This window comes from Acidobacteriota bacterium, assembly GCA_016715115.1.
Lineage (GTDB): Bacteria > Acidobacteriota > Blastocatellia > Pyrinomonadales > Pyrinomonadaceae > JAFDVJ01.
Map to the genome: position 1 here is coordinate 1 of JADKBM010000004.1, position 922,746 is coordinate 922,746.

General features: G+C 54.4%; 798 protein-coding genes, 3 tRNA genes, 9 pseudogenes and 1 riboswitch. Of the genes and pseudogenes, 351 read left to right on the top strand and 459 right to left on the bottom strand.

The window, feature by feature from the left end; all coding sequences use genetic code 11:
• Positions 1–22: 22 nt before the first annotated feature.
• Positions 23–562 (bottom strand): hypothetical protein, encoded by a 540-nt coding sequence (locus IPN69_02245; GenBank protein MBK8809533.1) that lies wholly within the window; start codon positions 560–562, stop codon positions 23–25.
• 357 nt (positions 563–919) lie between these two features.
• On the opposite strand from IPN69_02245, the gene IPN69_02250 reads away from it, so the two are divergent.
• The 4 genes from IPN69_02250 to IPN69_02265 all read left to right on the top strand — a co-directional run bounded on the left by IPN69_02250 (position 920) and on the right by IPN69_02265 (position 4,129).
• Positions 920–1,480 (top strand): sigma-70 family RNA polymerase sigma factor, encoded by a 561-nt coding sequence (locus IPN69_02250; GenBank protein ID MBK8809534.1) that lies wholly within the window; start codon positions 920–922, stop codon positions 1,478–1,480.
• A gap of 39 nt (positions 1,481–1,519) precedes the next feature.
• Positions 1,520–2,668, top strand: coding sequence for a serine/threonine protein kinase (locus tag IPN69_02255; protein MBK8809535.1), 1,149 nt, complete (start codon positions 1,520–1,522; stop codon positions 2,666–2,668).
• Complete coding sequence (locus IPN69_02260; GenBank protein MBK8809536.1) at positions 2,668–3,048, top strand: hypothetical protein; 381 nt, start codon at positions 2,668–2,670, stop codon at positions 3,046–3,048. Before IPN69_02255 ends, IPN69_02260 begins: the two co-directional genes overlap by 1 nt.
• Before the next feature lie 178 nt (positions 3,049–3,226).
• Entirely contained in the window at positions 3,227–4,129 is a 903-nt protein-coding gene (locus IPN69_02265; protein ID MBK8809537.1) for a tetratricopeptide repeat protein, read from the top strand.
• On the opposite strand, the gene IPN69_02270 is transcribed toward IPN69_02265, so the two are convergent.
• Positions 4,110–4,613: a hypothetical protein gene (locus tag IPN69_02270; protein MBK8809538.1), complete on the bottom strand. Its 504-nt coding sequence runs from the start codon at positions 4,611–4,613 to the stop codon at positions 4,110–4,112. The genes IPN69_02265 and IPN69_02270 overlap by 20 nt on opposite strands.
• A gap of 68 nt (positions 4,614–4,681) precedes the next feature.
• Between IPN69_02270 and IPN69_02275 the strand changes: the two genes are divergently transcribed.
• The 3 genes from IPN69_02275 to IPN69_02285 all read left to right on the top strand — a co-directional run bounded on the left by IPN69_02275 (position 4,682) and on the right by IPN69_02285 (position 6,727).
• A complete protein-coding gene (locus IPN69_02275; GenBank protein ID MBK8809539.1) occupies positions 4,682–4,891 on the top strand; it encodes a hypothetical protein in 210 nt (69 codons plus the stop codon).
• Positions 4,892–5,419: 528 nt separating this feature from the next.
• Positions 5,420–6,514: a dehypoxanthine futalosine cyclase gene (gene mqnC / locus IPN69_02280; protein ID MBK8809540.1), complete on the top strand. Its 1,095-nt coding sequence runs from the start codon at positions 5,420–5,422 to the stop codon at positions 6,512–6,514.
• Positions 6,515–6,535: 21 nt separating this feature from the next.
• On the top strand, positions 6,536–6,727 hold the full coding sequence (locus IPN69_02285; GenBank protein MBK8809541.1) for a hypothetical protein: 192 nt from the start codon (positions 6,536–6,538) through the stop codon (positions 6,725–6,727).
• 246 nt (positions 6,728–6,973) lie between these two features.
• Here IPN69_02285 and IPN69_02290 read toward each other — a convergent pair whose 3' ends face one another.
• Positions 6,974–7,765, bottom strand: coding sequence for a cyanophycinase (locus tag IPN69_02290; GenBank protein MBK8809542.1), 792 nt, complete (start codon positions 7,763–7,765; stop codon positions 6,974–6,976).
• 80 nt (positions 7,766–7,845) lie between these two features.
• On the opposite strand from IPN69_02290, the gene IPN69_02295 reads away from it, so the two are divergent.
• From IPN69_02295 to IPN69_02320, 6 genes are all read left to right on the top strand, one after another.
• The gene (locus IPN69_02295; protein ID MBK8809543.1) at positions 7,846–8,721 is read left to right on the top strand and encodes a fatty acid desaturase; all 876 of its coding nucleotides are present in this window, start codon (positions 7,846–7,848) and stop codon (positions 8,719–8,721) included.
• Between the two features lie 106 nt (positions 8,722–8,827).
• Positions 8,828–9,700: a fatty acid desaturase gene (locus IPN69_02300; protein MBK8809544.1), complete on the top strand. Its 873-nt coding sequence runs from the start codon at positions 8,828–8,830 to the stop codon at positions 9,698–9,700.
• A gap of 421 nt (positions 9,701–10,121) precedes the next feature.
• On the top strand, positions 10,122–11,009 hold the full coding sequence (locus tag IPN69_02305; protein ID MBK8809545.1) for a HAMP domain-containing histidine kinase: 888 nt from the start codon (positions 10,122–10,124) through the stop codon (positions 11,007–11,009).
• A gap of 62 nt (positions 11,010–11,071) precedes the next feature.
• Positions 11,072–11,773: a response regulator transcription factor gene (locus IPN69_02310; GenBank protein ID MBK8809546.1), complete on the top strand. Its 702-nt coding sequence runs from the start codon at positions 11,072–11,074 to the stop codon at positions 11,771–11,773.
• 199 nt (positions 11,774–11,972) lie between these two features.
• Positions 11,973–13,583, top strand: a complete 1,611-nt coding sequence (locus IPN69_02315) for an amidohydrolase (GenBank protein MBK8809547.1) — start codon at positions 11,973–11,975, stop codon at positions 13,581–13,583.
• Positions 13,584–13,631: 48 nt separating this feature from the next.
• A complete protein-coding gene (locus tag IPN69_02320; protein ID MBK8809548.1) occupies positions 13,632–14,954 on the top strand; it encodes an MgtC/SapB family protein in 1,323 nt (440 codons plus the stop codon).
• 256 nt (positions 14,955–15,210) lie between these two features.
• Here the strand turns inward: IPN69_02320 and pyk are convergent, their stop codons facing one another.
• The 5 genes from pyk to IPN69_02345 form a co-directional block, all read right to left on the bottom strand.
• Complete coding sequence (pyk, locus tag IPN69_02325; GenBank protein ID MBK8809549.1) at positions 15,211–16,659, bottom strand: pyruvate kinase; 1,449 nt, start codon at positions 16,657–16,659, stop codon at positions 15,211–15,213.
• 58 nt (positions 16,660–16,717) lie between these two features.
• Positions 16,718–17,629: an ATP-binding protein gene (locus tag IPN69_02330; GenBank protein MBK8809550.1), complete on the bottom strand. Its 912-nt coding sequence runs from the start codon at positions 17,627–17,629 to the stop codon at positions 16,718–16,720.
• A 145-nt stretch (positions 17,630–17,774) separates the two neighbouring features.
• Positions 17,775–18,017 carry a four helix bundle protein gene (locus IPN69_02335; GenBank protein MBK8809551.1) on the bottom strand — a complete coding sequence of 81 codons (243 nt, stop codon included), beginning with the start codon at positions 18,015–18,017 and terminating at the stop codon, positions 17,775–17,777.
• Between the two features lie 96 nt (positions 18,018–18,113).
• A complete protein-coding gene (locus IPN69_02340) occupies positions 18,114–20,063 on the bottom strand; it encodes a glycoside hydrolase family 15 protein (protein MBK8809552.1) in 1,950 nt (649 codons plus the stop codon).
• A 44-nt stretch (positions 20,064–20,107) separates the two neighbouring features.
• Entirely contained in the window at positions 20,108–20,686 is a 579-nt protein-coding gene (locus tag IPN69_02345; GenBank protein MBK8809553.1) for a TlpA family protein disulfide reductase, read from the bottom strand.
• Positions 20,687–20,794: 108 nt separating this feature from the next.
• Between IPN69_02345 and IPN69_02350 the strand changes: the two genes are divergently transcribed.
• The 3 genes from IPN69_02350 to IPN69_02360 all read left to right on the top strand — a co-directional run bounded on the left by IPN69_02350 (position 20,795) and on the right by IPN69_02360 (position 24,211).
• The gene (locus IPN69_02350; GenBank protein ID MBK8809554.1) at positions 20,795–21,112 is read left to right on the top strand and encodes an ATP-dependent Clp protease adaptor ClpS; all 318 of its coding nucleotides are present in this window, start codon (positions 20,795–20,797) and stop codon (positions 21,110–21,112) included.
• A 48-nt stretch (positions 21,113–21,160) separates the two neighbouring features.
• On the top strand, positions 21,161–23,434 hold the full coding sequence (gene clpA, locus IPN69_02355) for an ATP-dependent Clp protease ATP-binding subunit ClpA (protein ID MBK8809555.1): 2,274 nt from the start codon (positions 21,161–21,163) through the stop codon (positions 23,432–23,434).
• A 153-nt stretch (positions 23,435–23,587) separates the two neighbouring features.
• Complete coding sequence (locus tag IPN69_02360; GenBank protein MBK8809556.1) at positions 23,588–24,211, top strand: hypothetical protein; 624 nt, start codon at positions 23,588–23,590, stop codon at positions 24,209–24,211.
• Positions 24,212–24,366: 155 nt separating this feature from the next.
• Here IPN69_02360 and IPN69_02365 read toward each other — a convergent pair whose 3' ends face one another.
• The 5 genes from IPN69_02365 to IPN69_02385 all read right to left on the bottom strand — a co-directional run bounded on the left by IPN69_02365 (position 24,367) and on the right by IPN69_02385 (position 27,379).
• On the bottom strand, positions 24,367–25,287 hold the full coding sequence (locus IPN69_02365) for a hypothetical protein (GenBank protein ID MBK8809557.1): 921 nt from the start codon (positions 25,285–25,287) through the stop codon (positions 24,367–24,369).
• A gap of 123 nt (positions 25,288–25,410) precedes the next feature.
• Entirely contained in the window at positions 25,411–25,863 is a 453-nt protein-coding gene (locus IPN69_02370) for a hypothetical protein (protein ID MBK8809558.1), read from the bottom strand.
• 17 nt (positions 25,864–25,880) lie between these two features.
• Positions 25,881–26,450 carry a hypothetical protein gene (locus IPN69_02375; GenBank protein MBK8809559.1) on the bottom strand — a complete coding sequence of 190 codons (570 nt, stop codon included), beginning with the start codon at positions 26,448–26,450 and terminating at the stop codon, positions 25,881–25,883.
• Positions 26,451–26,521: 71 nt separating this feature from the next.
• Positions 26,522–27,142: a hypothetical protein gene (locus tag IPN69_02380; protein ID MBK8809560.1), complete on the bottom strand. Its 621-nt coding sequence runs from the start codon at positions 27,140–27,142 to the stop codon at positions 26,522–26,524.
• 51 nt (positions 27,143–27,193) lie between these two features.
• Complete coding sequence (locus IPN69_02385) at positions 27,194–27,379, bottom strand: hypothetical protein (GenBank protein MBK8809561.1); 186 nt, start codon at positions 27,377–27,379, stop codon at positions 27,194–27,196.
• Positions 27,380–27,523: 144 nt separating this feature from the next.
• On the opposite strand from IPN69_02385, the gene IPN69_02390 reads away from it, so the two are divergent.
• Both IPN69_02390 and IPN69_02395 read left to right on the top strand, forming a co-directional pair.
• The gene (locus IPN69_02390) at positions 27,524–27,772 is read left to right on the top strand and encodes a hypothetical protein (protein MBK8809562.1); all 249 of its coding nucleotides are present in this window, start codon (positions 27,524–27,526) and stop codon (positions 27,770–27,772) included.
• 82 nt (positions 27,773–27,854) lie between these two features.
• Positions 27,855–30,008, top strand: a complete 2,154-nt coding sequence (locus IPN69_02395; protein MBK8809563.1) for a PD40 domain-containing protein — start codon at positions 27,855–27,857, stop codon at positions 30,006–30,008.
• Between the two features lie 101 nt (positions 30,009–30,109).
• Here the strand turns inward: IPN69_02395 and IPN69_02400 are convergent, their stop codons facing one another.
• From IPN69_02400 to IPN69_02435, 8 genes are all read right to left on the bottom strand, one after another.
• Complete coding sequence (locus tag IPN69_02400; protein ID MBK8809564.1) at positions 30,110–32,842, bottom strand: TonB family protein; 2,733 nt, start codon at positions 32,840–32,842, stop codon at positions 30,110–30,112.
• Positions 32,843–33,024: 182 nt separating this feature from the next.
• On the bottom strand, positions 33,025–33,462 hold the full coding sequence (locus IPN69_02405; protein ID MBK8809565.1) for a hypothetical protein: 438 nt from the start codon (positions 33,460–33,462) through the stop codon (positions 33,025–33,027).
• A gap of 151 nt (positions 33,463–33,613) precedes the next feature.
• Complete coding sequence (locus IPN69_02410; protein MBK8809566.1) at positions 33,614–35,395, bottom strand: ABC transporter ATP-binding protein; 1,782 nt, start codon at positions 35,393–35,395, stop codon at positions 33,614–33,616.
• 773 nt (positions 35,396–36,168) lie between these two features.
• A complete protein-coding gene (locus tag IPN69_02415) occupies positions 36,169–37,413 on the bottom strand; it encodes a hypothetical protein (protein ID MBK8809567.1) in 1,245 nt (414 codons plus the stop codon).
• Positions 37,353–37,598 carry a hypothetical protein gene (locus IPN69_02420; GenBank protein ID MBK8809568.1) on the bottom strand — a complete coding sequence of 82 codons (246 nt, stop codon included), beginning with the start codon at positions 37,596–37,598 and terminating at the stop codon, positions 37,353–37,355. Before IPN69_02420 ends, IPN69_02415 begins: the two co-directional genes overlap by 61 nt.
• Before the next feature lie 80 nt (positions 37,599–37,678).
• Entirely contained in the window at positions 37,679–38,152 is a 474-nt protein-coding gene (locus IPN69_02425; protein ID MBK8809569.1) for a hypothetical protein, read from the bottom strand.
• Positions 38,153–38,163: 11 nt separating this feature from the next.
• Positions 38,164–43,302, bottom strand: coding sequence for an RHS repeat-associated core domain-containing protein (locus IPN69_02430; GenBank protein MBK8809570.1), 5,139 nt, complete (start codon positions 43,300–43,302; stop codon positions 38,164–38,166).
• Between the two features lie 70 nt (positions 43,303–43,372).
• Positions 43,373–44,488 carry a VCBS repeat-containing protein gene (locus IPN69_02435; GenBank protein ID MBK8809571.1) on the bottom strand — a complete coding sequence of 372 codons (1,116 nt, stop codon included), beginning with the start codon at positions 44,486–44,488 and terminating at the stop codon, positions 43,373–43,375.
• 54 nt (positions 44,489–44,542) lie between these two features.
• On the opposite strand from IPN69_02435, the gene IPN69_02440 reads away from it, so the two are divergent.
• The 3 genes from IPN69_02440 to IPN69_02450 all read left to right on the top strand — a co-directional run bounded on the left by IPN69_02440 (position 44,543) and on the right by IPN69_02450 (position 48,016).
• Positions 44,543–44,809, top strand: coding sequence for a hypothetical protein (locus IPN69_02440; protein ID MBK8809572.1), 267 nt, complete (start codon positions 44,543–44,545; stop codon positions 44,807–44,809).
• Positions 44,810–45,181: 372 nt separating this feature from the next.
• Entirely contained in the window at positions 45,182–46,936 is a 1,755-nt protein-coding gene (locus IPN69_02445) for a hypothetical protein (protein ID MBK8809573.1), read from the top strand.
• A gap of 18 nt (positions 46,937–46,954) precedes the next feature.
• Positions 46,955–48,016 (top strand): hypothetical protein, encoded by a 1,062-nt coding sequence (locus IPN69_02450; protein ID MBK8809574.1) that lies wholly within the window; start codon positions 46,955–46,957, stop codon positions 48,014–48,016.
• Between the two features lie 57 nt (positions 48,017–48,073).
• Here the strand turns inward: IPN69_02450 and IPN69_02455 are convergent, their stop codons facing one another.
• Both IPN69_02455 and IPN69_02460 read right to left on the bottom strand, forming a co-directional pair.
• Positions 48,074–48,493 carry a PaaI family thioesterase gene (locus tag IPN69_02455; GenBank protein ID MBK8809575.1) on the bottom strand — a complete coding sequence of 140 codons (420 nt, stop codon included), beginning with the start codon at positions 48,491–48,493 and terminating at the stop codon, positions 48,074–48,076.
• Entirely contained in the window at positions 48,486–49,184 is a 699-nt protein-coding gene (locus IPN69_02460) for a hypothetical protein (GenBank protein ID MBK8809576.1), read from the bottom strand. Before IPN69_02460 ends, IPN69_02455 begins: the two co-directional genes overlap by 8 nt.
• Before the next feature lie 42 nt (positions 49,185–49,226).
• Between IPN69_02460 and IPN69_02465 the strand changes: the two genes are divergently transcribed.
• The gene (locus IPN69_02465; GenBank protein MBK8809577.1) at positions 49,227–49,973 is read left to right on the top strand and encodes an SGNH/GDSL hydrolase family protein; all 747 of its coding nucleotides are present in this window, start codon (positions 49,227–49,229) and stop codon (positions 49,971–49,973) included.
• A gap of 25 nt (positions 49,974–49,998) precedes the next feature.
• Positions 49,999–51,456 (top strand): hypothetical protein, encoded by a 1,458-nt coding sequence (locus IPN69_02470; GenBank protein ID MBK8809578.1) that lies wholly within the window; start codon positions 49,999–50,001, stop codon positions 51,454–51,456.
• A 214-nt stretch (positions 51,457–51,670) separates the two neighbouring features.
• Here the strand turns inward: IPN69_02470 and IPN69_02475 are convergent, their stop codons facing one another.
• The 28 genes from IPN69_02475 to IPN69_02610 all read right to left on the bottom strand — a co-directional run bounded on the left by IPN69_02475 (position 51,671) and on the right by IPN69_02610 (position 81,047).
• The gene (locus tag IPN69_02475) at positions 51,671–51,856 is read right to left on the bottom strand and encodes a hypothetical protein (protein MBK8809579.1); all 186 of its coding nucleotides are present in this window, start codon (positions 51,854–51,856) and stop codon (positions 51,671–51,673) included.
• Between the two features lie 137 nt (positions 51,857–51,993).
• Positions 51,994–53,889 (bottom strand): pyruvate kinase, encoded by a 1,896-nt coding sequence (locus IPN69_02480; protein MBK8809580.1) that lies wholly within the window; start codon positions 53,887–53,889, stop codon positions 51,994–51,996.
• A 161-nt stretch (positions 53,890–54,050) separates the two neighbouring features.
• On the bottom strand, positions 54,051–56,738 hold the full coding sequence (locus IPN69_02485) for a cation-translocating P-type ATPase (GenBank protein ID MBK8809581.1): 2,688 nt from the start codon (positions 56,736–56,738) through the stop codon (positions 54,051–54,053).
• A gap of 230 nt (positions 56,739–56,968) precedes the next feature.
• Positions 56,969–57,340: a cupin domain-containing protein gene (locus IPN69_02490; GenBank protein ID MBK8809582.1), complete on the bottom strand. Its 372-nt coding sequence runs from the start codon at positions 57,338–57,340 to the stop codon at positions 56,969–56,971.
• Between the two features lie 9 nt (positions 57,341–57,349).
• Complete coding sequence (locus IPN69_02495) at positions 57,350–57,634, bottom strand: hypothetical protein (protein ID MBK8809583.1); 285 nt, start codon at positions 57,632–57,634, stop codon at positions 57,350–57,352.
• A gap of 103 nt (positions 57,635–57,737) precedes the next feature.
• Positions 57,738–58,598 carry a VOC family protein gene (locus IPN69_02500; protein ID MBK8809584.1) on the bottom strand — a complete coding sequence of 287 codons (861 nt, stop codon included), beginning with the start codon at positions 58,596–58,598 and terminating at the stop codon, positions 57,738–57,740.
• Between the two features lie 168 nt (positions 58,599–58,766).
• The gene (locus IPN69_02505) at positions 58,767–59,150 is read right to left on the bottom strand and encodes a hypothetical protein (protein ID MBK8809585.1); all 384 of its coding nucleotides are present in this window, start codon (positions 59,148–59,150) and stop codon (positions 58,767–58,769) included.
• Between the two features lie 42 nt (positions 59,151–59,192).
• The gene (locus IPN69_02510; protein MBK8809586.1) at positions 59,193–59,906 is read right to left on the bottom strand and encodes a HEAT repeat domain-containing protein; all 714 of its coding nucleotides are present in this window, start codon (positions 59,904–59,906) and stop codon (positions 59,193–59,195) included.
• 23 nt (positions 59,907–59,929) lie between these two features.
• Positions 59,930–60,853 carry a hypothetical protein gene (locus tag IPN69_02515; GenBank protein MBK8809587.1) on the bottom strand — a complete coding sequence of 308 codons (924 nt, stop codon included), beginning with the start codon at positions 60,851–60,853 and terminating at the stop codon, positions 59,930–59,932.
• 137 nt (positions 60,854–60,990) lie between these two features.
• Positions 60,991–61,572 carry an HD domain-containing protein gene (locus IPN69_02520; protein MBK8809588.1) on the bottom strand — a complete coding sequence of 194 codons (582 nt, stop codon included), beginning with the start codon at positions 61,570–61,572 and terminating at the stop codon, positions 60,991–60,993.
• A gap of 96 nt (positions 61,573–61,668) precedes the next feature.
• A complete protein-coding gene (locus IPN69_02525) occupies positions 61,669–62,688 on the bottom strand; it encodes a radical SAM protein (protein MBK8809589.1) in 1,020 nt (339 codons plus the stop codon).
• 213 nt (positions 62,689–62,901) lie between these two features.
• Entirely contained in the window at positions 62,902–63,576 is a 675-nt protein-coding gene (locus IPN69_02530) for an outer membrane lipoprotein carrier protein LolA (protein MBK8809590.1), read from the bottom strand.
• Between the two features lie 28 nt (positions 63,577–63,604).
• Positions 63,605–63,913, bottom strand: a complete 309-nt coding sequence (locus IPN69_02535; GenBank protein MBK8809591.1) for a hypothetical protein — start codon at positions 63,911–63,913, stop codon at positions 63,605–63,607.
• 77 nt (positions 63,914–63,990) lie between these two features.
• Entirely contained in the window at positions 63,991–64,665 is a 675-nt protein-coding gene (locus tag IPN69_02540) for an ABC transporter ATP-binding protein (GenBank protein ID MBK8809592.1), read from the bottom strand.
• Positions 64,666–64,716: 51 nt separating this feature from the next.
• The gene (locus IPN69_02545; protein MBK8809593.1) at positions 64,717–65,652 is read right to left on the bottom strand and encodes a hypothetical protein; all 936 of its coding nucleotides are present in this window, start codon (positions 65,650–65,652) and stop codon (positions 64,717–64,719) included.
• Positions 65,653–65,963: 311 nt separating this feature from the next.
• Positions 65,964–66,290 carry a cytochrome C oxidase subunit IV family protein gene (locus IPN69_02550; protein ID MBK8809594.1) on the bottom strand — a complete coding sequence of 109 codons (327 nt, stop codon included), beginning with the start codon at positions 66,288–66,290 and terminating at the stop codon, positions 65,964–65,966.
• 4 nt (positions 66,291–66,294) lie between these two features.
• The gene (locus IPN69_02555; GenBank protein MBK8809595.1) at positions 66,295–67,215 is read right to left on the bottom strand and encodes a cytochrome c oxidase subunit 3 family protein; all 921 of its coding nucleotides are present in this window, start codon (positions 67,213–67,215) and stop codon (positions 66,295–66,297) included.
• 84 nt (positions 67,216–67,299) lie between these two features.
• Complete coding sequence (gene ctaD, locus IPN69_02560; GenBank protein MBK8809596.1) at positions 67,300–68,964, bottom strand: cytochrome c oxidase subunit I; 1,665 nt, start codon at positions 68,962–68,964, stop codon at positions 67,300–67,302.
• A gap of 13 nt (positions 68,965–68,977) precedes the next feature.
• Entirely contained in the window at positions 68,978–70,015 is a 1,038-nt protein-coding gene (gene coxB / locus IPN69_02565; protein ID MBK8809597.1) for a cytochrome c oxidase subunit II, read from the bottom strand.
• Between the two features lie 36 nt (positions 70,016–70,051).
• Positions 70,052–70,969: an SCO family protein gene (locus IPN69_02570; protein MBK8809598.1), complete on the bottom strand. Its 918-nt coding sequence runs from the start codon at positions 70,967–70,969 to the stop codon at positions 70,052–70,054.
• Between the two features lie 31 nt (positions 70,970–71,000).
• Entirely contained in the window at positions 71,001–71,543 is a 543-nt protein-coding gene (locus IPN69_02575) for a hypothetical protein (GenBank protein ID MBK8809599.1), read from the bottom strand.
• Positions 71,544–71,699: 156 nt separating this feature from the next.
• On the bottom strand, positions 71,700–72,914 hold the full coding sequence (locus tag IPN69_02580) for a hypothetical protein (GenBank protein ID MBK8809600.1): 1,215 nt from the start codon (positions 72,912–72,914) through the stop codon (positions 71,700–71,702).
• A 2-nt stretch (positions 72,915–72,916) separates the two neighbouring features.
• Positions 72,917–73,609: a cytochrome c gene (locus IPN69_02585; GenBank protein ID MBK8809601.1), complete on the bottom strand. Its 693-nt coding sequence runs from the start codon at positions 73,607–73,609 to the stop codon at positions 72,917–72,919.
• Positions 73,610–73,652: 43 nt separating this feature from the next.
• Positions 73,653–74,186 (bottom strand): DUF3341 domain-containing protein, encoded by a 534-nt coding sequence (locus IPN69_02590; GenBank protein MBK8809602.1) that lies wholly within the window; start codon positions 74,184–74,186, stop codon positions 73,653–73,655.
• A gap of 153 nt (positions 74,187–74,339) precedes the next feature.
• Positions 74,340–75,791, bottom strand: a complete 1,452-nt coding sequence (gene nrfD, locus IPN69_02595; protein MBK8809603.1) for a polysulfide reductase NrfD — start codon at positions 75,789–75,791, stop codon at positions 74,340–74,342.
• A gap of 63 nt (positions 75,792–75,854) precedes the next feature.
• A complete protein-coding gene (locus IPN69_02600) occupies positions 75,855–79,124 on the bottom strand; it encodes a TAT-variant-translocated molybdopterin oxidoreductase (GenBank protein ID MBK8809604.1) in 3,270 nt (1,089 codons plus the stop codon).
• A 72-nt stretch (positions 79,125–79,196) separates the two neighbouring features.
• Positions 79,197–79,859: a cytochrome c3 family protein gene (locus tag IPN69_02605; GenBank protein MBK8809605.1), complete on the bottom strand. Its 663-nt coding sequence runs from the start codon at positions 79,857–79,859 to the stop codon at positions 79,197–79,199.
• Positions 79,860–80,123: 264 nt separating this feature from the next.
• Positions 80,124–81,047, bottom strand: coding sequence for an ROK family protein (locus tag IPN69_02610; GenBank protein MBK8809606.1), 924 nt, complete (start codon positions 81,045–81,047; stop codon positions 80,124–80,126).
• 181 nt (positions 81,048–81,228) lie between these two features.
• On the opposite strand from IPN69_02610, the gene IPN69_02615 reads away from it, so the two are divergent.
• The 3 genes from IPN69_02615 (at position 81,229) to IPN69_02625 (ending at position 83,903) form a co-directional block, all read left to right on the top strand.
• The gene (locus tag IPN69_02615) at positions 81,229–81,969 is read left to right on the top strand and encodes a DedA family protein (protein MBK8809607.1); all 741 of its coding nucleotides are present in this window, start codon (positions 81,229–81,231) and stop codon (positions 81,967–81,969) included.
• Positions 81,970–82,048: 79 nt separating this feature from the next.
• Positions 82,049–83,071: a hypothetical protein gene (locus IPN69_02620; protein ID MBK8809608.1), complete on the top strand. Its 1,023-nt coding sequence runs from the start codon at positions 82,049–82,051 to the stop codon at positions 83,069–83,071.
• 109 nt (positions 83,072–83,180) lie between these two features.
• Entirely contained in the window at positions 83,181–83,903 is a 723-nt protein-coding gene (locus IPN69_02625; protein MBK8809609.1) for a hypothetical protein, read from the top strand.
• Positions 83,904–84,020: 117 nt separating this feature from the next.
• Here IPN69_02625 and purQ read toward each other — a convergent pair whose 3' ends face one another.
• Together purQ and purS are read right to left on the bottom strand one after the other, a co-directional pair.
• The gene (gene purQ / locus IPN69_02630) at positions 84,021–84,722 is read right to left on the bottom strand and encodes a phosphoribosylformylglycinamidine synthase subunit PurQ (GenBank protein MBK8809610.1); all 702 of its coding nucleotides are present in this window, start codon (positions 84,720–84,722) and stop codon (positions 84,021–84,023) included.
• 93 nt (positions 84,723–84,815) lie between these two features.
• Positions 84,816–85,064: a phosphoribosylformylglycinamidine synthase subunit PurS gene (purS, locus tag IPN69_02635; protein MBK8809611.1), complete on the bottom strand. Its 249-nt coding sequence runs from the start codon at positions 85,062–85,064 to the stop codon at positions 84,816–84,818.
• Positions 85,065–85,220: 156 nt separating this feature from the next.
• Between purS and IPN69_02640 the strand changes: the two genes are divergently transcribed.
• Positions 85,221–85,631: a DUF4870 domain-containing protein gene (locus IPN69_02640; protein MBK8809612.1), complete on the top strand. Its 411-nt coding sequence runs from the start codon at positions 85,221–85,223 to the stop codon at positions 85,629–85,631.
• Here the strand turns inward: IPN69_02640 and IPN69_02645 are convergent.
• The 16 genes and pseudogenes from IPN69_02645 to IPN69_02720 form a co-directional block, all read right to left on the bottom strand.
• Positions 85,628–86,920 carry an adenylosuccinate lyase gene (locus IPN69_02645; GenBank protein MBK8809613.1) on the bottom strand — a complete coding sequence of 431 codons (1,293 nt, stop codon included), beginning with the start codon at positions 86,918–86,920 and terminating at the stop codon, positions 85,628–85,630. The two genes, IPN69_02640 and IPN69_02645, sit on opposite strands and share 4 nt — an antisense overlap.
• 519 nt (positions 86,921–87,439) lie before the next feature.
• Positions 87,440–88,885 carry a trypsin-like peptidase domain-containing protein gene (locus IPN69_02650; GenBank protein ID MBK8809614.1) on the bottom strand — a complete coding sequence of 482 codons (1,446 nt, stop codon included), beginning with the start codon at positions 88,883–88,885 and terminating at the stop codon, positions 87,440–87,442.
• A 180-nt stretch (positions 88,886–89,065) separates the two neighbouring features.
• A complete protein-coding gene (locus tag IPN69_02655) occupies positions 89,066–90,196 on the bottom strand; it encodes an AI-2E family transporter (protein MBK8809615.1) in 1,131 nt (376 codons plus the stop codon).
• Positions 90,197–90,326: 130 nt separating this feature from the next.
• Entirely contained in the window at positions 90,327–91,367 is a 1,041-nt protein-coding gene (gene asd, locus IPN69_02660) for an aspartate-semialdehyde dehydrogenase (GenBank protein ID MBK8809616.1), read from the bottom strand.
• A gap of 219 nt (positions 91,368–91,586) precedes the next feature.
• A complete protein-coding gene (locus tag IPN69_02665; GenBank protein ID MBK8809617.1) occupies positions 91,587–92,105 on the bottom strand; it encodes a hypothetical protein in 519 nt (172 codons plus the stop codon).
• A 120-nt stretch (positions 92,106–92,225) separates the two neighbouring features.
• Complete coding sequence (locus IPN69_02670) at positions 92,226–92,819, bottom strand: hypothetical protein (protein MBK8809618.1); 594 nt, start codon at positions 92,817–92,819, stop codon at positions 92,226–92,228.
• 18 nt (positions 92,820–92,837) lie between these two features.
• Positions 92,838–93,260: a hypothetical protein gene (locus IPN69_02675; protein MBK8809619.1), complete on the bottom strand. Its 423-nt coding sequence runs from the start codon at positions 93,258–93,260 to the stop codon at positions 92,838–92,840.
• A 258-nt stretch (positions 93,261–93,518) separates the two neighbouring features.
• A complete protein-coding gene (locus tag IPN69_02680) occupies positions 93,519–93,920 on the bottom strand; it encodes an aminotransferase class I/II-fold pyridoxal phosphate-dependent enzyme (protein ID MBK8809620.1) in 402 nt (133 codons plus the stop codon).
• A 29-nt stretch (positions 93,921–93,949) separates the two neighbouring features.
• Positions 93,950–96,769, bottom strand: coding sequence for a VCBS repeat-containing protein (locus IPN69_02685; GenBank protein MBK8809621.1), 2,820 nt, complete (start codon positions 96,767–96,769; stop codon positions 93,950–93,952).
• A 218-nt stretch (positions 96,770–96,987) separates the two neighbouring features.
• Positions 96,988–99,687: an alpha/beta hydrolase gene (locus tag IPN69_02690; GenBank protein MBK8809622.1), complete on the bottom strand. Its 2,700-nt coding sequence runs from the start codon at positions 99,685–99,687 to the stop codon at positions 96,988–96,990.
• A gap of 851 nt (positions 99,688–100,538) precedes the next feature.
• On the bottom strand, positions 100,539–101,480 hold the full coding sequence (locus IPN69_02695; GenBank protein ID MBK8809623.1) for a cellulase family glycosylhydrolase: 942 nt from the start codon (positions 101,478–101,480) through the stop codon (positions 100,539–100,541).
• Positions 101,481–101,945: 465 nt separating this feature from the next.
• Positions 101,946–102,854 carry a hypothetical protein gene (locus tag IPN69_02700; protein MBK8809624.1) on the bottom strand — a complete coding sequence of 303 codons (909 nt, stop codon included), beginning with the start codon at positions 102,852–102,854 and terminating at the stop codon, positions 101,946–101,948.
• 753 nt (positions 102,855–103,607) lie between these two features.
• Positions 103,608–104,684, bottom strand: coding sequence for a hypothetical protein (locus IPN69_02705; GenBank protein ID MBK8809625.1), 1,077 nt, complete (start codon positions 104,682–104,684; stop codon positions 103,608–103,610).
• 220 nt (positions 104,685–104,904) lie between these two features.
• A pseudogene (locus IPN69_02710) lies at positions 104,905–105,528 on the bottom strand (restriction endonuclease).
• A gap of 12 nt (positions 105,529–105,540) precedes the next feature.
• Positions 105,541–106,494, bottom strand: coding sequence for a hypothetical protein (locus IPN69_02715; protein ID MBK8809626.1), 954 nt, complete (start codon positions 106,492–106,494; stop codon positions 105,541–105,543).
• A gap of 844 nt (positions 106,495–107,338) precedes the next feature.
• Entirely contained in the window at positions 107,339–108,490 is a 1,152-nt protein-coding gene (locus tag IPN69_02720) for a pyridoxal phosphate-dependent aminotransferase (GenBank protein ID MBK8809627.1), read from the bottom strand.
• 115 nt (positions 108,491–108,605) lie between these two features.
• Here IPN69_02720 and IPN69_02725 point away from each other — a divergent pair, with 115 nt between their 5' ends.
• Positions 108,606–109,022, top strand: coding sequence for a nuclear transport factor 2 family protein (locus IPN69_02725; GenBank protein MBK8809628.1), 417 nt, complete (start codon positions 108,606–108,608; stop codon positions 109,020–109,022).
• A 64-nt stretch (positions 109,023–109,086) separates the two neighbouring features.
• Here IPN69_02725 and IPN69_02730 read toward each other — a convergent pair whose 3' ends face one another.
• The 12 genes from IPN69_02730 to IPN69_02785 all read right to left on the bottom strand — a co-directional run bounded on the left by IPN69_02730 (position 109,087) and on the right by IPN69_02785 (position 119,419).
• Positions 109,087–109,479 (bottom strand): hypothetical protein, encoded by a 393-nt coding sequence (locus IPN69_02730; protein MBK8809629.1) that lies wholly within the window; start codon positions 109,477–109,479, stop codon positions 109,087–109,089.
• 35 nt (positions 109,480–109,514) lie between these two features.
• Positions 109,515–109,805 carry a hypothetical protein gene (locus tag IPN69_02735; GenBank protein MBK8809630.1) on the bottom strand — a complete coding sequence of 97 codons (291 nt, stop codon included), beginning with the start codon at positions 109,803–109,805 and terminating at the stop codon, positions 109,515–109,517.
• The gene (locus tag IPN69_02740) at positions 109,802–111,289 is read right to left on the bottom strand and encodes an MFS transporter (GenBank protein MBK8809631.1); all 1,488 of its coding nucleotides are present in this window, start codon (positions 111,287–111,289) and stop codon (positions 109,802–109,804) included. The genes IPN69_02735 and IPN69_02740 overlap by 4 nt, the downstream gene beginning before the upstream one ends.
• A complete protein-coding gene (locus IPN69_02745; protein MBK8809632.1) occupies positions 111,267–111,410 on the bottom strand; it encodes a hypothetical protein in 144 nt (47 codons plus the stop codon). Before IPN69_02745 ends, IPN69_02740 begins: the two co-directional genes overlap by 23 nt.
• A 1-nt stretch (position 111,411) precedes the next feature.
• Positions 111,412–111,870 carry a hypothetical protein gene (locus tag IPN69_02750; protein MBK8809633.1) on the bottom strand — a complete coding sequence of 153 codons (459 nt, stop codon included), beginning with the start codon at positions 111,868–111,870 and terminating at the stop codon, positions 111,412–111,414.
• 23 nt (positions 111,871–111,893) lie between these two features.
• Positions 111,894–113,351 (bottom strand): dihydroorotase family protein, encoded by a 1,458-nt coding sequence (locus tag IPN69_02755; protein MBK8809634.1) that lies wholly within the window; start codon positions 113,349–113,351, stop codon positions 111,894–111,896.
• Positions 113,352–113,455: 104 nt separating this feature from the next.
• Complete coding sequence (locus IPN69_02760; protein ID MBK8809635.1) at positions 113,456–114,229, bottom strand: GntR family transcriptional regulator; 774 nt, start codon at positions 114,227–114,229, stop codon at positions 113,456–113,458.
• Between the two features lie 452 nt (positions 114,230–114,681).
• Positions 114,682–115,638 (bottom strand): DUF4437 domain-containing protein, encoded by a 957-nt coding sequence (locus tag IPN69_02765; protein MBK8809636.1) that lies wholly within the window; start codon positions 115,636–115,638, stop codon positions 114,682–114,684.
• Between the two features lie 78 nt (positions 115,639–115,716).
• Positions 115,717–115,986 carry a hypothetical protein gene (locus IPN69_02770; protein MBK8809637.1) on the bottom strand — a complete coding sequence of 90 codons (270 nt, stop codon included), beginning with the start codon at positions 115,984–115,986 and terminating at the stop codon, positions 115,717–115,719.
• Positions 115,987–116,064: 78 nt separating this feature from the next.
• Positions 116,065–116,913 (bottom strand): amidohydrolase, encoded by an 849-nt coding sequence (locus IPN69_02775; GenBank protein ID MBK8809638.1) that lies wholly within the window; start codon positions 116,911–116,913, stop codon positions 116,065–116,067.
• A gap of 124 nt (positions 116,914–117,037) precedes the next feature.
• Positions 117,038–118,585, bottom strand: coding sequence for a long-chain-fatty-acid--CoA ligase (locus tag IPN69_02780; protein ID MBK8809639.1), 1,548 nt, complete (start codon positions 118,583–118,585; stop codon positions 117,038–117,040).
• Positions 118,586–118,753: 168 nt separating this feature from the next.
• On the bottom strand, positions 118,754–119,419 hold the full coding sequence (locus tag IPN69_02785; protein MBK8809640.1) for a chromophore lyase CpcT/CpeT: 666 nt from the start codon (positions 119,417–119,419) through the stop codon (positions 118,754–118,756).
• 186 nt (positions 119,420–119,605) lie between these two features.
• Here IPN69_02785 and IPN69_02790 point away from each other — a divergent pair, with 186 nt between their 5' ends.
• The 3 genes from IPN69_02790 (at position 119,606) to IPN69_02800 (ending at position 123,027) form a co-directional block, all read left to right on the top strand.
• Positions 119,606–121,654 (top strand): hydantoinase/oxoprolinase family protein, encoded by a 2,049-nt coding sequence (locus IPN69_02790; protein ID MBK8809641.1) that lies wholly within the window; start codon positions 119,606–119,608, stop codon positions 121,652–121,654.
• Between the two features lie 145 nt (positions 121,655–121,799).
• Entirely contained in the window at positions 121,800–122,822 is a 1,023-nt protein-coding gene (locus tag IPN69_02795; protein ID MBK8809642.1) for a nitrilase, read from the top strand.
• A 13-nt stretch (positions 122,823–122,835) separates the two neighbouring features.
• On the top strand, positions 122,836–123,027 hold the full coding sequence (locus IPN69_02800) for a hypothetical protein (protein MBK8809643.1): 192 nt from the start codon (positions 122,836–122,838) through the stop codon (positions 123,025–123,027).
• A gap of 72 nt (positions 123,028–123,099) precedes the next feature.
• Here the strand turns inward: IPN69_02800 and IPN69_02805 are convergent, their stop codons facing one another.
• Positions 123,100–123,345: a hypothetical protein gene (locus IPN69_02805; protein ID MBK8809644.1), complete on the bottom strand. Its 246-nt coding sequence runs from the start codon at positions 123,343–123,345 to the stop codon at positions 123,100–123,102.
• 152 nt (positions 123,346–123,497) lie between these two features.
• On the opposite strand from IPN69_02805, the gene IPN69_02810 reads away from it, so the two are divergent.
• Complete coding sequence (locus IPN69_02810) at positions 123,498–124,655, top strand: hypothetical protein (protein ID MBK8809645.1); 1,158 nt, start codon at positions 123,498–123,500, stop codon at positions 124,653–124,655.
• Positions 124,656–124,696: 41 nt separating this feature from the next.
• On the opposite strand, the gene IPN69_02815 is transcribed toward IPN69_02810, so the two are convergent.
• On the bottom strand, positions 124,697–125,686 hold the full coding sequence (locus tag IPN69_02815; GenBank protein MBK8809646.1) for an energy transducer TonB: 990 nt from the start codon (positions 125,684–125,686) through the stop codon (positions 124,697–124,699).
• A 149-nt stretch (positions 125,687–125,835) separates the two neighbouring features.
• On the opposite strand from IPN69_02815, the gene IPN69_02820 reads away from it, so the two are divergent.
• From IPN69_02820 to IPN69_02830, 3 genes are all read left to right on the top strand, one after another.
• Entirely contained in the window at positions 125,836–126,774 is a 939-nt protein-coding gene (locus IPN69_02820; GenBank protein MBK8809647.1) for a sigma-70 family RNA polymerase sigma factor, read from the top strand.
• A 93-nt stretch (positions 126,775–126,867) separates the two neighbouring features.
• Complete coding sequence (locus IPN69_02825; GenBank protein ID MBK8809648.1) at positions 126,868–127,941, top strand: hypothetical protein; 1,074 nt, start codon at positions 126,868–126,870, stop codon at positions 127,939–127,941.
• 185 nt (positions 127,942–128,126) lie between these two features.
• Complete coding sequence (locus IPN69_02830) at positions 128,127–128,876, top strand: ribonuclease Z (GenBank protein MBK8809649.1); 750 nt, start codon at positions 128,127–128,129, stop codon at positions 128,874–128,876.
• 55 nt (positions 128,877–128,931) lie between these two features.
• Here the strand turns inward: IPN69_02830 and IPN69_02835 are convergent, their stop codons facing one another.
• From IPN69_02835 to IPN69_02870, 8 genes are all read right to left on the bottom strand, one after another.
• The gene (locus IPN69_02835) at positions 128,932–129,282 is read right to left on the bottom strand and encodes a hypothetical protein (GenBank protein MBK8809650.1); all 351 of its coding nucleotides are present in this window, start codon (positions 129,280–129,282) and stop codon (positions 128,932–128,934) included.
• A gap of 122 nt (positions 129,283–129,404) precedes the next feature.
• Positions 129,405–131,123 carry a TolC family protein gene (locus tag IPN69_02840; protein ID MBK8809651.1) on the bottom strand — a complete coding sequence of 573 codons (1,719 nt, stop codon included), beginning with the start codon at positions 131,121–131,123 and terminating at the stop codon, positions 129,405–129,407.
• A gap of 168 nt (positions 131,124–131,291) precedes the next feature.
• A complete protein-coding gene (locus IPN69_02845; GenBank protein ID MBK8809652.1) occupies positions 131,292–131,729 on the bottom strand; it encodes a hypothetical protein in 438 nt (145 codons plus the stop codon).
• Positions 131,726–132,160 carry an SRPBCC domain-containing protein gene (locus IPN69_02850; protein ID MBK8809653.1) on the bottom strand — a complete coding sequence of 145 codons (435 nt, stop codon included), beginning with the start codon at positions 132,158–132,160 and terminating at the stop codon, positions 131,726–131,728. Before IPN69_02850 ends, IPN69_02845 begins: the two co-directional genes overlap by 4 nt.
• 46 nt (positions 132,161–132,206) lie before the next feature.
• On the bottom strand, positions 132,207–132,677 hold the full coding sequence (locus tag IPN69_02855; protein ID MBK8809654.1) for an isoprenylcysteine carboxylmethyltransferase family protein: 471 nt from the start codon (positions 132,675–132,677) through the stop codon (positions 132,207–132,209).
• A 76-nt stretch (positions 132,678–132,753) separates the two neighbouring features.
• Positions 132,754–135,945, bottom strand: coding sequence for an efflux RND transporter permease subunit (locus IPN69_02860; GenBank protein MBK8809655.1), 3,192 nt, complete (start codon positions 135,943–135,945; stop codon positions 132,754–132,756).
• A 77-nt stretch (positions 135,946–136,022) separates the two neighbouring features.
• Positions 136,023–137,348: an efflux RND transporter periplasmic adaptor subunit gene (locus tag IPN69_02865; GenBank protein ID MBK8809656.1), complete on the bottom strand. Its 1,326-nt coding sequence runs from the start codon at positions 137,346–137,348 to the stop codon at positions 136,023–136,025.
• Between the two features lie 60 nt (positions 137,349–137,408).
• Entirely contained in the window at positions 137,409–138,047 is a 639-nt protein-coding gene (locus tag IPN69_02870) for a TetR/AcrR family transcriptional regulator (protein ID MBK8809657.1), read from the bottom strand.
• A 297-nt stretch (positions 138,048–138,344) separates the two neighbouring features.
• Here IPN69_02870 and IPN69_02875 point away from each other — a divergent pair, with 297 nt between their 5' ends.
• Entirely contained in the window at positions 138,345–138,707 is a 363-nt protein-coding gene (locus tag IPN69_02875) for a hypothetical protein (GenBank protein MBK8809658.1), read from the top strand.
• A gap of 258 nt (positions 138,708–138,965) precedes the next feature.
• On the top strand, positions 138,966–140,753 hold the full coding sequence (gene sppA, locus IPN69_02880; protein MBK8809659.1) for a signal peptide peptidase SppA: 1,788 nt from the start codon (positions 138,966–138,968) through the stop codon (positions 140,751–140,753).
• A 237-nt stretch (positions 140,754–140,990) separates the two neighbouring features.
• Here the strand turns inward: sppA and IPN69_02885 are convergent, their stop codons facing one another.
• The 3 genes from IPN69_02885 to IPN69_02895 all read right to left on the bottom strand — a co-directional run bounded on the left by IPN69_02885 (position 140,991) and on the right by IPN69_02895 (position 146,776).
• Positions 140,991–141,476, bottom strand: a complete 486-nt coding sequence (locus IPN69_02885) for a hypothetical protein (protein ID MBK8809660.1) — start codon at positions 141,474–141,476, stop codon at positions 140,991–140,993.
• 244 nt (positions 141,477–141,720) lie between these two features.
• Entirely contained in the window at positions 141,721–145,590 is a 3,870-nt protein-coding gene (locus tag IPN69_02890; protein ID MBK8809661.1) for a VCBS repeat-containing protein, read from the bottom strand.
• 445 nt (positions 145,591–146,035) lie between these two features.
• Entirely contained in the window at positions 146,036–146,776 is a 741-nt protein-coding gene (locus IPN69_02895) for an urease accessory protein UreH (GenBank protein MBK8809662.1), read from the bottom strand.
• Positions 146,777–146,912: 136 nt separating this feature from the next.
• On the opposite strand from IPN69_02895, the gene lepA reads away from it, so the two are divergent.
• The 3 genes from lepA to IPN69_02910 all read left to right on the top strand — a co-directional run bounded on the left by lepA (position 146,913) and on the right by IPN69_02910 (position 150,615).
• Positions 146,913–148,715, top strand: coding sequence for an elongation factor 4 (gene lepA, locus IPN69_02900; protein MBK8809663.1), 1,803 nt, complete (start codon positions 146,913–146,915; stop codon positions 148,713–148,715).
• Between the two features lie 137 nt (positions 148,716–148,852).
• Positions 148,853–149,125: a DUF2277 domain-containing protein gene (locus IPN69_02905; GenBank protein MBK8809664.1), complete on the top strand. Its 273-nt coding sequence runs from the start codon at positions 148,853–148,855 to the stop codon at positions 149,123–149,125.
• Between the two features lie 182 nt (positions 149,126–149,307).
• Complete coding sequence (locus IPN69_02910; GenBank protein ID MBK8809665.1) at positions 149,308–150,615, top strand: hypothetical protein; 1,308 nt, start codon at positions 149,308–149,310, stop codon at positions 150,613–150,615.
• A gap of 145 nt (positions 150,616–150,760) precedes the next feature.
• Here IPN69_02910 and IPN69_02915 read toward each other — a convergent pair whose 3' ends face one another.
• Positions 150,761–152,296 (bottom strand): 5'-nucleotidase C-terminal domain-containing protein, encoded by a 1,536-nt coding sequence (locus tag IPN69_02915; GenBank protein ID MBK8809666.1) that lies wholly within the window; start codon positions 152,294–152,296, stop codon positions 150,761–150,763.
• A 187-nt stretch (positions 152,297–152,483) separates the two neighbouring features.
• Here IPN69_02915 and IPN69_02920 point away from each other — a divergent pair, with 187 nt between their 5' ends.
• The 3 genes from IPN69_02920 (at position 152,484) to IPN69_02930 (ending at position 157,955) form a co-directional block, all read left to right on the top strand.
• Positions 152,484–153,242: a DUF4388 domain-containing protein gene (locus IPN69_02920; protein ID MBK8809667.1), complete on the top strand. Its 759-nt coding sequence runs from the start codon at positions 152,484–152,486 to the stop codon at positions 153,240–153,242.
• Positions 153,243–153,346: 104 nt separating this feature from the next.
• Positions 153,347–157,144: a chromosome segregation protein SMC gene (gene smc, locus IPN69_02925; protein MBK8809668.1), complete on the top strand. Its 3,798-nt coding sequence runs from the start codon at positions 153,347–153,349 to the stop codon at positions 157,142–157,144.
• 1 nt (position 157,145) lies between these two features.
• A complete protein-coding gene (locus tag IPN69_02930; protein MBK8809669.1) occupies positions 157,146–157,955 on the top strand; it encodes a hypothetical protein in 810 nt (269 codons plus the stop codon).
• A 262-nt stretch (positions 157,956–158,217) separates the two neighbouring features.
• Here the strand turns inward: IPN69_02930 and IPN69_02935 are convergent, their stop codons facing one another.
• On the bottom strand, positions 158,218–160,194 hold the full coding sequence (locus IPN69_02935) for a hypothetical protein (GenBank protein ID MBK8809670.1): 1,977 nt from the start codon (positions 160,192–160,194) through the stop codon (positions 158,218–158,220).
• A gap of 364 nt (positions 160,195–160,558) precedes the next feature.
• Between IPN69_02935 and IPN69_02940 the strand changes: the two genes are divergently transcribed.
• The 3 genes from IPN69_02940 (at position 160,559) to IPN69_02950 (ending at position 162,936) form a co-directional block, all read left to right on the top strand.
• Positions 160,559–162,421, top strand: a complete 1,863-nt coding sequence (locus IPN69_02940) for a winged helix-turn-helix domain-containing protein (GenBank protein ID MBK8809671.1) — start codon at positions 160,559–160,561, stop codon at positions 162,419–162,421.
• A gap of 238 nt (positions 162,422–162,659) precedes the next feature.
• A tRNA-Val gene (locus tag IPN69_02945) sits at positions 162,660–162,735 on the top strand.
• Between the two features lie 124 nt (positions 162,736–162,859).
• Positions 162,860–162,936, top strand: a tRNA-Asp gene (locus IPN69_02950).
• A 36-nt stretch (positions 162,937–162,972) separates the two neighbouring features.
• Here IPN69_02950 and IPN69_02955 read toward each other — a convergent pair.
• The 3 genes from IPN69_02955 to IPN69_02965 form a co-directional block, all read right to left on the bottom strand.
• Positions 162,973–164,085 carry a site-specific integrase gene (locus IPN69_02955; GenBank protein MBK8809672.1) on the bottom strand — a complete coding sequence of 371 codons (1,113 nt, stop codon included), beginning with the start codon at positions 164,083–164,085 and terminating at the stop codon, positions 162,973–162,975.
• A complete protein-coding gene (locus IPN69_02960) occupies positions 164,082–164,456 on the bottom strand; it encodes a hypothetical protein (GenBank protein ID MBK8809673.1) in 375 nt (124 codons plus the stop codon). The genes IPN69_02955 and IPN69_02960 overlap by 4 nt, the downstream gene beginning before the upstream one ends.
• 916 nt (positions 164,457–165,372) lie before the next feature.
• Complete coding sequence (locus IPN69_02965; GenBank protein MBK8809674.1) at positions 165,373–167,010, bottom strand: hypothetical protein; 1,638 nt, start codon at positions 167,008–167,010, stop codon at positions 165,373–165,375.
• 1,220 nt (positions 167,011–168,230) lie between these two features.
• Between IPN69_02965 and IPN69_02970 the strand changes: the two genes are divergently transcribed.
• The 3 genes from IPN69_02970 (at position 168,231) to IPN69_02980 (ending at position 171,772) form a co-directional block, all read left to right on the top strand.
• Positions 168,231–168,818 carry a hypothetical protein gene (locus tag IPN69_02970; protein ID MBK8809675.1) on the top strand — a complete coding sequence of 196 codons (588 nt, stop codon included), beginning with the start codon at positions 168,231–168,233 and terminating at the stop codon, positions 168,816–168,818.
• Positions 168,819–168,859: 41 nt separating this feature from the next.
• Positions 168,860–169,561 carry a hypothetical protein gene (locus IPN69_02975; protein MBK8809676.1) on the top strand — a complete coding sequence of 234 codons (702 nt, stop codon included), beginning with the start codon at positions 168,860–168,862 and terminating at the stop codon, positions 169,559–169,561.
• A 252-nt stretch (positions 169,562–169,813) separates the two neighbouring features.
• Positions 169,814–171,772 (top strand): ATP-dependent helicase, encoded by a 1,959-nt coding sequence (locus IPN69_02980; protein MBK8809677.1) that lies wholly within the window; start codon positions 169,814–169,816, stop codon positions 171,770–171,772.
• Positions 171,773–171,854: 82 nt separating this feature from the next.
• On the opposite strand, the gene IPN69_02985 is transcribed toward IPN69_02980, so the two are convergent.
• The 14 genes from IPN69_02985 to IPN69_03050 all read right to left on the bottom strand — a co-directional run bounded on the left by IPN69_02985 (position 171,855) and on the right by IPN69_03050 (position 188,864).
• Complete coding sequence (locus IPN69_02985) at positions 171,855–172,895, bottom strand: DUF4917 family protein (GenBank protein ID MBK8809678.1); 1,041 nt, start codon at positions 172,893–172,895, stop codon at positions 171,855–171,857.
• Between the two features lie 5 nt (positions 172,896–172,900).
• Positions 172,901–174,154: a restriction endonuclease subunit S gene (locus tag IPN69_02990; GenBank protein MBK8809679.1), complete on the bottom strand. Its 1,254-nt coding sequence runs from the start codon at positions 174,152–174,154 to the stop codon at positions 172,901–172,903.
• Complete coding sequence (locus IPN69_02995) at positions 174,147–175,781, bottom strand: SAM-dependent DNA methyltransferase (protein ID MBK8809680.1); 1,635 nt, start codon at positions 175,779–175,781, stop codon at positions 174,147–174,149. The genes IPN69_02990 and IPN69_02995 overlap by 8 nt, the downstream gene beginning before the upstream one ends.
• Positions 175,781–178,852, bottom strand: a complete 3,072-nt coding sequence (locus tag IPN69_03000) for a type I restriction endonuclease subunit R (protein ID MBK8809681.1) — start codon at positions 178,850–178,852, stop codon at positions 175,781–175,783. Before IPN69_03000 ends, IPN69_02995 begins: the two co-directional genes overlap by 1 nt.
• Before the next feature lie 293 nt (positions 178,853–179,145).
• Entirely contained in the window at positions 179,146–179,724 is a 579-nt protein-coding gene (locus tag IPN69_03005; protein ID MBK8809682.1) for a tyrosine-type recombinase/integrase, read from the bottom strand.
• Between the two features lie 310 nt (positions 179,725–180,034).
• Positions 180,035–180,652, bottom strand: a complete 618-nt coding sequence (locus IPN69_03010; protein MBK8809683.1) for a cation transporter — start codon at positions 180,650–180,652, stop codon at positions 180,035–180,037.
• The gene (locus IPN69_03015; GenBank protein MBK8809684.1) at positions 180,633–180,812 is read right to left on the bottom strand and encodes a hypothetical protein; all 180 of its coding nucleotides are present in this window, start codon (positions 180,810–180,812) and stop codon (positions 180,633–180,635) included. Before IPN69_03015 ends, IPN69_03010 begins: the two co-directional genes overlap by 20 nt.
• 12 nt (positions 180,813–180,824) lie before the next feature.
• A complete protein-coding gene (locus IPN69_03020) occupies positions 180,825–181,169 on the bottom strand; it encodes a DUF3703 domain-containing protein (protein MBK8809685.1) in 345 nt (114 codons plus the stop codon).
• A 38-nt stretch (positions 181,170–181,207) separates the two neighbouring features.
• Positions 181,208–182,104, bottom strand: a complete 897-nt coding sequence (locus tag IPN69_03025) for a cation transporter (protein ID MBK8809686.1) — start codon at positions 182,102–182,104, stop codon at positions 181,208–181,210.
• A 12-nt stretch (positions 182,105–182,116) separates the two neighbouring features.
• The gene (locus tag IPN69_03030; GenBank protein ID MBK8809687.1) at positions 182,117–182,557 is read right to left on the bottom strand and encodes a hypothetical protein; all 441 of its coding nucleotides are present in this window, start codon (positions 182,555–182,557) and stop codon (positions 182,117–182,119) included.
• Positions 182,558–182,602: 45 nt separating this feature from the next.
• Positions 182,603–182,902 carry a P-II family nitrogen regulator gene (locus IPN69_03035; GenBank protein MBK8809688.1) on the bottom strand — a complete coding sequence of 100 codons (300 nt, stop codon included), beginning with the start codon at positions 182,900–182,902 and terminating at the stop codon, positions 182,603–182,605.
• Between the two features lie 3 nt (positions 182,903–182,905).
• Entirely contained in the window at positions 182,906–186,007 is a 3,102-nt protein-coding gene (locus tag IPN69_03040; GenBank protein MBK8809689.1) for an efflux RND transporter permease subunit, read from the bottom strand.
• Positions 186,008–186,015: 8 nt separating this feature from the next.
• Positions 186,016–187,524, bottom strand: a complete 1,509-nt coding sequence (locus tag IPN69_03045; protein ID MBK8809690.1) for an efflux RND transporter periplasmic adaptor subunit — start codon at positions 187,522–187,524, stop codon at positions 186,016–186,018.
• An 11-nt stretch (positions 187,525–187,535) separates the two neighbouring features.
• On the bottom strand, positions 187,536–188,864 hold the full coding sequence (locus IPN69_03050; GenBank protein ID MBK8809691.1) for a TolC family protein: 1,329 nt from the start codon (positions 188,862–188,864) through the stop codon (positions 187,536–187,538).
• Positions 188,865–189,002: 138 nt separating this feature from the next.
• Here IPN69_03050 and IPN69_03055 point away from each other — a divergent pair, with 138 nt between their 5' ends.
• Positions 189,003–190,178, top strand: coding sequence for an IS4 family transposase (locus IPN69_03055; protein MBK8809692.1), 1,176 nt, complete (start codon positions 189,003–189,005; stop codon positions 190,176–190,178).
• Between the two features lie 1,055 nt (positions 190,179–191,233).
• Positions 191,234–191,617: a hypothetical protein gene (locus IPN69_03060; GenBank protein MBK8809693.1), complete on the top strand. Its 384-nt coding sequence runs from the start codon at positions 191,234–191,236 to the stop codon at positions 191,615–191,617.
• 68 nt (positions 191,618–191,685) lie between these two features.
• Here the strand turns inward: IPN69_03060 and IPN69_03065 are convergent, their stop codons facing one another.
• Genes IPN69_03065 through IPN69_03080 form a run of 4 tightly spaced genes read right to left on the bottom strand, consistent with a single transcriptional unit; the run spans position 191,686 to position 193,592 of the window.
• A complete protein-coding gene (locus IPN69_03065) occupies positions 191,686–192,375 on the bottom strand; it encodes a hypothetical protein (protein ID MBK8809694.1) in 690 nt (229 codons plus the stop codon).
• A 14-nt stretch (positions 192,376–192,389) separates the two neighbouring features.
• Positions 192,390–192,638 carry a hypothetical protein gene (locus IPN69_03070; GenBank protein MBK8809695.1) on the bottom strand — a complete coding sequence of 83 codons (249 nt, stop codon included), beginning with the start codon at positions 192,636–192,638 and terminating at the stop codon, positions 192,390–192,392.
• A 34-nt stretch (positions 192,639–192,672) separates the two neighbouring features.
• On the bottom strand, positions 192,673–192,957 hold the full coding sequence (locus IPN69_03075) for a hypothetical protein (GenBank protein ID MBK8809696.1): 285 nt from the start codon (positions 192,955–192,957) through the stop codon (positions 192,673–192,675).
• Positions 192,954–193,592: a hypothetical protein gene (locus IPN69_03080; protein ID MBK8809697.1), complete on the bottom strand. Its 639-nt coding sequence runs from the start codon at positions 193,590–193,592 to the stop codon at positions 192,954–192,956. Before IPN69_03080 ends, IPN69_03075 begins: the two co-directional genes overlap by 4 nt.
• Positions 193,593–193,948: 356 nt before the next feature.
• Here IPN69_03080 and IPN69_03085 point away from each other — a divergent pair, with 356 nt between their 5' ends.
• On the top strand, positions 193,949–194,236 hold the full coding sequence (locus tag IPN69_03085; protein MBK8809698.1) for a helix-turn-helix transcriptional regulator: 288 nt from the start codon (positions 193,949–193,951) through the stop codon (positions 194,234–194,236).
• Here the strand turns inward: IPN69_03085 and IPN69_03090 are convergent.
• The 5 genes from IPN69_03090 to IPN69_03110 form a co-directional block, all read right to left on the bottom strand.
• Positions 194,225–195,292: a replication-relaxation family protein gene (locus IPN69_03090; GenBank protein MBK8809699.1), complete on the bottom strand. Its 1,068-nt coding sequence runs from the start codon at positions 195,290–195,292 to the stop codon at positions 194,225–194,227. The two genes, IPN69_03085 and IPN69_03090, sit on opposite strands and share 12 nt — an antisense overlap.
• A gap of 1,446 nt (positions 195,293–196,738) precedes the next feature.
• The gene (locus tag IPN69_03095; GenBank protein ID MBK8809700.1) at positions 196,739–197,326 is read right to left on the bottom strand and encodes a replication-relaxation family protein; all 588 of its coding nucleotides are present in this window, start codon (positions 197,324–197,326) and stop codon (positions 196,739–196,741) included.
• Positions 197,211–198,860: a hypothetical protein gene (locus tag IPN69_03100; GenBank protein ID MBK8809701.1), complete on the bottom strand. Its 1,650-nt coding sequence runs from the start codon at positions 198,858–198,860 to the stop codon at positions 197,211–197,213. Before IPN69_03100 ends, IPN69_03095 begins: the two co-directional genes overlap by 116 nt.
• Positions 198,781–199,515, bottom strand: coding sequence for a hypothetical protein (locus tag IPN69_03105; protein MBK8809702.1), 735 nt, complete (start codon positions 199,513–199,515; stop codon positions 198,781–198,783). Before IPN69_03105 ends, IPN69_03100 begins: the two co-directional genes overlap by 80 nt.
• The gene (locus IPN69_03110) at positions 199,515–200,048 is read right to left on the bottom strand and encodes a hypothetical protein (protein ID MBK8809703.1); all 534 of its coding nucleotides are present in this window, start codon (positions 200,046–200,048) and stop codon (positions 199,515–199,517) included. Before IPN69_03110 ends, IPN69_03105 begins: the two co-directional genes overlap by 1 nt.
• A gap of 2,089 nt (positions 200,049–202,137) precedes the next feature.
• On the opposite strand from IPN69_03110, the gene IPN69_03115 reads away from it, so the two are divergent.
• The 11 genes from IPN69_03115 (at position 202,138) to IPN69_03165 (ending at position 217,298) form a co-directional block, all read left to right on the top strand.
• The gene (locus IPN69_03115; GenBank protein ID MBK8809704.1) at positions 202,138–203,688 is read left to right on the top strand and encodes an alkaline phosphatase; all 1,551 of its coding nucleotides are present in this window, start codon (positions 202,138–202,140) and stop codon (positions 203,686–203,688) included.
• Positions 203,689–203,718: 30 nt separating this feature from the next.
• Entirely contained in the window at positions 203,719–204,099 is a 381-nt protein-coding gene (locus tag IPN69_03120) for a phosphopantetheine adenylyltransferase (GenBank protein ID MBK8809705.1), read from the top strand.
• Positions 204,100–204,280: 181 nt separating this feature from the next.
• Entirely contained in the window at positions 204,281–206,146 is a 1,866-nt protein-coding gene (locus tag IPN69_03125; protein ID MBK8809706.1) for a hypothetical protein, read from the top strand.
• 164 nt (positions 206,147–206,310) lie between these two features.
• Positions 206,311–207,900 carry an EpsI family protein gene (epsI, locus tag IPN69_03130; GenBank protein ID MBK8809707.1) on the top strand — a complete coding sequence of 530 codons (1,590 nt, stop codon included), beginning with the start codon at positions 206,311–206,313 and terminating at the stop codon, positions 207,898–207,900.
• A gap of 428 nt (positions 207,901–208,328) precedes the next feature.
• Entirely contained in the window at positions 208,329–210,644 is a 2,316-nt protein-coding gene (locus IPN69_03135) for a tetratricopeptide repeat protein (GenBank protein ID MBK8809708.1), read from the top strand.
• Between the two features lie 15 nt (positions 210,645–210,659).
• On the top strand, positions 210,660–210,845 hold the full coding sequence (locus IPN69_03140; GenBank protein MBK8809709.1) for a hypothetical protein: 186 nt from the start codon (positions 210,660–210,662) through the stop codon (positions 210,843–210,845).
• Between the two features lie 18 nt (positions 210,846–210,863).
• Positions 210,864–212,522, top strand: a complete 1,659-nt coding sequence (locus IPN69_03145) for a hypothetical protein (protein MBK8809710.1) — start codon at positions 210,864–210,866, stop codon at positions 212,520–212,522.
• 249 nt (positions 212,523–212,771) lie between these two features.
• Entirely contained in the window at positions 212,772–213,827 is a 1,056-nt protein-coding gene (locus IPN69_03150) for an AAA family ATPase (protein ID MBK8809711.1), read from the top strand.
• 83 nt (positions 213,828–213,910) lie between these two features.
• Entirely contained in the window at positions 213,911–214,906 is a 996-nt protein-coding gene (locus IPN69_03155) for a CpsD/CapB family tyrosine-protein kinase (protein ID MBK8809712.1), read from the top strand.
• A 57-nt stretch (positions 214,907–214,963) separates the two neighbouring features.
• Positions 214,964–216,355 (top strand): TIGR03013 family PEP-CTERM/XrtA system glycosyltransferase, encoded by a 1,392-nt coding sequence (locus IPN69_03160; GenBank protein ID MBK8809713.1) that lies wholly within the window; start codon positions 214,964–214,966, stop codon positions 216,353–216,355.
• Positions 216,356–216,485: 130 nt separating this feature from the next.
• Positions 216,486–217,298: a polysaccharide export protein gene (locus IPN69_03165; protein MBK8809714.1), complete on the top strand. Its 813-nt coding sequence runs from the start codon at positions 216,486–216,488 to the stop codon at positions 217,296–217,298.
• Positions 217,299–217,459: 161 nt separating this feature from the next.
• On the opposite strand, the gene IPN69_03170 is transcribed toward IPN69_03165, so the two are convergent.
• On the bottom strand, positions 217,460–217,843 hold the full coding sequence (locus IPN69_03170; GenBank protein ID MBK8809715.1) for a hypothetical protein: 384 nt from the start codon (positions 217,841–217,843) through the stop codon (positions 217,460–217,462).
• Between the two features lie 34 nt (positions 217,844–217,877).
• Between IPN69_03170 and IPN69_03175 the strand changes: the two genes are divergently transcribed.
• The 5 genes from IPN69_03175 to IPN69_03195 all read left to right on the top strand — a co-directional run bounded on the left by IPN69_03175 (position 217,878) and on the right by IPN69_03195 (position 221,633).
• Positions 217,878–218,870: a hypothetical protein gene (locus tag IPN69_03175; GenBank protein MBK8809716.1), complete on the top strand. Its 993-nt coding sequence runs from the start codon at positions 217,878–217,880 to the stop codon at positions 218,868–218,870.
• 450 nt (positions 218,871–219,320) lie between these two features.
• Positions 219,321–219,653, top strand: a complete 333-nt coding sequence (locus IPN69_03180) for a hypothetical protein (protein MBK8809717.1) — start codon at positions 219,321–219,323, stop codon at positions 219,651–219,653.
• 3 nt (positions 219,654–219,656) lie between these two features.
• Positions 219,657–220,364 (top strand): DNA alkylation repair protein, encoded by a 708-nt coding sequence (locus IPN69_03185; protein ID MBK8809718.1) that lies wholly within the window; start codon positions 219,657–219,659, stop codon positions 220,362–220,364.
• 163 nt (positions 220,365–220,527) lie between these two features.
• The gene (locus IPN69_03190; protein ID MBK8809719.1) at positions 220,528–221,031 is read left to right on the top strand and encodes a YbjN domain-containing protein; all 504 of its coding nucleotides are present in this window, start codon (positions 220,528–220,530) and stop codon (positions 221,029–221,031) included.
• Positions 221,028–221,633 (top strand): DUF3995 domain-containing protein, encoded by a 606-nt coding sequence (locus IPN69_03195; GenBank protein MBK8809720.1) that lies wholly within the window; start codon positions 221,028–221,030, stop codon positions 221,631–221,633. The genes IPN69_03190 and IPN69_03195 overlap by 4 nt, the downstream gene beginning before the upstream one ends.
• Positions 221,634–221,692: 59 nt before the next feature.
• Here IPN69_03195 and IPN69_03200 read toward each other — a convergent pair whose 3' ends face one another.
• The 13 genes from IPN69_03200 to IPN69_03260 form a co-directional block, all read right to left on the bottom strand.
• Complete coding sequence (locus tag IPN69_03200) at positions 221,693–222,157, bottom strand: RES family NAD+ phosphorylase (GenBank protein MBK8809721.1); 465 nt, start codon at positions 222,155–222,157, stop codon at positions 221,693–221,695.
• A gap of 4 nt (positions 222,158–222,161) precedes the next feature.
• Positions 222,162–222,593, bottom strand: coding sequence for a DUF2384 domain-containing protein (locus tag IPN69_03205; GenBank protein ID MBK8809722.1), 432 nt, complete (start codon positions 222,591–222,593; stop codon positions 222,162–222,164).
• Between the two features lie 344 nt (positions 222,594–222,937).
• The gene (locus tag IPN69_03210; GenBank protein ID MBK8809723.1) at positions 222,938–225,982 is read right to left on the bottom strand and encodes a bifunctional YncE family protein/alkaline phosphatase family protein; all 3,045 of its coding nucleotides are present in this window, start codon (positions 225,980–225,982) and stop codon (positions 222,938–222,940) included.
• Between the two features lie 238 nt (positions 225,983–226,220).
• On the bottom strand, positions 226,221–227,399 hold the full coding sequence (locus IPN69_03215; GenBank protein MBK8809724.1) for a histidine kinase: 1,179 nt from the start codon (positions 227,397–227,399) through the stop codon (positions 226,221–226,223).
• 4 nt (positions 227,400–227,403) lie between these two features.
• Positions 227,404–227,967 (bottom strand): potassium-transporting ATPase subunit KdpC, encoded by a 564-nt coding sequence (kdpC, locus tag IPN69_03220; protein MBK8809725.1) that lies wholly within the window; start codon positions 227,965–227,967, stop codon positions 227,404–227,406.
• Between the two features lie 16 nt (positions 227,968–227,983).
• A complete protein-coding gene (gene kdpB, locus IPN69_03225; protein ID MBK8809726.1) occupies positions 227,984–230,029 on the bottom strand; it encodes a potassium-transporting ATPase subunit KdpB in 2,046 nt (681 codons plus the stop codon).
• A gap of 24 nt (positions 230,030–230,053) precedes the next feature.
• The gene (gene kdpA / locus IPN69_03230; protein MBK8809727.1) at positions 230,054–231,769 is read right to left on the bottom strand and encodes a potassium-transporting ATPase subunit KdpA; all 1,716 of its coding nucleotides are present in this window, start codon (positions 231,767–231,769) and stop codon (positions 230,054–230,056) included.
• A gap of 4 nt (positions 231,770–231,773) precedes the next feature.
• Positions 231,774–231,863 (bottom strand): K(+)-transporting ATPase subunit F, encoded by a 90-nt coding sequence (kdpF, locus tag IPN69_03235; GenBank protein MBK8809728.1) that lies wholly within the window; start codon positions 231,861–231,863, stop codon positions 231,774–231,776.
• Between the two features lie 118 nt (positions 231,864–231,981).
• On the bottom strand, positions 231,982–233,013 hold the full coding sequence (locus IPN69_03240) for a hypothetical protein (GenBank protein ID MBK8809729.1): 1,032 nt from the start codon (positions 233,011–233,013) through the stop codon (positions 231,982–231,984).
• Positions 233,014–233,371: 358 nt separating this feature from the next.
• Positions 233,372–234,070: a response regulator transcription factor gene (locus tag IPN69_03245; GenBank protein ID MBK8809730.1), complete on the bottom strand. Its 699-nt coding sequence runs from the start codon at positions 234,068–234,070 to the stop codon at positions 233,372–233,374.
• A gap of 3 nt (positions 234,071–234,073) precedes the next feature.
• Positions 234,074–235,276 carry a DUF4118 domain-containing protein gene (locus IPN69_03250; protein ID MBK8809731.1) on the bottom strand — a complete coding sequence of 401 codons (1,203 nt, stop codon included), beginning with the start codon at positions 235,274–235,276 and terminating at the stop codon, positions 234,074–234,076.
• A gap of 408 nt (positions 235,277–235,684) precedes the next feature.
• Positions 235,685–236,269, bottom strand: coding sequence for a GTPase domain-containing protein (locus IPN69_03255; GenBank protein ID MBK8809732.1), 585 nt, complete (start codon positions 236,267–236,269; stop codon positions 235,685–235,687).
• Between the two features lie 78 nt (positions 236,270–236,347).
• The gene (locus tag IPN69_03260) at positions 236,348–236,830 is read right to left on the bottom strand and encodes a roadblock/LC7 domain-containing protein (protein MBK8809733.1); all 483 of its coding nucleotides are present in this window, start codon (positions 236,828–236,830) and stop codon (positions 236,348–236,350) included.
• A gap of 347 nt (positions 236,831–237,177) precedes the next feature.
• Here IPN69_03260 and IPN69_03265 point away from each other — a divergent pair, with 347 nt between their 5' ends.
• From IPN69_03265 to IPN69_03290, 6 genes are all read left to right on the top strand, one after another.
• The gene (locus IPN69_03265; protein ID MBK8809734.1) at positions 237,178–238,209 is read left to right on the top strand and encodes a YvcK family protein; all 1,032 of its coding nucleotides are present in this window, start codon (positions 237,178–237,180) and stop codon (positions 238,207–238,209) included.
• Between the two features lie 39 nt (positions 238,210–238,248).
• Positions 238,249–239,655 (top strand): bifunctional UDP-N-acetylglucosamine diphosphorylase/glucosamine-1-phosphate N-acetyltransferase GlmU, encoded by a 1,407-nt coding sequence (gene glmU, locus IPN69_03270; GenBank protein ID MBK8809735.1) that lies wholly within the window; start codon positions 238,249–238,251, stop codon positions 239,653–239,655.
• A gap of 110 nt (positions 239,656–239,765) precedes the next feature.
• The gene (locus IPN69_03275) at positions 239,766–240,047 is read left to right on the top strand and encodes a BrnT family toxin (GenBank protein ID MBK8809736.1); all 282 of its coding nucleotides are present in this window, start codon (positions 239,766–239,768) and stop codon (positions 240,045–240,047) included.
• A complete protein-coding gene (locus IPN69_03280; protein MBK8809737.1) occupies positions 240,028–240,399 on the top strand; it encodes a hypothetical protein in 372 nt (123 codons plus the stop codon). The genes IPN69_03275 and IPN69_03280 overlap by 20 nt, the downstream gene beginning before the upstream one ends.
• Positions 240,400–240,832: 433 nt before the next feature.
• Entirely contained in the window at positions 240,833–242,695 is a 1,863-nt protein-coding gene (gene glmS / locus IPN69_03285) for a glutamine--fructose-6-phosphate transaminase (isomerizing) (GenBank protein MBK8809738.1), read from the top strand.
• Positions 242,696–243,055: 360 nt separating this feature from the next.
• Positions 243,056–243,295: a hypothetical protein gene (locus tag IPN69_03290; protein ID MBK8809739.1), complete on the top strand. Its 240-nt coding sequence runs from the start codon at positions 243,056–243,058 to the stop codon at positions 243,293–243,295.
• 56 nt (positions 243,296–243,351) lie between these two features.
• Here the strand turns inward: IPN69_03290 and IPN69_03295 are convergent, their stop codons facing one another.
• The 10 genes from IPN69_03295 to IPN69_03340 all read right to left on the bottom strand — a co-directional run bounded on the left by IPN69_03295 (position 243,352) and on the right by IPN69_03340 (position 254,964).
• Positions 243,352–243,531, bottom strand: coding sequence for a hypothetical protein (locus IPN69_03295; GenBank protein MBK8809740.1), 180 nt, complete (start codon positions 243,529–243,531; stop codon positions 243,352–243,354).
• A gap of 61 nt (positions 243,532–243,592) precedes the next feature.
• Positions 243,593–244,756 (bottom strand): hypothetical protein, encoded by a 1,164-nt coding sequence (locus IPN69_03300; GenBank protein MBK8809741.1) that lies wholly within the window; start codon positions 244,754–244,756, stop codon positions 243,593–243,595.
• A gap of 110 nt (positions 244,757–244,866) precedes the next feature.
• A complete protein-coding gene (locus IPN69_03305) occupies positions 244,867–246,276 on the bottom strand; it encodes an ammonia-forming cytochrome c nitrite reductase subunit c552 (protein MBK8809742.1) in 1,410 nt (469 codons plus the stop codon).
• 64 nt (positions 246,277–246,340) lie between these two features.
• Positions 246,341–247,684 (bottom strand): NarK/NasA family nitrate transporter, encoded by a 1,344-nt coding sequence (locus tag IPN69_03310; GenBank protein ID MBK8809743.1) that lies wholly within the window; start codon positions 247,682–247,684, stop codon positions 246,341–246,343.
• 79 nt (positions 247,685–247,763) lie between these two features.
• Positions 247,764–249,251 carry a NarK/NasA family nitrate transporter gene (locus IPN69_03315; GenBank protein ID MBK8809744.1) on the bottom strand — a complete coding sequence of 496 codons (1,488 nt, stop codon included), beginning with the start codon at positions 249,249–249,251 and terminating at the stop codon, positions 247,764–247,766.
• Between the two features lie 552 nt (positions 249,252–249,803).
• The gene (locus IPN69_03320) at positions 249,804–250,040 is read right to left on the bottom strand and encodes a hypothetical protein (GenBank protein ID MBK8809745.1); all 237 of its coding nucleotides are present in this window, start codon (positions 250,038–250,040) and stop codon (positions 249,804–249,806) included.
• Positions 250,027–250,599, bottom strand: coding sequence for a Rieske (2Fe-2S) protein (locus IPN69_03325; GenBank protein ID MBK8809746.1), 573 nt, complete (start codon positions 250,597–250,599; stop codon positions 250,027–250,029). Before IPN69_03325 ends, IPN69_03320 begins: the two co-directional genes overlap by 14 nt.
• 451 nt (positions 250,600–251,050) lie before the next feature.
• A complete protein-coding gene (locus IPN69_03330) occupies positions 251,051–251,689 on the bottom strand; it encodes a 4Fe-4S binding protein (GenBank protein ID MBK8809747.1) in 639 nt (212 codons plus the stop codon).
• Positions 251,686–253,896, bottom strand: a complete 2,211-nt coding sequence (fdhF, locus tag IPN69_03335) for a formate dehydrogenase subunit alpha (protein MBK8809748.1) — start codon at positions 253,894–253,896, stop codon at positions 251,686–251,688. Before fdhF ends, IPN69_03330 begins: the two co-directional genes overlap by 4 nt.
• A gap of 9 nt (positions 253,897–253,905) precedes the next feature.
• Positions 253,906–254,964: an MFS transporter gene (locus IPN69_03340; protein ID MBK8809749.1), complete on the bottom strand. Its 1,059-nt coding sequence runs from the start codon at positions 254,962–254,964 to the stop codon at positions 253,906–253,908.
• Between the two features lie 310 nt (positions 254,965–255,274).
• Between IPN69_03340 and IPN69_03345 the strand changes: the two genes are divergently transcribed.
• From IPN69_03345 to IPN69_03355, 3 genes are read left to right on the top strand one after another with little or no spacing between them, the layout of a single operon-like run.
• Positions 255,275–255,721 carry a hypothetical protein gene (locus IPN69_03345; protein MBK8809750.1) on the top strand — a complete coding sequence of 149 codons (447 nt, stop codon included), beginning with the start codon at positions 255,275–255,277 and terminating at the stop codon, positions 255,719–255,721.
• Positions 255,722–255,736: 15 nt separating this feature from the next.
• Entirely contained in the window at positions 255,737–256,864 is a 1,128-nt protein-coding gene (locus IPN69_03350; protein ID MBK8809751.1) for a CapA family protein, read from the top strand.
• An 11-nt stretch (positions 256,865–256,875) separates the two neighbouring features.
• Positions 256,876–257,253 (top strand): nuclear transport factor 2 family protein, encoded by a 378-nt coding sequence (locus IPN69_03355; protein MBK8809752.1) that lies wholly within the window; start codon positions 256,876–256,878, stop codon positions 257,251–257,253.
• 638 nt (positions 257,254–257,891) lie between these two features.
• Here the strand turns inward: IPN69_03355 and IPN69_03360 are convergent.
• The 4 genes from IPN69_03360 to ribA (IPN69_03375) form a co-directional block, all read right to left on the bottom strand.
• On the bottom strand, positions 257,892–258,989 hold the full coding sequence (locus tag IPN69_03360; GenBank protein MBK8809753.1) for a glycosyltransferase family 4 protein: 1,098 nt from the start codon (positions 258,987–258,989) through the stop codon (positions 257,892–257,894).
• Between the two features lie 254 nt (positions 258,990–259,243).
• Positions 259,244–262,537: a TonB-dependent receptor gene (locus IPN69_03365; protein ID MBK8809754.1), complete on the bottom strand. Its 3,294-nt coding sequence runs from the start codon at positions 262,535–262,537 to the stop codon at positions 259,244–259,246.
• 644 nt (positions 262,538–263,181) lie between these two features.
• The gene (locus IPN69_03370; protein MBK8809755.1) at positions 263,182–265,566 is read right to left on the bottom strand and encodes a DUF1906 domain-containing protein; all 2,385 of its coding nucleotides are present in this window, start codon (positions 265,564–265,566) and stop codon (positions 263,182–263,184) included.
• A 169-nt stretch (positions 265,567–265,735) separates the two neighbouring features.
• On the bottom strand, positions 265,736–266,389 hold the full coding sequence (gene ribA, locus IPN69_03375) for a GTP cyclohydrolase II (protein ID MBK8809756.1): 654 nt from the start codon (positions 266,387–266,389) through the stop codon (positions 265,736–265,738).
• A 256-nt stretch (positions 266,390–266,645) separates the two neighbouring features.
• Here ribA (IPN69_03375) and IPN69_03380 point away from each other — a divergent pair, with 256 nt between their 5' ends.
• The 4 genes from IPN69_03380 (at position 266,646) to IPN69_03395 (ending at position 268,715) form a co-directional block, all read left to right on the top strand.
• Positions 266,646–267,047 carry a hypothetical protein gene (locus tag IPN69_03380; protein MBK8809757.1) on the top strand — a complete coding sequence of 134 codons (402 nt, stop codon included), beginning with the start codon at positions 266,646–266,648 and terminating at the stop codon, positions 267,045–267,047.
• 42 nt (positions 267,048–267,089) lie between these two features.
• Positions 267,090–267,272: a hypothetical protein gene (locus IPN69_03385; protein ID MBK8809758.1), complete on the top strand. Its 183-nt coding sequence runs from the start codon at positions 267,090–267,092 to the stop codon at positions 267,270–267,272.
• A 210-nt stretch (positions 267,273–267,482) separates the two neighbouring features.
• The gene (locus IPN69_03390; protein ID MBK8809759.1) at positions 267,483–268,541 is read left to right on the top strand and encodes a hypothetical protein; all 1,059 of its coding nucleotides are present in this window, start codon (positions 267,483–267,485) and stop codon (positions 268,539–268,541) included.
• Between the two features lie 12 nt (positions 268,542–268,553).
• Positions 268,554–268,715 carry a hypothetical protein gene (locus IPN69_03395; GenBank protein ID MBK8809760.1) on the top strand — a complete coding sequence of 54 codons (162 nt, stop codon included), beginning with the start codon at positions 268,554–268,556 and terminating at the stop codon, positions 268,713–268,715.
• A gap of 228 nt (positions 268,716–268,943) precedes the next feature.
• Here IPN69_03395 and IPN69_03400 read toward each other — a convergent pair whose 3' ends face one another.
• On the bottom strand, positions 268,944–269,081 hold the full coding sequence (locus IPN69_03400; protein ID MBK8809761.1) for an alanyl-tRNA synthetase: 138 nt from the start codon (positions 269,079–269,081) through the stop codon (positions 268,944–268,946).
• Between the two features lie 49 nt (positions 269,082–269,130).
• Here IPN69_03400 and blaOXA point away from each other — a divergent pair, with 49 nt between their 5' ends.
• From blaOXA to IPN69_03515, 23 genes are all read left to right on the top strand, one after another.
• Positions 269,131–270,546, top strand: a complete 1,416-nt coding sequence (gene blaOXA / locus IPN69_03405; GenBank protein MBK8809762.1) for a class D beta-lactamase — start codon at positions 269,131–269,133, stop codon at positions 270,544–270,546.
• A 253-nt stretch (positions 270,547–270,799) separates the two neighbouring features.
• Entirely contained in the window at positions 270,800–271,024 is a 225-nt protein-coding gene (locus IPN69_03410; protein MBK8809763.1) for a hypothetical protein, read from the top strand.
• Complete coding sequence (locus IPN69_03415; protein ID MBK8809764.1) at positions 271,024–272,514, top strand: FHA domain-containing protein; 1,491 nt, start codon at positions 271,024–271,026, stop codon at positions 272,512–272,514. Before IPN69_03410 ends, IPN69_03415 begins: the two co-directional genes overlap by 1 nt.
• 130 nt (positions 272,515–272,644) lie before the next feature.
• A complete protein-coding gene (locus IPN69_03420; protein MBK8809765.1) occupies positions 272,645–275,791 on the top strand; it encodes a VWA domain-containing protein in 3,147 nt (1,048 codons plus the stop codon).
• 91 nt (positions 275,792–275,882) lie between these two features.
• Positions 275,883–276,374 carry a DUF3592 domain-containing protein gene (locus IPN69_03425; protein ID MBK8809766.1) on the top strand — a complete coding sequence of 164 codons (492 nt, stop codon included), beginning with the start codon at positions 275,883–275,885 and terminating at the stop codon, positions 276,372–276,374.
• Positions 276,375–276,427: 53 nt separating this feature from the next.
• On the top strand, positions 276,428–277,003 hold the full coding sequence (locus tag IPN69_03430) for a cob(I)yrinic acid a,c-diamide adenosyltransferase (GenBank protein ID MBK8809767.1): 576 nt from the start codon (positions 276,428–276,430) through the stop codon (positions 277,001–277,003).
• A gap of 643 nt (positions 277,004–277,646) precedes the next feature.
• Complete coding sequence (locus IPN69_03435) at positions 277,647–277,904, top strand: transglycosylase SLT domain-containing protein (protein MBK8809768.1); 258 nt, start codon at positions 277,647–277,649, stop codon at positions 277,902–277,904.
• Between the two features lie 24 nt (positions 277,905–277,928).
• Positions 277,929–278,621 (top strand): hypothetical protein, encoded by a 693-nt coding sequence (locus tag IPN69_03440; GenBank protein MBK8809769.1) that lies wholly within the window; start codon positions 277,929–277,931, stop codon positions 278,619–278,621.
• A 66-nt stretch (positions 278,622–278,687) separates the two neighbouring features.
• Positions 278,688–279,164 carry a hypothetical protein gene (locus tag IPN69_03445; protein ID MBK8809770.1) on the top strand — a complete coding sequence of 159 codons (477 nt, stop codon included), beginning with the start codon at positions 278,688–278,690 and terminating at the stop codon, positions 279,162–279,164.
• A gap of 40 nt (positions 279,165–279,204) precedes the next feature.
• Entirely contained in the window at positions 279,205–280,230 is a 1,026-nt protein-coding gene (locus IPN69_03450) for a hypothetical protein (GenBank protein MBK8809771.1), read from the top strand.
• A 537-nt stretch (positions 280,231–280,767) separates the two neighbouring features.
• Positions 280,768–281,265, top strand: coding sequence for a hypothetical protein (locus IPN69_03455; protein ID MBK8809772.1), 498 nt, complete (start codon positions 280,768–280,770; stop codon positions 281,263–281,265).
• Between the two features lie 383 nt (positions 281,266–281,648).
• Positions 281,649–282,485 carry a hypothetical protein gene (locus IPN69_03460; GenBank protein ID MBK8809773.1) on the top strand — a complete coding sequence of 279 codons (837 nt, stop codon included), beginning with the start codon at positions 281,649–281,651 and terminating at the stop codon, positions 282,483–282,485.
• 42 nt (positions 282,486–282,527) lie between these two features.
• Positions 282,528–283,235: a hypothetical protein gene (locus IPN69_03465; GenBank protein ID MBK8809774.1), complete on the top strand. Its 708-nt coding sequence runs from the start codon at positions 282,528–282,530 to the stop codon at positions 283,233–283,235.
• Between the two features lie 178 nt (positions 283,236–283,413).
• Complete coding sequence (locus tag IPN69_03470) at positions 283,414–284,418, top strand: hypothetical protein (GenBank protein MBK8809775.1); 1,005 nt, start codon at positions 283,414–283,416, stop codon at positions 284,416–284,418.
• 178 nt (positions 284,419–284,596) lie between these two features.
• Positions 284,597–284,893 (top strand): type II toxin-antitoxin system Phd/YefM family antitoxin, encoded by a 297-nt coding sequence (locus IPN69_03475; protein ID MBK8809776.1) that lies wholly within the window; start codon positions 284,597–284,599, stop codon positions 284,891–284,893.
• Entirely contained in the window at positions 284,894–285,328 is a 435-nt protein-coding gene (locus IPN69_03480) for a type II toxin-antitoxin system RelE/ParE family toxin (GenBank protein ID MBK8809777.1), read from the top strand. It abuts the gene before it with no gap.
• Positions 285,329–285,354: 26 nt separating this feature from the next.
• Positions 285,355–285,714, top strand: coding sequence for a hypothetical protein (locus IPN69_03485; GenBank protein ID MBK8809778.1), 360 nt, complete (start codon positions 285,355–285,357; stop codon positions 285,712–285,714).
• 551 nt (positions 285,715–286,265) lie between these two features.
• On the top strand, positions 286,266–286,895 hold the full coding sequence (locus IPN69_03490) for a hypothetical protein (protein MBK8809779.1): 630 nt from the start codon (positions 286,266–286,268) through the stop codon (positions 286,893–286,895).
• Between the two features lie 723 nt (positions 286,896–287,618).
• The gene (locus IPN69_03495) at positions 287,619–288,062 is read left to right on the top strand and encodes a hypothetical protein (GenBank protein ID MBK8809780.1); all 444 of its coding nucleotides are present in this window, start codon (positions 287,619–287,621) and stop codon (positions 288,060–288,062) included.
• A gap of 187 nt (positions 288,063–288,249) precedes the next feature.
• Positions 288,250–288,735, top strand: coding sequence for a hypothetical protein (locus IPN69_03500; GenBank protein ID MBK8809781.1), 486 nt, complete (start codon positions 288,250–288,252; stop codon positions 288,733–288,735).
• Between the two features lie 53 nt (positions 288,736–288,788).
• Positions 288,789–289,916 (top strand): YARHG domain-containing protein, encoded by a 1,128-nt coding sequence (locus tag IPN69_03505; protein ID MBK8809782.1) that lies wholly within the window; start codon positions 288,789–288,791, stop codon positions 289,914–289,916.
• 47 nt (positions 289,917–289,963) lie between these two features.
• The gene (locus tag IPN69_03510) at positions 289,964–291,826 is read left to right on the top strand and encodes a M1 family metallopeptidase (protein ID MBK8809783.1); all 1,863 of its coding nucleotides are present in this window, start codon (positions 289,964–289,966) and stop codon (positions 291,824–291,826) included.
• A 166-nt stretch (positions 291,827–291,992) separates the two neighbouring features.
• The gene (locus tag IPN69_03515) at positions 291,993–292,577 is read left to right on the top strand and encodes a zinc ribbon domain-containing protein (GenBank protein MBK8809784.1); all 585 of its coding nucleotides are present in this window, start codon (positions 291,993–291,995) and stop codon (positions 292,575–292,577) included.
• 61 nt (positions 292,578–292,638) lie between these two features.
• On the opposite strand, the gene IPN69_03520 is transcribed toward IPN69_03515, so the two are convergent.
• A complete protein-coding gene (locus IPN69_03520) occupies positions 292,639–292,983 on the bottom strand; it encodes an RNA-binding protein (protein MBK8809785.1) in 345 nt (114 codons plus the stop codon).
• Between the two features lie 1,070 nt (positions 292,984–294,053).
• On the opposite strand from IPN69_03520, the gene IPN69_03525 reads away from it, so the two are divergent.
• A complete protein-coding gene (locus IPN69_03525; protein MBK8809786.1) occupies positions 294,054–296,036 on the top strand; it encodes a DUF1800 domain-containing protein in 1,983 nt (660 codons plus the stop codon).
• Positions 296,037–296,100: 64 nt separating this feature from the next.
• Positions 296,101–297,408 carry a beta-lactamase family protein gene (locus tag IPN69_03530; protein MBK8809787.1) on the top strand — a complete coding sequence of 436 codons (1,308 nt, stop codon included), beginning with the start codon at positions 296,101–296,103 and terminating at the stop codon, positions 297,406–297,408.
• Between the two features lie 19 nt (positions 297,409–297,427).
• On the opposite strand, the gene IPN69_03535 is transcribed toward IPN69_03530, so the two are convergent.
• Positions 297,428–298,750 carry a hypothetical protein gene (locus tag IPN69_03535; protein MBK8809788.1) on the bottom strand — a complete coding sequence of 441 codons (1,323 nt, stop codon included), beginning with the start codon at positions 298,748–298,750 and terminating at the stop codon, positions 297,428–297,430.
• Between the two features lie 136 nt (positions 298,751–298,886).
• Between IPN69_03535 and IPN69_03540 the strand changes: the two genes are divergently transcribed.
• Together IPN69_03540 and IPN69_03545 are read left to right on the top strand one after the other, a co-directional pair.
• The gene (locus IPN69_03540) at positions 298,887–299,660 is read left to right on the top strand and encodes a nuclear transport factor 2 family protein (GenBank protein MBK8809789.1); all 774 of its coding nucleotides are present in this window, start codon (positions 298,887–298,889) and stop codon (positions 299,658–299,660) included.
• 7 nt (positions 299,661–299,667) lie between these two features.
• Entirely contained in the window at positions 299,668–300,249 is a 582-nt protein-coding gene (locus IPN69_03545) for a TIGR00730 family Rossman fold protein (protein ID MBK8809790.1), read from the top strand.
• Positions 300,250–300,403: 154 nt separating this feature from the next.
• On the opposite strand, the gene IPN69_03550 is transcribed toward IPN69_03545, so the two are convergent.
• From IPN69_03550 to IPN69_03560, 3 genes are all read right to left on the bottom strand, one after another.
• Positions 300,404–303,661, bottom strand: coding sequence for a PD40 domain-containing protein (locus IPN69_03550; GenBank protein ID MBK8809791.1), 3,258 nt, complete (start codon positions 303,659–303,661; stop codon positions 300,404–300,406).
• 800 nt (positions 303,662–304,461) lie between these two features.
• Positions 304,462–307,812, bottom strand: coding sequence for a PD40 domain-containing protein (locus IPN69_03555; protein ID MBK8809792.1), 3,351 nt, complete (start codon positions 307,810–307,812; stop codon positions 304,462–304,464).
• A gap of 360 nt (positions 307,813–308,172) precedes the next feature.
• Positions 308,173–308,562 carry a holo-ACP synthase gene (locus IPN69_03560; protein MBK8809793.1) on the bottom strand — a complete coding sequence of 130 codons (390 nt, stop codon included), beginning with the start codon at positions 308,560–308,562 and terminating at the stop codon, positions 308,173–308,175.
• Between the two features lie 109 nt (positions 308,563–308,671).
• Here IPN69_03560 and pgeF point away from each other — a divergent pair, with 109 nt between their 5' ends.
• The gene (pgeF, locus tag IPN69_03565; GenBank protein MBK8809794.1) at positions 308,672–309,490 is read left to right on the top strand and encodes a peptidoglycan editing factor PgeF; all 819 of its coding nucleotides are present in this window, start codon (positions 308,672–308,674) and stop codon (positions 309,488–309,490) included.
• Positions 309,491–309,567: 77 nt separating this feature from the next.
• Entirely contained in the window at positions 309,568–311,955 is a 2,388-nt protein-coding gene (locus tag IPN69_03570; protein MBK8809795.1) for a tetratricopeptide repeat protein, read from the top strand.
• 628 nt (positions 311,956–312,583) lie between these two features.
• Here the strand turns inward: IPN69_03570 and IPN69_03575 are convergent.
• The 5 genes from IPN69_03575 to IPN69_03595 form a co-directional block, all read right to left on the bottom strand.
• Complete coding sequence (locus tag IPN69_03575) at positions 312,584–313,033, bottom strand: hypothetical protein (protein ID MBK8809796.1); 450 nt, start codon at positions 313,031–313,033, stop codon at positions 312,584–312,586.
• A complete protein-coding gene (locus IPN69_03580; GenBank protein ID MBK8809797.1) occupies positions 313,030–313,467 on the bottom strand; it encodes a hypothetical protein in 438 nt (145 codons plus the stop codon). The genes IPN69_03575 and IPN69_03580 overlap by 4 nt, the downstream gene beginning before the upstream one ends.
• Before the next feature lie 2 nt (positions 313,468–313,469).
• Positions 313,470–314,570, bottom strand: coding sequence for a 23S rRNA (adenine(2503)-C(2))-methyltransferase RlmN (gene rlmN / locus IPN69_03585; GenBank protein MBK8809798.1), 1,101 nt, complete (start codon positions 314,568–314,570; stop codon positions 313,470–313,472).
• A 260-nt stretch (positions 314,571–314,830) separates the two neighbouring features.
• A complete protein-coding gene (locus tag IPN69_03590; GenBank protein ID MBK8809799.1) occupies positions 314,831–315,016 on the bottom strand; it encodes a type II toxin-antitoxin system HicA family toxin in 186 nt (61 codons plus the stop codon).
• Positions 315,013–315,225, bottom strand: coding sequence for a type II toxin-antitoxin system HicB family antitoxin (locus IPN69_03595; protein MBK8809800.1), 213 nt, complete (start codon positions 315,223–315,225; stop codon positions 315,013–315,015). Before IPN69_03595 ends, IPN69_03590 begins: the two co-directional genes overlap by 4 nt.
• A 146-nt stretch (positions 315,226–315,371) precedes the next feature.
• On the opposite strand from IPN69_03595, the gene IPN69_03600 reads away from it, so the two are divergent.
• Positions 315,372–315,608 (top strand): nucleotidyltransferase domain-containing protein, encoded by a 237-nt coding sequence (locus IPN69_03600; GenBank protein ID MBK8809801.1) that lies wholly within the window; start codon positions 315,372–315,374, stop codon positions 315,606–315,608.
• Positions 315,609–315,616: 8 nt separating this feature from the next.
• Here the strand turns inward: IPN69_03600 and IPN69_03605 are convergent, their stop codons facing one another.
• The 3 genes from IPN69_03605 to IPN69_03615 all read right to left on the bottom strand — a co-directional run bounded on the left by IPN69_03605 (position 315,617) and on the right by IPN69_03615 (position 320,457).
• A complete protein-coding gene (locus IPN69_03605) occupies positions 315,617–317,905 on the bottom strand; it encodes an NACHT domain-containing protein (protein ID MBK8809802.1) in 2,289 nt (762 codons plus the stop codon).
• 124 nt (positions 317,906–318,029) lie between these two features.
• The gene (locus IPN69_03610) at positions 318,030–318,356 is read right to left on the bottom strand and encodes a hypothetical protein (GenBank protein MBK8809803.1); all 327 of its coding nucleotides are present in this window, start codon (positions 318,354–318,356) and stop codon (positions 318,030–318,032) included.
• 568 nt (positions 318,357–318,924) lie between these two features.
• Positions 318,925–320,457 carry a DUF853 family protein gene (locus IPN69_03615; protein ID MBK8809804.1) on the bottom strand — a complete coding sequence of 511 codons (1,533 nt, stop codon included), beginning with the start codon at positions 320,455–320,457 and terminating at the stop codon, positions 318,925–318,927.
• A 400-nt stretch (positions 320,458–320,857) separates the two neighbouring features.
• Between IPN69_03615 and IPN69_03620 the strand changes: the two genes are divergently transcribed.
• The 5 genes from IPN69_03620 to IPN69_03640 all read left to right on the top strand — a co-directional run bounded on the left by IPN69_03620 (position 320,858) and on the right by IPN69_03640 (position 324,958).
• A complete protein-coding gene (locus IPN69_03620; GenBank protein MBK8809805.1) occupies positions 320,858–321,391 on the top strand; it encodes a hypothetical protein in 534 nt (177 codons plus the stop codon).
• 299 nt (positions 321,392–321,690) lie between these two features.
• The gene (locus IPN69_03625) at positions 321,691–322,131 is read left to right on the top strand and encodes a DUF4281 domain-containing protein (GenBank protein MBK8809806.1); all 441 of its coding nucleotides are present in this window, start codon (positions 321,691–321,693) and stop codon (positions 322,129–322,131) included.
• Positions 322,112–322,885 (top strand): hypothetical protein, encoded by a 774-nt coding sequence (locus IPN69_03630; GenBank protein ID MBK8809807.1) that lies wholly within the window; start codon positions 322,112–322,114, stop codon positions 322,883–322,885. The genes IPN69_03625 and IPN69_03630 overlap by 20 nt, the downstream gene beginning before the upstream one ends.
• Positions 322,886–323,214: 329 nt before the next feature.
• Complete coding sequence (locus tag IPN69_03635) at positions 323,215–323,667, top strand: SRPBCC family protein (protein MBK8809808.1); 453 nt, start codon at positions 323,215–323,217, stop codon at positions 323,665–323,667.
• Positions 323,668–323,830: 163 nt separating this feature from the next.
• Positions 323,831–324,958: a hypothetical protein gene (locus IPN69_03640; GenBank protein MBK8809809.1), complete on the top strand. Its 1,128-nt coding sequence runs from the start codon at positions 323,831–323,833 to the stop codon at positions 324,956–324,958.
• A 162-nt stretch (positions 324,959–325,120) separates the two neighbouring features.
• Here IPN69_03640 and IPN69_03645 read toward each other — a convergent pair whose 3' ends face one another.
• The 3 genes from IPN69_03645 to IPN69_03655 form a co-directional block, all read right to left on the bottom strand.
• Positions 325,121–325,675: a hypothetical protein gene (locus tag IPN69_03645; GenBank protein MBK8809810.1), complete on the bottom strand. Its 555-nt coding sequence runs from the start codon at positions 325,673–325,675 to the stop codon at positions 325,121–325,123.
• 147 nt (positions 325,676–325,822) lie between these two features.
• Positions 325,823–326,815: an arsenosugar biosynthesis radical SAM protein ArsS gene (gene arsS / locus IPN69_03650; protein MBK8809811.1), complete on the bottom strand. Its 993-nt coding sequence runs from the start codon at positions 326,813–326,815 to the stop codon at positions 325,823–325,825.
• 49 nt (positions 326,816–326,864) lie between these two features.
• Positions 326,865–327,194 (bottom strand): carboxymuconolactone decarboxylase family protein, encoded by a 330-nt coding sequence (locus tag IPN69_03655; GenBank protein MBK8809812.1) that lies wholly within the window; start codon positions 327,192–327,194, stop codon positions 326,865–326,867.
• A gap of 162 nt (positions 327,195–327,356) precedes the next feature.
• On the opposite strand from IPN69_03655, the gene IPN69_03660 reads away from it, so the two are divergent.
• Positions 327,357–328,016: a TIGR04282 family arsenosugar biosynthesis glycosyltransferase gene (locus IPN69_03660; protein MBK8809813.1), complete on the top strand. Its 660-nt coding sequence runs from the start codon at positions 327,357–327,359 to the stop codon at positions 328,014–328,016.
• A 9-nt stretch (positions 328,017–328,025) separates the two neighbouring features.
• Here the strand turns inward: IPN69_03660 and IPN69_03665 are convergent, their stop codons facing one another.
• On the bottom strand, positions 328,026–328,898 hold the full coding sequence (locus IPN69_03665) for a DEAD/DEAH box helicase (protein MBK8809814.1): 873 nt from the start codon (positions 328,896–328,898) through the stop codon (positions 328,026–328,028).
• A gap of 408 nt (positions 328,899–329,306) precedes the next feature.
• Here IPN69_03665 and IPN69_03670 point away from each other — a divergent pair, with 408 nt between their 5' ends.
• The 5 genes from IPN69_03670 (at position 329,307) to IPN69_03690 (ending at position 337,021) form a co-directional block, all read left to right on the top strand.
• Positions 329,307–330,635, top strand: a complete 1,329-nt coding sequence (locus IPN69_03670) for a hypothetical protein (GenBank protein ID MBK8809815.1) — start codon at positions 329,307–329,309, stop codon at positions 330,633–330,635.
• Between the two features lie 72 nt (positions 330,636–330,707).
• Entirely contained in the window at positions 330,708–331,499 is a 792-nt protein-coding gene (locus tag IPN69_03675; GenBank protein ID MBK8809816.1) for a hypothetical protein, read from the top strand.
• 158 nt (positions 331,500–331,657) lie between these two features.
• Positions 331,658–332,308, top strand: a complete 651-nt coding sequence (locus IPN69_03680) for a hypothetical protein (GenBank protein MBK8809817.1) — start codon at positions 331,658–331,660, stop codon at positions 332,306–332,308.
• 229 nt (positions 332,309–332,537) lie between these two features.
• Positions 332,538–335,345, top strand: coding sequence for a preprotein translocase subunit SecA (secA, locus tag IPN69_03685; protein ID MBK8809818.1), 2,808 nt, complete (start codon positions 332,538–332,540; stop codon positions 335,343–335,345).
• 689 nt (positions 335,346–336,034) lie between these two features.
• Complete coding sequence (locus IPN69_03690) at positions 336,035–337,021, top strand: TonB family protein (protein MBK8809819.1); 987 nt, start codon at positions 336,035–336,037, stop codon at positions 337,019–337,021.
• Positions 337,022–337,048: 27 nt separating this feature from the next.
• Here IPN69_03690 and IPN69_03695 read toward each other — a convergent pair whose 3' ends face one another.
• From IPN69_03695 to IPN69_03715, 5 genes are all read right to left on the bottom strand, one after another.
• Positions 337,049–337,939 (bottom strand): YbbR-like domain-containing protein, encoded by an 891-nt coding sequence (locus tag IPN69_03695; protein MBK8809820.1) that lies wholly within the window; start codon positions 337,937–337,939, stop codon positions 337,049–337,051.
• Between the two features lie 150 nt (positions 337,940–338,089).
• Entirely contained in the window at positions 338,090–338,914 is an 825-nt protein-coding gene (locus IPN69_03700) for a TIGR00159 family protein (protein ID MBK8809821.1), read from the bottom strand.
• 118 nt (positions 338,915–339,032) lie between these two features.
• Positions 339,033–340,139 (bottom strand): site-2 protease family protein, encoded by a 1,107-nt coding sequence (locus IPN69_03705; protein ID MBK8809822.1) that lies wholly within the window; start codon positions 340,137–340,139, stop codon positions 339,033–339,035.
• Between the two features lie 86 nt (positions 340,140–340,225).
• Positions 340,226–341,335 (bottom strand): rod shape-determining protein, encoded by a 1,110-nt coding sequence (locus IPN69_03710; GenBank protein MBK8809823.1) that lies wholly within the window; start codon positions 341,333–341,335, stop codon positions 340,226–340,228.
• 19 nt (positions 341,336–341,354) lie between these two features.
• Positions 341,355–343,061, bottom strand: a complete 1,707-nt coding sequence (locus IPN69_03715; GenBank protein MBK8809824.1) for an FHA domain-containing protein — start codon at positions 343,059–343,061, stop codon at positions 341,355–341,357.
• A gap of 88 nt (positions 343,062–343,149) precedes the next feature.
• Between IPN69_03715 and IPN69_03720 the strand changes: the two genes are divergently transcribed.
• Positions 343,150–344,307, top strand: coding sequence for an aminotransferase class V-fold PLP-dependent enzyme (locus IPN69_03720; protein MBK8809825.1), 1,158 nt, complete (start codon positions 343,150–343,152; stop codon positions 344,305–344,307).
• Here the strand turns inward: IPN69_03720 and IPN69_03725 are convergent.
• The gene (locus IPN69_03725; GenBank protein ID MBK8809826.1) at positions 344,304–344,873 is read right to left on the bottom strand and encodes a Uma2 family endonuclease; all 570 of its coding nucleotides are present in this window, start codon (positions 344,871–344,873) and stop codon (positions 344,304–344,306) included. The two genes, IPN69_03720 and IPN69_03725, sit on opposite strands and share 4 nt — an antisense overlap.
• Positions 344,874–345,001: 128 nt before the next feature.
• Between IPN69_03725 and IPN69_03730 the strand changes: the two genes are divergently transcribed.
• The gene (locus IPN69_03730; GenBank protein ID MBK8809827.1) at positions 345,002–347,416 is read left to right on the top strand and encodes a serine hydrolase; all 2,415 of its coding nucleotides are present in this window, start codon (positions 345,002–345,004) and stop codon (positions 347,414–347,416) included.
• 329 nt (positions 347,417–347,745) lie between these two features.
• On the opposite strand, the pseudogene IPN69_03735 reads toward IPN69_03730, so the two are convergent.
• Both IPN69_03735 and IPN69_03740 read right to left on the bottom strand, forming a co-directional pair.
• A pseudogene (locus tag IPN69_03735) lies at positions 347,746–348,575 on the bottom strand (IS3 family transposase).
• A gap of 28 nt (positions 348,576–348,603) precedes the next feature.
• Positions 348,604–348,999: pseudogene (locus IPN69_03740) on the bottom strand (transposase).
• 225 nt (positions 349,000–349,224) lie between these two features.
• Between IPN69_03740 and ttcA the strand changes: the two are divergent.
• From ttcA to IPN69_03755, 3 genes are all read left to right on the top strand, one after another.
• Positions 349,225–350,079 (top strand): tRNA 2-thiocytidine(32) synthetase TtcA, encoded by an 855-nt coding sequence (gene ttcA, locus IPN69_03745; protein ID MBK8809828.1) that lies wholly within the window; start codon positions 349,225–349,227, stop codon positions 350,077–350,079.
• A gap of 890 nt (positions 350,080–350,969) precedes the next feature.
• A complete protein-coding gene (locus tag IPN69_03750) occupies positions 350,970–351,572 on the top strand; it encodes a polymer-forming cytoskeletal protein (protein MBK8809829.1) in 603 nt (200 codons plus the stop codon).
• A gap of 46 nt (positions 351,573–351,618) precedes the next feature.
• Positions 351,619–352,314, top strand: coding sequence for an arginine-tRNA-protein transferase (locus IPN69_03755; protein ID MBK8809830.1), 696 nt, complete (start codon positions 351,619–351,621; stop codon positions 352,312–352,314).
• 176 nt (positions 352,315–352,490) lie between these two features.
• Here IPN69_03755 and IPN69_03760 read toward each other — a convergent pair whose 3' ends face one another.
• Entirely contained in the window at positions 352,491–353,045 is a 555-nt protein-coding gene (locus IPN69_03760) for a hypothetical protein (GenBank protein MBK8809831.1), read from the bottom strand.
• Between the two features lie 188 nt (positions 353,046–353,233).
• Positions 353,234–354,607, bottom strand: a complete 1,374-nt coding sequence (locus tag IPN69_03765; protein ID MBK8809832.1) for a deoxyribodipyrimidine photo-lyase — start codon at positions 354,605–354,607, stop codon at positions 353,234–353,236.
• 95 nt (positions 354,608–354,702) lie between these two features.
• Here IPN69_03765 and IPN69_03770 point away from each other — a divergent pair, with 95 nt between their 5' ends.
• Complete coding sequence (locus IPN69_03770) at positions 354,703–355,872, top strand: phosphodiester glycosidase family protein (protein MBK8809833.1); 1,170 nt, start codon at positions 354,703–354,705, stop codon at positions 355,870–355,872.
• Between the two features lie 15 nt (positions 355,873–355,887).
• On the top strand, positions 355,888–356,604 hold the full coding sequence (locus IPN69_03775; protein MBK8809834.1) for a Uma2 family endonuclease: 717 nt from the start codon (positions 355,888–355,890) through the stop codon (positions 356,602–356,604).
• Between the two features lie 4 nt (positions 356,605–356,608).
• Here IPN69_03775 and IPN69_03780 read toward each other — a convergent pair.
• From IPN69_03780 to lepB, 7 genes are all read right to left on the bottom strand, one after another.
• Positions 356,609–356,683: transfer RNA gene (locus IPN69_03780), tRNA-Glu, on the bottom strand.
• A gap of 97 nt (positions 356,684–356,780) precedes the next feature.
• On the bottom strand, positions 356,781–357,170 hold the full coding sequence (locus IPN69_03785; protein MBK8809835.1) for a YjbQ family protein: 390 nt from the start codon (positions 357,168–357,170) through the stop codon (positions 356,781–356,783).
• Between the two features lie 275 nt (positions 357,171–357,445).
• Positions 357,446–357,649: a hypothetical protein gene (locus IPN69_03790; protein ID MBK8809836.1), complete on the bottom strand. Its 204-nt coding sequence runs from the start codon at positions 357,647–357,649 to the stop codon at positions 357,446–357,448.
• Positions 357,650–357,651: 2 nt separating this feature from the next.
• Entirely contained in the window at positions 357,652–359,844 is a 2,193-nt protein-coding gene (locus IPN69_03795; protein MBK8809837.1) for a sodium-translocating pyrophosphatase, read from the bottom strand.
• Positions 359,845–360,039: 195 nt separating this feature from the next.
• Positions 360,040–360,930 (bottom strand): tetratricopeptide repeat protein, encoded by an 891-nt coding sequence (locus IPN69_03800; protein ID MBK8809838.1) that lies wholly within the window; start codon positions 360,928–360,930, stop codon positions 360,040–360,042.
• A 97-nt stretch (positions 360,931–361,027) separates the two neighbouring features.
• Positions 361,028–362,128 (bottom strand): glutamine-hydrolyzing carbamoyl-phosphate synthase small subunit, encoded by a 1,101-nt coding sequence (carA, locus tag IPN69_03805; protein MBK8809839.1) that lies wholly within the window; start codon positions 362,126–362,128, stop codon positions 361,028–361,030.
• Positions 362,129–362,173: 45 nt separating this feature from the next.
• Positions 362,174–362,875 carry a signal peptidase I gene (gene lepB, locus IPN69_03810; protein MBK8809840.1) on the bottom strand — a complete coding sequence of 234 codons (702 nt, stop codon included), beginning with the start codon at positions 362,873–362,875 and terminating at the stop codon, positions 362,174–362,176.
• A gap of 97 nt (positions 362,876–362,972) precedes the next feature.
• Between lepB and IPN69_03815 the strand changes: the two genes are divergently transcribed.
• From IPN69_03815 to IPN69_03845, 7 genes are all read left to right on the top strand, one after another.
• Positions 362,973–364,100 (top strand): aminotransferase class V-fold PLP-dependent enzyme, encoded by a 1,128-nt coding sequence (locus IPN69_03815; GenBank protein MBK8809841.1) that lies wholly within the window; start codon positions 362,973–362,975, stop codon positions 364,098–364,100.
• A gap of 161 nt (positions 364,101–364,261) precedes the next feature.
• Entirely contained in the window at positions 364,262–365,599 is a 1,338-nt protein-coding gene (locus IPN69_03820; protein MBK8809842.1) for a hypothetical protein, read from the top strand.
• A 256-nt stretch (positions 365,600–365,855) separates the two neighbouring features.
• Positions 365,856–367,688, top strand: a complete 1,833-nt coding sequence (gene pilB / locus IPN69_03825) for a type IV-A pilus assembly ATPase PilB (GenBank protein ID MBK8809843.1) — start codon at positions 365,856–365,858, stop codon at positions 367,686–367,688.
• Positions 367,689–367,702: 14 nt separating this feature from the next.
• Positions 367,703–368,512 (top strand): hypothetical protein, encoded by an 810-nt coding sequence (locus tag IPN69_03830; GenBank protein MBK8809844.1) that lies wholly within the window; start codon positions 367,703–367,705, stop codon positions 368,510–368,512.
• Between the two features lie 90 nt (positions 368,513–368,602).
• On the top strand, positions 368,603–369,805 hold the full coding sequence (locus tag IPN69_03835; protein ID MBK8809845.1) for a type IV pilus twitching motility protein PilT: 1,203 nt from the start codon (positions 368,603–368,605) through the stop codon (positions 369,803–369,805).
• Positions 369,806–369,840: 35 nt separating this feature from the next.
• On the top strand, positions 369,841–371,073 hold the full coding sequence (locus IPN69_03840) for a type II secretion system F family protein (GenBank protein ID MBK8809846.1): 1,233 nt from the start codon (positions 369,841–369,843) through the stop codon (positions 371,071–371,073).
• A gap of 204 nt (positions 371,074–371,277) precedes the next feature.
• Complete coding sequence (locus tag IPN69_03845) at positions 371,278–371,778, top strand: hypothetical protein (protein ID MBK8809847.1); 501 nt, start codon at positions 371,278–371,280, stop codon at positions 371,776–371,778.
• Here the strand turns inward: IPN69_03845 and IPN69_03850 are convergent.
• On the bottom strand, positions 371,735–374,881 hold the full coding sequence (locus IPN69_03850) for a glycosyl hydrolase (protein ID MBK8809848.1): 3,147 nt from the start codon (positions 374,879–374,881) through the stop codon (positions 371,735–371,737). The genes IPN69_03845 and IPN69_03850 overlap by 44 nt on opposite strands.
• Before the next feature lie 168 nt (positions 374,882–375,049).
• Here IPN69_03850 and IPN69_03855 point away from each other — a divergent pair, with 168 nt between their 5' ends.
• Positions 375,050–376,825 carry a beta-galactosidase gene (locus IPN69_03855; GenBank protein ID MBK8809849.1) on the top strand — a complete coding sequence of 592 codons (1,776 nt, stop codon included), beginning with the start codon at positions 375,050–375,052 and terminating at the stop codon, positions 376,823–376,825.
• Positions 376,826–376,893: 68 nt separating this feature from the next.
• On the opposite strand, the gene IPN69_03860 is transcribed toward IPN69_03855, so the two are convergent.
• The 18 genes from IPN69_03860 to IPN69_03945 all read right to left on the bottom strand — a co-directional run bounded on the left by IPN69_03860 (position 376,894) and on the right by IPN69_03945 (position 393,038).
• Positions 376,894–377,550 (bottom strand): hypothetical protein, encoded by a 657-nt coding sequence (locus IPN69_03860; GenBank protein MBK8809850.1) that lies wholly within the window; start codon positions 377,548–377,550, stop codon positions 376,894–376,896.
• A 231-nt stretch (positions 377,551–377,781) separates the two neighbouring features.
• On the bottom strand, positions 377,782–378,885 hold the full coding sequence (locus IPN69_03865; GenBank protein ID MBK8809851.1) for an ATP-binding protein: 1,104 nt from the start codon (positions 378,883–378,885) through the stop codon (positions 377,782–377,784).
• Between the two features lie 38 nt (positions 378,886–378,923).
• Entirely contained in the window at positions 378,924–379,457 is a 534-nt protein-coding gene (locus IPN69_03870) for a hypothetical protein (protein MBK8809852.1), read from the bottom strand.
• Positions 379,458–380,053: 596 nt separating this feature from the next.
• Positions 380,054–381,814, bottom strand: a complete 1,761-nt coding sequence (locus tag IPN69_03875) for an acyl-CoA dehydrogenase family protein (protein ID MBK8809853.1) — start codon at positions 381,812–381,814, stop codon at positions 380,054–380,056.
• Positions 381,815–381,986: 172 nt separating this feature from the next.
• Positions 381,987–382,514, bottom strand: a complete 528-nt coding sequence (locus IPN69_03880) for a hypothetical protein (protein ID MBK8809854.1) — start codon at positions 382,512–382,514, stop codon at positions 381,987–381,989.
• A 510-nt stretch (positions 382,515–383,024) separates the two neighbouring features.
• The gene (gene aqpZ, locus IPN69_03885; GenBank protein ID MBK8809855.1) at positions 383,025–383,738 is read right to left on the bottom strand and encodes an aquaporin Z; all 714 of its coding nucleotides are present in this window, start codon (positions 383,736–383,738) and stop codon (positions 383,025–383,027) included.
• A gap of 233 nt (positions 383,739–383,971) precedes the next feature.
• Positions 383,972–384,445: a hypothetical protein gene (locus IPN69_03890; protein ID MBK8809856.1), complete on the bottom strand. Its 474-nt coding sequence runs from the start codon at positions 384,443–384,445 to the stop codon at positions 383,972–383,974.
• Positions 384,446–384,519: 74 nt separating this feature from the next.
• Positions 384,520–385,701 carry an acetyl-CoA C-acyltransferase gene (locus IPN69_03895; GenBank protein MBK8809857.1) on the bottom strand — a complete coding sequence of 394 codons (1,182 nt, stop codon included), beginning with the start codon at positions 385,699–385,701 and terminating at the stop codon, positions 384,520–384,522.
• 228 nt (positions 385,702–385,929) lie between these two features.
• Positions 385,930–386,412, bottom strand: a complete 483-nt coding sequence (locus tag IPN69_03900; GenBank protein ID MBK8809858.1) for an aminoacyl-tRNA deacylase — start codon at positions 386,410–386,412, stop codon at positions 385,930–385,932.
• An 8-nt stretch (positions 386,413–386,420) separates the two neighbouring features.
• On the bottom strand, positions 386,421–386,873 hold the full coding sequence (locus IPN69_03905) for a YqhA family protein (protein MBK8809859.1): 453 nt from the start codon (positions 386,871–386,873) through the stop codon (positions 386,421–386,423).
• Positions 386,867–387,424, bottom strand: coding sequence for a DNA-3-methyladenine glycosylase I (locus tag IPN69_03910; protein MBK8809860.1), 558 nt, complete (start codon positions 387,422–387,424; stop codon positions 386,867–386,869). Before IPN69_03910 ends, IPN69_03905 begins: the two co-directional genes overlap by 7 nt.
• A gap of 306 nt (positions 387,425–387,730) precedes the next feature.
• Complete coding sequence (locus IPN69_03915) at positions 387,731–388,174, bottom strand: hypothetical protein (protein ID MBK8809861.1); 444 nt, start codon at positions 388,172–388,174, stop codon at positions 387,731–387,733.
• A gap of 15 nt (positions 388,175–388,189) precedes the next feature.
• On the bottom strand, positions 388,190–388,636 hold the full coding sequence (locus IPN69_03920) for a hypothetical protein (GenBank protein MBK8809862.1): 447 nt from the start codon (positions 388,634–388,636) through the stop codon (positions 388,190–388,192).
• An 11-nt stretch (positions 388,637–388,647) separates the two neighbouring features.
• The gene (locus IPN69_03925; GenBank protein ID MBK8809863.1) at positions 388,648–389,352 is read right to left on the bottom strand and encodes an HAD family phosphatase; all 705 of its coding nucleotides are present in this window, start codon (positions 389,350–389,352) and stop codon (positions 388,648–388,650) included.
• Complete coding sequence (locus IPN69_03930; GenBank protein MBK8809864.1) at positions 389,349–389,606, bottom strand: TfoX/Sxy family protein; 258 nt, start codon at positions 389,604–389,606, stop codon at positions 389,349–389,351. Before IPN69_03930 ends, IPN69_03925 begins: the two co-directional genes overlap by 4 nt.
• A complete protein-coding gene (locus IPN69_03935; GenBank protein ID MBK8809865.1) occupies positions 389,603–390,052 on the bottom strand; it encodes a DUF4442 domain-containing protein in 450 nt (149 codons plus the stop codon). Before IPN69_03935 ends, IPN69_03930 begins: the two co-directional genes overlap by 4 nt.
• A complete protein-coding gene (locus IPN69_03940; GenBank protein MBK8809866.1) occupies positions 390,046–390,597 on the bottom strand; it encodes a DinB family protein in 552 nt (183 codons plus the stop codon). Before IPN69_03940 ends, IPN69_03935 begins: the two co-directional genes overlap by 7 nt.
• Positions 390,598–390,665: 68 nt before the next feature.
• Complete coding sequence (locus IPN69_03945; GenBank protein ID MBK8809867.1) at positions 390,666–393,038, bottom strand: 3-hydroxyacyl-CoA dehydrogenase/enoyl-CoA hydratase family protein; 2,373 nt, start codon at positions 393,036–393,038, stop codon at positions 390,666–390,668.
• 302 nt (positions 393,039–393,340) lie between these two features.
• Here IPN69_03945 and IPN69_03950 point away from each other — a divergent pair, with 302 nt between their 5' ends.
• Entirely contained in the window at positions 393,341–393,748 is a 408-nt protein-coding gene (locus IPN69_03950; protein ID MBK8809868.1) for a hypothetical protein, read from the top strand.
• A gap of 13 nt (positions 393,749–393,761) precedes the next feature.
• On the opposite strand, the pseudogene IPN69_03955 reads toward IPN69_03950, so the two are convergent.
• The 3 genes and pseudogenes from IPN69_03955 to IPN69_03965 all read right to left on the bottom strand — a co-directional run bounded on the left by IPN69_03955 (position 393,762) and on the right by IPN69_03965 (position 395,458).
• Positions 393,762–394,203, bottom strand: a pseudogene (locus tag IPN69_03955) (hypothetical protein).
• Positions 394,204–394,218: 15 nt separating this feature from the next.
• Positions 394,219–394,763 (bottom strand): annotated as a pseudogene (locus tag IPN69_03960) (nucleotidyltransferase domain-containing protein).
• A 125-nt stretch (positions 394,764–394,888) separates the two neighbouring features.
• Positions 394,889–395,458 carry a Uma2 family endonuclease gene (locus IPN69_03965; GenBank protein MBK8809869.1) on the bottom strand — a complete coding sequence of 190 codons (570 nt, stop codon included), beginning with the start codon at positions 395,456–395,458 and terminating at the stop codon, positions 394,889–394,891.
• Between the two features lie 161 nt (positions 395,459–395,619).
• On the opposite strand from IPN69_03965, the gene IPN69_03970 reads away from it, so the two are divergent.
• From IPN69_03970 to IPN69_03985, 4 genes are all read left to right on the top strand, one after another.
• Complete coding sequence (locus tag IPN69_03970) at positions 395,620–396,078, top strand: (2Fe-2S)-binding protein (protein ID MBK8809870.1); 459 nt, start codon at positions 395,620–395,622, stop codon at positions 396,076–396,078.
• 1 nt (position 396,079) lies between these two features.
• The gene (locus IPN69_03975; GenBank protein MBK8809871.1) at positions 396,080–398,236 is read left to right on the top strand and encodes a xanthine dehydrogenase family protein molybdopterin-binding subunit; all 2,157 of its coding nucleotides are present in this window, start codon (positions 396,080–396,082) and stop codon (positions 398,234–398,236) included.
• Positions 398,237–398,608: 372 nt separating this feature from the next.
• Complete coding sequence (locus tag IPN69_03980) at positions 398,609–399,217, top strand: peptidoglycan-binding protein (protein ID MBK8809872.1); 609 nt, start codon at positions 398,609–398,611, stop codon at positions 399,215–399,217.
• Between the two features lie 271 nt (positions 399,218–399,488).
• Positions 399,489–400,721, top strand: coding sequence for a sterol desaturase family protein (locus IPN69_03985; GenBank protein ID MBK8809873.1), 1,233 nt, complete (start codon positions 399,489–399,491; stop codon positions 400,719–400,721).
• A 285-nt stretch (positions 400,722–401,006) separates the two neighbouring features.
• Here IPN69_03985 and ltrA read toward each other — a convergent pair.
• The 4 genes and pseudogenes from ltrA to IPN69_04005 all read right to left on the bottom strand — a co-directional run bounded on the left by ltrA (position 401,007) and on the right by IPN69_04005 (position 406,936).
• A pseudogene (gene ltrA / locus IPN69_03990) lies at positions 401,007–402,327 on the bottom strand (group II intron reverse transcriptase/maturase).
• Between the two features lie 1,214 nt (positions 402,328–403,541).
• Positions 403,542–404,771, bottom strand: a complete 1,230-nt coding sequence (locus IPN69_03995; protein ID MBK8809874.1) for an acetate kinase — start codon at positions 404,769–404,771, stop codon at positions 403,542–403,544.
• Positions 404,772–405,162: 391 nt separating this feature from the next.
• A complete protein-coding gene (locus tag IPN69_04000) occupies positions 405,163–406,293 on the bottom strand; it encodes a site-2 protease family protein (protein MBK8809875.1) in 1,131 nt (376 codons plus the stop codon).
• Positions 406,294–406,366: 73 nt separating this feature from the next.
• Entirely contained in the window at positions 406,367–406,936 is a 570-nt protein-coding gene (locus IPN69_04005; protein ID MBK8809876.1) for a hypothetical protein, read from the bottom strand.
• Between the two features lie 77 nt (positions 406,937–407,013).
• Here IPN69_04005 and IPN69_04010 point away from each other — a divergent pair, with 77 nt between their 5' ends.
• Together IPN69_04010 and IPN69_04015 are read left to right on the top strand one after the other, a co-directional pair.
• A complete protein-coding gene (locus tag IPN69_04010; protein ID MBK8809877.1) occupies positions 407,014–408,336 on the top strand; it encodes a DUF58 domain-containing protein in 1,323 nt (440 codons plus the stop codon).
• A 232-nt stretch (positions 408,337–408,568) separates the two neighbouring features.
• A complete protein-coding gene (locus IPN69_04015; GenBank protein MBK8809878.1) occupies positions 408,569–408,979 on the top strand; it encodes a VOC family protein in 411 nt (136 codons plus the stop codon).
• 145 nt (positions 408,980–409,124) lie between these two features.
• On the opposite strand, the gene IPN69_04020 is transcribed toward IPN69_04015, so the two are convergent.
• Positions 409,125–410,129 carry a stage II sporulation protein M gene (locus IPN69_04020; GenBank protein MBK8809879.1) on the bottom strand — a complete coding sequence of 335 codons (1,005 nt, stop codon included), beginning with the start codon at positions 410,127–410,129 and terminating at the stop codon, positions 409,125–409,127.
• Between the two features lie 264 nt (positions 410,130–410,393).
• Between IPN69_04020 and IPN69_04025 the strand changes: the two genes are divergently transcribed.
• The 5 genes from IPN69_04025 (at position 410,394) to IPN69_04045 (ending at position 418,752) form a co-directional block, all read left to right on the top strand.
• Entirely contained in the window at positions 410,394–412,241 is a 1,848-nt protein-coding gene (locus IPN69_04025; GenBank protein ID MBK8809880.1) for an ABC transporter ATP-binding protein, read from the top strand.
• A 121-nt stretch (positions 412,242–412,362) separates the two neighbouring features.
• The gene (locus IPN69_04030; protein ID MBK8809881.1) at positions 412,363–413,379 is read left to right on the top strand and encodes a hypothetical protein; all 1,017 of its coding nucleotides are present in this window, start codon (positions 412,363–412,365) and stop codon (positions 413,377–413,379) included.
• 100 nt (positions 413,380–413,479) lie between these two features.
• Entirely contained in the window at positions 413,480–413,881 is a 402-nt protein-coding gene (locus tag IPN69_04035; GenBank protein ID MBK8809882.1) for a hypothetical protein, read from the top strand.
• 736 nt (positions 413,882–414,617) lie between these two features.
• Positions 414,618–415,256 carry a GTP cyclohydrolase II gene (gene ribA / locus IPN69_04040; GenBank protein MBK8809883.1) on the top strand — a complete coding sequence of 213 codons (639 nt, stop codon included), beginning with the start codon at positions 414,618–414,620 and terminating at the stop codon, positions 415,254–415,256.
• A gap of 259 nt (positions 415,257–415,515) precedes the next feature.
• Positions 415,516–418,752: a TonB-dependent receptor gene (locus tag IPN69_04045; protein MBK8809884.1), complete on the top strand. Its 3,237-nt coding sequence runs from the start codon at positions 415,516–415,518 to the stop codon at positions 418,750–418,752.
• Between the two features lie 818 nt (positions 418,753–419,570).
• Here the strand turns inward: IPN69_04045 and IPN69_04050 are convergent.
• On the bottom strand, positions 419,571–420,494 hold the full coding sequence (locus IPN69_04050; GenBank protein MBK8809885.1) for a tetratricopeptide repeat protein: 924 nt from the start codon (positions 420,492–420,494) through the stop codon (positions 419,571–419,573).
• Between the two features lie 188 nt (positions 420,495–420,682).
• On the opposite strand from IPN69_04050, the gene IPN69_04055 reads away from it, so the two are divergent.
• The 13 genes from IPN69_04055 to IPN69_04115 all read left to right on the top strand — a co-directional run bounded on the left by IPN69_04055 (position 420,683) and on the right by IPN69_04115 (position 429,731).
• Positions 420,683–422,032 (top strand): HD domain-containing protein, encoded by a 1,350-nt coding sequence (locus IPN69_04055; GenBank protein MBK8809886.1) that lies wholly within the window; start codon positions 420,683–420,685, stop codon positions 422,030–422,032.
• Positions 422,033–422,114: 82 nt separating this feature from the next.
• Positions 422,115–422,930, top strand: coding sequence for an energy transducer TonB (locus IPN69_04060; GenBank protein ID MBK8809887.1), 816 nt, complete (start codon positions 422,115–422,117; stop codon positions 422,928–422,930).
• Between the two features lie 142 nt (positions 422,931–423,072).
• Entirely contained in the window at positions 423,073–423,894 is an 822-nt protein-coding gene (locus IPN69_04065) for a GNAT family N-acetyltransferase (protein MBK8809888.1), read from the top strand.
• 155 nt (positions 423,895–424,049) lie between these two features.
• Positions 424,050–424,586 carry a transposase gene (locus IPN69_04070; protein MBK8809889.1) on the top strand — a complete coding sequence of 179 codons (537 nt, stop codon included), beginning with the start codon at positions 424,050–424,052 and terminating at the stop codon, positions 424,584–424,586.
• Positions 424,579–425,004, top strand: coding sequence for a hypothetical protein (locus tag IPN69_04075; protein ID MBK8809890.1), 426 nt, complete (start codon positions 424,579–424,581; stop codon positions 425,002–425,004). Before IPN69_04070 ends, IPN69_04075 begins: the two co-directional genes overlap by 8 nt.
• Positions 425,001–425,153: a hypothetical protein gene (locus IPN69_04080; protein ID MBK8809891.1), complete on the top strand. Its 153-nt coding sequence runs from the start codon at positions 425,001–425,003 to the stop codon at positions 425,151–425,153. Before IPN69_04075 ends, IPN69_04080 begins: the two co-directional genes overlap by 4 nt.
• Positions 425,154–425,237: 84 nt before the next feature.
• Positions 425,238–425,738: a transposase gene (locus IPN69_04085; GenBank protein ID MBK8809892.1), complete on the top strand. Its 501-nt coding sequence runs from the start codon at positions 425,238–425,240 to the stop codon at positions 425,736–425,738.
• Positions 425,696–426,178, top strand: coding sequence for a transposase (locus IPN69_04090; GenBank protein ID MBK8809893.1), 483 nt, complete (start codon positions 425,696–425,698; stop codon positions 426,176–426,178). The genes IPN69_04085 and IPN69_04090 overlap by 43 nt, the downstream gene beginning before the upstream one ends.
• Complete coding sequence (locus tag IPN69_04095) at positions 426,175–426,447, top strand: hypothetical protein (protein ID MBK8809894.1); 273 nt, start codon at positions 426,175–426,177, stop codon at positions 426,445–426,447. The genes IPN69_04090 and IPN69_04095 overlap by 4 nt, the downstream gene beginning before the upstream one ends.
• A complete protein-coding gene (locus tag IPN69_04100) occupies positions 426,447–427,268 on the top strand; it encodes an ATP-binding protein (GenBank protein ID MBK8809895.1) in 822 nt (273 codons plus the stop codon). The genes IPN69_04095 and IPN69_04100 overlap by 1 nt, the downstream gene beginning before the upstream one ends.
• A gap of 135 nt (positions 427,269–427,403) precedes the next feature.
• The gene (locus IPN69_04105) at positions 427,404–427,712 is read left to right on the top strand and encodes a transposase (protein ID MBK8809896.1); all 309 of its coding nucleotides are present in this window, start codon (positions 427,404–427,406) and stop codon (positions 427,710–427,712) included.
• A 521-nt stretch (positions 427,713–428,233) separates the two neighbouring features.
• Positions 428,234–428,686, top strand: a complete 453-nt coding sequence (gene tnpA, locus IPN69_04110; GenBank protein ID MBK8809897.1) for an IS200/IS605 family transposase — start codon at positions 428,234–428,236, stop codon at positions 428,684–428,686.
• A 298-nt stretch (positions 428,687–428,984) separates the two neighbouring features.
• Complete coding sequence (locus IPN69_04115) at positions 428,985–429,731, top strand: 1-acyl-sn-glycerol-3-phosphate acyltransferase (GenBank protein ID MBK8809898.1); 747 nt, start codon at positions 428,985–428,987, stop codon at positions 429,729–429,731.
• Positions 429,732–430,509: 778 nt separating this feature from the next.
• Here IPN69_04115 and IPN69_04120 read toward each other — a convergent pair.
• From IPN69_04120 to IPN69_04190, 15 genes are all read right to left on the bottom strand, one after another.
• On the bottom strand, positions 430,510–431,784 hold the full coding sequence (locus IPN69_04120; GenBank protein ID MBK8809899.1) for an acetyl-CoA hydrolase/transferase family protein: 1,275 nt from the start codon (positions 431,782–431,784) through the stop codon (positions 430,510–430,512).
• A 154-nt stretch (positions 431,785–431,938) separates the two neighbouring features.
• Entirely contained in the window at positions 431,939–432,667 is a 729-nt protein-coding gene (locus tag IPN69_04125; GenBank protein MBK8809900.1) for an NTP transferase domain-containing protein, read from the bottom strand.
• A gap of 63 nt (positions 432,668–432,730) precedes the next feature.
• Positions 432,731–433,651, bottom strand: coding sequence for a class I SAM-dependent methyltransferase (locus IPN69_04130; protein MBK8809901.1), 921 nt, complete (start codon positions 433,649–433,651; stop codon positions 432,731–432,733).
• A gap of 85 nt (positions 433,652–433,736) precedes the next feature.
• On the bottom strand, positions 433,737–434,453 hold the full coding sequence (locus tag IPN69_04135) for a class I SAM-dependent methyltransferase (GenBank protein ID MBK8809902.1): 717 nt from the start codon (positions 434,451–434,453) through the stop codon (positions 433,737–433,739).
• Positions 434,454–434,705: 252 nt separating this feature from the next.
• Positions 434,706–435,482: a glycosyltransferase family 2 protein gene (locus tag IPN69_04140; GenBank protein MBK8809903.1), complete on the bottom strand. Its 777-nt coding sequence runs from the start codon at positions 435,480–435,482 to the stop codon at positions 434,706–434,708.
• A 119-nt stretch (positions 435,483–435,601) separates the two neighbouring features.
• Positions 435,602–435,778: a hypothetical protein gene (locus tag IPN69_04145; protein MBK8809904.1), complete on the bottom strand. Its 177-nt coding sequence runs from the start codon at positions 435,776–435,778 to the stop codon at positions 435,602–435,604.
• A 29-nt stretch (positions 435,779–435,807) separates the two neighbouring features.
• Complete coding sequence (locus tag IPN69_04150; GenBank protein ID MBK8809905.1) at positions 435,808–436,611, bottom strand: polysaccharide deacetylase family protein; 804 nt, start codon at positions 436,609–436,611, stop codon at positions 435,808–435,810.
• Positions 436,612–436,766: 155 nt separating this feature from the next.
• Entirely contained in the window at positions 436,767–437,390 is a 624-nt protein-coding gene (locus tag IPN69_04155; GenBank protein MBK8809906.1) for a hypothetical protein, read from the bottom strand.
• Between the two features lie 200 nt (positions 437,391–437,590).
• Positions 437,591–439,477 carry an asparagine synthase (glutamine-hydrolyzing) gene (gene asnB, locus IPN69_04160; GenBank protein MBK8809907.1) on the bottom strand — a complete coding sequence of 629 codons (1,887 nt, stop codon included), beginning with the start codon at positions 439,475–439,477 and terminating at the stop codon, positions 437,591–437,593.
• Positions 439,478–439,480: 3 nt separating this feature from the next.
• Positions 439,481–440,506 (bottom strand): phospholipid carrier-dependent glycosyltransferase, encoded by a 1,026-nt coding sequence (locus IPN69_04165; GenBank protein ID MBK8809908.1) that lies wholly within the window; start codon positions 440,504–440,506, stop codon positions 439,481–439,483.
• A 343-nt stretch (positions 440,507–440,849) separates the two neighbouring features.
• Positions 440,850–442,559: a carbamoyltransferase gene (locus tag IPN69_04170; GenBank protein MBK8809909.1), complete on the bottom strand. Its 1,710-nt coding sequence runs from the start codon at positions 442,557–442,559 to the stop codon at positions 440,850–440,852.
• Between the two features lie 3 nt (positions 442,560–442,562).
• Positions 442,563–443,396: a class I SAM-dependent methyltransferase gene (locus IPN69_04175; GenBank protein MBK8809910.1), complete on the bottom strand. Its 834-nt coding sequence runs from the start codon at positions 443,394–443,396 to the stop codon at positions 442,563–442,565.
• 11 nt (positions 443,397–443,407) lie between these two features.
• Positions 443,408–444,532, bottom strand: a complete 1,125-nt coding sequence (locus tag IPN69_04180; protein MBK8809911.1) for an SDR family NAD(P)-dependent oxidoreductase — start codon at positions 444,530–444,532, stop codon at positions 443,408–443,410.
• Positions 444,519–445,397 (bottom strand): glycosyltransferase, encoded by an 879-nt coding sequence (locus IPN69_04185; protein ID MBK8809912.1) that lies wholly within the window; start codon positions 445,395–445,397, stop codon positions 444,519–444,521. The genes IPN69_04180 and IPN69_04185 overlap by 14 nt, the downstream gene beginning before the upstream one ends.
• Before the next feature lie 1,631 nt (positions 445,398–447,028).
• Positions 447,029–447,928, bottom strand: coding sequence for a glycosyltransferase (locus tag IPN69_04190; protein MBK8809913.1), 900 nt, complete (start codon positions 447,926–447,928; stop codon positions 447,029–447,031).
• Positions 447,929–448,104: 176 nt separating this feature from the next.
• Here IPN69_04190 and IPN69_04195 point away from each other — a divergent pair, with 176 nt between their 5' ends.
• Together IPN69_04195 and IPN69_04200 are read left to right on the top strand one after the other, a co-directional pair.
• Positions 448,105–449,103 (top strand): glycosyltransferase, encoded by a 999-nt coding sequence (locus tag IPN69_04195; GenBank protein ID MBK8809914.1) that lies wholly within the window; start codon positions 448,105–448,107, stop codon positions 449,101–449,103.
• Positions 449,087–450,217 carry a glycosyltransferase family 4 protein gene (locus IPN69_04200; GenBank protein ID MBK8809915.1) on the top strand — a complete coding sequence of 377 codons (1,131 nt, stop codon included), beginning with the start codon at positions 449,087–449,089 and terminating at the stop codon, positions 450,215–450,217. The genes IPN69_04195 and IPN69_04200 overlap by 17 nt, the downstream gene beginning before the upstream one ends.
• A gap of 18 nt (positions 450,218–450,235) precedes the next feature.
• On the opposite strand, the gene IPN69_04205 is transcribed toward IPN69_04200, so the two are convergent.
• The 12 genes from IPN69_04205 to IPN69_04260 all read right to left on the bottom strand — a co-directional run bounded on the left by IPN69_04205 (position 450,236) and on the right by IPN69_04260 (position 461,599).
• On the bottom strand, positions 450,236–450,673 hold the full coding sequence (locus IPN69_04205) for a WxcM-like domain-containing protein (protein MBK8809916.1): 438 nt from the start codon (positions 450,671–450,673) through the stop codon (positions 450,236–450,238).
• 30 nt (positions 450,674–450,703) lie between these two features.
• Entirely contained in the window at positions 450,704–451,813 is a 1,110-nt protein-coding gene (locus IPN69_04210; protein MBK8809917.1) for a DegT/DnrJ/EryC1/StrS family aminotransferase, read from the bottom strand.
• Between the two features lie 10 nt (positions 451,814–451,823).
• The gene (locus IPN69_04215) at positions 451,824–452,378 is read right to left on the bottom strand and encodes a GNAT family N-acetyltransferase (protein ID MBK8809918.1); all 555 of its coding nucleotides are present in this window, start codon (positions 452,376–452,378) and stop codon (positions 451,824–451,826) included.
• A 35-nt stretch (positions 452,379–452,413) separates the two neighbouring features.
• Positions 452,414–453,397 carry a glycosyltransferase family 2 protein gene (locus IPN69_04220; GenBank protein MBK8809919.1) on the bottom strand — a complete coding sequence of 328 codons (984 nt, stop codon included), beginning with the start codon at positions 453,395–453,397 and terminating at the stop codon, positions 452,414–452,416.
• Entirely contained in the window at positions 453,394–454,587 is a 1,194-nt protein-coding gene (locus IPN69_04225; protein MBK8809920.1) for a glycosyltransferase family 4 protein, read from the bottom strand. Before IPN69_04225 ends, IPN69_04220 begins: the two co-directional genes overlap by 4 nt.
• Positions 454,584–455,342, bottom strand: coding sequence for a methyltransferase domain-containing protein (locus tag IPN69_04230; GenBank protein MBK8809921.1), 759 nt, complete (start codon positions 455,340–455,342; stop codon positions 454,584–454,586). Before IPN69_04230 ends, IPN69_04225 begins: the two co-directional genes overlap by 4 nt.
• A 43-nt stretch (positions 455,343–455,385) precedes the next feature.
• The gene (locus IPN69_04235; GenBank protein MBK8809922.1) at positions 455,386–456,948 is read right to left on the bottom strand and encodes a flippase; all 1,563 of its coding nucleotides are present in this window, start codon (positions 456,946–456,948) and stop codon (positions 455,386–455,388) included.
• Positions 456,949–457,028: 80 nt separating this feature from the next.
• Complete coding sequence (locus tag IPN69_04240; GenBank protein ID MBK8809923.1) at positions 457,029–457,982, bottom strand: glycosyltransferase family 2 protein; 954 nt, start codon at positions 457,980–457,982, stop codon at positions 457,029–457,031.
• Positions 457,983–458,047: 65 nt separating this feature from the next.
• On the bottom strand, positions 458,048–458,944 hold the full coding sequence (locus IPN69_04245) for a class I SAM-dependent methyltransferase (GenBank protein MBK8809924.1): 897 nt from the start codon (positions 458,942–458,944) through the stop codon (positions 458,048–458,050).
• 164 nt (positions 458,945–459,108) lie between these two features.
• Positions 459,109–460,710, bottom strand: a complete 1,602-nt coding sequence (locus IPN69_04250; GenBank protein MBK8809925.1) for a flippase — start codon at positions 460,708–460,710, stop codon at positions 459,109–459,111.
• A 248-nt stretch (positions 460,711–460,958) separates the two neighbouring features.
• Positions 460,959–461,237 carry a hypothetical protein gene (locus IPN69_04255; GenBank protein ID MBK8809926.1) on the bottom strand — a complete coding sequence of 93 codons (279 nt, stop codon included), beginning with the start codon at positions 461,235–461,237 and terminating at the stop codon, positions 460,959–460,961.
• A 176-nt stretch (positions 461,238–461,413) separates the two neighbouring features.
• Positions 461,414–461,599, bottom strand: coding sequence for a hypothetical protein (locus IPN69_04260; protein ID MBK8809927.1), 186 nt, complete (start codon positions 461,597–461,599; stop codon positions 461,414–461,416).
• On the opposite strand from IPN69_04260, the gene IPN69_04265 reads away from it, so the two are divergent.
• Complete coding sequence (locus IPN69_04265; protein ID MBK8809928.1) at positions 461,587–462,108, top strand: transposase; 522 nt, start codon at positions 461,587–461,589, stop codon at positions 462,106–462,108. The genes IPN69_04260 and IPN69_04265 overlap by 13 nt on opposite strands.
• 298 nt (positions 462,109–462,406) lie before the next feature.
• Positions 462,407–464,500, top strand: a complete 2,094-nt coding sequence (locus tag IPN69_04270) for a M3 family metallopeptidase (GenBank protein MBK8809929.1) — start codon at positions 462,407–462,409, stop codon at positions 464,498–464,500.
• A gap of 84 nt (positions 464,501–464,584) precedes the next feature.
• On the opposite strand, the gene IPN69_04275 is transcribed toward IPN69_04270, so the two are convergent.
• The 4 genes from IPN69_04275 to IPN69_04290 form a co-directional block, all read right to left on the bottom strand.
• Positions 464,585–464,761 carry a hypothetical protein gene (locus IPN69_04275; GenBank protein MBK8809930.1) on the bottom strand — a complete coding sequence of 59 codons (177 nt, stop codon included), beginning with the start codon at positions 464,759–464,761 and terminating at the stop codon, positions 464,585–464,587.
• A gap of 188 nt (positions 464,762–464,949) precedes the next feature.
• Positions 464,950–465,501 (bottom strand): hypothetical protein, encoded by a 552-nt coding sequence (locus IPN69_04280; protein MBK8809931.1) that lies wholly within the window; start codon positions 465,499–465,501, stop codon positions 464,950–464,952.
• Positions 465,491–465,853 carry a PadR family transcriptional regulator gene (locus tag IPN69_04285; protein MBK8809932.1) on the bottom strand — a complete coding sequence of 121 codons (363 nt, stop codon included), beginning with the start codon at positions 465,851–465,853 and terminating at the stop codon, positions 465,491–465,493. Before IPN69_04285 ends, IPN69_04280 begins: the two co-directional genes overlap by 11 nt.
• Before the next feature lie 128 nt (positions 465,854–465,981).
• Positions 465,982–466,455, bottom strand: a complete 474-nt coding sequence (locus IPN69_04290) for an isoprenylcysteine carboxylmethyltransferase family protein (GenBank protein ID MBK8809933.1) — start codon at positions 466,453–466,455, stop codon at positions 465,982–465,984.
• Between the two features lie 200 nt (positions 466,456–466,655).
• Here IPN69_04290 and IPN69_04295 point away from each other — a divergent pair, with 200 nt between their 5' ends.
• The 3 genes from IPN69_04295 (at position 466,656) to IPN69_04305 (ending at position 470,528) form a co-directional block, all read left to right on the top strand.
• Positions 466,656–467,480, top strand: coding sequence for an alpha/beta hydrolase fold domain-containing protein (locus tag IPN69_04295; protein MBK8809934.1), 825 nt, complete (start codon positions 466,656–466,658; stop codon positions 467,478–467,480).
• A 443-nt stretch (positions 467,481–467,923) separates the two neighbouring features.
• On the top strand, positions 467,924–469,372 hold the full coding sequence (locus tag IPN69_04300; GenBank protein ID MBK8809935.1) for an amidohydrolase family protein: 1,449 nt from the start codon (positions 467,924–467,926) through the stop codon (positions 469,370–469,372).
• Positions 469,373–469,379: 7 nt separating this feature from the next.
• On the top strand, positions 469,380–470,528 hold the full coding sequence (locus tag IPN69_04305) for a hypothetical protein (GenBank protein MBK8809936.1): 1,149 nt from the start codon (positions 469,380–469,382) through the stop codon (positions 470,526–470,528).
• Between the two features lie 330 nt (positions 470,529–470,858).
• Here IPN69_04305 and IPN69_04310 read toward each other — a convergent pair whose 3' ends face one another.
• The 14 genes from IPN69_04310 to IPN69_04375 all read right to left on the bottom strand — a co-directional run bounded on the left by IPN69_04310 (position 470,859) and on the right by IPN69_04375 (position 488,577).
• Complete coding sequence (locus IPN69_04310; protein ID MBK8809937.1) at positions 470,859–471,362, bottom strand: damage-inducible protein DinB; 504 nt, start codon at positions 471,360–471,362, stop codon at positions 470,859–470,861.
• A gap of 96 nt (positions 471,363–471,458) precedes the next feature.
• On the bottom strand, positions 471,459–473,354 hold the full coding sequence (locus tag IPN69_04315; GenBank protein ID MBK8809938.1) for a hypothetical protein: 1,896 nt from the start codon (positions 473,352–473,354) through the stop codon (positions 471,459–471,461).
• Positions 473,355–473,398: 44 nt separating this feature from the next.
• Positions 473,399–476,128, bottom strand: coding sequence for a hypothetical protein (locus IPN69_04320; GenBank protein ID MBK8809939.1), 2,730 nt, complete (start codon positions 476,126–476,128; stop codon positions 473,399–473,401).
• A 17-nt stretch (positions 476,129–476,145) separates the two neighbouring features.
• Positions 476,146–476,484, bottom strand: coding sequence for a response regulator transcription factor (locus tag IPN69_04325; protein ID MBK8809940.1), 339 nt, complete (start codon positions 476,482–476,484; stop codon positions 476,146–476,148).
• A 496-nt stretch (positions 476,485–476,980) separates the two neighbouring features.
• Positions 476,981–477,634, bottom strand: a complete 654-nt coding sequence (locus IPN69_04330) for a response regulator transcription factor (GenBank protein ID MBK8809941.1) — start codon at positions 477,632–477,634, stop codon at positions 476,981–476,983.
• Entirely contained in the window at positions 477,634–480,627 is a 2,994-nt protein-coding gene (locus IPN69_04335; protein MBK8809942.1) for a hypothetical protein, read from the bottom strand. The genes IPN69_04330 and IPN69_04335 overlap by 1 nt, the downstream gene beginning before the upstream one ends.
• A 396-nt stretch (positions 480,628–481,023) precedes the next feature.
• Complete coding sequence (locus IPN69_04340) at positions 481,024–481,872, bottom strand: sulfurtransferase (protein ID MBK8809943.1); 849 nt, start codon at positions 481,870–481,872, stop codon at positions 481,024–481,026.
• A gap of 11 nt (positions 481,873–481,883) precedes the next feature.
• The gene (bla, locus tag IPN69_04345; GenBank protein ID MBK8809944.1) at positions 481,884–482,798 is read right to left on the bottom strand and encodes a class A beta-lactamase, subclass A2; all 915 of its coding nucleotides are present in this window, start codon (positions 482,796–482,798) and stop codon (positions 481,884–481,886) included.
• Positions 482,799–482,838: 40 nt separating this feature from the next.
• On the bottom strand, positions 482,839–483,246 hold the full coding sequence (locus IPN69_04350; GenBank protein MBK8809945.1) for a PIN domain-containing protein: 408 nt from the start codon (positions 483,244–483,246) through the stop codon (positions 482,839–482,841).
• A 6-nt stretch (positions 483,247–483,252) separates the two neighbouring features.
• Positions 483,253–483,666 carry a DUF1778 domain-containing protein gene (locus IPN69_04355; protein MBK8809946.1) on the bottom strand — a complete coding sequence of 138 codons (414 nt, stop codon included), beginning with the start codon at positions 483,664–483,666 and terminating at the stop codon, positions 483,253–483,255.
• Between the two features lie 176 nt (positions 483,667–483,842).
• Positions 483,843–484,445, bottom strand: a complete 603-nt coding sequence (locus tag IPN69_04360) for a hypothetical protein (protein ID MBK8809947.1) — start codon at positions 484,443–484,445, stop codon at positions 483,843–483,845.
• Between the two features lie 268 nt (positions 484,446–484,713).
• Positions 484,714–485,568 carry a hypothetical protein gene (locus IPN69_04365; protein ID MBK8809948.1) on the bottom strand — a complete coding sequence of 285 codons (855 nt, stop codon included), beginning with the start codon at positions 485,566–485,568 and terminating at the stop codon, positions 484,714–484,716.
• A gap of 142 nt (positions 485,569–485,710) precedes the next feature.
• Entirely contained in the window at positions 485,711–487,558 is a 1,848-nt protein-coding gene (locus IPN69_04370) for a M28 family peptidase (protein ID MBK8809949.1), read from the bottom strand.
• Between the two features lie 20 nt (positions 487,559–487,578).
• Positions 487,579–488,577: a PD40 domain-containing protein gene (locus tag IPN69_04375; GenBank protein ID MBK8809950.1), complete on the bottom strand. Its 999-nt coding sequence runs from the start codon at positions 488,575–488,577 to the stop codon at positions 487,579–487,581.
• A gap of 361 nt (positions 488,578–488,938) precedes the next feature.
• On the opposite strand from IPN69_04375, the gene IPN69_04380 reads away from it, so the two are divergent.
• From IPN69_04380 to IPN69_04395, 4 genes are all read left to right on the top strand, one after another.
• Positions 488,939–489,583 (top strand): hypothetical protein, encoded by a 645-nt coding sequence (locus IPN69_04380; protein ID MBK8809951.1) that lies wholly within the window; start codon positions 488,939–488,941, stop codon positions 489,581–489,583.
• 254 nt (positions 489,584–489,837) lie between these two features.
• Positions 489,838–490,779 (top strand): hypothetical protein, encoded by a 942-nt coding sequence (locus IPN69_04385; protein MBK8809952.1) that lies wholly within the window; start codon positions 489,838–489,840, stop codon positions 490,777–490,779.
• 1,876 nt (positions 490,780–492,655) lie between these two features.
• Positions 492,656–493,063 carry a helix-turn-helix domain-containing protein gene (locus tag IPN69_04390; GenBank protein MBK8809953.1) on the top strand — a complete coding sequence of 136 codons (408 nt, stop codon included), beginning with the start codon at positions 492,656–492,658 and terminating at the stop codon, positions 493,061–493,063.
• Positions 493,064–493,636, top strand: coding sequence for a PIN domain-containing protein (locus IPN69_04395; protein MBK8809954.1), 573 nt, complete (start codon positions 493,064–493,066; stop codon positions 493,634–493,636).
• 201 nt (positions 493,637–493,837) lie between these two features.
• Here IPN69_04395 and IPN69_04400 read toward each other — a convergent pair whose 3' ends face one another.
• The 4 genes from IPN69_04400 to lexA are packed head-to-tail and all read right to left on the bottom strand — an operon-like array spanning position 493,838 to position 497,238.
• On the bottom strand, positions 493,838–494,701 hold the full coding sequence (locus IPN69_04400; protein MBK8809955.1) for a hypothetical protein: 864 nt from the start codon (positions 494,699–494,701) through the stop codon (positions 493,838–493,840).
• Positions 494,702–494,747: 46 nt separating this feature from the next.
• Positions 494,748–495,596 (bottom strand): hypothetical protein, encoded by an 849-nt coding sequence (locus tag IPN69_04405; protein ID MBK8809956.1) that lies wholly within the window; start codon positions 495,594–495,596, stop codon positions 494,748–494,750.
• The gene (locus IPN69_04410) at positions 495,593–496,603 is read right to left on the bottom strand and encodes a nucleotidyltransferase (GenBank protein ID MBK8809957.1); all 1,011 of its coding nucleotides are present in this window, start codon (positions 496,601–496,603) and stop codon (positions 495,593–495,595) included. The genes IPN69_04405 and IPN69_04410 overlap by 4 nt, the downstream gene beginning before the upstream one ends.
• Positions 496,604–496,623: 20 nt before the next feature.
• A complete protein-coding gene (gene lexA, locus IPN69_04415) occupies positions 496,624–497,238 on the bottom strand; it encodes a repressor LexA (GenBank protein ID MBK8809958.1) in 615 nt (204 codons plus the stop codon).
• Between the two features lie 222 nt (positions 497,239–497,460).
• On the opposite strand from lexA, the pseudogene IPN69_04420 reads away from it, so the two are divergent.
• Positions 497,461–497,970, top strand: a pseudogene (locus tag IPN69_04420) (IS3 family transposase).
• Here IPN69_04420 and IPN69_04425 read toward each other — a convergent pair.
• From IPN69_04425 to IPN69_04460, 8 genes and pseudogenes are all read right to left on the bottom strand, one after another.
• Positions 497,937–498,299 (bottom strand): hypothetical protein, encoded by a 363-nt coding sequence (locus IPN69_04425; GenBank protein MBK8809959.1) that lies wholly within the window; start codon positions 498,297–498,299, stop codon positions 497,937–497,939. The pseudogene IPN69_04420 and the gene IPN69_04425 sit on opposite strands and share 34 nt — an antisense overlap.
• A 39-nt stretch (positions 498,300–498,338) precedes the next feature.
• Positions 498,339–498,788 (bottom strand): hypothetical protein, encoded by a 450-nt coding sequence (locus IPN69_04430; GenBank protein MBK8809960.1) that lies wholly within the window; start codon positions 498,786–498,788, stop codon positions 498,339–498,341.
• The gene (locus IPN69_04435; GenBank protein MBK8809961.1) at positions 498,773–499,525 is read right to left on the bottom strand and encodes a hypothetical protein; all 753 of its coding nucleotides are present in this window, start codon (positions 499,523–499,525) and stop codon (positions 498,773–498,775) included. Before IPN69_04435 ends, IPN69_04430 begins: the two co-directional genes overlap by 16 nt.
• A gap of 148 nt (positions 499,526–499,673) precedes the next feature.
• Positions 499,674–501,659, bottom strand: coding sequence for a phosphomethylpyrimidine synthase ThiC (gene thiC, locus IPN69_04440; GenBank protein MBK8809962.1), 1,986 nt, complete (start codon positions 501,657–501,659; stop codon positions 499,674–499,676).
• Positions 501,651–501,753, bottom strand: a riboswitch (TPP riboswitch). It overlaps the preceding gene by 9 nt.
• 421 nt (positions 501,754–502,174) lie before the next feature.
• Positions 502,175–502,786 carry a class I SAM-dependent methyltransferase gene (locus IPN69_04445; GenBank protein ID MBK8809963.1) on the bottom strand — a complete coding sequence of 204 codons (612 nt, stop codon included), beginning with the start codon at positions 502,784–502,786 and terminating at the stop codon, positions 502,175–502,177.
• 291 nt (positions 502,787–503,077) lie between these two features.
• A pseudogene (locus IPN69_04450) lies at positions 503,078–503,861 on the bottom strand (IS3 family transposase).
• 104 nt (positions 503,862–503,965) lie between these two features.
• The gene (locus IPN69_04455; GenBank protein MBK8809964.1) at positions 503,966–504,280 is read right to left on the bottom strand and encodes a transposase; all 315 of its coding nucleotides are present in this window, start codon (positions 504,278–504,280) and stop codon (positions 503,966–503,968) included.
• A 328-nt stretch (positions 504,281–504,608) separates the two neighbouring features.
• The gene (locus IPN69_04460) at positions 504,609–505,745 is read right to left on the bottom strand and encodes an aspartate--ammonia ligase (protein MBK8809965.1); all 1,137 of its coding nucleotides are present in this window, start codon (positions 505,743–505,745) and stop codon (positions 504,609–504,611) included.
• Between the two features lie 477 nt (positions 505,746–506,222).
• Between IPN69_04460 and IPN69_04465 the strand changes: the two genes are divergently transcribed.
• Both IPN69_04465 and IPN69_04470 read left to right on the top strand, forming a co-directional pair.
• Complete coding sequence (locus IPN69_04465; protein ID MBK8809966.1) at positions 506,223–506,672, top strand: disulfide bond formation protein B; 450 nt, start codon at positions 506,223–506,225, stop codon at positions 506,670–506,672.
• Positions 506,669–507,358, top strand: coding sequence for a DsbA family protein (locus tag IPN69_04470; protein MBK8809967.1), 690 nt, complete (start codon positions 506,669–506,671; stop codon positions 507,356–507,358). The genes IPN69_04465 and IPN69_04470 overlap by 4 nt, the downstream gene beginning before the upstream one ends.
• Here IPN69_04470 and IPN69_04475 read toward each other — a convergent pair.
• Positions 507,302–507,574, bottom strand: a complete 273-nt coding sequence (locus IPN69_04475; protein ID MBK8809968.1) for a hypothetical protein — start codon at positions 507,572–507,574, stop codon at positions 507,302–507,304. The genes IPN69_04470 and IPN69_04475 overlap by 57 nt on opposite strands.
• Between IPN69_04475 and IPN69_04480 the strand changes: the two genes are divergently transcribed.
• The 3 genes from IPN69_04480 (at position 507,564) to IPN69_04490 (ending at position 510,970) form a co-directional block, all read left to right on the top strand.
• Entirely contained in the window at positions 507,564–507,923 is a 360-nt protein-coding gene (locus IPN69_04480; GenBank protein MBK8809969.1) for an FKBP-type peptidyl-prolyl cis-trans isomerase, read from the top strand. The genes IPN69_04475 and IPN69_04480 overlap by 11 nt on opposite strands.
• Before the next feature lie 136 nt (positions 507,924–508,059).
• Complete coding sequence (locus IPN69_04485; GenBank protein MBK8809970.1) at positions 508,060–509,220, top strand: PQQ-dependent sugar dehydrogenase; 1,161 nt, start codon at positions 508,060–508,062, stop codon at positions 509,218–509,220.
• Between the two features lie 58 nt (positions 509,221–509,278).
• On the top strand, positions 509,279–510,970 hold the full coding sequence (locus IPN69_04490; GenBank protein ID MBK8809971.1) for a M20/M25/M40 family metallo-hydrolase: 1,692 nt from the start codon (positions 509,279–509,281) through the stop codon (positions 510,968–510,970).
• Between the two features lie 291 nt (positions 510,971–511,261).
• On the opposite strand, the gene IPN69_04495 is transcribed toward IPN69_04490, so the two are convergent.
• Positions 511,262–513,280 carry a S9 family peptidase gene (locus IPN69_04495; GenBank protein MBK8809972.1) on the bottom strand — a complete coding sequence of 673 codons (2,019 nt, stop codon included), beginning with the start codon at positions 513,278–513,280 and terminating at the stop codon, positions 511,262–511,264.
• 348 nt (positions 513,281–513,628) lie between these two features.
• Positions 513,629–514,159, bottom strand: a complete 531-nt coding sequence (gene msrA / locus IPN69_04500; protein ID MBK8809973.1) for a peptide-methionine (S)-S-oxide reductase MsrA — start codon at positions 514,157–514,159, stop codon at positions 513,629–513,631.
• Positions 514,160–514,279: 120 nt separating this feature from the next.
• Here msrA and IPN69_04505 point away from each other — a divergent pair, with 120 nt between their 5' ends.
• From IPN69_04505 to IPN69_04530, 6 genes are all read left to right on the top strand, one after another.
• Positions 514,280–515,395 carry a CapA family protein gene (locus IPN69_04505; protein ID MBK8809974.1) on the top strand — a complete coding sequence of 372 codons (1,116 nt, stop codon included), beginning with the start codon at positions 514,280–514,282 and terminating at the stop codon, positions 515,393–515,395.
• Between the two features lie 523 nt (positions 515,396–515,918).
• Positions 515,919–516,272, top strand: a complete 354-nt coding sequence (locus IPN69_04510) for a transposase (GenBank protein MBK8809975.1) — start codon at positions 515,919–515,921, stop codon at positions 516,270–516,272.
• A gap of 340 nt (positions 516,273–516,612) precedes the next feature.
• A complete protein-coding gene (locus IPN69_04515) occupies positions 516,613–516,807 on the top strand; it encodes a hypothetical protein (protein ID MBK8809976.1) in 195 nt (64 codons plus the stop codon).
• 52 nt (positions 516,808–516,859) lie between these two features.
• Complete coding sequence (locus IPN69_04520) at positions 516,860–517,069, top strand: hypothetical protein (protein ID MBK8809977.1); 210 nt, start codon at positions 516,860–516,862, stop codon at positions 517,067–517,069.
• Positions 517,069–517,224, top strand: coding sequence for a transposase (locus IPN69_04525; GenBank protein MBK8809978.1), 156 nt, complete (start codon positions 517,069–517,071; stop codon positions 517,222–517,224). Before IPN69_04520 ends, IPN69_04525 begins: the two co-directional genes overlap by 1 nt.
• The gene (locus IPN69_04530) at positions 517,173–517,388 is read left to right on the top strand and encodes a transposase (protein ID MBK8809979.1); all 216 of its coding nucleotides are present in this window, start codon (positions 517,173–517,175) and stop codon (positions 517,386–517,388) included. The genes IPN69_04525 and IPN69_04530 overlap by 52 nt, the downstream gene beginning before the upstream one ends.
• A gap of 421 nt (positions 517,389–517,809) precedes the next feature.
• Here IPN69_04530 and mtnC read toward each other — a convergent pair whose 3' ends face one another.
• The 6 genes from mtnC to IPN69_04560 form a co-directional block, all read right to left on the bottom strand.
• A complete protein-coding gene (gene mtnC / locus IPN69_04535; protein MBK8809980.1) occupies positions 517,810–518,517 on the bottom strand; it encodes an acireductone synthase in 708 nt (235 codons plus the stop codon).
• The gene (locus IPN69_04540; GenBank protein MBK8809981.1) at positions 518,514–519,083 is read right to left on the bottom strand and encodes a cupin domain-containing protein; all 570 of its coding nucleotides are present in this window, start codon (positions 519,081–519,083) and stop codon (positions 518,514–518,516) included. The genes mtnC and IPN69_04540 overlap by 4 nt, the downstream gene beginning before the upstream one ends.
• Positions 519,084–519,086: 3 nt before the next feature.
• Complete coding sequence (locus IPN69_04545) at positions 519,087–519,377, bottom strand: hypothetical protein (GenBank protein ID MBK8809982.1); 291 nt, start codon at positions 519,375–519,377, stop codon at positions 519,087–519,089.
• Positions 519,374–519,991 (bottom strand): methylthioribulose 1-phosphate dehydratase, encoded by a 618-nt coding sequence (gene mtnB / locus IPN69_04550; protein ID MBK8809983.1) that lies wholly within the window; start codon positions 519,989–519,991, stop codon positions 519,374–519,376. Before mtnB ends, IPN69_04545 begins: the two co-directional genes overlap by 4 nt.
• A 52-nt stretch (positions 519,992–520,043) precedes the next feature.
• Positions 520,044–523,025, bottom strand: coding sequence for a diguanylate cyclase (locus IPN69_04555; GenBank protein MBK8809984.1), 2,982 nt, complete (start codon positions 523,023–523,025; stop codon positions 520,044–520,046).
• Between the two features lie 136 nt (positions 523,026–523,161).
• Positions 523,162–525,099, bottom strand: a complete 1,938-nt coding sequence (locus IPN69_04560; protein ID MBK8809985.1) for a PDZ domain-containing protein — start codon at positions 525,097–525,099, stop codon at positions 523,162–523,164.
• A gap of 300 nt (positions 525,100–525,399) precedes the next feature.
• Between IPN69_04560 and IPN69_04565 the strand changes: the two genes are divergently transcribed.
• Positions 525,400–526,107, top strand: a complete 708-nt coding sequence (locus IPN69_04565) for a DUF3291 domain-containing protein (protein ID MBK8809986.1) — start codon at positions 525,400–525,402, stop codon at positions 526,105–526,107.
• A 137-nt stretch (positions 526,108–526,244) separates the two neighbouring features.
• Here the strand turns inward: IPN69_04565 and IPN69_04570 are convergent, their stop codons facing one another.
• From IPN69_04570 to IPN69_04605, 8 genes are all read right to left on the bottom strand, one after another.
• Positions 526,245–527,174 carry a methyltransferase domain-containing protein gene (locus IPN69_04570; protein MBK8809987.1) on the bottom strand — a complete coding sequence of 310 codons (930 nt, stop codon included), beginning with the start codon at positions 527,172–527,174 and terminating at the stop codon, positions 526,245–526,247.
• Between the two features lie 11 nt (positions 527,175–527,185).
• Entirely contained in the window at positions 527,186–528,283 is a 1,098-nt protein-coding gene (locus IPN69_04575; GenBank protein ID MBK8809988.1) for a deoxyribodipyrimidine photolyase, read from the bottom strand.
• Positions 528,276–529,439 (bottom strand): helix-turn-helix domain-containing protein, encoded by a 1,164-nt coding sequence (locus IPN69_04580; protein MBK8809989.1) that lies wholly within the window; start codon positions 529,437–529,439, stop codon positions 528,276–528,278. Before IPN69_04580 ends, IPN69_04575 begins: the two co-directional genes overlap by 8 nt.
• Positions 529,439–530,461, bottom strand: a complete 1,023-nt coding sequence (gene moaA / locus IPN69_04585; GenBank protein MBK8809990.1) for a GTP 3',8-cyclase MoaA — start codon at positions 530,459–530,461, stop codon at positions 529,439–529,441. Before moaA ends, IPN69_04580 begins: the two co-directional genes overlap by 1 nt.
• Positions 530,462–530,920: 459 nt before the next feature.
• On the bottom strand, positions 530,921–532,291 hold the full coding sequence (locus IPN69_04590) for an SH3 domain-containing protein (protein ID MBK8809991.1): 1,371 nt from the start codon (positions 532,289–532,291) through the stop codon (positions 530,921–530,923).
• Positions 532,292–532,329: 38 nt separating this feature from the next.
• Positions 532,330–533,274: a tRNA epoxyqueuosine(34) reductase QueG gene (gene queG / locus IPN69_04595; protein ID MBK8809992.1), complete on the bottom strand. Its 945-nt coding sequence runs from the start codon at positions 533,272–533,274 to the stop codon at positions 532,330–532,332.
• 99 nt (positions 533,275–533,373) lie between these two features.
• Positions 533,374–537,180 carry a TonB-dependent receptor gene (locus tag IPN69_04600; GenBank protein MBK8809993.1) on the bottom strand — a complete coding sequence of 1,269 codons (3,807 nt, stop codon included), beginning with the start codon at positions 537,178–537,180 and terminating at the stop codon, positions 533,374–533,376.
• A gap of 251 nt (positions 537,181–537,431) precedes the next feature.
• The gene (locus IPN69_04605) at positions 537,432–538,631 is read right to left on the bottom strand and encodes an NAD(P)/FAD-dependent oxidoreductase (protein MBK8809994.1); all 1,200 of its coding nucleotides are present in this window, start codon (positions 538,629–538,631) and stop codon (positions 537,432–537,434) included.
• 73 nt (positions 538,632–538,704) lie between these two features.
• Here IPN69_04605 and IPN69_04610 point away from each other — a divergent pair, with 73 nt between their 5' ends.
• The 3 genes from IPN69_04610 to IPN69_04620 all read left to right on the top strand — a co-directional run bounded on the left by IPN69_04610 (position 538,705) and on the right by IPN69_04620 (position 541,193).
• Positions 538,705–539,664, top strand: a complete 960-nt coding sequence (locus IPN69_04610) for an MBL fold metallo-hydrolase (protein ID MBK8809995.1) — start codon at positions 538,705–538,707, stop codon at positions 539,662–539,664.
• 249 nt (positions 539,665–539,913) lie between these two features.
• Positions 539,914–540,954, top strand: coding sequence for a PD40 domain-containing protein (locus IPN69_04615; protein MBK8809996.1), 1,041 nt, complete (start codon positions 539,914–539,916; stop codon positions 540,952–540,954).
• Positions 540,951–541,193, top strand: coding sequence for a hypothetical protein (locus tag IPN69_04620; protein MBK8809997.1), 243 nt, complete (start codon positions 540,951–540,953; stop codon positions 541,191–541,193). The genes IPN69_04615 and IPN69_04620 overlap by 4 nt, the downstream gene beginning before the upstream one ends.
• A gap of 92 nt (positions 541,194–541,285) precedes the next feature.
• On the opposite strand, the gene IPN69_04625 is transcribed toward IPN69_04620, so the two are convergent.
• Positions 541,286–541,612 carry a hypothetical protein gene (locus IPN69_04625; protein ID MBK8809998.1) on the bottom strand — a complete coding sequence of 109 codons (327 nt, stop codon included), beginning with the start codon at positions 541,610–541,612 and terminating at the stop codon, positions 541,286–541,288.
• Here IPN69_04625 and IPN69_04630 point away from each other — a divergent pair.
• The 3 genes from IPN69_04630 (at position 541,550) to dapF (ending at position 545,018) form a co-directional block, all read left to right on the top strand.
• A complete protein-coding gene (locus IPN69_04630) occupies positions 541,550–543,448 on the top strand; it encodes a M20/M25/M40 family metallo-hydrolase (GenBank protein MBK8809999.1) in 1,899 nt (632 codons plus the stop codon). The two genes, IPN69_04625 and IPN69_04630, sit on opposite strands and share 63 nt — an antisense overlap.
• Positions 543,449–543,670: 222 nt before the next feature.
• Positions 543,671–544,069, top strand: a complete 399-nt coding sequence (locus IPN69_04635) for a copper-binding protein (protein ID MBK8810000.1) — start codon at positions 543,671–543,673, stop codon at positions 544,067–544,069.
• Between the two features lie 82 nt (positions 544,070–544,151).
• Positions 544,152–545,018, top strand: coding sequence for a diaminopimelate epimerase (gene dapF, locus IPN69_04640; GenBank protein MBK8810001.1), 867 nt, complete (start codon positions 544,152–544,154; stop codon positions 545,016–545,018).
• Between the two features lie 19 nt (positions 545,019–545,037).
• Here the strand turns inward: dapF and IPN69_04645 are convergent, their stop codons facing one another.
• Positions 545,038–545,322, bottom strand: coding sequence for a hypothetical protein (locus IPN69_04645; GenBank protein ID MBK8810002.1), 285 nt, complete (start codon positions 545,320–545,322; stop codon positions 545,038–545,040).
• A 209-nt stretch (positions 545,323–545,531) separates the two neighbouring features.
• On the opposite strand from IPN69_04645, the gene IPN69_04650 reads away from it, so the two are divergent.
• The 6 genes from IPN69_04650 (at position 545,532) to IPN69_04675 (ending at position 550,662) form a co-directional block, all read left to right on the top strand.
• Positions 545,532–546,743 carry a S1/P1 nuclease gene (locus tag IPN69_04650; protein ID MBK8810003.1) on the top strand — a complete coding sequence of 404 codons (1,212 nt, stop codon included), beginning with the start codon at positions 545,532–545,534 and terminating at the stop codon, positions 546,741–546,743.
• Positions 546,744–546,798: 55 nt separating this feature from the next.
• The gene (locus IPN69_04655; GenBank protein ID MBK8810004.1) at positions 546,799–547,932 is read left to right on the top strand and encodes a M20 family metallopeptidase; all 1,134 of its coding nucleotides are present in this window, start codon (positions 546,799–546,801) and stop codon (positions 547,930–547,932) included.
• 4 nt (positions 547,933–547,936) lie between these two features.
• Positions 547,937–548,866 (top strand): site-specific DNA-methyltransferase, encoded by a 930-nt coding sequence (locus IPN69_04660; GenBank protein ID MBK8810005.1) that lies wholly within the window; start codon positions 547,937–547,939, stop codon positions 548,864–548,866.
• A gap of 72 nt (positions 548,867–548,938) precedes the next feature.
• Positions 548,939–549,709 carry an exodeoxyribonuclease III gene (xth, locus tag IPN69_04665; protein ID MBK8810006.1) on the top strand — a complete coding sequence of 257 codons (771 nt, stop codon included), beginning with the start codon at positions 548,939–548,941 and terminating at the stop codon, positions 549,707–549,709.
• 99 nt (positions 549,710–549,808) lie between these two features.
• Complete coding sequence (locus IPN69_04670) at positions 549,809–550,474, top strand: nitroreductase family protein (GenBank protein ID MBK8810007.1); 666 nt, start codon at positions 549,809–549,811, stop codon at positions 550,472–550,474.
• Between the two features lie 14 nt (positions 550,475–550,488).
• Positions 550,489–550,662: a hypothetical protein gene (locus tag IPN69_04675; GenBank protein MBK8810008.1), complete on the top strand. Its 174-nt coding sequence runs from the start codon at positions 550,489–550,491 to the stop codon at positions 550,660–550,662.
• Positions 550,663–550,773: 111 nt separating this feature from the next.
• Here IPN69_04675 and IPN69_04680 read toward each other — a convergent pair whose 3' ends face one another.
• The 7 genes from IPN69_04680 to IPN69_04710 all read right to left on the bottom strand — a co-directional run bounded on the left by IPN69_04680 (position 550,774) and on the right by IPN69_04710 (position 556,564).
• Positions 550,774–552,129 carry an amidohydrolase family protein gene (locus tag IPN69_04680; GenBank protein ID MBK8810009.1) on the bottom strand — a complete coding sequence of 452 codons (1,356 nt, stop codon included), beginning with the start codon at positions 552,127–552,129 and terminating at the stop codon, positions 550,774–550,776.
• The gene (locus IPN69_04685) at positions 552,126–552,689 is read right to left on the bottom strand and encodes a lytic transglycosylase domain-containing protein (protein ID MBK8810010.1); all 564 of its coding nucleotides are present in this window, start codon (positions 552,687–552,689) and stop codon (positions 552,126–552,128) included. Before IPN69_04685 ends, IPN69_04680 begins: the two co-directional genes overlap by 4 nt.
• 41 nt (positions 552,690–552,730) lie before the next feature.
• Positions 552,731–553,516 (bottom strand): hypothetical protein, encoded by a 786-nt coding sequence (locus IPN69_04690; protein ID MBK8810011.1) that lies wholly within the window; start codon positions 553,514–553,516, stop codon positions 552,731–552,733.
• A 3-nt stretch (positions 553,517–553,519) separates the two neighbouring features.
• On the bottom strand, positions 553,520–553,702 hold the full coding sequence (locus IPN69_04695; protein ID MBK8810012.1) for a hypothetical protein: 183 nt from the start codon (positions 553,700–553,702) through the stop codon (positions 553,520–553,522).
• A 74-nt stretch (positions 553,703–553,776) separates the two neighbouring features.
• The gene (locus tag IPN69_04700; protein MBK8810013.1) at positions 553,777–554,238 is read right to left on the bottom strand and encodes a type II toxin-antitoxin system VapC family toxin; all 462 of its coding nucleotides are present in this window, start codon (positions 554,236–554,238) and stop codon (positions 553,777–553,779) included.
• 59 nt (positions 554,239–554,297) lie between these two features.
• Positions 554,298–555,863 carry an aspartyl protease family protein gene (locus IPN69_04705; GenBank protein ID MBK8810014.1) on the bottom strand — a complete coding sequence of 522 codons (1,566 nt, stop codon included), beginning with the start codon at positions 555,861–555,863 and terminating at the stop codon, positions 554,298–554,300.
• Positions 555,864–555,901: 38 nt separating this feature from the next.
• A complete protein-coding gene (locus IPN69_04710; GenBank protein MBK8810015.1) occupies positions 555,902–556,564 on the bottom strand; it encodes an N-glycosylase/DNA lyase in 663 nt (220 codons plus the stop codon).
• Between the two features lie 490 nt (positions 556,565–557,054).
• Between IPN69_04710 and IPN69_04715 the strand changes: the two genes are divergently transcribed.
• Both IPN69_04715 and murJ read left to right on the top strand, forming a co-directional pair.
• A complete protein-coding gene (locus IPN69_04715; GenBank protein ID MBK8810016.1) occupies positions 557,055–558,452 on the top strand; it encodes a D-alanyl-D-alanine carboxypeptidase in 1,398 nt (465 codons plus the stop codon).
• Positions 558,453–558,566: 114 nt separating this feature from the next.
• Positions 558,567–560,273 carry a murein biosynthesis integral membrane protein MurJ gene (gene murJ / locus IPN69_04720; protein ID MBK8810017.1) on the top strand — a complete coding sequence of 569 codons (1,707 nt, stop codon included), beginning with the start codon at positions 558,567–558,569 and terminating at the stop codon, positions 560,271–560,273.
• Positions 560,274–560,818: 545 nt separating this feature from the next.
• Here the strand turns inward: murJ and ligA are convergent.
• Positions 560,819–562,837 (bottom strand): NAD-dependent DNA ligase LigA, encoded by a 2,019-nt coding sequence (gene ligA, locus IPN69_04725; GenBank protein ID MBK8810018.1) that lies wholly within the window; start codon positions 562,835–562,837, stop codon positions 560,819–560,821.
• Between the two features lie 210 nt (positions 562,838–563,047).
• On the opposite strand from ligA, the gene IPN69_04730 reads away from it, so the two are divergent.
• Positions 563,048–565,006, top strand: a complete 1,959-nt coding sequence (locus IPN69_04730; protein MBK8810019.1) for a VCBS repeat-containing protein — start codon at positions 563,048–563,050, stop codon at positions 565,004–565,006.
• 109 nt (positions 565,007–565,115) lie between these two features.
• Here IPN69_04730 and IPN69_04735 read toward each other — a convergent pair whose 3' ends face one another.
• From IPN69_04735 to IPN69_04745, 3 genes are read right to left on the bottom strand one after another with little or no spacing between them, the layout of a single operon-like run.
• Positions 565,116–565,643, bottom strand: coding sequence for an MOSC domain-containing protein (locus tag IPN69_04735; GenBank protein ID MBK8810020.1), 528 nt, complete (start codon positions 565,641–565,643; stop codon positions 565,116–565,118).
• Positions 565,640–566,686, bottom strand: a complete 1,047-nt coding sequence (locus IPN69_04740) for a Rieske 2Fe-2S domain-containing protein (GenBank protein MBK8810021.1) — start codon at positions 566,684–566,686, stop codon at positions 565,640–565,642. Before IPN69_04740 ends, IPN69_04735 begins: the two co-directional genes overlap by 4 nt.
• A gap of 11 nt (positions 566,687–566,697) precedes the next feature.
• Entirely contained in the window at positions 566,698–567,459 is a 762-nt protein-coding gene (locus IPN69_04745; protein ID MBK8810022.1) for a GNAT family N-acetyltransferase, read from the bottom strand.
• 188 nt (positions 567,460–567,647) lie between these two features.
• On the opposite strand from IPN69_04745, the gene IPN69_04750 reads away from it, so the two are divergent.
• The 3 genes from IPN69_04750 to IPN69_04760 all read left to right on the top strand — a co-directional run bounded on the left by IPN69_04750 (position 567,648) and on the right by IPN69_04760 (position 570,813).
• Positions 567,648–569,168: a DnaJ domain-containing protein gene (locus IPN69_04750; GenBank protein MBK8810023.1), complete on the top strand. Its 1,521-nt coding sequence runs from the start codon at positions 567,648–567,650 to the stop codon at positions 569,166–569,168.
• 72 nt (positions 569,169–569,240) lie between these two features.
• Entirely contained in the window at positions 569,241–569,876 is a 636-nt protein-coding gene (locus IPN69_04755) for an HD domain-containing protein (GenBank protein ID MBK8810024.1), read from the top strand.
• A 1-nt stretch (position 569,877) separates the two neighbouring features.
• Positions 569,878–570,813 (top strand): hypothetical protein, encoded by a 936-nt coding sequence (locus tag IPN69_04760; protein ID MBK8810025.1) that lies wholly within the window; start codon positions 569,878–569,880, stop codon positions 570,811–570,813.
• On the opposite strand, the gene IPN69_04765 is transcribed toward IPN69_04760, so the two are convergent.
• From IPN69_04765 to IPN69_04775, 3 genes are all read right to left on the bottom strand, one after another.
• On the bottom strand, positions 570,803–572,077 hold the full coding sequence (locus IPN69_04765; GenBank protein ID MBK8810026.1) for an MFS transporter: 1,275 nt from the start codon (positions 572,075–572,077) through the stop codon (positions 570,803–570,805). The two genes, IPN69_04760 and IPN69_04765, sit on opposite strands and share 11 nt — an antisense overlap.
• A gap of 73 nt (positions 572,078–572,150) precedes the next feature.
• Positions 572,151–572,945, bottom strand: a complete 795-nt coding sequence (locus tag IPN69_04770; GenBank protein ID MBK8810027.1) for an enoyl-CoA hydratase/isomerase family protein — start codon at positions 572,943–572,945, stop codon at positions 572,151–572,153.
• 32 nt (positions 572,946–572,977) lie between these two features.
• A complete protein-coding gene (locus IPN69_04775) occupies positions 572,978–573,259 on the bottom strand; it encodes a zinc-ribbon domain containing protein (GenBank protein ID MBK8810028.1) in 282 nt (93 codons plus the stop codon).
• Between the two features lie 149 nt (positions 573,260–573,408).
• On the opposite strand from IPN69_04775, the gene IPN69_04780 reads away from it, so the two are divergent.
• Entirely contained in the window at positions 573,409–573,777 is a 369-nt protein-coding gene (locus IPN69_04780) for a carboxypeptidase regulatory-like domain-containing protein (GenBank protein MBK8810029.1), read from the top strand.
• Here IPN69_04780 and IPN69_04785 read toward each other — a convergent pair.
• Positions 573,734–574,699, bottom strand: coding sequence for a histone deacetylase (locus IPN69_04785; protein ID MBK8810030.1), 966 nt, complete (start codon positions 574,697–574,699; stop codon positions 573,734–573,736). The genes IPN69_04780 and IPN69_04785 overlap by 44 nt on opposite strands.
• Before the next feature lie 56 nt (positions 574,700–574,755).
• Between IPN69_04785 and IPN69_04790 the strand changes: the two genes are divergently transcribed.
• The 7 genes from IPN69_04790 to IPN69_04820 all read left to right on the top strand — a co-directional run bounded on the left by IPN69_04790 (position 574,756) and on the right by IPN69_04820 (position 581,764).
• The gene (locus tag IPN69_04790) at positions 574,756–575,568 is read left to right on the top strand and encodes a helix-turn-helix transcriptional regulator (protein ID MBK8810031.1); all 813 of its coding nucleotides are present in this window, start codon (positions 574,756–574,758) and stop codon (positions 575,566–575,568) included.
• A gap of 76 nt (positions 575,569–575,644) precedes the next feature.
• Positions 575,645–576,577, top strand: coding sequence for a proline racemase family protein (locus tag IPN69_04795; protein MBK8810032.1), 933 nt, complete (start codon positions 575,645–575,647; stop codon positions 576,575–576,577).
• Positions 576,574–577,728, top strand: coding sequence for an FAD-binding oxidoreductase (locus IPN69_04800; GenBank protein MBK8810033.1), 1,155 nt, complete (start codon positions 576,574–576,576; stop codon positions 577,726–577,728). Before IPN69_04795 ends, IPN69_04800 begins: the two co-directional genes overlap by 4 nt.
• Positions 577,729–577,965, top strand: a complete 237-nt coding sequence (locus tag IPN69_04805; protein MBK8810034.1) for a (2Fe-2S)-binding protein — start codon at positions 577,729–577,731, stop codon at positions 577,963–577,965.
• Positions 577,966–578,001: 36 nt separating this feature from the next.
• Positions 578,002–579,261 (top strand): NAD(P)/FAD-dependent oxidoreductase, encoded by a 1,260-nt coding sequence (locus IPN69_04810; protein MBK8810035.1) that lies wholly within the window; start codon positions 578,002–578,004, stop codon positions 579,259–579,261.
• 15 nt (positions 579,262–579,276) lie between these two features.
• Positions 579,277–580,176 carry a dihydrodipicolinate synthase family protein gene (locus IPN69_04815; GenBank protein ID MBK8810036.1) on the top strand — a complete coding sequence of 300 codons (900 nt, stop codon included), beginning with the start codon at positions 579,277–579,279 and terminating at the stop codon, positions 580,174–580,176.
• Positions 580,177–580,210: 34 nt separating this feature from the next.
• Positions 580,211–581,764: an aldehyde dehydrogenase (NADP(+)) gene (locus IPN69_04820; GenBank protein MBK8810037.1), complete on the top strand. Its 1,554-nt coding sequence runs from the start codon at positions 580,211–580,213 to the stop codon at positions 581,762–581,764.
• A 9-nt stretch (positions 581,765–581,773) separates the two neighbouring features.
• On the opposite strand, the gene IPN69_04825 is transcribed toward IPN69_04820, so the two are convergent.
• The 4 genes from IPN69_04825 to IPN69_04840 form a co-directional block, all read right to left on the bottom strand.
• A complete protein-coding gene (locus IPN69_04825; protein MBK8810038.1) occupies positions 581,774–582,703 on the bottom strand; it encodes a polysaccharide deacetylase family protein in 930 nt (309 codons plus the stop codon).
• Between the two features lie 63 nt (positions 582,704–582,766).
• Positions 582,767–583,177 (bottom strand): VOC family protein, encoded by a 411-nt coding sequence (locus tag IPN69_04830; protein ID MBK8810039.1) that lies wholly within the window; start codon positions 583,175–583,177, stop codon positions 582,767–582,769.
• A gap of 23 nt (positions 583,178–583,200) precedes the next feature.
• Entirely contained in the window at positions 583,201–583,653 is a 453-nt protein-coding gene (locus IPN69_04835) for a DinB family protein (GenBank protein ID MBK8810040.1), read from the bottom strand.
• A gap of 435 nt (positions 583,654–584,088) precedes the next feature.
• Positions 584,089–584,580: a DinB family protein gene (locus IPN69_04840; protein ID MBK8810041.1), complete on the bottom strand. Its 492-nt coding sequence runs from the start codon at positions 584,578–584,580 to the stop codon at positions 584,089–584,091.
• A gap of 40 nt (positions 584,581–584,620) precedes the next feature.
• On the opposite strand from IPN69_04840, the gene IPN69_04845 reads away from it, so the two are divergent.
• The 5 genes from IPN69_04845 to IPN69_04865 all read left to right on the top strand — a co-directional run bounded on the left by IPN69_04845 (position 584,621) and on the right by IPN69_04865 (position 589,404).
• Positions 584,621–585,868, top strand: coding sequence for an SAM-dependent methyltransferase (locus IPN69_04845; GenBank protein ID MBK8810042.1), 1,248 nt, complete (start codon positions 584,621–584,623; stop codon positions 585,866–585,868).
• Between the two features lie 78 nt (positions 585,869–585,946).
• Positions 585,947–586,153 carry a 50S ribosomal protein L31 gene (rpmE, locus tag IPN69_04850; protein ID MBK8810043.1) on the top strand — a complete coding sequence of 69 codons (207 nt, stop codon included), beginning with the start codon at positions 585,947–585,949 and terminating at the stop codon, positions 586,151–586,153.
• 198 nt (positions 586,154–586,351) lie between these two features.
• Positions 586,352–587,470, top strand: a complete 1,119-nt coding sequence (locus IPN69_04855) for a DUF1385 domain-containing protein (GenBank protein MBK8810044.1) — start codon at positions 586,352–586,354, stop codon at positions 587,468–587,470.
• 91 nt (positions 587,471–587,561) lie between these two features.
• Positions 587,562–588,638 carry a peptide chain release factor 1 gene (gene prfA / locus IPN69_04860; protein MBK8810045.1) on the top strand — a complete coding sequence of 359 codons (1,077 nt, stop codon included), beginning with the start codon at positions 587,562–587,564 and terminating at the stop codon, positions 588,636–588,638.
• 109 nt (positions 588,639–588,747) lie between these two features.
• Positions 588,748–589,404 carry a histidine phosphatase family protein gene (locus IPN69_04865; GenBank protein MBK8810046.1) on the top strand — a complete coding sequence of 219 codons (657 nt, stop codon included), beginning with the start codon at positions 588,748–588,750 and terminating at the stop codon, positions 589,402–589,404.
• A 220-nt stretch (positions 589,405–589,624) separates the two neighbouring features.
• On the opposite strand, the gene IPN69_04870 is transcribed toward IPN69_04865, so the two are convergent.
• Entirely contained in the window at positions 589,625–593,368 is a 3,744-nt protein-coding gene (locus IPN69_04870) for a carboxypeptidase regulatory-like domain-containing protein (protein MBK8810047.1), read from the bottom strand.
• A gap of 29 nt (positions 593,369–593,397) precedes the next feature.
• On the opposite strand from IPN69_04870, the gene IPN69_04875 reads away from it, so the two are divergent.
• The gene (locus IPN69_04875) at positions 593,398–593,589 is read left to right on the top strand and encodes a hypothetical protein (GenBank protein ID MBK8810048.1); all 192 of its coding nucleotides are present in this window, start codon (positions 593,398–593,400) and stop codon (positions 593,587–593,589) included.
• On the opposite strand, the gene IPN69_04880 is transcribed toward IPN69_04875, so the two are convergent.
• From IPN69_04880 to IPN69_04890, 3 genes are read right to left on the bottom strand one after another with little or no spacing between them, the layout of a single operon-like run.
• Positions 593,583–594,512, bottom strand: a complete 930-nt coding sequence (locus IPN69_04880) for an FAD-dependent oxidoreductase (protein MBK8810049.1) — start codon at positions 594,510–594,512, stop codon at positions 593,583–593,585. The genes IPN69_04875 and IPN69_04880 overlap by 7 nt on opposite strands.
• A gap of 56 nt (positions 594,513–594,568) precedes the next feature.
• Positions 594,569–595,450 carry an alpha/beta hydrolase gene (locus tag IPN69_04885; GenBank protein MBK8810050.1) on the bottom strand — a complete coding sequence of 294 codons (882 nt, stop codon included), beginning with the start codon at positions 595,448–595,450 and terminating at the stop codon, positions 594,569–594,571.
• Positions 595,451–595,460: 10 nt separating this feature from the next.
• Positions 595,461–597,257, bottom strand: a complete 1,797-nt coding sequence (locus tag IPN69_04890; protein ID MBK8810051.1) for a calcineurin — start codon at positions 597,255–597,257, stop codon at positions 595,461–595,463.
• 2,483 nt (positions 597,258–599,740) lie between these two features.
• Between IPN69_04890 and IPN69_04895 the strand changes: the two genes are divergently transcribed.
• From IPN69_04895 to IPN69_04915, 5 genes are read left to right on the top strand one after another with little or no spacing between them, the layout of a single operon-like run.
• Entirely contained in the window at positions 599,741–600,112 is a 372-nt protein-coding gene (locus IPN69_04895; GenBank protein ID MBK8810052.1) for a response regulator, read from the top strand.
• 2 nt (positions 600,113–600,114) lie between these two features.
• Complete coding sequence (locus IPN69_04900; GenBank protein ID MBK8810053.1) at positions 600,115–600,618, top strand: purine-binding chemotaxis protein CheW; 504 nt, start codon at positions 600,115–600,117, stop codon at positions 600,616–600,618.
• A gap of 48 nt (positions 600,619–600,666) precedes the next feature.
• Positions 600,667–602,247, top strand: coding sequence for a hypothetical protein (locus IPN69_04905; protein MBK8810054.1), 1,581 nt, complete (start codon positions 600,667–600,669; stop codon positions 602,245–602,247).
• A gap of 8 nt (positions 602,248–602,255) precedes the next feature.
• On the top strand, positions 602,256–603,779 hold the full coding sequence (locus IPN69_04910; GenBank protein ID MBK8810055.1) for a methyl-accepting chemotaxis protein: 1,524 nt from the start codon (positions 602,256–602,258) through the stop codon (positions 603,777–603,779).
• A 27-nt stretch (positions 603,780–603,806) separates the two neighbouring features.
• Positions 603,807–606,641: a hybrid sensor histidine kinase/response regulator gene (locus IPN69_04915; GenBank protein MBK8810056.1), complete on the top strand. Its 2,835-nt coding sequence runs from the start codon at positions 603,807–603,809 to the stop codon at positions 606,639–606,641.
• 50 nt (positions 606,642–606,691) lie between these two features.
• Here the strand turns inward: IPN69_04915 and IPN69_04920 are convergent, their stop codons facing one another.
• From IPN69_04920 to tcmP, 5 genes are all read right to left on the bottom strand, one after another.
• The gene (locus tag IPN69_04920; GenBank protein MBK8810057.1) at positions 606,692–607,402 is read right to left on the bottom strand and encodes an SDR family oxidoreductase; all 711 of its coding nucleotides are present in this window, start codon (positions 607,400–607,402) and stop codon (positions 606,692–606,694) included.
• A 4-nt stretch (positions 607,403–607,406) separates the two neighbouring features.
• Positions 607,407–608,252 carry a hypothetical protein gene (locus IPN69_04925; GenBank protein ID MBK8810058.1) on the bottom strand — a complete coding sequence of 282 codons (846 nt, stop codon included), beginning with the start codon at positions 608,250–608,252 and terminating at the stop codon, positions 607,407–607,409.
• Positions 608,253–608,372: 120 nt separating this feature from the next.
• A complete protein-coding gene (gene gatB, locus IPN69_04930) occupies positions 608,373–609,842 on the bottom strand; it encodes an Asp-tRNA(Asn)/Glu-tRNA(Gln) amidotransferase subunit GatB (protein MBK8810059.1) in 1,470 nt (489 codons plus the stop codon).
• 101 nt (positions 609,843–609,943) lie between these two features.
• Positions 609,944–610,681: a phage Gp37/Gp68 family protein gene (locus IPN69_04935; GenBank protein ID MBK8810060.1), complete on the bottom strand. Its 738-nt coding sequence runs from the start codon at positions 610,679–610,681 to the stop codon at positions 609,944–609,946.
• Entirely contained in the window at positions 610,678–611,808 is a 1,131-nt protein-coding gene (tcmP, locus tag IPN69_04940) for a three-Cys-motif partner protein TcmP (GenBank protein MBK8810061.1), read from the bottom strand. The genes IPN69_04935 and tcmP overlap by 4 nt, the downstream gene beginning before the upstream one ends.
• Positions 611,809–611,903: 95 nt before the next feature.
• Between tcmP and IPN69_04945 the strand changes: the two genes are divergently transcribed.
• On the top strand, positions 611,904–613,169 hold the full coding sequence (locus IPN69_04945; protein MBK8810062.1) for a beta-ketoacyl-[acyl-carrier-protein] synthase family protein: 1,266 nt from the start codon (positions 611,904–611,906) through the stop codon (positions 613,167–613,169).
• A gap of 28 nt (positions 613,170–613,197) precedes the next feature.
• Here the strand turns inward: IPN69_04945 and IPN69_04950 are convergent, their stop codons facing one another.
• The 8 genes from IPN69_04950 to IPN69_04985 all read right to left on the bottom strand — a co-directional run bounded on the left by IPN69_04950 (position 613,198) and on the right by IPN69_04985 (position 623,342).
• Entirely contained in the window at positions 613,198–615,261 is a 2,064-nt protein-coding gene (locus IPN69_04950) for a hypothetical protein (protein ID MBK8810063.1), read from the bottom strand.
• Between the two features lie 6 nt (positions 615,262–615,267).
• Positions 615,268–615,435 (bottom strand): hypothetical protein, encoded by a 168-nt coding sequence (locus IPN69_04955; GenBank protein MBK8810064.1) that lies wholly within the window; start codon positions 615,433–615,435, stop codon positions 615,268–615,270.
• 35 nt (positions 615,436–615,470) lie between these two features.
• Positions 615,471–615,851 (bottom strand): hypothetical protein, encoded by a 381-nt coding sequence (locus IPN69_04960; protein ID MBK8810065.1) that lies wholly within the window; start codon positions 615,849–615,851, stop codon positions 615,471–615,473.
• Positions 615,852–615,853: 2 nt separating this feature from the next.
• Positions 615,854–616,978 (bottom strand): CAP domain-containing protein, encoded by a 1,125-nt coding sequence (locus tag IPN69_04965; GenBank protein MBK8810066.1) that lies wholly within the window; start codon positions 616,976–616,978, stop codon positions 615,854–615,856.
• A 74-nt stretch (positions 616,979–617,052) separates the two neighbouring features.
• Positions 617,053–617,394: a response regulator transcription factor gene (locus IPN69_04970; GenBank protein ID MBK8810067.1), complete on the bottom strand. Its 342-nt coding sequence runs from the start codon at positions 617,392–617,394 to the stop codon at positions 617,053–617,055.
• A gap of 183 nt (positions 617,395–617,577) precedes the next feature.
• On the bottom strand, positions 617,578–618,222 hold the full coding sequence (locus tag IPN69_04975) for a response regulator transcription factor (GenBank protein ID MBK8810068.1): 645 nt from the start codon (positions 618,220–618,222) through the stop codon (positions 617,578–617,580).
• Positions 618,219–621,233: a hypothetical protein gene (locus IPN69_04980; GenBank protein MBK8810069.1), complete on the bottom strand. Its 3,015-nt coding sequence runs from the start codon at positions 621,231–621,233 to the stop codon at positions 618,219–618,221. The genes IPN69_04975 and IPN69_04980 overlap by 4 nt, the downstream gene beginning before the upstream one ends.
• 348 nt (positions 621,234–621,581) lie before the next feature.
• Positions 621,582–623,342 carry a radical SAM protein gene (locus IPN69_04985; GenBank protein ID MBK8810070.1) on the bottom strand — a complete coding sequence of 587 codons (1,761 nt, stop codon included), beginning with the start codon at positions 623,340–623,342 and terminating at the stop codon, positions 621,582–621,584.
• A 120-nt stretch (positions 623,343–623,462) separates the two neighbouring features.
• Here IPN69_04985 and IPN69_04990 point away from each other — a divergent pair, with 120 nt between their 5' ends.
• Positions 623,463–624,179, top strand: coding sequence for a methyltransferase domain-containing protein (locus IPN69_04990; protein MBK8810071.1), 717 nt, complete (start codon positions 623,463–623,465; stop codon positions 624,177–624,179).
• Between the two features lie 56 nt (positions 624,180–624,235).
• On the opposite strand, the gene IPN69_04995 is transcribed toward IPN69_04990, so the two are convergent.
• The 9 genes from IPN69_04995 to serS all read right to left on the bottom strand — a co-directional run bounded on the left by IPN69_04995 (position 624,236) and on the right by serS (position 633,442).
• Complete coding sequence (locus IPN69_04995; GenBank protein ID MBK8810072.1) at positions 624,236–625,786, bottom strand: MBL fold metallo-hydrolase; 1,551 nt, start codon at positions 625,784–625,786, stop codon at positions 624,236–624,238.
• A gap of 203 nt (positions 625,787–625,989) precedes the next feature.
• Positions 625,990–627,537 (bottom strand): class I SAM-dependent methyltransferase, encoded by a 1,548-nt coding sequence (locus tag IPN69_05000; GenBank protein MBK8810073.1) that lies wholly within the window; start codon positions 627,535–627,537, stop codon positions 625,990–625,992.
• Positions 627,538–627,543: 6 nt separating this feature from the next.
• Complete coding sequence (locus IPN69_05005; GenBank protein ID MBK8810074.1) at positions 627,544–628,998, bottom strand: PHP domain-containing protein; 1,455 nt, start codon at positions 628,996–628,998, stop codon at positions 627,544–627,546.
• A gap of 10 nt (positions 628,999–629,008) precedes the next feature.
• On the bottom strand, positions 629,009–630,199 hold the full coding sequence (locus IPN69_05010; GenBank protein MBK8810075.1) for an adenosylhomocysteinase: 1,191 nt from the start codon (positions 630,197–630,199) through the stop codon (positions 629,009–629,011).
• A complete protein-coding gene (locus IPN69_05015; protein ID MBK8810076.1) occupies positions 630,192–630,719 on the bottom strand; it encodes a class IV adenylate cyclase in 528 nt (175 codons plus the stop codon). The genes IPN69_05010 and IPN69_05015 overlap by 8 nt, the downstream gene beginning before the upstream one ends.
• Before the next feature lie 28 nt (positions 630,720–630,747).
• Positions 630,748–631,068, bottom strand: a complete 321-nt coding sequence (locus IPN69_05020) for a type II toxin-antitoxin system PemK/MazF family toxin (GenBank protein ID MBK8810077.1) — start codon at positions 631,066–631,068, stop codon at positions 630,748–630,750.
• Positions 631,056–631,304 (bottom strand): AbrB/MazE/SpoVT family DNA-binding domain-containing protein, encoded by a 249-nt coding sequence (locus IPN69_05025; protein MBK8810078.1) that lies wholly within the window; start codon positions 631,302–631,304, stop codon positions 631,056–631,058. Before IPN69_05025 ends, IPN69_05020 begins: the two co-directional genes overlap by 13 nt.
• Positions 631,305–631,393: 89 nt before the next feature.
• On the bottom strand, positions 631,394–632,002 hold the full coding sequence (locus IPN69_05030; protein ID MBK8810079.1) for a hypothetical protein: 609 nt from the start codon (positions 632,000–632,002) through the stop codon (positions 631,394–631,396).
• A gap of 147 nt (positions 632,003–632,149) precedes the next feature.
• Positions 632,150–633,442 (bottom strand): serine--tRNA ligase, encoded by a 1,293-nt coding sequence (serS, locus tag IPN69_05035; protein MBK8810080.1) that lies wholly within the window; start codon positions 633,440–633,442, stop codon positions 632,150–632,152.
• Between the two features lie 159 nt (positions 633,443–633,601).
• Here serS and galU point away from each other — a divergent pair, with 159 nt between their 5' ends.
• The 3 genes from galU to IPN69_05050 all read left to right on the top strand — a co-directional run bounded on the left by galU (position 633,602) and on the right by IPN69_05050 (position 637,231).
• Entirely contained in the window at positions 633,602–634,474 is an 873-nt protein-coding gene (galU, locus tag IPN69_05040) for a UTP--glucose-1-phosphate uridylyltransferase GalU (protein MBK8810081.1), read from the top strand.
• A gap of 332 nt (positions 634,475–634,806) precedes the next feature.
• Positions 634,807–635,214: a hypothetical protein gene (locus IPN69_05045; GenBank protein ID MBK8810082.1), complete on the top strand. Its 408-nt coding sequence runs from the start codon at positions 634,807–634,809 to the stop codon at positions 635,212–635,214.
• 19 nt (positions 635,215–635,233) lie between these two features.
• Positions 635,234–637,231: a PQQ-dependent sugar dehydrogenase gene (locus tag IPN69_05050; protein MBK8810083.1), complete on the top strand. Its 1,998-nt coding sequence runs from the start codon at positions 635,234–635,236 to the stop codon at positions 637,229–637,231.
• A gap of 56 nt (positions 637,232–637,287) precedes the next feature.
• On the opposite strand, the gene IPN69_05055 is transcribed toward IPN69_05050, so the two are convergent.
• Genes IPN69_05055 through IPN69_05065 form a run of 3 tightly spaced genes read right to left on the bottom strand, consistent with a single transcriptional unit; the run spans position 637,288 to position 638,843 of the window.
• A complete protein-coding gene (locus IPN69_05055; GenBank protein MBK8810084.1) occupies positions 637,288–638,010 on the bottom strand; it encodes a ComF family protein in 723 nt (240 codons plus the stop codon).
• 42 nt (positions 638,011–638,052) lie between these two features.
• Positions 638,053–638,406: a TraR/DksA family transcriptional regulator gene (locus tag IPN69_05060; protein MBK8810085.1), complete on the bottom strand. Its 354-nt coding sequence runs from the start codon at positions 638,404–638,406 to the stop codon at positions 638,053–638,055.
• On the bottom strand, positions 638,403–638,843 hold the full coding sequence (locus tag IPN69_05065; protein ID MBK8810086.1) for a 23S rRNA (pseudouridine(1915)-N(3))-methyltransferase RlmH: 441 nt from the start codon (positions 638,841–638,843) through the stop codon (positions 638,403–638,405). Before IPN69_05065 ends, IPN69_05060 begins: the two co-directional genes overlap by 4 nt.
• 193 nt (positions 638,844–639,036) lie before the next feature.
• Between IPN69_05065 and IPN69_05070 the strand changes: the two genes are divergently transcribed.
• Entirely contained in the window at positions 639,037–641,856 is a 2,820-nt protein-coding gene (locus tag IPN69_05070) for a cation-transporting P-type ATPase (protein ID MBK8810087.1), read from the top strand.
• Here the strand turns inward: IPN69_05070 and rsfS are convergent.
• From rsfS to IPN69_05095, 5 genes are all read right to left on the bottom strand, one after another.
• A complete protein-coding gene (gene rsfS / locus IPN69_05075) occupies positions 641,851–642,279 on the bottom strand; it encodes a ribosome silencing factor (GenBank protein ID MBK8810088.1) in 429 nt (142 codons plus the stop codon). The two genes, IPN69_05070 and rsfS, sit on opposite strands and share 6 nt — an antisense overlap.
• Positions 642,279–642,947, bottom strand: a complete 669-nt coding sequence (gene nadD / locus IPN69_05080) for a nicotinate (nicotinamide) nucleotide adenylyltransferase (protein ID MBK8810089.1) — start codon at positions 642,945–642,947, stop codon at positions 642,279–642,281. Before nadD ends, rsfS begins: the two co-directional genes overlap by 1 nt.
• The gene (locus IPN69_05085; protein ID MBK8810090.1) at positions 642,937–643,251 is read right to left on the bottom strand and encodes a hypothetical protein; all 315 of its coding nucleotides are present in this window, start codon (positions 643,249–643,251) and stop codon (positions 642,937–642,939) included. Before IPN69_05085 ends, nadD begins: the two co-directional genes overlap by 11 nt.
• Positions 643,232–644,281 carry a GTPase ObgE gene (obgE, locus tag IPN69_05090; protein ID MBK8810091.1) on the bottom strand — a complete coding sequence of 350 codons (1,050 nt, stop codon included), beginning with the start codon at positions 644,279–644,281 and terminating at the stop codon, positions 643,232–643,234. Before obgE ends, IPN69_05085 begins: the two co-directional genes overlap by 20 nt.
• 544 nt (positions 644,282–644,825) lie before the next feature.
• On the bottom strand, positions 644,826–644,966 hold the full coding sequence (locus IPN69_05095) for a hypothetical protein (GenBank protein MBK8810092.1): 141 nt from the start codon (positions 644,964–644,966) through the stop codon (positions 644,826–644,828).
• Between the two features lie 849 nt (positions 644,967–645,815).
• Here IPN69_05095 and IPN69_05100 point away from each other — a divergent pair.
• A complete protein-coding gene (locus IPN69_05100) occupies positions 645,816–647,042 on the top strand; it encodes an ABC transporter permease (GenBank protein MBK8810093.1) in 1,227 nt (408 codons plus the stop codon).
• Positions 647,043–647,055: 13 nt separating this feature from the next.
• Entirely contained in the window at positions 647,056–648,324 is a 1,269-nt protein-coding gene (locus tag IPN69_05105; GenBank protein ID MBK8810094.1) for an ABC transporter permease, read from the top strand.
• Positions 648,325–649,087: 763 nt separating this feature from the next.
• Here the strand turns inward: IPN69_05105 and IPN69_05110 are convergent.
• The 11 genes from IPN69_05110 to IPN69_05160 form a co-directional block, all read right to left on the bottom strand.
• Positions 649,088–649,594, bottom strand: a complete 507-nt coding sequence (locus tag IPN69_05110; GenBank protein ID MBK8810095.1) for a hypothetical protein — start codon at positions 649,592–649,594, stop codon at positions 649,088–649,090.
• Positions 649,595–649,626: 32 nt separating this feature from the next.
• Positions 649,627–649,821 carry a hypothetical protein gene (locus IPN69_05115; GenBank protein ID MBK8810096.1) on the bottom strand — a complete coding sequence of 65 codons (195 nt, stop codon included), beginning with the start codon at positions 649,819–649,821 and terminating at the stop codon, positions 649,627–649,629.
• Positions 649,822–649,860: 39 nt separating this feature from the next.
• A complete protein-coding gene (locus IPN69_05120; GenBank protein ID MBK8810097.1) occupies positions 649,861–650,610 on the bottom strand; it encodes a hypothetical protein in 750 nt (249 codons plus the stop codon).
• Positions 650,585–651,154, bottom strand: a complete 570-nt coding sequence (locus tag IPN69_05125) for a hypothetical protein (GenBank protein MBK8810098.1) — start codon at positions 651,152–651,154, stop codon at positions 650,585–650,587. Before IPN69_05125 ends, IPN69_05120 begins: the two co-directional genes overlap by 26 nt.
• On the bottom strand, positions 651,151–652,182 hold the full coding sequence (locus IPN69_05130) for a hypothetical protein (protein ID MBK8810099.1): 1,032 nt from the start codon (positions 652,180–652,182) through the stop codon (positions 651,151–651,153). Before IPN69_05130 ends, IPN69_05125 begins: the two co-directional genes overlap by 4 nt.
• Positions 652,183–652,229: 47 nt before the next feature.
• Positions 652,230–653,723 carry a hypothetical protein gene (locus IPN69_05135; GenBank protein MBK8810100.1) on the bottom strand — a complete coding sequence of 498 codons (1,494 nt, stop codon included), beginning with the start codon at positions 653,721–653,723 and terminating at the stop codon, positions 652,230–652,232.
• Positions 653,720–654,205 carry a hypothetical protein gene (locus IPN69_05140; GenBank protein ID MBK8810101.1) on the bottom strand — a complete coding sequence of 162 codons (486 nt, stop codon included), beginning with the start codon at positions 654,203–654,205 and terminating at the stop codon, positions 653,720–653,722. Before IPN69_05140 ends, IPN69_05135 begins: the two co-directional genes overlap by 4 nt.
• A 192-nt stretch (positions 654,206–654,397) precedes the next feature.
• Positions 654,398–655,522, bottom strand: a complete 1,125-nt coding sequence (locus IPN69_05145) for a hypothetical protein (protein MBK8810102.1) — start codon at positions 655,520–655,522, stop codon at positions 654,398–654,400.
• A gap of 60 nt (positions 655,523–655,582) precedes the next feature.
• The gene (locus IPN69_05150) at positions 655,583–657,130 is read right to left on the bottom strand and encodes a D-alanyl-D-alanine carboxypeptidase family protein (GenBank protein ID MBK8810103.1); all 1,548 of its coding nucleotides are present in this window, start codon (positions 657,128–657,130) and stop codon (positions 655,583–655,585) included.
• An 87-nt stretch (positions 657,131–657,217) separates the two neighbouring features.
• A complete protein-coding gene (locus IPN69_05155; protein MBK8810104.1) occupies positions 657,218–657,724 on the bottom strand; it encodes a hypothetical protein in 507 nt (168 codons plus the stop codon).
• A gap of 153 nt (positions 657,725–657,877) precedes the next feature.
• Complete coding sequence (locus IPN69_05160) at positions 657,878–658,375, bottom strand: hypothetical protein (protein MBK8810105.1); 498 nt, start codon at positions 658,373–658,375, stop codon at positions 657,878–657,880.
• 711 nt (positions 658,376–659,086) lie between these two features.
• Here IPN69_05160 and IPN69_05165 point away from each other — a divergent pair.
• The 4 genes from IPN69_05165 to IPN69_05180 all read left to right on the top strand — a co-directional run bounded on the left by IPN69_05165 (position 659,087) and on the right by IPN69_05180 (position 666,232).
• Complete coding sequence (locus IPN69_05165) at positions 659,087–662,701, top strand: VCBS repeat-containing protein (GenBank protein MBK8810106.1); 3,615 nt, start codon at positions 659,087–659,089, stop codon at positions 662,699–662,701.
• A gap of 880 nt (positions 662,702–663,581) precedes the next feature.
• Positions 663,582–663,851 (top strand): hypothetical protein, encoded by a 270-nt coding sequence (locus IPN69_05170; protein MBK8810107.1) that lies wholly within the window; start codon positions 663,582–663,584, stop codon positions 663,849–663,851.
• A gap of 104 nt (positions 663,852–663,955) precedes the next feature.
• The gene (locus IPN69_05175) at positions 663,956–665,185 is read left to right on the top strand and encodes a hypothetical protein (GenBank protein MBK8810108.1); all 1,230 of its coding nucleotides are present in this window, start codon (positions 663,956–663,958) and stop codon (positions 665,183–665,185) included.
• A 36-nt stretch (positions 665,186–665,221) separates the two neighbouring features.
• Positions 665,222–666,232 carry a LysM peptidoglycan-binding domain-containing protein gene (locus tag IPN69_05180; GenBank protein ID MBK8810109.1) on the top strand — a complete coding sequence of 337 codons (1,011 nt, stop codon included), beginning with the start codon at positions 665,222–665,224 and terminating at the stop codon, positions 666,230–666,232.
• Between the two features lie 70 nt (positions 666,233–666,302).
• On the opposite strand, the gene rpmA is transcribed toward IPN69_05180, so the two are convergent.
• Positions 666,303–666,587, bottom strand: coding sequence for a 50S ribosomal protein L27 (rpmA, locus tag IPN69_05185; protein MBK8810110.1), 285 nt, complete (start codon positions 666,585–666,587; stop codon positions 666,303–666,305).
• Between the two features lie 93 nt (positions 666,588–666,680).
• The gene (gene rplU, locus IPN69_05190; GenBank protein ID MBK8810111.1) at positions 666,681–666,974 is read right to left on the bottom strand and encodes a 50S ribosomal protein L21; all 294 of its coding nucleotides are present in this window, start codon (positions 666,972–666,974) and stop codon (positions 666,681–666,683) included.
• Positions 666,975–667,387: 413 nt separating this feature from the next.
• Here rplU and IPN69_05195 point away from each other — a divergent pair, with 413 nt between their 5' ends.
• Positions 667,388–670,318, top strand: a complete 2,931-nt coding sequence (locus IPN69_05195) for a glycoside hydrolase (GenBank protein MBK8810112.1) — start codon at positions 667,388–667,390, stop codon at positions 670,316–670,318.
• A 212-nt stretch (positions 670,319–670,530) separates the two neighbouring features.
• Here the strand turns inward: IPN69_05195 and IPN69_05200 are convergent, their stop codons facing one another.
• Entirely contained in the window at positions 670,531–672,168 is a 1,638-nt protein-coding gene (locus IPN69_05200) for a M14 family metallopeptidase (protein MBK8810113.1), read from the bottom strand.
• Positions 672,165–672,557, bottom strand: coding sequence for a hypothetical protein (locus IPN69_05205; protein ID MBK8810114.1), 393 nt, complete (start codon positions 672,555–672,557; stop codon positions 672,165–672,167). The genes IPN69_05200 and IPN69_05205 overlap by 4 nt, the downstream gene beginning before the upstream one ends.
• Positions 672,558–672,645: 88 nt before the next feature.
• Between IPN69_05205 and fumC the strand changes: the two genes are divergently transcribed.
• Positions 672,646–674,055, top strand: coding sequence for a class II fumarate hydratase (gene fumC / locus IPN69_05210; GenBank protein MBK8810115.1), 1,410 nt, complete (start codon positions 672,646–672,648; stop codon positions 674,053–674,055).
• Positions 674,056–674,150: 95 nt separating this feature from the next.
• On the opposite strand, the gene IPN69_05215 is transcribed toward fumC, so the two are convergent.
• From IPN69_05215 to thiO, 31 genes are all read right to left on the bottom strand, one after another.
• Complete coding sequence (locus tag IPN69_05215) at positions 674,151–674,651, bottom strand: PAAR domain-containing protein (protein ID MBK8810116.1); 501 nt, start codon at positions 674,649–674,651, stop codon at positions 674,151–674,153.
• A gap of 11 nt (positions 674,652–674,662) precedes the next feature.
• A complete protein-coding gene (locus IPN69_05220) occupies positions 674,663–675,661 on the bottom strand; it encodes a hypothetical protein (GenBank protein MBK8810117.1) in 999 nt (332 codons plus the stop codon).
• Between the two features lie 91 nt (positions 675,662–675,752).
• Positions 675,753–677,570, bottom strand: coding sequence for a hypothetical protein (locus tag IPN69_05225; protein ID MBK8810118.1), 1,818 nt, complete (start codon positions 677,568–677,570; stop codon positions 675,753–675,755).
• A gap of 21 nt (positions 677,571–677,591) precedes the next feature.
• A complete protein-coding gene (gene tssI / locus IPN69_05230) occupies positions 677,592–679,982 on the bottom strand; it encodes a type VI secretion system tip protein VgrG (GenBank protein MBK8810119.1) in 2,391 nt (796 codons plus the stop codon).
• Between the two features lie 35 nt (positions 679,983–680,017).
• Positions 680,018–680,548 (bottom strand): hypothetical protein, encoded by a 531-nt coding sequence (locus tag IPN69_05235; protein MBK8810120.1) that lies wholly within the window; start codon positions 680,546–680,548, stop codon positions 680,018–680,020.
• An 88-nt stretch (positions 680,549–680,636) separates the two neighbouring features.
• Positions 680,637–683,411 (bottom strand): type VI secretion system ATPase TssH, encoded by a 2,775-nt coding sequence (tssH, locus tag IPN69_05240; GenBank protein MBK8810121.1) that lies wholly within the window; start codon positions 683,409–683,411, stop codon positions 680,637–680,639.
• A 40-nt stretch (positions 683,412–683,451) separates the two neighbouring features.
• Positions 683,452–684,462: a type VI secretion system baseplate subunit TssG gene (tssG, locus tag IPN69_05245; GenBank protein MBK8810122.1), complete on the bottom strand. Its 1,011-nt coding sequence runs from the start codon at positions 684,460–684,462 to the stop codon at positions 683,452–683,454.
• A 156-nt stretch (positions 684,463–684,618) separates the two neighbouring features.
• Positions 684,619–686,511 (bottom strand): type VI secretion system baseplate subunit TssF, encoded by a 1,893-nt coding sequence (tssF, locus tag IPN69_05250; protein ID MBK8810123.1) that lies wholly within the window; start codon positions 686,509–686,511, stop codon positions 684,619–684,621.
• Positions 686,512–686,558: 47 nt separating this feature from the next.
• Positions 686,559–687,047, bottom strand: a complete 489-nt coding sequence (locus IPN69_05255; protein ID MBK8810124.1) for a hypothetical protein — start codon at positions 687,045–687,047, stop codon at positions 686,559–686,561.
• A gap of 5 nt (positions 687,048–687,052) precedes the next feature.
• Positions 687,053–687,478, bottom strand: a complete 426-nt coding sequence (locus IPN69_05260) for a hypothetical protein (protein ID MBK8810125.1) — start codon at positions 687,476–687,478, stop codon at positions 687,053–687,055.
• Positions 687,479–687,488: 10 nt separating this feature from the next.
• Positions 687,489–687,974 (bottom strand): type VI secretion system baseplate subunit TssE, encoded by a 486-nt coding sequence (gene tssE, locus IPN69_05265; protein ID MBK8810126.1) that lies wholly within the window; start codon positions 687,972–687,974, stop codon positions 687,489–687,491.
• A 110-nt stretch (positions 687,975–688,084) separates the two neighbouring features.
• Positions 688,085–688,585 carry a type VI secretion system tube protein Hcp gene (locus IPN69_05270; protein MBK8810127.1) on the bottom strand — a complete coding sequence of 167 codons (501 nt, stop codon included), beginning with the start codon at positions 688,583–688,585 and terminating at the stop codon, positions 688,085–688,087.
• A gap of 181 nt (positions 688,586–688,766) precedes the next feature.
• Entirely contained in the window at positions 688,767–690,251 is a 1,485-nt protein-coding gene (gene tssC, locus IPN69_05275) for a type VI secretion system contractile sheath large subunit (GenBank protein MBK8810128.1), read from the bottom strand.
• A gap of 2 nt (positions 690,252–690,253) precedes the next feature.
• Complete coding sequence (gene tssB, locus IPN69_05280; GenBank protein ID MBK8810129.1) at positions 690,254–690,766, bottom strand: type VI secretion system contractile sheath small subunit; 513 nt, start codon at positions 690,764–690,766, stop codon at positions 690,254–690,256.
• A 61-nt stretch (positions 690,767–690,827) separates the two neighbouring features.
• Positions 690,828–691,961, bottom strand: a complete 1,134-nt coding sequence (tssA, locus tag IPN69_05285) for a type VI secretion system protein TssA (protein MBK8810130.1) — start codon at positions 691,959–691,961, stop codon at positions 690,828–690,830.
• Positions 691,962–692,017: 56 nt separating this feature from the next.
• Complete coding sequence (locus IPN69_05290) at positions 692,018–692,563, bottom strand: hypothetical protein (GenBank protein ID MBK8810131.1); 546 nt, start codon at positions 692,561–692,563, stop codon at positions 692,018–692,020.
• Position 692,564: 1 nt separating this feature from the next.
• Complete coding sequence (locus IPN69_05295) at positions 692,565–693,359, bottom strand: hypothetical protein (protein ID MBK8810132.1); 795 nt, start codon at positions 693,357–693,359, stop codon at positions 692,565–692,567.
• Between the two features lie 8 nt (positions 693,360–693,367).
• The gene (tssM, locus tag IPN69_05300) at positions 693,368–697,015 is read right to left on the bottom strand and encodes a type VI secretion system membrane subunit TssM (GenBank protein MBK8810133.1); all 3,648 of its coding nucleotides are present in this window, start codon (positions 697,013–697,015) and stop codon (positions 693,368–693,370) included.
• A 30-nt stretch (positions 697,016–697,045) separates the two neighbouring features.
• The gene (locus IPN69_05305) at positions 697,046–697,723 is read right to left on the bottom strand and encodes a DotU family type IV/VI secretion system protein (protein MBK8810134.1); all 678 of its coding nucleotides are present in this window, start codon (positions 697,721–697,723) and stop codon (positions 697,046–697,048) included.
• 121 nt (positions 697,724–697,844) lie between these two features.
• Positions 697,845–699,197 carry a type VI secretion system baseplate subunit TssK gene (gene tssK, locus IPN69_05310; protein ID MBK8810135.1) on the bottom strand — a complete coding sequence of 451 codons (1,353 nt, stop codon included), beginning with the start codon at positions 699,195–699,197 and terminating at the stop codon, positions 697,845–697,847.
• Positions 699,198–699,272: 75 nt separating this feature from the next.
• Complete coding sequence (locus IPN69_05315; GenBank protein ID MBK8810136.1) at positions 699,273–700,043, bottom strand: YkgJ family cysteine cluster protein; 771 nt, start codon at positions 700,041–700,043, stop codon at positions 699,273–699,275.
• 9 nt (positions 700,044–700,052) lie between these two features.
• Positions 700,053–701,276 (bottom strand): FHA domain-containing protein, encoded by a 1,224-nt coding sequence (locus IPN69_05320; GenBank protein ID MBK8810137.1) that lies wholly within the window; start codon positions 701,274–701,276, stop codon positions 700,053–700,055.
• 3 nt (positions 701,277–701,279) lie between these two features.
• Positions 701,280–702,719: an FHA domain-containing protein gene (locus IPN69_05325; GenBank protein ID MBK8810138.1), complete on the bottom strand. Its 1,440-nt coding sequence runs from the start codon at positions 702,717–702,719 to the stop codon at positions 701,280–701,282.
• A gap of 3 nt (positions 702,720–702,722) precedes the next feature.
• Complete coding sequence (locus IPN69_05330) at positions 702,723–704,195, bottom strand: FHA domain-containing protein (protein MBK8810139.1); 1,473 nt, start codon at positions 704,193–704,195, stop codon at positions 702,723–702,725.
• A gap of 57 nt (positions 704,196–704,252) precedes the next feature.
• A complete protein-coding gene (locus IPN69_05335) occupies positions 704,253–705,092 on the bottom strand; it encodes a DUF4384 domain-containing protein (GenBank protein MBK8810140.1) in 840 nt (279 codons plus the stop codon).
• A 62-nt stretch (positions 705,093–705,154) separates the two neighbouring features.
• Positions 705,155–706,534 (bottom strand): SUMF1/EgtB/PvdO family nonheme iron enzyme, encoded by a 1,380-nt coding sequence (locus IPN69_05340; protein MBK8810141.1) that lies wholly within the window; start codon positions 706,532–706,534, stop codon positions 705,155–705,157.
• Positions 706,535–706,579: 45 nt separating this feature from the next.
• The gene (locus tag IPN69_05345; protein ID MBK8810142.1) at positions 706,580–707,947 is read right to left on the bottom strand and encodes a pyridoxal-phosphate dependent enzyme; all 1,368 of its coding nucleotides are present in this window, start codon (positions 707,945–707,947) and stop codon (positions 706,580–706,582) included.
• Positions 707,948–708,197: 250 nt separating this feature from the next.
• Positions 708,198–708,983 (bottom strand): glycerophosphodiester phosphodiesterase, encoded by a 786-nt coding sequence (locus IPN69_05350; GenBank protein ID MBK8810143.1) that lies wholly within the window; start codon positions 708,981–708,983, stop codon positions 708,198–708,200.
• Between the two features lie 39 nt (positions 708,984–709,022).
• Complete coding sequence (locus IPN69_05355) at positions 709,023–709,652, bottom strand: class I SAM-dependent methyltransferase (GenBank protein MBK8810144.1); 630 nt, start codon at positions 709,650–709,652, stop codon at positions 709,023–709,025.
• A 25-nt stretch (positions 709,653–709,677) separates the two neighbouring features.
• Positions 709,678–711,078 (bottom strand): TlpA family protein disulfide reductase, encoded by a 1,401-nt coding sequence (locus tag IPN69_05360; GenBank protein MBK8810145.1) that lies wholly within the window; start codon positions 711,076–711,078, stop codon positions 709,678–709,680.
• A 40-nt stretch (positions 711,079–711,118) separates the two neighbouring features.
• On the bottom strand, positions 711,119–712,225 hold the full coding sequence (gene thiO, locus IPN69_05365) for a glycine oxidase ThiO (GenBank protein ID MBK8810146.1): 1,107 nt from the start codon (positions 712,223–712,225) through the stop codon (positions 711,119–711,121).
• Between the two features lie 118 nt (positions 712,226–712,343).
• On the opposite strand from thiO, the gene IPN69_05370 reads away from it, so the two are divergent.
• The 3 genes from IPN69_05370 to IPN69_05380 all read left to right on the top strand — a co-directional run bounded on the left by IPN69_05370 (position 712,344) and on the right by IPN69_05380 (position 714,548).
• The gene (locus IPN69_05370) at positions 712,344–713,351 is read left to right on the top strand and encodes an isocitrate dehydrogenase (NAD(+)) (protein ID MBK8810147.1); all 1,008 of its coding nucleotides are present in this window, start codon (positions 712,344–712,346) and stop codon (positions 713,349–713,351) included.
• 123 nt (positions 713,352–713,474) lie between these two features.
• Positions 713,475–714,092: a pyridoxamine 5'-phosphate oxidase family protein gene (locus IPN69_05375; GenBank protein ID MBK8810148.1), complete on the top strand. Its 618-nt coding sequence runs from the start codon at positions 713,475–713,477 to the stop codon at positions 714,090–714,092.
• Between the two features lie 63 nt (positions 714,093–714,155).
• Positions 714,156–714,548, top strand: coding sequence for a hypothetical protein (locus IPN69_05380; protein MBK8810149.1), 393 nt, complete (start codon positions 714,156–714,158; stop codon positions 714,546–714,548).
• Between the two features lie 334 nt (positions 714,549–714,882).
• Here the strand turns inward: IPN69_05380 and IPN69_05385 are convergent, their stop codons facing one another.
• Positions 714,883–716,973, bottom strand: a complete 2,091-nt coding sequence (locus IPN69_05385; GenBank protein ID MBK8810150.1) for a FecR domain-containing protein — start codon at positions 716,971–716,973, stop codon at positions 714,883–714,885.
• A gap of 205 nt (positions 716,974–717,178) precedes the next feature.
• Between IPN69_05385 and IPN69_05390 the strand changes: the two genes are divergently transcribed.
• Positions 717,179–718,645: a magnesium chelatase gene (locus tag IPN69_05390; protein ID MBK8810151.1), complete on the top strand. Its 1,467-nt coding sequence runs from the start codon at positions 717,179–717,181 to the stop codon at positions 718,643–718,645.
• Positions 718,646–718,923: 278 nt separating this feature from the next.
• Positions 718,924–719,358 carry a hypothetical protein gene (locus IPN69_05395; protein ID MBK8810152.1) on the top strand — a complete coding sequence of 145 codons (435 nt, stop codon included), beginning with the start codon at positions 718,924–718,926 and terminating at the stop codon, positions 719,356–719,358.
• Here IPN69_05395 and IPN69_05400 read toward each other — a convergent pair.
• Positions 719,343–719,990 carry a DUF1287 domain-containing protein gene (locus tag IPN69_05400; GenBank protein ID MBK8810153.1) on the bottom strand — a complete coding sequence of 216 codons (648 nt, stop codon included), beginning with the start codon at positions 719,988–719,990 and terminating at the stop codon, positions 719,343–719,345. The two genes, IPN69_05395 and IPN69_05400, sit on opposite strands and share 16 nt — an antisense overlap.
• A 237-nt stretch (positions 719,991–720,227) precedes the next feature.
• Here IPN69_05400 and IPN69_05405 point away from each other — a divergent pair, with 237 nt between their 5' ends.
• On the top strand, positions 720,228–721,106 hold the full coding sequence (locus IPN69_05405) for a zinc metalloprotease (protein ID MBK8810154.1): 879 nt from the start codon (positions 720,228–720,230) through the stop codon (positions 721,104–721,106).
• 36 nt (positions 721,107–721,142) lie between these two features.
• On the opposite strand, the gene IPN69_05410 is transcribed toward IPN69_05405, so the two are convergent.
• Positions 721,143–721,820 (bottom strand): hypothetical protein, encoded by a 678-nt coding sequence (locus IPN69_05410; GenBank protein ID MBK8810155.1) that lies wholly within the window; start codon positions 721,818–721,820, stop codon positions 721,143–721,145.
• 75 nt (positions 721,821–721,895) lie between these two features.
• Here IPN69_05410 and IPN69_05415 point away from each other — a divergent pair, with 75 nt between their 5' ends.
• The 4 genes from IPN69_05415 (at position 721,896) to IPN69_05430 (ending at position 726,793) form a co-directional block, all read left to right on the top strand.
• On the top strand, positions 721,896–723,425 hold the full coding sequence (locus tag IPN69_05415; protein MBK8810156.1) for an O-antigen ligase family protein: 1,530 nt from the start codon (positions 721,896–721,898) through the stop codon (positions 723,423–723,425).
• 120 nt (positions 723,426–723,545) lie between these two features.
• On the top strand, positions 723,546–725,138 hold the full coding sequence (locus IPN69_05420; protein MBK8810157.1) for an FAD-dependent oxidoreductase: 1,593 nt from the start codon (positions 723,546–723,548) through the stop codon (positions 725,136–725,138).
• 16 nt (positions 725,139–725,154) lie between these two features.
• Positions 725,155–726,207 carry a hypothetical protein gene (locus IPN69_05425; GenBank protein ID MBK8810158.1) on the top strand — a complete coding sequence of 351 codons (1,053 nt, stop codon included), beginning with the start codon at positions 725,155–725,157 and terminating at the stop codon, positions 726,205–726,207.
• Positions 726,208–726,235: 28 nt separating this feature from the next.
• Positions 726,236–726,793 carry a hypothetical protein gene (locus tag IPN69_05430; GenBank protein ID MBK8810159.1) on the top strand — a complete coding sequence of 186 codons (558 nt, stop codon included), beginning with the start codon at positions 726,236–726,238 and terminating at the stop codon, positions 726,791–726,793.
• 39 nt (positions 726,794–726,832) lie between these two features.
• On the opposite strand, the gene IPN69_05435 is transcribed toward IPN69_05430, so the two are convergent.
• The 4 genes from IPN69_05435 to IPN69_05450 form a co-directional block, all read right to left on the bottom strand.
• On the bottom strand, positions 726,833–728,356 hold the full coding sequence (locus IPN69_05435) for a polyamine aminopropyltransferase (protein ID MBK8810160.1): 1,524 nt from the start codon (positions 728,354–728,356) through the stop codon (positions 726,833–726,835).
• Between the two features lie 84 nt (positions 728,357–728,440).
• Positions 728,441–728,653, bottom strand: coding sequence for a DUF350 domain-containing protein (locus IPN69_05440; GenBank protein MBK8810161.1), 213 nt, complete (start codon positions 728,651–728,653; stop codon positions 728,441–728,443).
• Between the two features lie 246 nt (positions 728,654–728,899).
• A complete protein-coding gene (locus tag IPN69_05445; protein MBK8810162.1) occupies positions 728,900–730,849 on the bottom strand; it encodes a DUF4178 domain-containing protein in 1,950 nt (649 codons plus the stop codon).
• Positions 730,846–731,244, bottom strand: coding sequence for an S-adenosylmethionine decarboxylase (locus IPN69_05450; GenBank protein MBK8810163.1), 399 nt, complete (start codon positions 731,242–731,244; stop codon positions 730,846–730,848). Before IPN69_05450 ends, IPN69_05445 begins: the two co-directional genes overlap by 4 nt.
• 98 nt (positions 731,245–731,342) lie before the next feature.
• Here IPN69_05450 and IPN69_05455 point away from each other — a divergent pair, with 98 nt between their 5' ends.
• Together IPN69_05455 and IPN69_05460 are read left to right on the top strand one after the other, a co-directional pair.
• Positions 731,343–732,299, top strand: coding sequence for a hypothetical protein (locus IPN69_05455; protein ID MBK8810164.1), 957 nt, complete (start codon positions 731,343–731,345; stop codon positions 732,297–732,299).
• 72 nt (positions 732,300–732,371) lie between these two features.
• The gene (locus IPN69_05460; GenBank protein ID MBK8810165.1) at positions 732,372–733,037 is read left to right on the top strand and encodes a dienelactone hydrolase family protein; all 666 of its coding nucleotides are present in this window, start codon (positions 732,372–732,374) and stop codon (positions 733,035–733,037) included.
• 227 nt (positions 733,038–733,264) lie between these two features.
• Here IPN69_05460 and IPN69_05465 read toward each other — a convergent pair whose 3' ends face one another.
• A complete protein-coding gene (locus IPN69_05465; protein MBK8810166.1) occupies positions 733,265–733,798 on the bottom strand; it encodes a DUF1232 domain-containing protein in 534 nt (177 codons plus the stop codon).
• Between the two features lie 210 nt (positions 733,799–734,008).
• Between IPN69_05465 and IPN69_05470 the strand changes: the two genes are divergently transcribed.
• The 6 genes from IPN69_05470 to IPN69_05495 all read left to right on the top strand — a co-directional run bounded on the left by IPN69_05470 (position 734,009) and on the right by IPN69_05495 (position 743,021).
• Entirely contained in the window at positions 734,009–734,356 is a 348-nt protein-coding gene (locus IPN69_05470; protein ID MBK8810167.1) for a histidine triad nucleotide-binding protein, read from the top strand.
• An 81-nt stretch (positions 734,357–734,437) separates the two neighbouring features.
• Positions 734,438–735,319 (top strand): tetratricopeptide repeat protein, encoded by an 882-nt coding sequence (locus IPN69_05475; GenBank protein ID MBK8810168.1) that lies wholly within the window; start codon positions 734,438–734,440, stop codon positions 735,317–735,319.
• A gap of 610 nt (positions 735,320–735,929) precedes the next feature.
• Positions 735,930–738,053 (top strand): sigma 54-interacting transcriptional regulator, encoded by a 2,124-nt coding sequence (locus tag IPN69_05480; GenBank protein ID MBK8810169.1) that lies wholly within the window; start codon positions 735,930–735,932, stop codon positions 738,051–738,053.
• A gap of 91 nt (positions 738,054–738,144) precedes the next feature.
• Positions 738,145–740,274 (top strand): VWA domain-containing protein, encoded by a 2,130-nt coding sequence (locus IPN69_05485; protein MBK8810170.1) that lies wholly within the window; start codon positions 738,145–738,147, stop codon positions 740,272–740,274.
• Between the two features lie 75 nt (positions 740,275–740,349).
• Positions 740,350–742,287, top strand: coding sequence for a selenocysteine-specific translation elongation factor (gene selB / locus IPN69_05490; GenBank protein MBK8810171.1), 1,938 nt, complete (start codon positions 740,350–740,352; stop codon positions 742,285–742,287).
• 29 nt (positions 742,288–742,316) lie between these two features.
• Positions 742,317–743,021, top strand: coding sequence for a DUF2071 domain-containing protein (locus tag IPN69_05495; protein ID MBK8810172.1), 705 nt, complete (start codon positions 742,317–742,319; stop codon positions 743,019–743,021).
• Here IPN69_05495 and IPN69_05500 read toward each other — a convergent pair.
• Complete coding sequence (locus IPN69_05500; protein MBK8810173.1) at positions 743,018–743,965, bottom strand: SLBB domain-containing protein; 948 nt, start codon at positions 743,963–743,965, stop codon at positions 743,018–743,020. The genes IPN69_05495 and IPN69_05500 overlap by 4 nt on opposite strands.
• 152 nt (positions 743,966–744,117) lie before the next feature.
• On the opposite strand from IPN69_05500, the gene IPN69_05505 reads away from it, so the two are divergent.
• From IPN69_05505 to IPN69_05530, 6 genes are all read left to right on the top strand, one after another.
• Positions 744,118–746,076: a polysaccharide biosynthesis protein gene (locus tag IPN69_05505; protein MBK8810174.1), complete on the top strand. Its 1,959-nt coding sequence runs from the start codon at positions 744,118–744,120 to the stop codon at positions 746,074–746,076.
• 41 nt (positions 746,077–746,117) lie between these two features.
• A complete protein-coding gene (locus IPN69_05510) occupies positions 746,118–746,702 on the top strand; it encodes a hypothetical protein (protein MBK8810175.1) in 585 nt (194 codons plus the stop codon).
• A gap of 285 nt (positions 746,703–746,987) precedes the next feature.
• Positions 746,988–747,842: a metallo-mystery pair system four-Cys motif protein gene (locus IPN69_05515; protein MBK8810176.1), complete on the top strand. Its 855-nt coding sequence runs from the start codon at positions 746,988–746,990 to the stop codon at positions 747,840–747,842.
• Between the two features lie 57 nt (positions 747,843–747,899).
• Complete coding sequence (locus IPN69_05520) at positions 747,900–749,057, top strand: di-heme enzyme (GenBank protein MBK8810177.1); 1,158 nt, start codon at positions 747,900–747,902, stop codon at positions 749,055–749,057.
• Positions 749,054–749,659, top strand: coding sequence for a copper-binding protein (locus tag IPN69_05525; protein ID MBK8810178.1), 606 nt, complete (start codon positions 749,054–749,056; stop codon positions 749,657–749,659). Before IPN69_05520 ends, IPN69_05525 begins: the two co-directional genes overlap by 4 nt.
• A 1-nt stretch (position 749,660) precedes the next feature.
• Complete coding sequence (locus IPN69_05530) at positions 749,661–750,413, top strand: PepSY domain-containing protein (GenBank protein ID MBK8810179.1); 753 nt, start codon at positions 749,661–749,663, stop codon at positions 750,411–750,413.
• A 15-nt stretch (positions 750,414–750,428) separates the two neighbouring features.
• Here IPN69_05530 and IPN69_05535 read toward each other — a convergent pair whose 3' ends face one another.
• The 7 genes from IPN69_05535 to IPN69_05565 all read right to left on the bottom strand — a co-directional run bounded on the left by IPN69_05535 (position 750,429) and on the right by IPN69_05565 (position 757,484).
• On the bottom strand, positions 750,429–750,677 hold the full coding sequence (locus tag IPN69_05535; GenBank protein MBK8810180.1) for a hypothetical protein: 249 nt from the start codon (positions 750,675–750,677) through the stop codon (positions 750,429–750,431).
• An 82-nt stretch (positions 750,678–750,759) separates the two neighbouring features.
• Entirely contained in the window at positions 750,760–751,326 is a 567-nt protein-coding gene (locus tag IPN69_05540) for a hypothetical protein (GenBank protein MBK8810181.1), read from the bottom strand.
• Positions 751,327–751,429: 103 nt separating this feature from the next.
• The gene (locus IPN69_05545; protein MBK8810182.1) at positions 751,430–752,122 is read right to left on the bottom strand and encodes a hypothetical protein; all 693 of its coding nucleotides are present in this window, start codon (positions 752,120–752,122) and stop codon (positions 751,430–751,432) included.
• Between the two features lie 361 nt (positions 752,123–752,483).
• Positions 752,484–752,963 carry a hydrogenase maturation protease gene (locus IPN69_05550; GenBank protein ID MBK8810183.1) on the bottom strand — a complete coding sequence of 160 codons (480 nt, stop codon included), beginning with the start codon at positions 752,961–752,963 and terminating at the stop codon, positions 752,484–752,486.
• 3 nt (positions 752,964–752,966) lie between these two features.
• Positions 752,967–754,418, bottom strand: coding sequence for a Ni/Fe hydrogenase subunit alpha (locus tag IPN69_05555; GenBank protein ID MBK8810184.1), 1,452 nt, complete (start codon positions 754,416–754,418; stop codon positions 752,967–752,969).
• A gap of 23 nt (positions 754,419–754,441) precedes the next feature.
• A complete protein-coding gene (locus tag IPN69_05560) occupies positions 754,442–755,707 on the bottom strand; it encodes a (2Fe-2S)-binding protein (GenBank protein ID MBK8810185.1) in 1,266 nt (421 codons plus the stop codon).
• A complete protein-coding gene (locus IPN69_05565; protein ID MBK8810186.1) occupies positions 755,700–757,484 on the bottom strand; it encodes an NAD(P)H-dependent oxidoreductase subunit E in 1,785 nt (594 codons plus the stop codon). Before IPN69_05565 ends, IPN69_05560 begins: the two co-directional genes overlap by 8 nt.
• A 214-nt stretch (positions 757,485–757,698) precedes the next feature.
• Between IPN69_05565 and nikR the strand changes: the two genes are divergently transcribed.
• The 3 genes from nikR to IPN69_05580 all read left to right on the top strand — a co-directional run bounded on the left by nikR (position 757,699) and on the right by IPN69_05580 (position 761,928).
• The gene (gene nikR / locus IPN69_05570) at positions 757,699–758,124 is read left to right on the top strand and encodes a nickel-responsive transcriptional regulator NikR (GenBank protein MBK8810187.1); all 426 of its coding nucleotides are present in this window, start codon (positions 757,699–757,701) and stop codon (positions 758,122–758,124) included.
• A gap of 80 nt (positions 758,125–758,204) precedes the next feature.
• Positions 758,205–760,568 (top strand): TonB-dependent receptor, encoded by a 2,364-nt coding sequence (locus IPN69_05575; protein ID MBK8810188.1) that lies wholly within the window; start codon positions 758,205–758,207, stop codon positions 760,566–760,568.
• Between the two features lie 157 nt (positions 760,569–760,725).
• Entirely contained in the window at positions 760,726–761,928 is a 1,203-nt protein-coding gene (locus IPN69_05580) for an aminotransferase class I/II-fold pyridoxal phosphate-dependent enzyme (protein ID MBK8810189.1), read from the top strand.
• A gap of 116 nt (positions 761,929–762,044) precedes the next feature.
• Here IPN69_05580 and IPN69_05585 read toward each other — a convergent pair whose 3' ends face one another.
• The 10 genes from IPN69_05585 to IPN69_05630 form a co-directional block, all read right to left on the bottom strand.
• Positions 762,045–762,548 carry a YkgJ family cysteine cluster protein gene (locus IPN69_05585; protein MBK8810190.1) on the bottom strand — a complete coding sequence of 168 codons (504 nt, stop codon included), beginning with the start codon at positions 762,546–762,548 and terminating at the stop codon, positions 762,045–762,047.
• A gap of 71 nt (positions 762,549–762,619) precedes the next feature.
• The gene (locus tag IPN69_05590) at positions 762,620–763,237 is read right to left on the bottom strand and encodes a thymidine kinase (protein ID MBK8810191.1); all 618 of its coding nucleotides are present in this window, start codon (positions 763,235–763,237) and stop codon (positions 762,620–762,622) included.
• 109 nt (positions 763,238–763,346) lie between these two features.
• Positions 763,347–764,897 (bottom strand): 2,3-bisphosphoglycerate-independent phosphoglycerate mutase, encoded by a 1,551-nt coding sequence (locus IPN69_05595; GenBank protein MBK8810192.1) that lies wholly within the window; start codon positions 764,895–764,897, stop codon positions 763,347–763,349.
• A gap of 37 nt (positions 764,898–764,934) precedes the next feature.
• A complete protein-coding gene (locus IPN69_05600; protein MBK8810193.1) occupies positions 764,935–765,381 on the bottom strand; it encodes a GNAT family N-acetyltransferase in 447 nt (148 codons plus the stop codon).
• A 20-nt stretch (positions 765,382–765,401) separates the two neighbouring features.
• Positions 765,402–766,688, bottom strand: a complete 1,287-nt coding sequence (gene eno / locus IPN69_05605) for a phosphopyruvate hydratase (protein MBK8810194.1) — start codon at positions 766,686–766,688, stop codon at positions 765,402–765,404.
• Positions 766,689–766,847: 159 nt separating this feature from the next.
• Positions 766,848–767,390: a hypothetical protein gene (locus IPN69_05610; GenBank protein ID MBK8810195.1), complete on the bottom strand. Its 543-nt coding sequence runs from the start codon at positions 767,388–767,390 to the stop codon at positions 766,848–766,850.
• A gap of 34 nt (positions 767,391–767,424) precedes the next feature.
• Positions 767,425–768,828: an HlyC/CorC family transporter gene (locus tag IPN69_05615; GenBank protein ID MBK8810196.1), complete on the bottom strand. Its 1,404-nt coding sequence runs from the start codon at positions 768,826–768,828 to the stop codon at positions 767,425–767,427.
• 123 nt (positions 768,829–768,951) lie between these two features.
• Positions 768,952–769,515 carry an iron-sulfur cluster assembly scaffold protein gene (locus tag IPN69_05620; GenBank protein MBK8810197.1) on the bottom strand — a complete coding sequence of 188 codons (564 nt, stop codon included), beginning with the start codon at positions 769,513–769,515 and terminating at the stop codon, positions 768,952–768,954.
• A 70-nt stretch (positions 769,516–769,585) separates the two neighbouring features.
• The gene (locus tag IPN69_05625) at positions 769,586–770,701 is read right to left on the bottom strand and encodes a glucose 1-dehydrogenase (GenBank protein ID MBK8810198.1); all 1,116 of its coding nucleotides are present in this window, start codon (positions 770,699–770,701) and stop codon (positions 769,586–769,588) included.
• Positions 770,702–770,840: 139 nt separating this feature from the next.
• Positions 770,841–773,507, bottom strand: coding sequence for a glucosidase (locus IPN69_05630; protein MBK8810199.1), 2,667 nt, complete (start codon positions 773,505–773,507; stop codon positions 770,841–770,843).
• A 288-nt stretch (positions 773,508–773,795) separates the two neighbouring features.
• Between IPN69_05630 and IPN69_05635 the strand changes: the two genes are divergently transcribed.
• The gene (locus tag IPN69_05635) at positions 773,796–776,810 is read left to right on the top strand and encodes a sigma 54-interacting transcriptional regulator (GenBank protein MBK8810200.1); all 3,015 of its coding nucleotides are present in this window, start codon (positions 773,796–773,798) and stop codon (positions 776,808–776,810) included.
• A gap of 185 nt (positions 776,811–776,995) precedes the next feature.
• Here IPN69_05635 and IPN69_05640 read toward each other — a convergent pair whose 3' ends face one another.
• Positions 776,996–777,892: a universal stress protein gene (locus IPN69_05640; protein ID MBK8810201.1), complete on the bottom strand. Its 897-nt coding sequence runs from the start codon at positions 777,890–777,892 to the stop codon at positions 776,996–776,998.
• A gap of 261 nt (positions 777,893–778,153) precedes the next feature.
• On the opposite strand from IPN69_05640, the gene IPN69_05645 reads away from it, so the two are divergent.
• The 5 genes from IPN69_05645 to IPN69_05665 all read left to right on the top strand — a co-directional run bounded on the left by IPN69_05645 (position 778,154) and on the right by IPN69_05665 (position 786,195).
• A complete protein-coding gene (locus IPN69_05645; GenBank protein MBK8810202.1) occupies positions 778,154–779,557 on the top strand; it encodes a dicarboxylate/amino acid:cation symporter in 1,404 nt (467 codons plus the stop codon).
• A gap of 5 nt (positions 779,558–779,562) precedes the next feature.
• The gene (locus tag IPN69_05650) at positions 779,563–780,873 is read left to right on the top strand and encodes an HlyC/CorC family transporter (GenBank protein MBK8810203.1); all 1,311 of its coding nucleotides are present in this window, start codon (positions 779,563–779,565) and stop codon (positions 780,871–780,873) included.
• 94 nt (positions 780,874–780,967) lie between these two features.
• Entirely contained in the window at positions 780,968–784,135 is a 3,168-nt protein-coding gene (locus IPN69_05655; protein MBK8810204.1) for a glycosyl hydrolase, read from the top strand.
• A gap of 85 nt (positions 784,136–784,220) precedes the next feature.
• A complete protein-coding gene (locus IPN69_05660) occupies positions 784,221–784,931 on the top strand; it encodes a rhomboid family intramembrane serine protease (GenBank protein MBK8810205.1) in 711 nt (236 codons plus the stop codon).
• Between the two features lie 70 nt (positions 784,932–785,001).
• Complete coding sequence (locus IPN69_05665) at positions 785,002–786,195, top strand: MFS transporter (GenBank protein ID MBK8810206.1); 1,194 nt, start codon at positions 785,002–785,004, stop codon at positions 786,193–786,195.
• A gap of 95 nt (positions 786,196–786,290) precedes the next feature.
• Here IPN69_05665 and IPN69_05670 read toward each other — a convergent pair whose 3' ends face one another.
• Entirely contained in the window at positions 786,291–786,707 is a 417-nt protein-coding gene (locus IPN69_05670) for an SMI1/KNR4 family protein (GenBank protein MBK8810207.1), read from the bottom strand.
• A gap of 143 nt (positions 786,708–786,850) precedes the next feature.
• Positions 786,851–787,582 (bottom strand): hypothetical protein, encoded by a 732-nt coding sequence (locus IPN69_05675; protein MBK8810208.1) that lies wholly within the window; start codon positions 787,580–787,582, stop codon positions 786,851–786,853.
• Between the two features lie 287 nt (positions 787,583–787,869).
• On the opposite strand from IPN69_05675, the gene IPN69_05680 reads away from it, so the two are divergent.
• The gene (locus IPN69_05680; protein MBK8810209.1) at positions 787,870–788,535 is read left to right on the top strand and encodes an RNA polymerase sigma factor; all 666 of its coding nucleotides are present in this window, start codon (positions 787,870–787,872) and stop codon (positions 788,533–788,535) included.
• A 72-nt stretch (positions 788,536–788,607) separates the two neighbouring features.
• Here IPN69_05680 and IPN69_05685 read toward each other — a convergent pair whose 3' ends face one another.
• The 4 genes from IPN69_05685 to IPN69_05700 form a co-directional block, all read right to left on the bottom strand.
• Positions 788,608–789,129 (bottom strand): DUF1579 family protein, encoded by a 522-nt coding sequence (locus tag IPN69_05685; protein MBK8810210.1) that lies wholly within the window; start codon positions 789,127–789,129, stop codon positions 788,608–788,610.
• Positions 789,130–789,200: 71 nt separating this feature from the next.
• The gene (locus tag IPN69_05690; protein ID MBK8810211.1) at positions 789,201–789,998 is read right to left on the bottom strand and encodes an AraC family transcriptional regulator; all 798 of its coding nucleotides are present in this window, start codon (positions 789,996–789,998) and stop codon (positions 789,201–789,203) included.
• Between the two features lie 34 nt (positions 789,999–790,032).
• Positions 790,033–791,178: a saccharopine dehydrogenase NADP-binding domain-containing protein gene (locus IPN69_05695; GenBank protein ID MBK8810212.1), complete on the bottom strand. Its 1,146-nt coding sequence runs from the start codon at positions 791,176–791,178 to the stop codon at positions 790,033–790,035.
• A gap of 68 nt (positions 791,179–791,246) precedes the next feature.
• Positions 791,247–791,612 carry a PilZ domain-containing protein gene (locus tag IPN69_05700; protein ID MBK8810213.1) on the bottom strand — a complete coding sequence of 122 codons (366 nt, stop codon included), beginning with the start codon at positions 791,610–791,612 and terminating at the stop codon, positions 791,247–791,249.
• A 335-nt stretch (positions 791,613–791,947) separates the two neighbouring features.
• Between IPN69_05700 and IPN69_05705 the strand changes: the two genes are divergently transcribed.
• The 13 genes from IPN69_05705 to IPN69_05765 all read left to right on the top strand — a co-directional run bounded on the left by IPN69_05705 (position 791,948) and on the right by IPN69_05765 (position 809,674).
• Positions 791,948–792,463 (top strand): 3D domain-containing protein, encoded by a 516-nt coding sequence (locus IPN69_05705; GenBank protein ID MBK8810214.1) that lies wholly within the window; start codon positions 791,948–791,950, stop codon positions 792,461–792,463.
• Positions 792,464–792,555: 92 nt separating this feature from the next.
• Positions 792,556–793,749: a glycosyltransferase gene (locus tag IPN69_05710; GenBank protein MBK8810215.1), complete on the top strand. Its 1,194-nt coding sequence runs from the start codon at positions 792,556–792,558 to the stop codon at positions 793,747–793,749.
• Between the two features lie 153 nt (positions 793,750–793,902).
• Complete coding sequence (locus IPN69_05715; GenBank protein MBK8810216.1) at positions 793,903–795,327, top strand: MATE family efflux transporter; 1,425 nt, start codon at positions 793,903–793,905, stop codon at positions 795,325–795,327.
• 96 nt (positions 795,328–795,423) lie between these two features.
• Positions 795,424–797,334 (top strand): asparagine synthase (glutamine-hydrolyzing), encoded by a 1,911-nt coding sequence (asnB, locus tag IPN69_05720; GenBank protein ID MBK8810217.1) that lies wholly within the window; start codon positions 795,424–795,426, stop codon positions 797,332–797,334.
• A 1,250-nt stretch (positions 797,335–798,584) separates the two neighbouring features.
• Complete coding sequence (locus IPN69_05725; protein ID MBK8810218.1) at positions 798,585–799,688, top strand: VCBS repeat-containing protein; 1,104 nt, start codon at positions 798,585–798,587, stop codon at positions 799,686–799,688.
• A 67-nt stretch (positions 799,689–799,755) separates the two neighbouring features.
• Complete coding sequence (locus IPN69_05730) at positions 799,756–801,732, top strand: hypothetical protein (protein ID MBK8810219.1); 1,977 nt, start codon at positions 799,756–799,758, stop codon at positions 801,730–801,732.
• Entirely contained in the window at positions 801,657–805,127 is a 3,471-nt protein-coding gene (locus IPN69_05735; GenBank protein MBK8810220.1) for a hypothetical protein, read from the top strand. The genes IPN69_05730 and IPN69_05735 overlap by 76 nt, the downstream gene beginning before the upstream one ends.
• 18 nt (positions 805,128–805,145) lie before the next feature.
• Complete coding sequence (locus IPN69_05740; GenBank protein MBK8810221.1) at positions 805,146–805,658, top strand: hypothetical protein; 513 nt, start codon at positions 805,146–805,148, stop codon at positions 805,656–805,658.
• Between the two features lie 22 nt (positions 805,659–805,680).
• Positions 805,681–806,172: a hypothetical protein gene (locus tag IPN69_05745; GenBank protein MBK8810222.1), complete on the top strand. Its 492-nt coding sequence runs from the start codon at positions 805,681–805,683 to the stop codon at positions 806,170–806,172.
• 278 nt (positions 806,173–806,450) lie between these two features.
• On the top strand, positions 806,451–807,731 hold the full coding sequence (locus IPN69_05750; protein MBK8810223.1) for a hypothetical protein: 1,281 nt from the start codon (positions 806,451–806,453) through the stop codon (positions 807,729–807,731).
• Positions 807,732–807,748: 17 nt separating this feature from the next.
• Positions 807,749–808,249 (top strand): hypothetical protein, encoded by a 501-nt coding sequence (locus tag IPN69_05755; GenBank protein ID MBK8810224.1) that lies wholly within the window; start codon positions 807,749–807,751, stop codon positions 808,247–808,249.
• Between the two features lie 90 nt (positions 808,250–808,339).
• Positions 808,340–808,924, top strand: coding sequence for a hypothetical protein (locus IPN69_05760; GenBank protein MBK8810225.1), 585 nt, complete (start codon positions 808,340–808,342; stop codon positions 808,922–808,924).
• A gap of 177 nt (positions 808,925–809,101) precedes the next feature.
• The gene (locus IPN69_05765; GenBank protein ID MBK8810226.1) at positions 809,102–809,674 is read left to right on the top strand and encodes a hypothetical protein; all 573 of its coding nucleotides are present in this window, start codon (positions 809,102–809,104) and stop codon (positions 809,672–809,674) included.
• Positions 809,675–810,303: 629 nt separating this feature from the next.
• On the opposite strand, the gene lpxA is transcribed toward IPN69_05765, so the two are convergent.
• From lpxA to bamA, 5 genes are all read right to left on the bottom strand, one after another.
• Positions 810,304–811,083, bottom strand: coding sequence for an acyl-ACP--UDP-N-acetylglucosamine O-acyltransferase (gene lpxA / locus IPN69_05770; GenBank protein ID MBK8810227.1), 780 nt, complete (start codon positions 811,081–811,083; stop codon positions 810,304–810,306).
• The gene (locus tag IPN69_05775) at positions 811,084–811,395 is read right to left on the bottom strand and encodes a hypothetical protein (GenBank protein MBK8810228.1); all 312 of its coding nucleotides are present in this window, start codon (positions 811,393–811,395) and stop codon (positions 811,084–811,086) included. It abuts the gene before it with no gap.
• An 8-nt stretch (positions 811,396–811,403) separates the two neighbouring features.
• A complete protein-coding gene (gene fabZ, locus IPN69_05780; GenBank protein MBK8810229.1) occupies positions 811,404–811,850 on the bottom strand; it encodes a 3-hydroxyacyl-ACP dehydratase FabZ in 447 nt (148 codons plus the stop codon).
• A gap of 98 nt (positions 811,851–811,948) precedes the next feature.
• Positions 811,949–812,554 (bottom strand): OmpH family outer membrane protein, encoded by a 606-nt coding sequence (locus IPN69_05785; GenBank protein MBK8810230.1) that lies wholly within the window; start codon positions 812,552–812,554, stop codon positions 811,949–811,951.
• A 145-nt stretch (positions 812,555–812,699) separates the two neighbouring features.
• The gene (gene bamA, locus IPN69_05790; protein MBK8810231.1) at positions 812,700–815,783 is read right to left on the bottom strand and encodes an outer membrane protein assembly factor BamA; all 3,084 of its coding nucleotides are present in this window, start codon (positions 815,781–815,783) and stop codon (positions 812,700–812,702) included.
• 497 nt (positions 815,784–816,280) lie between these two features.
• Between bamA and IPN69_05795 the strand changes: the two genes are divergently transcribed.
• From IPN69_05795 to IPN69_05815, 5 genes are all read left to right on the top strand, one after another.
• Positions 816,281–817,867 carry an RHS domain-containing protein gene (locus IPN69_05795; GenBank protein ID MBK8810232.1) on the top strand — a complete coding sequence of 529 codons (1,587 nt, stop codon included), beginning with the start codon at positions 816,281–816,283 and terminating at the stop codon, positions 817,865–817,867.
• A gap of 23 nt (positions 817,868–817,890) precedes the next feature.
• A complete protein-coding gene (locus tag IPN69_05800) occupies positions 817,891–818,124 on the top strand; it encodes a hypothetical protein (GenBank protein MBK8810233.1) in 234 nt (77 codons plus the stop codon).
• 36 nt (positions 818,125–818,160) lie between these two features.
• Positions 818,161–818,679, top strand: coding sequence for an RHS repeat-associated core domain-containing protein (locus IPN69_05805; protein ID MBK8810234.1), 519 nt, complete (start codon positions 818,161–818,163; stop codon positions 818,677–818,679).
• Between the two features lie 458 nt (positions 818,680–819,137).
• Positions 819,138–819,506, top strand: a complete 369-nt coding sequence (locus IPN69_05810) for a hypothetical protein (GenBank protein MBK8810235.1) — start codon at positions 819,138–819,140, stop codon at positions 819,504–819,506.
• Positions 819,507–819,734: 228 nt separating this feature from the next.
• Positions 819,735–820,181, top strand: coding sequence for a hypothetical protein (locus IPN69_05815; protein ID MBK8810236.1), 447 nt, complete (start codon positions 819,735–819,737; stop codon positions 820,179–820,181).
• A gap of 336 nt (positions 820,182–820,517) precedes the next feature.
• Here the strand turns inward: IPN69_05815 and IPN69_05820 are convergent, their stop codons facing one another.
• On the bottom strand, positions 820,518–822,914 hold the full coding sequence (locus IPN69_05820; protein ID MBK8810237.1) for an ATP-dependent Clp protease ATP-binding subunit: 2,397 nt from the start codon (positions 822,912–822,914) through the stop codon (positions 820,518–820,520).
• Between the two features lie 135 nt (positions 822,915–823,049).
• Entirely contained in the window at positions 823,050–824,171 is a 1,122-nt protein-coding gene (locus IPN69_05825) for an ABC transporter permease (protein ID MBK8810238.1), read from the bottom strand.
• A 235-nt stretch (positions 824,172–824,406) separates the two neighbouring features.
• Here IPN69_05825 and ribB point away from each other — a divergent pair, with 235 nt between their 5' ends.
• The 4 genes from ribB (at position 824,407) to IPN69_05845 (ending at position 834,119) form a co-directional block, all read left to right on the top strand.
• Positions 824,407–825,537, top strand: coding sequence for a 3,4-dihydroxy-2-butanone-4-phosphate synthase (gene ribB / locus IPN69_05830; GenBank protein ID MBK8810239.1), 1,131 nt, complete (start codon positions 824,407–824,409; stop codon positions 825,535–825,537).
• Between the two features lie 9 nt (positions 825,538–825,546).
• The gene (locus tag IPN69_05835; protein MBK8810240.1) at positions 825,547–830,631 is read left to right on the top strand and encodes a translocation/assembly module TamB domain-containing protein; all 5,085 of its coding nucleotides are present in this window, start codon (positions 825,547–825,549) and stop codon (positions 830,629–830,631) included.
• 419 nt (positions 830,632–831,050) lie between these two features.
• Positions 831,051–833,657 (top strand): glycoside hydrolase family 9 protein, encoded by a 2,607-nt coding sequence (locus tag IPN69_05840; GenBank protein ID MBK8810241.1) that lies wholly within the window; start codon positions 831,051–831,053, stop codon positions 833,655–833,657.
• A gap of 213 nt (positions 833,658–833,870) precedes the next feature.
• Positions 833,871–834,119, top strand: a complete 249-nt coding sequence (locus IPN69_05845) for a hypothetical protein (protein MBK8810242.1) — start codon at positions 833,871–833,873, stop codon at positions 834,117–834,119.
• A 55-nt stretch (positions 834,120–834,174) separates the two neighbouring features.
• Here IPN69_05845 and recR read toward each other — a convergent pair whose 3' ends face one another.
• On the bottom strand, positions 834,175–834,789 hold the full coding sequence (gene recR / locus IPN69_05850; GenBank protein ID MBK8810243.1) for a recombination protein RecR: 615 nt from the start codon (positions 834,787–834,789) through the stop codon (positions 834,175–834,177).
• 81 nt (positions 834,790–834,870) lie between these two features.
• Complete coding sequence (locus IPN69_05855) at positions 834,871–835,179, bottom strand: YbaB/EbfC family nucleoid-associated protein (protein MBK8810244.1); 309 nt, start codon at positions 835,177–835,179, stop codon at positions 834,871–834,873.
• Positions 835,180–835,917: 738 nt separating this feature from the next.
• On the opposite strand from IPN69_05855, the gene IPN69_05860 reads away from it, so the two are divergent.
• Positions 835,918–838,038, top strand: coding sequence for an ATP-dependent helicase (locus tag IPN69_05860; protein ID MBK8810245.1), 2,121 nt, complete (start codon positions 835,918–835,920; stop codon positions 838,036–838,038).
• A gap of 30 nt (positions 838,039–838,068) precedes the next feature.
• Here the strand turns inward: IPN69_05860 and IPN69_05865 are convergent.
• The 4 genes and pseudogenes from IPN69_05865 to IPN69_05880 form a co-directional block, all read right to left on the bottom strand.
• Positions 838,069–838,245: pseudogene (locus IPN69_05865) on the bottom strand (hypothetical protein).
• Positions 838,246–838,505: 260 nt separating this feature from the next.
• Positions 838,506–838,829, bottom strand: coding sequence for an RHS repeat protein (locus IPN69_05870; GenBank protein MBK8810246.1), 324 nt, complete (start codon positions 838,827–838,829; stop codon positions 838,506–838,508).
• A gap of 140 nt (positions 838,830–838,969) precedes the next feature.
• On the bottom strand, positions 838,970–840,805 hold the full coding sequence (locus IPN69_05875; GenBank protein ID MBK8810247.1) for a long-chain fatty acid--CoA ligase: 1,836 nt from the start codon (positions 840,803–840,805) through the stop codon (positions 838,970–838,972).
• Positions 840,802–841,404: a TetR/AcrR family transcriptional regulator gene (locus IPN69_05880; GenBank protein ID MBK8810248.1), complete on the bottom strand. Its 603-nt coding sequence runs from the start codon at positions 841,402–841,404 to the stop codon at positions 840,802–840,804. The genes IPN69_05875 and IPN69_05880 overlap by 4 nt, the downstream gene beginning before the upstream one ends.
• Positions 841,405–841,693: 289 nt before the next feature.
• On the opposite strand from IPN69_05880, the gene serC reads away from it, so the two are divergent.
• On the top strand, positions 841,694–842,776 hold the full coding sequence (serC, locus tag IPN69_05885; protein MBK8810249.1) for a 3-phosphoserine/phosphohydroxythreonine transaminase: 1,083 nt from the start codon (positions 841,694–841,696) through the stop codon (positions 842,774–842,776).
• Here the strand turns inward: serC and IPN69_05890 are convergent, their stop codons facing one another.
• From IPN69_05890 to IPN69_05900, 3 genes are all read right to left on the bottom strand, one after another.
• Positions 842,777–843,337, bottom strand: a complete 561-nt coding sequence (locus IPN69_05890; protein MBK8810250.1) for a hypothetical protein — start codon at positions 843,335–843,337, stop codon at positions 842,777–842,779. It lies immediately after the preceding gene.
• 117 nt (positions 843,338–843,454) lie between these two features.
• Complete coding sequence (locus IPN69_05895) at positions 843,455–844,150, bottom strand: AIM24 family protein (protein ID MBK8810251.1); 696 nt, start codon at positions 844,148–844,150, stop codon at positions 843,455–843,457.
• 89 nt (positions 844,151–844,239) lie between these two features.
• Positions 844,240–845,628 carry an L-seryl-tRNA(Sec) selenium transferase gene (locus IPN69_05900; protein MBK8810252.1) on the bottom strand — a complete coding sequence of 463 codons (1,389 nt, stop codon included), beginning with the start codon at positions 845,626–845,628 and terminating at the stop codon, positions 844,240–844,242.
• Positions 845,629–845,833: 205 nt separating this feature from the next.
• Between IPN69_05900 and IPN69_05905 the strand changes: the two genes are divergently transcribed.
• A complete protein-coding gene (locus IPN69_05905) occupies positions 845,834–846,151 on the top strand; it encodes a hypothetical protein (GenBank protein ID MBK8810253.1) in 318 nt (105 codons plus the stop codon).
• A gap of 75 nt (positions 846,152–846,226) precedes the next feature.
• On the opposite strand, the gene IPN69_05910 is transcribed toward IPN69_05905, so the two are convergent.
• The gene (locus tag IPN69_05910) at positions 846,227–846,433 is read right to left on the bottom strand and encodes a cold shock domain-containing protein (GenBank protein MBK8810254.1); all 207 of its coding nucleotides are present in this window, start codon (positions 846,431–846,433) and stop codon (positions 846,227–846,229) included.
• Between the two features lie 451 nt (positions 846,434–846,884).
• Between IPN69_05910 and IPN69_05915 the strand changes: the two genes are divergently transcribed.
• Complete coding sequence (locus IPN69_05915) at positions 846,885–847,664, top strand: tryptophan 2,3-dioxygenase (protein MBK8810255.1); 780 nt, start codon at positions 846,885–846,887, stop codon at positions 847,662–847,664.
• A gap of 7 nt (positions 847,665–847,671) precedes the next feature.
• On the opposite strand, the gene murA is transcribed toward IPN69_05915, so the two are convergent.
• Both murA and IPN69_05925 read right to left on the bottom strand, forming a co-directional pair.
• Positions 847,672–848,943 carry a UDP-N-acetylglucosamine 1-carboxyvinyltransferase gene (murA, locus tag IPN69_05920; GenBank protein MBK8810256.1) on the bottom strand — a complete coding sequence of 424 codons (1,272 nt, stop codon included), beginning with the start codon at positions 848,941–848,943 and terminating at the stop codon, positions 847,672–847,674.
• 45 nt (positions 848,944–848,988) lie between these two features.
• On the bottom strand, positions 848,989–849,411 hold the full coding sequence (locus tag IPN69_05925) for a hypothetical protein (GenBank protein MBK8810257.1): 423 nt from the start codon (positions 849,409–849,411) through the stop codon (positions 848,989–848,991).
• Positions 849,412–849,441: 30 nt separating this feature from the next.
• Between IPN69_05925 and IPN69_05930 the strand changes: the two genes are divergently transcribed.
• The 4 genes from IPN69_05930 to IPN69_05945 are packed head-to-tail and all read left to right on the top strand — an operon-like array spanning position 849,442 to position 851,246.
• The gene (locus IPN69_05930; protein ID MBK8810258.1) at positions 849,442–850,218 is read left to right on the top strand and encodes an SDR family oxidoreductase; all 777 of its coding nucleotides are present in this window, start codon (positions 849,442–849,444) and stop codon (positions 850,216–850,218) included.
• Positions 850,219–850,222: 4 nt separating this feature from the next.
• The gene (locus tag IPN69_05935; GenBank protein MBK8810259.1) at positions 850,223–850,441 is read left to right on the top strand and encodes a (4Fe-4S)-binding protein; all 219 of its coding nucleotides are present in this window, start codon (positions 850,223–850,225) and stop codon (positions 850,439–850,441) included.
• Positions 850,438–850,917: a dihydrofolate reductase gene (locus IPN69_05940; GenBank protein MBK8810260.1), complete on the top strand. Its 480-nt coding sequence runs from the start codon at positions 850,438–850,440 to the stop codon at positions 850,915–850,917. Before IPN69_05935 ends, IPN69_05940 begins: the two co-directional genes overlap by 4 nt.
• Positions 850,918–850,949: 32 nt before the next feature.
• Positions 850,950–851,246, top strand: coding sequence for a DUF962 domain-containing protein (locus IPN69_05945; protein ID MBK8810261.1), 297 nt, complete (start codon positions 850,950–850,952; stop codon positions 851,244–851,246).
• Between the two features lie 102 nt (positions 851,247–851,348).
• Here the strand turns inward: IPN69_05945 and IPN69_05950 are convergent, their stop codons facing one another.
• Complete coding sequence (locus tag IPN69_05950; GenBank protein ID MBK8810262.1) at positions 851,349–852,197, bottom strand: zinc ribbon domain-containing protein; 849 nt, start codon at positions 852,195–852,197, stop codon at positions 851,349–851,351.
• A gap of 139 nt (positions 852,198–852,336) precedes the next feature.
• On the opposite strand from IPN69_05950, the gene IPN69_05955 reads away from it, so the two are divergent.
• The 5 genes from IPN69_05955 (at position 852,337) to IPN69_05975 (ending at position 858,700) form a co-directional block, all read left to right on the top strand.
• Entirely contained in the window at positions 852,337–853,797 is a 1,461-nt protein-coding gene (locus IPN69_05955; GenBank protein ID MBK8810263.1) for a gluconokinase, read from the top strand.
• Between the two features lie 160 nt (positions 853,798–853,957).
• A complete protein-coding gene (tkt, locus tag IPN69_05960; protein MBK8810264.1) occupies positions 853,958–855,949 on the top strand; it encodes a transketolase in 1,992 nt (663 codons plus the stop codon).
• A gap of 46 nt (positions 855,950–855,995) precedes the next feature.
• Positions 855,996–856,619, top strand: a complete 624-nt coding sequence (locus tag IPN69_05965) for a response regulator transcription factor (GenBank protein ID MBK8810265.1) — start codon at positions 855,996–855,998, stop codon at positions 856,617–856,619.
• Between the two features lie 135 nt (positions 856,620–856,754).
• The gene (locus IPN69_05970; GenBank protein MBK8810266.1) at positions 856,755–857,780 is read left to right on the top strand and encodes an LD-carboxypeptidase; all 1,026 of its coding nucleotides are present in this window, start codon (positions 856,755–856,757) and stop codon (positions 857,778–857,780) included.
• 221 nt (positions 857,781–858,001) lie between these two features.
• On the top strand, positions 858,002–858,700 hold the full coding sequence (locus IPN69_05975; protein ID MBK8810267.1) for a pirin family protein: 699 nt from the start codon (positions 858,002–858,004) through the stop codon (positions 858,698–858,700).
• Positions 858,701–858,777: 77 nt separating this feature from the next.
• Here IPN69_05975 and mazG read toward each other — a convergent pair whose 3' ends face one another.
• Positions 858,778–859,581, bottom strand: coding sequence for a nucleoside triphosphate pyrophosphohydrolase (gene mazG / locus IPN69_05980; protein ID MBK8810268.1), 804 nt, complete (start codon positions 859,579–859,581; stop codon positions 858,778–858,780).
• 133 nt (positions 859,582–859,714) lie between these two features.
• Here mazG and IPN69_05985 point away from each other — a divergent pair, with 133 nt between their 5' ends.
• The 6 genes from IPN69_05985 to IPN69_06010 all read left to right on the top strand — a co-directional run bounded on the left by IPN69_05985 (position 859,715) and on the right by IPN69_06010 (position 865,022).
• Complete coding sequence (locus IPN69_05985) at positions 859,715–860,239, top strand: DUF1844 domain-containing protein (GenBank protein ID MBK8810269.1); 525 nt, start codon at positions 859,715–859,717, stop codon at positions 860,237–860,239.
• Positions 860,240–860,317: 78 nt separating this feature from the next.
• Positions 860,318–861,079, top strand: coding sequence for an MBL fold metallo-hydrolase (locus tag IPN69_05990; protein ID MBK8810270.1), 762 nt, complete (start codon positions 860,318–860,320; stop codon positions 861,077–861,079).
• Between the two features lie 46 nt (positions 861,080–861,125).
• A complete protein-coding gene (locus IPN69_05995; GenBank protein ID MBK8810271.1) occupies positions 861,126–862,079 on the top strand; it encodes a bifunctional riboflavin kinase/FAD synthetase in 954 nt (317 codons plus the stop codon).
• 149 nt (positions 862,080–862,228) lie between these two features.
• Positions 862,229–863,968 (top strand): AarF/ABC1/UbiB kinase family protein, encoded by a 1,740-nt coding sequence (locus IPN69_06000; GenBank protein ID MBK8810272.1) that lies wholly within the window; start codon positions 862,229–862,231, stop codon positions 863,966–863,968.
• Between the two features lie 5 nt (positions 863,969–863,973).
• Positions 863,974–864,393 (top strand): YjbQ family protein, encoded by a 420-nt coding sequence (locus IPN69_06005; protein MBK8810273.1) that lies wholly within the window; start codon positions 863,974–863,976, stop codon positions 864,391–864,393.
• Positions 864,390–865,022: a carbohydrate-binding family 9-like protein gene (locus IPN69_06010; protein MBK8810274.1), complete on the top strand. Its 633-nt coding sequence runs from the start codon at positions 864,390–864,392 to the stop codon at positions 865,020–865,022. The genes IPN69_06005 and IPN69_06010 overlap by 4 nt, the downstream gene beginning before the upstream one ends.
• Here IPN69_06010 and IPN69_06015 read toward each other — a convergent pair.
• A complete protein-coding gene (locus IPN69_06015; GenBank protein MBK8810275.1) occupies positions 865,019–866,236 on the bottom strand; it encodes a GGDEF domain-containing protein in 1,218 nt (405 codons plus the stop codon). The genes IPN69_06010 and IPN69_06015 overlap by 4 nt on opposite strands.
• A gap of 84 nt (positions 866,237–866,320) precedes the next feature.
• A complete protein-coding gene (locus tag IPN69_06020; GenBank protein ID MBK8810276.1) occupies positions 866,321–867,253 on the bottom strand; it encodes a carbohydrate kinase family protein in 933 nt (310 codons plus the stop codon).
• A gap of 207 nt (positions 867,254–867,460) precedes the next feature.
• Between IPN69_06020 and IPN69_06025 the strand changes: the two genes are divergently transcribed.
• Positions 867,461–867,673, top strand: coding sequence for a hypothetical protein (locus IPN69_06025; GenBank protein ID MBK8810277.1), 213 nt, complete (start codon positions 867,461–867,463; stop codon positions 867,671–867,673).
• Here the strand turns inward: IPN69_06025 and IPN69_06030 are convergent.
• The gene (locus IPN69_06030) at positions 867,667–868,614 is read right to left on the bottom strand and encodes a VWA domain-containing protein (protein MBK8810278.1); all 948 of its coding nucleotides are present in this window, start codon (positions 868,612–868,614) and stop codon (positions 867,667–867,669) included. The genes IPN69_06025 and IPN69_06030 overlap by 7 nt on opposite strands.
• 396 nt (positions 868,615–869,010) lie before the next feature.
• Here IPN69_06030 and IPN69_06035 point away from each other — a divergent pair, with 396 nt between their 5' ends.
• Positions 869,011–871,620 (top strand): diguanylate cyclase, encoded by a 2,610-nt coding sequence (locus IPN69_06035; protein MBK8810279.1) that lies wholly within the window; start codon positions 869,011–869,013, stop codon positions 871,618–871,620.
• A gap of 64 nt (positions 871,621–871,684) precedes the next feature.
• Here IPN69_06035 and IPN69_06040 read toward each other — a convergent pair whose 3' ends face one another.
• The gene (locus tag IPN69_06040; protein MBK8810280.1) at positions 871,685–874,930 is read right to left on the bottom strand and encodes a BamA/TamA family outer membrane protein; all 3,246 of its coding nucleotides are present in this window, start codon (positions 874,928–874,930) and stop codon (positions 871,685–871,687) included.
• A 387-nt stretch (positions 874,931–875,317) separates the two neighbouring features.
• On the opposite strand from IPN69_06040, the gene IPN69_06045 reads away from it, so the two are divergent.
• Positions 875,318–876,391, top strand: a complete 1,074-nt coding sequence (locus tag IPN69_06045; GenBank protein ID MBK8810281.1) for an ankyrin repeat domain-containing protein — start codon at positions 875,318–875,320, stop codon at positions 876,389–876,391.
• Here the strand turns inward: IPN69_06045 and crtI are convergent.
• Positions 876,388–877,866: a phytoene desaturase gene (gene crtI / locus IPN69_06050; GenBank protein MBK8810282.1), complete on the bottom strand. Its 1,479-nt coding sequence runs from the start codon at positions 877,864–877,866 to the stop codon at positions 876,388–876,390. The genes IPN69_06045 and crtI overlap by 4 nt on opposite strands.
• Positions 877,867–878,217: 351 nt before the next feature.
• Between crtI and fahA the strand changes: the two genes are divergently transcribed.
• The 4 genes from fahA to IPN69_06070 all read left to right on the top strand — a co-directional run bounded on the left by fahA (position 878,218) and on the right by IPN69_06070 (position 884,724).
• The gene (gene fahA, locus IPN69_06055) at positions 878,218–879,486 is read left to right on the top strand and encodes a fumarylacetoacetase (GenBank protein ID MBK8810283.1); all 1,269 of its coding nucleotides are present in this window, start codon (positions 878,218–878,220) and stop codon (positions 879,484–879,486) included.
• 26 nt (positions 879,487–879,512) lie between these two features.
• Complete coding sequence (locus tag IPN69_06060) at positions 879,513–882,188, top strand: TonB-dependent receptor (GenBank protein MBK8810284.1); 2,676 nt, start codon at positions 879,513–879,515, stop codon at positions 882,186–882,188.
• Positions 882,189–882,302: 114 nt separating this feature from the next.
• Positions 882,303–884,507, top strand: a complete 2,205-nt coding sequence (locus IPN69_06065; protein MBK8810285.1) for a methyltransferase domain-containing protein — start codon at positions 882,303–882,305, stop codon at positions 884,505–884,507.
• Entirely contained in the window at positions 884,500–884,724 is a 225-nt protein-coding gene (locus IPN69_06070; GenBank protein ID MBK8810286.1) for a hypothetical protein, read from the top strand. The genes IPN69_06065 and IPN69_06070 overlap by 8 nt, the downstream gene beginning before the upstream one ends.
• Before the next feature lie 307 nt (positions 884,725–885,031).
• On the opposite strand, the gene IPN69_06075 is transcribed toward IPN69_06070, so the two are convergent.
• Positions 885,032–885,214 carry a hypothetical protein gene (locus IPN69_06075; GenBank protein MBK8810287.1) on the bottom strand — a complete coding sequence of 61 codons (183 nt, stop codon included), beginning with the start codon at positions 885,212–885,214 and terminating at the stop codon, positions 885,032–885,034.
• Positions 885,215–885,261: 47 nt separating this feature from the next.
• Here IPN69_06075 and IPN69_06080 point away from each other — a divergent pair, with 47 nt between their 5' ends.
• On the top strand, positions 885,262–886,656 hold the full coding sequence (locus tag IPN69_06080; GenBank protein ID MBK8810288.1) for an amidophosphoribosyltransferase: 1,395 nt from the start codon (positions 885,262–885,264) through the stop codon (positions 886,654–886,656).
• A 52-nt stretch (positions 886,657–886,708) separates the two neighbouring features.
• Positions 886,709–887,047 (top strand): rhodanese-like domain-containing protein, encoded by a 339-nt coding sequence (locus IPN69_06085; GenBank protein MBK8810289.1) that lies wholly within the window; start codon positions 886,709–886,711, stop codon positions 887,045–887,047.
• A gap of 260 nt (positions 887,048–887,307) precedes the next feature.
• Here IPN69_06085 and wecB read toward each other — a convergent pair whose 3' ends face one another.
• Positions 887,308–888,393: a UDP-N-acetylglucosamine 2-epimerase (non-hydrolyzing) gene (gene wecB, locus IPN69_06090; GenBank protein ID MBK8810290.1), complete on the bottom strand. Its 1,086-nt coding sequence runs from the start codon at positions 888,391–888,393 to the stop codon at positions 887,308–887,310.
• An 89-nt stretch (positions 888,394–888,482) separates the two neighbouring features.
• Entirely contained in the window at positions 888,483–891,272 is a 2,790-nt protein-coding gene (locus tag IPN69_06095) for a nucleotide sugar dehydrogenase (protein MBK8810291.1), read from the bottom strand.
• 213 nt (positions 891,273–891,485) lie between these two features.
• Between IPN69_06095 and IPN69_06100 the strand changes: the two genes are divergently transcribed.
• Positions 891,486–892,703, top strand: a complete 1,218-nt coding sequence (locus IPN69_06100; protein ID MBK8810292.1) for a hypothetical protein — start codon at positions 891,486–891,488, stop codon at positions 892,701–892,703.
• A gap of 356 nt (positions 892,704–893,059) precedes the next feature.
• Here the strand turns inward: IPN69_06100 and IPN69_06105 are convergent, their stop codons facing one another.
• Complete coding sequence (locus tag IPN69_06105; protein MBK8810293.1) at positions 893,060–893,593, bottom strand: metal-binding protein; 534 nt, start codon at positions 893,591–893,593, stop codon at positions 893,060–893,062.
• An 8-nt stretch (positions 893,594–893,601) separates the two neighbouring features.
• Positions 893,602–894,057, bottom strand: a complete 456-nt coding sequence (locus tag IPN69_06110) for a hypothetical protein (GenBank protein ID MBK8810294.1) — start codon at positions 894,055–894,057, stop codon at positions 893,602–893,604.
• Between the two features lie 51 nt (positions 894,058–894,108).
• Between IPN69_06110 and IPN69_06115 the strand changes: the two genes are divergently transcribed.
• A complete protein-coding gene (locus IPN69_06115) occupies positions 894,109–894,975 on the top strand; it encodes a UbiA family prenyltransferase (protein ID MBK8810295.1) in 867 nt (288 codons plus the stop codon).
• 529 nt (positions 894,976–895,504) lie between these two features.
• On the opposite strand, the gene IPN69_06120 is transcribed toward IPN69_06115, so the two are convergent.
• Complete coding sequence (locus IPN69_06120; GenBank protein ID MBK8810296.1) at positions 895,505–896,809, bottom strand: amidohydrolase family protein; 1,305 nt, start codon at positions 896,807–896,809, stop codon at positions 895,505–895,507.
• 42 nt (positions 896,810–896,851) lie between these two features.
• Complete coding sequence (locus tag IPN69_06125; protein ID MBK8810297.1) at positions 896,852–898,165, bottom strand: amidohydrolase family protein; 1,314 nt, start codon at positions 898,163–898,165, stop codon at positions 896,852–896,854.
• Positions 898,166–898,373: 208 nt separating this feature from the next.
• Here IPN69_06125 and mqnE point away from each other — a divergent pair, with 208 nt between their 5' ends.
• The 11 genes from mqnE to IPN69_06180 all read left to right on the top strand — a co-directional run bounded on the left by mqnE (position 898,374) and on the right by IPN69_06180 (position 905,598).
• Entirely contained in the window at positions 898,374–899,477 is a 1,104-nt protein-coding gene (gene mqnE, locus IPN69_06130; GenBank protein ID MBK8810298.1) for an aminofutalosine synthase MqnE, read from the top strand.
• Positions 899,474–899,644 carry a type II toxin-antitoxin system HicA family toxin gene (locus tag IPN69_06135; protein ID MBK8810299.1) on the top strand — a complete coding sequence of 57 codons (171 nt, stop codon included), beginning with the start codon at positions 899,474–899,476 and terminating at the stop codon, positions 899,642–899,644. Before mqnE ends, IPN69_06135 begins: the two co-directional genes overlap by 4 nt.
• 8 nt (positions 899,645–899,652) lie before the next feature.
• The gene (locus tag IPN69_06140) at positions 899,653–899,868 is read left to right on the top strand and encodes a type II toxin-antitoxin system HicB family antitoxin (GenBank protein ID MBK8810300.1); all 216 of its coding nucleotides are present in this window, start codon (positions 899,653–899,655) and stop codon (positions 899,866–899,868) included.
• A 435-nt stretch (positions 899,869–900,303) separates the two neighbouring features.
• The gene (locus tag IPN69_06145; protein ID MBK8810301.1) at positions 900,304–901,698 is read left to right on the top strand and encodes a Fic family protein; all 1,395 of its coding nucleotides are present in this window, start codon (positions 900,304–900,306) and stop codon (positions 901,696–901,698) included.
• Between the two features lie 65 nt (positions 901,699–901,763).
• Positions 901,764–902,126 carry a hypothetical protein gene (locus tag IPN69_06150; protein ID MBK8810302.1) on the top strand — a complete coding sequence of 121 codons (363 nt, stop codon included), beginning with the start codon at positions 901,764–901,766 and terminating at the stop codon, positions 902,124–902,126.
• A complete protein-coding gene (locus IPN69_06155; GenBank protein MBK8810303.1) occupies positions 902,123–903,193 on the top strand; it encodes an energy transducer TonB in 1,071 nt (356 codons plus the stop codon). Before IPN69_06150 ends, IPN69_06155 begins: the two co-directional genes overlap by 4 nt.
• A 147-nt stretch (positions 903,194–903,340) precedes the next feature.
• Complete coding sequence (locus IPN69_06160; GenBank protein ID MBK8810304.1) at positions 903,341–903,667, top strand: winged helix-turn-helix transcriptional regulator; 327 nt, start codon at positions 903,341–903,343, stop codon at positions 903,665–903,667.
• A gap of 2 nt (positions 903,668–903,669) precedes the next feature.
• A complete protein-coding gene (locus IPN69_06165) occupies positions 903,670–904,155 on the top strand; it encodes an SRPBCC domain-containing protein (GenBank protein ID MBK8810305.1) in 486 nt (161 codons plus the stop codon).
• Entirely contained in the window at positions 904,155–904,769 is a 615-nt protein-coding gene (locus IPN69_06170) for a hypothetical protein (GenBank protein MBK8810306.1), read from the top strand. The genes IPN69_06165 and IPN69_06170 overlap by 1 nt, the downstream gene beginning before the upstream one ends.
• Positions 904,770–904,778: 9 nt before the next feature.
• Positions 904,779–905,207 (top strand): DUF1801 domain-containing protein, encoded by a 429-nt coding sequence (locus IPN69_06175; GenBank protein MBK8810307.1) that lies wholly within the window; start codon positions 904,779–904,781, stop codon positions 905,205–905,207.
• A gap of 25 nt (positions 905,208–905,232) precedes the next feature.
• On the top strand, positions 905,233–905,598 hold the full coding sequence (locus IPN69_06180) for a DUF4329 domain-containing protein (protein MBK8810308.1): 366 nt from the start codon (positions 905,233–905,235) through the stop codon (positions 905,596–905,598).
• Positions 905,599–905,735: 137 nt separating this feature from the next.
• Here IPN69_06180 and IPN69_06185 read toward each other — a convergent pair whose 3' ends face one another.
• Together IPN69_06185 and IPN69_06190 are read right to left on the bottom strand one after the other, a co-directional pair.
• On the bottom strand, positions 905,736–906,341 hold the full coding sequence (locus IPN69_06185; protein ID MBK8810309.1) for a hypothetical protein: 606 nt from the start codon (positions 906,339–906,341) through the stop codon (positions 905,736–905,738).
• A gap of 94 nt (positions 906,342–906,435) precedes the next feature.
• Entirely contained in the window at positions 906,436–907,062 is a 627-nt protein-coding gene (locus IPN69_06190; GenBank protein ID MBK8810310.1) for a hypothetical protein, read from the bottom strand.
• Positions 907,063–907,282: 220 nt separating this feature from the next.
• Here IPN69_06190 and IPN69_06195 point away from each other — a divergent pair, with 220 nt between their 5' ends.
• The 4 genes from IPN69_06195 to IPN69_06210 all read left to right on the top strand — a co-directional run bounded on the left by IPN69_06195 (position 907,283) and on the right by IPN69_06210 (position 912,024).
• Positions 907,283–907,999 (top strand): hypothetical protein, encoded by a 717-nt coding sequence (locus IPN69_06195; protein ID MBK8810311.1) that lies wholly within the window; start codon positions 907,283–907,285, stop codon positions 907,997–907,999.
• A complete protein-coding gene (locus tag IPN69_06200) occupies positions 907,996–909,462 on the top strand; it encodes a hypothetical protein (protein MBK8810312.1) in 1,467 nt (488 codons plus the stop codon). Before IPN69_06195 ends, IPN69_06200 begins: the two co-directional genes overlap by 4 nt.
• Positions 909,463–909,545: 83 nt before the next feature.
• Positions 909,546–910,613: a hypothetical protein gene (locus IPN69_06205; protein ID MBK8810313.1), complete on the top strand. Its 1,068-nt coding sequence runs from the start codon at positions 909,546–909,548 to the stop codon at positions 910,611–910,613.
• A gap of 193 nt (positions 910,614–910,806) precedes the next feature.
• Positions 910,807–912,024 carry a hypothetical protein gene (locus tag IPN69_06210; protein ID MBK8810314.1) on the top strand — a complete coding sequence of 406 codons (1,218 nt, stop codon included), beginning with the start codon at positions 910,807–910,809 and terminating at the stop codon, positions 912,022–912,024.
• Positions 912,025–912,167: 143 nt separating this feature from the next.
• On the opposite strand, the gene IPN69_06215 is transcribed toward IPN69_06210, so the two are convergent.
• Both IPN69_06215 and IPN69_06220 read right to left on the bottom strand, forming a co-directional pair.
• A complete protein-coding gene (locus IPN69_06215; GenBank protein ID MBK8810315.1) occupies positions 912,168–912,572 on the bottom strand; it encodes an EVE domain-containing protein in 405 nt (134 codons plus the stop codon).
• A gap of 113 nt (positions 912,573–912,685) precedes the next feature.
• Positions 912,686–912,835, bottom strand: coding sequence for a hypothetical protein (locus tag IPN69_06220; GenBank protein ID MBK8810316.1), 150 nt, complete (start codon positions 912,833–912,835; stop codon positions 912,686–912,688).
• Positions 912,836–912,863: 28 nt separating this feature from the next.
• Here IPN69_06220 and IPN69_06225 point away from each other — a divergent pair, with 28 nt between their 5' ends.
• The 12 genes from IPN69_06225 to IPN69_06280 all read left to right on the top strand — a co-directional run bounded on the left by IPN69_06225 (position 912,864) and on the right by IPN69_06280 (position 920,157).
• Positions 912,864–913,490, top strand: a complete 627-nt coding sequence (locus IPN69_06225; GenBank protein ID MBK8810317.1) for an SOS response-associated peptidase — start codon at positions 912,864–912,866, stop codon at positions 913,488–913,490.
• Positions 913,491–913,740: 250 nt separating this feature from the next.
• Positions 913,741–915,237: a signal recognition particle protein gene (ffh, locus tag IPN69_06230; protein MBK8810318.1), complete on the top strand. Its 1,497-nt coding sequence runs from the start codon at positions 913,741–913,743 to the stop codon at positions 915,235–915,237.
• A gap of 75 nt (positions 915,238–915,312) precedes the next feature.
• Positions 915,313–915,690, top strand: a complete 378-nt coding sequence (locus IPN69_06235) for a four helix bundle protein (GenBank protein ID MBK8810319.1) — start codon at positions 915,313–915,315, stop codon at positions 915,688–915,690.
• Between the two features lie 37 nt (positions 915,691–915,727).
• Positions 915,728–915,973, top strand: a complete 246-nt coding sequence (gene rpsP / locus IPN69_06240; protein ID MBK8810320.1) for a 30S ribosomal protein S16 — start codon at positions 915,728–915,730, stop codon at positions 915,971–915,973.
• Positions 915,974–916,058: 85 nt separating this feature from the next.
• A complete protein-coding gene (locus IPN69_06245; GenBank protein MBK8810321.1) occupies positions 916,059–916,289 on the top strand; it encodes a KH domain-containing protein in 231 nt (76 codons plus the stop codon).
• A 38-nt stretch (positions 916,290–916,327) separates the two neighbouring features.
• Positions 916,328–916,843 (top strand): 16S rRNA processing protein RimM, encoded by a 516-nt coding sequence (gene rimM, locus IPN69_06250; GenBank protein MBK8810322.1) that lies wholly within the window; start codon positions 916,328–916,330, stop codon positions 916,841–916,843.
• Positions 916,844–916,912: 69 nt separating this feature from the next.
• Positions 916,913–917,608, top strand: coding sequence for a tRNA (guanosine(37)-N1)-methyltransferase TrmD (trmD, locus tag IPN69_06255; protein MBK8810323.1), 696 nt, complete (start codon positions 916,913–916,915; stop codon positions 917,606–917,608).
• Between the two features lie 75 nt (positions 917,609–917,683).
• Positions 917,684–918,046 carry a 50S ribosomal protein L19 gene (rplS, locus tag IPN69_06260; GenBank protein MBK8810324.1) on the top strand — a complete coding sequence of 121 codons (363 nt, stop codon included), beginning with the start codon at positions 917,684–917,686 and terminating at the stop codon, positions 918,044–918,046.
• A 230-nt stretch (positions 918,047–918,276) separates the two neighbouring features.
• Positions 918,277–918,933 carry a ribonuclease HII gene (locus tag IPN69_06265; GenBank protein ID MBK8810325.1) on the top strand — a complete coding sequence of 219 codons (657 nt, stop codon included), beginning with the start codon at positions 918,277–918,279 and terminating at the stop codon, positions 918,931–918,933.
• Between the two features lie 41 nt (positions 918,934–918,974).
• Positions 918,975–919,268, top strand: coding sequence for a BrnT family toxin (locus IPN69_06270; GenBank protein MBK8810326.1), 294 nt, complete (start codon positions 918,975–918,977; stop codon positions 919,266–919,268).
• A 4-nt stretch (positions 919,269–919,272) separates the two neighbouring features.
• Positions 919,273–919,491: a hypothetical protein gene (locus tag IPN69_06275; protein ID MBK8810327.1), complete on the top strand. Its 219-nt coding sequence runs from the start codon at positions 919,273–919,275 to the stop codon at positions 919,489–919,491.
• A gap of 105 nt (positions 919,492–919,596) precedes the next feature.
• On the top strand, positions 919,597–920,157 hold the full coding sequence (locus IPN69_06280) for an HNH endonuclease (protein MBK8810328.1): 561 nt from the start codon (positions 919,597–919,599) through the stop codon (positions 920,155–920,157).
• 9 nt (positions 920,158–920,166) lie between these two features.
• Here IPN69_06280 and IPN69_06285 read toward each other — a convergent pair whose 3' ends face one another.
• The gene (locus IPN69_06285; GenBank protein ID MBK8810329.1) at positions 920,167–921,417 is read right to left on the bottom strand and encodes a DUF1501 domain-containing protein; all 1,251 of its coding nucleotides are present in this window, start codon (positions 921,415–921,417) and stop codon (positions 920,167–920,169) included.
• Between the two features lie 140 nt (positions 921,418–921,557).
• On the opposite strand from IPN69_06285, the gene IPN69_06290 reads away from it, so the two are divergent.
• The gene (locus IPN69_06290) at positions 921,558–922,376 is read left to right on the top strand and encodes a 2OG-Fe(II) oxygenase (GenBank protein MBK8810330.1); all 819 of its coding nucleotides are present in this window, start codon (positions 921,558–921,560) and stop codon (positions 922,374–922,376) included.
• Positions 922,377–922,746 lie beyond the last annotated feature (370 nt).

Consider the following 922,746-nt stretch of genomic DNA (forward strand, 5'->3'; position numbering starts at 1 on the left):
GCAACGCAAAATGCGGTTCCGGTCAGCCGCCGGCGACGACGATCTTACCGTCGGGCTGCGGGATCGCGTCGTTCGGGGTCGCCGCACTCGACCCCGTTTGCTGGAATCTGGTCGTCGTCACGCCGTTGGTTCCGAAGCTCGTATCGACGGTCCCGTTGGCGTTGAACCTGAGAACCGAAAGTAGATTGTTCTGATTGTCCTGGCTGTTCCCTACGACGATGATTTTGCCGTCAGCTTGAAGGAGCACGACCGGCGAGACATCGGGGCGGCCATTGACGTCCGCGTAAAGACGGCCGCCGGTCCCGAACGACGTATCGATCGAACCGCTCGGATTGTAACGAATGATCGAAAAGTCGTTGAGGAACAAGTTGTCGGCCGCGTTTCCAGCCGCGATGATCTTGCCGTCCGGCTGGATCGCGAGGCTTCGGATCCGTGAAACGTTGCCGTAGAACGATTCGTTGGCAAAGCCCGTCAGATTGAACGACGAGTCAAAGATCGCCGTCAGCAGCCAACGCCGCCGACGAAATACAAGGACCAATATCGGAATGAATAATTTCTGCATAGATTACCTCTCGGACCGTCTCGCAGAAACTTTCGGAAAAATCGGGTCAGATGATCCAGAATAATCGATCAAAAATCAAGGAAAGCGGCGTACGCAGAAGATCGACGGTGAGATACAACTCATCTGAACTCAGTTATTTACCGCTTGCAGATCCGGACAGAAAAAGATGGTGGATAAAAATCGGCACGAACCGGCTCGCAGCGTCTTTGGCGGCCGATCCGTGCCCGTCGGGGGTTATGTCGCGGCGCCGGCGATAGCGTCCGACGCCACGACGGTCCGAAATCGGGTCAAAAATGTTTTCGGACGGTCCCCGAAAGTTGTTTTCCGCTCCGATCTGTCGCAAAATCATTAGATTCGATGACGAATGAATCCGAAAACCTGACGATGCTTCTGAACGGCACGCAGCGCGGCGACCGCGCAAGCCTCGATGAGTTGCTGCCGCGCGTCTACGACGAACTAAAACGCATCGCCGCGTACAAACTCTCGATCGAACGCGGCAACCATACGCTGCAGGCGACGGCGCTCGTTCATGAAGCGTATATGCGGCTCATCGACCAACATTCGGTCAACTGGCAGAATCGCGCTCATTTCTTTGCGATCGCCTCGGAAATGATGCGTCGGATCCTTGTGAACTACGCCGAAAGCCACAAGGCAAAGAAACGAAACGAAGGTCAGACGCTGATCTCGCTCGACGTCGCGGGCGAGATCGCGGCCGATTCCGACGTCGATCTGATCTTCCTCGAAAACGCGCTCCGGCAACTCGCCGAATTCGATCCGACGCAGGCGCGGATCGTGGAGCTCAAGTTCTTCGGCGGTCTAACAAATGAAGAAGCGGCCGAGGTTCTCGGCGTGTCGGTCTCGACCGTGAAGCGCGAATGGCGCATGGCGCGCGCCTGGTTGGCCGCAAAATTGAACTGATTTCCCCCGCTTTCCGGCGAGTATGCCCGGACACAAATTATGCGATCCGGTGAAATGACCCCCGACAAATGGAACAAGATCAAGGCGATCTTCAATGAGGCGATCGATCTCGGCGACGAAGCGCGCGAGGATTTTCTGCGCGGACATCCTGATGCCGAATCGGTCGCCGAGGCGCGCCGGTTGCTTGAAGCGGAAACTCGCGAGAGGTTTTCGGAACCGGCCGCGCGCGTTTCGGGACTGTGGGCCGAAGATGACGCCGTTGAATACGAAGGCCGCGAGATCGGCGGTTTCAGGCTGATTCGCGAGATCGGCCGCGGCGGAATGGGTATCGTCTTCGAAGCGGTTCGCGAATCCGACGATTTTCGGCAGCGGGCGGCGGTCAAGATCCTCAAACTCGGAGCCGATTCGGCGGCGATGGCCAAACGGTTCGGGCGTGAGCGGCAGATCCTCGCGACGCTCGAACATGCGAACATCGCGCGATTGCTCGACGGCGGACGCGCCGCCGACGGAACGCCGTTTTTGGCGATGGAGTTCGTCGACGGCCTTCCGGTCGATCAGTTCTGCGACCAGAACGGGCTCGGGTTGCGCGATCGGCTGCGGCTTTTTCTGAAGATCTGTTCCGCGGTCGCGTTCGCGCATTCACGCCTCGTCATCCATCGTGATCTGAAACCGTCGAATATCCTTGTGACCGACGATTCCGAGGTCAAACTGCTCGATTTCGGAATCTCGAAGATCGTCAGCCCCGACGATGAGATGCCCGATCAAACGTTGACTTCGCTCGGAATGATGACGCCGCGTTACGCGTCGCCTGAACAGGCCGCCGGCCGGATCGTCTCGACTCCGGGCGATGTCTATTCGCTCGGGCTTATCCTCTATGAGCTTTTGACCGGAGTTCCGGCACATCGCTTCGAAAGCAGCCGTCCCGACGGATCGCACGCGTCATTTGCGATTCCGAGCCGCCGCGCCCGTCCGCCGCGACGACGACGTCCCGTCCGGTCCTTCCGAACCGGCGACCGGACAAACCGCGCAGAACCGCGACGGCCGAACCGCGGAGCTTGGCCGCATCATCAATCCGAAAACGCTGCGCGGCGATCTCGACAACATCGTCCTCAAGGCGCTTCAGAAAGATCCGGCGCGCCGCTACTCGTCGGTCGAGCAGTTCGCCGGCGATATCGAACGTTATCTTGATGGATTGCCGGTTTCGGCGTCCCGATTCGCGGATGTACCGGCTCGGCAAGTTCGTTTCGCGAAACCGCGCGGCGGTCGCGGCGGCGATAATGATCATGCTGACGCTGGTCGCAGGGATGGCGGCCACCGGCTGGCAGGCCTATCGCGCCGAGCAGCAGCGCGGGTTGGCTGAGAAGCGATTCAACGAAGTTCGTGAGCTGGCCCGCAACGTGGTTTTCAAATATCACGACGAGATCAAGGATCTTCCGGGCGCGACGCGTGTCCGTGAGGTGCTGGTCGCCGACGCGCTCAAATACCTCGACAGTCTGCAACGCGATTCTTCGAGCGATCCGGACCTGACGCGCGAGCTGGCGCAGGCCTATATGCAATCGCGAGCGTAGGGGCCGGGACATATCAAAAACGAACCTCGGGAATTCCGGAAGCGGCGGCCGAGAGTTTTCAGAAAGCGATCGGACTGCTTGAACCGCTCGCCACGGGATCAAGCGATGTCAAACTTCTGTCCGAACTTCGCGATGCCTACGTCGAATGGCCGGGCCTTTTACCGCGTCGGAAAATTCAATGAACAGAACGCGAATTTCGAAAAGGCGCTCGCTCCTTGGGCGGCGCGTCGTCGAACTTGCGCCCGAAGATCTGAATTCAAAGATCTACCTCGCGCGGAGTTTCGTCCACTACGGCGACAGCATTCCGGAGGCGGAAATGCCGCGGAAGATGGAGACGTTTCGCGGCGCGCTGGCGATCGCCGACGAGGTCATCGCGACCGCGCCTGACGACGAGACCGCGAACCGCATCCTCGCGAGCGCGACGCACCGCGTCCAGCTTTACACGTTTCTCGCGGCCGCCGAGGCGAGGAAGAAAGGCGATCCCGGAAAGCAGACGGCGCTGCTCCGCGAGGCGCTTGAGGTCGCCAAGAGGTCGACGGCGGCGCAGCAGAAAGTACTGTCGCTGAAGCCCGACAATCCCGTATATCGCCGCAACGTCGCCGGCGGGACACTAAACGAAGGCACGATTTATCGTGAACTCGGCGAAACGGAGACGGCGATCAGACTGGCCCGCGAGGCACTCGACACGCAGCTCGCGATCGCCGCGGCCGATTCGAGCAATCAGGAGATCAAACTCGATCTCAAAGAATCTTACGAGGATCTAGCGCTCGCGCATATTCGCCGCGGCGAACTCGCGGCGGCACGCATCGATTTCGAAAAGGCCATCGCGCTGAATGACGAACTTCTCAAAAAGGATCCGCAGAATTTTGATTTTTTGGATCGCGAGGCTGCGCGGCGAACAGGTCTTCGCCGACGCTCTGGCCGAAAAGGTTTCAAGCCCCGAGGCCCGCGCGGGCTATCTGAAAGCGCTCAAACTTGCCGAAACAGAAACTCCGGCCAAGTACGGCGCCTTTGTCGCGGATTTCCGCACGAGGATCGAAGAGAGTCTGCGGAAATGAAGATCAGTGCAGACGGAGTGTGATTTGTGAGGAGTAAAGTGCAGAAAGCAAAGGCCTCATCCATAGCGCAGTTCCGAACTCCTCTGCCATTGCACCTTGCACTCTGTAAACCATCGGATTCTCAGCGGTCGCAAGGATCGCGGCGACTTTTTTCCGGCGCGGTTGACGGGGATCGATCAAATTCAACAACTCCAACTGCTTTGCGAAGATCATCCGGCGGCAATCCAGGCTTTCGATGCGATTCTTGAATTCAAAATCAACGCCCATCCAGAAAGTGTCGAGAGCGATCATTTCATAGAGAATTTCATCCTTTGACCCAAACGATTTCCGAAAGAGATCGAGGCCGCGTTCGGTTGAAACAAAATGATACTCATCGCCGATGATCTCGACGTGCGGAGTGCCGTCGTCGCTGCGCTCAGTCAGAAATCGATAGACGTGCGGAATTGGCCGTGCGCGTTGCAGAAGCCCGTTGTATTCGTTTTGAAGTTCTTCGATCGTTATTGACATATTCGGCGCAAGTCAGCGAACATCGGTGCGTTCACCAAGTGAAGATTTTAACATTCGAGGAGAAATCAGTGAATATCGTCATCGTCATCATTCAGGTTTGCGGAATCGCTTTCATCATCGGATTCGTTCTGGCGCTTTTGAACTGGGGTTTTGGTATGCATCTCGGAATCAAGGGTGCGGAAGTGCCGGGCGACCCGGTCGCGGGCTTGTTTTTTCTCGTTCTCGGGATCGTCTTCACGATTCTTGGGAAATTCCTCGATAAGAAATTCGGCTCGTGAAAATTGAGTTTTGCCGACGGACGAGTTTTTCAATCAAAAATCGAACCGGTCGCCCAAATAGCGGGCGACCGGTTCGCGTCGGGGGGAGGCAAGTCAATTTCGGATTTGGGATTTTGGATTTGGGATTTTGGATTTGAAGATATCGGCTGCAAATCCGGAATCGCACTGCGCAAATCAAAAGAGATTCGAATGAAAAAGCAGCAGCCAGCCGGCAACCAGGACAAAGATCAACAGGAAAAGATCGTTTGCGCCCAACTGTGATTCTTCGTTTCTCATTTCACTCTCACCTCTTGTAAAATCTCTCACTTGTTAAAGCGTTTTTTTCTCGCGAAAAGTGTCATCGCGTTTGGAACAAAATTTGTATATCAAAAAACGCATCAGTGAAAAGACGGCGCTTTTTTGAGTTTTGCCGTTGTTTTTCAGGGATTTTTTCGCAATTTGCGACTTTTCGAATTCAATTTGCGAAAACAGGCGAGTTATATGAGCAATATTCAACCGATTTTGGACAAGGTTTTGGATGGCGGCCGGATGACTTCCGAAGACTGTACGGCGCTGCTGGAGAGCTACGACATCGCGCGCATCGGCGCCGCGGCCGATGAGATCCGTCAGCGGAAACATCCGGACAAAGTCGTCACGTACATCATCGACCGCAACATAAATTACACGAATGTCTGCAACGTCGTCTGCACCTTTTGCGCGTTCTATCGCCGGCCGGGAAAACCGGACACTTACGTCCATTCGTTCGAGGAGATCTGCAAACGCATCGACGAGACCATCGAACTAGGCGGCACCGGCGTCCTGATGCAGGGCGGTCTTCATCCTGATTTCAATATCGAGTGGTACGAAGATCTGCTTTCGCGTCTGCACGCGCTTTACCCGACGTTTCAGCTTCACTGCTTTTCGCCGCCCGAGATCCACAACATTCATCTGATCAGCGGTTTGGACTACGAAACGATAATGGCGCGCCTCAAAGCGGCGGGACTCAATTCGATGCCGGGCGGCGGCGGCGAGATTCTTGACGACGAGGTCCGCAAGCGCGTTTCGACGAAATGCAACACGCAGGAATGGCTCGACGTAATGCGTGCCGCGCATAAGGTCGGACTGCGGACGACGGCGTCGATGATGTTCGGGATCGGCGACCGGGTCGAGCATCGCGTGCGCCATCTCCAGCGTGTCCGCGACGTTCAGGACGAAACCGGCGGATTCACGGCGTTCATCCCTTGGACGTTTCAGCGCGAGAACACGGCGCTCGGGCGCAAGATCACGGAAGAGCCTTCGGGAATCGATTACATCAAGATGCTTTCGGTATCTCGTCTGTTCCTCGACAACTTCGACCACATTCAGGCATCGTGGCTGACGCAGGGATTGCGGCTCGGCCAGGTCGGACTGCGAATGGGAGCCGACGATATGGGATCGACGATGATCGAGGAGAACGTCGTCTCCGCCGCCGGCGCGCACAACGAAGCGACCGAACGCGAGCTTCGCTACCAGATCTCGGAGGCCGGTTTCATCCCGCGACAACGGGATATTTTGTACAGATATGTAGACCGTAAAAACATCGAGGAATTGGACTCGCGATCGTCGATGCCGTTGAAGCAATTGAGCGTGGCATTTGCGGATTAAGAAAAATTTGCGATTTGCGATTTGCGATTTGCGATTGGGGGATTCCAAAATTCCAGAGATTCCAGAGATTCCAGAGATTCCATAGATTCCAGAGATTCCAGATGGAAAGATTCGATTGGAGTCTTTGGAATCGTGGAATTCCTGGAATCCTGGAATCCCTGGAATCCTGGAATTCCTGGAATCCTGGAATCCTGGAATTCCTGGAATCTTTGAATTCCTGGAATCTTGGAATGGGATCTTGGAATTCCTGGAATCCTGGAATTCCTGGAATTCCTTGGAGCCTGTCGGAGAAGCCGTTTGAGAACTGATTTGTTTCTTCAAGCGTCTGTAACACGCGAACCCGTTGTACTCAGAAGAGTTACGCGTGTTTCGATCGCACCGCGTGAAGCGGAGCGGAACCCAGGTGTCAGCCGCGGGCAGTTCAGACGAGCGTCTGACACCTGCCCGGCCCGATTGGCGTCACCTCAGTTTTCGCCTTTTAAGATCAAAAACCTGGCCCGCCCGGCCGAGAAAGATCGAGAAGGTTGAGTCTTTCCGTTTTCCATCGACAAACATCACATAACTTGCGCCCAGCACCTCCGCGTATCGGTTGTCGCGAACGGCGATGGCGGTGTCTTCGTCGATCCCGACCCCGAGCATTTTCGGGTTTGAGAGGACGAGTCCGAAAAGCCGGTTCTGACGCCGGCGGACTATGAAATGCTGGTCGACGATCGCGTTCGGCAACAGTCCAAGTCCCGGACGCGTTCCGACCTTTGTTCCGTCGATGACCGTCAGGTCGTTCTCGCCTGTCATCATCGGTGACGACATCAGCGCCGCGCCGGCGCTCGTGCCTGCAAAAGCGATTCCGGCATCGTATCGGTCACGCAGCAGTTTCAACAGTTCTTCGTCCTTCAAGACGTCCATTATCCGGTTTTGGTCGCCGCCGGAAAAGAAAACGCCAGTTGCGGTCTTCATCTGTTCGATGAACTTCGCGCGACCGTCACCGTCAAGCGGCGCGAACGGAGCGGATTCGATCTTCGCGCCGGGAAATTTCGCGAAATCCTCTTTCAGCGATTCCGCACTCTCTTTCGGAACGCCGCTCGCCCAGGTTATTATCAGAATCCGCGATTTCGCGCCGCCGGACCATTCAACGAAGCGCCCAAGGGCCGCCTCGGGCCGATCACCGCCGCCGATGACCACCAGACGCTGTTGTGAAAATGCGGTTCCGACAGCCGCCAGCACGATTACGAGAACGAAAGACTTTTTCAACATCGCTACCCATTAAACCGCAGAATCGACAAATCTTACAATTCTCTTACGATTCGACGCCGGTCAATCTGTTACGCTTGATGATGTCTCAGGCGACATCACGAATGAAAAACACAACAAGCTTCGGGGTTCTCAAAACAATCAACTGGAAAAATTCGACGATCGTTCTGATTTTCCACGCTTTCGCGATCATCGGGCTGTTCTATTTCAGCTGGCAGAATCTGGCGGCGCTGCTGATCGGCAACTGGATCGTCGGAAGCCTCGGCGTCGGGCTCGGCTATCACCGACTGCTGACGCACCGCAGTTTCAAGGCGCCGAAGTGGCTTGAGTATCTGCTCACTGTTTTCGGAACAATGGCCGTCCAGGACGATGCGCCGAAATGGGTCGCAACGCACCGCATCCATCATCAGTTCACGGATCAGGAACGCGATCCGCATTCGACGCGGCCCGGATTCTGGTGGGCGCATCTCGGCTGGATCGTCTACGGGACGGCGAACGATCACGACCCGGCAACGCTCAAGAAATACGTTCCGGATCTGATGAAGGACCGGTTTCACGTTGCGCTTGCTCGTTTTTACTACGCTCCGCTGATCCTGTCGGGCATTTTGCTCTTTTTCCTCGGCGGCTGGCCAATGGTTCTGTGGGGCGTTTTCGGACGCGTCGTTTTCGGTTGGCACTCGACGTGGCTCGTCAATTCGGCGACGCATATGTGGGGTTCGACGCCGCACGAAACCGGCGACGATTCGACCAACAATGCCGTCATCGCCCTGCTCACGTTCGGCGAAGGCTGGCACAACAACCATCACGCGTTTCCCGCATCGGCGCGGCACGGTCTCGGTCGTTTCCAGTTTGACCAGAACTGGCTCACGATTCGCATCTTTGAGCGTCTGGGATGGGCGACGAACGTCCGGCTCGCGACCATCGACACGGCACTCTCCGAGAGCGTGTCAACACCCTGAACCGCGTATTACAAAACTCTTACAATCGACGCTGTAAAACTCTGTTACGATTGCAATTAACGCGAAATACGCGTTTAATTTCAGCAATTTTAAGAGGTCATAGAGAATGCAGAACGTAGTCGAAATTTCGAGCGCAAAATCACAGAAGATCCATTGGAACACGATCGTCGCGGTCGTGCTGTTTCACGTCGGGGCGGTCGCCGCCTTTTTCACTTTCAGTTGGCAGAATTTCGCCGGGTTCGTACTTCTCTGGTGGGTCGCGAACAGTCTCGGCATCGGACTCGGTTATCATCGCTTGCTGACGCACCGCGGATTTCAGTCGCCGAAATGGTTCGAATACCTGCTCACATTCTTCGGCACAATGGCGCTTCAGTCGGGCGCGATCAGCTGGGTCACGACGCATCGCCTGCATCACGCTTTCACCGACACCGACAAGGATCCTCATTCGCCGGTCGGCGGATTCTGGTGGTCGCACATCGGATGGATCTTCAAGGGAACGGCGCAAATTCAGCCTGAGGCGACGATGATGCGTTACTCGCCCGACCTGATGAAGGACCGCGTTCATCGCGTGATGAATCAATACTATTGGGTCACGTCGATCCTTACCGGCGTCGCGTGTTTTCTGATTGGCGGCTGGGGAATGCTGTTCTGGGCCGTTGGACTGCGGACCGTTTTCGGTTGGCACACCACCTGGTTCGTGAATTCGGTGACGCATCTTTGGGGCTCGCGCCGCTTTGAAACACGCGACACATCGACCAACAACGGGATCGTTGCGGCGCTCACCTTTGGCGAAGGATGGCACAACAACCACCACGCCTTTCCGCGCTCGGCGCGCCACGGCCTGACCTGGAGAGAGTTTGACTTTAACTGGCTGCAGATCAAGACCCTCGAAAAGCTCGGGCTGGCGAATGACGTCTACGCATACGACCTTAACGAAGGCAAGGAAATTCACGGCAAACCGATCAAGCAGGCGGCTTAAAAAGGGGAAAAAGGCAAAGGGCAAAAGGCAAAAGGGCAAAAGGCAAAAGAAGAAGGGCGTTTCGACCCAACGGCGACCGAATCCTCAAGAAGCAAGAGATCAATACGCCGTTTTCCTTTTTCCCTTTGCCTTTCCCCTTTTCCCTTTTCCCTTTTGCCTTTTGCCGTTTTCCTTTTTCCCTTTGCCTTTCCCCTTTTCCCTTTTCCCTTTTGCCTTTTGCCGTTTTCCTTTTTCCCTTTGCCTTTCCCCTTTTCCCCTTTTGCCTTTTGCCTTTTTCCCTTTTCCCCTTTTGCCTTTTCCCTTTTCCCCTTTTGCCTTTTTCCCTTTGCCTTTTTCCCTTTGCCTTTTGCCCCCTTTTGCCCTTTTGCCTTTTGCTTTTCCCTTTTGCTTTTCCCCTTTTCCCCTTTCCCCCTATACTTGAATCGTGCGCCGCCGCAAATCGACCATATTCTTCCTGATCCTGGGCATTTGCCTGATCGTACTCGCGGTCGCGCTGAACGTCGGCTGGATACTGCTCAATCTGCGCGAGGTCGTGCTCCTCGTTCTCGGCATTGTCTTCTTCGCCGTCATCATCACCGGGCTAATCCTGAACACGATCTTTTTGATGCGCGAGATCAAGCGCAATGAACAACAGGACGCGTTTTTGAACGCGATGACGCACGAACTCAAGACGCCGATCGCCTCGATCAAGTTGTATCTCGAAACCCTGAAAAGCCGCGATGTTTCACCCGAAAAGCAGAATGAGTTCTACGACGTGATGCTTGCCGATTCAAACCGTCTGCTCGGAACGGTCGAACAGGTGTTGCTCGCCTCGCAGACGCGCGAAAGGCAGCGGCTTCTCAACCTTTCCGAGATCAAGCTCAACGATCTGCTCACCGAGTCGATGAACTTCATCAGGACGCGCTACAAACTTGACGAGTCAGCGATGAAATTCACGCCTTCGGCCGAAGAAGCCGTGGTCGTCGGCGACCGATCCGAACTCGGCACGGTATTCACGAATTTGCTCGACAACGCAGTAAAATACTCCGGAGACGACCCGCGACTCTCGATTCGTGTGAAAAATTCCAACGAGAAGCGTGTCGAGGTCCTGATCAAGGACAACGGGATCGGACTGAACGTTTCTGAACTGAAGCGTGTTTTTCGCAGATTCTACCGCGTCGCCAACCGCGCGACCCAGAATCTGAAGGGAACGGGACTCGGTTTGTTCATCGTCGAGTCGATCGTCAAAAAACACGGCGGACGCATCTGGGCCGAAAGCAAAGGCGAGGGAAAAGGAACGACGTTTATCGTCCAGTTGCCGAAATTGTAGCGACGCTCGGAGTTCCGCCTTCAGGCGGCCTACCGCCGGCGGGCGGAGCCAAAACGAGAATTATGAAGATCCTGATCGTCGAAGACGAAAAACATCTCGCGGACGGTTTGCGGTTCAATCTCGAGGCCGACGGCCACGAGGTTGCGGTCGCGTATGACGGCGAGGAGGCGTTGGGTGTTTTGGAACGTCAGTCATTCGACGCGATCGTGCTCGACGTTATGATGCCGAAAAAGAATGGCTTCGAGGTCGCGTCCGAGCTTCGTTCGATGCAGAATTTTACTCCGATCCTGATGCTGACGGCGCTTGGCAGTTCCGACGACGTGTTGAAAGGCTTCGAATCGGGTGCCGACGATTATTTGCCGAAACCGTTCGATCTGGCAGTGTTTCAGGCGCGCCTGAACGGCCTCTTGCGCCGCAGGGAATGGTTCCGCCGCGAACGCGAATCCGCCGAAAAGCCGTTTGAAAACGTGATCGAGGTCAACGGAAAATCGATCGACTTCAACAACCTCGAACTCCGGACCGAGTCGGGGAACGTCCAACTCACGCTGATGGAAGCGAAACTTCTGCGCCATTTGATCGAAAACGAGGGGCAAGCCGTCTCACGCAAAACGATCCTCGAAAAAGTTTGGGATCTTCACGAGGACACGGACACGCGCGCCATCGACAACTTCATCGTCCGGCTTCGAAAACACCTCGAAACCGAGCCCGACAAACCGCAATTGCTGCAAACCGTCCGCGGCGTCGGTTACCGGTTTGTAAGGTAACTGCACTCTGGAAAGGATTTAGTGAATTGTCCGTTCGAGACGCTGACGGCATTTTGCATTTCCGTCAACGCGCTGGTTCGCATGTCTCAAAAATCAACAATTTTCGTGCTATTATTTCGCCGTGAAGCAACTCCTTAAGGTTTTCATCATACTTTGTTTAGCGGCATTCCTATCGTCTGCCCAATCCCAAACGGCCGATTTGATATTGATTAACGGCCGGATCTGGACGGGTGACGCGAAGAATTCTTGGGCGACTGCGGTTGCGGTCAAAGGCGACCGGATCATTGCTGTCGGTAGCGACGCATCGATCAAGAAGTTCTCACGGCGTTCGACAAAGATCGAAGATCTCGGCGGAAGATTCGTGATGCCGGGGATCAACGACTCGCACACGCATTTTCTGAGCGCGGCGCTTGGAATGTACCAGGTCGATCTGACCGACGCCAGGAATTTGGCCGACGCGCAGGCGATGGTCCTGAAGTTCGCAAAGGAAAACCCCGGCGCGAAATGGATCGTCGGGCGCGGATGGCAATACACGATCTTCCCCGGTGGACTGCCGAAGCGTCAGGACATCGACGCCGTTATCGCCGACCGGCCGGTCTATCTTCGCGCCTACGACGGCCACACTTCGTGGGCGAATTCGAAGGCGCTTGAGATCGCGGGAATCACTCAAGACACGAAATTCGAGGGATTCGGCGAGATCGTCCGCGACGGCAACGGCGTTCCGACCGGCGTTTTCAAGGAAGGAGCCTCGTCGCTCGTCAGCCGATTCCTGCCGCCGGTGACGCGTGAGCAGCAACTGAAGGCGCTCGAACTCGGAATGCAGTACGCGGCGTCGCTCGGCATCACGAGCATTCAAAACGCTCACGGCAGTCTCGGTGAAGTTGAGATCTACGACGAGCTTTTGAAAAAAGGAAAACTGACGCTCAAAACGAAATTCGCATTCAGTGTCGGGCCGGACACGACGCAGGCAGAGATCGACAAGATCGTCGCGGCTTCGAGAAAATACGACTCTCCGATGCTCCGTGTCGGTGCGATTAAGATAATGGTCGACGGCGTCATCGAATCCTACACGGCGGCGATGCTTGCGCCGTATTCGAACAAGCCCGAAACATCCGGAACGCCCAATTTCACGGTCGAGCAACTGAACCGCGTCGTAGCGATGGCGGACAAGGCCGGGCTCCAGGTTTACATCCACGCGATCGGCGATCGCGGAGTGCGAATGGCGCTCGACGCATACGAGAACGCGATCAAAGTCAACGGCCGGCGCGATTCGCGCTTTCGCATCGAGCATATCGAGACGATCGATCCGAAGGATGTGCCGCGATTCAAGGAACTTGGCGTCATCGCCTCGATGGAACCGATCCACGCCGATCCGGCGACGATCGACGTTTGGGCGGCGGCGATCGGACCCGAAAGGACGAGCCGCGGATTTGCCTGGCGCGCGCTCGAACGCGCCGGCGCGCGGTTGATCTTCTCGAGCGATATGCCGGCGGCCATCACGATGAGCCCGTGGCGCGGGCTGCATAACGCGGTGAACCGTCAAACAATCGAGCTTTTGCCGGTCGGAGGCTGGCTGCCGCAACATCGCGTGTCGGTTGAAACGGCCTTGCGGGCTTATACTGTAAATGGTGCGTACGCGTCTTTCGAAGAAAGTGCAAAGGGCAAGATCGCAAAGGGGTTTTCAGCCGATTTGATCGTTCTAGACCGGAATCCCTTCACAACGGCGAAAGAAGATCTCTTCAAGACGACCGTCGTTGAAACCGTTTTCGGCGGAAAACTTGTATACAACGCCACGGTCTCTGGGAAATAGCGGGTCGCGCCACACGTTGCAGGCGTTCAGAAAATTCAGGAACCTGGAATGCTCGAATCATATGTTCCAAATCTAGTCCTGGCATTGCTGCTCGGCGCGGCGATCGGGTTGGAACGCCAGAGTTCAGGGCACCTTTCCGATTCGGGAATCCGGACATTTTCGCTGATCGGGCTTCTCGGCTGCATCTCGTCGATCTTCTACGTCAACAACCTGCCGCTCGTCTTCGCATTGATGACCGCGGCTTTCGTCATTTTGCTTTCGATGCATTACGGTCTTGCATCGCGGCAGACGAACGACTATGGATTTACGACCGAGATCGCGATCATTCTGACGTATTTGATCGGCGCCTGTCTCGGGACCGGAATTCTGCCGCTCAACGTGACGATCGCCGTCGCCGTCGTGATCATCGTCATTTTGTCGATGAAGGCTCGGTCGGAAAAGCTGATCTCGGCCGTCACCCGCGGCGAGATCGAATCGTTCATCAGCTTTGCGATCCTTGGGCTCGTGATCTTGCCGTTCCTGACGAACACGAGCTACACGCTGAACGATTTTCCCGAGGTCAGATCGCTACTTCAAGGCTTGAATATCAACGTCGAGCAGTTCGACGGCCTTGAACTGATCAACCCTCAGAAGCTCTGGTTCATCGTCGTTTTGATCACCGGGATCGACGTTCTCGGCTACATCCTCGGAAAGTTCGTCGGACGCGAGCGCGGGTTCACGGTGACCAGTTTCATCGGCGGTTTCGTTTCCTCAACGGTAACGACTCAGTCGCTGGCGCAAAAAAGCAAAACGGCGGTGAACGAAAACCATCTAGTCGGCGCGGCTATCCTCGCAAATCTCGCCAGTTTCTTTCAGATGTTTTTGCTGATCGGGCCGCTCAATCGTGAATGGCTGATCGCGATCCTGCCGGCGCTGCTGATAATGATCACCACGGCAACCGCATTATCCATATATTTCCTGAGGATACGAAAGGAAACGGAAGCCGAGCCTGAAACCGAGTCAGAGTCGAAGGTCGTTGAAAAGAAGATATTCTCGATCGTTCCCGCGCTTCAGTTCGCGGCGTTGATCCTCGTAGTCAAATTGCTGACCAACCTGAGCCTGATCTTTTTCGGCAAGGCGGGGTTCGTTGTCGGTTCGGTGATCGCCTCGTTCGCGGGCGTCGATGCGATATTGATCAATCTCGCCGGAATGGCCGGTACAAAGATCACTTTCGGCTTCGCGCTGTTTACGTTTATCCTCGTCAACGCGACGAATCTCTCGGCAAAAACGCTCTATTGTTTTCTGCAGGGAAGCCGCTCGTTCACACTCAAGTTTATGATCTCGATGCTCATCATCATCGCGGCCAGCTTCTTGGGATTCTTGTTTGTTTGACAAAGGATGGAGCAGTGGATAGTGCAACCGAGTGCATAGTGGATAGTGCATAGTGGATAGTGCATAGTGCAAAGTGCAGAGTGGAGAGTGAATGGTGACAGTATTTTTCACTCGGCACTATGCACTATGCACTATGCACTCTGCACTATGCACTCTGCACTATGCACTCTGCACTATGCACTCTGCACTATGCACTCTGCACTATGCACTCTGCACTATGCACTATGCACTCGGTTGCACTGAGTTGCACTATCCATTATCGCTTCGCCAGATCCTCGCCGATCGTCCAGACGACGACCGAGCTCGAGAGTCCGAGCCCGGACAGGCGTCCGGCCATCATCACTATCGTCTCGCCCTTTTCAACGACGTGCGCTCTGAGCAACGTCGCTTCGCCGTCAGACAGCATTTGTTCCGTCGTTTCGCCGATTTCGTGGAGGAGCGGTTCGACGCCCCAGATCAGCGAGAGTTGGTTGTAGACCTCACGCGTATTCGTCAGCGCAAACGTCGAAAGTCCAGACCGAACCGATGACAAACGACGCGCCATCAAACCCGATTCCGTAAAAACCGCGATCTTTTCGGTCAGCATCTCCTGGGCGCAGATCGCCGCGGCTTTGCAGATCGCCTGCGACGTTCGGCCGGTCGGCGCTTCCGTAAACTTGATCTGCCGACGGAGTTTCGTCGTCTTGACCGACTCGGCGGTGGTGATGATCCGCTCCATCGTCTCGACCGATTCTACCGGATACTTTCCGGACGCCGTTTCAGCCGAAAGCATCACCGCGTCGGTTCCGTCCCAGACGGCGTTCGCGACGTCGGACGCTTCGGCGCGCGTCGGGCGCGGGTTGTCGACCATCGACTGGAGCATCTGCGTCGCCGTGATGACGAATTTGTCGGCATTAACCGCCTTTTCGATGATGCGTTTCTGATAGACCGGAACGAGTTCCGCGCTCGTCTCAACGCCGAGATCGCCGCGCGCGACCATCACGCCGTCAGTCTCTTTCAGGATATCGTCGAGATTTTCAATCGCTTCTGCTTTTTCGATCTTCGCGACGAGCATCGGACGTCCCCATTTGCGCGTGTTCATCTGCTTGATCAACTCGCGCACCTCGGCGCAGTCCTTGCCCTCACGAACGAACGAGAGCGCGATGTAATCGACATCCTGCGTCATCGCCCATTCAAGATCGCGGCGATCCTTCTCGGTCAAACTCGGAATCGGAAGTTTGGTGTTCGGAAGATTGATGCCCTTTCGTTCGGACAGTATGCCGCCGTCGATCACTTCGGTGACGACGTCGGTTTCGGTGACGGCGACGACGCGGAGTTCGAGCGCGCCGTCGTCGAGCAGAATCTTGTCTCCGGGTCTGACGAGTTTGGGAATTTCCTTGTAATTGGTCGAAACTTCGGCCGCGCTCCCCTCGACATCGCGCGACGTAAGCACGAACTGGGCGCCGCGCACGAGCACCACGGGCTTTGCTTCGCGGAGCACGCCGGTGCGGATCTTCGGACCCGAAAGATCGACGAGGATCGCGAGCGGCCGTTCGAGTTTTTCGGCGGCCGACCGCGCGATGCGAATACGTTCCTCGTGTTCGCCCGTGTTGCCGTGCGACATATTGATCCGAACCGCATCGAGTCCGGCCTCGATCATCTTTTCAATGATTTCCTGCGAACTCGTGGCCGGTCCGAGTGTCGCGAGTATTTTTGCTCTTCCCATAGAATCCGCGCTTGGAGTTCCGCCAAGAGGCGGCGCACCGAGCAATTGAAATCTGATGTTACGCTTTCAACGTGGTCTTTCTCAAATCGACCACCTCGATTTCGCGCACCAGAGTCCTTCCTTCCTTCGGCAGCGAATTATCCGCGTAGATCTTCCATTTCAGCGCCAGGTCCGATGACCGCAATCCGTCGAATTTCTCATTCAGCGCTATCTTCCAATGCATCGTCATCGAACGAAGCAATGGAAAATCGGCCCGAAACTGCTCGTCGGCGAATTCCTGATTCAGGTTGGTCAACCGATGTCGATAATACTTTCCGCCGTCCTTGAGGCTCATTTTGTGATCAACCTTCTCGAGCATCGGTGTCGGAACGTCCAAAAAACACGCGATGTAGCGAGCGAACGCCGAGCCATTGTTGCGCGCTTCGATCAGCAGATTGCGCGACTCGTCGTTGATCTCGACAAGAAACCTGATCGCGATGTTCGGGGCCGTTTCGCGAAAGATGACGTCACGCACTTCGTAATCTTCCATCGGCACGCTCTGAAAGTTAAACCGCTTGTAATAACGATGATCCGAAGCTTGGTGCGCGGTGTTCGACTGCGGAATTTCGATCACGTACGCGACGTCCGAATCGCCGGTACCGATTTGAACCGAATGAATGACGATCCCGTCGATCCGCGGCCGGATCGCCTGAATGATCTGCTCCAGCCATTCGCGCGGAAACTCAAGACGGTTTACCGGAACGATCCGTTCCGGCAGATGACGCTTTTCCGGATTCGACGATTCGGCGATGCCGTAAACGATCACGCCGCCGGCCGAATTCGCCATTGCCGAGACATCCTTGGTTATCTCTTTCTTTTTGAACTCTGTGCGATCAAGCGCTTCGGCCGACTTGTACTCGAGCGTCAGCGATTCCTCGATCTCGGCGGAGATGAAATTTCGAAGCTTGTTTTCGGTCCAGTTTCGGGGCATCGTCTGTTGCCTCAAGTCTATATTTGATAATTGAAAGCTGTTGGTTCGGTGGTGATGATCGTCCGCACCAGGATCTTTTGCAGTCCGACGCAATCATCGAAAACCGATTGAAACATAGTTTCGTTCAAGTAATTGCTGTCGCGTATCAGCCGCAGCCAAAAATTTTTGTCTTCGTGGCGCTTTTGTTTGCCTGCGTCAGCAAATGCACAGAATCCGGCCGGTCTTCTCCCTGCTGCGACTCCTCGACAAATGCACCGACATTCGTTCCGGAATAAAGCAATTGTTTCGAGATCACGTATTCTTTCTTCTCGTCCTGCAAAAAACGGCAAAGACGAACGATCCGTAAGGCAAAATTGTAAGATTTTTCAAGCAATATGTTTTTCTTCATGAGGTTTCTCCTTTGTTGAATTATCGACTTTCAATTATCAAATAACGATTTGAGGCGGGTTTCGAGCATTATCAATCAACAATTTTCAATTTTCAACTATTGACTCAGGTGCCGCAGCTTTTTCAAATAACTGGCGACGGTCTCGACAAACGTGGAATGCGACCACGTCAGCGGTGAAACTGACACAGGTTCGCCGGTCAAAGGATTGATCTGCTCTGCGAGCACGCCGGATGGCAATGCGCGTTCGGCGGTCCATTCAAGGATCTCGAGGACGCCTTTGAGGTCTTCGACCGATTTCGCGATCGCGATCCTGTACGACGCCAGCCACAATGTGCAGATGAACCAGGGGTTTCCGGTAACGTCGTTGGTGACGCGCATATAGGCGTCATACTCGAAACGGGCAACGCCGCCGATCGCGGTCGGGATCCAGAGTCTCGCTTCGACGGCGCGCATCGTCGACTCTATCAACGGATCATTCGCGTCGAACGCGCCGAAAAAGAAGGCTGCGAACATCGAAGCGCCGACCGTCGTGTCGGCCCGGAAATTGACGTCATCCTGCGTTTCGAGCGAGCGCAGGAAACGCCCGAGTTCTTTGCTGTAAAGATGCTCCCGCATCGCGGCGACGACCTCGTCCGCGGCCTCGTCGTAACTGACGGCGCGGTCGTTCTCGCCGAAAAGCCGTGAGAAATTCGCCGCCGCGCGAAGTCCGCCGACGACCGTCGCACAAGTGAACGTGTGAATTCCGCGACGGTCTTCCCAAAGATTCCAGCTCGGTCTCGGAAGCCCGGTTTCCGGATCGCGGAAACTGACCAGGAAATCGGCGCATTTGAGGATCAGTTTATGGTAGAGCCGATGCACGAATTCGATCTCGCGGTACTTGTCATAGTGTTCCCAAAGCGCCCATAGAACAAGCGCCGTTTCGTCTTCCTGGATCGGCGTCAGCTTGCGTTGCGCCCAGGCGTCCCAACTCGCGTGCCAACCGGAGGCGACGGTTCCGTCGGCATTGTACTTCTGAAGGAAATAGCCGTCCTCGTGAACGATATGCGCGCAAAAAGCAAAAAAGTTCCGGGTCAGCGACGGATATCCCGCAAGGTCGAGCGCATTGGCCACCAACGCTCCGTCGCGCGTCCAAAGATAACTGTAGTGGTCCGTCGCGCGTTCGGCGACATCGGAATCGTTGGCCGCGAGGATCGACCCGCAGTTGTCGATCTGCGTCTTGATGACAAGCAGCGAGCGCTTGTATAGATCGATGATCTTCGGGCTCAACCCGTCGAATTCGACATCGTTCTTGTTGACCCAGGCGCGCCAGAAGTTCTCGGTGTAGTTGAGCAGGCCCCTGGGCGTCCGGGTCTTGACATACTCATTCAGCCGCCAGACCTCGTCGTGCGACTCGCCGACCGCGATCCAATAGTAGAAGTCACCAACGCCCTGTGCTTCGAGCGAGAAATTGAATTGAACCGTCGAATCGACCGATCCTTCGGTGATCGCGACGCCGTGCAATTCGCCGTCTTCAGCGTCGCGCCACGTGCCTTCCTGATCGCGAAACGCCTTGCGACCGGTGGAAAAACGGTCAAACGGCGGGCTCGAATTGATCAGAAAATAGCGGTTCTTTTTGTAATGAATGAGCGCGAAACTCTCCGGATCGTAAAATGCCGTGTCGCCGATCTTGTTTTCCGAAATTCGAAAATCGTGATGCAGAAAAATGCGCACGTCGCGTTTCTTGTCGAGGAGATTGCTGACGCGGACCTTGCGCAGGAAAATATTCTCGTGGCTCGCGACTGTGTCGTTGCAGACGATCTCGATTCCGAGTTTCTCGTTGATGAGCCGGACATCGGTGACGAGCGTCTCCTTAAGATACTTAAGCTTACGTTTCCATCCGTCCTCAAAAACCCACGAAAACTCGCCGTCGGCCCAAACGCCGAAACGAAACGGAAACCCCTCGGTGTGATTTTCCTGGCCGACGTGCGGAAAGTAGATGTCGCGGATCTGGTATTTGTCGTCAAACGTGACGAGAAGCGAACCATTTCCGACGGGAATGTCCCTCATAGCGATATTGGATTGGGGATTGCGGATCTTGGATCGGTCGTCATCTATTTTTGATTGACCGCCTTTTCAACTGCTTCGTCGATCTCCTTTTCGATCGTCGGATCGAATCCGATCATTTTCTTGACGAGTTTTCCCTGCCGATCGAAAATTGCCGTCTGGGGAATTTCGGTCCGGTCGCCGAAGACAAACCTCGACAACTCACTTTCGGGCGTGCCGAGCGGGTAATCGATCTTCAGTCGTTCGACAAACGCCGGGACGTTCGGAAAATCCTCTCCGCCGCCGACGTGGAGTCCGACGACTTCGAGCGAATCCGGATGCTTTTGCCGGAGCTTCTTCAGATGGGGGATCATTTCGATGCACGGCTTGCAGTACGTCGCCCAAAAATCGAGGATCACAACCTTTCCGTTCAGGCTTTTCATCTTCTGTTCGGCGCCGATCTCGCCGGTCTTACCGTCGAATTTCGTCCAGGTCATCTCTTCGATCGGTTTGGACGGCGGCAATTGCGGCTGGTTCGTCGTCGGCTGTTCGTTGATCGACACGGGTTTGTTGCCGATCGCAACCGGCTTCGCCGCAGGACGACAGGCAAGGCTGGACAGAAAACCGATTGCAAGAAGCAAGATCACAAAAACTCTCATAGCGGAAATTCTACACAAAAAGGGCGCAAAACCCGAAGCCTCAAGGACTGTGAAAACATTTATGTCATTTCGGCGTCGTTGTGCTAAATTTTTCCTATGGCCGAATTTCCAGACAGCGACCTTGAAGGCGAAGTTCTGACCGACAAAAAGGTTCGCGCCGAGAAGCCGAAACTCTTCAAGGTGCTGTTGCATAATGACGATTTCACGACGATGGAATTCGTCGTTTTCGTCCTGATGCACGTCTTCTTGCGAAACGAAGCCGAGTCTGTCGCGGTGATGCTCCAGGTTCATAACGATGGGCTCGGCATCGCGGGCGTTTATTCCTACGAAGTCGCGACGATGAAGGCCGAAAAGGCGATGAACCTCGCCCGCGCGCGCGAATATCCGCTTTTGTGCACCGTTGAAGAAGAGTAAACTGTGTTCGGAGTCTCGCCATCAGGCGGCTCGTTGAATTAACGCTTTATGTTAACCAGAGAATTAGAAGAAACCTTGAGTTTGGCCGTTGACGAAGCCGTCAAGCGGAAACACGAATATGTGACGCTCGAGCATTTGCTGTTCGCGCTGCTCGAAGACCGGGCCGCCCGTGACGTTTTGCTGAACTGCGGGGCTAAGTTTGAAGAGATCACGGAATTGCTCGAAGACTACTTCGGCGAAGTTCTGGAGAAGGTCCCGGAAGGCGTTCAGCTTATGCCGGAGCTGACTTCGACGTTTCAAAGCACCATTCAGTACGCGATCCTGCAGGCCGAAGGCAGCGGCCAAAAGAACATCGATGGCGCGAATATGCTTGCCGCGCTTTATCAGGCGGAACAGTCCTATGCGGTCTATCTTCTTTTGCAGCAAGGAATTACGCGGCTCGACATCCTGAACTACGTGGCGCACGGAATCTCGAAGATCGACGATTTCGAACTTCCCTTCGATCCTGAGTTGGAAGACGAGGAGTTTGCCGAAGAACGCGCCGCACGACCGAAACGCAAGAAGCCGCTTGAAGCATACACCGAAGAATTGGTCGCTCTCGCGCGCGAAGGCAAAATCGATCCGATCATCGGACGCCAAGCGGAGATCGAACGCACGATCCAGGTCCTCTGCCGGCGCAAGAAGAACAATCCGCTCTACGTCGGGGAGCCGGGAGTCGGGAAAACGGCGCTCGCGGAGGGTTTGGCGCTCAAGATAGCCGAAGGCGACGTGCCCGACGAGATCAAGAACGCGAAGGTTTTTCAGCTCGATATGGGCGCGGTGCTCGCCGGAACACGTTACCGCGGCGATTTTGAAGAACGGTTCAAGTCGATCATCGTCGATCTCAAGAAGGAACCGAACTCGATCCTCTTCATCGACGAGATCCACACGATCGTCGGCGCCGGCGCGGTTTCCGGCGGCGCGATGGACGCTTCGAACATCCTTAAGCCGGCGCTCGCGAACGGCGAACTGCGGTGCATCGGTTCGACGACGTTCGCCGAGTACAAATCCGCGTTCGAACGCGACCGCGCGCTGGCGCGGCGTTTTCAAAAGATCGAGATCAACGAACCGTCGGTCAATGAAACCTTTGAGATTCTGAAAGGCTTGAAGAAGTTTTATGAGGAACATCACGGCATCAAATACTCCGAAGAATCATTGAAGGTCGCGGCCGAATTGGCGGGCAAGTACATCAACGACAGGTTTTTGCCCGACAAGGCGATCGACATCATCGACGAGGTCGGCGCGGCGACGAAGCTCTTGCCGGCGGAATCGCGACCGCCGTTCGTGACGGTTCAGATGGTCGAAAGCACGATCGCGCGGATGGCGAAAATCCCGCCGAAAACGGTTGTCGCGGACGAGAAAGACCGCTTGAAAACGCTCCGAGAGGATCTCAAGAAGGTAATTTTCGGACAGGACGAGGCAATCGAAAAGATCGTCGACGCGATCCAGATCTCGCGCGCCGGTCTCGGCCACGAAACAAAGCCGGTCGGATCTTTCTTGTTCTCCGGCCCGACCGGAGTCGGCAAAACCGAGGTATCAAAACAACTGGCGGAGCAACTCGGCATTGAGTTTTTGCGCTACGATATGAGCGAATATGCCGAGCCTCACACGATCTCGCGTCTGATCGGCGCGCCGCCGGGATACGTTGGATTCGAACAGGGCGGACTGCTGACCGAAGCGATAATGCGACACCCGCATTCTGTACTCGTGCTTGACGAGATCGAAAAGGCGCATCCGAATCTGTTCAACCTGCTGCTGCAGGTGATGGACAGCGCGACTTTGACGGACAACAACGGCAAAAAGGCCGATTTTCGAAATGTCATCCTGATAATGACGACCAACGCCGGAGCGCGCGAACTCTCGTCCGGCGGCGTCGGTTTCAGAAATCAGGCTGAATCGAAAGGCCAGGCGAAAGGCGTCATCGAGCGTACATTCACACCCGAGTTTCGCAATCGACTCGATGCCTGGGTGCCGTTCAAGGCGCTCGAGTTTGACGTCATCAAGAACATCGTCGACAAGTTCATCCGCGAACTCAACGGCCAGCTTTTCGAAAAGCGCGTGCTCGTCCAGCTCGATGACACGGCTCGTGAATGGCTCGCGAAGAATGGCTTTGACTCGCGCTATGGCGCGCGTCCGATGTCGCGTCTGATCCACGAAAAGATCAAACAGCCGCTGGCGAACGAAATTCTTTTCGGAAAGCTCACCGAAGGCGGCAGCGCCCTGGTCGAAGAAAAGGACGGCGAACTTGTGCTGAGCATTTCGGAGGATTCGGGCGGGGAATAACCGCGGACGTACACGATTTAACACGAAGCGAACCGCCAATGGGCGTTTCGCTTCTTTTTTTGGTGGTTACAAACGATCTCCGGTTTTGCTAGACTTGAGATACGGAATTCAATTCCGTCCCCGAATTTCCCGCCTGTCCGAGGAGTATCTAATATGCTGTTTCGTAATTTTCCGGTTTCGCTTCTTTTCACCTTGATCCTGTTTTCGACTTGGGTTTTCGGCCAATCGACGCCCGAGATGAGCATCAACGATGTCAAACTCGGGGACCGTGCATCGGCGCGAGCATTTCTGACGACGTATTTGCCGACCACCGACGAACAGGGCCGCACGGCGTACTATTTTTACAACGATCTCGGCAAATCGGTTTTGAAACTGACGGCGGCGTCATTCGACGATCCGTTTATGATCGTCGAGATCGAGGTCTTCACAGTCGGCACCAGTTATCAAAAGGCGCATAACTATCTCGAAAAAGTGGGCCATTTCGTAACCGAATCGAAGATCTTCGTCGGTTTCAAACCTTCCGTCGCAGCGGCGATCATAGGCGTTCCGAACCTCGCCCGGGACAGTCGCGTCGGGCCGAAGGATCTCATCAAAAAGAAGGGTGAACCGACAAAGCGCGCGACCGAGAATGAGCGCGACGTGTACATTTATGAGATCGCCGATGTCGAGATCACCGACGAAAAGGGCGTCAAGTCAAAATTCGACTACACCGGAAGGTACGAATTTCGGGACAAGAAATTGAAGCGGTTCGTGCTGGCAGTGAGCAGTAAGCAGTGAGCAGTGAGCGGTGAGCGGTGAGCAATGGCTGAGAACTGAAAACTGAGAACTGAAAACTTACTGCTCACTGCTTACTGCTCACCGCTCACCGCTCACTGCTCACCGCTCACCGCTCACCGCTCACTGCTCACCGCTCAGGGCTCACCGCTCACGGCTTACTTCATCACATCCCCGAAGGCGACGGCTTTTTCTTTCTTGTCGACATCGAAGTTGATGAAAACGCGGCCGTTGCGGGCGTCGACCTTGGAAACGGTACCGTTTTCGAACGAACCGACCCACACGCCCTTGACCTTGTCGCCTTCCTTGACGGCCGGAACGATCGGCACGCCGGTACAGCGCGAACGGTCGTAAACGGCGATCTTACCGGCGAATTCGCGGACGAAGACCTTGTCGCCGGCAACGCGGATGACGACCGCGTGTTTCATCTTGTCGCCGTCCTGAACCGCCACCGAAGTTCCCGGTGAAAGTGGCGCATTTATAATCGCGAAGGAATTCGGCTTAAGCTGTTCGTCCATCTGTCCGATGCTCGTTTTGCCGTCTTTCGATTTCGCCGGATTATCGTAGTCGAGATCGAGATAGCGAACCGTCGGTTCCGCCGGATTGGCGTCATCGACGACGATCGCGCGCTGCATTCCCGAACCGGACTGCCACCACGTCAGGACGATGTCACCCTTTTTCGCTTTGGCGCCTGCGGGAATCGCGACGATGTAGGCATTCGGAACCTTCTTTTTGTCGGACATAAACTCGACTTCCGACATTTCCGCGCCCGGGGCCGACATTTTCTGGGAATACCAGATCATCGTCGTCTTGTCCGCGCCGTTGATATTCGCTTCTTGAAGCCAGTTATACGACGGCACGAGCACGACCTCGCCGGCCTTTGCGGTCGTATCAACGGTCGGGAATTCCTTGAACGGGAAAGTCGCCTGGTAGTTCGGGTCGATCGTCGGTTTTGCCGCAGCCGCGTTGGCGGGTTTTGTGTTATCCGCCGGCTTTGCGTTGTTCGCCGGCTCCGTTGTCCCGCCGCACGCACTCAACGCGAAGGCGAAAACTGTAATTGCCAAAAGATTTTTGATCATAGGTTTCACTCCAAAAACACGCCCAGCGAGCAGTCCTTCCGGGCGTCAAAAACAAAGAACTTCGGGGGGTTATTATTCTTTTATATTAACCGATTGCGGGCTTGAATCCATAGACAACCGAAGTCAGTTTTGACGATCGTAATCGATTCCTTTTTGGGTTTCGTCGATCGCCTCACGCACCAGCCGCATCGCGTCGACACGAAAGCCGCCTTTGTCCGCCGTCGCTTTCTCGAGATTGGCGAGCGCGTCTTTCAAATGCTCTTTCGCCGCCCTCATATTCGGCTGATCGGCGACGGGAATCGTCCGGTTTTCATCGGCCACGGAATCGTTCCGCCGCCGCCGATTGTTGGGGTTCGTTTCGTCGTAGTCGATTCCGTTCGACACGGCCGTGATCGCTCGACTCACAAGATTCATAGCGTTCTCGCGATGGCCGCCCTTGTCAGGCGTTGCTTTTCTCAACGAACTCATTGCCTGATTGAGGTCAACCTTCGCCGCTTTCATATAGGGTTGATCGAACGCCGAAACAGGAAGGATGGCGAGAACCAAAGCCAAAACCAGGGAAACATTTCTTTTCATTCTTATTCTCCTCATTGTTACTTTTTGGGCAATTTTGCCGTAAATGTTCCTTTCACCGACCTGTCGCCTTCGGTGACGTTGATCTCGCCGCTGACTGAATCGGCGGTGACCGTCGTGATCTTAACTTCACCGTCGGCTTTTGACATGCTGGACATCGTGTCGAAGCTATCGGATTTTTCTTTGCCGTCGGCGAACGTTGTGATCATCACCGTACTGACTTTGTTGAAGCGCTCGGATTTCAGGGTGTATGTCCCGACCTTGAACGGCGAGTCGTCCTTTGTTCCTTCTTCGCCCTGCAGCCCGATCAGTATTCGAATTTGCTCCGGTGACGAGAGCGGCTTTTTCATTGTCGCGACGCTCGTCGTATCCATCTCAAAATTCGCCAGATAGATGCTGTGCGAAAACGTCTGGATATTCGGCTTGCCGGGCGACGTCGAAATGACATTGCCGAAGCTTGCCATTCCGGTTTTGATGTCCATCGCGACATCCTTTCCGCCGGTCTTTACACTCAGCTTTGCCGAACCGCCGCCGCACGCCGCGAGCATCCATATGAGCGCGATCAGCGTCGCGCAGATTATACTTTTCATTAAAAATCTCCTTTTGTAGTTTGTTGTCTTTTGCCGTGAGATCGCATCAGAACGGAGCGATCTCGAAATCTCTACTCGCACTTCACAAAGACGCCGCCGCCGCCGAAACTCTCAACCTTTGCCGCCGACCATCGGCCACCGGCATAGGTTTGTTTGACGATCCACTCCTGGACCTGGCAGAAGGGCCGTTTCGGAATCTTGAGGAGCGCGATTCCGCGTACGAAACGATTCGTCGGGATACCGAGCGAGTTCTTGAACATATTCCAGTCCTTGTAATTCGATCCGATCTTCAGGACAGTAGCGCCTTTGTAGTAGGCGAGAAACTTCGTCTTCGCCATACTCTCCTCGGCCGGACGGCTGAATGGAGGCGCGACCCAACTCCGCGTCGTTGCGCCGTCGTTGATCAGTTTCGAAAGTTGATCCAACCGGTCCTGAACCGTCGAGCGCCAGTTCGAAGGAAACTGATCGGGCGTCGCGTTGATGATCTTCGCGAGTTCCGCCTTCCAAACCTCGGGTTCGAAGAGCAGTTTCTGCACGTCATCCGACGTGCTGTTTTTGGGATCATCGATGGCGCGCTGAATGTCCTTGCCGGCAAACATCAGATTTGCGTCAATCTTCGTTTTCAGGTCAGCTTGGGCAAAAATTGAAACCGAAAGCATTCCGGTCAGAATCATTAGAAGAAGTTGTTTCATCACATTTGTCTCCATTCAAAGTTAGTGTCGACGCATTTGAAATGCTCGGGTTCATTGCAGGAAAGCCGCCGGGACGAGTTGGTCGGAACCGGCTCCGAAATTCTGGATACTGCCGTTGACGGCGATCAGTCGTCCGTCCGTATCAAAGCGTCTGTCAAGACTCCCCGCAATCGCGGCGATGGCAACCGAAACGAAAGCGAGCATTACGATCATCGAGTGCATCAGTTTTTTGCGCATTACAAAAAATGACTCCTGTTTTTCTAAGGGTTTTCAATGATTTCAGCTTTGACCAGGCAAGAATTCTCTTTCTTTAGGATCTTTCCCTTGATCGCCACTTCTCGGTTCAAGGTGTCTGCGATTTGGTGATCAAACTGAACCTCAATGAATCGACCGGTTCCGTTACTGTTCTCAACCAGAAGGGTCGAACCTGATTCATCACCTGGTGAACCGCTCGACCGGCGGAGAAAGCCCGTGATTCGGACGATCGTTTCGTTGTCTTCAAGGCAGACATCCGAGATCGCGACGGCTTGGCGCTTCAAGCACGAAGTTGGTGCCGCGACAAGTGCAGCCAAAAAGGCGAACCGCAAGAGATTTTTGATCGAGATCGGATTCATCGATACCAAATACTGAAATACGCAAATGGAATTTTGGGCTAAAAAATGCTATTTAGTCCTAAAGAAAATTTCAATTTTGTATCAATTGGCTATCAAGAATGAGCGAAGTTTCCCCAAAGACATTCACCTTCGGCGATTTCCGGCTTGACGTCGACGAGAAGCTGCTATGGAAATGCGGGGAAACCGTCTCACTTCCACCGAAGGTCTTCGAAGTACTGAGTCTGCTGGTCGAGAACCAGGGACGGATCGTCTCAAAGAACCAAATAATGGACAGGGTGTGGGCCGAGGCGTTCGTCGAAGAAAGCAATCTCACTCAGAGCGTTTATATGTTGCGCCGAACATTGGGCACGGGCCGGGACGGTGAGAACATCATCGAAACAGTTCCCCGCCGCGGCTTCCGGATCGCGATTCCGATCACAAACGGCGAAACTCCGGTATGCGAGGAGCCAGATTCGGACGCGCCGGCGACGAACCGTCGTGCATCCTTCAACCGCCTCAAGGTCGCCATCGTGGTTATGACGATTCTGGTCACGACTGCTTTGCTGGCACTTGCGGCCGTCAAATTCCTGAATTCAGCGACGGCGTCGAATGCACCCGTTGAAAATGTCTCGTTTCAACGTTTGACGTTCACCGGTGACATTGCTTCGCCGGTCATTTCACCGGACGGCAAGTCGATCGCGTTTGTTCGCGACGGCGCGATTCATTTGCAGGACGTCAGCACGGGAAGTCTCCTCCGGCTCAACATTGTCGATCAAAACGATTTCGGGAATCTGCAGTTCTCGCCCGACGGCGAAAACCTGTTTTTCCGCAACGACCGGCGAACCAATGCCGCCGGCGATGTCTTTCAGGTCTCTCGCTTCGGCGGCGCGGCGCGCGCCGTTCTCGAGAATTCGTGGAGCTCCGTTGGAATTGCACCTGACGGGAAGCGGTTTTCGTTCATTCGCCACTTTCCCAAATCCGGCAAATGGGCGTTAAAGGTCAAGGATGCATTGACAACGGAAGAACGAACCTTGGTCGAACGGGATTCGCCCAACTCGTTCTACCACACAGGGTTCCCGGCGTGGTCGCCTGATGGCAAGAGTATCGTGATCGTTGCGCAGGAACGCCCGACTTCGACGATCTACGTCGTCGATGTTGAGACCGGTGAGGCCAAGAAACAGAACACGCCGCGCTTTGTCCAGATCGAGCAGACGGTATGGACCGCGAAAGGCGACGGGATCTTGATCGTCGGTCGCGAAAAGGGGCGGTTCTTTCAGCTTTGGCGGATGAGTCTGCCGAGCGGCGAACTCCGGCGCATCACGAATGACCTGAACATCTATCGTCACATTTCTTTGTCGGCTGACGGGAAAAACCTGATCGCCGAGCAGCAAACCTTCTATTCGCATCTTTGGGTCGCGCCGGCCGACGATCCGGAGAATCAACGGCAATTGACGACCGGCAATCTCAATCGTGACGGCAATGCCGGAATGGCGTGGGCGCCCGACGGGAGCATCATTTTCGCTTCTCGCGTTACCGGCGACATCGATCTTTGGTCGGTGCGTCCGAGTGACGGCTTGAGTCAGCAACTCACACGGAACGCCGGTTCAAACAACGTAAATCCGGCCGTTTCGTCCGATGGGCAATATATCTTTTTCGAGTCAAACCGGAGCGGGAAAAGGCATATTTGGAGGATCGGGATCAAAGGCGAAAACCCGACCCAAATCACGTTTTCCGAGAAGGAAGAGGAGTTCTATCCGACGATCTCGGCTGACGGCAGTTGGCTTTATTACGTACAACGAAACGGCAACGGCAATTTCGTCAGTCGAAAATCTCTGGTGGACGGCAAAACGGAAACGATCACCGAACAAGGCAAATTCTCTCCCAACACTCTTCTTTCTCTGTCGCCTGACGGCAATTATCTGGCGTTCCACAATATTGCCGACGTCGGCGATGATGACGCGCCACGAAGAACGACCGAACTCGGCGTGGTCTCGTTGCGCGAGCAGAATCGAGTCAAGATCCATACGCTTCCGTTGTTGGGCGGGACGTTTCTATGGACTGCTGACGGATCTGCCTACGATTATGTTGTGAACACACGCGAAGGTGGTATGGTTCAGCGCCGGACACTCGACGAATCATCCGAAGCACGTACGGTTATGACTATCCCGAATACGAGGATTTTTGGAATCTCCTGGTCGCCGGACCGAAAGCAGCTTGCGATCGCCCGCGGAAAACAGGAGCGCGATGTGATTCTTCTCAGAAGCTTCGATTAGCCAGCTCGAAAACGAATTCAGTGGGTACCGGGAACCGTTGATTGCCAGCCGAATTATTTTCCGGAATCCACGTTCAAATCCTTGGTCTAAGATGTCTGAGATCAAAGAACCTTTGGAACGATCAATCGGACCTCAGCGACGCCGATCATTTCCCTGATCTTCTCGATCGGAATCCAGCCGGTGACGATCGGTTTCTTCGCGGCTGCGGGCCCGGTCGATTCGATCACGAATCCGATGCCGCGCAAACGGTCGAGCGTTTGGCGAGAGAGATCGGTAACTTCGATCTCAAGCGCCGCGCGGCCGTCGCGGACGAACTTCGTTTCGTTCGGCGCCGGTGCGGCCTGACCCTTTTCAAGTCGCTCGTAGAGGGCGAAGACCCAAAAATGCAGTTTTTGCTCGATAAAGAGCGTCCTTTCAGCCTCAACCGCCTGACGCCGGTTTTCGGCTTCGCGTTCTTCGACAGCGCGGCGGATCGCCTCGAACTCCTCGGCCGTCAGGCGCTTTTCCGCTCGGATCGGAGAGTCCTTGGCGACCGGCGTTTGGTTCGCCTCAAAATTGTAAACGATTACCCCACTTACTTTTGTCGGTTGACCGCCGATCAAGGTGATCGAGAATTCTGACTGAAGCGCGGCACGGACTGCGGCGGCCCGCAACAGAGGATGACCTGAAATGGAGGCCGCCGAAACGACCTTGCCCTGCTCGTCGATGATAATCTCAACGGTAACAGCGCCGTTTGCCCGGACAGCGAGCGCGGCGGCCGGATAAGAGGGCTTAACGAGGTTTATCGCCTTGCCGTTGACGACGCCGCCGGATACGAGTTTCGGGGCGATGGTGTCCGTGTCTTCAGAACCGTCGCCCACACCATTTCCCGACCCCTGACCCCGTCCAAGAGCGACGCCGGCAACGTTGGCGACCGTCCTCGGCAAGTTGTAACTGCGAGTTACGGTCTGATTCCTGGCGTCGCCGACCGACGGATCGATTCCCTCGCCGACCTCCGACGGCACAAGAACCGTCCTTGATTTTCCGCCATTGGTGCGGACCTGTTCCTCAACGGCGACGAACGACGTGAACTCCGTCATGATTCCGAACTTAAGTCCGATGTTCGTGATCTCGGCCTGCGTTGCGCGCGGCATTTTCACGAACGATTCTTCCTCGTCGGAATTGTAGAATGTGCTGTCCGCGATCAGCTGATCGATCCTGGTGCGTGCCCAAAGCGTCGCTAGAACGGCGTTCGCGGGTTCGGATTCCGGGAGATTGACCTCGATCTCGCGAACATATTCGCGTCCGCCGAGCTTTCCCCTGATACTGAGTTTTCCGGACGCGGCTTTTGCGTACCGGCCCTGAATAAGGACCGGTTTCGCCGAAAAGAGATCCCCGACGCGCGCGGGATTGACCTGCGAAACCGGCAGGCCGTTCCAATTGATCGAGATATCGGTCAGGAGCGGTGTCCTGACGCGCTCGTAGAACTTCCGCGCCGCCAACGAACCGTCGCCCGAAAGTGAAACGTATTCAGCCTCGCCGCGGCCCGCTTCGGCGATCCGGTCGAGCAGATAACGGTTCGTAGAATCGCCGATCCCAAAACTAAAGACGCGCGCGTTTTTGTGTTTCCGAACTTCGGCGATGATCTCGGCCTCGTTGCCGACGAGCCCGTCGGTCATAAAGCACACGATCCGGATATGTTCCTGCGAATCCGTCGGCGCAAGCGCGGCCGTGATCGCTTTCATCATTTCCGTTCCGCCGCCGCCGCCCTCCGACTCGAGAAACGCCATCGCCCGGTCAAGATTCGCGCGCGTTGCGGGCACTGGCTTGTCGAACAAGACGTCCGTGTCGCCGGCAAACGTGACGAGATTGAATGTATCGTGCGGATAGAGCCCGTCGAGCGAAAGTCGGATCGCTTCCTTTGCTTTTTCGATCGGGAAGCCGGACATCGAGCCCGAAACGTCAAGCACGAAAACGATCTCTTTCGGCATCATATCCTCGACGCGCGGCTCGTCGGGCGGCTGCAGGATCATCGTGAAAAACCCTCCGCTTGGCCCGCGATGCGTGAGAATCGCGTCTTCAATGCGCTTTCCCGTAACGTCGTAACGGAGAATGAAATCCTTGTTCGGGATCGTCTCCGCGTCCCTGAGCGTGATCTTCCCGCCCGCGGCGCCGAGCGCGAGCGTGTCGATCTCGTGCGAGGTCGAGCGGATCGATTCGACCGGAACGCCGGCGTTGAGGTTGACCTCGATCGATATGTCGTGCCCGGGCCGCGTTTCGGCATAAACCGGTGAGATCCTGCTCGAATCAGCGACTGAACCCGGCGAATAGCGCGGCGCGACGGTCATCGGAAAGACGAATTCGTACGAACCGTCGTCGTATTTGAGCGTCTCGACATAGCTGATCTCGACGACGATCTTTTCGCCCGGAAGGATGTTCGCGACCGATTGAGTGAAGACGTTCGGACGTTCCTGATCAAGCAGACTCGCCGTTTTCCCGTCGTTTTTCGCCGCTTCGTAGATCTTCCGCGCTTCAACGCGTTTCATGATCGTTCCGCGAATCGTCCGCGTTCCGATCGTCATCGTCATCGAATCAACGGCCGAATTCTGCGAGAGCGGGAACGTGTAGACGGCCTCGATCGGTTCCGCGAACGAATTCTCGAATTCCTGAACGACCGTGACGCGCGCCAGAAATCCGCTGATGTCTGTGCTGACCTTTGTGTGTTTGAGCGGACAGTCTCCGAGTCCGTTCCCGGATTTGGAAACGGCACCGAGCGTTCCCTGATCGGTACGCTGCGCGAGAATCGTGAAAACCGACAGAACGAGAATGACAAAGAACGTTGAAATCGTGCGCATAAGAATCTCCTTCAAAAAGCGGGCGGGAACGCGGCGGGCCGTTCCCTTGAATCAGGCGTTTGATCGATTTGACACCGCGCGGGGGAGTAAAGTTCCCGATGCGCGCCAACTTTAGTATTCAAACTCTTGGTTGCACGAGATCGCGTTTTGGTTTCTTTGCCGATTCGAGTAGTTTTTTGAGTTTACATTCCGGCGGCGGCGTAGAGATCTTTGCGGCGCGGGATGTGGGACAGTATGCCGAGAATTCCGAGGCCGAACCAGACGAAGAAGTACTGATACGCAAACAGAAAGGCGAGGACCATTCCGAAGATCGAGATCGCCTCGCAGAAAGCGCATCCGATGATGATGCCGGTTTGAACGAGCTGAGGCTTTTTCTCGACGATCGCCTGTTCGAAACAACGCCGTTTGATGACGTGCGACAGAGCGAAATTGACGAGCGCGAGCAACGCCATCACGATGACGATCGCCGCGTTCCCGCCAAGGACCGGCGCGTTCGCGTCGAACCGAAACACCTCGGGTTTCGCCTGCGAGAGGACGAAAACGAACATAAACTGCGAAAGGAGGAGCACTCCCCAAACGATCGCAAGCGTCCTGAATTGTTCTTCTACCGTTCTTTTCATTTTCAATTTTCGATTTGCGAATTGCGATTGCGCCGATTCACGATTCAGGATTCAGGATTCCCGATTCCGGATTCCAAGATTCCAGATTCCAGGAATCGGGCGAAATTCCAATCGCAAATCGCAAATCGAAAATCGAAAATCGCAAATCCGATCATTCCGTTGCTTCGAGTTCTTCTTCCAGAAGTTGCCGCTCGTAGAGTTCGGCGTACTCGCCGCCGAGTTTCAGCAGTTCGTCGTGCGTTCCGCGTTCAACAATCCTGCCGTCGTTGAGAACGCAGATCAGATCGGCGTCGCGAATCGTCGAGACGCGGTGCGAGACGATCAGCGTCGTGCGATCCGTGCGGACGTCGCGCAGATTGTGGAGGATCGTCTCCTCGGTGTACGTGTCGACCGCCGACAGCGAATCGTCGAGGATCAGTATCCGCGGATCGCGCATCACCGCGCGCGCGATCGCCGTGCGCTGTTTCTGGCCTCCGGAAAGCGTGATGCCGCGTTCGCCGAGGCGCTGTTCATATTTGTACGGAAACTGCTTGATGTCGTCCGCAACGCCCGCAACCGTCGCCGCGTGGGCGATCCTCGAATCCAGGGGTTCGAGATCGAGGTCATCCTTGCCAACGCTTTCGACCCCGAACGAGATATTTTCGGCGATCGTATCCGAGAAGAGGAATGTTTCCTGCGGAACGAATCCGATCGATCTTCGGAGTTGCTCGATTCTGTAATCGCCGATCGCGACACCGTCGATCAGGATCGAACCCTCCGGCGCTTCGATCAGGCGCGGGACGAGACTGACGAGCGTCGATTTTCCGCTGCCTGTCTTGCCGACAAGCGCCACGGTCTTGCCTTGCTCGACGGTCAGGTCGATATTCTTGAGAACGCTTTTTCCGTTGTACGCGAACGTCAGATCCCGAAACTCGATGCGGCCCTTGATCGGCGGATGTTCGCGCGCCGCCTCGGAATCGCGGATCGTCGGCTCCGTCTCGAGGATCGCGTTGAAGCGTTTCAGGCTCGCGGTTCCCCGTTGATAAAGATTGACGACGTAGCCGAGCGCGATGAGATACCAGATCATCCGCTGCAGATAAAGAATGTACGACGTGAAGTTGCCGGCGGTGATCTCGCCGCGGATCGCCATCGGGACGCCGAACGCGACGATGATCACGAATCCGAGGCCGATGAAAAAGTAGAGCAGCGGGCGCATCGCCGCCGAAAACTTGACCAGCCGCAGATTCTGCGCCGAGTATTCGCGGTTAAGTTCCTGAAAACGTTCGATCTCCGACGCTTCCTGCGCGTACGCGCGAATGACGCGGACGCCGGTCAGATTCTCTTGCGCGCGGGCCGTGATGCTCGAAAAATACTCCTGAATCTTCTCGAACCTGACGTGTATCTGGCCGCCGAGATACTTCACCGTCAACGAAACGAACGGCATCGGAATAAGCATCAGCAGCGTCAGTTTGACGCTCGTACCAAAGAGGATCGGCAGGATGATGAGAAGCGCGAAGATCGCCTGACACGAATAAAGGATCATCGGTCCGACGATCTGCCGGACCGCCGAAAGATCGTTCGTCGCCCGCGCCATCAGGTCGCCGACGCGGTTGTTATGGAAAAACTCGAGCGGCTGAACGATCAGGGACGCATAGAAATCGCGCCGCATATCGTATTCGATGTGCCGCGAGGCGTTTATCAGAAGCCGGCGCTGCCAGAAAAGAAAAGTGCCGCTCGTCAAACTCACGAAAAGGATCACGGCGATGTGCGCGCTGACCCGTCCGAGAGTCAGCGATTCGTTGTAAACGCCGATCCGCAGATCGTCGATTGCGCTGCCGATCAGCCACGGAACATAGAGCCCGAAGAGCATTCCAAGGAAGATGAAAAGAACACCGAACACGAAGTGCAGTTTATAAGGTCGGTAGTATCGGGCGAATTTCTTGAATTCTTCCATCAGACGAAATCCGATTGTAACAAAAAGTTGCCGAGCGTATCACGGCCCTTTTGGATTTTAGATTTTAGATTTTGGATTTTCGATTTCGGATTTTGGATTTTCGATTTCGGATTTTCGATTTCGGATTTTCGATTTCGGATTTTCGATTTCGGATTTTCGATTTCGGATTTTCGATTTCGGATTTTGGATTTTGGATTTTGGATTTTGGAATTTGGAATTTGGAATTTGGAATTTGGAATTTGGATTTGGATTTTGGATTTTCGATTGCTGGGGTTCGACGATCCGTCCATCCGAGTCGCGTAGCGATGCCTTGAATTTTAAGAGGCTGTCTGAAAAGTGGATAAATTCGCTGAATTTCGGACTTTCGGGTGGCCGCGGCAACGCGCCAACCCGACGATCAGCAAGTCAGTACCGCCTGCGTCAGCGGGCGGGCGACGCCTAAATCCACGCCACTCAATGCGGCTTTGCCGCCCGGATGTGCGGAAAGGCTGTGCCTTTCTGGGTCGGCCTTCTGTCCACGCGGCTGCGCCGCCCGTTGCAAATTTGCGGCAAAGCCGCAGGATTGCGGTAACATTGAAAGGAAAGGCCGAGCCTTTCCGCACATCCGGGCGGCAAGCCGCAAGTACTGCAAATACATCAGCGTCCTGCCGGGTTCGTTGGGGGACGCTGATTTGATTTCACCGACCGGCTCTTGGAATCTGTATAGTAAACGCGAAGCGTCGCGTTGTCGTCGTATCTCTTAGCCCACCCATACACTTTTCCTGGCTATCATCTCATAATGATCCCGATGGGCACCCAGCAAACTTCGGCATCACCATGACTTCCAAATTATTATTTTCATTCAATTTAAGCGAGAAAAATGGGAACTCGAATTCGTCTCGCTCTTCTTCATCCGAGATACTTTTTTTGAGGAGTTCAATTATCCTATTTTCAAAATCCCGATAGCCGGTCTTCAGATTAAGTGATTTCCCAATCAAACACTCCGAGGCTAATAACTCCTCAAATCTAGATACGTTGACACTCTCAAAACCGTCAAGTGCAATCTTACTCACTGCATAGGTTGTGTCGGCGGATTTGTATTTGATGCTCAAGATCAAATTGTAGCCATCGAAAGTCCTAGATTTTTCGAGCCTTGATTCGATACTCTTAAAAAGCCCCGTGTTCATTAGTTCCGTTTTCAGACACGAAACTTCATTATCGTTGCTTTCTTCTGGCATTGAAATAATTGTGTTTGCGTAATGCCACACAAAGCGCGGATTGGGATCGGTCTCTAAGAATATCTGCTTCACAGAGAATTTATCAAGTCTCGACTGTCCCGACACAGACGCTACATGTCCAACGCAAATAACGAAAATCGCTACCAATAGTCTCAGTTTCATACAACTTCGCTCTCCTAAAAGAATTCTAGACGAGATTAGGGAACCTCGATCCACCTCGATCCACATTCGCTCAATCCATCGATGCGTGATAGAAGCGACATATCCGGCAGCAAGCCAATTCACTGAGTCCTGCCTTCGTCTCGTATTTCGAAATGAAGTAGCTTTGTCAGGGTCCTTTTTCATACCTGGTCTTGGATCACTTGGACGAGTAGTGAGAATGGCGTCGGGCGTTTCCGAGTTGTTCGCCGTTCCGAAAAGCTTTGTCTGATGGTTTTCGGCGTCGTAGACGAAACGCCTGTTCTCGGCATCGACCGTCAGGTTTCCGGCGGGATCGTAAGTATGGCCGTTGAGCCTGTTCGTCGAAGTGCTTGCCGAAGGATTGGTGACCGTGTTTGAAACCGATATGGTCGTCGTGCTGGCGGCGTCGAACGTCTGTTTCCAGTTCGTGGTGGTTCCGATCTTCTCTTCGGCCGATTTCAGACGATTGAGATCGTCGTAAGTATAGGTCTGATCATAAGCGGTCGTGAGCCCGGCGAAGGTGATCTTCTGGCTTCGAAGCGATCCGTTGTTCTGGGTGTTCAAGCTATCCGGACAAATCGCAAATCCAAAATCGCAAATCCAAAATGCGATGATTCCCACTTGCCGTTCCCGAGCCTCAGCCGGGTCATCTGGCCGGCAGCGTTGTAGGTTATCCCGTTCAGATAAAGCCGGTTCTGTCCCGCGGCGGTCGTTCCCCAGATGCTTGAGATGTCGCCATCGCGGTTGTAGTCGAACTCGACCTTTCTGCCCGAGGGATATGTCTGTGCGACAAGCGCGCCGGACAAATCGTTAACGAATGCGATGTCTCCTCATCTTCCTAGAAACAGTTCGCTGACCAGACACCCTTCAGAAATGCTGATACGAACTAAAAGTGAATCGCTTCAATCTGCCACCTTTCGTCAAGAAAAATCATTCTATGGATGTAATACATCCCGCCCTTACCGTTTCTCCTTACTGTCCCGCGAACAATCGCCTCTTTACGGTCAATCTCCAAGACTTCGACCTCTTCGAGTTGAAGCTTTCCATTTTGAATAATACTCGGCCATGATGGACCGACCGATTCGGTCTTGATGCCACCCACCGGCGTTGTTACCCGCAATTTTTCAGCTTCAGCATCCATCCCTGATTGAGCGTACCTCCAAAACGCAATAACCACCTGATCCGGAGGTGGATTCTCCTGGACCGTGACAGGCTGGACTTGGATTGGCTCAGATCCAGGCCAAAGATAGAGAACAGCTACAATTCCAGTAAAACAAGTAGTCAAACAAATTAGGACAAGCATAGTCCTCCCGATTCCTTTTCGGGGATTATTCGAATCCCAGACCCAAAACTCGCTCATAATAAATCCTCCTAGTGGTTTGTTCGTACGACTGGAACGAACAGTTTTGGCAAAGGTCCGGCCCGTTGCGGTAATGGCGTGATGTCGGCTGCCGCGCCCGCAATTCGCGTTGCCTGCTCAAATACATAAGAATTCGCCTTTGCAACGACGAATTCGGCATTTGTGACACCCGAATCTCTAAGCTGAATGACAGCTGAAGCCGTGTTATCAATTGCCGCCCGATCAGTTGAATTTAGTCGAGCCAATTGACCAACCACCCGATCGTTTTCGGTGGTCGAAACTGCGTTGTTAGAACCCTGCTCAGATTTCGATGTAACACCAGGCTCCTTCGAAACGCCAACTTCGATCCCCATCTTTTCATCGCTGGAACTTGACTTCGTTCGACTTCGTGACTCAACTTCGCTGGTGCCATTTCGTTCGGCAACGAGCGCATCGCGCGCTGCCGGATAGTATATCTTCCATTGCTTGCCGATGAGATCGTCAACGATTCCCTGCTGCTCCTCGGTTGGCTTTTCGGTTCTCGTTATGCTCGTACCGCTTCTAGAGACAAACCCTGAGTCCTGTTCAGACTCCCATCGGAATCTCCATTTTGGAGGAGACGGTATCCCGGGTTCGCCCTTGTCTTTTTCTTCCTGTTCCCCTTGTGCCGCCTGCTCATCCGCGTCGTAAGTGTTGCACATGTTCCCCCAGCAATGCAGGGTTGCCGCGAGTCCCAAGGGATCCGTGAATTTGTACGGCGAGTTCAAGGCATAACTGTATCGGTTGAACGTCTGCGGATTCTTGGCGCTGGCCGATGCGGCGAGGGGATCGACCGATGTGAATCGGCCGTGTTTGGCGGCGAAGTAGCGGTTCTGGGCGAAGTCCAATCCCGATTCGCCATCGCGTTCGTAGCCCGTGAACTGCTGGCGGATGCGGTCGTTGACGGTGAATCCAGTGACCTGATTGCGGTTCGCGACGGTTGCGGCGATCTCCTCGCCGAATGGCATGTAGTCGTGGCGTGACGCGATCTGCCCTAGATTGTTCGTCGTCGCGCGCGGGCTTCCGACAAGGTCGGCGGTCAGAAACTTCGCGCCTTCGGTCGTGATCGTCTGGTTTGTCGTGTATTCCGCTGCGAGTTTTCCGAACGCGTCGTAAACAAAGTAAGTGTCCTGATTTCCGACGGTCTTCTTCACGCGTTTTCCGCCACCGTCGTAAACATAATTGGCTGTCGTCTGGGTGACCGAATCGTAAACTTGCGTCTGCTTGTTTTCGGCATTGTAGGTGAAAGTCTTGCCCTCCGGATTCGAAGTAAGGTTCCCTTCGGAATCATATAGGTAGCCGTCCGCGATGTAAAACTTGTTGTCCGCCGGATTGACCTGCGGATTATGGATCGCGTTGTTTGCCGGCAAGGTGGTCGTATTCGCGGCGTTGAACGTCCGGTTTCCGAAGCGGTCGTAGTCGAAATCCTGCCGCCACTTGACGGTCGAATCGACGGTTTCGGTCGCAACGTCGATCCGGTTAAGCGCGTCGTAGCTGTAATCCTGTTCGATCGGAGCGATGCCCGGGAGCGTGATCGTCTGTTTGCGCAGCGATCCGTTGTTGTCGCTTGAATTGCTTGTCGTCGTCCCGTAGTTGAAATCGAGCCTTAACAGACTTGAATCCGCGATCGAACCGCCGAGCGAGATCCGCTTCATCTGCAGGCGTTTGGCGTCATACTCCATCGTTTCCCAACGTCCGTTGCCGAGTTTGCTGCTGCTGACCGCGCCGAATGACGTGTAAGAGACATGGCTGAGCATCGTTCGTTCCATCTGATTCGGCATCTGGCTCGTCACTTTTGAAAGCCTTCCGATGTTGTCGGTTTCGGCCCGCACGACCCGGCCCGACGGATATGTCTGCGAGACGAGCGCGCCGGACAAATCATAGGAATAGTCGGGAAACGAATACGTTGCCCCGTCGATGATCTGGTTCGAGCTCTTGATGCGGCCGAGATCGTCGAACGCCGTGAAGCGTGTTTCGGAAACGGAAGAAGACACCTTGGTTAGTTTGCTTTTCGAATTGGGGATGTTCGGATCGTCGTAGGTGAACGTCACGTCGGGCGTCGAATCCGAATAATCGCGGAACGTCAGGCGATTTATGTTGTCGTAGGTTCCGGCCGTCGTCACGCCGCGGGAGTCGGTCGTCGAGACGATGTTCCCGTTGTTGTCGTAGTCAAACCGGACGGCCCAGCCGCTGTTGCCGGTTACGGGATCGGTGATGTTAAGGCTCGTATTCACCTGTTGCTCCGTCTGCTTGGCGCGGATAAGCCGCCCGAGATCATCATACAGGAAAAACCGTGTCTGTGATCCCTGAATTGTTTTGCGGAGGCGTCCGACAACATCGTAAGTGAAGAGCGTTTCAAGATCGGTGCCGTTGTCATATTCGACGACTTTGACGAGACGCCCGAGCGCGTCCGAAACTCCGGCGCGGCTGCGGTCCGCCTGATCGAAGACGCGGACGCTGCTGCCGTAGTACCGACGCGTGACCTTTGCGTTGTCGGGCGTCGTGACCTCGGTGACGCGGCCGAGATCGTCAAACTGCGTCGTCGTCCATTGCGCGGTTTCGCCGAGATCGGCGCGGAACGGATTCGACGAACGGTAAGCGCGGCCCAAAGCGTCGTACTCCTGGAGCGCCTTGACGTAATCGGTCGAGTTCTCGTAATCGCGGGTTTCGATCGTTCGTCCGAGACCGTCGTAAATCGCCTGCGATTTGATCAGATTGTCGCCAAACGATTTCGAGTCTGTGGTAACAGTGACCATTCGCTGGGAATCGTTATAGGCGACCGTTGTCCGCGCTTTGTAGTCGTCGTGGTTCGCGGCCGAAATTACCTGTGTCGGCCGGTCAAGAGGATCGTTGGAGTAGGTGGATTTCACGGCGCCGATGATGTCCTCGGTATCGACCGCCGCTCCGGTGTAATAGTCGAACTGCGCATAGGTCGTGTAACCCGCGCAATTCGTGGCGCTCGTCGCGAACGCGTACGTAAAAAGGTTCGGAAGCGGGCCGGGCGTCGTCGGGCTCTTTGCCTCCGCGTTCGGCGCGCCGAAGTTGTCGGTGTACCAGATGGTCGACTCACAGCCCTTGCCGTCGATCGTCTTGACCGGATTTCCGGCGATATCGTACTGCGTGTGAACGGGGACGGCGCCCGTCTGATTCTGGGCGTCCGCGTAGCTCGTGACCTTCGTGACGTTGCCCCGAGCCGTAAAGCCCGTGCCGTAGCCGGCCGCCCTACCGGTGATGTTCGCCCGGTCGACAAGGGCGGCGTGTTGCTGATCGGGACTGTAGTTGTCGTATTCGTATTTCGTTCGCGATACCTTGACCTGACCGTTGCCGTCGCTCGAAACCCAGGTTTCTGTCGGAAGGTTCAGCAGATTGACGCCGTTCTGCGCGTACGTTGCCGATCTTTCGAAATCGGTGTGCGTTCGCCTGACGAATGCTCCTGGCTGGCCCGACCCGTAATCGTATTCATGGGTATCGACCAGAAGGTTGAAATCGGCTGTCTGGTGATAGCCGTAGATGACCTGGCTGACCTGCCCGCTGTCGGCGAGCGTACTCGCAACGGTTGCAGCCCGGTAATCCTTGTACGGCGGGTTGCCGCCGTTCTGCCAGACCGCGCGGGCGCGAGACTCGTATGTCGTTTCGGTTTTGCGGAGCAGCGTCGTTCCGTCCGATGCGTAGGTTTCCGACTTGAACGGCATGCCGTCGAGCAACTTCTGCGCTGATTCGTATCCCGTGCCCCACGTCGACATCGGGACGATGCAGTTCCAGCCGTCCTGAATGCAGCCGTGGAAGTAGCTCTTGGAGACGGAACGTGTCACGTTCTGGTTGTCGATCAGCTTCACGGTCGTGATTCGCTGGTCTGGCAGCGTCTGCCCCGTGTAAGCGTCGGTCGGCACCGAGCTTGAATAGAGATACTGCGGTTTATTGTCGACGTTTGTTCCGTCAGACATTACGCGGCGTTCGGTGATCCGCCGCTCCATCGATCCATACGTTCCGGGACTTACCGTCGCGTGGTCGTATTCGACGGCGCCTCCTGTCGGAAGTTCAACACGGGAAATCTCACCGTAACAGTTGTAGGTGAATGTGTAGCGCCTTGTGTCGGGCAATTCGATATAGTTGCTGTAACCGCAGCCGACCGATCGGTTCCACGGATGATTCGACGGAATCCAGGTGAAAAGCGTGTTCAGCATAACGGACGAAGCGGCGGCCGAGTAGTTCGAAATCTTCACCGACCGGTCCGCTCCGCCGAATCCCTTATAGTTGACGTAGGTAAAATTCGCGTCGCTTGAGGTCTGGATCTCGCGGTTGAGCGCGTCGGTGATCTTCGTCACGCGGTTCTCGCGGATGTCGGCCTGGAATCCGGTATTCGTCAGCGTGGTCCTGTTCCCGTTCCTGTCAATGATCGCCGAGACAAGTCCGCCGTCGACGCGGTATGTCGTGCCGTTCGGTAGCTTCAAATCTCCCGAAGGATAGATGTTCGGGCCGTTTCCCTCGCCGGCCGGGTCGTCACTGACAAGGATGTTGGAGTCGGCGATGAATTTCGTGCCGCTACCGTCGGTCGCGATGAACACCGTGCCGATCGACTGGTATTGAACCGAACAGGAGTGTCCGCTGAAATATATGTCTTCGCCGTCGTTCTGAGTGCTGATAAACGAAAAACTCGATCCACCGAAGCCGGTGAAGTTCATTCGGAACTCCTTTCGCGCGGCGCGGATCGTGGTTTCGTTCGAGCACAGCCCGATGTCCTCCGTGTCCACGGCCTTCGTGTTCGCGACCAGGTATCCGCCAAGACTCGGAAACACGCCTCGCAGGGCATAGGGGTCGGGATCGATCCGCTCTTGTATGGTCGGATTCGCGCCGGTGTATCCGGCGATGACCTCGTCGCGTCTCCATTTTGTCTCGACGTTGTACGAGAATCCGTTGCCGACGCCGCGACCGCCGAGTGTGGCAAGCGGAATATTGAAGCTGAAGGAACCGTTTGACAGCCCGATCTTTTCATACTCGCTAATGTTGACCGTACTCTTTGTATCATTGGCTTTCATCGGAACCTGCTGTGCGAGTGCGGTTTGTGATGCGAGAATCGCAAGAAGAGCAATGGATAGGAAATTGACGACGCCGCTGTGAATGATCCGTTTCATTTTCTTTACCTCATTTCAGGTCCCTGGGTGAATGTCCGATGGGTGATTGACGACTCCTTGTGATCCGGCGCTACCTCCGGTAGAAGGCCGGGACCGGGATGTCACCCAAGACTCCGAACTGCTGCTGGCGAAGCGAGCCGTTGGTCGCCGACTGGCGGATGTACCAGGTGCCGGTCGATTCTCGCCAGACGGCGAGGTCGGTTTTGCCGTCGCCGTCGTAGTCGTTCTGGACAAGCTTGTCTCCGGAGATACCCCATTGGGTTTGGGTGACCGTCCCGGTCGAACTTTCGCGGATGTACCATTTCGTGTCGGAGGGCCGGAAGAGCGCGTAGTCGGCGCGGCCGTCGCCGTCGTAGTCCGACGGGACGGGCAGGTCGTCGTCGGTTCCGATTACCGCCGATTGGGTTTGGCCATTGCTGCTGTTGCGCGAGTAGAAGGTGTTGTTCGACTCCCGACGGACGGCGAGATCGGCGCGGCCGTCGCCGTCGTAATCGGCGGGCGCGGGTTTGTCGTCAAACAGTCCGTATTGCTGCTCGTAAACCTGATTCGTCGTGCTCAGCAGGATCTTCCAGACGCCGTTCGCGCCGTCCTCGTGATAAACCGCAGGGTCGGTCCGGCCGTCGCCGTCGAAATCGGCCTGCGCCGGACGGTCGCCGGACGCGCCGAGCGAGATCATATAGCTCGAACTGTCGGAACTGCGCATGATCCACCAGTCGCCGTTTCGCCAGATCGCGAAATCCGTCTTGCCGTCGCCGTCATAGTCTCCCGGAACAGGCTTGTCGGCCGGGAGTCCCCATTGCTGCGACGTCGTCTGCTGGTTTGATCCCAAGACCCACCAGACGCCGCTTAAGGGCCGCCAGACGGCGAGATCCGCCGGCGGCGCGGCGTTGGCATTTGCGTCTTCAACGGCTAAAAGCCGCGAACCTGCATACAAATATTCTTTCGAAAGCTGCGGAGTCGGCGTCGGGTCGGGAAGGAACGGATTGACGCGCCCGAGAAGCGTTGGCTGATAGTTCTGATTCTTCCGGCGGGCGAGCATCTCGTCCTTCGCCGATTGTTCGAGAAAGCTCATCCCCGTCCCGAACACTCCAAGCGCGACGACGGCGGTGATCAACAGGAATAACCAATTGGGGCGTTTGATGTCGAATGTTTGATCGGTGATTTCGGACTTGGATTTCTGTGACATATTTCCTTCCTTTCGCGTAGGGCATCATTTGGGCCACGCGGCGCGACCGCGCGATTGCGCGCAAACAAAAAAGCCGCGAATCTTATCGCGGCGCGGTTGAATTTCAAATTGATTACAGTTGGCTCTATGGAATGGCTGCTCGGCTGCTCGGCTGCTCGGCTGCTCGGCTGCTCGGCTGCTCGGCTGGAATCGGACGACTCTCGTCCGCGAGGGTTTCAGTATTTGGAAGATTTCGCACTTTCGGCCTCCCTCAAAAAGGAGCTTCTGCTCTCTAAACCGCAAACTTCAGAACAAGTGAATCTAACCGACGTTGCCTTCTAATAGTTTTCTACGCCCCTTCGGTTTGAATGTCAAGAACGCTCTTTCCCGACAGGCGTCGGTGCCAAACTCGCGGCCGATTCATGATGCGCGTAATGATCGTATCGATCTTCGTCTTGCTCACGGATACTGGCACCGGATTCGTTTGACTCCGCCGATTGTCAGATTCGAGCTATGAGCTATGGGCTATGAGCTATGAGATGCGAGCTGTGAGTCAGGAAAATCCCGGGGAAATGACTATCTTGCGGTGTGCATCGCAGCCATTGCCGTTACAAACTGCAAAATGGCCCGGTATTGCAAATCGACCGTACTTTTGCCAGAATAGCGCCTGAATTGCTCGTCCGCTGGTTTTCGATTATGAAATCAACAAAATTGATGAAAATCGCGATCGTTCTCATTTCGATCGCTTTCCTGACCGCCGTTTTGTCCGACCGCAGCGTACTCCCGGTTTCAGCCGGAACCGAGAGTGCATCGGCACCAAGCGCCGATGCGAACGAGTTGCCTGAACTTATGGACTTCCGTCACAAGGAGATCGGGCTCGGCCAGCGCTGGTTTTTCGGCCTCGAGGTCATCGACGAGGAAGGCGATCTCGTGCGCACCGAACTTGTCGCGAAACCCAAATCGGCAAAGTTCAACCAGAACACGCTGACGGTTGACTGGACGCCGCAAAAAAGCGACGGCAAAACGGGCAAGTTCGTCGTCAAGGTCACCGAGATCCCGCGCGACAAATCCCGGCAAACGCGCTCGTTCACCAAGGAATTCAACGTCAAGATCGTGAAACGGCCCGTGAAACTGCTGAATATGCCGCCCGCGCCGCTTGAAGTTGACGCGTTTGTGACCGTCATCGATCCGGCCCGTCTGGTCGCGGCGAATCAGAAGTGGAACCTCGTCAATCTTTTCCAGCGGATCGCCGAGATCGAAGCCGACAAGCAGATCAAGCCCGGCAGCGAAATCGGTCCGACGACCGGCGAAAAGCTATTCCGCGATTCGATGAAGGAACTCGCGGTTTTGCACAGGAACCCGACGCTCGACCCTGACAGTCCAAGCTACAATCCCGAATGGAACGCCGAACATTGGAAACTGATCGCGGTCAGGCCGCGTGTCAACAAAAAGGTCTTCGAACTGCGGCTCGTCTATTTCAATATCAAGGCTCCGGAACAAGCGTATCTGATGCCGCGAATGCGCATCGTTCGCGGGAAGGACGCGGGACGGCCCGACGAACTCCGGCAGAAAAACAACACCCAATTCGCGAAGCTATTTCACGAGGCGTTCTTCGACGGCGAGGCGATGAAGCCGTTCGTCGCCAACGACAAGGCGAAATACGGCGAGGCTTTGGCGGATTTCATCACCAAGGTCGTGACCTACAACGACCCGAACGATTCGATGATGCGAGCGAACATCGCCGCAATGCCGCATAATTCAAGGCTCGGCGGCGGCAACACTTACGATGCGAACGGCAATTATCTGAACGGCGACGGTTGGGCGCTCGGGGCGATGAAAGTTAATCCCGTGATGCGAGACGGCAAGAAAGTGCTCGCATTTACGAGTCCGTTCATCGACGGTTTCGCGGCGTCGATCAAACCCAACAAAGAAGGAACCGCGTACCGTCCGGTCCCGCCGCCCGCGACCGATGCGGCGAGCGCAGAGTTCATCAAGGGTTGGGATCATCTGATCGATGACGACGACAAGGGCAATATCGCGATCCCGATGGAGATGCCGGATGGAACGGTGAAGCGCAGCAATATCGACACGACGCTCAATCGGTTCGAGGTTCAGTCCGGATTTCGTTTTGCCGAAAACAGCTTTCGCGATGCGCGCCGCCGGCTCTTCGAAGAGCGCGGAATGACCTGCATTCAATGTCACGTCCGAAACTTCGATGAGGGGAACTACCTCGTCGATCTGAGTGATCCGAAGGTCAACGGTTCGAACGCGGTCGAGAAGACCGAACGTGTTTTCTTCCTGATCACGCCGACGCTCCACGGCGGCCGCAACGAGTATATGCGGCGCAACGAGATCGCACAGGTGGGCAATTTGCAGGGCGTTTTCCGGGATTATCTCGGTATCAGGGTCAAGATCAACTCACCGCTCGCGTCCGACTGGCCGTTCACCACCAAAAAAGGAAAGAGTTAGAACTTAAGGAGGCGCGCAATGACACTTCAACGGAAAACATCGTTTCCACTGCTCGGTTTGCTGTTTGCCGTGTCGGCCGTCGCCGCCGAGGCGCACGTCAAGTGGTTTTTCGACTATGACGTGACGAAACCGCCGACACCGATCGGCGAAGTCATCGACGGCACGTTCGTCAAGATGTTTTTGGTGTCGGTCGCCGCGTGCTACCTGTTCTTTCTGGCGGACCGGTACATTTACGAGGAAGGAATTCTTTCCGAGTTCGACAAGAAATTGAAGCTTTTCGACAACGCTGCGAATTATATTATGCGCGCGGCGGCCGGGATTTTTTTCTTCGCGCTTTTCAATTGGTGGGCGCTCGGCGTTGGACCGAGTTTTTTCCTGACGCCTGAACTGAAAACAAACGCCGCGTGGGTGCCGTGGCTGCATTTGGTAATGGCGTTCGCGGTTATCTCACGTCATACGGTTTTTATCACCGGCATCGGGATCTTCATACTGTACATCGCCGGCGCGGTCAACTACGGGGTTTTTCATATCCTCGACTATATGATCTTCCTCGGAATCGGCTATTACCTGACGGTCTCGCAGACAAAGGTCAAAGGACTGCTCAAATCGGGGTTTATCGTCTTGTTTGCCAGCACCGGTTTGACGCTGATCTGGGCGGCGGTCGAGAAATTCGCCTACTCGCACTGGACGATCGAGGTTCTGGCCGACAAGCCGCATATGTTGATGGGGATGTCGCCGCCGACGTTTATGAAGGTCTCGGGTTTCATCGAGTTCTTTGTGACTTTCATTCTGCTCGGCGCGGTTTCGGTTGTCGGACGGTTGATCTCGCTCGGTTTTATGTCGGTTTTCGTGCTCGCGGTGTTCGAATTCGGAATGCTCGACGCGGTCGGCCATATGATGATCGTCGCGATCCTCTGGGTGCTGATCGTGCGCGGGCCGACCGATGCCCGGAATATGTTGGTTTTGCCGGATAAATCACTGTTCACCGAAGCATATTTTATGACCGGCCTCTATTTTCTTGCGTTCGTTATGATCTTCATTCTTTACTACGGCATTCACTTTTATTCGTTTGGTTCGTAAACGGAATCGAGCGCAAAGCGTCGCGCGCGGGGCGTGGACGGACTTTACGATCCGATCCTAAACCTTGGTGTAAGTCGAAAGCGCGGTTGCGACGATCCGGTTTTGATCGTCGATGACTTCCGCCGAAAGAAAGATGATCCGCTTCCCGGCCCGGATTATCTTTGCCGTGCAGAAGATCTCGCCGTCGACGGCGGGACGCAGGTACTGAACGTTGAGGTCGATCGTCGTTGTCGGCTCGTCTTCACCAAAAGCGCCGATGATCGCCATCGCCGTCGCGGTATCGATCAGTGAAGCGGTCGCGCCGCCGTGGAGCAGGCCATAGAGTTGTCGAAATTCATCGCGCACGGCGAGTTTGACCGTTGCTTCGCCGGGACCGAGGCCGACGAGTTCAAGTCCCAGATGCCGTGCGTAGGGAACCGTTTTGAAAACCTCGAAGACGCGTGCGCGGCGCTCTTCGCTCAGATCGAATTCACTCATTTTCGTTTTCCAGCCCGCGTTTCAGTTTAAGCAAATCGGACGACTCGACCCGCGCGAATCCGTTTGGAACGTCGAACAACGAATCATCGGCCCCGAGTTTGAAGTTCCGCATTTCAACGGTCATCGTCAGCGTCGGAGTTCCGTCGGTGATCGAGTAGAATTCCTGGCGGACCGGCATTCCGTTGCGATCATCAACGGATATCACCGCCTCCGCAAGCTGAGATTCGCCAAATTTCGCGCGGTATCGTGTAAGGCCTTCAACCGTTTCGAGCTTTTCGAAGGTCGTGTCGGGACTCTCGCTCAGCCAGCGGGTGGTCAGAAACGCGGACAACTCGTCGGTTGAAAATGCACCGACCGAAAGTTCGGCGAATTTCGAACGCTCGGGCAAAACGAGATATGTTTTTCCATTCACGATGCGGGCGATCCGCGAACGCTTGCCGAAATCGAATTCGACCCGGCGTTTCTCGCCCGATCTCGCGAAAAACGTCGTCCGCACGGATTCATCTGCGGTGACAACAAGTTCGGCCTGAAAGTTATCCGGCTCCCGCGTCGAAAAAGGTATTCGGTTCGATGGCGGATCGAACGCCGGCCGCTCGCCGGTTTCGATGGAGCGTTCGCGTGCGCAGCCCGCAAGAACCGCGCTCGATATCGCGACAACGGCTAGAATTTTGATAAGATATGACCTCAACATCGGCGACAACGCCTGGATTTTATCACACGACCGCGGTTCCAAATGAGTCTCTTTAGGTTGCAGAGCATTTACATCGTTGGTGGAACGGCCCTTTTACCGTTGATGCCGTTTCTGTACCTTCAGGGGCAGTATATGCGGCGAAAGATCGGACGGTTGCCCGACGCTTCGGGTCCGACGACCGGACGCACGGGCGACGGCGATTCTCCGGCCAGGCTTTTGGTGCTTGGCGAATCGACCGCCGCGGGCGTCGGTGCGAGCACGCACGACAACGCGCTTTCCGGACATTTTTCCCGATCGTTAAGCGAAAAGGTCGGTCAACCGGTCGATTGGACGGTCGTCGGCCGAAGCGGAATCACGGTCGGAGAAACAATCGTCGAACTCGTTCCGCAGATTCCGGAAATCGAGTTCGACTACATTCTGCTCGCGCTTTGCGGAAACGAAGTACTTAAACTTCGAAGCCCGCGCGAGACGCGCCGCGATATGACGCGGCTCATCGGCATACTGCGTGAAAAAAGTCCGCGGGCGACGTTCTTCATCACCAACGCGCCGGCCATAAGGCTTTCGCCCGTTTTGCCCGACCCGCTTCGATCCGTGCTCGGTTACCTCTCGGCGCTTCACGATGCAAATGCCCGCGATTTCACCGCCGGACTTGAACGCGTTTACTATTATCACCAACCGACCTTCGCACCCGAAGGTTTTTTCGCCGACGGAATTCACCCGTCGGAATTCGGCTACCAAATGTGGTCGGAGAATATGATCAAGTTTTTCGAAGAAAGATACGGCTGGTAGTAAGACCGCCGCCACTCACAACCTTATGGATGAACTTCACCAACTGCTCACGCGGTGCCTCGACGCGCACCGTGAATGGATCATCGTAACCGCCGACGGCCGTAGCTTTTCGCTCCAAAATTCCGAGGTCGAGATCGAAGTCGAACGCGGTCGCACGCTCATCGGCTTTCCCGGCAACGGCGGTTTCCGAACGTGGCGCGTGACCGCGATCGAAATGCGCGACGCCGAAATCCATCTTTCGTTGTCGCGCGACTTCGGCCGGGAAACGACCCGCGTGCGCATCGTTCGGCGCGCATCGTTCGGCGAACTGCAGGCAACGGTAGAAATCGCACGGCTTGAACGGGCGAATCGCGTCGCGGCCTTGCTTCGGGAAAATGTGCCGCGCACCAAACTGGTCCGCGTTGAACTCAATCGCGAGAACGGCCGGTTCGCGCAGATCATCTTCGACCGGCTTGCGACGCGGGTAGCCGCGATCTCGGACGTTTCCGGCACATTGACGCCCGAATTCTTGCTTTCGGCGGCCTGCTTTTGGCTCGCCAAACTCGAAAGGCGCAAAAGGAATCCGGTGCGTTCGATCGTCATTCTCGCCGAGAAGCGCGTCGCGCGACAGCTTCATAAACTTCACGCTCTGCTTCGCGACGATTGGAAACGGCGCGTTTCGCTCGTCGAGATCGGTGACGAAGTACCGTTCAACGAACTTGAACCGCTCGATACAAACGAACTTTGGACGGGCAAAGTCCCCGAGGTTCGCGTTCCGGCCGTCACCGTGCCGTCGGAAACGTCCCGGCGTTTGATCGAGCTTGCGCCGGCGGAGATCGATTCGGTGTTCGCGAGACAAGGCGAAACGATCCGTTATCAGGGACTCGCGTTCGCGCGCGTCAGACGCCTGATGGGCGTCGAACGCTGTTGGTTCGGTCTCGAGAAGGTACGGCGACCGCTGACGGAAACGAACATCGCCGAACTCGCGACGCTGATCGAAGAATTTCGCGAGTTTCGTTCCTACAATTCGCCGAATCGGCGGCATACGCTCTATCAAACCGCCCCCGAGGCGTGGCTCGAAGCGATCCTTCGGCGAAACATTCATCTCCTCGACGCGAACCTCATACTCTCGCCGCTATATCATCAGTTTCGCGCCGAGCGCGACAAGATCGATCTGCTCGCGCTGCGCAAAGACGGAAGGCTCGTGATCATCGAACTGAAGGTCGAACCTGACCGCGAGATGATCTTTCAAACCGTCGATTACTGGCGCAAGATCGAGCGCATCCGAAGAAGCGGCAAGCTCCGGGACGCGCGTTTGTTTGGTGATCTCGAGATCGCCGATGCGCCGACGATCTGCTATCTCGTCGCGCCGACGCTTGCCTTTCATAGGGATTTCGACTTTTCGGCGTCATTGGTCTCGCGCGAGATCGAGATCCATCGTTTCAATCTTGCCGAGGACTGGCGCCGCAAACTGCGCGTCCTGGAGCGCCGCCGGGCCACCTGACTTGAATTGCGCATTTCCGGTTGGCTGATCACGCGAAACACAAGAAACACGGGAAAAAGTCAAAGAATCATTTTTCGCGATTTTGGCGTGTTTGGCAGGAAAATGGATTCCTCAACGTTGGCGAGCCGGGTTGCAAAAAATCGGCGTGATCGAATCAAAAAAAAACGCCCGGCCGGAACGGCCGCGCGCATTTGGCATTCAAATCCTCAATAACCTATTTCGCGAGGATCGCTTCCTGGTTCTTCAAGATTCGCTCCTGATTCTCGATGATCTGGTCGAGTTTGGCTTGGTTGCGCTTGATATCGTCCTGGTTCGAGATGATCGCCGCTTGGTTGTCCTGGATAGTCGCCTGATTCTCCATAATCATCTTCTGGTTCTCAATTACTAAACTTTCGCTCATAGGGGGTCTCCTTATTTTGATTTCTGACCGTCCTATGATGCAACAGAACGCCCAATCGTTCAAGTGCGATCAGCACATCGAGCGTCGTCTTTCAATTCATCGCCACGAACGCGCTGAACGCCGAAGGTGGTGAAGATTCATCGGCCCTTGAGAACGTGGGCCAGACGCAACTCGCGAAGCATTGCGCGCTTCTTCGTTTGGTGTGACTGCATCCGGCGCAGAATATGATCGAGAACCTCGACCGCATCGAGAACGTGCGGACCCTTGTTGAGCATCACGCATTCCGCGCGGTCGCCCATCGCCGCGTCGGTGATTTCCGCGCGTGACGGAATGCCGTCCTTTGCGAGGTTTTCGAGCACCTGCGTCGCCCAGATGACCGGAACATGCGCCGCCTCGCAAATCCAAAGGATCTCTTCCTGAACTTCGGCGAGCCGTTCAAATCCGCATTCGACCGCGAGATCGCCGCGCGCGATCATCACGCCGCAGCACGGCGAACGCATCGCGGTGAGCAGCATATCCGGCAGATTTTCAAAACCGCGGCGCGTCTCGATCTTGAGGACGATCGCCGGATTTTTGCCGCCGGCCCGCTTGAGATACCTTTGCAGCAACGCAACGTCGCGGGCACTGTTGGCGAACGAGAGTTCGACAACATCGGCATTCTTCGCCACGAATTCCAGATCTTTGACGTCCTGCGCGGTCATCGCCGAAAGGCGCAAGCGACTCTCGGGCAGATTGATGCCTTTGTCCCCACGAAGCTTTTCTCCGCTTGGACGCGCCTGCACAATGCGAACGATGACGCGGTCGTCCTCGACGCGTTCGATGGTTCCGCCGATCTTGCCGTCGTCGAACCAGATCGGTTCTCCGGGGCGAACGTCGTCGAAAACATCCGGAATCGTGCATCCGATCGTCGACGGCGTCAAGATCCGCCCGACGCTGTCAAAGGTCGCCGTCCGACCCGGGAATTCGTCGCGCGTAATGATGAACTCGTCGCCCATATGAAGCGTCAGCACGCCCTCCGCGGGCGCGAAATCGCCGACCCTTGCCTTTGACTTGATTCCCGCTTTCTTGTATCGACGACACTCGATCGCGGTTCCGGGCACGATGTACATCGTGCGGAACGCTTCGGCCCAGCAACCGTCGGTACCGGGGTCGGCGACAATCAGCGTTCGCTTCGCGCCGCGGACATCGGTCAATCTGAGTTTGTCCCCGGTGCGGAGTCCTTCGATCCATTCAGCCGGAAGCGGCAGTATTGCATCGGCTTGTGAAGGCGCGGCATTCGGCAACGCTTCGGCCGTCAGCCAAACACGCGCGGGCGTCACGACCTGTCCGAATGCGGAACGGCCGGGCCGGATCTTGACCACCGTCTCTCCTGGCTCAACCGGTCCGGTCCGGAGTTTCGGACCCGCCAGATCCATCACCACCGCGCAGCTTCGTCCCAGCGATTCTTCGGCTTGCCTGAGATGATCGATCATTCGCTGCCAGGTTTCGGAATCGTCGTGCGCGCAGTTGATCCTCATACAGTTCATTCCGCGCTCAAGCAGTTTGTTGACCAGAAGGAAATCGGTCGCCGCCTCGGTTGGCATCGTGACCATTATCCGAACGGATCGGTCCGGCGTCGCGTGTCCGAGAAGTTGTCCAGTATGTTCGATAAGGAGCCTGCGGCCTTCATCAAAATCGATCGAATCCGCAGTCGCGGGCGCGTCCGACGGAGGCCGTCCGGCGAGCGTTGAGAGGGCGTTGATGACCGCATCGACGGTCGCGAGGACGTGCGATTCGGCCCGACCGAGCGACGACAAGCCAAGGGCCGCAAGTTTCAACTGCAAAGGGCGTATGTCGTGGCGACGAAGGGCGAGGTATTGAAGCAGATTCGTTGCGCTTCGGCGATAATTGGGATGAATTTCGCTGAGGCGGCGATTAAGCGAGGGTGTCCCCGCGACCATTTCGGCACGAATCGCCGAGAGTTCCGAAAGAACTTCTTCGACATCGGCACGGACATCCCGCCGGGCTAGCTGGGCAGAGTTACTGTCATTCACGGAAGACCTCCAAGTTCATCGATCGACGGAAGCCCGGTTCAAACGCGACAACTATTTGACGGCGTTGCTTTTGCCCGGACCGGCCTCTATCTCCATCATATGCCTCCCGGCACGAATTTCAATGCCGCAGCGGGGCGTGCGAGGTTAACTTTTTCGGAAGCCTAAGCCACCGAGCCGAACCAGCCGCGCCGCTCCATCCATTTCGACGCTTCGAGAACGGGCACGATGGTTGCCGACGCGCCAAGAATAAAAATCCAATCCGTCGCCGGCAGATCGAACGTGCCGAACGGGATCTGCAGAAACGGCACATAAAGCACCGCCATCAGGAGCAGCATTTCCCAACTGATCGCAATGTTAAGCCATTTGTTCGCGAACGGCCGGGTCAGGATCGAAAGACGGTCCGAACGGAAGTTGTAGGCGTTGATGAACTGGATCACAACAAGCGTCACGAAGGTCATCGTCATCGCTTCCGCCTGCGTTCTGCCTTGTGTAAGCGCCCACCAAAACACGAACATATTGACCGCCGCCGACCAAACGCCGCCGACGAGCATCAGCGTCACGACGGGACGCGTGAATATTCCCCGATGCGGATCGCGCGGCTTGCGGCTCATCAGATCGGGTTCGGGAGGGTCGACCGCGAGCGCGAGCGCCGGCAATCCGTCGGTCGCGAGGTTTACGTAAAGCAGTTGGACCGCGGTCAGCGGCAATGGCAATCCGACGAGGGAAGCGCCGGCCATCAAGCCGATCTCACCGATGTTGCACGAAAGAAGATACATCAAGTACTTTTTGATATTCCCGAAAATGCCTCGACCTTCCTCAACTGCGGCGACGATCGACGCAAAGTTGTCGTCCGTCAAAGTCATCGCCGCCGCTTCTTTCGTGACGTCAGTGCCGGTGATACCCATCGCGATCCCGATGTCCGCCTTTTTCAGTGCGGGCGCATCGTTGACCCCGTCGCCGGTCATCGCGACGATATGGTCTTTTGCCTGCAATGCGGTCACGACACGGAGTTTATGTGCGGGTGAAACACGGGCGTACACTTCAATGTTCTCGACCTCGCCCGCAAACACCTCGTCATCCATCGCGTCCAATTCCCTTCCCGTAACGATTCGGCCCGACTGCAGAAGGCCGATTTCGCGAGCGACGGCACCGGCCGTTAAAGGGTGATCGCCGGTGATCAGCACCGTTCGAATTCCCGCTCTTTTGCAGGTCTCGATCGCATCGCGCGCTTCGGGACGTGGTGGATCGATCATTCCGACAAGACCGAGAAAGGTCATTTCAAACTCGTCTTCGGTCAGGGCGGAATCCTTCTTTCGCGCGACCGCAAGAACCCTGAGCGCGCCCTCGGCGAATGTTCTCGCGGTTTCGAGAATCTCCTCGGCATCCGACGGTTCCATCTCCCGTTCGCCGTCGGCGGTCGCGACCATCGAACAGGAAACGACAATGATCTCGGGCGCGCCTTTCGCGAAGATGATCTTCCCATTCGGACCGACGTTGAGCGTCGTCATTCTCTTCGTTTCGGACGTGAACGGGATCTCGGCGATCCGACGGAAGTCCTCTTCGAGGTCGCCCCGGCTGAGGCCCGCTTTCTGCGCCGCAACGATCAACGCAGCTTCCGTCGGGTCACCCTTCGCACGCCAGATTTTCTCGGTCCGGTCATACTCGATCCGCGCGTCGGATGCGAGGACCGCGGCCGACAACATTTCGGTCAAACCCGTCGGCGGCTGACATTTATTCCCAGCCGAAGAGAATTCCCCGACCGGTTCGTAGCCGGCGCCCGCGACTTCAAACGTTTCGCCCGCGGACCAGATCTTTCGCACGGTCATCTCGTCGCGGGTCAAGGTTCCGGTCTTGTCGGTACAGATCACGGACGTGCTCCCGAGTGTCTCAACGGCCGGGAGTTTGCGCATCAGCGCGTTGCGGCGCGCCATTCGCTGAACGCCGATCGCGAGCGAGATCGTAACGACCGCCGGCAGCGCCTCCGGAACGACGGCGACGGCGAGCGCGATGCCGAAAACGAACATCTCGACCCACGGTTGGCCGCGGAAGATGCCCAGTACGACGATCACCGCAACGATCCCAAGCGCCGCGCGAGCGAGCCAAGTTCCAAGCCGGTCGAGATTTTGTTGTAGCGGGGTCTTCGAAGACTCGACCGTTTCGAGCATACGTGCGATCTTTCCGAATTCCGTCCGCATTCCGGTCGCCGCGACGACCGCGCGTCCGCGTCCGTAGGTCGCGGTCGTTCCGGCGAACGCCATATTCAGACGGTCGCCGGGCGAAAGCTCACCGGGAAGCGCGTCGGTATGTTTTTCGACGGCGACCGACTCGCCCGTCAGAGCGGCTTCTTCAAGATGCAGGCTATGCGATTCGATGAGACGCGCATCGGCCGGGATCTTATCTCCGGCCCTGATCAGGATGATGTCCCCGGGGACGATCTCGCGCCCGGGGACCTCGACCTCGATCCGGTCTCGAAGAACGGTCGACGTCGGGGCCGCCATACGTTTGAGCGCCTCGATCGCCTTTTCCGCCCGGTATTCCTGCACGAAACCGAGCAAAACCGCGAACATCACGATGACGGTGATGGCGATCGCTTCGACGCCGTGCCCGAGCACTGCCGAAAGCGCAGTCGCGATCAACAGAATTATGATGAGCACGTTCTTGAATTGATCAAAGAGAAGAGACCAGGGCGAGAGCCGGACGGCCGTGAGAAGTTCGTTCGGGCCAAATTCGTCAAGACGGCCTGCAGCCTCTTCGCCAGTCAGTCCGTGAATGTCGGATTCGAGCGCCTTGATCGATCCTGCGACATCGAGTCCGTAAACTGCAAGTTTCCCATCGAAAGGTTGGATCATCTGAATCGTCCTCGCGTATCCTTGGACTTAGATTAGACCTTGGCGGGGGATGATTCAAGCTTGGGTCCCGTGCGCGAACCCGACGCCTCGATCTTCGGAATTCAGCGGTGTCGATGAATCGCCGTCCGCCTCATTGATTGCAGTATGATTGATTCGGAATAGGTGGGAGTTGATAGCTGATAACTGATAGTTCTGCGCTGCGACGAACATTAGTGATCAATTAGCAGCTTTCACCGATGTTCCGTTCCTTCGCCGGCGGTGATGAAAAGCAACGTCGCCTGGTCCGCGACGCGCGCCGTGTGCCAGGCCCCCTTCGGAACGAACGCGAAATCGCCCGGATTCGAAAGCTCGGTTTCGCCGGCGCCGTCGAGCACGAAAACGATTCTTCCGGAGATCAGGCAGACGATCTCGTCGCCGTTCGGATGCCGCTCCCAAAACGGCCAGTCACTGTCGAACCGATTGACCGTGACGAGATATTCATTATGAAAATCGCCAAACGCGCCGGCCGCGATCTTGGGCCAGAATGAGTCATCGACCGGCAGTTTTTCGATCGAAGCGTCCGGACGTAGACGGAGAAAGGTTGATTCGAGATTATGCTTCATTTCGGACTCTCAATTCAGCTTGATAAGGTCGAGCTTGTTCAAATCACGGTTGTCGGGATGGGCACGGCGTCCGATCAGGAAACCGAATCCGCTGATCGCGATGCCGATCAGCCAGATGATCGGCCAAAAGAGAACCGTGGCGTCGACAACATGGACGTCGAGAGCGTCACATAGATCTCCTGGATTCGTCGGATCGCATTTGTGCATAGCCGCTTGGGCAACAAACCCAACCGGAAGCGCCAAAGCGACGGCAGATACGATCACGAGATCCAAAACCTTTGAGCGACGCTTCATCCGGACCCCGATGACAACCGGAAAGCAAAAACAAACCGCCAAGCTCAACAGCAACAACATTTGTATCTACCCCACAACCAGAGTCGTTCGCCGAATCGAACGATCATCCAGCGGCGTGCCTCAACCCGGCAATATCGATCTTGCGCATCCCGAACATCGCCTGCATTGCGGCCGGAGTCGAAAGAAGTTCGCCGATGTTCGCCGGCACGATCTGCCACGAGACGCCGAACGGGTCCTTGAGCCAGCCGCACATACTTTCGGCGCCGCCGTTGGCTGTGAGGCTTGACCAGTAATGACCGATCTCGGCCTGATCGTCGCAGCTGACGATGAACGAAAGTGCTTCGCTGAATCCGAAGGCGTGCTCGCCGGGGCCGTCCATAACGGTGAATTTGCTGCCGCGGAGCGCGAATTGCGCGTGTTTCACCGTTCCCTCGCGTCCGGGTTCGTTGGCGCCATAGCGCAAGATTCCGTCGATCGGCGAATCCGGGAAAACCGAAGTGTAGAGATTGATCGCCTCTTCGCCGCGGCCGTATTGATCGCCGACGAAAAGCAGGCACGGCACGATCTTTTGGCCGACGCTCGCGACAGGTCCGAGCATCAGTTGCCACCCGAGTCCGAAGCGGTCGGATCCCCAGCCGTAGCGATCGCTCCATTCGTACTTGTCGAGCGGCATCATAACGCCGCCGCCGTCGGTGATCTTCGCCCAGAGCGAGTCGATCTCTTCAATGCTTTCGCACATCACGAAAAACGAGATCGCCGGCGTGAACCTGTATTGCGGCCCGCCATTCAGCGCGACGAATTTGGAGCCGTCGAGAGTGAACTCGACGGTCACCGCGTTGACGCCGTCAAAACGCGCGACGGTTCCGATCGACGAATTCGCGAACAGCGAAACATAAAACGCCGCCGCCTCTTCGCCGTTTCCGTCGAACCACAAACAGGGAGTTATCATTTTGGTTTCTGACATAACAAACTCAATTAAAAATCCGAAAACACGTGCCAAGAATCCCTTTTCGCGGCAATGAGCAAAGGGGAAGAACTCGATGGCCGGGATCCGCTCGCATTACGAATGTCCCAATTATTTGACAGTTGGCCGTATTTTGCAACAGAATCCCACGGCCAACGCCGCGCGAGATCATTCGTCCCAAAAACGAAAGACTTTTGAAAAAACGAACTTGTCGATCAAAGCGGCGGCGATCGTGCCGATCGCATACATCAGATAGTCGAACGGATCGAACGTTGAACCGAGGAGCGGGATTCCGAAATACTGGCAGGTCTCGGCGAACGCCGGCAGCACGAATGCGATCGCGGTTCGGACGCTCCAAATTCGGAGAATCGGCGTCGTCCGGTCGGCCGCACAAAGCAGAAAATAGAATGCGAACGGAATTGCGATATCCGAAAAGTAACTCGCGTAGATCGACGACCAACCCGCCGGCAGGAGTCTCCCGACCGGGACAAGGTGCGCCGCCGCGATCACGAGAGCAACGGCGACGACCAAGATTTTTCGCTTGTTGACCATAGCCTCTTGCTTCCGACCTGTTCTGCGATGGAGGGCCGTCGATCATTTCCTGATCAGTTCATCCGCACCCATCAACTTCAGCGCGCCGCGGGCGTCGTCGCGGACGTTCGGTTCCTTGTCGTCCTGAAGCCTGGCGACCTCTTTCGCATACTCCTTGGCCTTCAAGAATCCGAGTCCGAGCGCCGCGCCCTGTCGGTCGTTATACTCGCTGCTCGTGAGCATCTTTGCGAGCTGCGGCTTGTAATCTTCGGCGCCGATCATCCCGAGTGCGATCGCAGCCCGCCCGCGATCGTACTTCACCTTATCTTTCTCGGCGTATTTGGAATTTGTCAGGAGCTCCGCCAACTGCGGCGCGAACGATTTGTCGCCCGAAACGCCGATCATAACGGCTCCAAACGCGCGGATCGACTGGTCGTCGTCCTTGATCCAGACAGCACATTTGTCAGTGAACTTCGCGATTCCGCCATATTCGTCGAGCGCTGCCCGATCGCCGTTTTCGTATCGGCTGAGAACGCGGAGAAACCACGACGTTTGATTCATCACGGTGTCAGATTTCTTGAAATCGGAAAAATCCGTCGACAGAGTCTTGAACGCGCTCTGTTGCAGATTCGCGACTCCGGGTTCGTTCATTCGTTTGATGAATTGGTCGGCATCGGCGCTGCGCGGCACCGGCGACGGTTCAGGTCGCGCTGCGGGCTCGGGCGTCCGCGAGCAGGCGGAAAATAGCAAAACAATCAGCAGGATCGAAACTCTCATTTCGCGTTATCTTACGGATGCGCTTATTTGTCGCAATCTGAAGCGGTCCAACTCAACAACTTGAAATTTGAGTATTGATCCATCGACACGATCGCCTGCACAACCGACTGCTTGCCGTCGGTTTCGACATCCAGGCAGAGTCGGAAATTGCGACTAAAATTCTTGAATTCCTGGTCTTCAGCCTTGATCAGTTCACCGAGCGTGACCTTCGTCTTCGTTTTGGCGGACCGTTCCTTGACGGCAAAATCGGCCGCAATTTCCGGACCGGCATCGTCGTCTTCGACCGGCGTGAATTCGTCGGCGACACCACCGCAATCCGTTTCGGACCAGCTGATGAGCTTAAGATTAGAGTATTGATCCATCGTTACGACGGCCTGTGTGCGCTTCGATTTGCCGCCTGCGGAAACCGCGAGGCAAAGCCGGAATTTTCGGCTGAAAGTCTCGGATTCCTGATCCTCGGCGTTGACGAGTTCATCGAGGGTGATCGTCGTCTTTGTCTTCTTTGACTGTTCCCGGACCGCAAAGTCGGCGGCCATATCGGCACCGGCATCACCTTTTCTGACGGGTTTGAAGACTTCGGAGTCTCCGCACGCGGCTTCGGTCCAACGTTCGAGTTTGAGGTTGGAATACATATCCATCGAAACCACTGCCTGAGCGGACAACGATTTCCCGCTGGCGATCACATCCAGACAGAGCCTGAAAATCCGCGGCTTTCCGAGTGGAGATTGATCTTCGGCCTTAACGATCTCGCCGAGTTTAACCGTTTTCTTTGTCTGCGCCGAGCGCTCCTTAACGGCAAAATCGGCAGCCAGACGGGCACCCACGTCGCCCTTGTTTATCACCTTGAATTCACCGGAGTTCGTCGGTTGCGCGTTCGCCCCCGCGACGAACGCAAAAAGTACCGCAAACGCCGATATCAAGACTGTCTGGCCAAAGATTGTTTTCATAATGATTTCTCCTCAAATGCTTTCGATTCGCTGATTCTGTGGTTTGAGGCGGTCTTTTGTCAAACAGTTGCCGACAAAACGGCGAGCACTACTTCCGGGCGTTGTTCACCTTTGCGCGGTGATCACGTTCGATGCGTTCAACGGACAACTCCGACGTCAAACCGATTTCCCGAAAGCCCGAGCCGTTCGGCGTTTTCGTTCAGGACGCTGATGATGAATCCGACCAATTCGTCGAGCTCGACGCCGAGCATCTCGGCTCCGGCGGTTACCTCGAACCGCGAAACGCCGGCGGCGAACTTCGGATTCTTGAATTTCTTGATGACGCTCGCCGTATCCATTCCGATAATTCCCGTCGGCCGGATCAATGCGCAGGCGACGACGAATCCGGTAAGTTCGTCGCAGGCAAGCAGCGCCTTGTCGAGCGTCGAGACGTACGGGACGTTCCACTCCGTGAAATGCGCAGAAATTGCGTAGGCGATGCGCTCTTCGCCGGTCGAGCGGAGCCAATCGACGATGACGTTCGGATGCCGGTCCGGGAACTTCTCATAATCCGCATCGTGGAGCAACCCGGCGATTCCCCACGCGTCCGCTTCATCCGGGTGCCCGAACCGCTCGGCCGCGCCTCGCATCACGAGCTCGACCGAATAACAATGCCGGATCAGCGACGGATTCTCTATGAGTTCGAATAGTTTTGCGACGGCAGCCAGTCGGTCGATCATGATCTTGAATTGTAACGCATGACGGGGCTTTCCGGTCGTGCAGGAGCCCGACCCTGAACAAAATCCTAAATCACAAATCCGAAATCCGAAATTGAATCATTCCGATCCGAGGACCTGCGCAACGGTTTCCTTTTTGAGTCCCTTCCCTTTCTTGTACTCTTCGGGCGAGATCTGCTTGTCACGCCAGGCGTCGAGGTGGCCGACTTGATGGACGCACTGGATGGTGCAGGTCGGGGCGCACCATTTTTCGGTGTTGTACTCGCGATGCATATCCTCGTGTGTGTATTCGAGCAGCGGGATTCCCGGTGTTCCGCGTTGCTGGGAGCACCAGTGAACGAGGCCCTCCTCGCAGACGTAGAGATAGCGCGCGCCGGCGCGGCACCGCCATTCGTATTCGTTCCCTTCGACAAGCTCATCCTGAAACCAGTTCCAGCGCGCGTAGGAGCGGGAGCCTTTGGCCTTGATTTCCTTGTAAACGCGCTTTTCGTGATCCGTCAGGCCTTTGTTTAGGCCCATTTCGTCGTGGATGACGCCGACAGTCGATGAAAACCCGAGTTCGATCGCGCGGTTCGCGATGATCAGAGCTTCATCCGGATTCGCGACACCGCCGCCGACGACCGAGTTGATGTTCACCTTGAACTTCGCGTGCTCGGACAGATTGACGAGCTTGCCGTCGAGAACCTTGAGACTCTTCTTTGACACGTCGTCGGGCGTCACGTTGTCGATCGAGATCTGCAGGTAGTCGAGCCCCGCCTCATTCAATTTCTTGATCTTCTCGGTCTGGAAATAATAGCCGTTGGAGATCAGTCCGGCGATCATTCCGTGATGGCGGATGCGTGCGATGATCTCGTAGATCTCCGGGTGCATCATCGGTTCGCCGCCGGAAATGGTGATCACCGACGATCCGAATTCGGCGAGTTTGTCGATCCGTTTGAGCATCACGTCGATCGCCACCGGATCGCTCGTTTTATCGTATTCGTTGCAATACGTGCAGGCGAGATTGCATCGCCGCATCGGGACGATGTGGACCAAAACTGGATGCTTGGTCGAAGCAAAGGCGCGAACCGTATGACGTACTCCGCGCGTAAAACGACTAAAACTGCTGGCCTTGGGCATATTGATCAATCTCGCAATACGAATCCGTAATTATAGGTTCTGGGGACTGTGTTTTTCAACCGGCGCCGCGGTCGCGGACATTCCGGAATAGTTGAAAGCTGATAGTTGATAACTGATAGTTGGGGCCGAAGCGCCGAACTATCACCTGTCAACTATCAGCTTTCAACTATTCCGAAGCTTTCCCGTTCGTACGATCGAAGGCAAACGCGGGGGTCAACCCTTGACGATTTCCGTCCCTTTCGGCGGTTTGATCGCGAAAACGCTCTTGTCGACTTTCTCGTTCTTCTTCAAGTTCGAAAAGCGGATGGTATCGCTGTCGTTGTTGAGTTTGACGATCTTGCCCTGGATCGGCATTCCGTTGCCGTCAACCCAAAGCTCGATATACTTGTAATCGGCCTTCGCTTTCGGCGTGAGCTTCATCCGAAGCGTGTCGGTACCGCCGACGGTTTCGGCGCCGATGTACGTGGCGTCGTAATTCGCCTTGATCTCTTCCTTCGACATACTCATCACCGCAAGCGCGTTGCCGCCCTTGTCTTTGACGGTTTTCGAACTCGAACTTCCGACATAGACTCGCTTGTAGCTCGGTATGTAAACGATATACTTTCCGTTCACGACCGAGATGTTCTCTTCTTTCGGTGACGTCCAATTCAAGCGAAACGACAGTTTCGTGCCTTTTCCGGGCAGCAGCGTGAGATTGCCGGACTGCTTGTCGGTCTCGTTCAACTGCGAGTTCGTGACCTCGCGCGAAACGTCCGCTTTGAGCGATGCCAGCGCCTTGTAGTGCGTGTCCATTCGTTTCAGGATCTCATTGACCTGCGCACTCGCGTTCGCCGGTGTAAAAATGCAGAAAGCGACCGTCAGGGCGATCGCGCTAATGATTGACTTCATATGATTACTCCAAATCGAGTCGGTCCAACTACCGCGCCGACTGACTCATTTCAACTTCGTAGACCGTCTCGCCTTTCACGTTTTTCTTTTCGCGCCAATCGACGACCTCGGCAGTTTGATTGCCGCTCAGTTGTCGAACCTTTTTCTCAAGCTCAGCGCGATCCGGCGAAAAATCCTGTTGTTTGACGATCAGCCTGGTGGTTTGGGTTGCCAGACGGTCCTTGCGATCGAACCAGGCCTTGGGCGTCAAAAATATGAACGCCATTATCAGCAGGCACAAAACGTCCCACTGCCAGCTGGCCCGTTCGTATTTCCAAAGGATAATGTCCTTAAGCATTTCGGATTTGCGATTTGCGATTTGCGATTTGCGATCTTGAGGTTCGGACCGATCAATCCAAAATCCAAAATCTAAAATCAATTGACTACCAATCCGTCACGCATCTGGATTATCCGCGAGCAAACCGCCGCGGCTTCCGGGTTGTGCGTGATCATAATGATCGTCTGGTTAAACTCTTCATTCAGTTCGCGGAACATCTTGAGCACGATCTCGGAATTCTCCGTGTCGAGATTGCCCGTCGGTTCATCGGCCAGGATTATCGCCGGCGAATTGATGACCGCACGCGCAAGCGCCACGCGCTGCTGTTCGCCACCCGAAAGTTCGAGCGGCTTATGGTGCATTTTATCGTCAAGTTTGAGAACTCGCAAAACTTCGCGGCGTTTGTCCGGCAAGGTGTTGCCGTGGCCGGTATGGATCTTTTCGGCGAGTTTCAAGTTACCTTCGGCGGTAAGTGTCGGAAAAAGGTTGAAGCGTTGAAAAACAAATCCGATCTTGCGCCGCCGGATATCGGTCCGTTGCGCGTCCGAAACTTTGGCAAGGTCCTCTCCGTCGATAATGATCGAACCGCTTGTCGGGCTCAGAAGTCCTCCCAGCAAATGGAGCAGGGTCGATTTGCCGCAACCCGAAGGTCCCATTATGGCGACGAATTCGCCTTCCTTGATCGAGATCGTAACGCCGTGCAAGACGGGATTTTCGATCTTCCCAACCTTGTAGCTCTTCTTGAGATCGATTGTTTCGAGAATGGTTTTCATTGATGTTGTTAATTGTAAATCGTTTCCGGCACGATTCACAAAAAACCAATCTTACTGCGCTCTGGAGGCGTTGTTCGCGCTGCTCAATTTCGCCTTTTCGGCGCGTATTTCCTCGAGTTTCTTGTCGAGATCAACCTCTTGCAGTCCCCACGTGTTTTCAAGTTGAAAAGCCGCGCCCGGATAGGTTTTGCCGATTGAGACCGCCAGCGGCGTCTGATATGTCAGACGCATCTTGTATTTTTCTTTCGGACGCGTCACCGAGATCTGGAGCGGCATATCCTTGTATTCTTCGGTTTCGCCGAGCTGGCCTTCCTGACCGTAGCTGACGTCAGAATCGATTTCGCCGCGATCGTCGAAAATCTGCTGCCTGGCGATGCGAATGCCGCCGACGCGGTCGAACCAGAAGCGCCGTTTGACCTTCATCGTTCCGTCCGCCGAACGCGCGACCTCGTCGACCAGATAGTAACCCCGCAAAACCCATTTCAAAGGAGATTTCTTGTTCGCCGTAAAATCATACTCTTCCTGAAAGATCGAACTCGTCAGATAGGAATATCGCTCGGTATCGACTGGCCGAACGAGCATTGCGTCGGTAAAATGCTGCGGCCTAAGGCTTGCGAACGCGTTGACGTTCTGTTTGATCACCGCGCCGTTGTCGAGGTCCGTGTTCCGCACCTGTTCCTGAAGCATCGAATAATCGGCCGCGTTGCTTCCGATGACAAACTTCTTGTAACGGCCGTCTCCGCCGTCCTGCAATATCGCGACGCGAAACGTCGATCCGTTCGATGTCATTTGAGCGACGTCGGACTTGATAACCGGCACCTGGACCTTGAGCAAGATGTTCGCCGGTCTCTGAACGACGATTTCGCCGTCCGCCGTTTTGTATTTTTCCGCGATCCCGATCTCGGCGTACGAGTTGTCCTCAAACTTGAGATCCATTTTCGCGCGCATCGAGTTGATACGCGCCAGATTGTTGATCTTTGCGAGCAAGGCGGCCGTTTCCGCCGTTTCAGTCTTCAGCAGTTTGGCGCGTTCTACCTTGTCTTTCGGAGAAATACAGCTGCCTGCGAATAAGGATAAAGACAGTAAACAAAATAGCAGGGGGCTTCGTTTCAGCATTCCGTATTGATGACCAAACTTCAGGGTATGTTGTCTTAAAACTCTCACAAAAAAACGTGTTCTGAATGCAAAGGACAAATAATATCACGGCCGATTTCAATTCACCTAACACCAAAAGACGCGGCCGAAAAGGCTTTTTGCCCTTCGCGGCCGCGTTTTCTGCGATGTTGTCGATGCGCGTCCTATTGGGTAAAAATTCCCGTTGAGCGCGTCAGGTAATCCTGCATAGTGTAGGCAAACATAATCGCCATCCAGAAAAAAGCGGCGACCGCAGAAAGCCAGATCAGTTTCGACTGCCAGCGCACGTGCATAAAGAAGAGGATGACGAACGTCATCTTCGTAAACGCGATCGCCAGTGCGAGCAACGTGTTCGCGCCGGGGAACAGGATGCCGTCAAGATCCTGCAAAGCAACGAGATAGGTCACGATCGTGCCGACGACCAAGATCCCGAAAACCCCCAAATAGCCCGGAATTCCGATGTGTTCGTTTTCTGTGTGATTATCCGACATTCAATCAATGTCCTCCTGCCAAAAAGTGTCTTCCGAGCAAATAAAGCAACGGGAAAAGAAAGATCCAGACAATATCGACGAAGTGCCAGTAAAGTCCGGAGATCTCGACCGGTGAATAGTATTCCGCGGAGTACGTTCCGCGCCAAGCCATCACAAGAAGCCAGAGCATAATACCGAGCCCGACGACCATATGCAGGCCGTGCAGTCCGGTCATCACGAAGTAGATGTAGAAGAACATCCGAACCTTCTGCGTGAACTTCGCGTTGTCGTACTCGCCGTTCGTGAAATAACCCGATTTTTCGTAAGCCGTCAGATGCCCGAGCTTCTGCGCATCGAGCACGATCTTGACTCCGTGCTTGTCCTCGTCTCTCCATTGGAACTCGCCGCGCGGATTGGCGTGTTCGGCTTCGGGTTTCGCCTCAGTCTTCGTCTCGGCGGCATCGGCCTTGGTTTCGAAAGGCAGCACGAGCGACGATTTTTCAGTTTCGCCGCCGGCTTGTTTCTTGACCTTCTGGTTCAGACCGTTGAACGGAACGAGTCCGTGATGATACTTGTCGGAATACTCGAAGAATTTGACGACCAGGAACGTCGTGCCGAAGATCATCGTCAACACGATCATTATGACCTGCAGATTGCGGTTACCCTTTTGCGCGAAGTAAACCGTCAGTGCCATCGTCAAACTGCTGATGATCAGGACAAGCGTGTTCAGACCGCCCAGAAACGCGTCCAGGTGATTACTTCCCGCCGCGAACGCCATCGGATATCGCGAGCGAAAGACCAAATATGCCGTAAACAGTCCGCCAAAGAACATGATTTCCTGAACAAGGAAAGCCCACATTCCAAGAGTCACGGAATCCTGTTGCTGCTGCATATCTTCAAACTGATGTTGAAGACCCGGCGGATGATAATCGTGTTCGTGTGCCATAAAGTATTTGCGATTTGTGATTTGTGATTTGCGATTTCCCGATTCGACCGGTCCGGTCGCAAGCCGAAATCCGAAACCCGAAAATTAGACCTTTGCCAACTCCCGCTTGCGGGCGCCTTCGATATCGAGTTCGCTTTCCTCGCCAAACGAATACGCATCCCAGGTAACAACGGGCATTTGGTCGAAGTTCTCGGTCGGCGGCGGCGATGCCGTGCGCCATTCGAGTCCCGGATGCATCCACGGGTTCGCTTCGGCCTTTTTGCCAAAAACCAGCGAATGGACCAGGTAAACAACGGGAAGCGACATACCGAGCCCAAGCACCGACGCGCCGGCGGTTGAAAAGATGTTCAGAACCTGAAACTCCTCAGGGTATGCGGCGTAGCGCCGCGGCATTCCCTGATAGCCGAGAATGAACTGCGGAAAGAACGTCAGGTTGAATCCGACGAAGACGAGCATCGCCGAAATCTTTCCCCAAAACTCAGAATACATTCGCCCGGTCATCTTCGGCCACCAGTAATGGAGTCCTCCCAGATACCCGAGAACCGTTCCGCCGACCATCACGTAGTGGAAGTGCGAGACGATGAAATAGGTGTCCGTCAGATGAACGTTGAGTCCCATCGATCCGAGAAACAGTCCGGTCAGGCCACCGATCAGGAACAGTCCCATAAATCCGAATGCGAAGAGCATCGGCGCGTCGTACGAGATCGAACCTTTGTAGAGAGTCGCCGTCCAGTTGAACATCTTGATCGCCGACGGAACCGCGACAACCATTGTCAGGAACGAGAAAACGAGTCCGGCATAGACCGACTGGCCGCTGACGAACATATGATGGCCCCAGACGAGGAAACCAAAGACCGCGATCGCGATCGACGAGAACGCGATGAACTCGTACCCGAAGACCTTCTTGCGCGAAAAGTTCGAGATCAGTTCGGAGATGATTCCCATACTCGGCAGAATCATAATGTAAACGGCCGGGTGCGAGTAGAACCAAAACAGATGTTGGAACAGGATCGGATCGCCGCCGATCGCCGGATCGAAGATGCCGACGTGCGCGACGCGTTCGATCGCAAGCAACAGGACTGTGATCGCGACCACCGGCGTTCCGAGGATCATCACGAGAGCCGTCGCATAATTCGCCCAGACAAAAAGCGGCAAACGAAACCAGGTCATTCCCGGGGCACGCATCGTGTGAACGGTGACGATGAAGTTCAGGCCGGTCAGGATCGACGAGAATCCGTTGATAAAGATCCCGAGTCCGACGGCCATCACATAGGTATTTGAAAATGTCGTCGAGTAGGGCGTGTAGAACGTCCAACCGGTATCGACCCCGCCCTGCATCAGCGCCCAAAGCGTCAGAATGCCTCCGAGCCAGTAAATGTAGAGACTCAGAAGATTGATGCGCGGCAGGGCCAGATCCTTGGCACCGATCATCAGCGGCAGCAAGAAGTTTCCGAGGATGGCCGGGATCACGGGAATCAGAAAGAAGAAGACCATCACCACGCCGTGCTGTGTAAAGACGCGGTTGTATTGTCCCGATTCAAGGAGGTCGCTTTGCGGCGTCAGCAATTCGAGTCGGATCGTCGCGGCATAAAGGCCGCCGATCAGAAAGAACGCGGAAACCGTGATCAGATACATAATCGCGATGCGTTTATGATCCTTCGTCAAGAGCCACGACCTAAGGGAGAATCCGTTCGTCAAATAATTCACTTTCGGTTCGTCCGCGATGTTCATTGCATCAACATTTTGCATAATCTCTTACCACCTATTTATTGCTGTTGGCCGCGGCGGTTTTGGCCGTCGTATTCGTGTTGCTCGCGGGGGTTGCCGGCGCCGGATTCGACATTGGCGCGGTGTTCGGCTGGGCATTGCTCAGCGACTTGATGTAGGCGACCAGCGCCACCAACTGTTCTTCGCTGACCTGTCCCTTGAATGTCGGCATTATCGGCTGGAAGCCTTCGACGACCTGCCCGGACGGATTCAGGATCGAGTTGCGGACGTACTCTTCGTCAACCTTGACCGATTGTCCGTTTACCAGTTTAACGTTCGTGCCCCAGATTCCTTCGAGTTTCGCTCCGCGCTGATTGGCGCCGCCGGCGTGGCACGAGGCACATCCGAGCCGGTTGTTGAATAAGTCCTTTCCGATCTCGACCGGGGTTTGTCCGGTTCCGCCGCCCGCTAGCCAGTTGTCAAAATCGTCGGGCTCCATCACATACACCCAACCGCCCATTCCCGAGTGGTTGAGGCCGCAGTATTCGGCGCAAAAGAGATGGAACTTGCCGGTCATCGTCGGTTCGAACCAAAGCGTCGTGTAACGGCCCGGAACAACGTCGGCCTTCGTCCGGAATGCCGGAATGAAGACGTCGTGGAGCACATCCTCGGTCGTCATCGTCAGTTTGATCTTGCGGCCCTTCGGCACGTGCAGTTCGTTGATCTCGCGCTGGCCGGTGCCGTGCTGGAACTTCCACATCCACTGTTTGCCGACCACGTAGATCTCCATCGTATCTTCAGGAACGCGAAACTGATTGTAGTAAATGAGCGCGCCGCCGAGAAAGATCGTCATCGAGATCACGAACGGGATGATCGACCACGCGATTTCGAGCGTCGTCGATCCGTGGATCTCGTCGGGCGTCGCGAACTTGTCGGTTTCACGATACTTGACCGCGAAAAACAAGATCGCCGCGACGATCGGGATCGCAAAGGCGACGCTGATCAAAATCAGGTAGAAATACAGATAGTCGATCTGCCAAGCGAAGCTTGAAGCCTGGTCCGGAAATAGTGGAATCCACGTATTGCTTTGCATAATTACTCTTTTCGTTGTTGCCCGAAATTCAAACGATCACTCGTTTTCGGCCAACTCATCTTTCGATTTATTGCGCACCCAAAAGGCCAAAATCATCGCACTCAGACCGAGCAGCGTCACGACGCCCGCGACTCGCAAAACTCTGAGGATCGACAGCCCGTATTTGCCCGTCGACGGATCGTAGTGGTAACAGTAAAGCATCAACTGTTCCGCGGCACCGCCGATCTTTCCGTCGGCCGACTCCATCAGCGCGAATTTGACGTCTTTCGGCGCGTAGTCGATCCCGTAAAGATATCGCGAAAGCCGGCCCTCGGGTGTGGTCACCATAATTCCGCCGGCGTGGGCGAACTGCTTCGACTCTTCGTCCCAAGCGTAATTGAATCCGACGGCCTTGGTAACCTTGTCGATCTCGGCCTGCGTTCCGGTCAGAAAGTGCCAGCCGTTTTCCGATCCGGCGCGACCGTAACGCTTCAAATAGCTTTCCCGCTTGTTCTTCGCCAGCTCCGGGAGATCGTTCTCCCGCGCGTCGAAACTGATCGCGATGACGTCGAAGTCCTTGCCGACGTCCAGGGACAACCCCTTAAGCGTGCCCGTCAGTCCGTTCAACACCTCGTTGCAGAGCATCGGGCATTCGAAATAGACCAACGCCAGGATCGCCGGGCGGCCCTTTCCGAAGTATTCCTCGAGTTTGACCTCGCGTCCGTTTTCGTCCTTAAAGACGGCATCGACCGGCACCTGCTCGTTAAGCCTTTGCTCGATGCCGACGTTCTTCAGTGTCGGCGGCAAGCCGTTGCTCGTGACGTTCGACGTCGGGTCGTAAGTCTTCGGCGAGTAAAGCGGCGAGTTGTAATGCTCGATGCGCTGTGCCGAAACATTTGAAAAGAACAAGAAAAGAACCAAAACCGCAAGAAGTTTCAGCCTTGATACTGCAAAAACCGGCGAACTTTCTCTCATAAAACTACCTGCCCCGGCGGGGCTCACTGCGTTAGCGGATCCGTTCGGTCCGCGTGCGTCCGGCGCTGGCCCCGGATACGAATGTGCGCGCCTCCTCAAGAGCTTTCTCGGCCGATTCTCCCGACCGTGCCTTCAGGTTCTCTTTGAGGATCGCTTCCTTGGCATCCTTGACGGGCAAAGTGACGATGGTTTCCTTGCCGTCCTTGACGACCTTCTGACCTTCTTCGGTCTGCTTTTGCCAGATCTTCTGAAGCTCCCAATACTCGGATTGCGGCGGCTTGAGCTCAAGATTTATGCGGCCGTTCGGGCCGTCGATGCCGAATCCCGGCGCCGCCTGAACGCGCGGTTCGGGCGGAAGTTTCTCCTCTTTCGTAAGCGCCAGCGGATTCCGGTTCTTGTCGTCGGCCGCCTTTTTGTCGTCTTCCATAACGATCTGCAACGCCCACATCAGACCGAACGTCACAACGATCAGAAGGAAGAGCCCGATCGAAAAATAAACGATCTGACGCATCCCGACCTCGTTCGGTTCATACGGCTTGTCAAAGTCAGCCACAGTTTTTTCGTGCTTTGCCATAAGTCCATTTTGGATCTTTGATTTTGGATCTTTGAACAGGGTCTCCAAACGGCCGCCGTCCCCCAAAACCGAAATCAAAAATCTCAAGCCCCTCTTTTTAAGATCGACTAATCGATTCTTCTATGATCCGCGATCCGGAATCGCAGTTCAAAAATCTCAATGACCTTTCCCGTGGTCGATCGCGTTTTCAAGAAACGGATCCATTATCGGAACAAGCGGACGTTTCATCAGTTGCGTAAAGAAGTACGCGACCCAGATTCCGCCGATGCCGATGACGGCCGCGAAATCCATCCAACTAACGTGAAATCCTGAGCCGCCGTGTCCGCCGCCGACGGTCGGGCTCGGCGCGATGTGGTAGAACATATCGACCGAACGCATCGCGAGAATGAAGACGGCCATAATCGCCAGCCACTTCGCGTTTCGCTTGAGATCGCGCGAAAGCAGGATGATGAACGGAAACGCGAAGTGGAACAGGATCAGGACCAGTCCGACCACGCCCCATCCATCCTTCATTCGCTTCAGATACCAAGGCGTCTCTTCGGGGATGTTGCCCGACCAAATGATCAGGAACTGGGAGAGGTTGAAATACGTCCAGACCATCACGAGCGCGAGCATCAGCTTGCCGATATCGTGGAAATGACGTTTTCCGATGACGCGGTTCATCGGTTCTTTGTCCGAAAGGTACGCGAGTATGACAACCGCGAAACAGAAGCAGCTCAGCGCCCATCCCGCGATGTAAAGAAAACCCCAGATCGTCGAGAACCAATGCGGATCGAGGGTCATTGTCCAATCGATCGCCGCGAAACTCACAACGAGCGCGAAGACCACGATGCCCGGCCCCGAAAACGCGGTCGAAGTTCCGAGCAATTTAGCCGAATCTTCGTAGTTTTCGGTCTTGTCCTGCGCCAGCGACCATTTGTTCAGAAGCCACTGCATCACGATGAAGATCGCGAAATAGGCGACCGTTCGTCCGGCAAATCCGCCCCACGTCAGATACCAGCCGCGCGACGTCACGATCCTGTCCGTTCCGTGCATATGGCTCCATTCATAAAGCGAGCCGACGTACGCCAGGATCGGGATGAAGAGTATTGCCACCAGCGGCAGAGTCCGCGATCCGGCTTCGACCGTGCGTCGGATGACAACTGCCCAAGCGCCGCCCGTCACGTATTGGAGCATCAGCACGCCGAGGCTTCCGATCGCGATTCCGCCCCAGAACGTAAAGCCGAGAAGCCACGAACGAAGCGCTTGCTCACGGCTGTCGGGCGAGGTGATCATCACCGCAAGAACGACGACCGCAAGAATTCCCGCGCCGAGCGCGATGCTGCGATAACGATTTAGTTCGGCGGGAGCTTGATAATTCGAGTCGCTCATAATTATTTTGCACCTCCCGCGGTTGCCGGTTTCGGCGATTCGGCCGGTTTCGGCGTTTGATTAGGCATAGTCGCTTCTTTCTGAGTCAGCGGATTCGCGCCGGTCGGGTTTTGGCTTCGCTGCAGCGCGCGGATGTACATCACGATCGCCCAACGGTCCGCGACCGGAACCTGCGAGGCATACGATCCCATACGCCCCTGTCCGTTCGTGATTACGTCGAAGAAATGTCCGACCGGCGCATTGCGCAAACGGTCGTCGTTGTATGTTGGCGGCTTCGGAAATCCGCGGCGGACGATCATCCCGTCACCGTTTCCGAAAGGTCCGTGACACACGCCGCAATAGACGTTGTAACGCTCCTGGCCACGGTCGAGCATTTCCTTCGTCACCGGAAGCGGAAACTCCTCGATGTCGTTCGGAAAACTCGAGATCAACGTATTGCCGGAGGCGTCAGTCGTCGTCTGAACCTGAACATTCGGGTCGGCATTTTCCTTTTTACCGGTATAAAGCGCCTTGTCTTCGCGAAGATTGCCGCGCGCGACCGTCCCTATCGGAAGATCCCGCGAGGAACGCCCATCAGCGAAAAAGTCGCTCTTCTTGTAAGCCTTGTACCGCGGCTGGTCCTGCATATCGTAGCGGCAGGACGTCGCGGCCGCGACGCAGGTAAAAAGTAGAAAGTAGAAAGTAAAAAGCCTCATTTTTTTGCCTTTTCCCTTTTGCCCTTGGCCTTCCGCACAGCGGTTAGTCTTCAACATCGAAAACCTCCTGCGGATTCAGCCCCTTCATAAAACTCTTGGTGTCTTCGTAATCGAAATTGTCGTCTTCGCTTTCGATCAGCAAGAAGAACTTTTCGCGCATCGCGAGCGAAAAACGCTCGACGTTGAAGACCGGATGATATGGTGACGGGAGACCGTTCAAAAAGAGCATCCCGAAGACCGCCGTGAAGGCGGCGAAAAGAATCGTCAACTCATACGTCGGCGGAATGAAAGCCGGCAAACTGAAGTGTGGACGGCCGCCGACCGCGATCGGATATTCGATCACGTGCGTGTAGAACTGAAGTCCGAGTCCGGCGATAAGCCCGAGAATGCCGCCGCCGAACACGAGAAACGGAAGAATGCTCCGGCGAATCCCGAGCGCTTCGTCGATCTCATGCAGAGGAAACGGCGTGAACGCGTCAGTCTTGCGGTAGCCCGCGTCGCGAACCTGGCGCGCGGCATCGACGAGTTCGGTTGCCGAGTCGAATTCCGCCATCAATCCGTAAATTTTCTTTTCCATAAACTCAAGTTCCGGAAATCCGAGGGACACTTTCCCTCATCTTTCATCCCTCAAACCATTGTTTGCAGCCGTCCAACGCTGGCGGCTGAAAGCAACATGGGTGAGTTGTCCAATATCCAGCCGCGGGCTGTCAGGCCCGGCCGCAAACAACAGTTAACCGTTTCTGTCGATCTCCTCTTGGTCGACCTCGTTTATGACCTCTTCGAAATCCTGATGGCGACCGTGAACATTCGCTTCCGGCAGAAGCGTCCTGACCTCGAAGATCGAAATGATCGGCACGAATCTGACGAAAAGGTAAATCAGCGTAAAGAAGAAGCCGATCGTTCCCATAAACATCGTCCAGTCAAACAAACGCGGGCTGTACATCGCCCACGATGACGGAAGGAAATCGCGATGCAGGCTCGTCACGATAATGACGAAACGCTCGAGCCACATTCCGATGCTGACGACCACCGAGATGGCGAAGAGCCAGAACTCGCTCTCGCGGAAGCGCTTGAACCACAGAAGCTGGATCGAAAGCCCGTTGCAGAGGATCAACAACCAGTAGGACCACCAGTAAGGGCCCTCCCAGATGCGGTTCTTGACCATAAACAGCTCGTATTGCGACTGGCTGTACCAACCGAAAAACGCTTCCATTCCATACCCGTAACAAACGATCAGCCCGGTCGCGAGCATGATCTTGCCCATATAAACGAGGTGCGTGTGGGTAATGAAATCCTTCATTCCGTACAGGTGGCGCAGCGGAATGCAGAGGATCAGCACCATCGCAAATCCCGCAAAGATCGCCCCCGCAACAAAATACGGCGGAAAGATCGTCGCGTGCCAGCCGGGAACCTGCGACACCGAGAAGTCGAACGAAACGATCGAGTGAACCGAAAGAACGAGCGGAGTCGAAAGCCCCGCGAGCAGCAGATAGGCGATCTCATATCGATGCCAGTGCCGGGCGGAACCTCGCCAGCCCCAGGACAATGCCGCGTAAACGAATCTGAAATACTTGTTCTTGGCACGGTCGCGAAGCGTTGCGAAGTCGGGGATCAGACCGACGTACCAGAACAGCGCGGAGACTGTCGCGTATGTCGAAACCGCGAAAACGTCCCACATCAGCGGACTTCGGAAGTTCTGCCACATCCCCATCGTGTTCGGGTACGGCAGCATCCAGAACGCAAGCCACGGGCGGCCGGTATGCAGAAGCGGGAAGAGTCCGGCGTTGGCGACGGCAAAGAGGGTCATCGCTTCGGCGAAGCGGTTGATCGATGTGCGCCATTTCTGATTCAGCAACAGCAGAATCGCCGAAATCAAAGTACCTGCGTGGCCGATACCGATCCACCAGACGAAGTTGATGATGTCGAATGCCCAACCGACCGGCTGGTTGTTTCCCCAGATCCCGATACCCGTCGTGACGAGGTACAGGATGGTGAACAACAAAAGCTGTGCGATCAAAAAGGAAATGCCGAAACCGATGAACCAATGGAACGGCGTCTTCTTTTTCAGCGTGACATCGCTGATCTTGTCCGTGGCGGTCGCGAGAGTGTAATCGCCCTCGACCATCGCCGGATAAATTTTGTTTTGAACTTTTTTCAGTTCCTCAGATTTCGTTTCTAGCATAACGATTGATTGTCGCCTTGATCCGCTCGCCGACGTCGGTCGGCGGACGCTGATTCAAAAATCCTAATGTGCCGCCGTCTTCGACTCGCCGTCCTTCTTTTTCGGCGCGACATAACCGGGCATTTCCTTGTTCTGATTCTTGAGTCCCGCCAAATAGGTCGTCCGCGGCTGCGTGTTGAGTTCGTTCAACAGATTGTAGTCACGACGGTCGGCTTTCAGTTTCGAAACTTTGCTCGACTTGTCGTTCAAGTCACCGAAAGCGATCGCTTCCGCCGGACACGCGGCTTGGCACGCCGTGACGACCTCACCGTCGCGGACCTTGCGCCCGTCCTTTTCGGCCTCGATGCGGGCCGCCGCGATGCGTTGCGTGCAGTAGGTGCATTTCTCCATAACCCCGCGCGACCGAACCGTAACTTCCGGATTGCGCATCAGTTTGAACTGCGCCGTGTCCCAATCCTGATAAAGCAGGAAGTTGAATCTTCGGACCTTGTACGGACAGTTGTTCGAACAGTAACGGGTTCCGATGCAGCGGTTGTAAACCATATCGTTCAAACCTTCGACGCTGTGGACGGTGGCATGAACGGGACAGACGACCTCGCACGGGGCCTGCTCGCACTGCTGGCAGAGAACCGGTTGGAAATTCGGGCCTTCGGGCTTTTCAAGCGTGCCGCCGAAATAGGCGTCGACGCGCATCCAATGCATTTCGCGGCTCCGTTCGACCTGCTCCTTGCCGACGATCGGGATGTTGTTCTCCGACTGGCAAGCGATGACGCAGGCGTTGCAGCCGACGCAGCTGTTGAGATCGATCGCCATTCCCCAACGATGGTTTTCGGCATAGCCCTTTTCGAAGAGTTCCGGCTGATACATCGTTTTGTCGATCTCGTTGTGCTGCTCGCCGAGTTTTTCGTCGGCGTTGAACTCTTCGAGATCCCAGACGCGCAACAGATCGCGGCCTTCCATATTGAAGTGGATCTGCGTCGATGCGATCGTTGTCTGCTCGCCGGTCTTCGTGATCTCGCCGCTGCCGAAATACATCGCGTCGGACCTGCGCACGTCGTAGGCGTTGTAACCGAGATCGGTTCCGACACGGCCGGCTTTCGTGCGGCCGTAGCCAAGATAGATCGCGACCACATCGTCCGGCTGTCCGGGAGCGATCCAAACCGGCACCGGTTTCGAGATCTCGCCGCCCTGGAATTTAAGTTTGACGAGATCGGAAAACATATTTCCGCCCTTCGAATTGATGAAGGCGGTCGGACGTTCTCCGCCGGAAAACTCATCCGCGTCGTTGCCGCGATTAAGACCGAGTTTCGCGGCCGTTTTCGGGCTCACGAGCGCGACGTTTTCCCAGGTGATCTTGGTCAGCGGATTCGGCAACTCCTGAAGCCATCCGTTATTGGTGAACCGGCCGTCGTAAACGCTAGGATCCGGCAGGATCGAGATCTCGATCGCCCCCGCACCTGACGTTGCCGGTACAGCCTGCCCCATAAACGCCGGGTTGACCTTGACTTCCTTAACCGCGGCCTGCGAGTTCGGAACGACGCCGTCGTGAACGATCCGGCGCCAGTTCTGATCGAAGGCCTTCGCACCGGCCGGCGCCGCAGTCGTCGGCGACGGAGTTGCCGCCGGGGCCGTCTTCGCGGCCGGGGCAACCGGCGTTTCGACCTTGGCTTCGGTCTTCGGCTCGGTCTTCCCGTCGGTCTTCGCTTCGGTCTTCTCGACCGCAACCGGTTTGACCGCCATATTCAGCGTCTGCTTCTGCCAATACTCACGAACGATGTCGTAATCCTTCTTCTCGAAGTTCTCCTTGAAGAACAATTGAAGAACTTCGTGCGCGCTTTTGCCGCTGTAAAGCGGATCGATCAGCGGCTGAACGATCGAAACGGTTCCGTCATAGGCGCGCGTATCGCTCCAGCCTTCAAGGAAATGCTTTTCGCCGACGTGCCACTGGCAAAGTTCTGCGGTTTCATCACGATAGCGTCCGAGATGAACGCGGTACGGTATCTTGTTGAGCCGTTCGGCGTTCAGTTTGAGGTCCGCCGGTGTGTTATAGACCGGGTTGCCGCCGAAAACGACGAGCATCTTGACCACGCCGGCATCGATGTCTTTGACAAGTTCGCGCAACCCTTCGATCTGAAGCGTTTCAGCATTCGCCTGCGTCGGTTCGGTGTAAACGACCGTTTTGCCGACGTTTCCGAGCGTTTCATTGATCGCGTGAGCGATCGCGTGGACCGCCGCCGGCTGATTATCGCCGACGACCACGAGCGATTTTCCGGCATGCTCCTTGAGATCCTTCGCCATCGGCGCGATCCAGTCGGCAAACTCGGCCAGGTTCGACGTTGCGCCGGCGACTCCGACCGCCTTTGCAACCGCCTTTGCGATCTCGGTCATCTGGCTCGGCTTGACGGCCAGACGATGATCCGCTTTGGCGCCCGTCAGCGACATCGTTGTCTCAACCGCGTAGAGCCGGTTGATGTGTTTCTTTTCTTCGGACCACGCGCGGCTTTTCGCGAAATCCTTGATGTAGCGAATGTTGAATCCGGAGAAAATATCTGCGTCGAGCGTCAGGACACGCTCGGCCTGATCGAACTTGTAAACCGTGTTGACCGCCGAACCGAAGGCCAGTTTGGCGCCGGCGACGACGTTGTCCTTGTTGAGCGGTTCATACTGATACCATTTCGCATTCGGAAGCTCGGTTTTGAGCTGGTTGAACTGTGCGATGAGCGTCGGGGATGAAATCGTCTCGGTCAGGAATCTGACGCCGGCACCGCCATTCGCGCGATTGTCTTCGACCTTCACGCGGACGTCATTCATAAACGCCTGCCAGGTCTTCGGCTCGCCGCGATTGACGATCTCCTGAGAACGATCGGGGTCATAGAGATCGAGCAAAGCGGCCTGGGTCAGAACATCGGTCGAGCCGAGGCTTCCCGGATGCTCGGGATTGCCTTCGAGTTTCGTGGGACGCCCCTCGTTCGAGCGCGCCAGCAACCCGTTTCCGACGCCGCCGAGCGTCATCGCAGTCGCGTAGTACATCGGTTTTCCTGGAACCAATCCTTCCGGCTGATTGACGTACGGCACGATCTTCTCGGTCGGCTGGATGACGCATCCGGAGAGCCCCGCAAGTGCGAGCGAAGCGCCCATCACCTTGATGAAGTTTCGGCGGCTGACCGAACTGTCCCATTCCTCTGCCTGCGCCGGATACTCGTATTTGACGAATTCTTCGAATTCGGGCGCGTCGACAAACTCTTCGACGCTCCGCCAATACTCTTTTCCGTTCTGCTGAAGAATGCGTTCCTTCAACTGTGCAAAGTTAGTTTTACTGTCTTTGCTCAACATTTATTTTTGATCCCTCGATTATTTTTGCTAACCAAAATGGCTCGGCCGATACGAAATCAGCAACTCACAACTCTAACGATGACACGTCGAACAGCTCGTCATAAATTCCTTGCTGCGCAATTTCTTGATCGTTTCGGCGACTTCCTTTTCCTGCTCCGGCGTTATGTCGTCCTTGTTCCAGGCGGTGTTGAAGATCTCTGCTTTCGGACGAATATTCGGCCCCGGATCCCGATGGCACGCGAGACACCATTCCATCTGAAGCGTGTTCTGTTGGTAAACGCTCGCCATATTCGCAATGTCGCCGTGACACGACGCGCACCCGACTCCCTTCGCGACGTGTATGCTGTGATTGAAATAGGCAAATTCGGGAAGGTCGTGAACGCGGACCCATTCGATCGGTTTGTTGTCGCGGAAGCTCGCGCGAACCGGTTCCAGATACGGGCTGTCCGCCCAGATCTGCGTGTGGCAGTTCATACAGGTTTGCGTCGGCGGCATTCCGGCCGACGATGAAGTTTCAACCGCAGTGTGACAGTAGCGGCAATCGATGCCGTCATCGCCGACGTGGTGCTTGTGGCTGAACTGTACGGGCTGCGGCCGCTCGAGCCCTTGATTTGTCAGGTATGACGACCGAGCGATCTGCGTGTACGCGTAAAACGCGAGGCCGCCCGCAATAATTGCAACGAAAATACTTGCCTTGGCAATGTTATTCGCTCCGCGATGAAAGATCTGTCCCATTATGTTTCCTTGTCCGGGTGTCTGCTAAATTAAACCTCGGCCATCCCAAATCTTGCGATTTGGGAAAAGCCCGAACCTTTTTTACCTTTTTTAAGAAGAACCGCTACCGATCTTGGTATCTTTGCGTCAACGCAAACTCAAAAAGTCAGCGGATGGACGCAATCAGAATTTGTTAGGATACGTACCTCTAGCCCCTTTCTGCAACGATCAAGCAAATAAGTTTAGCTGATAAGGAAAATTAATCCTTCAAATGTTCTAAATTTATTACAACGTTTTCGACAATAATGCAACTCCGATAGCCGCCGCCTCGACGCCGAGTTTTCCGGGAACGATCGTGGTCTTCTCAAACGAAGGCTTGAAGGAGAACTCACCGGCACGCATCATGATCCCTTCGATCAATGTTTGATCGGCGTCCGCGATCTCGCCGCCGATAACGATGTGTTCGACGTCGAGCAGATTGATCACATCCGCGATCGCCGTTCCAACGTAGCGGCCGGTTCTCTGCAGCATCAAGTGCGCAAAATCGTCTCCATTCTTCGCGGCGAGCACCACGTCCGCAACGGTTATCTCATCCTCCGAAACCTTTCCGAGCGACGACGTGCTGTCCTGATGAAAACGTTGCCGCGTCCGCCGGATGATATTCGTCGCCGACGCCACGTCCTCGAGCCGCGTGCCGTCTTCGTCAATCGCAAGAAAACCGAACTCACCGGCAAATCCCGATTCACCGTGCCAGATCTTGCCGTCGAGAATGAGCGCGCCTCCGACACCGGTTCCGAGCGTCACGTAGAACATATTTCGGCTATCGCGTCCGGCCCCAAACGAAAACTCTCCGAAGCCGGCCGCATTCGCATCGTTTTCGATCAGAACCTTGAGCCGGGTCTTCGCTTCAAGCTCGCCGAGAACGTCGATACCATGGAGATCGGGGAAGTAAGATGAAAAAGCGATTCGCCGGCTATCACGGTGGATCAGCCCCGGAAACGTGATGCCTATCCGATCAAACGTCCCGAACTTCGAACGCAACTCATTGATAAACCCGACGATCTGGGGAAGAACGTCGTTTCCGCGAATCAGAGGCGCGGCGTGCGCTTCAACGATCGCGCCGTCAGCGCCGATGCAAACTGCGCGGAGCGTCGAAGTGGTAACCTCGACCCCAACAGCATTTTCCGTATTGTTATCAGGGAAGCTCATTAATAATCCTGGCCGTGAACAGCGGTTTAGCAGAAAACTACCGCGATTTTAGACAGTTGCCGGAGAAGTGTCAAACTTGATCCGTGATTTGAATTGTCCGCGCGGCGAGGCGTTGACGGAACCACGTTTGGACGTTACTCTCTTCATAAGTCCGCCGAAAATTCACGTTTCCCGTTTTTGTATGGAACAGCTTTCGCAACTTATCGAACAATACGGCATTTACGCCGTTTTCGTGTTGTGTACCGTCGAAGGTGACATCACCCTGCTCCTTTCCGGGGCGATGGCGCACAGCTCGTTTTTCGGTGACTATAGTTTCATAAAGATATTCATCGCGGGCACGCTCGGCGGTATGGTCGGAGATAGTTTCGGCTATATGATCGGCCGGGTTTTTCACGAAAAGGCAAAACATTACCGCTTCTATCAAATGGCGCAGCCGCGGATCGAGCGGTTGATCGACAAATTCGGCGGATTCGCGATCATCATCTCGAAATACATCTACGGGATCCGCGCCGGAATGTGCCTGTTCTACGGAATCGCGAAAACGCCGTTTTGGCGTTTTCTGATGCTCGACGCGATAAGTTGCGCAACGTGGGTCCTGGTTCTCGCCGGTTCGGGCTACTTCTTTAGCGGCGCGATTACGAGCATTCTCGGCAACTTCAAACAGGTTGGGATCTCGCTCTTCTTTGTCGTTCTTGTCGGAATCATCATCTTTTACGTTGTCGAACGCTACTGGCTTTCTGAAAAGGTCGAAGAGGTCACGCCTGAGACTCTGCATAAGATCGAAGAGAGGATACAGGTTCTCGAAGACGTCGCGCAGGAAAAACTTCACGGACTCGGCGAACGCCTGCACCTGACCTCGCCGAAGGGCGATGAAGACGCCCCGAAACCGAAAGAAAAAGCGGCCGGCGCCTCGAAAGAATAGCCTTCCAAATTGTTAATTCCGAACCGTTAATGATAAAAGGTTAGTTTGACTTTGAAATCCCCAAGTCAACGTTTTAACTATGATTATCCATTCGTCCGCGCCGACCCGAGTCGATCTCGCCGGAGGCACCATCGATATTCCGCCGCTCTTCCTTTTTCACGAAGGCGCCGCAACCGTGAACTTCGCCGTCAGCCTTCTCGCACATTGCCGGATTGAAACCCGAAACGACGACAAGATCGTACTCGGATCGCTCGATCGCGGGGTACAGTTTGAGACCACGCTCGGCGCGATCGATTCGTTGAAAAACGAGCCGCGGCTCGAACTGCTCGCGAAGCTCGTTTACTTTTTCAAACCGACCGTCGGATTCAATATGATCACCGAGTCACAGGCTCCGGCCGGCGCCGGACTGGCCGGGTCATCGACTCTCAACATCGCCTGTATCGGCGCGCTCAACAAACTGGTCGGCGATCGCTACACGCCTGATCGTTTCATCCCGATCGCGGCGGCGGTCGAATGTCAGGTGATCAAGGTCCCGACGGGATATCAGGATTACTACTCGGCTCAGTACGGTGGCGTTTCGTGCATACATTTCGGACCGGAAGGAATGCGGCGCGAAGCGCTCGACATTGACACCGAGGTGCTCTCGCGCCGGATCGTCGTCATCTATACGGGCGAGCCGCGGAACTCGGGAACGAACAACTGGGAGATCACGAAACGCCACATCGATGGCGACGCGGAGCTATTCGAGATCTTCGACGGGATTCGCGATACGTCATTGAATCTTCGCGGGGCGCTGCTTGAAAACGATTGGCAAGCCGTCGGGGAGCATCTCAAGAGCGCGCATCCGACGCGCAAGCGCATGTCCCCGAACATCACAACTCCGCAGATGGACAAACTGATCGACGTCGCATACGCCAACGGCGCGATTGCCGCGAAGGTCTGTGGCGCCGGCGGCGGCGGCTGCATCGCGTTTTTCTGCGAAGACGGTCGCCGAAACGATGTCGAACGCGCGCTCGCCGCGCAAGAAGGCGCGGAGGTTTTGAACTGGACGCTTTCGCTCGAGGGACTGACGATTCGCGAGATCTCTGCCGGTACCGTTTGACCGGGTTCAGGCGACCGGATCCGATCGAAATCCGTCGCTTTCCGAGTCGGCCCTTAATGCGGCCAATCGGCGTTGGGTTAACGAATCATCTCAAGACAGGAGAAGATCAATGAAGAAATTATTGTTTCTCGTCCTTATCGCGTTGTTTTCGATCGGCGCGTTCGGTCAGGAAGACTTTTCGTCGTCGCGTCTGGACACACTCTCGACTCGCCTGAAGCGTGACACGGTAGATCTATCGGAACGCGCGACCGATGATCTGCGCCGAAGTCCGGGCGCTGCCAGAGCGCTCATTGAAGAAGCTTTCCTGGCGAGCCAGATGGACGCGTCGGTCGGTCTTTTTCAGGATATGATCCGCGATCGGCGCCGCGCGTCCGAACTCCGTGACGCGGCCGCGATCCTCAACGATGTTGCGCGCCGCGCGCCGTCGGTTTCGAACAACGCGACGCTTTGGCGCTCCGTCCAGACGTCGATCAACGACATCAGCCGCGAACTCGGCGGAACGACGGGCGGAGGCGGCACCGTTGACAATCGTCCGATACTTGGCCGTGTCTATTGGCGGGGAATGGTCGATGACAAGATCCAACTAGTGATCCGCGGAAGCCAGGTCGAAACCCGAACAATTTCTGGCCGGACGATGCCCGACGGAACGTTCAGTTTTACCTCGGCGCTCCCGGCCGGCGATGTCACTGTCGGAGTCACCCGAACGCGCGGACGCGGACCCGTCAAGATCATTCAACAACCTTCGAAATCGAATGAATTCACCGCGATCGTCGAGGTCTATGACGATGGCGGCGGTAGCCGTGATTATCAGTTGGATATTTATTGGAAATAGTTGACGGTGAGCGGTGAGCAGTGAGCGGTGAGCAGTGAGCGGTGAGCGGTCAGCAGTAAGCTGTTAGCGGTCGCCTTTTTTTGCACTTTGCACTCTGCACTGTCCACTCTGCACTTTTCAGCTCGCCCTTTGCGCGATCGAATTGGTGAGCGATCTGAAGATCTCGCGGCCGTCGTTTGAACCGAGCAACTCTTCGCAGGCGCGTTCGGGATGCGGCATCATTCCGAGGACGTTGCCGTTCTCGTTGCAGATGCCGGCGATGTTCGAGCGCGCGCCGTTCGGGTTCGCGGCGTCGGTGACCTCGCCGCTCTCGTCGCAATAACGGAAGACGATCTGGCCGTTCTCTTCAAGACGGTTGAACGTCTCGTCGTCGCAGACGAAATTGCCCTCGGCGTGCGCGATCGGGATCGACAATACCTCACCCGCAGTAGTGGCGCTCGTGAACGGCGTCGACGCATTTTCGACGCGCAGATTCACGTGTTTGCAGATAAAATGCAGATCGCGGTTGCGGATCAAAGCGCCCGGCAAAAGCCCCGCCTCGCAAAGTATCTGAAAACCGTTGCAGATCCCGAAAACGAACTTGCCCGAAGCCGCGAATTCCTTTACCGCGCCCATCACCGGCGAGAATTTCGCCAGCGCGCCGCAACGCAGATAATCGCCGTAGGAAAAGCCGCCAGGAACGATGATCGCGTCGTAACTGCTCAGGTCGGTCTCTTTGTGCCAGACAAAATCGACCGGCTGGCCGACGTGTTTCGAGATCACGTGATAAGCGTCGTGATCGCAATTTGAACCTGGAAATACCAGAACTCCGAATTTCATCTTTTTGGTGATTATTGGATCAAAAACCTCAATCTGCCGGTCGTGAATGGTCAATGGCTGGCAGCACACGCCGTCTGTTGAACGACGGCAAGATCAACCGTTGACTACTTCGACCCTGTAATCCTCGATCACGGGATTTGCCAAAACGTCGCTTGCGATCTGCTCGACCGCGCGCTTGGCGTCTTCGGCACTGAGCGAATCATCGAGCGCCACCTCAAAATACTTTCCCTGCCGGACATCGGCGATCTTCTCAAAACCCATCAGCTCGACGGAGTGTTGGATCGCCTTCCCTTGCGGGTCGAGGATGCCCGGTTTTAGCGTTACATAAACTTTTGCTTTCATATTGATTCGGTTCAACGGAGCTTTTTTTCAAAACGGAAGCTAAATTCTTGCGCAAATTCTTGTTTCTGGCAACGTCCTTATGTTAGATTTTCGGTACGAGTTTTGACTTCCAATTTAAAAATTTTTCAATTTCAGCACAAAGGAGCTTCAAAAACTATGCAAAACATGTCCGGCGGAAAAACCGCCTTAGGATTGGATACCGGGATCGGCGTATTGATCTGCTATTTCGGCAATCTCGCCTGCGGCTTGCCGCTCGGTTTGATCTACTGCATCTTGGTGGTCGTTCAGGATCAAACGAACAAGGTCGCACGGTTCCACGCGTTTCAGAGTCTCTTTTTGGCGGTCGCTTCGATCGTCATCATGATTCCTTTGGGGATCGTTTACGGAATCAGCTTCGCTGTCGATGTTGCGATCGGTTTTCCGCTATTTATCGCGTTGACCGGCATCGGCGTCCTCGTCTTCAGTTTGGCGATTCTCTATTTCGTCATTATGGCGGCGATCAAAGGTTACGGCGGCGAAATGTACAAGATTCCGGTGATCGGTAACTTCGCCGAAAAATACGCTTAATCGAAGACGCGTTTGAAAACGGTCTCGACGTTTCGCAGATAATGCTTTACATCAAAGGCGCGGGCGATCTCTTCGGGCGAAAGCTTTGAAGAGATGTCCGCGTCTTTCATTACCAGTTCGCGATACTCGCCGCCTTCGTCCCAAACCTTCATCGCGTTGCGCTGCGTCCAAGCGTAAGAGTCCTCGCGCGAAACTCCTTTTTGAGTCAGGGCGAGCAAAAGCTGTCCGCTGAACACCAAACCCCGTGTCAGGTTCAAGTTCTTGAGCATATTTTCCGGATAGACGATGAGCGTATCGAGCAACGAGGTCGTTTTCGCCAGAATATAATCGAGCGCCGCGCTCGAATCCGGCAACACGATGCGTTCGGCCGAGCTGTGCGAAATATCGCGTTCGTGCCAGAGTGCGACATTCTCAAGCCCGACGACGGCGTTCGCGCGGATCGTCCGCGCCATTCCGCAAATGCGTTCGGAGAGGATAGGGTTGCGTTTGTGCGGCATCGCGCTCGATCCTTTCTGGCCGGTCTTGAATTTTTCCTGAGCCTCGCGAACCTCGGTCCGCTGCCAATGCCGGACCTGGAGCGCGATCTTTTCAAGCGAAGACGCGATGATCCCGAGCGTGCAAAGATACTCGGCGTAACGGTCGCGCTGAATTACCTGAGTCGAAACCTCCGCGGCACCGATACCGAGCCGCGCGCAGACACGTTCTTCGACCGACGGCGCGAGATGCGCGAACGCGCCGACCGCGCCCGAGATCTTGCCGACGGCAACCGCCTCGCGCGCCCGCACGAGCCGATCGCGATTGCGCCTGAACTCGGCATACCAAAGTGCCCAGCACAACCCGAACGACGTCGGCTCCGCGTGTATCCCGTGCGTCCGGCCGATCTGCGGTGTGTCCCTGAACTCGAACGCGCGGCGTTTCAGGACCTCGAGCAGCGAATCAACTTTGGCAAGCAAAAGATCGCACGAATCGCGCAAGAGAAGCGCATTCGCCGTATCGACGACGTCCGATGAAGTCAGTCCGTAATGCACGAAGCGCGCCGCCGGGCCGATGTTCTCGGCCAGATTCGTCGTGAAAGCGATAACGTCGTGATCGGTCGTCTTCTCGATCTCGTTGACGCGTTCGACCGTGAACGCCGCCTTTGATTTGATGTCCTCAAGCGCGTCGGCAGGAATGATGCCGTCCTCGGCGTGGACCTCGCAAACGGCAATCTCGACGTCGAGCCATTTCTGAAACTTGTTATGAAGCGACCAGAGCGCGCCCATTTCCGGCAGTGTGTATCGTTCGATCATTTGCTTTCTCCCGTGCGAAAGAAGCAATTATCCAACTTCGACACCTGTTTTTCAAAGGTGGGCTGCGTGAAATGCCGCGCCGGCAGGGCCGTGCGCCGGATCGCGGCGCGGACACCAAGAATCGGCGGTCAGCCGGTTTCCCGCACGGCGACCGCAAAGCGGCAACGTCAGCGCGTTTAGTCCTATTCGGTCCAAGAATCCGGGAAGGCCGGGCCTTTTCGCGTCTATCGCAGATTACGCAAAAGAAATTTTGACCGCCAACAAACGCGAAACTGTCTTCTCGATGTGACCGGCCCGACCGAGCATTATCTGACCGCGTTAAACTTGTAAGCTATTGTGTCAGGGCCGTTTATCGCCCAGGTTGCGCGAACTGACAATTACCGCGGTTTTCCGTCCCACTTCTTGATCGCAGAATCGATTTCGCGTTTTTGGCGTTCCGCGGGAGAGTATTTCCTATTGCGTAATTTGAGTTTATCCCGCATTCGAACGAAGTCAGATTCTCAAATGCGTGATTCGGGTTCAATTCACGATCGCTTCCGCCGGAATCGTTTTCGGCAATTTCAAATCGATCGTCTGGGTCTTGCCGTCGCGCTCGACGACCGCCTTTATTTTCTTTCCGAGATTCGCTTTGATCAATAGTTTCAATTCCTCGATGTCCCAGACATTCGTAAAGTCGCGGCCGGCAACCGATTTGATGGTATCTCCGGGCCGCAATCCGATCTTGTCGGCGAATCCATCGTTGTATACAACCAGCATAAAGAACGGTCGCCGCGCATAGACCAGGACTCCAAGGCGGAATCCGCCAGGTTCCTTCGCCAACATCAAACGATATCTGAGCTTGGGGAACAGTGACTCTCTGAACTTCGCCGATGTCCGCTCGAGTTCGGCGACTTCCGGGTTCATTTCGACCAGTTTTTCTTCAAGGCTCTTTCGAAAAGCCGACGACCGGCTGAATGCATCCTGCGCCTGCGCACCCCAAATGCCGGTTTGCTGTCCGACGACGACCGAACGGATGAAGTTCTCGCTGCTCGACTTTTGGAATACAAGCGCCTGCAGTACCGATTTGATCACTTTCTGCCGCAGCGCATCGTCGGTCCGGATCTCTGCGACCTTGCCGCCGATGATATCCAGATCCTGCTGAAAATCGTAAACCGGCTTCGGAACGCCGTTCCTGAAACCGAAGCCCTTGATCCCGACGTCCGCCCAATCGATGATGTCCATATTATCGCTAAGAATCAGTAGCGCATTGCCAAGTAGAGCATCAACGGCGTCGTTGCCCGCGTTCGCCTCCGGCTTCGCTGGCGTGGGCGTTGGAACCGGCTGGCTCACCGGAATTTGCGCCCAAGGCTCCGTCGGAAGGCTGTTGTCGAGCGCCAGAATGAATCCTGCCGGAATCATCGTCGGCACGACCTTGCCTTCGATCTGCCGAAGGGTGAGCAATCCGACGACCTCTCCTTCCGAGTTCAACAACGGCGCGCCGCTGTTCCCGATCGGAACATCGCCGTTCAAGATCGCCCATTTCGAACCGTCCTTGCTGGCAGGTTCGGCGACCGTTACCGGCAGCAAACCGAACGCAGTGTCTTTTACTCCGGCAACGAATAGGTTGGCTCCCGCCGGCGAATCGGCCGCCGAGAGTTTCAGCAGCGGCCGGCCAAAGACCTTTATTCTGACAAGCGCGACGTTTCTCGTTTCGTCTTTGTCGATAACGCCGGTGCACTGGAACTCATCTCCGGAAGGAAACCGCGCGACGACGCGTTTCGCGTCACGCACTATATGCCACGCGGTCGCAACCATCCCGTCGCGGACAGCCAGGAAACCAACGCCGTTCTGCGCGGTCCCGTCCTGCTTTTGAACCGACAATTCGACAATCGACGATAACGCTTGTTGCGCCGGGTCTTGCTGCGCGCGAACGCCTAAAACGGCCAGGAAGAAGAAAAAAACAACAACCAATGAACTGCCTTTCATATATGACACCTCCGGCGACGCGATGACATTGGGATTTTGCGCCGACCGATCCAAACGACGAAACGGCAAGAATCGTTCCCGCGAGAATGACTGCGAATTCGCTCAGGATGCGCCGATATGCAAGTTGGAATTTGGAAATCTTTCGCGCTTTTTCGGGTATTTTTGCCCACCGGACGCGGATCATTTTTCTTGAGAGGCTGAGGCAGGTTCGTCCGGAACGTCTTTACTTTTTCCCTTCTTCGTTTTCACGACTTCTCCGGGGTCGCCGAGAACGCCTTCGATATAGGCCTTTTGCACGAGAACCATCAACACGGCGAGAATCGGCGTCGCCAAAACCAGTCCGAGACCGCCGATTGTCACGCCGAGGACGATCTGAAAAGCGACGGTCAGAGCCGGCGGCAATTCGACCGTCCGGCGTTCGATGTACGGCGTCACCAGGTTTGACTCGATCAACTGAACGACGATGAACAGGATAAGCACGTAAAGCGCCTTGATCGGGCTGTCGATGAACGCCAAAAGGATCGCCGGAACCGCCGAGAAGATCGGTCCGAAGTTGGGAATGAATGACAGAAGCCCGGCGATCAGTCCAAGCGTCAGCGCGAGCGGAACCCCGAGAATCGAAAGTCCGATCCAGGTCAGCAAGCCGATGAAGATCATCGAAACGGTCTTTCCGATCAACCACCATTGAAGCGTGTTTCCGATCTCACCGACAATCTCGGACACGCGCGGCCGGACCGTGATGGGGAAGAGTTTCGTCAGCCCGTCAGTATGGAGTCGCGGTTCGCTGGCGAGGTAGATCGCCAGCAGGATCATTATGAAAAAGTTGCCGATCGCCCCGACCGTCGATGAAAAATATCCGCCGACCTGCGACAGCAGATTCGAAAAGTCGACCTCGCTGATGCGTCGCTTGATCTCGGTGCTGTCCGGCAACTGTTCGAGAATCGCGCGGCCCCACCCGAATTGATTCAGGTACTCATCAATCTTGAGCCAGGATTTGGGAAGTTCCGTGCGCAGATTTCGATATTGGTCGACGATATCGGGCGCGAGCAGCGAGACGGCGCCCGCGAGGACTATCAGCAAGATCGTCGAAACCAGGAAAACCGAAAGCCCCTCGGAAAGCCGGCCGCCGGTATTGACGAGATCCGCCAATCCGCGCAGAAAGATACTCAAGAGAATGGCGGCGAAAACAAGTAAGATGACATCGATCGTGAAATATGCGAGCAGTCCGATGAGGCAGACAAAGACTACGATCGAAACCGCGATCAGAACCTTGACGACGAATTTTGCGTTTTCAGACCCGGTTGCAGGCATAAATTGATCCAACTAGACCTTTGAATCCGTAAATTCAAGATTCAGTTTTTGGGAGCTTTGAAAAACCGGATTAACGAAGATAGTCTGGCGACCACCAACCAATCCGAAATCCGAATTCACAAATCCGAAATCACAACAGTCCTTTGCTCGCCAGAAGTTCGGCGTTCAGAACCGCCGCGCCGGCGGCCCCGCGAACGGTGTTGTGCGAGAGCGCCACGAATCGATAGTCGAAAATATTGTCCGGGAAAAGGCGACCGACGGTGATCGTCATTCCGTTGCCGGAGTCGCGGTCGAGGCGCGGTTGCGGACGCGACGGCTCCTCGATCACGTCGATAAACTGTTTCGGCGACGAATACAGGTCGAGCGAAGGAAAGCTCTTCATCGCCTCGATGACATCTTCGAGCGTCGACGTCTCGCGCAGATCGACGCGCACCGACGCCGTATGGCCGTCGATGACGTGCACGCGAAAACATTGCGCCGAGACCGAAAAGTCGGCCTTTTCGATCGCGCCGTCAACGAACCGGCCGAGGATCTTCTGCGCCTCCGTCTCGACCTTCGGTTCCTCGCCGGCGATGTAGGGAATGACATTGTCGGTGATATCGAGCGAAGGCACACCCGGATAACCCGCTCCGGAGATCGCCTGAAGAGTCGTCACGACGACCGATTCGATGCCGAAACGTCGGTGGAGCGCCGCGAGCGGCGGAGCGAAGCTGACAACCGCGCAATTCGGGTTGGTGACGATGAAACCCTTGCCGAAACCGCGTTTGGCGCGTTGTTTCTCAAGCAGGCCGAGATGATCCGGATTGATCTCCGGGATCAATAGCGGGACGTCCTCGTCCATTCGAAACGAAGACGAGTTGCTGATCACCGGATAACCGGCCCGCGCGAACGATTCTTCCGTCTCACGGGCGACGGATGACGGCAAACTCGAAAACACGAGATCGCAATCGAGCGGCGGTTCGATCGGTTGGACGACGATGTTCTTGACGTTTGCGGGCATTCCGCCGGCGAGTTTCCACGCGCAAGCTTCGACGAACATCTTGCCCGCCGAACGATCCGAAGCCGCAAGCGCGGTGATCTCGAACTGCGGATGATTTTCCAGAAGCTGACAAAACCTTTGTCCGACGGTTCCGGTCGCGCCCAAAATTCCGACTCTGTATTTTTTAGCCATAAGACTTGAAAAGTTTAAGGGACGGCGTTGAAAAAGAAAAGGAGATGCGCGACTTGTTGCCCGGATCCGATGCCCACCCGATGCGAATCCTTTGGCCGCGTTTGACTAACGGCAACACGTCCGCCTCTCATCGACCTTGCAAATTCGAGCGGCAAGCCGCGAACCAACGACAATCGCGACGGCACCGACGCTCACAATTTCCACGGATTCATCGACGAATCAGTCGGTCCCGCGGCACGATCTCTTGGCGGCCGTGTCGGCAAGTTTTTGGGCCAAGGCGTTCTGATTTTTCGCCGGACGAACAATATCCGTTATGCAGGCGCCGGTATCGATGATCTTCGAAACCACCAGATACGATGTGATCTTGGTCGAATCTTCAGGGTCTTCGCTCGCATTGAAGCGGATTATCAGCGCCACCGGAGTCTTCCTCTTCATTCGCCATTCGGCTTTCGTGCCGACGCTCGAAAAGCCGGACGAGATCGAACCGAATGAAAGTTCGTAAATCGTACCCGACGGCATTACGACATTGACCGACTGCCGAAGGTCGCCTTCGGTGACTTCAAGCTTGAATCCCGCAACGCCTTTGCATTCGCCGCGATACCAACCGGCGCCCTCGTCTTCCTGTTCGAGAGTTTTGCAGTCTTTCGCCTCAAGACTCGTATAAACACTCCTGTTTTGCGCGAATCCGATCGTTGCGGCGGTCAAAATAACCAGCACCAATAGTAAAGAATTCTTCATTTTTCTTCCCCGCGCATTCAGCACGGACTCCCGATGTTGTTTCAGACTATCAAGCCGAGGCTTAAACCCGTCGCCCCGCCAAACACTTGGCGGCCGACCGATTTCATCTCCAAACGCACTTTACTCCTGTTCGATCCGCCGAAAAGTTTCGCCGGTCCATTCAAAACTCGACAACGTAAAATCAGGCTCGCCGTCGTCCTTGCACATATTGCAGGCGAGTTTCAAGGTCGTACCGACCCGCGGAAGCAGATAATAGACATCAGTTCCGCTCTCCTCGATGTCGAGTTTCTTCGCCTTGAAGATCTTTTCTATCTCCGTTTCGGTCGGCTCCTCGAAAACGGCCGACGTGACATCGGTCCAATTACCTTTAGAGTAAGTATAGAACTTCACGAAGCCCGAACAGGCCGGACCGCACCCGGTTTCGGAGTGCGCGATCAGATAAGTGCCGTCCTTTTTCTTGAAGAGCGCGATCTCGGCCCAACCTTCCCACGCGCCTTCGAGTCTCAGGTAGCCGTTCCTGACATCTTCGATCTTGATCAGGGAACGGCGATGCTTCGCAACGGCCGCTTTTCCTTTGATCGGTTTCCCCAGATTGTCGGTCGCGTATTTATCGCTTGGAAACGCGAGATAGTAATCGGTTACCGTCCTCGGTTGAGCGGAGACGGCAACGCCCAGTAAGAGCATTAAAAGGCTTGCAAGTATCGTTTTTTTCATAATTCTTATGTCCGTGCCCTACCGATACCAGTCGCCGACTGTGATTCCGGAAATCGTGCGTCCGCTTCTGACGTTCAGCCTGATCTTCTTCTTCGACTTGCAGCGGACATCCATTCCGCACTTCACGAACTCGTTGTAATAGGCCTTTTCACCGGCCATTTCGCGGGTTTTCCCATAAATGTAGTACTTGCCCGCCGGCAGCGATATCTCGTATCTCGCGGCGCCGCGATTGACCTTGAAAACATATCCGGCCTTGTCCCTCGAATTCGAACACACCGTACGTGTAGTTCCTTCGACGCAAACGACCATATCGGCCGGGATAAATTCACTCGGATAAGTCAGCTTACCCTTGATTTTTCCATTTCCCTGCGCGCTGGCCGCAACCGGAACAAACGCCAACGCGACGATGACAAACGCCAGCGTATAAAAGAACTTCTTCATACTAACCTCCTTCGCACGCGAGGCGCGCGAACTCGGCGCCCGCAAGTCTATTTTACCCCTCCTCGGTGCGCGTTTACAGTTGCGGCGAACCTTGAGCGGTCTTCTTCGAAAGATCTCGGGATCGGGTGCGGACGGCTATCCGCGGTTTTGGAACGGAATACGACGAATAGAGTTAGCGTTCAAGTTTGGCGGCCAAACTTGAAACAATGGAACACGCGAGGTCCTATGAAGATCTTGAACGATCCGAAGCTGAGCGAGTCAAGTTATTTCGAGCGCTTCTTTCATCCGTCTGACGCCTTCGGCCATTCGCTCTTCATTGTTGCAGAAAGAAATGCGCAGAAATCCCTTTGCTTCGGAACCGAAGGCAATTCCCGGAACGGTGATGACGCGGTTTTGCAGGAATTTTTCGGCGACCTCGAGGTCGCTCATTCCGAGCGGGCGAATGTCGAGCATCGTGTAGAAAGCGCCCTCGGGCGATGTTCCCTTCAGTCCGAGTTCCTTTTCCAGAAGCTCGATCAGGAATTCGCCGCGGCGTTTGTAAATCGCGCGCGCCTCGGCCTTGGAGGCCTCGGCTTCCGCCGTCCAGCCGAGCAACGACGCCTTTTGCGAGATCGTCGGGGTGCAGACCGTTAGGAATCCGTGAAGCGTCAGCGCTGCCATTTCGACGACTGATTCCTGAAAACGTGTGTCTAGCGCACGTAGGCGCTCGGCACCGGCAAATCGGGCGGAAGCCCAAATCCCTGTATAAGAGTTCCCGCAGTCGAGCGTTGGACGTACCAAGTGGAATTTGACGGGCGAAACACCGCTGCATCTGTCTTGCCGTCGCCATCGTAGTCTCCCGGCGCGGGAGTGTCACCCCCGGCCCCGAACGGGAATGAATAGAACGTAAAATCTTCGCTCCTTAAGATGAACCACTCACCATTCGAAGGACGCCAGATCGCAATGTCCGTTTTGCCGTCGCCGGTGTAATCGCCTTGAACCGTGCGATCCGTTGCGGAGCCAAACGTTACTGCGATTCCGCCCGCCGTTGAACGGTTAAGCCACCATTGTCCGAGGCTGGGCCGGAAAACTGCGATGTCAGCCTTCCCGTCTCCATCGTAGTCGGCCGGCACAGGCCGATCGCCGCTGACGCCGAACCCCTGAATGGTGGTTCCGCCGCTTGAGCGCTGAATGTACCAAGTTGAATTTGAGGACCGGAAAACTGCGGCATCCGTCTTACCATCGCCGTCATAGTCGGCGGGCACCGGGACATCTCCATTCGTCCCGAACGGGAAGCTGTAGAAAGAAGAATCCTCGGACCTCAAGACGAACCATTCTCCGCTCGAAGGACGAAATATCGAAACGTCGGATTTTCCGTCGCCCGTAAAATCACCCGGCGTTAGAATGTCGGACGAATTCCCAAAAGTGTGAACGATCAACCCGTCTGTACTGCGTCCAAGCCACCACTGACCATTCGCCGGCCGGAAAACCGAGAGATCCGTTTTGCCGTCGCCGTCAAAGTCTGCAGTGAGTTTAGATTTCGCTGATGGAATTCCGCTCAGAAAATAAACCGATCCCCGCCGCGCGTCGTCGAAAACCGCGCCCACCACGGCGTTCGAGCCGTTGATCGCAACGCTCGATCCGTAAAGATCATTCAGCGAACCATCAGGCGCAACAACGACCGGAAGCTGTGACCAGTTTGCCCCGATACCCGTGAAGAGATAAGCCTTGCCGTTGCGCGAGGAATTCTGGGGTGCACCAATGATCAACTTATCTCCGCTAATGCTCACCGCGTTTCCAAACTCATCGTTGGCAATTCCGTCATTCGCCAACAACTGGCGTTGGAAAGACCAGGTGTTTCCGGAGCCGGTAAAGACGTATGCCGATCCCTGATCGACATTGGAACCGACATCGTCGAACCGCGCGCCGATCAGTGCCGTATTTCCGTTGACGCCAACGCTGAAACCGAACTGGTCGCCGGCACCGCGTTGCGGAGCAGTCAGAATCGAACGCTGCGTCCAGATGCGCGGAGTTCCGGCAACCGGAGTAAAGATATAGGCGGAACCGAAATCGGGCGAAGATGTCGAAGACTGTGCTAAACGGGCACCGATGATAACTGTATCCCCACTGATCCCGACGCTGTAACCCATCTGGCTATTGCTCGTCCGCTCGCTCGAGACCATTCTGGATTCTTCGGCCCAGGTCGAACCGGTTCGAAGGTACGCATAAGCCGAACCGCAGTTTGTATAGACGCTTTCATCGTCCAGATAAGCCCCGACGACAGCCGTATTGCCATCGATCGCCACGCTCCACCCGAAGTTATCGCCCGCCGCGCCGTCGCTTTGCCGCAAACGCTGTTGGAAAGTCCAGGTCGTTCCGCTCCGAACATAAACATACGCCGCGCCCTGATCGATATTCCCGCCGTTGTCCTGTGTCGGAGACCCGACGATTACCGTATCGCCGCTGATCGCCACGCTATAACCAAACTGCGCCGCCACCTGCGCATCCGCCGTCGGCATCGTCAGTTTTTGCTGAAGAACCCAGCTCGTGCCGTTTCTTACATAAACATATGCTGCGCCTTGATCGTCGTTACCTCCAACCGCATGACCATTTGCACCAACGATCGCTGTATTTCCGTTTATCGAAACGCTATTTCCGAAGAAATCGCTTAATGCACTGTCGGCTGAACTTACTTTTACAGGAACTATCGGTCCGCTTGAAGCGGCACTCTGGTTAACGGTAAATGCTTGCCCTGCAACTAAAATTGAGCCACTCCGCGCATTCCCGGAATTCGCCGCAACGGTGAACGTAACTGTTCCGTTACCACTTCCGGTCGATGAGGTTGTTATCCACAACGCGTTACTCGTCGCGGACCAAGTGCAACCATCGTTTGACGTTACGCCGAAATTTCCTGCACCTCCCGATTCAGAGATCGTCGTGCTAGACGGACTTAAACTATAATTGCAACTTGAAGAGGCGGCCTGATTGATGACATAGTCCTGCCCGGCAATCGTCACGCTGCCGCTCCGGGCCGCACCAACATTTGCCGCGATCTGAAGTGATGCTGTCCCGTTTCCGCTGCCAGACGAACCGGACGTTACCGTAATCCACGGCACCGACGAGACGGCGGTCCAGGTGCAGGTCGAACCGGTGGTTACATTGACGCTGAGGCTTCCGCCTGTCGAGGCTACGCTTTGAGGGGATGCTGGACTCAAGGCGAACGTACAATTTGACGATTGGTTGACCGGAATGACGACTCGGCCGACACTGATGCTTCCGGATCGAGCCTCGCCCGGGTTGAACGAGATGAAATAGTTGAGCGTTCCGGTACCGCTTCCGAAGGTAAAAGGAGAGAGCCACGAACTGCTTTCGCGCACGTTCCAATAACAGCCGGTCTCCGCCGTGACGGCGATCGTACCGCTCTGACTTGACGCGCCGACGTTCAAGGCCGCGGGCGTCACAGAATAGGTGCATGTCTCGAATAGCGTCGATGCAAACGGTGGTGTTACGAGGACATTTTTGTCGCTCACTGAGGTGCCAGCGCCCTTAATCGAAACTCCTGTCACCACATACGGCCCCGAAACACCGTTGTATCCGATATTCCGCGCATTAAAATTAAGCACCGCGATGTTACTGCCCGCGTTTAGAGAAGCATTCCCGACAGTCTTTCCGATCTGGTTACCGTTTCGGTCTGTGAGCACTGCGGACCAGGAGTAGGCACCCGCCTGCCGAACATTCACGGGCAGATTTACCCGCAAAATATCGAAGAGTCCGTTGGAATTTGTGTCGACCCTAAAGCGGTGCCGTTTCGCTCAATCCTGATTGGCGAAACCTGAAAGTCCAGATATTGATAGGCTGCGGTTTGGTACAGATTGCCACCGTTTGATATCGATACCGGAATGGCCCGTCCGGAATTCTCCTGGAAGAGCGACAATTTGCTGAGGGTGAACGACCCGTTCGTTTGATTCTGATAAATTTGCTCTCCGCTGAATTCCAAACCCAGCGTTTGGATGCCGGGAGCGAGCGTGAAGCGACGGCGCGAACTGATCCTGTGATTGGCCGAATCGGTAACTTCAGCGACGGCGACGTAATTACCAGCGATGTCGATATTGACGCCCGCCTGAATCACAAGGCTTGAAAATGCCGACGGAGCGTTTGCCGCGGTCGTGCCAGAATCGCTGAACTTTCCGGTAAACTCGCCGCAACTCTGCGAAACAAACGCGGTGTCGTTATCCTGCCTGTCGAAGGCAGGAATACTGCCGTTTGGCCCGCGGCTCGCCGTGAACTGAGCCCGATAATCACCGACGACTGTGGCGGCTGGCAGATCGAAGGAGTAAATTCCATCGTTCGGCACGGCGTCGCCGTTTGTTCCGTCGTCAACCAGGCTCAAGGTTATTGAGGTTCGATTCGGTTCGTCCGGAATAGCAAGGACGGCGCCGACGACGGCCCCAACGATCGGCGAATTAGACGTTTCGTCGCGTAGTCTGCCTCTCAGCTGCAGCGTCTCGCCGCTGCAAATCGAAGAACTTTCAAAGGAACCGTCGAAGTCGATGACCGGAGAATTCCCGCTAATGAAGATACCGTAAGGAACCGGCGGAGTGCCGACCACCGTCGCGGCGGTTACCTCCACATTCCAAATTCCGGTTTGGAGTGTAGCGAAATTCTGTCTTAGAGACCTCGCGCCAAGACCGTCCTCCTCATCGTCTGGGACCGGAATTCGTATGCCATTCGGCGAGATCAACGTTAGGTTCAGGTTGTTGCCCGGTTCAACGCCAGGATTCTGTTGGTCGGAACGATAAATGAGTTGGAACGTAACGTTCGAAGCCATATCGATGGTGAACGATTCCGTCTTAGTCTCCCCACCAAAAATAGTTCCTATTCTGGGAGTGAGTGTGGCAACCGCCGGATTTCCCGCGCGGGTCGCGCGTTCCTCCGGCGCGAGACATGGAAAACTCGGTTGTGGCCAAGACAGACTTAGAACTGCGGGACTGATACAGTCGAAAACAGAATTAGATTGATAAAGATCGGAATGGCCCGCATCGAAGCCACGATAGAGAAGTTTTGTCAGGCTCTCAGCCTCGATCGAGAACACGCTTGCGACGGAAACTACGCGATCATCTTTGAATATGTCAAAAATTCCTCCGTCAATATCTCCGGCCAGAACCGTGTAGTCGACCGACGATCCGGCAGGATAAGCCACATTGAAGGCGGCCATCGATTCGGTCGTCAGTTGATCAGTTATTTCAGCGGGACAACCCCACCGCCAGCCAGGGGGACGATAATCCGCCAAGAAAGATCCGCCGTTCGGCGTGCCCAGTTGGATGATTTGCGAAATATATTTCTCGTAGCCCTTCGAGTCGGCATAGCGCGCTTCGAGGCCACCCTTGCTGTGAGCGAGAATGTTTATCTTGTCCACTTTCAGGCGTGACCGCATTTTATCAATCTCGGTTTTGAGTCGATCGCCATTGACTTCGATGGTTCCGCAAGGGTCCAGCGTGGCCACGGCCGCTACGATGCTTCGCTCCGGCTGTTCCCGCGGATCATCTGCGTTCGGCGTTCCCTTCGACATTCCAAGGTCGTCGAATTTCGGAAGCCACGTGTTCCAGATCTCTGGTTTAGAATCCAAGCCATGGACCAAAAGAACCGGACGAACCACATCAATCTCGATGGAAACCCAATCAACATAGACGAAGTATGCGCCGCCGCATCCCGGCGATGTAGCCCTTTCAAGTTTAATCACATTAGTACCGATCGCTCCCGGTGCCGACGGGAATATCACATCCTCTACGGGAATATTGCTAATGACGATGTCGCCGGAACCGGTGACAGCGCTGGTGTTGTATTTCTTATTGTTGAAAGTCACGAAATAACTATCGACGACCGGTACGGGATTCGAAAAAATCAGCGTGTTTATTCTTAATGTGGCGGTAGGGCGAATAAGTCCATTTTGCAGTAGGAGAGGCATGTCGTCTTTTGCGTCACCAATGAACCGGTCGATCGGCACATTGAATGTTCCGGTTGGGACACCCTGACAGCCGAAGCGGTTGAGGTCCGTGTCCAACGAAGTGTTGGTTACCGAAGGATTGTCCAGGACAAAAAGACTGTCGCTGCACGGGTCCGGGTTCACCGGCAGCACGAAGGTGATTGCCGGTATGCTTCGAGGATCACAATTTCGTTCGTAAGGTGTTTGACCGCCGATCTGGTTTTGGGAAGAATACGGCGGGAATCCTGCCCGCAAGAAAGTGGCGATAATCGAGTCGCCGGACAAGTTTCTATCCACGGAAAAACCATCGCCGTTTGCCTGATTGTCGAAGAGATTCCGCGCTTGTCCCGCCGAGTTGAAAACGGCCGCCGACAAAACGATCACGAGGACCAAGATTCTACCGAGCAGACCGATGGAGGACGACTGACCATGCGCCGTGCAGGTGCCTTCTTTGAGCAATGTCATAATTACTTAAATGAACTTTAATGAGACGGGGTAGAGCGTTGCCAACTGTACCATGACAACGGTTTAGTCTCAAAATAGCAAAGAGTTCCGATGGGCCTGCGCACCGCTCGCAAGATTGGTTTTTACTTTTCGCGGTTGATCTTTCGTAGTTCGTAGTTCGCTGTTGATAGTTCGTCGGATTTTTGCACTTTGCTTTCCGCTTTTTGCATTCAAGAGCGCCAACTATTCATGATTCACTAACTCATTTCGAGTAAACCAATTGCAGAAACCCGCACGAAGTAAGGGTGCTGAACCGCCGACAACGAGTCCGTTCGTCAACGCCTACCCCCTTACTTCGTGCGGGTTTCTGCAAATGTTTCCCACCGCCAAATCGCCCCCGAACTGAACCTGGCTTTTTGTCGCCCTCAAATGGAAACAACCACTTACCAGTGGTTAAGCGCCATTCATAACGCGCCGGAGCGCAGGCAGCCTTGCCTGCATGTCGCGAAAGCGACAAAAGAAGGCTTGGGTCTTTGTTCAAGCAAAACCAACACATAACCCAACAAACCAATCGCAAATTGCAAACTAACCGCTCACTGTCAACGACCCACCGACCACGGCGACTGTACGCGAAACGCCGCCTGGAAGTAAACTTCAGGCGAAGTCAGGTTCCGCAGCATCAGTATCGACGACAACTGCGACGGTCACGCCGGTCCTCAGCGTTCCGTTAGAAAGCAAAATCAAAGGCATTCCGCAAATTATTCAAGAATGCCAATTTTGGATAATTGCGGCGCATTCGGGGATGGCGGTCACACCAAAACACCAAGGTCCCGCGAGACGATTCTGCCTCGGGGACCTTGATCTAAGAACAATTAGCCTAACCATCGACGCAATACACGTAAAGTGTCGGGATCAGCTTCATAGTCCCAAACCGGAGATTCACGAAAGGCATGAAGCGTTAAACCGTAAAAGCCGCGCTTATCGACCTCGTCGGTAAAATCACGTAAGAACCTTGCGGCGTCGCGATGACTGTGATGAATACCAACCTCGCCGATGTAAACTCTAATACCGTGACGACGACTGAAGCCTTCGACGCGGTCAAGTCTGGCGCGAAGCTGGTCTAGGGTCGTATTAACGGCGCTTTGGCTGCCTGCCGAGCCTACGTAGCGATAAGCGCTCGCAACTGCCAATTCGCTACTTTGAAACCTAAAATCCCAGGCGTGAAAATTTATGATTTGGTCCGGGATAGATGGGAGCGGCGTAAACGAAGGCGACGTGGAGGGGCCGGTCGTATTACCTTTCGGGGAATAAACGATAACTGAACGTGGATCATATTCTCGAATTTTTCGGGCGGCCCGCAATGCCACCGCTGGCCAGTCGACTCGATCGTTTGGCTCGTTACAAAGCTCGTAGAGGATTCTCGTCGGACGATTTGCTCGTGAGCCGAAATGCCGAGCAAATGCCTCCCATTTGGCCACAAACTGATCAACATCAGTTATTGTGGAGCCGGGAACCTCGCTCGGATGGTGAAAGTCAAGAACCATGACCATGCCCCGGTTCGAAGCGGTTTCATAAGCCTGGTCGGCGAAATAAACCCAACAATTCAAGTCACATGGAGTGCTAAAGTAGATCGGAAATCTCACCAGATTTGCGCCGTAATTCGCAACATCATTGATATCTCGCTGAGTCTTTGGAATGTTGAGCTGTGCAGTTTCGAGCACTACACCACGAAGCGGCAATGGATGCACATCGACTGCCAGGAATGCAAAAAAAGTAACGGCCAGTAGAGTCGAAGAGAATAAATGTTGTCTCATTAAAATACCTCCATTATTAAAAAGTCTTGAGCCATTCACGCGTGCGCGAAGTTGGCCACATTGTCCGTTTTTCAGCTAAATTGAAATCATCGGTATCAACAAGCTTTTGGTTCTTAGATCTAATCCGCTAAGTCAATTAATTTAGCGGTTGCGTAGTTAAAAGTTGAAATTAGTCAAACTGCCAGATTGCAAGAAAAATGTTTGCTAATCTGCAACACCGGCGCCGATGTTCTGCGGCCTAATTAGTGGCAATGTCCGAAAAGAATTCATCGCTGAAATGTCGGCTGGGCACGAAAAACACCAACGGTGCCCTTCACCCCAATCTTGTTGTGCGCGAGAATCCAATTCGAATCCAGCGCTGGAATCGTCCAAGATTGTCCCGCCAACAATTCCGTTCGTTCATTTTGTACTTAGGAATTGTTCCTGTTCCCGATTACGGACATCAGGAACAGGAGCATCAGACGGTTAAAGTAAGCCGAAAAACCTGCGTAGAACCTTTGCTTCCTCCACGTCAAATGCCTTGCCGTTGCAATCACTAAATGTTCGTGAGGTTCGCGCCATGTATCGTCCGTCGCAATCGCGATACATGTTGTAGGCGGGACGCCAAAGGCTGGTGCGAATCCCACTCGTTCGCGATCGAAAAGTTGAAAGACTATATTTCGTACTGGTATTAACCGAACTAAACATGCTGGCCAACTCCCGTGTTGCACCAAACAAAAGCATTTCTGGATCGTAAACAAAAACCCCGTCATTACTGTAGACATTCGCACCACTCGCATTTCCGATAACGCCGTGCTTTTCGAGCTCCACGCTTTTGAACGAATAGCTACTTCCATTGATCGAAACTGTTCTCGACGGCCTCAATTGATCCAAATTGGTCGGGTCTGGCGACCGTCGCAAAATCAGTTTCCCGATACTTCCACCTCCAAGATTCAATGCGATGTTTCGGGCGGCAACGTTGATTTCGGAAACCGTTGCGAAATCCTCCAAAGAGGGAGACACGACTATCTGAGCTTTGTCTTTATAAGCGCCAAAGAATGCGCGAAATTTGTCCAGCCCATTGACTGAACTCCCCGTAGCGTGAAAATTCAAATACACTACGGCGTAAACTCGTTTTTGTCCCAAAAGTCCGTCAATGATATTTCGCATATTCTTATACGGATCCGCGGCGGACGCCGCCACATTCGGCGCGAAACTTACTTCTACCTCCGGATCGGCAGTGTTTCTCAAAACCTGCACCAGATTGGACGTACTTGTGGGCCCCCAGCGATGAAGCAAAACGGCCTGAACCCCCTTGGTTGGCGCACCAAGAGCAAGGATACCGTTACCGACGATCGTTAAAACAATTAAAGTTGCGACTACAAATTTCTTCATAACTTCTACCTCAAATTTTCAAAGCAATTTGTTTTTTGTCCTTATTTTTGCCCCTTTTACAGAATCCACAGTTCCCAAGGAAAGGCGGCCGGACAAAACTCTTATTCGAATAACCCCCAAATCCAAACAGATAACATGGGTCGAGTGGGAGCCGGCCACAAAACCCGGCCTGACTTGACAGGAACAAAGTTCCCATTGAAACCTCTTCGAATTTTCAAGCGATTCTTAAACTAGTGCCTTACGCCAGCTGGTAAGACATCTGCAATTTTATCTAAAAAGATGACCGACTTTGTCATCAAGTTTGTACCTCTTTTTGTCAGCCAGACTCGGAGGCGCCTGTCGGGATCGACTGCGACAAAGATAAGCAAATACAGAGTTTAGCGGATGAAAAGTCGGGTCAGGAATGTCAGGAAATGTCCGGATCTGTCAAGAGCCAAATGAAGTTATGAATGATGATGGTCAGCAGGCTTTGCCGAAGAGAGGGCTTCGTCGCGTCGACAATGGGGGAAACTTATTGTGGGTTGATTCTGTATAGCGAATTACAAACTAGTTAAATCAATCACGTTTTTCAACACAATTTGCGCAGGGATTTCGCGTCAACGGACTGAGCCGTATATTAAGCCGTCGCACTCCCGGGAATAGTTAAGATAAAGGTTGGCCCCACAATTAGTCGAGTACCAAGCAACGTTGACGAATTTCGCACGCTTCTGCAAACTTCAATCATCAATCGCAAACAAGGGCTGCTTGCCATCTTTACTCGAAATGCTCAGCAAACGTTACCATCACTTCGCCGTTGGGGTGCCGCATCAGGTGACAGGATTCATCCACGTCTTCGTCGTCTTTTTCGGCGGCGTTATGTATTAGCATTACGCACATCGAATGTGATTCGGGGTCAACGTTATTTTCTCGGTAAAGCGAAAGTAACTCTCGCCATCGCCGGCCAACGAAATATCCGCAGGCTGCCGTCCCAGTGGCAGTTCGGCCAGCGACCACCCATTGGTAGCAAGGATCGTTATCCGCTAACGGGAAAGAAACGATTCTAGCGACTAGCCCAATGTCGTAGCCGTCAGGCGGTGGCACTTCCTCTCCTTCAAAAATGATATTGTCGGTGAAAACGCTTTCATCCTTAGGTGAACGGCTGTATGACACTCGGAAAAGCTTTCTGTTGCAATAGTCTGAGAGCTTTAATGTATATACATTGAATAGGCCGATCGAAATGACCAAGCTTGAAGGATTGGGGCGGCGCAAAACATCGTTGTGAAATGACACGCGGGGTGATTCGATGAACTTGGCGAACAGATTCGAAATGTGAACGGACGCTCGAACATCCTCGTAAGGGAGCCAATAAGCCACACCTTCAGGCATCGGACGCGACTCGTTGTCGACCAGATTGTCCAACAATCCACTTCTCAACAAGTTGCAGTTCATCGTGCTCGTTGGCAGAGCCCCAAGATCACGATAGGCAAATACCATCCTAATAGAATTTTCACAGCTCTTACCAAAGAGCGTAGCGAAGTCCTCTTTCTCGGTGGTTGCCTTTATGAACACGCCACTAAGACGATAACCTTCACCGCTTATCGTCTCAATCAACTTTTTGTCGCGATCCTCAAGCGCTTGACGCAACTCATAAATCACCTTGCGAGCGGCATCAGAATCATGTCTACCAATTGCTTCCCCCAAGACCCAATGTGTCAAAAACAAAGTACCGGATTCGGCGAATTTCTTTAAAGCGCTTTTGCAAGGAGAACTCAACTTACAAACTGAACCATTTCGACTTAGGAGCCCGGAAGCAACGTCAAAGGTAAATGAACCGATTTTCAAAACTGACATAAATTCACAGAAGTTTAAATGAGATATTGGAGGTTAAGAATGCTAACTGCGCATTTCCGTCAAAAATATAAATGCATCGTGCGATAAGGTCAAGTTGCCTGCTAAGCCCCCAATGCAAAACCCGCCGAAGAATCCAATTTTATTTTTGCTCATGTTAGAATTTTGATCTCTGCTCAAACAAGCCGACCAACGCTTCGCGCCACTGACATCCGCTCACCGCTTACTGCTCACCGCTCACCAACCACCGCCACCACCGTATCAGCCCGTAATGCGTCAGACCCTCGTGGCTTTCGACGCCTGTATAGCTCAACGATGCGTCCTCGTAGCGACGAAACGCGAAGACGGCTTGGTTCATTTGTTCGGTGTTGAATACTTTGAGACTGACGAGCAAATGAAAGTCCTCGACCGAGAGACGGGTCACCGTTTTGAACAGCTCTGGTTCGAGTTTTGAGATTACGTCCTGCAGCGTGTTCTCCCGAAAATCCGTCAGGTACATGAATGCCGGGATGCGCGTTGCGAATTTGATGAGTTTTTCCTGAACCTGTTTACGCTTCGATTTGAACTCCTTCTCCTCCGCCGTCAGTTCCCTTTGCTCGTTCGGACTGAGATTACGTTCCTTTGCCGTGTTCTTTGTTTCCTTTACCTTTTCGCTCTTGTTGATGATCGTCTCAATGATGTTATCGCCAAGCGAACGCCAGCCTTCGATGCGTTCGACGGCCACCATCGCTTCCGGGCTACTCATCACGCAGCGAAGTGTGTCGTTGTCGACATTGACGAGCACCGCGATTTCCCATTTGCGGGCGAGCAACGTCGCCGAGGTTTCCGCCATTGCAATATCGAAAATGCGGTGCCCGCCCTAATTCTTCCCGCCGGCCTGAAGTGACGTTGAGTAGTAACCGAACGCGCGTTTGTTATACTCGCGCGATTCCTTGTCGTATGCCCACGAAGACAGTGCTAGGACCGCGAGCAGGGTCACGAAGGTCGCCGCCGCCTTTTGGTATTCGACCGCCCGCAGACTCGCGAACGGCTTTGCGCCGAGACGTTCGCGCATGAAATTGATGATGCGGTTCTTCATCAAATGCTTGTCGATACACATTACGATCATGATCCCGAAAAACATCGCCACGTTGATGAATGAAATTACGGCGATCGATCTCGCGAAGTCCGCGCGAGACTGGATCTTCCGCATTTCATCATAGTAGTTGGCCTGCAAATAAACCCTGTTCTTCGCGTGGTAATAGAGCTTTACAATGGCGGATTTGACCTCGTCGATGCCGAGCGCGCCGCATTTTTCGCATTTGCCGTCCGTCTTGACCCATTCGTTAAGTTCAGCACCGCGCTCGGCGTCGATCCGCAGGAAGGCCGCGTTCGTCGCCAGGTCCTTAGCGAGGTGGCTGAACTTCAATTCTGGCGATTCTTCAACCAGAACCTTGAGCCTCGTGTCGTATTTGGATTCAAGACCGAATGGCAGTTCGTTGTCGACAAATTTATACGAAACGTCCTCGGCGAGAATTCCGACCCCAAACGAAAGTCCGATAAACACCGCCAGCCGCATGTTCTGAACCGCATCTCCGACGGCTGGCGGCGAAGTCCCCGTTTCACCGTTAAGCCCGAGCCTTGTATCCCTTCGCCGCCGTCCTCGCATCCGTTTCGGCGAGGAAGTGACCGTTTCACCGTCAAGCCCGAGCCGGTCGCGAAAGAATCCTGTAATAACCATCCCTGACAGATAATAAAGGACAAGTTCGATCCCAAGGATTGTAAACGCCCCGATCATAAACGTGATCCCGATTTCCTTCAGCCCAAAATCCATACCAAATTCTCCTGTCTTTACGTTTAATGCCGCCGGCCGGTAAAAACTTACACCCCGCCGAAAGAAAGTTGTCTGGAAGGATTTAATAGGAAGGCAAAGAAAGACACATTACTTGTCAACGCGCGAGCGACCGGTCTCAATTCTGAGGGCTAATCAACTTTCTTTTATTTCATTTTCAAAGACAATCCCGTCCAAAACGCTTTTGATTCAAGAAGGTTGCGGATGCCGGCCTCATAAACCCGGATCAACGATGGCAAGGTTAAGGCGTCTTTTGCCGAACCGCTGTCTCGATCAATACAGATCGTATCTCTAATGTGTGACTCAAGGAGCCTGTCGGAAAAAGCAGTTTGACAGCTGAATTTGCTTCTTCGAGCGAGCGGAGCACGCGAGCTTGCGATAGCACCACGTGGGACGGAGCCGAACCCAGGTGGCTGAACGCCCGAGTTCCAAAGCGTATGTCACACGCGCTGATTGACAGTGGCAGCAACAGGTCCGCGTGTTACACACGCTCGTTTGAATTAATCGGGGCTGACACCACGTTCCGCTTCGCTCCACGTGGTGCTATCGTTAGTGCGTGTGCTCCGCACACTGAATCGGTTTTTCCGACAGGCTCCAAGGTAAAGGCAGATAGCCTGCAATCATTCCGCGTGGCGGGTACGTCCTCTGAAACCTGAGATATTTGAGATCTCAAGTCGGCTTCAGATGACCAACCACGCGAGACAATTCTCCAAACGCCGAGGGCTCGTTTCGAAATCTGACGATTTTGACACTTGCAGTCCAGTAGTTCCGTCAAATCCGGTTCTGCAATCCAAAGTTTAGGACAGCATTGTTTCAAAAACCCAAATCAACCGAGCGCTTCTTTCATCCGTCTTACGCCTTCGGCCATTCTCTCTTCGTTGTTGCAGAAAGAAATGCGCAGGAATCCTTTTGCTTCGGAACCGAACGCAATTCCCGGAACGGTGATGACGCGGTTTTGCAGGAATCTTTCGGCGACCTCGAGGTCGCTCATTCCGAGCGGGCGAATGTCGAGCATCGTGTAAAAAGCGCCCTCGGGCGATGTTCCCTTCAGTCCGAGTTCCTTTTCCAGAAGCTCGATCAAGAATTCGCCGCGGCGTTTGTAGATCGCGCGCGCCTCGGCCTTTGAGGCCTCGGCTTCCGCCGTCCAGCCGAGCAACGACGCCTTTTGCGAGATCGTCGGGGTGCAGACCGTCAGGAATCCGTGAAGCGTCAGCGCTGCCTTGACAACATCGGACTGCGTTGATGCGATCCAACCGACGCGCCATCCGGTCATACTGAGCGATTTCGAAAGCCCCGAGACGATGATCGTCCGATCGTAAAACTCGGACGCCGAATGCGGCTTTTCCTTGAACCAAAGATCGGCGTAGATCTCGTCCGAAATAAGATAGATTCCGGTGCCCTTCAGAACATCGGCGATCTTCTCCAAGTCGTCCTTCGTAAAGATCTTGCCGGTCGGATTCGAAGGCGAGATGACAACCGCGGCTTTGGTTTTCGGTGTAATCTTCGATTTGAATTCCTCGATGTCGAAAGCAAACTCGCGATCGGCCGGAAGCCTGTAAAAGACCGGCGTTCCCTCCGCGATCAGAACGCAGCCCTCATACGCCGGAAATCCCGGATCCGGAATCAGGACCTCATCTCCCGAATCGACGATCGTCAGAAACGCGGCCGTCATCGCTTCCTGGGATCCGACGGTCAGGCAAACCTGTTCGGCGTTCAATCCGAGATGCGCGTAACTCTCCGCGATCTTCGCACGGAGCGCCGGCAGCCCGGCGTGGGATGTGTAGCCGTTTTGTTCGTCGAGGGTCACACGCGCAGCCTCGCGACGCATAAAATCCGGCGTCGGAAGATCGGGCTCGCCGAGCCCGAAGTTGATCGAATCGGGCAAGGCGCGTTCGAAGATCTGGCGGATAAGTGTCGGCTGGACGCCTTGAAGTCGGCGCGCGGCGTGAAAACTTGCGTCTTTTAGTGTCGGTTCCATATTCGTTTACCACTTCAATAATACCGCAATCCGGGGCGACTTTGAAATTTGGGAGGTTGCGATCTCCGCGCGAAATTCTCCCGCAACGCGCATTTTGGTTTAGAATGTTACGCGTATGGATCTGATCGAAAAATCAAAGGCGCATTTCGCTGCCATCATCGACAAAAGGGTCGACGACATTTTGAGTTTTTACGCCGATTCGCCCGATTTGCAAGTCTTCGTCGAGGGTCCGCGCTGGGTGACGGTCGGTTTCGATAACGTCGCCAAAGGCTGGCGCGATTTCTGCTCGTCCGAAATTTCGATGATCGATTGCAATTGGGTCGAAGCGCTCTATTCGAAAGTTGTCGGGAAGATGGGATTTGTCGGCGGAATCGTCGAACTCACGGTCTCGATCAAAGGCGAGATCAAACACATCAAATTCCGCGGAACTTTTGTTTTTGAGGAAGTCGCCGCCGATGACTGGCGCGTCGTCCACGAACATTTCTCTCAACCCGCCGCCGACCCGTACGGCATCGGCGACTGGCTCAAGTAGTTTGGCAGCCCGGCTTTCCGGCTTTCGCTTGGAGTTCCGGCTTCAGCCGGCCAGCGATCTCCGATCACTGCTCCGGATCCTTGGCAAAAAAGAAGAAGACAAGCAATACGATCCCGAAGAACCCGTCGTACGCAATACCGAAAAGCGTCAGCGGTTTGGCGTGGCCGTTCAAAGCGAGATGGAGAAACGATGCCGCGACGATCAGTTTTCCGATCCCGCCGATCAGCGCGATGATCCGGTAGCGAAACGGTTCTTTCGCGAGATACCAGTACGCGACCCCGAGAAGCAAGACAAACACCCAGAAGTTGTAATGGTAAAAACGCAGGAGCGGGTTTATCTCAACCTCGCCGTACGCCAGACCGATGTGGGTTTGAATCGAGGCGATCGCCGCCACGGCCGCGATCACATTTCCAACCGCCGTGATCTTGAAACAGGTTTTGTAGAAGTTAAGATTCATATGCTGGCCGGCTACTTTGGCCGGAATTCCAAACGTCAAACCACTCGATTCCACTCGTACATTTTGAACTCGTACAGACCCTCGAAAACAAGCGGGTCGGCCGAGGCAAGCGCGCGCGCCGCGTCGTCGTCCCCGGCGGCGAGAATGTAGCAGCCGCCGCCAAGATCAGTCGTCTGGTCGACGAACGGTCCGGCGACAACACATTTTCCACGAGCGCCGAGATCCTTGAAATAGGCAGTATGCGCTTTCAGGACGCCAAGCGCGAATTCGTCCGAGACTTCGGCCCTTTTCGGGGTTTTGTGAATCGTGAAAAAATAATGCTTCATACGGCTGCTGCGTTTCTTACCGACCGCGCCGACCAAATTCCGGCGGCAAGCCCGACCACGAAGCCGGCGATGATCGTCGGCAGGATCAGGCTGAAATTCTCGATTCCGGTGACGACCTTCAGGATCTCATTGAAAACCGGTCCGCCGATGACGCCGACAAGCGCCCCGATGACGGGGGCGAAGATCACCGGCAAGAGCCACATCGGGCGCTTGAATCGGTTGAGGAAGATATTCAGGAGAACGACCATCACGAGGGCGATTCCGACAACGATCGTCACCCCGTAAAACGCGGTCGTGTAATCGCCGCCGTTGGCGTCGGCGATCTTGCCGGTCAGAAACGTTCCGAGGGCGCCGCCGACGGTTTCAATGACAGTCACCGCGCCGAGGATCTTGCCGTATTCCTTGAGCCCGAAATAGTCAGCCACCAGGAGTTGCAGCAAGACGAAGGTCCCGCCGTAATTCATCCCGAAAAAGATCGCGAAGAGATAGACGGTCGTCGAATTGAAATAAAGGAAAAAGAGCGTCGCCAGAAACATCGTGGATGCCGAAATGAGCATTACGCGGTTGCCCGGATAACGATCGGAAAGCCAACCGAAAAAGAACTTGCCGATAATGCTCAGGAGAAAAAGAAGCGACTGGACGTTGCTCGCCTGCTGCGGCGTGAAGCCGATCTTCGGGCTTTGCAGATAAAGGTTCAGTTGCTGGCTGACGACAAAAATGGCGTAGAAGATCAGCGCCGCGCAGATCCCGAAGATCCAGAACATCGGCGTCGCGAGCGCCTCGCCGAGGGTCATCCCGGTCAAACCCGAATGCGAACCGGTTGCTTCGCCGGTTGTATCCGCGGCGGCGCCGTCCGGTGCGCTGCCGACATCCGCCGGACGGTTCTTGACCAGAAAGATCACCGCCGGGAAAAGGACCGCCCAAATGATCAGGCTGACACAGACCATCGACGTTCGCCAGCCGTACGCCTGAATCAGCGGCGTCGAGATCTGCGGTATCAGCACGCCGCCGAAACTCGTTCCGGTGAGCACGATCCCGAGCGCCATTCCGCGTTTTTTGTGGAACCATTGCGAGATCAGGACCGTGTTGACAAGAACGCCGACGAATCCGAGCGACGTTCCGAGCAGCGCGTGCGCGATGTAAACATAAAGCGGCGATGTCGCCTGCGAATAGATCAACAGCCCCGAACCAAGAATGAAGCAGCCAATGATCATCATCGTCTTTGCGTTCAGGCGCTGCAGCAGAAAACCGGCGACGGGCGAGAGGAATCCGGCAAGCAAAAACGTCAGCGCGGGCGCAAGTCCGTAAACCGATTGGACCTTGTCCTGGCCGACGCTGCCAAGCGCGACGAGATCGGTTTGGACGAATTTGTAATAGACCGGAATACCGCCGATCGAAAGCCCGTTGCTGACGACGAGGGCAAGCGTCGAGATGGCGACGATCACCCAGCCGTAAAAAAATTTACTTGTGTTTTTTTCGGTCATGTCTTTTTTTTGCCTCGGCGGCTTTTTCGACCGTGACAAACTTCGCCTTCTTCAGGATCAAGCACAACTCCCGCAAACGATCCACGGTGCGAAGACGACGCAAGACGGCTTCCTCGGACATATCAATTTGATTCATTCTGCAATCTCTCGAGATCAGCCAGATCCTGTGATCTGCCTGCCAGCGTTTTCATTTTGATCAGCCCGTCCCGCGAAACGATCGAGTATCTGTTTCCCGCCAGATCCATCGTTATCCGACTGTCCCAGACATCGCGAACGTGCGGTGTGACCAGAAGCAAATCGAGCGAAAGAACCTCTCCTTCGTCGTCGATCTTTGAGACGCGTCGAATCTCGACAGCGCGTTCCTTGAATGACATATCAAGGCCGCGAATATCAAAGCCCAGCTTCGCGGCAACGTCATAACTCTCCTCAAGCGAATCGGCAAGGATCAGAAAATCAATGTCGATTGTTGCCCGCGAAAAGCCGTGTACGGCCATTGCCAGCCCACCGCAAAGACCATATTCGATGCCGGCCGCGTCAAATGCCTTGGTCAACGCGGTCATTTCGTCAAAAAGCGTAACCATACTGCCTAAATTACATTAGATTATCATTCGTGCAAAGCGGTCGGCCGCTTGATGAATTCGCCGCGTTTTTCGTCCGTCACCTTGCCGTTGTCGAACATCACGCGGCCGCGCAGGATCGTTTGGGTCGACCAGCCTTTGGTCAAAAATCCCTCGAACGGCGTGTGATCCTGGTCCGACAAAAGCTCGTCCGATCGAATCGGTTTTTCGAGGTTCATATCGACGATCGTCAGGTCGGCGTCGGCGCCGATCGAGATACAGCCCTTGCGCGGAAACAGTCCGAAATTTCGCGCCGGATTGGCCGAGACGAGTTCGGCGATCCGTGAGAGCGAAACGCCCCGTTTGTGCGCGCCTTCGCTGAGCAGAATCGGATAGAGGATCGAACTTCCTCCAAATCCCGGAAGTGATTCCCAAACACCCTGGCGTTTGTGTTCCTCGCCGCAGCAGGCGTGGTCGGAGACGACCGTATCGACGTGTCCGCGCTTGATTCCTTCCCACAGAAATTCGCTGTGTTCGCGCGTCCGGATCGGCGGATTGACCTTGCCTTTGAGTCCGATTCCACTGCGGTCGAGTTCTTCGTGATCAAGCGCGAGATGATGAAGCGTCGTCTCGAGCTTGATGTCGTGATTCGGATACGCGCGGCGGACATCGATGCCGGCCGAGAGCGCGTCGCGGCTTGAAAGATGCAGCAGATTGATCGGACAGCCGGTCGCATCGGCAAGGATCGCGGCTTCGTGGACCGAGAGTTTTTCGGTCAGCGGCGGACGGCCTTCGGAGTAAGCTTTCAGACCGGTCAGCCCCTGCTGTTTGACGCGTTCGATGAATACGCGGATCAACTCCGGGTTCTCGCAATGCAGACTGAGCGAGATTCGCGCCTTGTCGCGATGCTTCGCGGCGGCGGCGGAAACGCGCGTCATCAGTTCGTACAGATGCCCGAGATCGTAGTTTTCGGCCATCGTGTAATCGCTGCCCTTGGTCGAATCCGCCGAAAGGGTCAACGCCTTGTAGAACATATAGAACTTGAAGCTTCCGACGCCGGCATTCTCGACCAGCCAGTCGACCTCGTCGAGCTGCGCGGCGGCCATCGGCGCGATGTGATAGCAGTAATCGGTATAGAAGTGCCCTTTCGAGAGTTCGAGGACTTCGGGGAAAATGTCGCGGTAAAACCCGGTCTTGTTGAGGTAGTGATGGCCGGTGCGAAAATAACTGATGACCGTCCCGACGCCGCCGACGAGCGCCGTGCGCGATTCGCTTTCGGCGTCGATCGAATGCGGACGATAGATCCCGATGTGGTAATGGCTGTCGACAGCGGCCGGGAATACGTATTTGCCCGTCGCGTCGACGATCTCGTCCGCAAGATTCGCGTCGATCGAATCACTGATCGATGCGATTCGCCCGTCCTTGATACCGATCTCGCATTTAACTTCGCCGTGAAACGGGAAAACGACCGTTCCGTTCTTAATGATTGAATCGAATCTCATAATCTGTTCGGAAGCCCACTGTTTCGAGTTCCGCCTTCAGGCGGCGAGTTTTTGGTTCTGCGTCGACGGATCATTTCGGTGAAGCCGCCTGAAGGCGGAACTCCAAACTACGTTTCCTTCTTCTTGCTGTCCCGGATAAGCTTCACCGAATACCCGTAAATATCGCTCCGGTATAGCGTGTGGACATATTCGACCGGCTTGTTCTCGTTCGTGTACACCGTCCGTTCGATCGAGAGCAGTGCGGTACCGACCCGCACGTCGAGCAATTTTGCGACATACGGGTCAGCGAGTTCGGCGTGGATCTGCTGCATAGCGTTGTCGAGATTTATGCCGAGTTTGGCCTCCATCGTATGGAGCAGCGCGCCGCTCGAGAGTTCGGCCATCGTCAGCGCCGAGCCGATGTCTTCCGGCAGATAGTTGATGATCAGTCCGAAGGGCTTGTTATCGTGCAGGCGAAGCCGCTTCAAGCGATAGATCGGCGTTCCGACCTTGATCTCGAGCAGTTCTGCCTCGTGTTGGTCCGCTTCGACGCGGTTCATCTCGAGGACCTTGACCGGCGTGTCCATTCCCATCTCGATCAATTCGTCGAGCGAACCTGTCAGATGGATCGTCCCGGTAAATCGCTTTTTCCGAGACTTACGCGCGGAAATGACGGTTCCGCGACCCTGTTTCCGTTCGATCAGGCCGTCATCCGCAAGCGCCTGAAGCGCCTGCCTGACGGTGATGCGCGAAACGCCGTATTCCTCGATCAGTTCGATCTCGGTCGGCATACGGTCGCCCGGTTCAAACCCGCCGGAGGTGATCTTTTCGCGAAGGACATTTTCCAGTTGGTAATACAGCGGGATCCGCGAACTTGCGAAAGTGATTTTTTGTTTAGCCATTTTGGTTAGTTGTTAATCGGTAGACGGTAGACGCGGTAGACGGTAGACGGTAGACGCCGTAGACGGTAGACGGTAGACGGTAGACGGTAGACAGGAGACGGTAGACAGGAGACGGTAGACAGGAGACGGAAGACGGTAGTCAGGAGACAGGAGACAGGAGACGGATTCGGCCGCGCAAGCAAGTCGTTCACAAATGAGCTGATCCAAATATCGCTGACAACCATAATCACAACCTACCGTCAACGGCCTTCCGTCTACCGTCTACGGCCTTCCGTCTACCGTCTCCTGTCTACCGACTACCGTCTACCGTCTCCTGTCTACCGCCTACCGTCTACGGCCTACCGTCTACCGTCTACCGTCTACCGTCTACGGCTTTCTGTCTACGACCTTCCGTCTACCGTCTACTCTCTACCGTCTACCGTCTACGGCATTCCGTATACCGCCGTCTCCTTCTAATCGTGCGAATGTTCGATCCCGTGCTCGTGCATATGATCGTGAATGTGACTGTGGATGCGATCGCTCTCGGAATCGACGGAGTAATGATCGTCCGGATGTTCGAAGTCGATATGGTTATGGCCGTGCGTATGCATCCATTTGTTAAGTTCCGGCTTCTGGCGTATCAGTCGCGCCGCGGCGCGATCGGCGTTCTCTTCAGGATTCGAATACGGATTGTAATGGAAATGGTTGTGCAGTTCGCCGTCGGTGCGCCCGAAACCGAGAATGCCGTGCTCGCTGTAGAACGATCCGTGATTCACATACGCCGGACGCCAGAAATAGCCGCCCGTCGGCAAATCTCCGAACTGCATCATCCAAGACGTTCCCCAGACGTGGTACGCCTCTTCGGCACAGTCGTGATAGGAGATGTTGTCCTGCTGGAATCCGGGCGTCATCGTGTACAAAAACGTCATTGCGTGCGTTTTCTCATCGAACCGGAGAAGTTTGAGCAAACAGCCGGAGGCGGTTTGCGGAAAGAGCGTCGGCACCTGCCAGGGCATTTCGTCATAGGTCGCGAGTTGGATAAGTCCCGAACGTTCCGCTCCGTCCATATCCGCGTCCGATTCGATCACGTGCGGCTCCGAATCGTTGTACATCACGAGCGCGAAACAGCCTTTCTCGGTCGAAAACGCCGGCAGAGAAACTCCTCGAGGAACGAAAAAGTAGCCGCCCTTGCGCCAGATCTTGTCGCCGACGGCCATTTCGCCGTCCATTATGAAGATCTCAAGTTCGGAATAGGCGACCGACGGCGGCTGTTTGTAGCCGGCGTCCCACTGAACGGTCATCGTGCAGGCGCCGGTATCCTCGTCGATCGAGAGCATCTTGTAGTTGTAACCCGAAGGAATTCCTTTCAGTTCCAATCGTTTGAACGCGACTTCGCGATCGACAAACGGTTCAATGTGTTTTCGTGCCATAATTTCCTCCCTTTGTATCTGCCTGCTCGGCGTTTGGCTTGAACGATTTCATACGCCGGCTGAAGCCGGAACTCCGAACTAATAAACGACCTTATTCTCGCGGTCCGGCTTCGGATAGATCTCATCCGGCTTGATGATCCGCTTGATGTCGGCGTGAACGTTGAATCCCGTCGTCTGGATACGCTGTTCGAATTCCCGATACCATTGCTCGCGTTGCGGCTCGAGTTCAACATTCATTTCCCGAGCGATCTTCGCGTAGCGGTCACGCTGTTCGGCCACTTCTTCGGCGAGCCATCTTTCAACGTCCTCGCTGCGTGCAGGCTTTTGCTTAATTATTTTCTTGCTCATATTTCCCCCTCTTATCTTCATTGATTTCCGGGACCGGCGTCTCACCATCCGCTGATCCAGCCAACAAATGCAAAATCATCAGGCCCAATCTTCCAATCCGTATACCCGAACCGCGTTTTCGACAAGTAACTTCCGCTTCGGACCTTCGCGAAGTTCGAGCTTATCGATCTCGTCGATCGAGCGTTTGAAACCGATCACCGGCCAATCGGTGCCGAACATCACCTTGTCCTGACCGCGCGAATTGATGAATTTGATCAGCGACTTGTCCCAGTATTTCGGCAGATGCGCGTCGGTTCCGATAAAGACGTTCTTGTGCTTCCACGCCATCGAGATCATCTCCTCGGTCCAGGGATGACCGATGTGGATGCCGATGATCTTCAATTCCGGAAAATCGATAGCGACGCGGTCGAGCGTGATCGGCTGCGCGACAGTTTTCAGGAACCACTGCGCCGAATGCCCTACCTGGATCTGGATCGGCACCCCGAGTTCGGCGCACTTTGCGTAGAACGGGTAATACATCCGGTCGTCCGGCGGAGCGCCGAACCAATGCGGGTAAAGATGCGCTCCGACGAAACCGAATTCCTTTACCGCAGTCTCGAGTTTTCTCACCCAAGTCATTATCTGCGAAGGATTTACGCCGATGATCCCCTTGAACTTGCGGGGATGCGCCGCGCATACGTCGGCGATCTGTCGGAACGGTTTTTCAAAGAATATGCTCGACCCGACCGGCGCACCCGTCGTCGCGACGAGCAGGCCTTTGTCGATCCCGCCTTCGTCCATCAGCCGCAGTTCTTCGTCGAGCGTGACGCCCTTTTTCGTCATCTCGAGAATTCCGATCAGATCCCAGAACTGATCAAGCTCCGGCGGATAACAGCCGGTGATCTCCTTCGTCCAGAGATTGACGACGATGTCGATTGCTTTCGTCATTTGTTGTTTGCCGCAAATTGCGCGGATTTCACGAATCCAAGCTTGCTTTTCGTCGAATTTCGGTAAACGACGACCCACCGCGAACGTTCCGAATCGAATATGAAGAATCACCTCACGGAACGCGTCATTCGTTGCGAGTGTACTTTTCCCGCAATTCCTTTTTCAAGATCTTTCCCGTCAAATTTCGAGGCAATCGATCAGCAAACGCGACCGATTTCGGCTTTTTGAATCCGGCGATCTTGCCCTCGCAATACCCGATGATCTCGATATCGGAAATTTTTGATCCTTCTTTCAAAACAACGATCGCCTTGACCTCTTCGCCCCATTTTTCGCTCGGGACGCCGATGACCGCGACCTCGAAGACATCCGGATGCGTCTGCAAAACCCGTTCGACCTCGGACGGATAGACGTTCAAAGCGCCGGAGACGATCATATCGTTCTTTCGATCGACGAGATAAAAATACCCGTCCGAATCGCGCCGCGCCATATCGCCGGTTCGGAGCCAGCCATCGCGGATGGTTTTTGCCGTCGCGTCGGGATTGTTCCAGTATCCGATCATATTGGCTTCAGTCCTGATCGCGATCTCGCCGGTCTCGCCCGCCGGCAAGAAGTTCCATTCGTCGTCGACGATCGCAACATCGACGTTCGTCTGCGGCCGCCCGCAAGACCGAAGCAAATGCCGGCGAATCGGATCTTCAAGCGCCATCCGATGCTCCGCCGGTTCGAGAACGGTTCCCGAGCAACCCGTTTCGGTCGTCGCGAAGGTCTGCCGGAAACCGCATCTCGGAAAGCGCTCCATCGCCTCACGCAGGACCGGTTCGGGAATCGGCGAGCCGCCATAAAGCAAGACTTCGAGCGAGCTCAGGTCATACCTTCGCGAAACCTCCGAGGCGAGCAGCATCTGGATCGTCGTCGGAACGAGATTCGTGAACGTAATCCGGTCGCGTTCGATCGTCGCGCAGGCCGTTTCGACGTCGTAATTTATCAAAGAGATCTGCGAGCCGACGTAGACGGCGCAATATATTCCCGCAATTCCGGCGGCCGAATAGAGCGGCGACGGCAGCAACACGCGGTGAGTCTGCCGAGACGCGATCGCGTGGACGTGGACGAGCATCCCGACAAGCAGCGAAAGATGCGAATAAACCGCGCCCTTCGGAAATCCCGTCGTGCCAGATGTATAGAGCAGCATCGCGGGCGCTTGCCCGGCGATTTGCGATCTGCGATCTGCGATTTGCGATCGCGGATCGCCGACCAGTTTTTCAAAGAACTCCGAATCGATCACGTGCTTCACGGATTCGACCTGTGACTCGACCTGATGCGCGTTCGCGACCGTCGATTCGTCACAGATGATCGCCTTTGCGCCCGAATCTTCGACGATGTATGCAACCTCGGTCGCCGTCAGCCGATAGTTGACGGTGACGGAAACCAATCCGACCTGCGCCAGCCCGAACAACGCTTCGACCCACCGGTTCGAGTTCCGGGCATAGATCGCGACGCGGTCGCCGGGTTCGAGTCCGAGACGAAGCAACGCCCCGGCAAACGCCTGCGCCCGCCCATTGAGCTCCTTCCAGGTAAATCGCTTCTCCTCAAAGATCAATCCGACGTCGTCGGGAAAATTTCTCGCGTTGCGCGCGAGCAGGTCGCCTGCTGAATCGAGTCCGCCAAAAATCATCGTAAATTGGAACGCTAGACTTTGAACTTCATACTTTGAATTCTGACCCTTAAGCATCAAGCATCGGACCAGGGCAGGAATCAGCGGCCTAACGATGCTTGATTTCCGAAACCCTCAGTTCAAAGATCCAAGCTCAAAGTTCTCAGCTCTCATTTCTCAGTTCAAAATTCATTCCCTCTTCAAAAAAATGTGTCCGATCGTACCCGGCGGCGGTCCCCACTTGTGATTGCCCGCGTCGTCAAATCCTTGATCCAGGTTGATCCAGCGCCTCGGTCCGATCTCACTTTCGGAATACGTGTACGTCGCGCCGCGGAGACTCGATCTGCAAGCCTTTCCGCCAGTCGTTCTTCCCTTGAAAAGATCTTTGCTGGCGCGTTCATAGGTCAGATCGCATCCGACTTCCGGACTTAGACGATCGAAGCTCAACGACTTCAACGCCTCCCGCCGTTTATGAGCGTTGATCAGGTCCTCGGGCTTCGAGATGCGAAAGATGCGAAGAGTGATTTTTCCGTCGATCCGCGTCAGAAAGTAAACCCGTTGGCGATACGGCTTTGTCCGCGCTTCGGCCTGTTGATTTTCGACATAGAACGCGAGACCGTCCCTAAGCTCCGGAATATCAACAGGAGTGACGTGCAATAATGCCCGGATATGTCGGTACTTCGCGTCGGCCTCTTCATCCTCGTCAACCTGCCCGAAAGTGTCGAAACTTCCCGTCATCCAACTGCCAAGTTGCTTCAGGTTCTTGTCGATCTTGGCGGATTGCGCGATCGCGGGCCCCGCCGCAACTAGCGCGGCGAAACAGAAAAACGCGAAAAAACCTGACTTTTTCGTCATTGCAGAAACCGTTAATACAAATCAGCAAAATACTAGCACAAAACTTTGATATACGTCTAGGACAAATTTGCGGGCGATTCTTTGACAATCTTGCCCCGGAATCGTTATTATTTCCTCAAAACGAATTGTCATAGAGACATAACTAATTTGCTGCTTTCGGTGCGGAAAAGGAACTGAGGAACACTTATGAGCTATCGCCTTGGAATCGATGTCGGCGGAACGTTTACCGACCTGTTGCTGTTCAATAACAAGACCGGCGAGATGAAACTCGAGAAGACGCCGTCGACGCCGGCGGATCAATCGATCGGCATTCTCGAAGGCATTCACAAGATCGTCGAACGCAACGGCCTTTCGGCCAACGAGATCGATCTGATACTTCACGGAACGACGGTCGCGACAAACGCCGTTCTCGAAGAGAAAGGCGCGCTTGTCGGACTGATCACGACCAAGGGTTTCGAGCAGATCCTGCACGTCGCGCGCTCCCAAACGCCCGGACCGCTCGCCGGCTGGATCATTATGCAAAAACCCGATCCGCTCGCGCCGCTCTACCTGACGCGCGGCGTTTCGTGCCGGATGACCGCTAAAGGCGCGGAAACTTCGCCGGTCGATGAAGCCGAGATCCGTTCGTTCATCAAGGATCTGCACGACGCGGGAATCGAAGCATTGACTGTTTCGCTCATCAATTCTTTCGCCAACAACGCTCACGAACGCCGCATTCGCGACATCGCGGCCGAAATGTTCCCCGAACTTCCGGTGACGATCTCGACCGATATTCTGCCTGAATTCCGCGAGTACGAACGCTGTCTGACAACGGTTATGAACTCGTACGTGCGGCCGAAGATGGCGAACTATCTGAAAGGAATTCAGGAAAAACTCGCCGAAGCAAACATCGACACGACCGTCAACATCGTCCGATCGGATGGCGGCGTGATGTCCATCGACGCGGCTAAACGCTCACCGGTCAATACTTTGCTGTCTGGCCCGTCGGGCGGAGCGGTGGCTGCGGCGTATGTCGGCGAACTCGCGGGGTTCGACAAGGTTCTCGGCTTCGATATGGGCGGAACCTCGACCGACGTCTGCGTCACGATCGGCGGCCAACCGAATCTCGTCCGCGAAACGCGCGTCGGCTATTATCCGGTAAAAGCTTCTTCGGTGGATGTCCGGACAGTCGGCGCGGGCGGCGGATCGATCGCACACGTCCCGATGACCGGCGCCCTTCGCGTCGGACCGCAATCGGCGGGAGCGGATCCCGGACCTGCGGCCTACAAGAAAGGCGGTGAAGAACCGACCGTGACCGACGCCAACGTCGTGCTCGGCCATCTTCCGCCAAGGCTCCTCGGCGGCGAGATGTCGCTCGATGTCGAAGCTTCGCGCAACGCCGTCAAAAAGATCGCCGACGCGCTCGGGCTCTCGATCGAAGAGGCGGCGCAGGGCATAATCGACATCGTCAACGAGAATATGTTCGGCGCTCTGCGGCTCGTATCGGTGCAACGCGGCCTTGACCCGCGGGACTTCGCGCTCGTCGCCTTCGGCGGCGCGGGTCCGCTTCACGGCAATTATCTTTCGAAACTCTGCGGATCGTATCCGTGCATCTCGCCGCCGACGCCGGGCGTGCTTTCGGCGCTCGGATTCCTGCATTCGGACATTCGCAACGAGTTCTCGCAGACGATGATCCGCGAATTGGAGAAGATCGACACCAGAGAGTTCGGCGAGATCTTCAAGGTTCTGGCGTCCGAAGCTACGGATTGGCTGAACGGCGAAGCGATCCCGGCCGAGCGTCAGAAGCTCGATTATCAGGTCGACGTCCGTTATTACCGCCAGGGATTCGAGTTTCCGATCAGCGTTTCCCCGGATCAGTTCGCGACCGCCGAAGGCAAGCAGAAGTTCATTGCCGATTTCAAGGCGACGCACGAAAAGAACTACGGCTTCAACATCGAATCGCCGATCGAGATCGTCAATCTGCGCGCAGTCGGAATCGGTTCCGTACGCAAAGTCGAACTTCCCAGGTTTGAACTCGGAAATGAAGATTCGTCCGGCGCAACGTACGAGGACCACATCGCGTGGTTCGACGGCAAGGAGCTTTCGACACCGATATACGATAGGGAACGGCTTCGTTCAGGCAACAAGATCGCGGGTCCGGCGATTATCACGCAAAAGGATTCGACGACCGTCATCCTGCCGGATCATTACGGCAAAGTGGACGAATATCTGAACATTCTGATTTATCCGAATTGAGTTTCGCCGCGAATTTCAATGCCCGCCGTCTCAGGGTCTACCACGGAGGGGACTGCCTTGGTTCTCGGATATGTCGGCTGAGTCTCGCCGCGGTCCTTCTTGCATTGTTCGTGTAAATTAGTGCAATTCGTGGCAGAATCGACCGATGGAAAGTTATCGCGCAATCGCGCTGCAAACCAAGTGCTTCGCCGTCAACCGCGCGAAGTCAAAGCCCGAAGCGGAAGAGATCATCAAACAGGCGATCGCTCGGATCTCGAACCAAATACTCGGTGCGGTGGCGTTTGTCGGCCCGGATACCAAGCTCATTGTCCTGCCTGAGTATTTTCTGACCGGATTTCCGATGGGTGAATCGATCGACGAATGGCGTGAAAAAGCGTGTCTCGAGATCGACGGCGAGATTTACGATCTGCTCGGCAAACTGGCGCAGGACCGCGGTATTCACCTCGCGGGAAACGCCTATGAACTCGATCCGCACTTTCCAGGATTGTATTTTCAGACGAGTTTTATCATCGCACCGAACGGCGATGTTGTACTTCGCTATCGGCGCCTGAACTCGATGTTCGCGCCGACGCCGCACGATGTTTGGGACGAATACCTCGACGTTTACGGGCTCGAAGGCGTTTTTCCGGTGGCGCGGACCGAGATCGGCAATCTCGCCTGCATCGCCTCCGAAGAGATCCTTTACCCCGAGGTCGCGCGTTGCCTGGCGATGCGCGGCGCCGAAGTGTTCTGCCATTCGTCATCCGAGGTTTTCGGGATGGAAAACACGCCGAAGAACGTCGCCAAACTCGCTCGCGCCTACGAAAATATGGCGTACGTCGTTTCCGCGAATTCGGGCGGGCTCGCCGATATACCGATTCCCGAAAACTCCACCGACGGCGGCTCGAAGATCGTTGATTACAAAGGACTTGTGATCGCCGAAACAGCGCAGGGCGAATCAATCAACGCCTTCGCGGAGATCGACCTTGCGGCGCTTCGACGCAACCGACGGCGCGCCGGAATGGGGAACATCCTTTCGCGGCAACGCTTCGAGCTCTATGCCGAATCGTACGCGAAGAACTCGTTTTATCCGCCAAACACTCTGATCGGAAGTAAGGCCGACCGTTCGCATTTCATTGAAACCCAAAAACGCGTCATCGCGAAACTGGCCGACGACGAGGTGATCTGAGCCCAGGTCTTTCGTGAGAAGCCGGATTCCAAATTCCAGATTCCAGATAGTTCGGATTCCGGATTCCAAGTTCGGGATTGCAGATTCCAGATTCCAGAGATTCCAGATTCCAGAGATTCCAGATTCCAGAGATTCCAGATTCGGGAGCTTTGAAAAACCCACGGGCCGGGACGAGTCAGTACCATCTGCGGTAGCGGATGGTTGAAGACACAACCCCCACCCCCCCCAGTGGTTGGTATCAATGCTTCGGTCCGGGAGTGCCGCAACCAACCAGCCGCTACCGCAGATGGTACCGACTCGACGCGATTGCAACGCGATTCGGGATTCCCTGTCTTAAACCCTTGGAATTCTGGAATCTTGAATTCGGATCTGGAATCCCTGGAATCTCGATCCTTGGAATCTCGAACCTTGGAATCTGGAATCCTTGGAATCTTGGAATCTTGGAATCTTGGAATCCTTGGAATCTTGGAATCCTTGGAATCTTGGAATCCGAAATCCCAAATCCCGAATTCCCAATTCCCAAATCCCAATTCCCAATTCCCAAATCCCAATTCCCAATTCCCAATTCCCAGTGGTTCGGACGCACGTTTGCCGATTGCTTCGCCAATGCGTAATCTGGGATTAGGGGATTCAGACTCAACGCAGTTCCGCAAACGGATCCGGGAGGTGTGAACTATGAATCGCTTGCTGCTAAATTCACTCTTAATCATCGCGGTTTTTGCCTGTAACCTTCTTGCGCAGAATTCGGGTTCATCCGTAATGGCCTATTCGCAGGCCGCGGCCGGCACCGACGCTGAGGCGATCTCACGTCTCGTCCGCGATCAGATCCTGATCGGACTCGAGAAGTATCCCTGTGTCGATCAGATGGACGAGAACACGCTCGGCGCGCTTATCGGTTGGCAGCGAATGCGTGACCTGCTCGGTGCTGAGGCGAACGAACAAAAACTCAAGGAACTCGGCGAGGCCGTCGGTGCGCGTTACGTGATCGTCGTCAAAAGTGTCAACTTGCCGACCGGAACGGTTTACACGAATGTGGTCGTTCTCGACACGGTCACGGGCAAGATGGTCGCCAATCGTGAGAACCAGTCAACGCCGAACGACGGACCAAAAAACGGGGACGCGCTCGCGGCGCTGGTTTTGCAAGATCTGTCGAATCTATTCAAGGGCAAATGCGATCCGCATTGGACGGGCACGATAAGCTATTCGACAAGGCAGAAGGAAGAAAAAACGGCGTCCGGCGATGCCTGGGGCGGCTCGGTCGGCGTGATGGAAAAGAACGCGAAGTTCACGATGACGACGCTCAACGAATTGGACGATACCGTCGAAGCCGTACTTCGCGCGATGACCGATGGCGTCGAGGGCCAGAAAACGATGGCCCGCGTTGCGCATAGATACGCCAAGCGTTGGGAACGGAATGAGAAGCAGACCAGTGAAATGCTTTGCCGGCCCCGAGGAAAGCCTTCTTATCTCAAGAGCACGAACAGCAACAGCCGGGAATTCGTTTCGGAAAACGGCGAGAACACCCAGACACTGCCGGTGTCGATCGTCGTTTTTCCGGACGGGCAATACAAGATCACGGTGCGATATCCCGGATTGACGACGACGCGAAACGCCGGCAAGCAAGGCGTCCGCGACGGCTGCGAACCCCGGCCGTTTGACGAGAGCAACCCGGGTGAGGGAACGCGGCTTCCAAACGGATATTTCGAGATCGAAGGAAAAGCGGATCCGAAGAACCCGAACGAACTTTTCGGGAAAACCGTTACCGGCAATCTTGCAACGAAGCAATTGACGATCGTCTGGAAGCTGAAACTGGTGACGCCGAAGAAGAAATGAAGATCGGATGCGGAAATTGGTGTTGAGCGATTTGAGCGATCTCAAAACGCAATCGTTCCGTCCGGTTTGAATCTATAAACCAGTAAGGCGTTGAATTGAATTGGCGGACCATTGATGTAGGCCGGCGAAAATTTGGCTTGGCGCGCCGATGCGACGCACTCTTCACGCAAGAGCGGATGTCCCGAGATCGCTTTGGCGTAAATTACCTCCCCGTTCAAATCGATCACTATCTTGACCGTCACGATTTCCTCCTTGTTGATTTGATCGAGATTCCGAACCTGTGGACGCGGAATGCTGAGCGCCTTTTTGTTGACGACACCGACATCAAGGCATTTGGCGAGCGAATCGAAATTAAAGACAATCTTGCCCACAAAATATAAATCCTTGTCGCCGTCGATGTTGGAGGCCGCGAATTTTGATTTCAAAACCGCCTTTTCAGATTCGTCGAAAAGCAACTCATCGCCGGAAATTGCCTTTGCCGAAATGACTTCACCGCGCCAGCCGTGAATCAAGGTCAAGATTTCGACTTTTCCTTTCGCACACGCAGATCGTGCTACTGCGGAATAATCCGGTCTTTCGAGGATAAGAGCTTTCCCGTTGATGATTGCTTCTTTCGCTTCAAACAGCTTGAGAAGTCGCTTCGGCTTGGCGTTGGTGATCGGCCTCCCGTTAAAATCTTCGACCCTGTAAACCAAAACCCCGTCACCGTATACCGTTCCGAAATCCTCCAGAATCGGCTGAAACACGGCTTCCAGCGCCGCCGCCACCGCCGCCGGACGCAATAAAGGATGCCCGCTGACCGCTTTGGCTGAAACAACCTGCCCCTTCGGCAGATCAACTCTGACGATCACCTGAACCGGCCCAGGCAACTGCCCCGAATCCTCCGGATATCTCGGCAATGGCAAGAATTTGACCTTTTCATTTAAGATCCCGAGTGGAATCGTTTTTGTACTTGCATATATCTGCCCGAAAACATTTTGTAGACCCAGAAACGAAATGCCGATCGCAAATATCAAAATCATTCGATTCATAGTTTTGATCCTACTTTTTTGGACACCAAGACTACAGAAAAGTTCCCAACGACCGGGGAACCGTTCGGGCTGCGCCGCAACAGGCAAACAACCCGAAATCCCAAATCCGAAATTCGATATCCGAAATCACACCTTCTTTTGGTAAACTGGTGACGAGAATGACCCCGGCCGCCGAGAAGATCGTTGACGAATCACTGCCGCGCCTTTGCGCCCGCGCAGCGAACCCGCGCGGGCTCGGACCGGATGAACTCAGGCCGCGCGTCGTGAAGGCCGTCGGAAAGTATCTCCTGCGCGACGGCGCGAACGCCGGAAATTCCGAGATTCGTTCCTTCATCGACGAGCTTCGTGCAGACGATCTGTGCCTAGTCCTTGCGTGCGAGCGCGGCGATGCGGACGCGTGGGACGAACTTGTGAAGAACTTCGATTCGACCGTCAGATCGGCCGCGCGCAAGATTACAAACAATATCGAGGACTCTGAAGACCTCGCAAGTTCGATCTGGGCCGAACTCTACGGCCTCAAAGAAGGAAAGGGCAAACTCGGCTATTATTCGGGCCGCGGCAGCCTCGGCGGTTGGTTGCGCGCAGTGGTCGCGCAGCTCGCGGTCGATCAGTTCCGGAAGGTTTCGAGGTTCGTGCAGATCGAAGAAGATCGCGAATTCGAGAATCTCGCCGCCGAAAGTTCGGAGATCAGCGGCAATTCATCGGCGCAAAGTCCGGAGGAGATCTTCTCCGAAAGGTCGATGCAGAACGATGTTTCCCAGGCATTGAAGGCGGGTGTTTCGGAACTTGAACCGGAAGACAAGCTGATAATGAAGCTCTACTATTATGACGATCTGAAACTCAAGGATATCGGCGCAATGCTCGGCTTTCACGAGGCGACGGCGAGCCGCAAACTCGTCCGCATTCAGTCGTCGATCCGAAAATCGGTGGAAAAGGCGCTGCGCGAAAAGCACGGTTGGAACGAGTCGGAAGTTACGAAACATCTCGCCGAAACCGCCGAAAAACTTGGATTGAATTTCGAAACGATGTTCGCCGTTCTGATCATTTTCGCGTTCGTGCAAGAAATCGTTTCTGCCGGCGTTCAATGATCGGGAGATGAGAGAAATTGAAAAGACGGATTGATTGAACTAGTTTTGCGGAACGGAGAAAGAAAGACTTTTTGATTTTTTGGAATTTGATCGATGGAACTTGAATTCGACAAGGAAATGGATGTCATCCTGCGCAGGTCGCGGGAAGAAAGCTTCGGCGATAACGGCCGGAGTCTTTCCGGACATCTTGATGCTGACGAAATTTCGGCCTTTGCGGAAAACGTGCTGCCGGAATCCTCGCGCATCAATTACATATCGCATTTTGCGGAATGTTCACGGTGTCGGAAGATCCTTTCCAACGTCGCGGTCTTGAACGACGCGGCCGAACCGGTTGCGGATCCGGCCGTGCCGTTGACTGCCGATGCCGGCGTTCCCTGGTATCGACGCTTTTTCGTCTTCCCGCAGATCGCCTATTCGATGGGCGCGCTCGTTCTGATCTTCAGCGCGGTCCTTGGCTACATCGCGTTGCGAAACGTCGGGCCGGACTCTGTATCAGAGATCTCGCGGGCGACGGAACCGTCGCTTCCGGGTTTTGCGCCCGCGTCGAACACCGCAGCGCTTCCGAGCAATTCGGCGACCGCAAATACAAGCTCAAACACCGCTGCCGCGACCAATTCCAACACGCCGGCAACTGCCGCGCCGAATGCAGGCGACGGGACGGTTACCGGTGGAGTCTCGTCGAACAAAGCCATCATTCTGGATGGTTCGCTGCGCAAGGATGCGAACGTCGCCGGATCCGCGGAGATGAACACCGATGCGAAATCGAAAACCGACCGTCAGGAAACCGATGCCGTCCTCGCGAAACCGACCCCCGCGGTCAGCCAGCCGACCGCCGGCGCTTCGCGACCCGAACCAGTCGTCCGTGATGCGGAAAAAACCGAGGAAACGCTGAAGGAAAACACCGACGAGCCTGTGCGCACGCGTTCGGCGCCAAACGTTCCGTCCAAAAAACAAACGGGCGACCTTCGCAAAGCCGGCGGAAAATCGTTCCGCAACATCGGCGGCGTCTGGTTCGATACCGATTACAACAACCTGCAGACGCAGATCTCGGTCAAACGCGGCTCTGACGATTACAACAAACTCGACACCGGATTGCGCTCGATCGCCGACCAGATCGGCGGCACGCTCGTCGTTGCGTGGAAGGGCAAGGCGTATCGGATCGAGTGATTTTCAATTTGCGATTGGAGCGCAACCGTCCCGGTTGCAATGAGCGCCTCGCGCGAACCAACCTCACAATGGGTCTTCTCGGTTCACCGTAACGGGCCTGTGCGCCGGGAGGCATTCAGACCGCTGGAAAGTTCGATCCCCTTTTATCAATTGAAAATTGAGAATTTAGAATTGATAATCTTCGTGTGAGATTAATCGTTCTCGGATCAGGCAGTTCGGTCCCGCATCCGGCGCGGAGCAGTTCGGCATATTGGGTTGAAACTCGCTCGGGTTCGATCCTGCTCGATTGCGCGGCGTCGGCGATCCATCGGATGGCCCAAGAGCGGCTCGATTGGGCGAATCTTGACGCGATCTGGATCTCGCATTTCCACCTCGATCACATCGGTGGTCTCTTTCCGCTTTTGTTCGGATTGAAATACGCGCCCGAAACGCAGGATCGGACGAAGCCGCTCAAGATCTTCGGGCCGCGCGGCCTTTGCGCCCTGATCGATCGCGTTCAGTCCGCAAACAATTACAGACTCCTGGCGCAGCCGTTTCCGGTCGAGGTCATCGAGGTCGATCCGCTCGACGAATTCGATTTTTTGCCGAATGTTTCGGGAGTCGGATTCAGCACGTCGCACACGCCCGAAAGTATGGCGATCCTCATTCGCGAAAACGACACAACTCTCGTCTTTACTTCAGATACCGGATTTGCGAAGGCGTTGGCGAATTTCGCGCGCGATGTCGATCTGTTTGTTCTGGAATGTTCGTTCGTAAAGGATAAGCCGGTCGATACCCACATTGAACTTGAGGAAGCTAGGTATCTGATCCGCAAGGCGCGGCCCAAACGCGCGATGCTCACGCATTTTTATCCGGAATGGGACGGCGTTGATTTTGGAGAGTTGGCCGGGGACGAGATCGTCGAAGCGCGAGACGGTCTGATTCTGGATTTCTGATCTTGGAGTTTGAATCGCTGTACGTGATCCAAACTCCAAAATCAAAGTGCCGGAATCACTGGATCGAGACGGTCATCGTGAAATTCGTTCCGCGGTTCCCGTGGTTGTCGATGCTGATGTAAACATCGCCGTTGTTCTCGACATAATTCGAATACGACGTGTCGTGCAGTTCGCCCTGCGTGAAATCGCATTTGCCGTTGCCGCAGCTGAGCGTCGCCGTCAACGTTTGCCCGGCGCTGGCGCGGAGCACGAAACCGCGTGTCGCGCCGGCGGCGAGGGAACCCGTCACGGTCGCCGAACTCCGTCCGCGTGCAAAACGAATCCGCGTCTGCGCAAACGAATCCGTCACCGTCATCATCCCGATGATCGCCACGATCAATAACTTCAAACTTAGTTTTCGAATCATATTTTTCCTCCTGAAAAGTTCAACTCCGCAAATGTAGTCCTAAGCGCGCCAGAATTCAAATCGACCGGGCATCAAAAACCCGGAGATTTGGATTTTATCCGGAAGAGCTGTGTTCAAGAATGCTACTTGCGCAATCGTGCCTCGACGTCGTTCGCTTTGAGCGAATTGCCGGTCGCGCGCTGCAGATCGGCGATCGCCTTGTTGAGTTCAGTCTGCGCCCGGAGTTCGGAACTACGGGCGACCATCAACGCCGTTTGGCGTTCGAGAACCTTGTATATGTCCGACTGCCCGGCGTCGAGTTTGCGCTGTTCGGACTCGTATTGTTTTTGTGTGTTTTCCCTCGAGACGGCGGATGCGCGGAGACGCGCTTCGGCGGTCCGGATCGATTGCAGAGCGTTGCGGACATCGACCTGGATGTTCTGTTCGATCTGCTCGCGCTGCGTTCCGATCTGTTCCTTTTGTACCAGCGACCGTCCGAGATTCGCCTCGGCGGTCTTGTTTTGAAGCGGCAGGTTGAACGTCACGCCGACCCGAAACGTCGGGTAACGATTGAGAAAGACGTCGGTCAAAGAACTTCCGGAAAGCGCATTGAGACGGGCGATCTGTTCCAGACACGCAGGCGAACTCGGCGCCGAATCGCACGGTGACGGAAAGAACGGTTCGAATCCGGGATTCAGCTTTCCGCCGACCCCGGCTGAGGTGTAGCTGGCCGTCAGGTCGATCTGGGGTTTGGTCTGATCGCGGTAGAATTTCTGATCGATCGCGTTGATGTCGTTCTGAACGTTGTTGACTTCGATCTCCGGGCGATTCTGCAGCGCCGCGTCGAGCGCCTCGGGAAGCGTAGTCCGCGGTGCGTCGAGATCGACCGGATCGGTCGGAAGCAGCGCGTCATTCCAGATCGCGTCCGTCCTGTTTTGGGCGATGAGATTCTTGAGCGCGTTCTCCGCGCGGCCGACCACTTCGAGCCCCTCGTAAACTCCCTGTTCGATATTCGCGACCTGCGTTTCGGCGGCGACGATGTCGATCGGCGCCAGTTGCCCTTCTTCGACAAGTCTCTTACTGTGCGCGAGTTGGTCCTTCGCGTCGCGGACGCCGTCACGCTGGACCTGCAGGTTCCGAAGCGCGAAGACAAGATCCCAATAAGCGCGCTGAACGCCGGTGATGATCTCGATCGAGCGTTGGCGAAACTGCGTGTCGGTCAGACTCAGGTTGCGTTTCGCGATCTCGATCACACGGCGCGACTGGTCAAACCGGCGACCGCGCCAGAGCGGTTGCGTTACGGTCAGATTCAGCGAAGTACTGCTCTGCGGACTGAGGATCGAGATCGGATTGTTCGTCGTTACACGCTGCGAAGAAACCGACGCCGAATACGTTGTTCCCGCGCCGCGGAGCGCGCCGCCGATGCCGACGTTTCCAACGAGCGAATCGTTGTCGGTCGTCGGATTCGACGAGAAAATTGAGACGTTCGGTACTTTTGAACGCTCGAAATACGTTTGACCGGTCAGCCGCGGTTCGTAAAAACCATTCGCGCCGCGCAGGTCAAACTCGGCGACGCGAACATTTTGGCGCGAAACCTCGATATCCTTGTTGTTCTCGAGCGCAAGCGCGATGGCTTCTTTGATCGAAAGCGGCCGCTGGCGGAGCATATCGACGCCGACGCGTCCGAGATCGGGCAGTGTCCGGTCGTCCTGACGGTAATCTGGCGCGACCTGCGGAACTCCGTCGAGCTTCTCGGGCGCAACTTTTTGCGTATCCTTGACCGGCGTCGGCGACGGTTCCTGTGCAACCGCCACAACGGTCAATAACGACAATAGAATCAAAATGTATGAAAGCTTCTTCATAAAACCTATTCGGATCTGAGAACTGAGAACTTAGAACTGAGTGCAAAGTGCAGAGTGAATAGTGCATAGTTCGAAGAATATTTGAGTGCATTGTCCCCTCTGCACTCTGCACTTTGCACTCTGCACTCTGCACTCTGCACTTTGCACTCTGCACTCTGCACTCTGCACTCAGTTCACGGCTCCCAATCCCAAAATCTGCGTATAAATGAACCCGCCCAAAATGAGCGCGAATCCGCCGATCTCGCCGGCGATCAACAAGTACATAAAAGTCGTCGTTACGAATGTCCTTTCGGCAAACATATTCTCGGTTCGATTCAGGAGCCCCTCGCGGATATAGCCGGCGACGGTCAACACGAAAAACGTGATCGGAACTGAAACGATCAAAGTTTGGAAACCGGCCGAGAACGGCGAGAACTCGATCAGTTTCGCAATGATCAGACTCGCGAACGCATAAAAGAACGACGCCATATGCGCGAGATTGACATACGCCGGCGCGCGGTGCTCGGGCGAACTCATAATCTTTGCGTATTTCCAGACACCTGTGAGCATTCCGGTCATCAAGAAAATCCCGGACGCGAGAAGCGCGATCTTGATGCTCGAATTCATCGCTTTTCCGCCTCCGCTTTGATCGCGTCGTTCATCAGATGGTAGCCGGCCTCGGTCTGCTTCCCGACCATCAGCCATATCAAACGCACCATCCAGCCCGAAAAATGCTCACCGTGTACGAACCTGCACTTCGCGTCGGAGATCCGCTCGATGATGAAGAAATGCTCGCCGCGAAACGCCCCGAACGGCAAGTTCCCGACCCAACGAAGCTCGCGACCCGCATCGGCCTTCAAAACATTCGGTGTAAACTTCAACATTCTCGATCCGGGAAGCTGGACGTCGATCTTCAAGCGCGCGCCTTCCTTCGGTTCGCCTTCGACGCGCGTCACGAAAGGGTTCCACTCGGGGAACCTCCGAAAATCCGCGAGGACCGACCAAACCCTCTCGGCCGACGCGTCGATCTCAATCTCAGTTCGAATCTCTTTTTTCATCTGTTTTGCCCGCTTGCCCAAATCCAAAATCTAAAGTCCAAATTCGTCAGATCCACCGGCGAACCCGCGATTTGTAGTCCAGATATTCCTCGCCGAACTTCGCCTCAAGGTACCGTTCTTCCCGCCTGATAACGCCGAAATGTATAGCCAGAACAACCAACGGCAAGAAGGGCAGGAACCAGACCGAATTGAAAATCAGCGAAAATCCGAGATAGACCTCGACCATCGCGACATAGATCGGATTTCGACTGACGGCGTAAATGCCCGAATCGAGGATCGCCGTTGTCGGATGCCACGGTTCGATGTTCGTTTTCGCGGCCTTCATTTGACGCCAGGCGACGAAGATTACGACAAGCCCGAAAAGTACCAGCAAAAAGCCGAGTACAACCGCTGCCCCCGACGCCATAATCGGACGGGGGTAATGCCACGCAACGAATCCACCGACAATAAGTCCGGTGGCGAAGATCAAAGGCGGCGGCGCGATCACGCCAGGGTTGTCTTTCCGTTTCTCGCTCATCGTAAAAAGGTGCTATCGGACATTGAGGAATCGATCCCACCGTCCGCAAATGATCTGGCAAACGCCTCGCATATCATCAGTTTTTCCCAAACAGCGAATTGACTCCCGACTGCGCGCGTCGGCGAAGTCCGCCGAACGCCGACGAGAGCGCTCCGTTGAAACGACGGAAGACCTGAAACTTCGCGACGTCGTCAAAGATCGAATAGAACACCGGCACGGCGAGCAATGTCAGCAAAAGACAAAGCGTTTGTCCGCCGACGACGAGCACGCCGACCGAGCGGTTAGTCCCCGCGCCGGCGCCGCTCGAGATGACAAGCGGCAGCATTCCGGCAACGAGCGCGATGGTCGTCATCAGAATCGGACGAAGCCGGTCGCGGTTGCCGCGCATGATCGCGTCGTGGCGGTTCATTCCGCGTTCACGGAGTTGGTTCGTGTGATCGATCACGAGGATCGCGTTCTTCTTCACAACGCCAAAAAGCAGAAGCAGCCCGAGGCCTGAGAAAATGTTCACCGTCTGCCCCGCGATCAGGATCGAGACGATCCCGAACGGAACCGAGAGCGGCAGCGTCAGCAAGATCGTGATCGGATGGATGAACGATTCAAATTGCGCGGCGAGCACGATGTACATAAAGACGAACGACAGCACGATCGCGATCAAGAAATAGAAACCGGCCTTGCCAAGTTCCTTCGACTGTCCGACATAACCTGTCTTGTATCCCTCCGGCAACTTGAGTTCGGAGACGAATTTGTTGAGTTCAGCCTGGATGCTCGTCGCCGAGCCTCCCGGGCGCGTGTTCGCAAGAATCGTCACCTGCCTTTGCCGGTTCACGCGGTCGATACCGCTCGGTCCGGTGCCGGTCGATGATTTGACGACCGTGTCGAGCGTCGTCCAGCCGATCTTCGAAGACGGCACGATCAAACGCTTGAGGCTTTCGAGGTCGTCGCGGAATTTGTCGTTGGCTCGAACGACAACCCCGTATTGCTCGGTTCCGGCATTGAACGTCGTCGCTTCGGTTCCGGCAACGAGGATGTTCAAGGCCTGCGAAACGTCTCCGATTCGGACGCCGAGATCGGCGGCGCGCGCGCGGTCGACCTCGAGCCGAACCTCGGGCTTGCCGCTGATCAGCGTCGAATCGACGTCGACCGCGTCCGGAACCGATTTGAGCCGCTCAACCAGTTGACTTGAAATGTCGTCGAGAGTTTTCAGATCCGGACCGCCGATGAAGTACTGAACGTTCGCGTTGCGGAAACCGCCGCCGGAAAAAGCCGCGACCTGTTGGACGGCGGTGCGCAGTTCGGGCGGATAATTCTTCATCAGATCGCGCGTGTCCGACATCATTATCTCCTGCGATTTCGGCCGCGAACCAAGGTCGGACAGTTTGACGTAGATCGTTCCGGCGTTGACGACCTGCTGCTGGCCGCCGCCGACCGTCACCAGCGTGTGCGTGACGCCTTCCATCTTGCGGATGTCCGATGCGATGCGCTCCATCAAAACGGTCGACGACTGGAGCGAGCTGCCTTCGGGCACGCGGATCGAAACTTCGAACTGCGACTGGTCATCGACCGGCAGAAAGTTCTTTCCGACGAACATAAACAGCGGAACCGTGCTGATAATTACCAGCAAACACATCACGACGATCAGCCAACGATGCGACATCGAGAACTCGAGCATCTTCACGTACGCGCCGTCGATATGACTGTAAAACCAGCTTTCCTTTGAAGTTTTATGATGTTCGTGATGCGCTTCGCCGCGGACTTCGTCGACCAGCGGCGTCTCCTCGTCTTCTTTTCTCGGCTTGATCAGCCGCGCCGCAAGCATCGGCGTCAAGGTGAACGAAACGAGCAGCGAGACCGCGATCGCGAACGCCGAGGTCAGACCGAACGAAGACATAAAGCGCCCGACGATCCCGGCCATAAAACCGATCGGCACGAAGACCGCCATCAGCGAAAGCGTCGTCGCCAGAACCGCGAGGCCGATCTCGCGCGTGCCTTCGATCGCCGCCTGAAACGGCGACATTCCCTTTTCTTCGACGAACCGGTAGATGTTTTCGAGCACCACGATCGCATCGTCGATCACGATCCCGACCATCAGCGTCAGCGATAGCATCGTGATCTGATTCAGCGTGTAACCCATCGCGTACATCAGCGCGAAAGTCGAGATGATCGAGGTTGGAATTGCGATCGCGGCGATCAACGTCGAACGAAAGTTCCAAAGAAACAGAAAAACGACGATCGCGGCAAGCGCGCCGCCTTCGATGAGATGGGTTTCGATGGCTTTGAGCGAATTCTCGATGAAGATCGAGTTGTCCCCGATGATCTCCATTTTGAAACCGTTTGGCAATCCCTTTTCGATCTCCTTGAGCTGTTCCTTGACGGTTCGCGCGACCGCGACGGTGTTCTGGCCGGACTGTTTGGAAACGATCAGCGTCACGGCCGGCTGGCCGTCGAGCAACGCCTGCGAGCGCAGTTCCTCGGCGCCGTCCTCGACATAACCGAGATCCTTGATCTTCACCTGATAACCGCCGCGGGTCGCGACGACGACATTTTCAAAATCCTCCGGCCGGCGGATCTTGCCGATCGTCCGGACGCTGGTCTCGCTCGAACCCTCGTCGAGCCGGCCGCTCGGAAATTCCAGGTTCTGAACCCGGAGTCCGCCCGTGACCTCGGCCGGCGTGACGTTGTTGGCGCGGAGTTTGTCGGGATCGATCCAGACATTGATCTGGCGCTCGCGGCCGCCGATGATTAGGATCTGTCCGACGCCGCTGATCGATTCGATTCGTTCCTTGATCTGTTTCTTCGCGACTTCGGTCACTTCACGCAGCGGTGCCGGGGCTGAAACGACGAGACGCAGAACCGGCGCGGCGTCCGAGTCGAGCTTCTGAACCGTCGGTTTTTCGGCTGTTTCGGGCAGTTGCGGAATGACGTTCTGGACCTTTTGCTGGACCTCGTTGAAAGCCGCTTCGATGTTCTTTTCGAGCAGGAACTGGACGAACACGAGCGACACGCCCTCGATCGATTGCGAACGCAGTTCGTCAATGCCGCTGATCGTGTTGACCGCCTCTTCGACCTTTTCGGTGATCTCGGTCTCGATCTCCTCGGGCGACGCGCCCGGATTGACGACGGTGATCGTCAACGTTGGAAAATCGACTTTCGGAAAGAGATCGACTCCGAGCGAAAAGAACGAGAACGCGCCGACGACGACGAGCGAAAGAATCAGCATCGTCGCGAAAACGGGCCGTTTAACACAAATTTCTGCTAACCACTGCATAGAATTTGGGATTTGGGATCTGGGATTTGGGATTTGGTTTCAACTCGAATTCCGCATTCACAAATCACCAATCCGAATTATTGTTTGACGATTACCCCATCGCCGAGCTTGTCCAGATTGCTGGTCGCGACGATCTCGTTTTCCTGAACGCCCTGCTTGATCTCGATCAGATCGTTCTCGAGCAATCCGGTCTTGACGATGCGTTCGCCGACGACTCCGTCCTTTATAACGAAAACGCGGTTGACGTCGCCCTCGGTGCGAATCGCGGAAACGGGAACCATCACCGCCGGCTCGGGCTTCGACTGCGTGATCCGCACGGTTGCGAACTGTCCGGGTTTGAGAAGTCCGCCGGGATTCTCGATCTCGGCCTCGACGGTCAGCGTGCGCGACTGAGCGTTCAAACTCGGCAGAATGCGCGCGATCGTGCCGGCGAATTTGCGATCCGGATAAGCTGAAACCTGAGCCGAGACGCCTTGGCCGACGGCGACCTTGCCGATCGACTGTTCGGCGACGTCGATCTTCAACCGGAGCACCGCGGTCCGCACGATCGAACAGATCTTCGTATTCGGAGCGTTCGGCGAAAGATACTCGCCGACATCCGCGGTCTTTTCCGAGATGTAGCCGCTGAACGGCGCGACGATCGAAGTGTCCGAAACGTTCTTGCGCGCTTGGTCGACCTGCGTTTCGGCCGTTGCCACGGCGGCGCGCGCATTGCGGACGTTTGTCTTCGCGGTGTTGACCCCGGCTTCGGCGGAGTTGATGGCGCGGATCGCGACGGCCGCGTTCGAGCGCGCCTCGGCGAGTTGGCCGATAAGCGCGTCGCGCTGCGATTTTCTCTGGTCGTAGATCGATCGGGAAATGTCGCCCGTGGCGAAGAGCTTTTCAGCACGGCGAAGTTCCTTTTCGGCGAGATCGAGCTGGGCGGAGACCGAAATTACCTGAGAGAAATTCCTGATCTCAAACGTTTCTCCGTCCTTTACCCCGAGCCGTACCTGAGCCTGGCGCAAATTGGCGACCGCTTGATCGACGTTGGCCTCGGCCGTCTTCACGCCCTGTTTTTGCTGATCGAGCGCAGCGAGCGTCTGGTCGAGCCTGATCTGCGCGTCGCGCCCGTCGAGTTTGACGAGGACATCGCCTTTTTGAACATAGCTTCCGATGTCGAAATTAACCTCGGCGATGCGGCCGGCGATCGTCGGCGCGACATCCGATACGGCGTCGCCGGCAAGCGTGCCGGTCGCCTCGAAATAAGCCGGTATTTCGACGATCTTTGCCGGTGCAGAAGTCACCTGCACATTTTCCTTCGGGGCCGAGTTCGCCGACGTGTTCGACGCTGAATTCGACCCGCAACCTGTGAAAATGGCGGAGATCAAAACAAAACCTGTAAGAAACTTGAGAATTTCCATAATTTCTATCTTCTAACGCGCGATTGGCGTCGCTTTGGTCTCATCGCGACGGCAGCAATCTCACTTCCTGATTCCCTGAAGAAGAATCGTCGCGAACTCCCTGGCCGCATCCTCGTTCGAGATCTTCAGAAGTTTCTGTTCGCGATCCCAAAGGAGATTGTTGAGCGAATGATGGACAAACATTCCGACGAATGACCTGACGACGATGCGCGGTTCAACGTCTCGAAAAGCCCCGTCGGTCTGCCGTTGTCGGATGTAGCCGCTTAGAAAGTCATAGACGACGGTGACGAAACCCTCGTAGAATGCCCGCGCGAGGTCGTGGCCTTCGAGGGCCGAGAACATCATCAGCCGCAAGAAGTCGCGGTCGGCCGCGTGATGCTCGAGCGCGTGAAGCGCCATTCCGTAAAAGACCCCGAAGTCGTCCTTTGCCTCGAACTTGTCGGCTATCTCACCGAACGGATTGTCGAATCCGTGGTCGCACGCCTTGTGGTCCAGTATGGCGGCGTAAAGTTCGTCCTTGTTGGCGAAATGCTTGAAGACGGTCGCCTCCGAGACCCCGGCGGCATTGGCGATCTCTTTGGTGGTCGTTCCCCGGAAGCCGTTTTCGCCAAAGAGCCGCATCGCGACCTGGCAGATCTGCTCGCGACGCTCGTCACCGGCCATCCGGGTTGTTACACATTTGAAAAGATTATTCGTCAAAAAAACTCCTGAAATAATTGAGTCCCGAGTCCGGCGCACGCGTCCAACCTGCTTTCAGCACGAATAGCGACCCAACCGCCGAAACCGATCGACGCAACCGCACTTGATCCTGCCGGCGTGTAAGTGAGTGCTTACTTACTTTCTCAAATCACGGAAAAGGATGTCAAGCGAAAGTCAAAAAACACAGAACGAAAGAGTTTCGAATTCGTATCAACTTTTTGTAGTCGCCTTGCATCAAAAGCGGCGAACAAGTTTTGAACTTGGATTACTTTGTCAAAAACGGAAGGAGATATAAGAATGTCGGAATTTGAACAGGAAGTTAAAAAGGCTGAACAGGAACTGGAACAGGGCCTGATCCCCGTTTCACCGCAGGAACAGGAATTGAACGCGTCGCTCGACGACGAATTTTTGGGAGATTGGAGAATGCAGGCACAGGAATATCAACAGAAGATTCAGGACGCGGCCGTCAAGGCCAAGGATTTCGCCAACGAGAAATTCGCGGTGGCGAGCGACAAGTTCAAGGAAATCTCGAACAAGGATCCGAAAGAGCTGGTTGAGGACGCAAAGGAATTCGCGCGTCAGAAACCGGGTCAAACGATCCTTATCTCGGCGGCGGTCGGGCTCGTCCTCGGACTGATCCTCCGCGGCGGCCGGAAGTAAACGACGCTTCAAATCGGATGTTCTTTCAAAAGGCTGTCCAAAGTGGCAGCCTTTTTTTGCTGCAAACAGGTCCGGTTTCGCGTTTTGAATCCTGCTTTTCGCGTATTTCGCGTATTTCGCGTATTTCGCGGGAAAGAGAGTCTTTTGCCGCGTGATCCGGACCCGATCGGAAAAACCGGTCAATTCAAACCTTTTCTTTCTTCAGACGTAATACAAAGCGTGATTCGCTTCGGGCGATCCGGAAGTAGAAATATGGCAATGTCTAATACAAAAAAGGTAGTTCTCATTCTTGGCGGCCTGACGGTCATCGCCGTCCTGCTCTGCGTCATCATTTTCGCGGTTCTCTTTGAGTCGATGGGCCGACCATCCGTTCCGCAAAACAGCGTTTTGGTGCTCAAGGTTTCGGGTGATCTTCCCGACTATGCGCCGGAGGACCCGACGGCGCGGCTTCTTGGGATCAACCAACCGCAGTCGTTCTCGAGCCTTCTGACTCAGCTTCGCAAGGCGAAGGTCGACAACCGCATCGGCGGCATCGTGCTCGATATCAACTTTCCGGGCATCGGCTGGGGCAAGGCGGACGAACTGCGCGACGCGATCAAGGATTTTCGCGCCTCCGGAAAGCCGGCCTACGCGTATATGCAGATCGGCACGAACAAGGAATACTACATCGCGACCGCCGCCGAGAAGATCTTTGTCGCTCCGGCCGGCGACCTCTATGTCAACGGATTCGCCGCGAGCGTCTCGTTCTATCGAGGGTCGCTCGACAAGCTTGGGATCGAGCCGCAGTTTCTGAAGATCGGAAAATACAAGAACGCTCCGGATCAGTACACCGAAAAGTCGATGACGGAACCGCATCGAGAAGTCATCAACGCCATTCTCGACGAGTATTACGGCCGGATGACGAAGGCTATCGCCGACGAACGCAAGAAGTCTGTCGAAGACGTCAAAGCGCTGATCGATAACGCTCCGTATCACGCCGACGACGCTCTCCAGGTCGGTCTGATCGACGGCGCGTCGTACCGCGATCAGGTCTACGACGAACTAAAAACACGCCTCGGATACAAGACCGAAGAGGCGTTGCGGACGATTCCCGCGAACGAATATCGCGAGATCTCATCGGACAGCCTTGGACTCAACAAGGGCGAGAAGATAGCGATCGTCTATGCATCGGGCGCGATCAACATCGGAAGTTCGAACAATGGCCCGTTCGGCGGGGAAACGATGGGATCGGACACGATCGTCAAGGCGGTCAACACGGCGGCGAACGATCCGTCGATCAAAGCGATCGTTCTGCGCGTCGACAGCCCCGGAGGCTCGTCGCTGGCGTCGGACCTGATGTGGCACGCTCTTGAGAATGCCAAAGCGAAAAAGCCGGTCGTCGTTTCAATGGCCGACGTCGCGGCGTCCGGCGGTTACTACATCTCGTGCAACGCGAACAAGATCGTCGCCCAACCGTCGACCGTCACCGGCTCGATCGGCGTTTTTATGGGCAAGCCGGTAATGAAGGGCTTCTACGACTGGCTCGGGATCTCGAACGAGTACGTTATGCGCGGCAAGAATTCCGGCATCTTCCGCGAAACGGAAAAATGGAGCGGCACCGAGCTCGAGAAGATGCAGAAACAGGTCGAGAAGATCTATTTCAATGACTTCGTCCCGAAGGTCGCAAAGGGCCGCGGCAAGACCAATGAAGAGGTCAACACGATCGCGCAGGGACGCGTCTGGACGGGAACGCAGGCCAAACAGGTCGGTTTGATCGACGAATTCGGCGGACTCGAAAAAGCCATCGAGATCGCCAAAGAGCTGGCGAATCTCCCGGCCGACCGCGACGTCAAAAGGATCTCGTTTCCGGAACCGCGTCCGTTCTTCGATACGATGTTCGGCTCCAGCGAAGAAAATACGATGACGCAGGAACAGCAGGCGGCGACGGCGCTGGTCAAATCGCTACCCGAAGAAATGCGGCGTTCGTTCCGCTACGCGGCGATGCTCGACCAGATGCGCAACGGCGAAGCGATGCTGTTGTTGCCTTACGAATTGGAAGTCAAATAACGGGAGCCGATTCCGATATTTGAAGCTCTTGTGAAACGGGTTGAATTTTAGCCGCGAAGGACACGAATCATCACGAAGAATTATTTACTCGTGCTGATTCGTGTCCTTCGCGGTTCAGGAAACGCCGATCCCGCAGTTCGCAGGAAAATCGACGCGAACCTTCACTCCTTCGGCAAATTGCCGAACATAAGCGAAAACTCACGCCGATTCACGGGCAAACAAATGTTGCCTGACAAATTACAGCTTCTGGATCAGAACGATGACCATCGCCTTGTCGCCGGCCATCCGATTGAACGAAATCCAAAAGCCGAGTTCCTCATATCGGACCATCTTGAAGATCACACCGTCTTCCCGAGGTTGGGCAACTACCGATTTGCCAAAAACATCGGCGAACGACGGCGGCGTCAGATGCTCGGCGTCGAAAATCACCGAGATCGCTTTGACCTTGCCTTCAGCGTCGATCAGAAACTGCGCCGTCTCAAGGTCCGAGATCATATAGAACAGTCCTTCCGCGTCTTCGGTCTTCGGTTTTCCAAGCTTCTCGCGGACCAGATCGGCGGTCGCGCCGAGTGTGATCTCGTGATAGCTCTGCCACACCGGCCCGTTTTCCTTGCGAACCGTCTTCTGCCCGAACGCCTGGAGCGCGAACAGACAAACAATGATGACGACTGCAATGCGGAATGGAGTTAAAAGAGTCTGATTTTTTACTGCTGCGGTAAACATTATCCGTACCTCCTTAAAGGTATTGGAATGAAAATAACTTCAAACAAGAACTTTCGTTCTCAACCGCATCGTAAACCCGTTTGCCTCTCGCCACAATGCTCTCAAAAAGCAAAGTTGATGTTTTGTAAGTAAGCACTTCTGATATTTCACGGGCGAAGGGTATTAGTCTGGCGAATAATGCAAGATCGCGCCCTGTTTCAACGATTGAGGAAACAAGACGCGATCTGCCTGGAAGATCTCACAACTAAGGCGCAAACGCCGAAGGGGTCGGGATGTCGCCCGTCGCGCCGAAACTCCGGACCAAGACTCCAAGTGCCGAGCGCTGGACGTACCAGTTTAGATTCGTAGGCCGAAACACCGCGAAATCGGCCTTTCCGTCGCCGTCATAGTCGCCGGGTGTCGGGATGTCCGCAGCGAGGCCGAAAGGCGCCGAATAGAAGCTTGAATCCTCGCTCCTGAGCACGAACCAGTTCCCGTTCGACGGCCTCCAAACCGCGACGTCCGCTTTGCCGTCGCCGGTATAGTCTGCCGGAACCGGCTTGTCCGAACTGACGCCGAAAGTTTCGACCGTTACACCCGCGGTTGTCCGATTGAGCCACCACTGACCTGTTGATGGCCGGAAAATGGCGATGTCCGATCTCCGATCGCCATCGTAATCCGCGGGCACGGGAAGATCCGACGAAATTCCCCATTGCGTGATCTGCACGCCGCCCAACGATCTGTTGATGTACCAGGTGCCTTGAGAGGCGCGAAACACCGCCACGTCAGCGATCCCGTCGCCGTCATAGTCGGCGGGCACGGGCTTGTCAGTCGAGATCCCGAACGACACCGCGAAATAGCTCTGGTCGGAACTCCGCAAGACGTGCCAGACGCCGGTCGACGGACGATAGACCGCGATGTCGGTCTTGCCGTCGCCGTCAAAATCGGCCGGCGCGATCTTATCGGTCGAAAGTCCGAAGAATCTCTCGATCGATCCGCCTTGGGATTGATCCAAATACCAACCGCCGGTCGTCGGACGATACACGGATACGTCGGTTTTTCGATCGCCGTCATAGTCAAAGGCGGCGCGCGCCGGGATCGGCGTCGGCGTTGGTGTTGGTGTCGGCGTCAAGGTCGGCGTCGGTGTCGGTGTCGGCGTGCCGACATAAACATTGATTGAGGTCGTCGCGAAGGCTCCCTGGCTATCGAAAACCTTGAGCGTCGCAGTATATGTGCCGGTCGTCGCGAACGTATGGTACGCCGGAGATCCGTAATACGTCCCGCCATCGCTGAACGTCCATTCGAGATTGCCGAGGAATCCGTCCGGATCATACGACCCGTCCGCGTAGAAAATGACGTCAAGCGGCGGTTGACCGCTTGACGGCGATGCGGTTGCGACCGCCACCGGCAGTTGGTTCGGCGTCCGGGCTTTGACCAGGACCGTTTGCTTCGCTTGCGCGCCGCCGTTGTCGGTGACCGTGAGTTCAGCGACAAACGGACCGGCGATCGTGTATGTGTGCGTCGGATTGGCCGCGGTCGATGTCGCTCCATCACCGAAATCCCAGAAGAATCCGCTCACCGAGCCGTCCGGATCGGTTGAACCCGCAGAACTGAAATCGACCGTCAAAGGCACGTCGCCGCCGACGGCGGAGGCGTTGGCGACGGCGATCGGCCACTTGTTCTGACTCGCGTCGCGCTGTTCGTAAACGATGCGATAGTTCGCAAAGTTGGTGTCGTTGATAACCGCCGATCCGGCAAACATCGTCACGCCGTTGAGCGAACAAACGGTCGGATCGGTCTCACCGGTCGGCAGATTCGAGAAAACAAATCCCTGCGGATCGACGACCGCTCCCGTCGGCGAGACGCGCATCCCGAACAGGTCGCTGCGGGCATCGAGTTGCTCAAGACTGTTTTCGGCAAGACTGTTCTTCTGATCTTGATACGCAATGATAAAGCTCGAGCCGTCCCAGGAGGCGCGCGGCCGGTATTGATTGCCTTGCCACGGCGTCAGATTGATCTGCGGACCGACCGTACCACTGGCTTCTACTACTCGTGCCAGCAAGTCGGTCTCGACGCCGCTCGTCAACTCCTGCGATTGAACGAGCAGCGCCTTGGTTCCGCTCGATGCGAGTCCAACTTCGAAAATGCCGTTGCCGCCGGCGGTCGAAAACGGACCGTGGATCTGGAACTCGGGCGTCAAAGTACCGTTCGCCTCAATGAAAGCGCCCATCGTCGTACAGAAGGAGTTGTCGTGCGTCGCGTTCCGATGCCAGGCCGCGAGCCAGCGGCCGCCGATCTGGACGACGGCCGGCGCGGTCCGCAGATAAGATTGTCCGAGCGTCAGCGGCGACGCGTCGAGCACCGCGCCTGATCCACTGACGCGCGCCGCAACCGGAAAGATAAATTGAATGCTGATTCCCGTTTTCCGGGCGGCGACGAGAAAGTCGTTGCCGAGCGCCGCGACATCGGTCGGCCCGAAACCGCCGCTGATGATCGTGAACGGCGACGCGTCGATCTTGATACCATTCGGCTGAAGCCTCTGCCCGACGATTCCGTTCGCCGTGCCCCACGTGACAAGGTAAGCGGAGCCGTTCCAAGCGACACTCGGATTTCCCGGACCGTTGAACGACGAGCCCGTCTCAAGCTCAACCGGTTGCGGGGTCAGCGAATTGCCGGCAGCGTCTAGCGGCTGAGCGAGCACACGGCTGCTGGCCGCGTTCCGGCTAAGAAAAACCGTCATATAACCGCTTCCGCTCGCGGCAACGTCGGGCCGCGTCTGTTGCGGCGCGCCAACCGATAGCGTCCGGGTCGGACCGGCAACGCTGCTTGTCGAGACATTCGCGCTGAAAACATCGATATTGTTGTTCGCAAAAATTGTCCAGATCATCTGCAACGCTCCGGCTCCGGCGCCCGCGGTCCGGCCCGTTTGAACCCCGGCAACGGAAACGCTTCCCGGATCAAGGTTGGCTCCGGCGGAGTTCACGCGAGCGATCCAGGAAGTATTGAGTTGCCCCCACGTCACGCGCCAGTTAACGCCGTCCCAGATCACCGCGGTTGTTGCGTTGGCCGATGGCTCTTTCGTGCCCGAAATGTTGACGCCGGCGCCGTCGAGAACCGCGCCGGCGCTGTTTATCCGCGACCCGACGACGTTCACCAGTCCGTTCGTATTCTGTTTGTGCCAGACCCCGTAGAAGTTCGTACCGTTGCTTGCGAGGTCGGTGAGCCAGACGTCCGGCGCCAATGCGGCCGAACCGAGAGGCGTCAGACTGCTGTCGAATCGGCCGAGTTTGAAACCGTTGTCGTCATTGTAAAAGAACGCAAAAACGCCGCTGGCGTAAGCGAACAGGCCGCCGAAACGCGGGTTGTTCGTATTTGCCACAAGCACGCGCGTCGGCGGGTCGAGAACGACGCCGGCCGGAGAGATACGCATCCCGACGATACTGTTCGTCGCCGACGTCCCCTGACTTGCAACGACCCAATTATTACCATCGGAAGCGACCGCCCAACCGTTTGCGAGCGTCAGTCCGTACAATTTGATCGGTTTTGCATCGAGAACCTGGCCCGAAGGCGCGACGCGGACCGCTTCGAGCGAATTCTGATAGTAACCCGTGCCGCCGAGATCGACGCTTTGATACACGACCAGCCAATTCGAGCCGTTCCAGGAGATCCTCGGCTGAGTTTGGTTCGAACGGCGCGCGACGATCGCCAGCGGAATCGCGTCGAGCACGTTGCCGGCGAGATCGAGTCTTACGCCGTAAATATCGCGCGAAGTTTCATACTCCGAACCGGCGAAAGGCGCCGACGATGTCGGGTTGGGGCGATTGTCCGTCCAGACCGCGAGAATCGAATCATTGCCGCGCGCAACAGCCGGCGTCGATTGATCGCCATACGCCGCCGCGACCGAATTGTCCCCGGGCAGAGTACGCAATGTCTGTGGCACAAAGCTCGCCGCGTCGCCTGAATCGTCCAGCTTGCGAAGTTCGAAGCGTTTCCCCACAACCTGCGCCAGCAACGAATCGTCCGGCATTGCGGCTCCTCCGATCGTCAAAACGAATACGCCGATTCCCGCCCAAAACACGGTCAACAGGCGCTCCAAAAATACCCGATCTATTTGTCCGACTGACTTGAATTTCATACGTCTCCTTTTTCCTGATCGAATCGACGACCAGCAACACAGTCCTGTTTATCGGGGATTAAAGACTAGATCAACAGAAAAACTCGGGGATGCGCTTTTCGGATCAGGGTTGTCGGTTAACGATCATCGCATCTGATTGATAAACGGCAATCTTCGTACCAGAAACTTGATCGTCCAATGACCAACGATTCATTCGGTCTTCAGACCAATGGCGCCCGTTCGCCGTGCAAAGTTGCGCGACAAGCGCGAGAATCCGCGCAGTAATGGTTCTGATCGATTAACCGACGCCGGACGCTTTGGGGCCGACAATTGTTCGGCTGGGGTCGGGATGCAAGGCGTTTTGCAAGGCGGATCAACTTGCTTAAAACGCAGGCTTTATCAGGGATTGCGCATTGGGGTTCATCTGATTGGGAGTTCTCCAAGCGGGTCTGTCCAGCGATCTCATTTAGGCAAATAAACCTTCGGTGAATCCCTTTTCGTAGATAATGGCGAGTCCGAGGATGATCGAGATGATTCCGGCAGTGCCCTGAAGCAGCGCGTTCATACGGTTGAAACGCGTCGCCGTGAAATGAAACGGGAGCCCGACGAGAAAGCTCATCAGCATCATTCCGCCGATCGAGCCGATGCCGAATACGACGATGTAAAGCAGTCCGAGCGCCTTCGATTCGATCGTCGGGATGACGATCAGCATCAGCGCCGCGCTGCCTGCAAGTCCGTGAACCATACCGATCAAAACCGAACGCGGACTGAATGTGAGTCCGTGATGCGTTTCCGGTTCCTCGCCCCGTTCGGGCAGGTGAATGTGCGGATGGACGTGTTCGTGTTGGCCGTGCTCGTGTTTGTGGATATGTACCTTTCCGCCTTTGACGAGCTTGCGGACGACATTCAGGCCGAGAAACAAGAGCATAAATCCGACTCCGAATTCGAGAATCCGTTCGGTTCGTTCACTGATCTCAAAATTGAGCAAAAGCACAAGAACACCGGCGATGACGAGCGAGATCGTGTGGCCGAGTCCCCAGAGTCCACCGACAAGCGCCGAACTCCAGACGCTCTTGCGGTCGGAAACGATTGTTGCGACGGCCGCCAGATGGTCGCCCTCGGTCGCGTGTTTAAGCCCGATGAAAAACCCGAGCCCCAAAACTCCCGCGGTCGAGCCAATTGAAATCGCTGCCAGAATCTCGTTCATAAATCGTCCAATCAGCTTAACTCACCGGTCTGAACAAGTCCAAACCGATGCAGTTTCTAATTCAGTCGTGCGGTTTTCGCGTCGTTTTGGTATTTTAGAAGTTTGAGTTACCGGCGAAATCGCCGGCAGATTGCTTATGAATCCGGAGAACATTAGGAATTTTTCGATCATCGCGCACATCGATCACGGCAAATCGACGCTCGCCGACCGCATTTTGCAGCTCACGGGCGCCGTCAGCGACCGTGATATGGAAGATCAGCTGCTTGACGATATGGATCTCGAGCGCGAACGCGGGATCACCATCAAGGCGCACGCCGTGCGGCTCGATTACAAGGCCCGCGACGGTCAGCAGTACATCTTGAACCTTATCGACACGCCCGGCCACGTCGATTTTTCGTACGAGGTCTCGCGTTCGCTTTCGGCGTGCGAGGGCGCGCTGCTGATCGTCGATGCGTCGCAGGGCGTCGAAGCGCAAACGCTCGCCAACACATATCTCGCGATCGAGAACGACCTCGAACTTCTTCCGGTGCTAAACAAGATCGATCTGCCGAGCGCGGAACCCGACCGCATCCGGGAACAGATCGAGAACATTATCGGGCTCGATGCGAGCGACGCCGTTCTCGCGAGCGCCAAGACGGGAGTCGGCATTGAAGATATTCTCGAACAGATCGTAAAGAAGATCCCGGCGCCGAAGGGTGACCGAAAAGCGCCGTTCAAGGCATTGATCTTCGATAGCTGGTACGACAGTTACCGCGGCGTGATCGTGCTTTTCCGCGTCATCGACGGCACGTTGAAAAAAGGCACGAAGATCAGGTTCTTTAACACCGGTCGCGAATACCTGGTCGAGACGCTGGGTGTCAATCGTCCGCGTCCGACTCCGATCAACGAACTCAGCGTCGGCGAGGTCGGATTCCTGACGGCGTCGATCAAAACGGTCGCCGATGTCCAGATCGGCGACACGATCACCGAAGCCGCGAGGCCCGTCGCCGAACCGTTTCCGGGGTTTCAGGAGGTCAAGCCGATGGTCTTCGCCGGACTCTACCCGATCGATTCGGCGCAATACGAAGACCTCCGCGACGCAATGGACAAATTGCGTCTCAACGACGCCTCGTTTTTCTACGAACCCGAATCGTCGACGGCGCTCGGATTCGGTTTCCGCTGCGGCTTTCTCGGGTTGCTGCATATGGAGATCATCCAGGAGCGGTTGGAACGTGAATTCAATCTCGAGCTCATCACGACGGCGCCGGGCGTTCGCTACCGCGTGACGACGACCAACGGCGAGGTTTTGGAAGTCGATTCGCCGGCCCGTATGCCGGAAACCGGCCGAATCTCGAAGATCGAGGAACCGTACATCGAGGCGACGATCCTGACGAACGACGCCTTTCTGGGCGGAATTCTTCCGTTGCTTGATGAAAAACGCGGCGTCCAGAAGAAGTTTGAGTTTGTCACTTCGAACCGCGTGATGCTCGTCTATTCATTGCCGCTCAACGAGATCGTGCTCGACTTTTACGATCGTTTGAAGTCGGTTTCAAAAGGCTACGCTTCGCTCGATTATCATTTTTCGGGATATCAGGAAAGCGATCTGGTGAAACTCGACGTGCTCGTTTCGGGCGAGCCCGTCGATGCGTTGTCCTTGGTTCTGCACCGCAAAACGGCTGAAGCGAAAGGCAAGCTCGTGACCGCGAAGATGAAGGAACTGATCCCGCGGCAATTGTTCGAGGTCCCGATCCAGGCCGCGATCGGGAGCAAGATCATCGCCCGCGAAACCGTCAAGGCGATGGGCAAGAACGTCACCGCAAAATGCTACGGCGGCGACATCTCGCGCAAACGCAAGCTGCTCGAAAAACAGAAAGAAGGCAAAAAGCGTATGAAAAAAGTCGGCCGCGTGGAAATTCCGCAGGAAGCGTTTTTGGCGGTCCTCAGGGTTAGCGAAGGCTAGTCCGATTTGGGATGTGGGATTTCGGATTTCGGATTTGGGATTTGGGATTTGCGATCTTTTGAATTCGTAATCTGATTTATTTTTGGAATTTTGGAATTCTGGAATCCCAATTCCCAAATCCCAAATCCCAAATCGATATGTGTCGCAATATCAAACAACTCCATAATTTCGAACCGCCGGCGACGGATGACGAGATCCGCGCGGCGGCGTTGCAGTTTGTCCGCAAGATCAGCGGCTCGGCGAAACCCTCAATGGCGAACAAAGCAGCGTTCGACGCCGCCGTCGATGAAATCGCGAATTCATCGAGCCGTTTGCTCGACGCGCTCGTCACGAACGCACCGCCCAAAGACCGCGAAACCGAACTGGTTAGGTCACGCGAGCGAAATCGTTTGCGCTTCGGCGATCGATAACTTCAATACCTGCCTACGAATCACCCCGTTCCGGTGATTACAGCGATCGATTTTAGGAATAGAATGAAGTTGTAAGCCCCCGAATGTTCCCGACTCGGTCGGTATCACGACTCAGTCGGATGCCCAATGTTCTTGAGCCGAGGGCGTGCCGACCTAAACTTTGCACCTGAAGGAGTTGAGTTATGCGAAGTATCATTCTTATCTGTTCCGTGCTGATTTTCGGAACGCTCTCCGGGTTCGCACAGAATTACCAGATCAAGCAAATTACGACGATGAACGGCCAGAGAATGGAATCGACCGTTTATGTCAAAGGCCTCCGGAAAAGGAGCGAAACCGGAGCGTTTATGGGAATCGGCGGCGATGTCGCCGACATCGAGCAGTGCGATCTTAAACGAACCGTAAAGATCAACGACAAGAGAAAGATCTACTACATCGATCCGTTCGAGGTTGAGACCCCGGCAACGCCGGCAACGACCAAGCCGACCGCGGCAACGGTCAAGCCCGCGCCGATGGTTAAAGGGGGCGTCGTGACCTACGTATCGAACATCGTCGATACCGGTGAGCGAAAACAGATGTTCGGGTTCACGGCGCGGCACATCAAAACGTCACTAAAAGTCGAATCGTCCCCGGACGCGTGCACGAAATCCAATATGACTATGGAAACCGACGGTTGGTACATTGACCTGCCCGAGTTCGCGTGTCCGTATTCGCCACGGCGCAATACCGCTCAGTCTCCCGAGACCCAACGTGGCGGCGGCTGTCGCGACCGTATTCAATTCCGGACGACGGGCACCGGCAAGCTCGGGTTTCCGCTAACGGAGACAAGGACGATGACGAGCGATGGGATGAGTTTTTCTCAAACAACTGAGACGCTCGAACTTTCCAAGAAGACGCTTGATGCCGCGCTTTTCGATATTCCGGTGGGCTATGCGCAGATTACGGAACCAAACGAACTTTACGGATCTCCGGACATGACGCCGACGATCAGCGATGAGGAAAAAGTTGAAAAGACGCGAACCGACGGCGGACAAACATTGGGCGTGAACCGGCCGGAGAAGAAAAAGCCCGGCACGGTCCGGATTGGGGTCTACGTTCCGACAAACCGCACGACCGAAAACGTTTCTGCAACCAACTTGCAGGCGTTTTTGATCCTTCGGCTGATCGGCGGAACTGTGGACGCGGTCGCCGTCAGCAGCGAAGCCGATGCGTCGGCGGCGCAGTGCGATTACGTTCTGACGAGCGATATTTCGAAACTGAAACAATCGACGGCAAGCAAGATCGGCGGGATCCTCGGCAAGGTTACGAACACCGACACTTCTTCGGCGCAGAAATTTGACGCGCAGGTCGATTTCAAACTCGTGGCGCTGTCCGACGGACGAACGGTGATACAAAACAAATCTTCGGGCAAGACCGACGGCTCGGCCGACAAGGCGGCCGAATCGGTCCTGGCAATGGAAGTACAGCAGGTACTGAGCGCCGTCAGGAAATAGCTTGGGATTTGGGATCTGCGATTTGGGAATTGGGAATTGGGATTTGGGATTTGGGATTCCAGAAATCATCTGCGGATTCAAAAGATCGCAAATCCCAAATCCCAAATCGCAAATCGCAAATCGCAAATCCCATCGCGCTCCACGCTTAGGGCAAACGGGACGCTTGCGCTCCAATCTTTACGATCCTTCCTTCCAATTTCGGCGAGATCGTCGAATTGTCGGCGTTGCGGATCGCCTTTTCGAAAACGTCCGAATCCTTCGGCGCCGTTTCGGCTTTCGTCAGCAGTTTGCCTTCCTTGAACATCGTGTAACCGTCGCCGCCGCGCGAGACGAGAAAGTCTGAGGTCGCAACGGTGTAGGTCTTCGAATCCTCGAGCGGTTTGCCGCTGACCAAGGCTTCGACAACACGGCTTCCGGCGGGCTTCGAAACATCGAACTTGAAGCTCATTCCCGAAATCTGCGGAAATCTTCCCGGCTCTCCGTCCTCACCGACGCCGCTCCGCGCGACACCGTGTTCAAGCATTGCGCGCAAGGTCTTGCCGGAAAGTTCGACCTTTACGATCGGGTTGTTGAACGGCAACATCGAGAGCACGTCGCGTTTCGTCAAAACTCCCGGATTGTATGTCAGGTCGGCGCGGATCGAACCGCCGTTGACGAAAGCGATGTCCGCCCCGACCGCATCGCGATAAGCGTCGGCGATGAAATTGCCGATGTTCGTTTCCTTTGTCCGGTTCGATACCGAGAGCGCGTCGAGGACAACGCCGGTCGCTCCGACGGGTTCGGCGAGTTTCACCAACAAATCCTTGTATTTCTCGAAAACCGGCGCAAATTCGGGCGCGTCCGCGATCTGGTCGGTGACCGGGATGATCTCCCAATCGAGACTCTCGAAACGCTTCGTCGCGGCGTCGAAAATGAGATTGAACTTGCCCATCTCGCGCGAGTCGGCCGTCATTTTGAAGATCGGCGTGCCGTTCGAAGAGGACTGCAGCAACGTATGTTCGTGGCCGCCAAGGATGAGATCGAAATCCGCGCACCGCGCAAGCTGCTTGTCCTGCGCCATCGAAAGATGCGTCAATCCGATGACCGCGCTGACCTTTTCCTTTTTGCGCATCTGCTTGACGAGTTTCTTCGCGGTCGCGCAGAAATCCGTCACCTGCAGACTGTCTTCCATCGAGGAAGTCTCCTTTGTTTCGGGCAGAAGGAATCCGACGATACCGATTTTCACACCCTGAAATTCGCGAACGACGTAAGGCGGCGTGTCGCCGAAGATCTTCCCGGTTTTCGAATCGATGACGTTCGCGCCGAGCCAGGTGAATTTTGATTCCTTCATACGCGCCAGCAGATCGGCCGTTTTGATATCGAACTCGTGGTTGCCCAAAACCGAGTAGTCGAGCCCGATCGCGTTCCACGCGTCGATCATCTGCGCGCCTTTGTAAGTGCGGGTTTCGACCGACGGCGAGAGCGTGTCGCCGCCAAGCGTAAAGATCGTGTTCGGATTCTCCTTCAACGCCTCCTTGCGAAGCGTCCAAAGTCGCGCGAGTCCGCCGCGTTTGCCGCCCTCGACCGGCATAAACTGGTAAGCGTCATTGACGTGAAGGAACGTCACGCGCACGGACTGCGACGGCGCCGAAAGAAACGAACTCAAGATCAAGATCGAAACAAATAGGAATGGTCGAAACATAATAATCTCCTGCGCAATTCTGGAATTCCAACTAGAACAACCCTCAAAAAGAACGAACCGATTCTTTTATTATACGTTCATTCGCCGGCTTGCGACCAACGCTTGGGCGGCCAAATTTTTGATGACTTATGGTACCCGAATATGTTAGTTTTTAAACTGTTGAACAGAGTTGTTCAGCCTCAAGCCTATGAATCAAGTTTTGGAAGTGCCTTCGATTCCGATGAACGAAGTGTCGATCGAATCGATTCTTCTCGACGCAGATCTGTTCGTCAAATACCGCTCGCCCGAAAAGGCTTTTCAACTGCTTCGCGACTCGATCGATCGAAGTCCGCGCTCGATCGCCCTGCGCGAGAAGATGCGCGACATCTGCATCAATCAGAAAAGCCTGGACGAGGCCGCGCGGCAGTGTCTGGCGCTCGTGAATCTCTACATTGGCCGCGAAGATTTCGATCTCGCGTACGACCGTTTGCAGGAAGCGAAACTGCTCGATCCGCGAATTTCGGTCGCGCCGGGACTTGAAGCGATCCGACGCGCGCGGCGCCCCGATTTCGGCACGTCGCGCGACAAAACACCGCAGAAGATACGCACCGACGTGACGTTCGCCGGGAATTTGGCGTACGTCGGAATTTTCGACGCCGTTCAGGTCATCGAAAACTCGAAGATGACGGGGCTTCTCGTACTCAAGTCGGATATGTATTTGGCGAGCGTCTCGTTCAACGAAGGCAAGATCGTCGATGCCGAATGCGGCGGGCGGAACGGCGCCAAGGCGTTCAAGGAGATCATCGAGATCGGCAACGGAACATTCGAGTTCTCGACATCGGAAAGCGAGTTTCCGATCGTCATCACGGTTTCGAGCAACACGAACTTTCTGCTCGACGTGCTTACCGAACTCGACAACGAACGCGCCGAAAAGCAGGGCCTCCGCAGTCTCGGCAACGAGCTCTAGATTAGGGAGCGCGCTCCTTTCCTTTTTCCCCTTTCCACTTTTGACTTAAAAGCCTTAAATCACCAAAATATAGTGCTAACTTTCCCGGGAAAACACTATATCGAATGTTCAAGCTCCAGCGCCTCGAAATCACTGGCTTCAAGTCATTTGCAGACTACACGGAGGTCGTCTTCACCGGCAACGGCATCACCGCCGTCGTTGGTCCGAATGGTTGCGGGAAGTCCAACGTTAGCGAATCCATAGCCTGGGTGCTCGGCGAACAAAGGGCGAAAGCGCTGCGCGGTTCGGAGATGAAGGACGTCGTTTTTCAGGGAACGAAGGCGCGGAAAGCTTCGGGGATGGCCGAGGTCGTACTCCATATGGTGCGCGACGACGAGATGGCGTTCATCCACGATGAAGAAGACTTGAGCGGGATCGACGAAGCGATCTCCGAACTCGACGAAAACGCCGTCAACGTCGAGGATTTCGATCCTGAAAAAGAGCCGGAAGCGGTTGCCGAACCTGAAAACACGCAGACCGAAGGCGCGGAGACCGAATCCGAACCGGTCGAGATCGCCCAAGCCGTACAGGTCGGGTCGGCTCAGCTCGTCGAAAAGAAGATCAAGCCGAAACGCCATTGGCGTCCGCGTTCTTTCGCGCTCGATTTTGCGCCCGGCGAGGCGATCGCCGTCACGCGCCGGCTGTACCTTTCCGGCGAAAGCGAGTATCTGCTAAACGGCAAGACGTGCCGGCTGCGCGATATTCAGGATCTTTTCGCCGGCACGGGCCTGAGCGGTTCGCATTACGCGATCATCGAACAGGGACGCATCGGCCAGATCTTGTCGGCGAAACCTTCAGACCGCCGCAACCTGATCGAAGAGGCAGCCGGGATCAGCAAGTTTCGGACGCGCCAGCGCGCCGCCGAATCACGTCTTGAGTCGGCGAAATCGAATCTTTCCCGCATCAGCGATATCGTTTCCGAGATCGAAAAACAGGCCAACTCGCTCCGTCGTCAGGCGGCGAAGACGCGACGCTACAAGATAATGCGCGAAGAGTTTCGCCTGCTCCTGAAGCAACTCTTCACGGCCGAGGGAAAGTTCCTTTCAACGCTCGTCGGCGAACTCGAAACGCAACTCAAGGAAGCGGGCGGAGTCGAACACGGGATCTTCAGGCTCGTCGGCGAAAAAGAAGAGGCGTTTCGAGAAGCGACGCAAAACGCGCGGCTTGCCGAGGAAAAGCTCGCCGAGATCCGTCAGAAACACGCCGAGCACGCGCTCGAGCGCGACCGCAACGAGCGTGAACGCGCATACCGGCTCGAACAGATCGATAACTTGAAACTACGCGCGGCCGTGCTTGAAAACGACATCACGACCGGTGCCGCGCGAATCGCCGAATACAGATCCGAGATCGATCGCCTGAAAAAGGACGAACAGAAGGAACTCGCTGAAGCCGAGAAAGCATCGAACGAACTCAAATCGGCGGAAGAAAAATACCGCAAACGAATCGACGGAGTCCGCGGGATCGAATCGAGACTCGAAACGATCCGAAACGAAGTCATCCAACACACCGCCGCGTTCGAGCGTTTCAACGAGATCGAGCGCCAACTCGAACATAATCTCGAACGGCTGACCGAACGCGGCGAGGGGCTTGTTCGCGAGGGCATCCGCGCCCAGGAAACGCTCAACGATCACGCGGCGGAAGTTTTGAAACTCGAAAACGGCGTCAAGGAAAAACGCGAGAAGATAACCGGGCTTTACACCGAGAAACAGACGTTGGTGAACACTTCGGCCGAGGCGCGAACGAATCTTCAAGCCGCCGAACGAACGCTGAACGACCTTCGCAACGAGTTTTCGCGCAAAAAGAACAGGCTCGACACGCTCCGTGAACTCGACGAGAAACGTGCGGTGTACGCGCCCGCCGTGCAAAAGCTGTTCGCCGAGCAATCAAAGATCGGCGTCAAGTTTCAGGGAACTCTCGCCGACCGTCTGACGGTTGACGAACGTGCTGAAAAAGCGGTCGAGAGCCTGTTCGGTTCATTTTTGCAGACGGTTTTGGTCGAATCGGAATCCGATGCCCGCAAAACCGTAAAGTATCTCGCCGAAAACAATCTCGGCCGGATCGCCGTGCTCGTCGCCGGCGACCTCAGCCGCGCAAAGGCGACGCGCGCCTCGAAGGACTCGAGCCGAATCGCCGAGTTGCTCGGCGCGCCGGACGCCCTCTGCGCGCTGCTTTCGGAACTATTCCCGCGCGAAATGAACGCGCGGATGATCGAAACGATTGCCGACTCGGAAGAGTCGCTCGACAACGCTGTCGATGCGCGCGGCGACGTCTCCTTCGGGGGCAAACTGTTCATCGCCGGCAAATCGAACGCGGGCGACAAAAACACTTCGCTGCTCGCCTTCAAACGCGAGCTCCGCGAACTGGAATCGGCGATCGAAAACTCGCGCGGTGCGATCGTCGACGCCGAACACTCGGTTGAAGCGGCGCGCCGGGCGCTCGCCGGGCACGAAGAGGAGCTGGTCGATCTGCAATCGCTGATCGTTCAAGTCGAGCGCGACCTGCTCGGTCTAGAGATTCAGGAAAAAACCGCGCGGCAAGAGACCGAACGCGCCGAGCGGCACAAGCGCGTCGTCGCCGAAGAAGCGGCGCAGATCGAAAAGGAGACGATCGAACTCACGGAACGCCGGCTGGTGGCGCGCGAAAGCAGCAAAAAAGCCGACGCCGCACGCCGGACGGCCGAGTCGATGTTCGCCGAGGTCTCGCTCGAGCTGAGCGACGCGCGCGCCGGAACGGATGCCGAGAACGTTATCCTAAACGAAAAACGCACGTTCGCCGCAACCAGCGAGGAACGCCGCCGTTCGGTCCAAAGCGCGCTTCGCCGCGTCGAGAATGAAGCAAGAGAATATGATGCCCGGCGCGCCAATCAGATGCGCGAACTCGAAGAGACTCACGGAAAACAAAGCGATCTCACGAATTCGATCGCGCAGATCGAACAGACCATCGCCGCCGGACTCGATCTGCGCGAAAACGAACAGAACGAACTCGCGGCCGCGAACGAGCATCTTACGAACGCGCGCGAGTCCGCAGACACGATGAGCACGGAACTTGCCGAGCTTAACAAGAACTCGGCCGATGCCCGCAATGCGCGTGCGACGCTCGAGATCCGGCAGACCGAAGCGGTCACGAAACTTCGCAGCTTGAACGAAAACTGCACGCAGGAGCTTAACGCGTCGCTCGCGGAACTGGTCGAAACGGAAGAGATCGAGCCCGATTTCATACTTGACGACGCGCGCGGCCAGGTCGCCGATCTTCGCGAACGGCTCGAGAACTTCGGCGCGATCAATATGCTCGCGCTCGAGGAATTGAGTGAGACCGAAGAACGCCTGCTGTTTCTGACTTCGCAGCGGCAGGACATCATTGACAGCATCGGGGCGACCGAAGAGGCCTTGCGCGAGATTAAGGAACGCTCGCGCGAACGTTTCAAACAGGCGTTCGAGGCGATCAACGCCAATTTCTCGGAGTTTTTTATGGAGCTTTTCGGCGGCGGCCGGGGCGAAATGACTCTTCAGGAAGCGGAGGATATTCTCGAGGCCGGGATCGAAGTCGTCGCCCAGCCGCCGGGCAAGCGTTTGCAGAACATTTTGCTGCTTTCGGGCGGCGAAAAGGCGATGACGGCGATCGCGCTCGTGATGGCGATCTTCAAATATCGGCCGTCGCCGTTCTGCCTGCTCGACGAGGTCGATGCTCCGCTCGACGATGCGAACGTCGGAAGATTCGTGGACACGATCGCGCAAATGGCTGAGAAAACTCAGTTTATCGTGATCACGCACAACAAGCGGACGATGGAAGCGGCGCGCGCGCTGTACGGCGTGACGATGCAGGAAGCGGGCGTGTCGAAAGTCGTTTCGGTCAGATTTGAATAATATGAAGTTTGTCTTGCCGGCGATTCTCGGTATTTTGCTCGCCGTTTCAATTTCCGGTCAAACGACGACGAAAAGACCTGTCAAAAAAACGCCGCGGCCGACGCCGACGGTGAAACTGCCGCCCGTTGAACCGACGCCCGAAGTTGTCGAAACCGCCAAAACGCCTGCCAAAAAGAACGAACGCCCGACGAATCAATCGCCGGAGACCAGATCCAAAGCCGAGAATCCGCCGAATTATTTCTACGAATTCTCGCAGCCGAAATTCATCGTCTCAAAGATCACGATCGAGCACGACGAAAACGGCGTCGGCCGGATCTCGTTGATGAAGCAGGACTGGTCGGAGCCCGATTCGGATCCGATCCGCGTCTCCGAAGCCGCACTCGCCCGCATCCGCGGCATTTACGAGTCGCTCGATTTTCTCAACTCGACCGCGAATTATCAGTACGAGAAGGATTATTCGCATCTCGGCAACCATAAGTTTCGCCTCGTGCGCGACGGCAAGGCGCGCGAAACGACCTTCAACTGGACCGAGAACAAGGACGCGAAAGCGTTGATGGACGAATACCGCAGGATCGGAAATCAGTACATCTGGATCTTCGATATGAACGTCGCCCGCGCCAACCAACCGCTCGACGCTCCGAAGCAAATGGACGTGATCGATTCCTACATTGAACGAAACGAGATCTCCGACGCGGTTCAGTTGATCCCATATCTAAAGGAAGTCTCGCTCGACGAACGCATCCCGCTCATCGCCCGCAACCACGCGACCAGATTGATCGCGCAGATCGAAAAAGACGCGCCCAAAAAGTAGATGCGAGTTCAGTCTCTACGATCGGCGAATTCTCGAGGGCGAACGCCCCTTTGCTGACCCGGGGCTAGCCCGGATCGGCCCCAAGAAACGAATGAACGCGGAAAAAGAGCTGTCGTAGACGGCGACAACGTGTTGCCCCGGGCGCGAGCCCGGGGACAACGGGCGAATAAATGAAGCTATCGAAGACAGCGGCAGAGCGACTTTCAAATGGTGCGTCCAACCTGCGTCTCCGTAGAAATCCGTTGTTCGCACCCGGTTTCCATTACGGCCGATAGCCGCAGTAAAGCGTTGAACACTTCAGCAACAGTCCGTCCTCATATCCGTAATTCACGTTCTTGAAAAGTACCGTATACCCGGCGAAGAAGAGCGGGGTGTTCAACCCGTTCGCGGCACCGGCTTTGAGAGCGTTGAACCCATCCTTGTTTCCGGTGTTGAACTGACTTATGAAGATCTGTGTACCCGCCGCGCCCGCGTATTTTGCGAACCAAGCGTCAGTGTTTGCCGCCGGATCGGTCGGAGGTCCTATGTTCGGATTCACACCGCGCAGCGAATCCCACGTGTTGCCGGCAATATACACATCGCCGTTGGAATCGATGTCGAGCGCGCGGATCTCCGTCGGGTAATAAGACAACACTTCGGTTTCCCAGAGTCTTGCGCCGACCGAATTAAGTTTGACCATCCACGAATTATCCGGCACGCTTTGGTCGGTCACCCGGATCTGACGATCGTACTCGTTGCCTATCGCGACGACGTTGCCGTTCGCGTCGGCTTTGAGCTTGGTTGCAAAGAACAAAGTCGAACTCGCCGTCAACGGACCGATCACGGCGCTCGTGTAATTCTGATTAAGCGGGCTGAGAAACTTCTGGACGCGTGAATTCGAGATCAGCAGCTGGTCACCCTGGCTGATCTGACTTCGGTCGTCGCTGAGGACGAAGATCGAGTTGTCGCCGCCGACCGCCAGATCCTTTGGATTGCCGCTCGCCGCCGTTACCAAAACCGCGGAAGTGGCGTTGAAGTTTGAGTCAAACGTATAGCGGCTGATGTCGTATTCCGCGCGGAAGACCTCGTTCCCGACAAAGTCGCTCTGAATCGCCGAACGAATGACCCGTGTGGCCGCCGTCAAGATCACGTTCGACGCGTTCAGCCCGAACTGCATACCGCCCCCGCCGTCCTCGAGCGCCGTCCCGAAGACGCGTGTCGAACCGATCGGGTTTCCGTTCGCATCGTACTTCGCCGCGAAGATCTCCCAGTTAACGTTCGATACCAACGTCCGTCCGGCGATGTAAACCTGTCCGGATCCGTCAACGAAAACATCGGTCGGCGTGTCGTTGGCGAGATTGGTGATCGTCCGAATCCAGAGCCGCGTTCCGGAGGGGTTGTATTTTGCGACCCAGGCGTCTGTCTCGGCGAAGTTAGCCGTTGGTTCAGGCCGCGTAAATCCAGTGACATATACGTTTCCGGCCGTATCATAGACGACGTCCGTCGCGAAATCGGGATCGAACGCGGCGTTGTTCGGCGCGCCGAACTGATCAGCCCAAACGATACCGGGATTTACGCGTATCTGAAACGTTGCGGTACCGTACACGCCAAGCGAACTTGTGCCCCGCACGATGATGTCGTAATCGGCCGAGACGAACGGCAGGCCGTTCGATAACAAAAGCATTCGCGACACGCTGCCGGTCGTCGAGGGCGGGTCGAACTGAACCGTGACGCCTGCGGGGACGTTTTGCGCGCTGAGCGTGACGGGCCCGGAAAAATTCGCACGGCTGATCGAGATATCGGTGTAGGTCGCTCCGCCGGCGATGATCGATTGGTTCGGAGGCGCCGCCGACACCGTTACCGCCGGCATCGGATTTACCTGAAGTTGCAGGTTTATGCCCGAAATGACGATGTTCGGGGCGTCGGCCTTGATCAGCAGCGAGTATGATCCCGGCGGCGTCGAAGCCTGCGTCTGGACCGTCAGGATCGAACTGTTGGCAGTCGTCGTATTCGGCGAGAAGGTCGCCGTCGCGCCGGCCGGAAGTCCGAACGCCGAGAGCGTTACCTTGCCGGCATAACCCGTACGCCAGATGCTGATCGTGTACGTTGCCTTTTTTCCTGCAAACACCGAATTTGTGGTCGGTGTTGCCGAAATTGAAACGCCGGCCGCGAACGCTTCAGCGTTCAACCCAAATCCGCACGCCAAAAACAGTAACGCGATGAAACCGCATCGCCTGAATCCGAAGTTCATTCTTTTCATAATCATTTCTCCCGATTTCTATTTGAATCGCGCGATTCTCGCGCCCGGGTGCCGACATTGGTCTGATCACCTCGAGCCATTTGACGATAGACCGCGACCAAAATTCTTTAAGACTCGGCTCAAAAGTTCTCAAAAGTTCTCAAGACGTCGCTCCGCTCCAGTCGGATCAATGATTTACGGAGACCGGGCAGAAAGCGATCAGAGGGCTCAATAGTCTGACGATTCGAAGGAAGAATGGAAGTTCGATCTCTTGGTGGGACGGCCAAAGCGCCGCCATATTGAAGTTTCCCTTGATGATTTTCTCAAAATCCATAAGAATCAATGAATCTCGGCGGTGACTTCGCCGCGAAATGATGGAGCTTTATTGGAAGCACGAATTTACGAATTTGAAGATTTCCGTCTCGACGCCAAGCGCCGCAGCATCGTTTCGCGGGCCAGCGGCGAACTCATTCCGTTGTCGCCGAAAGCGGTCGAACTTCTGATCTGTCTGATTGAAAACACGGGCCGCATCCTGACCAAGGACGAACTGCTCGAAACGGTTTGGCAAGATGCGTTCGTCGAGGAGGCCAATCTTTCACAAACCGTGTTTGTCCTTCGAAAGGCACTCGGCGACGAAGCCAAACGGCCGCGTTTCATCTTGACGATTCCGAACAAGGGATATCGGTTCATCGCACACGTCAAAGTGTTTGAAGATGCGATCCCGAAAGAAAACCTCTCGACAAAAAGGCCGGAGGAAGCCCCGTTTCGACGGAAGTCCATTTTTCTTCTCATTGGCCTAACTCTGGCGCTGATTGCCGTCGTCGGACTCTATCGGTCATTCTCGTCCTCCTTTCGGCCAAACGGTTTGAATCAAATCAAAACTCTCGCGGTCTTGCCGTTTGAAGATCTCAGCGCCGACCAATCTGACCGCTATCTGAGCATCAGTCTTGCGGACGTCCTCGCCGGCAAGTTCGGCGAACTGAGACAACTCACCGTTCGGCCAACGCGTGCCGTCGTCAAATATGCTGAGAGCCGCGCGGACGTCCGGACGATCGGTCGAGAACTCCAGGTTGACGCCGTCCTGGACGGGCGACTGCAACGCGATGGGAACCGGCTTCGTGTGAGCATTCAGTTGATACGAACCGTCGATAACGCGATTGTCTGGGCAGAAAGCTTTGAAAATGATCTTTCCAACCTTTCGATCCTTCAGGATTCGATCAGCAAGAGGGCGGTCGAGGCACTCGCTTTGCGTCTGAATGCAACCGAACGTGAAAGGTTTTCGCGTCGCGACACTGAGAACCCGCGCGCCTATGAAGCATATCTGCGGGGTCGATTCTTCTGGAACAAAAGGACCGTCGACAACCTGCAAAAAGCGATCGGGCATTTTGAGGAAGCGGTCCAACAAGACCCGAATTTTGCGCTGGCCTACGCCGGACTTGCCGACTGCTACATTCTCTTGCCTGAGTATCATGCGGCGGCTCCGATCAAGGCGTTTCCGAAGGCGAAAGACGCCATCAAGAAGGCGTTGGAGCTCGACCCGTTGATCGCCGAGGCACACAGCGCACTCGGATACACGCAGACTTTCTACGATTGGGATTGGACCGCCGCAGAACGCTCTTTTGAGCGGGCGCTCGAGCTGAATCCTAATTATGCGACGGCGCATCAGTGGTACGGAGAACATCTGATGGCGCAGGGCCGGTTTGAAGAATCCCGAGGGCGTCTCAATCGCGCCGTTGAGATCGATCCGGTATCACCGATCCTGTTTGTTGCGCTCGCCGGTCTGCACGATCTTCAAGGCGACGCCGAAAAAGAGATCGAGTTCTCTCAAAAGGCGCTCAATCTGGATCCGAACTTTGCCTTCGGCTTTTTCTATCTCGGTATGGGCTACGAACGGAAAGGAATGGAGTTCGAGGCATCGGAAGCCTTCATCAAAACGATGACGCTTTTTGGAGAACCCCAAGAGGCAGCGGACGAGGTTCGGGCCGGATTCACGAAGGGCGGTTTGCGCGCCTGGTGGCAAAGGCGTCTTGAACAGATCGGAAATCGGGCCTATCTGAAGGACTTTCAAATCTACAACAAGGCACTTGTCCAGATCCGCTTGGGCGACAAGGAAGGTGCGCTGGAATCGCTCGAACGCTCATTCGAACGCCGGGATCATGGAATCGTTTTCGTCAAGTATGAGCAAAGATTCGAGCCGTTGCGAGACGATCCGCGCTTTCAGGATCTGTTGCGTCGGATGGGGTTCTGATAATCCGGAATGCCTGCGCAAAGCGATCGCCAGCCACGACAGCAACGAAATCGCCCGCATCGGCAGCCTGAATTTTGGAGGCGTCCGTAAAGACCCGGAATTCGTCAAGAATCGCAAAAGCACCAATTTTGGAGAAGCACCTTGACACACCGAGACATTTTTAAGTAATCTACGAATTCGCCGTTTTTCGAAGCGGCTCGATTTTTGAGAGTTGGGTAGATAAAAGTAGCCGAATCTCGGGCATGTACGTCAATTGGTAGACAGCCTCCCTTACAAGGAGGAAGTTAGGGGTTCGAGTCCCTTCGTGCCCACCATTTTGATTGCGGATTTGGGATTTGCGATATCGGATTTGTCGCTCCCCAAAAGCAATTTTGAAAACCTAGCTTGGGGTCGGATTTCAATCTCAAATCAGAAATCACCAATCCCAAATCGCTTTGCGGAGTCGTAGTTCAGTTGGTTAGAACGCCAGCCTGTCACGTTGGAGGTCGCGGGTTCGAGTCCCGTCGGCTCCGCCATTATCATCAATAAAACCGGGGGTTTTAGAGTCATCATCATGGTGACTTTTTTTCATTTTCAGGGTTAGTACCCAAAAATGTACCTTTTAGTTCTTCCTCAAGCTTGCCCGCTATCAATTGAGTGGTTTGATTTTTGAAGCTTGGCGAGAAGTGTTTGTACCGTTCAAGCTCCTCTGAACGATGGCCGGTCATCTTTCTGATAATTGCATCCGCTACTCCTTCCATAAAGAGCATCGTGGTTGCGAAGTGCCTTAAGTCATGGATTCTTAAATCCTCAATTCCGGCTAAATCCCGAACTCGTCTGAACCGCTTTCCAAGATCCCATGCGTAAGGCCTGGAAAAGTTCTCTTTGTATTTGACGTTCGGACGGGCCGGGAAAAGATATTCATGGTTTCCATAACTCGGCAACTGCTTTAGAGCCAGTACACACATTTGTGGCAATGGCAGACGATTTGAACGCTTGTTCTTGCTGTCCTTCTTGGGCAGATAAATTGACGGAAATTCCACATCTAGCTGAACTTCAGTCCACTTACGGGAAAGAACCCCGGTTTTCCGAAGTCCGGTACAGGCAGCCAAAATGATAAAGCCTTGAAGCTCGAAGTCTTTTACAATTTGGCACTGTGTTATTAAAGCCGCAAGTTCTGACACTTCAACGAATCGGTCCCGTGCCTCTCGTTCTGGGATCTGGGGAATTACTCGGACGGGATTGTCGTCATACTTCTTCCAATTAATTGCAAAGTTGAATGACGAATTCAAAATAGTCCGGTAATGATTAACGGTAGACGGGGAATGGGTCTTCAATAAATCTTTCAAAAACTCATCAATTGTCTCCGGTAAAAAGTTGCGGGCCTTTATCTTTCGGAACTTATCCAGCCGGTGCATTAAATACATAAAGCCCCGTTTGGTTTTCCCATGACGTTCCCACCAAAAGTCTAAAATTTCGCCGACTGTAAGTGTTTCGAATCGGCGGGTTGGTATCAGTTTGTTTTCGGCTGCCTGATTTAGCCGTTTGTCCCGAAATGCTCTCGCAATTTCGGGGTTGGTTGTCTGTGCCGACTCTTTAATCGTCTTTCCATGCTCGTCTTGATACCTAATCCACAAATGCGGACGGTTCTTATAGCGATGATAAACGCCTCTTGGTAATTTCATATTTCCTCCTGAAGATTATTTGTTACCAAGTTGGTTTTGGGTGTCGGTCTCTGAAAATGGTGACTCAGCTTCTTTACAGTTTCAATCGGATCGTCAAAACAGATAGGAATAATCAAAGTGGCAGATTTCGAAGGGCTTAGAACATAAAGAAATGCATCACCATTCTCTATTTCTTCTTCGTCGTACTTGAGTTGGTATTCGAAATTGACAGGTTTATCGTTAGGTTCCGCTGGCGCAATTTCGGCGAACTCCGTACTGAGTTTGATTCGGGCGGAAATTACATTTGATCCCCAAGATTCAAACACGCCGAGGATGGGTAGGTCGGCTAAATCTCCTTTTATCGTTGGCTTTTTGAAGGTTGTAGATGACATACCCCCCAGCACAAGATCATATTGTCTGCGGAGGAAAATGGGACTCCCAACTAACGTTGGGGGGCAAATCAACTAAAGAGTTCTTTTTTGCGTTTTCATTGAAGATGGTTGCCGGCTATGTTTGTAGGATCTAAGGGTTGACCACCACCTTCGGCAACCCGTAACTACGAGGTATAACTGACGTTTAAGTTCTAGACACTAGGCTAGCCTTAGGACAAGACCTCACAAATTAGGCAATATCTGCAAAAGCGTGGCGTTCAAAATCCCGCATAATAGCGTCAATTTTACCCGCAAAAAACCCGTCCTATCCGCGAAGATATAAACGGGTTGTTTGGTCGCGGATAGTTTTGTGTATTTGTTCTAATTCGTAAGAACGGTCTTAGGCTTCCTAATCGTAGCAGGCCCACAAATTCTGTCAATAGCTGTTATCCACAGCTATTCGTTCATTTCTGAGTGGCAACCGCGCCAACAGTTCGTGCGGTAAGCTCTTTTACGAAGAGCTAGTTTCGTCCCGCCCTTGCCTAAGCCAGTGGTTAACGTTAGCGCAGGCTACCCTTGTCGCAGGTTGAGGAAGCAGTTAGCGACGAAACCCGAAGCGGCCGGAAAAGCTGGTTTAGCTTTTCCGGGTTGTCCAGGTGGTCGCCTGGACAAAAGCGAAGTCGCCTCGTCTCGCCCTCATCAAATTAGTTTGATGAGGTATCGGTAAGATGAGAATTAGTGGCTACTAATTCGAGCGAGCGGCGAGGCGACAAGGGTAGCCTGCGGTAAGCAGGCAAGGGCGGGGCTAGTAAATACGGGCGTTTGACCGAGTAAGTTACACATACTATATGGTCGTATCGTATGTGCTAGTTTTCTTCCAAATCTGATCCTTGGTCAAAACAAAAAGAGCACGACCGCCGTGCTCCTTTGCGTGTTCTTATTGGTCAAGTTTTGGGAGTTGCCAGTCTTCGAACTTTGATTCGATCTCAAGGTCGTGGCTGCATATGTGCGTGGCCTTGTAACTAGGGTCTTCCGGGAGCTTGACGTTGCGATGACCCTTTTCATCGCAAAGTTGGCACGCTACTATTTGGGCTTCCCGTTGCTTACGCAAAGTCTCGGCCTCGGCTTCTTTTTTTGTTCGTTGCTTTTCAAACTCCATCGCCCTAAGGCGGGCTTGAAATCTGTCGGGTAACGCGTAATTCTGTTCGATCGCATTGATTAAAAAGCCTGCCTTGTTTATGGTGTTGAGGTTTCGGAATTCGAAAGCCCGAATTTGGAGATCGACGCGATTGGGTGGGTACTTCATGAGAAGCTGGTACGCCTTCGATTCCGTGATCATAAAATCGGTAGTTAAGTGAGTTAGCAATTCTCGTTGTCCGGATAAGAGATGGGTTTCCAGTGTGGTAATTGCCATTACAATGGCTCCCCTCTCTTCAGGGATCGCCTCAGCGTCAAAATTTGGGGTCGCCACTGCGACTTTTTCCTTTAAGGGTACTTCGATACCATCTTTAGCCGGAAGGTCGCTAATTTCGTCAATTTTTGCGTTTTGGGATTCCTTGACTGAAACGAGAGAAGCGACTTCTTTTTTCCGCCGGTTTGAAATGTGTACTTGAATCCGGTTGATGGATTCTTTAGCGGCGGTGCCGACGAAATAACGAATTGAGAAATCAAGTTCATGATCCGGTTCTTTGAACTTGCGATATTCGACCTTTGTTAGAAAACCGGAGTCGAGATGATCTTGAACAACTCTGTTCATCTGAGCCGTCACGCGTTTCAAGCTATCGAACTTTTTTAATGTGTGATGATTTTTGATGTACCACGAATATTTTATTTCAAAAAACGGGGCGTTGTATTTTAGTGTTCCGTAGATCTTTCCTGCAAGTAGTTCATACCACCTTCGAGCAATCGGCTTTACGGAAAACATATACTCGTTATCGATGAGACGATGTTGCTGCGCTTGAAGCTGCTGCATCTGAACTTCGATGGGGTCGAGCCGAATGTAAACTTGATCCTCAAGATCAAATTCAAATTGTTGGTTCTTGAGTTCGTCTTCGGTTAGGTGATGTTCCCCTATCGCATAAACTGACATCCGCGAAAAGCGAGATTTGATCTGCAAGAATTTCTCTCTCCCCTCGTCATCAAACTCGCCGGTTGGAAACCAAAGATCGGCGACGCATCCGGCAAATGCAATTTGAGTTAAGCATTTGATCAGCTCGCGCGCCTGATGACCGCCTTCGCTCCAGCCGACCATCCTGAGACAGTGACGCATACCGCCAAGACGGATGATTTGCGGAATAGTTCCATCCTCTTTTCGGCTGGCATCGATGCCCGGTTTGATAAGCATGTACCAAACTTCATGAGCCTCGACCCCGGCGGGTCCGACCTCGCTGTGTGTGTTATGAAAAACCTGCCAACTGATTGGGTGTCCGGCCTGGTCGATGCCTTTGAACTTAACTGCTTTCGGAATATCTTTCCTTCGATAAGTCAGATTGAAAAACGGCAGGTCGGTTGTCGTCTTTGGCACAAAGGTTACCTTGTGCTGATCTGGTTTTAGTGGAATTAATTCGACTGCCATTTTCGATTGTGAAAATTATTAGCAACAACAATTTCGGTGCCGACAAGCCCGTTCCAATCCTGTCGATCATCTTACTTGTTGTTGTTCTTAAAATAAGTTCTTCTTAGTTCTGTTTTACGATTGTCCTTTGTTTACAATGCATTGCGCATATTTTGGACACTACTCACTACACACTTGGACACCACTGACTACACACTCGGGACACGACTCACTACACAGGGAGGACGCTACTGACTACACGGTTGAATAGGATTTCTGATCTTTATTTCGAGGTGTGGAAACTTTGGTTGGTGCTTTTATTATAACACGCCAGCGGAAAAGGTTTTTTGTCGGGTAGTGGGGAACAACTTTTTGCGGTGACGGTTCCTCGTTAAATATGCCACTAAAAATTCTTTCGCTCGGTCTTATAAGTTCTTGTTTTGATCATCAAAAATAAGCTCGAGGTTGATGCGTTTCTTTGGTCTCAATTTTGAAATAGGGGAGTGCCGACCGGAAGTATCGATCATCACTTTTCTTATTCTCCTTGGCCACCCGAATAGGTCGGCGGCGCGATCTCAATTTGAGCGATCATGGGACGAACTTTTTTTGGACGTTGTGACCGGGATGGCTTTCCATATTCTATTTTTCGGATATAGCATATCGTCCTCGAACTGTCCCAGAGTTTTCCAATTATTCCACGATGGATCGGCGTGTCTTTTTCGTAAATTAGATCCAAACAATTCTTGGGATCGTCATTGTCGGATAGGAATTTCATCTGTGGCACTGTGCCTTAAAAACTAAGAAGTTATGGGCTTTCAAAATTATTGTAATTCAAAGATCTGTTTGAGCTCGGCAACGAAAGAATCGTCATAAGAAAAATTTATTACCGGTCGGTGATGAGTTTTGAAAGCGAGTACAAGATCGGTGAGATAGGGGATTTGAAAAGTTTGCCCAACGGCTTCGCCTAAACTTTCCAAAAGCCACCCTCGGGCTAAAAAATTATCCTAAACGCATTGCCAGCGAGTAGGGCGAAGACCGCTGATCGCGTCCGGTTCAATAGCGTGTTGGGCATACGCTTTACCCAAAGGTTTCAGCCCTACCGTAAGCCTTTGGTTAGAACCAGGGAAGTTGTGCCCGGGGGTGGTCCTTTCATCATAACACCGGAAGGAATGCCCTTCACAGAATTTGTAATTCTTGCTACGCTGAACGCACAAAGACGACAACAGGAGGACTAATGATCTATGAAGAAAATAGACGTGGCAGAGCTGCGCTTAAAAATTGATATGGATAGCCAGTATGTGGATTTTGCAATTCTTCGTTCCGCGTTAAGTGTCTCAAAGGTTGCGGGGGATTCAGGCGTAAAACTATCAGAGCCTACCTTTGAAGGCGAATGCCGGGGGACATGCCCAAAATGCAAAAAGGAAAAGAGCTTCACCGTTAACATCAACACGAACCGATTCAATTGTTTCGGCAAGGGTTGTAATTTGAAAGGCGGGGGAGTTATCGATTTCTTTTCGAAACTCAATGAGGTGTCGGCAAAAGACGCTTCTCATCTTCTGGCTTATGCGTATGGCATTCAGCCATACAGTTCGGTGCCGGTCGCGGAAGAAAACAGAAAGCCAAAACCAAACGCGCAGGTAAACGGTAATGGGGTTGAATCTCTGCCGGCTAATAGGGGAGCGGTCACGCGGGCCGAGTTCGACGATTTGAACGCCGGGTTCGAACGGTTATGTAGGATCGTATGGACCTACATGCTCGAAAATGGCGCACCTAGCGGTATAGCCGAAGAGTACGATCCGCCGCTGACCAAACATCACGTTACAGAGTAAACAACTTTGTCATTACGTCAGGATTACATAGGAGGTAGAGAATGAACGCAACACTGATGGCCCATTGCGGCACAGTTAAAGTTGACCGGCAGTTTCTAGAACAAATCGAAACCCCACCGGTTACGGATACTTTTCAACCGATTTCTCACAGTGTTCTCGTGAACGCAGTCGAGGAATCACTGGCCTTTAGACACATTTCTATCGAGAAAAGTGAATTCGCGGTTTCTCAGGACGGCATGAAAATGTTTGGACTGTTGGAAGTCAACCAAGTTTACGAGGGCGTCAATTTCGCGATCGGACTTCGAAATGCGAACGACAAGTCGATGAGGCTCGGAATGGTTGCTGGTTATAGAGTTTTCGTCTGCGACAACATGTCGTTTTCAGGTGACTTCAAACCGCTTCTAGCAAAACACACCAAAAACCTTGATTTAGTCGAATCCGTTTCAATCGGGATCGACAGAATCCAAAGGGGATGGCAACCGCTTCGGGAAGCGATTGACTACAAACGGGCGACCCACATTGACCCCGATGACGCGAAGGTTTTGATTTATAACGCCTTTGCTCACCGTCACCTTCCTATTTCTCTTTTTAGGGAAGTATCGCAAGAGTTCGGCACAACGCCGGAATCTACTCTGTGGTCGCTGGAAAACAACTTTACGGAGTCGTTTAAGAAGCTGAAGCCGATAGCTCAGTTCAAAGCAACGGCGAAGTTGCCAGCACTCCTCGATTTTCAACCCGCTTAAATGGTCACCTAGGCCACTCTCAGACACACTAACTTCAAAAGTATAAGTGTGTCTTTTTTTTGACGAGCCAACTTCGGTAGGTCTTTTGCGTTTTGTTGTATTAAAGCCCGCTGCCGATCGTCTCGCGTTTTTTTTCTGACAGTGCAGTATTACTCGAAGTTTGGTCAGACAAAAGGGCCTGAATGCAATAAATGGCTCGAATTTTTCTTTTGGTTTAACTATGATAGGACAAAAGATTACTTCGAACGTTAAATGGCTATTCGATTTCTTATCAACGATGACTGCTCCCCATTTGATTCGGGCGAGCTAGATTCGTTGCGTGAGCAATTGGATTTGTTGAGTTCAGATGAGCGGACAGAATTCCGCAATCAAAATGCGTTAGCCCTAGCGGAACATAAAGCACAACAATTTCTAATTGTTTCCGGCCCGGGAACCGGTAAGAGCACATTATTCTTGAGTCGCATAATAAACTGGCTTAATCGAGATGAGACGGCAACTATATTCGTAACTAGCTTTGTTCGGAAATTAGTTGCTGATTTGCAGAACGATATAAGCCGCGAGGCGAGGCTTACTGAAAACCAACAGAAGAACATAACCGCTTCAACGTTACACAAGCTCGCCCGCAGCATTGTCGAAAAAAACCACGGCACAGCAACATGGCCATTCAAGCCTCATTTTAAGCTGATCGCCCAATTCTGGAAAGAAATAGTCTGGCAGGATGTTATTGATTTACAAAACGGTATGGATATTGAGGCCTATCCGTGGAAGGGCTTTGCTTCTCAACTTCACAATGCCGAATTTGAAGAATCCCGCGAATGGAAAGATTTGACCCAATCCTACCTATCGCTTTGTAAATTCTACAATGCTGCCGGATTCGACGATATGATTCTGCGAGCAGCTACTGCCTTGAAGGAACGGCCGGAGCTAATTGAATTTGATCATTTTATTATTGATGAATATCAGGATTTCAATCTCTCGGAGCAAAGATTGATCGACAATTTAGTTGGCAAGGCTAAAAACTTGTTAATCGTTGGTGACGACGAACAGGTTCTTTACGAAAATCTCAAATCGGGAACTCCCACTCTGATTCGTGGATTGTATATAAATGACGATTACGGCAAAGGGATGTTGCCGTTCTGCGGCAGAAGCAGTTTCCACATAACCAAATCGGCCGGTGGTTTTATACAGCAAAGCGAAGACGAAGAATGTATTAAAAAAATCTATCTGCCTATTAGGACCGAGGACGCACATCCCAAGGTCCAAGTCGTCGCGTGCGCCACGCCTTCTACGGCAGCGGACTACATTATGACATTCATTGCCGACTATCAGGCAGAGATTGATGATCGAAAGGCCAAATTGGAAAACGGAGAAGCAAAGGACGCCTTTTTGCTCATCCTAACACCCGATAAGAAAATAAAATTTTACCGAGAAGCGGCAGAAACAATTAAGGAAACCGCGGACCTATATAGAACTGAGATCCGTGCCTTTTCAGAAGACTACTACAAACTCCTGAGTTACTATTCTCTCGCAAAATACCCTCACGACAACTTTACGTTCCGAAAGGTTCTGTATTACGAAGAGGTTGCGGAGGATGTCATTATGACGGCTATCACTTCTGCATTGGCAGGCGAAGTTGATTTTTGCGAACTTGAATCCAACGACATTCGAGCCTTACTGATAAAGAGCGAGGCTATAAGAGACATCCTTGAGAACGGCACCGATCTTCCCGAAAAACTCTTAGAGCTTTCTCAACATATCAATTTTGATGATGTTGCTGAGTTGCAGAAGGACATCGAGCGAAAATCGATTATTAGGGACGAAGTGGTCGAACTAGGGCATGTTGATGAAGAAGAAGCGGAACTAGAGGAGCTTGAGGTTAAGAAAATGGGCGCGGTCGAACTTATGTCTATCGTAGGTTCAAAAGGGCTCTCGGCAGATCACGTCATAATAATTGGATTCGATGACGTTAATATGGCGTATGTAACACGAAATGCATTTTATGTTGCGACGACCCGGCCTCGCAACAGTTTACATTTACTAACAGCCTTGAGATCCAACGGAGCGACTGGGCCAAGTGCCTATTTGGATCAATTGCCGATAGACCATATTGAGTTTTACAAATACAAGAAAAGGGGTCGAGAAAAGAGTCTATTTGCGAATAAGCGAGCTTTCAAAACATATCTGAGCAGTCTCGGCAATTACCGTCGATAGCGTTTAGTGAATCATTTTAATTCTTCCCCACGCCTATCGTTTTCAAATTCCGATTTGGATAAACCTGTGGAGGGTGGCGATGTCAACCCCAAACGCCAACAGTTCGTGCATCGTAATAGTTCACCTTGCACTGGAATCTCTCTGCAATCTGTTCCATTCGATCGAGACTGGCTTGGGAGTTTACGCCTATGTACACACTTAGTAACTTCTCGTTCGTTAACTGGCCATGCTTAGCGGCCTTGTTGATGGCATCGATGATATGTGAGTCAGAATCACCAAACCCGAAGCCGAAGACAATCAGTGATCCCTGGATACCAGAGAAAGTATCGAAGCCATGTTGGAGATATTTGTTATGAGTGACGTGCGTCATCTTGTCATGGCCGTTGCCGGCAGTGACGAATATCGGATAATCCTTATTTTCGATCCGCTCTTTAATCTTCGTTAATAGATAATGCTCACTGTCGTAAAGCTCCTTCACGATCTCAACTCCAGTGTCGAAAAGGTGCAACGCGCCGTGGAGATAGAAGACCGCTTGCTCATTGCGACGTTTGCCCCAACACAAGTCAGCAAACTCCGGCTCGCGGGTGGCGGTATCATAACCTTCGAATTCCTTCCCGAAACCGTCGATAGCATCCTCTAGTCCATTTCGCATCATTACCCAGTAGAGAAGGAGATCATAATTGGTTGTGAACACTTTCCCGCCGTTCGCAAGAAACATCTTGAGAAATTCTGCACATTTCTCACTCCTCTCAGCCGGAACCTTGAACACATGTTCGGGGTGGAGCGTTTTCACCGCATCAATAAGGCTCATTTTCAAAGTCTCAGTTGCAGCTACGAGCCTATCGACAAGATTTTTGTCCTCGGTGAAAACCCTTGCGATTTCGATGAAGTTATCGAGGTGTTGCATTACAACCTCGAAGTTCTTCGTGTTAATAACTTGGAAAAGCTTTTTGAGGAGATCGTCGTCGATTTGGTCAATGAAGGAGCTTAGGGCGTTATACGAAAAAATGTCCTTGTCGTAGGCCATGCTGAAGCCGTTTCCGAGGAGGAGATGACGCGGACGCCCTTTGCCGTCTAGGTAATCAATTACGTCAGAATAGCTTTGCAGTTCGTCTAAGTTCATTTGTGTTATTTTACCGTAACTTGTCCGTTCATAAGCATTGGCAGCAGCCAGTCGCGGAGGGTGGAGAGGCGTTGGTTTTCCGTTTCAAGTAATTCCTGACGTTCAAATGTGCTTTGAATAACCTTTGCGTAATTTTCGATCAAATTTCTATCAGGAAGTGGCGTTGGAATTGTTCGGAGCGATTCGGTTGAAACCTCTTTGAATGTTGAGCCGCCGGAATTGTTCTTTATCGCAGGAATTAAGTTCTTAACGGTATAAAAAACAAACGGCGTCGAAAAACCTTCTTTAGGAACAAATGATTTAAATCCCTGATTTGTTGTTACCTTTCCGGTCGAGATAGCGAGATAACCAACGGGTGCGCGAGAACTCATTAGGACTGTTCCTCGCGGCATGATCTGTAACGATGTTTTCTTTATGCCTTGTTCGGTGACATCCGTCTCACCATTTGAGATGAACTTATTATTGCCGTTTAGAGATAAATCTTTTGGCGTGATCCAAGCCGTTCCTTTAGTCGAAAAGTATTCTGGAATTTCTTTTGGCGGCGTGCTTCCGCCGATAATGTTCGCAAGGCTTGTTAAAGTTCCAGCATCCCAACCGTCGGGGATGTTTCTTTTTAGATCGGGGTTGAAGGTCATTTTGCCGCCGGAGGATTTGTAGGGTTCGCGGTTTTCGTCGGGGAAATCGAACTGGACGAACCAATAGTCATAAAGCGTCTTTGCCATCGCTTCCAACTCGGCATTGATGCGGTTGTTAACCTCGATCTTCGCATCCAAAGCCGAAAGCACCGCCGCGATCTTTTGTTGAGTTTCCAAAGAGGGTACGGCAAATTCGACCTCTCTTAATCTATCTCCGGTTAGGTGTTTGATGGTTGAGCCAATGAAGTGTTTTGCGAGTCCGCCAGTCCGTCCCGCGAGTAACATTCGATAGTAAATAAATGAATTGCTGTAGTTTTCCGCGATCCTGACTCTATGAAGAGCTTTCTGGATTTTCATATCCGGGACTTGGCCTTTCCAGATTGCGCAGCGTCCCGGCTCTCCACCTTCGCAAACAACTAAATCTCCGCCCTTTAATCCGTATCGTTCATGCTCGCGGTCTTCAAAGCGCATCAGCCTCAGTTCGGAAAGATCAAAACTGCCCCAACGAACGTCGATGTTTGATAAATACGGATGAAACTCTCCTTTGTTCTTCGCCTTATCTAACATCTTGCCGAGACACATTTCCGAAATGTCGCCAAGTTTAATTGTCGCCCATTCATCCATATGTAAGTTGTGACAATTGCCTTTGAATCTCGTTCTCTAAAACTTTTGATTCCCCGAACATTGAAGCAAGGATTGATTTGTACTCATTCATCTTCGCGTCAAACTCTTCAGCGGTGATGTCGGTGTATTCGATCTTTATGTCGAAGTATTGTCCGGCGCTGAATGAATAGTTTTTTGCTTTGATCTCGTCGTAGCCGACGACGACGGTAAAGTCTTCAACGGCTTCGTGGCGGTTGAATGTGTCGATGATCTTTTGTTCTTCGTCGTGTGAGAGCAGGGTCTTTTGATTCTTGCCTTCTTTGACCGTTGTTCCGAGCTTTGAGGCGTCCATCAGGACGATGTCGCCTTTTTTGTTGGCCTTGTCGATAAAGAGAACGGAAACATTTGTTCCGGTCGTTGCAAATATATTGCTCGGCATCGAAACCACGCCTCGAAGCATCTTTTCATCAACAAGTTTTGTTCGTATCTTTTTCTCAATGCCCGACTGTGCAGTAAGAAATCCTGTCGGAACGACGACCGCAGCTTTGCCGTTGGCTTTGAGCGTGTAGATGATGTGCTGGATAAAGAGCAGATAGATCGCCATCGACTCTTTCTTTTTCGCCGGAACATTCGGAATACCGGCAAAAAAGCGTCCGTGATTCTCCTTTACATCAAGCTGGTCATGAATGTTGCTGAAATCGAGCTTGAAGGGCGGATTTGAAACGATGTAGTCAAAAGTGTCTAGCTTGTCGCCGTTTTTATGATACGGAGACGTCAGAACATCACCGCGTACCACATTGTTCATCGAATGCACGAGGTTGTTCAATATCAGATTGAGCCGCAGCATACTCGTCGATTTCTGCGAGATGTCCTGCGAATATAGCGTACATTTTTCCTCACCAATGGCATGTGCCAGATCCATAAGCAAACGGCCCGATCCCGCCGCCGGATCAAAGCAGGTGACATCACTGACCGGTTCGGGAATCAGGATCGCAGCGATAATTCTGGCGACTGCATGCGGCGTATAATACTCGGCATACTTACCGCCGCCATCCTTGTTGTAATCCTTAATGAGATATTCGAATATCTCAGCAAAGAAATCGAACTTTTGAGCAAATATCCGTTCGAAGCTGAAATTGACAAGTTGGTTTACCAACGCACGGCAGAAGTCGTCCCGCTTGGAACTGTCCGTGATGAAGTTGCTCAGTTCATCGAAAAGTTTGTCCTTTTGTCCGCTGTCCGTCTTGATCGAAAATACGTTTGCGTTAAGGATCGAGATGTCGCGGAGCGTATCGTCAAAAAGCTTTGCAAACTCCGGCTCGTTCGTGCGGTTAAAGAGAGAGGAGATCAAATGCTCAGGACGCAATCTCGCGCTTTCAGCCGGCAATGCTTTGAGCCAAAGCGTGTATTGCTCGGCGGGCAAAGATTCCAAATGCTTTTCCCAGCTTTCCGCCGTTTTTAGTTCGGGATGACGCTCCTTGATCTCATACCCGAACTTGTCGTTCATGAACTTGTAGAGAAACGTCTGCGTGATGATCTTAAACTCGTTGCCGTCATTGCCAAGCCCGGCACTGGCGCAGATGGTTTTAAGATTGTCGATCAACGCCTTGGTCTGCGACGCAAAATCCTGTGTTAACTGAACGGACATTAAATCTTTCCTCGATACTCTTCTAAATACTCGTAAACAAGGCAGTCGGTGATGTAGTCGGAAGTTACAACATCGAGCCTAGGATCGACATCTTCAAACTTGATTACGACCTCGCCATCAACAAAGGCTTTGAAAAATCCGTCATTCTTCAATAACTGATGCTGATTCACCAGGCGATTATCGATGATCGTTTTGATGCCTGTGAGGCGGTCGTAAATCTGGCCTTCACGTTTCGTCACCGTGCCTCGTTCTACAAGGCGCTTGTGAACGCGGACATACTTAACATCGTTCCTGTATTTATCTTTGAGCAGATTGTTTCGACGGTTTAAATCCGTAACCTTGTCATAAATTTGTTGAAGTGATGCGATATTTGACTTCATCTCGTCCTGCGTAACCTCGTCTAGATTGCGGTCGGCAAACAGTCGTCTCAGTTCTTCGTAGAGGCCGATAAATTCGGGGTCTTTCTTATCAAAGTTTGCGGAAAGCCCTTCGCGAGTCTTCTTGAGGATATCTTTAAGTTCATCCGCGATTCTCAGTTCCTCTTGCGAAACTTTTCGAAAGCTGAAGATCACTTCTTCGAGAGCTACATTAAGAAGCTCAGTATTATCGACATTGTTTTTAAGCGCGTCCTTGAGATTTAATATGGCAAGTCGGTCATGGGCAACAATGTATAGCTCGCTAAGCTTTCGAAAATCGATCTTCTCAAGCAACTCAACGTGTCCAGTCGTACGGATTATGTTGTAAAGATCGCGGGCGCGTTGCAGAGCTTTCTTGATCTCAAGTACTTCTTTGCGATCTTCGATCTGACTAATTTGGGTCGAGAAGTTTTCGGCGTTTTTAAGGTCGAATGAAAAGAGTTTGTCCTGAATTTCTGCGATCTCAATTTCTATCTCATCCGGGGAAAGGAACAGGCCCGTATAAGTTTCAAATTCATTGCCGAGTTCATCTTGCAGTTCATTTAAGTAAGCCTGATTAGTAGCCTCAAACGAATCACGAATATCTGCAAAATCGACAACATAACCATAGCGAAACTTCTTATACGGACGGTTGACTCGCGTCAAAGTCTGCAATAGGTTGTGATCTTTAATATTTCGAGAGAGATAGAGCTTTTTAAGCCGCTTTGCGTCAAAGCCCGTCAACAGCATGTTGTAAACGAAAAGGATATCGATATTTCCCGCTTTGAACTCGTCTATCTCATCCTTTCGATCTTCTTTAGCTCCAACATCCCAGAGAACAAGTGAGGCGGAAAGGTTCTTCTTTTCGAGGTATTTTGCGCTTTCCTCAGGCATTTCAGAATTTGGTGTAAACGGCTCAACATTTGAAATGACTTTGTTATCCGGGTTGTATTTGCTTACAAAGATCTTGAATAGGTTTCGCGCTTGTTCGGCGCTATGGCAAACGACCATTGCTCCTATACTGTCGTCGTTCATTCGGATACGACTGTTCACGAAATCCCGAATAATGTAATCCAGCATAGGTTCAACAAATCGTTCATGGGCAAACAGAATTGCCGGATCGACGCTCTTCTTGAGAACCTGAACTTGCTCCAACGCCTGCTGCAATCTCATGCGATATTCGGTTTCGATTCCCTCGCGAATGAGCTTGAGAGTGTAGCCATCTTCAATTGAGCGGTTGTAATAATACTTGTGAAAGTAATCGCCGAATAGCTGTGTTGTGTGGACACTCTTACCGATCAATGGCGTACCAGTGAGGCCGATATGAATAGCGTTTCGATCTGAATTGACTAAGTTGGCGAGAAAACTGCCTTTTGGGTTGTAGCTGCGATGAACCTCATCGAGGAAATAGATTCGTTTGACGTTAAGGTCATAATCACTCGGCTTGAGAATGTCGGAATCATCCTTGAACTTCTGGATATTTACTACGGTGATCTCACGCTGGCCGGAAAGGTTATGGATCGCCTGATTTGATTTGAAATCAGCTAGCAATTCGTCCCGCGAATTCACGGTTCTAACAGCAAGGCCTCGGCTCGTGAATTCCTGCTTGGCCTGTGTAAGTAGATCAATGCGGTCAACAATGAAATAGAACTTCGGAATAATGCCCTTGTCTCGGTAATAGTCCGTAAGGTAATTAACGTTGTAGTAGGCAAGGGCCGTCTTGCCACTGCCCTGCGTGTGCCAAATCACGCCTTTGGTCGCCCCTTTGTCCAATTGGACTTCAATCGCCTTTGTAGCGAAGAACTGCGGATAGCGCATTACATGCTTCTCAATACCGTTTTGCTCATGTACGTAGGCAATGCAGTATTTCAAAAGCATCTTTAATCGATCTCTTGAAAATAGCGACGTGATGATTCGGTTAGTTGGTTTATCCGGATCCTTGTTCGTAAGAAATTCCGGGGAATGCTTAATCGTTAAAAGATTATTGTCGATAAGGATCAGATTTTCGCGTTCGTCATCTTCCTCCGCCAAAATGCCGCCAAGTTCCTCTTTTCGCTCTTCGCGAAAACAATTAAAGTTGGCCGTTGTTGTGGATGTAGACGAATAAAAAGCCCCTTGAATCGGTTCGACAGATTCAAGGTCATACTCCATGTTGTTTGAGAATACGAGCAGCTGGGTAATGTTGATAAACTTTCGGAATTTCTTGTTGCCAAATCGGGTGTTAATTCGATCACGTTCAGCAAGCACGCCTTCATGATTGTTTGGCTTCTTGACCTCAATAAATGCCAGCGGCATTCCGTTGATAAGGACAGTAATATCGGGACGAAACTCGTCCTCACCATTCTGACACGGCAACTCGGTGACAACATGGAAAGAATTATTGTCGAAGTTTTCGAAGTCAATGATTTTCGGTGTGCTGGATGACAACAGCCTCTTGAAGAAAGCCCAGCCAAGATCCTCATTATCGAGTTCGAGCTTTATATCTTCAAGCAGCCGACCGACATCTTCATCTTCGATTTCCGGATTGATCCGACGCATCGAGTTGAGGAAGACTTCGCAAGCAACATTCGTTTCCTCATCCCATCGGACCGAGGAAATGGGAAGATACTCATAGCCAAGTCTGCACAAGTGCAAAATAGCTGGGATTTTTACTCTTGTATTTTCGTTAAAAGCCATTTAAGTCGGTGGAAAATGATAGCACAAAACCCCTGTCGCTACGGCCAAATCCTGGATTCGGTTTCGGTTTTATAAGGATTCTAACGTCGGTAAAAGATGTCCTCAGTGTTTAGAATAGGGCTCCTGCCGCTAACCAATAGACCCGCAGTTAGAATCATTTCGGCGGCCGTAGCAGGTGCTCATTTTGAGAACTCTGGTTAAGGTCCAGGGGAAAACGCAAAATGGAGGTATTGGCATCAGGTGCAACCTCTACTTGAGGGGTTGCATGCCCGGGCACAGGTTTCTCCTCGTCATCAGAACTTCGGCAACTTGAAAAAATGCTTTCGGGCCTTTCTTTCCCGGGTTGCCGAGACAAGGGAAGCGTAAATTACCGTATTTTGAATGTTTGCGTGTCCGAGCCAGTCCTGGACAAAACGGATATCGGCCTCCCCGGTGTCGAGCAGGTGAGTAGCAATTGAGTGCTTCAATACATGGAAGTGGCGTTTGTTAGATGGTAGTTTCGCTTTCTCTCCGTACTGCTTCATTAATACATCAAGTGTTTTTCTGCTGATCGGCAAATTACGGTTGGATACAAACAGGGTAGGGGATTGGCCCGTACGCGTTTTAATATAGCTTTTCAGAATCCGACTTTCGTCTGACTGCAGTGGATGCACGCCGGAGAGGGAACCTTTGAGCCGGTGAATCATTACGCGCTGCTTCTGAAAATCAAAGTCCTGCAAATGAAGCAGGCCAATTTCGCTGGCCCGGAGTCCGTGCCGGTACGCGGTCAAGAAAATTGCCTTGTCGCGTTTATTTTGGATGACAGCTAAAAGACGTTGTGTTTCGTCGAGGGTTAGGAATTTAATGGTTTCTGACTTTTGAGATCGGGCCATATGGAACTGGACATAATAACTCTTTTGTCTAACTATAGCATGAGAAAAGTGGACAATTCCTAGCGGTTGTCATAACAGGGAAGTCGGGAATCTTAACTGTAATGTCTAATTGTAGAAGATTCTTAACGCGTCGGAAGGGTTTGTTGATCGTGGGTTGATACCCGCGCGTAAGGTCCTACTCGCATGGGTGAATAATAGCGGGCCTGGGGAATGGAGTCAAAAAACTACAGTTGTTTGACATTGTTTTAAAATACGAATTATCGACGATTAGCATGCACTATGAGTAGTTGGCCGATTATTGAATTAGAGATTAGGAACAAGTGTCACAGCACGTTTCGCCGCGTAGGGCTTCGATGCCTTCTTTGGTTATGATCGGAACCATTATGAGGGCGGCAACCGGATCAGCCCACCACCAAGCGAAGATGGCGTTTAGGATCAATCCGCCGAGAAGGATCGCGGAAAGATAGGCACAAAGATCAGTTTGACGTGAATCGGCTTTCATCGCGTTACTGTTCAATTCGGCGGCGACCTTTCGCTTTGCGTGGGCGAGAAACGGCATAACGACCAGAGAAAGGGCGGCAATAGCAATGCCGACGTAGCTTATTTCGGGCAGTTCGCGGAACCACAGAGATTTGACCGCATCAAAAGCGACATAGGCGGCTAGAGCAACAAAGCTGAAGCCTACAAGACGCAAGGCGAGGCGTTCGCGGCGTTCGCCGGACGCGAGACGCCAAAGAATGATCGCTCCTGATGAAACCTCAATAACCGAGTCAACGCCAAAGCCAACAAGTGCGATGCTACCGGCAACGATTCCCGCTCCGACCGCAATAATTCCTTCAAGCGAATTCCAGCCGATTGTCAGATAGGCAAGCAATCGGCCACGACTCTCAGCATTTGTAATTCTTTGATTAACGATTTCGTAATTCATCGCTCTTGTCCGCGCTGTTCGTGTCCTCCACCCTCGAAACAAACAAACGATCCGCCCATTTAACGATCAGAAACAGTAGTCCAAGCACGATTAAAGCCCCGATCAGGAAGGCAATAATCGGATGTTGGGTGACGACATGAAACCAGCTTGTTTCTTGCATAAGTTCTTAGTGTTATCGCTCAGACTCATCAAGGATTCGCTGTAAATCACTTGGAACCTTCATTGATTTGAAAAACCAGACATTCGCTTTGCCGGTATTGCCTGCGGGATAGATGCCTAGGGGCGTTTTGGTCGAGGCTCCAATAATGCGAACGATCTGACCCCATATTTCGCGAACCGACCGCGTTTTCAGCCCCAGCTTTAGCATCCGCCAATGTATGCGGGTGTGTTGATAGGTGATTGCCTGACCCAGAATGTGCGCTCTTTCGAGATGGTAATAGGCAGAATGGTAATCACCTGAAGCTATGAGCGAATCTGCCAAAGTAAGCTCGGTATCTATATATTTTTCAAGAGGCATAAGCCGTTTCCCCGATTTTCATATCTTACTCCATCAGACTATAAATGCGTTTCGTGACACGCGAAGCCCTTCCGTTCTGTTTGGGCAGTTACGTGTGCGATCTTAAATTCGCTCGTGCATGAATTGTGGACACGTTGCAGAACATCGTCGTGTTCGGCTCCGTCGGCAAGCACGGCGTGGACGCTCAAGGCATTTACGCCCGACGTAAGCGACCATACATGAAGGTCGTGAATCTCGGCAACGCCTTCGATCTTTGAAAGTTTGTCTCGCACGTTAGCTATGTTTACGTCAGACGGCGTACCTTCTAGCAAGACAGCGACTGCATCTTTTAGCAATGCCCATGTTCGCGGCAAGATAAACAAGCCGATTCCCGCCGAAATTAACGGATCGGCGTAATACCAGCCGGTCGTGAGCATGATTATTCCAGCGATTATCACACCGACAGACGTGAGCGTGTCCGAAAGAACCTCATAATATGCGCCTTTCATGTTCAGGCTTTCTTTGGAGCCGGAACGCAGAATAACCATACCGACAATATTGACCACCAACCCAATCGATGCGACGCCGATCATCGCCGCACTCTGCACTTCGGGCGGGTTTTTGAAGCGTTCGTATGCTTCGTAAAGGATGTAGATCGAAATAAAGATCAGGATGATCGCGTTCGTCATCGCCGCGAGTATTTCGACACGGAAATAGCCATACGTCTTTTCCGGCGATGCGGGCTTTTCTGCGAAACATATTGCTAACAATGCTAGTCCGACGCCCGCAACATCGGTCAACATATGTCCGGCGTCCGCAAGCAACGCCAAACTGCCCGTCCAAAATCCGCCAATTACCTCGACGATCAAATAAAAGAACGTCAGGCAAAAGACGATCATTAGCGGTTTCTTATTCCGCCCTGCCGCCGATATTTCGTGTGTATGTCCGTGTCCCATAGTTTTTTTGCACTAATCGGTTCTATTAACCATCAGTTTCCACCGTCTCTGCCGATAGCGGTAGAACGCCTGCGCAAATAGACAAACAAGTGGCGTCAAGATTCCCGCCCTTATTTCAACTTTATCCGAATATTTACAGATGGTCTCTGACTCTTTCTCGATCTTGATCAGATGGTTCCAGACTGAGATCAATCCGCCGCTTTCGCTCGTAGATAGTTCCATTCGATCATCATCGATCCGTTCAAACTTCAACGAATGCTTCCACAGAGGTATCAGGCCGAAAGCATACAGTCGGGTCGAGATCAATTGTCCTTGCTGCCAGATCGCCGGAAAATCACCGGAACGAAAGCCAATGATTCCGCGTGTGACGAAGATCAGCGTCTGACTTCGTTTTACCAGCTGCCACGCCTCTCCAGCCGGAAGAGGCAAGTGACTCTCAACTAATATCGTCATACCTTAAATTGTTTAGCCGAAGCCCGACCTGCAAATCACTCTGCACTAGATCAGTTCTGCCTTCTCGATCGGCAACACTAGAATGATGCCGTCGCCTTTTTTCCCAGTATGAGCATTGTGCCTGATGGCCGCTACTATTGAATCAACCATTTCTTCATTCGCTGCTATCTCGATCCGCTTGTTTTGCTTGAATGGATCAAGCGCATCATTAGCCGTCGTTAATAACCGCTGGCCGAATCCGGCTGAATCAGTGACGGTCATGCCGGGAAAGCCTTCGATGTTTTCAAAGGCCGTTACGATCTTCTCTACCGTGAATGGCCGAACTACTGCGATTATCAGTTTCATTGTTTATTCCTCCGCAAATTCGCCTTCTACATCTTTCTCGATCCATGCATAAAGCGTTGGCAATATCAGCAACGTAAGAAGTGTAGAAGTAATTAGGCCTCCGATAACGACCGTCGCCAATGGCCGTTGCACTTCAGCTCCAGCTGACGTTGCGATTGCCATTGGGATAAATCCCAGACTTGCTACAAGAGCCGTCATGAGGACAGGCCGCAGACGCGTTTCCGCTCCTTCGCGAACGGCTTCTAAAACCGTTTTTCCTTCTTCGCGAAGATGATTGATAAAACTTACCATCACCACGCCGTTTAAGACGGCTACGCCAAATAAAGCAATAAACCCTACGCCCGCCGATATTGAGAATGGCATCCCTCGCATCGCCAATGCGATCACTCCGCCAACGATGGCGAACGGAATTCCGGTGTAGATAAGGAACGCCTGCCTTATCGAACTAAACGTCGTGTAAAGCAATATGAAAATTAAGAAAAGAGCTATCGGAACAACGATCAAAAGCCTCGCCGATGCCCGTTGAAGATTTTCAAATGTTCCGCCCCATTTCAAATAATATCCGGGTGGGAGCTGAACGTCCTTTTCGATCTTGGCTTGTGCTTCCGCTACGAATGAGCCGATGTCACGACCGCGAACGTTTAACTCGACACCGATCCGGCGGCGCGTATCTTCACGGGTTATCTGCGCGGATCCCTCGGCTAGCTTTATCTCTGCAACTTGAGATAGCGGAACACGGGAGCCATTCGATGCAGTCAGTACCAAATTGCGGATCGAATCGACGGTCGCTCCTGATTCTTCATTCAAACGAACGACAAGATTGAACCGCTGTTCACCTTCATATACCTGACCAGCTTCTTTTCCCGCAACAACGGATTCAACGAGATCGTTAACGTCCTCTACGTTCAAACCATAACGAGCGATAGCCGCACGGTCTGGTTTGATCTGAAGTTGCGGCAAGCCCGAAGTCGCCTCGGCTTTTACATCCTCCGCTCCTGAGACGGTTTGAACGGCCTTTACGATCTCATCCGCCTTGTCTTTTAATACATCAAGATCGTCACCGTAGATCTTGATGGCAACATCGCTGCGAACGCCGGAGATCAGTTCCGCAACACGCAACTCGATCGGTTGCGAAAAGCTGATAATGGCCGAAGGAACCTTTTCCTCGAGAGCCTCCGACATCTTTTCGATCAAAACAGTCTTGTCTTTTGTGGTTTTCCACTCGCTCTTTGGCTTGAGGCCGATGTACAAATCGGAGAAATCGACGCTCATAGGATCGGTGGCAACCTCGGCACGCCCGGTCTTTGAGATAACCGTCTTTACCTCGGGAAAGGCCATCAATACTTTCTCAACTTCGGTCGTCGTTCTTATCGATTGTTCGAGAGAAACGCTCGGCAATTGCTGAACCTGAACCGCAAGGTCGCCTTCGTCAAGTCGCGGTATAAACTCTGAACCTAAAAAGGGAAAGATCGCGCCGGAAATAACGACCAAAACAATCGCTATCGCTAACGCCTGCGGGCGATACTTCGCCATGAAACTGTACGCCGGTTTGTAGATCTGCTTTGCGTAGCGAATTAGAAAACTCTCCTTCTCTGAAACCTTGCCCTTCAACACAAAAGTAAGCATCGCCGGAACGAAGGTCAGTGAAAGTATGAGCGATCCTAAGAGTGCAAAGATCACCGTAAGCGCCATTGGAACGAACATCTTGCCCTCGATGCCGCGTAAGCTGAGGATAGGCAGATAAACTATCGCGATGATCGCAACGGCAAAAACGACAGGGCGTGCAACTTCTAGACACGCTTCGAGAATTGTGCGTTCGGGCGGTTCGCGAGATTTTTCGTGCTGTGCTTCGGCACGGCGGCGAACGGCGTTCTCGACCATTACGACGGCTCCATCAACGATAAGTCCGAAGTCCAATGCGCCGAGACTCATCAAATTACCCGAAACGTTAAAGAACCGCATCAGGATCGCTGCGAAGAGCATCGACAGCGGAATAATCGTCGCAACAAGCAATGCTCCCCGCCAATTCCCCAACAGCAACAAAAGAACGACGATCACCAGAATTGCACCTTCGATCAGATTCGTCTCGACGGTCGCAATAGCACGGTCTATCAATTCTGTTCGGTCATAGAAAGGAACAAGCTCGACTCCTTTCGGTAAGGATTTCTTGACTTGTTCGACGCGCTCTTTTACTGACTGAACGACAGTTCGCGAGTTCTCACCTTTTAGCATCAAGACGATTCCGGCGACGATCTCACCCTTGCCGTCTGCCGTGACCGCGCCTTGTCTGACGGTAGAGCCTTCAACGATCTCCGCAACATCACGAACATAAACGGGAACGCCTTCCTTTCCGGTCTTTACTACGATATCGCCGATCTCGTTTGGTTTTTCAATGAGGCCGATGCCGCGTAAAAGATACTGCTCCGCTCCTTTCTCGATATACGCACCGCCGACATTAGCATTGTTTCGAGATACCGCGTCATAAACGTCGCGTAAAGTGAGGCCGTACGACTGTAACTTCTCCGGCGTGACTCGAACTTGATACTGTTTCTCGAAACCACCAAAGCTATTGATCTCCGTCGCACCCGGAACGCCCAATAATTGACGGCGTACATTCCAATCTTGAATCGTTCGCAGGGCCTTTGCATCATAACTGCCGTCGGGGGATCTAAGTTCGTACTGATAAATTTCTCCTAGTCCGGTCGATATCGGTCCCATTTCCGGCGAACCGATAGACGACGGAATTTGTTCGCGGGCTTGTGACAACCTTTCGAGTACCAACTGCCTCGCGAAGTAGGTATCAACCGAATCGTCGAAAACGACGGTGACGGCGGAAAGGCCAAATTTGGAAACAGAGCGTATTTCCTCAACGTCGGGCAAACCTGACATTGCGACTTCGACCGGAAACGTTACTTGTCGCTCCATTTCGAGCGGAGCCAAAGACGGTGCCGCCGTAAGTACCTGAACCTGAACGTTTGTAACGTCGGGAACCGCGTCAATAGGCAGATTCAAAAGACTGTAAGCTCCACCAGCGGCCATGATCCCGACTAGAAGAAGTACGATCAGCCGATTAGCAACAGAAAAGCGAATTAGTGCGTTGATCATATTTCTCCTTAGTGTCCGTGTTCTCCAAGATCGCCTTTCGCCAATTGAGTTTTGAGAACAAAGCTACCCTTCGTAACCACCTTTTCGCCTATCTCTAAACCTTTAAGAATGATCGTATATCCCTCGGCTTCGCCGCCGATCTCGACTTCGCGAACTTCGTATGCACCAGGTTCGTCGTCTTTTGGAATGAAGATTATTGTTTTGTCTCCTTCACGTTGGATCGCGCTAGATCGAACCGCCAATTCTTCTCCGGTCGCTGCCGTCGTACCGGCGTAGAATCCGACCTCGGTAAACATTCCGGCTCTAAGCTTGCCGTTACTGTTTGGAACTTCGACCCGAACACGAGCCGTTCTTGTAGTCTCATCAAGCTGCGGATCGATGTAAGAAACCCGACCATTCAGATTGCCGATATTGGGCGATTTGATCTCTGCAATTGCTCCGATATTGAGCTTGGAGATATTGGATTCGGGAACGTTTGCAATGACGTAAACGGTGCTGAGATTTGAGATAGCAAAGATCGGTGTGGCCGCTTCGACACCCGCTCCGGAATTAAACTTTCTTTCGGTAATCACGCCGGACAACGGCGCTCGTAACGAAACTAGCGACGTATTGCTCCGATGGTCGTCGTCGCCTCCAGATTCTACGGGAACTCCTAACGAACGCATTTCGTCCTCGATATGGCGGAGATCGACCCGCGAAGTTTCAACCTCGGCTTTGGCTTCCTGTAGCTCCCGGTTAAGGGCGATATTTGATTGGAAATCGTATTCGGCCTTAGCAGTTTTGTAGGCCGTCTCTGCCGTGACCATATCCTTTCCCGCACCGGCTCCGAGTTCGATAAGTCTTTTCGTTCGTTTTAGCGTCGCGTCCGCCTCATCAAGTCTGGCTTTTGCTTGGAGAACGGCTGAGCGGTTCTCTGCTTTTTTAACGCGCGCGAGGTTTCGTCCCGCTAATTCGTAGCGTGTCTTTGCCTCATGTAGCTTGCCGTGCATCTGTGCAAGTTGCGGACTGGAAATCACCGCAAGAACCGCTCCCTTCTGAACATTGTCGCCAACACCGTAAAAAACCCGCTCGATGCGCCCTCCGACAAGCGGTGTAGCCATTTCCGTCTTTTCAGGATTTAGCTCGACCGCACCGGTGACGTACAGTTTTGAAATCGCCGGTCGCTGAGTAACAGTCTCAGTTTCGATTCCCGCCGACTCGATCATTTCGGCGTCGAGTTTTACTTCGCGCCCTGTCTCATTCTCTGAGTGTCCGGGTTCTTCCTTCTTCTCGTCTGTGACGGCTTTATCGACGGTCGCGCTGCGATTGCTGACTATCCACGCAATTCCGACGATACCGATAAGCCCGACGATAACCGCTGTGATGATCCAAGCGAGAAACGGCTTCTTTTCCTGTGAAACCTCCGTGTCGGGTGTTTCGGGTAGTTCCGCACCATCGAGATTTGATTCGAGACGGTCAAGTTCTGCCTCGTCGCCCGCGTGATGTTCGCTCTGTTCTGGAGTTTTATTTTCTGACATATTCTTTTCCTCTAGTTATCAAATGTGAGTCCGAGTGCGATATAGAGATCAGCTTCGGCTTTATATTTCTTTGTTAATGTTTCGGTCACGTCGCGATTCGCGTCGATCAATCGACGCTGCTCTACCAAAAGATCGGTGATCTTTAACTGGCCGATCCGATAGACCTGACGTATCGTCTCGATGTTTTCTCGCGAACGCGGAAGCACGTTCGTCTCAAGAGCGATGAGTGCCTTTCTTGCCGTTTCGAGTTGTTGGAAAGCGATGGTGATCTCGTTTCTGATAACGCCCTCGGCGAAGGTTCGACGTTCTTGAGCCTGTCGAACTGTGATCGCGGCTTCGGCTTTTGCACCCTGTTTGCGATCAAACACAGGCAATCCAATCGTTATCCCAAACAACAGATTCCGGTCGCGACCTTGCGGGAACGATCCCGTTGGCAAGTCGATGGTTGATCTGCTGAGAGAAAACTTTGTAAAAGCTGAAAACTCAGGTTTTGCCTCGGCTCGGATCAGCCTAAGTCCCGCATTCCCCAATTGTTCGTCAAGCTCGGCAACACGAATCTCTGGTCTGCTTTTTAGGCCAACGGCAATCGCAACTTCGGTCGAAGGCGGTAATGATGGAAAAGTGGCGGTCGGAAGTTCTTCTCGGAGGCGAAGCGGTTGCTCGTATGGCACACCGGCGAAGTACTTTAGCTTCGTGATCGCCGTTTGGAGCCGCCCTTCGATAAGCTGACGCTGAACCCGCAATCGCTCGACCTCAGTTTGTAAAAGGCTTAGTTCTAACGGTGCGGTTTCGCCCTCGTTAACGCGAATCTGTACAAACTTGACGGTCTGAAGATCGATGTCAATGATCTCGTCAAGAATTTTGATCTCGCGAAAAGCCGAAAGAGCGTCCGCATAGTCAGAGACAATGCGGGAAACGATCTCTCGCCGCCTAATGCCGATCTCCGCTTCTTTCAAGATTATCTCGGCTCTTGCCCGTTCGATTCGCCGGTTTCGTTGACCGTAAAGCTCTAAAGGGATAGAAATTCCGGTGCTAAATTCCGAGTCGCCCGGCGATCCAAGTAATCGGCCAGAACTTTGCTCGACCTCAAGCGTCGGATTTGGACGAAGCCCGGCTTGCGTCAGACGAGCCTTCGCCCTATCCACTTCAAGTTGTGCGATCTTTATCTCGCTGTTTGTTTCAAAAGCCAATTTGACGATTTCCGCGAGGGAAATGCCATCGTTTTGGCTGTGATAGATCGTGTATGTTGCATCGACCAACTTTGTCTGTCCCGATACAGCGACAGCCGCAGTTAGCAGTGCTAACAGTAAAAGAACTCTGTGCATAAATTCCAAAAGCAAAAACAATCCCGTCCTAAACGTTTTTTGAAAACTGGGTCATTTTAGCAGATAAAAAAATAGAGAAAGTGGTTTTTCTCAATGATTTCCTGAATTGATTCGGGCTATCGTTGAGTTGAAACAAAAACAACACCTTCTCTTATGGAAAAAATAACATTATTTGCGCAGATCGTCACCCGTTTGGATCGTTTTGGATTCGACCGGATTGTCCGAAAGCACCAGACCGACAAGCATGCAAAGGGTTATGACAGCTGGACGCATCTGATCTCGATGCTGTTTTGCCAGTTCGCAAAGAGCCAGTCGGTCCGCGACATCAGCAACGGGCTTCGGTCGGCGACCGGCAACCTGAATCATCTCGGTGTCGCCAAGGCACCGTCGAAGTCGTCGGTCAGTTACCAGAACAAACATCGCGACTGGCGCATCTTCAGGGATTACTATTTTCATCTGCTCGATCTTTTAGGACAGCAGAAGACCCACCGGAAGATAAAGTTCAGGATCAAATCGAAGATTCTGCTGCTCGATTCGACGACGATCAGTTTATGTCTGGACTTGTTCGACTGGGCGCATTACAAGACGGCGAAGGGCGCGGTCAAGCTGCACACATTGCTCGATTACGACGGCGGATTGCCGGTTTATGTGAACGTCACAACGGGCAAAACAGGCGATAACAAAGGGGCTTACGACATTCCTCTGATCCCGGGAAGCGTCGTCGTCGCCGACCGTTTCTACGCCGATCTTTATTTGCTCAACGTTTGGGACAGCAGCGGCGTTAAGTTCGTCGTCCGGCACAAGGAGAACCTCCAATACACGGTTCTGAAGGAGAATGAGACGCCGTCCGATTCGCCTGTTCGGGCGGACCAGATCATCGAGTTCGCCGTTCCGAAATCGAAGCAACGCTATCCGAAGAAGCTTCGCCGGGTGGTCGTCTGGAATGAAGAACACCAACAGGAGATCGAACTATTGACGAATAATTTTACGTGGTCGGCAAACACGATCGGCGACCTTTACAAGAGCCGCTGGCAGATCGAGATCTTCTTTCGGGAGATCAAACAGCTGCTTCATATCAAATCGTTTATCGGCACGACTCTAAACGCCGTGATGATTCAGATCTGGACCGCGCTGATCACGATTCTGCTTTTGAAATATCTGAAAGCAAAGGCAAAATATAAATGGCATTTATCGAATTTAGTGGCATTTATTCGGCTGAATATGTACACCAAAATAGATTTGCAACATTGGCTCGACGACCCGTTCACCGAGCCGTCCAAAAGGCATATTAATTTGAACCAGGGGGTTCTTTTCAAATCCGACGCCTGAGAACGCGTCACAACCAATGTTTCAGGCCGGTCGGAATCCGGAATGAAAACGTTTAGGACAGCATTGAAGCAAAAACTAACAAAAATGCAAGACAGTAACGGCCAGATAATGGCATGACTATCCAATCTAAAAAGCGCAGTTTATGGGTTGTTAGTTAAGCTCTTGGCGGTTGCCAAATGGAGAAAGAACGTGTTGATTCGTAAGGGGCTTTGTATTGAGAGAAAACGTCACTAGCTGCTCCTCGGCCAACGGGAGAGGCCACAGGTAGTGAGTAAACGATTGTCGGTGCCGGATTGCTTCCGCAGCATGAGCATACGCAAAACGGCGAACATTCATCGTTAGTGTTGTTGTCACTGTCTTGCGATATTGGGTCTAAGTGAGCGACCTTCTGAATCGAATGCCCCTGATTGTCGCTCGGCAACAAGCTGTCACGACACGGCTGAACCGATAGCAGCAGCAAGTAAGCAACAAAAATATAAGTCAATATTCGCAAGCCCTAATATTCTCAAATTTCGATCAGGATTGTCTAGTGTAAGCAAACGATGTTTCTATTCCTGTGTGCGCCCACGAAACTTTCATGAAACAACTCAAGCTGTTTCGGCAGGTGAGAAAACTGCTAAAGCCCCTCCAATAGCAACAGCCAAGAACGGGCAGCTACTTTCGTAAACAACAATTAGCTTTGACATGAAGGAAATTGCTAATAACCTTGTGTCAATAAATATTAGTTTTCTGACAGGTTGTTTTCAGAGTAGAGAAATCCTGTAAAAATAGGTGTTTTAGGTCTTAGGTTTTCGAGGGGTTTTTTGACACCTTGACCAGATTCGGTTTGCCCTAAAGTGTTTTAGCAACTACTATAAAAACCCGTTTGTCGTTTAGGGAACATAACGAAAACACTCATCTTGCTCGCGATAACTCTTTATGAAGGGGACCCCAATGCCAGGTAAACAGTGTGCTGACGAACACAAAAAAACTTTGGAGAAAGAAAGGCTTTTAGAGGGCCGCGGATTTAGACTTTCGAGCTTGCGTATGATCATCTATGACCACATCTGAAACATATGGCTCTCGGCTTTAGTGTGCACTTGATCGGCGTTCCCGGGTTCTCTTACAAAGGAACCCCAGTCGCAGCGTGGACACGTAACGTACCGTGGTTCGACGGGTGGGAATTGGCGCGGGACTCGCGGATGCAGGGGAGTGGCTACCCGCTTGCCGGACTATTCTGGCCGGACGAAGTCCACAAACTTAATGAACGTTTCGCCGAGCGCGTACGACCGGACGGTTCGATCATTCCTACGGAGATGGACGCAAAGATCATTTCCGAGCCTGACGGTTCCATACAGTTGGGCGAAATGCCTCCGCCACCGACCGTAGAAGAACTCGATCAACTCATAGCTGACCTTCATGGCGGCTGGATCATCATTGAGTTGTGGGATCTGTCATGACGCTCCGGAAGAAAAGGCAAGAAATGGGGTCTGACTTGCAAAATTGCAATTTCGGCGTGACTTTGAACCTATCTCAAAGCCGCCGCAGCTTTCTTTACATGCCAACGTAGCCGCTGATATGAAAATCTATCCATCGCGCGTTGGCCGGTGAGCATGGATCCCAAAAAGACTGGAACCATTCGGCCACTTAGTTGAACCTGGTAGTATCCGAATTCTTCATTAAATGTTGTTTCGAATTGTGTTTGAAATAAGTCCGACGCAAAAGCGTTTACCACCACAATAATCTTCGGATCGATGTGTTGAACCAGGTCTTTTGATAATTTTAGCTGGGCTTCAGCGAACGCTGTCAGCTTGTTATTTCTTAATATCCTTTCTTTGAAATCTTTTTGGCTGGTCTCACGAAAAAAGAAAAGATCGATGTGTTCCCATTCGAGGCTCGCGTGCATGGCAATATCTCGAAACTTGGCGAAGTAGGGATACTTATCTTTGGCAAAGCGCTCTATTTCAATCGCAGAAGTAAGATTCAAGGCGTTTCGATTTGCCCATAAAAAGAATTGTTCTGGATCAATGTTTGAATGTGCGGTGTCGGTCAAGAATCTTCTAAAACCGGCAGGGCTGAATGACGGATTGTTGCCAATGAAGAGCAGACCGCTATGAATCAGGGGTGGGAGTATTAGTGGCACATATACATTCTCACTCGGACTGAAATTCTCTTCCCAAATATCGAACGCTAATTTATTAAACGTTTCATTATTCATAGTGTTCTGACGGCCTAGCATCGATGATACGCGTTCTTCTTATAATTTGCTCCGCAGGTGCCGCAGTGCCTTGTTTGCTTTTGATGCTCCTGATAGTGGGTCTTGAGCATCGCATGACTTGAAAAGGATCTGCGGCACACAGAGCATTTGAAAGGGGACTGAGACATTTGTGTAGAACTTTCTTTGGGTGTTAGTTGATAATGATTGAAATACTGGCTGCTTGTCGAGATCCGCCAGCCTTGCCCCGATCTTCGTAAAACCAATTCGGGTTTCTCGAAAGACGTTGAACTAAGAAAACTAACCCTTGTCGCGAAGTTGTACTGTTTCCACTTCAGACGAGTCAAAGTCACGCGGGCCGATCGGTTTTACTTTGGTTGTCACACTCAGTTCTGATAATTCGCACGCATTTCTCATAAAAAAAGAGGCGACTAGGTAAACCATGACCGATCCAACGGCCGCCAGAAAGAACAAGTATGCTGTTTCGCGAGAAATCACGCCGAAGAGAAAGAGCGGAACGGGTAATCCGGTGAGAAGAACCAGGATAAGGAATATTATGCGTCGATCGTCGTCGTTTATTTTCATCTGATCTCGAAGGCGTTGCTCTTCGAATAGGAATAGAGCAAGTCCGTAAATATTGGCTGGGCGGTCTGATGTTCTTCGAGTGCCTTTCTGACCCCTTCTTTCAAGTCAGCTCCTGCTGATCGTCGAACGACTTCGATAAAAATCAAACGCCTCTGATCTTCGAACGATACTTTCCTGGAACCTTTCCATTGCCCAAGATTCCAATTGAAAGCTGTTTGACCATTTCCTCTAATTTCGGTCACAACGTTTAGTAGAGTTCTAGAACGGTTTCCCGCACGAGCGTTTTCTCTTTCTGTGGCGCTTCGGATATCAGCAGTTCCAACTACTATGATTTCGTTGGCATTCTTTAGCAGTTCCTGTAGTCTCTCGCTAAAGGCAGTTTTCCACTTGTTCTTCTGTGACAAGTCACCCAGTCCCTCAACGACACTTTCGCTGCCTGTTTCCCAGACGTACTTTTTATCCAGGACATATATGTCGAACGCCCCGGTCGAACCATCGGCAAGAGTAACCTCAGAGTGATAAATCCCGTTAGGATTGATTTCGGGAGGCAATTCCTTGGACGTGGTGGGAATATTTGAGCCGTTGTCTTTTTCTCGCGCAAGACGAGGCAGACGTTCCGGAATGAAGAACAACAACGTTCCGATTACGAGGACCCAGAGAGCCAAGAGGAGTCGATGCCATCTCTCGAAAGTTGTCGGCAGTTTGTTTCCGCATCCCAGACAGTAATTATTCCCGGCCGGGTTCTCATAATAATTGCAATGTGAGCACGTGATCATCTTCCTAACCTCGATTGTATTTAGGTCGTTTGTGACTCATAATCTGAAATGTTTTGATCATCCCTATCGGCGATCTTTTCCTTATAAATGGCGATTGTATTCACCTCGTTAAAGTGTGAGCTAAGGGCAACACCACTAAACAAGAAAAGAATACTCCTATTTAGGAGTATTAGCAAGATTAGACCATCGGACGACGTTGCGAAAGGAGGGATCTGATGGGACGTTCACGCCGGCCAAAACCAATTCATCTAGCCTCAAAACTTCGACAAATTCGACAGGACTTAGGTCTTACTCAGGAGGAAATGGTGAAGAGCCTGAATTATACACATAGCCCACTGACTTCTGGGCAGATATCCGAGTTCGAAAACGACAAACGTGAACCGCCGGTCCAGTTGTTATTGTCTTATGCTCGGACAGGTGGAATCGCTCTGGAGTATTTAGTCGACGACGAGTTGAGCCTTCCACAGATCCATTTATATCCGCGCATTGACTTAATCGATTAGTGATTGAAATACCGGATTATCGTCGGACTCGGCCGGTGTCGCCCAGATCTTCGCAAAAACCAATTCCGGCTTCTCAAGATAAATGGGAATGTGTTTTTCAGCACCTTTTATCGTTACCGGTATTAATTTTTCAAAGGCCAGGTCCGAGGGCGTGAACCAAAACAGGGGACTGGGCTTACTTCCGGAAACGGTCGGATGTCCCGCAGTCGTTCGCAGCGTATTTGTCCAGTGGTCTTCTGTCGATTCGACCAGGACCGCTCGAATCCGATTTACTCCGTAATCTTCGACGTGCTTTTTTTGCTTCACTATATAGTGGAAGTGAGCGCGTAGTTTCTTTTGCATCTTCTTTACCGATGTGGTTTTCCGATCGGCCTCGTAGAAAAAACATTGTGTCTGCTCGTCGCCCTCACGGTCTGGAAAGTGTAGAGCAAAGAATGCATCCGGCCGGTGTGGTAGTCTCTCGGTTGCGTCGGATTCTATCAGCCGGCCGTCTCGATCATAGTAAACCTTGGATACTTCGATGTTATTCCAAAGCTGTGAACCTTGATAAAAGCCCAACAATTTCACCTTATCGCCGGATTTGTCACAAGCTTTCTCTACCATGTAGTGAAACCTTGAGATCATTAGCTCGTGGTGCAGGTGCATTAGGCGGCCTTGCATCTTTACCATCTCGCGTCCCATGGTAACGGTGCAGTAATCCTTCTCCCGGTTATTGCTTATAACCTCGTAATCGGCTTCCTCTATTTTATAGTTATTATCGATAAGAAGCTTTAAGGCGGCCCTCGTATCTAGGTAGTAATTGAACTCAGTAGGGTAGTAGGTCGAGGGAAAAGCAAAACGGTTAATCAACCTTTGATGATAAAGGTTCTGCAAGTGTCGCTCCGTGGTTCTTATGTCGCCATCGACAAGGCGAACGATCAAAGACGTCGGGATAAATTTGTAGCGGTGAATTATATCTATTATCTCGATCGATCGTGGAGTGATTCGACGCGGTGGTAAATTTTCGGGTTTTTCGCGAGTGTATTTTTTTAGGCGTTTTCGTTTCTCGTCGAGCATTGGAAGGGCGTCAATAGTTAAATAGCTAGATATACAAGTCGGGGTTTTGTTCCCGAAGTTGATCGAATATTATCCTTTTGTATTGCTTGACCGTGTGGGTCGGGAACAGGCGATTTCACGTATACGTGCTGGGTGTCCCTTAATAATAGTAGATATTCGCCGTCTTGAAAAATCTGACAGTCGGAACACACCGCCACTTTCGGGTTAATGAAAAGCGTTCGCAAGGCTAGCCCTTTGGGGAGCCTTAGAGGTAACTTGTTATCTGCATACTAGCAAATCCCTTATTGAGGTAACGGAACAAGAAAAAAGCCCGACCGAAGCCGGGCTATTCTCTAATTTTCAACGTGATTCTTCACAAAGAATAGATATTCATTGAGGTGACATAACGGACATTTACCCTTGTTATCATGAACCTCTCCTGGACTCTATACTTTGCTACACCTAATACATTTGATAATCATATAAAAGCTTTAATATTCTGACGGCAATAAAATCGTCGTTGCACTTCTGTCTGCTTCCGTTGTTACCCAAAATTTCACTCGACCATACGTACAGGCCGAAAAGATTCTCAACCGCTGATCCACAGCTTCTTCATCCCCGGTAACTCAATCTCGTCAATCCCAACCGATTTCATCTGCTCCTTTGCCGCTGGCGTTGCTCACAACGTTCCAAGCGCGAATCTCATAGAACTCCTTTCATCACGGCTCCCGTAATAAAGCCTAAATTGAAAACAACTGACAAGCGGTAGAACAACATCCTCCTCGGGCTATGGTTACATCTTGAATATGCATATTGATACGGATTCCCAAACCTAAAATCTCGTCCCATACAAAACCTTTCACCGGCTAATAATTAAATAGTCAGCTAGCTGGCATCACTCACTATGTCTCGCATCAACCCGACTGATTGCTTACCCAGTGTCAAGAATGAATAATTTATGCTCACGCCTCTACCAAACTAAAAACTACTCTCGACTCCTCCTCCTCTCTAAAAACAAAACCTCAATAAACATAAGCGGGAGGGATAAATAACAACCTATTCTTGACACGGTAAGCTGTCGGGTAAAATGCGAAGACTGTGAGTATGCCTACCACTCTCTTTTGGCTGTCTTTGGATCAACCAAACGACTACCCACTAAACACAAAATAAAATACCTTCTACCGTTCCCCGTTGTAACCTACTAAACCAGAAACCCAGATACCTCCTATCCCACGTTTCACACCAAACAAAAAAGACGATTACCGATTCTCTCAAGAATCAGACCAATCGTCTCTACACCTACAACCAATTCTACTTATGCCGAACGCAAAGCGGAGGCGTACTGCGGAACGCTCTGACTGCCCTTATCTCATCTGGCAATAGGGAGATAAAAGCTCGTGAATATAGGGGTGTCAGAGCCTTTTTGATTCCAGCCTTTTGGAACTCATATTGGAACTCGTAATGGAACTATTCAGCAAAGGGATTTTGGCAGAAATCCGAGTGCAGTATTATCGAATAGTGGTTCGTCGCCTTGTCTAATATCTTCTGGCCGGCATCTATCTGGGATTGATCCATCACGAGAAAGATGACTCGGAAATCTTCCTTTGATTGCCTGTAGTGTTGTTGGTAAGCCCAAAGTTTTTGAGCGATTGCATTCTGGGTCCCACGCTCGATTTCAAAGAAGTAAGTCTCCCCGCCAATCTTTGCCGTACGGTCGGGAATCACGCCGTTGGCAATCTTGGTATGAGCCTTCCAGTCTTCGAGAACTCCGGTAATAGCAAGTGCGACAAAAACATCGGTACAGAGTTTTTCGTGCGTGTACTTGTTCGCATGGACTTCTGCTCTGGGAGGAACGTAACCGTATTCTTTGTTTATGTCGTGCTTAGCAAGAGACCAGAAGTATTCTGAGGCTCCTTTCTTAGGAATGAGACCGTAAGACTTAGATTTTAATAGTCCCTGTTTCCGGAGTTTCTGGAGGTTTTTTGACACCTTTTCGTACGCGGTCTTTTGATCCTGTTCCGGGTACATTAGCTTTGTTAGCTGTTTTGCGGTCATGTGTTTTTCCAGATGAAGTGCCTTCAGCACCCTCCAGAGTGGGGAATCGGTCATCATAGTCTTCAAAGATTTCGTTAATTGTTGCGTAGTTATTCGAACTTATTAAATCGGTCAAGAATTGCTTATCTATCTTAGCGTCAGGAACCTCATGAGTCTTCGCTATCACCGCTCCGTCTTTACCTAGTTTCATCACTGCCTGGCGTTTCTGCTGCTGCCTTAGAGCGTATTCCACCTGGTTGATTGGAATCGAGCCACCATAGAATTGGCTGGCAACATTCTTGCGCTCGGTATTGTCCTCAACGTAGAAAGCAATTTTCGTTTTAGTCTGGCTCTCCACCGATTTCATTACCTTCGGTTTGAACTGACTCGGGTAGTGATTAGAAAGAATCATGCGGAGCTTGATGTTCCTCTTCGTGTTAAGAACCTCCACCAGTTTGTCCGTCGCGTACTGCTGCGCTTCGTCTAGGTAGAGATAGAAAGGTTTATCAAACCCGTTGTGGCGCATCCTTTCAATGGACTGAATAAGCTGGTTGATAACGATGGTGGCAAGTAGGCGGGTCTGGAGCGTGCCGAGGCCTCCACCTGTCGATGCATTAACTAGAAGCACCCATCCGTCCGAAATCAATTTATCAATCTTGATTCCTCGCCGGTGGCCCAGGATCAGCGTGAGGTTTGGATTGTTCACCAACGTATTGATTCTTCGTGCGGTGGAGCCAAACTCTCGTGTGAAATTTGGAATGTTACTGAACGCGAATCGAAGTTCTGATAGGTGTTTCTTAACTATATCACGATGCTGGAGGGGGATGGACTGGAGTCTTCTCTCGACCAACAGGTAAATCTCTTCGCGTTTTTCAGCATACTGAATCGACTCCTGATCACCTTTAACAAAAGGCATTGTGAAATAAATTAGCTCCCGCAACGTTAATCCTGCATAGTGCAGTATAGTAAAAATCGCGGTCAGGTACGTCGTAATGTAGGCTGTCTTTGACTCGTCCTCAACCTCGAACAAAACTCGGAAGGCGTCTTTCAGGTAGTCCACTGAATCGACAATATTTGAGTAGTTGTAGTCAATCGGATTGATGCACGGAACTTTCTGTGAAAACGAAATCTGGTGAGCGTCAATCAGAAAGACTTTCTTGAAACCAATCGAAGCGCAGTAGTTGAGAACGTTATGTGCAATCTTGCCTTGGGGGGTGGGATCTATAAAACAAAGCGAACACGACCGGCGTTTATTCTTGGATAGGTGAGCGTCGGCCTTAAGGCGGTCTATATCTTTGCGGATCAGGTACTCCAGAAAACGCGACTTACCTTCACCTGTTGAGCCTAATACCCAGAAGTGGTTTTCACGCTCCGCCTGGGTTACCCATAAATCGCCTTGATTTAGAGACCGCCCTATAGACAAAAGCTCATCTTTTTTATGGGCGTGAAGGGATTTCCATTGCTTAGATACAACCTCATCTAAGGTCGGAATCCTCGTCGCTTCCTTCAGAGTCTTTTTCGTCAAAAGCTTGAAGTAATCTCTGTCTTCTGCCACCTATATCCTCCTCTAAAACTTTGATGTCTTCGGTTACTTGTCCCAGTTTCTTTATTTTTACAGTTTCAGGGTCATTGCCGATTTGAATCTGGTGTTCACGCTCATAAAGCGCATCTAAATTATCTCTGAGCATTGCAAGACGCTGATAAGCCTGAAGCTGGAGAATAAACCCACCGTTTAGGTTGGCTTGTGCCTGAGCTTCGATTTTCTGGATCTCCGCTTCGTTTAGGGCACGTGTCTTCAGAACCTCCAAATACGTTGTTACGTCCATGCCGCTAGCCTGGGCGTAAGAAATGAGGTTGCGCTGAAGATTAAGACTGTCTATTGCGTGCTGATGCTGCGTAAGCGAAAGTTCTTCTTCGCGTTCTAACCGGGGAAGAGTGTGATCACTTAAAAAAACAGCCTTAGTCTTTGTCGTATCGAGTTCATGAACCGCAGACACCTCTTGTTTCAACTCGGACGCCAGTGCTGCTCGTGTAATAGCTTTGTTTGACTGCCTCCTAGCGGCCGCTTGTTTGATATTCGGGTCGTAACGGTCACCAATGTTTTTTACCTGTTCGCTAAGTTCTTTACTGGAAGGGTTGAAGGAATAAAAGACCAGCCAGACCACCAAAGCGATAGCCACGAGGATCAATATTATTCCAGCAATAAGCATTATTTCCGTTTAAGAATAAGCGGTATCTTCCAGGTCTCGACCAGAATGTTGGCGTCAAGTTCGGATTTCACCAATAGGGGCAATTGAGAGTCAGTCACTACTCTGTTTTTCATGAATGGCTCAAAACTGACCACGCTCGACGCATCATCGTTATAAAGTGTCGAATACTTTTCGTCCCAGTCTGGAGTAACGACCATATGCCGAGTTGTAAAACCGGTGTTGTTTAGCATCACGCCTTCCATTCGGTCTCTATCTCCAAGTTTCATAGTGAATGGTTTATCAGAAGTAACCCTCACGTAAGTTCCCCTGGGAATAAAGATAGCGGGGTCTCCCCAAATGCCTTTATGGACCGCGAACTTATAGGTATCTGGACTGGGAGCAAATTCTGGCTGTCCGTTAACCATTACGTTCTGGCCGCCAGCGGTTTTTTGTACTTCTACAGTCTCACTACGCTCACTCCACCAGACATAAATAAACAGTGCGCCCGACGCTGCTAGTATCAAAGCAATGACAGTTAGAATCCATTTAGACATATCCGGTGATTATACATATTAAACATAAATATGGTAAAGTAATTGCTGCACAAAACTGAGTATTTTTGATATTCAGACTAAGTGAAAAGCGTTTCGAAGAGACGCTTTTAAGTTATTGATTTCATAAAGCTGAGGGGACAATGGTAGGACTGCAGTCTCTGGATCTGCCTATCGGAGTTCGAATCCCTGTCTCCCAGCCAACAAATTACGGACGACTGGCACGAAACCGAGGTTCGCGTTCGCTATGCCGAAACCGTCATATTGGAGCTATTCGCCTGTGCTGTGGGTGTATTTTGGACAGCTTGCGATGTTGCGGTTGGTTAAACCGCCAAATAAATTCCAGCCGTTAATAAACAGAATCCAATCCCAATTGCTATGAAGGCTAATCCGCGTGGATTCATCGTCCGGCGATGATAACCGCAAAGCAATTTAGGGGTAAAGCAGTTTGATAGAAAAGGTACCCAAAAACGTACCCAAAATACTCCGCATAAATAAAGCAACTAAGTCGAAACCTAGTTGCTTGTTTTTGCTAAGTGCCTGAAAACAGGCATATTTAACCCTCTTTTAGAAGCTCGAATACTTGCCTGTCACGTTGGAGGTCGCGGGTTCGAGTCCCGTCGGCTCCGCCATTATCATCAATAAAACCAGAGGTTTTAGAGTCATCGTCAAGATGACTCTTTTTCATTTTCGTCCACTGTACCCCAAAACGTACCTTCTAGTTCTTCTGTTAAAAATCCCGCGATCAGCCCAGTTGGCTTCAAGCATTAAGATCCTCAAATGTCGAAAAGAACCCTTGGCGTTTGGCAATTGTCGCGCATGGTTCGTCCTCGGAAATCGCCATCGGGACCTCGAATCTCAAATTTCAGATTTCAGAGTGTCCGCCACGCGGTAGAAGTTTGCCGTGGAGCCATTCGGAAAAACGGATTCAGTGTGCGGAGCACACGCACGGACGATAGCACCACGTGAAGCGGTGCGAAACCCAGGTGTCAGTAGCGGACAATTCAGGTGAGCGTGCGAAACACGCGGACCTTTTGCAGCCACGAAGAGTTGCGCGTGTTACACACGCTTTGGACGCCATTCGATCGGTCACCACGTTCCGCTCCGCTTCACGTGGTGCTATCGCAAGTTCGCGTGCTCCGCACGCTTGAAGAAGTAGATTCAGATCGCTGATCCAATGTCGGCTGATATGTACCAAACCTGCGTTTCCCTCACGCACCCGCGAACCTTCACTGCTTCGATCCGGATTCAACCATGATTTGCGCCTAAATAGGGCGGCAATCTGTGCGTTATCGCACGGTGAAAAATATTGTCTGGTTGATAATGGATATAAGATTACCGCAGCGTACAAGGTTTATCGGTTGATCACCACGAATGATTTCCATTTTTGTACACCACGGTTAATCGGGATCGTGAGCGTGTCCGTCTGATGGCACTGCAGCGATTGGAAAGGAGAAAAACAATGGATACAACAACGTTAATCATTATTATTGTAGTTCTGGTACTTTTATTCGGCGGGGGCGGCTTTTGGTACAGAGGCCGGCGACAATAGCGGATTAATTTGGCTCAATGAGCCGAATAACTCTGATCGGCGTTAGAAGAGAACCGGAAAAGCACGAAAGCGCCGGCAAAGCGTAATTTCGATCCTATTGGACGGGTGGGAAGAGTTTTATGCTGATCTTGGCCTTGGCTTGATCACGAGTGCGGCCGACGACGATTCGTCCGGTATTTCAGCCTGTCTAAGTTTGAAGTAAGAGCGATCCGGCCATTCGGCCGCCGGATCAGTTCGTTGAGCCCGCCCGCCTCGGACATTATCTCGCGGCGGGCACAGCTTTACGCACAGTCCGGGTGTTTCTAAAGGTTGCCCCGTTCGAACCTAATATCTGTCTAACGAATCGGCCGCGCCTGAAAGGAACGCAGGCAATAGGAAGAAACGACTGATTCCTGCGCCTGGACAGCTAATGCGTAATTTGGGTTCATTCCCCATTTCACTTCTCTTAACGGCGCCCGAATGCGGGACTCCGCCTTCGAATCGGGAATTCCCGCTTGCCTCCTCTTCGTCTTCGGGGCTGACCGATATAAAATGCCCGTTATGAAGAAAATCGACATTTTTGCCCGGCTCGTTTTGATCGTGGCGCTTTTTTGTTCGGTTCCCTTGCGGGCGCAGGTTGACGAGAAAGTCCCGCCGCCGTTTCCGGTCAAACGACAGGAAAACCGGGCGTTCTGGTATGCGGACGGCAAAAGGGCGATCGAGCGGAACAAAGCTGTCGCCGGAAAGATCGGCCGCGCCAAGAACGTTATCCTGTTCATCGGCGACGGGATGGGAATCTCGACGCTGACGGCGAGCCGCATTCTCGAAGGCCAGCTGCGCGGCGAGAGTGGCGAGGAAAACCGCCTGAGCTTCGAAGAATTTCCGAATCTCGCACTGTCGAAAACATATAGCGTTAACCAGCAAACGTCGGATTCGGCCCCGACGATGGCAGCAATAGTGACCGGCGTAAAAACCGACGAAGGCGCTTTGTCTGTCGATCAAACCGTCGTCCGCAACGATTACCGGACGGTCGCCGCGAGCCGCGTGCCGACGATCCTCGAGATGGCCGAAGAGCGCGGCCTTTCGACCGGCGTCGTTTCGACCGCGCGCATCACGCACGCGACGCCCGCGGCGTGTTACGCGCACACGTCGAACCGCGACTGGGAATCGGACGCGCAACTGCCGGCCGACGCGCGCAAGACCGGATTTCCCGATATCGCGCGCCAATTGATCGAGTTTCCGGTCGGCGACGGCCTGGAAGTTGCGATCGGCGGCGGACGCTCGAAGTTCCTGCCGAAAACGACGAACGATCCCGAGTATTCAACGAAGATCGGAGAGCGGCTCGACGGCCGCGACCTAACGGCCGAGTGGGGCGCGAAATTCAAGGACTCGGAGTACGTTTGGAACAAAGAGGGCTTCGATCGGATCGACGCCAAAAAGACTAAGCACCTGCTCGGTCTTTTCGAACCCTCTCACGTCAATTACGAATACGACCGCCCAAAGGATAAGGGAGGCGAGCCGTCGCTAACGGAAATGACCTCGAAGGCGATCGACATCGTTTCGAAAAACAAGAAAGGCTATTTTCTGATGGTCGAAGGCGGCCGGATCGATCACGCGCATCACGAAGGCAACGCGTTTCGGGCGCTGACCGAAACAATCGAACTCTCGAACGCGGTCCGCGCGGCCGTCTCGAAGGTCGACCTTAAAGACACGCTGATCATCGTCACCGCCGACCACAGTCACACATTCCTGATGGCCGGCTATCCGACGCGCGGCAACAACATTCTCGGGTTGGTCAGATCGGCCGATGAAAAAGGCGATCCGGACAGCAAATACGACAAGGACGCCGATGGCCGGCCGTACACGACGCTCGGCTATCAAAACGGTCCCGGCGCGCGAAAGGTGACACCGCGCCAGCAACCCGATCCGGAAAAAGTGACCGATCCCGATTACAAGCAGGAAGCGTTGGTTCCGCTGGCGAGCGAAACACACGGCGGCGAGGACGTCGCGATCTACGCCATCGGCCCGGGTTCGAACCTCGTCCGCGGCTCGATGGAGCAAAACTGGATCTTTCAGGTAATGCGCGAGGCGCTGAGATTCCCGGCACCGTAGCGCTCGTGGGCGGAGCGTCAGGAGAATTCTATGCGATACATAATATCGGCAATGTTGGTTGTGGTAGCGGTGATCCACATTCTCCCCCTCGCCGGGGCGCTCGGGAACCAACGTCTGACGGCGCTTTACGGACTTTCATTCGAAGATCCGAATCTTTCGATCCTGATGCGCCACCGGGCGGTTTTGTTCGGGATTCTTGGATTCTTCCTTCTTTTCGCTGCTTTCAAGCCGCAATATCAGACAGCGGCCTTCATCGCTGGTTTAGTCAGCGTCGTTTCATTCATTTGGCTCGCGTCGGCCGTTGGCGGGTACAATTCCCAAATTGCGCGTGTCTTTTATGCTGACATCATCGCGCTGATCAGCCTGATCATCGGCGCTGCAGCGCACATCTATCAGCAAAGGCAAGGATAATCCGAGATCAGCCTCGTTTTTCGAGGAACATCCAACGGTCCGGCGACCTCGTTTGGCCGCCGGAAGTGAACCTGCCCGGATTGATTCGATAATGTCGGCGACAAACCCGTCGGTTGACATTCTCCGCTCCCAACAGCGCTTTCTTCCCACCCCCGGCAGAATAAGCTAGAATTCAACGAGTGTGAGATTCAAACTGCCCGAGATTCCGCCGCCCAAGCTGATCACGTCGCTCAGGAACTATAACCTGCTGCCGGCGATCATCTTTCTGCCTACGCGGCGGAAATGCGACGAGGCCGCGACCGAGGTCGCGGGCGACCGCTCGCAGCGCACCGATCCCGAAAAGGAGGCGAAAAGACAGAAACTCTTCGACGAGTATGTCGCCCAATTCCCGGAGATCAAATCGCACAAGCATCGAAAGATACTGCTTCGCGGAGGCGTTGCGGCTCATCACGCCGGACACATTCCGGCGTGGAAGCTGCTCGTCGAAAAGATGATGTCGGGCGGACTCCTGAACGCCATCTTCGCGACCTCGACGGTCGCCGCCGGCGTCGATTTTCCGGCGCGGACCGTCGTCGTGACCAACGCGGACACGCGCGGCAACGACGGCTGGCGTTCGCTTCAGGCGTCCGAGCTTCAGCAAATGACAGGCCGCGCCGGTCGCCGCGGCAAGGACAACGTCGGATTCGTCGTCCTCGCGCCCGGGCAATTTCAGAATCCGCCGAAGCTCGCGCAGTTGTTGAAATCGCCGCCCGATGCGCTGACGAGCCGTTTCCGCGCGACCTATTCGAGCCTTCTCAACCTGCTTGACGCCTTCAAGAGTTTCAGCCAGGTTCGCGAGATCGCCGAAAAGAGCTTTGCCTTTCGCGAGACATCGCATCAGATCTCACAGCTCGAACGATCCGTTTCGACGACCGCCGGAAAGATCGAAAAGGCGCTCGGCGGCAGCGGTTTCGGATTGACGGTCGATTCCGTTCGCGGTTTCGAGCGGCTCACAAGCGCGCGCCTTCGGCTGCAGGAGAAGCTACCGCAAACCCGCGCCGAGGTTCGTCAAAACTGGCTGCGCGACAACGTCGGGGCCGGCCGAATCGTGACCCGGGGCCGCAATTCCCGCAAATTCTTTCTCGTCTTGAACGTTTTCGGCGACAAGGTGGTTGCGATGCGCGACGACGGCCAGGGAGCGACACTCGCGCTTTCGCAGATCGGACGTGTTTTTGAGACGACCTATCCGCTCGAAGAGCGTTCGCTTGACAAGGCCCTGGACGAGATTTATCGCGGCACGAACACGCCGCTCGAAGAACCGCGTATCGCCGCAATAAATGTCGATTCGGACCTGCCGGTCGAGGTTATCGGCGACGCCATCGACCGTCTCCTCGCGGCCGGTCTGTCAGAAGATCAAAAACGAGAAGCGAATCAACTGCTTTGGGAACTCTGGAACGACGCCGGGTTGATCGAATCGACGGAACGCGACATCGAAACACTGCGCGGCGAGATCTGGCAGCCGTTCGAACGCCGCGCACGAGTCCTCGATCACTTCGGCTATCTCGACTTCCCCGCCGAACTCGTTACCGAACGCGGGAAATGGCTCGCCGATCTTCGGGTCGACCGCCCGCTTCTGGTCGGCGAGGCCATCAGCCGCGGGATCTTCGACGGTCTCGACATTAAAACAACCGCCGCGCTGATGGCGTCGCTCGCGGCCGACTCCGACAGGAATTACGGCGAGATCTATCTGTCGAATCGCGTGCTCGATCTGTTGACCGAGTTTGAGGAGATCGTCTTCAACGTCTCGAACGTCGAATGGAAGTTCGGCGTCGAGCCGGCGCCCGATCTGAACTTTTCCGCGGCGGCGGCGGCCGAATGCTGGGCCGGAGGGATGAATTGGGACGAACTCGTCTTTCGTTCGAAGGCCGAGGAAGGCGATCTCGTTCGTTTGCTTTCGCGCACCGGAGAAGCGCTTCGGCAAATCGCGCAGCTTAAGGAATCGAATCCGGCAGCGGCCGAACTCGCGAAACAGACCGCCGAAATGATGCTCCGTGAACCGATCCGTTAACTCCGTTTCGGAAGATTCGCCGGATTTGACGTTTGTTGATAAGACGTTCCGGATATCAACGAAGCATCGGTCGGCAAATACGGCCTTCAGCTTGAGCGTCCCGGAAGCCAATTATGCGGGTTTTCGATTTCGTCAAAGTCGATCGGGCCCGAAAATCACGGTCAATGAATTCTGATTCGTTAAACCCGAAGTTCTTCTGGCGTCCGCTCGCGATCGTTGTGGCGTTCGCGTTCCTGTATTCCGGCGTGCTCACAAAACTCGGCCGCGATTGGTGGAGCGACGAGAATTACTCTCACGGCTTGCTCGTGCCATTTGTCATCGGATTCATCATCTGGTCGGAGTGGGATGAGATCCGCGCCATCCGACTGAATCCGTCGAGCCTCCTCGGCATCGTGGTCATCGTCACCGCGTTCCTGTTACTTCTCGGCGGAACACTCGGCGCTGAACTTTTTACGCAGCGGATCTCGATGGTCGTGATGATCGCCGGATTGGTGATCTGGTTTTTCGGCTCCCGAATACTCCGGTTTTTGACGGTTCCGTTCGGACTGCTTTTGCTCTCGATCCCGATCCCGCAGATCATCTTCAACAAGATCGCGTTCCCGCTTCAGCTTCAGGCGTCGCAGGCAGCGGTTTGGGGGATTCGTCTGTTCGATGTTCCGACGGTCCGCAAAGGCAACGTCATCGAGATCCTGCCGAGCGGTGCAACGCAGGTCATCGCGCTCGAGGTCGTCGAGGCCTGTAGCGGGATTCGTTCGCTGATGACGTTGATGGTGCTGGCGCTGATCCTCGGATATTTCACCAGCGAAAGGCGCGGACGGATCTTCGGGAACTTTCGAGAGATGCTGGGCGGCTTCGACTTTTGGCGGATGGCAATCCTGATGCTGGCGGCGATTCCGATCGCGGTCCTGACGAATGCCGCGCGCGTCACGGCGACCGGCGTGCTGACGTACAATTTCGGAAAGCGCGCGACCGAAGGCACGTGGCACGACGCTTCGGGTTGGCTCGTTTACGTCGTCGCGCTCCTTCTTTTGATCGGCGTGAATCTTGTCCTTAAGAAGTTCGATCGCACAAGAACCGGGGCCGCCGAAATCCCGCAATCGAAGATCGAGAATCCCAGGCCTCAAAGCGTTTTGCTTGTCATTGCGGTCCTCGTCGTCGGCGGAGTTTTCGTCAATTGGTTCGACCGGCGCGGCGAAACGCAGGTTGAGCGTGCGCCGCTTTCGGAACTTTCGATGACGCTCGGGGACTGGCGCCAGAAAGGCGGCGAGATCAGGTTTGGCGAAGCGACTGAAAGCGTTCTCAGAGCCTCTGACTATACGATGCGCGAGTATCTTCTGACCGACGGGCGCATCGCCAACGTCTACGTCGGCTATTACGCCTCGCAACGCTCCGGAGTGACTTATCACAGTCCGCAGAACTGTCTTCCCGGAGCCGGTTGGGTAATGAAGGAACCGGAACTTATCGAGATCCCTTTGCCCGACGGGAAGACGTTCAAGGCAAATCGCTACATCATTGAAAACGGCGCCTACCGCGAGGTGATGATCTACTGGTACCAAGGCCGCGGCCGATCCGAAGCGAGCGAGTACCGCGACAAGATCAATATGGTATGGGACAGCGTGGTCCGCCGCCGAAGCGACGGCGCGATGGTTCGCGTGATGACCTCGGCCGGCGGCGACGAAGCCGGCGCGACACGATCGGCCGTCGACCTTTCGGCCCGGCTCGCAGAGAGACTCGGCGCCCACGTCCCGGAATAGTTCCCGACCGATTTCCCGGTTTCCGCCGTCACCTGCTTTATTCAAATCACTCGTTTGTGTTAGTCTTACGACTTACCCCTGAGAAAAATCTTTCAGAAACTGATTCCGTAATTTGCGAACAAGGCATCGTGCTGTGCCGAATTCGCTCTTTCGGACATATGCGAACGAGTTTTTTCTGAAATCAGAAGCTGATTGCAACTTCTTCTGAGTACCGGCGACTTGAACCGGTAAAGCTTTGAAAACTTTGCGTTTCCCGAAACTCCGTTGGGATTGCCCCCCAACGGAATCAGGCAGATATCGCGAGCCGGAAGTCAATGCCCGACCCAACGCCGTGAGCCAACGATCGGAAACGCGTACTTAAAGAAATGCGATTGAGTGAGTGCCATAATTTTACCTTCCGTTTATTCGTGCAAATTGCGCTGTGCAGTTTGCTCGTCTTTGTCGTTTCCTGCGGCGGTTCGAAAGACCAGCATCTTGCCCGGGGCGAAGAATATCTCCAGAAACGAAAATTCCACGAAGCCTTGATGGAGTTCCGGACGGCGGCCGACATTGACCGTGATTCGGCTGCGGCGCATTGGGGACTGGCGCGCGCCTACGAGAACCTCGGACAATTCAGCGAGACCGTCGAAGCGCTTCGCAAAACGAATGAACTCGCTCCGGATAATCTCGCGGCGAAGGTCAAACTCGGAAACTATTACCTGCTCGTGCAGCCGCCGATGGTCGGCGAAACCGAGAAGATCCTTGAAGAGGTCTTCGCGAAGGATCCGAATTTCATTGAAGGCCGGATTCTCAAGGCCTCCGTTTTTGCGGTCCAGATGAAACCCGAAACGGAAGTTCTTAAGGTTCTGGACGACGCGATCGCGCTCGACGAAAAGCGGACCGATTCCTACATCTCAAAGGCCCGCTATTTTATGAAGATCGAGAAGGCCAAGGAATCCGAGGAAACGATCAAGAAGGCGATTTCGGCCAATCCGAATGCGGCCGCGGGTTATGTTGAATACGGAAGGTTCCTCGATTTCGCGGATCGTTCGAACGAATCCGAGGCGCAGTTCCGGAAAGCGATCGAAGTCGAGCCCAAAAACATCGAATCGCGTGAGGCGATCGCCGACTTCTTTACTTCCGAGAAACAATACGACAAGGCCGAACAAATTCATCGCGAACTTGTTGAGCTTCAGGAAAACAGCCCCGAAAGCCGCCTCGCCTTCGCCGAATTCTATTCACGCATCGGCCGCGGCGACGAGGCCGTCAAGCTGCTGTCGGCGATCATCGGTGAAACTCCCGAATACGTTCGCGCCCGATACCGCCTGGCCGAGATCTTCCTCGACCGGCGCGAAAGCGAAAAGGTGTCGGAGCAGATCGTGGAGCTGATGAAGATCAACGACAAGGATACCGAAGCGCTGCTCCTCAAATCGCGCCTCGCGCTTGCCGAGAATCGGGCGGAAGAGGCGGTCAAGGATCTCGAGCAGGTTCTCAAGACGCTTCCGAGCCACAAAGACGCTTTGTTCAATATGGTCGAAGCGCGTCTCGCGATGGGCCAGACCGAACAGGCGCGGGCATTCATCGGCGACCTCGAAAAGTATCATCCGAACTATCTCAGAACCCGGCTTCTGAAGATCCAGGCGGCTTTCGCCGACGGCGACGCGGCGGGCGCGTTTAGGATCGCCAACGAACTCGTCCAGGCGGCGGGCGGAACCATTGCGGCGAATTCGGCGATGGCCGGCGAGATCTCGGAACTTCGTTTCCGGGCGCTTTCGGCGCGCGGATTGGCGAATCTTGAACTTGGGAAACTTGCGGATGCGAAGGCCGACCTCTCTGAAGTTCAAAAGAACGCGCCCCGTTCGGCTCCCGCCCTGATCAATCTGGCAAAGGTCGCGGCGGCCGAAAGGAATTTGGACGAGAGCCTGAGCCTTTACGAAAAGGCGTCGGCGCTTGACGCCCGCAATTTCGACGCTCTGAGCGGTGCGCTCGGCGTGCTCAGCCGTCAGAAGCGCTACGCGGACGCGCACGGGAAGATCGACGCCGCGATCGCCGCCAACGGCGACAAACCGGAAACGGCGGCGTTTCATTATCTGAAGGCGGACATCTTCCTCACCGAGAAAAACGTCGCAGCGGCCGAAGTTTCATTGAAGCGCTCGATCGAACTCGACGCCGAGTATCTGCCGGCATATTCGACGTACGCGTCGATCCTCGTTGAACGCGATCAGACGGCGGAAGCGATCGACCAGTATAGAAAGGTCATTGAGAAGAAAGCGTCCCCGGCGATCTACACGTTGATCGGAATGCTCGAAGAATCGCGCGAGAATTTTGCGGATGCCGAAAAGAACTATCGCAAGGCGCTCGAACTCGCGCCCGGAACGCCGATCGCGGCCAATAATCTGGCGTGGATCATCGCCGACCGGGGCCAGGGAAATCTTGACGAAGCGCTGAAACTTTCACAGGCGGTGGTCAACAAGTATTCGAACACGGCGGGCTATTACGACACGCTCGGCTGGGTGTATTTCAAGAAAGGATTGTACTCGCCGGCCGTTGAACAGATGAAGAAAGCGGTCGCGCTCGACGAATCCGAAGCGAAACGCAACGGAACCGAAATCAATTCGGCGTTTAGGATTCGTCTCGCGACAGCGCTTGCGTCGGCGGGAGACAAAGCTTCGGCGCGTCGCGAGGTCGAAGCTTCGCTGCAGAACGGAAAGAATCTTTCCGCGAAGGAAGCGCAGGAAGCGAAGTCGCTGCTCGCGACACTCTAACGGAGAAGTAAGACGATGTTTTACCTGATGCAGGCAACGAACCAGAACTTGATCCTCGGCTTTATGCCGGAATCGCTCGGCCTTCTGATCTTCGGAATCGCGCTGATCGCTTTGACGATCGGGCTGCGGTGGATCCTGAGGAAAAGCGAGTCGGAATCAAACGCTGCGGTCGAAAAGACCGGAGGAACGGCAAAAGGCTAGGTACGGAGAAGATTTGAGATGAGTGTTGAATTCAGACAACGAACAGCCGGCGAATTCGTCAAGATGCTGAAACGCCGAAAGTGGTTCATCCTTTTGCCGGTGGTCACGATGACCGTGGCGATCGGCTATGTCGTTTACAAACTTCCGAGTGTTTATGAGTCGAAAACGCTGCTCACCGTCAAGCCGCCGACGATCTCGGACATCGTCGTCAAACCGCTGACGGACGAGGACCTCTCGCAACGTCTGCAGACGATCAACCAGGAAGTTCTGTCGCGGTCGTCGCTGGAACCGATGATCACCAAGTTCGATCTTTTCAAAAGCGAGCGCGCGGCGGGAATGGATACGGCGATGATCGTCGAGAAAATGCGCAAGAACATCGTCGTCGAGGTCGAAAAGACGAACGATGAAAAACTCTCCGCATTTCGCATAGCCTATCGCGACCGCGAACCGAATGCGACTCGGAACGTGACCAGCGAACTTGCCGCCAAGTACGTTAACGCTCAGGTTCTGGCGTCGACCCAAACGGCTGAGAAGACGCGCGAGTTCATCGAAAACGAGCTCAAGACGAAAAAGGAAGTTCTCGACAACCTTGAGAAGCAACGTCTCGAGATAATGATGAAGAACGTCGAAACGCTGCCCGAATCCTCGCAGGGACTCATCGCCCAGCTTGAAGGATTGCGCAAGCGCGAAGAAACGATCGCCAAGGAAAAAGAAACGCTGACGATGGAAAAAGGCCGGATAAACGATCAGATCTCGGCAAACAACCGCCAGATGCGCGTTTACGACGAATTCGGCGAAAAGGAAACCAAAGAAGCGGCCGAGGTCGCTTCGCGCATCGAGGACACGCCGGCTTACGCGCAGCTGGTTCAGAAACGGGCGGATCTCAAGGGCCAGCTCGACAAACTGCTGAAGGTCTTCAAGGAAAAGCACCCCGACGTCACGGCCAAAAGAGACGAGATCACGCGCGTCGACGAAGAGATCGAGAATCTTCGCAAGAACACCGACCAGCGGGTTAGATTGGCAAGCCAGTCCAGCAGCCGGAAAGCCGACTTGCAACGCAAGAACATCGAGCTTGAAAATCAGCGGCTGCAGAATCAGATCGTCGCGATCGAAGGACAGATGCGCTTCAAGGAGCAGGATCTCGCGGCGAACGCCGTGCAGATCACCGAGCTCGAGTCGAAGATCAATCTGATCCCGAACGTCAAGGTCGCGCTCGAAGGGATCAACACGCAGTATCAGTCGGCCAAACAGTCGTACGACGATCTCGTCAAAAAGAGCAACGACGCGTCGATGCAGGTCAACCGCGAAGAGAACGCGCAGGGCGAAACGATCCGCGTTCAAGACCCCGCCAATTTGCCGGAATCGCCGGTCGCGCCGAAACGCGGAATGCTGACCGCACTCGGTGCCGCGATCGGACTCGCGATCGGGTTGTTCCTGGCCGCGATCTTCGAACTGCCGCGGATCTTCAAGATCCAGAACATCGAGGACGCGAAGCATTACACGGGACTTCCGGTCCTGGCCTCGGTTCCGCCGCTGCTTTCGCACGACGAAAAGGTGTGGCTGACCCGTTCACGCCGTCTGCGTCTGCTGGCGGGCGCGATCCTCGCGATCGGAGCGATTCCGCTGATCGCGTTGATACTTCAGACGACGAAGATTTTCGAACGCCTGGTTTCGTGATTTGGGATTTGGGATTTGGGATTTGGGATTTGGGATTTTGCGATTTGGGATTTGGGATTTTGCGATTTGGGATTTTGCGATTTGGGATTTGGGGGGATTTGGGGATTTGGGGAGGGGGGGGGGGGGGGGGGGGGGGGGGGAATGTGGAAGAGGGAGGGAAGTGGGAAGTGGGGGGGGGGAGTGGAAAGGAAGCCGGGGCCTTGGTGGGAATCAGAAATCACAAATCCGAAATCAACCTGAGGGAAAGCAATGTACAAAGAATTTTTCGGATTGGAAGACATACCGTTCACACTGACGCCGGACCCGCGATTTATCGTGTTCACTCCGAGCTACAACGAGGTTTTGGCGAGCCTTTATTACGGGCTCGAGAACGCCAAGGGACTCGTCGTGTTAACGGGCGAGGTCGGAACCGGCAAGACGACGGCGCTGCGCTGGATCCTGCGCCGGCTCGATTCGTCGGTGCTCGCGGCCTACGTCTTCAACCCGCGTCTCTCGATCGACGAATTTTATCATCACGTCACGCAGATGCTCGGTGTCAAGGACTGGTCGAACAAAGCCGAACTGCTCCAGGTGATGGGCAAGGTTCTCGAAGAACGCCATCGCCGCGGACTGCGCACCGTGCTGATCATCGACGAAGCGCACGAGCTTTCGGACTATGTTCTCGAAGAGATCCGTTTGTTGATGAACTTCGAGTCGGACAACGCGAAGCACCTGCAGATCGTTCTGACCGGTCAGCCGGAACTCCGCGAGAAGCTCAACCAACCGAATCTTCGCCAGCTAAAACAGCGCGTTGCGCTCCGTTGCAAGATGCATTCGCTGCCGAGCACCGACGAGGTCGAGCGCTACATCACTGAGCGCCTGCTGATAGCCGGAAGCGACCAGCCGAGCGTCTTCACGCCGGGCGCGATCGATTTCATTTTCCAGTGTTCGGAAGGGATTCCGCGCCAGATCAACAACCTTTGCGATAACGCGATGCTCGCCGCATATGCTGCGGGTGAGCAGATCATTAGCCGCCAGATCATCGAAGAGGTCGCCGACAACCTTGACCTGCTGCCGCGCCACGAGACGCTTATGAAAAGCGACCAAGCGGCTGAAACCGCGCCGACGGGACGTGTTCTGACGGCCGAAGCCCGCGAGGAATTGTGGAGCAATCAGGCGCGAGCCGAACAGGCGAGGCCGATGTTCAGGACCGAACAGCCGGCGGCCAAAGCTCCGGTCAAGGAACAGCCGAACTCGCGACCGATGTTCGACGATCTGGATGACGACATTAGTCTTGAGATCGAGGAAGTTGGCGGATTCTATTGATTCGAACTTGGATCTGAGACCTTTGATCCCGCGTTTTTCAAAGCGATCAGAGTTCACACTTTCAAGCTCAGAGATCTAAAACGATGAGTATTCTAAAAGCACTTCAGAAGAAACAGGTTGAGCAGACGAATGAAACCCCGGCGAGGCCGGTGGTTCCATCGACGGTCGTGCCGTTCGAACGCAACGCAAAGCGCGTCACGACGCCGCCCGAGATGTTTGCCGACGAGGCTTTTAAGATCGGAACACCAAGCTCGGCGTTCAATGGGCAGATCGAAACGTTGGTCGGGACGGCACTCCCTGAACCAACTTCGATCATTACTGCCGGGGCAACTTTGAACGCCATCGGAGCGGCGCGCTCCGCCACTCCACGTCTGCCGGAATTTACCGTGTGGGACGTGGAACCGGAGCGCGTCGAACCCCGACTGATATCGATCACGCAGCCGCATTCGAACTATTGCGAAGAATACCGGAATCTGCGAACGCAGATTCTGCATAAGAGCCAGCGCCAGAAACTTCAGTCGATCGTCGTCGCGAGCATCAATCCGGGCGAGGGCAAGACGATCACGGCGCTGAATCTGTCGTGGCTTCTCGCGCAGACCGACGGAATCCGCTGCCTGATCATCGACAGCGATCTGCGAATGCCGTCGCTGACCGACTATCTCGGGATCGAAGCCGATCGAGGCTTGTCGCACATCCTTTCCGGCGACGCCGATCTCGAAACTTCGATCATCAAACTCAATCCCGCGGGACTCTATGTTCTGCCCGGCGGCGAGGCCCGCAATGACGTCGCCGAGTTGATCTCCGGACCGAAGTTCAAAGAGATCCTGCGTCAGGCGCGAGAGATGTTCGATTTCGTGATCATCGACGCGCCGCCGCTCGGCATCTTTACCGACGCGAATATTCTTATCAACCACGCCGACGGCGCACTGCTCGTCATCCGCGCCGGACGCACCCGCTACGGCACGATCGACCGGATTCTTGAATCGGTTCCGCGCGACCGGATGCTGGGAACGGTTTTGAATCACTCGGAAGACGTGCTGAACGAGACCCAATACGGGTACGGATACTACAAAAAGTAACGTTCGGAGTTTCGCCATCAGGCGGCTCGGACGTCGTGAATTTAGATGTTGGTTTAGATGGGCGCAAACAAACTCAGTCCAAGAACAGTCGGGTTACTGCTTGCCGATGCAACGATCATCTATGGCGGCATTATTCTCGCGTTGTATCTGCGGCTGGGAATTTCGGGTTCGGAGTACCAGCTCAACGGCAACAACGGCTGGCTCAAGATCGGACTCGCGACGTTCGTCTGTACGCTCGTTCTCTATTTTTACGATCTTTACGATTTTACGGTAATGGGAAACAGGCGCGAGCTGATGCTTCGGCTCGTGCAGGCGCTCGGGATCGCCTGGGCGCTGCTCGCGCTGCTTTTCTATTTTGTCCCGCCGCTTCTCATCGGACGCGGCGTTTCTGTCATTTCGGTGCCGCTCGTTCTCGCGTTCCTGCTCGGCTGGCGGTTCGTCATACATTATTTGACCGGCCATCCGGACATCGGCGAGAAGATTCTCGTCGTCGGAACCGGCAAGACCGCGCGTGACACTGCCGACGCCGTCTGGGAACGCCGCGACGCCGGCTATCGGATCGTCGGATTCGTGACCGAGAACGGCATCCCGCCGCATTCGAAGATTGCCGACGTGAGCGTTCTCGGAACAACCGATCACCTCGAAGAGATCATCAAAAACGTCAATGTCGACCGGATCGTGATTGCCGTGCGCGAACGCCGCGGGAATTTTCCGACCGAAGCGCTTTTGAAAATGAGCTTGGCCGGCAATGTTTCGATCGAGGAGTGCACATCGTTCTTTGAGCGCGTTACGGGTCAGGTTCACGTCGATATGCTGCGCCCGTCGTGGCTGATCTTCGCGGGCCGCGGACGCGAAACGCGTTTGACCGGCGTGATCCGGCAGCTGGTGCATCGGGGGATGGCGCTCGTCGGTTTGATCCTTTCGCTGCCGATCGCGATCGTCGCGGCGATCCTGATCAAGATCGAATCGGAAGGACCGGTCTTTTACAGCCAGGAACGCGTCGGCGAACACGGTCATATCTTCAAGGTGATCAAGTTTCGTTCGATGCGGACGGACGCCGAAAAGGACGGCGTGCCGATCTGGGCGACGGCCGTCGATGACCGCACGACGCGTGTCGGACGCCTTATTCGCAAGATCCGGGTCGATGAGATTCCGCAATTTTGGAACATCATCAAGGGTGAAATGAGTTTTGTCGGGCCGCGGCCGGAACGTCCGCATTTCGTAGAGCAGTTGGCGAAGGAGATTCCGTTCTACGAACATCGGCACCTGACCGCGCCGGGGTTGACCGGTTGGGCGCAGATCAAATATCCGTACGGCGCGTCGGTCGAAGACGCCCGTCAGAAATTGCAGTTTGATCTTTATTACATCAAGAACCAGAGTCTGGCGCTCGACCTGGTGATCGTCTTCGAAACGATCAAAACGGTGCTCTTCCGAAAGGGAAGCAGATGATTGACCCGAAGATCGATCGGCACGGTGTTCGTGTTGGAGTTTGAAATATCAAGATCTTGGAATCTGAACGATCCGATTCCCCGAGTTTGATGGAATTCGAAGCGATTTGTGACTTATTTGGAGTATGGCGATGAAAGCAGTAACAGTATTTGCAATGACCTTGTTGATCGCGAGCGGCGTTCTTGCTCAGACCGAGAATCCGAAAACGCGTGAAAGGACGGTGGATGAACAGGCCGAAACAACGGAAGCCGTGAAACCGGTCCCGCAACCGACGACCCCGGTCGTCGAAACGCCGAAAACCGATCCGTTGAAGGATGGCGAGGCGATCAACGAGGAAGATGTCGTCGCCTACTACAACAATTATCTGAAGGAATACCGCCTCGGCCCGAACGATGTCATCAGCGTCGAGGTCTTCGGCCAATGCCCGGATTACTGCAAGGTCGGGATCACTGTTCCGCCGACGGCGCGAATTTCGTATCCGCTGATCCGCGAAGGCGTGATGGTCGGGGGAAAGACGGTCGAACAGGTCGCCGACGAGATCACGAAGAAACTCGACGAGTACATCATCGAACCGAAGGTCACGGTGACGCTTGAAAAGGCGATGTCGGTGCGTTACAGCGTAATGGGCAACGTCGTTTCACCCGGCGTGCGCATTATGGATCGAAAGGTGAGCCTGTACGAAGCCGTGATCGAAGCCGGCGGGATCGGCAAGAACGGCGACAAGAAAAAGGTCGCGTTGATCCGATATGACGCGCGCGGCAATCTCAGCCGTCAGGAAGTGAATCTCGCCGAGATCGAGGCCGGCAAAGCGCCGATGGTCTTTCTGAATCCGGGCGATCAGGTATTCGTCCCGAAAAAGGGCTTCTCGCTAAACTGGGACACGCTCGGCAAAGTCCTCGGCCAGGCGTCGGTGGTGAGATTGTTGTTCGGATCACCGTTTTGATTTGGGATTTGGGATTTGCGATTTGGGATTTGGGATTTGGGATTTGCGATTTGGGATTTGCGGAATGAAATGTCTGTTGCAACAACGAGAGTTACGCGTGTTACACACGCTTTGGAAGTCGGCGCGACGGACCACCACGTTCCGCTCCGCTTCACGTGGTGCTATCGCAAGTTCGCGTGCTCCGCACGCTTGAAGAAGCAAATTAAGTTCCAAAACGGCTTCTTCCGACAGCTCCTGGAATCTGAAACCCTGGAATCCTGAAACCTGGAATCCTGAAATCTGGAATTCTGGAATCCTGAAACCCTGGACTCCTGGAATCTGGAATCCTGAAACCTGGAATCCTGAAACCTGGAATCCTGGAATCTGAAACCCTGGAATCCTGAAACCCGGAATCCTGAAACCCTGGAATCTGGAATCCTGAAATCTGGAATCTGGAATCCTGGAATCCTGGAATCCTGAAACCTGGAATCCCGGAATCCTGGAATTCCGGAATCCTGGAATCCTGAAACCTGGAATCCTGGAATCCCGAATCTGGAATCTGGAATCCTGGAATCTTTGAATCCTGAATCTCAAGTATCTATGCGTCGAGTATTCATATCCATTCTGTTTCTCGCACTCGCCCAGACCGCTTCGGCGGCGTGGGTCAAGCAACGCGCAACGACATTTGCGTGGCTTTATGATGTGACCTTCGTCGATGCAAAGAAAGGTTTCATCGTCGGCAGCGGCGGCTCCTTCCTCGAAACAAACGACGGTGGCGAAACCTGGTCAAAACGCAAGAACTTCACCGGCGACGCCTTGAAGCAGGTCTATTTCGCCGATACCTCGAACGGTTGGCTGCTCTGCGAGCGCGATATCTTCAATCGCGGCGCTAACGGATCGTCGTATATGCTGCGGACGGCGGACGGCGGCGAAACGTGGGAGAAGGTCGAATTCACCGGCGGCGGCCGCGAACGTGTTACGGGTTTCTTTTTCAATTCGAAGGGCTTCGGCATCGCCGTCGGTGAAAACGGCGCGATCTACGAGTTCAAACCGGACGCCGGCGCCTGGGAGCGACAACCGACGGCGATCAAATATCTTCTGCTCGGCGGGACCTTTTCCGGCGAGCGCACCGCGACGATGGTCGGGGCCGGCGGCAGCGTGTATTTCAGCGAGGACGGCGGCTCAAGTTGGCTGAACGCTAGTTTCTCGACAAAACCGTCGGGCAAACTGAATTCAGTTTACTTTCTTAACCGAACATCGGGCTGGATCGCCGGTTCGGGCGGCACCGTCTTTCAAACCCAAAGCGGCGGCAAAACCTGGCGCGCGCAGAACACCGGTGTCACGAGCGACCTGACCGACGTTCATTTCCTAACGAGCGCGGAGGGCTACGCCGTCGGCGCCGACGGGACGATCATTCATACGACGACGGCCGGCAACATCTGGACTCTCGAAAACACCGGCATCAAACACCGCCTCGAACGCGTCGCCTTCAACGGCCAACGTGGCATCGCGGTCGGCTTCGGCGGAACGATCCTCGTCAACGACATCGGCGACCGGCGAAAACCGAAGATCGCGTCCCCGGCCGATCGTTGAGACTGCGCGCGAAACTTAAACCCGATAGAATCGACCCCGCTAATTCTCGCGGATCAACGCGAACCGTTGTTTCTGCCGCGGAGGCTTGGATGGTTGGCGATGCGCGTTTTGGCAAGCGGCCGTTCGGGCGATGCTCGGATCGCGGAGCATTCGAACGCCTTCGCCTGATTTGCGTTTATCCCAGATCGTCGGCCAGAGCGCGACTCAAAAGTTGCAAAGATGACAATCCGCATTGGCGCGCAATTCCGGCCGGTTCACCCAAAAGAGGTTACATAGTGTAAAATTCGGACGCGGCCCGGAACCGGGCGGCAAATACGAGATGGCCTCGGTCGGGTTTCACGAAGGAACGTTGATCGATCGCGCAAGGGGTGCGAGAATAGCTCGGCGCGCGGCAGCGCTGAACGCATCTTTCGGCGACCCGACGCTGGCAGCAAAGCGGTAATAGATTCGATGTCGCTGACTTTTATCAAATCGATCCATACCCTGATCTGGTGCTTTTTCGTCGCCTGCATCGCCGGAATTCCGATCGCCGCCGCGTTCGGGAGATTCAGCGTATCGTTTTGGTTGACGATGGTGATTCTCGGCGAAGTTTTCGTCCTCTTGATCAACAATCGGAGCTGCCCTTTGACTTCGGTCGCCGCGCGCTATACGTCCGACCGCGCCGCGAACTTCGATATCTATTTGCCCGAATGGCTCGCGCGAAACAACCAGACCATCTTCGGTGCCTTGTTTCTCGCGGGCGTGATTTTCGCTCTTTTCAAATGGCTGAATGCCGGAGGATAAGCAATGACCGCAGATGAGATTCTCGATGAACTAAGACCGCTCGGCAGCGACAGTTACAAGCGCGTGATCTTCAATCACGGCGTCGCGGAACCGTGCTTCGGCGTCAAGATCGGCGATATGCAAAAGATCGTCAAGCGCATCAAAATGGATTACCAACTCGCGCTCGATCTTTACGACACGGGCGTTTACGACGCGATGTATCTCGCCGGGCTGATCGCCGACGACGCGCGGATGACGAAATCCGACCTGCAAAACTGGGTGTCAAAGGCCTATTGCCGCGGGCTCACATCGGCGACCGTCGCGTGGGTCGCGGCCGGCAGTCCGCACGGTTGGGAAATCGCGCTTGAGTGGATCGAGTCTGACAAGCCGCTCGTCGCCTCGGCCGGATGGTCGACGCTCGGCGCGATCTTGTCCGTCAAGGACGATTCCGAACTTGACCTCGCCGCGCTCGGCACACTCCTCGAACGGGTCACAAAAACCATCCACGGCGAGGACGATTTGGTGCGTTATTATATGAACTCGTTCGTCATCGCCGTCGGCGGCTACGTCAAATCGCTGACCGCTTCGGCGATGGCCGCGGCCGAAACGATCGGTCCGGTGACCGCCGATCTCGGCAATACCTCCTGTCAGGTTCCATCTGCCGCCGAATACATCCGCAAGATCGAAAAACGCGGCGCGATCGGCAAGAAACGCAAAACCGCCAAGTGTTGAGCGCTTTGAAGCGCCGCGGGCGCCGCCTTCTCAATTTCTTCTTGCCCTACGAGTTGATTTTGAATACAATCGCTGGGATTCATCATACAAACTAAGTGGGCCAATAACGACTCAATCGCTTCATCGATCGTGTCAGGTACAAATCAAAGGAGAAAAAAAAGGGATGACACAAAACCTATTGCACCGCAAACTTCAACAGCTGATTCTCGGAACCATCGTCGTGCTCACCGTCGGCATTTTTGCGATCCAAGCCGACGCTCAGCAAGCTGGCGGACGTCCTGCATCGTCAGCGGATCAGTTGTTTAAGTCGATAACCCGCGTCCAAATGAAGAGCATTATGGACTCCGAAGGCTTCTCGGTAACGCCAGACGACGACGGCGACCTAGTTTGGAAGATTGACGGCTTCAAATCGTTTTTGTTCGTCGCGAAGGACGAGACGTCGATACAGTTCCACGCCTCGTTCAAAAGCGACAATACCACAGTTCGGAAAGTAAACGAGTGGAACCGGACCATGCGATATTCAAAGACGTATTTAGACAGCGACGGCGATCCGCACCTTGAACTCGACCTTGATCTGGCGGGCGGCGTCACGCGCGCGCGGATCATCGATTTTCTCAAGACCTGCACCCTCTCGTTCGGAAACTGGAAGAAGCAAGTAGTTGAATGACGAATAGCCGAACTCGAAGCGGAACTCGCCCGCTTCGAGTTCCGGAAGGCAATCCGGAATCGGACAATCTCTTGAAATACTGTCGGCGTCGCGGCGACGAGATCGCATACTTCAATCACGAAGGTTATCACGGCCGAAAAGTATTCAAGCGGAAGAAGTTCTCGATCAGGAAATCTATGATCCGAATCCTTGGAATCGTCCTCGCCGTTGTTTTCGCCTTTTTGGGGCTGATACATCTGTTCTGGGCCGCGGGCGGTTCCTATGGGGCTGTCGCGGTTTTGCCGACTGACGGCGACGCGCGTGTTTTGAATCCGACGCCCGCAGCGACCATTTTTGTTGCCGCCGGGTTATTTGCGGCGATGTTCGTCGTCCTTGGCCGTTTAAGGATCGTCGGCGAATTTGTTCCCGAGATGATCTTCTTTACCGGAACCTGGATCATCGCGTTGCTGTTTCTGTTCCGCGCGATCGGCGATTTTCATTACGTCGGTTTTTTCAAGACCGTGACCGGAACAGGTTTTGCGCGTTGGGACAATTTGCTCTATTCTCCGCTTTGCCTTTTTGTCGCAATTGCCGCCGCGCTGGTTGCGGGATTTTCTGAGTAACGATCGATCTCTTCGACCTGGCAACCGTCCTTGCCGCCGAAAAAGAACCAAAACGCCAATCAAGTGGATAATCGCGGATCAAATCCAAACGGCACCATCTCGCCGAGAATTATTTCACCGAATTTCGGATGCGCGATGTTGATCAAGTAATTTGATTCGGAAGGGATCACGGCGCTCGGGACTTTCAGGACAGCCGATGCCATTTGATTGGACCAGTCATCGCCAATCCGCTGGATCGCTTGCGGGGGCGGCGAGTCGGCCCAGTTCTTGGGAAGGCCTCGAAAATCGTCCACGGACATTACCAGTCGTTCGTCAAACGAAACCTCGATAAGAGAATAAGAGATCAACCGTTGTTCGTTGTTGAGATGGACCAGTAGTTCCAACGCGGCGAGCGACACGCTACCGGCAGCGTAGACGATTCGTGTGCCGGGCGAATTCCACCGGCCGCCGAAGCGGAAGGCGCCTTCGCCATCGAAACAACTCGAAGCGTATTTCGTTTTGAAGATACGAAAAGCGTTGATCATCAGATCAAGTGAAGACGCCGTGTTCAAGGCGGCCGATGAGATCTTCCACTTCGCGGGCGCCGGTTTCGGTCGATGCGAGGTCGAGCGGTGTGCGTCCGCCGAGAGCGCGATTAGGCGTCGTAAGCCATCGACGCGCCGCCTCACGGTCGCCGTCGAAAAGATCGAAGGATTGAGCAAGGAGCCGGGAAACAGAGACGATTCGGTCCGATTCTTCCGGCGACAGCTTGTTTTCCTTCCTGCGTCGCGTCAGTGTCCGCGGTGCAATTCTGACTGCCACCCGAAGATTCTCGGGTGCGATTCCGCTCGTTTTGACGAGCCGTTCAAATGCGTCGAACGAGAATCCCGTCTCAACCTTCGCGGCGAGATTCAAATTGTCGGCGGACTTGATTCCGATAAGTCTTTCGATCGTCGCTTTTTCGATGTTTGTCACCGCCATAACAAATGCGCCATCTGACAGCATATTATATGCCAATTGGCGCGTGGATGTAAATCGAACGTCGACGCATTACAGTTGGCGGAAATTGCCGGATAATTACGAGTCTGAGCTGAGGCAAGCGGGTTAGCGGACCCAACGGTTGCCCGCCCGCTCACGCAGGCGGTACTGACTCGTTGACCGTCGGCTTGCCGTACGGCTGTGGTTGCCCGCCCGCTCACGCAGGCGGTACTGACTCGTTGGCCGCCCGCTCGACGTCAGCTCTTCAGTCGCAAATCAAAAATCGCAAATCGCAAATCGAAAATCGAAAATGGCAATTCGCAAATCCCAACCGGCGCAATGTTGGGCTAGTCGTCGTCATCCGCATCTTCATCGTCGTCCTCTTCCCTGACGCCCGCGGTCAGCACGTCAAACGCCGGGAGACGGGCGATCTCGGGCATTTTTTCACGATCACCTTTGACCGAGAACCAAATGATCTCATTGAGCGCGCGCGGGTCGGCCATATCGGCGCGCGTCAGATTCTGCTCGTTCGTCAACTCCATATAACGTAGCATCGCGCGTGTCGGATTCGGCGGCGGCATCAGATTGTCGAGCGCGACCGTCGGGAGAATCGCGCGATATGGCGTAAGATTCGGTTTGTCGCCGAAAACATCGATCGGGATCGCATTCGCGTCGAGAAAGTTCATCGGATTGATCCCGATGCAAAGTTCGAGCGTGCGGATCAACGAGACGGTGCTGTGAAACTCGTGAACTAGGGCGCCTTCGCGGTTCCAGGCCGAAATGACGAATGCCGGCGAGCGGTGAGCGTCGACGTGGTCGGGCCCGTCCTGCGCGTCATCCTCGACGACAAAGATCGCCGTGTCCTTCCAGTACGGGCTGTTCGACACTTCCTCGACAAGACGCCCGAGCGCGTAATCGTTCTCGGCAACGAAAAACTGCGGCGTCGGCGCCCAGCGGCTCATCCCGGCCGTGTGATCGTTCGATAGCCTGACGATCGAAAGATTCGGGAACCGGTCGATCTTTGTTCTTTCCAGTTCCTCAACAAACCCGCGAAACTCGCGCTGCCATTCGCCGAATCTTGAATTGCCCTTGAAATCCTTGTTGGCGTTCGAGATCGCCGCGTCGACACGGCCGTCGGACGCGCGCGCCGCCCGGTACGAATCGACCGTCATCGAATCGGGCGTTGTAAGATCGTAATTGCGGTGCGCCGGCGAAAAATGGCCTTCGAGCGATTTCTTGGTCGCAAACGCCGCGAGCGTCGGCGACAGATCCGGGTATGTCTTCCGCTTGCGGGTGTTGAGTTCGCGCAGATCATTCTCCGAAACGGTCCCGATAAACTCACCATAATTCCGATAATTCAATCCGGCCCGTTGCGCCGCATCCCATAGGTAAAGGGTTTCGGGTTCGCTAATGTCGCGGGCTCCGTTCACATACGGCACGTATCGTTTCTGAAAACTGACGACGTCATCGGCCGTCGCCGGTATATCGAACACCGGCGGGAGCGAAACGGGCGGCTGCCCACCCGGCGGATTGAACGACGGAAGGCGGTTGAAGCCCTCGTAGTCGTAGGTCCGGCCGCGACCCGAATAATCCCAGCGGAAAGCCTTGTCGACGTAATCGTTCGAAAATGCGGCCGTCGACCAGTTATGTCCGTCCGGGCTCGCCTCGGCGTTGACGAAAAAGCGGTCGAGAAGCCCGAACCTGAGCGCGAGCGCGCGGGCGTTGGGCGTGATGTCCTGCGGTTCGCCGCCCGGAGACTTTGCGGCGTCGCCGGCGCCGAAGATCGCGACCGAAGATTCGCCGTCAGCCTTTGTTCCGTCGCCGGAGCGTTCGAGGTCGCCGAAGACCTGGTCGTAAGTCCGATTCTCGCGGATGACGTAGATGATGTGCTTGAAAGGCGATCTGCCGTTTGGAAACAACGGTTTGCGCTCGCCGAGCATCCCGTTGTCGCGCATCACCTGTTGCGTGTATGCGAAAAGCTGCTTTTCGTCCGGGAGATCAACCAAACTGACGCCGCCGGAGACGATCGCGGCGCTGTAGACCCCGCGTTTGTTGTAGCGGTCGGCCGGAAAGGCTTTGTTCGGCATATTCGGATAGAGGCCGGTCAGGTTCGGCGTATTCGACGAATTTCCCATCCCGGTTCCCTTGCCGTTGGCGATGAACAGCTTTCCGTTGACGAACGCGACCGCCGAGGCGTAATTGGCGGTCGGGATAAAGCCTTTGACGCGGCTTCGCATCTTCGGGTCGAGCCCGACGACGGCCACCGCATTGGTTTTTGAATTCGCCACAAAAAGCGTTTTTTCGTCGTCGCTGAGAGCAATTCCCTGCGGTCCGACGCCGCCCGGGCCTTGATCGGAAAGGCGAACGTTGATCTTCGGTTCGCGCGCCGCCTCAGCGTCGAGTGCGGTGTCGATCACCGAGACGCTGTCGCCGTCGGAATTGACGACATACAACCGCGATCGGTCGTGATTGAAGAGCATCTGCGTCGGATGACGTCCGACCGCGATGTGTTTTCTGACCCGATTCGTCGCGCCGTCGACGACCGCAACTTTGCCGTCGCCCCAGCACGAGACATAGATCTTCCCGGCCGTTTTACCGTTGAGCGAAGGCTTTATCTTGACGTCGTACGGATAAACGAACTGTTTCGAACCGGGCCGTCCGAGCTTGATCCGGACAATGCGGCGCTGATCGCGAAGATCGGAGATGACGCCGAGCGAATCGCCGAGATTGTTGGCAACGAACAGAGCCGTGCCGTCGGGCGACAGATCGATGCCGGTCGGATAAACCGCGGCGACGTTATCGTTGTAATTCGGGGTCGGGGCGTTCTCCGCGAAGGCCGCGACGTCGATGAACGGCGCTTTGACCTCGGTGTCCGGTGCATTCGCGGGCGAAAGCGGTTTCGCGGCGCTCGGGTCGAAACTCAAGATCCAGATCTTGTTCTCGAATCCGCCTGAAAGATAAAGGTTGAACTTCCCGCTCGCCTGCGGTTTCGAATCGAATACAAGTCCGAAATTCGCACTCTGAGGTGCCGGAAAGTAAACATTCTGAATAACTTGCGGCTCCGGCCGGAGGGTGAGGTCGATGACCGAAAGAGTCTGCTGATTCTTGCTTCCCGAATTGAACGTCAGCCCGTAACCGCTGTTGACGGCGATCAGATAGCGGCCCTTGCCGTCGGCGCCGGAACTGTCCGGCGAGCGGACGAAGTTGAACGTCAAAGGCATCACGGCCGGGAGTTTCGTCTCGGCGTCGACGATCAGCTTGCCGGCGGGCGAGACGGTTCGCGCCTGAAAATCGATTGGAATTACGCCCGCGGCGACTTGTATTCGCACGGTCGGGACGATGAGAACTGCGGTTAGCAAAAGTACTGCGAGTCGGCGCGAATTGACGTTCATTTTGGTTGACCTCAATCGCCAATTTACCACAGATTCGCCAGAGATCGGGGTGGAGAGGTGCCAGTATTTAACGGTTTTGTCGCGAGACCGAGATCGACGCCGATGCCGTTCCCGTGCAATATCGTGGTGTCAATGCGTTGAAAGTGTCGCCCGGACCGACGAGGAGCGCAACCAAAGCCGCGATTGGGAATGCCTCGGAACGCAGATCCGAGTGGGGTGACCGGCAACGTCGACAGAATCAGCTCTCTCTTTCGACCGGAATGACGTGAACGGTCGCATCCGTGACCTCGGCGAGGAATTTGTTGATGATCGAGCCTTTCCAAATGATCTGCCAGCGGGAGCGCGCGGATTGGCCGAAGATGACGTGAGTTATCTCGTGTTCGCGGGCAAATTTGACGAGTTCCTCGGCGACGCTTCTGCCTTTCAGTTTCACGACGCTCGCACCGAGGGTCTTGGCAAGCAAAATATTCTCCTGAAGGGACGCATAGGTCTCCGGCGTCAGCCGGTTGACCTCCTCAGCCGGAGTTTCGACGTAAACCGCATACCAGTCGTTGGTTGCCAAACGTCCCGCTATGCGGGCTCCCGTTCGAAGCAGCTTTTTCCCCGATCCGCGCGACGCCAGGCAGACCATTACCTTTTCGGGAATGACAAACTGCTCCAATCCTTCCTGTTCGCGATATTCGTGATCCTGCGCCGCCTGATGATACGCAACGTGGCGCAGGGCGAGTTCGCGAAGAGCGGCGAGGTTTCCTTTGCGAAAGAAATTGTTCAGCGACTGTTCGATCTTCTCGATTTCGTAGATCTTGCCCTGACGGAGCCGCGTCCGGAGCGTGTCGACCGAAACGTCGACGTCGATCACTTCGTCGGCACGCTTGAAGAAGCCGTCGGGAACCGTTTCCCGAACGCGGACGCCGGTCGTTCGCGCGATGACGTCGTTCAGCGATTCGATGTGCTGGATGTTTATCGCGGTTATGACGGAAATCCCGTGTTCGAGAAGTTCAAGGACGTCTTCGTACCTTTTGGAGTTTTTCGAACCTTCGATGTTGGAGTGCGCGAGTTCGTCCACGACCGCGACCGTCGGCCGGCGCTCGATCACCGCGGCGAGATCCATTTCCTCGAAAAGAGCTCCGCGATACGCGATCTGCTTCATCGGAACCGCCTCGAGGTCCTGAATCATCTCGCGTGTTTCGTCGCGCCCGTGCGTTTCAACGACGCCGATCACGATATCGATACCTTGTTTTTTGAGCTGATGCGCATCGTCAAGCATCTGAAAGGTCTTCCCGACGCCGGCGGCAGCGCCGATATAAACCCGCAGCTTTGCCCGCTCCGAATCGGTGACCTTTTTCAGCAGCAATTCCGGCGACGGTCGACGGCTGTCCCGATCCGGTGATTCCGTAATGTGCGTGTCGACGAACATTTCTTTACTTCGAGATCTTGTCCAGGGCCAAGTTCAATCGTAAGACATTTACTCTTGGCTCGCCAAGCAAGAATATCTGCCTGGCCTCGGTAAACTCGCCGACGACCCGGCGGAGATCCGAGTCATTGATGCCGCGCGCTCGGGCGACTCTGGAAATCTGAAACTCAGCCGCGGCCGGCGAAATATGAGGGTCGAGACCGGACGCGCTGGTGGTCAGCAAATCCGCCGGCACCCGGTTCGACTGAGCATTGCCGCCCAGCGTCTCGACGTCTGCTTCGATTCGCGAAATGAGTTTCGCATTTGTCGGCCCGAGGTTCGACCCGCCCGACGCGCCGGCGTCGTAACCGCTTCCGGCCGCGCTTGGACGCGACTGAAAGTACTTTGCCGAAGTAAATCCCTGCCCGATCAACTCCGAGCCGACAACCTTTCCGTTTTGCTCAACGAGCGAACCGTTCGCCTGATGCGGGAAGACCAATTGTGCGATGCCCCAGACCGCGACCGGATAAAGAAGGCCGAGCGAAACGGTCAAAACAATTATCATAAGTGCCGATGTAATAACGTCTTTCATAAATTCTTCCCGTTTGTTACGCCAACCCCAAAATGCTGATGATGACGTCGATGATCTTGATTCCGATGAACGGCGCGATAAGTCCTCCGAGGCCGTAAAAGAACAGATTGCGCTGCAGAAGCGTCGATGCCGAAAGCGCCCGGTACTTCACCCCTTTCAGCGCCAGCGGTATGAGACCGATAATGACGAGCGCGTTGAAGATCACCGCCGAAAGGATCGCCGATTGAGGTGTTTTGAGATCCATTACGTTCAACGCGTTGAGGACCGGAAACGTCGCGGCGAACATCGCCGGGATGATCGCGAAGTACTTCGCGACGTCGTTGGCGATTGAAAAGGTCGTCAGCGCCCCGCGCGTCATCAGCAGTTGCTTTCCGATCTCGACGATCTCAATCAACTTGGTCGGGTCGCTGTCGAGATCGACCATATTTCCCGCTTCCTTTGCGGCCTGCGTTCCCGTATTCATCGCAACGCCGACGTCTGCCTGGGCAAGCGCCGGAGCGTCGTTGGTGCCGTCTCCGGTCATCGCGACCAGCTTGCCTTCGGCTTGCTCGCGTTTGATGAGTGCCATTTTGTCTTCCGGATTCGCCTCGGCGAGAAAATCGTCGACCCCGGCTTCCTTGGCGATCGACGCGGCCGTCAATGGATTGTCGCCGGTGATCATGATCGTTTTGATCCCCATATGACGCAGTTGAACGAACCGATCGCGCATTCCGCCCTTGACGATGTCTTTGAGATAGATCACCCCGAGCGGCTTTCGATCGTCGGTGATGACAAGCGGCGTTCCGCCGGCCCGCGCGATGCGCTCGACGATCGCGCGAAGTTCGGCAGCGGTCCGCGGATCGTTCGCACCGATATATCGTTCGATCGCATCCACCGCGCCTTTGCGGATCTCGCGTCCGTTAAGATCGATGCCTGACATTCTGGTTTGCGCCGTGAACGGGATGAATTCGTGAGACTCAACGAGTTCGCCCGGCTCGTCCGGCCGCACGCCGTATTTTGTCTGTGCGAGCGTCACGATCGACCGTCCTTCGGGTGTTTCGTCGGCGAGCGACGAGAGCTGTGCCACGTCGGCAAGAGTGTCCTCGTTGACGCCCTTCAGCGGGATGAACTCGGAAGCCTGGCGGTTTCCAAGAGTGATCGTCCCGGTCTTGTCGAGAAGCAACGTGTTCACGTCGCCGGCCGCTTCGACTGCGCGCCCGCTCATCGCAAGGACGTTCTTCTGAATCAACCGATCCATTCCGGCAATCCCGATCGCGGACAGGAGTCCGCCGATGGTCGTTGGAATCAGGCACACCAAAAGCGAGACCAGAACAAAAACCGTCTGCGTCGCGTTCGAGTAGATCGCGAAAGGCTGCAGCGTGACAACCGCGAGCAGGAAAATGATGGTCAGCCCGCAGAGCAGGATATTGAGCGCGATCTCGTTCGGGGTTTTCTGCCGCGACGCGCCTTCGACGAGCGCGATCATACGGTCGATGAACGTCTCGCCCGGGTTCGACGATATCTTGACCCTGATCCAATCCGACAACACCTTGGTTCCGCCCGTTACCGCCGACCGGTCGCCGCCCGATTCGCGAATGACGGGTGCGCTTTCGCCGGTGATCGCCGATTCATCGACTGACGCGACGCCTTCGATCACGTCGCCGTCCCCTGGTATGAAATCGCCCGCTTCGACCAGAACGACATCGCCGATACGCAAGTCGGTCGCACCGACGAGTTTAAGTTCGCCTTTGGAATCGAGCCGTTTGGCGACGGTTTCCGTTTTCGCCTGGCGAAGCGTGTCGGCCTGCGCCTTTCCGCGCCCCTCGGCCATCGCTTCGGCGAAGTTGGCGAAAAAGACCGTGAACCAGAGCCAAAGCGTGATCTGGAATTCAAAGCCCGCACTGCCGGTCGCGCCGGTCGCCAGGTTCGCAACGAGCTTTGCCGTCAGAAAAACCGCACCGACCTCAACGACGAACATTACCGGATTCTTCAGCATCGTCCGCGGATTCAGTTTCTTGACCGCCTGGATCAGTGCCTGGGAGATTATCTTTCCGTCCCAAATTGAAATTTGCTTCTTTTTCATATTTCTATTTGCTGCTTTGACTCGTCAGAACTTCTGCCCGCCCAGCATTTGGAAATGTTCAAGGATCGGCGACAGCGTCAGCACCGGGAAAAAAGTCAGGGCGCCGACGATGATGATCACGCTGATCAAGAGAACGGTGAAAAGCGCGGTGTTCACGGGAAACGTGCCGAGCGATTCAGGGACACGTTTCTTGCGCGCCAGATTGTTGGCTATCGCAAGCACCGGCACGATCATCAGGAATCTGCCGATGATCATCGCCGCGCCGAGCGCGGAGTTGTACCACAAGGTGTTGGCACTGAGACCGGCAAACGCCGAGCCGTTGTTTCCGGTCGCCGACGTGAACGCGTACAAGATCTCCGATAATCCGTGCGCGCCGGGATTGTTCAACGATGTCAGTCCGAAATTTTCGGCGAGCACGCTGATCGCGGTCAGCACGAGGATCGTCAATGGAAAGATCAGAGCGTAGAGCATCGCCATTTGGACATCGTACGCCTCGATCTTCTTGCCCAAATATTCGGGCGTTCGGCCAACCATCAGGCCGGCGATGAAGACCGTCAGAATGACGAAGACCAGCATTCCGTAAAGCCCCGCGCCGACGCCGCCGAAGATCACTTCACCGAGCAGAATGTTGACCAGCGGAACCATTCCGCCGAGCGGCGTGAAGGAGTCGTGCATCGCGTTCACGGCGCCGCAGGATGCTCCGGTTGTGACGGTCGCGAACAGGACCGAATTCGCAATTCCGAAACGCGTATCTTTGCCTTCCAAATTTCCGCCGACGGATTGTTGGTCAACGCTCGCCGGGAACAGCGGGTTGCCGCGCGATTCGGACCAATAGGAAACGAAGATGCCGGCCGTCAGGAGTACCATCATCGCCGCATAGACCGCCCAGCCGTGGCCCTGAGATTTGGTGACCCGGCCAAGCGTATATGTCAGGCCGGCCGGAATGATGAGGATCAGCAGCATCTGGACGAAGTTCGAGAGGGGCGTCGGGTTCGCAAACGGATGCGCCGAGTTCGCGTTAAAGAACCCGCCGCCGTTGGTGCCGAGAACGACGATTGCCAATTGGGACGCAACGGGGCCCTGAGCGATCGTCTGCTGGGCGCCGTCGAGCGTCTGGACGACATCATATGGTCTGAAATTCTGGATGACGCCTTGCGATACGAAGAAGATCGCCGCCACGAAGGCGAGCGGAAGAAGTACGTATATCGTGCCGCGAACGAGGTCGGTCCAGAAATTGCCCAGCGAGTCGGTCTCGAACCGCGCGATTCCTCTTATGAAGACGACGGCGATCGCGAGTCCGACCGCTGCGGATGCAAAATTCTGGACGGCAAGAACGGTCATCTGCGTAAAATAACTCATCGTCGCTTCGCCGCTGTAACCTTGCCAATTGGTGTTCGTGACGAACGAAACCGCCGTGTTGAACGACGAATCCGCCGACGGTCCGGGAAATCCCTGCGGATTCAGAGGCAGATAATGCTGAAGCCGCTGTATCGCAAAGACCGCGAGCGTCGACATCAAACTGAAGACAATCACTGCGGTGCCGTATTGTTTCCAGTTCATCTCCGAGCCGGTTCGAATCCGGCAGACGGCGTAGATCAGTCGTTCGAACCGTCCGAGGATCGGGTCGAATACCGTTTTCTCGCCGTCGAAGACGCGCGTCAGATAGATTCCCATCGGTTTGGTGAGGAGCGTCAAGACGAAAAGAAACGCCAAGATTTGCAAAATTCCATTTAGTGTCATCACGTCAAAATTTCTCCGGCCGCAAAAGCGCGTAAACGAGATACGAAATCAATAGGATCGAAATCGCGATCGCCAAGATGTTCTCGATGTTCATTTGGTTTTATTACTCCCGTTCAAGACCTCACACAATCGCAGGTAACCGAGTGCGAGTCCGAAAAGACCGACGATTGCCGAGATGAATATCAGATCGTACATAGTCCGTAACCTCCGTCTCAAAAGTTGTAGCCGACCTCAAAGAGAAAAAAGTGGTTTCCTTTCGAGGCGTCTGAATTGCCGATCGAATAACTCCAGTAGGTCGTCACCCGCGGATGCGGTTTGTAGATCACTCCGGGCGTAAAGTATCCGCTCGCGTGTCGCCCGGTGACCCAATCGGCCGCGAACGTCAGTTTGCTGTTCACGGTTTGTTCGAACCCGAACTGACCGCCGCCGCGGACCGCGTTCGCGGCGAAAACATTTTTGCTGGCCACGAAAGCGCCTGCCGTAAGCCGGGTCATTCCGATCGTTTTACTTCCGGCGAGATACGAATAGGCGCCGAGATTGTAAGCACGGCGACGAACCGGAATGTAAAGGTTGGTTCCGCCGATGAGGTCGATCTTCGATTTCGTGTTTCGGTAGAATCTCCACTTTACGGTCGGAACAAGAGTCGTCGTGTCCGTTCCCGGCTGAACATTGCCGGTAACATTCAATCCGACTTCAACGTCCCGGCCAACGCCGACGACCACTCGCGGCACGAAGCTCGAGAACTTTCCGAGAGCTGACTGGTCGACGGTTTTGAAGGCCGCGTCCAGCTCGACGTAAACCTTCCCGCTTTCGAGAACGTCAGTCGTCGGGACGTTGAAAATGGTTTGTTGGGCATTCGCCGCAAGCGGCAACGCGAACAAAGACGAAAAGACAAGCAAAGCCATCACGACAAAATTCTTATTCCTTGTTTCATTTGAAGGGCCTTCGTCGAACTTTGCAGTTCGCGCCTTTTTGTCGGAATCGTCAATTTTGTCAAGACAGTGCGCGGTCAGGATCAGGAGCGGAAAAACGGCGGCGATCAGGATCGAGTCAAAGCGCGATAACTGATCGGCAACAGGCACCTCGATGATATATGGCAGAAGAGGCAGCAATAAGCCGAGCGACGCGGTTATGATCGTCACGGTAATGCTGACCGCCGCCGCTGCGGTCCAGCGCCGTATCGAGTTTCGGGCCTCAAGGTCTATTTGTTCGGGCTCCGCAATCAATCTGTCGTTAAGTGTCATTTCCATGGAAAATAAGTCGATGTCAACGAAAAACAGCGTGAAGCGTCACGCTCCGCGCTGAATTTCTTGCATCGTGTTTCGTGTTCTTCCATTCAGGCCTGCGAGGTTAGCTGACGGGCTGGAGCAATGGAAGTGCCCCTCGATTTGCGATTAGCCCCGTGTCTTCCCACTACGGGAAGAGCTTTGGTTCCCCCGCGCCGAAGCGCCTTCCGGCGGCATCGGCTTCGGCAAAATTGTCAACGAAATCTATTGTGCGCCCCGAATCATAAGGTTGGCGTAAGGGATTCGTAAAAAGTTCGAAAGAAGTTCGTAAGGAAGTCGTAATGATTTGCGGAATCTGCACCGCGAAGCGGTTCCACTAGACCGAGCCCGGGTTAAAACGGTAGCCGACCCACGGTTCGGTCACGATATATCGAGGTTCGCCGGGATCTTTTTCGATCTTTTTTCTGAGTTGTCCGACAAAAACGCGAAGATATTCCGGCTGTTCAGTGAAATTTCCGCCCCAAACAGCTCCGAGCAGCGTCCGTTGAGTCAGAACCTTTCCCGGATGGCTTACGAAATACACCAGCAGGTCATACTCCTTCGGCGTCAAGTGGATCGCTTTGTCGCTTACGATAACCTCGCGGGAGTCGAGATCGATTCGAAAATCGCCCGCGTTGAGGACGTTTGAGGTTTCGTTGGGTCGCGCGCGGCTTCGTCTCTGCACCGCTCGAAGCCGCGCGAGCAATTCGTTGATCCCGAACGGTTTTGTCACGTAATCGTCCGCGCCGGCGTCGAGGGCGTCGATCTTTGTCCGTTCTTCGCCCTTTACGGACAGGACTATGATCGGAACTTCCGAGATGGCGCGAATCTGCCGGCATAACTCGAGGCCATCCATTTCGGGCATTGCGAGATCGGTAACGATCATATCAGGCTGCCAGACGTCAAAAACCTCCAACGCCGCGCGGCCGTTCTCGGCAAATCGCGTTTCGTAACCGTTTGCGATCAGCCCGGTCCGCATTACGCGAACGATCTGCGGTTCGTCATCGACGATGAGTATTCGTAGTCGGGTGTTCATAGATCAATTTCCCAGGGCCGGTTCCTCCTGCTCGTCGTCTCCTATCGGCAGCGTAAACGCGAACTTCGCGCCGCCGTGATCGCTGTCATCGACCCAGATCGTCCCGTGATGCGCCTCGATGATCCCTTTCGCAATCGCCAGGCCCATACCGGTGCCGCGAATCTTGTTCCCAGCCGGCGAATCGCGGTAGAACTTGTCGAAAACCCGTTCGCGCATCTCCGCTTTGACTCCCGGACCTTCGTCTTCGACGGTGATCATCAGGTTCTCGCCGTCGAATCGTTTCGCATTTACGAAGATCGTCGACTCCGGCGGCGAATACTTCGCGGCATTGTCCACAAGGGTGAAAATCACCTCTGCGACGGTTCTCGCATCGACCCGGACTATCGGCAGATCCGCTTCCAGCCCGACGGAAACACGATGTCCGTTGATGTTCGCCCGCACCCGTGAGATCGCCGCATCGATTATCTCATCGACTGAATCCCATTGTTGGCGAACCTTCATTTCACCGGCCTCGATCTTCGCCAGTTCGATCATCCCGTCGACGAAATGATTCAGATGATCCGTCTCCTCGTTGATGACGATCAACATATCGCGCCTCATTTCGGGAGTGAGCGACAACTGATCCTCCTGATTCCGGGGATTGCGTTCGTTCAGGAGCACCGTGACCGAACCCTTGATCGAGGTCAACGGCGTGCGAATATCGTGAGTAACCGCGTCGAGCAGCGCCGATTTCAACTTTTCGCTCTGCTTCAACGCCTCCGCGTGACTTGCTTTTTCAAAGGCCTGATTCAATTCATCGTAAAGACGCGCGATCTCGCGGCGAGCCGTTTCGGCCTGTTCGGCCCGGCGCTTGAGCCGCGCCGATAGCTGGCCGGCCGTCATTGCGACGATCATAAACGCGATCAATGCGACCCAGTTTTCCGGATCGGCGATGGTGAACGTTCCAATCGGCGGCAGAAAGAAATAGTTGATAGAGAGCATCCCGATGATCGAGGCGGCCAGTGCCGGCCGGCTTCCCCAAACGGTCGCGACAAACAACACGATCAGCAGAAACGAGAGCGCGATGGTTGTTAGACTGACGTGCTCCCGGAGCGGCTCGAGCAGCGCCGTGACGATGACGGTTCCGGTCAGCGCGGCAGCGTAACCCCAAATTCCCGCCGTTGAGTTCGTCGGTTGCGTGTCATTCGATTTGGTTTCCTGGGACATACACGAAGTCAATGAGTCGATAATGTCACAAAAGTCATAAGGAAATTGTAAACGCAGATGCTAATTCCACAAAAAGTTGGCCGGCACATCGCCAAAAACAAAAGGGCGGGCACAATTCACTGCGCCAGCCCTTCTATCGGCATCGTTTCGGGACCGGATCGACTCTTCGGCGGTCAGCGCTTCCGTCGGCGTTTCTTGAAACCGCGAAGCGCGCGAAGAAATAGCCTAAATTCTTCGTGTTACTTCGTACCCTTCTTAGCTCGGCGCCCTATGTTGAAACCGTGGAACGCGCGTCTAACGAAATGTCAGCGCGGCCCGCTTGCGGTTCGCGGGTTGAATGAAGAAAAACGAAAAAGGCAAAGATATCGAGTGATACCTTTGCCTCAACGACTGACCACGTCGTTCTTGTCAGCTTTTTCTGAGTTCCGTCAGAACCTGTTTCGCGACCGCTTTGAGCGTGTCGAAAACGCCGGTGCCCTGCGCGGCGACGGCTTCGAAGACGGGTTCTCCCTTCTTCTGGAGTTCCGATGTCAGTTCGTCCGACGGAATGACGTTCGGCAGATCGCGTTTGTTGAGCTGCAAAACGTATGGGATCTTCGTCAGGTCGTAACCTTGCGTCCCGAGATTCTCCTCGAGGTTGTAGAGTGACTCAATATTCGCGTCCATCCGCTCTTCCTGCGAGTCCGCAACGAAAACGACTCCGTCGACCCCTTTCAGGATCAGTTTGCGCGAAGCGTCGTAATAGACCTGCCCCGGCACGGTATAGAGGTGAAAACGAGTCTTGAAGCCACGCACCGTTCCGAGTTCGAGCGGCATAAAGTCGAAGAACAACGTGCGGTCGGTCTCGGTCGCGAGCGAGATCAGCTTGCCTTTGGCCTGCGGCGCCGTCGAATCGTAAATATACTGAAGATTCGTCGTCTTGCCGCACAAACCCGGGCCGTAGTAAACAATCTTGCAGTTAATTTCGCGAGATGCGTAATTAATAAAAGTCATAAGAATTTGTGATTTGTGATTTGCGATTTGCGATTTGGGCCAGGAGAAGCTCCGTATTCCCAAATCACAATTCCCAAATCACGAAAACAGGCTGTCAATGTCTTCGTCGGTGATCTCCGCAAAGAACGAATTCTCGTTCAGACGGTGATCAGCCGAGTCGCGCGCGATGGATTCGAGTATTGCGGCGATCTCGTAACTCGCTTTCTTTGCCCTGAGTTTTACCAGTCCGAGAGTTGAACGCTCGTCAAAGACAACGACCAGGAGGCTGCGGCCGATGACGCTGATGAAGATGCTTTCGCGCTCGCCTTCGTGAACGACGCACGGGAAGACGTCCTCGCCGATCAGTTTCGCCATCGACGTCGTCGCCGCGACGTTGCCGGCAGCGAGCGACGAGAAACTCGTCGTGTCCATATCGCCGATGTCGCCGTGGAAGGCGATCGGCTGGCCGTCGCGGTCAACGAGGAATACCACCCGCGACGCACACTCGACACACAGCCGCACAAGCGTGCTTTTTATCCTTTGAAACTGTTGTTCGTGTATTACTACAGGTGATTCGGTCATTAGAAAACTCGTTTTCTCTTGAACTTTGGAGCGCAGAGGCAAGTAGCTGAAAACTTTCCAAAACAAGAAATTGTGGAAATTACGTTTGGTTCGCCGTGCGAGCAGACCGGCTAGCCACATTCTTAATCTACCATACGGCTTTTGAATGCTTCAAGCTTTTTTTTCCAAAGCTTGCTTTTGATGCCGTTTGTTGAACATAGAAAACGATTGCCGTTATTTGGGTCAAAATGCTAAACTTCGCTTTAGGCGGTTGCGCTTGACTGCCATTCTACAACATCAACGAACTCTGCTGTTTACGAATCGTCGGGCCCGCGCGGTTTGGAGGTTCGTCAAAGTCCCCGAACAAAATGAGAAATCATCTGTTTTCACATAGTGCGTTTGCCCTGAATATCGTCGCCATTGGCGGCGGAAACGGGCTTTCGACGTTGCTTTCGGGACTCAAAAGATTCGTCGGTCCGACCGAGACCGAGCCTGTCTGGCTCCGCGACCTGTCGGCGATCGTCGCCGTTTCGGACGACGGCGGCAGTTCCGGCCGGCTTCGGGACGAACTCCAGATGCTGCCACCAGGCGATATTCGCAATTGTATGGTGGCGATGTCAGAGGACTCGCATCTTCTCTCTAAGTTATTTCGACATCGATTTCGCGGCAGCGGCGAACTCGGCGGGCACAGTTTCGGAAACCTGTTTCTGGCGGCGATGACGGAGATCACCGGCGATTTCGCGAAGGCCGTCAAACTTTCATCTGAAATCCTTGCGAGCAAAGGACATATTTATCCGGCGACCGTCGCCGACGTTCGTCTCGCCGCGAAACTCGACGACGATTCGATCATTAACGGCGAAACCAACATCGGCAAGGTCGGGAACCGGATCAAGCGGCTTTATCTCGAACCTGCGGATTGCCATCCGCTGCCGGAGGCGCTCGCGGCGATCCGCGAGGCGGACGTCATCACGATCGGTCCCGGCTCGTTGTTCACCTCGTTGATCCCGCCGATCCTCGTCAAAGGCGTCGCCGACGCGATCGCCGAATCGCCGGCGATCAAGATCTTCATATGCAATCTGATGACGCAACCCGGCGAGACCGACGGTTTTTCGTCGCGCCGACATCTCGAGATCGTACGCGAATATGCTCCGCAGATCGATTTTGATTACGTCGTCGTCAACAACCGTCCGATCTCGGACGAACAGGTACGGCGCTATGCCAACGAGGGCGCGCGCCAGATCGGCGTCCACGGCTCGCTGACGCCGGAAACGATCGAGGGTGCCGAGGTCGTTTATGGTAATCTTTTGGATGACGGCGAAAAGGTTCGCCATCATCCGGAGAAACTGGCGCAGGTCGTTCTTTTGTGCGCGCTTCAGCCGCGACGAAAGGTTATTTTCTGAGCTCCGATTCGGACGCGCAAAGCCGAAACTCCAAACAAAATGGTTCACAACGAACAAAAACCTCTTGATATCTTGATCCTGGCGGCCGGGCTCGGGACGCGTATGCGTTCGGATCTGGCAAAGGTTCTGCACAAACTCGACGGGCGACCGTTGATCAATCACGTTTGCCACACCGCCACGGCGCTCGCGCCGCGCAGCATTTTCGTCGTCGTCGGCCATCAGGGCGAAGACGTCAAAACCGCGGTCCTCCGGGAATTGGACGAGCAGTTGGCGCGCTTCGTCTGGCAAAGGGATCAACTCGGCACGGGACACGCGGTCAACTCGGCCCGCGAGTTTCTGGCGGAAACCGATTCGACGCTTCTTGTGCTTTCGGGCGACGTGCCGATGATCCGGGCTGAAACGCTCGCGGCACTGATCCAACAGCATCGCGGACATCGCGGGCGCGGAGCAACGTGCACGATCCTGACCGTCAAGCTCGACGATCCGACCGGATACGGCCGCGTCGTGCGCGACGATTCGGGGCAATTCGACTCGATCGTCGAACAGAAGGACGCGACCGACGAAGAGCGCGCGATCCGCGAGATCAACAGCGGCATTTATTGTTTCGATACGCGCAAACTCTTCGACGCGCTTTCAAAGGTCAAGAACCACAATGCGCAGGGCGAGTATTACCTGACCGACGTTCCCGCTCTGATGAGGCAATCCGGCGAGGACGTCTCGCTTTTCAGACACGACGATCCGTTTGAGATCGAGGGCATCAACAACCGTGTTCAGCTCGCCGATATGGAACGGATTCTCTGTCGCCGGGTCGTAAAGAAGCTGATGCTCGATTATGGCGTGACGTTCATCGATCCGAAGAACGCCTATATCTCGCAACGTGCGACGATCGGCCGCGACACGGTCATTTATCCGAACGTTTCCATCGAGGGAGAATCGCTGATCGGCGACGGCTGCACGATCCGTTCGGGAACGCGGATTTCGAATTCGAAGATCGGCAACGGAGTCGAGATCCTCGATCACTGCGTCATTAACGACGCCGAGATCGCCGGCGGCGCTCGCATCGGACCGTTCGCGCACCTCAGGCCGGCGGCGAAGATCGGAGAGAACGCCCACGTCGGGAATTTTGTCGAGATCAAGAAAAGCGTACTCGGCCGCGGTTCAAAGGCGAATCATCTGACCTATATCGGCGATGCGACCGTCGGCGAAAACACGAATATCGGCGCCGGTACGATCACGTGCAACTACGACGGCAAGAACAAGCACCGGACGGAGATCGGCGACAACGTCAAGATCGGTTCCGACACGATGCTCGTCGCCCCGGTCAAGCTCGGCGACGGCGTCGTCACGGGCGCCGGCAGTGTAGTCACGAAAGACGTTGACGCAAACACGTTGGTCGTGGGTGCGCCGGCAAGGGCGATCCGAACGCTGAAAACGGAGGAAAATTGACGAATCAAGAGTAAAGGGTGATAGAATCCTTTGAAATTCTAAACTCACTCTAGCTTCATTTCTTTGCCACAAAACCTTGTCTCGGTGAAGAAACGAACTTCACTCTTTTTATGAAATTTGAATGGGATTTTCGGAAAGCCGAAATAAACCAAGAGAAACATGGCGGCGATTTTGGGGAAGCGCTTGAGGTGTTTGGGGACCCAAACGCGCTTTACGGCAATGATCCCGAACACTCGATATCTGAACGACGCTTTTTCGTGATTGGTATTTCAAAAAATCAACTGCTGTTCGTTGTTTATGTTGAGAAGGACGGCGGCGAAACGATACGAATTATTTCGGCCAGACGCGCCGATCGGCGTCACCATTTTGAATATGCAAAACAACTCTTCTGAAAATCAAACCGTTCAACCATTTGGGTTTGAAATCGTCGAAGATTCCAGCGGCGAACGCTACCTTGTCAGATCGCAGGAAGACCACGATCTCGATCTGGCCGCGGGTATGGATGAAAGTGAAACGCTACGGCCTGGAAAATATCGGCTTCAGAAGAACAGCGTCATAAGGCGCGCAAATGCTGTTCAGGTATCGATCGAACTAGAACTCGACTTGGACGTCTTAAACCACTTCAGGTCAAAAATCGAATCTCACGAGTCACTTGAGCAGTTCATTTGCGAGAAACTCCGTTGGTTAATGGAGGTTGAAACTGGAAGACTCGAAGCTGCTACCGATGAGAAAAAAGCGGCTTAAAGCAATCGTTATTGGGGTCCTTCTTACGCGGGGTACTCTCACAATGAGTGTTTTCCGAAGCAAGTTAATGGTCTTGATTTGGATTGTCACGGCGTCCGCGGCTGTTTCGTTACTTTTTGGACAAGCGCGGGAAAGAAAATAAGGACGACAGCGGTCGGCTGGTGAAATCCAAGACAGGCTGATCAGACAAGACGATAGTCATAGCTTCGGGGCAAAGCGACGATAACGTTGTTTCAACGACGCTTAAACTGTCAAAAGACGGTAAAGAGCTTCGAATCGTAATCTTGAACTTCAGGTCGTTTGACGGGCGCGTTACGCTCGGGAGATTTGGCGACCGAACGTTTACAAGGGACCCGAAGCAATAAATTGGAAAAGAGGCTGAAGCCGGAACTCCGAACAAGGCCGGCCGAAGCCGGAACTCCAAACTAAGATTATGTGTGGAATTGTTGGATACGTTGGAAACAAACAAGTTGTGCCGTTGATCATCGACGGCCTGCGGAAACTGGAATATCGCGGTTACGATTCGGCCGGCATTGCCGTCGTCGATGAGAATCATAACCTCTCGTTGCGGCGCGCCGAAGGGAAACTGCGAAATCTCGAGGAAGCGATACGGCTCAACCCGCTCGACGGCAATTACGGCATCGGGCACACGCGTTGGGCGACGCACGGGCGTCCGACCGAGGAGAACGCTCATCCGCATCGCGATTGCACGGGCCGGATCGTCGTCGTCCATAACGGCATCATCGAGAATTATCTGACGCTCAAGGAAGCGCTCCGCGCCAAGGGCCACGAGTTCAAGACCGAGACCGACACCGAGATCGTCGCGCATCTCATCGAAGAGATAATGAAGACGGACGGGCTTGGATTCGAAGAAGCGGTCCGCAAAGCAGTCCAGCAGCTCAAGGGGATCTTCGCGCTGTCGATCATTTCCGCCGACGAACCCGACAAGATCATTTCCGTCCGCGAAGGCCCGCCGGTCGTCATCGGCCTCGGCGACGGCGAGTTCTTCGTTGCCTCCGACATTCCCGCGATCCTGCAGCACACCCGCGACGTCTTTTATCTCGGCGAAAAGGAGATCGCGATCCTGACGAAGGATTCGGTCCGCGTCACCGATTTCGACGGCAACGTCGTCGAGCCGAAACAGCAGCGCATAACCTGGGACCCGATTATGGCGGAGAAGGGCGGCTTCAAGCATTTCCTGCTCAAGGAGATCTACGAACAGCCGCGCGCCGTTCGGGATACCGTCCGAGGACGCGTTTCGCTCGACACCGGCAAGGTCTATCTCGATCCGATGAATATCTCGGAAGATGATTTTCGCGCCGTCCGTTCGATCAAGATTGCGGCCTGCGGCACGAGTTGGCACGCCGGAACGGCGGCGAAGTTCTTGATCGAAGAACTCGCGCGCGTGCCGGTCGAAGTCGATTACGCGTCTGAGTTTCGTTACCGAAATCCGGTGCTCGAGGAATCCGATCTGCTGATCGTCATCTCGCAATCGGGCGAAACCGCCGACACGATCGCCGCCATGCGCGAGGCGAAGGAAGCCGGTTGCAAGGTGCTCGCGATCTGCAACGTGCAGGGTTCGATGATCACGCGCGAGGCCGACGGTACGATCCTGACCCACGCCGGGCCCGAGATCAGCGTCGCCTCGACCAAGGCGTTCACGTCGCAGATCATCGCGCTCTACATTTTTGCGCTTTATCTCGGCGAGTTGCGCGGAAAGCTGAACGAAGAGCAGGTCATCAAGCACGCCCAGGAACTGATCGAATTGCCGCTCAAGATAGAAGAGATCCTGAGCGAGGCCGACTCGATCGAAGAGTTGTCGAAAGAGTTCTTTCGTTCGCAGGATTTTCTCTACCTGGGCCGCGGGATCAACTTCCCTGTCGCCCTCGAAGGCGCTCTCAAGCTCAAGGAGATCTCGTACATTCACGCCGAAGGCTATCCGGCGGGCGAGATGAAGCACGGCCCGAACGCCTTGATCGACGAGAAACTCCCGGTCGTCATCATCAATACACGCGAAGAGGGGAATCTCGGCAGCGAGTTGCGTTACGAGAAGACGCATTCGAACATTGTCGAGGTCAAAGCGCGCGACGGGATCATTTTTTCGATCCTGACCGAAGGCGACAAGATGAGTTCGATCGTCTCCGACTACGTCGTCGAGATCCCGAAGGTTTCGGATCTCCTCGCGCCGATCCTGTCGGTCGTCCCGCTCCAGCTTCTGGCGTATTATATCGCCGTCCGCCGCGGTTGCGACGTCGACCAGCCCAGGAATCTGGCGAAGTCGGTGACGGTGGAGTGATCTTCGATTTGCGATTGCCGATTTGCGATTGCGTTCGGAGTTCGCTTGGAGCTCGCTTAGAGTTCCGCCTTCAGGCGGCCTCTCCATTTGCGATTTGCGATTCTGTTGAAAGTTCCGTTGAGCGCGTGCGAGTTCAGCGTCGGACTCCCGCCCTACAAACGGCGATCTTTTTCGAGCCTGCGGGCTATATGCCCATTCGTTCGGCGCCAGGTGATTTTATTGAGTACTGAGTATAAATCAGGGACTGGAATAGGAAGCGATGAAACGCCTGAACAGACTCTTGATCGATTCTACGAACGCAACGGCTGCCTTCGCCGCCCGAACCCTGAACGAAGAAGGGCCGAAAAAACACACTACAAAATGGGCTACGAAATTCGGCTCGTTGCGAATTCACAACTGGAACTGGTCCAGCTTCAGTGGACAATCCGCGCGGCCGGACTCAAACCCGGAAATCCCTATACCAAGGCCAACCGCTGGGTTGTTCCGATTTACCGACGTGACACGATGGAACGCTTTGTTGCCTGGATCGAAAAATTCGGCAAGAATGGAAGTGCCAAACGCGAACGCCGCCAAAAGGCGGAACCCCGAACGGCCGCCTGAAGGCAGAACTCCGAACGGCCGCCTGAAGGCGGAACTCCAAACGAATCCGAACAAAATCAGAAGCTATACGCCGCGCCCAGATTCACGTGGTTCGCGCGTTTGTGGCCGCTGAGCACGTAATCCGTGTTGAGCTGACGAAACTCGAGTCCGATCTGCAACTGCGGCGTGAACTTGTAGATCGTGTCGAACGCCCACGCCAGATTGCGCGTCCTGAAATCCCGGCTTCGGGTATTCACGAGGTCCGAGTTGCGCGGATCGTCGAGCCCGATCGAGGCGTAAAACGCGAGTTTGTCGCCCTTAATTTTTTGGCGTGATGCCGACCTGCGTCCAGCCGCCGTATGTGCGGATCCCGCGAACCCCGCGCGGCGTCAGGACGTTGTTCACCCGGACCGCATAATCGGTGTTGAAATTCTGGAAAACACCTGCCTGAAATCCGGCGAGATTCTGCCCGAAAAACGCTTCGCCCACCCACGAGAACCGTTTGTGAAGCGGGAAATTCCAGTCAAGCGCGACGCCGTAGGAATCGACGTTGAAATCCGCGATCGGCGCCGTTGTCGAAGCCGCACGCGACCGTCCGTAATGGGCGGAAACTCCGATCGTTCCGGCCTTCTTCGTCCCAAGCCAGTTCTTGTCATTGAAACCGAGCCGCGTCTGAAAGAACGGAATCCTGGAGAGCGCGCCGGAATTCGGCTGTTGCAAAAAGTTCGCCGTCGAATTCGAATCGCCGGTCTGCGGCGCCAGCACCGCTCCCTGCCAGACGATGCGACCGTCGGCGAAACGCTCCTCGATCTTGACCTGCGGAAGACGCGCCCAGTTGTTGCCGGCGGCGGCGAACTGCGGAATCGCGGCATCGGCGATCGAAACCGGATTCTGCGGCGCGAACGGTATCCAGTCCTGGCCGATCGTTACCGATGTGTTTTTCCAGTCGATCTTCGCGTTCGCGAGCCGGACGCGGACGACGCCGAAATTCTCGCCGGTCGAGATCGCCGGCGAACCGCCGTAAAAGTCGGTTTCGACCACGCCCGTGATCTTTGCGTTTCCGATCTTCAAGCCTTCGATGCGCAGCCCTAATCGGGTTTGCCGGACGCTTGCGCTTGTGTTGCCCCGCCCTGCGGTCGCGGCGAAAAGCGGAATGTCCGAATTGTTCGTGCCGGCATCGTTACCGAACAGATTGAAATAGATCGTGCCGTAAGGAACCGCGCGCACGCCGTTCCCGAGTTCGAAGCCAACCGGTCTCTTTTCCGGTTCGGCCTTCTTTTCCGGAGTCGCGGCGGGAACCGGCGTTTCGGTTTTCGCCGTTTGCGCGGGGGTTGCGGTCGCTTTTTTCAAACGCTCGAGTTCGGCCTGCATCGCCTGCATCTGGGCCTCAAGCTTTTTGATCTGCTCCTGTACATCGGGCGCAGTTTGCGCCGAAACCACGGCCGCGAATAAGAAAACGAATGTGATAGTTAGGATTCTCATACATTTGGTTTGAATGAGCGCCGTTTTTCGTTGGCCCCCGCGCGACCTCGCTAACGGAGGCGTCCGGAAGAGCAGCGCTCGTCAGTACTTTTTATCAATCAATCGGCCGATCACTTCTTCAACGGCTCAAACGGCTTAACCGGTTTGACTCCGCTCAGACTCATCAATCCGAGCCTCGAGAAGTTCATCGATTCGCCGAGGATTCGAGCCGATTCCTGCGGCGCGTGAAATCCCATCGAGTTCTCGGCTTCGATAAAGTCGAGATAGAACTGAGCCTTGCGCTGATAGTCCCGCGCTTCGGCCAGTTCCGCGTCGGTCTTGCCGGCGTCTTTCGCGGCCTTGAGCTGCGCGATCAGATCGAGAAGCGCGTCCATCGCCAGATTCCTGGCGTTGAACGTGCGCACCTGAATCGTCTCGGCACGATTTTTCATCTCGGCCGCGTCAACCTTGTGACAGGAGGCGCACGACTGCTCGACCATCAGCAACGGACTGCGAACCTGATGATCCGTGATCTTGGCCGGACCGGTCTTTTTCGGCATATGACAATCGGCGCACGAGACGCCACCGCGCGCGTGCGGACCCTGATTGAAGAGTTCAAACTCGGGGTGCTGGGCTTTCAGAACGTTCGCGCCGGTTTGCTTATGCGTCCAGTCCTTATGGCCGACCTCGTCGTAATAGGAGACGATGTTCTCGATCTTCAGGCCTTTGCTCCACGGATACGTCAGCGTCTTGCCCTCGCCCTTGAAATAGTATTCGACGTGGCATTGCCCGCAGACGAACGAGCGCATTTCAGCCTTCGTCGCATCGCGGTTGACATCGTAATCGGCAACGCCCTGCGACGCCTTGAAGGCCTTGATGCCGTTGATGAAAGCTGGACGCGAGACGCGCAGCTTGAGCGTCGCCGAATCGTGGCAGTCGATGCACGAAACCGGATGCGACACTTCCTTGCGGGCTTCCGCAAAGGGCATTTTGTTGAGCGCATCGAAGCCTTTGAAGATGTCTCCTTCGCCGAGTTTCTTGTAGGTCAGATAAGCCGAAGCGTGGCAGTTGATGCAGGATCCGGGCTGTTTGACGAAATTCTGGCGTTCGGTAAACGTCTGATCCTCAAGCATAAACGCGTGCCCGCGTTCCTCGCGGAAATCGACGGCAAACGCGTAGCCGTCCCACATCGTTTTCAGCCGCGGATCCTCTTCGAGCCGCGATTGCGAGACGACCGAGCGCGGATCGGAAAGTTTTGGTGTAACCTGAACCGCTTCGCTGCCGCCAAAGCGCGTCCGGACCTGATCGGTCGTTTTCAAATAATCCGCGTAGTGCATTGGAAACCGCTTCCCCCACACCGCCGGATCGTCAGTTTCGTTCGTTTGCGCCGTTTGCTCGGTTTGCGGCTTGCCTTCCGCGATCCGCGGGCAAAAGTTTCCGTTCAAAGTTGCCGCCGCAAGGATTGCAAAACAACCCAAGACCCACGATTTCGTAATCCTTGAATAACTCATTGCTCTTGTTTTCATTATAACTCCTCCCATTCGCTCGGCGTGATCTTGAGCGACGCGCCGGACAAATACGATTTGGTTTGAACACGCGCCCGTCTCAGCTCGGACGTTCACATCCGCGGCGTGTGTAAAACCACCAATTGACGAAGGTTGCGAAGACGAAAAAGACCGACAATCCGACAAAAAACGGATTGACCGAACCAACCGCCGAAAGCGACCAACTGATCAGCATCGAGAAGATAAACGGACCGTAGGCGGCGACCGCCGCGGTCCAGCCAATGACACCCCCCGCTTGACGCGGATTGTGTCCAAAAATTATCGGATATTGACGGAACGTCGCCGCGTTCCCCATCCCCGTGAAAAAGAACAGCGTCAGCATCAGCCCGACGAACATCCCGAACTGATCCATACTCGCCGGTGAAAACAGCCCAAGCGCGATCATCGCGACGGTGATCGCGATCAATGCGATGCCGCAGATCGTCGTAAGGATCGCGCCGCCGATCTTATCGGCAACGAACCCGAACAGGACGCGGCTCGCGGAACCGATGAGCGGGCCGAAAAAGGCGTACTTGAGCGGGTCGGGCGGGCTGGGAAAGCCGCCGTAGAGCGTCTTGATAAGCATCGGGAACGCGGCCGAAAGTCCGGAGAATCCGCCGAAGGTCATCAGGTACGTGATCGTGCAGAACCAAGTGTGTTTGTCCTTGAAAATATCGAGCTGTTCCCGGAAGGATGCCTTGATCGGAACGCTCCGGAGAAGCATCCAACTGAGGAATCCAAGAATTACGAGCAGCGGAACGTACCAGAACGCCGCGTTCTGGAGATAGATATTCGTTGTCGCAGTAACCTCTTTCGTGGCGGGGTTGACCGTTTGCGAAACTTGCGGATCGCCGATCATTGCGAACCCGATGACAACCGGTGTCATAAATTGCGCCAGACTGACGCCGAAGTTTCCGATGCCGGCTTGGATTCCGAGTGCCGTGCCCTGCAGGCGTTTCGGAAAGAAGACGCTCGTGCTCGGCATATACGACGAAAAATCGCCGCCGCCGAATCCGGCCGCGAACGCAAGAACGATAAAGATCCAGAACGGCGTCGTCGGATCCATGATCGCGAGTCCGATGCCGATGCATGGTATCAACTTCAGGAAAGTCGCAATTGTAATGATGTGGCGCGTTCCGACGATCGGCACCAGAAAAGTGTGAATGATCCGGAGCGTTCCGCCGGCGAGACCGGGCATCGCCGCGAGCCAAAAAAGCTGGGTAGTGGTGAACTTGAACCCGATTCCCGGGAGTTTGACGACGATGGCGCTCATCATAAACCACGTCGCGAACGAGAGCGTAAGCGTCGCGGTGGTAACGATCAGTGTCCGCCAGGCGATCTTGCTGCCCGTTTCCTGCCAGAAGTCAGCATCTTCGGGCGTCCATTTTTCTATCCAGGTTGACATGATTTTTCTTGTTTCCGTGACCACTTCAGCATAAGGCCGCCTCAATGCCCGATATATGACCGAAGTCATAAAATCGCATTTATTGCTCGATCTTTTTCATCAGATTCGGATGTCTGCGATGCATCATCGTCTGGACAACTCGGTGCATCCAGAACAGGCAGATCACCGACAAAAGAAGCATAAACATCCACGAGCTTGTCCAGAGGCCTGTGGCGTCGAGCAGATACCCGAAGATAATCGGACTGACAAACCCCCCGAGTCCGCCAAGCACGCCGACCATTCCGCCGACGACGCCGACCTCTTCGGGGAAATACTCGGGAATATGTTTGTAAACCGCGGCCTTGCCGATGCCCCACATCGTTCCAAGCAGAATTACGAATACAGTGAAGATCCAGACATTCGCCTGAAAATGGATTCTCGTCACGCCCTTTGCGAGGAGTTCCTTGCGCTTGATCGTTTGGCCCGCTTCGACCGCCGGCTCTTGCCAGATCTCTTTTTGCGGAAACACGGCCATCTGATCGTCTTTGATCGACCGATCGACGGATCGCGCTTTGAACGGATAGACCTTTTCTCCAACCACGATCGAGTCGGCGTTGACCGCCGTCACGACGCCGTCGCGCTCGGCGGCGACGCCTTTGCCGGGCGACGAGATCTCCATTTTCGGAACGATCAGAAGGGCCGAAAGAACAACCGAGGATCCGAGCACCCAATACATTATCTTACGACCGCCGAAGCGATCGCTCAGCCAACCGCCGCCGGCGCGGATCACGCCGGACGGGAAACTGAAGAGGGCCGCGAGGAAACCTGCCGTAACGAGCGGCAGGTAGTAAACGTTGACGAAGTAAGGTACGAGCCACTGCGAGAACGCGACGAAACAACCAAAGACAAGAAAATAGTACAATCCGAACCGCCAGACGCGGATGTTCTTGAGTGGTTCAAGTTGTTCGGCGATCGTGTTGATCCGCTTGTTCGGCTTTTTATTCGTCACTGAAATCAGAAAAACGACGCCCATCACAAGCAGCGAGATCGCGTAAACGACGGGCAGTTTGCGCCAGCCGTCGAGATTGGCGCCGTTATCGGTAAACGAATTGAGCAAGGTCGGGCCAACGAGCGTCGTGATCGCCGAGCCCGCGTTTCCGGCTCCGAAGATCCCGAGCGCGAGGCCCTGCTTTTCCTTCGGGAACCAGACCGACGTGAAAGCGATGCCGATCGAGAAACTGACGCCGACCATCCCGAATCCGAAACTGCAGAGAGCGAATGCCCAATACGAATCGGCGATCGATAGCAGGTACATCGGAATCGCGCAAAGGATAAGAAGCGCGCCGAATATCGGCTTCCCGCCGTATTTGTCGGTCAGCATCCCGGCCGGAAGCCGGAAGATCGAACCCGTCAGCACCGGAATTCCGAGCAGCCAACCGATCTCGGTGGCGCTCCAGTTAAATATCTGGTTGGTCGTCAAAAACGTCACGAGGACGCCGTTCAACATCCACGCCGCAAAGCAAATGGTGAATGCCAGCGTATTGAAAAATAAAATGCGGTTCGCGCCAGTCGGCGTTGTGGATTCCATAGAAATTTATTAGGGAATCCAGGGATCTTGGGATTCCAGAGATTCTTATGATTCCAGGGATTCCAGGATTCCAGAGATTCCAGTTCTTCCGCAGACTCCAGGGATCGCAGAGATTCCGAAGTCCAAGGAGCCTGTCGGAAAAAGCCGTTTGAGAACTGAATCTGCTTCTTCAAGCGTGCGGAGCACGCGAACCTGCGATAGCACCACGTGAAGCGGAGCGGAACGTGGTGGCTGAACACCCGAGTCGCCAAGCGTGTGTAACACGCGCAACTCTTGTGGCTGCAACAGGTCCGCGTGTTACACACGCTCGTTGGAGTCGTCCGTCGTTGACACCACGTTCCGCTCCGCTTCACGTGGTGCTATCGTACGTGCGTGTGCTCCGCACACTGAATCGATTTTCCCGACAGGCTCCAAAGATCAGTCAATACATTTCAAATGATTTGTGCTCAGCCGGCCGTTGTCTTCGCCAAACCGACCGCCTGCGGTACTGGCCGAGCAGTGACATCGCGGCCTCGCAAATCGCAAATCCCAAATCGCAAGTCGCAAATCCGTTCAGTCCTTCGCCGCGGGACGCCACCAGAGGACGATCGTCATCGAGATTACCCAACACACGATCGAGGCAATGACGAGCGGTGCGAGCTGCTTGTATTGTTCCGCGAGAGCGGCGTCGATCGTTGCCGAGAGTATCCATAGCTGAGCCAGGTTTATCATCACGAGCAACATCAGCTTGGCTTGCCAGATAGCGATTCGGCCGCGGCGCGAGCGGTATCCGTGATTAACTTCGTTCATTCTTTACGCCTCCCGTAACCACGCCGATCGCCCAGATCTCGCCGTCCTTTTCCTCGATCAAGATCCTGTTCAAAGGCCTCGGCGGAGGGCCGTAAAGAACGTTGCCGGTCTTCGCGTCGAAACCGGCTTCATGACACGGGCACTCAATCTTTTCAGCCTGTTTGTCGTAGTAAACCGGACACAGCAAATGCGTGCATTTTTGATCAAAGGCATTCAGTTCGCCGTTGGCCGAGCGAATCAGGATCGCCGGGTCGCTCGCCGTAGGATATCTGAAGTTGATCGCCGAGTTGCGTTCGAGCGTCGCTCCGCCTTCGATTTTTTGCGCCGCGAATTGACTGACGTTTTCCCTGTCATAAACTGCTTTCAGGGCGAACCCGGCGGTTCCGACCAGAAACGCGGTTGATGTCAGACCAAGAAAATTGCAGAACTCCCGCCGCGTAACCTGGGACTCCTTGTCGCGATCGAACGGAAATTCACGTTGATGCGAGCGATTCGCTTCGCGAACATCGCGCTCGTCCGACAACACCTTACCGATTGCATTTTGTAGCTTTGAATTCATATCTTTTGGTCAGTGAGCGGTGAGCGGTGAGCGGTGAGCGGTGAGCGGTGAGCGGTGAGCGGTGAGCGGTGAGCGGTGAGCGGTGAGCGGTGAGCGGTGAGCGGTGAGCGATGAGCGGTACCGCACTTTCCACTCTCCGTTTTCCACTCTGCACTCCGCACTCTGCACTTTCCACTCTGCACTTTCCACTCTGCACTCTGCACTCTGCACTCTGCACTCTGCACTCCGCACTCTGCACTCCGCACTCCGCACTCTGCACTTTCCACTCTGCACTTTCCACTCTGCACTCTGCACTCTGCACTCTGCACTCTGCACTCCGCACTCCGCACTCCGCACTCCGCACTCTGCACTCTGCACTCTGCACTCTGCACTCTGCACTCTGCACTCTCCACTCTGCACTCTGCACTTTGCACTCTCCACTCTGCACTCTGCACTCTCCACTCTGCACTGTTCAAAACTCATTGCTCTTGTTCGATTCCTCGACTTGCGCCTCCATCCAGGATTCGCGCTCGTTCTGAGCCGTTACCCGGCCTTCGAACACGCCGCAACCGATGCTGACTTCCGTGTCGTCGGTCGGGAGCATCAAATAGACCTTCGTCTCGACCTTTTGATTTCCGAAAACATGCGCATTGACCGGCTTCGTCCGTCGCAGCGGGACAATTTGTTCATAAGTCCCGAACGATAGTGCTCCGGTCGGACAAACACTCGCGCACATCGGTTTGAGGCCCTCGCTCGTGCGGTCGTAGCACATATCGCACTTCATCTGCAGATGCATCTCCGAGTTGTATTTCGGGACGCCGAAAGGACAGGCGTTGACGCAGTTGCGGCAGTCGAGACAGCGTGGTTTGAGCGCCGACATTACGACGCCGTCCTCGTTGACCTTGATCGCGTCCGCCGGACAAACCAACGCGCAGGTCGGTTCCGTGCAGTGCATACAAACCGTCGGCATCGTCGCCGTCGACTCGCCGCGGTCGATGTAATCGACGTAGATCATCGAATATCCCTTGTGCGTCGAACATTCGCGACAGGCGGCGACGCACGAACGGCATCCGATACAGCGCTGCGGATCGATAAAGAACGTTTCCTTCATTTCACCACCTCGCTTTGTGTAATCTGCGTCACGACGGATCTCTCGCCGGACAGCTTTTCAATCTGGGCGGCGCAGGCCTTGTATTCGGGGATCTTCGAGATCGGATCGAGGACCGGATTCGTGATCTGATTCGCCGCCTGTGTCTCGCCCCAGTGATACGGGATAAAGATCGTATCCGGGCGAATCGTTTTCACGACCAATGCCGGAAACTCGCCGGAACCGCGCCGTGACCTGACGCGAACGCGCTCACCGTCGGTGATCCCGTATCTCGCGGCCGTGTCGGGATGGATCTCGACGTACGGTTCCGGGCATTGTTTGACGAGGAAACCGATACGCCGGGTTTGGTTGCCGGAAAGATACTGGTGAACGATGCGGCCGCTTGTAAAGATCAGCGGATATTCGTCATCCGGAGTCTCGGCGGCGGGGGCGAATTCGAACCCGTGAAATTTGGCGCGCCCGTCCGGATGATAAAAGCGCTCTTCGAACAGGCGCTCGGTGCCCGGCTTGTCTTCGCACGGACAGGGCCAGAAAACGCCGTTCTCTTTTTCGATCCGCTCCCAGGTGATGCCCGCATAATCCGCGGTACCGCCTTTCGACGTGACGCGGATCTCCTCAAAAAGATCGCGCGGTGTTTGAAATCCGAAGTACTTTCCGCGACCCATCCGATGAGCGATCTCACGGATGATCCACCAGTCGGGTTTGGCTTCGGCGGGCGGCTCGATCGCCTTGTTTATCTTGAGGACGCGCCCTTCGCCGTTGGTCGTCACGCCTTCGTCTTCGCACCAGGAAGTGCCAGGCAGTACGACATCGGCGTAACGCGCCGATTCGGACATAAAGAAGTCGATGTGGACGTAAAAATCAAGCGATTCGAGAGACTCTCGAACTTTGTTGGTGTCCGGCAATGAAACCATCACGTTGTTGCATAGCGAAAGCAGCGTCCGGATCTCGCCCTCGCGCATTTTGTCGAACATCTCGACGACCGAAACACCCGCCTGCGGCAGTTCTTCTTCAGGCAACCCCCAAATTCCGCAGATATGCTTGCGATGCTCCGGATTCAGCATCGAACGCTGACCGGGAAGCTGATCGGCCTTTTGTCCGTGCTCGCGGCCGCCCTGTCCGTTGCCCTGACCGGTGATCGTTCCGTAACCCCGTCCCCTGGAGCCTATCTTTCCGGTTGCGAGAACGATGTTTATGTAGCTCAAAACGTTGTTGACGCCGTGTGAATGGTGTTCGATCCCGCGCGCGTGAAGGATCATTCCGGTCTTGGCCCGGCCATAGACTTTACCGGCCTTGACGATCTTTTCGGCGGGAACGCCGGTGATCCCGGCCGCAACTTCGGGGGTGTATTTGAGAATGATCTGTTTCGTCGCTTCCCAATCGTTGGTGCGTGTCCTGATGAACTCCTCGTCGATCAGTCCTTCGTTGACAATGACATTGAGGATGCCGTTCGCGAGCGCGACGTCGGTGCCGGGTTTGAGCTGAAGGTGAAGATCCCCCTGGCGCGCGGTCGGAGTTTCGCGCGGATCGATGACGATCCACACGCCGCCGTTATCGCGCTGCTCCCAAAGAAACTTGTTCAGCACCGGGAACGTCTCCGCGCAGTTCGCGCCGGCGATCATCAAAACATCGGCAAACGGAATGTCGCTCCACGGGTTGGCCGCGCGATCGACGCCGAAAGCTTTGTTGTTGCCCGCGGCGGCGGAGACCATACACAGACGGCCGTTGTAATCGATGTACCGAGTGCCGAGACCGGCGCGGGCGAACTTGCCCATAAGATATGTTTTCTCTGTCGTCAGTGACGAACCTGAATAAACGCCGATCGAATCTTTGCCGTGCTTTTCTTGGGATTCCTTGAATTTCGAGACGATCAGATTGAGTGCTTCTTCCCAGGTCGCGCGCTCAAACATCCCTTTGCGTTTGATGAGCGGATAGTGAAGACGGTCCGGATGATGCGTCTGCAAATAGGCGGTGACGCCTTTCGGGCACAATCGACCTTCGTTTACCGGAAAGTCGTATCGCGGTTCGACACCGACAACCGACCCCTTTTCGACGAGGAGATTCATACCGCACTGCACCGCGCAATACGGACAGTGCGTCGGAACGATCGCTTCGATTTCGCGATTCGCCGACCAGCCGCCTTTGGGTTCGTCGTGAAGGTGCGGCCCGAAGGCGTCGACGATCTCTTGAAATTTTCCTACTTTACCCATTGTCTTTTCCTAGATATCCAAAATTCCACGACGCTTTGATTCGGCGATTTCGAGGTAGGCCAGACCGCGCATCACGCGTTTGCAACGCGGACAAAAATCCTGCAGCTTGCGCCCGTCGTTGAACGAGTAATCGAATCCGACCTGTTCGACAACGTCTTTCAGATCGTTGAGCCACATTTCCGAAGCGAACTCGGTTCCGCAACGCGCGCAATTCGCCTGCGGCATCTCGGCCGAGCGCTTTTGATAAAGCTCGACACCGATCGAAGCCGGCCGTTGCACGATATGAAACAGCTTGCCGAACGGCAGAAAGAACAGCGTCATAATCACCAACGCCTCGTGCGTGAGAGTGATGAACGAATACATATAACCTTCAAACCACATACTGGACGCCGTCAGCATCAGGCCGGTCACCGAGATCGCGATCAACAAGAGATGCGGGACGAAATCCAGCAGAAATGTCTGAAGCGCGATCGCGCCGCGATCGTGGAGTCGGCGGTGAAGCGCGATCCCGCACCCGGCGATGACCATCAGCGCGGTAAAATCCAGCGCGTGAAACACAAGCCACGCCGTCGGGCTGCGCCCTTCCAACAGCTGCAACGGAAAGCCGAAAAGGTGCGCGCGATAGCCGCTCGAACCTTCGAGTTCGAAGTGAATCCAGCCGAACACCAATGGGAACGTGATCGCCGCTGAGAGGATGCAGCCCCACATGATCAGCAAGTGCATCAACCATCGTGACGTGCCGCGATTGCGTATGAATCTTTGTGCAAGAAATCCGCTGAAAACTGATTTGGCGGCCGTTGCCGTGTTTGCGCCGAGGCCTTGGCGCTGCAAGTACAGTTGCCAGCCGCGTTTCCAGTAAATCCGCGTCGCCGGGCGTTGAAGCCAAAGCGCGTAGCGAAAGGCGATCGCTCCGACCGCAATCACACTCGCAATCGCGTAACCAAAAAGCCGCGGATCGAAGTGGAGCAAAAAACGGGAACCGACAATGACTGCCAGCGTCAGCAACGCCGATGCGGCAAGTCCGATGATCGTCGGATTTCGGTAGTTGATCTTAGTTGACTCGGGCATAATACTTGATCAGTTCACGATTCAATTATCGTGTCACTGGGGACCTTAGAAACATGACTCGAATCATATTTGAAAATAATATTAAGGAGGGCGACCGTTCTGGAATTCGCAAATTCGACAGGCAAAACGGCGAACCTCCTCTAAAGAAAGATGACCTAAACCCGCGTGGAATATGAAACTTGAAGCGGCTGCAGACTGACGTGTGATATCCCGCCTTTCGGAAGTTAACGTCCGACAGTGTAGAATTCCTATTCGACGATCGTTTTGTTGTTAACAGCCCCGTTCTAATGTTAAATTCTTCCTTACGCGTATGAACAAGTCTCAGGTAATCTGGCTCATCATCCGGCTCTTCGGCGTTTATTTGGCGTATCTCGCGCTGGTCTCTTTTTTCGGGCTCGTCGGGTCGATTCCGGCACTTTTCACGTTGCCGAAGCTCGACGCTCCGAACAAGAACGCGAACGTTTCGAGTCCGACGCCGATCCGGTCCGCGCAAATCAATCCGACCGGCGGATTTGAGACCTACGAGGATCCGACGCAGCCCAAGACGGACAAAAAGGACGACGACTCGATCACGGCCAAATTCAAAGGCGAGAATGTAACCAACTTTCTCTGGTTTTTGATCGTCACAGCAATTTACGTCGTCGCGGCCTGGTATCTGCTCCGCGATGGCAGAATTCTTTTCTCCGTCTTGAATCGCGAGCGCCCGGACGGGCCCGAGAAGGAACGCGAACCCGAGGTCACAACGTTGAATTTGTAGTTTTTGGAAAGTCTTATGTCTAAGTTCATTGTTTTTTCAGTCTTATTTGTCGGTATCGTTCTGCCGTTGGCCTGCGGATCGAAGTCAAACGAGTCGCCCGAGAGGGTTGTCACGACAAATGCTGCGCCCACTCCCGAAAAGAAGGTCGAAAGAAAGGCCGATCGTGGAGAATCGGTGACGATCGCCGCCGTCGGCGACATTATGCTCGGTTCGACGTCGATCAACGACACGTTTCTGCCGCCGAATGACGGAGCCGACATTTTGAAAGACGTTGCGCCGATTCTGACAAACGCCGACATCGCCTTCGGCAATCTCGAAGGCCCGATGCTCGAGGGTGGAAAAACGGAGAAATGCGGACCGACCTCGAAGCGTTGCTTTGCCTTCCGCGTTCCGACGCGTTACGGCAAGCTTCTGAAGGACGCCGGCTTTGACGTTTTGAGCCTCGCCAACAATCACGCCGGTGATTTCGGCGATCTCGGGCGCCAGAGCACGCGCCAGGTTCTCGACGGACTCGGAATCAAACACGCGGGCAGCGACCGGACGCAGTTCGCGACGACGGTCGTCGAATCGCGCGGCTTGAAAGTCGCGTTCATCGCCTTCGCGCATAACAGCATCGTTCCAAACGTCAACGATCTCGTCGCGGCGCGCAAGTACGTCGAAGACGCGAACAAGATCGCCGACATCGTCGTCGTTTCATTCCACGGCGGCGCCGAAGGCACGGACGCCCAACGTGTTCCGAACCGCGTCGAACTTTACGGCAGCGAAAAACGCGGCAATCTCCCGCTCTTCGCGCGGACCGTGATCGACGCCGGCGCCGATCTGGTGGTTGGCCACGGCCCCCACGTTCTGCGCGGGATGGAGATCTACAAAGACCGTCTGATCGCCTATTCGATGGGCAATTTCGCAACTTACGGGATGTTCTCTTTGAAAATGGAAACGGCGTTGACCGCCATTTTTGAGGTGAAACTCAACCCCGACGGTTCGTTCGCCGGAGGCAAACTTCACGCCGGCAAACAACTCGGTCGCGGCGGACCGATGCTCGACCCTTCCGGCGAGGCGATCCGAAAGATCCGGGATCTTTCCGTAGCGGATTTCGCCGCCAATGCGCCGAAGATCAAGGACGACGGAACGTTCACCAGGTAGATGATCAAACGATGCTCGATACATTAAAGAGTTGGCACGAGTTTATCGAACGGCCCGATTCGTTGATCCTCGACGCGATCCTTGCCGAAGACGTTCGGTTTCATTCGCCGTTCGTCTGGAAGCCGAAGGACGGGAAACTGGTCACGAGTCATATTCTGATGACGGTAAGTGGCGTTTTCGAAGACTTCACTTACGTCCGCGAGATAATCGACGCTGATAACTGGTGTCTCGAATTCTCAGCGACGGTCGGCGGACTTTCGTTGCGCGGAGTCGATCTGATCCGATTGGGACCGGATGGCAAGATCGTCGATTTCGAGGTGATGATCCGTCCGGCAAACGCTCTTCAGGCACTTGGCCTCGAAATGGGAAGAAGGTTGGGCGGCGGCTGAAGTTTGCGGCGTTCCTTCCCCAAAAGGCAAGATCCGTTTTGATGCATGAATTCGCCTTCTTCATCGGTAAATGCGCAATTCGGATCTCAATGACCGGCGACCAAACGGCAATCGCAAATCCCCACAAACATTCTCCGATTTCACGCGAAACAACGCGGCTTTTCCGCCCGGATGTGAACACAGCTTTTCCGCCCGGATGTGCGGAAAGGCATAGGAGACTGTCTCAAAAGTCCCTAGTGTCGCTGAAGGTGACAGACACCATAGCGTAGCGAGAATCGCTACGTGAGGATCGGAATTCGACTTCCGTCTCCGAAGGAGACGAACATAAATCGATGATTGCTGGTCACTTACAGCGACCAAGACTGGAATGCAACGTCACGTAGGGTTTCGCTTCGCTTCACCCTACGCTATGTTCTTTGTCTCCTTCGGAGACTCAATTCGGTGACTTTTGAGACAGCCTCCACAGCCTTTCCGCACATCCGGGCGGCAAGCCGCAAGGACGGCAAATAGTTCAGCGTCACCTGCCGGGTTCGTTGGGGCAAAACTTCGCGCGTTTTTCAAAGCTCCCGAATCCGGAATCCGATGCGCGAAGCAACGTTGCACGATGGCGGCTCACTCGACCTGAGAAGTTCGCGAAACTAAGGGGATTGGTAAACCGCTTCGGTGGCGTCTACCATTGCCGTCAATGAGAAGTTTTCGAGCGCGGACGCCCGCGCGGATTCGGCGAGCGCATTCCGTTTTTCAGGATTCCCAATCAGCTCGCGAATTGCCTCGGCCAGCTTCAAGGGCTCACCCACGGGAACGATCAACCCGCCTGATCGACGTCCGAGGAGTTCCTTCGCGCCTTCGGTTTCGGTCGCCACGATCGGCACGCCGCAAGCCATCGCCTCAAGAATCGCGAGTCCGAAGCTCTCGGAATGCGAGGGCGACACGAACACATCCAGCGCCGCGAATAGCGGCGAAAGGTCTTCAACCCAATCGAGGAAAAGAAAACGGTCCTCGATCCCGAACACTTTCACGAGCCGCTTCAACTCTCTCCGGAATTCGCCGGTCGCGGAGTTGTCGCTCCCGACGACGATGAAGCGAACATCAGGATTGGCCCCGGCAAGTTCGTTTGCCGCCAACACGAAATCGCGCTGGCCCTTGAGCGGCTTTAGTTCCCCGATCGTGCCGACAACCGGCGCGTCAAACGGGATCTCGTGGAAGAACCGAAACTCTTCACGGTTTCGCAAGCGGGTCGCCGGATCAGCGTCCGGCGCGGCAATTCCGTTCGGGATGCAGGCGATCTTTTCCACCGGAAAAATGTCGCGCAGATTTCTGGCGACGGCTCCCGAAACGGCGATCGCCTTCGAGAGGTTCCGAAGGGCGACGCGGTTAAACGGTTTCAATGGAAAGAGCACGTGACGCGTCAGGACGAACTTGACGCCCTTCGACATCCTGCAAACCAGGCTAGCAGGAATGTAGTCGCGGCCGGTGTGCGCGTGGACTACTTCGATCCCGCGTTCACGCACATAACGCGCGATGCGTTTGGCGCTGAAGATCCCGAATGCATTTCGGATCGAAGAGTGGAAGATATTCTCGGGCGGCAGAAAGTCGAGTTTCGATTGCCACTGATTCGAAGGCCTGAGAACGACGTGGACTTCGTGTCCCCGACGCGAGAGTTCGCGGCACAGATCGACAAGATGGCGTTCGCCGCCGCCAAAGGTCTTCGCCGATGAAATGTGCAGAATCTTCACGGTGTAAATTGTAGATCGTTAATCGATAATTGTTAATCGGGGAGGATCGGTCGGAACCAAACAGAGTGCATAGTGTTGAGTGCAGAGTGCATAGTGCAGAGTGCAAAGTTCAATCCTTTCTATGCACTCTGCACTATGCACTTTGCACTCGGTCTCTGGAATCCCAATCCAAAATCCCCAATCCCCAATCCCCAATAAAAATGGCTCGCCCCACGAGGAGACGAGCCGTTGAAGGTCTTTCTTTTTAGGAAAAACTAAAACTGAAGACGTGCGCCAAACTGCATCTGGAAGACCTGGCTTCCCGGATTGTTGTTGACGAGGATCTTGCCGAAGCTCGGCTGACCGTTAACCGTCGCGGTCGTGCGCTGTTCGCGAACCTGAAGGAAGTTCGGATTCGTGATTCCGTCCAATCCGCAGCGAGCGTTCGAAGTCGCGCAATAGTTGGTCGATCCGAAAGCGGTCAACTGGATATTTGAGAAGTTGAATACGTTGAAAAACTCCGTACTCAAAACAAGACGGCGGCGTTCGCCGAAGCTGAAACCCTTCTGAACACGCAAATCAACGTCGTAGATGTTGCGGTTGCGGAACTGGTTACGCTTGATCTCGAATCCCGGAACGAGAATCGGACGCTCGGTGTTGTTTCCGTCACCGTTGACGTCGGTTCCGACAGTCGAGTTGACCGGCGTTCCCGAGCGCAAGCGGACCGTGCTCGCGACTTCGAAGCCCCACGGCAGGAAGACGATCGGGTTCGCGACAAACTGATGGCGGCGATCGTTGCGCGCAAGATAATACTCGCCGGTCAGATCGTACGGGTTCGAATAAAGAACACCGCCCGCATCGCGTTCGTTGTCGTCGTCCGACAAGCTCTTCGAAAGCGTGTAGAACGCGTTCATACGAACGTTGATCTTTTCCGTCATCTTGCGGTTCGCGTTGATGCGGAACGTCAGCGCTTTGTAAAGCGAACGCGCCGACGAATCACGAAGTTGAACCGTTCCGAGACTCTGCATCGGACGCGAGTTGCGGTTCACCAGGACGCGTCCCGTCTGCGGTTCGATTCCGGTCGGATTCGGAAGATTGATGTCGCGGTTGCGCTGCAGGAACACGGTATTGACCTGCGAGTAGTCGATGCCGACGGTCACGCCGTTGGCGATCTGACGCTCGATACCGCCGCCAAACTGGAACGACATCGGGTTCTTGAAGTCCGGCATAATACCGGTGAAATTCGCATTCTGGAAATTACCGAGATTGACCGGCGGATTGGTCGTAGCGTTACGCATCGCCGTCGCGATCGTCGACATCTGCGTCGCCGTAAGCGTCGGCAAAGCGCCGAGACCAATGTTGTTCAGGTTGATGCCGAGAATCGCGAATTGACGATAAACGGTGTTCGGAGCGAATCCGGTTCCGCCGACGATCGCCACATACTGCGGGTTGGCGGCATCGAACGCTGCCTGGTTGAAACCGGTCGAACTGAACGCCGTCGAACCGATGGTGACCGAAAGGTCGCCGGCCGGGTTACGGAAATTGTTGAACGGTCCGGCAAGAACGAGCAGCGGTGTGCGGGCATAATAGACGCCGGCGAAACCGCGAATGACCGTTTTGCCGTCTCCCTTCGGATCATACGCGAAACCGACGCGCGGTCCCCACTGATTCTGACTGTCCGGAATCTGGGTCGGGTCAATCGTCTTGCCGCCGAACAGCGGAAGCGGAGTGTTCTTGATCAAATCGATGACCGGCGTGTTGTTCGCTTCGGCCGACGGATTGAACTGTTTTTCAAAACGGAGTCCGTAGTTGAGCGTCAATTTCGACGACACGCGCCACGAATCCTGAGCGAAGAATGCCAGTTCGCGAACCGAATACGCGGCCTGGAGGTTACCGATCTGCTGATTGTAACGAGCCGTGGTCGTATCGAAACGGCCAAGGAACGACGCCGTGCGGGTCGTGCCGACCGCGTCGAGAATACCGGTCGTGCTCGTCAAACCCGAAAAAGTGTAAACACCCGTCTGGTTGAAGCCGAATTCCTGGCTGGCGTAGATGTTGCTGAACTCACCGCCGAATTTGACGGTGTGGTTACCCGAGATCCAGGTCATCGAGTCGACGAACTGCAATCGCTTGTCGAACTGGGTCGTCGGCAGGAAGTTGCGCGTTCCGTAAACACCGACGGCCGTGTTGATGTTGGCGGCGATCGCATTCGGGATGCGCGGGCGTTCTTCACGGGCCCACTGGAATTTGAATTCGTTGACCACGGTCGGCGCGAAGTTGGTAACAAGCTGCGCGACGATGATGTTGTTGTTGTTCTTTTCGGTTCCGTTGGTCGAAAGCGAGTTGGTGGTCGTCGGGTCGAGGGCCGTTTCTCCGGTCGAGACAGCGTTCTTGGCATTGTTGTTGCTGTAGCTGTAGCGAACGTTGAGGCGGTTCGAATCGTTGATGTTCCAGTCGATACGGCCAAGCGCGGCATACGCGTCGTTTGTTTGCTGGAACGGAACTTCGTTTGAGCGGTAGAAGTTGAACGCTTCGGTCTGCGAAACGGTCGGCACGACGCCGACGAGGTTTCCGTAGAGAACCTGACGCGGCGCGCGGAAGCGCTGTTGTTCGTACGAACCGAAGAAGAAGAGCTTGTCCTTGACGATCGGGCCGCCGATCGATCCGCCGAACTGATGCTGGGTCGGCGCGAGTGTCGCGTCGACACCGGTGACGCCGTTGACGGTGATCTGGCTCAGGCGTTGCTCATAGAGCGCATCCGCAAACTTGTTGGCTTTCGCGAACTGCTCGGGACGAAGCAAATAAAACAATGTTCCACGCAGGTTGTTGTCGCCGGCTTTCGTGACCGCGTTGACGATACCGCCCGACGAACGACCGAATTCAGCCGAATAACCGGCCGCGACGACCTGGAATTCGCGGATCGATTCCTGCGGGATGGTGAACGCCGAGTTCGAACGTTCGCCGCCGCGGACACCGCCGAAGAACGGCTGGTTGTAATCGACACCGTCAACGTTGATGTTGGTGTTGATTCCGCGCTGTCCCGAAAGGGTGATCTGACCGCGCGACGGGTCGACCTGGGCGGTCGGCGTCAGCGTGACGAAATCCTGAAAGCGGCGGCCGTTGATCGGCAAATTCTGGATCGCCGTTTCATTCTGGACCGCGTCAAAGTTGCTGGTCGTCGCCTGGACGCCTTCAGCCGTGACTTCGACCTGCGCCGAAACGCCGCTCGCGCCGAGCGTAAAATTCGCGTCGGTCGTTCGGCCGACCTGTACTTCGACGTCAAGCGTCTGATCCGCAAAGCTAGATGCGGTGGTCTTGACCGAGTATTTGCCCGGCTGGAGCAGGACGAACTTGTAGATGCCGTCGCCGCTCGTGGTGGTCGTTTGCGTTTGATTTGTACCCTGACTGGTCAAGGTAACCGTAGCGTTCGGAACAACGGCACCGGTCGAATCGGAGACGATCCCGGTGATGCTGCCCGTGCTGCCCTGCGATTGTGCGAAAACCGACACAACGCTGAGGAGCAGAGAAAAGGCCACGGCTAAAAATTTCGTTGAAAAGTTTTTAGTCATTAGTTTTATTTAACCTCGTAAATTCGAAAAATCGATAGAGCAAAATTGCGTGATTTGGTTCGGACGTACGAATCTATCTTGAAATTTGGATTTTTCGATACTGTTTTTTGGATTTTTCAAGCCAAAAACTTCTGTCAAAAGACTGCCAAACTTCAACAACTGCGTCGTCCAAAACCTTTAATTATTGATTTAACACACGTTCAACGTTACAACCCGCTGATAAAGCGGTAACTGCGAACATGCAGACTCTATTCGTCGCGGAGTATATCAAGCAAATTGAATACCTTAAGCTTGATTCTTCACTCTGAACGTTATGTCGGCGTTAACGGAGCGTTAAGAATTTGTGAAGCTTTCGATCTCACGTTAAACGAAATCAATCCGCGTGTCAGTCGAATGATTGAGCCATCATAGGTGCCGAAGGAGCTTTTTCCACATATCTCATCCCAGGAGGCAGTCGGAAAAAGCCGCTTGAGAACTGAATCTTCTTCCTCAAGCGTGCCGAGCACGCGAACTTGCGATAGCACCACGTTAAGCGGAGCGGAACGTGGTGGCAGGACGCCCGAGTTCCCAAGCGTGTGTAACATGCGTAACTGTTCGCAACAGGTCCGCGTGCAAAGCACGATGAGCGCAAAATGTCGCCGCGGTTACGGCGTGTATCCGGCCTCGACCGGTTCGTCACCCGAGATTCCGAACTGCGTCGCCGCAAAACCGGCCTGGCTGCGGTTCATATACCAGACACCCGTCGACGGTCGGAACACGGCGACGTCATACTTGCCGTCGCCGTCGAAATCACCGGTCGCCGGAACATCGTCGGAAAGGCCGAATTGAAGCGACGTGACGCCCGCTTGGGTTCGGTAGAGATACCAAACGCCGGCGCGATAAATTCCGAGGTCCGATTTGCCGTCGCCGTCAAAATCGGCCTGTACCGGCTGATCGCCCGGCAGTCCGAACTGGATCGCCGTATAGCCGTCGGTGCTGCGGAGCAGATGCCAGACGCCCGAATCGGGACGCCAAACCGCAAGATCGGCCTTGCCGTCGCCGTCGAAGTCGTCGGGAACCGGTTTGTCGCCGGTCAGACCGAACTGTTGGATCATAAACGACGTTCCGCGGCTATCGAGACTGTTTTTGACGTACCAAACGCCGGTCGAAGGCCGGAAGACGGCGATATCGGTGCGGCCGTCGCCATCGTAGTCGGCCGGAACCGGAATGTCGCCGACGGCGCCGAACTGGTAGGCCGTATAGATCGTTCTGGAGTAGAGATGCCAGACGCCGGTGTCGGGTCGCCAGACCGCGAGATCGGTCTTTCCGTCACCGTCATAATCGCCCGGCGCGATGACGTCGGTCGGAATTCCGAAGGTTTGAATGTAGTATGTCGGAGCCGCGCTGTTGGCGACATACCAGACGCCGTTTGACGGCCGCCAGACGGAAATGTCGCTCTTACCGTCGCCGTCGAAATCCGCGCGGCGGTTCTTCACGATCGCATTCGAGGCGACCGGACCGTCGGCGATATTGCCGTCGATATTGAAAGTCACGCCGCCCCACGTCTCGTTATGCGGCGCTTGCCACTGCTTGATGCGCTGGTGGTTTCCCCAAGCCGATTCCGGAACGACCGGCGACGGCGCGTTGTACGTCCAGACGGACATCACGTTGTCCCAGCGCGCGAGCCACACGGCATCCATCCGGCTCGCTTCGGGAATGCTCAGCCAATCGCCGACGGCGTTCGTCGGCGAACCGTAAACGCCGGATTTGAAGCCGAGTTCCTTGACGCGGTCGGTCCAGCCTTTGAGAAACGCCTTGGTTGGCGTCGAGCACGCGCCGGTTCCGCTGACGTCGTCGTAGCGCTCCATATCGTAATAAAGGATCGAGCCGGCCGTCAGACCAAGATTGATCGCGTCCGTTACCGCAATATCGGCTTCACCGCGCCCCTGTGTTTCGGCGGTAGCGGGATCCGAACTGTGTTTGACGCTCGTCGTGCTGACCGAACACGGCGATTGGTAGCCAACGACCGTCGGTATCAGGCCCCAGCCCTGCGCCGCTACGGCAGTTACCCACGCCGCGGTCAGTTGCGGTTGCGAACATCCGCGGTTGCGACCCGACATATAGATATTGGCGTCGAAGAAATAAGAGTTGTCCCACCAGATCTGCATCTGCGCGCTGGTTGCGGCGGTGCATTTGTCGAAGCCGCGGTTGAGGCTGATCCGCGTATTTCCGCCCGGTGGCATAGCAAAGACCGAGTTTTGCACCTCGAGTTTCGCATTCGCCTTTTCAAGCCGTACTCGTTCTTTGATAAGGGCGGGCGTAATCTCATTCTCCGATCCGAAAAGTTTCGTTTCCTGCCAACAGCCGATTTTGAAGCCTTCGCAGCGCCCGTTCTGAGTCACGATCCATCGATTTTCGCCAAACGCGGACTCGTCGGTTATCGCTTCACCGTTGAAGACGGCGGGAGTTTCGAGATCCGAGTTAAGTTTCATCAACTCTTCGACGAATCGCCAGTTCCGGCCCTGATCGTCGGACCGGTAAAGGGCCTCGCGGACAAAGTTCGAACTCGACGCAAGACGAATTCTCAAGACACTGTCGGAGACGAATTCGACGCGGTCGAGACTTGCTTCCGCGATGTGCTCGGGCAGCAGTTCGATCGGATTGGTTTCCCAGCTGTTCCCGCCGTCCAAGGTCAAGGCGATCTTGAGTCCCGGATACCGCTGATCGGCAAGAACGACGCGGCCCGATTCGGCGCGAAAGTAAATTCCCGCGACGATTTCAGAATCCGAGCGCGGAACGGCGATTTCCTGCCAGTTCCGTCCGTTGTCGTCGGAACGAAGGACTGCATCGCCCGTCGAAACGACGCCGGAGGATCTCCCGAAAACCTCGACATCCCTGATCTGCGCCGATGGGCGGGCCGCTTTGGATCTTGCCGGCTGCTGCAGACCACCGCCGATCATCAACTTCCTGAACGGATCGTCGGATTGCGCGAGTACGCAAAATGGAAGGAAACAACAGAAGGATAACGCGACGAGCAGTCTTCTTTTCATTTTCACCTCAACGGAAACCGGAAAAATATCGATCAAAACTTCTTATGTGAATCGCGGAAATTATAGCGCAGGAGAATGGTTAATGGCGAGAGTCCAATGCAAAGACAAAAAAGTCCGGAACGACCCGCAATCGATCGTTCCGGACGACTGAATAACTCCCAAGAGGCGGCTAACTCACAAGCTGAAGCAAATGCCCCATCTGCAATTTCTTTGTCGTCAGATATTTGATGGTGTTTTTCGAGGGACGGAACTCGATCGGGACACGCTCTTCGATCACCAGGCCGCCGTCGCGCATCGCCTGAAGCTTTTCGGGGTTGTTCGACATTACGCGCACGCGGCGGAGACCAAGATCACGGAGGATCTCGACGCACTGGCCGTATTCGCGAAGATCGACACCGAGTCCCAGTTGTTCGTTCGCCTCGATCGTGTCGGCGCCTTCGTCCTGAAGGGCGTACGCCCGAATCTTGTTGATGATGCCGATGCCGCGGCCTTCCTGATGCTGATAAACGATCGCCCCGCGCCCTTCGCGTCCGATCATTTCCATTGCCCTTTGGAGTTGCGGCCCGCAATCGCACTTCGTCGAATGAAAAACATCCCCGGTCAGGCACTGCGAGTGGATCCGGACCAACGCCGGAATGCGTTCGCTGATTTCTCCTTTGTAAACGCAGACAAACTCTTCCTTACTGATAAGCGAACGATAACCGGCGATGCGAAAATCACCGAATTCGGTCGGAAGTTTAGCTTCCGCAACCTTTTCTATGGTTCGAGCGTTTGAGAAAAGTGGAATTTCCGGAGCGCATTCTTTTAACAAGTCGGTGATCATAGTTCAAATCTCCTCTGTCGATGAGCGGTTTGAGCGATTTAAGCTAAACATTTCCACAAAACGATGTCAAGTTTTGAAACTTAAAAATCTACAAGGCGTGATAAAAGTATTAAATTTGTGAGAAATTTCACATTGAACGGTTTGAGCGAATTTTCTATACTTGACTTTTTTGTAAATATGGTTTAGATTAAACGCGAATTTGAGAGATCACGGAGATCTTTCGATGACGAGTACAAGAGAAAGGGGGATATAAATTATGGCAAATTTACATATTACTGAAACAGCAATCAAATCTCCGTTCAATCAGCGCATTATGGCGAACCTTGCGGTTCAGGCCAGCTGGGTTGATAAAGAAAGCGGAGAAACGGTCAACGTCAACGGAGTTACCGAAAACGTCGGCGAAACAAGCACTCTCGTGAGTCTCGAGTTTTTGCCGCCGGTCGGAAGCGAAGTTCAATTGCGGATCTTCGAAAACGAAGAAGCGATCATTGAAGTCCCGACGGAAGTTATCCGTGTCGAACGCGATCCGAGCCAACCGCTTGCAGCACTTTCGATCCTGGACAACGTCAAGAAGTGGAAGTCGATCGTGATGACCGCCGCCGAGACCTGGGTCACCAGGCACTGGCAATTGAACTACGAAGAAGAGTGGGTCAACTAGGTTTCCGACAGAGGATTGTGGACTTCGGATCTGATCCTCGATTTGAACTTCGTCCCAACGATAACGAAAGAGCGGAGAACCAGTATTTCTCCGCTCTTTTCGTGTCAGATTCCAAGGATTCCGGAATCCGGATTCCAGAGATTCCGGATTCCAGATTCCAGAGATTCCGGACTGGGAATCCCGAATCGCGTTTCAATCGCGTCGAGTCGGTACCATCTGCGGTAGCGGATGGTTGGTTGCGGCACTCCCGGACCGAAGTATTGATGCCAACCGATCTTCAACCATCCGCTACCGCAGATGGTACTGACTCGTCCCGGCCCCGAATACCAAGAACCCGTGGGTTTTTCAAAGCTCCCGAATCTGGAATTTCCTGGAAGCTGGAGATTGTCGCGGCAAACTGCGATCGTTGTTAAGGCATCTTTATCTTTTTATATAATGAAATACTTAACTTTCGTCATTCTTCTGTTATTCGTCGTCGGTGCGGTTGCTGCGCAAACGTTGCCCGAAAAGCCTTTGACGCAGGCGGAATACGTCAAACGTCTTTACGAGATTCAAAAATCACCTTCGATGGCTGACGAACTCATCGCCGAACTTCGGCGGCGCGGGATCGGGTTTGAGATCACGGACGGCATCCGCGGACTGACGACGTCGAAGAGCCGCAACAACGCCGAACTCAAACGGGCGCTCGAGGAAGCCGCGCGCCGAAAAGCGAATCCCGACGCGGCCAAACTGCCTTCGAAGGAAGAATCCGACACGATTCTCGGAAAAGCGCGCGAGGCCGCGCTTCTCGCGCTTGAGGAAATGCCCGACTTTGTCGTCAAACAGCAGATCCAGCGTTCGGCCGCCTACGCCGGGACCAACAATTTCCGCAATCTTGACCGGCTTGTCGTCGCCGTGAGCTATCGCGCCGACGGAAGGGAGGAGTACAAACTTCTCTCGCGCAACGGCGTGATTCAAGAGAATCCGCAGGCGAAAGGCAGCTACGAGGAAGTTGGCGGGACGAGTTCGACCGGGGAGTTCGTGACCGTCCTTTCGAAGATCTTCAAACCCGAAAGCGAAACTGAATTCACGGTCGCCGACACCGATCTGATCCGCCTGCGCAAGGCCGTTGTTTTCGATTTCTCGATCGAACGCGACAAGGCCCAACAGGCGCTCATCGCCGCCGGAACGATCACCGACTCGACGATTACCGGAATGAAGGGAAAGGTCTGGATCGATCGCGAGAACTTTCGTGTTTTGAAGATCGAAAGCGATGCGACCGAGATCCCGGAGACATTCCCGATTCGCGCCGCGCGCCGGATCATCGATTACGAATGGGTCAAGATCAACGATCTCGATTATCTGCTGCCATCCGTTTCCGATGTCCGTCTGACGTTTCGCGAAAGCAAGCAGGTTTTCGAGACCAGAAACCTGATCCGCTTCAAGGGTTATCAGAAATATGGTTCGGAAGTTCGCATTCTCGACGGCGACGAAGAAGAAGTGAAAAACCCATGAGGGATCTGGGATTTGGGGTTTGGGATTTGGGATTTGGGAATTGGGATTCCAAATTCCAAGGTTCGAGATTCCAAGATTCCAGATCCGAATTCAAGATTCCAGAATTCCAAGGGTTCCAGACTGGAAATCCCGAATCGCATTGCAATCGCGTCGAGTCGGTACCATCTGCGGTAGCGGATGGTTGGTTGCGGCACTCCCGGACCGAAGTATTGATGCCAACCTATCTTCAACCATCCGCTACCGCAGATGGTACTGACTCGTCCCGGCCCCGAATACAAAGAACCCGTGGGTTTTTCAAAGCTCCCGAATCTGGAATTTCTGGAATCTGGAATATCCGGAATTTGGAATTTCTGGAATCTGGAATTTCTGGAATCCGGAATCTCCCAAATCCCGAATCCGATATCAGTAGAAGTAATAGATCAACGCCGGGACGATAAGCCAGAGCAGGCCCTTGATCAAGAAGAACAGAAAACCGATCACGCCGACGCGCTTGAGCCAGGTCGCTACATCGGCTTTTTCATCTTGCGGCTTCTCGTTCATCTCATTCAAAATAGACCTTTCCTGAATTCTTTTCAATTTCTTTCTCGATATGAAAAAGATCTTTCTTCGATTTACCGTTGCGGGCTTTTGTCTTATCCTCATCTCAACTGCCGTCGCGGCGCAGATCACCGCGCCGAAACAAGACAAACGTGAGGCTGATTTGCTCGAACTCGTCAAGCTCGATAGATCCATCAAACTCGATATTCGCTACGCCCGGACGGACAACTTCGTCGGAAAGGTCGTCTATTCCGAGGCGCGCGCCTTTTTGCAGCGCCCGGCTGCGGAAGCGCTTGTTCGCGTTCATAAACAACTCAAAAAACAGGGCCTCGGACTTGCCATCTTCGACGGCTATCGTCCGTGGTCGGTAACGAAACTCTTTTGGGAGGTCACGCCGGCCGATCAGCGCAAATACGTCGCAAATCCAAAGACCGGATCGCGCCACAATCGCGGCTGTGCGGTCGACCTCACACTTTACGATCGAAAAACGGGAAAACTGGTTCCGATGCCCTCGGAATTCGACGAATTCAACGAACGCTCGTCACCCGACTTCAAAGGCGGAACCGACGAGGAACGCCGAAACCGCGATCTTTTGCGCCGTTCGATGGAGGTCGAAGGATTCACGGTCAACTCCGACGAATGGTGGCATTTCGACTACAAGGACTGGCAGTCATACTCGATCTACGACATTTCGTTCGATGACGCCGGCTCGCTCGACCGCAAGCCGAAACCGCCATCGGTCAGGGTCGAAAAGAGTTGGAAAAAGTTCTTTGACGATGCCGGCGTCACCGGCGGAACCTATGTTTACGACCTGAATCAAAACAAGCTCACGGTCTACGACAGGAAACGCCTCGACACCGAGTTCATCCCGGCGTCGACGTCAAAGATCATACACTCGTTGATCTTTCTCGATTCGGGCGCCATCAAAGATGAGAACGAAACGTTGAAATGGGACGGAACCGTTCATCGCATCGAGGCCTGGAACCGCGATCAGAACCTTCGCACCGCGTTCAAGGCCTCGGCCGTGTGGTTCTATCTCGATGTTTCGCGCCGGCTTACGAAAGACGCGATGCAGCGATACTATGACGCCGCGAAATACGGAAATCGAAGTACTGAAGGCTTCGGCGATCCGTATTGGGTCAAAGGCGACCTGCGGATCACGCCGCGCCAGCAAATCGATTTTCTGGTGAATTTTCACCGCAACCGACTTCCCTTTTCGCCGCAGGTCATCAATATCGTGAAAGACATTATGATCGAGGAAAAGACGGCAAACTACACGCTCCGCGCAAAAACCGGATGGGCCGATGCGTACACTCCGCAGGTCGGCTGGTGGGTCGGCTACGTCGAGCGCGCCGGCAACGCCTATTTCTTCGCGACCGAACTCGACATCAAGTCCGACGCCGACGCTCCGAAGCGCAAAGAGATCACGCGGGCGATTCTCAAAAGTATGGGGATCATTGAGAACTGAGAACGATTGGAGCGCAAGCGTCCCCGCTTGCAACGGCGTAAAACGCCGTAAGGCCGTTGAACTTATTGCGCTCTTTTACCGGACGCCGTTCGCGCTCCGCGCTCATTGCAAGCGGGGACGCTTGCGCTCCAATCGTTCTCCGCTCTCCGTTCTCACTTCTCCGTTCTCCGTTCTCCGTTCTCAATTCTCAGTTCTCACTTCTCAGTTCTCACTTCTCCGTTCTCAGTTCCGAGTTGTGGTAGAATCCCAAAACATGAGCGAGCATACGGAGGAAGAAGCATTACTGGAATTCGGAAAGCGCGTCCAGCGCTGTTTCGGATGTTTTGTGGCTTATCATTTGAAAGATATGTATCTGGGCGAAGAGGCATCGTTCTTCTGCGATTACTGCAAGGACGATTCGATGTTTCATTTCGACGTTTTTTCGAAAATGATGGACATTTCGAAGATCCGTGAAGTCGCCGACAATCACCATCATTAATGTCGCGTGTCCTACTGAACATTCGCGGACCGTACGAAACCAAGACCGTTGAAGTCGAGAACGAGGTTTCGATCGGACGAACTGACGCTTCGAGTGTCGTTATCGACGACGCCGGACTGTCGCGCAAAAACACGACGTTTTTCCGCGACGGCGACGACGTGCTCGTCGTTGACGAGAATTCGACCAACGGAACGATTCTGAACGGCGAGAGACTTGTCGGCGCGCCGAAGATCGTAAAGAACGGCGACGAGGTAAAACTCGGCAACGGTACGACGATCCGCGTCGAGTTTGAAACGTCGTCGGCCCGACCAACTACGTCCGCGCCCGCGACCGCTCCGGTGGCAACAACACCGTCGCCCGTCGCCAAAAAATCGCAAATCAAGAAGCAGAAATCCGAAATCCAAAATCAGACGATGCTGATCGCGGCGATCGGACTGTCGGTGGTGATCGTTGCGCTCGGGGCGATCGCGCTCGTGATCGTCAACAACACGAACATCGGCGAATCGAATGGCGGCCGCAATCTGCCGCCGCAGCCCGAAGGATTGCTGATCCCGATCCGCGTGACCGATCCGCTTGGGGGCGAAGACCCCGACGATCTCGACGACCTGATCGCTTCGTGGGAAGTCGAGGAAAAAGAACTCGACCTCAAAACGCTGCAGGACGTAAAGGTTTCCGAGACGGATGCCTCGGGCGACGAGAAATATCTTGAAGTTACCGCCGCGTTTCTTGCGAACCGCAAGGCAAAATCGTTCGAAGCTCGTAGCGGAGTGACCGGAATATCGCCGCCCGGATTGAAAGTTCCGGCAGAGCTTCGCGGCGACGGAGTCGTTAAGCAAAAATTGAAACTGGCGCAGATGAAGAGCACAGGCTATCGCCAACCGCTCGATTTCTCGGATCTCGCACAAAAGCGGCTTGCGCGCGAACTGATCGAAATGCCGATGGCGACCGACAGTTTCTACCTCGAAGTCGGCGGAAGCGCGACAACCGAGCCGTTCACTTCGTTCAGTTTTGAGACCGGCGACGTTCCGATCCAGTCAGGATCCGCGAAGTTTCAGCCCCTCATCAGCCTCGCTTCGAAATACGGAGTAAGCCTCGACAACCCGACCGATCGCAAACAGATCCGGATGCGTCTCCTAAGAATGTTCAACAAAGGCGCGAAACCCGTACTTGAGGAGGTCGCGCGAGCCTATTACGAGAAATACAACCGCCCGCTTCGGGTTACCAGCCTGACGCGTTCGATGGACTACCAGATCAGTCTCAACAAGACCAACGCGAACTCCTTCAAGGTCCGCGATGCCAATTCGCTTCCCCCGCATACGTCGGGCTGCGCGTTCGACCTTGCGCGCAAGCATATGACCGTCGACGAACAGAACTTCGTAATGGAAAAACTCGCCGAAATGGAACGCGCGAGAAAACTCGACGCGCTGATCGAATATGGTACGAATGCCTGTTGGCACATCTTCATCTATTACGACGGCGTCGCGCCGTGATCGGCCGATCAGAATCCACGCCGCGTCGATCAGGCATTCAATCCCGGCTGGACGAGCCGCGCCAGTCGGGAAAACTACTCAAATCGTAGGCGGCTTTACGTCCTCCCGCTAACTCCCTAAACTTGAGTCAATGGCCGAACACGAAAGTCACCGTAAAAAGAACCTGACGGTCCTGGCGCGCAAACTAAGCCGTTTGACGAGCGAGCAAAAGCGCGCGGCGCTTGAATCGAGCGCCGCGCTCGCCGGCGTTTCGCTGCGCGTCAGCCGCCAGTTCGTCGAGGCCGTTCCCAAGGCGGCGAAAATCCTCAGCGCCGGAGATCTGCGCGAATGGGCCGAAATGGGACGGAGACTGGCGATGGGCAGCTCCGATCTCGGAGTTAAGTTCTTTGACTCGGGCGTCGCAGGGTTAAAATATGTCGCGCCCGAAGCGCGGCCTCTGGTTTTTCAGATCTGTGTCCGCCAACTCGTGCTTTCGAGCTCGATCTCGCTCGAAACCTTCGAACTCATTCCGCGGCTCGCCAAGGAAGTTGACGACGAACGGCTTTTCACCGACATTCTGCGCCTCGCATCGGAGATCGCCAACCGGTCGGCAAAACACAGCGCCGACTTTCTGCGTGCGACTCCGAACGTCGCCAAAGCGCTGAAGCGATTTCCAAATGATTCGGCGGCTGAATCTGCGGTCGCTCTCGCGATGAACTTCGCCGGGCGCACGGGCGGGATGACGGCGGATCTTTGGACGAGCCTGCCCGAAGCGCTGAATCGCGTCTCGGTTGAGAACGCCGTGCGTTTGATGAACGCAGCGATCAGATTTCTCGACTTCGGCGGGAGCGTAACGCTGCATTTCGTCGGCGCCGGAGGAATCGTGCTTGAGAAGGCCGCTGAGGTCTTCGATGTCTGGCGAGACGCGCTCGAGCGTGTCGCAAAACACGGAAACGCGATCCTGATCTCTTTCCTGCGGGCGACACCGCGGTTTTTCGTCCAACTTGCGTCACTCAAGAAACACGACGAGATTGTCACGGTCGCCGGCAAAGTCCTCAAACTCGTCGCCGAAATTGCCGAAAAAGACGCCGAAAGCGCGCTCGCCGCATTCCGTTCATCAGCCGGAGCGCTCAAAAAGGTTTCGCTCGATCAGTTTGAGGAATGGATCGAAACCGGCCTCGCCGAGAAAGAAAACGCATCGGCCAAAGCGCGCAAGAGCTATTTCGCGCTCGAAACGCGGCAGTCGAACGAACTGCTTCAGGAAGCGCAGGAAGGTTTGCCGCTCGACGCTGTTCAAACCGTGTTGCGTATCTATGTCGAAGGCCTGACCGGCAAACAGATCGAGGTTGCGCCGCTTTCGGCGATGCCGCAGGAATCAAGGATCGGCGACGGCAAAACGATCTATCTTCCGGCGAACGTGAACGAGTTTGACTCGGAAGATCTCGATTTCCGCCTGTACAAAGTACTCGCCGCACACGGCGCCGGTCAGATCGAGTTCGGCACCTTCGAAAAGGACACCAAGCAGCTCAAAGCGGCGTTCGCCGAACTGGGCGAACTATATGCGGCGACCGCCGATCAAACCGACGCTTTCTCGCTCGCCGGTTACATCGAGGACGTGCAGAAGGGCGATCGGGCTTTGTCCGACGACGAACTCAGGGCGGAGGTCAAGAAACGCGTCAAGAAACTGCCGAAGGATTCCGACTATCGCGCCGTTCTGCAGGTTTTCCCGGAACCGCGTCTGGCGCGCAAAATCTTCGGCACGATGGAAAACGCGCGCATCGACGCGTCGTTGCGCCGGTCATATCGCGGTCTGCGCAAGGACCTCGACCTGATGCGCGATTTTCTGCGCCAGCGCCGTCCGTTCATTTTCGACATTCCGATGAATCAGGTCCCATTCGAACTCTTGTTCCAGATCACGCTTTGCGGCGGCGCGACCGACGATGCGCGACAGTTTTACGGTCAGATCGTCTCGGAGATCGAAACGATCGTCGAAAAATATCTGACACGTTGGTCGGAAGCGGCCGACTTGCAAATCCGAAATCAGAAATCACAAATCCGAAATCCCAATGTCGCCGACAGTTTGATGGCCACCTCGCGCGTCTATACGCTCTTTCAGAACATCACGCCTGAAGAGACGCAATCGCAGGAATCGCAGACCGAAGAAAAGGGCGAGTTCGCCTACGACGACAAAACGGCGGAGGAATCGGTGCTGGAAAGTCAGGTAGAGCGCGAACGGAAGCAGAAGAAATCACAGGACATTAAGGATCTGTTCAATGCCTGGAACGCGCTCGAGGACGACGACGACGAGCCCGACGATCTGCAGGGCGCCGAGGCTTGGTCTTCATCCGAGATGCCCGAACAACCGCTCGAAGCCGGCGACGTCGCCTTCAGCTACGACGAATGGGATCGCGACCTTTCGGATTACCGCGTCGGCTGGAGCCGCGTCATCGAAAAGAAGGTCCGTCAGGGCGATCGCAATTTCGTTGAACTCGCGCGCTCGCGCTATCGCGGCGTGATCTCATCGATCCGGCACCAGTTTCAGCTGATGAAGCCCGAGAATCTGACGCGCATCAACCGTGAGATCGACGGCGAGGATTACGATCTGAACGCATTGATCGACTATGTCGTCGACAAACGCGCCGACGGGCGGCAATCGGAGAACATTTACACCAAACGACTTAGAAAACAAAGGGATGTCGCAGTTTCGCTGCTTTTGGATCAATCGTCATCGACGGCGCGGACGATCACACGCAATCCGCTGCAGCCGTACACACACCCCGGACGCCGCATCATCGAGATCGAAAAGGAAGGTTTGGTGCTGATGAGCGAAGCGCTCGAGGCGGTCGGCGACGTCTATTCGATCAGCGGTTTCACGAGCGAGGGTCGGCGAAACGTCAAATTCTATGTCGTCAAGGATTTTTCGGAGAAATACTCGGAAGAGATCGAACGCCGGATCGGCGGGATCACATTTCAGAACAACACAAGGATGGGCGCCGCGATCCGCCACGCCGCGGCGAAGCTCGTCCGCCAGGAATCGCGCACAAAACTTCTGATCATCCTCACTGACGGCCGACCGTACGACCACGATTACGGCGACGCGCGATACGCCCGCGAGGATGTCCGCGAAGCGCTGACGGAGGCTAAAATCCAGGGCATCACGCCGTTCTGCATCACGATCGACCGCGAATCCGAATCCGAACTCCGCGATCTTTACGGCGACGTCGGCTACACGATCATCGACGATGTTCTGAGTTTGCCCGAGCGTATGCCGAATATTTACCGCCGACTGACGAGCTAGGTCTTTGTTTGGAGTTCCGCCCTTAGGCGGCGAGTTAGGAGTTCCGCCCTCAGGCGGCGAGTTAGGAGTTCCGCCTTCAGGCGACGTTGCGATGGATCTTCTTCAATCATTAAGCGCCGGAACGATCGTGTTCGGGATCCTGATTCCCGGCGTGCTAGGTCTTGCGTCCGCGATACTGGCAGTTTGCGGGTTCGCCGATCTGTGGATCGTCCATCGTCGCCGCAAATGGCCGACCGCATCCGGATCGGTCGTCGCGAGCGAGATCCTGACTCCCCACCGCCGCGGATGCCGCCCGTTTATCACGTATCGCTTTCAAGCCAACGGGTACGAGTACCAAAGTTCGAACTTCTTCCACGGACAGGCAAATTCCGGCTACAGTCGACCGGAGGCGGAACGCCGAATCGCGGGATTCCCGCCCGGAACGCCCGTCACCGTCCATTATGATCCGGCCGATCCTCACCGGTCGGTGGTCGTCATTAGAACGATATTCTGGAAATTCATGCTCGGATCGGCGCTGTTCGCGATCGCGGCCGCCGGATCCGCGGTGATCGCGTCCGTCGTCGAATTCTTCGGAAGGCGCTGAATCGGAAATCAGCGTTTGCACATTCCCTTGTCCACCTTTTAACGTAGGAACCTATGAGCATTGCGACAAAAACGGGTGACAAGGGCAAAACGGCGCTGATTGGCGGCGAGCGCGTTTCGAAGGCTGACTTTCGGGTCGAAACTTACGGGACGATCGATGAACTCGGCGCGGCGATGGGCTTTGCGCGTTCGATCTGCGGCGATGCGGCGATCAACGATCTGACGAAGACGATCCAGCGCGAACTTTTTCTGGTGGCCGGGTCGGTTGCGAACCCAAAATTCGAAGACGCGCCGAAGCCTTATGTGACGCCGGAAATGGTCGATCAACTGACCGCGGAAGTCACCCGGATCGAGTCGATGGAAGGGATATTGTCGGACTGGAGCCTTCCCGGCGACGTTTCATCGGCGGCTGCATACGACATCGCCCGGACGATCTGCCGCCGCGCCGAGCGCTGCGTCGTTCGGATGCACGAGTCGGGCGAGAACGTCGACACGCAGATCATCACCTATCTCAATCGCCTTTCGGACCTCCTCTGGCTGATCGGCCGCTTGCTCGAACTCAACGCCGGCGTCGATTCCTCGCTTCGCGACGACGAACACAAGGGCTCAAAGTGGTCGCGGGCCTGGTGATTTGCGATCGTGTTTGGAGTTCCGCCTTCAGGCGGCCCTGAATCGCCATTTTGTTTGGATTTCCGCCTTCAGGCGGCCCTGAATCGCCATTTTGTTTGGATTTCAATCCCGCCGCACGGAAAGAATTCGTTTATCCTATCTAACTTGTTCGCGACTTAACCAACGTGCGATTCACCTCAAACCATCCAAAACACATAAGCCCTGCTAATCAAAAGCGCCTAACACAATCATCAAATCGAATTTGACGCTTCCAGATCACGCGGAACAAAATGTTGGCAATTCCGACAGAATCGCAAGCCGCGTGCTTTCGGGAGCGCGATTTGGGGGAATCGGGCTCGAAACAGGGGGAACCAGGGGACCGGATCGAGGTGGTCCGAGTTATTTGACGCCTTGAGTAGAAGGGCGTTTCGCCAATTGCAGAGTACTTCGCGAGGTGGTAATGCTCAAACAAGGGCACACTCGGCCGACGGAAAATCGGCAAATAGGTTTAACGAAACAACGGCGGATCGCGATCAGTGCGATCGGTCGTTTTTTGGTTTTTGAACGAAGATCTTTACGTTAATGAACTTGGGGCTTAGTGGTCAGGGAGACGATTATGCGCGCACTCATTTCTACGCCGTTTTTTCGGGGAGGCAGAACAGTCTTGAAGAAGGAGGAGGTCCGAGACTACGAAGGTCTGAATGTTGCGTTGGCAACGTGGTATCTGCAGACGCTGATAGACCAGTTTGAATCTGATAAGAATACCCTATACACCGGTCGCAACGCTGTTCGGGCGGCTCTTGCCGCGTATAACCGCGGTCGCCGCGAGGTTCTTAAGTACGGACTCGGAAAACCCCAAACGAAATCAGGGACTTTCTATGCCGACTCAGTGCTTGCTTGTGAGAGAATTTTGAAGAAATAGACCTTAGACCAGGAGAATCGACAAATGTTCAATCGTCAAACCAAGTTTATCGGATTGCTTTGTCTGATAACAATCGAATTTGCCCTTTCTTGTCGGCAGCCTCCACCTGTGACGCCGGCGCAAAAGTCTAATCTAAATTCCGATCTCAATATTGTTGGGTCTGGCCGGTTCTTGCCGACTGACAAAGCGGACGAAAATCAAGGATATTATGACTTCAAAGTCATGCGCTTAAGCCCGCCGAACGAGGGCCAGAACGGTCGGATCATCGTTTCGGATGAGAAGGGTAACACCGTATATGATCAATCGTTCACCGTGCTCGTTTCGGCCGCTATCGTTCCGATCGAACACGGCTCGGAACAACTTGTGATCCGTTACAATGAATACGCTTCGACAGACTCTCTTCGTATTCTCAGTTTTTCCAGCGGAACGTTGAGAGTCTTCGCTGACGACCTTGCCGTTTTTGGGACGCTCGCCTTCCTCCCCGATGAGGATGTCCAATTGGCGGCACAAAGTCCTCGATTGCTTCTGGATATCGGTCGGGCAAAGAGCGATTTCGGAATGGATTTCAGCGTCAGGATGTATCGGTTGGAGGAAGGGGTGTACAGATACGTCCGTGCCGTTGATTACAAGCGAATACTCAAGGAACTTCGTGAAGGGCCCAAGAGTAACAGTGCCTTCACCTTCGTGCGAAATAGCGTTCACGTTCACGCGAAATAGTGTTCATCTTGGTGCGAAATATGCAATGATCCGGGGAAAAGTGAACGATGACGGAGATACCGAGAAATGAAAGTACGAAGAATCTTGTCAATTTCCTTTGCAACAATCATCTTATTGCTTTGTGTAAAATTCTATGGTGAGTGTATAGGTTTTGATCAAGGATATTCGTTAGCTGAGCAAATTGACGGAAAATCTGATATCAAGCTAAGCGGTGGTGTGCCGACTACATACAGTTTTCTGGCAGAACGATACTATTTTATGGGATGTTTTCTGATCCTTTTTGTGTTCGGAAAAATGTTAAAGAATCAGATCATCTCGCCATTAGTTTGCATTTCTTCATTGGGCATAATCGTGTACCAAATCTGGCTAATGTATTCACTGAAAATGGAACGTTTTCTAAGCGTGAGTAATTATGACATTCTACTGCGCAATTCTATTCTTTTTGATCGCTTTTGCTTTTTCATTGTGCTTTTGTTGCTAACTATTGAAATTGCTAACATTATTGCTTTTTCACGAGACCGAGTAAAAACAGTTAATTTGTAAATCGATACGCCTGTCGCATCGATGAGGTAATTGATTTCAGGTGAAACGTGAGATGCAGGGCGCGACGACAAAGGAAACCAATTCGAGCGGAGCCGTTACCGGAACGAACGAGCTCGACCCGTTGGGGCGCACGGTCGATTCAAGCGGCGCTTACAATTACGACGGAACGAACGATTACGGTGTTCCCGCGGCGGGATTCTATACTCCCGGAAGCGTTCCCGGAGTTTGCGGTACGACGTTCGGGGTTTCGATGTCGTGCGCGATCGTCAATGGATCCGAGTTTCAGCAGCGCAGCCTTCAACAAATAATTGGCTACAACGATTGGAACCTCAACAACGCGTTTATTTCGATCGGACAAAACATTATCCGCAATGCGAATCGAGGTCAAAGTGGCTATGAAGGAGGAAGCGCAAATGTCGGAATGGGGCAGAACATGATAAATAGCGCAACATTCTGGAATTACTGGGATCGAGGACTTTTATGGCTTGGTAGCACAGACCGTAGAGAAGGAGGTGGCTCTGAACCAAAGTTACGACCAATAACACCGCCGCCGCCACCGCCACCGCCTGGCTTCGACAAGGATGAAATCAAGTATATTGACAATGCGTTGAAAAACGCGGAGCAAATTACGAAGAAGAACAAATGTGATATGGCGTTGAGCAAATTCGGAATTCCAAGCTTAAATGCCCTGTTGCTTAAGTATAGTGCAGGCGGAAGTTGGACGGGCAAAATTGATGACGGTCGGCAGGAAGCAATTACGATCTTGGATGACAAAGGTAACCAATTGAATCTGGGTGCCGATCCAAAAGGAATTCCTGCCTTCGTGAAAGGCGGTACGACCTACCTAAACTCGGGGTTTTTCAGCGGAACGTCGTTCCCGGAATTGAGACGGGCCATAATTTTGATTCACGAGGCGGTACATCAATTCGGCAATCTCAAAGATCTTACTTTTAATTCCTCGGGACAGAAAGGGAGCAAAACCGGATCACGTAATTTAACAAAGAAGATTGTCGAGAACTGCTATCCAGCCGCCAAGAGTCTGATTAAGGAACTAGAAAATCTCTAAGTTTGGAGGTGAAAAATGCGTGCGATGAATCCGAGTTCAACTCTCATGATCTTTTTATTCCTTGTCGGAATAAACCTTGTGGTATTAGCTCAGACGAACTCCGACTGGAAGCTGAGCAGAATTGCAGAACCGAATTCAACAAGCGGGTTCAACCGAATCGCTTTCACGGATATGAGTACCGGGTGGGCGACAAGCGGCGACGGCGTTCTGTTTTTGACGCTCGACGGTGGCGCAAGTTGGCGAAAATTAAGCATTCTTCCTGACACGAACCTTGTCGGGACGTTCTTCATTGACCGGCGAACCGGTTGGATCTCGGGCGGAATGAAAGTCGCTAAAGCCAAAATTCAGCCCCAGGTTTGGAGGACCACGGACGGACGCAACTGGTTGCCCGGTTCCGGATTTGACGGGATGTTTGGGACGCTGAATGACGTCTTTTTCGCCGATTCGAATCGCGGTTGGGCGGTCGGAGCAATCGAATCAAACGGCCAAAGTCATGGCGCAATCTTTTGCACGAACGATGGCGGCAGCTCATGGAAGATGACCTTTGATGCGAAAGTGGGCTTCCTGAATCGAGTTCTCGTGACGGAGACGAACACGATTTGGACCGTCGGTGAACGGGAGATTCTAAAATCAACTGACGGAGGGAAGAGTTGGAAATCCAGCCACAGGGAAGATAACGTAGATTTTTTTGCGATTGCATCTCCTAAGGCCGGGAGCATCGTGGCTGTCGGCAGCGAGGGTACGATCCTATTCAGTGAAAATTCAGGCGATTCCTGGCACTCCGCCACATTGGATCCGGCAGCGCGTGACAATTGGTATTCTGCGGTTGAATTCGTTAACGAAACGACCGGTTATGCGGCCGGCGGTTTCGGCGGAAGTTCCGGGTTGGTCGTGACACGCGACGGTGGCAAGTCTTGGTCCAGAATCGACATCAACCTCAGTGATGGGTTCATTCAGGACATCGCTTTGAAGGCTGGAAAGATTTTTTTGCTTGGCCCGGATGGATCGGTCGCCTCAGCCCGGACTCAGAATTAGCATGGCAAAAAGATTGGGAAAACAATTAGACAACCAATTCCTACTATTTCTACTCAAGCGTTCTCGGGAGACTCCTGTTTGAATTGAATGGCTCTGGCGGTTTCAAGAAGGCGTACGCCTATTCACCGTCGGGCCAACTCCTCGCGCGGCAGGAAAGCAACGGCGTGACCTGGGTGACGGGCGAGGCGCAGGGCGCGACGACAAAGGAAACGAATTCTAACGGAGCCGTCACCGGAACGAACGAGCTCGACCCGTTGGGGCGCACGGTCGATTCAAGCGGCGCTTACAATTACGACGGAACGAACGATTACGGTGTTCCCGCGGCGGGATTCTATACTCCCGGAAGCGTTCCCGGAGTTTGCGGTACGACGTTCGGGGTTTCGATGTCCTGCGGGATCGTGCGTGGAACCGGGATTCACGAGCGGGGCATTCAGGAGAGGATTGCGGACAATCCCTGGTCGCTAGACAATGCCGCGATCCAACGTTTCGAAGATCTTAGAGGGATGGTTGATCGCGGCATTCCAATCGGAGGGCCTCCTGAATATGCGATGTGGGAGAGAATCGCTGCGAGTGCGACGTTCTGGAACAACTTGGCGCGGGGATTTGTTGAAATTCCCGAGTCTTTTCTGGAAAAGACGGAGGAAGGAACATTGGTGGTACAGACGGGCACCCGGGAGCAACGACTTTTTGACGAGGCGGTCGTTGAAGTTCGCAGGATTCTGCAAGACCCGAACTCAAGTTGCAACAAGCTCTTTGGCATGTTTGGATTGAAGGCGTTCGACGAGATGATCCGCAACGTCAAGTTTGATGAACTCTCCAATCAAAATACTGGAATAACGATGAAGCTCAATTACCCGGTTTATGGCAGAGAGCGGCCAGTCGTTGGTACGCTTGGCGATGGAAATTACTACTGGCATTTTTCGCCGGATGAAGTTGTCGTAAATACAGATGGCCCATTCTTTCGGAAGGATAGAAGCCCTATCGGGAATTACGCATCCGGCTCGTTGCAGAGCCGGGTGTTGCAGCTTCTTCATGAGTTGGGTCACGTTACAATAGTCGGATTCTCGACACGCGGTCTCAAGAAGGACATCAGGAAACGCGGTTTTGTTAGGGCCGAGGCTTTGTTGCGAGAGGACGGAAAGAATTCACGCAAAAGCCGCAAAAATACCGACGAGGTTCTTCGTCATTGCAGAGCAGAGATTGAAGCGCTTGGACGATAACGCGCCCGGTTTCCTTATTCTTCGGCTCGCTGAGGTTTTACAATGATAAAGTACGGTTGCTTGATGGTGTATGTATTCGCTTTTGGGATCGCGACCGCCATTGGCCAGAAGCCAATCGGGATTGAAGGCACTGTGGTTGATCAGAATGGTCGACCGATCGCTGATGCATACGTGAGAGTTGTTTATGATCCTACGGATGATGATGGTGGCAGCGATGGACTGGTCGTCGTTTGGCGCACATTTGAGGACGGGTACTTCGGCTTTGAAACCGAATGGAAGCCGCGAAAGCGGATCGTTCTGATCATCGAGTCAAAGCCCGCAGGCGACGCCGATTCACCGATTGATGGCGAAAAGTTGTTCCGGAACGGATTGCATCCGGGTATCGTCATCAAGAGGTACCAACGGGAAGTCTCTCTCGGGAAGATTCGCCGGTTCGTGAGATACGAGAGAGTGCGTTTCGACATTACCGACTGCGGGAAATCGTTTCTGGATAATATCCGGGGCCGCGCGTATTTTCTGAGAATCAAGGACCAACGCAATCGTATTCTGGCGTATTCCAGCATCGCGAGGTCCGCAATCGCGGACAACCGATTTGTGCAGTTGAATCTCCCGCACGGCGAATGGACGGTTGAATTGGTTGAAAGGGAGACCGAAAGAGTAATAGTGCCGTCTCAGAAGGTTCGCGTTGTTCCGTCCGGGAATAAGGACATAAAGATTTCGGCAGAATACTGTAAACAAGCTGTCAACTAATGTAATCCGATGAAGGTAAACGACAAACCCCTTTTTGTATGCCTTGGACTTCTGCTTCTCGTTACCTCTTATTGCGTCATCGGCGCCTACAATTACGACGTAACCGACGACGTTTGATTCGCGAACTATTGGTAGAACGGGCAGGTTTGCGCTGCTCTCGCAATTGCAGTGGACGTATATGAAACAACTAACTGGAATCGTGATTTTGTTGGTTGCCGTTTTTCAAACAACATGCACAATTGAGGACAAAGGCAGGCCGCCGACCCCTATTCGGGATTTCGTGACAGCAGGCGAAAGCGAAGCGTGGATCGTGTTGGCAAAGGGAAACCTGATGCACCTTTCCGACGACAGGAGCGTTACGGAGATTTCGCAGATTGGCGATGCCGTGAGACAGATCTCGTTCATAAGCCGGAGCGAGGGCTGGCTACTTGATTCAAATGGTCAATTCTGGTCGACCTCGAACGGTGGAAACCAATGGATAAAACGGGGGAAAATGGAATCGGACCCGACCAGTGAATTTGGCGGACAATTGGTATTCGCGTCCAAGGAAGCCGGATGGCTAGTCGATGGAACCGCAGTATGGATGACCGGGGACGGTGGAGATTCTTGGGTTGAAGTGTATAGGGAAGATGGAATGAATCGTGGCCAACCCACAAACTACTTTCCGTTAGATGATCGTTCTGGTTGGCTATCTCTGTCTACCGGTGGCCTTTTGAAAACGAGAGATCGAGGCAGCGTCTGGGAAAGTGCTGGCTTAAACACTGACGCTTCGATTCATTCAGTTTTTGCATTCAGCCTCGATGAGTGTTTTGCTCCAGCCTTTGAACGCAAAGGAATCTACGCGACCGTTGACGGCGGAAATAGCTGGAATCAAGCGCTAACACGCGGGCTTGCCGAGAAAATCGGAGTTTCGTCGGTTTCTTTTTCATCGCGTGAAATTGGTTGGGCCATTGGAATTCAGTTTGTGCGTGACCCAAACGCGCCAATGGAGCCAAATGGAATTACGTTGAAAACTGTGGATGGCGGAAAAACCTGGAAACGTGAAACGGATGATTTCTACCGAGTTGCATTCACAAGAGTTAGTTTTACCAGTCCCGAAAATGGATGGCTCGTGAGCGATGACACCGTGTTTCGGACGAATGATGGCGGGCTGACTTGGCACGAGGCATTCCGCGCTCGTTAGTTATGAATCTGAACTCGTCGGGTGATAAATCATGGAAGCTTGCACTCCCTAGAGATAGATATCTAAGAGCTTTCGAGTAACTTTTGCGGCAACTGTCTTGCATCGCGTTGACTCACTTTGATTATTAACATAGCATCCAATTAAGAGTTAAATTCAACTCCATTAGAGGTGTTTAGTTATGAATATTATCCGCGATATACAATCGGTGAGTGTTTTTAAGCGAGATGCTTCAAAAATCCTTAAACAATTAAAGAAAACCAAACAGCCTGTGATCTTGACCGTTAACGGCAAAGCCGATGCCGTCATAATGGATGCGGAAAGCTATCAAAATTTAGTTGAAGCAAAAGAATATGCCGAAACGGTTGCAGTTTTGAAAGAGCGTATAGAAGAACTGAATAGCGGAGTTGAATGCCAAACAATGGAAGAAGTTTTTTCTGAAATTGCCAAGGAATACGGCGTTACGCTTGAAGATTAGATGAAGAATTACAGAGTTGAATTTTTACCCACAGCCAAACATGACTTGCGGACATCATTTCTTTGGGGCGTTAGTGTTTGGGGAAAAACGCAAGCCGGACAGTGGTTAAACAAATTAAATGTAACTTGTAAGAAGCGTCTAAAACAATTTCCAGAATCTTGCCCAATTGCACTCGAAAGTAAGGAGTTTGGCATAACCTTAAGACAACTCGTGATAGATCGCTACCGGGTAATTTTTACTATCCAGGAAGATTCATTCTTTGTTCATGGGAGCACTAACGGATGGGGCTCAGCGGGATGCATCGATGTCGGATCTGGTGCGAATTGTGAAGGCGTTCTTAAGAAATTGGAGGAAAGACGGACACCCATACTGCTTTACGTAAGTTATGACTGCAATCCGTGGGAGCAACCTTGGACAAAGCGAAAGACTCAATAGAATTGTAGGGTGCCGTGGCAGAGAATATGAAGAAGATCATCATGTTTCTAATCCTCGTTTTGGGCGGACTCATCGCCGAACGACTAATTGTCGCCGAATATGTCCGCTTTCTGGAATGGGATCTGCGGCTTGAGCAGGCTCAACGTCAACTAAAAGAAGGGATGAGCGAGGGCGACGTCAACCGGATACTTCTTCTCCCGGCTGATGAAGTTCGTTCAGACATTGACGGTAACGGGACATATGCGAAGATTTGGTCCGCGAAACGCCATGTAGGTCCATTGCATGAATGGCTCGGGCTCGAAGCACGCGACGAGAAGAGTTATATGGAATTAATTCTTAGATTTGACAAGAATGGAATTCTGGTCTGGAGATACTACGGCGGTTAGACAAGTTGTCCGCAAGGCGACTTTCGAACGAACTCTGAGTGGCCGCGACCTGAGAAACCGTAGCGCGAAAGGCGGGATTTCCAGATTAGTGTCGAAACATTAATGTTCACAAAACGCACAAACCGACGGATCTTGAGTCGGTAAGATACTGTAAACAAGCTGTCAACTAATGTAATCCGATGAAGGTAAACGACAAACCCCTTTTTGTATGCCTTGGACTTCTGCTTCTCGTCTTGGGACGATAGAAACAGAGAGCCGATAGAGCTACCAGATGCAACGGTTTCCACCGGAATCATTAAGAGACAGTAATCTCCGAAGTTCAAATCGGAAGAGAATTGAGGTATGTGATCGATATGCGAGTTGACAAAATTGTGAAGGATCCGTTTCGAGCACCTCTTTGCGCGGTCATTGCTTTGGCATTCTGCGGATGTTGTTTCGCCCAAAGCGATGGGCGCGGACGGATTGGCGAGGTGAGAGTGACGATCGCATTGTCTTTTGCTTCAGAATCGAATGAACAGCCATATAAGGTTTTTCTTCAAGGACGACAGAAATTGCGGAGGCTAACATACGACGGGCGTGACTCTGAGAAAAATGAGGCTTCCGATATGCTCGGCTATGAAACCGGTGATCTGAAGTTCAAGGACCGTTACCGGATACGCGTATCGCCGGGCATTTACAGAATCATCATCAAAGGGTTCGAGAATTACCGATTCGCGAATTTCCGTGTCTCCGATGGCGAAACAACCAAGTTTCAAATTAACGAAGATCGTTTTGCGTGGGATACGATATGTCACGGAAGTGTCTTGATCTTGAAGACGATCGACAATCTGGAACCTCGTTCCCGGCAGGAAAGAAGGTACAGATCGCGTCCGTATCGACCGGTTTCGACCGACCGCATTTTGCTTGAAGCTCCATTTGAATTTGTCGTACGACACTGCGGCAAGAAGAACAAAGGGAGCAGGACTTTCTACAAATCGGCCGAAGTTAACTACCGGAACGTTTTCATAGACGCAGAAGATCTGGTTGTCGACAGAAGGTCCTTTATTCTTGAAGCGATGGGAAGTGAACAGATTCCGGTCAAAGTCCGGTTTGCAGACGATGACATCAAACAGTTTCGAAGAGTCAAAATCGATCTCAGAAGTCTGACGATTCTCGAAGATCATCCGCTTGGTTCTGGCTAGCTTCTCGTGAGACAGAATGTACCTATTCGACCCAGTATGTTCAGTCTGATTCGATGGGAAACAGCACGTTTGAAACCGATGCTAGCGGCAATGTCATCAGTTGAGTTGAAACGGACCCATTGGGAAATCTCGGTCAATCGTTTGACCCGCAATATCCGAATCCAATGAAGTCCGGTTTGCAAGTCGCGATTACGAGTCTCCTAGTATGTGTGATTGCTTTGGCGTCATTCGGTTGCCGGACCGGTCCGGGGTCGCGGGAGTTCGATGAGATCGAACTCCTGCCGGAGTCCGAGAGATTTTCCAAGTTCGCATCCTATCCGATGAATGTGCAGATCGATATTTTTCTTGATTCACAGAAAAATCCGTACGGCAAAAGCCACACGTATCAAGGATTTATGGTGCAAACGGGCGCGGCGGATCCCGCGCCGATCGTCAAACGTATCGAAAGTGAGAACGACATTTGGCACCAGTCCAGTCTGATTTGGGTGCTGGAAATCATTGATGAGAAGTGTTCTTGTGTGAGCTCGAATCCTGATTATTTGTCGAGACTGAGGAAAGTGGAAACGACTCAGAAAGACACCGACCCCGAATCGGTCAGGATCTCGAAGAGGTTCTATGAGGCTGAATTGAAGATTCTGGAGTCGCGACGCGATCGTTAAGTAAACTGCTACGTGAAACGCGCAGATTGGAGTGGTCAAGTTTTTGAGACACGGTGCTTTATGTATGATTCCGATTGTATTGCTGGCGGGCTTGTTCAACGCCTGTGACGTCGAGCCCGCGAACGGCTCATCCAGCGATGCCAATCGCGTCGTTGAAGTCGCCGAGATCCCTTATTGTGACCTTGTCGCGAATCCGACAAAGTGTGACGGAAAGACTGTCGTTGCCACCGGCACGCTTTTTATCGCCTTCCCTGGCGGAGCTTGGATGAATGGTCCCGAATGCGAGAATGACAATTTTACCGCGGCAGCTTTCGCGGCCAATGAGCAGGTTGGTGAGTCTTTTGCCAAGAATAGCTGGCAAACGGACAGAATCTTGCGCACCAAATCGTTGCGGGTAAGGATTCGCGGCCGATTCTTGAATCGACCTCCCGAGAAGTCTTCGAATCAACTGGCGAAGTATCAGGTTTGGATCGAGGAAGTTATCGAGGCAACGCCGTCACCCGAATAAACCGCTCTGTTGAGATGAGTGGGATGACCCGATGACAGAGCTGTTACGATTATGGGGTGTTGCTTGGGATCGAGAAGCAATTAGCCGGCCCGGTCGATCCGCGAAAATCTCGCGCCCGCAGTTTTTTGTTACTGCCGATACAACTAAATCCGAAAAACGCGCACCAATAGAGACGCCGGAGGTTTTTATGAAATTCCTGTTTGTCGTCGCTTTTGTACTATCGTGCGCCTTGTTCGGGTTCGCGCAATCCGATACATCGGGCATTGAGATTTACGTCGCGAAGGACAACGGTGACGGCAAAGCGGGTGATCCGGTCGAGGCCTTTTCGAGTTCCGACGTGCCGATCTACTGCATCGTAACACTCAGCTCGGTCAAAGCGACGACCGTCAAGATGAACTTCATCGCCGTCGGCGTCAAGGGAGTCAAGCCCGAAACCAAGGCTTTCTCAACCAGTTACACTACAAACGGCAAGGAGAATCAGGTGAACTTTACCGGCAAGCCGGGTGGCGACGCGTGGGTCGCCGGAACCTATCGGATCGACATCTACGTCGACGGCCAGCTTGCGGGAAGCAAAGCTTTCCCGATCACCGGAGCGACGGCCATGCCGGCCGCGCAGACGAATTTCACCGAGTCCAAACCGAAACCGAAGCCCCGGAGGTCGAAAAAACCATAGATCAGCGTTAGAATTTAAGTACAAGTTCAATTTAAGGAGTTGAAGAAAGTGTTATGAAAGCCAAGCTCCTGACCCTGATCGTACTTTTTGTCGCCGTCTTCGCCGTCCGGGCCAACGACGGCGTTTTTTATGCTTCGGGCGGAACGCTCGTTCCGCTGCAGGAAACGCGGATCGCGCTTCGCAAGGAGGTCCTGAAGTTCTATGTCGTCGATCACGGCTACGCCCGCGTCGAGGTCGATTTCGAGTTCTACAATCCGTCGGCCGCGCGAACGCTGACGGTCGGTTTCGTGACACCGCCTTCGGACGGCGATTTCGAGGAATCGAAGACCGGACATCCGTTCATCACCGAATTCACGGTCGATATCAACGGACGGACGATCCCGTATCGTATGAAACGGCTCGCGCAGACATCGTTCAAGAAAGGCAACATCAACGTCTCAGGCCGCGACTGGGTTTACTATTTCCAGGCGACCTTCAAGAAGGGCGTCAACAGGATTCGTCACACGTACCGTTTTCGGGGATCCGTAAGCGTTGAAATGCAGCGCGAATTCGATTATCAGATCACGACGGGAAAGCGTTGGGCCAATCGTCGGATCGATGATTTCGAGCTCCAGATCCACCCGGACAATGGAATTTATATGATCATCGCTTCGTTCCAGAAGAACGGAACGCCCGCCGGATGGAAGATCATCGGCGACGGAACGATGCCGGCCGAAACGCGCGGCCGATTCTCGGACGACGGACCGAAGATCCGTATGTTTCACCTGAACAGCGGCTATCTTCAGTTCAACGCGAAGAACTTCAAACCCGACAACGATCTGTTCTTCGGCGAGTACAACTGGCCGGCGGGCTGGACAAGTGTCTGGTGCGGATTCGGCCGGGAATGCGCGGAACGCGAATCGCTCGAAAAGGTCGCCCGCTACTTTCATATGAATCCGTATGACGGAATTCTTGACGAGGATTTTGAAGCGCTCTCCGCAAAAGAGGTCAAATTCGTGCGGAACTATTACTTCGCGCTTCGCGGACTGCCGTTTCGCGACCCTGAACTCCGCCGATTCTACGAGAGGTTCTTCTGGTATCGGCCGATCGAATCGTTGAAAACGACCGATGTCCGCCTCAGCAAGGCCGAAGACGCGTTTCTGCGGAAAGTCGCGGCGTTTGAGGAGAAACGCAAAAACTGAGCGCGAAGTTTGAATGAACGGACCGAACGATTTAACCTAGGTGCATTATGAGAATTCGTGTTGCACTGCCGGTTATCCTTTTTTTGTTCGCAGCGGTCCTTGCGGCCCCGGCGCAGAAGTTCGCCGAAGACATCCATTCTTACGCCGAACCGAATGCGGTCCACGTGGTGAGCGTTGCTCTCGATTGGACGGTTTCGTTCGAAGAAAAGTCGATCAAGGGTTCGGCGACGTTGACCATCGTCAGAACCGACCCGAACCGGCCGCTGATTCTCGACACCCGCGACCTCAAGATCGAACGCGTCGAAACTTCGCCCGTATACTCGGGGGATTTTACCGGCACGACCTTTGAACTCGCGCCCGCCGACAAGATCCTCGGCTCGAAGCTGACGGTTCAACTCCCGGCGGTCGCCAAGCGTGTTCGCGTTTTCTATTCGACCAGTCCGACGGCGTCGGGACTGCAATGGCTTTCGCCCGAACAAACGGCGGGCAAGAAGCAGCCCTTTATGTTCTCTCAGGCGCAGGCAATCCACGCGCGGTCGTTCATCCCGATCCAGGACTCGCCGCAGATCCGTGTCACCTATTCGGCGCGTGTCAGGACGCCGCGGAATCTTCTCGCGGTGATGAGCGCCGCCGGAAACCGCCAGACAAAGGGCCGCAGCGGCGACTACGGCTTTTTGATGTCTCACTCGGTGCCGCCGTATCTGATCGCGATCGCGGTCGGCGACCTCAGTTTCAAAAGCCTCGGGCCGCGCACCGGCGTCTACACGGAACCGTCGATGATCGCCAAGTCCGCTTACGAACTCGCCGACACCGAAAAGATGGTGACGGCGACCGAGAAGATCTATGGGCCGTATCGCTGGAAACGCTACGATCTGCTCGTGCTTCCGCCGAGTTTCCCGTTCGGCGGAATGGAAAACCCGATGCTGACCTTTGCGACGCCGACGATCCTCGCGGGCGACCGCAGTCTCGTCTCGCTCGTCGCGCACGAACTCGCGCATTCGTGGTCGGGAAATCTCGTGACCAACGCGACGTGGCGCGATTTTTGGCTTAACGAGGGCTTCACGACGTATCTCGAACGCCGCATCATCGAGGCCGTTTACGGCGAAAAGCGCCGCGAAATGGAGGCGATGCTCGGCAAACGGACGCTGCTTTCCGAACTTGCCGAACTGCCGCAGTCGGACCAGATCCTGCATATCGATCTCGCCGGGCGCGACCCCGACGAGGGAATGACGAACGTCGCCTACGAAAAAGGCGCGCTATTTTTGAGATTTCTCGAAGAGAAGTTCGGACGTGCCGAGTTTGACCGCTTCGTCAAAGGTTATTTCGATGCGCACGCGTTCAAGTCGATCACGACCGAAACGTTCGCCGCGTATCTGGACAAGAATCTGCTTTCGGTTCGGCCGGGAATCGTCTCGCGCGCGGACGCGGACGCTTGGATGACGCAGCCGGGCTTGCCTTCGAACGCGCCGGACCCGCAATCGGAGAGTTTCGCACGTGTTGCGGCGCAGGCGAACGAGTATCTTGCAGGAAAGCTCAAACTGAAAGCGATCGCCACCAAGGCCTGGACGACGCAAGAATGGCTTCAGTTTCTGAAGACGATGCCCTCGGATCTCGATTCGACGAAGATGGCCGAGCTCGACAAGGCGTTCGGATTCACGAAGATCGGCAACTCGGAGGTTTCGTTCCAGTGGTTGTTGATGTCGATCCGCAGCGACTATCGGCCCGCCGTCCCGCGTCTCGAGGAATTCCTGACAACGATCGGCCGCCGCAAATTCGTCCGTCCGCTGTACACCGAACTCGTCAAAACCCCGGGCGGACTGAAACTCGCTTGCTCGATCTATTCCAAGGCGCGTCCGGGTTATCATCCGATCACGCAATCGTCGGTCGATGCGATCGTTAAATGCAATTAGTCCCGCGTTTGGAGTTCGCTTGGAGTTCCGTCTTCAGGCGGCGTACGCTGAAGTAAGTTGTCTTGGGCCGAAGACGGGCCGCCTGAAGGCGGAACTCCAAACGGAACTCCAAACGGAACTCCGAACGGCTCGCTTCCGTATTAGTTTTCCGGAGACCCATCTATCTATGTATTGTCCAAGCTGCGGGTTAAACGACTCGAATTCCAATCAGTTTTGCCGCGCGTGCGGAACCAATCTGGCGCCGGTGCGGACGGCGGTCGAAAGAACCGACAACGTGACGCAATCGGCGGTGACCGCGCGTGACGAGATCGGCCGCGCGATCGCCGCGCGAATCCGCCAGACGCAAACGGCAAAAGATTTGAAAGTAGTTGCCGAAGAGGTTCTGCCGGAGATCGAGAAGTTTCTCGAATCGCCGGAAGAGAAACGTCTCCGGCGGCTCCGGTCTGGAATCATAACGGGTTCGATCGGACTCGGTGTTGCGCTCGCGTTCGGAATCATCTCCGCGTTCCGGGACAAAGAGGAGTTTCTGATGCTCGCGGCGCTCGGGCTCGTTACGTTTTTCATCGGCCTGAGCTTTTTCATAAACGCGATGTTTGCCAGCATTCCGCGAAAATCGTTTGACGACCGATCGCCCGATGCCGATCGTCAAAGGGAGCTCGACGGAAACGCAAACGATCTGGCTCTGCCCGAAGCGCGGCAGCAATTTGTTTCGGTCGTTGAAGACACGACCCGCAATCTGACCAAGCGCTGAACGAAAAAAAGCCTCCGGATCTCTCCGAAGGCTTTTTTCTTCAACGATTTCTCGTTAAATCCTACCAGCGCGAACCGCCGCCGCCGTAACCGCCGCGACCGCCGCCACCGCCACCGCGGTTTCCGCCGCCGCCACGATTTCCGCCGCCGCCGGCGTTTTCACGCGGCTTGGCTTCGTTGACGATCAGTTCACGACCGTCGATCTCTTTGCCGTTCATCACGGTGATCGCCTGACGGCCTTCTTCCTTGCTCGACATCTCGACAAACGCAAAGCCGCGCGAACGGCCGGTTTCACGATCTTCGATAACGTTGGTCGATTCGACCGTTCCCACTTCGCCGAACATTTTTTCAAGATCGCCGGCGGTCGTGTTGAACGACAGATTTCCTACGTAGAGTTTCATTGACATAATAATTTACCTTTTCCCCGGATCGGGGAACATCAAAAGAAGTGTCGAATCGAATTGGACTTCAAAGGAAAACGGTCAGCCTGCGAAGTATCGGGTTTCGGATGCTCAAACTTTCAAGAGCGACTTCTATAACTATGAACCAGCCTGCTCTCTCAAACTTATCCTAAAACCGTCTTAGACGAGCCATCAAAAATGATGCAAGAGAAGGATTAACATTTCAAGAATCCGCTATTTGCCCAGACAGTGCAAACGGCGTTTTACGTTTTCGTGATTTCCCACGGTTCGCGGAGTCAGTTTCCGATGATTTTTTTTTCAATCGTTGATGGTATGGCGTTTACGGGCTCACCGCAGTTCCCCGTTCTTAGAGGAGCTGATCTCGATTCATATCGCCGCGATTAAGAGGGCCCTCAGCACCAACTGCGGCGGTGGATGGTTGTATATTGGACGCCGGGTTTTCTGGCTCGAAAATTCATCGCAAACCAACCGCTACCGCAGTTGGTACTGACTGATGCATCGACAGCGCCGTCAACTCGCTGGGCAGTTGTGACATAGTCTCTGAAGAGTTACGCGTGTTACACACGCTTTGGAAGTCGGCGCGACAGCCACCACGTTCCGCTTCGCCTCACGTGGTGCTATCGCAAGTTCGCGTGCTCCGCACGCTTTAAGAAGCAAGTCAAACGGCTTCTTCCGACAGGCTTTAGTGGCAATACATTCGACGGTTTCGCGGTCGTTCAGACATCGGCACTTTTCTTGAATCAAAAGCGTTTGGGAGATTGGCCTCAGCAAAGAATATCCCGTTTCGTCGTTATTCGACCGATCGCTTGACCGCGAGAAACGCCAGGCACCGTTCGCCTCTTCTTAACGCTTGCGCGAACCCCTCCGATTTGTCCTCTTGCGCGATTTTTCGAGTGTTTCGCTAACGATCGACCTCGTAGCGCGCAGTCGGTATTGAAACCGAACCTGTTGCCGAAACATTTTCTCGCCTAATACGCGATCGGAGGCGTCTAATCCTTCAGAACGTTTGCGCCCTTCACGGCGAAAGGAATTTGGGTCCGACGAGGTAAACCGATATGAAAAGGAATAATTCATTGATTCATCAACTGACTGCATTGGCTCTGGTCGCGGCGCTCGCGGCGCCGCTCTTCGCCTTTGGCGCCGATACCAAAGGCAATAAGGTTAAATCACTCACCGAAGATCAGAAGATCCTCCACGTGTTGAACCGCCTCGGATTCGGAGCGCGCCCCGGCGATATCGAGAAAGTGAAAGCGTTGGGAATCAAGGCCTATATCGACAAGCAGTTGGACGCCGCCGCGATTCCCGATTCGATCGCCGATTCGAAGGTCAAGGGAATTGAGGTTTTCAATATGTCGACGGCCGAGATTTTCGCGAAGTATCCGAATCCGGGCGCGCTGCTTCGAATGCTCGATGGAAATCAGGCCAACCAGAACAACGCGGAGGAAATGAACGAACAGCAGCGCCGTGAACGTCAGCAGAAACTTCGCGATTATTACGTGAAATACGATCTGAAGCCGGCCGCGCAGCTAGTTCCGCAGATCAGCGCGAATCGCGTCCTGCGCGCGGTTTACTCGGAACGTCAGCTTCAGGAAGTGATGGTCGATTTCTGGCAGAACCACTTCAACGTCTTTGCCGGGAAGGCAGCCGTCCGCTGGTACATTCCGTCATACGAACGCGACGTCATCCGCAAAAACGCGCTCGGCAATTTCAAGGACCTCGTCGTCGGAACGGCACAGCATCCGGCGATGCTCTTTTACCTGGACAACTTCGAGAACGTTTCGCCGACCGCGAACGTCAATCAGCGCGGCGGACTGACGGAGCGTCAGCAAACTATGCTCCGAAACGGAAATCTGACGCCGCAGATGCGTCAGCGGATCAAACAGCGGACGGGCGCGACCGATGCCGAAATCGACGCCCGCATCAAGCAGATGCGTGACAACCCGAACCAACAGATGCCGCAGCAGCAAAGGCGCGGATTGAACGAAAACTACGCCCGCGAACTGATGGAGTTGCACACGCTCGGGGTCGACGGCGGCTATACGCAGCAGGACATTATCGAGGTCGCGAAGGCATTTACCGGTTGGACGATCGCCGATCCGCGCGGCTATAGGAGCGCTGCGGCGAACGAGATCAAAGGACAGGAAAACCGCAGATTGGAGAGGCTGCAACGGATGGCGGGAGTTCCCGACGATCTCGAGTCGGGCGAGTTCTATTTCAACGATCGCCTGCACGAAAAAGGTGCGAAAAACGTGCTCGGCCAAAAAATCGACAACGGCGGGATCAAGGATGGATTGAAGGTGATCGACATCCTCGTCAGCCATCCTTCGACCGCCCGGTTCATCGCGAGGAAACTGGCCGTCAAGTTCGTCAGCGACAAGCCCGACGAGCAACTGGTCACCCGCGTCGCCAAAGCCTTTCAGGATTCGAACGGCGACATCAAAACGACGCTCAAGGCGCTTTTTAACGACCGCGAGTTTTTCGCCGCCGAAAACTATCGCGCCAAGATCAAGACGCCGTTCGAACTCGCGATCAGCGCAATCCGGACGATCGGCGCCGAAACAAACGGCAGCCCGGCGGTCGTTGCGATGCTCCAGAAACTCGGCGAGGTTCCCTACGGATATCAAGCGCCGACAGGCTATCCCGACACCGCCGAAGACTGGGTCAATACGGGCGCGCTGCTCGAACGGCTCAATTTTTCGGTCGCGCTGGCGAGCAATCGGATTCCCGGAACACGCGTAGATCTGAAACGGTTCGAATCCGTGTCGAAGACGACGATTCTTGAAAAGACGCTGGAAACGGTGCTCGACAGCGACGTGTCGGCGAGCACGAAACAGACTTTGATGAAACAGATCGAACAGCCTTTGCCGGACGTGAAAGCTCCGAACGAGATCGACGAAGAACTCGAGCTTTCGAATATGCGCGGCCAAGGGCAGGGGAACCGCAATCGCCAGACGCGTCTGCTGCCGCCGAGCGGGAACCCGGAAGTCTTCAAGATCGTCAGCCTCGTGCTCGGAACACCCGAGTTCCAGCGGCAGTAAGTTAAACAGAGGGCGAGAAGCTTGAGAAGAAATCTTCGCTTCTTGCCCTCTTTTCGTATCAAAAATGAACAAGATCTTGCTGTTAGTGACGGTGCTCGTGGCCGCGAACGTGGTGTCGGCGCAGCGTTCGCGCGTCTATTCGATCAGTCCGAACGCGGTTCAAACTGGAGCGCAGAACCTGCCGATTGTCGTAAACGGTTCGAATTTCTCAAAGCGCTCGGTGGTTCGTTTGAACGGAGTTGACCTCGACACATATTTCGTCGCGTGGAACCGTCTGCGCGCCGTGGTCCCGGCGAATGTGGTCGCATCTGCCGGCAGCCTGCAGGTGTCGGTCGTCTCGAAAGGACGCCCGTCGAATTCGTTGAGCTTGAACGTATCAAACACGAGCGTCGGAAACTACGACTGGACCGCGCTCAGCGGAACGCTGCAAAGTCACGTTCCGTCGACCGTTCCCGGCTTGACGATGATGATCTCGCGCCACGGGCGGGTGATCTATTCGCAGGCGTTCGGCAGTCAGACGGTCAACACGATCCTCCCGCTTGCTTCCGCGACCAAGATGCCGTCAATGACCGCGATAATGACGCTCGTTGATTCGGGTTTGCTGAACCTCGACGCTCCGGTCACGACCTACCTCAACGGTTTCGTGAACGTACCCGCGGACAAGGCGAATTTGACGATGCGGATGCTGATGAACCATACGTCGGGGCTTTCAGGAACCGCGGATGCGTCGTGCCTCGACGACCGCACCACGACGTTGCAGTTATGCGCGCAGCAGATCCTCAATTTACCGCTGTCGTACACGCCCGGAACAAGATTCGATTACGGCGGCAATTCGATGCAGCTTGCCGGCTACGTCGCCGAGGTCATCGCCGGGCAGAGCTGGAACCAGTTTTTCGCGCAAAAAGTTGGCAATCCGCTCGGACTGACTCGATACACCTACACGAACACCCAGAATCCGCGCGTTCCCGGCGGCGCGTTCTCGGACGTTTCGGATTACACCCGGATCCTGCAGATGTATCTCGCAAACGGCACATTCGGCGTCAATCGAATCATCGCGAACGGCACTTACTACGAAATGCAGACCGATCAGCGGCGCGGGCTGACGGCGCTCAACAATCCGGGCGGAAATCGTTTGACCGGCTATAGTTACGGCTGGTGGCACAGCGATCCGGCATATCTTCGCAGCCAGCCGGCGCCGACCACGCCGGGTCCCGAACTCAGCGACCAGGGCGCGTTCGGATGCACGCCATGGATCGATTTCGAGCACAATTATACGGCGATCATCCTCGTCAACAGCAACGTCCCGACGGCGACTGTGATCTGGAACGATGTCCGACCGCTGTTCGTCGCGCAAATGCAAAATAATCCGTGAGTTAGGAGTTCCGTCGGGATCAAAGCGCAACCTTGTACGCGATCACATTCGGGCGCGAGGCGATGAAGACTTGATCCTTGTCGTCGATCGCTATTCCGAAGGCCTGTTTCGTCTTGAAGTCATTGAGATAGTTTCCGTTCGAATCGAAGATCGAAACCCGTTCGATTTCGCAAACATACAACCGCCCCTGCGAGTCGATGGCGACATCGTTCGGCCGCCCGCCAAACATCCCCTTTGCCGAGCGGTTTGAAGGACTTTCAGGGCGCCCGCCAAAGCGCGTCAGGAGCTTTCCGTCCGGAGAGAGTTTGAAGATCGCGTAGTTCCGGCCGTCAACGACGAACAGATTTCCGGTGCCGTCGACCGCGATATGTTCGATGTAATCCAAATTCAGATCTTTCGCGATCTTGAGAGCGCGGATCTTTTCGCCGTCGGCGCCGAGAACGTGGATCTCGCCCCGCCGCGTCGACACATATAATTTGCCGTCAAGCGCGAGCGTCATATCCGAGGCGTTGTCGACGCGTGTCGTCCCAAGAGTGCCGCCGTTCGCGGAGTCGAAGCGATTTATGTTGTAACCCTGCAAAACAAACAGAGTGCCCTTGCGGTCGACCGCCAGCGCGTCCACCGTCTTATTTGTGTCGGCGGTGACCTGAAGCTGAAACTGCCCGTTTGCGTCAAAAGCCTGTACGCGTCCGGCTGAGTAGTCCGCCGAGAAAATGCGTCCGTCCGGGGCGACCGCGACCGTCCGATTGTCTTTGAATTTGCCGGCGCCGATTCCCTCTCCGCCGAATCTCAGGATTTCGGCCGCGATCGACGGCGAATCTTCTTTCCCGCCGGGTTTGATCTCACGAACCGGTGTGGCGGGCGCCGAAGAATTTGGAACGGAATCGAGCGCACGGTCCACGGTCCGCGAGACCATATAGAAAGCGAAAACGATTGCGCCGATGATGATAATCGCGGTCACGAGAAACACCCCGGCTATCGATCCGCCGACGCCGAGCGCGACCTTTTTGACGGTGTTTCCGTCGACCGCGACACGGATCGGCGCCTTCCCGGTCGAAACGCTCATTCCCGAAAGATCGACGCTCTCGCCGCGTTCAAGCGCTTCGACCGCGTTCTTCGCTTCGGCCAGACCGACGCCGAACGTTTCGCGAAACACCTTGATCGCCTCGATCTTCCGGCCATTCTGGATCAAGCCCTGGATCTCGGCGATCTTCAGCGCCTTGCCGGTGAGCGAAGAGAGATCGCCGAAGTCCAGCGCGCCGACGCGACCGAAGAAACTCGAGCTGCGCACCACGCCGGTCGGCGCGATCACGCTGCTGCCGCAGAATTTGCACTTCTGCATCGTTTTTCCTTCATATTCGAGCGGGGCCGAACAAGATGGACATTTGAATGTTTCCGCCATAACAAAATCACTTTGAATTGAAGCCTTTCGATTATAAACTTAGTTTGGTATTAGCTAAATTTTAAGGACTCGATTTATGAAAAATTTTGCGTTGATCGGATTTATCATTGTCGCGCTCACCGGTTCGGTTTTTAGTCAGAAGAAGACCACCGCAAAGGTCGATCATTCGAAGGAAGTCCGCGCGGTTTTTGACATTCTCATTGAGGGAATCAAGAGCTCTGATGTCGAAAAAGTGATGTCGGTCTATGAGAAAAGCGACCGCACGTTGTTTTTCAACAACAACGGTTCGGCGACGATAGGCTGGGAAACGATGCGCGCGAACCGCGAACGGCTTTATTCAAAGACGACGAACGTGACGCTCGAAACGACCGGCGTCCGCGTCGAGATCCTCAGCCCGACAACCGCCTATGTTTCCTGCAAATGGAAGCAAACGCAGGATTTCGACGGCAAGGCCGAAAGCGCTTCGGGGCGAATGACGCTGGTCTTCAAGAAGATCGGCAAGGATTGGAAGGTCGTTCACCTGCACACGTCGCCGGATATGCCGGACGCGAACCGGCCGGTGATGCCGTCGGAACGCACGACGCCGACCCCCAACTCGGTCTCGTACATCAATATTTCGTTTGGCGCCGAAAGCCAGCTTTCGTTGGCGAAGTACAAGCGGCTCAAAACCGGAATGTCGTACCGTGCGGTCGTTTCCATCCTCGGCTCGGAAGGTGAAGTAACTTTTTCCGAGACAGTGGGCAACTACCAGATTCGATCGTACAAATGGGACGGGGGCAACTACCGGATGATTTTCGCGACCTTCACCAATGACAAGATGACCTCGAAAACTCAGGCCAACCTGGATTAGTTCCCTAATGAAAAGTATCACCGTCTTTTGCGGATCAAACAGCGGCTTTCGCAGCGAGTATGCGGAAGCCGCGAAGCGTCTCGGGAATCTGTTCGTCTCGGCGGGCATCCGACTCGTCTATGGCGGCGGCAAGGTCGGGCTGATGGGCGTCATCGCCGACGAGGTAATGCGCGGCGGCGGAACGGTCGTCGGGATCATTCCCGATTCACTCGAGCGAAAGGAAGTCGGCCATCGCGAGGTGACCGAACTCTTGGTCGTCGACTCGATGCACGAACGCAAGGCTAAGATGGCCGAGTTCGCAGACGGATTCATCGCGATGCCCGGCGGAATCGGAACGTTCGAGGAGTTTTTTGAGATCCTGACCTGGGCGCAGCTCGGATTTCACAACAAGCCGTGCGGCATCCTCAATATCGCCGGCTATTACGACGGGCTCCTTGCGCTCTGCGACAACGCCGTGACCGAAGGCTTTCTGCGCCGCGAGCACCGCCAGTTGATCATCGAGGATTCGGACCCGGAACTCCTTTTGTCGAAAATGAAAGAGTTCGAACCGACTCATCTCGAAAAATGGCTCCAAAAGGAAAACCTTTGAACAGTGAGCAGTAAGCGGTGAGCGGTAAGCTGGACAGTGAGCAGTGAGCGGTAAGCAGTGAGCAGTAGGATGTGAGCAGTGCTCACCGCTCTCCGCTCTCCGCTTACTGCTCACCGCTCACTGCTCACCGCTCACTGCTCACTGCTCACTGTTCTTACTGCTTCGGATAGCTCGGAAACGGCCCCTTCGCCGGCGTCTTGAGCGGGCGTTTCTTCAGTTCTTCCATCGTCACCTGAACCGCTTTTTCGAGTTGCGTGTCGCGGCCCTGGCGCCACATCACCGGATCGAGCTCGACATCGACGTCGGGCGCGACGCCCTTGTTTTCGACATCGAGTTCGCCCTGCGGATTGCGAAACGCGACGCGCGGCGCCGAAACGCTTCCGCCATCGATCAGCGTCGGATAGTTGTAGATTCCGACAAGTCCGCCCCAAGTGCGTTTGCCGACGAGCGTTCCGACCTTGTTCTGGCGGAACAGAAACGGCAAAAGGTCGCCGCCCGAGCTCGAATACTCGTTGATGATCATTGATTTCGGACCGAAGATCGCCGTTGCCGGCGTCGTGAAATCCTCGCCCTCGCGCGTCGACCAGTAATTCATCAGCGGCAGTTTCATATAGGAGATCATATAGTCCGCCGCGCTGCCGCCGCCGTTGAAGCGTTCGTCGATGACCGCACCCTCGCGATCGATCTGCGCAAAGTAGTAACGGTTGAAGTTCGTGTAGCCCTGGCCGCCGGTGTTCGGCAAATAGACATACGCGAGCTTGCCGCCGCTCAGTTCCTCGACCTTGCGGCGATTGTCCTCGATCCACGCGAGGTTTCGGAGTCCGGCTTCGTTGGCCACCGGAACGACCGTCACGTCGCGCGCGTCCTTACCGTCCGGGTTCGGTCCGACGCGGATCACGATCTGGCGTCCCGCGGTTTGCTGGAAGAGCGAGTAAATATTGTCGGTCGCTTTCAGTTCACGACCGCGAACCGCGAGCAGGTATTCGCCGGAACTGACGTTCACGCCCGGCTGCGTCAACGGCGCAACGAGTCCGGGATTCCAGTTCTCGCCGTCATAAACGCGCGCGAATCGGTAGCGCCCGTTCTCGATCTTGTAGTCGGCGCCGAGCAACCCGACCTGGTATCGCGTCGGCTGGGGCGAGTCCCCGCCGAACGAGTTATGGTGTCCGACGGTCAGGTTGCCGAGCGCTTCCTGAAAGAGATAATTCAGATCGTTGCGCGTCGCGAGCCCATCGACGAACGGGCGATAGCGCTCTTCCATCTTCTTGATGTCGACCCCGTGAAACGTCGGATCGTAGAAGAAATCGCGCTGGATCCGCCACGCTTCGCGGTACATCTGCTTCCATTCGGCGCGCGGATCGACATAAACCTCCATCTCACCGACGTTCAGCGCGCCCTCGCCGGGTCGCATCGGAAGAAACGTTGACGCGATCGTGAACCTTCCGGGAAACTGTCCGAACAGCATCTTTTCGCCGTTCGCCGAAACGTCAAATTGCGTCACGCCGTCGAGAACCTTTTCGGCCTTGCGTTTGTCGGTATCAAAGCGATGGACCGTTGCGCCGAAGTTCGGCGTCGAACCGGTTCCGCTTGCCGGAATGCTCTCGAGGAGAAAAAAGGATCCGGCGCGCGCGGGAAAGATCGCGACATAATCGCGCGCCGCCACCGGCAGTGCAACGACGCGCTGTCCGATTCGTTCGACATCGATCGTGACCGTCACCGGCTCAGGCTTTCCGGGCATTTTCGGCGCTTCGACCTTTGCCGGATCAACGACCTTCTCCTCGTCGCTTTCCGGCGCGAGCGGAGACGGATCGGACTTCTTCAGGACGATCGCGTAAACGCTCCGGGTCGTCGAGAACGGAAAACTCGACATATCGAGCCAGCCCGTCGTTTGGCCGTTGTCGGTGCTGGCGGTGAAATAGATGTATTTTCCGTTGCGGTCGAAAACCGCGTATCTCGCGTCCGACAATCCGTCGGTCAGCTTGCTCGACTTTCCCGTTTCAAGCGAGAAAACGTGGACGGCGCAGAGACGATTGCGGAGCTGTTTCGTGTAGACGATCCATTTGCTGTCCGGCGACCAGCTCGGATCGAGAACCTCGAACGGATTCTCGAACGTGTTCACATCGACCTTCACCGGCGTTCCCTTTTCAACTTCGAGGTACCAGACATTCAGACGTTTATCGGTGAAAACGATCTTCTTGCTGTCCGGCGAGAACTTCGGTTTGTAAAAATACGACGAGGGATTTCCGAGGCTGATCTTTTTGACGTCGCCCATTCCCGATTGATCGCGGAGATGAAGCGCGTATTCGCCCGATTCGTCGGAGAAATAGGCGACCCACTTGCCGTCCGGCGACCATACCGGATCGCGTTCGGCAACGCCCGGCGTGTTCGTCAAATTTCGCGGATTCCCCTTTTCGGCGGGAACGCTGAGAATCTCGCCGCGCGCTTCGAAAACGGCACGTGCGCCGGTCGCCGAGAGCGCGACGTTCTGAATTCGCTGAGCGACACGCTCGTAACGCGGACGAACCTGGGCGAGGTCGCCGCTGACCGAAATATCGACCTTTTTCGACTTGCCCGATCCAGGATCGAAGATATTGATCGATCCGAACTGCTCGTAGACGATCCCGTCCGGGCCGGCCGAAGCGGTCTTCAGATCGAATCCGGTGTTCGTCAGCGACGGCGCAACCTTTTTGGTCTTCGTATCGAAAGAATAGAGCGTTACGTTGCGGCCGTTGCGGTCGGAAAGAAAGTAGATCTTGTCGCCGAACCACATCGGAGTGTAATCGTTGGCGTTGATATGCGGGACCTCCTCGACGGCGGAATCGGCGAGGTTGCCGATCCAGATCTTCGTCGTCCGGCCTCCGCGATAGAGTTTCCACTGCGCGAACGCGCCGGCGAGCGGCATATACGCGATCCGTGACCCGTCCGGCGAGAACGAAGCGCCGCCGCCGGCCATCGGAAACGGCAATTCGGTCGGCATTCCCTCGCCGCTGACCGGCATCGTGTACATTTTGGGAGCCGGCATCCCGGAGTTGCGCCCCGAAAGAAACATCACGGATTTTCCATCGGGCGTCCAGCCGATAACGCTGTCGTTGCTGGGGTGGAAAGTCACCCTTCGCGGTTCTCCGCCGCTTGCGGGGATGACAAAAACATCGACGTTTCCGTCATACTCGCCGGTGAAGGCGATCCAGTTTCCGTCCGGCGAGAACGAAGGCCCGGCTTCGATGCCGACGCCGCTCGTCAGACGTTCGGCACTGCCTCCTTCACGCGCGACCTTCCACAGATCGCCGCCGAACGAAAAGACGATGTCGGTCTTGTTCATCGTCGGCTGGCGAAGGATCAACGGCGCGCCCTGCGCAAACGCGCCGGCCGCGAAAACAATTGTTGCGAAGATGATGGTTACGATGTTTTTCATATTCTTAAAATTCCAAATTCCAGATTCCAGATATTCCGAATTCCAGAAGCCAGATTCCAGTTATTCCAAATTCCAAATTCCAGATTCCAGATATTCCAGATTCCAGTTATTCGAAATTCCGGTTATTGCAAATTCCGGTTATTCCAGATTCCAGTTATTCCAAATTCCAATTATTCCAAATTCCAGATTCCAGTTATTCCAAATTCCAGATTCCAGTTATTCCAAATTCCAATTATTCCAAATTCCAATTATTCCAAATTCCAATTATTCCAAATTCCAATTATTCCAAATTCCAATTATTCCAAATTCCAATTATTCCAAATTCCAGTTTTCAATCCTTGGAATCCCTGGAATCTCACTGGAATCTCTCGAATCCCTGGAATCCCTGGAATCTCACTGGAATCCCTGGAATCCCTGGAATCTCACTGGAATCTCTCGAATCCCTGGAATCCTGGAATCTCACTGGAATCTCACTGGAATCTCTGGAATCCCTGGAATCCCTGGAATCTCACTGGAATCTCACTGGAATCTCTCGAATCCCTGGAATCTCTCGAATCCCTGGAATCCTGGAATCTCACTGGAATCCCTGGAATCCCTGGAATCTCACTGGAATCTCACTGGAATCTCTCGAATCCCTGGAATCCTGGAATCTCACTGGAATCCCTGGAATCCTGGAATCTCACTGGAATCTCACTGGAATCCCTGGAATCCCTGGAATCTCACTGGAATCCCCGGAATCCCTGGAATCCCCGGAATCCCTGGAATCCCCGGAATCCCTGGAATCCCCGGAATCCGTGGATTTACGGTTTCCCAAGTCCGGTCGATTTGTGATAATTCGGATAATCCGGACGCTTGTAATCCTTCGGCGGATTCTTGCGCAGTTCTTCGAGCAGCCATTCGACCGCCTTTTCAAGCTGCGGATCCCGCCCTTGGCGCCACATCGCCGGATCGTATTCGACCTCGATGTCGGGTGCGACGCCGACGTTCTCGACTTCCCATTGCCCGTTCAACCCGTAAACGGCGCCGTTCGGAGCGCGGATGCTGCCGCCGTCCATCAGCGTCGGAATTCCCGAAGCCCGAACAAGCCCGCCCCAGGTACGCTTGCCGACAAGGGCGCCGACCTTGAGATTCTTGAAGAACCAAGGCATCGCGTCGCCGCCCGAACCGGCCAGTTCGTTGATCAGCATCGCCTTCGGGCCGTAGATCGCACCTGCTGGAACGTTCCAGTCCTTGCCGGCGCGAAACGCGATCTTCGCAAGCTGCTGGCGACTCAGATATTCGACGACGTAATCCGCGAGAAGTCCGCCGCCGTTGAATCGTTCGTCGATGACCGCGCCGTACTTGTCCGTCTGTGCGAAAAAGTAGCGATTGAAACTCTGATAGCCGGGACCGCCGGTGTTTGGAATATACACATAGCCGAGTTTCCCGCCGCTCAACCGATCGACCGCGCGGCGGTTGTCCTCGATCCACGCCAGATTGCGAAGTCCGGTTTCGGTTCCGACGGGCACGACCGTTACGGCACGTGAGTCCTTTCCGTCGGGATTAGGACCGACCTTGATGACGATCTGTTTGTTCGCCGTGCTCTCAAACAAGCGATAGAGGTTGTCGGTGGATTTCAGATCGCGTCCCGCGACCGACAGCAGATACTCGCCGGGCTTGACGTTTACACCGGGCGCCGTGAGCGGCGCGCGGAGCTGCGGATTCCAGTTTTCGCCGTTGTAGACGCGCGCGAAGCGATAACGTCCGTTCTCGATCTTGTAGTCCGCGCCGAGCAAGCCGCCGGGAACGAAATTCGGACGCGGCTGATCGCCGCCGCCGATGTACATATGGCCGACGGTGATCTGGTTGAGCATTTCGCGGAAAAGATAGTTAAGGTCGTCGCGATGCGCAACGACGTCGACGTACGGCCCGTAAAGCTTCTTGGCCTTTTCGATATCGAGCCCGTGAATGTTCGGATCGTAGAAAAAGTCCCGCTCGCCGCGCCAGATCTCGTTGAACATCTGTTTCCACTCGGCGCGCGGATCGACGTAAACCTCCATATCCGAGGTCTTGACGATTCCCTCGCCGGGCCGCGCCGGAAACATCGTCGAGATCATATTCCACATCGGCCCTTGCTGGAAGAGCATCTTTTCGCCGTTGGCCGAGATCGCAAATCCGTTGATTCCCGGACGAACCTCTTCGAGCTTTCGTTTTTCGAGATCGAACTTGTGCAGCGTCAGTCCGAACGGTCCGGCCTGCGGCGCCGCGGGAAGTTCGGTTATATAGAGAATTCCGGGCTTTCCGGGAAAAAGTCCTGTAAAATCACGCGCCGGGATCTGCGGGATCGCGATGATTCGCTGGTCGATGCCATCGAGATCGACGCGCGTCGGTTCGGGCGCTTTCGGTTTCGGAGCAACCGGCGTCGCGGCGGCTACCGGCGTTGCTGCAACCGCGGGCGTCGCCGTCGGTGACGGTGACGGTGAAACGGCGGGTGTCGGCGCGGGCGCTTCTTTCTTCTCTTCCTGAACCTTTTCTTCGTCGCTTTCCGGAGCCAGCGGCGACGGAATATCATTGCGCAGAACGATCGCGTAGACGTTGCGTGACGTTTGGTGATTGATGCCCGAAAGGTCGGCGAAACTGATCGTCGGACCGACGTTCGTGCTGCCGGTAAAGAACAGGTACTTGCCGCTCTTGTCGAAAACGACGTGACGCGCGTCGCCAAGTCCATCCGTCACGCGAAACGTCTGCGCTTTGTCCACGGCGTAAAGAAAGACCGCGCGCAGGCGATTGTCGAGCTGTTTGGGATATCCGATCCAGTTGCTGTCCGGCGACCAGGTCGGTTCCATCACGTCGCCGAAATCGCCGTACGTATTCTGATCGACCCGCGTGTTCGTCCCTTTTTCGACATCGAGTATCCAAAGACTCACGTCCTGCCGGTTGTAAGCGATCTTCTTGCTGTCCGGCGACCAGACGGCCCCCGAGAAAAAACCGGGCTTGCCGTCGCCGAGGGCGAACTTCTTGACCTCGCCGCCGCCGGATTGATCGCGCAGGTGAAGCATATATTCGCCCGATTCGTCCGAGAAATACGCGATCCATTTGCCGTCGGGCGACCACGCGGGTTCGCGCTCCATAACGGCGGTCGTATTTGTCAGATTGCGCGCGTCGCCCTTGTCGGCCGGCGCGCTGATGATCTCGCCGCGGGCCTCGAAAACCGCTCGAACGCCGGTCGGCGAGATCGCCGCGCCCGCGATCCTTGAACCGACGCGCTCAAACCGCGGCCGCACGCCGGGAAAATCGCCGGTGACGCGGATGTTCACCTTTTTCGGTGACTTCGAACCGACATCGACGGTGTAGATCGCCCCAAATTGTTCGTAAACGATGGCGCCGCCGCCGGCCGAAGCGTATTTGATGTCAAGTCCGGAGTTCTCAACGATCTGCTCGACCTTTTTTGAACGCGTATCGTAGGAGAACAGGGTCACGACGCCGTTGTTGCGATCCGACAGAAAATAGACCTTGTCGCCGACCCACATCGGGCACTTGTCGTTCGAATTCTCGCGCGGAACCTTTTCGATCGTCGAATCTGCCAGTTTTGCTATCCAGATCGGTTGTGTCTGGCCGCCCTGATAACGCTTCCAGTCCGACTGCCACTGTGAGAGCGGTTCGTACGCGACGTACTGCGCGTCCGGAGAGAGCCATCCGCGATCGACCATCGGAAGCGGAAGTTCGACCGGAAGTCCGGCGCCTTCGACGCCGACCGTATAGAGCCTTGAGAAATTCGAGCTGCTATTGCGGGTCGAGACAAACAGAACGCTCTGGCCGTCGGGAGTCCAGCCCGACACTTCGTCGAGCGAGGGATGATATGTAACGCGCCGCGGAACTCCGCCCGCCGCGGGAACGACATAGACATCCGTATTTCCGTCGTATTCGCCCGTGAAGGCGATCATCGATCCGTCGGGCGAAAAATACGGGGCGGTCTCGACCCCGACTCCGGTCGTCAAACGACGCGCGTCGCCCCCGGCGCGCGGCACAATCCAGAGATCCCCCGCATACGAGAAAACGATTTCGGAACGGCTGATCGCCGGTTGACGGAACAATGTGACCTGTCCCGTCTGCGCGAGAGTCAGCACGGCCAGCGTGACCACAAAGAGCGATGACAAAGCGAACTTTCTCAAGTTTTTATTCTCCGTTATGAAAGATTGGCGGACACGCCGAGCGGAACTGCATTCCAAGGCCGGACAAAGGGAACAGGCCGTCAGGCTGATGGAAATCATCGGCGGTCGATCGGGTTTCGTTATTTACTACGCAGGAATCCGGTCAAAAGATTCACAATTTCTTCATTCGTGACGGCTGCAAATCGACAAATCAGCCGAATGGCACGAAACAGTTCGTATTTCCGCATTCAATGCGGATTATGCCTAGGACAGATTTGCCCGCCAATCACGCAAATAAACGCGAAAAATGGGTTTATTCATCTTGCTTTTCGCGATTCTTGCGCGTTTTTCGGGAAGTTCCTTCCTGAGCGTAATCTCGGTCTAATGCTCGCTGGTCTTTTCAAGGACGACCTGCGCGACGGCGTGCTCGGTCGTGTGCGAGATCGAAAGATGAATCCGTTCCGCGCCGAGCTCGGCGAGCAGTTTCTGCGCCTCACCCGTTGCAGTCAAAGTCGGAACGCCCATTTCGTCATTAAGGATCTCCATATCGTGCCACGAAAGGCGGCCGCGCCAGCCGGTCTTGAGCGCCTTCAGGAAAGCTTCTTTCGCCGCGAACCGGGCCGCGTAGCTTTGGGCGGCGGCGGCGCCTTTAGTGTCGCAGTAAGCGCGTTCGGCGGGCGTATAAACCCGCTCGGCAAACCGCGGAGTTCTTTCAATCGTTTCGCGAATCCGATAAACTTCAACAATGTCGATGCCGATGGAGATTATCATCAGATTTTGGGCTTCCGCGCTTGAATTTTCGCCCTCAGGCGGCCTAACACTATTTTACGTCGACTTGTATTAATTTTTCGCCGCCTGAAGGCGGAACTCCAAACTTTTGATGGACATTTTATCAGATAACGGATTTTACTGGCGCGAAAAGGACGGCGTACGCGTATTGGTTTCACGCTTGCTCGAGACGCACGGATTCGTCAACGGGTTTTCAACGCGGCTCGGAGGCGTTTCGTCGTTCCCTGAGAACGATCTCAACCTCGCCGGTTACGACGAAGACTCCGAAGCAAATATCGCCGAAAACCGGCGTCGTTTTATGAACGTTTTTAATCGCGGCTTTCGGCTCGCGTCCTGCTGGCAGATCCATAGTGCCGAGGTCCGTCAGGTCCTCGATTTCGATGACGCGATCGACGGCAACCACCGGATGGACGCGCTCGTCTCGGACGCCGCCGACGTCTTGCTGGGCGTCAAAACGGCCGACTGCATTCCGGTCCTTCTCGGAGACACGCGCACCGGCGCGTTCGCCGCGGTCCATGCCGGCTGGCGCGGAACGGTGCAATCTATCGTCGTCAATACGGTCCGGAAGATGCGCGCCGCATACGGAACCGAACCTGAAGATATTGTCGCCGCCATCGGACCGGCCGCGACCGCGCGCAACTACGAGGTCGGCCAGGACGTGATCGATGCGTTTCGCGAGAACTTTCCCGACTCCGAAAAACTCCTCACACCGACGCGCGAGGGACACGCTAAGATCGATCTGCATACGGCAAACAAAGACCAGTTGACGGATCTCGGTGTCAGCGAATCGCGGATCTCGGTTTCCGATCTTTGCACGATGGAGCGCACGGATCTTTTCTTCTCTTATCGGGTCGAGAAGAGGCTGTACGGGAAAACGGGCCGATTGATGGCAGTCATCGGGCGTGATTGAGCCTGAGGCCGGCGTTTTGTTGACCCGATACGTCAAATTTAACTAGAATTGTACCGAGGGCTTTTGGAGGTGTTCTAATGAAGTCTCGCGTCGTACTTCTCACGCTCGTCTGCGTGTCGTTGCTATTCACGATTCCGGCGTCGGCCAAAGACACCTGGATCAGCGTCCGCTCAAAGAATTTCCACCTCGTCGGCAATGCGAACGAAAAGGAAATTCGGCAGGTCGCGACGAAACTTGAACAGTTTCGCGAGACCTTTCGACAGATATTTCCGCGCGTCAAACTGAGCCAGTCGATTCAAACCAATGTGATCGTCTTCAAAGACGATGGGGCGTATCGTCCGTTCAAACCGAAAAATGCAAGCGGCAAGACGATCGATTCCATCGCCGGCTATTTCCAGCCCGGCACCGACGTCAACTACATCACTCTCGCGATTGACGCCGATATGAAAGATACGTACGGCATTATCTTTCACGAGTACGTCCATTTCATTCTCGAAGCGAACTTCGGCAAATCGGAAGTGCCGGCGTGGTTCAACGAGGGGCTCGCCGAATACTATCAGACGTTCAAGATAGAGAACGATCAAAAGGTGACGCTCGGCATTATCCAACCCAACCATCTCTACTTTCTTCAACAGTCCAAACTGATGCCGCTGAAGTCGTTTTTCGAGATCGACAACTATTCGCTGCACGAAAGCGGGAGTCACTCGCGAAGCATTTTTTACGCACAGGCCTGGGCGTTGATCCATTATCTGCTCCAGGGAGTAAAGGGCGGCAACGCGGACGGCTTGAATAATTTTCTGACGCTCGTGATGAAGGGCGCAAAGCCGGAAGATGCGTTTCAGCAAGCCTTTCTGATGGACTATCCGGCGATGGAAAAGGCTCTGACCAATTACGTCGCGCAAAGCAAGTATTACTCGTCAGTCCTGAGTTTCAAACAGAAACTGATCTTTGATACGGAGATGAAGACGGCGCCATTGTCCGAAGCGGAAAGCAATGCTTTTCTCGGCGACCTGCTCTTTCATACGAACAGCCTGGCCGACGCCGAGATCTATCTTCAAAAGGCGATCGCGCTCGACCCGAAATCGAGTATGGCGAACACTTCGCTTGGCTTGATTCGGACGCGGGAGCGGAAATTCGAAGAGGCGAAGGCGTTTCTTGAAAAGGCGATCGCGGGCGACGCCAGGAACCATTTCGCCCATTACAACTACGCGTACGTCCTCAGCCGGGAAGGTATGGACGAGTTTGGTTTTGTCCAAAAGTACGCGCCGGACTCGGTGAAGAGAATGCGCGATTCGTTGGTCAAGGCAATCGAACTGAATCCGGCCTTCACCGAGAGTTACCAATTGCTTAGCTTTCTTTACCTGGTCAACAACGAAAATCTCGAAGAGGCCATTGTCTTGCTCAAGAAAGCTGCCGATCTGCAGCCCGGAAATCAACAGAATCAATACCTACTTGCACAGCTCTACTTGCGGCAGGAAAAGGTTGCCGAAGCCAGCGCTCTCGCCGAGAAGATCTTCAGGACAGCCGATGAACCCGATCTCAGGGCGAAGGCGCAGGCGTTGATCAACAACATCCGGGAGTATCAGGAGAAACGGGCCTTTTTCGACAAGCAGACGAAGGAACTGGAGGACCGCGGCATCAAGGCGCCGATCCTCGTCAAGCGGAAAGGTGAAAAGCCTTTGACCGAAGAAGAGGTTGAACGGATCAAAAGGGAGAACGAGATCATCAGTCTCAACAGCGCCGTGAAAAGGCCTGAAGCCGGACAAACCGAGGCGGTCGGCTATTTGGACCGCGTCGCCTGTGTCCGCGGCGAGGTCGTCTATACATTTCGTTCGGAGACCGAATCCTTCACGCTCACGAGCAAGGGTTTCGGCGAACTCGACCTTATGGCGATGGTCGAAGAGGCGCAAAATCTCTCGTTCGGCTGCGATGCCGACGTCAAAGCGATGAAGGCGGTCGTGATCTACGAACCGGCGAAGGTCGCGAACGCGAAGTCGCGCGGAACGCTTCGCTCGCTGACGTTCGTTCCTCAGTATTTCGAGCGCAAGACCGAAGAAGAGCTGAAGAACGCAAGGCAAACGGTGATCGTCGAAGATCCGCGCGACGACCCGAATGCCCAGGCGGAATTCGAGAAGAAGCGGCGGGAGATGATGCTCGAGAACATCAGGAACAACCTTCGCAAACCCGCTGATGGCGAGACTCGTGTGTTCGGAATCGTCGAACGGATCGAGTGTTCGGGAGGCGCAATGTACTTCGTCGCGAAGGTCGATGACGCGACGTTGAAGCTTAAGGCGAAATCGCCGCAGATCAGATCATTTTCGGCGGAAGCGTCGGGACTTCAATTCGGGTGCGGAGTGAAAATGCCGCAACTCAGGGCATACATCATATTTCGCGGCAGCATTCTCGACGCCGGCGAATTGGTTTCCGTCGAGTTCGTTCCGCCGAGTTTCAAGCCTGAAGAGTGATCATCCCGAGTAGGCATAGCGGATTTTGCCCGCGGATCTTCGCGAATCCGCTCCAAAGCCACGAGAACGAATGTCTTTTTATGGATTTGATCCACCAAACGCGGTTTTCTCGTATGGCTTCAGATCAGATGCGGATTCGCGGAAATTCGCGGGCAAACTCCAGCCTGTCGGAAACTAAATTTACTTCTTCAAGCGTGCGGAGCACGCGAACTTGCGATAGCACCACGTGGAGCGGAGCGGAACGTGGTGGCTGAACGCCCGGGTTCCAAAGCGTGTGTAACACGCGCAACTCTCGTGGCTGTTTCACCCGCTCGGTTGAGTTGATCGCGGCGACACCTGGGTTTCGCTCCGCTCCACGTGGTGCTATCGGACGTGCGTGTGCTCCGCACACTGCATCCGTTTTTCCGACAGGCTCCAATGTAAGAAAGCAGATGCCTGCAATTCTTCCGCTTGGCGAATACGTCCTCTGAAATCTGAGATTTGAGATATTTGAGATATTTGAGATTCCAATTCCTACGAGTGAAAGGCAATTTTTTGAATTTGGCTCGCCAACGCAGTTTTCAAATTTCGATTCCGACGGGAATTCGCGTTTTTTCGCTTCGATTCGCGGTCAAAAACTCTGTTGGGGCTATTTGACGCGGACCGAAAGAATAATGCGTCGCGTCTTTTGCGGATAGCAGACCTCGTCCGTGCACGGCTGGAAATCCGCGGCGATACGCACGGTTGCCCTGTTTCGTCGAAAGCCGCGTGGGATCTGAAGTCTGAATGTGAAGCGTACGCGGCCTTCATAGACGTTCAGCGGTTCGTCCGAGAACGCAAAGATCTTGTTCTTTCCGGCCGGATACCTCAGCCCGTAGATCTTGCCGCCGCCCGCCGTTATGCGGATCGATGTCGGGATCAGATTCTCGGTGTTGGGACGGTTTGAATTAACGTGGAATCCGGGCGGAATTGTCAGAATGACCGTGCCCGTTGACGTACCGCCGCGTTTGACGGGTGCGACGGACGCGGAAATCGTTTGCGCGGCGGCGGCAAGCGCCGCGCCGAGCAGGAGCGTGATCGTCAGGATTGCGCGCTTCATTTCAACTCAAAACTCTCGAGCATTTCGCGGACGCGGACGTTGAACTCATCATAGTGATCGGCCAGGATCGTGATCTTCAACTCGAACCCATTGCCGCCGCGATTCAAGGTCTTGCAAAACTCCTTGATCGTCACGCCGTCCTCTTCGCGTTCGGACTTCGAAGATGAATCCTCATCTGATGCCGGTCCGATCACGATCGTCGCCGTCGCCCGGAGCATCTCCTCGGACGCTTCGCTTTCGCCGAATTCCTTCGAACGCGCCTCGAACGCGTATTTCGATTCGACGGGGCAGATGAAACCCTCCGGTTTGACGATCACGAAGTCGTCCGTTTCGACCGTTTCACGCGCGTATGCGTTCTCCGCAAGGCGCTTGATCTTGGTCGAAGCGTAAATCATAAGCGCGACGATGATGCCGCCGACGATCCAGATTTCCATATTCAGCTGTTATTGGCCCGGCCGACGGAATTCACCGTCGATTTCGCCGCAAGTTGTCCGCAGGCGGCGAAAATATCGCGGCCGCGCGGCGTGCGTACGTAAGCGGAAATGCCCTTTTCCTCAAGAATTTCCTTGAACCTTGCAACCTTCGAAGGCGCCGGCGGCCCGTATTCGAGCGGCTCGGCAGCGTTGTGCGGAATCAGATTGATCTTCGCACGACGCAGTTTGTGCCGTTTCAGGAGTCCGGCAAGTTTCACGGCGTGCTCGTCCGAATCGTTCACGCCGCCGAGCAGGACGTATTCAAATGTAAAACGCTCGCCGCGCTTCAAGGTCGATTCGAACTCCTTTGCGGCCGCGAGAAGTTCGTCGATGTTCCATTTCTTGTTGATCGGCATCAGCCGGTCGCGAAGTTCGTCGTCCGGCGCCGAGAGACTGATCGCGAGGTGCGGACGTTTCTCGAGCCCGGCAAATTCGCGGATCTTCGGAACGATTCCGGCGGTCGAGACCGTGACGCGGTTCGGGACGATATGCAGGCCGTCCTTGTCGGCCATTATCGAGATCGCCTTGATCAGATTCTCGAAATTCAGAAACGGTTCGCCGGCGCCCATTCCGACGAGGTTCGTTCCGTGCGGAGTTTCGCCGGCGACACCGTAAACATCTGAAAGAACGATGATTATCTGTTCGACGATCTCACCGGCCGTGAGATTTCTGAGCAATCCGAGCTTCGCCGTCAGGCAGAAATCGCATTTGAGCGGGCAGCCCGACTGCGACGAGAAACAGATCGTGTCGCGGCTTTCGGTCGGGATAAAGACCGTTTCGACCGGAAGATTATCGCGCGTTTTCATCAGAAACCGGCGCGTGCCGTCCTCGGAAACGTACTTTGATTCGACGGTCAGCGTTGACGCCGCGGCGTTCTCCGCGAGTTTTTCGCGAAGCGCCTTCGGCAGGTCGGTCATCTCTGTGAAATCAAGCAAACGCCGACCGTGAAGCTGCTTGAAGATCTGCTTCGCCCGAAACCGCGGTTCGCCGATTTCGGTCACGAATTCTTCAAGTTCGCGGGGCGTCAACCCGGTCAGATGTGCCTTTTTCTCCAACAAAACCATCGGTGAATACGATAACATATTCGATTTTGGATTTTGGATTTTGGATTTCGGATTTCGGATTTCGGATTTCGGATTTTGGATTTTGGAATTTGGAATTTGGAATTTGGAATTTGGAATTTGGAATTTGGAATTTGGATTTTGGAATTTGGAATTTGGAATTTGGAATTTGGAATTTGGATTTTGGAATTTGAAACGAGTCAGTACCGCCTGCGTAAGCGGGCGGGCAACGATGGGATTTTTGAACAAAAGATATTCAAGGACTATGGAGGTGGTATGCCTAAGTCTTTGCAAATTTTAAGGATCAATTTTTCGTTTACTTCCGAGTGTCGCGGAACCGCTGAGCGTCGATTCTGAGTTGGGTTATGCCACCATGAATGACTGCCGCCCTCGCGGAGCAATTCGCAACCATGCTCGCGTAAATGGCGGATCAGTTGACGGCGCTTCATGCTGCGATTAACGCCTCTTCAAAATTCGCACCTGCCATACGACGGGCATCTTCGCGATTAAATTCCAACGCTTCGCGCAAGGTAATTCGAAGGCTTTCCAACAGCCCCTCACGCGTCGCTTCCTGACAGTTGACACCGGGCACTTCTTCGACCCAGCCGATCCACCAATCGCCATCCTGTTTCACAACCGCCGTGTATTTATTCTCCATAATGTAGTTTCCCCAGACATCCACATTCTAACACGACTCTCTTTCCAAAGCCGGCGAAACCAACGCCCGCGGGACCGACGACCGTCGACCCGTAATTGCCAGGTTTTTGAAGAAATAGTTGTGCTATCATTTGCGCGAGATTGAGTATGAATCTGGAACCGGTCATGAACAAAATACGAGCCGCGTGTCGGGCCAAAGATATCGCAATGTTGGGCGTCTTTGGGTCGGTCGGCCGCGATGAAGACACGCCGGATGGCGATGTCGATCTGCTCGTCCGTCTCGGCAAGCCGGTTGGATTTGTCGAGTTTATCGCTCTTGAAGACACGTTCAAAGAGATCTTCGAACGAAACGTTGATCTCGCGACCGAAGTATCGCGTATGTAATTGATGATTCATTGTCCAAGAACCTTGATCGGATTCTCATAGAGTTCTTTGATACGTTTAGTCTCGAACGTATTTCCAAGGAACAATTTTCTCACCCTCTTCTCTGCTTTCTTCATCAACTTGGATTTCTGTTTTGCATCTTTCACTTCGTGATAAAAGGCAAAAGATAAATCGGCCGGTAGATTTCCTCCACTTTCTGTCAACAAGAAGTCGTAGTCACTTCGTCTTGTAATATCAGTTAGCGTTGCCGCAATAAAAAACAAAGAATACAGCTTTTCAGGGGAGTTCGCTTCTGATCCGATATCTATCGCAGCTTCCTCAAGTGCATCTTTGAACAAGTCGTACGAATAAGCCCCGCGAATCACGGTTTGAAACAACCACAAAACATGCATGCGTGGCATTCTTGCTAATGCTCCGGAGCTCTTGCCAGACACGATTCTAAGATAAAATGAGGAAGCTTCCTTCATAATTTGTTTCACCAAATCGCGAGCAACATCCTTTGGACTAAGGTAAGCCGCGAGAAAAAAATTCGACATGTTTATCAATTTAAGCCACTTTTCGAGTTCAGTATCCGGCTCAATGCCGAGGAGATCCAGAAGGATCTCGGGAGCATCCTGTAAGAGACCTAAATAGAAGAAGTAGGTGTTCTGCCAGTACATTTGAAACGCTCTATTACTAATCGCAAGATTCCGATCATGCGCCGCATGTTTCGCATAAAAGAACTCGGGAAAGGTCCGATGTTTGAACAGAATACGAGTTCCCGTATAGTCAAACGCCATAATCTCGGTTCGGGTCATCATCATGTTGAATAAATCGTCAGTTTTAATGCCCAAGGTTCGACGATCGAGATACTCGTTGAAGAAGGACTTAGCGTGGTCAACGTCAAGCTCTTGAACTTCATTATCGAGCATAAACTGTGAGATATTCATCATTATCTGAGACAAGGCACTGAATTCTTTTTGGGACTGCAATCCCTTCTCCATATCCCATCGTCCCAGTGCATATTCAGTGTATTTCTCATATAGCTCAGTTAAGTTTGACGGAACGTCTCGATCACTTTCGTTGAGTAAGCTCGCCAATAGAATAATCGCAATCGGATTCTTAGGAAGATCGTCGAACAAAGGTGATTTCCGTAGACCTTGAGCTATTCGATTTGTGACGTCGAGGTTATTGCAAATCTTCGCGATAATGATTAAAGCCTTCTTGAACGATAACGACCGAATAAAATATTTGCCAACGTGATTTCTGATCGCGACACATTCTTCGAAGGCCTTGAGTCTTCGCGAAGCAAAGATCGCTTTAATGCTCTCTCGTTTCGCAATATTTTCGACTAGCGCTTCAAACCGATGCATTTGGTCACTGAAAAGGCCCTTCTTCTCATCGAGTCCATCTATCAAGAGCAAAATCTTTGTTGAGTCCTCAAGCTCGTCGCGTACCCCTTGCGGCAGCTTGTCTTCAATAGCCGCATCTATATTCAAATCATAGTCATCAACAATTTCCTTAAAGGTTAGTGGGATCGGTAAATAGTGCAAATGTTCAAAGGTTCCTGGCGTTGTGTATTTTTTTACAAGATGACGAAGTAGCTTCGTCTTTCCCATGCCCATATCGGCCTCTAAAAGCAGGATTCTTTCTTTATCTATTGTGGAATAAAAATCTACTTTCCTTATTCCCTGAGCGAGACGCTGCAACCTTATTCGATATTCCTTTCGCGGAAACGTACAGACGTCGGGCTCAATGAACAAATCGCCCTCCAAAGATGGAATCAAGCTATATCTTTTGTCAGCCTCCGTGGCGAAAAAATTAAGATCTGAAAGATATTTTGCGGTATGGATTTTACCTGTCATCCAAACATAGGGGACATATTTGTCGATCAGCTCCTCGACCCTTCTTCCATCAAAGAAGACAATCTTACTGGTTTTGAACTTCTCCCAAATTTTCTCCTGCGCTCCCCCTGTCACAACCCCAGTGACAAAAATCCAAATCTCTCTAATCCTTATTTTGTCTTTGCCATTTCTAAATGTTCTTTCAAGCGTACACTCATCAATTTGTCTCTCAATATCCGTAAAGTTCTGGTGAAGCGGGCCAATTTTGACAATTACTCCAACGTGGTCATCCATAGACGTAGTAACGTCAGTCTTTAGAAGTACAAAATCTGCACCTCTCTCTCGATTTCCTTGAGTATATTCAACATCTTTAACCTCAGGCATTTTCCTGAGCAGTTGGTCTAACATCGGATGAAGCACTTTAACTTCATCTGTAATTTTCTCTATTTTATTTTGTCGCGCTGGAAGTGACATCAATTTCTCCAATTAGATTCATGTTGTTTAACCAACATATTGGATGTAGATACGAAATTCAAAAAAATATCCACAGCAAAGTTAGAAGACAGCGGCGGGCAAAATCCGCGGCTTGGTTAGGTAACTAAGCGGTTGGTGGTGGTGGTAACGCCTTCTTCTTTGGTAGTGACTCGACGTGATCTGCCGAACTCCACGCGGCGATGGCGTTGGGCTTGCCGGTGCAGAAGTTCGGAACTCCACGGCCGATGGCTCCTCTTAAAGCGATCATCTTCAGCTTATCGCCCAACCCCACGTTTTTCTGGATCAGGCCGGCGACGGCGCTGTCTAGGCCGAACAAGGCTTCGTACTCAATTTCAAACATGTTTTCGTCCAGTACGAGGACCACGAAATCTACCGTCCGTTGACTGCAACACGGGCCTGCTTCAATGTATCTGCGGTTCTTTTCGTTCATAGGGTGTAATGAACCTCTTAAGGTTTTCTATTACCGGGACGTTGTTGTGGTAAGTCGATAATACTCCAGTCATTAATGATGTCAAGATTAAGGCAGCGTCCATTCTGTAATTTCGATCGTTTGAGGGTTTCTGCAAAGGCTCGTCGGAGAGCTTTGAAACCGCACTTTGTGCGGTATCGCGTGTTTCTACGTAGTTCCCGCGGCGGCAGTCGGCGGGGATGTGAATCTTTGTGGAAATGTCGGGACCGGACTTCGATGAGACTGAACCGTCAGCCTTGGCCCGAATTGGCGGCTTGCCGCACGGATGTGCGTGTTGGGTATTTGGGATCTAAATTCTGAAATTTCGAGATCTCGGTTTTGGATTGGTCTCAGATGTTCAGGGCAGGGCTCGTACCCTGCCGATACGGCGGCCCAAAAATCGCGGGCTATTGCCCGCGCACGCGATCAGTCATTTGCTATCCGGGTCAATGGAATCAACGGGCAATAGAACGATTCGCCAGGGCAGGAGCCCTGCCCTAAACGATTGACCGGGACATTTTTGGCCCAATCCAAAATCCAAAATCAAAATCTACCACCAGGACGTGCTCTTTTTGCGCGTTCCCGATCCGCCGAGGAGGCTGCCGAGAACGCCGCGGACTAGCTGGCGGCCGACGTTGCTGCCGATGGAGCGCGCGGCGCTCTTTGCAAACGCGCCGAAGGTCGAATCAGTCCGGCTTGATCCACCTGCTGCCCGCTCTTCCCTGGCGTCTTCCTTGGCCTGTTTCTCGGCCGCTTCCTGCGCCGCGAGCGCTTCGGCTTCGGCCTGCTCGGCCGCCGCCGCCGCGTCGGTTCGCGCTTTGATGAGTTCGTGAGCGGATTCGCGGTCGACAACCTTTTCGTACTGGCCGGCGACGATCGAGTTCGAGATCAACTGTTGCCGCTGTTCCGGAGTGACCGGACCGATGTGGCTGTGCGGCGGGATGACGAAAGCGCGTTCGACCATCGACGGGGTGCCCTTTGCATCAAGAAATGAAACGAGCGCCTCGCCGACGCCGAGTTCGGTGATCGCCGTCTCGACATCGATTTCCGGATTCTGCCGAAACGTCTCGGCCGCCGACCTGACCGCTTTCTGGTCGCGCGGCGTGAAGGCCCGAAGCGCGTGCTGGACGCGATTGCCGAGTTGCCCGAGGATCGTTTCGGGAATATCGATCGGGTTCTGGGTCACGAAATAAACGCCAACGCCTTTTGAACGGATCAGCCGAACGACCTGTTCGATCTTTTCGACCAACGCCGTCGGCGTGTCGGCGAACAGGAGATGCGCCTCGTCGAAAAAGAACACGAGCTTCGGCTTTTCGAGATCGCCGGCTTCGGGCAGCATTTCGAACAATTCCGAAAGGAGCCAGAGCAGAAACGTCGAATAAAGCTTCGGCGAAAGAAAAAGCTTGTCGGCGGCGAGAACGTTGACGACGCCCTTGCCGCTGATCGTCTGCATAAAGTCGTTGAGACTGACCGCCGGCTCGCCAAAGAACTTTTCGGCACCCTGGCTTTCGAGTTCGAGCAATCCACGCTGGATCGCGCCGATGGTCGCCTTTGAAACGTTGCCGTATTCGGTCTGGAACTGATCGGCGTTCTCGCCAACCCATTGCAGCAGTGAGCGCAGATCTTTAAAATCGAGCAGCATCAGACCATTCGTGTCGGCGATCTTGAAACACATCGACAGCACCGCTTCCTGCGTGTCGTTCAGTTGAAGTATTCGCCCGAGGAGCAACGGCCCCATTTCCGATACGGTCGCGCGAAGCGGATGCCCCTGTTCGCCGAAAACGTCCCAGAGCGTTACGGGGCAATTCGCAAATTCGAAACCTTCTTTAAGCCCGAGAAGTGTCAAGCGATCATCGACCTTTGAATTCCCGCCGCCGCTTTGCGAAATGCCGGTCAGATCGCCCTTGATGTCGGCCATAAAGACCGGAACGCCGATCCGGCTGAACGCCTCGCCCATCCGTTGAAGTGTGATCGTCTTTCCGGTCCCGGTCGCACCGGTGATCAATCCGTGACGATTCGCCTTGTCCGGCAAAAGAAAACATTCCTTTGCATCCTTTTTAGCAACCAAAATGGGATCTGCCATATATTTCCTTCGTAGATTTGAATTCGGGGACAATGCGCTTATATTACAACAAACGATTTCGGATTGGGGAATTCGGAATTGGGATTTCGCATTATGATGGAAGTTTTTGATACTCAGGGCGATTGTTCGATCGGGCAAAACGTTGCGAACTTTGCGCGAAGAATTGGCTTCGGCCAGGGATTTCCCCGCGCGGAGATCGCCAAGATCGCAACGTCCAATCGGAACTGAAAAGTCATCAAATCACAAGTCATTTGAGACTTCTATTCGAATTCGGGACGACTCCGCGACTTGGCAACTTCGCGAGACGACCCGAGCGGCGACAAATGATTTCGGTGAGTCGCAAACCGGCTGAAGACATCGCACCGAAAACATTAGATTGGGCTGCAACGTAAATTGATTCATGAAGAAAATAATCTTGGCGACGCTGATTTCATTGGTTCTGACGGGAACGACTATGGCACAGACAAAAGAAGCGAACCCGGCGGACGTCGGTTCGATCGACGCGATCATCAAAGCAGTTTACGACGTGATCTCGGGCGATGCCGGGGCCAAACGCGATTGGGATCGGTTTCAGACGCTGTTCTACAAGAATGCCCGCCTGATCCCATCGGGCAAGAACGCGACGACGGGCGCGGTCGGGGCCAATGCGATCTCTCCCGAAGACTACATCAAACGCGTCGAACCGATTTTTGCGAAAGACGGTTTCTACGAGCGCGAACTCGCCAGCCGCAGAGAAGTGTACGGCAACATCGCGCACGTGTTTTCGACTTACGAATCGTTCCGCAAGTCGGACGACAAGAAACCGTTTATGCGCGGGATCAACAGTTTTCAACTGCTCAACGACGGCAAGCGCTGGTGGGTCCTCACGATCTACTGGCAAGGCGAAACGCCGGAAAACCCGATCCCGAAGAAGTACTTGAAATCGAAGCGGTAAGAACGCCGTATGAGTGACACGTTTACGCGTTACTTACGATTGGCGTACGCCAACGCCGTATGAGTGACGCGTTCACGCGTTACTTACGATCGGCGTACGCCAACGCCGTATGAGGGACGCGTTTACGCGTTACTTACGATCGGCGTACGCCAACGCCGTACGAGTGACGCGTTCACGCGTTACTTACGCGATCGGCGTACGCCAACGCCGTATGAGTGACGCGTTCACGCGTTACTTACGATCGGCGTACGCCAACGCGGTCACGCCTGAAGGCGTAACTCGTACGGGGGGAGAAACTTATGAAAGCAGACCAGATATTTGCGGTCGTGAATATGATCGCGCTCGTCAGTTGGATTGTTTTGGCCGTGGCGCCGCGGTGGGTCGTGACGCGAAAGGTGCTGATCTCTGGAGCGATCCCATTGCTGTTGTCGGTCGCCTACGCGATCCTCATCGGCGCGTTTTTCGGTGCTGCCGAGGGCAATTTCGGGTCGCTCGCGGGCGTGATGAAGCTCTTCACGAACGAATGGGCGGTGCTTGCCGGTTGGATCCATTATCTCGCGTTTGACCTGTTTGTCGGCGTTTGGGAAGTAAACGATGCGCAATCGAAAGGGATCTCGCACTGGCTCGTAATTCCGTGTCTCTTTTTCACGTTCATGCTCGGGCCGATCGGATTTATGATGTATTTCGTAATGCGGATTCTCCTGCGTGAAGAGGTTCGCCGTGATCAGACGATATTTTGACGATCATCCGACGCTGGTTTTGGCGGGCGTCTTCCTGATGGTGCTGTTCGCGGTTTTGGGCGTCGCGATGATCTTCGATCAGACGCAGATCCTCGGCATCAACCGTTGGATCAAGCCGATGAAGTTCTTCGTTTCGGTCGCGATCTTATTATGGACGATCGCCGTGTTTTTTTATCATTTGCCCGGACGTGAACGGATGAAGCGTTTCGTCACGTGGTCGATGATCGTCATCTTCTTCGTCGAACTGATCGCGGTGTTGATGCAGGCGCTCCGCGGCGTGAAGTCGCATTTCAACATTTCAACGCCTTTTGACGGCGCGGTGTACGGTCTGATGGGAATCGCGATCGCCGGGAACACGCTGCTCGTCGCGTATCTTCTTTTCGTCTACCTGAAAAGCGACATTCCGCTGCCCGCGCCGATCGTTTTCGGGATGCGCCTCGGACTGCTCGTTTTTCTGCTCGGAAGCGTCCAGGGCGGTTTTATGTCTTCGCAGGCAGGTCACGCGGTTGGCGCGCCCGACGGTGGTCCCGGATTGCCGGTCGTGAATTGGTCGACGGCCGCGGGCGATCTGCGGGTCGCGCATTTCGTCGGACTCCACGCCCTGCAGGCGATCCCGATCGTCGCGCTTGTACTTAATAGTCTGCGTGTACGCAAGGCGTCACTGTTGACCGGCGTTTTCGCACTCGCGTATTTTGCGTTGTTCAGCATTCTCTTCGCGCAGGCGCTTCGCGGATTCCCGATCTGGCATTCGTGAATTTCGATTTGCGATTTGCGATTTGCGATTTACTTGGAATCTGGAATCTTGGAATCTTGGAATCTGAAGTATTTGAACAGTTCCGCGTGTTACACACGCTCGTTGGAGTCGTTTTTGGTTGACACCACGTTCCGCTCCGCTTCACTTGGTGCCATCGTGCGTGCGTGTGCTCCGCACACTGAATCGATTTTCCCGACAGGCTTCCGGAATCTTGGAATCTGGAATCTGGAATTTGAATTTCGGAATCGGCAGTCCCGCCTGTTAATCTGATCTTGAACCGACGAATACTGCTAATCCGAAATCACAAATCCCCATTCCAAAATTAAGTCGTGGAACATTTCATCGAACGCAAACAGTTGATCGACCGGCCGCGCGCCGAGGTTTTCGACTTTTTCGCCGATGCCGGAAATCTCGAACGGATCACGCCGCCGGAATTGAACTTTCATATCATCACGCCGCAACCGATCGACATCCGAAAGGGCGCGCTTATCGACTATCGTCTTAAACTTCGCGGGATTCCGATCACCTGGAAGACCGAGATCACACAATGGAATCCGCCGTTCGATTTCGTCGATTCGGCGCTGAAGAGTCCATACAAACAGTGGATCCATCTTCACACGTTCGAAGAGGACGAAAACGGCAAAACGATGATGACCGATCTCGTACGCTATCGGCTCCCGTTTGAACCGCTCGGCGACCTCGCCCATTTCCTCGTCCGCCGGGAACTTGAGAACATTTTCGACTTTCGATTCAAGGTGATTGCCGGAATCTTCGTCCGTTGATCCCAACCGCACGAAGATCGGGACCATTTTTTGCCGGTCAAACGGATTGGAAGCGCGGATCCATCGCCAGCCTGCCCATTCAGATTCGACCAGAAATACAGAATCAAATTCGCAGATTCGTGTTAGAATCTGCAAAAAATAACCGATACCCGGGGGGAATACGATGAAAACATTGATGACGGCGGCCTTGTCTGCACTTCTGTGCCTCAGCGCCTATAGCCAGAGCGTTGGCGAGGTGGTCGATTACAAATGCAATTGTTTTGGGCAGGTGTGGGTCAAGGCAACGGTCGAGGCCGTTAGTGGAAATTCGATCAAAGTCCGTTTCGGCAATCTCGACAATCAGGTTGCCACCGTCACCTTGGATTCCGGATTGATAAGGCTGCGCGCCAAGCCCGAGGACCCGCAAGTTGTAAATCTTCGCAAATCATTTGCCGAACAGGTTGCCCCTCGGTTTCACAGACCTATCGAGCAATTCGCACATTATTACGATTCGCAATTCCCGGCGGCGGGCACGCCGGTTCGTCCCGACGAATGGAAAAAAGCGATGACCGACCTCGCCGAACTGGATTCCCTCTGCCGTGGCCAGTATCGGGGCGTCACCGATTTTCCGGGCGATTATGTCCGGCCCGGACGAATGGATTACCGTTTCTCGACGTGGTGCAAGATCGCCGCCAACCGGACGGCACTCGAACCGAAAGTGCGGGCCGGTGCGGCGAAGTCAATGGTCGGGATGGGCTACACCGAAGAAAATCTCAATTTCGGATTCAACGAGCCACAGAATCCGGTTCGAAAGGAAACGCAGCAACTAATCTGGGAACGAGCAAAATGGCGTGCCGAGAAAACTGCGTGGCTCAAGCCAAAATACGCTGAGTTCGGTGTCGGTGTTCCGCCGGACGCCTTTGACGATGTCGAGAAGCGGGCTGACGAACTACGCATGATCGTCGAACGCGATGCCCCGACTCGCTCCTGGACCCAACCGAAATTCAGGGACGCCGCTGTCGAGAACTTTATGAGGGCGAAGTTCGCCGCTGAATATCCGGGTTCGACGGTTCTCAAGATCGGGCTCGATTACACGACTTGGGTCCAGCGCAAGAGTCTGGACTATGTCGGAAGCGATGAGACATTCAATTACTACAAGGTCAGCTACAACTCATACAAACGCGGCTGGGTCTTGCTGAAGATCCCCAACCGTCCGTTTTGTCAGGCCCAGGAATGGGTCGTCGGCCGCAACGGGAAGGGACTTGTGGCGGTCGCCGTCGGCGGCAGCGGGACGTTTATGAAGTGCGAATGAGATGAATTGGACGCCTGACCGCCTTCCGTTTCCGCAACTCAGAACCGAACGTTCTATCCAAACCAAGACGTACAAACGTTTCCGATACTGACCGGGTAAACGCGAAACGCCCCGGCTAGTCGCAAGCCGGGGCGTTTCGGGATCTGCGGCGCGGAACCCCGGTTATTTCGTCGTCGGGCTGACGAATGTAAAACTCTGCACCGCTCCGCCGATCAGTTCGGCGGAATTTGCGACCTTGCTGTTTGCCCGGCCGGAGATGACGACCGCGAACTTGCTCCAGGCGAGAACGATCACGAGCGTCTTCTCGCCGCCGATGGTCAACTGGTAAGCGGCTCCGCTATAGTTTCCGATCTTCGCATTCGTCTCGCCGAAAAACTTGACATCGGGATTTCCCGCCAACGATTCCTTGAATCCTTTGAGAAATGCCGCAAGATCTGTATCGGACTTGATCTCGGGATTATTCGGGTCGATCGTAACCTTAATGTTGCCCTCTTTGACCTCACATCGATATTCACGGCCATCCTCACCGTCCACAACTTCGACACATCCTTCGGGAATCGCGATCTCAAATCCGTCCGCCTCCGAGGTGTAAACGTCGTCGCCGACATCGGCCAACGAAGGCAACTGAGCCGCCGCCGCGACGGCAAACGCCATCGTCATAATCACAAACGAAATAATGTTGCTGATCTTCTTTGTCATAATTTGCTTCTTGGTCATAGTCCTTTTGGTTTTAGTTGATGAATCGTAACTGAAATCGATCGATTGTCAAACGATGCGCGACGAGCCGAAAGACGGGCGGCCAGAACCGCCGCCGTCGACCCGTCGATGCCTCGCGACTAAATTCCCCGACTTATTTGTCGGCCACTACGCGACGGTTCCGCCGCACGAAGAGCCCGATCCCGCCGTGCAGCCGAAACAATGGTCGGCGGTTCGGATCTGACGGTTCGCGAGTTTCTCACGGTCGAAATCAAAGATCGTCCGTGGGGATTCGATCCCGAGTTCGAGCATCTGATTGAAATCGCAGTCGAACAATCGTCCGTTCCAATCGACGCTGACAAGATTTCGGCACATCAAGCCCGCGATCGTCGCCGGATTGAACGCGTTGACGAGCTTGGCCATATAACCCGCCTCGTTCCCCGAGCGGCGCAGCCAGTCAAGAAACCGCGCGATCGGCATATTCGTGATCGTGAAGAGATTGTTGAATTCGATTCCGTGCCGCGATCTTAACTCGCGCTTGAAGTCGGCCTCGATCGCCGACTGCTCGGGCGGCAGGAACGCACCGACCGGGTTGTAGACGAGATTCAGAACGAGCCGTTCGTCCGAACCGTAGCCGACGCCGTTCAACCGTCGGATGGCATCGATCGACTTTTCGAACACTCCCGGGCCGCGCTGAGCGTCGGTCTCCGCCGATTGAAAATAAGGCAGGCTTGAAACGACTTCGACACCGTTCGCTGCAAAGAATTCGGGCAGGTCCTGCTGACCCTCTTCGAAGATCACGGTCAGATTATGCCGGACGATGACGCGCGCGTCGGCCGCGCGCGCCGAGACTACGAAATGCCGAAAATCGGGAATCAACTCGGGAGCCCCGCCGGTGATGTCGAGCGTCGGAATCCGGAAGTCTCTCAGTACCCGAAGACATTCGTCCAGGACCGTCCGGGGCATTATTTCAGTTCGGGACGGCGAAGCGTCGACGTGACAATGCTTGCACGCCTGGTTGCAAAGCTTGCCGACGTTAACCTGAAGCGTGTCGATACGTTCGGCAACGAGAGGTCCGCCGAGCTTTTCGCCGAATCCCACGGAAGCCTTCGGAATCGCGGTCGAGCCATTGCGCGTTATTTGAATTCCGGAGTCCAGCATTTCGATTTCAGCCTCGTACAAAGCGCCGCCTGAAGGCGGAACTCCGAACCTACATACTCACCTTGTCGTGCGCGTTGTGCGACTGGATTCCGTGGACGAGACTCGCGCCGCCGCGGATTGCCGATGCAAGATGCATCGCCTCGGTCATCTGATCCATATTCGAACCGTTCTCAAGGCAGGAATTCGTGAACGCTTCGATGCAGTACGGACATTGAACCGTTACGGCGACCGCGAGGCCGATGAGCGCCTTTTCGCGTTTCGACAACGCGCCCTCTTCCTGACACGCCTGATACCAAGCGAGAAACTTCTCGAAAAGTTCCGGCTTGTGCTTCGCCATCTCGCCGAACCGTGCGAGATCTTCTTCGTTGTAATAATGCATAAAAACTCAAAACCAAATTCGGAGTTCCGCCTTCAGGCGGCACTTTCGGTAAATCGAACCGGCGTTCGCTTGGGAAATCGCCGACTGAAAGCGAAACTCAGAACCGCATTTCTCAGCTTCTCGTTCCTTGAAAAGATTCCGTAAAGAGCTAAACTTATTCCAATGCCGCGCGCGATCATCATTATGGCAAAGGTTCCGCGACCCGGAACCGTCAAGACCCGCCTCGAAGGCGTGATTTCCTCCGAAGCGTGCGCCGAACTCGCGACCGCATTTCTCAAGGATACCGTCGAAAAAGCGCTGCGCGTCTGCGAAAACACGATTATCGCCTTTTTCCCGCCGACTGAAAAAGCCGCAATGACGGAAGTCGCCCCCGAGCACGTCCGGTTATTCGCTCAAATCGGCGAAACGCTCGACGAACGGATCGTTTCCGCTTTTCAATTCGCGTTTTCCGAGGGCGCCGATTCAGCCGTGATGATCGGAACCGACAGTCCGACGTTTCCTGCCGATCACATCGAACAGGCGTTTGAATTCCTCGAACTGGAAACCGATGTCGTGCTCGGGAAGACCACCGACGGCGGCTTCTATCTGATCGGCCTTCGCGGTTTGGATGCGCGGGTCTTCAACAACGTCCGCTGGAGCACATCTCGGACTTTCGAAGACGTTTACCGAAACGTGATGGCCCGCGGACTCCATCTTCGCGAAGTCCCGAGCTGGTATGACGTCGACGAGCCGAAGGACCTCGAAGAGCTTTTCAATGAACTCCGCCACAACGCGAACGCGCTCCGCCGGGCGCCTGAGACAGCGCGGATCCTGCGCGTTTGATCGCGAAACCTAAAATCTTCTGAATCTTTCTTCCTTCTGGGCAAATCGCTCGAGGTCGCGGTTGAATTTGCCGCGCTCGTCGAACAGCGGGAAAAGCTGAAGTCCGGGCGAGAGAAATGCGGCGCGGAGTTCGACCGGACGCGATCCGGCGCGGTCGATGACGCGGACGCGGGTGCCGCGGACCTCTTCGATCCACGACGCGAACTCGCCGGCATTGCCGATCGTCGCCGAGAGCAAAAGCAGCCGAATACGCGGCGGACTAAGAATTATCGCTTCTTCCCAAACGTGACCGCGATCTTCGTCGGCAAGATAATGCGCTTCGTCAAGGATCACGAAGTCGGTCCCAACCTGTTCGCCGGAGCGCAGCGCGTCGAAAAGTTGATTGCGATAGATCTCGGTCGTGCCGACGATCAGCGGCGCATCCCGGTTTTCTTTGCGGTCTCCCGTCAGGATGCCGACATTCTCCGCGCCGAACTCGTCGGAAAACTCGATGTATTTCGAATTGGTCAGGGCCTTCAACGGCGTCGTGTACCAAGCGCGTTTTCCCTGCTGAAGCAGCCTGCGGATCTCCTCGCGCGCGATCCAGGTCTTTCCGCTTCCGGTCGGCGCGGTGACCAGAACATCTTCGTATTCAATAGCTTCGAGCGCTTCGACTTGAAAATCGTCGGGCTTGAACGGAACTTGCGCCGGCGTTCCGATCCCGGAGAGCAGCTTTTCGACCGCAGCGAGCTGCGCCGGTGTCTGTGCATTCTCCCGCACGGGCACGGAACTTTCGCCCGCAAGCCGACGTTTGTAGTCTCGTTCCTTATCCGGGCCGATATTTGAACGCGCGTCGTTACGGTTGCGCCGCTTGCCGGGTTTGTCTTTGCGTGATCGGGCCATCTGTTGTGAATCTTATCGGTAGTTTCGCGCGAAGGCAAAGGTGAAGCGATTTTGAAAATTGTCGAACGACAAATTAACGTTTCGCGTACGGAGTTGGATCCAGATTATTCATTTGGAGCAATTTCCCGCGAAACATCACACGGAATGCGCAAGAAATAAGATCAAAAATGCCATTTTCGCGTTTTTGGAGTGTATCGCCGGAAAGAAATTTTCTATCGCGTTGTTTCGATTGAATTCGCCAAATCCGTAAAATTTCTGGTTGATTTCGCGGTCTTGAACCCGAAGATATGTTTTCCGATTCATACGGATTTGATGATAAGATTAGAAATGCGCTCGCAACGATTTTTTTCCGCCGGGCATCTATATCATATGGCGGATTCGTTGTTAGGTATTTTTTTGTTTTGAGTTATGCAAGAGCAGGAATTATTCAATAATTACGAGGTCAAGACCTGGGACTTTTCCGGCCGGTTCTATAAGATCCTGGCCGTTTCGGCGATCTTCAATCTTCTCGCGCTGCTGGTCGTCGGCCAGTCCAGTCTGTTGACCACAAAAGGCTGTGACAGCCCGTTGGTCGGAAAGGTCTGCACGGTAATTGACGCGCTGTATGTCAGCGGAACGGTGATGACGACGAACACCAAGTCGGTTGACGAGCCTTACGTCGCGACCGAGCTGACTTCGGACGACGAGATCACCTTCATCAACGTCGCCGATCAGCTTACCTATCCGGAAGGCTATTTCGCGCTTTCGAATCCCGAGTTGGCGGCGTTGCAGAACGACCCGAACGCCGCAATGGATTTCATTCCGGGCGGTGTCAATCCGACGATTCCGGGAATCCCGAACAATCCGACGATCGGCAATCCGACGGTCAACAATCCGCTCAGCAAACCGCAGGTCTTGCCGAAAAAACCTAAAGGCAAGGTTGTCGATGATCTGAGCGATCTCGATATCACTGCGGGGTTGACGGACAATCCGACCGTTCCCAAAAACCCGACCGAACGCCCGCGCGTGACCAAATCGCCTGATAAAAAGGACGATCAGAAGGTCGCCGATGCCGATGCCCAAAAGAACCTTGACCCGAACAACGAAGATACCATCAAGACGAATAAACGGCCGTTCAAGGATCTGAAGCCGGACGTCAAAGACAAGCTCAGCAAAGGAATGTCCCTGACGGCGCCGTTCAACGTTCAGGCGAAAGGCAAACTGACATCCGACGGCAAGATCGACAAAAAGACGTTCAAATGGACGAGGACCGAAGGGACGGACGCGGCGTTGGTCGAGGTCGTCAAATCATCGGTCGAAGCGATCAACGACAGCGGTTATCTTCAATATCTGACGTTGCTCAGCGGCAAGAGTCTGGATTTTCAGTTCTCGCAGGACGCGACGAGCATTGCCGCAACCGTTCAGTCGGAAATGGAAAGCGAAACGCGGGCCCAATCGGTTTCCTCGCTGCTTTCGCTGGCTATCAACGATTTCAAGCGAAAGAAGGAAAAAGCTATCGCGGAGATGCAAACGAATCCGGAATTGGCCAAGGAACTGCTTGACGAGATCGATGACCTCGAACTTCTCAAGAACGCGAAAGTAACGGCGGAGGGCAAACGGATCGTCATCCAATTCGTCGTCCCGCAGGAGGTCGCCGGCAAGATGATCGAGCGCAAGCTCAACGAGCCCGACACGCCGGAGAAGAAACCGAACAGCGCGGCACAGGTTGTGAACAAGGCAACCACGACCGGCAAATGAGTTCGGCTTTTGACGAACATTTCGACTTTGATGAACTCTGATTGTCTCGTCGGCCGACGGACAACCCTGAAGATGATTAACCGAAAGGCGCACACTTCGATACTATTCCTGACGACGCTGAGCGTTTATCTTGGCCTTGCGCTTGTCGGAGGGTCGTCGTACGTCTTCGCGCAGGATGCCGATGTGGCAAAGAGCCTCGGACGGAACAACGAAGATACCATCAAGACGAATAAACTGCCATTCAAAAATCTGAAGGCGGATATCAAAGAGAAGATAAGCAAGGGAATGTCTCTGACGGCGCCGTTTAACGTTCAGGCGGAAGGCACGCTGACATCGGACGGCAAGATCGACAAAAAGACGTTCAAATGGACGAGGACCGAAGGGACGGACGCAGCGTTGGTCGAGGTCGTCAAATCATCGGTCGAGGCGATCAACGACAGCGGCTATCTTCAATATCTGACGATGCTCAGCGGCAAGAGTTTCGGTTTTGTGTTCACGCAGGACGCGACGAGCGTTGCGGCAACCGTTCAGTCTGAAATGGAAAGCGAAACGCGCGCCCAACGGGTTACATTGTTTCTTTCGGTGGCTATCAACGATTTCAAGCGAAAGAAGGAAAAGGCCATCGCGGAGATGCAGACCAATCCGGAATTGGCCAAGGAACTGCTCGACGAGATCGACGACCTCGAACTTCTCAAAAACGCGAAAGCAACGGCGGACGGCAAACGGATCGTGATCCAATTCGTCGTCCCGCAGGAGGTCGCCGGCAAGATGCTCGAGCGCAAGCTTAACGAGCCCGACACGCCGGAGAAGAAACCGAACAGCGCGGCGCAGGTTGTGAACAAGGCAACCACGACCGGGAAATGAGTTCGGCTTTTGACGAACATTTCGACTTTGCGGCAATGTCAACGGACTTGCCGCATTGAACGTTTTGCCCCGCAATCGCGAATTCGGGATGACGCGGGTCGGCAAAACGTTTATGATAATTTTTGTTTGTTTCGTCTACTGACGCGCAATGGCTGACGATGAATAACCGAAAGGCGCACAATTCGATCCTTTTCCTGACGACGCTGAGCGTTTATCTCGGCCTCGCGCTCGTCGGCGGATCGCCGTCCGTCTTCGCGCAGGCCGCGTTGACGCCGCGTTTCGAATTGGTCACCGAGTTTGAGACCGAGGACGATCTCGACAACAAACCGGACGACGAACAGATAGTCGGCAATTACGCGGCGGTTTCCGGCGAGTTTCTGAGGCTCGCAAAACAGTTTACGGAAGCGAATCGTGAAAAACTCTCGGATCACCGGTACTCGTTCGACTATTCCGTCATCAACGACCCTACGCGCACGAAGCAGGGAGGTTTCTCGCGTTCGCTCGCCGCACCGGGCGGAACTCTTCCGAATAATGCGGAGATAGACAAGGAGCGTCACGGTGTCACGCTTGAGTTCTCGGATGTTGGGTTTTCGCTCCGTTCGGCGTTCAACCAAGTACCTTCGGTCCAGACCGATAATCTCGCGGCCTTCTATAATAATCTCGTCTCCAGCCGGATCACCGATTCGGAACCGCGAGTGATCATCTACAGAAATACCACCGTCACCCGCGAAAACAACCGGATCGTCGTTGTCACCCGACTTCCCCGTGCATCGATAGACGAACCGCTCGCCGATAAAGTCGCCAATTAACCCGGCGAAGCGTTTCGCATCTGAATCAAGTTCAACTCAATTCAAAACCGAATCGTGTAATTCGCCGCGAAGTGCCGCCTGATGGCGGAACTCAAATCGGAATTCCAAACGGGAGCCGCCTGAAGGCGGAACTCCAAACGGGAACTCAAGCCCGGAACTCCAAACGGGAAGCCGCCTGAAGGCGGAAATCCGAACTGGAACTCCGAACGGGAACTCGAAACGAGGATTTATGCCAGTAAATAGTTTTGCAGATAAATTAGTTAAGAAAATATTCGGCAGCAGCAGCGATATCTTTCTGAAAAAGGTCAAACCGACGGTCGCCCAGATCAACGCGCTCGAAGCGTCGATGCAGAAGCTTTCCGACGACGAACTGAAAGCAAAGACGATCGAGTTCAAGGAACGCATCGCGCGCGCGGTCGACGGCATCGACGATCAGATCGAACGGCGCAAACGCGAGCAGGAAGCGCTACACGATATTCTTCCGGAAGCTTTCGCCGCGATGCGCGAAGCGTCCGTCCGCGTCACCGGAATGCGTCACTTCGACGTCCAGATGATCGGCGGCGTCGCGCTCCACCAAGGGCGCATCGCCGAAATGAGAACGGGTGAAGGCAAAACGCTCGTCGCGACCTTGCCGTCCTATCTCAACGCGCTGACCGGGCGCGGCGTTCACGTCGTCACGGTCAACGATTATCTCGCCTCGCGCGACGCCGAATGGATGGGCCGCATCCACAAGTTTCTCGGACTCACGGTCGGCTGTATCCAGAACGATATGGACGACATCGAGCGCCGTGACTCTTACGCCTGCGATATCACCTACGGAACCAACAACGAATTCGGCTTCGATTACCTTCGCGACAATATGAAGTTCGATGTCGAATCGCTCGTCCAGCGCGATCATTACTTCGCGATCATCGACGAAGTCGACTCGATCCTCATCGACGAAGCGCGCACGCCGCTGATCATTTCGGGAGCGTCCGACGAGGCGACCGACAAGTATTACGTTGCCAACCAGATCATCCCGAACTTTGAAAAAGGCCACAAGGATGAAGAAACAAAGGTCACCACCGGCGACTATCTTCTTGACGAAAAGAACCATTCGGCGGTTTTGACGGAACAGGGCGTGTCGAAAGCCGAGAAACTTCTCGGCGTGTCGAACCTCTACGATCCGGCGAATATGGAGCTTTTGCACTGCGTCGAACAGGCTCTCAAGGCGCATACGCTTTACAAGGTCGACCACCATTACGTCGTGCAGGAAGGCGAAGTCATCATCGTGGACGATTTCACGGGCCGCCTGATGCAGGGCCGACGTTGGTCGGACGGTCTGCACCAGGCCGTCGAAGCGAAGGAAGGCGTGAAGATCGAGCGCGAGAACCAGACACTCGCAACGATCACCTTGCAGAACTACTTTCGTATGTATGAGAAGCTCGGCGGTATGACCGGCACCGCCGAAACCGAAGCCGAGGAATTCGGGACGGTTTACGGTCTCGACGTCGTCATCATTCCGACCAATCGCGATATGGTCCGGAAAGACAATTCCGATATGATCTATCGCACGCTTCCCGAGAAATGGGACGCGGTGGTCGATGAGATCAAGGAACTTCACGCCAAGGGCCAGCCGGTTCTCGTCGGTACGGTTTCGGTCGAAAACTCCGAACTCGTCGCCGATAAGCTCAAGAAGATGGGCGTTCCGCACAACGTTCTCAACGCGAAGTACCACGAACGCGAAGCCGAGATCGTCGCTCAGGCCGGACGCAAAGGCGCGGTCACGATCGCGACGAATATGGCCGGCCGCGGAACCGACATCCTGCTCGGCGGCAACCCGGAATTCCTCGCGCGCGAGTATCTGAAGCGGATGGAGATCAACCCGGACGAAGCGACCGAGGAACAGTTCAACGAACAGCTCGTCAAGGCGAAACGCGTCGTCGATGAAGAGCACAAGGAAGTCGTCGCCGTCGGCGGCCTGCATATTCTCGGAACCGAGCGCCACGAGTCGCGCCGCATCGACAATCAGTTGCGCGGCCGCGCCGGCCGTCAGGGCGATCCGGGCTCGTCGCGGTTCGTCCTCTCGCTCGAAGACGACCTGATGCGCATTTTCGCGGGCGACAAGGTTCGCTCGATGATGGAATGGCTCGGAATGGAAAAAGGCGTTGCGATCGAATCGCGGACGGTCTCCAAACAGATCGAACGCGCGCAGAAGGCGGTCGAAGCGCGTAACTTCGAAACCCGCAAACACGTTCTCAAATACGACGACGTGATGAACAAACAGCGCGAGACGATCTACAGTCTGCGCCGGCAGTTGATGTTCCAGCCGGAGCATCGCGAGTATCTGCTCGGCGAAACCGGCGTCGCTCGCGATCTGCTGCACGATCTGACGTTCAGTTTCCTGAATCCGCAGTTGGATCCGAAAAACTGGGAGATCGAAACGTACGCCGCTGAGATCGAGAGCATCTATGCCGTCGATCCGGCGCGCGACGCGGACGTCGATTACAAGACGATGAATCCCGGCGAGATCGAGGATGCGGTTTGGGCGAAGGCGATCGCCGACTACGAAGCGAAGGAAAAACTCGCCGGCGCCGAATCGCTGCGCGCTTATGAGCGTTACATTATGCTCAACATCATCGACACGCAGTGGAAGGATCACCTGCTCTCGATCGACCATTTGAAACAGGGCATCGGACTCGTCGGCTACGGCCAGAAGGATCCGCTCGTCGAATACAAGAAGCAGTCGTTCGATATGTTTCAGGATATGCTCGACCGGATCGATACGAACACGTCGAAAGCGCTGTTCAATCTCGAGATCGTCGTCAAGGACGAACGCGAAGAGATGGAACGGCTCGAACGGCTCGAACGTCAGCGGGCGCGCCGGCAGGCCGCCGGAATGGCGTTCACCGGAGCGATGGCAACGGCCGACGCCGCCGGCGCCGAAGCCGCGCGCCACACGCCGTTCAAGCGCGACCAGCCGAAGGTCAAACCCAACGATCCGTGTTATTGCGGTTCGGGCAAGAAGTTCAAGAAATGCCACGGAACGGGAGCATGATCTCGGATTTGTGATTTGGGATTTCGGATTTCGGATTTGTGATTTCGGATTTCGGATTTCGGATTGGCGGACGTGAAAAAGCGTCCGCCTTTTTTTGGTTGGGATCGCGGCGTGCTCGAGCGCGGCTTGCCGCGATTGCCACGAGCTTCAGCTAGTGGAAAAAAGGATGTAAATGCCCCCGGCTTTAGCCGGCTAAAGCCGGAAATCCTTTACTTTGGGTGTCCACTAGCTGAAGAGGTTGTGTCAAAACTCCGATTTGTCTTCGGTTTTATGAATCGAGATTCAAACTTGATCCCGGCTTTAGCCGCAGTATTGGGCTAAAGCCAAGAAAGTCTTGGGGTTACAACAATTGATAAGAAGAAAGCCGCTTGATTTTGATCTATGAACTCAAACTTCTGAAGGTTTTGACATAACCTCTGAAGCTAGTGGCAATTGACAGGCAAATCTTCGGTGTCCAATAGCTGAAGCTGGTGGCAATTGATGGCCAAATCTTAAACAGCTCAGGTAGGCTTCGTAACGCTCCGAAACCCGGTAACGACGGGGGCGGTTGAAATATATTCACCGGCCTTTGCGAAATCCATCGACTAGGAATTCCGGTGCACCGCTCGCCCAGGACTCGACCCCGAGTCTTGGCCGATCTATTCAACTTACTCTTGTCTCAGATGAAGTTCGGATTTACAATTCCTACGATGAAAGCAGTACTGTCGATTCTCATTCTATCGCTATCCGTCTTCGGCCAAATTACCGAACTCGATCGTGGGATCGAACTATACCGGAACGGCAATTACGCGAGCGCCATCGTCGTTCTCGAAAAACTCAGCAAAGGCGAACTGAAAAACGATGCGCGTGTCTGGAACTACATCGGGCTCGCGTATATGAAGATCGACGACAACCCGGCCGCGGCCAAAGCGCTTGAAAGATCGGTAAAGCTCGCCCCGAACGATTCAACTATTCGTGCCAACTACGGGTTCGTCCTTCTCCTTAACCGCGAGATCGGAAAAGCGCGTTCGAATCTGACGAAGGCGATCGAACTTGATTCAAAGAACGCATCAGCTTACTTTCTTCGCGCAACCGCCCGGTTTTGGGATTCGAAATACAAAGATGCACTTTCAGACGCCGAACAGGCGATCGCGGTCAATCCCGATTTCGGGGTCGCGTACACTCTCAAGGCCGATGTCCTTGTCGCGATGTTCGGGGAAAACGTTCCAACCGGAACGCCGACGGCAGAAGAACTCGGACTGTTGGAACGCGCGATCCGGACGCTCGAAACGTGCATCGCCAGTTGTACGAACAAGAGTCAGGTCGAAGAGCAAAAATCGAGACTGTTAGGTGTTAACGCGTTTCTGAGGTATTTGAAAGAAGGGAATCGAATTCTTCCGGTAACGAATCAAACAGAGACCGATGCTTCGCTAACGCCTGTGAAGATCATCTCCAAACCACGTCCGGGTTATACCGACAACGCGCGATTGAATGGCATCTCCGGAACGATTCGCGTTATCGCGCTTTTTGATGTCAGCGGTCGTGTCGCACAGGCCTTTGTTGTCAAATCACTTGGATACGGACTCGACGAACAGGCGTTACGCGCCGCGCGCTCGATCAGATTCGAACCGGCAAAACGAAATGGTGTTCCATATTCGGTCGTGAAAATGGTCGAGTACTCGTTCACTATTCTTTAAGTGAATCGTGTGGGATCTTCCGGGCCGTCATTGCTTCTTGACGAACTTCTTCTCGCGGACCTCGACGCGGTCCTGCACATCAGCCGGCAGTGTGACGTTGAGGACCGTTTCGCCAGACTCGTTCTTCACAGCTTCAACCCGAATGTTCTCGTTCGCCAAGCTCTCGAACACGGAACGCGGACCGTATAGGACGATCTTCGCCGAACGGCCCGTTTCATCGCCGAACAGGGGAAGCAGATAAAGCCTTTCGGTTCGCTTTTCGCCGACGCGGACGAAGACGTCGACAATCGTGTCGATGAGTTTCACTTTCGGACTTAGCACGACCAACGAAACCTGGCGTTCGGTGAAGTCGTTGGTTTTGCCGCTCAGATCGATCTTCTCGGTCGAGATCAGATCCAACGTCTTGATATAGCTTTCCGGCGCGCGCACGCGAACCTTTCCGGGAACTGCCGTCGTCTGGTAGACCTCAAGATTGTCTGGAAGTGCGCCTTCGGTTTCGACCTTTACCGTGATCTCGCGTTCTTCAACCTTCTCGAGTTTGACGGCGATTCGGTCGGGCTGGATATCGACCACCTTGACGCCGGTCGGCAGATCCACATTGATGTTCTCGGGCGTGATCTGCACGCTGCGGTCACCCGCCAGCGAATCCGTGAGATCGAGCGAGACGATCAGGTTTTCCTTGTTGATCTGCGAGATCTTGCGATCGTCGCCGGTGACGACGATGTCGATCTCCTTGACCGGAGAATTGGTGATCTCGACGTCGTTGGAAACACGAAGGTTGAGAGCTACGTTCCGAAGACGCTCGGTCTTCGGCTCGCGAAGCCCCGAAACTCCGAACCAAAGCGCAAGCGTGATCACCAGCGCGATGAGTTTCATCGTCCAGTCTTCAAGAAAAATCTTTCGCAGAATTCCCGTCATAAACCGAATCGTTGGCCTTTGATCTTTGGGCTTTGATCTTTGATCTTTGGCCTTTGATCTTTAATGTCCCGGCGTCAAAGTCCGCAATCCCAAATCCGAAATCCCAAATCCCAAATCCCAAATCCGAAATCCCAAATCCGAAATCCCAAATCAAATGGCGTTCTCTTCCGCCATCGTTTTTGTCGCTTCGCGCTTGCGCTCGACTACCGGAATCTCCATTGCGTTCAGAAGAAGAACGCGAAGTTGGCTCGGGTCGAGGTTGCGCTTCATCACGCCGTTCTCGACGAACGTTATCAAACCGGTTTCTTCGGAAACCACGACCGAGATCGCATCCGAACCTTCAGTCACGCCGATCGCCGCGCGATGTCGCGTTCCGAGATCGCGCGAAACGGTCGCGTTCTTCGTCAGCGGCAAAAACACCGATGCCGCGGCGATCCGATCCCGTTGAATGACCGCCGCTCCGTCGTGCAACGGCGTCGACGTATGGAACATCGTCACCAAAAGGTCATAGCTGAGTTTGGCGTCGATCTGGACGCCCGCGTCGATCAAATTTCGGAGTCCGACGTGACGTTCGATGACGATCAGCGCGCCGATCTTGTCCGATGCAAGGCTCGTCACGGCGAGCACGATCTCGTCATAGATATTCTCGCCGAGCCCACGCTGCCGCCGAAGGATCGGAAACCTGAGTCGATTGCCAAAGTAGATCAGCGCCTGCCGAATCTCGGATTGAAAAAGGACGATGATCAGAAACGGATACACGAAAACGGCGGAACGCAGCACGAATTCGAGCGTGAAGAGATCCTGCGCGACGGCCATCCAGTAGAGAAGCGCGAGCACGACCATCCCGACAACCGTCGGCACGGCGCGCGTTCCGCGGAGCAGTTTAAGCACTACATAGACGATGACGAACACGAGCGCGATGTCTATCACGCTGCGTGCCGTATTGATCGTCGGAATGTAATCAGTCAACTGCATTGCGCGGAGATTTCCCTGACAATAATAACAATTTTCTATCGAATCTCTGACCCGATTCCGGAACGGCAACTCGAGTCCGTATGTGAGACGATTGAAATCAACGCAATTTGCGTTCCGTCTAACTGCGTTTTCGGATCCGGCCACGCTGCAAAAATCCGACAAGCCGCCCCTCTTCGTCGATGACGCCGAGCGCGTTGATTCCGTTTTCACGCAACAGTATCTTGGCATCGGCGAGCGGAGCGTTCGTCTCGACAAAAAAGTCGGGTTCGACCGGACGCATTGCGTCCTGGACCCGAACTTTATGCCACGTTTCGCGGGGTCTGGTTTTGAGTTCTTCGAGCAATAGCACGCCGAAGAACTGCTTGTTCTTCGCGACCAGAAAAACGGCCCGTCGATGCTGCGGCAAAACGGTGTCGACAAACAGCAGCAAGTTCATTTCCGGAGCGACCGTGACGGGAAGTTCCATCGCCTCTTCGACGGTCATACCGTCAAAACGGCGCACCTCTTCAATGATTCCGCGCGCCGAGTCATAAAGGAAGTACCCGACAAGAATCGACCAGAAGCCGGTAAAGAAATCGCCTCGTAACACGGACACAATGAGTCCGAAGGCCATCAGCGAACCGGCGATCACTTTCCCGAACTTCCCGGTTACGATCGTCGCTTCGTTCAGATCCATTCCGCGTCGCCACAGATACGCCCGGAGCACGCGCCCGCCGTCGAGCGGGTAGCCGGGAAACATATTGAAAACGGCGAGCATAAAATTCCAGAGCGCGAGAAAGAACAAGACAAGGATCAGCACTTCGCTCTGCAGACCGTTGGCCGCGGCCATCAACAGCGCGAAGACCACCGCCAGGGCGAAACTTGCGGCCGGCCCCGCGACGCCGATCCGAAACTCGGCTCGCGGCGTGTCCGGTTCGCGTCGGACACGCGCGAGTCCGCCGAACGGATGGAGGACGATCTCAAGAACTTCAACGCCTTCCCAGCGTGCGACCATCGAATGCGCGAGTTCGTGGATGAAGATCGACAAAAACAGAATAATGGTCGTCGCCGCACCGATCGACAACGCCGCCGCGAAGTTTTCGACGTAGCGCGGAGAAAGGTAGGCGGCAGTGATCCAGGACATCAGCGCCACGACGAACAGCCAACGAAGGTCGATGCGCACCGGTATTCCCGAAACGCGCGCCAGAAGTATCTGACGCCTGAAGATCTCCAGAAAACCTAACATTTTGATTTTAGCGCCGGGTTTTCGATCCTGAATCGGGGCTTCTGAAGAGGCATCCGGTCAACGCCTCTCCCGCGTTGCGTCATTCGTTATGCTTCAAAGGGAATCTCGGCGTTCTGCAGCAGGCTGAGTTCGTTTCGCGAAACGCGTTCGAGGAGTTCGGGTTCGGCAAACATCTTCAAGAGACCGCGAACCGTCGCGTAACGCGGTTCGTCGGCGACCGTCACCGGTAAACTGACGAAATTTCGGAAATACTGGTCGATTCCATGAAGCAGCGCACCGCCGCCGGTCAGGATCACGCCGCGGTCGTAGATATCGGCGGCGACCTCAGGTCGCAGTTCGGTCAACGTATCGCTGATCATTTGTGCGACGCGCCGGACGATCGCTTCGACGACCGGATAGACCTCACCGGCGGTGATGTCGACGGCGCCGGGACTTCCGGTTTGAACATCGCGTCCGCGAATCTCGATCGACCGCGCAATGTCTTCGGGCAGAAAGGTCGAGGAAAAATTCGTCTTCAGGTTTTCAGTGGTTTCCTCGCCGACTTGAAGTCCGCGATGCCGACGAATATGGGTCGCCAGCGCGTTATTGATATCGTTGCCTCCGATCCGCGACGATGTCGAACTGATCACCGTCCCCTTGGCGATGATGGCGATGTTCGTCGTTCCGGCCCCGAGGTCGACCACCGCCGACGCGCGTTTATCATTCGGCGAAACCCCGGCGCCGAAGGCCGCCGCGAGTCCTTCTTCAACGAGGCTGACTTTACCGATATGCGCTTCTTCCGCAGCATTCATCAACGCGCGCTGCTCAACGTGCGTGGCATCTGAAACGATGCTCATAATCGCCCGCGTCGCCATCTGTGAAGCGCCTGACTTCGATTTTCGGACGAAATAGGCGAGCATTCGCTTGGTCTTTTCAAAATCGGCCACGACGCCGCCGCTGAGCGGCGCGACGACCGTGATGTCGCGTCCTTCGCGACCCATCATGTCGTAAGCTTCTTGACCGAAAGCGACGACCTCTTTTGAAAGATCGTTGACTGCGATGTATGACGGTTCGTCCAATACAATGTCACGGCCGTTGACGGCGATGATCGTGCTCGACGTCCCCATATCGATTGCCATCGAATCGGTAACCAGATTTTTGAGTGACGAAATTCGCATATTCGAGGAAGACTTCTTTTTCGCTTCCGACAAACTCATCGAGAATTCTAATTCTCGGTTAGTTCCATTTTACTTCATACAGCGTGACGGGCTGGAGCCGGTTTTTCACCGTCAGCGGTTCGTGGGGTATCAGGGGGATCAGTTCCCGGCATTCGGCTGCCGTCGCCTCGCTGATCAGAATCTGACCGCCCTTTGAATTCTGTTCAAGCCTGGCCGCCAGATTTACCGTATCGCCGATCGCCGTGTATTCGCTTCGCTTCTCTGAGCCGATGTACCCGACGGTGGCGAGTCCGGTGTGCATCCCGATGCCGATCTCGATCGGGTTCAGTCCGTCGGCGATCAGTTCCTGATTCAAAACGATCAGTCGTTTTTGCATCGCGACAGCCGTCGTCAGGGCGTTTTTCGCATCCTCAGGCGACGCGTTCGGCGCGCCGAACAAAGCCATCAGTCCATCGCCGATGTACTTGTCAAGCGTACCGCCGTAAGCGAAGATGATCTCGCTCATCGCGGTGAAATAGCGATTCAAAATTCCGACGATCTTCTCAGGATTCTCGCGTTCCGAGATCGAAGTAAAGCCGCGAATGTCCGCGAACAACACGGTTATCTTCTGATTAACGCCACCTAGCTTAAACGAATTGGGGTTGTCAAGCAACTGTTTTACAACATACTCCGGCATGAAACGGCTATAGTTCGCACGCGCCACTTCCTCACGCGCAAGGCGCTTGTGTGCCTTTACGGTTTCGACCGAAACAGCCGTCTGCGCGGCGACGGCCGAGATCAGTTCGAGGTCGTCGGACGTAAATGTCGCGAACGGGTCGAGGCGGTCGGCGTAAACCACACCGTGGACGTTCGACTCCGTGATCAGCGGCGCGCAGATCGTCGAACGGACGCCCTGCGAAACGATCGACTCGGCGCCGACGAACTTTTCGTCCGTTTTTGCGTCCTGCGACAGCAGCGCAACCTTATCGCGCATGACGCGTTGCGTGATCGTGCGCGAGACCGTGAGTTTTTCGGTCAGTTTCTCGAGTTGCGCGTCGCGAACCTTCATCGCGATCGGAACCAGCGAGTAGTCGAGGATCTTTCCGTCGATCGTCTCATCAGCGAGCAACGCCACAACGCGGTCGGCGGGCGTTCCGCGAAAAATGAGATCGGTGGCGCGCATAAAGATCTCTTTCAGGTCGAAGACATTCCCGAGCGTTTTGCTGAGCTCGTAAAGCATTTCGAGCGTTTGGGCCTTGCGTCGGAGCATTTTCAGTTCCGCCGGCGTCGTCAACTCGGCCTCGATCGAAGTCACGCTTTTGCCGATGAGCTTTTCGGCGGAGATCAGAAGCTGCGTATGTCCGAGCGGTTGATCGTCGTATCGCAAGGCCGTCGCGACGGGCGGTGCGGCAACCGGCGCTTCGAACGTGATCGGCGCCGTACGGTCGGTTGCCGGCGCGACTGTTTCGATGGATCGGTGAAACGCGAGCCGAGTCTCGCCGATGGTCACGACATCGCCTTCGGAGAGGTTCTTCTCGTAAATTGGAAGACCGTTTACGAAAACCCTGTTGACGCTGCGCTTGATCTCGCCGTCGACGATCACGCCGTCAAAGAGCTTGACCCCATCGCCGTCAGAATAGACGTGGGCGTGGTGGCGCGAGACGCGGCGATCATTAAGGACAATATCGTTTTCCTTCGCCCGCCCGATGGTATAGACGGTCTCCGGAACCAGATCGACATCCCAGGACTTTCCTGTCGGTTCAGTGATTGTTAAGGTTGACTTCACTCGTTAATATCAGCTTGGCTCGCAAATGTCTCCGGCATTGTGCCGGTCAGTTTGACATTATCAAGTAACCATAAACAATTATCAATCAATGTCTATGATTTATTTCGACAACAACGCGACGACCGCAGTTGCGCCCGAAGTCTTCGAAGCGATGATACCGTTTCTGACCGGTTCGTTCGGCAACCCGTCTTCGGGACACGCCGCCGGACGCGCAGCCCGAAGAATAGTTGAAAGTTCGCGCGAAGAGGTTGCCTCGTTAATCGGCGCCGCGTCATCCGACGAGATCGTTTTCACGTCCGGTGGAACCGAAAGCGACAATTGGGCGATTCTCGGCGCGCTCGAATCTTTGCCGGAAAAGCGTCATATCATTACGACTCGCGTCGAACACGAAGCGGTTCGAAAACTGTGTGAACTTCTGTCAAAAAAGGGATACGAAATCTCGTGGCTCGATGTCAGTGGTGATGGAGCCCTCGATTCGGACCAACTCCGGCGCGAGTTGCGCGCCGACACCGCGATCGTCTCGGTGATGCTCGCCAACAACGAAACCGGAATTCTCTTCCCCGTCGCCGATCTGGCTGAAATCGTCAAAGCAAATTCGGCCGCGTTGTTCCACGTCGACGGCGTCAACGCGGTCGGCAAGGTCGCGATCGACCTCAAGCGGACGGCGATTGATCTATTCGCGCTTTCCGGGCACAAGTTTCACGCGCCGAAGGGGATCGGCGCGCTATATATCAAGAACGGCGTCGATTTGGCGCCACGGTCGATCGGCGGCGGGCAAGAGCGCGGCCGGCGTGCGGGAACGGAAGCTGTTCATCAAATTGCCGGACTCGGAAAAGCCGCCGAATTCGCGGCGGATCTGTCGAAAATGGACCGCGTTCGCGAAATTCGCGACCGTTTGGAGAACGAAATTTTGCAGAAAATTCCAAATTCTCGGTTAAACGGGACCACCGACCGATCGCTCCGCCTCCCGAACACTTCGAACATCTCTTTCGAAGGGATCAACGGCGAAATGATCGTTGCGCGGCTCGACGCGGCCGGCGTCGCCGTTTCGACAGGTTCGGCGTGCAACTCGGAAACGCACACCGCATCACCGGTGATGCAGGCGATGAACATCCCGTACGGTCAGGCGATGGGATCGATCCGATTTTCACTCGGACGGTACAACACGGAAGCCGAAGTTGGGTTTGCAATCGAGAAACTCTTGCAGATCGTGGCCGAACTGCGTTCGGTCGCGGGCGTCAGCTAGTCGAATTTGACTCGGTTGTAGATCTCTTCGAGCGTGACCGTCATCTCGACCGAGCGGAATTCGATGATTTCGTCAAAATCGCCTTTGTTGTAAATATGTGTCAGCCAGCGCCCGTCCGGCAGGCGGCGATGAAGTTCGACGAGTACTTTGTCCTGCTCGACGATCACATATTCCTGAACCGTCGGGATCGCCTGATAGGCCCGAAGTTTCTCGCGCTTGTCGATCTGGCGTGTCGAGGCTGAAACAACCTCAATGATCAAGACCGGTTCCTCCCGAAAGTACTCGCTTTGCGGGTCTTTGTCGCAACTGACGAAGACATCAGGGTAGTAAAACGTCTTTTCATCCGCTTTGAGCTTCATTTCGGCCATGAAGGCCTGACATTTCGAGCGTTCGAGATGATCGTCGAGGCGTTTTGCGAGATTCAACGAGATTCGATGGTGCCTTTCGCTCGCGCCGGCCATTGCAAAGACCTCGCCGTCGAGATACTCGTGCCTGACCTCGCTGATCAATTCCCCGTCGAGGTAGTCCGCGACGCTGATCTTCGTTTTGAGTTTCGGAAGTCCCATAAACGAAAGAAGTATATCATAGAACGCCGTCGCGGAAGTTACGCGGATATCTGTGAAAATCGAACCTTTCGGCGGCTTTCGACGTAAGAAATGCCGGAATCAAATTTCATTTTATCGGAGACTTTTTAATGTCAAAAAGCAAATTCTTACGCTATCTTCTTTCGCTAACACTTGTACTGTCAATATTTACCGCCGCGATTCCGCAACTTGCGACGGCCCAGACGTCGGTCATTCAGCCTTCGACCGATCTCACCAAGGCGCTCGAGACGATCGAGTCAAAGACCGACGCGCGCCGCAAGGAACTCGGGATTCCCGGGATGTCGCTCGCCATCGTCAAGGACGGCAAAGTGATCTTTGCGAAAGGCCTCGGTTTCAAGGATTTCGAGAAAAAGATCCCGGTCACGCCCGACACGCAGTTCGCGATCGGCTCGGCGACCAAAGCTTTTACGGCGCTCAGCGTGCTGATGTCGGCCGACGAGGGCAAGGTTGACCTCGACGCGAGTCCGCGCCAGTATCTGCCCTACTTCAAAATGCAGGATCCGGAAACGGACAAGAATATGACGGTGCGCGATCTGTTGGACCATTCCTCTGGGCTCAACCGGACCGACCTCGCGATGATCACCGGCAAACTGACGCGGCAGGAACTGATCCAGGTCGTCGGCGGCGCGAAGCCGATGGCGAAACTGCGCGAGAAATTCTTCTATAACAACATTATGTTCGCCGCGGCCGGCGAGGTCGTCGCGCAAACGCAGAAGACGACGTGGGAGAAATTCGTTCCCGAACGTATTTTCAAGCCGCTCGGGATGACCAATTCGACGATGGACCTGACCGAGATGCAAAAGGCGAAGGATTACTCGCTCGGATACGAGTACAACTTCGACACCAAGGAAACGCGAAGATTGCCCTTCCGTTCGATCGATCAGGTCGCTCCCGCCGGCGCGATCAATTCTTCGGCCCGCGATATGACGAAATGGCTCGATTTCGTATTGAACGGCGGCAGCGTCGACGGCAAACGGCTCGTCAGTGAAAAGAACTTCGACGAGTGGACGAAGAAACAAATGAACGTCACGCCGAACGGCAAGATCGCCTACGGCCTCGGTTGGTTCGTCCGCGATTGGAACGGGATGAAGGTCCTCGAACACGGCGGCAATATCGACGGCTTCAACGCGCTCGTGGCGATGATCCCGGAGAAGAAACTCGGCTTCGTGATGCTCACGAATGTTTCGGGTTCATCGCTTGGGAGCGAACTGATGCCGATCGTTTGGGAGAACATCCTCGGAAATCCGAACGCGCCTCAGGAAGTCTCCGGAGACGCGATGGCGAAGGAAGTCGGAAAATACCGTATGGAAGCGGCCGGCTTCGATATCGAGGTGAAGCTTGAAAACGGCAAGCTGGTCGCCGTAGTTCCAAACCAGCCGACATATGCGCTCGAGAACGTCGGCGGACGCAAATACAGACTTGTCGGCGCGCCCGACGGGTTTTTCGCGACGTTCAAGGACGATTCGATGTTCCTCGAACAGCCGCAGGGCAACTATACGCTCCCCAAAGTCGGCGCGCCGACCGTTTCCGGAAACACGGAAGGTTTGAAGGAACTGATCGGCAAGTATCAGGTGGACAAAGGCGCGGCGACGGTCGAGATCAAGGAACTGGACGGCAAGGTCGCGCTTGTCGTGGAAGGCCAGCAGCCGTATTTCCTGGCCGAAAAATCGAAGGACGTTTACCGTATGAATCCGTTGCCGGATGACTTTTCGCTCAAGGTAAAGCGGAGCGAGAACGGCAAGGTGGCGGCGATCGTACTGGTTCAGCCGCAAGGCGAACCAACGTTTAACCGGATCGACTCGAACGCCGACGCAACCACAAAGATCAGCGTCGATGAACTGATGGCGAAATCGATCGAGGCAATCGGCGGCGAGGCGAACTGGCGCAAGATCAAGTCCCGCGTTATGACGCTCGATCTGGATATCGTCAATCAGGGAATGCGGGGCAGCGCGACGACTTATTCAAAGTTCCCGAACAAATCAGCGACCGAAACGTCGATGACGGCGCTCGGCAAAGTCATTGCCAAGGGCTTCGATTACTTTGACGGTACCGGCGGCCAAGAGGTCTTTACCTTTTCCGAGGTTGAGAAATACTCGGGCAAACGCCTTGAAGACGCACGGATCAACAACGATATTCTCGCTCCGCTAAACTGGAAAACGAACTACAAAACGGTCGAGGTCAAAGGCATCGAAAAGGTCGGCGAGGAGGAATGCTGGGCGGTCGAATTTACACCGGAAAAGGGAACGAAATTTACCGACCTATATTCCGTAAAGACGTTTCTGCTGCTCAAGCGCCGCGGCGTGATACCGTCGAGCACAAGCGACAATTCGTTGCCGTACTCGATCGAATTTTCGGATTACCGCGAGGTGGACGGCATCAAAATCTCCTTCAGATCGCTGAACTCGACGCCGACGACCGGCGAGATGATTTCAACCATCAAGACCGTAAAGCACAACGTCGAGATCGACGACAAGATGTTCGCCCCGCGGAAACTGAAGTTCTGAACGGTGAGCAGTGGGCAGTGAGCAGTGAGCAGTGAGCAGTGAGGCGGTGGTCGGTGGTCGGTGGTCGGTATCCGGTGAGTAGCTCCGCCCGACTGACCGCTGCTCACTGCTCACTGCTCACTGCTCACTGTGTCAATGCCTGAATAGTGTTGACCGTTTTTTGAGTTTGCTAGAAAACATTTGTTTGCTTTTTCGTCAAAATATCGGATACCTTCGTTTCGGAGATCGAAACGGAAGTGAGCAATGCTGGAGAGCAACTCACCAGGGATAGACCTCCGGGTGACGAAGTAGTTTGTCGCGGAGCCGGGCATTTATTGTCCGGCTTTTCTTCAATTACTTTTGAACCCTCCATGCCTAAGAAAAACTCGTTCCTGCTGCCTTTCGAATGCATCGGGGCTTAAGGAGTTCAATGCCGTATGCGGCTTGTAATTGTTGTACATATTGACCGCCTTTTCAGTCATCTGCCTTAGCTGGGATAAATTCTCCGGCCCGTAGAATCTGACGTAACTGTTTTTAATAGTTCCGTTTACGCGTTCGGCATTCGGATTCTCATAGACACTCGTGCCCATGCTGTTTTTCATATTACAGGCTTGGGTCAGTTTCACGAATTCCTTGCAGTAATACTGGCCGCCGCCGTCCGAATGAAATATCAGACCAGGTGCGGGCCGGCGACCCGCGATCGCCATCCGTATTGCCGGCAGCGTGGTGTGTTCGGTCATCAGGTTGTCCGAGACCGCATAGCCCACGATCCGTCTTGAGAAGAGGTCCATAATGAAGGTCAGGTAATAGAACCTTTCGCCTATTCTGTAGTAGGTTATGTCGCTGACCCAAACCTGGTTTACACCCGTCAACTCGAATCCGGCAATCAAATTGTCAAATCGCGTCACCCCCGCGCGAATCCGTCGTGCGGTGATATGCCCCTTTTCCGCTCGATCTTGAACCCGTGCGAAAAGCAAAACTGCTCGAACCGGTCTCTGCCAAACTGCATCGGCCTTATCATCCCGTACATGACGCGCGACGACATTTGCGGATGATCGCGCCGTATCTCGGCGATCACCGGCAGAAGCTGCTCCTGCTCTTCCAACATCCTGAGATGACGTTCCGTATGCTGGTGAAACGCCTGCTTGCTGATACCCATTGCCCGATACAGCTGATTCATTTTGTGCCCGTGCCTTTCCCGGTTCGACCAGAACCACCGGAGGGCTTTGAAGTACATTTTTTTTAATATCAATGCCGTACTCTTCCTCCGCCAGATCGATCATCTTGTCAAAGAAATCGATCTGTATCTGCTTCTGCCCGACAGCCTGCTCCAGCTCTTTCACCTTTTCCTTCAACGCCTTGATCTTTCTCGTGTCGCTCAGACTCTCCAGCACAAGCCGCTCCTGTTTTTTTCTCATACGTGAATACTGACGCATCCATGCATATATTGCAGACCGGGAAACCTGATATTCGCGGCTCACCTCACTGACCGACGTGACGCAACGCTCGATCTCACCCACTTTCTTTCGCCTGAACTCTTCACTGAAAGTCCTGTTGCGTCGTTCCTTGACCGTCAGCTTTTCATATTCACTTAAATTTGCCATAGTTGTTCGCTCCTTGAGTTGAAATTAAACTCAAAAAACGGTCAACCTATTTCAGGCAAGGACACTGCTCACTGCTCACTGCTCACTGCTCACTGCTCACTGCTCACTGCTCACTGCTTACCCTCACTGCTTGCGCGTCGGCGCCTGACGTGTCAGAATTTCTAGTTTCGGAGGTGCCGTAGTTTGTTTGTAGAGACCAAGACGAAAACGAAGTTGCTGAAGAAGATGGGCAAGGCCATCGCCGATTTTCGAATGATCGAAGAGGGCGACAAGATAATGGTCTGCCTTTCGGGCGGGAAAGACAGCTTCACGCTGCTCGATCTGCTGCTCGATGTGCAGAAGCGCTCACCGGTCAACTTCGAGATCCTGGCGGTCAATCTCGATCAGAAGCAGCCCGGCTTTCCCGAAGAAGTGCTGCCGAATTACCTCGAATCGATCGGCGTCAACTACCGGATCGTCGAAGAGGACACGTACACCGTCGTCAAACAGCATATCCCCGAAGGCAAGACGTTTTGTTCTCTTTGTTCTCGTTTGCGCCGCGGAATTCTCTATTCGGTCGCGATTGAGGAAGGCTGCACGAAGGTCGCGCTCGGTCACCACGCCGACGATATCATCGCAACATTTCTTCTGAACCTGTTTTTTGTCGGACAGCTGAAGGCGATGCCGCCGATTCTTCGTTCAGACGCGGGAACCAATACCGTCATCCGGCCGCTTGCGTACGCGCAGGAAAAGGAGATCGCGCAGTATGCTCAGGAACGACAGTTTCCGATCATTCCCTGCAATTTGTGCGGTTCGCAGCCGAACCTCAAGCGTGCGCGGGTCAAGGATCTCGTAACGGACCTTGAGAAGGAGATTCCGTTCATCCGAAGTTCGATAATGACGGCGCTGACGAACGTGACCGGTTCGCATCTCCTCGATACGAGCCTCTACGACTTCGAGAATTTCGAACCGCTCATCAAACAGATCCCGCAAGGCCACGGCAGCATCGAAAAGGAACTCGACGCGGTCTTCGATCACAGCGAGGAACATCTCATCGGCAGTAGAATCCAGCCGGTCGTTATTGAATCACTTCTTAATTAGCGGTGGTCAGTGGTCGGTGGTCGGTGGCCATTGAGCGGTGAGCGGTGAGTTTGGCCAGTCAGTACCATCCGTGATAGCGGATTACGCATTTACGCGTCATTAGCCGGTTATTTGACCGCGTTGCGATATACGCTTACTGACCACTGATCACCGACCACTGACCACCGACCACTGCCCACCGCTCACTGACTACCGACCACCGACCACTGCCCACCGCTCACTGACTACCGAACACTGCTCACTGCTCACCGACCACTGACCACCGACCACTGACCACTGACCACCGACCACCGCTCACTGACTACCGACCACCGACCACTGCTCACCGCTCACTGCTCACTGCTCACCGCTCACTGACTACTGCCCACCGCTCACTGCTCACCGCTCACTGACTACCGACCACCGACCACTGCTCACCGCTCACTGCTCACTGCTCACCGCTCACTGACTACTGACTACCGACCACTGACCACCGAACACTGCCCACCGCTCACTGCTCACCGCTCACCGCTCACCGCTCACTGCTCACTGCTCACTGCTCACCGCTCACCGACCACCGCTCACCGCTCACTGCTCACTGCTCACTGCTCACCGCTCACCGCTCACCGCTCACCGCTCACCGCTCACTGCTCACTGCTCACCGCTCACTGCTCACCGCTCACTGCTCACCGCTCACTGCTCACTGCTCACCGCTCACTGCTCACTTTTTGCTAGACACGGTCAGGTAAACTCTCTATGATTGAAACTCAAACTGGAAAGTAACGAACTATCGTCGTTTCAGTAAATTACCATTGGAAATTTACGGCTCAACTTGGTTAGATTCGTCCCCCTGAACCACTAATCGGACGTGCGAGTCGCAAGACAGTCAAGCGGAGGAAAAAGAAACAAATATGATTAGAATGGGTCGAAGTTCGGCGAAAGATCAGCCGAACGCAACGGAGAACGTTCAGGAACAGGGCAATTTTTACCAGTATTCCGGAGAAGTTCAGCCGCAGGCGCCGCGGGCCGTGTCGGAAAGCGAGTCGATGGCACGCGACATTAAGGAAGGCCGTTTGAGCGGTTATGTCGGCAATGGAACCGTCCTGACCGGCGAGACCGCTTTTCAGGCGATGCTTCGCGTTGACGGACATCTGACTGGACGCGTGACGTCGGAGAATGGCACGCTCATCATCGGTTCGACGGGGCGCGTCGACGCCAATATCGCGGTGGCCGCGGCGGTTGTCAACGGAATCGTCAACGGCGACATCATCGCCACCGAAAAGCTCGAATTCGGACGTTCGGCACGTGTCGTCGGGAATGTTCAGACGCCGCGGATCATTGTCGAAGACGGTGCGATCTTCGAAGGAAGCTGTTCGATGCTCAAGGCAAAGGAAGCCTCGGACAAGCGAAGCGCCGCCGTCAAGACCGGTTATGCGCCGATCGAAACCTCGGCCGTCGAGGCGGGAGCGGAAGTCAGCGAATCCGACGAGATCGCCGACGCGGCGACAAGCTAACCAACCATCAACGAGGCGGGAGAATTGCAGGAATCGTCGATGATCGATGATTTGCGTTCTCTCGCCTTTTTCAGTTTCCGCTGTGGAGAATTTCTCTTTCATCAACGAGCAGTTTTTCGCGGCGCACGTTGGCCCCGAAGCGACCGATCAACTCCTCGCCGGCGGTTGGCGGCACTTCGGCGAACACTACTTTCGTTACAACCTTGGGTTTTACGATTCGGAGATCCGGCGCGTCTTTGCCTTGAGGATCGACCTTTCTACCTTCAGCTTTTCGAAAAGCCAGCGCCGCACGCTGAAGCGCAACGAAGATCTTGAAACCGTTTTCAGGCCGGCGCGGGTCTCGGATGAGACTCACGACTTGTTCGATCGTCACAAACAGCGCTTTCAGCACGCCGTTCCGGAGTCGATCTACGACTTTGTCTCGCCTGAACCGGCGAGCGTCCCGTGCGAAGGCCTCGAATGCGCGGTTTACGACGGCGCGCGTTTGATGGCGGTTTCTTTCTTCGACGTTGGAAAAATCGCGGTATCGAGCATTTACGGAATGTTCGATCCCGAGGAAACCAACCGCCGTCTGGGAATCTTCACCATACTGCGCGAGATCGAGTTTGCTCTTGAATCAGGAAAAAAATACTATTACCACGGCTACATTTACGACGGCAACTCGTTTTACGACTATAAGAAGCGGTTTCGTGCGCTGGAGATTTACGACTGGAACGGAAGCTGGCTTAAGTTCCGTGATTGAAAATTCGCGGGACGTTTGAGCAAAAAAGAAAATCCCGGCGGTCTTTCGGATTTTCAACGGGGGTAGAAAATTCGAAATCGCCGGAAAGGGCGGCGCGGCTGAAAGTTTTTCAATGTCAAAGAGCGTGAACAAAACATTGAACAACTTAGTGCGCCGCCTTTCTTCTGTACGGCGACTCAGCCGATTAAGTTCAAATTGTTTGCACGCTCGGGCCTGATTTCGAACGGCGCCTGAATGAAGTTCGCCCAGTTCTGCGGCGTCGCGATCTCGACGTAGCGCGCCGTCATCTCCGGAGTAAAGACCTCGATCATAAACCGGTTCTCGACCCAGACCTCGATCAATTGAAACAATCCGCCGCCGCGGTTGGCCTTCATCACTCGCCAGCCTTCGCGATCGGCGATCGCCTGGACCTCGGATACGCTCAGCGGCGAATTGACGGCGAGATGAACCGAGACATACTTCGGCGAAGTCGGCGCGAACTGAAACGTGCCTTCGAATTCTTCGGTCGGCGTCTCGATGCTGAAATTCTCATCCGATGGAAATCCGTTTCCGGGAATAAGCTCGATATTGGCCGGCACAAATTCAACGGCGCTGCCGCGGCCGTCGTCGGCGAATACGATGAACCCGCCCGGACTCGGTGGAAAAGGAAAAGCGTAGCCGTTCCAAAGCTCGGCCATTACGTTTGCTACATTTTCGGGATTCTCGACCCCAACTGAAATGTGATTGATCATTGCGAATTATTGCTCCTGTATGAAATTGCGTGAACGTCGCCCCGCAATCATTAACGCGCAACAATTCTTGAAAAAAGATCATTGGCACTTCGGATTTGTTTGGAGTTCCGCCTTCAGGCGGCATAAACACTGTGCCACGTCGACGCGCGCCGTGTTTTGGCCGCCTGACGCGGGATTCCAAGCGAAGATCACAGATCCGAAATCAACCTGATGTATCGTTTTGAATCGAATTTCTTCCCGGTCGAATTCGAGGTCATATATCGGATCGTCCCGAAAACCGGGCGCTCCATCCACGGGCGGTCGTGTTTGCCGAAACACCAGAGAATTCCGGCATAGCTGTTCGGGTCGCGACCGTCGAGGGCGTATTTGTTGTTCAGATGAACCAACGTCTCGAACGCTTCCTCGTATGAACGCGACCAGGCGATGACGTTTTTCCCCCAGAGCATCCGGACATAGTTGTGGATCTCGCCGGTTTTTACCAGCTCGCGCTGCGCGGCGTTCCAAAGCTCGTCGTGCGTTTCGGCGTTCTCCAGCTGATCAAGCGTGTAACGATAATCGCGCGGGTCATCAGCGTGTTTGCGCATCGTCAGTTGAACCCAAGCAGGCAACGAAGTCAGCGAATCGTAATTCGGATTGAACCGCGTGAAGTTGAACGAAAGTTCGCGCCGGACGATCAGTTCTTCAAGGTACGCATCCTTCGATTCCTGCGGTGCGTCAGCATTGGAAACCTCGATCGCGATCTCTACCGGCGACAAGAATCCGAAGTGAAGATACGGCGAAAGGCGCGAGCTGCCGTCGCGTTCGGGCTTGTTGCGGGCGTGCGAGTAATCGGGGAGAATCTCGTCGACGAATTTCTTAAGTCGCGCTCGTCCGTTTGCCGTTCCGCCCCTGTAAACCTCGGACGGCGCAACCGAATGATCGATCGAGCAACCTCCGACAAGCTTCGGGATGTCATCGACGAACGTTTCCGGACAATCGACCTCAAGTCGATCGGCTCGAACCGAAACTTCCGATTCCGAAAACGGCTTCAAATAATCGCCGAGCATCCGCCGGATCTTCGGACGAATCGTGTAGGCCGCGTATTCTTCCTTTTCAAAACGCGACATCGGAATCACGCCGTTCGAATCGACTGCGTAAACCGGAACATCGGCAAGGCTCGCGACCGTCCGATTGTGCGCCGGGATGATAAAACACGGATAGTCATCGGTAACGATCAGACACGCATCGGCGGCGAGTCGCTCGACGGTGTGCTTTGGAGAATTTTCGTCCTGCTGCAGATAGAAAATGTACCTGATACCGCGATTCGCAAACTCGCGGCGCTTTTCCTCGACGCCTTCGAGGATAAACGTGTGGATACGGTTGTTCGCCCACGGATAGTAATACTTCAGGCCTTCGTAAACGACGAGCGGAACGTTCATCGAATTCGCCTTGCGAATCGCGACCTCGAGCGCGTGGTTCTGCGCGACGCGCTTGAACATCTGCATCCAATAGAGAACGTATGATCCGCCGTTGTTTGGATTTTTGTCGTTGAGGAGTTGAACCCGCTCGCTGATTTGATACATATTAGTCAGGAAATCTTCTCGTTTTGAAGCCGGAATTGCAAAGCCGCGTCCGCGAAGCCGCCAGGATTCCCGGGACCGACGAACTGGTTGTTTAGATGAAAAAGAATGCCGCATTCATACTCCTGATCCTTCTGATCGCGACGATCCCGGTTACGGCTCAGGACTACCGACTGATCCAACGGGGCGTCGAATACGCACAGATGACGCGCGGGACAAAGGACGAGCCCGTTCGAATCAATCTCCTGAAACTCGACCTCAAGAAGGTCCGGCTCGACGTCGTTCACGCGTTCGACTCGGCGATCGGCGTCGAAACAACATCGGCGATGGCGAAACGCAAAGGCGCCCTGGCGGCGATCAACGCTGGCTTTTTCAGGCTCGACGCGAGCGCGTTTGCCGGCGAAGCGGCCGGCGTCCTGAAGATCGACGGACAATTGCTGAGTGAAAGTTACGCGGACCGCTCGGCGCTCGGGATATTGAATAGCCGATCCAAAACCGAAGTTCTTTTCGGGCGCCTCAATGCGTACGGCGCGATCGGGTTCTTTCAAAACGGAACGAAAAAGTTCGACGGCATAAATCGCGAACGAAAACCTAACGAGATAATTCTCTACACGCCCGCGATCGGAAAAACGCCGACGGTCCCGGTGACGACTACCGAACTGGTGTTTCGGCAATGCGAATTCGGTTGCAAACGCGTCGATGTCATCGAGAATCGAGGCGGCACGACAGTTCCGCCGGACGGCTACATCGTTTCCGTCGGTGAGACGGCAAAAGACGAGTATCTTGTCGAGGCAATGAAGAAACGTGCCATCAGCGGCTTAACGGAACGCACCTTGATCTTCGACGTGATGACGGTCGCGGGCGGCACTTCGAAACTGAGCGAACGGTTTGAAAAAGCCGAGGACATCGTGGCGGGCGTCCCGCGATTGATCCGCGACGGCAAGATCGACATCACGTGGAAGGAAGAAAAATCATCGCAGTCGTTCGCCGAAACCCGCCATCCGCGCACCGCCGTTGCAAAATTGAAGAACGGAAAACTGCTGCTTGTAACGGTCGACGGCAGACAGCCGGGCTACAGCGTCGGGATGTCGCTCACAGAACTTGCCGAATTCCTCCTCGAGATCGGTGCCGTCGAGGCGCTCAACCTCGACGGCGGCGGGTCGACCGCGATGTACCTCGACGGCAAGGTCGTCAACAAACCGTCCGACAAAGACGGCGAACGAAAGGTCAGCGACGCGATCTTGGTCTTTCCGCGAAAGTCGAAGTAGAATACGGGGAAAACGATGGCGATTGACCTTACAACTCAAATTCCGAATCCCGAAAAGCCCGGACTGACTTCGATTCCGCGTCTCGAAAACGGCGATCATCTGACGCGCGCCGAATTCGAACGGCGATATCTCGCAATGCCCGAAAAGGTCAAAGCCGAACTCATTGAAGGAAGGGTTTATATGGCTTCACCTGTTCGAATCGCTCACCACGCCAAGCCTCATAGTCGGATCATGACTTGGCTCGGAAATTATGTCGCGTTTACCGAAATCGCGGATTTCGCCGATAACTCAACGGTCCGGCTCGATCACGACAATGAACCTCAGCCGGACGCCGTTTTGTTCGTCAAAGAAGGATTCGGCGGAAATTCGTTCATTTCGGACGATGACTACCTTGAAGGGTCGCCCGAACTTGTCGTTGAAATCGCCTCGAGTTCGGCGTCTTATGACACGAACGAAAAGAAACGGGTCTATCAACGGAACGGCGTGAAGGAATACATCATCTGGCGGGTCGATGACAAGGAGATCGACTGGTTCGTATGGGACGAGGGCGAGTTCGTGAAACTTGAGCCGAACGCCGACTCGATCGTCGAGAGCCGATTCTTCGGCGGCCTGAGGTTGAATGTCAGGGCGATGCTGAACGACGATCTCAAGGCTGTTCTGAGTGAACTGGCGGCCGGGTTGAATTCCGGCGAACACGACGGGTTCGAAAAACGATTCACCTTAAAGAACTAGATTTTGGTAGCGCATAGGGGAATTGAACCCCTGTTTCGAGAATGAGAATCTCGCGTCCTAACCACTAGACGAATGCGCCAAGGGGATTTTGGATTGGTGATTTGGGATTTTGGATTTGTTCCTCTTCCCGAATTGACTATGTCTTTTGTAAACTGACCCACCGTAAAAGTCAATTCTCAGATCAGAATACTAGCGATCACCGAACGCTCGCGCGGACCGTCAAATTCGCAGAGATAAATTCCCTGCCACGTTCCGAGAAGCAGTTTGCCGTCCGAAAACGGCACGGTGACGCTCGATCCCATCAGCGAAGACTTGATGTGCGCGTCCGAATTATGTTCGTAGTGGCGGAAGCCTTCGCAGAACTGCGGGATCGTTTTCTTGAGAAACAACAGGATGTCCTGCTTAACGTCAGGGTCGGCATTCTCGTTAATAGTGAGTCCGCAGGTCGTATGTTGGGTGAAAAGTACGATGACTCCGGCGCCGGCTCCCGGAAGTAGTTCCCTCACTTGACGAGTGATGTCGACCAATTCCTCGCGTGAATTCGATTTGACCTTGATCGATTCCATTTATTGTCTTTCCACGATTCCAAATTCAAAGATTCCAAGATTCCAACGAATCCCTCCGTGGAATCTTGGAATCTGGAATCCTGGAATCTGGGAGCCTGTCGGAAAAATCGATCCCAGTGTGCGGAGCACACGCACGTACGATAGCACCACGTGAAGCGGAGCGGAACGTGGTGCTATCGCAAGTTCGCGTGCTCCGCACGCTTGAAGAAGCAGATTCAGTTCTCAAACCGCTTTTTTCCGACAGGTTCTCAGATTCCGAAATTCCAAGATTCCAACTAATTTCTCGGTGGATCGTTTCCGTTTATTGCCGTTCCAAAATTCCAAATTCCAGGATGCCGAATTCCAGGATGCCGAATTCCAAATTCCAAAATTCCAAGATCCCAACGAAGTTCTCCGTCGAATCTTGGAATTTGGAATCTGGAATCTGGAATCTGGAATCTGGAATCTGGAATCCAGAATCGAATCCAACGAAGTTGCAATCCTAGATGAAGAACGGCGCAAGCACGAGCGTGATCGTCGCCAGAAGCTTGATCAGAACGTGCAGCGACGGACCGGCGGTATCCTTGAACGGATCTCCGACCGTATCGCCGACGACCGCCGCTTTGTGCGCGTCAGAACCCTTGCCGCCGTATTCGCCGGTCTCGATGAACTTCTTCGCGTTGTCCCAGGCGCCGCCCGAGTTGTTCAGGAAGAGCGCCATCAGAATTCCGACGATCGTCGCGACCATCAAAAATCCGGCAACGACTTCGGCCCCGGTCGCCGCACTCGGCGACGCCGCGCCGCCCATCGTGTTGTAGAGCAGCCTGAAGACGATTCCGACCGCCACCGGCAGGGTGACTGCCAGGATTCCCGGTAGGATCATTTCGCGGAGCGCGGACTTGGTGACAATGTCGACCGTGCGTCCGTAGTCGGGCTTCGACGTTCCGGCCATAATTCCCGGATCGTTCTTAAACTGTGAACGCACATCCTCGATGACCGCCTGCGCCGCTTTGCCGACGGCTTTGATCGCCAGCGCGGCGAACAAGAATACGAGCATCGCTCCGAGCATACCGCCGATGAAGACCGCCGGTTTCGCAAGGTTGATCGATTCAAGCTTCAAGCCGAAATGCGCGACTTCGTCGAGATATGCCGAAAAAAGGAGGAACGCGGCAAGCGCGGCGGACCCGACGGCGTAACCTTTGGTCAATGCCTTGGTCGTATTCCCGACGGAATCGAGTTTGTCCGTTTTTTCGCGTACTTCTTCAGGCTGATTCGACATCTCGACGATGCCGCCGGCGTTGTCGGTGATCGGTCCGAAAACGTCCATCGCGAGTACGTAGCCGGCGGTTCCGAGCATACCCATCGTCGCGACGGCAGTTCCGAACAGTCCGGCTTTCTGAAGTCCAGACGCTTCGCCAAGGTAGAACGAAGTGATGAGCGCGACGGCAATGACGATGATCGGCATCGCAACGCATTCCAGTCCGACGGCGATGCCGTTGATGATGTTCGTCGCCGGGCCGGTGACCGACGCGTTGGCGATCGATTTTACAGGGCGGTACTCCGATTCGGTGTAGTACTGCGTAATGAAAAGGAACGCGACCGAGGTCAGAAGACCGATGATGCCGCACGCCCAGAAATAGATCCAGGCCTCCGGCGCCGTCGAAACGCCTTCCGCATTCTTCGGATTCAGGAAGAAGTAGCATGCGCCGCCAAAGAGCAGCGCCGCCAGCACGGCGGTCACATAGTATCCGGTGTTGAGGGCCTGCATCGGATTCTTGGTGTCGTCCTTGGTCCTGACGATCATCACGCCGACGATCGAGGCGATGATGCAAAGCGCGCTGACAACCAACGGAAACACGATCACGCCGAGTTGCTGCGAAGGCGAAAACAGTTTGGCGTTCGCTGCGAAGAGCGACGCGCCGAGGATCAGGGCGCCGATATTCTCGGCCGCCGTCGATTCGAAGAGATCGGCGCCGCGACCGGCGCAGTCACCGACGTTGTCGCCGACGAGATCGGCGATCACCGCCGGGTTGCGCGGATCGTCCTCGGGAATTCCGGCTTCGACCTTACCGACAAGGTCGGCGCCGACGTCCGCGGCCTTCGTGTAGATACCGCCGCCGAGCTGAGCGAAGAGAGCGACAAACGAAGCTCCGAAACCAAAACCGGCGATCACCAAAGGAACGTTTCGCGGATCGACGCCGGCCCACTGAACGAGCAGGAACAGGATCGAGATCCCGAGCAAGCACATCGCGACGACGAAGAGTCCGGAAACCGCTCCGCCGCGAAGCGCCGTCTGAAGCGCGTCATTGAGCGAACGCGTCGCGGCCGAAGCGGTGCGGATGTTGGTGCGGATCGAGATCCACATTCCGGTGTAGCCCGCGACGACGGAACACGACGCACCGAAGATGAACGAAGCGATCGTCCACAGCGCCAGCGGCATCGCTTTGAGCGGGTCGGCCTTGCTTTCGGGGCGAACGAACGCGTAAAGCAAAAACAGCAGAACCGCCACGATCACGGCAAAAATCCCGATCGTTTTGTTCTGCCGTGCCAGAAATGCTTCGGCGCCTTCCTTGATCGCGTTGGAAATGGTCTGCATCTCCGGCGTTCCGGTGTCGCGCTTCATCACGTTTTGGATCAGGAAAAATGCGAACCCGATCGCCAACGCGCTAATGATAAGAACCAGATAAAGTTCCACGTCTAAATCCTCTCTGTTAAGTTTTTAAGTTGAAAAGTGCGTGCCCTATTCGGCCAAAGAAAATTGTCCTTATAAGGTAAAAGGGGAATTATGGCCGATTTAGGGGCAAAGATTCAAATCAGACAACGGGTATTGGGGGATTTTTCCCGCAATCAAGGCATATTTGAGGGACGGGCCTATGTGTCGACGGCGGGGTTACTTCCGGCGAACGTATTTGAAGTCGTAACTTACGCTCCAGGTCTTCCCTTCATCCGTCGACGTTTCGGCCAGTTGGCGAACCGTGTTCTCATCTATCTTGAAAAACGTTAACCGCTGGAGCGTACGCTTGCCGTCCGGGCCGAAAGTCTCACCGTCAAACCTCATCGCGCCGTTTTCGAAAGTTCCCGAATACCTGAGCGCGCCGCCGGCGCTTCCGATCCACGATTGATACCATTTCTTCGTGCCGGGATCGTAGAAGTTTATGCTCTTGCCGTCGCCGCCTTGTGTCCCGACCCAGTTTTCCATCAGGCCGCAGCCGTTTGAGAAGAGCTGTATCGAGTTCGTCCCGGCTTTCTGTCCCGCAAGATTGAGAACGTCCCAATCGCCGAGCCAGAAGTCGAACTGACGCGCTTCGACGGAATACATACACGGCCGACGCGTGCGGTCGGCGATCTCAACCATCTTCTTGAAACGGACGTCCTTGCGAATGTTTTCGAGATCCGGATCGGTTTCGATATTCGGCGCGGCTCCGGCCTTGAGCGACTTTTCGAGCCATTCAAACGACGAGTCGGGATCACCCAGTTGCGAGTATCCGCAAGCGATGTTGTACATTGCGAGCGGATTTCCGGCAATCGAGACATTTTGTTTGAAAGCGGCTATCGCGTCGTTGTACCGCTTCAGCGAATGGAGCGACATCCCGAGAAAATACCACGCACGACCGTTCCGCGGCTCGTCTTTGGTCACCTCGCCAAACGCTTTTGCGGCCTCTTCAAATTTCTGTTGAAGATAAAGTTCGTTGGCGGCCGACATTTTCACTGACGCCGCTGGCTGCTGCGCAAAAACACTGGCGGCGGCGAACACGAACAGACAAAACAGGATCAAACGCATAGATTCTTACCTCGCTCGGAAGCGTGAAGCGTTCCGCGAAATGCAGACGGGCGACGTGAACAGGCAACTATGCTAACGATGTCGGCGGGATTTTGTTTCAGTTCGCGCGCTCTTTCATCAAATCGATGAAACGTTCGAAGAGATATTCAGAGTCGTGCGGCCCCGGCGCGCTTTCAGGATGATACTGAACGCTGAATGCCGGGAGATTCTTGTGCCGAAGACCGGCGACGGTCTGGTCGTTGAGATTGATGTGCGTGATCTCGACAGATTCCGGCAGCGACGCGGCATCGACCGCAAATCCGTGGTTGTGCGAGGTGATCTCGACCTTCCCGGTCGTCAGGTCCTTGATCGGCTGATTCCCGCCGCGATGGCCGAATTTGAGTTTGTACGTTTTTCCGCCAAACACCTGTCCGAGGATCTGGTGGCCGAGACAGATCCCGAACATCGGCACCCCGCTCGTGGTCAGTTTCCGGATTTCCGAAACCACCGGTTCCATCGACGCCGGGTCGCCTGGCCCGTTGGAAAGAAAGATACCGTCGGGCTTGAGCGCCAGAGTTTCGTCAGCCGAAGTTTCGGCCGGCACGACCGTGATCCGGCAGCCGAATTTTGCGAATTCCCGGAGCGAGTTCGTTTTCACGCCGAAATCGTAGGCGACAACGTGAAACTCCTCGGCGCCTGTCGCCGGAAAATCATACGCCGCGGCGGTCGTTACCGAGCTGGCAAGCTCGCGGTTCTCCATTTCCGGAGCCATTCGGACCTTTTCGAGCAGACTCTTCTCGTTGAGATCGACGGTTGAAATGACGGCACGCATAGCGCCTTTGTCGCGGATGTGCCGCACGAGCGCGCGCGTGTCGAGATTCTCGATGCCGACGATGCCATTGCGTTTGAGATACGAATCGAGCGTTTCGGTCGAGCGCCAGTTCGAAGCGATGCGGCTCGCTTCGCGGACGACGAAGCCTTCGACCCACGGACGGCGCGATTCGACGTCAGTTTCGTTGACGCCATAGTTGCCGATCAACGGATACGTCATACAGACGATCTGTCCGGCGTACGAAGGGTCGGTCAGAATCTCCTGATAGCCCGTCATCGAAGTGTTGAAGACCATTTCGCCGAAAACCTCGCCGTCGGCGCCAAAAGACGCACCGTTGAAGGTGCGTCCGTCTTCAAGTACAAGAATCGCTTCTTTGCTCAGGTTCATTGCTCTTGGTGATAGATCGTGCGAATTGGTGCCGGCGATCGACCGTCAACGATCCCCTTCGGCACGGATATCGTCGATCTTTTCCGCCTGGTCGAGATTGTACTCGCCGTGTTTCAGGAAACCTATACTTGACGGCGACCAGTAACGAAAAAACGCCTTGCCGTAAATGTACTTTTCCGGAACGAGCCCCCAGACGCGCGAATCCGAAGAGTTGTCGCGGTTGTCGCCCATCACGAAGTAATAATGCATCCCAACATCCTTCGCCGGCACGTTCGGCAGATTGCGGTTATGTTCCGCGTCCAGATAGCTTTCTTCAAGCTGTTTGTCGTTGATAAAGACCTTGCCGCTGCGAATCTCGACTGTCTCACCGGGCAATCCGATCACCCGTTTTACATAACTCTTGTCCGGATCGTTCGGATACCAGAAAACGACGATGTCGCCGCGCTCGAGGTGTCCCCAACTTACGCTCTTGATCTTATAGTAGATCAGCTTGTTGACGAGCAAGCGCTCGCCGTCGTGCAACTGGGGCACCATCGAGGTTCCCTCAACCACGACCGGCTGAGCGATGAAGACCCCGAAGAGAACGAAAACGACGATGATCAGAAAGATGTCGCGCGCAAGCTTGATCGTTTCCTGCCAGAGTCCCTGACGCGTTTCGCGGCGGACCTTTTGGACCTCGATGCCGGCATCGTCCGATACCGAGACACCGCCAAATTCGTATTGGTTTTTTCGACGAAAATCGAACATAATCAAACTTCTTTTCCGGATTAAATACTAGACCAGTCTCGGCCAGTTTCCAAACGCCTTCCGACTGTTGTTAGCCTCCGGAAGATCCGTCCGACTTATGAACGATTACATTCGCGGGTTGTTCCCGGCCGCGACCAAGCACACTTATCTGAACAGCGCCGCCGTTTCGCCGTTGCCGACAATCTCCGCCGACGCCGTAATGACGCAGTTGCGCGACGTTTCGGAGAACGGAACGCTACACTATTCCGACTGGATCGCGACCAAAAACCGGGCGCGGGCGCTGCTCGCCGAAATGCTGAACGTAACGCCGGAGAACATCGCGTTTATGCGCAACACGGCGGATGGATTCTCGAGCGTCGCGAACGGTATCGACTGGAACCACGGCGACAATATCGTCACTTTCGCGAAGGAGTTTCCCTCGAACTACTATCCTTGGCGACGTGTCAGAGACGACTTCGGGGTCGAACTTCGGGCCTGTCCGGAACGCGGCGGCCGGATCGACCTTAACGAGTTTATCGGCCTGATCGATCAGAGTACGAGACTGGTTGCGATCAGCGCCGTTCAGTTCGCGTCCGGATTTCGCGCCGATCTCGAACGCATCGGCCGCGCCGCCCGTGCGCGCGATGCGCTTTTCGCCGTCGATTTTATCCAGGCGCTTGGCACGACGCCGTTCGACCTGCCGGCGCAGTTCGTCGACATCGGCGCCGGCGGAAGCCACAAATGGCTATGCTCGCCCGAAGGCTGCGGAATCCTTTACCTGAGCGAGCGTGCCCGGGAACGTGTGAAACCGACGTTCGTCGGTTGGATCAGCGTCGAAACGCCTTGGGACTTTGACGACTACGAGCAACCGTTCAAACCGAACGCGCTCGCCTGGGAATCGGGAACCGGCGGCGCTTCTTTGTTTTACGGTCTCGAACAAAGCCTGAGGCTTTTGGTAGATGCCGGCGCCGAACGGATCGAGCGCCATCTGGAAGTTCTCACAGACGATCTTTGCGAACGACTGCGCCCAACGAATTACGATGTGGTAAGTTCGCGCGCGAAGGGCGAAAAGTCGCAGATCGTCTGCATCAAACATCGCGGCGCGCTGACTTCGTCGGAGATCGCGAAGCATCTTGAATCGCGGAACATCATTGTTTCGCCGCGCGGCGACCGTTTGCGGATCGCGCCGCATTTCTTCAACAACACCGGCGACATCGAGGTTTTGACGGCGAATTTGCCGAACTAAGTTCAAATTCCCGATCAATGGCGTCAACGTGTTTCAAAAATGAAGCCGTTGTGGGGTAAAATAACGGAAAATCCATTAAACTCTTTTGTCCGGGATGGCATCTTAGCAACGATTTTCAAGGGTTTTGGGTTGATTGATTGAAAGTGGGTTTGGAGGACGAAATGATTCGCAAGAGTTTTATTACATCGCTGTTTACAATTGCTTTTATCGCCGTCGGCGCGGTCGCTGCTCTGGCACAGACAGGTGCGCCCGTCGGGGGACAGATTCTTTTGAAAGACGCAGACGGCAAGACGACGCCGGTCGTCGGAGCGTTGGTAGAGGTTTTCCGCGTCGATATCAAAGCCAAGTTCCCGTCCGACAAGACAGACAAAAAAGGCTATTTCAAGTATGCCGGCCTGCCGTTCGGTGCGGTGTTCGCGCTCTCTATCAGCGGACCCGGGATCTCTCCCGAGATTTATCCGGGCGTCCGTGCAGGCGATGACAAACTTGTTATTTACGTTCGCGCCGGCAACGGTCAGGTTTGGACGGAAGAGGAAGTTCGAACGGCGCTGGCCAATATGACCACGACCACCACGCAGTCGACAAAGGAAAGCGAGGAAGACAAGAAGAAACGCGAAGAGCAGGACAAACAGCGGGCCGAGGTCGAAAACAAAAACAAAAAGATCCTCGAAACCAACCAGATCGTCGATCAGGCGGTCGCGGTCGGAACCAAGGCGCTGAACGAGAAGAATTATGATCTTGCCGCCACTGAGTTTGAAAAAGGCTACAACGCCGACCCGACCTTTGCCGGAACGGCTCCGTTTTTCCTGAATTCGCTTGCAACGACGTTGGTTGCACGCGGAACCGACAAATACAACGAATCGGTTCTGTCCAAAGATCAGGCCGTCAAGGCGGCGGCGCGCGAGGCGGCGAAGAAGGATTTCGATGATGCCATTGCCGCGTGCGAAAAATCGCTCGAAGTTCTGAAGTCCGCGACATCGACCGACCCGAACACCCAGAAGAACTATGAAGCGAACCGTTTCAAGGCGATCGAGACCCGCAAGATCGCGTTTCGGTTGATGGCACAAACCGGCGTCAATCGCGAACGCGGCAAGGACGCTGCGGTCGCATTTGCCGAGTATCTTGCGGTGGAGACCGACCCGGCGAAGAAGATCAAAGGCGAGATGGATTTGGCGATGACACTGCTGGACTCGGTCGAGTTTGAGGCCGCAATCGTCGAGTTTGAGAAGATCCTGGTAACTGATCCGAACAATGTCGATGCGCTTGTCGGTCGCGGTTTGTGCCTGGTTACTATCGGTTATGTAACGATGGACACCGATCAGGCGAAAGGGAAGGCTCAATTGCAGGACGCGGCGAACACGCTTCAGAAGTACGTGGATCTCGCGCCCGAAGGTCACAAATTCAAGAAAGACGCGCTTGAGGCGATTACGGCGCTGAAAGACATCGTCACGCCGCAGAAAACGAACACTAAGACGACCACGACCAAGAAACGCAACTAGTCTGACTGAAATTCACCTTTCAAGCCGCGTCCGCAATGGCGCGGCTTTTTCCTTTTTTTGAACTCTCTTTTCCGTTTCAGATCGCACTCGTTTCCGAAAAGAAATCTTGACAGCCGCGGCTCGAAACACGTATCATCAATTATCAACAGTGTTTAGCACCGTTGATATGACACTCACCAGCAAAGTGATCTGATCGTTTAGACAGTTCGGTAAGGCCCTCAAAGCAAACACGTTAAGGGAAAAGTTCCGCAATCAAATGTCAGCAAAACTTGGGGAAATTCTTGTCCGTGAAAACCTGATCACGTCTCAGCAATTGCTTGAGGCGCTTGATTACCAACGCACCAACGGCGGTCGCCTCGGTTCGAACCTGATCAAGCTCGGGATCATATCGGACGATGTCATCACCGCGGTTCTCTCGCGGCAATACGGCGTTCCTTCGATCAACCTCGAACTCTTCCAGATCGAGGACGAGACGATCAAATTGATCTCGCAGGAAGTGGCGCTGAAATACACGGTTTTGCCGATCTCAAAGGTTGGCGCGACGCTCACGCTCGCAATGGCCGACCCGACGAACGTCTTCGCGATGGACGACATCAAGTTCATGACCGGACTAAATGTCGAACCGGTGATCGCCTCCGAAGCCTCGCTCCAGACCGGCATTACGCGCTATTACAGTTCATCGAAAGCGATCGATGTCGTGATGGCGGGTCAGGACGACTTCTCGAAGATCGCGTCGAAACTCTCGCGCAACGGCAACGGCAACGGCAACGGTGCCAAGGTCGATCAGAAACTCTCGGACGCCGATCTCAACGTTTCGCTCGATAAATTCAAATTCGACGGCAATGTTACCGGAGAACTCGAAGTGATCGAGGAAAACGAGGAGATCGATCTCGCTGCGCTGGCGCAGCAAAGTGAAGACGCGCCGGTCGTCCGGCTCGTCAACGTTCTTCTCGTCGACAGCCTGCGCCGCGGCGCATCCGACATTCACGTTGAACCGTATGAAAAGGATTTCCGCATTCGGTTCCGCATCGACGGCATTCTCTACGATGTAATGCATCCGCCGATGAAGATGCGCGACGCCTTGATCTCGCGTTTGAAAATTATGTCGAAGCTCGACATTTCAGAAAAACGCCTGCCGCAGGACGGACGCATCAAGATCAAGGTCAGGATCGACAATCGCTCGCGCGAGCTCGATTTTCGCGTCTCAACGCTGCCGACGCTCTTCGGTGAAAAGGTCGTGCTTCGTCTCCTCGACAAAGACAAATTGATGCTCGATATGACCAAACTCGGCTTCGAAGAAGCGAGTTTGGAGAAGTTCCAACGCAATATCTTCAAGCCGTACGGAATGGTGCTCGTGACCGGCCCGACTGGCTCCGGTAAGACGAACACGCTTTACTCCGCGCTGCAGTCGCTGAACACGCCCGAAACGAACATTATGACAGCCGAGGACCCGGTCGAATTCAATCTTCCGGGCATCAATCAGGTTCAGATGAAGGAACAGATCGGCTTGAACTTCGCTGCGGCGCTTCGATCCTTCCTTCGCCAGGATCCGAACATCGTCCTCGTCGGCGAAATCCGGGACTTCGAAACCGCCGAGATCGCCATCAAAGCCGCCTTGACCGGACACCTTGTGCTTTCGACTCTCCACACCAACGACGCGCCTTCGACGATCTCACGTATGGTCAATATGGGCATCGAACCGTTTCTCGTCGCGACGTCGGTCAATCTCATTCAGGCCCAACGCCTCATCCGCCGAATCTGCAAGGACTGCAAAGAGGAGATCCACGTCCCGCCCGAAGGTCTGATCGAGGTTGGATTTCCGGCCGAAGAAGCAGAAACCCTCAAATTGTACAAAGGCAGAGGCTGCCAGACCTGCAATGGCACCGGCTTCAAGGGCCGCGTCGGCCTCTACGAGGTTATGGAGATCAATGATGAACTCCGCGAACTCATTATCATCGGCGCAAGCGCGATCGAACTCCGTCGCAAAGCGATGGAAAACGGAATGATCAGCCTGCGTGAATCGGGGCTTCATAAGATCCGAGCGGGAATCACAACGATCGAGGAAGTGGTGAAGGAAACTGTTCTGTAAAAATTGGAGGAAGTATGATTAGGGCAATTGCATTATCGTTGGTTTTGTTGTTGGGAGTCGGGGTCGTTATCCCGTTGACCACGGACTTTGCCGAAGCGGGGCCGAAAAAGCACCGCAAATACGCGAAGAAAAAGAAGAAGATCAAAAAGTACTCTAAGAAATGGTGGCGTTTGTATCACGCCCGTATGAAGCGCAAAAAGGCGCTGCTCGCACGAAAACGCGCACTCAGGCTCCGTCAGATCCGGCTCGCCAAAATGCGCCGGAATTCGAACGCTCCCAAAGCGGTAACCAAAACCTCGGCGCCGGTAGCCAAAACGACGAAAACGGATGACTCGCCGGCCATTCTTCCGAACGGCGACGTCGCTCCGAAAACCTGGAAAAAGAACCAATCGTCGCAATCTGAGCTTCAATTCCGCGTTGACGACGAAAACGGCTCGCAACTCGGTTCGGCGGCGATCTCGGTTGTCGGCCCGTCAACCGGCGACGATAACAATGCCCGCGTGAAGTCGGTCGGCGGCGTGCCGACGACCTCGCTTCGACGCAACGTTATCGACCAGATGATTCGAGAGAACGGATGGGTCGTGAACGATTTTCAGAAGGAAGTCGGCGGCAAGAAGGTGTACGTCGTTGTCGCGCAGGCGGAAGGCAAGGGCGGCGCGGTTCAATCGCGGATCTTCTACTTTGCCGAAGTTGAAGGACGCATCTACAGCGTTTCAACGAATTCGCCGACCGATTCGACCGAGCGCATCGCTGAGGAATCCGAGAAGGTGATCAATATGCTCGTTCGCCGTCGTCAGAATCCGCAGCAAGCGGGACTGAAATAGAACCAAATTCGATCTCTGATCTTTGATCCTTGAGCTGCGTCCGAAGACTCGGCGAAGAAGATCAAAGGTCAGAGATCCAAGGTCTTTACAATGAACAACGAACAACAAAACCACGAACTGACCATCACTCTTCCGGACCTGCTCCGGAAAATGACCGATATGGGCGGCTCTGACCTCCATCTTTCGACCAATTCGGCGCCGCAGGTTCGGGTACACGGTCATCTGGCTCCGATTCAGGGCTTCGATACGTTGACGCCCGCCGACACCAAACGCCTCGCCTATTCGGTTCTGACCGACGCCCAGAAGCATCGTTTCGAAGAGAACCTCGAACTCGACTTCTCATTCGGCCTTAAGGGAATGTCCCGTTTCCGCGCCAACCTTTTCAATCAGAAAGGCGCCGTCGGCGCGGTTTTTCGCGCGATCCCGTATGAGATCAAATCGTTCGACGCGCTCGGACTTCCGCCGATCGTCTCGGATCTCTGCAAGAAACCGCGCGGACTCGTACTCGTTACAGGACCGACCGGTTCCGGTAAATCGACGACGCTCGCGGCGATGATCGACAAGATCAACGTCGAACGAAATGATCACATTCTTACGATCGAGGATCCGATCGAATTCCTGCACAACCACAAGAACTGCCTCGTCAATCAGCGCGAGGTCAACGCTGACACGCACGGATTCGCAAACGCACTCAAGACCGCGTTGCGGCAAGATCCGGACGTCGTGCTCGTCGGTGAAATGCGTGATCTCGAAACGATCGAAATGGCATTGCGCATCGCGGAAACGGGTCACCTGACCTTCGCCACGCTCCACACCAACTCCGCGTATTCGACCATCAACCGCATCATCGACGTCTTTCCGGCCGAACAGCAGGCGCAGGTACGCACGCAGCTCTCGCTCGTTCTCGAAGGAATTCTCTGTCAATCGCTGCTTCCTAAATCCACGGGCGACGGCCGCTGTATGGCCCTCGAGGTTTTGATCCCCAATTCGGCGATCCGCAATTTGATCCGCGAGGACAAAATCCACCAGATCTATTCGATGATGCAGACCGGACAGGACAAGTTCGGGATGCAGACATTCAACCAAGCGCTTGCGACCCTTTTCCATAAGCGTCAGATCACTCTTGAAGTTGCGATGCAGCGAAGCTCGAACCCGGATGAGCTCAAGGAGATCATCGACCGCGGTTCGGGACTCAATCAATCATTCGCCGGCGGAGGAAGGCCGCCGAGTGGTCCGGGAAGCCCGTATATGCAGGGCCGTGGAATCGGGCAGCGCCCGCCGGTACGCGGCTAACAAACTTCAATTCTTACAGGAGTAAAAAAACAATCATGCCAACATTTGCTTTCAAAGGTCGTAACCGCCTGAACGAAATGGTTTCCGGCGAAAGAGACGCCGCCAATCAGGACGAACTGCGCGCATTGCTTCGCCGCGAGCAGATCGTGATGACGCAAGCCTCGGAAAAGGGCCGCGAGATCGCGATCCCGAAACTCGGCCGCAGCAAAAAGGTCGGAGCCAAGGAGCTTGCGGTGTTCACACGCCAGTTTTCGGTGATGATCGACGCGGGTCTGCCGCTCGTTCAATGTCTCGACATTCTCGCCGAACAACAGCAGAATCCATTCTTTAAGGACGTTTTGCGTCAGGTGCGTCAGAACGTTGAAGAAGGCGCAACGCTCTTCAGCGCGCTTGAAAAGCACCCGAAGGTCTTCGACGGGTTGTACACCCATATGGTCGAAGCGGGCGAAACGGGCGGTGTGCTCGATCTCATCCTTCAGCGCCTCGCAACATTGATCGAGAAGGTCGTGAAACTGCGCCGCAGCATCGTTTCCGCCTCGATCTATCCGGCCGCCGTCGTCTTCGTCGCGATCGCCGCCGTCGCGGTCATTATGGTGGTCGTTATCCCGCAGTTCGAAGCGATCTTCATCGGGCTTCTCGGCCCGGGAGAAGCACTGCCGCTCCCGACGCGGATCGTGATGGGTATCAGTAATTTTCTGGCCGGATGGGGCGGATTGGGACTTCTCGCCGCATTGATCGGCACAGTTTTCGGTCTAAAAGCGTATTACAAGACGCCGAAGGGCCGCTGGCATATGGACACCGTGTTCCTCAAACTTCCGATCTTCGGCAGTATTCTGAGAAAGATCGCGGTGGCCCGATTCTCGCGCATCCTTTCAACGCTTTTGTCGTCCGGCGTGCCGATCTTGCAGTCGCTCGACATTACGGCGAAGACCGCCGGCAACGTGGTCATAGAAGACGCCATCCTGAAAGTTCGGGCCGGCGTTGAACGCGGCGAGAATTTCGTCGAGCCGCTGAAAGCGACGGATGTCTTCCCGCATATGGTTGGACAGATGGTCGGCGTTGGCGAACAGACGGGCGCGCTCGACGCGATGCTCGGAAAGATCGCCGACTTTTACGAAGACGAGGTCGATACGGCGATCGCCGACTTGCTCGCGTTGATCGAGCCGGTGCTGATCGCGTTCCTCGGAATCACGATCGGTTCGATCGTCATCTCGATGTACCTTCCGCTCTTCACGCTCATCGGCAAACTCGCCGGCGGCGCGAAGTAAGCGTCGGAACAACTCCCGTAAGAAAACAGGCGGCCGTCGATCGGCCGCCTGTTCTTTCTGCAGCGAGCAATTTCTAATCCGGCGCGTAACTTTCGATGTCAACGTAAGATCCGCGATCCCGAATCAATCCCGTCCTGAACGTTTTCGATTCAAAATTCGGGAGATTTGAAAAGCCGAAATGAAGGAAGCAAATCGATTTGCGATTTGCGATTTGCGATTCCAGGATTCCAGGATTCCAGGATTCCAGGATTCCAGAGATTCCAGGATTCCAGGATTCCAGGATTTCAGAGATTTCAGAGATTCCAGGATTCCAGAGATTCCAGGATTCCAGAGATTCCAGGATTCCAGAGATTCCAGAGATTTCAGAGATTCCAGGATTCCAGAGATTCCAGGATTCCAGAGATTCCAGAGATTCCAGGATTCCAGAGATTCCAGAGATTCCAGAGATTCCAGAGATTCCAGGATTCCAGAGATTCCAAGATTCCAAGATTCCAAACTTCTGGAATCTTGGAATCCCTTGGAATGTTGGAATCTTGGAATCCCCTGGAATCCCCTGGAATCCCCTGGAATCCCTTGGAATCCCTTGGAATCCCCTGGAATCCCCTGGAATCCCCTGGAATCCCCTCAATCGCAAATCGCAAATCGAAAATCGAAAATCCCTTCACCAGATCGCGCCTTTTCCGGCTTCCCAGAGCATTTTGTTGAGCGCCGGAATGTCTTTGTCAAGAATTTCGTTCCCGCGCGATCTCAAAACGGCCCATTCGGCGTTGTACTGCTTCAGCAGATCGAGCGACGGCTGGCCGACGCGCGGCAGGTCGCTTTCCGTCTGATTGATCAGGTACATATAGTTCGCGGTGAACTTGTTCGGATAGTTCTCGACGTCGTCGTAGGCCTTGGCTTTGCGTTGAACCATATCGTCATCCCAGGCCTTCATCTTCTTTACGAGTTCTTCCCCGGCCTTCTTGACCGAGGCGAACTTCGCGTCGTCTCCGAGTGCGCCGAGGAGCAATTCGAGCCGTTTCTGCTTCTCGAAGATACTGTTGACCGTGCGGTGCATCGTCGTCAATTCGCTTTCCATCGAAGACATCAGCTGATGAAACTCGGCATATTGCGCCGGCGTCGTCGAATAGAGCGGATTCGCCAGGATCTCTGCTTCGGTCATCACTTTCTGATCACCGGACTTGATCGTGAAGGTGTATTTGCCGGGCGACGCTTTGTGCCCGGCATAACTCGCCTCGATGTAAACGCCCGGTACGCCCGGCATTGTCGGATATCGCATATCCCACACGAAACGGTTCAGCCCGGCCGATTTATCCAACGTCGATTCCGGTCGCGGCCCTCCGTCCCAGCGCCTGTAAGATTTGTCCGGCGCCGACGAGAACGTGTTTACGAGATTGCCGGCTGCGTCGCGAACCTCCAACGAGATATGGTCGGTCTTTTTTAGCTCCGGCAGGTTGTAGTAAATAACGATTCCGTTCGCCGGATTCACCCCGCGCAGACGGTTGGCACCCGTAAACTCGTCGTCAGTGTCGTCGAGTTCGCTGCCGAAGTTCGCAATGTAAGCATTGTCCGGTCTATAGACCGAGAATGCCGCCATTTCCTTTTTGTACTGTCGCAAAAGGCTGAGATCGTCAAGGATCCAGAATGCGCGCCCCGATGTTGAAGCGATCAGATTTCCCTTGTGAACGCGCAGATCGGTGATCGGCGCGACCGGCAGGTTCAACTGGAACGGCGACCAGTTCTTGCCTCCATTCCAGGAGATGAACAAACCGAGTTCGGTTCCGGCAAACAGAAGGTCTTTGCGAACCTCGTCCTCGCGCACGACGCGGGTGAACGCGTCGGCAGGGATTCCGGCGTCGATATTAGTCCAGGTCGCACCGTAATCGGTCGTCTTGTAGAGACCCGGCCGGTGATCGTTGAACTTGTAACGCGTCGTCGCAATGTAAGCCGTCCCTTTGTCGTGCGGCGAAATATCGATCGCGTTGATCAGACACTCGACGAGTCCGGGCGGCGTCACGTTCTTCCAGGTCGCGCCGCCGTCACGCGTCAGTTGGACGAGTCCGTCATCGCTCCCGGTCCAGATCACGCCCTTCTCGTGTGGCGATTCAATAACATAAGCGAGCGTTCCGTAGTTCTCGGCGCCGACCGCTTCGTTCGTCAGCGGACCTCCGCCTTTGCCCTGCTTTTCCTTCTCGTTGCGTGTCAGGTCCGGCGAGACTTCCTTCCAGGTCTTGCCGAGATCGCTCGTCTTCAGCAAAAACTGCGAGCCGTGATAATAGGTATTCGGCTCCCATTTGCTCCAAATGATCGGCGCATTCCAGTTAAATCGGTACTTCATATCCTTCGCGTCCATCGAAAGATACTGGATGGGCGCCGCCATTATGTTCGTCGCCGCCTTTGCCTTCGTATCGACCACCTCGATCGTGCCCTGATAGCTTCCGCCGAGAACGTAGCGCGGATTGTCGGGATCGAATGCGAGAAACGCGCTTTCACCGCCCGCAGACGGCGTAGCGCTTGCGGCCGAAATTCCGCCGCTGCCGAACTCGGCGCTCGCGATCATAATCGACGAGTAATCCTGCTGGCCGCCGTAGATCCGGTAAGGAAACTGATTGTCGACGTTGATGCGATAAAATTGGCCGGTCGGCATATTCGCCTGCGTGCTCCAGGTCCGCCCTTTGTTGAAGCTGATCGCCGCGCCGCCATCGTTGGAGATGATCATATTGTTCGGGTTGTCGGGATTGATCCACAAATCGTGGAAATCGCCGTGCGTCCCGCCGAGGTTCTCCCAGGTCTTGCCACCGTCGTTCGATCTGAGGCACGGGGCGCTGAGAACGTAGATGGTATTTTCGTTTTTCGGATCGATGAACAGTTCGATGTAATACCAGGCGCGTTGAACGAGCCGGTTGTCGTTCGTCACCTGCCGCCAGCTTTCGCCCGCATCGTTCGAAACATAAAGCCCTCGGGCGTCGGTATTTGAATCGCCCTCGATCAGCGCGTAAACCTTTTCGGGATTCGAACGGCTGACCGCGATCGCCATCTTGCCCATCACCTCGGGCAAACCGTCTTTCATTTTCGTCCAGGTTTCACCGCTGTCCGTCGATTTGTATAAACCGCTGCCCGGGCCGCCGCTGATGACCTTCCACGGCAGACGGCCGTGTTCCCACATCGCCGCGTACATTATCCGCGGGTTGTTCATATCCATCGAGAGTTCGGCCGCGCCGGTCTTTTCATCGACGAAGAGCGTGTTCTTCCAAGTGGCGCCGCCGTCGGTCGATTTGTAGATTCCGCGCTCTTTCGACGAACTGTAAAGCGCTCCTTGCGCGGCGACCCAAACAACATCCGGATTCTTCGGATGAACGATGATCCGCGAGATGTGCTGGCTGAGCGCGAGTCCGATCTTTTTCCAAGTCTTGCCGGCGTCGGTCGACTTGTAAACGCCGTCGCCGCCGTGGGTCATCACGCCGCGGACCGCGTGCTCGCCGGTGCCGACATAAATCACGTTCGGATCGCTGTCGGCGACGGCGATCGCGCCGATCGTTCCGGTCCTGAAGAAACCGTCGGTGATGTTCCGCCAGGTTATTCCGGCATCATCCGTTTTCCAGACGCCGCCGCCGGTCGTGCCCATATAATATGTCTTCGGATCGCCCGGAACGCCAACGGACGCTACCGAACGTCCGCCGCGAAACGGCCCGATCGAGCGCCATTTGACTGGTGCGAAGGCTTTGTTGAAATCATCGGTTTGGGCAAGTGCCGAGATGTTGAGAACGGTCGAGATTATGACGAACAGCAGAAAAAGTTTCTTTGACATGGAAAGTTCCTCAGTACGCTTTGAAAAAGCGAAACCTCTTGCAGTATTGGATCGGTTGCAAATAATTGCCTGAAAAGACGTTGTGTTGCTTTGGGAATTATACTTCGCGGCCTTAGATTCGGCAATTTGAATCGCCGTTCCGCAGTTTTTTGATTTAGACTACGGCTGATGATTTTTCGATCGATGATTCTGACGATGCTGCTCGCGATCGTCGCGGGCGCGCAGGCGCGGCACAGTTTCGGAGTCTCCAAGACCGAATTCCTGCTCGACGGGGAGCCGTTTCAGATTCGCGGATGCGAGCTCCATCCGGCCCGGATCCCTCACGAATACTGGCGTTTTCGAATTCGGATGGCGAAGGCGCTCGGGTGCAACTCGATCTCGGTCTACATCTTCTGGAACTTCCACGAAGATGCCGCGGGTCGATTCGATTTCGTTTCGCCTCAAAAGAACATCGGACGGTTTCTGAAGATGATTCAGGCCGAAGGTATGTGGGCGCTGCTCCGTCCCGGGCCGTACGTCTGCGCCGAATGGGACTTCGGCGGGATTCCGGCGCGGCTTCTCGCGATTCCCGACATCAAGATCCGCGGGATGGATCCGCGATACATCGCGGCCGTCAAACGCTATTTCGCCGCTTTCGCGCCAACCGTGAGATCGAACCTGATCACCAACGGCGGAAACGTCCTGATGGTCCAGATCGAGAACGAATACGGAAGCTACGGCAACGACAAACGTTATCTGGAACTGTTGCGTTCCGAATGGAAGCGGCTCGGCGTCAATGTGCCATTCTACACCGCGGACGGCGCGACTCCGTACATGCTAGAGGCGGGAAACATCGACGGCGCCGTGATCGGGCTCGATTCGGGTTCGAACGACAAGGACTTCGAGCAGGCTTACAAGCGCAATCCGAACGTGCCGGCGTTCTCGAGCGAGAGCTATCCCGGATGGCTGACGCATTGGGGCGAGAAATGGGCAAAACCTGATCCGAATGAGATCCTCGGCGAACTCGAATATCTGATGTCGAAGAAGCGCTCGTTTTGTCTTTACGTCGCGCACGGCGGAACGAATTTCGGCTTTTGGGCCGGCGCGAACGCCGCCAACCCGACGCAATATCAGCCGGATGTGACGAGTTACGACTACGACGCGCCGATTGACGAGCGCGGCCAACCGACCGAGAAGTTTTTCAAGATCCGAGACCTGATCGCGCGGCATTTGGGCGAATCATTGCCGGAACCGGACTCGCCGCTCCCGATGGTCGAGATCCCGAAGTTGGAACTCAAAGGCGCGGGAAGTCTGTTCGATCTTCGCCTTGCGTCGAAGAACGTCGTGCAGCCCGTCCCGATGGAATCGCTCGGCCAGTACACGGGGCTTATCTCATACAAAACAAAGCTGATCGGGCACAAGAGCGGGAAACTCAAGATCTGGGAGCCCCACGACTTCGCGCTGGTTTATCTTGACGGAAAGCTGATCAAAACCGTCTACCGCGACGGCGGCGACTGGACGGTCGATCTGCCGAGGACCGATTCCGCGATGCCGGAGCTCGAGATCGTCGTCGAAGCGATGGGCCGAATCAATTACGGCCAGTTTATGATCGACCGCAAAGGGATCACCGACCGCGTGACGCTCAACAATATGACGCTGATGGATTGGAAGGTGACGCAGTATCCGATGGACGAAACGTTCGTCGCGCGCGCGTTGAAATCGCTGCAGGCCAACTCCGATCCGGCCCGCGGTCTCAACTTCTATCGCGCATCGTTCGACCTCGACAAGACCGGCGACGCCTTCATCGACACGACCGGCTGGAAAAAAGGGATGGTCTACGTCAATGGCCACAACCTCGGCCGCTTCTGGGAGATCGGCCCGCAGACCAAGCTCTACTGCCCCGCGTCCTGGCTTAGGGAAGGCAGGAACGAAATCATCGTGTTTGATTTGATTCGAACGCCGTAGATTGGAGTTCCGCCTTCAGGCGGCCGGACGCTTCATTTTTGGAATCTAGCCAACCGTTTGATAGGTCCTCAAAAAGGGATTGCGTTCCATCGCTTGATCGACTCGCAAAGCTTGCCTACTTGTTCACGAAGATCAAGCACGGAGAACGCGTTTTCAATATTCAGGTAGGGCACAACGTGCTCTGCGAATAGAGGCTTGCGGCGCAGAAAATCCTTACCTTTTCCGGGCGCCCAGGCGTCTAGATGTGATGAAAAGTCGTCATACTGTCCGACCTGACCTATTGGAATCCCTAAATAGGCTTCAACTGCGGACGCTGGAAGGTAGTTTTCGATCTCCTTGCCTTTTGTGATCCAAGAGATCCCACCTATCTCATTCATCTCGGATTCAATACGCCGTTTGGTACTATTGATCCGCGTCTGAGGCGCTCTCTTGTCACTGTCCATAATAATAATGCAGTTTCGATTCACCCTGAGCAAAGCGATGCCATCTTCAACCTCGGTGGGAGCTTTGCTTGAAAGATGGGACAAAAGACGCCCCCCATAGACCGCGCATTGATAGTGGACGCCTTCAACGAGATTGCCTCCAGACCAAAGTTCAATCCAACGTCGAACGTAGATTCGATCGGACGGTCCTTCCACCCACAGGACGCAGTTCGCCTGCAAGATGTCACTCGCACGAACATCGAGATCATCAAGTACTCCATTATTCTCGACATATGTCTTCACCGTTCGACATCGGGCTTCCCTTCCATCATGCCTAACGTGAATGATCTGCGCGTCTCGTTCGTGACTAAAGAGATCAATAACCACATTTGAGTGAGTTGTTATGAAAAAAAAGGTGCCATGATTCTGCGCGTATTCAAATAGGTAGCTGAGCAGTCTTAGGGGTGAAGTTTTTCGAGTTCCCAAACCGAAACAATCAGCTCCTTTTCAAGAACCCGCGGTAACAGCGTTGTACTAGAAGATGATAACGGTTTTGATACCGCTTCCAGATTGCGAAAGCGGGATTCTCCCTTTTTGTTCTTCATCTAGGAAGATCTCCCAGTTATCATTTTCCAACTGTTGGCATCCAATCCGGGAAAAAACCGTGTCCGGCTGGAAAATTCGATTGAGATCCTCTAACAATGATTGTTCGACAATTGAGCTTGGCAAATTGGACTTATTGATGAAACTCTGAATTAGATTCGTAACGCCGGATCCGTCGCCGTTAACAGTAAGGTTCGCCGTTGCAGATTCGGAAACAATGTTTCGTTCGGCAACGATGCGACTAAAAATACGCCCGGAGAGTGGGTTCGGCATCTGATTGGCCATTTCGGTCTCGTACGTATGCCGATCTTTGAGATTATCAAGCGGACGATCACCAGTTGAGCAATTATCGATTGAGACAAATCGATTTTCACCGTTCAGTCGCCAACGTAAAGAAGTGCCGACCAATTGCTTTCCATATTCCCAGTGATTTCCCGGAACTCCCCCTCCACTATGATTCTTTCGAAACACACTTTTCACAACATATTCCGGCAAGTTCGCCCTTCCAAGAATGACCGGTGATTCGTCGCCGTTCCATAACGTCCTTGGGATATTGAACTTGTTTTTGGTCACGTATGTGAGAAGATCGAGCAGTGATGATTTTCCTGAATTGTTCCGTCCGATGATGATGTTGAACGGCGCGATGCGATCAAAACCCTGAGGATCGCTACCAAAGCATTTGAAATGCGAGACTTTGAGTTCATCTTTAAGCGCAGTTCCTTTTTGCCGCCCCCCTGCACGGCTCTCGGTTTTCGCGGGTGATTTGCGCTCGGTGCTCTCGTCACCGCATTTGCTCAATATGACCGCGGCCAACTCCAAATAAGTCAAAGCGCGATCGTTCTGATTTAAGTAACTGTTTAAGTTGCCCAATGTAAGGTAAATGCAACCTAGTCTCTCAGAATCCTCAACATGTTTTTCGGCTTTTCCAAGAAGGAATTCTTCGATGCAATCGGGTTGATTATTCTCGAGGCCAATCTCAACCAGACTCTCGCAGATTTGAAGATTTCCCGGAGATAATTCGTAGAGATCCTCCATTAGTTCTGCTCTGTCTTTAGAACAAAAACAAGCTGGCTTTAGGTACGGCTCTCGTTTTCTTTGCGATCCGCCCTGCCGTCTTCCGCGTAGATCTCGGCGATCTCAATCAGTAGATTTGCCTTGTCAATATTCGATGCGGTCTCGTGAATGCGAGATTCACGAGCAGTGATCAAATCATTGGACGATTTACCGATGAAATTCGCGGGTATCATCGTTTCCAATATGTACTCAAGCTTTCTCAAATTACGGGATCGCACTTGCTCCGGTGTGAACACCGCACGATTCCGAGTTTGCTCTGAAATTTTCCGGTTGTTTTGCTCCCCGCCGTCAGGCCCCTCTGGATAAAAGAGCTGCATGGAACGTGGTTTCCTCGATGGAAGCCACGTCCAACACCTAATGTTGTCGTCAAAGGGGAATATACTTGCGTAGATGAATTCACCGCGTTCAACAGCTTCCTCATAACTCAACCCCCTTTGATAGATCGTTGCGATGGAAAAATACCTACGGGTTCCGTCAACAATCCAACCGAATGGTGCAGAGACCACTGCCCCATGTTGCCATTTATTGATCATGGCACCAAAACCTTGAAATTCCTTCAGTTCATCAAAGGTCAGAATGTCGAGTTCAACATCAGGCCCTAGCGCACGGTTGATCCTGGGGAATAGCCTTTCAAGTTACAAAATTCCTTGTGCGGCCACATCGTCAGCATCGGAAAAACCCTTCGGTTCGGGTAGGTGTGTTTACCATCGACTACAATTCGATTTTCCGGCTTCGTCCTTCACATATCGATTTGCCGAGTAGTCTCGAATACCGACCCTTTATTCCGAGGATCTGCGTCAAGGGGTCCGCAGATACTTAAATACTTCCTTTTCGTAATCTTTCCAGTGCATATATGATTCTGACGATAGCAACGATCCGTTCGCCTCGCAATGTAATCTTGCGTCAATTTGGCTATAGTCCGATACTCGTCGCATTTCAAGACATGCACCTGAAATGCGACGCTCCGTTCAGGCTCAAGCGAGAATGTTCAGGCAAACAATTATGTCCACGACGATACTTGTTTGCGTTAGCACTCAATGTGAGTGGGCCGCTCGCGCTCCGCTCACAAAAAAGACCCGGCGATCTTTGCCGGGCCCAATCAGCCGCCCGAAGGCGGAGCTCCAAACATCTAAAATGTATAGGTGTTTGCCGCGATCATCACTTCGGCGATGCGTTGCCTGGCGGTGATCGTGTTGACGGGCGAGTTGTTCTTCGTAAAGCGTTTGAGCGCCACGAGGAGCATTTTCGCGTCGTCGCCTTCGAGCATTCCGGCGATCGTGTTCTTGGCCGAAGCCTCGATCTTCTGGATCGCGTCGTTGCAGAACACTTGCGCCATATCGATCTCGCGTGCGGCGTCGCCTTTCTCGGCCGCCTTTTTCGCCCGCAGAACGGCCGTTTCCATCGCGTATGCGTTCATTATGATGTCGGCGCAGTTCATCAGGACTTCCTGCTGATTCTGCAGATCCATCATATACTTCTGCGCCGCGGTGCCAAGGATCATCAGCGCGACCTTCTTCGCGTTCGCGGCGAGTTTCGCCTCCGACGCGAGCACCGAATCGTCATCGTCAAACGACATCACCGGATTCATTATCTCGTCCTGGAGCGCCTTCGCCGCCTGGATCAAGGGCAATTGGCCCTTCATCGCCCGTTTCATCAGCTGTCCCGGAATGAGCAGACGATTGATCTCGTTCGTGCCTTCGAAGATGCGGTTGATGCGCGAATCGCGATAGGCCTTATCCGCCGGATATTCGGCCGAATAGCCGTAACCGCCGTAGATCTGGACCATTTCATCGACGACATAATCGAGCGATTCGGAGCAAAAGACCTTGTTGATCGAGCTTTCGACCGCGTATTCGTCGATCGATTTCAGCTTCGTCGCATTGTCGGCGCCGTCGCCGATGAGCGCGTCGATCATTCCGACCGTGCGGTACGTGATCGCTTCCGAAACCCACGTCTTGATCGCCATCTCGGCGAGCTTGTGCTTGATCGCGCCGAATGACGAGATCGGTTTGTTGAACTGGTGGCGCTCGTTGGCGTAACGGACGGCTTCGTGGATCGCGAGTTTTGCGCCGCCGGTGACCGATGCGCCGAGTTTGAAACGGCCGACGTTCAGCACGCCGAACGCGATCTTCGCGCCGTCGCCGACGTTGCCGATCAGGTAGCCGACGGGAATTTTCGCATCGGAAAGCACCACGGCGGTCGTCGAGCTCGACTTGATTCCCATTTTATGTTCTTCGGCAGCCGGACGGCAGTTGTCAGAACGCGGGACGAGGAACGCCGAGAACTTGTCCTTTTCGCCGTCGACCTTAGCGAAGACGATGAAAACATCGGCGAATCCGCCATTCGTGATCCACATCTTCTCGCCGTTCAGGATCCAATGCTGCCCGTCTTCGGTAAGCTTCGCGACGCATTTCGCGCCGAGCGCGTCCGATCCGGAACCCGATTCGGTCAGGCAGTATGCGGTCACGATCTCGCCGGAAATGATTCCCGGGATCCACTCTTTCTTGAGCTCTTCCGAGCCCCAATAATAGATCGGTAGAAGACCGATCGAAGTTTGCGCGCCGTAGGTCGAACCGAAGCCGCTGCCGCGTCCGACGGCTTCGGCGATAATCACGCCGGACGTCTGGTCAAGCGCCATTCCGCCGAGATCTTCCGAGATGTTCGCGCCGAGAAGACCGAGATCGCCGGCCTTTTTCAGCAGGTCGCGGGCGACTTCCCAGGCGTGGTTCTCAAGCGCCGGAAGCTGCGGAACGACCTCGTTGTCGATGTATTCACGGCAGGTTTCGCCGATCATCCGATGTTCATCGGTGAAATCCTCCGGCGTAAAACACGTTGCGGTCGTGCCCTCGCTAAGCAGGAATTCGCCGCCTTTGATGTATTCTTTTTCCATTTTCGCGTCCATTACTTCTCCCTCGTCTATAGAATTTTAGTTCCCGCTATTATAAATGAATGAATGCTCATTCAGCAAGAAAAGTTGGACGTTACACGAGTTTTTCGAAAAAAAAAGAGCTGCTTCATAAGATCGGCGCACGCCAAAGTAGTTAGATCGCCAAACGGGGGAATCAGAGCCGAGCGCCGCCGAAAAACATCGTTGCAACGATCAGGATCCGAAACGCCGCAAATCCTGCCCAAATCAAAAACGCGGTAAGCACTGCCCTCTTGGCATCGCGGAACGAGGGATCGGCTGTCTTAAGGCGAGAATGACGAATCATCCAGGCGATCAGGGAAATCGGAACTCCCGCAAAAAGTATCCAATGCATAGCCCAACAGATGATCCAGATGAACGGTACGAAACTCAGAAGATAAAGCGTCGCCATAGAGCCCGCCAAGATTCGAACGTTGCTCGCGGCATTGCACGCTTCATTCACGGCATTTTGGTCAGCTACAGCCCTCGAGACTTCGTCCAGATCCAACGGATGGGAACAGAATCTGCATGCGTCCATAGAACTGTTGATGATCTGGCTGCAATTCGGACACGGAAAGGTCTTGATGTCGGACATATCTTTCACTGCACTCCCTTTTCTATTTGTTGGTCCATAGTACCCAAAATCGAGAAAGAAATACAAAAAGTCCGGATGATGAAGGATCATCCGGACTTCCGCCCTTGAAACTCCCGCGAACAGCTGCGGAAAACCAAACTAATCCAACCGCTCAAAGATTCCGTCCCCGCCGCCGACCCACATCGTCACCATTCCGTTGCGTTTGCCCGTTCGTTTTGGCCCCGTTGATACTTCAGGATCTTTTTCAGTCATTTCTCGGAGGTCATCAGAATGAGTCGTATCCGCACTTCGTTTGTTCCACGCAGGATTGCCAAAAGAACTCTGGCCATCATGTTTTTCGCCATTATTACAATCGGACTGGCAACCTCGTTCTCTCCGCCCCATAAAATAAGCGCGCAAAGCTCGCCTCGTGTTTGTTCGACTTGCGCCCCACCCGCGCAGCAAATAGTGGCGTCGCGGTTTATGTTGACGGCTTTATCTAAATAAATAAGGCGTTTTCGTGTCTGAACAAAGGGGTAAACCTCGCGGCTTAGCGCCGTGGCTGGAACGCTCACGTAACAACGGCAGTGTTCAAGCCACGGCGTTAAGCTGCAAATGACTTTATTCGGTTTTCGCGGGCACTGGCCCGCCGTCGCCCACGAGCCAGGAATAGAAGAATCCGGCAATTACTGCCCCAACGATCGGCGCAAGCCAAAACAGCCACAGTTGCGAGATTGCCCAGTCGCCGACAAAGAGCGCCGGTCCCGTACTGCGCGCCGGGTTGACTGAAGTATTCGTGATGGGGATGCTGATAAGATGGATCAGCGTCAACGCCAAACCGATGGCGATCGGCGCAAATCCCTTCGGCGCTCGCTCGTGCGTCGACCCGAGAATAACGACCAGAAAGAAGAATGTCATCACGAGTTCTGTCACAAGACACGCTATCAACGCATATTTTCCTGGTGAATGATCACCGAAACCGTTCGCCGCAAAACCGCCTGCGGTAGAAAAGTCCGCCTTTCCGCTCGCGATCACGAACAGAATCGCCGCCCCGGCGATGGCGCCGAGCACCTGCGCGACGATATACGGCACGATTTGATTCGCCGGAAATCGTTTGCCGGCCCAGAGGCCCAATGTAACGGCGGGATTCAGATGACAACCGGAAATATGGCCGATGGCAAAAGCCATCGTCAACACGGTTAATCCGAAAGCCAGCGAGACTCCTGCGAGTCCGATTCCGACATTCGGAAAAGCCGCGGCCAGAACTGCACTGCCGCAGCCGCCCAAAACGAGCCAGAGTGTGCCAATGAATTCTGCAGAAAGTTTCTTGATCATATTGTCTCTCCTTAGGCCGTTAGATTTCTTGGGAATCGGATTAAAAAACCCGGCCAATCATAACAACAAACCTGAAAATGCCGTAATCCGGAGTAACTTACGAGCCGAAATGAAAATCGGCGTCCGTTGCGATGCGGACGCCGATCTTTATAACTCCGGAGCCGCGACGAGCCGGCATTCTGTTTTGCGTTCCGTAAATGGAGAGCACGAGCCAAGCCAATTCGAAAGCAGCGTCAAAGAGGGAATTCCCCGTAGTAGATCTCGTAACCCGGTCCGTAATGTCGCGAGAATTCCTCGGGCGTCTGCTTGACGACCTTTCGCTCGCTGTTCTTATATTGCCAGACGGTGTTCCCGACGAAGATCCCCATATGCTTGTTCTCGACGTTCGACATCGTATGACGGCGGATACTGATGTTGCCGGGCGCGATAACAAAAATGAACCCGCTGAGTATGCTCGCCGGCTTGTCGCCCCAACGGCCGACCCGCCTGCAACGCTCGAACACTTCCTGAACGCGAATACTCGCACTGTCGGCGCGGTCGCCTTGACCCGTCATTCCGCGGCACGTCGCCCCGAATCTCAAGCCGAGGATATGACACGCGAAATGAGCACAGTGGTTTTCGTTGTCATTATGAAAGCCGCATCCGCAAATCCGTGAGATATGCACACCGACGAACGCATCCAACTCCGTCGAACTCGGAGAACTCATATACGGATTCCTCTTCAATCAATCGCAAATCGGCAACCGCAAGTCGAAAAGCCGCCTGAAGGCGGAAAACCAAACTAATCCAACCGCTCAAAGATTCCGGCCGCGCCCATTCCGCCGCCGACGCACATCGTCACCATTCCGTAGCGTTTGCCCGTTCGTTTGAGTTCCTGAAGAAGCGTCGCCGTCAGTTTCGCGCCGGTGCAACCCAAGGGATGTCCGAGCGCGACCGCGCCGCCGTTGACGTTGACCTTCGACGGATCCATTTCAAGAACCTTCATCACGGAAAGTCCCTGCGCCGCAAAGGCTTCGTTGAGTTCGAAAATGTCGATCTGATCGAGTGTCAAACCGGCCATCTTGAGCGCTTTCGGGATCGCGTAAACCGGTCCGATCCCCATTTCTTCGGGCAAGCAACCAGCCGTCGCATACGATACCAGACGCGCCAGCGGCTTGAGCCCGAGCGAGGCCGCCTTTTCGGCCGACATCACGACCGTCGCCCCCGCGCCGTCCGACATTTGCGAAGCATTGCCGGCGGTCACCGTGCCTTTTGCGTGAAAGACCGGTTTGAGCTTTGCCAGTCCTTCGTAGGTCGCGTCGTATCGAACGCCTTCGTCGGTGTCGAAAACGACCTCCTTGCGAAGCACGCGGCCTTTCGCGTCGAGTTCGTCGACAAAGACGTTCATCGGCACGATCTCGTCTTTGAACTTGCCGCCCTTGATCGCGGCGGCCGCTTTCTGATGCGATTCGAACGAAAATTGATCGGCCTGCTCGCGCGTGATCTCGTACTTGCGAGCAAGATTCTCCGCGGTCAAACCCATATTTAGGTAATAGTCGGGATAGTTTTCCGCAAGCGAGGGATTCGGACGGAAATTGGCACCGCCCATCGCGATCATCGACATCGTTTCGAGTCCGCCGGCAACGATCACTTCCGCGCCGCCGGTTCTGATCCGGTCGGTCGCGAGCGCGATCGTCTGCAGACCCGATGAGCAATACCGATTGACGGTCATCGCCGAAGTTTCCACCGGCAACCCGGCAAGGATCATCGACGTGCGCGCGACGTTCATTCCCTGCTGAGCCTCCGGAAACGCGCATCCCATAATGACGTCCTCGATCTCGGCCGGATTCAGTCCCGGCACACGTTTGACCGCTTCCTTGATCGCGACCGCGCCCATATCGTCCGGACGGGTGTTTCGAAGTGTTCCCTTGGGTGCTTTTCCGATGGCCGTTCGAACGGCCGATACGATGACTGCTTCTTTCATATTTTTATCGAGAGTCTCCAAATATTTACTTATTTTTGCAGTCCGAACGGCACTCTGTCAAGAATGAGTGAACGTTCATTCATTTTGTAAAGGCGGAGGTCGGTTTTTTCGGAATAGTTGAAAGTTCGTAATTGATAGTTGGGAATGAGATACGAACTATCAGCTATCAATTACCAACTTTCAACTATTCCGAATTCGTCCTTTGATTGAGTAAAAAAGGCCGGAAAGTCACGACCGAACCGCAACATTCACGGCTTCAACTCCGAGAACTTCCGCAAGTGCCGCCGGCACGATCGAGACGAGAAATCCGCGCTTTCCACCGTTGATCCAAATTCTCTGCAGATCGAAGATCGAGCTCTCGGCATAGATCGGCATCGCGGTCCTTAGTCCGAACGGCGACGTGCCGCCGACGAGATAGCCGGTAAGTTTGTTTGCCCGGTCGGGCGTCGCGGGAACAACGGATTTAATTTTCAGGATCCGCGCGAGATCCTTTGTTGAAACCTGCAGATCGCCGTGTTGCAAAACGATCAACGGTTTCTTCTCATTGGTTTCGAAGACAAGTGTTTTGATCACCGCGTGCTCGTCAACGCCCAGACAGTCGGCTGAATGACGCGTCCCGCCCTTTTCGAGGTAATCGTATAGAAACGGTTCGAATTCGATCTTTTTCTCGCGCAAGACGCGGATCGCAGGTGTGATCGGAAAACTCGACATATTCGACCTTACTTCTTTTGCTTCAGAAAATAAGTCAACGCAAATATCACCGCCGCCACGCCGACGCCCAGATATGCGATCTCCTGGCCGTTGGTCCAGCGCGCGGTGTTGCCCAGAAAAATAACTCCGAGGACGATGATCACGACGCCGACGAGCTTTGCTTTCAGGTCATCCAGCGAATTGATGTTCAGCCAATCCGGAAGCGCAAGCGTCGGGTCGATGAACAATTCGTAAAGCCCGATCGCGATGATCAGAAACACCGTCGAAAGCAAAAATCCGTCAACGATCTCGATGAATTTCAAAACTACGGATTTGGTATCGACAACGCCGGCCACGATCTTGTAAATCAAATGCCCGATCTCGAAAATTCCGAGTCCAAGCATCGCGATCGTCGCCGCCAACGAACCGATGACGGCAATTATGACCAAATATCGACTTCTTTCAAGGATTGACTTCAGCATCGGCGGTAATTTTCACAACTCACGAGATGATCGTTCACGAGCCCGCAAGCCTGCATAAATGCGTACATTATCGTCGTCCCGACAAAGTTGAATCCGCGCTTTTTGAGGTCCTTGCTCAACGCGTCGGAAACGGGAGTCGAGGCGGGAACCTGTGACATCGATTCCCAGGCGTTGACGATCGGCTTGCCGTCGACGAACGACCAGATGTACTTGTCGAAACTCCCGAATTCCTCGACGGTTGCGAGAAAGCACTGAGCGTTGCGGACAGCCGAGGCTATCTTCAAACGATTGCGAATTATACCGGCGTTCGTCAGAAGTTCGGCGCACTTCGCATCGTCGTACCGAGCGATCTTGGACGCGTCGAAATCATCGAACGCGGCGCGATAGTTTTCGCGTTTTGCGAGCACCGTGTCCCAGCTCAAACCGGCCTGGGCGCCTTCGAGAATCAAAAACTCAAAAAGAGTCCGGTCGTCGTGCTGAGGAACGCCCCACTCGGTGTCGTGATACTTGATCGCCAGATCGTTTCTGGCCCAGTCGCAACGCATATTCATTTTCGATTTGCGATTTGCGATTTGCGATTTGCCCTTTGCAATTGATGCGGCCGGAAAACCTCAGCGATCATTCGATTGCAAATCGGGAACTTTGAAAAACCTGCTTGATTGAAGCGACAGGCCGTTCTTGATTTGGGTCGGGATGAAAACGATGATTTCAGACCAATTCGGCGCCATCACGGTCGAAAACATATTTAATCTGATCCTGCCGATCCGTGTTCATCTGTGGTTAAATCCGCCGATTTCCTTCAAGCCGGTATTTCAAAGCTCCCAATCGCAAATCGCAAATCGCAATTCGCAAATATCCTACGGGACTTTCTCGATCTTCTTCACTGTCAGAGAACACGGAAGATACTTGCCCATATTGTCTCCGGGAGCGTCATAGACCCGCAACGAGGCGACGATCTTGACCTTGTCGGTGTTCGAAACGTCCTGCTTCTTGTCGTCGCGGATCGTCAGGCCTTTGCCCTCGACATTCTCGACAGAGCTCGCGCCGCTTCCGAGGTCGATATTCGTCATCGCCGGGCGCGGGTTGTCGGCTTTGTCGGCGAACCCGATCGGGCAACGCATTGGATCTTTGCCGCTCTTCGAGCACATCGCGCTGCCGGTATTCAGGAAATACCCGACGACTTCGATATTCTGTTTGTCGTTCGCCTTGTCGCAAACGTTCGCGAATTCGACCGGTTTGCCGGTTTGATTGCAACCGGCCACGAGTAGTCCGAAGACCGTTAGTATTAAAGTTCTTTTCATTTCGATTCCTCCGGATTAATTGATCTTTTCGATCTTCTTGACAGTGAGTACACAAGGGGCGGTCTTGATATCCGGCGAAGGCGGCGCGCTTGAAACGAAGACCTCCGCGGTGACTTTCACCTTGTCCGCGGCCGCGACCACTTGAACTTTCTCGTCGTGAATCACAAGACCTTTGCCTTCAACGTTTTCAATCGCGCTTTTGCCGCTTCCGAGGTCGATATTGGCCGACGGTGGATTTGGATTATCCGGGTTGTCGACAAACTTCACCGGACAACGCATCGGATCACTGCCGCTTTTCGAACACATCGCGCTGCCGTCGTGTTTGAAAAAACCGGTAACCTCGACCATTTGCTTATTGTTTTCCTTATCGCAAAGGCGCGCGTACTCGACGGGTTTCCCCGTGTAGTCCTTCGCGCATCCAATTGCAAACAGGACGCTTATCATCAATAGAATTGTTCTCATTTTGGTTCCTCTTAAACTGTTCGAAATTCGGTTACTACATCCTCAAGAATGCCTGTGCCAATGATTTCTTGCGGTTTCAGATTCAAAAAGTTTTCAAACGCGGCGATAACCGAAGGCTGTTCGAGGATCACGCCGACCGGATTCAACGTCGCGATGCCGATCGACCTCATTCCGGCTCGCGCAGCCGCTTCAAAACCGTTGAGAGCATCCTCGAAAACGATGCAGGTCGCCGGGTTTTTTCGTAGTTTTTCAGCCGTTTTCAGAAATATTTCGGGATCTGGTTTGCCCATCGAGACTTCGGATGAATTGGTGACCGCGTCGAAGAACCGCCCCAATCCGAGTCCGCCGAGCACGAACTCGACATTCGCCGGCGGCGCCGCGGTCGCCACCGCGAGCCCGATTCCCAGCCTTCGCGATTCTTGCAGAAAAGCGGTCGCACCCGCAAGCGGAGCGCGTTCGGGCAGATAGATCTCGCGATAGATCTCTTCCTTTCGGTCGGCGAGTCTGAGGACCTCGGCCGGCGACGCTTCGGGAAAGATCGTTGGAACGATCTCGCGATTCGTCTTGCCGGCGGTATTCACGAGAAAGTCCTCAGCGCGGGCCTTAATGCCATTCTCACGGAGCATAATCTCCCACGCCCGCATATGAAAGCGCATATTGTCGACGAGCGTACCGTCCATATCGAAGATGAATGCGAATTGTTCGTAATCGATCATTTGTGAAGTTCCCGGACGCTCGCGCGCAATTCGGATCTGAGGCTCGGCGAAAGTCCCGTCCAATGCTCGCCGATAAGCATCGCTTCGATCGCGTAGACCAAGTTTAAGCTTGCCGGAAGCCCGTTCTGACGAAGCAGCCGGTAAATCTCGATGGATCCGACACGTTCAATGTCGGCCTTTGTGAAAACCCCGATCTCATTGAGCCAGGCTTCGCTTTTGGAACCAAGATTCGAAAGTTCGGAGATCTTTTTCATCTGCGGGCGATGTAGATCGTTTTCTCGACGACGCAATGGACGGCGCCGGCGCGGTCCGCGAGTTCGATAGTGTAGATTCTATCAATCGACTGCCGGTCGCGCAAAAGCGACTTGATCTCGTCGATCTCTGCCTGATCGATTTGGAAATCCGCAAAAAGCGATTCGCGGCCCGGCTTGCGAAAACGGATCGACGCGCTCTTGTCCCAAACGACATAATCGCGACCGAGATTTTTGATCAGCATTATCATATAGATCGGATCGACGGCGCCGTAAAGACTGCCGCCGAAGATCGTGCCGACATAATTGCGCGTTCTCCAATTTAGCGGAAGTTTGACCCGAATATGGCGATAATCGTCGGAGATGCTGACGACGCGCGCGCCTGTGCCGCGGTAGGCGGGAAAAAGGTTGAACTTGAACTTGTCGAATTTGGCTCCCACGATCAGGATGGAAAAGCGCTCGTCGCCAACACGCGTTCGGCCTGTCGGAAGTGCCGTTTCTCGTGTTCGACGATGATCGTCATCCCATCGCGGAGCTTGTAGGTCATAAGCGCCATAAACGGTGAAGTAATGACGGTCTTGTCAAGATCGGCGCCGTTGAGTCTTTCGAAGAGTTCGATAAGTCCGGAATTGTTCGCGACGAATTTTGCAACGATCGCCGGATCGACATCGCTCGGCGGCGCGATCGCCGGGCTCGGAACCTTGAACTTCTTGTCGTCGCGCTTCATCGAACCAATGAGGAATTTTCCGAGAAACGACGTAAACGGCGACCAGTTCTCCCAGAAAGAGTTGCGGTGCGAACCGTCGGCGACCGACTTAACGGCAGCCGAGATTTGATCGTTCGTCAGGATCAGATGTTCGAAACACTGGCCGATGCTCCACGAATCGGCCGTCGGGCGCCAGTTGATCTGTTCGGCGCTAAAGCCGCCGAATTTGACGTCGGCCGCTTTAGAAACGGCCGCGAGCTCTGATTGTATGATTGAAATTCCGCTCATCTACGTATCTGAGTGCATAGTGCAGACTCAGTTCCACTCTGAACTCTGCACTATGCACTTTGCACTGTCTAGTTCCTCAACGGTTTGCCGTTCTTGAGCATAAACGCGATGCGTTCCTGCGTTTTGCGTTCGCCGCACAGGCTCAGAAATCCTTCGCGCTCGAGGTCGAGCAGATACTGTTCCGAAACCTGCGACGAATGATTAAGTTCACCGCCGCAAAGAATCTTCGCGATCTTACGGCCGACGAACTCGTCGTGGTCGGAGATATATCCGCCGCGTTTCATCATCGTCAGCGCGATCTTGAACGCCGCCATTCCGGCTTCGCCCATCGCGAGGATGTCGGTTCGGTGGACCGGCTGCGTGTAGCCCGCCGCGGCGAGATTGAGAACTTCCTGTTTCGCATCGGCGATGAGCCGGTCGCCGTTCATCGAGATCGCGTCCGAATCGCGCAAGAATCCCCAGGAACGCGCCTCTTGGGCGCTCGTCGCGACCTTGCCCATTCCGATCATCTCGAACGTCTTCTTCAAAAACACAAGCGGATCCGCATCCGGCGTTTTCGCCGCCAGATCCATCGAACGCATCATCATTTCCTTCGTTCCGCCGCCGCCCGGAAGCAGACCGACGCCGACTTCGACGAGTCCCATATACGTTTCACCGGCCGCACGGACCTTGTCCGAGTGGAGCGACACCTCGCATCCGCCGCCGAGCGTCAGCCCGTAAGGCGCGGCGACGACCGGCTTCGAAGAATAACGAAGGCGCATATTCGCCTGCTGGAACGTGTGGATCATCAGGTTGATGTCGTCCCATTCCTCTTCCTGCGCCGCGAGCAAGAGCATCGCGATGTTCGCGCCGGCCGAGAAATTGCCGCCCTGATTTCCGATGACGAGTCCGACGTGATTCTTTTCGACTTCCTCGATCGCGAATTTCATCATCGACATCGTTTCGCCGCCGATCGAGTTCATTTTCGAATGAAACTCTAGACACGCGACGCCGTCGCCGATATCGATCAGGCTCGCACCTTGATTCTTCTTGATGACGCCGGTCCGGTCCTTGACCGTTTTGAGAACTATAACTCCCTGCCGGTCAGGCATTTCCGTGTAAGCGTTCGTCCGAAAATCGAAGAACGAACGGACGCCGTTCTCGTATTTGTAGAACGATGTCGCGCCCGAGTCGAGCATTGCCTGAACATTCGCCGGGATCGCCTGGCCTTCGTTTTTCATCCGTTCGACCGACTCGGCGACGCCGATCGCGTCCCACGTTTCGAACACTCCGATCTCCCAGCCGAAGCCCCATTTGATCGCGTTGTCGATCTCGACGATCGTGTCGGCGATCTCCGGAATGCGGTTCGCCGCGTAACGCGAAATGCGCGCCGTCGTTTTCCACAGGAACTCGGCAACCTTGTCGTCGCCCCAGACGAGCTTTTTGACTCGCGAAGGTATATCCTCGATCGCCTTTCCGGCGTCGAGCGACGGGAATTTCGTCTTCACTTGCGGTTTGTATTCGAAGGTGTTCAAGTCAAGTTCGAGGATCACCCGTTTGCCGGTTTCGTCCTTCGACTTCTTGAAAAATCCGCCGTTCGTCTTGTCACCCAGAATCTTCTTTTCGAGTAGCGTCTCCATCACTTCGGGAGCCTTGAACGTCTCGCGGTCCTCGTCTTCGGGAATCGCCGGATAAAGGTTCGAGACGACGTGCGCCGTGACGTCGAGCCCGACGAGATCGGATGTGCGGAACGTCGCCGACGAAGCGTGGCCGATCGCCTTGCCGGTGATCTGATCGACCTCGGTCGGCGTCAATCCCATCGCGATCATTTCGTTGAGCGTCGCCATTATCGAATAGACGCCGATGCGGTTGGCGATGAAATTCGGCCGGTCCTTGGCCGGCACGACGCCTTTGCCGAGCCGCTGGTCGAGAAACGTCGAGACCTGACACGCCGTTTCGCCGTCGGTGTCCCGGGTCGGGATCACTTCAACGAGCTTCATATAGCGCGGCGGGTTGAAGAAATGGATCCCCATAAAATTCTTCTTGAAATCGTCGGAAAACGGTTCGGCGATCGATTCGATCGGGATTCCGCTCGTGTTCGAGGCGACGATCGATCCGAGCTTGCGGTATTTCTCTACCTCGGCGAAGATCTTGTGCTTGATGTCGAGCCGCTCGACGACGGCTTCGATGACGAAGTCGCAGTCCTTCAGCTTCGGCATATCCTCGTCAAAGTTGCCGAGCGAGATGAGTTTCGCGTTGTCGGCGAGCATAAACGGCGCCGGCTTGAGCTTTTTGGCGGCTTCGAACAGTCCCTTGACGATCGAATTCTTGTCCTTCACGTCCTCTTCGCGCGGCGCGATGTCGAGCAGCAGCACCGGTATTCCGGCATTCGTCAGATGCGCCGCGATCGCCGCGCCCATTGTCCCCGCGCCCAAAACGGCGGCTTTTCCGATATTCAACATAATTGATTTAATCCTCGATCGATGAAATTTCAGTTGCAAGGATTATAAATGAATGAGTGTTCATTCAGCAAACCGTGAATTCGAACCGGCATAAGCGGATCGTCGTGTATCGCGCTGCGGCGCGATCAAACGAGAAACTTCTTGTCTTCACACAAATCGGGTGTTAGTCTGAGGACAAAAGGAGAGGAAGTCGACAAATGAGGAAGACCGGTTTTTTAGTTGTTCTGTTTTTTGCTTTTGCAATTTCTCAAAGATCAGTTTTGGCGCAGGGATTTCCGTATCACCTTTACGAACCTCGCACATTGTCGGAATTGGTGGATGCGCATTCGAGTTCCAAACAAGTCGAGGGTTCGACAAACCTGATAATCAGTGCCGAACCCTTCTATTCTGCGATCAGGTTGGAATATGCCGGACAATCGAGAAAGATCTCGCAGGCAAGAATGGGTTTGTTCAAGCTTTGGATCGAGAGTCTGAAAATCAAGGCGAACCCAAATAAAGATCCGATGAGTTTGATCGACAAGGAGTTTTTGTTTACCGAGTGCGGAAAGGACTATTGGATTCCCGTTCAGACGCCGGCGGCGAATGACTTTCCGAGAACCTTGAAAAAAGGCGATCGATTGACCTTGTATCTAATGTTTGTGGGCGGGATTGGCGACAAGGACAAGTGGGATATTGTCTTTTTTACCAACTCCTTCAGAATCTACGAATGATCCATGGGAAAGATCACACAATAAAGATATCAGCCGACCCGCCTAGAGGTTCGCCGAAATCAATCACACGGCGTTCAATCTCTAGCGCAACCCGAATAATGCTCTCGGTCAACGTCGACTCAAAATCAGTGACACCCTCATATTCCGACAAGTTTCGCTTTGTGTCGGCTCGATCAAGAATTCGCCACTTTTCGTTTGGCAAATCAACCGTGTACGCTAAACGTTGAAAAACCAAATGCCGATTGCCGGCGGTAACCAAGCGAACGTAGCGCGGCGAGCGAGAGTGATTGGGCCGCGTTGTATGCCAGGTCAAATCTGTTTTCAGCACTCAGAGTCACGTTCTGCGCATCCATCAATCACCGTTGCCCCAATACAACCAACCCCTCAAATTCTGTCCTCGACGGAGGTTCGTGGCTAAGTTGCTTGACACGCTCCAGATTTTGCAAATGCTCAATTCCCTTTGGCAGTTCACCAATCAGTTGAATTGTCGGCTGTTTCAAAACGCGTGAGAGAAACGAATTCCCGGTCCGAAGGCGATCATCGAACTCGGCGCTTGTGTAGAGTGTTGGATTAATCTTCCTATTAAGTTCCGCTTCAACATTGCTCAATAAAAAGTAGAGGTCCTCCAAGATCATTTCATCGGAAACAACCAGCAGGTCTATGTCGGTGGATGCGTGATCGGTCTTCTTTGCTACCGAGCCGTAGACAAACGCCAGATGGATTTTTCGGTGCGACGACCGTAAAGCATCTCTCAGAGGCTCCACCAAACCGACTGTTTTCTTTATTAATGTACATAATTCGTCAATATTGGTGAATCGGGATTCGCCTGATAATGCTTTTGATTTCCGACACGTGAAGTCAATACCAAGCCGCATTCGGAAAATCGTTCCAACTCTCTCTGGACAGCCCCCGTGCCTGAGTTGGCCAAACTGACTATTTCATTGAGAAAGAAACTTCGCCCCGGATTGCCGAACAGCAACCCAAGCACCTTCTTGCGAACAGTTGGAAACAGCACCGATCAACGAAGGCTTTTTGGAATTCAATCTAGAAGTCATATCGTACCCACTTTGGGTATAATAATCCCCAATTCGGGTATCTTCAAAAGCGTTACGTAACCGCTTTTGATTTGCCGGTCGCAGTCTAATCGAACAATTCGTTTACCGGAAAGTTCCAACCCGGAAGCGACGGCTCCGCATCAGCAGTCTCGCCGCGCTTGAAAACGCGCGGATTTTCTGGATCATCCGACGAGTATGATCTGATCGGCGTTTCGCTCAAGAGATCGACGTCCCAGACAACCTTTGTTCCGGCGGCGAAATAATCGGCGCGTTTGGCGGCCATTTCGCGTTCGGCGTTCGGGCCGTAGTCGGTTTCGCTTCGGACTTCGACGGCAAAGACCGGAGCGCCGTGGAGGAATTTCATCCCGGCGCGCTCGCCGGTGAAGAACGAAGCGTCGGGACTGAAGGATTTCCGGTTCGGAAGATCGACGAGGAAACCGACGTTGTCGGTGTACGCGCGGCCGAATTTGGTTTGTCTTTCGTATTGTTTCAAGCTGACGAAGATATTCGCAGCCGCCGATGAGGGGTCGTCTCCTGTGGACATAAATTCAACTATTTCTCCATTTACGATCTCGGCCTTGCCTTCGGTGCGATAAAGGCGCGCGATGAGTTCATCGGCCGAGACTTTGTGCGGTGTTTCAATGAGTAAGGTCATAAATTTGGTGCGTCGCCGTTATTGTGCACCCGATGAATCGAGAAATCAACAAAAATTTTGTCCCGATATCGCCGTCCTAAAAGCCCGCGTCTGGTGTCCGAAAGCGCCTCGTGATATACAATCAGAACATCACATTTACCGTTCAGTTGGAGGTCAAGAACTTGGCAAAGATCAGCGTAAACAAAAAAGTTTTCGAAACCGACGCCGATCCGGCGACGCCCGTGCTATGGATCATTCGCGACGAACTCGGTTTGACCGGCACGAAATTCGGCTGCGGCATCGCCCAATGCGGTTCCTGCACGATCCACGTCGACGGCGAACCGCGGCGCGCGTGCATCACTCCGCTCAGCACCGTCGCGGGCAAGGAGATCACGACGATCGAGGGGCTTTCCGAGAACTCCGACCATCCGCTCCAAAAGGCTTGGGTCGAGACGGACGTTCCGCAATGCGGTTACTGTCAATCCGGCCAAATAATGGCGGCCGCAGGTTTGCTCAAAAAGACCAAAAACCCGACCGACGCCGACATCGACGCCGCGATGAACGGGATCATTTGCCGTTGCGGCACTTACAACCGGATCCGCGCGGCGATCAAGCAGGCGGCAATGAACGGAGGCAAATAGTATGAAAAACAACATCGATCGACGTTCGTTTCTCAAGGCAAGCCTCACCGCCGGCGGCGCGCTTTTGGTGACGATATCAATGCCGCAGATCTCCCGGGCGGCCGAGAAATTCGCGCCCGGAACCGCGGCCGGCGACTTTCAGCCGAACGCTTTTATCAAGATCTCCAAGGACGGCAAAGTAACCGTCACGGTCGGCCAAGCCGAGATGGGTCAGGGCGTTTACACGTCTTTGCCGATGATCGTCGCCGACGAACTCGAGGTTGACTGGTCCAACGTCACATACGAATCCGCTCCGGCGGCAGCGGCGTTCGCCAATCCACTGTTCGGCACCCAGGGAACAGGCGGGAGCACCAGCGTCAAGGCCTTTTTCGCCCCACTCAGAAAATCGGCGGCGACAGTCCGCGAGATGCTCGTTTCGGCCGCCGCGCAACAGTGGGGAGTCGCGACGGATTCCTGCAAAGCCGAAAATGGAAAGGTCGTTCACGCGGCAACCGGCAAATCCCTGAACTACGGCGACTTGCTCGAAGCGGCCGCGAAGATCGCTCCGTCCGCGAATCCGAAACTCAAGGATCCGAAGGACTTCAAATACATAGGCACGTCCGTCAAACGGCTCGACTCGCCGGCTAAGGTGAACGGCAGGGCGGTGTTCGGTCTCGACGTCCGGTTGCCGGGAATGCTCTACGCGACGGTTCAGCGTTCACCCGTCATCGGCGGAAAGGTAAAGAGCGTTGACGATACTGCCGCAAAAGCCGTCAAGGGCGTCCGAAATGTGATCACGCTCGAATCGGGCGTCGCGGTCGTCGCCGACAACTATTTTGCCGCCAGCCGCGGCCGACGCGCGTTGAAAATCGTCTGGGACGAGGGAAAAATGGCGACGGTTTCGAGCGAGTCGATCCTCGCGAGCTACATCGAGGCCGCGGAAAAAGAAAAAGGACTCGTCGCGAAAAAAATCGGCGACGCGGACGCCGCGCGCTCGAAGGCGTTTAAGACCGTCGAGGCGGTTTACATCGCGCCGTTCCTGGCGCACGCGACGATGGAGCCGATGAACTTTACCGCCGACGTCCGCGCTGACAGCGCTGAACTCTGGGGCGGAAGCCAGCTCCAGATGGTCGTTCAGGCGCGGATCGCGAAAGCGCTCGGTTTCGCTCCCGACAAGGTCAAGGTGAACACGACCCTGCTCGGCGGCGGATTCGGACGTCGCGTCGGGATCGACTACGTTCTCGATTCGGCTTTGCTTTCAAAGGCGACGGGCAAACCTGTCAAGGTCGTCTGGACTCGCGAGGATGACATCCAGAACGACTTCTATCGTCCTTTTACCTACAACAAGATCTCGGCCGGGATCGACGCGGACGGCAAGCCCGTTTTCTGGGATCACCGGATCGTCAATGCGTCGCTGATGGCGTCGCTCGCCGAGCCCGTTTTCGGATTTCCGTTCCCGGACGGCCAGCTTGACGATTCGTCCTTCGAGGGCGCGCATAATCTTCCGTATCAGATCCCGAACCTGCAGGTTGACTGGATCCGCAAGGATACGGGCGTTCCGGGCGGTTTTTGGCGGTCTGTCGGAAGTTCGCATACGGCATTCACGGTCGAGTGCTTCCTGGACGAATTGGCGGCGGCGGCGGGAAAGGATCCGCTCGAATATCGGCTTTCGCTTCTGGACAAGAATTCAAGGCATGCAGGCGTTTTGCGTTTGGCCGCTGAAAAGGCCGGCTGGGCGACGAAACCTGCCGCCGGAGTCTTCCGCGGAATCGCGGTCGCCGAAAGCTTTGGCAGTTTTGTCGCGCAGGTCGCAGAAGTTTCCGTCGGCAAGGACGGGGCCGTCAAAGTGCATCGGGTCGTCTGCGCAGTTGACTGCGGGCAGGTCGTCAATCCTGACACGGTCGCCGCGCAGATGGAAGGCGGGATCGTTTACGGCCTGACCGCCGCGCTGTATGGCGAGATAACCCTCAAGACCGGACGTGTTCAACAGAGCAACTTCAATAACTACAAGATGTTGCGGATGAGCGAGATGCCGAAGGTGGAGGTTCACATTCTCCCGAGCAAGGAACCGCACGGCGGAGTCGGCGAACCCGGAACGCCGCCAATCGCTCCGGCGGTCGTCAACGCGATCTTCGCCGCCACCGGCAAACGCGTTCGGAGTTTGCCGATAAAGCCGTAAGAGTTCCGCGTTCACGCGTGAAAGTAAGAGTTACGCAGTAAGAGCTACGCGTTTACGCGTGACCCAAGCTAGTAAGAGCTACGCGTTTACGCGTGACCCAAGCTAGTAAGAGTTACGCGTTTACGCGTGACCCAAGCTTGGCGTACGACAACGTTGTCACGCCTAAAGGCGTAACTCGTACGAGAAAACTCTTGCGAAAAACTCTTGCGAAAAACTCTTGCGAAAAAAGTTCTTGACACGCGCGATGGTTTTGAAGATACTCAAATCGTTCAACAAGAGGAAGCCTCGAAAACTCATCGACAGACTCACTGTCCTTTACATTTCACAACGCCTTTTGTCTTGAACTAAATCTTACAAATTGGAGAATAGAAAATGAAACACTTACTCTTAGTGATTCTCGCGTCACTGTTTTTGGGCGTCTCAATTCACGCTCAGACCACCACACCGAAACCTCAGACGACTATGGAAACGAAGGCCCGCAAACCGATTTTCCGCGCCACGAAGGACCAGATCATTCAGGTCCAGAGAATGCTCAAAACAACTGAATCGGGGTCGATGGACGATCTCTTCCGGATCGAGATAAAGAAGTATCAGTCGTCGAACGGACTCAAATCGACCGGCACGCTCAATCGCGCGACGCTCGAGAAAATGGGCGTCCCGCTCACTGAAGGACAAAAGGCGATTCCGGTCGATCCGAATTCGTTTGCCTCGGCCGATTCGAACAAAACGACCAAGCGCGGACCGGTTTTCCGGGCCACGAAGGATCAGGTGACCGCCGCTCAGAACTTGTTGAAGAGCCGAGGGTTGCTGTCGGCAGAACCGACCGGCAAACTCGACCCCGAAACCCGCGCGGCCCTCAAGGCTTATCAGGAAACGAACGGCCTGAAGGCGACCGGGACTTTGAATCAAACGACGCTCGAAAAGATGGGGATCGCGCTCACCGACAAACAGCGCGAGAACGCTTCCAAAGCATCGCAATAACCCCGGACTCGCGGCCGGCCCCGCTCGTGGCCGGCCGCGTTTTTTGAAATTGGAGGATGTTGAACTATATTTGCAGAGTATTTTGATTCATCACCTTGGTGAACCCGGCGCCGGAAAGCTGTTTCGCGCAGATGAACTTGGCGAGCTTCGCGTGAAAAAAGATCGCCTCGCGCAAAGACCGCGAGGTCCGCAACGCGATTCTTGGCGAGCTCGGCATGAAAAACATCCGCTTCGCTCGAAGTACGGCGATGGCAAATCAGGACTCTGACCGATGCAGGAAACCAACGTCTATTTTTATATAACACCGATCGCGCTCGTGTTCATCCTGCTCGAGATCGCGGCCTGCTGGGCGACGAAACGGCGGTTGATCACGTTCAACGAAGCGATCGCCAACTTCGGGACGCAGCTCGGCAATCAAACAACGAATGTGCTTGTGATGGTCGGGGTCTTCTACGCTTACGGCTATTTGTGGGAGCATTTTCGGATTTTCACGATCCCGATCAACTGGTGGAGTTCGATCCTGCTTTTGCTCGGAGTTGATTTCGTCTTCTATTGGATTCACCGCTGGGGGCACGAGATCAATATCCTCTGGGCCGCGCATTCGCCGCATCATTCGGCCGAGGAGATGAACTTTTTCGTCGCCTTGCGCGCGAGCGTCACCCAGCGGCTTTCCTCGTTCCTGTTCTTTTGGGTTCTGACGATCGTCGGCTTTCAGCCGGCGCATATCTACACCGTCGTCGCGATTCATCTGTTCATCGCGTTTTTGCATCACACGGAGTTCATTTACAAATTCCCGCGACCGATAGAATGGCTGTTCACGACGCCTTCGCACCATCGCGTGCACCACGGCGTGAACTTGCAGTATCTCGACAAGAATTACGGCGAGTTTCTGATCATTTGGGATCGGATGTTCGGAACTTTTGAGGAGGAACAGGAGCCGGTCGCGTACGGTATTCTCGATCATCCGAATTCGTGGAACCCGATCCGCATCAATTTTCACTTCTATATCGCGCTCTGGAAGATGGCCGTCGCGGCACCGTTTTGGTGGGACAAGATCCGCGTTTGGTTTATGCCTGCGGGTTGGGTTCCTCGCGGACTGCCGACGAAAGAAAAACCCGACATAAACCGTGGAAACCAAGTGAAGTTTCGCCCCGAGATGTTCGCTAACTCACGGTTTTATATGGTCTTGCAGGTAGTGCTCGGGATTGCCTTGATGATCGGAGTGATCTCGAATACTTACGGCTGGACTACCGGTGAAAAGTGGTTCGGCGCGGCGATGCTCTGGTGGCAGATCATAAATTGGAGCGGGATTCTTGAGGCGAAATCCTGGACGTGGATCTCGGAATCGCTTCGAAATCTCGCGACGCCGGCAGCGGTGATCGCGATGAGCGAGATCTATCAGCCTTCGGCACTGATGTTTGCGGTCATTGCCGTTTCGCTCTTTTGCGTTTTCTGGACGGTGTCGTTTTTCCGGCCCGGAAGTCCGCGACTTGCGACGGCATAAGCCGGCCGGCGCCGAAACCGATCTAAGAGGACAAACTGCGCGTGACGGATTTCCGGCCCCGCGACAATTGCCCAAACGCCGCGGCTTTGCCGCAATTCCGCAATTGGCGGCGTAGCCGCGTGGAAGGGTAGCCCGTCCCTGAAAGGCACAGACTTCCCGCACATCCGGTCGCCAAAGCCGCATTGAGTAGAGTCGAAGACTGGCGCGGTTGCTTAGGCTCCGTTTCCAGTCCCCGCTCATCGAACCGGACGTGCGGATTTCCCGCATCCGGCTCTCCGACTTGATTCATTGCAACGCTGTCGGCAGAGAGCCATTTCTTCTTTTGCCAATTTGGTGAACTCCGAGATCGGCAAAGATCTTGGCGTAAGCAAACTGACGAGTGCCCCGCGAGGACACCTTGTGGCGCCGCTGCAAGAAGTTCCGCACCGTTTTGATCACATGGGCATTGACTGCCTGATAGCTCTTCCGTTTGCTGCCGTAGTGGAAGTATCCTTCCCATCCGATCAGCGTGCGGTTGAGGCTGTCGCGCACATCCGCCCATGCGCCTGATTGCGGGCGCAGAGTTTCACTGATTTTGGCTTTGATCCGCTTGACGCTTTTGCGGGACGCGCTGGCGCCAAGGTAGCGCCTGCCGCCATCTCTGGCGTAGTAGTGCAGGCCAAAGCTGTAGCCCAGGAAATCAAACTGCTCCGTTCCCGCGTTTCGCACGCAGGTCTTGGTCTCGTTTATCTCCAGTTTCAGCTTCGTCATTGCCTGCCTTGTCCACGCCAGAGCCTCGTTGGCCTTGCCCCGGCTGAGGATGACAAAGTCATCCGCGTAGTTCACCAGCCGGGCCGCAAACTGCCGCTCGCCCGAGCATTGCTTCCAGTACCGCAGATACCGGTTCATGTAGCGATTGGCAAGCAACGGACTGATGCCGCCGCCCTGCGGCGTACCGGTCTTGTTCTTCTTGCCCCCGCTCATGTTCGGCCCCTTCGGCCCTTCGCTTTGCACGGGTGCCTGCAGCCAGCTTTTGAGCAGTCTCAGCACCTCCCTGTCCACGATCCGCAGCGTGATCGAACGCATCAGTTCGTCGTGCGGGATATTGTCGAAGTATTTCGACAGATCCGCATCGACGACCTGCGTGTGCCCCTCAATCAGCGCCCTGTGAACCGCTTTGACCGCATCGATGGCGCTTCGCCTCGGCCGATAGCCGTAGGCTTCGTCTTCCATGTCCGCCTCAAAGATCGGCTCCAGAACCAGCTTTGCGGCTGTCTGGACGACCCGGTCTCTGATCGTCGGCAATCCCAATGGACGCTCCCCGCCGTCGGGCTTCGGGATCATCACCCTGCGCACCGCCTGTGGACGGTAGCTTTTGCCTTTCAGCTCTTCTTGCAGTCCGCTCAGCCAGTCTTCCACACCCTGCTCTTCGATCTGATCGAACGTCACCCCCGTCCACACCCGGCGCTCCGCGCTTTTCGCGCGACAGCTTCCAGGCATGGGCCAGTATATCGCTCCGCCAGATCTTGTCGTAGAGCTGGTAGAACCGGAATTGCGGTTCCGCCTTCGCTTTGCAATACAGCTTTCGTTGTAGTTTCCGGATCGATTCCGGTGTTTCCAGACTCACGTCAATCACCTCACCTCGTCTACCACTAGAGCATTCAAAGTTGGGGTCCTTTGCTCGGCGGACATTACTCCGCTTCGACGCTCCTACAACCCCATCCGCCACCCGTCGCTGCCCGTCCGCGCCTGTTGCCAGACCTTCCGGTTGGGATCGCGACTCCCACAGCTCCGGGCTTCCCGTATTTGCGCGATTGGCTTTCACAACATGCCCAGCTCATTACCCCGGCGAACCGAAGCGGGTGCGTTTGTCGGTGTCTTCCCCGTTTCGTACTGCCTTCCCCGTTTGGGTGGCGGGTCGGCGTTCGCATTAGCTCTTTCGAGGCCTGCTCAAGCTTCACTCACGTTTGGGCCTGCTGCTTCGCTCGACCGCCCTCGGCGGCCTTTGTCACGAGGCTCCGACTTGTACGGTTGCCCGTACCCGCCGCTCGTCAGCTAACAGATTTCACCAACATTTATCTGTGTGGTTCCTTCCACCACTAGTCAATCGCACCGAGTACGGCGCACACCCGAATTACGCAATGGAAAGTTTGCCCGCGAATTTCCGCGAATCGGCGCGAATAGAATTTTGTCCGAACGCGTCCGAACAAACCGCTTTTCGAAGCTTTGTGTCCCAATTTCATAAAAACGGAGTCTTTCGGCGCGCTCTTAAACCGGATTTCCATTCGCGCCGATTGGCGAGGATTCGCGGGCAAAATCCGCTAATGCGTAATCTGGGTTGAATGGCGTGCAATCGGGGAATGGGGATTTGCGATTGTCGATTCTACGCGGACTTTGCGTACTCAGCGCGGAATCTAACGCAGAGTCCGCTAAGTTCGCAAAGAAACGATCAGGCGTTTCTTGGTTTTGACCGCTCTTTTTTCAAGGATGTTTTCCGATCGGACGCATCTACTTGATCTCATCCCATCTCTGTTCATCTGTGTGCAAAAAACGAGGGTTTTTCAAAGCTCCTGATTTCGTCCGGCCGCGGTTGCCCGCCCGCTGACGCAGACGGTACTGACTCGCGGATTGTCGGGTTGGCGCGTTGCCGCGGACGCCCGACGCGAAAGTCCGAAGCATCCCAAGTCTCGCCCGCTGACGCAGGCGGTACGGACTCGCGGATCGTCGGGTTGGCGCGTTGCCGCGGACGCCCGACGCGAAAGTCCGAAGCATCCCAAGTCTCAAACCTGACGCCGATTGTCCGGATATTCGCATCTTGAGGTTGATCCGCGCAACTCGGGATTAACTGACAAGCCGAACGGTATCGCGGGCGATCAGTAATTCCTCGTTTGTCGGAATCACGTAGACGCCCAAACGAGAATTTTCCGTGCTGATGCGGCCTTCGGCAGCATAATCGAGTCCCTCATTGCGATCGGCGTCCAGCTCGACTCCCAGCCATTTGAGATTCTCGCAGATCATCGATCTGATATGCGGTGAATTCTCGCCGATGCCGCCCCCAAAGACGATTGCGTCGGCACCGTTCATCGCCGCGAGATACGAACCGATGTATTTGGACACGCGATAACAGAATATTTCGATTGCGAGACGCGCCCGGCGATCATTGTTTTCATCTGCTTCGGCGAGCAATTCACGCATATCATTGGTTAATCCCGATATGCCGAGAAGTCCCGATTGAGTGTTCAGAAGCATTTCGACCTCGTGCACCGAGAAGCCTTCCCGGGCACAAATGAACTCAATGATTGCCGGATCCAGATCGCCCGAGCGGGTTCCCATCATCATGCCTTCCAGCGGTGTCAGCCCCATCGAAGTTTCGATCGAGTTGCCGCCTTTTATGGCCGTGATCGAACAGCCGTTGCCGAGATGAAGCGTAATAATATTCACCATTTCGCGCGGGATGTCGAGAAGGTGCCGATAGCGAAAAGCGACGTAACGATGCGACGTGCCGTGAAAACCGTAGCGCCGGATTTTGTGGCGGCGATAGAATTGATACGGGATCGCGTAAAGATAGGCCTTTTCGGGCAAGGTCTGATGAAACGCCGTATCGAAGACGGCGACCTGCGGAAGCCCCGTGCCGATAATTTCGCGGGCGGCGAGAATTCCTTTGATGTTCGCAGGATTGTGAAGCGGCGCCAGTTCAATGCAGTCTTCGATTCCGCGCATCACCTCGTCGGTAATGACCACTGATTCAGAGAAACGCTCACCGCCGTGAACAACCCGATGCCCGACCGCGTGAATATCCGCAAGGCTCTTGATTTCATCGATTTCCGAAGCCTCGGAGGCGATCCAGCGGAGAATGGTTTCGACTCCCGCCCGGATGTCTCTGATCGGCTTTGCAGAGCGTTGGGAGATCTTTCCCTCCGCGGTCAGGGTGATGATCGCCGCACCGCCAATGTGCTCGATCTGTCCGTGGGCGAGGCGTTGGTCGCGATGTTGCGCGATACGCTCCAGATCGGTTGCGATCAGTTGAAATTTGAGCGACGAACTGCCGCAGTTCAGGACAAGAACGTTCATATGGTTTCAATTCTATGCGTTTACAAATCCATTTCCAGTGGGCGGGCGATTCTTGCTTGACGGAACTTTCCGAGGTCTGAGCAATTCGCAAGTTCTGCAATAACATAAACCCAGATCACGCAATAGAAATTTTGACCGCGAAATAACGCTAAAAAACGCGAAACTGTTTTCTCGATGTGACGGGCCTGGCCGAGCATTATCTGACCGCGCTAAACTTGTAAACTATTGTGGCAGGGCCGTTTATCGCCCAGGTTGCGCGTACTGACAACTGCCGCGGTTTTCCGGGCCACTTCTTGATCGCAGAATCGATTTCGCGTATTTGGTGTGTTTCGCGGGAGCATATTTCCTATTGCGTAATTTGAGATAAATTTACGTGACATTGCCGATCTGCCTACAAATTCAATTGCTCGCGGGTGAACAGATAATTGACGATCTGTTCGCGCGAAATGATTCCCTTGAGTTTTCCGTTTTCGACGACGGGCAATTGATTGACACCTTCGCGTCCGATGATCTCCAAGGCTTCAATCGCAGGCATCTCAGGCGCTACCGTAAAAAGACTCTCGATCGGCCGCATCGCATCGATCGTTGTTTTAAAAGCCCAAAGACGGCGTTCAACGGCCGCTATCTCGTTAGGCGTTATCAGCCCGACCGGTTCGCCGTTTTGAACTACCATAAAACAACGCTGTCCGGTCCTGAGGAGATGATCGTCGACAAATGTCTGCAAATTTTCGTTGCTGTCGAGAACGGGACAATCCCGCGACATCAAATCACCGACACTCACGCCCCCAAGTTTTTCCTTGAGTTCGACCTGCACATAGCTTGCCTTGGCGGCGGTCAGGAGAAACCAACCGATGAACGCCATCCACAATCCGCCGAAACCCGCCCCGCTAAAGAACTGCCACAGTCCTGAAAAGATAAAGCCGAAGGCGACGAATTGTCCGGTCAGCGATGCGGCTCGCGTCGCCCGGTTGGCGTTGCCGGTGAACCACCAGACAATGGCTCGGAGCACACGCCCGCCGTCCATCGGATAGCTTGGGATGGTATTGAAGAATGCAAGCGCGAAATTGATGTAACCGAGCCAAACGAGCATTGCCATAAGCGGCGTAACGGGATCGGCCGGCGGCGTCCATCCTAGCGTCCAGGCCAGCCCCAAACAGACAGCCCCGATGACCACACTCGCGATCGGACCGGCAATTGCCATCCAAAATTCCGTTTTTGGATCTTCCGGCTCTTTGTCGAGTTGTGCGACTCCGCCGAGTGCGAAAAGCGTGATGGAACTCACCGGCAAACCCCGCATCTTGGCGACCGTCGCGTGCGACAGTTCGTGAAGAATGATGGCGACGAAGAACAGAATCGCCGTCGCTATCGCGATTGTCCAGATCGTGCCGCGACTCCAATCAGGATGTACTCCGGAGAAGTAATTCGAAAGCGAGAGCGAGATCAACACCGCGATGATCAGCCAGCTGTAATGCAGACCGATTTGAATTCCGAAGATCCGACCAAGTTTGACCTGGGCTTCCATATTTTTTCCACAGAGTCACGGCAACCCTTTCCGCGCCCGCCGACTGATTTGACGGCGAACCGTGCGCACTTGCCTAGTCCCGCTCAAGATAGAACTTCATGATCCGAGCGGCGAGATCGGCACGGCCCCAGAGTTCCGAGATGAACATCTTGAAATCCGAAATGCTGATCCAGTAATTCACGCCGATGGCCTCGTCACCGTTTGACCGATCAAAGATAACGCTTCCGAGAATTCCGTTGATCAATCCGATCGGCAGAAGCAGTTTGCCATCCTTGATCTCGAACGTTCCGCCGGAATTGACCGCAAATTCATCCGGAAGCCGGCCGAGACGGAGCGTCTGGGTCACGACAAGGTCGACGATCTCTTCGGCGCCGCCGTGGACGCTGAAAACGGGCACGATCCGTTTCAATCCGAACGGAATGCTGAGCGGCAGCGGCAGCGCGCGCGGCATTCCCATAAACGTGATCAACGCCCAGTTTTCCTTGAGATAACGGCGCAGATCATCCTCGGAGACGACTTCGCGTCCGGTTGATTTCCGAATCGTCGATTCGACCGCCAGCGACGCCGGTACAAAAGCGCTTCGATACGATCCGCTACCCATCAGATCGATCGCCGCCTGCACGTTTTCCCCGACACTTCTCATCAACTACGATTATAGTTCATCCGGTCTCGAATTATGTTGGACATTCGTGTCGGCGGCGATATAATCATCGGCAAACGATGCGCTTCGTCTTCACCCGCAAATTCTACCTTTTGCTCGCCTTTGGACTGGTCCCGTTGTCGCTTTCGTGGAGCGTCCCGGTCCTGCGCTGGATCGTTGTCGGATTCGATGCCGCTATTATTGTCGTCACGCTGATCGACTATTTCACAAGCCGCAGGCTCGCTGACGAAATCGTAGTCAACCGAAGCTTTGCAAAGCGTTTTGCGATCGGCGATCCGACGCGCGTTACGCTGCGAATCGAAAATCCGACGCCGCGCGATCTTGACTTGCGAATCAAGGACGAGTATCCGGACGCGATGCGGCTCGGCGGGCCGCGCGAAGCGGAGTTCAAGGTTGCGGCGCATACTTCGGCGGAGTTTTCTTACGATCTGACGCCGCCGAACCGCGGCCGGTATGAATTTGGAAAGCTCGCCGCGCGCATTCGTTCGCGGCTCGGAATGGTCTGGTGCCAGACCGAATTCGATATCTCGCAAGCGGTCAAGGTCTACCCGAATATGCGTCGGGCGCGAGAGATCGAGCTCAAAGCGCTCGGGGCCCAGAGTTATCTCGCGATCCAACGCAAATCGGTCCGCCGCGGCGAGGGGCGCGAATTCGAATCGATGCGCGACTACGTCCGAGGCGACGAGATGCGCCATCTTTCGTGGACGGCGACCGCGCGGCGCTCGAAACTCATCACGCGCCAGTATCAGATCGAACGAGACCAGACGATCATCGTCGCCATCGACGGCGGACGCTTGATGACCGGGCGGATCAACGACGAAACGAAGTTCGACACCGCGATCCACGCCTCTCTCGCGCTGATGTCCGCGGCCGCACGTGGCGGCGACAACTGCGGACTGATGGTATTCGGACGGCGCGTCAAGAAGTTTCTCCCTCCGAAAAAAGGCATCGAACATATCGACGCCGTGCTCGAAGCGCTCCACGATCTCGAGCCCGAACTGATCGAGCCGAGTTACGCGCGGGCGTTTCAATTTATCGCGTCGAATACGAAAAAACGCGCGTTCGTCATTATTTTGACCGATCTCGTCGACAAAGAATCGTCGCGCGAACTGATCAATTCGCTGAGTCTTCTGCGTCCGCGCCACCTGCCGCTCGTCGTGACGATCGGCGACCGTGACCTGAACGCGACGGTCAGCGAAGTGCCGAATGACTTGAAGGAGGTGTTCGTCCAATCTGCGGCGCAGGAGATCATCCACCAGCGAGAAGCGGCTTTGCGATACGTCGAGACTCTCGGCGGACTCGCGCTCGACGTAACGGCGAACACGCTCGCCCCGAGACTACTTGAGACCTATTTGCGGGTCAAAGAAAGGGGACTGCTGTGATTTGCGATTTGGGATTTGGGATTTGCGATTGGGGATTCCGGAAATTCCAGATTCCAGATTCCAGATTCCAGATTCGGGAGCTTTGCGGTTTCCGGCACGGTTATCAACCTCATTTATTCGGAAGACAGTGATTTCGGAGTAGTTGATAGCGGATATTTGATAGTTGTTAGTCTGCGAATGAAAACCGAATCTGGAATCCGGAATCCCCAATCGCAAATCCCAAATCCGAATTATGAACGACGTCGGCCTGACACATATCGCGCTCGAAGTTTCAAATATGAACCAAACGCTCGATTTCTATGCGCGGTATGCGTCGATGGAGATCGTCCACGAGCGGATCGCCGATTCGGGCGTTCGAGTCGTTTGGATCTCGGACAGAACTCGGCCGTTCGTGATCGTTCTGATCGAAGTTTCTGAGATCAACGCGACGTTGCGGCCGTTCGCTCATCTCGGAGTCGGATGCGCGAGCCGCGCGGAAGTCGATCGACTCTGCGCGATCGCGCGATCCGACGGAGTTTTGATCGAAGGCCCGACCGATTCCGGATACCCGGTCGGTTATTGGGCGTTTCTGCGCGACCCGGACGGTCATACGCTCGAGCTTGCCTTTGGTCAGGAAGTCGGAACGACGGTTGAAAACTCCTGAGCATTTTGTCCGACATCTCGCCAAAAGACATCTGCCAGAGGTTGATCCGGAATCGTGCAGACACTTTGGTCCGCAACGCCGGCAAGAACCCGGGATATTTCGCGGGATGGCTGAATCCCGAGGTTTCGTCGTGCTGTCAGAATTTCTACACTATTTCTTGTTTCTCAAAGGCTATGTCTCCGTTTGAAACATCCGCTTTATTCATTGATGAACGCCCGACAAGAAGAAGATACGAATACATCGCTACGCCGGTCGAGATTCCGGTCAGCCATTTGACGACAGGTGGAAGCGCCGACGGCGAAAGAAATCCCTCGATCGTGCCGGCGATGACGAGCAAACACGCGCTGCCGATGACTATCCGGGTCGCCTCCATTCCCTTTTTCTTAAGCGCCTGTGCACGTGTCAGATCGCCCGGATTGATGAGCGCGTAGCCAATCATCATTCCCGCGCCGGCACAGAAAAAAATAGTTGAAAGTTCGATCACGCCGTGCCCGACGACGAACGCCGCGAGCGCGTCGCCGAACGGCGGGTTCAGCGAATAACAGGCCGCGAAAACGCTGCCGAAACGCGCGCCTTCTAATGCCAGATCATAAGCCGCGCCGACGCCGAACAACGCGCCCATCGCGAACACGCGAAACGTGACGCCGATATTGTTCGTCATTATCTGGCTCGAACCGACCTGGTTCGCATCGTTCAAACCCAGCCACCACTGGTTGTTTTCCTTGATTTGATACTCGATCCCGGAAAGATAAACGAAATCCGTAAAACCGATGTCGCGCCAGGTTGCGATAAACCCGAACACGGCAAAGACCGCGAAGAGGCTGAACGCGATCAGCATATAGCGGATGTTCTTGCGGAAAGTGACCGGAAAGTCGCGTGTGAAGAACTGCCAGATGATCCCGAAACCCTGCGTTTCCGCGCGATAGATCTTCCCGTGAGCGCGGATCACGAGGCTGTTCAGATAGTTGATCAGCTTCGGATCGCGAGTCTCGCTGCGGGCGATCGCAAGATCGGTCGCCGCCCGCCGGTAAAGTTCGCCGAATTCGCGAACTTCGGCGCGCGACAAAAGTCGCAGCGAATTACCCTCGATCAGGGCCAAAAGGTCCTCGAGTCGCTCCCAGTTGTTTTTTCGATCGTCGGTGAAACCCATCTTGATTTCGGATTCGCGAATTGGGATTTGGGAATGCCGTATCCGAATCAGAGAGATTATACCCTGATGTTCGGTCGCACGAAACCGGAGTCAGTGCAGAGTGCAGAGTGCAGAGTGCAGAGTGCAGAGTGCAGAGTGCAAAGTGCAGAGTGCAGAGTGCAGAGTGCAAAGTTCTCAGTTCTCAGTTCTCAGTTCTCAGTTCCCAGTTCTAAGTTCAAATCGTCATTGCCAATCCATACTCAAAAACCTAAAATCCAAAATCAGATGTCCGACCCGAATAAATTCCACGAAGAAGACGCGATCGGAAAGACGTACGATTTTCGAATCGCGAAGAGGCTTTTCGGCTACCTCAAGCCATATTGGCAATACTCTGTCGCCGCGCTCGTACTGACGGTCCTGACAAATGTCCTGATGTCGCTTCAGCCCTATTTCACCAAGATGGCGGTCGATGATTTCATCACGCCGAAGCGAACCGACGGGATTTGGCTGTTCTCTTTCGCCTTCTTCGGACTCTTTCTCTTTCGGTTCCTGTTCTCGTATTTTCAGGAGATCCTGCTGAACAACGTCGGTCAGCGCGTGATGTTCGACATCAGGACCGAGATCTTTACCAAACTCCAGCGTCAGGAAGTCGCCTATTTCGACAAGAATCCCGTCGGACGCGTGATCACTCGTCTGACCAACGACGTTGACGCGCTCAATGAACTTTTCACTTCGGGCGTCATCGACGTTCTCGGCGATCTGGTGATCATCATCGCCATCGTCGGGATGATGCTCTGGCTCGATTGGCGACTGGCGCTCGTCTCGCTGGTGACGATCCCTTTGCTTTTTGCCGCAACGAATTGGTTTCGGAAGCGCGCGCGCGAGGGTTTCGACAAGGTCAGAACTCGCAATGCGAAGCTCAATGCCTTTCTTCAGGAGTACATTTCAGGGGCGCAGACCGTCCAACTGTTCAACGCCGAGGACAAATCGAAGCGCCGGTTCCACGACATCAACGATGATTATCGCAATGCGAACATCGAGACGATCTTCTATTACTCGATCTTTTATCCGATGGTCGACTTCATCGGCACGATCGGGATCGCGGTCGTCATATGGTTCGCCGGTTACGAGTTCATTTCGCAGATGTCGGCTGCCGAAAAGACGCTCACCGTCGGCGTCGTGATCGCGTTCGTACAGTATTCGCAACAGCTTTTTCAACCGATCCGCGATCTTTCCGACAAGTTCAACGTTCTTCAGGCGGCAATCGTCGCGTCGCACCGGATCTTCGTTCTCCTCGATCTCGATGTCGCGATCGAAACGCCGAGCCAGCCGAAAAGATCCGGAAAAGCCATTGGAAAGATCGAGTTCAAGAACGTCTGGTTTGCTTACAAAAACGAGGATTGGGTCCTCAAAGACGTTTCGTTCGCGATCGAAAGCGGCGAATCGGTCGCGCTCGTCGGGCATACCGGTTCGGGCAAGACGACCGTGACCAATCTGCTGATGCGTTTTTACGATGTCCAGAAGGGCCGGATCTTGCTTGACGGAGTCGATATCCGTGATTGGGATTTGAATGAACTCCGCGAGAATTTCGCGGTCGTCCTGCAGGATGTCTTTCTCTTCAGCGGCTCGATCAAAGACAACATCCGGCTCGGCAACGGCTCGATCAATGACGAACGGATCGAATGGGCGGCGAGCGAGGTTCACGCGGACGAGTTTGTGCGCAAACTCGACGACGGCTATGAAAGCGTCGTCAAGGAACGCGGCGCCGGGCTCTCCGTCGGTCAGAAACAGCTCATTTCTTTCGCGCGCGCTCTGGCGTTTGATCCGAAGATCCTGATCCTTGACGAGGCGACGAGTTCGATCGATACCGAAACCGAGCAACTCATTCAGCAGGCGGTCGACCGCGTGATGCTCGAACGCACCTCGCTCGTCGTGGCGCATCGGCTTTCGACCATCCAGCGTTGCGACCGTATCCTCGTTTTCCACCACGGCGAACTGCGGGAACAAGGTACGCACAACGAACTGCTCGGACTGCGGGGACTTTACTGGCGGCTGTATCGGCTCCAGTACAAAGAAGATCTCTACCCGTCGCGTTACGACGGAACCGGCGCGCCGCTGCCGCGAACGGTATAGGATGATTTTACTACCCAAACGGATAGTGATTTTGATTTCCGGGTCTGTTATTGTGCGCCTCGTACGTCGGGGAACTTTCGCCGACGCCCGTTTCTAATTTCAAATCAATCGTCCTATAATTATGTTCGCTGTGGCATCGGAAACTATGCAAGACCTGCGTTTGTCGGAACAGTGCGAAACCGTCGTCAACGAGATCCTGACTCGTTGCGCGGCGAACGCGCCGAATTTCAACGTGCAGGCGGATTGGTTCAAGGAATCGATCGGACGTGCGATCCGCAGATTCGTCGCATCGGGCGGCGATCAGGCGCCAAGCGAAGCTCAGATCATCGAATTTCTCGGGCAACTGCAGGCCGACGACCTTTATCTCGCGATCGCCTGCGCCAATGGCTGCGAACGCGCCTGGTGGGAATTCGATCAACATCATCGGTCATATCTCGAACGCGTCGCGCGGCATCTGGCAAGTACCGAGATCAACGCGCAAGAAGTTGTCGATACGGTTTACGTCGAACTTTACGGGACGCGTGTCGTCGACGGGGAGCGTGTCTCGAAGTTCTCGACCTACAGCGGCCGCGGCAGCATTCGCGGTTGGTTGCGAACGGTGATCTGGCATTCGCTGGTCGATCTTCATCGCGCGTCGCACGACGAGGTTTCCCTCGATGAGATGACGGAAAACGTCGGTGAGGGTGCGGTTCACGCCAGTTTCGCGAACACCGATCTTGGCGGTGAAGACTCGATGCTCGACGAGATTACGCGGCAACGTTACCGGAAAGCGACCGTCTCGGCGATTGAAACGGCGTTCGGCGGTTTGGACGGTCACGAAAAGCTCTTGCTGCTTTATTATCACGTCGAAAATCTGAAGCTTCGCGAGATCGCTCGGTTGGTCGAAAATCAAAGCTCGCCGCTCCGCGGTTGGTTTCAGCGAAAGTCATCGACCCGCGAAAAGAATCCCGAAGGCCGGATCCACGAATCGACCATAATGCGTTGGTTGGAAAAGAGTTACGGAAAGGTCCTGCAACTTTTCCGAACCGAGTTGCGAGCCAACCATTCGCTCCGCGATGACGAGATCGCGATCTGTATGGAACTCGCGACGCAGGATCTCGCGAGCCGGAGTTTGTATCGAAATCTGATTACACCCTGAAGGAACGCACCGTTCACCCTGTAGAAATTTGCCCCCCATAAAGATTTTTGCGCAAAGAACGCGAAAACTCGCGTCTTTTGTCTGGGAGGCTGGAATTAAAATGGGAAACACGGACATTCGAAGCGAGGAATTGAGGATCCAGGGGTTGGTTGACCGCTTCCTCAATCAGCGTGTTGCCGACAATCACGTCAGAAACGAGCCTCATTTGGATGACGACTCGCTGACGGCATTCGTCGAAGGAAATATCAGTGAACGCGAGGCGCAGCCGATCGTCAGCCACCTGGTCGATTGTTCGTTTTGCCTCCACGTAACATCGGAACTTGTGAAGCTCGACTACGCATTCGCCGATGAACCTCTGACTTTGGCAACGCCCGAATCTCATCCGTCGAAGGTTTCCGAAGTCCTGAGCGGACTACTTTCGCGGATCTTCGGAACCGGCGATGTCTTCGCCCATCACGAAGTTGATGAAGACGTGACCGAAGAGAAGGAATCGAAGAAGTAGGAATCCCAACCTCAAGAACAATCGTTGCCGACCGCGTCGGCGGCGATTGAATCAGCCGTCGCTGACGCGACGAGATTACAGATTCGCAAAATGGGGCTGTATGAAAAGTCCATATTCCTGAAAGTCGCAATCGAGACAAGAAAGTAGTGTGCGGCAAAGCGAAAGAAACTAGCGCCGCCCTTTGTTGAACACCGCGACATCATAATGCTGCAAGGGTAGATCAATCAACGACTTACCTTCGACCCCTTCAGGGTCGGCGTCTCATCTGACTAAAATCCTGGGGTTACGCTTCGCTCACCCCAGGCTATTATCCGATTCGCTTTCAGCGAATTTATCCACTTTTCAGACAGCCTCCTATATTCAGGGTATCGCGACGCGATTCGGAGCCGGTGGACGGAACCCGACTGAAACATCGCCGCATGCGTCCGACCGATCGAATTTCATCCAGCTCGACCCGTTGGTCCCGCATTTCCATATCGAACACTTCAAACGCTTCAACGCGGCGTATGTTGACCGGCGAAAGAACGGCGTTTCAACCCCGAAACACGGGGATTACGCGAAAACCAGATTACGAAGGCCATTTTTCGGGTATCTGGCGTGTTAATTGTCTATTGCCTAATTTGGGTTCAAACCGCGAATACTCCGATCGAATTGCGCCGCTGCAGGTGAGATTTCCCAAATCGTCCGGCGGCAGTTATAATTTACGGGAACTTTACAAAGCTTAGAGGCGGCAATTTTGTCAGGAAACAACGGACTTATCCCAACTGAAAACCAGAATCCGACAATTCAGAGAATCGCGGTCGCGAATCTTCCGACGGTGATCGGCGTTTTCAAGATCGCGGGTTACCGATCGCTTACGAGCGGCGAGGAATTCGTCGTTTTGTTCAAGGAAAAGATCGATCCGGAAGTTCCGACGCTCGTCCGGATCCACTCACAGTGTCTCACGGGCGACGTTTTCGGGTCGATTAAATGCGATTGCGGACCGCAGCTTCAGCGGGCGATGGAGATGATCGAAAGCGAAGGCCGCGGCGCGATCGTCTATCAGCAACAGGAAGGCCGCGGAATCGGCATCGTCAACAAGATCCGGGCTTACGCTCTGCAGGACGAAGGGGCGGATACAGTTGAGGCGAACGAACAACTCGGATTCGCGGTCGATGCGAGGAATTATCATCAATGCGCCGAGATCCTCTCCGACCTCGGGCTCAGAAAAGTCCGCGTAATGTCGAACAATCCCCAAAAAATAGCGGCTCTGAAAGACGCCGGTCTCGAGATCGTCGAACGTGTCGCGCTTGAAGTCGAGGCCCGCGAACCGGCCGAACATTACCTCAAAACAAAAAAGGAGAAACTCGGTCACCTTCTCAAGTTCACCGAGTAAAAATCCAAATTCGTGAAGATTTTTCAATAAATTGAAAGATTTAACGTACAAAGGCCTAAAGCAAAACCTCCGCCGTTTCTCGTAATTCATTGTTATACTTATATTTAGCGCATACTATGGCGAGTTTCGTTCTATGGCTACGAATTTGCTACGTATTGCGCGGCATACAGTATTTGCAGTTCTCCCCAACTACCGATTACGGTGCGAACTGCATTCAAGGCTACAAATTCCAGAATTTTTCTATTGTAAGGAGATAAGAATGAAAACAAACTTCAGATTTATGTCTGTGGCTCTCGCCTTCATCCTCTGCTTTGCGGCAGTCGGATTTGGTCAGGGAACCACGGGTAGCATCGAAGGAACAGTTTCTGACTCGAACGGGGCGGCCATTCCGAATGCGACCGTCAAGGTTCAGAGTTCCGGTTCAACTGCCGGTTTCAATGTGACTGTTACCGCTAACTCCGAAGGCTTTTATAGCATTCCCAGAGTCGCTCCGGGTACCTACAAGCTGACGGTCACGGCGGGCAACTTCAAGGAAAGAACGGTTGAAGCGACGGTTGGCGTCGACAGTCGCGCTTCGGTGAACGTAACGCTCGAACCGGGAACCGGTGTCACGACCGTCGAAGTCATCGCTGACTCGAACACGACCGTTGACCAGACCGACACCAAGGTTGCGACGAGCATTTCGAAGCAGCTCATCGAAGATCTTCCGAGCGGAACGACCTTCTCGAGCTTGCTCAAGATCGCTCCGAACGTCCGTCCCGAGGCACAGACGCAGGGATTCCAGATCGACGGCGCCTCGGGTGCTGAAAACGTCTTCGTTATCGACGGTCAGGAAGTTACCAACTTCCGCACGGGTAACCTCGACAGCAACTTCAACCTTCCGTTCGAGCTCGTTCAGGAAGTTCAGGTCAAATCGACCGGTTACGAAGCCGAATACGGCGGCGCGACCGGCGGCGTGATCAACGTTGTCACCGTTGGTGGTAATGATTCGTGGCGCGGCGCTTTCGGTATCGGTTTCCAGCCGGCGAAGATGCAGGGCGGACCGCGCGGCATTTTGACCGCCTTCACCGCCAACGCGATCAGCAACACCCCGGGCAACACCTATTACTACACCCCGAACAAAGACGGCGGCACGAACTTCTTCCCGTCGGCTACGTTCAGCGGTCCGATCGTGAAGGGCAAACTCTGGTTCTCGGCCGTTTACGCGCCGCAGATCTTCGACACCACCCGCGTGGTCGACTACTACAGTTTCCCGAACGGTTCGAACAATCCGTCGGGGCGCACGACGACCGAATCGATTGAGTACAATCAGCACTTCGTTCAGGAAGACGCATTCATCCGTCTCGATGCGCAGCCGCATTCGCGACTGAGAATGTACGGAACGTTCCTCTGGAACCCGATCATTCAGGAAAGCGTCCTTCCGGGCGTTACCGAAGGTTTCGGCGGTGTTCAGAGCGTTAACTTCGGCGGCAGCATCGGCACCCTCCGCGGCGCTGATCTTCTTGGCCGTCAGGGCGGACGCCAGAACGCGAACGCCATCAACGGACAGGTCACCTGGAACCCGACCAACTACCTGATCATCAACGGTCGTGCAGGTCGCAGTTTCTTGAACGAAAAGACCAACTCGTACTTCCTGCCGAACGTCACGCGTTACGTTTGTAGCGCTCTCGGACCGCAAACGGCCGCGACGACGGGTTGTGCTCAGGGCTTCCAGAACGTGGCGAACAACTCGCAGGTTGCGTACGACGTTTCGACCCGTACCACTTACGACGTTGACGCAACGTTTACCGGAATCAACTTCGGCGGCCGTCATTCGATCAAATTCGGATTTCAGCTGAACAAACTCTTCAACACGGTTGACCGCGGTTACAAGAACCTCGGCATCATCCAGATGTTCTACGATCGCGACATCACGGCGCTGGCCGGTGTTGCGGCGACCCCGGGCAATCTCGGATCGGGACTTATGACCCGTTTCGGTACCGTCGGCGAAGCGAGCAGCGACAACAAGGCTCTGTTCGTTCAGGACACGTGGCAGATCGCCAACCGTGTAACGATCAACGCGGGCGTCCGCATTGAAAACGAGATCGTTCCGAACTTTGGAACGACGGGCAGCAACGCCATCAAATTCGGATGGGGCGACAAGATCTCCCCGCGCATCGGCGTTGCGTTTGACGTGACTGGCGACGGCAAGAACAAGATTTACGCCAACTGGGGCCAGTTCTACGATCGCTTCAAGTATGAATTGCCGCGCGGCTCGTTCGGCGGCGACTTCTTCCGTCGCGATTACTTCGAAGTTCTTCCGACCAATTTGGGCGGCGTTGGCTTGAACTATTTGAGCTACACCCGTGCCAACATTCTCGGAAGCTTCTCGGATCCGATCGGTGGACAGTGCCCGATCACCGCTCCGACGGGTCTTTCGCGCTGCCAGTTCGACTTCCGCATCGCGACCAATTTGGCCGGCGCGGATATTTTCGAAACCGGCGCTATCGATCCGAACATCAAGGCGGCCCGCCAGAGCGAATACACGGTCGGTTACGACCGTCAGCTCGGCAGCAACTTCCTGATGTCGGCTCGTTACACGCACAAGAATGTTGACCGCGCGATCGAAGACGTTGGTGTGTTCAACTCGCAGGGTTCGGAAGCGTACATCATTGGCAACCCGGGACTCGGCCTCGTTTGCGACATCGCAACGACCGCCAACCTTCCGTGCGCCAAGGCTGAACGCAAGTACGACGCTGTTGAAGTTCGCCTCGACAAGCGTGCAACCAAGTATTTCTTCAATGCCAGCTACACCTGGAGCCGTCTCTTTGGTAACTACTCAGGTTTGGCGAGTACTGACGAAATCCGTTCCAGCCCGAACGTTAACCGTTTCTTCGACCTTCCGCCCCTCGGCTTCACGGCTGACGGCGATCCGGACAACGGTCTTCTGGCAACCGATCGCCCGCATGTCTTCAAGGCATACGGCGGTTACAGATTCAACTGGAACAGCACCAACACGAACGTGACGACCGTTTCGGCCTTCACCTCGATCCAGTCGGGAACCCCGTTGACCACCATCTATAACCTTTATAGCTTGGGAACAACGATCCTGAACGGACGCGGCGATCTCGGTCGCACCGAATCGTTCACGGAAACCGATCTTTCGATCAGCCACCGCTACAAGTTCGGACGCGATAACCGTTTCACCCTTGAACCGTATCTCGACATCCGCAACCTGTTCGACGAGAAGAACGTCCTTGGTCTCCAGACCAACATCAGCGCGGCGAACTTCACGGCGGCTACCCTTTCGACGGCGCAGGCCGGATGTACGACCTGCGGTTCGGAAGCTGCGGTTTTCCAGACCATTTTCAATGGTGTTGGTATCCGTAACTTCGTTCGCAACTACATCAGCAGCTCCGTGACGGCCCTGTCGTCGCGCACGCTGAACACCTACGGTCAGGCAAACAGCTTCCAGGGCCCGCGCAACGTGCGCTTTGGATTCCGTATGTCCTTCTAATCACTGGTTAAATCAAGTGACTTTGGGCCCGTTCGAAAGAGCGGGCCCTTTTTCTGCGTTGGAAACTGAATCGCGCGCGTTTCGCAGCCAAGAACCGCAACCGAAGTCAAAACAGGAAGCACACAGAGGCGACGCCCCCGCCAATGTGTCTGACCCTTGGGAATTTGAGATTTCAGATGTTTCAGGAGCGTATCGGAGAAATATCAATTGCCACTAGCTTCACCTAGTGGACAGCCAAAGTAGAGGATTTCCGGCTTTAGCCGGCTAAAGCCGGGGGCATTTACATCATTTTTCCACTAGCTGAAGAGGTTGTGTCAAAACTCCGATTTGTATTCGGTTTTATGAATTGCCACTAGCTTCAGAGGCTGTGTCAAAACCTTCAGAAGTTTGAGTTCATAGATCAAAATCAAGCGGCTTTCTTCTTATTAATTGCCACTAGCTTAATTGCCACTAGCTTCAGCTAGTGGGCAGTGTAACCCCAAGACTTTCTTGGCTTTAGCCCGATACTGCGGCTAAAGCCGGGATCAAGTTTGAATCTCGGTCCACTAGCTGAAGCTAGTGGCAATTCATAAAACCGAAGACAAATCGGAGTTTTGACACAGCCTCTGAAGCTAGCGGCAACTCAAACCACAATCTATGCTTCTGACAGCCCTCGTATCCCGACGGAATTTTGGCACGAAGCATAGCGAGGAACTTCCTTAGCTTCTTCGCGCTTCGCGGTTCAAGGAACCTCGCCGGATCCGAACGATCCGGAATCCAAAATCGAAAGGGCCGCGCCCGAAGACACGGCCCAAAATTGAATTCCAATTTGCGACGCCCTAAGTTCCCTGCGCTTTGGCTTTTTCCCGAAGCGTTGCAATCGTCGTGCGGATCTTTGTTTCCTCTTCGGGCTTCAGTTTGCCGACCTTGATGAACGTTTCCAATTCGTCCGCTGCGTCCTTGTACTTTTTCAAGTCCGCGAACGTCTGGGCAAGTTCAAAGTGAAGAGAAGGAATCGGCGTTTTGGTCGACTTTTTCGCCTGCAAAAGATGCTTTTCGGCATCTGCGGCCTTTCCCTCCTCACGTTCGATCTTTCCGAGCGTGAAAAGAACCTGGAATGAAGACGGCGCCAAAGTCGCCGCTTCGGTCAAAACCAGAAGCGCCGACTTGTTGTACTGTTTGCCCAGACTGTGCAGTGAATAGCCGAGGTAGTAAAACGATGTCGCACTCTTCGGGTTCAAGTCGGAAGCCTTGAATAGAAAAGGAATCGCGTCCTTGAACCGTTTCTGAAAGAACAGTTCGCTCCCCATCCGGTAGAGCGCCTGAAAATAGTTCGGAAACACCTTGATCGCATCCGCCAACGCACTTATGCCCTCGGGTTGTCTGCCCTTCGCGAAGTGCTCGACTGCCGTCTTGTAAAATTTCTTAGCCTCGTCGGGCACGTCTTGAGCGAAAACAACGCTCAATTCGGCATCGGCAAGGCCGCCCTTTCGCGGCTGTAGAATAAAGTCAAGGCTGAAGTTCCCCGCTCCCTCGCCGCCGCGAATATTCTGGGTATTGATCTCCTGATCCTGAGTCATATCCTCAAGATCATAGCGAAACGGCATCGCTTTGACCTGGTATCGCCCGTTGCTAAGTCCGCCGAATTCATACTTGCCTGTATTATCCGTTCTCGTTCGGCGAATGGTCTGACCGAGATCATTGAGCAACTCCATCTCGACTTCGGGCAAAGGATTCCTTTGCTTGTCGAAAATGAACCCCATAATCGTGCTCTGTGAAAAGGTGTTTTGGGCCAATAGGAAAATGAATGAAAAACTGACGAATATGAGAATCGATCTCAATTTCTGCGTGCGAACCATAGCAAAACCTCCAAAAGCTATATGAACTAATCAACCATTTGCGGAGTTGAATTATAACACCAATCACTCGGGTTTCCGGAATTCCGCGGACTTTGCTTGATAAAAAGAGCTTCGCGGTTCAGAATTACAGACAAAATCGAGTACTGGAGAAGAACCATCTGTCGGAAAAGATCTACCGGGATTCCGTTCACAACATCATTCGCCTCAGGACCGACTCGGACGAGGGAAAACTGCTTGTCCGACTGATCGACACGGCCGAATTTCAGCGTTTGCGGCGCATTCGCCAGCTTGGCCTTGCCCATTTTGCCTACCAGGGCGCGGAACATTCGCGGTTCACGCACAGCCTCGGCGCACTTCATCTCGCGACGCGCACGCTCGCTAAACTCGAACTGAGCTACAAGATCTCCGACGAATCGCGGATCGCCGTCCGTTGCGCCGCGCTTCTCCACGACATCGGCCACGGCGCCTTTTCGCACGTGATCGAACCGATCCTTGGGTTCCGGCACGAGGAATTCACGATCGAGGCGATGCTCAGCGCCGAGACCGAGGTCGGACAAGTGTTGCGCGCGTTCGCCCCCGAGCTTCCCGGCAAGGTCGCGTCGATCATCCGCGGTGACTTTCGGCCGCGCGCTCTGGCGCAGCTCGTTTCGTCGCAACTCGATGTCGACCGGATGGATTATCTGCTCCGCGACAGCCTGATGACGGGCGCGAAATACGGGATCTTCGATCTCGAATGGATCATCAAATCGCTCGAGATCGACGAGGCCAACGACCGGCTTTACGTCGCCGCCCGCGGACTGTACGCCGTCGAGGATTATCTTCAGGCCCGGTATTATATGTTCCGCCAGGTCTATTTCCATCGGACCCTTCGCGCCGCCGAGGCTGTTCTCCATTCGCTTCTCCGTCGCGCTTTCCGGGTTTACGCGACGGATCCGAACGGGCTATACGTTTCCCGCCAAACGGCGTTTGAAAAGATACTCAAGGGCGAGCGGCTGAGTTTGAACGAACACCTCGAGCTCGACGACCACGATGTGATGTTTCATATCAAACGCTGGCAAACGTCGGACGACTCGGTGCTCTCCGACCTTGCCGGACGCTTTCTGCATCGGCGGCTGTTCAAGGCGTTTGACCTCGATATGCCCGAAGAGAGGCGCGAGTCTTTCATTTCGGAAGCGCGCCGGCTCGCCGTTAACGCCGGGTTCGATCCGGAATACTACTTCGTCGAAGACAAGGCGGGCGACGTTCCGCATTACTTCTATGCGCGGCGCGAGAGCAATTCCAAGGATCTGATCTTCGTCGAGGACGGCTTTTCGACGCCAACGATCCGCGAGATATCGCAGATCAGCGGCGCCGTTCGCGGACTTCAGGAAGGATACCGGATTCATCGGCTCTGTTTTCCTGCCGAACTAAAAGATGATGTCGCGAAGCTTTATCATGGATAGTCAGGGCGCGGCGACAAGTCTGCCAAGCCGTTTCTTGGGGAAATCAGCCGGCTTCATCTCTTCGTCTTTGCTTCTCGGTGGTTTGCTGATTCTGTTAACCGTCACCGTTGCGGCCCAAAGGATCGCGGTTATCACGCCGCAAAACAACGGCCTCAGCCAAGAGTTCGCCGAATCGCTCTCGAGTGCGCTCGGAAAGAGCTTCAGGCAGATCGACCCGACGCTGGCTGGCACGGCGTTCCTTTCAGCCGGGAGCGAAACGCCCTTTAACCTGACCACCGAAGAATCGCGGAATATCGGGGCGGCGATCGGTTGCGACTTCTTTGTCCTCGTCCGCGCCGAGGACCTTAACCGTTACTCGTTCGAGAAAAAAGCCTACTTCGAATCTTTCGCCGCCGTCTATCTTGTAAGCTCGCGTACGGGACGGCTGGTCGATTTTCAGCTTTCGTCGTTCAACGGTTTCAACGCCGTTGACGCGCGGCGTTTGCTTCTCGAATCCGCCCCGAAAGTCGCTGCGGGTTTAGCCGCGAGAATTGTGTCGGTCATCCCGGCCGAACTCGGCGAAGCCACAACGAAGCGCCCCGGCGAGATTCCTGCCGACGGTTCGCCGGCGGCAAACCGGTTTCGTTCGCCGCTCCCGTATAAGCGCCTGAGCCCGAAATACACCGCAACCGCGAACCTCTACGGCATCGCCGCGACGGTCGACATCGAGGTTGATATCGACGAAAAGGGCCAGATCCTGCGCACCGAGATCGTCCGTTGGGCCGGATTCGGCCTTGACGAATCCGTCGAGAATGCGGTCAAGAGTATGAATTGGCGACCGGCCGAGCGCGCCGGAAAGCCCGAACCGGTCCGTTTCCTATTGCGTTACAACTTCAAGAAGGTCGAAAAAGAGGATTGAAGTCCGTTTTTTCATATTTTCTTCAGGAACCGAGTGTTACGCGCTTCAAGATATCAGGTTTGCGGAGCGTCCTTTTGTCTTATGCTTGTGGAATAAAAACACTGGAAAAGTGATTTACTGATCACCGCCCGATTCTAAGCTTATGATGAAAACGCAGCCGATATCAGTGCAGACCGTTCACGGGATCGAACCGCCGCCGATCGAGCATTCCGACGACCGTTACACGGTTCGATTCGCCGCGACCGAGGCGGAACTCGACGCCGCGCTCAAACTTCGCTTTGAGATCTTCAATCTCGAGCTGAACGAAGGGCTCGAGGCTTCATTCATCAACGGGCGCGACGAGGACCGATTCGACCGCACTTGCCTGCATCTGATCGTCGCCGAGAATTCGACCGGGCGGGTCGTCGGCACCTATCGACTGCGAACGATCGAGATGGCCGGCGGCGCCTTTGGCTTTTATTCGTCAGGCGAGTTCACGCTCGAAGATCTTCCGTACGAGGTGCTCGCCGATTCCGTCGAACTCGGCCGCGCCTGCATCGCGCGCGAGCACCGGAACACGCGTGTTTTGTTTCTGCTTTGGAAAGGGGTCGCGGATTTCATCTCGGCTGCGCGGAAGCGATACGCGTTCGGATGTTGCTCGCTGTCTTCTCAGGACTTTACCGACGGTTCGAAGGCGATGCGTCAATTGGCGCGCGACGGGCACGTCCATCCGTCATTACGCGTGAGCCCGCGCGAAGAGTTCAAGCCCCGGGCGGCGGACTTTCTCACCGACGACGACGGTTCCGACATCAAGATCCCCAAACTGTTCGACACCTACCTGCGAATCGGCGCGCTAGTTTGCGGCGAGCCGTTGATCGACCGCGGCTTCAAAACGATCGACTTCTTCATCATTGTCGACACGGCCAGGCTCTCCGAGAAATACGCCGGAATGTTCTTCGGAAGATCGAATGGCAACGCGGCGTAATCTAAGGCGCCGAAACCGTCCCCCGGGATCCGTCTCCGAAGGAGACCGACAACATAGGAGGCTGTCTGAAAAGTCCCCTCGGGTTCGGCGATTTTCGGTCTCGGGAGTGTTGTTTGAATTTCGTCGAGTTGCATACGTGGGTTATAATACTAAGTATGATACACGAGAAAAGGAAGAAGGTGGTCTTCAAGCATTACGATCAGAACCAACCGATGTTGTTGCCGCCGAGCCTGGATGATCTGGTGCCCGCGAACCATCCGGTGCGCGTTGTGAACGAAGTGATCGAGCGGATCGACATCGGCGTGCTTGAGCTTGGGTACAAAGGCGGCGGAGCGTCGAGCTACCATCCGCGGCTGCTTTTGAAGGTGCTGGTTTACGCGTATCTTCGGAATATCTATTCGTCCCGGAAGATCGAGCAGGCGTTGCAGGAAAACGTGCATTTCATGTGGCTCGCCGGCAACGCGAGGCCGGACCACAACACGCTGGCGGACTTTCGGTCGAAGCGGCTGAAAGATCATCTTGAGAAGATCTTTTCGCAGGTCGTGCTGCTGCTTGTCGAAGAGGGGGGCGGTATCGTTGCGGGAAGTGATACTGGACGGGACGAAGATCGAGGCGAACGCGAACCGGTACACGTTCGTCTGGGCAAAGACGGTGGAGCGGAACAAGCAGCGGATAAGGGAACAGTTGCGTGACGTGTGGAAGTACGTCGAGCGGGCGAGCGCGGAGGAAGAGCAGGCGCCGAACGAGCCGGATTTTGAGGCGGTGGACCCGGAAGCGGTGACGCGCGCGGTGAGAGCGATCGACGAGGAGTTGCTGAAAGCCGAGCCCGATGCGAAGACAAGGCAGCGGGTGCGGAAATTGAGGCGGGAGTTGCCGGGCCGGGCGGCGAAGGTCGAGGCGCAGGAGCGGATGCTGGACGGGCGACGAAGCAGTTCGAAGACCGATCATGACGCGACGTTCATGAGGATGAAGGAAGACCATCTGGGGAACGGGCAGTTGAGACCGGCGTACAATGTCCAGCTGGCGACCGAGGGGCATTTTCTGACCGGGTACACGCTGACACAATCGGCGGGGACACGACCGCGCTGCCGGAGCATGTCGGCAAGATGATCGAAACGTACGGAACGGAACCCGAAAGCGTGACGGCGGATGCGGGTTACGGCAGTGAAGAGAACTACGCCTATCTGGAGAAACGGGCGATCAAGGCATTTGTGAAGTTTCCGGGGTTCGATTCCGGGAAGCCCTGTCATTATGCGTGAGAAAATGACCCCCTAGCATGCGTTTGTTTTTGACCCCCCTGGACGGCATTTTTGATAACTTTCGTGAAACGGAGGTTATCGGGAATGCTTGGAATGGAGGAATGGATGGAGGTCAAAGACTTGAAAAGGCAGGGGCATTCGATAAAGCAGATCTGCCGGATGACGGGATATTCGCGGAACACGGTCCGCAAGGTTCTGCGCGAGGGTTCGCCGAAGCGCGCCGCCGAAACGAAACGTGGTTCCAAACTGGACGCGTACAAGGACTATTTGAAGAAGCGGTACGAGAAGACGGGTCTGAGCGCGGTTCGGCTGACGGGCGAGATCCGGGGAATGGGATTCGCGGGATCGTGGGACATCGTGAGGCGGTACTTGCGGGAACTGGACGTCGGGGCGAAGGTGTCGGCGAAGGCGACGGTGAGGTTCGAGACGCCGCCCGGCAAGCAGGCGCAGGCCGACTGGGCGGAGATCGGGTCGTACATTGACGAAAAAGGCCGCCGGAGAAAGATCTACGCGTTCGTGATGGTGCTCGGTACTCGCGGGCGATGTACGTCGAGTACACGCGGCGGATGCGGATGCCGGAGCTGATCGGATGCCTTGAGAGGGCGTTCGCCTACTTCGGCGGCTGGCCGGAGACGATCCTGTTCGACAACATGGCGCAGGTGCGCCTTCCGTGCGGGAAACTGAACCCGCAGATGGCCGACTTTCTGAATCACTACGGGATCGCGCCGAGGACGCACCGGCCGTACCGGCCGCGAACTAAGGGGAAGGTGGAACGCGCGGTCGGGTATCTGAAGGACAACTTCATCAAGGGGCGGGAGTTTGCCGACCTTGCGGATCTTCAGGCACAGGGCGCGGCGTGGCTGGAAGAGGCGAACGGACGGAAACACGCGACGACCGGAAAGCGGCCCTTCGACCTGCTGCCCGAAGAGGGCCTGACGCCGTACGGGTCGGCGCCGCGATACCGGCCGTCGGTCTGGAAGACGCGGAAGGTGGGCGTCGACGGGTACGTCTCGATCGGGGCGTGAAGTACTCGGTGCCGCCGGAAGCGGTCGGCCGCAAGGTGGTGGTCGAGCAGGGAGAGCGCCGGGTGACGGTGCGCACGGGCGAGACGGTCATCGCCGAACACCGGCGGTCGCTCAAATCCGGCGAAAGCGTGGCGGATCCGGCGCATGTCGCGGCGATGTGGAAACTGACGGTTGAAACGCAGGAGGCGCCGCCGAAGAGATCGGGACGGGTTCTGTTCGAGACCGTGGCTGTAGCTCCGCTCGTCGCCTACGAGGAGGTGATCGGCTGATGAAGGTCTACGAAGATATGGCATCGTCCGCGCTCGGCGAACTTGATCTCAAGACCGCCGCGGTCAATCTTGACACGATCGCCCAGCGGGCGGCCGCCGAGGACTGGAGTTACACGGAGTTCCTCGGGCGGCTGCTCGAAGGCGAGGTCAGGCACCGGCAGGAGATGCGCGTCGCGCTGAGCCTGCAGTTCGCGCGCTTTCCGTACCCGAAGAGGCTTGGCGAATTCGATTTCAAGGCGCAGCCCGGCGTTGACCGGAGGCTCATTGACGAACTGGCGACGGGGCGCTTTCTGGCCGAAGGGCGGAACATCGTCTTTCTCGGGCCGCCCGGAGTGGGCAAGACGCATCTCGCGATCGGGCTCGGGGTGATGACGGCGGAACTCGGGCACCGCGTCTATTTCACGACCGCCGTCGACATCGCGCGCAAACTCGTGCGGGCGATGCACGAGAACCGGCTCTCGCGCGAGATCAAGAACCTGACGCGCCCGAAACTGCTGATCATCGACGAGGTCGGCTACCTGAAGCTCGAACCTCCCGAGGCGAGCCTGTTGTTTCAGGTCATCTCGGAGAGATACGAACGCAAGGGAGCGGTCATCCTGACGAGCAACAAGGCCTTCGCGGCCTGGGGCGAGGTCTTCGCCGGAGACGCGGTGATGGCGAGCGCGGCTCTCGACCGGCTGCTCCACCGCTCGACGGTGATCAACATCCGGGGCGAAAGCTACCGGCCAAGGAAAAGCGGGCCGCCGCGGCGGCACGGAGTTGTGGAAGAGTTGGCGGCAATTGCCGCCAACTCTTCCACAACTCCGGACAACAATGACTAAAGGGGGGGTCAAAAACTAACGCCTGTAAAGGGGTCAAAAATTAACGCTGATTGACAGCCCAAGGGGAAGTTCGCGGCAGACAACTTCCAATACGACGCAGAGACCGATACTTACCGGTGTCCGGCGGGGCACGTGATGGAGTTCTCGGAGGATCGCGTGAAGACGACGCAGAACGGCCGGAAGCAAAACGTCAAAATCTACCGGACCGAGGCCTGCGGCGGATGTCCGATGCGGGCCGAATGTTCGAAGGGCGAGGGGGGACGGTCGATCGAGCGCAACGAAGAAGTTCTGAGGCACCGGCGCAAGGCGCGAGATGCTCGAAAGCGAGAAAGGCGTCGAACGGAGGAAACAACGGTACGAGGTCGAGGCGGTGATCGGAAACATAAAGGAAAACAAGAAATTCAGAAGGTTCTTACTGAGGGGGTTGGCAAAAGTACAGATTGAGATCGGATTGATCGCGATCGCACACAACCTGCAAAGGCTGGCAACCGTCTGAAAAGGCGGAAATGCGCTCGGCGACCGGCCAACTGATGACGGCCGAAGCGGACTCTCCCAAAACAGACAACAGAAAAACGGCAATCCCGGAGACTTTCTGAGTGACTTTCCAGACAGCCTCAAACACGCCAAATTTGATAGGAGACCGACATTTGTTCGAGCGTTCAGATGACATAGCGATCCGCTTCCTTACTCGCTACGCTATGTTGTTCATCGCCCTGGGTGACCGGGCGGTGAAAACGCTGGGCAACTTACCAAACCGCTTCATTGACGCCGTCCCGAATTGCGTCGCAATGTAGCAATTCGCTACACTATTCGACAATCGGCTAATCGCAGAATCGCCTCGGATGATCGCTACATCCGAAACCGCCCAACGGACTCGAAGGCATTAGCACGATCTCAAACTCGGACCCGACTGCCGAACACTCTACTTCCGGTCGAAATACCGGATATCGCGCAGGAGAAACTCTATGCCTCAATCACTTGTTCGATTGCTTGTACACGTCGTTTTTTCAACCAAGAATCGCGTTGACCTGATCCAACCTGAAATCGAATCGTCACTATATGGCTATATTCACGGAATCGTTGAAAACAACAATTCCAGACTGATTCTTGCGAACGGGACAATGAATCATACACATATGTTGATCTCATTGGGCAAGACGCTCGCGATCAGCGAATTGGTTGGCGACATCAAACGCGAAAGCTCACTCTGGATCAAGAAACAGGATCGCGAATTCCGGAACTTTTACTGGCAGGAAGGCTACGGGGCTTTTTCCGTCGGTCAAACCGAAGAGCAGAGCGTCATTAACTACATTGCGAATCAAAAACACCATCATTTGCGAAAGGACTATAAGTCCGAATTTCGCGGTTTTCTGGAGAAATACGGGATTGAATACGACGAACGTTACGTCTGGGATTAGATGCCACCCATTCCGTCTCCGAAGAAGACCGATAGAATACTAAGGGTGAAACGTATCGATCGGTTCGCCGCAGAAGTCGAAATCTGTTCGACCCCTTCAGGGTCGAGTCCCGAATTGCGTGCTGTCGTAGCGATCCGCTTCGCTCCTCGCTACGCTATGTTGTTCATCGCCTTCGGCGATCGGGCGGGGTGAATACGCTGGCGGTGATCGGCTGATCGTGAAATCGCCTTTGGCCATCGGTCGGCAACTCTTTCATTCCATTTGACACCCCGCACCTTTGCCTGTTTGAATCAAACAAATGTCGACCTTTCGATCCATTATCGGGACCTTGGCTTTTTTTGGATTGACCTTCGGGATCTATGCGGTCTGGTTTGTCGGCTCGCTCGTTATTCCCAACAAGCAATACTGGCGCCAAGTCATCTTCAAATACTGGGCGTGCGGTTTTGCGAGGCTGTCCGGAATGAAGATCGAAGTCATCGGAACCCCGCCGAAACCGCCGTTCTTCCTGGTCTGCAACCACCTGAGTTATGTCGATATTCCGACGCTGCGGTGCGTCGTCGAAGGGGTCTTCGTCGCCAAAAGGGAGATCAGGGATTGGCCGGTCGCGGGTCGCATTATCAGCGACTTCGGACAGATCTTCATTGACCGGACCAATCGCCGCGACATTCCGCGCGCCGGAGACGAGATAGTCCGGAAACTGGACGAAGGCGAGGGTGTGATAATTTTTCCCGAAGGGACGAGCACCAAGGGCGAAGACGTTTTGCCGTTCAATTCGTCGTTCCTTGAATTCGCCGCCAAGACCGGTCTTTCGGTTTCCTACGCGTCGCTGACATATGAAACGCCGGCGGGCGATTTGCGCGCCAGCGACTCAGTCTGTTGGTGGGACGAGACCGGTTTTTTCGATCACCTCTACCGCTTTTTCGGATTGTCCGGATTCACCGCCGTGATCCGTTTCGGTGACGCTCCGATCACAAATCCGAACCGCAAGGAACTCGCCCACGAACTCCGCGAGAAGGTGCGGGAAAGCTTCATTCCGGTCATTTGATTTTGGATTTTGGATTTTGGATTTTGGATTGGGGAGCTTTGAAAACCCCAAGGGATCTTTGTATTCGGGGCCGGGACGAGTCAGTACCATCTGCGGTAGCGGATGGTTGAAGATAGGTTGGTATCAATACTTCGGTCCGGGAGTGCCGCGTCCAACCATCCGCTACCGCAGATGGTACCGACTCGACGCGATTGCCACGCGATTCGGGATTCTAAGTCTGGAACCCTTGGAATCCGGAATCTTGAATCGGGTTCTTTGAAAAACCTGACGACTCGCGAAAGAACATTTGCCTTGCCGCGGGTGACGCGGATCAAGCTGAAGATGCGAATATCCGGGCGATCGGCGTCAGGTCCGAGATTTGGAATGTTACGGACTTTGCCGGCGTGGCAACGCGCCAATCCGACGATCAGCGAGTCAGTACCGCCTGCGTTAGCGGGCGGGCAACCGCGGCCGCACGACGCCAAAACCCCAACTCGGGAGCTTTGAAAAGCCGACATGAAGGAAACGAACGCGTTTCCATCAGAACACAAATTGGCTGGATGGAGCGGATTCGTTTCATTCAATTAAGACAGAAAAGGATTTCAAGCAACGCTCAGTTCGAAGTATCTTCCTGCATCTGATCTATCTGTGTTCATCTGTGGCAGAAACGGCGCCGGGAACGCCGTTAAGTAGGTTTTTCAAAACTCCCGATTGTGGAATTTGGAATTTGGGATTTGGGATTTGGGACAGCGAATGCTCCGACAATCCCAAATCCCAAATCCAAAATCCCAAATCGACATCAGTCCAGCGTCTTGAAGCGTTCGAACGCTTCGCGTTCGAGTTGCTCGCGATGTTTCGGGTGCGCGATCCGGATCAGTTCCTTCGCGCGCTGGCGCATCGTTTTTCCGTACAAATAGGCCGCGCCGTATTCGGTGACGACGTAATGCACGTGGGCCCGGGTCGTGACGACGCCGGCTCCGGGCTTGAGGAACGAAACGATCTTCGATTCGCCCTTCGCCGTGACCGCCGGAAGTGCGATGATCGGCTTTCCGCCTTCTGAAACGGACGCGCCGCGGATAAAGTCCATCTGCCCGCCAACGCCGGAATAGAGCCGAGTCCCGATGGAATCGGCGCAGACCTGTCCGGTGAGGTCGACCTCGATCGCGCTGTTGATCGCCGTCACTTTCGGGTTGCGGCGGATTACCGTCGGATCATTGACATACGCGACGTCGAGCAGAACGATCTCCGGATTATCGTTGATGAAATCATAGAGCTTGCGCGTTCCCATCACGAAACTCGAAACAACCTTGTTCGGGTGAACCTTCTTGAGCCGGCCGTTGACGACGTCCGATTCAAGCAGCGGGATCAGCCCGTCCGAAAACATCTCGGTGTGGATTCCGAGATCCTTGTGGTTTTTCAGCGCGACAAGGACCGCGTTCGGGATCGCGCCGATTCCCATCTGAAGCGTCGCTCCGTCCTCGACCAACTCGGCGCAGTTGCGGCCGATGGCAATCTCCTGCGCGCTCAGTTCCATCATCGGAAGTTCCGGAATGTCGTCGTCAACTTCAACGGCAAAATCAATGTGGTTCACCGGAATGATGCCGTCGCCGTGCGTCCGCGGCATCTTCGGATTGATCTGCGCGATGACGCATTCGGCCATCTGCACGCCGGCGAGGCTGACGTCGACCGAGGTCCCGAGCGAACAGTAACCGTGCCGGTCGGGCGGCGAAACGTGGATCAGCGCGACGTCGATCGGCAATATCTCGCGCCGGAAAAGCTGTGGAACTTCGCTCAGGAACGTCGGGATAAAATCGGCCTCGCCGCTTTCGACAGCCTTTCGGACGTTCGCGCCGATGAACAACGCGTTCGTATGAAAACTGCCTTTGTATTCCGGCGCGACATACGGCGCGTCGCCCTCTGTATGAAGGTGATAGATCTCGATGCCTTCGAGTTCTGCGGCCCGGGCCGTCATCGCCGAGATCAGCGTCTGCGGCGCGGCCGCAACGCTTTGAATAAAGACGCGGTCCTGGGACTTGATGCTTCTTACTGCGGTTTCTGCTGTTACTATTTCCATATCTTTTGTACGAGTTACGCGGTACGAGTTACGCGTTTACGCGTGACGGGCGCGTTAATCGAAGTTTCTCGCGCTTAACGATAAGCGCCCGGTCGCCCTCACGCGGGAATACGGGTTCGTAGCGCCGCGCGGGTCACGCCTGAAGGCGTTACTCTTACGGGTTGTTCGCTCCCGTTTCGGCGACAAGTTTGCTTGCCCGAAGTAGACTCTCGAACGTTCCGGCGTCGGTCCACCAGCCGTCGAGTTCGTTCCAGGTCATTTCACCGCGCCGGATGAAATGGTTGTTGACGTCCGTGATCTCGAGTTCGCCGCGGTCCGACGGTTTCAAGGTCTTGATGACATCGAAAACCGTGTTGTCGAAAAAGTAGATCCCGATCACGGCAAAGTCGGATTTCGGATCCTTCGGTTTCTCTTCAATGTTCAGAACGCGGTCGCCGTCGAGTTCCGGAACGCCGAAACGCTGCGGATCGTGCACCTTCTTCAGCAATATCTTCGCGCCGCCGCCTTGTTGTCGGTACTCGTCGGCAGCCTGGCGGATATTTCCCTCGATAACGTTGTCGCCGAGCACGACGCAAACCGGCTCGTCGTCGGCGAAATGCTCGACCAACGATAGCGCGTCGGCGATCCCGCCCTCGCCTTCCTGATACGTGTAGTTCAGGTGCTTCAAACCGAATTCCTTCCCGTTACCGAGAAGCTGCAGAAAATGGCCGGCAAAATTTCCGCCGGTGACGATCATTATATCCTCGATCCCCGCATTGATCAGCGTTTGGATCGGATAATAGATCATCGGCTTGTCGTAGACCGGCAAGAGATGCTTGTTCGTGATTTTCGTCAGCGGATACAATCTTGAACCGAGTCCGCCTGCCAATACAACACCCTTCATATCGATTTTGGATTTGCAGTTACTTTATGGATCTATCGCCATTCAACTCCAACTTTTCGCCCATTACGATTTCCCCGCCCACCCCTCAATATATGTTCCCATACTCCCAAACTTACTAACTTCGGTGACAATACCTGCGGCGAAGCTCTCAAACTTACCATTGAAACCTTCGGTTTCGGGAACAAAACTGGTTCCACCGCAAATCTTGAGTTCCTTAATCCGAAGCCCGTTCCTTTCGAGCAACCGAGTCAACGATCTTCTATTGAATCCAAACAGGTGATAGGGGCTAAATGTCGGTGCGAGATTTACGGTCCACTTTCGACCCAGAATGCGATAATAAAGATTTCCAAGTACAAAATAGAGTCCCGATTCGTTAGGAACGTCAAAGTAAAATAGTCCGCCGGGTTTCAAAATCCTAGAAATTTCTCCGACGATCTCCATCGGATTGTATAGATGCTCAAGCACGGCGGACAAGAAAATACAATCAAACTCGTCCGCGTCAAAATGACATTCCTCCAATGTCTTACGCAATATCTTGACACCAGAATGACGCTCGGCATAATCAGCAAAAGGTTCAGACGGCTCAATTCCAACAACCTCCCATCCAGCAGTCTCGGCAGTTTGAACAATTTCGCCACGGCCGCACCCGATATCCAGGATTTTCCCCTTTTTGCCGAGCCATTGTTCGGCTCTTTCCAGCAACTTGTTGGCCACCAATAACTTCACAGGGGATTCGTGATTCACAAAATAATCGGATGGATCCGCGTCGTAATGCTGTGCGAGTCCACCGACGGGATGCGGCATAGGATTGGGGAAAATCAATCCGCATTCACAACACGACCAGATTTCACATTCTACGCCAATACTCTGTCGATGAGCAGCGCCACCCCGATAGCCTAAGAACCTTGTCGGAGTCACATTACAGATCGGACATCTTTGCTCAAGCCATCGGTAGCCGGCTTCAATTCTCGGCTCGACTTTCATATGATTCGGGACTCGGATTCAAAAGCAATACTGCAATTCGTTAGATTCTTGGTAATCGTTACTCCGGCAGTTATGTCAGCCGGTATCAACGCTCAACTACCAGAAGCAAATTCTTCCCCGTCGGAACGCGCACGAATTTTTCAAACGCCCTCACAAACGGAATGGCAATTTTATCATAAAGCGTCACGGCTCCGCTTTCGAGCGAGTCGGATTTCAGCAGTTTGTATTTCACCCACCACGGCAAAATTCCGGCAAAATCGAAGTATTTCGAAACAAGAATCCTGAAACCGGCCGCCGTGCATTTTTCCTCGATCTCGGCCTTCGAATAGCGTCTGAAATGTCCTATCTTGCGGTCGAACTCACCGTAAAGCGACATCAGCGCCGGAACGAAGATAAAGCAACGCCCACCCGGCACGAGCGTTTCGCCGATCATCTCAAGCTCACCGCGATCGTCTTCGATATGCTCCAAAACGTTGATGTAGAGAATCGAATCCGGCTTTTGTTCCGCGATCTTTTGGCTAACCCCGGCGAAGATCGCGCGGTGCAGATCGATCTGAGCGTCGGTTTCGATCTGCCGGACATTTTGCTCCAAAAAGACGAACATCTCCGACGGTTCGACGATCGCAATCGACTCCGGCTTTTCAGCCAGCAGAAGTTCGGAAAACGAACCAGTCCCGGCCCCGACTTCGACCAATCGTTTTCCAAGAAACGGCCGAAATTCATCGAGGATCCATTTATGGTAATTGACGGCAAACGACATCGCCTCGAGGTCCTTGCCAACATATACAACCTGATCGCTCATAGTATCCGTAAGAGTAACGCGTAAGAGTTACGCGTAAGAGTAACGCCTTCAGGCGTGATTCGCGCCGTAAGAGTAACGCCTTCAGGCGTGATCCGCGGCGCTACGAACCCGTATTCCCGCGTGAGGGCGACCGGCGCTTATCGTTGAGCGCGAGAAACTTCGATCATCGCGTCCGTCACGCGTAAACGCGTTACTCTTGCGGGGCGCGTCACTCTTGCGGGAATCACGCGTAAACGCGTTACTCTTGCGGGGTTACCCTTCCAATTCGCGTCTCGCTTCGCTGATCGTTTTCGGCCGGACGCGGTACGATGCCGGAAGGCCAACGAGCAGATTGTATTTCGCGATGTACCAAAGCGCCGCGACGCCGTCGCGAACCCCGATCTTCTTGCCTTCCTCGTATGTCCGCCCGTAATAGCTGATCGGAACCTCGTAAACCGCGCATTTCAGCTTGGCGATCTTCGCCGTGACCTCGATCTCGAAACCGAAACCGCTCGAAGTGATCACCATATTGCGGATGATCTCTCCGCGGAACGCTTTGTAGCACGTCTCGACATCCGACATATTATGGTTCGTCAGCAGATTCGAGAGAAACGTCAGGCCTTTGTTAGCGAGGTAGTGATAGAAATAGATGACGCGCGCGGCGCGTTTGACCATAAACCGCGAACCGTAAACGACGTCGGCGTGGCCGTCGATGATCGGCCCGATAACATCCGCGATCTCGGCCGGATCGTATTCGAGATCGGCGTCCTGAATGATGACGATTTCGCCGGTCGAAAGTTCGAATCCCTTCTTCAATGCCTCGGTCTTGCCGCCGTTGCGTTCCTGCCGGACATATCGCACCCGCGAATCGCCTTCCGCCAGTTTGCCCGCGATCTCCGGCGTCCGGTCGCGCGAACAGTCGTCGACGATGATAAGTTCGTGCAGATGCGGAAGTTCGAGCACCTTCCCGACGATCTCGGCGAGCGTCGCCTCCTCGTTGTACGCGGGCATTATCACCGACAGCATTCTTTCGTTCGAATCTCGCTTCATAGCAAAGTGAAGATTGTAGTCTATCGGCGTGATTTTTGAAATGGAGCGCGGGCATCCCTGCCCGCACGACGCGCGAGCGTCGAAGGCGTCGTGCGGGCAGGGATGCCCGCGCTCCGACGCTAATCGATAAACTCCCGGAACCAAAGTTCGAGCATCAGCAGGGTCCAGACCTGATAGGTATGATCGCGCGCCGCGGAGGTGTGTTCGTCGACGTATCGGGTCACTTCCGACGGCTTGAACAATCCGCGTTTCAGCGAACTGTCGGACAGAAGCACGTCGCGCACGTAGTCCTTCATCTCGCCGCGGCTTTTCGCGCTAATCGAACCTATCGATCTCGATTTATCCCCAACGCTTGAAATCGAGCTTCCCAACGCTGATTCCCATAGATCGTGAAGCGTGGGAAGCACTCGCCCGTCCTTCTTGAATAGTCTTCATCAACAAGCAACGGGAATCGAATGCCGTTCATCTTTAGGATATCGAGTTGAGATTCTCGGTAGCTCCCGTTTGGAAAAGCATAGATATCCACCGCCGAGCCGAGTTGTTCCTCGAAGAAACCAATACACTGAGCGAGATCGGCCGAAAAGAACTCGTCCGACTCGAATGCCATTGATTCGTGGGAATACGAGTGCACTCCGATCTCGTGATCTCCGGCGACCTCGCGAATCTCTTTGATATCCATCATTCTGGTCATTCGAATTTCATGCTGCGATATCGTTGATTCGATCGCTTCGAATATTTGTTCCCGTTCGCTCCGCGGACGATTCTTCAAATAAGAACTGATCGCAAGGCCGAAATTAACCCTGTCGCTTGTTGAATCGCCGGCGAGTTTTTTCTCAAAACCGGGAATTTCGAGTGAGTTGATCACCCGCCGGTCGGTTGAGTTGAGAAAATCATAGAGCCGAACATTCCAGATCGGGATTCCGCTTTCCGCACATGCCGGGATGATGTTCATGTTGGCCTTGAGGCGATGCTTCTCAAGCAATGGAATGGCGTACTCTATGAAATTATGATATCCGTCATCGAAAGAGAGAATCGCCAGCGGTCGATTGGTCACCACAGATTCAAGATCCCTGAATCCAACGATCTCGAAGTTCTCGGTCAGAAACCCCAGAAGATCGTCAAAAATCATCGGATGAAGTGGCGCCCAGAAGGGATTAAAATGCGGTGAAACCTGATGGAGGTTTAGAATGGTGACCAGACCTTCACGTCTGATCGCTTCGATTAGCCGCCTGTCACGTCGCAACAACCTCTGGGTGAGAAAATATCCGGCTTTTAACGCTCGCTTCATATATCGGCAGATACCAATTTCAGATGCCCAGAATCGTCCTTTAGGCGATTCGAATCACGGAAATACCGGCTGAAGTTATTCTCAAAATTCCGCAGAGCACGTCGCGCCTCGAACCCGTTCCAGTCAACGCTGAAGAAAACACTGCCGTCGGCAATCGAATTTTGTGGGATTCCGTCCACAGGGCCATTTTCGGCGAAACGGCTTAAAACGCGAAGGTAAAGCACGTGAGCGTGGTCCATAACCTTCAAATGCAATTCCTCCAATGACTCCCGTCCGGTGAGCGGTGTTTGTTCCGTCGCTAGGATCCGGCCCGTATCAATTCCCGGATCGATCCACATCACCGTATTGCCGATCAAATGAAACCAATTCCTGGCAAGACACCAGTTCGTGCAATTAGGTCCTCCCTTAACATAAGGTGAGATTCCGGTATGAAGGTTGAGAATACGGTTCGGGAACTCGTCAATCAGTCGTTTCCCGACAAGATTCGTTCCTGAAACGATAACAAAGTCGGGCGACTCCCGTTTGAGAATCTCAAGCGTCAGCGGATCGTTTATGTTGTCGACTTTCGCTATCGGCGCGCTCGGATATTCCGGATACTGTCTTTCATAGTGGCCGAGCATTTCGAACCAAGAGTTCACGAATACCGATCCGCCCAACCGTGTACTAAGGCGGGCCGCAAAAAGGTGTATTCTCTTAACGAACGGAGGTCGACGCCGAGGAGTATTACGGGACAGCACTATCGAAGCAACATCCGCAAGAGATGCGATCTTGTTGCAGAGTGCTTTTTGATTCGGCTGATCGCCGGTCAGAATAACGACTTTCATTGATCGATAAACCGCTCAAACCAAAGTTCGAGCATCAGAAGCGTCCAGATCTTCCAGGAGTTATCCTTAATGTCGGATTTTTGCTCGTCGATCAGTCTTTCGACGACGTTTGGATCAAAAAGTCCACGCTGACCGGCCTTCTCCGACAAAAGTACTTCTCGTGTGTAATCGTTCAATTCATTGCCAAGCCAGTATTTGATCGGGATCGCGAAGCCCATTTTCTGGCGATAAATCACGTCGCGCGGCACAAGGCGAGCTGCCACCTTCTTTAGAAGCGTCTTCGTCTCAGTTCCCCGTTGTTTCAACCGTTCCGGCAATGAGGCCGCGAACTCGATCAGCTTGTGGTCGAGGAACGGCGAACGCGCCTCGAGCGAATTCGCCATCGACGCGATATCGACCTTGACCAGCAGATCGTTCGGCAAGTAGTTCATCAGATCGGTCAAGAGAACGGTATCTACGATTCCGGTCCCCTTCGGCTCGTCCAAATACTTGGCGAAGAACCTATGCGGAATCGACCCGATCGTTTTGCTTCTCAAGTCGTTTGAGTAGAGCTCTTCTTTGCCGGCAGCGTCAAATGTACTGAGCCACAGTACATAACGATCCGACGGCGACATCGACGCGGCACGAAGAAACCGTTGGAATCGAACGAACTTGCTCCGGAAATTGGTCGAGCTCGGAATCGACGTCAGTGAAGGTTCGATTAGCTTTCGCCTAAGAAACTCCGGCAGCCGCCGATAGTATTCGGCGAATCGCATTGCCACGTGTCGCTCGTAGCCCACAAAACTCTCGTCACCTCCATCGCCGTTCAACGCGACGGTGACGAAGTTCCTCGTCTCCTTAGAAACGTAATAAGTTGGAATTGCTGACGGATCCGCATACGGCTCGCCGTAGTGTTCCACAAGTGTCGGAAGGATCTCAAGCGCGTTCGGACGGACGATGAACTCGTTGTATTCGGCGCCGACGTGCTCGGCGACGCGTTTCGCGTATTTCAGTTCCGAAAAATCCTGTTCCTCGAACCCGATCGAAAAAGTCTTAACCGGTCGGTCCGAAAGCTGCGCCATCAGCGCGACGACGGCCGACGAATCGACTCCGCCCGAAAGAAATGCTCCCAGAGGGACTTCGGAGATCATCCGCAGACGGGTGGCTTCTTTCAGGATGCGGGTCGTTTCTTCGATCGCTTCCGTCTCGTCGATCTTTATTTTTCGGGAAAAATCCGGCAGCCAGTAACGTTTCGTTTCGACCTTGCCGTCCTTCCAGCGAAGCCAGTGGCCCGGTTCGAGCTTGCGGATCGCGGCGAACGCCGTTTGCGGCGCCGGCACGCAGAGATATGTCAGATAGCTGTCGATCGCCTCGTAATCGACGTCGCGCGGGACGTCCGGGTGTTCCAAAAGCGCCCGAAATTCCGATCCGAAAACAAGATCGCCGTTCGGCCGGTGCGCGTAAAGCAGAGGTTTTTTGCCGACGCGGTCGCGCGCAATGAACAATGAGCGGTCGGTTTCGTCCCAGATGGCGAACGCGAACATCCCGCGCAAATATGAGATGCAGTCCGCGCCGTAGCGGTCGTAGAGGTGAACAATGGCTTCGGTGTCGGAGTTTGTGTAAAACTTGTCGCCGAGTTTTTCGAGGTCGGCGCGGAGTTCCTGAAAGTTGTAGATCTCGCCGTTGAAAACGATGACCTTCGAACGGTCGGTGTTGAACATCGGCTGATGCCCGCCGGCGAGATCGATGATCGCGAGGCGCCGCATCGCGAGCGCGACGTTTTCGTTGACGTAGAAACCGTCGTCGTCCGGCCCGCGATGGACGATCGCCGTGTTCATCCGCTCGACCGCCGAGCGGTCCGCGGCGCGGCCGTTATTGTTTACGAATCCGACAATTCCGCACATCGCTTAGCCTTCAACGCCCCGTTTGATTAAATGCGCTTCCTGTTTCTGCCGCGCGGCCAGCCGCGCCGCCCGATGATTCTCGCGCTTCTCCTGCATCAGCGTCCAACCGACGGCGATGAACATAAACAAAAACACCTGGATCTGCGTCCGCTGCCGGTACGCCGTCCCGACATTCCCCTGAAAGATGGAATAAGCGATTGTCAGCATCAGCGTAAAGATCAGGATCGGGATCGCCTCGCGGAGCTTATGCCTGATGGTGTAGGCGAGACCGGTAAAGATCAGCGGGATCATCGCCCACCAGACGAACATTTCGGGCATCGTGATCGCCTGCCGCAAACTCGTCGCCTGCCACGGAAACGGCGCCAGCATCAGGAAGAGAAGCCCGATCGGAAGCGCGACGACCGCACCTTCAGCGGTTGAGACATCCAGGTCTTCGCCGAATCCCGAATCACCGCGTTTTGCCATATCCGAACGGCTCGCCTGAAGCCTTTCAAAGTCGCCGAATTTTTCAAAATTATCGGTTGCCGTTCGCAAAACGCCCAAATATGTCAACGCGACTCCCATTATGACCAGCAGAATCAGGCCACGAGCCATCGACTTCGCCGATCCGCTCTGTCCGATGATAAAGCTCCCGGCGACCGAGACCGCGACCATATAGAAGATATAAAAACGCAGCGAGAGGATGCCGAAAAGGGAGAAGATCAAAACCGCGACGGCGACATAACTGAAATTCTTCTGGAGCCTGATGACCATCGTCATCGCCAGAACCAGAAGAAAGATGATCAGCCCGTCCTTCAGCAGTTGCCCAGACCAAATGATGAAAGCCGGGAGAAACGCGACCAGCAGGGCGGCAAGCTTGCCGACGCGCCGGTTATGGAAGATCTTCATCGAGCAGATATAGACCAGCGGCGATGTCGCGGCGCCGATAACCGCGCAAAAGGACTGCGCCGCAAGAGGGTTTGGCCCGGTCACGAGATAGATCAGCGCGACGAGGTAGTTCATTCCCCAACCTGGCGTTCCGGTGCTCATTGCGCGTATTGACAAGTAATCATCGGAATTTGCAAGACCAAACCAAACATCAACAATCTGTTTTCCGTGTCCATCATAAGTTACCGCGTCAGCGCCAAAAAACTCTAGGAGGCCCGAAACATAGATAAACAAACCAAATGCAAGTCTGAGCGCGAGTGCGGAAAGGAACAATTTAGACAAGAACCGCGTGTCGTCGGTTAGTCGACCAATAGCCAGAAGAGCTGGAAGAGCGATGATTGCCGTGAAAAGAGCCGCAACCGCACCTTCAAAACCAGCTGTGACGACAAACGTCAAAGCAATCAAAAAACAAAGAATTGCCCAGGCTTTGCTCATCTCAAACCGATCAATCTCGTCGAATTACTAAACAATTTTCCAATATCAAGGCATCAAAACTCGCATTCCGAAACGTATTGATCGCGTTTTCAGGCGTACAGACTATCGGTTCCTGGATATTGAATGACGTATTGAGAAGAAGCGGGATTCCGGTGATCTTCCGAAATTCATCGATAAGAGTCCAATAGCGCGGATTAACTGCCTTGTTTACCATTTGTGGCCGCGCAGTTCCGTCAACGTGAACAACGGCCGGAATCTTCTTCTTCCATTCTTCTGCAACCTGTATGACCGTAATCATAAAAGGGTCGTGGTGCTCGACACCAAAAATTTCCCGCCCGTATTCTTCGAGCATCGACGGTGCCAACGGCCGAAACCACTCGCGAAGCTTGACCTTATGATTGAGAATCTCGCGCATGTCAGCGCGGCGCGGATCCGCAACGAACGATCGCGCGCCCAGCGCCCGCGGCCCCCACTCCATCCGGCCGTTGAACCAGCCGATGATCGCGCCCTCCGAGATCATTTTTGCGACGCGCGGCAACAGCACCTCGTCGGGCAATGTCTCATATTCCAACCCCGCGGCATCGAGCGCGGACTGACATTGTTCGTGGCTGAATCCGGGTCCCCAATATGCGCTGTTCATGACATAACTTCGCGGATTGCCCAGCTTTTGATGCCAAACAAAATAGGCCGCACCGAGACTGCATCCGGCATCGCCGGCCGCCGGATGCACATAAAAATTCCTGAAAGGCGTTTCGTGGAAAATGCGGCCGTTCATAACCGAGTTAAAGGCGACCCCACCCGCCATACATAGATTCTCCTCGCCCGTCATTTCTTTGATGTCTTTGACCAGAGCGATTGCCGTGTCCTCGAGCACTTTTTGCGCCGAACATGCGATATCCCAATGGTGTTCCGTCAGTTCCTCGCCTTTCTTCCGGCCGGGACCGATCTCGTTCGTGATCGCATCGGGGAATTGATAGTGTTTCGCGAGATGATGGTCGAGAACCGTGATATCGAATTCGAATCCGCCGCCTGCATTCTTTTTCAGAACGCGTTCGCGGAGAAAATCGTAGTATTTCGGCTTACCGTATGCCGCGAGCCCCATCACCTTCCACTCGTCGCCTGCGAACATGTCGAAGCCGATGTAATTGGTGACGGCGGAGTAAAACTGCCCAAGGCTGTGCGGCAGTTTGATGCGTTTCAGAACCTTGATCTTGTTGCCCTTACCTTGGCAGAACAAGGTCGTCGTGTCCTCGCCGGTTCCGTCCCAGGTAAGGATCGCGGCCGAATCGAACGGGGAAACAAAGAAGGCCGACGCAGCGTGCGTCTGATGATGCTCGAGATAATGGAACTTGAAATCAGACGGACCGAAATGCTCGCGCAAACGTTTCGGGTGTTTGAACATTCCGAGATAACTGTCCGAAACCTGAGCGACTCCACGATCCGCCCGCGCTTTGAACATCTCTTTCGAGACAAACGCCGCCTTCAGCGCCTGCATCGCCTTATGCCGGAGAATCCAAGGCTTCCAATAGTGTCCAACGTGTTCGACATCTTTCAGTTCGATGCCGGCAGTGTCGAGACAGAACCGAATCGCTTCATACGGAAACCCGCTGTGATGTTTTTTGCGCGAAAAGCGCTCTTCTTCGGCCGCCGCAACTATAACCCCGTCTTTGATCAAGGAGGCGGCCGAATCGCCCAGCGTTGTTAAACCCAAAATATACATAGGCTATTTCTTAAATCCGACCGCGCACCAATGTGGCATTTCATCGCTGAATTCAATTCTTTCAAGTCCGGCTCCCGACAGCATTTTCTCGATATCGATGCGTGTGAACCGAAATTCGAGCCGCGTACCGAACCGATCTAGCGCGTCCGTTCGGAGGGTGTAAAAGCTTTTGTCCCGGTAGTTTGCCAATGGAAAAAACGAAACGTCGAATCCGATCAACTCGGCAAATCCGGCAACTCGCGAAAACGGAACATAGATCGTGAGCGCAAGGACATCAGTCACGAAGTGCTTGATCCGTGCCGGCAGTGCCGCGATCATTCGGCGCAAGACATCCGAAATGAACCACAAGCCGCGAAACCAACCGGGTCGATTATCAAATGCATAATACAAGTAGATCAAAAACGGCGCGCCCGGCTTGAGTTTCGCCACGCACTGCCTGATTCCTTCCAACGGATCCGGAATATGATGCAACACTCCAAGTGAATAACCAAAATCCATCGATCCGTCAGGAAGAGGAAACTCGTCAACAGAGGCGTTGTGAAATTCGCAATTTGAACTTGAGCCCAAATTTCGCCGGGCGACTTCGAGGGCGTCTCGGCTCGCGTCGATGCAATGGAGCCGTCCAACTTGCGGCGCGACCGACTTCGCCCAACGCCCGCTGCCACAACCGAGGTCAAATCCGACCGCATCCGAATCAAGTTCGTCCCACGGAAAGATCCGGAAATAGCTGTCGAAGATCCTGAGCCGCTCGGTCTCGTCGAGATCCGACTGATCAAAGCGACTCCATTCCTCTCCAAACCCTTCTACGGTTTTGGCGTCGATGTTCGATGAACTCATCCGTCGCGTCGCTATTTGACGAGATTGCGTGCCGCCAATTCCGCCGTCGCGGAAAGCACGCGATCATCGGCGCTTTGTTTGCCAACCCATTCGAGCAGGGCCACGAGCCCGTCTTCGAGCGTAACTCCAGGATCATAATTCAAAAGGGTCCGGGCCTTCGAGATGTCCGAAACACAATGTCGAATGTCGCCTTCACGGTACTTCCCGACATACTCCGGCACAATGTCCTTTCCGAGTCCGCGTGCAATCATTGCAGCGATTTCGCCGACCGAAATCGGACGCCCGCTGCCAATATTTACCGGCTGATAGTCGGCCTTGTCCGTTTCGAGCGCAAGGAGATTCGCCTTTACTATATCGCTGACATGCACGAAATCGCGAGTCTGGCCGCCATCCTCGAAAATCATCGGCCGCTGATCATTAAGCAAACGCGATGAAAAGATCGCGCAAACTCCGGTATACGGATTTGAAAGCGCCTGACGAGTTCCGTAAACATTGAAATACCTAAGCGCAACGGTCGGAATCTTGTATGCTCGACCAACAGAAATACAATACTGTTCCTGATCCTGCTTGCTGACGGCGTAAACCGAGGTCGGAAACAGCGGCTTTTCTTCCGTCGTTCCGATTGATCTCAACTCCGATCCGCATTTTCCACATTTCAATTCCCATTCGTGGGCCGCGAGTTGTTCGCCGGAACGAAGTTCAGGATATGTCGTTTGATCGCAGCCGCAACAGACATACGCGCCTTCACCGTAAATCGACATTGACGATGCGACAACGAGTTTTCGGAACTGACCGGCTCGTTTGATCATCTCTTCAAGGACAACCGCCGTTCCTAGATCATTGGCCTTTACGTAGCGCACGATCTCGTACATTGATTGCCCGACGCCGACTTCAGCGGCTTCATGATAGACCACATCGATTCCGTCGAGCGCCTTTGAAACAGCGTCGGCATCACAAACGTCGGCACGAATAAACTCGGCGTGCCTGTTAATGTGTTCGGGAACTTTCCCGCCGTGAACCTGTTCCACGATTGAATCGAGAATTCGAACCCGATGTCCTTTCTCGACGAGTGCATCCACGAGGTGTGAACCAATGAACCCGGCACCGCCCGTGACAAGAATATTATGTTTTTCCATATGAACTACTAACGCGTTTCCCTACCACGGTCTTGAACAGTTCGGCGACGCGTGGCGCTTGTACATGAGCTGAATACTCCTGCTCGACCGTTCTTCTCCCTTCTCTTCCCAGACGAAGTCGAAGTTCTCGAGAATCCAAAAGCCGCTTCAGTTTCTCAACCCACTCAGTTTTGCTTGCGGCAAGAAAGCCGTTGATCCCATCTTTGATGATCGTCGAATTTACCCCGACCGGAGAACAGATTGTCGGAATTCCAAGCGCCATATATTGCAATGCTTTCAGACCGCATTTCCCCTTGCTCCAAGCATCGTCAGGCAGTGGCATAATACCAATATCAATATGCGATAAATCCGAAATCTCCGTTTCGGATCTCCACGGAACCGCTTCAGCGTTTATGCCTTCAATCTCGTAACTGCCCGTGCCGATTACACGGAGACGAAAATCCTTCTCACGAGAAAGTTCTTGAAGAACGTCGCGAATTGTATCGAGATGTTGGACGGTACTAAAACTGCCACTCCACCCTACAGTAAGTTGATCGAGATTTGTCGGTTTTTCGACAACGCGGTATTTTTGCGTATCAATTGTAGTCGGGATAATTGTGACATTGTGATTGAAGCGGCGGGAATAGTCAGCCAGGAACTCGTTCCCTGCCATGACGTGCGCAGAACATTTAATTATCGTCTGAGTTTTTCCGGGAAACTTCAAATAACTAAGGTAGCCATTGGTCGGACTCTTATATGCGAGGAAAACCGCGTCGTCAAAGTCAAAGACCATTGGAACACCGCTTCGGGCAACTAACCGTTCGAACCATGCGGGACCGAATAAGGCCGATTCACGAAAAACGTAAACCAAATCATAATTGGCCAAGGATGTTAGATTCCGCCTCCGGCGCGCGATGCTCTGGAGAACCGCTCTCGCCTTCGCAAGCACTCTCCCGTTGGAATGTAAAATCTCGTTAAGTGCGGGGGTTTCGAACGGAGAGTATTCAATCTCTATCCCCTCAGAGGCAAGAATCGGCTCCCATTGCTCTATTCGGAATCTTTGTCCCGGGGTCGTATCGAATCTGCTGGGGACTATCGCCAAAACTCTCATAAAAGCCTAAGTGGTCGATACTAACAACTATGTTCCGAGATTGCAAAACGGCGTCCAGGCCGTCACCTGCGAGGTTGGTTAAAACCAAACTGAAGAATCCGATCGATCGAATCGCATCTCCGTACTATTGCGATTGGGGATTCTTCGTCAAAAGCCTCGCATATAACCGACGATACCGCGTTCCGCCAACCGCCGAAAGATCAAATCGTTCCATTGCGCTTCTGCGACAAATCGCACTTTGGGATTTGCGATCCTTCATAAGCGCATCGAGTCCTTCGATCGCGATTGAGAGTGACTTCAATTCAAAGTCTCGAATAACAACGCCAGTCCCGTCGGTCTCAATTTGATCGGTCGTATCTCCAATACCGTCGTTCGCAATTATCGAAAGCCCACACGCCAGATACTCCGCGTTCTTTGTTGGCGACGAAGCCTTTTTCGAATAGCATGGCTTAATGAATGAGATTGCCGCATCGGCCGCGCTCAAATACTTCGGGACGTCATCCGGCGAGACTCTTGTTACCAGGTAATCGTGAACGCCGTAGCCCATGTCTTCTAAGAGAGTCCGAATCAACTCCGGGTCGGATTGTGTAAGAATCATCGCGTAGGCGTTTGGCTTTTCTTGACGCAACACTCCAAAGAATCTACCGGTTTCCTCAGTTAGATACCAACCGCCAAATGCTCCGACATATGCTATGACCAAGCGATCGCTTATACAAAGTTTGGATCGCATCTCAATCCGCAATTCCTCATTGACAATTTCGAACCGATCGAAACCGACGCAGCAGGGAATAACCTCAACTGGCCGCCCGTTTCTGTCCCGGCCTGTGTCAGTGCTCTCGGGAAACAAAATGTTCCGAGCCTGTTCCGTGAGCAAGACAAATCCGTCCGAAACTCGCATCAACCACCGTTCCAGACCTTTTACGGTCCGGAAAAGCAAACCGCCGGTGGGCCAAAGTCCCGCATCGACGTATTCTTCGGGAAAGAAACCCCGAATATCGAAAAGGAGTTTTGGCTTTCTTCCGAAAAGAAAACGATTCGCGATTGCGCACATCAGCGCCGGGGTGTGCACTCGCGCATGGAGAATATCAAACTTTTTCCGCCTCGCATTTCTCCAAATATAGAAAGCGCCGCAGAAGACATCGAAAATGGTGGCCGGCACCGACGGGCGTTTGTGATAGGTAAGAAATTCCCAATCGATGCCTTCGGCCGCAAGTTTCGAACGTTCGGCCTCGACATCCGTTCGGCTCCAATTTGCTTTCGGATTGGTTTCAAACGTTAGGATAGATACGTCCGTGCCCCCTTTTCGAATCTCGCGAAGATACGGCAGAACCTGCGTTTGAACCAATGGCTCGCGCAGACTGAAATAGCAGACATAGAGCGACTTCGACATAGAGCACCATAACCGGCTATCTGGTTAGCCATTGTTTACGTTTGATTACACGCAAAGGGTATGAAAGAAACCCGACAATTCCCTTCGGGCTGTACCGCAAACTCGTTGCCATTGTTCGAATGAACGAACTGTAATCTCCCGCATGAAAATAACTTCCAGCTAGAACAGCGTAAAGCTTCGCATATGCTGTATTTCTAAGGACCAGTATCGTATTCGGCCCGTTCGCATATATCTTGTCAAAAGCGATCAACATTGCCCGCTCCATTCGCGGTATCTCCAAGTGAACGTTTCGACCGTGATTCCGATAGCCGACAAGAACTTCAGGAATAAATCCAAGCCTCGCTTCACATGCAATCCGATAACTTAGTTCCCAGTCCTCAGAAGGATGCAGTTCCTTTCGTGCGTCATAACCTCCAACCTTGTCGAAGACGCTTTTTCTGATCACACTAGTACTGCCCGGACCCGAGACGACAGGTTCGAACCGAAGAAAATCCTGGGCACACCAACCGTTTCTTCCGTTTAGGTATTGACCAATAATCCTCCCAGACGAATCGAACTCCTCCATTCCGCACATAACAAGTCCTAAATCTTCGTCGTTCTCAAACAACTCAACCTGCCGCTCAATTTTTGTAGGGTGCCAGTAGTCGTCCGCGTCCAGAAATGCAATCAGCTGGCCAGTTGCGCGGGCGGCTCCGGCATTTCTTGCTTCGCCGACACCCCGGTTCGGTTGTTGAATGACATGAACCTCCCGGCCAAAGCTTCGCAATACCTCGAGACTGTTATCCGTCGAGCCGTCGTCGACAACAATTATCTCGTCACAGGCGTACGTCTGATTGAGCACACTCTGAATCGCTTCGCTCAGGTATTGACCGTAATTGTAATTCGGGATGATGACGCTTACTGTGAACTTGACCATTGCATTCGTCACAAGAATCTACGCGCTCGAAGCTCGGCGCGTTTCTTTTTGTTCAATTAATAATACTGCATCATCCAGAATAAAACTGCACCATTTAGCGATTTTGCGCGCACTGCTGAAGATTGCTTATTTTTGTCTTTCTTTGTATCTTCGATAGTGTCGTGCCTCAACGAGGTGTGAACATACTCGTCAACGCAATGCCCAAAGCCGAACTTCCAAAGGTCTCCGTATGCATGATCGCCTACAATCAAGAGAAGTTCATTGGTCAGGCAATCGAGAGCATTCTTCGCCAAAAAACAGATTTTCGTTTTGAGATAGTTATCGGAGATGACGACAGCACCGACGGGACTGGTGCAATCTGCAACGACTACGCAGGAAGATTTCCAGAAACGATCAAATACATTCGTCGTGAGCCAAATGTCGGTATGATGGCTAACTTCGTCGCGACGCTGATGGCGTGCGACGGAGATTATATTGCCCTATGCGAAGGCGACGATTATTGGACCGATGAAAGAAAACTTCAGATTCAAGCCGATTATTTGGATGCAAATCCGGACACGGCCCTTTGCTGTCACAATCATTTCGTCTTAAGCAACGGCAGGCTTTGCGTCGCAAATCGTGAAACCGGCGAAGACCTCAGAACCGTGACAACCGAGGACTATATGCTCAAGCCGTTTTTTCACACGTCAAGTTACTTCTTCCGCAAAGCAGCTCAACCGCAACCGTATCCCGACTGGTTTTTGGACGTGTTGGCCGGCGACCATTTCCTTGTTGTACTTTTATCTCAGCATGGAGAGATTGCATATTTGAATAGGCTCATGTCGGTTTTTCGCAACCATGGAAACAGTGTTTCCTTTAGCCGTAATCCTCTCGATATCAAGAATAATTTCATTCGGAGTTTACGTGTTTTCGATGATTTTTCGAACGCCAAGTTTCAAGCAACGATTGAGTTCGTGATAAGGAAATGGGAGCTGATCTACTTTGTTTACGAGCCGGTCGGTTATTTGGATCGCGTGTACTTTCTATTGAGCAACTTTGGCTTCTATCTATCGAATTTCAGACAGGTGGGGGGCATTAAGCTTTCGATGAAATACGTGCTTCCGCAGTCGCTAATCGTAAAGATTCAACGTCTACTATCGAGATCGAGGAAGAAGACAAATGCAATATACGAGTAAGCGGCGCAAGGTCGTTTATGTTATCTCACAGATCGAAAATGCCATTGGTTTCGAGTGGATTGCTGAAAACCTCGATTCGAGCCGCTTTGAACTGGTTTTCGTGATGCTCAATGACAAACCGTCGCCATTGGCGATCCGGCTCCGCAAACTGGGAATCAGGGTTTATGAAGAACATTTCCGAACCAAGCGTGATCTACCGATGGTTCTTTTGAAGCTCATCAATATCCTGAGAAAAGAGAGGGCCGAGGTCATACACACCCATATGTTTATCGCGGATATTGTCGGTCAAGCCGCAGGAAAATTACTCCGAATTAAACCCCGGGTCTATACTCGGCACAGTTCTAACGAGAATCGTAAGTACCACCGGAAGCAGCGAATCGACCGATTCGTTAACGCGTCAAGCTCGCACGTCATCGCCATCAGTAAGAATGTTGAGAGAATACTGGTTTCCGAGGAGAATGTGTCGCCTGCCAAGATTCGGCTAATTCATCACGGATTTGATCTCGCTCGGTTTGATTGTGTGGCCGACGAGGAGATTGCGGGCCTCTCCTCAAAATACAACCCTAAAAAGAAGAGTCCAGTTATTGGAGTTGTCGCGCGGTACTCACATTGGAAGGGAATTCAATACGCGATAGAGGCTTTCAAACACTTAATCAAAGATCATCCGAATGCGCTTCTCATATTGGCGAACGCAAAGAAAGGAGACTATAAAGATGAGATCGCAAGTCTTTTGAGAACGCTCCCGCCTGACTCCTACCATGAAATCGAATTTGAAGCCAACTTGTTTGCACTTTACCGCCTATTCGACGTTTACCTCCATTTGCCCATTGATCCTGAGCTAGAAGCCTTCGGCCAAACCTATGTCGAGTCACTGGCCGCGGGAGTTCCTTCCGTGTTTACATTATCGGGCGTTGCGCCTGAATTTGTCAGAAACGAGCAAAACGCGCTGGTCGTCGAGTTTTGCGACTCAGACGCGGTATATCGAGCAACGTCGAGACTCTTATCAAATCCTGAGCTTTGCCAATCGTTGTCAAATCGAGGAAAGACGGATGTTCGCGAAATGTTCTTACTGGCGGGTATGATACGAAAACTTGAAGAACTGTACAGCGAATAGGGGACGGTAATTTCTCTATTATTGATTGAAGTCAAAATCTTCGAAATCTGCCGAGTGCTCATCGTTCATTTCGGCTGTCCACGCAGGATTCGGCATATTTAAGACGAGCGCTTCCTCATCACCCAAACACTGAACCGCAGCAGGCACACCCGTTGGAATCTCAATCGACCTGTATTCATGGGATTCGCCGCTAAGAAAAACGACGTAGTCGCCGTCAACTCTCAATACTACGCGGACGTTTCCTTTGATGCAGGTGAAGAATCCAGTGCGAACGAAATGAAGATGCGGTCCTTTGATCTTTCCTGGCAAAACGGTGGTCAGGTATACTTGTCTCGGTTCCTTACCTTCCGCAAAGAAACCGTCGTGCTCATTGAATAAAGGCACGAGGAAGCCGTTTACCTCGCCATCGCCGTCGCGAGTAACGAACTTCGGATGCGTTACGGTTCTGATTTCCATAATCTCGACTATAACCCGCTTGGGGCATTCTCAAACGTCAAATTTCTTGACCGTTTCGATGATGAAAGCAACCTGATCAAGCGTCAGATTTGGATGAAGCGGAAGACTAAGAGAGTCCTCGTTAAGGATTTCGCTATTTTGAAGAACACTGCGGCTCTTATACAACTCATTCAAATGCAAAGGATGGTATCGAAGGGTCGTGTAAATCCCATTTTCGAACATATGGCGCGCGAATCTGTCGCGATTCGGAACGCGGACGACATATGTGAAGTATGAATGCTTTTCATGTGGTTCCGCGTCAATCGGGCGAACGATCCAGGAAACGTCCGCGAATTCCGACTGGTAAGTTCTCCAGACCATTTCTCTGAAGGCTTGCAGTCGATCGATTTTTTCTAATTGCGCGAGGCCTATTGCTGCGGCAATGTTGGTGGGGAGCATCTTGATAAACGGCTCCTTAATATTGTATTCCCACCAACGATCCTTTTTGCCCGCGCTCGCGGCGGCGGCCTCGAATCCGGATTTTCCGATGCCACAATAACGAAGCACTTTTGCTCGCTCCATCATCTCTGAACTTTTGGAGGTGATTCCGCCCCCTTCGCCAGTAGTCAAGTTCTTGACTGCATCAAAACTAAAAATGCCGACATCTGCGATGGCACCACAAGGTTTACCGTAATACTTCGAATCAACAGCATGGGCCGCATCTTCGATAATCGGCAAACCAAGCTCCAAAAGCGGATTCATATCCACTGGTTTACCCGCAAAATGGACGACCATAATCGCTCTGGTCTTATTCGTAATAGCTTCTTCAACCGTCCGGCGACTGACATTCAATGTATCCAATTCAACATCGCAAAAGACGGGCCTGTGTCCTGCCAATAGGATCGCCTGAGCACACGAGACCCAAGTGAACGCGGGAACAATAATGTCTGAACCTTTTGGTAGGTCTAACAGCGTTACGGCCATGTATAGAGCGTTCGAACCGCTGTCCACCATCGCGAAATTCTCAATCCCCAGCCTCGCAGAGAACTTCTCTTCGAACTCGTTGACCTTCTTCCCAAAACCCATCCACTGGCTTTCGAGAACAGCAGCCACATTTGCAATTTCTTCTTCGCCTACTTTTGAACCAAAAACTGAAATCATTCTAAGCTATTTATTTGTCTCCCAACGTATTTCTAACATAGGTAAACTCGGACGCCCGATTCGCGTCCAGTTGCATCAAGCAATAATCCTGAGCGCCGCCGATTGTCGAAAAGCCATTCGATTCGTACCACTTAATCGCTGGATTACTTGTGAGAACCTTACAACGAATCGGGAAGCCGGGAAAACTGTCACGTGCAAACGCCAACATCGTTTGAAAGACATCGCCCATCGAAAACGAACTCGGGTCAATTCGACGGGATCTAATTATGTTGTAGATGTCCGTACAACCTTCCTCGGGAAGGAACCGAAACCCCATACAACCAATTCCTTCCCAAGAACCGTCGACGGTTTGCTCCACGATAAACATATGGTCGCCTTGGCGATTCATGAATGATTTGAACCATTTCTCCTGCTCCGAAGGAGCAATGTCCCGCTGGAGAAAAAACGACCTCTTGTTCAAGTTCTTCCAAACCCGCAATGATTCGATATCTCGATGTTCGACCGGCCTCAGGCGGAAATCCCGCTTCTTATCGGAAAACAGAACGTAGTCATAGAGTTGGTCCATATCGAGAATCTCTCCCGTTCAATGACGAATCTAAGTCATCGTTTCCCGCCAGCGAATCGACGTAATCCTTCCCGATATCCAGCCCAATAAAACGCGCTTGCCATCAAACCGATAACGAAGTTACGCTCTGAAGACTTAAGGATTCGGTCACTGATCTGGACGTATTTCAAAAGGCAATTTCTCCCTATCCTGGAAGCCGCAGTCATTTTCAGGATGCTCCTTACCTGGAAGGCTCCGAGCGAATCCAAACTCGACTTCAGCGCAGCAAATCGTTCAAACGCAACAATATAAGGATATTTGGAGAACGCCTCGGCGGTACCTAGTCCGTACTTAAATTGTTGTTCGGCAAGCCATCCCAATCTTAGGTGATGATTATGTATAACACAAATATGTCGAGCCCGATTAATCGGGATTCCCAAAGAATGGAATCGCGCTACAATTTCATATTCCTCGGCGGCAGGTATTGCAAGATCATCCTGATACAGCTTTTCGAGTTTCGGAAGTTGAGCTTTGTTTACCGAAAGCAACCCGCTGGTAATCGCATCAACCTCCTCAAATTCTTCATTCTGAATGATCGAATCATATCCGTACAAATGCCGGGCAAATTCGTGCAGGGATTCAGACTCGTGGGAAATAAATGGATAACTTCCGAAAATTACCGGCATATTGTGCCGCCTGTGAGCTTCGAGAAACTGCTTTAATGTATCCCGTTTCACGATGATATCGTCGTCAAGGAAAAGCACAATTTGAGAACGGGCTTCTGCAAAACCCCGGTTCCTGGTCGCGCCTATTCCGCGGTTCGGTTGTGTAAGCAATCGCAAGTCAAACTTGAATGGGATTGATACAATTTGCGAAAGCGCGGAATCCACCGGATTCGGGGAACCATCGTCGATTACAATTACTTCGACGCCCGTCAACCCTTCGACATCGCTCCGAAACACGCTTTCAACCGTTTCAATAACCGTGTTATTTCGGTTGTATGATGAGATAACGACGCTCAAATCATATGTTGCGTTCATACTCCAATATCGAATCTCAAGCTCTTCAAGAGTTCGGAATGCGACAAACTTTGACAGAAGTTTTCCTCAATTTTCTTCATCGCATTCTTACCATATTCCATCCACCTGTCACGCTGTTCCCACATCCTTTCTAGCGCGTCCTCGACGCCCGGCGCGTCCGCTGACCTCGCGAGCCAACCCGTTTCCCCATTAATGACTAACTCTGGAATACCACCGACCGGTGTGCCCAGCGAAGGTCGCCCGCATGCCATGGCTTCCAGCATTGCAAATGGCATACCTTCTGATCGCGATGGCATTAACAAGACATCGCTCTCTGCGATTTCTCGAAAAACATCGGACGTGTGAGGTCTAATACTTATTCTATTTGGGCTAATCTGGTAATAAGCAATTAATCTCTCCAAATAGAATTTTCCAAAGTCGGATACCCCTACGAAGGTCATTCGCCAGTCCCTCTTTTCCCATTCCCGCCCAGCCAAAGCTTCAAGCAACAAATGCTGTGCTTTATCTTGCGGTGAAAATCGTCCAAGATTTAAGAAGCGAGCAGTCCCCTCGATTCTGGGAAGCGATTGCGCTGCAACTTCACTAGCCTTCAACATTCTTGTCTCCGACATCGCGTTAACCGTTCTGAAAGTATTGTCAAGCGTTTGGCCGATAGATCTCTCAAGTGATTTTCGATTACGGTCAGAAACAAACACCAGGCGCTGTGCAGATATAGCAACGCCGGTTACAAGATTGACTTCTTGTTCAGACGAAAGAAAGAAATCCTCGTAGCCATGTTGCAGGATGATCCAGTACGGTATCCGAAGATCTTTACAAATGTCGACAGCGTACGAAAGATCTTTCAGGTCCGCAAGCGCCGCAACGTTGAACCAAACTAAATCCGGTTGAGACCGGAGAATAGTATTGTACCAAGGCAGTGTGCGTGAGTTACGCAGTCTCCCAAGATCCAACATTCGATACACGTTTCTTCGGATGAAATGGTTGTTGAAATGTTTGTAAAACGTGGTCTCAACACCCAACGCATTCAGTTCCGCTCCTTTCGACTTTGTCACAGGACTTTCGGCCAGCGCCACGCCGAACCGAACAACCGATCTCACAATTTCGTCTGAAATGAAATCAAACCAAAAACTCTCCGAACCGGCCCAAAATGGGTATGGGTTGAGTGTGCTGAAAAGCTGAATCTTCTTCATACGTCAACGTTGAGGTCACGGTGCCGAACAGCGCAAGCAACGAGTCCGAGGTAAAATTCGTGACCTGGTGTCTCGGATAAAACAACCCGATTTCCCGGAAAGAACCGATCCGCGACCCTTTGCCACACTCCTGGAGCACGATGAAACAAAACCCTAAGTGGCCTCAGAAAGAGATTGAACAGAAATGACGGGGATTCGAACCAGCCGCTATAGCGTTGAATCAAATACATCAACGCGCGTGTGTTTGTCGTTAGCTTGTACACTTCCACAACCGCAAATCCAGAACGCTCCAGGTCACGCTTTAGGCCATCCGCAGTCCACCGCTGAAAATCGAAAGGACATCCATGATCCGGATATGTGCCATGTGTTGTGCAAATTAATCGGCCCCCAACCCTTAAGAGACGAAAACACTCATCAAAATACCTCGCCGAATCCTCTACATGTTCGGCCACTTGCGTTGAGAGGATTATATCGAATGCTTCATCTTCGGCGCCGATCTTGCTGTCCGACTCAATTGTATAATCGACGCCGTCTATCTCCTGAAAATCCGCCCGTTTATAGTCCGCGTTTGGAAAGAACGACCGGTACGGCGATCCGCCACACCCGTAATCCAGAATCACCAATGGATCCGCAGTTTCGTACTTCTTCAGAACCATCGCAAGGTCCGCAAGATGCAAATAGTCCGAGTCTCCGACCAACGGTGAAAGTCGCTGTCGAAGATAATCTTTTTCTTGAATCAAGAGTTCAGTAGACATTTATCTGCGCGAGTGCCCAACCTATGAGAGTGGCGTCCGTTCATCAAGATTTCGGCAACCCAAACAACCCCGTCAGCTTATCCTCAAACCAGTCTCTTTCAATTCGCTGCGTTGATCTCCTCCACGAGAAGTAGAAATACCCCACTAACGAGCCCAACACGGCCGGAATAAGCCAAAGCGAGAAATTATCATAAGCCACCGCCAGTATTACCGGAGGCGAGAGGATTGTGATACCTATAATCAGATTCCACAAGTAAGCCACAAAACTAAACGCAATTTCAGCGGATCGTTTTGCCAGCCAAATCGTTATGAACGCGTCAATTGTAACACGAAGGCTCCACGCCAAAGCAGCTCCTACGATGCCAAGAGAACGTACCAGCCAGATGACAACAAAAGCATAGACGATTAGTTCGCACCAATATAGTTTCGCCAAAAGATCGGATCGCCCGGTTGCCGTTAACGTACTGTACGCAACCAACGATAGGATATTAAAGAAAAGTCCGACGAGCAGCACGTAAAAGGGCAACGAACTCTCTTGGCCGAATTCCGGTCCCGCCCAGATAGTGAAGAAGGGCTTCGCGACAACAAAGAGGAACATGACCGTCGGCGGCAAGAGGATTAGATTCAGCCTGATGCCCCGCTCAAAAAGCGCATCGAACTCCCGTTTCTTTTTCTGCCCCGTCATAACCGAGAATGCTGGAATCAAAGACTGTGTGAGTGCCCAGGAAAACATAGTCGTCATGTTTGCAAATGTAAACGCGATTGAATAATGTGCCAATGCTTGCACTGAAACGTACCGCGGCAAGAAGAACTTCTCAAGGTTGATGAGCTGAATCGACGCTATCATCGCGATTAACCACCCACCGCCAAACCTAAGCATCGGTCCGATCATCTCGCGATTTAACCGTGGTCGAAGAATCTCGGGCAATAGGCGAAAAGACGAGAACAGTGTGCCAACGAGCGCAAGAACTGCCGCAAGAAATGCGATCCATACCGCCTCCAAAACGAACCCGCCGAGGTACAGGACAATCGGCGTCGCGATTCCCATAAAAACCCTAGGCAAAGCAGTCACTAGAGTGTTTAGATCCATTCGAAGTCGTGCCAACAAGGGGGTGTTCACAACTCCGGATAGTATCGCAAAAACAAACGAGACCGAGGTTATCTTTACTCCTAGGCTGCTGATTCGGCAGTATTGCTCCGGAATATTGAACCAGACACTCACAATCCAATCTGAGAATAGGAAAATCGGAACGGCAACAAACAGGGACGATGTCAGCGCCACCGCACTGGCGGTCCATACGATGGCCGCCTCACCCGCTCGATTTCCCTTTCCATATGCCTCCGAACCAAACTTCGTCGAAGCGACGCCCATCCCGAAATCCGCAAAACTGAAATAGGCCGGAATCAGACCGATCACCACCAAAACGCCATAAGCCTCGGAACCCAGAAAACGAATCACAATTGGAGTCGAAACAAGCGACGTTAAAAGAGGCAGTATCTGTCCGATCAATGTCCAAATGCTACCCTTGACGACCTTGGATGTGATCCCATCGCTCGTGTCGACAGTACAGACACGCTTCATCTTTTGAGTGTATTTAGTGACCAAAGTTGTGTATTGATGTCGTGCACAGAAAGATCTTTGATTATCTTGAATCACGATTCTTGATGTTCCAAGCGACTCGTTTTCTACTTAAAAATCACTCGTTCTGCTTTAGGACCCCACTTTCCAAAGCGTCGTAAGAAATAGTCCTTGTTACCCTGCAGAAAAGCGACGCTGTAATCTCTGGATAAGTGTCGTTTTCGTTTCGGGATGAGTTTCAAATAATTCAAGATGTGCCAAACAAGTTCCTTGGCCATCACAACATAGGAAAGCAGTTGCTGCTTTGGCGGCAGATTTTCCTCCATCCAAAGCAGCCGGTTTCGGGTGAGGAGATATGTCATTACCAAGGTCGGCGTTGACCCTCCAACTCTATGATAAACGCGGGCACTTGGTATCACATAGGATAGTAAGCCTCGACGTCTCATCCTTGCGCACCATTCAGCTTCTTCGTAAAACGCAAAATACCGCTCGTCAAGATACCCTACGGATTTTATTACTTCCGCGGAAACAAACAGGCAACATCCACAGGCGAATTCAGAAGTATACGGTACCGAGTTTGCTAAAGTCGCATAATCAGCATCATCGGACAGACTAAACGCGGCGACACCACTTTTCCAGTCGCTTTGCCATTTGGCTTTCGAAAACCACACCTTTTCGGTTTCTGGATACCGCAAGATTACAGGGCTCAATGCGCCAACGCTCTCAAGTCTCCCGCTCGCTTCGACGAGTTTAACAATTAAGTCGGGCGGGACAATCGTATCGTTGTTAAGCAACATTATGAAACCCGCACCTTCGTCAAGCGCGCGCCGGATGCCGACGTTACAACCCCCACAAAACCCGAGATTTTGATCCAGCCGCAGAACATCTACGACTGGATATTCGGCTTTTATCGTCTCTGCCTGATTCGCTAAAGACCCATTGTCAACGACGTGAACACGGAAATTCGGGTAAGCAAGCTTAGTTACCGTTGACAAACAAGTCAGGGTGTCGCTGAGGCCGTTCCAGTTAAGAATAATGATATGAACAGAAGGCGATTTCACAAGAATACAAAGAGAATCCGATTTAGCGATGCAAGGGCCGGCTCCGACCCACGAGTAGTGTTGGACTAGACAACTTTTTCCAAGACCACGACTTGTTCTGAGCCGACCTTTTTTCCGAAAAAAGTCAATATCGTTTGAAGTTTCAGACCTAACTTTTCAGCTAAGGATAATTCCGGTTTAGACGACTCCGGATTAAGTCCTAGTTGGTACGATTTCGAACTAACCCAAAGATGTCGCGCACAATTCGATGAAACCCTCTTTATCCTGAAACCAGAGGACTCGGCGAGTCGCCGAATTGCGTATGGTGAGGGCAAGATCAAGTGCCGCGGAACCTCCCAGGCAAACCAATCCTTTCCGTACCATCGGGAATCGATAGAAACCGGGTTCGGAAAGATAAGAACGAGTATTCCACGATTTCGCAATAGGCCGTGCAATCTCACTAAAACCTCGTTCGGGTTATCGAAATGTTCGAAGACATGGGACAAATAGATCAAATCGTAATGAGCTTCTGGTAGATCGATACTGCGAAAATCGCCGACGAATACGTTCAAGCCCGTACGGGTCGAAGCAAGTTCTGCGGCGTTTGGATCCCACTCCACCCCTTCAGCTATCCAACCAACCATCTTTAGCCGTTTCAACATCCAACCTGCGCCACAACCAACATCCAGCGCAAATCTGCCACTTTCTCCGCGCGGGATGCACTCGTCCGGAACAATCCCAAAGTACGTGCGCTCTCTTATGAACCTAAAGTGCGAAAGAACACGTCCAACGAACCTACGCAAGCCCGATTGGGAACCACCCTTGATTTCAACCGCAATTGTGTTTCGCATCCAACTGCGCCAGTTGGCATTACCGATCGAAACGGAATCTGGTTCAAGGTTGACTTCGGGTGTTTCGGGATCATACCTATATGGCGTGTATGCTGATGGATAACAAAGGTGCAGGTCGTCTGATATCACCATTGGATTTTGAAAGACCGACCGACAAGATTTACAACGATCATAAGAAAAGTCCCCGGGTGTGTTGTGTAATCTGTCGGGGGACGAAAAGAGACCATATCGATTCTCCGAGCCACATACGGGACACGCCTGCAGCCGTTGAGTTGTTGGAACAGTACTTTGACGAATCATTTTTGCATCCTGAACCAGCCTTCGAGTCTCATTCTAATTGACGTCCGTTCATAATGACGAAGGAAAAGATTCCAGATCATAGTCGAATAAACAAGAAACGAGAGCAATCCAATTGGGATTAGCCAATAAGAAAAATTGTCAACGAAAAAAGCGAAGATTAACGGCGGTGAGAGTACGATAAGACCGGCAACGACGAAAAACAAGTGATCGGAAAAACGAAACTCAACCCCTACTACTTTCTTACATATCAGAATGACGACGACGGAGTCGACAATGACACGCAAACTCCATGCTAATGCTGCCCCAATAATTTGAAATCGGAAAACAAGATATGTTGCTACAATCGCGTAACCCCCCAATTCGATCCAATAGAGCTTCGCAAATACATCGGTGCGCCCGAAGGCCGTAATCGCGCTATGTGAAACAAAGGCGAGGATATTGAAAAAAAGGCCAAAAAGAAGAATATAGAACGGGGCAGAACTGTTGAAGCCAAAATCCGAACCGGCCCAAGTCGAGAAAAAGGGCTTTGCTGCGATCGCCATCGTGCAAACGGCAGGTAGCAGCCATGTCAAATTCAACCTAACCGCACTCGAAAAGAGGTTCTCGAATTCTGTTCGGTTCACGGAAGTGAGGAGTTGTGAAAACGCCGGAATTAGAGACTGAATCATTGCAAATGAAAACATCGTCGCCATATTCGCAAAAGTAAATGCTACTGAATAGTACGCGAGCGACTGTACCGAAACAATCCGTGTCAGCACGATCTTTTCGAGATTGATCAACAACAATGCGGCAATGCCGCCGATTACAAGACCCCCGCCGAATTTCACCAACGGACGAAGATATTCTGAGTTGATCGACAACCGAAAAAGCTGCGGAAGCAATCTTCCAGAAATAAAGAGAATGCCGACGATGCCAACTATGGCAGCGAAAAACCCGACCCAGACCGCCTCGACAACGCCGCCGCCGAGATATAACACGAACGGCGTAAAGAGCGCCATCAATATCTTTGGCACCGAACTCGCCGCCGTATTCAAATCCATTCGCAAACGGGCGAGCATCGGGGTGTTTAAGACCGAGCTCAGGATGCCCAAGACGAACGATACGGATGTGATCTTGAGGGCGATGTTTGCGGCCGTCTGGAAATGCTCGGGGACGTTGAATGCGGTGACGATGGGCCAGGAAAACAGAAAGATCGGGACGGCGAAGAGGAGTGACGTGCAGAGGGCGATGACGGCCGCGGTGCGGACGATCTCGCCTTCCTTTTCCGGGTCACCTTCGCCGTAGGCTTCGGAGCCGAACTTGGTCGAGGCGATTCCCATACCGAAGTCGGCGAAGCTGAAATAGGTTGGGATCAGGCCGACAAGTATCAGTACGCCGTAGCCTTCGCTGCCGAGGAAACGGATCGTGAACGGGGTTGCGATCAGGGCGACCATCATCGGCAAAACCTGTCCGGCGAGCGTCCAGATGCTGCCTTTGACGACCTTGGTCGTCATTCCCTCGGTCGACCGGGCTACATTTTCACCGGCGGCGGGGATGATGTTGTTGGTTGGTTCGCTGATGCCTGACAAGTTCAATACCTTGAGATTCGGGGACTTCATTGGTAAGGATAAGTTCGATATGGCTTTGCGTCAACCCGCAAGAGTAACGCCTTCCCGCAAGAGTAACGCCTTTAGGCGTGACTTACGTTGAGCTACGCCAACGTTGGGTCACGCGTGAACGCGTTACTCTTGCGGGTTGAGCTTACGCCAACGTTGGGTCACGCGTGAACGCGTTACTCTTGCGGGTTGAGTTGAGCTCCGGTACTGTAATTCACCCACTCAGCGGTTGAATTTCATCCACTGAGTGGTTAAGATCTGCACTTTTCGAAGCGCACTTCATCACCGAACCACTGCCGGCCTTTTCCGGCAACATCGCAAAGCGGATGATGAAAGCGCCGCCACTTTGCGGCTTGCCGCCAGGATGAGCCGGCGCCAATAAACCTCAGCGGCGGCATAGCCGCTCTTTGTTTTGGGGCTTCGTCGGAAAAGCCGGGCTTTTCCGCAGATCCGGGCGGCAAGCCGCAATTTTTGGCAAATGATATCAATCCTGAAAGTAATAAAATCGGGTGCACCCGGTTATTTTTCACTTAACCTCGGAAAACTCTAGATTCTTACGGCCGCCACTTTGCGGCTTGCCGCCAGGATGAGCCGGCGCCAATAAACCTCAGCGGCGGCGCAGCCGCTCTTTGTCTTGGGGCTTCGTCGGAAAAGCCGAGCTTTTCCTCACATCCGGGCGGCAAGCCGCTGTTTTTGGCAAATGATATCAATCGTAAAGTAATAAAATCGCTTGCACTCGGTTATTTTTTCCTTTAACCTCGGAAAACTCAAAATTCTCCTCTTTGCGGCTTGCCGCCCGGATGTGCGGAAAAGCTCTGCTTTTCCCGGCGGCACCATTAACCTCAGCGGCTGCGCCGCCAAACTCAAGGATCTCATAAAATGAAAATCTCAATCGATAGTCCGCTGCACTATTTGACGTCCGTCACCAAGGACCGACTTCCGGTTTCTCGAACCGACAAGATCAAGGGTATCGTTGCCAAGGCTCTTGACGAGGCCCGGACGTCTTCCGGCGTCAAAATTCATGCCTACGTTATTATGCCCGACCATATGCATCTGATCACCGACGGTTCCCGCAAGGTCGCAGACACGCAAAGATATTTCAACGGCGTCACCGCAAGGCGCGTGATAGACCACCTCAAGAATGGCAGTTTCGAGACTTCGCTCTTGAAACTCAGACAAGAAAAGCGGCGTCGGAATCATCGGTATTCGTTATGGGATCATCACCCGAATGCGTTTTCGATCAACAACGAGAAGACGATGATGCAAAAAGTGAACTACATCCATCAGAATCCGGTTCGGGCCGGATTGGTCGAACGCGCAGAGGATTATCTATATTCAAGCGCACGGATCTGGCAGCGAAAACCCCTTGAAAATGAGCCTCTCCGGGTCGATATGCCTTGAGACGGCGGCATAGCCGCTTTTGTGGTTTGGGGACTGGCCCGGAAAAGCCGAGCTTTTCCGCACATCCGGGCGGCAAGCCGCAGAAAGGAGCAGAGCGGCAAGCCGCATCTCCGGGCCGCAAGCCGCACATCCGGGCGGCAAGCCGCGGGGCGGAAGGCGTTACCGTTGCGGCGGGGCGCGTGGTAAAATTATCCATACAAATTCAAAATAGGCCCGGGCATCGAACAAGAGTCGGGGCGGCTGATCAAAAGGAGTTTTTATGAAAAGAGTTTTTGTCGTTGTTTTTACTTTTCTCTCGATGGCTTTTGTGATGAACGAATTCAGAATCGAAAAACGGGTTCAGGCGGCGGAGACGAATCCGCTGCTGGCGGAATGGACCGGAAATTACGGCGGCGTTCCGGCGTTTGACAAGGTGAAGGTCGCCGATTTCAAGCCGGCGCTCGAGACGGCGATGGCCGAGAACCTGAAGGAGATCGACGCGATCGCGAATTCGGCCGCCGCGCCGACGTTCGAGAATACGATCGCCCAGATGGAGCGCGCCGGGGCGATGCTCGACCGCGTCGGGTCGATCTACAACGTCTGGACGAGCGTGATGAGCACGCCCGAACTTCGCGCCGTCGAACGCGAAATGGGGCCGAAACTCGCCGCGTTCAACGACAAGATCACCCAGAATTCCGCGCTCTTCAAACGGATCGAGGCGGTTTACAACTCGCCGAAGAAATCCAAATTGACGCCGGAGCAGCAGCGCCTTACGTGGCGCTATTACACGAACTTCGTCCGCGCCGGCGCGAAACTCGGCGAGACCGAAAAGAAACGTCTTTCGGAGATCAACCAGTCGCTCGCGGGACTCTACACGCGGTTCAGCCAGAATCTGCTGGCCGACGAGAATGATCCCTTTGTCGAACTCGGCTCCGAAGCGGACCTCGCGGGACTGCCGCAGTCTTTGCGCGACGCGGCGGCGGCGACCGCCGAATCCAAGGGAATGAAGGGCAAGTGGGCGATCGCCAACACGCGTTCGTCGGTCGATCCGTTCCTGACCTATTCCGACCGTCGCGATCTGCGCGAGAAGGTCTGGCGGATGTTCGTTAACCGCGGCGACAACGGCGACAAGAACGACAACAACGCGATCATTCCGCAAACGCTGCAGCTGCGCGCCGAACGCGCGAAACTGCTCGGTTTCGCGACGCACGCCCATTGGCGGCTCGATAATGCGATGGCGAAAACGCCCGAGCGCGCGATGGAGTTGATGGAAGCGGTCTGGAAACCGGCCGTCGGACGCGTCAAGGAAGAGGTCGCCGATATGCAGGCGCTCGCCGACCGCTCGGGAGCGAAGATCACGATCGAGCCCTGGGACTACCGCTACTATATGGAGAAGGTCCGCAAGGAACGCTACGACCTCGACCAGAACGAGATCAAGCCCTATATGCAGCTCGAAAAGATGCGCGAGGGAATGTTCTGGGTCGCGGGCGAACTGTTCGGATTCAACTTCGCGCCCGTCACGGACGTTCCGGTCAATCACCCGGACGTGCGCGTCTGGAAGGTGACGGACAAGAAATCGGGCCGTTACATCGGGCTTTGGTACTTCGACCCGTATGCGCGTACGGGCAAGCGTTCGGGCGCGTGGATGAACGCTTACCGCAGCCAGGAGAAGATGGACCGTCCGGTGACGACGATCGTTTCGAACAACTCGAATTTCGTCAAAGGAAAACCCGGCGAACCCGTCCTGATCTCCTGGGACGACGCGCTGACGCTGTTTCACGAATTCGGCCACGCTCTCCACGGGCTTTCGTCGAACGTGACGTATCCGTCGCTGTCGGGGACGGCGGTCGCGCGCGATTACGTCGAATTTCCGTCGCAGCTGATGGAGCATTGGCTCTCGACGCCGGAAGTTTTGTCGAAATTCGCGCTCCATTACGAGACCGGCAAGCCGATCCCGCAGGCGCTGGTCGACAAGATCAAAAAGACGACGACGTTCAATCAGGGCTTCGCGACGGTCGAGTATCTGGCGAGCGCGCTGGTCGATATGAAACTGCATCTCGCGGGATCGCAGACGATCGACGCCGACGCTTTTGAACGCGAGACGCTGGCGCAATTGGGGATGCCGCGCGAGATCGTGATGCGTCACCGGACGCCGCAGTTCGGCCACGTCTTCTCGTCGGACAGCTATTCGGCGGGCTACTACAGTTATCTGTGGTCAGACGTTTTGACGGCGGACGCCTACGGCGCGTTCACAGAGGGAAAGGGGCCGTATGACAAAAAGGTCGCGGCGCGGCTGACTCGTTATATATTCTCGGTCGGCAACACGATGGACCCGGCCGAAGCCTACCGCAAATTCCGCGGCCGCGACCCGCAAGTCGACGCGCTGATGAAGAAACGGGGATTTTTGAGATAGTGCAAAGTGCAGAATGCAGAGTGCATAGTGCAGAGTGCAGAGTGCCGGTCACTATGCACTTTGCACTCTGCACTTTGCACTAAGCTAAAAGAGTCTTCGCTGGCCTTCGATGACGCCGCGCATAATGCGTTCGATGTCTTTCGGGCCGGCCGCCGCGCAGTCCTTGAGGACCTCGCGCTTCTGTTCGGGGGTGAGGTCGCGCCACGTTTTCAGAAGCCCGGGGTTTTGATTTATCTCGTATATCGTCTGGTTGTCGGTCACGGATTGACTTCAATGATATCAGAACTACGCAATTCGTAAGAGTAACGCCTTTAGGCGTGACTAGCGTTAGCGTGGCTCAACGTCGGGGTCACGCGTGAACGCGTTACTCTTACGCGTTGGCGTGGCTCAACGTCGGGGTCACGCGTGGACGCGTTACACTTACGCGTTGGCGTGGCTCAACGTCGGCTTCAACATCCTTTCCCGCCAAGGAAACACGGCAACTGATCGGCAACGACGAACGTCCACGATGACATAATGATGACCAAGCCGAGCGATTTCAGCAACAATGGAAAAATCCAATCCGACACCGGACCCGTGCGGGGCGTGCGGAACAAAGAGATCGCGAGGTACGTGAAAATCGAAGCCTCAAGCCAGAGAACATTGAAGATCGCGAACGGAATGCCCGCCGGATATCCGCCGGAGTAAATGTATTCCGTCACGACGAACGGAAGGGTCGCGACAAGCCCGATCAACACCGACACCGAGATTCGAAGAAAAGCGTTGTTCATAACCGTGACGATCACGTCCAGAATGCGCTCTTTGAAAACTCCGGCCGATGTTTCGGCAAATGTCGACAGAAGAAATCCGATCGGAATATAGCCGATGGCCGATCGCTGTTCGCGGCACAGGTCGCGAAACGTCTGAAGCATCGATTCGCCCATCCGTTCTCTAAACGTCCGCGGGTAAAGCCCAAGCAGGTATCCGTAAGCGGCAACGGTCTTCCTCTCGTCAACCCTCATAAACGAAACTCTTCGGAAGCAGGTTCAGATCGCGCGCGAGCGATACGATGCCACTGAAACGATCAAGCTCGTCAGCGAGCGCCTTTTCGCCGAACCCGTTGATTCGATAATAGATCCGCCGTTCGTCGTCCATTGCCGGATCGATCCGTTTGCCGCTCTCTTCGATCAGCCCCGCGTCGAGCATCCGTTTGAGCGATCCGTAAAGCGTCCCGGCGCCCATCTTCACGTTTCCTTTTGAATCTTCCCTGACCTGCTTCATAATGCCGTAACCGTGCATTTCTCCGACCGAAAGTGCAAGCAGTATATGAAACACAGCGGGAGTCAGCACAGCTTTGTTGTTTCCGTCGAGCATAAAACACTATATCCGTGACGGATATAGTTTGTCAACAGGAATTCAATGTGCCGGGCGACGATCCCGGATCACGCCCCAGTTCTTCAATCTATTCGTAAGACCCGATGCTTGTGCTTTGGACGCCCAAGTCAAAACCAACGCCTGACCCGCTTCCTGTAATCATCCCAATCGTTCCCGAATTCCCGTTTCAAACGCGGTTCTTCGTGGAAAACGATGAAGAGATTGAAGCCGGTGAAGACGACCGCGGAGTAGCCGGCCAACACGAACGATCGATGAAACAGGACTTCACCCATCAACAACAGAATCACCCCGACATACATCGGGTTTCGGGAATACCGGTAGAAGCCTCTGACGACCAGGTTCTTCGTCGGGTCAAGAGGCGACAAGGTCCCTTTGCCATCGACAGCGAACTGCAGAATGCAGGTCACCATCAACGAAAAGCCGAGGATCATTAACGCAACTCCGGAAAACTGCCAAGATCCCCAGCCATCCGGCAGATACGGTTTGCCTTCGATCCTGAGCAAAAGATACGGGATCAATCCTGCAACCAGTCCCGGCTGCAAGATCGTGAAGACCAGATTGCGGAGCAACAAAGAAAACATAGACGCTCACCGGAACCGACAATATCAAGATTCCGGATTCAAGGAGTTTGTCGGAAGAAACTCAGTGTGCGGAGCACACGAACGAGCCGCGAAGGATTCAAGCGGGCGCGTGAAACACGCGGACTCGCCGACGTTCTCGCGAAACTCTTTCGGCTTTTCCCGAAAGGTTTGCGTCGTAATATATACTAAGAGCCAAGAATATGAGAGCCGGATTTTCGATAATGATCGCCACGCTTTTCAGCATTTTGCTTTTTGCCGTTTCGCACAACGCGCAAGAGGTCAGGCGAATTACCTACAACAACGTCAGCGTGGATGTCGTCATCGACAAGCCTGCGAACTATTTTGTCGATGTTTTGATCGCCTTTCCCGGAACGGTTGCGACGGACGATCAAACGCTTCCGGCGGCGAGGAATATCCTCCAGCGAACCAAGGAAATCACGAATCGAACGGATATGATGATCGTCAGCGTGGCCTATCCTCAGGAAGGTCGGCTGATGGGCGACAGCATTGCCGAAGCCGAAGCCGCTTTGCTCTGGGTCAAGGAAAAAAGCAGAAAAGAACTGAAACGAAAGGTCAGGAAGATCTTTCTGATCGGCCATTCACAGGGCGGATATATGGTCACCCGACTGAACACGATGCACGCTACCGACGGCGTGATATCCAACGGTCCGGGACCGCTCAATCTGGTTTATCGTTGCGGACTTGAAGAAAACGGCCAAGCCCCGCCGAGCGCCGTTTGCGCGACTTTGAGACAGACTTACGGAACAACGGTCAACAATCCTGCGGCTTATATGGCAAGATCGCTTCTGAGCTTTACGGAAGGCTACAGATCCGACATCCTCTTCGTCCAGGGTTTGCAGGACTCGCCGATCCAACTGGCTTCGTGGCCAACCTTCAAACAACAAGTCACCGACTGCACCAATTGCCAGAACCGACAGATCGTCGAGATCGCCAATGCCGGCCACACGGCGTTGTTTGAAAGCCCCGAAGCGATAAACGCCTACAACGCTTTCATCAATCGCTAGATCGAAGATGTTGTTTCCCGCCTTCGGGAATTGTTTGGCTATTTGTTCAAGAGGCGGCATCAACTCCCTTTCATCTCAGGCCTTCGTTTTTCCATACTTCCCCAAAACTGATTTGCATTCGCCTTACCCCGCAAATATGCGGTTTATCACAAACCAATTGTCGAGACGGCGAGTTTTCGGTAAGACTGGTGCAAGTTTCAGTCACGGGCGCGAGATCCTGAAGAATTGTTTCGGAAATCAACGCCGAATGTGCTCGACCGAGCCGCGACCCCGCATTTGAGGCAACGGTTGTAGTTTTTGATCGTCGCAAGTGCACTGATGATCTCTGCAAATGGTATTTTCAGCCAAACTGTGACCATATTCTGAGAAAAAACCAAGCGGAAAGAGACCGCGAGGCCGTCCGTTGGTTTAAGGCTTTTTTGAACTAGGGCGAATCATTGTTTATGAAGCGAAAATGGATTCAGAAATGCGATGTTGACCAAAATAATCTGCCGATACCGACGCAGATCATTTCAACCGAGGAATTTGCCCCGCCGGATCAGACCGTTGAACAGAAACGCGTCGAGCAGCGCCTGATCGAGATCGCGAATACGAGCAGCTCGCGTCTCGGGATCTCACGACGTAAGTTTCTCGCGGGCGCCGGCGGAATGGCCGCGGCGTTCCTGGCGATGAATGAGGTTTTCGGGAATTATTTCGATGTTTCGCAAAGCGAGCTCTACGAACCCCGCAGCAGCGACGAGAAGTTCCCGAAACGCCCCTTTATCTTCGATATTCACACTCACCACGTTGGCGCAAACAAGATCATCCAAACGCCACCGCTGATCCCGGGCTATCGGAACGCGGGAGGCGCCTGGGGCAATACGAGTCTCGTCGGTAAAGAGCACAAATGGGAAGACCTGTATTTGGCGAACTACATCAAGGAGATGTTTTTCGATTCAGATACTTCGATGGCCGTGATCACAGGACTTCCGGCGAAAACCGACGACCAGAATGTGCTTACGCCGTCCGAGATGTTTGAAACGCGCGCCGAAATCAACGGTTTGGCGAATTCGAAACGACTGCTTTCGCACGGGACTTTTTCGCCGGATCTGGGCAGATCTCAGCTTGAATCAATGGCCCGACAGTTCGAGCAATTGAAACCTGAAGCATGGAAAGGCTATCCGGGACAGCCTCTGGCGGATGGCAGCGTCGGCTGGTGGATGGACGATGAGAAGATCGCTTATCCCTTTTATGAGTACTCCCGCAAGATCGGGATCAGGAATATTTGCGTCCACAAAGGTTTGCCTCTGCCGGGCTGGGAATTGGAACATTCAAGCCCGCGCGATGTCGAAAAAGCCGCGAAGGACTTTCCCGATTTGAATTTTCTGATTTACCACGCCGGATTCAAAGGCGTCCGCGACGCGTTGCCGGCAGTCGAAGACGATTTCAAAACCGTGACCAATATCCCTTGGATAACTGATCTTTGCGAGATGCGAAAACGAAACCCACGTATGAAGAACGTCTATATGGATCTGGGAACGACATTTGGAATGACCGTGATCACACAGCCGAAACTTTGCGCCTATATGCTCGGTTTGATGATCCAGGCGTTTGGCGAAGAACACGTTTTGTGGGGAACGGACTCGATCTGGTGGGGCAGTCCGCAATGGCAGATCGAGGCATTCCGGCGACTGCAAATGCCGGAGGATCTCCAGCGAAGATTTAAGTTCAAGCCGTTGACGGACAAAGTAAAAGCAAAGATCTTCGGCTTGAATTCGGCCAGAGTTTACGGCATCGACGTCAAGGCGAAAATGAACGCGATCCCGACGGATCACGTGACGAAGTTAAAGGCGCAATATCAAGCTCAAGGCGCGAGTCCGTCGAACACGCAATACGGTTGGATTCGGAAATGAGGAACTTATGAAATCGGCAGTTGCATTCATCGTTTGGCTCCTGTTTTTGACTGCGTCCAACGTAGTCCTTGGTCAACAATCGTCTTCGATTCCGCCCGATTCGCCGCGTTGGGAGTTTCAGGGACAAGCCAAAGTGACCGAATATCTGGGGCGCGAAAGTATCTTTCTGAATGGCGGGGCGGCGGTGCTGAAAGATCTTGAGATGCGCGACGGCGTGATCGACGTTGATGTTGCAACTCCGGCAAGTCGCGGATTTTTCGGACCTCAATTTCGAATCACGCGGGACGGCAACAATGGCGAATGGGTTTATCTTCGACAACATAAATCAGGTCAGCCCGATGCGATGCAATACACACCTATTCTCAATACCGGACTGAACTGGCAGATATACAGCGGTCAGGGATTCACGGGCGCTGTCGAAATTCCGAAAAACGAATGGTTTCATCTGCGGCTCGAAGTCGCGGGAGCGCAGGCGAAACTTTTTGTCAAAGATATGAACAAGCCATCGCTTGTGATGGACGATTTGAAAACGGGAGTCCAAAAAGGACAAATTGCGCTGGCTGTCCTGACCGGCGCGACATATTTCTCAAACTTTGAGATTCGCGAAACTTCTCCCACGCTTTGGAGACGTAATTTGCCGCCGATGCCCGCGGGAACTTTGACCAAATGGAGCCTGTCGCCGTCGTTCGATGCACTGGCACGAAATCTCGAACATCCACTTACGCAAACGGAGCGCGAGGCCATCAACTGGCAGGAAGTGGAGGCCGAAGCACCGGGCATCGTCGCCATCAATCGCTATCTTGAAAGCCCGCATCCGCGGGTCACGTTTGCCGGCGACTGGTCAAAGCGGCTGGATCCGCAACCCGGAATGAGGGTCGTTTATGCGCGAACCAACGTTCAATCTGCGAGCGACCAGATCAAGAAGCTTTACATAGGTTATAGCGACGATGTCAGTGTTTTCCTAAACGGCAAAATTCTCTATCGAGGACGCAGCGCGCAAAATTTTCGCGACCCCGGGTTTTTGGGAATTATGGACTCGGAAAACGACGCGCTTTACCTTCCATTGAAAAAAGGAGAAAACGAGCTTGTGTTGGCGGTCAGTGAACTCGGCGGCGGTTGGGGATTTATTTGCCGGTTGGCGGATTTAGGTAAGTGAGATTCGTGATAACCAAAGGGCGAACGCTCGATACGGCGGATCGACGGCGAAGGGTCGGATTTCAAGCGTAACTTCCATTTTCAAGGGATTGATGAATATCAAATTTGCAACCAATTTACTCCTGGCGATCTTGCTTCTGATAGGACAGATGACCGGGATCGGAACAAGTCAAATAAGAATTACGACAAAATCCGGCCTGGAGTTGCTCGCAGATTCTCTGCCAAACAAATTCAAACGCGAAATAATCCTCTACACCGGAAATCAATTCTTTTCAATCGGAAGAGACTTGTTTGTCGTTCCGATAAGTGCTTTGTGGTCTGAATATCGATCTTAAGTCGGATCGATCCGAGTCGCCCGGATCAAGAAGTCCGTCGCGGGCGCGCCGGAGATGCCGAGGTTGTGCGCCATCGTCACGATCTGGCCGCGATGATAGGTTGCGTGATGGACGACCTGCTGCAGATACTCGTATTTTCTGAGATCACAATTCAGCCAGTCATTGTCGATCCGCAGGCGCTTTGAAAGATCGTCGTCGGACAGAGTCTTCACAAATTCTGCGAGCTTCAGCGAATTCGATCCGAGACCCACGCAGATCATCGCGCGAGTCGGATCTTCGATCTCCCAAACCCTGACGAAATCCTCGGTTTCGGCGACGACTCCGTACCAGTATTCCTGCGCTTCCCAAATATGTTTGAGCGTTTTAATGATGCTCGGACAGCTCGACTGAATTTCACGCGCAAGCACCTCGTCCGGCTGCTGAGCGAGCCAATCAAGATACAGTCCGTTGGCCCAGCAGTTGAATTCGACAAGTTCAGTGATCAGGTGACGGAGGCTCATAATTCAGATTTCGCCCGAATTCGACAGTCTTCGGCGACACCCGAATTATGCCACACGGCGCGAAGAGATCGAATCCTCCGCGCCGCGTCGCTTTATCTACGGAGCGCATTTTCCGCCTTGCGGATCGAAGAGCGTTCCCCAAACCTTGAAACAAGGCTGCGGGTTGTCGGCGAAATTTCCGGGAAGCGTCGTCGACCAGATGTCATTTTTCACGGTGGTACTTCCTTGAATCGCGATTGTGATCTGCATCCCTTGAGAAACGACTTTCGGGATCGCCAACAATCGGAGTTTGCCTCCAAGCCCGTTGATCATTCCGGTCGAAACCGTTTTCGCCATCGGGATCTTTTGGCCGCCGATCACCTCATCGACAAAGTAAGTGACGATCATCTGGGCATCGTAACCCGCTTCGTTCTGAAATCTGATCAGCCGCGTCTCGACCGAAGTGTCGCCGACGACATCATCACAGGTCGAAGCATTTGGACTGATGGATGTTCCTTCAATCTTGTAGCAGAGTTCTCCGGTGAAAGAACCGGACGCGGTCATCGTTGTCACCAGCCTTCGGGTTCGATCGATGCCGTACGCCCAGATTTCTACTGAAACGGGAGATTTCGAAACGCCGATCGGAATTTCGATTGACTCTGTCTGCGTTACCTCAATGTCGTTGGTTGAAACCTTTTTGTTCTGGTCGTAAATGGCCACCAGCTTCGCGGTAGTTCCCGAGTTGTTCCAGAACTTGATGGTTCGGGCCGAACTGCTGATCGAACAGGGGCTCACTTTGGGTGTGATGGCACTTCCCCAAACCTTGTAGCATCCCGAAAAAAGGTCGCCAACTCCTAAACGGATTTCTTTCAATTTAGGCTCGTCGGCGGTGACGCCGTTGATCGTCAATGTCATCGCTCCATTGGCCGCGTCGCGGGGACGATAGACCTTTCGTTCCATTCCCAACACGGTGTCGTCGGTTCTTATCGCTTTTTTGGCGGTGTCCGTATCGCTTGTGATCTGCGTATAATCGAGTTTCATATACGACAGGATACCGACCTCATTTCTGAAGGTTACGTAATCAGCTTCGACCGCCTGCGTGGTGGCGCACGGCTTTGCGGTCGGCTTATAGGCCGTTCCGCCAACTTCAAAACAGAGGTTCGATGAGTTCGCCGCGATGGTCGCACGATAAATCAGCAGATCCCAGAACCCGCCCAACCCGCCGACCTTCATCGTGATCTCGACCTCAAGCTGTGTTCCGGGTTGAATCGCCGTTCCGAAGGTGACGCTCGGCGAGGCTCCGCCGTCGACCCATTTGATCGATTTCACAGGCGTGTTATCGAAGACCTTTCTGTCGGCTCTGTAAAGATTTATCGTGGCGTTGATCGCGCCCGTGTTTCGAAGAGTCAACGTGCGGTCGTCGACTGAGTTTTGTACTTCCGTCCTGGTGTACTGTTTCTTGACCCAATAAAAGCCGTTCGACCAATCGATGCGCGAGCCGTCGGATTTGATCGTGCCCGTCAGTTTCCACGTCCGCACGTTGAGCTTGAATCCATCGAGACCGACGGTTTCCTCGCTGCCGTAACCGTTGTTCAGAGTGACGCTCGAACCCGTTTGAGTGATGACTGCGTCTTTTTCGTAGGGCAATCCATTTCCGTCATACATCGCCCAATTCCCGCTCAGACCGGAGGGAGTCGGCTTCAAAGCGGACGGCGAACATGCCGGGATTGCTTCATTCCAGGCTGTCCCGGCCGCGATTTTGTCGCGAAAGCAACTGATCGTTTCAATGGGGTTGGTTGTTCCGCGGCAAAGATTTCGAATGTTGCTTTCGCTCCACGTCTTGTTGCCGAGTTTGTCGTAGGCGACTCTACCCTGCACCAGAGTGAAGCAATCCTGTTCCTCGGTCGTATAGTTCTGGGCGTTTGCCGCCGCGTGGGCGAACAGCAGTACCAAAAGCGGCAACATTAGCTTGAAAATGTCGAAAAAAAGCGGTCTTTGATCAATTTTGTTCATTGTTCTTCTCCTGGATTCCGGAATTTCGGCGTATGTCGAAACTGCTACTGTCCGGTTGTCAATCTCCACAGATTAAGCGACGAGTCGATTCCCCAGCGGGTGCCGTCGGAGTCGACGGCGAATTCGACGTATCTGCCGGCCATCCCCGTCGGGTCGCTGGCGATCAGCCACGAGTCGTCGGACTCTCTCGTCCACCTTTTGCCGCTGTATTCGACAATCTGAACGGTGTTGGAATTCGGAAGGGCGATCACCTGCCGGGCGCTGAGCGCGCGTCCGGGAGTCCATCCGGAACCCGTCCAGCGTGCGACCAAGCCGGTTGTCGTCGTGACCCAGACGTCTCCGTTCGCAGCGACCGCGATATCGGCCGCCGGAGCGTCTCTCATTCCCGGGATCTCGGTCCACGAGCCCCCGTTTCGACTGAAGACCGCTCCGGTCGAATTCACGATCCACGGATTTCCCGCGCTGTCGACCGCAATTCGCACAGCGCCGCCGTCGATCGGCGTCCAGCCGGAGCCGTTGAACCGGTAGATTCCGTATCCGCCCGGAACCGAGTTTGTCCCGATGATGAATACGACGCCGTTCTTTGCGTCAACGTCGCGCGCAGATCCCAGAATCTTGGGACCGGACGTGTTTGTCGACGGAACGGACGCCTGCCTGATCCAATAGAACCTGATGTTCCAGTCGATCCGCGTGCCGTCGGCCGAGACCGTTCCGGTCAGCCCGTCTGACGTCGTAATCGTGGCGCCATTCAACACAGCCGTTGAATTTGTTCCGTAACCGTTGTTTATTGACAAGTTGCTGCCGCTTTGTGAGATCTTGGCGAATTTGTCGAACTTGACGCCTTTGTCGTTGTACATCTCCCAGTCTCCTTCGAGCTTGAGTCCCGTGGAAACCGGCCTATCCGGGACGGGCATTTTGTTGACCCGTTGGGTTTGTGATGAGCTGAGTGCGGCACATTCCTGAGTCGCCTGCGACCAGCCGACCTGCGGCATCTTCTGGCTGAAACAGGAAATCGTGGCCGCGGGATCGGTCGTTCCGCGACAGAGGTTCTTGATGTTGTTCTCGTTCCAAACCTTGTTTCCGGCCGTATCGTACGCGACCTTGTTTTGAACCTGATTGAAGCAATCCTGCTCGTTTTGGGCGACGTTCGAATTTGACGTGATCGGGGCGGAAGTGCTGATCTTCGGCGACGATCCCAACGGAATTCGTCCCGTGCATTCCGCGATCGCGTTCGGCGGAGTTATTTCAGTGATCTTCAGCGTGTAACAGAAGACTCGTGTGTTCAGTTCCGTACTGCCGCCGTTGCACAGACCGGTCGCGATGTTCTCATCGAAATAGTTCTTGTACTTGGGAAGGGAATTTCTCATGTCCTGCAACTGATTGCGGCAGAGCTGTTGCGCTTCGGCGGCGGTCAGAACCTTCGGTACGACCGGCGGCGGTACGACATAGGTCGCGACCGGCTTTCCGTCGCAGGTTCCGCCCTGCGGACTGAAGATCGTCCCCCAAGCTTTGAAACACGGATCACTTGTCAGATAGCCGGCAAAGTCACTGATATAGAACGTTTCCTTGACGGTACCGACGCCGATCAGAAATACTTTCGGATCCTTCGTGTTGTTCGGAATCTCGATGGAACTGTTTTGTCCGACGGGCATATCAGGCGTAGTGATAAGTCTCGGAATCGGAAAGCCGCCCGGTCCATTTTCGACAATTTGAACCATCATTCGGGCGACGTATCCGGCCTCATTTCTGAAAGTGATCTTGCGGGTCGAAACTTCCCCGGTCGGGTTGAGCGTGACCGGTTTTCCTCCTTCGATCCAATCGTTGAGACGAAAGTACAGAGGCCGAACGAGCTTCGGACTCTCGATCTTGATCGAGTGCAGAAACCATTTGCCTCCTGCCGGCAGCGTTACTGTGATGCTTCGGATGTCCATCGGAGCTTTGTCATAGAGCCCGGCAAAGTCTGTTTGATTTCGCTCAAATGGATTCCCGGGTATCATCTTGGCCAGATCCAACTGGCTGAAGACCTGACCGCCATCGCCGTTCAGCAGAATATAGACGCTTGAATTCGTTCCTCCGAAATAGACATCGCCGGTTTGGATGCTGAACCGGTAGTCTGTCAAATTCGGATTCGGGTCAACCTGAAACGTTTGATTGAGCGTATCGGCCCGAAACCACCTGTTGACATCGCGGTTGATTTCCCGGCCGTCGCTCGAAAAATCCAAATGCTGGAGAAACCAGTTCGGATACCAGTTGTCGTGATGGAGCGTGATCGAGGTCACTCTGCCGACATCGTTTGCATAGATTCTGAACGGGATCGCCGAAAAACGCTTGAACGGGTTGTTAAGCTGATGTTTCCCGATCCAATTCTCCTTGTCGGTTTCCGCGAAGTAACCCTCGTTACCCCAGGTGACGACGATCGAAGGCGTGTTCGTGTTCAGATCGAGACAGCCGCTATTCGGATTCTGATCGTCCCGTCTGAGCGAAAGGCCGCCGGATACCAGGATCTTGCTGGTGCTTTTGTTCTCTCCGTTGATCGTGACATAGACATCGCCGTCGGCTTCCGCTCCGTCCAGATCTCCGGTCGTGAGAGTGAAGTTGTAAACGCGGCAGGCGTCCGACAAATTGAGCTTTGGAAGGTCCGCGCCTTTTGTGATCACTGACAGATCCCGTTGCCCGAAGGAATTGCCCGACAGCAATGTCAAAATTGCCAGCAATCCCATTACCAGGAAAGTTCCCGAAAAGGCCTTCAACAAATCGTTCTTCAAGTGTTTCATTTCGATTGCCCCAATACTCACGCAAGAATTTCTTCCAGTTCGAATAAGTTATCCTTCAAGACAAAGCCTCTCGCGCCGACCGCGAAGGCTTCGCGGCGGATCTCCTCATCGTCAAACGCGGTTACCATGCAGATCCTCGCATCAGGAAATTCGGCGATGATCTGCCGAATCGCGTTGATGCCGTTCTGCCGCGGCATCTCCCAATCCATCAGAACCCAGTCAGGAAGATGCTTTCGGAATTCCGGGAGCGCCCGGAGCCCGTCAGCACATTCGTGGACCTCGTTCACCGAATCAGGGAGATAATCGCGCAGAAGCGCACGTACCTTTTGATTGTCGTCAACGATCAATACCTTCATTACACGATCGGCTACGTATGGGAGAATATGATGATAGGAAGATCACTTGAATACGCAGTCATACGAGAAAGCCGTACGTACCATTACGCATTTATCGACCGAATCGAACCTGCGTACGCAAGGACCTCAGGCTCGTCGAGTCGGTTGGGACTCCGTAATCCCAAATCTCAGATCTGAGATTTTCAGAATCTTCCGGGAAGGTTTTGGATCTGAGATGTGAGATATTTTCGATTTTCGATTTGCGATCGTTTCTCGAATCACGCGCGCTGCCAGATTCTGCCGATCTCCGCGTTGGACAAAACCGCATTTTTCAACTACTTAAACAGTTGACTCTACTCGACTTATAATTGGACACTAGTGATGTGAGATTTGAAATTGGACCCGGAATCGCGTCGACTTCACGTCTCTCGTTTGAAACGATCGGAACCGCGATTCTTCGGCAAAGATAATCGGCGTTTACGAGGGAATTGGTATCTGATTGCGAATGTCTAACTTCTCAAAGCAGCTTCGAGCGGTTCTGCAACGCGAATTTGTAGAGCGAATGGGCACCGTGAAGATCGAGTTTCTGGCAGATGTTCTCACGGTGCTTATCGACCGTCCGCGGACTCACGAAAAGCCGTTCGGCGATCTCTTTTGTTGTCAGATCTTCCGCGATGAGTTTGAGAACACGGCGCTCGGACGGTGTCAGATCGTTGATCGACGGTTGCGCCTCGGCAAGTTTGATTGCCCTACGGCTGCGGTTGATGAGGAATGAAGTCAACGCGTGGCTGGTGTAATAGCTGCTTGAGGCGACCGCTTTGAGACAATCAACGATGTCGCCCAACGCGCTGTCTTTGAGGACAAACCCCTTCGCGCCGAGGTCGATCGCTTCGTTGAATATGTCTTCATTGCGGTGCATCGTCATAAAGACGATCTCGGTCCGCAAATTCCTCGATCTGATCTCGCGGGCGACTTCAAAGCCGTTCATTTCCGGCATATCGACGTCGAGGATCGTCACCGCCGGATCGAATTCCTCGATTGCACTGAGCGCTTCACGTCCGTTGCCGACCTCAGCCAGGACGACAAAATCGCTCTCATCTTCGATCGTCTCGCGCAGGCCCTTGCGCACGATCGGATGGTCGTCAGCGATGATGATCGTCTTGTTTGCCATTAATCCATTCCCGTCGGGATCCTGACATCGATCCCGGTGCCTTCGCCGATCGCCGAATCGATCTTCAATTCACCGTTCAGCAGTAGTGTGCGCTCCTTCAGTCCGACAAGTCCGAGTCCGTTTTTCGCCGCCGCCGGATCGAATCCCCGACCGTTGTCCTTGATGCGTATCGACACGAGCGTCCCGGCTCGTTCGATGATAACCGAAACTCTTGTCGCGTGCGCGTGCTTGAGGACGTTGTTGAGCGATTCCTGAACGATCCGATAGACGCAGATCTCCTCGTTCTCGGAGAAAACGCCGTCGACCGAATCGATCGCGCTTTCGACCTCAACGACGTCTTCGACGCTCTTGAGCATCGAGTTTATCGCCTTCGTCAGACCGAGCCGGTCGAGAAGTTGTGGGCGGAGATTGTTCGTGATCTCGCGGACCTCTTCGAGCGCCTGCGTTGCCGATTCCGCGATCTGATCGAACTCTCTTTCGGCTCTTTCACGGTCGCCGCCCTTCTTGATCCCGAGCATCGCGCGGTTCTTGATGATGACGAGATTCTGGCCGAGCCCGTCGTGGAGTTCGGCGGCGATCCGCTTGCGTTCCGCTTCCTGATTTTCGATCAACTGCCTGGAAAAAACGGTCTTCGCCTCCGCGACCTTTCTCAAATGCGAAACCCGATTTTGATAGATCAGCCAGACGCTAAGCGCGATTGCCAGGGCCAACAGGACGCGGAACCACAACGTCTGATAGAAATACGGATGAACGACGATCGTGACCGTCGCGCCTTCGGTATTCCACACGCCGCTGGCATTGGCGGCGATGACCCGGAAAGCGTAGCTGCCGGCGGGCAGATATGAATAGTTCGCGGTTCGCGTCGTTCCGGCTTCGACCCACTTGTCTTCAAATCCTTCGAGCCGGTATCTGAATTTCGTCTGGGCCGATTTTGTGAGGCTCAAACCGGTGAACCGGATCTCAAGCGACGTCTGATCAGGTTCGATCTCGAACTCCGACCGGGAATTCGGCGACGCGGCCTTGCGATCGACCGCGATGTCCTCGATGACGACCGGCGGCGGCGCCGGATTGACACGCTCGGCCCTCGGATCGACGATCGCGACGCCGCCCATCGTCGCGAACCAGAGCTTCCCATCCCGGGTCTTGATGGCCGCCGGGATTCGTCCGCCGTTGCATTCGGCGTTAAGCATTCCGTCCTTTTCGTCATAGGAAACGCTGTTCAGGTTTGGGATCTTGCCATCGGCGAAGTCGTTCAGTTCCTGTATCGCGACACGATGGATCCCGCGATTGCTCGACATCCAAAAGTTGCCGCGGCCGTCGTCAAGGATCGCGAAGACGCCGTTGTTGAATAGTCCGTGCTCGACCCGGTAATTGAAAAATCTCCCGTCCTTGTAACGGACCAGTCCATCGCCGTAGGTTCCGAACCAAAGGACTCCGTCCGCGTCTTCGTGGATCGCCCGCACGAATCCTTTCGGACTGTTTTCGTCGTCGCCGAAGTTGGTGAATTTTCCGTCCTTGAAAAGCGACAGGCCGTCATAGGTCCCGAGCCAAAGGTTTTGTTGGTGGTCGAAATGAAGCGTGATGATTCTGTCGTTGTGCAGCCCTTCTTTGGTCGTGAGGTGCGCGATCTCTTTGTCGTCCCTGAATTCGAGCAATCCTTCTTCGGTGGCGATCCAGACGTTGCCCGAGCTGTCGGACGCAAAATCGGTGGCGCCGTTGGGCAGATCCCTGATCCCGATCCGCTTGTACGAGTCGCCGTTTCCCATCCGTCCGAAACCGCCCTCGCCTTGATAGCCGAGCCAGACCCGCCGCTCAGGATCCTCCCACAAACCGCGCATATTAAGCGGAAACTTGTTCGAGTATTTGAGTCCCAGATCGATGATCTTACCGTTTCGAAAAACATTCACTCCCTGCGGCAACCCGATAAGAACATCTCCGTTCGAGGTTTCGAGCAGCGGATACACCTCGTTGCTGACGAGGCCGTCCCTGGTCGAAAGCGTGGAGACCAACTGCGGCCGCAGACGCCGCAAACCGGCTGTCGTCGCCACCCAGAAATTGCCTTCGCGGTCGGCCATTCCCTGTGTCGCATTGACCGACTTGCCGAGATCGAACGCGGTGAACTGCCCGCTGCCGAACTTGACCAACTGCCAGTCGAGACCGCGCGTCGTGTCCGGATTTCCAAAAACGAACCAGACATTTCCCTCGGCATCATCGAAGATCACGTACGGCGTGAGATCGTTGAGCGCCGGGATATCGGAGGCCGTAAAGACCGAAACGGCTCCGTCGGCGAGCCGATAGATCTTATCCTTGATCGCCAGCCACATTGCGCCGCGGGCATCTTCAAGATAGCGAAAGCCGGCGTTCGAATTCAGATACTCAGGCGCCAGGTTGATGGCATACTGTGTAGTCTTTCCGTCGATAACGCGTTCGCCCGAGCCCGTTCGGAAGATCCATTTCGCACCGGATCTCGGCGCGTAGATACGTTTGACGTTTGGTTCGTAGGGATCCGCGGCCGGCACGAATTCACCGTCTTTGAGATAATAGTTTCCGCCAAGGGTTTCGATCAGGGCATTCCCGTCGGCATCGTGAACGATCGATACCGAGCTGCTCGACGTCTGAGGCGATTGATATGTCGCGAAAACGCCTTCGCGGTAAACCGTGACCGCGCCGTTCTCGGTCGCCGCCCAGATAGTTCCTGCTTTGTCGACAAGAAGCCTTGAGAACCGATTGTTTGCAATGCCTTTCGTGTTGCCCTTGTCGAAGATCGTGAACCTGACGCCGTCGAATCGGGCCAGTCCGTCGAACGTCGAAAGCCACAGATAGCCGTCAGGCGTCTGCGCGACGCCCGTCACCGTGTTCTGCGGCAACCCGTCGGCGGTCGTCCAGGTATCAAATCCGTATTGTTGGGCGAAAACGACGGACGAAAAGCCGACGGCGAAACAAATTACGATCGCCAGTCGTCGCAGACTCAGCTGTGTCGGCCGTGATGACATTCGGGTGACGATATTAATAGCACAAATCCGCGTTACTTGCTCACTGCAAGAATCCTCTCGATCGCGCTGATCGTATCTGCCTGAAATTCCGGCTCGATGGTTTAGTTGATAGCCTTTGCACACTCGGCTTTTGCTTCGTCATCGCGCCCCAACTCTGAGCGTATCTCCCAACTCCGTTTGTTCATACGCCGAATCCGGTGCGAGAAAGACAGTCGCTTTCGCTTCCGTCAACGATTCGTCGTTTTTTCCTTTCGCGCGCAAGTTCTGGGCCCTTTGCATCCGCTGCCGATGCCGACGCGAAATCGAAATGGCCTTCGAAGACAAAGCCCCGCGGGCGTTGATTCTTATCGTTCTTGCTTCCTTACATCAAAAACGGACGGAGTTCCCGCCAATGACTTAGGCAATTGAGCGTGGCGACCGCGGGCGATCGCTGCGTGACCACTCGCTCCACGAACCGACGTAGAGTTTCGGAATCTCAAATCCCGCGTAATCAAAGGCGAGGATCGTATGGCAGGCGGTAACGCCTGAACCGCAATGTACGATCACATCGGATGGCTTCCGATCCGCCACGATTTCCGCATATTTCTCACGTAATTCCTCGGGCGACCGGAAAAAGCCGTAATCGTCAAGGTTCTCAGCAAACGGCACGTTGACCGCACCCGGAATATGCCCCGCGATCAGATCGAGCGGTTCCCTCAGACCGTCAAACCGATCCTTCTCTCTGACATCGATCACGAGAAAATTATCGACTTGTCTGGCTCTTTCAACTTCATCAATACCGGCGACCGGGAGTTTCCAATTTGCGATTTTGTACTCGCCGACTCTGTTCGAAGTCTCATCGCCCGAAATGGTTGGAAAGCCTGCATCGACAGCCGCGTCATATCCGCCGTCCAACAACTGAACTTTTTCGTGTCCGGCAGCGCGGAGCATCCACCAAAACCGGGCCGCGGCATTCGCACCACTTTTGTCGTCATATGCGACCACGTGGCATTCAGGCGAAATTCCCAGTCTTTGCAGCAAATCGGCAAAATCGCCGACAGAAGGAAGCGGGTGGCGTCCGCCGTCGGCCGGATCGGGCTTGATATCTGCGAGATCCGTGTTCAGATCAACGAACAGGGCTCCAGCGAGATGTTCGGCCTCATAACGGTCGCGCGCATCGGGTCCGGTTCGGACGTCGATCAAGACCGGATCGCTCAGCGATCCGAGCTCCGAAGCGTGAATCAATGGAGAAAGCTTTTGTGCCATATTGATCAAAACTATTTCGTTTTCGCCAGAAAATAATCCCAGGCGGCCTTGGAAATATCGGCGATTATCTTCTCGTTCGCCGCGAAGTCTTCCTTCGATTCCGTAACAAAAACACTGATGAAATAGTGCTTTCCGTTCGGCAAAAAGACGATTCCGATATCGTTGACGGCGGCAGTGATCCCGGATTCCTTATTCGTTCCCGACCAGCCCGTTTTGTGGGCGACAACGGTTCCCGCCGGCAATTGTCCTTTCAGACGATTTGCGCCGGTTGACGTTTCACGCATCACTCTCCAGATAAACTCGTGGCTTTTGGCCGAGAGCAGTTTCCTTTTGTTGTCGTAAAAGGCTCTCAGAACATTGCCCGCGGCCTTCGGGGTCGTCCAGTTCTCGAATTGCCGGTTCCAATTTCCCTGCATCACCTCTTCGTTGATCTTGATCGAGATGTTATCGAACTTGTTGCCGGCAAAGTAGTTTTCAACCGCAAGCGGTCCGCCGACCAGTTTCAGCAGCACGTCGCAGCCGACGTTGTCGCTCATTGAAACCGTATATTCAAGAATCTCGGCGACCGAAAGCGTCGTGCCTTCGGGGTATTTTTCCCTGATCGGACTGTAAAGTCCCGGCAACAGTTCGCTTTTCTTGATCTCGATCTTTTGATCGAGCGAGAACGTGCCTTTGTCGATCTCAGCAAGCATCTTCAATCCGATGGGAAACTTGAAAACGCTCTGCATCGGAAATCGCTTGTCACCGTTGACCAGAACAATGCTCTTTCCGCCCGCGTCAGAGATCGAAACCCCGACAACGGCCTTCTTTGTCGAGACTATCTCCTCGATCTGCCTTCGCAACGTATCTTTGCTTTGTGCGAAAGCCTGAGTCGAGAAAATTAAAAGAATTGTTGCGGTTAGGAATAATATCTTCGTCATATTCATACCGTTACGCGATGATCGCGATGCGGGGCAAGGAAGTGAATCAAAGTAGAGTCGTAAATCCCTCTTGCGTGAAGTGGTTATCGTGAGTCAAGACACTTTGAAGCCCCATCTCTTTCATAATCGACATCGAAATGCAATCGGTCAAACTGTAACCCTTGTCGTCGCGCATACGATACAATTCCAAACCCCTGACGAACGATTGGTGCGATTGTTCGATGACCTCGATTTTTGGATGAACGGAGACTTGCTGGCACATCGCACCGACGATTCTTCGGTGGCGTTCTCCTGAGTTGGAATAATAGTTCAAAAACTCAGTCAGAACTTCTTCGGTTGTTACCAACGAAATTTCAGGATTTTCCTCGTTGAATCGTTTCGCCGCGTGGTACCAGTGATCGCCGGGATTAGCGAGGGCGATCCAAAAAAATGCATCCGCAAAAACCTTTTCCATTGAGGCTTACTTTTTCTTTTTCGGCGACCCGTAGAGATAATGATCGTGATTTTCCGCTCCGTCCGGCGGGAGCAACTGCCACTCTTCGAGGGCAATTTCATTGCTCAGAACTTCAAAAATGGCTGCGATCGACTGCGCTTTCGCCGCACTCTTCGCTTTCCTGAGATCTTTCACCGTATCCACTGCACGAACAACTTCGTCGTCATCGAGAGCTGCCAGAAACTGCTCATATTTTTCACGACTGACGACAAAATTCGCGTTGTCCATTTCAAGTGCTTCGGCGGCTTCGACGGCGTGTTCTAAAACAAATTCGCTGATAGTCTTATTGCTCCGCTGCGCCGCACGCGAAATCAATTCTTTTTGCTTAGTCGTCGCGCGAATGCTGAAGCGATTTTCACGATTTTCTTTGGTGGTGATCATACTTAAAAACTTCCTCCAACGCGTGTGGGTGTACAATGTCCATCCAAATTATCAAATGTGACCGCGGTTTTGTCAATTGTTGAAAAAAATGGCACGAATCTGCCTCTGCCGAACCTTGATTTCACACGGTTCGCAATCGCCCGAGTCGAGAAATCCGCGGTCTTGAAAATCGCGGATCAATTCTGGCTGGTCTCCTCAGTATCTTCGTAATCGGAAGGATCAAAATCGGCAATATCGACTTTCCCGAAATCCTTCGGCGGTGTCTTAACCGTTTTCTTGAGCGTTTCGTTCATCGGCCTGACGTTGTGATAGGACGTTGTTTCGATGCGGACCAATTGCCAGGTTTTGTCGATGCGCGAATAGTTGAACTTGTAATCGGCCGTCCAGCGCCAGGCGCTACCGCCGTAGTGATTGACGGTAAAGGTGTTGCGGCCGACAGTGATTCCCGCGAAAGGATCCCCGAAAACACCGCCGCACTGCGAACACATCACGATCCTGTCATTGCGTTTCGCTTCGGACAATTTGTTGTTCTTGTCGCGAACAAGAATGATAAGCGGGCGTTCCGCCTCGGTCTCTTCGCCCTCGGACTTTTCCGGTTCCAAAACCAGGATGAAGTCCTTTCTTCCGTCGCCGTTCAAATCAGCCGTTTCGATGGCGATCGCTTTCATTCCCTTTTCGACAAACGGCTTGACATCGGCCGGAACCTTGACCGCGTTGTCCTGTGCTACGGCGACGATCGCCGAAAGACAAATCGTCAACAATATCAACGTTGATTTCATAACTTTCTCCGAAATTCCAGTACCATTCTTGTAAAGCAATTTCCAAATTATACACGAGATACCGACCGAACAATTCGACAAAGAAAGATAGGTGTTTGAGAAGCGCACGGCCCGGGACAAATCGGGGAACGTTGCCATCGACAAAAAATTAGATGCATTCCAGGACGGCGATATGTCGCCGGTGAACCCGAACGCCCATGGCAGGCTCGAATGGGCGCTCACGCATCGAGTCGGATGCGAGTGCTCAAACCATAAATCGACCTGATGTTCAGTTTGTTACTCGAACAAGCTCAATTGTTAAAGTACTTTCGTCAATATTTGTATATTCCAATCGAACAAATCCGAACTTGCGGTTGAAATAGCCTTTTAGCAAAGCGCTTCCCACGCGATTTGTCGCTTTTGATTCGATAACATAACAGTCTAGCTTTCCAATAGAAGTTTTGAGCCTGACTCTTTTTGTAATTTGATAAACATAGCTGCCGGTTAACGTGCCCTCATACTCGACGAATCTCGGATCCGACCATCTTTCCTGAATATCCTCAAGTTTCCATTTCCATTGCTTCCCGATTTTCAGGGGAAATTTTACAAACGGAAACGGACTTAATTGCGTCACAGAGAACATTTTGGCTCGGAAAGGGTGGATCCAGAGATTTGCCCGATTTTCCGCAAGCCCGGTTGTCCCTTCGACTAACAGGCTTTCATCTGCCGAAAAATAGCGCTGCTGGATAACGGTTTGGCTGTAATCAGGAAACAAACTTTCCAGTCCCCCATAGCCGTCAAGTACCTTTATTCCGATGAACTTAATGGTTAATGAATCCGCGTTCTTCGGATCAACAAAAGTCCATTTTTTTCGATCGCTATCACCTCGTTCAGGAATTCTGCAATACGAACTTTCGCCGTTCTTGCTAAATGTGTAGGAAAAGAGGAACTCCCTGCCCGGCCGGTAGATCTTGTTGTCCCGGTTAAAGAAGTTTTCATCGGTATTTGACGTAGCCGGAACTTCAAAATCGAGTCCATTCCAGTTCTTAAATTGTGGAAATGCTGCGCTTGAGACCGTCAGCATCAAGACAAACAATGAGATTATCTTCCGGCTCACTGAGCCTCTTCGGTTCTTCTTAATCATCGCCAAATCGCATATCTTTAACGTCATCTTTTGCAATCCGTGTCTTTGGCAACCTTGCCGGAATCCGTTTCGAAACGGGTGTCTGCGCGAATCGGCGCAACATCCAACATGATTCTCCGTTATCTTAATTTGTCCTTAGCCATTATTTCGAAAGCACATAATTCGGCACTAAATTCATCCCGCAAACCGGGCAAACTCCCGGTTCGGCTAAAGGCCTTTTCCTTGTTTCGAGATCGCATTCCAAGCCGCATTCTTCGCAAGCATAGCCGTTGACTTTCAACTTGCTGCGGTCAACGCTCGTAATTCGTGATTGTTGATTGGCGACTTGCCAGGTGTTGGCAAAGATCAGTTGCACAACTCGCGCAAAGTGCTCGTAGTCAATGGTTTCGGGAGTGTCTCCAACCGTGTGATAATACTCGGTGCGACCAGTCGAATAGTAAATATAAGGGATCAATTGTCCCCGAAAATGTCTGTCGTCGGAGGCGAAACCGAAACTTGCGCCATCAGTTAAATTCAGCGTACTCCCCATTACAGTCTTGATTCTTCCGTTTATTTCAATCAATTCTTCGGAGAGATTTCTTGCGCCGGTGATGTAAACGTAGTCCCGGCTCCCGGTTGGATTCTTCAAATCCGTTCCGCCGACTCCGTCCATATTGACGTTGGCAACCGTTTTTTCCAAAGGAATCCGCGGATCAACATTTGTATAGTAAAACGAGCCCAAAAGGCCGGTTTCTTCGGCGGTGAAATTGGCGAAGAGAATCGAACGGCGCGGGGCAAATCCGTCGCGTTTTGCCTGCATAAATGCTGCGGCAAGCGCAAGCGTGGCAACCGTTCCGGTTCCGTCATCCGCCGCTCCGTTGAAAATCTGGTCGCCTTTGAGCTGAGGATCGATGCCGAGATGGTCGTAATGAGCTGAAATTACAATGACTTCGTCCTTTAGTTTTGGATCCGAGCCTTCGATAAATGCCAAGACGTTTTCCGTATCCAGTTTCGGACTTTGAACTGCTTTCGAGATAACGGCAACATCTTTGACCTCAAAGACCTTGGGCAGTAAGCTTTGGTCGATTTGTTGTTTGACGTTCTCAATTCTCTGCCCCGAAGAAGCCAGGATCTGATTGGCAAATTTGGCTGAAATATTGAATGTTGGCGGAATTTGCTCAGGCTGGAAATACGACAAAGGGCCGCGAAGCTGAAAGCTCAGAGCCGCTGTTGCGGCTGCTTCGGCAAATGCGGATTTGTTCCGCGGACTCAAATCGCTGACGACCAGAATCCCCTTCGGACGACCCGCATTCCACCGAGCGACTCTTTTTTCGACAAATCCCGTGGTCCAACGGGAAATTTTATTACCGTCAGTTGGCAAAAGGCTTGTCTCAGCATCAGACAAGGGCTCGTCTGCGAGCATTATGAGCCATTTGCCTTCTATCGAAATTCCTTTGGCAGAAAGGGCAGCAAACTCATTAAATTCAAGCGCATCATCCGCAATTCCGTAACCTACAAACACAACTCCGCCACTTGCGTCCGTCACGCCGCCGCCTTTATAGAACGATAGATCGTCGTGCTTTCCGTCTGAAAAAATACTCTCTGAAACCTTGTTTCCGTTGGCGACAATTTCCAAACGGGTTTCTTTTGGTCTGACTTGATAAAGCGAAAAGGATTGCAAATAATGCTTTGGCGACATCGGACTTGGTTGAGCATTTCCTTTTGGCGAAAGCCCCATCTGCCGATATTGTGACGCCAGATATTCCGCCGCCATACGCTGTCCGCGCGTACCGGTTCCGCGACCTTCAAAAAAATCCGAAGCGAGGAATCCAAGATGTGACGCTAGAAATTCAGGCGAAATTGTCTTCTGATATTTCTTGACCAACGAGGGACGTTCAAAAGTCGTCGGTGTTCTTTCGGAATACACCTTTGCTTTTTGTGCAGTAATGGTCCCATTCATCATCAGACTGCAGATTGCCAATCCGAACAGAACACCTGTAATTAGTTTCATATCGTTTATCTCTAACCTCTTCAGCCAATTAAAAGGCGTTCCTTTCCACTCTTGATTTCATAAACGTAAAGCCCCCATTTGCCTTCAACTTCCTTGGTATACGCAAAGTGCTTTTCATCAGGCGAAATGAACGGATTGGTCACGATTTTCCCGTCGGCAACTTTGCGGACTTTTGTTCCGTCCGCTTTCATCGCATAGACATTTAACAAACCGTCCCGCCTCGACATGAAGTAGATGGTTCTTCCGCTCCTGGACCATTGCGGCGTAGAATCTTCGACTTCGTTATTGGTCAGGTTTTTCAGGTTCGTACCGTTTTTATCCATGACGAAAATCTCGGTTGAATTCTTCATCTGCCCCATTTCTTCTCTCGACAGGTCGCGATAGTATCTTTTGGTAACGATCGCTCGTTCAAAGAGAATCTTCGTTCCATCGGGCGACCATTTGGGGCTGGTGTAACCGTTCCGTTCATCGGTCAAACGGGTTCTATCGGTTCCATCGACACGAACCACGTAGATATCGTGGGCGATTCCCGGACGTTCCTTTCGAGATTGAAAGACCACCAGATCACCCTTAGGAGAGAAATCAGGTAGATAATCCAAAGAGCCGGAATCCGTCAATCTGCGTTGATTCGATCCGTCCGCGTTCATTACATACAACTGCAAGCGACCGTCACGTTCGGAATAGAAAACGATCATTTTCCCATCACGCGACCAGCGTGGCTGTCCATCCGCACTATTACCGTCGGTCAGCTTGCGGAGATTTGAGCCGTTGGAAGAAATTGTGTAAATGGCTGATTTGCCGTCTCTTGTTGACTCAAAAACAATCCGTTTGCCATCCGATGACCAGTGCGGATTGTGATAAAAGATCGGACTCGGGTTTGTTTGCGCTGTTGCGTAATTTGTCAGACCGAGAAGAATGACGACGATAAATACTGCTTGTTTTCTTCTCATAATAAAATTTGCCGGATTCCCACTTTCTGCGCTTGAACGATCTTTCGCAAACCTCCATCGATTTTCCATACGGCGATTTTAGCCGGCCGGAGTTTTGCGGTATTGGAAAAAATTTACCTTAAAATAGGAACTTCCTTCTGCGCTGATTCAAATCAATCCACTTCGGTGACATTTATCCAACCATCTCGGTCGTCGCCAAACTTGAATCTCAGATTTGCGTTCAAGAGTGCTCGGGTGGACTCTGAGGGTTGAGACTTGGGAGAGTTCCGGCAATTCAATTTGTATTCAAAAGCGCTAACCGGTGCGTATCTGCCCGTTCAGGTTCGCACCGCTTCGCTCACCTTTTTATCCCCCCAAAAGTGATAAACGTATAAAACGGGTTTATATTATAGATGGGGGAAACATAAATCTTTGTAATCAGGAGGTGTCTATGAAACCGGGGATTTGCGCATATTTTTTCAATTGTTGTCTGTTGATTTGCATCTTTGGAGTCTCAGCCACGTTCGCTCAAAATGATTTTCAAATTATTCCGGGAATAAGAGCCGGAGCTATAACTTCCCGCATCAGTGAAAGCCAATTAAAGAGAATATATGGCAGTAAGAATGTCCGAAGCACAAGGGTCGGCTTGGGCGAAGGCGAGACGGTTTCGGGAACCGTAATTTTCCCAAACAATTCGAATAAGAAGATCGAAATCGTTTGGAAAAACAAGAGATCCAAACGAAACCCCGAGTTTATTCAACTGACCGGTAAAAGCAGTATTTGGAAAACGACCGATGGAATAGGTTTGGGAACATCTTTGAAAATTCTCGAAAGAATCAACGGAAAGTCATTTACGTTAGCGGGTTTTGCCTGGGATTACGGCGGCACAGTTTATTCTTGGGATAAAGGAAAACTAGCAAGAATTTTCGGAGATGAAAGTCAAAAAGTCACACTGCGTCTAGGTTCAGAATCGTTTAAGAAAATATCTGAAAAGGAATATGAATCGATCATGGGCGACAACGGATTTTCTTCGGATAACACGGTAATGCAAAAACTTAACCCGGTCGTTTATCAAATGATTTTCAGGTTTCCTTAATTTCGAGATCAAACAATTTCTTCAATCTCGATTTTGAAAATAAATGAACGGAGGTCAAAGCATTGAGAATACTACTAGGAACTTTAGCTATCTCGTTACTCCTTTTTATCTCTGGTTTTGCCCAAAATCAAAGAGGTTCATCGATCGTCATCCACGATAACACCACCCAAGCCAATGGCGGAGAAAATGCCACGTCGAATCTCAGAAGCGAGATCGAATCTGCTCTGCAACGCGAAAAACCTTGCGTTGATACGATGGACGACCAGGATATTCGTGATGTCATACAGAGTGAGCGCGAGAAGAATATACTCGAAGGCGGCGATCCACAGCAGGTTTTGACCGATATTGGCAATCTGATGGGAGCAAGCTATGTTATGAGCGTTTCGGCAACGCCCGGAGTCGGCGGTTCAACATTCTACAACGTTTTCGTGATGGATCCGCAAACCGGCAAAACTATGGCCCGTCAGACAGGCACTGATGCAAAACAGATTGCCGATAGCATCGTCCGTCAGATGGGTTCAAGTCTTGCCGACAACTGCAAACCGCACTGGGTTGGCGAGGTCAAATATGAATTCACTTGGAATGAATCGAAAGTGACAACCGATGAAGGTGCGGCCCATGCGAGCACGAGGAATACGAAACGAACCAAAACCGAAACTTACACGGCAAAAAATTCAATTATTGCATCACTTATGCCGCCAAAGCCCGGCGGCGACGTTTCGGCAAACAATGCAATGGCACGAGTCTGGATGCGGTCGAGTATGGTTTCCGAAAAGAAACACGAAACGAACGGCGAAGTCCGGTGCCGTTTGCCGGGGCGAAATCCTTTTTGGGGAGGTTACAGTCTGAATTATTCCGAAACCGTAACTCAATTGGGCGGCGGAGCCGATACTTTGCCGGTTTATGTTTCAATTGACAATGACGGTTTTTACAAGATCACTGTACAAAGTCCGAGTGGAACGATGGTGACGAAAGTCGAGACGAACAGAGCGGAATCGAGTTGCGACGAAAAAAAACCGCCGTTAAATGATGCCCAGAGTTCACCTGAACAGAAAATTCCCGCATCCAGTTTTACCGTCGAAGGAAAAACGGATGCCAAGAATCGGGATTCGCTGTCAGGTTCGAAAGATATGCCGGATGGAAAGACAAAGATCACCTGGAGTTTGCGTCTGGTGAAGCCGAAAGGCAAAAGTTAAGCATCTACCAATTCGTTGCGCGAGCGTATCTGCGAATTTAACAATACGGGAGGTAAAGTATTTCAATAAAGCCGCGGTGATATGTAGTTTAATACGGCGTACCCGATAACTTTGTCGCCCCCAATGGCGACAAAGCATTCGCCTGAAGTTGCAACACGCCGAATAAACTCGCGGCGTTCATTTTCACGCTGTGCGATTAAGTCAATAGAGCAAATTGCGTCTTTGTCATTTCAACGGCCGGACGAATTGACGTTATATTTCACACATACAATTCCAATGATGTTCTTTTGCACCTTCGGGCAGATTGCTGCGGAAAATTAACTCGTGGCCGCAGTTGCTCAAGTTCGGCCTTCAACGGCCGCCAATACTCTCGGTCGGCTTCGCGATCGGCTCGTTCTTCTGCCCCGATTTCCAAGCCCAGACGATCTTCATCCGGTTCCAACGCAGATCTCACGAGCGGACGAACTTCCGCGACCACTCTCGCGAGTTCGGGATGCTCGGTTGCAAGTTCGGTCAGGAGTTCAGGAGTCTGCAGTTCTTTCATCCAAAACTCAACTTGCTCTGTAGTCGAATGATCGCGGCCCGCGAAATAATCGGCCTCAAGCAGACGGCGATCATCGGCCAATCTTTGCACAAGCGTCTTTTTCGCCTTGATCAAATCGTGGTTTCCATCAGGATCGATGCGACGAGCCTGACGACGGATTCTTCGTTCGGGCCTCCAGCGGCGCCGCCGCGGACCTCGAAGGTTCGGAACCGTCAAAGATCGAATTTACAGAAAGAACGTTAGCATTTGCACGACAGCTGAAGAGCTTGAAAAATCCACCAAAAACTGCCGTTGAATTATTGCAAATACTTGAATCACAACATCTTGAAGAAACAATAGAAAAGTTGAGGAACCATAGAAATCGAGTTTGTTAAGACCCTGTAACCGATAATTTTTCGCCCCCTGTCCCTGAAAGGGACAATTGCAGTAGAGATGAACGATCGGCGGTACGGTTTTGTCCCCGAAGGGGACGCAGGAATTGGTAGCTGAATTCATGTCTCGGCGGGAAATCTGGGATGAACCGACAACCGATTGAATTGTCGCTGTGGGCGTCAATCGAATTTCCTGCGTCCCTTTCAGGGACGGAAATCATTTTTGCGATCCGGTCGTCGGGTTCCACCCGACGCTATTGCCTCGGTCCCTTTCAGGGACCTGCAGTGAGCATCGACTATTCGATTGAATTCCGGATTTGTCGAAAGACGTGGCAAAGAAATCATTTTCAATTCGCCGCTCCGATTTTCCCGAAAAACGAACGACTCATTATGCTGTCCCTGAAAGGGACAAATGCAATAGCGTCGGGAGAATCCCGACGAATGAACGGCGAGTTAGGTTTTCGTCCCTGAAAGGGACGCAGGAATTGGTAGCTGAATTCATGTCTCGGCGGGAAATCTGGGATGAACCTACAACCGATTGAATTGTCGCTGCGGGCGTCAATCGAATTTCCTGCGTCCCTTTCAGGGACGGAATTGTTTCTGCGATTCGGTCGTCGGGCCCGACGCTATTACCTCGGTCCCTTTCAGGGACCATCAACAGCATTCATCCAACGATCGATCATAGGATCAGTTCCTCAATGGACTCAAGATCTTTCTCTCGGATTCTGCTGACAACTGTCCCTGAAAGGGACAAATGGAATAGCGTCGGGAGAATCCCGACGAATAATCGCTGATCCTCGAAACCGAGTTTTTCGTAGAATGCTTTTGCCGATTCCTCTTTGGCGTGGACTAAAAACGCCCGCAGACCAGCGATTTCCGAAGCCCGAACCCCACCGAGCAGAGCGTGTTTCGTTTGTTTCGTTTATTTCGTTTGTGATAGTATCTGTCTTGAGGTGGTTTTATGACTTTAACTAACAGTGAAATTGCGTTGGCTCAAAATGGACAAAAGATATTATCGGGAAAAAAGAGAGCAACATTGGTCGTTGATGATCAAAACGTCGAACTTTCTTTGGCGGTTACGAAGATTTTGGCGAAAACTTTGTCGTACATTGCCAAAGGAAAAACTGTTGCCGTTACACCCGAACCCACCGAATTTTCTTCACAACAAGCCGCAGATTTCTTGAAAGTATCGCGTCCGTTTTTAGTTAAATTACTGGAAACGGGCGAAATACCTTTTCGCAAAGTCGGCAAACATCGTCGTGTCAGATTTGAAGATCTAATTTCGTATAAACAAAAGATTGACGATAAACGCCTGAAAGTATTGGCCAAACTTGCCGAGCAAGCCCAAGAACTCGATTTAGGATATTAGTTGAAGTCGGCGATTGTAATTCTTGATGCGTGCGTTTTGTTTCCCGCTCCGCTTCGGGATTTTTTGATGCACCTCGCGTTGTTGGATGTTTTTCAAGCCCGTTGGACAAACGAAATTCACGCTGAGTGGATCCGGAATGTCTTGGAAATGCGTCCAGATTTGAATGAAAAACAACTCAATCGCACGAGAGATCTAATGAATACTCACATCCGAGATTGTTTGGTGGAAAACTATCAGCATTTGATTAATAGAATTACGTTGCCCGACGAAAATGACCGCCACGTTTTAGCCGCCGCAATCAAATCCAACGCGGAAATTATTCTCACCTTTAACCTACGCGATTTCCCAAACGACATTTTGCAAACTCACAATCTCAAAGCGATCAAGCCCGATAGATTACTCTCGGAACTATTCGATGCCAACGCCGAAAAATTCAATTTAGCATTTGCACGACAACTGAAGAGCTTGAAAAATCCACCAAAAACTGCCGTTGAATTACTGCAAATACTTGAATCACAACCTCTTGAAGAAACAATAGAGAAGTTGAGGAACCATAGAAATCAAGTTTGTTAAGACCGCGTAATCGATAACTTTTTCGCCCCCTGTTCCTGAAAGACACAAATGCATGAAAGGGACAAATGCAATAGAGATGAACGATCGGCGGTACGGTTCTGTCCCCGAAGGGGACGCAGGCAATAGCGTCGGGAGAATCCCGACGGACAGACGATGTTTTTGAGGATTTCGGTCCCCTCTGAAAGGACCAAAGACATCGGTTCAAAGGCTATCATAGCCTCTTATGATGTAGCACCTATGTTCTTCAATGTGCACGCAAACTCCAGTTATTATTCCTCCAATAAAGGTTTCAGGTTTTTCGGGGTCAGGCTCAGCACCATCGGCCCAATCTGGATATCCGAAATATGTATAATAAGAATAAAGTGGCGCCCCGGTATAAAGCCGTATCACAATTGAATCGCCATATCTCATATTTCGTTCATATGACAATGCACAGCCGTCAACAAGCTCGGCAGTCACCTTAGATTCCCCAAGCACAAGTGGAGTTTCATCGTCCCAACCGAGTCCCAGTTGCGGGACACGCAACGGCGTGTCTTTGTACTCAACTGCCAGACTATCGATGGTCTCTTGGTTCTTGGATGTTATCTTGACCTGTGCGTTCTTAAAATCATAAAAGTAGGCAGTTGTTTCGTGATGTCGCTCAGAGTGCTTTTCCTTCGCATACTCAGTATCGAACTCCAGTTCAACACCCGTCTCTTTATCGTAAAAGAAGTCGGTTGTGAAAACGGGGGTGTCTATAAAAATCTTATTGGGGGTTCCCAATACGGCCTTCATTAATTCAATTGCGTGTCCGGGGCTGAGTTCATCAAAAATCTTTTCATCAATTCTTCTTTCTGAGTGAGGAAACGTAACGAGCTGCCTTTCTCTCTTGTCCCGATTCCTTTCGTATTTACGAATAAAGAACTCAGCGATGAGTGTTAAGGCTACTCCTATGACCGCGCCAATAAGACCGGAAAGAACATTGCCCCAATCCAACGAAAAAGGCTTATCTGCGACATTCTGTTCCGCCTGTGTGATTACCTGTGTAGCCGCAGGTGCGGCTGCTTGTAAGAGGTATAGAACCATAACAAAAAAGTGGCCCGCGAAAAGAAAGGTTTCGTGAAATCTAATTTTATCGTTGGCCGGCGACAAACAGCTTCCATGTTTCATTAAGGTGACCTTCTTTCATTCTCCATAAAAGGGTGGGAATTAACGGTGACGCAGCCCGTGCGAGGTGATACTCATTGAGCGCCTTAATACACTGAGTTTCATTGTCATCCGAATTCGATTTCAAAAGCTCAGTCGCTCTCGTTTGCGATTTTTCCGATTTATTCGCAAACGTGTTGTAGTTTATCGAGAGTGGTATAAGGCCAAGCGAAACAACTAACATCAGGATAGATATTACAACCCGACTAATCGCTGTTAGCGGCTCCACTGAGGATACAAGCCAAAAGCTCACAAAAAGCATTCCAATTGAAAAGCTAACGAGGGCCACAGTTAACGACACACATATTTTACACATTGATTGTGCCAAAAGTTTGCTCCACCAAGACGACTCCTGAAGGTTCTGCATTCCCCGACGATAGCCTTCAGATTCAACTGAGGCGAAATAATCGTCAGGCTTACTATTGTTCGCAAGTCGATTTCGAACACGTTTTGGTAGAGTTGCGACGGCATCTGCTATTTCTGTATTCGAGATTGTCCAGCCGAACGAGTTCTTGAAATCGAGCTTGCGAAGAAAAGATTCAGCAATCGATCTAAAGTGATTAGTACAAATGTTTGAAGCCTCCGCGGAAAAAAGGAGAACCGCAACGACGCCTGCGACCCAAACCCCCATTTGGGGCCACAGTATAGCTACGACTCCAAGTGCGAAAGCACCAACCTTGAGCGATAAACTGAACCACCACCACCATTTCGTTCTATCGAAATAGCAGGCACACACCTGTCTAATCGTCAGTTGGCGATCTTCGCACTCACTCATACAGGAAACTCACTTCCAAAAACCTCAGCCCATTTCTTGATCGAAGCGGCCTGATCGCCGTCCGCTTCCAATTGTCGAGCTTCATTTGCCTTAGCGGCGTGAAGTTTCGCCGTGTCAGATATTTTTTGCCTATCCGCCCAAGTCACGTTGTTCAAATCACCCTTGATACCTGCAGGATCGAGGACAGAGGCGTGGATGGCGAACTGAATATGGCTGAGAATTCTCGGAATTTCCAGATCCACAAAAGAACTCGCGGTGTCGGACCGAGCATCGTAGTGGTCAAGAATCATCTGTTCAAGCAGATACGACGACATTGATGGCATCGTCGGTCTTCTATTCCAATACTTAATGATTCGAATTACGTTCAATATATTGCCGTCGTGCAATTGGTTAATCGTTGTAACTCGATTCTTGTCGATTCGCGGGTCGGTCTTCATCCAATGTCCGGTTCCGTCCGGAATTAAGTAGTACGTTCGACCATTGCTCTCAGCGGTGGTCATAAAGCAGGGGACAATATCGAAACACCAATCGTAGGACGTGAGCGATAGTACTGCAGCTACACCGTTGCGCTTCAAATCGGCTTTCGAGTACTGAGGAACGCCTGATAGTTTCTGAATGAACTTGTTAATAACCTTTGTCGAATTCAGATGTCGTGTATTGTCATGACAAAGGCCATGCAGATTACTGTCTTGGCCTATCGTGATCTGATACGGCGTCGTGTATTGATCATAAGTTGATCCCTGAGCGTGAAGACAAACCATTACGTCGATATCATCTAACGGTCTCTTTTTCGTCCGTCTGGCAAACGATCCATAGGCAATGTTGTTTTCCGAATATGATTTGGGAAAGGTCGAGTCATTCTGAAAGCCCGCAATCTGACCGAAAAGCCAATCGCGGCTAGAGCGTGCGGTGCTGACATCATCACCATCAAGATTGATGGCATCTTTCAAAAAATCGCGAAATGCCTTATTAACGTCGGATGAATTTAATACTCTTTGTGCTTGCATGTCTGTATAAACGTCTCCTCTTAAAACGGATTAGGCAATGTCGCAATAACAACGCCCTGAACAGAGAATCCTTCCGACAAAATAATTGGACGGATAGTCTTGTCGGTAGAATTCGGACGCAAGACTACCAGTCCTTTTTCCCGATGAAAATGTTTGATCGTGGCCTCATCATTTACAAGTCCAACGACCTTTTGTCCTTCGGTGGCTGATGATTGTTGTCGAATCAAGACAAGGTCGCCATCATCTATTCCCGATAAATTCATAGAGTCACCCTTTGTCCGCAAAATGAAGTATTTGGAGCCCGGTTTTGCAATCATTGTTGAGACATCAATGTAATCCTCGATGTCCTGTTCAGCGAAAGCTAATGCACCACAGGATGCCGTTCCAACGAGCGGAACCGGGACTGTACGTTCACCGCCGAAATCGGCAGTAGATAATACGAGTTCTATCTTTCCCTTGGAATTACTTATACGCCCCGAATCGCGAAGTCGATCAATGACTAACTGCACAGATCGTTTCGATGCAAACCCCAAACCATCCGCAATTACTTGAAACGACGGCGCTCTGCCATTTAGCATGAAGTACCGACAAATGAAATTATAGGCGTCATCATCCGATCGAAGTAAACGTGCCATGAGGTAAGTGTAATACAATTTGTTTACATCTGCAAGAATCGAGATTCTCCTGGGGAAAAGCAAAGACTCGTGGATATTGGCAGTCAAGAAGAGCTAGCCAGAGAACGGATCGCCGACCAGAAACCGACACGTATCGAAACCGTGAAGAATCTCGCTTTAAGCTCCAACCTTGACCTGAGCGTCTTCTGATGAGTTCCTGTCGAAGGCTGATTTGAAGTATGCCACAGGATCTATCCGTACCTGTTGCGGAACAGGATCATCGATCGTCCGAACCAGGTTTGGAGCACCGACATCACATTCATCCGCCTGCGGGGCGGATTCGTTTACCTGATGGCGGTTCTCGATTGGTTCAGCCGGTTTGTCATCGCCTGGGAACTGTCGGTGAGCCTCGATGCCGAGTTTTGCGTCAGCGGACTTGAACGGGCGCTGGCGCAAGGAACGCCCGAGATCTTCAACACGGATCAGGGCAGCCAGTTCACGAGCGAAGCATTCACCGGAATGCTGATCGATGCGGAAGTGGCGATAAGCATGGACGGGCGCGGACGGGCGCTCGACAACATCTTCGTTGAAAGATTGTGGAGAACGGTCAAATACGAGGACATTTATTTGAAAGACTATGGCAACGTTCCGGAGGTCAGAACCGGCTTGGATGCTTACTTTCGGTTCTATAACTACGAACGCGGCCATCAGTCACTGGGCTACAAAACCCCGGCGGCGATCCACCTTAAATAAGGCGTTTTCGTGTCTGGACAATGGGGTCCACTTAATATTTCGTATTTTGTAAGCCAAACATCAAGATGGTAAATATCAGCGGGCTTTTTGTATCCCAGTTTTCTCTCTTCCGTATCCAAATAGGCGATATAGTCAAGTAAAAGACTTTTATCAATCGAAAAAGGATTATTTGATTTATTATCTGTTTGGAAACTCTTGAGTAAACTTAGCTTCCACCAAGCAGACTTGGCAACATTTTGAACATCTACATCGGTTGTAGACCCAGCTTCGGAAACAAGATATTCCAATTGTTCAAGAAATTCATTTAACTCAACGTTAGAAAGATTCATTATTCTAACTCCATAAGAATATAAAGTGACTAATTTGAATTATTTATTCTCATCAAGAACTACCTCTCGATGATTAATCGTTAATTCAAAATACTCGCCTTTATGATAAAATAAATTTATCGTATCTATCCGCAAAATATGATAAACAAACAGTTTGATTTGTAACGCCAATGTTGAATGACCTGTTGGAATTAAGTAAATTTTAGACCATGGTTTCTCATGCAATTTTTTTGCCAGATTAGATAGGATATCTTTATATGTTACTAACAAGACTTCTTGGGTTGAGAAATCCATGTTTCCATGAGATGCGGAATAAGATTCACCACGTAGATATTTTGGGGGAATTACATGAACACCTGCATTAGCAATTATTGTAAGAGTTAACTCATCCGTGGCAAACGACGAAAGATTATTAAGAGTATCTAAAGTCACATCTAGACCAACATTTGCTATACACTTTTCTAAAACATCTTTTAATTGTTTTTCCATATCTCTGCCTGCTTCAAAAGCGTCTTAATATCATTTTCGAAAAAACGATATAATGGAGTTCCTCTATCTATTTTGAATGCAGGAACTTCCGTTCTACCTTTACTATTGGTGAAGAATTTTATCCAAACATTTTGTTCAGTGTATATGAAAGAATATCTCAAGACACGATCATGTCGAAAAAATTCAATTTTTTGGGGGTTAGTGACGCAAGAATCTTTTAAGTGAGAGATGCGGTCGATTCCTGCTTTAATGTCTGCCAAACCAGATCCACTGTCCTTTAAGTAATCGGCGGCAGGCGAATCCGGCTTTACAAAACAGATTTGTGTGATTTTCTTACTAGAGCATCTTTCTCTCAAAACTTCGTGAATATTCTCCAAAAACCTAGACGAATAATGAACACCAATTATTAACTCATTTGAAGCAATCCAAAAATGATTTTCGGAAATACTTTTTGAATTTAACGAGCAATCAACAAGACCACTTTCATAGATTCTTGCACTGCCGAGTGCAGTAATGGCTATTTCTTTTAGCATCTCTTTTTTCAAAAGACTTTCAAATAACCAATGTAATGTGCCTACAATTAGGAATAAACCGCCGACCTCTGCCATCACGTGATCCCATTTCACCTTAAATAGCTCCAAATGAAAGGCACTTGCGGATATGATAAGCACTAAACCTCCCAGTATCAGGAAGAGAGTAATTTGTTGCTGAATGATTTTAGTTAAAGTATTTTGCATAAAACCGTTTACCTAAATCTATAATTCTGTCCAAAACAGTATTATTATTTCGTATTTGTAAATCTATCTACTTAACGGAATTCAAAGTGCGGCGTTTTCACTTAATCATCTCTGCAAAAACAGGACCCGATCAGAATTAACACCGATTTTAATGATGCTCCTTCGCCCCATCAGGCAGATTTCCGTGATAAATCTCGCTTCCGGTTGCCTTAAACTCCGCAGCTTTTTCCGCCATTCCGACTGCCAATGCTTTTTCCGCTTCGACGTTTTGTTCTTTCGCGTATTCGCGTACGTCTTGCGTGATCTTCATTGAGCAGAAATGCGGGCCGCACATTGAGCAGAAATGGGCGAGTTTGGCGCCTTCGGCGGGGAGGGTTTCGTCGTGGAATTCTTTGGCGACGATCGGGTCCAGAGCCAAATTGAACTGGTCTTCCCAGCGGAACTCGAATCTCGCTTTTGACACGGCGTTGTCGCGCATTTGCGCGCCGGGGTGGCCTTTGGCGAGATCGGCGGCGTGGGCGGCAATTTTGTAGGCGATGACGCCATCTTTGACGTCTTTTTTGTTCGGCAAACCGAGGTGTTCCTTCGGCGTCACATAGCAGAGCATCGCCGTGCCGAACCAGCCGATCATCGCCGCGCCGATCGCCGACGTGATGTGATCGAACCCCGGAGCGATGTCGGTTGTCAGCGGGCCCAAAGTGTAGAACGGCGCTTCGCCGCAGACCTCGAGCTGCTTGTCCATGTTTTCTTTGATCAGATGCATCGGGACGTGGCCCGGGCCCTCGATCATCGTCTGGCAATCCATTTCCCAGGCGATCTTGGTCAGTTCGCCAAGCGTTTCGAGCTCCGCAAACTGCGCCGCGTCGTTGGCGTCGGCGATCGAGCCCGGACGCAGTCCGTCGCCGAGCGAAAAGGCGACGTCGTACGTCCTCATAATCTCGCAGATCTCGCGGAAGCGCGTGTAGAGAAAACTCTCTTCGTGATGGGCGAGGCACCATTTTGCCATTATCGAGCCGCCGCGCGAGACGATTCCGGTCGTCCGGTTCGCCGTCATCGGAATATAGGGAAGCCGGACTCCCGCGTGGATCGTGAAATAATCGACGCCCTGCTCGGCCTGTTCGATCAGCGTATCGCGGTAGATCTCCCAGGTCAGGTCTTCGGCCTTGCCGTTTACCTTTTCGAGCGCCTGATAGATCGGCACGGTCCCGATCGGAACCGGCGAATTGCGCAGGATCCATTCCCGAGTCGCGTGTATGTTTTTGCCGGTCGAAAGGTCCATCACCGTGTCGGCGCCCCAAAGCGTCGACCAGCGCATCTTTTCGACTTCTTCTTCGATCGAACTGGTAATCGCACTATTGCCGATGTTCGCATTGATCTTGACGAGAAAATTACGGCCGATCGCCATCGGTTCGGATTCCGGATGATTGATGTTCGACGGGATGATCGCGCGACCGCGCGCAACCTCATCGCGGACGAACTCGGGAGTCACGAACTCAGGGATCGAGGCCCCGAACGATTCGCCTTTGTGCTGATGAAGCATTGATGAACGATCGTCGACCGCGCCCTGCGCGAGAGTTTCGAAGGCGATCTTGCGGCCGAGGTTTTCGCGAATCGCGACGTATTCCATTTCCGGCGTGATGATTCCTTTGCGCGCGTAATGCATCTGCGTCACGCAGTGGCCCGCCTTTGCGCGCAGCGGCGCTCGTTTGAGGCCCGGAAAATCGAGATTCTTAAGAGGGCCGCCTGAAGACGGAACTCCAAACGCTTCCGCGCCTTTCGTCAAATAGCCGTTGTCCTGAGGCTTTACCTCGCGGCCCTCGTACTCTTCGACGTCGCCGCGGCCGACGATCCAATCGCGGCGGAGCGCGGGCAAGCCTTCCCGAATGTCGCAATTGACGGATTCGTCGGTGTAAACGCCGCTCGTATCGTAAACGCGGATCGGCGCGTTCTGTTCGAGTTCATCGTTCTGGTTGCGCGTCGACGCGAGCGCGATCTCGCGAAACGGCACTTTCAGTTCGGCCTTCGCATCGTTGCGCGTGTCGCCGTTCGTCGTCACATAGATCTTCGTGGAATTGGGAAATCTGATCTCGTCGCTGGTAAGTTCTTTGTTTTTTGATTCGTTAACTTTTTTCATTGTTTTTCTCCCTTCGTCGGCATTATCCGCATCAGGTTTTAGCGTAATGTTCAACTGTGAACAACTCTCAGCTCTCGCTCCGCTGAAAACTTAATTGCATCCAAAAGCCTATCACACAGGAATACAAATGAAAAAAAATGAAGATCTTTCTCAGATCATTTCGGATTTCGAATAAGCCCTCGTAGAGGGCGTGAGCGTGTAGTCCGCAGCGCCAGCTGCGGCAAGCGCCGGGCGATCAATCGAGCCCTCGTCGAGGGCGACAGAATGCGAACCTCGGAATCAGAAGCGGGTGAATCATACAACTTGGTTACGCTGATCAAGGTCGTGCATCCTGTCGCCCTCTACGAGGGCTCAATGCTTCCGGCGTTGGAATCCCCGCAGCTGGTGCTGCGGGCTACACGCTGGCGCCCTCTACGAGGGCTTATCACGCGAATTTGGGCAGAATGTACGATCGCTTCGCTTTCCGCGGACCAGCCGCTCGTTTTGTCGTCGGTCCCCTTCGGAGACGAATCCGATCAAACCCCACGCTGCAAGACCCATGTCGTCATACAGCGAAGATTCTGGACGTTCGTTGTCTTGATCGGCTCGATCATTTGCGCGCCGAGCCTCGCGGTTGATTCAAGCAGGATCTCTTCATCGACGATGAACCGCTCGGTGCCGTCCGGCATCAGAAATCGGCCGTTCGAGGTGGGGATCAGGAGATCCTTGATCCCGATTGACGATGCGATCCGCGCGAGGAACATTCCGCCAGGCTTGAGAACGCGCCACTGTTCCGTCATCCACCGATCGAATTCCGCCCGATCTTGCGCAAAATGCAGAACCGCGCTCGAAATCACCCAGTCGAAACTCGCGTCCGGAAACGGGATCGATCCAAGCCCGGCGACTTGAAAGTTCTCGGACGGCAAGTCGGGCGCGAGCGACCTGGCGAGCACGCGGATGTCGTCGATGGCACGGTCAGCGACGTCGATTCCGAAAACTTCAAAACCGTTTCGCAGGAACCAGACGACGTTGCGCCCGCCGCCACATCCGGCGTCGAGAATCTTCATTCCCGGCCGGAAACGGCCTTTTTGAATCTGATCAAAGACGTAAATGTCGATGTCGCCGAAAGTTTCTCGAACGTTGATCATGTGTCAGTGTAGCTCGAAGTAGACGGTAGACGGTAGACGGTGGACGGAATGTCAATGCCTGAATAGTGTTGACCGTTTTTTGAGTTTGCTAGAAAACATTTGTTTGCTTTTTCGTCAAAATATCGGATACCTTCGTTTCGGAGATCGAAACGGAGTGAGCAATGCTGGAGAGCAACTCACCAGGGATAGACCTCCGGGTGACGAAGTAGTTTGTCGCGGAGCCGGGCATTTATTGTCCGGCTTTTCTTCAATTACTTTTGAACCCTCCATGCCTAAGAAAACTCGTTCCTGCTGCCTTTCGAATGCATCGGGGCTTAAGGAGTTCAATGCCGTATGCGGCTTGTAATTGTTGTACATATTGACCGCCTTTTCAGTCATCTGCCTTAGCTGGGATAAATTCTCCGGCCCGTAGAATCTGACGTAACTGTTTTTAATAGTTCCGTTTACGCGTTCGGCATTCGGATTCTCATAGACACTCGTGCCCATGCTGTTTTTTCATATTACAGGCTTGGGTCAGTTTCACGAATTCCTTGCAGTAATACTGGCCGCCGCCGTCCGAATGAAATATCAGACCAGGTGCGGGCCGGCGACCCGCGATCGCCATCCGTATTGCCGGCAGCGTGGTGTGTTCGGTCATCAGGTTGTCCGAGACCGCATAGCCCACGATCCGTCTTGAGAAAGGGGTCCATAATGAAGGTCAGGTAATAGAACCTTTCGCCTATTCTGTAGTAGGTTATGTCGCTGACCCAAACCTGGTTTACACCCGTCAACTCGAATCCGGCAATCAAATTGTCAAATCGCGTCACCCCGCGCGGATCCGTCGTGCGGTGATATGCCCTTTTCCGCTCGATCTTGAACCCGTGCAAAAGCAAAACTGCTCGAACCGGTCTCTGCCAAACTGCATCGGCCTTATCATCCCGTACATGACGCGCGACGACATTTGCGGATGATCGCGCCGTATCTCGGCGATCACCGGCAGAAGCTGCTCCTGCTCTTCCAACATCCTGAGATGACGTTCCGTATGCTGGTGAAACGCCTGCTTGCTGATACCCATTGCCCGATACAGCTGATTCATTTTGTGCCCGTGCCTTTCCCGGTTCGACCAGACCACCGGAGGCTTTGAAGTACATTTTTTTAATATCAATGCCGTACTCTTCCTCCGCCAGATCGATCATCTTGTCAAAGAAATCGATCTGTATCTCTCTGCCCGACAGCCTGCTCCAGCTCTTTCACCTTTTCCTTCAACGCCTTGATCTTTCTCGTGTCGCTCAGACTCTCCAGCACAAGCCGCTCCTGTTTTTTTCTCATACGTGAATACTGACGCATCCATGCATATATTGCAGATCGGGAAACCTGATATTCGCGGCTCACCTCACTGACCGACGTGACGCAACGCTCGATCTCACCCACTTTCTTTCGCCTGAACTCTTCACTGAAAGTCCTGTTGCGTCGTTCCTTGACCGTCAGCTTTTCATATTCACTTAAATTTGCCATAGTTGTTCGCTCCTTGAGTTGAAATTAAACTCAAAAAACGGTCAACCTATTTCAGGCAAGGACAGAAGACGGGAGACTGTGGACGGGAGACGGAATACGGTAGGCGGTAGCCGGTAGACGGTAGTCGGCAGACGGTAGACGGGAGACGGGAGACGGGAGACGGTAGTCTGATTTGCGATGGGCAAATCGAGAGTCGAGTTTGGTTAGTCTACCGACTACCGTCTCCCGTCATCCCGTCTCCCGTCCACCGTCTTCCGTCTACCGTTTACCGTCTACCGACTACCGTCTCCCGTCTACCGACTACCGACTACCGACTACCGTCTACCGTCTACTCTAAAACAAAGATATTCTTCGCCCGGCAGATGTCCTTCAGGACCTTCGGCCATACCGTCACCGAAACCTCGCCGAGATGCGCTTTTTTGAGCAGCGACATAACCGTCCGCGATTGTCCGATTCCGCCGCCGATGCTCAGCGGCAGTTCGCCCGAGATCACGCCCTGATGATACGGCATCTTGAGAAAGTCGAGCTGATTAGTCATCTCGAGCTGCTGTCGAAGCGTCTCGGCATTGACGCGGACGCCCATCGAGCTCAACTCGTGGCGCCGTTTCGTGACCGGATTCCAGACGAGAATGTCGCCGTTCAGTCCGTGCATCGGCTTGCCTTCTTTCGAAACCGTCGGCGTCACCCAATCGTCATAGTCGGCAGCGCGCATCTCGTGCGGATAGCCGTCGGCGAGCGTCCAGCCGATACCGTAGATGAAGACCGCCGGATACTCCTGGAGAATCGCCGTCTCGCGCTGTTTGCGCGGAAGGTCGGGGTACATTTCGAGGATGTCCTCGGCGTGTATGAACGTCAGTTTGTCGGGCAGGTTCGGGTATTTGGTCTTGAGCTGCGGAAATCTATCCTGAATGAAAAGTTCCGAGCCCTTGATCACTTTCCAGATACCTTCGACGGTCTTCGTCAGAAAATCGAGACTGCGCTGATCGTCCGAGATCGCTTTTTCCCAATCCCACTGATCGACGTAAGCGCTGTGGTCGTGATCGAGAAAATAATCCTTGCGCACGGCGCGCATATCGGTCACGAGTCCCTCGCCGACATCCATTCCGAACTGTTTGAGCGCGACCCTCTTCCATTTCGTCGCCGCCTGCACGACCTGCGCATCAACGGGATTCAGTTCGTTGTCGTTCTTGATATGAAAACCGACCGGCGTGCGCGAGCCGTCGCGATCGAGATAATCGTTGACGCCGCTGTCGACATCGACGATCAGAGGCACTTCGACGCGGATCAGGTTAAGTTCCTCGCACAATCCGTCTTCGATGAAACGCTTGACGGCAGTGATCGCTTCCTGTGTTTCTTTCGGATTCAATAATGACGTGTAATCTTGCGGAAGCACTTTTTCGACTTCCGTATAATTGCCGATTCCCGGACCGGCAAGATCTGCTCTTTTGTCTAATTTAGCATCCATATGAATTACTCCTTCAATACTTATTTTTTGATGGTCTGAATTGTCAAAGATGTTCGCGAAAGTATGTTCAGATTATACCACCAACGGCCCCGTCCGCGGCACACTTTTATCCCGGATCCGGCAGCACGATTTCAAAACAGGTCAGTACCATCTGCGGTAGCGGATGGCTGGCCGCGGCAGTCTCCGGCCGCAGCGGACCGATCGGCATCAAGCCGGTATGCCGATCGTCAGCCATCCGCTACCGCAGATGGTACTGACCTGCCTTTGCGGACTGCCTTGCGCGGATTGAAAAGGCCATTTTTCGCTTTGTTGGCTTGTTTCGCGGGAAATCCCTGACGCGGCCGGGGGCGACGCTTCCATCGTGTCGTGAACAGGTCTTTCGAATCGGCCGACTTGATTCGCCCCGTGTTGGTTTTGTTATCATAGGGCTACAAAACGACAATCGAGTCAAAATTCGTCCGCGAACGGGATTGGAGTATGGAAGAATCGGAGAGCGTCAAAACGCCGGAAATCGGAAAACTGAACGAGAGTCTGCCGTACCTTGCCTGGGCGGCGGCGCTCGCGGGGTTGGTCGGCAGCCTCTTCTTGAGCGAGGTAATGCAGTTTCCGCCTTGCACCCTTTGCTGGTATCAGCGCGTCGCGATGTATCCGCTCGTCGTCATTATCGGCGCCGGCATCGTGATGCGCGATCCGCGGATGAAGACATATGCGCTCTCGCTGATCGTTTGCGGCTTGGCGGTCGCGATCTATCACAACCTGCTTTACTACGGCTTCATCCCGGAAACGTTGACGCCGTGCTCCGAGGGCGTTTCGTGCAGTTCGCGGCAACTCGAACTGTTCGGCTTCGTCACGATTCCGCTGATGTCGCTCGGTTCGTTCGTCTTCCTGGGGCTCTTGATGTTTCTTTATAAACCGAAAGAATTATGAAAAATGAAGTAAAACTCCTGATCGTGATCGGCGCCGTCGTCATCGGCGTCGCGATTCTCGGAATGAATTATTACCGAAGCTCGGTTCAGAACGTGCGCGTCACCGGAAACACGAATACCGGCGCGCCGGCACTGAATCCGGAGGTTCTGATCAGGCCCGACAGTCCGACGCTCGGCCCGGCGAACGCGCCGGTCGCGATCGTTGAGTTCGTCGACCCTGAATGCGAATCGTGCGCGACGTTTTCGCCGGTTCTCAAAAAGATGGTGACGCAATACGACGGCAAGACGAAGCTTGTTATTCGATATATGCCGCTCCATCCGAATTCGGTCAGCGCCGCCAATATGCTCGAGGCCGCCGCCGAACAAGGTAAGTTTTGGGAGACGCAAGCGCTTCTTTTCGAGAAACAACCCGAATGGGGCGAACGCCACGGACCGCCGACGGGCGAGCCGCCGCCGAATATCCCGGTGCTGTTTGAAAAGTATGCAAAGCAACTCGGGCTCGACGTCGAGAAGGTCAACGCCGCGATCAAAGAGAACAAGTATCAGGCAAAGATCGACCGCGACAAGCGCGACGGCCAGTCGCTCGGAGTGCGTCAGACGCCGACGATCTTCGTCAACGGCCGCAAGCTTCTAAACTTCAGCGAGGCCGGATTGAAATCGCTCGTCGAGAGCGAGATCGGCAAGTGATACGATTTGGGATTTCGGATTTGGGATTTGGGATTTGGGATTTGGGATTTGGGATTCGGGATTTGGAATATTTGGAATCTCCGATTTGGAATCTGGAATATCTGGAATCTCCGATTTGGAATCTGGAATCTGGAATCTGCGATTTGGAATTGGGTCCGAAACACCTTTCCGATATTGAGTCTCAGCGTCGTTCGGGGAACAACTAATGGAAAACACAAACAACAATGCGGTCACGACCGAATCGGGCTTGACCTATGTCATAACCAAAGCCGGTGACGGAGCCGAAGTCAAAGCGGGCAATGAGGTCATCGTGAATTACACCGGACTGCTGACGAACGGCGTCTTGTTCGACAGTTCGCTGGTCCGAAACGAACCGTTTTCGTTCCCCGTCGGACTTGGAATGGTCATCAAGGGCTGGGACGAAGGGTTGCAGAAACTCCGCGTCGGTGACCACGCGACGTTCATAATTCCGCCCGCGATCGGCTACGGCGAATCGGGCGCCGGCGGCGTCATCCCGCCAAATGCGACGCTGATCTTCATTATCGAAGTTCTCGGAATCAACTGAGGCCGGGCGCAAGTCCGATCGAAACGACTCCAATCGCGCAGTTTCAGCCAACGAAACGAACTTCCGGAATGGAGAGGTTCAACAATCCGCGACAAGAGGAAACAAATTGTTTTCAAGGCACGTCTAACTCTTGCTTATGAAACAACCGCTGATTTTCCTGCTACCGGTGATTCTCGCGCTATCCGCGTGCGGCCAGAAACCGAAGGGAATCTCCGAGACGGAAGTCTTTTCAACGACTGCACTTTCAGAAGGTGAAAAGCCTGTGAAGTTCCGCCTTGAAACGGTCGCGACGGGGCTTGAGGTTCCGTGGGGCCTCGCATTCCTTCCGGACGGGCGGATACTCGTTACCGAACGCCCGGGACGCGTGCGTTTGATCGAGAACGGCAAGCTCAAACCCGAACCCATTTTCAAGGTCCCCGACGTCGAACCTTCCGGCGAGAGCGGTTTGATGGACATCGCGCTTCATCCGAAATTCAACGAAAACAATTTCATCTACCTCGCCTACGCCTACCGCGGCGACGGCAAGGCTGTGAAGGTAGTCCGTTACCGGTTTGATGGCGCGACCCTTGTCGAACCGAAGATCATTCTCGAGAATATGCCGGCCGCGCAGTTCCACGCGGGAACGCGTGCGCGATTCGGCCCAGACGGAAAACTCTACATCACCGTCGGCGATGCAACCGACTGGAACCTCGCCCAACGGACCGATTCGCTCGGCGGAAAGACGCTCAGGCTCAACGACGACGGCACGGTTCCGTCAGACAATCCCTTTGTTAAAGACAAATCGGTGCGCCCCGAGATCTACAGCCTCGGTCACCGCAACGCGCAGGGCCTTGCATGGTCGGCCGACGGCCTGATGTTTCAGACGGAACACGGGCCGTCGAGCTTCGAGGGACGCGGCGGCGGCGCGGACGAATTCAATCTCGTCGAAGCCGGCAAGAACTACGGTTGGCCCGAGATTTACGGGACGATGGCCAAGGAAGGAATGGTCGCGCCGCTTATCGAATACACGCCGGCCTGCGCCCCCGGAAGCCTGTTGATCTATAAGGGCGACAAGTTTCCGGCCTTGAAAGGCAGCGCGATTTTCGGTTGTCTTCGCGGCGCGCGCCTGATCCGCGTAAAGCTCGACGGACGAAAGATCGTCGGCCAGGAGAATCTGCTTGAGGGGCTTCTCAGCAGAATTCGCGAGGTTGGGGAATCGCCCGACGGGTTCATCTATTTCGCGACCTCAAACCGCGACGGCCGTGGAAGTCCGGACCGTGCCGATGATAGAATCTTCAAACTTGTTCCCGTTCCGTAGATTCACTTGACCGCCGATGAATCGGCAAAGGAATTCAGTAGTAGAAAGGATAAGAACTATGAGATCAACTCAAGCAAATAGAGTCGCGCCTTGGCGACGGAGTTTTGCGGCATTTCTCGTTGGAATGCTGCTTTTCGGTGGTGTTTTCGCCCAGACGGCGGCGGTTGCGCTCAAATCGACGCTTGCTTCCGACGAGCGGGCACTGGCGGCAAACATCACGATTCAGGCTATCAAGGATGCCACGGCGACGCTCTCGTCACCCGAAATGGAAGGGCGCGGAACGATGCAGCCCGGTGGCGAGAAAGCGGCGGCGTGGATCGCTGAACGGTTCAAGGCGCTCGGAATGAAACCGCTCGGCGATAAGGCCTCATTTCTCCAGAAAGTCGATTTCCGCGAAACCGTCTATACACCGGAGACGAGTTTCAAAGTCGGCGACGAATCGTTCAGGTTCGGCAAGGACTTCGCGTTTCAGTCGTTGCCGTTCAAGCGTACCGATAAGGAGAAGAGCGGTGAGATGATTTTCATCGCATACGGCATCCAGGCGGCATCGATCAAGCGCGACGATCTCGAAGGCATCGACGTTCGCGGCAAGGTTGTGGTTATGATCGAAGGCCCGCCGGCGAGCATCAATAAGGATTCCTGGGACAAGGCAGAGGCGAGTTCCGCGATCTTTTTGAATCTCGTCCGGGCCGGAGTCGCGGGAATCGTTTACATCGCCCATGGCCGTGAAAAGGAAGCGCCCGAGACGATGATCGACTACTATGGTCGCCGTAGCCTCAGTCTCGCCGGCGGTACGGAAGATAGCGAGCCCTTTCCGTTGCCGCTGTTGGTGAGCGTTGGCACGCCGATGGCCGAAAAGCTTTTTGCGAAATCGGGGATTTCGCTCAAGGATGCGTTGGCACGCGCTGAAGAAAACACGTTCAAACCCGTCAAGCTCAATCAGACCGCGAAGATCGTTGCAAGATCAAAATCGACAAAGGGAACTTCGCCGAACGTCGTCGGCTACATCGAAGGCTCCGATCCGAAGCTCAAGGAAGAAGCGATTCTCTTTTCGGCGCACTACGATGCCTTCGGAACCGAAAACGGCAAGGTTTATCCCGGGGCCGCCGACAACGGACTCGGAACGGCGGAGATGCTCGCCGTCGCCGAGGCTTTTTCAAAATCCCCCGTAAAACCCAAGAGATCGCTGATTTTTCTCGCCGTGACCGCCGAAGAATACGGGCTTTTCGGATCGAAATACTGGGCGAAGAATCCGACTTGGAACATCAAAAAGGTCTCCGCGAACCTCAATCTGGACGGCGTCGGAACCGAAGTTTACGGACCCGTGAAGACGATGGTCGGCTATGGGGCAGAGCACTCGACACTCGGTGCGATGCTCACCGATGTTTCTGCGGCGATGGGGATCGTCGTCGCGCCCGATCCGGTCCCGGACGAAAAAGTGTTCTACCGGTCCGATCATTATTCGTTTGTTGAACGTGGCGTACCCGCGCTGATGCTGATGGGCGCGCCCGAGGGCGACATCCAGAACGCGATGAAACGTATGCGTGAATGGGAAAAGACCGACTATCACCAACCCGGTGATGTGATTCGGCCCGACTGGTCGTGGGACGGCGCAAAAACGGTCGCCGAGGTGATGGGGATTATGGGATTGCGACTCGCAAACGCTGATTCAATGCCGGAGTGGCTTTCGACGTCCCGATTCGCGAAACTCGAACGCGGAAATACCAAGGAACTACCGGAAGAGAAGTAGGAAAAGAGGAAAGGGAAAAGGGAAAAGGGAAAAGGGAAAAGGGAAAAGGAAAAAAGGGAAAAGGAAAAAAGGGAAAAAGGCGAAAAGGTCGTACTCGAAAAAGGAGGAAAGCAACACTCCCCTTTTTTCCTTTCGCATTTTTCCCTTTTGCCTTTTCCCTTTTGCCTTTCGCCTTTTCCCTTTTGCCTTTTGCCTTTTGCCTTTTCCCTTTTCCCTTTTCCCTTTTGCCTTTTGCCTTTTCCCTTTTCCCTTTTGCCTTTCGCCTTTTCCCTTTTCCCTTTTCCCCTTTTTTCACTTTTTCACATATTTCTCGAACCAGCCCAGGAAACGTTCGTGCCGGTCCTTGATGAAACTCGGGCGTTTCAGGCCGTGGAACTCGCCGGGATAGACGACAAGTTGAGTCTCGCGCCCGAGCCGTTTCATCGATTGATACATCTGTTCCGAATTGAGGATCGGAACGTTCCAATCCGAACCGCCGCCGATCCAGAGAGTCGGCGTGGTGATCTTGTCGACCTTGTTGAAAGGCGATATGCGCTCCCAGGCTTCGGCATTCGCCCACGGAAGACCGAACTCCGTCTCCCACCACATTTGGTAATGATCGTGGCCGTAGTTCGCGCGGTATAGCGCCTCGCTCGCACCGGAAACGGCGCCCTTGAAGCGCGTCGTTTGGGTGATCACGTAGTTCGTCAGAATTCCGCCGTATGACCAGCCGCAAACGCCCAGCCGGTCGGGATCCGTGTAACCCTTCGAGATGGAATGATCGACACCGGCCATCACGTCCTGAAAATCGAGATTTCCCCAATCAGCAAAGAGCGCGAACGAAAACGCCTGTCCGTAACCCGATGAACCGCGCGGATTGGTCTGGATCACGACGTAGCCGTTTGCCGCGTAAAGCTGCGGCTCGAAATCGAAACTGAAATCGTATTGCGAGACCGGACCGCCGTGGTTTCTGAGGATCGTCGGATACTTCATCGAAGGGTTGAACCCCAGCGGTTTGTATATAAAACCCTCGATCTCCGTTCCGTCCTTGCTCTTGAACTGAACGTTCTCGACCGTCGCAAGTTGGATCTCGTCGAGCAGTTTCTTGTTCGTGTAGGTCAGTTGCTTCAATTGATTCGGACCGAACGAAAAAACCTCGTCCGGCAGGTCGGGACGCGAAACGAGCGGCGCCATCGTTCCGCCCGCGAAATCGTAATCGAGAACCGTCGACTCGCCGGTGATCGCGCGCGACAAGGCCTTCGTCGCGAGATTGATCGACGCCAGATTCTGTTCGCCGCTGTCTTCGAGGATGAACCAGATCGATTTGCCGTCGGCGGCGAATCTCGGACCGATGACGTTGCGGTCGAGCGCGGTCGTCCAAACCGTCGGCGCGCCGCCTTTCGCCGAAATCGTCGCGAGATGATTCGTCGCGTACCACATCACCTTCAACGGTGCCGTCACGGTCGAGTAGGCGAGCGTCTGACCGTCCGGGCTCCACGACGGCGCCGAATCCTCGCGCGGATTCGTCGTTACCTGCAAGAGCGTTTTTCCCTTGTCGGTATTGTCCGCAGAAACGATCCAGATGTCGGTATTGGGGTTTCCGTCCGGTTCGTCCGTACGGTTACTGACAAAGGCGATCAAGTTTCCGTCCGGACTCCAGGCCGGGTCGGCGTCGTCAAAATCGCCGGAGGTGATCTGAATCGGCTCAGCCTTTTCGTCGCCGACTCTGAGGATATAGAGATGTGTCCGGAAACGGTCAAGGTATCCGATATTGTCGCGCTTGAATTGAAGCCGGTCGACGACCGCCGGCTTCGCCTTTTTATCGTCTTCCTTGTCGTCGGTAAGTTCTTCCGGTTTCGGATCGCGGACGAGCAGCACCAGCCGTTTTCCGTCGGGCGACCATTCGTAACCGGCGACGCCTTGTTTGAGCTTTGTAACTTGCTGGGCTTCGCCGCCAAGCCGGTTGAGCGTCCAAACCTGCGACTTTTCCTCGTCGCCGTCCTTGTCCTTGCCGCGCGAGGCAAGAAACGAAAGGTATTTCCCGTCGGGACTCCAACGCGGGCTCTCGGCCGAATAACCCTTCGAGGTCATTGGGATCGCTTCGCCGCCGGCGGTTGCGACCATCCAGATGCGCGTTTCGGTTTCGTCCTCCTTGAGGTCCATTTCGGACACCGTGTAGGCGATCCATTTGCCGTCGGGACTGACGCGCGGACTCGCGACCGTCTTCATTTTGACCAGGTCGTCGATCGTGATCGGACGTTTTGTGTCTTGTGGAAAGACGCTCAATGCAGCCAGGAGAGTGATCGCGACGCTCAAATACTTCAAAGTCATTTTTGTGTGATTGATTCTAAAATTGTTGGAACTTGTCGGGAAATGATACACCGCACGGCACAAAAAATCATTCCGAGAGATCCTTGCCCGCGAAACGCCAATGCAGAAACGCTAATGCAGAAACGCGCACGAAGTAAGCGTGCCCGGCGTGACACGGATCGAACCGATGTGACGGTCCGCCGGCGTGGCCGGACACGCTTGCTTCGTGCGCGTTGTTCCGGGCTATGCACGCTTGCTTCGTGCGCGTTTCTGCAACGCTTCGCTTGCTTCGTGCGCGTTTCTTGTTCCGGGCTATGCACGCTTACTTCGTGCGCGTTTCTGCATTTAGCGTTTCTGCAAACGCTTCGCTTATTTCTTCAACCGGTCGAAGAATACCTTGCGAAACTTCGCGACTTTCGGCGCGACGACCGCGGCGCAGTAAGGCTGGGTCGGATTGTTGGCGAAGTATTCCTGATGATAGTTTTCGCCCGGCCAGAATTTCGTGAACGGCGCGACCTCGGTAACGATCGGATTTTCGTAGATCGCGGCTTCGGTGACCTCGCGAATCACCTCTTCGGCGACGCGTTTCTGCTCGTCGTTATGGTAGAAAATCGCCGACCGATACGACGTTCCGATGTCGTTCCCCTGACGGTTGAGCGTCGTCGGATCGTGGACCGCGAAAAAGATCCGCAAAATATCCGCGAACGTGATCTCGTTTTCGTCGAACTCGATCTGAACGACCTCGGCGTGCCCCGTCGTTTCCGAACAGACTTCCTGGTAGGTCGGATTCTCCGTGTGTCCGCCCGAATAACCCGAAACGACGTCCGAGACGCCGCGCAAAGCGTCGAAAACCGCTTCGACGCACCAAAAACATCCTGCCGCTAGAGTTGCTGTTGCCATACTGAGATTATTGCATAGCCATTCTGAAGTATTCCAAACTATCGGGTAAAATGACGACTGATCATTTTGCGTCCGTCACTTCCAAATGCTGCAACGGACGCCATTTTTGCAGAGGTGTGAATGACAATTTTCTTATTTTTCAAAAAGATGTTCGGAGTTTCCGTAGACGTTAATGCTTCGAATCGAATGCCGGTTTTCGTGCTAGTCGCGTTGTCGCTCGTTTTCAGCGCCGCCTGCGGGAAGCCTGCCCCGGAACCCGCCGCGAACAAAACAGCGAAGGTCGAGGTCAAGCCTGCAGCCGCGAACTTCATCGCCGTCGGCGATATGATGATCTCGCGCGGCGTGGCCCGAGCCATCGACCGAGCGGGGAATCCGCTCTATCCGTTCCAGAAGGTCGGCGATCTTCTCAAGGCTTCCGATTTCAGTTTCGGCAATCTCGAATCGCCGATCTCGGGAGACGACACGCGGGTCGGCAAGGGCCTCGTCTTCAACACGCGCGTTCGCGACGTCGCGGGGCTCTCCGAATACAAATTCAAGATCGTGAACCTCGCGAACAATCACGCCTGGGACCAGGGAATGAAAGGCCTCGTGAACACCCACAAATACCTTGACGAGCGCGGCATCAAATACATCGGCACCGGAGAGAACCTCGAACGCGCCTGGAAACCCGAGGTTGTCGAGGCAAACGGCATCAAGTTCGGATTTGTCGGGGCGTCGTATGCGTCGATCAACGACGGCGGCGTCAAGCGCAACGACTACGTCGCGCGGATCGAGGAGACGGAGTTTCTCGAGCGTTCGATCAAACAGGCCAAAGCGGAGAGCGACTTCGTCGTCGTCACGATGCACGCCGGGATCGAGTATGTCCGGAAACCGCATCAGCCGCAGATCGATTTTGCCCGCAAAGCGATCGACTTCGGCGCCGACATCGTCATCGGCGCGCATCCGCATTGGATCCAGACGACCGAGACGTACAAAGGCAAAATGATCTTCTATTCGCTCGGGAATTTTATTTTCGACCAGCGAAAGCCGGACACGCGCGAAGGACTGATGCTCAAGATCTCGGTGCGGCGCGGGCCGGACGGCCAAGGCGGCGGGCTGACAGCCGTCGAACGCATAGATCTGATACCCGTGATCATCGACGACTTCGCCGTTCCGCGTCCCGCGAACGACGTCGAGACCGCGGCGATTCTGAAGAAGATCGGTTACACCGAACGCTTCATCGTACCCGGAAAGTGAACGCCCTGAAGATCAGGCCGATGATCGCGTCGACTCAGCGTGAAGGATTTTCTTTCCCAGAAGCGTATTCCTGAAAGTCGCAAACGGGACAACAAAGTAGTGTGCGGCACGGCGAAAGAATCGAACGCCGCCCTTTGTTGAACAACGCGTCATCATGATGAAGCAAGGGTCGAACAATCAACGACTTACCTTCGACCCCTTCAGGGTCGGCGTCCCATCTGACTAATAGCCTGGGGGTTACGCTCCGCTCACCCCCCAGGCTATTACCTGATTCGCTTTCAGCGAATTTATCCACAGACAGCCTCCAATTGATGGACATATCTTCTATATGCTGTCCACTAGCTGAAGAGGCTGTGTCAAAACCTTCAGAAGTCTGAGTTCATAGATCAAAATCAAGCGGCTTTCTTCTTATTAATTGCTAATTGGAGGCTGTCTGAAAAGTCCCCTCGGGTTCGGCGATTTTCGGTCTCGGGAGTGTTGTTTGAATTTCGTCGAGTTGCATACGTGGGTTATAATACTAAGTATGATACACGAGAAAAGGAAGAAGGTGGTCTTCAAGCATTACGATCAGAACCAACCGATGTTGTTGCCGCCGAGCCTGGATGATCTGGTGCCCGCGAACCATCCGGTGCGCGTTGTGAACGAAGTGATCGAGCGGATCGACATCGGCGTGCTTGAGCTTGGGTACAAAGGCGGCGGAGCGTCGAGCTACCATCCGCGGCTGCTTTTGAAGGTGCTGGTTTACGCGTATCTTCGGAATATCTATTCGTCCCGGAAGATCGAGCAGGCGTTGCATGAAAACGTGCATTTCTGTGGCTCGCCGGCAACGCGAGGCCGGACCACAACACGCTGGCGGACTTTCGGTCGAAGCGGCTGAAAGATCATCTTGAGAAGATCTTTTCGCAGGTCGTGCTGCTGCTTGTCGAAGAGGGGGCGGTATCGTTGCGGGAAGTGATACTGACGGGACGAAGATCGAGGCGAACGCGAACCGGTACACGTTCGTCTGGGCAAAGACGGTGGGCGGAACAGCAGCGGATAAGGGAACAGTTGCGTGACGTGTGGAAGTACGTCGAGCGGGCGAGCGCGGAGGAAGAGCAGGCGCCGAACGGCCGGATTTTGAGGCGGTGGACCCGGAAGCGGTGACGCGCGGTGAGAGCGATCGACGAGGAGTTGCTGAAGCCGAGCCCGATGCGAAGACAAGGCAGCGGGTGCGGAAATTGAGGCGGGAGTTGCCGGGCCGGGCGGCGAAGGTCGAGGCGCAGGAGCGGATGCTGGACGGGCGACGAAGCAGTTCGAAGACCGATCATGACGCGACGTTCATGAGGATGAAGGAAGACCATCTGGGGAACGGGCAGTTGAGACCGGCGTACAATGTCCAGCTGGCGACCGAGGGGCATTTTCTGACCGGGTAACGCTGACACAATCGGCGGGGACACGACCGCGCTGCCGGAGCATGTCGGCAAGATGATCGAAACGTACGGAACGGAACCCGAAAGCGTGACGGCGGATGCGGGTTACGGCAGTGAAGAGAACTACGCCTATCTGGAGAAACGGGCGATCAAGGCATTTGTGAAGTTTCCGGGGTTCGATTCCGGAAGCCCAAGGGAAGTTCGGCAGACAACTTCCAATACGACGCAGAGACCGATACTTACCGGTGTCCGGCGGGGCACGTGATGGAGTTCTCGGAGGATCGCGTGAAGACGACGCAGAACGGCCGGAAGCAAAACGTCAAAATCTACCGGACCGAGGCCTGCGGCGGATGTCCGATGCGGGCCGAATGTTCGAAGGGCGAGGGGGACGGTCGATCGAGCGCAACGAAGAAGTTCTGAGGCACCGGCGCAAGGCGCGCGAGATGCTCGAAAGCGAGAAAGGCGTCGAACGGAGGAAACAACGGTACGAGGTCGAGGCGGTGATCGGAAACATAAAGGAAAACAAGAAATTCAGAAGGTTCTTACTGAGGGGTTGGCAAAAGTACAGATTGAGATCGGATTGATCGCATCGCACACAACCTGCAAAGGCTGGCAACCGTCTGAAAAGGCGGAAATGCGCTCGGCGACCGGCCAACTGATGACGGCCGAAGCGGACTCTCCCAAAACAGACAACAGAAAAACGGCAATCCCGGAGACTTTCTGAGTGACTTTCCAGACAGCCTCGCCCCAAGACTTTCTTGGCTTTAGCCCAATACTGCGGCTAAAGCCGGGATCAAGTCTGAATCTCGATCCACTAGCTGAAGCTAGTGGCAACTCATAAAACCGAAGACAAATCGGAGTTTTGACACAACCTCTGCAGCTAGTGGCAATTGATGGACACATCTTCTGTATGCCGTCCACTGGCTGAAACTAGGGGCAATTGATTTTCTTGAGAGCCGTAAAATTCCCAATCAAGGCTTCATAGGAATCTCAGTTGGAGACGACTTAGTCGATGTCGGAAAACGATCCGATGACGTCGTGCTGAATCGGGTGCGGATACTTTCCATTGCCTTCGCGAACCGAAAGAAGCGTGAGGAATCCGGCGTCGCGTGCCGCGTCGAGTTCGGCGACAACGTCCGACACAAATAGCATTTCGCCCGGCTTGAATCCGAGTTCACGGGCGATCGCGTAATAACTTCCCGGGTTCTGTTTCTTTCCGATGTGCGTATCGAAATAGCCGCTGATCAGACCGCTCAGATCGCCGGCGTTGGAATAGGTGAAGATCAACCGCTGCGCGAGCACGCTCCCCGACGAAAAGACCGCGACCTTTACGCCGCGCTCGGTCCAGCGCTTCAGCGCTTCCGGAACATCGGCGAAAACGCGGCTGACGAGCTCGCCGCTCTCGTACCCGGCGCGCCAGATCTGTCCCTCGATCGCCTTCAACGGCGTCGATTTCCGATCGACATCGATCAGCCACTCGAGGTATTTGACGATCGTTTCGGGTTCGCGGTCGTTGAACTTCCGACCGTAAACCTGATCCTGAAAATCCTTACGGTATTCGGCCTTGAGTTCGGCGATCTCGTTTTCAAGCGCCGCGATATTCCTGACGACGAAATCTTCCATCTTCGATTTCGCGTACGGGAACAGAGTGCGGTGCACGAAATCGATCGGGGTCGCGGTGCCCTCGATGTCCAACAATACGGCTTTGATCATATTGATTGATCTCCGGCCGGGAAAATGTCCGGCCCGAAACAGAGCGGCTGATACCGGTTGTCGATGCCGCTTTCCGTATAATGCGGCGTCCAGCCGGCCGGATCTTGAAACAGTCGGATCGCCCGCACCATCCGGTCGGCGCAGAGATCGAACCAATGCAGCGTCCCGCGCGGAACGCGAATCAGGTCGCCGGCTTCCATTTCGACGGAAACAACAGGTCCGTCTTTCGGCGCAATGTGAAACAGACCGTGGCCCTTGACGATAAAACGGATCTCGTCCTCGTCGTGCCAATGCTCCTTGTTGAATTTGCCGAGCATTGCCTCGAGATTCGGCGTCGTCGGAACGATGTTGATGACATCCGCCGTGACGTAACCGCCGGATCGCTTCAACGTCTCGATCTCGGGCTCGTAAGCTTCGAGGATCTCGGCCTCGGAAGCGTCGGGCGAAACGCGCGACTCTTTCGCGTCCCAACGCTCGTAATCGATGCCGACGCCGGCGAGTGTTTCGCGGATCAACGCCGGATCGGTCAGCCGGATGTTCTTATCGGGAATGTCGACTATGGCCATAAATTATAGGTTGCGTTCCTCGATCAACTTCCATACCTCGGCGGCGATCGCCGGAACTTCCGGACCGTCCGCGGTCGCCTCGTCGAACCACTCAAAAAGTTCGCGTTCGATCACTTCGAGGACGGCTTCCTCCGAACGGCAGGCTTCGAGTTGATAAACGATCGTTTCCGCCTCCGGACGATACTCTTCGGGATTGAATCCGAAATTGAGCGCCGCCGGATCGTGCCGAAACAATACGGCCGTGACCGCTTCGAGAAACTCGCGGGATTCGGATTTTGCGTCGCGATTCGTCATCTGAGACTCAGCGTCCGCCCGAGAACTTCAAACAAAAACTCAAAGATCTCGATGTGCCGTTTCGCTTCGGCGATGTCCTTGCCCCAGGTGTAGATTCCGTGACGGCGCAGAAACAGTCCGTGAATTCCGGGGTTCTCGCGCAAAACATTGTCGATGACGTGAGACAAGGCGATGTAATCCTGCGAGTTTTCGATGATCGGGACGATCTCTCGATGTTCGTGCGTCATCACGCCCGCGAGGCCTTTGAGCATTTCGAATCCCTCGATCTCGATCGCCCCGTCCTTGTAGAAATACTCGGACAGGATCGTTCCCCAAACCGAATGCGTGTGGAGAACCGATCCGACGTTCCCCCGCATCCGGTAGATCGTCAGGTGAACCATCGTTTCGGCCGACGGTTTGCCGAATCCCTGAAGCACCTCGGCGTTGTCGTCGATCTCGAGAAAATGCGTTTCGTCGAGCGAACCCTTTTCATTGCCACTCGCCGTAACCGCGATCCGAAGCGGCGATTCCGAGATCTTTGCGCTGAAGTTGCCGGCGGTTCCCATCACCCAGCCGCGCCGGTAAAACTCGTAACCAACCAAGGAAAGGCTTTCGGAGTGCTCTTTGAAGCTCATCAATTTCGAGTCTACCAAACTTGTGAAAAAACCAGAATCTATTTGTCGCGGCCTAACGGATCTCAAGAAGTTCTTCGTCGAGTATGCCCGGCGCATCGGGCAGCATCGTCAGGTCGTTGCAAATGATCCGGTTGCGTCCGCTTTTCTTGGCCTGGTAGAGAGCCGTATCCGCCGCCCGTATGAGATCGGCCTCGTCGAGGCAGAAACGCGGAAACAGCGTTCCGATTCCGGCGCTGATCGTTAAATACTCGCTCGTCGTCGAACTCAGATGCGGGATCAGCAGCTGATTGACGTTATTGATTGCCTGCCGGGCGATGTTGAGAGCGCCGACAGCGTCGGTGCCGCCGAGAATTATCGCAAACTCCTCTCCGCCGAATCGCGCGACGAGATCGGTCGGCCGGTTGATCGCGTCGGCCAGCGCCTCGGCCACGCGCTGCAGACATTCGTCGCCGGTCTGGTGTCCGTAGGTGTCGTTGTAGAGTTTGAAATGATCGATGTCGAGCAGAACAAGTGACATCTCCGTCTTGAAGCGAACCGCTCTGCTCCATTCATCGGCGAGGAATTTCTCAAAACGGCGGCGATTGCCGATCTTCGTCAATCCGTCGGAATTGGCAAGATACTCGAGTTCCGCGTTGACCAGACGAAGCTCGTCGGTCTGCTCGGTCACGAGCCGCGACAGTCTCCGTTCGCGGCGACGCAGTTCGTGAACGCTCAGTTGCCAGACGAGTCCGAGAAGAACGACGATGATCACGGCGCAAAGAAGATAGAACCACAGCGTTTGATAGAAAAACGGCTTGAGCGTCACCTCGAGCGTTGCGCCTTCTTCGTTCCAGACTCCTTCGCTGTTGGCGGCGATCACACGGAAACGGTAAACACCGGGCGGGAGCGTCGAATAATGCGCGCTGCGACGCGTGCCCGCCTCAACCCAATCCGGATCGTGACCTTCGAGTTTGTATTTGAACTTGATCTGTTCCGACTTGATGAGACTGATTCCGGTGTAAGTGATCTCGATATTCCGCTGACCGGGCTCGATCGACAGACCGCCGCGAAACTGGGTCGGTTCGCGCTCGACGGTCGTGCCCTCGATGATGACGGTCGGAGACGCCGGATTGGCGGCCTCCGCCTCGGGATCAACGATCGCGATCCCGTCTTGCGTGGGAAACCAGAAGCGGCCGGCGTCATCGACCAGGCTCGCCGGCTGGCGTCCGCCGTTGCACTCGGTGACGAGCATTCCGTCGTCCTTGCCGTAGCCGGTGCTGTTGATCCGTTTGATCAGGCCGTCGGCAAACGCGTTCAACTCGTTTCGGCTGACGCGATAAATGCCTTTATTCGAACTGATCCAGAAGTTTCCGCGCTTGTCTTCGCGGATCGCGAAGACGCCGTTGTTGAACAGTCCGTTCGATTCCTTGAAATTGACGAATTTGCCGTCCTTGAACCGGCTCATTCCTTCGTCGTAGGTTCCGATCCACATCGTCCCCTCGGAATCCTCGAAGACCGTTCGAACGTAGTTTCCGGCAAGCCCTTCGCGGACCGTGTAATTGATGAACTTCCCGTCGCGATACTCCGACAATCCGCCGAGCGTCCCGAACCAGAGCCGCCCCTTCGAATCTTCGAAAATCTCGGTGACGAACTCGTTCGGCAAGCCTTCGGGCAAAGCGTATGACGCCTCGCGAACGTAGTCGCGATAACGCCAGAGCCCTTTGTTCGTCGCCGCCCAGACATTCCCCGATCGGTCCGATTTGATCGCAAAAACGTGCGTGCCTTTGGTTCCCGAAAGAAGTTCGCCGGCGCCGTTCTTCGCGACGTATATGCCGCCGTTAAGGCCTATCCATAGTTTGCCGTTCGCGTCCTCAAACAATGACTGAACCGAAGTTGCGCCGTCGTTCCACTGTTCCGGCGATGACGGGTTCGCAGGCTTGAAGCGGACGGTTTCAAAACGGCCCTCACGGTACAGACTCAATCCTTTGTTGGTTCCGACCCACGTATTGCCGGACCGGTCGCGGAGCAGCGGATAGACTTCGTTGTATTCGAGCCCCGCGTCCTTGCTCAGCCCGCTGATGACGCGTTTTCGCAAACGGCTGAGCCCCTTGTTGGTCGAGACCCAGATGTTTCCTTCGCGGTCGTGGAGAAGATCGAAGATCGAATTGTCCGCAAGCCCGTCTTTTGTATCGAAGAAACTGAACTTCCCGTTTTGACGCCGGCCAAGGCCGACGCCGCCGCTCATTCCGCCGCCGGTCGCGAACCAGAGCGAACCGTCGTCGGTTTCCCAAAACGAGTGGTTTATCGAATTGGCGGACAGTCCGTCTTTGTCGCCGAAAGTTTCGATCGTACCATTCTTCAACCGGTGCAGGCGTCGTTCGCCGATCCAAAGCGCACCTTCGCGATCGATGTAGTGGTTGACGCCGAAATCGACGGCGCTGAGATCGAGTTTGTATTCGAACGTCGATTCGCCGCGGGTTTGAAGAGTGAGCCCGGGCGTTATCGTCCAGTGAGAACCGTCCCGCGCCTCAAGTTCGATGCGCTCGTTGTAATGTTCGTTGACGCGGGCGAAGACAAACGTCCCGTTCCGAAGGTAGTACCAGGTCTTGGATTTTCTCGAATCGTCTTCGCTCAGAAACTGCAGTTCCCCGTTAGCGTCAGGCTTGATCTCCTGGATGTAATGACCGGGAACCTCGTCTGCCGTCATCGACTTGAACGCGCCGTTTCGATAGATCGTAAGGACGCCGTCTTCCGTCGAAGTCGCGTACAGCGTTCCGTCAAGATCAGAATAAAGATAAGAAAACCGATTGTTTAGGATTCCCGGACTGTTGCTCTTGTTGAAGGTCGTGAAACGCAATCCGTCGAAGCGGACGAGCCCGTCGAAGGTCGTGAACCATAGATAACCGTCCGGAGTCTGAACGATCGACCGCACGCCGTTCTGCGGCAGTCCATTGTCGGTCGTCCACGTATCGAATCGATACTGATCCGTTGCGCGCGCAGAGGACACACAGCAGAACAAGATCAAAAATACGGAGAGACTGATGAAGGTTTTCATTTCGCGGACTATGGACGCAAGGCGAAAAAAATATGGGGAGCCTGGGAAACTCCCCGTTCTATTAAAACAGTTTGAACAATTGATAGTCAACGAAATTCTTGTGTTGGTCGAAGCGCCGTCAGACGGGATCTTTTGATTACCTTGCGTCCTTCGAGACAATCGCCAGAATTGCCGAAAACTCGCGGTCCAGCCGGTTTCCGATATCGTCCGCGGACCGTTGGACGATAATGTCGGGAATGACGCTTTCGTCGGGCTGAGTTGTCAGCGGCGCCTGGAAGTAGACCGGAATGTCGACCTCGACCTTTGAATTCGGCAATCGCAAGAAGAAGTAGTTTCCGCCGTTGATCCCCTGACGATTGCCGCCGGTCGGCTGACCGACGATCGTCGCGAGCCGATTCCGCTTGACGTAATCGAGGAACTGGAACGTCGCCGATGCGTTCGACGCGTCGGCTATAATGAAGGCCTTGCCGTCGAATCGGTCGGCGTAGGGCTCGACCGCAGGATAACTTTCGCGGCCGACTATCTCCGAATAGTTCTCGTCGAACTTTCGGTACATCAACGCCGGAATGCCGTTTTGGATCGCGAATTTCAGCTCGTCGCTGTACGTGTCGAGATACTTCGCGAGTTCCGGCCGGGCGGCGACGTTGCGAACCAGTCGCCGGCTTTCCGCGTACGGCCCGAGGACGCGCGGCGCAAGGTAGCGCGCGAGTTCGAAACCGATGTCCATACTTCCGCCGCCGTTGCCGCGCACGTCGATGATCAGGTTCGGGATCTTCTTCGCGCGAAGTTCGGCGAACGCGGCAGCGAGAAACTCCTTGAACTTGATGGTTTTCAGCCGCCAGGTGATCGAGTTGTCTATCTTCAGGTACGCGGTCGCGCCGTCGCGGATCTCGAACTTCCACCCATCGTCGTACGTCGGCGTCGGCCCGTAGCGCTTTGCCATTTCGGCCGTCCGTTCCTCCTTCGTCATCGCGAGGATGCTGAAGTTCGCGTTTTGCTTCGACGCGAAGCTTTTCGCTTCGATGTCGTAGATCTCGTCTTTGATAGGAAAGAACAGCGGGAAGTACCAGTCGAACAAGGCATAGCTTTCGGCTTCGTTGCGGCTCAGCCCGATCGAATCGATCCGGTGTCCGAGCGTCGATTTGCCGTCGCCTTTGGTGACCGTCAGGAGCTTTGCAATTATCTCTTTTACGGCGACACCGTTGATCTTCAGAATCTCGCTGCCGACCGCGATGTTTTTAGACGACGCGTTGGCGGTGATGATGAAACGGCCGTCGACGATCCGGAAATAGAACGGCAGATAAGTCCGCCCGCCGAAAAGCCTCGCCTTTAGTTTCGCGTCCTGGTTGTAGAAGTTTACGTATGTGTGCCCGCAACGCAGTTTGCCGACAAACTGCGAGACGAGGACCAGAAACTCGGATTCCGGCATCGGTGCGCCAAGTTTCGACTCGAACGCGGCGAACTCAAGTTCTAGCGATTCGGGCGTTTGATAACGGTAAATTCCGGGATGGATCGACGTGAGCGTCCTTTTCAGGATCGCGAAGTCATCGCTTAACTGCTTTGGCGAGAGGACGACCGCCGACTCTCTGTCTTCGACGATGCGGTTCAGCGTATATGAATTGCGAAACTGCCACGGTGAACGCGTTTCCTTGAGGATCGTCAGCGAGTCGTTCGTGTAGCTGATCGTCTTGCGGGTCGGTTCGACCGTGTTGCCGTCTTTGGTTTTCCCGACGAGGACGATCTTGCCGGCTTCGTTCGACTCGATCGAGAACTCGGTATCACCGTCGAAGTACTTTTGCCCGGCGAGGTCTATGCGCTCACGGCCGTCGGCTTTGTAGATCTTGCCGAAGTCGTCGTAGATCGTGAACGTCTCGGCCGAGTTGCCGTCGGCGGAGGCCTTGATCGTAATGATCGTACTCATTTTCACGCGCTTGCCGGATGTGTAGTCCTGATATTCGAGCGTGCCTTTCCACTTGCCTTCGATGATCCGGAAAAACGGCTTGCCGTCCTGAGCAAAAGCAGTGACCGAAAGAATTGCGGTGGCAAGAATTGCCTTGATGATTTGTTTCTTCATATTGATTCTGTATTTGAGATCAGGTGATCCGTTCCCAGACTACGTGCCGACCCGATCCGAATCGCCTCAAATGATGATCTGAGTCGAGATTGTAAGGATTTGAGACATATCTTATGAATTGATCCGTACCTGCAGTCTTGACCTATGCTGCCGGTTGCCCGCCCGCTTACGCAGGCGGTACTGACTCGTCGGGCGGCGCGGTGCCGACTACGGACGCAATGACACTCCGGATGAATCGTTCGCTTCTGCTTTGAAACCGCTGAAAGGCGATTCATACTAAGATGGAATCAAAGTACCGGAATGACTCAAATCACGACGCTGACATTTTTTCGGTTTCCGACAATCGCCGATCGGTTCTGGGCGTTTCAAATGATGCAGTTCGCGCACCGGGATTTGCGACAGGCTAGGGGTCAAACGTTTTACAAACTGCTCGGGAGCGGCAAAGGATTCGGCTTTAACCCTTTGCCGGATTGGTCGGTTTACAGTCTGCTTCAGGTTTGGAAAAGCGAACGCGATGCCGACGAGTTCTTCGCGACCGCGCCGATCGTCGAACGATACCGCGCGCATTCGGCCGAGTTCTGGACGCTTTATATGAAGAACGTATCCGCCAAAGGCGCTTGGTCGGGCGGAAATCCATTCGAAGCGGCAAGCGATCTCGATGCCGCGAATTCGTACCTTGCGGTCATCACCCGCGCGAGGATAAAAGCCAAACACCTTGCGAGTTTCTGGCGATTCGTTCCCCGCGCTCAAAAACCGCTCGAGCGATCGGACGGCCTGATCTTCACCAAAGGCATCGGCGAGCTTCCCGTGATCCAAATGGCGACCTTCAGCCTGTGGGAAAGCGAAGCGGCGATGAAGTCCTACGCCTACAAAAGCGCCGAACATCGCGAAGCGATCGCCAAGACCCGTGAACTTGGCTGGTATCAGGAAGAGATGTTCTCACGATTCCAGCCATATCGTTCGGTCGGAACCTGGAACGGGAAATCGATTTTGGATTTTGGATTTTAGATTTTGGACTGGAGCGCAAGCGTCCCCGCTTGCAAACGCCGCGTTCTTCAGCGGCGTAATGGCTTAATCAAATTGAACTCTCTCGCACGCTTTTTCGCGTTTCACGCTCATTGCAAAAGGGGACGCTTGCGCTCCAGTCAAACACCCGGCCGCGCGACGGCGGTCATCAGACCCAACGGCTTCGACTTTTCCCGCAGTTTGGTCGGCATAAACGCAACCATTCCGGCAACGAAACTCCAGAACTCGCCTTCCATATTCTTGTTCCATTCGATCCCTTTTTGCTCCATCCGGCTCATCCACTCGATCACAAACGGATCGAGCGTCCCCCAGCGGTCGATCCTGAGGACTTCCCAACCGTTTTTCTCGAGCAGCAGTCGCAGGTTCTTTTCCGAAAAGACCGAGATATGCCGCGGCGTGTGATATCCCGCCCAGAACGGGCCGAACTTTTCGCGGCCGGCACATTCGAAATCCGGGACCTCGATGACCAGAACCGTTTCCGGATGCGCCAGTTTCGCGATCTCGCCGAGCGCACGCGCCGGATCGTAATCGTGTTCGAGATAGTGCCACATCGTGATCGCGTCGGGCCGCAAATCGCCCGGCAGGTCGCCGATCTCTCCGACCATCAAACCGATCCGGTCGTTGTCGATATTCTCGTCGCGCCAGCCGAAATCCGAAAAATCGAGTCCAAATCCGCGGCACCCGAATCTTTCGACACAACGCAGCAGGAAGCCGGGCTTGCCACAACCGATGTCGAGTACGAGGCTCGCCTCGCCGATACGGAAATCGGCCAACATCGCGGCACGTTTATCGTTCAGTTCGCGGTCGCTCCGTTCGACTAGCGCGGAATACTTGCCCCAGGCCTCGGGACCCCGATATGGCAAATAGTATTCGGTGTAGTAATCTGCAAGATCGGACTTCGGAACGGGCGGATCGAGAAACACGTAACCGCAATCCGCACAACGGCTGAAGTTGAATACCTCGCGTGTGCTGTGCATCTGCGCGGCCGACCTGATGAAGTCCGCGCAATTGCCCGACCCGCATATCGCGCAATTCCCGGTTTTTGTCATCGGTGCCTGGATCATTTCATTTGTTTGACGATCTTCTCGCATTTCTTCCAGTAACCAAAGAACGATGGGAAATACCCGCGAACAGACGGGAACATCCATTCGCGATGCTCGCTGGTGCCTTGATAATGCGCGGCCGCCGGGTGTTTCTTGAAGCGGATCTCGCTGCCGCCGGTTTGTTCGGCGAGACTGTCAAAATCTCCCGTGAAGACTTGAATGCCTTCGATGTTCGCCGCGAGTTTTGAGACGAACTCGAGCGATCTTCCGGAAACCGGATACTTCGCGAAATGCGACGGTTCGAGCAAAAGGACTCGATTCGCGTCAGTTTCCGGATACCAGAACGGATCGAGATTGTAGAAATTGTAAACCAGCGTCGGACGCGTTTCGTCTATCCGAAGCGGGGCGGATTCCGGCAAGACGGTCGCGAGGTCGGGTGTCTCGGTCGGTCTTAGAATGTCCGGGATCTCCATCTCCGCGAATTCCGCATAGTCAACATCGAGAAAAGTCCCGCGCTGATCCGTGCCGGAGTATTTGTTGATGTTCTCCTGGTTCGCGTAGTACTTCTTCGTGCTGAAACTCGCCGCGGTCCATTGCCAGCTAAGCGCGTTGCTTGCCCAATCCGCGTCCAGAAGATGAAAGTAGAACCATTTGGCGGGCAGATTCCAATGAGATCCGGCGATGTTGCAGGTCACCGACGCGATGTACATTCGAAGATGATTGTGAACATAACCGGTTTGGTAGAGATCTTTGATCGCCCGATCGATCGCTTCGATACCGGTCTCGGCGCGCAGCACCGCCGCCGGGATCTGCGAGTTCGATACATCCGGCTGCGGATGGAGCAGATCGTTGTCGATCTGCTCGCCTTTGATCCGCCAGACGTTCTGGAAATAGTCGCGCCAGGCGAGTTCCATCACGAACTTCTCGATCTCGTGAAACTTGCGTCCTTGTTTGAGAACGCTCTTCAGCACGAATGCCGTCGAGATCACGCCGCGGCTGATATATGGTGAAAGCCGCGTCACCGCGCCGTCTTGAAAGTTGCGCGTCCGGCCGTATGCGACCGGATCGATCGCTTCGACCTTCTCAATTATTCGTCCAATTTCTGTGTCAAACATTATTTCTCCCGTTTGCTGAGTCCTGAAAATCCCGCGGAGTCGTTCCAGTGAATTTCTTGAACGCGCGGTTAAATGTCGCCTTTGAGTTGAATCCGCATTCGAAAGCAATTCCAAGAAGCGTCGCACCTTCGGCGTCGCTTAGCCTGGACTTTACTTCCTCGATCCGAAACCCGTTGATGAAGTCGTTGAAATTCTTCCCGAAGCCGTTATTGATGACAAAAGAGAGAACGGACGAGTTTACGCCGAGATTCTTTGAAAGCTCGGTCAGCGTCAACTGCGGATCGAGGTGCGGCTTTTCCGTATGAACTACTTTCAACAGCCGTTCCTTGAGCTTTTCAAGCCCGTCCTCGTTAAGCAACAACCTGCGTTCGTCGCTCTCCGGGACAGAGGGGGCCGAATGGAACTCGACATCGATCGTTTTCGAGCGAAGGTAGCCGGCGATCGCGAGATAGTATGTGACGAACGCCAGAACGATCTCGAAGTAGAAATACTGAATATAGGAAAGCCGGAACAAAAAGCTGTTGATGAAGTCAAAAACTGCGGCGAGCATCAAAACGCCCGTAAAAAGATAGAGGAAATTGCGCAGCCAGTTGAACTTGATCTTTTCCGTATCGGAGAAGTTGTCGTTGAGCCACGACCGGTATCTGCGGTAGAGCCCGATCGCGAGGATCAGAAAGACGAAATTCCAGACGAATTCGGTGACGAACACCGTTGACCCGAAGACCGCCCCGTAGCTCTTATCAAACCAGCCTTTCCATTCCAGATCGTGAGAAAACAGAAAAAACCTGAACAGGAGATAGGCAGCAGAAGGCGCGAAATACAGAAGTTGACGCGCATTGAATTTGCGGTCAGGCTCAAGCAAGCTGACCGTATAGAACCACACGCAAACGCCGTAACTGTAGGCGACCGCGAACGGAAAATACGTCAGCCACTGATTGTTGTCATAGACATTCGCAAAGCCTATGAACGGCGTGATCAGGCTCGAACTGAGAAGCAGAAGCAAAACGGCGAGCCAAGCGTCCGCGCTTTTGCGCTGCTTGAACCACCGGAAGATCAACAATGCCGCAAAGATCAGGCCTTGCAGAATGCAGACGAAGACCGCGAGACTTCGCGGATTGTAAAAGTCTATCGGCGGAATCGCGAAAAGTTCGAACATCAGCCTCCGATAAAGCTCATCGATCGCGATGCCGGCGCAAACTCCGAATCATTGATGTAATGTCGCGGTTCTTTCTTGTTGACGGCGGCGCGTATAAAGCCGGCGATCTCGGCGCGGTTCGCTCCGCGTCGCAGTTCGTCGCGAAGATCGTATTCGACGCGCGAGAACAGACAGGTGCGGATCTGCCCGTCCGCCGTGAGACGGATCCGCGAGCAGGCGCCGCAGAACATTTCGGTAACGGGTGCGATGATCCCGATCTCGCCCGGCGCGCCGTCTTTGAAGCGGTACTTCCAGGACGTTTCATTGCCGCGCGAGCTTTCCACCAATTCAAGCGGGTAAACGGCGTCGATCGCCGCGAACATTTCGCGTCCCGGGACAACCTGCTCGCGTTTCCAATCGCCGTCGGAATCAAGCGGCATAAACTCGATGAACCGCATCTTCACATCCTGTTCGCGCGCGAACCGCGCGAAGTCGACGATCTCGTCCTCGTTCCAGCCGCGGACGATGACGGCGTTCACTTTTATCGGGGCGAGGCCGACGCGGCGCGCGGCTTCGATCGATTCAAAGACCTTGTCGAGCGCGTCGACTTCCGTGATCTTTTCGAATCTCTCCCTTTTCAGACTATCAAGCGAGAGCGTAATGCGGTCGAGTCCTGCGGCCTTGAGGTTTTCGGCCATCGGCGGGAAAAGGTAACCGTTCGTCGTCAGCGCGAGATCCTTCAATCTTCGGCTTTCGTTCTCGGATTGCGGACGCTTCAGATCACTGAGCGTCGCGATGAGACGGTCGATGTTCTTGCGTAGCAACGGCTCGCCGCCGGTGAGTCGGATCTTTTCGATGCCGAGTTCGACGAAGATCGCGCAAATTTCTGCGAGTTCCTCGAAGGTCAAAATATTCGCCTTTTGATTGAGCGTCGGCTTCGTGCTCGGCAGGCAATAAAAGCAACGGAAATTGCAGCGGTCCGTGAGGCTGACGCGCAGGTCGCGAATCGCGCGACCGTATGAATCCGTAAGCGTATTGTTTATTGTCGGTTTGGGATTCTCGATTGTCGTTTCGTCAATGCTAGGCACTCGATTAGCTAACCACAGTTGGACGCTACTTTCAAACGTCGCCGCCGCAAACTATCGCGGCCAACCATCCGGCCTGTGAGCGCCGGTATCCGCTGCTGCCGATAGTGCGCACGGGCGACTCGGCGCAAGGGTTGAGACGATCTGAGCACGATTCCGATCGGACGGCGATACCGGCCGAGACAGTCGATCCGACAGGTCAGTACCATCCGCGGTATCGGATGGCTGACGATCGGCACGTGGGCCCGATGCGGATCGGACGGCCGCAGATTGGCCTGTGACTACTGATATCCGTAGCGCTGCGGCCAACCGTCCGCTGCCGCAGATGGCACTGACCTGTGAGCGCCGGTATCCGCTGCTGCCGATAGTGCGCACGGGCGGACTCGCCGCTCGAGACGGTCGGTGAGAGGTCGGTAATCATCTGTACGCTTCCGCGATCTGCTTCAGCTGCTGCAGGGTTCTTTCCTTTTCAACGAATCCGAGCCGCGCGACGATCGTTCTGAGTTCGGCGATCAGATTGTTGAACTCGGCGCGGTCGGTGACGTCCGTCGGCCCGTTGTAAACCTCTTTCCGATTCGAATCGGCAACGATCGGCTCGAGATAGTTCGCGATGTTGGTCAGCGCTTCGGCCGAGTGTTTGCCGCTCGGATGATGATTGAGATACTCGCCGAAGCGCATCCGCAGATCGAAGAGGTAACAGTTGACGTAGCCCTCGCATTCGCCGGGGAGCGGATTGAGCGCGGCTTCCCAGGCGATCGAGTCGGAAACGACGCTCTTCTGGTACTTCGTGTGAAGATCCCAGAACTGGTTTGCGGTCACCAGATAGACTCCCGCCGGTTCGTTGTAGACGATCGCCCGGTCGTGATTCTTGAGAAAATCCCTGTACGGCGCCGTGTCCTTCTGGCCGACCGCGATCTGCCGCAGTGCGGAGCGAAGGACCATCAGGCGTTTCAGTTCGAGTTCACCTGAAGCGTCGGTTTTATCGAGTTCGCCGGAGATTCCGTCCATAAATTCGAACAACTCGGCGGCCGCGAGGAAATCCAGTTCGGGCCGGTAGCTCTTTTCGACGATCTGCCGGTAAAGCTGTTTCCGATCCGAAGCGTTGAGGTCGTCGACGACATTCGCCGAGACCCAACCGCTCGACGATTTTCCGCCGGATTGATATTGAACCTTGTACCACGCGGGATTCTTTTCGGTCACGCGCAGAACGGTTCCGATCTTTATCCTGGAGATCGTCGGCGCGTTCGACCTCGCCTCATTGCGAACAGGAACGGAGAACGACGTGACAATGATCTGCGGTCCGTCAACCATCGGTTTGACGGTTGATTCCTTCTTGACGGTGGTTGCCGGTTTTTTCACGGTTGTTTTGGCGACCGTTTTCGGGGCCGTTTTCGCCGGCGTCTTCACGGGTGTTTTCACCGTCTTCGAGTTGGATTTCGAAGTGTTCTTGTCGTTTCTTGTCGTTTTGGGGGCCGTCTTCGAATTCTTGTTCTTATCGGCCTTCGAATTCTTATCCGTTTTCGAAGTTGCCGTTTTCGCCTGCGTCTTGCCGGTCTTCGTGTTTTTCGGCGTCGTTTTCGCGGTCTTCGGCTGGTTCTTTTTCGGAGTGGGCGTCGCCTTCGCCCGCTTCGGGGTCGGGGTCGCTTTCTTCTTCGGCGTGGGCGTCGGTTTCGTCTTGCTTCGCGACTGGGCGCTTCCGACTGCCGAGGTGATGAATGCCGGAAGAACCAGCATCAGAAGGGCGAAAACAAGTCCGATATTGCGTCGTGAAATTGATTTAGAATACATTGATCTCTCCGGTAAAACAGCCGGCCAAAGCGCGGGGCTTACGTTTGGCTTCGGCGTCCGTTCTTAAGCGCCCGCGCGTTTCGTTGCAGTCCTGAAAGCTTCGTCCGTTTCATCGCGCTGCGACGAAACCGCTCAGCATATTCACTCGGGGAAAGCGACAAGACCTCGTCCAGATCCGCGGAGACATTTCCAGGCCGCGGTTCGAATCTCGGTTCGTCCGTCGGCTTCTCAAAACGGTTCCAGGGACAAACGTCCTGACAGATGTCGCAGCCGTAAATCCAACCGTTCAAATTATCGGAAATCTCGTCGGAAAACTCGGGGGAACGAAGTTCGATAGTAGTGTATGACAAACATTTTGTTGAATCAACCACATAATCGGACGTGATCGCGCCGGTCGGGCAAGCATCGATGCAGGCCGTGCACGTGCCGCAGTGGTCGGGAACGCGTTCGACGGTCTCGTCGAGTTCAAGACTCGTCAGCAGTTCGCCGAGGAAAACCCACGAGCCGTATTCACGGGTTATGACATTGGAATGTTTCCCGAGCCATCCGAGTCCGGCCCGTACGGCCCAAGCCTTGTCCATTATCGGCGCGGTATCGACGCAGATCTTCGTTTCGGCCGATTCGTCCAACGATCTGATGAAATCGGCGAGCAGTTTGAGTCTTTCTCGCAACACGTCGTGGTAATCGTCGCCCCAGGCATAGCGCGAGATCTTACCGGTCGCCGGATCGTCGGAGTGCCGGTGCGGCGTGTAATAGTTGAGCGCGACGGCGATGATCGACTTCACTGCCGGAAAAAGCAATGCCGGATCCTTTCGCATTTCGGGTTCGCGCGCCATCCAGACCATTTCGCCGTGGAATCCGCTGTCGAGCCATTGATCGAGCCGTTCGCCTTCGGGACCGAGCGCGGCGGCGCGCACGATCCCGACCTTGTGAAAGCCGATCTCGTAAGCCTTGGCGACAACTTTTTCGGAAAGAGACTCCATCCTCGGATCTGAACAATTACCCGTCCGGCCGTCCCGGAATTCAAAAACGAAAGCCCGCAAACTTCGCGGGCTTTCGTCAGTTATTGGTCTGTCCCCGTTCTAGAAGCTGAACTTCGCTCCGAACTGGAATTGACGCGGATCGTACGCGGCTGTCGAGCGGCTGAAGAAACGACCGTTTCCGGCACGTTGTCCAAACGCATTGACGTCCTGGTAAGTCGGCGAAGCCGATCCTTCGTTGAAGCGATTGAATAGGTTGAAGCCTTCCGCAATCAGATCGATACGGAAACGCTCGCCGAACCTGATCGCACGCGTCAGACGCATATCGACCGAGAAGAACATATGGGTCAGGCCCATATTTCGACCGAGGTTGCCTGCCGAGAATACAAGCTGCCCGTTGCTGTCCGTGACGATGCGTGAACCGCAGATCGCGCCGCCCGGAACCGTATCTCCCGGAACGCAAAGCGTGCCGTCCGAAAGTACGTTCGGGCGGTCGGTCGAACCCGTCTGGTCGTTGTTCGCGTCAACGTTGGTGATGATGTTGAACGGACGGCCCGACGAGAGTTCGACGATCGGCGCGATTGCGAAGTCCGAAAGAAACTTCTGCCAGCCATTGCCTTTGCGCCATTTGTCCGGCGACGTAAGAACGCCGCTGAAGACGAAACGATGACGCTGGTCAAACAGCGAGTTCGCGCGTTCGGCGCCGAAATTTCGGACGTCCTGCGCGATCAACAGCGTCTGAAGGTCGGACGAATCGTCGATCGAGTGTGACCAGGTATAACCCATCAGGAACTGGAGGTTGTTCGAGAAACGTCGTTTCAATTCGACGTTCATCGCGTTGTACTCCGAGTTGCCGTCGGATATTTGGGCATTCACCGAACCGAACGGCGTGATCGATCCCGGGGTGCGGACACTGCCGCCGAGTTGCGAGTCGAGAACCGCCTTCGAGACCGCTCCGCCCGACAATGCCGACGCCAGGAAGTAGTTCGGCGCGTTCGGACGGAAGAAGTTCGCGATCGCCGGTGTCACAACGCGGCCACCCGGACATTGCGCGATCATACCGCCGATGACGACCGCGCACGTATTGCCGAACGCATTCGTGAACGGCGTGCCGGCCGCGGCAACCGGAATCGAGACCCCGGCCGCGACAAGCGTCTGCGTGATCGAACTTACCGGGAACGCGGCACCCGCGAAACGGCGGAAATTCTCGATCTGCAAAGTCGAGTTCGGACTGTTCAAATCCGTCGGATGCGGCAAGTTATGCGCGCCGACGAAAAGATACGAAACGGACAAAGACATATCCTTTGTCAGTTGTCGTTCGAGTGTCAGATTTGCCTGCGTTGCCGAAGCGTATTTGAAATCGCTGGCGATCGGAAGCGTGAACGGCAGAACCGCTCCGAATCCGGAGTAGGTCTGATCGTTGAAACGCATCCGGCCGAACTGGTAGTTTGCGGTCGTCGCAACGCCCGGAGTAACGGTACCAGCCGGGAGCGATGCGCAATAAGCAGTCAACGGAGCGCCGGGGACGCAAACGGTACCCTGAAACACCTGAGCGGCGTTCAGAAGCGAAGTCGTCGCCGGACTGCCGGCCGTCAAAACTGCCTGCTGCTGCTGCGAAGCGTCGGCGATATCCGAGTTGAACGCAACCGCCAGAAGCGGGTGATCGTAATAGTAACCGAGCGATCCGCGAACAACCGTCTTGCCGTCTCCAAAGATATCGTAAGCAAAACCGAAACGCGGCGCCCAGTTGTTCATATCACGCGGAATTCCCTGCTGAACGCCGACGGCGTTTTGAGCGGTAAGAATGTCCGCGGCCGAAAGCGTGATCCCCGAAAGCGGGTCGCGAAGACCGACGGGCGCGATCGTTTCCGTGAATTCGACGTCATAGCGGATACCGTAGTTGATCGTCAAACGCTTGTTGACCTTCCACGAATCCTGACCGAAGAACGCGATCGGCTGATTCTTGATCTTGCTGACCGGATCGCCGAAGCCTTGAATATAGATCGACGGAAGTCCTAGGCCGTAGCTCTGAACCGGCGTGAATGCCGGGGCCGAAGTCGGGAACCCGAGGTTCGAAGCGGCAAAGTCGCCGAAGTTGAAGAGACCGGCGAAGTTCAGTTCGAATACCGCCGCCGGGATCTTGACCCAGTTGAAGTCGCCGCCGAATTTCAATGAATGGTCGCCGACGATCCAGTTGAAGTTGTTGCGGAACTGGTAGCGGTTTTCAGTTCGGTCGACCGGCGAGAAAAGCTCGCGGCCGATGAATGCCGTACCCGAAATGTTGAACGCTACCGCGTCGCCGTTCTGCGACCGGAAGGTCGTGTCACGACGGCCGTAGCTGAAATAGAACTCATTCGCCATCGATGCGTTGATCGTCGAGTTCAAGCCCGCGCTGAACGAGTAGTCCTTGATCTCGGTGATACCGGTACGCGAAAAATCGTTCTGGCCGAGCGATTGGTTCTGCGATTCAACCTGAATACCCGTGAGATCGCTCGGGTTAAAGCCGAAGCGCATCGTCAGTTGGTTGTCGGCATTGACGTTGACGTCGCCGCGAACCGTGAAATAGCTCGTCCGTTCAGTGATCGGGAAGATGCGTTGAAGGCTGTTGAGCGGACGAAACGCGATCGGTTCGCCGGCTGCGTTGACGGTTCCGATCGGAACCGGAGCGCCTGAAAGCACAAATCTCGCGCCGACGGCAGAACCGGCCGGAATCGCTCCGCCGACACTTAGCAGCGGGTTGGATCCGAGTAACGCCGTGTTGCCGCCGCTCGATGCCAGATAAAGATACTGGATCGCGGCGTTGATGTTCGCCGGAACACCGCTTCCGATCAACGTATTGGCGAACGCGGCCTGCTGCGAGGTCAGACGGTTGAAAGTCTGCGTGAACGGAAGGAACGGCGCGCCGACCGTGACCGACGAAGTCAGGTTGCCGACGACGTCGCTCGTAAAAAATCCCGACTCGTCACGGACGCGGCGTTCGAACGCCGTAAAGAAGAATGCCTTTTCCTTGACGATCGGACCACCGAGCGTCGCGCCCCACTGCGTGCGGCGATAGTCCGGCTTGTCGATCGGCGAGAACGCGTTGCGGGCCTGAATGTTCTTGTCGCGAATGAATCCGAAAACATTTCCGTTGAAACTGTTGGTTCCGCGCTTGGTAACGACGTTGACGACGCCGCCCGTCGCGCGGCCGAATTCCGCCGAGTACGAGTTGGTCGAGATCTGGTATTCCTGAACGGCTTCTTGCGAAACCGTCGAACGCGAGGCATTGATCGAGTTGTCGGTGAAATCCGCGCCGTCAACGTTGATCTGCGTCGAACGTCCGCGCTGTCCGCCGATGTTAAGGCCTGACGTCGGAGCCGGGCCGATCGGACGACCGTTGTCGCGGCCGACGGTTGAAAGCGTCAGCGAGAAACCGGTCGCGCTGCGTTCGTTCGTCGGAAGAGCCGAGATGCGCGCCTGATCGATCGTGTTGGCGACGGATGTGCGGGTGGTTTCGATAAGCTCGACGCTGTCCCCCGAAACGTTGACGACGATGTCCTGAGTTCCGAGTTCAAGCTTGACTTCGATCGAGGCGCTCTGGCCGACCGTCAACTTGACGCCCGAGATCACCGTCTTTTTAAATGTCGCGGCCTCGACCGTGACGTCGTATTCACCCGGCGGCAACCCGATCAGCTGAAACTCCCCTGAGTTGTTGGCGGTTACGGTACGGGTGATATTGGTTGCCGAACTTTTTGCGGTGACCGTCGCTCCCGGCACGGCGGCGCCGTTCGGGTCAACGACCGTTCCGGCGAGATCCGCGTTGCTCACCTGCGTTTGCGCAAAGACGGCGGCGGTGCTCAGGACCACCAGTGCCGCCAACGTGAAAATACCGGCGGCAATTCCGGTGATCTGTTTTGAAAACGATTTCATCAATTTTTTCTCCTTAAAACAAACTTTCTTTGATCCTATCGGCGAAGGCAAATTTTGATACGGAGCGTACACAAAATTTGAATCTGACAAACTTGCGATCATTACGCGAACCCGAATTGTAAACCGACAGTTATATGTTGATTAGATTTGCTTTGTCGTTTTTATCCTAAATACGGGCGAAAGGCAAGCAAAAAAGTAACGTTTATGTAATTTTCGACGCCTGACCGAATGACCGCAAGTCGCGGCTTCTATTATGTTCCGGGCCTGTTGACGGACGATGCGGAACGGCCCCGCGTCGCCTGCGCAAGATGCATAACCGCGTTCCGGCTGAAACCGAGCGCGGCGATGACCGTTGAGGCGGCTCGCGGCCAAAATGCGGCCCTCCGCAAGAGCCCGCAAACCCACAGGCGGCGCGCGAACTTTGATTCATATCTCGAACTGTATTCGGCGCCGATATCGCCGTTCGAAGGCCCGCCGATCGCCGCCGCGAGGATCGAGGCGCTTTCGAACGCCATCAGCATTCCGCTTCCGGTAAACGGATCGATGAACGCCGCCGCATCGCCGACCGCAAAAAGATTTTGCGCCGGCAGCAGCTCCCGGCGACCGAAACCCTCGACCGAGACGGCGATCCAGTCAATCACCGGCTGCGAGTCACGCAGTGCAGCGAACGCGCGCTTGTTTTTGAAAATGACCGTCTCGAGAAGCCTGTCCACGCTTCCCGCCTCCTTGAAGCGCTCCGCGGAGACGAGAAAGCAATGATTCGCCAAACCGTTCTCGACAAAACTCAAACCGCCGTAGCCCCCGTCAAAAAAATAGATCTCGCAGTTTCCCGGTTCAAGATGGACGTTTTCGAGGTGCGCCTTGAAACCGACGAGCCGATTTCGAGTTTTCGGATTTTCGGTCTTCGATTTCGAAACGAATTTTGCGACGTGACCGGCGCGGCCGGTGGCATCGACGAAAAGATCGCCGGACATCTCGAATCGCCTTGAATCACCGGACTTGGCGCGCAGATTTTTGACGAGACCGTCTTGGACTTCAAGCCCGGTGACCTGTGTCTCTTCCAGAACTTCAACGCCGGCTTCGCGCGCTCGCTTCAATAGGAGATCGTCCATCACCGAGCGGCTAATGCTCAATGCGCCGCCTCCGCTTCCAAGCCAGTCGCTCGAAACCGAAACGCTTTTCCCGGAAAGCGAAAAGAACGAGGTGCGGACGATACGGTCGCCGCCGACGCCGAGCATCGCGTCGAGGACGCCCAATTCCCGGAAATGCTCAAGGCATTCCGGCGACACGAACTCGCCGCAGAGTTTGTGTCGCGGAAACTTCTCCCGCTCGATCAAAGTCACCGCAAAACCCAGGTTCGCCAGTCGAATTGCCAGACTGGACCCGGCCGGGCCGGCGCCGGCAATTACGATTTTGGATTTGCGGTTCTTGCCGATGGGTTGATTGTTCATTTTGGCCGGTACGGTTATTATAGCCTTCTGTCCGAATTCGGCTTAATCGCGGATCGACATTCGCAAATCATTAATGAAAATCGTTCCGATCTCAGTTCCAACTCCGTTTTATGTCGGCTCGGTCAACGTCTATTTGATCCGCGAAGATCCGCTGACCTTGATCGATGTCGGTCCGAAAACGAAGGACGCGGCCCGTGTCCTGCGCGAGAAACTCGGTCGCGAAGGAATCGAGTTCAAGGACATCCGCCGAATCGTTCTGACGCACGCCCACGAGGATCATTGCGGCCTCGCCAAACAGGTCCGTGACGAAGCGAAGAACGCCGAAATCCTCGTTCACGAGTGGGAAACGGGCCACCTCTTTGGCCGTCTGGCGCGCGAAGAACATCACAAGTTGATGATCCGGGCCGGCGTTCCCGACGAAGTGTTTAACGAAATGCAGTCGCTCTACGCCGAGATCTCGCTGCTCACCGATGCGCTTGACGATGGCGAGTTTTCGACGCTTCGCGACGAGCAGGACATCGAATTCGAACGCGGCTTCCTAAAAGTGCTTCACACTCCGGGACACACGCCCGGCTCGTGCAGTTTTGTCCGGGAGTCAAACCGTACGCTGATCTGCGGCGACTGCGTTCTCAAACGCATCACTCCGAATCCGATAGTCTCGCCCGACCCGGTCGACCCGGAGCAGCGTTTCAGTTCGCTCGCCGAATATCTCGTCTCGCTCGCCAAAGTCCGGAGCTATCACCCAACGCTCGTTTACGGAGGACACGGCGAACCGATCACCGATTTCGAGGAGATCTTCAATCGTTACGTCCGCGCGATCGACGATCGCCAAAAGCGAACGATCTCGCTTGTCTCAAAAGACGGAGTGACAGCTTTTGAAACGGCTCAGAAGCTTTTCCCGTCAGCGGTCGGTGGGGACGTCCATCGGTTTCTCGCGATCTCGGAAGCGATCGCGCATCTGGATTATGCCGAACTAAACGGCAAGATCGCCGTCGAATTCAAAAACGGCGTCGAGTTTTATCGAAAGCGGTGATCAGGCGTCGGATTCGGATGCGGTGCACGGAACTCGATCGACGGTTCCTGGTCCCGAAGTCGGAATCCCTGCCGCCGTATCTGGAACTTTCTGTTAAACCCAGAGGCCTCAAAACTCGACACTCAGACCGTCAGATTATGCAGTCACAGCCTGTAAATCATTCGCGACGGTTTTTGTTTCGGAGTTGATTTCGCTAAACTGAACCTTCTAGATTCATAGAAAATAAAGGGAAGGTATTCAATTAACGTTATGAGATTTTTTTCCGTGATCATTGTACTTCTGGCCGCACTGGCGGTTTCGGCTCAAACCGCTTCGCTTCAGTTTGACGGCGAAAAACGCCTGCAGAACATCAAACAGTTGACGTTCGGGGGAGAGAATGCCGAGGCATATTTCTCGCCGGACGGAAAGAGCCTCACGTTTCAGTCAAAACGCGACGACCTGAAGTGCGATCAGATCTTCACGATGTCGATTGACGGCTCGAACCTGAAAATGGTGTCGAACGGTGAAGGACGAACCACTTGCTCCTACTTTTTTGACAAGGGCAAGAAGGTGCTTTACGGATCGACGCATCTTGGCGCCAAAGAATGCCCGCCAAATCCGGATTTCTCAAAGGGTTATGTCTGGGCGATCTTCCCGACATACGACATCTTCACGGCGAAAGCCGACGGCAAAAAGATCAAACAATTAACGAAGACAAAAGGCTACGATGCCGAAGCGACGGTCTCGCCGGACGGCAAACGGATCGTTTTTACATCGATGCGCGACGGCGACCTTGACATCTACACGATGGACATCAACGGCAAGAACGTGAAACGCGTGACCTCCGAGCTCGGGTATGACGGCGGCGCATTCTTCTCGCCGGACGGCAAACAGATCGTGTATCGGGCTTATCATCCGAAGACCGAAGCCGAGATCGCGCGGTACAAAATGCGTTTGGCCGAAGACTTGATCGAACCCAATAATTTTGAAGTTTGGGTAATGAACGCCGATGGCACGAACAAGCGCCAGATCACAAAACTCGGCGCCGCGAGTTTTGCGCCGTTCTTTACGCCGGACGGCAAAAAGATCATTTTTTGTACGAATTACTTTGCGGGCGATGCGCGCAAAAGGAACTTTGACCTGGCGCTGATCAACGTTGACGGCACCGGTCTCGAGCGCGTCACGTTCAACGAATCGTTTGACGGCTTCCCGATGTTCTCGCCCGACGGCAAGAAACTCGTTTTCGCTTCGAACCGCAATTCCGCGAAGCAGGGCGACACGAACGTCTTCATCGCTGATTGGACTAATTGATTCCAGAGATTCCAGAGATTCCAGGATTCCAGATTCCAAGGATTCCAGATTCCAGATTCCAAGGATTCCAGATTCCAGATTCCAAGGATTCCAGGTTCCGGATTCCAGAGATTCCGGATTCCAGAGATTCCAGATTCCAGAGATTCCGGATTCGAAGAATTCCGAGAATTCACGATGAACGAATCCGTGGAATGTCGGGAATCTCGGAATCCTTGGAATCTGGAATCTGGAATATCTGAAATCTGAAATCTGGAATCTGGAATCTGAAATCTGGAAATCTTAGGATCCGGTATCAATACTTCGGTCCGGGAGTGCCGCGTCCAACCATCCGCTACCGCAGATGGTACCGACTCGACGCGATTGAAACGCGATTCGGGATTCCCAGTATGGAACCCTTGGAATTCGGGAATCTTCGAATCTCGAACCCTGGAATATGGAATCCTTGGGATCCTTGGAATCTGGAATCTGGAATCGTGGAATCTTTGAATCTGGGATTCTTGGAATCTGGAATCCTTGGAATCCCGGAATCTTTGAATCTGGAATCCTGGAATCCTGGAATCCAAAGTATTGAAATCTTGAATTCCCCGAAATCGATATGAAAAAGCAGTTCTTGAGTTTTCTCCTTCTTCTTTCGTTCGTCCTGAGCGTAGCAGCGCAAAGGGCCGATGTCGTCGACCAGAATCTACGCAGCAACGTCGCCTATCTGACGTCGGACGCTCTTGAAGGGCGCAGGACCGGCGAACAGGGCGCAACGGCGGCGGCGGGTTACATCGCGAATATGTTTTCGCAGTTCAAGCTGAAACCGGGCGTTTCGATGGCCGGCGACGGAAAGGCGACGCGCGGATATATGCAGAAGTTCCCGTACACCACCGGTGTCGAGATCGGAGCGACCGGAAACGAATTCAAACTGAGCCTGAAAAACGCTTCGGGAGCGTCGGTTCTCGTTGAAGACGGAAATCCGATCCGTCCGCTTCTCTCCTCGCCGAACGGCGACGTTCAGAACGCCCCGGTTGTCTTTGCTGGTTACGGGATCGAGTCGGCCGAGTCCAAGTTCAACGATTATGAGGGTCTCGATATCGCCGGCAAAGTCGTGCTCGCCTTCGACGGCAATCCCGAAAACGACTCGCCGCGTTCGGCGTTTTCGCGCTTCAGCATTCACGCCAAGGCCAAGCTCGTGAAAGACAAGGGCGGCGTCGGCCTGCTTCTCATCTCGCGCGAGGACAAGTTCGAGAATGACCGCAACGCCGCGGCAAAATACGATCAAACGATAGGCGAGACTGCAGTTCCTGCGTTCGCCGTTTCACGCACCGCCGCGGCGAATATGCTCGGTTTGAAGGAAACCGAACTGAAAACGATCGAAACGCTGACGGCGATGAAAAAGGATACTTCGGCCAGCATCAAGGTCGGATTTCGCGATCTTTCGCCGATGGTCAGTTTCAAGACCAATCTCGTCAAGAAACAGACCGACGCCTATAACGTCATCGGAATTCTCGAGGGCAACGATCCGAAACTTAAGGAAGAGGCGATCGTCATCGGCGCCCATTACGATCATCTTGGCCGCGGCGGCCAGGGAAGTCTGGCGGTAAACTCGACCGAGATCCACCGCGGCGCGGACGACAACGCGTCGGGAACGTCGGCAATGCTCGAGCTCGCGCGGCAGTACGCGAAGGAGAAGAAGAACAAGCGGACGCTGATCTTCATTTCTTTCGGAGCCGAAGAAGAAGGCCTGATCGGTTCGAAGTATTACGTCAACAACCCCGTCTTTCCGCTCGAAAAGACGGTCGCGATGATGAATATGGATATGGTCGGACGCCTTAACGAGGACAAGCTCAACGTCGGCGGGATCGGCACCGCGGCCGAATGGCGCGATCTGGTGACGAAGAAGAACGAGATCATCCCTGCAGTTTACGGCGATTCGAAAAAGACGAACCTCGTCCCTCCGACACCCGAAAGTTCTTATCGTTTCAAACTCCAGCTCAACGAAGACGGCTTTGGCCCGTCGGACCATTCTTCGTTCTACAGCAAGCAAATTCCGGTGCTGTTCTTCTTCACCGGCACGCACGCCGACTACCACAAGCCGTCCGACACGGCCGACAAGATCAACTACGCCGGTTTGAAGAAGATCGCCGAGTACGTCAAGGACGTCACGAACTACGTCGATCAGAGCCCGGTGCGTCCGACTTACAAACTCGCGCAGTCACAACAGCAAGGGGACGGCCGTCGCGGGTTCGCGGTGACGATCGGCGTCGTTCCGGGATACGGCGAGGCGAACGACGGAATGATGCTCGACGGAGTGCGCGACGGCGGACCGGCGGCGCTCGCGGGAATCAAAGGCGGAGACAAGATCGTGAAATTCGCCGGCAAGGAGATCCGCAACGTCCAGGATTACACATTCGTCCTGGGTGAATTGAAGGCCGACGTCGAATACGAGATCGTTATCAAACGCGGCGCTGAAACGCTGACTTTGAAGGTCAAACCGACGGCGCGAAAGTAGTGCGCGCCGTCGAAAAACCGGGAACTTTGAAAAACCTGCTTGATTGAAGCAACAGGCTGTTCTTGACACAGATGAACACGGTTGGTTGAGACCGACTCGGCGCCATTACGGTCGAAAAGACATATGATCTTATCCCGCCGATCCGTGTTCATCTGTGGTTAAACTGCCCCCGATTTCCTTCAAGCCGCTGTTTCAAAGCTCCCTCATCTGGAAATGAAACGTATGTCACTTTTTGGAAGGCGGATGGCGAAAGGCTGGATTCTCGTTTTGATCCTGGTTTGCGCGGTCGCCCCGGCGTGTCAGAGGAACTCGGCCGTTGCCGGAAATCGTGCGGCAACGCCTGCGCCGACCAACTCGGCGATTCCGAAACCGTCGCCTACTCCCGAGAGTTCGAAGATCAAGACCTACAACGGCCGCGGCGTTGTGACGAAGATCAATCTCGAACTCGTTTCGGTCGAACTCAACCACGAAGAGATCCAAGGACTGATGCCGGCGATGATTATGGAGTTTTTCGTCAAAGAGAAAAGCGAACTTGAGGTGCTGAAACTCGGCGACAAAGTAGAATTCGTCCTCGAAGACAATGCCGGCTCCGAACGAATTATCAGCATCAAGAAGAGCTGATCGGAGCCGGGAGCGCGGATCGGAGCGCGGGCATCCCTGCCCGCTTTCGGTCTTAACATTTCCCCGAACGGACTTGAATCGTATGCTTTCTTTCTCAAAATTCCACGGTTTCGGAAACGATTACATTGTTATTGAGGCAAATGCTCTTGCACAGATAACGGATATCGGGGCGTTTACGAAAGAGTTCTGCGACCGTCACACCGGAGTCGGCTCAGACGGGATCGCGATTCTCGAACGACTTGACGATCCAAACGCCGATTTCTCGTGCCGCATCATCAATCCGGACGGAAGCGAGGCCGGATTCTCGGGTAACGGGACACGCTGTGCCGTCGCCTATGCCTTCTACAAAAAGCTCTGGTCGCAATCGAATGTTCGTCTGAAAACCAAAAGCGGCATAAAGAACTACCGACTTGTCGAGACGATCGCCGACGGACATTATTGGTTCGATGCCGAGATCGGAAAACCGCGCCTCGCGTCCGACGAAGTGCCGTTCGCTTCGTCGGAGCGAATGTTGTCGGTTATCGACCAACCGGTGACGGTAATGGATCACTCGCTGCTCGTTTCGTGCGTCAATGTCGGAAATCCGGTGGCGTGCGTTTTCGTCGAGAATTTTGAATTCAACTGGCGCGAGATCGGGCGTCGGCTTGAGACTCACACGGCGTTTCCCGAGCGGGCGAACATTGTTTTTGTAAAGGTCGTAGACCGCGACAACATCGAACTCCGCATCTGGGAACGCGGAGCGGGCGAAACGAGCGCCTCCGGAACCTGTTCCAGCGGCGCGGCCGTCCTGACCGCATTCCGCGCCGAGACAAACCGGCGCGTCAACGTTCACACGGAGGGCGGCACGACGATCATCACGTGGCGCGATGACGATGAGATAATGATCCTCGGACGCGCGGATTTCGTTTTCAGCGGCGAGTATGGAGCGAACGCATCTCTCCAAGCCTGACGCGCAATCGCCAAACGCCTCAAGAAATCATAATCCCTGTTCGCGCGAGCGCTCCGTCAGGCGAAATAACCGGTGGGTAGTAGAACGGTCCGAAAGTTCTCAGGCTCTCGGCGTCGAATTTCTTCATCGCGCCGCAGTTCAGGCAGGCGCGGTATGACGATTGCCGATTTGAAAACGGACGGCTCAATTCCTTGTGCCAGCACCCGAAAAGTTTGCCGAAGATTCCGATCCTATCTCCAAAGACATTTTCGTTCCGGTTGTCTGCTGCTCCGGGAATTTGATTTTGCGTTAAAACTGACTCCATTGGTTTGCACCTCTTTAGCTGATCTTGCCAGCAACCCTCCAATCTTTAGACGCTCGTCGCGGTCACTTTTGCTGTTTGTTTAGATGCCTTCGCGTCGAACGGATTTGTCTCCGGCCGAAGCGCGCGAGACCAAACTTTCAAATCCCGCTTTTTTTAATCCCCTAAGTTCGCTAAAATCTTCCAGTCGGATTCAAGGAATCGCTCCATCAATGAAAAGAAAACTGTTTCTTCTTTTGTTCGCGTCGTTGACGTTTTCGCTGCCGGTTCTCGGCTGGAACGATGTCGGACACAAGCTTTCAAGCTATATCGCGTGGCAGAGGCTTTCGCCCGCGGCGCGCGAACGCGTCGTCGCGTTGCTGTCCAAAGCGCCCGAGGACTCCGGGCTCGCGGCGCTCTATCCACAGGATTCGCGATCGACGGCCGCAAAACAACGCGAGTTCTTTATGATCGCGGCATTTTGGGCCGATATTGTCCGCGATCGGAACTTCCCGCTTCGCAACAAGTATCACCGAGGTAACTGGCATTACTCCGATACGTTTTGGCGCCTTGATAACGGGAAACTCGAGATTCTGCCGAACCCGAGCGAGGACGGCGGAAAAGCGGTCGAACAGTTAATGGAAAGCGAAAAGACGCTCCGCAACGCGACCGCGACCGAGGCCGAAAAGGCGATCGCGCTGGCCTGGTTTCTGCACCTCGCCGGCGACATTCATCAGCCGCTTCATACGTCGGCGCGGGTTACGGAACAGGAACCGAAAGGCGATCAGGGCGGCAACCTTTTCGTTCTGACTCCGAAGGATACCCCTCGCGAGAATCAGATGAATCTTCACTGGTTCTGGGATTCGATCGTCAACCGCGTGATCGAGCGCAAGGACGAGGCTGCCGACAGCGCGTATCTGCCGCCGATCGCCGAAAAATGGATGAAGATCCACCCGTTTGGCAAATACCGGTCGAAGATCAAACCAGGGCAGTTCGCCGAGTGGCAGAAGGAGAGTTTCGAATTGGCGACGAGTTCGGTCTTCCCGGGAAGTCTGAAGCGGGAAGCGATGCCGTCGGACGATTACGTCAAAGGCGCCTTTCGGATTTCGGAAGAGCAGATCACGCTCGCGGGATATCGGATGGGCGAGATGTTGAACAGCATTTTCGACACGCCGGCAACGCAGGCCAATGCTGATCCGCCGTGCCGGATCATCCGCCGCGTTTCGTATCCGGTTTCAAAAACGAATCTGCCGGACGCGAAATTCGAGATCGCGCTGCTTGATCTTTGCCCGCCGAACAAGGGAATGGTCGCGCGCCCGATGACGAGCCTGATGATCAACGGTGAATTCAAGATGTTCGAGTATGACGTGGTTCGTATATTCAAGTCCGAACAGGAAGCGCGCGATTTTGCTCGGATGAACAACATCAAAGACATCGGCTTTTAATTCTTGCCGAGCCCGAGACGCTCACTCCGGGATAAGGCACTTAGCGAAAACTCAAATGGACAAATTGCTAGAATTTTTCAACGGGCGCCAGGAACGCATAATCCGACGGATCCAACAACTTGTTGAGATCGAGTCGCCCTCGCGCGACGAGGCCGGCAGCCGGATGGTCGCCGTTTGGCTCGAAGATGAGCTCAGGCGGATCTCCGACGACTTTAAGATCGAACGGACGGCCGTCGAAGGATTCGGCGAACATGTCGTCATTCGCGCCTACGAAGGCGATCGAAAACCGGTTCTTCTCCTGGGACATACCGATACCGTCCATCCGCGCGGCACAAAGGAACAAAACCCGACACGCATCGAGAACGGCAAGCTTTACGGCTGCGGCACCTTCGATATGAAGGCGAACGTGGTGGTAATGCTCGAAGTATTGCGCGCCTTCAAGGAGTTCGACCTTTCGCCGCCGAGGCCGATCACGATCGTCTTGAGCTGCGATGAAGAGATCGGCAGCCACAGTGGACGCGAGATAGTCGAACGCGAAGCGGCGCTCGCCGAGTATGTGCTCGTCTGCGAACCATCGGCCGACGGCCGCGCGAAGACCGGGCGCAAGGGCACGGGAATGTTCACCATCAGGGCGCACGGAATTCCGGCCCACGCCGGACTCGAACCGGAAAAGGGTGCGTCGGCGATCCTCGAATTGGCAAGGCAGATCCAGAAGCTCCATTCGTTGAACAGTCCGGCAAAAGGCACGACAGTCAATGTTTGCACGATCGCCGGCGGCACGACGTCGAACGTCATTCCGTCGGAGGCGGAATGTGAGGTCGATGTCCGTTTTTCGTCGATGAAGGAAGCGCAACGAATCGAGGCCGCGATCGACGCGCTCAAGCCGTTTGACGAGCGCGTCCGGCTCGAGGTCATCGGTGAGATCAACCGTCCGCCGATGGAGCGCAGCCGGGCCGTTCTGAAACTCTATGAACGGGCGCGGAAAACCGCGCTCGAATTTGAATACGAACTCGGCGAAACGACGGTCGGCGGCGCATCGGACGGTAATTTCGTTGCCGCGCTCGGAGTTCCTCTTCTCGATGGGCTGGGTATTTGGGGCAACGGGGCGCATACCCTCAATGAGCACGTCATCGTCGACGATATCCCGAAACGCGCCTTGCTTCTCGCGCGAATGATCCTTGAGAAATGAGAAAATGACCGCGCAAAACCCCGAAAAGATTCGCGCACCGCGAAACCGGACGATCGGGATCAAACCATCCGAAACGGACCGTTTGCGGGCGCTGGTTTCCGTCGACGCGCGCGATTTTCGAAATAAGGTCATCGGCGGTGACGCGTTCGCGATTTTGGAGCAACTTCCCGCTTCGACCTTCGACCTGCTTTTCGCCGACCCGCCGTACAATCTGACGAAGAGCTTCGGCGAAGAATCGTTTCGCCGGACCTCGCTCGACGACTATGAGGCGTGGCTCGACTCGTGGCTCGTCAAATGCGTTCGGTTATTGAAGCCGACCTCGTCGGTTTACATATGCGGCGACTGGCGTTCGGCCGCCGCGATCCAGCGCGTCGGGATGAAGTATTTCCGGCTTCGAAACCGAATCACCTGGGAGCGCGAAAAAGGTCGCGGCGCAAAGCGGAATTGGAAAAATTCGTCCGAGGACATTTGGTTTTTCACCGTGTCCGACGACTTTGTTTTCAATACCGAAGCCGTCAAGATGAAGCGCCGCGTGATCGCGCCGTACACCGAAAACGGTGAGCCCAAAGATTGGGAGCGATCACCGGACGGTGATTTCAGGCTGACGCACCCGTCGAATCTTTGGACGGATCTGACGGTTCCGTTCTGGTCGATGCCGGAAAACACGGATCATCCGACGCAAAAACCCGAAAAGCTGCTGGCCAAGATCGTCCTGGCTTCGACCAACGCGGGCCAGATTGTCCTCGATCCGTTTGCGGGGAGCGGCACGGCCGCCGTCGTCGCCAAAAAACTCGGCCGCGATTTCTGCGCGATCGAGAGCGACGGGCAGTATTGTTTGCTGGCGCAGAAACGTTTGGAACTGGCCGAAAGCGATACGTCTATTCAAGGATTTGAAGGCGGGATCTTTTTTGAACGGAATTCGAAAAGCCGGTGAACTTGGTTTTTTGATCTGGGCGATAAGATCCTTTGGAGCAAGTATGAAGGGCCAAAGCTCCGCAGAATAATTATGAAAGTAGCAACCTGGAACGTAAATTCGATCGCGATTCGGCTCGAGGCGGTGTTGCAGTGGCTTGAGACGACGAAGACGGACGTGCTTTGTTTGCAGGAAACCAAATGCGTTGACGACAAGTTTCCGCAGATGGACTTTTTGCAGGCCGGCTACAACGCCGTTTTTATGGGCGAAAAGAGCTATAACGGCGTCGCAATTCTGTCACGCCACGCGATCGAAAAGCCGCAATACAACTTCGCCGACGACGCCCCCGAAGCCCCGAAACGGCTCATCGCCGCGACGATCGAAGGCGTGCGGATCGTCAACACATACATTCCCAACGGCACAGAGCTCTGGTCGGACAAATTTACTTTCAAATTGGATTGGCTGCAGCGTTTGCGACGGATGTTCGACAACGATTGTCCGAAGGACTCCGACGTTCTGCTGTGCGGCGATTTCAACGTCGCGCCCGAGGAACTCGACGTTTGGAGCGTCAAAAACTGGGAGGGCAAGCTGCATTTTTCAAAACCCGAACGCGCGGCGATCCATCACGTCAAACAATGGGGATTCACCGATGTTTTTCGCCGGATCAACGGCGACCTTCAGGAGTTTTCGTGGTGGAACTACCGCGAAGGCGCGTTTCCCCGGAATCAAGGGCTTCGAATCGATCACATTTGGACGAGCGACAGTCTGGCGGCAAAATGCACGAACTGCTGGATCGACCGCGAACCGCGCACGTGGGAACGTCCCTCGGATCACACGCCGGTCGTGGCCGAATTTTCGGCTTAAGTTCCGCTGGCCGTCTTTTTCGCCTGCGAAAAAGCGCGAAACTGGATTGATTCAGGCTTCCGCGGAGCGCTAACGAAGCGTGCCGCCGAACCGATACCTATGAATGAACCCAATTTTATCCCGCTCAAATTCAAACGGCCGGAATCGGACGCGAATGGACTATCCCGTGCCCGGGAGTTTTTCGAGAACCTTGATCGCCGCCGGACAGTGCGCGACTTTTCTGATGAGCCGGTACCGATCGAGGTTATCGAAACGGCGATCCGCGCGGCAGGAACGGCGCCTTCGGGGGCAAATATGCAGCCCTGGCGGTTCATCGTCGTGCGCGATCCGGGGACGAAACGCAAGATCCGCGAAGCCGCCGAACACGAGGAATCCGAGAGCTACAACAATCGGATGAGCGACAAATGGCTGCGCCGGCTGGCACCGCTCGGAACCGACGAACACAAGCCGTTTCTCGAGATCGCGCCCTATCTGATAGTCGTTTTCCGGATCACTTCAGTTACCGAAAACGGCGAATCTGAACCGACCTATTATTCGCAGGAATCCGTCGGGATCGCCGTCGGATTGCTGCTCGCGGCGCTCCACACAGCGGGTCTGGCAACTCTCACGCACACGCCGAGCCCGATGAAGTTCCTGCAGGAGATTCTCGGACGGCCGAAATCCGAGGTTCCTTTCGTACTGATTCCGGTCGGATATCCGGCCGAAGGAGCAAAGGTCCCTGACATCAAGAGAAAATCGCTGGATGAAATTATGTTGGTTGTTTGATTTCCGATATATGAATGGTGATTTCGGGATTTGGGATTTGGGATTTGGGATTCCAGATTCCAGATTCCAGATTCCAGATTCCAAGATTCCAGATTCCAAGATTCCAAGGATTCCAAGATTCCAGATTCCAAGATTCCAAGGACTCCAAGGATTTCAGATTCCACGGCACTCCCGGACCGAAGTATTGATACCAACCGATCTTCAACCATCCGCTGGGGCAGATGGTACTGACTCGTCCCGGCCCCGAATAAAAAGAACCCTTGGGTTTTTCAAAGCTCCCGAATTGCGAATTCGATAAACTAATCTTCGCGCGGCATCTTCAGGCCGATTCCGGCGAGCGTTTTCCGGATCTCGCTTTGATCGACCTTTAATGACTTTCCATTGCGGACGATCTCTTCGCCGGCGACGACCGTCAAGAGAACGTCGCGGGAGTTGGTTGCAAACACCAGCGCGGAATTGATGTCGTGAATCGGCAACTGCGCGACGTTGTCGAGGGCAACGACGATCAGGTCGGCCTGTTTGCCGGCTTCAAGAGACCCGATCTCGTCTTCGAGTCCAAGCGCGCGGGCGCCGCCAATCGTCGCGGTTTCGATCATCTCTCGCGGTTGAACGAAACGATTCGATTCGTCCGCGGTTCGCGCCAGAAGCGTAGCGAACCGCGCCTCTTCAAACAGATCGCAAACGTTATTGCTCGCCATCGAATCGCTTCCCAGTCCGGTTCTTACCCCGCGCTCAAGGAATTTTTCGAACGGCGCCGCACCGTGTCCGAATTTGGCGTTGGACTTCGGGCAGTGGGCGACGCGCGAATCGGAATCGGCGATGAGATCGATGTCGGCATCCGAAACACGAACACAATGCGCCAAAAGCGGTTTGGCGCGGAGCACGCCGATCTTTTCGAAATAGGCGATCGTCGAACTCGCCGGATTACGGAACTCGAAACCGAACTTTTCATAAACTCCGGCGAAGAACCCCGTTCCGTAAAGCATCAGATCTTCTTCCATCACCGATTCCGCCGCGTGAATCGTCAGTTTGACCTCATCCCGAAGCGAATAGTCCGTGATCGATTCGAACAACGAAGCGCTGACCGTGTAAGGCGCGTGCGGCGAAATCCCGGCGCGGACAAGTGTCGTCTCGCGTGCCCGCAACGCCTCGAACCTGTTCCTCAGTATCACGAAATCGTCGGCGGCAGTTCGGTCGTCCGGCGAAAACTCGGTTTCCTGATAGACGATGCCCCGCAAACCGTTAGCGGTGAGGGCCTTGAAACCTGCCGAACCGAGCCGGCCGATATCGGCAAAACACGTTACGCCGGCACGCGCGCCCTCGAACGCACCGGCGATTGCCGCGAGTTCGAGGTCACGCTCGTCGAGCCGTTCGCCGCGCGTGGTCGTGATCTTTATCAGCCAGGAATGAAAATCGTGGTCGAATTCATCGGCGAATCCGCGCATCGAGGTCAGTTCGAGATGCGAATGGACGTTCACGAGTCCGGGCATTATCGCAGCCTCGCCGAAATCTTCCCGATCGGCGTCCGGAAAGCGCGCGATCACATCGGCAAGCGGTCCGACCGCAGCGATCAGATCTTCCTCAAACGCGATCGCGCCGCCTTCGATCGGCGGCGCGGATATCGGAAGCAAGTACTTGGCGCTGAAGATCTTCATCGTTTCTGTTCGTAAAAGCGCTCGAGGATCGACGTGACATAAGATCTCGTCGATGCGATGCCTATCAACCGCACAAATTCTTCTTCCTTGAGCCGAGAGGCGTCCGGCGCGCCGCGCGTCCATTCCTCGACACGGCTTGGGCCGGCGTTGTAGGCCGCAAGCGTCATCGCATTCTCGGCCGCGTAATCGTGATATCTTTCGCGGAGTTTTTCAAGGTACCAACAGCCGATCTGTATGTTGCGTTCCGGATCCCTGAGAAGCAGATTGACGTTTTCGGCCGACTGTTTTTCAAACTCCTTGAGCCCGGTCTCCTTCGCCCACTCGCGGGCGACGGTCGGGGTTATCTGCATCAGGCCGACTTCGGCGTCCGCACCGACCATCCAGGCACGAAAGTAGGTCTCCTCGTAGATCACGCTCCAGACGAGCCGGTCATCAAGCCTGTAGACAGTCGCCTGCCGAAAGATCAGTTCGTCATAGCGATGGATCCAATATTGCCTGAACACGTAGTAACCGACCGCGCCGGCTCCGATTAGCAGGATCAGGACTAAACCGATAATCACAAAACGACGCATATTTGGACCCGTTATGCGTGAAGCCGCAACTAATTCGGCCGTTTGAGGGCACTCCAATGATCTGCCGAACGCACGGCGCGGTCGATTCCCTCAAAACCGCGCGGCTTGCCCTGAAGAACGATGTGGCCCTGCAGCCAAACGTCCGCTCGGATGTAAGACCCGACACTTATTCGAGTTCCGGTCAAAGCAGTTTGATTGACGAGAACTTCGAGAAAAAGGTCGCCGACTTCGACGTAAAACCAAAACAAATCGCTCCCCGAATGAGGATTGCGGATCGACTCGAGCGCGCGGATCCGGCCGGACAAACTCCATTCGTTCTCTTGTTCCACGACGTTCAACACCAGTTCGTCGCAGTTGATCCAACTCGGTTCGCACGGTTCTTCAAAAACCTCCGCGCGATAGGCGAGCCCGCAAAGACCAACGTTCAGAATCGAGGCGTCAAGAACGCCGGTTCCGACCTCGGTCAGGTTTTGGAGTTCGAACAGCACTTCAGTTTCCGTGTCCTCAATGAATCCGTGAACGATCGCAGCGCCTTCTTCGGCAACTTCGGACAGAATCCAGGGTGAGATTGAATGGGTGCGACGGGCGCGGAATGCCGGGCGGCAGTCGGCGTAAACAACCTCGCCCGGTCGCGGTTCATAAAGCAATGTCCAAACTTCAAGCCCTTTCCCAAGCTTCAGGCACCGGCCGTGGAGGATGCCGTCGGTTCGCTGCAGAAGCGTCGCTTCACCGCGACGACCGACGTCGACCGCCAGCTCGTTAAAGGCGCTTTCGTTGGGAACCTCGATCCCGATCGCTTGAAAAGCAAAATCCATACGTTAATTTGCCTCGCTGCCGACCCGTCCGCGTCGCGGCTTGCCCGACCGCTTGAGTTCGTCGGACAAAGACGGTTTCTTCAGTGATTCCGGAAAGCTTCCGGTGCGAACCATTTCGGCGAAAAGGTCAACGTCGTAATCTGCCTCGCGCGCCATTTCCTGGCGAATCTCGTGCAGAACTTCCAAAAATTTCGGTCGCCGATACATATATGTTGACCCGTCGCAATTGTCGAATGTAACAGAAAAATCGTCAAGTTTCTTCAGAGACTGTGGACAAGAAACTCCGGCGTCACGACGGACGGCGAAAAGAACCCCGCCGCGGTATTGAAAAGCTTGATGCGCGCCTGCTTGCGGACATTCGCGAGGTGACCGAAATTCCAGGTCACCAGATAGTCGACCTTGTAAAAGGACGCGATCGCCACGTGGACCGCGTCGGCCAGAAACCGTCTTTGAAAAATTCCCCGGGATACATAACCTTCCGCGAGTATCGCAACTTCCTCGACAACGTCGAGACTCTCGAGCGGCTTGATCAGATTCAGATAACCGGAACGATGCGGCTCCGCCACACGTTCGAGTTCGCGCCGGACAAGTTCCGAGCTAAAGACGCGATATTCCGAAAGCTCGTGCTCCCACCAGCGAATGGTGAGATCGCGGCGAAACGGCTCCCCGTTGTCGAGGTACGCCCCGACAACCGAGGTTTCAAGATAAAGTGATTGCTTCATCGGAACAGTTAAGTTCTCAATTCCGGAGTTCGAAGTCAACCGCCGGAATCGGAACGAACTTACTTTCCGACCGGCGTAAAAATGACTTTCGAGTTCTTGAAATCGAACGTCAATCGGTAGTTCTTGAGAAAGTTCCCGCCAAGTATCCCAGATTGGCGAAATCCCGAAGCTTCGTTGATGATATTCAGATCGAGCGCGACGGCCATTATGCTTTCGCGGGAATGGCTGCCGAAGGTGACGCGCGGAAGCATAAAGGACCTGACGTTGTCGGTGATTCCGGCCGCGCCGATGACGCGCATCGTTTCAACCCGCAGGAATCGGCTCATTTCTTCTGTTCCGGCGAGTTCGTCCGAGATAACGGATACGCTCGCTCCGGTATCGACTATGAAATTCAAGCTTCGCTCGATTCCTTCGAGCTGGACCTCGCCGCTGAGAAAGCCGCTCGACGTCAGACGCAAGGGAAGAAACAGCTCACCTTCCGGAATCGTCCCAATATCGTCGGCCACCTCCTTTTTCGTCAACGTGAACTTTCGTTCGCCATAGTCGAGCGTGGTCAAAAACTTCGAGATCAAGGAAAGGCCGATATAACCGTCTATTCGTTCGTCATTCGAATGAAAGTCCCGAATGTAAACCGGCACGTTTCGAACCTGCACGTCACCGATCTCGACCGACTTCAAGAATCCGTAAACGATCTCGAACTTCCCCGTTCCACCGATCGCCCGCGCAAGTCCGCCGCGTGTGACCGTCTTTATCTTCAAGCGCTCTGCGGTCTCTTGCGAGATTACACTGATCCCCGAACCCGTATCGAGAACGAAGCGCAGAGGCTCATCGTTACGGTTCAGGCGAACCTCCAGGACCGGTCGGTCGCGGAGCAAATCAATGTTGACCGACGCCTGTTTTGCGCCGGTGACGTCGTACAGCGACGCCTTCTGTCCCAGAAAGCTCAGAAAATTGATCAATCCTTTGATCCGGTCGCGACGCTCAAAGTCCGCTTCGGGAGAAATTTGCAAAAAGCGTCGATACGCTTCCGCAGACTCCCGATAGCGCTCGGCCCGAGCCGATACCTGTGCAAGGCTGAAAATGAAGTCGGGTTCTTCGGGGTCGTAGTACGCCGCCGTCTTGAGGTTTTCAATCGAATCGTTGATCCGATTCTCATAAAAGTCGAGCATCCCGAGCCCGGCCCATCCGAGTGCTTCCTTCTTGTTGAGAGTCAGCGAGTTGACCAAAACCGTTTCGGCTTCACGAAAGTTGCCCGCGCTGAGCAGTGTCGCTCCGAGAACGGCAAAAGCGTAGGAGTTCTTGGGTTCGGCCTTGGCGACCTCGAACGAAAGCTCGTAAGCATCGAGAAGTTCTTTTTGCTTGAGTGAAACGTAGGCAAGCTTGAGTTTTGCCGCCGAATGGTTCGGCTCGCGGACGAGCAGTGCGCGAAGGATCTTCTCGGCTTCTTCAAAGCGGCCTTTTCGAATCAGCTTTTCGGACTGTTTGATGAGAAATCGCGAATCTTCATCGGTTTGTTGAACATCGTCGGAGGCAAACGCGATCGCCGAAAGCAAAGCGACCGTGAGAACGAGACGCGCGACACGGAAAGGAAATCCATCAACAACGCCAAGAATTCCAAATCGCATAATTCCAAAACTCCTTTCCCGATCTTCGATTTTTTTCTTTACTTCAGAATCTCCCCGGTTTTCATCGACCAAAGGACCAGATCCAGCTCGTCAAAGTCGATTTCGGAACGAAGGGCAAATTTTTTCAGCTTGTCTTCGACCCTTAGATACTTCGAACGCGTATTTGGTGGCTTAGGTTCCTCGATAATTTTCAACTCCGACATACAGCGCAAGACGTGTTTGTCGAGTATTGCGTATCCTTTAAGTCCAATGTTGCGCAGATAATGGCTGGCTTCTTTGTACCCAAGCCCCTTAATTCCCTTTTCCTTCACGAGCCAATCGCGTCTTTCAAGCGGATCGCTGAAGCCCGACAAGCGTTGGCGCAACCGCATTTCGCAATCCGCCGTAAGAAACTCACGCGAGGCCACGATGTAGCGAGCGCGGGCCCGCGGATAGCGGTGACGGCCAACGAGCGCGTTCATCAGTTCCTCGTGGGAGCCTTCTTTAAGCAGGCCGCGAACGGCCTCGACCGATCTGAGCCCCATTCGGGCGGAGCAACCGCCGGTAAAGAAGCAGTAAACCATTTCTTCCCACAACCGGTCGTCATCCCCCGATTGCCAAACCGATGAAAACTCTTCCAAACGCTGTCGAATCTCAACCCCGCGTTCGGCGTGCGCTCGCTTAATGTTTTCAAATGTTGAGGGTTCGCGCTCTTTCTTCACAGCCTTCGGATTGCCGTCAATTTTATGCTCATTCGGGGGTAATTGCAATGATTTCGAGTTTTTACCGGAGCGCGGACTGGAGCGCGGGCATCCCTGCCCGCACGACGCGAAAGCGTCGAAAGCCTCAAACCTCGGACGCCCTTTCGCGCAATGCGCTCAGGCGCGCAGGGATGCCCGCGCTCCAATCGGACGCCCTATCGCGCAATGCGCTCAGGCGCGCAGGGATGCCCGCGCTCCAATCGCTTGCGCTCAAAAAAACTTCTTGACAATTATTTTTCTTGATGTATAAGAATTATGTGTTGTTTCCATAAGGAAATGTTAATTCCTGACATCTTGGAAACCGTTGTTTTCATCCAAGATCAGGTTGCGCGAAACTCGTCGATTCGCGCATGCGCTTGAAAAGTCGGCTGATGATTGTGTTATAATCGTGCCAGCCTTTCTTTTTCGAAGAGAGCCTGCCGCAAACACAAACAAATACCCGAGATTAGCAATGAAGAGTTTTACCGTTAGAATTGTCATTTGTGTCGCCATATTGTTGGCGGTCGGATTTTCGGCTTCGAACACCAACGCCCAGGTCTATACTCGCCCGGCGACGCCTTCACCGACGCCCAAGCCTCTGCTTCAGGACATTCAGGTGGTTCCGCAAGGCGGTTCGACGACAAATCAAACTCAGACCAAGGGTGTCACCAAAACGGCTGCGACATCCTCCGTTTACCCGACGCTCGCCGACGTTCAGATTCCGGGATACTCGGGAGTGCTCGTTGAAACGCTTGAAGGCAAGAACGTGGTCGACAGTTATTCGAACTATGCGTTCAACCCCGCGTCGAACGTGAAGATCGCGACCGCGTATGCGGTGCTCAAAACGTTCGGCCCCGACTTCCGTTTCCAAACAACGGTCTGGACCGACGGTCAGGTTGACCCGGCGACGCGCACGCTCGTTGGGAATCTTTATGTCTCGGGACGCGATCCGATGTTCAATCTCGAGCACGGTGTCCGCCTCGCGCACGAACTCAACAATCTTGGGATTCAAAGCATCAGCGGCGATCTGATCGTGACCGACAATTTTGCGATGAACTACAGTATGTCGCCGGTCGCATCGGGAAATAACTTGCTCGCATCGCTCGACGCCGGCCGTCGGAATGCCGCAACGTCGAAGGCCTGGCAGAATTACCTTTTGAATTCCGGCAAGTTCGGACAGGCGATCTCGTTGCCGTCGATCTCGATTTCGGGAACAGTATACGTTCAACCGATGCCGGGCAGTCTGCGACCGCTTTTCACGCACGAGTCGGCGCCGATGAAAGAGATCCTCAAGGTCACACTGAGTTATTCGAACAACTTTCTGTCGGAACGCCTTGGCGATATGGTCGGCGGCGCGTACCGCGTTGCCCAGATCGTCCAGCAGGGCGCGGGCGTGTTCCCGCAAGAGTTCATTCTTCAGACTTCGAGCGGTCTCGGGATCAACCGTGTCACGCCAAGGGCGATGATGAAGCTTCTTCGCGCGCTCCGAACCGATCTGGCACGTTACAAACTCGGCTTTTCCGATGTGATGCCGGTGGCGGGAATCGACAAGGGAACTCTGGAAGGGCGATTTGATTCGGATTTCGCTCGCGGCAGCGTCATCGGCAAAACCGGAACTCTCGGGAACACGGATGGCGGCGTCAGCGCTTTGGCCGGCGAGATCGGCACCCGCAGCGGCACGCTCTTGTTCGTGATCTTCAATCAGCGCGGCAGCGTCCCGCGGTTCCGCGCATTTCAAAACAGTTACGTTTCGATGATCCAGAGCCAGTTCGGCGGCGCCGCGCCGATGACCTACAACGCGGTCTCGCTCGACGTCCGAATCGCCAATACGCGCGTCACGTATCCTGAAACTCGCGCCCGCATTAATTGATCACCAGAACAATTCAACATTGTGCGAAAGAAAGGGCATCGACGGCGATGTCCTTTCTTTTGTTGCAGTTTCGGCCGATTGGGTTGATAATTCCTACTTTGAGAACCGACCGAAATGACCGAAACCGAATCAACTCGCGAACCGTCCCCCGAAATTCCCGTAACAAAAGCGCGCAGCGTCACGAAAAGTGCCGGCATCGTCTCGATCGCCGTTATGTTTTCCCGTGTCCTGGGACTTGTCCGCGAAATGATCTTTTCGCGCTTTTTCGGCGCCGGATTTCTGTATGACGCTTTTTTGGTCGGTTTTCGGATACCGAATCTTCTGCGGGATCTTTTTGCCGAAGGTGCACTCTCAGCGGCGTTCGTCAAGGTCTTTACCGATTACCAGATCAAGAAGAGCGAGATCGAAGCCTGGCGATTGGCGAGTCTGGTATTCAATGCATTGGCGGTTGTCCTGAGCTTTGTTGCGATTCTCGGAATCCTTCTCTCTCCGTACATCGTGCCGCTGCTCGCGTGGGGTTTTCCTCCTGAAAAAGCGCGTCTAGCGGTGACGCTGACTCAGATAATGTTCCCGTTCATCCTGCTAGTGGCGATGGCCGCGGTCGCGATGGGCGTTTTGAATACGAAGGGACGATTCGGAATTCCCGCTTCGGCATCGACGGCGTTCAACATCGCCTCCATCGTTTTTGGTCTCGCGATGGCCTTTTGGCTGAGCGGTGGGACGTGGGAAATCTCGGCTGACAAGAACCTGGTTCCGAGTGCCGCGGCGCAATGGGCGATCACCGGAATGGCGATCGGCACTTTGATCGGCGGCGCGTTTCAGCTCTTCATACAGATTCCATCCCTCTACAAGGTCGGATTTCGTTTCATTCCGGCACTGAGTTTTACCGACGAGGGCGTGCGGCGCGTGATGCGTTTGATGGGGCCTGCGATCATCGGAACTTCGGCGGTGCAAGTAAAGGTCCTCGTCGACACCTTCGTCGTTTCGGGAATCGACGGCGGCCAGTCTTGGCTTTCATACGCCTTTCGGCTGATGCAATTCCCGATCGGCGTTTTTGGAGTCGCGATCGGCACGGCGGCAATTCCGACGCTTTCAAAACTCGCCTCCGAAGAGAACTTCAAGGAGTTTCGAAGCACGCTCTCCGACGCGGTGAAACTTATCTTTCTGCTGACGATACCGTCGGCCTGTGGACTGATCGTGCTCGGTGAACCGATCATCAGGCTGATCTACGAAGGTGGACGATTCGGCGCGGCCGATACCAATATGACGGCGTGGGCGCTTTCGGCCTACTCGGTCGGACTTGCGGGTTATGCGGCGATCAAGGTTTTGTCTCCGTCGTTTTACGCGCTCGATGACGCGAAGACGCCGATGTACGTGAGTCTCGCGTCGATCGTCGTACACGTCGGGACGAGTTACGGAATGATGAGACTGCTTTCGACCGTCGGGGTTACGCCCGAACGGCCGGGCGGTTTCGGCCACGTCGGAGTGGCGCTCGCGACGTCGCTCGTGGCACTCATCAATTTCCTCGCACTTTCGCTTTTGATGCGCCGCCGGATCCAACGGCTAAATGGCCGCGAGATCTTCGTCTCGTTCGTCAAGATCGCCATCGCATCGACGGCGATGTCGGCGGTTGCATATGGGGCTTATTTCATTCTCCACGCGCAGTTTGGCGGTGCAGGTCTGATCTTCAAGCTGATCGAGTGTTTCGTCCCGATCGGGCTCGCGGGAATTGTTTTCTTCGTCACCGCGAAGTTCTTGCGGATCAGCGAGGTTGACAAGATCTACGGCGCGATCTCGCGAAAACTCGGCAAAGGGAGATAGGAAGTGAGAGCTGGGAAGTGAGAACTGCGAAGTGAGAACTGGGAAGTGAGAGGTGGGAAGTGAGAGGTGAGAACTGGGAAATGGGAAGTGAGAACTGGGAAGTGAGAACTGGGAAATGGGAAGTGAGAGCTGGGAAGTGAGAACTGCGAGGTGAGAGCTGGGAAGGATTGTTCAGGGGGCTGTCTGGAAAGTCCATATTCCTGAAAGTCGCAAACGGGACAACAAAGTAGTGTGCGGCAACGCGAAAGAAACGAGCGCCGCCCTTTGTTGAACAACGTGACATCACGATCCTGCAAGGGTCGAACAATCAACAACTTACCTTCGACCCCTTCAGGGTCGGCGTCCCATCTGACTAAAATCCTTGGGTTACGCTTCGCTCACCCCAGGCTATTATCTGATTCGCTTTCAGCGAATTTGTCCGTTTTTCAGACAGCCTCATTCCATTTCTCATTTCGAAGTTCCCACTTCTCAGTTCTCATTTCCCAGCTCTCACTTCCCACTTCTCACTTCTCAGTTCTCACTTCCCACTTCTCAGTTCTCACTTCTCAATTCCCCGCTTCCGCCAACATCGCTTGAAACTCCGATTCATCCAGGACCGTCACGCCGAGCGATTCGGCCTTGGTCAGTTTCGATCCGGCGTCCGAACCGGCGACGACGAAATCGGTCTTTTTGCTGACCGAACTCGCCGTGCGGCCGCCGCGCTGCTCGATCAGACGCGCCGCCTCGTCGCGTGTGAACGATTCGAGTTTCCCCGTCAAAACGAACGTCTTTCCGACAAACCGTTCATCCAGATTCGCAACCGAGTCGGAGTCGATCTCCGTTTTGACGCCGAACGATTTGAGGCGTTCGACCAACTCGATATTTCTTTCGTCCCTAAACCAGCCGGATACGCTTTCGGCTACCGTCAGACCGATCTCCGGAATGTCGTCAAACTGTTCGACCGATGCCGTTTTCAAGCTCTCGATGTCGCGAAAGTGATTGGCGAGGATCTTCGCGTAACGTTCACCGACGTGACGGATGTCGAGCCCAAACAGCAATCGCCGCAACCCACGCGATTTTGAGATCTGGATCTGTTCGAGCACCTTTGTGGCCGATTTTTCGGCCATCCGTTCGAGCCCGGAAACGGTTTCGAGATCAAGCGCGTAAAGATCGGCGACATCGTGAATCAAACCCCGATCGACGAGCTGTTCGATCAGAACGTCACCCAGTCCTTCGATGTCCATCGCCTTTCGCATCGCGAAATATCCAATGCGAGCCTTGAGTTTTGCCGGACAAACCGGATTCGAGCACCGCCGGACAGCCTCACCTTCGGGCCGGATCGCGTCGAACCCGCAAATCGGGCAATTGCGCGGAAATTCGTATTCGACCTCTCCGCCCGTGCGGCGCGATTCGACAACGCCGAGTACCTGCGGAATTATCTCGCCGCTTTTTTCGATGTTGACGAAATCGCCGATTTTTATCCCGAGCCGAATGATCTCGTCCTCGTTGTGAAGGCTCGCGCGCGATACGGTTGTGCCGGCGAGGAGCACCGGTTCGAGTTCGGCAACCGGCGTCAGCGCTCCCGTGCGACCGACCTGGATCGTGATCCCGTTGAGCCGCGTCATCGCCTGCATCGCCGGATATTTGTAGGCGATCGCCCATCGCGGCGCCTTTGTCGTCGATCCGAATTCCTCCTGAAGCGCGGTCGAATTGACTTTGACCACGACGCCGTCGATGTCGTAATCGAGAGCGTCGCGGAGCGCCAGCATCTCATCGCAAAAGGCGATCACGGCATCGATATCGGTGCACAGACGCCGGTTCGGATTGACGTTGAATCCTTGTTTCTGCAACCATTCGAAATTCTCCCAATGCGAGGCGAACGGCTTTTGATTTCCTTCCCAAACGTCGTACGGGAACATATCGAGCTTGCGCGAGGCGACGACCGCGGAGTCGAGTTGCCGAAGAGTGCCGGATGCGAAATTTCGCGGATTCGCGTACAGCTTTTCGCCCTGCATCTCAAGTTCGGCGTTGATGCTCTCGAACACCGAACGCGCCATAAAAACCTCGCCGCGGACCTCGATCGCCGCCGGAAACCCATCGGTCAGACGATGCGGGATCGACTTGATCGTTTTCACGTTCGGCGTCACGTTGTCGCCGGTAGAGCCGTCGCCGCGTGTCGCGCCGACCGACAGCGCGCCGTTTGCGTAATGGAGTGAAACCGAGAGGCCGTCTATCTTGAGTTCGGCGACGTAATCCAGTTTGCGCCCGTCGGCAAGCCTTTGGCACCGCTCGTCGAAGGCGCGCAATTCGTCGATGTTGTATGAGTTGTCGAGCGACATCAGCGGGACCTTGTGGGTGAACGACGCGAATCCTTCGGCGCGGCCGCCGACGCGCTGGGTCGGACTTTCGGGACTGATCAGTTCGGGGTGCGCCGACTCGATCTCCTTCAGGCGTTCGAGCAGTTTGTCGAACTCGAAGTCGGAGATCTCCGGCTCGTTTTTCTGATAATAGAGTTCGTTGTGACGATCGATCTCGGCGCGCAAATGTTGAAGTTCGGCCCGGGTATCTTGCTCGGAAATGTTCATAAAGGTGACGTGCGGCGCAGCGCCGCCGGACAACGAGAATTATAAAATCTTTTTGAGATTAACCGAAGGCGGCCATTCGATTTGCCGGATCAATGAGTCGGGTTCAGAATTTTGATTATGACCCGATATGCAAGTTTCGGATCGGGGTCGCGTTCTCCACATCACAAGGCAACTACAGCCTGCTGAGTCAAAAAAAACAGGAGAATATTTATGCTGAAAGAAATTTCAGTGTTCGCGGAATCGTTCGCGAACACCAGGATCGAAGTGTATAAAAAAGTCAGAACGGGAGCGCTGGGAATCGGCATCGGGATCGCCGCCATCCTTGGGCTATCGACCGCGGCGGACGCCGCTACCTTTACCGTAACAAGTCCAAGCAACTCCGGTGCGGGGACGCTACGCCAGGCGATCATCGACGCCAACAATGCCGCCGGGCCGGACACGATCAACTTTTCCCCGGCAGCCTTTCCCGCACAGATATCGATTCTCAGCATCGCAAGCGAGCTGACGATCACTTCCGACATTTCGATCGAGGGTTTCCCTGATCGCGAGATTTGGATCAATCCCGGACAAGCGTCGAGAATCTTCCAGATCTCGGGCGGCGTTGTACAGATCAGCGACCTGTTGCTCTTTTCAGGTCGGGTTCTTGGACCGGAATCGGGCGGCGGAATCCGGATTTCGCAGGGCACGACGACACTTAACAGAGTAACTTTTTGGAGCTGTTCCGCGGGAAACGGCGGAGCGATCTATGTTGAAAACGGTACTTTGAACCTGACGAATTCGACCGTCAGCGCAAATACGGCGACCTCAATCGGCGGCGCGATTCTGATCAATAACAGCGGCGCAACCGCCAACATCACGAGCAGCACGTTCAGCGCAAACTCGGCATCCTCCAGCGGCGGCTCTATCGGAGTGCTTACGGGAACGGTCAACGTCAGAAATTCGATCTTCGCAGACGGCACTGCTCCGTCCGGTCCTGAAATCTCAGGGACGATCGTTTCGCAAGGCTATAATTTGATCAAAAACGCCGCCGGAGCGACGATCACCGGAGTTACGACAGGCAATCAGCTGAACGTCGATCCGCTGCTCCTTCCGCTCAATACAAACGGCGGCGGAAGCCGCACGCAGGCGCTGAATAATGGAAGTCCGGCGATCGATTCGGGTGACCCGTCACTTTCCTCGACAACCGATCAGCGGCGGGCCAGAAGAAATACGGACGGCAACCGTAACGGCACCCCGGGCGTCGATATCGGCGCGTTTGAAGCGCAGACGAGCGTGGTCGATTACGATGGCGACGGAACCGCGGACCTCTCGGTGATGCGGACCAACTTTCCGGGTGTTGCCGACGGCGCAACGTCGCTCGTCGGTCAGCCGCGCGTCTGGTATTTCGGACGAAACATAGAGAACAATCTTCAGGAACAGATCGCGCCGAATCCGAATGGAGTCACTTCCATTCAGTTTGGCCTCGATGACGATATTGCGGCGCCGGCGGACTATGACGGCGATGGCCGCGTCGATGTCGCCGTCTTTCGGCCGACGACCGGTATCTGGTATCTCAATCGTTCGACCGCCGGTTTTCAGGCTCTTCAGTGGGGACTCTCCGGAGACGTTCCAGTCCCGGCGGACTATGACGGCGATGGCAAGGCGGACATTGCGGTGGTTCGTTCGGGAGTTTGGTACATCTTGAAATCGCAACAGGGTTACACCGGGTCGTTCAACCTCGGAAACGCCAATTCGAAACCGGTTCCGGCGGACTATGACGGCGATCTGAAAGCCGATCCGGCGATCTTCGAGAACGGGAATTGGACTGTTCTTCAGTCCTTGAACGGACAGCTTGCAACCCAATTCGGACTGGCAACGGACATCCCGATTCCCGCGGACTTCGACGGCGACGGCAAAGCGAATATCGCGGTATTTCGACCGTCGAACGGAACGTGGTTCATACTCAGACCGGCCGGCGGATTCGACACGACCCAGTTCGGACTCGCGGGTGACAAACTGGTTCCGGCGGACTACGACGGGGATGGGAGAACCGACATCGCGGTTTGGCGGGCAAACAACCAGAACGGTCGCGGAAACTGGTACATCCTGCGGTCGCGCGATGGATACGTCCTCAACGACTTCGGATTCTCGAATGACGCGCCGACCCCAAACGCGTTCGTTCGTCAATAGAAATCGACCGATCAAAATAGACGCTCGCCCTAAAGCCGATCTTCGAAAGAGCGGGCGAACGATCGATAGCACCACGCGGAGCGAAAGCGTCGCGTGGTGCTTTTCGATGCTATCGGACTTTTCTGACCTTGTCTCCGCGGCGGACGAAACCGGATCTGATCACCTTCGCGTAGATGCCCCGAAGATGGTGGCGTCTTCCGATCGGCGAGTTGACGAAGAGCATCGCTTCGAGACCGAAGCGCTCGACGAATTTCTTGCAGCCGTTGTGCGGCTTTTCGGTCACCTCAAGCATCGCTTCACCGACCTCGAGCCGGCTTCCGTTCGTGATGTTCTCTTCCGAAAGATCGAGATCCACGTATAGCTGGTCTCCCGCCAGCGCGCGGCGTGAGTCGTCCCGCGCGATCAGTCCGACGAGACGTGAGTTGATCATCGTGATCTGTGAATCGATCGCGCGGCCGGAACCGAACCAGTTGTCGCCGACGAGTCCTTTTTCGACATCGAGCTCACCCGTTTCAAGCTCTTCGCGTTCGTTTTCGCGGGGGCGCCGGACGATCAGTTCCAGCACACCAACATCCTTTGGCGACGCAAGGACGCTCTCGAGCGCGGCTTCGATCTCGGCGGTTGTCAGGTGATTCATCGATCCATAAACTCCGCGATCAGTCTGTGAAAATGATGCGTGCCCTGTTCACGCGTTGGCGAATAGCGGCCGCGGTCGTAGAATCTCGAACGAATCCCGCGCTGGACCGATTCGACGACCGCCTGATCTTCGAATTCGACGGTCTCAAGATCCGCGCCGGCGCCGGTTTCGCGCTTCGACTCGTCCGCGACGAATGTCAGGTACGACACCCGCGTCAAATCCGATCGGACGGGTTTGACGACGTTCACCGAAACACCCCACGGATAGTAATTGAGCATCAGATTGGGGAAAACAAAGAAGTAATAGGCGGCGATCCCGCCGGCGAATGTAGCCGAAATCTCCGGCGAATCAGCGGCCGCGACCTGGAGACTCGAAAAACGGAACGTCTCGGTCCGATACGAACCGTAGTCAATCGCGCGGTTCAGCCCCGAATGGACGTATGGAATGTGAAATCCTTCGAGATAATTCTCACAGTACAACGCCCAATGCGCGTTGACCTCGTAATCGTCCGCCGCCGCGAAACGGAGCGGACCGGAATAGAGTCCGGATGCAATTCGGCGCACATCGGCCAAAAAGACGTCGATGGACGCGGCGGGTTCCAGCGAAACGAATGCAAGATCCTGCCAATCCTCGCACGGAACTCGCGCCAGATCGTCACGTTCGGTAGGAAAGTTGAGCGTTTGCTCAAATTCCGGCATCGACAAAAAGCGTCCCGCAAGATCGAAACGGCGGCCGTGATAGCCGCAACGAAGCCCATTCGCGCGGCACTCGTCTTCGACCACGATCTTCCCGCGGTGCGTGCAGACATTTGACACGCAAGCGATCGATCCGCCGATTCGTGTCAGCGCGAGAGGTTCGTCGAGAAAACCCGGGAGCAAGACCACGGGCTTGACGTTATCGACGGTCGAAGCGACGGCCGACACTTGCCAGGTTCGCGCGAAGATCTTCTCCTTCGACTCCTTGAAAATCCCGTCGCTCGTGTAAAACTCGGACGGCAAGGTCTCGGCGAGGCGTATGTCAGGATTTATTTTGAATCTGGACATCGCACAATCGATCAGCTTTTGAAGAGGAAATACCGCGGTGCGCCGTTGCCGCGATCAAAGCCACGGCCGAAGAAACCGTCGGCGAACGCACTTGTAAACTCGTTCTTGATCCGTTCTTGCTGGGCGATGGCTTCGCGAAGATCGGTTCTCACCAGTTCGTCCCAATTCGCGGGAATCTCGATCGCACCGTCGAAATCATCCGATTCGACATATGATCCGCCACGACTGAGCGCGTTGACCTTATCGCTTTCAAGATGCCATTCGGCAAACAACCGGTCGCTATCGAGCCCGAGTTTGCCGCCATCGTTGTGCGCGGCCGGGTAGTCCGTTCCGTAGAAGTTAGGCTCGTAATGCCGGACGATCGCGCCTAATTTCTCCAAATTGAAATAAGCGTTCCGGGCCTGGACCGGCTGAAACGTCCATTTGATGAACTTCACGCCTTCCGCGAGGGCGCGTTCGCGCTGCGCCCACTTGAGTCGCGCGCCGATCCCAAAACTCTGAAAATCCCGAGCGACCGCGGTCATATGCGAGTAGAACGCGTGTTCGCCGCGCAGGAACGCCGGAACGCTGAGGACGAATCCGACCAAACGATCGCTCGAAAAAGCACCGAGCGCGAAACCGCCCGCGTTCTTCGTGACGATGAAGTGGCGAACCGGCGAGATCTCGATCTCGGGCAATGCGAATACATCGCGTTGGAGCTGAACGCAAGCGCTCAATTCATCAACCGTAAGGCATTCGCGAACAATGATTTCTGAGTTTGAATCTGCCGTCATTCCGTCAACAAATTTATCAGAGCAGGGCAGGATTAGACAATTTGCACGACAAAATATTTGCTTAACTTCTGACTTGCCGATTTGGTATTATGATAAACGGCGATCAACACTTTTTCCGCTCGCCGTTCGCTTTCCCAATGAGTTCACACAGTAATTTGGAAATTTCCGGTAATCTAGCCGATCACCCGTTGGCAGAGGTTCTGACGGAGTTGCTCTACGCGGAGCTCGACGGGTCGATTCGACTTTCCACGCACGATTCAAAAGCGGTGATCTACGTTCGCGATGGCGAACTTCTTTTTGCCGTTTCGAATCAGCGACGATTCCGTATGTTTCAGATGCTGCTCGACGCGAACCTGATCACGAAAGCGGCTTTGGTCGACATTCCCGAGTTCACCAACGACGTTTTGCTTGCAAAGACGTTGCGTCAAAGGGATCTTGTACCTGAAACAGCCCTCGAGATGCTTCTCGCCAGACAGGTCGAATCGATTCTATATGAAACGATCGGCTGGAAGGAAGGCACTTGGAACTTCAGTCCGCTAGCGAGGATCAAAGGCGATATGCGCTGCAATATTGATGTTCAAGCCATTTTGGTCAAGTACGCGCGGGATCTGCCCCCGGATTCGATCGTTCGCCGCTTCAGAAGCTTCAAGGAATCGTTTGGTCGAAAAGCCTCGTTTCCGGCGCATATCAACCTTGTTCCGCGAGAGGCATTTCTCCTATCGCGTTTTGAGAACGGACTGCTACGAATAGAGGAGCTGAACCAAATGACGGGCTTGCCGGACGCCGAGAATCTGCGAGGGCTTTACTCCCTTTGGCTTGGCGGTTTCCTGATGCGTACCGGTTGGAACGCCCCGATCAGCGCGAGGCAGATCACCGAGATCCATTCGGCAAAACTCGAATTGAAGATGCCTGACGAGCCTGTTCCTGAACCGGTGGCTAACGAACCGTCGCAGCCGGTCGAAGCGGTTCCAAAACCAGAATCGCCGGTCGATTCACCGGGTCCTGTACCTGAACCGAAACAAGAGATCTCGCTTGAATCATATCTCTTACGAATCGAAAGCTCCGAAACGCACTATGAAACGCTGGATGTCCCGATCGAGTCTTCCGCAGAGCAGATAAAAAACGCCTATTTTGCGCTCGCCAAGAGGTTTCATCCCGATTTGCACTACAGAAGCGCCGACGATGAAAGCCGTCGCCGCATCCAAAACGCGTTTACCGAGATCGCGCACGCGTATGAGACGCTTCGCAACGAAGATACGCGGCTCGGTTACGATTACCGGCTGAAGGCGATTCTCGACGAACTGCGGCGGCAGGGCAAAAACCCCGAAAAGAAGGAGCCGACGAGTCATAAACAGCTAACTGAAGCCTCGGAAATCTTCGATCACGGATTCAATCTGTTGATGGAAGAAGAATATGAAGCGGCATTGCCCTATCTGACACGCGCCGTTTCAATGGCTCCCAACAACGCGCGATACCACGCTTATTACGGCAAGGTGCTTTCGGCCGATCGTTCGCTGAAATTCAAAGCCGAAGCAGAGATCCAAACGGCCATCAAACTTGAACCCGAAAATCCGACGTTCCGGCTTCTGCTCGCCGAGTTCTTTATTGACCATAATCTTCTCAAACGGGCCGAAGGCGAACTCAACCGTTTGATTGCGAATTTCCCAGATAATTCGGAAGCCCGCGCAATGCTCGACAGGTTGCGGTAGAAATCGTTAAACTGTACGGTAGTTTGAAGTTTTCGCCGCGATCCCGCTTTCTTCGAGCTGAGTCCGAAAAATATGGAAAGTATCTTTGCCGCCGAGTCGCCGGTAGTTGAATCGTTTGACGACGTTTCGACGGAACTTGGCGCGGAAATCGACGATTTTGAAGGTTACGCGCACGCGCACGGACGTCGCATCGCGGCGATCGCCGATGCGTTGGCCGAAAAGTTCAATTTTGCTTCCCACGACCGGTCTTCGCTGAGGCAGGCCGCAATGCTTCACGACATCGGTGAGATGCTGATGAATCGTGAGTACATTCGTTCAAGCCGCGTTCTGAACGACGATGAACGGATCGATATGCAACGCCACACGGTGATCGGAGAACAGGAAGCGGCGCGGCGCGGGAATTCACGCGCGGTCCAGCTTTTGATTCGCTGGCATCACGAATGGTGGAACGGCGGCGGCTATCCGGACGCGCTCGAGCGCGACCAGATCCCACTCGCCGCAAGAATTCTTCGGGTCGCGGACACGTACTGCGCGATGACCGATTCACGCCCTTACTCGATGGCAATTTCCGCCAGCGAAGCAATGCGCTACCTGATCGAATGGTCAGGAATCGAATTCGATCCGAAAGTAGTCGCGGCCTTTTTGTCGCTTCGCGAACTGCCCGAACTCGTCTCGTACGCCGACGAGCGTCCCGCAAATTTTGACTGAGATGCAGACGAATCAAACAAACAATACGAAAGGGTGGCTCGCATTCGAACTTACCGTCTTGAAACGGCTTAAGTTCGGATCGGTCGCGATGCCGTTTGCCAACGACGCCGGTCTGGGCAGTTACCTCAAACGATGGAACGTCTGCGTTCACGCCAACGATCTGACGTTGACCGGTTGGACGAAGTCGGTCGCCTCGATTCAAAACAACGGCGAGGTTCTGTCAGACGAAGACATCGAAACAGTTCTCGAAGATGCTTACGTCCCGGGTTACCGGCTTATGAATCCGGCGCTACGCAATTGGTTCGGCGAGACGGACGCGTGGTGGTTCGACAATGTTCGGCGGAACATCGAACGCCTGGGTTCCCCGGTGCGGCGAGGGATCGCGGCGACGATCGCGCTCGCAGTGGGCGATTACGCGCTCTCGTTCGACGAATCGACGCGTGAGCTTCGCCAGCCGCTTTCGACGGTCTTCAGGCGCCTTCGGACCTCGTTTCCGGCGCCGGTAAACAACAATCAAGCGAACACGTCCTCGAATATGAACGGTTACGACTTCATCGCCGAGTCGTTTCGCTCCGAGCTTATGTTTCTGCGTTTGCCGAAAGCCCACAACCTGAACCAGAAGAACTACCTAGGCTGGACCGCTTGGCGTGAGGAATGGCTCCGGGGCGGCGGCGATTTCTGGAGCGAACTCGAATTTCGGCAGGCCGGCCGTCTCGGAACGTCTTGCGAAACGAAATCGCAGTATCTGCGCCTCGTCGAGGAACTGCTGCGAACCGCTGCGCATATCAAGTTGTGGGCAATCGCGCAAACCGATGACGGCTACGTGACCACACAGGAATTGGTCGAAACGATCGGAAATGTCCGCCGGGTCGATACGATCTACACCAAGGACTTCAGCGAGCTTACCGGCTCCAAAGCCGTCATCATCACGGCTTGACGCGGGTTTCGTCGGGTTCGGCCAGACGGATCTCCTCTTTTTGCCTCAAGAACCAGATCAAACCCGAACTTCCGGCGAGCAAACCGGACACGATCGTCAGCAATTGCGCTGAAACATAGTTCAGCGAAAGACCCGCGAGATAACTTGAAAAACTGAAGATCGTGATCTCCGCGCCGCGGTCGAGGGTCGTTATGCGGCCGCGGATGTGATCCGGAAGGCCGCGTTGAAAGATGGTTTCCTGAACCGCGTATTCGGCTCCGACCACGGTTCGCGAAAAGACCACGAAGAGCGCGGCAAGCCAAACCGTAGGCATAATTCCCGCAAGCGCGAACAGCACACCGTGTGCGAGGAGCGCCCAGCCGATGAACGAACGCTCGATCCGGCGGCGTTCGACAAAAGACCCGACGCGGTGCGCGAGGATCATCCCGATCGTCAGCCCGACGCCGTTCGACGACATCAGCACGGCAACTATGAAATCGGCGTTTTGCCCGAGTCCGCCGAAAACCTTCGTCGCCAATCCTTCAAAAGCCAGAAAAGTCGCCCCGCCGCCGGTGGCCCATATGATGTTCATCAAAAGGATCGTCAGCGCGAAGCGGTTCCTGACGGTGTAACGCATTCCTTCCTTGAGTTCCGCCATAAACGACTCTTTCTCGCGTTTCGCCGTTTCGTCCTCACGCATCGCTTCCTCGGAAACAAGCGAGATCGAGACCGCGGAAGCGAAGAACGAGAGCGCGTTGATGACGAAAGCAACGTCGTACCCAAAATAGGCCGATGCGATCCCGCCGAGCGCCGAACCGATCGCCATCAGCAGAAAGCGTGACGAAAACATCAGCGCGGTTCCCGAAAGAAGTCCGTCGCGGCCCGCGATGTTCGGAATCGCGGCATTCTTCGCGCCGTCGAAAAACGCCGACGCCGTCGATAAAACCACGGCGCCTGAATACGCGATCCACATATCGTCGCGCGAATCGACGAGCAAGAAAACGAGCGCCAGAAAGCCGCGGACGACATCCGTCCAGATCATGATCTGCCGGCGCGAAAACCGATCGGCGAGCGTTCCCGCAAACGGCATCAGCACCGACCACGGCAGAGTCCGGCAGAGGAGCAGAATTCCCGCAGCCTCCGGTGAGGCGCCCGAGACGAGGCGGATCAGACCGAGGCCCGCGATGTAGTTGAACCAGTTTCCGAGTTCGGAGATCAACTGGCCCGCGAACAGGTTGCGGAAATCGCGATTACCCCTTAAGAGTTGTGAATAAGTTAAGTTCATTACAAACTCTTCAAAAACAAAAAAGCCGTCGAGTTTAACCCTGACGGCTCAAACTTCATTCGATCAAGTATTATTACGATCCGCCGAACGCGGGCGGACGTTTTTCGAAAAACGCGTGAACGCCCTCTTTGAAATCGTCGCCGCGCCCTGATTCGATCTGCAAACGGTGTTCGAGATCAAGCTGTTCAGCAAGGTCATTCGAGAATGTCGCGTTGAGCATCTTCTTGATCCTGCCGATCACCGCCGTCGGGGCAAGCGCGAGGCGGGCCGCCATCAGCAGCGACTCTTTCATCAAAGCGTCGGCTTCGACGACGCGGTTGATCATCCCGATGTCCAACGCCCGTTCCGCGGAAATCGTTTCGCCGGTCATAAATATCTCGGCCGCGAGTTTTTCGCCGACGGCGCGCGGCAGAAAGAACGATCCGCCGCAATCCGGTGAAAGTCCGATCTTCACGAACGCTTCGTTAAAACTTGCGCCGCTTGCAGCAAAAACCAGATCGCACGCGAGAGCGAAATTCGTTCCGGCACCAGCGCAAACTCCCTGAACCGCCGCGAGGAACGGAACCGGCGTTTCACGGATCAGGCGAATAAGATCGTGAAGCGCCTTGAGAGGTTCCTCCATAAAGGCCTCGATGCGCCCTTCCTTTTTCCACATCAGCTGCATCTCGCGAAGGTCGCCGCCCGAACAAAACGCCCGACCCTCGCCCGTCAGAACAACCGCCCGGGCGTGGTCGGCGACTGCCGTGTTGATGGCGTCGAACAGATCACGTGTCAACTGCAGCGAAAGCGCATTGAGAGCGTCGGGCCGATTCATCGTAATCACCGCGACCGACTCCGTCAGTTCGTATTTTACGGTTTCAAATTCCATTGCTCTGAAATTCAAGCAGGTCGATCATCCGCTTAGGCGACTCTAACCTTCGAACGGCTCGCGTTGTAACATTCCCGACAGAGTACCGACCTCCCGATTTTCGGTTGAAACGGGACCTGATCGTGTTTACCGCAGTTGTCGCAAACGATCTCGAATCTGGCCGGGGCGTTCGCGCCGCCCGCGGCCTTTTTCGAACGGCATTTCGCGCAACGCTGCGGCTGCATCATATTGCGCTGGTAAAAGATCTCCTGTTCCTTCTCGGTGAAGATGAAAGTTTCCTTACACTGCACGCACGGAATCTCGATATCGGGCATCGCGTCGCCTCCTCTTTTTTGTCTTATGGGCGAAGTTTAACACAGTTGCCTGAGAGTGTCTAAATTATGCCTCCGTCCGATTGCTGGAAATGAACGGGCATTTCGACTATTATTCCAGCATCAGCAAAACCAGGACTTAGGAGAAGGCTATGGGAACCAAGTGTTTACTGCTTGCCCTCGTATTTCTGTCGTTCGCGTTCATCAATGAAGCGAATGCGCAGGTCGAGTTGCGCGGCGAGATTTCGGGAAGGATCGTAACTGAAATGGGGCGCAGCGTGAGGCGCGTCAGCGTACTCGTGATGGACCTCAACACGCTTGAAACGAGAACCGTCGTTTCAAACGACTTCGGCTACTTCGTGGTCGACGATCTTCAATTCGGGAGCACCTTTCTCGTCAACGCTTCGAGTGGCCGTTACTACTTCGCCTTTCCTTTCCAAACCGTCAATCTGGATCTGGTTTCGAGACAGGTCAACTTCATTGCTGCCGAATTTCCGGTCGCCCTTCCGAAAGCGCCCTGACGTGTGTAAGGACCGTTCGTCCGAGGGTCTGCAGATTGTAGCCGCCTTCAAGAACGGAAACGACACGGCCGCCGCAAACATCGTCGGCCCAGGATTTTATCGTCCTCGTCATTGACGCGAAATCGTTGTCCTCCAATCTCAATTGTCCGAGCGGATCGGTCAGATGCGCGTCGAATCCGGCGGAGATCAAGACCAGATCGGGCTTGAATCCTGAATCGATGTTCTCGATCGCTGCCTCGAACATTCGTTTTTGATCGCTTGCCCTGGTGTGCGCCTTGACCGGAACGTTCATCGTGTAACCCTTGCCGCGTCCGAATCCGGTTTCGCCCCGACTGCCCGAACCGGGATACCAGGGATACTGATGCATCGAGAAAAAGAACACGCTCGGATCGTCGAAGAAGATCCCCTGCGTCCCGTTGCCGTGGTGAACATCCCAATCGATGATCGCGACGCGCTCGATCTCTTTATAACGATTCTGAGCGTAACGCGCGCCGACCGCGACGTTGTTGAAAATACAAAATCCCATCGCGCTTTCGCCGGTCGCGTGGTGACCGGGCGGACGCGCCGCGACGAACGCATTGTCCGACTCGCCCGACATCACCGCATCGACCGCGCGGCAAACGCCACCGGCCGCGAACAATGCCGCGTCGAACGATTGCATCGATATCGCAGTGTCGGCGTCAAGAAACTCAAGCCCATTTTCGAACGCGCCGGCGACGCGCTTGAAATGATCTTTGGAATGCGCCGCCTGGATCAGTCCCTGCGACGCTTTTTCCGGGACGATCTCGAGCAATTCGCGCCACGCGGAATCGTCGCCCTTCATCGCCGCCATCACGGACTCATATCGGGCGGCCGTTTCGGGATGACCGATACCGGTTTCGTGTTTCAAGGCGATCGGGTGATGAATGAACGCGGTTTTCATAGTTGCCGATTTTCAAGCTTAGCACGCGTGCGGAAAAATGCTATATTGCAGACGAAATGGAGTCTGTCGCGATCAACTCAGAATTATTCGGAAAGAGTCTTCAAAGCCGCAAGGTGGCGGCATTTTCGCTATCCGAACGCTTTTATGCGCCGCATTTCAAAACTCCCGAACACACCCACGACAACGCGCTTTTTTGTCTCGTCCTGAAGGGAAACTACACCGAGACGTTCGGCCGCGCACACCGCGAATGCACGCCGCGAACGGCGCTGTTTCACGCCTCGGGCGATCCGCACGCCGAGCATTTTCACGATGCGGGCGGACATTCTTTCATCGTCGAGATCGAACGGACGTGGATGGCGAAGATCCGCGACGAGTTTGGTTTTCCAAGCATAACGTCGGACTTCCGACGCGGTGTTCTGCCGATCCTCGGCGCGAAGCTGTATCGCGAGTTTCGGCGCTTTGATGAAGTTTCGCCGCTGATCGTCGAAGGCCTGATGCTCGAAATAACCGGAGAGACCGCGCGCCGGACATTCGAGAAAAAAAGCCGCAAGCCGGATTGGCTGGTGACCGTCGAAAGCTACCTCCGCGAACGGCTCGCCGAACCGTTTTCGCTCAACGCGGTCGCCGCCGTCGCCGGTGTTCATCCGGTTCATCTCGCGCAGACGTTCCGCAAGTTTCACCATTCCTCGGTCGGCGCCTATCTGATGCGTTTGCGCCTCGACAGCGCGCGGCGCGAACTTACCGAGACGAAAAAGACGATCGCCGAGATCGCGCTCAGCCACGGTTTTTCCGACCAAAGTCACTTCACGCGGCGATTCAAATCGGAACTCGGAGCAACTCCCCACGAATATCGAAAAATTACATCCTAATTTCGTCCAATCAATCATAGACTCGTACAATCATCGCGGCGGCGCTTGAGTTAGAATCGTTTGAATGCCACAAAACATCCAACGGATACGCGTCATCGATTCACACACCGCCGGTGAGCCGACGCGTGTCGTGCTGCACGGCTTTCCCGATCTTGGCCGTGGCCCGCTTCCCGAACGACTCGAAAGATTTCGACGCGATCACGATTCGCTCCGGAATTCGATCGTCAATGAACCGCGCGGTCATTCAGCGATCGTCGGCGCGCTGCTTTGCGAGCCGCACGATCCAACTTGCGATGCGGGCGTGATCTTTTTCAACAACGTCGGATTCCTGAAAATGTGCGGCCACGGAACGATCGGACTCGTCCGGACGCTTGAGTTTCTCAACCGGATCGAACCCGGAACCGTGACGATCGAAACCCCCGTCGGAATCGTCGAAGCCGATCTCGATGAAACGGGATTAGTGACCATCTCCAACGTTCCCAGCTATCGGTTCGCGAAATCGGTGGCCGTCGATGTCGCTGGTTTTGGACGCGTTACCGGCGACATCGCCTGGGGTGGAAACTGGTTCTTTTTGGTTGAGGATCACGGATTGGCGATCGATCTTGAAAACCTCGCCGAACTGACGAGATTCTCGTCCGCCGTGAAGGATGCGCTCGGCATCGCGAAAATTACCGGCGCGAACGACGCGGAGATCGATCATATCGAGCTTTTTTCAGAATCGCCGACCGCAGACAGCCGCAACTTCGTCCTTTGTCCCGGAAACGAGTATGACCGTTCCCCGTGCGGAACCGGAACGAGCGCGAAACTCGCGTGTCTTTTCGAGGACGGCAAATTGGCCGAAGGCGAAGTCTGGCGTCAGGAGAGCATCATCGGCAGCCATTTCGAAGGCCGCATCAAGATCGAAGATGGTCGAATCATCCCGCAGATCCGCGGCACCGCGTTCATCACCGGTGACAATGAGCTGATGCTTGATGGAAACGACCCGTTTCGATTCGGATTTCGCGAATGAACTTTGATGTTGCGATCATCGGCGCCGGGATCGTCGGCGCGGCCTGCGCCGCGTCCCTTGCCCGCGAGGGTTTGAGCGTCGTCGTCATCGACGGAGTCGGCCCGGCTTCGGGCGCGACGGCGGCGGCGATGGGACATATCGTCGCGATGGACGACAGCGAGGCGCAATTTGCTTTGACGAGTTACTCGCAGAAACTCTGGAACTCGCTGGCGGATGAGATGCCGGAACGAAGCGAGTACGAGCGTTGCGGCACGATCTGGATCGCCGACGACGACGCGGAGATCGGCGAGGCGCGGCGGAAACGCGAATTCTATCAACAGCGCGGCGTTGCGTCGGAGTTATTGGACGAAAGATCGTTGCGCGAAACCGAGCCGAATTTGCGGCCCGGTCTTTCCGGCGGATTGCTCGTCGGCGGCGACAGCGTCGTTTATCAGCCGTTCGCGGCGAAGTTCCTGCTCGATCGAGCGGCCGTCTCGGGGGCGCGAGCGATTTATGGTAAGCGTGTCGTCGGAATCGATCGCGACGGCGTCCGGTTGGACGATTCGACGAAGATCCTGGCGGCGAAAACGGTCGTCGCCGCCGGTTGCGAGTCGAACGATCTAATCGACGGACTTCGGATCCGGCGCAAAAAAGGCCATCTCCTGATAACCGACCGCTATCCGGGTTTCGTCCGACATCAGTTGGTCGAATTGGGTTATTTGAAGTCGGCGCACGCGATTGAAACCGACTCGGTCGCGTTCAATGTTCAGCCGCGGATCACCGGACAGGTTTTGGTCGGTTCGTCGCGGCAATACGATGTTGACGATCGCGAGATCGATTTCGCGATCGTCAAGAAAATGATGTCACGCGCGAGTTTGTATCTGCCCGGAATCGCGCGGCTCTCGGCGTTGCGCGTCTGGACCGGATTCCGGCCCGCGACCGAAGACAATTTGCCTTTGATCGGCCGGCATCCGCGAATCGACGGTGTCTATCTGGCGACCGGCCACGAAGGACTCGGGATCACGACTTCGCTCGGAACCGCCGAACTGATCACCGACGAGATTCTCGGCCGCGAATCGGCGATCGACCGCGCCCCCTATTCGCCGGAGCGCGGGTGGAGCGCGGGTGGAGCGCGGGTGGAGCGCGGGCATCCTGCCCGCAAAAAACACTAAATGAAAACCCTTAAAATCAACGGCGCTTCAGTTTCGTTCACCGACGGCACGACCGTCGCGGCGGCGATTCTTTCGGTCGAAACAAGTTCGTTCCGAAAATCCGTCAGCGGCGAGAGTCGTTTGCCTCTGTGCGGGATGGGTACCTGTTTCGAGTGCCGCGTGACGATCGACGGCGTTAGTCACCGGCGGAGTTGTCAGACGCCGGTCGAAGACGGAATGGAGATCGGGACCGATTGAATCCCCCCAAATCTGGCGCATTTCGCCGGCAATAAAATGACGCAACAGATCAAAACCGAGATCTTGATCGTCGGCGGCGGCGCGGCGGGACTTGCAGCGGCAGCCGCGGCGACCGGAAGACGCATCGCGATCGTCGATGACAATCCGCGGCTCGGCGGGCAGATCTGGCGTGCCGAACTTGGACGGATCAAGTCGCCCGAGGCATTGGAACTGATCGCGAGGATCGACCGAAACGATGTCGCGGTGATCAACAACGCGACGGTTTTCGGAAGATCGAATGACCGGACGCTGCTCGCCGAAACAAGTGACGGCATCGTCGAACTCGAGTTCGAAAAGCTGATCATCGCCACCGGCGCTCGCGAGCGATTTCTGCCGTTTCCCGGTTGGACACTGCCGAACGTCTTTGGCGCGGGAGGTTTACAGGCACTCGTCAAAGGTGGTCTGAACGTCGAAAACAAGAAAGTCGTCATCGCCGGCACCGGTCCGTTGCTGCTCGCCGTCGCCGACTATTTGAAATCCAAAGGCGCACGTGTGCTGATGATCGCGGAACAGGCGTCACGTGCGAATCTGATTCGATTCGGCCTCGGATTGTGGAGCCATCCCGGCAAGATCGCGCAGGCCTTTGCACTTAAGCGACGACTCGCGGGCGTGAAGATCAAGACCGGCTCCTGGATCGTCGCGGCCGAAGGGAACGAAAAGGTCGAATGCGTCCGGCTCAACGGAATCGCCGAACCGATCGCCTGCGACTATCTCGCATCGGGATTTCATCTTGTCGCGAACACTGAACTTGCGGCGATGCTTGGGTGCGAGATTGAAAACGATCTGGTGAAAGTCGACGAGTTTCAGCGAACTTCGCTGTCCGGCGTCTTTTGCGCCGGCGAACCGACCGGAATCGGCGGTGTCGAACTCGCACTGATCGAGGGCCGAATCGCCGGACTCGCAGCCGCGGAAAGGCTTGACGGCGCCCGGCGTTTGTTCGGTCAACGTTCCGGTTATCGTGAGTTCGCCGCATCGCTCGACCGATGTTTCGAGCTTCGGGAGGAGCTGAAAGGCCTGCCCGATGCCGAGACGATCGTCTGCCGGTGCGAAGATGTGAAACTCGCGGAACTCGAGGGATTTGTTGGTTTTCGCGATGCGAAATTGCAGACTCGATGCGGAATGGGGCCGTGTCAGGGTCGTGTGTGCGGCGCGGCGACACGCTTTCTTTTCGGTTGGAAGCCGGACGCGGTCCGCCCGCCGATCTATCCGGTGCGTGTCGAGAGTCTTTCGGCCCCGGAGATAAATGAACCGCAATAAAAAAAGGAGAATCAAATGAATTGGAAAGGCGTAATGCCCGCAATCACAACCTGCTTTGACGAGAAACTCGAAATCGATCACGATTTCACCGCGAGGCACGTCACGTGGCTGGTCGACAATGGTTGCACGGGCATCGTTTGCAACGGCAGTCTCGGCGAGGGCGCGGCGCTCTCACTGGAAGAAAAGTACGCGCTTTGGCGGACCTGTGTCGAAGCCGTCGGCTCACGCGTCCCGATCGTCGCCGCCATCGCGTCATATTCGACTGCGGATGCCGTCGTGCAGGCACGCGCGGCGGCCGAGAGCGGATGTTCCGCGTTGATGGTCTTGCCGCCGTATATCTACCGCGGCGACTGGCACGAGATGAAGTTTCACCTGTCCGAGATCTTCCGTGCGACATCGCTATCGTGTATGCTTTACAACAATCCGGTGGCGTACGGAACCGACTTTTTGCCCGAGCAGATCGCGGAGTTGGCCGGGGAATTCGCGAACCTGGACGCCGTCAAGGAATCGAGCACAGACGTCCGCCGGGTGACCGCGATCCGCGCGCTTATCGGCGACAGACTGGCGATCTTCGTCGGCGTCGACGATGCCATCGTTGAAGGGATCGACGCCGGGGCAACGGGCTGGATCGCCGGGCTCGTGAGCGCTTTTCCGAAAGAATCAGTCGATCTTTTCAATTTTGCGCTGAACGGCGAACGCGAAAAGGCGTTCGAACTCTATCGATGGTTCTTGCCGTTGCTGCGGCTCGACACGGTGCCGAAATTCGTCCAACTGATCAAACTGGTACAGGAAAAGGTCGGGATGGGCAGCGCCCGCGTCCGTCCGCCGCGATTGGAACTCGCCGGAATCGAGTTGGAACAGACGCTCGCGATCATCGACGAAGTGCTGAAGAATTCGCCCGGAACTTCGTCTTGAACTTTTGGACTTCCGGAAGCGGCAATTTGGAATTATGAAGTTAACTGGAAAATCAATCATCGGTTTCGGTCGCGGCGTTGATAGCGCGATAACGTTCACGGCTTTTGATCCATCCACCGGCGAGGCGGTCGGACCCGCGTTCCACTCGGCGGACATCGTTGAACTGAACCGCGCCTGCGAACTCGCTGGAGAAGCGCGGATCGCCTACGGACACGTTTCCGGCATCGAAAAGGCGCGCTTTCTGCGGGTGATCGCGGACAATATCGAAGCGCTTGGCGATACCTTGATCGAACGCGCATCGCTCGAAACCGGACTTCCGAACGCGAGATTCGTCGGCGAGCGCGGGCGCACCTGTTTTCAACTCCGGATGTTTGCCGATCTCGTCGAACGCGGCGATTGGGTCGATGCGCGGATCGACACGCCGGATCCCGACCGTCAGCCGCTGCCGAAGCCGGACGTGCGTTCGATGTTGCGGCCGCTCGGACCGGTCGCCGTCTTCTGCGCGAGTAATTTTCCGCTCGCCTATTCCGTCGCCGGCGGCGATACGGCATCGGCGCTCGCGGCCGGATGCCCGGTAATCGTCAACGCGAATTTCGCGCATCCCGGAACGGCGGAACTCGTCGGCACGGCCGTTTCGGCAGCGGTCAGGGAATGCGGATTGCCCGAAGGCGTTTTCAGTTTGATCTTTTCCAAGGGTTACGAGATCGGCCAGGCGTTGGTTAAGAACCCAAACGTCAAAGCGGTCGGATTTACCGGCTCACGGGCCGGCGGGCGGGCGTTGATGGATATCGCCGCCGCGCGATCCGAACCGATCCCGGTCTATACCGAAATGAGTTCGGTCAATCCGATCTTCATTCTGCCGAGCGCGATGCGCGAACGCTTTGAGGCGATGGCCGCCGGACTTCACACGTCGGTAACGACGGGCGCCGGACAATTCTGCACTAAACCCGGAATCGTCGTGATTCCGGAGATTGCCGAGACGATTCAGTTCAAGGGAAGATTCCGCGAATTGATCGAGAATACCGCAGCGCATCCGCTGCTGACCGCCGGCATTCGCGGCAACTTCGAACGACTCAGCGGCGAGCGCGAGATCGAAAAGCTATCCGCATCGCACGAGCGTTGTGGTTACGGAGTCGATGCTTCCGTTTTCGAGACCGACGCCGCGACGTTTCTCGCCGACAAACATCTCGCCGACGAGATTTTTGGTCCGACGACTTTGCTCGTCGAATCCTCGGAACGCGAAGAAATGTTGCGCATCGCACGTGAATTGGAAGGCCAGTTGACGGCGACGATCCACGGCACGCCCGACGATCTTCTCGAATTCGCCGATCTGATCGGGATTTTGGAAACCAAGGCCGGACGCCTGATCTTCAACGGCTATCCGACCGGCGTCGAGGTCGGACCGGCAATGGTTCACGGCGGCCCCTATCCTGCGACGTCCGACTCGCGAACGAGCGCCGTCGGCACACGTGCGATCGATCGCTTCTGCCGGTACGTTTGCTATCAGAACTTTCCGAATTCATCGCTTGCCGATGAGTTAAAGGACGAGAATCCACTTGGTATCAAGAGATTGGTGGATGGCCGTTAGAAGTTCAAACTATTCCGAATCGAAACCCGATAGTTTCAACACAAATTCCGGGACCCGCGGTTCGTCTGGAACAATGTCGTCCTTTCCCTTGTCGAGCGCCCAGCGGTGGAGCCACGAGATTCCATTGCGTTTGACGAAATTGTCGGGCAATTTGTAAGCGTTGTCCTTCAGAGCATCGTCGAGCGTTACGAATCGGTAACTGCGCTTCCTGATCGCCTTCGCGAGATCATCCAAATAATCCGAATTGATACGGTTCGCGTGAATCAGAAGGATTTGCTTGATCTCCCGGCCGAGCGTCTTGACCGATTGCCGTTCGAAATAGTCGAGCTTCGAAACGAGATATGGAACATACGCGGCGCCGATCTTTTTCATCGACGCTTTGTCGCTTTTGTCGAACGCATTGTCGTAGGCGCGCGCAAAGATCCAGTCGGCGTTGTCGAGCGTCACCGGCGCGATCGTGTAACCATGTTCGCGAAGGAATTCCCCGAGGTCGCGTTTGATTTCCAGACTCAGACCGGTCCAAAGATAAGGATGGCGAAAGAACGTGATCTTGGAGCCATTCGCATCAAGCAGTTCCTTGGTAATGACCTCGCCTTTCAGAATGTCGGCTTCGTACGCATCGAGCGGGTTATCGTGAAGGCTCATATGCGAATACGTATGGTTTCCGAGTTCGAGCCCGGCTTTGAGCCACATTCGAAGCAGGTCGACCTGCATTTCGTCGCGCTTGCCATCGGTGTAAAGTTTGCCTTCGTTGACGAACCCGATCGCCGGAATCTTTGCTTTCGTGACGTGACCAAGCAGTTTTCTCGTTATCTCGCGGCGGGTTTCGATATCGGATCGGGTCGAAACGACCGGAAGATCGTCGATCGTGACGGCGATCTCGCGCGTCTGCGCGGAGATCGAGATCGAGAGAATAAGCGCGACAAAAAGTGATCTCATAGTTTCGATACTGACGAAAGCTGAATTAGCGATGGGGATCAAAAGTCCGGTTTGACGCTTACATCACTTCGCGAAAACCTGCGAAAAATCCGCGAACGCTTTGAATTCCAACGCGTTGCCCGACGGATCGAGAAAAAACATCGTTGCCTGTTCGCCGACTTCACCTTTGAAACGGATCTTTGGTTCGATGACGAATTCGACGCCTTTCGATTGCAGCTTCGCAGCCAGGTTTTCCCATTCTTCCATCGGAAGAACGATTCCAAAATGCGGCACCGGGACGTGATCCCGGTCCACTTCGTTGCAATGCACGCCGCCCGAATTCGGCGCAAGGTGTGCGACTATTTGATGACCGTAGAGGTTGAAGTCGATCCATTCATTCGAGCTTCGTCCTTCCTCGCAGTCGAGAACGCCGCCGTAAAACTCACGCGCCTCGGCCAGATCGCGTACGGGGAATGCCAAATGAAACAGGTTCATATCAGTTATCGAACTTCGACGGTCTAATCTTTCAGCAACTGCCGGATCGCGCCGAGATGGTATGCCGTATGCGCGAGCATACTCATCGCCATTCCGACCTTGTCTTCACTCCAATCTTCATTTTCGGCGATAAGCCGCAGCGTTTCTTCATATGAATGCCGGACCGAGCCGCGAAGCGCGGTCCACTCGTCCTCGTTCACGGTTTCGATTAGCCAACTTTGTTCCCATTTCACGGGTTCGGTGCGGCCGTTGATGAACTCGCGCAGCCGGTCCAGATAGAATTTGGCGTGTTCCGTCTGAGCTGCGGCCGTCGTGCCTTTGACGACACGTGAGACCTGTTCGGCGGATGCCGCGGCAAGCGTCGGGAAAATCCCGATCCCACGGTCGAGATACGCGCTCGATTGGCCTTCGGGCGACCCCTCGAATGTCTCGCGCAGCAGATACGCGAGCGATCGCAAGAAAAATTCTTTATTCATAACATTTTAGGGAACTGAGAACTCGGAACTGAGAACTGAGTTGTGAGAAATGAGAAATGAGAACTGAGAACTGAGAACTGAGAACCCAATACGACTCAACCAGACAACCATTCTCCGTTCTCACTTCTCACTTCTCCGTTCTCCGTTCTCACTTCTCACTTCTCACTTCTCACTTCTCACTTCTCATTTCTCATTTCTCACTTCTCCGTTCTCACTTCTCCGTTCTCCGTTCTCCATTCTCCGTTCTCCGTTCTCCATTCTCCGTTCTCCGTTCTCCATTCTCCGTTCTCCGTTCTCACTTCTCACTTCTCCGTTCTCCGTTCTCACTTCTCACTTCTCCGTTCTCCGTTCTCCGTTCTCCGTTCTCCGTTTTCAGTTATCAGTTATCAGTTATCAGTTATCAGTTATCAGTTATCAGTTCTCCATTCTCCGTTCTCACCTCTCAGTTCTCATTTTCCCGTGCATTTTCAACATCTGACGAATCGCGCTGAGGTGGTACGCTGTATGAGTCAGAATGCCGAGCGCGCCGGAGATCTTGTGAACATCCCAGGTTTCGACGTCGTTAAATGTGTCGATGACCGCCTGATACGCCTTGTGCAGTTTCCCTCGGAGCGTATTCCATTCCTTTTTCGTTACCGAACTTGTTCCCCAACTCTCCTTCCAGTTAACAATCTCGAAGTTCTCGTTGAGATAGTTATTGAGAAAGTCGATATAGAATCTGAGATGTTCGCAATGCGCCGCGATAGTCGTTCCATTCTCGGTGAACGATCGCGAAGCAGTTTCGGCATCTACGGTTTCGAGCGTCGAAAACAACGATGTTTCCTTGTCCAGATACATCGTGCCGTGATCGGTCTCGGTTCCCTCGAAAGTCTCTTTGACCAATGCGAGCATCGAATTCAAAAAGTCATTTTGGTTGATTGTCTTCATCGGTTTCTCGTATGATTCGTTCTTGGTAGCATTGATCCAAATGATTGAAAACGTCGAGAAATTCATCGCCGAATTTGCCAAAAGCCTGCACGAAGAGAAGTTCGTGAAATTGACTCTAGGTAATTATCGGGGCGCGGACGAGCACCTTCAGAAACTGCTCATTCGAACGATCGAAACACGCAAAGGCGCGCGTCTCTTTTTCCTCTATCGTTATGATACACGCGACACCGCGAAAAATCACGATTTCACGGATGGCGTTAAGCTGGTCCGGGAAATGCTTGGAAACGAGTTCCTCGGCGGTCACCTTTTCACTACTGAACACGACTTTCAGCTCGACGTCGGAAAGTCGGGGAAATCGCGACTAAACGTTGCGAAACCGACTTTCAAGGCAAAACCGAAACTTGATCACGACCGCGAAAAGAAGCGTTACGTCAATGTCGGCGGTTTCTACTTGCGCGCGCTCGGGATCACGACCGACAAGGGGGAGGTCCGCGATAAACAACACGACAAATGGAAGCAGATCAATCGGTTTGTTGAAACCCTCGAATCGTTCGTCGAAAAGTCCGGCCTGAAGGATCGCAAAACGCTCCGGATCGTCGATATGGGCTGCGGAAAGGGATATTTGACCTTCGCGGCGTATGATTATTTTCGAAACATCCGCGGGCTCGATGTGACGGTCATCGGAGTCGACACCAAGACGCAGTTGGTTGAACTCTGCAACGACATCGCGCGCGGCTCCGAGTTCGAAGGGCTCGAATTCGTCAACGGCCGGATCGGAGATTACGATCTGAAGGATGTCGATATCCTGATCGCCCTCCACGCTTGCGACACGGCGACCGACGACGCGATCTTCCAGGGCATCAAGGCCGGCGCCGAGTTGATCGTCGTCGCGCCCTGCTGTCATCAGGAGATCCGACCGCAGATCAAAGCGCCCGCAATGCTAAAGGACATCCTCAAACACGGCGTTATTCTGGAGCGCGAGGCCGAATCCATCACCGACGGGATGCGCTCGATGCTCCTCGAGCGTTCGGGTTATTCGACGCGCATCTTCGAATTCATATCGACCGAACACACGCCGAAGAACAATATGATCGTCGGCACGAAGGTGACCGTCACCGCCGGCGCCGAACGTTTAGATGACGAGATTCGGAAGTTGAAGGAGTTCTACGGAATCTCCGAGCAGCGGCTCGAAGCACTGTTGGACGAGATGGCAAACCAAACCGCACGTGCCAACGATCCGACAGACACAGAAATCACAAATCCGAATACGGAAACCGTGCAAACTTGACGAATCGTCAGTCTCGCCCATATTATTAGGGATTGCGTTTTGAACGCCATCTTAAAAACTGGGAGACCATTTGAAAAAATGAAACCTGAAATTCATCCGAACTACAAAGAAATTTCCGTGACTTGCGCGTGCGGCAACAACTTCAAGACCCGCTCGACGCTCAAAGACGAACTGCACATCGAAATCTGCTCGGAGTGCCACCCGTTCTTTACTGGCAAACAGAAGCTGGTCGACACGGCCGGACGCGTTGATCGCTTTAACAAGCGTTATGCGCGCAGCAAGTAAATTGAGTCTGATCAACCGTCAATACTAGCAAAGAAGAATCTGACGCCGACGCTTTTTCGCGCCGTTCGCTCGTGGTGTAAACTCTGGAGCAACGGAAAGAAGAATCGAGGCGTCATTTTCATTTGGGATTGGCGATTTTGGATTTTCGATTTGCCGCGAACTTTGGATTTCCTAATGGCATCGTAATTTAACTGATTTATGAGAAAGTTTCTGCATTTATTCCTGTCGATTGAGAAAGACCTGATCGTTGGCGGTCAGGCGGTGATGGAAGGCGTGATGATGCGCACGCCGTCAGCGTACGCGATCGCGTGCCGGCGCGCGGACGGAACCATCGTCACGACGGCTGAAAGACTGCCGCGCTGGAGCGACAAGTATAAATGGATGAACATCCCGGTTCTGAGGGGCGGCGCGACGCTGATTCAATCGATGGCGCTCGGCATCAAGGCGCTGAATTTCTCGGCGAAGATCTTCGAAGAGGACCTCGAAGCCAAAGAGAAGGCGAAGAAAACGGGTTTTGAGACGATTCCTATTCTAGTTGACGGCACGACCGACGAGGACTTTCTCAAGGCGAAGGCAAAGGTCGTGATGCCGAAAAAGTCAAAAGACAAGAAGGCGTCGCAGTCGGCCGGGGCGGTCGGTTCGATCATCTTCGCGCTGGCGTTCAACATCGCGTTGTTTATAGTCGCACCGCTCGTGCTGACGAATCTGCTGTTTATGTGGCTCGGCTGGGCGCCATTGCCGACGATCGCGGCAGATGCAAGCTGGCTTGAATTCATCAAGGCCTACGTTTGGAAGATCAAACTCGATTCGTTTGGCGGATGGGTCGGCTTCAACCTTATCGACGGTCTGATCCGGATGTTGTTTTTCATCATAATGATCTTCTCGATGTCGTTCCTGAAGGACATCCGAAGAGTTTTCGAATATCACGGCGCCGAGCATAAAACGGTTTTCAATTGGGAATCCGGATTAGATCTCTCGGTCGATAACGCCCGTCCGCAGCGCCGGCAGCATCCGCGCTGCGGAACCTCGTTCCTGATGGTCGTGATGCTCGTCGCGATCGTTCTTTTCTCGGTCATCAATTTCGAGGCGATGTGGTTGAACCTGATCGTTCGAATCGCCTTGATGCCGCTCGTCGCCGGTCTCTCTTATGAAGTGATTCGCTATGCCGCGAAGAAAGAATCCGGCGCGATCTTCAAATTGATGACGCTGCCGGGGCTTTGGCTGCAGAACATTACGACGCAGGAACCGGATGACGATCAACTCGAAGTCGCGATCGTTTCGCTGAACGAGTCACTCAGATTGGAACCGCAGAACTAGTTCGGAGTCCGCTTTCAGGCGGCAATTCCTTTAGCGAACATCGACTTAAGCTACTGAAGGGGCCGCCTGAAGGCGGAACTCCCAAGAAAAAATGTTAGAAAAACTTGCACAGATCGAAAAGAACTACGAAGAGATCACCGAGCAGCTTTCGGCGCCGGACGTCACTTCCGATATCGCCGCCTACACGACGCTGATGAAACAGCATCGGTCACTCGGCGAGATAGTCGAAAAATACCGCGAGGTCAGAAAGATGACCGAAGGGCTTGCGGGCGCGCGCGAACTTTTTGAACTGGCCGACGACGATGAAATGCGGGAAATGGCTCAGACGGAGATTTCCGAGATCGAGGCGAAACTGCCGAAAGCCGAAGAGGAATTGAAGTTTTTGCTCTTGCCAAAGGACCCGAACGACGAGAAAAACGTCATCGTCGAGATTCGCGCCGGCACCGGCGGCGACGAGGCAACGCTTTTTGCGGCCGAAGTCCTGCGGATGTACGCACGCTATGCCGAACGGCAGGGCTGGAAATTCGAGATTCTCGAGGCTTCGGAAACCGGTGTCGGCGGGATCAAGGAAGCCTCGGCCGTGATCGAAGGCGACAAGGTCTATTCGAAAATGCGTTACGAATCGGGAGTCCATCGCGTCCAGCGCGTTCCGGCGACGGAAACCGCAGGCCGCGTGCACACGTCGGCGATCACGGTCGCTGTCCTTCCGGAAGCCGAGGAAGTCGACGTCCAGGTCGATCCGAAAGATCTTCGCGTCGATTATTTCTGCTCGAGCGGTCCCGGCGGCCAATCTGTCAACACAACCTATTCGGCCGTTCGCCTGACCCATTTGCCGACCAACGTCGTGGTTTCGATGCAGGACGAAAAATCGCAGATCAAGAATAAGGAAAAGGCGATGCGAATCCTGCGGGCGCGTCTCCAGGAACTCGAAGAGCAGAAACAGCACGAAGCACTTTCGGCCGAACGCAAGTCAATGGTCGGCAGCGGCGACCGCTCCGAAAAGATCCGGACCTATAATTTCAAGGAAAACCGCGTTTCGGACCATCGCATCGGCCTTACGGTCTATCAACTCGACCTCGTGATGGAAGGCGCCCTCGACGAGTTCATCAACGGCCTGACGACGCATTACCAAACGGAGAAGCTCAAGGCCGAAGTAAAGGCAGCCTGACAATTCTCGATTTTGGATTTTAGATTTTGGATTTGGGAATCCGGATTTCTAAACAAATCACGCGTCAAGTCGCTTGAGACAATCCAAAATTGCCGATCCAAGATCCAAAATGCGAGTGACCCGACTTTATCTGATCCGCCACGGACAATCCGCGGGAAACGCCGAAGGACGTTTCGGCGGACATTCGGCGACCCCTTTGTCGGAACTCGGGTTTCACCAGGCAAAGACGACGGCCGAAGCGCTCGCGCGGGAACGTATCGACGCGATCTACTCAAGCGATCTTCTGCGCGCCGTGCAGACGGCAAAGCCGCTGTCCGACCTGCTCAGCCTTCCGATCATACAAACTCCCGCCTTTCGGGAACGACACGTCGGAATCCTTGAAGGGTTGACGTTTGACGAGTCGAAAGAGCGTCATCCGGACGACTATTACGCGCTCGTCAATCGAAACATCAACCACATCATCACCAAGGGCGAGAGCTATCGGCAATTGCTTCGGCGCGTCAACGGCGAGCTTCAAAACATCGTCGACGACCATAAAGGCGAACGGGTCGCGATCTTTTCGCACACCGGCGCAATCTGCTATATGACGCTGCAGATGATCGGCGCGATCAATCGCTTTACCAAACAGACTCCCTGGCTCGTGACCTCGAACTGCGGCATCAACCGATTCGAGATCCGCGGCAGAAACAACATCCGCGTCCTCGCCCTCAACGATACGAAACATCTGCATCAGGCAACCGGGAACGACGCTTTCGCCGCCCGTTAGCGCAATGGAGATCCGGTCGGCATCGTGGCTCCAATCCGGAATTCTCTTTTCTGCGAAACATCGCCAAAAGCGCGAACAACCGCACTTCTCATCCTGTTTTTCGCATATTTCGCGGGAAGTTCCTTCCATTGCGTAATAGTGTTGAACGTTTCTCCAAAACAAAAAAAGGGCTGAAGCAATTTGCTTCAGCCCGAAAAACAGATCCGAGGATCCGCAAATTCTAGAACGAATAACGCAGACCAAACTGCATTCGGCGCGGCTGGCCCTGAATATCCGTGAAGATCTTGCCGAACTCCGAGCTGGGTTCGGTAATCTCCGGATCCTGGCCGAGACCGAGCGAACCGCGTGTCACGTTCGTCGTCTGGAAGTACTGCGTGTTGGTGATGTTGAAAACTTCCCAACGGAACTGCAGCTTGTGACCTTCCCAGGGCATATTGAACGACTTCGAAAGTCCCATATCCATCGCTGAATAGCCGGGATCGCGAAGAACGTTGCGGTCGCCGGTTTCGCCCGGACGGGCATTTCTGAACGACTGGTACGCACCGATCGGGTCGCTGAAGATATTGCCCGTCGAACGGACAACCGTTCCGTTGACCGGACGAACGCGAACACCGTTCGACTGGACGTTCCAGTTCGTCGCCCACTGTGCCGAGTCAAACGGCGTTTGGGTCGGCAAACCGGTGTTCCAACGGAAAATACCCGAAAGCTGCCAACCGCCGAGGAAGGCATCGGCCACCGAGTTCATATTGCTGAAGAACTGACGCCCCTTGCCGAACGGCATTTCGAGAATGAAGTTGGCATTGACAACGTGACGCACGTCGAAATCGGACAACGAGTAGTTATCGTCCGGACGGAGCGGATTCAGAATGAACGCCGAACCATACGTTCCGGCCGTCTGCAGACCAGACGCATTGTCGAACGACTTCGAAAACGTGTAGTTGACGTCGTAGCTCAACGTATTGCCGAGGCGCTGGCGGAACGAAAGCGATCCGCCGTGATAGTCCGACTTGGCAACGGTGCTGAACGCCGAAAACGCCGCATACTGCGGATGGAAGAAATGGTTCCTCCAAAGATTCGTGCCGTTCGGGTCGTCGTCAATCAAGAGCTGAACGTAGGTCCAGTCCAAAATATCGAACCAGTCACGCGCAACAAGAGCGTAAACTTCCTGCGTCGACGTGAAAGCCTCGCCGGTATAGGCACCGCCGAGTCCCGGGAACAAACGTTCGAAATACGGGATCGGAGCAACGTTCTCGATCGGCGTGTTCGCCGCGCGAAGATCGTGCAGTCTGCCGGCGGCCGTGTACCAGTCCATACCCGAAACGCGGTCAACCAGGTTGTTGAGCGCCATAATGTCGCGGGTCGCCAAGAGGTTCTTGGCTTTGCGGCCGGTGTAGGTCGCCTCAACGTACATACCCTTCGGAAGCTGACGACCGTACGTGAAGCTCCAGGTATAGTGCTGCGGTGAAACCAGCGTTTGATCGAGTGACGATTCAATGCGCTGATCTTCGTCCGCCGGCGTCAGGAAGCGGTTCGGAGCCGAAATGTTCGGCAGCGTCCGAATTGACTGGCCGAAGTTCGTGAACCTCGGTGCCGGATTCGTGGTCACGTTGTACGTGTTCGCCGCGATCGAATCCGAAGTCGTGAAGCCGAGCGTCGTCAGCCCGTCGAACGTAACGGCCAACTGCTGACCGAAATAGTCGTTGGTCATCGCGAAGCCGCCGCGGAACGTCGCTTCGTTCTCACCACCGAAGATCGCCTTCAGGATCTTGTTCTTGAAGTTCGGCGACCAAGCTGCCGCAACACGCGGCTGCCAGTTGTTCCAGTCCATACTGTAAAAGCCCGGAGCGTTGTTCTTCGGTCCGCCGAGTTCGAACTGAATAAGCTCGTTGAACGCGGTCCCGGCCGCCGCGCTGGCAGCACGACGTTCGAAGTAGTCGCCAAGGCGTTGGTTCGGAACGACCTGTAAACCGTCCTTCTCATAAACCGGACGGCTAAGTGCGTAGCGAATACCCATCGTCAGCGTCAGGTTGCGGAACGGCTTCCAGATATCCTGGAAATAGGAGTCGTATTCCTCGGTGGCAAAGTTGCGGACGATCGATGTTCCGGTCGGGAGAATGTTGCCCGAGATATCGTAGTTGAAGTTGCCATTGTATTGGGAGAATCTTCCGATCAACGCCGAAACGGCGTTTTGAACGGACGTCCGGGACGATGCAGGCACCGTGAAACCCGCGGCGGTTATCGGACGATCGAGAACACGACCCGATGACTCATAAAATGACGGGTTCGCGGTCGCGAAATCGTATGCACTCGCCAGGCTCTCCCGTTTGTTGCTGATCAATCGGACGTTGCCGCCGAATTGAAACGTATGCTGGCCCGCGATCCACGTAAAGTCGTCGGTGAAATTCTGAAGTTCCGTGATGCGGCTCAAAGCGTTGCTGAAAGCCTTAGGTTGGAACACAAAACGGAAAGTGATCCCGTTTTCGGTCGAATCGCCGCCAGACGTAAACGCCTGACGCGTAAAGCCGTATCGGAAATTGTTCACCTTGTGGTTATTGATGGTCCAGTTGTGGCTGGCCCCAAAGCCGGTCGGATGGCTCCAGAACTCCGGCGAGATCGTGTCCGGCAAATACCGCGCCTGCAAGGACGAATCCTGCTGGTAATTGGCACGGAATGCCAGCGACTGATTTTCGCTGATGTTCCAGTCGAAGCGCGCAATATGCGTATTCAGATCGACCGGTGCCGGAGCGTTGAAGCGATAGCCGCCGGTGTTGAGTTCGTCGCCGACCGAATTGTCGTTTACCGGGTACTTTCTCGCCGCGTCCGCCAAAACCGCGATCGACGCAGGGTTCATAAGCACGACCGGGAAGATCGCGTCGAGTTGCGCTCTCGTGAGCGTCACCAGCGCGCCGGTGCTTCCGATGAACTTCAATTCGCCGCGTCCAAGGCTCGCCGTCGGAACGGTGCGCACGACCGAGATCGACTGGCGTTCGCGATAGGCTTCGTACGAATAGAAGAAGAAAAGCTTGTCTTTGAGGATCGGGCCGCCGATCGCGCCGCCGAAAATGTTTCTCTTCAGGTTCGGACGCGGAACCCTTTCGTCGCCCGCAACTGCCGTACCGTTCTGTACGGCGAAGTCGGCCGAAGTGTAACGGCCGGCCGCATTGTTGAAGAAATTGTTGGCCGATCCGAGTTCCGGACGGTGGAATTCGAAGAGCGCCCCGCGCCATTTGTTCGTGCCGCCGCGGGTAATGAGCGAGATCTGAGCGCCTGACGAACGGCCCTGATTTGCATTCGGGTTGGTCGTCGTGATGCGGAACTCTTCGATCGACTCCGCCGTGATGCGAAGAATCGACGAGAATGCCGCGCCGGTCTGCTGATCGTTGACGTCGATGCCGTCAAGCGTGATATTCGCCTGGTCGCTGCGGCCGCCGGAAACATAACCTTCCTTGGTTACGCCGGGCTGCAGGCTGAGCAGGTCGGGGATGTTGCGCGAGTCGGTCGGCAACTGCTGGATCTGTTGGGCGACAAAGTTGTTGCCAACCGTCGCATCCTGCGTATTGATGACCGATTCAATGTCGCCGCCGGTCACATCGACAACCGCCGAAACCTCACCCGGCTCGAGTGAAATATTCACCGCGATGGTCGAGTCAACCGATGCTTTGACCTCTCGCTTGATCACTTTCTTGAACTTCGCCGCTTCGACCTCGATCGTGTAAGTGCCGGGAAGGATCGAAGAAAAAGCGTAGACACCGTCACTATTGGTCGTGACAGTTCGCGAAAATCCGGTGTCGGGATTCGTCAGTTTGACAGTCGCCCCCGGAACGGCCGCGCCGACCTGGTCCGTGACGGCGCCGTTGATGCTCGTCGTTCCCGACTGAGCGCTGACGCTGATGGCCATCAGAACGGCGAGAGTCAATGCGGTTAGAGCCGCGAATGACCGTTTGATAAAGTTGCTCCTAATCATAGTGCCTCCTTGAGATTTGAATATGGACAATGGCTGATGCAAATATGACAATTATGCGGAAACGCATTTTGCGTTCCACGGCACCCGGTGGCGAAAAAGTCAACAAAATCCAAACAAAAGCGGATGTCCGACGAGAACGTAAAAAGAAAAAATTTGAAACTTTGTATGAAATTCAAATTTTCGGGCGAAATCGCTGTCGAATTATAACTGCAAATTACTGATTAATCCAACAAAAAATTGACTTTACAGCGGTCGCGCCGGCGCCCACCGCGGAGCTTATCGTCGGGGCTGCGGGATTGGCGCAATCGCCGATCGCGTAAACGCCAGTCTCCGAGGTTCGGCCTTCGGAATCGACGCAAATGTAGCCCGCCGGATCCGTGTTGATCTGACCCTTAATGAGTTCCGTGTTGGGTTCGACCCCGATCCGAATGAGAACCGCGTCAGCGGCCACGGCCTCTGTCCGACCGTCGCGAAGACCGCGCAAACACACCGATTCGACGACTTCCGTGCCGACGATGCGTTCGACTACCGTATCGGTCAACATACGAACATTCGGAAGCCGGAGCGCGGGAGCCAGGAATTCGTCGCGCGCACTGAAATTCGATCGGCGATGGACGAGCGTCACGGTTGCCGCATTCGCCGCCAGTATATGGACGTTTTCGAGCGCTGCGTCGCCGCCGCCGATGATCACGACGTGCTTGCCCCGGACGGCTTCGGCATTCCGCTTGCCTGAGTCGATGACACCGCGCCCGGCGAACTCCGCCTCGCCATCGACTCCCAAACGCCTCCGTCGTACGCCGGTCGCGAGAATCAATGCGCGGCCATTCACTTCGTCCCCATTCGCCAATGTTGCCGCGCGGCGGGCCGCGTCGATCGCACCAACGCCGGCTCCGGTTCGGATCGACAGGTTTCGCCCGGCGAGTTGGCGCAGAAAGATATCGCGCATTTCGCGGCCGTTTTCAGCCTCGATCCCGAGATGATTTTTGATCGGATTGTAGGTTTCGAGGAGTTGTCCGCCGGGTTCGCCCGAACGCTCGAGAACGATCGCCGAAAGTCCGAGTTCGTCGGCCCACATCGTCGCCGACAGACCAGCCGGTCCGCCGCCGATGATGACGATGTCGAATTGTACGTTTTTGGTTGACATAGACGGTCGCCTCATTGTCAATCAAATTGATCGGGTGACGCAAGACGCGACGCACCTCACGGCAGTTCGGCGAGACCGCGGGCGATCGCGAGATAGACGTCTTTGACGCGTTTCTCATAGCTCGCTCTTTGATTCGCATAACCTGCACCAAGAAGTGGGCTTACGGCTTCCTGCCAGTCCCACCAGCCAACCTGGTTGAGATGATCTGCCGGAATCGGAAACTCGTTTCGCCTAATCGGTTTTCTCTGTCCGCCTGATCCTGCGAGTTCGCTTTTCCACCGCTGCGACCGCGCCGAGACCAGTCCGTCGTTCGCACCGTCAAGCGCTCTAATCGCAAACCACGAAGGAAGCAGCGGAAGGAACACGTTTCGGCTCTTCTGCGAGCTCGCGAATGTTTGATAGAAAACGGCATTTTCGGCTTCGGCGTCTTCCGCCCGACGGTTGAATTCATCGCACGCCCCGGTCGTCAGATCACGAAAACCGTCGAGGTCGATATTGACCGCTTTTTCGAGGGCTTCGATGAGCATCGTTCCGCCGTTCGCAATTACTTGATCGGCGAGGACAGTTCCGAGATGCGGTGTCCCGATCGTCGTCAAACTCGCCACGCGCCCGGCCATTTCGAGATCGACGATCATTCGCCGCGCGTCGAGCCCGCCCATACTGTGCGCGATGATGTGGACTTTTTCGGCGCCGGTCCGATCGATGACACCGTCGACCCGCAGTTTCAGTTGTTCGGAACGAAGCTCCAATGATCCGGCGAAATCGACATTGGTGTTGAAAACCTCATTGAATCCGTGGTCGTTCAGGTAGGTTCTGATGTTTCGAAAGTACTGAAACTGATCGTCAAGCGGATTAGGCGGCAGACCGATCTCGGCGGCGAGCAGTTCACGAAGTATGTCGAAGCGCGCAATTCCGTGGGCTAGGATTATAGGGAACATATAGATCTCCTCAGCTGATCTTGATCGGGGTTTCGATCAATTCGGGCTCGAACGGCGTTGCCGGCCGGCACTTCTCGCCGTCGTCGATCCATTTTCGCGGCACACGTTCTATCTTGAATGGATAAATCGTGAGTCCGCCTTCGCGGTCGATATGAAGCCGCAGAAAATTCTTGAAATCCTGGATCTTGAGCGCCGAAAACGCCTCGTTGTCGTGGCGGCCGAATATATGGAGCGAGACGAAAAGATAGATTCCCATCAGCAACGATCCGATGAAATAACCGCCGACCGCGCCGACACCGACAACCGAAGCAAACCAACAAAGATTCGCCCGGGTCGCGTGAGCAGCGCGATACGCCACATAACCTCCGGGCGTCGTGCCCATAAATTTCAACGCCAGAAAAAAGGCGAGCCAGCCGAGAATGAACGCCGCTGTCAGATGCGCGAGCGCGTGCTGGAATCCGCCGATCCATTTTTGAAACCGGGAATTCGAATCCGTAAAGAAGATCAGTCCGCCGATCAGAAGCACGACCAGGAGCAACGAAAGTGGCTCTTCGACCAGACGGTCGATGGTCGCGCGGAAGAGCGTCGTCCAATCGAACGCGCCGCGCGCATCGCCGTGAATCAGAAGCGCCAGGATCGGATAGACGATCGCCGTGAAAATTCCGAAGGTTTTGTTTCGCCAACCGAAGCCAAAGAGGTTGAACCAATCAAGTCCCCTCGATGTCGCGGCGTCCGGATACTCCTTTTCGAGCGTGAAGTCGTTTTCCGACTTTTCCTTTCCGGCAAACGCGGCATCGAAATCGAAATCGTGGGTCGGATGAAGAAAAGCGCCGCCGCCGCCCGCCGTGATCTTCTGCGTCCGCTCGCCGTCTTCGGATTCGAACCGGCGGTAATGATGAAGGTCGCCGGCAAGATAGAGCCGGATCTTCGGAGGATCGTCGGGATGGATCTTGGTTGACGTCAGCGTCCTTTCGAGGCGTTCGAGAGTTTCCTCTTTCTTCTGGAAGAAATCGGTCATGTTCCGGTACTTCAAGGCCTTGACCCAAAACGGCTCGGGCACACAGAGAATGATCCGGTCCCCCGCTTCGAATTTTGCCGCGATCGACTCGAAGTATTGAAGCTGGCGGACGTCGAGATTATGCGAAAGCTGGAGATCCGCGCCGATCAACCACCATTTTCCCGGAAGTTTCAAAGCAAAATAACTGCGCTTCTGACGTGTTACCCAGGCATTCGCAAATCTCCGGCAATTAAACAGATGAGTGCAGAAGATCTTGTAAAACGACACCAGACTGTCGTACCAATCGTGGTTTCCGGGAAGCGCAAAGACGTGCGGTTCGACTCTTAAATCGGCGTTCGGGCCAAACTCGGCGGCAGGATCCCCGACGGACGCAAAGGCCGTACGATATGGATTCGTGAGGCGGTTCTCATACTCTTCGGACGTCGCCGTCGGATAAACCTGATCGCCGCCGAAAATCAAGACTTCACCCCGCGGGAGAGTCTCGTCGTCAACACTCAGGCTTTTTTGCGCCAACGAATAGGCGACCGCGTAGGTCGGATTCCAACCGTCGCCGACGTCGGCCACATAATCGATCCAGATCTCGTTTCGCAGATCGGTCGTTTCCTCGAATTCCCCGACGGTGGTGCGTTTGAGAAGAACCGAGTAGTCAAAGAACTTTCCGTAAGACGACGGCGCATTCACCAACCGCGGATCCGCGTTCTCGCCGATAATCGTCGAAAATGCCGTCTTCTTGGCCGTCCGAAGCAGTTGCATCGGGTTATACCATTCGACCATTCGCGCTTTTGCCATAGATGGATGTCTCCAGCAATCCTCATATACTGAATGCGTTTCCGACACGAAACCTGTCAATTGTCGATCGAATTCTTGGGAGAATCGCCGTGAATGATGGGTTTTGCGAACCGTTGATCCGCAGTTCGAGAATACCACTCTTTGTCAATCAGTCGGTGTCAATAATTGTCACTTGCGCACTTTATTGTTATTCCATTATGCTTTCCAGATTTTTTTTCGCCGCCTAATTCGAACAAATACATAGACTTAGCTGGTTCAATGAAAAAGGCGGGCGCGTGGCACTCATATTGCTCTCGGAGGAGGATTGTAACTGCGCCCTCTGCGTCGTTTCCCCAAAAAGTAATCCGAAATTTCAACTTCAGCTTAGACGCTTCATTGCCAAACATATGAGACTAGAATTCGAATCAAACACGTCCGCGTTCCCACTCGTTGAAACCGATACCGTCAACGAATTCGCGCCGTCCGAAGGCGAACAAATTCTCCGCGCCGGAGTCAAGGCTGCCCAGGAAGGCCGCCGTTCCGAGGCCAAAGCGCTGCTAATGCGCGTTACGGAGGTCGAACCGGAGAATGAGAACGCTTGGCTTTGGCTGGCGTCGATAAGCGAGTATCCGGAAGAACTGCTCGTCTTCCTGAACAATGTTTTGCGGGTCAACCCGGAAAACGCGCGAGCTATCGAATGGAAGAAAGCAACCAAATCGCTGCTTGCAAAGACGCTTGTTCAGCGCGGCGTTGACGCTTCGAAAGAGGACCGTAAGCACTTCGCCCGGCAGTGCTTCGAACAGGCCATCGATCACGATTCCGAAAACGAACTTGCGTGGCTATGGCTCGCATCGGTTGTCGAATCGGAAAGCGAGAAAGCGCAGATATTCGAAAAGGTCCTGAGTATAAATCCCGAAAACGAAACGGCGCTCGAATCCGTGCGCTCGTTCCACGCGGAGCGCGCCGCCGAGGTTCTTCGCGAGGCGGTTCGCGAAGCGATCGAGGGTCATCACTCCGCCGCACAACAGATGCTGGCCATCGTCCTCGACGAAAACGACTCACTCGAAGACGCGTGGGTCTTGAAGGCACATCTCGCGACTTCATTTGAGGAACGCGCCGAGAGCCTGCTTAAGATCAGGACTCTCAACCCCGAAAACGAAATGGCCCGCGCGTGTCTCGCCTCGTGGCGATCGATGGTCGAAAACTCGGATACGAGCAAGTTCTCGGACGTGGAATCGGATGCGCCGGAGACTTTTCTGGCACGCGAGGAATGCCCGCAGGCGGAAGTCGATGCAAGTGAAAACGTCGAACAGTTCGACGACGCGCATACGTCATTTGAGAATGGCCTCGACAGTGAACCAGAAGAAGTTTCGGAGAGTTTCGGTGCAGTTGAAGAATATGCGGCGCCTGACAGTCCGACCCAGGATCTGAACTCGATCCCGAGTTTCGTTTATCAACCGGTCGAATCGCTTGACGATGAATCGAACGATTCGAAGAGTGAGGATAAGGGTTTTGCAATCGCGGGCCCCGACTTCGAAAACGGACTCGCGGCCGAGATCGAAGCTGAAGAAACTGAAATGAGCGCAGCGTTCGACGCTTTGCTCCGCACATCGTCACCTGACCGGGAATCTGCGGCCGACGTCGCAGTTAACCCCGACAGCGGCTTCGATTCGTACTCCGACGACCAAGCGATGCAGGAAGTTCCGAAAGATGAAGCCGAATGGAAAAACACTTCCCCCGAGGTGTTCGTCGGCTACGTTCCGAAAGCGCCGATCGAACAATCGAATGAAGCCCTATCGGCGAACGACGGCGATCAGCCTTTCGAGCAATTCTCCCCCGCCCCCGAAGATCACTTTGAATCAGCGCCCGTGGCGGCGGACGAGGACCCGCGTTTCGAGTATGTCGCGGAAATGCCGAATTTCGAGGAAACGCCGGAACCCACGTATTTCGAGGAAACGCCGGAACCCGCATATTTCCACCAGGCTCCGGAGTCGGCTTTCTCTGAACCGACGCGACAAAAAGACTGGGAAACGTATGAGTCGGAGTCGGTTGCCGAACCGATGAGCTTTGACGCGCCCGAGACCACGGTCAGCGAGCCGGAAGCCCCGATGCCTGAGCCGATCGTGGAAGTCAAAAACGAACTGGCGCTCTGTCCGTTCTGCAACTCCGAGAATGAAAAACTATCTTTCTCTTGTGCCTCGTGCCACGCCTTGCTCAGCCTGACGGATCTTGAAAGCGTTTTCAATCACAATGAAATCAATCAAGAGATCATTGCCCAGGCGGTCGCGAGTTTCGAACGTGAGCACGAGAGCTACGGCCTGAATGCCGACCAACTCGCCTCGCTCGGAATCGGCCACGTGAATCTCAAGAACTACCGCCAAGGCTATATGTATCTGCAAGAGGCGGTTCAGGCCAATCCGAGCAACGTCGTTCTCGACGCCCAGGTCAACTCGTTTGCGATACGCCTCGCAGAACTTGAAAAACAGCAAAGCGCGCAGGAATCGATGTCAAAGAACCGCAGGATCCTGGTGGTCGACGACAGCCCGACGGTCCGCAAGCTGATCTCGAGCAAACTCGAAAAATGCGGCCATGAAGTTGTCTGCGCCATCGACGGGCTTGACGCACTTGAGAAGCTGAACGGCTTGACGCCGGATCTGATCTTGCTCGATATCACGATGCCGCGGATGGATGGTTATCAGGTTTGCAAGTTGATTCGAAACAACGCCGAGATGAAAGACGTTCCGGTGGTAATGATCTCCGGCAAGGACGGATTCTTCGACAAGGTTCGCGGTCGAATGGCCGGCACGACGGACTACATCACCAAACCCTTCGGCCCTGAAACACTGATGAAGACCGTTGAAAACTACCTGAGCTAAAAATGGAAAACCTCACTCTCAGCGTTAATGCCGATATTGATCTTTCCTCGGTTCTGGACCTCAACGACCCGGACGAAAACATCGGTTCAGTTTCGGAATGTGAAAAATTCGTCGTCTTTCAAATCGAGGGCGAGTTTTTCGCACTTCCGGCGGTTGCGGTCAAAGAGGTTGCCCATCCGCTTCCGTTGACCCATTTGCCTGATTCGCCGACCTGGCTCCAAGGGCTTTCGAACCTGCGCGGCGACATCGTTGCGATCGTTAATTTCAACCTGGGAAAGTCGGCGCCTCGAATTACTCCGAAGTCAAAGATCGTGATCTTCAAAACCCCGCAGTTCGACACTTTGGTCGGAATCCTGGCAGACAAGATCTCCGAGATCGTCGCGATTCCGGGTTCTTCGATCGAGCGGACCGAAGATCCGAACATTCTCGCGCGAGCCACTATCAACGGAAACTCCATCGGATTGTTCGACATCGACCGGTTTTTTGCTTCAATCACCAAAACCTAGGCGCACTCGGCGTATCAGATCCAATCGAAACTCGCTTCGGAGACACTTATGGCCCGCTATAACGCGAATTCACTTCTCAACTCGCTCAGAGGTAAGATTTGGCTTGCGACGAGCGCGATGGCGTTTTTTATCTGCACGTTCGGACTGATTTCGTATCTTGTCGTCTCGTTCGTTGTCGATGACACGTTTTACGCGATCTTCGTTCCGTTCCTCGTTCTTGCCTTCGGCATAATGGTCTTCGGTTGGTGGCTTTCCAACGAACTCGTTACCCCGATTGAAAAGGTCGGGATGCTCGCCAAGAGTCTCGAAAGGAGCGCGACGACTTCATTGCCGAAAACAACCGGATCGGTCGAAACCGACGAACTTCTCCAGACGCTCCACCGTAACAGCCGCCAGATGCAGACCGTTGTTTCGCTGATGGATGAAGTCGCGAACGGAAATACGGACGTCGCGCTCTCGCCATTGCAAGGCTCGGACCGTTTGAGCGGCTCCTTTCAGAAACTGCTCGCCAAAGTTTCCGAATCGATCGACGCAAAACAACAGCTCGAAACTCTTCAGCTTGCGGTCGCGCAGGTGAAGGACGATATCTCCACGGTTCGCAAGGGCAATCTCGCTGTCGAAATTCGCGCGGACTTCAAGGAGACGAAAGAGATCTCCGAGACACTCCGGTTTCTGATCAACAGCCTCTCGGAGATCGTCACGCAGATCCGACTTGATTCGGAGTTCTCGAGAACGAACGCGCACGAGATCCGGCAAACGCTCCAAGGCTTGATCAATCACAAGGAATCACGAGTACTCGACTTGAACGAGGCAGCCGCCGAACTTCGGAACATCCCGATCGGCATCGAGAAGATCGCCGATGACCTTTCAAAAGCGGTCGCGTTTGGCAACGATTCGCTTGAAGCTGCGCAGCGCGGAACGCGATTTACGCTTGAAAACCGCAATGGTCTTGGGTCGCTGCGCAAACAGATCCAGGAAGCGGTCGGCAGAATCAGCCGGCTGACGGAACGCTCGCAGGAGATCACAAAGATCGCAAAAACCGTCGAGGACATCGCTCACAGGACGAATATGATCGCCCTCAACGCTTCGATCCAGGCTGGCGAGACGGGCGACAAGGCCTCCGGTTTCTCGGCCGTCACCGACGAGATCCAGCGTCTGGCGGAGCGGGCAGACAACACCAACAAGCACATATCGGTGTTGAACAAATCGATCTCCGTCGAGATCGGCGAAGTCGAACGTTCTCTCGGCGCCGCAACCAAGGAGATCTCAGATCTCTCCAAACTCGTTCTTGAAACCGGGAACAGCGTCGGCGAGGTCGAGAAATACCTCTCGCAGTTCGTCGGACTCCAGAAACAGATCACGGCGAATTCACGTGAGCAGAGCATTCGCAGCGAGCGCGCCTACAAGGTTTTCGAAGGCTCGATCGACGAGTCTGAGCGGATGATCGGCGACCTCCGGCAAACCGAGCAGTCGGTGGCAGGTTTTGCGGTCGCGTTGAAAAACATCGAAAACGCCGCGGCACCATTCAAACTCGGGGAGACGGCCGAGGAGACCTCCTCTGGACCGGATTATTCGATGTTCGGCAACGAAGTCGAAGAACGCAAATCGGAAGCGGTTGAAGCGCTTTAGGGAGGAATATGTATCAATCGAATCTCTTGTGGAATCTCGTCACGCGGCTCTTCTCATTCTTCGCCGTGTTGTTTCTGCTTTTGGGAGGCGGACTTGTCGTCGCATCGCACTTCGGATTCACGCAGAACAAACTCGCCGGCGTTTTGACAACCGCGTTCGCGGTCGTGATGGCAGTTTTCGCGCTTCTCGCCCTGAATTACTCGACCCTGAAACTGAACCGCCAAATCCGCGACGCGGCCGAGGTCGCCCATCAGATCTCGAATGGCGAACTGTTTGAAGAACTGCCGGAAAACCACAGCGACCTCTTCGACGCGCTCAAGAATATCTCCGATTACCTGCAGGAAAAGAACAACGTCACCGAGCGAATCGCCCTCGGCGATCTTTCGGCCGAAGTGTCGCCGCGTTCGGACACCGACGCTCTCGGAAACGCTTTCCGCAATATGATCGAAAAGCTCCGAGTTTCCGTCCAAACGCAAGAAGAGCGGGACCTGCTCGAACGTTCGATCCGCAAGCTGCTCGAAGAAGTTTCGGATGTGGCCGATGGCGATCTGACGGTCCACGCCGAGGTTTCCGCGGAAATGACAGGTGCCATTGCGCAGGCATTCAACCTGATGACGAAGAATCTGCGCTCGCTGATCAAACAGGTCAAAGACGTGACGTTTCAGATCTCGACGTCGGCGAATGCGATCAACGATACGACGGAACAGCTCGCACGCGGCAGCGAGGCGCAGGCGTCGCAGATCTCGAGGACCACATCTGCGATCTCGCAGATGGCGTTGAGGATCCAGGAAGTTTCGGAGAACGCCACGCTCTCGGCCCAGGTTGCGGCCGATTCGCTCGGCAATGCCCGTTATGGAACGCAGGCGGTGCAGGACAACATCAACGCGATGAACTCGATCCGCAAACAGGTTCAAGAAACCGCGAAACGCATCAAGAAGTTGGGTGAACGCTCGCAGGAGATCTCGCACATCGTCGCGCTTATCAACGACCTTTCGGACCGCACGAGCTTGCTGGCGCTAAACGCCAGCCTGCAAGCGGCCGCTGCCGGTGAGGCCGGCCAAGGATTTGCGACCGTGGCTGAAGAGGTCGAACGGCTTGCCGAACGCTCGAATCTACTGACGCAGCAGATCAGCGCGCTGACACAGACCATCCAGTCTGAAACCAAAGACGTCGTCGCGTCGATGGAAGAAACGATCCACGAGGTCGTCATCGGTTCGACGCTCGCCGACAAGGCCGGTCAAACGCTGATCGAGATCGAGCAGGTCTCGACTCGTCTTGCGGTGCTGATCAATTCGATCTCCGAGTCCGCCAAACAGCAGGCCGCGAGTTCGGATGACATATCAAAGGCGATGACCAACATCTCGCAGGTCACGGAACTCGTCCAACTTGGCTCGCAGCGCGCTGCCGATTCCGTCAAGCTGCTTGTCGAGCTTTCGGACGAACTTCGCGTTTCGATCGCGCCGTTCAAACTTCCCGAGGACCGCCGCCCGCCGCGTCGCCAAACGCCGGAATCCACCGCGTTCTTGAACTAATCACCAGAATCGCAGATCCAAAATCGTATGAGTACCGGTCACTTGCAAGCGTTTATCGAAGAGGCGGAAAGCTATCTGCCGATGATCCGAAACCTGATCCTGGTTTGTGGCCAGGAGCGGAGCAACGGCAGCGAACTCGAAACCTCCCTTCGCTATTCGCAGGCCATCAAGGACGCGGCGACGATGACCGGTTTGATCGAGATCGGCAAGTCCAGCGAGAAGCTGGAATTCGAGATCGCGGACGTGATTGCCGGCCGGCAGCCGATCGCCGATGTGCAGACCCGAACGATCCTCGACAGACTCGCCCAAGTCGAGGCGCTGCTCGCGAAAGCGCAACTGACCAATGATGATTTTTCAATCAATCTCGACGGTTTCCTCGATGAATCGTTCGAGAATCTGACACAGCACAACGGCAGGCAGGTGACCGCCGAGGTAACCGAAACAGTTCCGGAAACGGTCGAAGAAGTCGATCTCGAGGGCTTCGAGATCGACGAAGAAATGCTCGAGATCTTCGCGATGGAAGCCGAAGACTTGCTGCGCAACATCCAAACCAATCTCCAGACCCTTGAATCGAAACCGAACGAACGTGAGGCATTGCTTGAGATCCGGCGCAACGCGCATACGCTGAAGGGCTCGGCGGGAATCGTCGGACTAAAACCTTTGTCGGACCTGGCGCACCGTGTCGAGGACCTGCTTGATTTCGTTTCCGAGCAGGAGATAGAGGGCGACCGTAAGATCTTCGAACTGCTTATGGCCTCGACCGATTGTTTGAGCGCGCTCGCCGCGGGTGAGAGTTCTCCGGAACTTTCGCAGCGAATCTCAAGGCTCTACAAAGACTTCGAAAACGCGCTCAAATCGCTGAAGCTTGAAGACGAATGGGAAGAATCGATCGCCGAAGTGCCGTCCGTAGAAAAACCGGTATCGGTTGCCGCCAAAACTGCCGAGCCCACGGTTCCGCAGACGGAACCGACTCCGAAGTCAGTGATTCGCGTATCGCTCGAAAAACTTGACGAGCTGGTCCGACTCGTCGGCGATCTGGTGCTCACACGCTCGGTCTTTGAACAACGTCTCGGCGACCTGGAACGACAGGCCGGTGAGCTGCGCCACAGTACCGAGCGACTCAAGAAGTCGACCGGCAAGCTCGAAACCGATTTCGAAGCCTCGATGCTCGGCGGCAATGGACTTGGATTCTCGCAAACCCTGAACTCCGCGCGCCAGCCGCACCAATTCGACTCGCTTGAGTTCGACCGCTACACGGAGTTTCATCAAACCACCCGCGAACTTCTTGAAACGACCGGCGACGCCACGACGATCAACTCCGAACTCGACAACTTGCGAGGCAGTCTCGAACTCCTCTACGACGGGCAGAGCCGTTTGATCGACGAACTGCAGGACAGACTCCTGCGGCTTCGGATGGTGCGATTCGACTCGCTCGCAGCCCGGCTCAACCGGACGGTGCGCGTGACGTGCGAACAGGAATGCAAGAGTGCTGAACTTGTCATCGAAGGCGAAGCGACCGAGGTCGACACACAGATCATTGACGCGCTTGTCGAACCGCTGCTTCATCTTCTGCGGAACGCCGTCGCCCACGGGATCGAGTCGCCGGACACGCGACGGATGCTCGGCAAACCGGAGAAAGGAAAGATAGTTCTCCGCATTCACAGCGAAGGCACGCATATCGTTCTGACGCTCAAAGACGACGGCCGCGGCATATCGGCGTCGGCGCTCAAGGAAAAGGCGCTTCAGAGCGGCGCGATCAACGCCGAGGAGGCCGCCGCGATGTCCGAACAGGAAGCATATTCGCTCTGTTTTCTGCCTGGCATCACGACCGCCGAGACCCTTCGCCAGACCGCCGGACGCGGGGTCGGGATGAACATCATCAGGGAAAGCGTGATTCGCCGCCAGGGCACGATTCGAATCGATTCGGAACTCCAGAAAGGAACCGAGATCACGATCCGGATGCCAATGGCGCTCGCCGTGACGCGCGGCCTTTTGGTGAAAGTCGCCGGGCAAGTCTTCGCTCTGCCGATGAAACTGGTCAAGAAACTCACGGAGATCCCGGCCGAAGATCTGTCATTCGTTCTTGTTCAGAACACGGCGGCGATCGATGGCGTGGAGTATCCGGCCACACATTTGAACTCGTTGCTTCGGCAATCCCGAAACCAAACGCGCCGGGAAAGCGCCTCGGTGCTTCTGGTCGATACGCTTGAAACCTCGTCGGCGCTGCTCGTCGATGAAGTTCTTCGCGCCGACGAGATCGTCATCAAACCGCTCGGCTCACCATTGCAGGATTTCCCGCACTTGCTCGGCGTGACGATCCTTGGCGACGGCAGCGTCGTGCCCGTGCTCGACCTGATCTACTTGCTGAAACATCAGGTTCAGGCGCCACGGCCGCAGTTTTTGGTGCAGTTCGAGAACAAAGTGCCGGAGACCGTCGCTCCTGCGGATGAGATTCCGTTCGAGTCGCCGGTTGAACCGCAGACGCTCCGCGTGATGGTCGTCGACGACAGTCCGAGCGTCCGGCACATTATGTCGAAGCTGATCAAAAACGCCGGATGGGAAGCGATCGTCGCGAAGGATGGACTCGAGGCTCTCGATCTTCTGCAATCGACAGAATCCCTGCCGAACGTGATCCTGACCGACGTCGAAATGCCGCGAATGAACGGCTACGATCTGCTCGCGTCGTTGAAAGGAAATGATTCGCTGAAACAGATTCCGGTGATTATGATCACTTCACGTGCGAGCGAAAAGCACGAGCAAAAAGCGATCGAACTCGGCGTTTCGTCGTATTTGACTAAGCCCTTCGATGATTCGTTCCTGGTTGACGAGATCAAAAACCTGACCGAATCGGTCGCCGCCTAACGTCGGAACCTACCAACGATCTGGCCCGGTCAGAAAGGACCGGATTCTCTTCATTTCCTGGGCGGCTTGCTCGGCCGGATCTCGATCTTGCTCGGAAGCGCCCTTGGGTTCATCGCGAGCAGATCCATCACGACGTCGGCGATGTCCTCGGGCTGCAATTGCCAGCCGTTTTCCTTCGACGGCGAGTCGCCGCCGAAATATGTGTTGACCGAGCCCGGACACACGTAACTTACCTTGATATCGTCTTGTCTCACTTCCTGCATCAGCGCTTCCGAAAATCCGTTGAGTCCGAACTTCGAAGCGTTGTATGCGGCCATCCGCGGATGCGCGTTCTGGCCCGCGAGCGACGAGATGTTGATGATGTAACCGCCGCCGCGTTCGCGAAGCATCGGAACAGCGTAATGACACGCGTAAAATACGCCGAACAGATTGGTTTCGAGCGTTTGGCGAAATTCTTCTCCGGACAGTTCCTCGACGGTCTTGCCGAAAACTCCCATTCCCGCGTTGTTGATCAGGATGTCGACGCCGCCGAAAACGCGTTTCGCTTCTTCGAGCATCATCCTGACCTGATCCTCGCTGCGGACGTCGCATACTTCGCCCTCGACCGTGCCCGACGCCGAGAGCTGTTCGAGCGCACGTTTCAGTTCCGGTTTGTTGCGCGCGCAGATGAAGACCCGCGCCCCCGATTCGAGCAAACGCTCGGCGATGGCATATCCGATTCCCTTTGTTGCGCCCGTAACGACGGCTACTCTAATTTCCATATTCTTATGCTGACGGTTTGCTGTCGGACTTCTTCTTAGGGAATTTGATCCGTGGCGATTCCCGCCTTTCGAGCTCTTTCCAAACGATCGTTACCGAACCGTCGCTGTCCTTCCGAACGATGCGAAAGGCGAGCGTCATATCGATCCGTTTGTCGCCCTCGAGAAGATCGAAGCGCCAGCCTCGAAACGACCTTATCACGTTTCCGCGATAAGCGATGATGCGCATCGCATAGGTCGTGTTTTCGATCGCTTTCGCGACCTTCCGGTATTCGTGTTTTCCGGCGACGACGCCGTTGATCAACTGCATATACTGATCTTTGGCAGCGACTGCGGCCGGATACGGCGCGAAATCCCGGAGGTAATCGAAGCCGTCCGATTCGAGCGATACACGGTCGAGCGCGACGTCGCCGAGATTCGTCATCATACCCTGCGTCAGTATCCCGTCGCTGACCAGATGGCCGTTTTTGAGTCGGATATCCGATAGAACCTCAAGCGTGTGTTCGCGCTCGCGGAACGAATAAAACGAGCTTTCCGGAATCGCGTTGCGGCAGACTTCGTCGGCCTTGAGGATGTTCATATTGTCGTAGCATCCAAGGTCGGGCAGCAAGCGAACGATGCCGGTGCGCGGTTGGTCGAGAAGCTCGGCAAACTTGGCGACGTCCCGCGGATCCGGTTGAAGCCTTTTTTTTTGCTCCCTGGTCGGCTTCGTACGAAGCGGCCAAACCCCCGCGCGTTTGATCATCGTCAAACTCGGACGCGTCGACTGCGCGATAACAACGCCGCCAAGCAATAACAAAATACACGCCAACGTTATGCATCGGATTCCCATAAAACCTCTTGTTTCAATCACATAGTTTTCACGCGCGATCAACTCGAATGAACTGCCCAAAGACTCCCAAAACGCAAACCGCGAGTATCGCCGCAATTGCCGCCGATTCTCGCGATATGTTCATAAAAATTCCTCTCTTCGCTATAGTTTGGCTTTCAGTACTTCGTTGACGATCTTCGGATTCGCCTTGCCTCCGGAGGCCTTCATCACCTGTCCGACAAAAAACCCGAAGAGCTTTTCATTGCCGCCACGATAAGCGTTTACCTGATTCTCGTTATTTTGAATGATCTCGTCAACAATTTTTTCGATCGCCGACGCGTCCGAGATCTGTTCGAATCCTTTTTCAAGAATCACCTGCGCCGGCGTCTTGCCGAAGTTGAACATCTCGACCAGCACTTCCTTCGCCTGATTGTTGTTGATCGCGCCGGTATCGATCGTTTTGATGAGCGCCGCGAAATTCTCGGCGCTGACGTCGGATTCATCGGCGGACTTTCCGGAATTGTTCAGTTCGCGGACGAATTCCGAAATGACAAAGTTTGCCGTCGTGCGCGGGTTGCCCGAGAGCCTCGCCGCCGTTTCGTAAAACGCGGCGAGCGATCTGTCGCCGATGATCTGCGAAGCGTCCCCGAAAGACAGTCCGAATTCAGCCATAAACCGGTCCCGCATCGCATCCGGCAACTCCGGCAATTCCGCGCGAACCGATTCGACGAACGCGCGCGAGACCACGAGCGGCTGAAGATCCGGTTCCGGAAAATAACGATAGTCGTGCGCGTCCTCCTTCGTACGCATTACCCGCGTCCGGTTGTTCTTTTCGTCCCACAGACGCGTTTCCTGCGACACGCCCTCGCCGGCTTCGTGCGCCTCGATCTGCCGCTCGATCTCATACTCGATCGCCTTTTGCATAAAGCGCACCGAGTTCAGATTCTTGAGCTCGACCTTGTTGCGGAATTCTTCCTCGCCGACCTTGCGGACCGAAACGTTCGCCTCGCAACGAAGATTTCCTTTTTCCATATCTGCGTCCGAAGCTCCGACCCATTGCAGGACGCGGCGGACGTGGTTGACGTAATCGTACGCCTGCCACGAGGTCCGAAAATCGGGCGCGGTGACGATCTCGCCGAGCGGCGTTCCAGCGCGGTTGAGATCGATGTACGAGTATTTGTCGACTTCGGGCAGACCCTCGTGAACGTTCTTGCCGGCGTCTTCTTCGAGATGCATCCGCTCGATCCGGATCGTCATCGGCTGCCAGTCGTGCGCGCGGCCCGATTCGTCGCGTTCGGACGTCATAATCGTGAGTTCGCCGTCCGACGAGAACGGTTTGTCGTATTGCGAGATCTGATAGCCCTTCGGAAGGTCCGGATAAAAGTAGTTCTTGCGCGAGAAAACCGAGGTTTGGTTGATATTGAGCCCGAGCGCCAGCGCCGCCTTGGCGCCATATTCGACCACCTTTTCGTTCAGGACCGGCAACGCGCCAGGCAATCCGAGACAAACCGGGCACGTGTTCGAATTCGGCTCGTGACCGAAACTGGTCGCACACCCGCAAAAGATCTTCGTCTCCGTCGCCAACTGCGCGTGGATCTCCATCCCGATAACTGCTTCCCAACCTTCTTTCATAATTGAGTTCAATGATAATGCAGTAGACGGCAGACAGTAAAACTCGGCATTTGGGATTTCGGATTCGGATTTGGGATTTGGGATTTGGGATTTCGTTGAATCTAAATTTCGATCAAATCAGGAGCTTCGTTCCATTCGCGACCCATCAATAAACGACCGTTCGCCTTCTTGTTTCTTCTAATGCCATCCGCTCCCCAGGTTCCCCACTGTTTGAAGAAGAATGCAACTCCTTGGTCTCGGCATTGTTGCTGGATGGAAGCGGCCCAGATTGGATCCATCGGACGTGCTCGGTGACCGCTTTCACCACCCACGATTACCCAATGTATTCCATCCAGATTCAGATCGCCCAAATCCTGAAGTAGGGGTTCAAGAGAAAGAAATCTGATCGGGGCGCCAATTTTCCGCAAAACGTCAATTCTGTTCTTTTTGGCTCGATTTTCGACCGTCACGCCCAGCCAGACATTCTTTGGCACTTTTCGATTTGCGAAATACTCTTCAAGAACCTCTTCTCGCTTGGTAAGTATCTGGTATGTATGTTGAGGGGTCTCCCGAATTGTCATGAAAACTTGATCCAAGAATGTGAAATCCATCGTCTCGTGGAATAGATCGCTCATTGAATTCACGAAGAACTTGGTCGGACGTTGTATACTCCGCGGCGATTCAATTCTTTCCGGCAACACCTTGAACTTAAATCCGTCCTCATAGTGCTTGGCGCCCATCGCTTGGAGACGCTTCGCCATGACCTCGGCATAACAGTTCTTGCAGCCGGCGGAGATCTTGTCACAACCGATCGACGGATTCCACGTCGATTCCGTCCACTCGATTTTCGATGTACTCATGAATTAATGACTCTAAATTTGATCAAACGCCTACCTCTATGGACGTTTTGGTAGTTGATTAGGGGTGACCTTCCTTCAAAGTCAATCTTCCCCTGTTTTCGTAGTTCGATCAACACGTCGTGAGCGTGTTTGCCGATGTGACCGTTTCGACGCACGAAGTCTAACATCTGAAAATTATCTTGAATTTCGCCTGAAAGGACCATCTCCGTGACGGATTCCTGAAACGCCTCAATTTTAGTCAATTGCGCGGACTCGAACAACGAACCTTGTAACTTCGCACGATCATCGTGAATGTCGAAATTCGCCTCTCCATTGATTGGGTTCTTTTGCCACGCCAACGTAAGAAACTTATCGACGGCTCGAGGATGAGCAGCGCCGAAAATCAGTCCGTATATGTTCGCCGATTTCTTCAAAGAGAACGGAAATAACTCATAGCCGCTCGATAACGGCAACTTTTTTCTGAGTTCGTCGAGAAGTGTTCGGTGGATGAATTTGTAAGGGTTCTTTCTAAGTTCGGTAATATCAATGTCCAAGTGGGTCTTAAATTCATTAACTTCACCGAATCGCCAGATGTACGACGAAGCCGCGAAGAACATAAAATCCGTACCCCTCGTTCTGGTGAGTGGTGCGAGTGAATCCAAAAACTTAACTCCATTCTGATCAAGAAACACAAGCGATTGATATCCTTCTATGGTTGACAACAACCTTTCGAAACAGACTCCGAAATCGTCGTTGGAGTATTCAACAGATACGACCTTGTACAATTCTGGAAATTCCAAGAAGTACTTCGAACAGCTTTCCTTCAATGATGCGAACTTTGATGAATCAAACTCGTTGAGAAAGAGACGAACGCTGACTTGGCTATTTCGGATTAACTCAAATTGTTCGCGGATCTTCCCAAGGATTCGAATAGGACTTCCAGGCACGCCCAACGAATCATGACCAGGTCCCGCAAAAAAATCGAAAATGCAAATCGTTCGAGGTTTGCCAAAAAGAAATGTTGGAATCCAAGCCTGCGTGTAATCTTCAAAAAATTCAAGTTTCGTAAGTGTTCCTTCATCGAAGGGCTTAGCGTGTAGATTCAATTGCGCCACGTGAGATACCTCCCATTTGTCAAATCGCGACATTACGATTGTCTCACACCTGACACAATGTTGCAAGAATACGCGGCCGTATGTACTGATCGGAGGGCGGAACTCTAAACGTGTTATCCTCTATCTAAATGTTCAAGGATTTTTCGGGATCGAGGCGGGTGGTGATCACGGGTTTTGGATGCGTGACGCCGATCGGGATCGGGCGCGAGGCATTTTGGGGCGGGCTCGAATCGGGAAAGAGCGGCGTCAAAAGAATCGAAGGCTTCGACGTCACGGATTCGTCGGTCAAGATCGCGGCCGAGATAGTCGATTTCGATTGGGAATCCGAACTCGATCCGAAAGACCGGCGCAATGTTTCGCGATGTGTGCCGCTTGCTTTGCGGGCGGCGCGCGACGCGGTAGCGGACGCCGGGATCGATACCGCAAAGCTCGATCTCGTTGCGCGCCGGAACTTTGGAGTTGTCCTCGGAACCGGCGGCGGCGGGCTGGCATTTACCGAGAAACAATACGTTTACTGGCTTACCGGCGAGCGAAACAAGGCGAGCGTTTATACCATCCCGAGTTCGACGCACGGCGGATTGTCGTCCGAACTTTCGATGGTTTTCGGCCTTCACGGACTGTCGCATATCGTTTCGACCGGCTGCACTTCATCGACTGACGCGATTGCCTACGCGGCGCAGCACATTGCTTTGGGGCGCGCCGATATGATGCTCACCGGCGGCGTCGACGCGCCTCTGGCCCGCGGCATTCTCGAAGGATTCAACTTGATGACGGTGCTCGCGAAACACTGGAACGAAGAACCTGAACGCGCATCGCGGCCGTTCGACAAGAACCGCGAAGGGATCGTTCTCGGCGAAGGATCTTGGATCTACGTCCTCGAAACGCTCGAATCGGCGACCGCACGCGGCGCGCGGATCTACGGCGAGATTCTCGGCTATGGCTCGACCTGCGACGCGTACCATCGCGTCCGGCTCGAGGAAAACGGCGTCGAGCCGGCGCGCGCGATGACGCTCGCCCTCGCGGACGCTGGCGTCGCACCCGAAACGATCGACTACATCAATCTTCACGGCACATCGACGCAACTCAACGACCGGATCGAGACGCAGGCGATAAAGAATGCGTTCGGCGAGCACGCTTACAAACTAGCTTCAAGCGCGACGAAATCGCAGATCGGCCATCCGCAGGGCGCGTCGGGCGCGGCCGGGATCGGCGCCGCATTGCTCGCGCTGAACAAAGGAATCATCGCGCCGACGATCAATCTCGACGAACCCGATCCGGCTTGCGATCTCAATTACACGCCGAACAATGCAAAAAAAGCCGAAGTCGACACAGTTCTTTGCAACTGCATCGGCTTCGGCTCGAAGAACTCGGCGCTCGTCCTCAAGAACGCTTAGCCGATTTCAATTCATTCAATACCAGGAGTCATTGCACGGCGACCGGTGTAATGCCAAACTTCAGATCGCCGTCAACCGAGTAGATCATCATTTTGTTCTCAACGATATCGCCGGCGAGAAACGTCGCCTTTCCGTTCCAGAGTACGGGCTCATCGCCGCGTGTGATGCGCACCGAATCCGACAACTTAACTGCCTCCTTGATGATCTCGCCGTCCTGATTGATCTTCATCGCCCAGGTCGAATCGAACTTGCCTTCGAGGCTTTTGCCGTCCTTCTTGATCTGATGCGTCCAACGCTCCCAGATCACGACATAGTTACCATCGGCCATTCGGACCATTTTCGGACGTGAAGCACTGTAGCTGTCGTCTTTGCTGTAAGACGTCAGGTAGGTGCGTCCGGTAAGGTTCAAGCCTTCGCGAAACTCGGACCGGACCATCGAATTCAGAGCCGTCTTGAGCGTTTTCTTATCGTCCTCGCTGCCGTCCCCAAGCGCATCCAGATCTTGGGCGAATCCTTTTTTGATCCGCATCACGAGCAAATTTCGATTACGGATCATCTCGGCCGTCGAGGCCGCACCCGAAACCGATTTCCCGGATAGAGACTCGGAATTGTTTCCCGCAAAAAGCACGAGATAGCCATCGCTCGCGGGCTGAATCGACCCGAGTTGCGTGAAGCATTCATTCCCATCGGTGGTCGTTCCGTAAAAGAAATGAAAGATCAGCTCATCACGCCGCGTCATCAGATAATTTGACATCAGGAGTCCGCTGTCGCTGCGTTCGGCGGTGATGACACCCTCGTCAGTGACCAACAACTGATAGTCGAAACTGTGGGCCATCGCGCCGCCGTTGAGATCCTGGACGGGATCGCCGGTGCGGGCATCGACCGCCCGCCAGTATGCGTTTTGGTGTCGTCCGTCGATCTGCGGATCCCACTCGGTCGCGCCGCCATAGAGCGCAAAGATGATCGGCGTTCCCTTGTGCACATAAAATCCGATCCGGGAAGTTGCCGAATGCCTGTCACGACCCGGTACGCGGCCTGCTTCTTCGGCGCCGCTGTTGGGCGACATTGGGGCGATGAATCCAAATGCCTGGCCGCCCTTTTTCGCCAGATTCTTTGTCCAAAGTTCGGCGCCGTTCTTGTCGAGCTTCGTTAGCCGCACCATATCGGGACGATCCCAGTTCGGATCGGGCTCGCCTTTATCATTTCTCGGCGGATCCGGCTGACTCTTTTTGTCGTGGTCGCCTTCATCGCGCACGCGGAGAACATAAATGTTCCCATCCGGGTCTTCGGTGAACCCCCCGAGCAACTGGTACTGATTCGGGTCAACGCCCGGGACTTCTTTCGTGAAGATGCGTGAACCGTTCGCAGCAAATCGAGTCAGAAAAACGCGCGGCGGCGTGCCCATATCGCGCCAGACAACATCGAGCGTCCCATCGGCCTTCGCGAATGAAATGATGTTCGGCTGCTTAACCGACAACGCATCGCCCCAGGGCTCGACGCGGTCCTCACGCGGATCATACGGTCGATTTCCGAAGTCCGAGTCATTCATCAAATAAGCCTTTCCGCCAAGCCCGGCGAGCGCGATCACAATATTGTCGCCCTTGATCGAGAATCCCGTGAACCTTACCGCCGGATTCAAAAGGTTCTTGTAGTCCCATTCCTGACCGCGCAAAAAGAACCACAGGATCGCCTTTTTCGCGTTCGCGTCGGGCGTCGTCACAACGCCGTCGGGTTTGAACAGTTTGTTGTTCGACTGCCCCCGATTGTTCGCGATCGTCACGAGATCGGAATCCCATTTCAGCGGTTCCATCTTCGGCAGCGATTCAATGTACTTCACCGCCTGCTCGACAAGCTGGCGGCTTGTCTTGCCGTCATATTTGTCGTTCAGCGTCTGATTGCGCAGCGCCTCGTCGGTGAATGCATCCGCTATGAATTCATCAATCAGTTCACCCGCCCGCTCCGGTTCCGCACGGAGTTTGTTGATCTGATCAAAGGTGGCCTTGAGCTCGCCCTGCGCTCGCGCGTACGGCGACGCCCCCAGGATCGCGACAATCACGGCCGCAATCGACATCATCAAATTTCTTGTTTTCATATTTTTCTATTCCGCGTTGATCGCGATCTTGTATTCAGTTCTTGTTTTCCCGTCGATCCGCGCGCTTCCCGCGAATGTCCCGAGCGGCATTTGGAACGACGATTGTCCGAACGCGGTGGCCGCGGAGGTCATCGCCAGTACAAAGAGCGCAAATATCAGAATCGTTGATTTCATTTCTTCGTTATTCCGCGACAGGCGCTGTTCGCCCGTTAATCAATTCCGACTTTCAAGGTGAACCTGCAACTCGGAAGATCGTCGTTTTGGACACGAATAACATAATCGTCCGTTCCCGGAAGTTCGTCGCGATATTCGGTCACCGGATCGGTCAACGATTGACCGGTCCCATTGTCGATTACGTCGAGCGTCACGCTCTCGCAAACCGAACTGACATTCGCCCAAAGCTCCTGTCCTTTCATCCCGCGCAGGATATACTCCTTCTTGCCGTACCGGCCAACTGTCCCGCTCAAAGTTGTTGACGATTTTCCTTTCGCGAACCGAACCCGAATCGGGGCTTGAAACGCGCTGACACTCGTGACAATGAATGTGACCGCGACGGTCGCAATCATCAGTTGTATCGTTTTCCTTTTCATTTTTATCTCACCGTTGCCTCTGAACTGATCAATACTTCGCCGTTGAGCCTAACTTCGATCTTGTACGTTCCCGGAAGTACTTTGCCCGTCGCTCCGGCCTGGCCGGTGACCGTGAAACTCATCGCTCCGCTGCCTTTCAAATCGTCGAAATTCTCTGATCCGAAGAATTTGCCATTCAAGTACTTGCGGATCTGAATCGTGAATGGCGCTTCTGACGGATTATCGAAGGCAAATTCGCCTTTTAGTTCATCGATGTTTGACTTGGTGAATGACGTCGAATAGTTGTCCTCACCGGTCAGAAACTTGAGCGACGTGAATTTCAAACCGTCGGGTTTTTCCGATTTCGGGCCTTCGGAATCCTTCGCCAACGGATTCCCGAAGACCGAACACGTATAGTAATAGCCGGGCTTTTTCTGTGATTTCGCGAAGGCGAATCCGACGTTTTTGAACTCCTGCCCCTCCAACGAAAGGAACGGACGAAAATGCGTATTGCTGCTCGCCCATCCCATCATGGAGTCTCCGCCCAGAAGGCTCAGATCCGACCAGTCGCCTTCGCCGGTCGCTTCGGTTCCGGCGTTTCCTTCGTAGCCGAATTTGCTGGTTCGCAACCACGGATGCTGCATATCAGTAAACTGAGTGCCGCCGATATCGACGGCGTCGTGTCCGCCTTTGTCGTACTTCGCCATCAGGTCGGCGAACCACTGACAGGCTTGGTTGAGCTGATCGCTGAGTTCCATCGGCGTCAGATTCCGCCCCCGGCGAACGCGATTTAGCGTTTCAATGAATCCGGTTCGCGGATCCGAATAATTGATGTTGCCGACCGTCGTGGTGTGATTTGACGAACTCGCAATGACCTCTTTGATGATCTGATTGCTGTCTGCCTCACGGACACGAAACGCTTGTCCTGTTTGAACATTCGCGTTGAACGCTCGTCCGGGTTCGACCGACTCGCCGTCGGTTTCCTTGCATTTGTCGTCGACCCATTTGACCGAAAACGACTTTTCGGTCGCGTTGCGGATGTAAATCTTTACTTCCGAACCGTCGCCCGGCTTCGTGCAGACGGTCTGCGCGACCGAGAATGTAGCTGAAACGACGATGATAGCGATTGCGATTGGAATTGATTTCATTGATTTTGATTGCTGATTAACTTCAAGTTATTTTTTGACCGTCGGATCGATTTGAAATCCGACCTCGTGCTTTTCTAATGCTCCCCGATCAATCGACGCAACGGCATCAGATCCTGCTTCCCGCAAAAACCATTGGCTCCCGCGTCGATCGCGGCTTGTCGCGTTTTCGCGTCCGTGTGATCGGTGACAATTACAATTTTTGTTTCAGGAAGAAACCTCTTTATCTTGCGTGTCGCCGTCAGACCGTCCATCGGCCTCATACTGACGTCCATCAAAACCCATTCGGGATGATGAACCACACAGGCTGAGATGGCCTCGGTTCCATCGGCGCATTCGACGATATCGCCGTCCAGGTCTTCCACCAGACTTCGGATCATTCTCCGAACTTGCTTGTTGTCATCGACGATCAAAAGCATCACGGGATCGATTATCGCGGCTGCGCCGGCAGGAAGACAGAGAGTTGGTACTCAATTCGGGATGAGTGGGTCTACTCAATTTTGGGTAAGTATCGACCGCGGGAGTCGAGAGCGGCGGAGGAGAAGCAAATCCGTAGCAGATTGTCGTCAGTGTTCAGAACCGAAGCGGGTTCTATCCCCGACTCACACATTTCCCTGATTCTGAAGGGCAAACTTCACCAGCGCGTTGCTTCCGCTGACACCGAGCTTCTGACATATGTTGTAGCGGTGATTTTCCACGGTGCGGTGACTTATGCACAGGTCATCGGCGATCTCGCGGCTCGTCTTGTATTCGGCGATCTGCTTGAGGACCGTTCGTTCCATCGGTGTCAGATCATCAACGCCGCCGGATCTTCTCGGATTGCGCGTCGCACGCTTAAAAAGATATGTCGTCACCGCCGGACTGGTGAAATTCTGTCCGTTTGCGACCGCCTGAAGACAATTGACGATGTCGGTCGCCGCGCTTTCCTTCAGAACATAGCCTTTCGCGCCGAGATCCATTGCCTTGTTGAACATCGCCTCTTCAGAATGCATCGTCAGAAACACGATCTCGCAGCCGATCCCTCTCGTTTGAATTTCCTTTGCAAGCGCAAAGCCCGTCATCTTCGGCATATTTACATCCAGCACGAGGATGTCCGGAACTTCGTTCTCGATATGTTTCAGCGCCGCCTCTCCGTCAGTCGCTTCGGCAACGATACTGAACCGGCGTTCACCCTCGATGATCTGCTTCAATCCCGATCGAAAAATCGGATGATCGTCGGCAATTATTACTTTGATCGGTTCGGTCATTTCTTAAGATCCACAACCAGACTGACCGTGGTTCCCTTTCCCTCCGTTGATCGTATTTCGTATTCGGCGTTCAGCATTTTCGCGCGTTCGGCGATGCCCGCGAGTCCGAGCCCTCGGATTCCGGCTTCATACCCGACGACGAATCCGCGGCCGTCGTCTTTGATGGATAAATGCAGATTGCCGTTGTTTCTGAAAATCCTTATTTCGGCCTCTCGTGCGCCGGAATGTTTGAGGATGTTGTTGAGCGACTCCTGCACGACCCGGTATAGATTTATCTCATTTTCCTTTGTCAGCGTTTCATCGACATTATCGATCTCTGTCATAAAGTGAATATCCGAAGCCTTTTCGGCCTGCTCGATCATTGTTTCGAGCGCCGTCTTCAAGCCCAGATGTTCGAGTTGATACGGATGAAGGTTATGCGCGATCTGCCGGACCTCGTTTATCGAATCGGCGGCCGAATCCGAGATCTCGCTGAGCTGCTCAAGAACACGCTCGTGATTATCCGGGGAATTCAGGCTCATTAGCGCGCGGTTCCGAATCACGATCAGGCTTTGACCGATCGAATCGTGCAGCTCGACGGCGATCCGTTTGCGTTCCTGTTCCTGATAATCGATCAATTGCAGTGTAAAAGCCTCCTGAAACTCATTGATTTTCCGCAGTTGCGAGAGGCGATACCGATAGATCAGCCAGGCCACGGCGAAGATCGCCAAAACGCAGAGCGCGTAAAACACCCATGTTTTGTAGTACGGCGGAAGCACCCGAACGGCTATAGTCCGCCCCTCTTCAGACCAGACTCCCTCGCCGTTGTCAGCGATCACGTGAAAAGTGTAATTGCCCGGCGCGATATGAGGATAAAACGCGGTTCGGCGGGTGCCCGCATCGAACCAATCGGCGTCAAGCCCGTCGAGTTTGTATCGGAACCTCACCTGATTCGGACGGTTCCAGCTTATCGCGCTGAACCGGATCTCGAGATTCTCCTGTCCGGGGCCGAGTTCCGGACTCGAACCGAACGGGATCGGCTTGTCATCGATCATGATCTGCTCGATCATAATCGACGGCGGCGTTTTTCCGAGCCGCGCCGGATCAACGACCGCAACGCCCTTGATCGTCGGAAACCAGAGCCGTCCGTCGGGACCGCGCGCACCGGCCGGGTTGGCACCGTTGCATTCGCGGCTGAACATTCCGTCGGCGCTCCCGTACGCGAAAGAGTCTACCGACTTTCGCTTGCCCTCGAGAAACCCTTCAAGCTCGTCGATCCGAACACGGTAGATTCCTTTGTTTCCGCTCATCCAGAGATTTCCGGCAGCGTCTTCGAGGATCTGAAACGCGAGATTGTCGTAGAGCCCGTCTTTCGAACTTACGGACGCGAACTTCCCGTCACGGAACCGGTAAAGGCCGTCACCGTGCGTGCCGATCCAGATGTTGCCCCGAACGTCTTCGCGGAACGACAAGATGTGCCTCGCGTTGAAACCGTCGGCGGCCGTCGGCGTCGTGATTCTGCCATCGTAAAAACGGCTTAATCCGTTACGCGTGCCGATCCAGACGGTGCCGTCGGAAGATTCGAAGAGCGCGGTCACATAATCGTCGGCGAGTCCGTCGGGCTTTCTAAACGATTGTTGGGTGCCGTCCGAAGCGATCACGGTCAAACCTTCATAAGGGTTCGCGTACCAGAATCTTCCGTTTCGATCGGTGATCGAAGCAGCCATCGACTTTCCCGTGACCGGACTCCGGACAGTCACGAGCCGACCGGTAAGACCGTCATATCGAACCTTCATCGACCGGAACCCGCGGCTGTGCGAGAGAAGCCAGAGACTCCCGTCCGGATTCTGACTGATACTGTTTATTCCACGCAGATCCTCGCCGTTCGGGCCCTTGACGCTCGCGATCCGGTCGCCCTCGAACCGGGCAAGTCCTCCTTCGGTTCCGATCCAGATCGCACCTGATGAGTCGGCGAATACGGCGGAAACCATTTCGTCCGGCAACCCCTCGGCCTTTGTCATAACCTCGATCTGGGGTCGTCGAAGCAATACGAGTCCGCCGCCATTGGTGCCAAGCCAAACGTCGCCGGACTCGCCTGTAAACAACGCTTGGATCTCGTCGTCGATAAGTCCGGATTTGGTGGATACGGCTTGGAAACTGTTCCATATGTATCGGTAGAGTCCACCGCCGGCGGTACCGACAAAGATCGCACCGTCCGGATCGGAGGCGATCGACAAAACCTCCTCCGAGCCGAAGCCGTCGGCGTCATCAAAGATGCGGATAGTTCCGTCCACCTTGATCTGGCGAAGTCCGCTTGCGCCTCCGAACCAAATTCTCCCGGCTCGATCGACGAAGATCGCTTCAATCTGGTCGTCCGCAGCGAGAACCGTGAGTTTTCCGTCGTCGAATTTCACCAACCCGCGATTGGTGCCGATCAGGATCTTCCCGGAACCGTCCTCGCCAATCGCGTTGACAAAATTGTCGGGAAGTCCGTCGGCGGTTGTGAGCGGAACGAAACGGTTGTTTGAAAAACGGTTCAAGCCTCCGCCGTCGGTGCCGATCCAAATTTCTCCCCGCGAATCTTCAAAAATGCACTTGATATGCGAATCCGACAATCCGTCGTTGGTTGAATAATTCCTGAAAACACCGTCGCGAAAGGTTGTCAGGCCGCCGCCATGAGTTCCGATCCAAAGCGTTCCGTCACGCGAGACATGCAACGCTTGAACATTGTTGCTTTTGATTTCAGTTGTGTTTCCGGTGTCGAAAGCCGTGAACCGAACGCCGTCGAAACGCGCGACGCCTTCGGCGATCGCAAGCCAAAGATATCCGTCAGGTGTCTGGACGATCGCGCTGATACCGTTCTGCGGAAGCCCATGCTGATCCTGCCAAACAAATTGTCGGTAGCGGTCGAAAATCGTCTCATGCCCGATGATCTGAGCATTGGCCTGCGCGGAAACGGCGAGGCCCAGCGCGATCGCGGCAAGCGCAATTCGGCAACGGCGGACAATTATCGATTCTGAAACTTTCGGCATTGATTCTGGCGGATTTGGAGATTTAACCACAAGACGGGATTGGCATCAAGCGGTATCAATGAGTCGGAATTTCGGACCCGGAATCAATCCCGTCCTAAACGCTTTTGATTCAAGAACGGTGCCGATGTCGCTGTTCATACGAAGGCGAAATAATCAAAAGCAACACAGAACAGATGAACTGCTCGCAGATTCCGCGGGCCTCGAAACGGGTCTTATGAAACCAGGTATGCAATAGAAAACCCGAACCGGACGCAGTGTCAATAGAACACATTTCGGCAGACGTGCCGGAAATGAAAGCGTCAATTTGGGATTCGTCCTGAGACAATGTCGCGGAGATCAAAACATCCGTCATGCAGCTTCTTTGCTTCTCGCTTTTTCGTTCCTGTTAACCTTTTCGACGAACTTGTGCGCCGCAGCGGATTGAAAAAGCTCGAGCGTTTCGGTTTCATTGTCGGTCACGGGCTCAAGCGCGGTATCCATATATTCGAACCGCGCCGGATCTTTGCGGACCTTGCGATAGATCAAACGAAACCGCGAATAGAGCGCGATCCACCTCAGCTGTTTTGTTAGAGTTTCGAAAAAGGTCCGCGGATAAAAGACCAGCGGGTTTTCCAAAGCCATCCCCGAGCGACGCGTTTTGCGATGTTTGCGGCGCAGAAACCCGCCTTCGAGCGGATGAATGCGCTCGATGTCGATGCACCCTGTAAACCAGGTGATGAAGAACATCGTCTTTCCCGGACTCGTGCCGGTCGCGATCGCGCGGCGCAGAACGGTCTCGATGTGCTCGTCGGTGTAATACGTTTTCCAGGCCTTGCGGTAAGCCGCTTCCCATTCCGCCTTCGACATCCGCGGATGTCCGGTGACCGCGTGGTTCAGATCGTACTTATTGAGATCTTCGTCCATCGCGATGCCCAATTCGAAAAGCCTTTTGTGATCGGCGGATCCCGGAAGCGGCGTGAGATAAAAGAACTCGAGCAGATCGACAGGAAGTTCCTTTTTGATGATCTCGATGTCGCGCAGAACCGACTCTTCGGTATCATCGGGGAAGCCGAGAATATAACCGCAATAAGTAACGATTCCGACCTTTTTCCAGGCGAGCAGCATCGCCCGGTAGTCGGTGATCTTGTTCTGGCGTTTGCTGGCGCCCATCAGGCTGTCAGGGTTGATGTTCTCGAGCCCGATGAAAACGCGCTTGACGCCCGCGCGCTTGCACTTTTCAATGAAATTCGGCAGTTTGTGACAAAGCGTGTCGACCTGGATGATGAAGCTGATGTTCAGTTTTTCGACTTCTCGCAGTTGAATCAGACGGTCGAGAATGATCTCCCAGTCCTTGTTCCGAGCGAAATTGTCGTCGGTGATAAAAAACGAATGCAGTCCCTGCGCGACGTTTGCGCGGACGATGCGTTCGATGTCTTCCGGCGAACGGCGGCGGGATTTTCGGCCCTGGACATTGATGATCGTGCAAAACGAGCAAGTGAACGGGCAACCGCGTCCGGCATCGAAACTTGTCGTCGCGCCGGCGGTCAAATGGACGCGTTCAGCCGGAAGCAAAGGCGTCGCGACGTTCTCGATGTTCGGAAGATCGTCCATAAAGTTGTAGATCTCCGAAAGTTTTCCCTCGGCGGCGTCCTTGAGAACCTGTCCGAGGCGGCCTTCCGCCTCGCCCGCGAAAACGGAAACGCCGATGTCGAGCGCCTTTTGAACATATGGGTCACGCGTCGGAAGCATCGCCATCGTTCCCGAGACGTGAAATCCGCCGATGGCGGTTTTTATGTTTCTTTCGCGAAGCGGACGCGCGATGTCGATGGCGCGGGGAAACTGGTTCGACTGTACGCCGACGAGCATTACCATTCCGTCGTCCGCGCGTTCGATCAATGACGCGATCTTTCTGTCATCGATATGGGTGTTGGTTTCGTCGAAGGCGTGAATCTCGAATTCAACATCATCTCCTAAGATCTTCTGATCGCGGCATTCGAGCGCGAGTCCGTACAGGCACGCCAGCGAGTTCGCGGGAATCGCCGACCGATACCATTGGATAACGTATCCGTCCTCGTCGTAATGCGACGGCTTGATCAAGACCAGCGTGAATTTTCGGCGAGTTTTCGACATCGTGCAGTTTGGCTATGATTCTATATCGCTCACGACATCGTGTCTATGAGAACTGCTCCGCGAATTCGAATTGCATTTCGATTCGTATGCGCCGGCGAATCACGCTAAGATTCAGTTTCAATGTTCAAAACGCGAAGCTTGAAACTCGAACGCATTGACACCGGCGACTACACGCCGGCCGAATATGATCGTTTTCTCGAGGAAATTGGGCTCGTGAACCGATTCGCCGGCGATACCCGTGCGCTTCGACGAACGTTGTTGAGGGAAATCAAGCGTTTGAGACTGGATGAGTTCAGTATCCTCGATGTCGGCGCCGGATCGGGCGAACTGTTGCGAACGATCGCGAATTTCGCCAACGATTCGGGGCGAACCGCGAGGCTGACCGGGCTCGAACTTAACGCGCGGTCGGCGCGGTCGATCGCGGAAGAATCAGCGGATTTCGGGGAAATCTCGGCGGTTCGGGCCGATGCTTTTTCGCTGCCGTTCGCGGATGATTCGTTCGATTACGCGATCTCGTCGCTATTCACACATCATCTGACGAATCCGGCGATCATCTCGGTTATCAGGGAAATGTCGCGCGTCGCGCGTCGCGGCGTGTTCATCATCGATCTGCACCGCCATCCGCTGGCGTTCGCCGCCTACAAGGTTTTCTGCGCTGCGTTCCGTATCAGCCGGCTCGTTCGCGAGGACGGGGCGCTTTCGATCCTGCGGAGTTTCAAACCAGCGGAATTGACCGATCTGGCAGAACTCGCCGGTGTCGGCGAGTTTCAAGTGATCCGTTCAATGCCGTTTCGATTGGTGCTGCACCTGAATCTTCGTGCGCAAAGGCAGGCCTGAAAATAAGACCGTTCGTGTTTTTTTGTTTGGCGGGCAAACCTCTCTCAATGCGGAATTCAGGCGTTTTGCTTGTCTTCGTCGATCTTCGCGAGATGTGCCGAGACGGAAGCCGCGGCGAGCCGGAAAAGAGCCGGATCGATCTCGGGATAAATAATCTTTGCAATGTCTTCGGCGGACTCGGCTCCGTTTCCGAGAGCGTTTAGTATTTGCTTCTCACGATGAGCGCGGTGTGAAATGTACTGATCGATCTTGCCTTTGGCGTCAAAAATGGCCGCGCCGTGCGATCCGGCGAGAAAGCGCAATCCGGGAAGTTCGCGCATTCGCCGAAGCGACCTCAGATAGTCGTTCATATGTCCTTCGGGCGGAGCGATGACGACCGTTCCGGTGCCGACGACATTGTCGCTCGAAAGCAGAAATCGCATTTCGCGATCGTAGAAGGCGAGATGCCCGCGCGCGTGACCGGGCGTGTGGAGGATTTCGAGTTTGAATGAAACCCCGTTCGCATCGACTAGTTCGACCGCCTCGCCGTCTTGAAGGGATTGCTGAAACTCGACCTTGCCTTTTAGACTCTCGATCGTCAATGCTTGTCCGGCGATCGGAACTCTCATTCCGAACTTCGTTGCAAGATGCTTCTGCAACGCCATTTCGCCGCCGAAGTGATCGTTGTGGAGGTGCGAGACGATGATCGACCGGCAGATGCAGCCCGATTCGATGTACTTCCCGATCAGTTCGAGCAGTTTCGACTGTTCTTCTTCGTACGGCGAAGCCGCGTCGATGACGACGAACTCGCGTTTTCCGACAACGAAGCAATTCGTATGCGTCGCCGGCGGCAGGGTTTTCGTTCGCAAAGGGATGCAGACGAGCCGGGGATTCAATTCGATGAACTCGATGTTCCCGCCGCAGGCGCTGGATTTTTCAAGGAGTTCTTCGCCGCGGATACGCAAAGTCGTGGAGAATCTTGGATTGCCGTCTTCGATGCGATCCTCCGAATCTTGCTTTTCGCTTTGCGTTTCTCCATTCCCAGCGAGTGCCTTGAGTGAGATGAGAACCGGCGGCGAGATCAGAACTTCCGACCGTTCCCATTGTTTCAGCGCCGCGACTGCCGCAATGAATTCGATGTTTTCGAGTTCGCTGATCGCCGCATACGGAGTCTGTTTCGGCGGACATTGCGCGATAAAGAATCGCGTCTTGAATCGAACCGGCGAAAATTGCGGCGTCGTCCAGAATCCCGTGTAGATAAAATCGGCGGCATCGATCCACAGGCCCCAGTCCGCGAGGATCTCGCCGAACTTGCTTCGCCCCGAAATGAGATCGTCGTGGAGCGAAAAACGCTGCCCCTTGGTCAGCTTTTCTCCGCCGCGGACGAGCAACACGCCGACCTCCTCAAACACCTCGCGCACCGCGCAGGCGAGCATCGCGGACATTTCCGCGTCGTCGCAGTTCTCGACGTTGATTGCCCGGTCTTCGGGATCGGTCTTGCCGCCCGGAAAGGCGTGAAAACCGCCGAGGAACTTAAGATTCGGATTGCGCCGCGCCCAGAGCACCTGGTCGCCGCGAACCAAAATCACCGCAGCCGCGTCTTTTGGAGTTACAGGTTGAAATTCCACAAATTCAGATTAGTAGGAAGGCGTGTAACAATCAAAATGAGTTTCGGATTTGATTCGCGATTGCGGCGGCGGGCGCTCTTTCACGAAGGATAAATTGAGAATCGGAAAGCGAATCGCTTCCCGATTCCATCAAACAGCCATTTTTCGCGTTTTTGGCGTGTTTTCGGGGGAAAGAGAATCTCCGGCTCACAATCTCGACCGGTTCACTCAAACATTCCGAGCTTTGCCAGTTGGAAGAGGCTCTCGTCGATCCATTCCGGAAGATTCTTCAACAGCTCGGCCTTGTCTTCGAGATCGTCCGACGCTTCGACGAACGCTCTGAGATCCGTCTTGAGTTCCGCTTTTGAACGTTTGCCGTCGAGTAATTCAAGGAGCCGGCGCGAAACCGCGTCTTCGACCTTGACGTCCAGGTTGAGCATCGTGAGGACGTTGTTGGCTTGCGGCAGCTGCCAGCGCGCGAGCGAGTTCGTGACCGGACGGTCGGGCACTTCCTGCGACGCGGCCGGTTGAAAAAGGTGAAGTTCGATCAGCGCGGTGCTCTGGCAAAGCTGCATAAAGATCGACTCCGCGATCGCGAACTGTTCATCCCAATCGTCTGCCGCGAAGCCCCGCCTGACGATCTCGTCGCGCGCACATTCCAATAGTTCCGTGAAATCGATCGCGCGTCCCCAGATCCGGCCGAGTTCGACCAAGGCCCCCTTCGTCAACGGGTGATCGATCTCGATTCCGAGGCCCTTTGAGCCGACGAACTTCTCGATTTTCGCCGACGCGAGTTCCGGGTTCGGAGAGGCCGCACGGATTGACGAGGCCACCTTGAATTCGCGAATTCTAGAAGGTTGCGGATCGCGTTCGAGTTTGATCCCGGCCCGGCAAAAAAGCGTCTGGCGGAAAATTCGGCCGCGGAAGAAATCCAGATACTGCTCCCGTTCGATCGGGTCGTCGATCGATTCGACGAATCCGCGCGCGTCAGGCGGCAGGCTGCCGGTTCCCATCGCGTGAAGTTCGGCCTCGGCGAGATATTGAAGGTCGTGCTTTTGCAACATTTCCGCGAACTCGTGAAAGTAATAGGCGCGATTCAGGTCGGAAAGATCGTCGTGAAAAATGTCGGCTGCATCGTGTTCGAAATGGCGTTTTAGCTCGCTGCTGAGAATCGGACGATAGATGTCGCGGTCGGTCGTGTTCTCGCTCAAAAAAGACAGGAACGAGATCGCCTTGCCGACCTTCTCGAGCGGCTCGGCGATCTTTCGGGTATGGAACCGAAGCATCTCCTGAACCATTTGCCGGTAATGCGCGCCGGGAAGAGCGTTGTAGCTGATATATCCGACGCCGTTTTCAGCGAGCATTTCCCGGCAAACCTCAAGAACCCGGTCGCGGACGAACTCGGGCACCCACGAAAAAAGGCCGTGCGCAATGATGTAATCGAATCTCCCGAACTCCCCGACGGTCATTTCCGCAACATCCATTTGGCGGAAATCCGTGTTCGCGAGTCCGAGTTCGGCCGCGCCGCGGTTCGCGTCGTCGATGTGATTCTGCGCGAGATCGACGCCAACAAACTTCGCGTCCGGCAAGTGAAAGGCGTGTGAGATCAGATTGCTGCCGTTGCCGCAGCCGAGCTCCAGGACGCGGCAAGTCTCGACCGCCGGCGCGCTGACTCCAAAGAATGCGGCGTGCGCGGCCAGGCGATCGGGATGCATCTGCAAGAAGAACTTGCTCGGATATGGCATTACATCGTACGAAAATATTTCTTTCATAGGTCCTCAACGAAAGTAGATCGGATTTGTCATAGCCAACATTTTGCCGTCGCGCGCCCGTATTTCAAGTCGCGCGTATGTCGCCATTTCCGGTTTGAATTCAAATGAGAGCTTCTGCCGTTCGCTGACGGATTGGTCACGGATGACTATTCCGCCTGAAACAACCAACGCGCGTGCGTCGGCCGGAAATCCGTCGATCTCGATCTCGATCTCGGTTCGCTCCACCGGCGCAGTTTCGCCGACCGAACGGTCGCCGGCCGTGAACATTATCCTGTGCCTCGGGTTTTCGGCGATAAAAACGCGGCCCGAACGGATCGCTTCGAAGATCGCCGCCTGTGTGAGCTTTCGCGCGGCGACAAAAATCGACGGATCGCCGAGACGGAGATTAGTCGGATACGGACTAGCCTCGTACGGCGGTTGATGCGAATCGCTCGATCCGACCGCGGTGATCATTCGTCCGTTCTGCAGCAAGGAATCCCAGATCTTCAGCGCGGCCTCATCGTCCGCATCCCACGTCGCGTTCCAGATCTCGACCGAATCGAGCGTCTCCCAATCCTTGTCGTACGTCCAACTGCATCCGCCGCATACCATCGTCGGATGGTTGACGGAGGCGAGCCCGCCGAATCTGCGCGTTTCATTGAGGATCGAAAAGCCGCTTGCGGGCATCCCCGGAATGAGTCTGAAGTCGACCCACCGGCCCGAAGGCAGTCCCCAAACGTTGATATGTCCGCCGTACGTTGTGACTTCCTCCCCGCGGATGATGAGCAATTCGGGAAAATCATCGCGCAGGGCGTCGATCTCCGCGTGGTGCGAAAACGTGTTGTGTTCGGTCAGTGCGACGAAATCGAGTCCATTCGCGCGCGCCGACCCGAGCGCACCTTTGACGCTCCAACTACCGTCTCCGTGAAACGTATGCGCGTGCAGGTCGCCGCGAAACCAGGTGTTCCCGTTTTCTCGGGTCAGCGGAAAGATCGGCCGATTGCCGTCTTCGGTGAATGTCTTCGAACGCTCGAACTCCAGGCGTCGTTTGGATTCACGATCGATCGAGTTGAAGACAATTCCGATCTTCAACTCGACGCCCTCGGGCGCAACGCGGGCCCGACCGACGACCAGACGCCATTTTCCGGCGCGGATCGGACCCGCCTGATATCCGTTCGAGGCTTCGTCAAGCGCGAGGAAGAATCGGTCACGAATCGCACCGCTCCAACCGCGAAAGCCGCGTTTGTCCGAGTTTGATCCCGAAAACCGTTGATCGAACAGACCAAAATCGAGGCGATTCAGCGATTTGTCGTAGCTCACCGAAACCGAGATCGATCTTGTTCTCGCGGGCACATCGAACGGCACGTAAACGTAAGGATTCTCGTCCGCTTTCGTCGGCACGACCCGAATCGACAGGTTCGTCTGCGCCGCCGCAGAAAGCGTCGAGAGCACGAACAGGGCGAACAATATTTTGAATCTCATAACGTTTAAGTCAACGCGTCCAAGCCGCGAGGGCCATCTGCGAAACGACACGTTCGACTTCGGCGGGAACGTTCTGCGGCGTTCGCGACATCGATCCGGCGTTTCGAACGAGATGTTCAAGACTCAGTGTTTGGAGCGCGAGTCCAAGGTCCATAACCTCGATCGGATTGCCGTCGGCTCCGGCAAGATTCACCGGCCGACCACGCGCCAGCAGGAAAAGTTTCCGGCCGTCGGCGAATTCAAACCTTTCGATGTTGCTCCGGATCTCTTCGCTTCCGGCCGCTGCGGCCCGCAATCCCTGTACGTCCATTTCGAACTCGAAATGGCCCGCGTTGACAAGGATCGCTCCGTTTTTCATTTGCGCAAAATGGTCCGTCGTCAAGATTCCGTTGCGCCCGGTAACGGTGATTATCATATCGTTCGCAGATATTGCTTCATCAAGAGCGGCGATATGGAAGCCTTCAAGATGCGCGTCGAGTTGGGTTAGCGGGTCGAGCTCGACGACCGTGACGTGAGCGCCGAGATTGCGGAGGCATATCGCGACGCCGCGTCCGCAATATCCGTAGCCGATCACCGCGATCCGCATTCCGCCGATCAAAACATTCGTGCAGCGCATAATCCCGTCGACAACCGATAGTCCGACGCCGTACCGGTTTTCGATGATTCTCTTCGACTGCGAATCGTTGATGACGATCGTCGGGAACGACTGTTTGTGAAGTTCCCCGCGGAGACGAAATCCTCCGGAGGTGGTCTCTTCGGTCGCGCCGATGATCTGCGACGGCGAGAATCGCGAATCGCGGTGCAACAGAAAGTGCAGATCGGCACCGTTATCGGCGATCAGATCGGGTTTTGAGGCGAGAACATCGGCGCAATATGACAGGTGGTCATCGAAGGATTCATCGCGGCGGGCGAAGACGCGGACACCGAGATCGACGGCGAGCGTCGCGGCGACTTCGTCCTGCGTCGTTCCGGGGCTACCGGTGATCGCGATCTCGGCGCCGCCGGCGACGAGTGTTTCGATCCAGATCCCGGTCTTCGCCTCGACGTGCAGACAGATGCCGAGCCTCAAACCGGCGAACGGTTGATCGCGTTTGAGCCGCGCTTTTAGCTCGCGCAGGATCGGCATCCGTTCACGGACCCATTCGAGCCGCGCGCGGCCGGCCGCAGCGAGTTTGGGGTCTGCTATTGCGTGTTCAGTCATTGAGTTTGGATGTCAGAATCAGGTCGCTGTATGATTCGGAAACATAATCCGAATGTTTGATCTCAAACAGCTCCGCATATTTGCGGCATTGACGTTCGAGCGTTTCGATCCCGATCGATCCGTCGCGGTCGATCGCCTCGACTTCGACGAATGTCCCTAATCCGTCGAGCCGGTCGAAATGAAATTTGACGTTTTCGATGAAATAGATGCGGCGACGCTTATCGACGACGACCTTGACGCCGAGGCTCCTTTTCAACATCTCTTTCAGATCGGCGTTGGGCTGATGTTCGTAAAGCAGGATTGACGATTGTTTCGCGCCGGTTTTGTCGGCACGTTCGTAATGGATCAGGGCATTTTCAATGTTTCCTTCACGCAGTTTGAGCCGGCCCCTCGCGACATTGAAATAGGTGTCGATCTGGCGATCTTCACCGCCGAATCGAGGGTTGAAATAAAGCAGACGTTGTTCGAGTGCGTCGATATCTGCCGCGCGCGCTTTGAATTCAAAATTTAGAATCGCCATTTGATGTTATGACAGCAAGGCCGAAAACTCAGTGAGCGAAGATCTCGAGCAACGTTCCGACGATCGAATCCTCCACCTCGCGCCCGACTACGCCGATCTTCTTTGTCAGTCGCGATTTTTCGACCGTTTGGATTTGGTCGAGAACGATCGTTCTTTCGTTTCCGAGAAAATCGAACGGCACGCGCGTCGGATACTTTCGCGTCACGCTTGAAACGGGCGCTATGATCACCGATTCGAGGTGCGCATTTATTTCGTTTGGGGAAACAACGACGCACGGACGTGTGTCCTTCGCATCGGGTGTGTCGTCCATATTAAGTAAATAGACATCGAAACGCTTTACCATCGCCAGTTCTCCCGCAGCGTTTTGGGTGAACTGCCTTCGATCAGCATATCGTCGTCGTTGTTCTGCGCCATTTGTTGGAAAGCCTCGTCCCAATTCTCACGGGGACGCGTCGATTTCCTGATCATGATTCCCTGATCGCAGACTTCGAGATCGACTTCGCCCGAAAGACCGGATTGATCGAGCAGGATCTTGGGGATCCGGATGCCTTGCGAGTTTCCGATGGCGACGATGTTCGCTTTCATAGCTACAATGTAATTACAATTGTGCGATTTGTCAACGTAATTACATTGTAAGCATATTTCAGTTCACAAAAGCGAATGAAACTATCGTACTATCGCACAAACTTCCCGTTCAAGAAATTCTCGAGTTCCTTGCCCGCAAGCTTCCAGGCCGAAACGAATATATTTTGCCCGTCAACCATAATGAAAAGATTGGCCTCCGGGTTGAAATACACGGTATGCGCGACTTTTCTGTAATTAACGTTCTCGTATCGAACCGTCGCATCGGCATTGAGGTGGTCGAGCAAAATCAGCTTCCACTCTGCAAGTGCGGCCTTTGAGTAGTTTTTCGTAATGCCAAAATCCTTGGCGTGCTTGAACTTCGTTTGCAGTTGCAGATTCGTGAATCGTATTTCCTCAGGCCCTCTGACAAAACGTCCGCCGGCTTCGTCTTCGTCATTTTCGAGCCGCCAAACTTCGTCGTCTCCTTCTTCTTCATCGGATTCGTCGACTTGATTGTTGCTGTTTCCGGCCGGCGGCGTCGGCGTAACCGCGATTCGACCGAACGGCGCGCCGTCCTGTGATGAATTATCGGCCGAGACGATCGAGTTCAGCCCCCCAATCAGAAGAAAGCCGAAGAACAATATGAAAACAATAAGTGCGGTGCCCCGAACGGAATTCTCCGAGCCGCGTCCAGATCTTCCTTCAAATAATCTACCCATATCTTCTCCTCGTTGATAAATTAGAGCCGGAAAAGCCCTGCTGTTCTTTACAACGCGATCGAATGACGAATCGGGTCACGTCTCTTGAACCAAAAAGAAGCAACGACAAAAATCGTTGCTCCGGAACTACATACCATTTACGAAATACTAGATCGGAAAGTCGATTCTCTCCATCCCGTTCATAAAGGGTCGCAGAACTTCGGGAATCAGGATCGTTCCGTCCGCTTGCTGATAGTTTTCAAGGATCGCCACCCAGGTGCGGCCGACGGCGAGTCCGGAACCGTTGAGCGTGTGAGCGAACTCGGGCTTCGCGCCGCCCGCGCGACGAAAACGCAAACTCATACGCCGTGCCTGAAAATCCCCGCAGTTCGAGCAGCTGGAGATCTCTCGGTACGTATTCTGCGACGGCATCCAGACCTCGATATCGTACGTTTTGCGCGATCCGAAACCCATATCGCCCGTCGAGAGCACAACGGTCCGATGCGGCAACCCCAGCAATTGCAGGATCGTTTCCGCGTTTGCCGTCAGTTTCTCGTGCTCTTCATCCGAAGTTTCGGGCAATGTGATCTTGACGAGTTCCACCTTTTCGAATTGATGCTGACGAATCAATCCGCGCGTGTCGCGGCCGTAACTTCCGGCTTCGGAGCGAAAACACGGCGTGTATGCGGTGAAACACTTCGGCAGATCTTTCGCGTCGAGAATCTCGTCCGCGTGATAATTCGTCACCGGAACTTCCGCCGTCGGGATCAAGTAGAACTTGCGCTCGTCGGTCAACTTGAAGAGGTCCGCCTCGAATTTCGGTAATTGCCCGGTTCCGAAGAGCGAATTTTCATTGACCATAAACGGCGGCAGCGTCTCGGTATAGCCGTGCTCGCGCGTGTGAACGTCGAGCATAAAGTTGACCAACGCCCGTTCGAGCCGCGCGCCGGCGCCGTTGAGGATCGCGAAACGCGAACCCGTGATCTTCACCGCACGCTCGAGATCGAGAATGCCGAGCGCTTCGCCCAGATCCACGTGATCTTTGACCTCGAAATCAAAGTCGCGCGGAGTTCCCCACCGGCGGACCTCGACGTTTGCCGACTCGTCCGGCCCGACCGGAACATCGTCCGACTGGATATTCGGAAGGTTCGACAACAGGTCTTCCATTTCGGCTTCAAACTTCTTGCGCTGTTCGTCCAATTCGGTCTGACGATCTTTCAGTCCCGCGACCTCGGCTTTTTTCGCATCGGCTTCGGCCCGTTTTCCGGCCTGCATCAACGCGCCGATCTCCTTGCTTGCAGTATTGCGTCGCGCGTTGATCTGGTCGCTCTCGCCGATCACGTGCCGACGGTCTGCGTCCATAACGGCGAAATCATCCAAAAGCGCGGTTGGGAAATTGCGATTCTCAAGCGCCTTCCGGACCGTCTCCAAGTTATCTCTGACAAAATTAAGGTCTAACATTATTTTTTGATTGTAAATGGTTAGTAGTGAATTGTTAATTGACGCCGCTTCCGACACGGGTCGATTTGTTTAGCAACCGGTTTTCACCTAAACTTTTCCTTTTCGCCTTCGCACGCAAAACGTCGCCTGTGGCAGAAGGCAAGGGTTCGACAAGCTGATATGACAAACAAAGTAAGAAAAGCGGTTTTCCCGGCGGCCGGGCTGGGAACGAGGTTTTTGCCGGCAACAAAAGCATCGCCAAAGGAAATGCTTCCGTTGGTGGATAAGCCTCTGATTCAGTATGCGATCGAAGAAGCCGTCGCGTCGGGCATCGAGTCCGTGCTGATCGTTACCGGTCGCGAGAAAGGCTCGATCGAGAATCATTTCGATATTTCCTACGAACTCGAAAGCCTTCTACAGGAAAAGGGAAAGACCGAGTTCTTCGCGGAGGTCCGCGCGATTTCCGAGATCTGCCGGATCAGTTACACGCGTCAGCGGCAAGCGCTCGGACTCGGCCACGCGATCTATCAGGCAAGAGACTTCTCCGAGAACGAGCCGTTTGCGGTCCTTCTCGCCGATGACGTCATCGATGCCGAAAAACCGGCCCTCAAGCAGATGATGGACGTGTTTGAAAAATACAACGCCCCGGTCATCGCGACGATGCAGGTCCCGGGTGAAGCGATCTCGCGATTCGGTGTGATCGACGCCGAAGAAGTCGCGCCAAACATCTTCAAGATCAACGATATGGTCGAAAAGCCGAAGTTTGAGGACGCGCCGTCGGATCTGGCGATCATCGGCCGCTACATTCTGACTCCGGACGTTTTCGATGCCATCGAACGAACCGAGAAAGGCGCCGGCGGCGAGATCCAGATCACCGACGCGATGCGCCTGATGCTGCGCGAAGGCAAACCTTTCTACGCGGTCAAGCTCGAAGGCACGCGACACGATGCGGGCGACAAACTTGGATTTCTGATTGCCACGGTTCAATTCGCTCTAAAGCGCACTGATCTCGGTGACGATTTCCGGAAGTTCCTCAAGACACTTGAACTTTAGGCAGGGAAATGTGAGAAATGAGAACTGGGAAGTGAGAACTGAGATGTGAGAACTGAGATGTGAGAACTGAGATGTGAGAACGGAGAAGTGGGCAGTGGGCAGTGGGCAGTGAGCAGTAAGCAGTAAGCAGTAAGCAGTAAGCAGTGAGCAGTGGGCAGTTCTCACTTCTCAGTTCTCATTTCTCACTTCCCAGTTCTCATTTCTCATTTCACACTTCTCACTTCTCAGTTCTCATTTCTCACTTCATTATTTCCTTGCGTTCGAGGTCTGCGAATCGTTACAATTCCATTTACGTTATTTTGTTTCCCCGACCGAAGAACTGCATTCTGTTAATGAAGATCAAACCCATTGCGGCCGTAGCGGTTGTGTTCGCGGTCTTGTTTATGTTTCGAACAGTTGATGCCGCGAGATGCGCGGCAACGACCTTTCGCGGATCGTACGCGTCGGCGAATTCGGTTTTTGTCGGCAAGGTTGCATCCGAAAAGGTCGTCGGTGATGCGCGTTTGATCGAGTTTTCGGTTGAAAAGTATTGGAAGGGTCCGGGAACGAAGCGATTGACCGTCTCGGTATACGAGACGATGCGATTTCAATCGTGGTTCGGGATCGGCGACCGTTACCTGATTTATGCGACGAATGGAAACGACGGGTTGGTGGTCGAGCGATGCTCGCGAACCCGGACTTTCGAGCTCGCTGCGGATGATTTGAAGAAACTCGGCAAAGGCAAGACGCCGCGCCGTTAGATTTTGCGGAGCAATTTTTATGAAAAGAGTAAAAGTCGGAGTTGTTTTTCTGATCGTCATCGCCTCGATGGCGGCGGTCGTTTTTGCGCAGGGCGTTCCGGCGCCGTTCACAATCAGGCTTCAGCCATTTCTCTCGGGATTGGCTCAGCCTGTTTTGCTCCGCACCGCGAAAGACGGAACGAAGCGTCTTTTTGTCGTCCAGCAGCGCGGAATCATCCGCGTCGTCCAGCCCGGTTCGAACGTCGCGACGGACTTTATGAACATCGCGGCGAAGGTTAGCTCGACCGGCAGCGAACGCGGTTTGCTCGGACTGGCTTTTCACCCGCAGTTCGCGTCGAACAGCTACTTTTTCGTCAACTACACACGCGCTTCAGACGGTGCGACGATCGTCGCCCGTTACACTGCGACCAACAACAATACGCTTGGCGATCCGAACAGCGAAGTGATACTTCTGAATATCCCGCAGCCTTTCTCGAATCATAACGGCGGGATGATTGAATTCGGTCCGGACGGAAATCTCTACATCGGTATGGGTGACGGCGGTTCGGCGAACGATCCGGGCGCACGCGCGCAGAACATCAATGAGCTGCTCGGGAAGTTCCTGCGCATCACGCCGAGCACGGCCGCCGTTCCGCCGGTTCCGGCCTACACCAATCCGGCGGACAATCCGTATGTCGGAATCAACGGCGCGGACGAGATCTACGCGATCGGCGTCAGAAATCCGTGGCGTTGGTCGTTCGACCGCGGCGGGACCAACCAGCTTTGGGCCGGCGACGTCGGGCAGGATGCGATCGAGGAAGTCGACATTATAAACCGCGGCGGAAATTACGGCTGGCGCGTTTACGAAGGCACGCAATGCACGAACAACGATCCGGGTCTCTGCACCCCGGGGAACTTTACGATGCCTGTGTTTCAGTATTCGCAAACCGCGACTCGATGTTCCGTGACCGGCGGTTATGTATATCGCGGCGGACTACGGACCTTTCCTGACGGCACGTATCTCAACAGCGATTATTGCACGGGCGAGATCTTCACCTGGAACGGCGCCCAGCACGTGATGCAGCTCGACACGCCGCGCCTCGTCGCGTCGTTCGGCGAAGACGATGACGGCGAACTTTATGCGGTCGGCATCGGAAGCACGACGAACGCGACCGGCACCGTCGAAAAGATCGTCCGCGCAAAGGCGTCCGCCGACTTTGACGGCGACTTCAAGACGGACATCTCGATCTTTCGGCCGTCGACCGGTGTTTGGTACATCATCAACAGCTCGAACAGTTCGCTTCGGATCCAACAATTCGGTCTCAACGGCGATATCCCGACCCCGGAAGACTGGGACGGCGACAATATCACCGACATCGGCGTTTTCAGACCTTCTAACGGTGTTTGGTACCACTTCCGAAGCAGCAACAACACCGTTGGGATCACGCAGTTCGGATTGAACGGCGACACCCCTGCACAGGGAGACTTTGATGGCGACGGCCGGGCCGATCTCGCCGTTTTTCGCCCATCGACCGGAGTTTGGTACGTCCAGCGCTCGTCGAATGCGTCCGTCGACGTTCAGCAGTTCGGACTTACGGGCGATATTCCCGTTGCCGGCGATTATGACGGTGACGGAAAATACGATCGAGCGGTTTTCCGTCCGAACAACGGCGTCTGGTATCGCTTGGGTTCATCGACCGGAGCATTCGTCCAGCTCAATTTCGGATCCTCGGGAGATGTCCCGTCGGTAGGCGATTTCGATGGTGACGGCAAACTCGACTATGCCCTGTTCCGTCCGAGCACCGGCGTCTGGTATCGTCTGCGAAGCTCCGACGGTGCGGTCCAGATCAATCAGTTCGGGGTCAACAACGACGTTCCGGCCGTCGGCGACTACGATGGCGACGGACTGGACGACATCGCCGTCTTCCGACCGTCCACCGGAGTCTGGTACACACAGGCGACATCAAACGGCGCGGTTGGGATCCAGCAATTCGGCCTTAGCGGCGACGCACCGGCCCCGACATACGACGCTCCGTAAACCGCTGGATGAAGGATGAATTCGGATGATTCATCCTTCCTTAAATTCTACTTTTATCAAATCGCGCGCGCGATAGTCAGAACATTGACCTTTCGCGCGCCGTTTTGTTTCAGGGCTTTTGCGCACGTCGAAACGGTTGCGCCGGACGTGAACACATCATCGATGAGCAGGATCGCCCGTCCTTCAATCAGTTTCGGACGTGTTACGGCAAAGGCCCTTTCGACGGTCAGTTCCCGCGCCCGTGAATCCATTGCCGCGCGATGCATCGGCGTGTGGCGTACACGTGCAAGGCTCGCAACATCGAGTCGGATGCCGGTGTGTTTTACGATAATGTCGGCCAGAATTTCGGCCTGATTGAAGCCGCGTTCGATGCGGCGTTTTCTTGAAAGAGGAATGGGAACGACAAGGTCAGAATCATAGAACGGCGTACGGTCAAAAGCCGCGCACAACATTTCGCACAGACGCCGCGCGACAAACGGTTCGGACTTCAGCGACAGAACGGACGATGCGAGTGCCTTTTCGTACAAACCGATCGCCATCGCGGCATCGTATGAATGGTCGGCGCATCGATGACAGAATGCTTCTCCGGTAGGCGATTCCGGGCGCAGGAATTGCGAGCATTTTCCGCAAACGGTTACGTTGCCCGAAAAAACCCTGGTCTTCCGCCAGCACGCGTCGCACGCGACGCCGTCAGCATAATTTTCGTTGATATTCCCGCAAACGCTACACGCCTGCGGAAACGCGACGGCGAGGAGTGCGTCATAGATCCGGTGCAGCATAGATGAGGTGAGTCCAAGCCCGGACAGTTTCTTGAAACGGCTCTATTCTTCTTCGAGCAACCCCTTCTCAACCAGCTCCTGACAGCTCAGACAATATCGCGCCCAGGGAATGGCGTCCAGACGCTTAGGACTGATCTCCTTGTCGCAATTCTGACACGTTCCGTATTCGTCGTCATCGAGTCTCGTCAACGCTTCGTTGATCAGGGTCAACTGTCGGCTTTCGTTCTCCGAAACCGCCAGCATCACGTTCTTTGAATAGTTTCGGACGGCCAGATCAACCGGATCCGGCGTTTCGGCATCGTCAACCGAAAGATCGTTCTCCTTCAGCTTGTTTATCAAACTATCGCGCTCGGCGATCAGCCGTTCCTTGATTTCATCGAGATTAATTTCTGTCATTTTTGATACGGAAAACCCTTTATGATTGTAAATGCCCGGTAAAGTTGTTCCAACATTACGACGCGTGCCATCTCGTGCGTAAACGTCAGAAACGACAAGGATAAACTATAATCAGCCCTTTCGACAACCGACGATGCCAATCCTTCGGCTCCGCCGATCACAAAACACACTTCCTGAAGACCGCGGTTTTGCCATTTTTCAATTTCTTTCGCGAGGTCCGGGGAAGTTACCGAGCGTCCCAACACGTCCAAAATGCAGACGAAATGGCTTTGATTCAGTTTCTCGAGAATTAGTTTGCCTTCGGTCACTTTGCCGCTGTCCTTGATTTCGACGATCTCGGTTCGCACGAAATGCGACAGGCGAGCAAGATACTTTTCCTGCAGCGCCCGCCAACTACTTTCCTTGGTTTTTCCGACCCATATTATTCGGAACTTCATAGCGTGCGAAAGATCGAGGATATGATTTGCCGGCATCCAATTCAAACACAGTTGATTTTCCGCACGCAAGCGGATGATGCGAGTTAATCCGACGGACCGCGAAAAGCGATTCAGTCAGATGTGAGGATTCCCCTTTTCCGAAACCTCGAGGCATTCCTCTGCGCTCGTAAACCGTTGCCGTACTGCAACTTAGTTGATTTGCAATAAAGGCACGCTGATTGCAAAGATCATTTGCGGCATTGAGCTTTCGGGCGATCGAATGAGTTATCAGGAGTTTCAGGCGGCGTCAGCCTCCGATACAGGCAAACAAATCGACGGATTCGCGTTCTTGTCGGAAGATGAGGCTCTGTCATTGCTCGAGTCCGGGCGTGACGGACTTGATGAGAAAGAAGCCGAACGCCGTTTCGCATTGTTCGGGGCCAACCTTCTTCCGAAGGGCGCGAAGCGCGCCTGGTATTTTGACCTGGCGCGAGATTTCACCCATTTCTTCGCGCTGATGCTCTGGTTCGGGGCAGCGTTGGCTTGGTTCGCCGGACTCCCGGAACTCTCTTGGGCGATCATCATCGTCATTGTCGTCAACGGCGTCTTCAGTTTCTGGCAAGAGTATCGGGCAGAACGAGCCGCCGAAGCGCTGCAGGCACTTCTTCCGCACCAAGTCACCGTGCGGCGCGACGGAGATCACAAGATCATTCCGGCCGAAAATGTAGTCCGCGGCGATATTCTGGTCCTTTCTGAAGGTGAGACGATCCCCGCCGACGCGCGATTGATCAAGGCAGAAAAATTAAGGCTTAACCTCTCGTCGCTGACCGGCGAGTCGAAGCCGATTCCGCGCACTACCATCGCGCACGGAAAGCACGATCAACCGCTCTCGGTCTTCCCGAATCTGGTTTTTGCCGGAACGTCCGTTTCGAGCGGCCGTGGTGAAGCCGTTGTCTTCTCGATCGGCGCCGCGACGGAATTCGGGCGTATCGCGCAACTGACCCAAGAGCAAACGAAAGGACTGAGCCCGCTCGAGAAGGAACTGCAGCGGGTAATGCGTTTCGTCACGGTTCTCGCGGTCGGTCTCGGCGCCGCCTTCTTCGTACTCGGCGTAATGTTCGGCGGACTTTCCCTACCGGTCGCGTTCATTTTCGCGATCGGGATCATCGTCGCCAACGTCCCCGAAGGACTCTTGCCGACGCTGACTCTTTCACTCGCGATCGGCGTGCGGCGAATGGCGCGGCGGAGGGCTTTGGTGAAGCGCCTTTCGGCGGTCGAAACCCTCGGCGCGACGACCATTATTCTGACCGACAAGACGGGAACCCTAACCGAGAACGAAATGACGGTTCGCGAATTATGGGCCGACGGCAAACTGACAAACGTTGAAACAAACACCAAGGAATCGCAAGCTTCCGGGCCAACGTTCGAGGTGCTTCGAACCGGCGCGCTGTGCTGCGACGCCCATCTCGTTCCACCGCCCCCCGGAAGTCGAAAGTGGACCGTGATCGGTGACCCGACCGAGGCGGCGATTCTCGTCGCGGCCGCCAAATTCGGCTTGACCGAAGATCGTTTGAAGGTATTCGAACGGATCGCCGAACTCCCGTTCGATTCGGTGCGCAAGCGTATGTCCACGATCCAGTCGATTGACGGCGCGACCATCGCGTGCGTTAAAGGCGCGCTCAACGAAATGCTCCGATTCTGTACCAAGATCAGTTGGGGCGGCGAGGAAGTGGAGCTCACGTCAGATCTCCAGGAAGCCATCCAGGCGGCTCACGATTCTCTCGCGCAGAAGGGCCGGCGCGTACTGGCGGTCGCGCGGCGTGAGTTGAACTCCGATGAACCAAGGTACGACGGCGAATGGCGAGGATCCGACGTCGAACGGAATCTGACCTTTCTGGGACTCATCGCGATGGAAGACCCGCCGCGACCGGAAGTCGCCGCCGCCATCGCTCTTTGCCGCAAGGCCGGAGTCCGGGTCGCGATGATAACCGGCGACGACGGGCTGACGGCGGCCGCGATCGGGCGCGAGATCGGTCTCAACGGCGATACGCCGACAATCATCACCGGCGAGCAGATCGATCGGATCGACGACGTCACGCTGACCAAACTGCTGACGCAATCCGACGTCCTCTTCGCGCGGGTCTCGCCGGAACATAAACTCAAGCTGGTCCAAACCTGCCAGAAACTCGGAGAGGTCGTCGCGGTTACCGGCGACGGCGTCAATGATGCGCCGGCGCTGCGAAAGGCCAACATCGGGATCGCGATGGGGGCGACCGGCACCGATGTCGCGCGCGAGGCGTCCGATATGGTGCTGACCGACGACAATTTCGCGAGCATTGTCGATGCCATCAGCGAAGGCCGCGCCGTATATGACAACATCCGGAAATTCATCGGCTACGTTTTCGTCAGCAACGCGGCCGAGATGATTCCGTTCGTAGTCTTTGTTATGTTCGGAGTTCCGTTGCCACTGACGATAATGCAGGTGCTCGCGGTCGATGTCGGAACCGACCTTCTGCCGGCTCTCGCGCTCGGCGCGGAGCAACCGGGACAGGAGGTGATGGAACGTCCGCCGCGCAAACAGAGCGAGGCACTGCTTAATTCCGGGATACTGATCCGCGCGTACCTCTGGCTCGGATCGATCGAAGCGGCGCTCGCACTTGCGGGTTACTTTTTCGCGCAATTTCTTGCGGGTTGGCGTCCCGGCGGCGAGTTCGTTTCGAGCGGGACCGTTTACGTGACGGCGACGACGGTCACGTTCGCCGGCATCGTGATGGCGCAGATCGGCAGCTCCTTCGCCTGGCGAAGCGAACGGCAGTCGATCTTCAGTCTTGGATTCTTCAGCAACCGCCTGCTCTTGTGGTGCATTGCGGCGGAAATCGGCTTGATGCTCGCACTGATCTACACCCCGCCGTTGCAGAGGATCTTTCAGATGTCTCCGCCAACGCTCGAACATTGGATGATGATCGGGACATTCGGCGTCGTGCTGCTCTTGCTTGAGGAATTGCGAAAACTCATCGCACGCCGCTGGTTATAGATCTTTCGGGATCTCAACTTGCCGCGCGTCGCGCCACAAGCGTTCGAGATCGTAAAAATCACGGGCGTTCTTCTCGAAAATATGAACGATGAAATCGCCGTAATCCATCAGGACCCACTCGGCTCCCGAATAGCCTTCCGTGCGAACTGGGCGCCGGTTGAGTTGTTTTCGAAGCTGCTCGTCGATCTCGTCGATGATCGCCTGAACCTGACGCTGATTGGCGCCGGTGGCAATTATGAAAAACTCCGTGAAGCTGACTACCTCGCGCAGATCGAGCGCGATCATATCGAACGCTTTTTTCTCTGCGGCGCAATGAAGCGCCAGCTTGACCTCTTCGTCAAGCTCCGAAAACGGCGTCGGCGTCTGCGCGATCTCGACCGTGACCGTTTCGTGGTGCAGTGTTTTTTCCTTTAATTCTTCCATTACTTATAAAGTTCGTACTTTTCGATGTAATTTGCAACCTCGATCGGAACGCCTGCACGCCATTCGGACTTGCCGTCGCGCACCATTTGACGTATCTCCGTTGCCGAAATGTCGATTTGAACCGAACCGTTGAAATAGATCTGAGTTTGGGGATCGGTTGTTTGCGAGGCCCGATCCGCGTTGCCGCGAAGATCGACAATGCGGTTTCTGATCGTGTCGGTGACGTGTCCGACGCCGATCTCGTAGTCGGGGCGCGTGACGACGATGATGTCGACGATCGTCAGAACCGTCTCCCATTCGCGCCAGGTCGTGATATCGGCCCACGAGTCCGCCCCGATCACGAAAAAGATGCGCGTATCCGTCAATTCGGACTTGAGGCGGGTCAACGTTTCCACCGAGTACGGGCGCTCCGGCAGATCGAGTTCCATCTTTGAGACCGTGATTCTCGGCTCATCCTTTGTCGCAAGCGCGAGCATCGCGAACCGGTGGAACGCCGACGTCGGCTTTTTGTCGCGTTTGTGCGGCGCATGGAACGCCGGAACGTAGACGAATTCGTCGAGTTCGAATTCTGTGAGCAGAGCGTGCGCGATCGCGAGGTGGCCGTTGTGCGGCGGATCGAACGAGCCGCCGAAAAAGGCGACGCGACGCTCCGAAGTGTTACTGATCAACGTTGTCATTCTCCAGCAAGGCGCGAAAATGCGCGCAGACTTCAAGCAGGATCTCGTCCGGACATTTCGGGTCGCGTACGAAGAACCAATAGTCGCCGAATTGATTGTTGACCGAGAACCGGTGTCCGCGATAGTCGAAGTCGAGCCACATCTCGACTACTCCGTCGGTGATAAATTCAGTGATCTCGACGCCTTCGAGCTTTTCGGCGTGATCCGCGAACTCATCGAAGAACACCGCTTCCGGTAAATCGGCGAAATGCCGCGAGCCGTCGTTCATTCTCAATTCAAACAAATCCTTGATCATCGTGCTGCTCGGTCAATTCAATCTCGTTGCGCTTGATCTCCTCAAGCCGCCGGGCGACGACGGCGACAAGGTCTTTCGTGCCCTTTCCGGCGACGGCCGAGATCTCCAGAAACGCTTTGCCGTCTTCGGCGGCCTTCTTCCGCAGGTTTTCGAGGCGTTCAGGTTCATCGAGGGCGTCGAGTTTCGTCGCCACGACGATCTGCGGGCGGGCCGCTAGATCAGCGTTGTAGTTCGCAAGTTCGCGGTTGAGAATCTCGTAATCCGAGACCGGATCGCGTCCCGAGATCGACGAAACATCGACCAGATGGAGGATCAGTTTCGTCCGTTCGACGTGGCGCAAGAAACGGTCGCCGAGCCCCGCGCCCTCTGACGCGCCTTCGATCAATCCGGGAATGTCGGCAACGACGAACGTCTTGAAATCACCGAGATCGACAACGCCGAGGTTCGGTTCGAGCGTCGTGAACGGATAATCCGCGATCTTCGGCTTCGCGGCGGAGATCACCGAAATCAAAGTCGATTTTCCGGCATTCGGAAATCCGACAAGTCCGACGTCGGCGATCAATTTCAATTCAAGCTGCAGTTCCTTTTCATCGCCGGGCCGGCCGGTATAGTGAAACTTCGGCGCGCGGCGCGTCGGCGTCGCGAAATGCGAGTTCCCCCAACCGCCCTTGCCGCCCTTGGCCGCGCGAAAACGTTGACCGGCCTCTGTAAAATCATAGATCAGATCACCCGATTCGACGTCGAAGATCTGGGTTCCGACGGGAACCCTGACGCACGCGTCGCCGCCGTCCTTTCCGTGGCGGTTCGAACCTTCGCCGTGGCGTCCGCGCTCGGCCTTGTGTTCGGGGTTGTAGCGCAGATGAAGCAGCGTGTTGAGTCCCTCGTCGGCTTCAAGCCAGACGTCGCCGCCCTTTCCGCCGTCGCCGCCCGAAGGGCCGCCACGCGGAACGAATTTTTCGCGGCGAAACGCCGTCACTCCGTTCCCGCCGTCTCCGGCCTTTACTCTGATCTTCGCGCGGTCAATAAACATAAGCTCTAATTGTAGACGATTCAAGGGAAATTCCAAGTCATTCGAAGATTCCAGAGCAATTCCAGGGATTCCAAGTCATTCGAAGATTCCGGAACAATTCCAGGGATTCCAAGTCATTCGAAGATTCCCGAGCAATTCCAGGGATTCCAAGCCGTTCGAAGATTCCAGAACAATTCCAGAGATTCCAAGTCATTCGAAGATTCCAGAACAATTCCAGGGATTCCAAGTCATTCGAAGATTCCAGAGCAATCCCGGGGATTTCAAGTCATTCGAAGATTCGAGAGCAATTCCAGGGATTCCAGGTCAATTTCAGGATTCCAGAGCAATTCCAGGGATTTCAAGTCAATTTTAAGGTTCCAGGGCAATTCCAGGGATTCCAAGTCATTCGAAGATTCCAGAACAATTCCAGTGGCTTCTTCAAGCGTGCGGAGCACGCGAACTTACGATTGCACCACGTGGAGCGGAGTTGCTTCCACGGCTTTTTCCGACAGCCTTCTTGAATCTTGGAATCGGCTTGGAATCCTGAAATCGGCTTGGAATCTTTTTAAGTCGGCTTGGAATCCTTGGAATCTGGAATCTGGAATCTGGAATCTGGAATCTCTTCTGGAATCTGGAATTTCCGCAACAAAATCGAAGACCGCGCCGATTTCTCAGCGCGGCCTTCGATTTTTTTGGCAACTTTCAAATGTACACCCTACTCGCTGCCGTTTTTTGTATACCGAACATCGTTCAACGGAGAACCGATTCCGGTCAGCAATTCTACTTTGCTTTCGCATTTCGCGCCTCGTCTTTCGATCCGGCTTGCCGCTAGGTTTTTGTTGTGGTGGCTTTTCCTCCACCGCCGGTTACGTTCCCGGCAACGAGGCCTGCCGACTTTCGCCTGCAGACGACTTTCGCTCCTCTCCGGTGGTTCCTTGCCGTCGAGCGCCTTCCGTTTTTATCCGGATGGCCTGAGTTCGCCTTTCAGCTCCCTCGCGAGCCAAGCCTTTCGGCTTCGATCCAGGGCGTAATAGCAACTAGTTTCCGTTTTCGCTGCTCTCGAATCGGTGCGTCACCGCTCCGCTCGCCTCTCCCTGGGCCGGTCAAAATGCCCGTAAGCAATCTCGACTATGTTTCCAGTCTACTCCCCTTTTTTTTCGAGTCAAGTAGAAAATACTTGAGGTTTTACCCCCTAAATTGACATTTCTTTTCGCCACCTGTGGATAAGTTTTCCGCAGCCCTGTGGAAAAGATTGTGGAAAACTTCGTAACAGTCTTTGACGCACTACTTACTGCTGGACGAAGCATTCGAACATGCTCGCAAAGGCTGTGGAAATCCCGAAACTTCCCTCCGAAAAAAATCGTTAGATTTGGGAAAAAAGGTTGTTTTGTGCCGTCATTTCTGTCGATTTCGTATCAAATTACATCGAAATCGCCGAGAATCCTCCGAGATTTCCGGAGTAATGGCAGTTTCCCGCGAAAACGCATCGCGAAAAACAAAATCAAAGGGTTTTCGTATTAGGTCCTTGACTGAGAGAATTGATGCAGGTTGAAGCATGCCATTCCTTGAAGCACTAAAACTCGCTTTCGCCTCGATTCTATCGCACAAGTTGCGGTCTTTTCTGACGTTGCTCGGGGTAATCTTCGGCGTCGCGACGGTCATCGTCGTCGTTGCTCTGGTCGAAGGCTTCAACGCCTACGTCGACGAAAAGATCGCCAACATCGGAACGAACGCCTTCAGCGTCCAGAAATTCTCGATCGATGATTTTTCAAGCGTCGAGGTGCTCAACGCTGCGCGACGTCGAAATCGCGACGTCACGTTTGAGGATCTCAAGGCGCTTCAAACGGCCGGCGGTTCGATTCGCGATGCCGGCGGCAAGTCGGGAACGATCGCCGATATCAAATTTGGCGACAAGACGCTGTCCAACGTTCAGGTAAAGGCGACGACGCCCAATGTCGCCGAGATCGAAAAGATCGAGGCTGCCGAAGGACGTTATTTTGCCAATCTCGAGGACGAAACCCGAAAATTCGTCTGCTTCATCGGATCCGAAACCGCCGAGAAACTCTTCCCGAAAGGCGACGCTCTCGGGCAGACGATAAAGATCGACGGACGCACTTTCAAGGTCGTCGGGGTCGGCAAAGCTCTCGGTTCGGCCTTCGGTCAAACTCGGGATATGTACGCCTCGGTTCCGCTCTCGACCTTCTTGTCGATCTACGGAATCCGCCGGACGATCACCGCGAGCGTGACTTCGACCAGTCCCGCAACCTACGACCTGGCGATCGACGAAGCGCGGACGCTGATGCGGGTTCGCCGAAAACTCGAACCGGGCGAGGCGGATAATTTCGGGATCGTCACGCCGAGCGCGATCAACGGACTGCGCGACAAGATCTTCGGAACGATCCAGATCGCCGCGATCGGCGTGACATCGATCTCGCTCGTGGTCGGCGGCATCGTGATTATGAACATAATGCTCGTCAGCGTTACCGAACGAACGAAAGAGATCGGAATCCGCAAGAGCATCGGCGCCAGGAGATTCGACATCGTGAAGCAGTTTCTTGCGGAATCGACGACGCTTGCCTTGATCGGCGGCGCGATCGGGATCGGGATCGCGTATGCGATCGCCAAACTCGTCGCGCTTCTCTTTTCGATTCCGACGTCGCTGCCTCTGCTCTGGGTCGCGATCGCGCTGACGGTATCGAGCAGCGTCGGACTGATCTCGGGAGTGTTCCCGGCCTGGAAGGCGGCCGGACTCGACCCGATCGAAGCTTTGCGGGCCGATTGAGCGAGGATTTGCGATGCGCGTTTTCAACACCGATCTCGGTGAAAATTTCCGGATGGCGATCGTCACGCTGTGGCAGAACAAACTGCGCTCGTTTCTGACGATTCTCGGCGTCGTCATCGGAACCATCACGACGATCGTCATCGCGGCCTTCGTTTCCGGCATCGACGCGCGCGTTTCGAAAGAGATCGAGGCGTTCGGTTCGAATTCGATCTACGCTTTCAAGTTCGATCCGGGATTCAACATCAATCCGTCGATGGAAGAACGGACGCGCAAACCTTTGAAGGAAGAAGACGCCGATGCGATTCGCGCCGAATGCTCGAACTGCGAGTTCGTTTCGCCGTTTATGTCGCCCGTGGATTTCACCGTCGGGCCGTTCACCGAACGCGTCAATATCCGCAACAAAGAGATAGAAATGACGAACGCCGCGGTGATGGGCGCTCACGCGGACTATTTCAAGATGGGAGTTTCGCATCTTGCGGAGGGCCGATATTTCACCGCCGATGAAGAGGCGCGGCGCGGACGGGTCGCCGTCATCGGCATCGACGTCGCCAACACACTGTTTCCGTTCACGAATGCGCTCGACCAGGACATTCAGATCGAAGGGCGCAACTATCGCATCATCGGTATCTTGCAGGAGCGCGAACTCTTTCTCGTCGGCGCGGACGACCCGAACAACGAGAACAAGACGGTCTATATTCCATTCAAAACGATCAAACAACTCTTTCCGGCGAACGAAGATTGCTTCATCATCGCGACCGCGAGGCCCGGAAAGATGAAGGAAGCGCTCGAGGAAATGCGTTCGATACTGCGCCGGGCCCGAAAAGTGCCGGCCGATAAACCGGATAATTTCGGCGTTCAGACATCCGATCAGATCATCGAGCAGTTCGGCGCGATTACCGGCGGGATCTTCGCTCTGATGGTCGCGATCTCAAGCGTCGGCTTGCTCATCGGCGGCATCGGCGTGATGAACATTATGCTCGTTTCGGTGACGGAAAGAACGAAAGAGATCGGAATCCGAAAGGCCATCGGAGCGCGCCGCGTGGATATCGTCGCGCAATTCCTGATCGAGGCGGCGACGCTTACGGGCCTCGGCGGCGTTCTCGGGATCGCCCTCGGCGTCGGGCTTTCGCTGCTGATCCGGATGATCATTCCGACCTATATTCCCTTATGGGCGCCGATCGTCGGCTTCGTCGTCTCGGTCGGACTAGGGATAATCTTCGGACTCTGGCCCGCGTGGAAGGCCGCCCGTCTCGACCCGATCGAGGCGCTGAGATACGAATGAAGGGATTTCGGAATTGGGATTTCGGATTTGGGATTTCGGATTTGGGATTTGGGATTTGGGATTTGTAATTGCGGATTTTGCCGACGAACTGCCGCCCATTGTTCACGGATGACCCGATCGGTCGATTATTTTCTTCCGATATGACTCGAAATCCCTGTCGATTGACCGGTCAACTTCGTCTGCGCCCTCAACGGACGGGATCTGTAGGGTGATCAGTTCCTCCCGCAGATCTGCGCGTTTCGAAAAAACCTTCGTCTCCCGGTCAATCATTTCGATCACAACAATCAAACCTAGACGGTCTACCGCCCTTTTCTCGGATCGGATTCGTGAAAAAATTGTTTGGACTTTCCCCTCACCATTTCTCGAAATGTACCCGGGAAATGATCCTTTCCCGCATTCGAAGGCGTACTGCGAATGCAAATAGATGTCGATCTGTTTATCGACCGGATACGAATTGAACTTGACGGAACGAGCGGTACCACCATCTGATTCCGGGATCGAACAGATTTCACGATATTCAACCTCGCCCGGGTCTTGTTGACCACCAAAGCACGCGAATCCGAACAGTCCTTGAAACCAAACAACCAATACACAACTAATCAAGCCAACTTTCATCGCGAAGCTCCTCTTTCTTCATTTGGACATTTTGGTCAACGCCTTTTCTTTCGCGGGACTCTGCCCTTTAGCATTGCCTTTGCCGCCGGCGGAGCGCACAATTTCACACTGTTTACGCCGCCGTTGCTCGGGATTTATCATCTGACAATCACTTCCTCTTCAAGTCGACCTTAACATAGTCCTTTCCGGGTTCGGGGATATAGGTAAAGTGCTCTCGGTTTTCATCCCGATAGTATCTAGCCTCGAGCAAATTCGGGTCTAGCGGCTTTTGATCCGAAGCGTCTGCAAGACCGGTTGCGGAACAATCGGAAAGTTGCGCCCAATCCGTAAGAACGGTAATGATCAGTATTTTTGTGTCCGAGTACTTTGGGCCAAGTCGCGCGAACAGTCTGGTGAGATCTTTTTCAGTGAACAGGCTTTTGTTCATGAAAACTGTAATGTTGCGAGACTTAGGGCCGAAGCGCGCATCATTGATTATGAAATGGTTGAAATCGAAAATATCACATTCGACACTCCTCTCCTGCGCCGCGATATCGCCGGAAAGGTTTTGAGGCAACAAATCGGTAATCCACTTGGGGCCAACCCACAAAAACGCGAACAACACGGTCGCGATCAAAAAAAAGCACTTTCGAATATGTCGTATTCGTGTGAACATAGTTTTCTCCTCAAATTTCGTGGCTTATTCCTTCACGAAAGCACGATATTGGATGTTCCCGGCGTAGTTTCCGCTTTGTCGGCCGTAGCGTCGCCCGTAACGCCTGTCAACCGAGCGGTTCTGTCGACCGCGTAGTTGAGGTCGTAGCCGAACGGCTCGGTGACCCGTTTCAGTCCGCTGCCGAGATTGTACGTGTAGCCGATCCTCAGATTGTTTTGACCGCGCAATTGCGGATAGTTCGATCCGATCCCATTCCGAAGTGATTCTTAGCCGCATCGGGTCTTCGGTGTTGTCCGGGTTTCGGTTTGAAAGAGGATTCGCCGAAAGTCACAGCCGTTTGAGAAGAGTCCGCTTTCGAATCTAACCAGCGCTCGACTGCCTTGGTTCTTGGTGAATGATGTTTCGCCGAATCTTGAGAGCGAAAAGACGCTCACTTTGCGTTGATCAATCAGCTCAATCTCAATTTCAACGCGATAAGTGCCGAAACGCGGCACCGCTTGGCTGAATCCGCCATCTACGGTAAGTGCCGGTTGGAAGACCGAATCGGCACCCGATATTGAGATTCTCGTTGTCTTCAACTCGTCTTCGGAAAGCCCTTCCAGTTTGGCGCCGACACTCACGCTTACTTCCTTGCCGCTCAACCACTTCACAACAAGCGTATCCGCAGAAGCTTCGCTAAACTTCTGCGTTCGGTTACAAGAATCATGAAACGTCGCACCTTCGTCGAATACCAGGTATTGCTCAGATTTTCTAAACTCGCTTCGACACTCGCTTCGTAAAAAGCGCAACTTGACGTTTGTTTCCTTTTTAACCTTGAACGAACGATCATTCCGAAACCCGACAATCGTCACCGGCGTTCCCTGGAAGGTCGATTCTTCCAAGCTTATTACCGTTCCTACGAAAACATTATTCGCGTTTGAATAATCCGCGCAGATTGGAACCTGATCACACTGACAGGCCAAAACGCTCAGCCCCGAAAACACCAAGACATTAAAGAGTACAAATAGCCGAATCATGTTTTTCTCCTGCAGACTTATCTGACCCCAAGCGGTTTCGCGCCACCTCCGCATTTGAAGTCAAGAGCGCTGTGAAACAATGTCGCCGGTTCGATATTCTGACGGCGGCTTCGACCACTCCGAAGATCCCGCCCATCCGGCCCGAATTGATCAGATCCCTGGCGTAGTCTTCCGGTACCGGGAGGCCGTCTACGAGATAGTTTCCGCGTCCCGGGCGGTAGCCTTGGGCGGTGCCGTCGAGGTTGATTCCCGAACCGCCTGAATCGCCGACGGGCGGGTCGGTGTTGAGCGTTACGTACGGTCCCGGGTCGGCGACGTTGCGCCCGAGCGCGTCGTACTCTCCGGCGCGGACGTTCGAATTTACAAGGTTGCCGGCGTTGTCGGTCCGCTGCAGGCTCGCCAGCGACGGGTCCTGATGGATGAACGTCAGTTTCTCGGTCGTCGTGCTGCCGATCGTCACCAGTTCCTGTTCGGCGAGCGTCGTCCCGTTCGCCGGCACGAGGGACTTCAATTCACCCTCGGCTCCGGTTCTTGCGCATTTCACTTTCTGAATCGCCACGGTTTTCGTACAACGGGGTCTGCCTCGAACTCAACCTTCCAGTTTCCGCCGGAGTCGGTTGTTCTAAAAACGGTTGATTGACTGACGAGCCAACCGTCATTTTCGTTCAAAAACCTCACCTTCTTCCATTGCTCGCCAAAGACCTCGACTTGCTGTCGTTGCCATGTTTCGGCACCATCGACTGTTCTTAAAACCACTCCTTTCGCCTTCTGACGCGTGTCAGAGTTGAATTCGATTCCCACCGCCCAGCCGACGTGCTTCGAAGAAAAAGATGCTGAAAAGATCCCGACGTTCGCTGTCTCTCGATTTCGCGGCCCATCCATCCAAGTTCCCTCAACCGAATTCCACCGCAAGATCCTGCTTCTTTCAAAACAGAACGCGATCGCGTCATCATTCGAAAATGGAAAAAGCGAAAGGATTGAGCAGTCATCACCAACGCTTGTAACTTCCCACGTTTTGCCTTTGTTTCGGGTTCGCAGGATGTAGCCGCCGTCCATTCCCATCCACCCATTATCGGCATCGATCGGAACATAACCCATCGAACCGCGGCCCCGCAGTTCGGAGTTGAGTTCGTCGTTTGGGTAAACGCGACTCCAAGTATCACCACCATTTTCGGTCAGCCAAACGATCCCAGTGGCCCCGACGATCCAGCCGTCGAGATTACTCGCAAAGACCAATTGCCCGCCGTAATCGCTCATCTGATCATAACCGATCGTTCCGCGCGGCAGCCACTTCGCCCCGCCGTCGGTTGTTGACCAGGTCTGACCGTCTTTGCCAAGCAGCCAGCCCTCGAATGAATTCAAGAAAAACACCTGACGTGCCTTCAGCTTGATTTTTTCGACCTCTGATCCCGAACGGTGAAAAACGTCCGAATCTCGCGTGACGATCCAGATGTTCTCGGAATCCGCGACCGCAAAATCCCGGATCGGATCCGGTGGAGCCGGAATATCTCCCGTGCACGAAAGCATAGCCGTTGCGACGACTGCCAACACAAGTAGAATCAATAGCTTCATAGAACACCCCGAAATTGCCTTCCTCGACATCCTTTAACTCGAAACTGTCAAAGCACCCTTGCCTTTGCCCCTGCACCTTCGCTTCGCATGAAACAGGCATCATAGATCCGCTGGTTAACGGTCGCGACACTCTCTGTTTCGTCGGCGAAATTGGTTGCATGGATGTAACGACCTGTAACATGCGCCAGCTCATGCAACATGACCAATGCACGTCTTTGCTCAAGGGTCAGATTCAGTTGTTTTGCGTCCTTACCTCCAATTTGATTATTTAAGTTGGGATTGTAAAACTCCTTGTATAGGTCAATACCTCCAGTTGACCAGCCCTGCCTTCGCTGATAAGCGTAGGCAGTATAGCCGCTGTCCTCATTTTCCAGTTCCTTGATAGAACCTGCCGCCTTCAGTTCCTTCAGAAGGGCCGAGGGATCTTTGATGCCAGCGGATGAAACGGCGCCCCGGCAGTTCTCGTCTTCTAACAGGGCGAGTGCTAGATCATATGCTTTTTGAGTTTCCGGCTTCCTGAAAACATCGAACGGCGGCGGCAGCGGATCAGGACCCGAAGCGGAAGTAACATGCGAAACGGGATCATCCGTCGCCGGCGTTCCCCGCATTCCGTTCATCAAACCCGACGCGCCCCAGGATGAGTCTAGCTGAAAGTAGCGCGTGGCTGTCCCGACACAAAAGTCGTTGCCCGGCGACACCGTGCACGGCCCGTCGGAGTCGATCCATTGACCATCCCGGTTCGATATTCTGACGGCGGCTTCGACCACTCCGAAGATCCCGCCCATCCGGCCCGAATTGATCAGATCCCTGGCGTAGTCTTCCGGTACAGGGAGGCCATCGACCAGATAGTTTCCGCGCCCCGGGCGGTAGCCTTGGGCGGTGCCGTCGAGGTTGATTCCCGAACCGCCTGAATCGCCGACGGGCGGGTCGGTGTTGAGCGTTATGTACGGTCCCGCATCCGCGACGTTTCGTCCGAGAGCGTCGTACTCTCCCGCGCGGGCGTTCGAATTTACAAGGTTGCCGGCATTGTCGGTCCGCTGAAGGCTCGCCAGCGACGGGTCCTGATGGATGAACGTCAGTTTCTCGGTCGTCGTGCTGCCGATCGTCACCAGTTCCTGCTCGGCGAGCGTCGTCCCGCCCGCCGGCACGAAGGTTTTCAGTTTCCGCCCCGTCGGATCGGTCTCCGACAGGACCGCTCCCGTCACCGACGACCGCAGATAATAATTCGTCTGCGGCGCCGGATCGGTCGAACCGAAGTTCTTCACGCGTTTTGCCAGCCGTCCGTTGCCGTCGAACCAATCGCGCGTCGGCGCCATCGGAAGCCCGCTGTCGGGATCGAACTGCGACGTCCTGACCAAACGTCCGGCCGCATCGACCGTGTAGCTCGCCTCGTCGTCGATGGTGATGTTGCCCTCGGCGTCGTAACTCCAGTACGGATTGCGGTTCGTGTTGTCGTAAGAATAGTTCGAGGTGTGCGGCGTGTTGTAATAGGCGCCGGAAAACTGCGTGATGTGACCGAAAGCGTCGTGCGTATAGTTCATCGTGTACGGGACATTGATCGCGTTGTCGGTATCGCCGCGCGCAGGCCGATCGCGGGGCGTGATAATGATTGCCCCACCGCGTCGGTTCCAGGGATCATACAATCGCACGATTCAGTCTGAAACGTTATCTCCAGGACTGCCGAATCGACTACGTTACGTTCGACGGAATTACGCTGGAACTCAGATATCCAAAGCGAGCAAAAACCGCCTTCGACTTTGATCGTCCGTTTTTTCAAAAATGGCAGAACCATTGTTGGGTGTTCACTGACCGTTGGGTCACCAACGCCCAAGTAAAACCAGTTGGGAAAATCGGAGACGCTTAGGGCGTCTTGATCAGGGTCATTCGTCGGCTTCAGAAGATTCACATCCCGAAGTGTCTTATCCTCGAGCTCAACCATGAACTCAATGACTTTATTTGATTTACCCGCAATTCCAGTAGTTGCAAAAAGATCATAGCGGTTCGATCCACGCACGTCCTTCACTCTTATCTTCGTCTGGCGTCCGCTCGCATCAATCTTAACCCGAAAGGACTGCGGTGCGATCCTCGGTTCAGTGGTTCTCCATCCGACGGAAAAGTGTTTCTGGGCGCACGAGTTATTCGAAAAACCTCATCAAGTAGAGCGATTGCTCAAGTGTTCCGATTGTTTCACTTAAGCAGGAATCTGGCTACGACGTTATCGACGGTCTTGCAGTGCGGAATAGAACAAGCTGCCTTGCGAAAAAACGACCAGTTTGCGGTTTTGTACTGCCGCGAATGCGATTGGCATGGATGGAAGTACCTGTTGGTGAGTCCAATCGTTGGAATCACTGGATTTGAATGCAATTCCACCGTTTCCGGTCGTGATCAGCGACAAATCGCTGTCGAGCGAAACCGTTCCATCTTCATCCCCTATCGCAGATTCATCCTTGCGCCACGACGTTCCACCATCTTTCGTCGCATAGATCACGCCTTTCGCTAAGACGGCACCTTCATTCTCGTTGCGAAAGTCCATATCTGTTTGACCGATCGCGAATTCGCCAAATACCGGCGATGATCGGTCCCACGTTTCCCCCTTGTCGGTCGATCGATAGAAAGCTCCGCTACTAAAAAGCATATATCCTCGAGCGCCTATGAACATCACTTTTTCGATGGTTCCAAGCTTGGCGTCGCCTCTCCACACAATTCGCGAAGCCCACGTCGCCGGGTTCACTTCGAGCAGGATCGGGTCGTTCTTTTGACTACCGGCGAGGAAGATACTTCCGCCGCTCCCCGACACGGCAGTCAAAAGAGTTTGATTCTTCTTCTTTTCGTCCCAATACGGAAAACTGATGACGTCAACACGTGTTTCTTCCCCGGTTCTTGCAACTCGCCAAATTTCGTCACTGTGATCGCATTGGGCAAAGACGACCACCGTGATCCCGGCCGATATTCCTGCGGTCGGCGAACATAGCTGAGGATCTCGAATCGGTTCTCGATCACGTCGAATTCCCGCGTTTCGGTCGAAATGCAACTGCGAGACCACTTTGAATTTCTGGAACTGTCCCAGGTCGCCCTTCTCATCCAACAGCGCCATTCCGTCATTTCCGATGATCAAAAATCCGTTGTCTGACTTAACGGCAATCGACGCCGCGAATGACATCTCTATCTTCCGCATCGAGCCGAACTTCGGTGGATCATCTTTCACCAGTGGCCCACTTTCACGATCTGCGTCCGGATTCGAGCTTCTGGCGCAGTCCCAACTGGTCGTCATGATCAGCAACACAATGCAAAAGAACTTAAACATATTCTCTGTACCCGTTTCGAATTCGCCAGAAAACACACCGTTGTCAAAACCTCAACAAATTCAATTCACAATATCTGGCGGCTAATCGCAATCGTCCTAAAGACAATCGCGATAGTAATTCTGTGCTTCCAACTTTTGGGCTTCCGTCGGCTTCACCTTGTAATTGAAATGCGGGTAATCATCTGGCTCGTTTCGCAAGAAGCCGAAGGCTTCAAATACTTCGCGAACAGTTTTCCCTTTGAATTTACCACGCTTCAACCGTCTATTTTGGAAATTTAGGCCCATGTCGAAGGCAAACCCAGCGCCATGATTACTTCGCCCTGGATAATCATTCGGCGTTACACGGGCAGCCTTCTTGATGTTAGGATAAGGGATATTTTCCCCGTTGGCGGCGGCTTTCTGGTTTTCCTGATAACGACGCCAATACTCGACCTGCACGTCGAACGGTCGGAATAAATCGGTGAATCCAACGACAACGCCGCCTTCCGCGATTGCCCATACGGCGTCGTTGAAGTCCTGTGCCACGATTGCATTCAGGTACGGCGTCTTACTCACGGCTCCATCAGAGGATGCATCTGAAGCGTTGTTTGAAACGTCAACCAACACCTTATTGTTGCAATCAGTCGGAGGGAGTGGCGGCGGTAGCGGATCAGGACCCGAAGCGGAAGTAACATGCGAAACGGGATCATCCGTCGACGGCGTTCCCCGCATTCCGTTCATCAAACCCGACGCGCCCCAGGATGAGTCTAGCTGAAAGTAGCGCGTGGCTGTCCCGACACAAAAGTCGTTGCCCGGCGACACCGTGCACGGCCCGTCCGAGTCGATCCATTGACCATCCCGGTTCGATATTCTGACGGCGGCTTCGACCACTCCGAAGATCCCGCCCATCCGGCCCGAATTGATCAGATCCCTGGCGTAGTCTTCCGGTACCGGGAGGCCGTCGACGAGATAGTTTCCGCGCCCCGGGCGGTAGCCTTGGGCGGTGCCGTCGAGGTTGATTCCCGAACCGCCTGAATCGCCGACGGGCGGGTCGGTGTTGAGCGTCACGTACGGTCCCGCATCCGCGACGTTGCGTCCGAGAGCGTCGTACTCGCCCGCGCGGGCGTTCGAATTTACAAGGTTGCCGGCGTTGTCGGTCCGCTGAAGGCTCGCCAGCGACGGGTCCTGATGGATGAACGTCAGTTTCTCGGTCGTCGTGCTGCCGATCGTCACCAGTTCCTGCTCGGCGAGCGTCGTCCCGTTCGCCGGCACGAAGGTTTTCAATTTCCGCCCCGTCTGATCCGTCTCCGACAGGACCGCTCCCGTCACCGACGACCGCAGATAATAGTTCGCCTGCGGCGCGGGATCGGTCGATCCGAAGTTCTTCACGCGTTTTGCCAACCGCCCGTTGCCGTCGAACCAATCCCGCGTCGGCGCCATCGGAAGCCCGCTGTCGGGATCGAACTGCGACGTCCTGACCAAACGTCCGGCCGCATCGACCGTGTAGCTCGCCTCGTCGTCGATGGTAATGTTCCCCTCGGCGTCGTAACTCCAGTACGGACTGCGGTTCGTGTTGTCGTAAGAATAGTTCGACGTGTGCTGCGTGTTGTAATAGGCGCCGGAAAACTGCGTGATGTGACCGAAAGCATCGTGCGTGTAGTTCATCGTGTACGGAATGTTGATCGCGTTGTCGGTATCGCCGCGCGCCGGAGCCCCGGATTTCGCCTGCCGTTTCCCAATCTCGTCCGGATCTTACTTCCGTTTCGATCGGTCAATTATCTCTTTTCGTATCGATTCAAAATCCATATCGATTGACCGATCAACTGCGTCGGCCCCCTCGTCCGATACGATCTTAAGGGTCATCAGTTCCTCCAGCAGTTCCGCCCGTTTCGAAAAAACCTTCGTCTCGCTGTCAATGCGGTCGATCGCAATTATTAATAACAGCCGGAACAACGCCCTTTTCTCGGTACGAATTCGTGAAAAAATTCCAAGGACCTTCTTGTTGCCGTTTTTGATAATGTATCGGAGAAAATCTCCTTTGCCGCCCTCGAAGGCGACCTGCGAGTACAAATAGATGTCGATCTGTTTATCGACCGGATAGGAATTGAACTTAACGGAACGAGCGGCACCATCTGATTCCGGGATCAAACAGATTTCACGATATTCAACCTCGCCCGGATCCTGTTGTGCGAAACAGGCAACCCCGAACAGTCCATGAAACCAAACAACCAATACACAACCAATCAAGCCAACTTTCATCGCAAAGCTCCTCTTTCTTCATTTGGATTTCATCATTTCGGCAACGCCTTTTCTTTCGCGGGACTCTGCCCTTTAGCACTGCCTTTGCCGCCGGCGGAGCACACGAGTTCACACTATTTACGCCGCCGTTGCTCGGGATTTATCATCTGACAATCACTTCCTCTTCAAGTCGACCTTAACATAATCCTTTCCGGGTTCGGGGATATAAGTAAAGTGCTCTCGGTTTTCATCCCGATAGTATCTGGCCTCAAGCAAATTCGGGTCGGACGGCTTTTGATCAGTACCTCCACGACCGGTTGCGGCACAGTCGCGAAATTGCTCCCAATCTGTGATAACCACTATGCTAAGTATTTTTGCATCCGTATACTTCGGGGCAAGTCGAGCGAACAGCTTAGTGAGATTTTCTTTTGTGAACAACTTCTTGTCCATAAAGACAAAAATATCGCGCGATTTCGGTGTGAATCGATCGTCAGAAACGATCAGGTAACGGAAGTCAATCAGGTCACAATCCTCATTTTCCTTTTGAGCCTTCACGTCAACTGAAATCGGATCCTTTGAATCGCTGTGCCAGAGCGAATGCGTGAGCAGCATAAGGCCGGCGCTGGTCAAAACGGCGAAAAGTAGTTGAACACGATGCGATTTTCTTGACATTTCTTTCTCCATTTATGAATTCTCAATCCGAAAATCTTACGGGATTGAGTTACCAAACCTGTCTTCTGTTCTGCAACCGGTATTGAAAAACCTGGAAACAGTCCGAGAGTCGCTCTCATTTGGACGTTTGTCGATATCAAATTTCGTAATGAGTATATGATCGAGGTTCCTCCAACTAGTAGCTGAGTCGCTTGAAAAAATCGATGGATAAACTAAATGGACAACCTCATGCAGCAATAATCGAGGATTGTTTCGAATATCCGACTTCGATCCGCGGAAATAAATTCTGGCCTGCCCTGGTCGCTTGTAATAGTACCCGTCGACGGCACCGTTTATCGTTAAGGCGACGGAACTTCCGGGATTCTGCGCATCAAACGCTTCCAATATTCCCTGCCCTGCTTTTGCACCGTCGCCAAAAAAGTACAACGCCCTCTCACCGCCGCGAGCGAAGGCAACGTATGCACAATATCCCCGATCGATCCAAGTCTTACAACGAGAATCCGCATTGCCTTTATGGTAAGCGGCAATGAAAATGAAGTTCGGAAAACAAGAATTAAACATCTGCATTCGAGTGTTCAAAATTGTTGTGGGGCTCGTCGTGTTTGTTATACACTCATTGATGGGACAAGCGTAGGTGACCAAATCGCGTAAATCGCTAATCCAGAGTCTCTTTTGTTCATCTCAGACTTACAATTCGAACCTTAAACCCATATGTATAGATTCGTCGTCCATAGTCGTTTTATCCCATTAGTTTTATTGCTAACCTCGACTTGTGCCGCAATTTGGTGGACCGGTGTTTCGGCCTCCGCCAGCAAGTTCGTGCCGAACACAAAGGAACCGAAAAGTTCCGAAGCCAAAACTGCCAAAGCCGAAGTCACCTCGCCGCAATTTGTCACAAGCATTAACGCATTCGCTAGACGGTCAAATGCTCTTGTTTACCATTCGCAAAGCAACAAAATCTACGCCAGTATTCCCAGCGGAACCGATTCCATTGGTAATTCAATTGTAACAATCGATCCGACGACGGGAGCTATCGAAAAAAGCGTTTGGGTCGGCAGCGAGCCGAATAAGCTTGTGTTAGCAAATGACGGGAATTCGCTGTATGTTACGTTGGACGGAGCGCGGGCGATCAGGCGGTTTGATATCTCTTCCGGTTCAGCAGGCCAACTCTTTCCGGCTGGCATTAGTGCCGCGTATGGGGCATTATTGCCATTTGATCTTGCAGTCTCGCCCACAAATTCCAGCGTCGTGGCAGTGTCTCGAATTGACGCGGTTACTTCCAGTTCGAGGGGGATAGCGATCTTCGACGATGGTGTGCAAAGAACAAATGTCGGTGGTTCGGGCGAGGCAATAACTTTTGCGGATACCGACACATTACTTTTCGGTAACACCTTTTATAGTAACCTTCTGCAAAGAATGACGATTAATGCTGGTGGTATAGCTTCTGTCTCATCAGCTCCGGGATCGGCAGGCAAGCAACTGAGGTTTATTGGTGGACGTCTCTACAATTCATATGGACAGGTTTTGGATCCTGTATCTGGGAACGCGATCGGCACGTTTCCCCGGGCCGACTCCTATGGCTCGGAACGTCCATTCTGTGTTGACATTCAGTCGCGCCGCGCTTTTTTTGCGATACGCGGAAACACCGGAATAGAGATTAGTGCGTATGACATCGATACTTTTGTCCTGATAGGAACCATTGCTATTGGCGTTTCTGGATATCCGGTCGACATTGTTCGTTGGGGATCAAATGGGGTTGCAATTAGCGTTGAGGACAATCTAACCTATTTCGTTCAGTCGGACTTGATAGGCCCAGGAATAATTCTGCCGCCGGCCCCGACGCCGACACCTTCACCCTCGCCCGCCGTCATGTCGTTTATCAGGCGCGTAAATGTTCGCAATAACGACATCTTGTACAATCAGTCCGACGGGAACATATATGCAAGCATTCCAGGTGTTGCGGGTCCCGGTCTAGGGAATACAATCACGAGAATTGATCCAAACAACGGAAATGTCATTTCTTCAACTTTTGTTGGGAGCGAACCGGCAAAGCTTGCGCTCTCGAATGATGGCGGTACGCTTTACACACATCTGCGCGGAGCTAACGCAATTCGCCGCTTTGATACCGCTAATCAAACCTCGGGATTACAATTCAGTTTGCCCTTCAGCAATTACAATGTCGTCGATCTTCTTGTCTTACCAGGTTCAACTGATTCTTTAGTAGTATCCCGAGGATCAGACGGAGTCAAGATATATGACAACGGTTTTGCGAGACCCTTGTCGGCAAACATTTTTGGTGGAGATCTCGAACATAATGGAACGCCGAACGTGATATACGCTTTTGACGGCGCAACGCCGTCAAGCCTTTCGAAACTTGCGGTTGACGCCAACGGCCTCAGCGTTTTGAACACGTTTCGTTGGGTTACCGAAATTGCAAATCAAAATATTTTGTTTGAGTCCGGACGGCTGTATACCAACCAAGGCCGTGTCTTAGATCCGGAGACAGGAGCAATTTCAGGACAGTTTTACCCACCGGGATCGTATTTTGGAGGACAATCAATTGTTGTTGATTCAAATTTGAGAAAGGCATTTATGCTCACGAGCGACAGTATCGTAGCGTTCGATATGGATACGTATAATTTGCAGGGTACAATTCCTTATCCGAATCCGTACCCGAATATATCCCCATCGAACCTTATCCGTTGGGGTGCCAACGGATTGGCTTTTCGAGTGGGAGCCAGCGATGGAAATAGTTCGATTTTCATAGTCCAGAGTCCCCTCGTCTCGGCTTCTGGAACGCTTCCGCTTGGGTATGCACTTGAGCGATCATCGGGTTCCGTATACGAAGGGGCAGCGAATGCAACTATCAATGTATTTAGAAGCGGAAATACGGCAGTCGCGAGCTCGGTTAACTATGCGACTTTAGACGGGACAGCAACCGCCGGATCGGATTATGTGCCCATAAACGGGACGCTGAACTTCGCGGTCGGTGAAACCGTAAAGCAACTTAGTATTCACACAATTAATGACAACGTTTATGAAGGAGTCGAATCCCTAAGTCTGGTTCTTAGCAATCCGACCGGTCCAAACTCGGAAATTATCGCTCCGGCGTCGTGTGCGTTTTCTATAATTGATGGCCAATACAGACCTTACATATCGTCAGCTCAGAGCATTTCTGTCACGGAACCATCAGTTGGAGGCCCACGATCTGTCGATATTCCAGTAGTGCTTACGAATCAATCGACAGAAACGGTAACGGTCGATTTCCAAACCATGAACGGTACCGCGACGGCCGGGAGCGACTACGTTGCGACGAGCGGCACTCTTACGTTTTCTCCATTACAAACTTCAGCCACAGTTTCTGTTCAGATATTGGGCGACCGTGTATATGAAGGGAATGAGAACTTCTATCTTAGATTGTCGAATCCGATCAATTCCTCCGGTCTTGGCAACTTGCAGACCAATCTAACAATCTTGAACTTTGTTAATAAGCCTCAGTTTGCCGATTTTGATGGTGATTCGAAGACGGATTTGTCGATATTTAGGCCGTCGACTGGGCAGTGGTGGTATCAGCGGAGCAGCGACGGGCAGGTGCCGGCGCTTCAATTTGGGATGGCGACGGACAAGATCGTGCCGGGAGATTTCACGGGTGACGGGAAGACGGATATCGCTTTTTGGCGGCCCTCGACCGGTTTCTGGTTTATTCTCAGAAGCGAGGATTCTTCATTCTTCTCGTTCCCGTTTGGTGCGAACGGAGATATTCCGGCTCCGGCTGATTACGACGGCGACGGCATGACCGATCCGGCGGTTTTCCGGCCTTCGACCTCGACGTGGTTTGTCTTGAATTCGGGCGGCGGCGGGACTTCGATATTGAATTTCGGTCTCTCGACGGACAAGCCTGTCACGGCCGATTACGACGGCGACGGCAAAGTGGACATCGCGGTCTTTCGCCCCGGTGACGGCTCATGGTGGTATCTGCGAAGCTCGGACACACAGGTTCGCGTCTTCAGCTTTGGAGTCTCGACCGACCGTCCCGTGCAGGACGACTACACCGGCGACGGCAAAGCCGACATCGCGGTCTTCAGGCCCTCGACTGGCTTCTGGTACGTTTTGAGATCGGAAGACTTCTCGTTCTATGCGTTCCCGTTTGGTACGACGGGCGATGTGCCGGTGCCGGGCGATTACGACGGCGACGGCAAGGCCGACGCGGCCATCTTCCGCCCGTCGACCTCGACGTGGTACGCCCAGCTCCCGACCGCCGGCATTCTTATCCAGCAGTTCGGCGCAGCGGGCGACCTGCCGGTACCGAATGCGTTTGTCCATTAAAAATCGGTAAGCAGGTCAAATACGGGCGAGCAGGGCCTGAAATCTTCATTCGTTTCTTTAGAGGGTCGAGCACGCTCCTTTAGGTTCGGCCGAGGACCTTCTGATAGACCTTCGACGGAGGCGCATTGGAATCCGCGAAAAGAGCAACATACGCGAAGCGGACGCCGCAAGATCAATTATCTTCGCCCGTTTCGCGGGGGAAAACTACTCGACCGAGTGATCGGTTTGAATCTTGAAACAAAAAATTAAGAGCCGTGTCGATTTCTCGACCCGGCCCTTAATTTTGTCCTTAAACGTCCGCCGAAGCTTCTTTTTAAGGTTGGCGGCTTTCAAATGTACACCCTACTCGCCGCCGTTTTTTGTATACCGAACATCGTTCAACGGAGAACCGATTCCGGTCAGCAATTCTACTCTGCTTTCGCATTTCGCGCCTCGTCTTTCGATCCGGCTTGCCGCTAGGTTTTTGTTGTGGTGGCTTTTCCTCCACCGCCGGTTACGTTCCCGGCAACGAGGCCTGCCGACTTTCGCCTGCAGACGACTTTCGCTCCTCTCCGGTGGTTCCTTGCCGTCGAGCGCCTTCCGTTTTTATCCGGATGGCCTGAGATCGCCTTTCGGCTCTCTCGCGAGCCAAGCCTTTCGGCTTCGATCCAGGGCGTAATAGCAACTAGTTTCCGTTTTCGCTGCTCTCGAACGGTGCGTCACCGCTCCGCTCGCCTCTCCCTGGGCCGGTCAAAATGCCCGTAAGCAATCTCGACTATGTTTCCAGTCTACTCCCCTTTTTTTTCGAGTCAAGTAGAAAATACTTGAGGTTTTACCCCCTAAATTGACATTTCTTTTCGCCACCTGTGGATAAGTTTTCCGCAGCCCTGTGGAAAAGATTGTGGAAAACTTCGTAACAGTCTTTGACGCACAACTTACTGCAGGACGAAGCACCGTAGGACGGACGCGAAGGCTGTGGAAAACAGCTTTCGGCCTGACTGAAAAAATCTCGCACAACTCGAAAAAAGGTTTTCCAGACGTGACTTTTCGCGACGCTAAACACAAGAAGAATACAAATATGCCGAAGTTCAACGGGTCCGGGCCGGTCGCTGGCACTGATCGCATTCATACTCCAAGTTGTGATCAAACGGCAAAAGGCAGCAGTCGTTGACGTCGCTATCTCGGAGACTTCACGAAGTCGTAGCGAGTTGTTTTAGTATGGAGTTTTGTTGGTTTTATGGGATAATCGCGAATATTTTCTTGGGGTGCAATTGGATGAGATTGAGAGAAACAGCAAAACTGACGGTCGCCGTTCTTCTGTTGACCCTTTCGGCGTTCGCGCAAAACCGGCAGGATATCGTTGACGATGGCTTCACCTGGTTTGAGGCTTATTCGACAACCGAGTTGCAGGGCAACAACATACCGACGGCGACCGGTTGGACATTGAAATACTGGGTTCGCGTGATCGGCAACTACCCGGACGGAAGCGGCTTGAAGTTCGTCGTGACGAAGGCGGGCCGAACGGTCTTTTCGACGCGCTGCGGAGCCTGGGCGTACCGCAAGACGGCGAATGATGTCGACGAGAGTTTTTTGCGGACCGCCGAATGCTGGCAGGGCAAATCGGCGACGAAGGAAACGGGCGAGTTTGAAGTTGGCGTCTTTGTCGTCAACGGCGCTACAAATCAGGAACAATTCGTTCGGACATACAAGATCGATGTCCGCACCGTCGCCCGCGTGCCGTCCGGCCAGGGAGCCGGAACAGATCCGCCGCGTTACTACATCAATCGCCACAACGAGGCGCCGGTTTCGTTCATCTTCGTTCGTCCAAGCGGCTATATCCCGTACTTTGACGTTTCGGAGCGTCCCGAGCGGAGCGGCGCGAATCACGTTGAGCTCCATTTCAGCCTTTCACCTTCCGACGTCGGCAAAAATATCCCGCACGGAGAGTTGCGATGCACGGTAAACGGAAAGGCGCTTTCGATGCCCGGGCCGATGCCGTATGCGACACAAGTCGTCGCCACTCTCCCGCGTTGGTATCGCGAAATCCATCAGGATCGCCTGACGCCAAAATACAAAGCCGGCTTGCCGTACGAGGAAGAGATCCGTTTTCAGATGGTCCGAATGACATTGCCGCTGACGTGGGGCAACGTCCGCGACACGAATCGGCTCGCGCTTGAAGACTACAAAGGCAACTGGGTCTGCACCGTCGGAAAAGACAATGAGGTCTGGCGGACACTCCGCTGGACGGTCGTTGCGAAAGGACTACCGGAACTCCATCCGGAACAACGCGGGAACATCAATCTCGGTTACAACACATATCTGGTCGACACGGAGATTCCCACCGGCGGCAGTCTACTGGACGAAAGGCTGAATGGCCCGTCGGCGGCTCTTTTCTACGGACAGCCGTGGACGACGACCGATGGCCGGGCGATGGCGGCACGGGTTCCGAAGAAGGGAAATCCATTCCCGATACCTTCGAATCAACCGAATCAATATCGGAAATAACCTACGACAGATAATCATAATCACGGGAGACTTAAGATGATCATTTACGCCGGAATTGACGGCACATCCGCGGAAAACGACAACGACTATGGCAACACCTTCAAGGAAAGCTTTGTCAGGCGGTTGGCCTATCAGTATCAAAGCACATACTGGTCGAAGCCTCCGTATTATCATCGAGGTCCTTACACTTGGGGTGTCGACACGCGATGGTACGCGGAAGACGCGTACAACTATGTCGTCAAACACTGGAACGAGGGAAATGCGAAAGCCGTTTTTCTCGGCGGATACAGTCGCGGCGCGGCGGCGATGATCGAGGTTGCCTGGTGGCTGAAATACTACCAGCAGATTCCGGTCGAATGCATGATCCTCTTCGATCCGGTCGACCGTTCTGCGAGCCTCGGTTGGGGGAACTTCGCCAACACGAAAATTGCTGATTCGGTCAAGTACGTAATTCAACCGACACGCAATGTCTGGTCAACGCACTCGCGGATCACCTTCGGAAAATGCGGCACGACAATGCAGGACGCGGGAAAAACGGTTCGCTGGACATCGGAATTTCACGCGACGCACGGCGGAGTCGGCGGAACTCCCTGGGGAACGGCGACTAATCCCTATACGAACGAACCGCGCGACACTATCTGGGAGTACGGCGAACCCCAACCGACACTGCTCACGCCCGCCGATGACCGAAACGGGGCCATCGCCGTCGAATCGTACGCCTTTCCGCTCTTCAAGATGGTTTACAACAAGTGTTTCGAGCGTTTGCAGAAGGAAGAGCCGGTTGAGAAGCCGATCGAAAAGAAACCGGACTTTCAGGTAAATCCGCAGATCGGAGGCAGTCTGCCGCCGACCGGCGGCGGGAAGGGCGGCCAGAGGATCCATATCGTCAAATCCGGCGACTGGTTGTCGAAGATCGCGCAGCAATACTACGGCGATATGAACAAGTGGAAATTCCTTTATTACGACGTTCCGGGAAACAAGGAAGAGATCGGTCCCGACCCGAATCTGATCAAACCGGGACAAAAGATCATAGTTCCGTATATTTGAAAGCAATGAATACGGGAAAACGCCGGCATCGCAAATTGCGACGCCGGCGTTTTCATAATGCTTGCAGCTATTAAGCCGCTTTCGGAGCCAATTCCGGCGCGCCATCAGCGTAAACGCTGATGAACTTGCCTTTCTGACCTTTGTTCTCGAACTTGACGAATCCTTCGATAAGCGAGAAGAGCGTGTCGTCCTTGCCGCGACCGACGTTTTTGCCAGGCTTCCATTTCGTGCCGCGCTGACGCGCCAAAATGTTGCCGCCGAGCACGTGCTCGCCGCCGAACTTCTTAAGTCCCAACCGTTGTGCCGCTGAATCGCGGCCATTGCGTGATGATCCTACACCTTTCTTATGAGCCATAACTACATTTGGGATTAGGGATTTAGGATTTGGGATTTCGGATCGATAAGAAATCCGAAATCAGAAATCACCAATCCGAAATCCGTCCTCCTCCTAAAACTTCTCGATCGTGATCTCGGTGAAACCTTGACGGTGACCCTGTTTGCGCTTGTACTGCTTGCGGCGTTTCTTCTTGAAAACAATAACCTTATCGGCTTTGCCGTGACCGACGACGGTCGCCTTGACCGTCGCGTCGCCGCCGATCTTCGCGTCTTTCCCCTCGCCGACCAATAGTGCTTCAAGCTCGACTTTCTTGCCGGCTTCGGCTTCAATCCTCGGAACGCGCAAGGTTTGACCGGTCGTCACCGGGAACTGCTTTCCACCTGTTCTGATAATTGCGTAACTCATTGTGTGATTAGCTCCTTCGGAATTGGCGAAAATTTGTTCACCAGTCGAAAATATCAGATTATAGGTTAATCACATCAATTGGTCAACCAAAGCCGACGCAGTGGAGACAATTTATTCAGCACGGTTCGAATTTTGAAAAGGCTCCGAGAAAGCGGGCCTTCAGCCTATTCGGAGGCTGCCGCGTTGGCTTTGCCGCGACGTGAATAGCAACTATAATCAGCGCGGGAGTGATTCGCAAGCACTTCTTGAATTATCGTTCCGCCGCAATTTTTTCCATCCAGAGAAAGGAGACCCTTCAGATGTTTCGTACATTCGCTTTTGTCTTAACGATCGTCGTTTCTTATGTGTTCTTCGCGTTGCCGCTGTCTGCTCAGAAAGTGGATCAAACACTCTTCCAAGATATGAAATGGCGAATGATCGGCCCGTTTCGCGGCGGCCGTACGGTCGGAGCCGTCGGAATTCCGTCGCAACCGAACGTGTTCTACATCGGCGTCAACAACGGCGGTGTCTGGAAGACGACCGATGCCGGGCGGACGTGGAAGCCGATCTTCGACGATCAGCCGACGGGATCGATCGGCGATGTCGCGATCGCGCCGTCGAACCCGAACGTGATCTATGTCGGTTCCGGCGAAGGGCTTCAACGGCCGGATCTGTCGACCGGCGACGGAATGTACCGTTCGAACGACGGCGGCAAGACCTGGAAACATCTGGGTTTGCGCGAGGCCCAGCAGATCGCTTCGATCGCTGTCGACCCAAAAGACGAAAACAGACTATTCGTCGCCGTCCTCGGCCATCCCTACGGCCCGAATGAGGAACGCGGCATCTATCGTTCGACCGATGGCGGAACGACCTTCGAACGAGTGCTTTACAAGGACGTCGACACCGGCGCGATGCAGGTCGAATTCGCGCCGAACGATTCGAACACGATCTACGCCGATCTCTGGGCGGGACGCCAGGGACCGTGGGAGAACGGCGCGTGGCAGGGTCCGGGAAGCGGGCTCCAAAAATCGACCGACGGCGGAAACACCTGGAAGCCACTGACGAAAGGATTGCCAACCTTCGAACAAGGACTCGGACGTATTGGATTCGCGATCTCACGCAGCGATGCGAATCGGCTCTACGCAACCGTCGACGCCAATCCGCAGGTTGCCGGAATCTATGTTTCGCGCGACGGCGGGGAAAACTGGACACGCGTCAACGGCGACCCTCGGCTATGGGGACGCGGCAGCGACTTTGCTGAACTCAAAGTACATCCGAAGGATCCGGACACGATCTTCGTCGCGAACATCGCATCGTACAAATCGGTCGACGGCGGCAAGACGTTCACCGGATTCAAGGGCGCGCCGGGCGGTGACGATTATCACCGGATATGGATCAATCCGGAACATCCGGACGTGATGCTCTTCGCGACTGACCAGGGCGCGACGATCACCGTCAACGGCGGCGAATCCTGGTCAAGTTGGTACAACCAGCCGACGGCGCAGTTCTACCACGTCATCACCGACGACCAGTATCCGTATTGGGTTTACGGCGGACAACAGGAATCGGGCTCGGCGGGCGTTTCATCTCGCGGCGACACGGGCGCGATCATCGGACGAGACTGGCGCACCGTCGGTGTCGAGGAATACGGTTATGTCGCGCCCGATCCGCTCGATCCGAACATAATCTACGGCGGCAAACTGACGCGATTCGACAAGCGAACGGGACAGGTCCAGAACGTTGCGCCAGAGGCGGTTCGAACCGGCAAATACCGATTCTTGCGGACCGCGCCCGTGATCTTCTCGCCCGTCGACAAGAGATCGCTCTTTTACGCCGGCAACGTCATTTTCAAAACGATGACCGGCGGCAAGAGTTGGGAGATCATCAGTCCGGACCTGACGCGCGAAAAATGGGAAGTCCCCGAAAACATCGGCGTTTACCGCACGAAGGAAATGGAAACAATGCCGCGGCGCGGCGTCATTTATACGGTCGCGCCGTCTTGCAAGGACATCAACACGATCTGGGCTGGAACCGACGACGGATTGATCCACGTCACGCGCGACGGCGGCAAGAACTGGACGAACGTCACACCGCCGCAACTCAAATCGTGGGCGAAAGTTTCGCTGATCGACGGCGGGCGCTTCGACGCTAACACCGCGTATGCGGCGGTCAACACGTTCCGTCTCGACGACCTCAAACCGCACATATACCGTACTCGCGACGGCGGTAAATCGTGGAAAGAGATCGTCAACGGAATCCCGGACGGCGGGATCGTCAATGCCGTCCGCGAAGATCCGGTGCGCAAAGGCTTGCTGTTCTGCGGCACCGAGCAGGCCGTGTATTTCTCAATCGACGACGGTGAGAACTGGCAGCCGCTGAGGCTCAACATGCCGGCGACCTCGATCCGCGACCTCGTCGTTCACCGGGATGACATAGTGGCCGGAACGCACGGACGCTCGTTCTGGATCCTTGACGACATCACGCCGCTTCGGCAGATCAACGCGAATACTTCATCCGGCAATTCGCTGTTCGCGCCGCAGCTTGCGACGCGCGTCCGCCGGAGCGTTCACACCGACACGCCTTTCCCGCCCGAAGAGCCGGCTGGCCAGAATCCGCCGGACGGCGCGATCATCAATTACTATCTTAAGGAGCGGCCGACTTCGCCGGTCCTCCTTGAGATCTTCGACGCCGCCGGCGTATCGGTCCGAAAATTCTCAAGCGACGACAAACCGCTCGAATACGACGAAAATCGACTCCGGTTCCCGACCTACTGGATCCGTCCGCATCAGCGGCTGATCAACGAGCCTGGTATGCAACGATTCGTGTGGGACCTTCGCTACCCGCGGCCAGCGGTCGACGGATTCGACCTTCCAATCTCGGCGATCTACCGAGACACGCCGTTCGAACCGCTCGGACCATTCGTAATGCCGGGCAATTACACGTTGAAGTTGACGGTCGATGGGAAGTCATACACGCAAAGCCTGAAGGTTCGGATGGATCCGCGAGTGACGGCAAATGCGGCCGATCTGCAGATGCAGTTCAGCTTGTCGATGCGGGCCTTTGAGGGTGTACGCGGCACGCGCGAACTTATTGACGAGGTTGAGTCGCTGAAAGCAAAGATAAAGGAAAAAGGGCTCGAGAAGCGCGTCGACGGGTTGCTCAACGGCACTGGCGGCAACGGACCGAGGGCGCTTCCCGATCTTCCTTTGAATCGACTGCACAGCGCGTTCGCATCGCTACTCGATCTGCTCCAGGACGTCGACGCCGCGCCGACGTCACAGGCTGCCGCCGCATCGCGCGATCTTGATATGGCACTGCTTCGAGTCGGAAAAGAATGGAGCGCGATCAAGGCGAACTTGAAATGAAGCTGAGTAGAAAACAAAACCGCCGGCCGGGGCCAAACGCAACATCATCAACGCTGAAACAGCGCGCCAGCTGAAGATGCACGCAATCTATGCGCCGGCGCATCACAAGGACGGCATATTCCGTGCCACAAAAGAAGACGCGATCAGGTTCGAAGCGGAATCAAACAGTGCAGAGTTCAGAGTGCATAGTGGGGCACACTCTGCACTTTGCGCTATAAACTCCCAACTATCCGGCTCGCAAAACTCGCGTCGCCTATCAACCTGTAGACCGGCAACGCCTTTCCCGCTTCGATGCCGGCGTCAAAAAAGTTCCAGACAACGAGTCCGTCGTCGCTCGTCGGCTCGAGCAAATAAAAGGCGAGGCGTCCGAGCGGCTGCGCAGTGCGCACAACGATCGTCCCGGCAGGCAATTTGACCGTTTCCGTCGCGTAGCTTCCTTTGACCGTCATCGCGTTATGGCCCTGGAACGGGCGTTTGGACTTTTCGAAGCTTTCGACCGTAAACGCCTCGACTTCGGTTTCAAGTTCCGCCGATAGTTCCTCAACCTGAATTCCGTGCTGGCGAAGTTTGTCGACGATCGCTTTGTCGGCTTTGATCAGATAAGCCTTCGGCGCGGCGACCGATCTTACCGCCTCGAAGATCCCGAGGTCTTCCATCCGGAGCGGCTTGTACTTGTCCTCGATCATCGCCGTCATCTCTTTGCCCGATCGCGGATTTTTGATCTTTTCGACCTCGCCGACGAGAATATCGACGGGTTTCGGCAGTGCCTTCGGTTTGAATTCGACGCCGAACGCGAGTCCTTTCCCGGCCAGGCCGGCGACTGTCCGGTCGTCGGCGGCTTTTGTCAATGACCTGATCGCGACGGCGTTCGCGGCGCTGTATTTCAAGATCTCTTCGACGAACCGCTCGGTCACTTCGACGCGGCGCTTGAAACTTACGTAACTGTAGGCTTCGGAAAGTATCGTCAGGCGATTTCGAAGCCCGCCGTAGTTTTGGCCGATCCGCGGCTGGTGCGTAAATGCTTCCCACGTGGTCTTGGCGCCTTCCTTCGGCGTGTTCGAAAATCCCGTGAAATTGCCGTAGTAGTAAGAACGAAACTTGAAATTCTTCAGCAGTGAAGCCGCGATCGCGGGCATCATCCGGTTCCGCTGAAAATCGAGGATCGCCTGATCCGTATTTGGGTTGAGAGGCTGCGAATACGTCAGGTGATAGCCGTGATACGACCCGTTCGTGGTGTGCAGATCGACCGTCAGATGCGGATCCCAGCGGTTGAAGACACCGACCAAGGCGCGCGCCTCGGGCGAATCGAGCTTCATATAATCGCGGTTCAAGTCGAGCTTCTGCGCATTTTCGCGAGCACCGACGCCGCCGATCGGTCCGTTTTGATTCGTGCGGTTGTCGGTCGAAATTTTCTCGTTGCCGTCGGCATTGTAGATCGGCGCGATGAGGATCGTCAGTTTCGAAAGCAGAGGCTTGAGATCGCCGAACAGCAGGCGCCGCGCGAGGTTGAGCGCTGCCTCTTTGCCTTCGACCTCGCCGGCGTGAATGTTGCCCATCACGAAGATCACGGGCCGTCCGAGCGCGCGCGCTTCGGCCGGAGTCGAAACGGCGCGGTCCGACAAGATCATCATCGGCAATTTGCGCCCTTCCTGCGACTCGCCGAAGTTTTCGACACGGAGATTCGGAGCTCGTTTCTGGAGCCCGGCGATGAACAACGAAACCTCGTCATAACGGCTCGTTTCCTCAAAATTCGATAACTCGGCACCCGTTCGCGGAAGATCCGGGGTTTGAGCGGCGATGGAAATGACGCTTAGCAAAACGCCGATGATCAATCTGAACGCTTTTGTCATTTTGAGTCTCCGCAGTTTTGCGGATCGGTCGAAAGCGACCAACGCGTCAGCTCACGTTTGTTTTTCAAATTCTGGTAAACGACGGCCTTAACGAAGCGCTTCGCGGCCTTCTTCGCGCCGCGTTTCACCGTTACCTCCATACATAGCTCGTAATTGAGTCCGGCGACGACCTGCAGACGGGCGGCTTCGATCTTGACCAGCGTGATTGATGCTGCTTCATCGTTGCCGAGTTGTTTGACTGCGAACGCGGCAGCGGCTTTAACGTCTTTGTCGTTGACGTCGGCATCGCCGTATCCGCCCGTAATCTGCTGTCCGAAGGCGGTCGAAACCGCGCCGAAAGCAATCATCAAAACGCCGATCGAAACCAGCTTGCGAATTGTTAGTTTCATTGTGTTGTTTGTCCTTCCAAGTAACTTTAACGCTCACGAATTCCCAAGTATAATCAAGGCAATTACTAACCGCAATCAACAAAAATCTATGTCAGAAGCAACAAATACAAAACCGACAAGAATCGAGACCGATTCGATGGGCGAGATCGCCGTCGAATCGGACAAATATTGGGGGGCGCAGACCGAACGATCGCTCCATCACTTCAACATCGGATTCGATACGATGCCGCGTGAAATGATCCGCGCGCTCGGAATTCTGAAGAAGGCAGCTGCGCTGACGAATCACGAGTTGAAGTCGAATCTGTTAACGAAGGAGAAACTCGACCTCATCGTGCGGGCGGCGGACGAGGTCATCTCCGGCAAACTCGACGCACACTTTCCGCTTCGGGTCTGGCAGACAGGCTCCGGAACGCAGACCAATATGAACGCCAACGAGGTTATTTCGAACCGCGCGATCGAGATCGCCGGCGGCGCGATGGGATCGAAGAAACCTGTCCATCCGAACGACGACGTGAATATGTCCCAATCGTCGAACGACACGTTTCCGACGGCGATGTACATTGCCGCCGCAGAACGTCTTGCCGCGTTGATCCCGACCGTCCAGGTTCTCCACGACGCGATCGACGCGAAAGCGAAGGAATTCGCCGACGTCGTCAAGATCGGCCGGACGCATCTGCAAGACGCGACGCCGATCACCGTCGGCCAGGAATTCGGCGGTTGGGCGAGTTTGATCGAACGCGACATCGCGCGCCTTCGGCAGGTGCTTGACGGACTTTTCGATCTCGCGATCGGCGGCACGGCCGTCGGGACAGGCTTGAACGCTCACCCTTTATTCGCCGACAAGGCAGCGGCGAAGATCGCCGAGTTGACCGGATTGCCGTTCCGCGCGCATCCGAACAAGTTCGCGGCGCTGTCGGCGCACGACGAGGTGATTTACGCCTCGGGAGCTTTGAAGACGCTCGCGGCGAGCCTGATGAAGATCGCCAACGACGTTCGCTGGCTCGCATCGGGCCCGCGCTGCGGAATCGGAGAACTTGTTATTCCCGAAAATGAACCCGGAAGTTCGATAATGCCGGGCAAGGTGAATCCGACGCAATCGGAAGCGATCACGATGGTCGCGGCGCAGGTGATGGGCAACGATGCGGCGATCGGTTTTGCCGGCTCGCAGGGCAACTTCGAACTCAACGTCTTCAAGCCGGTAATGATCCACAATTTCCTTAATTCGGTCAGATTGCTGAATGACGCCTGCAAGGGATTCGTAGAGTTTTGCGTTGCCGGCATCGAGTTGAATCGTGAGAAGATCGACCACTATCTGAATGACTCGCTGATGCTCGTAACGGCACTCAACCAGCATATCGGATATGACAATGCGGCGAAGATCGCCAAGAATGCGCACAAGAAGGGGTTAAGCCTGAAGGAATCGGCGCTCGAACTCGGATTGCTGACGAGCGAGCAGTTCGACGAATGGGTCGTCCCCGTGAATATGACGCGACCGTGATGGCATTTGGGATTGCGGATTCGGGATTTTGGATTGGGAAACTCGCGAGAAATCGAAATCAATCCGAAATTCCAAATCCGCAATCCCAAATGCGTTCATCCTCCGATTATCACCGTCATTTCACCTTTCGCGATCTTGTTCGGCGGGCCGAGCGGTTCGATTATCGTGTCACCCAAACGGCATGCCGGCATATTGTTGATCAAAACGGTCGCCGAACCATCAATGACCACGCCCGGGCCGTGCGGAGGGACGGGTGAAGGTGTCACGCAGGCGTGAATGTCCGACATTCCGGCCATTCCGCTGATCATACTGCTCAAAGCGGTCAGGGCCGCAGTTTTCGCGGCTTGCTCGGCGGCGTACGCCGCGGGTGCGCCCGGAGTTCCCGCAGCGGCGGTGGTTGCCGCTTCGGCAGTCTGGATCGCAATATCGGAGACTTGCTTCGCCGCCTGCAACGCGGCCGCCGCCGCCGCCGGAATCCCGCGCCAAGGTGGGAGAAATCCGATGAGTACATTTGGACTTCCCGGCCCCGGCGTCAATACCGGCGGCAACGGATGGACGACGTTATCTGTGATTCTCGCGGCTGGTCCTGTTGGCATACTCGCTCTCCCTAAAGTCCGAAACCTTCATTCGCAAGCAGATCAAGCTGCTTGCCCTTGTTGATGCGCAGAATTCCTTCTTCGGCATCGGACAGTTTTCCATCGAAAAACTTGATCGCCCGGAGAAGCCGCAATTGAATCGACTGTTCGTCTTCGGGTTCGATCTCCGGGATCGATTTCATATTCTCGAGAAACTTGCGAAATTCCTCAACAAGTTCCTGTTTCAATTCCGGCTTCTCGGCGCGCACGGATTGGTCCGCCGGTTGAGCGCCCCAAGTTTCGCGCCTCAGTCTGCCGGTCGCCCACGGCTGCAAAAACTCCAAAAATCCGTATTCAAGCGACAGATACATCTTGATCTCTTCGCCGATGCGCTGCTTGCGATCGGACATTCCGAGAACCCGGTCCTTTATGGATTGAACTCTGCTCGCGCGAAAGATCTTTTGCGCCAGGTCCTCGCTGAACTTGTTGTAATCGATCCGCGCCTGAAAATCGGTTTCTTTCTTCGCTGAAAGTTCCAGCGCGCGCGATTCGAATTTCTGCTTCAGTTCGGTCGAACCCTCGCCGAGTCCGAGCGCTTCGTGGAGCAGCGTCAGTTCTTCAAAAACCTGAACCGATTGGGCCTTTCCGCTGAGATACTTGTAATACCGCGTTGCAAATGCGAGGTCTTCGGCATTCCCAAGGTAGGCGATGATGCGTGCGAAAACGATCGAACGCCGTTGATCGTCGTCGCCCGATTCCTTGCCGTCGAGGAATTGTTTGAAGTCGCCGACAATTTCGCTCGTTTCGTAAAAGCGCGCGACGTCCTCGACCCGGACGACCGACTTCAGTGCAATATCCTTCTTGACCTTGCGTATCAGGTAACGAGCGACCTCCGCCGCTTGAAGTTTGCGCGGCACGACGCCCGAAGTGTACGGGTCGGCGTCGAAGATGTACCTGTCCAATTCCGGAATCGGACGTCCATCTGACGAGCCGGAACTTTCAACGCTGGGATTATTCGTTTCTTGCGACATAATTTGCTCTCCTCGGCACGCGGCGGAACTCGACAGGACGAAAACCAAAATCAGTCCGTAGATGTAAAAATACCGCTTCATAATCGCTTACCTACCAACTCTCTAACAACGGGGCGCCTTCCGTCCGCAGTCGGCGGACGAGATTGAAATCGCCCGCCGGCGCATCGTAAGTAACATCTCCGTCACGGATTCTCTTCGAACCGCCGACCGCGTTCGCGCCGCTGGTGCCGCCGTCCGTCATCAACTGGTTGGCCGCACCCGTCGCGTGAACGACTTCCGCGGTAACGTGGCCGACTTCGTGCGGGAATGAAAAAGGATTCGCATCTCCAGCATTCATCGTACGCCGGATCAGAAAAGCTGACCACTTTATTTTCGTCACCGAAGCGCGTTGCGGATCGATGCGGTGATTTGACATCATCGCCTCGCCGCGATTACCGCCCGTCAGTTGCTCGACGACAAAAATATCAACCGTGTCGTCGTCAGCTTTGTCCTTGCTGTCGAAATTCTTCAACACCGTCCGCTGCTGCAAGGAACCCGCGTTCCAGTTGTTGTTTCCGTTCGGAACCGCCCACGACTCGAGATTCATCGGATTGACAACGCCGATCGAGATCGTCTGGCGCGTATCGCGGTTCGCCACGGGTACGTCGATCGTGATCGTGACGCGCGCGCCGCCTTGCTCCGTGATCAAAATGTCCGCCGACTTTCGGTTCGCGTTATCGACGAAGCGCGCCGGATTCTCGCTCGCGACCGCCTTGAACGGAGCAACTACCTTCGCCGCCAGAGCACGCGCCGTTTTGATCGGCGTGTCGCCGGCGGCAGGCGTGATCGGCCCGACGACCTGATCCGGTTTTCCGGCCGAATGAATCGTAAAGCCGATTCTTCCGTCACCGCGCGCCGTCAAACCGCTGTCGTTCGAGATCGAAACGAGATTCTCCATCGGATCGACACCGCGGGTCGCGTGAACAAGCCGCGGCGCGATGTTGGCCTGCGCATAGACCCTTCGGAACCAAGTCCAAACACGGCGTTCGGCGTCGGCCAACGGAACGATCAGATCCCCGCCCGGTGTTTTGCGAAGCACGTTGATCGCAAGCCTGATCCGTTTGCGATTGTTTCCGATCGGCAAAATGACCGTGGACCGGCACTTCGGGTTGGAAGGGCAGGTTTTGATCTCATACGACGCCTTCACTTTCTGATCGAGGATCTCCACCTTTGAATCCCCGTTGTCGTGCATATCCGACGCGAGAAGCGTCTGATCGGCAGCTGCGGCTTTGTCATCCGGATCCACGACCAACCGCAAATAGCAGGTTCGGAATCGTTTGGTCGAACCCTGTTTTGACGCCTTCGGTTTCAGCTGGCGCGGCCCCCGGATCGCACCCGGGAACTGTTCGTGGCCCGTCACCTTTCCGGCCGCGTCGTACTTTGGCTTGAGGACCTCGAGTTCGACGTCCAGGTCGCCCGCGGCATTGATATCGAGAACTTCGACCTTGAAGACGTCCGCGTCCTTGTCGGCGTCGGCGTTGAATGTCCGGACGGCCGAATTCGGAAAGGCCACGTTTCCATCCGCGGTGCCGGCTTGATTCGTGATGTAATTGCTGACATTCAGGAACGTCAGCGCCGTGTCGTTGTCGACCGTCGTCGACACGGATCCGTGAACGAATCTGAGTTTTGCCAGCGTTCCGCGGCGCACGTACTGATGCGTCGCCTCGGTTCCGCCGCCATCATCCTTTTTGACGAAATCGGGGATCGTTACGACATCGCCCGGCAATACTTGTCCGGGATCGACCGCGCGGTTGACGATGTATGCGTTCGCCGGTTCTTCTCGGAACGGTTTGCAGTCTCCGAATCCGTTCAGATATGCGATATTGCAGAGTGAATCTCCGACTCCTGCCTTAACGGTTCTCTTCGCCATTCGTTTTCTTCCTCTTCACTCTTAACCTTTTTTCCAAGCCCGACCGTCGATCTTCGGGAACGAGATCTTACAGTTGCCCGGATCGATATTGGTAACCTTCGCCTTGCCCTTTTCGTCCAAAGTACCCTCGGCGATCGTTTCGTTGTCAGGCAATTCAACACGATATCGCTCACCGGCCATCGGCTTGCCGTGTTCATCCTTGAGCTTTACCTCGACCCAGGACTTTTTGTCCTTGTTCTTCGGCGACTTCGGATTGTGCCAGGGTTTCGAGTACGTCGGCGCCATTTCCGGCGGCGTTTGCCGGCGCTGGTTCTTATAGGTCGGCGCGTCGCTTCCCGGTTCCGCGTTGTCGGCGATCTCGGCCTCATCGGGGTCGAGCGGCGGAACGCAATTGCCCGGCGATGACGGAAGGGCGGCGCCGCCGCTATTGATCATCACCATCGTGCCGTTGATCTGAACGCCGGCCGAATTGACGGTCACGAAATTCCCGCCGACCTTGATCGTGAGGCCGGTCTGGGCCTCGAGCACGATCGTACTCGCCTTTACCGTATAGCTTCCGGAAACATCCATCGCATAGCTTCCGCCGACTTTTTCGGCCGAATTGCCGCCGATGTCGTGCGAATGTGATTCATTGGTCTTGAAAGCCGCTTTTCCCTCAACTTTGCGATGGTAATCGCGCTTGACCCGTTCGATCTCATCGCGCTCGATGAGTATGTGCTCGTCGCGTTTTACACGTTCGCGCTTGTCACGGGTCACGATCAGGTGACGATCGTTTCCGATAAGCTCACGGCGGTCATTCTTGATCCGGATGTCCTGATCCTTCTGGCCGTGAACGAAGATCTGTTCTTCGCCCTTCTTGTCTTCGAAACGAAACTCGTTGAATCCCTGCCCGCCCTTTGACGAGTTCGACTTGATCGTCGATTTCGTTTTCTCGTCGGGCAACGTGTAAGGCGGCATCGTCAGCGGGTTGTAAACGCAACCGACGATGATCGGACGATCCGGATCGCCCTCGAGGAAGTTCACAACGACCTCCATTCCGATGCGCGGAATGAACATCGTGCCCCATTTGTTTCCGGCCCAGATCTGCGCGACCCGAACCCAGCACGAACTCGATTCATTGACCTGACCGTCGCGATCCCAATAGAACTGGACCTTGACGCGGCCGTATTTGTCGGTGAAGATTTCCTCGCCGGAAGGTCCGACGACGATCGCCGTCTGGCTGCCGTAGATCACCGGTTTCGGCGTCGAGCGTTTTGGCCTGAAGGGCGGAGCGCCGGAACCGTAGCTGATGCACTTGAACTCGTTCGTATAAGGATCGGTGACCGCTTCGTTCGACACGTACGACGGGCTTTGCTGGGCGCTGTGCGTCACGGCCGTGTAGATATACTGGCCGTTGACTTCGTTGTTCGGATGATTCGAAAGCGTGAACCGATAACCGGACGTGACCGCGCAGCAATCGGAATTCCCTTCGGCGAGATAAACGCCCGCGTCGAGCATTTCCATCATATTCTTGAGCGTTCGCTCGCGGTCGGGGAACACCTTGTTAAGTTCGCCGGCCTGCTCGTTGCCGGACGGACCGATCCCGTCATACTTGCGCGCGTAGCCCGCAGGGAAATCGTACATCTCGAGTTTCTGGCTGTCCCCGAACTGGTAAATGCTCGTCTTTTCCATATCGAGATGGCTCGAGGGCAACTGAAAGTTGTGATCCCACATCGTGACCTTCCCCGTCTGCACCCGATAGTCGCTCGCAAATCGGCTGATCGAACCGTAAAAGTACTCTTCCTCGCCGATACGATGATACTTGACCTGACTCTTGCTCGGACACTCGGCGTTCGATTGCGGAGTATTGGCGATGATCATCCGGTCTTTGCCGCCGGAATGTTCGAAGTAGTAGAAAATCCCTTCTTCTTCCATCAGACGCGCCGCGAAGTCGAAGTCGGTCTCTCGATATTGCACGCAGTAGTTCCGGGGTTCGAACGTTCCCTGAAGCTCGAATTTGACCTCGAAGCCCTTGAACATTTTTCGAAGAATATCCGGAACGCTCATCTGCTGAAAGATCTGACTCTGGCTTTTCTGGGTCAGAATCCAGATATGCGGGACGATCGTGATGTGGTACACGGTGAAACGGACGTCGCGAATGCCCTGCGCATACTCGCTGACCATACCCGAAAAATCGCGTGTCGCCCCATCGTTTGAAGTCACGCGGATCGTGACGCCCTGGCCAAGCAACGATTGCGGGTCGATCTTGGTCGGCGTGAAGCTCACGTCATTCTCTTCGTGCAGAAGTTCGGCTTCGATCCGAAACAGTTGCGAAATTCCCTCGGTCGCCGTGAACTTGCTGATGAGCACGTAATCCTTGCCGAGCGGCGTCGCAATACTGAGCAGTCTGTTGTCCTGTGTTGTTGTTGCCATCTTCTTTCAATTGCCTGACGTTGCGAGTCAGGTCCCTACTCAAATCCCGGAACGCTCATTTCGGTCCACGGTTTGTCATCGTAGATCTTCTTCACGCGCATCCCGTAGTTATTGACTGTCGTCGCGTTGATGTTGTTGTAGAGCGTCGCGATCTGTTCGACCGACGATCCGGTCGGTATATTGCCGACGATCCGGCGGAGCATTTCGGCACCGGCGCGGATATTCTTCAGCGGATCCTGCATCTCTTCGCGAGTTCCGAACGTGTTTCCCCAATACTCGACGTTGATGTTCATCGGCAGGATCGATTTGTTTTTCCCGACCCAATTAAGCGGCGCGTCGTAGTAGCCGTGGGTCGTTTCCATAAACATGATCGCCCGGATAAGCCGCGGTTCTACCTTCGATTCAAACGCAACGATGTCGATGTAACCGGAGTATGTATCGACCATCGACTGCGAGGATGCTTCATACCACGGCGCGTCTCCGCTGGCTTTGGAATTGGAAGAAACCATAAACAGCCCATGACAAACTTCACCGTTCTGAATGCACTCCTTTCGTGTTCCTGCCATTTCAACTCCGAGACCGATGAATCAAATCAGAAGACGAGCCGAACGAAAAACCTTTTTCGTCACGGCCCGCCTTCACTATTTGTGCCTTTTATTTGATGTCATACGTGAACTTCTCGTCCGCTCCGACGGAAACGTGAACGCTCTTTATTCCCTCGCCGGATGCCATTCGGGTCAAAACCTCGCCCGACATTTCCGGCAGCAGCGTTCCCGTCAGGATGTTATAAACGTTGCGCGCGCCGCTATCGACGTCGGTACAGCGTTTCGCCACTGTATCAATGACGGAGTCATCGTAGGAAAATTGCGCACCGTGATTGTCCATAATGCGATTCTTGATCTTGCCAAGCTGCAGACGGATGATCAGACGCAGAATGTCGTCGGAGATCGGATAGAACGGAACCGTCACCATTCGGCCGAGCAGCGCCGGCTTGAAATGCTTGACGAGTTCGGGCCGTATCGCCTCGACCAGTCCGTCCGGATCCGGCTTCGTGTCCGGGTCGGCGCAGAGTTTCATGATCGTGTCTGTTCCGACGTTCGACGTCAGCAAAATGATGCAGTTCTTGAAGTCGATCTCGCGACCCTCGCCGTCTTCGAGAACGCCTTTGTCGAACACCTGGAAGAAGAGTTCCATCACGTCCGGATGCGCTTTCTCGACTTCGTCAAGCAGCACGACCGAATACGGTTTGCGCCGGACGGCTTCGGTCAACACGCCGCCTTCTCCGTAACCGACGTATCCCGGAGGCGAACCCTTCAGGCTCGAGACCGTATGCGCTTCCTGATATTCGCTCATATTGATCGAGATCAGGTTACGTTCGCCGCCGTAGAGCGTATCGGCGAGCGCGAGCGCGGTTTCGGTCTTTCCGACGCCCGACGTTCCGACGAGCAGGAAAACGCCGATCGGACGTTTCGGATCCGTGAGTCCGGCACGCGAGGTTCGGATGCGCTGCGAGATCGCCTCGAGCGCGTGATCCTGGCCGAGAACGCGTTCGCCAAGCGTCTGCCGCAGATTCAACACCGCGTTGATCTCGTCGGCGACCATCTTGCCGATCGGAATTCCGGTCCAGCCCGAAATGATCTCGGCAACGGCCTGTCCGTTAACGACCGGGGCCATCAGCGGATCTTCGCCCTGCACCGCTTTGAGTTCCTCGTTGAGCTTCTTGAGTTCGGCTCTGAGAAACTCGGTGTCAATCGGTTTCGATTCTTCGGCCGGCTCTTCAGTCGAAGTTGCTTCAACCGCCTCTTCGGTCGGATTTTCGTCCGGAGTCTCGTCCGATGTTTCCGCCGATTCTTCGGATTCGGCCGGTTCCGCGACCGTCGGCTTCGTATCGAGCCGCGACATTTCGAGTTTGATCCGGATATTGCGGATTTTCTCGACGAGTTCCTTTTCCTTCGCCCATTGTTCGTTCAACTTCGCGAGTTCTTCTTCGGCTGTGGCTCGTTTCGCCTTAAGCTCCGTGACTCGGTCAGCGTGATCGGCTCCGGTCACTTCTTCGCGTTCGAGCGATTCGATCTCGGTCGTGAGTCGCTGGATGCGGCGCGTCGTATCCTCGACCGACGCCGGCGTCGCTCCCTGTCCGATGGCGACCTTGGCGCACGCCGTATCGAGGACGGAAACCGACTTGTCCGGCAGTTGGCGGCCGGTGATGTATCGATGCGAGAGTTTGACGCAGTCAACGATCGCCTCATCCAGGATTCGAACGTTATGGTGTTCTTCCATCGTCGAAGCGATACCGCGCATCATCGTGATCGCCTTTTCTTCGTCGGGTTCTTCGACCTTGACGACCTGAAAGCGGCGGGCAAGCGCGGCGTCCTTTTCAAAATATTTCTTGTACTCAGCCCAAGTCGTCGCGGCGATCGTCCGGAGTTCACCGCGGGCAAGCGCCGGCTTGAGCAGGTTGGCGGCGTCGTTCTGTCCGGCCTGTCCGCCGGCGCCGATCATCGTATGCGCTTCGTCGATGAAGAGAATGATCGGCTGCGGCGAGGCTTTGACCTCGTCGATGACCGATTTCAGGCGGTTTTCGAACTCGCCCTTGACGCCAGCTCCGGCCTGAAGAAGCCCGAGGTCGAGCGTGCGGACCGCAACGTTTTTCAGCGGTTCCGGCACGTCACCCTGTGCGATCCGAAGCGCAAATCCTTCGACGACCGCAGTTTTTCCGACGCCGGCCTCGCCGGTGAGGATCGGATTGTTCTGCCGGCGGCGCGTAAGAATATCGATCACCTGGCGAATCTCGAAGTCGCGGCCGAGGATCGGATCGATCTTGCCGGCCCGAGCTTTAGCCGTCAAATCTTCGGTGTACTGACCGAGCGATTTGGTTTTCCCCGGAACTCCGGACGCGACCGGCGCGCCGCCCGAAGTGCCGCCTGTTTCGCCAAGCGCCATCGCTTCGCGCGCTTCGAACGAATCGGCCGTGACCTCTGGGAGTTTCGCCTGCAGCCCTTCGACCGAGATGTGACTGAATTCACGCGAAATTTCGCGGGCGATCCGTGCAGTGCCGTCATTCGACAAAAGGGCGAGGATCAAATGACCGGAGCGCACGCGGGATTCGCCGAAATCGACCGACGCGACGAGCCACGCATCCTGAAACCAATTCGGCAAGCGGTCGGAAAGCCCGGGCGTCCGCGAGTTGCCGCTTTTGAGCCGATTCATCGCCGTCTCGACGTCCTTCGACAAACGATCGATGTTGACCTCGAAATGCCGGCAGATCTTGTGGAGATCGGTGTCATCTTGTTCGAGTAGTTTTGCCAGAATATGCTCGATCTCAACGTCGTAATTGGTTCGCGAAAGGCAAAGCCCGGCCGCACCCTCGAGCGCTCCGCGGCAGGTGTCGTTGAGTCTGCCAACCAGCGATTTCAAATTTACATTCATTTCCTTTCTCCTTTGGTTACTGAAAATGCTTACTAAAAGCTCAATTGTTGATTTGCAAAACAACCTGATCGTCGTCCGCCAAAAACGGCTTGGTCTTCAGGAACGAGGTCCAGCCAAGAAGCGGACGCCGTTTCGCTCGCGTGGTCAGAACCGTTCCCGGAACCTCCCTCGCTTTGAGGACAAGCCGGACATCGAGATCAAAATCAGTGCCGTTCATAAAACGGACGATTGATTTCATCGGTTTGTGCGCCGAACCGTTCGGCAAAAACCCCTGAAACTGTTTGAACGATAATGGGCCGAAGACGATTCGGAATTTGGACTGCTGATCCCAAATGCGATTTCCGATGATCGTCGTTTGCCCGAGCGCCGAGTTGACGAACCCGAGACGCGTAATGCTTGCCTTGTCGAGATCCAGCCATTGACCGAAAAACTGCAGGATCTTTGCACTGACACGGAAGTAATCGCCAAGCATATTGGCGAGCGCAACGGCCGAATGCGGCTTTTGCGCGATAAGTCCGGTGTAGGGCAGCAGCGATTCGTCGGGAAGTTCCATACGACCGCGCAGCCCGCGGGTTCCCAATCCAGCGATGTCAAACAAATTCTGGGTAAAGTCGTCGTTGCCGCGCTCGTATTTTACCGGGAAGCGATACTTCTCCCAGGCACGGAAAAACATCGAAACCGAGCGGTGCGTGAAGATATCGAGAAACGACCACATCGCGGTATCGCGATAGCGCGCGCGGTCCATCAACAGTTCGGTGTAATGGATCGGCATCACGCCGCTGATCCCCACCATCCCCATAAAATTGATGAACATCTCGTGCTTTTCGTGCTCGGTCAGTTCGTCAAACGACGATTTCAACTCTTGGATCTCGCTTGCCGGAAAGTTAAGTCCAAGACGCGATCTGAAACGAATGACCTCACTGTCCGGCAACGCGTCGCCGCCGACCGGTTTCCGCTCGGGATAGATCTTCTCAAGAAGCCGAACCGCCTGAAAGAACTCGAACCTGTACGGTTCGTCGGCCAACTTCTGATTTAACGGCAACTTTTCCATTTCGGATTGGCGATGTGGAATTTCGGATTTGCGGACCCCAAAACGCACATCTTCAAAAAAATCTCAATATATGGCCTGATCAACTCGAAATCGCGATTTGCGGAACGAACCGCCAAAAAAGCGACAAATCCGAAATCCCAAATCCCCAGTCCCACATCAAAGGAGCACTTGTTCTCCGGTTCGCGATGGAAAAACCTTCACGTCCTCTTCGCGTTGTTGCGTCCGTAACACGAGTTGATTGAACGAGTTAAGGGACGAGTAAAGCCCAAAGAAACGTTCCAGGACACACGCGAAAAGGAACAAACCGCTGCCCACGAACTGTTCTTCGTCAAACGTCAGCGTCGTTTCGAGTCCGCGCACGAATCCGGCTCCGATATGGTCGCCGATTCGCCGAACGACCTTTCGGGTTTCGATTCCCGTAATCCCGAGAATCTGTTTGCGCGCCGCCGAAGTATCGTCGAAGTTGTACAGGTGCAGGATCTCCTGCAGCGCCTCGGGCGTACCTTCCTGACTCTCGACGATCGACAGATAATTCAGGTTCAGGTGCGAGATCAAACGCCATTGCAGCGAACGGCGGCGCGCCGGCCGAATCGTTTCGGTCGGCTTCGTCAGGCACTTCGCCTTTGAAAGCAATCCGCTGCCCTCGACCTCGAAATCGCCTTCACGTCCGCCGAACGGGAGTTTCGCCGGAAGGTCGCGGTTTGTACAAGTTGTCCGGACGTTGAGAACCTCGACGGCCGGGACGCGCGGATTGAAATCGATATCGACCAGCGACAGGTACATCTCAGTGCCTTCGTCGTCGTCGCGCTGCGAATCCTGACGCGTTCCGTACCAGAAACTCTTTTCCATTTGCTCGCCGTACGCGTGGCGCAGCGAGTAGAACGGCGAAAACTGGCGGGTCGTGTTGGTCTTCGGGTCCGATGTCAGAACATCATCGATCGAGTAGACTTCCGTCGTCATTTGCCGGTGCACGTCCGGTACGACGTGATACTCGTACTTCTGCTGCGAAAGATAGATCGGATCCGCCATTCGGGAGAACAGATTTATGATCGGAGTGCAGCCGAGCCGAAATGTGTCGGCCGTGATCGGGGCCTTCGGCGGCAGAACGTCTTTCAGATGGATGATCAAATCGAAATGACTGCCGAACTTCGAATCGATCGCCTTATCGAGTCCGTAAACGTCGAAAAAGAGAAACTTGTATGGAAAAGCGAAATACTCGGTCAAGAGCCGGTAACCCGGAAACGACCGTTTCGTGTACGGCAGCAAAGCTTCGTCTTCTTCAAATCCGACCTGTTTGATCGCGTCTGCAGCCGGCAAAACGATCGGATCCGGAAGTTTGAGCTGAATATTCGACAGCGTTTTCAGCGATTTGCTGCTGAGCGGCGTGTCGCGCGGACTGAACTCGACCGACGTCGAATTGTTGAACAGCAGTTCGTAGAGCGGAAAGATCAGTTGCGGATCGCCGTTGATATAGAAACGCAGCGACTTTGGCGGCTCGCCGGTGTCGCCGACCCTCATTTCGTGGAGATTCGCGTTTCCGTAACATCGCATACTGAGCCGGATCGACGCTTCCGAAAACCGGCCGCGGCCGTCTTTGGGCGCCGGCGATTCAAGCGCGGCCGAGAGTATCTCCAACGGAAAGAGCGCAACGTCGAAACCAGTCCGAAACTGGCACGGCGTACCGTCGACAGGTCGCGAATTAAGCCGCGCGCCGCGTTCGAGTTTCTGCACCGCGGTCAGTTTGTCGTTCGGCGAACCGAAGGAAAACTGCGTGATCGCCATCGACGGGATCGGCGCAAGGTAGTGAGGGTAAATGACGTTGATGAACGACTCGGTGATCTCCGGCAGTTCATCTTCGAGTTTCAGCGAAATGCGCGCGGCCAAAAACGCGAATGCTTCGATGATGCGTTCGACGTGCGGATCCTCGATCTTTTCCTCGTCGAGTTGGAGACGCGCCGCGATCTTCGGGTATTTGCGCGCAAACTCCGCGCCCATACGCCGGAGGAATATGAGTTCGCGTTCGTAGAAGCCAAGCAGTTCGTCGCGCATCTTTGTCTAATCTCTTAATCGATTCCCGAATTCAAATCAGTCCTCAATCAGAATTCGAATTCCATCCAGACAACCTCTTCGATTTCGACGGGTTTGTCGCTTCGAAGTCGGATTTTGGTGAATCTCACACCCTTTTGAAAATCCGCGTCTTCGACGTTTTCTCTATTTTCTGCCCGTTTCCCAAATTCAACAAGTTCGGCAAAGCCGTTGGGGTAAAGCCTGGTTTCGGTTCCGTTTTCCGCGACTAGCGCGACATCGATTTCAATTTCGCGACCGTCTTCGAAACGGATCCGTTTTCTCGCATCGTCGGCCCAACCCTTCGCTTTCGCCATCCGAAGTCCGAGAAAGTGAATTCTCGCTGTTGCTTCGAGCGGTTGGACCGGAGTTATCTCGAGCCAGGCCTCGCCGAGCCTGACGCTTCGGGCGACCGTTGTTCTGGGCAACGGAGGCGGTTGCGTCAGCAACGACCGGCAACCCGCTCCGAAGAACGCCATTTGGGCCAAAACGAGAACGGCGACGGTTGATGACCTGCTCATTCGTCTTAAGGAACCAGAACTTTCAGCTCACCATTCTGGAGCGCTTTGAAACACTTGTCCGATAGCGCCGTGTTCGAGTCCGGGATGAAGTAATAGAAACCGATATTCAACCCGACCGAGTTGTTATGTAGATCCATTTCCTTCTCCTCCGGCGGTTGTCCGGGGTTGCTTTCGTGCGCGGTGGTAAACGACTTCGCCCAATAATAGCCGATATCGCGCGATAGGATCGCGGACCAAAAACAGTGCCGGAAAGCGTCTGAACGGTCGTTATGTCCATTGCTGCCGAAACGGCTTGTCGTTTCGGCGAAAGCGGTATCCTTGCTCATCTTGATCAAGGGAATCTTGGCCATCGTTAACGGGTTCGACGCCATCGAGGCGATGACCGCCTTTTCCGCAGGCGTTAGTCTTTCCCACTGCTCGTAAGCTCCCATCGTCGGTCTCCTATTTTTCCTTAACCTCAAACTCGCCGCTTCCAAGTTGCAGAATCGTGTCGAAAGCGATCGGTTCCGGCGTCGGTTCGATGTTCAGGCGGGCCTCGATCCGAAATTTGAGCGCCCGGTCAACGTTGTTCAATGGCTCAAGCGTCACCCGAACATCAAGAAATCGCGGCTCAAAGTAACGGATCGCGGATTCGATCGCCTTTGAAAGCCGCTTCTGTTCGGACTGATTCTTCGCGCTGATGCCGGTAATGTCCGGCAATCCGTACGTTAGAACTGACTTCCTTATCTCTTCCAGCCGTTCGTCGATCTCAACGTGAACCGTACGCGTGTTGAGCAGCCATTCAAGATCGCGCCGCACGGACAGCTTGAGCTCCCGCAACGATTTTGAGCGCGATTTCGGCGCCTCACGCGAAACGTCGGGCTCGAAATCCAGAAGACGGTCGAGGACCGACGGCGTGATGCGAATTTCGTTGTCGATTCTGGACATTTGCAAAGATAAATGTACCGTCACTCTTGTCGAATGACGGTACAAGTCCTTTTTGACTCTTGCGAATCGAATCGCTGCCGGTTTGCGCCGGCAGCTTGATCGGGTTAGAACTAGGCGCCCGTTCCTTCGACCTTCTTGATGTCGTAGCTCGTCGTGTTGGTCAGAGCAACTGATCCGTCCGGTTTCTGCTGGAAGTATTCGAACGTGATGTTCGTAAAGTTGAACGAAATCTGTTCCATCGGAAGAATCGCACTTCCGTTGCTTCCGCCTGTCTGGAACGACGAGATGACGATGTCGCCAAAGGTCACTTTCAGGTACGTGTACGGAGTTCCGTCACCACCGGTCTTGCGGCAGCTCAAAATCGCTTGCGGGATGTGATTTCCCTTGGCGCACGTCAGGAAGAGCTGCGGTGATGCCTTACCGTTCTGGACGACGAAGTGAAAGTCCTGAAGACTCACTTTACCTGCGCCCAAACCCGTTCCCTGAACCGCCGAACCCGAGTTGTTCGCACCGAACGACCATGATTCGATCTGCATCTGTTTTTCAAAACCAACGGCGTCCGCTTCGCCCTCAATCGTATCGATCTTCAAATAATAATCAGCCTGTGCCATAATTTCTTGCTCCTTTCAAAACTTAGTTGACCTTGGATTGCCTCATCGAAGCGAGAAGCAATCCATTCCATTTTGGTTATCAATCATTCCGAGTCTCACCACTCGCTTCGAAAGTAAGACGCGATGATTGGCCGCTTTTGCCGAAATACCAGGAAATATTTCCTATTCCCCTGTATTTCAATTATTTAGCCGGCGGCGGAAGTTCGGCCACGAGCCGCAACGACACCGAAAGCTCGTCCAGCTGGAAGTGCGGCCGCAGGAACGCGACGGCACGATAACAGCCAGGCTTGCCCGGAATCTCCGAAACGTCGACGCGGGCCTCGCGCAGCGGGTACTTTGCCTTCTGCGAAGCGGGAGCGACGTCGTTTTCGAGAACGTATTTGCTGATCCATCGGTTCAGGAAGATCTGGGCCTCCTGACGCGACATAAACGAACCGATCTTGTCGCGCATCATCGACTTCAGGTAGTGTGCAAAGCGGGAAACCGCGAAGATGTACTGAAGCTGCGACGACAGACGCGCATTTGCGTTTGCCGAATCAGTGTCGTACTTCTTGGCTTTGTTGGCCGACTGCGTCGCAAAGAAAGCGGCGTAATCGGTTCCCTTGCAGTGAACCAGCGGGATAAACCCGTTGTCCGAAAACTCCTTTTCGCGACGGTCGGTGATCGCGACTTCCGTCGGACACTTCATCGCGACTTCACCTTCGTCGGTCTCGAACGTATGCGTCGGCAAACCGTCGACCAGGCCGCCGCCTTCAACGCCGCGGATCGCAACGCACCATCCGTGCATCGAGAACGCTTCGGTCAGGCGCGTGCCCATCGAATATGCCGCGTTCGTCCAAAGGTACTTCTTGTGATTCGTGCCGTCGACGTCTTCTTCGAAATTGAAGGACTCGGTCGGCTTCGTCGCTGCGCCGTACGGCACACGTCCGAGCACGTGCGGGAGCGTCAGGCCGACATAGCGCGAGTCTTCGGATTCACGGAAACTGCGCCATTTGGCGTACATCGTCGTATCGAAGATCTTCGACACATCGCGAACCTCGGTCATCTGAGCGAACTCGTCCCAGCCGAACATATCCGGCGAGGCGGCGCTGATGAACGGCGCGTGGGCCGCTGCCGCAACCTGCGAGAGACTCTCGAGAAGCGCCAGATCCTGCGGATGATTGCCGAACTCGTAATCGCCGATAAGCGCTCCGTAGGGCGCGCCGCCGAACGTTCCGTACTCGTCTTCGTAGATCTTCTTGAACAACGCCGACTGGTCGAACTCAAGCGCGCGCTCGAAATCCTTCAAAAGCTCTTTCTTGGTCGCGTTCATAACGCGGATCTTGAGCTGCGGACCTGTCAGACTGTTCTTGACGAGATAATGTAGGCCGCGCCACGAGCCTTCCAGTTTCTGAAACTCCTCGTGATGCATCACGACGTTGAGCTGGGCCGAAATAATGCGGTCGATCTCGGCGATCCGGGCATTGATGGCGACGTCCATATTCTTCGACATCGTCAACTCGCCGCTCATCACCTGATTGACGAACTCGCCGATCATATCCTTGGCCTGCTCGCGCTGATAATCATCACGCGCCAGACGGCCCTCGGTCAGAATCTGGTCGAGAAGACTTGTCTCCTGTGCTTGCTCCTGAACTTGAGCTTCTTGTTGTTTTGCTTTGTCAGCCATCGTTATTCCTCCTTACCGAGACCGAGCGAGTCGCTCAGTTCTTTCTGTTTGCCGGCGTCACCGATGATGTCGTTCAGCATATTCTCGAGCTTTTCATTGCCGTCCATCTTGGAACGCAGATCGGAAAGCTTTTGGCGGGCCTCGACGAGTTTGCGAAGCGGGTCGATCTGCTGCACGACGTTGTCAGGCTCGAAATCCTCGATGTTGCTGAAGGTGAGATCAACGCCAACCTTGCTGCCGTCGTCCTGCATCTTGTTCTCAACGGTAAAGGCCACACGCGGCTTCATGCCAGCCAGAACCTGATTAAAGTTATCAGGATCGATCTCGACGAACTTGCGGTTCTTGAGCGCCGGAAGCGGTTCTTCGGACTTGCCGACGAAATCGCCCATCACGCCTATCACAAACGGCAATTCTTTCAATTCGATCGCTCCGCCGACTTCCACATCATAGGTGATCTGGACTCGCGGGGGGCGAACACGGTCAATTTTATGTTGTATGCTCTCTTTACTTGGCATTTTTCCTGCTCCTTTTCGTTTAGTATTCTTCCAATCCTAACTTTCCGATAAAATCCAAAGCCTATTGATCCGACGATTCCGGCAAGTTGGTGTTGAAACCAAGCGTTTGCCGAAGATTGTAGATCACGGTCTCGTCCTTGATAACATCCTGGAGCCAAACCTCGAACGGCATATTGCCCCATTTCACGGCCCGCCCGACGACGTATGCGATCGGACTGTGCGGCTCGTTCTTCTTGAACCAATCGGCGACGTCGCTGAGTCGTTTGAGCGCGTCCTGACGGTTCTGGATCGCGCCGGTCGCAACTCCTGCCGCCTTGACGGTCACGGTACCGCCATCTGCAGCCGTAACCTCTTCGACCGCTTCTTCCGCGGCGTCCGGTTCTTCGAGACGTTTCTCCTCGAGGATTTTCTTCGTCAACGTATGAACCTCGTCAAGCGACTTCTTCAGGTTGTTGGTTCCCGGCGCTTGATTAAGGTCGTATTTTTCCTCGATAACCTTGTTGAGGTCATTATACGCCGTCCAGCACTCTTCGAGAAGAAAATTTAACTCTTCGCAAAAGACGCGGCGGGTTTGCGACAATTCGGCGCGCCATTTGTTGGCCGTGACGCGGTTTTCCCGCTCGGCTTGGGCGCGCAGTTCGTTGAACTTCTGCTGCTCGGCGGTGTCGAGCGACTCAATGTTCTCGGGAATGTCAAATCGCTTCGAATCTTCATAATCTACAAAGCTATAACCTACATAGCCCGTAATCTTTGCTTGTTTCAAAGCGAACGCCGCCTGAGCTTCCATCCACGCGAGCGCGTTCGCACGGCCTTCCATATCGCCTTCGTCGATGACGGGATGCATCGTGTCCCAGAAAGTCTCCTGGAGCCGCGTCATCATTCGCAACGCATCGCGCAGACCGACAAACCCGTGTTCCTTGATGAGCGCTTCCGCAAACCACGCGGCGACCTGAAGGTCCTTCGAGTCCTTTTCGATCGAAGCCGATGCCAGCGCGATGACCTTCTTGTAGTCGGCAACCTTTAGTTCCGTCTGCCATTCGCCCTGGCTCAGGATCTCATCCGCGCGCCGCGCTTCGGAGACCTCGTCATAGAGCCCCGAATAACGAAGATACTCGCCCGAAGGATTCTCTTCCGAAATCGGTGTCAGAATCGCTTCGAAATCAACTACCGCCGGTTTTGGTACGATCTCAGCCATTGAAAACTCCTCTCTCCCTGTTCGAACGCGGGCAGATCGACTCTGCCCGGGCGACCCTACATTTTCAGCGTGTACTGCGGAACGTTTTTGCTAAGCGCCCCACCGAGGTATTTCAGTTCTGACGCCGTCGGCCGCATTCCCCGGTTAACGACCGGGGACGAAAGACCGCCGCCCCCAAGACTATGAATGTCCGCAAGCGGCTTGGGTTCCAGCTTGTTGTGGAGGATCTCGTGAAACGCGAGATTCGCCACAAGCCGCGTATAGTCCCTGTCGCCTTCCATTTCCGACAGGTAAACCTCCGAAATCGTTCCGGCCCCCGTCGTGTAGGTCGCGCCGGAACCGTGGGACACCGTGCCGCCCTGCGCCTGAACTATGCTTCGCCGGCGCTCCTGCAAAAAATAAACGACAAGCTCGTGCGGCTGAACCTGACCGGCGCTTCCGCTCCAGGAAAAGTCAGACGATTCAAAGGCGCCGTTCGACTGTTTGCACGCTGCGTCCAAATACTCCTTCAAATAAAGACCACAGACATACATCGTTCCCTCGCCCCAGTAGAATTCGCTGCGGGCACCTCGATCGACGAGCCATAGCTTGAAGACCGCCATATCACTCCCGAACAAATTCGATCGACGAAATATCCAAAATGGGCATATGTTCACCGCCGACCGCGAAAAGCTTCGTGCCTTCGCCGATGTAGATCTCGTTGCCGGCATCGCGCCAATCCGAAAGGCGGCCGAGACGGACATTTTCGTCGTCAGCCTTCCACGATTCGTTATAGAGAGCCGGAATAAAGACCTCGCCGTTCGTCCCGTTGCTCGTCTCGAGCTTTGCCTGGAGCCAGAAGTTGTCGCGCAGCGACTTGCGTTCGAAAAACTCGATCTTCTCGATCTGTTCAAAAGGCACCCACACGTAGCTGTCCTTGATTATCACTTCCAGGATCGCCGACGTCAGATCGTTGTAGTCGCGAAAATCCTCGGCATCCTTGCCGTTGACGCGACAGGCAAACGCCGGACGCTGTTCTTCGACGGTGTCGAGGATCTCTCGCGCTTCGCCGAGATTTCCTTCGCGGACGCGATTGTTCGCGGTCAGAAGCCCGTAAACATAATCCGGCGGCGTCTCAAGAAACTCCGGTTTCGAGCCTTTTGCGAAAAAGTCCGCGCGTTTCTGTTCGGCGGCGATGCACTGCCGGTAGATCAATGATCCGACCATCGCGGTCGTGTCCTGATGCCCGATGACGTCGAGTTGTCGGCCCGCGCGGTCCCAATCGCCAGCAAAACAGGCGAGTTCGAACAAGAAGATGCGTGCCGAATAGTCGGTCGGATTGGCCTTGACGACCGACAGCGCCGCTTCGATCGCGCCCTTCAGGTTTCCCGATTCAACAAGGTTTTTCGCTTCGTTCATTTTCTCACCTACCTCAAAATATTTTCCGGCGCCCGCAGTTTATAGACCTCTTTGTTGAACGGATCAACGCCCGGCGGCGTGACCTTCGCTTCAAGCATTTTGCCATTCTTCAGGCGATAAGAGATCCGATACGTGTTGTCGGTCTGTTTCTGCATTCCGGCCGAATTCAAGAACCGGAACAACCCCCACTGTCCGAGGAACGGCTTTTCATCGCCCGTGGCCGTAGTCGGTTTGGTTGTCGCCGTGTTCGACGAAGTATTGGAATTCCCCGACGTTGTCGTTCCCGAAGTCGTCGTCGCGCCGGACGAGACGACCTTGATTATGACGCCGGTCGCGCCTCCGCTCGTCGCCGGAAAGTCGATAGAAGCCGATGGTTTGTCGACCGACGAGATCGTTATTCCATCGATCGTCATCTCTACGACCGCCTCGTTCGGATTCAGGAGCTCGAAGTTGTAAGTGAACTTCACGTCGTCGCCTTTGCTGAACAAGGATTGCCGAAGGGTCAGCGCCTTGTTCACATAATCGACGAACTCCTGATTGAATGGCGCGTTCGCCGGATCCTTTAGCTTCAATTGTCCGGGCGTGCCGTCAAAGTAGCGCTTCAGCTTCTCTTCGTAGAACTTCGTAAATCCTTTGCCTTTCGCGTAGTACTCACGCAAGTTGGCAAAATCCGCGTTGCTCTCGGTCTCCTCGAACGGATAACCAACCTCGGCCTTGCGCGCGAGCGGGACGACCTCGGATTTCCATTGTTCGGCAAGCTGCTTGATCGTGTCGGCGCCGAACAGCGTTTTCAGATTATCGAGCGGCTGTTTCAACAGGTCCGCGATAAACGGAAGATCTTTGTTGAACGGCTTCGTTGAATTATTCACGGAGTCCGCCGCATTCTTCAGGTTGAGTTCCTTGTTGCGTTCTTCCTCGGACTTCGCGGTCAATTCCGCCAGGCGATTATCATCGACAACCGTGCTGTATCGACCCGAAACAGTTTCGAGGGTTGCAGCATAATCGTCGATCGGGGACTTCTTGTCCTTGCTGTCGCTGCGAACGAAAGTCGTCAGCGGCAGAAAATCGCGGACGACCTGCGAATCCGCGCCGGTCGTCGGAAGTTTCTTCGAACTGAACCAACCGACGATCGAATCCCACCAGCCAAGCGTCGGCGGCGTCGCCAGATTCGTGTTTTTCGAGATCTCGGCCAGTAGGATCTTGATCGGGGAACTCGCCGACGAAAGCCCCGCGAGGGCTTCTTTCGCGGAAACCTTGTTCTGCTCGGTCGTGTTTTCCTTGCGAAACTGCTTGACCTTGATTCCCTTTGCGAAATTTTTCCAGTGATCGGAATAATCGCGGAAATACCGATCGCGAATCTTGCCGGCATCGGGCGACTCGATCATATCGGTGGCGGCTTTGACGGAATCGCATTTCTCTTCGATGACCCAATCGCACCCGGTCAACTCCGTTGCCGAAACCGCGATCGCCTGTTCCATTTGTTTGAAACCCTCGATGGTATATGCGCCGGGAACGGTATAATCTCCTTCGACAATGCCCGTGACGCCGCCTTCGCGCTGGAGGATCGCCTCGACGGACATCGTTGTTTTCGCGTCGACATCCTTCGAGATCTCGGTAACCTTGCGTCGGTAATATCGTTGATATGCCGGGAACGCGCGGAGTTTGTTCCGGACTTCGGTGACGAGATTGGCGTTCGCTTGGTAGATCGGGAAGCGACCATCGCCCTCGATACGGTCGACCTGGCGCGCATAGAACTTGAGCTGACTTTCGGCGTCGTCCTGAAGATTAGCCGGAAGCTTCGAGGCTTCGAACCAATGGGTCTTGAGCGTGTTGAAGACATCCGATTCATTCGCCTTGTCACGATAATTCGGTGTCAGCATCAGGTAAACCTTGAGCAGATCGTAGTTCTTGCCAAGAAAGTCCTCTTCTTCCGTCGACAACTGGGCCGCATTCTTGATCGGCGGACTGGAGACGAACTTCTTCATTTCGTCTTCCATTTTCTTCCGCGTCGGTTCCATAAACCGGCGGCTCAACGCGGTGTAATAGATATTCAACAGTTTCTCTTTATAAATACGATTACCCGAATAAAGTCCCATCCGGAGATAAAACGGCGGGCTGTTGCGGTCATATCCATCGAGTTTGTCCATCAGTAGGCGAAGCTGCTCGATGGCATTTATTTCGGAAGTCGATTCATCGGCGTTCTTCGTCAGCGGATCGCGATTGACGTCGGCCTTGGCGTTGTTCATCACCGCCAGCGCGCGGTCCGCCGCCTGGTTCAGCAAAGTCCGGTTGTTGACCGTCGAGACGACCGACAGAATCAAAAAGATCAACGTCAACCCGGCGGCAAACATCGTCAACAACCAGCTGAATATCGGCGGCCGCTGGCGTTGCTGCTGGAAGGTGCGAACGAGATCCTTGTCTCGCAAAATCACATCGCGAAACAACTTTTCGACGAAATATGTCGACCCGACCGTCTGCGGAAGTTCCGGCGCCGTCCGTTTGCCCGGCGACGCGGTCAAATAGAAGCCGCGGAAAAACGGGTTTTCGGTGAACGGGTTCGGCCTGAAGAGCGCGGTGACAAAAGCGCCGAGTTTGCGGCGCGCGGAATTGAAATGCAGCGGGAAATTGAAGATACGGAGTTGCCGCACCGGCGGAAAAGGCGCGCTCAAACGCATCAGGCGCCGCTTCATCACCGAATCATTGAGCAGTGCGAACTCTTCGTCGAACATCGAATGCGCGGTCTCGCTTTTTTCGAGCGGAATCGTCGCACCCCAAACGAGCGTTTCGCCTTCCTTCTTCGACGTCGAGAAGGAATCACGAAAGCCTTCGATCGCGTCCGCGTGGTTAAAGATCAGGTAAACGGGAAAGCGAACTTTGAGGCGCTGCATCGCATCGTCGAGGCGAGCGCGCATAACTTTCGCGATCTCTTCGATCTCGCGCTCGTCGGCGTTCAGGATCTTGTCGGTGTCGGCAAACAGCAAAACCCCGTCGAGCGGCCGGTTCGGGCGCGATTTGCGGACGGTCTCAAGGATCGCGGACCATTCGTCAACCTCGCCGCCTTCAGTTTGAAATCGTCCGGCCGTGTCGATGAACACCGCATCGGTCGTCACGCGCCAGTCGATGCCCGCCGTCGGCCGGATGATCTTTTGCTCCGACTGCCGCTGGCTCGGGAGAGTCTGAAAATTCAAGTTCGAGCCGACGACGACCGACGATTTCCCGGATTTCGGAAGACCCGCGACGAGATACCACGGAAGCGAGTAAACTGCGTCCTCGCCGGCTTCGCCAAGATTCGAAGATCGCAGGTACTTGACGACCTCTTCGATGCCCTGCGGCAGTTCGGCATAATCGCCCTTCGGAGCGGCGACCTTCTGCGGTTGTTCAGCGGGGGCCGCAGTTTCCTTCGCCTGGGTTTTCTCCTCGGCTTCCTTTTTCGCCGCTTCTTCCTTCTTCTTGCTGCGGCGCGAAACGACCCATCCGAGAATCAGCGTGAATGGCAGCGTCAGCAAGAGGACGACGATGACCATGATCCGCGTGTTGACCGGCAACCCCAACTTCTGACCACCGAAATAGGTCAAAAATCCGACGATCCCGTAAAAGGACATCAGGCCTCCGATTCCGAAGGCGAACTTCAATTGTTGGACTTGCCACGAGCTCATAATTAGGGGCGTTGAGCCGTTCTCAAAGCGCTAAAACGGCAATTTCTTCATCGCTTCACTCAGGTAGAAAGACGTCATTACGAACATTATCAAATAAACTATAAACGCAAAGCCAAGACCACCGAAGGCGGCGACCTTTGCCCACGCCGGCATTTTTTTGGGCTTCGGCGGCTCCGGCTGGTCATCGGCGTGCCAATGCGGCGAAAGCTCGACCGGACGGATCTTTCCGGCCTTGACCAGGGCATTCGCGGTCTGCTGCATGATCGCCAGAAATTTGTCCTTTTCGTAAACGGCGTAACGGCCCTTGAAACCGAGAAGCATACAAACGTAATAGATCTCGACCGCGTCGGCCGTGACGTCTATCTGTTTGATCATCGCCGAGAGCTTCTCGAAAAACTTGTTGCCGGCGAGCTGTTCGCCGAAATACTCAAGCTGCAGCGGATATTTTTCCCATTCTTCCTTGAGATGAAAATTGTTCGTCAGGACGGTCTCGTCAACGAACGAGGCGAGCGCGAACTTCGCGACCTGAATGATCTTGCTGCTGAACCGATAGCGCTCGGCACGATTTTCAAAATCCTCGAGCAGTGATGCGATCTTCGGACGCAGGTCGAGCGAAGGCTGAACGATCCCTGCCTTGAGGCGCAGGATCAGATCGAAAACCGGTCCGGCAAACGCTACGAGATCATTTTTGTTGCTTCGTTCAGACATCCGTCGATTTTGGATTTTCGATTTTGGATTTTGGATTTGTGAAAATCCGAAATCAGTCCAATGCCGAAAATCCGTTTGTAACTAAAAATCCAAAATCACAAATCCCAATTCCCAAATCCACTCACGGTTTCACCGCGTACATCTCCAGCTGTTCGTCCGGAATTTCGTCCGGCACATAAACCGCAATCACTTTCGAACCCTTGATTCCGTCCCAGTAGGGTCCGATCGTATCGAGCATAAAATACCTGAAGCCGACGCGCGTCGGGATCGGAGCCGGCGGCGGGCTCGCGTGCGTCAGCACCACGCCCGGCAACGCCGAACCGATGATCGTGTCGATGACGTCGCGCGACCCGATCTTGACGACGCGCGGCACACCTTCGATAAGCTTTGATTCCGGCATCTGGGCGCGAACCGCTAGATAGAAACCGGCGTCCTTCAAAAGCCGCTCGTCCTCGACGCGTCCGACATACAGCGTGTCGCGGGTCTTCTCGAGCGGAATCGGAACGCAGCGGCTCGGAATCACCGTTTCGAGCAACTCCTTGAGTTGCATCGATAGATTGAAAAACGTGAAATGAAGGTCGTCGTGATCGTACTTGACGATATCGCGCGGATAGAGTTCGGTCGCGAAGGTCATCAACTTGCCGACGATCTCAGCCATTTCAAGGTAAAGCTTCTCGGGATGCAACACCGGCGAGCGAAAGAAATGCGCCATCGTCGGGATCGCCGAGTTGATCGTGTGCAGCAACCAGAACACCGCGACTTCCGAGGTCGTGAAATCGGCGAGCGACGCGTTTCGCTGCCGGCGCTGTTCACCGAGCGAGCCGCTTTTCGTGTTCAGGATCTCGACAAGCTGACGGAGCATCGTGACAAGCCACGCGGATGCCGAAACTTTCAGCGTCGCCGGAATAAAATCCTCGTTGATCTGCAATTGGCCGGTCGGCGTGCGCTTCAGTTCGGCGATCTTCATTGACGTGAAACCGTCGCGCACCTCGTCGTCGAAAATTATCCTCAGATTGCTTTTCGCGTAGGCGAGTGTCTGCTCGTTAACGCCCGTGGTTTCATCCTTTGCGGTAAGACCTTCCTGAAGAAACCTGACATTCGTGCTTGCCTTCGCCCCGTTCGGCTGGAAATTCGCCTCGCCGGCTTTCTTTGCCGGAATCGCGATATGGACGCCAAGCTTTTCGGCTTCGGGGCTGAAGTGATCACCGACCGGACGGAGGTCAGGAACCGCTTCGGCATCAGGAACATTGATCATCAATCCGTCTTGCAAAACGGCATGACAACTGATGATTTGAAAATTACCATTCGCGATCGCTTCACGGTTGACCTGCAACTCAAGGATCCCATATTCGAACGGCATCATTGAGCGCACTCGCGAGTTGAGGAACTCCTCGTGATAGTTATCCCATTGCTGGAAGTGATGCGGAGTCAGAAGCATCCCTTCGTTCCAGACAATTTTGCGATACTTGCTCATATTGTGATTAGGGACTTATGGTAAATCCTTCGTCCGAAATAGTAAATAGTAAATCGCAGATAACAAACTTCTTATTTATTTTGCTTCACCGGTCGGCACAGCCTTTTTTGTCAGTGCGGCGAAGAAATCGGCCATCCACTGCTCACCGGTTTTCTCGGGAAACTTCTCCGGATTCCTTTCACTCCATTTTAACGCTAAAACCAGCGGAATGAAATCAACGCCGGCAATCGAACGTGTTTGACCGAGCCGGCGCAGCGGTTCCGAAGGTTTGACCGGCATTTCGATCATCTTGATCGCCTGCGCGCTCGGATTCGCACAGTTCTCCGCCGGCGAACTCACCAAATACTCCCGACACGCGATCGGCCGGTCGGCGTGGATCGAACAAGACTCGTTCTCAAGAAACGGACACGGAACTCCCATCCGGAAATACGCAAGAACGAGTTCTTCGCGATCCGATGGCGAAAGCGAGCCGGCTTTTGAAAGACGCTCGAAGAGGTCGGTCCCGGAGAGAGCCGCCACCGCATCTTCGAACCGCTGCCCGATCTCGCGGCCTCGTTCTTCCGGCATTTCTTCGACCAGTTCGGCGATGCGATATGCTTCGAACTCGGGCAGCGGCACCATCTGACGGCAACAAGCTCCGCAGCCGGCGCGGCACGAAACCGTTTCGCCGTTCGATTCGGCGGCGCTCACTCCCATTTCGACAAACGAATTCGTCATCTGCTGGAATATCGGAAGCATCCGTTGCGGCTTGACGGGCGCCGCCGGAACAGTCATCTGCATTTGCAGCGGCGCGCCATTGATCGACAGCGTCACGTTTCCGGTTATCCATTCATTTGTGTCGCTCATAGATTCTCTTTAAAAATTTACCGGCTCAGCGTTGACGTCAAAATCCTTCGGGTTTTGCATTATCGTTCCGATCGCCAGGAACCGGAGCGCAAAATCATACGCTTCCTCGGAGATCTTATTGTTTTTCCTGAGAAACCAAATCGTCCGGATCTCACGCGGATCTGCGCCGCCGATCTTTGAACGCGGAATACCTTCGAGAATGCCCTGAAGCGAGCCTTTGACGTTTCGCTCGCGCCGAAGATAATCCGCCATTATCAGCAGATTGTCGTCAGCCAGACTGTTGCCGAGCGAGATTCGAAGATCTCCGAGAAACGGCAGCATCGTTTTCGCGGTCGATACCGGATCGCCCGGTTTATTGCCGAGCTTCGCCAACGCCGCGGCGGCAAGAAAGTCCGGCTTCAACGCCTGCGCCGACGCCATCGAACGGAATTCGGAGGCATTGCCCGAAACCTGTTTCAGATTCGCGCCGAGCGCCGACGATCCTCTCAGAGAAGCGACGCGCCCTTTCAAGATCTCGATCTGGGCGCTGTTGAGGAACGCGTTCGGGTCGCTGAGCGCGATCCGCCGCAAGAATTTCGCCGCGTGTTCCCCGATCCGGCGCGTTTCGTCCGATACGACCGATGATGTCGGGCTCGGCGTGACTGAGCCGTTTTGGTTCTCCGCAGGTGTCGCCGTTGGCGTCGGGCTCGGGTCCGATTCGGGCGGATCATCGTCCGTCGTCGTTCTTTCGGGAATCGGAGTGTCGTTCAAGATGACGACGTCCCGATCTTTCTTTCCGCCCACAAAGTAAACCAGTCCGCCGCCGCAGACGAGGATGATGATCACGAGCACGGGCGCGGCGATGAAGATCACCGGCGGAATCGACGAACCGTCGCCCGAATCAGCCGTTTCCGAAGTCATCGTTCGCCGCTGACGGCGGGGTTCAACCGCGGCGGCGATCAACTCGACTTCGATCTCGATCCCGCCGCCCAGGACGAGACAGTCGCCGTTCGCCAGTGACACAGGCTTGTCCAGTTTTGAACCGTTGTGGGTCGTGCCGTTGCTCGACCCGCAGTCGGACGCCACAAAAACCTCGCCGAAACGGTCGATCTTCAAATGAGTTCGCGAGAGCCGGTTATCCGGAATGGCGAGTCCGTTGCCCGGCTGTCGTCCGACCGTGAACGACCCCGCGTCGACCGGCACGCGGCGATCGACGCCGTTTTCGTCACGGAAATTCAGCCACAATTGACTCATATCTTACTGAGTGTAAGTTGAAAGCGGACGAATCGACGCGCCGAAATCCTGCGGGTTCTCGCCGATAATGGCGCAGGCGAAGAATTTCGGCACATACTTGATGTTTTCGCCCTTGAACTGATCGCCCGATTTGCCCTCCATCACGGCCTTGTTTGCCATCAGTGTCCAGAAACTCCGATTCTGGCCGACGGCGTTCGAAAGCACCTTGTCCATATTCTTGCTGAGGTTTCCCTGACCGCTGTTAAAGCTTGCGATCGCCAGCAAAACGCTGTCGGGCGCCGTTCCGTATCGCGTGATCAGGACCTTCATATATTGCGCGCCGGCCTTGGCGGCCTTTTCCGGAACACAACGGTTATCCGGATTGTTATCCGGGTCATAATCCCGCCAGGTCGAGGCCAAAAACTGAAACATTCCCTTCGCGCCGGTATTGCTCGTCAGGCACGAACAATGCTCGCTTTCGATCATCGCGACGTAGATCCCGATCTGCGGTTCAAGTCCTTCGGCGCGAAAACTCCTAATAACGAACGGACTCGTTTTCGTCGCGCGGTTGAGGACGCTGACAAAGTCGCTGCGAACCCAGGAACCCTGGTTGCAATTGTCGTTGGTCGCGTTCTTGAGCCGGCCGACATAACCGTTCAGGTCCCGTTTGATGATCGCGACAGCTTCGGCCGGAATCGGATCGGCCTTCTGATTACCGATGATCCGGGCGATCTTTTCCGCTTTGATCGCGATGTAACGGTCCTTGTCCGACTCAGACATATCCTGATATCGGCCCTTCGGCAGAACGACCGTCGTCCCGTCGTTCCGCGTTTCAACGACCGACGTGTTTCCGAGGTCCTCGGTGGTCGAACCGCCGCCCGGTGTCGGCGTCGCCGAACTCTCCGTTCCCGGTGATTTCGACGCATTGCGATTGCTGCGGTCAGGAGTTTCGGTCGGCTCTTCGTCTTCGAAGTCCTGAACGACCTCGGTCTTTTTTTCGCCGATGAACTGCATTCCGATGACGGCCGCTGAAATCCCGATGACAAGGATTCCGAAAGCCAGCGCGCCGAGAATGATCGCAAGCGGGAAATGCTGGGCCGGTTCGCTCGTGGTCGAGACTTGCCGTGACGCCGAAGTCTCAGGGGTCGCCGCCGACCTCTGTTCGGCGGTGATTCGAACGGTCAGTTTCGTGCGGTTTCCGATCGCGATCTCGTCGCCGTCGCGTAGCGGAGTTCCGGCGGGCGCAACACGTTCGTCGTTGACAAAGCTCCCGTTGGTCGAATTCTCGTCAACGACCCAGATCCGGTCGTTTTCGCGATAAACGCTCGCGTGGAGTCTCGAAAGGCCCGTGTCGTCCAACTGGCGGTCAGCTTCCGAACCGCGTCCGAAAGTTATCCTTCCTTCGCGGAGATCGATCTCGTGCGCGCCATTTTCGTCGCGGTATGTCAGGGACGCCTTGAGCATAGATCAGTTCGCCAACGGATAAAGTTCCGAGATCGGACGGTCGTTCTTGAGTTTGAATCTCTGCGGATTCTCGGAAACGATCGCCGCCGCAAAGAACCGGGCGACCTGTTCGCGCATCTGCGGATCGGTCAGAACTTTCCAGAAATCCGAACGGTCCGGCGGAAGCGTGTTTTTGAACACGCTCGCCTCGCCGGCCGTCTTGCCGAACGCCGCAACCGCGTAAACGATGTCGCCGTCAAAGGCGTCAACCAGATCTTTCGAATAATAAGCGGCGACCTTCGCCGCGCACTCCTGCGTCGGTTCCGCGAGATCGAATGTCGTGCAGACGACATTATAGGCATTGGCGTTGACGAACTCGTTGGACATCTGCCAGAGACCGACGTTCGCGCCCTGCGCCTGAGCGTTGAATTTGCTGCGGCTCATCGCCAAAATGAATCCGAGCGCCGGATCGAGCGTCTTTTCTCGTACGAAGGCCTGGTTGATCTGATCGCGAAACGGCGTCGCCCGGCCGAAATAGCCTTCGGACGAATACTCGGCCGTCCGCTTTCGAACTTCTTGCAGGAATTCAACATTCGAGAGTTGATACCGTGCGCTGACGCCGGTGAATTTTCTGACAATACCTGCCGTCATCGTCCGCGTATCGGTCAGCGACGACTGACCGCTTTGATTCTGCGGGGTCGGTGTTTGTGTCGCCTGGGTGATCTCCTCGGTCGGTTCCGGTTCGGCGATCTCGCGCGTCTCGAATTGCAGATTGACGGCCATTTCAGGTTCGATCCGCTTGCCGTCGATGTCTTCGATCACGGCCTTGAGCGGATAGAGCCGACCGTCCGAGAGATCGGCGAAGCGATCCGGATCGAGCGAAGTCGTGTACGGCGCATTATTGAGTTTGACGATCTCCTGATTGTTGAGCGTGATGATGACGCGGCTCACGCAGGCGGAATCGCTTACATTTACCTTGACTTCGGTCTGATCGGAGACGACATCGCCGTTTCGCGGACTGACGATCCGCGCCGTCGCCTTGCAACCCGAATCGTCGCCTGAGAACGCGACGTATCCGGCGACCGAAGCGAAGACCACCGCGAGGCCGAGAACCGCACCCGTCGCGCCGAGCGCGATCTTGGTGCGATTCGATTTCGCATCGGCGGCCGATGGAGGCGGAGAATCGGCATCCTCTTCTTCTTCCGGAACTTCGTCCTCGAAAAACTGAACGATGATCGAATTCCCAAGCGTTATGTAATCGCCGTCGTTAAGTTCGGTATCGCCCTCGATCCGCTGGCCGTTGACGGTCGTTCCGTTGCTGCTCCCGAGATCGAGGAGGTGAAACGCGCCGTCGCGAAACTCGATCTGCGCGTGGTTGCGTGAGATGTTCGTGTTGTCTGAATACGGAAAGGTGTTGTCGCCGGACCGGCCAAACGTCACCGGCCCGTCGCCGATCGCGATCTCTTCTTCGCCGATTTTAAGTCGCGCGGTCGCCATATTCAGACAAAAATGGAATCCCGGCACCCGGCCCGGATTCCAAACGAATAAACGAATCTACTGATGCTTCAACTTGCCGAGGACAAACGTTTCAATGATCTCCTCGTTGTCCTTGGGATTGATGTTGACGATCCGAACCGCAAACGGCGTGTCGCCCTGCTGCGAAACCAGATCCTGGCCAGAATCTTCGATCAGGTCGACCAGCGTCTTGGCCTCGAGTTTGCCGGCGCTCATTAGATTCGCGAGACTGACGCGCGTGTTTTTCACGTCGTTCGGCAGATCGACCAGCGAATCACGGGTAAAGATAAGCGTGAAAAACTCCTGCGGCGCGTCGTCAAACGAGGTCAGACGCAGAGCGCAATCGCGTTGGTCCGGCGCGAACTCCGCGGGACATCCGCGCGGGAGGACGTATTCGGTATTTGCCGCGACGTAATTGCTGCCGTTGTTGACGAGCGTTGTCGGAAAGATGATCTCTCCCACGGCGTCGGGCGCGGTTTGCCGAATGACGTATAAATAGCCCCGCTGATTCGTTTTGATCGAGAGCCGCAAACGGTCGTTCGGCGTGAACGCCGCGAGCGGATTCGTCTCCGTTTCCTTACCGTCCGCATCTACGGTCAGCAGTCGCAACTGAGCCGCGAGAAGCTGTACGACGACTTTGCGAACCGTTTTCTTCTTCTTGTAGTTCGACCGACTCTTCTTGTCGACCCGGTAGATCGTCACCTTCCGCTTGATATCAACCTTCTTCGAAACCGGCTTTGCCTTCGGCCGAATCGTCGTTTTGGCGCGAGTTTTGACACTCGAAACCTGATCGATCTGCGCCGCCGCCGGGACCGATGAAAGAAGAATTGCCGCGGCCGCGAATGCAAGACCGAAACTAATTACTCGAAACTTTCTCATAACTACAATCTTATCAACCAACGATGCCGAGACGCGACCCGCCGCGATATTTGCCTAAGACTTTATTTCAATACGTCGCGCAACCGCGGATCGTTTGCCGAGACCGCGCAGCGAAAGCCGATGTAACTCGCCGTGTCTTGGTCCGGAACGAAGCCGGGAAGCACGTAGATCCGCTTTGTGGTTTTGAGGATATCGATCGTTTTTGATCCAAAATAACCGCCGCGAACGACCCGGTTCGTTTCGCCGAAATTCGCATTCGAAGATTTGTTGTCCGGATATGGCTGAAAATAGTCGTCGACCCATTCGAAAGCATTTCCGGCCATATCGTGAACTCCGTACGGACTTGCTCCGGTCGGGAATTTTCCGACATCCGACGGTGAACCGATGCCGAACGCCGCTTTGGACGAAGAAGCGTCGCTACCCCAAGGGTAATCGAGCTTTGCCTTTTTCGAGTCGTCCCACGAGGCGGCCTTTTCCCACTCCTTTTCCGTCGGAAGCCGTTTACCGGCCCATTCCGCAAAAGCGCGCGCATCGTTGAACGAGACGCCGAGAACCGGCGCATTCGGGCGATCTGTAAAATAGTTTTTATCCCAGTACTGACTGACCGGATACGGTCGGCTCGTCGCATCGCAAAACTCTTTGTACTGCGCGTTCGTCACCTCGAACTTGTCGATGTAAAAGGCTTCCACGCTGGTTTTGTGAGCCGGCTTCGCTTCCTCGCCGTCGGTGTCGCTGCCGAATGTGAACTCGCCCGCGTTGACGAGAAGCATCTCGCCCTTGTATGAAATGGTCGGCGGATAACTCGTCGTTGCGGCGCTCGGAGTCGGCGCCGGCGCCGTGTTCGACTTTGATTCCGTAACGGGCAGGGGCTTGTTCGCCGAGACGCTCTTAATTTCAGAGCTTTGACTGAACCAAAGCAAATAGATGCCTATCAACGCGGCCGCGGCAACCAGAAGAAGGACAAGAACTCCCGCCAACAGAAAGATCCACTTCGCGTTTCCGCTTTTTTGCGCGGGTCGGACTGTCTGCGTCTCAACCGCCGGCTGCGGATCTTCCGCGACCGGCGTTCGTCCGGGCGAGCCATAACCTTCGCTGAAATCGTTTTCTTCGACCTCGGGATCGTGTCGGGCGAAATTCGGAGTTTCGCCAGCCGAGATACGAAACACCGGATCGGGCATCTGCCAATCAGTCTTCTTTTCCTCGGTGGTGATCCGCGAATCGACCGCGCCCCAATCGTCCTTGCCTGCGTTCAGGGGGGCGAGGTTGATGTTCGGCTGTGTGTGACCGAAATCGTCCGGCGCGCCGGCGTCCATCTCCCAGTCACCGCCGGGAGAAGGTTCGCTCTTCTTTTCGGTCCCATCGATAACTTTTCGGGCCTCATCGTCGAGCCGCTGATTCGGCATCGTAATTCCCCAGTCGTCGTTTTTGTTATCTTCGCTCATTGGTTCTCCATTTAGCCGGTGTTCGTCCTCGAAGTTTGATCACGTTCACTTAAGCAGATCCAGGACATCCGACCGCGTAATGATCCCGATGATCCGGCCGAAATTCTCGATCAATACCGCCGGCGACTTTTGCAGCTTGCGTTTGATCTCGTCGGCGCCCGTGTCAACGTCGACGATCGGAAAACTCTTGTCCATCACATCCGAAACCTGACCTTCGAGAAGATCGCGGTTCTGAATCAGCTTTTGCAGAATCTGGCTCTCGCGAAGACTGCCGACCGAAGCGTTATTCGCCAAAACCGGAATCTGAGTCACGCCGGTGCGGTTCATCAGGTCGAGCGCGCCGGCGATCGATTCTTCCGGTCCGACAAAGATCAACTCGCCCGGCGCTCCCAAGTTCTTCGTCTCGTTGATCAGCCCCGCAGTGATCTTCTGCGGTTCAAGCAACAGTTTTTCCTTCATCCACTCGTCCGAATGGTGTTTCGTCAGATAATGCTCACCGGTGTCGCAGACAATGAACACGACGACCGCGTTCTCATCGAGATCCTTCGCCACTTTCAGCGTGCCGGCAAAGATCGTTCCGGCCGACCCGCCGCAGAATATCCCTTCCTGACGGCCGAGTTGGCGCGAGTATTCGAACGAATCCCGGTCGGTGACGTTGATGATCTCATCGATGATCTTGACGTCCGCGTTTCCGACCGGAATGTTCTGGCCGATCCCTTCGACGAGGTAAGGCGTCGCTTCCGGAACGTGACCCGTTTCCTTGTAGGTTTTGAAAATCGAACCGTACGGATCGGCACCGATCACCTTGATGTCCGGATTCATCTCCTTCAGATATCGAGCCGTGCCGGTGATCGTTCCGCCGGTGCCGATCGAAGCCACGAAATGCGTGATCTTACCCTCAGTGTCGCGCCAGATCTCCGGCCCGGTCGTTCGATAATGCGCCAGCGGATTTGCCGGATGATTGTACTGGTCGGGATAAAACGAGTTCGGCGTTTCGTCGGCGATGCGTTTGGCGGTTGAAACGTAATGATCGGGCGTTCCGTATTTCGCCGCCGCCGAACAGATTACGACGTCCGCTCCGAGCGCTTTTAGATATCTGCGCTTCTCGACCGAAACCTTGTCCGTCATAACGAAGATGCAACGGTACCCGCGAACAGCGGCGACGAGCGCCATTCCGATTCCGGTGTTGCCCGAGGTCGCCTCGATCAACGTTCCGCCGGGCTTGAGGATTCCTTTCGATTCGGCGTCGTCGATCATCGAAACGCCGATGCGGTCCTTGACCGAATACCCCGGATTAAGCGATTCCATTTTCGCGTAAACCTGCGCCTTGATGCCGTGCTGCCTGGTGATATTGTTGATCTTAACTAACGGCGTGTTGCCGATAATATCCAAGACGCTGTTATAAACTTTCATTCTTAAATGGATTGCCTTCTGAAAAAGATGTTATGACACGATGATTTTAGCCTTAGTTTCACGCTCAGCAAAATTGAAACTCGGAAAAAAGCCGCGCAGAAACGGGCGTGAATTCGAAAGAACGCCAGTCCGGGCGATCCCGACGCGATCTTTCGTGCGAAGACGAACCATAGAGCTCAGATCTGAGATGTTCAAGTGAACGCCGAGGTCTTCGCCACGAACGAGACAACCACGGCGATCGCTCGATGATTCAGAGTTTCCCGCGCTTCGCAAGCAGTGTCGCGGGGTCGTTCGTGATCACCGCAAATAGCCCGAGATCGAGCGCGCGCTTCACCCAGCGCGGATTGTCTGCGGTCCAAATCGTCACCGGCATTCCCCGTTTTTCGGCTTTTTCGACGAGTTTGCGGGTCGCGAGCGAAAAATGGACGGAAAGCATATCTGCGCCGAGATCATCGGCGACTCCAACGAGCCGTTTTTCCTTGCGGAGAATCGTCATTATCTTCGGTGCGAAGAGCGCGGCGGTCCGGACTTCGGGACAGAGCCGCTTCACTTCCGGAATGACATCGAGTTGAAAGCTTTTGACGATCATCTGCGAACGCAGCGGAGAGTCGCGAATGATGTCGCAAACCGCCCGCGAAAGCGTTTTGACATCCGACTCGCGTGATTTGAGTTCGACGTAGATCACCCCGCGGTACGCGGCGAACAGTTCGAGCGTTTCGCGTAGCGTCGGAACGGTCTCGGACGCGAACTCAGGCCGTGCGAGCCACGGGAACCGTTGGTTGAACCACGACCCGATGTCGGTCCGACCAAGTTCGGCGCTCGATTTCTGAGCGACGGAACCCGGCTGTTGACCGATGCGGAGCAGCGTTGCGTCGTGAAAAACGACAATGTCATCCTTCGCCAACCTGACATCGAACTCGATTCCTTCGGCGCCATCGGCGATCGCCCGCCGGAATGCAGCGCGCGTGTTCTCCGGCGCGAGCGCTGACGATCCGCGATGCGCGACGATCAGGGGACTTGTTGGTCTCGATTTCATAGGTTCCGAGTTCCACCGCCCGAAAGCGGAACGCACAACTCACCGCTTCTCCAGCAAAAAGATCGTCTTCGACCAACCGATCGGGTCCGTGAACGGGAAATCGTGATTCCCAACGAAGTTGAAGTAACGCTCGGAGACATCGCGAACTTCGTCCGGCGGATGCGTTTTGAATTTGTAAAGGAGCTCGAGGACGGATCCGACGAGTGACGGTTTGACCGGAATGAAAACGAGCTTCGCGCCGGGTTTCATAACCCGCGCGAATTCCCGAAGGCCTTCGTCAAGCGGGACATATTCGAGCACTCCGCAGGAGAGCAGAAGATCGAAGGTGTTGTCCGCAAAGGGCATCGCCAGTACGTTGCCGCGAACCGGAGAGATATCCTTGCCTTTTGTGCGCTTGTCTTTGCGAAACTGATCGCGCGAAACACTCAACAGATTGAACGACAGATCGAAGGCGACCGTCTGTTTCGGCTTGAGCCCGGCGCCGTAAAAACCGGACGTGACAATTCCGGTTCCACTGCCGGCGTCGAGAACTCGAGAGTTTTCGTCGATCTCAAGTTCGAGAGAACGCAGGTACTTGGCGACCGAGCGCGTGTAGCCGTTGAGTTTCATCGCCAGATTGTGAACGTCGGCGATGCGGTCGTAGAAGTTTTCCGTTTTTGATTTAGCCATCGCGTTTGAGAACCGATCAGGAGAGCTACTTTTCCGCGAGCAGTCTCCGAACCGTTTTTTCCAGGTCTTCTTCCTTTCCGGCGCCGGTCTCGATGTATCGGATCACACCCTTGCGGTCGATCACGACAGTCGTCGGCAGCGATAACGCATCGTAGTTGACCTGATTCGTTATGTCACGGCTGAGGACGAAATCATACGACAGTTTTTCCTTCTTCTTAAACTCGGTTAGGAACTCGATCTCAAGCGCTTCGGTGACCGGTTCGCCTTCGGCCTGACCGTAAAACCGCGTCAAACCAAGCACGACCAGTCCGTCTTTGGCGAGCGTGTCGTGCCATTCGGTAAGAAGCGGAAACGCGCGGTAGCAAGGCCCGCACCAAGTCGCCCAAAAATCGAGCAGAATCACCTTTCCGCGAAGATCGGCCAGGGTTTTCGTTTCCGACGGCAAAAACTGAGCGACGTTCACGAGTTCCGGCGCTGTCTCTCCAAGCAGCGTATATTGCTTCACCCTTCGTGCGAGACGTCGCTGGATATCTTCCTGCCACGCCTTGGACTTGAAGTCCGTGCGCGCCTCGGTTATCGCCTTTTGAAAATAGCCGAGCGCTTGCGGCTTTCGTTTGGTTTCAGTGAGGAGCGCGACCATTTTGTCGACCGCATAGTAATAGATGGATGTCGATTCAACGAAGACCGCCGTCTTGCGAAGTTCGTCGAGCGACCCTTCGGCCTTTGCAACCTCGCCCGCATCACGATAGATCTCGAAAACCATCGAACCGAAATCGAGAAGTTCCTGGAGCGCCAATGCACGTGACGAACGCGTCTGAAAATTCGCTTTGACGGCGCGATAAGCCTCTTCCGCGTGCGCTGCCGCCTTGGTCCATTCGGCGCGGTCACGATAACTTTGGGCAAGTTCGGATTCCATTTTGATCCGCTCGCTCAGATTTACGGGACCGGCTTCAAGATAAGCTCCAAGAGTTTTTTCGGCGTCTTCGAAGTTGCGCCTCCGGGCGGCGATGACGACAAGCACGTGGCGCGCCGTCTGGAGTTTCACCGCCTCCGGGGTTTCGATCGCCATAAACCGGCGAAGCGCTTCTTCGGACGCGTCGGAGTTTCGCGCCAGCCAATGAAGCATCCCGAGAAAGAACCGGTCCGCCGGACTGAGGTCCTTGCGGGCCTCAAGAATCGCGGCGTTCTTGGCGGCGAGTTGCTTCTGTTCGGCCAGCATCGAACGATGGAGCGCCTCGCTGTACGGAAGCTTCTTCGATTCAAATTCGGCCAGCTTTCGCTTTTCGTATGTCGCCGCTTCTTCGTAGAGCTTTTCGGCGGTGACGTCCGCGGACGGAGCGACTTGAGCAGGATTGGTCGGCGCAGTTCTGCCGGACTGGCCCAGAACGGCGAGCGATAAGATCAGGATCAGAACCGATTCGCGCATCAACATAAACCTCTTACCTCAGATATAAATCCGCAAACACTCAGAACCGGTTCGGCCCAAAGCCTTTGAGAAGTTCGGGAACGCCGTTCCCGACGATCATCTCGGCCGTCAGCTGCGCCGTCAGCGGTGCAAGCAGTATTCCGTTGCGGTAATGGGCCGTCGCGATGAACAAATTCTCCACTTGTGGAAAAGTCCCGATGAGCGGCAATCCGTCGGTCGTTCTTGGTCGCAACCCGGAACACCGCTCGGCGATCGGCAAGCCGGATAGCGCGGGCGAGATCTCAAATGCGTTCGTCGCCACGAAGTCGATCCCGGCCGGCGTCATTTCGTTCGCATAACCGACCTCCTCGACCGTCGCGCCCGCCAGAATTCGTCCGTCGGCGCGCGGCACGATGTAACCGCGCGGGCTGTAAACAACGTGCGAGAAAAGCCGTTTGGCGGTCTGGAACGCGAGAATCTGGCCACGCACGGGCCGAACCGTTGGGATTTCGATGCCTTCGACGCCGATCAGAGATGTCCACGCTCCGGCGGCAAGAACAACTCGCTGCGAATAGATCTTTCCAACCGGCGTTTCGACGCCGATCGCGCGCCCGTTCTTGACGATCAACCGGTCGACCCGGCGGTTCTCTTCGACCACCAGGCCGTTGCGCGCCGCGGATCGCTCGAGCGCCGCCAGAAGCCGACGATTTTCAACCTGCCAATCGTCGGGAAATAGCAGGCTCTCACGCACGTCAGGCGAGACAAAGGGTTCAAGTTTGCAAGTTTCTCTCGCCGACAGACGCTCCACCTGCAGTCCCGCGCGCCGCTGCCATTCGTAGCGGTGCGAGAGCTCGCGAATATCGGAATCGTTGAATGCGAGATAGATCGTGCCGGCACGGTCGAGTTCGATGTCGATTCCGGTTTCGGCCTGGATATCGGCCGCGAAATCGGGATAGACATCCCGTGCGGCACGACAGAGATCGAAGAACTCGCCGGTTTCGTCGGTTTCAGCCTGCACCGCGAGCATTCCGGCGGCCGCAAACGATGCCTCTCGCCCGGCCTTTCCACTGTCAAGGATCGTGATCCGCGTCAAACCGCGCCGATGAAGTTCGCGAGCGATCGCGAGGCCGATTACGCCGGCTCCGATGATCACTGCTTCCTGACTCAATTCCCGCACCATAAGCGGTTGATTTTAGCATCTTGAAGCGGGTGACCGCATTTAGCCGTTTAGAAATTTTGCTATATCATTTAGTGACAAACATTCATCCTTGAACGGAAAATAACAAATGGCAAAACACACAATTACATTAATCCCGGGCGACGGAATCGGACCTGAGATCATCGCGGCGACCGTCAGGACCATCGAAGCGACCGGAGTCGATATCGCGTGGGAAACGCAGATCATCGGCGCGCAGGCGCTCGAAAAGTTCGGGACGACAATTCCCGAGACGACGATCGAATCGATCAGGCGCAACAAGGTCGCACTCAAAGGCCCGCTGACAACCCCGATCGGCAAGGGATTCACGTCCGTCAACGTCGGACTGCGCAAGGCGCTCGACCTTTACGCGAACGTCCGGCCGATCAAAGCGCTGCCGAACGTTCCGTGCCGGTATCCGGAGCTCGATCTTGTGATCGTTCGCGAAAACACCGAGAGCCTCTACGCCGGACTGGAACATATCGTCGTTCCGGGCGTCGTCGAATCGCTCAAGATTATCACCGAGAAAGCATCGACGCGGATCGCGCGCTATGCGTTCGAATACACGCGTCTTCGCGGCCGCAAGAAGGTCACGGCGATGCACAAAGCGAACATTATGAAGCTTTCGGACGGGCTTTTCCTCGAGTGCTTCTACAACGTCGCGAAGGAATTTCCGGATATCGAGGCCGACGACAAGATCATCGACAACGCGTGTATGCAGCTTGTGATGCGACCGGAGCAGTTTGACGTGATGGTGCTCGAGAACCTTTACGGTGATATCGTCTCGGATCTCTGCGCCGGCCTGATCGGCGGACTCGGACTCGCGCCTGGAGCGAACATCGGAGAACTCGGCGCGGTGTTCGAAGCGGTCCACGGTTCGGCGCCGGACATCGCCGGCCAGGGAATTGCGAATCCGACCGCGATTATGATGTCGGCGTTTATGATGTTGCGGCACATCGGCGAGTTCGACGCTGCCGACCGCGCCGAAAAGGCGATGATGGACGTCTTTGCTGAGGGTGAATTTCGCACGAAGGATTTGGGCGGAACGTCTTCGACAGCCGATTTTGCGAGTGCGATCATCGCAAAGATCAAAGAATAGGTTGGAGTTCGGAATTGGGATTTCGGATTTGGGATTTGCCGAAACGCAATCGGTTCGAAGTCGGGCTGAATTCACTGAAGACCAGGAAAATCCGAAATCCCCAATCCGAAATCCCAAATCGCTATGACTGAGTCGAACATCTGGATCAAACGCATTTCACACGGCGAGATACTGAAGCTCGTCTGGAAGAATCTCGATCTCGGAACGCTTGACCGCCATCATCCATTTCATCTCGGCGTCTTCGCGACAATCGACGACGGGGAGCCGCGAACGCGAACGGTGGTGCTGAGGCGTTTTTGGCGGAAACCGCGCGCACTCGCATTCCACACTCACGCGGGCGCGCCGAAGGTCCTTCAAATCCTTGCGAATCCGAAGGTTTCGTGGCTTTTCTACAATCCGGCCGACGGGTTGCAGGTTCGAATCCGCGGCACCGCCGAAATCATCACCGACGGCGCACTTCACGAAGAGCAATGGCTCGCGACCGAATTGCTGTCGCGCCGATGTTATGTCGGTGAAACTCCGTCGCAGGTGAGCAAGAAACCGACATCCGGACTGCCCGAGTCGCTCGTGGACCGCAAGCCGACCCGTGAGGAAAGCGAACTCGGAAAATACAATTTCGTTGTTGTCCGATCGACCATCGACGAGGTCGATTGTATGGAACTTGATGTCAAGGGCAATCGCCGTTCGTTGTTTCGCTGGAACTCGGCAGGGGAAATCGAGTCGAAATGGCTGACGCCGTAAATCGATAACAACTCTTTTTACCGCAATGGCCTCAAATGCGCGGAAGGGTCGTGAGGTAAAATTATGAAGACGATTATTTTTCTGCTTGCGGCGCTTCTTTTTGTCGGCGTTCAAACATCATCGGCACAATCTTCGACCGAGTTGTCGGTCAAGTTCGGAAAACATAAAAGGGACGCCAAAAGCAAACTGTCGGTGAAATTTCTCGCGGTGGTTGAGGATTCACGCTGTCCCGAAGGGGTGAACTGCGTTTGGGCCGGAAACGCGAGGGTCGATCTTAAAGTTCGAAGATCAAACGGCGCCTGGAAAGCCGTCGAACTCAACACCGGAATGGGCGCTCAATCGGTAACGTTCGAAGGCTATGAATTGAAGCTCAACTCGTTGACCCCGTCGCCAAAGGCCGGAGTTCCGATGGATCGCCGCCGCTACGTCATCAAAGTTTCGATCAAAAAGCTTTGAACCAATTCGAATTCGGGGGGCTGAAAAACGCGCGAAGTTCTGCCCGACGAACCCGGCAGGCGACGCGGATCTATTTGCGGTCCTCGCGGGACCTCACGCAGAGTTCGCGGGTTCGCAGCGCAACGATTACTGGTTTTTGGTGTTGATCACTCTGTCTTCGCAGATGTTTTCTGATCGGAGGCATCTACTTGATCTCATCCCTGTTCATCATTGGGTAAAAAGCGGTGGTTTTTCATACCTCCCGATTCCAAGGATTCCAGGAGCCTGAAAGATCGATTTGAAAGGGCCGGGAACCGAATATCGGCCCCGGCCCTTTTGCTTACCTAACCTCAGATCAACGCCGGTTGTCCTTTTCGGATTTATCCGGATTCTGTTTCGGAGAAGGCTTCTGCTCCGGCTTCGGCTCGCTTTTCGGCTCGATCCGCGGTTGCGGCCGAGGTTCCTCACGCGGCTTCGGTTGCGGTTGTTGCCGAGGTTCCTCACGCGGCTTCGGTTGCGGTTGTTGCCGAGGTTCCTCACGAGGCTTTTCGTTGCGCTGTTGCTGCGGGAAAGTCGGACGTTCGCGCCGTTCCTCCTGTTTTGGCTGCGGCGGCACGTAGATCGGCGGACTCTGTTTCTCTTCACGCTGACGCTCGCGCTGAACCGGTTTCTGGTCCTGCGTGCCGTCATCGTCACGTTTTCCGCCCCCGGTCGTGCGAACCGGTCCCGGATTGAAAACCGGAGGCTGTTTCGTTTCGTTGTCTTCCTGCTTCGGCAACGGCCGATTTACCGCGCCGGTCTTGCGGGTTTCGCTGTTCGGATTGACTATGATCCCGCCACCGGTTTCGTTTGGTTCCGTTTTCGGCGTTACCGGAATCCGGTTTCCAAAGATCCGCTGCTTGCGCAGGTCTTCGTCCATCGAAGCGCCCGGTTTGCGTTCCATCGCGCCCGTTTTCACCTTGTCGGTAGCCGGCTCGCGCGGATTTTCGATCAGGATCTCCTTGCTGATCTTTCGGTCGAGATCCTTATAATCCGGAAGGATCGGCGGCGTTTGATTGTCGTCCGGAACCTTTGAAAGAATCGTCTTTCCGGTCTCAAACGGAGGCGTTTTGTAACCGCCCGTCCGCCGCCCGAATTCCTTCGAATCGACCGAAACGACCGCCCCGGGAGGAATCCGTTGCAAAGGCGGCGTCTGCAGGCGCGCCAGTCTGTCTTCACGCGTCTCGTTCGTAACCGGTTGATTGTTCGGCGTCGGGTTCGGCGTCGGGTTCACGACCACCGTCGTGTTGTTGTTGATGATCGTCGTGTTGTTGTAGATGCGGACGTTACCGCGGTTACGCCGATAGTAGTAACTGTTGTAATCGTAATAGCTGTCGTAATAGGACAGAGGATACCAGCAGACCGAACCGTTCCAGGTCACGATCGAGACCATCGCCGGCCGCCACCAACTCCGTCGCCAGCGGGAATTCGCATACGGCGACCAGTGCCAGTAACCGTCGTCCCAAATCCAGCGTCCGTGGTGATAGGTTGCCCAACCCCAGGGTTCGTCGTTGACCCAGGTCCAACCGTAAAACGACACCCATCGCCAATGGCCGTAGCGGTACGGTGACCAGTCGGTGTAACCCGACGTCGCACTCCGGAAAGGACGCCAGACGTAACCATATTTGCGGGTGTAGATCCACTCGCCGTACTCGTTCAGGTCCTCGGCACCGTAGATGTCGCGGTCGTAGTACTTGTCGTAGTAAGAATCGCGAAGCCGTTTGGCGACGGCCGATTCCCGCTCCATAACCCACGTGTCGAAATCGTCCGCATAGCGCGAAGCATCTCCGGTTTCCCATTCGCCGGCAAAATTACCGCTAAGGAAAAGCTTCGCGGAACGACCGTTCTTCAACGTGAAACCTGAATTCTGGGAATAGACGCGCGCTTCGCCGCCTTGCGTCACGGCGACGCGTATCTCGTTGCCGCGTGTGTCGCCCGCGTCGATGCGGTACATCCCGGCGCGTTCGACCGAAACCGTCGTGCTCGGGGCGTCGATCTCGTAATAGTTCCTTTCTTTGTCGAAGTTCAGGACGCGCAGACTCATCGTTCCCTGCGGCAGGCTCAAAGCGACGCCTTCGTCGCGCAACGTTGTGATCTTCAAGGTCGCGTATTCCGATAATCGAAGATAACTGTCTTTGTCGAACTGGATCTCGATCCTCGAATCGGCGCCGGTCGTCAGTTCATCGCCCTCAACGATCGGCAGGTTAAGGGTCGCCTTTTCCCAGGCTTGGTTCTCGCCGCTGCGTCGGATCTGAACATCGCCGCGAATCACGCTGATACGAACGACGCGCGCCGTGACTTCGGGCGTGTAGTCGTCATAAACGACACCGGATGCGTTTTGATTCAATAGCAGAATCAGGGGCAACAGAAAAATGGTTACCCAAAGAAATGGTCGGGGTGAACGCATAAAATTACTCCTCAAGTTTCGTTTCAATCTTCGGGAAGTTGGGTGTAAAACGCTCAACTTTTACTAATTTCAAACGCAAGTAGTATTCCTCACTTCATTTGCCCGTTTTTTCGCGGGTCAGGTTTTCCGCTTCCAACCATTTCGTGCAAGAAACACAACGGTGCGCTACGATATAGTGTATTCAAGCGAGGAATCCTTAAAAACGATGAGACCTGCCACACTCGGCGAACTGAAAGCGACCGGCTACGAGCCGCGTTCCGTCAAAGATGAGATGCGCGCGAATCTGATCGCGAAACTGCGTTCGGGCGAGCGCCTTTTTCCGGGAGTTGTCGGCTATGACGAGTCGGTGATTCCCCAGTTGATCAACGCCGTTCTTTCAAAGCATAACTTCATTCTCCTCGGAACGCGCGGACAAGCGAAGAGCCGGATCATTCGCCAACTTACCGATCTGCTCGATGAAGATATGCCGATCATCGCGGGTTCCGAGATCAACGACAATCCGTTTCAACCGCTTTCCGCATACGGCCGCCATCAGGTCGATTTCCACGGCGACGAAACGAAGATCGATTGGGTGAAGCGCGAAAACCGTTTTGTCGAAAAACTCGCGACGCCCGATGTGACGATCGCCGATATCATCGGCGATGTCGATCCGATCAAGGCCGCGAAGGGCGGCCATCTTCTGTCGGACGAGCTGACGATCCATTTCGGCTTGTTGCCGCGCGCGAATCGCGGCATTTTCGCGATCAACGAACTTCCCGACCTCGCCGGCAAGATTCAGGTCGGATTGTTCAACATAATGCAGGAGGGCGACGTCCAGATCAAAGGATATCCGGTTCGTTTGCCGCTCGACGTGCTGCTCGTTTTTTCGGCAAATCCGGAAGACTACACGGCGCGCGGCAAGATCATTACGCCACTCAAGGACCGTATCGGCGCCGAGATCCAAACTCATTACCCGTCAAATGTCGGACTCGGCGCGGCGATCACGCGGCAGGAGGCCTGGGTCGATCGCGGTCTCGACGATTCGCGGATCGTGATCCCGGACTTCATCGCCGAGACGATCGAGCAGATCGCGTTCGAAGCGCGCGACGACCAACGGATCGACAAGCGGTCGGGCGTTTCGCAGCGATTTCCGATCTCGGCCCTCGAATCGGCGGTTTCGAATGCCGAGCGGCGTTCGCTGATCACGGGCGAGCCGGACATCGTTCCGAGAATCTCCGATGTTTACGCTGCCCTCCCGTCGATGACCGGCAAGATCGAGCTTGAATATGAAGGCGAGCAACTCGGCGCCGCAAGACTTGCACGCGACCTGATCAAGCGCGCCGCCGGCGTGATCTTCGAAGGCTTTTTTCTCGGGATCGACTTCGAACCGACCGTGCAGTGGTTCGATTCGGGTAATAAACTTCTGCTATCCGACACGGCGAGCGCCGATGAATGCGTGATGTTGCTTGAGAGCGTGCCGGAGTTGATCGATTCGACGCTTGTCCCGCTCGAATTCGGCCGGGATGAGAAAGCCAGGCTCGTCGCCGCCTGCGAGTTCGTGCTCGAAGGCCTTTACGCGCAAAACAAGATCTCCCGAAACGAAGAAGGCGGATTCGAGGCCGCGACCAAAGCCAAACGGGACCGCCGCGGAATGATCTACGAGGATTTCACCGACAGCGAGGGCTACAACTAGTCCGGATATTGCAATCTGCGAAGCATTTTCCGCATTTTGCAAAAACTCGAACTTGGTGAAACTTTCGAAGCCGGCAACCAAAGCATCCTCACAATCTGGAATCCGATTCCGGCATTCAAATTCGCGGCTTAAATAATTGGTTTTCGCGTTTTTTGGCGTATTTCGCAGCGTCGGCGTTGTTCCGCGGCCGTTTCTTCCAAACAAAAGCAAAAGATTCCCATTCTTTTGGAACGGATGTTGCTCCGGTAGTTCGCGGAGGAACGGTTATGTACGTAAGAATGGGGTTTTCTCAGAAGGCGGCGCGGGTGTTCGAAATAGCAAGTTTTCTGATGCTCGTCCCGGCGAGTTTCGGATTGCTGCTGGCGGCGATCATCTTCTTCATATCTATCTTGTCCGGAACCCCGGGGCTTTTGCTTTTCGCGATTGTCCCTTTTGCGCTTGCAGGTCTTGGAACACTGCTTTTGATCGGCTATCACAAACACGCGCTGGGAATCCTCGATGACCGAAAGCGCTTGCCGCTCTGGGCCGGAAGTTTCGTTTTCAATCTGATGCCTCTCCTTCCGCTTTTCCACTATATGAGAACGACGCCGAACGCACATCTTTATGACGGCGGCGGCTTTATTTTTGTCCCGGCAATTCTGTGGTGGATCTCGGCAACCATCGTCTCGGTATTCGCTTTCATCTACGACTACAACGATCAGAAATACCGGTAACGGCCGGTGATCTTCCATTCGAACAGACGATCCTCGAGGCGCGTTCCACCGCCGATATTGTGGTAAATGAATGGTCTTCCGGTCGATTCGTCATTCTGATCCGCGATTATCCCGATGTGCGTCATACCTTTGCCGTCGAGGTCCCAGGTCACGATATCGCCGGGTTGATAGTCCGCGGTATCCGCCGTGACCGGCAGCGACTTGCCGAGGCGTGTAAAGAATGTCCGAAGATTCGGAACGCGCCGGTGATCTATATTGGTGTCGGTCGATTTCAGTCCCCATTTTGACGGATACTTGGAAAAGTTCATCGTCATATCCTCGTGAACCTCCTTCTGCAGATCGACACCGACCGCCCGAAACGAACGGATTATGACGTCCGTGCAGGCTCCGGTATTCGCCGGAACGTCGCCGTTCGGATACCCGATCACGAAATACTGCTGCGAGTAGTTCTTGGTGACTTGGGTCTGCTGTCGCGCGCTTTCGAGAAGCCTGCGAATCTCCGGCGAGATGACCTCGCGCGGAACTCCGGGCGTCGAGTTCGCCGCTTCGTTCGACAGCCCGCCGCCGAGTTGAATCGTCGCGCATCCGGCAAACAGAGTGAAGATCAAAGTCAATGGGATCACATACTTCATATTCTTCGATATCATAAGCAGAAAACTCCGACGAATAGAAGCATTTTCACAACAAATGGTTGTTTTGTTATTACTTTAGGTTGACCGAACACGACAAAGTCTGTAATTTACTTTCTACCTACCGGCGGCGGAAGCCGCTTTTCCGTTAACTTGCAAGAATTCAATTCAAAGGAGAGACGTTTGATGATAAATAAGTTTCGAGTTGTGGCGGCAGTCACGTTCAGTTTCGTGTTTGCGATGGTGTTGCTCGCACTCCAGTTTTCGACGAGTGCCGAAAAAGGAAGGACCGATGTTGATGAGGTCAAACAGCCGGTGAACGTGATCGGCCAAAGAGTTTGCGGCACAGATCACAATCCGGCAAAGATCGCCGAGATGGAAAGTGACTTTCGTGCGCGGCGCGACGCGATGGCGAAGAGCGGCATTGATGTTTCCGACGTCACCGGCGGAACGATCAACGTCTATTGGCACGTGATCAACAACGGCAGCGGAACAGCGGGCGATGTTTCAGCAACCGCGATCCAGAATCAGATCAACGTCCTCAACGCCGCTTACGGGAGTTGGGGTTATACCTTCAATCTGGTCTCGACCGACCGAACCACTAATTCGAGCTGGTACACCTGCAGCGGCGGGACCTGCGAAACGCAGATGAAGACGGCGCTCCGCCGAGGCACGGCGAAGGATCTTAATATCTACTCAAACAATATGGGCGGCGGCCTTTTGGGTTGGGCGACATTTCCGTCAAGCTACGCGGGAAATCCGAAGAACGACGGCGTCGTTATTCTCTACTCGAGTCTGCCGGGCGGAACGGCGGCACCTTACAATCTAGGTGACACGGCGACACACGAGGTCGGCCACTGGATGGGCCTGTACCACACTTTCCAAGGCGGTTGTTCGCGTCAGGCGAGCACCGGCGGCGATCTCGTCGCGGATACACCGGCCGAAAAGTCGCCGGCATATGGTTGCCCGACCGGACGAAATAGCTGTACGAACATCGCCGGCAACGACCCGATAACCAACTTTATGGACTACACCGACGACTCTTGTATGTTCCAGTTCACGACGGGTCAGGATACGAGAATGGACAGTCAGTACACGACTTACCGTTACAATAGATAGAGATCTTTCAAAGGTCTGTTAGCGGGCGGAAGGTTCTTACGAGCCTTCCGCCATTTCTTTCAACCACTGCCTGATGTCGGTGCGCATCGGTTCAACGATCTCGTGTTTCGATTCGTAAACCCGGGTCGTGAGATTCGGAACAAACCCTTTTAAGCGCGCCGCGTAAGACTCGTACTTTTCAAGCGGATAAAACTCGTCATCAGTGTTGTAAAGGTAAAGCGTCTCGGCATCGAGACGCTTGAACGAATGGCTCGTCTCAAGATCGTTCGGTACGCCGCCGCAAACCCCGATCACGCCGCGCGGAATATCCGGAAACGTCAACGCAAATCGAAAGTTGAGGGCGCACGCCTGCGAGAAGCCGTAAAGATAGATGGCCTTCGGATCGACCAGTTTTTCGGCAACGAGTTTTTCGATGACGCGCGTCACGAATTCGTGATGAAGCGCAACGGATTCGTCGGATTTGTAGTCGGTCAGCCAACCGAATCCGACGCGATACCCGTTTGCCGTCGGCCGGAAATGCTGATGCGGCGCCTGGATCGAAGCGATCGCAAAACCGTCCGGCGCGACTGACTGAGCCTCGCGCATCATATAGCGTTTGTGGGCCCCGTAACCGTGGACCGCAAGCAAGAGCGGTGCGGGCTTCGACTGGTTCTCAGGTAAGAGCAGATCGTAATAGAGATTGATCTCGGCTTTCAAACTCAGGTCCGTTTGCATACCGAAAGTTTAACTCAAACAGAATAGACAAGATAATGTCGATGTCGCAAAATCTTAGGCAGCACACCGCGAGTTATGGAGAGATTCGTAAACTGGATAGATGAAACTGCCGGCTTGAACGCGAACGCACCTGCGTCGACGCTTTGGCTCGAACGCATCGTGTTCATTTTCCTGATCCTGACGACGCTCAGTGCGCCGCATTCGATTGCCGCGACGCAGATCGCTTGGCTTTCTGGAATGATGCTTTGGGTCGTTCGGATCTTCGTTCGCCCGCGTCCAACCTTCCGGCCAGGCAAGCTCGATTACGCGATCTGGGCGTTTTTCGGCTGGAGCGTAGTCTCCTCGGTCTTTTCTTATGCTCCCGATATTTCAATCAACAAGCTGCGCGTCGTTTCGCTCTTCCTGATGTTCTATTTCGTCTATCACAACGTCAGAAGCGCGCGGTCGGTCAGATTTCTGGCGGGAGCCCTGATCTTTTCAGCGATGGTCGCGGTCGTTTGGACTCCGGTCGAACGCGCCATCGGACGCGGCGTTCAAATTTACGATTTTCAAGGCGGGCCGTTCGAACAGGCAGCGCTCGCCGAGGGCGACACGATCCTTGAGATCAATGGTCGGAAAGTCAGTTCGCTCGACGACATTAGCCGGTTCATTGCCGAGGATCCGAATGCCGAAAAGTTCCGGGCCAAGGTTTATCACTCCGACTCGTATTTGACGATTGAAGTTCCGACCGGCCGAATCAAACCGGCATTGTCCCCTGACGAGTCGCTCTCCGTAAAGCGATGGCAAAAAGGGCGTACCTGGAGGTCGGCGGGATTCTACGGACACTACACGACTTTTGCCGAAGTTCTGCAGTTAATAATGTCGCTCGCGTTCGGGATCTTCGCGAGCCTCGTGTCGCAGCGTTTTGCCGCCCGGACAGACGTTGAATCGGGTGCCGGGTTGTTTTCGATCAAAACCCTCGGCTTTTGTTTGGCGGCGATGACGCTGGCGATGATCCTGACCGCTACACGCGCGTCCCAACTGGCGGTGATGGTCTCGGCCGCGGCAATCGTCCTGATGCTTGGAAACAAGAAACTGATTATCGCGCTTTTGGCCGTTGGCCTGCCGCTGGCGCTCGCCGGCCTTATCGTGCTCCAGCAAACCCGCGGCGTCGGTTTTCTCGATTCAACTGATAATTCGACCACCTGGCGGCAGACCGTTTATCGCGAGGGGTTGGAGCTATGGACGGCGAGTCCGCGCAATTTCGTCGTCGGCGTCGGAATGGACTCGGTCCAGCGCTACGCGAAAGATTGGCATTTGTTTGATGATGGACGTCTGCCGACCGGCCATTTTCATTCGACTCCGCTCCAACTCGCGGTCGAACGCGGACTGCCCGCGCTACTGCTGTGGCTGGCGATCATCGGTCTTTATTTTCGCTCTTTGTGGCGATTCAAAAGCGATTCTGCGGTCTTGAAGGGAATTGTCCTCGGGACCTTCGGAGGCGCGATCGGCTTCTTCTTGAGCGGATTGGTTCACTATAATCTCGGCGATTCTGAGGTCGCAATGGTTTTTTTCTTTCTGATGGGTTTGAGCCTTGCGCTGATCGATAAAAATGATAGGGGATAGCTGAAAACTGATAGTAAATAGGTGAAAACTGATAGCTGATATTGCAAATATCGCAACTTTCATTTTTCAGTTATCAACTCTCAGTTTTTCAGTTAACTCCAGTATAGTAATGAGCTGATCGTGAAATTTACCCGACGCGAAATACTGACCGCATTTCTAGGGGCGCCGTTTGCGTTTGCCGCCTGTCGAAATGCGTCCGAATCCGGAGAAATAGCCGGCGAGATCGTCGGGGCAAAGGTCGATGTCGGGCATATTCTTCGCGAACTTCGAAACGTTGAAGTTCCGGCTTCAAATTGGGAAAACGTGAATGTCGCCATTATCGGCGGCGGCGCCGCGGGTCTGAGCGCGGCTTACCATTTGAACAAAAGCGCGGTTAGCGATTTCGTTTTATTGGAACTCGAACCCAAGATCGGCGGAACTGCCCAAAGCGGCGAGAGTTCCTTGATCGATTACCCGTGGGGCGCGCATTACCTTCCGGTGCCTTTCCGGGAGAATCTTGAGTTGACGGCGTTGCTCGATGAAATGGGACTCACTGAAGGCCGCGGACCGGACGGCGAGATAGTTGTCAAAGAACAGTTTCTTTGCCGCGAACCCGAAGAACGCGTTTTTTACAAAGGCCGTTGGTACGAGGGTCTGTATCTGCACGTCGGCGAGAATGACGGAGAAAAGGCGCAGTTCGCCGCGTTTCAAAAGGAGGTCGACGCGTGGGTCAACTGGCGTGACGCGGCCGGCAGGCGCGCGTTCGTTCTTCCGGTGGCTGCCTGTTCGCGGGACGCCGAGGCGACGGCACTCGACAAGGTTTCTTTCGGCGACTGGCTTCGCGGCAAAGGATTCACCTCGGAGAGGCTGTTCTGGTATTGCGATTACGCGTGCCGCGACGATTATGGTCTGAGACTTGACCAGACATCCGCTTGGGCCGGACTATTTTACTTTTGCTCACGAGTGCGCAAGTCTGGCGAAGAATCACAGCCGTTCATCACATTCCCGGAAGGAAACGGACGGTTCGTCAATTTCCTTTTCGACAAGATCAAGGACCGAGTTCGCCTGAATTCGCTCGTCATCGAGATCATTCCAACCGACAAGGGCGTCGAAGTGATCTATCTTCGGGACGGTGAAATTCGCGGTTTGCGCGCGAGGAAGGCGATCTTCGCGTCGCCCGTCTTTACGTCTAGATATGTGATTCGTGACTTCAAACAGTCGCCGCCGGCGTTTGTAAAGGAGTTCGATCATAACGCCTGGTTCGTCGCCAATCTGTTTTTGAAGGATCGGCCGAAAAATCGTTTTACGCGCGACTTTCCGCTCGCTTGGGACAATGTTCTGTACGAGAGTCCGAGCCTTGGTTACGTCAATTCGACACATCAAAAGGGAATCGACCACGGTCCCGCGGTCTTCACCTATTACTATCCGATGTGCCACGAGGAAAATGCCCGCGCTAAGCTTTTCTCGTTGAATCACGGTGAACTGGCGGACATCATTCTGAGCGATCTCTCTCGCGCGCACTCCGGCATTCGCGAACTCACCGAACGGATCGACGTGATGCGATGGGGACACGCGATGATCAGTCCGCGAACCGGCTTTCTATGGTCAGGCGCCCGCGACGAGGCCCGGAAGCCGTTTCGAAATGTCCATTTCGCCCACTCCGACCTGAGCGGCATCGCGCTTTTCGAAGAGGCGTTTTATCATGGGGTCAGGGCGGCGAAAGAGGTCGTTTGACCGGAGGCCGAAAGCGATGGAGGAAGCTAAACCAAACCAAAACTGGCTGTTTTCGCGCGAAATCGATCTGACCGTTTTCCTGGGAAGCGCGGTTGTGTCGCTTTTGCTTCTTGCTTTCGGCTGGCAGATCGGCGTTTTGAATGAAGAGTCGCCGGATTGGACGTGGGTCACCGCCGTGCTTTTGATCGATATCGCACACGTTTGGTCGACCAGTTTCCGGGTCTATTTTGACGTCGAGGAATTGAAGCGCCGGGCGGTTCTCTATACGATGGTTCCGCTGGCCGGCTATCTCGTCGGAGTCGCGCTTTACTCCGAAGGCGAACTCGTCTTCTGGCGCGCACTGGCGATCGTCGCGGTTTTCCATTTCGTCCGGCAGCAGTACGGATGGGTTGCGCTGTACCGGCGGAAACGCGGTGAGACGAATCGCCTGAGCTGGTGGATCGATGCGTCGGCGGTGTACCTCGCGACGATCTATCCGCTCGCGTATTGGATGTCGAGCCTTCCGCGGAACTTCGAATGGTTCGTCGCGAACGACTTCTACGCGATTCCGAAGATTGTCGAAACGGTACTGTTTCCGCTTTACGTTTTTGCCCTGAGTTCATATTTTATTAAATCGGTTTTTCAGTATTTTGCCAGCGGATTCCTCAACATCGGAAAGGACATCGTCGTTGCCACAACGGCCGTCTGCTGGTACGCGGGAATCGTCCTGTTTAACTCGGATTACGCGTTCACGGTAACGAACGTCATCATCCACGGCGTGCCGTACTTCGCGCTGATCTACGTATACGCGCGGGCGCGGCGCGAGCAAACCGGGAAGGTTTATCGCGCGCTTTCGTCGAACTGGTTGGTTTTTCTCGCGACGCTTTGGGCGTTGGCGTACGTCGAGGAACTGTTTTGGCACCGCGGAGTCTGGCACGAGCGAAACTGGCTTTTCGGTTCGGACTGGAATCTGGGAAATCTCAAGATCTTTATCGTTCCGTTGCTTGCGGTTCCGCAACTGACGCATTATGTTCTTGATGGGTTTATCTGGCGCCGCCGTTCGAACGCGGGCCTTGACGAGATCGTCTGAGATGAAAATAGGATTTTGCATAGTTTTCTTGATCATTGTCTCAGTCGCCGCTTGCGGCGGCGGCAAGAAATCGTCCGAATCCTTCTTCGCCGTTGACGAAACGAAAGAAGCCGCGGACCTGGTCGATGCGGCGAACAAGAAGCTGAAACTGATCAAAAAGCGGTTCAAGGACAACGAACCGCGGTACGAACAACTGAAAGCCGCTTTGAAGGCAAAGGACGAAACCAAGGTCCGGGAGTTGTCGAACCAGTTTGTGGATCAGATCACGGCCGGAACGGATGAGGGAAACGAAGCGATCGAGACTTTGCGAAAGGCGAAGAATATGAACATCAACGCCGACTTCAGACAGTATTTGGATATGAAGATCGTCAGTCTCGAGAAGTACGTCGAAGCATTCGAACATCGGCGCAAGGCCGCGCAGATCTTGGGCGAAGGTTACGACCCGAAGGATGTGATGAAGCGCGACCGCGTGCTCGCCGAGTTCAAACAGGAAGAAGAAAAGTTCAACGAGATAATCGAAGAAGGCCGGCAATCGAGCCAAGACGCGAACGACCTCGCGAAAGAATCGTTGAAGAAGAAGAACTGAGTTCAGAGTTCCGCTTTCCGGCGGTTCACAAAGAGAAATCTACTCAAACTTACGCCACTCGGTCTCGTAATAGCGAACCAGAGACTGATTATCGAGCCGGTTGATCTCGATATCTTCATCGGGCCGCGTCATATCCGAAGAAAACTCGAACATCGAAGCGAAAGTCGTTTCATTCAGGAATCGTAATTCAAGATCGGGCCGGGTCTTTTGTGGAGTCTCGAATGGCGCGAGTTTTGCCAGAGCGTATCCCCAAATACCGAAACTCGGAACCGCCGTATTGTAAGGCTTCACCGTAAACCCTGCAGATTCAAGCGTTTTCACTATGCACCAGTACGACTTGCGTGCCATCAGCGGCGAGGTGGTCTGAATCACGATCGCCGAGTCGGGCTTCAGCTTCGACTTGAGCAGTTGATAAAAACGGGTCGTGTAGAGTTTGCCAAGCGCGAAGTTGTTCGGATCGGGAAAATCGACGATCGCGATATCGAACGGCTCTATCTTCGCGTCGTCGAGCCAGACGAACGCGTCCTTGTTGACCACCGAAACGCGAGGATCATCGAGCGAGTGACGGTTGAGTTCGCCAAGTGCCGGAACGGTCCGCGAGACCTTTGTCATTTCCGGATCGAGATCGACCAACGTGACCGTTTCGATCGACGGATACTTGAGGATCTCGCGCACCGCCAATCCGTCGCCGCCGCCGAGGACGAGAATCCGTTTCGCCTCGCCGCCGTAAGCCGCGAACGCCGGATGGACGAGTGCTTCGTGATAACGGTATTCGTCGAACGAATTGAACTGCAGATTGCCGTTCAGAAAAAGCCCGTAGCCGACCTTGCCCTTGGTGACGACGATGCGTTGATACGAAGAACTCTTGGCGTAAATGATGTTATCGACGAAGAGCGCGTCTTCCGCGAGAGACGTCAGCGAGTCGGCTTTGATGAAGCCGATGACCAGCAGGATCACAATCACGAATCCTTTGATCCGAAGGATGGTCAGGTCACGGTTCCTGATCAGATCGTCGAGCAGCCACGTTCCCCAAATACCGACACCGGCGTTGAGCAGTCCGAACAGCAGCGACGTCCGGTTGAGCCCGAGGCGCGGGACGAGAAAAATCGGAAACAGAAGCGAGGCGACGAGCGCGCCGACGTAGTCGAGCGCGAGCACGCGCGCGACGAGGTTCTTGAAATCAAGCTCATTTTTGAGGATCCGCATCAGGATCGGAATCTCGAGTCCGACGAGAACGCCGATCGCGAAGACCATCGCGTAAAGGACAATGCCGAAATAGGTGACGTTGGCGAATGTAAGAAACAGCAACGGAGCGGAAAATCCGCCGAGGATCGCGACCGCGAGTTCGATCTCAACGAATCTTTTGGCGAGATCCTTGTCCAGAAATCCGGAAAGCCACGACCCGACGCCCATCGCCGACAGGTAAATGCCGATGACGAGCGAAAACTGCGTTACGGAATCGCCAAGGACATAACTCGATACAGTCGCGGCGAGCAGTTCGTAGATCAAACCGCACGTGGCAATGATGATAACGTTAAGAAATAGAAGCGGTACGCGACGCACGTTCTGGAGGACGACGGGCAAGGGAAGGAGAATGAAACAATCGTGTCCATCTTCCTTCCGTCATACGTCACCCGTTGACGAGGATTAACCGTTGATCGCCGACGCAATGATGATCGCGATTCCGATGATCATCGCGCCAATGATGATCGCCAGCGATGTATTCTGATCTTCCTCGATTTCCTTTTGGACCGAAAACGGTGAAACCTTGACGACGATAATGAAAGCGATCGCAAAGACTATCAGGCCGATTCCAACGAAAATCACAGTCGTTAGCAGAACCGGCAACAGTTCTTCCATTTTGACAATAAGCGCAAGCGGAATCGCCGCCGCCAAATTATTCAGCATTTATTTTCCTCCACGAAATCCGCCGTAGAAAAACGGCGTCCCAAGTCTTGAATTTCTCCCGGAATTGGCCAATTCCCAGCCAAACCACGAGGCGGCGGTGTAAGTAAGCAAAACGCCGCAACCGAAGATAATGAATAGTGCTCTCATCATATTTTTTGTCCTGCATCAATCGAGGCGACCACAACCCTCGGTTTCGACTCATTCATCGTCGTCCGACCCCGAACTCATCGCCGCCGCGCCGAACATACTTTCGCTCCAGCGCCTTGATTCAAACGAAAACTTGCGGATCAAACCGAGAATCGGAAGAATCGCCAAAACGACCAGCGCGCAACAGAAGTTGACGCCCCGCGATATATTCTGTTCGACCTTCACGGCGACGGGCATCGGCTCGCTGAAATTTTGCCAGGTACCTTCAACCCGGAGCGTGTACTTTCCAGCCGGAAGCGAAGAAAGGGTTGCGTCCTGTGATTGCGAACCTTCGGTCCAAGAACCATCGCTGTCGGAACCGCTGTAGTATTCGATCGGAACGTTAACCGATTCGACCTCGTTGTTCTGGTCGTTAACGAGGTCAACGTCGAGGTCCGCCCAGGAATTGCTCACTGGCGCTTGTGCGGTTATCCGAACGTTGCGGTTTCCTTTCAGTTCGAACTGCTGACTGAACGCGGCCTGCGGAGTCGTTGCGCTCGCCGCCGGCGGAAGCGTTATGGTCTCATTCAGCGGCGTGCTGCCAAAGCCGCCGAGCGGGATCATCACGATCGCGACCAGGAACAGCGCCGCCAAGAAGCCGAATCCCCATTTGATGTAAAAACCGCCGGTGAACGGCTGGTTCGGCGCGACCGACCACGGTTTCGGGAGATCTGCGATATTGAACGCCTTTTCGACCTCCGCATTGGTCTGATAAACGCCGACCGACCAATTCACTTCCTTGTCGGTGCTTTCCTGCGAAAGCATCATCGGCGCCGCGACATAATCGACCGCGCGAACAGTTTCGCCCTGCTCGACGCGCCAGTAGAATTCGCCTTGAACGAACTCGACCCGCGCCGGCGCATCCTGAAAGATCTTGAATTTGTGTCCGTTATAATTGACGGAACCGCCGAATCCGAAAGACTGAACGGTTTCGACTTCCGCCGGATTGATCGGTTCGACAAAGTTCCAATGATTGTCGCTGTGGACGAGCCAACGGAATCCGACCAACGGATTATAAAGCAGATACTCGTGCCAGAAATACGTGATCCCATCAATCGAAACGCTTCGCACGACGGCGCCGATGACACGAAATGTGACGTCGTTGAACACGCCGTCCATCCCGACTTTCAAAGCGAAATCCGGCGGCGATGCCGGCGGGATCAAGGCCTTGAGCCAGGTCAGTTTGCCCTGATTGACGTCAAGCAGGGAATTGCAGAACGGACACGTCACGCGTTCCGACTTGTCCGGAGCGTTCAAACTCAGCGGACCGCCGCATTTCGGGCAGCCCAATCCTTGAGTCGCAACGCTTGCCGCCTCTCGCTTGACCGGTTTCGCGTGCGCGAGGCCAATGTCGTCGAGCGTCACGATCTGCCCGACGAAGACCCACGGCGGGCTCAACGAATAGTCGATCGTGCCGAACGCATTGTCTTTCCCCGATAAATCGGCGTAGTTGCTCCGCTCATTCGGTTCGAACTTGTACGGGATCTCGCCCTCGGCCGCGACCGATGTCGCCGTCCCTTTTTCGGTCACCATCAACTGTGACTTGTTCGGGATCTCGGGCAGCGGTTGTCCGATGGTAAGCGATTCAAAGGGCGGAAGCGAAACGCCTTGGGGCAACGGTTGATAGAACGTTAAATAAAATCGGCCTTGTGCCTCCGCGAGCCATCCGACCCAACCGTTTCCGAATGTTGCGTACCATTCGTCCCAGACCCCGCCAAGTTCGTGCCGGTTTTGAGCTCGCCCGGTCAGTTCAAACTTATGGCCCCGAAACTCGCCTTTCAGCCCGATTTTCAAAGGCGATTGCGAATCGACGATATCCGCGACCTTTCCAAGATCTTCAACTCCGCGATCGGTGCGCGAAACGGCCGACCGGCAAAACGGGCAGATAACTACGATCGTTGAGCCCTTCTGAAACTCGATCGGCCCCGCGCAGCTTGGACAGTTTGACTTGAGTACGCTCAAATTTCACCCCCAACAATCTTCGATTTGGGATTTGGGATTTGTGATTTCGAACCGTCGCCCCGTTCGACCTTGGTGATCTGCACCGAACCCGCGCCGATCATCGACCGCAATTTGGATTCCCAGTTCCATTCGGGTCTGGATTGACAACAGTAAAGATTGAAGGTTGCGGTTCCGTATTCGGGATAGGTGTGACACGCGAGGTGAGATTCCGTAAGCATCGTCAGACCGGTAACCCCGCCTTCGCCACCGAATTTGTGCCAGTGCGGTTCGCCAAGAACTTTAAGCCCGAGATCCTCAATGAGCAACGCGAAGACGCCCTGAAGCGCCGCAACCTCGCGAAGTTTCCGCGGGTCGCAATCAAAGGCTTCAATTAACCATTCAGTTCCAACGATCATCTTTCGGGGCAACCAAGATATCCTAACGATTTGCAATCAAGTAAAGTTCCGAACCGACTCGCGGCCTAACTCGTTTATAATCTTTCAAAGCGTGAAGTATGTCGAGAAAAACTATACTCAAAATTTTCAGCTTTGTCATTTTTCTTGCGGTCCTCGGAGCGACTTTTTCGGCGTGTGCCCCTTCGTTCAAAGGCGGCGGCCCGAAAGACATCGGCAACGACGGAAAATCCGATGATTATCGGCCGCCCAATGTAGTCGGGCGGATCGATTCGGGTCAAATCAATGAGAGCAGCGGCATCGCCGCGTCGCGCTGTCAACCCGGCGTTCTTTGGACACACAACGACTCCGGCGATGGGCCGTTCATCTATGCGATCGACGAAAAAGGCGGTTCGCTCGGAACCTGGCGGGTTCCCGGCGCCGAGAACGTCGATTGGGAAGATATTGCCGCGTTCAAGAACGATAAAGGCGAGTGTTTTCTTTACATTGGCGAGATCGGCAACAACGAACTGAAGCGGTCGGAAATGAAGATCTATCGCGTGCCCGAGCCGAAAATCTCGGCCGCCGCGCGAGGTTCGGAGCGTTCGAATCCTCAGTCTGCCGAGCCGGCCGTCGCGATTCGGTTCACCTACGCCGATGGCGCGCACGAGGCCGAAACTCTGATGGTCCATCCGACTTCAGGCGACATATATGTTTTGACCAAGAGCCGGAAAGATGCGTCCGGCGTTTACCGGATTCCCGGCGACTCGCGCGGCGCGGTTTCGGTGAAGAAAATCGCCGAAATATCGGTGCCGTCGATTCCGGACGGACTGCTAACGGGCGGCGACATATCGCCGGACGGCAGACGCGTCGTCGTCTGCGACTATTTCCTCGGTTACGAATTGAAACTGCCGGACGCGGCATCGGGTTTCGATGATATTTGGAAAGCGAAGCCGCTGGCGATCACGCTCGGAGAGCGAAAAGTCGGCGAATCGATCGGGTACGCCGCCGACGGCCTGGCGATTTTCGCGACGAGTGAGAAGCTTGGATCCCCGTTGATCAAGGTTGATCGGAAATAGGCGTTCTTGTGATTCGCGGCCAATGAAACTAGTATTCTCTTACACGAATTTGATAACGGGAGTATTTGCAAAATGAAAAACGAAACGATCAATTTCAACACCTTGAACGGCGATTCGAGCGCGTACGTTGCGATCCCTGATGAACCGAATAGAAAGGCCGTGATCCTCATCCACGAATGGTGGGGACTTAACGATCACATCAAAGACATTGCCGGACGTTACGCGGCCGAAGGGTTCACGGCGATCGCTCCGGATCTGTACCGCGGGATGATCGCGACGAACCCCGACGAGGCATCGCGGATGATGCACGAACTCGGAATCGGCGACGGACTTGACACGATCGCGGCTGCGCTCGGAACGGCCTCCGAAAAATACGGTTTCGAGCATTTCGGAATCTCCGGCTACTGCATGGGCGGGACATTCGCGCTGCGCGCTGCGTGTGAGATCCCTGGAATCAGCGCCGCCGCACCGTTTTACGGGGACATTCCCGAAGAAGACGTGTTAAGCAAACTGACGACGCCGGTCTTATTCGTCTCCGGCACCCGCGACCAGTGGATCAACTCCGAAAAGGTCGCCGAATTGGAAGAGATCGCGAAGCGGTACGAGTTGCCATTGACTTCGGTTAAGTACGACGCCGACCACGCGTTCTTCAACAACACGCGTCCGGAGGTCTTCAACGAAACCGCCGCCCGTGACGCCTGGGCGCTGGTCACCGGCTTCTTTGCGGACAAACTCTAGGGATTTGGGATTTGGGATTTGGGATTTGGGATTTGGGATTTGGGATTTGCGATTTGCGATTTGCGATTTCCGATTTGGGATTTGCGATTTGCGATTTGCGATTTGCGATTTGCGATTTGCGATTTCCGATTTGGGATTTGCGGAGTGACTGCGAGTCAGTACCGCCTGCGTGAGCGGGCGGGCGACCGTTGGGATTGGACACCGCCAATCCAAAATCGAGAATCCATTCAGTTCGTCATTTTTGAACTCGAGTCGACGTTGACCTTTTCCTCTCGCGGGATCTCAACCATCACCGACGCGCGCTTGCGTGTGATCGCGCCGAGCGCTTTGCCGGCCGGTCCAAGTTCGACCTCGGACGAGAGGACGCGGGAAATTCGGGTCGGGAGCAGTTTTGGGGCAAGCCCGGCGATCAGGTTCGCGAGTCCGACAATGTCGCCGCCGCCGGGCCAGTTTTCGCGAACGACCGATTCATCGGTCCGGTTGATAAGCCGTAGCAGCGTCAATGCGACAAGATAGATGTCATCGACCTGGCCGATGAACGGAAAGACATCCGGGATCAAGTCGATCGGCGAGATGACATAGACGATCGCCGCGAGAAACAAGCCTTTTTCGGCCAACGGCACGCGGCCGTCCTTCATTAGCTTTCCGAGCAACACGACCATATTCGGCAGGAACATCATAAAACTCCTCATTCTGCCTTTGAATTCGGACTTTTCCTTTCGCGAAATCTTTGTACTGGCCGTTCTTTCTGGTTTGCTCATATTTACCTGTCCTGACAGTCTAAGGAATACCTGCGCTTAGAGCAAGTTTTGAACTCGCAGGTTGCATCGATTCGGCGTTCGGTTAACTTACTTCGAGGATTTGCCGATTCCTATGACGAAGACCGGGAGTAATGGCACACTTAACTGAATTCTTTCCACCCGGTTTTTGCCTGAGTCTTTTCAAGTGTGCTTTAATGTTGCTTCCGAATTATGAGCGAAAACTGTCTTTTCTGTCGGATCATTGCCGGTGAGATCCCGTCATCGAAGGTTTTTGAGGATGATGTCTGCTTTGCCTTCAACGACATCAGTCCGCAGGCGCCGACGCACATTTTGATAGTTCCGCGCGAGCATTTTGCGTCGCTCGACGCGGCGCGCGACGAACATCGGGAGACTCTCGGGCACCTGTTGCTGAAGGCTGCCGAGATCGCGCGGTCGAAGGGCTTTGCGGACGACGGTTATCGAGTGGTCGTCAATACGAACGGCGACGGCGGCCAGACGGTTTTTCATCTTCACGTCCATTTGCTCGGAGGGCGTCCGTTCATTTTTCCGCCGGGCTGAGGATTTTCTGCAAACCCCTGGTGGGGAATCGCTTCTAACGGGCGACGTTTTAAGGATCGAATTAGGTTGGGGAATCGATTGATGAGAAACATCTTGCTTATATCGTGCTTCGCGCTGATCGCGGTCGCACAGTTCGGTTGCCGGTCGTCGGCGCCTGCAAACAACTCGAACTCGCCGGCGGCCAACTCGGCCGCAAATTCAAATGCTCAGACCGCTGCGTCTGAGACTCTTCCCGAGTTCACCGATGCTCCGACGGCGCTCGCCGAAGGCAACAAGCTTTTTGACGTCAACAAGACTGATCTCGCGATCCTCGCGTACAAGAAGGCCGTTGAGCTCGATCCCAACCTCGGCGAAGCCTGGTTCAAGCTTGGAATTGCCCAAGCGCTGATCGAAAAGGAGAAAGAACTCGAATCTGTCAACGATCAGACAGAATACACGCCGACGCCGACGCCTTCGAAGAAAGACGCGCAGGCTGCCCGCACCAAAGATTCGGAGAAATCGTTTGAGAATGCTGTCAAAGCTTACAAGAGACTGCTGGCGGCGAACACCAAAGATGATGCGGCCCATTATAATCTGGGACGAGCCTATGAAAAGCTCGATGAGGACGAAGACGCTCTCAAGTCGCTGCGCGAAGCCGTCAAACTCAAGCCCGAAAGCACCGAATATCAAACCGGACTCGGTTCGATTCTGATCAAACTCGCGCAATACGACGAGGCCGTCCGCGTTTTGAAAAAAGCGATCGAACTCGACCCGGAGAATTCGCAGGCCGAGGAACTTCTTGAGAAAGCCGAAGCCGGAAAGAAACGAATCAACTTCAGCGTTACGCCGAAACCGCAATCGACGTCGGCCGCGAACACCAAACCCAAGACCGATGACGATGCCGCTGCCGGCGACGTGCCGGTCACCTCGACGCCGAAGCCCAAACCGAGTCCGCCGAAACTCGACAAAAAAGGCGACCAGTAGGGATTGGGGATTTGCGATTTGTGATTTGGGATTTGCGAAATTTGTCGTCCTTGCGGCTTGCCGCCCGGATGTGCGGAAAGGCTCGGCCTTTCCGGGTCGGGCTTACTGCCCACGCGGCTGCGCCGCCAATTGCCGATTTGCGGCAAAGCCGCAGAATTGCGGGAACGTTGTAAGGAAAGGCACAGCCTTTCCTTACATCCGGGCGGCAAAGCCGCCATGAGTGCACAATCCGGGCCGCATTGAGTGGCGTGAAAATCGGGGAATGTGTGTGGGGATTTGCGATTGTCGATCCTTTGCGGGCTTTGCGTACTCTGCGCGGGATCCCGCGCAGAGTACGCGCAGTTCGCAAAGCGACGATAAGACGTTTTTGGTGTTGACCGCTCTTCTTTAAGCAGATGTGTTCGAATCGGAAGCATCTACTTGATCTCATCCCATCTGTCTTCATCTGTGGTCAAGAAAGCGATGGTTTTTCAAACCTCCCGAATCTGGAATCTGGAATCCGAATCCGAAATTGAGTTGTTTCTAAACACCACACTTCGTTTCGCCGCTGTGTCAACTTGACACTATCGACCAGGTCGGTTATGACTTGAAATGCGCCTTGCCCTCATTTATGAAGATCGAACTCGAAATACCGCAATCACTTTCACTCGAACGCAAGATCAAGATGCACGAGGCCCGCGAAGCGATCATCGATCGGTTGGCAAGGGATTTGCCGACGAACATCGATCTCGAACGATTCCTCAACGTCGTTGTTTCCGAGCTTGGGCGAATGATGCACGCGGACCGTTGCGACCTTTTGCAGTTGACGACCGAAAGCGAACTGCGAATCAGCCACGAATGGCGCAAGGACAAGACAATCCCTTCGAGCCTCGGCACCGCGATCCCGATCGACGTCGTCAAACTCGCGGAACGCTTCGACATCTCGAAACCGATCGCGATCAACGATATCGCAAAAACCGACAACACCACACTCAAATTTTTCGCCAAAGCGCTCGAAACGAAGTCGCTGCTCATCGTTCCGATCAGTCTGAGCGGAAAGCCGCTCGGACTTCTCGGACTTCACGACACCGGCGCGCCGCGCGAATGGTTCGACGAAGAAATCCAGTTTCTCGAATCGATCGCTCAGCAGCTCGCGATCGGTTATCAATACACGACCCTTTACGTCGCCCAGGAACAGGAGACGCGCCGAACGAATGCGCTTCTCGAGATCGCCAACACGCTCAACTCACACTCTGACTTCAAGGTCGTTTCGTCGAGTGTGCTCGAACGCGCGGTTGAACTTGTCGGCGCGGATTACGGAGCGCTCGGCGTGCTCGACCGATCCGGGAAGAAGATCTCGCTGGCTTCGTTCAAAACAGCGCCGAACGTCAAGCCGAGCAAGGTTCTGCAAATGATCGAAAAGCACAACCAGTCGCTCGATATCGAACCGTTTCCGGCACTCGGCGACATTCTGCGCGAAGGCAAAACGATGCGGATCGTCGATTCGCAACTGCCCTTTGCGGTCCGTCTGATCTTCAATTCACAGCTCAACGGCAAGGCGGCGCTCGTCGCTCCGGTTCGCGTCGCCGGGCAAGCCTTCGGCCTGATCGGGTTCGTTTGGAGCGAACAAACCTCGTTTGAGGACCACGAAGTCGCGCTCGTCGAAGGCATCGCGGACCAGATCGGAACCGCTCTCGAACGCGACCAGCTCAGCGCTGAGGTTATGCGTCTGAAATCGCAGCTTCACCAGCGCCACAGCGAGATCATCGGCCAGGCGCCGCCGATCCGCCGCGCGATCGAGCTTGCGTTGAACGTCGCCGATACCAACACGACGGTGCTCATCAACGGCGAATCCGGAACCGGAAAGGAATTGCTCGCGAACCTGATCCATTACAATTCGGGCCGCGAAAACAAGCCTTACGTCAAGATAAACTGCGGCGCGATCCCCGAGACGTTGCTCGAATCGGAGCTCTTCGGTCACGAAAAAGGTGCCTTCACCGATGCCCGTGCGCAGCGCCAGGGCCGTTTTGAGGAAGCCAGCGGCGGAACGCTTTTTCTTGACGAGATTGGCGAGATGCCGCTCTCGGCGCAGGTCAAACTCCTTCGCGTTCTGCAAGACGGCGAGTTCACGCGGATCGGCGGCAAAGAGGTTCTGAAGACCGACGTGCGCGTCATCGCCGCGACCAACGTCGACCTCGAAAAGGCCATCGAAGACGGCCGTTTCAGAAAGGATCTTTACTACCGTCTGTCCGTTTTCCCGATCGTCGTTCCGCCGCTTCGCGAGAGAATCGAAGACATCAATCTGCTCGTTTTTCACTTTCTCGAAGAATACAAGGAAAAGACCGGCCGGTTCGTTTCCGGGATCTCAAAAGAAGCATTGCGGGCGCTCGTTAACTACGAATGGCTCGGCAATGTCCGGGAACTTGAGAATGCCATCGAGCGCGCCGTGATCATCGCCACCGGCCGTCAGATTGAACTTGACGACCTTCCCGAAGCGATCAGCAAAAAGGCGTTCGAGCTCAACGCGCAGGCACGCCACGAACGCGCGAAGGCGGCGTCGGAAGGACGCGCCGTGTCGCTTCAGATCGACTTTCCGGCGACAATGGACGAGATCGAAAAACTGGCTATCGAAATGGCGCTCGATTACACCGCCGGCGACAAGTCCCGCGCCTCAAGGCTTCTGAACATCGGCCGCAAAACGCTTTACCGCAAACTCGATCAATTCGAAACTGAAACACCGGCGGATTCGGAATAGTCTTGTCAAGGGATTTGCGCGGCGGGCCGTATTTGCCGGAAAATACTTCAGAAACGCGCATTTCCCTGCGGCCTTTAGCTTCGGAGGTTTTATGAGATTCTTTTTCGGATTTCTTTTCGGTGCATTCATTTCCGTCTCGGCGCTTTCCCAGATACCAAAGCAAACGCCGGTGCCGGACGATTCGATCAAGGTCTCGACGAATCTGATTCAAATAGACGTTTCCGCAACTGACAAGGATGGTCGGGCGGTGACCGACCTCCGGGCCGAGGAATTTGAGGTTTACGAAAACGGAAAGAGACAGGATCTGACGAATTTCACGTTCGTCTCGACCGTTAAGACCGTCAATGAATCCAAGCCCTCCGTGAAGCCCTCGAAAAACTCGATCCCGATCCCGCCCGTCAGACTCAGACAAGAAGACGTTAGACGGACGTACGCGCTTGTCGTCGACGATCTCGGCCTCAATTTCTCAAGCGTCAATGCCGTTCAAAAAGCGCTTCGCGATTTCATCAATAACCAAATGAAAGACGGCGATCTGGTGGCCATCGTTCGCACCGGCGCGGGTATCGGCGCTCTTCAGTCGTTTACGAACGACAAACGACTCTTGATGGCCGCGGTCGACCGTATCAAGTGGAATTCGATGGGTCGGGGCGGAATCGGCCCGTTCGTTCCGATCGAACCGACGCTCCGTGAGGAATTGGACGGGATGCAGAAAGCTGACGGCAGTACCCGTGAGGTTGCCGGAGTTGCCGAAGAAAAGGAACTCCTGAGACAATTCGACGAGTTTAGAAACGACCGTTTCTCGATCGGAACGCTTGGATCGCTGCGCTACATAATTCGTGGAATGAGCAGCTTGCCCGGACGTAAGTCCATTATCCTGTTTTCCGAGGGCTTCGCGCTGTCCGGCGAAGGGAATCGTGTTCTCGATGCGATGCGGATTGTCGCCGATCTTGCGAATCGCGCGTCCGTCGTTGTTTACACGATCGATCCGCGCGGAGTTATCGATCCGACGATGGCCAATGCTTTCGACGATATTCGCCGAGTCGTTCCGGACAGTCCGGGAGCGGGTCGATTCGACGAAGGACCGAGAGAAAAGCGTGCGGCCGACTTCCGGGAATCGCAATTGAGCCTTAACTTCCTGGCGGCCGAAACGGGCGGGCTTTCCATCAAGAACCAGAACTTCTTTGAGCGCGGATTGTTGCGGGTCGTCGAGGATCAGAGCAGCTATTATCTTCTCGGCTACGAACCCGACGAGAATCTGTTCGATCCCAAAAAGAGCAAGTTCAACAGACTCGAGGTTCGCGTCACCCGTCCGGGCGTGAAGGTCCGTTATCGAAGCGGCTTTTTCGGAATTACCGACCAGACGCTGCGTAACGCGACCGTAGCGCCGCAGCAAAAGATCATTTCCGCGCTTGTCTCGCCGTTTGAGGTCAACGAAGTGAATCTTAGCGTCTATCCGGTTTTCGACAACGATCCGAAACGGGGCGATTTGATTCAAGCCCTGGTTCACATTGATGCGAACGACATCGTTTTTTCGGAATCGAACGGAAATCGCAAGGCAAATTTCGATCTGATCGCAATGACTTTTGGCACTAACGGCACGCCGGTGGACCAGTATTCGAGAAACTACACGATCGAGGTCAGCGAGCGTGCGTACCGGAATATGCTCAAAAACGGTTTTGTCTATTCGCATACCGTTCCGATCAAGAAGAACGGCGCATACCAGTTTCGCATTGCGCTTCGCGACACTGTCACGGACAAGGTCGGGTCGGCATCGCAGTTCATCGAAGTTCCGGATGTAAAAAAACGTCTCGTGATGTCGAATTTGGTTCTCGATGCCTTCTCGCAGGACGAATGGGCCAAGTTCAGGGCGGGCGGAAGCCGCGATGAGAGTGAACGGAGTGTTCTGCTCGACGCCGCGGTCCGCAAGTTTCGACGAGATTCGATAATCCGATTCGACTATGTCATTTACAATCCGAAACGCTCAACGGCGCTCGAATCGCAAACGCGTTTGATTCACGACGGAAAGGTCATTTTCGAAGAAACGCCGAAGCCTGTAAGAACCTCCGGTCTGAAGGATCTTTCCAGAATTGAAAGCGCCGGCGGACTAAGCATCGGCAACTCGCTCGAACCCGGCAGCTACATCCTGCAAGTTGTGGTTTTTGACAGATCCGACGAGAAAAGGTTCACGGCGCAGTTTGTTGAATTCGAAGTTGTTGACTGAACTCGGTCGTCATTCGTTTCCAGAAGGTTGAGTTGCATCCGAACGATTGGTTAATATCCGACTGGCAAACGACAAATGGCAACTCAATCCGAACAGATCCGAAACCTCATTGTCGGCACGGCCGGCCACATCGATCACGGGAAAACCGCGCTCGTCAAGGCGCTGACCGGCGTCGATGCCGACCGTTTTCCCGAAGAAAAGCAGCGCGGAATCACGATCGACATCGGTTTTGCCGAACTCGAACTCGGAGACGTCCGGATCGGTTTCGTCGACGTTCCGGGTCACGAAAAGTTCGTCAAGAATATGCTCGCGGGTGCAAGCGGGATCGACGTTGTGATGCTGATCGTCGCCGCCGACGAAGGCGTGATGCCGCAAACACGGGAACATTTCGAAATCTGCCGTTTGCTCGGGGTCAAACACGGGATCGTCGTTCTAACCAAAAAAGATCTGGTCGATGACGAACTCCTCGAACTTGCCAGCCTCGATGTCCACGAACTCATCGAAGGCTCGTTCCTTGAAACCGCACCCGCGATCGCTGTTTCATCAAAAACCGGTGAGGGCCTCGAAGAGTTGAGGACGCGCCTCGCCCATCTCGCCGGCGAGATCCCGCCTCGAAACATTTGGACAGTTGCGCGGCTTCCGATCGATCGGTCGTTTTCGGTCAAGGGTTTTGGCGCGGTCGCGACGGGAACGCTCGTTTCCGGCGAGATCGTCGAGGGTTCTGAACTGGAGTTGCTTCCCGCGGGCCGCAGAACGCGTGTCCGCGGACTGCAAACTCACGCCAGGCCGGTCAAAACAGCGCACGCCGGTCAGCGGACGGCGGTCAACCTCGGCGGCATCGAATACCTGGAAATCGAACGCGGGATGGTTCTCGCCGAACCTGACGTATTGAGACCGACGCAGATCGTCGACTGTGAGGTCGAGGTGCTGAAGGACGCCGCGCGCCCGCTAAGATCGAGGCAACGTGTCCGCGTTCATATCGGCACCGTCGAGGCGCTCGCCCGCGTGCAGGTTCTCAACGAGGCGAGAGAGATCGCGCCGGGCTCGACCGATTTCGTGCAGCTTCGACTGGAATCGCCGGTGGTCTGTGTGCCGGGCGAACGTTTCATTCTCCGCTTTTACTCGCCGCAGATGACGATCGCCGGCGGCCGTGTTCTCGACAATTCAGCGATCCGCTGCCGATTGGCACAGGTCGAATCGGCGCGCGGCCGGCTTGCACAGTTGGCCCAGGACGACCCGGTTCGAAGGATCAGGATCTACGTCGAGACTGCCGGCGATGCCGGACTCAACTTTCAGGATCTCCAGGCCCGGACCGGTTGGCGGAAGCCGTTCCTTGACGAGGCGATCACCGAAAGTCTCGCAAAGCGTTCAATAATCAAGACCGAATCGGTCTATTTGTCGCGAACGCCGTTTGAAGATCTAAGGTCGCGGACTCTGGCGGCGATCGAGGCTTTTCACCGCCGTGAACCTCTCGCGCGCGGGATGGCGCGCGAGACCCTGCGCGAACGCGTCTTTTCGAGACTGAAACCGGACGTTTTCAAGTCGGTGCTGGCGAGTCTCGAATCAGACCGCAAGATCGTTTCGGAGAAGGACAATGTGCGCGCGGCCGATCATAGTCTCGAGCTTTCGGGCGATGAAGAGATCGTCCGGACGCGTCTCTCGAATATCTTCAAAATCGCGGGACTCGAAGTTCCGAAGTTGGATGAGGCGCTGGTTGAATCCGTGCGCGGCACCCGAATAGACCGTCATCAGGCGCGCAAGGTCTTTCAACTCTTGCTGAACACGGGCGACGTCGTGAAGGTCAACGAAGAATTCTATTTTTCAAAAGCGACCATTGACGGACTCGTTGCAAAGCTGCGCGGATTCGCGGACAAGTCGCCGTCTCGCCTTGTCGATGTCACGCAATTCAAGGATCTCGCCGGCGTTTCGCGCAAGTACGCCATTCCGCTGCTTGAGTATTTCGACCGCGAGAAGATCACGCGCCGCGCGGCCGACAAGCGAATAGTTTCGTAATCGGGGATGTTTTAACTATTATTAAGCAAATGAAGAAGTTTTTGACCGCCGAATGGAAAGACCTCGTGATGGCAAACTACGCCGTCTCGCCTGACCTGCTCGCCGACCGCGTCCCGGAAGGCACGTCGCTCGATTATCACGACGGCAAGCTCTTCGTCAGTCTCGTCGGCTTTATGTTCCTCGACACGCGCGTCCTTGGAATTCCTGTGCCGTTTCATATCAATTTTGAAGAGGTGAACCTGAGATTTTACGTCAAGCGGGAAACGCCCGATGAAGTTCGGCGCGGCGTCGTCTTCGTCAAGGAGATCGTTCCGCGTTTTGCGATCGCGACCGTCGCGCGCGTCCTGTACGGCGAACCTTATGAGTGTTGGAAGATGAGTCATACTCGCACCGAAAGCGAGGTCGGTTACGAATGGAGCAAGAACGGGCGCAACAACGTTCTGTCGGCGGAGATCAATGAAGATCTCGGAGTTCCTTCGGAAGGCTCCGAAGGCGAGTTCATCATCGAACATTACTGGGGCTACACGCGGCGCGGGCCTGGGCGGACCGACGAGTACAAGGTCGAGCACCGTCCGTGGGAGCTTTTCTCGGTCAAGAACGAACGAATCGACGTCGATTTCGGCGCGACGTACGGCGAGAAATTCGCGTTCCTGGCCAATGAAAAACCGCATTCGGTTCTCCTCGCGAAAGGTTCTCCGATTGCGGTTTACAAAGGCGCGAAAATGACGCTTTAGAACGGTCTGATCGGGAGCGGAATGCGACCCGGCAGTCCGGTGAGCGTCTTCAGGAAAATATCGCCGATGCTCTCTTTGGCCTTTCCAACCTCGACGATGTCGAAAGGTTGAAGAATCACATCGTCCCGCTCGCCCTTTTTGATCGTGTCGTAGTTGATTGCGATTACTTCGGGTTGGGCCGAACCCTCTTTGCGGCGAATGACCTTAAGTTCCTTTCTCTTGGCGTCGCGCGTCGTCCCGCTTGCCATCGCCAACGCCTGAAGCAGTCGCAGGCCGCCTTCGGGAATATAGAGTTCGCCGGGTTTGTTGACCTCGCCGACGACATAAACGACAGATGCCTTCTGTACATCGATGATGTCGCCGGGAAAGACTTCCGGATTGATATTCTTCAAACTGCTGAGGCTGTAGAGACGCGACGGAAAGCCGACACCGCGGTCGGCCAGCGTCTTCCAATCTTCATCGGATTCTTCCGAACAAAGCAGCGGCTGCGTCCGTGTAACCTGGATCATCCCGCTCGACTCCTTTGTTTCGCCGCCGGCAAAAGCAAGCAACTCGCGCAAGGTCGCACGACGCGTCAATTGAACCGGACCGGGTTGTCTGACTTCGCCATAGACCGTCACCGGCGGCCGGCTTTTCCTTTCGGACACAAAGACGCTCATTTGTGGGTTTTTAAGATATTTCGAGACATACTTCGCGACCTCGTTTCGGAGTTCATCTTCGGAAAGGCATTTAGCCATAATTCCATCGTTGCTCCCCGGAACCTGGAACTTGCCGTTTTCATCGACCCATCCTTCCCAGCTGAATTCCGTCTCTCCGAGTGTTCTGACCGAGATCCTGTCGCCGGGGCCGATCAAATATCCGCGGTTCGGCGTCGCATTCGGAGTCTGACCGAACGCGAGCGTCGCCGTAAATGTTAATACCAAAAGAAAAAAGCAAAACTTCATAGGAAAACCTCGACTGCCTAGAATAACGTACGCGTCGTTTGGATTCAACCTTTTGTTTTTTCGGTTGTCTGGCATAAACTTGCAGAAGGCAATTGAACCGCGTTTGCGAACTTTTTCCAAATCGGAGACTTCGCCGAAATTCCTAAATGCAGATGAGAGATCAATCAGCGGAGAGATTGTGGTTTTTGCGCCGTCCGGTACAGGTTCTGGCGGACGTTATGGTTCTCTCGGCGGCGTTTCTGATCGCCTATCTGCCGTCATTCAACATCCAGCTCGGCGAGTTTTATTTTCAAACGGCAATCAACCAGCTTCCGTTGGTCGTTTTCGTCCAGTTTTCGTCGCTTTTTCTGGTAGGCGCGTATTCGATCATCTGGCGATACGTTAGTCTTGAAGACATCAAAGCGTTTTCGAAAGCCGCGCTGATTTCCGGTTCGATCCTTCTCGGGTTCAGGTTCCTTCTTTCTTTTACTGATTTTACAAACTGGCAGGTGCCGATCTCGGTGATCCTGATCGACACTGCGCTCGGATTCGGAGGGTTGCTCGGGCTTCGCGTGATTCGTAGATTTTCGTATGAGATCGGCGAAAAACGGCGGTTTACCGGGCCTCGCCGACGTTTGAAACGAAAGGCGACGCTGTTTGTCGGCGCCGGCCGGATCGGTGCGATCGCCGTCAAGGATCTGGCTGGCCGCGCTGACACCGAGTTCGAGGTTCGCGGATTTGTAGACGACGACCGCCGGAAGGTCGGCGGAAGCGTCAACGGCGTGAAAGTCCTCGGAACGACCGACGATCTCGCGCGGCTCGTCGACGAGCTGCACATCGAACAGATCGTGATCGCCATCGACCAGGCGCAGGGCAAAGAGATCCGGCGAATTCTCGACATTTGCCGCGAGATTCCGGTGAAGGCGCGTATCGTTCCGAGCTTGCACGAGATCGTTCACGGGCACGTTCAGGTTTCGCGGATTCGGGATGTCGAGATCGAGGATCTTCTCGGACGCGATCCGGTCGAGCTTGACGATGAGAATCTTCACGGCTTTTTGACCGGCAAAGTGGTGATGGTCACCGGCGCCGGCGGGTCGATCGGGTCGGAACTCGTCAGGCAACTGACACAATTCGGGCCGAAATTGCTCTTGCTCGTCGAGCGCGCCGAGTTTATGCTGTTCCAGATCGAGCGTGAAATGGTCAAGGATTTCGGCGAAACGGACTTCGTTCCCCTGCTCGCGGATGTTTCCGACGAGCATCGCATGCGCGAGATCTTCGCCCAATACGAACCGCAGGTCATCTTTCACGCGGCGGCCCACAAACACGTCCCGCTGATGGAAGCGAATCCGTCGGAAGCCCTGAAGAACAATGTCTTCGCGACGAAACTGATCGGCGAGATCGCCGGCGAGTTCGGCACCAAAGACTTCGTCCTCATTTCGACCGACAAGGCCGTCAATCCGACATCGATAATGGGTGCTTCGAAACGCATCGCCGAGATCGTTCTGCAGGATCTGAACCGCACGTTCGCGACGAACTTTATTGCCGTCCGCTTCGGAAATGTTCTTGGATCCGCCGGGTCGGTCGTCCCGATTTTTCGCGAGCAGATTCGAAAGGGCGAGGCGATCACCGTCACGCATCCCGATATGACGCGGTACTTTATGACGATTCCCGAAGCGTCGCAACTTGTTTTGCAGGCGGGCGCGATCGGAAAGGGCGGCGAGATATTCATCCTCGATATGGGGCAGCCGGTGAAAATTTTGGATCTCGCCGAGGATATGATCCGTCTGTCGGGCCTTGAACCGTACGAAGACATCGACATCGTTTTCACCGGCGTCCGCGGCGGCGAAAAGCTTTTCGAAGAACTGGAGATCACGGGCGAGAATCTGCTCAAGACGCAGCATCCGAAGATCTTCATCGGCAAGATCGCGGCGTACGACGAATCGGAAGTCGGAGAGATACTTTTGAGTTTCAGACAAGCGGTCGCCGAATCTGACGAGGCATCGCTTCGAACGCTTTTCAATCGCGTTTTGCCGGAGGCGTCGATCGCTGAGAAATCAACGACCAGAGCCGGGATCCGACACGATAGAGCGATGTCAACGGCCTCGGGGCCGTATTCCGGCCAAGACAACTGATCCTGTCGCGGATTTTGCAAAACTCGATCAATCGTGTAATTATGGCGAACGTGAACTTCTGCACAAGACACAATTTTGCCGCGCTTTGGCTCGTTGCGTTTTTGCTGAGCGCTCTTTCGATCCCGCCGTTTGCCGTCGCGCCAACGCCGGGTGAGGAAACCGTTTACTGCCCTCTGACCAAGACCTTTCAGCCGGTAAAGGCGAAAGATGTCAAAGCTGACCGAAATCCGCTCGACGAGATCTGTGCCAAGGCTGGCCTGAAGCAACTGTTTGCTGAATCCGTCTTCCGCGCGGCATTTCCTGTCAATTCGCGCAAGAGCATCGATGAATTTGATGATCTCGTCTTCGATTTTCTGAGATCGGGAAAGTCGGCGTTTGACCGGCTACCGAAATCGCCCGACGCGCCTGACGGGACGACTGTCAGGCCCTCGATGTCGATATTGGCCACGGCCGAAACCGGCGGCAAACGACCTCCGGCAACTCTCCCCGATGCTCGATTTGTCTCTCCGGCGAAAATCAACGAAGTAGTTTCTAATCCGGCATTGCGATCTCCGCAGAATCCGGTTCGCACGCTTGATTCCGTTTCGCGCAATATCAATCCGCGTTCCCCGCCTTTCTCCGCCTAACCAGTCACAAACAGATCTTTTGTTAATGCCAATCGTGTCCGCAGACCGATTCGGCACGTTTTTCGATTTGCTCGGCTCAAGGCCCGGACAGACTCAAGCCTGCCTTGTGAAAGAACTGCTAATCGCCTCACGCATTCCGGTCGTGAGCCGAGCAGATCGAAATCCTTTGGCGACGGGGTCAAACCGACCGCGGTCGCGCATTCCGGGTTTCGGCCCACGGAAACCGTTTCGCACGGATTCAGGTGTGGGAGGAATGGCCCGAAGAATCTTGATCAGGAGAAAATGGTGAACAAACTACCTAAATTGCTAATTATTGCAACTGCACTCGCGGCGGCCGTGTTTGGACAGAAGAATACGCCCATCGCAATCAGTTTTCAGGCTGTCGTCGGCAATATGCCGTTCAACTGCCGGGAGAGTTATGGGGGCATCGGCTCAACCGGATCGACGATCACGGTTTCGGACTTTCGGCTCTACGTTCAGGACGTGCGGCTGGTCGACAACAACGGAAATGAAACTCCGGTGCGGTTCGCCAACGACGGAAAATTCCAAACCGAAAGGGTCGCGATGCTCGATTTCGAAAACGGCGAGGGAAACTGTTCGAGCGGAACCAAAGAGATCAACAAATCGATTCGCGGAGAGGTCCCGAAAAGAAAGTACAAAGGGCTCAAACTCATCATCGGTGTTCCCGAAGATCTGAACCACCTAGACCCGACGCTCCAGCCGTCGCCGCTTAACATCAGCAAAATGATGTGGTCATGGCAAATGGGCTATAAGTTCGCACGCATCGATATGCGGACGACGGGGCGGCCTAATGGATACGTCCTCCATCTGGGCAGCACGAACTGCGCAACCGACGCGGCGAGTGGCAAAACCTCTTGCGGAAACGCGAATCGGCCGGAGTTTCTCTTCGAGTTTTTTGATGTTTCGAAAGATTCGGTGATGGTCGATCTGAAGGCGCTTTTCGCTGGGGCGAACGTGGACGTGAACAAGGAAAAGACTGCCGCCGGATGTATGTCTTTCGAGGGCGATTCGGATTGTCTTCCGGTTTTCCGAAACCTGGGGTTGTCGTTCGAGGGCAGTTCGACCGGCAAACAGTCGTTTATGCGGGCGGGACGCGAAAAGGGAGTTGAATCGGAGTAATTCCGTCGCGGAACGCGCCCGCAACGCCGGGTGCGTTCCGCGGAGTCGGACAAGAATATGAGAAATATCAAATTATTTGTGATTCTGGCCGTTGCCGTTTTGTTTTGCCACAATCTCCTCGTCTCAAGTGCGCAGACAAACAAATCCGAGTATGACTGGAAGTTGCCGAAGGGCTTTCCAACCCCGATCGTTCCGTCGGAAAACCCGATGACGCAGGCGAAGGTCGACCTCGGACGGCATCTGTTCTATGACAAACGGTTATCGATAAACGAAAAGACGTCGTGCGCGACGTGTCATTTGCAGGAGAAGGCGTTTACGGATGGCAAACCAACCGCAGTTGGGACGACCGGCGAGACGCACCCGCGAAATTCAATGAGCCTCGTGAACCTCGCCTACAATCCGTCGCTCAATTGGGCCAATCCGGCGGTCGTCGAACTCGAACGGCACGCTTTGCTCCCAATTTTCGGCGAGTTTCCGATTATTGAAATGGGAATGGCGGGAAACGAAGACCTTTTCGTTCGCCGAATCAAAGCCGAACCGCTTTACCAGGAACTCTTCGCGACGGCATTCCCGAATTCCGCGGAAAAGATGACGATTCACAATGCGACGCAGGCAATTGCGTCTTTTGTCAGATCGCTTGTTTCGGGGAATTCACCGTACGACCGCTTTCGATTCCTAGGCCAGCCGTATGCCGTCCCGGAATCCGCGAAGCGTGGCGAACAACTTTTTTTCAGCGAGCGGATGGAGTGTTTTGACTGCCACGCCGGGTTCAACCTGTCGGGCACCGTCAACTTCGTCGGCAAGTCAATCGAGAATGCTCAATTCGAAAACAACGGGCTTTACAACATCGACGGCAAGGGCGCTTATCCGGCCGACAACACCGGCCTGTTCGAAATAACGATGAAGCGTGAAGATATGGGCAAGTTTAAGGTCCCAACGCTTCGAAACGTTGAGCTAACGGCACCCTATATGCACGACGGAAGCATCGCGACGCTCGAAGAAGTGATCGATCACTATCGCCTCGGGGGCCGGACAATTCCGGATGGCCGCCACAAAGGCAATGGGAGTGAGAGTCCGCTCCGAAGCGATTTCGTCCGTGGCTTCAACTTGACGCAACAAGAAAAGCTTGACCTGATCGCGTTCCTCAAGAGCCTGACTGACGAGGAATTCATCACAAATCCCAAATTTTCAAATCCCTGGAACCAAACAAAATGAACATCAAAGGAAAACTCATTACGTTAACGGTCTTCGTTGCGTCCTTGATCGTGTCCGCCTGCAGTGCGCCGGAAGGCCTTAAACCAATCCAGCCGTCCGAGATTCGGACTTACAAATCGACGGGCGTCATCAAAAAGGTAGACGCGGAAACAGGCAAGCTCACGCTTGATCACGAAGACATTCCCGGCTATATGGCCGCGATGGAGATGACCGAATCGGTGAAGGATAGGTCATCGCTTTCGGGAGTCAAGGTCGGTGACAGGGTGGATTTCGAGATCGAGCGAACCGGCGCATCGATCATCATCAGCAAGATTACTAAGATCGGCGAGGTTGCGGTTGTCAGCGGGCTTGAGGTCTACAAGACGAATTGTTCTGAGTGTCACGGCGAAAACGGAACAGGGACGAAAAAGGGCATTTCTTTGATTTCCGGCCACGCGTTGCATCATTCCCGTGCCGAGCACATCAAACAAGTGACCGACGGCAAGCGTGACAAAATGCCGGCATTCCGTGATAAGTTGTCGCCTGGGCAAATCGATGCGGTTGTCGAATATATCAGGGAAGACCTCCAAAAGGGCGCTGGAGGAGGCGAGCACAAACACTAAAGTGAAACTTCGAAACTACAAGTTCTATCTTCGTAAGGCTCACCGCTATCTCGGAGTGTTCATCGGGATTCAGTTTCTGTTCTGGACGCTCGGCGGGTTGTATTTCAGTTGGACGAATATCGATCAGATTCGCAGTGACGATGTTCGCAAAGAGAATCACACGATCGATCTCGGAGCCGGAATCGGCTCACCGCAGACGGCGCTTGAACAATTTCGGCTGACCGATCCGACAGCGCAAGTGTTGAAACTTCAGGTTGTCGAAGTGCTTGGCGAGCCGTTTTACGAGATCGCTTTTCACGGTTCGGACGGTAAAGTGAAAACGGTCCTCGCCGCCGTTTCCGACGGCCGGCTGCGCGCGCCGATCAGTGAATCCGAAGCGATTCAAATTGCGAAGGAAGGATTGAAGATCTCGCCGAAAGTCGTATCTGCGGCGTATTTGACGCCGGAAATGATCGGCGCGGATCACGAATACCGTGAAAAGCCGATGCCGGCGTGGGCCGTGACATTCGAAGGTGATCTCACGATGTACGTTTCCGCTGAAACCGGTCAGATCGGGGCGATCCGCAACACGCGTTGGCGGATCTTCGACTTCTTGTGGATGCTTCACACGCTCGATTTCAAGGCTCGTGACGACATCAACAACTATTTGCTTCGCGCGTTTTCGGTCTTGGGAATCGTGACCATCGGATCGGGTTTCGCTCTGTTCTTCGTCAGTTCTCGATTCTTCAGGCGGCATCGGGCGAATCGACCTTGAACAGTTTCCGCTGACTTATCTTCGATATTGCGAACGGAGCCAAAATCCGAGGAAGAGCAGCATAATCACGAAGAAACCCGTCACTCCGGCCACAACCAGCAATCCGAGGCCTCTGCGATCGATGATCCCCGAGTCGATCGCCCAAAACAGAACGAGCATAAAGCCCAAGATCATCGGAGTACCGATGCAGCCTCCGAGACAACCGATGGCTTGCCGCCGTTTGAACGTTGCGGGATTTCTCAAGTATTCCCAGATAATTCCCATTGCTCAGAAAAGAAGAGCCGGATCGCGTCGACCGCGAAGAAACCGATTCGACGATCACCGTGACACGGCTCAAACCGGAAGACTACTTTTTGACGGGTATCTTGGCGGTAAACGATCCCTTGATCTGCTTGTCGCCCTCCGTCAGATTGATCTCACCGCTGACCGAGTCTGCGGAAACGGATGTTATCTTTATTTCCCCGGACGATTTCGTGCCGTCGAACGAATTTGATGACTCCTTTCCGTCCGCAAAATATGCGATGTTCACATAATCGACTTTCGCGAATTTTTCGGCCTTTGTCGTGTAGGTGCCCGTTTTGAAACCGGTCTTGTCGTCGGTTCCTTCCTCACCGACGAGCTGGAACGAGACTCTGATCTGGTCCGCCGCGGTCACGGCCTTGCCCATCGAATTCATACCCGAACTGGTATCGATATCGTAGTTCGCGAGAACCACGTAGTTCGACGCGGCTTTCGTTATCTTTGACTGTCCGTCCTTCGTCTCCGTGAATGTCTTTGTCGAACTGTACGTTCCGCTGCCTTTGACATTCAGCGGCATATCCTTGTTCCCGACCTTGACGTCGAGCTTCGACGCGCCGGCGCAGGCCGCAAGCAACGCCACCAACGACAAAACCGCCGTTAACTTTAGCTTCATCATAATTCCTCCCTTACTGGCATTTCACCTCGATCTTTTGTTTGCCTTCGTTGTGGTCCTTCAAACACTGCTGGATGAACGTCCAAACCCCGCATTTTCCTCCTTACTTTCGGCGGGTCAACTCGTCGCTCTCTGGAGAGATGTCGAACACCGGATACCCCGCTCCGACGCGTTTCACATAGATCTTGTAGTTCTCCAATGACATTACCCAGACGTCGGTCGCCTCATAGTCGATCGGGTTATTCTCCTTCTTCAGGTCCTTTATCGGCGCCTGCCAATCGGCCCAGCTTTCCTTCCATATATTTCTCGTCGGCGCGAACAACCGGCGCAGCCCCGGAGTTCCGCACGCCTTCATATCCTTCTTCAAAAGGGATTGCTCGGCTGCGAGCCGCATACTTCCGACGGCCACGTAGGTAATGTTTTCGGGTAAGAGATAGAGCTCCAGATTGCTTCCGGATATCTTGTAAATCGGGTAGCCCGGGAAGTTCTGCTGCATCATCTGTTCCTCTTCGCGCAGAAGATTGAAGATCAGCGCGACATCACAGAGTTTGCGTTTCAACAGACCAGGCTGGGTATCGATGCCGGCGCTGATCGTGTTCTTAAACAACGCGACATTCGGAGGCACGTCGTCTCCGAGAACGCACGCGGTCAACTCCGCCGCCGGAATCACTTTCCGCTCGGCCAAAGCCTTCGGCCCGTAGAAGAACCAACTCTTGAACTGCTGACCAAGAATCGGGGAGCTGGCAAGAAATAGAATCGTTATGAGAAAACCAATTTGCCGCAAGTGCTTGAACATCGTTTTGATTCCTCCTTTTTCAGTCCCGCGGTCAATCCAAGGATCGGAACGGCCACGGCACCGGATATCCATTTTCTTTAGTATGACTTATGCTAGCGAATGCTCCAAGTGAGCGTAGCTAATGTTTGATCGGAAAAGACTATTGACTGATCCTCTGATCAGTCTTTTTTCCACTAGCTTCAGAGGTTGTGTCAAAACTCCGATTTGTCTTCGGTTTTATGAATTGGAGATTCAAACTTGATCCCGGCTTTAGCCGCAGTATTGGGCTAAAGCCAAGAAAGTCTTGGGGTTACGCTGCCCACTAGCTGAAGCTAGTGGCAATTAATAAGAAGAAAGCCGCTCTCCGCGACTGGTCAATCTGTTAACCCAAGGTGTGAGCAATCTCAGATGCCCGCGACATTTCGTTTCGAAAGAAACCAAGAGCTTTGTCCAGATTGATCCGTCCGCTCTCGGTAAGTCCGATCTCGAGATCAAACGAACTGCCGGAGATGGTGAGAATAAAACAATCGGGCGACCTCCGGTAAAGTGTGCGGGCAAGTTCTATCACCGTTTCCGGCGCAAGTACGTGTGACGAAAATGAGTAAACGGCGCGGGTTGAACCGATCCGCGAGAATTCGAAACCGTCGGGATGCGTGAACCGGTCGGCATCGACGAAGACGACGGTTTCGAATCGCGATATCAGCTCGGCGTCTTCGATTTGAAGCTGATATCGATACTCAAGGGCAAATTCACCGGAACCCGAATCTCCGAGGGAATCGAGAAAGGCCCAACCGAGTCCATCGTCCTGACGGCCGGGGTTGCCGATTCCGACGATCAATTTTCTTCGGGATTCGAGAGACATCTTCTAGCGCTGTCTGGTTTCGATCAACTCGCCCGCGGAATCGTAGAGCGAGATCTCAAGCGGCATCTGGCCCATCGCGTGGGTCGCGCAACTGAGGCAAGGGTCGTAAGCGCGAATGGCGACCTCGACCTGATTGAACATTCCCTCGGTGATCTCGGGTTTGCCGTCCATCACGTGGTTCGCCACCCACCGAACTGCCTGATTCATCGGCTCGTTGTTGTGCGTCGTCGAAACGATCAGGTTGCAGCGCGTGATCCGATCCTTGTCGTCAACTTCATATTCGTGGATCAGCGTACCGCGCGGCGCTTCGATGATCCCGACACCGCGATTTCGCCGTTCGCCCTTTCTCAGCAGATCACTGCTCAGCAGGTCGCTGTCGTTGAGCAGATTCCTCATCATTTCGGCGCAGTACAGAGCCTCGATCAGCCGAGCCCAGTGGGTGTGCATCGTCATATTGTTGGTCTTTCCGCCGGTCGCGTTCTTGAAAATTTTCCGCTCGTTTTCCGCCAAGGGCGTTTCGATCCCGTCACAGATGTTGATCCGCGCCAGCGGGCCGACCCTGTTCCATCCCTTTTCGCGGCCTAAATGTTTGAGATAAGGAAACTTAAGATAGGTCCATCGCTCCACCCGTTCATAGAAATAGTCAGCGTATTCCACGTTCTGAACGTCGTTCAGAGTTCTGGTTCCTTCGGAATCGGTGGCCCTCAGAAATCCGTCGTAAAGCTCGAGGTATCCATTTTTCTTGTTAACCAGTCCGAGATGACCCGATGGATAAGCCGCGAACGAATCGAGAAATCCGCGATTGCTTTCGAAATACGCCTTGATGAACTCAAGCGTTTCCAAAGTCCATTCGATCATCGTGTCGATCGTCGGAATCTCTTTTCCATCGAGAAAATAGCTGATCTCGCGGGCGCTGATATGCTTGTGGACGCCGCCCGGCGTCGCTGCGATCCCGTGGATCTTCTTTCCGGTTATCAGTTTGATGATCTCCTGCCCGAATTTCCTCATCAATATGCCTTTTTTTGCCATTTCGGGATACTCGGCGGCGACGCCGACGACGTTTCGCTTCAAGGGATCGGAGTCAAAACCAAACAGAAGATCCGGCGACGCAAGGTAGAAAAAATGGAGCGCGTGAGACTGAAAGACCTGCCCGAAATGAAGCAGCCGGCGAATCTTTCCGGCCGGAACCGAGAGATCTTCGGGGTCGATGCCGACGATCTGGTCGATCGCCTTTGCCGCCGCCAAATGATGGCTGACGGGGCAGATCCCGCAGAGTCTTTGGACCATTACCGGCGCTTCCCAATACGGATGTCCCTGGATAAATCGTTCGAATCCGCGGAATTCAACGATATGGAAAAAAGCGTCCTTGACGTGATTGTCGTCGTCGAGATGGATCGTCACCTTTCCGTGGCCCTCGACTCTGGTTACCGGATCTATGACAAGTTTTCGCAGCATTTCCGTTACCTCGCAAACGACTCTCAGTCGTACTTGAACTCGTCGTGCGCGATCGAGAATTCCTCGCCAAGCAAAAGGCTTTTGACCACTTTCCAGATATGCTGCGCGCTCGGCGGACAACCTGGAATGTAATGATCGATCTTGACGATCTCGTTGCACGGATAGACGTTGTTGAGCATTTTCGGAATATCCTCGTGAGCGGGAATGATATTCGCGCCGAGTTCGGTCGTCGGACTGTTGAGATATGCTTCCTCGAGACATTCCTGGAGCGGGACGAAGTTCCGCATCGCCGGAATGCCGCCCATAATCGCACACTCGCCGAGACTGATCAGGATGTCGCAACGCTTTCGGAATTCTCGAAGAATATGGACATTCTCCGAATTCGAGCAGCCGCCCTCGACCAAGCCGATATGACAGCGTTTGGAGAAGTTCTTAATGTCGGTCAACGGCGACTTGTTGAATTCGACGATCTCGAGCATATCGAGCAGTTCGGTGTCGGCGTCGAGTATCGACATATGGCACCCGAAACAACCCGCCAACGACGTTGTCGCGATGATGAACTTGCCGCCGTCGTCCCTCTTTAGCGCCTTTCCGTTGGATTTCGGTTTAACCGCCTTGCCGAGCAGATCGTATTTCGCCTCGCCGAAAGGCTCCTTATGGATCATCCCCTTGACGAGGATCGCGCCGACCGGGCAGAGATTCATAGCCCGCATCGCCTCGCTTTCCGTGAGCTTTGCTTCCTGCTCGTAGTCGATCTTGACGACCGTCTTTACACCGCGATTGACGAAGGAGAAGACATCGTTGCCGTCAACCGTTTTGACCTCTTCGACGCATCGCCGGCAAAGAATGCAGCGATTCGTCTCCATTATCATCCGTTTCGGATTGAAATCGACGATCTTGTTGCTGAAGACGTGCGGATAGCGGGTGACCGTGATGCCCATATCGTATCCGAGATTCTGCATATCGCATTTGCCGCTCTTTTCGCAGGACGGGCAGAAGTGGTTCCCTTCGGCGTAGAGCATCTCGATGATCGCTTTGCGGTTGTCGAGGAGTTCCGGCGTGTTTATCTCGAACTCCATCCCGTCCGCGACCTTTGTCGTGCAGCCCGTCGTGTGGCGGCCGTTCAGTTTCACGGTACAGATACGGCACGTTCCGAGCGGATGAATATCGCGGAAATAACAAAGCGTCGGGATAAAGATGCCGTTCTCTTTCGCGACGTCTACCAGATTTCGGCCGCTGAACGTCGTGATGTCTTTTCCGTCGATCTTGATCCTGATCGTTTCACTCATAACTGGCGTTCACCTCCTGAATGATCCGGTCGTACTCCGCGGTCGCTTCGTCGAGTTTGAAAGCCCGGCTGAAATCGGCATTCTCCGCGAGGGCTTTGTCGAATACTTCCGGGAATTTTTCAACTGCCTGCAGAAGCGTATTGTTCGACATCTGGCCGAGTCCGCAGCGGCTGGTAGTCCGAATGATACGGCTCCAGGCAATAACATCGTTGAGATCGCGGCGTTCGCCGTGTCCGTTAATGAGTTTCTGGAGCCTCCTGTTGAGCAGGAAATTCCCCGTCCGGCAGGGCACGCAGATACCGCAGGATTCGGCAACGAAAAAGTCTGAAAACGACTTCAGAATGTGCAGAATATCGCGGTCCCGATTGAAGATCATCACCGATCCGCCGCATCGTATGTCTTCGCCGCACAGCCTCGCTTCGGGGCGCAGATCGGCAACCGGCGCCGCGTCGGCGGCGGATTGAGTGATCGAATAGCAATCGCCCGAAGGCCCGCTGAGCTGAACCATTCGCGCCTCTTCGGCGCCCGCCAATTTCAGAAACTCGCCGAAGTTCATTCCCCATTCAATCTCGTAAATGCCTTTTTTGGAACAGTCTCCCGAAACACTCAGAACCTTCGTGCCGGGAGTCTTTTCAGTTCCGAGCTTGAGCCAGTTCTCGACTCCCATCTCGAATATCCGCGGAACGGCGCAGAGCGTTTCGACATTGTTGACGACCGTCGGCTTGCCTTTGAAACCCTTTTGAACGGGAAAATACTCTTTTGTGCCGGGCTCGCCCCGCTTTCCTTCCATCGAGTGAATGAGTGCCGTCTCTTCGCCGCAAACGTACGCTCCGGCCCCCAAATGAACATAAATATCGAAATCAAAAGGCTCGCGCGCGGAAATTCCCGAACCGAGAAAACCATCCTTCCGATAGATCTCGAGAAGCGATTCAAGTTTCTTCTGAAGATGGGAGTATTCAGCCCGTAGATAGATCGCGCCGTGGCGCGCGCCGATCGCGTAGGCGGCGAAGATCATCCCTTCGATCATCAGTTCGGGATGCTCTTCCAAAAGCACGCGATCCTTGAACGTGCCGGGTTCGCCCTCGTCGGCGTTGCAAATGATGTATTTCGTATCCCCGGGATTTTGCCGGCAGAGCTGCCATTTGAGTCCAGCGGGAAAGAAGGCTCCGCCGTAGCCGGCAAGTTTCGACTGTTTGAGGATCTCGATGATCTCATCGGGGGTGTGCCGTTTCAGATGCTCAAGCGCCGAAAACCGGGGGTACGACTTGAAAAACACCGTTCGCTCGGGCGAAGGCGTGTATCGAATGACGCTCCGCGGAGTGTCGCAAATCGACGAAGGCGGCTTTCCGGCCCTTAGTTGTTCAACGATATCGAAGACCTTCTGCCGCGTCAGGTTCGTGAATGGTTTAAGGTTTATGAGGCACGACGGCTCCTGATCGCTGAGACCGATGCAGGCCGTCTCGAACAACCCGAACATCTTGTCGGCGGTGACGTTTCCGAAGCGAACCCCGACCGCTTCCTCGAACGCCTTTCGGACGTCGTCCCGGCCTTCCAATTCGGAAACTATCGAGTTGTTGAGATAAACGGTGTGTTTTCCGACATCGGTGAGATGGTAGAAATGAAAGAAACTGATGATGCCTTCCAATTCGATCTTCGACATATCGAACGCTTGCGCGATCTTCGAAATATCTTCAGGCTCGATGCATCGTTTCTTCTTCTGAATGTCCCAAAGGACGCTCATCAGCCGGCTGCGGTCAAGTGTCGATGTCTCCTGCATAATCACCCTTGTTCGATTAGTGAAACACTCAATTACAGGATACGCCGTGAGACGGACAAAGAAAAGGAGAATTCCGAAAGCAGTCGATTACAGACCCATTTATTGCTTGCGGACGACGCCGAAATCGACGGGCTGACCGGCTCTTTTCGACCGAACGGCGAAGGTACGATATGATGTTCAGGTTGCCCTCGAGCGGGCAAGTCAGAGGACCATCGTGAGTGAACTCGTACGCTTTGGCGTCAGCATAGACCAGGACCTGTTGGAGAATTTCGACCGTATGATCGCCGCTCGCCGGTATGCAACGCGGTCGGAGGCACTCCGCGATCTGATCCGTGACGCGCTGATCCAGCAGAAGCTGCAAAACGACATGGCGATAAAAGCACTCGGGAGTCTGACGCTTGTTTACGATCATCACGCGCGTAACCTCGGGCAGGAAATGGCCGAAATCCAACACGAGTTTCATTCGATCATCTTATCCGTAATGCATCTGCACGTCAGTCACGACGACTGTTTGGAGATCATCGCCCTGCAGGGAATCGTGAGCGAGATCGTCGCGCTCGCGAATCAACTCCTGAGCTTGAAAGGGATCAAAAACGGGAAGCTCTTCTTAACCCTGCCATCGTCGGGAATTGTCGATTGAAGGATCCGCGGCGGTCGGTCGGTAAGTGAGCGATGCGCGGGTGTTACTAATGTGAGATTTGTGTTACTATGGTCGCCGTTATGAAGTTTGAAAAGAACCTCCGAACGGTTCTAGTGATCGCTTTCCTGTATGTGTTGTTTGTCGGCGGCGTCGCGGCTCAGCAAGTCAGGACGCTCTCGGGCGCGGTCATCACTCCGCAATTCGAGTTCGTCCCGAACGTTACGGTCAAGGTCGAAACGTCCGACAAGACCCTGACGGTCGTCACCGACGCCGAAGGCAGATTCTCGCTTCAGGTTCCGATGGAATCGATCGCGGTTACGATCTTGGGCAAGAACATCGAACCTCAGACGCGAATGTTTTCCGCGAGCGAATCGCTCGATTCGGTGCAGATCCGCGTTACGTACATCGTGCCGCCGATCAACGAGAGCGTCGTCATCGAAGCCGATGCGCTGACGCCCGAGATCGAGAACCGCAATGACACGATCTACAGGAACAATCTTTTCGGCCGCGACGACCAATTGATCTTTTCGCTAAACGCCGGAATCAATGCCGGCCAACACGAAGGCGGCGGCAAATCGCTCGAGATCCGCCGGTTCGGATTCAATCTCGATCACGGAGGCGTCAACGGCGGCCTCAAGATTCTCGTCGACAACGTTCAGCAGAATCAGGGAACGCAAGGGCACGGTCAGGGATACCTCGGCGCGCTCAAATCGCTCTCGCCTGAATTGGTGCAGGATGTTTCGATCATCAACGGGCCCTTTTCGGCGGCGTACGGCGATTTTTCGGGACTCGGCGTCGTTCAGATACGCCAGCGCGAATCCTTTCCTGATCAATTGACGCTGCGGTTCCAAGGCGGTTCATTCGGGACATTTCGGACTTTCGCGGCTTACAGTCCCAAGATAAAGAAGTTCGATTCGTTTCTAGCCTATGAATTCTCACGCACGAACGGCCCGTTTGAGAATCCGCTCAAGTATCGGCGGGACAATGTCACGGCAAACATCACCCGAAAACTCTCGGAAACGCAGGCAATCGGGTTCAAATTCAATTTCGGACGAAACAACTTCTTTTCTTCGGGCCAGATTCCGCTCGACCTCGTGACGTCGGGACAACTCGACCGATTCGGCGCGATCGATCCGGAGAACGGCGGAAAGGTCCGGCTCGGAACCATCGGCGGCTATTACCGAAAAGAATTCAGGTCGGGCGCGATGTTCAAGGCCGATGCGTTCGTCGGTCGATCTTTGTTCGATCTCTTTTCTAATTTCACTTTCTTTCTTGCCGATCCTGTTTACGGCGACGAGATCCAGCAACACGATTCACGGCTGCAGGAGGGCGCGACCGTTCAGTTTCTTCAGCCTTACCGATTTTCCGGGATTCAATCGCTTCTGACGGTCGGCGCCAATCTACATCTCAACCAGATCAACGTCGGGCTTTATCCGACGGTCGGGCGAAATCCGAACCGCAAATTCTTGCCTGGAAATCCCGGAAATCCAGACGTTCTGCTGACTCAGGCGAACGCGAAAGTCAACAATTACGCGGGTTACGTTCAGAATGGATTCTACTTTTTCAACGGCCACCTGAGGGTTGACACCGGCCTGAGGTTCGATTATTTCGCGTTCGATGTTAAGGGCTACGAGCTGTCGGAATCACGTGAAACGCTGAACGGGAAAGACGGCAGCGGCAAGGTCCAGCCGAAACTCTCGATCGCCTGGTCGCCGCTTGAGACCATCCCCGTGACGCTTTACGCGAACTACGGCCGCGGCATTTCGTCGCAGGACGCGCGCGGCGTCGCGCGGAATCCGAATGGCCCGAAGATCTCAACCACCGACTTTTATCAAACCGGCACAAGCATCAACACGCGACGGCTTTCGGCGGTCTTCAGCGCTTTTCTGATCGATCGTTCGAACGAACAGGTTTACATCCCGGACGACGGATCGATCGAATTCGCCGGCCGCTCGCGCTCCTATGGCATCGAATTCCGAAACTCGATCCGAATCACGAAACAACTTGAGTTCAACGCCGGTCTGACACAGGTGATTCGCGCCATTTATCCGGGCCAATTCGCACCGGATGGCTCACGGGTCGTCATCGACAGCGCGCCGAAAACGGTCGCCAACGCCGGATTCGTATTGTCGGACTTTCGCGGGTTCAATTCGTCTTTAAGCTGGCGGCATATTTCCAGCTATCGTCTTGACGGCGAAGATCGCACGATTCGAGCTGCCGGCAACGACGTCGTCGATTTCTCGGTAACAAAACGGTTGAAAAAATGGGTCGATCTCAATTTCTCGGTCGACAATCTCTTCAACAAGCGATACTACGAAACTCAGAACTATTTTGAGTCCCGAACGTGCCCGACTTGCGCGATCGTACCGCGCATCCACGCGACCCCAGGATATTCGACGACATTTACTTTCGGGGTGACATTTAGATTTTGGAAAAAGGACTGATGGCTGGTAGGCGGGGAGACGGGTCTACTCTCTATCGTCAACCGTAATCCAGCTAGAACTGAGAACTGAGAACTGAGAAGTGTCGACCGTCTACCGTCTCTCCCGTCTACTGTCTACCGTCTCCCCCGAGCTCTGGTGTGATAAGATTTTTGTCAATATGAAAAGCAGACTTTCAACCAAATCTCTTAGTTTGTCCGAATCCGTGATCCGCGAAATGTCGCGTGAGGCAGTCAAGTATGGCGCCGTCAATCTTGGTCAGGGTTTTCCCGATTTCGCCGCTCCGGACGAAATCAAGCGCCGGGCGATCGAGGCCATCGAGGCCGATCACAATCAGTACGCGGTAACCTGGGGCGTGAAGGAATTCCGCGACGCGATCGCCGCCAAAACGAAGCGTTTTCTCGGTCTCGAAGTCGATCCCGAAAGCGAGATCACGGTCACGTGCGGTTCGACCGAAGGAATGATCGCGGCGATGCTGGCGTCCGTCGATTTGGGCGACGAAGTCATCCTGTTCGAACCGTTCTACGAAAACTACGCGCCGGACGCGATTCTTTCGGATGCGACACCGGTTCACGTTCCGCTATACGAAACGGCGAATGGCGACTGGTATTTCGAGCAGGACGAACTGCGCGCGGCGTTCAGCGAACGCACGAAGGCGATCATCATCTGCAATCCGAACAACCCGACCGGAAAGGTTTTCACACGTGAAGAACTCGAGTTCATCGGTGGGCTCTGCCAGGAATTCGACGCGCTCTGCTTCACCGACGAGATCTACGAACACATCATTTACGATTCGGGATCAGGAATTCCAGATTTCGGATTTACGAACAGCCGACATATTTCGATGGCGACGCTTGATGGAATGAAGGATCGGACCGTGGTTGTCAATTCGCTGTCGAAAACCTATTCCGTCACCGGTTGGCGCGTCGGTTATGTCATCGCGCCGGCGGACCTTACGAACGCGGTACGCAAGGTTCACGATTTTCTGACCGTCGGCGCGGCGAACTGTCTTCAGCACGCCGGCGCGTTCGCGATGGAGTTTCCCGAACATTATTACGACGAGCTTCAGGCCGAATATCAGCGAAAGCGGGATTTTATCGTTCCGATACTTAAAAATGCCGGATTCAAATGCGGATTTCCCGAAGGCGCGTATTACGTGATGACCGACATTTCGGATTTCGGTTTCTCAGACGATGTTGAATTCACCCGTCATCTGATCCGCGACATCGGCGTCGCCGCCGTTCCGGGATCGTCGTTCTACAACGATAAAGCAAAGGGTTCACAGCGTCTTCGATTCTGTTTCTGCAAGAAAGACTCAACTCTCGAAGCGGCGGCCGAGCGGCTCGCAAAACTCGGCGGGTGAGGGGAGCGCGGGCATCCCTGCCCGCACGACGCGAACGCGTCGAAAGCCTCGAACGGCAAGGCGTCTTTTGAAGCGCTCAAGCGTGAAGGGATGCCCGCGTTTCATAGTCGAGCGACCTAGCGCCCTTCAGCCGTTTTGAATAGATCTCGAAGCGGCACCCGATTCGTATTTCCACTCGCGATCTGGAGTCGGGCGAGTTCGTCCTCGAATGGGCCGATCGTCCAGCAATCTGCCTCATCCAATTTCTCGATCGGCTCACCGGCTTCATTGAGCGGGCAAATGTCGCGATACTCGAATGCTTCCTCCAGATCGTCCTCGATCCAGCGCAACGGCAAACCCTGCGTGCGGCAGACATATGGCCGATCCGGATAGATCCGGCAGGCGTTTTGGTCGTCCAGGAACGCACACGCGCCACGGGTGTGCGGCATTTCCGACTCGAGCAGTTCCGGGTGTTTCGACCGAATGTTCGCGGCCTCGATCTCAAAAACCGTGATGTCGTCGACGCAACAACTCGCGCAGCCTTGCGCGCATTTCAATCGGTCGGAATGAACCTCAGCCAACCGCGATGCCGCCGCATCGACGCGTGAGTAAAGATCCTCGACCAATGATTTTGTATTCAACCGATCTTCCTTAGATTCTTAATTGAAACTTGAGAATTGATAATTGAAGTGCCGCGACCGCAGTTCCCGGATCACAAATCCGTCGGTTTGTCCGAATGCGGCACGAAGCACTTCCGGCAGCGCGCTTCGTATTTGTCCGCCGCGCCGACCTCGACGCGCTCGGTCGATTCTGAAGTCCGTTGCGAATAGTTTGCCGTGCTCCCGCATTTGACGCAGATGGCGTGCGTTTTGGTGATGAATTCGGCGATCGAAAGCAGTTGCGGCATCGGTTCGAAAGGGCGTCCGGTGTAATCCTGGTCAAGGCCGGCGATGATCACGCGCTTTCCGGCGTTCGCAAGGTCATTGACGGCCGAGATCAGTTCCATATCGAAAAACTGCCCCTCGTCGATACCGACAACCTGCGTATCTTCCTCGATCTGAACCAATAACTCTTTCGCCGTCATCACCGGCTTTGAAATATGCGTCATTCCGGAGTGCGACGCGATCTGTTCGATCGAGTAACGATCGTCGATCTTCGGTTTGAAAACCTGAACTTTCTGCCGCGCGATCTGCGCCCGGCGCAGACGTCTGATCAGTTCTTCGCTCTTGCCCGAGAACATCGAACCGACGATGACCTCAATCCAACCGGCGCCGTTTTGACGCGTTTTTCGACGTTCTTCGGTATTGTCGAAAACAAACTCTTCAACCATAATTTTCGTCCCGCATTTTGAAATCGGAAGAGAAGATTATACGGTTTGGGGGGAGTTTTCGCGAATGAACGAAGTCGGGAAAATCGGCTTCAAGAAGAAACGGACGAGCTTAACCGTCCCTTAGATCACGCCCGGTCATTTCGTCCGGCTTTTCAATTCCCAATAGCCCGAGAACGGTCGGCGCGATATCCTGCAGCGCGCCGTCATATCTGAGCTTGACTCCTTGCGTCGAATCGTCGATGAGGTGAAACGGAACCTGGTTTGACGTATGGGAATTGTTCGGCGAACCGGTGATGACGTCGGCCATTTCTTCGATATTGCCGTGGTCGGCGGTCAAGATCGCGACGCCGTTCTTTTCGCGAATCTTTTCGACGATCCCGCCGAGGCAAGTGTCGACAAACTGCACGGACTCGACCGTCTTCTCGAGGTTTCCGCTATGTGCAACGATATCGGGCGCGGCGATGTTGACGATGTAAACGTCGCTGGCACCTTCGTCGAGCGCGTTGAGAAAACTGTCGGTGACCTTAAAACAACTCATTTCGGGCGACGTTTCAACCGCCGATCTTTTGAGCGACGGCACTATCAGGCGCTGTTCGCCTGTCAAGGCGTTTTCGACGCCGCCGTTAAGGAAATATGTGATGTGCGCGTATTTGTCAGTCTCGCCGATCCGCGCGTTGCTTATGCCGCGCTCGGCGAATACCTCGGCCAGCGTCCTGTCTTCGCGCTCCGGCCGGAAAGCGACCGGAACCCGAAAACTCCGGTCGTATTCGGTCAGACAAACGGCGTCGATCTGCGGTTTCACGAGCGATTGGTTCCCGGTTTCATCAGGGACCGCAAGCGCTCGGACGAGCTGTCGCATACGGTCGCCGCGATGATTGAAAAAGATCACCACATCGCCGTTCTTGATGTTGCCGACCGGTTCCCGCGACTCGTTCTCAAGGACGATCGGTTGAACGAATTCATCGGTGATTCCGCGAAGAAAAGAGCTGCGGATCGCCGACACGGCGTCGGTTGCGCGTTCGCCCTCGCCGTGGACGAGCATCGTGTACACGCGAACGGTCCGGTCCCAATTGGAGTCTCGGTCCATCGCATAGTAGCGGCCGCAGAGCGTCGCAAACCGGCCGACACCGATGTCGGCCATTTTGATCTCAACCGCTTCCGCATAGATGTCGGCCGTGCGCTGCATTACGTCGCGTCCGTCGAGGATCGCGTGAACGAAAACGTTCGTCAGTCCTTCCTTTTTCGCCATTCGAAGCAGCGCGAAAAGCGTTTCCGGCGACGAATGAATGTCCCCGTCGCTCAAAAGACCGATCAGATGAACCGATGAGTTGCGGATTTTTGCCGCCTCGAACGATTTCTTAAGAACTTGATTATTGAGAAAAGCGCCCGATCTGATTGCCTCAGAAATGCGCGAAGTGTCGGTTTTGACGATCCGGCCGGCTCCGATGCTGAGATGCCCGACCTCGGAGCTTCCCGGCGCGTCAGGCGCGAGTCCGACGCGCTTCCCCGAGGCCGCGAGCAGCGTCATCGGATATTTTTCGCAGATCTCGTCGTAGTTCGGGGTATGCGCCAACGCGATCGCGTTGCCGTCCTTGCGCGGCGAATAACCCCAGCCGTCAAGTATCACCAGTGCAAGCGGTCGTTTCGGGTGGTTCGTCATCGTTGAATCCGATCTCAGGTTTGGAAGTCGAAAGTCCTCAATACGCATTCGGTGCGGGTTTTTCCATCCAACGTTCGGGATGGACAAGTTCTTGGAAGCCAAATTTCTCGTAAAGCGTGTGCGCGTCCCGCGTCGCGAGTACCCATCGGCGAAAGCCCTGCAGTTCGGGATGGCCGACGATCGAGTCCATCAGCCATTTGCTCAAACCGCGTCCCCGGAACTCCTCGACAATGAACACGTCGCCGAGATATGCGAAAGTCGCAAAATCCGTTACCACACGCGCAAATCCAATTAGATTCTCGCCTTTGTAGAGTCCAAAAGGCAAGGAATTTTTTATTGCCGTTTCGGTCTCTTGACGCGAGCGATTCTGAGCCCAATACGATTCTTCGGACAAAAAACGGTGAATCTCGTCCAGATCCAACCGCACCGGGTCGGTACTGATCGTGAATTCACCGTTTTGCCACTCGCGAAAGTTATCGTTCATAAGAAACGAACGCCTTCAAACTAACCGATTTGATAGAACGCTTTGCGTCCCGGGAAACGCGCCGCCGAGTCGAGGTCTTCCTCGATACGAAGGAGTTGATTGTACTTTGCGATCCGATCCGAACGCGAAAGACTGCCCGTTTTGATCTGGCCGGCGTTCGTCGCAACGGCGAGATCGGCGATGAACGAGTCCTCGGTTTCGCCCGAACGGTGCGAGATCACGGCCGTCATATTGTGGGTTTTCGCCAGTTCGATCGCGTCGAGCGTTTCCGTCAACGTCCCGATCTGGTTGACCTTGATCAGGATCGAATTCGCGCAGCCGAGATCGATACCTTTCTGCAGGAACTTGGTGTTGGTCACGAAAAGGTCGTCGCCGACTAGCTGAACCTTTTTGCCGATTTGATCCGTGATGTATTTCCAACCGTCCCAATCACTTTCGGCCATACCGTCCTCGATCGAGATGATCGGATATTTATTCGTCCAATCGATCCAGTAATCGGCCATTTCGGTGCTCGTCAGCTCGCGCTTGTCGCTCTTTTTGAAGACGTATTTTCCATTCGAATAAAACTCGCTCGACGCCGGATCTAGTGCGATCATCACATTCTCGCCGGCTTTGTAACCGGCTTTGTCGATCGCTTCAAGGATCGTTTCGATTGCTTCTTCGTTTGATTTCAGATTCGGAGCGAAACCGCCCTCGTCGCCCACGCTCGTCGCGTAACCGCGCGAGCTCAGGACTTTCTTCAAATTATGAAAGATCTCGGCGCCGGCGCGGAGCGCTTCCGAAAACGATTCGGCGCCGACCGGCATAATCATAAATTCCTGAAAATCGACGTTGTTGTCGGCGTGCGCGCCGCCGTTGATGATATTCATCATCGGAACCGGAAGCGTTTTGGCGTTGACGCCGCCGATGTAGCGATACAGCGGCAACTCCTGAAACGCGGCGGCCGCGCGCGCATTCGCCATCGAGACCGCGAGCAAGGCGTTGGCGCCGAGATTAGATTTGTTCTCGGTTCCGTCGAGCGCGAGCAGCGCTTCGTCGACGAGGGTTTGGTCAAGCGCGTCGAGCCCTTCGAGTTCATACGCGATCTTTTCGTTGACGTTTTCGACCGCTTTCATCACGCCTTTGCCGAGATATCGGGACGGATCGCCGTCACGCAATTCAACCGCTTCGTGCTCGCCCGTCGACGCGCCGGACGGCACCGCAGCGCGGCCCGATGTGCCGTCTTCAAGGATAACTTCCGCCTCAACCGTCGGATTTCCGCGCGAATCAAGGATCTCGCGTGCCCAAACTTCTTCGATCAAACTCATTGTGTTAAATAACTCCTGAAAAATTGTTTAAGATTACTTAATCAGTTTAAGGGCAAAAGTGAAAAGTAAAAAGGCGAAACGCAAAAGAATGTCTTTACCGCTCGCGGCAGCAAGCAGCTGGTTTTCTCGAAAGCAGACAACGTTCCTGACCGGCGGCCGTCATTTCGATTGGCGCCGTACGATCTGGAATTCGACCTCATTCGATACTATTGTGCGTGATTGGGGAATCTCCTCGATTCGACCGCCGACACTAACCTTCTTACTTGGCAATGGAATGTATGTTTTTGCATGCAGATATCTCATGTATTCCGGAATCTCTCGAAAGTTCGGACCGGCATCGATAGGGTAAATGCTTGACATATAGGGCCACCAGAACATCTTCACGAGATTCAACGTGAAGCTGAGACTCTTACCCGCAGCTAGACCTTTCTTCTTGAAACTCCCGGTTGCGTGATACCGATCTGTATTCGTATTGTATTGCCCGCCTATCGGATACCGCGAGATGTTGAATGTAAGGTAATTGAGCAGATCAAGTCGTATATCAGCGCCGGACTTGTTGGTGATCGTGACGATCACCGGAACTTTGTTGGCGGTTCGGACGATCCTGTCCGAACCAAGCTTGATGCTGAGTTCAATTTCTTGCGCAAAGCCCGAAGATGAGAGAAAAACCGTGGAAAGAAGTAACCCGATTACAAACCGCATATTTTAGTCTCCGATCAATCGCTTCACTGCTTCGTTATCGCTCCCCCTTCCGGCTCTTCTCCATACGCACTTTCAAGATTCGCCGCTTCTCGACTTTCTCAATCTTGAAGACGTGACCGTTGAACGGAACGATATCGCCTTCCGACAAGATCTCGCCGGATTCGCTCATCAGGAATCCGGCGATCGTCGTATAGCCGTCGGAAACCGGAAGGTTCATTGCGAGTCTCTTGTTGAGATCGCGTACCGCGAGCCCGCCGTCGAGGACGTAAGCGTCGTCGCCGACAGGTTGGATCTGTTCGTTGACCTCCTCGTCGTGCTCGTCAGAGATGTCGCCGACGATCTCTTCAAGCAGGTCTTCCAGGGTGATGATGCCTTCGACGCCACCGTGCTCATCAACGACGAACCCAAAATGGAATTTCTCGCGCTGCATCTGCCGCAGAACGTCTTCGAGGCGCGCGGTATCGACAACATATACCGGCTTTTGCAGCACTTTTTCGAGCTTGAACAACTTCGGACGGAGCAAGAACGGCATTAGATCTTTGCTGTGAATGAAGCCCGCGATGTCGTCGAGCGAGTCGCGAAAAACGGGAAGTCGGGAGTATCCGTGTTGCCGGAACAATCTTGCGATCTGTTCCAACGACGAAGTAAACGGAATCGCGACGATCGCCGTGCGCGGCACCATCGCTTCGCGAACCGTGGTCTCGGAAAACTCGAAAACCTTGTCGATAAGCCGTCGCTCCTCGGCGTTCAGGTGTCCGCTCTCGTGAGAGACGCGCACCAGTTGCCGGATCTCGTCTTCCGTGTAACTTGAACCGTGTTCGTCGGAAACACGAAGTCCGAATAACCTGACCGTCTTGGTGCCGGTCCAGTCGAGCAGCCGAATGAACGGAAAGAAGACCTTATAAAAGATCTGCATCGGAATCGCGATGATTAGCGCGACGCGCTCCGAAAGTTCGAGCGCCATCGTTTTCGGTGCGAGTTCGCCGAAAACGATATGAAGGAACGTGATCAAAGAGAATGCGATCGTGAACGAGATCGTATGCAAGACGGCTCCCGAAGCGAGAAACGTCATACCGGTCGCTTCGCCGGTCCGGATCAGCAGCGGATCGAGCAATGCCGCAATCGCCGGTTCACCGACCCATCCGAGCCCGAGCGAAAACAATGTAATTCCGAGCTGCGTCGCCGAAATGTAGGCGTTCAGGTTGTTTAGCAAACTCAGAAGGCGCTCGGCGGACTTATCTCCTTCGGCGACCAACGCTTCAATGCGTGATTTGCGAACCGCCACGAGCGCGAACTCGCTGGCGACAAAGAACCCATTGCCCAGAACCAAAAGAACCACGGCCAACAGTTTGAGTGCGCTGGACGTAAGCGACGGCATTTCAGCCAAACCCGGTTCGGCGAAGAGAAAGAACGATGACAAACTACTGGCAGGATCCATCTATTTTGGATGTTGGATTTGGGATTTGGATTCAGATTCCCGACTGATAGCAACTCCTCGAATAATTTTCCGCGTCTGGCGCGCGAACGGTTTCAGATTATAGCACAACAACAAGTGCCGTGTTCATAAGTCAGAACCCGCCGATGCGATGATCTCTTCGATCAGCATCCGGCACGAGCCGCAGCCGGTTCCGGCGTTCGTGATTTCACCGGCCTCTTCGACCGAGGTTGCGCCGCAGCTCTCCACGGTTTCTTCAGTGACGCCGAAGCAGGTGCAGACCAGCGCCTTTTCGCCGACGAATCCCTCGAGCTGCCGACGACGAAAGTCTGCAAGCGCATTGCGCAACGAGTTGAGAACCGTGTTGAGGCAATGAACGCGGGTTTCGGGAAATTCCCCGATTGCCGATTCAACCATTTCGCGGGTCGTTTCAGTTCCGTGGAGAGCAAGCAGCGAAGTCCCGCGGATCGTCTCGGCGAGAACGTCAGCGGCTGCGATCATAAATCCACAGCCGTTGGACTGAAACCGAATATCACCGATCTCCTTTGACTCAACGTCGATCTCAAGCGCAAAACGCACGAACGCGCCGCAGACGAAACTCGCATCAGCGCCGTTCGAGTTTGCTGCGTCAAGGCGTCGGGCGTTCCTCGGCGCGAACGCAAGACGTGAGATCTCTTCGGGATAAAGCATTCGATTTTAGATTTTGGATTTTAGATTTTGGATTCGGGCTTGCTTCGATCCGGATCCGCGAAACCAAATGCTAAAAGCTCTTCACTTCGAAAAAAGTCTTGATCGCCTTGTGTTTGGCGCCGTTTTCGAGGATGTCGAAGGCTTCGGCGAAGTTCTCAAGTCCTTCGACCTTGTGCGTCAGCATACGCGCCAGCCAACCGGGATACATTGCTTCGCAAAGCGCGAAGTCTTTGACGCCCATCTCGAAATGCTCGCGGTTCGCATTGACGGTCCCGACCATTGCGCGGTTGCCGAGGACGAATTGTTGATTGATCTTGTCCGACGGTACGCCGTCAGTCTTGCGTCCGCCGCCGGTCACCGACGACAGGATCAGGATCCCGTTTTCATTGAGCGCCTGCATCGCGTCGAAAATGATCGGCGAATAGCCGGTGCATTCGAAAACGAGATCGTACTGCCCGTATTTCGCAATCGAATCGACCACGTTCAACTTCTGCGTCGAATCGTAGGTCGCGCCGATCGCCTCGCACAGTTCGCCGTTGAAATAGCCCTCCGGCAATTCCCAGCCAAAGCCGTGGACTTCGTAACCGCGCATTCGGAGGGCCATCACGGTCAGCAATCCGACGTTGCCGGTGCCGAGGACGGCCGCCGTCTTCGGCTTCCAGATTTTCAGCCGTTCCTGTATGTCGGACGCCTGTTTCAATCCTTTTTCAATGATCGAAACCGGCTCAAGCAAAACCGCGACTTCCGCAAGGCTGGCCGGGATCTTGATCAGATAGTCGGCGCTTTCGGCGTAAAACTCGGCCATAAAGCCGTGAAGACGCGAAATTCCCCGTTCGAAATAACGGTCGTCGGTGGTGAAATCCTGCGTTCCGATCTGGTCGTAGATGCTCTTTCCGGGACGCCGCACGGTCGCGACCACAAAATCGCCGGGCTTGAGTTCCCCGACCTTTTCGCCAACCTCCACGACACGCCCGAAATTCTCGTGACCGAGGACGAGGAAGTCGCTGCCGGGAGGCGCCACGCCGTATTCGGCGTTGTTTATTTCGCGGTCGGTCCCGCACGCGCCGACGCGCAGAACCTCGACGAGGACGCCGCGTCCGCCCTTGACATCCTTGACCGAGGGTTTCTCCATCTCGACGAGATGAACGCTTTTTTCTTTCTTCGGAATGACTGCGACTGCTTTCATAGTTTTTTAGCTGGATCGGAACGCGCCGTCGCGGGCTTCTCAGCTTTGAAATCCTAATGGCTTTTTTCGCGCGGTGCGCTCACTGCAAGCGGGGACGCTTGCGCTCCAGTCCGGGACGCTTGCGCTCCAGTCCGCGCGCTCAATCCCGGTAATCCCCGATCTGCTGCAGTAACTTCGCGACGAGACCCGTCCAGCCGGTTTGATGACTGGCGCCGAGACCCGAGCCGTGATCGCCGTGAAAGTACTCGTAGAACAAGGGATAGTCGCGGAAATGCTCGTCGGTCTGAAACTTGTCGCAGTTTCCGAAAACCGCCCGACTGCCGTCGTCTTCGTCGCGTACGAAAATCCGGGCGAGGCGCCTTTCGAGTTCCTGCGAAACGTCCCAGAGCGATAGCTTGCGCTCGGATCCGGTTGGAAACTCGACCTTAAACTGGTCGCCAAAGTAGAAATCGAACTTTTGCAGAGCCTCGATCAGCAGATAATTGACCGGCATCCAGATCGGACCGCGCCAGTTTGAGTTGCCGCCGAACATACCGCTTTTCGACTCGGCCGGTTCGTATTCGACGCGGTATTCCGTGTCGCCCAGCTTTAGGGCATACGGATTATTGCGGTGCGCACGCGACATCGCGCGGATACCGAAATCCGACAAGAACTCGTTCTCGGAAAGCATCACGCGCAGTACGCGCCGCAAACGTTCGGGATTGACGAGCGCCAGCAGCAAGCGGTTTTCCCGCCCCGGTTTCTGCATACACGCGATCTTGTCCGTAAGATCCGGCCGGTTTTTCAAAAACCACTCGGTCCGTCGTCGAAAGTCCGGAAGCCGATCGAGCATTTCAAACTCGATCGTTTCAACCGCAAACAATGGAATCAGTCCGACCATCGAACGCAGCCGGAGCGGAATGTCCTCGCCGTTCGGTAAATGAAGAACGTCGTAATAGAAGCCGTCGCGCTCGTCCCACAACTCCGTGTCTTCCCCACCGACGTTGTTCATCGCATCGGAGATGTAAACAAAATGTTCGAAAAACTTGCTCGCGACGTCCTCGTAAACCTTGTCCTCACGCGCCAGTTCGAGCGCGATCGCGAGCATATTCAGACAAAACATCGCCATCCAGCTCGTGCCGTCGGATTGTTCGATGTGTCCGCCCGACGGCAACGCCGCGCTGCGGTCGAAGACGCCGATGTTGTCGAGTCCGAGGAATCCGCCCTCGAACACGTTGTTCCCTTCAGCGTCTTTGCGATTCACCCACCAAGTGAAATTGAGAAGCAGTTTATGGAAGATCTTCTCCAGAAAATCCCGGTCCGCGCGACCCTTTCTTTTGGCTTCGATCCGGTAAACGCGAAGCGCGGCCCAAGCGTGAACCGGCGGATTGACGTCGCCGAACGCCCATTCGTACGCCGGTATCTGGCCGTTCGGGTGCATATACCACTCGCGAAGCAGAAGTATCAACTGACGCTTTGCAAAGCCCGGATCGACAAGCGCCAACGGAATCGCGTGAAATGCAAGATCCCACGCCGCATACCACGGGTACTCCCATTTGTCGGGCATTGAAATGATGTCGTCGTTGTAAAGATGTTTCCACGACGAATTGCGACCGTGTTTGCGCTTCGAAGACGGCGGCGGAAACGCGGGATCTCCGTCGATCCAATCCTTGACCGAGTAATGATAGAACTGCTTCGACCAAAGCATTCCCGCCAGTGCCTGTCGCATCACGAGCTGTTCGTCCTCGCTCAAACTTTCCGGAACGATGCTTCTGTAAAACTCGTCCGCCTCGAGATGCCGTCGTACGTAAACCGACTCGCATTCGCTTACAAAGTCGTTGCCGGGCGATTCGCCGGTGCCCGAGTTCGACAAGCGAAGCCAAACAGTTTCGGATGAGTTCCCGGCGATTTCGAAAACGTAGTGAGCCGCCGCCTTTGTTCCAATTCCGGCAGGATTGACGGCATCGGACTCGTTGCGCGTCACAAATCGATTTATCCCGTCCTTCACGTAAGGCGACGCATTCTTTCCCCCAAAAAGAGAGGCCGCGTTGGTTTCATTCTCCGTAAAAAGCAGCCGCGGCGAGCCTTCACAACGCAGTTCGAACGAACCGAGTTCGCGCTGTTCCGCCAGAATCGTCGAACTCGTCGAGGTTGACCGTTTCAGCGAAGGTTTCGGCGGATGATCGAACCAGGACCACTGATTTCGAAACCAAAGCGTCGGTAGAATATGCAGCGGTGCGGGATCTTCCGAACGGTTCACGGCCGTGATCTTGACGACGATGTCGTCACAGTCGGCCTTCGCATATTCGACAAAGACGTCGAAATACTTGTTGTCGTCGAACACTCCGGTGTCGACAAGTTCGTATTCGGATTCCGATTTTCCACGCCGGCGATTTTCTTCCCGCAGTTCGGCATAGGGAAATTCGCTCTGCGGATACTTGTAGAGAAATCTCATAAACGAATGTGTCGGAGTGTTGTCGAGATAGTAGTAACACTCCTTCACATCCTCACCGTGATTGCCTTCCGGGCCGGAAAGCCCGAAGAGCCTTTCTTTGAGGATCGGATCGCGGCCGTTCCAGAGCGCTACCGCGAAACAAAGGTTCTGACGCCGGTCGCAAATGCCCGCGAGTCCGTCCTCGTTCCATCGAAACGCCCGCCGATGAGCGTCATCGAACGGAAAGTAACTCCACGCCGAACCGTCTGTGGAATAGTCTTCGCGCACCGTGCCCCAGGCCCGCTCCGAAACGTACGGCCCCCAACGCTTCCAGTCTTGCTCGCGATAATCGGTAAGTTCCAGCCGGATATCTTCGGCGCTTTTCGTTGGCATACTTTTGACAGAAGTTTGTCAGATTTTGACTGCCGAGTCTAGCTTCTTTGCGTCGCCGCGATTCCACGCCGCAAACAACGCAAGAAAAATCTGGACGCGGCTCCAAAACTCTGCTAAATTCCAGAGTAATCGGTCAACGGTCACCAGAAAAATACTTCCAAAGCAGTTCGAATGCTGAAATCCGGCACCGATTGATCGTTTTTTGGACGAAACCGCGTTGCCTAATCGATCAAACTGTATCTTACGGTTCGAAATAGAGTTCGAGCGCGGTTGTGTTTTTCGGTCAAGATGAACGCGCAAAAATTAAAAGCGATATCGAAAGAACAGTCGGGGCTGACGTTGAAGACTGTCGAGGAGAAGTTGACGGCCGGATTCTCCGCGCATGCCGAAAAAATGCTTCTCGAATCGCTCGCGACGTTCAAACACGCGCCGGACGATGTTGCAAACCTCAAACGACTTCTTTCATATACATTTGAAACTCTTGGCCGGTATCAGGAAGCACTCGATATCGTCCGGGAATATGAAAACGAGGAGATTCTTCAAGGACTCGCGCTTGAGACCCAGCTTCGAATAGTTTCACAACTCGCGATCGGCTACAGCAATACCTCCGATTACCCGAAAGCCGCGACGCTTCTAAAGGAAACCCTTCAAAAAGCGAAATTTGCGAACGTCAGGCAGGTTTTCGGAACTCTGCACAACGCCCTCTCGCGCGTTTACCGGAAGCTGAATGAGTTCTCGATCTCGGCAGGCTATGCCGCCGAAGCGCTGGACAACTTTCGCGAGGAAGGCGATTGGCGCGGGATGGCTGAAAGCTATCAATTGATCGCGACGGCGTCGTATCAGGAAGGAAATCTCGAAAAGTCCCTCGAAAACTACGGTTTCGCGATCAAGATCATCGGCGAGCGCACGGCGCCGTTTCTGCTCGGCCGGATCTATTCTGACATGTCTGGAGTTTACTGGCTCTTGCGTCGCCCGCAGGACGGGATCGCGTGTCTCGAAAAATCGATCAAGTTCTTCGACCAGACCGATCATCGGCTCAATTCGGTTATCGCGTACAACAATCTCGGAATGAACCTGATGCTGATCGGCGACTGGGCGCGCGCCGAGCAAATGATGTTGAGCGCGCTTGAGATCGCCAAAGCGGCGAATCACGTGCATGTCGCGGGAATTCTCGACTCGATCGGTGAACTCAAGATGCTTCGCGGCAAACTCGACGAGGCCGAACAGTTGCTCAACGAGAGCATCGAGTTTGCGCTCGAACGGAAGCGCGAATGGTACTCGATCCAGTCGATGCGAAATCTCGGCCGTTGCTATCTGGCGCAGGGAAAGCCAAACGACGCGCTCGACGTCTCGAAGAAGGCGATTGAGATCTGCCGTGCGACCGGTGAAAGGCACATTCTCAACACGATCCGACTCGTGCTGGCGGAGGCGTATCTCGACCTCGGCGAGGTTGCGGATTGCGAAACCGAGATCAAGGCCATTGAAGACTCCGATCCATCGTCGGACTTTTACGTTCTCGGCTCGATCCAGCGAATTCGCGGGTTCGCGGCGCTCGAAGAAAGCGATGAGGAAACCGCCGTGTATCATTTCAGTCGGGCGCTGACGATCTTTGAGGCGGCCGAGGACATCTATCACGTTGCGATAACGCGTTACGCCCTCGGGAAAACTCTGTTCGAGTCCGACCCCCAGACCGCCTTGAGGCATTTGATCTCAGCAAGCGAGGTCTTTCGGAAGCTTGAGATCGAGGGACTCTTTCAATCCGCCGAGAAGCTGATTTCCAAGATAAAGTCGTCGGATGAACCCGTCCGGAAGCCGGTAGCTTCAGCCGGTTCGCAGTTGGTGATGCTGCGTTTGGCAGAAGCCACGGCATCTCGCGAACTGCTTTTCCGGGAACTGGTTGCAGTACTGAAACAGGAAGGCAAGGCCCGCAAAGTTATTGTTGCCGAATCGGGCGAAGGCCGCCTGTACTTTCCGTTCATTACGCAGGAATTTTCGAATCCGGAAGCTCACGAACTCGTTGAGAAGTTGAATCAGGCGATCGCCAAGAACGAAGTCGACCAGTTCTCCAAAAGCAAGAACATTGCGGTCCTCGAGCTTCGTGCCCCGAGCGCGCCGCCGGCGATGCTCTTGATCTATCCTCGGTCGGGTGCGGTTCTCAGAGACGGCGGTCCGGTCCATCCGCTGCTTCGGGTCGTTTCGTTGGGGATGGACGTTTGCGCGCTTCGCGATAAAGACCGGCACCATCAGATCGAGCCGGAGCCGAGCCCCTACGTGTCGAACAGCCTGTTGCCGGGTTTCATTCACTCGTCGCCGGCGATGACGTCTTTGGTCGAAGAGGTTTACAAGATCCGGTCGTCGGACGTGACAGTGCTTGTGACCGGCGAATCGGGAACCGGCAAAGAACTGGTCTCACGCGCGATTCACGCGATCTCGAACCGCAAGGACCGTGTCTTCATTCCGTTTAACTGCACGGCGGTGCCGAAGGAACTCGCCGAAGGCCATCTTTTCGGTTACCGCAAGGGTGCCTTTACCGGCGCGGTCAACGATTCGCCGGGAATGATCCGCGCCGCGCACGGCGGGACGTTGTTTCTCGACGAGGTCGGCGACCTGCCGCTCGAGGTTCAGCCGAAGCTGCTGCGATTTCTTCAGGAAGGCGAAGTTCAGCCGATCGGCGAAAAAACTCCCATCAAAGTGGACGTTCGCGTCATTGCGGCGACGAATATGGTTCTCGAACAAAAAGTCGCTAACGGAACGTTTCGGGAGGACCTCTATTACCGTTTGAACGTGATTCGGTTGCGCGTGCCGCCGCTTCGCGAGCGCCGTTCCGAGATTCCGCCGATCATTAGCTATTACATCAACCATTACTCGGCGCGTTTCAACAAGCGCAACATCACGATCACGCCTCAGACGATCGATGTCCTGATGGTCTGCGAGTGGGAAGGCAACGTCCGCCAGCTCTGCAACGAGATCCAACGCGTCGTCGCTCGTGCGGCCGACGGCGACGTCATTACTCCAGATCAGCTTTCCCAGGAACTGAAACGGAACGCGACGCCGATCTCGCCGATCGAGGGCCAGGAGAACGTCAGAATGATCTCGAACATCGGCGGCTTGGGCGGTGGCTACAACGTCGGCAAGCAGGGCTCGACGCTTGAAGAGGCCGTTGCGCAACTTGAAACCCAGATGATCGTCGATGCGCTTCGCCGCCACGACTGGAACATCTCCCGCGTCGCCCGCGAACTCGGCCTGACGCGCCGCGGACTATACCTCAAACTCGCCCGCTACGGCATCGAGAAGGCAGCATAATTCGATTTTGGATTTTTTCGACCGGAGCGCAAGCGTCCCCGCCTGCAGATTGCGACCTGTTTCGGCCGTGAAAGCGGCTCCGCAAAAGACACCTTTGCATTGCAATCGCTGATCCGGGTTTATGAGGCCCGGCATCGGCACTTGAATCTTGAATCAAAACGCTTAGGACGGGATTGATCCAAAATCTAAGATCGTTTGGGCCTAACGATCTCGACAGAACACTTCGCGCGGGTCACGATCGCCGACGAGACGCTGCCGAGCAGATACTTCGTAATCAGATCGTCAAACTTCGTCGCGCCGAGGAATATCGTGTCCGCACGGAAGATTTCGGCCTCTTCGACGATGACGTGCTTCGGATTTCCCTCGCGGATCACCAGCGTTGCCTTGAGTCCCGCGTTCCGGAGCTTGTCAACGACGGCGTGTCCGGACTGTTCAACCTTATCGTCCTCGATTTCAAACGAACTTCTGATCAGCGCCGTGTCCTGCACGAGCACGACCTTGACCTCGCTTTCATCCGGCCAATTGCGGGCAATTATGGACTCGACAGTTTTGTCGGAACCAGCCGTGCCGTCGTACCCGAGGACGATTCGCGCCGTGGTCGGTTCGACCTCAACCTTCCCTCGCGCCACGCGCACCGAACACGGCGCTTCGGTGACGATCTTCTGAGCGACGCTGCCGATCAACAGTTCTTTGAGTCCGAAGACGCCCTGCGCTCCAACAACGATCAGATCAGGCTTGAAATCCTCGGCCCGAAAGAGTATTTCCCAAGCTGCCGATCCGTAAGTCGCATCTGATTCAACCTCCCAGGTCGGAAACATCGCCCGCAATCGAACCGCCGCCGCATCGGCGAGTTCGCGCGAGTTCTGCAAAATCCCCAGATTATGTTTGTAACTCCGCGCCAGCTCGGGAGTAACGAACTCCGGCTCTTTTCCTTCATCGCGGGGTGGAAGCCAGACTTCGGCGACGCTCAGAACAAGCGCTTCGACGTCCGCAGGCAATCCTGCGTTCTTCAAGTCGTCGATCGCCGCGTCCGCGAAACCCGACCCGTCATAACCAATCAGAATCCGAAAGCTGTTCACCATCGCTATCACCCCCGTTTTGCAAGTTGTCCACTTTCATTATGAAACTCCGCGAAGCCGAAAACAATTGTTTCGCGGATGACGTTCCGATTATTTGTTGGCGTATTTGGCGTATATCGGATCTTGTGTGCTATCTTTCTGGTCAAGCAAGACCTACAGAACGCGACGAAATGCAGAATAATCATTGACACTTTCGAACACAACATATTGTTTGTGGCGCGCCGCTTTTGAACTGACGAACTGAACACGCGAAAGCTAAACAAGATGAGTGAAAACAACCCTAAGACAAGCCCCGACGACTATTCATACGAGCAGGAACTGAGAACCGATCTTGACGATCACACCCCGGATAGGCCAAAGGGAATGGCTTTGCATACGAAGATCCTGATTGGATTGCTTGTCGGCGTTGTCGGCGGGGTCGCGGTCAATAAGATCTACGGCGGCGGCAACGAATGGCTCGTTTGGTTCATTCGCAATTTCACCGAACCGATCGGACAGCTGTTCTTGAGTCTCCTGTTGATGATCGTCGTCCCGTTGGTGTTTTCGTCGCTGATCGTCGGCGTTGCCGGGATCGGTGACATCCGCAAACTGGGCCGGATCGGCTTGAAGTCTTTCGGCTACTGCCTCGTGATCTCGGCCATTTCGGTCGTCATCGGACTCACGCTCGCGAATACCATTCAACCGGGCAAGCGGATCGCGCCCGAGATCGCCGAGCAGATGAAGACACAGTTCGGCGGCGATGCGGCGAAACGCGTCGAAGATCAGAAGAAGAATGCCGATGCGGCGAAAAGCGACTCTGCGCTGATGCAGGTCGTGAAGACGATCGTGCCGAAGAATCTGTTCGGTTCTATCGGCGGCGAGAATCCGAATATGCTGCATCTGATGTTTTTCGCGCTGATCGTCGGCGTCGCGATCACGCTTTTGCCGGGAACCGTCTCGGCGCCGTTCGTCGGCGTGATGGATTCACTGTTTCAAATCACCTCGAAGATCATCGATATGGTGATGAAACTCGCGCCTTACGCGGTCGCGTGCCTGATCTTCACAAACGTCGCACGTTTTGGAATTGAACTGCTCGGCGCGCTCGGGTGGTTCGTCTTCACGGTTTTGCTGGCGCTGTCGATACATATGTTCGGCGTCTACTCACTTTCGATCGCCTTCCTGTCACGGATGAATCCGATCGAGTATTTCAGCCGCATCAAAACGGTGATCGTGACCGCATTTTCGACCTCTTCATCGAACGCCACCTTGCCCACGGCGCTCCGCGTCAGCGAAGAGAATCTCGGCGTTCCGAAAGAGATCAACAGCTTTGTTTTGACGGTCGGCGCGACGGCCAACCAAAATGGCACGGCGTTGTATGAAGGCGTTACGGTCCTGTTTCTGGCGCAGCTCGCCGGAGTCGATCTGACGCTCGGCCAACAATTGATGGTCGTTTACCTGGCGATTCTCGGCGGCATCGGCACGGCCGGAGTTCCATCGGGATCGATCCCGTTCATCATCGGAATCCTGGCGATGATCGACGTCAATCCGGCGCTGATCGCGATCATTCTCGGCGTCGACCGCATTCTCGATATGTGCCGAACGACGCTCAACGTAACGGGCGACATCACGGCCGCCACCTACGTCGCGCGGAGCGAAGGGTATGAGTTGCTCAAGAACTCGAAGGGCTAGTCCGGATGAGAACGTTGGCGTTTGAAGTTCTGCTGATCGTCCTGCTCCTCGTCTTCAACGGCATCTTCTCGATGTCCGAACTGGCGATCGTATCGGCGCGCAGAGTCCGTCTTCGCCAATTGGCGGAAAATGGAAGCAAGGGCGCCGCGAAAGCGATCGAACTGGCGGAAAATTCGAGCCGGTTTCTCTCGACGGTTCAGATCGGAATAACGCTCGTCGGAATCCTCGCCGGCGCTTTTGGCGGAGCGACGATCGCCGGAGTGCTGGCGAATTTTCTCGCAGATCTGCCCTACGTCGGACCGTATTCATCGACATTTAGTTTCGCGCTTGTGGTCGCTGTGATCACGTATTTTTCAATCGTGGTCGGTGAACTGATTCCGAAGAGTCTTGCCCTGAACGCGCCGGAAAAGATCGCGGTTGCCGTCTCACGACCGATGATGCTCCTGTCGAGATTCTCGTCACCGGTCGTCTGGATGCTGATGGCACCGACCTCCCTCGTGCTGAGACTATTCAAGGTTCAGGCGACGGTCGATCCGCCGGTGACGGACGAAGAGATCAAGGATCTGATCGACGTCGGAACGAAAGCCGGTGTCTTTCAAGAATCCGAGCAGGGCCTGATGGAAAGCGTCATCAATCTCGGCGATCAACGGATATCTTCGCTGATGACGCCGCGATTGAAAATTGAATGGATGGATCTGAACGATCCGGTCGATAAGATCCGGGAAACACTTCAGGATTGCCGCTTCTCACGTCTGCCCGCGGCGCGGGGCAAACTCGACGATGTCTGCGGATACGTCAGCGCTAAAGCCTTGCTGAGCCAAATCATCAAACGCGGGGACCTTGATCCCGAAGCGGTTCTTCAAAGCCCGATCTACGTTCCCGAAACGCTCACGATTCTGGAATTGCTTGAACGATTCCGCACGTCGCACACCCACTTTGCGGTCGTCGTCGACGAGTTCGGCGGCGTTGAAGGACTGATCACGATGAACGATGTTCTCGAAGCGATCGTCGGCGAATTGCCCGCCAGCCAGCATTTTGTCTCTGGAGACCTGATCACACGCGCCGCCGACGGAACGCTGGTCGCCGACGGCCGGACGCCCATCTTCGAATTCCTCGAAGAGTTGGATATCAAGGAACTTCCCGCGGACGAGCGGGACGCGTACCATACGCTCGCCGGATTCGTGCTTGCGCGCCTCGGAAAGGTACCCAAAACGGGCGATAGATTTACCTGGCACTCGATCGGTTTCACGATTGCCGCGATGGAGCAAAACCGCGTCGCGACGGTGATCGTGAACTTGCCGGATCAGGAAGGTTGATGCTTTGCTTTTGGCTGGTTATTGGTATAGATTTCGAACAAACGTGAGTTCGGTTCGCCGACAAATTGTGATTCAACTTTCAAAGGAACTCGATATGCAATCAATCATTTCTGTTTCAAGCAGAAGCATTAAGGCGTTTTTGTCGTTAATGGTTCTGTTCGTCGCCTGCGTTCCGGCTTTTTCACAAAGCAAAAGCGATCCGCTGCGTTTGCTGCAGTATCGTTCGATCGGTCCGTTTCGCGGCGGACGCGCGACGGCCGTTGCCGGAGTTCCCGGACAGCCTAACGTTTATTACTTCGGCGCGACGGGCGGCGGAGTTTGGAAGACAACCGACGGCGGCGTCAACTGGGCGCCGGTTTCGGATGCTTTCTTCAAGACCGGTTCGGTCGGCGCCATTGCGGTTGCCGATTCGGATCCGAACGTGATCTACGTCGGAATGGGCGAATCACCGGTGCGCGGAAATGTCTCGCACGGCGACGGCGTGTACAAATCGACCGATGGCGGCAAATCCTGGAAGCATATCGGACTTGGCGATTCACGTCAGATCGGACGAATCAGGGTCCACCCGAAAAATCCCGACATCGTTTACGTCGCCGCGATGGGACATTTGTGGGGTCCGAATCAGGAGCGCGGAGTCTTCCGTTCGAAAGACGGCGGAAAGACGTGGGATAAGATCCTTTTCAAATCTGCAGAAGCGGGCGCGTTTGATCTGAGTTTCGATCCCGCGAATCCGAATACGATGTTCGCCGCTTTCTGGCAGGTAAAACGCACGCCCTGGACACTGATCAGCGGCGGCGACGGAAGCGCGATCTACAAATCGACCGACGGCGGCGACAACTGGACCGACATTTCACGGAACAAGGGATTGCCGTCGGGTGTGCTCGGGAAGATCGGGATTTCGGTCTCGCCGGTCAACTCGAACCGCGTTTGGGCGATGATCGAGGCAAAAGACGGAGGACTTTACCGATCGGACGACGGCGGCGAGAACTGGATCCGGACGAATGACAGCGCCGGAATCCGCCAGCGGCCTTGGTATTACACGCGAGTTTATGCCGACACCCAGAACGTCGATACGGTCTATGTTCTCAACGTTCAATTTCACAAATCGATCGACGGCGGCCGGACTTTCTCGACGATCGGCGTTCCGCACGGCGACAATCACGACCTGTGGATCGCGCCGGAGAACAATTTGCGGATGATCGAGTCCAACGACGGCGGCGCGAATGTCACCAACGACGGCGGGCAGACCTGGACCGAGCAGGATCAGGCGACGGCGCAGTTCTATCGCGTTGCGCTCGACAACGATTTTCCATACAACATCTACGGCGCGCAGCAGGACAATTCGACGGTCAAGATCCCGTCGCGCACTTCTGATTTCGGCATCAATGAGACGCACTGGTACGACGTCGGCGGCGGTGAATCCGGTTGGATCGCGCCGCATCCGGAGAACTCCGACATCATTTTCGCCGGCAGCTACGGCGGACTTTTGACGCGTTACGATCACCGCACAAAACAGCAGCGCGACGTCAATGTCTATCCGGACAACCCGATGGGCGCCGGCGCCGAAGCGATGAAATATCGTTTCCAGTGGAATTTCCCGATTTTGTTCTCGCCGCACAAAACGGACGGCAAGTATCCGCTGTACACGGCCGGGAACGTTCTTTTCAGATCGATGGACGAGGGCCAGTCGTGGCAGGCCATTTCGCCCGATCTGACCCGCAACGACAAAACGAAACTCGGCGATTCGGGCGGCCCGATCACCCGCGACAACACGAGCGTCGAGTACTACTGCACGATCTTTACCGTCTCTGAATCGCCGGTAACGCCGGGCGTGATCTGGACGGGAAGCGACGACGGACTCGTTCACGTCACGCGCGACGGCGGCAAGAATTGGGAAAACGTGACGCCGAAGGAAATGCCTGAATGGATCCAGATCAACTCGATCGACGCCTCACCGTTCGATGCGGGAACGCTTTACGTCGCGGCGACGGCCTACAAGTCTGACGATTACAAACCGTATCTTTTCAAAACGACCGATTACGGAAAAACCTGGAAGAAGATCGTCGCCGGAATCGAACCGGACGCGTTCACGCGCGTCGTCCGCGCCGACCCGAACCGCCGCGGATTTCTTTACGCCGGAACCGAAACGGGAATGTACTACTCGTCGAACGACGGCGAAAATTGGTCGAGTCTGCGTTTGAATCTTCCGGTGGTTCCGATCACCGACCTGGCCGTTCACAAACGCGAAGGCGACCTTGTCGTCGCCACTCAGGGACGTTCGTTCTATGTCCTCGACAATCTGCCGTTGCTGTATCAGCTGGCTGACGCGCAGAAGTCTCAGAACTTCCTTTTCAAGCCGGAAGACACGTATCGCACGCCCGGATTTGGAGGCTTTCAGGTTCCCGCCGGCGCGCCGATCGGAGCGAATCCGCCAAATGGCGCCGTCGTTCATTATTATTTGAAGGAAAAGCCCAAACAGGACGTCGTGATCGAGTTTTTGGACGTGAGCGGCAAGACTGTTCGCAAGTTTACGGGCCGCGTCCCCCGCGAAGGCGCACAGACACCGCCGCCGATGCCGGGAGATGCACCGGTATCGATGGAGCCGGGTTTGAATCGTTTCGTTTGGAATTTCCGTTACCCGAATGCGACCGGGTTGCCGGGCCTCATTATGTGGGGCGGAAGCCTGAGCGGTCCGCGTGCTGTGCCGGGCAGTTATCAGGTGCGCTTGTCGGTCGACGGCAAAGCCGTATCGACCGAGAGTTTCGCCGTCAAGGCCGATCCGCGCCTCGGAACTACACCCGAGGAGTTCCAGAAACAGTTCGACTTTTTGATGAAGGTCAATTCGAAACTGACGGAAACTCACCAAACGATCCTCGAGATCCGCGATGTCCGGAAGCAGTTCGAGGATCTGGCTGCTCGTCTCGGAGCCGATCAGAAGGAACTCCGCGACAAGGCCGCCGAGATCGTCAAGAAGATCACGGCGATCGAGGAAGAATTGAACCAGACGAAGATCAGATCGTCGCAGGACGCGCTGAATTTTCCGATCAGGCTGAACAACAAACTCGCCGCGTTGGGTTCGTCCGTGGACAGCGCCGATTACCAGCCGACGAATCAGGCGTACGTTGTTTACGACGATCTGGTCGGCCGGATCGACGCTCAGATCGCCGCATTCGGGCAGATGAAATCGACGGAAATCGCTGAGTTCAACAAGGCGTTTGCGGCAAAGGGGTTGCCGGTAATCACCTTGAAGAGCAAACAATAGAGCGTTTACGAACTGGATAAAACGGGAGTCTTCGCACGGATCTTTTTGAAGTTTTCGTGAAATTCTCCAGACAGAGGATCAAAATATGTTTCCGATCGGCGATGACAATTCGGACGTTTATATCGTCCCTTACGTCAATTACATCTTTATCGCGCTCAACGTTCTGGTTTTCGTCTTTCTCCAGGGGCTTGGCGGAAACGAAGCGTTCACGTACGCTTTTTCGCTGGTGCCGAGGGAGATCGCGACCGGCATTGATATTACCGGTGTGCAGACAGTTTCGAACGGACTCGGACAGACCGGTCAGATTCCACACTACGCGACTCCGCTGCCGGTCTATTTCAATTTCCTGAGTTCGATGTTTATGCACGGCGATTTCGGCCATATTTTCGGCAATATGCTGTTTTTGTGGATCTTCGGAGACAACATCGAGAATCGCATCGGCCACATCCGTTTCGCGATCTTCTACCTGATCTGCGGGATCGCCGCGGCGCTCGGTCAGATCGTGATGGACTCAGGTTCGATAATTCCGATGCTTGGCGCGTCCGGCGCGATCTCCGGCGTGCTCGGCGGCTATGTTCTGCTCTTTCCGACGAACCGTGTCCGGGTGATAATGTTCCGATTTATGATGCAGACGGTTCCGGCGTGGGTCGCGCTCGGACTCTGGATCGGAATGCAGGTCGTGCTCGGTTACTTGTCGCCCTCGGGTGGCGGAGGCGTGGCGTATGCGGCGCACATCGGCGGATTCGTCGCCGGACTCGCGCTGATCAAGGTCTTCGCGCTCGGCAAGTCCGGCTAGGAGTTGATGACCGGCGATTTTGATTTTGCGACATAAAATTGAATAATCCTTGTTTCGGTTTCGCAAATTTATGTCGTCGGCACGATCAAATCAGATAACGATCCTCAAGGTTTTTCTTCACGCCGGGTTCTTCATTTCCGGAATTTCGACTGTTTTGATCGGGCAGGTTCTGCCGATCCTATCCAAGAAGTTCGCGCTGAACGACCAACAGACGGCGGGCTTCTTTCCGGCGCAGTTCGCGGGGTCGCTCGCCGGAACGTTCCTGACGAACTGGTTCGGGAAACGCGGCCGTTTCCTGACGGCAAGCTCGGTTGGGTGTTTTTTGATGGCCGTCGGCGTCTTTCTCCTCAACCTTGGAAGTTTCAAACTTTGCCTTTTGGGCTTTTTCGTCAATGGTCTCGGGATCGGACTGACGCTCCCGGCGATCAATATGCTGATCCTCGAACTCTCGCCGTTGCGCGCGACTTCGGCGCTGAGCATACTGAACTTCTTTTGGGGATTCGGCGCGATCGTCAGCCAACCTTTTGTCGATTCGCTCAGCCGCGGTTCGGACATCTTTCTGCCGACCGCGATTCTCTCGGGCTTGCTCGCGACCGTCGGAATCGCGATCGCTGTAATGCCGTCCGCGCTCGAACCCGTTAACAATTCGAAAGACGGGGCCGAATCCGAGCCCGATCCACCGATCTGGAGCAATCCGATCGCCTGGATGATCGCCGGTTTCAACTTCATTCACGTCGGCTTTGAGAGCGCGATGGGCGGCTGGCTCAAGACTTACACCGAACGGCTCGAAACAACGGCGGCGATGCATTTGTTGCCGCCGATCCTGCTTTACTTCTTGTTCTTCGTCATCGGTCGCGGGGTGGCGCCGCTGTTTTTCCGCTTTCTGAACGAGAACCGAATGCTCATCGCAAGTCTCGTGATCACGCTCGCCGGAATTGTCACGATTCTTTCGGCGCAGAACGTCTTCGTCCTCGGAGTCGGCGCCGCGATTGCCGGGTTCGGAACTTCGTCGATCTTTCCCACCAATATGTCGCGTTTCACGAAGACGTTCGGCCCGACGGCCTCGCGGCGCGCGACTCCGTTCTTCATCTGCGGAACGCTCGGCGCCGCGTTCACGACTTGGTTCATCGGCACGGTCTCGACCCGGTTCGACAGTTTGCGGGCGGGAATGTTTATGCTTCTGGCGAGCGTTATCGTCTTGCTCGTGTTGCAGTTCGGCCTTCAGCTTCGCACAAAACGCGCAGCCCTAGGAGAGCGGGATTGATTTGCGATTTGCGATTTGCGATTTGCGATTTGCGATTTGCGATTTTGCGATTTGCGATCACTTCTCACTTCTCGGTTCTCACTTCTCAAAATCCTTTAGCTCTCGCCGTCGATCCAAACTTCCTTGATCCAAGTCCCGAGATCGGGCCACTTGTCGTCGGACTGCCCGCTTGAGGACCAGGATTCGATCTCGCCCTTGCGATTGATGCAATAGTAATCGCCGTTGTATTCGCAAAACGGCAAAAGGCTCTGTGGAATCTCGATCTCGTCCCAGGCATACTCGGCGATCTCAACGAGATTCAGGTAGTCGCAATCGTCGGTTACGATCGCCGGTTCGACATCGCCGAAACCGACGTCGCTGGCTTCGAGCAAATAGCGGCGGTAATCTTCGGGGAATTTTACGTTGAGGCGTTTCTCTGCGGCGTTGACTTCGGCTTCGGTCGGCAATCTGAAGGGATCGGGAACATCTTCGTTCAGCCCGCGCAACTCGTCAATAACGTCCGATAAATTCATATTAAGTCGATTTTAGAGTGTCACGCTGCGAGAAAAACCGCAGCATAAGTTTGTCCACCCCTTTTATAAAGCAAAAGCCCGCTTTTGGCAACAGAAATCTTTGTTGCTCAAAGCTGGTCAGAATCATTGATCGGGTATTGAAATCAGTCATTTAGGAGTCGATCCGATGTGACCGTTGGCGTAAAACCGTCAAGGTTTAACCGGACCATTCCGCCGGCATCCGAAAACGTCGGCATCGATGCCCGTCGTTGGTCGCGGTATCGATAGAAAAGCAGTCCGGCGACGATTCCCGTCAAGACCGCCAGACCGAGCGCGGAGACAATCGCAACCGCCGTGCCGACGAACATATCAGCCATCGACCGGGCAAGATATCGCTCGGCTTTCTGCAGATAGTTCGGATCTTTGCCGAGCCATTGAACGGTCTTTTCATATTTGACCTTGTCGAGAAGAAGTCCGGCTTTGTTGACATCCGTTGTGTCGAACAAGAAGACGTTGAAATTACCGATACGGCGATAAACAGTTGGCGGGTCGGACGCAAGCGCGGCAAGTTTCTCGGTGAACGCCGCATCGGCCGCAATGCTTGCCTGGGGCGTCGGATACTCGACGATCAGAAGTTTCCCTTCATCGTAAGGCGCCGTCACGGCTTCGGTTCCGCCGGCAAAGTCGATCAGGTCGAGAACCTCGCGCGGTCCGAGCACGGCCTTCAGCTTATCGGAATTGTTCGTGATCGTTGCCGAATCAAAAACGGATTCCCAATCGGGAAGGTTTTTGATAAGCACGGGAATTTCGTCGTCGGCGATCTGGATCGCCGTCTGGGCTCGCAGGCCGGAAACGCAATAAAATAGAACCAGGCTGAAAAGTAAATACCGCTTCATTCGTCTTTTTTGCAGCGCCGGAATCGGATTCGTCGCCGAAGGAACTACGATTCTAGCATTTTCAGGGCAGAAATCGATAGTGGGACGGAAATCAACGAAAGCGTGTACGAACTGCGCCGGATGCTACACCTTTTGGTTTGCGGGAATACCCTTTGATGCCGAACGTGTTTGAGAGTATGTCCGAAAAATACTCACAACTGCGTTTCTTTTCGGAGTTTTTGGCCGATTTTACGACACATTCCGGGTTTGGCACGCTAATTGACTCTCTAACCGCGGGGGGAATTGAAATGACTACTACGGAAACTTTGAATCTATCGGTGCTCGGCGGTCTGGTCGTAACGGAAGTTGACGATTTGGAATTGGCAGAAGTCGAGAAGTTTGAAAACGTCGGGAAAGCGACCGACATCTCGCTTGCGCGATCAGCGGCGACCGGCGATATGTTCGCGTTCGAAGAGCTTTATCAGCGCCATCACCGTCGGGTTTACTCGATCTGTTTGCGAATGCTGCAGAGCGCGTCCGAGGCTGAAGATCTAACCCAGGATGTCTTTATCCAGCTTTATCGAAAGATCGGCAGTTTTCGCGGAGACTCCGCGTTCACGACCTGGCTCCATCGAATGACGGTCAATCAGGTTTTGATGCACTTCCGCAAAAGGACCGTGAAGTTTGAAAAGACGACGGAAGAGGGCGAAACGCCGGTGCAGATCGTCAACGGAACGGAAAACCACCGTCGTATGCCGGTGGTCGATCGGATCGCACTCGAAAGCGCGATCGCGCAATTGCCGAATGGCTACAAGAGTGTGTTCGTTCTCCACGATGTTGAAGGATACGAGCACGAAGAGGTCGCCAAGATACTGGGCTGCTCGGTCGGAACATCCAAATCCCAGCTCCACAAGGCGCGCCTGAAGCTGCGCAAGCTTCTGCAAAAGAAATCCAACCCGCGTTTGGTTTGGTAACTGTCCCGAAATTGCCCCGAAATCAGAAAAGGCCCGCCGAATCCGGCGGGCCTTTTCATATCGGACGGATGTTCATTTTGCCCGTTCAAGCTTCATTTCAAAGAACTTGATCCAGCTTTTGCCGTCGCGCGAGAACTCACCGATCTCGAGCCAAACATCACGGATCGTCGAAATCGTGTAGCGAATGGTACCGGATGGCGTTTGAAAACCCCACTCGAAACCGTTCTCGCGTGTGCGGAAATCATAGTCACCGCTGGCGCCGGTTGCGAGATGGGTCTGAAAGCGGTATTTCGACGCGTTCGCATCGAACGAAAGAAGCGCCAGCGTTTCATGTATGACGCGGCCTTCAGGGTTTTTGAAGTTTCCCTCGATCAAGAGTGCCAACCCGCCGAGTTTCCGCTGAACCGTTTCGGTTCCGGTAAATGTTGATCTGGTCGAACCTTGCTGCATCCAACCCGCACCGTTCCACTGTCCGACCATACTATCGACCTTTTTCATTTCGCCCTTTTGAAGATCGGTGTTCATCTGCTGTCCGAAACCGCCGATAGCGAAGGCCAACGCCAACAAATTAACCAATAAGAATCTTTGAATCATAAATTACCTCGTCGCTGCATATCGGATTATCAATCTTCCGAGAGCGGCAAGTCTTGTAAATTTGCGACATTCTATTCTGACTTCTTTACGAGGTGCCCGTGGGTAATAATGTTTACCTTTCGAGCGTACGAGTTCGGCGTTCTTTTCGTCACCGACGCGAATTCGCGTGCAAGGTGCGATTGGTCTGAGAATCCGGTCGCTGCCGCACGCTCCGCCCAACTGGCGGAGCCCTGTTCAACGATATGAACGGACGCGGCGCGCAGTCGGCGGGTTCGGGCAAACTGCTTCGGCGTCAGCCCGGATGCGGCCTTGAAGCGGCGTTCCAGTTGCCTCGGACTGATGCCGATGTGTCGCGCAAGATCACCGATCTTAACTTCCCCGCCACAGTCTTCAATGACCGCCGCCGCGGCCGCTACGACAACGTCTATGCTTTCAGGCGCAAGTCCGATCGAGCGGATTCGCTCTTCGAAAACCGCGATCGCTTCTCCGAAATTAGTGCATTCGGCGAGCATCGCTTCAAGTCCGGCCGTCAGTATCGGCGAAAAATCGGGATCTATAATTCGATTTTCAAGAAACAAACACGGATCCGCGGAAACTACGGACCCGCAAGCGGCAGGTGCGATGCGCATACCCCAGAATACTTCGTTCTGAAGAACCGGCGCGGTGATCACTTTCAGGTACAGACCGCTGAAGGCCAAGCCCGAAAGACCAGGTTGCGGACTTTTTCGGAAAAAGAGCGAAACGCATCCGTCGGGAAAGACTTCGTGTTGAAAGACGCCATCGAACTCACCGGTCTGAAACTCCCAGAATGAGAAGATGATATGTGCGACGTCCGGGGACGGCACGGCTTCACGGTAGAAGAGTCTCATCGATTCCTTTCGAATTTTGGCGTCGGCCGAAAACTTAGCCCGAAGTTTCAATGATCCTTATATCCCGGCGCGCAAGTTCGGCGACGAAACGATCCGGATCGATCGCTTTCTCCTGTGGTGTCGCACCGCGCGTGAGAACCTCGTCCCTCGCCATCATCTGCGCGATGATCGAAGCCGGAAACGCCGTTGTGCGCATCATCGCGCTCAGACCCGTCGTTTCATCTTGACGATCGACGATGTCGTATCGGAGTTTGCTCGCCTGTCCGTCCTTGACGCCGACGAATTCAAGCCTGACGAGGACGTAGTCCGGCCCGTCCGCCGGCAAATGTTGCGTCAGAAGCTCCCCGAATACGCGCCGTGGCCGGATCTTCACTCCCGACACGTCTATTTCGTCGCTTGAGCAGAGCCCGAGGTCGATCATCGCCTTGAATTTATCACAATGTCCGGCGTATCGAATCGTTTTGTAGTCGAGTTCCGAGATCTTTCCAAGAAACGTGTCGGGTAACGTGGAAGTTCCGCCGGATGTCTGAAACGCTTCGAGCGGCGGGAAGCCGCCGAATTCGAGGCTCTCGATTTCGGTCATCGATTCAACCTCGGCGATTTTGCCGCCGCGGATGACGCGCGCGACCTCGATGTATTCGTTGATCAGCCCTTCAACGCTGAAGACGAGCTGATAGTTGAGCGGCGGCTGCGGATTCTGCGGCAGACCGCCGACTCGTATGTGGACCTCGCGAACCTCGTCGAATCTCTTTGCGCCGTGCATTGCGAGAACCGAAACCATTCCCGGGGCGAGTCCGCAGTCCGGAATAATGCTCACGCCAGCGTTCCGCGCTTCTTGGTCGAGCGCCAATTGCTCATCGACGACGTAGTTGTTGCCGCCGAGATCACAGAAATGACTTCCGGTTTCGATCGCGGCGCGGGACAGTATGACGTTGAACCAATAATTTACGCAGGAAATCGTCGCGCAATGGCCGCGCATCACGGAAACCGTTCTCTGGTAATCTGAAACGTCGAGTTGGACGGCTTCAACCTTCGGCGAGCCGACAGCCGAAGCGACCGCTTCCGCTTTCGAGAAATCCGCGTCCGCAACCGTTATTCTATCGACGTCCGGCGAGTTATGCGCCAGATCAAAAACCGCTCCGAGCCCCATTCGGCCCGCACCAAGAACAAGATAATCCATAGCAACTTAGATTTTACGTCCGGAAAGCGTGATCCGGGATTTGAGATTGATTGCGAATAGAATTCGTCTTACCACTCGTCGATCTCTTCCGGCTTCTGGTTGGCGATGATCTGTCCGGCATGTTCCCAGACTTTCTTTTTCCAGAGCCGAAGCGAATCGGTCAGCTGAAACGCCGCCTGCGGATGCGCCGCGTTGCGTTCGAGACGGATGACCTGCGCCGTTACGGTCACTTCGTCGTCGGCGTTTTCGGTAACTGTCAGGTTAACCTTGCTGCCGACGGTCGGAAGCAACCTTGGAAGAAAAACCAGCGTGCCGTGCTGCCCGACGTTTTCAGTCAATCCCTCTTCGGTCACTTCTTGTCCGGAATCGTCTTTCCACTTGATTCTGACGGGAAACGAGATCACGTATCTCGATCCGGTTCGCCTTTCGTCCATATATATTCCTCTCCAAAAACGGCCAAATCGCATTAAATTGCCGGTTTCTGGCAAATTCTCCTAACCTTTGCAAATACACCACTTGCGACCGTTCAACAACACCCCGAACCGCGGTTTTCGGTGGCTTGACGCCAAAAAGCGACTAGACACCGCTTGTTCAAAGATGTTAGCATTACTTACGTTTTCAGTAAGGAACTTCCTTGCGGCCACAATCGCAACAGTTCCTTTCTGCGTTTTCGGAGCTCAAAAAGCATTTCGAACGGCAAATTTTGCCGGCGCTTTTTTGAAATTTTAACTCTTGAAAAACAGAAAATTGAAAAAGGAGCATTGAAAAAATGAAAAATCTAGCTAGAGGAAGCGTGCTTCTAGGCTTGATAGCGTTGATGGGGACTTTGTCTCTCTTTCAACCGACAGCCGCCGAAGCCGTTACAATAGCGATTGATTCGCAGGAAAATAATAAACAGTTAGTAATTGAAAAAGCAAACTTTAACGAAGAAAATTTTCAGAACTCGGACAATCAATCGATAACCTTTTTAACGGATACTATTAACAACGCCAAAGGTGGCAATAAGAAGTTCTTTGAAGGGCAAGCATTCAAGGCAACGGCGTACTGCCTGAAAGGCAGAACGGCCTCCGGCTCATCGGTTCGACGAGGCATCGTCGCGGCGGACCGCAGAATTTTGCCGCTCGGCACGAAGATCAACATCAGCGCGGGAGCTTATAGCGGAACCTACGTTGTTGCGGATACCGGCGGAGCGATCAAAGGACGGATTCTCGATATTTGGGTTCCGAGCTGCTCGGAAGCAGTTAAATTTGGACGCCGGACGATCAAAGTCAGCGTTGCAAAATAGGAATTACAACAAACACACTAGACCGTAACCGCTTCAACCTCGAAGCGGTTACTTTTTTTTGTGCCCGCAGTCTGCAATCATCGTAAGGAAAGATGATCTTTCGGGAAACAACGGATCCGCTCGTCGTCGCAGCCTGGCTTTGTTTTGCCGTCTGGCCCGCAGCGCTTGTCTGGACGATCTATTGCCTCGCGCGCCAGACGCGTTTGCGAAAATCCGTATCGGTGGTTCCGGCGAAGCAAAACCTGGTTTCGATACTCGTCCCCGCCCGGAACGAAGCGCACCGCATCCTCAGGATGAGTCTCGGATCGCTGGTCGCGCAGGATCACGCGAATTTTGAGATCATCGTTTTGAATGATCGGTCAACCGACTCGACCGAGAGCATCCTCGAAGAACTGTCACAAGACTCAGGGTCGAATAACTTTCGCTTCATCAACGGTTCGGAAACTCCGGAAGGCTGGCTCGGAAAACCACACGCTTTGAAGCAGGCTTTCGAAGCGGCAAAAGGCGACTGGGTATTGATGACCGACGCCGACATTATTTTCGATCAAAGCGCCATTCGAACGGCCGTTGCCTACGCCGAGCGTTTTGATCTTGACGCGCTTTCGCTGCTTCCGCGCCAGCGCCTCGGATCTTTTTGGGAACAGATATTCATCCCGGTTTTCGCTTGGTTCTGCTTGCTTGTCAGACCGCTCCACCGCGTCAACGATCCGCGCGGAACTGCATCGCTCGGAAGCGGAAACTTCTTTTTGCTGAAACGGGAGGCAATAGATGCCGTCGGCGGTTTCGAGGCGTTCAAAGACGACGTCGCGGAGGATCTGAAGCTTGCTCAACTGTTGAAATCAAAAGGGGTGCGCTATCGGATCGCGTACGCGCCGGATTTGTTTGAGACGCGTATGTACTCCGGTTTTCGCCAGGTTTGGGAGGGTTTCTCGAAGAACTTTTATTCCGGGATGAGTTTCTCGATCACTCGAACTCTCGTTGGCGGCTTATGGATTTTGGTGCTCGGTGTTTTGCCGTTCTTCCTGGCCGCGGGCGCGCTCTCCGCGGGTGAATTCTCCTTGTTCTTCCCGCTTTTCGCCGCATATCTGCTGCAGGTCATCTTGTTTCTGGTCGTCCGCGTCTATTTCGAGGCAAACCCGATCCACGCATTGCTTGCGCCCGTCGGACTTGCGTTGTTTCTGATGATTCTCCTAAATTCCGCTCGAAAGATCCTGGACGGTTCAGGGGTCGTCTGGAAAGGCCGCAAGATCTACGAAGCCGGCGGCATCTCTCCCCCGCGAGGCTGATTCGCGTTTGACTCGGCAATCCGGGCTTTGCTAAACTCCGTCACATTATGAAAATCATTGTCCGCTAACCACTCGCGCAATTCGAATTCCTAACGCTTCAAGGCGCATTGGAATTTTTCTTCAGGTTCGTTAATCAACAGATTCAGGAATCCTATGCATAGCAATTCGGTGAACTCCGTTTCCGAAACGGAGAACAACGCGTTTTGGCCCGTCGTTCGCGAGGCGTTTTCGGGTTCAAACCGCGATCTTACAAAGGGCTCGCTGCCTGTGGCGATCTTCATTCTGAGTGTGCCGATGATCATCGAAATGTTCGCGGAGAGTCTCTTCGCGATCTTCGACATCTTTTTCGTCGCGCATCTCGGTGCCGACGCCGTCGCAATCGTCGGACTGACGGAATCGATGATGGCGCTGGTTTACGCGGTCGCGTTCGGACTCGCGATCGGCGCGACCGCGACGGTTGCGCGCCGCATCGGTGAAAAGGACAAGGACGGCGCGGCAAAGACCGCAACGCACGTGCTTTATCTCGGCGTCATCGTCTCCATCCTGATGAGCATTCCGGGCATCATTCTCGCACCGCAGATCTTCAGGCTGCTCGGTGCCGAGCCGCAAGTGTTGGAGCAGGGCGTTCCGTTTATGAGGATCATGCTTGGCGGCAACGCCGTCGTCGTCTTCATCTTTTTGCTGAACGCGATCTTTCGCGGGGTCGGCGATGCCGCGATCGCGATGCGCGTGCTGTGGTTTGCGAATCTGCTGAACATCGTTCTCGCGCCGTGTTTTATCTTCGGCGTTTGGATCTTCCCCGAACTCGGCGTCACCGGCGCGGCGGTTGGTACCACGATCGGGCGCGGCGCCGGTGTTCTTTACGCGCTCTGGTTCCTTTTTCGAGGCGAGAAGCGATTCGAGATCCGTGCCGAACACTGGCAGTTCGATGGTTCATTGCTGGTGAAGATCGTCAAACTGTCGGGGACGGCGGTGTTTCAGTTCCTGATCGGAACGGCGAGTTGGAGCATTCTCGTGCGCGTCGTCGCCGGATTCGGCAGTGCCGCGATCGCCGGTTACATAATCGGACTTCGCGTGATCGTTTTCGCGCTCCTTCCGGCGCTCGGCCTGAGCAACGCCGCCGCGACGCTCGTCGGACAAAACCTCGGCGCGGGGAAACCGGAACGCGCCGAAAAGGCCGTTTGGACCGCCGCGTTCTTCAACGCTGCGTTCTACGGCGCGCTCGGGTTGTTCTTCATATTTCTCGCGGGGCCGATCGTGCGGATCTTCACCGAAGAGGCCATCGTTTCGAACTATGCGGTCGATTGTCTCCGGATCATTTCCTACGGATTCGTGTTTTACGGTTTCGGAATGGTCCTCGAGACGTCGTTCAATGGCGCCGGCGACACTTGGACGCCGACGATGATCAATTTGTTCATCTTCTGGATCTTCGAAATTCCGTTGGCGTATGTTCTGGCGTACAGTTTCGAACTCGGTCCGAACGGGGTTTTCTGGGCGATCACATTGGCGTTCTCGCTCCTTGCCGTAGTCTCGGCGGTGCTTTTCAGGCGCGGGAAGTGGAAGTTGAAAAAGGTTTAGGTATCGTTTTCGGGAGCGATGACAATTCGTCGCGACTATTCAACCGCTTAGCGTACCGACCTTCCCTTTTCCCGCGTTTCACCTTAACCTTGAACAATGTGCGGAATCGCCGGACTGATCGCCAACAACCCTGACGAACGCATCGGACCTATGCTCAAATCGATCGAGCATCGAGGCTTCGACGACGAGGGTGTTTTTATTTCCGGCGCGTTTCGCGACGGTCAGAGGGCTTGCCTCGGACATCGCCGGCTGTCGATCATCGACACGTCGGATGCCGGACATCAGCCGTTCGTCTCGGATTGCGGGCGTTTCTTCCTCGTTTACAACGGCGAACTCTACAACTACCGATCGATACGTGACGAACTCGAAAAGCTTGGCGACGTATTCAGGACCGGGTCGGACACCGAAGTTCTGATCAATTCGTTTCGCCGTTGGGGAACCGACTGTCTTCCAAGGCTGAACGGAATGTTCGCGTTCGCCGTCTGGGACGAAGCCGAAAAACAACTGACGCTCGTTCGCGACCGGGCGGGGATCAAGCCGCTCTACTTTGCGAAGCTCGGCGACGAGCTTGTCTTTGCCTCGGAGATCAAGGCGATCCTGGCATCGAAACTCATCCGTGCCGAAATCGATCACGAGGGACTCAATCAGTTTCTGACCTTTCTCTGGCCGGTTCCGCCTCAGACGCTCTTTCGCGGAATCAATCAACTGCCGCCGGCGCATCTCCTCGTCTGGAAGGACGGCGAGGTCTCGACGCGTGAGTGGTGGGATCTTGATTACTCGATCGAAGACCGCGAAACGTCGGAGACTGTTTGGCGGGAACGCGTTCTTGAAACGCTCGACCGATCGGTTGAAATGGAGATGATTGCCGACGTGCCGCTCGGCGCGTTTCTTTCGGGCGGCGTCGATTCGTCCTCGATCGTCGCGCTGATGACGAGGCACGCAAAACGCGTCTCGACATACACGACCGGGATCTCGGCGGAAGATCTTGAGTTCGACATCATTCCCGACGACGTCGAATGGGCGCGCCGCGTCGCCGGGATCCTCCCGGTCGATTACCACGAGACGACGCTCACGCCCGATCTGACGGAGCTTCTTCCGAAACTCGTCTGGCATATGGACGCGCCGGTGATCGATATGGCGATCCCTTCCTATTTGATCTCGAAACAATCGCGCGCGACGCAAAAGGTAATGCTCAGCGGAATGGGCGGCGACGAGGTTTTTGCCGGATACCCGCGGCAAATGGCGATGAAACTTGCCGGCAAGACCGATTTCATTCCATCGATGATCCGCAAGCCTCTGATGGAAACCGTCGATGCGATGCTCTACGGCGGTGTCAAAGGCAAACTCACCGCGCCGTTGCGCAACGCGAAGAAGTTCGCCCGCAGCGCCGGATTGGATTTTGAGGATCGGTATCTCGGATTCGGGACCTACTTCACAGACGCGATGAAGACGCGGCTCTATTCGACCACGTTGCGCCCCGCGTTGAAGGACTTCGACGCGTATCGTCATCATCGTTCATATTTCGATAAGAGCCGGGATTGGGCTCCGCTCAATCGGCTTCTATACGTCGACTTCAAAACGTTTATGCCGGCGCTCAATCTGGACACGACCGACAGGACGTCGATGGCCGCGAACCTCGAAGTCCGCGTCCCGTTTCTCAATCACGAAGTGGTTTCGCTCTCGGAGAAGATTCCGGCGAATCTGAAGATCAAAGGGGTAAAACGGAAGTACATTCTGAAGAAGGCGGTCGAGAGTCTGCTGCCGAAAGAAGTCATCTGGCGCAAAAAGGCCGGATTTTCGGCACCGGTGCGTTCCTGGCTGAGAACGTCTTTGCGACCGATGATCGACGATCTGCTGTCGGAGGAAACCGTCAAACGCCGGGGAGTCTTTGATCCGATGGAAGTTCGCCGGATCATCGAAGCGAATCAATCCGGAAAAGAGGACTTCAATCTGCAGGTCTTTCAGCTTCTGAATCTGGAGATCTGGTGGCGGACCTTTCTGGACTAGCAGGCAACGGGCAGTTGCGCCGGTCGCCGATTCGTCCGGCTAACGATCCGCGCGATCCAAGATACCCGGCGGCCCGCGGTTCGGCGTCAATCAATCGCGGAGCGACGGCTGGCCCCGAATCGCGTTAGCGAACGCACCGCCGATTTCGGATTTGGGATTTTCGATCAACACTTGAACGTATTCTTAATCCCAGATTACGCTTTAGCGGATTTTGCCCGCGAATCCTCGCCAGTGCGAATAGAAATCTTGTCTAAGAGCGCGCCGAAAGATTCCGTTTTTTTGAAATTGGGCCACTGGCCAAAGCTTCGAAAAGCGGTTTGTTCGTACGGGTTTGGACAGAAGTATTTTCGCTCAGATTTGCGGAAATTCGCGGGCAAATTTTCCATTGCGTAATCGGGTTAATTCGGGACGTACCTTTTCAACCCACATACGACAATCTCAGTGGTCTCATATCGGCCGTAGAAAAGAATGGGATATCAACCAACCGGAAACAGACGCTTGACTGTGAGCCGTTTGATCACTGCACCATCGTTGAACACGACGATTACGGGTGTTTCGAACGATGCCGCCGATCCGGCGATCAGCACGAATCGCTTTTCGCCGCGCTTCAATAACGACGCCACATCGTTGCGAGACGGAACCGCAACGGCCGAATCGGTTCGTACTTTCGGGCTCTTTCCCGATTCCCGTTCCGCAATCAACCGACCGTCACGTGATCGAGTCGATGGCGCTGCAAATCAGTTGTACGAATCAGTTCGCGGCCCGCTGATAAGCCGCACTGCGTATATTGACCAAAAATCATCATAACCAACCGCTTGCCCCCCTCGGTTTTTTTTGTTACGTTCGGGTTGTCAGTTGTCGAAAAACTCGCACTGACGGTCGCCGTCGGACCGCAAACCCGGATTCGGCGACATTGCTTTGATTCCGGCGAAAAGTGGTTTGGCGTTTTCCGCCGGCGGAGGGCCGATGCCCGTCGATTCCCACAACCCGAACTCAAGCGGAGCCTTCCACGAGCTTCACTCGATCCCGACGCGCTTACGACCGCGGTGTGAGCCGCACGAACTCCCCGCGATCGGAGCGCCGCACCGCCGCCAACGCCGGGAGCCATATCCTGACGCCGTATCAGAACCCGATTTCCGGATCGCGTTGACCGCAACTTCAAATTCACTTTGGCCGAACATTCCGCTGCGAACGTTCGGCCTCTGTATTTCCAAACCCCGCTCTCAGAGCCGAAAAGCCGGAGTAGAACAATGAAATCCATAAATCAATCAAAATCCCAAATCCGAAATTGGAACTGGTTCGCCATTCTCATCATCTCGGTAGTCGCGCTCGGCGTTTTCGGCACGGGGATGAGCTTTCTCGAACAGAGTGCGAAGGACGAGATGCTCGCGCGGAAGGCTCCGGGGTATCAGCCAACGCTTCTCGGCCGCGTCAATCCTTTCCTTCCGACGCCATCGCCGACGCCGACTCCACAGCTTTCGAGAGAATATCTGTACGCAGGTTCGCGGCTTTTAGCCGTTGAAGACGCAAATGCCAACGCCGCTCCGCCGGCGGATCTTGCCGTCTGGCGGCCTTCGAGCGGCGTCTGGTGGGTGCTGAACGGCAACCAGCAGACGACGTCGCAGCAATGGGGACTCCCGGCCGACAAGCCTGTTCCGGGAGACTATGACGGCGACGGCAAGACGGATTTCGCGATCTGGCGAAACGGCGACTGGTGGATCATGCGCAGTTCCGACAGTTCGAGCTATATGATCTCGCTCGGCGGTTCGGGCGACGCTCCGGCGCAGGCCGATTTCGACGGCGACGGCCGGACCGACCCTGCGGTTTATCACAAGGACGGCGCGAACGGCGTCTGGAAGATCCTGCTGAGCACGACGAATCAGGTTTACGAGCAACAATACGGTCTGTCGGATGACAAACCCGCGCCCGCCGATTACGACGGCGACGGCCGTGCCGACCTCGCCGTCCGTCGGGAGTCGAACAACACCTTCTACTCGCGCAACAGCAGCAACAGCCAAACCCAGTCGGCGGTTATCGGAACCGCCGGCGACGTCCCCGTCCCGTCCGACTACGACGGCGACGGCCGCGCCGATTACGCGCTCTTCCGGCCCTCCGACACGAAATGGTACATCCGCGAAAGCTCGACCGGGACGGTAACCCAGACCCAATGGGGAATCTCCGGCGACAAGCTCGTCCAGAACGACTACGACGGCGACGGCAAAACCGACCTCGCCGTCTGGCGAGAATCCACCGGCACGTGGTACATCCGCCAGTCGGCGACCAACGGCTCGCTTCGCCAGCAGCAGTTCGGAGTCTTGGGTGACATCCCGGTCCCGGCCTTCTACCGGAGGTAGCCGGACCGCAGGAGTCGCCAAACACCCATCGGACAATTGCCTAGGGACCTGAAATGAGGTAAAGAAAATGAAACGCACCGCTTTTTTGACAGCCGCAATCGCAATCCTTGCAGCGCTTTCGCCGTCATTCGGACAGGAACGCGAGCCGCAACGCGGATTCCGCGCGGGGAACTCCTATTCCATCTCGGACATCGAGAACGTCAATCTCAACAACGGCAACCTGATGCTGACGATACCTTTGGCATCGCTCGCGCCCGGCCGCGGCACATCCCCCGGCTACACGGTTTCGCTCAGGTACAACGGCAAACTGTGGGATTCAAGGCAGGAACGGAGGACGGACGGCACTTATGGCGAGACCGGCGACACGAACTATATGCGTGAGCTGTTGCAGTTGTCGGAACAGGCCGGCTGGAAGCTCGACACGGGCGGCTTCCGCCTCATCCTCAAGAGCCGGTTCAATCTTGAGGAACAGGCCCAGTGCACCGCCGGAAACGGCTATGAATACAGGCGGAACGGCTATATCTTCCGACTTGAGATGGAAATGCCGGACGGCAGCGTCAAGGAGTTCCGGCCTTACGGGACGGGTTCCGCCTTCGACGACGAATACGACGACGGCTGGTTCTCGATCGACCCGAACGGGTCGAGGCACGTCTCCTCCCACATCGATTACAACGGTGGCGGGACGAGTTGTTCGCACGATGTCGTCGGGATCACCTCGTCGGGAATGAACTATTACACGAACGACGGGTCGGGCCTGCGGCTGTTCGTTCCGGCGGGCCAGAACGTCGGTGCCGGGATTATCGGCAAGAACTGGACGCTTTATATGCCGGGCGGCACGACCGTCGAAAACCTCCCGCCCGACGATCCGGGCATCCGCCAGCGGATGACGGACGCGAACGGCAACCGACTTGTCTGGAAGCCGGGATCGTACGGCGGCTCTAACGGGGAAATGATCGAGGACGGCGCCGGCCACTTCGTCTTCATCACGACGGACGCGAACGGCACTCAGCGGGTGATCCAGCGCGGGTTCGGCGGGGCCGACGTCGAGACCGAGATCCGTTGGAAGACCTGCTGGGTATACCGCAACTACAAGGCGACGAGCGCATCCAACGCGAACGGCGCATACATCTACGAGGACCTTTTCGAGCCAATCGCGGCGGTCGAGAAGATCATTCTCCCCGGACAGGCGGGCGGCCGCGAATACGTCTTCACGTACAACGCCGCAACCGTTCAGCCCGGCAGCGGGAACTACACTTCGGGCTGGGGCGAGCTCAAATCGGTCACGCTTCCTTCGGAAGCGCGGGCCGATTACTCCTTCCAGCTCGACGGCAACGCGCCGGTACTTTCCAGCTTCGACGTCCTCAACAACCCGATCACACGGCGCGATCTCGTTTTCGCGGCGGAATACGACGGCGGCCAGACTGAGGTCACCGAGTCGACGGTCTATTCCGCTTCGGCGACCGGAGGTGTCGGCTCCGTCCTGCGTCCCGACGGGAGCGGCACCGTCGAGGTCAGCGACACGCAAGGCTACTTCAAGGGCTATGCGTACAAGACGCTGAGTTCGAACGGGTCGATGGTCGAAAGGATCTGGGCGCAGAACCCCGCGCCGCGGGTCACGGGCGCCAACTCCCAGCCCGTGAACGCCTATGTCAAGACCGAACTGACGACGGCCGCCGACAACTCGGGCAACCCCGTGCTGACCGCGATCAAGGACCCCGATTACGACAAGAACGGCAACGTTCTAGCCGTCAGGGAATACGACTGGGTGCCCTACCTTTCGGTGCCGCGTTCCGGTTCGGGGATCTATTCGAAGGTAACAGCCCTGCCGTCCGGTCTCGTCCTCAAGAGAAAGACGGTCAGCGATACTACAATCAGGCGCCGCCGGCCTCGGATACGACGACCGACAGCCCGTACCATTACGCGAACCCTTCGGCGCCGCGGCTTCGAAACCTCCTCAAATCGAGCGAAGTGCGGGACGCGAACGACACGACCGTGTCAAGAACCGAGTTCTACTATGACGACCCGGACAACAAGGGGAATCTGACGGAAACGCGCGTTTGGGATTCGACGAAAGACGACGTGACGGTCCCGCTATCGGCCGCCAATTCCGTGATCACAAGCGTCCAATACAACGCCTTCGGGGCGCCGACCGTGACGACGGACGCGAACGGCGTCCAGACCGCCGTCACGTACGGCTGCATCGACGGCGCGGCGAGCTGTTCGCCGAACCTCGAAAACCTCTATCCGACGAAAATCGAGAAGGCCTCGAACCATTCGGCGCTGAAACTGACCTTGGCGATGCGTTACGACTATTTCACGGGTCTTCCGACGCTCGCGACGGACGTCGACAACGGCATCTCGACGGCGACTTACTACGATGACCTCGGACGGCCGGTGAAGGTCGCCTCGGCGGTCGGGACCGACGACGAGGTTTGGGTCCAAACCGAATATGACGTCGTCAACCGGCGGGTCATCACGAGAGCCGACGTCGCAGCGAAGGGCGACGGCGGGAAGGTCGCGACGCAGTTCTTCGATCAATTGGGAAGGGTCAGGCTGACGAAAACGCTGGAAGACGCCGCGACGCAGTCGGCGACCAACGAGACCGACGGCATCAAGGTCCAGACGCGGTATCTGACAACGAACGGGTTCACGTATCAGCTCAGCTCGAACCCGTACCGGGCGAGTGTTTCGTCAAATGCCGGAAGCGAGGAGTCGATGGGGTGGACACGCTCGAAGGCCTGGAGCACCGGCATCCGGTCAGAGGTCGAGACCTTTGCCGGCTCGTCGCTTCCCGAGCCGTGGGGAAACAATACGGCATCGACCGGCGTCGTCCGCACCGACCTTGACGCCGACCGGACGCTTGTCACGGATCAGGCCGGAAAGCAGCGGATCAGCCGGACGGACGCGCTCGGGCAGCTCAAAGAGGTCTGGGAGATCGTCCCGGCTTCCGATTCATCAACCGTGTCGGTCACGTTCCCCGGAACGGCGATTGCCCACGGTTACCGTTCCGCCTACAATTACGATCCGTTGAACAATCTCACGCAGGTCGATCAGCCGCTCGGCGCGACGACGAACCAGGTCCGCTCCTTCACCTACAGCAGTCTCTCGCGCCTGCTCACGGCTCAGAATCCCGAATCGGGAACGATAAGTTACGCATATGACCCGAACGGAAATTTGACCAGCAAGAAGGACGCGCGAAACATCACGACCGCTTACAGCTACGACGCGCTCAACCGGGTGACGCAAAGGACATACGACGACAACGCGACGCTTCCCGTTTACTATACTTACGACAATCTGAGCCACGCCAAGGGCAAGCTGACAAAGGTCACTACCGGTCCGGTCACGTCGCCGTTCTCGGTCACCGAATACACCGAGTTCGACGCCGTCGGCCGCGTGAAAAAAAGCAAACAGACTACAGACGGAACCGTCTATAATGAGATGGAGTACAAATACAACCTTTCGGGCGCGATGGTTGAAGCGAAATATCCGTCGGGAAGAATTGTCAAAACCGTGCTCGACGATGAGGGCGATTTGCAGACTGTCAAAAGCCAAAAGAACGCGAATAACGCGTTTTGGAATTACGCGAACCATTTCACCTACACCGCCGCCGGCGCGGTTTCGTCGATGCAGCTCGGAAACGGTACGTGGGAGAAGACTGCCTTCAATTCACGCCTCCAGCCAACCCAGATCGCTCTCGGCAAGGTTCAGAACACGACCGATCTGCTGAAACTCGACTACACCTACGGCGTCGTCGAAAGCGGCACGCTCAATACGGCAAAGAACAACGGGAACATTCAGTCGCAGACGATAACGGTTCCGACCGTCGGAGGTTCAAACGGCTTCACGGCGGTTCAGACTTTTACTTACGACTCGCTGAACCGGATCGACGATGCGACCGAGAAGATCGGATCAACGGAGATCTGGAAGCAGGATTACACGTTCGACCGCTACGGCAACCGGAACTTTGTCGAAGCGAACACGACGACGATCCCGAAAAACTGCGGAACATCACCGAATCTCACGGTTTGCCCGGCGGACCGGAAGGTCTTTAATCCGTCGATCGCAAACACCAATCGGATCAATCTCGATCAAGATGGTGACAGCGTCAACGATTACGCGTTTGATTCATCGGGAAACACGACGAAAGACGCGAACGGGCGGACATTTGTTTATGACGCTGAGAACAAGCAGATCGAAGTCAAAAACGCGTCGAATGAGACGATCGGCCAATACTGGTTCGACGGCGACGGCCGCAGGGTCAAAAAGCGCGGCTGGATAAACGGCCAGTGGGAAACAACCGTCTTCGTTTATGATGCATCTTCAAGACTGGTGGCTGAATACTCGACAAATCTAAACCCAACCCCGCAGGTGGCGTACCTGACCAACGACCACCTCGGCAGCCCAAGGATCAACACCGACGAAAACGGCGCAGTGGTTTCGAGACACGACTACCGTCCGTACGGCGAAGAAGTCACCGAACGGACTCATTCCCAATACGCCGCCGACACGATCCGCAAGCAATTCACCGGCTACGAACGCGATGGCGAGACAAATTTGGACTTCGCGCAGGCTCGGATGTACTCAGTGAGTACCGGCAGGTTTACCGGCCCCGATTCGCTTCTCGGATCCGGACGTATTCAAATTCCTCAGAGTTGGAACAGATTCACGTATGTGACCAACCGTCCGGTGTCGTTCATCGATTCAAGTGGTCAGTTTGAATGGAGCACGGATTTGGGCGGACATGCTGATGACTCTCAATTGTTGGAGGCGGCAAATGGTATCAGTGATGAGAGTAAACGGAAACGGGCAATTAAAAAAGCGAACAAACAGATTGCCGAGCGAAACAGGATTCGACATGCGTTGATGAGCGCGGCGCTGCTGACAATCTTGAGCAAGACACTTTCGGCAGAACAAAAGCAACAAGTAATTGAATCACTTGCGGCATATGGAAGCGAGCGCGATGGAAATAACGTCGTTTTGGGGTTTGGCAACAATTCAGGAGGGCAAACGAGTCTAAACAAGAAAACCGGAATCGTCAATGTCACTTTCCGTCAGCAAGTAAATGATGTCGACCTTGTAAGCGCGGTTGCCCATGAAGGGCAACACGTTGGTGATTACAACGCGTATTGGAATAGTGGAGTTCCAAATTCATCTATGGATCGGACTGATTATGAGAGAGAGACGCGGGCTTACCAGGTTAGCTCGTACATCGTTCAGGCAATGGGCGTCTCGGTTTACGACCCCGATGTCGCAAAAAGTCCGAAATACTACATATGGAACAAAGGATGGCTGAAGCTCGATTCTGCGGATCGGGAATCCAAGAGAGGGGCAGGCGTTCGTAATTTCCTCGAATACAACAATAACCTCACTCCCGTTTCAAATTCAAAAAAGGGAACCGGTCCCGGAATACGGATCAGCCAAGAGGCGGATCTTTGAAACATCTTAAGACGTTTTGTGAAGTCTATGAAATCCGTGAGATGTAGAAATACGAAATTAAGTATCCTGACGCTATTATTGCTTATTGGGTTCAGCGAGAAACAATACGCGCAGGTGCCGAGTGATCTCAATAACGCCACTACGGTAAACCTCTGTTTGCTTCGACAAAGCCCGAAGGATTTTGAAAACAAAATAGTTCGGGTCACGGCGGCCTTTAGATTCGCGTTTGAAGTTTCCGAGTTGTTTTGTGCCGATTGCTGGGACGCCTCGTCGGGGCGAATTTTAGTCGACTTTGGTAAAGACTGGGAAGACGTGAGCGCAGCGCAATCGATAGAAACGTTAAAATCATCGGGCTTCGGCAAGACGATGCGAGTTGTTTTGATCGGAAAATTTGGCGCAGGCGAAGGTCGTTACCAGTACAGATTCACGGTCCTTAAGGCCGAGAGCGCTGAGATCCTCTATAAATACAGCCCGGCGCCGCCGAAACTTCCGCGGAAGGTCCGAAAAAAGACCAATTGTGACTGCCCATAACGATTTGCATAGATGGTGATTTATGGCTTTTGAAAAGTACTCGTTCAGCTTGTTGTTTATTGCTCTATTTGTGGCAGTTGCGCTCACGGGACGGGTGAGCGGTCAGGGTGATCGCATTGATCGCATCAACATCGTGTTCACCGAGAATGGGAATCCGAAACAAATCGAGGGATTGAGGGTTGAGATATTGTCGCCCTCAAGAAATGAAGTTCTCTACGATCTGGAAACAAGTGACGATATCGTGACGGTTGCTCCAGATCTTAAGTCAATCGAGAAATTTGATGTGCGATTGACTTTTGATCGGTTTCGACTCATTTTACCGAATCTGAATGTGAAGCATTTTGACAATAGGCGGATTATTGACATCAGAAACAGAGTACCCAAATCAGAGCGGCGTTCAAGGGAAATGAAGAAACTGGGATGCGATGACCTGCGCGTTTTCAGAGTCGATTTCAATCCCAAGAATACCGAGGGGTTTTGGTGGCTTGTTACAGGGTGCGAACAATCCCGCTGACGTCCGCACGAAGCAACCAGAATCCGCTCGTTCTCAATCAAAGCTATGTGTATGACTCACTGAACAGACTGCTCAGTGCCGAAGAGACCGCCGGCGGAACGTCGGCGTGGAAGCAGACTTACTTGTTCGACCGCTACGGCAATCGCCGGTTTGATCAGGCGAATACTAGTTTTCCGGCGTCGTTCTCGAATTCGGCGGTTTCGAATCCGACGATCAACACTTCCGACAATCGGTTTACTCGCGGCCAGGGTTACACATACGACGCCGCGGGGAACATCTTGACCGACGCCGAGGGGCGGAGTTTTTATTACGACGCTGAGAACAAGCAGAAAGAAGTGAAAAACGCTTCGAACCAGACGATCGGGCTGTACTATTTCGACGGCGACGGGCGAAGGGTGAAGAAAGTGACGGCGACGGAAACCGTGATCTTCGTTTTCGATGCGGCCGGAAAACTCGTCGCGGAATACTCGACAAACCTCAGCCAGACGCCGCAGGTGCAGTATCTGACGAACGATCACCTCGGCACGCCCCGCATCAACACCAACGAAAACGGCACGGTGGTTTCACGGACAGACTACATGCCCTACGGCGAAGAGATCATCGGCCTCGGCGGCAGATCGACTACTGACCAATACGTCACCGACGACGTCCGCCAGGGCTTCACCGGCTATCTCAACGACGAAGAAACCGGCCTCGATTACGCCCAGGCTCGAATGTACAAGAAGGAATTGGGAAGGTTTACGGGCGCGGATCAAATCTTTCTCGAAATGGGTCGCCGAAGCTTTCCACAGAGTTTCAACCTCTTTTCATACGTTCGCAACAACCCGCTGTCGTTCTCGGATTCTACAGGACTAGACGTCTTAGTGAGTTGCAAAACGAACGGTAAGACAAAAGCCGAGGTTTCAAGTCAACAAGCGGCATGTGAGTCTGGTACGAGCACGAATCTGAACAACCGGAAAAGCGCGCAGTTCAAAGTAGTTGTCAAGGACGGGCGGCTTGCGATTGTCGGTAGTGTTGATCGAGCTACGCTGAGCGACCGTGAGAAAAAACTATATGACACGATCACAGACAGTGGCCCCGGTAGTGTCAGATCAACGTTAAATGTTTTTGCTACCTCGGATTCGATCACATTTGGCAGGTATGATGGGCCTGGGGCAAACTCAGTAGACCTTAGTGATCTTGAGGTTTTCAACAAAACCGGTGACAAGTCGATCTCAGGTGAGGTAATTGCTCACGAAATCATTGAAGGTACAATAAGCGCATCCACATTGGTTGATGAAGGTGAACTTAATGGTAAGTCGATGAGTGACGCAGTGTACGAGAGAGCACACAAGCAGGCCGACAAATTCTTTGGGGGCGCAATTATTCGGGCGGACCCCGTTCCGGACGGAGCCTCGGTCCAAAGCAGGGAGGTAACTTATAATTTCAGTATACTTAATGTTGATGTCCGGGTTAATAAGACGTTTGATGTTAAACAACCGGCGGCGAGTGTAAACCGACCCTTTGAGAAACTCCCTGGCAAGATCGACCGAGCGACTATTGTTCCTAAGAGTAACTGATTGAAGGAGAATCAAGCATGTACTTAATAAGACTGGCTATCATATTGACATTTGTTTGCTTGGCCGTCGTTTCGATTTCGGCTCAGGTAGATGAGTCCCGTAAGACAGAGGGTGAAATCGTTGCTTGGTTGAAAACCTCACGCTGTGCCGGATGTATCAACGCATTTTCGACCGCAACAACCGTAGAGTTCTGGATTGTCCGAATCAACGCTGAAGCGGACGCTAAAACAATGACGCAAGAATTTATCCTTGTCCAGTATCGAATAATGTCCCGTGGACTTCTCGATTCGGAACTGGATTCCCGACTCATGTTGAATCTTCAAACTGCGGACAAGGAGGAGACTGACTGCAGCGGTGATGTAATCTACAAAAAGGGGAAACGATACTTTCGTCGACCGGTTACTGAAGCTGATTATGTACTGACCAAGAACGGCAAGAATGCGGATATCAAGGACTTTCGGAGCATGCCATGTTTCGTTGTGACTGACGTTCCGGAAGTTTTGGATCGCCCGCGTTAATGAAGGCGGGATCCAAGACAAGAACAGAACAAAGGCGAGACAGAAGCCAGAACCAACGCACAACGGAGTTACGAAAATCACCTCGATAAGATGGCCAATTCGAAGGACCCCAAAGTCAGGGCACGCGGCGTCAAACTGAAGGCTGATTACGAAAGACTCAAGAACGATCACTCGGTGACGTTTCACGTTCGCAATGAATCGGCTGACGACAATGGCGGCGAACTCTCTTACGAAGGCCAGAAAGGCCATTTGTACATCAACATAAAAGGCGACAGTTCTGCATTCGGTTCGCTGACACTGATTCAAAAGCTTGCGCATGAGTTCAAACACGGGAATCAGTTTCTGGACGGCGAGTTAGGATTCTTCAAAACGAAGAACGGCAAATGGACGGCATTTGCAAATGACTTGCATGACGAATCTGAGGCAATGATCGCCGGTTTTGAAGCCGATCCGATTTCTGCGACTCAAACAACCAATACTAATAACAATAAAGCGAATAATGTTTCGTTTATGAATGCACTGGACGAGGCGGTGCCGAAAGGCCAAAAGGCGGTCATCGAAGTGATGAAAACCAACGGCGGTTCGCCGTACACGAAATACAACACGACGCGTGGGCGTATGACGAACATCCCAAACTCGGAGGATTACTATTATGTTGTTCCGAAGACCAAATAGAATGGTCAGCATTCTCGTGCCAGCTTTCTTGTTATTCAGTTCGCCATTATGTTCTTATGCGCAGAACGAACGGGATTCGGTTACGTTTTTGGAGAGGTTAGCATCGACGATCCAGGCGAAGTCTATGCTAGTCGACTCGTGGGGGCGAAAATCGAGTTACGTCGTGGTAAGGAAACATTGATCGTTCAATCAAACAAAGCGGGGTTGCTTGACGAAGCGTTACCCAAGGGAACATACCGTCTCATTAGAGTCTTTTCAGCGGATGGGCAGGAATTGGAATTTGTACCCGATCAACGCCGAAAATTTGTAATCAAAGTAGGCAAGCAAGAGATGTTTCACATCAATGTAAAGCCGTTCGAACTTAAATCGGGTGGATGTCCGAGAATGCCGGTCAAGAAGATCGCTTACACAAACAATCAGGTCACGGAAACAACCGTCTTCGTCTGCGACGCATCTTCACGATTGGTGGCCGAATACTCGACAATCCTGAACGAAACCCCGCAGGTGGCATATCTGACCAACGACCACCTCGGCAGCCCAAGGATCAACACCAACGAAAACCTTCTCTTTCCCCCGCAATCATCAAGCGTCCAAGATAATTGCGAAACAGTTGATAATCAAGATACAAGCCGTGGGCGTGAGCCCACGGACGACGCGGAGAGATTCCCGAGCCGCAGAGCGGCGGCAGATCTCGACAATCCGCAAGTCAGACGCGTATTTGATCTCGGTATGTTGGAGAAAGAAGATTGAGGTCAGCGCTCAACCGCCGATTCCGAAATTCCAGATCCGAGTTCCAAGAGTTCCAAGATGGCCGGTGCCGCCGCTCTGCGGCTCGGGAGTCTTTTTCGCGTCATCCGTGGGCTCACGCCCACGGCTAAAATTTGCCGCCGCTCTGCGGCTGGTCGGGGCGGCGAAAATCATCGACCGAGACGACCGTGTTCGTCTATGGTGGAAGCGGAACGCTTGTGGCGGAATACACGGCCCAATCCCAAATGTGTGGGCTCGTCGCGTCAGCGACGATTGACTCAGCCGTCGCTGATGCGACGAGATACGAATCAACGAGATCCCGTGGGTTGAAACCCACGTCTAAATTCAGGGCATCGCTACGCGATTCGGATCCTCGCCTGTCAATCTGCGTTAATTTTTGACCCCTTTACAGGCGTTAGTTTTTGACCCCCCTTTAGTCATTGTTGTCCTTCAGCCGGTAGCTTTCGCCCCGGATGTTGATCACCGTCGAGCGGTGGAGCAGGCGGTCGGGGGCCGCGCTCGCCATCACGCGTCTTCCGCGAAGACCTCGCCGCAGGCTGAGAAGGCCTTGTTGCTCGCTATTATGTCTGGGTTCGAAAGGGACGATAAATCGCGGCCTTGGGCAATTTTATTTACTTCACGACACCGCGGCTCGAGCTCTCTATAAATTCGACCAGATAATCCACTTCCGGACAATCCCTGATCTCGTCGCGAATGCGTTCGACGGCTTGGGTCGTGTTGAGTTTCGATGACAACAAGAGGTGATACGCGCGGTGGAGCTTTTCGATCGTCTCCTTCGAATATCCGCGGCGCTTCATTCCGATGCGGTTCAACCCGTAGCATTTCGCGTGGTTGCCCTGCGAGATCGCAAACGGCAGCGCGTCTTTGACGACGACAGAATAGCCGCCGACAAACGCCTCCCGGCCGATACGGCAAAATTGATGGACGCCCGAATATGCGCCGACGTTGGCGCGGTCGGCGATCTCGACGTGGCCGGCGAGCGTCGCGGCGTTCGCCATAATAACGTCGTTGCCGATCTGGCAATCGTGCGCGACGTGCGCCTGCGCCATCAGCAGATTGTCGTCGCCGATGCGTGTGATGCCGCCGCCGCCGGCGGTGCCTCGATGGATCGTAACGAATTCGCGGATGTGGTTACGTTTCCCGACCTCGGTCGAGGTTGGCTCGCCCTTGTACTTGAGGTCCTGGGGCGCATGGCCGATCGAAACGAAGGGAAAAACGCGGGTCTCGTCGCCGATCGAAGTTTTGCCGTCGACAACCACGTGGGATTCGAGATGAACCGAGCGGCCGAGCGTGACTTCACCGCCGATGGTGCAAAACGGTCCGATTCGACAATCGTCACCAATGACGGCGTCCGGCGCAACGATGGCGGTCGGATGAATGAATGAACTCATTTAATTTTGGGCGTTGTCGTCGCTTGCCGACTCGACCTCGGCCGACATCGCGGCCTCGTCCCCGAATGGATCGGCCGTTTCGGCCGTCGACGTCTGCGGATTTCTGAGAATGAGCCAGATAAAGACCAGGACGATGATCAGCGAAAAAAGGCTCCAAGCCGCGCCGGCAGCGATCGAGGCCAAAAAGCCGATGATCGCGAGCTTCTTCTTCCCTTTGTACCAACCGAGTCCGAGGGGAATCAGTCCGAGGACGAAACCGACGCCGAGGCCGATCATTATCATCTGAAAATATGTGACTTCGTATCTTTGCATAATGCCCTCTACTCTTTCGGCCGGTCGGCGATGATGCACATTATCTCCGCTTCGGCCGTGATCTGATCGTCGACACGCGTGATCCCCCGCATTTTTTGAACCTTTGAACCGGTCCGAAGCGCGATGACCTCGATCGTCAAAGTGTCTCCGGGAACAACGGGACGCCGGAACTTGGCGCTTTCGATGCCGCTGAAGAACGGGATCTTGCTTTCGCGGTCTTCAAACTCGCGCAACGCGAGGATCGCGCCGACCTGGGCCATCGCTTCGATCTGCAGAACTCCGGGCATCACCGGGGCGCCCGGAAAATGTCCCTGAAAGAACTGCTCGTTGAACGTCACCTGCTTGATACCGACGATCCGGACACGCGGTTCGAGTTCGATGATCCTGTCGACGAGAAGAAACGGATATCGATGCGGAAGTATCTTCTGTATGGCTTGCGAATCAAGAATGGTCATAGTCTTGTTTTGTGTAATTTAACACAATCGCAATGAAAAATCAGAAGCCGACAAAATCGTGCCGGCTTCTGATGAGTACTCGTAAATTCGTGACCCGATTACTTCGGTGTCGTGACCGCGGCCGTCGCCGGGCGCGCGTTGTAGAACAAGATGAAGTCATCGGTGACGTTCACTTTGTCGTTGTACCCGAGCAAAATGCCGCCCTGAAGGAGTTTCGCGCCATCGAGGATCACGGCATAGCCCTTGGCCTTCGCATACTCGTTCAACGCTTTAAGAATGTCGTCCTCGATCGGACCGATAACGATTTCCGCACGACTCTGGGAAGCGAATTTCAGATCTTCGTCCTTCTTCTTGATGTCGCGTTCCATCTGACTAAAGGCGTCTTGTTTCTTCTTGATCTCAAGATCGGAAATAGGAACCGGTTTGCGCTGATCGATAAGATCCTTCAAACCCTGAAGTTCTTTTCCGAGGGCTTCATATTTCGCCACCATCGTCTTCAATTCATCGGTGGCCGGTTTGAATTCAACTTCGAGAGCGTTCTGCGCGGCAACATACTTCTTGATACCTTTTGCCGGGTCACCAAACGCACCCCAAGCGATCAACCCGATCTTGTCTCCGCCGGTCATCGGGGTCTGCGCCGGAACCGATACTGCTAAAAATGCCGCAAAGACCAAACTGACGGCGAATACGCTAAATCTTTTCATCTTGTTTTTATTGATACTCCTTAAACGTTAAAAAACGGTTTGTTCGAACTAATCCTTTTGAAACCAAATCTCGTAATTATGTTGCCCGCTTTACTACTTTTTGAGAAACGCAATAGTAAGTTAAGCGGCAAATCTTGTCAACGCACTAGAACGTTCGGCCGACCGTGAAGCGGAAACCGCTTCGCTTGCCGGGCAAGAACAGGTTCGGCAGTTCCTCACGCAATCCGATCTTGGCGCTCGGATTGTAGTAATAGATCAACCTGAACGGGACGTTGACCACCGGAACCTGAACCCGAAACTCGAGTCCGACGCTCGAACGGAAGTCGCCGATCTTGCTGAACGCCGCATCGTCGACGCGAACGAGCGAATTTGTCTGCGCCTCGCCGCGGAAAAACACCGGCCGGATATCGCGCGAACTACTGGTCGGACAACCGAACGGGTTGATGAAACAGTACTGCCGAAACTCAGTTGTCGTCAGCAGACGTCCGTTGATCAGGAACAAATTGCTGAAATTATTCACGTTCGGGACGTTTCGCGCGGCCAAACCGGTGACGACTCCCGCGCCGAGGAACGCTTCGTCCCCGAGGAAATTACTGTCAATTCGCTGCGTTCCCGACTTGCGCAGGTTGAACACCGATCCGATGTCCGCAAAAACCGCCATACTCGCCGGGCCGAAGATCGGAATGCGATACTCGAAATTGCCCAGAATCTGGGTGTCGCCGCCGATGAAACGATACGAATTCGTATAAAGCGCCGGATTCGCTCCGCTCGGACCGGTCAGCGTGCCGAGACTGATCAATTCGGCAAGCGTCGAATCCGCAAGTCCCGGAACGTTGGCGACCGTCCCGCTCGACGCTGTCGCGACCGAAATATTGCGGGTCGAAACATATGTGTCGAACGGTGCGATCGGACCGATCGAACGCGTGTTGTAACCGCGGACATCGTATTCGCTGCCGAGGAAATAGCGCTCGTAGATCGGAACACCGCCGACAAAGGAAAGTGAATTCGCGTTGCGGATCTTGCTCGTCGTCGCAAAACTGCCGATCGTGCCGGCGATGATGCGGAAACCGAAAACTTCCGGATTCTTCGACTTCTTGCGCCGAACCGGCATGAACGAGGTGTACGAGATACTCGGCTGATAGGTTCGAACGTCGCCGCCGAGACCCGAGAACGCGAACGATGCCGAGATCTGCGAACCGCGCAGGGTATCGATACCGTTTTCCGCCGGCTGGCGCGAGTCGTACACGAAACTGCCGGTCACCCGGCTCGTCATAATGTTCGGTTGCGAGTAGATGACCGGAATCGCCGTCGCGACATTGCCCAACTGGTTCACCGCCGGCTCTTTGATCGTCGTCGCCGAAAACTGATAGGTCAACCCGACGCGTGAAAACTGGGTGAACTTGCGCTTTTTGAAGAACAGCTCCGACAGAGGCGCGGTCGCGAAAACCGACGCGCCGTAGGTCGATTGCGTAAACAGGTTGGATTCGCTGGTCGTCACCGTGCTGTACGGATTCGTCACAATGTCGTTCAAAAGATCGGTGTTCTGGGTCAGAAACGTTCCTTCACCGAAAAACTTGTAGCGTGTCGCAAAGAGCGTGAACCCGACCGAGATCGGACGATCCTTGAAGTACGGCTCCTGGAACGTCAGCTGAAGGCTCTGCTGACGGTTGCCGAGCCCGAACTGGAACGAAACGTTCTCACCGCGCCCGAGCAAGTTGTTGGTCGAATACTCGAGTCCGAAGAACGAACCGCCGATCCCTGAGATGCCGCCGTTGAGCGATACCTGTTGCCGGCCCTTTTCGCGAACCTTGACGACAAGATCGACCTCGCCTTCCTCTTCGTCGGTTCGAATCTCGACATCCTGATCCTTGTCGATCGGATCGAAATAACCCGTCTGATTGAGACGAATGACCGAGGTTTCAAGGTAGATCTGATTGTAGATGTCGCCTTCGTTGATCAGAACCTCGCGGCGCAGGATCTTGTCGCGTGTGAACGTATTGCCGGTAAACTCAAGCCGGCGCAGACGAAACTGCTTGCCCTCGTCGATCGAGATCGTAATATCGACGATGCCTTCGGCAGGATTCGCGCTGTTGTCTTTGAACTCCGGACTGAAATCCGCGTCATAGAGCACGAAACCCTGTGAGCCGTAAACCTTTTTCAGATTCTCATAAACCGCTTCCTGCAGCCGTTTACCATCGGCGATCTCGCCTTTTTGAAGTCCGACGTAACCCAGGATCTGCTGTTCGGAAAAGATCGAGTTTCCTTCGACCTTGAGTTCGCCGACGCGAAAGGCGCGGCCTTCGTTGACCGGAACGATGATCTTCAGCGTGTCATCCTTCGATGTCACGAGCGGAAGCGGAAAAAGCTTCAGGATCGGAAATCCCGTTCGTTTGTAACCGAGCCCCTCGACCTGCGGTTCGCCGATACGCGCCTGAAAGTAACCCTTCGACCACATATAAGCAAGGACGTTCTTGCGCAGGTCGTACTGAAGTTTGCGCAGGTCGAGAATGTCCTGACCTTTGAACCGCGAGATAAGTCCGGTCTTGCGGACCAACTGGAGTTGGCCGCGAAGCTCGCCGTCCTTGAAGATGGAATTGCCCTCAAACTCGATCTGAATGATGCGCGAACGGTTTCCTTGATCGACCTCGAAGAAGACGGCCGTCGACGTCGCCGAAACCTCTTCCTCGCGAATCGTCACTTTTGCGTTCGGATAACCCTTTCCGGCAAGCAGTTCGCGGATCACGCGGATGCCTTTCTGAGCGTTGACCGGATTGTAGATCGCTTCTTTCGAAATTCCGACGCGCTGTTCGCGGAAGGCTTTGAGAATTTCGGACTCGGGTACGGCCTTGATGCCCTCAAACTGCAGATCACGAATGATCGGAAGTTCAGCGACCTCGAAAATAACGTTCACGCCGCCGCGAACCCCTTCTTCGGTCAGGACACGCGTCTTGACCTTGTCGAAAAAGTTCAGCGAAAGAAGCTCGCGCAAGTCGCGCTCAAGCTGTGCCTGGTTGAAAACATCGCCCGGACGGGTCTTGATGTAATAAAGCAAGTCATCATCCTTCAAACGGCGGTTGCCCTGAATGTCGACCGATTCAACCAGTTGCTGCTGGGCGGGCGCGGAGGTTTTCGGAGCCTCATTCGTCTTGTCGTTCGTCCCGGCGTAACAAGTTAACGCCATTAGCGTCGAAGTCAACAAGATCAGCCCAAAAGCTCGTAGAATCTGCATAAAACCGAATTTCCTTATTATTGCAAGTTGCGGCCTCTGCCGAAAAATCCTGACTTTTTTGCCCAAACTTCAAACAAAAAGCGATCGATTTTTCAAAAAGTAACGAAGGCGTTTATTGTTGGGTTGATACGCCGTTTTTGATTCAGACAAACATAGCAGGGTTGCCTGTCCGCGTTAACTCCAACAAATCTTAGAATTATACAGACAAAAGCCCGAAACTAAAAAGTGCCAACGGCTTTAAGAGCCGTTCGCGGAATTTTAGCAGGATCTAAAGCTGCGTTGCCCGCCGATTGAGCGATGCCGGGGCCGGGGCCTTTCCGGATTTGCACATGCGATGAACGGTTGCCGGATGATCGCAGCTTAAGACCGCGACCAATGGGAACGGGACGGTTTCGTTCAACTACGACAATCGCAACCGACTACTCAATACCACCGACGTTTTCGGACACACGGTCGGCTACAACCACGTTTACAGTTCGACGGTAGACCGGCTTGAATTGATTCTCGACGGATCGGTCCAAGCGCAGTATAATTTTGACGATGCCGGACGTTTGACGAACATTGTCAGTCCAGCTGATTCGACAACGATCGGGTTCACTTACGACAATGCGAACCGGCCGGAAACGAGGACTTTTCCGAACGGCGTCACCACAACTTACACGTTCGACAATATGAGCCGGCTGAGGCGGCTGAAGGATACAAGCCAGACGGCGACGCTCTTTGACAGACAGTACGAATACAACAACGCAAGCCAGATCGAAAGCGTAACCGAACCGGGCAAGATCCGGAATTTCACTTACGATTTCGTCAATCGGCTGACGGGAATGACGAGTCCGACGGAACCGGCCGAAACCTATGATTTCGATAAGGTCGGCAACCGGACAAGCTCGCACCGGAGCGCGAACTACGGTTATGAGTCAGGCCAGTTCAATCGGGTAAGCTCAACCGATACAGCCGGTTACGTATACGATCAAAACGGCAATATCCGGATGAAGGCTGAGGGCAAAGAGCTCTGGCGCTATCAGTGGGATTTCGACAACCGGCTGGTTTCGGCATCGACCAGAAAGCAGACGGTGCGTTACAAATACGACGCTCTCGGACGCAGAATCCAGCGCTTCATCGTCGGCGGGAAGGAGAACACGAAGTTCATCCACGACGGCGCGGATGTCATCGCCGACGACAATTCGGGAACGCTGACGAAATACATCAACGGCCCGGGCGTCGACAACAAACTCCGGATTCAGACCGGCGGCGACGTCAGGTATTTCATCGCCGATCATCTCGGGTCAACAAACGCGCTGACTGACAGTTCCGGAAACGTCACGTCGGCGGCGTCGTATGATTCATTCGGCAACGCCACCGGCAACCTCGCGACCCGATACCGGTTCACCGGCCGCGAGTACGACGATTTCACGGGGCTTCATTACTACCGTGCGCGCTGGTACGATTCGAACCTCGGCAGATTTATTTCCGAAGACCCGATCGGATTTGCGGGCGGGGACGTGAATCTGTTTGGGTATGTTTGGAACCAGCCATTGAAGTATCGAGATCCCGTTGGAACAACCGGCGAAGAAGTCGCCATCGCGAGTGGTGCCGTTTTGCTTGCCGGCGAAGGTAGCGGAATCGTCGCACTTTTGGCGGCGGCGGCACCTCCTGTGGCAATTGCGGTCGGTGGCGCCGCATTGATCTACGGTGCAACATATGTGGGTGAATACACGGCCAATCACCCGTCCAATCCGTTTGTCAATGGACCGCTCAACCCTTTCGGGAGCCCGCGTCCCGTTGCACCGCCAGTAGGGACGACACCATTTCCGATCACACCGCCGATTGCTCCGACGACTATTCCCGGGCAAAGGTGCGAGCCGAAACCGCGATCAACGCCAATCGACCTCATCCGCCCGATCCCGTGGCCCCAAGATCCACCGAATGATCGGGATGGATGCGCCGAGGAAATTTCCTCTTGTGTTCAACTTTGTTCCAAAGCAGAATCTGACCCCAACATGCGAAACATTTGGGGTGGAAGCAACAGGGCTTGTCTAGAAGGCTGCATCTCTGAACGCTGCAAAAAAGGACTGAAATTTTAGGTTCTGTCGAAATACAATTCATTATGATTACAACTGACGAAATCGATGAGCTATTGCTTTCGAGAATCACAAGTGACTGGCGAAAAGCAGCCTTCGTTGTCGGCTTTGCAATGCTGGACGTTCCTGCCGAGTTGCGCACGAGCTTAGACGACCTGTATTTTGCAAATCGACTTACTTCATTGGCAGGTAAGGGTATGGTGGAACTATCCGGCGATCCGCTAGATGTTCGAAATTGCGAAGTCAGACTCGTGAGGTAGGTTCGGCCCGAAGCGTTCGGAAATTCGACAGACGCGTTGACGAATGCTTCCGGTGCCGTCACATCATCGGCTTCGTATGATTCCTTCGGCAACGCGACCGGGAATCTCGCGACGAGATACAAATTCACCGGCCGCGAGCACGATGATTTCACCGGATTCCACTACTACCGGGCCCGCTGGTACGACGGCAATCTCGGCCGATTCATCTCCGAAGACCCGATCGGCTTCGCCGGCGGCGATGTCAATTTGTATGGGTATGTCGGAAACGGGCCACTGAGCGCGACGGATCCGTCAGGATTGATCGATCCGAGCGTCTATCAGGATCCGACGATGTACAGCAGCGGAGGATTCGCGAATCCGGCTGAATTCGCCGACGGCCTTGATAACGGGCTTGATGGAGTTGAACAGTCAATCGGATTTGATCCGATCATCGGCTACATGCCGATCCCGGTCTACAATGAAGGCATTCGGATACAGCCTGTGACGGCACTCGGCGTCGCCCGGGGACGACATGCTCCGCGTCGGTCGCGGACTCGGACAGGCGCTTTATTGTGAAGACATCGACGGCTGGCAGCGCGCGGTCAACGTCGCTGAGGATGTCACGCGAGGGAGCGCATTGTTCGCCACCCTCGCCGGACCGGTCGCGGGTAAAGGTGGTGGACGCGCATCACCCAAAAGCGGTGGGCCAACTCCGGGCGTTCACGGAAATTCTGCAAACAGCCTTCGACCCACCTGGGGCTACAAGCTGTATGATGATCAAGGCAATTTCTTGAAGAACGGGATTACATCAAACCCGATTCCCGAATCAAGATATCCAAAGTGGTATATGGGAAACAAGAAGATGATTATCGAGGATCAATTCCCGAATCGGCGTTCTGCGCTCGATTGGGAAAGGGGTGAAAATATGACGAATCCGGGTCCTCTGAATCGAGAAAGATATCTCAAAAGGTGAAGTTATGGGAGAAAACGTGAATATTCTCGGTTGTTTTGTTTCCTCCAACAGAAAAGACGAAATGGCACCGAACTTTGATTTGTACATCTGGGGCGACAAAGGTATTTCCAAGCGATTAAATGTCTTGATTAATGAGACTTACGGAATCGATGTGAAGCTGATCCTCCTCCAGTTCTATGTAAATCCGATCCCGTATCTTCGGCAGCATCTGAAAGAGATCGAAGGCTATCGAAGAAACGAGAAATCCATCGGAATTCCGATAATCGTCAACGATGAGAACTTCTTCAGCAAGTCGGAAACCGAACGGTTCGAATTTCTTAAAGTGTCCATACTTCAAAAACTCGATCTTTTGGCGGAAGTTGTAAGGAAAAAGAAGCTCGACACAAATATCGAATTGTTGAAGGCGGATGTTGAAAAGGTTTTGGGTTAGCCGTTTGGAATTGCCGGAACTTCAGACATAATTCTTGCTGGATTGTTTCCCTGAGCGTAGCGCGAATGGAAACGAGACGAGTTCTACGGTCTCTGAAAGGGACAAAGGCAATAGCGTCGGGAGCATCACGACGGCAGGATTTCAGAAGATGATTTGGAGTCCCTGAAAGGGACGCAGGAGTACAAACTGCTGTCCTGCGTCCCCTTCAGGGACGGCGAACGGTTAGCGATGATTTCGTCGGGATTCTCCCGACGCTATTGCCTGCGAGCCTTTCAGGCTCAGCAAACTGACGACAATTCGGGAACGCTGACGAAATACCTGAACGGCCCCGGAATCGACAACAAGCTCCGGATGCAGACCGGAAGCGATGTCAGGTATTTCATCGCCGATCATCTCGGGTCAACCAACGCGCTGACTGACAGTTCCGGAAACGTCACGTCATCGGCGTCGTGCGATTCATTCGGCAACGCAACCGGCAATCTCGCGACCCGGTACAAATTCACCGGCCGCGAGTACGACGATTTCACCGGACTCCACTGCTACCGGGCCCGCTGGTACGATTCGAATCTCGGCCGATTCATCTCCGAAGACCCAATCGGATTCGCCGGCGGTGATGTTAATTTGTATGGGTATGTCGGAAACGGTACGTGGACGTTCTACGTCAATACGAGTTGATTCCTCCGAAGGGTTCAGCAAATATTCAAGGCGGCAGGTACTTGTTCCCAGGTCCTGAGCAGAACGTGAACAAATGTCGCTGTTGTGCAATGCCATTGGGAAATTGTCCAAAATCCGAAATTTCCAAAGTCACAAATCCGAAATCTCAGTAGGCGATATTATTTTCGGCCCGTTCAGGATCGTGTAACCGGACGCATAGCTTGCCGGCGCTACCGGACATCATGACGCCCTTGGGGTTATTGCCCAACCCAAGGTATATCGGGGAGATCTATTGAAATGCGCTATCTGGATTCATCCGCGCCTCAGATTGCAGCCCGACGCGAGCGATGGGTTTTCCTATTGTGACGCCGACAGGCCGACGTCGGCGCCGAGGGTTTCTTCGAGCGCCAGCGAGCGGAAGACGAGCCGGTCGTCTTCGCGGAGAACCTCAACGATACTTCCATCGGCAAGGTCGCCCTGGATCAGAGCTTCCGACAATTCATCCTCGACATATTTCTGAAGCGCACGCTTCAGCGGACGGGCTCCGTAACTGCGGTCAGCGCAGGTCTTATCGATAAGCCATTGCTTCGCCTCCGAACTCAACCTGATCCGTAGCGCGCGGTTTTCCAGCATTTGATTGAGTTTCTCGAGCTGCAGTTCGACGATCTCAAACAGATTCTCGTCGCTCAGTTCATCAAAGGTGATGATCTCGTCGAGCCGATTGATGAATTCCGGCGCAAACGTCCGCTTGACCTCGCTCATCACCTGCTCTTCCATTTTCTCGCGCGACGATTCGCCGCCGGTCTGGAATCCGAGGGTCGTACGCTTCTGGATGAAACGCGCGCCGATGTTCGACGTCATTATGAAGATCGCATTCTTGCAGTCGACCGTCTGCCCGAGCGCGTCGGTCAAAACGCCGTCCTCGAATACCTGCAGCAGCAGATTGAAAAGGTCGGGGTGCGCCTTTTCGATCTCGTCGAACAGAACGACCGAATACGGCGCGCGCCGGAGTTTTTCGGTCAGTTGTCCGCCTTCCTCGTGGCCGACGTATCCCGGAGGCGAACCGATGAATTTCGCAACCGCGTGCTTCTCCATAAATTCGCTCATATCGAAACGGACAAGAGCGCGTTCGGATCCGAAAAGAAATTCCGCGAGCGACCGCGCGACTTCGGTTTTGCCGACGCCGGTCGGACCGAGAAAAAGGAACGAACCGACAGGTTTGTTCGGATTCTTGAGTCCGGCGCGCGAACGCCTGATCGCCCGTGCCAAAGCTGTTATCGCCGGGCGCTGCGAAACGATGCGTTTGTGGAGTTCACTTTCGATCGCCAGCAACTTTTTCGCCTCTTCCTGTTTGATCGACGTCAGCGGGATTCCGGTCCATCGCGCGATGACTGCTTCAACGTCGTCTTTCGTTACCTCTACCGCGAAGAACGAATCCTCGAGATTCTTGAGTTCGTAAGAGATCAGCTGTTCCTCGTTCGCCGTTACGCGTTTCCAATTTTCGACAGCTTCCTTCCAGGACGGCTCGCCTTCCTGCTCATAACGCAACTTCGCCCGCGCGCCGGCCTCGTCAAGGACGTCGATCGCCTTGTCCGGCAGGAAACGGTCGGGAATGTAACGGTTCGATTGATAGACCGCCGCCGACAGCGCATCTTTTGAATAGCGGATCTGATGGAAGCTCTCGTAGCGTTCGACGATTCCCTCGATGATCCTGAGCGCGTCTTCCTCGTTCGGCGGCAGAACCTTGACCGCTTGAAAACGACGCTCCAGCGCCTTGTCCTTTTCAATCGATTTGCGGTACTCGGACGGCGTCGTTGCGCCGATGCACTGGACTTCCCCGCGCGAGAGCGAGGGCTTCAAAATATTCGCCGCGTCGAGCGTGCCTTCGGCCGAACCGGCGCCGACGAGCGTGTGGAGTTCGTCGATGAAAACGATGTACTGCCGGTTGTCGCGCAGTTCGCCCATGATCTTCTTGAGCCGTTCTTCAAACTGGCCGCGGTATTTCGTGCCGGCGACGATCAGCGACAGATCGAGCGAGAGGATGCGTTTGTCTTCGAGGAACGTCGGGACGCGGCGTTCGACGATGCGTTGCGCGAGTCCTTCGATGATCGCCGTTTTGCCGACTCCGGCTTCGCCGATCAAAACCGGATTGTTCTTTGTACGTCGGCAGAGAATCTCGATCAGGCGTTCGATCTCGGATTCACGCCCGATCAGCGGATCGAGCTTGCCCTGCGCCGCATCGTCCGTCAGATCGCGTGTAAATTCCTGCAAATGAGGCGTTTCCGATTTCTCTTTCGGGGTCGCGCCGAACGTGGAGACACCGCTTTGCCGTCCCACCTCGTCGCGCGCGTCCTGCAGCCGCAGACCGTTTTCGTAAAGGATCTCGGCCGCGATCGAACGCTCTTCGCGAAGAATACCGAGCAGAAGGTGTTCGGGGCCGATGTGCCGGTTCTGCAGCCGGCGGCTCTCTTCTGAAGCGAAGGCAAGGATCTTTTTCGTTTCGCCCGCGAGGTGCAGTTCCGCGGATTGCGGGATCCGTTCGCGCAACACGATCCGTTCCTCGACCTCGCGGCGGACCGCTTCGACCGTCAGATTGTTCCGAAACGGAAAAAATCTGGCGCTCAAGGTCTTATCCTCGCGCATCAGTCCGAGCAGAATATGCTCGGGCGAAATGACCTGCGAGCCGTATTGCAATGCCTCATAGCGGGCAAAAAAGATGACCCGACGGGCTTTCTCCGTGTAGCGTTCAAACATATAAAGATGGCCGTAACTTTAGCGTGCCTAAAGTCTGGACCTTTGGTCTGAATATTTCAAGTATTTAATTTTCCGAGACTTGCCTAAATATAGTTTGAAAGGGAAAGAAAATCCACAATAAATTTCCGGAAAACCTCAGTGAGCGCGGAGATTGTCGGCCGGCGTGACCCGACCGGCGCGCATGGCCGGAAAAAGACTCGCGACGAGAACGGCGAGGAACGCGCAAACGATTATAAACACTATACTTATCGCGTTCGGATGAAACGGGACGTAGTTCAGCGAATAGACTTCGGCGGAGATACTGACAAGCCGAAAATAGTTGCCCAAGGCGCATGCCGCGAGTCCGAGAAGCGTTCCGGCGACGATTCCGACGACGCCGAGCAACGCTCCTTCGATAAGGAAAACGGCGATCAGACTTCGCGAACTCGCGCCGCACGCTCGCAAGACGCCGATGTCGAAGCGCCGCTCGTTGACAAGCAGCGCGAGGGTCGTCGTCACATTCAGCGCCGCGATCAGGAAGATCAATGCGATGATCGCCGCGATGACTCGTCGCTCAAGACTCAGCGCCGCAAAAAGCGGCCGATTCGATTCCTGCCAATCGCTGACCCTGAAACCGCTTCCGAGCGCGGCCCGCACGGTCGCCGACGTTTCCGGGGACTTGTAAATGTCGTTAAGTTTCAGATTCAGGGTCCGCGGAGTGAAGTACATTTCCCGATTGAGCGCCGCGAATTTTTCCCGCGGAACGTCGATCCGGGTCGCGTCGAAATCCTGCAGGCCAGTCTCGAGAATTCCGTCGACGGTGATTCGAACCGGCGATTGATTGCCGAGCGTCACGACCTCTATCTTTTCGCCGGGGACCACGCCGAGACGTTCCGCAAGCTGCTTTCCGACCAGAACCCGGTCGCCGCCGACAGCGCTGAGGAGCGCATAACTCGTTGCAGATTCGAAGCTTACAACTGAGTGTTCAAGCGCTGCGGTTTCCACTTCGGCGACATTTTCGAGATTCTTCAGGCGCTTCGAAAGCAGTGCCGAATCCGTGATCGGTCCGGCGTTTGCGGCCGTCACCGAAATATGCGCCGAGTTGGCGAGGATCTTGTCGCGCATTTCATCCGCAAAGCCGCGCGAGAGCGCATCGGCCGCGACCAGGCTCGCGACGCCGGCTGCGATCCCGGCGACCGCCGCCGCGGCGGTGAACCGGGCCAGAGTTTTTTTTCTCGCCAGCAGATAACGCAGCGCGAGTTTGAGCTCAAACCGCATCACGCAATTGTAAATGCTATCCGGCGAATCAACCACTCAAGATCAAAAATCCTGTATCATTCGCGGCAATGTGCCGAGTTCGCGAGGACTGCCGGCTCCCGCACTTCGATTTCGGGCAACGGATGTTCATCCGTTCCGACCGCCGATCTGCCGCAATGTCCTGTTCGCCAAACACTCGCGATTTCGCTAAAATCGAGTCTATTCAGCGATTCGCACCTTGCGAAGTTTTTCAATTATGCCGTTTGCAAAAATAGACGACGCCGTCGCCGACATCCGGGCGGGCAAGATGATCATCATCGTCGATGACGAAGATCGCGAAAACGAGGGCGATCTCGTCTGCGCGGCCGAACTCGTGACCCCGGAGATCATCAACTTTATGGCGGTTCACGGCCGCGGGTTGATCTGTCTTCCTTTGACCGAAGAACGCTGCGACTTTCTCCAGCTCGCGCCCCAGACCGCTGAGAACACTTCAGGGTTCGGAACCGCGTTTACGGTTTCGATCGAAGCGAAGGAAGGAGTGACGACGGGGATTTCCGCAGCCGACCGCGCGCGGACGATCCTGACCGCGGTCGATCCGACGTCAACCGCCGCTGATCTTGCGCGGCCGGGACACGTCTTTCCGCTTCGCGCGCGCCGCGGCGGAGTTCTCGTGCGTGTCGGCCAAACCGAAGCGAGCGTCGATGTCGCGCGCATCGCCGGGCTCAACCCGTCGGCCGTGATCTGCGAGATAATGAATGACGACGGTACAATGGCGCGCCTCCCCGAACTCGAACGGTTTGCCGCCAAATTCGACCTGAAAGTAATCTCGGTCGCCGATCTCGTCCGTTATCGAATTCAGAAAGAGACGCTTGTCCGAAAGGTGATCGAAAGTGACCTGCCGACAAGTTACGGACTCTTTCGCGCGTCGATCTACGAAAACGTCGTCAACGGCGAAACACACCTCGCGCTCGCAATGGGCGACATTTCGAAGACAACCGATCCGGTTTTAGTTCGCGTCCAAACCGAGAACATTACTTTTGCAATGTTCGGATCGCGCCTCGGCGAAGCGGCCGAAGCGATCAACGCTGCACTCAAAAACATCGCCGCCGCCGGCACCGGCGTGATATTGTATCTCCGCCAGAACGAACACAACCTCGACCTGATCCATCAGCTTAAGACGTATGCGCTGATGCAGGAACGGGCGATCGATCTTCAGACGGCACGGCGCGAATCCGGTTACGGAAACGTTCGGGATTACGGCATCGGCGCACAGATCTTGAAGGATCTGGGCCTGAGCCGCATTCGGCTTCTAACGAATCACCCCCCGCGGATCAACGCCATCGAAGGTTTCGACCTTGAGATCGTCGAAACGGTTTCTTTTGGATAGGCATTTCAGATGTCCGAGGACGAACAGGTAAAAAAAGAACTGACCAAGCGCCGCAGATTTTTCTCGCGCCGGTCACTTTTGCGCCTTCTCGCCGTCGTCGTCGTCTCGCTCGCCGTGTTCTTCATCGTTCTCGCGATCCTTTATAAGACCGGAGCGACCGACGGGTATATCCGAGGTGAATTCGCCGCAAAAATGGATCGAATGGGAATCGGCTTCGACGCCGGCTCGTTTCACGTTTCGGCATCGCCGCTCGAACTCGAACTTAAAGACGCGGTCTTCACGAACAAATCGACCGGCGAAAAACTCTTCGCCATCCGCGACGGACGCATTGCCCTGACGGTCAAGAACCTCTACGACATCAGTCTCAACCGCGACATCAACGTCGATTCGACCGACCTCAAAGGCGCCGAGATCTGGATCGATTTCGACGAGAACGGACGTTCGAACTTCTCCGGTGTTCGGGTCGTCGAAGAACAGAACCGGCTTAATTTCATTTACACTTCGACAAGGCTTTCGCTCAAGGATTCAGTCGCGCATTTCGGCGATAAATCGCGCACGATCAGCGGCGACGCGAAGAATCTGTCAATCTCGCTCGAACCCGAAAATGCGGTTGCGAGCGATGTCGAAATGCGCTACAAATTTGACGTTTCGTCGTCCGAATCGAACTTCACCTACGATTCGCACAAACTCGAACCGGTCGATATTCGCGCTCAGGGAATCGTTTCGGCAAAGGGCGCGGACATCACCGGATTAAGGATAAAGACGCCGGTCGGCGAGTCGGTATTGAAAGGTCAAGTCACCGACTGGGCCACGCTGAAGTATGATCTCGAAATCGAATCGACCGTCGATCTGACCCAAACCTCGGCGACGTTCGAATTTCCGACTCCGGTCAAGGGAATCGGCAATTTCAAGGGAAGGGTCACGGGCGAAGGCGAGAACTACAAGGTTGAAGGCGAGGTTTTCAGCGAATCGCTCGCCGCGTCCAACATTTACTTGAAGGGGCTGAGCGTCAACGCGATCGTCAGCGGCAAGGACTCGGTTTACGAGGCGAACGGCAAAGCGATCGCACAGATGTTGACATTTGAGGATTTCAAGATCGACGCGCCGATGCTTTCGGGAATGATCCGCGGAACCGGAACGGACTTTCGGTGGCTCGGCGAACTGAACGCCGCCGCCGCCAAAACTCCGATCGGCACGCTCGGCGCGCTGTTCATTTCCGACGCGGTCGCCGAATACAAAGAAGAACAACTTAAAGCGAATCTCGGCAAGATCCGCTTCGACAGTTTCAAATTTGAGGATGTCGATATCCGCGACGTTCGATCCGGAAATGTCACGGTCGTTTCAAAGAACGGCGTCACCGACGTCAGTGTCCCGCAGGCGACAGCCGCTCGGGTCAAGACCAATGACATCGATCTCGACCGCGTGACGGCAAAGAACGTTCGCGTCAAGGATCGTCCGCAGGACGTTGTGATCGACGCCGAGAACGCGCGCGCCGAATCAGGCGCGACCAAAGACTCGAAGCTCAAGAACATCACCGCGGGTTCGATCAAGGTCAAACACCGCAACGGCGTGACCGACGTCATCGCCAAAAACGCGTCGGCCGAAAGGGTCGAGGCGAACGGCGCCCGCATTTCGGATGTTGTCGCCGGCGATCTCACCGTCCGCGAAACGCGCGATCTGATGACGGTCTATTCCGACAAGCTTCGCGTCGCGAAGATCGAGACCGACGCGGCCGTTCTCGGCAGCTTGAACATCGCGGGCGTCCGTCTGTCGATCCGCGAAGGCGTCATCGAGGGAACTACGGGCGACATCGACGCCGGCGACGTCAAACTCGCTAAATCGAAAGAACTTCCGGACGGCGGGACACTTCAGAATGTGAAGATCGTCAAACCGGTCTTCGTTCTCGAACCGTCGGGCCGCTATCGCGCGACGGCCGATATGAGTCTCGGCGGCGGCGTTGTCGGAAGCGTCAATCTCGGCGCCGCGCGCGCGTCGGTCAACGCCTCGAGCGACCAGTTTGAGCTGACGAATCTGAAGGCGGATGTGATGAACGGTAGACTCGATGGCAGCGCGATCATCGCTTACGACTCGCGCCGCCGTTCGAGCGTTCGCGGAAACTTCACCGAACTTGACCTGTCAAAACTTCTGGCGCTTCAAGGCGGACGCATCGTTCCGCTCGAAGGGAGCACGACCGGCGCGGTCGATCTCAGCTTCGACGGCACGGATTTCAAAACCGCCGACGGCAGGATCAACGCCGACATCACCGCCAACGCTGGAACCTCGAACGAAGGATTCGTTCCGGTCAGCGGACGGGTTGAGACGACGGCGACCCGCGGCGTTTTCCGTCTCGACGTGGCGCGCCTGCAAACGGAAAAAACCGAGTTCAGCGCAAACGGCGACCTCGACATCAACGGCAGTTCTTCGAATCTGCATCTGGCGCTCGCCTCGACCGACGCGAAGGAGATCGAGAGGATCTTTCGCGTCCTCGATCTGGCGCCCGATTTTGAAAAGACGATCGATGAATATAAGGCCGAAGCCGCCGGAAATCTGACGTTTGACGGAACACTCACCGGCAGCATTTCCGAACCAAACATCAACGGCCGCGCGATGCTTGACTCGATCTCGCTTCGCGGACGCGTCCTCGGCTCTCTCTCAACAACGCTCGCAGTCAATGCCGTCGAAACCCGTTTGACGGACGGTCTGCTCCGCGAGTCCGACGGCGGAAAGCTCGAATTTTCGGCTGAGATACCAACTGCCGGCAAGAACAACATCGCGGTCCGCGCAAAACTTGACAAGGTCGATACGGGGAATATCCTCGCGGCCTTTCCGATCGATCTGCCGGAGACTTTCCGGGGCTTGCAGGCGGATACCTCAGGCGATCTGGATCTGCGCGGACTGCCCGACGAAATGCTCGGCGAGGCGAATCTTTCGGCCGAAGGCGGTTCCCTCGGCGGCCAGACGTTCGACAAGTTGAACACGCGGCTGACGTTTGCGGGAACGCTCGTCAAGCTCGAACGGTTCAACGCCGCATTCGGTGACGGAAGTTTGAACGCCGCCGGAACCTACCGCACGGACTCGACGGCGTTTGACTTCACGGTTGACGGCAAAAGCATCGAATTCGCGCGGGTCAGCCCGTTCATTCCGGGAAACAAGAGTCTTCCGGAAATTGTCGGGATAGTCTCACTGAATGGCCGCACGACCGGCAACGCGAATGACTCGACGACGTACGACGTCAACTTCAACGGTTCCGGCACGAATGTCGCGATCAACGGCAACGCGCTCGGCGAGGTCGCGTTCAGCGGAAGAACCGAAAACCGGGTTCTGAACGCGAATCTGACCGCGAAATTTGAGGGACAGGAACAGGTGATCGCCGCGGTCCTAAACTTCGCCGATCCGAATCTTCCGCTTCGCGCCGAAACTAATTTCAACAATTCCGAACTCGCGCCGTTCATCTCACTCGTGCGTCAGCCTTCCCCGAATCTTACCTTGACGGGCCGGGCGACGGGAACGGTCGTGGTCGAGGGCAACGTCTCGAAGGTTTTGAACGGTGAAAGAACGTTTACGGCCGACGATCTGAAGGGGGTCGCGAACTTCAGCCAGTTCGATCTGCAGATCAATCAAACACCTCTTAATTCGATCGAGCCGATCGCCATCCGGTTCAATTCGCGCGAAGTGGTGGTCAACAACGCGAAATTCGCGGGCGGCGGTTCGAACGTCGTGGTCAGCGGCACGAAAGCGCTCCGCGATGACGGCATCAACAACTTTTCGGTCGACGGGCGGGTCAACCTGAGCATCTTGAACATCGCTTCGAAGAACGCTTTCTTCGCCGGTCTCTCGGACGTCAGCATTCGGCTCACCGGCCCGAATCTGACGGCGCGTCTGAACGGCACCGCCGACCTCCAAAGCGCTTCGGCGGCGGTGTTTGTCGGATCGGAGCGAATCACTTTCGAGCGCATCAAAGGGCGTGCGATTTTTACCTCGAATCAGGTGCAGGTCAACGAACTCAACGGATTCCTGGGCGGCGGAAAGTTTACCGCGTCGGGCGGCGCGTTTCTCGGCGACAAACTCAACCTCGAAGCGTTTCGGCTTGCGCTCCGCGGCTTTGACGTGACATTGCCGCTGCCGAAGAATTTCTCGACGACCGGCGATGCCGAGATCGAGGTCAACGGCCGGCGGATCGGCGATCAGCTTTCAAGCATCATTTCGGGACGCATCAATGCGAAACGCAGTTTGTATTCCCGCGACATCGACCTCGCGGATGTCATCGGCGGCCGCCGCGAAGGCTCGATCTCGCAGACTGACGGAAGTTCAAGCCTTGGAGATGTTCGACTCGATCTGATCATCGAAGGGCGCGATGCGCTTGTCGTCCGCAACAACCTTGCCGATCTGACGGCTTCGCTGGCGCTGCGCGTAACGGGCGATCTGGATTATCCGCAGGTCGCCGGCCGGATCACCGCGGGAGCCGGAATGCTGTTCTATCGCAACGACCGTTACGAGATCCGCCGCAGCGAACTTGTCTTTCCGCCGAACACGGACGGTATCGACCCGATCATCAACCTGCAGGCGGAAACCGAGATCAACGGGTATCAGATCTTTTTGAATCTGGACGGCAAGTTGACGGACGCCGAGAACCTGACGGCAACGGTGCGTTCGAATCCGGCGTTGCCACAGCCGGACGTGATCTCGCTGATCACGACCGGCAGTCTTTCGAACACGGAGACCGGAATTCCGACGCTCGCGCAGACCGGGATCAAGACGGCGGCCGAGATTTTGACCGATGAGATCATCAACAAGCCGGTCACGCGCGCGACCGACAAACTGTTCGGACTAAACAAGTTTCAGCTCGACCCGATCCTCTCGGGACAGCGCCTCAACCCGACCGCGCGACTCACGGTCGGCCGCCAGATCAACCGCAATCTGCTCGTAACTTACTCGACGAACCTGTCGGAGGATCAGAATCAGGTCCTCGCGCTTGAATATCGTGTCTCGAACCGACTCTCGTTCGTCGCCCAATATGAGCAACGCTCGCTGAGCAACGTCACGCGCAACAAGGACAGCTTCAGTTTTGAGATCAGATTTAGAAAGAGATTCTAAGGATTTGGGAATTGCGATTTGCGATTTGCGATTTGCGATTTGCGATTTGCGATTTGGGAAGAAGTCCGCGGATCACTGAAACCGCAAACCGGTCAAATTCGCAAATCCCACATCCCAAATCCCACATCCCAAATCCCAAATCCCAAATCCCAAATCCCACATCCCACATCCCACATCCCACATAAATCCCAAATCCCACATCCCACATCCCACATCCCACATCCCAAATCCCACATCCCACATCCCACATCCCAAATCCCACATCCCACATCCCACATCCCAAATCCCAAATCCGCGCCGCTTGATACGACAGGCTTATACATACATCAGTCGAATCGGATCTTGTGTAAGCTTTTTGAATAAGGCAATGAAGCTTATAATTCGATCGGGATCACGTTCTTCAATTTCAAGAAATCTCGATGTTGTCTGCAACCGCAAGCACAGTTTCAACGGTTCACGAACGGGCGGTCGACGAATCCTTCGCCCCACCGTGCGTGTCTCCTGAAGAATTGTCAGGGGCGGTGCGACACGGGTTCCCCGTCGGACCGTTCGTCGTCGTTGCGTTGATCTTCTTCGTATTTCTCGGATCCGGGACCGTGAACGCGGAGGAAACGCTCATCCGCGTCAATCAGGTCGGTTTTCGTTCGGAAGATCCGAAGAGCGCCCTGATGATCTCGAAAAGCGAGTGGGGCGGTGAGTTTCTTGTCGTCGACGCCTTGACCGAATCCCCTGTTTTCGTCGGCACGATCCGAGGCGACAGCAAGCCGAATTGGGGAAGCCCGTTTCCGTTCACCTACATCCTTGATTTTTCAGACCTCAGAGCAGAAGGGCGGTTCTATCTGAAGTTCGAGCGGGCGACGAGCGAGTCGCCGCGGTTCACGATCGGCGACGACGCGGCCGTACAAGAGGACCTGCTGTTTTTTATGCGGCAACAGCGGTGCGGGTACAATCCGTTCCTCGATATGGTCTGCCATCAACGCGATGGTCGAACCTTTTATGCGCCGATCCCAGACGGATCGTTTGTCGATGCGAGCGGCGGTTGGCACGACGCCGGCGACCAGCTCAAATATCTGATCACGGCTTCGAACGCGACCGCTCGGATGCTGCTCGCTTACGAACTCGAAAGGGCGAAATTCGCCGACCGGGTCGACGATTACGGCCGGCCGCGCCCGAACGGTATCGCGGACGTGCTCGATGAAGCGAAATGGGGCCTTGATTGGATCGAGAAACTGCACCCGAAGCCCGATTGGCTGTTCCATCAGGTCGCCGATGACCGCGATCACAGGGGTTTCAAGCTTCCAGACCAGGACAACGCCGATTACGGCTGGGGAAAGAACAGTTATCGCCCCGTCTATTTTGCGGACGGAAAACCGCAGGGGCTGCGCGACTTCAAGAGCCGATCGACCGGCGTCGCGAACATCGCCGGGCGATCGGCCGCGGCGTTCGCGATGGCATCAAGGATCTGGCGCGCCGACCTGAAAGATCCGTCGAAAGCCGACGTTTATCTCAAACACGCGATCGATCTTTACGCGCTCGGGAAGGCGAAAGAAGGCTTCCAGCAGGGCAACTCGTACGGCGCGCCGTACCGTTACAACGAGGACACGTGGGCCGACGATATGGAATGGGCCGCGGCCGAACTGTTCAAGGCGACACGCAGGAAAGAGTACCTCGACGACGCGAAACGCTACGCGAAGAGGATCGGCGCGACATCCTGGATGGGCCGCGACACGGCCGAGCATTACCAGCTCTATCCGTTTATGAACGTCGGGCATTTCGCGCTGTACCCGCTTGTCGACTTCCGGACAAAGCGCGAGCTGGCGGGTTACTACCGTGAGAATCTCGAAGCGGTATCGAAACGCGCGTCGGGCAATTCCTATGGCATCGGCGTCCCGTTCATTTGGTGTTCGAACAACCTCGTCGTCAATCTTGTGACGCAGGCGATGCTGTACGAACAGATGACCGGCGACCGGCGTTTCCGTGAAATAGCCATCGCTCACCGTGACTGGTTGTTCGGACGCAATCCGTGGGGCACGTCGATGTTCGAAGGCATCCCGGCCGGCGGCGAATTCCCCGAGGACACGCATCTCCCGACCGTCCAGATCTTGAAGAAACAGGCGACCGGCGGCCTCGTGGACGGCCCGATCCAGGCTTCGACCTACAATGGCTTGATCGGGATCAGGCTTAACCAACCTGACGAGTTCGCGGCAGTACAGCCGAAAGAGATCGTCTATCACGACGATGTCGGGGATTATTCGACGAACGAGCCGACGATGGACGGCACGGCCGACGCGATTCTGATGACGGCGGCGTGGAGCGGAACCGAAAAGAGCGATCCGCGCTTCAGGTATGATCAGGGCGCGATCGTCCGCGGCGACGCGACAAAGAAACAACTCGCACTCGTCTTCACGGGGGACGAGTTCGCGGACGGCGCGGATAAGATCGCCGCCACCTTGTTGAAGAACAAGGTCAAGGCGTCGTTCTTCTTCACCGGCCGGTTCTACCGCTCGTTCGGCTCGGTCATCGAAAGGCTGAAACGCGACGGTCATTACCTCGGCGCGCACTCCGACGGGCATCTCCTTTATGCCGACTGGAACGACCGCTCGAAAACGCTGATCTCGCGGCAAGATCTTGAACTCGATCTGGCGCGCAACTATGCCGAGATGAAGCGATTCGGGTTCGGGCGCGACGACGCGCCGTATTTTCTCCCGCCGTTCGAATGGTACAACCGCAAGGTCGCTGAATGGACTTCGGAACTTGGCCTGAAGCTGATCAATTTCACGCCCGGGACGGGTTCGAACGCCGACTACACGACGCCGTCGATGAAGAACTACCAGTCGAGCGATGCGATCGAACGCAAGATCCTCGATTATGAATCAAAGAACGGCCTCAACGGATTCATCCTTCTGATTCACATCGGAACCGATCCCGAGCGGACCGACAAGTTCTATGATCGGCTGGACGCCTTGATTGGAATACTGCGATCGAAAGGCTACCGGATGGTCGGAATCGAGACCCTTCTGCGCTAGCTGATCGTTAACGACCGATCCGATGTTCCTGACAATGTCGCGGTATCGGGGATCGTTCCGAACAGGATCGAAAACGGTATCGGCAATCAGGAATGCCACCATAAACGCCCGGTTCTTCACCGCTTTTTGAAGGTGCTCAAGCGAACCTTCGGTGTCGCCGAGGCGGAGTCTGTTGATGGCGTAACCATAATCTGAACTAGCGTCGGTAGCGTTATGTTCAAGAAGCCAACTCAGATAAGCGTCGATCCCGCCGTTCACGAACGCGCTGCGACCCGTTTGAAAGTACGCGTCGGCCTCGGCCGAGCGTTGCCCGTTCGATTCCGGAAATCGAAACTGGATCACATCCGCCAGAAGAGATTCCTCGACCGCCTCGTCGAATCGGCCTTGCTTCAGATAGATCTCGACAGGGTGCTTGACGTTAACGGGAATCTGGCAGAAGTTGATTTCGTCGGATCACAATAGGGCAGCATCTTCTGATAGGGGGAAGAGGTGGAGCTTTCGAAGGCGGAACTCCGAACTACATATCGTGGCGGTTGGTGAGCGCCTTGTCCATCGTCACTTCGTCGACGAATTCGAGGTCGCTGCCGACCGGCATGCCCATCGCGATTCGCGTGACGCGGACGCCGAGCGGCTTCAGCAGACGCGCGATGTAGTTGGCCGTCGCTTCGCCTTCGGTCGTCGGATTGGTGGCGACGATCACTTCGGCTACCTCGACGCCGTCGTTGTTGGCCGGCATCAATCGCGGGAGCAGATTCGCAAGCATCAGTTCGTCGGGGCCGACGCCGCGGATCGGCGAAAGCGCACCGTGGAGAATGTGATAAAGGCCTTTGAACGAACGCGTCTTTTCGATCGCCACGAGGTTGTACGGTTCCTCGACGATGCAGATCATCGATCGGTCGCGGCTCGGTGAAGTGCAGTAAAGACAGGGATTGACGTCCGTCATATTGTTGCAGACGTCGCAGAAGACGATGCGTTCCTTGACTTCGTGAAGGGCGTCGACAAAACGCTCGACCTCGTCTTTCGGGCGCCGCAAGATGAAAAACGCCAACCGTTGGGCATTCTTATGGCCGATGCCGGGCAGGCGTTTGAATTCGTCGATCAATTTCGCGACGGGCTCAGAATAATCAAGCATTTGGGAATTGGGATATGGGATTTCGGATTTTGTGACTTCGGCAACCGCCTGAATCCGCAATCCGAAATCCCCAATCCGAAATCAGAACCCCAGTCCCGGCGGCAACATTCCACCGATCTGGCCTTTTAGTTTTTCTTCGACCTTGCGACGCGCTTCGCCGAGCGCGGCCATCGTCAGATCCTGGATCATCTCGACATCGCCGTCCTTGACGAGGTCGGGAGAGATAACGAGCTCGATGATTTCGAAATCGCCGCGCATCTTGACCGCCACGGCACCGCCGCCGGCCGATGCGTCGACGATCGTCGTCTTCATCTGTTTGCCCATTTCTTCCTGCATCTTCTGGGCCTGTTTCATCATTGAATTGAGATCCATTCCACCGGGAAATTTCATAAATCGCTGTTCCTCTTGAAAAAATATGATGGCAATTAAGCCCGAACAGTATATCACCGAGGATTGAAGATTCAAGATTCCAAAAGGGACTAAAAGAATTCCGGATTCCAAGAATTCCAGATTCCAGGAATTTCGGATTCCAGGAATTTCGGATTCCAGGAATTTCGGATTCCAGGCAAGAATTCCAGATTCCAGGCAAGAATTCCAGATTCCAGAAGGCTCTTTGATCTGGTGGAATCCTTTGGAATCCTATGGAATCCTTTGGAATCCTATGGAATCCTATGGAATCTTTGGAATCCCATGGAATCTTTGGAATCCCATGGAATCTTCGGAATCCTATGGAATCTTTGGAATCCTATGGAATCTTTGGAATCCTTTGGAATCCTTTGGAATCTTTGGAATCCCATGGAATCTTTGGAATCCTATGGAATCCTTTGGAATCCCATGGAATCTTTGGAATCCGATGGAATCCTTTGGAATCCTATGGAATCTTTGGAATCCTATGGAATCTTTGGAATCCTTTGGAATCCTTTGGAATCCTATGGAATCTTTGGAATCCTATGGAATCTTTGGAATCCTATGGAATCTTTGGAATCTGATGGAATCTTTGGAATCTGATGGAATTTCTAGAATCTTATGGAATCGCTGAAATCTTTGGAATTTGCTGGAATCTGTTGGAATGTTTGGAATCTCCGCAATCCCGAAATCGGTGCGACATGATAAGATACTGTTTCACGGATGAAAAAGTACGTCTTAAAACGCGACCGAGACTCACTTCCCGAACGGCTCACGCGGTACCGCGAAGAGCTTAACGAGGAGCAGTTTCGCGTGGTGACCGCAAAACCGGGCGCGGCGCTCGTCGTCGCCGGCGCCGGTACGGGCAAGACGCGGACGATCACGTATCGCGTCGCGCACCTCATCGAGCAGGGCGTTTCGCCCCACCGGATCATGCTCGCGACATTTACGAACCGGGCGGCGCGCGAAATGCTCCGTCGCGTCGAACAGCTTACGGGATCGCAGAACGTCCATAAAATTTGGGGCGGAACGTTTCATCGGATCGCGAATCTGATCCTGCGGCGTCACGCGGTTTCGATCGGCTACGCGAACAATTATTCGATCCTCGACGCCGAAGACGCGAAAGATCTTATCAATGTCGCGATCGACGAAACGCGCGTCGATACGAAATCAAAACGATTTCCGAAGGCCGAAGTCATCCAGGACATCATCTCATTCGCAAACAATACAGATCAGCCGATCGCCGATGTCATCATCCGCAAATATCCGAACTTTGAGCCGCTGACCGGACAGATCAAGCTCATCGACATCCATTATCAGGACCGAAAACGGCAGCGAAACGTGATGGATTACGACGATCTGCTGCTCAACTGGAAACGCCTCTTGCTCGAACGGCCCGAGATCGCCGAGGTTTACGCCGAACAGTTTCAGCACATACTCGTCGACGAATATCAGGACACGAACAAACTGCAGGCGGAGATCATCGATCTGATGGCCGTCAAGCACCGCAACGTGATGGTCGTCGGCGACGACGCGCAGAGCATATTCGCCTGGCGCGGGGCGGAGTTTACAAACATCTACGAATTCCCCGAGCGTTACCCCGAAGCAACGGGCTACAAACTCGAAACGAATTACCGCTCGACGCCGGAGATCCTCGGGCTCGCGAACACCTCGATCGCCCACAATCGCCGACAGTTTCCGAAAATGCTCAAGGCGGTCAAAAAATCGCGCGGATTTGCGCCGGCGCTGATCCCATGTTCTGACGTCGAACAGCAATCGGCGTTTATTGCTTCGAGAATTCTCGAACTCCGCGACGAAGGAACGTCGCTCGAAGACGTCGCGGTGCTTTACCGCTCGCATTATCACTGCCTGGAATTGCAGCTGGAGCTGACGCGCCGCAACATTCCGTACCGCGTCCAGTCCGGCGTCCGGTTTTTCGAACAGGCGCATATCAAGGACGTCATCTCGTATTTGAAGATCATCGTCAATCCGCGCGACGAGTTGGCCTGGAAGCGAATCCTGAAAATGATCCCGGGAGTCGGACCGGCAACGGCGAACAAGATATTTGGGAATTTGGGATTTGGGAATTCGGATCTGGGATTTGAACCGGTCCCGGGGTCGGCCGCAATCGCAAATCGCAAATCGCAAATCGCAAATCTAAAATCCCTCGCTCCGCCGAAGCTTCGCGATAAGCCGCAGTGGAAAGATTTCGTGAGGCTCATCGAGAAGCTCGTCTCGGACGAAAATCGTGAACGGCCTGCGAAGCAGATCGAGATGGTTCTGAATTCCGGATACGAGCAGTATTTGCAGGAGACATTCGAGAACGCCGAAATGCGCGCCGAGGACATCCGGCAACTCGCGCTTTATGCTTCGCGGTACGAGACGACCGAGGCGTTCCTTTCCGAACTGGCGCTGCTGTCGACCGAAAGGTTCAAGGAACCGACGCCGATCGGCGCCGAGGACGTTATCGAGGGCGGCGATCCGGACGAACTTCTGACGCTGTCGTCGATCCATCAGGCGAAAGGCGCGGAGTGGAAGGTCGTTTTTATGATCTGGACCGCCGAGGGTAAATTCCCTTCGCCGCGGTCCTTGCGCGAGATCGACAGCGAGGAAGAGGAACGCCGTCTCTGGTACGTCGCCCTGACGCGGGCGAAGGAAGAACTTTATCTGACGTATCCGCTGATGGTCGTCGATTACAACCGCCAGACGGTGCTCCAGAAACCCTCGCGGTTCATCCACGAATGCCCGCCCGCGATGTTCGAGATCTGGTCGCTCGAAGAAGAATCGCTTTCGTTTGACGCCCCCGTTGAAATTGCGGACAACGGACCGGAATTGCTGAATTGAGGTTAGCAAACCCGCCCGCAAATCCGATCGGGTTTCGGAGATGAATCTGCCGAGATTGCCGTCGTACCAGCGGGCGCGGTAGTAGTGTAATCCGGTGAAATCATCATCCTCGCGGCCGGTGAATTTGTATCTCCTCGCGAGATTGCCGGTCACCCAATTTGCGATTTGCGATTGCCGATTTGCGATTTCGGGCGCAGCGATCCACATTCTGAAATCGCCAATCCGAAATGCGTTGGGACCGTTGATGTATTTCGTCAGCGTTCCGGAATTGTCGGACTCGCGGACGTGCCTGAAAGGCTCGCAGACAATAGCGTCGGGAGAATCCCGACGAAATCATCTAACGGTTCGCCGTCCCTGAAGGCGATGCAGGACTGCAGTTTCCACTCCTGCGTCCCTTTCAGGGACACAAGATCATTTCCCGAATTCGAGTCGTCGGGATGCTCCCGACCCTATTGCCTTTGTCCCTTTCAGGGACGCATGCCGACCTGGTCGAAATTATAGGTTTCGGCCGGTTCCATCGGACTCGTCATTCCGGTCAGCCGGTCGACGAAGTCGTATTCGAACTCCCGGAACCTGCCCGGTTCCGTAATCTGCCCGATCCGGCTTGCGTTGTCATATTCGTACTGTCTGTCAAAGAGCGTCGCCGTCTGGCTCGTGTCCTTAAGCCGCTTCAGCCGGCTCATATTGTCGAACGTGTAAGTTGTGGTGACGCCGTTCGGAAAAGTCCTTGCTACGGGACGGTTGGCGGCATCGAACGTAAACCCGGTCTGGAACAAGGATACGGTACTCACTGTCGATTCGCGGCGATCGATTGCCCTTAAGGCGACCGCTTATAACAAAACGGGCCTGAGGTTAATCGGCGAACTTTCGAGGAATCGCCGGCTCAAATTGCGCGAGACAGAAATCCGGCAACCGCCAAGAACGGCGAACGTCAGTTCTCTTCGTAAATCTGTTCGATGATCGTCGCGTACCGTTCGTTGACGACGCGGCGCTTTATCTTGAGCGTCGGAGTCAGTTCACCGCCTTCGACCGTGAGTTCTTTGTGCAGCAGCGCGATGCGTTTCACCCTTTCGTAGTTTGAGAGTTCCTGCGTGTATTCGTTCACTTCGCGTTCGAAAAACTGAATCACGCGCTCGTGCGCGCAGACCTCGTCGGGCTTGTCGAGATCAAGGCCATGTTCCTTTGCAAAGCTCGCAAGTTGATCAAAACTCGGCACGATGAGCGCGGCCGGAAACTTTCGTTCGTTTCCGACGAGTACGACCTGACTGACGAAACGCGAGCCTTTGATCATCTGCTCGATCGGCGACGGCGCGATGTACTTCCCGCCCGAGGTCTTGAAAAGTTCCTTCTTGCGGTCGGTGATCCGCAGAAAACCATCGTCGTCGAATTGTCCGATGTCGCCGGTTTTGAACCAGCCGTCTTCGGTGAAAACATCGCGCGTCGCGTCCGGTTTGTTGTAATAGCCGAGCATCACATTCGGACCGAACGTCTCGATCTCTCCGTCCTCAGCGATGCGAACCTGCACGTTTCGGATCGGTTTTCCGACGGTTCCGAGTTTGACGTTGGCCGGATTGGAGGATGTGATCACGGGAGAAGTTTCTGTCAGTCCGTAACCCTGCATTATCGCCACGCCGGCGCCGTTGAAGATCAAATAGATAGTGTCCGAGAGCGCCGCGCCGCCGGTGATGCAGAATCGCAGCCTTCCGCCAAAAAACTCGCGGAGCTTCGAAAAGACTATTTTGTCGGCGATCGAGTATTTCAACCAGAGCGCAGTCGAGATCGATTCGCCTTTCTCACGACAGAGCGCGTACTCCTTGCCGACGTCGATCGCCCAGTCGAAGATCTTCTCCTTGATCGGGCTCGCCTGCGCGGCCTTCAATTTGGCCTTTGCGTAGACTTTCTCGAACAATCGCGGAACGCCGACGAACATCGTCGGACGAACTTCGAGAAGGTTGTCAGCGACCTTCTCGAGCGATTCGGCAAAATGGACCGCCATTCCGTTGAAAATGTAAAGATACATTCCCGTCCGCTCAAAAACGTGCGACAGCGGCAACACGGAAAGCGGCACGTCTTTGTCGGTGAAGTTGTACTTTTCGCCGGCGTCGATCACGTTCGAAACGAGATTCGAATGCGTGAGCATCACGCCTTTCGGCTCACCGGTGGTTCCGGAAGTGTAGATCAGCGTGGCGATGTCGTCGGCGGTGACCTTCGACATAAGTTCGCCGATGAGTTCGGGGTTTTCGTCGTGGAGTTTTTCGCCGAGCGATTCGAGTTCCGCGAGCGGCATCAAGTTTTCGCCGTCAATTCCGTCGGCGTTGAAGAAGACGATCTTCTCGATCGAGGGACAATCCTGAAAGATGTCACGCAGACGCTCGTAGGCGTCCTTGTTTTCGACAAAAAAGACCTTTGCACCCGAATCCTTGACGATGTAGGCGACGGCGTTTGGAGCAAGCGTCGTGTAAATCGGAACATCGATCACGCCGCTCAACTGGCAACCGGCGTCGGCGATCGTCCAGTCGGGCGAGTTTGCCGCAAGGATAGCCGCCTTGTCGTCTTTTCTGAGACCGAGAGAATATAGTCCGAGCGCGATGCGGTCGGCGCGGGCGATCATTTCGTCGGACGATATCTTGCGCCATTCGCCATCGTGTTTGGAGTTCAGCGCATCGGCGCGGTTATGCGTTTTCGCCGCATTGCGAAACAGTTCGCCGAGAGTTTTCGGTTCGTTCGGGTAAAGCGGGATGCGGACGATTGGTTCGACTTTGCTCATTTTTGCAGAACACCTCCGAAGAACACTTTCAACACCTCGTCGGCCATCGGCGCGAGCGGATAGGATTTATTCGAGAGAATCCAGTTCGTGACCATCTCGTCGAGCGCGCCGTAGAGCATCTTGGCGACGATGATCGGCTTCAAATCCTTGCGGAAAACGCCTTCTTTCTGACCTTCGGCGATCGTCGCGCGGATGATGTCCAGGTATTCGGCGAATCCGGCTGCCGAGAATTCCTGCATATGCTTCGTCGAGCCGCGAAGTTCGACCTGGAAAACGATCGCGAGGTCGCGGTCGGCACCCAGCCGTTCAAGATGCAGATGCGCGATGCGGCGCAGTTTTTCCTCAGCGCCATCGAGTTCGGCCAGTTCCTTTCTGCCTTCGGCGATAAAATCACTCATCGCGCGATCAAAGAACGACCGCAGAATATCGTCCTTGCTCTTGAAATAAAGATAGACGGTGCCGTCGGCGACGCCCGCCTCCTTGGCAATATCGGCAACCTTCGAATTGAAATAGCCTTTGCCCGCGAAAACCTTGATGGCCGCGCGAAGGATCGCTTCGCGTTTGTCGCTGACGAATGGTTTTGGTGTTGAACGAGACATACGATTTTGGATTTCTGATTTGGGAATTCGGATTTAGTTCCGCCAAATGCTTGTCCGAATTCCGATTTCTAAATCGGGATCGCGGATATTTCGGATCTATTCTTTCGCCAAACCAATATGAATGAATCGTCATTCATTTGCACGTTAAACTTACCGAAAAGTCGCGGTTAAATCAACAAGAAAATCGGCGATTACACAATTCTTACAGGACCGACGCAAGACCGGGATGGTCGCCTGCGTGCGATGGCGAAAATCTCGTCGCGATATGTTAGATTCGATTTTGGAATTTATGACGAAAAAGGTTTATAACTTCAGCGCCGGGCCGGCGATCATTCCGCGGGAAGTTCTCGAGATCGCGCAGCGCGAACTGATCTCGTTTGAAGGCATCGGAATGAGCGTGATGGAGATCAGCCATCGCTCGAAGACGTTCGCGGGCGTGCTCCATCGCGCCGAATCGGGAATCAGAAACCTTCTTGACGTGCCCGACAATTACCGCATTTTGTTTCTGCAAGGCGGTGCGTCTTTGCAGTTTTCGATGATCCCGATGAACTTTCTCAAAGGATCGGCCGATTACATCGTGACCGGCGCGTGGGGGAAGAAGGCGGTCAAAGAGGCGCGCAAGTGCGGGAATGTGAACGTCATCTGCACGACGGAACCGACGGGCTTTCGTTCGGTCCCGTCGCCCGAAGAACTCAGCTTTTCGCCCGGCGCGGACTATGTTCATTACTGTTCGAACGAAACGATCGACGGCGTCGAATTCAAGTATGACCTCGACGCCGGCGGCATTCCGGTTGTTTGCGACGCGTCGTCGAATATCCTCTCGAAGCCGATCGATATAGAGAAATACGCGATTGTTTACGCCGGCGCGCAGAAGAACATCGGTCCCTCGGGCGTGACATTGGTGATCATCCGCGACGATCTCCTCGAACGCGTCCCGGAAAATCAGCATTCGATGCTCGATTACCGCGCGCTGGCGGCGAACGATTCAATGCTCAACACGCCGAACACCTGGGGAATCTACTTGATCAGTTTGGTTTGCGACTGGCTTGAACGCCGCGGCGGCGTTGCCGGAATCGAGCGGTTGAACGAGGAGAAGGCTCGAATTTTGTATGACGCGATCGATTCGAGCGACGGGTTTTACAGCGGCCACGCCGAACGCGCGGCGCGCTCAGTGATGAACGTCACGTTTCGATTGCCGTCCGAAGAACTCGAATCTCGCTTCGTCGCCGAAGCGACCGCCGCCGGTTTCGCCGGCATCAAAGGCCACCGTTCCGTCGGCGGCATCCGCGCCTCGATCTACAATGCCTTCCCGAAAGAAGGCGTTGAAAGATTCGTCGAATTTATGCGGAACTTCGAGCGGACTCCCGGTTGATCATTCGACAAAATAGATCACCAGGATCGCAACAAATCCCGTGGTGCCAATCGTCAGCCAAAGCAGACTAACGACGGTGGGAAGACGCCCCTCGGTCATCGTGGATCTTGCTTTCGCGGACTCGCTAATGCAGAATGGCACGTCATTTGAATGAAATGTCACCTCATTCAAACGATAGAATGCCTCGTAGGTATTCTCGAAGGTTGTCACACCGGGCAATCGTGCCTCGATTGATTTCAATTGAAGGCGTCGAAATCGAATGTACTCGCTATTGCGTATCTGAACTTTGTGCCAGACCCTTGAGACCGCGATTCCAAAAATCGAAAAGACAATTGCGGTCGCACCGAGATAATGAGTTGGCGCTTTTAGCGCCGTTAACGCGGCCAAGACCGTAAGTAGCAGTGTGTTTACATTGAGAAAAGTGGTGTTTCGATGTTGACGCAAAATGTCATCGTGCTGCCAAAGGGTTAGATTTGCCTGATATTCGGCGATCAACAACGAAGTATCAGCCGCAACTTCAAGGACTGGTGGTTCAGATGCATTCTTCACTTTTCGTGGCATATTCTCCCTCGCCCCAATTAGAAACTGATGGCAATCGACGGAATTCGAAGGTCACTCCAAAATGGGAAAGCGGCGCCCGAACATAAGATCTGACGCACTCAATCCCCAATTCTCAAATCAAGACGCCTGATTCGCGTAATAAATCTCTTCATACGGCTGGAGCACGACCCATCCCTGGCCTTGGAACGCAAGCTGGAACGATTCGCCGGAACCGCGCCCGAAAAAGGTCTTGAGCGAGATGTCGGTCTTGATCGTCGGCTGCAGATTGCCCGACCACGCGACGGTCGCGTTCGGGTCGGTGAAAACCGGATACTCGGGCGTGACGACGAGCGTGATCGGATCGAAATGCGTCGTGATCGCGACCATTCCCGTGCCGCCGAGCTGCATATTGAACAAACCGCCCGCAGCCATTCCGGCAACGCGGCGCATCATTTTGATGTCCCATTGAATGGCGTCTTCGAACGCAAGAATGTTGTTGCCGTTGACGTAGAACATCTCGTTCTGAAGATTCAGGATGCGCACCTTCTTTCCGCTTTCGGCGAAATAAACGCGGCCTTGCCCTTCGGCCTTCATCATCGGCGTCGATTCGCCCGAGACGGCCTTTTTCAGAAATTTTCCGATCCCGCCTTCGAGCACGCCTTCGCGTTCGAATTTGACGTTCCCCATATAGCCGATCATCGAGCCGAGCTTCGCCCAGACGCGACCGTTGAGATTAACCTCAAGAAGATAAGGATTTTCGAGTTCGAAAAACTCGCGTTTGCTTTCCTGCTGCGCCGTTTGCTGCAGAAAACTCTGCATCGTGTATTTTGACATTCTCTTTTTACTCCGTTTTGTTTTTCTATAATAACGCCGGGTCAGTCTCTCATCTCAAGCTTTCGACCCAAGCGGTCGAAGTGAAAGCTTCAAGCGACCAGCATCAAACAATCAATCAATTCAGCTACCTCGCCGTGACCCACCGTTCGAAGATCGATGGCGACGTTTCCATCAACTATTCTCGTGATGACCGGCGGATCTGACAAGCGCAACCGTTCCTCAAATCTCGCCGCCGAAAGCCGCGAATGTTCGAGCGCGATGAGAGCCGTTTCGGGTTGCACGGCCGGGGCCGAGCCGCCGCCGATAACCGAATGGCCGGGAATTACAGTCGCTTTCATTATGGTTGACGCGTTCAGGCGCGCAGCGAAGTCGGCGGCCCGCGCTTCAAGATCTTCCTTCCTCGACGAAAGCATTCGCAATACCGGAATTTCGTCGAGCGGTTCGCGACGGTACGCTTCGAGCGTCGCTTCGAGCGCGGCGTAGGCAAGTTTGTCCACGCGGAGTGCTCGATACAACGGATGCTTTCGGATGCGCTCGATGACATCGCTGCGGCCGACGATCAACCCGGATTGAACCCCGCCGAGCAATTTGTCGCCGCTGAAGGTAACAACGTCCGCACCTGCGGCGATCGAGACGGGGATCACCGGTTCGTCACGCAGACCAAATTCGCCGAGATCGAACAATGCCCCTGATCCGGCGTCTTCGAATAGAACCAATCCGTTGCGATGCGCGAGTTCGGCGAGTTCTGAAAGCTCGGGCGCGGCGGTGAATCCGACGATCCGGTAGTTTGACGGGTGAACCTTGAGGATCAAACGCGTTCCGTCATTGATCGCGCGTTCGTAATCGGCGAGCTTCGTGCGGTTGGTCGTGCCGACTTCCCTGAGAACTGCGCCGGATTCGGTCAGAACGTCCGGAACGCGAAAGTCGCCGCCGATCTCGACGAGTTCGCCGCGCGAGATGACGACCTCGCCGCCGCAGGCCAGTACGCGCAGGACAAGAAACGCGGCGGCGGCGCAGTTGTTGACGATCAAGGCGGATTCAGCCCCGGTCAGTTCGGCCAGCAGGCACTCGGCACGCGCGCCGCGTTTTCCGCGCCGGCCGGTTTCCAGGCTGTATTCGAGATTGCAGTAACCTGACGCATTTGAAATCGCTTGCCGGGCGGCCTCAGACAACGGCGCGCGGCCGAGGTTCGTGTGAATGACGACGCCGGACGCGTTGATGACACGCTTCGATCCGGTTCCAAGTTCTTTTCGCCAAAAGGTTTCAAGACGTCGCTCAGATTCTTCCAGGAGCGATTCGCGGCTCGCACCCGAGAAAGCGCCGTCGCGGAGGTCACGCCTAACCGAGTCCGTCACGGCACGCGCCAGCACAGTCAGATGTTTGGCACCCGTTGAACGCAAAATCGAGTTCGCGGTTTCGGTGCGGAGAACTGAGTCGACCGGCGGAACCATCGCCAGTCTTTCCTGTTCGGTTTCCATTCAGCCATTCTAGCCGATGAGGCGGTTGAGCGGAAGAGCTTTAACGGCTTCGGACGAACTGCGCCTTTCGGTTTCGGCCACCCGTAATCAAAGCCCTACGCTTTTTCAGCGAAGCGGGCGAGAAAAGTTAGGAACAACCTGCCGTTTAGCAGTTTTTATTAGAAGGCGGTTCATCCGCGGACTTCATTCCCTACCAATCAACAAAATGGCGATCCTAGGAAACAAACTCAGCCGGCAGACGGCGACGAAACAGGAAGACTCGGCGTTGCTCGATCAACAACTCGCGCGACTCGAAGAAGATATCCGCAAACTCAAGATCGATTTTGACATCTTCTTCAACGGCTCGACCAAACGTCCGCCGCTCGAGGCCCGCGGCCGCGTCGAGGCGAATCTCAAGCGGATCAGCGACAACCGCAATCTGACATACGCGCAACGTTATTTTTTCAACACGCTGATGTCGCGCTTTACCTCTTATCGTGAACTTTGGCGGCGGATCCTCAAGAAACGAGGCGAGGAGATCTGAATTCGAGCCGCAAAAAAGCGGCCCCAAAAGCCGCTTTCCTCGTCGATGTAAAAACCGTCGAAAAATGATCTAACGTCAAACTTTCATTACGTTTTCTGCCTGCGGCCCTTTCGGTCCGTTCGTAACTTCAAACTCGACTTCCTGCCCTTGCGCCAAGGTCTTATAGCCGTCGCCGGAAATCGCGCTGTAATGCACGAAAATATCCTGTTCGCCGGGTTTTTCAATAAAACCATAGCCCTTTGCGTTGTTAAACCACTTAACTTTTCCGATCGTTTTTGACATATCCATCAATTCCTCCTGCAAACTTCAGTGAATTCAGTTTTTTTGAATCTCTCGATTCGCTTCCTATCAATTCTTGGCCGCAAGCGTTTCATTAATAAACACAGGCAATTGAACAAAAATCCGCGTTTCTCAAGGGCAAACTACCTTGATGAATCTGGATTCACAGAAATGTTTCGAAAAACCATTTCCAAATTAGTCGAAAACCTTAAAATGCAAGATTTTTGGGGATTAATTATGTGTTGTTTTTTGATAGAACGTCCGAGAATTTAACCAAAATCGGATTTAATGTCAAGACACTTCATAAGCATTCTGGAAATTTGTTACAAAATCATAACAAAATTGACATAACGGGCTTTGTGGACGATTATTGGACTGATTTTGCGGGCGGTTTTTGGCGGACGTTTGGCGCCATCGACGGAAGGTGTTCTTACCACCCGCTGCCATTTGACCTATGACTGAATACGGAAAAAATCCCGCGCTCTCATACAACAAATACCTGAAGGTTCCGGAACTGATCGACTTGCAAGAGACGCTCTCGGAACCGACCAGCCACGACGAATTGCTGTTCATCATTATTCATCAGACCTACGAGCTCTGGTTCAAACAGATTCTCCACGAAGTCGATGCGACGCTCGGATGGCTTGGCGAAGGGCGTATGTTCCGCGCAAATCACTCGCTCAAAGCCGTGACGTCGATCGAGAAGATAATGGTCTCGCAGATCCATATTCTCGAATCGATGGCGCAGATCGGATTTCTCGAGTTTCGCGATCGACTCAATCCGGCAAGCGGATTTCAGTCTATGCAATTTCGGGAATTGGAGTTTTCTTCGGGCGCGAAGGACGAGAAAATCCTGAAGTTCTTTGAATTTGACGAGTTCGCCCACAAACGGCTCGAGAAGCGCTACAACACGCCGTCGCTCGCGGATGCATTCTGGGAACTACTGAAACGCAACGGTTTCGCGGTCTCGACGGACGACGATCGAGTCGCGTCGATCGTTCAGATATTGAGAAAACCCGAAACCTATCCGGACCTTTTCAATATGCAGGACCTGTTGATCGATCACGACGAGAATATCGCACTGTGGCGCTATCATCACGTGCTGATGGTCGAGAGAATGCTGGGAATGAAACGCGGCACCGGCGGTTCCGAAGGCGCGGGCTATTTGCGGACGACGCTCTCGAAGAAGTTTTTCCCCGAGATATGGGAGGCGCGAACGCACCTCGAATTGTAGACGAAGATCAGTGAGTGATCCGTTCGATGTCGGCGCCGATAGACTGCAGTTTCTTGACGATCGTTTCATAGCCGCGGTCGATGTGATAAACGCGGTCAATGACCGTTTCGCTATCGGCCGCGAGTCCGGCGAGGACGAGTGACGCCGACGCGCGCAGGTCCGACGCCAAAACCGGCGCTCCCGATAGCTGAGTCTTGCCGTGAACCGTCGCCGTATTCCCCGAGATCTCGATTCGCGCGCCCATTCTGATGAGCTCCGACGCGTGCATAAAGCGATTTTCGAAAATCGTTTCCTTGATAACGGAAGTGCCTTCGGCCTGCGTCATCAAGGCCATATACTGTGCCTGCATATCGGTCGGAAAGAGCGGATGCGGCTCAGTGGTAACGCCTTTTGAGGTGAGTCCCGCGGGACCGACCTTGACGTGCAGCGTGCTTTGGTTGAGTTCTTCGATGACGACTCCGGCATCTCGAAGTTTGTCGATCACGGCCGTTAAATGATCCGGACGACAGTTTTTGATCTCGATCTCGCCGCCGCTTATCGCCGCGGCAACAATGAATGTTCCGGCTTCAATTCGGTCCGGAATGATCGTGTGCTCGGCGCCTCCGAGATGTTCGACGCCTTCGATCTCGATCGTCGGCGTTCCCGCGCCTTTGATCCGCGCGCCCATTTTGTTGAGAAGTTCCGCGAGATCGTCGATCTCCGGTTCGCACGCGGCGTTCTTGATAACGGTCTTGCCGCGCGCCAGGCTCGCGGCCATCATTACGTTCTCGGTCCCGGTGACGGTGACCTTTTCAAAATCGACTGCGGCTCCGATCAAGCGTCCGCCTTCGGGCGCACGCGCGACTACGTTTCCGGCCTCGAGCGAGACGATCGCCCCGAGAACTTCAAAAGCCTTCAGGTGGAGATCGATCGGACGCGTGCCGATCGCACAACCGCCCGGCAGGGAAACCTTTGCCTTGCCGAACCGCGCCAGTAAAGGTCCGAGCGCAAGAACGCTGGCACGCATCGTTTTGACGAGTTCGTACGGCGCTTCGAAGGTTTCGATGTTCCGTGCCGTGACCTTATGGGTCCGGAGTTCGGGCGTCAAAGCGGTCGCCCCGAGGTCTTCAAGCAGACGGCGCTGCGTGATCAGGTCCTTAACATAAGGCACGTTATGCAGAATCACTGTCTCCGCCGTCAATAGCGTCGCCGCCAAACAAGGCAGCGCCGAATTCTTCGCGCCGCTGATCTCGATCTTTCCGTGAAGCGGTTTCCCGCCGCGAATCAAAAATTTATCCATAAAAGTGATTTAACGAATTTTTATAGAAGCAAGTAGCAAATCTTATCACTGGATGGCGGAAAAATGGAAAAGAGGCGAGGTGAAAAAAGCAGAAAGGTGGAGTTTGCACGCGAATTCCCGATACCGGAGCTCTGAAAAACCTGCTTGACCGCGGTTTCGACACGGTTTCCAGAAGTCAGCCCAATTCGGAAGAAGGCGGTTTCGGAGTAGTTGAAAGCGGATGATTGATAGTTGATAGTGCCCAATTGAACACAGATCGGATTTCAAATCCTCGATATCCCGTCTATCTGTGTTAATCCGCGAAAGAAGGACGATCCAATTCCTTCGGCCGGGTCTTTCAAAGCTCCCGATAATTGAGTCCCCAGAATCTGCCAAAGATTCATTCTCCACAGCTTTCGCTTCACTCAGCGGTTGAGAAGCCGTTTCGCCGCGAATCGCGGACAACTTTTCACCCTTCCACTTTTCCATTTTTCCGCTTTGCTGAGGCAAAATACTCGTATGATCGACAAAGTAGCAATTATCTCAGGCAGCACCGCAGGAATCGGATTGGCGATCGCCAAATCGCTCGCGAGAGCAGGCGCAAGCGTCGTCATCAACGGACGCACGGCCGAACGCTTGAAGTCAGCCGAGGCCGAGATCGAATCCTTCGGCGGAAAGGTTCTCGGAATTCAGGCCGATGCCCGCGAGGAAATGGAAATAGGCCGCATCGTCAAGGAATCCGTCGAGTACTTCGGCCGTGTCGATATTCTCGTCAACAACGCCGCGACCGTCGGCGTCGGCTATTCGGTCGAGAATATGCCGGTCGAGGTTTGGGACGATGTGATCTACACCAATCTCCGCGCCGTGTTTCTGTTCTGCAAGGCGGCGATCCCGTTCATCAAGGAGAGCAACGGCGGCCGGATCATCAATATCGGCGGACTTTCGGGCAAGAACCCGCTACCGTTCGCCGCGGCCGATTCGAGCGCGAAAGCGGCCATCCTCGCGCTCACGCGGGTGCTCGCGGCCGAGCTCGGATTCTTTAACGTGACGGTCAATACCGTGATACCGGGATTCCAGCCCGACACCGAAACCGGCGCCGCGTTCAACGAAAAGCTCGCCGAAGCGTTTATGATCACACCGGAAGAATCGATCTCGGCAACTCGTTCGCGGACACTCCTCAAGCGTTTCGAAACGCTTGAGGAGATCGCCGAAACGGTTCGATTTCTTTGTTCCGACGCCGGCGGCGCTATCACCGGTCAGAACCTGAACGTCAATTGCGGACTCGCAACGCATTAGTTTTATGAGCAAGAAACACGAGTTTTCAAACGGTGAAGTAACCGTCATCTGGCAGCCTGACATCTGCACGCATTCGGGCAATTGCGTCCGAAGTCTTGGTCAGGTTTTCAAACCTGGCGACCGACCGTGGGTCAAGACCGACGGCGCCTCGACGAATGAAATTGTCGAGGCCGTAGGCAAATGTCCGTCCGGCGCCCTGACGACGCGGATGAACAACCAATGATCACCGCCATCGTCGCCATCGCCAGGAACTTCGCCATCGGCCGGGACGGTAAGTTGCCGTGGCACTATTCGGCTGATCTCAAGTTCTTCAAGCGCACGACGTCGGGACACACCGTCGTGATGGGATTCAATACGTGGAAGTCGATCGGCAAACCGCTGCCGAATCGGCTGAACATCGTCCTCAGTCGAACGCGCACGACCGAACCGCAGCCGGGATTGAAACTCGTTCGCAGCGTTGACGAAGTTATCGCACTGGCAGACGCCGATGATCTTTTCCTGATCGGCGGCGCGCAGGTTTATCGTGAGTTCGCGGACGTTATCGATCGATGGATGGTAACCGAGATCCCGGAAACCGTTGAGAACGCCGACGCATTTATGCCAAAGGACTTTCTCGACGGATTTGCCTTGGTGGATTCTGAAGATCTCGGCGATGGCCTGACGGTTAAGGTTTATGAACGACGCCAAAACGATGTATGATACTCCGCAAAAATCATTGAGGTAAGAAAGTTATGATGGGTGGACGCACGTGGGACGAATGGATCGAGGAATATGCCGAAGGGCATCAGCATCCGATGAACCGTCTGACGCATACGATCGGAATCCCGATGATCGCCATTTCGATCATCCTGATCCCGATCTGTTTCTTCGTCGCCGGAATGTGGCGTTTTTCACTGGGACTTTTCGTGATCGGCTGGGTTCTGCAGTTTATCGGCCACGCTTTCGAAGGGAAACCGCCGGAGTTTTTCAAGGACTACCGATTTCTGTTCGTCGGCCTGCGTTGGTGGTTCAAGAAAGTGCTCGGATGAAGATTGGACTTCCGCCTTCAGGCGGCCTTCGGTGGCATCGGTCTTCCGAATAATGAAGTCGATGCCGCCTGAAGGCGGAACTCCTAACGCGGAACTCCAAACTTAGAACTTCTCGTATTCGAACGGATAGTAGTCGAGGTGATCGACCAATCCGCCAACTTTGTAAATCACGCTCGCGTCGATCTTGAGATTGTATTTCCCTTTGCTCAGTTTGAATTCGTCATACGGAATGAACAGTTCGAGTTCGTCATAAAAGGTCTCGTCGAATCCGGGCTTCAACTCCTTGAAAACGGCAACGTCGCCGGCGGAGCTGGCAAACTTGGTATTCGAGGTCTTGAGCGGCGTACCATCCTCTTTCTGGAAATAGAGCGCAAGGTAAAGATCGCTTCCTTTCAAATCGTAAACCGTGAACGTCGTGAATATGCGCATTCCGGTTCGGCCGCCTTCCTTGACGTTGAAGTCAGCGCGAATTTTCCCGATCGTCGCACGCGGCTCACCGTCGGATTTGGTCGATTTTGAAGCGTCGGGTTTCGGCGTTTCGGATCCGGATTTCTTTGGAGTCGAAACAGTCGATGATGACGTCGGCGTCGGTGAGCTCTTGACGACGGTATCCTCCGACTTCATAAGGTTATAGGCGACAATCCCGGCAACAGCCAGGAAAACGAGAAGGATCAGCGCGAAAATGCCGCCGACGGCGATGTAGATCTTCTTGCTGCTCTTCGGTTTCGCGGGCGGAACCATCGAAAATGTCGGTTGAGACTGCTGTTGAAAGCCCGGAGCGCCGAAGTTCGTCGGGCCGCCAAACGGATTCGTCGGAGGACCGCCCATATCGGGCTGGGAACCGCCGCTGATGTTGAAAACTATCGGGGCATCCGGAAGCGGTTTTCCGCATTCGAGACAAAACCTCATATCATCGGCATTTCCGTGGCCGCAAGCCTGGCAAGTTTTCATAGCAGTCGGGGTTCCTCCTAAAGACGTTTTTCGCCCATAATCATAACTCAAAGCCGATCTTTATGAAAGGATTCGCTTCTTTGCGGCAGTTTGTTCACAATTCGATTTCGATTAAACTGATGTCACGGAAGAAAGCTCGATGAATTCTTACACTCTGGCAATGGATATCGGCACGTCGAGCGTTCGCGCGGCGCTCTATGATGCGAATGCCGACGCCGTACCCGAGACCTTTGTGAAGAACGAACGGCGTTTATCCGAAACGGACGATGGCGGTGCGGAACTCGACGCGACCGAAGCGCTCTCACAGGTCGAAACGGCGATCGATGAAGTATTGGCGAAGTCCGCCGATCGCCGTATCGAATTGGCCGCGGCTTCATCGTTCTGGCACAGCCTTGTTGGAATTGACCGCGATGGCAATCCGACGACGAAAGTCTTTGCCTGGGCGGAGAACCGACCGTCAAAGTATGTCGCCGAGCTTCGCAAGACATTCGTTGAAAGCGCGATCCACAACCGAACCGGCGCTCATTTTCATTCGAGCTTTTGGCCCGCGAAACTGCTCTGGCTGCAGCGCGAACAACCCGAGGCCTTTGCGCGAACCACACACTGGATCTCGTTCAGCGATCTGGTTCTGCTGAGATTCTGCGGCAAATTGCGGACGAGCGTTTCAATGGCGTCGGCGACCGGAATCTTCGACCAGCGCCGTTGTTGCTGGGACGATGAAATAATCAATTTCCTCGGCTTGAACGTCGAAAACTTTTCGACAATCGTCGCATCCGACCTGGAAACCTTCGGACTTTCGGAAGATTACGCCAAACGCTGGCCTCGGCTTGCGAACACGCGATGGTTGCCGGCGATCGGCGACGGCGCGGCAAACAATATCGGCGCCAGCTGCGTGAGCCGTGATAAAGCGGCGTTGATGATCGGAACGTCGGGCGCGATGCGTGTCGCGTACGAGGGTGAAGTGCCGGAAACAATACCGGACGGACTCTGGTGTTACCGGATCGACCGCCGGCGCGTCATCATCGGCGGCGCTCTCTCGGACGGCGGCGGACTTTACCGTTGGCTCAAGGACAACTTACGGCTGAACGGAACAGACGACGACATCGAGTCGGAGATCGCGACTCGCGCGCCGGCGGCACACGGTCTGACGTTCCTGCCGTTTCTTTTCGGCGAGCGCAGCACCGGTTATCACGAAAACGCGCGCGGAGCGGTGATCGGACTACGTGCTGCGACCGATTCGATCGATATCGTTCGCGCTGGGCTCGAATCGGTCGCGTATCGATTCGCTGATATCCTCGATCGGCTGAATCAGGTCGTCGAGATCCGCGAGATCGTTGCCTCGGGCGGCGCGTTGCGCGAATCGCCGGTCTGGACCCAGATCATCGCCGATGTTCTCGGCCGCGATCTTTTTCTGCCGGATACACGCGAAGCGTCGTCTCGCGGCGCGGTATTGTTTGCGTCGGAAATTTTCGGCGTCAACTCATCGAAATCGACGGCACTTCCGCTCGGCTCGCATTATCGCTGCAATATCCGCAATCGTTCGACTTATGAAGAAGCGAGAAATCGCCACCGGAGTCTTTACGAACGCATATCGGCATAAATTTTTCGCGCGATGCGACCTCCCGAAATGACGAATTCCAATTTCGGGATTATCATCTTATTTATCCTATTGATCGTTTCAATTTCGCCGTTTCGCGTTCATCGCAATCCGGACGAAAAATACAAAGCCATCTCGAAGAATTCCTATGACCACTGCGCCGATGACACAACAATCGATCGAACAACTTTCAATCAACACCATTCGCACGCTTTCGCTCGATGCGATCCAGAAGGCGAATTCCGGCCATCCGGGCTTGCCGCTCGGCGCCGCGCCGATGGCTTATGTGCTGTGGACGAAATTCCTCTGGCACAACCCGAAAAATCCGAAGTGGTTCAACCGTGACCGGTTCATTCTTTCCGGCGGACACGGATCGATGCTGATCTACAGCCTGCTGCATTTGACCGGCTACGATTCCGTTTCGCTCGACGATATCAAGAACTTCCGTCAATTCGGTTCCCCGACGCCGGGCCATCCCGAAAACCATCTGACGGCAGGAGTTGAAGTCACGACCGGACCGCTTGGCCAGGGATTCGCAAACGGTGTCGGGATGGCGATCGCGTCGGCGCATCTCGCTGCGACCTACAACCGCGACGAGTTTCCGGTGGTCGACAACTACATTTACGCGATCTGCTCGGACGGTGACCTGATGGAAGGGATCTCGTACGAAGCGGCCTCGGTCGCCGGCCATCTCGGACTCGGAAACCTGATCTATCTTTACGACGACAACGAGATCACGATCGAAGGCTCGACCGATCTCGCGTTTACCGAGGACGTCACCAAACGATTCGAATCCTGCGGCTGGCACGTCGTGGTCGTCGAAGACGGCAACGATCTGGCGGCGATCGAGTCGGCGATCCTCGAAGCTCAGGAAGTCAACGACAAACCCTCGCTGATCCGGGTCAAGACTGTCATCGGATTCGGAATGCCGCGTCAGGGCACGAACAAAGCGCATTCCGATGCGCCGGGCGAGGAAGCCGTCCGCGAGACCAAACGAAATCTCGGTTGGGACGAGAACGCGCAGTTCTACGTCCCCGACGAGGTTTACGAACATTTCCGCGGGGCGATCGCCGCCGGTGCCGAGCTTGAAGCGGAATGGAACGAACGCGTCGCGGCCTACTCGGAAAGATATCCCGATGACGCGCGGTCGTTCGGTTTGATCGCGGCCGGCGAACTTCCGCCAGATTGGGAATCGGCTTTGCCGGCGTTCGGGAATGTTGAGGCCAAGGCGACGCGCGCCTACTCCGGCGAAGTCATCAACGCGATCGCCGACAAGTTGCCGGCGCTGATCGGCGGTTCGGCCGACCTCGCTCCGTCGAACAACACGAGCATCAAGAATTCGACAGGATTGCAGGCCGGAAATTATCAGGGCCGCATAGTTCATTTCGGAATTCGCGAACATGCGATGGGCTCGCTGATGAATGGCATCGCACTCTACGGCGGACTGATTCCGTACGGCGGAACGTTTATGACTTTCTCCGACTATATGCGGCCCGCGATCCGCCTCGCAGCGCTTTCAAACGCGCAGTGCATTTATGTCTTCACGCACGATTCGATCGGCCTTGGCGAAGACGGTCCGACGCACCAGTCGGTCGAACATCTCGCGGCGCTCCGCGCGATCCCGAATCTCGCCGTCATTCGTCCCGCGGACGCGCACGAAACGCGCGAAGCCTGGCGAATCGCGATCAATCGCCGGCACGCGCCGACGGCGTTCGCGTTCTCGCGCCAGAAGGTAGCGGTTATCGATCGCACGAGATTCGCGTCAGCCGAAGCGACGTCAAAGGGAGCATACGTCCTTGCCGAAGCGTCAAACGGATCGCCGAAACTGATCATCATCGCCACCGGTTCAGAAGTCGGCTTGGCTCTCGAAGCGCGCGAACGGCTCGAAGCCGACGGAATCGCGACGCGCGTCGTTTCGATGCCCTGCTGGGAGTTCTTTGACGAGCAATCGGTCGATTATCGCGAATCGGTTCTTCCAAGATCGATCACCGCGCGACTCGCGATCGAAGCCGGTGTTTCGATGGGTTGGTCGAAATATGCCGGAGAGACGCTGACCGTCGACAAATTCGGCGCATCGGCGCCGGCCGAGGTCGTTTTCCGCGAATACGGATTTACGGTCGAGAACGCTGTCGCGATGGCGAAACGGCTGGTTTGATCTTGGTTCTTCAAGGTTCGCGGTTTTCGGCTAAAATCTAACGGCAATGACTGATCGAAAGCGCGTTCTCGTCATCGAAAATCAGAAACTCGTGCGGTTGGGAATCGCATCGGTCTTGAATGACGAGTTTGAGGTCGTCGGCGAAGCCGAAACAGGCGCGCACGGATTCGAGCTTTTCCGCGAACTTCGTCCGGACGTGACGATCCTCGGTCTGCGTCTTACGGATTCCTGCGCGATCGATTTTCTCGACGACTTTTTTCTTGAAGAGCAACGCGCGAGGATCATTATTTTGGCTGATCATGCGGGCGATTCGGAAATCAGCCGGGCGCTGAAAAAGGGCGCGTTGGGCTACATCTGCAAAGACGTTTCGCCGGAAGCTTTGATAAAAGCATTGCACTCGGTCGCGAGCGGAAAAAAGTTCATCCCGACCGAGATCGCGGCGGTTCTGAGCGAGCACGCCGGCAGCGACGAACTGACGAAGGCCGAAACACGGACGCTGCAGATGATCGTCGGCGGTATGAGCAACAAAGAGATCGCGTTCGCGCTCGACGTTTCGGAAAATACGGTCAAAACGCATATCAAGAACATCTTTCAGAAACTCGGCGTTTCCGACCGGACTTCGGCCGCGACGACCGCGATCAAACGCGGGTTGGTTCGTATCGACGTCTAAGAGTCACGCGTAAGAGTTACGCGTTTACGCGTGATCCGACGCGGGAACCTGTGCGCGGAATTTTAGAAAGTCCACGTTGTGTCACGCCTGAAGGCGTAACTCGTACCAATCCTGAAGGCGTAACTCGTACCAATTATGAACAGAAGAGAACTATTGAAGGCGGCTGTCGTGCTGCCGTTTCTGGCGCCGGCGGCTCTCGCCGGAAAATCAAGATCGAAATTGATCAAACCGAAACGGATTGCCGGCGGCGACACAATCGGCGTCGTTGCTCCGTCAAGCGGTCTGAGCAAGGAAGATTTCGACAAAGCCATCGGGAATCTCGAGTCGATGGGATTCAGGACGAAGATCGGCAAATCGGCCCGCGCGCGAAACGGATTTCTCGCCGGAACAGACAAAGAACGGCTCGATGATCTGCACGCCGCCTTTGCAGACAAAGACGTAAAAGCTGTCTGGTGCCTCCGCGGCGGTTACGGTGCCGGGCGGATTCTGCCGCAGATCGATTTCAAGTTGATCGCCGCCAATCCGAAGATCCTGATCGGATACTCCGACATCACTGCGCTTCATCTCGCGATCTCGCAGAACACCGGACTCGTCACGTTTCACGGCCCGGTCGCGACATCAGCGCCGGTCGATTACACCAAAAACAACACGCTCAATGTTTTGATGAATCCGACGGCGACTTACAGGATCGAACTTTCGGAATACAATCGTACGCAGGCTTCCAATCTGTTCAAAACGGAAGTCATCACGGCCGGAAAGGCCCGCGGGCGACTGACCGGCGGCAACCTTTCGCTCGTCAGCGCGCTTGCCGGAACGCCATACGGATTGCGCGACACGAAGGGAAAACTCCTGTTCCTTGAAGACGTCGGCGAGCAACCGTACCGGATCGACCGAATGCTGACACAGCTTCGTCAGTCGATCGATATGAAGCAACTTTCGGGCATCGCGCTCGGCGTTTTCGAAGACTGCAACCCGAAAGCTCCAGACACGCAATCGCTGATCGATGTTTTGCGCGACCGACTCGGCGATCTCGGGATTCCGGTGATCTACGGATTGTCGTTCGGCCATATCCGCGAACAATTCACGCTGCCGATGGGGATCGAAGCCGAGATGGACACCGCGACGGCGACCGTAACGTTCCTGGAACCGGCGGTTAGTTGATTTGCGAATTTCGCTTTGCGATTTGCGATTGGAGCGCAACCGTCCCGGTTGCAATGAGCGCTTCGCGCGAACCGACTCGACGATGTCCGATCAATCGCAAATCGCGAATCGAAATTCGCAAATGAGACTCACCCGAAAGTATGAGATTTCTCTCGCCGTGATTGATGATTACAGCACGGCTTTTTTCTTGTAACCTTGATTTATCGATCAAGGAGGAAGAAATGATCAAAATCAGACGAAGCAAAGAACGCGGTCACGCCAATTACGGCTGGCTCGACACATTTCATACGTTTTCATTCAACACCTATTACGACCCCGAATTTATGGGATTTCGCAGCCTGCGGGTCATCAACGAGGATTACATCGAACCGGCGCAAGGGTTTCCAACGCACGGGCACCGCGATATGGAGATTCTGACATACGTCATCCGCGGCGAGCTTTCGCATAAGGACTCAATGGGCAACGGGACGACGATCTTGCCTGACGAGGTCCAGCGGATGACCGCCGGAACGGGCGTGATGCACAGCGAATTCAGTTCGCCGACCGATCAGACGCATCTTTTGCAGATCTGGATCCTGCCCGAAGCCAAAGATCTTACGCCCGGCTACGAGCAGACCGCATTCCCACGCGACGATAAGCGCGGCAAACTCAAACTCGTCGCCTCGCGCGGCGGTTCCGATGGCTCGGTGACGATCAACCAGGACGTCTCTCTGTATTCATCGGTCTTGGCGAAGGGCGAATCGATTGTTTTTGAACCGGCGCAAGATCGCCACGTTTGGATTCAATTGATCTCCGGGAATCTGTCGGTCAACGGCGAGTATCTCGAGCCCGGCGACGGCGCTGCGATCAGCCAGGAAACGCGTCTCGATATCGCGGCGGCCGCGGATGAGTCGGAGTTTCTGCTTTTTGATCTGAACTAATTGAGAGGATCAAAAGAGATTAATTGAGACTTGAAAGTTGATAATTGACGGCCCTGTCAATTATCAACTTTTCATTTTCAATTATTTCCTTCGAATTTCGCCTGGTTCCATAACGCGTCAAGTTCGGCGAGGTCGGATTCATCAAACGTCCGGCCCGCCGATTTTAGTTCGTCTTCGATAAATTTGAACCGCTTGCGAAACTTCCGGTTCGTCTTTTTCAATGCCGTCTCAGCGTCGATGTCGAGTTTGCGGGCGAGGTTGACGGCCACGAAAAGCAGGTCGCCGATCTCTTCTTCGATATTCTCCCCGCTCGCGATCGCTTCGCGCAGTTCGGCGGTTTCCTCGTCGAGTTTGTCGAATATCTGCTCGACGTTTTCCCAATCGAACTTAACTTTCGCGGCCTTCTTCGTGATCTTCTGACCTTCAAGCAGCGCCGGAAAATGAACCGGAACGTCGTCGAGAATCGATTCAACCGGCTTTTCGATCTTTCCCGACGCGGCGCGTTCATCCCTTTTCAGTTCGTCCCAATTATTGAGAACGTCGTCCGCCGTTTTCAACTCCTTTTCGCCAAAAACGTGCGGATGCCGGAGTATTAGTTTCTGCGTCACGCTTTTGACGACGTCATCCACGGTAAAGTCCCCGCGTTCCGCACCGATCGCCGAATGAAAAACGACCTGCAAGAGAATATCTCCCAGTTCTTCGGTAAGATTGTGCGTCGCGCCGGTCGCGTCGGCTTCCTGAATCGCGTCGAACGTTTCGTAGCATTCCTCGATCAGATACTGTGCGAGGCTCGCGTAAGTTTGCTCGCGATCCCACGGACAACCGCCCGGCGCGCGCAGGCGAGCCATTACACTTACAAGTTCGTCGAATGATTTGGACATCTTTTGTTTAACGGAAAATTGTAAATCGCCATTGATCGAACATCGACGATCTGCGGTTAACAATGAACAAGCAACAATTTTGAATTCTTTTTCCGCGAAATGCTAATATCAAACTGTAAAAAGGTCAGTCACAATGAGCGAAACAGAAGAAGAACAACACGTTGTCAAGGTCAAGGACCGACGCAGATTCAACATCGACGGAAGTATTCGGGAAGGATTTGAGAGAGAGCCTGAACCGATTCGCGAAGAGCCGAAGGCGATCGAACCCGTGGATACCACTTCACCGGAGCCCGAGCAAATCGAATCGGCCGGGATTTCTGAAAGTGAAGAGATCCCCGGCGCGGAGGATCCGGCAAGTTTCGTTAATTTCCTTTCGACGCTCGCGACGAACGCCGCCGCCGCGCTTGGCGCGATGCCGCACCCGGCGACCGGTCAGCGTCAACTCGACCTCGATTCGGGAAAATACTGGCTCGACGTCCTCGGGATGCTCCGCGACAAGACCAAGGGAAATCTTCACCCGCAAGAAGCGCGATTGCTGGACGGACTTCTCGCCGACCTTCGGATGCAATATGTGAAACTCGTCCGCGCGACGGAAGAACGCCTGAAACAGCAAGCCGCGAAGAAATTCTCAGCGAGCGATATTCTTGGGAAGAAATGAGATTAGTTAACTGTTGATGGTTGATTGTTGCCGTAATGCGTGTGGAGACAATTAACGATTAGCAATCAACAATTAACAATGAAGCTTACCTTCCTGGGAACTGGAACCTCAACGGGCGTGCCGACCATCGGGTGCGAATGTGAAACCTGCCTGTCGGAAGATCTGCGCGACAAGCGTCTGCGTGTCTCGATCTTGATCGAGCATTCCGGGCAGCAGATTCTTGTCGATACGTCGATCGATTTTCGTCAGCAGGCTTTGCGCGCCAAGATCAAGCGTCTCGACGCGGTCTTTATCACCCATTGTCACGTCGATCACGTCTTCGGACTCGACGACATCAGGCCTTTCAATTTCCGCCACGGCGCGATGGGCGTTTATGCCAACGAGATCGCGTGGAAAGACCTGAAACGCATTTTCAAGTATATCTTCGAACCGACGCATTTCGGCGGCGGACTGCCGCAACTGATTCCGCACACGGTTGTTCATAATTCAACTTTTTCGTTCGGCAAAGATCTTGAAGTAACGCCGCTGGAGGTAATCCACGGGAAACTTCCGGTAATCGCGTATCGCTTCAACGATTTCGCCTATGCAACAGATCTCAAAACGATCCCGTCGGACTCGTTGGAAGCGCTGCGCGATCTCGACGTACTTGTTCTTGACTGCGTCAGGTTCAAGCCGCACTCGACGCATCTTTGTCTGGAGGAAGCGCTCGCATACATCGAGGACTTGAAACCGAAGCGCGCATTTTTGACGCATTTGAATCACGACGTCCTGCACGCGCGGGATGCGCGGTTGTTGCCTGACAACGTCGAGTTTGCGTACGATGAGTTGGTTATTGAATAGTTCGGAGCAACGCTTTCAGGCGGCCAGGATCGAAGATCATTCAAGTATGAAAGTCTTTCACGGAACCGACAATGCAGGAATTTTGCGCGGGACGGTGCTGACGCTCGGCGTTTTCGACGGACTGCATCTCGGACACCAGCGGATAATGCAGACGGTCGTCGAACGCGCCGTTGCGACGGGAACCGTTCCGACGGTCATCACGTTCGATCCCCATCCGCGCGCCGTGCTTCACCCGAAGAACGCGCCGCCGCTTCTTCAAACGCTCGACCAACGGCTCGCAAATTTCGAATTTCTGGGGGTAAAACAGGCGATCGTCATTCGTTTCGACGAACGTTTTGCGTCAATCGACGCCGAAAATTTCCTCGCCGACGTCGCGCACGAACGGCTGCAGGCGCGCGAGATCTATCTCGGAGCGGGCTTCGCGTTCGGGAAGAACCGGGGCGGCAACATCGGTCTGCTGCGCGAAATGAGCGAGAAACTCGGATTCGTCGCGGATGAGGTCGAAGAGGTTCAACTTCGGGGAACTCGCATATCTTCGTCGAAGATCCGCGAACTCCTTGCCGACGGCCAGGTCAGTATCGCGCGCAGCATGCTCGGCCGGCCGTACGGCGTCGAAGGCCAGATCATCCACGGTCTGAAGCGCGGTCGGACGATCGGATTTCCGACCGCGAACCTCAAACCCGTCAACCGCGTGATCCCGAAATTCGGAGTTTATGCGACGGCGACCTTGATCGACGGGGTTTGGCGGCGGAGCATCACGAACGTCGGCGTCCGGCCGACGTTCGATGACGAGACGATGCCTTCCATCGAAACATTCGTCTTCGATTTCGACGGCGATCTTTACGGCGACGTCCTGCGCGTCCGGTTCCTCCATCGCATCCGCGACGAACGCAGATTCAACGGCATCGACGAACTCAAGGCGCAAATTCAAAAAGACTCCAACCGCGCGCTCGGCTATTTTGGCCGGAAAGGCGTAATGAATCAGTTAGAGCTAACATAGTTGTTTTGGAACGAACGACACTGCAAAAAGAACGCGCTTTTCCAAGCGTAGCTTCGCGTATTGTCGCGGCTCCGCAAAATGCAGGCCGAACTTTTTTGCAAAGCGATTCGTTTTTTGTGATTCTAAGAGAAGTTTTGCAAGGGGTTTAGATGGAAGAAGAAACAGGGTTGGCAACAAGAGAATCAACAATCTTACCGATCGTTGAGAACGGCAAGGGTTCGCATGCGCTCGTTCCGACAAAGGTTTTGCCGATTTCAAAGCTCGTCTCGAACGAGAATCTGATTGCCGAAGAGCGGTTTCTGATCGAAAAGGAAACCGAGGTCGAGCGCAGTTATCAGGGCTGGCGCGGATACCGGCGTCTTTTCCAAGTCTCGAAGACGCTCGGCAAACTTGGGCTCTATCTCTATCTCGATCAATACGAAGTGCATCGCGCACAACATCTGAAGAATGCGGAAGCCCGGCTTGAGACGGCACGGCGCCTGACGCGGATGGCATTTTATGGTGAAAAGCTTCATAATCTGCGGCTCTGGTTCTTCCACTGGTCAATGCTGCTTCTCCGGCGCTTCATCATCGGATCCGAGAAGAGCAAGGAGCTGAATCAGGAAAGACAGGCGGTTTGGCTGAAGGAAGAACTGATCGAACTCGGTCCGACGTTCATCAAGATCGGTCAATCGATGGGAACGCGGCCGGATCTTTTGCCGCTGCCTTTCGTTAAGGCGCTCGGCGAACTGCAGGACTCGGTCCCGCCGTTTCCGAACGAGATCGCGTTCGCGCGGATAGAAAAGGAACTCGAGAAGAAGATCAACGAGGTTTACGAGGAGTTCGACATCGAACCCGTCGCGGCGGCGAGCCTCGGCCAGGTTTATCGCGCGAAACTCTATTCCGGCGAAGAAGTTGCCGTTAAGGTACAACGTCCGAATCTGGCCGGGATCATCCGCGGCGACATCGAGATCTTGCGGACCGTTACCAAATTTGCGGAGCGATTTCCGGCGCTGAACGAAAACGCCGACTGGGCCGGTATGCTCCGCGAATTCGACGAGACCATCCACGAAGAGATGGATTACGCCGCCGAGGGCCGCAATGCAGAACGTTTTCGCGAGAGTTTCAAGGATTGGACAAACGTCCACGTGCCGAAGATCTATTGGACTGCAACAACTGCCAAAGTTCTGACAATGGAGTTCATCCACGGGACGAAGGTCACCGCGCTGGAAGACCTTAAGTCGCGCAACGTGGCGCCAGAGAAGGTCAATCGGTTGTTGATCCGAACCTATTTGAAACAGCTCCTGGAAGACGGGTTTTTCCACGCCGATCCGCATCCTGGCAATTTGCTCGTGATGCCCGACGGGCGGCTTGCGTTTTTCGACTTCGGAATGGTCGGACGAATAACGCCGAAGCTCCAGGCGAAAATGATCGACGCGTTCTTCCACGTCGTCAGTAAAGATCCCGCGGGAATTGCTCAGGATCTGATCGACCTTGACTTTCTGAAGCCCGGGGCCAATCCGGAGATCGTCCGGCCCGTTGTTGAAAAGATGTTCCGGTTCCATTTGAATCTGAAGCTCAAGGACGTCAATTTCAAGGAATTGACCTACGATCTCGCCGACGTGATGTACGATTATCCGTTTCGTCTGCCTTCGAACTTCACATACATAATGCGCGCGCTGATGACGCTTGAAGGCATCGGAATCGTGACGGATCCGGAGTTCAATTTCTTCGAAACGGCGAAGCCGTACGCGAAGGAATTTATGCTCAAACGCGAAGGACGCGATCTGCGGAAAATGATTGTCGACAAACTGCTCGGACGTGACGATGAAGGCGGTAAGATCGACTTTGACCGGACTTGGAAACTCGCCAAGATGGCGTTCAAAACGGTCTTCAACACAGGAAAATAGGTCCAGTGAAAAGTTATCGAAAGGAACTTTGGTTCGACATACCGACGCGTCGGGCGTTTCTCAACATCACGCCCGACGTTCGTCGCTGCCTGCGGGAAAGTGGAATCTCGGAAGGACTCGTTCTCGTCAATGCGATGCATATCACGGCCTCCGTCTTCATTAACGACGATGAACGCGGACTGCATCACGATTACGAGATCTGGCTCGAGAAACTGGCGCCCCACGAACCGGTCCGCGGCTATCGCCACAACGATACCGGCGAGGACAACGCCGACGCGCATATGAAGCGGCAGGTAATGGGACGCGAAGTGGTCGTCGCGGTCACCGAGGGCGACCTCGATTTCGGGCCGTGGGAACAGATCTTTTACGGAGAATTCGACGGCCGCCGCCGCAAGCGCGTGCTGGTCAAGATCATCGGAGAATGAAAGCGAGCGTCAGGAGAATAGGTCGCGATTTTGAGATCGGCGAACTCGGACACGAGTCTTGGGATAGGGCGGACGAAATTTGCGTCGAGACGTATTGGTCAGGCGAAAAAGCGCCCGCGGGACGGCATTTTTCGGCGCGGCTTTTATGGTCGGACACTTCGCTTTACGTCCGGTTCGAAGCGAATCAGGCGGAACCTTTGGTCACCGCTGAGATCCCGAACCTGAGGTCGAAAACGATCGGACTTTGGGACCGCGACGTTTGCGAGATCTTCGTCGCGCCGAACAAGGAGGACGCGAGCCGTTATTTTGAATTCGAGGTCGCGCCGAACGGCGAGTGGATCGATCTCGCGGTTCATCAACTTACGGACCGCCGCGAAACCGATTGGGAGTTCTTCTCAGGAATGGCTTCCGCCGGGAGAATTGACTCGAACCGCGTTCTTATGGCGCTCAAGATTCCCTGGACGGCTTTCGAAAGAATGCCAAAAGCCGGTGACGTTTGGCGCGGAAATCTTTTTCGATGCGTTGGAACGGTTCCGGGACGAGGCTACCTTGCTTGGTCGCCGACGCTCACGACGACCCCGAATTTTCATATTCCTGAGAAATTCGGTGAGTTTCAATTCGAGGACTAGCGGTCGCAAGAAACCAGGATGTTCTCGTTCGAGATGAATACCGGCGCGCTAATATGGGCGCCGCGGCGAGTCTTTCGTTCCATCTTTCGGCGGTACATTTCCTCATCAGCTGCCTTTACCGCCGATTCAAGTTCCGACATATCAACGAAGGCTTTGAATCCGTACGAAATACGAACGGTCAGCGGTCGGTCGACGCCGTCGAGCGTGATGTCGGTCAACATCCTGTCGATGCGACTGATTCTCGAGAGAGCGTCGCTTTCGGTGATCCCAAGCATCACGACGAAGAATTCGTCGCCGCCCCAGCGGTAAATCAGGTCTTCGGCGCGAATGATGTCGCGCAGGACGCGCACCACGTTGCGAATCACTGTATCGCCGATGGTGTGCCCGAGTTGATCATTGATCGGCTTCAGATCGTCGATATCAAAGAAACCCACACAGCCGGAAACCCTATCGGCATTGCGGGTCTCGAGGAAACCATAAAACGCGTGGCGGTTAAATGCCGTGGTCAACGGATCGATATGCGCAGTTTGCTTCAGCTTTTCGTGCGCTTCTTCAAGTTGAACGTTGACCGTCTTGATTTCTTTCAGGACTTGTTCGAGAAGCACGATCACCATTCCGAAGCCTAACAGAATCTCAAGCACGAGGTCGATTATCGGTTCGAACGCAAGGTAGTTTTCTTCGGGCAGAATTCCGGGGTACATCATCAGCAGGCTAAAGACAGCCGCGTAATGAAAAAAGTCGATTGCAAGCAGCGCCAGCGCGACGCTCATCACACGCCAACCGAAAGTCCTGATCAGCGATGTCCGCAAAACGAAATATGCGCACGCGAAAAAGACCCCGAGGACGAATGCGTGAATGTTGAAGACGTAATTGAAGTCGATGATCCCGACCGACAAGACCATTGCGAGCATCGCGAAGGGAATCAATAACAAAAGCGATCGACGCTCGAACTCGTATTCACCGGTCAGACTGCGACAACCCAGTATCAGCATCAATCCGAAAACGTACTCGAAAAAGAAATACACTGAGAAAAGCAGCTTCGAAGGAAAAATGAATGCGAGGCTCAGGCTAAACAACGCGACCGAAAGGCTGGACCAAGCAACGAGCCACAGTGTCGAAGCGGTAGTCTTCAGAGACCTCCGCAAAAACAGCGAAAGCGCGGTGATCAGAAAGATTCCGGTGAATTGAATTACTAAGCCGATCTTTGATTCCATAACTACGGAGAGTGGAGACCTGACGAGGAATATGGCGATCCGTCAAATCCATTTTCTCACATCGTTCGATTGTGAGTCTATGAATTATTTCAGCAGGTTTTTGAGCTCGTCGGCAGTCGGCAATGCAGTTCTGGCACCGACGGCGCGGCATTTGAGGGCAGCCACGGCATTGGCCATCCGCGCCGATTCTTCAATGGTTTGGTCGCGAAGCAACCCATAAAGAAGGCCGACGCGAAATGAGTCACCGGCACCCGTTGTATCCTTGCAGCCGCCGGGAACGGCAAAGCCGTCGGTTCGAATGAAATGACCGTCGCAGAACAAGAGAGAACCCGATTCGCCAAGAGTCATACCGGTGACTTGGCAACCGAATCTGTTGTTAAACTCCCGCAGCGCCGTTTCACGATCAGTGATTCCGAGGAATCGTTCCGGAAACTCTGCCGAAGTGATCAAAACGTCAACGAGCGGCAACACATCTTCGATGCCGTCGAAAACGTTGTCGATATCAATCGAAACGACGGCACCGGAACTCTTGGCCTGACGCGCCATCGCGTGGCACGCGTGCGCATCGTGGGGAGTGAAATGAAGAATGCGGCAGTCAGCCGCCGCCTCAAGCGGCGCTTCTTGAGCCGAATACGCGAGTGCGCCGTCACGTTTCCAGATCACCGTTCGTTCGCCGTTGCGCACATCGATGACGATGAATGCGATTTGCGTGCGCGCTCCATCGATTTGTTCGGCATACGTAAGATCCACGCCTTCGGACCGAAGCGAGTCCATTCCGAACACGCCTTCCGGATCCGTCCCGAATCTTCCGGCGTATGCGGTCTTCGCACCGAGTCGCTGCAGGCCGGCCATCGTCGTCGCGATTTCACCGCCGGCCGCTTGTATGTAATCTTCAAGTTCGACTTTTGAGTTGAAAATCGGATACTCCGGAACACGAATCAGAAAATCGACGGCGTTGGTTCCGAATCCGACAACGTCAAAATTTCGCGAATCATTGAGTTTGAAAGGAAAGCGCATTTTTTGTCGGACGGAGTTGAATTCTGAACGGATCAAGGAATAATATCTAATAATTATCGCCTGAAAACAAATTGGGAACCGCTTAAATTCTGACTCAAGAATCTTGCCAAATGGTCCGCATTCGGATTAGATTGGAATGCGCGGAATGTTTTTTCAGACGCTGCCCTCAAGACTTTCGCAAATTCGATTAGTGGAGATTTTCTAACGATGCCGACTGCAATTTGCCCTGAATGTGATGAAGAAGTTTACGTCGATGCCGACTCCGAGCAAGGCGACGTTGTCAGTTGCGACGAATGCGGGGCCGACCTCGAGGTCGTCGGACTCGATCCGGTCGAACTTGATCTTCACGAAACAGCGAAAACCGACGATTACGATGATTACGAGAGCGGCTCGTACGAATATGACGAAGATCGCTATTGACGAATCGCGTCCGACTTGCGGTCCTTGGCGATTCGTTGGAAGCGCGTCCGATTCTGTTTGATCTGAAATCCGTTCACTGCCTCAACTCGTATCTCGTGAGCCTCTCGACCTTTCGTTTCAGACTCCGGATAAAACGCCAGAACGTACGATGAGGTCACCTCGACGGCCAGGCTTTCAAATAGCTTGTCGAAATTATCGTCGTTTACATAGAACGATCTCCCTCCGGTCTTTTCGATCAATCCGCTTGTTTCAATAAGCGTCGGCAGTGGTTTCTTGTTGCCCTGCAATCGCGAATACGACGGCACGATGACCGAATAGACCGTGGTTTCGGCTTCATTCGCGCGCTCGATCACGGTCGAAGGCGAGACTGTATCGCCGACCGGGAAGCCATCGGTCACAAGAATCACCGCACGCTTCGGAAATCTGTTCTTCATCATCTTCGGAGATCTTTTGGCGAGAAGCCTCACGGCGGCGTCCGTTGCATCGTAGGCGTGGGTCGAAAGGCCGTCATCGGAACGGATCAGCTTCTCGTACGCGCGTTCGAGCTTCTCCGGTTTGTTCGTAAATTCTTGAATCGTTTCAACATCCATTCCGAACTTTATGAGCGCGAAATATGAATCGCGATCAGCGAGGCGCTTGACGAACCGGCGCAAGGCATCGCGCAGCAGCAAAAGTTCGGCGGGCGTCATACTGCCGGATACGTCGAGCGCGAAGACCACGGCGAGCGGACGGTTGAAGTTCTCGCGGCGAACCGGTTCAAAAAATGAGATATCCCTTCGTTCACCGTCTTCGAAGAGTCTGAAATCGCTTGCGCCAAGTCCTCGGACCGGTTTGCCGTCGCGATCGCTGACGGTTATTTCGACGGCGGTAAGTTCCGTTGCGACACGGATGGTCTCATCCGGCGGCTGAGCGCGAGCAGGTATCGTTGCGAGAATGACCATCAACGCGAAAAAACAAGAAGCCGCCAAAACCAACCGCGGACCTTTATTTGTTGACTTCCCGGTCTCAAAAAACATATTGCCTAAGGAACAGTATTTATTCTAAAATTAAGACTTAGGGAATTCCCAGTTCCCTTGATTCAGAATCGGGCGGTTGTCCCGAGAACAGTTTATCGTAAATTGCCCCGAGTTTTGTCAATTATTCAGAACGGTTGTTCCGACTCATCAATTTCACCCTGTGAATTACACGTCAAGATTTGATTGAACGCAAATTTTGCGTGCGAACAGCTGATTTGAGGTCAACGGAAAATGAACTTTTAGAAATCGATCGTGACAGATAAAGATCTAAAGTCCCAAAGGCAAAATTCGGAAATGCAGATACGCGGCGGATTAAGAACGATGGAGAAGCCAACCGAAAGCAAAGTCGAAGCAAATTTGCCAACCAAGTCTCTTTGGGGGTTAATGCTTCTCGCGTCTCTTGCAGCGTGCGGTTTCGCGCTTTACGGTTTGTTCAACTTTCCGACCCAGCAACTCGCAGTTCTTGGCGTTGCCCTGGCGATCACTGCGCTGACAAGCCAGTTTCGATTGACCGTACCGGGCACTTCAATTCAGATTTCGACCAAAGAACTGGCCGTCTTTCTCGGGACGATCTGGCTTGGTGTTCCCGGCGCCGTGCTCTTGTCCGTCTCGACTTCGTTAGCCCATATCGGTTTTTCCAGTAAGTCGCGATTTGACCGATCGTTCAGCGTCTTCAACGACGTTACGGCCGGCTTCCTTTCCGCAATTGCATTCTATTTCACACTCAGCAACTTTGCCGGTTTTATCCCAAATTATGTCGCGGATCAACCGCTCGAACCGCTCTGGCTCGGCGCCGGATTGGGAGTTTCCGCGACAGTTCACTATCTCGCAACCAGGACTCTCAACAGTCTGTTCGCGTTTTTGAAACTAAAAGAAGTCGTTTACGAATCATTGCGTACGCAGTTCCTTCGAACGATCGTACCGTATCTGATCAACCTCGCGAACGTCCTTTTGTTTCATTTCTTGTTCACATTCTTCGGACTCGCGTTCGGTTGGGTCGTCCTCGCCGTCGCGGCTCTTACACATCTTGCCAATCGCATTCACAATGATCGGCTTGAGCAGAAGGTGAAGGAAATTCGCGAAGCGAGCCGCATCCACCTCGCAACGGTCGAAGCGCTCGCAACGGCGATCGATGCGCGTGATCAGGTCGGCCGAGGACACGTCCGGCGGACTCAGATATATGCCGTCGGCATCGGCGAAATGCTCGGATTGCCTGAGGACGAGATTCGGGCGCTCAGAACCGGCGCGCTTCTCCACGATATTGGTAAACTGGCGGTTCCCGATCACATCCTGAACAAGCCGGGCCGACTGACTCCGGCCGAAATGGAAAAGATCAAGATTCACGCGGCGGTCGGCGCTTCGATCCTCGAATCCATCGGATTCAGCGATCCCGTCATTCCAACGATCAAATACCACCACGAGAGTTGGGACGGAACGGGATATCCTGAAGGTCTGAAGGCAAAGAAGATTCCGCTGACGGCCCGGATCCTGTCGGTCGCCGACGCCTATGACACGCTTCGCGGCGCCCGTCCGTACAGAGCCGCAGTTTCACGCGAAGAGGCGCGCAGATTCCTGGTCAACGGCGCCGGTTCGCAGTTCGATCCGACGATCGTCGATATTTTTTGCCGAAATCTCAGCCAGTTTGAAGGTAAGATCGAGAACGAGAATCTGGCCTACGAATTTGACTCTGCATCTGAAGAAGCGTCCTTCAAGACCGCGGCGGAAAACCAGAGTTACATCGAGCAGATCAAGCGCGCAAACCGCGAGGTTTTCACGCTTTACGAACTCGCGCGGACGTTCAGTTCGTCGCTTTCGATCGAGAACATATATGCGTTGTTCGCGGCCAAGATCCGCGAACTCGTCCCGTTCGACACGTGCGTTATCTACCAGCACAACGAATTGACGGACGAAGCGCAGGCGGTTTACACCGAGGGCCTCAATGACGCCGAGCTCAAGCATATTTATGTACGATCAGGCGAAGGCGGAACGGGTTTCGCGCTCAAGAAACGTCAGGCTGTGTCTTCCAAAGTTCCGAGTCTCGACTTTTCCTTCAGTCAAGTGAGCCTCAGTTACGAGTATTCGGCGATGGCGTCGCTCCCTCTGATCGCGAAAGAAAAACTGCTCGGCGCCATTTCGATCTATTCGTGCGGCATCGCGGAGTATGAAGACGAGCATCTTCGTTTGCTCGAGACAGTTTCGAGAATTGCCTCGGATGCGATCTTCAAGTCAATCAATCACGCGGAAACCGAATCGCGCGCGTTGACCGATCCGATGACCGGATTGCCGAACGCCCGCAGTTTGCAGATTCAATTTGAAAAGGAGTCGGCACGGTCCGACCGAAATGACGGCAAGTTTCAGGTGCTGATGCTTGATCTGGACGGATTCAAGGACGTTAATGACACCTTCGGCCACAAGATCGGCGACAAGCTGCTCAAAGAAGTCTCGAAAGTAATGCGCGGCCAGATGCGCGACTACGACTTTCTCGCCCGTTATGCGGGTGACGAGTTTGTCGGAATCATTCCGGAAACCGACAACCGCTCGATTCAGGAATTGTGTCAACGGATCGAAAAAGCCGTCGCGAACTTTCTCTTGCCGATCGGCGACGGGCGATTTGCAAAGGTGGGCATAAGTGTCGGCGCCGCATCCTATCCGGCGTCCGGAAAGATGCTCGATCAGCTACTGATCGCAGCCGACAAGGCAATGTATGAGGTCAAGACCCGCCGCAAACGCCTGAAACTTGAGGCCGGCAAAGCAAAGCTCCCGGAAATAGATGCCGCACCGGCGTCGAAGCCACAGCCGCCGGCGATCGCAGTCAAACCGGTTGTTGAAACAGTGGAACTGCAACCCCATGATCTCGTTGTCGAGAGTCAGGACGAGAACTTCCTTGTCGAGCTCGACGAAAGCCACATCATTTCTTCGGCGATAAACTAACGGAAAAAGGGAGCAGGTAAAGAGAAAACGTCGGGGTTTCCGATCGATCGGCCCGTTCTCCCCTTTAGAACGCTTGCGAGAACCTGAAATGAATCTGCTCTTGGCGCAAGCGATAGATCCCATCCGGGCCGATCGGTTGCGGAATTCGAAATTGCGGCGGATTGAGCAAGTATCCGAAATCCACCCCGAACTCACCGCCTACCGGAGTTTTAAGACGCAACCCGAGACCGACCGTATGCGACCAGAGCGCCCGCAGATTCTGTCGGAACGTATCTCCGGCCGGAACATCGGGCGGATTGAAGATATCGCCGATCCTTCGGAAAACGTTCCCGCCGTCGTAAAACGGAACGGCGCGGATGGACTTGGTCAACGGAATCCGCGCTTCGAGGTTTACGATCGCCAGCGCGTTGCCTCCGAACGGCACGGTAAAGGGATTGAGCGCAATGATCTGGCCGCTTTGATCACGGAAAGTGCCTTGCGGAGCGATCACTACCCGCGGTCCGGCCGATTCGAAGTCAAACCCGCGGATGGACGTTGAACCTCCGGCAAAGAATCGTTCGCTGATCGGCAGAATCCCGTCAAGATCCGGGAACTGCGTCGAATTGAACCGGCTGCGCTTTGAAAAAACGTTCGCGAGCCCGATAACCGCGCGTCCGGCGAATGTCGTGTTCTTCAGCGCCGGAACGGTGTAGAAGCGATAATACGACGCCTGAAACTTCTGAAATCCGATGTTGGCGCCGAGAAACGGCAGGCTCAGATTGTATTCGGCGGTAATATACTCGCCTTTCGTCGGATCGCCGGGATTGTAGCGACAGGGATCGCCGGCCTCGCCTTTCGAGATTATCTCCAAAACGGAATACCGAAAATTGCAGTTTTCCCGCGTGTCGCGGACGTAGGTCGCACCGAATCCCGAGATTCGAATCTTCGCGTCCGGAAGCAGAAGGTCCTTGATCAGAAGACTTTCGATGTTGAATAGCCGGACGTCCTCGAATCGATAGCGGAGGAAGATGAGGCTCCGTTCTTTGTAATTGATCGTCCGACTCGTCTCGGCAAAGAGCGTCAGGCGATTGATCGTCGGGTCTCCGGTATTGTTCCCGAATTGATCGATCGGATTTCCGTTGGCGTCGATCCGCTGAACGACGCCGAAGGTTCCCTTATCGAAGGCCGACCGAAAGAACCTCGTGACCGTCGAATCACGTTGGTATTGAGCCGTAAAGGTCAACGGCGAAAAGCGCCGGACGCCGTCTGCCGATCTTCCATCGCTGATGAATCGCGGATTGACGTAATCGACTTGAAAGATCTGCTGAAGACGACTGATACGAGCCCGCGCTCCACCCTGCTGAAGCTTGCCGAAAAGATTGAAATGGCGAATGTCGAACGAACCGAACGGTCCGGCATCGGTCGAAAAACCGCCGCCGTACGTGATCAATCGCGGCGGCTGTTCTTCGACGTTGATGACGATATCGATCAAACGGTTTCCGTCCGTGCCCTCACCCGCCGGCTCAGTCTTGATCTCGACACGCTTGAACGCATCGCTGGCGTACAGATTCTGCTCGCTCGCGAAGATGTCGGCCGCCCGCAAGACGTTTCCAACCCGTAGATTCAAGGCCTTCAGGATCGCGTTGCGCGCGGTTCGTTCGTTTCCGCTGATCCGGATACGATTGATGATCACGCGCTTGCCCTCGTTCTCAACGCGGTAAATGACCTTGATTCGATCCTCGGTTTCATCCGACGATTTTTCTTCCACCTCAAAAATGATCCCGGCTTCGTAAAAACCCTCGTTTGAATAAAACTCGACGAGTTTCTTGACGCCGTTCCGGATCCGCGCGCGCGAGTAATTCTGACCGATCAGGTTCGGTAGTTTGGATTTCAGAACCGATTCCGAAAACGCTGAATTGCCGATCAATTGAACCTCGTCGATTCGCGTCGGACGGCCTTCGTTGACGACGAAAGTAATGATCAGATCTTCGCCATTGGGCGAAACACCTTGCTTCACGGTCACGGTCGAAGAGCGAAATCCGAGTTCACGCATCAGCGACTGGATGGTTTCACGATCTTCGCTGAGCAATTCGGAACTCGTGTATCCGCGACCGTAACCCAGGTACGGAACAATTCCGAGCACCGTCGCTTGCTGCGATTCGAGAACCGTTTTGACCTCCGCCGCGGGCAAGAGTTTCGTCCCTTCGATGCGGATGTCGACGAGTTTGAATTGACGATTTAGATCGGCGAGGTACTTCACGTCGACGGTTTTGGCATCGAGTTCCGCTCCCGCCAAAGCCGAACACAGCGTCTCGGTCCCATTGACGATATAACTTGCTTCCGTTTCGGTGAATGCCGGCGTGACGGAGCAAACCGGAGTGACGTCGGCGAAGAAGAACCCCTGTTCTTGAAAGTAGTTCTCGAGGCGCCGTTCGCCTTCGACTATCGCCGAATAATCAAGTGTTCCCTCGCGCAGGATCGGAAGGAGTTTCGTTCGCGTGCCATTGCCGACCTTCTCCTTGTCAGATTCGATCTCGACCCGAACAACGGCGCCGACCTTGCCGCTTAGTGAGACCGCGACCGAATTGTTGTCGGGATCGAAAACAACGCGCGGTTCGATCAGGTCCGGCGCGAAATGTTCCTGTTCGCGAAGGGCGCTCTCGACACGTTGAACATCTTCGTTGAGTTTGGCTTTCGAGAATGGCGCTCCGGTTTTGAGATTAAGTTTGGTCAGCACATTCTTCGCATCAAAACCGGTTACCGCGATCTTGAATTCGCTGACCCGTGCTTGGACGTTCGGCGATACGTCAAACCGAACCGCAACCTGCGTCTCGCCGGTCAGCGGTGTTTGCGAATAAGTAACCTCGGAATTGTAGTAGCCGCGGTCACGCAGGTATTCGAGGATCGCGTTGGCGTTCGACTGAAGAACCTGTTCGGTCACCGCCTGGCCCGGGGTGAGGAGATTGAGCTTGAAAAGAAGCTCGTCTTCGGTGATCGGTTCGCCGGTGAACTTTCCGATCTTCACGACCAAACGCTCAGCGCGCGTCTTGCGTTTGATCACGAAACGCAACCTGACCGAAGCTTCCCCGATCGGTTCCGCTTCGACCGAAACCGAAGCGACACGTCCGGTGTCGTAGATTCTCTGAATCGCCTCCCGGACCCTGACCGCTGAAAATGCTTCGCCAAGCGCTCCGCGCGCAATCAGCCTGAACTGCTCGGCCGCCGACAGATCGCGGTCGTTCCCCTCGAACGTGACATCGACCGGGTCGACTATCTTTTTCCCTTCAAACTGATTTTGGGCGTTGGCGACGGCACTTAAGAGAATGAACATTGCGATCGCCGAACAAAGGCGAAGCAACTTTTCACGAACTCCAAATTTTCCCGCTCCCAGTGACGTCATCTGTTACCGATTCGTTGCCGCAACCCAAAAATCACGTTGAATGCCGGCTATGGCGGCCGGACGAGTCTTTGACTTTGGAGAGCCCCTACAGTCTAGCAAAAACCAATTGCAAAAAGAACTTACGCCCTTCCGACTGGCGTTCGAATAAATTTCGCCCGCGTTGCAACCAAATCAAAATGTGGATGCATCAAGGTAGTTGTAACTCGTCAGACGACGGCGCGGGTGCTGAACACGCCGAAATAATTCAAACAACTGGTTTTACGACCTTCATTTTTGCATAGCGCAAAGACGTTTCTACGTTTGCGTTCAGGAGAAGTTATGTCAGAAAAAAACTTGGCCGACTCGATCTGTGTGAGGAACGAGCGCAGCCGCGCGCGATTCGCGGCGGGCGTTCTGGGCGCATCGCTGACGCTCTCGACGTTGGCGTTCGCGCAGGGAACACCGGCCCTGACCGGCCGAAACAACGACCGACTGTCGGCGGCAAAGACACCTGAAAATCGGCCTGTTGCGGCGGCCAAGTCGCAACTCGTTTCGGGCACCGTGACCGATATTCACGGCGCGGCAATTCCCAATGCTCAGGTGACCCTAACCGGCGTGTCGAATGGAGCGAGACTCCGAACCCAATGCAACGAAGAAGGCGAGTATGGGTTTTCGAATGTCGATCCCGGAAGTTACAGGTTGGAGGTTGCGGCGGCGGCGTTCAAGGAACGTTCGATTGATATTGACGTTCGGGAAGATAGCTCGAGCTCCGCGAATATTGAATTGGAGGTGCCCGAGGTATTCGTGACGATGGGCATCGTCGCCTACGCCGAATACTCGGGCCCGCTCTTTCGCGCCGTTTCAGACAATAATTCCGACCTCGTCAAGCAATTGATCGGCACCGGAGAGAACGTCAATTCCAAGGACGATGGTTACGGCGAAATAACGCCGCTGTTTCTGGCGGTGGAAAACGGCAATGCTGGGATCGTCGAGATCTTGCTCGAATTCGGCGCCAACGTGAATGCACGGGATGAGGCGGGTCAGACGCCTTTGATGCGCATCGACGATGACGCCGATGTCGAGGTCGTGCGAACCCTGATCAAATACGGCGCGAAGGTCGACCTGACCGACCGTCAGGGAAACAACGCCCTGATACTCGCGGCGCGAAACGCCGACCCCGAGGTGCTGAAGATCCTGATCTTGGAAACGGACGATATCGATGCCCGGAACTCGCGCGGGCGGACCGCCCTGATGGAGGCCGCGGACGAGGACAATGTTGAGAGTGTCAAAGCCCTGCTCATCGCCGGCGCAAACGTGAATTTAAAGGACAAGGAAGGCGAGACCGCTTGGGATCTGACGACAAATCCGCAGATCGAAAGGCTTCTCGAGCGTTACGGCGCGATTGTCAATTAACTTGGCGCGGCGTCGCGCAGAACGAGTTCGGCGGCCATTCGTCCCGAGATCAGCACCAGCGGCATTCCGCCGCCGGGATGAGTTGTGCCGCCGGCGAAATACAATCCTTCGACTTCGCGCGACTTGTTTCGCGGCCTGAGAAACGCCGAAAAGATGCCGTTCGACGAGACGCCGTAGATCGATCCGCGGTTCGCGCGGTATCGGATCCGAAAGTCGTCCGGCGTGATCGATTCCTCGACGACGACCGAGCGGTTGAGTCCTTCAAGTCCGAATTGTTCCAATTTCGAAATTATAAGATCGCGATACTGCGGCCCCTCGCGCGACCAATCGGTCCGCTCGCTCGTATACGGCGCGTTGACCAGTATGAAGAGATTCTCGCAGCCCTCGGGCGCCTGCGTCACATCCGTACGCGACGTCGCACAGACGTAGATCGTCGGGTCTTTTGACGGACGCAACTCGTCGAACATCGATCTGAACTCGGCACGGTAATCGTCGGAGAAGAAGATGTTGTGATGCGCCAACTGCGGGAACTTGACGTTCGTTCCGAGAAGCAGAACGAATCCGCTGCAGGACGGCTCGATGCGGTCGAGTTTCTTCAACGGATAGTCGCGGCTCGAAACGAGATTCCGGTACGTATCGATCGCATCCGAGTTCGCGACAATGAAATCCGCCTCGAGAGTCTCGCCGTTGACGAGATCGACGCCTTTCGTTTTGCCGTCTTCAACGACGATCTTTTCGACTTCCGAATTCAGTTTGATCTCAACGCCCATCTCGGCGGCCAGTTTCGTTATCGCCGTCGGTATCCCGTAGATTCCGCCCGTCGGATACCACGCGCCGAGACCGAATTCGACATATGGGATCAACGAAAAAGTGGCCGGCACCTTGTATGGCGAGGAACCGTTATAGGTGGCGAAACGATCGAACAACTGCCGCATCTTTGCTGATTTGAAGTAGCGTCCGACGTGCGAGTCGAGCGAACGCAGTGCCGATATCTTCCACAGATCGCCGAGATTCGAACGAGTGAACATCTCCGACATATCGCTCAGATTATGCTTGAGAAAAGTCCGCTCGGCGACCTCGTACTTGTCGCGTGAATCGGCAAGAAAGTCGCGAAAGCCGGCCGCATCGCGGGGTTCGACCACGGCGATCCGTCGTTCAGTCTCTTCCGCGTCGCCGGAAGCGTCGAAGCGTGTTCCGTCGGACCAGAAGTAACGACAGATCGGGTCAAGCCTTTCAAAAATCAGATAATCGTCGAGCGAGCGTCCGCAGAACTCGAACAACTCTTCAAAAACGTGCTTCATCGTCACGAGCGATGCGCCGGTGTCAAAATGAAAGCCGTTTGATTCGAAGTAATTGACCTTTCCGCCCGGAGTCCCGTTCTTTTCGACGACGGTCACGCAAAACCCGGACTTTGCCAAGCGGCAAGCCGCCGAAAGTCCGCCCAAACCGGCGCCGATGACCACGATTTTTTTCATCGCATCTATCTTAAACTCAACCGGTCGATTCCGGAATTCGGGTTCTGAATCAATGGTTTTGACAAACCGAGGCGATTGCAATAATCTCTTTAATGAAAACGACTTTCATAGTCAGTCTAATTAGGAGAGTTATGAAAACGAAAAAGAAGTGCTGTAAAAAGTATAAGAAGGGCAAGGCCTGCAAGAAATGTCCTTTTTACTGCAGTAAATAGGCTCACCGCTCCTTGTTTCGCAAGCTCCCCGCGCGCTTTTCACCGGGCGCGTTCGTGTTAGAATAAGGTTTCCGTCTGGGTTCTTCGGTGCAAAGCGTGAGCAGTCTCCGCACGCACGAATGACGTTCGGAGCTTGACTATGACAAACGAAACACACGATCCGAATCTTCAAAGCTGGATCGAGTCGGCAAACCGGCCCGATTCTGATTTTCCTCTTCAAAATCTCCCGGTCTGCAAGTATTACAAAGGAAATGACCTGCAGATCGGAATTGCGATCGGCGACTTCATCCTCGACTTCGAGCCGTTTTACAACAGCTTTCTCGCGGACGGATTTGAAAAGGTCGATCTCGAACTCGCGGCGAGTCCGAAAGTTCGCGCTGGCCTTATCGGCGCGCTTTCCGTGGACGCGAAAGAGTCGGGCCGAAACCTGATCCGCGATCATTTTCTGACGCCGATCGTGACCGCGAAATTCGCTTTGCCGTTTGAGATCCGCGACTATACCGATTTTTATTGCTCGATATTCCACGCCACCAACGTCGGCGCGATGTTTCGTCCCGACAATCCGCTGCTTCCGAATTACAAATACATCCCGATCGGATACCACGGCCGGGCGTCCTCGATCATCGTTTCAGGCGCCGATGTCAAACGCCCGAAGGGTCAGAATCGGGCCGACGCCGACGCGCCGCCGATCTTCGTGCCGTGCCGCAACCTCGATTACGAGATGGAAGTCGGATTTTTCGTCGGCAAGGGCAACGATCTCGGAACATCGATACCGATCGAAAATGCCGAAGATCATATTTTCGGACTTTGCCTCGTCAATGACTGGTCCGCGCGTGATATTCAGGCGTGGGAGTATCAGCCGCTTGGGCCGTTTCTCGCAAAGAACTTCGCGACGACCTTGTCGCCGTTCATCGTGACAAAAGAAGCTCTTGAACCGTTTCGCGTTCCGGCGTTCGAGCGCGACGCGAACGATCCGCAGCCGCTTGATTATCTAAACGGCGAAGCAAACAATAGCCGCGGCGGTTTTGATATCAATCTCGAGGTCTTCATCCAAACGGAAAAAATGCGTTCCGAATTGATCGAACCATTCAGACTTTCGCGGTCGAATATGAAAGATCTTTATTGGACGATCGCGCAGATGCTGACGCACCACGCGTCGAACGGCTGCAATCTCCAAACCGGCGACCTGATGGCGACCGGCACGGTTTCCGGACGCGGGAAGGACGAACGAGGGTGTTTGCTCGAACTGACCTGGCGCGGAACGGAGCCGATTGAGTTGCCGTCCGGAGAAACCCGACGGTTTCTCGAAGATGGCGACGATGTGATAATGAGAGGTTTCTGCGAGCGGGAAGGCTTCAGGCGAATCGGATTCGGCGAATGCCGCGGTCGCGTCTTGCCGTCAGACTAACTGGACGATCAGGGGATTCTTGATTTATGACTTTGCGAGCCGGATTTCTTCTGCTGCTTTTAACGCTTGGTGCGATCGCCCAGGCAAATGCGATCATAGGATCCGTCAAGGACCCGAACGGCGCAGCCGTCGCCGGCGCAAACGTGTCGATCAAATGTCAAAACGGCACAAAGCGCACAGCCGTGACAAATCCGGCGGGCGAATTCAGCTTCGACGTCGGCGGCCAGGACTGTTTGTTGAGAGTGATCCAAGCCGGATTCGCGCCGTACGAACAGGAACTCGGACCGGGCCAAACGCTCGAGATCGTTCTTCAGGTCGATGAAACGCGGGTGACCGTCACCGCCGAAACCGGACGTGCCGAAAGTCGTGAAAACGTGCCGCAGGCCGTCACTCTGATCGGTTCCGATCGAATGAACCAAAAGTCTCCGGTGGTGCTGGCGCAGCTCGCGGACGAAGAAGTCGGAGTTTCATTTCAGCGAACAAGCCCGACGATCGGCGCGATCGCGGTTCGTGGACTGACCGGCAAGAACGTCTCGGTGTACATCGACGGTGTTCGTTTCACCAATTCAGCACAGCGCGGCGGTATCAGCACGTTTTTCAATCTCAACGACGCGTCGAATTTTCAGTCGGTCGAGATTCTTCGCGGCGCCAATTCGGCACAGTATGGCTCAGATTCGTTGGGCGGAACAGTAAATCTGGTTAGTCGCGCGCCCGCGTTCAAATCCGACAAAAACGAACTGCACGGCGACTTGATGACGGGTTACACAAGCGCCGACCGCAGTTATTTCGGATCGTTGAATCTAAGCTTCGGAACGAACAAACTCGGCGGGAGCGTCAATCTGATCGGTCGGCGTGTCGGCACGCTTCGAACGTCGGACGGTATCGATTCGCACGCGGCGGTGACGCGATTTCTCGGCCTGCCTTCGAGCATTCTCGGTGACCGATTGCCCGATACCGAGTTTTCGCAATACGGCGGCTCGCTCAGGCTCAACTACGCGCCGCGGCCGGATTCGACCTTCATCGTCAAGTACCAGCGCGGCCAACAGGACGACGGCAAACGCTACGACCAACTTCTCGGCGGCGACGGAAACCTCATCGCGGACTTGAAGAATCTGATGCAGGATTTCGCCTACATCCGATTCGTGAAACAGGATTTCGGCTTTTTCGATTCGGCATCGTTCACGCTTTCATACAATAGTCAGCGCGAAGAACGGATCAATCAGGGTGGACAGGGAAACCCGGCTGCGACGATTACCAATCAATACGAACGCACAACCGCGACCGGATTCAGTTTTTTCCTCGAAAAAGAACTGCCGAAGCGGAATTCATTTCTTTTCGGCGGGGATTACTATTTCGAAAAGATCAACTCGCCCGCGTTTACCTTCAACCCTGTAAACTCGACATTTTTCCTTTCACGTCCGCGGGTGCCCGATGAAGGCCGTTTCATCAGCGGCGGCTTGTTCATTCAGGATGCGTGGGATGCGATCCCGAATAGACTCCGACTGAGCGGCGCGGTTCGCTACAACGTCGGCTCGTACCGCGCGCGTGCCGCGGATAGCCCGATCGTCAACGGCTTTCGCCTGTGGAACGACGACTCGCTCCGCGTCGCCGATTTCTCGGGCCGCATCGGAATGGTCGCGAAACTCGCAAAGGGATTCAATCTTGCGTTCAACTATACGCGTGGTTTTCGCTACCCGAGTATGACCGATCTCGGGACGCTCGGACTGACGGGCGACGGCTTCGAGGTCGATTACACCTCCGCGATCGATCTCGGCGGAACGATCGGGTCGGACGCGAGCGCCAATGCGATTTCGACCGGACTCCCCGTTTCGCGTCAGCGCTCGGAATATTCGAACACGTTCGACGTCGGTCTGCGTTACTCCAACAAACGTTTCGACACCGACTTTACGGTGTTCTATCTGCAACTGAAAGACACGATCACCAAACAAGCGCTGATTCTTCCGCAAGGCTCGGTCGGCCGGTTTCTAGGCGATCAGGCAATCACCAGCCAGCGCCCGAACGGGACCGTCTTCGTCTCGCTTTCGACGGCACCGGTTCTTGTCCGCAGCAACTTTACGTCGGCCCGGCTATACGGATTTGAATACGAGGTCGAAACGAAGATCACGGAAAAACTTGAATTTCGCGGAAATTACACTTTCATCCACGCCGCAGACGAAGTCACCGGCCTTCCGCCGAACATCGAAGGCGGAACGCCGCCGCCGCAAGGTGTTGTCAGTTTGCGGTACGAACCGAAAACGAATATGTGGTTCGAGTTCTACTCGAATTTGGCGCAGAAACAAGATCGTTTCTCCACGCTCGACCTCGGCGACCGCCGCACCGGCGCGACGCGGACGCGCGCCCAGATCCAGAACTTTTTCCGCCGCGGCGCCTGCGTCAGGGGATTGACGAACAACCCCGACGGGCGCTGCGGAACCGGCGACGAAACGACTTTGCTCGCGACGGGTGAAACGATTCTTCAGGTTCAGAACCGCATTCTCGGCGTCGGCGTCGATTCCGCGCCGTTGTTCACCTATTTGCCGTCGTTCGCGCTTTTCAATTTGCGCGGCGGATTCAAGATCAACGAAAAATCGCAGATCAACTGGAGTTTCGAGAATATGTTCGACCAGTTCAACCGAAAACCGAGTTGGGGAATCGACGGCGCGGGCCGCAGTTTCAAGGTTCAATATCGATACAAGTTCTAACGGCGACGATCGATTGTCGTTTTTCGGTTATTCATAATCAGTTGTTGCCGGTTATTCCGGAATAGCTGATGGCTGATAATTGAAAGTTTTGTTTTGCCTAAGAGATTCGGACGAATGAATAAATACTCCAACCAAGCCCGCGGAGCGCTTTCCGAATACGAGGAGTATTTCGCCGGAATGGACGCTTCGATGCGGCAGAAGATCGCGCTCACAACCGCGCATTTTCCGGCGTACGGCAAGATCGCCGATATGGGTTCCGGTTCGGGGAGCGGGACATTCGATCTCGCCCGGTTGTATCGCGAACTCGAGCTTGTTGGCGTCGATATCAATCCGGTGACGGTCAATTACTCGAAGGACCACTATCGTGCTGAGAATCTCGAATTCGTCGTCGGCGATATCGCCGATCGGGTTTTCGAAACCGAGTCGCTGGACGGAATTCTCGATTCGTCCGTACTTCATCACGTCACGAGTTTCAACGATTTCAATGTTTCCGAGATCGACAGGACGCTCCGCAATCAGGTCGCGCAGCTAAAGACCGGCGGAGTTCTGATCATACGCGATTTCGTCGTACCCGATGAAGCTGAATCGACGGTGTTTCTGGATCTCCCGACGAGCGACGGCGCTGAAACCGGCGCTATCCCGGAACTCTCGTCGGCGGCATTGTTTGACGTTTTCGCCCGCGATTTTCGATGCAGCCTGAACCGCGATTCCGGAGTTCCCTTCGCGCGTTTGGCATCCCCGCGCGCTGGGTTCGCTCGATTTGAAACAACACTCCGTTATGCGGCCGAATTCGTTTTGCGAAAGGACTATCGCGATCATTGGGCACCGGAACTGCTCGAAGAGTACACGTACTTTTCGCACGATGACTTTGAGCGCGCGTTTCGCTCGGAGAGCTTGCGGATCGTCGTTTCGATGCCGCTCTGGAATCCGTGGATCGTCGAAAACCGGTTCGTCGGCAAGTTCTTTCTGGCGGATCGTTCAGTTGGCGCATTGACGTTTCCGCCGACCAATTTTCTTATCGTCGGCGAAAAGGTAAGACCCGGAGAAGGCGTCAAACTCGCCGAAACCCGGAAATCCGGCAATGCGCCGCGATTTTTGAATCTGAAGTTTTACCGGCATCGGACGAGCGGCCAGATTTTCGAGCTCGCCGAACGCCCGAATCAGACGATCGATCTTCTTCCGTGGTTCGAGAGCGAATCGGGTCAACTTTTCGTGCTTGCGAAAAAGGACTTTCCGCGGCCGATCGTCAATGCGATCGGCGACGTTCCGAATTTGAATCGCGCGCGATTTTCGGGTTACATCACCGAACCGATCAGTGCCCTTTCAGATTCGGGATCGGGGATTGACGAACTTCACGAGATAATTCCAGAAGTCTTGCACGAAAGAGCGGGGCTTGCATCAACGCAAATCGTCTCGATCAGCGAACCCAATTTCTATTTCACTTCGCCTGGCGGAATCGATGAACGGGTCGAGAGCCACCTCGTGCAGATAAGCGGTTGGAACAACGAGCCGCACGCGATCGACAACTATACGAAATTCAAGAGCGCCGGTTCGGTTCGCGAGCTCGATGCGCTCCAGGTCCTGCGCGCATCGCACGTCGGCGGTATGTTCGACGCCCGGCTCGAGATCAACATTTATCGTCTCTTGCGTCAGCTCGGACATTCGCCGGGAGCGTGGATCGGCGGTGCGCTGGGGCCGTCGAACCAAGTGTTCAGCGGGAGGATCGAACCGGATCTCACAATCGGACACGATATGGTATTTGAGGCGGTCGATGTTCAGGCGCCGGACTTCCTTGAACATCATCGCGGCGATTTTGGAGAGTTCGACTCGCGCGCGAACGAACTCGCGCGAGATGAACTGGAATTCATAGTTCCGAAACGATTCAGCAAGAATACCGTCGCGGCGATTCCCTTTATCAAGAGCGATGCGTCGATTATTGTCGGAATCGAGATCCGTGACCTTCCGGCACCGCAAAATTTCACTGGAAACTCGCGTCTCGCCTGCGTTCCGGCCTGGCGGCTGCCGCGATCGATCAAGCATAAATTCGATCTTGAACCGTTCGTCCGCGAGAGGTTTCCAATGGATTTTCGGGTTCCGGCAAAACGTGTTTGGGAACTCGGAGGCGCATACTTTACAAGCGCCGGGATCACTCCCGAGATCGTTTATCCGATGGCGGTCGAGATCGACGCGGACGAACTCGGCACATCCGATTTGAAATTCATACCGCTGGCTGATCTCATCGAACGAGAATCCGAGATCCGCGACGCTCATCTGCTTGTTGCTCTCAACCGCCTCGCCCACGCGCTCGGCGTTGGATGATTTCAGGGATTCCAGGATTCCAGAGATTGCAGGGATTCCAGGGATTCCAGGATTCCAGGGATTCCAGGGATTCCAGGATTCCAGGGATTCCAGAATTCCAGGATTCCAGGATTCCAGGATTCCAGGATTCCAGAGATTCCAGGATTCCAGAGATTCCAGAGATTTCAGGGATTCCAGGGATTCCATTGGTGCCAGAGCTGCCTCTGAACAGATGTAATTTTGGAATCATGGAATCCTTGGAATCATGGAATCCTTGGAATCTCTGGAATCATAGAATCCTTGGAATCATAGAATCCATGGAATCATTGAATCCTTGGAATCATGGAATCCTTGGAATCATGGAATCCTTGGAATCATGGAATCCTTGGAATCATGGAATCCTTGGAATCCTTGGAATCTCTGGAATCATAGAATCCTTGGAATCATAGAATCCATGGAATCATGGAATCCTTGGAATCATAGAATCCATGGAATCATTGAATCCTTGGAATCATGGAATCCTTGGAATCATGGAATCCTTGGAATCATGGAATCCTTGGAATCCTTGGAATCATGGAATCCTTGGAATCCTTGGAATCTCTGGAATCCCTGGAATCCCTGGAATCCTTGGAATCCCTGGAATCCCTGGAATCCCTGGAATCCTTGGAATCCTGGAATCCCTGGAATATCTGGAATCCTGGAATCCCCAAATCAATCGCAAATTGCACTTCGCAAATCGCAAATTCCAGCTCGTTCGTGGCAAAATAGAGTCCGAATGGATTTGGTTCTCGACAAGTTTCACGAAGAATGCGGCATATTCGGCATATTCGGGCATCCGGAAGCGTCGACGCTGACGCAGCTTGGACTTTTCGCACTGCAGCATCGCGGCCAGGAAGCGTGCGGGATCGTGTCGAGCGACGGCGAAGACCTTCATCAGTTTCGTTCAGTCGGATTGGTCGCCGACGTCTTGACCGAAGACGTATTGAAGAAACTCAATGGAAACAGCGCGATCGGTCACACGCGCTACTCGACCTCGGGCCGCAACACGATCAAGGAAGTTCAGCCGTTTTCGGTCACCTGCCAACACGGACAGCTGGCGGTTTGCCACAATGGGAATCTGCCGTTCGCGAACGAAAAGCGAAAGGAACTTGAACGCGGCGGTGCGATCTTCTCTTCGACTTCTGACACCGAGACGATCCTGCATTCGGTCGCGCGGACCACTGCCGACACCGCGATCGACGCCATTCGTGAAGTTTTGCGTGAAACCGAGGGCGCCTTTTCGCTCTTGTTTTTGACGCCCGATTCGCTCGTTGCAGTCCGCGATCCGCGCGGGTTTCGACCGCTCGTCCTCGGGAAATTGAAAGATGCGTGGTGCGTCGCGTCGGAATCCTGTGCGTTCGATTTGATGGACGCCGAAATGGTTCGCGAGATCGGCGCCGGCGAAATGCTGGTCATCAATAAGAACGGACTTGATTCGTCGTTTCCGTTTGAACCGAAAAACGCGTCCGTTTGCTCCTTCGAGCACGTTTACTTTTCGCGCCCCGATTCGATTATATTCGGCCGATCGGTGAATCAGTCGAGGCATTTGATGGGACGACGGCTTGCCGTCGAAAATCCGGTCGAGGCCGACATCGTCGTGCCGGTTCCGGACTCGGGAGTCGCCGCGGCGATCGGTTATTCCGCCGAATCGGGGATCAGTTTCCGCCAGGCGATTATTAGAAATCATTACATCGGGCGGACCTTTATCGAGCCGTCGCAGAGCATCCGATCATTTGGCGTTCGCCTCAAACTCAATCCGATCAAAGATCTGATCAGCGGCCGCCGCGTTGTGTTGGTTGACGATTCGATCGTCCGCGGAACGACCTCGAAGAAGATCGTCCAGATGGTCCGCGAGGCAGGAGCGAAAGAGGTTCATCTTCGTATATCTTGTCCACCGACGATCTCGCCCTGCTACTATGGCGTCGATACGCCAAGCAAGGCGGAGTTGATCGCGGCGCGGATGTCGGTCGAGGAAGTTTGCCGGCACGTCGAGGCGGATTCGCTCGCATATCTTTCGCTTGAGGGAATGCAGGAGGCGATCGGGATCGACTCGGCATCGACCTGTACCGCGTGCTGGACGGGAAAGTATCCGACGCTGGTTGCCAACGCGGCGGCCAATAGCGCTAAATAGAATTTCGAGTTTTGCCGACCGGGCGGAACCGATCAATACAAGGAGGAAATCAATGAGGAAATTTTATCTGATTCTCGTCGTCGCGGTGTTCGCGTTTGGGGCATTGGCCGGATGCGAAAAAGCCGCCGGGCCTAAGGTCGAAAAGGCAACGCCGGCGCCGGCCGCAGCGACGCCGAAGTCCGAAGATCCGGCAGACAACGCTCCGCGAATGACGCTGGCCGAAGCAAAGAAGGAATTCGACGCCGGGACAGCGACGTTCGTCGACACGCGCGCAGAAGTCCAGTTCAAGACGGAACGCGTCAAGGGCGCTGTCAATATGCCGATGGAAGCGTTCGAGATGCGCTACAAATCGATCCCGACGGACAAAAAGATCATCGCCTATTGTTCCTGACCGTCCGAACATACCAGCGCCAGTTTGGTTGCTGAACTCAAAAAGAAAGGAATCGGAAACGCATACGCACTTGTCGGCGGAACCCAAGCCTGGAAAACCGCCGGCTATCCGATGGAAGGCGACAAGAAGTAGTTTGACCACAAGAAAAATGAAAGACCGGACGAGTTGTTTCGTTCGGTCTTTTTCATTGGTAATGCAGAAACGCGGGTCGTTGCTCGGCCAATTGGGCCACTCCGTTTCCCACGGTTGGAATCGACTAACTAACCCAACAACGCGTCGCAGATTCTCCGGGCCGCTTTTCCGTCCCAGAGGGGCGGGATCCCGGGGGCTTTTTTGGATGAATTTTCGAGGATCTCGCACGCGGCGGCGCGGATCTTGTCGGGGTTCGTACCTACAAGGACGTTGGTTCCGAGCTCGATCGTGATCGGACGTTCGGTGTTCTCGCGGAGCGTCAGGCAGGGGATTCCGAGCGCCGTTGTTTCTTCCTGCAGACCGCCGGAATCGGTTAAAACGAGCCGTGCGCCCGAATAAAGATTCATAAAATCCAGATAACCGAGCGGATCGATCAATCGAACTCCGGAACCGGCGATCTTGTTTTCGAATCCGAATTTCTCGATGTTCGCGCGCGTCCGAGGGTGAACGGGAAAAACGACCGGAAGCCGTTTCGAAACATCTCGGAGCGCGTCAAGCAATCCGCCGAGGATTTCGGGCTCATCGACATTCGACGGACGGTGCAGCGTTGTCACCGCGTATTCGGTCAATCCCAGATTCTCGCGAATCTTCAATTGCTTGGCTTTTTCAAGATTGTAGTAGAGTGAGTCGATCATCACGTTGCCGACGAACCTGATCTTGTCGGCGCTGACGCCTTCTTGTCTTAGATTTTCGTCCGCGTCCTGCGAGGTTGTGAGCAGCAGATCGGAGATCGAATCCGTCAGAATGCGGTTGATCTCTTCCGGCATCGATCGGTCGCGCGAACGGAGTCCGGCCTCGACGTGTGCGATCTTGACGCCGAGTTTCGCGCAGACCAACGCACAGGCGATGGTCGAATTGACATCGCCGACGACCAGCACCCAATCGGGTTTTTCTTTGAGAACGACCGGCTCGAACGCCATCATTATCCGCGCCGTCTGAACCGCATGCGACGCCGAGCCGACCTCGAGATGATGATCCGGCGCGGGAATTCCAAGATCGCGGAAGAACGAATCGGACATTGCCTCGTCATAATGCTGGCCGGTATGAACGATGAGCGGCTGAAACTCGTTGCTCCGCCGCTGCATCTCGCGCTGGATCGGCGCGATCTTCATAAAATTCGGCCGGGCACCGACAATGTTGAGGATCTTACTCATAACGCGTTTGGAAATTTCCGATTTGTGATTTCGGATTTCGGATTTCGTCGTTCAAGTCGAATCCGAAATCCGAAATCACAAATCCCAAATCAAAGACGGATCACCTTCGCGCTGCTGCCATTTCTGATGTCTTCGCTGAGCGCGTTTCGCGTGTCGACGATGACCTTCGACAGGCGGCAGACACGGGTGTAATCGACTTCGGAATGCTCGGTGCAGATGACGACGCAGTCGGCCGATTCGAGAAGTTCGTCCGTCAGATCCAGATTGTAGAGCGGATCGCCGACGCCGATGTGATACGAGTGATCGAACGTTACCTCCGGGACGAAGGCGTCGTGGTAGACGACGTCCGCGCCGCGCGAGCGAAGCAGATCGATGACCGAAAGCGCCGGCGACTCGCGCATATCGTCGATGTCCTTTTTATACGCGACGCCGAGGATCAGAATCTTCGAGCCCTTGACCGATTTCTGATGATCGTTGAGCGCATCGCGCACGAGCCCCGCGACGTATCGCGGCATTCCCGAGTTGATCTGTTCGGCAAGCGTGATGAACTGCGAATCGAATCCGTGCTGGCGCGCCTTCCAACTCAGGTAATGCGGGTCGAGCGGAATGCAGTTATGGACAAAAAGCCCGTAACTTGTCGCGAAAGTGTGGTTCCCTTCAACTTCGATCGAAAAGACCTCGGTTGGTTTGATGTTCTTGATGATTTCGACAGATTTGACAGGAACGGTCATCAAATCGCCGATCACTTTGAAAGTCTTGCTCTTTGTCGAGCGCAAACTGTTCGAAAAATAGGTTTGGAGTTTCGAGCCTTTTTCTCCAAGCCAGTCCGCCATTCGCGCAATCTGATCCCGACCCTTCATTTGTAGATGGGGTTTCACACGTTTGAAAGTTGGAGTGAATCCTTGTTCCTGCAACAAGAAGACAACCTGTTGGAATAGTTTCTCACTGCTTGAAAAATAACCTATTTCAGCGCTTGTGTTCTTGTGATTGTAGATGCGACCATTTCGTTCATACCTATTCATCCCGGAGCTTACGTAGACATCGCCGTCGCCGCGCAGCAATCCTTTCAATAGTTCGGTTTTGTGCGTTTCAGGGAGATCAAGCAGCGCGTCGGGAATCTGCATTTCCGTCGATCGTCTTCCGCATTGCAAGACTTCAACCAAAAACCACCCAAACAACGCGGACGCGACGCGAATGTGTGTAACCTGATGGATTCTTGAGTCGTGAACCGAACTTTTTACGCCAAGCTCACGGTTCAGAATCTGACGAACGTCGTCGATGAATTCGGTCTCAAGACGATGGAAACTGAACCTTATCCGTTCGTTTCCTTTCTCTTTCGTCGCACACCCTTCGGCGAGATAATAGCCGATCAAGCGACAAAGATCTGAAGTTAGTTCAACAACCGCCGGAAAAGAACTTGAGGACGGGCCACGTCCAATCCTCAACGTTACGTCGCTTCGGTCAATTCCAAGTTCCGATTCTGCCTGTCGGAAATCCGCCAGACTGAGATAGTTGACTTTCGACAATTCCCAGAGTTTCTCCGAACTGAGATGCTTTCGAAGTTTTTCACGATACTGGACCAAATTGGTGTCGCTAAGAACGACTCGAACTTTGTTGGCAAGATTTTCGGGAATCAGCTTGATCACATCAATCAACACGCGTTTGCAATTCGCGGTTTGTATCTGACGATTCTGTAACGGCAAGCGATCGTTTGGCTTCAAGTCCTTCGCAAAGACCTGAACGAGCTTTCCGTCTGCGTTGACAACAAGCATCGGATGTAAATCGGTGACTGTCAGCTTGCGGTTATCGCTCGTTGTAACCTTAACTAATTCTGCGTCCGTGTCGCGTTTGAACAAGTACTGAACCGGCTTCCATTCAGGCTTGTTTGTTTCCATATTGACCGACAGAGCCTCAAGACCTGGTTTGTAAATCACATCGCTTCCGTGGACATCAAATCTCCTCACTCGATTCTTGGAGGATTCACTCTTGAAGAGCTCTTGCAGGTTCTCGATCCTTCTCCCGTTTTCGTCACGAACAATAACCGTCTCTTTTCCCGAGAGGCAATGACCTCCAATGCCCGGCCCCGGATAAAAGGCCATAAAGCCGAAGGGTTTTGTCGCCGCCGCGCGGACGACTTCCCAGGTGTCGATGTTGAGCGCGTTGCAGACCTTTGCCATCTCGTTGGCCATTCCGATGTTGATCGCGCGGAATGTGTTTTCCCACAGTTTCGCGGCCTCGGCAACGCGCGCCGAACTGACCGGATGTACCTTTTCGACGATCTGCGAATAGAGCAGCGTCGAGACTTCCGTTGAATCCTTTCCGACTCCGCCGACGACCTTGGTGATGTTGTGCGTTTGAAACTGCGGATTGCCGGGATCGACGCGTTCGGGCGAAAATGCGAGTAGAAAATCCTCGTCGAGTTTGAGCCCGGCTTCTTCGATCATCGGCTGCAGGACTTCATCGGTCGTGCCGGGGTACGTCGTCGATTCGAGAATCACTAGTTGGCCGCGGCGGGCGTATTTCTTGATCTCTTCGCCGGCCGCAAGAATGTAGGACATATCCGGGTCTTTCGTCTTGCGGAGCGGCGTCGGGACGCAAATGATGATCACGTCGCAGGCCTTGAGTTGGCTGAAATCCGTCGTCGCGCCGAACTTGCCGGCGGCGATCGCCTTTTCGACGTCCGTCGAAGGCACGTCAACGATGTGCGAGACGCCACCGTTAAGCGAATCGACCTTTTTTCCGTCAACTTCGAATCCGGTTGTCGAAAATCCTTTCAGCGCAAATTCGATTATCAGCGGAAGTCCGACATAACCAAGTCCGATGACGCCGATCCGCGCGCGCTTCTCGGCGATGAGATTGTTAAGTTCGTCTTTTATCATTTCTCTAATTAATAAGATGTTATTTATGTTTTGGCCGGAAACTGCCTGGCTTCGAGGCGGGGCATCAACATCTTAATCTAAGTTATGGAGTTTTGTTAGTCAACAATCTATTCAAGTAAAAAATGTTTGTGCTACAATTGCATTGTTAAAAATGACCAACGAGTCATTTCTTCTTTCTTGATTAAACTCACAATTCCAACCAGACTCCTGAATATGGATCTCGAAATCAATTCAAGCAATCCGGCAGTCCGGGCAATAATCGAAGGAAGGGCACCGAAGCCCGCCATCGTTGCGGCGGCGCGCGGAGCTTTGCCGATCGGGCAAAACGATTTGCTTGAGATACTTGTTTTCTTGTCTCGCAATCCGGAGGCCGAGTTGGCGCAAACGGCGCACGAGACTTTGATGTCGCAGTCGCCGGAGACGCTTCAACAGGTTTTCGAATCAACCGAGGTCGCTCCGCGAGTTCTTGATTTCTATGCGAATGTCGAGAATCTTCGGCCGGAGGCGTACGAAGCAATCCTCGTCAATCACCGGACTCCGGATGGCGCGATCACAAAATTCGCACGCGCAACGAAGAGCGGCGATCTGCTGGAACTTATTTCGGTCAATCAACAACTTCTGATCCGCGCCCCCGGAATCATCGATGCGATCATTGGCAACCCTTACCGGACCGCCGAGGCCGAACGCCGCGCGGCCGAGACGAAACGCGAGTTCTTTGAAAAGGAACGCGGCGTCCATCAGATCGCAAGCGAATTGCGCGCGCAGGGCAAGGAAGCGGCCGCGGAGTTTATTGAGGGCGCGGAGTTTGCGAAGTCCGGCGATCCGGACGATAAGGCGTTTCAAGATGCACTGCTGCTTGCCGAACATATCGAGGCGTTCGATTCCGAGATCGATGACAGCTGGCTGTCGCTCGATCTGATCGAAGAACTCTACGAAGAAACCCACGAAGAGCGCGAAGCGATCGTCAACAAGATCCTCGGTGAACTCAGAGCCGAGGAGGATTCGGTATCCGGTGAACGGATCTCGATGATCAATCGTGTGATGCGAATGGGTATGAAGGATCGTATGCGCCTGGCGATGAAGGGCGACCGCGAAGCCCGCAATATTCTGATCCGCGATCCGAACCGGATCGTCGCGCAGGCGGTCATTCAAAACCCGAAACTGACCGAGCAGGAAGTCGAAAAGATCGCGACGATGCGAACGGTTCCCGAAGAAGTGTTGCGACTGATCGCGATCAACCGCAAATGGGCCCGCAATTATCAGATTATGATGAAACTCGCTCAGAACCCGCGGACGCCGCTCTCGAATTCGATCACGATCCTAACCCGTTTGCAGACCAAAGATCTGCTTGCGATGGCAAAGAACCGCAACATTTCCGACGCGATCCGCAAACAATCGCAGAGGCTCGCAAGCGCTCGCATTGGGAGATGATTGCATTTCAAGAATTCCAATTAGTCAAGAATACGTACTCAACTATTCCGAAAACGGTAATGCTCGGAATAGCTGAAAGTGGATAACTGATAGATGAAAGCTGCGATATCAACATCCGCTATGAACTCTCAACTATTCCGAGAACGGAAATTTCGGAATAGCTGAAAGTGGTTAACTGATAGATGAAAGTTGCGATAGCTGCGATATCAACCATCCGCTATCAATTCTCAACTATTCCGAAAACGGAAATTTCGGAATAGCTGAAAATTGATAGATAGATGAAAGCTGCAAACAAACCGCACTAGGCATCTGAAACCTTTCTGTTCAGACGGCATCCGGAAATCTCGGGATCCCAATCACAAATACTCTCCAATCCGTCCGGTCCGTACGAAACTTCCGGCCATATCCGTTAAAGTGTGACTTGCGGCGCCAAGCCAAACTCCGATGAATGCGGCTGCGATAGAATGGTCGCCGAAATTTGACCTTACCGATGTTCCGATCGACCGCCACGCATCGGCAAATTCTGCCATTCGCGGCAGATCTCCGCCGCGGTAGACCGCCAGAATGTATGCGGCGATAAATGTTATCACCGTTGCAGCGCCGGCAAAGTATACGACGCGAAAGAATGTTCCGAAGACCAGTCCGTGCGACCAACGCGAACGGTGCGGAAAGAACTTTTGATACGGAAGCCACAGAAAGCGAAACGTGCCCCAGCGAGAGTATTGCTGACTTAAGGTATCGAGATCTGGCCCGAACATGATCCCGCCGAAAAGAAATGCCGTCGCGACGACGGACGGCAGAACGTATTCGCGCGTGAACAAATACGCCACCGCGAAAACCGGCACGATAAAGAGGAACGTTACTGCGTCGTGAGTTTTCCCGCTTGGCATTTCGTTTCTTACCTGACGCCGAACTCCCAGATGCCGAATAGCGTTTTCTTATCGAGAGGATGGCCGGATTGTTTGAGCGCGAGAATGATCTGCGAACGGTGATGCGCTTCGTGCGATCCGAGATAAGTTACGAACGCCGTGGCGTGCGGTTTGAACCCTTTGATCCGACCGCCCGAGCGCGCGATCAATTCGCTGATCGCGGCACCGGAACTGTTGAGCGCGTCGTTCAGTTTCGCCTTATCCAACGCGTCCGTCTTCTCGACCTTGGCCACATTTTCCATCAGCTCGGGCATTGCGGACTTGAGCCACATCAGACGGACATTGTTGATATGCGCGAACTGCTCGCCGACGTTCCGACCTTTTGACGTCAGCGAATCAACGAGATTTTCTTCGGCGATCCGGTCCAAAAGATAGAGCACGATGCGGTTGTTGATCTCCCAGGTTTCGACAAGTTCGGTACTCATAATCGGGCGCAATTATAACATTCGAGACCAGTTTTGATAAGATTCTTGGCAATGGGTTCGTTTTGGCAAAAACTAAAGACCACGCTCGGAATGATCAAGTTCGAACATACGCTGTTCGCGCTGCCGTTCGCATTTCTGGGGGCGATCCTCGCGGCTGACGGCATTCCGGGGTGGCGGCAGATGCTTGGAATCACTCTCGCGATGGTCGGCGCACGCTCGGCTGCGATGACCTTCAATCGTTTGATCGACCGCAGATTCGACGCGGAGAACCCGCGAACATCTGGACGGGAATTGCCGAGCGGAAAACTGTCGGTCGGCTTCGCCTGGATGTTTCTCGCGGCTTCGGTCGTTCTCTTTGAACTGGCTGCATACTTTTTGAATTGGCTGACGCTCGTACTCTCTCCGATCGCTTTGCTGAGCGTGCTCGGTTATTCCTACGCCAAGCGATTCACAAGCTTTGCCCATCTGATTCTCGGCTGGGCGCTGGCGATCAGTCCGACGGCCGCGTGGATCGCGGTTCGCGGTTCGCTCGATTCCGAAGTTCCGATACTTCTTTCGATGGTCGTGATGATGTGGACGGCGGGTTTCGACGTGATGTACGCGTGTCAGGATTATGAGTTTGACCGCAAGGCGGGATTGCAATCGATCCCGGCGCGCTTCGGCATTCGGAACTCGCTTTGGATCGCGCGGATCTTTCACGTTCAGGCGTTTTTTGTTTTGCTGCTTTTCTACGCGGTCACCGAGCTTGGATGGCTCGCGCTCGCCGGCGTCGGTGGGGTCGGAACGCTTCTGATTTACCAGCACACGCTGGTCAAACCGACCGATTTGAGCCGGATGAACGCCGCATTTTTTACGACAAACGCATTCGTCAGCATAATTCTTCTCCTAACCTTCGGCGGCGCGGTTTTCCTTCGATGAGAAAAGTGGGGGAAACTTGGAACTGGGAAGTGAGAACTGAGAGCTGAGAGCTGAGAACGGAGAATTGGGAACTGAGAAGTGCGAACTGGGAACTGAGAGCTGAGAACGGAGAACTGGGAACGGAGAACTGGAAACTGGGAACTGAGAAGTGAGAACTGAGAATTGAGCACTATTACATCTCAGCTCTCAGTTCTCAGCTCTCAGTTCTCAGTTCTCAGTTCTCAGCTCTCAGCTCTCAGCTCTCAGCTCTCAGTTCTCAGCTCTCAGTTCTCACTTCTCAGTTCTCAGTTTCCAGTTCTCAGCTCTCAGCTCCCAGTTCTCACTTCTCAGTTCCCAGTTCTCACTTCTCACTTCTCAGTTCTCAGTTCTCACTTCTCAGCTCTCAGTTCTCACTTCTCAGCTCCCAATTCTCACTTCTCAGTTCCCAGTTCTCACTTCTCAGTTTCCAGTTCTCAGTTCTCAGCTCCCAGTTCTCAGTTCCCAGTTCTCACTTCTCAGTTCTCAGTTCCCAGTTCTCACTTCTCACTTCTCACTTCTCGGCCTTAACGACAATTCCGTCCTTCATCACGAACTGGACATTCTCCAGGATCGCGATACCCGCGAGCGGATTGCCGTTGACGGCGACGATGTCGGCGAATTTCCCGACCGCGATTGAACCGATCTGATCGCGCCAGCCGAGGAGTTCGGCGGAAACGATCGTCGCCGATTGAATCGCCTGCATCGGCGTCTGTCCCCATTCGACCTGCTTCGCGAACTGCTTCCCGTTCCAGCCGTGCGGGAATATCCCCGCATCGGTACCGTAAGCGATCTTCACGCCGGCGACAACGCATTTCCTGAAATTCTCGCGTTGCGTGCGTCCGACCAGTTTCTCTTTGTCGAGGATCTTCTGCGGATATCCGAGCCTGGCAAATTCGGCCATTATGTAATCGTCGTTGTAAATATCGGCCGAAAGATACGTCCCGCGCTCCTTCATCATCCGGATACCTTCGTCGTCGATGAACGAACCGTGCTCGATCGACGCGACGCCGGCCTTGATCGCCATCTTGATCGCTTCAGTCCCGTGGGCGTGCGCGCAAGTTTTGATGCCGTGCATCTTCGCTTCATCGACGATGGCATTCATCTCTTCTTGCGTGAATTGGGGTGCGCCGACGCTCGCCTCTTCGGTCAAAACCCCCGCGCTCGCGCCGAACTTGATGACGTCCGCGCCGTACTTGATCATATAACGAACCTTCTTGCGCACGCCGTCGACACCGTCGGCGATGCCCGACATTTCTTCGGGCATCCGGCTCCCGAGCCAAGGCGAGAATCCGACGAGGTCGCCGTGGCTTCCGGTCGAGCCGATGTAATAGTTCGCGACCTGCATTCGCGGACCGGGAATTTTCCCGGCATTGATCGCATTCTTCAGCGCCAACGCAACGAACCCTTCCGATCCAACGTCACGAACGGCGGTAAAGCCCGCGTCGAGCGTTCGTTTCGCATAAATATGCGCGGTCACCGCTGCGTCAACGAACGACTGTCGAAACAGCGTGTCGTAGTAATTGCCTTCGGATTGACCTGTTTGATGGACGTGCGTGTCGATGAATCCGGGCATAACGGTCGAATTCGAAAGATCGATCACGGTCGCTCCGGCGGGAATCGCCAGGCTCGGTCCGACGGCTTTGATGATGTTGTTCTCGATCAGAATGACCTGATTTTCGAGCACGACGCCCTTTTCAGTATCGACAAGCTTGCCGGCCTTGATCGCCGTTATCTTCGTTGCTTGTGCGCTTGCGAACGCCGCAAACGACACGATCAACAGTCCGGCAAGTCCCAATGTTCTTTTTATGCTTTTCATTTTTTTTTACAATCGATCGGACTTAATCCGCAGATCCATATCCTAACGCCCGGATCGCACGACGTTTCCGTCCTTCATTACGAATCCGAGCTTTTCCAAAACCGTTATGTCCCGCAACGGATCGGTCGGCACGGCAACGATGTCGGCGAACTTTCCTGGCGCGATCGAACCGACCGCTCCCGACCATCCAAGCAGTTCGGCGGAACCCACCGTCGCCGCACGGATCGCTTCCATCGGCGTCAATCCCCATTCGACCATCTTCGAGAACTGCTTCGCGTTCCAACCGTGCGGATAAACTCCGGCGTCCGTACCATACGCGACTTTGACACCTGCTGCGACCGCCTTTCGGAAATTTTCGCGCTGTGTCCGCCCGACGAAGCGCTCCTTTTCGAGGATCTTGTCCGGATAGCCGAGTTTTCCAAATTCGGCGAGAATGTAATCGTCGTTATAGATGTCTGCGACCAGAACGGTTCCGCGTTCCTTCATCATCCGGATACCTTCATCATCGAGAAAGGAACCATGTTCGATCGAATCGACGCCCGCGCGGATCGCCATCTTTATGCTCTCGGCCCCGTGAGCGTGCGCTGCCACCTTGATGCCGTGAAGCCTTGCCTCGGCGACTATGGCGTTCATTTCTTCCTGCGAGAACTTCGGCGCACCAACCTGCGCTTCCTCCGACAAAACGCCGCCGCTCGCGCGGAACTTGATCACTTCGGCACCATACTTGATGAGGTATCGGACCTTTTTCCGAAGTCCTTCAGGGCCGTCGGCAACATTCGAGATCTCTTCCGGAAGACGCGAATCGAGCCACGGCGAGAATCCGCTCAAATCACGATGATTCGCTCCGGCCGCGCTGTTTCCGGTCGCCGCGATGTTGAAGGTCGCGATCTGCATCCGCGGCCCCGGGATCTTTCCGGAGTTGATCGCATTCTTCAGCGCAACGTCGATGAAGGCGTCGGCGCCGAGATTGCGCACGGACGTAAAACCGGCATCGAGCGTGGCCTTGGCGTTAAGATGGGCGGTAATTGCCGAATCGACAAATGACCGGCGAAAAAGATTGTCGTAGTAATTTCCGTCCGTCTCGCTCGTCAGATGAACGTGCGCGTCGATGAAGCCGGGCAGAACGTATGAATTCGAAAGATCGATGACGATTGCGCCCTCCGGAATCTTCAGGTTCGTTCCGACGGCCTTGATCAAGTTGTTTTCGATCAGGATCAACTGATTTTCAAGGACGACCGCTTTTTCGGTGTCAACCAATCTGCCGGCTTTGATGACGGTGATTCTCGGTGATTCGGCATTCACGGCCGAGGCGAAGAGCATCGTCGTGATGATGATCAGACTTCCTAGTTTTCGCATTTTACGAATCCTCGTTCCAGACTTTTTGCGGATTGCCAAAGGAGTTGTGTCTCAAATTAACCGCAGATTCCCGCAAGGTCAAGCAACGGACGTTACTTCGGATAAACATTCGCGGCGCGTTTTGATAAGATTTCACTTATTTGCTTTGGAACGTGCTTTGCATCTACCAAACAGAATTACCGACGAACACGGTTGGCGTGAAAACAATATGCAATTTTCTTTTGATACAAATCTGAACCGGATCGCTGAAAAAGTTGAAGCGGGCGATCGTTTGACATTCGATGAGGGAATCGAGCTTTACCGGACCGGCGACCTGAACGCGCTCGGGAAACTGGCCGATCACGTACGCCGCAAGCGGCATGGCCTGACGACTTATTTCAACGTCAACCGGCATTTCAATCACACCAATATCTGTGTCGCGGACTGCAAGTTCTGCAACTTTTACCGGCGCGCACGCGATACGGACGCATACACGCACTCGATCGAGGAAGGCGTCGAGATCGCCCGCAACGCCGTCGCGGAAGGCGCGACCGAACTGCATATCGTCGGCGGTCTGAACACGAAATTGCCGTTCGATTATTACACCGGCCTGTTTTCCGCTCTCAAGGAGAACTTTCCCAAGCTTCACGTCAAGGCGTTGACGATGGTCGAACTCGATTTTATGGCCCGGTTCTACAAGATGTCGGACGAGGATCTGATCGAACAGCTCAAGGCGGCCGGAATGGATTCGTGCCCCGGCGGCGGCGCCGAGATCTTTGCCGAACCGACGCGCTCGCGCATCTGCGACCATAAATGCGGCGGCGACCGTTGGCTCGAACTCGCCGGAAAATGCCACGCAGCCGGAGTCAAGACCAATGCGACGATCCTCTACGGTCATATCGAGACGATCGAGGATCGGATCGACCATCTCGTCCGGCTTCGCGAGCAGCAGGACATATCGGGCGGTTTCCAGTGCTTCATCCCGCTCGCTTTCTATCCGCCGGACAGCGCGCTGTCGTCGCTTCCCGGTCCCGACGGCGTCGATTCGCTGAAGACGATCGCCATCTCGCGCCTGATGCTCGACAATTTCGATCATGTGAAGGCGTACTGGGTGATGCTCGGCAAACACCTCGCGCAGGTCGCGCTTCATTTCGGCGCGAACGACCTCGACGGCACGATCACCGACGGCGGTGAACTGACCGAAGCCTACTCGATCGAGAACGGCGAGGTAAAGATGACGAAACAACAGTTGATCGCGCTGATCGAGAACGCCGGATTCGAGGCGGTTGAGAGAGATACGGTTTATAACCGGGTGGAGAAGATTGCCGCTTGAAAGTCAACGATGTAATAAAATTGATCGAAAAAGATGGATGGATCCTTGTCAGAAGGCGTGGGAGCCATCGCCATTTTCATCATCCGGTCAAACCGGGAAAAGAGAGTGTCGATATGCCGGTTGGCACATTAAACAGTGTTCTTAAACAAGCTGGGTTGAAGAGATAAGATTAGTTATGCGATATATGGTTGTCATCGAAGAAGGCGAGACGAGTTGGGGGGCTTACGTCCCCGACCTTCCAGGTTGTGTTGCCGTTGCTGAAAGTGAAGAAGAGGTAAAACATTTGATCCAAGAAGCAATCGAATTTCACCTGGAAGACCTATCGGTGACAGGAGCAAAAATTCCGCCGGCGATATCGAAAAGCGATTACGTCGAAGTTCGGCCGGTGTAAATCGGTGAGATGTCCCACTTTGTTCGTTGAGCGGCGGGTTTGCGTGTATTGCGATCATCCCGTGCCCGGCCAGTACCGCGGAAACCGGACTTGCGGGCGGATTCGGCGGGGGCTTCGACGTCAGGCTAAAGAAAAGATTTGCCCTTCACCTCTTCCAGATCGACTATAACCCGATCAAATTCAAAGCCGGGACTGACCATAATTACAGATTCAGCACCGGTCTGGTCTTCTAAAACTATTCAACAAACGTAGGTATTCCGAAGGGGATCTCTGTCTTCGGGTTATAGCCAGGCATTTCGCGTGGTTTTGTGATATCGGCACCGTCCTAAATGTCATAATTGAGGTTAAATATGACATCTAGTTTGTTATTGCGGCAGTACAATGTCATACTTACGCTTAAATATGACATAGATGTGTCATATTTAGAGGGAATAAATGCGTTCAAAGCAAAAATCAGATGAGATCCAGGCTCTTGCCCTCCAGCTCTTGGACAATGATTCACAAGTCAGTATTCGAGCGATAGCGGCTGCTCGCGGCAAGTCGAAAGATGACGTAACGGAACGCAGAGCTATTCGAAGGGCATTGGTTGCTTTGGAACGAAAGAACCTGATCGCGCCGAAAGGCGAAGGCAGGTCACGGGTGTATGTTCCAAAAGTAACACAAGAGACACCTGAAGCACCGACCGAGGCAAATCCTTATGCTGGGGCAGAGGACATCCTGTCTTCCGATTCGAAGCGGCTCCTAAAATACATTTCCAAACCGCTCACAGCACGAACTCCGGTCGGGTACGATCAGGAGTTTCTGCGAGCGTACGAGCCAAACAAGACCTTTTATCTCACAGCCGACCAGAGAAATAATCTGCAAAAGGTCGGACAGGTCGAGGCGGTCGTGCGTCCGGCAGGGACGTATGCCAAAAACATCTTGAACCGGCTTTTGATCGATCTGTCATGGAATTCAAGCCGGCTCGAGGGTAATACCTATTCGCTGCTCGAAACCAAACGGCTGATCGAGCTTGGAGAAACCGCCGATGGACGAGACCTCACCGAAGCTCAGATGATATTGAATCACAAGGCGGCGATCGAATATATCGTTGAATCGGCAGAAGAAGATCGGATAACTTTTCAAGAGATCTGTAGCGTCCATGCTTTATTGTCCGAAAATCTCTTGGGTGACGCATCCGCGTCGGGCCGTCTTAGAACAATCATTGTTGGCATTGCCGGAACGACATACCTTCCTCTCGAAAACGCTCACTTGATCCGTGAATGCCTTGATCTGTTCATTGAAAAAGTCAATGAAATAAACGATCCGTTCGAGCAATCCCTTTTTTCCATCGTGCATTTGTCTTATTTGCAGGCATTTGAAGATGTAAACAAAAGAACGGGGAGGCTCGTCGCGAATATTCCTTTGATAAGAAAGAATCTGAAACCGCTCTCGTTTACGGAGGTCCAACAATCGGCGTATGTCGCCGCATTGCTCGGAGTTTACGAACGGAACGATGTAAGTTTGATCCGCGATCTTTACGTTTGGGCTTACACGCGTTCGTCGCAAAAATATACCGCGATCCAGCAATCTATGGGTGAGCCGAATGTGTTAAAACTGAAATACAGATCCGCAATCAATGATATTGTGAGGTCTATCATTCTCGAACAAATTCCGGGACCACAACTCGTGCGGCGAATAAACGAATCGATTAACAACAAAATTCCTGAGGCTGACCGGGCCGCTCTTTTTAACCTCATAGAAACTGAGTTCCTCAACTTGCATGAAGGAAACATCGCACGATTCAAAGTATTGCCAAGCGAATTCCAAGCCTGGAAAGAACTTCAATAACCAAATAGTGGGCGACACAGCAGTCTTGATTTCAGCATCTATAAGACAAAACGATTAAGCTAACAATGAATTTTGAAAAACTGGTTCCAAATATATTTTATGTCGACATAGCCGATGGTTTGAAATTTTTTGTCGATTGTCTGGGATTTGCGGTCGGGCACGATGAAATAAAATCCCGCCGGCCATTTTGTGTTTTGGAAAAAGACGGCCTGCGGATCAATCTCTTTCAAAACGCGGAACTCGCCTTGGAGCATAATCCAGAGTTCAGGTTGGTGACCAAGAATATCGAAGAAGTTTACGACAAGGTTTCCAGATCTCATCGTGAATTTCTTCATCCAAACCTCAAGAAAATCACTCTTCGCCCCTGGGGAGCAAAAGAATTCGCGTTAACTGACGGGCAACTTGGCGTTGTTATTCAAGAGTGGTGAAATATGCAAACCAAGGACCAATCAGGGCATCCTATTCTGCAATGAAAAGTTATTTCTATTTGTTCCTCGTTCTTCTTTTTGGACTATCGACCGTCGCACGTGCGGATACATGGAGATTACCTACGGTCGAGAAGTATTGTTCTGCAAACAAAAAGTATTGCTTGAAGGTTGAACCTAAGAAACTCGAAAGTCAGTTATCGTATTTTCAAGATAAGGTTGACGAGAGAGTTAATGCTGGAGCGGTAAAGGGTATTCCGGATAACATCTGCAAAGGAACCTTCTTTGCGAAAGGAAAGAGGCTTTGGAACGTACGACTTGATAACGAAGTCGCACCGGTGAGCGCCCTTGTTTCCGACAACGGCGAGTACGTCATCACGTTCGATAACTGGCATGGTGTAGGTTACGGCGATAATGTTGTTGCGATTTACAACGGTAAATCCGGCACCCTCATCAAGAAACTTGGATTGACAGACTTTCTGACGGAAAGTGACATATACAATTTGCCCGCAAGCACGAGTTCGATCCATTGGCATGGCATCCACCAAATTGATTACACGAAGAGCGAACTCATTCTTAAGGTTGTCAAACCTGCTAAGGATGAGCAATTCTTCGATATTCGTGTAAATCTCCAAAACGGTGCGGTCTTGGATGAGGTGAAAGACAGAATTCCATCTCTCCATTTTCTCCTTTCATCAAAACAGGCTGAAGAGAAAGACCCAGTTTTTCCGGTCAAAGAAAACACAACGATTTGCACGTCAATGGACGGAGCTTCGCAGATCGCCACAGCGGAGCTAAACAAAAGGGTTGTTTCAAGCGAAATGCCCAATTATCCACCGGCTGCCAGAGCAGTAAGAGCGACAGGAGAATCCGTTTTTGAACTCGTCATTTCTCCCGAGGGCGAACTCGAGTGTGTAACTCCAATTTCCGGTCATCCCTTATTGAGAGCGGTTCTTACGAACGCAATAAAAAAGTGGAAGTTTGAGAAAAGTCAGGCTAGGTATGCTGGAAAGATCGTTATAGAAGGTAAGTCCGTCCTGATGCTCAACGGCAAAGTTGTTGAGGAATAATTACTCTTTTGACGAAAGAATTGTCACTGACCCATTAATTCCCTCACAAAACACATTCTTCACAAATCATCTTTCGACGGATTCACGAAACCGTTCGGTTGCACTTGACACCCGCAACCATTTGGTTGCATACTTGTGTCCGAAATCATGAAACGAGACGTTTTTCAAGCCATAGCCGACCCGACAAGACGCGCGATCATTGCGTTGATCGCGCTCCAGGCAATGACGCCGAACGCGATCGCCGAAAATTTTCACACGACCCGGCAAGCAGTTTCCAAGCATCTGCGGATTCTGACGGAATGTGAATTGGTACGGCAGCAACAAAAGGGGCGGGAGATCTTTTATTCGCTCGAGATCGAGAAGATGAAAGAGATCGACGAATGGCTGGAGCAATACAGAAAGATCTGGGAAACCCGTTTTGAACAGCTCGACGAGGTTCTCGAGGTAATGAAAAAGCAGAGAAATGAGGCATAAATATGGAATTTATTGTAAACAAAGAGACAAAGACCGTCGTGATCACGAAAGAATTTGAAGCCGAACGTGACCTCGTCTGGGACGCTTATACTAAACCTGAACTGCTCGACCAGTGGTGGGCGCCGAAGCCGTTTGCATCGAGAACGAAGGTTATGGAGTTCAGAGAGGGCGGTCGGCGATTCTACGCGATGGTCAGCCCCGAGGGGCATGAGCGTTGGTCAATTCAGAAATATACTTCCATAACGCCAAAATCCAATTTCAAGTTCTTTAACGCATTCTCGGACGAAAACGAAAACCCCGAATTGCCGGGTTCCGATTGGGACTTGAATTTCAGCGATCAAGGCGGATCGACAAAGGTCAGCATTTCGATCTACAACGAGTCACTGGAACGCCTGGAGAGAATGATCGAATTCGGCTTTGTTGAAGGAGCAAAGATGCAGTTGAAAAATCTGGAAGAACTGCTGGCGGAGTTGTCGCAGGCGCAGTGATGTCGGAATCGGCATCGCCTCAAATCAAAGCGGACGATAAACAATCAGTGGATAAAATGAATAAATCACGCGAAGAGATTCCGGTGTGGACTTGGTTTAATGGGCAATTCCTTTTTCAGTTTGACGAACAATTAAGGACGAATCCAAACCAATCAATTTCTGAGTTTTTCACTGACTTCCTGACAAACCAGAGAATTGAAGATTACAGTTTCTATCACACAAAAAACCAAGGGACAGTTATTTTATTGATGTATGGGCTGCTTGTGGTCCCAAGGGAAATTTGGGAAAGGAGTGGTACCAACTTCCGATTTTTGACCCGAAGCAAATTCTCAGTCGCGATACCGACGGACGGCAATCTTGATACCTTCGACTTTCTTCGTCTTCTTCGCAATTCGTTGTCCCATGCAAATTTTTCTATAGATGCTTCCCAGGCGAGGGTTACATTCTGGAATAACCGTCCCGACGGGACAAAGAATTTTGAGACAGAAATCGCTTGGGACGACTTAGGAGAATTTCTTGCCGAGGTTGGGCTGTACTATGTGAACGATCTGAAGAATGTCCCAAATGCAGACCTGCTGGGAGTAATCCATGATGACCAGCGATTAATTAATTAGATTTGCCAAATGAACGTACAAGAACAAATCAAACGGTACATTGCCAGCCAACCTGAACCAAAACGCAGCGAGATGCAAGAGTTGCACGCCCGCTTTCTGCAAATAATGCCGTCATCCAAACTATGGTTCCTCGACGGTACAAACGACGAAGGCAAGATCGTTTCTAATCCCAATATCGGATACGGCTCTCGCATCATTAGATATGCCGACGATTCAACCAAAGAGTTCTATCAAATCGGCTTGAGCGCAAACAAAACCGGAATCTCTGTCTATATCCTTGGTATCGAAGACAAGAAATACCTGGCCGAAACGTACGGAAAAGATCTCGGCAAGGCGAGCGTGACCGGATATTGCATAAGGTTCAAAACTCTAATCGATATAAACATTGATGTTCTCGAAGCGGCAATTCGATTTGGGTTTGAGAATCCTAAGACGTGACCGATCATAAAATCCATTGAAATTAATGGACGGAACAACTGCAAACGATCTTCTTGAAAACGAATTAATCCAAGTCGAATTAAAAAAGGCGTGGTTTGATTCCGAACCTGACATAACCGGAGGCCATGAAGAATGCGGCTTTATTGTTGCCGATGATGATGGAAATTTAATGGTTGTTCGTTGGGAAAAGGGCTTGCAGAATGAGATTGTCCTACCGACTCATAAGAATTGCTTTGTTGATGGACGCGACATTGTCGCCTCGTTCCACACGCATCCGAATACTGGAAAGGATTTCCAGGAAGAACCGAGTTTGACCGATATTCGTGCGGTTACTGATGACTTTGATTTGACGGGCGAATTTTATCTTGGCGAATTGGTCATTACAAGGTGACCGACAGCCAGATCTTCCCAAAAAATCAACATCGTCATAACCTACAAACGCGACAACGATGTAAGAGTTACGCGTTTACGCGTGAACTCAAGATTGGCGTGCGCCGAGTCAATCACGCCTGAAGGCGTTACTCTTACTTAGATCATCTCGAAATCGAGTTCGTCGTCCGTTTCCTCGTCGGGTTCTTCGTAAAACGCGGCCGCGTCCTGGAATCCGACGTAATTGATGTTCGCCGGCGTCGTCAAAATGAGAAACGGTAGATTCTCGGCGTTCGAAAGCAGAAACGCAATGTCGGGCATTACGCCGCCGCGGTAGCTGAATTGGAATTTGTAGATCGCGCCGTTCGTGAGCCGTTCGGCGATCGGCGAAGCCTGTTCGCCGGTAAGAAGATAAACGGATTTCACGAGGTGCGAAAGATAGTCCTCGATCGTTGTTTGCTCGGACACCGGAATCGGAGCGTCGAACGAAGACGGAACGGTTTCGAGCGGTTCGCCTTCGTTCGAATACGCGACAAGAGTCTCCCGCTTCAACGGATCGTTCTCCTGCGAGAGCGTCGCAAAAGCCGTGCCGCCGATCCCGAACAGCGTTTGGCCATCGGAGGCGAGCGACATCATCTCGGCTCTCGCACCGTTTTCATCGACCGCCTCGATTGCGACCGAGCCGTAGAGCTTCGACCGGTCGATCTTCTCGATGCCGGCGGTCAGTTCCGCTCCGTCGAAGTTAAAAACAAGATTCCGCGCCATCAGGGATCATTCAACTCCTTCAAGAACTTAAAATTTCGTGCCCGATCTCGTAAGAGTCACGCGTGAACGCGTAACTCCCGTGAACGCGTTACTTTTACGAATAAACGACTTCGTCGGTTTCGATGACGCCTTGGGTCGGTCCGCTGAAACTCGGCGGAATCGGCAACAGGATCAGCGCAACGTTTGGATGCATCGGAAGTTTGTCAGGCGCCATCTCGGTGCGGGCAATCAGAAACACGCGTTTTACGCCCGCTTCTGCGGCCTCGTAAAGCATATCTCCGACGAAATCCGCCTCGATTTCGCAGGTCGGTCTCCAGACGATGACCGGCGCCGAATCGATCAGCGCGTCGTATTCGAAACCGCTGATCTCGCCAGGTTCGTACGGAATCTTGAAAAAATCGAGCAAAGGATCGCTCGCCGGAGGTTGCTCTTCCGCCGACACGGCGTCGCGATCGTCGGATTTGATCTCCGCCGTTTGATCCGGTTCTGACTTCGCCTCGAATCGGGCACCGCAAAGCGGTCCACCGACTTCGGCGGGGCGGCCGCAACGAGCGCATTTCCCGTCGACGAGCGTGCAAAAATAAGCGCTCTCGAATGCCGTCAACGCATCGTCCAGCACGGCGAACTGGGGCAGCGACCGGAGCTTGCGTTCGGCGCGAAGAAAGGCTGCCCGATTCGAAGGCGCGACCCTTGCGCCCGTTTCCTGCCGGATCGCGATCATTTCTCGTTCGTGATTCGTAAGTTCCGCTATTAATGAATTTACAAGCGCAAGCCAAATCGCGGAAGGATAAGCGTCCGGTTTTTCGACGGCCAAGAACTGCCGCAAAAAACCGGTATGGTCGAATTCTTTTGGAACAGAAATCTTATCCAAAATCCCCCCGGCTGTGCTAGGATGAAAAGGCAAAAACGAGAGTAATTCAAAAGCATTTCAAACGCAAATTATGCCGATAAATCTGGCCAACAAGAACCGTCGCGACGCACGAGTGTCGCTACTCGGCGTGCGCCCGAAACGCGCGATTCGCTGGCTCGACGAAAAACGGCGCGAGGCGAAAACCGTACGGCTTCTGCAATGCGACATCAAGCACTCGACCGACCGTTTGCTGCGCGAGTTCGAAGGCGATCTCAACGATCTCGCAAAGGCAATCGTTGAATCCGACCCGGAAGTCGATCTTGAAACGTTCGGAAAACTTCTCGCGGAAACGTCGCGTGTCTATGCGGTGGACGGCGAGATCGCCTATCACGTCGAGGAATTCGAGGTCATCACCGACGCCGAGGGAAACCTCAAGGAACGCCGTCCGCGCCGGATCGAGCCGCAGAACATAAATTCAGACGTGCCGTTGGTCTGGTCCGGGAAGTTTATCAAGAAATCAGAGGCGATCCGGAAGTTCGTCTTCACCGGACTGAAGCAGATCACGCATAACAACGGATTGACTTACGATTTCCTTTACGAGATCGCCAAAGAACTCGACGAAAAGGACTCGTTTATGCTGCTCGGCGCCGGAAAGGGCAACCAACCGCTGATCTTCCAGCGCGGCGGAAAACCCTATCGCGGTTTTCTCGAAGGCCGTGTCGACGGCGATAAGTATCTTTTGCTGCTTCACTTATCCAATATGGAATTTAAGGCGCCGAAAGGAAAGCCGGAGGAAGCCGCGGAATGATCTCGCTCAACCACGACATCGCGCAGTTCACCCAAAAGCTCGGCGGCTATATGGTCGGGCCCGCGACCGCGCTCGAGAATTTCAGTCTTCAGGTCAAGGCGCAGGACTTCAAAAGGCGCATCAGCGGACTGCTTTATCCGACAAACGGCGACGAGATCGGTGAGAAACTCCCGAAAAGCGGCAAACTCGTCGCCAGCCGCAAGATCGACGGCGAATTCTGCCTTTTGTGTTTCGACGGGCGCGAAGCGCTGACCGTCAATCCGGGCGGAACGGTCCGCGTCGGCCTGCCGTGCATTGTCGAGGCGGCCTCGATCCTCAAAGCAGTCGGCGTCGGTTCGGCGATCATCGCTTGCGAACTTTTCCACCGCAAGCGCCAGGACGGCCGCGAACGCGTTCACGACGCGATCCGTGTCATCCGCAACCCGCGCGACGAAAATGAGTTGAACGATATTTCGCTCGCCCCGTTCGGTGTCGTCGAGATCGACGATTCGACGATCACCGATTGGGCGGCCGCGCTCGAAAGGCTGGCGAAGTTGTTCGAAGGAGCCAAGCTCGTCAAACCCGTCGATTTTGAGAGAGTCGAGTCAGGTTCGGACGTCATCCGTATTTACCAGGATTGGGTTCTCAACGGGAATTCCGAAGGGATCGTCGTTTGGGGCGATCAGGGCGGCTGGAAGATCAAACCGACGCACACGATCGACGCCGCGGTCATCGGCTTCAGCGAGAGCGTCGAGGACCGAAAGGGAATGCTCCACGATCTGCTCGTCGGCGTCAAACGGCCCGATGACACGTTTCATATTCTGACCAAGGTCGGCGGCGGATTCACCGAAAAACAGCGGCGCGATCTGTTCGGCGAATTGAAAGACAGCGTCGCGCCGTCGAATTACACAGAGGTCAATTCCGATCACGTTGCCTATGAAATGGTGAAACCCAAGTTCGTGATCGAGTTGAAATGCCTCGACATCATTTCGGAAAAGGCGCGCGGCGGCGAGATCAACCGGATGGTCATCGACTGGCAACCCGACGACGCGCGCTGGGTCGCGTGCCGGCGTTTGCCGTTCGTAAGCATCATTTCGCCGCAGTTCGTCCGTCTGCGCGACGACAAGCGAGCTTCGCTGGCGGACATACATATTCGTCAGATCGACGGCATCGTGCCGATTCCGGATGTTGACCTCAAGATCGACGATATTCAACTGCCGAAGTCGGAAATGGTCGAACGCGTTGTCTACACGAAGACGCAGGGCGACAAGATGATGGTTCGCAAGTTCCTGCTCTGGAAAACGAACAAGGAAGCGTCGCGCGACTTTTTGCCGTTCGTCGTTTACTACACCGATTTCAGCTCAGGGCGCGCTGAACCGATCGCGCGAAACATCCAACCGGCGAATACCGTCGAGCAGGCAAACGCGATGTTCGCCGAAATGATCGAAAAATCGATCAAGAAGGGCTGGGAGAAAGTCATCTGATCGACGAGATCTTCAACGACCCGCACCTGCGCTGGATCGCCGCCGAATGGCGTGAGAATGCCGAGCGTCTCGCGGACTGGGCGATGGACCATCTCGTCAACCGTTTCGACGTCTGGGGCCAATACACGGTCAAGAACACGGTGGTCGGGCCGAAGGTCAGCGCCGTCACGCTTCCCGTCAAGGATCTGCGCGAACAAAAGAAAGACTTCGTTTCGCACGAGAAACTCGTCCGGCACTTCAAAGGATTGAAAGCCGGGCATCTGATCGGGCTTCATCTCGTATCGATCGAGGAAACGTGCCGCTGGTTCGCGATCGATCTCGACGTTCACGATCCCGAAGACTTTCATGAAAAATCACGACTCAATTTCGCCGCCGCAACCCGTTGGTTCAGGAAGATGCGCGCCGCGGAACTCGATCCGTGCATTATCGACTCGAACGGCTTCGGCGGACTGCATTTGATCTGCCTGCTCGATCGTCCCTATCCGGTCGCTGATGTCCACCGATATCTCGTGGAGATCGTTTCCGATTACAAGGAGATCGGACTCGCGCAATCGCCGGAACTGTTTCCCAGCTCAGGCCGTGTCGAGGGACTGGGCAAATGGCTTCGGATGCCCGGACGCCATCACACGCATCAGCATTTTTCGAAGGTTTGGAGCGACGATGACCCCGACGAACCCTGGCTTGAAGGGATTTCGGCGATCGAGCATCTTCTATCATTGAGGCCGATGCCTCTGCCGGCGACGCAAAAGTCGAAGCGTCCGCGTGCAAAGCCGAAAACGCGGCACCGTTCCGCGGTCTGCGTCGATCTCGACAGCGTTATCGCGCGTTACGACGGTTGGCGCGGGATGGAAAAGATCGGTGAACCGATCTCTGGAAGCCGCGAGTTCTTGACGGAGATCCGAAAGAAATTTCGGGTGATAATCTACACTTCCCGGATCAACGCGGAGAGCGTGCGCGGCGATGAGGTCGCGCGTCTCAAAAACCACATCGAGCGCTGGCTGAATGAAAACGCGCTGCCGTTTGACGAGGTTTACACGGGATTCGGAAAACCGCTCGCGCTCGCGTTCGTCGACGACCGCGCCGTTAGTTGCCGGCCTCAGGAAGACGCGGGCGCGTTTGAAAATGCGCTCAAGGCGATTTCGATGCTTTGAAAGAATTGCCGGGCGGAAAGCATTGACCTAGAGGAAACGCTTTTCCGATTTCGGCATCCAACCTTTTTTAATGAGAATAATAATCCTTACATTGTTGACGCTTATGTTCCCCTTCTCAGCATTACCGCGAAATACGGTTGAGATCAGCATTGACTCCGAGTGGGGTGGACTCGGTCCTCTTGGCAAAAGCACCTTGAAGATAGTTCGCGACAAAAAAGGTTATAAGGCCGATGGCAAGCGAATTGAGACCGCGATGGTCGAGGCGTTTCTCGATGCTGTCGATGAGCCCGATGCCGAAAAGCCGACGATGGAAAGCGTCGGGATCTCCCAGGAATGGCTCGATTCAAATGCTCTGCCCGCGGCAAAAGAATACGCCGGGGGATTCATAGAACTGGCCGCCAAAAATCAAGTCGAGCTTTTTCTTTCCACTTTTCGCGACTCCCAGAAGATCAATGGCGAAGCCCTGATTGACTTTTTTCGCGGTGGCTGGACTGACGATTATCCGAGAATCAAGATCACCATTAGAGAAATCGACGGCACAACGATTGTCGTGAGTTCGGATTCGCAACCGGTTTTCATGCTGCCCTGGAGTATCGAACGCGGCGGCAAGAGCAAGGTTAATTACAACGCCCGAATCTCGCGCACTTTGTCGGCGCTCTTACCCAAGAACTTCACGAACCGCGAACGCATTGCAGGCGAAGGCTTTCGAGCCGAACTCGCGGAGCGAATAATGCGAATGATCGAGCCCGAATGGGAAATGCTCGACGCGGAAAACAAGGCGGGGCCGGCCCTCGCCGTCTTGAAAAGAGATTTCCATATCCTTTCGGCAGAAGTAAATTTTACACACGGACTCGATTTCGGAAAGGAATGGGTGAACGGGAACTCCGATGAGAAGAACCTTCAGGCGACGCTCCGGCCGATTGGCGAAAAGACCGTTTTGACCTATCGTCTGATTCTCGTACACAACAAAGGCGATGTGCTGAACCTCGATCTTTTTCAAGCCGATATCGGCAAATACCGCGAACTGGTTTTCTCCGTACCGTGGTTACGCGCGGCTATTGAAAGCGGAGGATACCCGGTCGCGATCCGTTTTGTGCGCGATGCATCGTTGAGCCCGAAAGCGCTCGAACGATTCATGGCTGACATGCAGAAAATCGGGCGACCGGAACTCGCGCTTGAAGTTGAAAAGAACCGTCGAGAGATAGCGCTGATATCGGTCGGCGGTGGACTGGACTACTACAACTCATATTGGCTCGTCATGCCCGACCATCGTGTCATCCTCTGGCGCTTTCGCTACACCTTCTTTTTTAAGTGGAAGGAGGCAGACTTCAAGGTTACCGAATGTTCCGGGAATATCCCCGCCAAATGCGTTGGCGCGGTGATATACCCAAACGGCGAGCTGGCGCGCTAGCTACAAAAGTTGGGACAATGGCTACCCGCTTTTCCCTAGATCACCATCTTCCCAAACACCACAGATTCTTCAGCCGTCACGCGCGTAACCGCGCAGGAAGACGCGGGCGCGTTTGAAAATGCGCTCAAGGCGATCGGCAAACTCTAGCCGCCGAGATTCGTGACGGTCGTGAATTCACGATCCGTGAGACGCGTCACCGAAAGCCGTCCTTGTTTGATGAGCATCATATTCGCCAGCGACGGTTCGGCCTTCATCGCGTTGAGTTCGACGGGATTTGCGAACGGGCCGACGGCTTCGATATCGACGCAGATCCAGGCCGGGTCGCTGGCCGTCGGATCCGGATAAGCCGCGCGGCAGACCTTTGCTTTGCCGACGACCGCTTTGACCGCGCCCGAGTGATAAAACAAAACCTCGTCGCCGACCCGCATCTCACGCAAAAAATTCCGCGCCTGGTAATTGCGCACGCCGGTCCACTCGGTCTTTCCGTCTCGAACCAGATCTTCGAACGAATAAGATGTCGGTTCCTGTTTTACGAGCCAGTAGTTCATAGCATTCAAAATAGCCGAAGCCTCTGGATTTCACAATTCGTCAGCGCGTCGGCTTTCCGCCGCCGGCTTCGATTTTTGCCGTAAAGGCGGATCGATGGACGGCAGCGATCTCATCAGACGTCCATTAACGCTTTGCCATTTCGGAATAGCTGGGAGTTGAAAGCGGATAGCTGATAATTGAGCGGCACTACCCAACTGCCGTCATTTCGATCAAAAATGAAGAGCCCCTCTGCCGTGCCGATCGCGATCGTGTTTGCAGTCATAGGAATTCACCGCCTATGATTGCAAATTATGTGCGGAAGAATATCACAAAAAGGCCGTCGCGCGGACTTTCGGGAGTTCATCTACAAGTTCGATCCGGGCGAGGATCTTTTCCGGCCGAACATCAAGCCGACGCAAACGGTGCAGATCGTCGTCAACGACGATCAAGAAGCGCACACGGTTGCGGCGAAATGGTGGTTTCAAAAAGAAGGCGGAAAGGAGTTCAGCACCGAATATACGACGTTCAACGCGGCCGCCGAAAAGCTCGAAAAAAGCTTTCTCTGGCGCGGCGCGCTGCACAAACGCCGCTGCCTGGTTCCGGTGACGTCGTTCTACGAATGGAACGTCAAGGGCGAACCGCCGCTCGAGATCGGAATGCCCGAACGCGATCGCCCGTTCGCGCTCGCCGGTTTGTGGAGCAATTTCTCGATCGAAGGCGTCCATTATCATTCGTTCGCGATCATCACGACCGACCCGAACGCGTTTATGAAACCGATCCACCGCCGAATGCCGGTCGTCCTCGGCGGACTCGCCGATCAGGAACGATGGCTCAACGAAGGCGGCGTTCAGATGCTCCTGCCATTCGAAGGCGAGTTGGTCGGCGAGAAGTTGGAGAATTCGTTGGAGAAGATGTATCCGTTGACTGATCAAAGTTAGATACGTTTTCGAAACAAAGGCCGATTGCAAGGGATTCCTGTTTGGTCTCTGATTGTAGGCCGGCTCTCATCACCATAAGCAACGACGTTCGCGTACGATGACGATGCCGACAGAACCATCCTGATAACGTTCCCAAACGGTGACACCAATCTCCGGAAATACGATGCTCGCCGGTTGACTGGTTCTTGACACAATTGCGCTCAGCGACTACTATTTAGAGTTTCGGCTCTAAAGGCCGAAGTGTCTCTATATGTTCGAATCGCTGTCCGACAAGCTGAAGAAGACGCTGAAGAATCTGCGTGGGCAGGGCAAGCTGACCCCTGAGCACGTCGATGTCGCGCTTCGAGAGATTCGGATGGCGTTGCTTGAGGCGGACGTGAACTACAAAGTCGCTAAGGATTTTGTCGAAGCGGTTCGCATCAAGGCCGAAGGACAAGAAGTTTGGCAAGACCTGAAACCGCACGAACAGGTCGTTAAGATCGTCTATGATGAGCTCGTAGAATTGTTCGGCGGAACGTCGTCGCGGCTCGTTTTCACGAAGCAGATCCCGAACGTCGTGATGATCGTCGGACTGCAGGGTTCGGGCAAAACGACCTCGACCGGAAAGATCTCTCGTTGGCTCGCGGATAACCAGGAGCGCAAGCCGCTGCTTGTTTCCGTCGACGTTTACCGTCCCGCGGCGCGCGAACAGCTGAAAGTCGTCGCCAACGCAGTTGGCTCCGCGATCTTTGAAGACAAGTCGACGAACGATCCGATGACGCTCGTGCGCGGGGCGATGAAGCACGCTCAGGAAGTCGGTTACGACACGTTGATGATCGATACCGCCGGCCGTCTTCATATCGACGACGAGCTGATGGTCGAGCTTGAGCGGATCAAGTCCGAAACGAAACCGATCGAAGTTCTCTTTGTCGCCGATGCGATGACCGGCCAGGACGCCGTTCGCTCGGCCGAAGAATTTCATCGCCGCGTCGGCATCACCGGCGTCGTGCTGACGAAAATGGACGGCGACGCGCGCGGCGGCGCGGCGTTGTCGATCAAACAGGTCATCGGTCAACCGGTGAAATTCGTCGGCGTCGGCGAGAAATACGACGCGATCGAGCCGTTTTATCCTGATCGGATAGCGCAGCGAATCCTCGGAATGGGCGACGTTCTGACGCTGATCGAAGAAGTTCAGGGCAAGATCGACGAAGAAGAAGCGCAGAAGCAGCTTCAGAAAATGACGAGCAATCAGTTTACGCTCGAAGATTTTCGCGCTCAGCTCGGTCAGTTCAAAAAGCTCGGTTCGATGTCGAAGTTAATGAAGATGCTTCCCGAGCAGATGCTCGGCGGGATGTCGATGTCCGACGAGCAATCGGTTGAGGTTGAAGCGCAGATGAAGCGCACGGAGGCGATCATCGACTCGATGACGCGCCAGGAACGCGTTAATCACCGCGTCATCGACGCGAGCCGCAAGACACGCATCGCCAACGGATCGGGATCGACGATCTCGGAAGTGAACCAGTTGCTGCGCCAGTACGAGCAGATGCGCAAGATGATGCAGCAGATGAATCGCGGCGGACTGCTCGGAAAGCTCGCCGGCAAGGCGATGGGCGGACTCGGAAGCGGGCTGAGCGGGCTGCTCGGCGGCGGCGGAAACGGAATGTTCGGCGGCGCGCCGTCAAACGATTTTGACAACGATTACGAAGAAACGCGTGAAACGTTGGCGAAAAAGCTGAAGAAGAAGAAGCGTCATAAGAAGAGGCGTTAGATTGGTTAATCGCTGATTGTTGATTGTTAATTGTTATTCGATTGGCGTCGGAATCATCGATAGATTGCTCACAAAATGGGGAAGACGACCTTTGAGGACTTGGAGGTCTATCAGCTGTCTGAAAAACTGGCCGATTTGATTTGGGAAATCGTTTCGAATTGGGACCACTTTTCGAAAGGCACGGTTGGTAAACAATTGGTCGAATCGTGCGACAGCATTAGCGCGAACATCGCCGAAGGCTGCGGACGTTTCAACTATAAGGATAATGGTCGTTTCATAAAGATCTCAAGGGGTTCGCTTTATGAAACAAAGAGTTGGCTTCGGCGAGCCTATCGGCGAAGACTCCTGACCGAAGCCGACGTTGATCGGCTGAAACCGATTTTGGACGAACTCTTGCCGAAGCTGAATGCGCATAAACGCGCAATCGACAAGGCGGCGAAGGACAACAATTAACAATTTTCGATCAACAATTATCGAATTCAAGAAAAATATGCTAGCAATCAGTTTAATGAGAATGGGAGCGACGAAACGTCCGTTTTATCGCGTTGTGGTCAAGGAAAAGCGCTCAAAGCGCGACGGAAAGTATCTTGAGAACGTCGGAACGTACAACCCGATGACCAATCCGGCGGAAGTTCTGCTGAAGCACGACCGCATTGAGTATTGGATCGGCGTCGGCGCGCAGCCGACCGAGACGGTTGCGAGCCTGATCAAGCACAATCCGAAGACGGAAGAGTAGTTTCAAGGTCCGGAATCCAGCTACGGGCTCGGCGTGACCGCGTGGAGTCTCGATTGGAATTCTTGACATTTGAAATTGAATCAAAATGAAAGAAGCCGTTGAAAAAATTGTGAAGGCGCTCGTCGCCAACGCGGACGCGGTCGAGGTGACGGAAAACTCCGACGGGAGAAACGTTCACATCGAGGTGCGAGTCGGCGAGGGCGATATGGGCCGGATCATTGGTCGTGAAGGCCGTACGGTCAAGGCGATCCGCAGTTTGCTGTTCTTTGCCGGACAGAAACACGGCAAGCGTTTTCAGCTCGATCTTGTCGACTAGTGTTTGGAAACGCAAACTGAAGTTTGAACTCCAAACCGATGAATGAAGACCTTGTTGCGATCGCCCGGATCGCCAAACCGCGTGGACTGCGCGGTGAGTGCGTCGCGGACATACTGACTGATTTCCCGGAACGATTCGCGGAAACGATCGAGGTCATCGCGGCGCTTCCGAACGGTGCCCGGCGCGATTTGAAAATTGAAGATGCGCGCTTTCAAAAAGGCCGCGTGAATCTAAAGTTTGTTGGCGTGAACGACACTGACGCTGCCGAAGAACTTCGCGGAGCAACGATCTGCGTTCCCGAAAGCGAGACGTTCGAACTGGAAGAAGGTGAGTTCTTTGACTGGGAACTTGCGGGTTGCCGGGTTGAATCGATCGACGGCGCACCCATCGGAACGGTACGCGAGATAATGCGCACCGGCGGCACGGAGATTCTCGTCGTTGCCGGCGAATCGAAAGAGTATTTGATCCCGTTCGCCGAAACGATTTGTACGGAAGTTGACGTTGAAAACAAGTTGATCCGGGTCGACGCGCCGGAAGGACTCCTCGAATTTTGACTGGAGCGCAAGCGTCCCGCTTGCCTTGAGCGCCTAGCGCGAACAGCCGCTGTCTTCGGGTCTGTCGAAATGAAGATCGATGTTTTAACAATCTTCCCCGAGTTCTTTTCCGAGATCTTCGATTTTGGAATCATACGCCGCGCGCGGGCCGCGGAGATTGTTGAGATCGGCATTCACGATATACGCGAGTTCACGCTCGACAAGCATCGCAAGGTCGATGATCGGCCGTTCGGCGGCGGCGATGGAATGGTTTTGATGGCGGAACCGATCTTCCGCGCTATTGAAAATTTAGTCGGAACCGCGGACCGCGCGAGGTACCCGCCGGGGACGCGAGTGGTTTTGCTTTCGCCTCAGGGCCGGACCTTGAGTCAATCGTTTGCAGGCGAATTGGCGGCGGAAGCGGAACATATCGTTCTTATCTGCGGACGTTACGAAGGCGTCGACGAACGCGTCAACGAGACGCTCGTCACGGACGAGATCTCGATCGGCGATTACGTGCTATCGGGCGGTGAACCGGCGGCGATCGTCGTCGTCGATTCGATCGTCAGGCTTTTGCCGAACGCGCTCGGCAGCGAGACTTCGGCCGGGAACGATTCGTTCGCGAACGGTTTGCTCGATTGCCCGCATTACACGCAGCCGCGAGTGTTTCGCGGGAAGGAAGTTCCGGAAGTTTTGCTCGGCGGAAATCACGCCGAGATTGAAAAATGGCGCCACGCGATGGCGCTTGAAAAAACAAGAAAGGTCAGACCAGATCTATTAAATTAAGGAGAATGGCTGAAAGTGAGTAGTCAAAGGTTTTTCGTGTAACCTGGGACGTTTCACCTCTCGCCGACAAACAAAATGAACCGTTTAGACAGCGTCGAACAGACACAGTTGAAGGAAAACATTCCTTCATTTCAGCCGGGTGATACCCTTAAAGTTCACGTCCGCATCAAGGAAGGCAACAAAGAGCGTCTCCAGGTTTTTGAAGGCGTATGCATCGCCCGCAAACACGGCGGCGCGCGCGAGACGATCACCGTCCGCAAAGTAAGCTTCGGGATCGGCGTCGAGCGCATCTTCCCGCTCCACGCGACGATCGTCGATCACATCGACGTCATTCGCCGGGGCAAGGTCCGTCGTGCAAAGCTTTATTACCTCCGTGATCTTCGCGGCAAGGCGGCCCGCATCAAGGAACGCGATTTCCGCAACAAAAAGAACAAATAGTCCGGTTTTGGGGAAGTTTGGTCGCCACGAACCGCGCGAATTACACGAAAGTGATTTTCGCGCGGTTCGTGGCCTTTGCATTTGGCAATGATGACCTCGGACCGGGGACTGCTCTTTCTTGATTGAGCTCTGCGGTCCTTCGATCGACAGCTTCGCGAATTCAACGCGGATTCACGAAAATGTCTTTTTGCATTGCGCCGCGCGATTAGTGATTTTATCTTATTAGAACGATGAACCTCGAACTGTTTCCGGAGCAAAATCCGCAATCGAAAATCGAAAATCGAAAATCGAAAATTGGCCGCGTCTTCGAGGACCAAGCTATAAGTGAGGGTTATCGGTTCATTGCCGGCGTTGACGAGGTCGGTCGCGGCTGTCTGGCCGGGCCGGTCGTCGCGGCGGCGTGCATTCTGGATCTTTCAAAACCGATTCCCGAATTTCTAAACGACTCGAAACAGCTTTCGGAAACGCGGCGTTTGAAAATCGACGGGGAACTCCGCGCGAGCGCCATCGCGTTCGCGATCGGCGAGGTTCCGGCAAGCGAGATCGATCAGACGAACATTCTTATCGCAACAATGAAAGCGATGCGGATCGCGATCGAAAAGCTCTCGCCCGCCGCCGATTATCTGCTGATCGACGCATTGCGGCTCAAAGAGATCCTTCTCCCGCAAAAGGCGATCATCAAGGGCGACGCGACATCGGTCTCGATCGCCGCCGCGTCGATCATCGCCAAAACCTATCGCGACAATCTGATGCGCGAACTCGCTTCGGTTCATCCCGAATACGGATTCGATAAACACGTCGGCTACGGAACGAAAGCACACTTCGACGCGATCCGCGCGCACGGCGCATGCGATCTTCACCGCCGAAGTTTTAAGGGAGTTGTCTAAAAACGTTGTCATCAACGCGATAATCTCGTTAAAATGTATTTGTGGGCTTTGAGTGGGATGAGCGCAAAAACCGATTAAACATTGAAAACCACGGAATCGACTTTACTGACGCTTGGTTGATTTTTGAAGGTCCGATGTTGGTCGGAATCGACGATCGTGAAGATTATGGGGAAATACGGCTTATTGGAATTGGTTATTTGAATGCCATCGCGGTGGTCATTGTTTTCACTGAACCTTCTCCGGAAAAGATCCGTGTTATTTCGATACGAAAGGCGATAAGATATGAACGTGAAAGATTTGAAAAGGCAATCACAAACCGACTGGACGAAACTTGATACTATGTCGGACGGTGAAATATCCACTTCTGACATTCAACCGCTTGAAGAGTCATATTTTGCTGAAGCCAAAGTGCGCTTGCCACACGGCAAAGTAAGCGTTGTCTTGAGTCTCGATGAGGAAACCAATGATTGGTATCAATCGCAAGGTACTGACTCACGGGAGTTGATGTCCGTCGCAATCCGCATTTACGCTGAAGCGCATAAAGAAATTCGAAGATAGGACGCGAGGACAGGCATGAACGGTTTTGATTGAAACGAAGTTGCGGAACTCCTCGCCAAATGCCACCGACGTTGCTGCATCTGCCATAAGTTTTGCGGAGTTAAGATGGAAACCGACCACATTATCCAAAAGGCTGATGGTGGCAAAGACGAGATTGAGAATGCGATTCCCGTCTGCTTCGAATGCCACGCCGAAATCCGCGCCTACAATCCCAAACATCCGAAAGGAAGAAAATTCACCTCCGAGGAGATTAGGCAACACAAGACTCAATGGCTTGAGATTTGCAAAACCAAACCTGAGATTCTTATGTCACCGATCGATTATCAGGTCGGACCGATTAACGCGCTCGTTGACGAACTTGATTTCAACGACCGACTAGCAACTGAACAATTTGGCGATTTCTTCTGTTTGTACAGAGATGAGCAATTTCGTGTAGCCGTTAGGTCGGGTTCGATCTCCATTTTGGACGATAGCGTCAGGAAGAAGATTTACAAAGCGTACATTCTGATGGGACGAGTAAATCAAGCCATTAACCGCGTAACAACTCTCAATCCAAACGAAGCCGGGACGCTTCCAGATGCAGCCAGAGACCTGATTTCGAAAGCGGAAATGCCGATTTCGGACGCCAAAATGAGCCTTGTTTCGTTTCTTCAAACGGAAGACTAGCCCACCAACTTATGAGATAAAGCCCCTGAACTTAGCCGGATCGATCTTGTACTCCGGAAAAACTTGATCTGGCTTTTTATTGGCAAGGTGATTCTGCGCAACTTCACCGAGAACGTCACGGAAATCGGTGGTTACCGCCAAATCGCGGCCCTCATAGAGATTCTCGGTCTTCAATCCTTTCCAATCGCCGTAAACCTTGCCGCCCCTGACGCCGCCGCCGATCGCGAACATCGCGTTGCCGTGCCCGTGATCCGTTCCGCGGCCGCCGTTTTCGCGGACCGTGCGACCGAATTCCGACATTGTCAGGATCAGGACATCGTCCATACGCTTGCCGAGATCGACCGTCAGCGCCGCGATCGACGCGCCGAAGTCACGCAGGAGATTTCTCAAAGTCGCAGCTTCGCCGGTGTGTGTATCCCATCCGCCAACTTCGGCAAACGCCGTTTCGAGTCCGATTTCAGCCTTGACCATTTGCGCGATCTGCATCAATGACCGGCCAAGCTGCGAGTTCGGATATTCGGCTCCGTTTTCCGGCTTGAACTGGGAAGGATTCGCCTTTTTGAGATAATTCACCGCTTCGAAAGTCTCTTTCCCGGTCTCGCCGAGACTGTCCTTCGAGTTCTCCTGATAAATGTCTTCGAATCCGCCCTGTACCGAACGCGTGTATGCGCCGGCCTTGATCGAAAAATCGGCGAGATTCGTCATCGAGATCGTCGGATATCGCCCCATCAGCGTCCGCGGCGTCTGCTGCGCCAGAGCGACGCCCCGAAACGCGCTGTCGGCCTTGCCCTGCGAAGTTTGCAGCAAGCGGTTCATCCAACCGTCGCGCGTTCCCTTGTTGCCGGGCGTGCCCGATTCCATATAGTCCTGCGCATCGAAATGCGAACGCGTGTTGTTCGGCGAACCGGCCGAATGGATCACGGCAAGTTGCTTCGATTTCCACAATGATTCAAAAGGTTTGAGCGACGGATGGAGTCCGAAAAAGCCGTCGAGATCGACCGCGCCGTCTGTCTTTCCCGGCTTTGGGATCGCGATCGTCCGCCGCGCATCGTAGTACGCCGGATCACCGAACGGGACGACCATATTCAATCCGTCGACCGCGCCGCGCTGAAAGATAGTGATCAGGATCTTTCGTTTCCCGCGCGGGTCGCGCAGCGTTTGCGCGTTCGCGAACTGCTGCAAAAACTCCGGCGCCGCCGCCATAAGCCCAAAACTCGCCAGAGCGATGCCGCTCGATTTCAGAAAATAACGTCTTTCCATAATGCCAACCTCGAAGTATATGTGAATCGGGCTGAAACTGCGTCAGCAATGAATAAGACGCGCCGAATTTTGGATTAGTCGTTTTTATTTTTGGTGGTTTGTCCGAGACTCTTTTCTCGGCTATAAGTTAGAATCGAAATATGCGCGAAAAACTCATTCAATTAATCCTTGAGCGGCTCGACCGCGATGCGGACGCCATCAAGGCGGACTTTCACGCCGAAAAGGGCATCAAGACGCATTTCACGGCAATCGACGATTTCTTTCCGGAGGACGTCGCGCGCGAGATCTTCGAGGCGTTTCCGCCATTCGAAAAAATGCGTCTGCTCGACAGTTTTCGAGAAAAGAAATACACGTCGAAGGACTTTGACAGTTTCAATCCGCTGATGAAGGACGCGACGTTCGCGTATCAGGACGAACGCGTCGTCAAACGCGTTGCCGAGCTGACCGGGATCGTTGATCCGAAAGGCGACCCGCATCTTTACGCCGGCGGCCTCAGCGCGATGGCGACCGGGCATTTTCTGAATCCGCACCTCGACAACTCTCACGATTACGAGCAGAAATACTATCGCGTTTTGAACTTGCTTTATTACGTCACGCCCGATTGGAAATCGGAGAACGGCGGAAACCTTGAACTTTGGGATGAAGAAGTTACCAAGTCGATCGAGATTCCAAGCCTGTTCAACCGACTCGTTCTGATGGGAACGAACGACAAATCGTATCACTCGGTCAACGAAGTGAAGGCCGACGGCGCCCGTTGCTGCGTTTCGAACTACTACTTCTCGCCCCATTCGCCGAACGGTTACGAGACATCGCACGTCACCTATTTCCAGGCGCGCCCCGAACAAACCGTCCGCCGGCTGGTGACAAAGGTCGACAGCGATATCCGCACGGCGCTCCGCAAGATCATTCCAAAGGGTTTGAGCAAGAAAGACATCTACGAAGGTGAAGACGCAAAGTGAAGTAGATGAGCCCAAAGCGCCGGCGCACGGTCGGTTACAAGATCGGATTCGTCCCTTACGCGAGCAAGACCATTGGGGAAGCGAAAAAACCGGTGGCCCCCAGATTACTCAGCAGCGATTTTTGCCCGCGAATCTTCGCCAGTACGAATAGAAATCTGGACCAAAAGCGCGGCGAAAAGAGGCCGGTTTCTTGAAATTGGTCAATTAGGCGGGCCAAGATTTTAAGAACGGTTTGTTCGTGCGGGTTCGGACAGAGTCTCGCCGATTCGCGGGCAAACTTTCTATTGATTGATCCGGGTTGATTAGAGTGACGGAGACCATTAGCTTCCAAATTCGATTTTTCGTTCTCGATACCTCTGTTATCATTGGA

Excerpts from the sequence above, each read along its gene's own strand:
- IPN69_03005 (MBK8809682.1), bottom strand. The coding sequence starts at position 179,724 with ATGGCCCGATCTCAAAAGTCAGAAACCATTAAATTCCTAACCCTCGAC.
- IPN69_04840 (MBK8810041.1), bottom strand. The coding sequence starts at position 584,580 with ATGAAGACAATCAACCAAAATGACTTTTTGAATTCGATGCTCGCATTG.
- IPN69_03190 (MBK8809719.1), top strand. The coding sequence starts at position 220,528 with ATGACACAAAACCTATTGCACCGCAAACTTCAACAGCTGATTCTCGGA.
- IPN69_02290 (MBK8809542.1), bottom strand. The coding sequence starts at position 7,765 with ATGTTGAAAAAGTCTTTCGTTCTCGTAATCGTGCTGGCGGCTGTCGGA.
- IPN69_06225 (MBK8810317.1), top strand. The coding sequence starts at position 912,864 with ATGTGCGGAAGAATATCACAAAAAGGCCGTCGCGCGGACTTTCGGGAG.
- IPN69_02360 (MBK8809556.1), top strand. The coding sequence starts at position 23,588 with ATGCTGTTTCGTAATTTTCCGGTTTCGCTTCTTTTCACCTTGATCCTG.
- IPN69_04490 (MBK8809971.1), top strand. The coding sequence starts at position 509,279 with ATGAGATCAACTCAAGCAAATAGAGTCGCGCCTTGGCGACGGAGTTTT.
- IPN69_05485 (MBK8810170.1), top strand. The coding sequence starts at position 738,145 with ATGAGATTCTTTTTCGGATTTCTTTTCGGTGCATTCATTTCCGTCTCG.
- IPN69_04985 (MBK8810070.1), bottom strand. The coding sequence starts at position 623,342 with ATGTCGAAAACTCGCCGAAAATTCACGCTGGTCTTGATCAAGCCGTCG.
- IPN69_03925 (MBK8809863.1), bottom strand. The coding sequence starts at position 389,352 with ATGATCGATTACGAACAATTCGCATTCATCTTCGATATGGACGGTACG.
- IPN69_05575 (MBK8810188.1), top strand. The coding sequence starts at position 758,205 with ATGAAGTTTGAAAAGAACCTCCGAACGGTTCTAGTGATCGCTTTCCTG.
- IPN69_05635 (MBK8810200.1), top strand. The coding sequence starts at position 773,796 with ATGAACGCGCAAAAATTAAAAGCGATATCGAAAGAACAGTCGGGGCTG.
- IPN69_03055 (MBK8809692.1), top strand. The coding sequence starts at position 189,003 with ATGGAAAAAATAACATTATTTGCGCAGATCGTCACCCGTTTGGATCGT.
- IPN69_02935 (MBK8809670.1), bottom strand. The coding sequence starts at position 160,194 with ATGAAAAGAATGAACTTCGGATTCAGGCGATGCGGTTTCATCGCGTTA.
- IPN69_02585 (MBK8809601.1), bottom strand. The coding sequence starts at position 73,609 with ATGAGGCTTTTTACTTTCTACTTTCTACTTTTTACCTGCGTCGCGGCC.
- IPN69_05995 (MBK8810271.1), top strand. The coding sequence starts at position 861,126 with ATGAAAGTCTTTCACGGAACCGACAATGCAGGAATTTTGCGCGGGACG.
- IPN69_04375 (MBK8809950.1), bottom strand. The coding sequence starts at position 488,577 with ATGGAAAATCGATGGAGGTTTGCGAAAGATCGTTCAAGCGCAGAAAGT.
- IPN69_02840 (MBK8809651.1), bottom strand. The coding sequence starts at position 131,123 with ATGAAGAAGCTTTCATACATTTTGATTCTATTGTCGTTATTGACCGTT.
- IPN69_02730 (MBK8809629.1), bottom strand. The coding sequence starts at position 109,479 with ATGAATCTTAACTTCTACAAAACCTGTTTCAAGATCACGGCGGTTGGA.
- IPN69_03345 (MBK8809750.1), top strand. The coding sequence starts at position 255,275 with ATGAACAAGTCTCAGGTAATCTGGCTCATCATCCGGCTCTTCGGCGTT.
- IPN69_03940 (MBK8809866.1), bottom strand. The coding sequence starts at position 390,597 with ATGAGCGGAATTTCAATCATACAATCAGAGCTCGCGGCCGTTTCTAAA.
- IPN69_06280 (MBK8810328.1), top strand. The coding sequence starts at position 919,597 with ATGGAAACCGACCACATTATCCAAAAGGCTGATGGTGGCAAAGACGAG.
- IPN69_04230 (MBK8809921.1), bottom strand. The coding sequence starts at position 455,342 with ATGTCTACTGAACTCTTGATTCAAGAAAAAGATTATCTTCGACAGCGA.
- IPN69_03615 (MBK8809804.1), bottom strand. The coding sequence starts at position 320,457 with ATGGCAGATCCCATTTTGGTTGCTAAAAAGGATGCAAAGGAATGTTTT.
- IPN69_04970 (MBK8810067.1), bottom strand. The coding sequence starts at position 617,394 with ATGCTTTTGATCGTCGATGACAACAAGCAAGTTCGGAGAATGATCCGA.
- IPN69_06200 (MBK8810312.1), top strand. The coding sequence starts at position 907,996 with ATGATCTCGCTCAACCACGACATCGCGCAGTTCACCCAAAAGCTCGGC.
- IPN69_04865 (MBK8810046.1), top strand. The coding sequence starts at position 588,748 with ATGCGAGTGACCCGACTTTATCTGATCCGCCACGGACAATCCGCGGGA.
- IPN69_02435 (MBK8809571.1), bottom strand. The coding sequence starts at position 44,488 with ATGTCACAGAAATCCAAGTCCGAAATCACCGATCAAACATTCGACATC.
- IPN69_02395 (MBK8809563.1), top strand. The coding sequence starts at position 27,855 with ATGAGCGAAGTTTCCCCAAAGACATTCACCTTCGGCGATTTCCGGCTT.
- IPN69_05315 (MBK8810136.1), bottom strand. The coding sequence starts at position 700,043 with ATGAGCGACACAAATGAATGGATAACCGGAAACGTGACGCTGTCGATC.
- IPN69_03060 (MBK8809693.1), top strand. The coding sequence starts at position 191,234 with ATGGCTCTCGGCTTTAGTGTGCACTTGATCGGCGTTCCCGGGTTCTCT.
- rplS (MBK8810324.1), top strand. The coding sequence starts at position 917,684 with ATGAACCGTTTAGACAGCGTCGAACAGACACAGTTGAAGGAAAACATT.
- IPN69_06145 (MBK8810301.1), top strand. The coding sequence starts at position 900,304 with ATGCGTTCAAAGCAAAAATCAGATGAGATCCAGGCTCTTGCCCTCCAG.
- IPN69_04980 (MBK8810069.1), bottom strand. The coding sequence starts at position 621,233 with ATGCCGAAAGTTTCAGAATCGATAATTGTCCGCCGTTGCCGAATTGCG.
- clpA (MBK8809555.1), top strand. The coding sequence starts at position 21,161 with ATGTTAACCAGAGAATTAGAAGAAACCTTGAGTTTGGCCGTTGACGAA.
- IPN69_02780 (MBK8809639.1), bottom strand. The coding sequence starts at position 118,585 with ATGATTTTTGGCGGACTCGATTCAGCAGGCGACCTGCTCGCGCGCAAC.
- IPN69_02865 (MBK8809656.1), bottom strand. The coding sequence starts at position 137,348 with ATGGAAATTCTCAAGTTTCTTACAGGTTTTGTTTTGATCTCCGCCATT.
- IPN69_04425 (MBK8809959.1), bottom strand. The coding sequence starts at position 498,299 with ATGAATCTTTCTAACGTTGAGTTAAATGAATTTCTTGAACAATTGGAA.
- IPN69_05745 (MBK8810222.1), top strand. The coding sequence starts at position 805,681 with ATGGCTTTTGAAAAGTACTCGTTCAGCTTGTTGTTTATTGCTCTATTT.
- IPN69_06150 (MBK8810302.1), top strand. The coding sequence starts at position 901,764 with ATGAATTTTGAAAAACTGGTTCCAAATATATTTTATGTCGACATAGCC.
- IPN69_03310 (MBK8809743.1), bottom strand. The coding sequence starts at position 247,684 with ATGTCAACCTGGATAGAAAAATGGACGCCCGAAGATGCTGACTTCTGG.
- IPN69_03965 (MBK8809869.1), bottom strand. The coding sequence starts at position 395,458 with ATGACCTTACTCATTGAAACACCGCACAAAGTCTCGGCCGATGAACTC.
- IPN69_04445 (MBK8809963.1), bottom strand. The coding sequence starts at position 502,786 with ATGATCAACGTTCGAGAAACTTTCGGCGACATCGACATTTACGTCTTT.
- IPN69_03145 (MBK8809710.1), top strand. The coding sequence starts at position 210,864 with ATGAGTGTTGAATTCAGACAACGAACAGCCGGCGAATTCGTCAAGATG.
- IPN69_04785 (MBK8810030.1), bottom strand. The coding sequence starts at position 574,699 with ATGAAAACCGCGTTCATTCATCACCCGATCGCCTTGAAACACGAAACC.
- IPN69_05730 (MBK8810219.1), top strand. The coding sequence starts at position 799,756 with ATGAAACGCACCGCTTTTTTGACAGCCGCAATCGCAATCCTTGCAGCG.
- IPN69_04885 (MBK8810050.1), bottom strand. The coding sequence starts at position 595,450 with ATGTTCCCTATAATCCTAGCCCACGGAATTGCGCGCTTCGACATACTT.
- IPN69_02915 (MBK8809666.1), bottom strand. The coding sequence starts at position 152,296 with ATGTTTCGACCATTCCTATTTGTTTCGATCTTGATCTTGAGTTCGTTT.
- IPN69_03390 (MBK8809759.1), top strand. The coding sequence starts at position 267,483 with ATGAAATACTTAACTTTCGTCATTCTTCTGTTATTCGTCGTCGGTGCG.
- IPN69_03475 (MBK8809776.1), top strand. The coding sequence starts at position 284,597 with ATGAATATTATCCGCGATATACAATCGGTGAGTGTTTTTAAGCGAGAT.
- IPN69_04960 (MBK8810065.1), bottom strand. The coding sequence starts at position 615,851 with ATGAAAAGGAAAACGATACAACTGATGATTGCGACCGTCGCGGTCACA.
- ctaD (MBK8809596.1), bottom strand. The coding sequence starts at position 68,964 with ATGCAAAATGTTGATGCAATGAACATCGCGGACGAACCGAAAGTGAAT.
- IPN69_05200 (MBK8810113.1), bottom strand. The coding sequence starts at position 672,168 with ATGACAAAAGCGTTCAGATTGATCATCGGCGTTTTGCTAAGCGTCATT.
- IPN69_04835 (MBK8810040.1), bottom strand. The coding sequence starts at position 583,653 with ATGAATAAAGAATTTTTCTTGCGATCGCTCGCGTATCTGCTGCGCGAG.
- IPN69_05015 (MBK8810076.1), bottom strand. The coding sequence starts at position 630,719 with ATGGCGATTCTAAATTTTGAATTCAAAGCGCGCGCGGCAGATATCGAC.
- IPN69_06020 (MBK8810276.1), bottom strand. The coding sequence starts at position 867,253 with ATGCGCTTTCCTTTCAAACTCAATGATTCGCGAAATTTTGACGTTGTC.
- IPN69_04105 (MBK8809896.1), top strand. The coding sequence starts at position 427,404 with ATGGAGTTCTCGGAGGATCGCGTGAAGACGACGCAGAACGGCCGGAAG.
- rimM (MBK8810322.1), top strand. The coding sequence starts at position 916,328 with ATGAATGAAGACCTTGTTGCGATCGCCCGGATCGCCAAACCGCGTGGA.
- IPN69_02965 (MBK8809674.1), bottom strand. The coding sequence starts at position 167,010 with ATGGCAGTCGAATTAATTCCACTAAAACCAGATCAGCACAAGGTAACC.
- IPN69_05340 (MBK8810141.1), bottom strand. The coding sequence starts at position 706,534 with ATGAGCGAAGATAACAAAAACGACGACTGGGGAATTACGATGCCGAAT.
- IPN69_04555 (MBK8809984.1), bottom strand. The coding sequence starts at position 523,025 with ATGAAAACCTTCATCAGTCTCTCCGTATTTTTGATCTTGTTCTGCTGT.
- IPN69_05385 (MBK8810150.1), bottom strand. The coding sequence starts at position 716,973 with ATGCGTTCACCCCGACCATTTCTTTGGGTAACCATTTTTCTGTTGCCC.
- glmS (MBK8809738.1), top strand. The coding sequence starts at position 240,833 with ATGTGTGGAATTGTTGGATACGTTGGAAACAAACAAGTTGTGCCGTTG.
- obgE (MBK8810091.1), bottom strand. The coding sequence starts at position 644,281 with ATGTTTATTGACCGCGCGAAGATCAGAGTAAAGGCCGGAGACGGCGGG.
- IPN69_02855 (MBK8809654.1), bottom strand. The coding sequence starts at position 132,677 with ATGAGCGAGAAACGGAAAGACAACCCTGGCGTGATCGCGCCGCCGCCT.
- IPN69_04655 (MBK8810004.1), top strand. The coding sequence starts at position 546,799 with ATGGACAAATTGCTAGAATTTTTCAACGGGCGCCAGGAACGCATAATC.
- IPN69_02295 (MBK8809543.1), top strand. The coding sequence starts at position 7,846 with ATGTCTCAGGCGACATCACGAATGAAAAACACAACAAGCTTCGGGGTT.
- fabZ (MBK8810229.1), bottom strand. The coding sequence starts at position 811,850 with ATGACCATTCTTGATTCGCAAGCCATACAGAAGATACTTCCGCATCGA.
- IPN69_04645 (MBK8810002.1), bottom strand. The coding sequence starts at position 545,322 with ATGGAGTCAGTTTTAACGCAAAATCAAATTCCCGGAGCAGCAGACAAC.
- IPN69_04880 (MBK8810049.1), bottom strand. The coding sequence starts at position 594,512 with ATGTCAACCAAAAACGTACAATTCGACATCGTCATCATCGGCGGCGGA.
- IPN69_05965 (MBK8810265.1), top strand. The coding sequence starts at position 855,996 with ATGACTGATCGAAAGCGCGTTCTCGTCATCGAAAATCAGAAACTCGTG.
- IPN69_05875 (MBK8810247.1), bottom strand. The coding sequence starts at position 840,805 with ATGAGCAAAGTCGAACCAATCGTCCGCATCCCGCTTTACCCGAACGAA.
- IPN69_05270 (MBK8810127.1), bottom strand. The coding sequence starts at position 688,585 with ATGGCACAGGCTGATTATTATTTGAAGATCGATACGATTGAGGGCGAA.
- IPN69_04910 (MBK8810055.1), top strand. The coding sequence starts at position 602,256 with ATGTATCAATCGAATCTCTTGTGGAATCTCGTCACGCGGCTCTTCTCA.
- tnpA (MBK8809897.1), top strand. The coding sequence starts at position 428,234 with ATGCCTCAATCACTTGTTCGATTGCTTGTACACGTCGTTTTTTCAACC.
- IPN69_02770 (MBK8809637.1), bottom strand. The coding sequence starts at position 115,986 with ATGAGCAAGAAAATAATTAAGCAAAAGCCTGCACGCAGCGAGGACGTT.
- IPN69_04390 (MBK8809953.1), top strand. The coding sequence starts at position 492,656 with ATGACTTTAACTAACAGTGAAATTGCGTTGGCTCAAAATGGACAAAAG.
- IPN69_04315 (MBK8809938.1), bottom strand. The coding sequence starts at position 473,354 with ATGAACAAAATTGATCAAAGACCGCTTTTTTTCGACATTTTCAAGCTA.
- IPN69_05665 (MBK8810206.1), top strand. The coding sequence starts at position 785,002 with ATGTCGTCGGCACGATCAAATCAGATAACGATCCTCAAGGTTTTTCTT.
- dapF (MBK8810001.1), top strand. The coding sequence starts at position 544,152 with ATGCTTTCTTTCTCAAAATTCCACGGTTTCGGAAACGATTACATTGTT.
- IPN69_04730 (MBK8810019.1), top strand. The coding sequence starts at position 563,048 with ATGCTGAAAGAAATTTCAGTGTTCGCGGAATCGTTCGCGAACACCAGG.
- IPN69_04010 (MBK8809877.1), top strand. The coding sequence starts at position 407,014 with ATGCGCTTCGTCTTCACCCGCAAATTCTACCTTTTGCTCGCCTTTGGA.
- IPN69_03945 (MBK8809867.1), bottom strand. The coding sequence starts at position 393,038 with ATGTTGAATATCGGAAAAGCCGCCGTTTTGGGCGCGGGGACAATGGGC.
- IPN69_04965 (MBK8810066.1), bottom strand. The coding sequence starts at position 616,978 with ATGAAATCAATTCCAATCGCAATCGCTATCATCGTCGTTTCAGCTACA.
- IPN69_05630 (MBK8810199.1), bottom strand. The coding sequence starts at position 773,507 with ATGCCAACGAAAAGCGCCGAAGATATCCGGCTGGAACTTACCGATTAT.
- tssC (MBK8810128.1), bottom strand. The coding sequence starts at position 690,251 with ATGGCTGACAAAGCAAAACAACAAGAAGCTCAAGTTCAGGAGCAAGCA.
- mazG (MBK8810268.1), bottom strand. The coding sequence starts at position 859,581 with ATGTCCAAATCATTCGACGAACTTGTAAGTGTAATGGCTCGCCTGCGC.
- murJ (MBK8810017.1), top strand. The coding sequence starts at position 558,567 with ATGACCGAAACCGAATCAACTCGCGAACCGTCCCCCGAAATTCCCGTA.
- IPN69_02985 (MBK8809678.1), bottom strand. The coding sequence starts at position 172,895 with ATGAACTTAGACGAACTGCAAAGCTATTCTGACGTAATTGATTACCTA.
- IPN69_04680 (MBK8810009.1), bottom strand. The coding sequence starts at position 552,129 with ATGAAGATCTTCAGCGCCAAGTACTTGCTTCCGATATCCGCGCCGCCG.
- IPN69_06105 (MBK8810293.1), bottom strand. The coding sequence starts at position 893,593 with ATGCCAAGCGGGAAAACTCACGACGCAGTAACGTTCCTCTTTATCGTG.
- tssA (MBK8810130.1), bottom strand. The coding sequence starts at position 691,961 with ATGGCTGAGATCGTACCAAAACCGGCGGTAGTTGATTTCGAAGCGATT.
- IPN69_03020 (MBK8809685.1), bottom strand. The coding sequence starts at position 181,169 with ATGCCTCTTGAAAAATATATAGATACCGAGCTTACTTTGGCAGATTCG.
- tssF (MBK8810123.1), bottom strand. The coding sequence starts at position 686,511 with ATGCGCGACGAACTGCTTGGCTTCTACGAACGCGAACTCATATTCCTC.
- IPN69_02400 (MBK8809564.1), bottom strand. The coding sequence starts at position 32,842 with ATGCGCACGATTTCAACGTTCTTTGTCATTCTCGTTCTGTCGGTTTTC.
- IPN69_06100 (MBK8810292.1), top strand. The coding sequence starts at position 891,486 with ATGGATCTCGAAATCAATTCAAGCAATCCGGCAGTCCGGGCAATAATC.
- asnB (MBK8809907.1), bottom strand. The coding sequence starts at position 439,477 with ATGTGCGGAATTGTCGGATTCGTAAACAATAACGGCCGCGCCGCGGAC.
- IPN69_02300 (MBK8809544.1), top strand. The coding sequence starts at position 8,828 with ATGCAGAACGTAGTCGAAATTTCGAGCGCAAAATCACAGAAGATCCAT.
- IPN69_04830 (MBK8810039.1), bottom strand. The coding sequence starts at position 583,177 with ATGAACCTGTTTCATTTGGCATTCCCCGTACGCGATCTGGCCGAGGCG.
- IPN69_05350 (MBK8810143.1), bottom strand. The coding sequence starts at position 708,983 with ATGAAATCGAGACCAACAAGTCCCCTGATCGTCGCGCATCGCGGATCG.
- IPN69_04135 (MBK8809902.1), bottom strand. The coding sequence starts at position 434,453 with ATGAGCGATCAGGTTGTATATGTTGGCAAGGACCTCGAGGCGATGTCG.
- IPN69_05610 (MBK8810195.1), bottom strand. The coding sequence starts at position 767,390 with ATGCGGTTTGTAATCGGGTTACTTCTTTCCACGGTTTTTCTCTCATCT.
- IPN69_04370 (MBK8809949.1), bottom strand. The coding sequence starts at position 487,558 with ATGAAACTAATTACAGGTGTTCTGTTCGGATTGGCAATCTGCAGTCTG.
- IPN69_03355 (MBK8809752.1), top strand. The coding sequence starts at position 256,876 with ATGCTCGATACATTAAAGAGTTGGCACGAGTTTATCGAACGGCCCGAT.
- IPN69_04530 (MBK8809979.1), top strand. The coding sequence starts at position 517,173 with ATGTTCGAAGGGCGAGGGGGACGGTCGATCGAGCGCAACGAAGAAGTT.
- tssH (MBK8810121.1), bottom strand. The coding sequence starts at position 683,411 with ATGAATGTAAATTTGAAATCGCTGGTTGGCAGACTCAACGACACCTGC.
- IPN69_05680 (MBK8810209.1), top strand. The coding sequence starts at position 787,870 with ATGACTACTACGGAAACTTTGAATCTATCGGTGCTCGGCGGTCTGGTC.
- IPN69_04405 (MBK8809956.1), bottom strand. The coding sequence starts at position 495,596 with ATGAGTGAGTGCGAAGATCGCCAACTGACGATTAGACAGGTGTGTGCC.
- IPN69_04215 (MBK8809918.1), bottom strand. The coding sequence starts at position 452,378 with ATGGACCAACTCTATGACTACGTTCTGTTTTCCGATAAGAAGCGGGAT.
- IPN69_02445 (MBK8809573.1), top strand. The coding sequence starts at position 45,182 with ATGAAAATCGCGATCGTTCTCATTTCGATCGCTTTCCTGACCGCCGTT.
- IPN69_04705 (MBK8810014.1), bottom strand. The coding sequence starts at position 555,863 with ATGCGATTTGGAATTCTTGGCGTTGTTGATGGATTTCCTTTCCGTGTC.
- IPN69_03850 (MBK8809848.1), bottom strand. The coding sequence starts at position 374,881 with ATGTCAAAGAAACTTTTTCTGCTGTTCGTCATAATCTCGACCGTTCTC.
- IPN69_03500 (MBK8809781.1), top strand. The coding sequence starts at position 288,250 with ATGAAATTCCTGTTTGTCGTCGCTTTTGTACTATCGTGCGCCTTGTTC.
- IPN69_02615 (MBK8809607.1), top strand. The coding sequence starts at position 81,229 with ATGGAACAGCTTTCGCAACTTATCGAACAATACGGCATTTACGCCGTT.
- IPN69_06085 (MBK8810289.1), top strand. The coding sequence starts at position 886,709 with ATGAGGAAATTTTATCTGATTCTCGTCGTCGCGGTGTTCGCGTTTGGG.
- IPN69_03255 (MBK8809732.1), bottom strand. The coding sequence starts at position 236,269 with ATGACTTTTATTAATTACGCATCTCGCGAAATTAACTGCAAGATTGTT.
- IPN69_02625 (MBK8809609.1), top strand. The coding sequence starts at position 83,181 with ATGAAGAAATTATTGTTTCTCGTCCTTATCGCGTTGTTTTCGATCGGC.
- IPN69_04950 (MBK8810063.1), bottom strand. The coding sequence starts at position 615,261 with ATGAAAACAAGAAATTTGATGATGTCGATTGCGGCCGTGATTGTCGCG.
- IPN69_04265 (MBK8809928.1), top strand. The coding sequence starts at position 461,587 with ATGAAAATCTCAATCGATAGTCCGCTGCACTATTTGACGTCCGTCACC.
- IPN69_04455 (MBK8809964.1), bottom strand. The coding sequence starts at position 504,280 with ATGGCAAATTTAAGTGAATATGAAAAGCTGACGGTCAAGGAACGACGC.
- mtnB (MBK8809983.1), bottom strand. The coding sequence starts at position 519,991 with ATGAGCTTCAAAGAGCACTCCGAAAGCCTTTCCTTGGTTGGTTACGAG.
- IPN69_03090 (MBK8809699.1), bottom strand. The coding sequence starts at position 195,292 with ATGCTCGACGAGAAACGAAAACGCCTAAAAAAATACACTCGCGAAAAA.
- IPN69_02425 (MBK8809569.1), bottom strand. The coding sequence starts at position 38,152 with ATGAGCGAGTTTTGGGTCTGGGATTCGAATAATCCCCGAAAAGGAATC.
- IPN69_06205 (MBK8810313.1), top strand. The coding sequence starts at position 909,546 with ATGGACCATCTCGTCAACCGTTTCGACGTCTGGGGCCAATACACGGTC.
- IPN69_02640 (MBK8809612.1), top strand. The coding sequence starts at position 85,221 with ATGCAAAACATGTCCGGCGGAAAAACCGCCTTAGGATTGGATACCGGG.
- IPN69_02920 (MBK8809667.1), top strand. The coding sequence starts at position 152,484 with ATGAATCAAGTTTTGGAAGTGCCTTCGATTCCGATGAACGAAGTGTCG.
- IPN69_03880 (MBK8809854.1), bottom strand. The coding sequence starts at position 382,514 with ATGATCCTTCATCATCCGGACTTTTTGTATTTCTTTCTCGATTTTGGG.
- IPN69_05470 (MBK8810167.1), top strand. The coding sequence starts at position 734,009 with ATGAGCGAAAACTGTCTTTTCTGTCGGATCATTGCCGGTGAGATCCCG.
- IPN69_02495 (MBK8809583.1), bottom strand. The coding sequence starts at position 57,634 with ATGAAGCGTCGCTCAAAGGTTTTGGATCTCGTGATCGTATCTGCCGTC.
- IPN69_05260 (MBK8810125.1), bottom strand. The coding sequence starts at position 687,478 with ATGGGAGCTTACGAGCAGTGGGAAAGACTAACGCCTGCGGAAAAGGCG.
- IPN69_05540 (MBK8810181.1), bottom strand. The coding sequence starts at position 751,326 with ATGAAGCTAAAGTTAACGGCGGTTTTGTCGTTGGTGGCGTTGCTTGCG.
- IPN69_04045 (MBK8809884.1), top strand. The coding sequence starts at position 415,516 with ATGAAAACAAACTTCAGATTTATGTCTGTGGCTCTCGCCTTCATCCTC.
- IPN69_02385 (MBK8809561.1), bottom strand. The coding sequence starts at position 27,379 with ATGCGCAAAAAACTGATGCACTCGATGATCGTAATGCTCGCTTTCGTT.
- lpxA (MBK8810227.1), bottom strand. The coding sequence starts at position 811,083 with ATGAGTTCATTCATTCATCCGACCGCCATCGTTGCGCCGGACGCCGTC.
- carA (MBK8809839.1), bottom strand. The coding sequence starts at position 362,128 with ATGAACCTGAGCAAAGAAGCGATTCTTGTACTTGAAGACGGACGCACC.
- IPN69_02790 (MBK8809641.1), top strand. The coding sequence starts at position 119,606 with ATGAGCTATCGCCTTGGAATCGATGTCGGCGGAACGTTTACCGACCTG.
- IPN69_04165 (MBK8809908.1), bottom strand. The coding sequence starts at position 440,506 with ATGAGCACCGGAACGCCAGGTTGGGGAATGAACTACCTCGTCGCGCTG.
- IPN69_02270 (MBK8809538.1), bottom strand. The coding sequence starts at position 4,613 with ATGTCAATAACGATCGAAGAACTTCAAAACGAATACAACGGGCTTCTG.
- IPN69_02910 (MBK8809665.1), top strand. The coding sequence starts at position 149,308 with ATGCGAAGTATCATTCTTATCTGTTCCGTGCTGATTTTCGGAACGCTC.
- IPN69_02795 (MBK8809642.1), top strand. The coding sequence starts at position 121,800 with ATGGAAAGTTATCGCGCAATCGCGCTGCAAACCAAGTGCTTCGCCGTC.
- IPN69_02460 (MBK8809576.1), bottom strand. The coding sequence starts at position 49,184 with ATGTTGAGGTCATATCTTATCAAAATTCTAGCCGTTGTCGCGATATCG.
- IPN69_04895 (MBK8810052.1), top strand. The coding sequence starts at position 599,741 with ATGTCAAAGAACCGCAGGATCCTGGTGGTCGACGACAGCCCGACGGTC.
- IPN69_06115 (MBK8810295.1), top strand. The coding sequence starts at position 894,109 with ATGGGTTCGTTTTGGCAAAAACTAAAGACCACGCTCGGAATGATCAAG.
- rlmN (MBK8809798.1), bottom strand. The coding sequence starts at position 314,570 with ATGGTTTTGTTGGAGAAAAAGGCACATCTGACCGGGTTGACGCCCCGC.
- IPN69_03800 (MBK8809838.1), bottom strand. The coding sequence starts at position 360,930 with ATGCGTTTGATCCTGTTTTGTCTGTTCGTGTTCGCCGCCGCCAGTGTT.
- IPN69_05835 (MBK8810240.1), top strand. The coding sequence starts at position 825,547 with ATGTCCGAGGACGAACAGGTAAAAAAAGAACTGACCAAGCGCCGCAGA.
- pilB (MBK8809843.1), top strand. The coding sequence starts at position 365,856 with ATGTCAGCAAAACTTGGGGAAATTCTTGTCCGTGAAAACCTGATCACG.
- kdpF (MBK8809728.1), bottom strand. The coding sequence starts at position 231,863 with ATGAACATCGAGAACATCTTGGCGATCGCGATTTCGATCCTATTGATT.
- IPN69_05800 (MBK8810233.1), top strand. The coding sequence starts at position 817,891 with ATGATTACAACTGACGAAATCGATGAGCTATTGCTTTCGAGAATCACA.
- IPN69_04810 (MBK8810035.1), top strand. The coding sequence starts at position 578,002 with ATGACGCAACAGATCAAAACCGAGATCTTGATCGTCGGCGGCGGCGCG.
- rpsP (MBK8810320.1), top strand. The coding sequence starts at position 915,728 with ATGCTAGCAATCAGTTTAATGAGAATGGGAGCGACGAAACGTCCGTTT.
- IPN69_03575 (MBK8809796.1), bottom strand. The coding sequence starts at position 313,033 with ATGAAGCGCGCAATCCTGACGATCACGCTCCTGCTCGGCGCGGCGCTT.
- IPN69_04070 (MBK8809889.1), top strand. The coding sequence starts at position 424,050 with ATGATACACGAGAAAAGGAAGAAGGTGGTCTTCAAGCATTACGATCAG.
- IPN69_03325 (MBK8809746.1), bottom strand. The coding sequence starts at position 250,599 with ATGAATTCAAAGCTACAAAATGCAATCGGTAAGGTGTTGTCGGACGAG.
- purQ (MBK8809610.1), bottom strand. The coding sequence starts at position 84,722 with ATGAAATTCGGAGTTCTGGTATTTCCAGGTTCAAATTGCGATCACGAC.
- IPN69_05545 (MBK8810182.1), bottom strand. The coding sequence starts at position 752,122 with ATGTTCAAGCACTTGCGGCAAATTGGTTTTCTCATAACGATTCTATTT.
- IPN69_03695 (MBK8809820.1), bottom strand. The coding sequence starts at position 337,939 with ATGACGGGAATTCTGCGAAAGATTTTTCTTGAAGACTGGACGATGAAA.
- IPN69_02525 (MBK8809589.1), bottom strand. The coding sequence starts at position 62,688 with ATGCCCAAGGCCAGCAGTTTTAGTCGTTTTACGCGCGGAGTACGTCAT.
- IPN69_03485 (MBK8809778.1), top strand. The coding sequence starts at position 285,355 with ATGAAGAAGATCATCATGTTTCTAATCCTCGTTTTGGGCGGACTCATC.
- IPN69_04130 (MBK8809901.1), bottom strand. The coding sequence starts at position 433,651 with ATGAAAGTCGAGCCGAGAATTGAAGCCGGCTACCGATGGCTTGAGCAA.
- IPN69_03865 (MBK8809851.1), bottom strand. The coding sequence starts at position 378,885 with ATGGAGGATCTCTACGAATTATCTCCGGGAAATCTTCAAATCTGCGAG.
- IPN69_03290 (MBK8809739.1), top strand. The coding sequence starts at position 243,056 with ATGGGCTACGAAATTCGGCTCGTTGCGAATTCACAACTGGAACTGGTC.
- IPN69_04030 (MBK8809881.1), top strand. The coding sequence starts at position 412,363 with ATGTTCGCTGTGGCATCGGAAACTATGCAAGACCTGCGTTTGTCGGAA.
- IPN69_04330 (MBK8809941.1), bottom strand. The coding sequence starts at position 477,634 with ATGGCAAACAAGACGATCATCATCGCTGACGACCATCCGATCGTGCGC.
- aqpZ (MBK8809855.1), bottom strand. The coding sequence starts at position 383,738 with ATGATCAAGAAACTTTCTGCAGAATTCATTGGCACACTCTGGCTCGTT.
- IPN69_03600 (MBK8809801.1), top strand. The coding sequence starts at position 315,372 with ATGAATCTGGAACCGGTCATGAACAAAATACGAGCCGCGTGTCGGGCC.
- IPN69_05555 (MBK8810184.1), bottom strand. The coding sequence starts at position 754,418 with ATGCTGCGAAAACTTGTCATAGATCCGGTAACCAGAGTCGAGGGCCAC.
- IPN69_03670 (MBK8809815.1), top strand. The coding sequence starts at position 329,307 with ATGCAAGAGCAGGAATTATTCAATAATTACGAGGTCAAGACCTGGGAC.
- IPN69_05000 (MBK8810073.1), bottom strand. The coding sequence starts at position 627,537 with ATGAAAGAAATATTTTCGTACGATGTAATGCCATATCCGAGCAAGTTC.
- IPN69_05520 (MBK8810177.1), top strand. The coding sequence starts at position 747,900 with ATGAGAAATATCAAATTATTTGTGATTCTGGCCGTTGCCGTTTTGTTT.
- IPN69_04635 (MBK8810000.1), top strand. The coding sequence starts at position 543,671 with ATGTCACTTTTTGGAAGGCGGATGGCGAAAGGCTGGATTCTCGTTTTG.
- purS (MBK8809611.1), bottom strand. The coding sequence starts at position 85,064 with ATGAAAGCAAAAGTTTATGTAACGCTAAAACCGGGCATCCTCGACCCG.
- IPN69_04115 (MBK8809898.1), top strand. The coding sequence starts at position 428,985 with ATGTCGACCTTTCGATCCATTATCGGGACCTTGGCTTTTTTTGGATTG.
- IPN69_02930 (MBK8809669.1), top strand. The coding sequence starts at position 157,146 with ATGAAGTTTGTCTTGCCGGCGATTCTCGGTATTTTGCTCGCCGTTTCA.
- IPN69_03815 (MBK8809841.1), top strand. The coding sequence starts at position 362,973 with ATGAACGATTACATTCGCGGGTTGTTCCCGGCCGCGACCAAGCACACT.
- IPN69_05710 (MBK8810215.1), top strand. The coding sequence starts at position 792,556 with ATGATCTTTCGGGAAACAACGGATCCGCTCGTCGTCGCAGCCTGGCTT.
- IPN69_04855 (MBK8810044.1), top strand. The coding sequence starts at position 586,352 with ATGAGAAAGTTTCTGCATTTATTCCTGTCGATTGAGAAAGACCTGATC.
- IPN69_05760 (MBK8810225.1), top strand. The coding sequence starts at position 808,340 with ATGGCCAATTCGAAGGACCCCAAAGTCAGGGCACGCGGCGTCAAACTG.
- IPN69_04365 (MBK8809948.1), bottom strand. The coding sequence starts at position 485,568 with ATGATTAAGAAGAACCGAAGAGGCTCAGTGAGCCGGAAGATAATCTCA.
- IPN69_04990 (MBK8810071.1), top strand. The coding sequence starts at position 623,463 with ATGTTCAAAACGCGAAGCTTGAAACTCGAACGCATTGACACCGGCGAC.
- IPN69_04875 (MBK8810048.1), top strand. The coding sequence starts at position 593,398 with ATGGCTGATGCAAATATGACAATTATGCGGAAACGCATTTTGCGTTCC.
- IPN69_04605 (MBK8809994.1), bottom strand. The coding sequence starts at position 538,631 with ATGAACAATCAACCCATCGGCAAGAACCGCAAATCCAAAATCGTAATT.
- IPN69_02960 (MBK8809673.1), bottom strand. The coding sequence starts at position 164,456 with ATGTCATCTACAACCTTCAAAAAGCCAACGATAAAAGGAGATTTAGCC.
- IPN69_04320 (MBK8809939.1), bottom strand. The coding sequence starts at position 476,128 with ATGAAACACTTGAAGAACGATTTGTTGAAGGCCTTTTCGGGAACTTTC.
- IPN69_02655 (MBK8809615.1), bottom strand. The coding sequence starts at position 90,196 with ATGCCTGCAACCGGGTCTGAAAACGCAAAATTCGTCGTCAAGGTTCTG.
- IPN69_05205 (MBK8810114.1), bottom strand. The coding sequence starts at position 672,557 with ATGAAACTAACAATTCGCAAGCTGGTTTCGATCGGCGTTTTGATGATT.
- tssB (MBK8810129.1), bottom strand. The coding sequence starts at position 690,766 with ATGCCAAGTAAAGAGAGCATACAACATAAAATTGACCGTGTTCGCCCC.
- IPN69_04280 (MBK8809931.1), bottom strand. The coding sequence starts at position 465,501 with ATGAGGGTTGACGAGAGGAAGACCGTTGCCGCTTACGGATACCTGCTT.
- IPN69_04820 (MBK8810037.1), top strand. The coding sequence starts at position 580,211 with ATGAAGTTAACTGGAAAATCAATCATCGGTTTCGGTCGCGGCGTTGAT.
- IPN69_02505 (MBK8809585.1), bottom strand. The coding sequence starts at position 59,150 with ATGGTCAACAAGCGAAAAATCTTGGTCGTCGCCGTTGCTCTCGTGATC.
- IPN69_02265 (MBK8809537.1), top strand. The coding sequence starts at position 3,227 with ATGAACAGAACGCGAATTTCGAAAAGGCGCTCGCTCCTTGGGCGGCGC.
- IPN69_03820 (MBK8809842.1), top strand. The coding sequence starts at position 364,262 with ATGATTCGCAAGAGTTTTATTACATCGCTGTTTACAATTGCTTTTATC.
- IPN69_05970 (MBK8810266.1), top strand. The coding sequence starts at position 856,755 with ATGAACAGAAGAGAACTATTGAAGGCGGCTGTCGTGCTGCCGTTTCTG.
- IPN69_04380 (MBK8809951.1), top strand. The coding sequence starts at position 488,939 with ATGAAACCGGGGATTTGCGCATATTTTTTCAATTGTTGTCTGTTGATT.
- IPN69_02845 (MBK8809652.1), bottom strand. The coding sequence starts at position 131,729 with ATGAATTCGAGCATCAAGATCGCGCTTCTCGCGTCCGGGATTTTCTTG.
- IPN69_03320 (MBK8809745.1), bottom strand. The coding sequence starts at position 250,040 with ATGAACGAAGTTAATCACGGATACCGCTCGCGCCGCGGCCGAATCGCT.
- IPN69_04090 (MBK8809893.1), top strand. The coding sequence starts at position 425,696 with ATGTACGTCGAGTACACGCGGCGGATGCGGATGCCGGAGCTGATCGGA.
- IPN69_02450 (MBK8809574.1), top strand. The coding sequence starts at position 46,955 with ATGACACTTCAACGGAAAACATCGTTTCCACTGCTCGGTTTGCTGTTT.
- IPN69_04630 (MBK8809999.1), top strand. The coding sequence starts at position 541,550 with ATGAAAAAGCAGTTCTTGAGTTTTCTCCTTCTTCTTTCGTTCGTCCTG.
- IPN69_06025 (MBK8810277.1), top strand. The coding sequence starts at position 867,461 with ATGCCGACTGCAATTTGCCCTGAATGTGATGAAGAAGTTTACGTCGAT.
- IPN69_04825 (MBK8810038.1), bottom strand. The coding sequence starts at position 582,703 with ATGAGATCACTTTTTGTCGCGCTTATTCTCTCGATCTCGATCTCCGCG.
- IPN69_04015 (MBK8809878.1), top strand. The coding sequence starts at position 408,569 with ATGAACGACGTCGGCCTGACACATATCGCGCTCGAAGTTTCAAATATG.
- nrfD (MBK8809603.1), bottom strand. The coding sequence starts at position 75,791 with ATGCTAGAAACGAAATCTGAGGAACTGAAAAAAGTTCAAAACAAAATT.
- IPN69_03870 (MBK8809852.1), bottom strand. The coding sequence starts at position 379,457 with ATGATCAATAAATGGCAACATGGGGCAGTGGTCTCTGCACCATTCGGT.
- IPN69_04935 (MBK8810060.1), bottom strand. The coding sequence starts at position 610,681 with ATGAGTACATCGAAAATCGAGTGGACGGAATCGACGTGGAATCCGTCG.
- ffh (MBK8810318.1), top strand. The coding sequence starts at position 913,741 with ATGTTCGAATCGCTGTCCGACAAGCTGAAGAAGACGCTGAAGAATCTG.
- IPN69_04575 (MBK8809988.1), bottom strand. The coding sequence starts at position 528,283 with ATGTTTGACACAGAAATTGGACGAATAATTGAGAAGGTCGAAGCGATC.
- IPN69_05725 (MBK8810218.1), top strand. The coding sequence starts at position 798,585 with ATGAAATCCATAAATCAATCAAAATCCCAAATCCGAAATTGGAACTGG.
- IPN69_04245 (MBK8809924.1), bottom strand. The coding sequence starts at position 458,944 with ATGGTGATATCAGACGACCTGCACCTTTGTTATCCATCAGCATACACG.
- IPN69_02475 (MBK8809579.1), bottom strand. The coding sequence starts at position 51,856 with ATGAGCGAAAGTTTAGTAATTGAGAACCAGAAGATGATTATGGAGAAT.
- IPN69_02975 (MBK8809676.1), top strand. The coding sequence starts at position 168,860 with ATGAACGCAACACTGATGGCCCATTGCGGCACAGTTAAAGTTGACCGG.
- IPN69_04955 (MBK8810064.1), bottom strand. The coding sequence starts at position 615,435 with ATGAAATCAACGATTCTGATATTTGCGCTCTTTGTACTGGCGATGACC.
- IPN69_05755 (MBK8810224.1), top strand. The coding sequence starts at position 807,749 with ATGTACTTAATAAGACTGGCTATCATATTGACATTTGTTTGCTTGGCC.
- crtI (MBK8810282.1), bottom strand. The coding sequence starts at position 877,866 with ATGAAAAAAATCGTGGTCATCGGCGCCGGTTTGGGCGGACTTTCGGCG.
- IPN69_04325 (MBK8809940.1), bottom strand. The coding sequence starts at position 476,484 with ATGAAGGTATTGATCGTTGACGACAATCAAAAGGTACGTGCGCTTCTG.
- IPN69_04360 (MBK8809947.1), bottom strand. The coding sequence starts at position 484,445 with ATGAAATCAACGTTGATATTGTTGACGATTTGTCTTTCGGCGATCGTC.
- IPN69_04650 (MBK8810003.1), top strand. The coding sequence starts at position 545,532 with ATGAAAAGAAAACTGTTTCTTCTTTTGTTCGCGTCGTTGACGTTTTCG.
- IPN69_02740 (MBK8809631.1), bottom strand. The coding sequence starts at position 111,289 with ATGACCGAAAAAAACACAAGTAAATTTTTTTACGGCTGGGTGATCGTC.
- IPN69_02390 (MBK8809562.1), top strand. The coding sequence starts at position 27,524 with ATGAATCGACCGGTTCCGTTACTGTTCTCAACCAGAAGGGTCGAACCT.
- IPN69_04435 (MBK8809961.1), bottom strand. The coding sequence starts at position 499,525 with ATGCAAAATACTTTAACTAAAATCATTCAGCAACAAATTACTCTCTTC.
- IPN69_03665 (MBK8809814.1), bottom strand. The coding sequence starts at position 328,898 with ATGGCCCGATCACGCAAAGACAAACCCGGCAAGCGGCGCAACCGTAAC.
- IPN69_05975 (MBK8810267.1), top strand. The coding sequence starts at position 858,002 with ATGATCAAAATCAGACGAAGCAAAGAACGCGGTCACGCCAATTACGGC.
- IPN69_03730 (MBK8809827.1), top strand. The coding sequence starts at position 345,002 with ATGTCAAAAAGCAAATTCTTACGCTATCTTCTTTCGCTAACACTTGTA.
- lepB (MBK8809840.1), bottom strand. The coding sequence starts at position 362,875 with ATGTTCGATTTTCGTCGAAAAAACCAATACGAATTTGGCGGTGTCTCG.
- IPN69_02245 (MBK8809533.1), bottom strand. The coding sequence starts at position 562 with ATGCAGAAATTATTCATTCCGATATTGGTCCTTGTATTTCGTCGGCGG.
- IPN69_03645 (MBK8809810.1), bottom strand. The coding sequence starts at position 325,675 with ATGACCAAGAAGCAAATTATGACAAAGAAGATCAGCAACATTATTTCG.
- IPN69_05195 (MBK8810112.1), top strand. The coding sequence starts at position 667,388 with ATGATCGGCCCGTTTCGCGGCGGCCGTACGGTCGGAGCCGTCGGAATT.
- IPN69_02430 (MBK8809570.1), bottom strand. The coding sequence starts at position 43,302 with ATGAAACGGATCATTCACAGCGGCGTCGTCAATTTCCTATCCATTGCT.
- IPN69_05330 (MBK8810139.1), bottom strand. The coding sequence starts at position 704,195 with ATGGCGACCGCGCGACTTAAAATCGGCGAAGAAGAGATCGCGATCGGC.
- IPN69_05950 (MBK8810262.1), bottom strand. The coding sequence starts at position 852,197 with ATGAAAACTTGCCAGGCTTGCGGCCACGGAAATGCCGATGATATGAGG.
- IPN69_05855 (MBK8810244.1), bottom strand. The coding sequence starts at position 835,179 with ATGAAATTTCCCGGTGGAATGGATCTCAATTCAATGATGAAACAGGCC.
- IPN69_02850 (MBK8809653.1), bottom strand. The coding sequence starts at position 132,160 with ATGAAAAAAGAGATTCGAACTGAGATTGAGATCGACGCGTCGGCCGAG.
- IPN69_02680 (MBK8809620.1), bottom strand. The coding sequence starts at position 93,920 with ATGGCAGCGCTGACGCTTCACGGATTCCTAACGGTCTGCACCCCGACG.
- bamA (MBK8810231.1), bottom strand. The coding sequence starts at position 815,783 with ATGCAGATTCTACGAGCTTTTGGGCTGATCTTGTTGACTTCGACGCTA.
- IPN69_04025 (MBK8809880.1), top strand. The coding sequence starts at position 410,394 with ATGTCCGACCCGAATAAATTCCACGAAGAAGACGCGATCGGAAAGACG.
- IPN69_05225 (MBK8810118.1), bottom strand. The coding sequence starts at position 677,570 with ATGGCGAAGAGAACCGTTAAGGCAGGAGTCGGAGATTCACTCTGCAAT.
- IPN69_05690 (MBK8810211.1), bottom strand. The coding sequence starts at position 789,998 with ATGAGACTCTTCTACCGTGAAGCCGTGCCGTCCCCGGACGTCGCACAT.
- IPN69_03365 (MBK8809754.1), bottom strand. The coding sequence starts at position 262,537 with ATGACTAAAAACTTTTCAACGAAATTTTTAGCCGTGGCCTTTTCTCTG.
- IPN69_03465 (MBK8809774.1), top strand. The coding sequence starts at position 282,528 with ATGATAAAGTACGGTTGCTTGATGGTGTATGTATTCGCTTTTGGGATC.
- IPN69_03370 (MBK8809755.1), bottom strand. The coding sequence starts at position 265,566 with ATGAAAAGAAGACTGCTCGTCGCGTTATCCTTCTGTTGTTTCCTTCCA.
- IPN69_04945 (MBK8810062.1), top strand. The coding sequence starts at position 611,904 with ATGTTCAAGGATTTTTCGGGATCGAGGCGGGTGGTGATCACGGGTTTT.
- msrA (MBK8809973.1), bottom strand. The coding sequence starts at position 514,159 with ATGGCAACAGCAACTCTAGCGGCAGGATGTTTTTGGTGCGTCGAAGCG.
- IPN69_03265 (MBK8809734.1), top strand. The coding sequence starts at position 237,178 with ATGAGAAATCATCTGTTTTCACATAGTGCGTTTGCCCTGAATATCGTC.
- rpmA (MBK8810110.1), bottom strand. The coding sequence starts at position 666,587 with ATGGCTCATAAGAAAGGTGTAGGATCATCACGCAATGGCCGCGATTCA.
- IPN69_03480 (MBK8809777.1), top strand. The coding sequence starts at position 284,894 with ATGAAGAATTACAGAGTTGAATTTTTACCCACAGCCAAACATGACTTG.
- IPN69_05320 (MBK8810137.1), bottom strand. The coding sequence starts at position 701,276 with ATGAGTCAATTGTGGCTGAATTTCCGTGACGAAAACGGCGTCGATCGC.
- IPN69_03195 (MBK8809720.1), top strand. The coding sequence starts at position 221,028 with ATGACGAATAGCCGAACTCGAAGCGGAACTCGCCCGCTTCGAGTTCCG.
- IPN69_04170 (MBK8809909.1), bottom strand. The coding sequence starts at position 442,559 with ATGTATATTTTGGGTTTAACAACGCTGGGCGATTCGGCCGCCTCCTTG.
- IPN69_03995 (MBK8809874.1), bottom strand. The coding sequence starts at position 404,771 with ATGAACGTTCTTGTCCTGAACTGCGGCAGTTCGTCGCTCAAATTTCAA.
- IPN69_03440 (MBK8809769.1), top strand. The coding sequence starts at position 277,929 with ATGTTCAATCGTCAAACCAAGTTTATCGGATTGCTTTGTCTGATAACA.
- IPN69_03185 (MBK8809718.1), top strand. The coding sequence starts at position 219,657 with ATGACCGCAGATGAGATTCTCGATGAACTAAGACCGCTCGGCAGCGAC.
- IPN69_02485 (MBK8809581.1), bottom strand. The coding sequence starts at position 56,738 with ATGATCCAACCTTTCGATGGGAAACTTGCAGTTTACGGACTCGATGTC.
- IPN69_02860 (MBK8809655.1), bottom strand. The coding sequence starts at position 135,945 with ATGCAGTGGTTAGCAGAAATTTGTGTTAAACGGCCCGTTTTCGCGACG.
- IPN69_05910 (MBK8810254.1), bottom strand. The coding sequence starts at position 846,433 with ATGTCAAAAACGATCGGAAAAGTTAAGTGGTTTAACAACGCAAAGGGC.
- IPN69_04660 (MBK8810005.1), top strand. The coding sequence starts at position 547,937 with ATGACCGCGCAAAACCCCGAAAAGATTCGCGCACCGCGAAACCGGACG.
- rplU (MBK8810111.1), bottom strand. The coding sequence starts at position 666,974 with ATGAGTTACGCAATTATCAGAACAGGTGGAAAGCAGTTCCCGGTGACG.
- IPN69_04065 (MBK8809888.1), top strand. The coding sequence starts at position 423,073 with ATGATGAAAACGCAGCCGATATCAGTGCAGACCGTTCACGGGATCGAA.
- IPN69_04385 (MBK8809952.1), top strand. The coding sequence starts at position 489,838 with ATGGACGACCAGGATATTCGTGATGTCATACAGAGTGAGCGCGAGAAG.
- kdpB (MBK8809726.1), bottom strand. The coding sequence starts at position 230,029 with ATGAAAAAGAAGCAAATTTCAATTTGGGACGGAAAGATAATCTCCCAG.
- IPN69_03315 (MBK8809744.1), bottom strand. The coding sequence starts at position 249,251 with ATGGAATCCACAACGCCGACTGGCGCGAACCGCATTTTATTTTTCAAT.
- IPN69_04495 (MBK8809972.1), bottom strand. The coding sequence starts at position 513,280 with ATGACTTTGAAGTATTTGAGCGTCGCGATCACTCTCCTGGCTGCATTG.
- IPN69_04220 (MBK8809919.1), bottom strand. The coding sequence starts at position 453,397 with ATGAACGCAACATATGATTTGAGCGTCGTTATCTCATCATACAACCGA.
- IPN69_04975 (MBK8810068.1), bottom strand. The coding sequence starts at position 618,222 with ATGACCGAACCGATCAAAGTAATAATTGCCGACGATCATCCGATTTTT.
- IPN69_05010 (MBK8810075.1), bottom strand. The coding sequence starts at position 630,199 with ATGACTGAACACGCAATAGCAGACCCCAAACTCGCTGCGGCCGGCCGC.
- epsI (MBK8809707.1), top strand. The coding sequence starts at position 206,311 with ATGAATTCTGATTCGTTAAACCCGAAGTTCTTCTGGCGTCCGCTCGCG.
- IPN69_03580 (MBK8809797.1), bottom strand. The coding sequence starts at position 313,467 with ATGGAAATCTGGATCGTCGGCGGCATCATCGTCGCGCTTATGATTTAC.
- IPN69_02980 (MBK8809677.1), top strand. The coding sequence starts at position 169,814 with ATGGCTATTCGATTTCTTATCAACGATGACTGCTCCCCATTTGATTCG.
- tkt (MBK8810264.1), top strand. The coding sequence starts at position 853,958 with ATGACACAACAATCGATCGAACAACTTTCAATCAACACCATTCGCACG.
- IPN69_02690 (MBK8809622.1), bottom strand. The coding sequence starts at position 99,687 with ATGACATTGCTCAAAGAAGGCACCTGCACGGCGCATGGTCAGTCGTCC.
- IPN69_06065 (MBK8810285.1), top strand. The coding sequence starts at position 882,303 with ATGAATAAATACTCCAACCAAGCCCGCGGAGCGCTTTCCGAATACGAG.
- IPN69_03830 (MBK8809844.1), top strand. The coding sequence starts at position 367,703 with ATGATTAGGGCAATTGCATTATCGTTGGTTTTGTTGTTGGGAGTCGGG.
- xth (MBK8810006.1), top strand. The coding sequence starts at position 548,939 with ATGAAAGTAGCAACCTGGAACGTAAATTCGATCGCGATTCGGCTCGAG.
- fdhF (MBK8809748.1), bottom strand. The coding sequence starts at position 253,896 with ATGGGTAAAGTAGGAAAATTTCAAGAGATCGTCGACGCCTTCGGGCCG.
- ttcA (MBK8809828.1), top strand. The coding sequence starts at position 349,225 with ATGGGCAAGGCCATCGCCGATTTTCGAATGATCGAAGAGGGCGACAAG.
- IPN69_03640 (MBK8809809.1), top strand. The coding sequence starts at position 323,831 with ATGAAAACATTGATGACGGCGGCCTTGTCTGCACTTCTGTGCCTCAGC.
- IPN69_04790 (MBK8810031.1), top strand. The coding sequence starts at position 574,756 with ATGGAGTCTGTCGCGATCAACTCAGAATTATTCGGAAAGAGTCTTCAA.
- IPN69_04675 (MBK8810008.1), top strand. The coding sequence starts at position 550,489 with ATGGTGATTTCGGGATTTGGGATTTGGGATTTGGGATTCCAGATTCCA.
- tssM (MBK8810133.1), bottom strand. The coding sequence starts at position 697,015 with ATGAGCTCGTGGCAAGTCCAACAATTGAAGTTCGCCTTCGGAATCGGA.
- IPN69_02410 (MBK8809566.1), bottom strand. The coding sequence starts at position 35,395 with ATGGAAGAATTCAAGAAATTCGCCCGATACTACCGACCTTATAAACTG.
- IPN69_04465 (MBK8809966.1), top strand. The coding sequence starts at position 506,223 with ATGGAAGAATCGGAGAGCGTCAAAACGCCGGAAATCGGAAAACTGAAC.
- IPN69_02465 (MBK8809577.1), top strand. The coding sequence starts at position 49,227 with ATGAGTCTCTTTAGGTTGCAGAGCATTTACATCGTTGGTGGAACGGCC.
- IPN69_03725 (MBK8809826.1), bottom strand. The coding sequence starts at position 344,873 with ATGGGACTTCCGAAACTCAAAACGAAGATCAGCGTCGCGGACTACCTC.
- IPN69_03835 (MBK8809845.1), top strand. The coding sequence starts at position 368,603 with ATGAACAACGAACAACAAAACCACGAACTGACCATCACTCTTCCGGAC.
- IPN69_05620 (MBK8810197.1), bottom strand. The coding sequence starts at position 769,515 with ATGCTTTATCCCGAAGAGATCTCACGTCTTGCGTTCGCGCCGAGGAAC.
- tssG (MBK8810122.1), bottom strand. The coding sequence starts at position 684,462 with ATGGAAAAGTTGCCGTTAAATCAGAAGTTGGCCGACGAACCGTACAGG.
- IPN69_05065 (MBK8810086.1), bottom strand. The coding sequence starts at position 638,843 with ATGAAGTTCCGAATAATATGGGTCGGAAAAACCAAGGAAAGTAGTTGG.
- IPN69_04580 (MBK8809989.1), bottom strand. The coding sequence starts at position 529,439 with ATGTTCGAACTTTTCGCGATTCCGCCGATAGACTTTTACAATCCGCGA.
- IPN69_05150 (MBK8810103.1), bottom strand. The coding sequence starts at position 657,130 with ATGAACTACACGCACGATGCTTTCGGTCACATCACGCAGTTTTCCGGC.
- IPN69_04775 (MBK8810028.1), bottom strand. The coding sequence starts at position 573,259 with ATGCCCGATATCGAGATTCCGTGCGTGCAGTGTAAGGAAACTTTCATC.
- IPN69_04890 (MBK8810051.1), bottom strand. The coding sequence starts at position 597,257 with ATGGCAAAAGCGCGAATGGTCGAATGGTATAACCCGATGCAACTGCTT.
- smc (MBK8809668.1), top strand. The coding sequence starts at position 153,347 with ATGTTCAAGCTCCAGCGCCTCGAAATCACTGGCTTCAAGTCATTTGCA.
- IPN69_03420 (MBK8809765.1), top strand. The coding sequence starts at position 272,645 with ATGGCCGAACACGAAAGTCACCGTAAAAAGAACCTGACGGTCCTGGCG.
- IPN69_05305 (MBK8810134.1), bottom strand. The coding sequence starts at position 697,723 with ATGTCTGAACGAAGCAACAAAAATGATCTCGTAGCGTTTGCCGGACCG.
- IPN69_03625 (MBK8809806.1), top strand. The coding sequence starts at position 321,691 with ATGAAAGCAGACCAGATATTTGCGGTCGTGAATATGATCGCGCTCGTC.
- IPN69_04430 (MBK8809960.1), bottom strand. The coding sequence starts at position 498,788 with ATGGAAAAACAATTAAAAGATGTTTTAGAAAAGTGTATAGCAAATGTT.
- IPN69_05460 (MBK8810165.1), top strand. The coding sequence starts at position 732,372 with ATGAAAAACGAAACGATCAATTTCAACACCTTGAACGGCGATTCGAGC.
- IPN69_04510 (MBK8809975.1), top strand. The coding sequence starts at position 515,919 with ATGATACACGAGAAAAGGAAGAAGGTGGTCTTCAAGCATTACGATCAG.
- IPN69_03535 (MBK8809788.1), bottom strand. The coding sequence starts at position 298,750 with ATGCAGAAGTGCAAATTCTGCGGCAGCAGCGTGATCGCGCCGACCGGC.
- IPN69_02675 (MBK8809619.1), bottom strand. The coding sequence starts at position 93,260 with ATGAAGAAGTTCTTTTATACGCTGGCGTTTGTCATCGTCGCGTTGGCG.
- IPN69_02535 (MBK8809591.1), bottom strand. The coding sequence starts at position 63,913 with ATGCTTAAGGACATTATCCTTTGGAAATACGAACGGGCCAGCTGGCAG.
- IPN69_05820 (MBK8810237.1), bottom strand. The coding sequence starts at position 822,914 with ATGTTTGAACGCTACACGGAGAAAGCCCGTCGGGTCATCTTTTTTGCC.
- IPN69_05905 (MBK8810253.1), top strand. The coding sequence starts at position 845,834 with ATGGCGATCCTAGGAAACAAACTCAGCCGGCAGACGGCGACGAAACAG.
- IPN69_04845 (MBK8810042.1), top strand. The coding sequence starts at position 584,621 with ATGATTGAAAACGTCGAGAAATTCATCGCCGAATTTGCCAAAAGCCTG.
- IPN69_04670 (MBK8810007.1), top strand. The coding sequence starts at position 549,809 with ATGAATGAACCCAATTTTATCCCGCTCAAATTCAAACGGCCGGAATCG.
- IPN69_02250 (MBK8809534.1), top strand. The coding sequence starts at position 920 with ATGACGAATGAATCCGAAAACCTGACGATGCTTCTGAACGGCACGCAG.
- IPN69_05110 (MBK8810095.1), bottom strand. The coding sequence starts at position 649,594 with ATGTTCACACGAATACGACATATTCGAAAGTGCTTTTTTTTGATCGCG.
- fahA (MBK8810283.1), top strand. The coding sequence starts at position 878,218 with ATGACAAACGAAACACACGATCCGAATCTTCAAAGCTGGATCGAGTCG.
- sppA (MBK8809659.1), top strand. The coding sequence starts at position 138,966 with ATGTCTAATACAAAAAAGGTAGTTCTCATTCTTGGCGGCCTGACGGTC.
- IPN69_05565 (MBK8810186.1), bottom strand. The coding sequence starts at position 757,484 with ATGCAGGAGACATCGACACTTGACCGCAGCCGGCTGATGAGCGTCCTT.
- IPN69_04350 (MBK8809945.1), bottom strand. The coding sequence starts at position 483,246 with ATGGAAAAGGTTTTTGCGGATGCATTTTTTTGGATCGCCCTCGCTAAT.
- IPN69_03040 (MBK8809689.1), bottom strand. The coding sequence starts at position 186,007 with ATGATCAACGCACTAATTCGCTTTTCTGTTGCTAATCGGCTGATCGTA.
- IPN69_02815 (MBK8809646.1), bottom strand. The coding sequence starts at position 125,686 with ATGAATCGAATGATTTTGATATTTGCGATCGGCATTTCGTTTCTGGGT.
- IPN69_02785 (MBK8809640.1), bottom strand. The coding sequence starts at position 119,419 with ATGACGAAAAAGTCAGGTTTTTTCGCGTTTTTCTGTTTCGCCGCGCTA.
- IPN69_06010 (MBK8810274.1), top strand. The coding sequence starts at position 864,390 with ATGAAAGCGAGCGTCAGGAGAATAGGTCGCGATTTTGAGATCGGCGAA.
- IPN69_05160 (MBK8810105.1), bottom strand. The coding sequence starts at position 658,375 with ATGTCAAGAAAATCGCATCGTGTTCAACTACTTTTCGCCGTTTTGACC.
- IPN69_05815 (MBK8810236.1), top strand. The coding sequence starts at position 819,735 with ATGATTTCGTCGGGATTCTCCCGACGCTATTGCCTGCGAGCCTTTCAG.
- IPN69_05880 (MBK8810248.1), bottom strand. The coding sequence starts at position 841,404 with ATGTCTCGTTCAACACCAAAACCATTCGTCAGCGACAAACGCGAAGCG.
- IPN69_02775 (MBK8809638.1), bottom strand. The coding sequence starts at position 116,913 with ATGACGAAAGCAATCGACATCGTCGTCAATCTCTGGACGAAGGAGATC.
- IPN69_02570 (MBK8809598.1), bottom strand. The coding sequence starts at position 70,969 with ATGAGAGAAAGTTCGCCGGTTTTTGCAGTATCAAGGCTGAAACTTCTT.
- IPN69_03890 (MBK8809856.1), bottom strand. The coding sequence starts at position 384,445 with ATGAGTTCTCCGAGTTCGACGGAGTTGGATGCGTTCGTCGGTGTGCAT.
- IPN69_02330 (MBK8809550.1), bottom strand. The coding sequence starts at position 17,629 with ATGCCCCGAAACTGGACCGAAAACAAGCTTCGAAATTTCATCTCCGCC.
- IPN69_03340 (MBK8809749.1), bottom strand. The coding sequence starts at position 254,964 with ATGCCCGAGTCAACTAAGATCAACTACCGAAATCCGACGATCATCGGA.
- IPN69_03010 (MBK8809683.1), bottom strand. The coding sequence starts at position 180,652 with ATGAATTACGAAATCGTTAATCAAAGAATTACAAATGCTGAGAGTCGT.
- gatB (MBK8810059.1), bottom strand. The coding sequence starts at position 609,842 with ATGAAAGAAGGTTGGGAAGCAGTTATCGGGATGGAGATCCACGCGCAG.
- IPN69_04520 (MBK8809977.1), top strand. The coding sequence starts at position 516,860 with ATGATCGAAACGTACGGAACGGAACCCGAAAGCGTGACGGCGGATGCG.
- IPN69_04900 (MBK8810053.1), top strand. The coding sequence starts at position 600,115 with ATGGAAAACCTCACTCTCAGCGTTAATGCCGATATTGATCTTTCCTCG.
- IPN69_04295 (MBK8809934.1), top strand. The coding sequence starts at position 466,656 with ATGAGAGCCGGATTTTCGATAATGATCGCCACGCTTTTCAGCATTTTG.
- IPN69_04005 (MBK8809876.1), bottom strand. The coding sequence starts at position 406,936 with ATGAGAAGTGTCGGGGAAAACGTGCAGGCGGCGATCGATCTGATGGGT.
- thiC (MBK8809962.1), bottom strand. The coding sequence starts at position 501,659 with ATGAAAAAAGTTAACGAATCAAAAAACAAAGAACTTACCAGCGACGAG.
- IPN69_02665 (MBK8809617.1), bottom strand. The coding sequence starts at position 92,105 with ATGAAGAATTCTTTACTATTGGTGCTGGTTATTTTGACCGCCGCAACG.
- IPN69_02715 (MBK8809626.1), bottom strand. The coding sequence starts at position 106,494 with ATGGATTTTGGGCTGAAGGAAATCGGGATCACGTTTATGATCGGGGCG.
- IPN69_04560 (MBK8809985.1), bottom strand. The coding sequence starts at position 525,099 with ATGAAGAAACAAATCATCAAGGCAATTCTTGCCACCGCAATTCTTTCG.
- IPN69_04805 (MBK8810034.1), top strand. The coding sequence starts at position 577,729 with ATGAAAACCCTTAAAATCAACGGCGCTTCAGTTTCGTTCACCGACGGC.
- wecB (MBK8810290.1), bottom strand. The coding sequence starts at position 888,393 with ATGAGTAAGATCCTCAACATTGTCGGTGCCCGGCCGAATTTTATGAAG.
- IPN69_05130 (MBK8810099.1), bottom strand. The coding sequence starts at position 652,182 with ATGAAGCTATTGATTCTACTTGTGTTGGCAGTCGTCGCAACGGCTATG.
- IPN69_05670 (MBK8810207.1), bottom strand. The coding sequence starts at position 786,707 with ATGAATTTATCGGACGTTATTGACGAGTTGCGCGGGCTGAACGAAGAT.
- IPN69_02725 (MBK8809628.1), top strand. The coding sequence starts at position 108,606 with ATGGATCTGATCGAAAAATCAAAGGCGCATTTCGCTGCCATCATCGAC.
- IPN69_05405 (MBK8810154.1), top strand. The coding sequence starts at position 720,228 with ATGGTGTTGCTCGCACTCCAGTTTTCGACGAGTGCCGAAAAAGGAAGG.
- IPN69_03155 (MBK8809712.1), top strand. The coding sequence starts at position 213,911 with ATGAGTATTCTAAAAGCACTTCAGAAGAAACAGGTTGAGCAGACGAAT.
- IPN69_03150 (MBK8809711.1), top strand. The coding sequence starts at position 212,772 with ATGTACAAAGAATTTTTCGGATTGGAAGACATACCGTTCACACTGACG.
- IPN69_04270 (MBK8809929.1), top strand. The coding sequence starts at position 462,407 with ATGGCTTTTGTGATGAACGAATTCAGAATCGAAAAACGGGTTCAGGCG.
- IPN69_03305 (MBK8809742.1), bottom strand. The coding sequence starts at position 246,276 with ATGGGAGGAGTTATAATGAAAACAAGAGCAATGAGTTATTCAAGGATT.
- IPN69_04570 (MBK8809987.1), bottom strand. The coding sequence starts at position 527,174 with ATGACAAAAACCGGGAATTGCGCGATATGCGGGTCGGGCAATTGCGCG.
- IPN69_02885 (MBK8809660.1), bottom strand. The coding sequence starts at position 141,476 with ATGTTTACCGCAGCAGTAAAAAATCAGACTCTTTTAACTCCATTCCGC.
- IPN69_03165 (MBK8809714.1), top strand. The coding sequence starts at position 216,486 with ATGAAAGCAGTAACAGTATTTGCAATGACCTTGTTGATCGCGAGCGGC.
- IPN69_04310 (MBK8809937.1), bottom strand. The coding sequence starts at position 471,362 with ATGAGCCTCCGTCACCTGATCACTGAACTTGTCGAATTCAACTGCTGG.
- IPN69_05705 (MBK8810214.1), top strand. The coding sequence starts at position 791,948 with ATGAAAAATCTAGCTAGAGGAAGCGTGCTTCTAGGCTTGATAGCGTTG.
- recR (MBK8810243.1), bottom strand. The coding sequence starts at position 834,789 with ATGCTTGATTATTCTGAGCCCGTCGCGAAATTGATCGACGAATTCAAA.
- IPN69_04740 (MBK8810021.1), bottom strand. The coding sequence starts at position 566,686 with ATGTCCAGATTCAAAATAAATCCTGACATACGCCTCGCCGAGACCTTG.
- IPN69_03750 (MBK8809829.1), top strand. The coding sequence starts at position 350,970 with ATGATTAGAATGGGTCGAAGTTCGGCGAAAGATCAGCCGAACGCAACG.
- mqnE (MBK8810298.1), top strand. The coding sequence starts at position 898,374 with ATGCAATTTTCTTTTGATACAAATCTGAACCGGATCGCTGAAAAAGTT.
- IPN69_04340 (MBK8809943.1), bottom strand. The coding sequence starts at position 481,872 with ATGGCACAAAAGCTTTCTCCATTGATTCACGCTTCGGAGCTCGGATCG.
- IPN69_05560 (MBK8810185.1), bottom strand. The coding sequence starts at position 755,707 with ATGAGTGAAACGATCAGGATCAAGATCGACGGAAAAGACATCACGACG.
- IPN69_02590 (MBK8809602.1), bottom strand. The coding sequence starts at position 74,186 with ATGGAAAAGAAAATTTACGGATTGATGGCGGAATTCGACTCGGCAACC.
- IPN69_05295 (MBK8810132.1), bottom strand. The coding sequence starts at position 693,359 with ATGAACGAAGCGAAAAACCTTGTTGAATCGGGAAACCTGAAGGGCGCG.
- IPN69_02350 (MBK8809554.1), top strand. The coding sequence starts at position 20,795 with ATGGCCGAATTTCCAGACAGCGACCTTGAAGGCGAAGTTCTGACCGAC.
- IPN69_02905 (MBK8809664.1), top strand. The coding sequence starts at position 148,853 with ATGTGTCGCAATATCAAACAACTCCATAATTTCGAACCGCCGGCGACG.
- IPN69_04770 (MBK8810027.1), bottom strand. The coding sequence starts at position 572,945 with ATGGAATTTGAAACCGTAAAATACGAACTGACGGAGTCGGTCGCGGTG.
- IPN69_03000 (MBK8809681.1), bottom strand. The coding sequence starts at position 178,852 with ATGGCTTTTAACGAAAATACAAGAGTAAAAATCCCAGCTATTTTGCAC.
- IPN69_03905 (MBK8809859.1), bottom strand. The coding sequence starts at position 386,873 with ATGCTGAAGTCAATCCTTGAAAGAAGTCGATATTTGGTCATAATTGCC.
- IPN69_05625 (MBK8810198.1), bottom strand. The coding sequence starts at position 770,701 with ATGAAAGCAGTCGCAGTCATTCCGAAGAAAGAAAAAAGCGTTCATCTC.
- IPN69_02605 (MBK8809605.1), bottom strand. The coding sequence starts at position 79,859 with ATGGGACAGATCTTTCATCGCGGAGCGAATAACATTGCCAAGGCAAGT.
- IPN69_03765 (MBK8809832.1), bottom strand. The coding sequence starts at position 354,607 with ATGTATCAAATCAGCGAGCGGGTTCAACTCCTCAACGACAAAAATCCA.
- IPN69_04205 (MBK8809916.1), bottom strand. The coding sequence starts at position 450,673 with ATGGAAATCAGAACCGTAACGCATCCGAAGTTCGTTACTCGCGACGGC.
- IPN69_05220 (MBK8810117.1), bottom strand. The coding sequence starts at position 675,661 with ATGTCGCAAGAAACGAATAATCCCAGCGTTGAAAGTTCCGGCTCGTCA.
- IPN69_06040 (MBK8810280.1), bottom strand. The coding sequence starts at position 874,930 with ATGTTCATTCTCTTAAGTGCCGTCGCCAACGCCCAAAATCAGTTTGAA.
- IPN69_04700 (MBK8810013.1), bottom strand. The coding sequence starts at position 554,238 with ATGAAGCAATCACTTTATCTTGAAACCTCGGTTGTCGGGGCGTACCTC.
- tssE (MBK8810126.1), bottom strand. The coding sequence starts at position 687,974 with ATGTCCAGAATCGACAACGAAATTCGCATCACGCCGTCGGTCCTCGAC.
- IPN69_03240 (MBK8809729.1), bottom strand. The coding sequence starts at position 233,013 with ATGACACTTAACGACAGATTGATTGCGGAGCCCGAACAAATAGACCTT.
- IPN69_02540 (MBK8809592.1), bottom strand. The coding sequence starts at position 64,665 with ATGAAAACCATTCTCGAAACAATCGATCTCAAGAAGAGCTACAAGGTT.
- IPN69_06190 (MBK8810310.1), bottom strand. The coding sequence starts at position 907,062 with ATGATCGCGATCCGGCAGGAAACGGGCGCAAGGGTCGCGCCTTCGAAT.
- mtnC (MBK8809980.1), bottom strand. The coding sequence starts at position 518,517 with ATGATCAAAGCCGTATTGTTGGACATCGAGGGCACCGCGACCCCGATC.
- IPN69_05925 (MBK8810257.1), bottom strand. The coding sequence starts at position 849,411 with ATGGAAAAGTGGAAGGGTGAAAAGTTGTCCGCGATTCGCGGCGAAACG.
- IPN69_04505 (MBK8809974.1), top strand. The coding sequence starts at position 514,280 with ATGACAATTTTCTTATTTTTCAAAAAGATGTTCGGAGTTTCCGTAGAC.
- IPN69_04410 (MBK8809957.1), bottom strand. The coding sequence starts at position 496,603 with ATGCAAGCACAAAGAGTATTAAATTCATCCGACGTTAATAAGGCATTT.
- IPN69_05550 (MBK8810183.1), bottom strand. The coding sequence starts at position 752,963 with ATGTCTCTCGAATCCCGAAGAAAATTGATCGTCGGAATCGGCAACCCC.
- IPN69_03545 (MBK8809790.1), top strand. The coding sequence starts at position 299,668 with ATGAAAAGTATCACCGTCTTTTGCGGATCAAACAGCGGCTTTCGCAGC.
- IPN69_03430 (MBK8809767.1), top strand. The coding sequence starts at position 276,428 with ATGAGCATTGCGACAAAAACGGGTGACAAGGGCAAAACGGCGCTGATT.
- IPN69_05085 (MBK8810090.1), bottom strand. The coding sequence starts at position 643,251 with ATGATCAAGGATTTGTTTGAATTGAGAATGAACGACGGCTCGCGGCAT.
- IPN69_02500 (MBK8809584.1), bottom strand. The coding sequence starts at position 58,598 with ATGTCAGAAACCAAAATGATAACTCCCTGTTTGTGGTTCGACGGAAAC.
- fumC (MBK8810115.1), top strand. The coding sequence starts at position 672,646 with ATGTCAGAAGCAACAAATACAAAACCGACAAGAATCGAGACCGATTCG.
- tssK (MBK8810135.1), bottom strand. The coding sequence starts at position 699,197 with ATGAGCAAGTATCGCAAAATTGTCTGGAACGAAGGGATGCTTCTGACT.
- IPN69_03510 (MBK8809783.1), top strand. The coding sequence starts at position 289,964 with ATGAGAATTCGTGTTGCACTGCCGGTTATCCTTTTTTTGTTCGCAGCG.
- mqnC (MBK8809540.1), top strand. The coding sequence starts at position 5,420 with ATGACTTCCGAAGACTGTACGGCGCTGCTGGAGAGCTACGACATCGCG.
- IPN69_06035 (MBK8810279.1), top strand. The coding sequence starts at position 869,011 with ATGGAGAAGCCAACCGAAAGCAAAGTCGAAGCAAATTTGCCAACCAAG.
- IPN69_03245 (MBK8809730.1), bottom strand. The coding sequence starts at position 234,070 with ATGAACACCCGACTACGAATACTCATCGTCGATGACGAACCGCAGATC.
- IPN69_02810 (MBK8809645.1), top strand. The coding sequence starts at position 123,498 with ATGAATCGCTTGCTGCTAAATTCACTCTTAATCATCGCGGTTTTTGCC.
- ribA (MBK8809756.1), bottom strand. The coding sequence starts at position 266,389 with ATGATCACCGACTTGTTAAAAGAATGCGCTCCGGAAATTCCACTTTTC.
- IPN69_02550 (MBK8809594.1), bottom strand. The coding sequence starts at position 66,290 with ATGTCGGATAATCACACAGAAAACGAACACATCGGAATTCCGGGCTAT.
- IPN69_04355 (MBK8809946.1), bottom strand. The coding sequence starts at position 483,666 with ATGATCACCACCAAAGAAAATCGTGAAAATCGCTTCAGCATTCGCGCG.
- IPN69_04400 (MBK8809955.1), bottom strand. The coding sequence starts at position 494,701 with ATGGTTCTATACCTCTTACAAGCAGCCGCACCTGCGGCTACACAGGTA.
- IPN69_03540 (MBK8809789.1), top strand. The coding sequence starts at position 298,887 with ATGAAAAATTTTGCGTTGATCGGATTTATCATTGTCGCGCTCACCGGT.
- rpmE (MBK8810043.1), top strand. The coding sequence starts at position 585,947 with ATGAAACCTGAAATTCATCCGAACTACAAAGAAATTTCCGTGACTTGC.
- IPN69_03380 (MBK8809757.1), top strand. The coding sequence starts at position 266,646 with ATGGCAAATTTACATATTACTGAAACAGCAATCAAATCTCCGTTCAAT.
- IPN69_02555 (MBK8809595.1), bottom strand. The coding sequence starts at position 67,215 with ATGGCACACGAACACGATTATCATCCGCCGGGTCTTCAACATCAGTTT.
- IPN69_04200 (MBK8809915.1), top strand. The coding sequence starts at position 449,087 with ATGCAATATACGAGTAAGCGGCGCAAGGTCGTTTATGTTATCTCACAG.
- IPN69_03095 (MBK8809700.1), bottom strand. The coding sequence starts at position 197,326 with ATGACCGCAAAACAGCTAACAAAGCTAATGTACCCGGAACAGGATCAA.
- IPN69_03785 (MBK8809835.1), bottom strand. The coding sequence starts at position 357,170 with ATGGAATCGATCAAGGTCAAATCGAATTCACGCGAGGAATTGGTCGAC.
- IPN69_03915 (MBK8809861.1), bottom strand. The coding sequence starts at position 388,174 with ATGAAAAGAACTTTAATACTAACGGTCTTCGGACTACTCGTGGCCGGT.
- IPN69_02510 (MBK8809586.1), bottom strand. The coding sequence starts at position 59,906 with ATGAGAGTTTCGATCCTGCTGATTGTTTTGCTATTTTCCGCCTGCTCG.
- IPN69_03110 (MBK8809703.1), bottom strand. The coding sequence starts at position 200,048 with ATGTCTAAATGGATTCTAACTGTCATTGCTTTGATACTAGCAGCGTCG.
- IPN69_06030 (MBK8810278.1), bottom strand. The coding sequence starts at position 868,614 with ATGGTCATTCTCGCAACGATACCTGCTCGCGCTCAGCCGCCGGATGAG.
- IPN69_03520 (MBK8809785.1), bottom strand. The coding sequence starts at position 292,983 with ATGTCAATGAAACTCTACGTAGGAAATCTGTCGTTCAACACGACCGCC.
- IPN69_04150 (MBK8809905.1), bottom strand. The coding sequence starts at position 436,611 with ATGATTTTTGACGATCTTCTGGGGTTTCTGACCGAGAACTTCGAGATC.
- IPN69_04335 (MBK8809942.1), bottom strand. The coding sequence starts at position 480,627 with ATGTCATCACGGCCGACACAGCTGAGTCTGCGACGACTGGCGATCGTA.
- IPN69_06275 (MBK8810327.1), top strand. The coding sequence starts at position 919,273 with ATGTCGGACGGTGAAATATCCACTTCTGACATTCAACCGCTTGAAGAG.
- IPN69_03205 (MBK8809722.1), bottom strand. The coding sequence starts at position 222,593 with ATGGCGGTGACAAACATCGAAAAAGCGACGATCGAAAGACTTATCGGA.
- murA (MBK8810256.1), bottom strand. The coding sequence starts at position 848,943 with ATGGATAAATTTTTGATTCGCGGCGGGAAACCGCTTCACGGAAAGATC.
- IPN69_04920 (MBK8810057.1), bottom strand. The coding sequence starts at position 607,402 with ATGGAAATTAGAGTAGCCGTCGTTACGGGCGCAACAAAGGGAATCGGA.
- IPN69_02520 (MBK8809588.1), bottom strand. The coding sequence starts at position 61,572 with ATGATCGACCGACTGGCTGCCGTCGCAAAACTATTCGAACTCATAGAG.
- asnB (MBK8810217.1), top strand. The coding sequence starts at position 795,424 with ATGTGCGGAATCGCCGGACTGATCGCCAACAACCCTGACGAACGCATC.
- IPN69_06170 (MBK8810306.1), top strand. The coding sequence starts at position 904,155 with ATGTCGGAATCGGCATCGCCTCAAATCAAAGCGGACGATAAACAATCA.
- IPN69_03560 (MBK8809793.1), bottom strand. The coding sequence starts at position 308,562 with ATGATAATCTCCATCGGCATCGACATTGTTGAAGTTTATCGGATTCGC.
- IPN69_05390 (MBK8810151.1), top strand. The coding sequence starts at position 717,179 with ATGAGACCTGCCACACTCGGCGAACTGAAAGCGACCGGCTACGAGCCG.
- IPN69_03985 (MBK8809873.1), top strand. The coding sequence starts at position 399,489 with ATGCAGGAAACCAACGTCTATTTTTATATAACACCGATCGCGCTCGTG.
- IPN69_05415 (MBK8810156.1), top strand. The coding sequence starts at position 721,896 with ATGGAGAGATTCGTAAACTGGATAGATGAAACTGCCGGCTTGAACGCG.
- IPN69_04155 (MBK8809906.1), bottom strand. The coding sequence starts at position 437,390 with ATGCTCGGCCACTATGAAAGACAGTATCCGGAATATCCGAGCGCGCCG.
- IPN69_06095 (MBK8810291.1), bottom strand. The coding sequence starts at position 891,272 with ATGATAAAAGACGAACTTAACAATCTCATCGCCGAGAAGCGCGCGCGG.
- IPN69_05255 (MBK8810124.1), bottom strand. The coding sequence starts at position 687,047 with ATGAGCAGGTCATCAACCGTCGCCGTTCTCGTTTTGGCCCAAATGGCG.
- IPN69_06165 (MBK8810305.1), top strand. The coding sequence starts at position 903,670 with ATGGAATTTATTGTAAACAAAGAGACAAAGACCGTCGTGATCACGAAA.
- IPN69_05655 (MBK8810204.1), top strand. The coding sequence starts at position 780,968 with ATGCAATCAATCATTTCTGTTTCAAGCAGAAGCATTAAGGCGTTTTTG.
- IPN69_04100 (MBK8809895.1), top strand. The coding sequence starts at position 426,447 with ATGAAGGTCTACGAAGATATGGCATCGTCCGCGCTCGGCGAACTTGAT.
- IPN69_05100 (MBK8810093.1), top strand. The coding sequence starts at position 645,816 with ATGCCATTCCTTGAAGCACTAAAACTCGCTTTCGCCTCGATTCTATCG.
- IPN69_06110 (MBK8810294.1), bottom strand. The coding sequence starts at position 894,057 with ATGAGTACCGAACTTGTCGAAACCTGGGAGATCAACAACCGCATCGTG.
- IPN69_02875 (MBK8809658.1), top strand. The coding sequence starts at position 138,345 with ATGTCGGAATTTGAACAGGAAGTTAAAAAGGCTGAACAGGAACTGGAA.
- IPN69_05845 (MBK8810242.1), top strand. The coding sequence starts at position 833,871 with ATGTTCAAGAAGCCAACTCAGATAAGCGTCGATCCCGCCGTTCACGAA.
- IPN69_02835 (MBK8809650.1), bottom strand. The coding sequence starts at position 129,282 with ATGATTCGAAAACTAAGTTTGAAGTTATTGATCGTGGCGATCATCGGG.
- IPN69_03350 (MBK8809751.1), top strand. The coding sequence starts at position 255,737 with ATGTCTAAGTTCATTGTTTTTTCAGTCTTATTTGTCGGTATCGTTCTG.
- IPN69_05455 (MBK8810164.1), top strand. The coding sequence starts at position 731,343 with ATGTCGAGAAAAACTATACTCAAAATTTTCAGCTTTGTCATTTTTCTT.
- IPN69_03505 (MBK8809782.1), top strand. The coding sequence starts at position 288,789 with ATGAAAGCCAAGCTCCTGACCCTGATCGTACTTTTTGTCGCCGTCTTC.
- IPN69_04085 (MBK8809892.1), top strand. The coding sequence starts at position 425,238 with ATGCTTGGAATGGAGGAATGGATGGAGGTCAAAGACTTGAAAAGGCAG.
- IPN69_03200 (MBK8809721.1), bottom strand. The coding sequence starts at position 222,157 with ATGATCAACGCTTTTCGTATCTTCAAAACGAAATACGCTTCGAGTTGT.
- IPN69_04175 (MBK8809910.1), bottom strand. The coding sequence starts at position 443,396 with ATGAGTTCATCGAACATCGACGCCAAAACCGTAGAAGGGTTTGGAGAG.
- IPN69_05370 (MBK8810147.1), top strand. The coding sequence starts at position 712,344 with ATGGCAAAACACACAATTACATTAATCCCGGGCGACGGAATCGGACCT.
- IPN69_04780 (MBK8810029.1), top strand. The coding sequence starts at position 573,409 with ATGGGAACCAAGTGTTTACTGCTTGCCCTCGTATTTCTGTCGTTCGCG.
- asd (MBK8809616.1), bottom strand. The coding sequence starts at position 91,367 with ATGGCTAAAAAATACAGAGTCGGAATTTTGGGCGCGACCGGAACCGTC.
- IPN69_04870 (MBK8810047.1), bottom strand. The coding sequence starts at position 593,368 with ATGATTAGGAGCAACTTTATCAAACGGTCATTCGCGGCTCTAACCGCA.
- IPN69_05810 (MBK8810235.1), top strand. The coding sequence starts at position 819,138 with ATGGCACCGAACTTTGATTTGTACATCTGGGGCGACAAAGGTATTTCC.
- IPN69_05290 (MBK8810131.1), bottom strand. The coding sequence starts at position 692,563 with ATGGCGGTCTTCAAGCTATGGCTCGTCGATCGAGGTGCCCGCAGCGAA.
- IPN69_03400 (MBK8809761.1), bottom strand. The coding sequence starts at position 269,081 with ATGAACGAGAAGCCGCAAGATGAAAAAGCCGATGTAGCGACCTGGCTC.
- IPN69_03605 (MBK8809802.1), bottom strand. The coding sequence starts at position 317,905 with ATGTCACTTCCAGCGCGACAAAATAAAATAGAGAAAATTACAGATGAA.
- IPN69_05400 (MBK8810153.1), bottom strand. The coding sequence starts at position 719,990 with ATGAAGTATGTGATCCCATTGACTTTGATCTTCACTCTGTTTGCCGGA.
- glmU (MBK8809735.1), top strand. The coding sequence starts at position 238,249 with ATGGTTCACAACGAACAAAAACCTCTTGATATCTTGATCCTGGCGGCC.
- IPN69_03330 (MBK8809747.1), bottom strand. The coding sequence starts at position 251,689 with ATGAAGGAAACGTTCTTTATCGATCCGCAGCGCTGTATCGGATGCCGT.
- IPN69_03175 (MBK8809716.1), top strand. The coding sequence starts at position 217,878 with ATGCGTCGAGTATTCATATCCATTCTGTTTCTCGCACTCGCCCAGACC.
- IPN69_06220 (MBK8810316.1), bottom strand. The coding sequence starts at position 912,835 with ATGACTGCAAACACGATCGCGATCGGCACGGCAGAGGGGCTCTTCATT.
- IPN69_04285 (MBK8809932.1), bottom strand. The coding sequence starts at position 465,853 with ATGCTCGACGGAAACAACAAAGCTGTGCTGACTCCCGCTGTGTTTCAT.
- IPN69_03410 (MBK8809763.1), top strand. The coding sequence starts at position 270,800 with ATGAGCGAGCATACGGAGGAAGAAGCATTACTGGAATTCGGAAAGCGC.
- serC (MBK8810249.1), top strand. The coding sequence starts at position 841,694 with ATGACGAAAAAGGTTTATAACTTCAGCGCCGGGCCGGCGATCATTCCG.
- IPN69_04300 (MBK8809935.1), top strand. The coding sequence starts at position 467,924 with ATGAAGCGAAAATGGATTCAGAAATGCGATGTTGACCAAAATAATCTG.
- serS (MBK8810080.1), bottom strand. The coding sequence starts at position 633,442 with ATGTTAGACCTTAATTTTGTCAGAGATAACTTGGAGACGGTCCGGAAG.
- IPN69_04180 (MBK8809911.1), bottom strand. The coding sequence starts at position 444,532 with ATGGAAAAACATAATATTCTTGTCACGGGCGGTGCCGGGTTCATTGGT.
- IPN69_05785 (MBK8810230.1), bottom strand. The coding sequence starts at position 812,554 with ATGAAAAGATTTAGCGTATTCGCCGTCAGTTTGGTCTTTGCGGCATTT.
- IPN69_03620 (MBK8809805.1), top strand. The coding sequence starts at position 320,858 with ATGAAGAAAATAATCTTGGCGACGCTGATTTCATTGGTTCTGACGGGA.
- IPN69_04485 (MBK8809970.1), top strand. The coding sequence starts at position 508,060 with ATGAAACAACCGCTGATTTTCCTGCTACCGGTGATTCTCGCGCTATCC.
- IPN69_03275 (MBK8809736.1), top strand. The coding sequence starts at position 239,766 with ATGAAATTTGAATGGGATTTTCGGAAAGCCGAAATAAACCAAGAGAAA.
- IPN69_04305 (MBK8809936.1), top strand. The coding sequence starts at position 469,380 with ATGAAATCGGCAGTTGCATTCATCGTTTGGCTCCTGTTTTTGACTGCG.
- IPN69_06060 (MBK8810284.1), top strand. The coding sequence starts at position 879,513 with ATGACTTTGCGAGCCGGATTTCTTCTGCTGCTTTTAACGCTTGGTGCG.
- pgeF (MBK8809794.1), top strand. The coding sequence starts at position 308,672 with ATGGACATTTTATCAGATAACGGATTTTACTGGCGCGAAAAGGACGGC.
- IPN69_05120 (MBK8810097.1), bottom strand. The coding sequence starts at position 650,610 with ATGATTCGGCTATTTGTACTCTTTAATGTCTTGGTGTTTTCGGGGCTG.
- IPN69_02735 (MBK8809630.1), bottom strand. The coding sequence starts at position 109,805 with ATGAAGCATTATTTTTTCACGATTCACAAAACCCCGAAAAGGGCCGAA.
- IPN69_02995 (MBK8809680.1), bottom strand. The coding sequence starts at position 175,781 with ATGTCCGTTCAGTTAACACAGGATTTTGCGTCGCAGACCAAGGCGTTG.
- IPN69_04190 (MBK8809913.1), bottom strand. The coding sequence starts at position 447,928 with ATGGTCAAGTTCACAGTAAGCGTCATCATCCCGAATTACAATTACGGT.
- IPN69_05715 (MBK8810216.1), top strand. The coding sequence starts at position 793,903 with ATGCATAGCAATTCGGTGAACTCCGTTTCCGAAACGGAGAACAACGCG.
- IPN69_05425 (MBK8810158.1), top strand. The coding sequence starts at position 725,155 with ATGGAGGAAGCTAAACCAAACCAAAACTGGCTGTTTTCGCGCGAAATC.
- IPN69_05945 (MBK8810261.1), top strand. The coding sequence starts at position 850,950 with ATGATGGGTGGACGCACGTGGGACGAATGGATCGAGGAATATGCCGAA.
- IPN69_04760 (MBK8810025.1), top strand. The coding sequence starts at position 569,878 with ATGCAGACGAATCAAACAAACAATACGAAAGGGTGGCTCGCATTCGAA.
- IPN69_02490 (MBK8809582.1), bottom strand. The coding sequence starts at position 57,340 with ATGAAGCATAATCTCGAATCAACCTTTCTCCGTCTACGTCCGGACGCT.
- IPN69_05480 (MBK8810169.1), top strand. The coding sequence starts at position 735,930 with ATGAAGATCGAACTCGAAATACCGCAATCACTTTCACTCGAACGCAAG.
- IPN69_04610 (MBK8809995.1), top strand. The coding sequence starts at position 538,705 with ATGAAAATCGTTCCGATCTCAGTTCCAACTCCGTTTTATGTCGGCTCG.
- IPN69_02650 (MBK8809614.1), bottom strand. The coding sequence starts at position 88,885 with ATGAAAGGCAGTTCATTGGTTGTTGTTTTTTTCTTCTTCCTGGCCGTT.
- IPN69_02365 (MBK8809557.1), bottom strand. The coding sequence starts at position 25,287 with ATGATCAAAAATCTTTTGGCAATTACAGTTTTCGCCTTCGCGTTGAGT.
- IPN69_02825 (MBK8809648.1), top strand. The coding sequence starts at position 126,868 with ATGGAACTTGAATTCGACAAGGAAATGGATGTCATCCTGCGCAGGTCG.
- IPN69_03900 (MBK8809858.1), bottom strand. The coding sequence starts at position 386,412 with ATGTCGAGTTTTCCGATCACACCTGCGATCCGCGTCTTGCGCGAGAAA.
- IPN69_05505 (MBK8810174.1), top strand. The coding sequence starts at position 744,118 with ATGAGAGATCAATCAGCGGAGAGATTGTGGTTTTTGCGCCGTCCGGTA.
- IPN69_04545 (MBK8809982.1), bottom strand. The coding sequence starts at position 519,377 with ATGACGAATCGCGACGCAAAATCCGAATCCCGCGAGTTTCTCGAAGCG.
- IPN69_05215 (MBK8810116.1), bottom strand. The coding sequence starts at position 674,651 with ATGCCAACAGGACCAGCCGCGAGAATCACAGATAACGTCGTCCATCCG.
- IPN69_02455 (MBK8809575.1), bottom strand. The coding sequence starts at position 48,493 with ATGAGTGAATTCGATCTGAGCGAAGAGCGCCGCGCACGCGTCTTCGAG.
- IPN69_03115 (MBK8809704.1), top strand. The coding sequence starts at position 202,138 with ATGAAGAAAATCGACATTTTTGCCCGGCTCGTTTTGATCGTGGCGCTT.
- IPN69_02260 (MBK8809536.1), top strand. The coding sequence starts at position 2,668 with ATGGATTGCCGGTTTCGGCGTCCCGATTCGCGGATGTACCGGCTCGGC.
- IPN69_05525 (MBK8810178.1), top strand. The coding sequence starts at position 749,054 with ATGAACATCAAAGGAAAACTCATTACGTTAACGGTCTTCGTTGCGTCC.
- IPN69_05695 (MBK8810212.1), bottom strand. The coding sequence starts at position 791,178 with ATGGATTATCTTGTTCTTGGTGCGGGCCGAATGGGGCTCGGAGCGGTT.
- IPN69_02765 (MBK8809636.1), bottom strand. The coding sequence starts at position 115,638 with ATGGCACGAAAACACATTGAACCGTTTGTCGATCGCGAAGTCGCGTTC.
- IPN69_05900 (MBK8810252.1), bottom strand. The coding sequence starts at position 845,628 with ATGGAAACCGAACAGGAAAGACTGGCGATGGTTCCGCCGGTCGACTCA.
- IPN69_03770 (MBK8809833.1), top strand. The coding sequence starts at position 354,703 with ATGAAAAAGAATGCCGCATTCATACTCCTGATCCTTCTGATCGCGACG.
- IPN69_05335 (MBK8810140.1), bottom strand. The coding sequence starts at position 705,092 with ATGAGAAAGTTTCGAGTAATTAGTTTCGGTCTTGCATTCGCGGCCGCG.
- IPN69_02370 (MBK8809558.1), bottom strand. The coding sequence starts at position 25,863 with ATGAAAAGAAATGTTTCCCTGGTTTTGGCTTTGGTTCTCGCCATCCTT.
- kdpC (MBK8809725.1), bottom strand. The coding sequence starts at position 227,967 with ATGAAAGACGTTATTACATCGGCACTTATGATAATTGTTTTGACCGTT.
- IPN69_02705 (MBK8809625.1), bottom strand. The coding sequence starts at position 104,684 with ATGTCAGTTTTGAAAATCGGTTCATTTACCTTTGACGTTGCTTCCGGG.
- IPN69_05175 (MBK8810108.1), top strand. The coding sequence starts at position 663,956 with ATGAGATTGAGAGAAACAGCAAAACTGACGGTCGCCGTTCTTCTGTTG.
- IPN69_02990 (MBK8809679.1), bottom strand. The coding sequence starts at position 174,154 with ATGGATGAATGGGCGACAATTAAACTTGGCGACATTTCGGAAATGTGT.
- IPN69_03425 (MBK8809766.1), top strand. The coding sequence starts at position 275,883 with ATGGATCTTCTTCAATCATTAAGCGCCGGAACGATCGTGTTCGGGATC.
- prfA (MBK8810045.1), top strand. The coding sequence starts at position 587,562 with ATGTTAGAAAAACTTGCACAGATCGAAAAGAACTACGAAGAGATCACC.
- IPN69_05325 (MBK8810138.1), bottom strand. The coding sequence starts at position 702,719 with ATGCTCAAGGCGTCCCTGACATACCGCGACGAAAATGGCGCGCACGAG.
- IPN69_05930 (MBK8810258.1), top strand. The coding sequence starts at position 849,442 with ATGATCGACAAAGTAGCAATTATCTCAGGCAGCACCGCAGGAATCGGA.
- ligA (MBK8810018.1), bottom strand. The coding sequence starts at position 562,837 with ATGAACATTTCCGAGCAAGATACCCGGGCCGAACTTCAACATTTGCGC.
- IPN69_05155 (MBK8810104.1), bottom strand. The coding sequence starts at position 657,724 with ATGAAAGTTGGCTTGATTGGTTGTGTATTGGTTGTTTGGTTTCATGGA.
- IPN69_03300 (MBK8809741.1), bottom strand. The coding sequence starts at position 244,756 with ATGAGAATCCTAACTATCACATTCGTTTTCTTATTCGCGGCCGTGGTT.
- IPN69_05395 (MBK8810152.1), top strand. The coding sequence starts at position 718,924 with ATGGGGTTTTCTCAGAAGGCGGCGCGGGTGTTCGAAATAGCAAGTTTT.
- IPN69_05915 (MBK8810255.1), top strand. The coding sequence starts at position 846,885 with ATGACTGAATACGGAAAAAATCCCGCGCTCTCATACAACAAATACCTG.
- IPN69_05005 (MBK8810074.1), bottom strand. The coding sequence starts at position 628,998 with ATGAGATTCAAAATATTGTTCGCCCTGTTCGTGCTCTCGACGCTTTCT.
- IPN69_02575 (MBK8809599.1), bottom strand. The coding sequence starts at position 71,543 with ATGGCAAAGCACGAAAAAACTGTGGCTGACTTTGACAAGCCGTATGAA.
- IPN69_02515 (MBK8809587.1), bottom strand. The coding sequence starts at position 60,853 with ATGAAAACAATCTTTGGCCAGACAGTCTTGATATCGGCGTTTGCGGTA.
- IPN69_03250 (MBK8809731.1), bottom strand. The coding sequence starts at position 235,276 with ATGTCCCAGGAAACCAAATCGAATGACACGCAACCGACGAACTCAACG.
- IPN69_04615 (MBK8809996.1), top strand. The coding sequence starts at position 539,914 with ATGAGATTTTTTTCCGTGATCATTGTACTTCTGGCCGCACTGGCGGTT.
- IPN69_04715 (MBK8810016.1), top strand. The coding sequence starts at position 557,055 with ATGAAGAGTTTTACCGTTAGAATTGTCATTTGTGTCGCCATATTGTTG.
- lepA (MBK8809663.1), top strand. The coding sequence starts at position 146,913 with ATGAATCCGGAGAACATTAGGAATTTTTCGATCATCGCGCACATCGAT.
- IPN69_02255 (MBK8809535.1), top strand. The coding sequence starts at position 1,520 with ATGCGATCCGGTGAAATGACCCCCGACAAATGGAACAAGATCAAGGCG.
- IPN69_05235 (MBK8810120.1), bottom strand. The coding sequence starts at position 680,548 with ATGGCAGGAACACGAAAGGAGTGCATTCAGAACGGTGAAGTTTGTCAT.
- IPN69_05440 (MBK8810161.1), bottom strand. The coding sequence starts at position 728,653 with ATGGAAGAACTGTTGCCGGTTCTGCTAACGACTGTGATTTTCGTTGGA.
- IPN69_03470 (MBK8809775.1), top strand. The coding sequence starts at position 283,414 with ATGAAACAACTAACTGGAATCGTGATTTTGTTGGTTGCCGTTTTTCAA.
- IPN69_06125 (MBK8810297.1), bottom strand. The coding sequence starts at position 898,165 with ATGCGAAAACTAGGAAGTCTGATCATCATCACGACGATGCTCTTCGCC.
- IPN69_04800 (MBK8810033.1), top strand. The coding sequence starts at position 576,574 with ATGAACTTTGATGTTGCGATCATCGGCGCCGGGATCGTCGGCGCGGCC.
- IPN69_02970 (MBK8809675.1), top strand. The coding sequence starts at position 168,231 with ATGAAGAAAATAGACGTGGCAGAGCTGCGCTTAAAAATTGATATGGAT.
- IPN69_05990 (MBK8810270.1), top strand. The coding sequence starts at position 860,318 with ATGAAGCTTACCTTCCTGGGAACTGGAACCTCAACGGGCGTGCCGACC.
- IPN69_05700 (MBK8810213.1), bottom strand. The coding sequence starts at position 791,612 with ATGGACGAAAGGCGAACCGGATCGAGATACGTGATCTCGTTTCCCGTC.
- IPN69_05180 (MBK8810109.1), top strand. The coding sequence starts at position 665,222 with ATGATCATTTACGCCGGAATTGACGGCACATCCGCGGAAAACGACAAC.
- rsfS (MBK8810088.1), bottom strand. The coding sequence starts at position 642,279 with ATGGAAGAATTAAAGGAAAAAACACTGCACCACGAAACGGTCACGGTC.
- IPN69_03760 (MBK8809831.1), bottom strand. The coding sequence starts at position 353,045 with ATGATCAATCACATTTCAGTTGGGGTCGAGAATCCCGAAAATGTAGCA.
- IPN69_03015 (MBK8809684.1), bottom strand. The coding sequence starts at position 180,812 with ATGCAAGAAACAAGCTGGTTTCATGTCGTCACCCAACATCCGATTATT.
- IPN69_02380 (MBK8809560.1), bottom strand. The coding sequence starts at position 27,142 with ATGAAACAACTTCTTCTAATGATTCTGACCGGAATGCTTTCGGTTTCA.
- queG (MBK8809992.1), bottom strand. The coding sequence starts at position 533,274 with ATGGAGTCTCTTTCCGAAAAAGTTGTCGCCAAGGCTTACGAGATCGGC.
- IPN69_03595 (MBK8809800.1), bottom strand. The coding sequence starts at position 315,225 with ATGGAGAATAAATACACGGCGGTTGTGAAACAGGATGGCGATTGGTGG.
- IPN69_05860 (MBK8810245.1), top strand. The coding sequence starts at position 835,918 with ATGAAAAAGTACGTCTTAAAACGCGACCGAGACTCACTTCCCGAACGG.
- IPN69_03530 (MBK8809787.1), top strand. The coding sequence starts at position 296,101 with ATGAACAAGATCTTGCTGTTAGTGACGGTGCTCGTGGCCGCGAACGTG.
- IPN69_03140 (MBK8809709.1), top strand. The coding sequence starts at position 210,660 with ATGTTTTACCTGATGCAGGCAACGAACCAGAACTTGATCCTCGGCTTT.
- IPN69_03590 (MBK8809799.1), bottom strand. The coding sequence starts at position 315,016 with ATGAAGCGCCGTCAACTGATCCGCCATTTACGCGAGCATGGTTGCGAA.
- IPN69_04755 (MBK8810024.1), top strand. The coding sequence starts at position 569,241 with ATGGAAAGTATCTTTGCCGCCGAGTCGCCGGTAGTTGAATCGTTTGAC.
- IPN69_04470 (MBK8809967.1), top strand. The coding sequence starts at position 506,669 with ATGAAAAATGAAGTAAAACTCCTGATCGTGATCGGCGCCGTCGTCATC.
- IPN69_05675 (MBK8810208.1), bottom strand. The coding sequence starts at position 787,582 with ATGAAGCGGTATTTACTTTTCAGCCTGGTTCTATTTTATTGCGTTTCC.
- IPN69_06265 (MBK8810325.1), top strand. The coding sequence starts at position 918,277 with ATGAACCTCGAACTGTTTCCGGAGCAAAATCCGCAATCGAAAATCGAA.
- IPN69_05450 (MBK8810163.1), bottom strand. The coding sequence starts at position 731,244 with ATGATCGTTGGAACTGAATGGTTAATTGAAGCCTTTGATTGCGACCCG.
- IPN69_02745 (MBK8809632.1), bottom strand. The coding sequence starts at position 111,410 with ATGTCCGAGGAAGCCGTCTTGCGTCGTCTTCGCACCGTGGATCGTTTG.
- IPN69_04050 (MBK8809885.1), bottom strand. The coding sequence starts at position 420,494 with ATGGGGTTCATTTTCGACAAGCAAAGGAATCCTTTGCCCGAAGTCGAG.
- IPN69_02955 (MBK8809672.1), bottom strand. The coding sequence starts at position 164,085 with ATGAAATTACCAAGAGGCGTTTATCATCGCTATAAGAACCGTCCGCAT.
- IPN69_06235 (MBK8810319.1), top strand. The coding sequence starts at position 915,313 with ATGGGGAAGACGACCTTTGAGGACTTGGAGGTCTATCAGCTGTCTGAA.
- IPN69_04290 (MBK8809933.1), bottom strand. The coding sequence starts at position 466,455 with ATGTTTTCTTTGTTGCTCCGCAATCTGGTCTTCACGATCTTGCAGCCG.
- IPN69_03720 (MBK8809825.1), top strand. The coding sequence starts at position 343,150 with ATGTCTATGATTTATTTCGACAACAACGCGACGACCGCAGTTGCGCCC.
- IPN69_05840 (MBK8810241.1), top strand. The coding sequence starts at position 831,051 with ATGTTGTCTGCAACCGCAAGCACAGTTTCAACGGTTCACGAACGGGCG.
- IPN69_05030 (MBK8810079.1), bottom strand. The coding sequence starts at position 632,002 with ATGGGTAGATTATTTGAAGGAAGATCTGGACGCGGCTCGGAGAATTCC.
- IPN69_06185 (MBK8810309.1), bottom strand. The coding sequence starts at position 906,341 with ATGGCGCGGAATCTTGTTTTTAACTTCGACGGAGCGGAACTGACCGCC.
- IPN69_04080 (MBK8809891.1), top strand. The coding sequence starts at position 425,001 with ATGATCGAAACGTACGGAACGGAACCCGAAAGCGTGACGGCGGATGCG.
- IPN69_05410 (MBK8810155.1), bottom strand. The coding sequence starts at position 721,820 with ATGCAAACGGACCTGAGTTTGAAAGCCGAGATCAATCTCTATTACGAT.
- IPN69_05510 (MBK8810175.1), top strand. The coding sequence starts at position 746,118 with ATGGCGAACGTGAACTTCTGCACAAGACACAATTTTGCCGCGCTTTGG.
- IPN69_05535 (MBK8810180.1), bottom strand. The coding sequence starts at position 750,677 with ATGGGAATTATCTGGGAATACTTGAGAAATCCCGCAACGTTCAAACGG.
- IPN69_04210 (MBK8809917.1), bottom strand. The coding sequence starts at position 451,813 with ATGATTTCAGTTTTTGGTTCAAAAGTAGGCGAAGAAGAAATTGCAAAT.
- IPN69_06245 (MBK8810321.1), top strand. The coding sequence starts at position 916,059 with ATGAAAGAAGCCGTTGAAAAAATTGTGAAGGCGCTCGTCGCCAACGCG.
- IPN69_02310 (MBK8809546.1), top strand. The coding sequence starts at position 11,072 with ATGAAGATCCTGATCGTCGAAGACGAAAAACATCTCGCGGACGGTTTG.
- IPN69_05595 (MBK8810192.1), bottom strand. The coding sequence starts at position 764,897 with ATGACGAACCACCCGAAACGACCGCTTGCACTGGTGATACTTGACGGC.
- IPN69_04815 (MBK8810036.1), top strand. The coding sequence starts at position 579,277 with ATGAATTGGAAAGGCGTAATGCCCGCAATCACAACCTGCTTTGACGAG.
- IPN69_03025 (MBK8809686.1), bottom strand. The coding sequence starts at position 182,104 with ATGGGACACGGACATACACACGAAATATCGGCGGCAGGGCGGAATAAG.
- IPN69_04020 (MBK8809879.1), bottom strand. The coding sequence starts at position 410,129 with ATGGGTTTCACCGACGATCGAAAAAACAACTGGGAGCGACTCGAGGAC.
- selB (MBK8810171.1), top strand. The coding sequence starts at position 740,350 with ATGGCAACTCAATCCGAACAGATCCGAAACCTCATTGTCGGCACGGCC.
- IPN69_03525 (MBK8809786.1), top strand. The coding sequence starts at position 294,054 with ATGAAAAGGAATAATTCATTGATTCATCAACTGACTGCATTGGCTCTG.
- IPN69_02750 (MBK8809633.1), bottom strand. The coding sequence starts at position 111,870 with ATGGTTACGCTTTTTGACGAAATGACCGCGTTGACCAAGGCATTTGAC.
- IPN69_02335 (MBK8809551.1), bottom strand. The coding sequence starts at position 18,017 with ATGAAGAAAAACATATTGCTTGAAAAATCTTACAATTTTGCCTTACGG.
- IPN69_04765 (MBK8810026.1), bottom strand. The coding sequence starts at position 572,077 with ATGAACTTAACTTATTCACAACTCTTAAGGGGTAATCGCGATTTCCGC.
- IPN69_02340 (MBK8809552.1), bottom strand. The coding sequence starts at position 20,063 with ATGAGGGACATTCCCGTCGGAAATGGTTCGCTTCTCGTCACGTTTGAC.
- IPN69_05060 (MBK8810085.1), bottom strand. The coding sequence starts at position 638,406 with ATGACAGAAATTAATCTCGATGAAATCAAGGAACGGCTGATCGCCGAG.
- IPN69_03660 (MBK8809813.1), top strand. The coding sequence starts at position 327,357 with ATGCCGCGCGCGATCATCATTATGGCAAAGGTTCCGCGACCCGGAACC.
- IPN69_03570 (MBK8809795.1), top strand. The coding sequence starts at position 309,568 with ATGAAGTCTCGCGTCGTACTTCTCACGCTCGTCTGCGTGTCGTTGCTA.
- IPN69_02670 (MBK8809618.1), bottom strand. The coding sequence starts at position 92,819 with ATGAAAAAAACGATACTTGCAAGCCTTTTAATGCTCTTACTGGGCGTT.
- IPN69_03035 (MBK8809688.1), bottom strand. The coding sequence starts at position 182,902 with ATGAAACTGATAATCGCAGTAGTTCGGCCATTCACGGTAGAGAAGATC.
- secA (MBK8809818.1), top strand. The coding sequence starts at position 332,538 with ATGCCAGTAAATAGTTTTGCAGATAAATTAGTTAAGAAAATATTCGGC.
- IPN69_02700 (MBK8809624.1), bottom strand. The coding sequence starts at position 102,854 with ATGAAGAAATTTGTAGTCGCAACTTTAATTGTTTTAACGATCGTCGGT.
- IPN69_06180 (MBK8810308.1), top strand. The coding sequence starts at position 905,233 with ATGGACGGAACAACTGCAAACGATCTTCTTGAAAACGAATTAATCCAA.
- IPN69_03445 (MBK8809770.1), top strand. The coding sequence starts at position 278,688 with ATGAAAGTACGAAGAATCTTGTCAATTTCCTTTGCAACAATCATCTTA.
- IPN69_04905 (MBK8810054.1), top strand. The coding sequence starts at position 600,667 with ATGGCCCGCTATAACGCGAATTCACTTCTCAACTCGCTCAGAGGTAAG.
- IPN69_02890 (MBK8809661.1), bottom strand. The coding sequence starts at position 145,590 with ATGAAATTCAAGTCAGTCGGACAAATAGATCGGGTATTTTTGGAGCGC.
- IPN69_05955 (MBK8810263.1), top strand. The coding sequence starts at position 852,337 with ATGAATTCTTACACTCTGGCAATGGATATCGGCACGTCGAGCGTTCGC.
- IPN69_04915 (MBK8810056.1), top strand. The coding sequence starts at position 603,807 with ATGAGTACCGGTCACTTGCAAGCGTTTATCGAAGAGGCGGAAAGCTAT.
- IPN69_06120 (MBK8810296.1), bottom strand. The coding sequence starts at position 896,809 with ATGAAAAGCATAAAAAGAACATTGGGACTTGCCGGACTGTTGATCGTG.
- IPN69_04600 (MBK8809993.1), bottom strand. The coding sequence starts at position 537,180 with ATGAAATCGTTTTCAAAACAGATCACCGGAATTGCCGCCGGTATTTTC.
- IPN69_02720 (MBK8809627.1), bottom strand. The coding sequence starts at position 108,490 with ATGGAACCGACACTAAAAGACGCAAGTTTTCACGCCGCGCGCCGACTT.
- IPN69_03030 (MBK8809687.1), bottom strand. The coding sequence starts at position 182,557 with ATGACGATATTAGTTGAGAGTCACTTGCCTCTTCCGGCTGGAGAGGCG.
- tssI (MBK8810119.1), bottom strand. The coding sequence starts at position 679,982 with ATGGCAACAACAACACAGGACAACAGACTGCTCAGTATTGCGACGCCG.
- IPN69_02645 (MBK8809613.1), bottom strand. The coding sequence starts at position 86,920 with ATGATCGAACGATACACACTGCCGGAAATGGGCGCGCTCTGGTCGCTT.
- IPN69_03980 (MBK8809872.1), top strand. The coding sequence starts at position 398,609 with ATGAAACACTTACTCTTAGTGATTCTCGCGTCACTGTTTTTGGGCGTC.
- IPN69_03875 (MBK8809853.1), bottom strand. The coding sequence starts at position 381,814 with ATGGAAAAAGAATACATCAAAGGCGGCGAATTCCTGCTTAGCGAGGGC.
- IPN69_05615 (MBK8810196.1), bottom strand. The coding sequence starts at position 768,828 with ATGGATCCTGCCAGTAGTTTGTCATCGTTCTTTCTCTTCGCCGAACCG.
- IPN69_02470 (MBK8809578.1), top strand. The coding sequence starts at position 49,999 with ATGGATGAACTTCACCAACTGCTCACGCGGTGCCTCGACGCGCACCGT.
- IPN69_03495 (MBK8809780.1), top strand. The coding sequence starts at position 287,619 with ATGATTCCGATTGTATTGCTGGCGGGCTTGTTCAACGCCTGTGACGTC.
- IPN69_05105 (MBK8810094.1), top strand. The coding sequence starts at position 647,056 with ATGCGCGTTTTCAACACCGATCTCGGTGAAAATTTCCGGATGGCGATC.
- IPN69_03045 (MBK8809690.1), bottom strand. The coding sequence starts at position 187,524 with ATGTCAGAAAATAAAACTCCAGAACAGAGCGAACATCACGCGGGCGAC.
- IPN69_05165 (MBK8810106.1), top strand. The coding sequence starts at position 659,087 with ATGTATAGATTCGTCGTCCATAGTCGTTTTATCCCATTAGTTTTATTG.
- IPN69_03775 (MBK8809834.1), top strand. The coding sequence starts at position 355,888 with ATGGCGATTGACCTTACAACTCAAATTCCGAATCCCGAAAAGCCCGGA.
- IPN69_05895 (MBK8810251.1), bottom strand. The coding sequence starts at position 844,150 with ATGTCAAAATACACGATGCAGAGTTTTCTGCAGCAAACGGCGCAGCAG.
- IPN69_02760 (MBK8809635.1), bottom strand. The coding sequence starts at position 114,229 with ATGGCTAAACAAAAAATCACTTTCGCAAGTTCGCGGATCCCGCTGTAT.
- ribB (MBK8810239.1), top strand. The coding sequence starts at position 824,407 with ATGCCGTTTGCAAAAATAGACGACGCCGTCGCCGACATCCGGGCGGGC.
- IPN69_04145 (MBK8809904.1), bottom strand. The coding sequence starts at position 435,778 with ATGAAGGACTACGTGCGCGACGTGCTTCTGTCCGACAGTTCGCTGAAA.
- IPN69_03705 (MBK8809822.1), bottom strand. The coding sequence starts at position 340,139 with ATGTTAGGTTTTCTGGAGATCTTCAGGCGTCAGATACTTCTGGCGCGC.
- IPN69_03675 (MBK8809816.1), top strand. The coding sequence starts at position 330,708 with ATGATTAACCGAAAGGCGCACACTTCGATACTATTCCTGACGACGCTG.
- IPN69_03690 (MBK8809819.1), top strand. The coding sequence starts at position 336,035 with ATGAAAGCAGTACTGTCGATTCTCATTCTATCGCTATCCGTCTTCGGC.
- IPN69_02405 (MBK8809565.1), bottom strand. The coding sequence starts at position 33,462 with ATGAAAAGAACGGTAGAAGAACAATTCAGGACGCTTGCGATCGTTTGG.
- IPN69_04000 (MBK8809875.1), bottom strand. The coding sequence starts at position 406,293 with ATGGAAGCCCAGGTCAAACTTGGTCGGATCTTCGGAATTCAAATCGGT.
- IPN69_03910 (MBK8809860.1), bottom strand. The coding sequence starts at position 387,424 with ATGAATATGCGTTGCGACTGGGCCAGAAACGATCTGGCGATCAAGTAT.
- IPN69_05590 (MBK8810191.1), bottom strand. The coding sequence starts at position 763,237 with ATGGTTGAAGAGTTTGTTTTCGACAATACCGAAGAACGTCGAAAAACG.
- IPN69_03180 (MBK8809717.1), top strand. The coding sequence starts at position 219,321 with ATGTCGCTGACTTTTATCAAATCGATCCATACCCTGATCTGGTGCTTT.
- IPN69_02610 (MBK8809606.1), bottom strand. The coding sequence starts at position 81,047 with ATGAGCTTCCCTGATAACAATACGGAAAATGCTGTTGGGGTCGAGGTT.
- IPN69_03415 (MBK8809764.1), top strand. The coding sequence starts at position 271,024 with ATGTCGCGTGTCCTACTGAACATTCGCGGACCGTACGAAACCAAGACC.
- IPN69_05345 (MBK8810142.1), bottom strand. The coding sequence starts at position 707,947 with ATGAAAGTTTATAACAGCGTCTTGGATATTATCGGCAACACGCCGTTA.
- IPN69_03120 (MBK8809705.1), top strand. The coding sequence starts at position 203,719 with ATGCGATACATAATATCGGCAATGTTGGTTGTGGTAGCGGTGATCCAC.
- IPN69_04250 (MBK8809925.1), bottom strand. The coding sequence starts at position 460,710 with ATGAAGTCCCCGAATCTCAAGGTATTGAACTTGTCAGGCATCAGCGAA.
- IPN69_06175 (MBK8810307.1), top strand. The coding sequence starts at position 904,779 with ATGAACGTACAAGAACAAATCAAACGGTACATTGCCAGCCAACCTGAA.
- IPN69_05380 (MBK8810149.1), top strand. The coding sequence starts at position 714,156 with ATGAAGACGATTATTTTTCTGCTTGCGGCGCTTCTTTTTGTCGGCGTT.
- IPN69_05645 (MBK8810202.1), top strand. The coding sequence starts at position 778,154 with ATGAGTGAAAACAACCCTAAGACAAGCCCCGACGACTATTCATACGAG.
- IPN69_05580 (MBK8810189.1), top strand. The coding sequence starts at position 760,726 with ATGAAAAGCAGACTTTCAACCAAATCTCTTAGTTTGTCCGAATCCGTG.
- IPN69_02600 (MBK8809604.1), bottom strand. The coding sequence starts at position 79,124 with ATGTTGAGCAAAGACAGTAAAACTAACTTTGCACAGTTGAAGGAACGC.
- IPN69_02895 (MBK8809662.1), bottom strand. The coding sequence starts at position 146,776 with ATGAACGAGATTCTGGCAGCGATTTCAATTGGCTCGACCGCGGGAGTT.
- IPN69_02320 (MBK8809548.1), top strand. The coding sequence starts at position 13,632 with ATGCTCGAATCATATGTTCCAAATCTAGTCCTGGCATTGCTGCTCGGC.
- IPN69_03655 (MBK8809812.1), bottom strand. The coding sequence starts at position 327,194 with ATGCATTATTACAACGAAGAAGATCTCGCACGGTTCGGCGAGATGGCG.
- IPN69_03210 (MBK8809723.1), bottom strand. The coding sequence starts at position 225,982 with ATGAACGTCAATTCGCGCCGACTCGCAGTACTTTTGCTAACCGCAGTT.
- IPN69_05355 (MBK8810144.1), bottom strand. The coding sequence starts at position 709,652 with ATGGCTAAATCAAAAACGGAAAACTTCTACGACCGCATCGCCGACGTT.
- IPN69_05135 (MBK8810100.1), bottom strand. The coding sequence starts at position 653,723 with ATGAACTATACGCACGACGCTTTCGGTCACATCACGCAGTTTTCCGGC.
- IPN69_05600 (MBK8810193.1), bottom strand. The coding sequence starts at position 765,381 with ATGAACGATAACTTTCGCGAGTGGCAAAACGGTGAATTCACGATCAGT.
- blaOXA (MBK8809762.1), top strand. The coding sequence starts at position 269,131 with ATGAAAAAGATCTTTCTTCGATTTACCGTTGCGGGCTTTTGTCTTATC.
- trmD (MBK8810323.1), top strand. The coding sequence starts at position 916,913 with ATGAAGATCGATGTTTTAACAATCTTCCCCGAGTTCTTTTCCGAGATC.
- IPN69_05775 (MBK8810228.1), bottom strand. The coding sequence starts at position 811,395 with ATGCAAAGATACGAAGTCACATATTTTCAGATGATAATGATCGGCCTC.
- IPN69_03460 (MBK8809773.1), top strand. The coding sequence starts at position 281,649 with ATGTCCTGCGGGATCGTGCGTGGAACCGGGATTCACGAGCGGGGCATT.
- IPN69_02695 (MBK8809623.1), bottom strand. The coding sequence starts at position 101,480 with ATGAGACAACATTTATTCTCTTCGACTCTACTGGCCGTTACTTTTTTT.
- IPN69_06080 (MBK8810288.1), top strand. The coding sequence starts at position 885,262 with ATGGATTTGGTTCTCGACAAGTTTCACGAAGAATGCGGCATATTCGGC.
- IPN69_04690 (MBK8810011.1), bottom strand. The coding sequence starts at position 553,516 with ATGGATTTTGCTTTTCAAGCGATCGGGATCGAGGTTCCCAACGAAAGC.
- IPN69_03710 (MBK8809823.1), bottom strand. The coding sequence starts at position 341,335 with ATGAGTTTGTCGGAAGCGAAAAAGAAGTCTTCCTCGAATATGCGAATT.
- IPN69_05825 (MBK8810238.1), bottom strand. The coding sequence starts at position 824,171 with ATGCGGTTTGAGCTCAAACTCGCGCTGCGTTATCTGCTGGCGAGAAAA.
- IPN69_05640 (MBK8810201.1), bottom strand. The coding sequence starts at position 777,892 with ATGGTGAACAGCTTTCGGATTCTGATTGGTTATGACGGGTCGGGTTTC.
- IPN69_06285 (MBK8810329.1), bottom strand. The coding sequence starts at position 921,417 with ATGGAAAGACGTTATTTTCTGAAATCGAGCGGCATCGCTCTGGCGAGT.
- IPN69_04735 (MBK8810020.1), bottom strand. The coding sequence starts at position 565,643 with ATGAATCACCTGACAACCGCCGAGATCGAAGCCGCGCTCGAGAGCGTC.
- IPN69_05475 (MBK8810168.1), top strand. The coding sequence starts at position 734,438 with ATGAGAAACATCTTGCTTATATCGTGCTTCGCGCTGATCGCGGTCGCA.
- IPN69_06000 (MBK8810272.1), top strand. The coding sequence starts at position 862,229 with ATGGAAGAAGAAACAGGGTTGGCAACAAGAGAATCAACAATCTTACCG.
- pyk (MBK8809549.1), bottom strand. The coding sequence starts at position 16,659 with ATGGGAAGAGCAAAAATACTCGCGACACTCGGACCGGCCACGAGTTCG.
- IPN69_03075 (MBK8809696.1), bottom strand. The coding sequence starts at position 192,957 with ATGAAAATAAACGACGACGATCGACGCATAATATTCCTTATCCTGGTT.
- IPN69_04120 (MBK8809899.1), bottom strand. The coding sequence starts at position 431,784 with ATGGAAATAGTAACAGCAGAAACCGCAGTAAGAAGCATCAAGTCCCAG.
- IPN69_04565 (MBK8809986.1), top strand. The coding sequence starts at position 525,400 with ATGACTCAAATCACGACGCTGACATTTTTTCGGTTTCCGACAATCGCC.
- IPN69_03550 (MBK8809791.1), bottom strand. The coding sequence starts at position 303,661 with ATGAAAAACATCGTAACCATCATCTTCGCAACAATTGTTTTCGCGGCC.
- IPN69_04225 (MBK8809920.1), bottom strand. The coding sequence starts at position 454,587 with ATGAAGAAGATTCAGCTTTTCAGCACACTCAACCCATACCCATTTTGG.
- tcmP (MBK8810061.1), bottom strand. The coding sequence starts at position 611,808 with ATGTCGCGATTTGACAAATGGGAGGTATCTCACGTGGCGCAATTGAAT.
- eno (MBK8810194.1), bottom strand. The coding sequence starts at position 766,688 with ATGAGTTTGATCGAAGAAGTTTGGGCACGCGAGATCCTTGATTCGCGC.
- IPN69_05500 (MBK8810173.1), bottom strand. The coding sequence starts at position 743,965 with ATGAAGTTTTGCTTTTTTCTTTTGGTATTAACATTTACGGCGACGCTC.
- IPN69_03160 (MBK8809713.1), top strand. The coding sequence starts at position 214,964 with ATGGGCGCAAACAAACTCAGTCCAAGAACAGTCGGGTTACTGCTTGCC.
- IPN69_04540 (MBK8809981.1), bottom strand. The coding sequence starts at position 519,083 with ATGGCCATAGTCGACATTCCCGATAAGAACATCCGGCTGACCGATCCG.
- IPN69_03680 (MBK8809817.1), top strand. The coding sequence starts at position 331,658 with ATGAATAACCGAAAGGCGCACAATTCGATCCTTTTCCTGACGACGCTG.
- kdpA (MBK8809727.1), bottom strand. The coding sequence starts at position 231,769 with ATGACACTAAATGGAATTTTGCAAATCTTGGCGTTTCTTTTCGTCTTG.
- IPN69_02580 (MBK8809600.1), bottom strand. The coding sequence starts at position 72,914 with ATGAGCGACTCGAATTATCAAGCTCCCGCCGAACTAAATCGTTATCGC.
- IPN69_06140 (MBK8810300.1), top strand. The coding sequence starts at position 899,653 with ATGCGATATATGGTTGTCATCGAAGAAGGCGAGACGAGTTGGGGGGCT.
- IPN69_03455 (MBK8809772.1), top strand. The coding sequence starts at position 280,768 with ATGACCTTTGATGCGAAAGTGGGCTTCCTGAATCGAGTTCTCGTGACG.
- IPN69_06015 (MBK8810275.1), bottom strand. The coding sequence starts at position 866,236 with ATGGAATCAAAGATCGGCTTAGTAATTCAATTCACCGGAATCTTTCTG.
- IPN69_03855 (MBK8809849.1), top strand. The coding sequence starts at position 375,050 with ATGATTTTTCGATCGATGATTCTGACGATGCTGCTCGCGATCGTCGCG.
- lexA (MBK8809958.1), bottom strand. The coding sequence starts at position 497,238 with ATGGCACGTTTACTTCGATCGGATGATGACGCCTATAATTTCATTTGT.
- IPN69_04745 (MBK8810022.1), bottom strand. The coding sequence starts at position 567,459 with ATGACGGCAGATTCAAACTCAGAAATCATTGTTCGCGAATGCCTTACG.
- IPN69_05360 (MBK8810145.1), bottom strand. The coding sequence starts at position 711,078 with ATGCGCGAATCGGTTCTGATCCTGATCTTATCGCTCGCCGTTCTGGGC.
- IPN69_03280 (MBK8809737.1), top strand. The coding sequence starts at position 240,028 with ATGCAAAACAACTCTTCTGAAAATCAAACCGTTCAACCATTTGGGTTT.
- IPN69_05495 (MBK8810172.1), top strand. The coding sequence starts at position 742,317 with ATGAAGAAGTTTTTGACCGCCGAATGGAAAGACCTCGTGATGGCAAAC.
- IPN69_03895 (MBK8809857.1), bottom strand. The coding sequence starts at position 385,701 with ATGAAAGAAGCAGTCATCGTATCGGCCGTTCGAACGGCCATCGGAAAA.
- IPN69_05940 (MBK8810260.1), top strand. The coding sequence starts at position 850,438 with ATGATCACCGCCATCGTCGCCATCGCCAGGAACTTCGCCATCGGCCGG.
- IPN69_05650 (MBK8810203.1), top strand. The coding sequence starts at position 779,563 with ATGAGAACGTTGGCGTTTGAAGTTCTGCTGATCGTCCTGCTCCTCGTC.
- IPN69_05375 (MBK8810148.1), top strand. The coding sequence starts at position 713,475 with ATGACTGAGTCGAACATCTGGATCAAACGCATTTCACACGGCGAGATA.
- IPN69_04480 (MBK8809969.1), top strand. The coding sequence starts at position 507,564 with ATGGAAAACACAAACAACAATGCGGTCACGACCGAATCGGGCTTGACC.
- IPN69_03920 (MBK8809862.1), bottom strand. The coding sequence starts at position 388,636 with ATGAGAACAATTCTATTGATGATAAGCGTCCTGTTTGCAATTGGATGC.
- IPN69_03610 (MBK8809803.1), bottom strand. The coding sequence starts at position 318,356 with ATGAACGAAAAGAACCGCAGATACATTGAAGCAGGCCCGTGTTGCAGT.
- IPN69_06045 (MBK8810281.1), top strand. The coding sequence starts at position 875,318 with ATGTCAGAAAAAAACTTGGCCGACTCGATCTGTGTGAGGAACGAGCGC.
- IPN69_06290 (MBK8810330.1), top strand. The coding sequence starts at position 921,558 with ATGCGCGAAAAACTCATTCAATTAATCCTTGAGCGGCTCGACCGCGAT.
- IPN69_02620 (MBK8809608.1), top strand. The coding sequence starts at position 82,049 with ATGATTATCCATTCGTCCGCGCCGACCCGAGTCGATCTCGCCGGAGGC.
- IPN69_04140 (MBK8809903.1), bottom strand. The coding sequence starts at position 435,482 with ATGAAGCGAGATTCGAACGAAAGAATGCTGTCGGTGATAATGCCCGCG.
- IPN69_05685 (MBK8810210.1), bottom strand. The coding sequence starts at position 789,129 with ATGATTCAAAGATTCTTATTGGTTAATTTGTTGGCGTTGGCCTTCGCT.
- IPN69_05045 (MBK8810082.1), top strand. The coding sequence starts at position 634,807 with ATGAAGATCAAACCCATTGCGGCCGTAGCGGTTGTGTTCGCGGTCTTG.
- IPN69_05935 (MBK8810259.1), top strand. The coding sequence starts at position 850,223 with ATGAGCAAGAAACACGAGTTTTCAAACGGTGAAGTAACCGTCATCTGG.
- IPN69_03515 (MBK8809784.1), top strand. The coding sequence starts at position 291,993 with ATGTATTGTCCAAGCTGCGGGTTAAACGACTCGAATTCCAATCAGTTT.
- IPN69_03065 (MBK8809694.1), bottom strand. The coding sequence starts at position 192,375 with ATGAATAATGAAACGTTTAATAAATTAGCGTTCGATATTTGGGAAGAG.
- arsS (MBK8809811.1), bottom strand. The coding sequence starts at position 326,815 with ATGCTGGACTCCGGAATTCAAATAACGCGCAATGGCTCGACCGCGATT.
- IPN69_06195 (MBK8810311.1), top strand. The coding sequence starts at position 907,283 with ATGCCGATAAATCTGGCCAACAAGAACCGTCGCGACGCACGAGTGTCG.
- IPN69_03085 (MBK8809698.1), top strand. The coding sequence starts at position 193,949 with ATGGGACGTTCACGCCGGCCAAAACCAATTCATCTAGCCTCAAAACTT.
- IPN69_03105 (MBK8809702.1), bottom strand. The coding sequence starts at position 199,515 with ATGCTTATTGCTGGAATAATATTGATCCTCGTGGCTATCGCTTTGGTG.
- IPN69_05025 (MBK8810078.1), bottom strand. The coding sequence starts at position 631,304 with ATGAAAGCGAACATCGTCGCCATCGGAAACTCGCAAGGCATCCGGATC.
- IPN69_02530 (MBK8809590.1), bottom strand. The coding sequence starts at position 63,576 with ATGAAGTCAATCATTAGCGCGATCGCCCTGACGGTCGCTTTCTGCATT.
- IPN69_03840 (MBK8809846.1), top strand. The coding sequence starts at position 369,841 with ATGCCAACATTTGCTTTCAAAGGTCGTAACCGCCTGAACGAAATGGTT.
- IPN69_04590 (MBK8809991.1), bottom strand. The coding sequence starts at position 532,291 with ATGTATTCTAAATCAATTTCACGACGCAATATCGGACTTGTTTTCGCC.
- IPN69_06160 (MBK8810304.1), top strand. The coding sequence starts at position 903,341 with ATGAAACGAGACGTTTTTCAAGCCATAGCCGACCCGACAAGACGCGCG.
- IPN69_04125 (MBK8809900.1), bottom strand. The coding sequence starts at position 432,667 with ATGAAGGGTGTTGTATTGGCAGGCGGACTCGGTTCAAGATTGTATCCG.
- IPN69_04035 (MBK8809882.1), top strand. The coding sequence starts at position 413,480 with ATGGGAAACACGGACATTCGAAGCGAGGAATTGAGGATCCAGGGGTTG.
- IPN69_03755 (MBK8809830.1), top strand. The coding sequence starts at position 351,619 with ATGATTTGCGTTCTCTCGCCTTTTTCAGTTTCCGCTGTGGAGAATTTC.
- IPN69_03260 (MBK8809733.1), bottom strand. The coding sequence starts at position 236,830 with ATGACCGAATCACCTGTAGTAATACACGAACAACAGTTTCAAAGGATA.
- IPN69_05055 (MBK8810084.1), bottom strand. The coding sequence starts at position 638,010 with ATGCTGCACCGGATCTATGACGCACTCCTCGCCGTCGCGTTTCCGCAG.
- IPN69_03215 (MBK8809724.1), bottom strand. The coding sequence starts at position 227,399 with ATGTTCGTCGACACGCACATTACGGAATCACCGGATCGGGACAGCCGT.
- IPN69_03975 (MBK8809871.1), top strand. The coding sequence starts at position 396,080 with ATGAAAAACAACATCGATCGACGTTCGTTTCTCAAGGCAAGCCTCACC.
- IPN69_04460 (MBK8809965.1), bottom strand. The coding sequence starts at position 505,745 with ATGGATGCTAAATTAGACAAAAGAGCAGATCTTGCCGGTCCGGGAATC.
- IPN69_04525 (MBK8809978.1), top strand. The coding sequence starts at position 517,069 with ATGGAGTTCTCGGAGGATCGCGTGAAGACGACGCAGAACGGCCGGAAG.
- IPN69_05660 (MBK8810205.1), top strand. The coding sequence starts at position 784,221 with ATGTTTCCGATCGGCGATGACAATTCGGACGTTTATATCGTCCCTTAC.
- IPN69_03700 (MBK8809821.1), bottom strand. The coding sequence starts at position 338,914 with ATGCAGTTGACTGATTACATTCCGACGATCAATACGGCACGCAGCGTG.
- IPN69_05890 (MBK8810250.1), bottom strand. The coding sequence starts at position 843,337 with ATGCCACGAAAAGTGAAGAATGCATCTGAACCACCAGTCCTTGAAGTT.
- coxB (MBK8809597.1), bottom strand. The coding sequence starts at position 70,015 with ATGCAAAGCAATACGTGGATTCCACTATTTCCGGACCAGGCTTCAAGC.
- IPN69_05985 (MBK8810269.1), top strand. The coding sequence starts at position 859,715 with ATGAGCGAAACAGAAGAAGAACAACACGTTGTCAAGGTCAAGGACCGA.
- galU (MBK8810081.1), top strand. The coding sequence starts at position 633,602 with ATGACAAACAAAGTAAGAAAAGCGGTTTTCCCGGCGGCCGGGCTGGGA.
- IPN69_03930 (MBK8809864.1), bottom strand. The coding sequence starts at position 389,606 with ATGAAAAAGATCTCCGAACTTTCGAATCTTGGTTCCAAAAGCGAAGCC.
- bla (MBK8809944.1), bottom strand. The coding sequence starts at position 482,798 with ATGAATATGACGAAGATATTATTCCTAACCGCAACAATTCTTTTAATT.
- IPN69_06215 (MBK8810315.1), bottom strand. The coding sequence starts at position 912,572 with ATGAACTACTGGCTCGTAAAACAGGAACCGACATCTTATTCGTTCGAA.
- IPN69_05050 (MBK8810083.1), top strand. The coding sequence starts at position 635,234 with ATGAAAAGAGTAAAAGTCGGAGTTGTTTTTCTGATCGTCATCGCCTCG.
- IPN69_02375 (MBK8809559.1), bottom strand. The coding sequence starts at position 26,450 with ATGAAAAGTATAATCTGCGCGACGCTGATCGCGCTCATATGGATGCTC.
- IPN69_05465 (MBK8810166.1), bottom strand. The coding sequence starts at position 733,798 with ATGAGCAAACCAGAAAGAACGGCCAGTACAAAGATTTCGCGAAAGGAA.